Below are 897,957 nucleotides of genomic sequence, written 5' to 3' on the forward strand. Positions count from 1 at the left end.
GCTGCGGCGCTGAAGGCCCTGGCCAAGGCCAATGGTGTGTCGTTCGAGTACGAAGGCGCGGTCATGAGCGGTACGCCGGTGCTGCGCATGGCGCGCCAGACGTTGGCCGGTGCAGGCCTGGTGGGGTTCGAGGGCATCCTCAATGGCACCTCCAACTATGTGCTGACCCGTATGGAAGAGGGACTCGGTTTTGCCGATGCAGTGGCCCAGGCGCAAGCACTTGGCTATGCCGAGGCTGACCCGAGCGCCGATGTGGAGGGGTATGACGTACGCCTGAAAGTGGTGATCCTCGCCAACGAGCTGCTCGGCGCTTGCTTGCAGGTGAATGATGTGACCTGCAGCGGGATCAGCAGCCTCGATAGCGCTGCTATCCAGCAAGCGCAGGCGGCGGGCCAGCGCTGGAAACTGATCGGCAGTGCCAGCCGTGAAACCGATGGTTCGGTGCGTGCCTGCGTCGAAGCGCGCCTGTTGCCCGGCAACCACCCTCTGGCGGGTATTTCCGGTGCCACCAATGCGGTTGCGTTCAACACCGAATTGCTGGGCGCTGTAACCGTGTCCGGCCCGGGTGCGGGGCGTGTCGAAACGGCATTCGCCCTGTTGTCTGATATCGTCGCCATCCACACTGCTGGCCGCTCGGCCTGAGGAGCAACCTTCATGAGCCTGACTTCCGTGTCCCGGGTAGCCGTCCAGCAACCCGCCTTGATCGATGTCTACAGCCCGTTCGACGGTAGCCTGGTCGGCAGCGTCGCCAACCTTGCTGCCGATGCCGTGCCAGGTCTGCTCGTGCGTGCTCGGCAGGGCGTGCACGAAAGTGCCGCGCTGCCTCGGCACCGTCGCGCGAGCATTCTGGAGCAGGCGGCCCGGCTGATTGAGCGCGATGCAGCCGATTTTGCCGGCCTGATTGTCGACGAAGCGGGCAAGACCCTGCGTCAGGCCGAGAAGGAGGTGAAACGCTGCATCAACACGCTCAAGCTGTCTGCCGAGGAAGCGCGGCGCAATGCCGGCGAGGTGGTGCCGTTCGATGCCTACGAAGGCTCCGAATCGCGTCAGGGCTGGTTCACACGCGAGCCGCTGGGGCTGATCCTGGCCATCACGCCGTACAACGACCCGCTCAACCTGGTGGCGCACAAGTTGGGGCCAGCGATTGCCGGGGGCAATGCGGTCATTCTCAAACCCTCGGAGCTGGCCCCGCTTTCTGCCTTGAAGCTGGTGCAGTACCTGGTCGACGCGGGGCTGCCAGAGGCCGTCGTCACCGTGGCCACTGGCGGTGCCGAACTGGGCAAGGCCCTGGTGGCCGTGCGTGAAGTGCGGATGATTTCCTTCACCGGCGGTTTCGCCACAGGCGAACAGATTGCCCGGGGGGCGGGCCTGAAAAAACTGGCCATGGACCTGGGTGGCAACGCCCCGGTGCTGGTACTGAAGGACTGCGACCTCGAGGCCACTGTCGAGTCTTGTGTATCTGGCGCGTTCTGGGCAGCCGGGCAGAACTGCATCGGCACCCAGCGCATCCTGGTGGAAGCTTCCATCTATGAGGCATTCCGCCAGCGCTTCGTGGCCTTGACCCAGGCCATGGTGGTAGGTGATCCAGGCCTGCGCGAAACCGACATGGGGCCGATGATCACCGAAGGCTCGGCCCGGCAGATTGAAGAGCGCGTGAACCAGGCCCTTCAAGGCGGCGCTCGCCTGCTCTGTGGTCACAAGCGCCAGGGGGCTACCTATTCGCCGACGGTGCTGGAAGGTGTTGACCACGCCAGCCGGCTGTGGCGTGAAGAGGTGTTCGCACCGGTGGTGATGCTGGCGCCCTTCGAGGAGATCGAGCAGGCCATAGCGCTGGCCAATGCCCCGGAGTACAGCTTGCACGCTGGTGTGTTTACCCGAGACCTGTCCTTGGCGTTGAGCCTGGCACGGCGTATCGAGGCGGGCGGCGTGATGATCAACGACTCGTCCGACTACCGCTTCGATGCCATGCCATTCGGTGGCTCGAAATATGGAAGCCTTGGCCGCGAGGGGGTGCGGTTCGCCTACGAGGACATGACCCAGCCCAAAGTCGTCTGCCTCAACCAGATGGGTTGAGAGGGGGAACCTTGATGATCGAACGTTATGGACAAGGCGAGCGGATGTCGCTGGCGGTCTGCTACAGGGGCCTGTTCGAAACGGCAGGCGTGGTTGCGGACGACCTGCAGCAGGATGTACAGGGCCAGTTGCGGCAGGCGTTGGGTACGATCGATGGGCTGATGGCAGAGGCCAACGTCGATAAGGAGCATTTGACCCGGGTTCAGTTATGGATCGCCGACTACAGCCACTTCGACCTGGTCAATGAGGTGTACGACGCCTGGTTGAAGGGGTATCCGAAACCTCCACGGGCTTGCGTAGGCGCAGACCTTGGAGAGGGGTACCTGGTCGAGGTGCAGGTGTTTGCCGTGTGCCCTGAGCGCTCCTGACCCAAAGCGGCTGACGCCCCGGGTCAGCGCACAAACCGGGGTATCGCCTTTACGTAGACCAGTTCGCCTAGCAGTTCCACCAATGTCTGCGTAATCACAGCTGCCGCCGCCAAACCGCGCATGTCTTCCGGCAACGCCAGCGCCAGCGGCAGCACTACCAGCGAATTGCGCGTGGCGGCGCTGAAGGTTACCGAGCGTGCCTCGGTCACCGGCAAGCGCAGCAAGCGCGCCGCAACGAACCCGAGCACTGGCGCCAGCAGCATGAAGCCGATGTACACCGGAATCACCGGCAGCAAACGGTCGAAATCACGCAGTACCACGGCAATCTGCGAGGCGATGACCACCACCAGCACCAGAGCCATGGCCGGTACCGGCATCCACGCCCAGGCGTCGTTCCAGGTCGAGACCGTGCGTGAGCGACGGGTGCCGGCGCTGGTGAGTACGGCGAGGACCATCGGCAGCACGATCAGTAGCACGAAGGCTTCCACGAATGGGGTGATGGAGATGGCCACGCTGCTGTTGTCACCCAGCATCAGGGCCAGGTAGAGCGGCAGCATTGCCAGTTGTACCAACAGCAGCACAGGGGTGGCGGCCAGGGTCAGGCGGGAGTCGCCTTTGCCGATGTGGGTGAAAACCACCACGTAATCGATGCACGGTGTCAGCAACACCAGCAGCGCGCCGATGAGGATCGCCGGGTGCTCGACCAGCCCGCGGGTGATGGCCCATACCAGTAGCGGCACGAGGACGAAGTTGGCCAGCAGCAGGGCGGAAGTGAAGCGGCGGTTGCCCAGACCCTGGCGCAAGTCGAGGAAGGGGATCTGCAGGAACATCGCGTACATCAGCACCGCGATGGCGGGGGTGACCAGCGCCTCCAGGAGCTGTGCAGTGTCGCTGGTCAGCAGGCCGAACGTGACGGCGGCAAGCACGGCGACGAAATAGATCGGGACCTGGTGGGTTTCAAGTTGCTCTCTGGTCAAGGTAGGGCCTGTGCTTGAAGGGAGGAACGCAATCATAACCTGTGGGAGCGGGCGTGCCCGCGAATACCGGCGCAGCCGGTGCCATCCACCGAGTCGTCTTCTTCGCGGGCACGCCCGCTCCCACAGGATTCGCCACCTGAAAACGAAAAAGCCCGGCACTAGGCCGGGCTTTTTCCTGTCAGGCAATCGCCAATCAGTTGCCGTAAACCGGCAGCTTCTTGCAGATGGCCTTGACCTTCTCACGCACGGCGTCGATCACCGCTTCGTTGTTCAGGTCCGCCAGGATGTCGCAGATCCAGCCAGCCAGCTCGCGGCACTCGGCTTCCTTGAAACCACGGGTGGTAACGGCTGGGGTGCCGAAACGCAGGCCCGAGGTGACGAACGGAGAACGTGGGTCGTTCGGTACCGAGTTCTTGTTGACGGTGATGAAGGCTTTGCCCAGGGCGGCGTCAGCGTCTTTGCCGGAGATTTCCTGCTTGATCAGCGACAGCAGGAACAGGTGGTTCTGGGTGCCACCGGAAACCACGTCGAAACCACGCTCGATGAACACGCTGGCCATGGCCTGGGCGTTCTTCACCACTTGCTGCTGGTAAGCCTTGAACTCAGGCTGCAGGGCTTCCTTGAAGCAGATGGCCTTGGCGGCGATGACGTGCTCCAGCGGGCCACCCTGGGCGCCCGGGAAGACGGCGGAGTTCAGCTTCTTCTCGATCTCTTCGTTCTTGCGAGCGAGGATCAGGCCGCCACGCGGGCCGCGCAGGGTCTTGTGGGTGGTGGTGGTGACCACGTCGGCGAACGGAACAGGGTTCGGGTACACGCCAGCGGCAACCAGGCCGGCAACGTGGGCCATGTCGACGAACAGGTAGGCACCGACCTTGTCGGCGATGGCGCGGAAGCGGGCGAAGTCCAGAACCTGCGAGTAGGCCGAGAAGCCGGCAACGATCATCTTCGGCTTGTGCTCGACAGCCAGGCGCTCGACTTCGTCGTAGTCGATCAGGCCGTTGCTGTCGATGCCGTACTGGATGGCGTTGTACAGCTTGCCCGAGGAGCTTACCGAAGCACCGTGGGTCAGGTGGCCACCGTGGGCCAGGCTCATGCCCAGGATGGTGTCACCGGCCGACAGCAGGGCCAGGTAGACGGCGGCGTTGGCCTGGGAGCCGGCGTGCGGCTGAACGTTGGCGTAGTCGGCGCCGAACAGTTCCTTGGCACGGTCGATGGCCAGTTGCTCGACGACGTCGACGTACTCGCAACCACCGTAGTAGCGCTTGCCTGGGTAGCCTTCGGCGTACTTGTTGGTCAGGACCGAGCCCTGTGCCTCCATGACTGCCGGGCTGGTGTAGTTTTCCGAAGCGATCAGCTCGATATGCTCTTCCTGGCGCAGAGCTTCTTGCTGCATGGCTTCGAAGAGCTCGGCGTCGTACTTGGCAATGGTCAAATCACGGCTGAACATGGCGGTCCTCAAGGATCGGGGTGAATTGGGGGGGCATTCTAACCGATTGATCCGCGGCTGGCATATGAAGTGGCATCAAGTCGCGGACCAATGGGCTTCACGTTGCATCCCGCGCCGTGTCTGGGCTGGGCGGGAACTGGAGTTGACTCGCAGGTCCGTTTTTAAGGGTGCGCTTCTCAGGCCGGGCGCGGTCCCTGTAGGAGCGGCCTTGTGTCGCGAAAGGGGCGCGCAGCGGCCCCGCGATTGCAGCGTTGCCGCCGAAATTGTCGGGACCGCGTTGCGGTCCTTTCGCGACACAAGGCCGCTCCTACAGAGTCCGCGCACGCCAGGAGGCGTTGGGGTCAATGGAACATGAAGAGCTTCTCGTTGGCGAACTGCGCCTCGAACTGATGCGCCGGCATCGGCCGCCCGAACAGGTAGCCCTGCACCTCGTCGCAACCATGCTCGCGCAGGAACTCCAGCTGCTCGTGGGTCTCCACCCCTTCGGCGATCACCGCCAGGTTGAGGCTGTGGGCCATGGCGATGATCGCCCGGGCAATCTGCGCATCCTGCTCGCCTTCGGGCAGGCCGTCGACGAAGGTGCGGTCGATCTTCAGCACGTCGATCGGGAACTGCTTGAGGTAGTTCAGCGACGAATAACCGGTGCCGAAGTCGTCCACCGCGATGCTCAGGCCGAGGTTTTTCAGGCTGGCGAGAATCTGCATGGCTTCGTTCACTTCGCGCATCAGGATGCTTTCGGTCAGCTCCAGCTCCAGGCACGCCGGTGGCAGGCCGGTTTCTTCCAGAATGGTGGCGATGCGCGTACCCAGCTGGCCGTCGGAGAACTGCCGCGCCGAGATGTTCACCGACACCTTGGGCACGCGCACCTTGGCCTTGTGCCAGGCCTTGAGCTGGCGGCTGGCCTCGCGCAGCACCCAGTCGCCCACGTCCACCACCAGGCCCAGTTCTTCGATCACCGGGATGAAATCGCCCGGCGGCACCAGGCCGCGGGTCGGGTGGCGCCAGCGTAGCAGGGCTTCGGCGCCGGTCAGGCGCTTGCCGTCGCCACTGAACTGCGGCTGGTAGTAGAGGATGAACTCGTTCTGCTCCATGGCATGGCGCAGGTCGCTCTCCAGCTCCAGGCGTTCCAGGGCGCTGGCGTTCATCTCCGCCTGGTAGAACTGGAAGTTGTTCTTGCCGCGCTCCTTGGCGTGGTACATGGCGGTGTCGGCGTTTTTCATCAGCTGGCTCAGCTCGCTGCCGTCCTGCGGGCTGAGGGCGATGCCGATACTGGCGGTAACGAAGAACTCGCGGTTTTCCAGCACGAACGGCCGCACCAGGCTGCCGAGGATGTTCTCGGCCACGTGGATGGCGCGGTTGAGTGCCATCTCGCGGGTCGCGCGCGGTTGCAGCAGCAGGGTGAACTCGTCGCCGCCCATGCGCGCCACGGTGTCGTCGTTGTCCACACAGGCCAGCAGGCGCTGGGCCATGTCCTTGAGCATGCGGTCGCCGGCAGCGTGGCCGAGGGAGTCGTTGATCGGTTTGAAGCGGTCCAGGTCGAGGAACATCAGCACCACCCAGGCCTTTTGCCGCTCGGCCTGCTGCAGGGCGTTGTACAGACGGTCCTGGAACAACGTGCGGTTGGGCAGGTGGGTGAGGGCGTCGTAGTAGGCCAGGCGGTGGATGCGCTGTTCGCTGGCCTTGCGCTCGCTGATGTCGGTGAAGAAACACACGTAGCTGGCCAGGTCGCCTTCGTCGTCCAGCACTGCGGTAATGCCGACCCAGGCCGGGTAGTGGTCGCCGTCGCGGCGCTTGAGCCACATTTCGCCCTCCCAGCTGCCTCGCTGGTAAAGCTGCTTCACCACGTAGCGCAGGTGGCCTTCCTGCTGCTCGTCGACGGTAAGCATGCCCGGCAACTGGTCGAGCACCTCGCTGACGGCGTAGCCACTGACGCGGCTGAACGCTTCGTTGGCCTGGACGATATAGCCCGCCGGGTCGGTGATGAGGATGGCCGAGGTGGAGTGCTCGAATACCGTCGCTGCCATGCGCAGGTCTTTCTCGGCACGGCGTTGCTGGCTGATGTCGCGGCCAACCCCGAGCACGCCTTCGAAGCGCTCTTCATCGTCCCACACCAGCACCAGGCGCAGTTCGATGGGGATCTTGCGGCCATCGGCGCGCAGGCAGTCGAAAAGGAACAGCTGGGTGGGCAGTTGGTTGCGTAGCTGGGCCAGCTGGGCCGGGTCGCCCATGGCCTTGCTGACGCGCTCCATCAGGCTGTAGATGCCGGTGAGCTGGGACGGGTTGGCGATGATCGACTGCCAGCCGTTGGCGAAGATCCAGTCGGCCTGGTAGCCCAGCACGCTTTGCACCGAGGGGCTTACGTAGTTGAGCTGGAGCAGGTTGTCGGTGGAGAAGATCACGTCGCTGATGCTTTCGGCGAGCATGCGGTAGCGCTGCTCGCTGTCGCGCAGCGACTGGCTGGCCTCGATCTGCACCGTCACGTCCTTACCCACGCCGATGATGCGTGTCACCAGGCCGTCGGCGTCACGGGTCAGCACTTGTTCGCGGATGTCGTAGCAGCGCCAGCCGCCATCGCGGTGGCGGAAACGCAGCTGGCAGTGCAGCGGCTGGTCATGGCCGCTGTCCCGCTGTTGCTGGCGCAGCGCCTGGTAGTGCGTGGCATCCTCGGGGTGCAGCAGCAGTTCCCAGAAGCGCTCGCCCATCTGCGCCAGCTCGGTACGGTCGTAGCCCAAGGTCTGGCCGAGGTGGCGGTTGCTGAAGATCATGCGCTGGCTGAGCACGTCCTGCACATACAACTGGTCGGGCACGGTGCGCACCACGTCCGACCAGAAGCTTTCGCGCTCCAGCAGCGACAGCTCCACCTGCTTGCGGCTGGTGATGTCGCTGATGCTGAGGATGACCGCCTGGTAGTCGCGGCGCTGCTGCGGCAGGCGGGCCATCAGCCACAGGTGCAGCTCGCCACCCAGCGGCGCCGGCAGGCGCACCTCCAGCTCCAGCAGCGGGCGCTGCTCGATCAGCGCGTCGATCAGTTGCATGCCGATGCTGTCGCGGCCATCGCCAGTGCCATCGATCAGGCGCTGCCAGGCACCTTCGTGGCTGTCGATGTTCAACAGTTGGCGGGCCACTTGGTTGATCTCGGTGATCTTCAGCTCCAGCAGCAGCGAGCGGCGCAGGTTGGGGTCCAGGGCCAGGCTGTGTTTGAGCGCGGCACGGTTGCGCAGGTGGTAACGGTCGAGTTGGCCGGGCAGGCTGGACAGGTCGAGCACACACAAGGCCACGCCGGTGCCTTCGAAAATTTCCTGATAGCGCCGGCGGTCGTCCTGCAGCGCCCGTTGGCGGCGGCGCATGTTGACCAGGGCCAGCATCGGCAGCAGGGCGCAGAACAGCACCAGCAGGCATTTGCCGAGCAGCGCCGGCAGCAGCTTCTGTTGGGCCAGCTTGGCGTCGAACAGGCCGCGCAACTGCCAGGTACTGTTGTCGATGAAAGCCAGCATCACGCTTTGCAGCGGTTGGTTGCTGGTAACGGCCGGCGCATGGCTTTGCAGTACCTCGCCGTTGCGGCTGTTTTCCAACAGCCACAGCGGGTGGCCGGCACCATCCAGGTGGAGGGTGAGGGTGCGGTAGTAGTCCGGCGACAGGCGCAGCAGCCAGTAGCCGCGGCCTTGTTCGGTGGCCTGGCGTAGCAATAGGTAGACGGTGCGGTTGTCGCCCGAATTGGTGAAGAAGTACGGGCTGCCCTGGTTCAGCCTAAGCAGCTCGTCAAGCAAATGGCGGTCGGGGCTGCCGGCCAGGCTGTCGGCCTGCACCTGCCCGGTAGCGTCCAGCCAGGCCATGCTCTGCAGGGCCGGCAGGCGCTCGCGAAGGGTGCCCATGAGGCTGGGCAGGGCCGAGGGCGTCGGCGCCTTGACGTAGGGCTGCACCACATTCACGGCCTGTTGCGCCTTGAGGGCCATGTTCAGGCTCAGGTGGTCGGCCAGTTCGGCGGTGGCGTCCAGGCTCTGTTTGCGCAGGTCGGCCTGGGTATGGTTGAACTGGGCGAACAGCTGCCACAGCAGCAGGCCCAGCAGGATCAGGGCCAGCAGCGCCAGCGCACCCTTGATCGACCCGCGCAGCGAGGCCACGGGCGCCTGTGGCGCGGAACGCAATGTCGACGGATGAGTAAGATTGGTCAAGCGTTGATCCTGCGATTGGGCTGGCGATGGCAGGGATGGATCATGCACGGTGTGTGCCGGTGTCTGGTTGCCAGACCGCGGTGGCGCACTATAAGGCCGGACACCCGAAACGGGCTAGCATGCCTAGGATTATGGCAAAGTGCCAGCCGATGTGACCGGTGGTGCCTGCCCGGTGGTTCGGCAAGCCCCTGCAACCTGTGCGAGAATAGCGCCCGCTTCAAATGACAACGCATCGGAGATGTTCGGTTTTGGTTACTCACTTTTCCTCCAATGGCCTCGATTCCGCCTGCGGGCGCAGCAGTCAGACCCTTGTCAGCACTGCCGTGACCGAGGACGTATCCTGCAAGTCTTGCCAGCGTTCGCTGAGCAAACCCGAGGCGGCAGCTGTCGCCAAGAGCAAGAGCCCATCGCTGGCCGAACTGCGCAAGACCGCCAAGGCGGCAGTTGAGCCGGCAGTCGCCGTGGCCGAGGTCAAGCCGGCGGCCAAGGTTGTCAGCGTGCCTGCGGCCGCCAAACCGGCAAAAGCTGCCGAGCAGCAGCCGACTCGTAGCGGTGGCTTCAGCGTGAAGTCCGCCTGGGCCGCGCGCCTGGCCGAGCAGGGCGACCGTTGCCGCTTGCCGCGGGGCAAGGCCAAGCAGCGTCACGTCTGAGTCATCTGCAGCTGTACCGGCCCTTTCGCGGCTTCAGCCGCGAAGAGGCCGGTACAGGCAATAGATTCCCCCCGGTCCTACCCCCCACCATCCGCCCCTCCTATGCAACGCCGCGCGTTGGCGTAGAATGGTCGACTTTGTTCAATGACACCCCGTAAATACATCCCCCTGGCCAGCGCGCCGGGGCGATCGTCGATGTCTTTACCTATCTGATTAGAGGGCTTGGTTTTGGCTCAATACGTCTACACCATGCATCGGCTGAGCAAGGTCGTGCCGCCGAAGCGGGAAATTCTCAAGAACATTTCCCTGTCGTTCTTCCCGGGCGCCAAGATCGGCGTGCTCGGCCTGAACGGCGCGGGTAAATCGACCCTGCTGCGGATCATGGCGGGCGTCGACAAGGAATTCGACGGCGAAGCCCGTCCGATGCCCGACATCAACGTCGGCTACCTGCCACAGGAACCGCAACTGGACCCGAACAAGTCGGTGCGCGAAGTGGTCGAGGAAGCGGTCAGCGTGATCAAGGACGCCCAGGCGCGCCTGGACGAGGTCTATGCTGCCTACGCCGAACCGGATGCCGACTTCGACAAGCTGGCCGCCGAGCAGGCCAAGCTGGAAGCCATCCTGCAGGCCGCTGACGGCCACAACCTGGAGCGCCAGCTGGACGTTGCCGCCGACGCCCTGCGCCTGCCGGCCTGGGATGCACGCATCGAGCACCTGTCCGGTGGTGAGAAGCGCCGAGTGGCCCTGTGCCGCCTGCTGCTGTCGGCCCCAGACATGCTGCTGCTGGACGAACCGACCAACCACCTGGACGCCGACTCGGTGGCCTGGCTGGAGCGCTTCCTGCACGACTTCCCGGGCACCGTGGTAGCCATTACCCACGACCGTTACTTCCTCGACAACGTCGCTGGCTGGATCCTGGAACTGGACCGCGGCGCCGGTATCCCGTACGAAGGCAACTACTCGGGCTGGCTGGAAGCCAAGTCCGAGCGTCTGGCGCAGGAATCCAAGCAGCAGAGCGCCCACGAAAAGGCCATGAAAGAGGAACTGGAGTGGGTGCGCAAAGGCGCCAAGGCCCGCCAGTCCAAGTCCAAGGCACGTCTGCAGCGCTTTGAAGAAATGCAGTCGCAGGAATTCCAGAAGCGCAGCGAAACCAACGAGATCTACATCCCGGCCGGCCCGCGCCTGGGCGACAAGGTCATCGAGTTCAAGAACGTCACCAAGGGCTACGGCGACCGCGTGCTGATCGACAACCTGTCGTTCTCCATGCCTAAAGGCGCCATCGTCGGTGTGATCGGTGGTAACGGTGCCGGTAAGTCGACCCTGTTCCGCATGCTGATGGGCAAGGAACAGCCGGACTCGGGCAGCATCGAGATCGGTGAAACCGTGCAGCTGGCCTGCGTCGACCAGAGCCGCGAAGACCTGGACGGCGGCAAGACCGTATTCCAGCAGGTTTCCGACGGCTCTGACATGATCCGCATCGGCAACTACGAGATCCCGTCGCGTACCTATGTGGGCCGCTTCAACTTCAAGGGTGGCGACCAGCAGAAGTTCGTCAAGGACCTGTCCGGTGGTGAGCGTGGCCGCTTGCACCTGGCTCTGACCCTGAAGGAGGGCGGTAACGTCCTGCTGCTCGACGAACCGTCCAACGACCTCGACGTCGAAACCCTGCGTTCGCTGGAAGAAGCCCTGCTGGACTTCCCGGGCGCGGCGATCGTGATCTCCCACGACCGTTGGTTCCTGGACCGTGTGGCTACCCACATCCTGGCGTACGAAGACGACTCGAACGTGGTGTTCTTCGAGGGTAACTACACCGAGTACGAAGCCGACCGCAAGAAGCGCCTGGGCGATGCTGCTGCCCAGCCGCACCGTGTACGGCACAAGAAGCTGGCCCAGTAAGCCGGTGTTCTGATGCACAAGAATGGGGCCCTTCGAGGCCCCATTTTTGTGCCCGACTGGGAAGTGGTGCTGGCTTCATTCGCGGGCATGCCCGTTCCCACAGGAGCCCCTGAAACCCAAGGCCTGTGATGAACCTGTGGGAGCGGGCGAGCCCGCGAATGAAGCCGCCGCCCCGAGTTTTGTATACACTTATATAAAGAGCACCAAATAATTTCAAAAAAACGACATTTCGCCCTATTCCGGTGCGATTGCTTCTTGGTACATTCCTGAAAAAAACCAATAAGTCCAATCCTCTTGGTGAGATGTCTACCATGATCGAATCTGTCGACAATTTCCTCGCGCGCCTGAAGCAACGCGATCCGGCCCAACCTGAATTCCACCAGGCTGTGGAAGAAGTGCTGCGCAGCCTGTGGCCATTCCTCGAGGCCAACCCGCATTACCTGCAGGCCGGCATTCTGGAGCGTATGGTCGAGCCCGAGCGCGCCGTACTGTTCCGCGTGTCCTGGGTCGATGACCAGGGCAAGGTGCAGGTCAACCGCGGCTACCGCATCCAGATGAGCAGCGCCATCGGCCCGTACAAGGGCGGCCTGCGCTTCCACCCGTCGGTCAACCTGGGCGTGCTGAAGTTCCTGGCCTTCGAGCAGGTGTTCAAGAACTCTCTCACCTCGCTGCCCATGGGCGGCGGCAAAGGCGGCTCGGACTTCGACCCCAAAGGCAAGAGCGACGCCGAAGTCATGCGTTTCTGCCAGGCGTTCATGAGCGAGCTGTACCGCCACATTGGCGCTGACCTGGACGTCCCGGCCGGTGACATCGGCGTGGGTGCCCGCGAAATCGGCTTCATGTTCGGCCAGTACAAGCGCCTGGCCAACCAGTTCACTTCGGTGCTGACCGGCAAGGGCATGACCTACGGCGGCAGCCTGATCCGTCCGGAAGCCACCGGCTACGGCTGCGTGTACTTCGCTGAGGAAATGCTCAAGCGCCAGGACAAGCGTATCGATGGCTGCCGCGTGGCGATTTCCGGTTCGGGTAACGTGGCCCAGTATGCCGCGCGCAAGGTCATGGACCTGGGCGGCAAGGTGATTTCGCTGTCTGACTCCGAAGGCACCCTGTACGCCGAAGCTGGCCTGACCGATGCCCAGTGGGATGCGGTGATGGAGCTGAAGAACGTCAAGCGTGGCCGCATCAGCGAACTGGCCGCGCAGTTCGGCCTGGAGTTCCGCAAGGGCCAGACCCCGTGGAGCCTGCCGTGCGACATCGCCCTGCCGTGTGCCACGCAGAACGAACTGGACGCCGAAGACGCCCGCACCTTGCTGCGCAATGGCTGCATCTGCGTGGCCGAAGGCGCCAACATGCCGACTACCCTGGAGGCTGTGGATATCTTCCTGGAGGCCGGCATCCTGTACGCCCCGGGCAAGGCCTCCAACGCCGGCGGCGTGGCCGTGTCGGGCCTGGAGATGTCGCAGAACGCCATGCGCCTGCTGTGGACTGCCGGTGAGGTGGACAGCAAGCTGCACAACATCATGCAGTCGATTCACCATGCGTGCGTGCATTACGGTGAAGAGGCGGATGGCAGCATCAACTACGTCAAAGGTGCGAACATCGCGGGCTTCGTGAAAGTGGCTGATGCGATGTTGGCGCAGGGCGTGGTTTGATCTGAGGCCGTTGGGGCCGCTTTGCGGCCCTTTCGCGACACAAGGCCGCTCCTACAGGTATCGCGCATGTTCAGGAATGACGCGGTCCTTGTAGGAGCGGCCTTGTGTCGCGATGGGCTGCAAAGCAGCCCCCAGGTCCTCAATCTTCACCAAAAACCTCAACCACTTCGATCACCTGCTCCCCCACCGGCCGCCGCCAGACCACTTCATCCCCTGGCCCCGCCCCGAGCAAAGCCCGCCCCAACGGCGAACCCCAGTTTATCAACCCCCGCCCGGCATCCGCCTCATCCTCGCCCACCAGCCTTACTACTTGCTCCTGGTCCTGCGCATCGACAAACCGCACCCGGCTGCCAATCTGCACCTTGCTGCGCGATGTCGCCGCCGGCACAACCTGGGCGCTTTGCAATCGCGCGCTGAAGTAGCGCAGGTCCCGTTCGGTATCCGCCAGCCGCTGCTTGTCGCCACGTTCACCTTGTGCCTGCAGTTCGCTGCGCAGGGCATTCAGCTCGGTCACGCGCTCCTGCAGCTGGCGCAGGCCACTGGCAGTGACGTAGTTGGGTTGTTCGCTGACCCGTCGCTCGACCGGCTGATCAGCCTGGGCGGCGGCTTGGTCTTCGTTGACGAATGCTCGGCTCATGCGTGGCCTCCTTTTGCAGGAGACCATCATCGCAGGCCGCCGGTTTCAAGGGATGTCCGTTTGCGACTCAGTTGTGGCGATAGGCGCGTGCGGCGTCGCGGTCCTTTTCCTGCTCCCAGTCGCGCTCGCGCTGGTCCCAGAAGCGCTCGTGGTACTGGCGCTGTTCTTCGCTGTTCTGCATGGCGTGGCACTGGCGAAAGCCGTCGTCCCAGCCGCTTTCGTACTGGCGCTCGTGCAGGTAGCGCGGCACGTCCTTGCGAAAAGCGCCGACCATCAGCCCTGCCGCCTGTCGGCCGCTGCTGCAGCCGTCCTGGAAGCCATCGGCATAGGCGGGGGGATAACCCTGGTGGACCATCTGCTCGTGGGTGGTTTCGCAACCAGACAGCAACAACGCCATGCACACGCCGAACCAGTACCGCGACATAACCACAAAACCCTCCGGTTGATACTGGAAAGTCTAGGTGGCGATTTGTCGGGGAGTCGTTAAAACAGTGTCAAAGAGTCGGTTGGTTCACACTGCTCTGCTGACCTCACTGGCCCATTCGCGGGCACGCCCGCTCCCACAGGATCACCCCAGGATTCGAGGCCAGTGCAGTACCTGTGGGAGCGGGCATGCCCGCGAAAGGCCGCAAAGCGGCCTCAGTAGTGATACCACTTCAACTCCAGCATCACCTCGTTCTGCGCCGTGGCCAGGTGGCTGAACTCTCGCGATGCACTCAACCGCAGGCCCAGGTTCTGGCTGATCTCCCATTGCTGGTTCAGGCTCAAACTGCGCCGTACTTCGCCATTGGTGAAATAATCGCCCTTGGCCTCCAGCGTCATGTTGCCCAGCCCGTTGCGCCACAGCAGCCCGCCATTGAAGCCCGCCGCCGGGGCGATGAACTGGGCAAAATCATTGTGGTGCTCGACCCGAACCGTGCCCAGGGCAAAGCCCAGCAACCCGTCGGCCAGTTGCCAGGTGCCGCCGGCCCCGCCGTTCACATGGCTTACCAGCACTTCGTCATCATGCTTGCCCGGCACGCGCTCCAGCCCGCCGGCCACCTGCCACGACCAGGGCTTGAGCAGCTCGTTGCGCGGTGTCAGCGAACGGATGGTGGCCAGGTCCAGGCGCTGCACCTGCCAGTCATTGCCTTCGTACTGGCGCAGCTTCAGCTGCAGGATCTCGATCTGCGCCCCCAGCGGGAAGCCATAGGCGTTGTCATTCAGGTCGTGGTAGGCCATGCGCAGGCCGTACTCGGCGTAGGCGCGGTCTTCGCGGGTGCCTACGCCCAGCTGCCAGGTGCGCGAGTCATGGCCGTCCTCGGGCAGGCCTGGGCGCTCGATCTGCAGGGGTGGGGGCGGGTTGCTGTTGATTGCCCGCAGCAGTTCGAAGCTGCGTTTCGCCTGCCCAGGGTCGCGCTCCTGGCCATTGGCACGGTAACGCTCCAGGCGGTACGCGGCGTCCTGCACCAGCGCCTGGCGCTGGCGGGGGAGGGCCTTGAATTCGGGGCTCTGCAGTTGCCCGGTGTTGGCACTTACAGCCAGCACCTGGCGCTTTTCGTCGTGATCGAGCGGCTCGGCCCGGGCCAGCAGTTCACGTTCGCGAGAGGGGCGGTACGTCTCGCTGGCGACCATGCCGGACTGCTTCACGGCCTTCACCGTGTCGGTCGGGATGGCGGTCAGCGGGAACTGCGAGGTCAGGTCCAGGCCCGGCCGGGCCACCTGCAGCAGCTCCAGCAGGCGGTACGAGCAGTTCTCATCGAAGAAGAAGTAGTCGAACTGGATCTGCTTCAGCTCCCACACATGTTCGACCATGCGCCCGGTTTCTTCCGGGGTCAGGTCCAGTTGGTACTCCCACAGGTCGCGGTTTTCCAGGCTGCGGTATTCGGACAGTTTCTCCTGGTAGGGCATCAGCGCGAACAGGCCCGGGTAGCCACCCATCAGGCCCTTCCAGGCATACAGGATGCTGTTGTCGCTGCCTTCGATGTAGGCGCCGAAGTTGATTGCGTAGCTCAGCAGCGTGGTGTCGTCGCTGCGGGTGTTGGACTGGTCGATGCGCAGCAAGGTGTGGCCGAACATCGATGACGGGCTGTTCAGGTAGGCCGCCGGGAAGATCAGCGCCGCACTGTGTGGGTCGATAGACTGGTACCAGGTGGTGAACTCCTGGCAGTCAGGTTGCGGCAAGTCTTGCAAGTCGAGCTGTTCGCGCAGCCAGCGGGTGCGCGCCGGGAATACGCACTGGGGATGCTTGTCGCCGAGGCTGGCCGGGGCGTACAGCGCTTCGACCGTGGCTTTCAGTTCCTGGTCGGGGTGGTGCGCGCCATCCTCGGCGAGGAAGAACGCATCATCGTCCACATAGCTGCGCCAGCCACCCAGCTTGGCGGTTTCGTAATGGCCCAGGGCAATCCAGTAAGGGGTGTTGGCCAGTTGCTGGACACGGCCTTGGTCCAGCACGGGCGCGGCATGAGCAGGGGCGCAGGCACACAGCGCCAGGGATACGAAGCGTTTGAGCATGTCGGGCAACTACTTCTCAACGATGCCGAAAAAAGGCGAAACCCGCCCCGGGGCCGGGGCGGGAGGAGCTGCACTCAGGCCTCGGTTGCGTATTTGGCCAGGCGTGGGTCGTTCTTCAGAACAGCCAGGGTGTTGCTGTGGACGGTTTCGGCAGTGACGTCGGCGCTGCTGAAGATCTGGTTGAAGTGCTGATGGGTGACCGATGCGAAGTAGCCACGGTCTTCAGGGGCCACGCCGAGAACCACGGCATAGGTGGTCAGTGCTTCGCCCTGGCCCATGGCCATGTCTTCGGAAAGTTCATTCATCATGCCGTTCATGGCGAACCAGGACTTGCCGCCGTAGGTCAGCGACGCTTTGGTCGAGCAGCCGTTGGTGCCGGAGGTCATGCCGAAGGTGGCGTTACCGGAGGTGCCGTTGGTGGTGGAAGCCAGGAAGTGTGCCGGAGTGCCGCGCTGGCCTTCGAACAGCATGTTGCCCCAGCCGCAGTTCGGGCCGCCTGGCGCTTCGGCCATGGCATTGATCGAGACCACGGTGAACAGAGTACCCAGAAGAATCCGTTTCATAGCATTTGTTCTCTATTTGACTTAACCAAGGGTCAGGGTTTCTGGCAACTCGGTTGCCAGGTCGGGAAAGCTTTTCACCCACCCGCGCAGCTTGGAGTTTAGGCACGATCTAAGAGTTGCGTTGTTGATTGCGAAAAATTTGCTGTTGCATGACCCGCACCGGCTGCGACATAAAGTCCTGCGGAGCCTTGCAAGGCGCGCGCGGGCAGCGCCAGAATGCTGCGTATCTGCCCCGCCGAAGTAAGGAAACCCAATGCCCGATCCTGTCGCTGCGCGCCTGCGTCTCGCGCCTGAAGCCCTGACCCGGCGTTTCTCCCCCGAGCAGTTTGCCTTTACCAATACCGACGATCTGGAGCCGTTTCGCGGAGTCCTGGGCCAGGAGCGTGCTGTCGAGGCCCTGCAGTTTGGCGTGGCCATGCCGCGCCCTGGTTACAACGTGTACGTGATGGGCGAGCCCGGAACCGGCCGCTTCTCGTTCGTCAAGCGCTACCTCAAGGCCGAGGGCAAGCGTCAGCAGACCCCGGCCGACTGGGTCTACGTCAACCACTTCGATGACACACGCGAACCCCGCGCACTGGAATTGCCGTCCGGCACCGCCGGGGCGTTCATCGCCGACATGAACGGGCTGATCGACAACCTGTTGTCGACCTTCCCTGCAGTATTCGAGCACCCGTCGTACCAGCAGAAGAAAGGCGCCATCGACCGCGCCTTCAACCAGCGTTACGACCGCGCCCTGGATGTGATCGAGCGCGCCTCGCTGGAAAAGGACGTGGCCCTGTACCGCGATGCCAGCAACGTCGCCTTCACCCCGATGGCCGACGGCAAGGCGCTGGATGAAGCCGAATTCGCCCAGTTGCCGGAAGAGGTGCGCGAGCAGTTCCACGAGGATATCGCCCTGCTCGAGGAACGCCTGAACGAAGAGCTGGCCAGCCTGCCGCAATGGAAGCGCGAGTCGAACAACCAGCTGCGCCAGCTCAACGAGGAAACCATCACCCTGGCCCTGCAGCCGTTGCTGGCGCCGCTGTCGGAGAAGTACGCCGAGAACGCTGCGGTCTGCGCCTACCTGCAGTCGGTGCAGCTGAACCTGCTGCGTACCGTGGTCGAGCAACTGGTCGATGACAGCAAGACCGACGCGGCTGCGCGCAAGCTGCTGGAAGAGCAGTACGCGCCAAGCCTGGTGGTCGGCCACCACGCCGACGGCGGTGCGCCGGTGGTGTTCGAGCCGCACCCGACCTACGACAACCTGTTTGGCCGTATCGAATACAGCACCGACCAGGGTGCGCTGTACACCTCGTACCGCCAGCTGCGCCCAGGCGCGCTACACCGCGCCAACGGCGGCTTCCTGATTCTGGAAGCCGAGAAGATGTTGGGCGAGCCGTTCGTCTGGGACGCACTCAAGCGTGCGCTGCAGTCGCGCAAGTTGAAGATGGAGTCGCCACTGGGCGAGCTGGGGCGGGTGGCTACCGTCAGCCTGACGCCGCAGATGATCCCGCTGAACATCAAGCTGGTCATCATCGGTTCGCGCCAGCTTTACTACGCGCTGCAGGACCACGACCCGGACTTCCAGGAGATGTTCCGGGTGCTGGTGGACTTCGACGAAGACATGCCCATGGTCGATGAGAACCTGGAGCAGTTCGCCCAGCTGTTGCGCACCCGCACCAACGAAGAGGGCATGGCGCCACTGACCAGTGACGCGGTGGCGCGTCTGGCCACCTACAGCGCCCGCCTGGCAGAAAACCAGTCGCGCCTGTCGGCACGTATCGGCGACCTGTTCCAGCTGGTCAGCGAAGCTGATTTCATCCGCCAGCTGGCCAGTGACGAAATGACCGACGCCGGGCACATCGAGCGTGCGCTCAAGGCCAAGGCCACCCGCACCGGGCGTGTTTCGCAGCGGGTGCTGGACGACATGCTCGCCGGCATCATCCTGATCGACACCGAAGGCGCGGCCATCGGCAAGTGCAACGGCCTGACCGTGCTGGAAGTGGGTGATTCGGCGTTCGGTATGCCGGCGCGTATCTCCGCCACCGTGTACCCGGGCGGCAGCGGTATCGTCGACATCGAGCGTGAGGTAAACCTCGGCCAGCCGATCCACTCCAAGGGTGTGATGATCCTCACCGGCTACCTGGGCAGCCGCTATGCCCAGGAGTTCCCGCTGGCGATCTCGGCGAGCATCGCCCTGGAACAGTCCTACGGCTATGTGGACGGTGACAGCGCCTCGCTGGGCGAAGCCTGCACGCTGATCTCGGCCTTGTCGCGTACGCCGCTCAAGCAGTGCTTCGCCATCACCGGCTCGATCAACCAGTTTGGTGAAGTGCAGGCGGTGGGTGGGGTCAACGAGAAGATCGAAGGCTTCTTCCGCTTGTGCGAGGCGCGTGGCCTGACCGGCGAGCAGGGAGTGATCATCCCGCGTGCCAACGTCGCCACGCTGATGCTCGACGAGCGTGTGCTGCAGGCAGTGGAGAACGGCATGTTCCACGTGTACGCGGTCAGCCAGGCCGACGAGGCGTTGAGCCTGCTGGTGGGCGAGGAGGCCGGTGTGCTGGATGACAAGGGCCAGTTCACCGAAGGCAGCGTCAACGCGCGGGTGGTGGAGCGCCTGCGTGAGATTGCCGAGATGATCAGCGAGGAAGAAATCGAGAAGGCGGAGAAAGAGCGCCTGGAAGAGGTGATTGCCCAGGCCAAGCCGGCCTGAGTCAAGAAACCGGCGCTGGCGGCGATGTGCTACCGTTCAGCGCCGGTTTTCCATCTTTCTGTACCGTTCTTCTATGCTGGAACTTAAGGACGGTAACAGCGTTCAGGATGGAAACAGCCTGAGGTTCAGGCTGAACAAGGCTTATTGGAGGGGGCGCGGCCATGCGCAATCTCAGCCTCACACGCCAGTGCCTGGGCCTGGTGACCCGCATCGAATGCAGCATCCGTCCGCTGGCCGGGGATAACGGCATGTGGACGCTGCTGTTCGCCGCCGGCATGGCCGGTGAACAACCGTCCGCGATCAAGGCCCAAGGGCCGTTCCATGGGCCGCTGGTGGCCGAATCGGTACTCAATGCCATTGTCGACAGCCTGACCTTGCATGGGTATCAGGTGGCCGAGGATCCGCAGATCTGGTGTTTGCATTTGCAGGCGCAGTTGCGGCGGATCAATGGTGAGCGGTGTCGGAATCTGGGGGATTACCAGTTTCATCCTGAGACCTGATTGATGCAGGGGGCCGCTTTGCGGCCCATTCGCAGCACAAGGCTGCTCCTACAAGCGAATGGGCTGCATGGCAGCCCCGGGCTTTTGCTGTAACAGGTGGCTGGCTATACTCGCCGTCGCTTTTTTAGTCACCTGATGAGTCCCGACACTCCATGGAACGTATCCTCGAAAATGCGATGTATGCCTCGCGCTGGCTGCTCGCCCCCATCTACTTCGGCCTGTCCCTCGGCCTGCTGGCCCTGGCGCTGAAATTCTTCCAGGAAGTGGTCCACGTCCTGCCCAACGTCTTCGCCCTCAGCGAAGCCGACCTGATCCTGGTGATCCTGTCGCTGATCGACATGTCGCTGGTGGGCGGCCTGCTGGTGATGGTGATGATCTCCGGCTACGAGAACTTCGTTTCGCAACTGGACATCGACGAGAGCAAGGAAAAGCTTAACTGGCTGGGCAAGATGGACTCTTCGTCGCTGAAGATGAAGGTTGCCGCGTCGATCGTGGCCATTTCGTCCATCCACCTGCTGCGGGTGTTCATGGACGCACAGAACATCTCCACCGATTACCTGATGTGGTACGTGATCATCCACATGACCTTCGTGGTCTCGGCATTCTGCATGGGTTACCTGGACAAGCTGACCAAGCACTGAACCTTTCAGGCCTCTTCGCCATCCCTGTGGGAGCGGGCAAGCCCGCGAAGAGGCCGGCGCGGTCCAACTGACGAGCGGCGTCAGTCATGCCTTGTGCATTCGCCCTTTCTGTACAAAAAATGAGCTCTCATGCGTGGTTCCCATCGCGAGGTGCTCTCATGAACCTGCATCAGCTCAACACCGAGGCCAGGGCTGGCCATGTCGACGAACTGAACCTGATCGCCATCGAAGGCGGTGACTACCTGCTCGAAGCGCGGATCAAAGGCCACCCCCACCCCCTGTCCGATGCCCGTGGTGAACGCTTGCGCGTGCATTCGGTGGAGGATGCACGCAAGTTGCTGCAAACCATCCCCATGGTCTCGATGAACCTGGTGCACTGGTCGGTGCAGGACGAAATGTGCGGCATGGGCACGCACCCGGAAGAAGACTTGAAGGTGCCGATTTCCCAGCGCTCGGCCTGGTAGCTGCTCGCAGCGCCCCAGTGTGCTAGGCTGCTCGCCCTTTTCATCAAGGGCGCGGCTTCACTGCGCCCTGCAGTGGAGCACGACAATGTCCGAACTCAACCTGTCCACCGACGAAACGCGCGTCAGCTACGGCATCGGCCGTCAGCTGGGCGGCCAGCTGCGCGACAACCCGCCACCGGGCGTCAGCCTGGAAGCCATCCTGGCTGGCCTGACCGATGCCTTCAACGGCGCCGACAGCCGCGTCAGCGAAGCCGACCTGTCGGCCAGCTTCAAGGTGATCCGCGAAGTGATGCAAGCCGAAGCAGCTGCCAAGGCTGAAGCCGCTGCTGCCGCTGGCAAGGCATTCCTGGTCGAGAACGCCAAGCGTGACGGCATCACCACCCTGGCTTCGGGCCTGCAGTTCGAAGTACTGACCGCAGGTGAAGGCGCCAAGCCGACCCGCGAAGACAATGTGCGCACCCACTACCACGGCACCCTGATCGACGGCACTGTGTTCGACAGCTCCTACGATCGTGGTCAGCCGGCTGAATTCCCGGTAGGTGGTGTGATCGCTGGCTGGACCGAAGCCCTGCAGCTGATGAACGCTGGCAGCAAATGGCGCCTGTACGTGCCGAGCGAGCTGGCCTACGGTGCCCAAGGCGTTGGCAGCATCCCGCCGCACAGCGTGCTGGTGTTCGACGTCGAGCTGCTCGACGTTCTGTAATGCCGCTGGGGCCGCTTTGCGGCCCATTCGCGACACAAGGCCGCTTCTACAGGGGAACGCATACACTTGTAGGAGCGGCCTTGTGTCGCGATCGAGGGCGAAGCCCTCGCCAGGTCCGTCAGTTCCAGTCTGTCCCCCCGGGGCGCAACGCCCGCGCATAGCAGAACAGAAACAGATTCCGCACCAGCTCCTTGAGTACCCCCGGTTCACTCGAATTCAGCCCGCTCATGTCCAGGTCGCCCTGGTCACGCAGCTCGTCGAGTGCTTCTTCTTCAAGCACCGCGCACACTTCGCCGGTTTCCCGATGAAGAATGCGCAGGTAGGGGTGAGGGCGGTCCAGCCAGGCGTCGATCAGATAAGTCATGGCTATTCTCCTTGGATAGCAGTCCCAATGAGAATAATTCTTATTATCTGAATAGCAAGCGCCAATTGGCGGTTTTATGGAAAATCAGACCTTGCGTACGAACTCGGACTTCAGCTTCATGGCGCCGATGCCGTCGATCTTGCAGTCGATGTCGTGGTCGCCGTCGCACAGGCGGATGTTCTTGACCTTGGTGCCGACCTTGACCACCAGGGACGAGCCCTTGACCTTGAGGTCCTTGATCACGGTGACGGTGTCGCCATCCTGCAGGATGTTGCCGACCGAGTCCTTCTTCACCACCTCGTCGCTGGCCGCTTCGGCGTCGCCGCTGGCCGACCACTCGTGGGCGCATTCAGGGCAGATCAGCTGCGTGCCATCCTCATAGGTGTATTCGGAGTTGCATTTCGGGCAGGGTGGCAGAGTGCTCACTTCGGTTCCTCAAACAAACAGACGGGCGGTTAAAAACCCGAATTGTATAAGGTATTTTTTCAGAAGTGATTATGTCCGTACAAAAGCATCGCGGGCAAGCCAGCTCATACAGGCGACGCAATCCTGTAGGAGCGGGCTTGCCCGCGAATGAAGACGACTCGGTCTATCAGTGAGTACGCGCGACAGCAAACTCGCTCAACTCGACCAGCGCATCACGATATTCGCTGGCCGGCAGCACTTCCAGGCACTGGATGGCACGCTTCACATAGTCACGCGCAAGCTCCGCCGTGTACTTCAGAGCACCCGACTCCTCGACTGCCACGCGAATCTGCTCCAGGTCTTCCAGGCCACCCTTCTGGATCGCCTGGCGCACCAGCGCAGCCTGTTCGGCGGTGCCTTCGCGCATGGTGTAGATCAGCGGCAGGGTAGGCTTGCCTTCGGCCAGGTCGTCACCGACGTTCTTGCCCAGGGTCTGCGAGTCACCCTTGTAGTCCAGCAGGTCGTCGACCAGCTGGAACGCCACGCCCAGGTGGTCACCGAAGGTACGCAAGGCCTCGCGCTGTTCGTCGGTTGCTTCGGCCAGCGCGGCGGCGCTGTGGGTCGAAGCCTCGAACAGCATCGCGGTCTTGCCGCGGATGACCTCCATGTAGACTTCCTCGGTGGTGCTGGCGTCGCGTACCCGCGACAGCTGCAGCACCTCACCTTCGGCAATCACGCGGGTGGCCTTGGACAGGATCTGCATGACCGGCATCGAGCCCAGTTCGACCATCATCTCGAACGAGCGCGAATAGAGGAAGTCACCCACCAGCACGCTCGGCGCGTTGCCCCACAGGGCATTGGCGGTGGAGCGGCCACGGCGCATGCCGGACATGTCGACCACGTCGTCGTGCAGCAGGGTAGCGGTGTGCAGGAATTCGATGGTGGCAGCCAGCAGGCGCAGGTCGTCGCCTTCGCGGCCCAGGGCCTTGCCACACAGCAGCACCAGCAGGGGGCGCAGGCGCTTGCCACCGGCGGACGTGATATAGTCGCCGATCTTCGATACCAGCGGCACGCGCGAGGTCAGCTGCTTCTTGATGATCTCGTCGACGGCGCTGAAATCATCAGCCACCGCGCGGTAGAAGGATTGGGGTTGCATCGGCTGCTCCAGTGAGGTTGCGCGGCATGCTAGGTCGCGGGTCCCGGTGTGTCAAGGCGCGGTGCCAGCGCCCCGGGGGCGGCACTTGCAAGCAAAACCGCGGTTGCGTACAATCGCGCACCCTAACTTCCTGGGCAGCACCTGCCTTACGCAATTGCGCCGGGCCGTTCCAGCCCTGTGCAGCCATGCCAGCCAATACTCATCATATAAAGCGCTGGGTGAGCAGGATTATCGGAGAAATACCATGTCTTACGCAGTAATCGTTACCGGCGGCAAGCAGTACAAAGTCGCTGAAGGTGAATTCCTCAAGATCGAAAAACTGGAAGTCGCCACTGGCGAATCCGTGACCTTCGATCGCGTCCTGCTGGTCGCCAACGGTGAAGAAGTCACCATCGGTGCTCCAGTTGTTGCTGGCGCTAAAGTAGTGGCCGAAGTCGTTTCGCAAGGCCGCCACGACAAGGTTCGCATCATCAAGTTCCGTCGTCGTAAGCACCACATGAAGCGTATGGGCCACCGCCAGTGGTTCACCGAGATCAAAATCACCGGTATCCAGGCTTAATCCCCTAGATCCCCTGAATTTATTTGGAGAATTGAACCATGGCTCACAAGAAGGCTGGTGGTAGTACTCGTAACGGTCGCGACTCAGAATCGAAACGCCTTGGCGTGAAGATGTATGGCGGCCAGGTTATCAAGCCAGGCAACATCATCGTCCGTCAGCGCGGCACCGAATTCCACGCTGGCTACGGTGTTGGCATGGGCAAGGATCACACCTTGTTCGCCAAGATCGAAGGCGTGATCAAGTTCGAGAAAAAAGGCGAGTTCATGCGCCGTTACGTGAGCATCGTCGCCGCTTAATCGCGACGTCGCTCCAGAAGCCCCGTCATGCGACGGGGCTTTTTCGTTTGTGGTGAGCCTCTTGCAAAGCTGTTTGTATGGGCTGCCGGCGTGGGTTTCTACGGTCGTACGGGGCCGCCGCGCTCATTTTTGCAAGAGCCTCAGGTTTTTCAGGTATTCAACTCGCCAGCAGGCGAGAGGCGGTTTTGAATGAAGTTTGTTGACGAAGTATCCATTCGGGTCAAGGCCGGTGACGGTGGCAACGGTTGCATGAGCTTCCGTCGCGAGAAATTCATCGAGAACGGTGGCCCCAACGGTGGTGACGGTGGCGACGGTGGTTCGGTGTACATGATCGCCGACGAAAACCTCAACACCCTGGTCGACTATCGCTACACCCGTCACCACGAGGCCCAGCGTGGCGCCAACGGCGGCAGCACCGACTGCACCGGCAAGAAGGGCGACGACCTGTACCTGCGTGTGCCGGTCGGCACTACCGTGATCGACGCCTCCACCCAGGAAGTGATCGGTGACCTGGTCACCCCGGGCCAGAAACTGATGGTCGCCCAAGGCGGCTGGCACGGCCTGGGCAACACCCGCTTCAAGTCCAGCACCAACCGTGCACCGCGCCAGACCACCCCGGGCAAGCCAGGTGACCAGCGTGACCTGAAGATGGAAATGAAAGTGCTGGCTGACGTCGGCCTGCTGGGCCTGCCGAATGCCGGCAAGAGCACTTTCATTCGCTCGGTTTCGGCCGCCAAGCCGAAAGTGGCCGACTACCCGTTCACCACCCTGGTGCCGAACCTGGGTGTGGTCAGCGTCGACCGCTGGAAGAGCTTCGTCATCGCCGACATTCCCGGCCTGATCGAAGGTGCTTCCGAAGGCGCCGGCCTGGGTATCCGCTTCCTCAAGCACCTGGCGCGTACCCGCGTACTGCTGCACCTGGTGGACATGGCGCCGCTGGACGGAAGCAGCCCAGCCGATGCCGCCGAAGTCATCGTCAACGAGCTGACCCGCTTCAGCCCGTCGCTGGCTGAGCGTGAGCGCTGGCTGGTGCTGAACAAGGCCGACATGGTCATGGATGACGAGCGCGACGAGCGGGTCAAGGAAGTGGTCGAGCGCCTGCAGTGGGAGGGCCCGGTCTACGTGATTTCGGCCATCTCCAAGCAGGGCACCGAAAAGCTCAGCCACGACCTGATGCGCTACCTCGAAGACCGCGCCGACCGCCTGGCCAACGACCCGGCCTACGCCGAAGAGCTGGCCGACCTCGACCAGCGCATCGAAGACGAAGCCCGTGCCCAGCTGCAGGCCCTGGACGACGCCCGTACCCTGCGCCGTACTGGTGTCAAGAGCGTGCACGACATCGGCGACGATGATGGTTGGGACGATGATTTCGAGGACGACGAAGACGGCCCGGAAATCATTTACGTGCGCGACTGACCGGTTGCAGTACACTAAACGCCGCTCTTTGGAGCGGCGTTTTTGTATCCACGGTATCTACAGATTCGACATAGGTTGGAAGAAGATGCGAAGCAAGGTGACGGGCGCCAAGCGCTGGGTCGTGAAGATTGGCAGTGCTCTGCTGACCGCCGATGGCAAAGGCCTCGATCGCGGTGCCATGGCCGTTTGGGTCGAGCAGATGGTCGCGCTGCGTGAGGCAGGCGTGGAGTTGGTACTGGTCTCCTCCGGGGCCGTGGCTGCCGGCATGAGCCAGCTGGGCTGGACGTCGCGACCGAGTGCGATGAACGAGCTGCAGGCGGCTGCCTCGATCGGCCAGATGCGCCTGGTGCAGGCCTGGGAGTCGAGCTTCGGCGAGCACGGCAAGCACACCGCGCAAATCCTGCTGACCCATGACGACCTGTCCGACCGCAAGCGCTACCTGAACGCCCGCAGCACCCTGCGCACGCTGGTCGACCTGGGCGTGGTGCCGGTGATCAACGAAAACGATACCGTGGTCACCGATGAGATCCGCTTCGGCGACAACGACACCCTGGCGGCGCTGGTGGCCAACCTGGTCGAGGCTGACCTGCTGGTGATTCTCACCGACCGCGATGGCATGTTCGACGCCGACCCGCGCAACAACCCCGAAGCCCAGCTGATCTACGAGGCTCGCGCCGACGACCCGGCACTGGATGCCGTGGCCGGCGGTACCGGTGGCGCGCTGGGTCGTGGCGGCATGCAGACCAAGCTGCGCGCCGCGCGCCTGGCTGCCCGTTCCGGTGCCCACACCATCATCATCGGTGGTCGCATCGAGCGCGTGCTGGATCGCCTCAAGGCTGGCGAACGCCTGGGTACCTTGCTGTCGCCCGAGCGCGGCATGCTTGCCGCGCGCAAGCAGTGGCTGGCCGGCCATCTGCAGACCCGTGGCACCCTGGTGCTGGATGCCGGTGCCGTGCAGGCGCTGCGCCAGGCCAACAAGAGCCTGCTGCCGGTTGGCGTGAAGACCGTGCAGGGCAGCTTCCGTCGTGGCGAGATGGTGGTGTGCGTCGGCCCGGACGGCCTGGAAGTAGCCCGTGGGCTGGCCAACTACAGCGCCCTTGAGGCGCAGAAGATCATCGGCCAGCCATCCGATGCCATCGAAAGCCTGCTGGGCTACAGCGCAGAACCGGAGTTGGTGCACCGCGACAACCTGGTGCTGGTATGAGCGTGCTGAAGCGGGTAATCGGCGTGGCGGCATTGGTGCTGCCAATGCTGGCCGGGGCCGAGGAAATCGGCCAGGTGTCCACCGTGTTCAAGTTCCTCGGGCCGAATGACCGCATTGTGGTCGAGGCGTTCGACGACCCCAAGGTCGAGGGTGTGACCTGCTACCTGTCGCGGGCCAAGACTGGCGGCGTGAAGGGTGGGTTGGGGTTGGCGGAGGACCGGGCGGAGGCATCGATTGCCTGTCGTCAGGTCGGGCCGATCAGCTTCAAGGGTGAGCTGAAGGATGGCGAGGAAGTGTTCAAGGAGCGCACCTCGCTGGTGTTCAAGACCATGCAGGTGGTGCGCTTCCTCGACAAGAAGCGCAATACGCTGGTGTACCTGGTGTACAGCGACCGCATGATCGAAGGCAGCCCGCAGAATGCGGTGACCGCGATTCCGATTCTGCCTTGGGCTCATTGATAGCTTGGTAGATTTTTGGGAGGCCTTCGGCCTCCATTCGCAGCACAAGGCTGTTCCTACATTGATCGGCGTATGCATACCTTTGTAGGAGCAGCCTTGTGCTGCGAAAGGGCCGCAAAGCGGCCCCACTACTCCGATATCAGGCCAATTCCTCGGCCTGATGATCCTCACGCACAACCGCCTTCACCTCATCGCGACGGCTGATGAACTTCCAGTCCGCCTCGTCGATGTAGATGCCATTCGGCCCACTGCCACCTTCCAGGTCGATCGCCACGCGCGCCGACACCTGCGGCTTCACGCTCGCCAGGATCGGCACGAAGCCGAGCTGCAGGCTGGTCTCCAGCAGTGCAGCCTGGTTGCGTTCGTCGATGTCCGCCGCTTCGTCCAGGTAGTACGGCAGGCGGATACGCCCGGCCAGGTCGCGGTCCATCAGGTGCAGCAACAGGTACATGTTGGTCAGCGCCTTGATGGTCATGGTGGTGCCGTTGGATGCCGCGCCGTCGATGTCGGCATGGATCACCGGCTGGCCGTTGACCTTGGTGATCTCGAACGCCAGCTCGAACAGGTCCTTCAGGCCCAGCTGGTTGTGGTTGGCCGCCACCAGCCGTGCCAGGTATTCCTTGGCCTCTTCGTTCTTGTTGTCCTGCTCGGCGCTCTGGGTCAGGTCGAATACCGACAGGGTTTCGCCTTCTTCGTACTGACCGGCGCTGTGGATGATCTGGTCGATGTGCTTGAGCGCTTCCTTGTTCGGCGCCAGCACCACACGGAAGCTCTCCAGGTTGGATACCTGGCGCCTGTTGATCTCGCGGTTGAACAGCGCCAACTGGTGCTCGAGGCTGTCGTAGTCGCTGCGGATGTTGCGCAGGGTCCGGGCGATGTCGGTGACCGCTGCGCGGCGGGCCTTGGCCAAGGTCAGGGCTTCGTCGGTGCGGTGCGCGTAGGCATTCACCAGCAGCTGCAGGCGGCGTTCCATGTCGTCTTCACTGTCGAACTTTGCCACGCCTTTCAGGCGCACCTGGGCGTACAGCGCCTCGATCTGGTTGTCGACCCGTTGCAGGCTCTGCCAGCTGTCCTGGTAGTCGTTGAGCAGTGGCAGCAGGTTGTCCATCGAGTCGTCGATGGCTTCCATGTACGGCGTGCCGTAGGGCAGGTCGGCCGGCAGCAGCTGGCGACGGCGCAGGGCGTCTTCCAGGGTGCGCTGCTTGGCCTCAAGGTCGCCGATCTGCCGGCCGACCAGCTGCAGCTTGGCCGACAGCTGCTGGACACGTTCAGTGAAGGCGTCGCTGGAGCGTTTGAGTTCGTCCTGGGCGGCTTCGAGCTGTGACAGCTGCTCCAGCTTCTCGGGCTCTTCGGCGGCCAGGGTTTCGCTGCGGCGGAAGTCTTCCAGCGCTTTCTGCGCGTCCAGTACTTCCTGGTAAAGGGCTTCGGTCTGCGCCTTGGAGGCGGAGCGGTCGGCGGCCACGGCTTGCTGGGTCTTGAGCTGCTTCAGCTCTTTTTCCAGGCGCTCTTTCTGGTCACGCAGGGCGGCACGGTCGGCCAGGGCCTGCAGTGCCGGTGGGTCGATGTGCGACAGGTCGATGGACAGGCCCGGGGCTTCGAAGCGTTCGCCCTTGAAGCCGTCGAGCACCGCTTCCAGCGATTTTACCCACAGGTCGCTGTCGTCCAGTTCGATACCGCGCTCACCCAGCGGCAGGCTGAACAGCGCGCCATTGAACAGGCGCATCAGGCGGTCGACGTCCTGCTGCGAGAACTCTTCGCGCAGGCGGGCGTAGCTGTTGTTGTCGGCGTGGTCGAGCTGTTGCTTGACCTGCTTCAGGCGCTTTTCCAGGTCGCGGACGCGTTCGTCCAGGTCTTCGGCGCTGAACTGCCGCGACTGGGCCAGGGCGCCGGCCAGTTCGTCGTGGGCGTCCTTGGCCGCCAGCAGTTGCTGCTCCAGCACCTTGACGTCATCGACCAGGGCGAAGCGATGCTTGAGCACCGACAGTTCGCCCAGCCAGCGCTGGATACCGGTAATTTCACGCTCCAGGCGCATCAGTTCCTGAGTACCGCCGCGCTGGTCGTTCTGCAGGCGGTCCTGCTCGCCACGGTAGTGCTCGGCCTGGATCACCAGCTCTTCCTTGCGCGCCATGGCGTATTCCTGCCAGGTGCCCAGCAGGGTGTCGAGCACTGGTGAAATGCGGTGCAGCTTGCCGCGCAGGATGTCGCGCTGGGCCACGCCACCGGCCAGGGCCTCGACCAGCGGGCCGGCGGCGACCAGGGCGTTGTAGTCCTGTTCCATGCGGCGCACGTCGCGGAAGGCTTCCTCGCACGCGGCGATGTAGTCGACGCTGCCGGAGCGCAGGCTGTGCTCGAAGGCGTCGAGGAACAGCTGCTTAAGCTTGGCGGCGGTGATTTCGCGCATGTGCAGCAGGTTGATGAACAGCGCGCGGAAGGTTTTCAGGCTTTGCTCGCTGGTCGAGCGCAGCGGGATCATGGTCAGGTCCAGCGGCACCGAGGTGTGGCCACCGACCAGCAGACGACGCAGTTCGTCCGGCTTCAGCTCGTAGGCCTTGATCCCCAGGCGCTCGAGGTTGGTGAACAGCTCTTTCTGGCGCAGGCAGGTGTCGTTCTTCTGGTAGTGGGCCAGGTCCAGTTCGCCCTTGTAGGCAAAGAACTGGTGGCCGAAACCGCCGCCCGGGCCGCGGCCGACAACGCCGATGACGTGCGGGCCGTGGGGCAGGCTCAGTTCGCAGAGAATGTACGAGGTATCGCTGGCGAAGTAGAAGCGGCGCGACTGCTCGAGGCTGTACTTGCCGAAGCTCATGTCCGACATGCGCGCCAGGATCGGGAACTGCAGGGCGTTGATCGACGCCGATTTACCCAGGTTGTTGGCACCGTATACCGACAGTGGGTGCTCCAGCGGGAACAGGCCAAGGCTGTAGCCGGCGGTGTTGAGCAGTGCGAAGCGGCGGATGCCGTAGCGTTCCTGGCTCATGCGTCAATCTCCTGTTGCTCTTCGCGGATGGCCCGGGCCAGGGCTTCCTCTTCGCTTTCCTCGCCCTCGAAGGGGCTGAGGTCGAGCGGGTCGTCGGTGCGGTTGAGTTCTTCGGGGCTTTCTTCCTCGACCAGTACCGGGGTCGGCAGCGGCAGGTCGCTGTGCAGGGTGGCTGCCAGGTCGCGGTCCTGCTGCACGGCCAGGCACACGTCGAGGAAGCGATGCATCGGCGGCAGGAAGCGGTAGATGCCGCCTTCCTCGAAGGCGAAGCCGAGCTGGGTCATGCGGCGCAGGATTTTTTCTTCCAGCTCGTCCACGGTCTGCACTTCGGCCTGCAGGAACAGGTCGCGGTACTTGTCCAGCAGCGAGGGCAGTTCGTCACGGCCGATGCTGCCGCCATCGAGCACGGCCATCGGGTCGCGGCCCTGGTCGGCCAGGTGTTCGACCAGGATGAAGGTGAACAGCGACAGGCGCTGCGCGGTCTTGTTGACCTGCGCGGCGGTCATGTCCGGCACGAAGTAGTAGAACCCACGGGTGTCGCACACCAGTTCGAAGCCCAGGGCCTTGAACAGGGTGCGGTACTGGTCCTGGAAGTTCGACAGCTGGGCATACAGCTCGGGGTCGCGGCGGCTGACGTGGAAGCCTTTGAACAGCTCGCGGAAGATCGGCGCGAGCTGGGACAGTTCGGAAAGATCAAGATGCATGGGCTGGGCTCGCGTTGGATTCGGTAGGCGCGCTGGCGGCGTCTTCGCGGCTGGAGGTCAGGGCGAACGAGCGCAGGCTGACCAGGTGTTCCTGGGTGATGTACTCGCGGCGGTCGAGGCGTTCGCGCTTGAAGCGCTTTTCCCGCGACAGGCGCGAGAACCAGTACAGCAGCTCGTCGGTGGCGCCTTCGGGTTCCTGCTCCAGCAGCCAGACCATCAGGTCGGGCAGCGGCAGGGCCTGTTCGCAGCGTTCGGCCATTTCCTTGACCGTGCGCGGTGCGCGGGGCAGGGCGCCGGACTGGGTCTTGTGGGCCTTGGGGAAGCGTGCCGGCTTGGGCTCGAAGCGGGCCAGGGCGTAGACATAGGCCTCGACCTGGCTGGCGCTGCCGAGGAAGGTGCTTTGCGGGCGGGTGAACATCGGCATGGCCGCTTGCGGTACGGCGTCGATGCCCTTGCGCCGGATCACCGACAGGGCCAGTGCGGCGCCACGGGTCACGGCGTTGTGCCGGCGGGCTTCTTCACGCAGCGGCAGCAGCAATTCGCGGGCGTGGCGCAGGGTCAGCTGGGCGCTGGTCTGCATTTCCAGGATGCGCGCATGGGTGCGCAGCAGCATGTCGTCGTCGACCAGGTGGCCCAGGCGCGCCTGTTCGCCCAGCAGCTTCAGCAGCACGGTCTCGACCTTGCGCACGCCCTGTTCGAAGGCGCCGTCGGCGTTGACCAGCTGGATCATCGGCTCGACATACTCGTCCCAGGTCGCCAGTACTTCGGCATAGCGCTGGCGCAGCGGGATCTGGCGGTTGCTGGTCTTGGCCCGTTCGGCCACGGCCACCAGTGCCTGTTCGTCGTTGTCGAGCTTCTTCAGTACATCGCGCACGCGCATGTCGAGCAGGCGCAGCTGGCGCGCCAGGTCGTCGCTGTCGCGGTTGTCGAAGGCGTCCTGGATATGCCCGGCCAGGCGCTCCAGGTGGCGCAGGTAGGCTTCGATCTCCAGGCACAGGCCCAGCCGGTGTTCGCGGCGCAGGTAGGCGAGGAAGTCGTGGATCTGCGCGTTGAGCTCGAAACGGTTCGGGCTCTTGGCCACCGGGACCAGGATATCCAGGCGGATCCACACGTCGAGCAGCTGGGTGATGTCCTGCGGGGTGCTCTCGACCTGCTGGCGGGCCACATGCTGACGCAATTCGACCAGGCTCAGGGTGCCCTGGTCGAAACGCTCGCACAGCGGCTCGATCAGGGCCCAGTGTTCGGCTAGGGCGCGCAGGACGCGCTTGGGTTCGATCATTGGCTTCGACTCGTTGCCAAGAAAAAGGGGGCGATTGTACTGCATCCGGGGGGGAGGTTTTCACCCCTTGGTCTGTAATGGTGGAGTACGTCTTGGTTTTTGTGTTGCCTGTGAGATCGAGCGCCGCCCGCGCGGCGCTCGGTCTGATAGGCGCTGCAAAAAACACGGCGTACACGTTAGAATCCCCTATTGTCTCCACCCCTCGGAAACCCGCCCCTTGCTCACCGAACCCCGTCGCCGCGCCTACCTTTCCGCCATGCAAGTGGTGCACTGGCTGCCGCGCGCCGAACTGCCGTTCGCCGCACCGTCGCGGCCCGAGCTGCTGCTGCCGGTGGCGCCGGTCGAGGACCTCGACTTCGACGTCAGGCCGGCACCGGCTGCCAACGAGGCGCCAGTCACCCCCCAGGCCCGCTCCGGCGAGCGGCCGAAAATCGAGATTCCGCGCCCGGGCAGTGCGCCCAAGCCGGCCGCCAAGCCTGTCGAGGCCGATGAGCAAGCCACGCCACCGCGCCCGGCCATGGTGCCACCCCCGCGCTTCTCGCTGCAGCTGCTACGAGCCGGCAGCTGCCTGCTACTGGTGGAGTTGGCCACCGGCCAGCCGTTCCAGAGCCGCGACCCGTCGTACCTGCTGCTCAAGGACATGCTGCGCGCCGCCGGCCTGCCCGACGCACCGCAGATCATCGGCGAGCCGGTGCGCTGGCCGCTGCTGGTGCGCGGCAACATGGACCAGGGCCCGGAGGCGGCGCGCGATTTTGTCCAGGGCTTTGTCCAGGCGCGCCTGGAGGACGCCCCGTGCACCTGCCTGTGGCTGGTCGGCCTGCCGGCGCTGCGCTTTGCCGCCAATGTCGACGGCGAAGCCTATTACCAAACCCTGAAGCTCGAGGGCCTGGGCGAAGCCTGGGCCTTGCCGGGCCTTGAACTGTTGATGGACGAGCCGCAGCGCAAGGCGGACGTCTGGAAAGCCATGCGCCAGCTGATGGCGCGCTGGAAGAGCGTTGAATGAGTGACTCGATCAGCTTCCGCCGGATGACCGAGGCGGATCTGGATGCCGTACTTAAGATCGAATATGCCGCGTTCAGTCATCCCTGGACTCGAGGGATCTTTCAGGATGCGCTCAAATCGTATGAAGTCTGGCTGATGTTCGACGGCCAGCAGCAGGTGGGCCATGGCGTGATCAACGTGATCATCGACGAGGCCCACCTGCTCAACATCACCGTCAAGCCGGAAAACCAGGGCCGCGGCCTGGGCCTGCGCCTGCTCGAGCACCTAATGGCCCGGGCCTACCAGCTCAATGGCCGCGAGTGCTTCCTGGAAGTGCGTGCCAGCAACCAGTCGGCCTATCGTTTGTACGAACGCTATGGTTTCAACGAAATCGGCCGCCGCCGCGACTATTACCCGGTTGCCGGCGGCCGTGAAGACGCCTTGGTGATGGCCTGCACCCTGCTCGAAGATTGAGCAGGGCGGGCTTCAATCACAGGTCCTGTGGCTGAGCCTCCATCGGCTTGGCCAGGTCGCGCAGGCTTCTGGTCACGCTGCCGGTATTGCATTTTGCCGCCGCCTGCTCCGGCGTGTACTTGCGAATGGTGCGGAAGAACAGCTCGCAGGTCTGTTTCTTCTGTGTAACCTGCCACTTGGTCGAGCAGGCATCCAGCGTCAGCTTGGCATCGGCCCGTTGATTGCGCCCCATCCCTGCCTGCCAGCAGGCTGCCGTCAGGTCCTGCCCCATCATTTTCAAGCCGGCAGCATCAGCTGCATCCTGGTTGCCGCCGTGGCTGTCCTTGTCTGCCGCATACCAGATGGCACTAGGGTGGTTGGCACCCAGTACCGGTACCTTGGCACCTGCCTGCGGGCTGATGCTGACCAGGCCCAGCACATTAACCTGCGGCCCGTACTGCTGCTGGATCCAGCTGCGTACCGGCGCGCCGAATGCCACCATCGGCAGAGGCCTGGCGGGGTTTTGCAGGGTCATCTCGCTGACCATGCGCACCTGGTAGTCCTTGAAGTAGCTGTAGGTTTCCTTCAGCGTTTCACCCGCGCTGGCGGGTGCGGCGATGGGAGCGATATCGATGATGGTCTGGTAGGCCGGGGTCTGGCTGGCGTCGACGCCGTTGAATGTCAACAGCTCAGCCCAGCGGTCGGTGGTGTTGGAGCGCAGGTAGTCCTGGGCCTGGGTCAGCGAGTAGTCCGGCGGGAAGTGCAGCAGTTCGATGCTGCGGCGGTTCTGCAGGGCCATGCCCAGCGGCAGGAACAGATACCAGTCGTAGGACCATTTGCCGTCCTCGTTCAGCCGGGTGGCCGCCTGATAGGCCAGTTCACCGCTGTCGAGCAGCTTGCGCAGGGGTTTTGCATAGTTGGCGGGTACGCCACTGATGTTTGCGTGCAGGCGATCGTTGTCGCGGCTTACATGCACCTGGGCCGCGGCATGGCCGTCGCGGCGTACGCTCTGTGTCAGATAGTGTTCTACGGTTTGCTCCAGGGTCCAGTCGCGATAACAGATCACGTGGCAGTTGTTGGGGAAGGCGAAAAGGCGGGTGACGCGCTGGGCGTCGCCCAGGTCGATTCGCGCATCGGCGGCTGCAAGGCCGCTGAAGGCCAGGGCGGCAAGGCTCGGTAATGCCATCTTGTGCATGCTTAACTCCTTGTTGGGCGCAGCCGTATTCGGCAGCGTGGCACATACTGTGGCAAGGGGAGCAGGGATGAAAAGGGCTGGATGGCTGCCGCTGGTGCTGGGCATGTTGGGTGCAGGAGCGCAGGCCGATGAGCGTGATATCTGGTTGTTCGCGCAATGGGCCGGGGACCATCAGACACGGCCATTTCGCGAGATGCTTGTGGATGCCCGTCTTTATGGCGTGGTGCCGATCCATCAGCTGCTGCGTTCGGCTTCGGACTGGAAGCTGTGCCACGCGTCCCCCTTCGCCGTGCCGCCCGCCAGCAACTGGCCGGCAGTGCGCTCGACGCTCTCGCTGATAAAGACGCTTCATGACCAGGGCATCCTGCGTCAGTTCGAGGTGGTTTCAGCCTATCGAGCCCCGCGGCTGAATGCCTGCGCCGGCGGGGCGGCCAACAGCGCCCATGCCCGGGCGTTCGCTGTCGATATCCTGCTGCCCGACTGGGCGGACCCCAACCCGCTGTGCCGGTTCTGGCAGCAATACGGCCAGGCCTGGAACATGGGCCTGGGGCGCTACCACTCCGGGCGTATTCATGTGGATACCGCGGGTTACCGTACCTGGGGTGGTGACGGCCGTGCGGGTTCGTCGTTCTGTATCAAGCCCAGATGAGCCAGGCAGCTCCGGCATTCGCCCATCACCCACGTGGCGAAGCGCTGGCGCTTGCCGTCGTCTTCCAACGGCAAGGGGCTGAGCAGGTGGTAGGCCGAGCCGTCACGCACGAAGCCGAACGGTGCCTGCAATTGCCCATTGTCGAGTTCGTCGCGCACCATGAGGGCTGAGGCCATGGCCAGGCCCAAGCCGGCGCTGGCGGCCTGAATCGACAGGTAGAAGTGCTGGTAGTCGCTGCGCTCGGTGTGCCGGACCTGTTGGCCGCTCAGGCGCAGCCAGTTGGGCCAGGCGCCGGGGCGGGTGGCGCTGTGCAGCAAGCGCTGGCCTTCGAGTTGGAGGGGGGCGGTGGGGTGGCAGACCGGGCCGATCCATTCGTCGCAGATCTTCTGGTTGTACAGCTGTTTGTCCCAGTGGAAGTCATCGCGGCGAATTGCCAGGTCGACACCACTACGTGCGAAGTCCAATGGCCCGCCAGCGGCCACCAGGTGCAACTGCAGGTCGGGATGGGCGGCGTGGAAGCGGGGCAGGCGCGGGATCAGCCAGCGCATGGCGATGGTCGGCTCGCACGACAGCACCAGTACGTTGTCGCGGGCCTGTTGTTGCAAACGCTGCACGGCGCCTTCGAGCTGCTCGAAGATCGCCTGGGTGGTGCCCTGCAAGGCACGGCCGGCAGGGGTGAGGAAAATGGCCCGGTTGCGGCGCTCGAACAACTCCACACCAAGGCTTTCTTCAAGCAGACGCACCTGGCGGCTGACTGCGCCATGGGTGACATGCAGGTGCTCGGCGGCGCGCACGAAGCTCTCGGTCTGGGCGGCTATGTCGAAGTAGCGGAAGGCGTTGAGTGGCGGCAGTTTCATGGCATTCCTGTTTGTCTGTGCCGGCCTCTCGCGGGTAAACCCGCACACAGGCGATGCGCCGCCCCTGTAGGAGCGGGTTTACCCGCGAAGAGGCCGACACAGGCTCTAGATATCTGTGAGGAAAGCTATCAGATTTACCTCACTATAAATCGATTTTTGCTGGGCTATAAGCTCTCGATAATTACCTGGTCTGTGCATTTCCATCGTCTATCGAGAGCCACCAGCATGACCGAACTCATTGCCGTCGCCCTGTTCACCCTGCTCGCCGTCATCAGCCCCGGTGCCGACTTCGCCATGGTCACCCGCAGCAGTTATGCACAGGGCCGTAAGGCCGGGCTGGCTGTTGCCGTAGGGATTGCCCTGGGGGTGCAGGTGCACGTCCTGTACACGGTGCTGGGCATCGCGGTGATCATCAGCCAGAGCCCGACCCTGTTCCTGGGCATGAAAGTGCTGGGTGCGGGTTACCTGGTCTACCTGGGTTTCCAGTCGCTGACCAACACCCGGCGTATCAGCCTCGACGGGGTTGCCGCATCAGCCACCAGCGTAACGCAGGCCCTGCGCACGGGCTTTCTGACCAACGCCCTCAACCCCAAGACCATGCTGTTCGTGATCAGTGCCTTCACCCAGGTGGTGCAACCGGGCGGCTCGTTGGTGCTGGATTTTGCCTACGGTGCTTTCATGTCCGTTGCCCACTGGCTGTGGTTCAGCCTGGTGGCGGTATTTTTTTCCAGTACGGCATTGCGCAAGGCGATGATCGAGCGGCAAAGGCTGGTGGACCGGGTAATCGGCCTGGCGCTGATCGGGTTGGGCCTGGCCGTGGCGGTGACTGGAATGCGTTGAGGTGGCAATTGCATGCCCTGTGCGGGAAGGGTGCAGGCCTGTGGTAATTTTCCGCAGGCAAAGAAAAAGGGCTTACCTTGCGGTAAGCCCTTCGTCTTGTTTGGTGGCTACACAGGGACTTGAACCCCGGACCCCAGCATTATGAATGCTATGCTCTAACCAACTGAGCTATGTAGCCGATGGCGCGCATTATTCTCTTGAACGGCCCCCCTGTCAACACTCATTTCAAAAAAAATTTGCACGCTTTCAAAAACTTAGCGGCCAGGCCCGGGTTCTGCCTTGCCCAACGGCATGTCACCGGCTTTCAACTGCCCGCTGCGCCAGCCATCGGCGGCCTTGAGGTCGGCTTTCCGTACCGGGCCGATATGCGCGCCATCGAAGGTTACCCGCTCACCCATCGATACCATGCGCTGTTCGCTGCCTTGGATAACCATGGCCTTGCCACTGAGTACCACCAGTTCGTCATGGCCTGCATGGCGGGCGACCTGCAGGCGGGTACCGAACACCTGGATGCGCGCGTCGCCCACTGCTATCTCCATGGCCCTGCCGTCGAGCATCACTTCCAGGTATACCCGGCCCTGCACCAGGTGCAGTTGGCGCGTGCGGCCACGCAGGTCGGCGTTCATCGCACTGGCGCTGCCCAGGTGCAGGGTGGTGCCATCGGCCAGGCGGATGCTACGGCGCTCACCTGCATCGGTATGCAATTCGCTGCCCAGGCGCTGTATCAGCGGCCAGTACAGGTAGGCGGTAGCGGCCAGCCCCAGGAGGAACAATAGCGCCAGCCATTTGCCCAGATGGCTGCGGTGCGCGTTGATCTGCCGTGGACGGACGCGAACGGGCATTGGGCTCATGGGGTTGGTGTGCTCGCGATTAGGGCCGTTTCGCCCAACGATGACGGGTATTTGGCCAAGGATGCTAATTATATTGATAACCATTTTCAAGTGTGTCGCGGACAAAGGAAATAAAAGGTAGCTATGTATCTATTTGTTTTCCGATAATCGGATCCCAAACTACGGACGGAGATTCAGGCACATGGCTATCAGTAGCGCCTCCACGGCGCCCACCAGTGCAGCGGCGAGCCAAGCCACGCCGCTGGTGATGCGCATAATCGGTTTCTGCGCCCTGGCGCACCTGATCAATGACCTGATCCAGTCTGTGCTGCCGGCGATCTACCCGATGCTCAAGGCCAACTACGACCTGAGTTTCGCCCAGATCGGCATGATCACCCTGACGTTCCAGATCACCGCCTCGCTGCTGCAGCCTTGGGTCGGTTTCTTTACCGATCGCCGACCGGCACCGAACCTGCTGCCACTGGGCACCCTGTGTACCCTGGTGGGTATCGTGATGCTGGCCTTCGTCGGCAGCTTCCCGATGATTCTGCTGGCCTCGGCCCTGGTGGGTATCGGCTCGTCGACCTTCCACCCGGAAACCTCGCGTATTGCGCGCCTGGCATCGGGCGGGCGCTTCGGCCTGGCCCAGTCGACCTTCCAGGTCGGTGGCAACACCGGGTCGGCTTTGGGGCCGCTGCTGGCGGCAGCCATTGTCATTCCGTTCGGCCAGAGCCACGTGGCCTGGTTCGGCCTGGCTGCGCTGTTCTTTCTCGGCGTCACCCTGATGCTGCGTGGCTGGTACAAGGAGCACCTCAACCAGGCCAAGGCGCGCAAGGCTGTGCAGGCGACCCACGGCATTTCCCGCGGGCGGGTGGTGGCGGCGCTGATCGTGCTGGGCCTGCTGGTGTTCTCCAAGTACTTCTACATGGCCAGCTTTACCAGCTATTTCACCTTCTACCTGATCGAGAAGTTCGATGTGTCGGTGGCCAGCTCGCAGCTGCACCTGTTCCTGTTCCTTGGTGCGGTGGCGGCGGGTACCTTCTTTGGCGGGCCGATCGGTGACCGCATCGGGCGCAAGGCCGTGATCTGGTTCTCGATCCTCGGCGTGGCGCCGTTCACCCTGGTGTTGCCGTATGCCGATCTGTTCTGGACCACCGTGTTGAGCGTGGTGATCGGCTTTATCCTGGCTTCGGCGTTTTCCGCGATCGTGGTGTATGCGCAGGAGCTGGTACCGGGCAGCGTGGGCATGATTGCCGGGATCTTCTTCGGGCTGATGTTCGGCTTTGGTGGCATCGGTGCGGCCTTGCTGGGGTATGTGGCGGACCTGCGTGGCATCGAGTACGTATACGAGGTGTGTTCGTTCCTGCCGTTGTTCGGGTTGCTGGCGGTGTTCTTGCCAAGTACCGGCAAGCGCTGAAAGATGCACAGAACCTGTAGGAGCAGCCTTGTGCTGCGAAGAGGCCATTACTGCCGAAGACAATTTGTTGTCTTGCCGGCCTCTTCGCAGCACAAGGCTGCTCCTACAAGGGCCCGCGCAGGTCTGGAGAGCATGCAAGGCGGTTGCTCTCCGAAATTTGACGACTTGACCACCCTTGGCCTAGAGTCCGCCCTTTCTTCAACCACCTGCGTAGTAGTCAAAGCAATGTGCCGTACCCAGTCCCTGCCAAACGCCCGCCAGCCTGCCTTCCAGGCCCTGCGTCGTGCGTGGCCGAGCGACACGGTGCTCAAGCGTCGCCGCAGCGTGCTTTTTGCCTTCACCTTCTCGCCACACCTCGCCTGAACTGATCTGCGCTTTCGCGCTCGCCGCCCTGGCGTGCGCGCCTGTGTCTGCACGTCTTTTCGGTTTGCAAGGAGTGGTACATGAACATGCGTTTGCTGGCGGGCCTGTTGTTCGCCGTTTCGGTCGTGGGTTTCAGTTTGGGGGCCAGCCTGCCGCTGGTGTCGTTGCGCCTGCATGAAGCCGGTGCGAGCACCCTGGAAATCGGCATCATCTCGGCCATCCCCGCTGCGGGCATGATGCTCTCGGCGTTCCTGGTCGACGCCTGCTGTCGCCACCTGACCCGGCGCACCATCTACCTGCTGTGCTTCAGCCTGTGCACGCTCAGCATTGCCTTGCTCGAGTCGGCGTTCGGTTCGCTGTGGCAGCTGGCGCTGTTGCGCCTGGGCCTGGGGCTGGGCATGGGTATCGCCATCATCCTCGGCGAGTCGTGGGTCAACGAACTGTGCCCGGAGCACAACCGCGGCAAGATCATGGCCCTGTACGCCACCAGCTTTACCGGCTTCCAGGTGCTCGGCCCGGCCATGCTGGCGGTGCTGGGCGCCGACAGCCCGTGGATCACCGGTGTGGTCACCGCCTGCTATGGCCTGGCGCTGCTGTGCATCGTGCTGACCGTACCCAACGACCATGTGGAACATGAAGAAGGTGAAAAGAGCTTCGGCCTGGCCGGCTTCTTCCGTGTGGCGCCGGCGTTATGCGTGGCGGTGCTGTTCTTCTCGTTCTTCGATGCCGTGGTGCTGTCGCTGCTGCCGGTGTATGCCACCAGCCATGGCTTTGCCGTGGGCGTGGCGGCGCTGATGGTGACCGTCGTGTTTGCCGGTGACATGTTGTTCCAGTTGCCGCTTGGCTGGTTGGCCGACCGGGTGGAGCGCACCGGGCTGCACCTGGTATGCGGGCTGCTGGCGATGGCGATCGGTATCGGCCTGCCCTGGCTGCTGAACCTGACCTGGTTGCTATGGCCGCTGCTGGTGCTGCTGGGCGCCGTGGCAGGCGGCATCTATACCCTGGCGCTGGTACTGATCGGGCAGCGCTTCAAGGGGCAGGACCTGGTTACCGCCAATGCCAGCGTGGGCTTGCTGTGGGGTGTGGGTAGCCTGGTCGGGCCGCTGGTCAGCGGTGCGGCGATGGATGTGGCGCCGCATGGTCTGCCCATCGCGCTGGCGCTGATGGCCGGGTTGTTCGTGTGCTTTGCCCGGCAGTCTTACCGGCGCACGGTGCGGTTGCGGGGCGATGGTGCCGAGCAATACCCTGCCAGGAATTAGCCGCGCAAGAATCGGCGTTTGTCCGATGAACGGCTGCGTTAAGCTGGGCCTGCAATCGACCCGTTGGAGGTGCCATGATCCTGTCCGACCTATCGCCTGAAGCCTACCGTGAGGCCACTGAATACCTTGCGGCGCTCGACCCGGACTGGTCGCGGCATATCGAGGCGACCGGGCCTTGCCTGCACCAGGCCACGCCGGGGCGTGAACCTTACGAAGTGCTGGTGCGAGCGATTGCCTACCAGCAGTTGCATGCCCGTGCTGCCGAGGCAATTCTGGGGCGGCTTTTGGCGCTGTTTCCGGAGGCCAGTTTCCCTGGGCCGGAACAGTTGCTGGCGGTTGCACCGCAAACCATGCGCGCCTGTGGTTTTTCCGCGAGCAAGATGGCGACGATCCAGGGTATTGCCCAAGGCCGGCTGGATGGCCTGGTGCCGAGCCGGGAAGAGGCACTGGCCATGGCTGACGAGGCGTTGATCGAACGGCTGGTGGCATTGCGCGGGGTAGGGCGGTGGACGGTGGAGATGTTGCTGATCTACAGCCTGGCGCGTTCGGACGTTCTGCCGGTCGACGATTTTGGCGTGCGCGAGGGTTATCGGCGGCTGAAGGGGCTGGACAAGGCGCCGACGCCGGCGCAAATGCGTTCGCTGGGTGGCGGCTGGCGCCCATACCGCACCGTGGCGGCCTGGTACCTGTGGCGGGCCTGAGGTTTTGCACTGCCTGTGCCGGCCCGCGAAGAGGCCGGCACAGGCAACAACCTATCTGGACATTTACCAATGAACCCCTACACCACCCCCGACCAACGCTGGCAAGCCGTAGAATCCCGCGAAACCGCCGCCACCGGCCACTTCGTCTACGCCGTGCGCACCACCGGCATCTACTGCCACCCCGGCTGCAAATCGCGTCTTGCCAAGCGAACCAACGTCGAGTTCTACGACACCCCAGCTGCCGCCGAAACCGCCGGCTACCGCGCCTGCAAACGTTGCACCGCCACCACCAGCGCCACCCGCCACAGCCAGCTGGTCACCCGCGCCTGCCGCCTGATCGAAGCCATCGACCCGGCACCCAGCCTCGACCAACTCAGCGCCCAACTGGCCGTCAGCCCTTTTCACCTGCATCGCCTGTTCAAGGCCGAAACCGGTCTGACCCCCAAGGCCTATGCCACCGCTTTCCGTGCCCGGCGCCTGCGCGCCCACCTGGAAGATGGCCAGCGCTCTGTCACCGATGCCATCTATGACGCCGGCTATAACTCCAACAGCCGCTTCTACGAAAGCGCCGACCAGCGCCTGGGCATGCGTCCGCGGCAATACCGCGCCGGCGGCGCCGGGGCAACCATCCACTTCGCCCTTGGCCAATGCTCCTTGGGTGCCATCCTGGTGGCCCAGAGCGAGAAGGGCATTTGCGCGATCCTGCTGGGCGACGATCCCGAGGCCCTGCTGCACGACCTGCAGGACCAGTTCCCCAAGGCCCACCTGGTCGGCGGCGACAGTGCTTACGAACGGTTGGTCGCCGAGGTGGTGGGATTCGTCGAAGCACCCGCGCTGGGCCTGGCCTTGCCACTGGATGTGCAAGGCACTGCGTTCCAGGAGCGGGTGTGGCAAGCCCTGCGCGAGGTGCCGGCCGGCAGCCGGGTCAGCTACACCGACATCGCCGAGCGCATCGGCGCGCCCAAGGCGGTGCGTGCGGTGGCCATGGCCTGCGCGGCCAACCACATCGCCGTGGCCATCCCCTGTCATCGGGTGGTCCGCCGCGACGGCGACATCAGTGGCTACCGCTGGGGCATCGAGCGCAAACAGCAGTTGCTCAAACGAGAAACGGCACTCTCCTGATCGCGTGAAGCCGCGTAGAATCCTCCGCCAAATCGAATTGTAAAGAGGAATATTCGATGAGGCGTGTCAGCCTTGCCCGTTATTGTCCAGGCCTGATGGTTTTCATGGCCCTGATGCTTGCCATTGCCAGCCCGGCCTGGTCGGCCCCGGCCACGCCATTGTCCAATCTGGCGGTTGCCGAAGCGGACGTGCTGGATGAAAACGCCAGCATCGAGCAGTTGAGCGAGCGGCTGGACCAGATACGCCAGGGCGTTACCAGCGACGCCAATGATGATCTGCTTTCGCAGTTGCGCCTGGGCGCAATGCAGGTGCAGCGTCAGGCCGACGCGTTGACTGCCCTGCGCACCACTGATGTTGAAAAAGTCGACGACAAGCTCAAGGTCATCGGCCCGGTCCAGCCGGACGAGGCGGCTACCCTGACCCAGCAGCGTAAAGCGCTGGAGGCCGAGAAGAAGGCCTTGGTGGCGCAGCAGGACCAGGCCTCCAAGCTGACCCAGTCGGCGCGCGACTTGTCCACGCAAATCGTCAACCTGCGCCGCAGCCAGTTCAACTCGCAGATCACCAGCCGCGCGGCCTCACCGCTGAGCCCGGCGTTCTGGCAGAGCATCATTCGCCCCACCCAGGACGATGTGGCACGCCTGCGTGACCTGCGTGGTGAGACGGCTGATGCCATCAGCAGTGCCTTCAGCGCTGAAAATCGCTGGCTGTTCATTACCAGCCTGGTAGCGGCAATCCTGGTCTGGACCTTGGTGCGCCGCGTGCTCGAGCGCCTTCTCGCCGGCGCCATGGTCAGCTGGCTGCCCGAAGGCCGCCTGCGCCGCAGTGCGCTGGCGCTGGGTGTCAGCCTGGCAACCTTGGGCACCATCGCCGGCTCGGTCTCGCTGCTGCGTTGGGGGCTGGAGAGCAGCGCCGAGTTGGGCGCCGATATCGCCAGCCTGGCCAATCATGTACTTGCCCTGGTGGTGTTCAGTGCCTTCATCACCGGCCTGGGCCGCGCCATGCTGATGCTGCAGCGCCCGTCCTGGCGCCTGCCACCTATTCACGATGAAGTGGCCAGCGCCCTGGGCTGGTTCCCCAAGGTGCTGGCGTTGGCGCTGATGGTCATGATGACCATGGAACGCATCAACAGCGTGATCGGTGCCAGCCTGGCGCTGACCGTGGCGGTCAACGGCCTGACCGCGCTGGTAGTGGCGTTCACCTTCGCCGGTGCGCTGCTGCGTTACCGCCGCACCCTGCGCAAGCATGACCTGGAGCGCCCCACAGGCCTGGCCGGGCTGATCCCGTTCGTGATGGTGATCTGGCTTACGTTGATCCTGCTGGCCTTGCTCGCCGGTTACCTGACACTCGCCTACTTCCTCACCGCCAAGCTGCTGTGGGTCAGCCTGGTGATTACCTGTGCCTACCTGCTGACCACGTTCTTTGGCGACCTCTGCGAAACCCTGCTGTCGCCCCGCCAGCCCGGCGGCCTGGCGCTGGCCTCGACCCTGGGCCTGGCGCCACGTCACCAGGCCCAGGCCAGCACCATCCTGGCCGGTATCGGCCGCACCGTGGTGCTGTTCCTGGCGTTGTTGCTGGCACTGATGCCGTCGGGCACCAGCCCCAGCGAACTGCTGTTGAGCCTGGGTGATTGGGACGAGACCGGCGGCAAGCTGCTGGGCAACATGAACATTGTCCCCCAGGACATTCTGTTGGCAGTGGTGATGTTCCTCGGCGGCCTGTTCGCCATCCGCGTGGTCAAGCGCTGGCTGAGCGATCGCCTGCTACCGGAAACCGACATGGACGCCGGCATGCGTGCCTCGCTGGTGACTCTGGTGGGTTACCTGGGCTTCATCTTCCTGGCCATGCTGGTGATGTCGACCCTGCGCATCAACCTCACCAGCCTGACCTGGGTGGTCAGTGCCCTGTCGGTGGGTATCGGTTTCGGCTTGCAGCAGATCGTGCAGAACTTCATTTCCGGCCTGATCCTGCTGACCGAGCGCCCGGTCAAGGTGGGCGACTGGGTCAGCCTGGCGGGTGTCGAGGGCGACATTCGCCGTATCAACGTGCGCGCCACCGAGATCCAGATGTCCGACCGCTCGACGGTTATCGTGCCCAACTCGCAGTTCATCTCGCAGAACGTGCGTAACGTGACCATGGGCAACGCCCTGGGCGTGGTCGGCATTACCCTGACCATGCCGCTGGAGACCGATGCCAACCGCGTGCGTGAACTGCTGCTGGCGGCTTACCAGGAGCACGAGGCGATTCTGGATGCGCCGGCTACCTCGGTCACCTTCAAGGACCTGACCAGCAGCGGCATGGTGATAGGTGTGAGTGGTTACGTGGCGGGGCCGCGGCAGGTGTCCGGTACGCGCAGTGACCTGTTGTTCACCATCCTTGGGCGCCTGCGTGATGAAGGTATTGCCCTGTCGTCGCCGCAGAGCATGGTGTTGGTGCAGGAGGGCGCTCGCTCGGCTGACGAGTCGGTGTGAAGCCAATCGCCGGCAAGCCAGCTCCCACAGGTACTGCGTATGGCTTGAAGTCGACGCGGTCCTTGTGGGAGCTGGCTTGCCGGCGATTGGGCTGCAAGGCAGCCCCCTGCCTCAATGCTGCTTGGCCTGCCTGATCCTCAGCAAAATCACCAGCAACACCAACAGCACAGGCGGCGCCATGGCCAACAGCCCATCCCGCGCCGTCAGCCCCAACCCCAGCACATTCAGCCCGCCATACAGCAGCTTGAACAAGTTCAGCAGGTAGTAGGTGATGGCAATGATCGACAGCCCCTCCACCGCCCGTTGAATCTTCACCTGGGCATCAGCCCGGGCATTGAGGCTGCGCAGGATCCCGGCGTTCTGCTCTTCCATTTCCACCTGTACCCGCGCCTGCAACAGGTCGCCCAGGTTGGCCACATTCTTTGCCAGCTGCTCCAGGCGCTGCTCGGTGGCCGCGCAGTAGCGCACGGTCGGCTTGAACCGGCGTTCGATGAAAACCCCCAGGCGCTGGCAGTCGCCCACATGGCTTTCCCGCAGCTCGCCCAGGCGTTCGAACACCAGTTGCGCATAGGCTTGCGTGGCGCCGAAGCGGTGGCGGGTTTTCACCGTACGGCTGACCACCTGGCGTGACAGGTGGGCAATGGCTTCCAGCAAGCCTTTGGAATCATGGTCATCGACACCGGCACTTCGCTCCGAGAGGTTGACCAGGGTCTTGTCGAAGGCATCCAGTTCCTGGCTCAGGTCCTTGGCCGTGGTCAGGGTCAGCGAGGCCATCATGCGGTAGGTCTCGATCTCCAGCAGACGGCGGATCATGCGGCCCTGTCGGTAGGCATTGAGGCGACGGTTGATGAACAGGAAGCGGTTGGTGCCGTCCTCGGTCAGGCGAAAATCGCTCCACACCACCGCATCGCCACCGCCGACGCAGGAGCCGCACGGGTCCTTGAAACCGTAGTGGGGCAGGTCCAGTTCCTGTTCGTCACGGACCAGCACCTGCACCGCGTTGATCACCTGCGCCGCTTGCGGGGCGATAGCCTCGGCCAGCACCGGCGGCAGCGTTTGCCACTCGGTATCGGCGGCAGTGCAGGGCACCACCAGGGTCAGGGTGAAGAACTCGGTGTGCCGTTCCCACTTGAACGGATGGCCATCCAGGCGGGTGATGCCTTGGGCGGCTGCGGTGTCCAGGGCATCCGGGCAGCAGCGTTGCAGCAGTGCCGCACAGGCAGCATCGCCGCCGAGCAAGGCCAGGTGGAAGACATGCGCCGGGCCGTCGAAATACAGTGACGGGCGGGCGTGCAGCTCGTTGTGCAAGGCGGTGCGTTGAGGGTGCATGGGTGGTCCGGCCTGGTGTTGTGATTGTGGGGGTACCAGGAAGTGGGACTTTGCGGGGGGAGGGGAAAGTCACGCGGACGCAAAGTTTTGTATCGCCTGTGCCGGCCTCTTCGCGGGTAAACCCGCTCCCACAGGGATAGCGCAGGCCTGAAGGGCAGCGCGGTACCTGTGGGAGCGGGTTTACCCGCGAAGAGGCCGGTGAGCCCGGCATCAATTCCAGGCCTTATTCGCGGTTCAGCAACTGGTTGAGCGCCCGGGTCATTTGCACGTTATGCACGTTATGCATGGTCATACGCGGTTCTTGTAGGAGCGGCCTTGTGTCGCGAAAGGGCCGCAAAGCGGCCCCGGAAATTTCAACCCAGACAGCGCGTCACATGCTTGACCGACTGGTAGGCCGACAACCCCCAAGGCCCCAGCTCACGCCCGATCCCGCTACCCTTGGTACCACCCCACGAGGTCTCGACGAACACCGCCTGCACCGAGTTGATCCACACATGGCCGACCTCCAGCGCATCGGCCACCCGCTCGGCGCGTTCCAGGTCGGCGGAGCACACCGTAGCCACCAGCCCGAAGCGGCTATCGTTGGCCTCGGCAATTGCCTGTTCCTCGGTCGCAAAGCGACGCGCGCACAGCACCGGGCCAAAGATTTCCTCGGTCCACAGGCGGCTGTCTTTCGGCACATCGGCATACAGCGTCGGGCTGACGAACCAGCCATCCCGGTCCAGCGCCTTGCCACCGGCCAGACACTGCAGGCCTTCTTCCCGCGCCGTGGCAAAGTAGCCGGCCACCTTCAGCCACTGCGCCTGGCTGGTCAGCGGCCCCATGTCGACCTCTTCGGTCAATGGATTACCGACCCGCAGGTTTTCCAGTGCCACCTGCAAGCGCGGTAGCAGCGCATCGGCAATGCCGTCCTGCACCAGCAGCCGCGAAGTGGCCGAGCACATCTGCCCGGCGTTCCAGGTGATGCCGGCGACGATCCATTCCACTGCCTGGCCCACGTCGCAATCATCGAACACCACGATCGCCGACTTGCCGCCCAGCTCCAGCGTCACCGGCCGGCACTGCGCCGAAGCGCTGCGCATTACCTGGCTGCCGACACTATTGCTGCCGGTGAACGACAGCTTGTCCAGGCCATTGTGGTTGCTCAGTGCAGCGCCGGTTTCGGCCTTGCCGTTGACGATGTTCAACACCCCGGCCGGCAGCTCCAGGGCATCGGCGATCTGGCCGTAGGCCTGTTCGATCAGCGGGGTGACTTCCGATGGCTTGAGCACCACGGTGCAACCAGCGGCCAGGGCCGGGGCGAGCTTCCAGGCGCTGGTCACCAGCGGGAAGTTCCACGGCACGATCAGGCCGACCACGCCCACCGGTTCCAGGCGGGTGCGAGCGCTGAAACCCGGCGCAGCCAACGGCACATCGCGGTTCTTCGATGGCAGTTGCTCGGCCAGTTCGGCGTAGTAGCCGAAGGTGGCGATGGCGTCGTCCAGGTCGATTTCCGCCTCGTGACGTGGCTTGCCGTTGTTGCGCATCTGCAAGGTGATCAACGCTTCACGGCGCTGCCCGAGTTGTTCGGCAAAGCCGCGCAGGTAGGCGGCGCGTTCGCTGGCGCTGGTGTTTTTCCAGGCGGGCAGGGCGCCGCGGGCAGCGGTCACTGCCTGGTCTACCTGGGCGACGCTGGCGGCCTTCAGTTCGGCAAAGGGTTGCCCAAGGGCCGGGTCATTGACGCTGATGCAGTCGCTGCCCTGGCCTTCGACCCAGCGGCCGGCGATGTAGTGGGAAGTGGTCATGGTCGGTTTCCAGTCAGGCCGTTTCGGCGGTGGTTACCGGCGAGTGCGCGGTGCTTTTGCAACGCACCCAACGCGGGCCCTGGGGGCCATACACGCCGGCAGGTTCGGGGAACAGGTTGAGCAGCAGCAGGTACAGCACACCGGCCAGCCCCAGGGTGACCGGCAGGCTCAGGTCTATGCCGCCGGCCAGGTCGCCCAGTGGGCCGACGAACTGCCCTGGCAGGTTGACGAAGCACAGGCCCACCGCCGCGCTGGGGATCCACGCCCCCATGCCGCGCCAGTTCCAGCCATGCAGGAACCAGTAGTGGCCGCCACGTTGGCCGCGGGTGAACACCTGCAGGTCGTCGGCATGGTAGAAGCCGCGGCGGGTGATCAGGCCGAGGATCATGATCACCATCCACGGGCTGGTGCAGGTGATGATCAGCACGGCGAAGGTCGACACGCTCTGCACCAGGTTGAAGGTGAAGCGGCCGACGAAGATGAAGCCGATCGCCAGCACGCCGATCAGCAGTGTGGCGCCGGCACGGCTGAGCAGGCGTGGGAACACACTGGACATGTCCAGGCCGGTGCCGTACAGCGCGGTGGTGCCGGTGGACATGCCACCGATCACCGCAATCAGGCACACCGGCAGGAAGAACCAGCTTGGCGCCACCGCCAGCAGGCCACCGACGTAGTTGTTGGCGGCGATGTAGTCCGGCGCCTGGGTGGCCACCAGGGTGGCGGTGCACAGGCCGAACAGGAACGGGATCAGTGTCGCGCCCTGGGCCGCGATCACCGCCAGCATGATGCGCGCCTTGGGCGTTTCACGCGGGATGTAGCGCGACCAGTCGCCGAGGAACGCACCGAACGACACCGGGTTGCTCATGGCCAGGATCGCCGCACCGACGAATGCCGCCCAGAAGCCCGCCTGGCCTAGGTTTACGCTACCCGCATAACCGGTGTCGAACGGCCCGGCAAAGGCAACGATGCCCAGCAGGAACAGCAGGCTCGAGGCCCACACGGCGATCTTGTTGACCCACAGCATGAAGCGGAAGCCAAAGATACACACCACCAGCACCAGTACCGCGAACAGGCCGTAGGCCAGGCCCAGGGTCAGGTCGGTTTCCGGCAGGCCGGCCAGGCGCTTGGCGCCGCCGACCAGGGCGTCGCCCGAACTCCACACCGACAGCGAAAAGAACGCCACCGCGGTGAGCAGCGACAGGAACGAACCGACGATGCGCCCGTGTACGCCAAAGTGCGCACCCGACGACACCGCGTTGTTGGTGCCGTTGAGCGCGCCGAACAGGCCCATGGGCGCGAGGATCAGCGCGCCCACGCCGACGCCGAGCAGGATCGCCCACACACCGGCCTGGAACGACAGCCCGAACAGCACCGGGAAGCTGCCCAGCACGGCCGTGGCGAAGGTATTGGCGCCGCCGAAGATCAGGCGGAACAGGTCCAGCGGGGAGGCGTCGCGTTGATCGTCGGGGATCTGTTCGACGCCATTGGTCTCGATACCGGTCGAGTGGCTCATGGTGATGCTCCAGCGCGGTTGTTGTGGGCCGGCGCAGTGCGCGGGCCTTCTTGTGGGTGCGATGGCAGGGCGGCAGGGCCGCGTAAAGGGGATCAGGCCGGCGATACGACCGACAGGTGCTCGTGGCAGGCCAGCCACCGTTCGCCGTGGCGGCGGAAGACGATGGTCTCGCGCTCGCTCAACTGGTGTTCTTCGCCGGCGATGCGGATGTGCGTGGCCACATCGTGCATGAAGATCGCCACGTCACCTTGCAGGCTCACCTGGGCATTGCCCGATTCGCAGGCGAGCACGGCAAACCCGTCGGCCTGCCACTGGGCCCAGAGTTGCTCGTAGGCATGGCGCGACAGCAGCGGTTGCGGCAGGGTGTGGAAAAGGAAGGTGGCGTCTTCGCTGAAGCAGGCGAAATAGCGAGCGGTGTCGTTGCTGGCGAACGCCGCAACGAGGTCGGCGGCGGCTTGCCGTACCTGGAGTGTCTGGTCCACGGGAGTGGCCTCACGGTTCTTGTGATTGTGGTGAAGCGATTCTGGTGGCGGTCGGCGAGGGGAAAAATCGCTGCGGGCAAATAATCAGTTCAGGAATTTGTGAAGTGATGGCTGCGCTTTCTCAGGTTTCGCACTGCGCGTCCTGTGGGAGCGGGCGTGCCCGCTCTCATAGAACAACACATGACTCATTGGTTCGGCGAGGTTCTGTAGGAGCAGCCTTGTGCTGCGAAGAGGCCGGTACTGACAAAGCCTTTCTATCGCTTGTACCGGCCTCTTCGCAGCACAAGGCTGCTCCTACAAAGGCCGCGTCAGACGAGCGATATTTGTTCTCTGCGCGACAGCGCAGCCCAAAAGGGCTGGGTAATCTCCCACAGGGATTGTGCTGGCCGTGCTTGCGGAGTCTGCTGTCATCTGACTGCAACGAATATTCAGCAACCTTTCTGCCATCTCCCCGTGCCTCATTGCGAGTTCGAATGGGCCATCCCGCGCTGCATCTGCCACAGGACCACGACCTGTTCGGCCTGCTCTACGCCTTCGCCTTCCGCCCTGGACAGCCGGGGCGCGAAATCGATTCGGCGCAATTGTTGCGCACGCTCGGCCAGCCGCTGGAACCTGGCGAGTTTCTCTGGGTGCACCTGAACCTGGCCCACGCTGCCTGCGAACGCTGGTTGCGCACCCACCTGCAGTTGCCCGAAGCCTTCTTCGAAACCCTGCGCGAAGGTTCGCGCTCGACCCGTATCGAACACGCCGACTCGGCGCTGCTGGCGGTGGTCAACGATGTGGTGTTCAACTTCGGCCTGGTGTCCTCGGACATCTCCACGCTGTGGGCCTGCGCCAGCAGCCAGTTGCTGGTAAGCGCGCGGTTGCAGCCGCTGCATTCGGTGGACAAGCTGCGCTCGTCGGTCAAGCATGGCGAGCGCTTTCATTCGTCCATCGAGTTGCTGGTCCATCTGTTGCGCGACCAGGGCGATGTGCTGACCCAGATCGTGCGTGAAACCACCGCCAGCGTCGACCGCATCGAAGACCAGTTGCTGTCCCAGCGCCTGAGCGACAACCGCGCCGAACTGGGCAGCATGCGCCGGGTGCTGGTGCGCTTGCAGCGCCTGCTGGCGCTGGAGCCGGGGGCGCTGCTGCGCCTGCTCAACCGGCCGCCCGACTGGCTGCAGGAACAGGACATACGCCAGCTGCGCGCGGCCACAGAAGAGTTCACCCTGGTGATCAGCGACCTCACCGCCCTCGGTGAGCGGATCAAGCTGTTGCAGGAAGAAATCGCCGCCAAGCTCAACGAACAGACCAACCGCACCCTGTTCACCCTGACCGTGGTGACCGTGCTGGCGCTGCCGATCAACATCATCGCCGGCTTCTTCGGCATGAACGTCGGGGGTGTGCCGCTGGCGGAAAACCCCCATGGTTTCTGGGTGCTGGTGGCCCTGGTGGCGACCTTCACCGTGCTGGTGGGGCGCTGGGCGTTTCGCAAGCGGCGCGAGTACTGACTCAATTGTTGTGTTGGCCGGGACAGGCCAAAACGAATCGACCGACGGCCTCCCCACCCCGCCATCCTTGCCTACGCTGATACTCCAACCTGCTAAAGCAAGGAAACCCGTCATGGCCTTCCAATACAAGCGTCTGGACAAGAACAACGCCGCCGTGCTGCTGGTCGACCACCAGACCGGCCTGCTCTCGCTGGTAAGGGACATCGACCCCGACCGCTTCAAGAACAACGTCCTGGCCCTGTCGGACCTGGCCAAGTACTTCAAGCTGCCGACCATTCTCACCACCAGTTTCGAGACCGGCCCCAACGGCCCGCTGGTGCCCGAACTGAAAGAGCAGTTCCCCGACGCCCCGTACATCGCCCGGCCTGGCAACATCAACGCCTGGGACAACGAGGACTTCGTCAAGGCCGTCAAGGCTACCGGCAAGAAGCAGCTGCTGATCGCCGGCGTGGTGACCGAAGTGTGCGTGGCCTTCCCGGCTCTGTCGGCGCTGGAGGAGGGCTTCGAGGTATTTGTCGTCACCGATGCCTCCGGCACCTTCAACGAACTGACCCGTGACTCGGCCTGGCGGCGCATGGAGGCCGCCGGGGCGCAACTGATGACCTGGTTCGGCGTGGCCTGCGAGCTGCACCGTGACTGGCGCAATGACATTGAAGGGCTGGGGACCCTGTTCTCCAACCATATTCCGGACTACCGCAACCTGATGACCAGCTATAACAAGATGGCCAAGTAGTCCGGCCTTGGAGGCACCGAGTACCCTGTGGGAGCGGGTTCACCCGCGAATGCGTCGGTAGCTTCAATGACGCATTCGCGGGTAAACCCGCTCCCACACCCTCCCCGGAACACTCACCACAAGCGAAGCGGCAAACTGCCATGGATCGACCATACTGACTCTTCATTCGCCCTCAGGAGAGCGCCATGTCGAAGTCGTCCAGGAAGAGAGACCCCAAGGACCATCCAGAGAAACTGGGCGGCAAGGCGTACGAGAAGGAACTCAAGCAGCTGCATGTGGAGCTGGTGAAGCTGCAGGAATGGGTGGTGGCCAAGGGCCTGAAGGTGTGCATTGTCTTCGAGGGCCGCGATGGCGCCGGCAAGGGCGGTACCATCAAGGCCATTACCGAGCGCGTCAGCCCGCGAGTATTCCGCGTGGTGGCGCTGCCGGCGCCAACCGAGCGGGAAAAGAGCCAGATGTATGTGCAACGCTACCTGGGCCACCTGCCTGCCGCGGGCGAGGTAGTGATCTTCGACCGCAGCTGGTACAACCGCGCCGGTGTCGAGCGAGTGATGGGCTTCTGCAGTGAAGAGCAGAGCAGCAAGTTTCTCACCGTGGTGCCGCTGTTCGAAAAGATGATGGTCGAGTCGGGGATCATCCTCATCAAGTACTGGCTGGAGGTCAGCGCCGAAGAGCAGACCCGCCGCCTGCAGGACCGTATCAACGATGGCCGCAAGCTGTGGAAGCTGTCGCCGATGGACCTCAAGTCATACACACGCTGGGATGAATACACCCGGGCCCGCGACGACATGTTCGCCGCCTCTGATTCGTCCTGGGCACCGTGGTTCATGGCCCATTCCAACGACAAGCGCCGTGCCCGGCTGAACATCATCAGCCATCTGCTGACGCGCATTCCCTACAAGGACATTACCCGCGACGGGCTGGTGAAGTTGCCCAAGCGCGGCAAGATCGGCAAATACAAGGCCGTCAACTACCCGTTCAAGGTCGTCGAAGAGCGCTTCTGATAGCAGCGAGGGTGCGAGCCTATGCCACATGATGGCAGCCTGTTGCAGGCGACGGTGGTGTTCCTGCTGGCCGTGGTGCTTCTGGTACCGCTGGCGCAGCGTTTGAAAATGGGGGCGGTGCCCGGCTATCTGCTGGCGGGCATCCTGATAGGGCCATCGGTGTTTGGCCTGCTGAACAACCCGGATAACGTGGCACGCCTGTCGGAGATGGGTGTGGTGATGCTGCTGTTCGTCATCGGCCTGGAGCTGTCGCCGCGGCGTTTGTGGGGCATGCGCCGGGCGCTGTTTGGCGTCGGCTCGCTACAAGTGGGCCTGAGTGCTGTAGTGCTTGGCCTGCTGGCGTACTGGCTGTTCGGCCAGTCGAAGCCGGCTGCCATCGTGCTGGGCCTGGGCCTGGCGCTGTCGTCCACCGCGTTTGGCCTGCAGGTACTGGCCGAGCGCAAGGACCTGGGCAAGCCGCACGGCCGCCTGGCCGTGGCGATCCTGCTGTTCCAGGACATTGCCGCGATCCCGCTGATTGCCGTGGTGCCGCTGCTCGGTGGTGATGTCAGTACCGCCGACGAAGGCGCCTGGCCGGTGTTGGCGGTGGTGGTTGGCATAGGTGTGCTGATCATCTTTGGCCGCTACCTGTTGACCCCTGTCTTCAAATGGACAGTCGGTTCTGGGCTGCCCGAGCTGTCTACCGCTACCGCCTTGCTGGTGGTGCTGGGCACCGCCTGGGTGATGGAGCACGTGGGCGTGTCGATGGCGCTGGGGGCATTTCTGGCGGGCGTATTGATGGCCGAGTCGCCTTTCCGTCACGAACTGGAAACCCAGATCGAGCCCATCAAGGGTTTGCTGCTGGGGCTGTTCTTCGTTGGCGTGGGGATGAGCGCCGACCTGCGCCTGCTGTTCGGCATGCCGTTAATGGTGCTGGGGCTGACCCTGCTGCTGGTGATGATCAAATTGCCGCTGCTTTATGGCCTGGGCCGCACCGCAGGTGGGCTCACCCAGGCCCAGGCGCTGTGCCTGGGCGTGGTGCTGGCGTCTGGCGGCGAGTTTGCCTTCGTGGTGTTCAAGCTGGCGTTGGATCATCAGGTGCTTGCGCAGCAGGTGCATGACCTGCTGGTGCTGGCCATCACCTTGTCGATGGCGGTAGTGCCGTTGGTAATGATGGCCCTGGCGCGGCAGTTGGGTGACGACAGCCCCACACCGGCAGCCCCTGAAGCGGGCCACTGAATCGCGCCACATGGCGCACCTGGAGTTCGGAGGTGAAGCATGCAACCGGGTATCAAGATGGACAGCCGCCTGTCGCGGGGCTTGCTCGATGTGCTCATCAAGGCCGGCCTGGTGGCTGCGCTGGTGATATTCGCCTTCCAGACGTTCCAGCCGTTCCTGGAGCTGATGCTGTGGTCGGTGATCCTGGCGGTGACCTTGTACCCGTTGTATTGCCGCATCCAGCGCCGCACAGGGCTCAAGGACGGGCTTTCGGCGACGCTGGTCGTTCTGCTGGTACTGGTCGTGCTGCTGGTGCCGATCTACCTGGTGGTGATGTCCATCGGCGAGTCGGTGGACAGCCTGGTGACGCTGCTCAAGAGCGGTACCTGGAGCGTGCCGGCCCCTCCCGACTCGGTGGCGGCCTGGCCGCTGATCGGGCCGAAGGTGCATGCCTTGTGGCTGGCCGCCTCGGAAAACATGGCCGGTGTGCTGAACCAGTGGATGCCCCAGCTCAAGGGTGCCGGGCGCACGGTGCTGGGGGCAGCAGCCAGCGCAGGCGGCGCGTTCCTGCTGTTCATCGCGGCGATCATCGTCTCGGGCATCATCATGGCGTTCGGTGAACGCGGCGAAATCGCGGCGCAGCGCATCGCCATGCGGGTGTCGGGGGAGGAGCGCGGCAAGCCATTGGCCAAGCTGTGCACCGCCACCATTCGCGCGGTGGCCCAGGGCGTGATCGGCATTGCCTTCATCCAGATGCTGCTGATCGGTGTCGGCTTCGTCATCAAAGGGGTACCGGGGGCGGGGATGCTGGCAATCGTCATCCTCATGCTGGGGATTGCCCAGGCACCGGCCACGTTGATAACGGTGCCGGTGATCATCTACATCTTCAACGTCGAAGGCTTTACCGTGGCGACCATCATTTTCGCCATCTACACCTTCGTCGCCGGGCTTGCCGACAACGTGCTCAAGCCGCTGCTGCTGGGGCGCGGGGTGGACGTGCCGATGCCGGTGGTGCTGATCGGGGCACTGGGCGGCATGGTGGTCAAAGGCATCATCGGCCTGTTCATCGGGCCGGTGATCCTGGGCGTCACTTATGTACTGTTCTGGCAGTGGGTGGCGCTGCAGGTGCCGGAAAATCCCGTCGAACCGTCGGCGTAAGCCAAGGCCTGCCATGCCCGGACGCTTCTGTGGTTGTGCACTGAGCCTGGCTGCCGCGTTGGTGGGCTGTACCCAGGTCGGCCCGGATTTCCAGCCGACGCAGGACCCGTGGCTGGGCACCTGGAACACCCCGCTGCTGGAGCAGGCCGGGCAGCAGGCCGCGGCGCCCGACCTGCGCCAGTGGTGGGCCGTGTTCGCCGACCCTGCCCTGGATGCCTTGATCGCCGAGGCCGATGCCAATAACAGCAACCTGCGCGTGGCTGGTTTGCGCGTTGCCGAAGCCCGCGCCCAGTTGGCCATCGTGCAGACCGGGCGTTATCCACAGCTGCAGCAACTGCGCGCACAGAGCCTTTACCTGAAACAGGATCAGTCCGGTACCGCCACCGCTCGCGATTCGGTGTTCTGGCAATCCAGCGCGGGCTTCGACATCGGCTGGGAAATCGACTTCTGGGGGCGCTTCAGTCGCGCAATCGAAAGCGCCGACGCCGTCTACTTCGCCTCCCAGGCCAATTATGCCGATGCCATGCTGCTGTTGCGTGCGCAGGTGGCCGACACCTACTTTGCCCTGCGCACCGCCGAGGCGCGGCTGGATATCGCCGAAGAAAACGCCCGCCGCCAGGAGCGCAGCCTGGAGATAACCGAGCGGCTGTTCCGTCATGGCGAAAACGACGAACTCGACTGGCAACAGGCGCGCACCCAGTATCTGGCTACCCAGGCCACCATCCCCGAGTTCCAGAACCAGCTCAATGCCCTGCGCAACGTGCTGTGCTCGCTGCTGGGCCGCGCGCCCGGGCCGCTGCCACAGCTGGATGCCGGTCACGGCCAGTTGCCGTTGCCGAACCGTGCCGTGCTGCAGGATGTGCCCGCCCGCCTGCTGCAGCGCCGCCCGGACATCCGTGCCGCCGAGCAGGCGGTAGCGGCGCAGTCGGCGCTGGTCGGGGTGGCCGAGGCCGACCTTTATCCACAACTGAGCCTGTTGGGCAGCATCGGCTGGAGTTTCGTCACGGCCAATCATTTGCCTGATACCTTCGACATCGCCGCCGGGCCCAGCCTGATCTGGAACCCGTTCGACTACGGCCGACGCAAGAACGCTGTGCGCGTGGAAGATGCCCGCTTGCAGCAACTGATCGAGCTGTATCACCAGGATGTGCGCGAAGCCGCCCGTGAGGCCGACGATGCCGCCAGCGGGCTGGTGCGCTCGCTGCAGAGCGCAAGTATCCGCGACCAGGCCTCGCAGGCCGCGCAGCGCTCCCTGAACCTGGCCAGCTCGCAGTACCGCGAAGGCTTTGCCGACTTCCAGCGCGTGCTCGACGCCCAGCAACTGCTGCTGCAGCAACAGGACGGCTATCTGGTCAGTCGCGGCAATGCGGTCAGCAGCCTGGTGACACTGTACAAGGCCCTGGGCGGTGGCTGGGACGCCAGCCGCGCACCGATCGACCCGGCCACCCGCCAGCAGATGCAGCAACGCACCGACTGGGGTGAACTGCTTGACGAGCCAGGCCCCAGCGCACATGCACAAGGTGAAACGAAATGAGCGACACCACGCCGACGCCATCCCCGCCAGCCCCCGATCGCGGCATGCGCTGGGTGCTGCTGCTGATTGTCGTGAGCCTGCTGTGGTACCTGCTGGCCGATCGCGTCACGCCCTATACCCAGCAAGCCCGCCTGCAGGCCTACGTGGTGCCGGTGAGTGCCGAGGTGGCTGGGCAGGTGAAGCGTGTGGCGGTGGGCAACAACCAGGAAGTGCGCAAGGGCGATGTGTTGTTCGAACTGGACCAGGAGCAATATCGCATTGCCCTGGCTCGCGCCGAAGCCGACCTGGACACGGTACGCCGGCAGATCGGCGCCCACACCGCTGGCATCGACTCGGCCCAGGCGGCGCTGGTGGCAGCCCAGGCCAACGAGCGCAAGGCCCGGCAGGACGCCGAGCGGCTCAAGCGCCTGATCGATGAAGACCCGGGCACGGTGTCGGTGCGCCGCCTGGAGGGCGCCCAGGCCAGCCGCGACCAGGCCATCAGCCAGGTGGCGGCAGCCCGTGCCGAAGTTGAGCGGGCCCGTGAGCAGCAGGGCGGAGCGCAGGACGACAACGCCCAACTGCGCAGCGCGGCGGCCAATGTGGAAAAAGCCCGGCTGGACCTGGCGCGCACCATGGTACGCGCCGATGCAGACGGGTTGATCACCGACCTGCGCACCGACGTTGGCCACTATGTTGGCGCCGGCAGCCCGATGATGACCCTGATCGCTATCCATGACGTGTGGATAAGTGCCGACATGACCGAGAACAACCTAGGTCGGCTGCGCCCTGAAACCCCGGTGCTGGTAGTGCTCGATGCGCTGCCCGGCACGGTGTTGAAGGGGCGCATTCGCAGCATCGGCTACGGTGTGAGCGTAGGCCAGAGTGCCCCGCCAGGTACGTTGCCGACCGTACAGAACAGCCGCGAGTGGCTGCGCTCCGCACAGCGCTTCCCGGTTATCGTCGAACTGGAGCGTGACCAGTTGCAGGACAAGACCGTATTGCGGGTCGGTGGCCAGGCCGAAGTCATGGCCCTGCCAAGCGAGGGCAACCCATTGAACCTGCTAGGCCGGCTGTTCATGTGGCTGATGAGCTGGCTGTCGTATGCCTATTGAACTACGCCGCCTGCGTGCCCTGCGCCTGGCCTGGGGCGTGGCGCTTTGCCTGGCGGTGAGTTTCGGCATCGGCTTGCCGGTACCGATCCTGGCGCCGGTGTTCGCGGTGTTGTTGCTGGCCATGCGCAGCCAGCCCTTGCCCCTGCGTGCGGCACCGGCCTTGGCGGTGCTGGTGCTGCTTGCCTGCGGCAGCGGGCTGCTGCTGATTCCGCTGCTGCGCCATGCCCCGGTAAGCGGGGTGTTGCTGGTGAGTGTGGGGGTTTTCCTTACCTTGCGTTATGCACTGAAAGGCGGCAATGGCCTGTTGGCCAATTTGCTGGTTATCGGCCTGACCATGATCGCTGCCGCCGGCACCAGCGACTTCAGCCTGGCGCTGTCGGTGGTCGAAGCGCTGGCCAAAGGCATGCTGCTGGCGGTGCTGGGCACGGCAGCGGCGCATGTGCTGTTTCCCGAGCCGGCCGATGCGCCGGCGCAACCGGCACCGCCTCTGCTCGACAGTGACCAGGTGAGCTGGGTTGCCTTGCGTGCTACGTTGATCGTCATGCCGGCCTTCTTGCTGGCGCTGATCGCCCCGGACCAGTACATGCCGCTGATCATGAAGGCAGTGAGCCTGGGGCAGCAGGCTGGTGAGACCCGCGCACGGCATGCCAGCCGCGAACTGATCGGCTCGACCTTGCTGGCCGGGTTGCTGGCGATATTGATGTGGGGCGCGTTGAGCCTGTTCGTGCACCTGTGGATGTTTTTCCTGTGGGTGCTGCTGTTCGTTCTCTGGCAGGGGCGCAGGCTCTACCGTGCGGTGGATACCAGGCAAAGCCCGGCATACTGGGTGAGTTGCCTGACGACCATGCTGATCTTGCTGGGGCAGTCGGTGCAGGACAGCGCGGGAGGGCAGGATGTTTACCGCGCCTTTGCCGTGCGCATGGCGCTGTTTCTGGCGGTGTCGGTGTACGCCAGTGCCATGCTCATATGGATTGATCGGCGGCGGGTTCGGACTGCTTAGTTCTTCTGTACTGGCCTCTTCGCGGGCACGCCCGCTCCCACAGGTACAGCGACAACCTTGAGGTTTGTGCGGTCCCTGTGGGAGCGGGCATGCCCGCGAAGAGGCCAGCCCAGGAAAACCTAGGGCTTCCAGTCAACCCCACTCTCTTCAAGGTAGGCATCCACCGCTGCCCCAACAGTGGGATGAAATGCCGACTCCCCCATATGCTCGAACAACTCGAACTGCCGCATCTTGTCCTTTACCGGGTCCTTCATCTCGGCAAACTGCAACTCCACCCCCCGCGCCTCCAGCGCCCGGTCCAGCTCGGCCAGCATGTCCGCCGAGGTGATATCGATGCTGGTCACCGGCTCTGCCGCGATCACCAGCCGTTGTACCGGGGTAGGCGATGCATCCACCGCCGCCATCACCGTGCTCTGGAACTGTTCGGCATTGGCAAAGAACAGCGGGGCATCCCAACGCAGCAGCACCAGCCCCGGAATGCGTCGGGCCTGTGGATAACGCTGCACATCATGGTAACCGCGGGTGCCATCCACCCGTCCCAGCACCGCATGATGCGGCCGCCAGCCGTCCCACAGGAATTCGATCACTGATATCGCCACGGCAATGCCGATACCGGGAATCGCCCCGAACACCGCCACACCGACGAAACAGGTGAACGACAGCCAGAATTCCCATTGCTGCATGCGGAAGATGCGCTTGAGGTCGGCGAACTCGAACAGGCCCAATGCTGCGGCAATCACCACTGCCGCCAGGGCGCTGTTGGGCAGGTGTTGCATCAGGTTGGGCGCCACCAGCAGCAACAGGGTCACCGCCAGCGCGCCGATGATGCCGGTGAGCTGAGTCTGCGAGCCGGCCGCTTCGGCCACGGGGGTGCGCGATGAGCTGCTGCTGATGGGGATGCCCTGGAACAGCCCCGAGGCCAGGTTGGCCACACCCAGGCCGAACATTTCCTGGTTGGGGTTGACCGGGGCCTTCATGCGCGCGGCGTATGAACGTGACAGCACACTGGTATCGGCGAACGACACCAACGCTACTGCGATGCCGCCGAGCAGCACCTCCACCAGGTCGATATCGCTGACCCAGGGGAACACGAAGCTGGGTAGCCCCTGGGGCAGTTCGCCGAGCACTTTCACGCCTTGCTGGTCGAGCCCCAGCAGGCTCACCGCCAGCGTGGCCAGCACCACAGCAATGAGAATGCCCGGCAAACGCTTGAACGGCTTGAGCAGCAGGATCAGCGCCAGGCTACCGCCACCGACCACGAAGCTTGGCCAATGGCCATGGCCGGCGAGCAATGCCTGGATCAGGTTCCAGGTATCCCGCAGCGGGCCCTGGCTGTCGACCGACAGGCCGAACAGTTTGGGCAACTGGCTGATCAGCACCGTGAGGGCGATGCCGTTCATGTAGCCATAGCGGATCGGCTTGGACAGCAGTTCGGTGATGAAGCCCAGGCGCAGCAAACCGGCGATCACACAGAACGCCCCGGCGACCAGGGCCATCATGCTGGCGATGGCGATTGCCCGTTGCGGGTCGCTGGCGGCGTATTGCACCACCACTGCCAGGATCGGCGCGGCCAGCGCCGAGTCCGGGCCCAGCACCAGGATGCGGCTGGGGCCGAACAGGGCGTAGGCCAGCAGCGGGATGATGGTGGCGTACAGGCCGTAGATGCCAGGTACGCCGGAAGCTTCGGCATAAGCGATACCCACCGGCACCAGCATGGTGGTGAGCACCAGGCCGGCGGCGATGTCTTTGGGCAGCCAGGCGGGTTGGTAGTGGAGCAGGGTGACCAGGCCGGGTAACCAGCGTTGCCAGTCGAGGCGGGTTTTTTCGGGCATGGTGCGTGCGTCCAGGGGAGGGTGCTGAATCACAGCTTAGATGCTGAATTCCGGGGCCGCTCTGCGGCCCATCGCGACACAAGGCCGCTCCTACAGGGGAATGCGTTGGTTCAGGCGACGCGTTCCGTTGTAGGAGCGGCCTTGTGTCGCGAAAGGGCTGCAAAGCAGCCCCTGATTTCAGCGGCGTTGCAAATATTGTTGGGGCTGCTCCTGAAGGGCGTGTGCATGATCAGAAAAAACAAAACCCCTTGAGGCGTTGGCCTCAAGGGGTTCGTGGGTACTGCGGTCTGGCGCTTAGACGTTGAAGCGGAAGTGCATCACGTCACCGTCCTTGACGATGTAGTCCTTGCCTTCCAAACGCCATTTACCGGCTTCCTTGGCACCGCTCTCACCCTTGAACTGGATGAAGTCGTCATAGGCCACCACTTCAGCGCGGATGAAACCTTTTTCGAAGTCGGTGTGGATCACGCCAGCGGCCTGTGGTGCGGTAGCACCGACGCGTACGGTCCAGGCGCGTACTTCCTGCACGCCGGCAGTGAAGTAGGTCTGCAGGTTCAGCAGCTCATAACCGGCGCGGATAACGCGGTTCAGGCCAGGCTCTTCCAGGCCCAGGGCCTCGAGGAACATATCCTTCTCTTCACCGTCTTCCAGTTCGGCGATTTCCGCTTCGATCTTGTTGCACACCGGCACCACTACCGCGCCTTCTTCCTCGGCGATGGCCTTGACCACGTCCAGGTGCGGGTTGTTGTCGAAGCCGTCTTCGGCCACGTTGGCGATGTACATGACCGGCTTGCTGGTCAGCAGGTGGAAGCCGCGGATGACCGCCTTGTCTTCGGCGCTCATGTTCTTCATCAGGCTGCGCGCTGGCTTGCCTTCGGTGAAGTGCGGGATCAGCTGTTCGAGGATGGCCTTCTGCGCCAGGGCTTCCTTGTCGCCGCCCTTGGCGTTGCGGGCAACCTTCTGCAGCTGCTTCTCGCAGCTGTCGAGGTCGGCGAAGATCAGCTCGAGGTCGATGATCTCGATGTCACGCTTGGGGTCGACGCTGTTGGAAACGTGGATCACGTTCTCGTCTTCGAAGCAGCGCACCACGTGGGCAATGGCGTCGGTCTCGCGGATGTTGGCGAGGAACTTGTTGCCCAGGCCTTCGCCTTTCGAGGCACCAGCCACCAGGCCGGCGATGTCGACGAACTCCATGGTGGTCGGCAGGATGCGGTTTGGCTTGACGATTTCAGCCAGTGCATTCAAGCGCGCATCGGGCATCGGCACGATGCCGCTGTTAGGCTCGATGGTGCAGAAGGGGAAGTTCTCCGCCGCGATGCCAGACTTGGTCAGGGCGTTGAACAGGGTGGACTTGCCGACGTTGGGCAGGCCGACGATGCCGCAATTGAAACCCATGGGTATTCCCCTCTCTAAAGGAAATCAGGCCTTCTGGCTGTGCAGCTCGCGCATCGCCTTGGCGAAGTCGCCGGCAAGCACGTCCGGCAGCACGCCGAGGGCAAAATCGATGCTGGCGTCGAGCTTCTCCTGCTCGGCGCGTGGCGCGCGGCCCAGGACGAAGTTGGAGACCAGTTTGGCGTCGCCCGGGTGGCCGATGCCAAGCCGCAGGCGGTGGAAGTCGTTCTGGTTGCCGAGCTGCGCGATGATGTCGCGCAGGCCGTTGTGCCCACCATGGCCACCGCCGCGCTTGAGCTTGGCGACGCCCGGGGGCAGGTCGAGTTCGTCATGCGCCACCAGGATCGCTTCCGGCTTGATGCGGAAGAAATTGGCCAAGGCCGCCACGGACTGGCCGCTACGGTTCATGTAGGTGGTGGGGATGAGCAGACGAACGTCGTTGCCCTGATGGCTGAACTTAGCCGTCAGGCCGAAATATTTGCGGTCAGCGGTCAACGAGACGCGCTGGGCGCTGGCAATGCGTTCAACGAAAAGAGCCCCTGCGTTATGCCGGGTCTGTTCGTATTCGGGGCCGGGGTTACCCAGGCCGACGATCAACTGGATGGCGGTCACGTCAGGGGCTCTTCCTTGGAGTTGGTGGGTTACAGGGCGCGCGGCACTGTAACCCGATCAACGCCGGCGCGCGAGTGGATTACTCGGCAGCGCCTTCTGCTTCTGGAGCAACGCGTGGAGCGTGAACGTTGGCAACAGCTTTGTCATCACCGTGGGCCAGAGCTACGAACTCTACGCCTTTCGGAGCTTTCAGGTCCGACAGGTGGATGATGGTGCCGATTTCAGCGTTGGCCAGGTCGACTTCGATGAACTCAGGCAGGTCTTTGGCTTCGCAGGAAACTTCGATCTCGGCTTCTACGTGGGAGATCTCGCCGCCTTTCTTGACCGGGGCTTCTTCATTGATGAAGTGAACCGGTACCTTGGCGGTCAGTTTCTGGCCAGCAACGACGCGAACGAAGTCGGCGTGCATGATGAAGCCTTTGGCCGGGTGGCGCTGCAGAGCCTTGACCACGACGTTTTGCTTGGCGCCGTCGACGTTCAGTTCCAGAACGTGGCTGAAGGCAGCCTCGTTTTCGAACAGCTTGGTGATTTCCTTGGCCAGGATGGTCAGGGACTGAGCGTCCTGGTTACCACCGTAGACAACGGCTGGGATGTTCGCGGAGTGACGCAGGCGGCGGCTCGCACCTTTCCCCAGGTCAGTACGCGCTTGGGCGTTCAGAGTGAATTCGGTCATTTTGTTTCTCCAAAGTAGCCCCCCGAGGGCGTTTGCGACCAGCGCCAACGGGGATGGCAAAAAAGCCCCGCCCCAACAACCAGTGTTGGGGCGGGGCGCTTTTCGTCAGCGTGTGTTCCGCTTAGCGGAACATCGCGCTGATCGATTCTTCGTTGCTGATGCGGCGGACCGCTTCAGCGACAACCGGTGCGATATCCAGTTGGCGGATACGGTCACAGGCTTGAGCAGCGGCGGACAGCGGAACGGTGTTGGTCACCACCAGCTCGTCCAGTACCGACTTCTCGATGTTCTCGATCGCGCGGCCCGACAGGACAGGGTGCGTGCAGTAGGCGTAAACCTTGGCAGCGCCGTGTTCTTTCAGGGCTTTGGCCGCGTGGCACAGGGTGCCGGCGGTGTCGACCATGTCGTCTACCAGGATGCAGGTGCGCCCTTCGACGTCGCCGATGATGTGCATGACCTCGGAGTGGTTAGCCTTCTCGCGGCGTTTGTCGATGATACCCAGGTCGACGCCCAGGGACTTGGCGACGGCACGTGCGCGCACGACACCACCGATGTCCGGGGAGACGATCATCAGGTTCTCGAAACGCTGGTCCTCGATATCGTCGACCAGTACGGGCGAACCGTAGATGTTGTCGACCGGGATATCGAAGAAACCCTGGATCTGGTCAGCGTGCAGGTCGACGGTGAGTACACGGTCGATACCTACGACAGTGAGCATGTCAGCGACGACTTTGGCGCTGATGGCTACACGTGCCGAACGCGGACGGCGGTCCTGGCGGGCGTATCCGAAGTAAGGAATCACGGCGGTGATTCGGGATGCTGAGGAGCGGCGGAAGGCGTCGGCCATCACTACCAGTTCCATCAGGTTATCGTTGGTCGGGGCACAGGTCGGCTGAATAATGAAGACGTCTTTACCGCGGACATTCTCATTGATCTCAGTGCTGATCTCGCCGTCGGAGAACTTACCGACAGAAACGTCACCGAGAGGGATATGCAGCTGACGTACGACACGCCGAGCCAGATCGGGGTTGGCGTTCCCCGTAAAGACCATCATCTTGGACACGCGCAGTACCTGAAGGCTGAGGGTAACCTGGATGAGTATAAGGAAAATGGCAGGGGCGGCTGGATTCGAACCAACGCATGGCAGGATCAAAACCTGCTGCCTTACCGCTTGGCGACGCCCCTGTATCTGTTGCTGCGAACGCTTATGCGCTCGACTTCTTGACCAGACTTTGCAGCTTGCGATGCAACATCGAAACGTTGCTTCCTTTCGCCACAAACCCTGTTTGGGTCGCTGAAAGAAGGGCCAGAACTTTATCAGCTTCGGCTTTGCTTGGGAAGGCCCCAAACACACAACTTCCAGTACCGGTCAGTCGAGCCTCAGTGAATTTACCCAGTGAATTCAACGCATTGCGAACTTCCGGGTAACTCTGCTCTACCACCGGTTGGCAGTCATTTCGACTGTTTCCCTCGGGAACGGGGCGCATCTTAAGGGGGAGCGAATCACGTGTCAACTGTGGATGTGAAAAAATTTCTACTGTGCTGACAGACACTTGCGGCACAAGCACGACATACCAGGGCTCTTCCGGGTCAACCGGGGTCAATTGTTCACCCACGCCCTGGGCGAATGCCGCGTGGCCGCGCACGAATACCGGTACGTCGGCGCCCAGGCTCAGGCCCAGTGCGGCCAGGCGGTCTTCGTCCCAGTCCAGTTGCCACAGGTGGGCGAGGGCCAACAGGGTAGTGGCGGCATCCGAGCTGCCGCCGCCGATGCCGCCGCCCATGGGCAGCACCTTGGTCAGCCAGATATCGGCGCCCAACGTCGTGCCGGATTGTTCCTGCAGCTTGCGCGCAGCACGCACGATCAGGTTGCTGTCATGCGGCACTGCTTCGATCTCGGTGTGCAGGCGGATCACGCCGTCGTCACGCACGGCAAAGCTCAGTTCGTCGCCGTGATCGAGAAACTGGAACACGGTTTCCAGCTCGTGATAGCCGTCCGCACGGCGGCCGATGATGTGCAGCCACAGGTTGAGCTTGGCCGGAGCGGGCAGGGTGAGGGTCTGCATGTATCAGTGCCCCAGCTGGCGGGGTTGCCAGTCCTTGACCACCAGTGTCACGTCGAGGTCCTTGCCGTGCAGCTTCATACGCTCGGGCAGCCAGTAGCCGTTCTGTTCCGTGTAGCTCAGGTATTGCACCTGCCAGCCGTCCTGGTCGAGGCTGGCCAGGCGGCTGTCGCCGTCCAGGGTCAGCTTGCTCTTGCTGTCGGGGGCCGGCAGGCCGCGGACCCACCAGACCAGGTGTGAGACCGGCAACTGCCAGCCCAGTTGTTCTTCCAGCAGGGCTTCGGGGCTGAGAGCCTCGTAGCGGCCCTGGTTGGCCACTTCCAGTACCACGCCGCCGGGGCGGCCGGTCAGGCGAGCGGCGCCACGGCCCAGCGGGCCGGCCAGGCGAATGTCGTAGTAGTCCTGGCGTTGCAGCCAGAACAGCGTGCCGCTGCCGGAGTCGCGCGGGGCACGGATGCCGACCTTGCCGTTGATCTGCCAGCCATCGAGGCTGCTCAGTTGCTCTTTATGGGCGCGCCACTGCTGCGGGTCGCCGTGGCCCTGCAGGGCCTCGCGACTACCGAAGCCGGCACAGCCGGCCAGCAGGGCGATCAGGGTGAAGGTAATGCAATGGCGCAGGAACATGGCGTTAGAGAGTCTCGGATCCGGTCAGGCGCAGGATGGTCTTGCGCAGGATGGGGCTGTCGGCCTGGGCTTCGAAGCCCTTGGCCCAGACCTGGCGGGCTTCGCGGCGCTTGCCGTTGGCCCATAGCACTTCGCCCAGGTGGGCGGCCACTTCGTGGTCTGGGAAGCTGGCAAAAGCCTTGCGCAGGTAGGTTTCAGCCTCGTCGAGGTTGCCCAGGCGGTAATTGACCCAACCCAGGCTGTCGAGCACCGCCGGGTCATCCGGGGTCAGCTGATGGGCCTTGTCGATCAGCGCCTTGGCTTCGCTGTAGCGGGTGGTGCGGTCGGCCAGGGTGTAGCCGAGGGCGTTCAGGGCCATGGCGTTTTCCGGCTCGCGGGCGATGATGGCGCGCAGGTCTTTTTCCATCTGCGGCAGGTCGTCACGCTTTTCCGCCAGCATGGCACGGGTGTACAGCAGGTTGAGGTCGTCCGGGTAGCGCTGGATGGCTTGCTGCAGCACCTGGCTGGCCTGGGCGTCCTTGTTGTTGTTGCTGTAGCTTTCCGATTCGATCAGGAACAGCTGTATGGCGTAGTCCGGCTGGGATTCGCGGGCATCGGCGAGCAGGCGCGAGGCTTCGGTACCACGGCCGTTGGCAATCAGGATGTCGGCCTGGCGCAGCTGCGCCGGCAGGTAGTCGGGGCCCGGGCCGACCAGGGCGTATTCACGCAGGGCGCCTGCAGGGTCGTGGCGCTCTTCGCGGATGCGGCCCAGGTTCAGGTGCGCGGCGTCGACGTTGCTGTCGCGTTCGATCAGCTCCTGCAGGTAGCCCTCGGCTTCATCCCAGTCCTTGTTTTCCAGGCACACCAGCGCCAGCGAATAGCGCAGCTCGTCGTCCTCGGGGTATTGCTGGACCAGGCTGAGGAACTCGCCCTTGGCATCGGCGATGCGGTCCTGTTCGACCAGGGTGCGCGCGTAGGTCAGGCGCAGGCGCTTGTCGTCCGGGTTGTCGCGAATCGCCCCGCGCAGCAGTGGCAGGGCCTCCGGGCCGCGGTCCAGGGCTTGCAGCAGGCGCGCGCGCAGCAGGACCGGGGCGACTTCGCCGTTTTGCGGCGGGTGCGACTCGAGCAACTCCAAGGCTTCTTCGGCCTTGCCGTCCTGGTTCAGCAGCAGGGCCTTGCCGAACACCAGCTGGCTGTTGTCCGGGTACTTCACCAGCAGGCGTTCGAAGCTTTGCAGCAAGCCGTCGCGGGTGCTCTGGTCGGTTTCGGCGGCGGACAGGGCGAGGAAATCGAAATGGGTGTCGCCTTGGCCCTGCAAGACCTTTTCCATGTAAGTCATGGAGTCGTCATAGCGGCCGGCGCGGGCCAGCTGGATGGCGGCGGCGCGCTGGGCGTCGAGGTTCTGCGGGTCGTTGCGGGCCCAGACCAGGGCGTTGTCCAGTGCCGGTTCGTCGGCGCCGAGGTATTCGGCAATGCGGTAGGCGCGCTCGGAAACCCCCGGGTCCTGGGTTTTCGCGGCCTGGTCGGTGTAGTTGGCCAGGGCGATGTCGAAGCGGTTGCGCTGGCCGGCCAGTTCGGCCACCAGCAGGCTGTAGAGCGTGTCCTGCTTGAACGAGCCATACACCACGGGCTTTTCCGCCTCGCTCTTGTCGGCCTCGGCGACGGGAGGCTCGGCCTTTTGCGGGGCCAGGCTCTGGCAGCCCTGGAGCAGGGCGAAGGCAAGCAGCAATGCGTATGGTTTGTTCATAGAAGGCTTTAAAAAGGACTCACCGGCGGTCGGAGCATGATGACACAAGCGCGGTGGCAAACCCACCTGCGAAGGTATGAAGCTGCGCTTCGCTTATGCAGACCGCGCTGTGCCCGCGCGGTTCGCCGCAGAGCCTGCCACGGCGCCCAGAACACAGAATTTTTGCTCTTGCTCTTGCTTCTGAGCGCGCGATAGTTCAGGCGCCGCAGATTGCGACTTCAGGAGGCCGAGCGAAGGGACTGCGGAGGGAGGTGACGGGCATGGATGCCCGTCAAGCGCTGAGGCCCCATGGATGGGGCCTGCAGCGCGTACTCTCGGGAGCAGGCCCATAGCGAGGGTGCCCCGGAGCGAAGCGTAGGGGCCGGATGATGGGAGCCGACGGTTTTTGGTTCCATTTTGCCACGACAAAAAGGGTTCCGCCGTAAGGGCGTCAAGGTGACGTGGCGCCACTATCGCGAATGAATGTCTACTCGATGTGAATGCCTACACCTGAAAGCAAAAAGCTTAGGGCTGATGTCTCAACAGCCAGCCTCTTGGCGTCCGATGTCACGGAATAGGCCCAAGGGGGCGCAACCAAATGCGAAATAAAATAAGTGCTCCGATAAGTGTTGGGTGCATAGCCCCTAAGACGATCAGGGTGCGCTTCATGCGTATAGGGAAGTTCGTGACCTCATCAAGGTCAACCAAGCTTTTTCGCGCATATATTTTTGGCACTGTTAGTAGTATTGATATTGAGAGTGTGCGCATTACCTTTCCAATTAGGCCTGCTTGTGAAAAGGTTTTTATTCCCGCTCACGAATGCGCTATTCGGTAGTAGTGATTCGATCCTGTCAAGATGATAGATTGATATGTAGAACGATACGCAAAGCGTGACGGTCATGGCGGCCAAAATTATAAATGCAACAATACCCGCTTCAGTGCTCATTCGCTGCCTACCTTTTCATACAATACTTCGCCGAGCGCTTCCCCTACAGCACCGCCAAGCATGCTTCCTCCTGTGGCTCCCGCAGCCCCACCAATAACAGCGCAGACAAGTACGCCTGTACCGACTGTGGGCACGCCAAGAGCGAGACAAATATTAGTGGCAATAGCACCGCCGTAGCTTGTTGCTATCCCTCCCACGGCGACACTGCCTGTCAAGGAAGATCCATGGACGTATTTAGCTTTTCTACACTCATTGTCGCGGCCAGCGGTGCAGGCTTTATGGATTTCAAGACCCGTCGCGGCGACTTCCAGCGCAATACCTATATAGGTGTCTTTTTTGATCAGGTTGGCAGCCCTGACCACACCTATGATCTTAACTGCACACCCCACAATCTCAGTCGTTTGCAAGTCCTTGCCACGCGTCGAGTGCCGGCCTTGAGTTTCCAATGATCGATTGCTGCGGGAGAACTTTGTCCTTGAACAGAATACGAAGTCGTATCTCCATTGGGTCATAGATAGTGAGACAGCACGAGTGCAAGGAATAATATGATGTGAATAGCCCAGAGGTTGACCAAGACAAGCCTTTCACGGCGCGGAAATTTTTGTACTTCCTCGATATCTGCTGCGCCCCTATAAGTGAAGATTTTGGGTGTGGCCAGTAGTGTTGCAATTTGACCAGTTCTTATCAGTTTTCCTATTAGTCCAGCATGCTTATAGTTTTTTATGTTGTCAGATACGATACGAGAGGTGGGTAAGAAAGACTCAAAGTGCTCGGTGTATTTATGTGCAACGTAAATTTGGACAGTAATTGCGATTGCGATTGAGGTGATGAGAATAAGTGCGATCAGACCCGGTTCCATATTGATCATTGCGAGAACTCTCGATATAGGAAGTCACCAAGCACCTCGCCTTTTTCTCCTCCGAAGTCACCGCCTAGCTTCCCCCCTGCGGCAGCACCAATGACTGCGCAGGTAATTGACCCCAAACCGGCCGTCCCTACTCCCAGAGCCGCACATACAAAGGGCGCAACAATGGTCCCTCCTATGTATCCACCTATGCCGCTGCCGGTCAGACCACCGGCTAATGACGCACCATTGAGAAATTTTGCACGCGTGCACTCATCTTCTCTGCCGAGCATACAGGCTTGGCGAATCGCCAGGCCCGTTGCTGCGACATCAAGCGCTATGCCAATGTAAGTACCTTTTTTTATCAAACTGGCAGCCTTGCCTACCCCGGCAACCTTATTCGCATACCCTGCAATCTCACCGGTGTGCAAATAGCGTTTCGTGGATATGGCCAGTGTCCTTTTAATCGATCCCTTGTTACGCAAATCCGAGCCGAACGCCGCCAGTTTGCCCAACTGTTCGTCAAGCTTCGAGAACAGTGCCGCACGCTTGGCATAAAACTGGTCACGGTTTTTGAGCGTCCCTGAACCCAGATGTTCTCTGTGCAATTTCTCGATCTCCAGCAACGTGTCCTGAATGGCCTTCAGATGCCTGCTCCAGCCGTCGCTGACCACGCCTGCGCCCAGTGAAGCATGGGCAAGCAAGCTCTTCAGCAACTCGAAATTATCCAGAAAAAACTCATCAGCCCCCTGGCCACTGCGCATCAGCCCCATATGCGTGATGGAGGCCTGAGACATCAGATAAGCCTCCTGACTGGTACACGAAGGTGTAGACCAGTCGCCGACGATCACCAGTTCGCCGCTTCTGACCACACTGTTGTAAATGTGTGCATTCAGGATGTCGAACTTGCTTGCGGCATGCCCGCCAAGCGCAAGGCCGGCCTTGAGCGTGTGATAGTTCTGCATCCTGGGGTTGATGAAAGCGCGGGCTTCGTACATGGCGATACCTCACGCGTACTTCTTGTTGCCGATCCGGTCCCAACCACCGGCAATATTGCCGCCGCCCGAGCCGTCGATGCGCTTCTGCAGGGTATAGGTGGTCTTGATTCTGCCGTAATCGAGGCGAACCACCTCGATAGGCACGCCGTCGGCGGCGCTCTGGGCGTAATCGGCAATGATCACTTCTTCTAGGATGATCTCGTAGTACTTCAGCTTGTCACCGCCCGCGCGGCACAGCGCGAGTTTGACTTCCTTGAGATGCTGCCCCGCGCAACTGGCCTCCATGAGTTTGCAACTGGCGCTGTCGAGAAACTTGGTAAAAGTGAAATGGCTCACTTCGGTGCGCCCCGAAGTGGCACCCCCTGCCGAGCTTGCAGTGGCAGAGGGGCTTTGGCTTACACCGAAATCATAACCGGTGACTTCAATCCACTTGCCGTACTTCTCGTCCAAGGCTTCGCCTGGAATATCGTCGATTTTCAAATACGCGTCCAAAGCCATATCTACCGCTCCTTGGTCATCATGTGGGTGAGGAATATCGATGTAGCGGCGTCAAGGCTAGGCGCGGAAAGAGGGTGGAGCAACAGCTGGGCATGTATTTGGGAAAAGGACTACAAGACTGTGGATAAGTCTTGTAGAGATATGTCAAAAGTCCTCTCGACTTGGTCGGTGTAATTAACTAAGGAGATGTCGAGCCGATGGTTCTGGTTCTTGCTTCTAAGCGCGCGGTAGTTCAGGCGCCGCCGATTGCGACTTCAGGAGGCCGAGCGAAGGGACTGCGGAGGGAGGTGACGGGCATGGATGCCCGTCAAGCGCTGAGGCCCCATGGATGGGGCCTGCAGCGCGTACTCCCGGGAGCAGGCCCGTAGCGAGGGGACCCCGGAGCGAAGCGTAGGGGCCGGATGATGGGAGCCGACGGTTTTTGGTTCCTTTTTGCCACGACAAAAAGGGACCCGCCGTAAGGGCGGAAAGGTGACTTTGCGCCGCCGTCACGAATGAATGCCTGCTCGATGTGAATGCCCACCTCCAAAAAGCCAAAAAGCCAAAAAGCTTAAGCGACGGTTTTGATATGGCGAACAGTCCGTATGCGATGGCGACGCTGACTCACCTTTTCGCCCTTACGGCGAGTCACTTTTTGCCAAACGCGGCAAAAAGTAACCAAAAAACGCTGCGCTCCCATCATCCGGCCCCTACGCTGCGCTCCGGGGTTCCCTCACTCCGGCCTTGCTCCCGGGAGTACGCGCTGCAGGCCCCATCCATGGGGCCTCAGCGCTTGACGGGCATCCATGCCCGTCACCTCCCTCCGCAAGGCCTGCGTTCGGCCTCCTGAAGTCGCGAAGATCAAGATCAAGATCAAAAGCCAGATCAAAAGCCAGATCAAAAGCGGGGGTGTGAGCTGAAGTTGCCGCTGATGCTGGCCTGAAGCCGGCGATAGCCGCAGCGCTATCAGCGCAATAGCGAACGGTGGTTGTCCTGAAACCTGCGAAAGAGGACAATTATCGGCTTCCCGTCACAACCAGCGACCTTGCATGGCCTTTCTTGCACTTGGTATCAACCATAAGACTGCCTCGGTAGACGTACGCGAGCGCGTGGCGTTTACCCCAGAGCAGCTGGTAGACGCCCTGCAGCAGCTCTGCCGGCTGACATCCAGCCGCGAAGCGGCGATTCTGTCGACCTGCAACCGTAGCGAGCTCTATATCGAGCAGGACCACCTGTCCGCCGATGCCGTGCTGCAATGGCTCGCCGACTACCACCGCCTCAGCCTGGACGAGCTGCGCGCCAGCGCCTACGTGCACGAAGAGCACGAGGCGGTAAAGCACATGATGCGGGTGGCCTCCGGCCTGGACTCGCTGGTGCTCGGCGAACCGCAGATCCTCGGCCAGATGAAGTCCGCCTATGCCGTGGCGCGTGAGGCCGGCACCGTCGGCCCGTTGCTCGGGCGCCTGTTCCAGGCCACCTTCAGTGCCGCCAAGCAGGTGCGCACCGACACTGCCATCGGCGAAAACCCGGTGTCGGTGGCGTTTGCCGCGGTCAGCCTGGCCAAGCAGATCTTCAGCGACCTGGGCCGCAGCCAGGCCCTGCTGATCGGTGCTGGCGAAACCATCACCCTGGTCGCCCGCCACCTGCATGAGCAGGGCGTGCGCCGTATCGTCGTGGCCAACCGTACCCTTGAGCGGGCCAGCATCCTGGCCGAGCAGTTCGGTGCGCACGCGGTTCTGCTGGCCGACATCCCACAGGAACTGGCCAACAGCGATATCGTCATCAGTTCCACTGCCAGCCAGTTGCCGATCCTTGGCAAGGGTGCTGTCGAGAGCGCGCTGAAGCAGCGCCGGCACAAGCCGATTTTCATGGTCGACATTGCCGTACCGCGCGATATCGAAACCGAAGTCGGCGAACTGGATGACGTCTACCTGTACACTGTCGATGACCTGCACGACGTTGTGGCAGAAAACCTCAAAAGTCGCCAGGGCGCGGCCCAGGCCGCCGAAGAGCTGGTGTCGGTGGGGGCAGAGGACTTCATGCTGCGCCTGCGCGAGCTGGCCGCGGTGGATGTGCTCAAGGCCTATCGCCAGCAATGCGAGCGCCTGCGCGACGAAGAACTGCAAAAGGCCCAGCGGCTGCTGGCCAACGGCGGCAACCCCGAAGACGTACTGGCCCAACTGGCCCGGGGGCTGACCAACAAACTCCTGCACGCGCCCAGCGTGCAATTGAAAAGGCTCTCGGCCGAGGGCCGCCTCGATGCGCTGGCCATGGCCCAGGAACTCTTTGCCCTCAACGAGGGCTCGACGGACAAATCCCCGCAATGAAAGCGTCGCTGCTGAACAAACTGGAAATCCTCCAGGACCGCTTCGAAGAACTCACCGCTCTGCTTGGTGATGCCGAGGTCATTTCCGACCAGACGCGCTTTCGCGCCTATTCCCGTGAATACGCCGAAGTCGAGCCGGTCTACGCTGCTTATAAAGAGTGGCGCAAAGTCCAGGACGACCTCGAAGGTGCCCAGGCGCTGCTCAAGGACAGTGACCCGGACCTGCGCGAAATGGCCGTGGAAGAAGTGCGTGAAGCCAAGGAACAACTGCTGACGCTGGAGTCGCAGCTGCAACGCATGCTGTTGCCCAAGGACCCCAACGACGGCCGCAACGTGTTCCTCGAAATCCGCGCCGGCACCGGTGGCGACGAGGCGGCGATCTTCTCCGGCGACCTGTTCCGCATGTATTCACGCTACGCCGAAAAGCGTGGCTGGCGCCTGGAAATCCTCTCCGAGAACGAAGGCGAGCACGGCGGCTACAAGGAAATCATCGCCCGCGTCGAAGGCGAGAGCGTGTACGGCAAGCTCAAGTTCGAGTCTGGCGCGCACCGCGTGCAGCGCGTGCCCGAGACCGAATCCCAGGGCCGTATCCACACCTCCGCGTGCACCGTGGCGGTACTGCCCGAGCCGGACGAGCAGGCGGCTATCGAGATCAACCCGGCCGACCTGCGGGTGGATACCTATCGCGCATCCGGTGCCGGCGGCCAGCACGTCAACAAGACCGACTCGGCGATCCGGATCACCCACTTGCCCACCGGTATCGTGGTCGAGTGCCAGGAAGAGCGCTCGCAGCACAAGAACCGTGCCCGCGCCATGTCCTGGCTGTCGGCCAAGCTCAACGACATGCAGACCAGCGCCGCGCAGAACGCCATCGCCACCGAGCGCAAGCTGCTGGTCGGCTCTGGCGACCGTTCCGAGCGCATCCGTACGTACAATTATCCACAGGGGCGGGTGACCGACCACCGTATCAACCTGACCCTGTACTCGCTGGACGATATCCTCGCCGGCGGGGTGGAGGCGGTGATCGAACCGCTGCTGGCCGAATACCAGGCCGATCAACTGGCCGCTCTGGGGGACTGATGACCATCATCGCCAGCCTGCTGCGCAACGCGCAGTTGCCAGATTCGCCTACCGAGCGGCTGGATGCCGAGTTGCTGTTGGCCGCGGCCATCGGCAAATCGCGCAGCTACCTGCACACCTGGCCCGAGCGAATCGTCAGCAGCGAAGATGCCGAGACCTATGCTGGCTACCTGCAGCGCCGCCGTGGCGGCGAACCGGTCGCCTACATTCTCGGGCTGCAGGGCTTCTGGAAGATCGACCTGGAAGTGGCACCGCATACCCTGATCCCGCGGCCGGATACCGAGCTGCTGGTCGAAGCTGCCCTTGAACTGCAACCCGCCACGCCGGCCAAGGTCCTTGACCTGGGCACCGGCACCGGCGCGATTGCCTTGGCCCTGGCCAGCGATCGCCCGGCCTGGCAGGTGACCGCAGTGGACCGCGTGGAGGAGGCTGCAGCCCTGGCTGAGCGCAACCGCCAGCGGCTGGGCCTGGCAAACGCCCAGGTACGGCTCAGCCACTGGTTCGACAGTCTGGCCGGCGAGCGTTTCGACCTGATTGTCAGCAACCCGCCCTACATCGCTGCCGCAGACCCGCATTTGGTCGCCGGTGATGTACGCTTCGAGCCCAGCAGTGCGCTGGTGGCCGGTGCTGATGGCCTGGACGATCTGCGCGTGATAGTTGCCCAGGCGCCCGCGCACCTGGTACCGGGTGGCTGGTTACTGCTGGAACACGGCTATGATCAGGCAGCGGCGGTGCGCGCCTTGCTGGCTGAACAAGGCTTCATCGAGGTCGCCAGCCGCACGGACCTGGGCGGCCATGAACGCATTACCCTGGGGCGCCTGCCATGCTGAGTGATCAGGAACTGCTGCGTTACAGCCGGCAGGTTTTGCTGGCCCAGATCGACATCGACGGCCAGTTGCGGCTCAAGCAGAGCAAGGCGCTGATCGTCGGGCTTGGCGGCCTTGGCTCGCCCGTCGCCTTGTACCTGGCCGCCGCCGGGGTCGGTGAGCTGCACCTGGCGGACTTTGACACCGTCGACCTGACCAACCTGCAACGCCAGGTGATCCACGACAGTGCGAGCGTGGGCATGAGCAAGGTCGATTCGGCCCTGCAGCGCCTGCAGGCAATCAACCCGGAAATCAGCCTGGTTGCCCATCGCCAGGCTCTGGACGAGGACTCGCTGGCGGCCGCTGTGGCAGCGGTCGACCTGGTGCTGGACTGCTCTGACAATTTCGGTACCCGCGAGGCGGTCAACGCTGCCTGCGTCGCGGCTGGCAAGCCGCTGGTCAGCGGTGCGGCGATCCGCCTGGAAGGGCAGTTGTCGGTGTTCGACCCACGGCGTGACTACAGCCCTTGCTACCATTGCCTGTACGGCCATGGCAGCGAAGCCGAACTGACCTGCAGCGAAGCCGGCGTGATCGGCCCATTGGTGGGCCTGGTAGGCAGCCTGCAGGCGCTGGAGGCGATGAAGCTGCTGGCCGGGTTCGGCGAGCCGCTGGTCGGCCGCCTGCTGTTGATCGATGCTCTCGGCACTCGTATCCGCGAATTGCGGGTCAAGCGCGACCCGGCTTGTGCGGTCTGTGGTAAGCGCGATGGCTGAGCGATCGGCGCCGGTCGGCGTGATGGACTCCGGGGTTGGCGGCTTGTCGGTACTCGCCGAGATCCAGCGCCTGCTGCCCAACGAGACGCTGCTGTACGTGGGCGATTGCGGCCACATACCCTACGGAGAGAAGTCGCCGGACTATATCCGTGAGCGTCTCCGGCGCATTGCTGCGTTCTTCCATGAACAGGGCGCCAAGGCCATGGTACTGGCCTGCAATACCGCCACGGTGGCGGCGGTGGCCGACCTGCGCGAGTTGTACCCGAACTGGCCGCTGGTGGGCATGGAGCCGGCGGTGAAGCCCGCTGCCGCCGCTACGCGCTCTGGCGTGGTCGGTGTGCTGGCCACTACCGGTACCCTGCAGAGTGCCAAGTTCGCTGCCTTGCTCGATCGTTTTGCCAATGACGTACAGGTCATCACCCAACCTTGCCCGGGCCTGGTCGATCTGATCGAGACCGGTGACCTGGCCAGCCCGGCGCTGCGCCAGTTGCTGCAAGGTTATGTGCAGCCGTTGCTGGCCGCTGGCTGTGATACGTTGATTCTCGGTTGCACCCATTACCCCTTCCTGCGCCCGTTGCTGGCCGGCATGGTGCCAGCCGACGTCGCCATCATCGATACCGGTGCTGCAGTGGCGCGCCAACTGCAGCGGCTGCTGGGCGCGGATGACCTGTTGGCCGATGGGCCGGCCAGGGATACCCGCTTCTGGACCAGTGCCGATCCGCAATCTCTCAGGAAGATCCTGCCTTTGCTGTGGCATAAGTCGGACAGTGTGCAAAGCTTTTCATTGTGAAAAAAACGTGAAAAGAAGCTGAACTATTGTACCGCTGCCGTTTTCTACCGCCTTGCCTGAAATGAGGCGGATACCAATAACAGCAAAGAAGGATGTTGCTCATGAAGAAGCTGCTCGGCTTGGCGGCGGCTGCCGTCTTCACCCTGGGGCACTCACTGTCGGCGCAGGCTGCCGACGTTTCGTTTTCGGTGGGGCAGACCGGTGACTCGACCATGGTCTACCGGTTGGGGCTGCAATCGAATTGGGAAGCGAGTTGGTGGCAGACCAGCGTCGGGCGCCTGACGGGGTATTGGGATGGGGCCTACAGCTATTGGGATGGTGACGAGACCGCGAGCAACCATAGCCTGTCGTTCGCGCCGGTGTTCGTCTACGAGTTTGCCGGGGAGTCGGTGAAGCCTTATATAGAGGCTGGGATTGGCGTGGCGGCATTCTCCAGCACCGAGCTGGAAGACAACGAGCTGGGCTCGGCATTCCAGTTCGAGGATCGCATCGGCTTTGGATTGCGCTTTGCCGGTGGGCATGAGATTGGCGTGCGGGCGATTCACTATTCCAACGCGGGCATCAAGCAGCCCAACGATGGGGTGGAGAGCTATAGCCTGCATTACCGCATGACGCTCTGAGCTCTCCTTCCACGGGGGCTCGCATTGCCTGAGGTACCTGAGGAGCAACTGTCTTGCCCCATTACTCAGGCTACCTCATTACCCTGTAGGAGCAGCCTTGTGCTGCGAAGGGGGCGGTAGGGCAGCAGATGTTCTTCTGCAGTAATGGTCTCTTCGCAGCACAAGGCTGCTCCTACAGGCCCTGCGCATGGCTTCAAGTCGATGTGGTCTAGGTGGAAGCCGGTACGGTCACTACATCGATTGCTTGTGTGACAAAGGCCACAGGCCATTGAGATCCAAAGCCTCCAGCACAAGCTCGGGCTCCCTCTGCGGCCACCGCCGCAGCAACTCTTCCGCCGCATTCTGCGGCGTCCACGCCTCCGGTATCGCCTGCGCCGGTGTCACGGGTGTCTTCAGCGACTGCGGCCCCACCACGGTCAGCTCAACCCCCTGCGCCTTCAACGCCTGACGCTGCTCGCGCATCCATTGCGGCATGTTGTTCCAGCCCGCAGGCACCTGCGTCGGTGCATGCAACTGCAGCGCTGAATAACGGTTGAACACCGCCATCACCTGCGGCGAGTCACCCTTCGCCAACAACGGCAGCGCACTGGCCAGGCAATGCTCGCCGGCCAACTGGTTGTCCGTGACGATCGCCTCGAACAACTCGCTGTCAGCCACATCGTCCGCCAGGTAATCGCTGGTACCGGCGTTGATGATCAAGCCATCCAGCGCGCACCAGGCATGGCAGATCTGCTGGCTGGCCTGGGCCGCCTGATGTTCTTCGTGCAACTGCCACGGCAAGCGCAACAGCTGGCTGCCATAGCGTGCACCCAAGGCATCCAGTGCCTCGCCATGCTTCGCGCTTGCAGCTACCCGGTGTCCTTGCCCGAGCAGCCCCTCCACTAAAGCCAGGCCAAGTCCATTGCCTGCTCCCGTCACCCAGATACTGCGTGCGTTGTTCAAGATGCTGCCCTCTGATCCTGCCGGCGCGGGAGGTTCTTGAATGCCTCCAGTGCGCGCTGACGACTGCTGTCGAGATCGACAATTGGACTGTGGTAGGAATATCTAGCAAAAAGATCGGCCGACTTCACGGGGAAATGAATGGCTTTTTCATCCACCCCCTGCAATTCCGGCAGCCAGTGCCGAATGAAACGCCCTTGCGGGTCGAATCGCTGCGACTGTGAAACCGGGTTGAAGATGCGGAAATAGGGCACTGCGTCGGTGCCAGTGGACGCGCTCCACTGCCAACCGCCGTTGTTGGCGGCCAGGTCGCCGTCTATCAAGTGGCGCATGAAATGCCGCTCGCCCTTGCGCCAGTCGATCAGCAGGTTCTTGCTGAGGAACATGGCCACGATCATGCGCAGGCGGTTGTGCATCCACCCGGTGTGCAGCAGTTGGCGCATGGCGGCGTCGATGATCGGGAAGCCGGTTCGGCCCTGTTCCCATGCTTCGAGGTCGGCCGGTGCATCGCGCCAGGGCAGGGCTTCGGTCTGGGCGCGGAAGGCGCGGTGACGCGAGACCTGTGGATAACCGGTCAGGATGTGTTTGTAGAATTCGCGCCAGAGCAGCTCGTTGATCCAGGTTTGCACGCCGCTGCTGCCGCTGTCGAACTCGCCGCGGTTGCTGGCCAGGGCACCGTGCAGGCACTGGCGTGGCGAGATCACGCCGGCGGCCAGATAGGCGGAGAGCTGGCTGGTACCGGGCTTTGCAGGCAAGTCACGCAGCTGTTGGTAATCGTCGATGGTTTCATCGAGAAAACGGGTCAGCCGCACCTGCGCTTCGGCTTCGCCGGCCGGCCAGTGGTCGCGCAGCGCCTGCGCGGGTTTTTCGAAGCCGTCCACGTGCTGTGGGATCGGGTCGCTGCTGACCTGCAGCGGTGCCTGGCGTTTTATCTGGCGGGCCAGGGCAGGGAGGCTGCGGTGCAGGTGCTCCAGGCAGCTCTTCTTGAACTGGCTGAACACCTGGAAGTAGTCGCCGCCGCGGGTAAGGATGGTGCCCGGGCGGAACAACAGCTGGTCGAGGTGGCTGTGGGCCTGGATGGCTGACTTTTCCAGCAGCGCGCGGGTGGCGTCGTCGCGACATTGCTCGTTGATGCCGTACTCCTCGTTCCAGTGCACGCTTTGCACCTGATGTTGGCGGCAGACATCGAGTACGGCCTGTGGCGCCTGGTCCCAGGTGTCGATCCTGCGGATCAGCAGGGGGATGTTCAAGCGCTCCAGCGACTGGCGCAGGTCGCGCAGGTTGCGCAGCCAGAAGTCGACTTTGCAGGCGGCGTCGTCGTGGGCCAGCCATTGCCCGGGGCTGACCAGCCACAGTGCGAGGGTCGGGCCGCGTTCGCTGGCGGCGGCTAGCGCGGTGTTGTCATCGATGCGCAGGTCGCTGCGCAGCCAGGTCAGGTGCATGGTGCGGTCATCTCTCCAGGCTGGCGGTCATGGGCTTGCAGCAAACGCAATGCCGCCTGCGGGGTATCGAACAGAGCAAGATTGGGCAGCCCCAGGGCGCGCAGCCGGGTTTCATGCAGCGCCAGCGTCGGCCCGCCAGCTAGGGTCGGCACGGGCAGGTTGGACAGGGTACGGTGCAACGCCTTGTCATCGATACGTGGCCCCAGGTGCAGGAGCACGGCGCGTGGCTTGAGCATGGTGGCTGCGCGTTGCAGGTGCGCGCCAGCAATGGTGTGCTCCAGCACTTCAACCGGCAGGCCGTTGCTGGTGAACAGCCAGGCGCACAACCACAAACCGGGGCTGAAAGTGTGTTCGCTGTCTTCGGCCAGCAAGATGGCAGGCCCATGCAGTAACTGGTTGTCGTGGTAGACCCTGGCGCCCAGCTTGCTGCGCAACCAGCTGTGGAAAAACACCTGTTCCAGCCGTGCGTTGAAATAGTTGCGCCAGCGCAGGTCGAGGAGGTCGAGCAGCGGCAACAGCAATTGCTCGCACAGAGTGACGGCCGGGTACAGGGCCATCGCCTGGTTGAGCTGCTGGTCGAGGGCGCGCTGCGACAGCGTGGCGATGGCCTCGATCAGTTGGAACTGCCGGGCTTGCCAGTCGCCTTTCGGCGGCGTGCTGGCCGGTTTGTCGAGCAGCTCTCGTACCTGGCCGACGGAGGCGCCGCGCTGCAGCCAGGCAAGGATCGCTTCTACTCGTTTGACCTGCTCCAGCCGATACAGGCGATGGCCCTTGGCGGTACGTTGGGGCTTGAGCAGGCCGTAGCGGCGCTCCCAGGCTCGCAGGGTGACGGGATTGACGCCCGTGCGGCGAGCCAGTTCGCCGATGGGCAACAGGATCTCAGACGGCATTGCGCAGGCCCAGGCTCTCGGGGTGCGGCTGAAGGTAGGCCTGCTGCTGCAGATACGGATCGGGATGCTTGCGCAAATGGTGCTTGAGCAGGGTCAGCGGCACTACCAGCGGCACCACGCCTTGCTGGTATTGGCCGATGATGGCCTGCAGCTCGGCTTTGTCCTGCCGTGTGAGGATGTCCTTGAAGTAGCCGCTCAGATGCTGCAGCACGTTGCAATGAGTGCCGCGGCTGGCACAGCGGCGCAGAGCCTGCATCAGCTGGCTGAAGTAGCGCGGGCCGATGCTTTGCGGGTCATCGTCCTTGCTCATGCTGCCGAGCAGGCGCCCGAGGCTGCGATAGGCCTGCGGGTTGTTGGCCATCAACAGGTACTTGTAGCGTGAGTGGAATCGCACCAGAGCGCCACGGCTCAGGCCTTCGGCCAGCAGGCGCTGCCAGTCGGCGTAGGCGTACACGCGGCTGATGAAGTTCTCGCGCAGTACGGGGTCGTGCAGGCGGCCTTCTTCTTCTACCGGCAGGTCCGGCCGCCGTGCGCAGAACGCCTGGGCATACACTCCCCGCCCACCGTGAAAGGCAGGGTGGCCATTGTCCTGGTATACCTTGACCCGCTCCAGGCCACAGGAAGGCGATTTCTGCATGAAGATGTAGCCGCAGATATCATCGAGTTCCGCCGCCATTTGCTCGCCATAGCTGCGCAGCGGCCCGGTCAGGTCCATTCCGGGGTTGCGGGTGCCTACCACTTCCGGCTGCTCGGGGTCGCCGACCAGGCGGATCGGGTCGCGCGGCACGCCCAGGCCGATGGCCACCTCCGGGCATACCGGCAACCAGTCGAAATGTTCCTCGAGTTGCATACGGCACAGGTCGGAGGCCTTGTGGCCGCCGTTATAGCGCACGCTGTGCCCGGTCAGGCAGGCGCTGATGGCGATACGCGGCTTGCTGTGGGCGGATGAGTCGTGCATGGGCTGCCTCCAAAAACCTGTACGAGACAAAATAGTTGTACAGGTTCATTCCAGCACAGCCCGGAAGTTATGCAAACAGTTTTTTTTGTATAACCCTACATCACTCGAGATGTTCGAGCAGCCGACGCGCCGCTTCCTGGCCACTGAGCCAGGCGCCTTCGACACGGCCGGACAGGCACCAGTCGCCGCAGGCATACAAGCCTTGGTCAGCATCGGCCAGCGCGCCCCATTCATGGTTGCTGCTCGGACGGGCATACAGCCAGCGGTGGGCCAAGGCAAAAGTAGGTGCGGGCACCACACAGCCAACCAGCTCGGCGAATTCGCCCCACAGCTGTTCGATCACTTCCTCCTTGGGCAGGTCGATGTGTTGCCGGCTCCAGTCCGAGGTGGCGTGCAGTACCCAGGTGTCGAGCTGCTCGTCACGCTCGGGCTTGCTGCGGTTGCGCGCCAGCCAGTCGAGCGGGTTGTCCTGCACGAAGCAGCCTTGCATCGGGGTGTCCAGCGGGGTCTGGAAGGCCAGGGCGACGGCCCAGGTGGGCTCCATCTGCACACCGGCGGCCACGGCCGCGAGCTTCGGGGTAGCGGCAAGCAGCGGCGTGGCCTGCGGTGCCGGCACGGCGATCACCACGCGGCTGTAGGGGCCGTGGCTGCAGCCTTCGGTGTCCTGCAGGTGCCAGTACTGCTTGCCGCGGAACACTTCGGCGATGCGGCAGCCGAAGTTGACCGTCACGTCCTTGAGCAGGCCGCGGGTGATTGCACTCATGCGCGGCACGCCCACCCAGCGCGTCTGCTCGTCGGGGGAGGGGCTGAGTTCACCATCGCGGTAGTTGTACAGCTGTGGCTTCCATTGCGCGGCCCAACCGGCGGCAACCCATTGCTGTACCTGCTCGACGAAGCGGCGGTCACGGGCCGTGAAGTATTGGGCGCCGAGGTCCAGCGCGCCAGCTTCGCTGCGCTTGCTGGCCATGCGCCCGCCACTGCCGTGGCCCTTGTCGAACAAATGCACGGATTGCCCGGCCTTCTGCAAGGCCTGGGCGGCTGACAGACCGGCGATACCGGCCCCGATGATGGCGATAGGTACTGTCATGATGGCCTCTTCAAACCTTGCTGTAAGCAGACTACGCTGTCAGGCAAACCTGTACAATGCTCAAATGTTGTATAAGGTTATTCCGTGTTGGCAGGCAGGTTGGCCTATGTTTATCCGAGAGCGTCGGGTCAAAAAAGTGCCTTGATGTTAAAAATAGACCACCGCCGCATTCTGCGAGGACACAGCCATGCATATATTGCTGACAGGCGGCACCGGGTTGATTGGCAAGCACCTGTGCCAGTACTGGCTCGGCCAGGGTCATCGCCTGACGGTGTGGAGTCGGCGGCCTGAACAGGTGCCGAAAATTTGTGGGACCGGCGTGCGTGGCGTCGCCCGCCTGGAGCAACTGGAGGCGGACGATCAGCTGGACGCGGTGATCAACCTCGCCGGCGCCCCGATTGCCGACCGGCCCTGGACGGCGACCCGGCGCAACCTGCTGTGGGCCAGCCGCGTCACCCTCACCGAGCAGTTGCTGGCCTGGCTGGGCAGCCGCGAACAGCGCCCGGAAGTGTTGATTTCCGGCTCGGCGGTGGGCTGGTATGGAGACGGTGGCGAACGCGAGCTGACCGAGGCTTCACCGCCGGTGCGCGAAGATTTCGCCAGCCAGCTGTGCATCGCCTGGGAAGAGACGGCGCTGCGTTCCCAGGCCCAGGGCATTCGCGTGGTGCTGGTGCGTACCGGGTTGGTTCTGGCCAGTGATGGCGGCTTTTTGTCGCGCCTGCGCCTGCCCTTCAAACTGGGGCTGGGCGGGCCTTTGGGCGACGGGCGGCAGTGGATGCCTTGGGTCCATATAGACGACCAGGTCGCCCTGATTGATTTTCTCTTGCAGCACAAGGATGCCAGCGGTCCTTATAATGCCTGCGCCCCGGAGCCGGTGCGCAACCGCGAGTTCGCCAGGCGCCTGGGCCGCACCTTGCACCGGCCGGCGCTGCTGCCAGTGCCGGCACTGCTGCTCAAGGCGGGGCTGGGTGAGCTGTCGACCCTGCTACTCGGCGGCCAGCGCGCCCGCCCGGCACGCTTGCTGGCGGCAGGCTTCACCTTCCGCTTCAACGATTTGCAATCGGCTCTGGACAACCTGTCCAGCCGCCTCTGACATAGGACGCTGCATGACCGATCACGCCCTGCTGCTGGTCAACCTGGGTTCCCCGGCCTCCACCTCGGTGGCCGATGTGCGCCGCTACCTCAACCAGTTCCTCATGGACCCGTATGTGATCGACCTGCCCTGGCCGGTACGGCGCCTGCTGGTGTCGCTGATCCTGATCAAGCGCCCGGAGCAGTCGGCGCATGCCTATGGCTCGATCTGGTGGGAGGAGGGCTCGCCGCTGGTAGTGCTGACCCGTCGCCTGCAGGCGGCGATGGTCGAGCACTGGCCCCATGGCCCGGTGGAGATTGCCATGCGCTATGGCCAGCCGGCCTTGCCTGAGGTGCTGGAGCGCCTGGTGGCCCAGGGTGTGCGCAAGGTGACCCTGGCGCCGCTGTATCCACAGTTCGCTGACAGCACGGTGACCACTGTGGTGGAACTGGCCAGGCAGACGGTCAGTGAACGCCAGTTGCCGTTGCAACTTCGCGTGCTGCAGCCATTCTACGAGCACCCGGACTACATCGAGGCACTGGTCGCCAGCGCCCGGCCTTACCTGGAGCAGGATTACGATCACCTGTTGCTGAGCTTCCATGGCTTGCCGGAGCGCCACTTGAAGAAGCTGGACCCTACCGGCAAGCATGACTTCCAGGCGGCCGATTGCTGCAAGGATGCCAGTGCCGACATGCGCGCGGTCTGCTACCGCGGGCAGTGCCTGGCAACGGCCAGGGCCTTTGCTCAGAAGATGGGCATACCCGATGGCAAATGGTCGGTGTCGTTCCAGTCACGACTGGGGCGGGCCAAGTGGATCGAACCCTATACCGAGGCGCGGCTGGACGAGCTGGCCAAGGCTGGGGTGAAGAAGCTGCTGGTAATGTGCCCGGCGTTCGTGGCCGATTGCATCGAGACCCTGGAAGAGATCGGCATGCGCGGGAGCGAGCAGTTTGTCGAGGCCGGCGGGCAGGAGCTGGTGCTGGTGCCTTGCCTGAATGATCACCCGGAGTGGGTGAAGGCGCTGGCGGGGATGTGCGAAAAGGCCTGACTTTCAGGTTGCCTGTACTGGCCCTATCGCCGGCAAGCCAGCTCCCACAGGTATTCCACAGTTCTCGAAATCTGTGGGATACCTGTGGGAGCTGGCTTGCCGGCGATAGGGCCAGGTCAGGCTAAAGCCGAATCAAGGCAACTGATCATCCAGCTTCTTGTGCTTCCAGCCATCATTGCCCGGCAAGATCAGGTTCAGGGCGATAGCCACGATCGCGCACAGGGCGATGCCCTTCAGGCCCCAGTCATCCGGGCCATCACCACTGCCGATCAGTACGCCGCCGATACCGAACACCAGTGTCACCGACACGATCACCAGGTTGCGCGCTTCAGCCAAGTCGATCTTGTGGCGGATCATGGTGTTCATGCCCACCGCCGCGATCGAGCCGAACAGCAGGCACAGGATGCCACCCATCACCGGTACCGGGATGCTTTGCAGTAGTGCGCCGAACTTGCCGATGAAGGCGAGGGTGATAGCGAAAATCGCCGCCCAGGTCATGATCTTCGGGTTGTAGTTCTTGGTCAGCATCACCGCGCCGGTGACTTCGGCATAGGTGGTGTTGGGCGGGCCGCCGAACAGGCCGGCTGCGGTGGTGGCCAGGCCGTCGCCCAGCAGGGTGCGGTGCAGGCCGGGCTTCTTCAGGTAGTCGCGGCCGGTCACGCTGCCGACTGCGATCACCCCGCCGATGTGCTCGATCGCCGGTGCCAGGGCAACCGGGACGATGAACAGGATGGCCTGCCAGTTGAATGCTGGCGCGGTGAAGTTGGGCAGCTCCAGCCACGGCGCGGCGGCGATCTTGGCAGTGTCGACCACGCCAAAGGCGAACGACAGGGCAAAGCCTACGAACACGCCGGCAATGATCGGCACCAGACGGAAGATGCCCTTGCCGAACACGGCAACGATCAGCGTTGTCAGCAGGGCCGGCATCGAGATCATCATGGCGGTCTTGTACGGCAGCAGCACGCTGCCGTCACCGGCCTTGCCCATCGCCATGTTGGCGGCGATCGGCGCCATGGCCAGGCCGATGGAGATGATCACCGGGCCGATCACCACCGGCGGCAGCATGCGGTCGATGAAGCCAGTGCCTTTGATTTTTACCATCAGGCCCATGAAGGTGTACACGAAACCTGCGGCCATCACACCACCCATGGTCTCGGCCAGGCCGAACTGGCCCTTGGCGAGGATGATCGGGGTGATGAAAGCAAAGCTCGAGGCCAGGAACACGGGTACCTGGCGGCCGGTGACCAGCTGGAACAGCAGGGTGCCGATGCCGGCAGTGAACAGCGCTACGTTCGGATCGAGGCCGGTGATCAGTGGCATCAGCACCAGCGCGCCAAATGCCACGAAGAGCATCTGCGCGCCCGAAACGACCTGGCGCCAGAGCGGGTCGTTGAAGCCGTCCTGCATGGTCAGGCGTCCTTTTGCTTGGTGCCGAAGATCTTGTCACCGGCATCGCCCAGGCCCGGCACGATGTAGCCGTGTTCGTTCAGGCGCTGGTCGATCGAGGCGGTGTAGATCTGCACGTCCGGGTGGGCTTTTTCAACCACTTCGATGCCTTCTGGCGCAGCGACCAGGACCATGGCTCGGATCTCTTTGCAGCCGGCCTTTTTCAGCAGGTCGATGGTGGCGACCATCGAACCGCCGGTGGCCAGCATCGGGTCGATGATCAGGGCCAGGCGCTGGTTGATGTCCGGCGCGAGCTTTTCCAGGTAGGTGTGGGCTTCGAGGGTTTCCTCGTTGCGGGCAACGCCGACGGCGCTGACCTTGGCGCCCGGGATCAGGCTGAGCACGCCGTCGAGCATGCCGATGCCGGCTCGCAGGATCGGTACCACGGTAATCTTCTTGCCGGCGATTTTTTCAACTTGCACCTTGCCGCACCAGCCATCGATCTCGTAGGTTTCGAGCGGCAGGTCCTGGGTGGCTTCGTAGGTCAGGAGCGCGCCGACTTCCTGGGCAAGTTCGCGAAAATTCTTGGTGCTGATATCGGCACGGCGCATCAGGCCGAGCTTGTGGCGGATCAGCGGATGGCGGATCTCACGAGTGGGCATAGGGGGCTCCGAAAGGCGGGCAAAAAAACCGCGCTAGATTAATCTATTCAGCCTGTGCTGTCGTCTGGTCATTCTGGACGTTAGTCCATAAATGCTTGATCTGTGACGAGCGGATGCGTACCTTTGCCCGCTTTTCCAAAATGCACCCCCGGAGAGCGCCATGTCCGCCGATCTCGAGCATATCCGTCAAGTCATGCGTGAAGCTGACTGCCTGTACACCGAAGCCGAAGTCGAAGCGGCCATCGCCAAAGTCGGCGAGCAGATCTGCAAGGACCTGCACGACAAGAACCCGGTGGTTTTCTGCGTGATGAACGGCGGCCTGATCTTCTCGGGCAAACTGCTGACCCACCTGCAGTTCCCACTGGAAGCCAGCTACCTGCACGCTACCCGCTACCGCAACCAGACCAGCGGCGGCGAGCTGTTCTGGAAGGCCAAGCCCGAAGTATCGTTCATCGACCGTGACGTACTGATCGTCGATGACATCCTCGACGAAGGGCACACCCTCAGCGCCATCATCGAGTTCTGCAAGCACGCCGGTGCGCGCTCGGTGCACACCGCAGTACTGATCGACAAGGACCATGACCGCAAGGCCAGCCCGGAACTCAAGGCCAACTACGTGGGCTTGCCCTGCGTCGACCGCTATATCTTCGGTTACGGCATGGACTACAAAGGCTACTGGCGCAACGCCAACGGCATCTTCGCCGTAAAGGGGCTGTGATCATGCGCCAGCCTGCGTTCATCGACCAATCGCTGTTCGCCGGGCTGGCCGCAAAGGCTGCAGCCAACCCGCGCGGGCGGCAACATCACAATTTCCATGAGATGGAAGAGCCTTGCCACCGCATGGCAGTCGGGCTGCAACCGAGCACCTATATCCCGCCGCATCGGCACCTGAGCGATGACAAAGCCGAAACGCTGGTCGTGCTCAAGGGTTGCCTTGGCCTGCTGCTCTTCAACGAGCAGGGGGCGGTGACCGACAAGCGAGTGCTGCAGGCGGGCGGCGATTGCCTGGGTGTGGACCTGGCGCCTGGTATTTACCATGGGCTTGTGGTGCTGGGAGCCGGACAGCATCCTGTTCGAGTGCAAGGCCGGACCGTATCGGCCGGTGGGTGAAGGCGAACATGCGCACTGGGCGCCGCGCGAAGGAGAAGAGGGCGTGGACGAGTACCAGGCCTGGATGCGCGCGCAGTTCGATTGATGTCGGGCCGGCGCACTCAACTGTAGGAGCGGCCTTGTGTCGCGATCGGGCTGCGCAGCAGCCCCTCGATTGAAGCTTCGCCACCAACATGGCCGGGGCCGCTTTGCGGCCCATCGCGACACAAGGCCGCTCCTTGTATCTCGACTTTCGCCTCCCAAGAGGCGAAAGTTCTCGACTGATCATCGAGGGAAGGTCTTGAAGCGGAGCCGCTCCAAGGGCATCGAGCCCGCACTGTAGATAACGCTCTGGCCTTTCAACCCCACTCGACGAGTTCGAACGGTATCTAGTGCCCGCCCCCGGCGTGAGCACGCATTAACAAGGTTGAACTGAGTGTAGGGTGATCGACTTTCGTAGTTTGAAGGAGAAGATCATGTCCGCCTTTGTTGGCGTTGATGTCGCCAAAAAATCTTTCGACATTGCCACCCCACTTCCCAACGGCAAGACGCGCACCAAAGCCAAGCTGTCCAATGATCCTGGAGGGTTCAAGCAGTTCAGCGATTGGCTTGAGCGCCATGCCGAACCAGGCGCCTGGATCGTTATGGAGGCCACAGGCACCTATCACGAAGCGTTAGCCGAGCACTGTCACAACCAAGGTTATCGGGTGTGTATTCTGAACCCGGCGGTGATCGCGAAATTCGCTGACGTGGAGCTTCGGCGCGTCAAAACCGATAAAGCTGACGCCAAAGTCATTGCTGCTTATGGCCAGCAGAAGGCGGCCTCGCTTCGCCAGTGGGAGCCGGAGCCACCTGCACAGCGCCGTTTGCGTGCTCTGGTGCGGCGACTGGACGACCTCAAGGAAATGCGCCAGATGGAGCAGAATCGTTTGGATGTCGCACAAGATGCGGTGCAGCAGTCGATTCAAGACGTCATCGGGCACATCACCGAAGAACTGGAAAAGACCAGGAAGGCCATCGAACAGACGATCGATGATGATCCAGACCTGCGCAAGCGACGTGATCTGATTACTTCGATAGATGGTTTGGGTGACACCACTGCTACGTTGCTGCTCGCCGAACTGGGCGATCCACTGAAATACCAAAGCTCTTCTGCGATCGTCGCGTTCTCAGGCCTGAACCCGGTAGTGCAGCAATCGGGAGAGTTCATAGGTCAGAGCACTATCTCGCGTACAGGCGCCTCAAGGCTGCGGGCGGGCTTGTGGATGTCAGGCACTGTCTCGATCAGGTACAACCCTGTCGTGAAGGCACTGGCAGAGCGGTTGAACAGCCGACACAAAGCCTATAAACAGATCGTTTGCGCGGCGATGCGCAAGCTGCTGCACCTGGTTTATGGGGTGGTGAAGTCGGGGATACCGTTTGACCCCAAAATCCCTCTTGCAGGGTGAGGGTCAAGACGGTATCTACAAGAGCCTGTGCAGGCCGTGCTAGAGTGCTCCTTCATTCAAGGAGCCTCACATGCGTGCGTTTCTTCCCCTCCTGCTGGCGGTCAGCCTGCCACTCGCCGCCGCACCGCTGCACAGCCAGTTCCTGCCACCTGACGACCAGTCCCTGCGCCAGGAAGCGCCGACTGGCCAGCAATTGCTGCAAGTGACCGACTACTCGGTGGTAGTGGGTACCCAGCGCCAATCCGACCAGCAGCCGATCCCGATCACCTCGTCGTTGCAGGTGCGCCTCAAGGGCAAGCCGCTGAGCAAGGGCGCGACCATCGCCCAGGTGCTGCTGACCTTTGACGGTGAAGCGGCCAAGAGCCTGAAGAAGCCCGTATACGATGAGAAAACCCGCACCCTGAGCCTGAATTATCCGCTCAGCGACTACCGCGTGATCATGGACCTGCTGCGCAACGAGACGCTGTATGTGCAGTTCCTCACCTACGGCAACGGCCACGTCTGGGCCGACCTGCACACCGGTACCGTACGTACGCGTTGAGGCGCCCGGCCTGCGGGGGGTACACTGCCGGCCTTCGAAATTTCGTGATGGTCCAGTTGGAGTCGGCAATGCGTAAAGACAAGAAACAGGTAATCGGTGACGAGATCAGCGACGACTACATCAAGTCGTTCCTTCAGTTCGAGCCGGCCGATGGCGTGACCTCGCCGTCGTTGCACAAGCTGGTCAAGGCCTACCGCGGCCTGCGCATCGACGATTTCGAGCGTTTTGTCGGCTTCTTCGTCGAGGCTGGGCTGGACCTGGATGGCAAAGACGAGCACGGCAAGACCTTTGTCGAGCAGATTGCCGACCAGCGCAATGCGTCGGATTACATCGAGATCATCGCCAAGGCCCGTGATTTGTGAACCTGCTCCGGCCTCTTCGCGGGTAAACCCGCTCCCACAGGTACAGCACAGCCCTTAGCTGTGGTGCGGTCCTTGTGGGAGCGGGTTTACCCACGAAAGGGCCGGAGCAGGCTTACAAAGATCCAGGCACAAAAAAACGCCCCGAGGGGCGTTTTTTCGTTACCGGCCGAATCAGGCGTAATGCTTGGCCGCCGGGCTGCTTTCCACCAGGTCCAGCGCCACGTCGTTGTCGGCACTGATCTTGTGGTACAGCGCAGCATCGGTCGCCAGGGTCTTCTCGCGAGCCGGGAAGATTTCCTTGAGCTTGGCAGCCCAGGCACCTTTGGCCTGCTCGGGGAAGCAGCGCTCGATCAGTTCCAGCATGATCGAAACGGTCACCGAAGCACCCGGCGATGCGCCGAGCAGTGCAGCCAGGCTGCCGTCCTGGGCCGAGACCAGCTCGGTACCGAACTGCAGCACGCCGCCTTTCTTCGGGTCTTTCTTGATGATCTGCACGCGCTGACCGGCTACTTCCAGGCGCCAGTCTTCGGCCTTGGCCTGCGGGTAGAAGCGACGCAGGGCTTCCAGGCGCTGCTCCATCGACTGCATCACTTCGCTGACCAGGTACTTGGTCAGGTCCATGTTGTCACGGGCCACGGCGAGCATCGGGCCGATGTTGCCCATGCGCACCGACAGCGGCAGGTCCATCAGCGAACCGTGCTTCAGGAACTTGGTAGTGAAGCCGGCATATGGACCGAACAGCAGCGATTTCTTGCCATCGACCACACGGGTATCCAGGTGCGGTACCGACATCGGCGGGGCGCCGACCGCAGCCTGGCTGTAGACCTTGGCCTGGTGCTGCTTGACGATTTCCGGGTTGTCGCAACGCAGCCACTGGCCGCTGACCGGGAAACCGCCGAAACCTTTGCTTTCCGGAATGCCCGACAGCTGCAGCAGCGGCAGGGCCGCGCCACCGGCGCCGAGGAAGACGAAGCGGGCGTCCACTTCACGGCTACCGCCGCTGTTGACGTCCTTTATGCTCACGGTCCAGCCCTTGCCGTTACGGCGCAGGCCAACGACCTTCTTGCTGTACTTGACCTGGGCGTCCTGCGAGTCGCCCAGCAGCTTCAGCAGCTTGTTGGTCAGGGCGCCGAAGTTGACGTCGGTGCCCTTGAGCACGCGGGTGGCGGCGATGTGCTGGTCGGCTGGGCGGCCTGGCATCATCAGCGGCATCCAGTCCTTCATCACGGCCTTGTCTTCGGTGTATTCCATGTCCGCAAAGGCATGGTGCTGCTTGAGCAGCTCATAGCGCTTCTTGAGGAAGGAAACACCCTTGTCACCCTCGACGTAGCTCAGGTGCGGGACAGGGTTGATGAAGGCACGTGCCGAGCCGAAGTTGCCCTTCTTGCTCAGGTAGGCCCAGAACTGGCGCGAAACCTCGAACTGGGTGTTGATGTGCACGGCCTTCTTGATGTCGATGCTGCCATCGGCGGCCTGGGGCGTGTAGTTAAGCTCGCACAGGCCGGCGTGGCCGGTGCCTGCGTTGTTCCAGGGGTTGGAGCTTTCCGCGGCTCCGGAGTCCATCGCCTCCACGACCTCAAGCTTCAGGGTCGGGTCGAGCTCCTTGAGCAGTACGGCCAGGGTGGCACTCATGATGCCTGCGCCTACCAGTACCACATCAACCGATTCGTTCTGCGCCATTTAACGCGTCTCCACAATCTACAGCTACCTAATTGACAGCATAGGACCTGGGTTCGCCAGGGTCGCCATGTCCGACTTTTCGCAGTTCTTGCAACTTCCGCGGACACCGCCAATCAGTCTTCGGGTTCGCGTATTGAACGCGGTTTGCCACGGGTGCGGCAATTCGACTTATGGTCAAGGTGTCGTGCGTGCGTTATGGAACGGCTCAGACACTCATACGGGATGAGCGCATTTGCCGCCTGTTCAGGGCTGTTCGGGACACATCTGCCGCTTTTGCACATGCCAGACTGTTCATTTGCTCGCCACACTCTTGTGAAGTTGTGAAAACCGTTTTTTCACGCTCTTTTGGAGACGTGAACCTCAAAAGGGGACTGCGCGATGGCAACCCGCAGGTTCATGCAGTGTGAAGGGCCGGAAAAGCAGGCACGACAGCCGATGCAAGACCTGAGTGGAAGGCTCTCTGTGGGCGAAGCATTGAAGTTGCCGGGGTCAATCGGCGAGTGCGGGGCCCGATCAGGAGACGTCCTTATAATCGGGGGGAGATTATAGCGATGTCGCGGGCAGAAATGTCGCCATTCGTGGTTTTTATTGCAGCGTTTGTCAGGCCGCGAGGATGCGCTGGTGCCAGCGGCGGCTTGCGCGGGCGCAAACCCGGGCACTGGCGGGCAGCTGGCGGCCCAGCCAGGCGAGCCGGATTTCGCCGATCTGGACCCAGCCGCTGCCGCTGGGCGCCTGGCTGCATTGCTTGAAGGCCAGGCATTTGCCGTCGGCATCGAGGCGGGCATAGGTGTTGTGGCGCGGGCGTTGGAAGAGCAGGGTCCAGAGCGAGGCCATGGCAGCGAGTCCTGTGCGTTAGGGCTTGGCGCAAGGATAAGGGCGCGGCGATGAAACGATTGTGACAAGCGGGCCGGACCGATGACTGGTCGATGCGTGGCTAGGTATACTGTGGGCCTTCGCCGCTTTTTCTGGAGTAACGCGCATGTTGCAACGTCTGTTGTTCGGTTTGATCGCCGTGGCCAGCCTCAGCCTGGTCGGTTGTGCCCACAGCCCGCAACAACTCAATCCGCAACCCACGCTCAAGGCCCAGCTCGCGCCGGTCGGCCATGGCCAGCCGGTAGTGGTCCGGGTTGTTGACGGCCGGGCCTCGCAGTCCCTGGGCACTCGCGGTGGCATGTATCCCGAGACCAGCACCATCAGCGTGAGTGGCAACGACATCGTGCCCAAGCTGCAGGCCCAGGCCGAAGCCGCCGTACGCCTGCTCGGCTTCACCCCGACGCCGAACGCCTACAACGCGCCGCAGCTGACCGTGACCCTGGCCGAACTGAAGTACCAGTCGCCGAAAGACAACCTGTACGTGACCGAGGCTACCATCGGCGCCACCTTCCGTGCCGACGTGTCCAATGGCGGCCGCCGCTACAGTGGCCGTTACGGCGCTTCGCTGGACCAGCGTTTCGGCATGGCGCCGAACCAGGAAACCAACACCCAGCTGGTGGGCGATGTGCTGAGCGATGCCCTGACCCGCATGTTCAAGGACCCGACCATCGGTCAGGTGCTGGGGCAGTAAGCCTTCAGCTATAAAACAAAACCCGCTGCCTGTGTTCCAGGCAGCGGGTTTTTTGTTGTCTGTGCCCGCGAAGAGGCCGGCAAATCTTCATGCCATGCCAGATGAAATTTGATGACACTTTGTCGCCTGAACCGGGCGTCTGGGCATGACTTGGGTAGAATGCCGGCCTTTGCCGTCGCTCATACCGAGGTTGCGTGATGTCCTTGCAAGTGCTCTGGGGGTTCCTGGCCGCCCACCCGACCAAGCTGATCAATCTGCTGGCGCTGCTGCTGACCTGCCCGGGCGGGTTGCTACTGCACAGTGCGCGGCGGCGCGAGGCCGAGACCCGCGAATACATGGCGGTGGACGAGGGGGTGGTGGACGCGTTCGACCTTCGGGTGCCGCGGTACTTCTACATTCTCGGTTTTTCGTGCCTGGCGATGGCGTTGCTGCTGTCCTGGTTCAGTACCTGGATTTGAGATTTTAGGGCCGCTTTGCGGCCCATCGCGACACAAGGCCGCTCCTACAGGTATGTGCGATCCCCTGTAGGAGCGGCCTTGTGTCGCGATGGGCTGCAAAGCAGCCCTAGGATCGCTCAGGCAACCGGTGCCTGCTGCCTGACCTGGTACTGGTTGCGCACCGGCGTCGCATACTGCAACACCAGGTACGGCCGCTGCTCCTCGGGGCAGGCATCCAGGCGGCGTTGCCATTCCTCCTTGGCCCGAGCCAGCTCATCGGCCGGGAACACCTTCTCGGCGCTCGGCACCTGTAGCGCCTCATCCTTGCCATCCCACATCGCATAGGCCAGGTAGTGCACCGGGAACAGTCGGTAGCCACCGAGGATCTGCCGGTCGATTTCCGCTGCCAGTTGCTTGGTATCCTCGTGATACTCGGTCACCGGCGGGGCGAAGTTGATGTGCACCCGGCCTTTGTAGCCGGTAATGCCCTTGGCGATGCTGTTGTCGTCCTCGCCCGGCGCCTTCTTGTAGGTACCGGTGGTGGCGCGGATGTACAACTCGCGGGCCTTGGCCTGGTCGCACGGGTCATATTCGTAGCTGATCGAAACCGGTGTCAGGTTCAGGCTCTGGATCACCGCGCCGAACGGCTCGTCCTTGCGGCTCATGTGGAACATCTTGAGGATCGCCGAATCGGTGCGGTCGTCACCATCCTTGGCCCGGCCTTCTGCCTGGGCGATCCAGATCGACGTGGCGTCGTTGCGGATCGAGTGGTTGATGTAGGCTGAGAGCAACTGGTAGGCCGCCAGCTTCTCGCGGCGCCCACTGATCGAGCGGTGCACGATGAAGCTCTTGTTCAGGCGCATCATGTCGCTGACAAACGGCTTTTGCAGCAGGTTGTCGCCAATGGCGATGCGCGGCGTGGGCAGGCCGGCGTGGTACACCGCGTAGTTGACGAAGGCCGGGTCCATGACGATGTCACGGTGGTTGGCCAGGAACAGGTAGGCGGTGCCGGCCTTGAGCTGCTCCACGCCCGAATAGGTGACGCCGTCGGTGGCGCGGTCGATGGTCTGGTCGACGTAGTACTCGACTTTGTCCTGCAAGGTCGAGACACAGGTGACACCGGCGAATTCCTTGCGCAGGCGGCGGGCGATCAGCGGTTTGAGCAACCAGCCGAGAGCACCGGCCGCACGCGGGAAGCGGAAGTGGGTGAGGATATCGAGGAATGCCGGGTCGCTGAGCAGGCGTGCCAGAACGGCAGGGACCTCAGCGTCGTCGTACGGTCGGATGGCATCGAATTCGCCCATCATGCTCTCTTGTTGGAAACGGCTAGGGTAATAAGGTAGGGGCGGGCTCCGAAAAACGGCTCGGACACACACAGGCCCTGTAAACAGACCGGCAATTATACGCATAAGTCACCCCGGAGGCCGCGATGCTGCAAACTGCGATCTACGATTGCCCTTATTGTGGCGAAGAAGTCGAAACCACGGTGGACCTGTCCGGTGGCGATCAGGAGTACATCGAGGACTGTCAGGTATGCTGCAAGCCTATCCGCTTCGTGCTGCAAGTTCATGGCGAGGAGTGGATGCTGGATGTATTCGGTGAGAATGACTGATGCAGCGTATCTACGAACCGGAAAACCTGCTCGAGGCTGAAATGCTGGCGGGCATGCTCGCCAGCGAGGGGGTCGAGGCGCACCTGGTTGGTCGTGACCTGATCGGTGCTGCCGGTGAACTGCCGATGCAGGGCTTGCTTGGGCTTGCCGTGGCTGATGAACAGGCCGAGTACGCACGGCAGCTGATCGATGCGTACAATGATGCCCAGCCACTGGTTGGCGACGAACCGGAGAGTTTCCCCGGTACCTTGATCTGCTAGGTTCTGAATTCGCCCATGTGTGGACGTTACGCCCTGTTTCGCTGGCCCCAGGCTCTTGCCAGTCTGCCGGGCTTTCCCGTTGGCCAGCCAGCCCAATGGAACATCTCGCCTGGGGCTTCGGTGCTGATCCAGCGCCAGCTTGACGGCCAGTTGCAACTGGCCAAGGCGCGCTGGGGGCTGACCCCGGCCTGGCTCACCGACCTGTCCCGCACCCCCGCCCATGCCCGCGCCGAAACCCTGGCCGAGCAGCCGATGTTTCGCGACGCGTTTCGCCTGCGTCGCTGCCTGATGCCGGCCAACGGCTTTTACGAATGGCGCGGCAGCGTGCGCAAGCGCCCGTACTGGCTGACCCCGGGGGAGGGTGCATCACTGTACTTCGCCGCCGTGTGGGAGGCCTACCCGGTGCAGGACCAGGTTTGGCTGAGTTGTGCGGTGGTGACCCAGGCGGCGATGAACCAGCGTCGGCCGCTGATACTGGACGAGGCAGGGCAGGCGGCCTGGCTTGACCCGGACACGCCGCTGGCCCGTTTGCATGAATTGCTGGCCAGCCCGCCGGCGACATTGCGCGAGCGGGCCCTGGCGCATTTCGTCAATGATCCGAAGCTGGATGCGCCGGAGTGCCTGACCCCGGCCTGATGTATGGCTGTGTCGGCCTCTTCGCGGCTGAAGCTGCTCCTACAACGATCGCATTACCCCTTTAGGAGCGGGTTCACCCGCGAAGGGGCCGGCACAGGCGACGAAAATCTTCCCTGCGGCTATGGCGGCCCCAAGCGACTCGGCCTACGATACGGCGCATGTAAAAAGGGAGTGTTTTCATGCGTAAGTCTTTTGTCGTCAGCCTGTTGAGTGCTGGCATCCTGCTGGCCGGCTGCCAGGCGGTTAATACCACCAGCGGCGGTGCTGTCGGCGTCGAGCGCCAGCAGTACATGTTCAGCATGCTCTCGACCGATGAGGTCAACCAGATGTACGCCCAGTCGTACCAGCAGACCCTGGGTGAAGCATCGAACAAAGGCGTGCTCGACAAGTCCAGCGCAGATGCCAAGCGTGTGCAGGTAATTGCCAACCGCCTGATCGCCCAGACCCCCAAGTTCCGACCGGATGCCGCGCAATGGAACTGGGAAGTCAACGTGATCAAGAGCGACGAGCTCAACGCCAACTGCGGCCCGGGCGGCAAGATCATCGTCTACACCGGCCTGATCGATCAGCTCAAGCTCACCGATGCGGAAATTGCTGCGGTGGTGGGCCACGAGATCGCCCACGCTTTGCGTGAGCACAGCCGCGAGGCGATGTCGAAGGCGTATGGCGTGGAAATGGCGCGCCAGGGCGCCGGTGCCCTGTTTGGCCTCGGCCAGGGCAGCATGGCCATGGCCGATACCGTGGTGAACTATGCCATGACCCTGCCCAACAGCCGGGCCAACGAGAACGAAGCCGACCTGATCGGCCTGGAGCTCTCGGCGCGTGCCGGTTACGACCCGAATGCCGCGATCACCTTGTGGAACAAGATGAGCCAGGCTTCCGAGGGCGCGCCGCCTGAGTTCATGAGCACTCACCCGGCGTCCCAGAGCCGCATTGCTTCGTTGCAGGCGGCGATTCCGAAGGTGATGCCGCTGTATCAGGCGGCCAAGAAGTAAGCCCCGACTTCCAGATGCTTACCCCTTGTAGGAGCAGCCTTGTGCTGCGAAAGGGTCGGTAAGAGCACCACATTTCCTGGTGCCTGTACCGGCCTCTTCGCAGCGCAAGGCTGCTCCTACAGGTTCGGCGTCAGCCTGTCGCCTTTCGGGTTAGCTCACCCAGCCACTGGCTTGCATCGCCGAGTACACGGCCACGATCGCCAGCACGAAGAACGCCGTAGCCGCCAGGCGACGGATCAGCGTCAGCGGCAGTTTGTCCGCCGCGAAGTTACCCGCCAAAACCACCGGCACGTTGGCAATCAGCATGCCCAGGGTGGTACCGATAATGACCATGATCAGGTACGGGTACTGTGCTGCCAGCATTACCGTGGCGACCTGGGTCTTGTCACCGATTTCAGCCAGGAAGAACGCGATCAGCGTGGTCAGGAACGGCCCGAAGCGGCGCGCCGGGTTCTCGTCGTCATCCATCTTGTCCGGAACCAGGGTCCACAGCGCAGTGGCGGTGAAGCTCGCAGCCAGGATCCAGTGCAGTGCCGAGTCGCTGAAGAAGCTGCCTACCCACGCGCCCACGGCACCAGCCGCGGCATGGTTGGCCAAGGTGGCGGCGATGATGCCGGCGATGATCGGCCAGGGCTTGCGGAAGCGGGCAGCGAGTATGAGCGCGAGCAATTGCGTCTTGTCGCCGATTTCGGCTAGGGCAACGATGGCGGTGGGGACCAGCAAAGATTCCAGCATCAGGATTCCTACGGGGGCGGGTCGACACGGCTATGACACGTACAGCCTCCCCGCCCCGGGTAAGGTGTGCGTGTCATAGGTCTTGTCAAACCCTGGATCCGTCTATGCGGATCTCGCCATGCAGGCTGGCATGGTGGGTCGCACGCGCCATGGTCTGTGGACCAAGTATGTTGACGCGTACCGGGCGAGCTGGGCGCTCGCGGGAGACTACTCCCCTAGGACGGTGCGGATTCTGCCTAGGCAAAACGCTTTCGGCAAGCGCTGTTTTTATCCGTGTGTTGCCTGGTAGATGCGGAAACCGTCCGCCTCGTCGCGTACCTGGCAGTTGCCCAGCGCCCCTTCGATCAGTGGCTGGTAGCGCAGGAAGCTGTTGGCAACCAGGCGCATTTCGCCACCTTTTCGCAGATGAACGGCTGATTTTTTCAGCAAGTTTTCCGATGCCTGGTAGTTGGTATGCACCCCGGTGTGGAACGGCGGGTTGCTCAGGATCAGGCTCAGCTCGGTCGGCGCCGCGTCGATGCCGTCGCCGCTGATCACTTCGCCCTCCAGACCATTGGCGGCCAAGGTCAGGCGGCTGGCGGCCACGGCGAAGGCATCCACATCCAGCAGGGTCACCCGGTTTTGTGGATAACGGCGTTTGACCGTGGCGCCCAGCACCCCGGCACCGCAGCCGAAGTCCAGCACATGCCCGCTCGGCAGGCCGTCGAGGTGCTTGAGCAGCAGGGCGGTACCGCGATCGAGGCGGCCATGGCTGAACACACCGGGCAGACTGACCACTTGCAGCGGGCCGTCTTCCAGGCTGAGCTCGAAGCGTTCGGCCAGGCTTTCCAGGGGCTTGGCCTCTGGCGCGTGCTCGATGGTCACCTGCCACAGCTGGCAATGGCGGGCGCTGTCGAGCTTGCGCGGCTTGCCAAAGGCCTGCAGCTGCTTGGCCGCACCCTCGATGCCACCACGTTTCTCGCCGACCAGGTACAGCTCGCGGCCCGCCAGGCGCGAGGCCAGGGCGTTGAGCAGGTAGGCGGCCAGTTCGCGGGACTTGGGCAGGAACAGCACGGCGCTGTCGAAAGTCACTTCAGGGGGCTCCACCGCATAGTGGCTGCGCCCGGCGAAGCGGCTTTCGAGCATGGCCTGGTCGCCCGCATGCCAGGTCCAGGCCTGGGCATTGGGCAACTGGCCTAGCAGGCTGTCGGCGGGGGCGCCGGCGAGCAGCAGCGGGCTCTGGAAAAGCTCTGCCTGGCGGAGCAACACTTCACTGCGCGGGTCCATGGACGACGCCTCCTGGAAAAAAGTGGCGCAGTTTAGCAGAGGCGGGCGTCGGGCTCAGCTAACCACGCGGCGTGGCTGCCCGGCGAAGAAAGCCTGGGCGTTCTCGCTGAGCTGGCCGACGATGCGCTGGCGCGACTCTACCGCGCCCCAGGCGCTGTGCGGGGTGATGATCAGGCGCGGGATGCCGGGCTCGAGCAGCGGGTTGCCGTTGACCGGCGGCTCCACGCTCAGCACGTCGGTGGCGGCACCGCCCAGGTGGCCACTGCGCAGGGCGTCGGCCAGCGCCTGCTCGTCGATAAGGCCGCCGCGGGCGGTGTTGACCACCAGCGCGTTTGGCTTGAGCAGGGCCAGTTCGCGGGCCCCGAGCATGTGTCGGGTGTGTTCGTTCAGCGGGCAGTGCAGGGTCAGGGCGTCGACTTGCGGCAGCAACTCGTCCAGCGGCAACCGGTCGGCGCGTTCCGGGCGGCCGGGGATCTGCCCGCTGAGCACGCGCATGCCAAAGGCTTCGGCCAGTCGCGCCACCGCGCCGCCCAGTTCACCGTGGCCGAGCAAGCCAAGGGTCTTGCCCTCCAGCTCGACGATGGGGAAGTCCAGCAGGCAGAACTGGCTGGCCTTGGCCCACTGGCCGTCGGCTACCGCCTGGTTGTAGTCGCACAGGCGGGTGGCCAGTGCCAGTAGCAGGGCGAGGGTGTGCTGGGCGACGGACGGTGTGCCGTAGCCCTGGCAGTTGCACACGGTGATGCCCTGGGCGCGGGCGGCCGCCAGGTCGACGTTGTTGGTGCCGGTGGCGGCCACCAGGATCAGCTTCAGTTGCGGGTTGGTGGCCAGGGTCGCGGCGTCGAGCATGACCTTGTTGCTGACCACCGCTACCGCGCCCTGAAGGCGTTCGGCGACCTGCTCAGGACGGGTGGCGGCGAACAGTTCGAACTCGTCGAACTGCTGCTTCAGGGGCGAGAGGTCGAGATCGCCCAGGTCCAGGGACTGGTGATCGAGAAACACGGCGCGACGCGGGCTGGGCATGAAGTTCTCCGAGGCTGGGCGGGGTATTGGTGTTGTGGCCATTCGCGGGCATTCCCGCTCCCGCAAGACCCCCACCAACCTGCGGGTGTGTAGTACCTGTGGGAGCGGGCGTGCCCGCGAAAGGGCCTTTGGCTCCAGCACAAATCCTGAAGCTGCCGCCGCAGTGTCTAGTTCAACCTTGCCGCCCGTCAACGCCCGCCACTCATACCTTCATCACGCAAATCATTCCTTCGGCTGATTTAGCCGTCACATTGGCGAACTACAGTAGTTCCCAGACTTGTCCGGCCCGCTTTCCAGAAAAGGGATACCCATGTTGCAGACCCGCATCATCAAGCCCGCCGAGGGCGCCTACGCCTATCCCCTGCTGATCAAGCGACTGCTGATGTCTGGCAGCCGCTATGAAAAGACCCGCGAAATCGTCTACCGAGACCAGATGCGGCTGACCTACCCCCAGCTCAACGAGCGCATCGCGCGCCTGGCCAACGTGCTGACCGAAGCCGGGGTAAAGGCCGGTGACACCGTGGCGGTGATGGACTGGGACAGCCACCGCTACCTGGAATGCATGTTCGCCATCCCGATGATCGGTGCGGTGGTGCACACCATCAACGTGCGCCTGTCGCCCGAGCAGATTCTATACACCATGAACCACGCCGAAGACCGCGTGGTGCTGGTCAACAGTGACTTCGTCGGCCTGTACCAGGCCATCGCCGGGCAACTGACCACCGTCGACAAGACCGTGCTGCTGACCGACGGCCCGGACAAGTCAGCCGAGCTGCCCAACCTGGTGGGCGAGTACGAGCAACTGCTGGCCGCTGCCAGCCCGCGCTACGATTTCCCGGACTTCGACGAGAACTCGGTGGCCACCACCTTCTACACCACTGGCACCACCGGCAACCCCAAGGGTGTGTACTTCACTCATCGGCAACTGGTGCTGCACACCCTGGCCGAAGCTTCAGTGACTGGCAGCATCGACAGCGTGCGCCTGCTGGGTAGCAACGACGTGTACATGCCCATCACGCCGATGTTCCACGTGCACGCCTGGGGCATTCCCTACGCCGCCACAATGCTGGGCATGAAGCAGGTGTATCCGGGGCGCTACGAGCCGGACATGCTGGTCAAACTGTGGCGCGAAGAGAAGGTCACCTTCTCCCATTGCGTGCCGACCATCCTGCAGATGCTGCTCAACTGCCCGACCTCCCAAGGTCAGGACTTCGGCGGCTGGAAGATCATCATCGGCGGCAGCGCACTCAACCGCTCGTTGTACCAGGCCGCCCTGGCACGCGGCATCCAGCTGACCGCTGCGTATGGCATGTCCGAGACCTGCCCGCTGATTTCCGCCGCCCACCTGAACGACGAACTGCAGGCCGGCAGCGAGGATGAGCGCGTCACCTACCGCATCAAGGCCGGCGTGCCGGTGCCGCTGGTGGAGGCGGCCATCGTCGACGGCGACGGCAACTTCCTGCCCGCCGACGGTGAAACCCAGGGCGAACTGGTGCTGCGTGCGCCATGGCTGACCATGGGCTACTTCAAGGAACCGGAAAAGAGCGAGGAGCTGTGGCAGGGCGGCTGGTTGCATACCGGTGATGTCGCCACGCTCGACGGCATGGGCTATATCGACATCCGCGACCGTATCAAGGATGTGATCAAGACCGGTGGCGAGTGGATTTCCTCGCTCGACCTCGAAGACCTGATCAGCCGTCACCCGGCCGTGCGCGAAGTGGCGGTGGTAGGGGTGGCCGACCCGCAGTGGGGTGAACGCCCGTTTGCACTGCTGGTGGTGCGCGAAGACCAGGTCATCGACGCCAAGGCGCTGAAGGAACACCTCAAGCCGTTCGTCGAGCAAGGGCACATCAACAAGTGGGCGATTCCAAGCCAGATCGCCGTTGTTACCGAAATTCCCAAGACCAGTGTCGGCAAGCTCGACAAGAAACGCATCCGCCAGGACATCGTCCAGTGGCAGGCCAGCAACAGCGCGTTCCTCTCCACGCTGTAACCGCCATGCGGGTCGCGTACTGCAGCGCGCGACCCGCATGATAGAGGGGTGGAGCCTTGCCAAACGGCAGAAATACGCCATCCTTTAGCACTGCCAGCGCGCAGCCGGGGCAACATGGCAGCGAGTTGGCCGCACGGAGCGCAAATCACACTTTAGAGGGATCAAGCGCCTGTGCCTTGCTGGCTATAGTCGGGGCCAGGGGATTTTCAGGAATGGGGGAGGCGACATGCGCAAGCCGTGTCGCCGCGGGCGCAAGCCTGCAAACCGGTCGCTCGGGCCGTTCTTGAAAGGACTCACTGCCATAACAAAAAAAGTACATGGAGTAGCGTCGATGAAATCTGCAAACCTGTTCTGGCGCCGGGCCAAGTTGCCCCTGGCCGTCAGCCTTGCTTCCACGCTCGCAAGTCCTGCTTTCGCTGTCAGTTTCAACATTGGTGAAATCGAAGGCCAGTTCGACTCGTCGCTCTCCATCGGCGCCAGCTGGTCGACGGCCAACCCGAACAAGAACCTGATCGGGGTGAACAACGGCGGCAAGGGCCTGTCGCAGACATCCGACGATGGCCACCTGAACTTCAAGAAGGGCGAAACCTTCTCCAAGATCTTCAAGGGTATCCATGACCTGGAGCTCAAGTACGGCGACACCGGTGTGTTCGTCCGCGGCAAGTACTGGTACGACTTCGAACTGAAGGACGAAGGCCGCGAGTTCAAGGACATCAGCGACTCCAACCGCAAGGAAGGCGCCAAATCGTCCGGTGCCGAACTGCTCGACGCATTCGTCTACCACAACTACTCCATCGGCGATCAGCCAGGCTCGGTGCGCTTGGGCAAGCAGGTGGTGAGCTGGGGTGAAAGTACCTTCATCGGTGGCGGCATCAACTCGATCAACCCGATCGACGTGTCGGCGTTCCGCCGCCCGGGGGCCGAGATCAAGGAAGGCCTGATTCCGGTCAACATGTTCTACATTTCGCAGAGCCTGACCGACAACCTGTCGGCGGAGGCTTTCTACCAGATCGAATGGGACCAGACGGTCGTCGACAACTGCGGCACCTTCTTCTCCCAGCCAGACATCATTGCCGACGGCTGTACCGACAACCTGCGCGTGCTCAACAGCAGTCGCACAGTGCCGGGGGCGGCGCAGCAATTCCTTGCCACCCGTGGCGTGGACATCAATGAGGAAGGGGTGATGGTGCGCCGCGGCGCCGACCGCGATGCGCGTGACAGCGGCCAGTTTGGCGTGGCAATGCGCTACATGTTCGAGCCGCTGGACACCGAGTTTGGCGCCTACTTCATGAACTACCACAGCCGTGCGCCAATCTTCAGTGCTACCGGGGCCGCGCCTTCAGTGTTCGCCGGCCTGAGCGCATTGCCTGCACAGCTGCGCGCATTGGCACCGCTGATCGTGGCAGGTAACTCCGAGTACTTCGTCGAATACCCCGAGGACATCCGCCTTTATGGCTTGAGCTTCTCTACCACGTTGCCCACCGGGACCGCCTGGAGCGGCGAACTCAGCTACCGCCCCAACGCACCGGTGCAACTGAATACCACGGATATCCTGTTCGCCGGGGTCCGCCCCATTGGCGGTGCCTTGAGCAACGCTTCGCTGCTGACCGGTACGCCGGGGCAGGACTTGCACGGGTATCGCCGCAAGGAGATCACTCAGTTCCAGACCACCCTCACGCATTTCTTCGACCAGGTAATGGGCGCCAGCCGCATGACCGTGGTGGGCGAGCTGGGTGTCACCCATGTGGGCGGCCTGGAGAGCGCCCACGATACCCGCTACGGTCGCGATCCGGTGTTTGGTCCAGGCCCGCTGCCATCCACCGGTGGGGCAAACACCTGTCAGGCCCTGAATGCCAGCACCATCGCAGGCGCTGGTGCCGGTGCCTCCACCGCCAACCTGAGCCGCAACTGCGAGAACGATGGCTTTACCACCAGCACTTCCTGGGGTTACCGCGCCCGAGTCATCTGGGACTACAACGATGTCTTTGCCGGGGTCAACCTGAAACCCAGCGTGGCCTGGTCGCATGACGTCTCCGGCTATTCGCCGGGCCCTGGCGCCAACTTCGAGGAAGGCCGCAAGGCCGTCAGCCTGGGCCTCGACGCCGAGTACCAGAACACCTACACGGCAAGCCTGTCGTACACCAACTTCTTCGATGGCAAGTACACCACCGTGGATGACCGCGACTTCGTCGCGCTCAGCTTCGGCGTGAACTTCTAAGCATTCAGATCCAGGACGACACGACATGAACAAGACCAGAAGTCTGCTGCAAGCCGGTGTGCTGGGCCTGTCCCTGCTGGCGACCAGCGTCATGGCAGCAGTATCCGCCGACGAGGCGGCCAAGCTGGGCAGTACCTTGACTCCGATGGGTGCCGAAAAGGCTGGCAACGCCGATGGCTCGATCGGCCCGTGGGAACCGCTGTCCAAGAGCGCGGGCAGCGTCGACGGCAAGGGCTTCCTGTCCGACCCGTACGGCAGTGACAAGCCGCTGTTCACCATCACCGCGCAGAACGCCGACCAGTACAAGGACAAGCTCTCGCCGGGCCAGCTGGCCATGCTCAAGCGCTATCCGGACACCTTCAAGATCCCGGTATTCAAGACCCATCGCGGTTCCACGGTGCCGGCCGATGTGTTCGCTGCCATCAAGGAAAACGCTACCAAGACCACGCTTGTCGAAGGCGGCAACGGTCTGAACAACTTCCGCACGGCTGTACCGTTCCCGATCCCGAAAAGCGGCCTGGAGGTGATCTGGAACCACATCACCCGCTACCGGGGCGGTAGCGTCAGCCGTCTGGTGACCCAGGCAACGCCGCAGCAGAACGGCTCTTTCAACCCGGTATACTTCTCCGACCAGTTCGTCTTCCGCGAAAGAATGAAGGATTACGACCCGAACAACCCGGGCAACATCCTGTTCTACTTCAAGCAGGAAGTGACCGCGCCTGCGCGCCTGGCCGGTACCGTGCTGCTGGTGCACGAAACCCTCGACCAGGTGAAGGAACCACGCAAGGCGTGGATCTACAACGCCGGTCAGCGCCGCGTACGCCAGGCACCACAAGTGTCGTACGACGGCCCGGGTACCGCCGCCGACGGTTTGCGCACCTCCGACAACCTGGACATGTTCAACGGTGCGCCAGACCGCTATGACTGGAAGCTGGAAGGCAAGAAGGAGATGTACATCGCGTCCAACGCCTTCAAACTCGACGACCCCAAGCTCAAGTACACCGACATCATCAAGGCCGGGCACATCAATCAGGACCTGGCCCGTTACGAGCTGCGCCGTGTATGGCACGTGGTCGCCACCCTCAAGCCGGGCCAGCGGCACATCTATGCCAAGCGTGACTTCTACATCGACGAGGACACCTGGCAGGCGGCGGTGATTGACCAGTACGACGGCCGTGGCCAACTGTGGCGCGTGTCCGAGGCACATGCCCAGCCGTACTACAACGTGGAAGTCCCGTGGTACACCCTGGAAGCCATCTATGACCTGCAGTCGGGCCGTTACCTGGCCTTGGGCATGAAGAACGAAGAGAAGCGCGCCTACGACTTCGGCTTCAGTGCCAGCAAGGCTGACTTCCAGCCAGCGGCACTGCGCCAGTCGGGTATTCGCTGATCTGAAAACGCGTCACGCCGTGTCATCTCAGAGCGCCCCGGCTAGCCCGGGGCGTTTTTATTTCCTGTACCGGCCCCTTCGCGGGCGCGCCCGCTCCCGCAGGTACTGCACTGGGCTTGAAGCCTGCGCAATCCCTGTAGGAGCGGGTTCACCCGCGAAGAGGCCGGAACAGGCAATAAAGCTGGTGAATACCTCCCCAAACCCCCGCCCCAGCCGCTGTCCATTAGTCATGTTGCTTTTTGTCGCAGTCTTTTCCAGTGGAATTGCGCCCATCATCTTCAAATGCGTAGCGTTACCCGCTAGTCTCGCAAGCATCCATACCGCCGTAGTCTTCCAACCAGAACGAGCCGGCCATGACAGATCTGTCCCGTACGCATGGATTCACCAGCCAGGCCCTGGGCCTGCTGGACGGGCGTTTCTTCCGGCCGCCCTTGCCGGACGGCCATGTGCCGCGCCTGCGCCTGTGCCAGCGGCTGCAAGCCGGTCTCGGCGGGCGGTTGTTACTGGTCAACGCCCCGGCGGGGTTCGGCAAAAGCTCCCTTGCCATCGAATTTTGCGAAGCGCTGCCCGAGCACTGGCGTAGCCTGTGGCTGGGCCTGAGCCAACGGGATGCCGACCCTGGCCGATTCCTCGAACGCCTGCTCGAAGGCCTGCAGCAGTACTGCCCGGCGCTGGGCGGCCAGGCCATGGGCCTGCTGAAAATGCGCCAGCGCCACCAGCCGTTCGCCTTCGAGGAATGGCTCGACGGCCTGCTAGACGAGTTGGCGCTGTACCTGCAAGCCGATACTCCCTTGTTGCTGGTGCTGGACGACTATCACCTGGCCCAGGGGCCGGTGCTCGACCGCTGCCTGCAGTTCTTCCTCAATCACCTGCCCCCCGGCCTGGTGCTGCTGGTCACCAGCCGCCAACGCCCGGATTGGCACCTGGCGCGCCTGCGCCTGTCGCGGCAACTGGTCGAACTCAACGAGCAGGACTTGCGCCTGACTACCGAAGAATCACTGGCGGTGATCGGCCGTCAACCCACCGGCCTGCGTGGCCAGGCCCTGGACAACCTGATCCAGCGCAGCGACGGTTGGGTGGCCGGGTTGCGTTTCTGGCAGCTGGCGGCAAGCGAGTCCGCTGACGAGCAGGCCTTGCCCCAGGCCTTGCATGGCGGCGAGGGCCTGATCCGTGACTATCTGCTGGAAGAAGTCATCGACATGCTGCCCGCCGATGTACAGGCCTTCCTGTACGAAACGGCCTGCCAGGAACGTTTCTGCTCCCCGCTGTGCGATGCCGTACGCGGCCGCCACGACAGTGCCGCGATCCTGCGTTTCTTGCAGGCGCACCAGGTGTTCCTGGTGCCGCTGGACGAGCATGGCCACTGGTTCCGCTATCACCACCTGTTCTCCGACCTGTTGCGCAGCCGCCAGGCCAGCGAGCCGCTGGCCGACCTGCAGTTGCGTGCCTGCCGCTGGTTCGAAAGCCAGGGCCTGCTGGACGAAGCGGTAGAACAGGCCCTGCGCGCCGGTTACCTCGATGTCGCCGCCGACCTGGTGCAGAGCCTGTCCGAGGAGCAACTGCTGGCCGAACAGAACGTCGGCATGTTGCTGCGCTGGAAGATGGACCTGCCCGACAGCCTGCTGATCAGCACGCCGCGGCTGATCGTGCTGTACAGCTGGGCGTTGGGCCTGGCGTGCCAGTTGGACGCGGCCGAGGACCTGGCGGGGTATCTCAGCCGCTTCCTGCCCGCGCCTTCGGCAACCGCGCAAAAGTCCATGCTGGCCCAGTGGCTGGCGCTGAGTGGTGTGATCGCCCGTGGCCGTGGTGATCGCGAGCGCACCCTGGCCTATTGCGGTGAAGCGCTGCAGAGCTTGCCGAGCAAGCGTTATGGCCAACGCCTGGTATGCCTGTCGACGCTGTCCAACCTGGCGATAGCCGATGGCGATTTCTGGCGGGCCCGCGGCTGGAACCGTGAGGCGCTGGAGTTGGCCCAGCGTGTCGGCAACCCGTTGTTCGAGGCCCTGGCCCATTACGACCGGGCGCGGGTGCTGCATGCCCGTGGCGAGGTGTTGCGCGCACTGGACGAAGTGCGCGAGGGGCTGCAACGCCTGCAAGGGCTGTCGGCACAGCGGCTGTATGCCGTGCGCGCCCGCTTGACGCTTTACGAAGGCTACCTGCTGGTATCGCGCCTGCAGCCGTCCCAGGGCCGTGCCCGCTTGCGTGCGGGGCTGGGCGAGGCGCGGGCCTGCCGTGATATCAGTGTGCTCATCGGCCACTGCGTGATCGCTACGCTCGATGGCCGGGAAGGGCACTTTGCCGAGGCTTTTGCCGAACTGGCCGAGGCCGAGCGGCTGATGCACATCTGGGATGTGCCGCCGGTCTACTACCTGGCCATGATCACCCTGGTCAAATGCGAGTTGTGGCTGGCCCAGGGGCGCATCGACCTGGCCGAGTCCTGGCTGCTGCGCCTGGGTCAGACCTATGGCGGCGAGCAACCGGCGGCGGCCCCGGAGTTCCACCCGTTGCTGCCGTTGCACATCGCCTTGCAGCAGGCATCGCTCGAGCGTATCCAGTCGCGTAGCGACGACGCGGCGCAACGCCTGGCCAGCCTGGTCGAGCGCGGCCAGGCCAGTGGCGGCATGATGCTCAGCGTCAGTGCCATGTGCCAGTGGCTTGGCTTGTTGCTGGGCGAAGGTCGGGAAGAGCAGGCCGCCCAGTTGTTGCCACGGTTGCTGGTGGCAGCCCAGGGCGGCGTGTTGCAACCGTTCCAGCCTTTGCTGGAGCAGCACCCGCAGTGGCTTCTCGAACAGCTCCAGGCAGTTGCTGCCTGCCCGGTGCAGGCCGAGTTGCTCAAGCGCCTGCCGCAGATACCAAGCGCCAGCATCGGCAGCGGCGAAGCCCTGAGTAGCCGCGAGTTGGCCGTGCTCGAGCTGATTGCCCAGGGTTGTTCCAACCAGCAGATCAGCGAGCGGTTGTTCATTTCCCTGCACACGGTGAAAACCCACGCCAGCCATATCAACAGCAAGCTGGGGGTGGAACGGCGTACCCAGGCGGTGGCGAAGGCCAAGTCCCTGGGGCTGCTGGTGTGATATTGGCCCAGCAAGGTCTTGCTCGTTGAAGTGATGGCTCGAGGCCGTGGCTCGTGGCCGCCAGTGCTCTACCCTCATCTTTCCCGACCAGCTGCCGATACAGCTATCGGTGGCATCGCCTCGCGCGATTTTTCAATCATTCCAAGGCAGGTCGTGTTGATGCTGCAGTACGGGCAAAAGAGCTTTCTGATCGTCGACGACTTTACCGACTTTCGTACGTCGACCCGTTCCATGCTGCGCGAACTGGGCGTGCGTGATGTGGACACCGCCGACAGCGGCGAGCAGGCGCTGCGCATGTGCGCGCAAAAGCGCTATGACGTCATCCTGCAGGACTTCCACCTGGGCGACGGCAAGAAGAACGGCCAGCAGGTGCTCGAAGACCTGATCCTCGACAAGCACATCAGCCATGAGTGCATATTCATCATGGTCACGGCCGAGAGCAGCCAGGCCATTGTCCTCAGCGCCATCGAGCACGAGCCTGATGCCTATCTGACCAAGCCGTTCAACCGAGTTGGCCTGGCCCAGCGTGTCGAGAAACTGTACCAGCGCAAGACCCTGCTCAAGCCGATCCTGCAGGCCCTGGACCGCAATCGCCCGGCCGAAGTGCTGGCTGCCTGCGCCGAGCTGTGCAAGCGCGACCCACGCCTGGCCCCGCTGTGCCTGCGCTATCGGGCAGATGCCTTGCGCAACCTCAACCGCTTCGAGGAACTGGAGAAGTTCCTCAAGGCCATCCTGGCCAGCCGCCCGCAGCCATGGGCCTACTCGGCGTTGGGCAGCCTGATGCACAAGCGTGGCCAGAATGCCCAGGCCCAGGGCGTGTACGAGCAGGCGCTCAAGGCCTTCCCGATCATGCCGGGCCTGTACGATGGCATGGCCGAGGTGCTGGTGGCCCAAGGCGAAACCAGGCGTGCGCAGAACATGCTTGAAGAAGCCGTGCGCCTGTCGCCGCTATCGGTGCGCCGGCAGTCGACGCTGGGCAAGCTGGCGTTGGAAAACGAAGACTTCGAGAGTGCCTCGAAGGCATTTCGCCATGCGGTGAATCAGGGCCAGAGCTCGCGCTACAAGGACGCCGAGAACAACCTGGGCCTGGTGCAGGCGCTGATGAGCAGGAATGCCGGTTTTGGCCTGGATGCGCGCACACGGGTCGAGATCAACAGCACACTCAGCGAAGTGGCCAAGGAAAACCCCGAGGACCAAGGCCTGCAGGTGCGTGCCCGCATGATGAAGGCCGCCAGCCTGCAGCAGGCCGGCGACCCTGAAACGGCTGCAAAGCTGACCGAACAGGCGATCCAGCGTCTGGACAAGATGAACCAGTTCTTCTCGGTCGATTCGGCTCTGACCGTTGCCGTGCAGTTGCAGGCCATGGGGCAGGAAGCTGCTGCCATCGGCGTGCTGAAGAGCTGTGTGGAAAGTTATGGCGACGACCCCAAGGTCATGGAGAGGGTCGGCAAGCTGACGGACGACCCCAGCGTGCTCAACGCCATTACCGAAGCTGTCACCCTCAATCGCCAGGGTGTGCGCAGTTACCAGGGAGGGCAGCTCGGCGAGGCGTTGCAGCTGTTCCGCAAGGCGCTGGGTTTGCAGCCGAAGAACATCAGCATCGCCCTCAACACTGCCCAGGCGCTGCTGCGCATCGGCGGAGACAACCCTCAGCCCGCGATCATGCAGGAGTGCCGCGACGCCCTGACCAGCGTGGCCGGCATCCCCGCCAGCGACAACCGCTACGACCGCTACCGCAAACTGCACATCCGAGTGTTCGGCGCATGAATCAAGACAACCAGGGGCTGGATTTTTCCACGGTGATCGCCTCCACCGTGCACGACCTGAAGAACTCCCTGTCGGCGCTGATCCAGTCCCACAACCAGTGGATGCAGCGCTTGCCCGAGGAGCTGCGCGGTGGTGCCGAGCAAGGGGTGATGGAGCATGAGTTTCGTCACCTCAACGGCATGCTGGTGCAGTTGCTGGGGTTGTACAAACTGGGCGTGAACCAGTTGCCGGTGTGCCCGGACTACCACGAACTGGACGATTTCATCGAAGCCCAGCTGGCGGCACACGAGGAAGTGCTCAAGCACAAGGACATCCTAGCCACCTGGCGCATCGACACCGACAACCCGCTGGGCTTCTTCGACCGCGAGCTGGTGGCCTCGGTGATCGCCAACGTGATCACCAACGCCACCCGCTTTGCCGCGCATGCCTTGCTGATCACCATCGAAGAGGCAGACAACCAGCTGGTCATCTGCGTCAACGATGACGGCCCGGGTTATCCACAGCGGATGCTCGAACGCCAGGAAGAATTCATCCAGGGTATCGACTCGACCAGCGGCAGTACCGGCCTTGGCCTGTATTTTGCGGCGCGGATCGCGGCACTGCATGAAAGCGGCGGGGTGCGCGGGCGGATCGAGATCTCCAATGGCGGCGCGCTTGGGGGTGGGTTGTTCAGGTTGTTTTTGCCTTGAAACTGACAAGGATTGCGTTTCAAATTTTTGCAGCTGGAAAGTAGGTTCACAAGGTGATGTAGGGCATTTCCTTCTTGAGGTTGCAGGGCTTTTGTCCATACCGGGCAAATGACAGTGTAGATACGACGTCTCTACATTTCGCTTGCAATCATTTGGAGGGTTTCTACTATGTATCTACCTTGGGAGATACTCATGCAGATCAAGATTCAACAGTGGGGTAACAGCGCCGCGATTCGCTTGCCGGCTGCAGTGCTCAAGCAGATGCGTCTCGGAGTCGGCTCTACCTTGAGCCTGGACACCGCGGGTGAGACCATGGTGCTCAAACCCGTCAGGTCGAAACCCAAATACACCCTTGAAGAGCTGATGGCTCAGTGCGACCTGGATGCACCGGAGCCAGAGGACATGGCCGACTGGAACGCGATGCCACCAGTAGGGCGTGAAGTGTGAAACGGGTGAAGTTCGCCAGGGGCGATATCGTCCGCATCAATCTCGATCCGACTGTTGGACGGGAGCAGCAGGGTGCTGGGCGACCTGCGCTGGTGCTCACTCCCGCTGCGTTCAATGCGTCAGGCCTGGCTGTGGTAGTGCCGATCACTCAAGGTGGCGATTTTGCCAGGCATGCGGGTTTCGCCGTCACGCTCAGCGGTGCGGGTACGCAGACTCAGGGCGTGATGCTCTGCAATCAGGTGCGCACAGTCGACCTTGAAGCCAGATTTGCCAAACGCATAGAGTCGGTACCCGAGGTCGTCATCCTTGATGCACTGGCTCGCGTACAGACCCTCTTCGATTAACCGGTTCCCGTATTCCCTATGCAGAATCCATCGTCAGCGCTCATCCGCGAAACCTTCCCCGTAGGCCCCCTGCAGTGCAACTGCACCCTGATCGGCGACCCGCTGACCAAAAAGGCCATCGTCGTCGACCCGGGCGGTGACCCGGACAAGATCCTGGCCCGCCTGCAGGCCCACGGGCTGACGCTGGTGAGCATCATCCACACCCACGCGCACTTCGATCACTTCCTCGCCTCGGGCAAGCTCAAGGAGCTGACCGGCGCCACGCTGCACTTGCACAAGGACGACCAGTCGCTGTGGGACAACCTGGAAATGCAGTGCCATATGTTCGGCGTGCCCTACACTCCGGTACCCGCGCCAGACCGCTGGCTGGGGGATGACGAGGAGCTGGCCTGTGGATGTGGCGTGGCCCTGCATACGCCAGGCCACACGCCAGGCTCGATGAGTTTCTGGTTTGCCGACGCCAAGCTGCTGATCGCCGGCGATACCCTGTTCCGCCGGGGCATTGGCCGTACCGATTTGTGGGGTGGCGACCAGCGGGCCATCGTCCGTTCCATCAGGGAGCGGCTGTACCGGCTGGACGAAGAGGCCATCGTGGTGACCGGCCACGGGCCTGATACCCGCCTGGGCGACGAAATGCGCGAGAACCCCTTTGTGCGTGCCTGATGGCACATGAAGGCACTTTCACGGAATTTTTCGGCGCCGATGCAATCCAAGGCTGGCATAGATCCCTTTATGATCTGTCGCATTCATGAATTCAGTAGGAGCTTGTCCATGTTCACCATGCGTCGTCTGATTATCGTCGCAACCGCCGCTGCCCTGATGACCGGCTGTGCCGGCCAGAACCCTTATGACAGCCAAGGGCAGGCGCAGGGCTCCACCGGGATGAGCAAAACTGCCAAATACGGCGGCCTGGGCGCGCTGGCCGGTGCTATCGCCGGTGCCGCCATCGACCACAACAACCGTGGCAAGGGCGCACTGATCGGCGCTGCTGCCGTGGGTGCCGCTGCAGCCGGTTATGGCTACTACGCCGACAAGCAGGAAGCCGAATTGCGCGCGCAAATGGCCAATACCGGTGTGGAAGTTCAGCGCCAGGGTGACCAGATCAAGCTGATCATGCCGGGCAACATCACCTTCGCAACCGACTCGGCCAACATCGCGCCAAGCTTCTACTCGCCGCTGAACAACCTGGCTGGCTCGTTCAAGCAGTTCAACCAGAACACCATCGAAGTGGTCGGCTTCACCGACAGCACTGGCAGCCGCCAGCACAACATGGACCTGTCCCAGCGCCGTGCGCAGGCGGTCAGCACCTACCTGACCTCGCAGGGTGTGGATGCCTCGCGTATCACTGTACGTGGCATGGGCCCGGACCAGCCGATCGCCAGCAACGCCGACGCCAATGGCCGTGCGCAGAACCGCCGTGTGGAAGTGAACCTGAAGCCGATTCCGGGTCAGCAGTATGACCAGGGGCAGGTTCAGCAGTAAGGCATCAACCCTGGGGCCGCTTTGCGGCCCATCGCCGGCAAGCCAGCTCCCACAGGTACTGCACAAGGCTCAAGGGCTATGCAAATCCTGTGGGAGCTGGCTTGCCGGCGATGGGCTGCAAAGCAGCACCAGCTTTTAACCCCCCACGCTGGCCTGGATCGCCGTCAGGGCAATGGTATGCACGATATCGTCAACCTGAGCCCCGCGCGGCAAGTCGTTCACCGGTTTGCGCAACCCTTGCAGCATCGGCCCCAGGCTGACCCCGTCGGTGCTGCGTTGCACCGCCTTGTGGGTCGTGTTGCCGGTATTCAGGTCAGGGAACACGAATACCGTCGCCCGCCCGGCTACCGGGCTGCCCGGCGCCAGCTCCCGTGCAATCGCCGGGTTGGCCGCCGCGTCATACTGCAACGGCCCGTCGATCAGCAGCTCCTGCGCCGCGCCCTGTGCCAGGCGGGTCGCTTCGCGTACTTTCTCGACTTCCTCGTCGCTGGCCGAATCGCTTGAATAACTGATCATCGCCACCCGTGGCGCGATGCCGAAGGCCTGCGCCGATTCGGCACTCTGCCGGGCGATCTCGGCCAGTTCGACAGCACTCGGGTGTGGGTTCATCACGCAGTCGCCGTACACCAGCACCTGCTCGGGGAACAGCATGAAGAACACCGACGACACCAGGCTCGAGCCCGGTGCGGTCTTGATCAGTTGCAGTGCCGGGCGGATGGTGTTGGCGGTGGAGTGCACCAGGCCCGAGACCAGGCCGTCCACTTCGTCCAGAGCCAGCATCATGGTACCGATCACCACCGGATCCTCCAGTTGCTGCTCGGCCATTGGTGCATTGAGGTTCTTGCTCTTGCGCAGCTCGACCATCGGTTCCACATAGCGCCCGCGAATCAGCTCTGGGTCGAGAATCTCCAGGCCCGGTGGCAAGGTGATGCCCTGGGCTCGGGCCACCGCGTCGACATCCTCAGGCTTGGCCAGCAGCACGCAGCGGGCAATGCCGCGAGCCTGACAGATGGCTGCTGCCTGAACGAGCAGAGGCTCGGCACCCTCCGGCAGGACGATGCGCTTGTTCGCCTGCTGTGCCCGCTGGATCAACTGGTAGCGGAACACGGCTGGCGACAGGCGCAATTCACGCGGGGTGCCGCAACGCTGGTGCAGCCAAGCGGCGTCGAGATGGCTGGCGACGAAGTCGGTGATGAATTCGGCGCGCTCGCGGTCGTCCACCGGGATTTCGCGGTTCAGCGAGTTGAGCTGGTTGGCAGTGTCGTACGAGCCGGTACTGACCGAGAGGATCGGCAGGCCGGCCTGCAGGGCACCTCGGCACAGACCAAGGATACGCGCGTCAGGTTTGCTGTCGCTGGTCAGCAGCAGGCCGGCCAGCGGGACGCCGTTGATCGCCGCCAGGCTGACGGCGAGGATGATGTCGTCGCGGTCGCCCGGGGTCACCACCAGGGTACCCGAGGTGAGCAGTGGCACCGTGTTGGCAACGGTACGCGCGCAGATGATGATCTTGCTCATGCGCCGCTGTTCATAGTCGCCGGCATTGAGCACCTGGGCACCGAGCAGGTCGGCCACATCGCGGGTGCGCGGGGCGTTCAGTTCAGGCTGGTAGGGGATGCAGCCCAGCAGGCGGAAGTCGTTACCGCGCAGTAGTGGCGAGTGCTCGCGCAGGCGGGTGGAAAAGTCCGCCATGCTTTCGTCGGTGCGCACCTTGTTGAGGATTACCCCGAGCACCTTCGGGTCGCGCGGGCCGCCGAACAGCTGGGCCTGCAGTTCGACCCGGCCGGACAACTCGCTGAGCACTTCGTTTTCCGGCGCCGATACCAGTATCACCTCGGCATCCAGGCTCTTGGCCAGGTGCAGGTTGACCCGCGCCGCATAGCTGGCGTGGCGCGTGGGCACCATGCCTTCGACCACCACCACGTCGTTGCCGATGCAGGCTTGCTGGTAAAGGCGGATGATTTCTTCGAGCAACTCGTCCAGCTGGCCATCGCCCAGCATGCGCTCGACATGGGACAGGCTCAGCGGCACAGGGGGCTTGATGCCGTGGGTACGGGCAACCAGCTCGGTGGAGCGCTCGGGGCCGGTGTCACCCGGGTGAGGCTGGGCGATCGGCTTGAAGAAGCCGACCTTCAGGCCGGCCCGCTCCAGGGTGCGCACCAGACCCAGGCTGATGGAAGTCAGGCCGACACCGAAATCGGTCGGCGCAATGAAAAATGTCTGCATGCGTGCTTCTCGAAATAAGCGGTGCAAGAAATTAACGGCCAAGGGTAGCGCTATCGGCCCCTTGTGCGCACCAGCCGCAAGCGAAAGGCTGGCCGATGCGCTGCGCGCGTTGGGCCGGGTCGAGCACCCAGGGGCGCGCCTGCCACGGCGGCTGGTGGCGCAGGTGCTGGGTGTGGCCGCAGGACAGCTCGGCCACCCAGTGGCCCTCTTCGTCCTGGTGGAAGCCGGTGATCCGACTGATGGGCCGTTGCTCGTCCGCGGTGCGTTCGCAATCGGGCGATGGCTTGGTTACACTTGTCCGCTCTACATACTTTTGCAAAAGGTCTTGCCCCATGCTGATCGCCGCCAACAAGGCTGTCTCCATCGACTATACCCTGACCAACGACGCCGGGGAGACCATCGACAGCTCCGCCGGCGGTGCACCGCTGGTTTACCTGCACGGTGCCGGCAACATCATCCCGGGCCTGGAAAAAGCCCTGGAAGGCAAGCAGGCCGGTGACGAGCTGAACGTTTCCATCGAGCCGGAAGATGCCTACGGCGAATACCTGGCCGAGCTGGTCAGCACCCTGAACCGCAGCCTGTTCGAAGGTGTCGACGAACTGGAAGTGGGCATGCAGTTCCACGCTTCGGCGCCGGATGGCCAGATGCAGATCGTCACCATCCGCGACATCGACGGCGACGACGTGACTGTCGACGGCAACCACCCGCTGGCCGGCCAGCGTCTGACCTTCCAGGTCAAGGTGGTCAACGTTCGTGATGCCAGCGACGAAGAAATCGCTCACCGCCACATCCACGGTGAAGGTGGCCATCACCACTGATTTTCTGCGCTAAGCTCAGAAAGTCGCCAGGCGCTCGGGCAAGCCGATTTGCCTTCCTACGGGAGGTGGACGGTTTGGACGAGCGCCTTTTTAGTGGGCGTAATTCGCCTGCGCGGCAACCGGGAACCTGAGAGGGGATTCATCATGAGTGCATTTCACGACCTGAAACTGGACGCGTTGAACGGCGGGGAGCTGCCCCTCGCACCGTTCAAGGGCCAAGTGGTGCTGGTGGTCAACGTTGCCTCCAAGTGTGGTCTCACGCCGCAATACAAGGCCCTGGAGAACCTCTACCAGAATTACAAGGACAAGGGCTTCAACGTGCTTGGCCTGCCGTGCAACCAGTTTGCCGGGCAGGAGCCTGGCAGCGAAAAGGAAATCCAGGAGTTCTGCAGCCTCAACTACGGGGTGAGCTTCCCGCTGGGTGCCAAGCTGGAGGTCAACGGGCCGCAGCGCCATTCGCTGTACCGCCTGCTGGCGGGTGAGGGGGCAGAGTTCCCGGGCGACATTACCTGGAACTTCGAGAAGTTCCTGGTGGGCAAGGACGGGCGGGTGCTGGCGCGTTTTTCGCCGCGCACTGCGCCGGATGATCCTGCGGTGGTGCAGGCTATCGAGAAAGCCTTGGCCTGAAGCGCCTGACGCGGTCCCTGTAGGAGCGGCCTAGTGCCGCGAATGGGCCGCAGCGCGGCCCACGATGGCTGCCATGATGCCGAATGCCTGGGGCCGCTTCGCGGCCCATTCGCGGCACAAGGCCGCTCCTACACAGATCGCGTAGCACCCAGCCTCGAAGCTGGCGAGGTCGCAGCCTGGTTCCGGGCTGCATGCAGATACCCCTCAAACTGCTCGACAATCCCTGGCCATCCTTGGTGGCTGGCATGCTTTCGCGCATTCAGGCGCACCCGCCGTAACGTCTCTTCTTCCTCCAGCAGCCAGCAGGCTGCATCGATGAACGCCGCCTGATCCCCCGGCATGGCCAGCGCACCGCTATGGCCATGGCGAATATGCTGCGCGGCGGCCGCCTCGTCATAGGCGACCACCGCCAACCCGGAGGCCATGGCTTCGAGCACCACATTGCCAAAGGTTTCGGTCAGGCTCGGAAACAGGAACAGGTCACCGCTGGCATAGTGTTCGGCCAGCACCTCGCCACGCTGGGCGCCGCAGAACATGGCATCCGGTACCTGCTGTTCGAGGGCGGCACGCTGCGGGCCGTCACCGACCATGATCAGGCGCAGACGTTTGTGTGGATAAGCTTTCTGCAGGGCCTCCAGGCTTGGGCGCAGCAAGCCCAGGTTCTTTTCTGCCGCCAGCCGCCCCACATGCAGCACGGCGATATCATCCGGGCCGAGCCCCCAGCTTTCCCGTAATGCGGGGTTGCGCCGGGCCGGGTTGAACAGGCAGGCATCGACCCCCCGGGCCAGTAGCTCCAGGCGTTCGAAGCCACGGCGTTCGAGCTCCAGGCGCTGGCTGAGGCTGGGTACCAGGGTGATCGCCGTGCGCCGATGGAACCAGCGCAGGTAGTTGGTGAGCAGGCGCGTCAGCAGGCCCAGCCCGTACTGGCCGGAATTCTGCGGGAAGTTGGTGTGGAAGCCACTGACCACCGCAACCCCGAGGCGCCGGGCCGCGCGCAGTGCACTGAGCCCAAGCGGCCCCTCGGTGGCGATGTACAGCACATCCGGGCGCTGTCGACGCCAGCGGCGCAACAGCTTGTGCATCGATACCTCGCCCCACTGCAAGCCCGGGTAGCCAGGCAGTGGCCAGCCACGGCACAGCATCAGGTTCGGGTCGCTGTGCCGCGGTGCTTCTCCGGCCTGGCGTGGGCGCACCACTTCGATCTCATGGCCGCGTTGGCGCAACCCCTCGCTGAGGCGGCCAAGGGTGTTGGCCACGCCGTTGATCTCGGGTGGGAAGGTTTCGCTGACCAGGGAAATGCGTAGGGCGGGTGTATTCATGACAAAAAGTGTCCGCCTGCTGGATTGCGCCAATGTGACTGTCATGTGACGTACAGATGACGCCTGATCGCCGACGCTTTTCGCCTTGTGAATTTTTCCTTGCATGGGTGCTCAAGAGGGGGCATCGGCAGCCGATGAAGATGCATTCGACAATGCGCTCCAGGAGAGCGGTGATGTTCAACAACAAGCTCAAGCAAGAAATACGGCAGCTGCGCGAAGACCTGATGTCCATCGAGCAGGTCAAGAGTAGCCTCGACAGCGAGATGCTGGTACTGCAACTCGACCCACAGGGGCGGATCGAGATGGTCAACGGCAACTTCGAGAGCGAGATGCTCTACCGTGCCGAACAATTGCTTGGGCGCAACATCGAGGACATCGTCCCCGCCCATGTGAAGACGCTGGATTTCTACCAGCGCATGAAGGGCGCAATCAGCCGCGGTGAACACCTGAACGGTGCATTCCGCCTGCTGCGTGGCAATGGCCAGGAAGCCTGGTTACGGTCCATCCTGCAGCCGGTCAAGAACAGCGAGGGGCGCATCAAGTATTTCACGCTGCATTCCAGCGACCTTACCCGCACCATCGAGACCTCCCGCGAGCACGAAAGCCTGATCAAGGCCCTGATGCGCTCCACCGCGGTGATCGAGTTCGATCTCGATGGCACCATCCTCACTGCCAACGACCGGTTCCTGGGCGCTGTCGGTTACCGCCTGGAGCAGATCCGGGGCAAGCATCACCGCATCTTCTGCGAGCCGGAGGAGGCCAACTCGGCCGGCTACCAGGCGTTCTGGGACAAGCTGCGCCGTGGCGAGTACGTTGCCGACCGCTTCAAGCGTATCGATGCCCACGGCCGGGTGGTCTGGCTGGAAGCTTCATACAACCCGATTTTCGATGCCCATGACGTGCTGTACAAGGTGGTGAAGTTCGCCACCGTCATCACCGATCAGGTCAACCAGGAGCAGGCGGTGGCCGAGGCGGCGGATGTCGCCTACAACACCTCGCTGGGTACCGATGCCAGTGCCCGCAAGGCCACCGATGTGGTCACCCAGAGCGTCAGCGTGATGCGCGGGCTGGAAGCGTCGATGCAAGAGGCGGCAGAGGGTATCCAGGCACTGGATACCCAGTCGCGGGTGATCGGCTCGATCATCAAGACCATCAGCGACATTGCCGGGCAGACCAACCTGCTGGCGCTGAACGCGGCCATCGAAGCGGCCCGCGCTGGCGAACAAGGGCGTGGGTTTGCCGTGGTTGCCGATGAAGTGCGCCAACTGGCCTCGCGCACCAGCACCGCCACCGAGGAAATCGCCCGCGTGGTACAGCAGAACGAGCAACTGGCCCAAGCGGCAGTGGCGATCATCGACACCAGCAAGCGCCAGGCCGAGCAGGGCCTGGCACTGGCGGACGAGACAGGGAGCGTGATCGTCGAGATTCAGGATGGTGCGAAGCGGGTGGTGGATGTGGTGGGGCAGTTTTCCAGCCAGTTGAGTCTTTGATATGGCCTGAGGTTTGTAGCGCCTATGCAGTCGAGCCCCCGCCCAGATGGGGCTCGATCTCAGGCACGACAAAGATCCCCAACCTTGTCCATGGTGCCGGCTGAACAGCTCAACTTCGCTGAACCTGCTGTAAAAGAAGTCGCATTTTCCTACAACTGACTCAGAAACCTCCGATCCGAATCCATGATGGGATTTCCCCCTGCCCACGCTGTCAGGGAGACACCTCATGTACCTGGATTACCTCGTGCCCTCCTGGCACGAGATCGAGTCACGTGTCATCGCCCTGGTGGGCTACCAAAGCGGTGGCCAGTTCCGCACCAGCCTCAATGAAGAGGTCGCCTCGCTAGGCCTCAACCTGCGCCGGATAGAAGCCGTCCGCACCGCCTTCTACCACGCCGAATGGCAGGCGGCGCACATGCTGCGCCAGCGCTTCGCCGACCTCGACATCAACAGCATCGTCGACGAACTGCTGATGGTCGTGCGGCAGATGGCGATGATCGTCGCCGGCAGCACCATTACCGGTGGCCTGCTTGGCGCGGGGGTTGGCGCATTCGCCGGCGGCGCCGGAACCATTCCGTTTGCCGGCGCGGGCGCGGCCATGGGCCTCAAGGTCAGTGGCTGGATCCTCGGCGCGCTAGGGCTGGCTTCCATCGCCGAGTTCTTCATCGAGGGCTTGCCGCGTATCGGCGAGTACTACGTCGACGGCATTCGCTTCGCCTGGGAAGGCACCTGCGGCAATGAAGGCACGGGCCCGCTCTGCCGGGACGACCCCTATGCGATATCCCGGGCGACGCATCAGATTGCCCAAGCCCACGTGGAAGTCGTGCTGCTGTTGTTGGGGGCGATCGTGTCGTACCTCACCCGCGGCCGCGGTGATGCCCGGGTGCTCGCGCAGGAGATGGCGGCCAGCCGCAAAGGTGCGCGGCTGGGGCAATGGATGCTCAAGCATGAAGAGGGGTTGAAGAAACGGCCGGACCTGCAGGTGCCGGAGCGGCGCAAGGGGGCGGTGGGTGAGCCGCAACCGATGCAGCCTGATCGGCCGGCAGGGAAAGACAAGGAGCCCTCGACAGGGAAGCCCGGTAGCATGCCGTTGCATACCGTGGCGTGCTTCAAGGCCGACAAATTGCCACCCGCCAAGCATGGCGAGTTTGAACGGCAGTTGAAGGGGCAGCAGGATGGGTTGAATCGGCTGACGGTTGAAGAGTTTCTCGAAAATATCGCTAATCCGGCCAAGCGAGATCCGCGCATTGCAAAAATAGCGAGAAAGGAACTTTATGATAAGTTGCAGGAGAGGATTCAGAGGGATCTGATGAAAACTATGAGTGCCATTGAAGCTAGAAAGCTCTCGGTGAAGCAAGCAAAGGAAACCATGTCATCTCTCGCAGCTTTGCATAATCCTGACTTGATCGCCGGTGGACGGGATACTATTTCTGACTTTGGCGACAGGCAAGTTAACTCGAGCATAGGCCCACAATGGAAAAGCAGAGTTTATGGTTTGAAAGCTGCTGCCGAGAAAGCTTCAAGATCGGGTGTGGGGTCAGGCCTGTTAAATGTAAAACTGCATAAATGCTAGTTGCTTGAGGGTTTCGCCGTGGATGAGATTTTTTCCCTGTTTGTAGAGCAAGTTGGTGAGCCGTTTTTTCGACAGGAGGTTCCTCTCTCAAGTCTGGATCGATACAGAGGGATCTTGCCGAACAAATTGTTAGAGTATTGGTGTGAGCACGGTTGGTGCGGATATGGTGACGGGATATTTTGGACTGTCAATCCCCAGGAATATGAAGAGGTAACTGCCTCGCTTATCGAAGGCACAATATTGGAGAGGTGGGATAGATACCACCTGATCGCTCGCGGTGCATTTGGTGACCTGTATCTCTTTGGGGAGCAAACGGGTTTCTCAGTAAAGATTTTGGCTCATATTTCACGATATAGGGGAAGTGAATATGAGTTGACGGCGGCGGATATGGACAGGGAAGTGCAAGGTTTCTTCCTTGGGAAAGAGAAGGCGTCTGTTGACTTTGATGGCATGTTCGAGCCAGCAAAGAAAAAACTGGGCATGCTAAAGCATGATGAAATGTATGGGTTCGTTCCAGCCCTGGCGTTCGGCGGCTCAAGCGACCTTGCTAACCTTGAGAAGGTTAAGGCAGTGGAGCATCTAATACTGCTTTCTCAGATTGCCACCCTCGAGCCCTACAGTTTCTCCGACTTTTGAAAATGCAATCTGCGGAAAGGGGCTGCCCTGCAGCCCCTCGCCCCTTCAGTTCCGCTCCCGCACCCAGAACAACGTAGCCCCGGCCACCGCCGCCGGCATCATCAGCACGTTCACCAGCGGGATCATCAACGCCAGGTAGGTAATGCCGCCAAAGCCCAGACTCTGCCAGCGTTTCTGGCGCAGCCAGGCGAGCATGTCCTGCCAGCTCATCTTGTTGTTGTCCGCCGGGTAGTCGATGTACTGGATAGCCATCATCCACACCCCGAAGATCAGCCAAAGCGGCGCCGCCACCACGTTGACCACCGGGATCAGCGACAGGATGAACAGGCCGATGGCCCGCGGCAGGAAGTAGCCCAGCTTGCGCATTTCACGGCCGAAGGTACGTGGCACCATGGCCACCAGTTCGCCCCAGCTGAACGCGGGGAAATTGTCCTCGCCACGCACCACAACCTCGACCTTTTCCGCCAGAAAGCCATTGAACGGCGCGGCGATGATGTTGGCCACCAGGGTGAATGTGAAGAACACCATCAGCACCACCAGGGCGACGAACAGCGGCCAGAGGATGTAGGTGAGAAAGCTCAGCCAGCTCGGCAAGCTCGGCATCAGGGCGTCCACCCACAGGCTGAATTGGTGGCCGGCGAAGTAGATCAGACCGCCAAACAGCAGCAGGTTGACCGCCAGCGGCAGCAGCACGAACAACCGCAGATTGGGGCTCAGCACCAGTTTCAGGCCTTCGCGCAGGTACTGGGGGCCAGAGAGTACAGGGGCTTGCATCGAGAGACTCCGCAGAGAAGGAAAACGCGCTGACCTTACCGAGTTTGCCGCGCCGACGAAAGGCGGGCAGCGGGCGGGAAACGGGCTGTAACAAAAGCAGCAGGGCTTGGCTATCGATCAAATCGCTGAATAGACGATGGCTATGAGGTGGATTGTCGAAGGATATTTCCTTAATCTTTGCGACCTCGCTACAGTGCGCTCACTTTCCGCTTTATGGGCCTGCGCGTTGTAGCCTTCCCCAAGTGCTGCGTGGGTCCTTTTTAATTTCCAGGCAGGCGCAGCCGGTACACCGATGCCGGCCCTGCGGCCCGCTCGACAGGAGTTCGACATGTCTGAAGTACGTCATTCGCGCGTCATCATTCTCGGTTCCGGCCCTGCCGGTTACAGCGCCGCGGTGTATGCCGCCCGTGCCAACCTCAAGCCGCTGCTGATCACCGGCATGCAGGCCGGTGGCCAGCTGACCACTACCACCGAAGTCGACAACTGGCCGGGCGACCCCCACGGCCTGACCGGGCCTGCGCTGATGCAGCGCATGCAGGAACACGCCGAGCGTTTCGAAACCGAAATCGTCTTCGACCACATCAACGCCGTCGACCTGGCCAACAAACCCTTCACCCTGCAGGGTGACAGCGGCAAGTACACCTGTGACGCGTTGATCATCGCCACTGGCGCCAGCGCCCGCTACCTGGGCCTGCCGTCGGAAGAAACCTTCATGGGCAAGGGTGTTTCGGCCTGTGCCACCTGCGACGGCTTCTTCTACCGCAACAAGCCGGTCGCTGTGGTGGGTGGCGGCAACACTGCCGTGGAAGAGGCGCTGTACCTGGCCAACATCGCCAGCAAGGTGACTCTGGTACACCGTCGCGATACCTTCCGCGCCGAGAAGATCCTGGTCGACAAGCTGCACGCCCGTGTGGCCGAAGGCAAGATCGAGCTCAAGCTCAACGCCACCCTGGACGAAGTGCTGGGTGACAACATGGGCGTGACTGGTGCGCGCCTGAAGAACAACGATGGCAGCAGCGACGAAATCAAGGTCGACGGCGTGTTCATCGCCATTGGCCACACCCCGAACACCTCGCTGTTCGAAGGCCAGCTGACCCTCAAGGACGGCTACCTGGTGGTCAACGGCGGCCGTGAGGGCAATGCCACCGCCACCAACATCGAGGGCGTGTTCGCCGCCGGTGACGTGGCCGACCACGTTTATCGCCAGGCCATTACCTCGGCCGGTGCCGGCTGCATGGCGGCGCTGGATGTCGAGCGTTACCTGGATGGGCTGGCCAACGCTTCGTTCTGATCCGAGAGCGCCCCCAATGAAAAAACCGGCCCTGAGGCCGGTTTTTTCATGCCTGCAATCAGCTTACAGGCTCAAACGCATCGACAGGTCCACCGCCTTCACATCCTTGGTCATGGCACCAATCGAGATGTAGTCCACCCCAGTCTCGGCAATCACCCGCAAGGTCGTCTCGTTGACCCCGCCACTGGCTTCCAGCTTGGCCTTGCCCGCAGTAATGCGCACTGCTTCGCGCATCTCTTCCAGGGTCAGCTCGTCGAGCATGATGATGTCGGCACCAGCGGCCAGTGCCTGGCGCAGCTCATCCAGGCTTTCCACTTCAATTTCCACCGGCTTGCCCGGCGCAATGCGGTGCGCCGCCGCCACGGCCGCGGCCACGCCGCCGCTGGCTGCGATGTGGTTTTCCTTGATCAGGAAGGCGTCGTACAGGCCGATGCGGTGGTTGTCGCAACCGCCGCAGGTCACTGCATACTTCTGCGCCAGGCGCAGGCCCGGCAGGGTCTTGCGGGTGTCCAGCAGGCGTACCTGGGTGCCTTCCACCAGGTCGGCAAGGAAGCGCGCACGAGTGGCGACACCCGACAGCATCTGCAGGAAGTTCAATGCACTGCGCTCACCACTGAGCAGCGAACGCGCGGGGCCCTCCAGATGGAACAGCGGCTGGTTGGCCGTGGCGCGCTCGCCATCGGCCACCTGCCAGTGCACGGCCACGCGTGGGTCGAGTTGGCGGAACACGGCATCGACCCAGGCGGTGCCGGCGATCACGCAGTCTTCGCGGGTAATGATGGTCGCCTTGGCCAGGCGCTCGGCCGGGATCAACTGCGCGGTGATATCGCCACTGCCGATGTCCTCCAACAGCGCACGGCGCACGTTGGCTTCGATTTCAGCGGTCAGGTCGGCAAGGCGTAGGTTCGGCATGGTCGGCTCCACAAGCTAGATGCCGGCGATTATAGGGCAGGGGGCCGGTGTGTACAGTCGCCTTGGCGATGACCTTTAGTCGGCCGGTGTGAGCAGGCGGGGTAAATCAGGGTCATTAGCCAGCAAGTGAAACGGCGCTGGCAGCTATGCGGATTTTTACCGATAATGGTGACCAGTATTTGGCGTCATGACTTTGACGATCTTCAGCCCCTTCGGGCGAGACACCCTGCAAGGAGTACAGGATGCAAAAAGAAGGCAAGGTGGTGCCCTTGGCGGCAGCCATCGATCGAGGCGGGCGTACGCCTCTGCCTTGCCTTCCGGTATTGCTCCTGCAGGTGCGCGACAAGGCCGCCTTGCAGTTGCGTCAGGGCCTGCAGGGCTTGTTCGACAATGCTGACGACACCCTCTTCGAGATGGCCGACAAGGCCTTGGACCGCGGTGACCAGAACCTGTACTTCGAAGCCATGCGCGACCTGCGCCTGAAGCGCAAGAGCATCGAGCGCGGTTTTCTCGACACGTTCTATGATGCCTTTGCCCGTATCGGCCAGGTTGACCTGCTGGCGCACATGGTCGAGCCGGGCAACCTGCGCAGCAAGGCCCACGTGGAACGGGCTGGCGCGATAGAAGGCATGGTCGCGCGTGTGCTGTCACGCGACGGTATTGCCCTGCAGCAACTGGGCCTGCGCTTGCAGGTACTGCTCGACCGCCCCCTGCACGAGCAGCACAACCCGCTGGGGCCCGCAGCGCTGTGCGGCTACTTCCTCGACGCTGGCCGCAACCTGGGGGTTGGCCTGCGGGTCAAGCTGGTCCTGCTCAAACTGTTCGAGCGCTATGTGTTGCGCGATGCCGACGTGATCTATGGCGAAGCCAACCAGTTGCTGGCCGCCGCCGGTGTACTGCCTGAATTGCCGTCGGCACCACGTCGGCGTGCCGAAGATCGGCGCATGAGCGCAGGTCGTGGGCCGGCGAACCTGGGTCACGAGGTGGGCTCGGACGCGGCAGGGCAGGCTTTCTTTGCCTCGTTGCAAACACTGCTGGCCCCGGTGCGTGGAAAGTTCGCGCCTCGTTTGCAGGCGGTGGCCGCCGCCCAGCCAATCAGCACCGCCGACCTGCTGCGCCTGCTTTCGCATTTGCAGCACTATGTGCCCGCTACCCACGAGGCCGACGATTTCGAACTTGGCCAACAGCTTGAACAATTGCTGTTGCGGGTCAGCGTGCGCAGCGGCACACGCCGGCGTATCGATGTTGCCGACGAGGACATGATCAACCTGGTTGGCCTGCTGTTCGCCTTCATCCAGGACGACGACAACTTGCCGGCCAGCCTGCGTGCGCTGATCGGGCGTTTGCACATTCCGCTGCTTAAAGTGGCCCTGTTGGACAAGGGGCTGCTCAGTCGTGCCAGCCACCCGGCCCGCCGGCTGCTCAACGAGATCGCTGGCGCGGCAATCGGCTGGGAATGTGGCGGCGACGGTATGCGTGACAGCCTGCACCTGCGGGTGGAGCGTATCGTCCAGCGCCTTCTCAATGATTTTGCCGAAGATACCAGCCTGTTCTCCGAACTGCTCGAAGACTTCCTCGCTTTTAACCAGGACGAGCGGCGGCGCAACGAACTGCTCGAACAACGCACCCGCGACGCCGAAGAAGGGCGTGCCCGAACACTGCAGGCCAGGCAGCAGGTGCAGCATGCTCTCAACCAACGGCTGCGCGGCAGGTTATTGCCGCAGGTGGTGGTACAGATGCTGGTGCAAGCCTGGAGCCAGGTACTGCTGTTGGCCTGGCTCAAGCAAGGTGAAGCATCCCAGGCCTGGCGGGATGCCTTGCAGACGATGGACACGCTGCTGGCCAGCATCACTCCGCCGCATGAGCCGCATGCCTTGCTGCAGCAGGTACCGGGCCTGCTCAAGGCACTGCGCGATGGCCTGGCCAGCGTGGCCCTGGACTCGGCAGCGACCCGCGAATTCTTCCTGCAACTGGAACAGCTGCACCTGCGTGCCTGCGCGGGTACCGCGATGCAGCCCGGCACTGAGGGCCAGCCTTTGAGCGAAGTGCTGGTGGCCGAGGACATCGTCCTGGCGATTGCCGAGGAACCCGCTTGTGCTCCGTCGCAGTTTGCCGACGGGCAGGCTGTCGCCGTGCGTCAGGTGCAGCGCCTGCGTATCGGTACCTGGGTAGAAGTGCTGGACGAGGACGAACCGCTGCGCTGCAAACTGGTGGCGCGCGTCGACAGTAGCGACCGGCTGGTGTTCGCCAACCGCACCGGCATGAAAGTACGCGAATGGAACGGGGCCAGCCTGGCCCGGGCACTGCATCGAGGTGAGGTGCGGGTGCTGGATGACGGGCTTTTGTTCGAGCGGGCGCTTGAGGCGGTGCTCGACGGGCTGCGGCGGTAGGTACAACTGTCTTGCGCATTATCTGCAAGCTGGCACGATCTCTGTGGGAGCGGGCGTGCCCGCGAAACAAGCGCCGCGGTGGATGGCACCGGCTGCGCCGGTGTTCGCGGGCACGCCCGCTCCCACAGCATTACAATGATTCACATGCAAACGCCGTTGGCCGCAGGGCATACTGTTGACCTGTTCACGGCGCTCTCAGGATCTGCCCCATGCAATTGGACCGTGCCACTGGCTGGTTCCACGGAATCGGAATCACCCACTGCCCCTCGCCGAACTTCAATGCTCGCCCCGAAGGCGAATCGATTTCCCTGCTGGTTATTCACAACATCAGCCTGCCGCCGGCCTGCTTCGGTACCGGCAAGGTCCAGCAATTCTTCCAGAACCGCCTGGACCCCAATGAGCACTCGTACTTCGCCAGCATCAATCACCTGACCGTATCGGCGCACCTGTTCGTCGAGCGTGACGGTGCGGTGACCCAGTTCGTGTCGTTGCTCGACCGCGCCTGGCATGCTGGTGTGTCGTGCTTCGACGGGCGTGAAGGCTGTAACGATTTCTCCATCGGTATAGAACTGGAAGGCACCGACGACCTGCCCTATACCGATGCCCAGTACGCGGTGCTGGAGCAACTTACCCGGCACATCCGCGGTGCCTGGCCGGCCATCGGGCTGGACCGCATCCAGGGCCATAGCGACATTGCCCCGCAGCGCAAGACCGACCCCGGCCCGGCCTTCGACTGGCCGCGCTACCGAAAGGCGCTGCAGCAAAACGAGGAAAAGGCATGAGTTTTCTGGTGTTGTTGCTGGCGCTTTGGGTCGAGAAGTTCTCGGCCCTGCGCCATCAGGTGCAGCGAGATGGGTTCTTCCTCGGCGAACTGGTGCGCCTGGAGCGCAGCGGCAAGGTGCACCCATGGTGGACGCTGGCCATTCTGGTGTTGGCACCGGTAGCGCTGCTGGTTTTGCTGCTGCATGTTCTGGACCCGGTGGCGTATGGCTTGCTGGCGTTGCCGGTGCACCTGCTGGTGCTGATCTACAGTCTGGGCCGCGGCGATGCCAAGGCATCGATGGGGCCGTTCCGTGATGCCTGGCGGCGCGGTGATGACCAGGCCGCGCTGCACGTGGCCGAGCGCGACCTAGGTCTGGCGGCCGACGAGCCGCAAAGCCTGTTGGTGCAGGTGCAGGGCAACCTGCTGTGGCAGGTGTACCAAGGCTTTTTCGCGGTGATCTTCTGGTACTTCGTGCTGGGCCCGGGTGCAGCCCTGGCCTATCGCTTGCTGGCTCTGTGTGGCGAACACAGCAAGCAACCGGCGTTGAAGGCCCGTGCCGAGCAGCTCAGGCATATCATGGACTGGCTGCCGGTACGGGTGCTGGCCTTGAGTTTCGCCCTGGTCGGCAACTTTCTCGCGGTCACCCGGGTGATGCTGCACGAGGTGCTCAACTGGCACATCAGCGCCGCCCACCTGGTTGCCAGGGTCGGGCGCATTGCCGATGACATTCCCGAAGAAGAAGACAGCCAGCGCGGGCTGGGGCGGCTCGACAGCCTGTGGGAGCTGCTGCTGCGCTGTGCGGTGCTGTGGTATGCCGGGTTTGCGCTGTGGACGGTTCTAGTCTGATCTGAAGCTAGGCGCGGCTCCTTGCGGGAGCGTAGCAGCCCCAGGTTTTCAGCTTCGCCGCATAGATTGCCGGGGCCGCGTTGCGGCCCTTTCGCGACACAAGGCCGCTCCTACAGGGGCTGTGCAAATCCTGAGGGTAGCGCTGTACCTGTGGGAGCGGGTTTACCCGCGAAGAGTCCGGCACGGGCACACAGCTGCTACCAGCGAAACAACTCGCAAGCGTTGCGACTACTGGCCTCAGCCAGTTCGCCAACTTCCACACCCATCACCTGCGCCAGCGCCCCGGCAATCTCCGGCAGGTGTTCCGGGCTGTTCCTTACCCCGGGGAACATAACCGGCGCCATGTCCGGCGCATCGGTCTCCAGCACCACGCTGTCCAGCGGCAACCGCGCCAGGGTCTTGCGCAGCCGTAGGGCCTGCGGCCAGGTACCCGCACCGCCAAGCCCAAGCCGGAAGCCCAGCTTGATGTACTCGCGGGCCTCTTCGTAACTGCCGGCAAACGCATGTATCACCCCCGCCCGCGCCGGCTTGTAGCGCTTGAGCGTGGCGATCAGCTGCGCATGGCTGCGGCGCACGTGGAGCAGGGCGGGCAGTTCAAAGTCGCAGGCCATCTGCAGTTGCGCTTCGAACAGCGCCTGCTGGCGGGCCTTGTCCAGGTCTTCGAGGTAATAGTCCAGGCCAAACTCGCCCACGGCACATAGCCGTGGGTCGCCGCGCAGGCGCTCCAGCCACTCGCGCAGCTGCGCCAGGTGCTCCGGGCGATGCTGGTCAAGGTATATCGGGTGCAGGCCGAGCGCGGCGAACAGGCGCTGGTCGGCACAGGCCAGGTCCCACACCCGCTGGAAATTCGCCTGGTACACCCCCAGCACCACCATCCTCTCCACCCCGCGCGACACCGCGTTGGCCAGCAGTTGTTGGCGGTCGGCGTCGAAGTCGGGGAAGTCCAGGTGGGTGTGGGTGTCGATCAGGCGCATATTCAGGCCGCTGTAATGCGTTGCTTGAACGTTCGACCGACGGCATGCACGCCAGGTTCGTAGCGTTTGTCCTCGATCGCGGCCAGTGCCAGTTCCAGCGCGGTGGCGGCAATCAGGCCATGCTGCTGGGCCATGGCATTGACTGGCAGCGGCAGGAAGTCGAGCAACTGGTTGTCGCCAAAGGTACCCAGCTGCAGCTGGCGTGAGTCGGCAGTGCGCGCCTGCAGGGTGTCGAACACCCCTTGCAGCAGCACGTAGGAGGTTGTCACCAGGGCATCCGGCAGGCCGCCAAGGTCATCGATCAGTTGCTGCATCAGGCGCTGGCCGCACTCTCGGCTGAACGCTTCGCCCTGATAGCGGCGAACCTCGCCGGCATAGCCTTGCAGGGCTTCGTCGAAGCCACCGGCACGTGCCTGGCTGACCGACAGCTCGGGGCGGGCGCCGATCAAGGCGATGCTGCGCGGGGCGGCGCTCAACAAGCTGGCGGCCAGCTGGCGGCTGGCGTCGCGGTCGTCGCTGATCACCGAGCAGAAGTGCGCAGGGTCCAGGCGGCGGTCGATGGCGATTACCGGCAGGCCTTTGTCCTGCAGCTCGCGGTAGCTGTCGTCTTCTGGCGGCAGGCAGCTGGCGACGAACAGTGCATCGCAACGGCGGGCGCGGAACAGCTGTTGCAACTGGCGCTCGCTGTCGGGCTGGTCGTCGCTGCTGGCAATCAGCAACTGGTAGCCACGGGCGCGGGCACCTTGTTCGAGCTGCTTGGCAATGCGGGCGTAGCTGGGGTTCTCCAGATCCGGGAGAATGAAGCCCAGAGTGCGGGTATGCCGGCTGCGCAGGCCAGCGGCCTGCGGGTTGGGGGTGAAGCCGTGGGCCTCGACCACCGCGCGTACCCGCTCGACAGTGCTGTTGCTGATGCGCTGCTGTTCGGCCTTGCCATTGATGACGTAGCTGGCAGTGGTCACGGACACACCGGCCAGACGGGCGATATCGCTGAGTTTCACCGAATTTTCCTTGTTATTACCGGGGCTGGCTGTGAGCCCTGACCGGGTAGTTTGACCCGGCGAGGGCGCCACGCGCAGACGACCATTGTCGCAATTGTCCGACAGGATGGGGCTTTTTCATCGGCAGATTATCGAGTAACGTGGCCGCCTGGTCAGATTAATCGTTTCAGCTGCCGAATTTTCTGCCTCGGCTGCCATCGGTGCAAGGCTGTTGAACTGGCCGTTCATGTGAATTCCACAACAATACTCCAGTACCCGACCGGGAACTGCAAAAGGAGAAGGTCATGCTCGAGCTCGCCAAGGAGCAGATAGCCATGGGCCAGAAGGCCGCCGACAAGGCCGAGGCATTGCGCCTGCTGGCCGACCGGCTGGTCGCTGACGGCCTGGTCGCCGAGGGATACCTGCAAGGGCTGCAGGCCCGAGAGGCACAAGGCTCCACCTTCCTTGGGCAGGGCATTGCCATCCCCCATGGCACGCCGCAGACCCGTGACCTGGTGTACGCCACCGGCGTGCGCCTGTTGCAGTTTCCCGAGGGCGTGGACTGGGGCGATGGCCAGATGGTCTATCTGGCTATCGGCATCGCTGCCCGTTCCGATGAGCACCTGCGCCTGTTGCAACTGCTGACCCGCGCCCTGGGCGAGACCGACCTGGCCGAAGCTCTGCGCCGCGCCGGTTCCGCGGAGGCGTTGCTGAAGCTGTTGCAGGGCGCGCCTCAGGAACTGGCGCTGGATGCGCAGTTGGTCGGCCTGAACCTGCCGGCCGAAGACTTCGATGAACTGGCCTGGCGCGGCGCCCGCCTGTTACAGCGCGCCGACTGCGTCGATAGCGGTTTTGCCGCCGTCCTGCAGCAGGCCGAACCGCTGCCGCTGGGCGAGGGCCTGTGGTGGCTGCACAGCGAGCGCCAGGTGCGCCAGCCGGGGCTGGCCTTCATCACCCCGCAGCAGCCGCTGCGTTACCGCGACCAACCGCTCAACGGCCTGTTCTGCCTGGCCAGCCTCGGTGCAGCCCACCAGGCCTTGCTCGAACGCCTGTGCGAAGTGCTGATCGAAGGCCGCGGGCAGATGCTCTACCAGGCCACCAGCAGCCGCGCGGTGCTGGAGGTGCTAGGCGGTGAGGCGCCGGCAGGCTGGCCCAGTGCGCGCGTGGTGCTGGCCAACCCGCACGGTTTGCATGCCCGCCCGGCAAAGGTATTGGCGCAACTGGCCAAAGGTTTCGATGGGGAAATCCGTGTGCGGCTGGCGGATAGCGCGCAGCCGGCGGTGTCGGTGAAGAGCCTGAGCAAGCTGCTCAGTCTCGGCGCCCGACGTGGCCAGACACTGGAACTGGTGGCTGAGCCCGGCATCGCCCCCGATGCCTTGCCGGTGCTGTTGGCCGCCATCGAACAAGGCCTGGGTGAAGAGGTGGAGCCACTGCCGCAGAGTGCTGAGGTTGTAGCTGGCGCAGCGGCCGAAGTGCTGCAAGCGCCCGCGGCCGGTAGCCGTATCCACGGCGTGGGTGCTGCGCCCGGCATTGCCTGTGGCCCGGCCCATGTGTGTGTCGAGCGTGAGTTCGACTACCCCCTGCGCGGTGAGTCCTGCGCCCAGGAGCGGCAGAAGCTGCGTGAAGCTGTGGCGACCGTGAATGGCGAGCTGCAGGCCTTGGTCCAGCGCAGCGACAAGGCCATTGGCGAAATCTTCGTCACCCATCAGGAAATGCTCGCAGACCCGGCCCTGAGCGACGATGTCGAGCAGCGCCTGGGCCAGGGCGAAAGCGCCGCGGCAGCATGGATGGCAGTGATCGAGGCGGCGGCGCGTCAACAGGAGTCGCTGCACGATGCCTTGCTCGCCGAACGTGCTGCCGACCTGCGTGACATCGGCCGCCGCGTGCTGGCGCAGTTGTGTGGCGTGCAGGCCCAGGCTGAACCCGAGCAACCCTACGTGCTGGTAATGACCGAAGTCGGCCCGTCCGATGTCGCCCGGCTGGACCCGAGCCGCGTCGCCGGTATCGTCACCGCTCAGGGTGGCGCCACCGCCCACAGTGCCATCGTCGCCCGTGCCTTGGGTATTCCGGCGGTGGTGGGCGCGGGGGCGTCGATACTGCTGTTGGACAGCGGCACGCCGTTGCTGCTCGATGGCCAGCGTGGCGTGGTCAGCGTGGCGCCGCCGGCGGATGAACTGCAAAAGGCCCTGGCCGAGCGCGACCTGCGCGAGCAACGCTTGCAGGCCGCCTGGGCCAACCGCTTCGAGCCGGCGGTCACTCGCGATGGTCACGCTGTCGAGGTGTTTGCCAACATCGGCGAGAGCAACGGCATCGCCAAGGTAGTGGAGCAGGGCGCCGAAGGCGTGGGCCTGCTGCGCACCGAGTTGATTTTCATGGCCCACACCCAGGCCCCGGACGTGGCGACCCAGGAAGCCGAGTACCGCCGCGTGCTCGATGGCCTCGACGGGCGCCCGCTGGTGGTGCGCACCCTCGATGTTGGTGGCGACAAGCCGCTGCCGTACTGGCCGATCGCTGCCGAGGAAAACCCGTTCCTCGGTGTGCGCGGCGTACGCCTTACCCTGCAGCGCCCGCAGGTGATGGAAGACCAGTTGCGCGCCTTGCTGCGCGCTGCCGACCAGCGCCCGCTGCGCATCATGTTCCCGATGGTCGGGCAGGTGCATGAATGGCGCGAGGCGCGCGCCATGGTCGAGCGCCTGCGCGCCGAGATCCCGGTAGCCGACCTGCAACTGGGTATCATGGTCGAAGTGCCCTCGGCAGCGCTGTTGGCACCACAACTGGCGCGCGAAGTGGACTTTTTCAGCATCGGCACCAACGACCTGACCCAGTACACCTTGGCCATCGACCGTGGTCACCCCAGTCTCTCGGCCCAGGCCGACGGCCTGCACCCGGCGGTGCTCAGCCTGATCGACATGACCGTGCGCGCCGCCCATGCCCATGGCAAGTGGGTGGGCGTGTGCGGCGAGCTGGCGGCCGACCCGCAGGCAGTGGCCGTGCTGCTGGGCCTGGACGTGGACGAACTCAGCGTCGCCGCGCGCAGCATTGCCGAAGTCAAGGCCCTGGTTCGCCAGGCCGATCACCAGACGGCCCGCGCCCTGGCGCGCGAGGCCCTGCAACAGGACAGCGCCGCAGCGGTTCGCGCGCTGGTGGAGCGTTACTGAATGGCCAAGATCCTCACCCTCACCCTGAACCCTGCGCTGGATATCACCATCGGCCTGGGTACCCTGCGCCCAGGGCAGGTCAATCGCAGCCAGGAGCAGCACAGCCACGCCGCAGGCAAGGGGCTGAACGTTGCCCAGGTACTGGCCGACCTGGGCCACACCGTCACTGTTGGCGGCTTCCTCGGGCGTGACAACCTGCAGCCTTTCGAGGCGCTGATCGACTGGCGCGGCTTCGTCGACTGCTTTGTCCGCGTGCCGGGCGAAACCCGCAGTAATATCAAGCTGGTCGAAGCCGATGGCCGTGTCACCGACATCAACGGCCAAGGCCCGGAAGTCGACGAAGCGGCGCGCAGTGCATTGCTGCGCTGCCTGGCGCAGGTTGCCCCGGGCCACGATGCGGTGGTGGTGGCTGGTAGCCTGCCGCGTGGGATCAGCGCCGACTGGTTCCGACAGTTGCTCGAACAGCTCAAGGCGCAAGGCCTGAAGGTGGCCCTGGACAGCAGCGGCGAAGCCCTGCGTGCCGGCCTGCAGAGCTCGCCCTGGCTGGTCAAGCCCAATACCGAAGAGTTGGGCGAGGTGCTCGGCCTGGCTGTGGATAACCCGGCGCAGCAGCGCGCTGCTGCCGAGCGCCTGCTGGCCAGTGGCGTCGAACACGTGGTGGTGTCGGCGGGAGAGCAGGGCGTCAGCTGGTTCACCCACGGCCATGCCGTACATGCTTGCCCGCCCAAGGTGCAGGTTGCCAGCACAGTGGGTGCAGGTGATTCGCTGGTGGCCGGCATGGTCCACGGCCTGCTGCAGGGCGAAGCCCCGGCGCAGACCTTGACCCGTGCAACCGCCATCGCTGCACAGGCTGTTACCCAGGTTGGTTTCGGCATCCTTGACCGCGAGCAACTGGCGCGTCTGGAAGCTGCCGTGCAACTGAAAGAACAAAAAGAGGGTTGCCGATGAACATTGCCATTGTCACTGCCTGCCCCAACGGCCAGGTATCAAGCGTGCTGAGCGCGCGCTTGCTGTCCGCCGCAGCCCAGCGGCGAGGCTGGAGTACCAGCGTCGAAGTGCAGGATGCCGGCCACCCCGAGCGGCAACTGAGCGCCACGCAGATCGCCGAGGCCGACTGGGTGCTGGTGGTCAGCACCGGCCCGGTGGACCTGGAGCGTTTCGTCGGCAAGCGCGTGTACCAGAGCACGCCATCCCAGGCTTTGGCCGACCGCGAAGGCTTCCTCGATGAGGCGGCTTCCAACGCCCGTCTGCTGGCCACGGTGCCAGGACTTCCGGCTGAAACTGGCAGCGCTGGCGCACGCATCGTCGCCGTCACGGCTTGCCCGACTGGCGTCGCGCATACATTCATGGCCGCGGAAGCCTTGCAGCAGGCTGCGCAGCAACTGGGCTACGAGCTCACCGTCGAGACCCAGGGCTCGGTCGGTGCGCGCAACCCCTTGTCTGCCGAAGCCATCGCTGCAGCGGATGTAGTGCTGCTGGCCGCCGACATCGAAGTGCCCACCGCGCGTTTCGCTGGCAAGCGCATTTACCGTTGTGGCACCGGTATCGCCCTCAAGCAGGCCCGCGCGACCCTCGACAAGGCCCTGGCTGATGCCAAGGTGGAAAACAGCGGCGATGCCGCAGCGGCGAGCACGCCAGCCAAGGGCGAGAAGAGCGGGGTATACAAGCACCTGCTCACTGGCGTGTCGTTCATGCTGCCGATGGTGGTGGCTGGCGGCCTGCTGATTGCCCTGTCGTTCGTATTCGGTATCGAGGCTTACAAAGAAGCGGGCACCTTGCCGGCGGCGTTGATGCAGATCGGTGGCGAGGCTGCGTTCAAGTTGATGGTGCCGCTGCTGGCGGGCTACATCGCCTGGTCCATCGCCGACCGCCCGGGGCTGGCGCCCGGCATGATCGGCGGCCTGCTGGCCAGCACCCTGGGCGCCGGTTTCATCGGTGGTATCGTCGCCGGCTTCCTCGCCGGCTACAGCGCCAAGGCCATTGCCCGCTGGGCGCGCCTGCCCAGCAGCCTGGAGGCACTCAAGCCGATCCTGATCATCCCGCTGCTGGCCAGCCTGTTCACCGGCCTGGTGATGATCTACGTGGTCGGCCAGCCGGTGGCGGCGATGCTGGAAGGGCTCACGCATTTTCTCGACAGCATGGGCACCACCAATGCCATCCTCTTGGGCCTGTTGCTGGGCGGCATGATGTGCGTCGATCTGGGAGGGCCGATCAACAAGGCCGCCTATGCCTTCTCGGTGGGGCTGTTGGCCTCGTCGAGCTATGCACCGATGGCAGCGACCATGGCCGCCGGCATGGTGCCGCCGATTGGCCTGGGTATCGCCAGCTTCCTGGCCCGACGCAAGTTTGCCCAGAGCGAGCGTGAAGCGGGCAAGGCGGCCCTGGCGCTGGGGCTGTGCTTCATATCCGAAGGGGCGATCCCGTTTGCCGCCAAGGACCCGCTGCGGGTGATCCCGGCCAGCGTGGCCGGCGGGGCATTGACCGGGGCATTGTCGATGTACTTCGGCTGCAAGCTGATGGCGCCGCACGGCGGCCTGTTCGTGTTGCTGATACCCAATGCGATCAACCATGCGCTGCTGTACTTGTTGGCGATCGTGGCGGGCAGCCTGCTGACGGCGGTGGTGTATGCGGTGATCAAGAAGAGCGAGCGGGTGGAGTTGGCGGTAGCGCCGGTGAAGGGTTAGAGATTTCAGCGGGCCTTACTGGCCTCTTCGCGGGCACGCCCGCTCCCACAGGGTCACTGCAAGCTTCAGGATCATGCAGTAACTGTGGGAGCGGGCGTGCCCGCGAAGAGGCCGGAACAGGTCAACGCCCGTGCTTCTGCCGCAACGGCACAAGCAGATCGCCCAGCCCGTTGTGATCGATCTCGTGCATCAGCGCCAGCAACCCACCCAATTCCCCCGCCGGGAAACCCTTGCGCGCAAACCAGGCCAGGTAATCCCCTGGCAAGTCGGCAATGATTCGTCCCTGGTACTTGCCAAACGGCATGGTGCGGGTGACCAGCAGTTCGAGGGTTTCCGGCTTCATCATCGGCGCACCTGGCTGTTGAAAAGCGCCGACCATACTGCAATCTGCACGAAGGCCCAAGCGGCAATCATGCAGAACGCCGTGATCAAGCTCAGACCTTCTGTTTTTATATTGTTGATTTTTAAGGACTTTATAGATAGTCCTCGCTTGGCACGAACGCTGCTCCCTTACAGATGACTATCACCTGCCAAGGAGTTTGTGCCATGAGCAATCCCAACAAAGACGTGATCGACGTGCTCAACGACCTGATCGAGTACAGCAAGGATGGTGAGAAAGGTTTCAAGGCCTCGGCCGATGATGTGAAGAACCCCGAACTTAAAGCGTTCTTCGTTCAACGTGCCGGTGAGTGCGCCAATGCCGCCGGCGAACTGCAGAGCGAAGTGCGTCGCCTGGGGGGCGACCCGGAAACCTCCACCAGCATCAGCGGTGACCTGCATCGGGGTTGGGTAAACCTCAAGGCAATGGTCACCGGCAAGGATGAGGAAGCGGTGCTGAACGAGGTGGAGCGGGGCGAGGACCATGCCCTCAAGGCCTACAAGGAAGCTCGCGAGAAACTGGTCAAGCTGGGCCGCACCGCCAGCGACCAGACCTACACCTTGGTGGAAAAACAGCTGCAAGGTGTGCAGCGTAACCATGATCAGGTCAGAGCCTTGCGCAACGCCGCGCGCGCCCGCAGCTAGTCCGCTGGCCCCTCTACCCGGTTGCGGCCTTTGGCCTTGGCTCGGTAGAGCGCTTCATCAGCAGCACCCAGCACCCTCGCCAGGTCGTGCTGGGTGCCTGACAGGCCAATGCCGATGCTCACCGTGACAGAGTGGGCATCGTCGGCAAACGGTGCCAGCGCCTCGACGCTGGCGCGGATGCGCTCCGCCAGCAGTTGCGCACCGGCCAGGTCAGTTTCCGGCAACACCACCTGGAATTCTTCACCCCCATAGCGCGCCGCCAGATCGGCCGGGCGCCGGATGCACGCCTCGATGGTCCTGGCCACTTCGCGCAAGGCATGGTCGCCACCGGCGTGGCCGTGGCGCTGGTTGAATGCCTTGAAGTGATCCACATCCACCATCAGCACTGCCAATGACTTGCGATTGCGCTGGGCGCGGGCCCATTCCTGACGGAGTACCTGGTCCAGGTGGCGGCGGTTGGGCAAGCCGGTCAGGCTGTCGGTGGCGGCCAGGTTGGCCAGACCCTGTTCGGCCTCTTGCCGGCGGCGCAACTCGCGGCCCAGCAGCAGGGTCAGCCAGAGGATACCCACACACAGTACCCCTGTGGCGACGCCGACCACGATCGCAGTGCGGCGCCACGACTCGAAAACTTCATCGGCCGAACGCACGACCAGCACGATCAGCGGCAACTGAGCGACCCGGGCAAAGGTGTACATGCGCGGGGTGCCGTTGCGGCTGGAGCGTGCGGTAAAGCTGCCGTTCTGCTCGCTGAGAATGCGTTTGAAATTGGGCCGTTCGGCATAATTGCTGCCAATCGCCGGGTCTTGCGCGCGGCTGGGCTGGCGGGCCAACAGTTGGCCGTCTGTGTTGAGCAGGTTGATGCTGCTATCGTCGCCGATGTCCAGGCGCTGGAACAGGTCACTGAAGTACGACAGGCGCAGTGCCCCCGCGGCCAGGCCGACGAACTCGCCATTGGGCCCGGAAATGCGCCGGCTGAAACTGATGCACCAGTCCAGGTCGCCGAGCCTGGCCTTGAACGGCGGGCCGACCAGCAGGCCGAGGTTGGCGTTGTGCAGATGGGCCTGGAATACCCCTGTACCGCTGAAGTTGGCCTTGCGTGGCACGCTGCTGGTGGAATCGCCCACCACGTTGCCTTGCTTGTCCAGCCACAGCACGTCACCGCGCTTGCGGTCGACGAAGGCTTCATTGAATAGCAGGCGTTGGCGCACCGGGCCGGGTATTTCCGGCAGCTCCTTGCGCCCGACCGCCCAGATCAGGCCCTGCAGCGACTGGTCGTAGAGTTCGACGTTGCGCAGGATGTCGCTTTCGATCAGCTGGACAATATTGTTGGACGAGCGGATCGCCGACAGCTCGATATTGTCGCGCTCCCGCGCCAGCAGGTAGCTGACGATGGCCACGATGGCGAGCACGGCAAGGCAACTGCCCAGGTTGAGGAGCAGCTCGGGGTGTGACCTGTAGAGTGCGAAACGCGGTGATCGGGAGGTCATGCTCGCTACTGCGTGGGCAGGGCCATTCGCGGCGGCGACATTCTAGGGAAGCGGGGATTGTCGGACAAGATTTGTCCGACGGAATCACGCAGGGGCTGCTGCGCAGCCCATCGCCGGCAAGCCAGCTCCCACAAGTACCGCACAAGCTTGAGGTCAATGCGGTCAAGGTGGGAGCTGGCTTGCCGGCGAAACGAGGGCGAAGCCCTCGCACCCGGGTCTGGATCAGAACACGTTCAATGGGTAATCCACGATCACCCGCAGTTCATCGTTGTCGCTGTTGCTGTCGATCGACGCATAACCCTGGCTGCCACGGTGGGTGGCATAGCGCACCAGCACCGACAGGTCCTTGAGGTCTCCTTCCTGGAACACGTACTTCACGTCCACGTCGCGTTCCCAGTGCATGGCGTTCTTGCCATCGGCACGGTAGTAGTCGTAGTGGGTAGTGTCCTGGGTGGCCTTGGTCAGGTCGGCTTCACCGCGCGAGTACGACAGCACCGTACTCAGGCCAGGGATGCCCACACCAGCGAAGTCATAGTTGTACTGCAGCTTCCACGAGCGCTCGTTCGGTGCGTTGAAGTCCGAGTACATGCGCGAGTTGTCCAGGTAGACGCTGTCGCCCAGGTTGATGTAGTCGAACGGCGTGTTGCCATTGACCCGCTGATAGGCGGCGGTGACGCTGTGGAACCCGGCGTTGACGGTGAAATGCACGCTGTAGGTGTTGTTGTCGATCTTGCCCAGCAGTGCCTGGCCGGTGTCCTGAGTGTGATAGAAGTGCACGCCCGGGTTCAGGCTGACGAGATCGTTGACCACATAGGTGTAGTCGAAATCGGCGTAGTACTGGTTCCAGATGTCCTTCAGTTCGGCTGCATACAGGTTGGCAGTGATGTTCGGGGTGCCACTCCACGACGCGCCGGCCCAGTTCAGGTGCTTGCTTTTGTCATGCTCGCCCAACGAACCGTAGTAGGTGTCGATGCGGCGGTGGCCGCTCTGGTTGTACGGCTTGGTGAAGCTCACCTGGCCGCCTTCGAGCAGCAGGCCGTCGATGCTGGTGTTGGTCAGGCTCACACCACGGAAGGTCTGCGGCAGCATGCGGGTTTCGCCGCCAGCAATCACCGGGTTGGTGAGGAACAGGTCACCGGCTTTCAGCTCGGTGTCGAACGCCTTGAGCTTGACCGCGGCACCGGCGGTGGAGAACGAGTGCGGGGCAGCACCCAGTTCGTCTTCGTTCTTCTGGTGGGTCGGCAGGATGCTGGTGCCAGCATGGCCGCCGCCCCCATCGAGCTTCAGACCCAGCATGGCATGGGCGTCCAGGCCAAAGCCGACCACACCCGGGGTGTAGCCCGACTCGAAACGTGCAACCGCACCTTGGCCCCACTCGCGGGTGTCGCGCACTCCGGCGTTGTGGTTATCGCGGTTGAAGTAGGCATTACGGAAATGCAGGTTGAAGGACGAGCCTTCGATGAAGCCATCAGCCTTGTCTTCATCTGCCTGGGCGGCGAAAGGGATCGTTGCAGTCAACGCAATGAACAGCGGGGTAAAACGAAACGCGGAAGGCACCGGTACTAGCTCCTTGGGTCTGGCGGTGGGGCAGTTTTTATTTTCGAATGTGCGTCTTTTTTATAGGTGAACGTTACAGCTTGGCTGATAGTTGAAGCACATAAAAAAAGCCGCTGATCGGCAGCGGCTTTAAAAGGCTAACATATCGGCACTGGTAGTGCCCATGGCGTAGCCAAGGGAAAACGGGAGCAGCGACAGCACTTGATCAGCTGTCGGCATTGGCATCGACAGAGACCTTGGAAGCTGTCTGGTTAGCGTCTTTTACGGTGTCTACCTGCTGTGCGGCTACGGCTTCGCGGGCCTCTTGGTGGACTGCGGCGAACTCAGCATTACGGGTGACGAAAGCCTTGGATTCTTCAGCCATGGCCAGGGGCGACAACAACAGGGAAGACAGGACGAAGACGCTGGCAATACCCATACTGTTGGACATTTGAAACTACCTTCTTGCGGTGCAAGTGCTAATGAGGACGGGGGTAAAGTTAGTCCTTTCAATGCACTTGAAACAGAGCGAAGAGCGATAAGCACTGTTGCGCAAAAGGTAACTATCGCAGTAAAAGCAATTGGACTTTCGCCGCAAACCCGCAGCCTAGAGCACTTCCGCGCTTCTTTGTAGGAGCAGCCTTGTGCTGCGAAAGGGCCAGTGAAGGCATTAGAGGATATTGGGATCTACCGGCCCTTTCGCAGCGCAAGGCTGCTCCTACACGGGCGGGGTAGGCCTTGAGGTTGGTAACTGGATACCAAAGGTATTGGCCCCCGCGGCACTACGCACGAACACCTCCCCACCATGCATCAGCGCAATCGCCTTGACGATCGCCAACCCCAACCCATGGTTACCCCCACCACTATTGCTACGTGCCGCATCCACCCGGTAGAAGCGTTCGAACAACAACGGCAGGTGCTCATCGTCGATCGCCGGCCCCGGGTTGCTCACGGCGATACTGACCTGCTCCGGCCCGGCAGCGATCTGCACCTCGATCACCTGGTGCGGTGCGGTGTGCTGCACGGCGTTGTTCAGCAGGTTGATCAGCGCCCGGCGCAGCTGGGCCTTTTCGATGGGCGCCTGGGCGTCACCGCTCACACTCACGCTGACTTGCGCATCTTCGAGAATGTAGTCCAGGTAGTCCAGGGTGGTCGCCACTTCCTGGGCCAGCGAGGCCTGGGTCAGGGCAGTGGCCTTGCTGCCCTGGTCGGCACTGGCCAGGAACAGCATGTCGTTGATGATGCTGCGCAGGCGCTCCAGCTCCTCAAGGTTCGATTGCAGCACTTCGAAATAATGCTCGGCGCTGCGCCCTCGGGTCAGTGCAACCTGGGTCTGGCCGATCAGGTTGGTCAGCGGCGAGCGCAGTTCGTGGGCGACGTCGGCATTGAACGCCTCCAGCCGCGAGTAGGCCTGGCTTACCCGGTCCAGTGCGGCATTGAAGGCACCTGCAAACTGTGCAAGCTCCGGGGCCAGGGCGTGGGTCTGCAGGCGCCCGTCCAGGCGCGGTGGGGCCAGGGCCTGGGCCTCAACGGACAACGCCAACAGTGGGCGCAGGCCGATGCGCGCCACCCAGTAGCCCAGCAGCGAGGCCAGCAGCACGCCGAGCACCGCCAGCCCGACAATCGCCACCAGCAGGCTATGTTGCGCCTGCCAGAATGTTTCGGTGTCGATGCCGATCAGAAAGCGCAGCGGCGGCCGCTCGCCCAGTGCCGGTAGTTCGCTGACCAGCACCTTGTAAGGGTAGGGCCGGTCAGGCAGGCGCAGGTCGCGCATGCCCTGCGCGCCTTCGGCGAAGGCGCGGACCAGCTCGCTGGGGTGGCCGTATTCGTAGGCCGGATTGCTACTGACCACCCAGAAGCGAATGCGCTTGTCCTCTTCACTTAGCAGGTTGAGCTTGTTGTTGATCTTGACCCAGTGCTCCGGTGTGCCGAAGCGGTTGAGGGTGGACTCGAGCACACTGAAGCGCGCGTCCAGCTCGGCTTGCGGCAGCAGGTCGAGGCTGCGGTCTACCTGGCGGTACAGCGCCGAACCGATCAGCAGGAACACGCCCAGCGCCACCAGGATGAACAGCGCCGACAGGCGCAGCGCGATGGAATTACCCCGCACGGCTTTCCAGGACATAGCCCATGCCTCGGATGGTGTGCAGCAACTTGTTGTCGAAAGGCCCGTCGAGCTTGGCGCGCAGGCGCTTGATCGCCACTTCGACGACGTTGGCATCGCTGTCGAAATTGATGTCCCAGACCAGCTCTGCAATCGCTGTCTTTGACAGAATTTCGCCCTGGCGGCGGGCTAGCACGCTGAGCAGCGAGAACTCCTTGGCCGTCAGCTCAAGGCGTTGGCCGGCGCGGGTGGCCTTGCGCGCCATCAGGTCGATCCACAGGTCACCTACCTGCACCTGCAGCGGTTCATGATTGCTGCTACGGCGTGTCAGGGCTTGCAGGCGGGCGACCAGTTCGAGGAAGGAAAACGGCTTGCCCAAGTAGTCGTCGGCGCCCTCGCGCAGGCCATGGATACGGTCTTCGACCCTTTCACGGGCGGTCAGCATGATGACCGGCGTCTGCTTGCGTGCGCGCAGGGCGCGCAGCACGCCATAGCCGTCCATGCCCGGCAGCATCACGTCCAGCACGATCACCGCGTAGTCACCTTCCAGGGCCAGGTGCAGGCCCTCGATGCCGTCCCGCGCCAGGTCCACGGTAAACCCCTGCTCGCTGAGGCCGCGATGCAGGTAGTCGGCGGTTTTTTCTTCGTCTTCGATGATCAGCACACGCATGGTCTTGTCCTAACTGGCACTGGGCGCCGCCGCACGGGCGGCCTGGCGGCGGTGGAACAGGCGCTCCAGGGCCAAGTATATGACCGGGGTGGTGAACAGCGTCAGCGCCTGGCTCACCAGCAGGCCTCCAACCACGGCGATGCCCAGTGGCTGGCGCAGTTCGGAACCGGTGCCGAAGCCGAACATCAGCGGCACCGCGCCGAGCAAGGCGGCCAGGGTGGTCATGATGATCGGCCGGAAGCGCGTCAGGCAGGCCTGGTGGATCGCCTGCTCCGGGGTCAAGCCCTGGCGGCGTTGGGCCTCCAGGGCGAAGTCGATCAGCAGGATGCCGTTTTTCTTGACGATACCGATCAGAAGCACCACGCCGATCAGCCCCATGATGCTGAAGTCCTGGCCCAAGGCCCACAACAGGATCAGCGCGCCGAGGCCGGCCGAGGGCAGGGTGGAGATGATCGTCAGCGGGTGGACGAAGCTTTCGTACAGCACGCCGAGGATGATGTACACCGCCACCAGCGCTGCCAGGATCAGCCACGGCTGGCTCGACAGCGAACTCTGGAAGGCCTGGGCCGCGCCCTGGAAGTTGCCGCTGATGGAGTCGGGCATGCCGAGCTCGCGCTGGGTGCGCTCGAGGATGGTCACCGCATCGCCCAGGGCCACGCCCGGGGCCAGGTTGAACGACAGGTTGGCCGCCGGGAACAGGCCATCGTGGCTGATCGACAGCGGCCCGGTGCTGGGCGGCGCTACATGGGCTACTGCCGACAGCGGCACCATCTCGTTGGTCAGCGGCGAGCGCAGGTAGAAGTAGTTGAGGCTTTCGGCCTTGCCGCGCTGGCGGGCATCCAGTTCGAGGATCACCTTGTACTGGTTGGTCTCGGTCTGGAATTCACTGATCTGCCGCTGGCCGAAGGCGTCGTACAACGCCTGGTCGACGTCGGTGGTGGTCAGGCCGAAACGTGCCGCGGCCTGGCGGTCGATATCGATGCGGGTGACGCTGGCGCCCAGTTGCAGGTCGTTGGACAGGTCGCGGAACGCCGGGTTTTCCCGCAGGCGCTCGGTCAGGCGCTGGGTCCACAGGTTCAGTGCCATGCCGTCGTTGCTCTTGAGCACGTACTGGTACTGGGTACGCGACGGGCCGGAGCTAAGGTTGATGTCCTGGCCTGCACGCATGTACAGGACGATGCCTGGCACCTGGGCCAGTTTGGGCCGCAGCCGGTCGATCAGTTCGCTGGCCGACACATCGCGTTCGCCACGGGGCTTGAGGGCGATCCAGAAGCGGCCGTTGGCGATGGTCTGGTTGCTGCCGGTGACGCCCACCGAGTGGGAGAACGCGCGCACCGCCGGGTCGGCCTCGATGATTTTGGCCAGCGCCTTGTGCTTCTCGATCATCGACGGGTACGACACATCCGCCGCCGCCTCGCTGGTGCCAAGGATGAAGCCGGTGTCCTGCAGCGGGAAAAAGCCCTTTGGAATACCCACGTAACCGGCCACCGCCAGGGCCAGGGTCAGGCCAAACACGCCGAGCGTCAGACGCTGGTGGGCGAGGGCGCGGTCCAGGCCCTTTTCGTACCACCTGACCAGCCGCTCGCCGAAGCCGCCCTTGTGCTCTCCGGGCGGGCGGCGCATGAACAGTGCGCACAGGGTTGGCGCCAGGGTCAGCGAGACCACCACCGAAATCAGGATGGTGGCAGTGGCGGTAAGGGCGAACTCCTTGAACAGCCGGCCGACCACGCCGCCCATGAACAGCAGCGGGATGAACGCGGCGATCAGCGAGAAACTGATCGACACCACGGTGAAGCCGATTTCCCCGGCGCCCTTGAGCGCTGCCGTGCGGCTGTCGTCGCCGGCCTCCAGGTGACGGTGGATGTTTTCCACCACGACGATGGCATCGTCGACCACGAAGCCCACCGAGATGACGATGGCCACCAGGGTCAGGTTGTTCAGGCTGAAGCCGAAGATGTACATCAGCGCGCAACTGGCGATCAGCGATACGCCAAGCACGCTGGACACCACCATGGTCGCCGACCACTGTCGCAGGAACAGCGCCATCACCCCGATCACCAAGGCCACGGCGATCATCAGGGTCAGCTCCACTTCATGCAGCGAGGCACGGATGGTCTGGGTGCGGTCCTGCAGCACCGACACTTCGACCGAGGCTGGCAGCATCTCCTGCAGCTTGGGCAGGGCAGCCAGTACCCGGTCCACGGTATCGACGATGTTGGCGCCAGGCTGGCGGAAAATCACCAGGTTCAACCCGGGCTGGTCGCCGGACCAGGCTTTGACGTAGGCGTTCTCGGCGCCATTGATCACCTTTGCCACGTCCCTCAGGTGCACTGGTGCACCGTCACGGTAGGAGACGATCAGCTGGGCGTAGTCGTCGGGATGGAACAACTGGTCGTTGGCGGCGATGGTCGAAACGCTGTGTTCGCCGTACAGCGCGCCCTTGGCCAGGTTCAGGCTGGTCTGCTGGATGGCCTGGCGCAAGTCAGCCAGTGTCAGGCCGATGGCGGCCAGTTTCTCGGGTTGCGCCTGCACGCGGATCGCCGGGCGCAGTTGCCCGGTGATGTTGATCAGGCCGACCCCGTCGATCTGGCTCAGCTGGCGCGCGAGCAGGGTTTCGGCGTAGTCGCTGAGGTCGTTGCCAGGCATCTGGCTGGAGCTGACCGTCAGCACCAGCACCGGGCTGTCGGCCGGGTTGACCTTGCGCCAGGTCGGCGGGTTGGGCAGGTCTTGCGGCAGGCGCGCGGTGGCGGTGTTGATGGCCGCCTGCACTTCCTGGGCGGCGGTGTCGATGTTCTTGTCGAGCGTGAACTGCAGGATCAGGTTGGTCGAGCCCAGTGCGCTGCTGCTGGTCATCTGGGTCATGCCGGGGATGGCGCTGAACTGCACTTCCAGCGGCGTGGCCACTGACGAGGCCATGGTTTCCGGGCTGGCGCCGGGCAGCTGGGCGGTGACCTGGATGGTCGGGAAGTCGGCTTCCGGCAGTGGTGCCACCGGCAGGCGCGGGAAGGCGATGGCCCCCAGCAGCACCAGGGCGAAGGTCAGCAGGAGGGTGGCGATGGGGTGGTCGATGCACCAGGCCGAAACGCCGTTGCGCGTGTTCATGGCTGGCTCCGCCGGTCGGCCATTTCCGACGGCGCGGGGGCATCGGGGGCCACCTCGACCCGCGAACCTGGCTTGAGTCGCGACTGGCCATCGAGCACCAGGCGCTCGCCCGGCTTGACCCCGGCAATGATGTTCAGCCCGCTGTCCTGGTACAGCACCTTGACCGGCACGCTGGTGACCTTGTCACCGTCCAGGCGGTAGACGAAGTGCCCGTCGACGCCGCGCTGTACCACCGGGGGCGGCACTACCAGGGCGTTTTCTTCCACTGCGGTGCGTAGGCGGATGGTGACCAACTGGCCGGGCCACAGGTGACCGTCCTTGTTGTCGAACTCGGCCTTTACCCGCACGGTACCGGTGGTGGCGGAGATCTGGTTGTCGATCAGTGCCAGGTGGCCTTCACCCAGCAGGCTGCGTTCGCCGTCGGCATCCATGTAGGCCTGCACCAGTGCCGGGGTGGGCGCCTTCAGCAGGCTTTGGAGGGTTGGCAGCATTTGCTGCGGCAGGGCGAATTCGACGGCGATCGGGTCGATCTGGGTGACGCTGAACAGGCTGCGGGTATCGCTGGTGCGCACCAGGTTGCCGGGGTCGACGTTGCGAATGCCCACCCGGCCGGTCACTGGCGAGCGGATCTGCGTGTACGACAGCTGCACCTCGGCATTGGCGATGGCCGCCTGGTTGCCCTTGACCGTGGCTTGCAGGCGGTTGACCAGGGCCTGCTGCTGGTCGAGAGTCTGCTTCGAAACGCCGTTGTCGGTACTCAGCAGGCGGTAGCGCTGCAGGTCGACGTTGGCTACCTGGATCTGCGCCTGGCTCTGGCCAAGTTCGGCACGTGCCTGGTCGAGGTTGGCGCGGATGGCGCGATCGTCGAGGGTGGCCAGCAGGTCACCTTCCTTCACCCACTGGCCTTCCTTGACCAGCACCTGGGTCAGTACCCCCTCCACTTGCGGGCGCACCTCGACGCTGTGCAGCGACAGCACCGAGCCGATGGCGCTGGCATAGCGCGGCACGTTCTGCTGGACGACGCTGACCACGCGCACCGGGATGGCGGTTTGCGCGCGGGTGGCAGGTGCTGGCTGGCGCTGGCCGAACCAGAGGCCCGCTACCGCCAGGACCATGAGCGCCAGGGCGGCGAGGATGACAGGGCGGGACGGACGTCGCATCGGTGCGGGCACCTTGGCCATAGGGGAGGGAAGTGGCTGTATTCAATCTTATAGCCCCCGAACCGGGTCGGCAGCGTGACCGCTGGCTGACAGCGCTGTCAGAATTGCCTGCGCCTCCATCACACATCTGGCATGCGAACTGCGACCCCTGTGGGAGCGGGCATGCCCGCGAAGAATGCAACGCGGTGGATGGCAACGGCTGTGCCGGTGTTCGCGGGCACGCCCGCTCTCATAGAACAACACATGACTCATTGGTTCGGCGAGGTTCTGTAGGAGCAGCCTTGTGCTGCGAAGAGGCCGGTACTGACAAAGCCTGTCTGTTGCTTGTACCGGCCTCTTCGCAGCACAAGGCTGCTCCTACAAAGGCCGCGTCAGACGAGCGATATTTGTTCTCTGCGCGACAGCGCAGCCCAAAAGGGCTGGGTAATCTCCCACAGGGACCGCGGCAGGCTTTGGTTGCTGTGCAAGGCGGTTGCCCCCGCCGAGGCATAGCTAGAAGCTGATGAAAGCGTAATACACCGGGGGCTCATTGGTGGTGCGCAAACCATGTTCCTGCAAGCTCGCCACCAGCGCCGCGTCCTCCACGTGCAGGGTCCACTGTGCCAGGCCAGCCTCCGGTACCTGCGCCAGACCCGCGCGGAAGGCCCCCATGTCAGGCAGGTAGGCAGTAAATCCGTTGCCCTTGAGCGCACTGGTGGTCATGCCCAGCGCCTGGCACACCGCCACCTTGGCGGCGATGTCATCGCGGTCGGCCTGGCGCGAGGCCTGCACCAGCGCCTCCAGCCCGGCATCGACCAGTTGCCTGCCGTGAATCAGCTCCGGCCCCTGTTGCCAGGCTTCCGGCGGGCAGTCCTTGCTGCCTGGCCGCAGCGGGATATGCGGGTTTATTTCCACCGGGTAGATGCGACAGACCAGCGGCCGTTGGTCATAGATGGTGCACAGGTCGTTGTCGTCGAGGTTGCGGCAGCGCCCGGGGTTGAAGGCGGCAAAGGTCACCGAGACGCGTACCTCGCTGTCGCCGCAGGGTACGGGATGGGAGCGACGCAGCACATGATCACGCTGCTCTACCGGCATGCCACGGCCGTCCGCCACGAAGGCTTCGATCAGTACCACCACCTGGCCGTCGTTGTCCGCCCAGCGGCGCGCTTCGGCCAGGGTCAAGGGCACGTGGTGGCCGGTACAGCACTTGCCGCAGCCGGTACAGGCGAAACGCAGGCTGTCGGTCACTTGACCTCCGGGCTCCACTCGCTGACGAAGGCGCGCTGGTGCTGGCGGTCGTACAGGCACAGCTCGGTGCCGGTACGCTGCTGCATGTGCTTCTGGGGGTAGACGCCTTCGATCAGCAGGGCACTCATGCCGACCTGGTCATCGAACTCGGCGGGCTTGCTGCGGGCGTGAGCATCCTTGAACTGGCTGGCGGCCAGGCAAGACTTGAGCATCTGCTGGCGCTGCTCGTTCCAGGCCTGGCTGCTGGAGGCCTGGGCGATACCGCTGAAGAGGGCGAAACTGATCAGGATAGAGCTGAAAAACTTCATACGGATTCCGGCAAGTTACTTGCGAGGGGGGCGAATTATGCCCGACTCGACCCCGACGGCAAGCCGGGGAGTTTGTCTCCGAATATATCAGCGCTCGGCGAACACCACGGCGCGCGCCGCCACCACCAGACAATCGGTCAGCTCTGGCGAGGAAAACTTGGTGAGGATGGCATTGGCCCCGGCCTGGGTCGCCTTTTCACTGCTCATCGCGCTGTCCAGCGAGGTGTGCAGCAGTATGTACAGGTGCTGGAAGTCGGGGGTTTCGCGCAGGGTGCGTGTGAACGCGTAGCCGTCCATTTCGCTCATTTCGATGTCGGAGACGATCACGTTGATTTCCTGCGCGGTGCCCTGCAGCTCCAGCAACACGTTGATGGCGTCCTTGGCGCTGCGCGCGGTATGGCATTCGACGCCGAGGTTGCGCAGGGTGTGCACCGACTGTTGCAGGGCTACCTGGCTGTCGTCCACCACCAGGATATTGGCGGCGGCCAGCAGGCTGGCGTCTTCCTCGCTCAGGGTGGCGTGATGCGGTTCGGGCACCGGCGGGGCGATGGCGTGGATGACTTTTTCGATGTCCAGCACCTGCACCAGAGTGTTGTCGACCCTGGTCACGCCGGTGATGAACGAGCGGCTGCCCGAGCCATAAGGGGGTGGTTTGATGTCGGTGCTCAGGCAATGCACGATGCGGCTGACCGCCTGCACATGCAGGCCCTGGCGCGAGCGGCTGATCTCGGTGACGATCAGGCAGCCGCCGTCAGGGTCGGCCAGCGGCCGTTCGCCAATGGCGCGGGACAGGTCGATGACCGACAGCGAATTGCCGCGCAGGGTTGCCACGCCCTTCACGTGGGGGTGCGATTCGGGCAGCTTGGTCAACGGTGGGCAGGGGATTATCTCGCTGACCTTGAGCAGGTTGATTGCCATCAACTTGCCGCTGCGCAGGGTGAACAGCAGCAGGGACAGCGAGTCCGCGCGGGCATTTTGCGTGGCCATGGTGACCTTCGTGGGGAACAGGGGAATAACCGGTTATCGGCCTGGTTTGGTCGGGCTTTAGCGGGTGTGGGGATTGTGGGGCTGCTTTGCAGCCCATCGCGACACAAGGCCGCTCCTACAGGGGGGGGCGCGGTCCCTTGTAGGAGCGGCCTTGTGTCGCGATGGGGCGCAAAGCGCCCCCAGGATTCCAACTCAGCGCAGCCCCAGCCGACGGGCCAGGCGGCTAAGGTTGGCGCGGTCCAGGCCGAGTTCCCGGGCAGCCGCTGCCCAGTTTTCCTGGTGCCGCTGCAGGCAGGCCTCGATCAGCTGGCGCTGGTAGTCGTCGACGGCTTCGCGCAGGCCCCCTTCGGGTAGCGGTGCCGCCGGCAAGGGCACAGCAGGGGAGGGCGGGGTGCCGGGCGTTGCGGTTGCGCGCAGGTCCAGGTCGATGGCTTCCAGGGTGAGGATGCGTGGCCTGTCGGAATGTTGGCCCAGCGCCTTGAGCGCCGAGCGGCCGATCAGATGTTCCAGTTCACGTACGTTGCCTGGCCAGTCGTAGGCCAGCAGCGCGGCCTGGGCTTCGCTGCTCAGGCGCAGGCTGTTCAGGCCCAGGCGCGAACGGTTCTGTTCGAGGAAGTAGCCAGCCAGTAGCAGCACATCCCGCCCACGTTCGCGCAACGGCGGAACGTGCAGCGGGTATACGCTGAGGCGGTGGTAGAAGTCGGCGCGGAAGTTGCCAATACGCACCTCTGCTGCCAGGTCGCGATTGGTGGCTGCGATCAGGCGCACATCCACCCGGTGTTCGCGATCCGAGCCCAGGCGTTGCAACTGGCCGCTCTGCAGTACGCGCAACAATTTGGCCTGCACCGTCAGTGGCAGTTCACCGACTTCGTCGAGGAACAGTGTGCCGCCGTTGGCGAGCTCGAACTTGCCGCGGCGCTCGCCATGGGCGCCGGTGAAGGCTCCGCGTACATGGCCGAACAGTTCGCTTTCCACCAGGGTGTCAGGCAGGGCGGCGCAGTTGAGGCTGACCAACGGCTTGTCAGCGCGGTTGCTGGCCTGGTGCAGGGCCTGGGCCACCAACTCCTTGCCGACGCCGGTCTCACCGGTTATCAGTACGGTCAGGTCACTGCCACCGACCAGGCGGATTTCCTCGACCAGGCGCTTGTGCGCGGGGCTCTGGCCAATCAGCTCTTTGTCCTGGCCGCTGGCCTGGCGGTAGATTTCCGCGCGGTGGTGTTCGTCTTCCGCGCGCAGGGCCAGGTGCTCGATGCGCTCGGCCACGGTTACCGTGGCGGCGGCAAGGCTGGCGAAGGCCTGCAGAGCGCCCAGCTCCAGGCTCTGGAACTGCCCGGGGGTCAGGGCATCGAGGGTGACCAGGCCCCAAGGGCGCTCGTCGACCATCAACGGGCAACCCATGCAGTCATGTACTTCCAGGTTGGCATCAGGGGCGTTGACCAGGCCGTCGTAAGGGTCGGGTAGCTCGGAGTCGCTGGCGAAGCGGGTGGGTTCCCGGCTGCTTAGCAGGATCTGGAAGCGTGGATGCTCGCTGACTCGGAAGCGCCGGCCCAAGGTATCGGGGCTCAGGCCGTCCACTGCCAGCGGCACCAGCCATTCGCCGTCCAGGCGCAGCAGCGCGGCGGCATCGCAGGGCAGCAACCCACGCATGGCCTGCAGCAGGCGGCGATAGCGTTCCTGGTCGGGCAGGTCGCGGGAAAGGTCGCTGACCAGGGGCAGCAGGGTGGTGAGCAGGGGCTTCGTGGTCATATGGACTCCTGTGGGTCGATATGACTATACGTCGAGGTGGGTCGTTTTGACATGACCTGTGTCAAACCCCTGATTTTGCTGGAGATAAGAGTTGGCATGATTGGTGTAATAGCTCGGGCAGTCATTTGAAGCCACAGGCTCAGGAGTTGTTGCAATGCTCAATGCCGAACAACGTGCAATCATCAAGGCCACTGTCCCCCTGCTGGAAAGCGGCGGCGAAGCGCTGACCACCCACTTCTACAAGATGATGCTCAGCGAGTACCCGCAAGTGCGCCCGCTGTTCAACCAGGCCCACCAGGCCAGCGGTGACCAACCGCGCGCCCTGGCCAACGGGGTATTGATGTATGCCCGCCACATCGACCAGCTGGAGCAGCTTGGCGGCCTTGTCGGCCAGATCATCAACAAGCACGTTGCCCTGCAGATTCTGCCGGAGCACTACCCGATCGTCGGCAGCTGCCTGCTGCGCGCCATCGAAGAAGTGCTGGGCAAGGAAATCGCCACTCCCGCCGTGATCGACGCCTGGGGCGCGGCCTATGGCCAGTTGGCCGACATCCTGATCGGCGCGGAAGAGAACCTCTATAAACAGAAGGAAGAAGCCGAAGGCGGCTGGCGCGGCACCCGCGAATTCCGCCTGGTGCGCCGTGAGCAGGAAAGCAGCGAAATCGTTTCGTTCTACTTTGCCCCGGTGGATGGCAAACCGGTGCTCAAGGCCGAGCCTGGCCAGTACATCGGCCTGAAGCTGGACATCGACGGCGCCGAGCAGCGCCGCAACTACTCCCTGTCGGCACTGTGCGACGGCAAGGAATACCGCATCAGCGTCAAGCGCGAGGCGGGTGGCAAGGTCTCCAACTACCTGCACGATGTGCTGGCGGTGGGCGATACCCTGCAGCTGTTCCCGCCGGCTGGCGATTTCACCCTGGCGGCGAGCGACAAGCCGCTGGTGCTGATCAGCGGTGGCGTGGGTATTACTCCGACCCTGCCAATGTTGCAGGCGGCGTTGCAAACCCAGCGTGAGGTGCATTTCATTCACTGCGCCCGTAACGGCGCCGTGCATGCGTTCCGCGCCTGGATCGACGAGCTGGCCGAGCGTCACCCACAGCTCAAGCGCTTCTACTGCTATGCCGAACCGCATGATGATGCCGCGGCTGATGCCGTGGGCCTGCTGAGCGAGGACTTGCTGGCCGAGTGGCTGCCGCAAGAGCGAGACGTGGATGCCTACTTCCTCGGCCCCAAGGGCTTCATGGCTGCGGTCAAGCGCCAGCTGAAGGGCTTGGGTGTGCCAGAGCAGCAGAGCCGCTACGAGTTCTTCGGGCCGGCGGCTGCGCTGGAGTGATGTAGCGCCTGCACTGGCCTCTTCGCGGGTAAACCCGCTCCCACAGGGACCGCACAGGTTTCAAACCTTGTGGGGATCTGTGGGAAATTTAGTGGTTTTCAACAAACCAGCCCCCACAGGGATCGCGCAGATTTCAATGCCTGCGCGATCCCTGTGGGAGCGGGTTTACCCGCGAAGAGGCCGGTACAGGCTTACATCGTATTCATCCCAGCCGCTGGGCCACACTTCACCTTCCTGCCTATATATAAAGGAGAGATGAAAGCGGCTGCGCAGCTTTCATCTTTAATCCTCCTTTAATCACGGTATCCTTCACTCCCGGGTGTCGAGGGGCTTGCTCCTGCGCGGCACCCGGTCAGCCGCTTTTTTGCCGCACGGCGTTGAACCGACGTCGTTGCGGCCGGTCTCAGCCACACCGGATAGCCCCGCGCAGCGTTATCACGCCGCTTCCTCGGCACGTCAAAGGTCCTGCCCAGCGTGTAGAATTGCGCCAGGCAGGCAGATCACGCTGCCACTATCCATCGAAGGAACCGGCAATGAACGAACAAACATCGCGCCTGAATCGGGAACGGCGCTTTCTGGTACTGTTGGGCCTGATCTGCATTTCGCTGATCGGTGGCGCCCTCTACATGCAGATAGTCCTGGGCGAGGCACCATGCCCGCTGTGCATCCTGCAACGTTATGCGCTGTTGTTCATCGCCGTGTTCGCCTTCATCGCTGCGGCCATGCCCGGGCGCCGTAGCCTCACCTTCTTCGAGGCACTGGTGGTGCTCAGCGCCATCGGCGGAATCGTTGCGGCCGGCAACCATGTGTATATACTCGCCAACCCCATGGTCAGTTGCGGCATCGACACCTTGCAGCCGATCGTGGACGACCTGCCGCTGGCCAAGCTCTGGCCGCTGGTGTTCCAGGTCGACGGCTTCTGCAGCACGCCGTACCCGCCGATCCTCGGTCTGTCGCTGGCGCAATGGGCACTGGTGGCGTTCGTCCTTACGGCTGTACTGGTTCCGCTCGGGATCTATCGCAACCGACGCCAGGCTTAGACAAAAGTACCGAATGGCATGTGGTCTTTTACGCCGCATGAGAAGAGGGGAAATTCGCTCACCGCTTGATCCAGATCAACCCGGAGGCCTTGCAGAATGCGGCTTTGGGGCCTATCAAGCGGGGTGCGACAAACTGTCGCGAAGTTGAATTTTTGAGCGGTATTGTTGCAGATTCTGTAAAGGACTGTTGCTCAATAAGTCATAGTCAAGGGTTGGCGACCTATCTACAATCGCCCCCAATTTCCGTTCGGCACTGCTTGCGAGTCGCAGGATTGAAGGAAGCCTCAGCGCTCCTTTTTGCTGACTTCGTCAAGTTTCGCCCAACGGCGATACCGGGCGGATCCCCCTCCGCGTTTTCCCGCACCAAATGGACTTGGTCTGAAGTACAGGCCTGTTGCCTACGAAACCATAAGCACCGCTAACCCGCTTGACGCCAAGGTCCTGCAGTCGGACCCCGGGCAGGAGCGAGTTCGGGCGCGAAATGCCTCACTTGGCAGGACGAAGTGCTGGCTACCAAAACACAAATTGCATTGAAGCAAGCTGATCTAGAGGTCGTGAGATGAGTAAAAAGCGTTACCCCAGACTGTTTGGCATATTGCCCTTTTTAGGCATGCTTTTACTCAGTGGGTGCAACTGGACCCTGCTCGACCCGAAAGGTCAGGTCGGCATTGAGCAAAAGAACCTGATCCTGATCGCTACCGGCCTGATGCTGCTGGTGGTGATTCCTGTCATTATCATGACCGTGGTTTTCGCCTGGAAGTACCGTGCTTCCAACAAGGCTGCCACCTACACCCCCGACTGGTCGCACTCGACCAAGATCGAAGCCGCGGTGTGGATCATCCCGATCCTGATCATCATCGCCCTGGGCTACTTCACCTACCACTCCACCCACAAGCTGGACCCGTACCGTCCGCTGGATTCCGATGTGAAGCCGGTGCAGATCGACGTGGTCGCACTGGACTGGAAATGGCTGTTCATCTACCCGGAGCAGGGCATTGCCACGGTCAACAAGATCGTCTTCCCGGCTAACACTCCGGTCAACTTCCGCGTCACTTCCGACGCCGTGATGAACTCGTTCTTCATCCCGGGCCTGGGCGGCCAGATCTACGCCATGGCCGGCATGACCACCAAGCTGCACCTGATCGCCAACGAAAACGGCGAGTTCGACGGTATCAGCGCCAACTACAGCGGTGCTGGCTTCACCGGCATGAAATTCAAGGCTACTGCCACCTCTCAGGAAGACTTCGACAAGTGGGTCGCCGAGGTCAAGCAGTCGCCGAAGAAGCTGGACAAGGCCGAATACGACGCCTTGGCCAAACCAAGCGAAAACAACCCAGTCGCGCTGTATAGCGAGGCTTCGCCTGACCAGTTCCAGCTGATCGTCGACAAGTACGAAGGCATGAACCGCGGTCGTCCGAGCCACGAAGAAGCAGGCAGCAAAGATCTGGCCACTACCAAGGGTGTGGAATCGAGTATGCAACCAGCTGCCGGTGCAGAGGAGTAAGAGATGTTCGGTAAACTAAGCCTGGAGGCGATACCCTATCACGAGCCGATAGTCATGGTGACGCTTGCCATGATCGCGCTCGGTGGTATCGCTGTCGTCGGTGCTATCACCTACTTCCGCAAGTGGACCTACTTGTGGAGCGAGTGGTTGACGACTGTCGACCACAAGAAAATCGGGGTGATGTACATCATCGTCGCGATGGTCATGCTGCTGCGCGGCTTTGCCGACGCCATCATGATGCGTACCCAGCTGGCTGCCGCTACCGGTGGCTCCGAAGGCTACCTGCCGCCTGAACACTATGACCAGATCTTCACCGCTCACGGTGTGATCATGATCATCTTCATGGCGATGCCGTTCTTCACCGGCCTGATGAACCTGGCGGTTCCTCTGCAGATCGGTGCACGTGACGTTGCCTTCCCGTTCCTGAACTCCCTGAGCTTCTACCTGCTGCTGGCAGGCGTGCTGCTGGTCAACATCTCGCTGGGCGTTGGTGAATTCGCCAAGACCGGCTGGGTTGCCTATCCGCCGCTCGCGGGCATTCAGTACAGCCCTGGGGTGGGTGTCGACTACTACATCTGGGCGCTACAGCTCTCAGGCCTGGGTACGACGCTTACCGGCGTGAACTTCCTCGTCACCGTGATGAAGATGCGCGCACCTGGCATGAAACTGATGGACATGCCGATCTTCACCTGGACCTGCACCTGGGCCAACGTGCTGATCGTGGCTTCCTTCCCGATCCTGACCGCTGCACTCGCTCTGCTGACTGTTGACCGTTATCTGGACTTCCACATCTTCACCAACGAGCTTGGTGGGAACCCGATGATGTACGTCAACCTGTTCTGGGCGTGGGGTCACCCTGAGGTTTACATCCTGATCCTGCCGGCCTTCGGTGTGTTCTCGGAAGTTACCTCCACCTTCGCAGGCAAGCGTCTGTTCGGCCACCACTCGATGATCTACGCATCGGGCGCCATCGCCGTGCTGGGCTTCGCTGTATGGCTGCACCACTTCTTCACCATGGGTGCCGGCGCCAGCGTCAACACCTTCTTCGGCCTGGCGACGATGCTGATCTCCATTCCGACCGGTGTGAAGCTGTTCAACTGGCTGTTCACCATCTACCAGGGCCGTCTGCGCTTCACCGCGCCGATCATGTGGACCCTGGGCTTCATGATCACCTTCTCCATCGGTGGCATGACTGGTGTTCTGCTGGCTGTTCCAGGTGCTGACTTCGTGCTGCACAACAGCCTGTTCGTAATTGCTCACTTCCACAACGTGATCATCGGTGGTGCGGTATTCGGCTACATCGCCGGCTTCGCCTACTGGTTCCCGAAAGCCTTTGGTTTCACCCTGAACGAGAAGTGGGGCAAGGCTGCCTTCTGGTTCTGGATCTCGGGCTTCTACGTAGCGTTCATGCCGCTGTACGCCCTGGGCTTCATGGGCATGACTCGTCGTCTGAACCACTCCGACAACCCACTGTGGGAACCCTACCTGTACGTAGCCGTTGTCGGCGCCGTGCTGATCCTGTTCGGTATCGCCTGCCAGCTGATCCAGCTGTACGTATCGGTTCGCGACCGCAACCAGAACCTGGACGTGACCGGCGACCCATGGGGCGGCCGTACCCTGGAATGGTCGACTTCGTCGCCACCTCCGTTCTACAACTTCGCCCACATGCCTGAGAAGGTTGGTCTGGACGCCTGGCACGAAGCCAAGGAAGCCGGTGTTGCCTACAAGCCTGCGGCCAAGTACGAAGCGATCCACATGCCGAGCAACACCTCCACCGGTTTGTTCATGGGCCTGTTCCTGACCGTCTTCGGCTTCGCCTTCATCTGGCACATCTGGTGGCTGGTTGGCGCGAGCCTGGTTGCAACCATCGCTGTCTTCGTTCGCCACGCTGCGCGTGACGACCAGGGCTACATGGTTCCGGCCGAAGAAGTGGCGCGCATCGAAGGCGAGCGCATGAAAGCGCTGGCCAAAGCAGGTGCTCTGCCTGCCGGCGCACGTGTCGAATCGTTTGAGCGGGTGTAATCAATGTCCAGTCAAGTAATGCACGGTGCTGCTCATGGTCACGACCATGGGCATGACGACCACCACCACGACTCGGGCCAGATGACCGTACTCGGTTTCTGGCTGTACCTGATGACCGACTGCATCCTGTTTGCGTCGCTCTTCGCCACCTACGCGGTGCTGTCCGGCAGTTTTGCCGGCGGCCCGTCGGGTCATGACATCTTCCAGCTCGATTTCGTAGCTGTTGAAACGCTGTTCCTGCTGCTGTCCTCGATCACCTTCGGCTTCGCCATGCTGAAGATGTTCGACGGCAAGAAAGCTGGCGTACTGGGCTGGTTGGCTGTGACCTTCCTGTTCGGTGCAGGCTTCATCGCGATGGAAATCTACGAATTCCATCACCTGATCGCCGAGGGCTACGGCCCGAACCGCAGTGGTTTCCTGTCGGGCTTCTTCGCCCTGGTAGGTACCCACGGTCTGCACGTGACCGCCGGCCTGATCTGGATGGCAATCATGATGTACCAGATCAACAAGCACGGCATCACGCCGACCGCCAAGACCCGCATGAGCTGCCTGAGCCTGTTCTGGCACTTCCTGGACGTGGTCTGGATCTGCGTATTCACCGTCGTCTACCTGCTGGGAGTTCTGTAATGGCTAACGCACACGACACTCATCACGAAGGTAACCACGGCAGCGTCAAGTCGTACATGATCGGCTTCATCCTGTCGATCATCCTGACTGCGATCCCGTTCGGCCTGGCCATGTCGCCAAGCCTGCCGAAGAACCTGACCGTTCTGATCATTGTTGCCATGGCCGTGATCCAGGTAGTAGTGCACCTCGTGTACTTCCTGCACATGGACCGCTCGAAAGAGCAACGCAACAACGTTTCGACGTTCCTGTTCACCACCCTGGTGATCGCTCTGCTTGTCGGCCTGTCGCTGTGGATCATGTTCAGCATCCACTTCGAAATGTTGGCCAAGTGAGGTAAGACTGCATGTCCGTTAAGCACTTTATCCAAATCACCAAACCGGGGATCATTTTCGGTAACGTGCTTTCCGTGGCAGGCGGTTTCTTCCTTGCCTCGAAGGGCCATGTGGATTTCGCCCTGTTCCTGGCGGTGGTGATCGGTACTTCGCTGGTGGTTGCGTCCGGATGCGTGTTCAACAACTGCATCGACCGTGACATCGACCACAAGATGGAGCGCACCAAGAACCGCGTCATGGTCCAGGGCGGCATGTCGCTGCCCCTCGCGCTGATCTACGCCACCCTGCTCGGGGTGGCGGGTTTCAGCCTGCTGTATGTCCAGGCCAACCCGCTGTCGGCGTTCTGTGCGCTGATCGGCTTCATCGTCTACGTCGGTTTCTACAGCCTGTGGCTGAAGCGTAAATCGGTGCACGGCACCCTGGTCGGCAGCCTGTCTGGTGCCATGCCTCCGGTGATCGGCTATTGCGCCGTGAGCAACAGCTTCGACCTGGCTGCATTTACCCTGCTGGTGATGTTCAGCCTGTGGCAGATGCCGCACAGCTTCGCCATCGCGATCTTCCGCTTCAAGGATTACAGCGCTGCCAACATTCCGGTCCTGCCGGTGGCACGTGGCATCCTCGCGGCGAAGAAGCAGATCGTGCTGTACGTGCTGGCTTTCGTGCTCGCAACCCTGATGCTTACCCTCGGCGGTTACGCCGGCCTCGGCTATCTGGCCGTGGCAGCAGCCATGGGCCTGTACTGGCTGTACATGGCCTGGGCTGGCTACAAGGCCGAGGACGACAGCAAGTGGGCACGCAAGGTGTTCGGCTTCTCCATCCTCACCGTCACTGCCCTGAGCGTGATGATGGGTGTGGACAGCCAGACCGCTGCGGAAGTGCTGATGACATACGCACGCTGATACTGCTGCCTGTTTCACGAAAAACCCCGGCCACTGTGCCGGGGTTTTTTATGGGCGTTTTTCTGTGCCGGCCTTGTTCGCGGGCTCGCCCGCGAACAAGGCCGGCACAGCAGAATATAAATTTCTTATTTTCAAAAAATACATCTGAAAAGATCTATGAAAACAGGAAATTGTCCTTTACAGGTATCCTGTATCGGCACTATCTTCTGATTCAGGCCGCCACATCGGCCAGCGTCGCTCGGACGGTTCCGGGCGCTTACGTACTCAGAGGAAGCCATGGCCAACCCAGGTTCGCCGCGCCGCTTTGCGCGCATCGATCGTCTGCCCCCTTACGTCTTCAACATCACTGCCGAGCTCAAGATGGCCGCCCGCCGCCGTGGCGAGGACATCATCGACCTGAGCATGGGCAACCCCGATGGCGCCACCCCGCCGCACATCGTCGAGAAGCTGGTGCAGGTCGCCCAGCGTGAAGATACCCACGGCTACTCCACCTCTCGCGGCATCCCGCGCCTGCGTCGGGCCATCTCCAACTGGTACAAGGAACGCTACGAGGTCGACATCGACCCGGAAAGCGAAGCCATCGTCACCATCGGCTCGAAGGAAGGCCTGGCGCACCTGATGCTGGCTACCCTCGACCAGGGCGACACAGTGCTGGTGCCCAACCCCAGCTACCCGATCCATATCTACGGGGCGGTGATCGCCGGTGCCCAGGTGCGTTCGGTACCGCTGGTGCCGGGCGTGGACTTTTTCAACGAACTCGAGCGGGCCATCCGCGAGTCGATCCCCAAGCCGAAGATGATGATCCTCGGCTTCCCGTCCAACCCCACCGCTCAGTGCGTGGAGCTGGACTTCTTCGAGCGCGTGGTGGCCCTGGCCAAGCAGTATGGCGTGCTGGTGGTCCATGACCTGGCCTATGCCGACATCGTCTACGATGGCTGGAAGGCCCCGTCGATCATGCAGGTGCCGGGGGCCAAGGACATCGCGGTGGAGTTCTTCACCCTGTCCAAGAGCTACAACATGGCTGGCTGGCGGATCGGCTTCATGGTCGGCAACCCCGAGTTGGTCAGTGCCTTGGCGCGGATCAAGAGCTACCACGACTACGGCACCTTCACCCCGCTGCAGGTGGCTGCCATTGCAGCACTGGAAGGCGACCAGCAGTGCGTACGAGACATTGCCGAGCAATACCGCCAGCGCCGCAACCTGCTGGTGAAAGGGCTGCACGAGCTGGGCTGGATGGTCGAGAACCCCAAGGCTTCGATGTACGTATGGGCGAAGATCCCGCCGGAGTATGCGCACCTGGGCTCGCTGGAGTTTTCCAAGAAACTGCTGGCCGAAGCCAAGGTTTGTGTGTCGCCGGGGATCGGTTTTGGTGATTATGGTGATGACCATGTGCGTTTTGCCCTGATCGAGAACCAGGATCGTATTCGCCAGGCGATTCGCGGGATCCGGCAGATGTTCCGGGCTGATGGCCTGACTCGTAAGTAAGCCCCCATGTCTACAGGTACGGCACATGCCGCACGGCCTGCGCCGTACCTGTAGGAGCACTTTCCTACTGCTCTACAGCTACCCAGATAACTATTTTTCTGCACTCATTTCTCACTTCAGAGACCCGAAAGATGAGTGTCTTCACCGCCTATTTCTGCGGCACCGGCTCCCACCGCTTCGACGATGCCAACCCCAACTTCTGGAATGGTGAGCTGGTCTCGACCCTGGCCAGCAATGACCAGGGCCGCGAGTTCGCTCACTGGATTGCCGTTGACGGCCCCGGCAGCGGCAACCTCCAGGATGACAATCTGTTCGTCGAGCCCGGTGGTTATTTCAACTGGAGCGGCCAGTTGTTCGGCAGCGGCTGGGAAGAGAACGTCAACCATGTGCTGAAGGTGATCAAGGGCGAAAGCAGCTGGCAGCGCACCAAGCTGAGCGAGGAAGAATACGAGCGGCTGAAGGAGGCCGCGGTTCCGATCCCGGATGCCACCTCTACAGCTTCCTGGTTCTGGCGCACCTATGACTACGGCGAACGCCACCCGACGCCACAGGAGCTGCAAGAGCGCATCATCAACCTGTTCCGCAAGCCGCGCTTGCCGACCCAGGTGAACCTGGTGGGTTGGAGCAGGGGAGGGATCAGTTGCCACATGCTGGCCAACGCCATGGCGCAGGACCCTGTATTGCGGGACATACCCGTGAATATCTTCGCCATCGACCCGGTGCCGGGCATCGGTAACCTGCAAAGCCAGCGGGTAACCTTGGCGGGCAATGTCCGCGAGTATGTGGGTTTCTATTCGCGGGACGAGCGATCCAAAGGCTTTGCCTGCGTGATCCCTTCGGTCGAACCGGGTACACGGATATGCATCTACCCGATACCAGGCCGCCACGCCACGCTGGTGGGCAACGCCTCCATCGACGGTGCGAGTGATGGCAAGGTACTGGCGGAGCCGGGATTGATCGTTCGTCATTTTGCCGAGGTCTGCCTGACCCGCTGGGGTGTGCAACTGGACAGGCGCCTGTTCCTGAGCGACGAGCAGTTGATGCGATATCACATGGTCATGGCCGCTGCCGAAGGGAGTTACAAGGCCATGCGTAGCGAGTCGTATACCGTACTTACCGAGGGCGAAGATGACGACCGCTTGGTGTATTGCGGCGAGACCTGCATTCACTTCAGCAAGGTGTGTGGTGATGGCTATGAGCCGACCGAGGGCCTTGGCCAGCAGCGCTGGGATGTCAACACCTACAAGGCATTACGCTGACTTGAATGGGCGGCCGGGGAAGTCGTTGGTCGCCCGTGTTCAATTGCCGGATCAGCGGCAAATATTTTTTGCATTCCCCTCTATCCAGCCGCCCCGGCTTGGATTGAAAATGGCGCCGCGGGCCAGCCCCGATAACAACAACCTTCCCTCCGTGCCATCATGTCCGAATACAACCCTTGCCTTGACTGCGGCGCCTGCTGCGGGTACTTCCGTGTGTCCTTTTTCTGGGGCGAATGCCAGTCCGCCGGGGGCCTTGTGCCGGACGACCTGGTGGTACAGATCAACCCCACCCGTGTTGCCATGATCGGCACCGATGCCAAACCCTGCCGCTGCATCAGCCTGCAGGGCGAGATCGGCCAGGAAGTGGCTTGCACCATCTACGCCAACCGTTCCAGCCCCTGCCGCGAGTTCGAGGCGTCGTGGGAGGGTGGGGTGCATAACCCCAGCTGCGACGATGCGCGGGCGGCGTATGGCCTGCCACCACTGACCCCGCCCGGGGCCAACGAGCCGCATTGGCCGGATGATGGGGCTGAGGTGGCCTGATCGTATTTCGTTAGCCTGTACCGGCCCTTTCGCGGGTAAACCCGCTCCTACAGGTATCACCGTACCCTGTAGGAGCGGGTTTACCCGCGAAAGGGCCATCAGCTGTAAGAAGATTCTGAACCTGCAACCAAATGCTTCAGGTTGCCAGGGATTAGGAATTATCCTACGGCCTAAGTCGGATGCCGTCTGATAGGCAAGTAGCTACCTCAGAGATAACGTTTCGGCGTCGTCACAATTGGCGATCGGGTGTGAGAAGCCCGGTGTTTCGAGATGGCTTGCCAGTTATGGCAGCCGTGCGCGTGCAGACTTCGGTCTGGCCGGTGCCTCGGACACTGGTCTTCTCACCTCGCGTACGGCTGCCACCTTATCTGTGAGAAGGATGCGAGTGGTTGCCTCTGAAAATATTTCCGAGATGACTATGAAAAAACTTGTACCTGATCCACCCGTTACAGACCTTACTTACCAAGCCGCGAAGTCCCAGGCTACCCAGGTCATGGACATTCTCTCCAACACCATCCTCCAATACCTCGACGCAGAAGCCCCGGACCTGCGTTCCACCCTTCTCGAAAACATGTCGACGCAAACTGCCCTGTTGCACGCCTTGTTAGCCCACATAAAGGCGCAGGAGGCCCAGGCATGAGCGACCACCTCAAATCCCGCACCACCGTAGGTGCGGAGAAATTCCTTGAGCTGTACCGGATAGAGCCGGGTGTACCGCTTGATCTGGCATTCGATGAATTGTCGGTGCTGATCGGCTGTATCAAGCATTTGAACGAAGAGGCCGAGATGGAGGGCGACAAGATCGCTGGCAGCGCGGCGCGCATTCTCAGTGCCATGGCCAAGGCGCTGATCAATGACATGGAAATGGGCTTGAATCGGGGCGCCTGAACGATTTTTGGGGCCGCTTTGCGGCCCATCGCCGGCAAGCCAGGCTCCCACAGGTATAGTGCAAGGCTCCTGGCCTGTGGTGTACCTGTGGGAGCCTGGCTTGCCGGCGATAGGGCTGCGCAGCAGCCCCGGGATGCTTGAACCGATCGCTTGACGTTAAACTGTCATCTCCCCAGCAATGGACAGGAGATCCGGCGTGACCCCACCCCGCAGTTTCCCCAGTGACCTCTGCCTCGACAGCCCGCGTCTGCAATTGCGCCCCATGCGCCATGCCGATGCCGCGCAATGGCTGGCGATCATGGCCGACCCCGAGGTCATGCGCTATTGGCACCATGCACCTTGGCAAGACCTGGCCGAAGCCGAAAGCGCCCTGGCCGCCGACCGCGAAGCCTATGCCAATGGTGACCAGCTCAAGCTTGGCATGTACCGCCGTGACAACGGCGAACTGATCGGTATGGTCCAGCTGTTCAATATCGACGATGTCTCTCGCCGTGGTGAAATCGGCTACTGCCTGGCCAGCGCGGTGCAGGGCAGGGGTTACATGGACGAAGCACTGACCTGCTTCATCGATTACCTCGCCCACACCCTGCACATGCGCCGCCTGGAAGGCGAGATCGACCCGCGCAACCAAGGTTCGGCACGCACTCTGGAGCGCCAGGGCTTTGTGCTGGAAGGCACATTGCGTGCGCGTTGGTGCGTTGCCGGCGAGTTGTCCGATTCGGGTATTTATGGCCTTCTGCTAGAGCCCCCGGTTGCATAGGAAGTAAATCTCTTGCCAGTTTTCTACCTGAGCGCCAGCCTGCTGCTTTACCTGCTCGCACTGTTCTTCGACGGCGCGCTGATGAGTGGTGACCGCCACATGCCGGCCCTGCAGATGCTGTTGTACGGGCCTTGGGGTATGCCCTTCGGGTTGTACCAGTGGTTTGCCAACCCGCTGCTGGCCCTGGCGGTCCTTGCCCATCGACGCTTTCGCCGGCTGGCATTGCTGGTCGGGCTGGTGGCTGTGTATCTGGCGGCCAGCAGCTTTGGAATTGACCGCCTGCCGGACAATCAGAGCTATGAGTTCCATGACCTGACCGGTTTTGGTGCCGGTTTCTACCTGTGGCTGGCGGCAATGGTGGTGTTTTGCATGGGCCAGGCCTGGCATTGCTGGAGGGCACGCAGCGCCGACGACATGCCGGGCTGGAGCTGGCTGGATGTGGTGTTGGTCGCGGCGCTTGGCGTGATGTTTTATGCGGCAACGCAGATGCCGTCGCTGCGCTTCGAGCCGGGCAAGGTGCTGATGCCGCCGGAACAGCCGCAGACGCTGTGATGCCCACAAGGAGAGTTTATGACCAAGCATTACCTGACGGGCCTGGCATTGGCCTGTGTGCTGCCGCTGGCCCAGGCGGATGACTACACGCCGGGATACGGGCAGTGCATGGACAAGGCGTCCAGTACCGTTGCCATGAGCGAGTGCATTCGGGCCGAGACGCAGTTGCAGGACCAGCGTTTGAACCGGGTGTACAAGCAATTGATGGGCAAGCTGGATGCCGGGCAGCAGAAGAGCCTGCGTGATGTGCAGCGCAAGTGGCTTGCCTACCGCGATGGCAATTGCGGGTTCCATGTGCAGGCCAGTGGCGGGACCATGGCACAGCTGGAAGGTGGGTCCTGTGTGATGGACATGACCCGCGACCGGGCGGCGGAGCTGGAGCGCGTGCTCAGCCCTGGGCAGTGAGGCTGCCAGTACTGGCCCTATCGCCGGCAAGCCAGCTCCCACAGGGAGCGCATACCCTGTCAGGCAGTGCAATACCTGTGGGAGCTGGCTTGCCGGCGATGGGGCGCGAAGCGGCCCCGTTTTTACTTGCGCGGTTCGCGCAGCGCCCGGGCCTTGAGATACTCGCGCACTTCCACCGCATCCCCGGCAAACTCGATACGCTCTGCTTTCGCTGCACGCTGGTAGGCATACATCGGGTCGTAATACTCGCTCAGCAAGCTTTCGATGAAGACCCGGTGCAACTCCACCGAACCACTGCGCTGCTGCTCGTCCAGCGCCTGGCGCAGGATTTCCGACAGCCGCTGATGGCGCTCGCCGCCGAGGCGCTTTTGAATCCTGCCCATGCTCTGCAGAAGTGTCTCGGCAAATAGCCGCCGGCCATCTTCTTCACCATGCAGGCTGACGAACTCGGCGCTCAGGTCGATCACGTAGTCGCGCAGGATACGCTCCACGCGGTTGGCCAAACTGTCTTCCAGCCACACCAGCGGGTATTGCTGCATGCCCTGGTACAACTCCAGCGGTACGGTGCAGCTGCCCACGATTCGGCCTTCGTCTTCCAGCACGAACTGCTCGATGCCCCGGGCGCGTTTTTTCAACACGTCTATGGCCAGCCTGTTCTCGAAGTCGATCTGCGCGGGCTGTGCAGTGGCGCGCTTGCCAAAGCTGGAACCGCGATGGTTGGCGTAGCCCTCCAGGTCCAGCGCGTTGTCCAGCAGGTGCAGCACATCCGTCTTGCCGGTGCCGGTCAGGCCGCCCACGAGCACGAAATCACATTGCGCGACCGCCTGTTGGGTAGTCTCCAGCAGGAAGTGGCGCATAGCCTTGTAGCCGCCCTCGACGAGGGGGTAGTGGATGCCCTTCTCATCGCGCAGCACTTTCTGCACAAGATGGGAGCGCAGGCCGCCACGGAAGCAGTACAGGTAGCCTTCCGGGTGATCCTCGGCGAACTTTGCCCAGGCCTCCAGACGTGCCTGCTTGATCTCGCCGCTGACCAGCTTGTGGCCCAGAACGATGGCTTCAGCCTGGCCTTTCTGCTTGTAGCAGGTGCCGACCTTTTGCCGCTCCTGGTCATTCATCAGCGGCAGGTTGACGGCGCAGGGGAAGGCGCCCTTGGCAAACTCGACAGGTGCACGCATGTCCATCATCGGCACATCGTCGAGGAACAACTGGCGAAAGTCGGTGCAGTCGGGGCGCATCAGATCACCTCGACCGCGTGGCTCTGTCGCTCGACCAGCTTGCCGATTGGCGCCAGTTGCAGGCCCAGTTCGGCGGCCACCGCCAGGAACTCGGCTTCACCCTCCGGGATAACCGCCACCAGCAAGCCGCCACTGGTCTGCGGGTCGCACAGCAGATGCTTCTGGTCGTCGCTCAGGGCGCCGATCTTGTGGCCGTAGCTGTCGAAGTTGCGCAGGGTACCGCCGGGGATGCAGCCCTCGGCCAGGTAGTGGTCGACGCTGGGCAGGCGCGGGACGGCAGCATAGTCCAGGTGCGCGGTAACGCCACTGCCCTCGGCCAGTTCCACAAGGTGGCCGAGCAGGCCGAAACCGGTGACGTCGGTCATGGCCTTGACCCCGTCAAGCTTGCCGAAGCGGCTGCCTGGCGTGTTGAGGGTGCACATCCAGTCGCGGGCAAGGCCCTGGTCCTGGGGGCGCAGCTTGGCCTTTTTCTCGGCGGTGGTGAGGATGCCGATACCCAGTGGCTTGGTCAGGTACAAGCGGCAGCCTGCGCTGGCGGTGTCGTTGCGCTTGAGGTGACGCTTGCTGACCACGCCGGTGACGGCCAGGCCGAAGATCGGCTCGGGGGCGTCGATGGAGTGGCCGCCGGCCAGCGGGATACCGGCTTCGGCGCATACCGCACGGCCGCCGCGGATCACTTCGCGGGCCACTTCCGGTGGCAGCACGTTGACCGGCCAGCCGAGAATGGCAATGGCCATCAGCGGGTCGCCGCCCATGGCGTAGATGTCGCTGATGGCGTTGGTGGCGGCGATACGGCCGAAGTCGTACGGGTCATCGACGATCGGCATGAAGAAGTCGGTGGTCGAGACCACGCCGCGCTCGTCATCCAGCGCGTACACGGCAGCGTCGTCGCGCGAGGTGTTGCCTACCCAAAGTTTCGGGTCCAGAGCCTGGGTGCCGCTTTCTGCGAGGATCACATCCAGCACCTTGGGGGATATCTTGCAGCCACAGCCGGCACCATGGCTGTACTGGGTCAGGCGAATCGGCTCGCTCATGTGCACCTCAGGAGGTCAATTTGATGCGCGATTGTAGCAAAGCTGGCCTTTGCGCCTGCGCCTCTTATAATTCCCGTCGTCGGCCTATAGGCCGACATTTCCCCGCTATTGAACCGGAGAACACCTCATGCTCAAACGCCCTCTGGCGCTCGCCGCCGGCCTTGTGCTGTCTTGCTGTGCCGTTGTCGCCCAGGCCGCCGACACTCTGCGGGTCAGCGCCATCCCTGACGAAGCACCGACCGAACTGCAGCGCAAGTTCAAACCGTTGGGCGAGTACCTGGCCAAGCAGTTGGGCATGGAGGTGAAGTTCGTGCCTGTGGCCGATTACCCCGCGGTAGTCGAATCGCTGGCCTCCGGCCGCCTGGACCTGGCCTGGCTGGGGGGCTTCACCTTCGTACAGGTGCACTTGAAGGACCCTGCCGCCACGCCGCTGGTGCAGCGTGAACAGGATGCGCAGTTCACTTCCAAATTCATCACCGCCAACCCTGATGTGAAGAGCCTGGCCGACCTCAAGGGCAAGTCGTTTGCCTTCGGTTCCATTTCCTCCACTTCGGGCAGCCTGATGCCGCGTTACTTCATGCTCAAGCAGGACAACATCAAGCCTGAAGACTACTTCGGTCGCGTTGCCTACTCCGGCGCCCACGATGCCACCGTGGCCTGGGTGCAGGCCGGCAAGGTCGATGGCGGCGTGCTCAATGCCAGCGTTTGGCAGAAGCTGGTGGATGCCGGCAAGGTCGATACCGCCAAGGTGAAGGTGTTCGCCACCACCCCGACCTACTTCGACTACAACTGGACCGTGCGCGGCAACATGGACCCGGCGCTGAAAGAGAAGATCAAGAAAGCCTTCCTCGGCCTCGACCCGGCCAACCCGGAGCACAAGGCGATCCTCGACCTGCAGGCGGCCAGCCGCTTCATCGAGACCAGACCTGAGAACTACGTGGGCACCGAGCAGGCTGCGCGCGAGGCCGGCCTGCTCAAGTGATATCGACAGTGGCTTCCAATGTGGCGATCCATCTGCACGAGGCCGGGCTGCGCCATGGCCAGGTGCGTGCGCTCGATGCCGTGAGCCTGAGCATCGGCCAGGGCGAGCGCGTCGCCATCATAGGCCCGTCGGGGGCGGGCAAGTCCAGCTTGCTGCACCTGATGGCGACCGCCGTCCAGCCCAGCAGCGGGCGCCTGGAACTGCTCGGCGAGCAGCCATGGGCGTTGTCCTCCAGAGCCCGCCAGCGCCTGCGTGCGCGGGTAGGCCTGGTGCATCAGGCACCGCCCTTGCCGCCGCGCCAGCGGGTGGTGACGGCAGTGCTGGCCGGCCGCCTGGGGCAGTGGGGCATGCTGCGTGGCCTGTTCAACCTGCTGTACCCCTGCGATGTGCCGGGGGCGCGCCAGGCACTGGCCGAGCTGGGGTTGGCCGACAAACTCTTCGTACAGTGCGGGCAATTGTCCGGTGGCCAGTTGCAGCGTGTGGGCATTGCCCGGGCGCTGTACCAGCGGCCGCAGGTGTTGTTGACCGACGAGCCGGTGTCGGCCATGGACCCGGTGCTGGCTGACCACAGTCTGGCCTTGCTCAACCGCCACGCACAGGCCAATGGCGTCACTCTGGTGGCGAGCCTGCATGCCGTGGACCTGGCGCTGGCGCACTTCCCGCGGGTGATTGGTATCCGCGAAGGGCAGGTGGTGTTCGACTGCCCGGCGCAAGCGGTGACCGAGCAGTTGCTGGATGCGTTGTATGCGAATGAACAACTGGCTTCACCACCGAGCCAGGGGCCGACCCTGACCGTGCAGATACCGCGATGCTGAAACTTGATGCCCGCGACCCGGCGCTGTGGCCGCGGTTGCTGCTGACCCTGCTGGCTGTGGCGGTGCTGTGGCCTGGCGTGCAGCTGAGCGAATTGAACCCGGCGGTCCTGCTGCAAGCGGAGAATCGCCAGCAGATCGCCAGTTTCACCAGTGCCTTCTGGCCACCAGCACACGATGCCGACTTCCTTTCCCTGCTTTATGAGGCCACCTTGCAGACCCTGGCCGTGGCCACGGCCGGCATGGCGTTGGCGTTGCTGCTGGCGGTCCCTGCCGGGTTGCTGGCCAGCCGTGCCTTGTCGCTGCGTGCCGCCTCACATGGCGGTCGCGCCGGGTTGTGGTCGCGTCTGCTACGCCTGCCAGTGCGCTGGTTGCTGATTTTCCTGCGCAGTGTGCCGGAAATCGTCTGGGCGTTGCTGTTCGTGCGGGCCGTGGGGCTGGGGCCGACGGCGGGCGTGCTGGCTATCGCCATTACCTACAGCGGTATGCTCGGCAAGGTCTATGCCGAGATCTTCGAATCGGTCGACCAGCGCCCGGCGCATGCCTTGCTGCAGGCGGGTAGTGGCCGCCTGGCTGCGTTTTTCTACGGCATCCTGCCCAGTGCGGTCTCCGAAGTGGTGTCCTACACCGTGTACCGCTGGGAGTGCGCGGTGCGCGCCTCGGTGGTGATGGGCTTTGTCGGTGCTGGCGGGCTGGGGCAGCAGATCGACCTGTCGATGCGAATGTTCGCGGGAGCGGAGGTGGCAAGCATGCTGCTGACCTTCCTGGTCCTGGTGATGCTGGCCGACCTGCTCAGCCGCTTCCTGCGCTGGAGGCTTGCATGAACCGGGTCATCAACTGGCTGGTGCTCGGCGCCATCGTGGCTGCAGTGATGGCCTCGTTCGCATACCTGGAGCTGGACTTGCAGGCGCTGGTCGGCAACGGCGGGCTGGGGCAGATGGGCGAGTATGCCGGGCGTTTTCTGCACCCGGACCTGTCTGCCGGGCACCTGCGCGCGGTAGCGCATGGGGCGCTGGAAACCTTGGCCATGTCCGGCCTGGGCACCTTGTTGGCCATGCTGCTGGGCATGCTGTTGGCGCTGCCGGCCGCTGGCCGGTTCGGTTGGCCACTGCAGGCCTGTGCGCGGTTGTTGCTGAATGCCCTGCGGGCCATCCCGGAACTGGTGTGGGCCGCGCTGACGGTGCTGGCTGCCGGGCTTGGGCCGAATGCCGGTACCCTGGCGTTGGCGCTGCACACCGCTGGCGTGCTGGGGCGGCTGTTTGCCGAGGCGCTGGAGAACGCACCGCCGGAGCCGGCGGCGGCCATCCGCTTGCAGGGCGGTAGCCAGGTGGCGGCATTCTGCTTTGGCACCTTGCCCAATCTGTGGCCGCAGTTGCTGGCTTATAGCCTGTATCGGTGGGAGAACAATATCCGCATGGCCAGCGTTCTGGGGTTTGTCGGTGCGGGTGGGTTGGGGCAGATGCTGTACACCACCTTGAGCCTGTTCCAGGAGGCCCAGGCCAGCACGGTGATCATGGGGATGCTGGTGCTGGTGTTGCTGGTGGACGCGTTGAGTGATGTGTTGCGCCAGCGCTATGTGCGGGCCTGACAGATAGCCGGGGCCGCGTTGCGGCCCTATCGCGACACAAGGCCGCTCCTACAGGCAAAGTGCCGCCTTTGATGCTTGCGCGGCCCCTTGTAGGAGCGGCCTTGTGTCGCGATGGGCTGCAACGCAGCCCCAAAATCCCTCAGGCACCCACAACTCCGGCACACTGCGCCTCCCGCTGCATCGACTCCAGGTTCCGCTCAATCGTCTCGCAAATGCTGTCCATCTGGATCTGGTGTTCACTGAATCTGAACGGGCTCTGCAAATCCGTCCCGATCCGCTCGATGGCCAGCAGCATGAAGCCCACCACCGTCGAAGCCAGCGGCGTGAACCAGCCCAGCGACTCCACCAGCCCCACCGGTACGATCAGGCAGAACAGGGTGATGAACAGCCGCGGAAAATACACGTAAGGGTAGGGCAGTGGCGTATTGGCGATCCGTTCCATGCCACCTTGGGCATTGGACAGGTCCACCAGCGTCGATTCCAGCCTTGCCAGGCGAATGCTGTCCAGCCGCCCGGCCTGGTATTCCCGCGCCAGCAACGCCGCCGAACCACTCAGAATGTCGTTGGCGAAATTGTTCGAACGGTTGCGCCGCTCGAATTCCGCAGGCGGGATGAACGCCATCAGTTCATCCGGGCAGCGCTCGCCCTTCAAGTGTGCCGCCAGGCAGTTCACATAGGCGATATGCCGGCGCAGCAGGGTAGCCTTGATCGGGTTCAGGCCATCATCCGGGTCATCGATCAGGGTCAGCACCTGCCGCGCGAAGCTGCGCGAACTGTTCACCAACGCCCCCCACAATGTGCGCGCCTCCCACCAGCGGCTGTAGGCGCTGCTGTTGCGAAAGCTCACCAGCACCACCAGCGCCGAGCCCAGCAAGGTCAACGGGATCAGCGGCAGGGTGAACTTGCTGTTGAAGAACAGCATGAAATCGATGGTGACCAGCACATCCCAGATCAGCAGCCAGAACAGCGACCAGCCGATGTAGCCGACGGTCTTCACGACCAGGCGGTACTTGCGGGTGATGATGTCTTTCACGCGGGGGTACCTCGAAACGCGGGTGATGCAGGATCGGACGTCGAGGCGCGGCGAAGGTTCGGGTGTTGAATGTTGCAGGTTTTTTATGACCGTGAAGAGAAAAGTCTGACCCCGCTATGGGAAATGCCTGAGTTCCCATATAAGGGGTAAGGCGACAGAGTGGGCCGCTTCAACACTTGAATGGGTGTGAAATGAGCGAAAAGTTGATCCCGTTTGATATGGCGGCCTTGTTGAGTAGTGATGAGGCCATCACTGAGTACCTTAGTCAGGTCCTCGCAGATGGCGATACCGAGGAAATAATTCGGGCACTTGGCCATATCGCTCGCGCACGGGGAATGACGCAGATCGCCACCGAGAGTGGGTTGGGAAGGGAAAGTCTGTACAAGGCACTCAGTCCAGGCGCAAAACCACGCTTTGACACTGTGCTGAAAGTCATTCGTGCCTTGGGTGTCGACCTCCTCGTTCAGCCCCATGTAGTTCCCCGCTAGCAGAACAGGGATTTCGGAGGGCTGAACGGGGCGGTTGGTCAGCTTCATGGCAGGTCATTCCTGCGCTGGCAACGGGGCGCGGCCGGAGCGGCCGAGGCCATTGCCTCCAGTACTCGGCGAGGCCGTGAGCCAGAGGGGCTGGTCGTCTGGATGCTACTCCACCGGGTCACTCACCGGCTTGGCAAAGATGGCCTTGAGTTCGCTGGTCATCGGGAATTCCAGGTTCAAGCCTTTGGGCGGAATCGGTTGTTCGAACCAGCGCTGGTAGATCCCGTTGATTTCCCCGGAACTGTACAGCTCGCCCAGCGCCGCGTTCACCAGCGCGAGAAACTGTGGGTCATCCTTGCGCACCATGCAGCTGTAGATTTCCCGCGACTGCTCTTCCCCGACCACCACCCAGTTGTGCGGGTCACGGGCCTTGGCGCGTTCTCCGTAGAGCAGCGCATCATCCATGTAGAACGCCGCTGCCCGGCCGGACTGCAACATCTGGAAGGCTTCACCATGGTCCTTGGCGCTGATCACGTACATGTCCATCTTGTTATCGACGTTGTAGCTTTTCAGATAGCGTTCGTTGGTGGTGCCGGCGGTGGTCACCACATTCTTGCCGCGCAGGTCGGCGAAACTCTTGATCCCGCTGTCTTTGGCCGTCAGTAATTGACCTTTGACATAGATGAACCCGTAGGAAAACGCCACCTGCTTCTGGCGCTCTGCGGTGACGCCGGTCGAGCCGCACTCCAGGTCAACGGTACCGTTCTGTACCAGCGGAATGCGGGTTTGCGATGTCACCAGGTTGTATTTCACCTTGAGCTGGGGCAATGCCAGCTTCTGCTGTACCCGCTCGACGATCTTGTTCGCCAGGTCTACTGAGTAGCCCATGGGTTGTCCCGAATGATCTCCCACGTAGGAGAACGGCACTGAAGCATCGCGATAGCCCAGGGTAATGCTGTTGGCTCTGGCAATCTTGCTCAGGGTAGGCCCCAGCGCTACTTCGTCAGCATGGGCCTGGGTGCCTAGCAACAGGCCAAGGGTGCAGCCGATCAACGTGATTTTTCGCATTGTTATTCTCCGTTGTAGGTGAGGGGATCAGAGACGTGCTGCAGTACGGTTATTTCCACCAGCCGCACGGGCGGTTAAACCCTGCAGGTCGATGGAGGGGCGGCGCTGGCCGATCAGTTCACTCAGCAGACGTGCGCTGGCGCAGGCCAGGGTAAAGCCCAGCGCTCCATGGCCAAGGTTCAGCCACAGATTGCGGTACGCCGTTGCGCCCAGCAGCGGTACGCCGCTGGGGGTCGCCGGCCGCATGCCGGCCCATTCGATGGCGTAGTCGTAGTCACCAGCATTGGCGAAGGTTTCGCGGGCCTGGCGTTTTAGCAGGGCCAGGCGCTTGGGGTCCAGCGACGGATCGAAACCGACAATGTCGACCATCGCCGCCACCCGCAACTGTTCACCAATCCGGGCGTAGACGATCTTGCGATCGTAGTCGGTGATGCTCAGGTCCGGCGCCTTGTGCTGTGCACCGATCGGTAATGTCAGGCTATAGCCCTTGAGTGGATACAGCGGCAGGTCGATGCCCGGCAGTGCCAGCAACGCACTGCGATGGCCGGCTGCAACGACCAATTGCTCCACCGGCAGCACTTCGTCGTCCAGTTCAATTGAATTCACTACGCCATGCGCATGGCGAATTGCGGACACCGCTTGGCCCAGGCGGAATTTGCAGCGTCCCGACGCCTGCAGGTGCGCCGCCAGTTGCTGGCAAAAGCTGTGGCAGTCGCCGACTTCTTCATCCGGGGTATAGATGGCGCCGACAAAGGGCGCCTCTGCCAGTGCCGGGTCCAGACGGGTGCAGTCGGCGTGCGACAGCACCTGTTGTTGCTGGGGCGCGGCAAGGTTCTTGCGCGCATGTTCGAAGCTGCTGGCCTGGCGGAAGGTGACCAGCTTGCCGTTGCGCCGCCAGTTGAAACCGTCCAGGCCATCCTCTTCTCGCCAGGTTTGCAAGGTCGATTGGCTCAACAGCGCTAGGCGCAACAGGTGGCCTGCGTTGGCACGGTTGACCGAGGAGCGGCAAGCACCAAGGAATGCTGCCATCCAGCGCCATTGGGCACGATCGAAGCGCGGGCGCAGTCGCAGCGGCGATTCACCGCGCAGCATCCAGCCAAGGGCCTGCAATGGCACACCTGCGTCGGCCAGGGGCGCCACGTACCGATAGGACAGCTGGCCGCCGTTGGCGAAGCTGGTTTCACTGCCCAACGAATCGCGAGCCTCGATCAGCGTCACGTCAAAGCCGTCGCGTACCAGTGCATAAGCGGTTGACAGCCCAATGACGCCACCGCCGATGATGCATACATGCTGAGCCATGTCAGTCCTTGTTCTTTGTTGGAACGAGGCTGAGGTTAGGGCCAGGTGACAGGTGGCGAAAAATGAATAAAGATCGCTGAGCCATAAACAAAGGTTATGGACTTGCCATGCGCCTTCGCCATATCGAGATTTTCCAGGCCATCCGCCAGACCGGCTCGGTCAGCGGTGCCGCACAGTTGCTGCACGTTTCCCAACCTGCCGTGACCAAGGTTCTGCAGCACGCCGAGCAGCAACTGGGCTTCCCGTTGTTCCTGCGGGTGCGCGGCAAGCTGCAGCCCACGCCCGAAGCGCTGGAGCTGGAGCGTGAGGTCGACAAGGTAACGGAGAGTCTGCAAGGAGTGCGACGCCTGGCGCAAAGCCTGCGTCGCGCGCCAGGCCACAGCCTGCGGATCGGTGCGACCCCGGCACTGGCCCTGTCGCTGCTGCCGCCGGCCATTCATGAATGGACCCAGCGTTATCCGGATATCGCCTGCGAGTTGTCCAGCGCCCACAGTCGCGAACTGGTGCAGAACCTTTTGATGCGGGAGATCGATGTCGCCCTGACCTTGCAACAGCCAGATCACCCTGCGCTCAAGGCTCAGGCGCTGGCCAGCGGGGTTTTGGTGGCATTGGCACCGGCAGGTTATTGGCCGCTGGAAGATGAAGGCAAGCCGCTGCCGTTGGCGGCACTGGCCGGTGCGCCCATGATCGGGCTGTCCAGCGCCGACCCGCTGTCGGTGCGCCTCGAAAGCTACCTCAAGGCGGTGGAGCCGCCGCCACGGGTGAGCATTGCGGTGCAAACCTATTCACTGGCCAGGGCGATGGTCGAATCCGGTGCTGGGCTGGCGGTGATCGATCCCTTCACCGCACTTGGCGCGGCGCCTGGGGCGACCGCGATCAGGCCGCTGGCCCCGGCGCTGCCGATTACCTTGTATGCGGTGACCCGCACTGCCGAACCGTCACCGCATACATTGAGCGAGCTGCTGACGATTTTCAGCAGCCGTGCCCAGGGGCAGCTGGATCGCTGGCGCTGACCGGACGGGCAAAAAAAAACCGACCATAAGGTCGGTTTTTTCCGGATCTTGGTGCCCGAGGGGGACTAAAACACATGAGGTTTAGCCTAGTGTTTATGGGGTTTTCGTGATTTTTGGTTTTTCGTCTACTCACAAATCTACTCACTTTTCTTCGCGTGGCCCCCTTTTGCGACTCTTAATTGGACAAATCGGTGGTGTTATCGCCACCCTGTTTCGGGGTAGTGCCTGGCACCTGTCACGGCAAGATCGCGGCAAGGCCACCGGGTGAACGGATCGTTCACCCCCACCGGGGAATACCAGCGGCCAGGAAGGGGGCGATTTGAAATCGACCCCAGGCCTAACCAGCCGGTTTTGCTCATCGCTACAAGCCCTAGATTCCGGGTATGTAACCTGGCGTCCCGTTTCGGCGTATCAGGCGTGACGCTCCATGCGGTGCCGCTGGCAATTACGGGGAATCCAGTAATTACAGCCCCATCTGCCTGATGATCCTGCGCGGTTCCATTCCATTGCGAAGCGCTCGGCTGGCGTCCATGGTCATCTGGTCGAGCGCCTTGCTCTCGAATGCCTCGGCCATGGCGGCGGCCTTTCTTACGATCAGTAGCGCCAGCTCAGGCGGGAAGGTGATCGGCTCCGGGTCGGGTAGGTAGTCGCAGTCGATAACGGACATGGTGCGGCCCTCGATGTGGTGGCGCCTGATTATCTGATAACTACCCAGCATCCGGGTAGTTTGCACCAGGTTGCCGGGCCACCTATTCCGGCCTGCTGTCAGGGCTGTAAATTTTGGCGCAGTCTGTCCGTCTATGTAGGTAACGCTGCTGGCGTTAGCTCGCCAAAGCGGGGCGAGACTACCAATATCAATCGAGACTGCCGGAATTGGTAATTTCGGCGCTCAGGGTTTCCCTGATTTGCCTGCGGGGTTTCCCCATGCAAGCCTGCTGGTTTTCCGCATCCTTGGCCGCTGGTTTGCCCCAGGCTGATATCAGGGGTACATCACTTTGGTCGCCCCCTTCACAGGCCCGGCATGTCAAGTTTTGTCAGGTTCTGGGCGGCCCGGATTCCCTTGACGAGCACGCCCGGAAATTCTTGACGGCCTTCGCTCCCACGGGTCGGCCAGAATCAGCGCCAGCCCTTGTACAGCAAGGCTTACAGCCGATCATGCTCAAGCGCCAGCGGCGCAATCCGTCAATTGCCTGTCAAGAATCTGTATCACGCCTGTCTCACATTCGGTAAAGGCCCGGTAAAGCTACGCTGGCCAATCTGCCGTGTTGATTCCTACACAGTGTGTCGATTCCTACACAGTGGAACCTGAGAAAACCTGAGATCGGATCGGCTGGCGCTGGGCGGCGAGCATTGTGGTTTTCATGTGGTCATTCGAGGCGTGGCGCACCGGACAGGTTGCCACTGGCAAGGCTGCCATACCGTGGAAACCACAGTGGCAACCAGCGCGTGGAAACCATCACCGTTGATAACGGGCAGTCCGCCAGGTTCGCGCATAGGCGGGTGCGTACCTGGCGTGCGAACCACTGGTGCGAACTTATCCGATACGCAGGTCTGAATGCGTACCAGCGGTGCTTACCTTGAAAGGTTTCGCGCACTTGGCCTTCGTGAAGGTGGTGCGAGAAACAGCGCGTTACCCTGTTACATCCTTTGTTACAACCAGCCTTGTTACAGGTCGTCAGCAGGTGGCTTGCCCTTTTTTATGGGCTCCGAAAACCCTTAATACTGCGGACAACTGAAAGAGCTGCAGGCATGATATCCGTTAGTCTAAAGCCGTGTCGGATTATGTGTTACGTGCTGTAGTGACCAGTCTGGAAACGACCATTCAACCAAAGGAAAGGAAAATGAGGCGCTCACTCACTGCGACACTTGTCGCCCTCTCAGTATCAAGTATGGCGCTTGCCGATGCCGGCACACCACTTACCGCGTGGTCGGCACTCTCGACAAGAACACCGAAAGGGACGCCGCTATGCGCACTGACAGCCACCCCAGCGTCCGGGCTCACGGTGAAAAATGTCGTGGTCAAAAAATTTGGCGGTAGTGAGTATCTAAACCTCACCATGTACAAGGATTCGTGGCGCATCCCGCAGGGAACGTCGGTTACCACCACCATCGACTTTTCAGATGGCCAGCCTCTTACCCTTGAGTCTTATGGCGATGGAAAGATCGTTGACGCAGCTCTACCTAAGGAAGTGACGGCAACTTTCCTTAGCATGATGAGCAGAGCCAAGGTGTTGAGGATCAGTTTTCCAAACGGTAAAGAACCTGCTTGGTCCGCCTCTCTTGTCCCTGGCCGATCAGAAATGAAAGCGTTCGTAGAATGCATGCTAAAACAGGAAAACACTCAGCCGTTTTAGGGCTGACTCCGGCTAACCTTATCTCTACCCGTTTCTGTTTTTGATTGATCGACTCTCGCTTTAAAACCGCCAATGCCGGAGGGCCTATGCGCAGTCACATTTTGACGCTAGCGACAGTCGCACTCTGCTGCGAGGCCAGCGCCGACCAGGTGTTCATTGATGCGCCAGCCCAGCCAGGTCAGCTCGTCGATGCATACGCCGTCACAGCCGTGCTCTACACAGACCGGTCCTGTAATCTGCCAATAGCCAACGCCAGCCAGATGAAATACGCCGAAGTCAGCACGGGCGGCATCAAAGAGCCTCGGTGCTGGTCTTCGGCGCTCGGCGACACGGTTGATACCGTGTCGCCATCAGGCAACCGGCAGGCCTTTCCGAAAAGCGCATTCGTCCCCGCACGAACGGCCCCAGGCTGGCAGTTTGAAGTGCTCAATCCCGAAGCCGATCCACTAGGCGTCCCGCATTTCTAAGCTACTGCGGCACACCACTGGTACCACTGCCGCTGGTAACCCCGGCGTGCTTGTGAGTCTGAAGACTGATTGCACCGGTCTTCACGTCGCCGGTCGTGTCGATCCGGCCATTGACCTTAACGTCGCCGTTGATGGTCACGAGCGGCGCCGTAAGCGTCATGCCATCATTGGCGCTCGCAGTTATCGCCCCGGTGGTCGTTGCGTTGATGGCGTGGCTGGTCGGGTTCACTTCAACAAAGGCCTGCCCATCATCGCTGCGAAGCTGGACGGCATTCAGGCTGATGCCGTTAATGGTGCGGGGCAATGACCGAAAACCCAGCAGGGCAAAGCCGTCTGATCGGTCGTTAATTCTCAGTTCGGCCTGAGTCTGAATGCCACCAGCCTGCCACCAGGCATCAATACAGCGAGAGGCAAACACCACCAGGCATTCGTCACCCTTGACCACCGGGAAGGTCAGCGTGCAACCGCCACCCGCTGGAAATTGCACCGGACAATCCAGCAACAGCGGCATGTTCCTAGTGGTCTGCTCGCCGTCCCGGTCGGTGATGATGCTCTGTATTGCCGGCTGAACCACGCAGGTCATGGTTTCGGGGTGAAAGCTCTCAACGATACCTGGCAGAGCCGTCCAGGTGGTGGCCTTGGCTGAGTGGAGAGCAAGCTTCATAACGGTTAGCGGGTCGTCGTAACGTTCGTACTGTCTCATGGTCTTTCCTCGATGTGTGGGCGCGGGATCAGCCGAACGGTTTGATTGGCTTCAGGTCACTGGCAGAAGCGGCGGTGCTGCTGGGCAAGAACTCCTGAGCAACAGTTGCATCCACGGCCAGGCAGATCACATCGGTGTACCAGTCATTCCCGCGTGTATCTCCCGAGTGGTTCGCCACCATCACGTAATACAGCCCGTCTCCGTTGAGCTTGTTCTGCAAGGCGATCCGTTCGTTTTCGGCCCCGGCCCGCAACGCGAGGCTGTAGCGGTATTGCTGGATACTCTGGTTGTTCAGCTCGATAAGCCTGCCAATCTTCACGCTGGGGTTGAGTAGCATTTTCAGGGTGATGCCGTTCTGTGTTTGCTCTGGCAGACCAACCATTCCCGACGCTGAATTAATCTGCAGAGCCTCCCCCGGCACATAGTTGCTCAGCGGAATGATGTACAGGCGCCCATCCTGAATGCTCCATTTCGCAGCAGCGGCCTGAGTGATCGAGTCGAGGTAATCACGGACCATGCCACTCATCACCTTGCCGCGTGGCAGCTTTTGCTTGGACAGCTCAGGCTTGTATCCCAGGGTCACACCGTGGGGCGCCATGGCCTGAAGGCAGACGTTCAACTGGTCGTCGAGCGTGGCGCCAGCAGCCAGCGCGCAATTCACCACGGAGAAGTTGTAGGCGCTATCGCCGTCTGCGGCAGTGATGTCCAGGTACGTGTCAGTCTGGCTCTCCCGGCCCCGGCGAACCTGAATGATCGTGCCGTCGAAGATCACGCCGTAATTGCCGTCATAGCCTGCCTCCAAGCGTACACGGGTGAATTCTTTTTGAGCCTTGCTCGCGGTGTTATCACTAACGTTGTAAACGCGAATGTCGGCAGAGTTGGGGGTGCTGAAGTCCCCACGTCGCACGGCGAAGCGTATGCGCAACTCGGATAGGTCTAGGGCTTCTGCATTGTCACCAATGGTGAGCTTGATCTTGCGTAGGTACTGAGGAGTGCTCATGTGTATTTCCTCTTGAAGGGCGCCATCGGCGCTGGTCTGGGCTGGCGCTCAGTGGTGTTGTCAAAGGTCGCGCCACGTTTTCGTGCATTTGCGTTTCGTGGCGCGGCCTACCCGATCAGGTTGCAGAGGATTGCCTCACTCTCGGTCATGTCGTCGCGCTCGCTATCGATTAGGTAGCGGAACACGGCCAGCGCCTCGGCCTTGTCTCGGGGCCTGATCTGCGCCAGCAGGGCGAACACAAACCAGTCCCGCGCCGTCGCCTCGGGCGGCCCGTCGCTGGCGTCCTGGTCCACGGCATTGCGCAGCCGGTAGAGCTGGTCCCAGTAGTCCAGCTCGTACAGGCAGTCCGCCAAGGTGTGAGGCAGCAGCTCAGGGTGGGCGTTGAACCGGTCGGCTACCTGCGCCTTGTCGAAGTCGAGCAGGGGGCCGCTTTGCTCCAGACCGCTCAGCGCCTCGATACAGAAGGTTTCCGCCACGGTGTCGTCCAGCAAGGCGTCACCGAAGCGAGCGTTACCCTCCAGCCTCAGCCGGTGCTGTTCGATGGCCCGAGTGGCCAGCGCATCCAGGTCAGCGAAGCCGAACGACGACATGGCGGCGAACAGGTGGCCGGGATTGGTGGCCACCAGGTGATCGCGGTAACGCTTCTCCAGCACGTCGAGCGGCGTCCTGATCTTCCTGGCGCCCTCCATGGCCCGGTCAATCAGCGCGGCCTGCCCGGTGCTGATGATCGAGCGCAGCCACAGTACGGCGTCCACTTCCTTGTCGCCGGTCACGACTTCCTGCGGCGGTAGCTCGGGCACGCTGGGCAGTGTTTCAGTGCTGGTGCTGATCGGTGGCAAGGTGAACATGGCGCGATGCTGCTCGTTGTCGCGGAACGCCCCTGAGCGTGAAACCAGGGTCTTCACCGTCCCCAGTGGCAGGCCGGTAATCTCGGCCACCTCACGCAGCGAGTGACGGCGGCGCAGGTCCAGTACCTGCTGGCGCTGCTCATCTGAAACCCGGTGTCTCATTTTTTCGGCTGAATCAGCCTGTTTCAGCATGACCATGGCTTACACCACCCTCAGTTTCGGTGGCAGCTTCGGCCCGAACGGCGCCCCAGGTGCGAATGGGTCAGGCAGCACGCCATCGGGGCAGTCCCTGATGAAGTCCGTCATAGCCGCGTGACAGGCGTTGAACAGCGGTGCGTCATTCCATTCTTGCCCCCGGCGTTCTGCGCTGTCCTCCAGGGCATGGGTGAACGCCAGGCCTTCCAAGCTGGTGACGCCCTCCCGCCTGGCCTGTTCTCGCTCCACCGTGTTCACGCTCAGCAGGTCGCACAGGCGCTCGAACCCCAGGGTATCGGCTAACCCGTCCTCATCGAACAGCAACTGCCGCCCGAAACCAGACAAGGCCACCAGGGCCTTGCTGCGCTCATCGTCGCGGTGCTCCCACGCTTGCTGCTCCAGATCGGCAATGGCCTGCCGGGTGAACGGCAGGAACGCTTTAAGCTTGCCCGCCTGGCGGCGCATAGCCCTTCGCTCGGCATGGATCGAATCGAGGTTTCGGCTGATGTTGCGGCAGATACGCCGCGTGGTGATGAGCTGCGTGCTGGCGCTGATGCCGGGCTTCAAGGCGATATCGCACAGGCGCATGGTCGGAGTGGGCGTCATGGGTTGGCCTCCATGGGCGTGTTGTCGTAGGTGGTGCGCAGCTCGGCACCAATCTGGCAATAGCGGCCACCAGGCGCATAGCAGCCCCGGCAGGTCATTACATGGCTGATGTACTGGTCGCGGGCCTGGCGCCATTCAGGGGTGGCATTGGCAGCGTTGGTGTACGGGCTGGGCGGCAATGGCGCAGGCTCGACCAGCACCAGGCGAGGGCGATCCGGGATGCGTTTCGCCATGGATGGTTTGCCAGCGCCAGCACCGTTCGGCGGCATGTGATTGAGCAGGTCGGAAAGGAGGCTCATGGCGTCACCATGCCCTGATAGCTGCTAATCAAATGTTCCTGTGAATTCAAAAAGTGTGGGAACAGTGGGAACAGTGGGAACGCCCCAGTAAATTCGAGGCCTCCAGGGGTGTTTTTCTGTTCCCAGTTTGTTCCCACCCCGTTTTTAGTGGGAACTGTGATAACCAAACAAGGCAGACTGGCCGCGCCCTTATATTGGAAAGCGATTGTGTGTTCCCACTTGTTCCCACTCTTTTTATTAGGTGGGAACGGCTGGAAGCCCCGGATTTCAAGGCTGTTCCCACTGTTCCCACTGTTCCCACCGAATCTAGGTTCCTGTGAATATGGGCAATCTCGGCTAGTGGCGTTGGTGGTCATACAGCACCACCTTCACTGTCCAGGGCTTCGGGGTCGATCACATACAGCCAAGGTGAACCGCCACCCGGTACGCGGTACTTCTTGGCGTGCCGCTTCCGATCCGCTCCACGCTCAGCAATCGCGCTGGCGCCATCCAGCGCTTTCACGATGCGGCTCAGCCCGTACCCATGCGCTGCCTCGATCAATGCCGACTTGTTGAACAGGTACAGTTGCTTGCCGCCTGAGACTTTCCAGTACCCGGCCCGGTTGAACACCTTGGCGTCAGGCGTCTGGTCATTCACGTCCGAAAACCGGCTACTGCCGTGCTTGTCGATGAAATCGAGGATGCCCGCCAGTATCTGGCGATCCTCGGCATTGCCACCGCCCACCCGGCTCAGCCATTCGCCATACAGCAACTGGCAATCGGCCAGAGCGCTACCCGGCGTCCAGGGCAGCAAGTCATAGGCAATGGCCATTTCCCCCGCCAGCGCGATCACTGCGAAGCGATCCGCCACCCGTCCGGCTTGGGCGTTGTCTTCAACAAACTGGGCGCGGATACCGGCGAAGTCTTCTAGCAGGCCGGGGCGGTCGTCGCTGGCCAGCAGCTTCTCCACGAATGCCGGGCCGATGTGCCCGTGGTTCGCTCCCACAGCCACGGTGAGCTGGCGGTGGAAGTCGGCTCCCTCCAGGCCGTGCAATTCGTCGAAGGCGCGGTGTGTACGCGTACCGGCGTTCACGTCCACCATGCGCAGCTCAGCGCCAGCATGGGCGGCGTTACCGCTGATGGCCGCGTGCTCAGACAGGGAGCGCTCACCGCTGGATAGCGCCAGCAGTCGCCAGCTCAGTTTGCCGCGTGCCTCCCGGTCGCGTGTCATGGTGCCCTTACCCTGGCCGTTTGCGAGCGAGTAGGCCATCTCCTGTACGCGTTTGGGGTCGGCCCGCTTGATTTCGTCCAGGGGCAACATGGTGTCGTTGCGGCTGGACGCCTCGATCTCCAAGCCGCCTTTGGTCATGTCCCAGGACGCGGCGAATATGCCGGGGTCGCCCCACACGGACGAGCCGATCAGTTGCGCCAGTGACTTGCCGCTGGAGCTGTCGCCCACCAGGTGAACACCGCCACCCAGCACGCCCACCAGGCTCAGCAGCGGACCAGCGAGGGCGCAGCCGATGGCCAGGGTGAGCACCGGGTTGCCTTCACACTTGGCCGCAACCTCGGCCCTCCAGCCGTCCAAGCTCCCGCGCACGCTAAACAGGTTCTGTCCCTTACCGCTGGCCTGATAGCGCACCTTGTCACTGCCGATGGTGCGCCCAGGCAGCACAAACGCGCCCGACTCATGCCAGCCGGGACGGCAGGTGGTGGCGAACACTTCGGCGGGGCGCTGGTCCAGCAGGTACTCCATGAACTGGCCGCGCTTCTTGAGCGCGATAATCACGCCCATGCCAAACAGTGTCCGCCTGGCGTCTTCACCGCTCCCGCCGAACACCTCCATGGGAATGATCCATTCCTTGGCGCCGTTGTCCGTGTGCAGGCGCAGAAAACGCCCCTCGCTGCCATCGTCGCTATTGGTGGTGCGTGCCACCACCGTCACGGGCGTGGCGATCCATTCATCAGTGATGTGGCGGTCGGTCTTATCGTCGTCGCTGTCATCGTCGGCGGCGTTGCGCTTGAAGGTGTGCCAATAGACGCCGGGCTTGAGCCTGCGGCCCTTCTCATTCGTTACCCAGTGCTCGTACACGCCCCAGCAGGGGCGATCTGGCTCGACCATGGGCGCCTCTGGGCGCAGGTTGATAACGTTGTTCTCAGGCGGGCGCATGGTGGCACCTCCAGGCGGCTAGGTCGTTGAAGTCGGAAAGGGTCAGCGGCGCATCGGCGGGCCACTCGGGGAAGGTCACAAGGCCACCACACGCGGCAGCGGCGTCATGGGCAGCGGTGCGCCCCGGATTACCCTTGCCCTCGGCTTCGGTCTGGCGGTCGTCGTCGCCCGCGACGATGATTTCGGTGTCGGGGTAGTCGGCCCGTAGCGCCAGCGCCACCGGTTTCAGGTTCCCGGCATTCATCGCGCAGGCGACCGTGTAGCCGCTTTCGTGAAGCGTGGCTCCCGTGGCCCAGCCTTCGCAGATACACAGCGGCCTGCCCGGCGTGATGCGCCCCAGCGGCGAGTAGGCGCCATTGATCCGCCCGCCATACAGAAAGCGCTTGTCACCGTCCGGGGCGATCCGTTGCAGGTTGACCAGCACGCTCCCGGCATACAGCGGCACCAGCAGATCGTCACCACGCTGGCGTAGGCCGTGGGCACGAATGCCCTTGGCGGCCAGGTAAGGGTGGGCCGGGTCAGCACGGCGAGCGTCACGCCACCAGCGTTGAGCCTGGCCAGCCGCTTTGAGCTGGCGCCGTTGCCGTTCGGCTTCGCGCTGGCGCCGGGCCTGCTCGATGCGCTGGCGCACCTGCTCAGATTCGCGGGCGTCTACCGGCTCACGGCTACACCAGGTGCTGGTGCCGCCCATCTTCCAGCTCCCGAAGGCGCCCGAGGCGATGCCATCGGAAAATAGGCAGTACCAGCCATTGAGCGTGCCGGGCTTGTCGCCGGGGACGTGGAAGCGGTGAATGTCGCCATCGTCCAAGGGCAGCCAGTCGAGCGGCCCATAGGCCGACTGGAGCACGTCACGGAAAAGGATCGTCGCGTCGGTCATGCGGCCCCCAGCGGCGGCGTGAAGCGCTTGGCCAGCCGTTCCAGTTGATTGGTAAGACGCTCCAGCTCGGAGCAGTGATGCCCAGCGTCACCCTCGGCAATGCGCAGTTCCAGGAAGCCCGCCAGCGTTTCCACTAGCAGCGCATAGCTGGCGCTGTCGATATGAGCGCCAGCAGCAGGCGGCCCCCCGGCACCCTTGCGCCGAATCGGCGTGACCTTACTCATGGCCACCCCCTTGGCGATCAGCACCAGCGAAGGCCCGGCAGACCTGGCCATTGTTCACCGCGTGCCAGTAGGTCAGATCGTCCAGCGATTCGACGAGGCAGGCCGTCACTACGGCCTCAGCACTACGCAAAACTACACGCCCACACTCGGCATCGGCCTGGCTCAAGAACGGCCCCAGCAAGGCCCGCTCGGCCTTCGGGTGGCTCACGTAAAACAGCTCGGTGGCTTTCTTTGGGCAAGCCGATCCGGTCAGCGCTTGCGCACTGTTTTGAAGTTTCATCGTCTTTATCCTTAGGCTATTGGCTTACGCCGGGATGCCTAGATCGGTTGCAAGGGCGCAAAAATCGCGATGGGCCATCCGAGCAATGATATTGATTGCAGACTGAATGCCTGACTCACCACGGTCACTGATCTGCGCAGGGATATCCCCGCTATCCGGGCCACCTTTGTAACCGCCGTTGTTCAGCAGAACCTCAGCCAAAATGCCAATGGCATCTAGCGATTCCTCTACGCGCTTAGCTGCCAACAGTTGGTTGATGGTGCTGGCTTCAGCCTTGGTGCTCACAGATCACCCCCTTGCTCAGCGATCACGCCTTCCAGCATTTCGGCCCAGGCCATGGCGGTGTGTTGTGCCATCACAGCGATAACGCGGGCGACGATGACCGGCGTGGCAGGTGCGGCGATCAGCGCTAGCGCCATGCTCAGCAACACAAGCACGCCTTGTACGTCGCGCAGATCGTCTTGGGTTTATTTGGGCATGTGGATAAGGGAAGTCATACGGCAGCCTCCCGATCCAAGCCAGCACGCTTGCCCACAACGCCATGCGAGGCACCAAGGTGGCGGTGGCGCCAGCAATAGTTGCCGCTGAACGACTGGATTTGCTCTAGGTGCCGGGCAATGTCACGGGCCATTTGATTCTCATAGCCACCCATAGCCGGAATCACGAACGTCAGCAGGATTTCTTCCAGCTTGCGATGCTCCTCCCTGGCGTAGTTCATTTGCGACATTTCAAGGGCGTCGAGCACCGCCTCTGAGAGCACCTCGCCTTCAAGGGGCGCAGCGCTTGGGAAGTTGGTCATTGCTCACCTCCGACTTGGGCTGCGGCCTTGAAGTGCTCTATCAGCGCGGCGCCTGGACGCGGTTGACGTTGACATTCCACAAGCGTGGACTGGACCTTACCCGACATGCGCAAGGCGTCTTCCAGGCCAGCCAAAGAGTCGCGGTAGCGCCCCCGAATGCTGATCGAAGCGCATGGGAAATCGGCTTTCACCATGGCGGCAATACCTACCGCAAGGCTGCGCCCGACCACCGGGGGAAAGTGGAGCGCTTGCTGGCCGGGGATCGTGACCACGACTTGGGATTGGATGTAGCCCTGTACGGCCTCGGAGGTCTGCTGAATGTGAGTCACTGGGCACCGCCTTGCGCGTCCAGGGCGCGGGCTTTTGCCATGGCGGCGTTGTAGCGCTTGAGGCGAACGCTCAGCGAGCTATCAGCGTGAAGGGCAGCGATGGCCATTGCGCGGTGGGCAGCGGCGCGGATTTTGGACGGAATGAGTGTGTGCATGGGGTGACGCTCCTTATGTGTGGAGCTGCCACGGTCCGTCGCCAAACGAATTAGGGTGGCAGCTGTGCGCAGGTTGGCGAACCGGTACATAAGGAAACCGGCAGACCCGAAGGTCTCCCACGCACAGCCGCCATAACACGGACGTACGGGCACAAAAAAAGCGCCTGCAATCGTGATGGGGGCGCCTGTGCGCCTTATGTTGATCGGGTCGCCAAACCCGGTCGCTGAATTTGCAGCGACGGACGCAATGTATCCCCGTACATTTTGGAATGCAACCCCCTGTTTCAGATTGGGCAACGGCAGCGCTGGGTGGATGGCGGGCGTCATGCGGCAATCCTCCGTTGGTGCTTGGCTTGCAACTTGCGGACGTAGGCCAGCAGGTTGGCTTTGCGCTCGGCATAGGTCATGCCCGCGCAGATCAGCCCCGAGTCGCGCAGTTCGGCAAGGGTGACAATCTCCAGCTCGGCAGCGTTTAACTGGTCACGGTCTCGGCCTGCAAACGAGCCGGTGATAACCTGATTGATGAGCCGCGACTCGTTGATGAAGTGGTGTTTCTGAGGCGTCTTGCCTTGGGCCTCGCAGTTGAGCGCGATGGCGTCACACACGGCCTTGTGACCGATGGCAGCCTCACGCCTGGCGCTGGTCCAGGACTTCATGTCACCGCGCAGCAAAGCGTCTACCTGCTCATCGCACCAAACAGCGAAGTCCACCGAAAGCCACCGGGCGAAGGCTACGGCCAGCTTCGGGTGAAGCCAGGTGCCTTGGTTTTTACCGCCGCGCTTGGTCATCGACCAGGCGTTACCAGATGATCCGGTAACGGTGCGACGGTTGAGTGCTTCCAGGTATTCGATGGTCGAGGGGAGGCTAAGCCAATCGTTTGGCCGCTTGCCGAAACGGTCGGCAATCTCGGTTGCATGAAGCCAGCCGTCACCGTTGAACCGCACTGCCTGGCCTTCGTAGTCGAGTGGAACGATGCGAGCACTCATGCGGCCACCCGCTGGCGTTGCTTCAAGGGCGAGCAAAGCATCTCCAGCACGGCGCTGGCGCGGCGGCGCTCGCTGGCGGGAAGGGTGTACCGGGTCACGGTGCAAGGCTCGCCCCAATGATTCGGTACGCGCTCAAGCTGGCGCTGGAACTTCAGGCCATAGCCATTGGCCAGGCTGCTGATAGTGGAGTGCAAGCAGTGGTCGCCCAGGCGCTCGGCTTCAAAGCGAATCAGGCTGCCATCATTGAGCATGTGCGCCAGCACGCGGGCGATCTTGCTCGGCGGCTTGCTGGTGGTAATATCGCCTTGCGACTGGCTGCGTTTCTCTTCGGGGATCGTGGCCTTTTTCATTTTAGGCCACCTCGCGGCTTTCAGTGATGCGTGCGTCACACCACGCAAGCACCTCAGACTCAATCCAGACAACGGACTTCGGCCCCAATGTCACCTGCTTGGGGAAGGTGCCAGCGCCGATACGTCGGTAGATTTCCGATGTGGATAGGGCGGTAAGGTCTTTGACTCCGGCAAGTTTGATAAAGCGGCGGATGGTCTTAGCGCTCATGGGCTTTTCTCCGGGCACAAAAAAGCCCGCACGATGGCGGGCCAGAAATGAAAAACCCCGCTCAGGATGGCGGGGTTATAAGTGTCGGTGGGTATTTCTCAGACGAAAAAAAACCGGCCTCAAGGCCGGTCGCCATTCTGTCTGATGCAGTTACCACACACTAGGGCCAAAATACTATATCCCAATCATTCTTGGCAATACCCCATTCTTCCCGTACGGCATTTTAGTGCTCGTCACGGGTGGATACGCCCAACCTGCGCCTGGCAGGTTCGACAAATCCTAAAGGTTGAGCCGGTTGAGTCTTTGATTCTGCTAGATTCTTTGGCCGTGGTGGGCTTCCGGCAGTAATTGCATTTCATCTTGCGGCCCGCGCTTGATCGGTTGGAAAGGTTATCGGGGCGGCAGTCGAAGTAATTGCCGTTGACTGGCTCTACTCGCTTTCCGCTGGTGCGCTTTCCATTGGCGATTAGGTCTGCGAGCGGATAGCTATCCAGTTCGTAGTCCCCGGCCAGTTCAAGAACCGTTGGCGGCCTTGGGTCGTATTTAGCCTTGCACAGAATATCGGCAATCCCTTCTAGCCACTCCCGGCGATCAATGGAGTCAACGTCTTCCGCTACGTACTCTTTGACCTTGCTGGGTAGTGCTGAAAAAACAGCATCTGGTGGCGGATGGTGGCGCCCGCGATATCCTGCATTCACTGTTACGCGTATACCGAGTCGATCCCTTGGATCGGCGCACATGACGTGCCACTGCTCTGGTGCTTTCTCTCCGTTCGGGTATCGCCCCGTTCTGTTGAGATAGATCCATTGCCCCTGGAAATCAAAGAAGCCATAGAGCATTAGGCTCAGAAGCCGACTTACAGGTGGACCGTTAAAGGATACGTCTCGAATGTCACCGCGCTTTGTAATTTCCCTAGTGGTGTATTCCTGCCTGGCGTGTGAAGGCGCCGCTAACAAATTGCTTGGGGCAGGGTAGGGGAATGCTGTATCCAGCCCCCTGATGAATCTGGATTCGTCCTCCAATGTATTGAGGCTGTGCCCTTGCGATCCAAATAGCTTCCACCAGCGGCGAGCAGCCCAGCGCCTCAGCTCGTCTTTCAAGTGTCCGCTGATTCGATCATCGATTAGAGCCAGATCGCTAGCGTCAAGGCGATGAACCTCCTTGGCCTTTTTTTCGCGCTGCTTACGTTCCTTTTCCCATTCGGACCAGTCGTGAGTCATGGCTTTGCCCGCTTGATAGTCGCCACGTTCGCGCCAGCACACAGGGCATCTATCGAGTCTGCCCAGGTTTGCATCATGTCCCGGCGTTGTTCCAGGTAGTGCGCGTGGTTGTAAGTGTCGCGGATCGAGTCTTGATCGCCATGGGCAAGCTGCCGTTCAATCCAATCGCGGTTGTAACCCCGGCTGTTGAGGCTGGTGCTCAGCAGGTGGCGGAAGCCGTGGCCCGTCTGGCGCCCCTCGTAGCCCATCGTGGACAGGGCCTTGTTCACGGTGTTCTCGCTCATCGGCCTGGATCGATCATTGCGGCCAGGGAAGGCGAGGGGATATGTGCCGGTCAGCTCATGCAGGGTGCGCAGCAGTACTACTGCCTGGCGCGGGAGTGGGACTATGTGCGGGCGTCTTGCCTTCATCCGCGCTGCTGGGATCGTCCAGGTCGCGTCATCCAGGTCGAACTCCTCCCAGGGCGCCAGTCGCAGCTCACCGGGGCGCACTGCTGTCAGCAGTAGCAGGCGAATGGCGATCTTGCTGGTGATATCACATTGGGCTGCCTCCAGCTTCTCCAGCAGTTCGGGCAGCTCGGTTTCCGATACGTGCGGGTGATGGCGAGTGCGCGGGGCGTGGGCGGCTACTACGTCCAGATCGGTGGCGGGGTTGCCGGGTACCACGCCCTTGGCCAGGCCGAACCGGAATATCTGGCTCAGCCATTGGCGAACCTTGCGGGCGACGTTGAATGCCTCGCGCCGCTCGATCTTGCGCACCAGGTCTACCAGTTCAGGGCGCTGTACCTCGGCAGCAGGCCGCTTACCAATCACCGGGAAAATGTCCGACTCCAGGTACTGCAATGCCTTCGACGCGGTGGCCGGTGCCCATCGCGGGTGGTTGTAGGCGTACCACTCCCGCGCCAGTGACTCGACCGTCAGGGCCTGGATCGCAGCCGCCACCTTTTCCTGCTGTTTATAGGCGCTTGGGTCTACGCCCTGCGCCAGCAGCTTCTGTGCGGCATCACGGCGTTCGCGGGCATTGGCGAGCGTGACCGAGGGATAAGCGCCCACGGCCAGCATCTTCGCCTTGCCTTCAAATCGGTAGCGGACGCGCCACAGCTTGCTGCCGGTCGTCGTGACCTCAAGGCATAAGCCGTGAGCGTCAGCCAGGCGGTACAGCTTATCGCGGGGTTTGGCGGTGCGGATGGCAGTGTCGGTGAGCGCCACGGCGATACCCTTGTAGTTCACTGAGCACGCCGGAATGCGGTCAGTATGTGAGTAGATTTCTGGACCGAACTCGGTCTACTCACAAATCTACTCACATAACTTTGGGCTTACAAGGGAACCACTGGGAACGATAGACACAAAAAAACCGGCTCAGTGGCCGGTTTCTCTGGTGTTCCGGGTCTGGTAGGGACCGCTTGGAACTATATGATGGTGCCCCGAGGGAGACTCGAACTCCCACTCCTTTCGAAAACGGATTTTGAATCCGCCGCGTCTACCAATTCCGCCATCAGGGCTTGTGGCGCGCAGTATAGAGAGCCACCGCTGGTCGGTCAATCGGCTTTCATGGTCAATTTTCACACATTGGGCTAAACTTCCCGGCCCTGCCGAACCGAACATCATCATGCGCGTCGCCGATTTTTCCTTCGAACTCCCCGATTCCCTGATCGCCCGCCACCCGTTGGCCGAGCGCCATGGCAGCCGTCTGCTGGTGCTCGATGGGCCAACCGGCGCGCTGGCGCACCGGCAATTCCCCGATCTGCTCGAGTACCTGCGCCCCGGCGACCTGATGGTGTTCAACAACACCCGGGTGATCCCGGCGCGGTTGTTCGGCCAGAAAGCTTCCGGCGGCAAGCTGGAAGTGCTGGTCGAGCGCGTGCTCGACAGCCATCGGGTGCTGGCCCATGTACGCGCCAGCAAGGCGCCCAAGGTAGGCGCGGTCATCCTCATCGATGGCGGCGGCGAGGCCGAAATGGTCGCACGCCATGACACGCTGTTCGAGCTGCGCTTCACCGAAGAGGTGCTGCCGCTGCTCGACCGTGTCGGCCACATGCCGCTGCCGCCGTACATCGACCGCCCCGACGAGGGCGCCGACCGTGAGCGCTACCAGACTGTGTACGCCGAACGAGCCGGTGCAGTCGCCGCACCGACCGCAGGCTTGCACTTCGATGAGGCGTTGCTGGAGAAGATTGCCGCCAAGGGTGTAGAGCGTGCCTTCGTCACCTTGCACGTGGGCGCGGGCACCTTCCAGCCGGTGCGGGTCGACAAGATCGAAGACCACCACATGCATAGAGAGTGGCTTGAAGTGAGCCAGGAGGTGGTCGATGCCATCGAGGCTTGCCGCGCCCGTGGCGGCCGGGTAATCGCAGTCGGCACCACCAGCGTGCGTTCGCTGGAGAGCGCAGCGCGCGATGGCGTGCTCAAGGCCTTCAGCGGCGATACCGACATCTTCATCTACCCGGGCCGGCCGTTCCATGTGGTCGACGCCTTGGTCACCAATTTCCACCTGCCGGAGTCCACGCTGCTGATGCTGGTCTCGGCCTTCGCCGGCTACCCCGAGACCATGGCCGCCTACGCGGCAGCGGTCGAGCAGGGGTACCGCTTCTTCAGTTACGGTGATGCCATGTTCATCACCCGCAATCCGGCGCCACGCGGGCCCGAGGATCAAGCATGAGTCGCACCTGTCGAATGTCCTTCGAACTGCTGGCCACCGACGGCAAGGCCCGTCGTGGCCGCATCACCTTCCCACGTGGCACCGTGGAAACGCCGGCGTTCATGCCGGTGGGTACCTATGGCACGGTCAAGGGCATGCTGCCGCGCGACATCGAAGCCATCGGCGCCGAGATGATCCTGGGCAACACCTTCCACCTGTGGCTGCGCCCGGGCACCGAGGTGATCAAGAAGCACAACGGCCTGCACGACTTCATGCAGTGGAAAGGCCCGATCCTAACCGACTCCGGTGGCTTCCAGGTGTTCAGCCTGGGCGCCATGCGCAAGATCAAGGAAGAGGGCGTGACCTTCGCCTCGCCGGTCGATGGCGCCAAGGTGTTCATGGGCCCGGAAGAGTCGATGCAGGTGCAGCGTGACCTGGGCTCGGACGTGGTGATGATCTTCGACGAGTGCACCCCGTACCCGGCCGAGCACGATGTGGCGCGCGCGTCCATGGAGCTGTCGCTGCGCTGGGCCCAGCGCTCGAAGAACGCCCACGCCGACAACACCGCGGCGCTGTTCGGTATCGTCCAGGGTGGCATGTACCAGGACCTGCGCATGCGCTCGCTGGAAGGCCTGGAAAACATCGGCTTCGACGGCCTGGCCATTGGCGGTCTGTCGGTGGGCGAGCCCAAGCACGAAATGATCAAGGTGCTGGATTACCTGCCGGGCCAGATGCCTGCTGACAAACCTCGTTACCTTATGGGGGTAGGCAAACCGGAAGATCTCGTTGAGGGTGTGCGCCGCGGCGTCGACATGTTCGACTGCGTGATGCCGACGCGTAACGCGCGCAACGGTCATCTGTTCGTCGATACAGGGGTGATCAAGATTCGCAATGCGTTCCATCGCCACGATGATTCGCCGCTGGATCCGACCTGTGACTGCTACACCTGCACCAACTTCTCCCGCGCCTATCTCCATCACCTGGACAAGTGCGGCGAAATGCTGAGCAGCATGCTGAATACCATCCACAACTTGCGCCATTACCAGCGCTTGATGGCCGGTTTACGCGAGGCTATTCAACAAGGTAAATTGGCCGCCTTTGTCGACGCCTTCTACGCCAAGCGCGGGCTTCCTGTGCCGCCTTTGGACTGACTGTCTGCATCCATTATTAGAAAATTACATTAGGAGTGCCCAATGAGCTTCTTGATCCCCGCCGCTTACGCGGACGCCGCTGCACCTGCCGCCGGCCCAGCCGGTACCGGCTTCGAGTGGATTTTCCTGGTCGGTTTCCTGGTCATCTTCTACCTGATGATCTGGCGCCCGCAGGCCAAGCGTGCAAAAGAGCAGAAGAACCTGCTGAGCAACTTGCAGAAGGGTGACGAAGTTGTCACCAACGGCGGCATCGCTGGCAAGATCGTCAAGGTTTCCGATGATTTCGTGGTCCTGGAAGTTTCCGACAACGTCGAGCTGAAGTTCCAGAAGGGTGCCATCGCGGCCACCCTGCCAAAAGGTACGCTCAAGGCTATCTGAGTTACCGGTTTCATTTTTCCAGTCGGGGCGCGCAAAGCGCCCCGCGTCTTGAACGGGCGGCGTGATGCTGAACAAATACCCTCTGTGGAAATACGCACTGATCGTGCTGGTACTGGCGATCGGTTTTATTTATTCCGCTCCCAACCTCTACCCGGATGATCCGGCGGTACAGATCAGTGGTGCCAGTTCGGCGCTGCAGGTGAACCAGGCCGACCTCGACCGCGTCAGCAAGGCGCTGGGCGATGCCAAGATCGCCGTCAAGGGCGTGAGCCTGGGTGAGAAGGGCAGCGGGCTGATCCGCCTGACCAATCAGGAAGACCAGCTACCAGCCAAGGATGTAGTGCGCAAGGCACTGGGCGATGATTACGTCGTGGCCCTGAACCTGGCCCAGACTACCCCGCAATGGCTGCGCAACCTGGGCGCAAGCCCGATGAAGCTGGGCCTGGACCTGTCCGGTGGTGTGCACTTCCTGCTGGAAGTGGACATGGACAAGGCCATGAACGCCCGCATGAAAGTCTACGAAGGCGAGGTCAAGACCTTGCTGCGCAAAGAGCGCGTCCGCTACCGCAGCCTGCCTCAACAGGATGGCGGCATCATGCTGGGCTTTGCTGACGATGCTACCCGCGAACAGGCTCGTGTCCTGATCCGCAAGAATTTCAATGACTTCGACCTGACCACCACCGAGCGCAACGAGCTCGCCGTGCTGCGTCTGGCGCTGACCCAGGCGAAAGTCGCCGAGATCCGCGAATACTCGATCAAGCAGAACCTCACCACCGTCCGCAACCGGGTCAACGAGCTGGGTGTGGCCGAGCCGCTGGTACAGCGCCAGGGCGCCAACCGCATCGTGGTCGAGCTGCCAGGCGTGCAGGACACTGCCGAAGCCAAGCGTATCCTGGGTAAAACCGCCAACCTGGAGTTCCGCTTCGGTGCCGAGCCGGGTGCGTCCAAGGCCACTACCGAGGTGTTCGAGTTCCGTGAAGGCGGCCGCTCCGCCGCGGTCGAGCGCGGCCTGATCATCACTGGTGACCAGGTGACCGACGCCCAGGCCAGCTTCGACGAACAAGGTCGCCCGCAGGTGAACATCCGCCTGGATGGCCACGGTGGCGAGCTGATGACCCGCGCTACCCGCAGCAACGTCGGCCGCAGCATGGCGGTGATCTTCATCGAGCAGAAGCCGGTCACCCGCTACGTCAAGCAGACCGTCGACGGCGTCGAGAAGGACGTTGCCGTACAGAGCTTCCAGGAAGAGAAGAAGATCATCAGCCTGGCGACCATCCAGTCGCCGCTGGGCAGCCAGTTCCGCATCACCGGCCTGAACGGCCAGGGCGAATCGTCCGAACTGGCCCTGCTGCTGCGTGCCGGTGGCCTGGCTGCGCCGATGTACTTTGCAGAAGAGCGTACCATCGGCCCAAGCCTGGGTGCCGACAACATCACCAAGGGTATCGATGCGTCGCTGTGGGGCATGTTGTTCGTCTCGCTGTTCATCATCGCCATCTACCGCGCCTTCGGTGTGATCGCCACCATCGCCCTGGCAGGCAACATGGTCCTGCTGCTGGCGCTGATGTCGCTGTTGGGTGCTACCCTGACCCTGCCGGGTATTGCCGGTATCGTGTTGACCATGGGTATGGCGGTGGACGCCAACGTGCTGATCTTCTCGCGTATCCGCGAAGAGCTGAACGCCGGCATGTCGGTGCAACGCGCCATTCATGAAGGCTTCAACCGCGCCTACACCGCGATCATCGACGCCAACCTGACCAGCCTGCTGGTCGGCGGCATCCTGTTCGCCATGGGTACCGGCCCGGTCAAGGGCTTTGCGGTCACCATGTCCCTCGGGATTTTCACCTCGATGTTCACCGCCGTCATGGTGACCCGTGCAATGGTCAACCTGACCTGCGGCGGGCGTGACATCAAGAAGCTGTGGGTTTGAGGGAGCTGCGATGAAAACCATCAACTTCATGGGCGTGCGCAATGTCGCGTTCGCCGTTACCGTGCTCCTCACCGTGCTGGCACTGTTCAGCTGGTGGCAGAAGGGCCTGAACTTCGGCCTGGACTTCACCGGCGGTACGCTGATCGAGCTGACCTACGAGCGCCCGGCCGACCTCAAGGCGGTGCGTGCCGAGCTGGTCAATTCCGGCTTCCACGAGGCGGTAGTGCAGAGCTTCGGTGCCACCACCGACCTGCTGGTGCGCATGCCGGGTGATGACCCGCAGTTGGGCAACAAGGTAGCTGAAGCCCTGCAGAAGGCTGGCGGCGACAACCCGGCCAAGGTCAAGCGTGTCGAGTTCGTTGGTCCGCAGGTGGGTGAAGAGCTGCGCGACCAGGGTGGCATGGGCATGCTTCTGGCCCTGGGCGGCATCCTCATCTACCTGGCCTTCCGCTTCCAGTGGAAGTTCGCCGTGGGCGCGATCGTCTCGCTGATCCACGACGTGGTGGTGACCCTGGGTATCCTGTCGTTCTTCCAGATCACCTTCGACCTGACGGTGCTGGCAGCGGTGCTGGCGATCATCGGCTACTCGCTGAACGACACCATCGTCGTGTTCGACCGGGTGCGCGAGAACTTCCGCGTCATGCGCAAGGCCTCGCTGATCGAGAACATCAACGTTTCCACCACCCAGACCCTGCTGCGGACCATCGCCACCTCGGTTTCGACCTTGCTGGCCATTGCCGCGCTGCTGTTCTTCGGTGGCGACAACCTGTTCGGCTTCTCGCTGGCACTGTTCATCGGCGTCATGGCCGGTACCTATTCGTCGATCTATATCGCCAACGTGGTACTGATCTGGCTGAACCTGAGCAGTGAAGACCTGATCCCGCCAGCCAAGACCGATGGTGTGGACGACCGTCCATAAGGCGTGCTCCACGCCGTTTGGCGGCCAAAAAGGCGCGAGTGTTGAACTCGCGCCTTTTTTTTTACTCCAAGGCTGGGAGAAGGCGGGTCGGACCCGCGGGTGATGATCAGGAGGTTCGTGTGAACAAATCAATGCTTGTGGGTGCGGTACTGGGTGCTGTCGGTGTGACTGCCGGAGGTGCTGTCGCGACCTACAGCTTGGTCAACAAGGGGCCTGAATATGCACAGGTCACCGACGTGCAACCGATCAAACAACAGGTAAAAACCCCCCGTGAGGTCTGCAAGGACGTCGCCGTGACGCGTCAGGCGCCGGTCAAGGACCAGCACCAGATCGCCGGTACCGTGGTGGGCGCCATTGCCGGTGGCCTGCTGGGTAACCAGATCGGTGGTGGTAGCGGCAAGAAGATCGCCACCGTTGCCGGTGCGGTCGGTGGTGGTTATGCCGGTAACAAGGTGCAGGAGGGCATGCAGGAGCGTGACACCTACACCACCACGCAAAACCGCTGCAATACGGTCAACGATATCAGTGAGAAGGTGGTGGGCTACAACGTGAAGTACACCATCGGCGACAAGGTCGGGCAGGTGAAGATGGATCACGAGCCCGGTTCGACCATTCCACTGGACAAGAATGGCAAGCTGATCCTGAGCGAAGCCGGGCAGTAAGGCTCGGCGCGGTCTGCTCTTTGTAGGAGCGGCCTTGTGTCGCGAAAGGGGTGCGAAGCAGCCCCGACAATCTCTGATAGGTCGCGGATTCTGGGGGCGCTTCGCACCCCTTTCGCGACACAAGGCCGCTCCTACAGGGATCGCGAAAGTCTTGGGATATGGTTACAGGCATAAAAAAGCACCCCGAGGGGTGCTTTTTTTGCCAGCAATCCGCGCTTAGCGCTTCATGTTCTCTGGCAGGTGCGGCTGGATAGCGGTCAGCACGGCCTTGAAGCATTTGATGTTGCCCGCAACGATATGGCCCTTCTCGAGGAAGTCATGGCCGCCGTTGAAGTCGCTCACCAGGCCGCCCGCTTCCTGGATCAGCAGTACGCCGGCCGCCATGTCCCATTCGGACAGGCCCGACTCCCAGAAAGCGTCGAAACGGCCGGCGGCCACGTAGGCCAGGTCGAGGCTGGCGGAGCCGGCGCGGCGGATACCGGCGGTCTGGCCAGTCAGGGCGCGGAACATGCCCAGGTAGTTGTCCAGGTCGGCCATCTGGCTGTCACGGAACGGGAAGCCGGTACCCAGCAGCGCGCCTTCCAGGCTGGTGCGCGAGCTGACACGCAGGCGGCGACCATTGAGCTGGGCGCCACGGCCGCGGCTGGCAGTGAATTCTTCCTGGCGAACCGGGTCGACGATCACGGCGTGCTCAAGGCGGCCACGGTACTTGCAGGCGATGCTGACCGCGAAGTGGGGGATGCCGCGCAGGAAGTTGGTGGTGCCGTCCAGCGGGTCGATGATCCACAGGTAATCCTTGCCTTCTTCGCCGCTACCCGCGTGCAGGCCGGTTTCCTCGCCCTGGATGGAGTGGTTCGGGTAGGCCTTGCGCAGGGCGTTGACGATGCTCTGCTCGGCGGCGCGATCGACTTCGGAGACGTAGTCCTTGGCCTCTTTCTCATCGACCTTGATGCTATCCAGGCGTTCGATGGAGCGGAAAATCAGTTCACTGGCGCTGCGAGCGGCGCGCAGGGCGATATTCAGCATAGGCTGCATGGGCGGGTCACCTGGAGATGTTAAAGAAGAAAGCCGAACATTCTAGCAGAAAACTTTGGCGGCAGAAGTGTCACATTTGCTTTCATGGCGTTACGTCTGTCGGTTCTGTAAGATCGAAGGCCCTGATTCCTGCATCTGTGAGCACAACACCTTGCTGCAAAATATTCGTGTTGTTCTGGTCAATACCAGCCACCCCGGCAACATCGGCGGCGCTGCGCGTGCCATGAAAAACATGGGCTTGTCGCGTCTGGTGCTGGTACAGCCGAAAGAGTTCCCCGCCGTGGATGCCAGTGCCCGAGCCTCGGGTGCCGACGATGTGCTGGACAATGCCCAAGTGGTCGACAGCCTCGAGCAGGCGTTGGTCGGCTGCAACCTGGTAATGGGCACCAGCGCCCGCGAGCGGAGCATCCCCTGGCCGTTGATCGGCCCGCGCGAGTGCGGGGCCAAGGCGGTGGAGCATGCCAACGGTGGCGAGGAAATCGCCCTGGTGTTCGGGCGTGAACACGCCGGCCTGACCAACGAAGAACTGCAGCGATGTCACTTCCACGTGCACATTCCCTCCAACCCCGACTTCAGCTCGCTGAACCTGGCCGCCGCTGTCCAGGTGCTCTCCTACGAGGTGCGCATGGCCTGGCTTGCCGCCGGTGCAGTGCCGGGCAAAGTCGAGAAGGTTGACGCCAGCGAGCTGGCGACGATGGACGAAATGGAGCTGTTCTACGACCACCTGGAGAAGACCCTGGTCGGTATCGGCTTTCTCGACCCCGAAAAGCCCAAGCACCTGATGCCGCGCCTGCGCCGGCTGTATGGGCGGGTGGCGGTCGAACGTTCGGAAATGAGCATTTTGCGCGGCATCCTGACCGAGACCCAGAAAGTGGTCCGGGGCGAGCCGCATAAACGGAAGGACTGACAGATGTTCGAACGCCTGCGTGAAGATATTCAAAGCGTATTCCACCGTGACCCGGCTGCACGCAACGCCTTTGAGGTGCTGACCTGCTACCCAGGCATGCACGCCATCTGGCTGCACCGCCTGGGCAATGCCCTGTGGAAGCGTGATTTCAAGTGGCTGGCCCGCCTGGTATCGAACTTCGGCCGCTGGCTGACCGGCATCGAGATCCATCCCGGCGCCACCATCGGACGGCGCTTCTTCATTGACCACGGTATGGGTATCGTCATCGGTGAAACCGCCGAGATCGGCGATGATGTCACCCTTTATCAGGGCGTGACCCTGGGCGGCACCAGCTGGAACAAAGGCAAGCGACACCCCACCCTGGAAAACGGTGTGGTGGTAGGGGCGGGGGCCAAGGTGCTGGGCCCGTTCACCGTCGGCGCCGGGGCCAAGATCGGTTCCAATGCGGTGGTGACCAAAGCCGTGCCGGCCGGGGCTACGGCGGTTGGTATCCCCGGGCGAATCATCGTCAAGAGCGAAGACAACGAGGTCGAGGCCAAGCGTAAGGCCATGGCTGAAAAGATTGGCTTCGATGCCTACGGCGTCAGTGGCGACATGCCCGACCCGGTGGCCCGTGCCATCGGCCAGATGCTCGACCACCTGCAGGCAGTCGACGAACGGCTGGAGGGCATGTGCGGCGCCCTGACCAAGATGGGCAGTGATTACTGCGCCAAGGAACTGCCAGCCCTGCCGGAAGATGACTTCAAGGAAGTTGCCCAGGTGGCTCAGCGCGACACTCAGTCACATTGATTGCGCCGCCCTGAAATCATGGTGACATACGGGGCGTGTGCTCACGCCCCCTGTCTGCTACAATCGCGCCCGCCTCCCCGATGCAAACCCGACTAAAGCACTAGGTCTAATAGTTGACTTAAATGCTCGGGAATCGCATACTCGCTCACATCCTGTAACTCCCGTGGTACCCAATAGCCATGCGACTGACTACCAAAGGCCGATACGCCGTGACCGCCATGCTCGACCTGGCGTTGCACGCGCAGCATGGGCCGGTGTCTTTGGCCGACATTTCCGAGCGCCAGGGCATTTCCCTCTCTTATCTGGAACAGCTGTTCGCCAAGCTGCGCCGCAGCAGCCTGGTCTCCAGCGTGCGTGGTCCAGGCGGTGGCTACCAGCTGTCGCGGGGCATGGAAACCATCCAGGTGGCCCAGGTCATCGATGCGGTCAACGAATCGGTCGATGCCACCCGTTGTCAGGGCCTCGGGGACTGCCATGCCGGTGATACCTGCCTGACCCACCACCTGTGGTGCGACCTCAGCCAGCAGATCCATGAATTCCTCAGCGGTATAAGCCTGGCCGACCTCGTCATGCGCCGTGAGGTGCAGGAAGTCGCCCAGCGCCAGGACCTGCGTCGTGTCGCAGGCCGAACCGCCCAGCTGGACAAGATTGAGACGTCCGCCGTCGATTGATCCCACCGGGACGACGAGCGACGCCACCGCCTGATAGGAGAGACAAATGAAGTTGCCGATCTACCTCGATTACTCCGCGACCACCCCGGTCGACCCACGCGTGGCCCAGAAGATGGCCGACTGCCTGCTGGTCGACGGGAACTTCGGTAACCCGGCTTCGCGCTCCCACGTCTTTGGCTGGAAAGCCGAGGAAGCGGTCGAGAACGGTCGCCGCCAGGTTGCCGAACTGATCAACGCCGATCCGCGCGAAATCGTCTGGACCAGCGGTGCCACCGAGTCCGACAACCTCGCACTCAAGGGCGTCGCGCACTTCTATCAGACCAAGGGCAAGCACATCATCACCTCCAAGATCGAGCACAAGGCGGTCCTGGATACCGCTCGCCAGCTGGAGCGTGAAGGTTTCGAAGTCACCTACCTCGAGCCAGGCGAAGACGGCATCGTCACCCCGGCCATGGTCGAGGCGGCGCTGCGCGACGACACCATCCTGGTTTCGCTGATGCACGTGAACAACGAAGTTGGCTCGATCAACGATATCGCCGCCATCGGTGAACTGACCCGCTCGCGCGGCGTGCTGTTCCATGTTGACGCCGCGCAGTCGGCCGGCAAGGTCGAAATTGACCTGCAAAAGCTGAAGGTCGACCTGATGTCGTTCTCGGCGCACAAGGTCTACGGCCCGAAAGGCATCGGCGCACTGTACGTCAGCCGCAAGCCTCGTGTACGCCTGGAAGCCATCATTCACGGCGGTGGCCATGAGCGCGGCATGCGTTCGGGCACCCTGCCGACCCACCAGATTGTCGGCATGGGCGAAGCCTTCGCCATCGCCAAACAGGAAATGGCCGCGGAAAACGTACGCATCAAGGCCCTGAGCGACCGCTTCTTCAAGCAGGTCTCGGACCTCGAAGAGCTGTACGTCAACGGCAGCAAGACTGCCCGCGTACCGCACAACCTGAACCTGAGCTTCAACTACGTCGAAGGCGAATCGCTGCTGATGTCGCTGAAGGATATCGCCGTATCGTCCGGTTCGGCCTGCACCTCCGCGTCGCTCGAGCCGTCCTACGTATTGCGCGCCCTGGGCCGCAATGACGAGCTGGCGCACAGCTCGATCCGCTTCTCCTTCGGCCGCTTCACCACCGAAGAAGAAGTCGACTACGCCGCGCAGAAAGTCTGCGAGGCCGTGAACAAACTGCGTGAGCTGTCGCCGCTGTGGGACATGTACAAAGACGGCGTTGACATCTCCAAGATCGAGTGGGCCGCCCACTAAGCAGTCGCCGGCAAGAGCGGCTCCCTGATGAGGAAGGAATTGCACCATGGCATACAGTGAAAAGGTCATCGACCACTACGAAAACCCGCGCAACGTCGGCAAGATGAATGCCGAAGACCCGGACGTCGGTACCGGCATGGTCGGCGCCCCGGCCTGCGGTGACGTGATGCGCCTGCAGATCAAGGTCAACGAGCAGGGCGTGATCGAAGACGCCAAGTTCAAGACCTACGGCTGCGGTTCGGCCATCGCTTCCAGCTCCCTCGCCACCGAGTGGATGAAGGGCAAGACCCTGGACGAAGCCGAAACCATCAAGAACACCCAGCTGGCCGAAGAACTGGCGTTGCCGCCGGTCAAGATCCACTGCTCGGTACTCGCCGAAGATGCCATCAAGGCAGCCGTTCGCGATTACAAGCAGAAGAAAGGCTTGATCTAAGTCGCCTGTTGCGAGGTAAGGAGTCCTGATGGCTATCAGCATGACAGAAGCCGCCGCCAACCACGTGCGGCGTTCCCTGGAAGGGCGCGGCAAGGGCGAAGGCATTCGCCTGGGCGTGCGCACCACCGGTTGCTCGGGCCTGGCCTACGTGCTGGAATTCGTCGACGAGCTGGCGGACGAGGACCAGGTGTTCGAGAACCATGGCGTCAAGGTGATCATCGATCCCAAGAGCCTGGTCTACCTCGATGGCACCGAACTGGACTTCGTCAAGGAAGGGTTGAACGAAGGCTTCAAGTTCAACAACCCCAACGTGCGCGGTGAGTGTGGCTGCGGCGAAAGCTTCAACGTTTGAGGCTGGCTGTGGGTACTCCTTGTCATTTCGCATTGTTTGACCTCCAGCCAAGCTTCCGCCTGGATCTCGACAAGCTGGCCACTCGCTATCGCGAGCTGGCCCGCGAAGTCCATCCCGACCGCTTTGCCGACGCCTCCGAGCGCGAGCAGCGCGTGGCGCTGGAAAAGTCCGCGGCCCTCAACGACGCCTACCAGACACTGCGCAGTGCGCCGCGTCGCGCCCGCTACCTGCTGGCCATCGGCGGCCACGAAGTGCCTCAGGAGGTCACGGTCCACGACCCCGACTTCCTGTTGCAGCAGATGCAGTGGCGTGAAGAGCTCGAAGAACTGCAGGACGAAGCCGACCTCGATGGCGTGGCCGTGTTCAAGAAGCGCCTGAAGGTCGCCCAGGACACGCTGAACGAGGACTTTGCCGCCTGCTGGGACGCCCCGGGCGAGCGCGACAAGGCCGAACGCCTGATGCGCCGCATGCAGTTCCTCGACAAGCTCGCCCAAGAAGTGCGCCAACTGGAAGAGCGCCTCGACGATTAACCCGGTGCTGCCCGTGATAGCACCTAAGGTATTCAGATAAGCATGGCCCTACTGCAGATTGCCGAACCCGGTCAAAGCCCTCAGCCGCATCAGCGCCGCCTGGCGGTGGGGATCGACCTGGGTACCACCAACTCCCTGGTCGCCGCACTGCGCAGCGGCCGTAGCGAGCCCCTGCCCGACGCGCAGGGCAATGTCATTCTGCCGTCCGCGGTGCGCTACCTCGAAGGGCGCAACGAAGTGGGGCAGGCTGCACGCGATGCCGCTTCCAGCGACCCGCTGAACACCGTGCTGTCGGTCAAGCGCTTGATGGGGCGCGGCCTGGCCGACGTCAAGCAACTGGGCGAGCAGCTGCCGTACCGCTTCGTTGGCGGTGAGTCGCACATGCCGTTCATCGACACCGTGCAGGGGCCGAAAAGCCCGGTGGAAGTGTCCGCCGATATCCTCAAGGTGCTGCGCGAGCGTGCCGAAGCCACCCTCGGTGGTGAGCTGGTGGGCGCGGTTATCACCGTGCCGGCCTATTTCGACGATGCCCAGCGCCAGGCCACCAAGGACGCTGCGCGCCTGGCCGGCCTGAACGTGCTGCGCCTGCTCAACGAGCCGACCGCCGCTGCCGTGGCCTATGGCCTGGACCAGAACGCCGAAGGCGTGGTGGCCATCTATGACCTGGGCGGCGGTACCTTCGACATTTCCATCCTGCGCCTGACTGCCGGCGTATTCGAAGTGCTGGCCACCGGTGGCGATACCGCCTTGGGCGGTGACGACTTCGACCACGCCATCGCTGGCTGGATCATCGAGCAGGCCGGGCTGTCATCCGACCTGGACCCGGCCACCCAGCGCGCACTGTTGCAGACCGCCTGCGCCGCCAAGGAAGCCCTGACCGACGCCGACGTGGTCAGCGTCAGCCATGGCACCTGGCAGGGCGAGTTGAGCCGCGCCGGTTTCGAAGCCATGATCGAGCCCATGGTCGCCCGCAGCCTCAAGGCCTGCCGCCGCGCCGTGCGTGACAGCGGTATCGAGCTGGAAGAAGTCAGCGCCGTGGTCATGGTCGGTGGTTCGACCCGCGTACCGCGTGTGCGTGAAGCCGTCGGAGCACTGTTCGGCCGCACCCCGCTGACCTCGATCGACCCCGACCAGGTGGTGGCCATCGGTGCCGCCATCCAGGCCGATACCTTGGCCGGCAACCGCCGCGAAGGTGGCGAACTGCTGCTGTTGGATGTCATCCCGCTGTCGCTTGGCCTTGAGACTATGGGCGGGCTGATGGAGAAGGTGATCCCGCGCAACACCACCATCCCGGTGGCGCGTGCCCAGGAGTTCACCACCTATAAAGATGGCCAGTCGGCCATGATGATCCACGTGCTGCAGGGCGAGCGCGAGCTGATCAGCGATTGCCGCTCGCTGGCGCGCTTCGAGTTGCGTGGCATCCCGGCCATGGTCGCCGGTGCGGCAAAGATCCGCGTCACCTTCCAGGTCGACGCCGACGGCCTGCTCAGCGTCGCCGCCCGCGAGCTGGGCTCGGGCGTGGAAGCCAGCATTCAGGTCAAGCCGTCCTACGGCCTGACCGACGGCGAAATCGCCCGCATGCTCAAGGATTCCTTCGAACACGCAGGTTCCGACAAGCAGGCCCGCCAGCTGCGCGAGCACCAGGTGGACGGCGAGCGCCTGCTCGAAGCGGTACAGGGCGCCCTGGACGCCGACGGCGAACGCCTGCTCAGCAGTGACGAGCGCGACGCCATCGAATTCCAGATGCAAGAACTACGTGATTTGCTGGCCGGCACCGATGGCGCAGCCATCGAGCAACAGACCAAACGTCTGTCGCAGGTGACCGACGCATTTGCCGCCCGTCGCCTTGATTCGACGGTCAAAGCCGCACTGGCCGGGCGCAACCTGAATGAGATCGAGGAGTAACCGATGCCGCTGGTGACATTCCTGCCGCACGAGAAGTTCTGCCCCGAAGGGCTGACCGTGGAAGTCGAGACCGGGACCAACATCCTGGAGCTGGCCCACGACCATCACATCGAGATGGAAAGCGCCTGCGGCGGCGTCAAGGCCTGCACCACTTGCCACTGCATCGTGCGCAAGGGCTTCGACTCGCTCGAAGAAGCCGACGAACTGGAAGAGGACATGCTGGACAAGGCCTGGGGCCTGGAGGCTCAATCGCGCCTCGGCTGCCAGGTGGTTGTCGCTGACCAGGACCTGGTCATCGAGATCCCCAAGTATTCGCTCAACCACGCCGCCGAAGCGCCGCACTGAGGTTTACCCCATGAGCCTGAAATGGATTGATGTACTTGAGATCGCCATCCAGCTTGCAGAAAGCAAGCCGGAAGTCGATCCTCGTTATGTGAATTTCGTCGATCTGCACCGCTGGGTGCTGGCCTTGCCAGAATTCAGCGACGATCCGTCACGCGGCGGCGAGAAAGTGCTCGAGGCCATCCAGGCGGCCTGGATCGAAGAAGCCGACTGAACGCGTCCTGCAGGTTAGGCAATCCCCTGGAACCCGCGTATAATTCGCGGGTTTAATTTTTCGCAACACTCATTTTTCTGGAGTTTTCCATGGCTGTTCAACGTACTTTCTCCATCATCAAGCCTGACGCCGTTGCCAAGAACGTCATCGGCGAGATCACCACTCGTTTCGAGAAAGCCGGCCTGCGCGTCGTCGCTTCGAAAATGAAGCAACTGTCCAAAGCCGAAGCCGAAGGCTTCTACGCCGAACACAAAGAGCGCGGCTTCTTCGGTGACCTGGTTGCCTTCATGACTTCCGGCCCGGTCATCGTTCAGGTTCTGGAAGGCGAAAACGCCGTTCTGGCCAACCGCGAGCTGATGGGCGCCACCAACCCGAAAGAAGCTGCTGCCGGCACCATCCGTGCTGACTTCGCCGTTTCCATCGACGAAAACGCTGTTCACGGTTCCGACTCGGAAGCTTCGGCTGCCCGCGAAATCGCTTACTTCTTCTCCGCTACCGAGCTGTGCGACCGCATTCGCTAAGCGAAGCAGGTCTTGGGTGATTCCATGAGTGACATGACTGGCAAGATCAACCTGTTGGGCCTGACCCTGCAGGAAATGGAAAAATTCTTCGAGTCGATCGGAGAGAAGCGTTTTCGTGCCGGTCAGGTCATGAAATGGATTCACCACTATGGCGTCGACGATTTCGCCGCCATGACCAATGTCGGCAAGGCCTTGCGCGAAAAGCTCGAGGCCGTTGCCGAGATTCGGGGCCCGGAAGTGGTCAGTGAAGACATTTCCGCCGACGGTACCCGCAAGTGGGTGGTCCGCGTTGCCTCCGGCAGCTGCGTCGAGACCGTCTACATCCCCACCGACGATCGCGGCACCCTGTGCGTGTCGTCGCAAGCCGGCTGTGCCCTGGACTGCAGCTTCTGCTCCACCGGCAAGCAAGGCTTCAACAGCAACCTCACCGCCGCCGAAGTGATCGGCCAGGTGTGGCTTGCCAACAAATCCTTCGGGACCGTTCCGGCCAAGATCGACCGCGCCATTACCAACGTGGTCATGATGGGCATGGGCGAACCCCTGCTGAATTTCGACAATGTCATCGCCGCCATGAAGATCATGATGGAAGATCTGGGCTATGGCATTTCCAAGCGTCGCGTCACCCTGTCCACCTCGGGCGTGGTGCCGATGATCGACGAGCTGGCCAAGCACATCGACGTGTCGCTGGCCCTGTCGCTGCACGCACCGAACGACGAACTGCGCAACAAGCTGGTACCGATCAACAAGAAGTACCCGCTGAAGATGCTGCTGGAATCGTGCATGGGCTACATGTCCACCCTGGGTGGCAAGCGCGTGCTGACCATCGAGTACACCCTGCTCAAGGACGTCAACGACCAGCCTGAGCATGCTGCGCAAATGATCGAGCTGCTGCGCGACGTACCCTGCAAGATCAACCTGATCCCGTTCAACCCGTTCCCGCACTCGGGCTACGAGCGGCCGAGCAACAACGCCATTCGCCGCTTCCAGGATCTGTTGCACCATGGTGGCTTCAACGTCACCACCCGCACCACCCGTGGTGATGACATCGACGCTGCCTGTGGTCAGCTGGTCGGCCAGGTCAACGACCGCACCCGCCGCAGCGAGCGCTACATCGCTGTGCGCCAGCTGTCCGCGGACGCCGAGCTGCAAGACAGCCCCGCCAGCCACTGACCGGGACCTTGCCCATGAGCCTGCGCGCCGCGCTGTCGATCCTTGCGCTTTCGCTGCTGGCCGGCTGCGTGTCGGGCGGCGCGGGCGACCCCCTGGCCAGCCGCCAGGGCAGGGCAGAGGCGGGGCGGGCCTATGTGCAGCTTGGGCTGGGTTATTTGCAACAGGGTTTGACCGAGCAGGCCAAGGCGCCGCTGGGCAAGGCCCTGGCCCTGGATGGTGGTGATGCCGATGCGCACGCCGCCCTGGCGCTGGTCTTTCAGGCCGAAGGCGAGCCTGCGCTGGCCGAAACGCACTTCCGCAAGGCGCTGAAGGCACGTACCGGCGACACGCGAATTCGCAACAATTACGGCAGTTTCCTTTATGCTCAAGGCCGATTTGCCGAGGCCGAGCAGATGTTTCGCCTTGCCAGCGCCGATACCCTGTATCCTGAGCGCTCACGCGTTTACGAGAACCTGGGCCTGACCGCCCTGAAGCTCGAGCGCCGCGACCAGGCCCATGCGTATCTGCAGAAAGCTCTGCAACTCAACCAGCGGCAGCCGAAAGCCTTGCTGGAAATGGCTGAGTTGTCCTACGAAAACAGGCATTATGTGCCGGCCCGGGACTACTACGATCGTTTCAGCCAGTTGAGCGACCACGATGCCCGTAGCCTGCTGCTGGGCAGCCGCCTTGCCAGGGTATTCGACGAGCAAGGCACACTGGCCGAGCTGGGCCAGCAATTACAACGACTTTATCCCGGTACGCCGGAATATCAGCAATACCTGTCGGAGCAACGATGAAAGCCGCGCATCCCGAAGTAGCAGTAGCGCCTGGCCAGAACCCCGGTGAGCTTTTGCGTCAGGCCCGTGAGAACCGGGACTGGTCACAAGCCGAGGTGGCCCGCAAGCTCAACCTCACTGTCAGTTCGTTGAACCACGTGGAAATCGGCGCCTTCGACAAGCTGCCGGGGCATACCTTCGCCCGTGGTTATATCCGCGCCTATGCCAAGCTGATGGACCTGGACCAGGCTGCCCTGGTGGACGCCTTCGACCGTTACACCGGCACCCACGCCAAAGGCAGCGACGTGCACTCGCTGGGCCGTATCGAAGAGCCCGTGCGCCTGTCGCACAACATTCTGCGTGGCGTCAGCCTGCTGCTGCTGGTGGCAGTGGTCGGCGGCGGCTTCGTCTGGTGGCAGGACCAGGGCAGCCTGCGTGGCAAGGAGCTGGCCAAGATTGCCCTGGAGCACGTCGAAGTCGAAAGCGCCGACGGCACCACCCAGATTCACCCGCTCGATGAGCCTGAAGACCAGGCTGTTTCCGCTGGCCAGCAGCCTGAGAGTGCGCCGCTGCCGCTTGAGCAGGGCGCAGCCGATCAGCCTGCCGCCGTACCGGCACCGGCAAGCCCGGCACCTGCCGATACCGCTGCCGTAGTACCGACACCGGCCCAGCAGGCGCCTGTGCCAGCGATCGCCAGCGCACCTGCTGCCGCGCCTGCGCCGGTAGCACCGGTTGCCCCGGCCCCGGCGGCTGTTGCACCTGCTACACCTGTAGCGGCCGTGGCCGCTGCCGAGCCTGCCGCCGCCGCAGTGCCGGCTGGCAGTGCCAAGGTCGCCATCCAGTTCGTCGCCGATTGCTGGACCCAGGTCACCGACGGCAACGGCAAGGTGCTGTTCAGCGCCATCAAGCGCAAGGGGGACAACCTCGAGCTGACCGGCAAGCCGCCGTTCTCGGTACGCCTGGGCTTTGCCCGTGGCGCCCAGGTCAGCTACAACGGCCAGGCCGTCGATGTTGCCCCGTTCACCAGTGGCGAGACCGCTCGCCTGAAGTTGGGACAGTAATCATGCACGGCGAATCTCCGATCAAACGTCGCGAATCCCGCAAAATCTGGGTCGGCAATGTACCGGTGGGTGGTGATGCCCCCATCGCGGTGCAGAGCATGACCAACACCGACACCAACGATGTGGCCGCCACCGTGGCGCAAATCCAGCGCCTGGTCGATGCCGGCGTGGACATCGTGCGCGTCTCGGTGCCGGACATGGACGCTGCAGAGGCGTTCGGCCGCATCAAGCAGCAGGTCAGCGTGCCGCTGGTTGCCGACATCCACTTCGACTACAAGATCGCCCTGCGCGTGGCCGAACTGGGCGTCGACTGCCTGCGTATCAACCCGGGCAACATCGGCCGTGAAGACCGTGTACGCGCGGTAGTCGATGCCGCCCGCGATCGGGGCATCCCGATCCGTATCGGCGTCAACGCCGGCTCCCTGGAAAAGGACCTGCAGAAGAAGTACGGCGAACCGACCCCGGCGGCGCTGGTCGAGTCGGCCCTGCGCCATGTCGAGCACCTCGACCGCCTGGACTTCCAGGACTTCAAGGTCAGCGTCAAGGCCTCCGATGTGTTCATGGCCGTCGAAGCCTACCGCCTGCTGGCCAAGCAGATCGTGCAGCCGCTGCACCTGGGCATCACCGAAGCCGGTGGCCTGCGTTCGGGGACGGTGAAATCCGCTGTCGGCCTCGGTATGCTGCTGGCCGAAGGCATTGGCGATACCATCCGTATCTCGCTGGCGGCCGACCCGGTCGAAGAAGTGAAAGTCGGCTACGACATTCTCAAGTCGCTGCACCTGCGCTCGCGTGGCATCAACTTCATCGCCTGCCCGAGCTGCTCGCGGCAGAACTTCGATGTGGTCAAGACCATGAACGAGCTGGAAGGGCGCCTGGAAGACCTGCTGGTGCCGCTGGACGTGGCGGTGATCGGTTGCGTGGTCAACGGCCCGGGCGAAGCCAAGGAGGCCCATGTGGGGCTGACCGGCGGCACGCCGAACCTGATCTACATCGACGGCAAGCCGGCGCAGAAGCTGACCAACGACAACCTGGTCGATGAGCTGGAAAAGCTCATCCGCCAGAAAGCGGCCGAAAAGGCCGAAGCCGACGCGGCGCTGATCGTCCGTGGCTGACACACAGAATTCGTAAGGACTTTTCGTGAGCAAATCGCTGCAAGCCATCCGTGGCATGAACGACATCCTGCCAGAACAGTCGCCACTGTGGCGCTACTTCGAAGGCACCGTGGCCGGCCTGCTGGACACCTACGGGTACAGCCAGATCCGCACGCCGATCGTCGAGTTCACCGAGCTGTTCAAGCGCTCCATCGGTGAAGTGACCGACATCGTCGAAAAAGAGATGTACACCTTCGAGGACCGCAACGGCGATTCGCTGACCCTGCGCCCCGAAGGCACTGCCGCCTGCGTGCGTGCCGTACTCGAGCATGGCATCACCGGCAACGGCCAGGTGCAGAAACTGTGGTACATCGGCCAGATGTTCCGCCACGAGCGCCCGCAGAAGGGCCGCTACCGCCAGTTCCACCAGATTGGCGTGGAAGTGTTCAACCTGGATGGCCCGGACATCGATGCCGAGCTGATCATGCTGACCTGGCGCCTGTGGGGCCTGCTGGGCATCCAGGACGCGGTCAAGCTGGAGCTCAACAGCCTGGGCACCAGCGAAGCCCGTGCACGCTACCGTGATGCGCTGGTCGAGTTCCTCTCGGCGCGCCTGGAGCAACTGGACGAAGACAGCCAGCGCCGCCTGAAGAGCAACCCGCTGCGCATCCTCGACAGCAAGGACCAGAACACCCAGGCGGTGCTGGTCGGCGCGCCGAAGCTGGAAGACTACCTGGACGAAGAGTCGCGCGTGCACTTCGAGGGCCTCAAGGCCCGCCTGGACGCTGCCGGCATCCCGTTCGTGATCAACACCAAGCTGGTGCGTGGCCTGGACTACTACAGCAAGACCGTGTTCGAGTGGGTCACCGACAAGCTCGGCGCCCAGGGCACTGTCTGCGCCGGCGGCCGTTATGACGGCCTGGTCGAACAGATGGGCGGCAAGCCGACCCCGGGCGTCGGTTTCGCCATGGGCATCGAGCGCCTGATCCTGCTGCTGGAAACCCTGGGCAAGGTGCCCGAGTCCATCAGCCGCCAGATCGACGTCTACCTGTGCGCCTTTGGCGAACAGGCGGAGCTGGCCGGCCTGCGCCTGTCCGAAAGCCTGCGTGACCGCTTGCCGGGCCTGCGCCTGGCAGTCAACGCCGGCGGTGGCAGCTTCAAGAGCCAGTTCAAGAAAGCCGACAAGAGCGGCGCGCTGTTCGCCCTGATCCTCGGTGACGACGAACTGGTCAAGCAAGAGATCGGCTTCAAGCCCCTGCGTGGTCAGGGCGAACAACAGAACATTGCCTGGGATGCTCTGGCTGAGCACCTGGAAACCGCGATCGCGCAGGCGTAACGCGGTTCAACAAGCGAATAGGCGAAAAGGAGTATTGGGGTGTCGAGTACCGATGATGAACTGGCAGGGGTCAAGGACTGGTGGAACCGCAACGGCAAGCCGCTGCTGACCGGTGCCCTGCTGGCTGGCGTGGTGGTGTTGGGCTGGAATACCTGGCACAAGTACCAGAACAATCAGTCGCAAGGTGCCTCGCAGCTGTACCAGGCCTTGCTGGAGACCAGCCTGACGCCGACTGGCCAGCCTGACGCGACCAAGGTCGCGGAACTGGCCGGCAAGCTCAAGAGCGAGTTCGGCGGTACCGCCTACGCCCAGTACGGCAGCCTGTTCGTGGCCAAGGTCGCGGTCGAGACCGGCAAGCTCGACGACGCTGCTGCCGAGTTGAAGAGCGTGCTGGACAAGCCGGCCGATGCCACCCTGGGCGAGATTTCGCGTCAGCGCCTGGCTCGTGTGCTGGCCGCCCAGAACAAGGCCGAGGATGCCCTCAAGTTGCTCGACGGCGACGCCGACAAAGCCTTCCTGGCCAGCCGCGAAGAGTTGAAAGGTGACCTGCTGGTGCAACTGGGTCGCGCCGACGACGCGCACAGCGCTTACGAGAAAGCCAAGGCTGCGTTGTCCGATGAGGCGGCGGTCGGTGGCCTGCAATTGAAGCTGGATGACTTGGCCAAAGGGGACGCGTAAGTGATCGGTTGGAAACATGCAGCAGTGCTGACCCTGGCCGTACTGGCCGCAGGTTGCAGCAGCAACAGCAAGAAGGAACTGCCTCCGGCCGAGCTGACCAAGTTCACCGAGGAAGTGGTGCTGAAAAAGCAGTGGAGCCGTTCGATCGGTGACGGCCAGGGCGAGACCTACAACACCCTCGTACCTGCCATCGAGAACGACCGTATCTACGCCTCCGACGTCAACGGCGAAGTCTTTGCCCTCGACCGTATCACCGGCGACGTGGTGTGGAAGAAGGACCTCGAGCTGCCGGTTTCCGGCGCTGTCGGCGTGGGCTACGGCCTGGTCATGATCGGTACCCTCAAGGGTGAAGTCATCGCCCTGGACTCCAGCACCGGTGAGGAGCGCTGGCGCTCCCGCGTGACCAGCGAAGTGCTGGCCCCGCCTGCGAACAACGGTGACGTGGTGGTGGTGCAGACCCAGGACGATCGCCTGATCGGCCTGGATGCCGCCACTGGCGACCGTCGCTGGATCTACGAAAACACCCCGGCCGTGCTGACCCTGCGTGGCACCGGCGCGCCGATCGCCACCAACCGCCTGGCCGTCGCCGGCCTGTCCACCGGCAAGGTGGTGGCGGTGGACATCAACAACGGCGTACCGGTGTGGGAAAGCCGTGTGGCGATTCCGCAGGGCCGTTCCGAGCTGGACCGCGTGGTCGATATCGACGGCGGCCTGCTGCTGTCGGGTGGTACCCTGTACGTCAGCACCTACCAGGGCCGCGTCGCGGGCCTGGACCTGGAAAGCGGCCGCGTGCTGTGGCAGCGTGATGCCTCCAGCTACGTGGGTGTCGCCCAGGGTTACGGTAACGTCTATGTCAGCGAAGCTTCCGGTACTGTCGAAAGCGTCGACGAGCGCTCGTCCAGCGCCCTGTGGACCAACGACACCATGGCTCGCCGCCAGCTGACCGCGCCTGAAGTGTTCTCCAGCTACGTGGCGGTGGGCGACTTCGAGGGTTACCTGCACCTGCTGAGCCAGGTCGATGGCCGCTTCGTCGGCCGTGAGCGTATCGACAGTGATGGCCTGCGCGCCCGCCCACTTGTGGTCGGCGACACCATCTACGTCTTCGGCAACAGCGGCAAGCTCGAGGCACTGACCATCCGCTGAAGCTATGCTTGAAGCCTTGGCGGGCTTCAAGCCGCGGCGTAGGACACGCCGCCCGAACTCCGGCCGCTGCCTTGCAGCGGCCTTTGCATTTTCAAGAATTCAAGAGTGGAGAGCCGAATGGTTCCCGTAATCGCCCTGGTGGGCCGCCCGAACGTCGGCAAATCCACCATGTTCAACCGCCTGACCAAGACCCGCGATGCCATCGTCGGTGACCTGTCGGGCCTGACCCGTGACCGCCAGTATGGTGATGCCACCTGGCAGGGTCGTTCCTTCATCCTGATCGACACCGGCGGTATCACCGGTGACGAAGTGGGCATGGACGAGAAAATGGCCGAGCAGTCGCTCATGGCCATCGAAGAAGCTGACTATGTGCTGTTCCTGGTCGATGCCCGTGCCGGCATGACCGCTGCCGATCAGATGATCGCCGAGCACCTGCGCAAGCGGAACAAGGAAGCGATCCTGGTTGCCAACAAGATCGACAACATCGACGCCGATGTGGCTCGCGCCGAGTTCTCGCCGCTGGGCATGGGCAACGCCATCCCGGTGGCCGGCTCCCAAGGCCGCGGCATCAATGCGCTGATGGAGGCCGTGCTCGGCCACCTGCCACGCGACCAGGTCGAGGAAGCGCTGGACGCCGAAGTCGCCGAAGGCGAGGAAGCGGTGCGTATCCCGGGCCCGAGCGAAAAGGATGGCATCAAGATCGCCATCATCGGCCGCCCCAACGTCGGCAAGTCGACGCTGGTCAACCGCATGCTCGGCGAAGAGCGCGTGGTGGTGTACGACCAGCCGGGCACCACCCGCGACAGTATCTACATCCCGTTCGAGCGCGATGACGAGAAGTACACCTTCATCGACACCGCCGGCGTGCGCAAGCGCGGCAAGATCCACGAGGAAGTCGAGAAGTTCTCGGTGGTGAAGACGCTGCAGGCGATCAAGGACGCCAACGTGGTGATCTTCGTCATGGACGCCCGCGAAGGCGTGGTGGACCACGACCTGAACCTGCTGGGCTTCGCCCTGGAAGCCGGCCGTGCCATCGTCATCGCCCTGAACAAGTGGGACGGCATGGAGCCGGGCGAGCGTGACTACGTGAAGACCGAGCTGGAGCGCCGGCTGTTCTTCGTCGATTTCGCCGACATCCACTTCATCTCCGCCCTGCACGGCACCGGCGTGGGCCACCTGTACAAGTCGGTGCAGGCCGCGTTCAAGTCGGCGGTAACCCGTTGGCCGACCAGCCGCCTGACGCAGATCCTCGAAGATGCCGTGAGCGAGCACCAGCCGCCGCTGGTCAACGGCCGCCGCATCAAGCTGCGCTATGCCCACCTTGGTGGTGCCAACCCGCCGCTGATCGTGATCCACGGCAACCAGACCGACAAGATTCCGAAGTCGTACTCGCGTTACCTGGAGAACACCTACCGGCGTGTGCTGAAGCTGGTCGGTACGCCGATCCGCATCGAGTACAAGGGCGGTGAGAACCCGTACGAGGGCAAGAAGAACACCCTCACTGATCGCCAGGTCAACAAGAAGCGCCGCCTGATGTCGCACCACAAGAAGGCCGAGAAGAAGCGCCGCGACAAGCGCTGATTCCGCGTCAGCTTCTTCGCGGGCTTGCCCGCTCCCACAGGTTGGACTGCCCCCCCAAAAGTTGGACGCCAATCCAACCCTTGGGGGATCTATGGAAAAGTACACCGAGCTATTCAAGCTCACTGCGATCACTGCTTACCTGAATGGCAACAATGGTTTCCGAAAGGTGGCTCGACACTTCGGTATCGACTTCAGCCTGCTCCGGCGCTGGGTTGCCAGTTATCAGGTCGGTAAGGGTATCTGTTCAGGCTCGCCTGGGCGGCGTTATACCTGTGATTTCAAGCAGCAAGTGCTCAGCTACATGCTCGAGCATCGGCTTTCACTGCGCCAGACCGCTGCGCATTTTGGTCTTGGACAGTCCTCACAGATTGGCATTTGGCAGCGGCAGTACTACAGTGGCAGTCCAGTCACCTCTACTGCCGCCAAGCCAAAAAAGCCAATTCTTCCACTTTTCGTTCAACCTTCCCCTGACCGCTTGATTCGCGACCCGTTCGAGTTCTAGTGCGATTGTCTCACCAGCCCATAGGCACGTGCTGCTACTCGGTCCTACCTGTAAAAAATGCTAGTTGTACGCTGCCGCAAGCTTTGAAAGACTTATTCCTAAAGTAGGTGTCTGCCAGCGAGGGGCTAAGTATGGGGATTCAGCGTAAAACTTTGAGTCTGTTTTATTGTGACGGTGATATACATGCGTGCCTTGGTGATCAAGGCAGTCGAACCGTGTTTCGAGGGGGAGGGCAAGCATTAGCTGAGTGGAATGGCAGTGCTGAAAGTAATGTCAGCTTATTGTCGGTCAGTGAATCCGGTTCCGTGAATGGCATGGCGCATCAGGGGGAATGGGAGAGATTTGATTATACTGCTTATGGCCATTGTTCTTCCCTTTCATCGGGCCATTCTCTGCTAGGATTCAATGGCGAGTATTACGGTAATTTAATTAACGGGTACCTGCTGGGAAACGGTTACAGATTTTTTAATGGTCTGAGATTCTATTCTCCAGACAGTTTTTCACCTTTTAGGGTTTTGAACGCGTATGGGTATTGCGATGGGGATCCTATAAATTACACCGACTCAAGTGGTCATTTGCGGGTCTGGTTCAGATCGCCAGCGTATAAGAGATCCAAAGAACTTATGAGGCAATTGGATTCAATGGCGTCAGAATTTCAGGTGATGACCAACAAACTGAAACATGATCCGAGGTTGGACAGAACTTCAAAAATTAAAAAGCGGTTTAATAGTGATCTAACACCCATGGAGGAATCAGCGAAATCCCTTATGTCCAACTTGGCGGGGCTCGCAGGAACTAGTCCCGAAAATTTTACGCGTGCAAGTGCCAAAGTCGATTATCCTTCAATGCGGAAGCGTCTTGCTAAAGCGATTAATGAGTACGTTTTTACCTATGAATTGATGTTGGGCGGTTGCAGAAGCTGAGTGCAACACGGTTATTGGATTGAAGTGGGCGCATCGTGCCGCATAGCCATGGCCTTTTGCATCACCTCACTCATCATTTCGATCGGACATTTGAAATCGAAGCGCTTACGGGGACGCATATTCAGTTGCAAGGCAATGGCGTCCAGCTCCTCCTGGCTATGTACCGACAGGTCTGTGCCCTTGGGCAAGTACTGGCGAATCAGGCCGTTGATGTTTTCGTTGCTGCCGCGCTGCCAGGGGCTGTGCGGGTCGCAGAAGTAAATTGCCACCCCGGTCTGCTGGGTGATTTCAGCATGCCGCGCCATTTCTCGGCCCTGGTCGTAGGTCATGCTCTTGCGCATCGCCAGCGGCATGCCATTGAGCGCTGCACTGAAGCCTTCCATCGCCGAGGTCGCCGTCGCGTCGTTCATCTTTACCAGCATCAGGTAGCCACTGGTTCGCTCCACCAGCGTGCCTACACACGAGGCGTTGGCCTTGCCCTTGATGAGGTCGCCTTCCCAATGCCCCGGCATCAGCCTGTCTTCAATCTCCGGCGGGCGCACATGAATACTGACCATCTCGGGGATCTGGCCGCGCCGATCCACGCCACCAGAGCGCGGTCGGCGCGTCGTCTTGCCTTGGCGCAGACAGATGATCAGCTCCTTACGCAGCTCACCCACTGGCAGGGCATAGATCGCGTTGTAGATCGTCTCGCGACAGACGTAGGCTTCTCTGAGGCTGGGAATGTTCATGCTGCGCAGCTTGCCGGCAATCTGCTCGGGAGACAAACGCTCGCGCAGCATATGGGCCACCAACTGGAAGCGCTCACTACTCGGCAAGAGCTTTCGTTTCGGTCGACAGCGTTGGCGGCGGGCCTGCATTTGCTGCTGGGCCAGGCGGGCCGAGTAGCCACCGCAAGCACCTCGGTTACGGCGCAGCTCACGGCTGATGGTCGAAGGGGATCGGTTGATCAAGCAGGCAATCCTGCGCAGGCTGAAGCCTTGGGTACGACCGATTTGAATGGTGGCGCGTTCTTCAACGCTGAGTTCGGAATAAGACATAGGGGCAGCACCGTACCGGAAAGGTCAGGTGTTGCACTCAGTTTTTGCCGCCGCCTTGTTTAAAATAAGAATTCAGCGCCCGGGAAAGTTAAGGTTATCTCATAGTCAATCCTATCGAGGGTCGCCCGCTGGTGGCGAAACATCCAGCGGGGCCTTGCGCAGAACGCGCTCGGTGGATGAAGGGTTGAATTTATCCAATGAGGGTTCTGCGATTCGTAAAGTGTAAAACGCTTACCAAGGTAATCGGAGTAGAAGTGTAGCGTTAAGAAATAGGCGCCTCAGTTAGTTTAATTTGATAAGGCAAAAAATGTAGTGAGCGGAGATAGGGCAGAAATTAAGCGAGCGCTGCTCGAGGCAGCGCTCGAATTTCGTGGGTTGTCAATGAGCACCCGCGCTTGGTTCTACGCTGCATGATCATCGCGCACGCACTTTGCGCTTTAGGCTACGAAGCGAGGTTTCTTGATACGCCCATATAGCGGGATGCCGCACCGACAACAGCCTTTGATCCAGCGCAAATTCCCCTAGAGTTTCAACCTTTTTCCTGACCGCTCGATCCGCTATGCTCGGACTCCACCCCGTGCCGGATACACCCCAGGAAAGAGGGCTCCATGATCCGCAGCAAACTGCCGAATGTCGGCACGACCATCTTTACCACCATGTCCCAGCTCGCCGTGCAGACCGGCGCGCTCAACCTGTCGCAAGGCTTCCCCGACTTCAATGGCCCGCAGGCGCTGCTCGATGCAGTCGGCCGGCATGTGGCCGACGGGCATAACCAGTATTCGCCGATGACCGGCCTGCCGGCCCTGCGCCAGCAGGTGGCGGCCAAGGTCGCGCGGCTGTATGGCGCGCAGGTGGATGCCGACCAGGAAGTGACCATCACCCCTGGCGCCACCGAGGCGATCTTCTGCGCCATCCAGGCTGTGGTGCATGCCGGTGACGAGGTAATCGTCTTCGATCCTTGCTACGACAGCTACGAGCCGTCCGTGGAACTGGCTGGTGGGCGCTGCGTGCATGTACAGCTGAGCGATGGCGATTTCCGCATCGACTGGCAGAAGTTCAGCGATGCCCTCAGCCCGCGCACGCGCATGGTCATTCTCAATTCGCCGCACAACCCCAGCGGTGCGCTGATTACCCAAGAAGACCTGGGCCAACTGGCCCGGCTTATCGCTGACCGCGATATCTACCTGGTCAGCGACGAGGTCTACGAGCACCTGGTCTATGACGGTGTAGGCCATGCCAGCGTGTTGGCCCACCAGCAGCTGTACCCGCGCGCCTTCGTGGTCAGCTCGTTCGGCAAGACCTATCACGTCACCGGCTGGAAGACCGGCTACGTGATCGCCCCGCCGGTGCTGAGCGCCGAGCTGCGCAAGGTGCACCAGTACGTCAACTTCTGCGGCGTGACCCCGCTGCAGTGCGCCCTGGCCGATTTCATGGCCGAGCACCCTGAGCATATCGATGAACTGCCGGCCTTCTACCAGGCCAAGCGTGACATGTTCTGCGGCTTGCTGGAGGGCTCGCGGTTCCGTTTCACCCGCACGGCGGGTACCTATTTCCAGCTGGTGGACTATTCGCAGATCCGCCCGGACCTGAACGATGTCGACATGTCGCTGTGGCTGACCCGTGAGCACGGCGTGGCGACCATCCCGGTGTCGGTGTTCTACCAGCAACCCATCCCCGAGCAACGCCTGGTCCGCCTGTGCTTTGCCAAACGAGAGGAGACGCTGCGTCAGGCAGCGGAAAGACTATGCGCGATCTGAGCGAACTGCCGAACCTGAAAATCGCCCTGGTGCAAACCACCTTGGCCTGGCATGACCGCGAAGCCAACTTTGCGCACTTCGAGGTGCTGCTGGAGCAGGTAGGCGAGGTGGACCTGGTGATTCTGCCGGAAATGTTCACCACCGGTTTCTCGATGCAGTCGGAAAGCCTGTGCGAGCCGGAGAACGGCCCGACCTACAAGTGGCTGAAAGCCCAGGCGAAGAAGTACAACGCGGTGATCACCGGCAGCGTGATCATCCAGGCCGCCGATGGCAGCCACCGCAACCGCCTGCTGTGGGCTCGGCCGGATGGCGAGATCCTGCATTACGACAAGCGCCACCTGTTCCGCATGGCCGGTGAGCACAAGCACTACACCCCGGGCGAGCGCCAGGTGCAGTTCGAGCTCAAGGGCTGGCGTATTCGCCCGCTGATCTGCTACGACCTGCGCTTCCCGGTGTGGAGCCGCGATGCCCAGGACACCGACCTGTTGCTGTACACCGCCAACTGGCCGGCTGCGCGCCGCCAGCACTGGAACCGCCTGTTACCGGCGCGGGGTATCGAGAACCTGTGCTATGTGGCGGCGGTGAACCGGGTGGGCACCGACGGCAAGGGCTTTGCCTATTCCGGTGACAGCCAGGTGCTGGACTTCCAGGGCGAGAGCCTGCTCAGTGCCGGGGAGGCCGACGGGGTGTTCACCGCGGTGTTGAGTGCGGCGGAACTGGCGGCCTACCGGGCCAAGTTCCCGGCCAACCTGGATGCTGACACCTTCGAGCTGCACTAGGCCGGAACTGTATGGCTTGAATTGGCCCGCTGTAGGAGCGGCCTTGTGTCGCGAAAGGGCCGCAGAGCGGCCCCAGGATCCTGGCAGCGATGCATGAATTGCCGGGGCTGCTACGCAGCCCTTTCGCGACACAAGGCCGCTCCTACAGGTACTGCGTTGCTAGCTCAGGCCAGTTTTTCAGTAAACATCCCGCCGATACCGCCCATCCTCGATCAGCTGTTGCACAACCGCTTCCCCGAGGATGCCGTTGAGCGCCGCATCCACCCCGGCAGCCATGCCTTGCAGGCTGCCGCATACATACACACAGGCACCATCCGCGACCCAGCGCTTGAACTCTTCAGCCTGCTGCAGCAACGCATCCTGCACATACACCTTGTCGGCCTGATCCCGCGAAAAGGCGAGGTCCAGGCGTGCCAGGTCGCCGTTGTCCAGCCAGCCTTGCAGCTCGTTGCCGCACAGCAGGTCATGCGCCCGGTTACGCTCGCCGAACAGCAGCCAGTTGCGCTGCTCGCCAGCATTCACCCGCGCGCGTAGCAGGCTGCGCAGGCCGGCCAGGCCGGTGCCGTTGCCAATCAACACCAGCGGTGCCGCCGTTTCCGGCAGGTGGAAGCTGCTATTGCGCCGCAAACGCAGGCTCAACGTACCGCCAAGCGGCAGGTACTCGGTCAGCCAGCCGGAACCCAGGCCCAGGTTGCCATCGGCATGGCGTTCCTGGCGCACGATCAGCTCCAGCACGCCATCGCTGGCGATCGAGGCAATCGAGTATTCGCGGCTGCCGATCGGCACCAGTGCGTCGACCAGCGCCTGCGGCTGCAAACCGACCAGGTGATCGCGACGGGTCGGCAACTGCCGACCGGACAGGGCCTGGGCGAGGGTTTCGGCCAAGCCATTCACTTGCACCTTGGCGCCGCCGTCCAGCGTCATTCCATCGAGGAAGGCGTCGATCCTCGGCTGGCCGTTGAGCGGCAGGATCTCCACCAGGTCGCCGGCTTCCCAGCTGGCGGGCTGCTCCGGTCGCAGGCCCAGCAGGTACACCGGCTGGCCCTGGCTGCCCGGGTTGAGCAGTTCGCGGCGCACCAGCGACCAGTTGCCGAAACTCGGCGGTTGCCAGGCGGCCACTGGCTGGGCGCCGGTCAGTTGCGCCAGTTCCTGCTGCCACTGCTGCAGCGCGGCTTGGTCGGCGTTGTCCACTTCCACCGGGCTGAATGCGCTGCTGGCCCCGCGTTCGCCCAGCCATGCCTGCAGGCGGCGGGCGAAGCCGCAAAAGTGCGGATACTGGCGGTCACCGAGGGCGAGCAGGGCATAGCTGAGGTTGTCCAGCGCCCAAGGCTGGCCTAGCACCTTACGCTCGAAGGCGCGGGCGCTGTCGGGGGCTTCGCCGTCGCCGAAGGTGCTGACCACGAACAGCGCACGGCGGGCCTGGCGCAGGTCGCTTTCACCCAGTTCTGCCAGGGCGCGTACCTGCACTGGCAGGCCGGCGGCCTGAAGCTGCCCGGCGCTCTGCCAGGCCAGTTGTTCGGCAAGCCCGCTCTGGCTGGCAAAGCCGATCAGCCAGCTGTCGCCGCTGGCAGTGTTGCTGGTGACGTTGCCACGGGCGGCACGTACCTGGCGCTTCTTGCGACGGCGGTCGAGGTACAGCAGCCAGCCGGTGACGAAGAACAGCGGCATGGTCAGGCTGGCGATGGTGACGATGATGCGCCCCGGCAGGCCGAAGTATTCGCCCACGTGCAGGGCGTAGACGCTCTGGAGCAGCTGGGCCTTGAAGGACTTGTCGGTGTAGCGGTCATGTCTTTTCACCTGGCCGCTGGCCGGGTCCAGTACCAGGGTGTTGAAGGCACGTGGGTGGTCGGCGTTGTCCAGCAGGTAGAACAGGTTGGCCGGCTGGCCGCCTACCGGTGGCAGGCGCAGGTTGTACATGGCCAGGCCCGGGCCGGCAGCGTCCTTGAGGTTGGCCCAGATTGCGTCGTAGTCGACCACCAGCGGCGGGGCGTTCTTGTCGATTTTCTGCGGCCCGTGGCGGCCACGACCTTCGCCGCGCTTTTGCTGCTGGCCGGCGGCCGGCGCGTCGGCCAGCAGCTTGTTCAGGCCCTCGCGGTACCACTCGTAGGACCAGAACAGCCCGGTCAGGGCGAACAGCAGGTAGAACAGCAGGCACCAGGTGCCGGCCACCGCATGCAGGTCCCAGTTGAAGGCGCGGCCTTTCTTGGCCCAGTCGAAGGTCAGCCAGGTGCGCCAGTCCAGCGCCTTGCGCGGCCAGCGCAGGTACAGGCCGGAGAGGCAGAAGAACACCAGCATCAGGGTGCAGGCACCGGTGATCTGCCGGCCGCTGTCTCCCATGGCCAGGAAGCGGTGCAGGTTGAGCATGAGGTTGAAGAAGCCTTGCCCGGCCACTTCTCCCTTGAGTTCGCCGGTATACGGGTCGGCATAGCGCAGCTGGCCACGGCGCTCGCCTGGCGGTGGGGTAAAGAAGACGCGTGCGGCGTTGCCTTCGCGTACATCGACCCACAGCATCGCCACCTTGTCGTGCTGCTGGGCCTCGACCCGCTGGACCAGTTCGGCCGGGGGCAGCACGCCCTCCGGGCGCACCTGGACCTTCAGGACATCGGCATTCAGCGCGCGCAGCAGTTCTTCCTGAAACGAGTACAAGGCCCCGGTGATACCCATCAAGGCCAGCACCAGGCCAGCGGTGATGCCAAAGAACCAGTGCAATTGGAACAGCGTCTTCTTCACCACATGATCACCTTGTGTTTCTGCCGCACACTACGCGGCGTGCATTATGCCTTGATACGCAAAAGCCCCGCTCACGGGAATGAACGGGGCAGGGTGGGCTAGTCAGTCAGGCTTGTGTTGTCTGTACCGGCCTCTTCGCGGGTGAACCCGCTCCCACAGGTACTGCACTGACCTCATGTCCAGTGATATTTCTGTGGGAGCGGGTTCACCCGCGAAAGGGCCGGCACAGGCGCAGCCCATTCAACAGATCAACCCCATCCCGGCATCAGAAGTGGACGCTGGTGGTCAACAGAGCCGTCCGCCCCGCCGCCTGGTTGGCGAAGTGGGTAGAGAAGGCCTTGTCGTAGTACACCTCGTTGGTCAGGTTCTGCACGTTCAGCTGCAGGTCGATGTTCTTGGTCAGCTTGTAGGCGGCCATAGCGTCGTAGCGTACATAGCTGTCGACCATGGTGGTATTGGCCACGCTGCCATACACGTCATCCACGTAGAAGGCACCGCCACCCACGGTCAGCTTCGGCGTAATGGAGTAGGTGGTCCACAGGCTGGCGCTGTTGTTCGGCGTGTTTGGCAGCTGGTTGCCGTCGTTGGCCTTGTTCACGGCACCACCGTCTATCTGGCGAGCTTCCATGTAGGTGTAGCCGGCAAATACCTGCCATTTTTCGGTGATCTTGCCGCTGGCAGACAGTTCGATGCCCTGTACGCGAGTTTCGCCGACGTTCTCGTAGGTAGTGGTGTCAACCTGGACGCGGGCGTTTTCCTTCTCGGTGCGGAACAGCGCAGCGGCCAGGGACAGGCGCTGGTCGAGCAGGTCCCACTTGGTGCCGATTTCGAAGTTGGTGGTTTCCTCCGGCTCCAGATCGCTGCTCAGCAAGTTGCCGGCGCGGTCGGTGGTGTTGCCCAACGGGTTGCCTTCAGTACCTTCGCCCAGCATTGCTCCGGGTGGCGTTGCGGAGGTGGCGTAGGAAACGTAGATACTGCCATTCTCGGCCGGCTTCCATACAAGGCCCAGCTGGCCGGTAACGAACTCGCTTGTATCCTTGCCTTTGGAGACAACGCCCTTGCTGTTCACCACGGTGGCGCCTGTGGCGTCGTAGGTGCGGTACTGGGTGTCGAAGTGGTCGTAGCGCAGGCCCATGTTCAACAGCCACTCGGGCGTCAGTTCGAGTGTGTCAAAAACATAAATTGCGCGGGTGTTGCTCTTGGTATCGGTGCCCGCGTAGTTGCGTGCGATGCTGCCGTTCCACGGATCGTCCGGGTTCGGGTTGCTCAGTGAGGTGCAGTTGTAACCGCTGGTGGCGCCGATCATGCCTGGGGTGCAGTTGGTGTTGGCGGTGCCGCCTGGGACGGTGTCGGTATCGACGGTGTAGCTCGAGCGCTTGCTCTCTTCTCGGCTCAGCTCGATACCGGTCGAGAAACTGTTCTTCATGCCACCCAGGTAGAACTCACCGAACAGGTCGGTCTGGTTGGTGGTGGTGGCAGTGTTGCCCACACGGGTGTTGGCGCGGCGCCAGACGCTGCCGTTGTTGACGTTACCCTTGCTGTCGTCAGGCTGGGTCAGGATGTAGTCCTGCATGCTGTTGCCATGGCGCAGGGTGTTCTTGATGGTCAGCGAGTCGGTCAAGTCGTGCTCGATGGCAAAGGTGGCAATATCCACGCGGCTTTTGCGGAAGTCACGACCGGTCAGGCCATAGAAGTTGTCGCTGTCACCGCCGTCGTACGGCTTGCTCGGATGTGCCGAGGTGCGGGCAGTACTACCAGCGGTCGGGATGGTGTACGGGATGCCCGAATCCGGCAGGTCGTCGCTTTCCAGATGGTAGTAGTCGAGGTTCACGCGGGTCGGAGTACCCAGGCCGAAGGCCAGCGATGGGGCGATACCCCAACGGTCGTAGTTGACCTTGTCGCGGCCGGCGACGTTGCTTTCGTGGGTCATCAGGTTCAGGCGCCCGGCAACGGAGTCGCTGAACTGGTAGTTGCCATCGAAGGTATAGCGCTGGGTCTGGTCGCTGCCCCAGGTCCAGGCGCCATCGAGCGAGTTGCCCAGGTGGGCGCGCTTGCTCACCAGGTTGATGGTGCCGCCGGCGGCACCACGGCCGCCGATGGCCGAGTTCGGGCCCTTGGCCACTTCCACCGATTCGATGGCGAAGATTTCACGGGTTTGCGCGCCAGTGTCACGCACGCCGTCCAGGTAGGTGTCGCCTTGGGCGTCGAAGCCGCGGATGAACGGGCGGTCGCCTTGTGGGTTGCCGCCTTCGCCGGCACCAAAGGTGATGCCCGGCACAGTGCGCAGTGCATCCTGCAGGGTCAGGGCGTTGGTGTCCTTGATCACTTGCTGCGGGATCACGGTTACCGAGCGGGGGGTATCCACCAGCGGCGCGGTGTACTTCTGCGAGGATGCCTGGTCGACCTTGTAATCGGTGCTGGCCTGTTCAGCCTTGCCGTTGACGCTGGTGGCGTCGAGGGTGATAGCACTGCTGGCGACCGGGTCGGCGGCGTAGGCCGACGAAGCGCTGAGGGCTACGCCGATGGCAGACACGATCAGGCGTGGTGAACTCACTGCAGATGGTACGTACTGGCGCATTGCTAAGGACCTTCCCCAAGGTGGTAAGGCCGCGGATCTTAATGTAAGCAATTGTTAGTCACAATTGAGAGTCGTTACCATTCGTGAAGAATTTACAATCTTTACAATTTGCCTTTACGGTTTCATCAAGCTGAAACGTCTTAAGCGGCCATTGGGGCTTGTGAAGCGAAAAAGGGAATCAATATCATTGGCGCCTTACATTTTCCAAACGGTGCTGTCGCCATGCTGCTTCATATCCCCGGCCTGTTCGACGCCGATGAACTGGCCCGTATCCGCGAGGCGCTGGAGCAGGCCGATTGGGCCGACGGCAAGATCACGGCCGGCTACCAGTCGGCCAAGGCCAAGCACAACCTGCAACTGCCGGAAGGCCATCCGCTGACCAAGGAAATCGGTAGCGCGCTGATCGACCGCCTGTGGCAGAACCCGCGCTTCATGTCTGCAGCCTTGCCGCACAAGGTGTTCCCGCCGCTGATCAACTGCTACCGCGAAGGCGGCAGTTTCGGCTTTCACATCGACAACGCCCTGCGCCAGCCCAAGGGCAGCCCGGAGCGGGTGCGTACCGACCTGTCTTCCACGCTGTTCCTCAGCGATCCGGACAGCTACGACGGCGGCGAGCTGGTGATCCAGGACACCTACGGCGAGCAGCAGGTCAAGCTGGCTGCCGGTGACCTGGTGCTGTACCCCGGCACCAGCCTGCACAAGGTCAACCCGGTGACCCGTGGCCAGCGTTACGCCGCGTTCTTCTGGACCCAGAGCCTGGTGCGCGAGGACAGCCAGCGGGCGTTGCTCTTCGAAATGGACAATGCCATCCAGCAACTGACAGCCGATGTGCCGGACCATCCGTCACTGCTGCAGTTGACCGGCACCTACCACAATCTGCTGCGCCGCTGGGCCGAGGTCTGAGCCGTGTCCTATCAGTTGCGACGTGAGGAAGTGGTGGATGTGGCCGGTTTGCAGGCCATGCTGGAAGAAAGCCCTGGCAAGGCCGCCCAGGCGATCCTGGCGGCGGCAGGGCAGGGCGTGGTCGAGGCACAGTTGTTGCTGGGGCAGATCCTGCTCGACGGGCGCGGCATTCAGGCGGATGCCGCCGTCGCCAGGCGCTGGTTCGGCATCGCCGCGCAGGGTGGCAGTGCCATGGCGCACAACATGCTGGGCCGTTGCCTGGAGCATGGCTGGGGCGGTGAGCCAAGCCAGGCGCAGGCGGCCATTCACTATGCGCGTGCGGCCGATGCTGGGCTGGACTGGGGGCTGTACAACCTGGGCAACTTGCTGGCCACCGGGCGCGGCATACCGGCCAACCAGGCACAGGCGCTGATGTGCTACGAGAAGGCCGCGCACATGGGGCATGCCAAGTCGATGAACCTGTACGGGCGTTACCTGGAACAAGGCATCGCCACGGCGCCCAATCCGACACGGGCGGTGCGCTGGTATCGGCGCTCAGCCGAGGCGGGGGATTTCCGTGGCATGTTCAGCCTGGCGCTGGTGCTTGTCGAGCGGGGGCAGGTGGCGGAAGCCGGGCCTTGGCTGGAACGGGCGCGGGTCGAGGGAAACATGAATTTTCTGCGCAGTGCGCTGGTGACCTTGCAGGAGGCCGGGCCGGTGTTGATGGCATTTGCGGCGCGGTATGCCGAGGAGATCGAACGGCGCGAAGCTTGAGGTTCCCTCAAGGCCTGTAGGAGCAGCCTTGTGCTGCGAAGAGGCCGGCAAGACAAAAGATGGCCTTTGGCAGTTATGGCCTCTTCGCAGCACAAGGCTGCTCCTACAGGGAGTTGCACAGGCCTGAGGGCGGAAAGCACAAATGAAAACGGGGCCTTTCGGCCCCGTTTTGCTTTACAGGTAGTAAGCCTTCAGCGGCGGGAAGCCGTTGAATTCCACTGCGCTGTAGCTGGTGGTGTAGGCGCCGGTCGACAGCCAGTACAGGCGGTCACCGATGGCCAGGTTCAGCGGCAGGCCGTACTTGTAGTGCTCGTACATGATGTCGGCGCTGTCGCAGGTCGGGCCGGCGATGACCACTTCTTCGGTCTCGCCTTTCTTCTCGGTCCAGATCGGGAACTTGATGGACTCGTCCATGGTTTCGATCAGGCCGGAGAACTTGCCCACGTCGGTGTAGATCCAGCGCTCGACGGCGGTGCGCGACTTGCGTGCAACCAGTACCACTTCGCTGACCAGGATACCGGCGTTGGCAATCAGCGAACGGCCCGGCTCGAGGATGATTTCCGGCAGGTCGTCACCGAAGTCTTCCTTCAGGAAGCGGATGATCTCTTCGGCGTAGGTTTCCAGGCTGTTGGTCCGGGTGATGTAGTTGGCCGGGAAGCCGCCACCCATGTTGATCAGCTTCAGCTCGATGCCGTCTTCTTCCTTCAGGCGCTCGAAGATCACCTTGACCTTGGCGATGGCGGCGTCCCACACGCTGATGTCGCGCTGTTGCGAGCCGACATGGAAGGAAATGCCGTAAGGCACCAGGCCCAGGTCGCGGGCGAGAATCAGCAGGTCCATGGCCATGTCGGTCTGGCAGCCGAATTTACGCGACAGCGGCCAGTCGGCGGTGGTCGAGCCTTCGGTGAGAATACGCACGTACACCTTCGAACCCGGTGCGGCCTTGGCGATGTTGCGCAGGTCGGCTTCCGAGTCGGTGGCATACAGGCGCACGCCCTTCTCGTAGAAGTAGCGGATGTCCTTGGACTTCTTGATGGTGTTGCCGTAGCTGATACGGTCGGCGCTGACGCCGCGACCCAGCACCTTGTCCAGCTCGTAGATCGAGGCGATGTCGAAGCTCGAACCTTTCTCTTTGAGCAGGTCGATGATTTCCACGGCCGGGTTGGCCTTGACCGCGTAGTACACCTTGGCGAATTCGAAACCTGCACGCAGGTCGTCATAGGCCTGGCTGATCATCTGGGTGTCGATGAGTACGAACGGGGTTTCCTGCTTGTCGGCGAACGCCTTCATTTTCTGGAAGGTGTCACGCGCGAAATAGTCTTCGACCTGGATCGACATGCTCAGGGACTCCATGGGCAAACTGAAAATTTAAGTGGCTGCAAACTGAACGTCCTCCGTATCCCCACTTTGGTTCGCCTACTCAGTACTTGAGCCGGATGGATCGTTTCCAGCATGGACGTTCGGCGCGCACTTTAGGGCGTGAAGAATGCAGAATCAACAGGCAATCCGGGCGTGATCGACGCGGATCGACGACCTGCCATTTGAATAACCGACCCATGTGACCGGCTGATGTTCCCCGGAGTGTTTCAAGCGTAAAAAATAGTGGAATGGAGCGCGTTGGCTCCTTCGCGGGCACGCCCACTCCCACAGGCATCTCGCGGTTCCTGTGGGAGCGGGCGTGCCCGCGAAAGGGCCTCAGGTGTTCATATTTATGGCCACATTTCCCTGGCACTGCCGTGCATGAAAAAGACGATAAATTTTTTGTTACCGACTGGCGGAATTGCCGCCATTGATGAGAAACATTACTATTCGCACCCTTGTCTGCCTCCCTGATGACCCCGACCGTGTCCGGACCCAAAGGCTTCCTCGACCACTACCATGAGCTGATCGGCACCTGGACGCGCAAGTTGCGCAGTCGACAGCAGGCCGAGGACCTCACCCACGATGCCTTTGTCCGGGTACTGGAAAACCCGCGCGAGCAGGTCGAGCAGCCACGCGCCTACCTGCACCAGACCGCACGCAATATTGCCGTGGATGGTTTCCGGCGCGAGGACCGCCGCCAGGCCCTGGAGCTGGAAGCCTTCGATGAAAGCGTGGCCGCCAGTGGCGACCCCGAGGCCTACGTGCATGCGCTGGAGCTGGCCGACAGTGTCGAGCGGGCGCTGGCCGAACTGCCGCTCAATTGCCGGCAGGTGTTCATCTGGCAGAAGCTCGAAGGCCTGACCCAGGCCGAGATCGCCGAGCGCATGGGGTTGAGCAAGAACATGGTCGAAAAGTATATGATCCGCACGCTCCGGCATCTGCGTGAGCACCTGGATGTGTCGGCATGATGAGTCAGGAGACCTTTTCGATGAAACAGCACGGTACCGATACCGTCCGCGAGCAGGCGGCCGCGTGGTTCGCCCGGGTGCAGGATGCGCCTCGCGATGCCGGGCTGCAGGCGCAGCTGCACGCCTGGCTGGAAGGTGATGCACGGCACCGTGATGAGTACCAGCAGCTCGCCCGCCTGTGGCAGGCCACCGACTTCATCCCGCGCCAGCGCCTGGAAGCGCTGTGCCAGCCGGCACCGGTACGCCAGTTGCCACGTCGGCGCTTCGTGCGCCAGGCCTTGGCCGCCAGCGTGGCCGCACTGGCGTTGGGCCTGGGCTGGGGCGGCTGGCACTACCAGCAACTGAATCACCAGGGCAGCTTGCAGACTGCCTTCAACGAACGCCGCCAGGTCGAACTGCCGGATGGTTCGCACCTTGAACTCAACGGCAGCACGCAAGTGCAGGTCGCTTTCAGCGCTGGCCAGCGGCATGTCCGGCTGATGGCGGGCGAGGTGATGTTCACCGTCGCACACGACAGTGGCAGACCGTTCGTGGTCGACACCGCCCAGGGCAGCGTGACTGTCACCGGTACCCGTTTCGACGTCCGCCTGGACCCGGCCAGCACCCGCGTGGCGGTGGAGCAGGGCTCGGTGCGTGTGCAGGGCAAGGGCGCCTCGCTGGCGCAGCTCACGGCGGGCCAGGGCTCGCATATAGATGCACAAGGCCAGGTGGCGGCGCCCTATGCGGTGAATACCGGCGCCCTGACTGCCTGGCGCCAAGGCAGGCTGGTGTTCGACAACGCCACCTTGGCCGAGGTGGTGGCCGAGGCCTCGCGTTACCGCAGCCAGCCGCTGCGGGTCGCCCCCGGCAAAGTCGCGCAGCTGCGGCTGTCCAGCACCTTCAGTACCGACGATACCGATGCGCTGCTGCGTGCCTTGCCGAGCATCCTGCCGGTGGCCATCAAGGCCCATGAAGATGGCTCGCGCGAAATAATCGCGAAATAGATTCAGGTTTTTTTCCGCTCGTTCGTCTTCCCCGCCAGCTGCAACTGCCAAGCATTTCCATTTGCATGCGGTTGGCGTTTATTCCGTATTCCAGGAAGTTTCGACGACGTGAACAACAACAAGCCCTTCCCACGCTTCCGCGCCCTGGCGCTGGCCTTGGCGGTCAGCGCCGTGGCCGTCAACAGCCAGGCCGCAGACGCCGGCAGCACTATCCAGATTCAGGCCCAATCCTTGGCATCGGCGCTGAACCAACTGGGCCAGCAGACCAACCTGCAGCTGTTCTTCAGCCCCGACCTGGTGGCCGGCAAGCAGGCCCCGGCGGTGTCCGGCCAGCTGGCGCCCGAGCAGGCGCTGCAGCAGTTGTTGCAAGGCAGCGGCCTGACCTACGAGATGTCCCAGGGCACCGTGGTGGTCAAGCCGGCCCAGGCCGATGGCACCCTCACCACCGGTAGCCTGGAGCTGGCACCCACCGACGTCAAGGTGGTGGGTGACTGGCTGGGCGATGCTCAGCAGAGCGTGGTGCAGAACCACCCCGGCGCGCGCACCGTGGTGCGCCGCGAGGCGATGGTGGAAAAGGGCGCAATGAACGTGCGTGACGTGCTGCGCGGCATCCCCGGCGTTCAGGTGCAGGACTCCAACGGTACCGGCGGTAGCGACCTGTCGCTGAACGTGGGCGTTCGCGGCCTGACTTCGCGCCTGTCGCCACGCTCCACGGTGCTGATCGACGGCATTCCGGCCGCTTTCGCGCCCTATGGCCAGCCGCAGCTGTCGATGGCGCCGATTTCCTCGGGCAACCTCGACAGCATCGACGTGGTGCGTGGCGCCGGTTCCGTGCGTTATGGCCCGCAGAACGTCGGTGGGGTGATCAACTTCGTTACCCGGGCGATCCCGGAGAAGGCCTCGGCCGAGCTGTCCACCACCTTGGAAACCTCCCAGCATGGCGGCTGGAAACACACCGAGTCGGCCTTCGTCGGCGGCACGGCGGACAACGGCATGGGCGTGGCGCTGCTGTACACCGGGGTGAATGGCAACGGCTACCGTGAAAGCAACAACGGCAACGACATCGACGACGTCATCCTCAAGACCCACTGGGCGCCGACCGACGTTGACGAGTTCTGGCTCAACTTCCACTACTACGACGGCCGAGCCGACATGCCTGGCGGCCTGACCCAGGCGCAATACGACAGCAACCCGTACCAGTCGCTGCGCGACTACGACTACTTTGCCGGCCGGCGCAAGGACGTGTCGTTCAAGTGGCAGCGCCAGCTCGACGACGCCACCCAGTTCGAAGTGCTGACCTACTACACCGACAGCTTCCGCGGCAGCGCCATTGCCTCGCGCGACATGAAGACCCTGTCGTCGTATCCGCGCAACTACCATACCTTTGCCATCGAACCGCGGCTGTCGCGGATCTTCTTCGCCGGCCCGACCACCCAGGAAGTCAGCGTGGGTTACCGCTACCTGAAGGAAGCGATGCGTGAGCAGTCGACCCGCCTGGCGCTGATCGACAACGTGCCGACGCCGACCCCGACCTCCGACGGCCATGTGTTCCAGGACCGCAGCGGTGGTACCGAGGCCAGTGCCTACTACATTGACGACAAGATCGACGTGGGTAACTGGACCATCACCCCAGGTATCCGCTTCGAGCATATCAACACCGACTGGCGCGACCGCCCGGTGCTCGGTGCCAACGGCCAGCCGGTGCCGGAGAAGAAACGCAGCATCACCAGCAACGAGCCACTGCCGGCGCTGAGCGTGATGTACCACATCTCCGATGCGTGGAAAGTGTTCGCCAACTACGAGACCTCGTTCGGTAGCCTGCAGTACTTCCAGCTGGGCCAGGGTGGTACGGGCAACAGTACGGCCAATGGCCTGGAGCCGGAAAAGGCCAAGACCTACGAAATCGGTACCCGCTATGACAATGGCGGCTTTGCTGGTGAGCTGACGGCGTTCTACATCGACTTCGATGACGAACTGCAGTACATCAGCAACGATGTGGGCTGGACCAACCTCGGTGCGACCAAGCACCAGGGTATCGAGGCCTCGGTGCGCTATGACCTGGACGGTCTGGACCCGCGCCTGGAAGGGCTGTCGGTGAGCGGCGGCTACACCTATACCCGCGCTACTTATGAAGGGGACATCCCTGGCTTCGAGGGCCGTGACCTGCCGTTCTATTCACGCCAGGTGGCCACTGCCGGCGTGCGTTACGCGGTCAATCACTGGACCTGGAACCTGGATGCCTACGCCCAATCCAAGCAGCGCGCGCCGGGTACCGGGATCAATGCCGATGGCAGCTTCAACGGCGACTACATCACCGAGCCGAGTGCGGACGGGCAGTTTGGCGATATCCCGGGTTATGTGACCTGGCATGCCCGTGGCGGGTATGAGTTCGGGCCCCAGATGTCCAACCTGAAGCTGGCGGCGGGGGTGAAGAACCTGTTCGACAAGCAGTACTTCACCCGCTCCAGCGACAACAATGCCGGCATCTATGTGGGTGAGCCACGGACCTTTTACGTGCAGGCCAGTGTAGGGTTCTGACACCGCGTCGCCTGCTTCGCGGGTTTACCCGCGAAGAGGCCGGCACAGGCAATCCATTACTTGGGTTTTGAGCCGAGATTGCCGGGGCCGCTTTGCGGCCCATCGCGACACAAGGCCGCTCCTACAGAGGAGCGCGATCTGCTGTAGGAGCGGCCTTGTGTCGCGAAAGGGGCGCAGCGCGCCCCCGGCGATTACGAAACCACCGCCTCGGCCGGCGAGACAATGCTGGTCTTGGCCCCCCGCGAGCGCCCCGAACTCAGGTAAGCCGCAATCGACTCCTGCGTCACCTCGCCCAGGAACACCTGTTCGGCATCCAGCACCGGCAGCCACGCCCGGTTGAACTCGTACATCCGCGACAGCAGGATGCGCAAATGCTCATCATGCGACGCCGTGGCATTGAACGGCCGCAGGAAGTCGCCACAAGTCCCTTGCTGGCGATGCATGTCACGCCGGCGCACGTAGCCCAGTGCCTTGTTCTGCGCATCGGTCACCACCACGTAACGGCGGTCGTGCTCGTCCAGCAGCTCGAGTGCATCGCTCACCGGCGTCTGCGGGCTCACCGATGGCGCGTTGTCCGCCGCATCCTCCGCACGTACCAGCAGCAGGCGCTTGAGGGTGCTGTCCTGGCCGACGAAGTTGCTGACGAACTCGTCCGCCGGGTGCGCCAGCAAGGTGTCCGGGTGGTCCAGCTGCAACAGCTTGCCGGCGCGGAAGATGGCGATCTTGTCGCCCAGCTTGATCGCTTCGTCGATGTCGTGGCTGACCATGATCACGGTCTTGTTCAAGGCCCGCTGCATCTCGAAGAACTCGTTCTGGATCATCTCGCGGTTGATCGGGTCGACCGCGCCGAACGGCTCGTCCATCAGCAGCACCGGCGCTTCCGCCGCCAAGGCGCGGATCACGCCGATACGCTGCTGCTGCCCGCCGGACAGCTCGCGCGGGTAGCGCTGCAGGTACTGCTTGGGCTCCAGCTTGATCATGTGCATCAGCTCGCGGGCGCGTTCATGGCACTTCTGTTTGTCCCAGCCGAGCAGGCGCGGCACCACGGTGATGTTCTCCTCGATGGTCATGTTGGGGAACAGGCCGATCTGCTGGATGACATAGCCGATATGCCGGCGCAGGGTGACTTCGTCCAGCCCGGTGGTGTCTTCGCCATTGATGAATACCTGGCCGGAAGTGGGCGTGATCAGGCGGTTGATCATTTTCAGGGTAGTGCTCTTGCCGCAGCCCGAGGGGCCGAGGAACACGCAGATTTCCCCTTCGTTGACGGTGAGGCTTACCGAGTCGACGGCTTTGACGTCCTTGCCGTTGACGTTGAAGGTTTTGCTGAGGTTCTTCAGTTCGATCATGAGCGCAGTCCTTCTGGAGTCAGGGCACGTTGCAGGGTTTGCAGGAGCAGGTCGGCGATGATCGCCAGCAGGCTGACCAGCACGGCGCCGACCAGCAGCATCGACATGTCGCTGCGGCTGATGGAGGTGAGGATGAGTACGCCAAGGCCGCCGGCGCCGATGGTGGCGGCGATGGTCATCACGCCGATGTTCATCACCACGGCGGTGCGCACACCGGCGAGGATCACCGGCACTGCGATGGGCAGTTCGACCATGCGCAGGCGCTGGCCGAAGGTCATGCCGATGCCACGCGCGGCTTCACGGATGCCGGGTTCGACGTTGGTCAAAGCCAGGTAGGTGTTGCGCATGATCGGCAGCAGTGAGTAGAGGAACACCGCAGTGATCGCCGGCAGCGGCCCCAGGCCCTGGCCGAACCTGGAGTAGAACGGCAGCAGCAGGCCGAACAGGGCGATCGAGGGAATGGTCAGCAACACCGTGGCACTGGCCTGCAATGGGCCGGCGACGGCCGGGAAGCGGGTCATGAGGATGCCCAGCGGTACGCCGACGATGATCGCCAGGCCCACGGCGACGCCGACCAGCATGATGTGTTGCCAGGTCAGCTGCAGTACCTGGGCCCAGTCGAGGTGGGCGAACGTGTCGAGCAGGCTCATGGTTGTACCTCGCCAGGCATTGGGTGGTCACGCAGGAAGGCGGCGGCCACCTTGGTCGGGTTCTGGTGTTCGACGTCGACCTTGGCATTGAGCTGGCGCATGGTTTCGTCATCCAGTTGCTCGGCCAGAGGCTTGAGCAGGCCGGCCAGTTGCGGGTTGGCGTCGAGCACCTGTTTGCGCACCACCGGGGCGGCGGTGTAGTCGGGGAAGTAGTGCTTGTCGTCTTCCAGCAGCTTGAGGTTGAACGCGTTCAAGCGACCATCGGTGGTGTACACAAGGCCGGCGAACACCTGGTTGTTGTGCATGGCGGTGTAGACCAGGCCGGCATCCATCTGGCGGATGTTGGCGCGGCCCACTTGCAGGTCGTACATCGCTTTCAGGCCTACCAGGCCGTCCGGGCGGTTGGCGAACTCGGTGTCCAGCGCCACCAGGTGGTTGCGGTGGCTTTCGTCACGTAGTACCTGGTTGAGGTCGCTGATCGAGTTGATCTGCGGATAAGCCTCGGCGACCTGCTTGGGCAGGCCCAGCGCATAGGTGTTGCTGAACTTCGACGGGGTCAGCCAGATCAGGTCCTTCTTCGCGTCCAGTGCCTTGACCTTGGCGTAGGTGGCCTCGGCACTGGGCATGCGCTCGTCGATATGGTTGTACGACACCAGTGACACGCCGGTGTATTCCCACATCAGGTCGAGCTGGCCGGTTTCCTGGGCCTGGCGTGCGATGTTGCTGCCAAGGCCGCTGGTGACGCGCACATCAAAACCGTTGGCGCGCAGGTATTGCGCGGTGATTTCGGCAAGTACGGTCTGTTCGGTGAACACCCGCGCGCCGATACGGACAAGTGGTTTTTCCGCTGCCTGGGCAAATCCTGCGAACAGCAGGGTCGCGCCCAACAACAAGGCGATTCTCTTGTTCATATGTTCCCTCTCGTTATCCAGCCAGGCCACGTTCCAGCCAGCGCTTGCTGGAGAAACTCACCGCTGCGTCCAGCGCCAGCGCCAGTAGTGCGGTGCAGGCAGCCCCCAGCAGCAGTTGTGGCTGGTTGTTCAGGGCGATGCCGGGGAAGATCAGGCTGCCCAGGCTGTTGGCGCCAATCAGGAACGCCAGCGGTGCGGTGCCGACGTTCAGCGCCAGGGCCACACGCACGCCACCAACGATGATTGGCACGGCGTTGGGCAGCTCCACCTGCCAGAGTTGCTGGCGCGGAGTCATGCCGATGCCGGTGGCGGCTTCCTTGAGCGAGGCGGGGACGTTTTTCAGGCCCTCGTAGGTGTTGCGCACGATGGGCAGGAGGGAGGCGAGGAACAGCGCGAAGATCGCGGGCCCGGCGCCGATGCCCAGGATACTCAGGGCGATGGCCAGAACGGCCAGGGGAGGGATGGTGTTACCAACGTTGAAGAACTGCATGAAGCGTTCGGCTTTGTCGACCCGGTGCGGTCGACTTAACGCAATGCCGGCGGGGATGCCCACGGCGAGCGCCGCCGCCATCGAAGCCAGCACCAGTACCAGGTGCGCTTGCAGGTAGAACCCAAGATCGTCGCGATACCGCGCGATCGTGTCGATGCCGATCCAGTGGACCAGCAGGGCCAGGATGACGAGCACGGAGGCCCATCCCAACAGCCCTTTTCCGTAGCGTTTTGCCACAGGCGGACTCCTTGTGTAGTCGGCGAGCACACTTCTTGGTTGCCGACCAGTCCTGGCGGCGGGTGGTGTGTTCGCGAGTAGCAGCGTGACGCACGCCGAAGGCTGCGATCAGGCTATGAGCCGAACCCCGTCGGGCCCGAAAATGCTGATGAAAAAAGCTCCCCAACCGAAGCGGGTTGCAGGGGAGTGGACGTCTCCGTGGGCGTAAAGGTTCCCATCTGGGGCGGCATTTGGCCAGCGTTAATCACTGGCTGGTTGGAAAATTGACGAGAGAAAGCAACGGGTTGGTGCGCTGTAGGCGTTGAAATAACTGCCCTTTGGCCATTTGTCGTGATAAAGCGGCTGGTTGTTGAATTTGTAATGGCAGTGCCGGCCTCTTCGCGGGCACGCCCGCTCCCACAGGGATCTCCACTGCTGTGCAGGCCTGTGCAGTACCGGTGGGAGCGGGCGTGCCCGCGAAAGGGCCGGAACAGGCACCGCCGGTTCAGCAAATTTTGGTCCCGGCCCAACTTCAGGTATGATATCGCCCCTTTTTAATCCCCCAGTCAGGCGATTTCCCATGACCAACCAGGCCGCCGAAGTCGCGAAGCGCCGCACTTTCGCAATCATTTCCCACCCCGACGCCGGTAAGACCACCATCACCGAGAAGCTGCTGCTGATGGGCAAGGCCATTGCCGTCGCCGGTACCGTGAAGTCGCGCAAGTCCGACCGCCACGCCACCTCCGACTGGATGGAAATGGAGAAGCAGCGCGGCATCTCCATCACCACCTCGGTGATGCAGTTCCCGTACCGCGAGCACATGATCAACCTGCTCGACACCCCCGGCCACGAAGACTTCTCGGAAGACACCTACCGCACCCTGACCGCGGTGGACTCGGCGCTGATGGTGCTCGACGGCGGTAAAGGTGTAGAGCCACGTACCATCGCCCTGATGGACGTGTGCCGCCTGCGCGACACGCCGATCGTCAGCTTCATCAACAAACTCGACCGCGACATCCGCGACCCTATCGAACTGCTCGACGAGATCGAAGCCGTGCTGAAGATCAAGGCCGCGCCGATCACCTGGCCGATCGGTTGCTACCGCGACTTCAAAGGCGTGTACCACCTGACCGGTGACTACATCGTGGTGTACACCCCGGGCCACGGCCACGAGCGCACCGAAGCCAAGATCATCCAGAAGCTGGATTCGGACGAAGCCCGTGCCCACCTGGGCGACCAGTACGATTCGTTCGTCGAACAGCTGGAGCTGGTGCAGGGCGCCTGCCACGAGTTCAACCAGGAAGAGTTCATCAACGGCCAGCTGACCCCGGTGTTCTTCGGTACCGCGCTGGGCAACTTCGGTGTCGACCATGTGCTTGACGCCGTCGTCGACTGGGCGCCGCGCCCGCTGGGCCGTGTGGCTCACGAGCGCACCGTGGAGCCTGTGGAAGAGAAGTTCACCGGTTTCGTGTTCAAGATCCAGGCGAACATGGACCCGAAACACCGCGACCGCATCGCCTTCATGCGCATCTGCTCGGGCAAGTACGAGAAGGGCATGAAGATGCGCCACGTGCGCATCAACAAGGACCTGCGCATCGGCGACGCGCTGACTTTCTTCTCCTCCGAGCGTGAGCAGCTGGAAGAGGCCTATGCCGGCGATATCATTGGCCTGCACAACCACGGCACCATCCAGATCGGCGACACCTTCACCGAAGGCGAGGCGCTGGGCTTCACCGGTATTCCGCACTTCGCTCCGGAGCTGTTCCGCCGCGTGCGCCTGAAGGACCCGCTGAAATCCAAGCAGCTGCGTCAGGGCCTGCAACAGCTGGCCGAAGAAGGTGCGACCCAGGTGTTCTTCCCTGAGCGCAGCAACGACATCATCCTCGGTGCAGTCGGTGTGCTGCAGTTCGACGTGGTCGCCAGCCGCCTGAAGGAAGAGTACAAGGTCGAGTGCGCCTACGAGCCGATCACCGTGTGGTCGGCCCGCTGGATCGGTTGCGACGACAAGAAGAAGCTTGAGGAGTTCCAGAACAAGGCCATGGAGAACCTGGCCATCGACGGTGGCGGGCACCTGACCTACTTGGCGCCGACCCGCGTCAACCTGTCGCTGATGGAAGAGCGTTGGCCGGACATCAAGTTCCGCGCTACCCGCGAGCACCACTAAGTATTGAAATGGGGCTGCGTTGCAGCCCTTCGCGGGCACGCCCGCTCCCACAGGGAATCACTACACCTGAAGGTTACGCGATACCTGTGGGAGCGGGCGTGCCCGCGAAGGGCCGCAAAGCGGCCCCATTCAGTTCCCGGCCTTGATACTGGTCCAGATCCGCGTGCGAATACGGTCGATCTTGGCCGGCATCGCCTCCAGCGCATACAGCTTGCCCATTACTTCCTCGCTCGGGTAAATCATCGTATTACCCTTCATCGCCGGATCCACCAGCCCGTCCGCCTTGAGGTTGCCGTTGGCGTATTGCACATGGTTGCTGATGTTGGCCATCACCTCTGGCTGCAGCAGGTAGTTCATGTAGGCATACCCGGCCTTTTCGTCCGGTGCATCGGCCGGCATGGCAACCATGTCGAACCACATCGGTGCGCCTTCCCTGGGTATCGAGTAGCCCACTTTCACCCCGTTCTTCGCCTCCTCGGCGCGGTTCTTCGCTTGCAGCACATCCCCCGAGAAGCCCACCACCACGCAGATGTCGCCATTGGCCAGGTCGCCGGTGTACTTCGAGGAGTGGAAGTAGCTGATATACGGTCGCACCTGCATCAGCAGCGCCTTGGCCTTGTCGTAGTCCGCCGGGTCCTGGCTGTGGTGCGGCAGGCCCAGGTAGTGCAGGGCGATCGGTAGCAGTTCAGGGCCGTTGTCCAACACCGCGACGCCGCAGCTTTTCAGCTTGCTCATGTACTCGGGCTTGAAGATCAGGTCCCAGGAGTCCACCGGGGCATCGTCGCCCAGCACTGCCTTGACCTTGTCGATGTTGTAACCGATGCCGGTGCTGCCCCACAGGTATGGGAAACCGTACTGGTTACCCGGGTCGTTCACTTCGAGCGCCTTGAGCAGCACCGGGTTGAGGTTGTGCCAGTTGGGCAATTGCGACTTGTCCAGGCGCTTGAGGGCCTTGCCCTGGATTTGCCGGGCCATGAAATGGTTGGACGGAAACACCACGTCGTAGCCGGAGTTGCCGGTCATCAGCTTGCCGTCGAGGGTTTCGTTGCTGTCGTAAACGTCGTAGGTGGGCACGATACCGCTGGCTTGCTGGAAGTTCTTCAGTGTGTCGGGGGCAACGTAGCTGGACCAGTTGTAGATCTTCACCGTTTCGGCGGCGCCGGCCACGCTGGCGGCCAGCATCAGGGGGGCGAGAAGGAGCGTGCGCATGTCGGGGTTACCTTGCTTTGTGTGTTGTTATCGAAGGCAGGCGATCAGCGGATCAGAAGACAAGAACGTAGGTTTTGCGCACGGTCTCCTGGATGTCCCAGGTGCCAGTGCTGTTGGCCGGTAGCATCAGTGCGTCTCCGGCTTCTATGAGCAGGGGCTCGCCACCGTCGGGAGTGAAGGTGCAGCGGCCCTTGATGAAATGGCAGAACTCCTGCTGCACGATCTGCCGCCGCCAGCGCCCGGGGGTGCACTCCCAGATGCCGGTTTCGACGCCGTCGCTGCGTTCCACGCAGGTGACCGAAGTCACTGCAACGGGGTCGCCAAGCGGCACCGTGACCGGGTTGGAGCTGTCGAGCACGGCGCTGTCGGTGTTCTTGAAATGGGTGATGCTCATGACCGGTAAATCCTGTGTCAGTGAGGGGGAAAAATCAGCGCATGAAGCCTTCCATGAAGTCCGCAAGATTGCTGGCAAGGCGCCGCCTCCAGGGCGCACTGGCGGGGTTGGCGAGGGTCCGGTCCTCGTGGACGAAGCTCTGGATGATCGCGTTGTAGCCCAGCCATCGGCAGGGCTCGGGTGGCCAGCTGGCCAGGCTTGAAAGCGGGCGGTTGTCGAGCACCCAGGGTTGCGCGGTCAGTTCGTTGTGCTGGTTGAGGATCAGCGCGGCCAGGGTGCGCCCGCCCAGGTTGGTGGCGCCGACGCCTTCGCCGCCGTAGCCGCCCGCCAGGGCGATGCCGCGTTGACGGTCGCAGAGCATGTGCGGGCGGAAGCGCCGCGCCATGCCCAGGTTGCCGCCCCAGGAATGGGTGATGCGTGCGTGCTTCAACTGTGGGAACAACTCGCTGAACAGGTAGCGGCGCAGCTCGATTTCCTGTTCGTCGAGGTTGAAGTTTTCGCGCAGGCGGCCACCGAAGCGGTAGCCGCCACGGGCGCCGAATACCAGGCGGTTGTCGGCGGTGCGCTGGCCGTAAGTGACCTGGCGGCTGCTCTCGCTGAACGCCTGGCCCTGGTTCAGGCCGATCTGTTGCCAGGTGGCCTCCGGCAGTGGTTCGGTGGCCACCAACAGGCTCTGTACCGGCAGCTGATGTTTACCCAGTGGCGGCAGGCTGACGGCATAGCCCTCCACGGCGGGTACCGTCCATTGGCAACGGATGCGCGCCAACGGGGTGCGCACCTCACCCGGCTGCCAGTCGATGGCTGGGGTGTTTTCGTAGATGGTTACGCCCAGCGCTTCTACCGCCCGGGCCAGGCCACGCGCCAGCTTGGCGGGTTGGATGGTTGCGGTGTGCGGGCTGTAGATGGCGCCATAGGCGTTGCTGACCCGCAACTGAGCGTCAAGCTGTTCGGGGCGCAGCCAGCGGTAGTCGTCCTCGGTCATGCCTTGGCGATAAAGGTCGTCTAGGTAGGCGCGCAGGCTGCGCTCCTGTTCCGGGTAGCGCGCGGCGCAGTAGAGCACGCCGCCTTTGCGGTAGTCGCAGTCGATGCTCTCGCGATGCAGTACGCGGTGTACTTCATCGGGAATGCCATGCAGCAGGTCGATGCTGGCGCGGCGTTGTTGCGGTGAAAGGGTGGCCAGCAGGCGGTCTTCGCCGAGCAGGTTGCCCATCAGCCAGCCGCCGTTGCGCCCCGAAGCGCCGAAGCCGGCGATGTTGGCGTCGATTACCGCGATGTTCAACTGTGGCGCCTGGCGCTTGAGGTAGTAGGCGGTCCACAGGCCGGTGTAGCCAGCGCCGATGATGCACACATCCGCGTCCAGGTCCTGACGCAGGGCCGGGCGGGTGCACAACGGCTCGTCGAGCTGGTCCATCCACAGGCTGAGCGTGCGCAGGGGTTGCATCGGGTTCGGCTCCACATCCGTCAAGGTCTGTGGGCGATCCTAGTGGTGTCGGCGGGCGGCTGTCCTACGTGCGTGCACGCAGGGAAATTTGCTTCAGGTACGCCTTGGGCGTAAGCCCGGTGTGTTCGCGGAAACACTTGTAGAACGCCGACAACGAGTTGAAACCGGCATTGAACGCCAGCTCGTCGATCGTGGCCTCGATGCTGTCGTTATCAAGGCTGGCCATCAGGTGCTGCAGGCGGGCCTGGTTGACGTAGCGGTAGAAGCTTTGCCCGAGCACCTGGTTGAGCAGGTAGGAGATCTGGTTGCGGCTGTAGCCGCTGGCGTCGGCCACCTGCTGCAGGTCCAGCTCCGGGTCCAGGTAGGGGCGCTGGCGCTGGAAGTAGTGTTCCAGGTCCTGGGCCATGGTCGACAACTGCCTCGGCGACAGGCCCAGGCGGCTGGTGGCCGGGCGTGGGCCACTGCTGGCGTGGCCGCTGCCATTGCGGCGGACCAGCGTGGCATATTCGTTGACCTGCCAGATCAGGCCGTCCTTGACGGTAATCGCCTCGCTGGACTGGAACGCCACCAGGCCGTCGCCGCCCTGGACCGTGACCTGGTACTGGATGAACGCGGTACAGCCGTCGACGCGGATGCGGTCGCTGTGCACGATATCTTCGCCGGCTTCATGGGGCAGGCAGGCGCGCACGTAGTCGCGCAGTTCCTGGTAGCCGAGCACGCGGTTCTGGAAAAAGTCGTGGTACTGAATGTCGGGGTGGTAGAGCGACATGACGCCGTCGAGGTCGCGGTGCTTCCAGCACAGGTGGTAGCGCAGCACGGTGTCGGCGGTGAGCGGGGTCTGCTCGGGGCCGTCGGGGAGGGTGGTGGCGGTCATGAGCCTGATAGTGCATTGCAGAACACCCAGCTGCAAGGGGGCGGATCCGGCATATTGCACGGTTTTGCCAAGCGGCTTGGGGCGTAAGCCGTTGATTTGGTTGAGAGTGATTTTTTGACAGGGATGGCATGGCGAGTGCACCGGTCTGTTCAACATCGAACAAGGAGAAAGGCCATGCGCTCGATACTGCTCTGGATGATTGGGGTGCCGATTCCGGTGATTATCCTGATCTGGTTCTTTATGCATTGAAATTATTGGGGCCGCTTTGCGGCCCATCGCGACACAAGGCCGCTCCTACAGGAGATCGTGGTCCCTTGTAGGAGCGGCCTTGTGTCGCGATGAGCTGCAAAGCAGCCCCGGCTATCTAAAGGCTAAAGAAACTGCTCGGCATAGTGACAAGCCACCTGCCGGGTACTCACCTGCCTGAGCGCCGGCACCTCCTTGGCACACCGCTCGGTCGCATACGGGCAGCGCTTGTGAAACGCACACCCCTCCGGCGGGTTCAGCGGGTTGGGCAACTCCCCGGCAATGCGGATCTTCGGCTTCAAAGGGTCCGGGTGAATCGCCGGCGTCGCCGACAGCAGCGCCTGGGTATATGGGTGCAACGGCCTTTCGTAGATATCTTCTTTCGGCCCCATCTCCGCCGGCCGGCCGAGGTACATCACCAGCACCTGATCGGCCACATGCCGCACCACCGCAAGGTTGTGCGAAATAAACACGTAGGCGGTGTTGAACTCATTCTGCAAGTCCATGAACAGGTTCAGCACCTGGGCCTGGATCGACACGTCCAGCGCCGAGGTCGGCTCGTCCGCCACCAGCACCTTGGGCTGCAGCATCATTGCCCGGGCCAGGGCAATACGTTGGCGCTGGCCACCGGAGAACATGTGCGGGTAACGCTGGTAATGCTCGGGGCGCAGGCCGACCTGTTCCATCATCTTCTGCACCTTTTCTCGCCGCTCGGCCTTGCTCAGCGAGGTGTTGATCAGCAGCGGCTCGGCCAGCTGGTCACCAATCTTCTGCCGTGGGTTGAGCGAGGCGTAGGGGCTCTGGAACACCATCTGCACATCGCGGCGCAGTTGCTTGCGCTCGCTCTTGCTGGCGCCTTTCACTTCGGTGCCGGCAATTTGCAGCGAGCCGGACGACGGCTCTTCGATCAGAGTCAGGGCGCGGGCCAGGGTCGACTTGCCGCAGCCGGATTCGCCGACCACGGCCAGGGTCTTGCCGGCCTCCAGTTCGAACGACACGCCATTCAGCGCGCGGACCAGGGCGTGCCCCTTGAACAGCCCACGGGAGACTTCGTAATGCCGGGTCAGCTCCCGGGCGGATAGAACGACGGCCATCACGCCACCTCCTGGTTCAGCGGGTAGAAGCAACGCACCAGGCCATGGGCCTGGGGATCGAGGGGCGGGCGCTGGCGCCGGCAGTTGTCCTGCACGTACGGGCAGCGCGGTGACAGCAGGCAACCCACGGGGCGGTCGTAGCGGCCGGGGACGATGCCAGGCAGGGTGGCCAGGCGTTCGGCACCGATGCTGTGCTCGGGGATCGCCGCCAGCAACGCTTCGCTGTAGGGGTGGGCGGGCACGTCGAACAGCTCCGGCACCTGGCCCACTTCCACGGCCTGGCCGGCGTACATCACGCACACCCGCCTGGCCGTTTCGGCGACCACGGCGAGGTCGTGGGTGATCAGGATGAGCGCCATGTTGCGCTCCTTCTGCAGGTTGACCAGCAGCTCCATGATCTGCGCCTGGATGGTCACGTCCAGCGCAGTGGTGGGTTCGTCGGCAATCAGCAGCTTGGGTTCGCCGGCAATCGCCATGGCAATCGCCACGCGCTGGCTCATGCCGCCGGACAGCTGGTGCGGGTAGGCGTCCAGGCGGCTTTCCGCAGCCGGGATCTCGACCTTCTTCAGCAGCTCCAGGGCACGCTGGCGCGCGGCCTTGCCCTTCAGGCCCAGGTGCTGGCGCAGCACTTCCTCGATCTGGTAACCCACGGTGTAGCTGGGGTTGAGCGCGGTCATCGGGTCCTGGAAAACCATGGCGATGTCCTTGCCCACTACCTTGCGTCGCTGGCGACCGCTGAGCTTGAGCATGTCGGTGCCGTCGAAGGTGAGCGAGTCGGCGGTGATGCGCCCGGGGGCGTCGATCAGGCCCATCAGGGCCATCATGGTCACGGACTTGCCCGAGCCGGATTCGCCGACGATGGCCAGGATCTCGCCGGCTTCCACCGTCAGGTCCAGGCCATCGACTACCGGTACCGCATTGGTGTCGCCGAAGCGCACGTTCAGGTTGTTGATCTGCAACAGTGACATGGCGTTCTCCTCAGGCGGCGTTCTTGAGTTTCGGGTCCAGCGCATCGCGCAGGCCGTCGCCCATCAGGTTGATTGCCAGCACACTGAGCAGAATGGTCAGGCCGGGCAGGCTCACCACCCACCAGGCGCGCTCGATGTAGTCACGGGCCGAAGCCAGCATGGTGCCCCACTCCGGGGTCGGCGGCTGTACGCCAAGGCCAAGGAAGCCCAGGGCGGCGGCGTCGAGGATGGCCGAGGAGAAGCTGAGGGTGGCCTGCACGATCAGCGGTGCCATGCAGTTGGGCAGCACGGTGACGAACATCAGCCGTGGCAGCCCGGCACCAGCCAGGCGTGCGGCGGTGACGTAGTCGCGGTTCAGCTCGCCCATCACGGCGGCGCGGGTCAGGCGCACGTAGGATGGCAACGACACGATGGCGATGGCGATCACGGTGTTGATCAGGCCTGGGCCGAGGATGGCGACGATGGCCACCGCCAGCAGCAGCGAGGGCAGGGCGAGCATCACGTCCATCAGGCGCATGATCGACGGGCCGAGCAGTTGCGGGAAGAAACCGGCCAGCAGGCCCAGCAGGATGCCAGGGATCAGCGACATCACCACCGACGACAGGCCGATCAGCAGCGAAAGCCGTGCGCCCTGGATCAGCCGCGAAAGCAGGTCGCGGCCCAGTTCGTCGGTGCCGAGGATGAACTGCCAGCTGCCACCTTCGAGCCACACCGGTGGGGTCAGCAGGAATTCGCGGTACTGCTCGCTCGGGTCGTGCGGGGCGACCCACGGCGCGAACAGCGCGCAGAACACTACCAGGCACATGAAGGCCAGGCCCATCACCGCGCCTTTGTTGCGGGCGAAGGCTTGCCAGAATTCTTTGTATGGCGAGGGGTAGAGCAGGCTCTGGTCCACCGGGCTGGCCGGCGTGACGGATTTCGGAATCGGGCTAGTCATGGCGAAGGCCTCAGCGCTGATGACGGATGCGTGGGTTGGCCAGGCCGTAGAGGATATCCACGACGAAGTTGACCAGGATCACCAGGCAGGCGATCAACAGGATGCCGTTCTGGACCACGGGGTAGTCACGGGCACCGATGGCTTCGATCAGCCACTTGCCGATGCCCGGCCAGGAAAAGATGGTTTCGGTCAGCACCGCACCGGCCAGCAACGTACCGACCTGCAGGCCGAATACGGTCAGTACCGGGATCAGCGCGTTGCGCAGGCCGTGCACGAACACCACGCGGGCCGGCGACAGGCCTTTGGCGCGGGCGGTGCGGATGTAGTCCTCGCGCAGCACTTCGAGCATCGACGAGCGGGTCATGCGGGCAATCACCGCCAGCGGGATGGTGCCGAGCACGATGGCCGGCAGGATCAGGTGCATCACCGCGTCCTTGAACGCACCTTCCTCGTCGCTGAGCAGGGTGTCGATGAGCATGAAGCCGGTCTTCGGCTCGATGTCGTAGAGCAGGTCGATGCGCCCGGACACCGGGGTCCAGCCCAGGCTTACCGAGAAGAACATGATCAGGATCAGGCCCCACCAGAAGATCGGCATCGAATAACCCGCCAGCGAAATGCCCATCACCCCGTGGTCGAACAGCGAACCGCGCTTGAGCGCGGCGATCACCCCGGCCAGCAGGCCGACGATGCCGGCGAACAACAGGGCGGCGAAGGCCAGTTCGAGTGTGGCCGGGAACAGGGTGAGGAACTCGCTCCAAACGCTCTCGCGGGTGCGCAGCGATTCACCGAGGTCACCCTGGGCCAGCTTGCCGACGTAGTCCAGGTACTGGACCGGCAGCGGCTTGTTCAACCCCAGGCGCTCCATGGCCTGGGCATGCATTTCGGGGTCGACCCTGCGCTCGCCCATCATCACTTCCACCGGGTCGCCGGGGATCAGGCGTATGAGCGCGAAGGTCAGCAAGGTGATACCGAAAAAGGTCGGTATCAGCAGGCCAAGGCGCCGGGCAATAAAGCTCAACATTGTCGGGGTTACCTCATCAGGCCGTGGGGCGATCAGCCCGCTACGGTGGTGCCGCCGGTTCCCGTGTGGGTTGCCGGCGGTCGTTGTTGTTCTACTTCACCTTGGTTGTGGCGAAGTTGTTGTTGGTCAGAGGGTTGATCACGTAGCCCTCCACGTTGTCACGCATGGCGGTGAACATCTTCGGATGGGCCATGCTGATCCAGGGTTGTTCGTCATCGTACACTTTCAATGCCTCGTTATAGAGCCTTGCACGCTCGTCGTTGTCGATCACTTCGCGGGCGCGGCTGATCAGCTCCTGGAACTTGGGGTTGCACCAGCGTGCATAGTTCTCGCCGCTTTTGGCGGCATCGCAACTGAGCAGCGGGCTGAGGAAATTGTCCGGGTCGCCGTTGTCGCCGGCCCAGCCGGTGGACACCAGGTCGGCCTCGCCCTTCTTGGCCCGGCGCAGCATTTCGGCCCACTCCATCACGCGGATGTCCAGCTTCAGTCCGATCTGCTTGAGGTCAGCCTGCAGCATCTCGGCAGACAAGCGCGGGTTGGGGTTGGTCGGGCCGCCGCCGTTGCGCGTGAACAGGGTGATTACCGTACCTTCGGGCACGCCCGCCTGCTTGAGCAGATCGCGCGCCTTGGCCAGGTCGCGGGGTGGGTTTCTGTTCTCGTTGTTGTAGCCGATCATGGTCGGCGGGTACGGGTTCACGCCGACCAATGCGTTGCCTTTGCCGAACAACTGGTCGACATGGGTCTGGCGGTCGAAGGCCATGTTGATGGCTTTGCGCACGCGAACGTCGCTCAGGTATTTGTGTTCGGTGTTCATCGAGATGTAACCGGTGACCAAGGCCTCGATCTCCTCGACCTTGAGTTTCGGGTCCTGCTTGATCGACGGCACGTCATCGGGCTTGGGATAGAGCGCTACCTGGCACTCGTTGGCGCGCAGTTTCTGCAGGCGCACATTGCTGTCGGTAGCGATGGCGAAGACCAGCGCATCGGCCGGTGGCTTGCCGCGGAAATAGTCCGGGTTGGGCTTGAAGCGAACCTGGGCATCCTTGTTGTAACGCTGGAAGATGAACGGGCCGGTGCCGATCGGCTTGCTGTTCAACTCGGCAGCCTTGCCAGCCTTGAGCAACTGGTCGCCGTATTCGGCGGAGTAGATCGAGGTGAAGCCCATGGCCATGTCGCGCAGGAACGGCGCTTCCGGTCGGGTAAGGGTAATCACCACGGTGTGCTCGTCGGCCTTGCTGACCGACTTGAGCAGGTCCTTGAAGCCCATGCTCTCGAAGTACGGGTATCCGACGCTGGTCTTGTCATGCCATGGATGGTTCGGATCGAGCTGGCGATTGAGGCTCCACAGGACGTCATCGGCGTTGAAGTCGCGGGTGGGCTTGAAGTAGTCGGTAGTGTGGAACTTCACGCCCTGGCGCAGATGGAAGGTGTAGGTCAGGCCATCGGCTGAAATGGCCCAACGCTCGGCCAGGGCCGGCTGGACTTCGGTGGTACCGGGCTTGAAGTCGACCAGGCGATTGAACACCGTCTCGGCCGAGGCATCGGCGGTGACCGCAGTGGTGTACTGGACGATGTCGAACCCTTCCGGGCTGGCTTCGGTGCACACCACCAATGGTTTGGCCGCCAGTTGCGTGGCACCGCCCAGAAGCAGTGCGGCCAGGGCCAGGCGCAGTGGCCGCGATTTCATGAAAGCTCTCTGCATGGGTTGAAACTCCCTGCTTGCATTGATTCCAGCGTAGCCGCCACGGCCCGCAGCGAAGCAGGCCGTGGCGCCGGCGGTCAGAGAATGTTGAATGGAATGGTGGTAACCACCCGGAACTCATCCAGGCTGCCATCGCCCTGGGCCTTGCTGGCGCGGTGCGCGGTGTAGGTGGCACGGATGCTGGTGTCTTTCAATGGCCCGCTCTGTACCGCGTAGCTGGTGCCGAAGCCCCACTCGTAGTGGGTTTCGCCATCCAGGCCGTTCACGTCGTAGGCGGTACCGCGGTAATGGGTACCATCGATGCCCCAGCCGCGGGCGTTGTACAGGTTGAACTTCAGGCCCGGCACGCCGTACGGCGCCATGTTCAGCACGTAGGAAATCTGCAGCGATTTCTCGTTGGGGCCGTTGAAGTCCGACAGCAGCGAGTTGGCCAGGTAGATGCCGTTGGTTTCGTGCAGGTAGTCGAAGTACTCGTTGCCGTTGACCTGCTGCCAGGAGGCGCTGAGGGTGTGGGCCTGATGGGTCAGGCCGAACGACAGGCTGTAGGTGTCGTTGTCGATATCGCCCATCTTCTTGCTGCCGGCGTCGACGGTCTTGTAGTAGTTCAGGCCGGTGCTCAGGCTTAGCACTGCACTATCACCGAGCACATGGTTGGCGCCGAAGTAGTACTGGTTCCAGAAGTCGTCGACCTTGGTGGCGTACAGGCTGGTGCTCAGGCTCTTGAACGGCTGGTAGTTGATGCCGGCGGTGCTGGCGCGGTCGGTCTCCACGCCAGTGGCGCTGTACTCGGTGCGGAACTTGCTGAGGCTCTGTTCGGTACGTGGCGAGACGCGGTCGAAGGTGCCCAGGTCGAAGCTCAGGTTGTCGAATTCGGCACTGTGCAGGAACGCGCCCTGGAAACTCGAGGGCAGGGCGCGGTTGCCGATGTAGGCGATCATCGGCGTGTCCACCGATTGGCGGCCGACGGTGAGCGTGGTGTTGGACACCCGCGCCTTGACGTTGGCCAGGCCCATCTTGCTCCACTGGCCGACCGGGTCGCCGTCGCTGTGGGTCAGGGTGCGGTTGTTGGGGCCGGCGACGTCCTCGCGGTTCTGCAGCAGGGCGATGGCATTGTAACCGGCGGCTTCGACGGCGAAGCCGACGGTGCCCTGGGTGAAACCGGAACTGTAGTTGAGGATGGTGCCCTGCACCCAGTTCTCGCGGCTGTGGGTGTCGTGGCGGGTGCCGTCGCTCTTGTAGTACTTCCACAGCGGGGCGCGTGCGGCGCGCTCGCGGGCATACCAGTTGCGGGTGCTGCCGGACAGGCTCTGGCCGTCGACGAAGCCGCTGGCCTGCTCCTGCTCGCTGCTGCCTTTGAGGGTGATGGGCACGTATTCCTGGCTTTGCGGGTCTGCCTGGGTCACGGTGGATAAGGCACTGATGGATAAAGCCAGTGCGGTCAAGGTGAATAGTCTCAAGGTTAAAGCTCCCTTTCTGTTCTTCTAGTTATTGCCTGGCCTTGTGGGCCGGGCTTCTTGCTGCGGTGTTGCCAGGGTTGCCCGGGGTCACCGGGCAGAATCGGGGCGTTGTGTTGGCTGTGCCGGCCTCTTCGCGGGCGCGCCCGCTACCACAGGTTTCGTGAACCTGAGGAGAACCCTGTGGGAGCGGGTTTACCCGCGAAGAGGCCGGTACCGGCTAATGCTCAATCAACACTCACACCGGAAAAATCGTTGCGCCCGAAAGGGCTGACCTTGAATTCGGAAACCTTGATGCTCAGCGGTTGGTTGACCGTTGAATGTGCCACCGGGGTAATCGGCACCTGCTGCTTGAGCCGCTGCTGGGCCTGCTGGTACAGGGCGGTGCGCTGCGCGCGGTCGGTGACCTGCTTGGCCTGCTTGACCAGGCTGTCGTACTGCGGATCGCACCACAGCGAGTAGTTGTTGCTGCCGATGGCATCGCAGTTGTAGAGGGTGCCCAGCCAGTTGTCCGGGTCGCCGTTGTCCCCGGTCCAGCCGATCAGGGCGATATCGTGCTCGCCGCTTTTCATGCGCTTGAGGTACTCGCCCCATTCATAGCTGACAATGCGCACCTTGAAGCCGAGCTTGCTCCAGTCGGCCTGGAGCATTTCCGCCATCAGCTTGGCGTTTGGGTTGTACGGGCGCTGCACCGGCATGGCCCACAGGGTGATCTCGGTGCCCGGCTTGACTCCGGCCTGCTGCAGTAGCTGTTTGGCCTTTTCCGGATCGAAGGGGGCGTCCTTGATGCTGTCGTCATAGGACCACTGGGTTGGCGGCATGGCGTTGACTGCCAGCTGGCCGGAATCCTGATACACAGCCTGGATGATCGCCTGCTTGTTCACTGCCATATCCATTGCCTGGCGCACTTCCAACCGGTCGAACGGTGGGTGTTGAGTGTTGTAGGCGATATAGCCGAGGTTGAAGCCAGGCTGCTGCAGCACCTGCAGTTTGCTGTCGGCCTTGAGCGCCGGCAGGTCGGCGGGGCGCGGGTGCAGGGTGACCTGGCATTCGTTGCGGCGCAGCTTCTGGATGCGCACCGAAGGGTCGATGTTGATCGAGAACACCAGATTGTCGATCTTCACGTCCTGCGGTGACCAATAGGCCTTGTTGCCCTTGTAGCGGATCTGCGAATCCTTCTGATAACGCTGGAACACGAACGGGCCGGTGCCGATCGGTTGCTGGTTGATGTCGCTGGGGCGCCCGCTGGCCATCAGCTGTTCGGCGTATTCGGCAGACAGGATGGAAGCGAAGCTCATGGCCAGGTTCTGGATGAACGCGGCATCGACCTTGTTCAGGGTGAACACCACGGTCAGTGGATCGGTCTTTTCGACGCGGGCGATGTTCTTGTCCAGGCCCATGCTGATGAAATAGGGGAACTCGGTCGGGTAGGCCTGGCGGAACGGGTGGTTCTTGTCGAGCATGCGGTTGAAGGTGAACAGCACGTCGTCGGCGTTGAAGTCGCGGCTCGGTGCAAAGGCCTTGTTGCTGTGGAATTTCACCCCTTCGCGCAGGTGGAAGGTGTAGCGCAGGCCATCCTCGGACACCTCCCAGCGGGTCGCCAGGGCAGGGTGCACGGCAGTGCCGCCGCGTTCGAACTCGACCAGGCGGTTGTAGAGCGGTTCGGCGGCATCATTGTCGGTGGCGCTGGTGTACTGGGCGGTGTCGAAGCCGGCGGGGCTGCCTTCGGAGCAGAACACCAGGTTGTTGGCCAGCAAGGCCGGCGATTGGCTGATCAGGCCCAGGGCCAGCAGGGCGGAAACTCGGGTGGTATGGCGCATGGCAAGTCCTTTTACGTCTGTTTGCGCCGCCTCGGGGTACGAATGGCGGCAACAGGTCGCCGACCCCGCTGCGGATGGCAGCGGGACGACATGGAGGGGGACGAGGTTGGCGGGGCACCCGCAGCTCGGCGGGTGCCTTGGCTAGCCTATTTGTCCACGCTGACGCCGTAGAAGGAGTTCAGCGCGAACGGGCTGATCTTGAAGTCCTTCACCTTGGCGCTCATGGGCTGGTACACGGTGGAGTGGGCGATCGGGGTGATCGGCACCTGCTCCTTGAGGATGTGCTGTGCCTGCTGATACAACTCGGTGCGCTTGGCCTGGTCGGAAGTGGCCTTGGCCTGCTTGATCAGGTCGTCGTAGGGCTTGTAGCACCATTTGGAGAAGTTGTTGCCGTTCATGGCGTCGCAGCCGTACAGGGTGCCCAGCCAGTTGTCCGGGTCACCGTTGTCACCGCTCCAGCCGATCAGCATGGCGCCCTGTTCGCCGCCTTTGGAGCGCTTGATGTACTCGCCCCATTCATAGCTGACGATCTTGGCCTTGATGCCGACCTTGGCCCAGTCGGATTGCAGCATCTCGGCCATCAGCTTGGCATTGGGGTTGTACGGGCGTTGCACAGGCATCGCCCACAGGGTGATTTCGGTGCCTTCCTTGATGCCGGCTTCCTTGAGCAGTTGCTTGGCTTTTTCAGGGTCGAATGGCGCGTCCTTGATGCTGTCGTCATAGGACCACTGGGTCGGGGGCATGGCGTTGACTGCCAGTTGGCCGGCGCCCTGGTAGACCGACTCGATGATCTTTTTCTTGTCCACGGCCATATCCAGCGCCTCGCGGACCTTCAGCTGGGCCAGCGGGTTGGGCTCGTTGCTGCCCTTGACCTTGTCCATCACGTTGTAGGCGATGTAGCCGAGGTTGAAGCCGGCTTGCTGCGGCATCTGCAGCTTGGGGTCCTGTTTCAGCGGCTGGATGTCGGCAGGGCGCGGGAACAGGGTGACCTGGCACTCGTTCTTCTTCAGCTTCTGCATGCGCACAGAGGCGTCGGTGGTAATGGCGAAGATCAGGTTGTCGATCTTCACGTCATCAGGTTGCCAGTAGTCCTTGTTGCCCTTGAAGCGGATCTGCGCGTCCTTCTGGTACTTGCTGAACACGAACGGGCCAGTGCCGATCGGCTTCTGGTTGATGTCGGCGGCCTTGCCGTCCTTGAGCAACTGGTCGGCGTATTCGGCGGACTGGATCGAGGCGAAGCTCATGGCCAGGTTCTGAATGAATGCGGCGTCGACTTCGTTGAGGGTGAACCTGACGGTATGTTCGTCGAGCTTCTCCAGCCTGGCGATGTTCTTGTCCATGCCCATGTCGGTGAAGTATGGGAACTCGGTGGGGTAGGCCTTGCGGAACGGGTGGTCCTTGTCGAGCATGCGGTTGAAGGTGAACAGCACGTCGTCGGCGTTGAAGTTGCGGGTGGGCTTGAAGTAGTCGGTGGTGTGGAACTTGACCCCTTCGCGCAGGTGGAAGGTGTAGGTCTTTCCGTCGTCGGAGACTTCCCACTTGGTCGCCAGCCCCGGGATGACTGCCGTGCCGCCACGTTCGAACTGGGTCAAGCGGTTGAACACGGTCTCGGCCGAGGCGTCAAAGTCAGTCCCTGTGGTGTATTGGCCCGGGTCGAAGCCGGCCGGGCTGCCTTCGGAGCAGAACACCAGGTTGGACGCTGCGAGGGCCGACGGTGCGCCGGAGAGCAAGCCTGCGCCTAGCAGGAACGGAATGACTGCGTGTTTGAGCATGGTGGCCTCATTGTTGTCATTTTTCGATTGAGGTGGCCTCGTGAGCCGACCTGCGGATACTAATGCAGGGGGTGTTCCCAATGCAATATGCGGAGGGATAGTTGGCGCCAGAAAAGTGGTACGAGCGTACATGGATGTCGCATTGATATAACTTTCGAAGAAGTTAAACGTTTGCGTAGGCAAAATGATGGCTTTTTGCGGGATATTTCGAGGCGGGGTTGGCGTAGGAAGCACCTTATTGGTGCGTAGGAAATGTCTGAATCTGCGCTTTTTCGACTGACCTCATCGCCGGCAAGCCAGCTCCCACAGGTACAACACAAGGGCTGAAACCTGTGGTGTATCTGTGGGAGCTGGCTTGCCGGCGATAGGGGCGCAATGCGCCCCCGGCGAACTCAAGGCATCTGCACTTCGATCAGGCCATCGGCATTCATGCTCACTTCACTGGTCCCGGCCTCGATATCCGGCGCCGGTGCCGACTCATCAGCCCCCATTGCCTTCATCGCCATCGGCGCACTGCGCAGGTAAGGGCGCGGGTAACCGCTGCTGTTGAGGTTCAGGCTGACCACCTTGTAGCCCTTGCCACCCAGTGCCTCGGTAGCCAGTTGCGCGCGTGCCTTGAAGGCATCCACCGCATCCTTGAGCAGTGCATCCTCGCTGGCCTTGCGCGTGGCCGGGGCGATGGAGAAGTCCATGCCCCCCATCTTCAGCTCTTGCAGCAAGTCGGCGGTCAGCTGCGACAGGGCAGGGAAGTTGGCGCTTTCCAGGCGCAACTCGGCGCGCTCGCGCCAGCCGGTGATCTTCTGGCCCTTGCTGTCATATACCGGGTAGCTGTTGCGGCTACCCTGGCTGATCTTCACGTCCTTGACCTGGCGCGACTGCTGTACGGCCTTGTTCATGGTTTCGGTGATCTGCTTGGCGAGCTTGCCCGGGTCGGTGTTCTGCGCTTCGCTGTACAGGGTAACGACCATCAGGTCGCGCGCCACTTCCTTGCTGACCTCGGCACGCAGCGAGACCTGATTGTAGCGCGGCTCATCGGCAGCCAGCGCCGGCAGGCTGGCGAGCAGGCCGCAGGACAGGATCAGGGCGGTGCCGCGACGTGGGATTTGCATGTGATACTCCTTGGCAATATAAGGCGTGGGTTGTGGCCATCCATTCCACGCATGGCCCATCAGACCGGCAACAGTGTAGTGGGTTCAAAAGTGCCATCATGAACCTGTGACAAAGTGTGGCGCTTTGCCGCATCGCTGCAGCGAGGCGCCTGGCTTCGGTATACTCCAGCCGATTTTTCTGGAGCACTCATCAGGAGAGCTCATGCTCGCCGCCGTACAACCGCTGTCTGCTACTCGCCAGAACCTCTGGCGCCTGACCGTCATTCGGGTCCTGGTCCTGGCTGCCCAGGCCGGCTCCGTGGGCGTCGCCTACTGGACCGAACTGCTGCCTTTGCCCTGGCTGTCGCTGGCCGGCACCTTGGCCTTGTCTTCGCTGCTGTGCGCCTTCACGGCCCTGCGCCTGCGCCTGTCGTTGCCTGTTACCGAGCTGGAATATGCCCTGCAACTGGCCTGCGACCTGCTGATCCACAGTGCCTTGCTGTACTACTCCGGCGGTTCGACCAACCCGTTCGTTTCGTATTACCTGGTGCCGCTGGCGATTGCCGCAGTTACCTTGCCGTGGCTGTATTCGCTGATCCTGTCCGGCATTGCCCTGACCGCCTACAGCCTGCTGCTGGTGCAGTTCTACCCGCTCGAAGGCCTGCCGATGGCGCGGGACAAGATGCAGGTGTATGGCATGTGGCTGAGTATTGCCCTGGCCGCGGCGGTGATCACCTTCTTTGCCGCACGCATGGCCGAAGAGCTGCGCCGCCAGGAGCAACTGCGTTCCGAGCGGCGTGAAGAAAGCCTGCGCGACGAGCAGCTGCTGGCCGTGGCCACCCAGGCCGCCGGTGCCGCCCATGAGCTGGGCACACCGTTGGCGACCATGAGCGTGCTGCTGAACGAAATGCGCCAGGACCACGCCGACCCCTTGCTGCAGGAAGACCTGCAGATCCTTCAGGACCAGGTGAAGCTGTGCAAGGAAACCCTGCAACAGCTGGTACGCGCCGCCGAAGCCAACCGCCGCCTGGCCGTGGTGGAGCAGGATGTCACGGCCTGGCTGGACGAAGCGCTCAACCGTTGGCACCTGATGCGCCCGGAAGCCAGCTACCGCTTCCAGCGCTTGCGCGACGGCCAGGTGCCGCGCCTGACCCCGCCGCCGGACCTGACCCAGGCGCTGTTGAACCTGTTGAACAATGCCGCCGATGCCTGCCCCGACGACCTTGAAGTGCGCCTGGACTGGGACACCCATGACATCGTCATCAGCATCCGTGACCACGGCCCCGGCGTACCGCCGGCAATCGCCGAGGCCATCGGCAAACCCTTCATTACCACCAAGGGCAAAGGCTTCGGCCTGGGCCTGTTCTTGAGCAAGGCCAGCGTGACCCGTGCGGGCGGTTCGGTGAAACTCTATAGTCATGAACAGGGTGGCACCCTGACCGAACTGCGCCTGCCCTATGGCAAGCGAGGAGATGAATGATGAGCGAAGAAAACCAGGTCGAAGGCGAAGAGCTGCCGCACCTGTTGCTGGTGGATGACGATGCCACCTTCACCCGGGTCATGGCCCGGGCCATGAGCCGCCGCGGTTTCCGCGTCAGTACCGCCAGCTCTGCCGAAGAAGGGTTGATCCTTGCCCAGCAGGACCTGCCGGACTACGCCACGCTGGACCTGAAGATGGAAGGCGACTCCGGCCTGGTGCTGCTGCCCAAGCTGCTGGAGCTGGACCCGGAAATGCGCGTGGTGATCCTGACCGGTTACTCGAGCATTGCCACTGCGGTGGAAGCGGTCAAGCGCGGTGCCTGCAACTACCTGTGCAAGCCGGCCGATGCCGATGATGTGCTGGCTGCGTTGCTGTCAGAGCACACCGACCTGGACAGCCTGGTGCCGGAAAACCCGATGTCGGTCGACCGCCTGCAGTGGGAGCATATCCAGCGCGTACTGAACGAGCACGAGGGCAATATCTCGGCCACCGCGCGGGCGCTGGGCATGCACCGGCGGACCTTGCAGCGCAAACTGCAGAAGCGCCCGGTTAGGCGCTGATTCAGTACTGGCAGTACCGGCCTCTTCGCGGGTAAACCCGCTCCTACAGGTATTCACAAGCCTCCAGACCTGTGCAGTACCTGTAGGAGCGGGTTTACCCGCGAAAGGGCCGTAACTGCCAGAAACTTCTCTTTATCACCCCGCGATCCCCGCAAGTCCCGGCCGTTGGCGTATCATTAGCCCCCTAACGGCAACCCCTCCAGGATCGCTTGCGCATGCTCGCCCTTCTTATCCAGACGTTGAACATCACGGCCCCGGTCTTCGCCATGCTGTTCATGGGCGTGCTGCTCAAACGTATCCGCCTGATCGACGACAATTTCAACCGTGTAGCCTCGCAACTGGTGTTCAACGTGTGCATGCCGGCGTTGCTGTTCCTCGGCATCTATCACGCCGACCTGGCCACGGCGGTCAAACCCGGCGTCCTTCTCTATTTCATCGTCGCCACCCTGGCCGGCTTCGCCATTGCCTGGGGCATGGCCATCTGGCGCAGCCCGCTGGCCGACCGGGGCATCTATACCCAGGGCGCATTCCGTGGAAACAACGGCGTGATCGGCCTGGCCCTGGCCGCCAGTCTCTACGGCGACTACGGCATCTCCCTGGGGGCGGTACTCGCCGGCCTGGTCATCCTCATGTACAACTCGTTGTCGGCAGTGGTGCTGGCGGTTTACAGCCCGGACCTGAAATCCGACCCGTGGAGCATCTGCAAGAGCATCTTCAGCAACCCGCTGATCATCAGTGTGCTGGTGGCCACGCCCATGGCCTACGGCCAGGTGCCGCTGCCCAACTGGCTGCTGACCTCGGGCGATTACCTGGCGCAGATGACCCTGCCGCTGGCGCTGATCTGCATCGGTGGCACGCTGTCGATGGCGGCACTGCGCGACAGTGGCAGGCTGGCCATCGACGCCAGCCTGGTGAAGATGGTCTGGCTGCCGCTGCTGGGTACCCTTGGAGCCTGGCTATGCGGCTTCCGCGGCGCCGAGCTGGGCATCCTGTTCCTGTACATCGGCAGCCCGACTGCAGCTGCCAGCTACGTCATGGCGCGGGCGGCGAACGGCAACCATGAGCTGGCTGCATCGATCATCGTGATTACCACGCTAATGGCGGCGATCACCACCAACATTGGTATTTTCATCTTGCAGTGGGGCGGATGGATCTAGATCCTTGACTGCAAACAACACAAAAACACAGCCTCACTGAGCTAAAGGACACTTCATGCAAGACCAGAGCACGCCCGAGCGGTTACAGCGCGGGCTGAAGAATCGCCATATCCAGCTGATCGCGCTGGGCGGGGCCATCGGTACCGGGTTGTTCCTGGGCATTGCCCAGACCATCCAGCTGGCTGGCCCCTCCGTCCTGCTGGGCTACGCCATTGCCGGCCTGATGGCCTTCCTGATCATGCGCCAGCTCGGTGAAATGGTTGTTGAAGAGCCCGTGGCCGGCAGCTTCAGCCACTTCGCCCACCAGTACTGGAGCGAGTTTGCCGGGTTTGTTTCGGGTTGGAACTACTGGGTGGTGTACGTACTGGTCGGCATGGCCGAGCTTACAGCGGTGGGCATCTACGTGCAGTACTGGTGGCCCGGCTTTCCCACCTGGGCCACGGCGGCGATCTTTTTCGTGGTGATCAACCTGATCAACCTCACCCAGGTTAAGGTCTACGGCGAGATGGAGTTCTGGTTCGCCCTGGTCAAGGTGGTGGCCATCGTCAGCATGATCGGTTTCGGCGCCTGGCTGCTGACCAGCGGCCATGGCGGCCCGGACGCCAGCGTGGCCAACCTCTGGCAGTACGGCGGCTTCTTCCCCAACGGCGTCACCGGCCTGGTGATGGCACTGGCAGTGATCATGTTCTCGTTCGGTGGCCTGGAGCTGGTGGGCATCACCGCCGCTGAGGCTGACAACCCGCGTCAGAGCATCCCAAAGGCCACCAACCAGGTGGTGTACCGTATCCTCATTTTCTATATCGGTGCCTTGGCGGTGCTGCTGTCGCTGTACCCATGGCAGAAGGTGGTGCAGGGTGGCAGCCCGTTCGTGATGATCTTCCATGAACTGGACAGTGACCTGGTGGCGACCATCCTCAATATCGTGGTGCTGACGGCCGCACTGTCGGTGTACAACAGCTGTGTGTACGCCAACAGCCGCATGCTGTTCGGCCTGGCCAGCCAGGGCGACGCTCCGCTTCAGTTGCTGAAGGTAAGCCGTAGCGGCGTGCCGCTGACCGCGCTGGGTGTGTCGGCTTTTGCCACCGGGCTGTGCGTGCTGATCAACTACCTGATGCCGGGTGAAGCCTTTGGTCTGCTGATGGCCCTGGCGGTGTCGGCGCTGGTGATCAACTGGGCGAGCATCAGCATCACCCACCTGAAGTTCCGCAAGGCCAAGCTGGCGGCCGGGATTACCCCGTTCTACAAAAGCTGGGGGCACCCGGTAACCAACTACCTGTGCCTGGCGTTCATCGTGCTGATCCTGGTGGTGATGTACCTGACCCCGCCGATTCGCATCTCGGTGATGCTGATTCCGGGGTGGATCCTGGTGCTGTGGGTGGCCTTCAAGATGAAGAAGGCTCGCCAGGCCAGGTAGGTAACACAGTGCCGGCCTTTTCGCGGGTAAACCCGCCCCCACAGGGATCCCACAGGCTCTGAGACCTGTGCAGTACCTGTGGGAGCGGGTTTACCCGCGAAGAGGCCGGGCCTGAAAAAGGCTGGGTCAGCCTTGATAGCTGTCGATCACTTCCTGTGCCGCACGGAACGCATCAATCGCCGCCGGCACCCCCGCATACACCGCGCAATGCAGCAGCGCTTCGCGAATCTCCTCCACCGTACAGCCATTGTTCAACGCCCCGCGCACATGACCCTTGAGCTCCTGCGGGCACTTGAGTGCCGTGAGCGTGGCCAGGGTAATCAGGCTGCGGGTTTTCAACGGCAGCCCGTCGCGGGCCCACACGCTGCCCCAGGCATGTTCGTTGACGAAGTCCTGCAGCGGCTGGGTAAAGTCGGTGGCATTGCCCAGGGCGCGGTCGACGAATGCATCGCCCATCACCTGGCGCCGAATCTGTTCGCCGGTTTTCTTGCTATCAGCCATGTTGTTTTCCTTAGTGTTGGCGGCGCCAGGCTCGTGCGGTGGTGTACAGCAACACCATGGCGAGCACCGGCAGTACGTAGAACAGCATCAACCGCTCCAGGCGGCCGGCCAGTGGCATGCCCATGGTAAACGCCGCCACGTGCAGCCCATAGGCCAGGTACAGGCAGAGGAACACCAGGCCTTCGGCGCGAGTGATGCGGTAGCCGGAATAGAACACCGGCAGGCTCAGCGCAGCAACACCCAGCATTACCGGCAGATCGAAGGCCAAGGCGTTGGGCGAGATCGACAGCGGCTCGGGAGTGACCAGCGCGGTCAGGCCCAGCACGGCCAGCAGGTTGAACAGGTTGCTGCCGATCACTGTGCCCACGGCGATTTCCCGTTCACCGCGCAGGGCGGCGATCAGTGCAGCGGCCAGTTCCGGCAGGGAGGTGCAAATGGCAACGACGGTCAGGCCGATGATGCGCTCGGACAGGCCCAGGTCGGTGGCCACCTCCACGGCGGCTTCCAGCAACAAGTGACCCGCCAGGCTCAGCAGGCCCAGGCCGGCCAGCACCTGCAGCAGCGTGCCCGACCAGAAGCGCCCGGTACTGCTGATGACGGTTGCCGGTGCGGGGTAGGTGCGGGCGTAGTGGCGCGACTGGTGCCAGAGCATTGCCAGGTAGCCGACCAGGCCGATCAACAGCAACACCCCTTCGACCCGGCCCAAGTGGCCGTTGGCGGATAACGCGTAGACCAGGCCGCTGGCGACGATCATCAGTGGAATGTCCATGCGCACCAGTTGCCGCGACACGCGCAGCGGGATGATCAATGCGGCCAGGCCGAGAATGACCAATACGTTGAAGATGTTGCTGCCGATGACGCTGCCCACCGCCACATCCGGCGCGCCCTGGTAGGCGGCCTGCAGGCTCACGGTCATTTGTGGGGCAGTGCTGCCGAAGGCCACCAGGCTCAGGCCGATGATCAGCGGGCGTACGTGCAGGCGCTGGGCCAGGCGCAGGGCTGCGCGTACCAGCAGTTCGGCGCCGCCGATCAGCAACAGCAGGGCGATGCCCAGTTGCAGGAGGCTGGAGGTGGGAAGGGTAGCCAGGTCGAAAATGGTCGGACTCCTGTCGCGTCAGTCGCTAAGCCCTTGTACTCGCACGCGCGCGGTTCCGCTACGGATCATGCCGATTTTTTCTGCGGCGGCACGTGAAAGATCGATCAGGCGGCCGCGGGTGTGTGGGCCACGGTCGTTGATGCGCACCACGACGCTGCGCTGGTTGGCCAGGTTGGTCACCCGTACCCGGCTGCCGAAAGGCAGGCTGCGGTGGGCGGCGGTGAGGCCGTGCTGGTTGAACGGTTCGCCGCTGGCGGTGCGTTTGCCATGGTGGCGAGAGCCGTAATAGGAGGCGGTGCCGGTCTTGTCGTAACCGTTGGGGTCGATGTCCTGGCTGGCGCAGCCGGCCAGCAGGGAGAAGAGGGCGAGGGTGCTCAGGGATCGCTTTAGCAAGTCAGGAGGTCTCCAGTGCAGCCATTCGCGGGCTTGCCCGCTCCCACAGGTATATCACCGCCTGTGAAAGCGGCGCAGTATCTGTGGGGGCGGGCAAGCCCGCGAACGAGGGCAAAGCCCTCGCAGCATATTCAGATCACCCTTCGAGCTTGGCCTTGAGCAATTGGTTCACTTGCCCCGGGTTGGCCTTGCCCTTGGAGGCTTTCATCGCCTGGCCGACAAAGAAGCCGAACATCTTGCCACGCTTGGCCTCGTCGGCCGCGCGGTACTGTTCGACCTGCTCGGCGTTTGCCGCCAGCACCTCGTCGAGCATCTTGTCGATCGCACCGGTATCGGTGACCTGCTTCAGGCCCTTGCTTTCGATGATGCTGTCGGCATCGCCTTCACCGGCGGCCATGGCCTCGAACACAGTCTTGGCGATCTTGCCGCTGATGGTGTTGTCGCGAATACGCAGCAGCATGCCGCCCAGCTGTGCGGCGCTGACCGGCGCCTGGTCGATCTCGATGCCCAGCTTGTTCAGCAGGCTGCCCAGTTCGACCATGACCCAGTTGGCAGCCAGCTTGGCATCGCCACCGATTTTCACCACTTCCTCGAAGTAGTCCGCCTGCTCGCGGCTGGAAGCCAGCACGTTGGCGTCGTAGGCCGACAGGCCGTACTGGTTCTGGAAGCGCTCGACCTTCTGCGTCGGCAGTTCCGGCAAGCCGGCGCGGACGGTTTCGAGGAAGCTGTCCTCGATCACCACCGGCAGCAGGTCCGGGTCGGGGAAGTAACGGTAGTCGTTGGCTTCCTCCTTGCTGCGCATGGAGCGGGTCTCGTCCTTGTTCGGGTCGTACAGACGGGTTTCCTGTACCACCTTGCCGCCGTCCTCGATCAGGTCGATCTGGCGCTGGATCTCGCTGTTGATCGCGCGCTCGATGAAGCGGAACGAGTTGACGTTCTTGATCTCGCAGCGGGTGCCGAATTCGGCCTGGCCTTTCGGGCGGATCGACACGTTGCAGTCGCAACGCAGCGAGCCTTCGGCCATGTTGCCGTCGCAGATGCCCAGGTAACGCACCAGCGCGTGGATTGCCTTGACGTAGGCCACGGCTTCCTTGGCGCTGCGCATGTCGGGCTCGGAGACGATTTCCAGCAGCGGGGTGCCGGCACGGTTCAGGTCGATGCCGGTGGAGCCGCTGAAGTCTTCGTGCAGGCTCTTGCCGGCATCTTCTTCCAGGTGCGCGCGGGTTACCCCGATGCGCTTGATGGTGCCGTCTTCCAGGGCGATGTCGAGGTGGCCCTTGCCGACGATCGGCAAGTCCATCTGGCTGATCTGGTAGCCCTTTGGCAGGTCCGGGTAGAAGTAGTTCTTGCGCGCGAACACGTTGCGCTTGCCGATCTCGGCATCGATGGCCAGGCCGAACATGCACGCCATGCGCACGGCTTCCTGGTTCAGCACCGGCAGTACGCCAGGCATGCCCAGGTCAACCAGGCTGGCCTGGGTGTTCGGCTCGGAACCGAAGGTGGTGGCGCTGCCGGAGAAGATCTTCGACTGGGTGGCGAGCTGAGTGTGGATTTCCAGCCCGATCACAACTTCCCATTGCATGTGTGAATTCCTCAGAAGCCGTTGGGGGCGCGGGTGTGCCAGTCGGTCACTTGCTGGTAGCGGTGCGCGACGTTGAGCAGGCGGCCTTCCTGGAAGTATGGCGCCAGCAGCTGCACGCCAACCGGCAGGCCATCGACGAAGCCGGCCGGCATCGACAGGCCCGGCAGGCCCGCCAGGTTGGCGGTGATGGTGTAGACGTCTTCCAGATAGGCGGCGACCGGGTCGCTGCTCTTGGCGCCGAGCTTCCAGGCCGGGTTTGGCGTGGTCGGGCCGAGGATCAGGTCGACGTCGTTGAAGGCGGCCATGAAGTCGTTCTTGATCAGGCGGCGGATCTGCTGAGCCTTCACGTAGTAGGCATCGTAGTAGCCGGCCGACAGGGCGTAGGTGCCGACCATGATGCGGCGCTGCACTTCGACACCGAAGCCTTCGCCACGCGAACGCTTGTACAGGTCGGTCAGGTCTTTCGGGTTCTCGCAGCGGTAGCCGAAGCGCACGCCATCGAAACGCGACAGGTTGGACGAGGCTTCAGCGGGGGCGATCACGTAGTAGGCCGGGATGGCGTGCTGCATGTTCGGCAGGCTGATTTCCTTGACCACCGCGCCGAGCTTTTCCAGCTCTTTGACGCTGGCCTGGACCAGGTCGGCGATGCGTGGGTCGAGGCCGGCACCGAAGTACTCCTTCGGCAGGCCGATGCGCAGGCCTTGCAGCGAAGCATTCAGGTTGGCGCTGTAGTCCGGCACCGGTTCTTCGATGCTGGTGGAGTCCTTGGCGTCGAAACCGGCCATGCCTTGCAGCAGCAGGGCGCAGTCTTCGGCGGTACGGGCCAGCGGGCCACCTTGGTCGAGGCTGGAGGCGTAGGCGATCATGCCCCAGCGCGACACGCGGCCGTAGGTTGGCTTGAGGCCGGTGAGGTTGGTCAGTGCCGCCGGTTGGCGGATGGAGCCGCCGGTGTCGGTGCCGGTGGTGGCTGGCAGCAGGCGTGCAGCCACTGCCGCGGCCGAACCGCCCGACGAGCCGCCCGGGACGTGCTCGAGGTTCCATGGGTTCTTCACCGCGCCGTAGTGGCTGGATTCGTTGGCCGAACCCATGGCGAATTCGTCCATGTTGGTCTTGCCCAGGGTGACCATGCCGGCTTCGGCCAGCTTGGCAACCACGGTGGCGTCATACGGCGCCTTGAAGTTGTCGAGCATCTTCGAGCCGCAGCTGGTGCGTACGCCGTTGGTGCAGAACAGGTCCTTGTGGGCGATGGGGGCACCCAGCAGCGCGCCGGTTTCGCCAGCGGCGCGACGGGCGTCGGCGGCACGCGCCTGGCCCAGGGCCAGGTCTTCGGTGATGCTGATGAAGCTGTTGATCTGCGGGTCGAGCTGCTTGATGCGCGCCAGCAGGGCGCCGGTCAGCTCTTCGGAGGAAAACGACTTGTCGGCGAGTCCGCGGGCGATCTCGGCCAGGGTCAATTGATGCATGGCAGGCACTATCCCTTACTCGATGACTTTGGGAACCAGGTACAGACCGCTTTCGGTCGACGGCGCGATGGCCTGGTAGGCGTCGCGCTGGTTGCTTTCGGTGACCTGGTCGGGACGCAGGCGCTGGCTGGCCTCCAGGGGGTGGGCCAGTGGCTCGATGCCAGTAGTGTCGACCGCTTGCATCTGGTCGACCAGCCCGAGAATGCTGTTCAGTGCGTCAGTAATGCGTGGCAGTTCGCCATCATTCAGGCCCAGACGGGCCAGATGGGCGATCTTTTCCACGTCGCAGCGTTCAAGCGCCATGGGGATCTCCAGGGGAAACAAAGACCGGAATTCGGGTCCGCAGTGAGGAACATGTCAGCTTTCTGGCGGTCTAACGGCCGCGAAATTCTGCTGGCGTGCTCGGAAAAACAGCCAATTTAACATATTGGCTCCTTGCCCAAAATCCCTGCCATTGTTAGAGTTTGCCGCACTTTTTTACCCACGCTTTCCCCAGGGTCACTTTCCCATGTTCAAGAAACTGCGTGGCATGTTTTCCAGCGATCTGTCCATCGACCTGGGTACTGCCAACACCCTTATTTACGTGCGTGAGCGCGGTATCGTCCTGAATGAGCCCTCGGTTGTTGCCATCCGTACCCATGGCAACCAGAAAAGCGTCGTCGCCGTCGGTACCGAAGCCAAGCGCATGCTGGGCCGTACGCCTGGCAACATTGCTGCCATTCGTCCGATGAAGGACGGCGTCATCGCCGACTTCAGCGTCTGCGAAAAAATGTTGCAATATTTTATCAACAAGGTTCACGAGAACAGCTTCCTGCAGCCGAGCCCGCGCGTGCTGATCTGCGTGCCGTGCAAGTCGACCCAGGTAGAGCGCCGCGCCATCCGCGAATCGGCGCTGGGTGCCGGTGCCCGTGAAGTGTTCCTGATCGAAGAGCCGATGGCCGCCGCCATCGGTGCCGGCCTGCCAGTCGAAGAAGCCCGCGGTTCGATGGTCGTCGATATCGGTGGTGGTACCACTGAAATCGCGCTCATCTCCCTGAACGGCGTGGTTTATGCCGAATCCGTCCGCGTTGGCGGCGACCGCTTCGACGAAGCCATCGTCACCTACGTGCGCCGCAACTACGGCAGCCTGATCGGCGAGTCCACCGCCGAGCGCATCAAGCAGGAAATCGGCACTGCCTACCCGGGCGGCGAAGTACGTGAAGTCGACGTGCGCGGCCGCAACCTGGCCGAGGGCGTACCGCGTGCCTTCACCCTGAACTCCAACGAAGTGCTTGAAGCACTGCAGGAATCCCTGGCGACCATCGTCCAGGCGGTCAAGAGTGCCCTGGAGCAATCGCCGCCCGAGCTGGCCTCGGACATCGCCGAGCGTGGCCTGGTGCTGACCGGTGGTGGCGCGCTGCTGCGTGACCTCGACAAGCTGCTGGCCCAGGAAACCGGCCTGCCGGTGATCGTCGCCGAAGACCCGCTGACCTGTGTCGCCCGTGGCGGCGGTCGCGCCTTGGAGATGATGGACAAGCACGCGATGGACCTGCTCTCCAGCGAGTGATTCCGCTCGCTGTTCACGAGCGCCCGGTTTACAGGTAGTACGCACAGTGCTACCTGTATGTGCTGGGCTGGCGCCCGTTCGGGGCGCCGTATCCGTCAACCCGCAACCAGGCTGGTGCGTTGTCCCATGTCCAATGACCTCCTGAGTCGTCCACGAGGAACGGCCCATTAAACCGCTTTTCTCCAAGGGCCCTTCGCTGGGCGTTCGCCTGCTCGTCCTGGTGGTGATGTCGGTCGCGTTGATGGTTGTCGACGCGCGCTTCGACGTGCTCAAACCAGTGCGCAGCCAGATGGGCCTGGTACTCATGGAGTCGTACTGGATCACCGACCTGCCGCAGCGTGCGTGGCAAGGTGTGGCCGGCCAGTTCGGCAGCCGCACCGAACTGATCGCCGAAAACGAAAAGCTCAAGACCGAAGCCCTGCTGCTGCAGGGGCGCCTGCAGAAACTGGCGGCCCTGACCGAGCAGAACGTGCGCCTGCGCGAGTTGCTCAACTCTTCGGCGCTGGTAAACGAAAAGGTCGAAGTGGCGGAGCTGATCGGTGTCGATCCCAACCCGTTCACCCACCGCATCCTGATCAACAAGGGCGAACGTGATGGCGTGTTCCTTGGCCAGCCGGTGCTCGATGCCCGTGGCCTCATGGGCCAGGTGGTCGAGCTGATGCCGTACACCTCGCGCGTACTGTTGCTGACCGATACCACCCATAGCATCCCGGTGCAGGTCAACCGCAACGGCCTGCGCGCCATCGCCAGCGGCACCGGCAACCCGGAGCGCCTGGAACTGCGCCATGTGGCCGATACCGCCGACATCAAGGAAGGCGACCTGCTGGTCAGTTCCGGCATGGGGCAACGGTTCCCGGCCGGCTACCCGGTGGCCACGGTCAACGAAGTGATCCACGATTCCGGCCAGCCGTTCGCCATCGTTCGTGCCATCCCCACCGCCGCGCTCAACCGCAGCCGCTACATGCTGCTGGTGTTCAGCGACCGGCGCAGCCCGGAACAGCGCGCCACCGATGCCGCCATTGCCCAGGAAGAGGCTGACCGCAAGGGCACCTCGGCCCCAGGCCAGCCGGCCACGACGGGCGAGCAGGGTGCACCAGCTGGCAGCGCACCTGCCACGCCGGCCACACCAGCGGCCCCGACAGCCCCGGCTGCGCAGCCTGCAGCTCCGGTGGCCGCACCTGCCACGCCGGCTGCCGCGCCTGCCGCACCCGCTCACACCCGGAGGCAATGATGGCTGCATCACGCCGCAACAACGGCTGGGTCATCTGGCTGACTTTCGCCATCGGCCTGCTGCTCAGCGTCTCGCCCATGCCGCAGTTCATGGAAGTGTTCCGGCCCATGTGGCTGGCCTTGCTGGTGTCGTTCTGGACCCTCGCCGTACCGAACAAGGTCGGCATGACCACCGCGTTCGTGCTGGGCCTGGCCGAGGATGTGCTGTACGGCACCTTGCTGGGGCAGAACGCGCTGATCCTCACCCTCATCACCTTCCTGGTGCTGTCCTTGCAGCAGCGCCTGCGCATGTTCCCCATGTGGCAGCAGAGCCTGGTGATTCTGGTGATCTTCGGCATTGCCCAGCTGATCCAGCTGTGGCTCAGCGCGCTGACCGGCAACCGGCTGCCCACCCTGGCGCTGGTCTGGTCAGCGGTAATCAGTGCCTTGCTCTGGCCGTGGATCAGTTTCGCCCTGCGCGACCTGCGCCGACGCTTGCATATCAACTGACGGCGCCGCCGCGACTGACAGGGAGATGTCTGCATGAACCCGCTATACCTGGCCTCCGGCTCGCCCCGTCGTCGTGAACTGCTGGCCCAGATCGGGGTGCCGTTCAGCGTTGTCAGTGCCCCCATCGATGAAACCCCGCTGCCCAATGAAAGCGCCCCGGCCTACGTCGAGCGCCTGGCCCGGGCCAAGGCTGCCGCCGGCCTGGCCTGCCTCGAAGGCCCAGCTGTGGTGCTGGGTGCAGACACTGCCGTGGTGCTCGATGGTCGTATTCTCGGCAAACCGGAAAACCGCGAAGATGCCCTGGCCATGCTGGCCGACCTGTCGGGCCGCGAGCACCAGGTTTTGACCGCGGTCGCCCTGAGCGATGGCCAGCGCGTGCACAGCCTGTGCGTCACCAGCAAGGTGCGCTTCCGTGCAATCAGCGCCGAGGAAGCGCAACGCTACTGGGCCAGCGGCGAGCCCGCGGACAAGGCCGGCGGCTATGCCATCCAGGGCTTGGGCGCGGTGTTCGTCACCGGCCTTTCCGGTAGCTACTCGGCGGTGGTCGGCTTGCCCCTCAGCGAAACGGCCGAACTGCTTGGCCAATTCGGCATTGCCTGCTGGCAATCGCCCGCGCATACGCCAGAGGTAACAAACCAGCGGTAGCCAGCACTGCATACGCCATCCATCATTACCCAAGACCTTTGACGAGAGCCTGCCATGAGTGAAGAGATCCTGATCAACATCACCCCGATGGAGTCGCGCGTGGCGGTGGTGGAAAACGGGGTGCTGCAGGAAGTGCATGTCGAGCGCACCCAGCGCCGGGGCATCGTCGGCAATATCTACAAAGGCAAGGTGGTGCGTGTGCTGCCGGGCATGCAGGCGGCCTTCGTCGACATCGGCCTTGAGCGCGCGGCATTCATCCATGCCTCGGAAATATCCCAGCGCGAAGGCTCGGCGGTAGAGAACATCACCGCCCTGGTGCACGAGGGCCAGGCCCTGGTGGTACAGGTGACCAAGGACCCGATCGGCACCAAGGGCGCGCGCCTGACCACCCAGCTGTCGATCCCGTCACGCTACCTGGTGTACATGCCGCGCAGCAGCCATGTCGGCATTTCCCTGAAGATCGAAGACGAAGCCGAGCGCGAGCGCCTCAAGCAGGTAGTCAGCGACTGCATGGAAAGCGAGAACATCAAGGACGCCGGTGGCTTCATCCTGCGCACCGCCGCCGAAGGCGCACGCGCTGAAGAGATCCTGCAGGACATTCGCTACCTGCGCCGCCTGTGGGAGCAGATCGGCACCCAGATCAAGACCTGCGGTGCGCCCACGGTCATCTACGAGGACCTGGGCCTGGCCCTGCGTACCTTGCGTGACCTGGTCAACCCGAAGATCGAGAAGATCCGCATCGACTCGCGGGAAACCTTCCAGAAGACCACGCAGTTCGTTGGCGAACTGATGCCGGAAATCGCCGACCGCCTCGAACACTACCCGGGCGAACGGCCGATTTTCGACCTGTACGGCGTCGAGGACGAGATCCAGCGTGCACTGGAGCGCAAGGTGCCGCTGAAGTCCGGTGGCTACCTGGTGGTCGACCCGGCTGAAGCGATGACCACCATCGATGTGAACACCGGCGCCTTCGTCGGCCATCGCAACCTTGAAGAGACCATCTTCAAGACCAACCTCGAGGCCGCCACCGCCATCGCCCGGCAACTGCGCCTGCGCAATATCGGCGGCATCATCATCATCGACTTCATCGACATGGAAGACGAGGAGCACCAGCGCCAGGTGCTGCGAACGCTGGAAAAGCAGCTGGAGCGCGATCACGCCAAGACCAACATCATCGGCATCACCGAGCTGGGCCTGGTGCAGATGACCCGCAAGCGCACACGCGAAAGCCTGGAACAGGTGCTGTGCGAGCCCTGCCTGGCCTGTCAGGGTCGTGGCAAGCTGAAAACCCCCGAGACCATCTGTTACGAAATCTTCCGCGAGATCCTGCGCGAGGCCCGTGCATATCAGGCCGAAGGCTACCGCGTGCTTGCCAACCAGAAGGTGGTCGATCGGTTGCTGGATGAAGAATCCGGTAACGTCGCGGAGCTGGAAGCCTTTATCGGCCGAACCATTCGTTTCCAGGTGGAGTCGATGTATTCGCAGGAACAATACGATGTGGTGCTGCTCTGAGGCCTTCTGAAACGCGCCGCAGGTGGCCCGGGCTGGAAAATCCGGGGCTACGGGCCATCATGGATAAACGACCTGGAGGGCCATGGCCATGGGACGTCTGAACCGCGTTCTTGTCGCCTTGACCCGCTGGGGGCTGGGCGTTTGCGCCCTGCTGGCAGTACTGGTGGCACTGTATGTCAGCCTCGGCCGCGAACTGGTGCCGTTGGTGGCCGAGTATCGCGCCGATGTGGAAAGCAAGGCCGAGCAGGCTTTGGGCCTGCCCGTGCACGTTGGTGCCCTGGAAGGCCGCTGGAGCGGCCTGGCACCGGTGCTGCGGGTGCGTGACCTGCAACTGGGCGATGGGGCGACGGCCCTGCGCCTGGACGACGTCAAGGTAGTCCCCGATGTCTGGGCCAGCCTCACTGCCCGAGAAGTACGCCTGGCACGCATTCAGTTGGGCGGCCTGCAGTTGATCCTGCGCGAGAACGAGCAGGGCGCCTGGAACCTCGAAGGCCTGCCGAAGAAGGACGATGCGCCGCTCGACCCCGCCGAGTTGTTGCAGCGCCTGCGCCAGTTGGGCCGCATCGATGTGTTCGACAGTCAGGTCACCCTGCACCCCTGGCAGCGCGACCCGTTGACCCTCACTTATGTGAGCGTTGGCCTGCAGGCCGGAGCTTCGCGCCATGCCCTGGATCTGCGCGCGACCCTTCCCGATGGCCAACCGCTTTCGCTGAACCTGCGCAGTCGTGCCACGCCCAGCGCCTGGCGCGACGGCAAGGTCGAAGCCTACCTGAGCCTGCCACAGAGTGACTGGGCGCGTTGGCTGCCGCCACGCCTGCTGGGCCAGTGGCATGCCGACGCCCTGCGGGCGGGCGGCGAGTTCTGGGTCGACTGGAGCAAGGGGCAGTTGCAGCAGGCCGTTGTACGCCTCAATGCACCGGAGCTGCACGGTGCCTATGCCGGGCGCAAGGCGGCCAGGCTGAACAACCTGGCGCTGGGTGCCTGGTTCCTGCGCCAGGAACAAGGCTTCGATGTGGTAGTCGACTCCCTGGCCATGGACGTCGGCAAGACCCGTTGGGAGTCGCACCTGCAATTGCAGCAGCGTCCAGGCGAGGACGCTGCCGCGGAAAGCTGGAACGTGCAGGCCGACCGCCTCGACCTCACGCCGTTGACACCGCTCGTCGATGCCCTGGCGCCACTGCCGGACAAGGTCATGGCCGTGGTCGATGGCCTGAATGTGACCGGCGCGTTGCGCAATGTGCGTCTGGTAGCCCGGCCCAAGGCAGAGGGTGACCAGCGCCTGCAGTTCGAAGCCAACCTGGAGAAGGTCGGTTTCGATGCCTATCACAATGCCCCGGCAGCCGGTAACGTCAGCGGCAGCATCAGCGGAGACCTTGGTCATGGCGAACTGCGCCTTGATACCGATGCGTTCATGCTGCACCTGTACCCGATCTTCGCCAAACCCTGGCATTACCAGAAGGCCAATGCGCGCCTGACCTGGGCCCTGGACAAGGAGGGTTTCACCCTGGTCGCGCCTTACCTCAAGGTACTGGGCGAGGAGGGCAAGATCGCCGGTGACTTCCTCATTCGCCTGTTGTTCGAAGAAGGCCGTGAAGACTACATGGACCTGCGCGTCGGCCTGACCGAAGGCGATGGCCGCTACACCGCCAAGTACCTGCCCGAGGTGCTCAGCCCGGCACTCGACGAATGGCTGCGCAGTGCGATCGTCAAAGGCACGGTGGACGAAGGCTACTTCCAGTACCAAGGCTCGCTGAACCATGGTGTCGCGCCGGAAGCCCGCAGCATCAGCCTGTTCTTCAAGGTGCGTGATGCAGCCCTGGACTTCCAGCCGGGCTGGCCGCAGGTGCAGCACGTGGATGGCGATGTGTTCATCGAGGACAGTGGTGTGCGCGTCAAGGCCCAGCGTGGCGTACTCCTCGACACCAAGGTCAGTAATGTGAGCGTCGATATCCCGCATGTCGACGAGGGCCAGCAAAGCCACCTGTACCTCGATGGTGACTTCGACGGGAGCTTGGGCGATGGCCTGAAGATCCTCAAGGAGGCTCCAATCGGCACCGGCGAGATATTTGCCGGCTGGGAGGGTGAGGGGCCGCTCAAGGGCAAGGTCAAGCTCGACATTCCGCTGGCTCGCGGGCAGCGGCCGAAAGTGCAGGTAGACTTTGCCACCGACGATGCGCGATTGAAGGTTGCGCCGCCGAGCCTGGAGTTGAGCCGCCTGAAGGGTGACTTCAGTTTCGATTTGGACAAGGGCCTGAGCGGCAAGGGCATCAGCCTGCAGGCCTTCGGCAAGCCGGTGACGGCGCAAATCACCGCCGAAGGCCAGCCCGGGCAGATGCAGACACGCGTCAACGCCAGCGGCCAGGTGTCGCTCAAGGCACTGACCGACTGGCTGCAGTTCAAGCAGGCCTTGCCGGCGTCCGGCGACCTGCCTTACCAGTTGCAGCTCAGCCTGGGTAGCCGGGACAACCGCCTGAGTGTCGATTCCAGCCTCAGGGGCTTGGCCATAGACCTGCCGGCACCGTTCGGCAAGGCAGCGGCCGATACCCGTGACACACGCTTCAGCATGACCCTCCAGGGGCCGGAGCGGCGCTTCGATGTCGCCTACACCGACCTTGCCCGCTTTGCCTACGCCGCGCCGGCCGAGAAGCTGGGGCAGGGCCGTGGCGAGTTGCTGCTGGGCACCGGTAACGCCCAGGTACCTGCCGGCCAGGGCCTGCGCGTGCGCGGGCACCTGGAGACGCTGGACCTGGGGCCCTGGCAGGAACAGGCGGCGCGCCTGGCCGGCGATGACCCGGGCGGTAGCGCGAGGCAGAACCTGCAAGGCGTAGACCTGAGCATCGGCCAGCTGAAAGCCTTTGGCCTGGACCTGAACCAGGCCGTGGTGCGCCTGGCCCGTGGCGGCCCCGCCTGGGATCTGCGCTTCGATAGCAAGGAAGTCATCGGCAACGCCCGGGTGCCGGATGCCAAGGGCGCGCCAATGGTGGTGCGCATGCAGACCTTGCGCCTGCCCGCCGCCAGCGCGGCGGAAAAGCAGGCAGAGGCACAGGCCGAGGAGGGCCCGGACCCGCTGGCTTCGTTCGACCCGCGCAAGGTTCCGGCGCTGGACCTGAGCATTGACAAGCTCTATCGCGGTGACGACCTGTACGGCAGTGCGTCGCTCAAGCTGCGGCCGACCGCGCGTGGCGTGACCGCCAGCGATATAGACCTCGACTTCAAAGGCCTGCGTATCGATGGTGGCGGTGGCTGGGAAGGCGAACCGGGCAGCACCAGCAGCTGGTACAAAGGGCGCCTGGACGGCAAGAACCTGGCGGATGTGCTCAAGGCCTGGGGCTTTGCACCGACCGTGACCAGCCGCGACTTCCGCCTGGATGTGGATGGCCGCTGGCCGGGTTCGCCGGCCTCGGTGAGCCTCAAGCGCTTCTCTGGCAGCATGGACGCAGCACTGCGCACCGGCCAGTTCGTGGAGGTTGAAGGCAGTGCCCAGGCGCTGCGGGTGTTCGGCCTGCTGAACTTCAACTCCATCGGTCGGCGCTTGCGCCTGGACTTCTCCGACCTGTTCGACAAGGGCCTGGCCTACGACCGTGTCAAAGGTTTGCTGGTAGCCAGTGACGGTGTCTATGTGACCCGCGAGCCAATCGCTGTGACCGGCCCGTCGAGCAACTTCGAGCTGGACGGTACCCTGGACCTGGTACGCGACCGGGTCGATGCCAACCTGCAGGTGAGCCTGCCAGTGACCAACAACTTGCCGCTGGCGGCCTTGATTGTCGGCGCGCCGGCCGTGGGCGGGGCGCTGTTCCTGGTGGACCGGCTGATCGGTGACCGGGTGTCACGCTTCGCCAGCGTGCACTACCGTGTCGAAGGTCCGGTGAAAGAGCCTAGAATCACATTTGTGAAACCTTTCGAGAAATCCCGCTAGGAGTGCCCATGAAGGCAGCTGTAATCCAGATGGTCAGCCAGGACGATGTGCTGGCCAACCTGCAGCGCGCCGGTGCCCTGTTGGAGCAGGCCGCCTCTGGCGGCGCACGGCTGGCGGTGCTGCCGGAAAACTTCGCTGCCATGGGCCGCAAGGACGCCGCTGCCATCGGCCGCGCCGAAGCGTTGGGCGAAGGGCCGATCCTGCCATGGTTGAAACGCACCGCCCGCGACCTCAAGTTATGGATTGTCGCCGGTACCTTGCCATTGCCACCGGTCGGCCAACCTGAAGCCAAGGCCCATGCCTGCTCGCTGCTGATCGACGAACACGGTGAGGTAGCGGCACGCTATGACAAGCTGCACCTGTTCGATGTGGACGTTGCCGACAATCGTGGCCGTTACCGCGAGTCCGACGACTATGCCCACGGCGCCCAGGTAGTGGTGGCTGATACGCCGGTGGGGCGGCTGGGGCTGAGCGTGTGCTACGACCTGCGCTTCCCCGAACTGTACAGCGCACTGCGCGCCGCCGGCGCGGAACTGATCACTGCGCCGGCCGCCTTCACTGCGGTAACGGGCGCGGCACATTGGGAAGTGCTTGTGCGCGCCCGTGCCATCGAGACCCAGTGCTACCTGCTGGCTGCGGCACAGGGCGGCACCCACCCGGGGCCACGGGAAACCCATGGCCATGCGGCGATCGTCGACCCCTGGGGGCGCATCGTCGCGGAACAGGCGCAAGGTGAAGCGGTGCTGCTCGCCGAGCGCGACATTGACGAACAAGCGTCCATCCGGGCGCGCATGCCGGTGGTATCGCACCGGCGCTTTTTCTCGCAGGGCGCGTTGCGGCCTGCGCACACCTCGGAGTGACTATGAGCCAGATGTTATCCACCGTCAGCGAGCAGCTCCTGGCCCCAGGCGGCTTGACCCTGGACAGCCTGCAGAGCGTGCTGGGTGAGTTGGCCGGCCCCGGCATCGATGCCGCCGACCTGTATTTCCAGGGCCAGATCTCGGAAACCTGGGCGCTGGAAGACGGCATCGTCAAAGAGGGCAGTTTCAACCTCGACCAGGGCGTGGGCGTGCGTGCCCAGTCCGGTGAAAAGACCGGCTTTGCCTACAGCAATGCAATCAACCTCGAAGCGCTGACCTCGGCCGCCCGTGCCGCCCGTTCGATCTCGCGTGCCGGGCAGAACGGCAAGGTGCAGGCCTTCCGCAGCCAGGATGTGACCGCGCTTTACCCGGCGGACAACCCGCTGGATGTGCTCAGCCGTGCCGAAAAGGTCGAACTGCTCAAGCGTGTCGACGCCGCCACCCGCACCCTTGACCCGCGTATCCAGCAGGTCAGTGTGAGCATGGCCGGGGTCTGGGAACGCATCCTGATCGCTGCGGCCGATGGCAGCCTGGCCGCCGACGTGCGCCCGCTGGTGCGCTTCAACGTCAGCGTAATCGTCGAGCAGAACGGCCGCCGCGAGCGTGGCGGGCAGGGCGGTGGCGGGCGTACCGACTACCGCTTCTTCACCGAAGAACGGGTCATGGGCTATGCCCGCGAAGCGCTGCGCCAGGCCCTGGTGAACCTGGAGGCGATCCCGGCACCGGCTGGTACCCTGCCGGTGGTGCTGGGTTCGGGCTGGTCGGGCGTGCTGCTGCACGAGGCTGTCGGCCATGGCCTGGAAGGTGACTTCAACCGCAAGGGCAGTTCGGCGTTCAGCGGCCGCATTGGCGAGAAGGTGGCGTCGAGCCTGTGCACCATTGTCGACGACGGCACCCTCGAAGGCCGCCGTGGCTCGCTGAGCGTGGATGACGAAGGCACCCCGACCGAGTGCACCACATTGATCGAGAACGGTGTGCTCAAGGGCTACATGCAGGACAAGCTGAATGCGCGCCTGATGGGCATGGCGGTGACCGGCAACGGCCGCCGCGAATCCTACGCGCACCTGCCGATGCCGCGCATGACCAACACCTACATGCGTGCGGGCGAAAGCGACCCGCAGGAAATCATCGCTTCGGTGAAGAAGGGTATCTACTGCGCCAACCTCGGCGGTGGCCAGGTGGACATTACCAGCGGCAAGTTCGTGTTCTCGACCAGTGAGGCCTACCTGATCGAAGACGGCAAGATTACCGCGCCGGTGAAGGGGGCGACCCTGATCGGCAACGGGCCGGAGGCGATGAGCCGGGTGTCGATGGTCGGTAACGACCTGGCGCTGGACAGCGGGGTAGGGACTTGCGGCAAGGACGGGCAGTCGGTGCCGGTGGGGGTCGGGCAGCCGACCTTGAAGCTGGATGCGATCACCGTGGGCGGTACAGGGGCGTGATGGCTTCAGGGACCGCTTTGCGGTCCATTCGCAGCACAAGGCTGCTCCTACAGGGATCGCGTATTTCTGTAGGAGCCGCCTTGTGCTGCGAATGGGCCGCAAAGCGGCCCCATGGCGATCAGCGCAATCCGCGCTGCAGCTCGTCGAGATCGCGGATGTACTTGAACACCTTGCGCGCGGCGGCAGGCGGCTTGTTCCGGGCCTTCTCGTGCTGGGCATGGCGTACCAGCGAGCGCAGCTGCTGGCGGTCGGTGTCGGGGTATTCGTTGACGAAGCGTTCGAGGTCTTCGTCGTTACCGTCGATCAACCGGTCGCGCCAGCGCTCCAGGCTGTGGAAGCGCTCATTGTACTGGCGGGTCGAGCTGTCCATCTGTTCGAGCAGAGCGTGGATGGCATCCAGGTCCTGCACGCGCATCAGCTTGCCGACAAACGACATGTGGCGTTTGCGGGCACCGTGAGCGGTGTGCTTGCTGGCTTCGGCCAGGGCCTTGCGCAGCTCGTCGGTCAACGGCAGGCGAGCCAGGGTATCGGCCTTGAGCGTGGTAAGGCGCTCGCCGAGTTCGACCAGCGCATGCAGCTCGCGCTTGATCTGGGTTTTGCTTTTTTCGCCGTCGAAGGCGTCGTCGTTTGAATCAACCATGGTGGCAGTCCGCTAGAAATCGCCGCCATGATAACCAGTCGGGGGCCGCTTGTCCGGCCCGGTCGTAGAATGACCCTCGCCGAACGCAGAATTTGAGTGGAGAGAACCATGAGTGCAGTCCAGAGCGTAGGTCCGAAGGACCTGCCAGCATTGCAGGAGCAGGTCGAGGCGATCATCGCCGAGGCGCGCCGCCAGGGGGCCAGCGCCTGCGAAGTGGCGGTGTCGCTGGAGCAGGGCCTGTCCACCACGGTACGTCAGCGAGAGGTCGAGACGGTCGAGTTCAACCGCGACCAGGGCTTTGGCATCACCCTCTATGTGGGCCAGCGCAAAGGCTCGGCCAGCACCTCGGCCAGTGGCCCGGAAGCGATCCGCGAAACCGTCGCCGCGGCCTTGGCGATTGCCAGGCATACCTCCGAGGACGAATGTTCCGGCCTGGCCGACGCAGCGTTGATGGCCCGCGATATCCCGGACCTGGACCTGTACCACGACTGGAACCTCGAGCCAGAGAAGGCCATCGAGATGGCCCTGGCCTGCGAAGCGGCGGCGTTCGACGCCGACCCGCGTATCCTCAATGCCGACGGTACCACCCTCAATACCCACCAGGGTTGCCGCGTGTATGGCAACAGCCATGGTTTCATCGGTGGCTACGCCTCGACCCGGCACAGCCTGAGCTGTGTGATGATCGCCGAAGGCGACGGCCAGATGCAGCGTGACTACTGGTACGACGTGAACCGGCAGGGCAACCTGCTGGCCGACCCGCGTAGCATCGGCATGCGCGCTGCCCAGCGTGCAGCCAGCCGTCTGGGGGCGCGGCCGGTGCCGACCTGCGAGGTGCCGGTGCTGTTCTCGGCCGAGCTGGCCGGTGGCCTGTTCGGCAGTTTCCTGTCGGCCATCTCCGGCGGCAACCTGTACCGCAAGTCGTCATTCCTGGAGGGGACCATCGGCCAGCGCCTGTTCCCCACCTGGCTGACCCTCGACGAGCGCCCGCACATTCCGCGGGCACTGGGCAGTGCCGCATTCGACGGCGATGGCCTGGCTACCTATGCCAAGCCGTTCGTCGACAAGGGTGAGCTGGTGTCGTACCTGCTGGGTACCTATTCCGGGCGCAAGCTGGGTTTGCCAAGCACGGCCAATGCCGGCGGCGTGCACAACCTGTTCGTCAGCCATGGGGTCGAAGACCAGGCGGCGCTGATCCGGCGCATGGGCCGAGGGCTGCTGGTGACCGAGTTGATGGGGCATGGCCTGAACATGGTGACGGGTGATTATTCCCGTGGCGCGGCGGGCTTCTGGGTCGAGAATGGCGAGATTCAGCACGCGGTGCAGGAAGTGACCATTGCCGGGAACATGAAAGACATGTTCCAGCAGATTGTCGCGATCGGCAGCGATCTTGAGACCCGCAGCAACATTCACACCGGGTCGGTGCTGATCGAGCGGATGACTGTGGCAGGTAGCTGATCCACAGCCTTTACCGGCCTCTTCGCGGGTAAACCCGCTCCTACAGGTACTGCACAAGACTGAGCCTTATGCGATTCCTGTGGGAGCGGTTTTACCCGCGAAGAGGCCGGTGCAGGCACTACAGAATTTTCAATGAAACCAAAGACCCGGCCCCCGCGCCGGGTTTTTTGTTCCATCAGCTTTCTATTGAAGTGATTCTATTTATCATTTAATAATTAATATCATTACCCAGTAACCCGGCGATGATGTTCATGAAACCCGTCCTCCGCGAACTGCCCTACCTGGAAAACTGGCGCTGGCTCAGCCGACGCATCCGCTGTGCGCTTGAGCCCGACGAACCGCGCCTGATCGAGCATTACCTGGCTGAAGGCCGTTACCTGGTGTGCTGCACCGAGACTTCGCCATGGACGGTGGCACTGACCTCCTTCCGCCTGCTGCTGGATACCGCCTGCGACCGCATGCTGCCCTGGCATTGGCGCTGCCTGTGCCTGGACCAGGCCTGGCGCCCATTGCTGGACCTGCGCAACCTCGACCGCGAGGCACAGAGCCAGCGCTGGCAGCCCTACGCCCTGCAGTTGGCCAATTGCCGCCTGCTGCCGTCGATTTCTCCCGATGAACTGATGCAAGGATTTGATGATGAGTGATACCCGTATCGAGCGTGACAGCATGGGCGAACTGCAGGTGCCGGCCCAGGCCCTGTACGGTGCCCAGACCCAACGCGCGGTCGACAATTTCCCGATCAGCGGCCAGCGCATGCCGGCCCAGTTCATTCGTGCACTACTGCTGGCCAAGGCTGCCGCGGCCAAGGCCAACGTCGAACTGGAACAGTTGTCGACCGCGCAAGGCAAGGCCATCGTAACAGCAGTCGAGCAACTCCTGGCGGGTGACTTCATCCAGCATTTCCCGGTGGATGTGTTCCAGACAGGTTCTGGAACCAGCTCGAACATGAACGCCAACGAGGTGATCGCCACACTGGCCAGTCGCGTGCTGGGTGAGGCCGTCAACGCCAACGACCACGCCAACTGCGGCCAGAGCAGCAACGACATCATCCCGACCACGATTCACGTCAGCGCCGCCCTGGCCTTGCACGAGCAGCTACTGCCCGCCCTGGCGCATCTGGTGCAGGTGATCGAGGCCAAGTCGGCACAGGTGCATCAGTACGTGAAGACCGGCCGCACCCACCTGATGGACGCCATGCCGGTGCGCATGAGCCAGGTGCTGGATGGCTGGGCGGCGCAGATCAATGGCGCCAAGGCACACATCGAAGCGACCCTGCCGAGCCTGCAGGCCCTGGCCCAGGGCGGCACGGCCGTGGGTACCGGCATCAACGCCCACCCGCAATTCGCTGCTGGTTTCGCCCGCCAGCTCAGCGGCCTGACCCAGGTCGAGTTCACCCCCGGGCAGAACCTGTTCGCCCTGATCGGCTCGCAGGACACCGCAGTGGCCCTGTCCGGCCAGCTCAAGACTGCCGCCGTGGCGTTGATGAAGATTGCCAACGACCTGCGCTGGATGAACTCTGGCCCGCTGGCCGGGCTGGGCGAAATCGAACTGCAAGGCCTGCAGCCGGGCTCTTCTATCATGCCTGGCAAGGTCAACCCGGTGATTCCAGAGGCCACCGCCATGGTCGCCGCCCAAGTGATCGGCAATGACGCCACCATCGCCATCGCTGGCCAGTCCGGCAACTTCGAGCTGAACGTGATGCTGCCGGTGATCGCCCGCAACCTGCTGGAGAGCATCGAACTGATGGCCAACGTTAGCCGCCTGCTGGCCGACAAGGCCATCGCCAGTTTCAAGGTCAACGAAAGCAAGCTCAAGGAAGCCCTGGCACGCAACCCGATTCTGGTCACGGCGCTGAACCCGATCATCGGCTACCTCAAGGCCGCCGAAATCGCCAAGACCGCTTACAAGCAAGGCCGTCCGATCATCGACGTGGCGCTGGAACACACCGACCTGTCGCGTGACCAGCTGGAAGCGCTACTGGACCCGGAAAAACTCACCGCCGGTGGTATCTGACACTGAGTCACGGCCCAAGCGTCAGCGGTGGCCGCGTTGGTCATCGCCCAACCCATGCCTACGGAATTCACTGATATGCCCCATACCTTGCCTGCACTGCCTTACGCTTACGCTGCGCTGGAACCGCACATCGACGCGCAGACCATGGAAATCCACCACACCAAGCACCACCAGACCTACGTCACTGGCCTCAACGCCGCCATCGAAGGCACCGAGTGGGCTGAGTGGCCGGTGGAAAAACTGCTCGGCGCGGTCGGGCAACTGCCGGAAAACCTGCGTGGTGCGGTGACCAACCATGGCGGTGGGCACGCCAACCACAGCCTGTTCTGGACCGTGATGTCGCCGCACGGCGGGGGAGAGCCGCAGGGCGCTCTGGCGCAGGCCATCGACGCCCAACTGGGCGGCTTCGATGCCTTCAAGGAGACCTTCACCAAGGCTGCGCTGACCCGCTTCGGCAGTGGCTGGGCCTGGCTCAGCGTGACCCCGCAGAAAACCCTGGTAGTGGAAAGCAGCGGCAACCAGGACAGCCCGCTGATGCACGGCAACACGCCCATCCTCGGCCTGGACGTGTGGGAGCATGCCTACTACCTGAAGTACCAGAACCGTCGTCCGGAATACATCGGTGCCTTCTACAACGTCATTGACTGGGCGGAAGTGGAGCGCCGCTACCTCGAAACCCTGAAGTGAGTCTCCCCGGTATGCGCTCCCAGATGATGTCTGTCAGCCGCGTGCGCCTGTTTCGCCTGTTTCGCCTGGCGCTCGGGACTTTGCTGTTGCTGGCAGGCACTGCGTTGCTATTGGCGCGCGGCTTCGCCTGGTTGGACCTGGCCTGGCCCGCTTGGGGCTGTGCATCGGTTTGCGCCGGATGATGGGGTGTTCACCGGCTTCGCTGTGGGAGCGGCTTTAGCCGCGAACATCGGCGCAGCCGGTGCCATGCACCGCGTTGGATTCTTCGCGGCTAAAGCCGCTCCCACAGGGTACGCGTACCGCTTGCGGATTCAGTTCTCTACGCGACAGCGCAGCCCAAAGGACTGGGCAATCTCCTAAAGGCTTTTTTGTGCAAAAAAGCTGTTCCCACACGGACCGTGCGGGCCTGCGAACTTTATTCGCCTTCGTCGAAATAATTGTTGATCAGTTCGACCAGCGCTGCCATGGCATCGTCGTCCTGCTCGCCTTCGGTATGCAGGTGCACCTGGGTGCCTTTGCCGGCCGCCAGCATCATCACCGCCATGATGCTCTTGCCATCCACCAGCTTGTCCGGCGCACGGCCAACCCTGACCTGGCAGGGGAAGCGGCCGGCGACGCCGACGAACTTGGCTGCCGCCCGGGCATGCAGACCCAGCTTGTTGATGATGGTGATTTCACGGGCGGGCATCGTGGGGCGGATCCTTGGGCTAGAGGTCGCGGTGGCGGACCTGGACGTTTTTCAGGGATTGCTGCAACAACTGGCCAAGGCGTTCGGTGATGTACACCGAGCGGTGGTGGCCGCCGGTGCAGCCAATGGCAATGGTGACGTAGGCACGGTTGCTGGCAGCGAAGCGGGGCAGCCACTTGAGCAGGTAGCTGGAAATGTCGTTGAACATCTCTTCGACATCCGGCTGTGCGGCCAGGTAGTCGATCACCGGTTGGTCGAGGCCGGAGTGCTCACGCAGCTCGGGCTTCCAGTAAGGGTTGGGCAGGCAGCGCACATCGAACACCAGGTCGGCATCGACCGGCATTCCTCGCTTGAAACCGAACGACTCGACCAGGAACGCGGTGCCAGGCTCGGGCTGGTTGAGCAGGCGCAGCTTGATCGAATCACGCAGCTGGTACAGGTTCAGGCTGGTGGTGTCGATCTTCAGGTCGGCCAGGTCTGCAATCGGCCCCAGCAATTCGCTTTCCACCCGGATCGCTTCCGCGAGCGAGCGGTTGGCGTTGGTCAGCGGGTGGCGTCGGCGGGTTTCCGAGAAACGCTTGAGCAGTACGTCTTCGTCGGCATCCAGGTACAGCACGTCGCAATGGATATGCCGGGCGCGGGCTTCTTCGAGCAACTCGGGGAAACGCGTCAGGTGGCTGGGCAAGTTGCGCGCGTCGATCGACACGGCGACCTTGGGTTGCTGCAACTCGGTGTTGATCAGCGCATTTTCCGCCAGTTGCGGCAGCAGCCCGGCGGGCAGGTTGTCAATGCAGTAGAAACCGTTGTCTTCCAGGACATCGAGGGCGGTGCTCTTGCCGGAGCCGGACCGGCCGCTGACGATGATCAGGCGCATGTTCAGTGCTCGTTCTGTACGTCCAGGACAACCTGGAACAGGGCCTCGCTGCTGGTGGCCGCACGCAGGCGATCACGGACCTCCTTGCGATCGAGCATGCTGGCAATCTGGCGCAGCAATTCCAGATGGGCATCGGTGGCGGCTTCTGGCACCAGCAGGACGAACAGCAGGTCCACCGGCGCGCCATCGATGGCGTCGTAGTCGATAGGCGCTTCCAGGTGCAGCAGGGCGCTGACCGGAGCGGAACATCCTTCAAGCCGGCAGTGCGGGATGGCGATGCCGTTGCCGAAACCGGTCGAACCGAGTTTTTCCCGGGCGACCAGTTTTTCGAAGACGTCTTGCATCTCCAGTTCGGGCACTTGTTCGGCGATGACGGTGGCGACCTTTTCCAGGGCGCGCTTCTTGCTGCCGCCCGGCACGTTCACGAGGGAACGGCCGGGGGTCAGGATGGTTTCAAGTCGGATCATGGATGAGGGGGATCAGCGGGCAGCTGCACCTTGCAGCAGGCTTTGCTGTTTTTCCTTGTGTTTTTTCAGTTGGCGGTCAAGCTTGTCGGCCAAGGCGTCGATCGCTGCATACATGTCTTCGTGTTCGGCGTTGGCAACCACTTCGCCGCCGGGAATCTGCAAGGTCGCCTCGACCTTCTGCTGCAGCTTCTCGACTTTCATGATGACCTGCACGTTGGTGATCTTGTCGAAGTGACTTTCCACGCGAGCGAGCTTTTCAAGCACATAATCGCGCAGTGGCTGGGTGACTTCTACATGCTGTCCACTGATATTGACTTGCATACAGCTTCTCCTTTGTTGCCCGTGCATAAAGAGGCAGGTCTTGCACCTGCCCCACAAACGCTGTGGCACATCTCAGGGGCTACATCAGTCGCTTGCGCTCGCTCGACGGTGCGATGCCGAGGGACTCGCGGTACTTGGCGACAGTGCGACGGGCTACCTGGATGCCTTGTGCCTCCAGTAAACCAGCGATCTTGCTGTCACTCAATGGCTTTTTCTGATTTTCCGCCGCAACCAGTTTCTTGATGATCGCGCGGATCGCCGTAGACGAGCATTCTCCGCCTTCGGAGGTGCTGACGTGGCTGGAGAAAAAGTATTTCAGTTCGTAGATGCCACGCGGGGTGTGCATGTATTTCTGCGTGGTTACCCGCGAAATGGTCGACTCGTGCATGCCCACCGCTTCGGCAATGTCATGCAGTACCAACGGCTTCATCGCTTCGTCGCCGTGGTCGAGGAAGCCGCGCTGGTGCTCGACGATCTGCGTGGCCACCTTCATCAGGGTTTCGTTGCGGCTTTGCAGGCTCTTGATGAACCAGCGCGCTTCCTGCAGCTGGTTGCGCATGAAGGTGTTGTCGGCGCTGGTGTCGGCCCGGCGCACAAAACCGGCGTACTGCGGGTTGACGCGCAGGCGCGGAATGGCCTCCTGGTTCAGCTCCACCAGCCAGCGGTCGCTGTCCTTGCGCACGATGACGTCGGGCACCACGTACTCGGGTTCGCTGGACTCGATCTGCGAGCCGGGGCGCGGGTTGAGGCTTTGTACCAGCTCGATGACCTGGCGCAGCTCGTCTTCCTTGATTTTCATGCGACGCATCAGCTGGCTGTAATCACGGCTGCCGAGCAGGTCGATGAAGTCGGTGACCAGGCGCTTGGCTTCCGTCATCCACGGGGTGCTGGCGGGCAGCTGACGCAATTGCAGCAACAGGCATTCGCCAAGGGTGCGGGCGGCAACGCCTGCTGGCTCGAACTGCTGGATGCGGTGCAGAACCGCTTCGACCTCGTCCAGCTCGATATCCAGCTCCGGATCGAAACCGGCGCAGATCTCCTCGAGGGTGTCTTCCAGGTAGCCCTGGCCGTTGATGCTGTCGATCAGGGTGACGGCGATCAGGCGGTCGGTGTCGGACATCGGAGCCAGGTTCAGTTGCCACAGCAGGTGGCTTTGCAGGCTTTCGCCGGCCGATGTGCGGGTGGTGAAGTCCCACTCGTCGTCGTCGTTGCTCGGCAAGCTGCTGGCACTGGTCTGGTAGATGTCTTCCCAGGCGGTGTCGACCGGCAGTTCGTTGGGGATGCGCTCGCTCCATTCACCGTCTTCCAGGGTGTCGGCACTGGTGGTGCTTTCCTGGAAGCTGTTGTCCTGGACTTCGGCGGCCGGCTTGTTCTCGGCGTTGTCCGCCATCGGGTCGCTGTTGTCGAAGTCGTCGCCGTCTTCCTGACGTTCGAGCATCGGGTTCGACTCCAGCGCTTCCTGGATTTCCTGTTGGAGGTCCAGGGTGGAGAGCTGGAGCAGGCGGATGGCCTGTTGCAACTGCGGTGTCATCGTCAGTTGCTGGCCCATTTTTAGGACGAGCGATGGTTTCATGGCTGGGGCTTAATACCTTGTTCGCCGGCGCGCATGCGCCATCCACTACACGAGGGCGCCGGGGCGCCAGATCAAGCAAGTTTTATGCCTTAAATTGTAGCGTTTGCCTAGAGTACCGTAACACTTTACCCCAGGTTCCAGGGCGATTTGCCAGTACTCCAGGCGCGTGCCGGGCTCAGAGCCGGAACTCGTGGCCCAGGTAAACTTCTTTGACCAGGTCGTTGGCCAGGATGGTTTCGGCGTCGCCTTCGGCGATCAGCCGGCCATCATTGACGATATAGGCGGTTTCGCAGATATCCAGGGTCTCACGCACGTTGTGGTCGGTGATCAGTACACCGATGCCCTTGGCCTTGAGGTGATGGATGATCTGCTTGATGTCGCCGACCGAAATCGGGTCGACACCGGCAAACGGTTCGTCCAGCAGGATGAACTTGGGTGCGGTCGCCAGTGCGCGGGCAATTTCCACGCGGCGGCGCTCACCACCGGACAGGCTCATGCCGAGGTTGTCGCGAATGTGGCTGATGTGGAATTCCTGCAGCAGGCTTTCCAGCTCTTTGCGCCGGCCGTCGCGGTCGAGTTCCTTGCGGGTCTCGAGGATGGCCATGATGTTGTCGGCCACCGACAGCTTGCGGAAGATCGAGGCTTCCTGCGGCAGATAGCCGATGCCCGCGCGGGCGCGACCGTGCATGGGCTGGTGGCTGACATCGAGGTTGTCGATCAGCACGCGCCCCTGATCGGCCTGGACCAGGCCGACGATCATGTAGAAGCAGGTGGTCTTGCCGGCGCCGTTGGGGCCGAGCAGGCCGACGATCTGGCCGCTGTCGATAGACAGGCTGACGTCACGTACGACTTGCCGCCCCTTGTAGCTCTTGGCCAGGTGCTGGGCTTTGAGGGTTGCCATTTACTCGGCCTTCTTCTTGGGCTGGATCACCATGTCGATACGCTGACGCGGCGAGGTCACGTTGCCACCACGACCGGCGGTCGCCACCTGGGTCTGGGTGTTGTAGACGATCTTCTCGCCTTCGGTGGTGTTGCCTTCGTTCTCGACCTTGGCGCGGTCGGTGAGTATCACCATGTCCTTCTGCGACTGGTACTGGATGGTCACCGCCCAGCCTTTCATCTTGTCCGGCTTGGCTGCGCTCTGCTGCTGCTCGAAGTAGGCCAGGTTGCCCACCGAGGTCACCACGTCGATGTCGCCGGAGGCGGAACGGGTGATGGTCACGGTGTTGCCTTTGATCATCATCGAACCCTGGGTGATGATCACGTCGCCGGTGTAGGTGGCCACGCCCTGCTTGTCGTCCAGGTGGGCGTTATCGGCCTGGATGCGGATAGGCTGGTCACGGTCATTCGGCAGGGCGAGGGCGCTCGCGCTTCCCAGTGCTGCGCTCAGGCTGAGCAAAAGGGGGAGGGTTTTAACGAGCCTCATACTGTCCTCTTCCGTTAGAGAGCAAGTCCATCTTGCCTTCTTTCAAATACGCTTTCATTCCTTTGCCCGTAGTTGTGCCACCGGCGCCGTCGATTCTAACGGCTTGCTCGGTCTGCGCATATTGCTTCTGCGGGAACACGGTCATGCGTGAGCTGGTAATGATCATTTCACGCTGCTTTTCGTCGGTGCGGGCGACCCGTACGTTGTCGATCAGTTCGACTTCGCTGCCGTCCGGGTTGACCTCGGCGCGGGTGCTCTGTACGTGCCACGGGTATTCGGTACCGCGGTACAGGTGCAGGTCCGGCGTGGTCAGCAGGGTGATTTCGCTGGCTTTCAGGTGTTCGACCTTGTCAGCGGTCATTTCGTACTGCAGCTTGCCGTCGGGCAGGAACTGCACGCTGTGGGCGTTGACTGCGTAGTAGTCGATGGCGCTTTCGTCGACCTGGGCCACAGGCTTGTCGAGGAAGCTTTCCGGGCTGACATTCCAGTAGCCGATCGCCACCAGCAGGGCGGCGATCACCGCGAGCAGCGCAATGTTGCGGGCTTTCTTGCTGAACATGGGCAGCCTTACAGGTAGTTGGCGTTGGCAGCGTCCAGGGTGCCCTGGGCCTGCATGATCAGTTCGCAGAATTCACGGGCCGCACCTTCGCCGCCACGTGCCTGGGTCACGCCATGGGCGTGCTGGCGAACGAACGGCGCGGCGTTGGCCACCGCCATGCCCAGTGCGACCCGGCGGATCACCGGCAGGTCGGGCAGGTCGTCGCCAAGGTAGGCCACTTGAGCATAGCTCAGGCCCAGTTCGGCGAGCAGGCCGTCCAGCACCACCAGTTTGTCCTCGCGGCCCTGGTACAGGTGCGGGATGCCGAGGTTCTTCGCCCGGCGCTCGACCACCGGGGTCTTGCGCCCGCTGATGATCGCGGTGGTCACGCCCGAGGCCATGAGCATCTTGATGCCCTGGCCGTCGAGGGTGTTGAAGGTCTTGAACTCGCTGCCGTCCTCGAGGAAGTACAGACGCCCGTCGGTGAGCACGCCGTCCACGTCGAACACTGCCAGCTTGATTTCCTTGCCGCGTTGCATGAGGTCCTGGTTCATTCCATCGCTCCTTTACATCACGCCGGCGCGCAGCAGGTCGTGCATGTTCAGGGCGCCAGTGGGGCGGTCCTCGCGGTCCACCACCACCAGAGCGCCGATCTTGTGGTCTTCCATGATCTTCAGGGCCTCGGCCGCGAGCATTTCGGCGCGGGCCGTCTTGCCGTGCACGGTCATGACCTGATCGATCAGGGTGGTGTGGACGTCGATGTTGCGGTCCAGGCTGCGGCGCAGGTCGCCGTCGGTGAAGATCCCGGCCAGCTTGCCGTCGGCTTCGACGATCACGGTCATGCCCAGGCCTTTGCGGGACATTTCAAGGAGTGCGTCCTTGAGCAGGGTGCCGCGGGGCACCTGGGGCAGTTCGTCGCCGGCGTGCATCACGTTCTCCACCTTGAGCAGCAGGCGGCGGCCCAGTGCACCACCCGGGTGCGAGAAGGCAAAGTCCTCGGCGGTGAAGCCGCGGGCTTCGAGCAGGGCAATGGCCAGCGCGTCGCCCAGCACCAGCGATGCGGTGGTGGAGGAGGTGGGGGCCAGGTTCAGCGGGCAGGCCTCTTGTTCGACGCGGGCGTCGAGGTTGACCTCGGCAGCCTGGGCCAGGGGCGAGTCCGGGTTGCCGGTCAGACTGATCAGCTTGATGCCCAGGCGCTTGATCAGCGGCAGCAGGGTGACGATTTCGGCGGTGCTGCCGGAATTCGACAGGGCAAGGATGACATCATCGCGGGTGATCATGCCCATGTCGCCATGGCTGGCTTCGGCCGGGTGCACGAAAAATGCCGGTGTGCCGGTGCTGGCCAGGGTGGCGGCGATCTTGTTGCCGATGTGCCCGGACTTGCCCATGCCGACCACGACGACCCGGCCCTTGCTGGCCAGGATCAGTTCGCAGGCCTTGACGAAATTGTCGTCGATGCGCGCCAGCAGGGCCTCTACGGCCTCGAGTTCCAGGCGCAGGGTGCGTTGGGCGGATTGGATCAGCTCGCTGGATTGGCTCATGTCGAAAAAGCAATGCCTGATGAAAAGGCGGCGATTATAGCTGCAATGAAAGAAACCCTCACGCTTTCGATTGCCGTGGTGAATGTCTCGCCAGCCTGTCGCAGGGCTGAACGACTCGCTAGCCGACCTTGGGGCGGCGCTGTCAGCGGTGCTATAGTTCGCCGCTATTCGGCCTGCCAGGGGCGCTTGTGCCTTCCAGATGGAGGCCGACGTCCATTAGGACGAGGCTGCACCAGCAAGGAGTCTAGATGAGTGTGGATAGCGCCTACGCGGTCGAGTTGAAGGGGGTTACCTTCAAACGTGGTTCGCGCAGCATTTTCAGCAACGTCGACATTCGCATCCCGCGCGGCAAGGTCACCGGTATCATGGGGCCATCGGGTTGCGGCAAGACCACGTTGCTCCGCCTGATGGGCGCGCAGTTGCGCCCCTCCAGCGGTGAGGTCTGGGTTGCCGGGCAGAACCTGCCGACGTTGTCGCGCAGCGACCTGTTCGACGCCCGCAAGCAAATGGGGGTGCTGTTCCAGAGCGGCGCGCTGTTCACCGATCTCGATGTGTTCGAGAACGTCGCGTTTCCGCTGCGCGTGCACACCCAGCTTTCGGACGAGATGATCCGCGATATCGTGCTGATGAAGCTGCAGGCCGTGGGGCTGCGCGGTGCCATCGACCTGATGCCCGACGAGCTGTCCGGTGGCATGAAGCGCCGTGTGGCGTTGGCCCGTGCGATTGCACTGGACCCGCAGATTCTCATGTACGACGAACCGTTCGTCGGCCAGGACCCGATCGCCATGGGTGTATTGGTGCGTCTGATCCGCCTGCTCAACGATGCCTTGGGTATCACCAGCATCGTCGTTTCCCACGACCTGGCGGAAACCGCCAGCATCGCCGACTACATCTATGTCGTAGGTGATGGCCAGGTGCTGGGCCAGGGGACGCCTGACGAGCTGATGGGCTCGGACAACCCGCGGATTCGCCAGTTCATGAAGGGCGACCCGGACGGCCCGGTGCCTTTCCATTTTCCTGCGCCTGACTACCGCGCCGACCTGCTGGGAGCGCGTTGATGCGCAGAAAATCCTTACTCGAACGTGTCCGCCTGCTGGGGCGCTCGGCCATCGACGTATTGGCGGTGCTGGGGCGCTCCTGCCTGTTCCTGTTCCATGCGCTGATCGGCCGTGGCGGCATCGGCGGCGGCTTCCAGCTGCTGACCAAGCAGCTGTACTCGGTGGGCGTGCTGTCGCTGGCGATCATCGTTGTGTCCGGGGTGTTCATCGGCATGGTGCTGGCGCTGCAGGGCTTCAGCATCCTGACCAAGTACGGCTCGGAGCAGGCGGTGGGGCAGATGGTCGCCCTGACCCTGCTGCGTGAGCTCGGCCCGGTGGTAACGGCGTTGCTGTTCGCCGGCCGTGCCGGTTCGGCGCTGACCGCAGAAATCGGCAACATGAAGTCCACCGAGCAGTTGTCGAGCCTTGAAATGATCGGCGTCGACCCGCTCAAGTACATCGTCGCGCCGCGCCTGTGGGCCGGTTTCATCTCGCTGCCGTTGCTGGCGCTGATTTTCAGCGTGGTCGGCATCTGGGGTGGATCGTGGGTGGCGGTGGACTGGCTGGGCGTCTACGAGGGCTCGTTCTGGGCCAACATGCAGAACAGTGTTTCGTTCACCGACGACGTGCTCAACGGGCTGATCAAGAGCCTGGTATTTGCCTTCGTCACGACCTGGATCGCCGTATTCCAGGGGTACGACTGTGAGCCCACCTCAGAAGGGATCAGCCGTGCCACCACCAAGACCGTGGTCTATGCCTCGTTGGCAGTGCTGGGTCTGGACTTTATTCTGACCGCCTTGATGTTTGGAGATTTCTGATGCAAAACCGCACCCTGGAAATCGGTGTCGGCCTGTTCCTCCTGGCCGGGATCCTGGCGCTGCTGCTGCTCGCCCTGCGTGTCAGCGGGCTGTCGGCCAGCCCGAGCAGCGATACCTATAAAGTTTATGCCTACTTCGACAATATCGCCGGTTTGACGGTCAGAGCTAAAGTGACCATGGCCGGTGTGACCATCGGCAAGGTTACCGCCATCGATCTGGACCGTGACTCGTACACCGGTCGGGTGACGCTGCAGCTGGACAAGTCGGTGGACAACCTGCCGACCGACTCCACTGCCTCGATCCTGACCGCCGGGTTGCTTGGCGAGAAGTACATCGGCATCAGCGTGGGCGGTGAGGACCAGGTGCTCAAGGACGGCGGGACCATCCACGACACCCAGTCGGCACTGGTGCTGGAAGATCTGATTGGCAAGTTCCTGCTCAACTCCGTTGGCAAGGAACCGAAAGAAGCGCAACCGGCTAATTAAGGAGTTTCCATGATTTCCATCCTGCGACGTGGCCTGCTGGTCCTGCTGGCAGCCTTCCCCCTGCTGACCGTGGCTGCGCAGACGCCACACGATGTGGTTCAGGGCACCACCACTGAACTGCTGGGCGACCTCAAGGCCAACAAGGAACAGTACAAGTCCAACCCCAATGCCTTCTACGATGCGCTGAACCGCATCCTCGGCCCGGTGGTGGACGCTGACGGTATTTCCAAGAGCATCATGACCGTCAAGTACTCGCGCAAGGCCACCCCCGAGCAGATGCAGCGCTTCCAGGAAAACTTCAAGCGCAGCCTGATGCAGTTCTATGGCAATGCCCTGCTCGAGTACAACAACCAGGGCATCACCGTCGACCCGGCCAAGGCTGATGACGGCAAGCGCGCCAGCGTTGGCATGAAGGTCACCGGCAACAACGGTGCCGTGTATCCCGTGCAGTACACGCTGGAGAACATCGGTGGCGAGTGGAAGGTGCGTAACGTGATCGTCAACGGCATCAACATCGGCAAGCTGTTCCGCGACCAGTTCGCCGACGCCATGCAGCGCAATGGCAACGACCTGGACAAGACCATCGACGGCTGGGCCGGCGAAGTGGCGAAGGCCAAGCAGGCCGCCGACAACTCGCCGGAGAAGACCGTCAAATGAGTGAGGCCGGTGTAAGCATGGCCGAGCCGGGCGTGCTGCGCCTGGCCGGCGTGCTGGACTACCGCAGCGGGCCGGTCCTGCGCAAGCAGGGCAAGGCGCTGATCGCGGCATGCCGCGAGGCGCAGCTGGTGCTCGATTGTTCGGCAGTGCAGCGTTCCACCAGTGTCGGCCTGTCGTTGCTGCTGGCCTTCATGCGCGATGCCCAGGCCGCCGGCAAGGGTTGTCAGGTGCGCAGCATGCCGGACGACATGCGGGAAATTGCCGAGGTCTATGACCTCGATGAAGTGCTGGCAACCTGATGGCCCGGCACGGATGATGGCCCCTCGGTCAGTGAAGCCCTCGTTGGGCTTCGCAGGCGAGGGGCTTTTTTGTATGATGGCCGACCCGTGCGCATCGGGCGCCGATTGAGGTTGAGCATGCAGGCCGTAGAAGTTAAAAGCTTCCTTGAAGAGAAATTGCCGGGTTCCCGGGTCGAAGTTGAAGGCGAAGGCTGCAACTTCCAGTTGAACGTGATCAGCGACGAGTTGGCTGGCCTGAGCCCGGTCAAACGCCAGCAGGCGATCTATGCTCACCTGAATCCGTGGATCGCCAATGGCAGCATCCATGCGGTAACCATGAAATTTTTCAGCAGCGCAGCCTGGGCTGAGCGCACCTGAGCCAACGTGGCGGCGAGATTCCAATGGACAAACTGATTATTACTGGCGGCGCTTGCCTTGATGGCGAGATCCGCATTTCGGGCGCGAAGAACGCAGCCTTGCCAATTCTGGCGGCGACCCTGCTGGCCGACGGCCCGGTCACCGTGGGCAACCTGCCGCACCTGCACGACATCACCACCATGATCGAGCTCTTCGGCCGCATGGGCATCGAGCCGGTGATCGACGAAAAGCTGGCGGTCGAGATTGACCCTCGCACCATCAAGACACTGGTTGCACCTTACGAGCTGGTCAAGACCATGCGCGCCTCGATTCTGGTGCTGGGCCCGATGGTTGCCCGTTTCGGCGAGGCCGAAGTGGCCCTGCCTGGCGGTTGCGCCATTGGTTCGCGCCCGGTCGACCTGCACATCCGTGGCCTCGAGGCCATGGGCGCGAAGATCGAAGTCGAAGGCGGCTACATCAAGGCCAAGGCACCTGAGGGTGGCCTGCGCGGTGCGCACTTCTTCTTCGACACCGTCAGCGTGACCGGTACCGAGAACATCATGATGGCCGCTGCCCTGGCCAAGGGCCGCAGCGTACTGCAGAACGCCGCGCGCGAGCCGGAAGTGGTCGACCTGGCCAACTTCATCAACGCCATGGGCGGCAAGGTCCAGGGCGCTGGTACCGACACCATCGTCATCGATGGCGTCGAGCGCCTGCACTCGGCCAACTACCGCGTGATGCCGGACCGTATCGAGACCGGTACCTACCTGGTTGCCGCTGCCGTGACCGGCGGCCGCGTCAAGGTCAAGGACACCGACCCGACCATCCTTGAAGCCGTACTGGAAAAACTCAAGGAAGCCGGCGCCGACATCAACACTGGCGAAGACTGGATCGAGCTGGACATGCACGGCAAACGGCCGAAAGCCGTCAACCTGCGTACCGCCCCGTACCCGGCGTTCCCGACCGACATGCAGGCGCAGTTCATCTCGCTCAACGCCATTGCCGAAGGCACCGGTGCAGTGATCGAGACGATCTTCGAAAACCGCTTCATGCACGTCTACGAAATGCACCGCATGGGCGCGCAGATCCAGGTCGAAGGCAACACTGCCATCGTCACTGGCGTCAAGGCGCTGAAGGGTGCCCCGGTAATGGCCACCGACCTGCGTGCTTCCGCCAGCCTGGTGCTGTCGGCGCTGGTAGCCGAAGGCGATACCCTGATCGATCGCATCTACCACATCGACCGTGGTTACGAGTGCATCGAAGAAAAACTGCAGATGCTGGGCGCGAAGATCCGTCGCGTACCGGGCTAGTCGTCTGCCTGGTGCATCCTGTGGGGGTGGGATTTGCCCGCTTTCGCAGGATGTGCCTAACGAATTGAATGCGGTCGGGCTCGACGCCCGGCCGGCAGTAGCCGCTTAAGGACCGACGTTCCAATGTTGACCATCGCGCTTTCCAAAGGCCGTATTCTCGACGATACCCTGCCGTTGCTGGCCGAGGCCGGTATCGTGCCGACCGAGAACCCGGACAAGAGCCGCAAACTGATCATCCCCACCACGCAGGACGATGTGCGCCTGCTGATCGTGCGTGCGACCGACGTGCCGACCTATGTCGAGCATGGTGCCGCCGACCTGGGTGTGGCCGGCAAGGATGTGCTGATGGAGTACGGCGGCCAGGGCCTTTACGAGCCCCTGGACCTGCAGATTGCCCGTTGCAAGCTGATGACCGCTGGCGTGGTCGGCGCACCCGAGCCCAAGGGCCGTCTGCGCGTGGCTACCAAGTTCGTCAACGTAGCCAAGCGCTACTACGCCGAACAGGGCCGCCAGGTCGACATCATCAAGCTGTACGGCTCGATGGAACTGGCTCCGTTGATCAACCTCGCCGACAAGATCATCGACGTGGTCGACACCGGCAACACCCTGCGTGCCAACGGCCTGGAGCCCCAGGAACTGATCGCCACGATCAGCTCGCGCCTGGTGGTCAACAAGGCCTCCATGAAAATGCAGCACGCCCGTATCCAGAGCCTGATCGACACGCTGCGCGGAGCGGTCGAATCGCGACACCGCGGCTGACTCTCTACCGACTGCGCGCGGCCTTCGCTGCCGCGCCCGTCTATCCGCGTCATAGCCATTTTTCTCGGGTGCCCGCGCGGATGGACTGGTAGCCTAGGGCGCCTGAGCATTCGCCAATAATCGAGGCCCTCGCCATGACCGTGTCCACTGCAATTGCCCGTCTCAACGCTGCTGATCCGGATTTCGCCCGACATCTGGATCATCTGCTGAGCTGGGAAAGTGTGTCCGATGACGCGGTCAACCAGCGCGTGCTCGACATCATCAAGGCCGTGCGCGAGCGCGGCGATGCGGCACTGGTGGAATTCACCCAGCGTTTCGATGGTGTCGATGCCAAGTCCATCGATGACCTGATCCTCGGTCGCGAGCGCCTGGAGCTGGCGCTGACCCGCATTACCCCGGCCCAGCGCGAAGCCCTGGAGAAGGCCGCCAACCGTGTGCGCATGTACCACGAGCGGCAGAAGCAGGACTCCTGGCAGTACACTGAGGCCGACGGCACCGTGCTCGGCCAGAAGGTCACCCCGCTGGACCGCGCCGGCCTGTATGTGCCGGGTGGCAAGGCGTCGTACCCGTCGTCGGTGCTGATGAACGCCATCCCGGCCAAGGTCGCCGGCGTAGCCGAAGTGGTGATGGTGGTGCCGACCCCGCGTGGCGAGGTCAACGAACTGGTGCTGGCGGCTGCCTGCATCGCCGGTGTCGACCGTGTGTTCACCGTCGGCGGCGCCCAGGCTGTCGCCGCGCTGGCCTACGGTACCGAAAGCGTGCCGCAGGTGGACAAGATCGTCGGCCCGGGCAACATCTACGTCGCCACCGCCAAGCGCCACGTGTTTGGCCAGGTGGGTATCGACATGATCGCCGGCCCGTCGGAAATCCTCGTGGTATGCGACGGCCAGACCGACCCGGACTGGATCGCCATGGACCTGTTCTCCCAGGCCGAGCACGATGAAGATGCCCAGGCCATCCTGGTCAGCCCGGACGCCGCCTTCCTCGACCGCGTTGCCGCCAGCATCGACAAGTTGCTGCCGACCATGGAACGTGCCGAGATCATCGAGAAGTCGATCAATGGCCGTGGCGCGCTGATCCAGGTGCGTGACATGCAACAGGCCATGGAAGTGGCCAACCGCATTGCCCCGGAGCACCTGGAGCTGTCGGTCGCCGACCCGCAGGCCTGGCTGCCGCACATCCGCCACGCTGGCGCGATCTTCATGGGCCGCCACACCAGCGAAGCGCTGGGCGACTACTGCGCAGGGCCCAACCACGTGCTGCCGACCTCCGGTACCGCGCGTTTCTCGTCGCCGCTGGGGGTGTATGACTTCCAGAAGCGTTCGTCGATCATTTTCTGCTCCGAGCAGGGCGCGTCCGAGCTGGGCCACACCGCCTCGGTCCTGGCCCGTGGCGAGTCGCTTACCGCCCACGCCCGTAGCGCTGAATACCGCATTCTGACCCAAGAGAAGGGGAACTGAGCATGAGTCGATTCTGGAGCCCCTTCGTCAAGGACCTGGTGCCTTACGTGCCGGGCGAACAGCCCAAGCTGGCCCGCCTGGTCAAGCTGAACACCAACGAAAACCCCTACGGCCCGTCGCCCAAGGCGCTGGAGGCCATGCGCGGCGAGCTGAACGACAACCTGCGCCTGTACCCGGACCCGAATGGTGACCGGCTGAAGCAGGCGGTGGCCGAGTACTACGGCGTGACCCCGGCACAAGTGTTCGTCGGCAACGGCTCGGACGAGGTACTGGCGCACATCTTCCACGGGCTGTTCCAGCACGACGCACCGCTGCTGTTCCCGGACATCAGCTACAGCTTCTACCCGGTCTACTGCGGTCTTTACGGTATCGCCTTCGAGCAGGTGGCTTTGGACGAGCAGTTCCAGATTCGCATCGAGGACTACAACAAGCCCAACGCCGGCATCATCTTCCCCAACCCCAATGCGCCGACCGGCTGCCTGATGCCGCTGCAGGCGGTGGAGCAGTTGCTGCAAGCCAACCGTGATTCGGTGGTGGTGGTGGATGAAGCCTACATCGACTTCGGTGGCGAAACGGCGATCAGCCTGGTGGACCGCTACGACAACCTGCTGGTCACCCAGACCCTGTCGAAGTCGCGCTCGCTGGCGGGGCTGCGGGTTGGCCTGGCGGTTGGCCACCCGGACCTGATCGAAGCGCTGGAGCGGATCAAGAACAGCTTCAACTCCTACCCGCTGGACCGTGCCGCGATCGTCGGCGCAGCGGTGGCGTTCGAGGACCGCGAGTACTTCGAAGAAACCTGCCGCAAGGTGATCGACAGCCGCGAGGTATTGGTCGGGCAACTGCGGGCCAAGGGCTTCGAAGTGCTGCCGTCGGCGGCCAACTTCATCTTCGCCCGCCACCCGCAGCACGATGCCGGTGAGTTGGCTGCACGCCTGCGCGAGCAGGGGGTGATTGTGCGCCACTTCAAGCAGCCGCGTATTGCCCAGTTCCTGCGCATCACCATCGGTACGCCAGAGATGAACCAGGCGCTGCTCGATGCGTTGACTTGACGCCATCCACTGCCCTGCGCGGTCCTTGTAGGAGCGGCCTTGTGTCGCGAAAGGGCCGCAAAGCGGCCCCAGCAGTTTTTGCATCTGCGCTGAAATCCAGGGGCCGCTTTGCGGCCCTTTCGCGACACAAGGCCGCTCCTACAAAAAATCGCGCCAGGTTTTTAATCGCTGCTCTCTTCAATGACAAACACTTTGTCCACCGGTATGCTGCGCCAATTCATCGGATGATTGGTTGAGTTGCATGAGTACCGAATTGACCAAGCGCTCCCTGGTCGAACTGGCCGTCGAGCGCATGCGCGAACGCATCGTGCTGGGCGACTGGCAGGTTGGCCAGCGTTTGCCGACCGAGCCGGAACTGGCCCTGCAGTTGGGCATAAGCCGCAACACCGTACGCGAGGCCATGCGTGTGCTGGCGTTCAGTGGCCTGGTGGAGATTCGCCAGGGGGATGGCAGCTACCTGCGCACGGCCCAGGACCCGCTACAGGCGGTGCAGGCGATGTCACGCTGCACGCCCGAGCAGGCCCGTGAGACCCGGCACATCCTTGAAGCCGAGGCCATCGGCCTGGCCGCGCTGCGCCGAACCGACGCCGATCTTCAGGCGCTTCGTGATGCCCTGGCCAACAGTGCCGGGCATTTTCACGGTGATATCGATGCCTATGTGGCCTGCGACCTGGTGTTTCACCAGCGGCTGGTCGATGCCGCCCATAACCCGGCCTTGAGTGAGCTGTACCGATACTTTTCCGGGGTGGTGGCTGCCGCGCTGCAGCACAACATGGCAACCGTGCCGCGCTGCCAGGCCACGTTCGACCTGCATGGGCAGATCCTTGCCGCAATCGAGCAACGCGATGCGGAGCAGGCCAAGCGCCTGAGCCGTACCCTTATCGAATCCTGACTCCGAGAAGGCCATGGCTGATTCCATCACCCGTAACACCCCACCGAGCGAGCGGGACCTCGATGAGTTGCTGATCGACGCCGAGGCTGACGACGAGCAGGTCCAACAGCAGCCGGTACAGATACAGCGGCCTTGGCTGTTGTTGCTCGGTCTGGTGCTGGTGGCATTGAACCTGCGCCCGGCATTGTCGAGCATGGCGCCGGTGCTGGGCCAGGTGTCCGAAGGCTTGGGGCTGAATGCCTCGCAGGCCGGTTTGCTGACCACCTTGCCAGTGCTGTGCCTGGGCCTGTTCGCTCCCTTGGCGCCGGTGCTGGCGAGGCGTTTTGGCAGCGAGCGGGTGATCCTCGGCATCCTCGCCACCCTGGCGCTTGGCATCGTCGTGCGCAGTAGCCTGGGGGCCACCGGGGTGTTCCTCGGCAGCCTGATGGCCGGGGCCAGTATCGGCATCATTGGCGTGCTGTTGCCGGGCATCGTCAAGCGCGATTTCCCGCAACACGCTGGCACCTTGACCGGCGTATACACCATGGCGCTGTGCCTGGGCGCCGCCATGGCTGCAGGCGCCACGGTGCCTCTGGCCCAGCACTTCAATGACAGATGGGCGCTGGGGCTTGGCTTCTGGATGCTGCCGGCCCTGCTGGCCATGCTGGTATGGCTGCCGCAGGCCCGCCAGGGTCATGGCCTGCACAAGGTGGCTTATCGCGTGCGTGGGCTATGGCGGGACCCGCTGGCCTGGCAGGTGACCCTGTACATGGGCCTGCAGTCGTCACTGGCCTATATCGTCTTTGGCTGGTTGCCATCGATCCTGATCGGTCGCGGCCTGAGCCCGACCGAGGCGGGGCTGGTGCTGTCGGGGTCGGTAATCGTGCAGCTGGTCAGTTCGCTCAGTGCGCCCTGGCTGGCCACTCGCGGCAAGGACCAGCGCCTGGCCATCGTGCTGGTCATGCTGATTACCCTGACCGGCCTGTTCGGTTGCCTGTATGCGCCGCTTTCCGGGCTGTGGGGCTGGGCGGTTGTGCTGGGCCTGGGGCAGGGCGGTACCTTTGCCCTGGCGCTGACCTTGATCGTGCTGCGCTCGAAGGATGCCCATGTCGCGGCGAACCTGTCGAGCATGGCGCAGGGGGTGGGTTATACCCTGGCGTCGATGGGGCCGTTTGCGGTGGGGCTGGTACATGACCTGACCGGGGGCTGGGTGGCAGTGGGGTGGATTTTTGCCGTGCTGGGGGCGGGGGCCATCGTGTTCGGCCTGGGGGCTGGGCGGGCTTTGCATGTGCAGGTGAGCAGCGAGAAAGTCTGAAGCTGATATTGGCAGTGCTGGCCCTTTCGCGGGTAAACCCGCTCCTACAGGGATCGCACATAGCTTGAAGCCGTGATGTATCCGCGAAAGGGCCGGTACTGGCATAAGCAACCGGGGCAGATTATCGTGCTGCTTTCATCCCCAGGACGGACCAGCCCACATGAGCGACGCCAACCGCGACCTGATCACCCGCTTCTACCAGGCCTTCCAGCGCCTGGACGCCGAGGCCATGGTCGCCTGCTACAGCGACGATATCGTCTTCAGCGACCCGGTCTTCGGCACCTTGCGTGGCAAGGATGCAGGCGACATGTGGCGAATGCTCACCAGCCGGGCCAAGGACTTCACCCTGACCTTCGACAACGTCCGCGCCGATGAACGCACGGGCGCCGCACATTGGGTGGCCACCTACCTTTTCAGCCAGACCGGCCGCATCGTGGTCAATGATATCCAGGCGCGTTTCGTGATCCGTGACGGTTTGATCTGCCAGCACGATGACCACTTCGACTTGTGGCGTTGGTCGCGGCAGGCGCTGGGTGTGCCTGGCATGCTGCTGGGCTGGTCGCCGCTGGTGCAGAACAAGGTACGCCAGCAGGCGTTCAAAGGATTGCGAGCATTCCAGCAGGCCCAGGGTGAGTGACCCCGTTGAAATTGCCGCCAGCAAACCCTGGTATGTCTACTTGGTAAGGGCTGCCAATGGATCGCTGTATTGCGGTATCAGCGATGACCCGCAGCGGCGCTTTCTGGCGCACCAGAAAGGGCAGGGCGCGCGTTACTTCAAGACCAGCCCGGCCCAGGCGCTGGTGTATGTGGAGCAATGGCCGGACAAGGGCGAGGCGTTACGCCAGGAGCGGCTGGTGAAGCGGCTGCGCAAGTCGGCGAAGGAGGCGTTGGTGGCCTCCTATGGCGCAGTAGTGGCTGCTAATTAGGGCCGCTTCGCGCCCCATCGCCGGCAAGCCAGCTCCCACTTCGACTGCATAGACCTCAGGCCTGTGCAGTACCTGTGGGAGCTGGCTTGCCGGCGATGGGCTGCGCAGCAGCCCCGGGGTCATCAGTCCTTGCGCCGCTTCAACTGATCCACCAAGGTGGTCGGAAGGCCCTTGATGATCAAGGTCCCTGCCGCTTCGTCATACTCGACCTTGTCCCCCAGCAGGTGCGCTTCGAAGCTGATCGACAACCCCTCGGCACGGCCGGTGAAGCGGCGGAACTGGTTGAGGGTGCGCTTGTCCGCAGGGATTTCCGGCGACAGACCGTAGTCCTTGTTGCGGATGTGGTCGTAGAACGCCTTGGGCCGATCCTCGTCGATCAGGCTGGACAGCTCCTCCAGCGTGACCGGTTCGCCGAGCTTGGTCTGGGTAGTGGCGTACTCGACCAGGGTCTGGGTTTTTTCGCGGGCGGACTCTTCCGGCAGGTCTTCGCTCTCGACGAAGTCGCTGAAGGCCTTGAGCAGGGTGCGGGTTTCGCCCGGGCCGTCGACGCCCTCCTGGCAGCCGATGAAGTCACGGAAGTAGTCCGAGACCTTCTTGCCATTCTTGCCCTTGATGAACGAAATGTACTGTTTGGAGTTCTGGTTGTTCTTCCACTCCGACAGGTTGATGCGCGCCGCCAGGTGCAGCTGGCCAAGGTCGAGGTGCCGCGAAGGCGTCACATCAAGCTCGGCGTTCACTGCCACACCTTCGCTGTGGTGCAGAAGGGCGATCGCCAGGTATTCGGTCATGCCTTGCTGGTAGTGGGCAAACAGGATGTGGCCGCCGGTGGACAGGTTGGACTCTTCCATCAGCTTTTGCAGGTGCTCCACGGCCACACGGCTGAAGGAGGTAAAGTCCTTTTCTTCGTCCAGGTACTGCTTCAGCCAGCCGCTCAGCGGGTAGGCGCCGGACTCGCCGTGGAAAAAGCCCCAGGCCTTGCCTTGCTTGGCGTTGTAGCTGTCATTGAGGTCGGCCAGAAGGTTTTCGATGGCGTCGGAGGCAGCCAGTTCGGAATCGCGGGCATGCAGCACGGCGGGGCTGCCATCGGGCTTTTTGTCGATCAGGTGAACGATGCAATGACGGATTGGCATGGAATTCTCGGCGAGCTGCAAAAGTTGTCCAGTTTACCCTAGACACCAGGTGATGCAGTGGCCGGATGTTGGCAGAAATGCCGGTTGTTCGTTTTTTGTTCAATTTTGTGCGTTTTAGGCTAAAACCCCCGAAAAACCTGCATTAAATCGAAGCGTGCAGCGGATATTTATCTGCTCCTGTGGTAGCTTTGCGCGGTCTTGCGCCCCTTGTGTGGCGCATTGCTGGCAGCGTGCTGTCGTCGTGTCGAACCAAACGTCGATTTGCGTATCTACATACGCGATTGGCGCGGCCCTCCACTTTCAGGGGCTGGCCCGATAACGTCGTAGTCCGCTGCATAACCATCGAATTTGATAGGGAAGGAACACCACCATGGCATTGACCAAAGACCAACTGATTGCCGACATCGCCGAATCGATCGCCGCGCCCAAAGCCACCGCCAAGAACGCTCTGGAGCAACTGGGCCAGATCGTTGCCGACCAGCTGGAAAACGGCGCTGAAATCACTCTGCCAGGTATCGGCAAACTGAAAGTCGCTGAGCGTCCTGCCCGTACCGGCCGCAACCCTTCGACTGGCGCTGCCATCGAAATCGCTGCCAAGAAAGTCGTCAAGTTCGTTCCGGCCAAAGTGCTGACCGACGCCATCAACAAGTAATTGTTGAAGCTTTGACGAAACCGCGCCCGGCTTGCCCGGACGCGGTTTTTTCATGCCTGGGTTTTACGCCCGGCGTGCCAGGCCTGGCGCGCCTCGTCGTCGTGGAAGCTCCAGGCGACCATGCGGCTTTGCTTCTGCCCCTGGCCCATTTCACTGATGCGCACGGCCTTGGCGCCCGCTTTCCTGAGCGCAGCCTCGATCCCCGGCAAGTTGCTGGCCTTGGACACCAGGCTGGTGAACCACAGTACCCGTTCGGCGTACTGCACGCTTTCACTGACCAGTTGGCTGACAAAGCGGATCTCGCCGCCCTCGCACCACAGTTCGTTGTTCTGGCCACCGAAGTTGAGCACCGGCAGCTTGCGCTTGGGGTCCTGCTTGCCGAGGTTCTTCCACTTGCGCTGGCTACCACGGGTGGCTTCGTCGCGTGAGGCATGGAAGGGTGGGTTGCACAGGGTCAGGTCGAAGCGTTCGCCCTCCTGCAGCAGGCCGCTGAGGATGTGCGCACGGTTGGCCTGTTGGCGCAGGGTGATGGCCTTGCCCAGGCCGTTGGCCTGGACGATGGCCTTGGCCGAAGCCAGGGCCACGGGGTCGATGTCCGAGCCAAGGAAGCGCCAGCGGTAGTCGCTGTGGCCCAGCAACGGGTAGATGCAGTTGGCCCCCACGCCGATGTCCAGCGCACGCACCTGGGCGCCCTTGGGAATCTCGCCGGCATTGTCATCGGCCAGCAGGTCGGCGGCGACGTGGATGTAGTCGGCGCGGCCAGGAATCGGCGGGCACAGGTAGTCGGCGGGGATATCCCAGTGCTGGATGCCGTACTGGGCCTTCAGCAGAGCACGGTTGAACACCCGTACGGCCTCGGGGTTGGCGAAGTCGATGCTGGGTTTGCCGTGGGGGTTGGTGATGGTGAAGCGCGCCAGGTCAGGGTGGGCCTTGATCAGGCTGGGGAAGTCGTAGCGGCCCTGGTGGCGGTTGCGCGGGTGCAGGGTGGGTTTGTTCGGGGTCATGGCAGTGTCCAGCCCTATACGAGCGGTGGCTGATAGAGCCTGGGGCTGCTTTGCAGCCCTTTCGCGACACAAGGCCGCTCCTACAGGATAGCGGCGCCCTTCAGACCGGCGCCGTCCCTGTAGGAGCGGCCTTGTGTCGCGAAAGGGCCGCAAAGCGGCCCCAGCTTTTCTCTAGTGATTAAAGCGCTGCAATCCGCGCATGCTGCTCGGTGAAGTTGGCCAGGGCCTGTTCGGACTCGGCCAGCTTGGCGCGTTCCTTCTCGATCACGGCAGGTGGTGCCTTGTCGACGAAGGCGGCGTTGGACAGCTTGCCACCCACGCGTGCCACTTCACCCTGCAGGCGCTGGATTTCCTTGTTCAGGCGCGCCAGCTCGGCATCCTTGTCGATCAGGCCGGCCATTGGCACCAGCACTTGCAGGTCACCGACCAGGGCGGTGGCCGACAGCGGCGCTTCGTCGGCATCGCCCAGTACGGTGAACGATTCGACCTTGGCCAGCTTCTTCAGCAGGGCTTCGTTTTCCTGCAGGCGACGCTGGTCGTCGGCGTTGGCGTTCTTAAGGAACAGCGGCAGCGGCTTGCCCGGGCCGATGTTCATTTCGGCGCGGATGTTGCGCAGGCCGACCATCAGCTCCTTGAGCCACTCGATGTCGCCTTCGGCGGCAGCATCGATGCGGCTTTCATTGGCCACCGGCCATGGCTGCAGCATGATGGTCTTGCCTTCGATGCCGGCCAGCGGCGCGATGCGCTGCCAGATTTCTTCGGTGATGAACGGCATGAACGGATGCGCCAGGCGCAGCGCCACTTCCAGCACGCGCACCAGGGTGCGGCGGGTGCCACGGGCGCGCTCGACCGGGGCGTTCTCGTCCCACAGCACCGGCTTGGACAGCTCCAGGTACCAGTCGCAGTACTGGTTCCAGATGAACTCGTACAGCGCTTGGCTGGCCAGGTCGAAGCGGAACTGCTCCAGCTGGCGGGTCACTTCGGCTTCGGTACGCTGCAGCTGCGAGATGATCCAGCGGTCGGCCAGCGACAGCTCGTAGGCCTCACCGTTCTGGCCGCAGTCCTCGCCCTTGTCCAGCACGTAGCGGGCGGCGTTCCAGATCTTGTTGCAGAAGTTGCGGTAGCCTTCGACGCGGCCCATGTCGAACTTGATGTCGCGGCCGGTGGAGGCCAACGAGCAGAAGGTGAAGCGCAGGGCGTCGGTGCCGTAGCTGGCGATACCTTCGGGGAACTCGGCCTTGGTCTGCTTGGCGATCTTCTCGGCAAGCTTGGGCTGCATCATGCCGCTGGTGCGTTTTTCCAGCAGGGCGTCGAGGGTGATGCCGTCGACGATGTCCAGCGGGTCCAGCACGTTGCCCTTGGACTTGGACATCTTCTGGCCCTGGCCGTCACGTACCAGGCCGTGCACGTACACGGTCTTGAACGGTACCTGCGGGGTGCCATCCTCGTTCTTGATCAGGTGCATGGTCAGCATGATCATGCGCGCAACCCAGAAGAAGATGATGTCGAAGCCGGTCACCAGCACGTCGGTGGAGTGGAATTTCTTGAGGAACTCGGTCTGTTCCGGCCAGCCCAGGGTAGAGAAGGTCCACAGGCCCGAACTGAACCAGGTGTCGAGTACGTCGTCGTCCTGGCGCAGGACCACGTCGGCGCCCAGGTTGTGCTTGGCGCGCACTTCTTCCTCGTTGCGGCCGACATAGACCTGGCCGGCCTCGTCGTACCATGCCGGGATGCGGTGGCCCCACCACAGCTGGCGGCTGATGCACCAGTCCTGGATGTCACGCATCCAGGAGAAGTACATGTTCTCGTACTGCTTGGGCACGAACTGGATGCGGCCATCTTCCACTGCGGCGATGGCAGGTTCTGCCAGCGGCTTGGTGGAAACGTACCACTGGTCGGTCAGCCACGGCTCGATGACGGTGCCCGAACGGTCGCCCTTCGGCACTTTCAGCGCGTGGTCGTCGATGCTGACCAGCAAGCCCTGGGCATCCAGGTCGGCGACGATCTGCTTGCGTGCGACGAAGCGGTCGAGGTTGGCGTACTGGGCCGGCAGGCGGGTGTCCACCTGCTCGTTGACGCTGCCGTCGAGGTTGAAGGCCTGCGCGCTGGCCAGCACGAAGGCATTCTTGTCGAAGATGTTCAGCAGCGGCAGGTTGTGGCGTTTGCCGACTTCGTAGTCGTTGAAGTCGTGGGCCGGGGTGATCTTCACGCAGCCGGTACCGAACTCTGGGTCGCAGTAGTCGTCGGCGATGATCGGGATGCGGCGGCCGACCAGCGGCAGTTCGACGAACTTGCCGATCAGTGCCTGGTAGCGCTCGTCGTTCGGGTTGACCGCCACGGCCGCGTCACCCAGCAGGGTTTCCGGACGGGTGGTGGCGACGACCAGGTAGTCCTTGCCTTCGGCGGTCTTGGCGCCATCGGCCAGTGGGTAGCGCAGGTTCCACAGGTGGCCCTTCTCGTCGTGGTTTTCCACTTCGAGGTCGGAGATGGCCGTGTGCAGCTTGGTGTCCCAGTTGACCAGGCGCTTGCCACGGTAGATCAGGCCGTCTTCATGCAGGCGCACGAAGGCTTCCTTGACCGCTTCGGACAGGCCGTCGTCCATGGTGAACCGCTCGCGGCTCCAATCGACCGACGAGCCCAGGCGGCGGATCTGACGGCTGATGTTGCCACCGGACTGGTCCTTCCATTCCCAGACCTTTTCCAGGAACTTTTCGCGGCCCAGGTCATGCCGGTTCTGGCCCTTGGCCTCAAGCTGGCGCTCGACCAGCATCTGGGTGGCGATACCGGCGTGGTCGGTGCCTGGCTGCCACAGGGTGTCGCGGCCTTGCATGCGGCGGAAACGGATCAGGGCGTCCATGATCGCGTTGTTGAACCCGTGGCCCATGTGCAGGCTGCCGGTCACGTTCGGCGGCGGGATCATGATGGTGTAGGACTCGCCTGCACCTTGTGGGGCGAAATAGTTCTCGGACTCCCAGGTGTTGTACCAGGAAGTTTCGATGGCGTGCGGCTGGTAGGTCTTATCCATGCGCGGCGGGACCCTGTGCATTTATTCGGGAAAGCCGGGAAGTATAACCAAGCTAGGGGCCGCAGGCGACAAGCTGCTGCTATCTGGCAGGCAGGGACGGCCTATTCGCGGGTAAACCCGCGAAGAAGGCACCGCCGAATTTCGGTTTTACTCGGAACGCTTGATCAACCGCTCGATCCGCGCATCCAGCCGGCGCTTGATCTCGTTCTCGATGTGGGGGGTAAAGTCGTTGATCACGTCCTGCATGATCATCTGCGCCGCCGCACGCAGTTCGCTTTCCAGGTGCAGGAGGGTGTCCTGGCGGCGGGTCTGCGGGTCGTCTTCGGGTTCGGCAGCTATCGGTTCGGCCGCAGGCACATGGTTGCCGGGCGCTTCTTCCAGCAGCAACGGGATCTGCTCCACCGTCTCGGTCAGCAGCGGCGGTTGCAGGTCGGCGTCGCCAAGCAGCTGGCGTATCGACTCGAGGTCATCGAGCAGATGGGCGGAATCGGGCAGGGGGGAGGGCTTGTCCATCGTCGTCAAAGTCGCTGTAAGCGGTGGTCTTGCAGAGCATAGCCCTGTTCACGGTAGAAACGGAATCGTTCACGGGCCGATTGGCGGATGCCAGGCTCTTCAACGACGATTTCGGCCACTCGCTCGAACTGGCCGACGAAGGCCGGTACGCCGGTGCCCAGGTTGATCAACAGGTCGTGGTGGTCGCCCGCACTGTCGGCGGCCAGGCCCAATGCCACGCAGGCATCGGCATGTACCTCCGCGAGGTCGTGGGGCACGAAGGCCTCGCCCTTGAAGCGCCACAGGCGTTGGTCCAGCTCGCTGCGCTGCTCGGCGTCCTGGCAATGCAGGTAGACCCGGTGGCCAAGGCGCCAGGCCTTTTCGCACAGCTTGCAGGCGAAATCGAGCCGCGCCGACAGCGAGTCGGTGGGCAGGATGTAGAAATCGACTTTGCTCATGGTGGTATCGCCGGCCGGTGGCGCGCGGGGCGCCACCGGCTCAATGGCGTCAGGCGCCGGCGCGGTCCAGCAGGTACTGGGTCAGCAGGGGTACAGGGCGGCCAGTGGCGCCCTTGTCCTTGCCGCCGCTGACCCAGGCGGTGCCGGCGATGTCCATGTGCGCCCAGTCGTAGGCCTTGGCAAAGCGCGACAGGAAGCAGCCGGCGGTGATGGTGCCGGCCTTCGGCCCGCCGATGTTGCCCATGTCGGCGAACGGGCTGTCCAGCTGCTCCTGGTACTCATCGAACAGCGGCAGCTGCCAGGCACGGTCGTCGGCGCGCTTGCCGGCGTCGAGCAACTGGCCGACCAGGTCGTCGTTGTTGCCCATCAGGCCAGTGGTGTGGCTGCCCAGGGCGACGATGCAGGCACCGGTCAGGGTAGCGATGTCGATGACTGCCTGCGGTTTGAAGCGCTCGGCGTAGGTCAGGGTGTCGCACAGCACCAGGCGGCCTTCGGCGTCGGTGTTGAGGATTTCCACGGTCTGCCCGCTCATGGTGGTGACGATGTCACCCGGACGGGTGGCGCCGCCGCTCGGCATGTTCTCGGCGCAGGCCAGCAGGCACACCAGGTTGACCGGCAGCTGCAGCTCGAGCACCGCACGCAGGGTGCCGAGCACGCTGGCGGCACCGCACATGTCGTACTTCATTTCGTCCATGCCGGCACCAGGCTTCAGGCTGATGCCGCCGGTGTCGAAGGTAATGCCCTTGCCCACCAGCACGAACGGCTTGTCCGCCTTCTTGCCGCCCTGGTAGTTGAGCACGATCAGGCGTGGCGGCTGGTCGCTGCCCTGGCCGACGGCGTAGAACGCGCCCATGCCCAGGTCCTTGATCTTCTTCTCGTCCAGCACTTCGACCTTCAGCGCCTTGTGCGCCTTGGCCAGGTCCTTGGCCTGTTCGGCCAGGAAGCTTGGGTGGCACAGGTTGGGCGGCAGGTTGCCCAGGTCGCGCGTGAAGGCCATGCCGGTGGCGATGGCACTGGCATGCTTGACGGCACGTTCGACCTCGGCCTGGCCGGCCTTGTCGGCCAGCAGGGTGACCTTCTTCAGTGCGCGCGGCTCGGCCTTCTGGCTCTTGAAGCGATCGAACACGTATTCGCCGTCGAGCAGGGTTTCGGCCAGCAGGCGGTACTTGCCATAGTGGGCATCACGGTTGCTGACCGCGATGTCGTCCAGGGCCAGCACTGCGTCAGCGCCGTTCAGGCCCTTGAGCACGCCGGCGACGCTGGCGACCAGTTTGCGCCAGGCGCGGTCGCCCAGGGCTTCGTCCTTGCCGCTGCCCACCAGCAGCACGCGCTCGGCCTTCAGGCCCGCGAGGTTCTGCAGGAGCAGGGTCTGGCCCGGCTTGCCGGCCAGGTCGCCACGCTTGAGCACGGCACTGATGGCGCCTTCGCTGGCCTGGTCGACGGCCTTGGCCACGGCGCCGAGCTTGCGGTTTTCACCTACCGGGAGGACCAGGGTGGCGGTTTTTACGGATGCAGCAGCTACGCTTTTTACAACCAGTTCCATGTCAGGATCCCCGAATGATCGATACAGTCGGCGCTGTGTATTCCAGCGCTCTGGACGGGCCTGGCCGCGTCGTCGCGCGCCAGCGGAAAAGCTGCCAGTTTGAGCCTGCGGGAAGCGTGCTGACAACCCCGTTATGCGCCTTCATGCGCGGCGAAGTGACAGGGGCGGTCAATCACAGGATAATGCGCGCACTTTACATGGAGGTTCGCCTTTGGCGAACCGGCATTGGTCTTGGCTGTACTAAGTCATTGTCTGGCGCCATTGATTGGCAGTCCGCCCTGACAACCCAGGAGTGTCTGGTTTGATCGTCTTTCGTTATCTGTCCCGCGAGGTCCTGGTGACCTTGAGCGCCGTCAGCGCCGTGCTGCTGGTGATCATCATGAGCGGGCGCTTCATCAAGTACCTGGCCCAGGCTGCCCAGGGTGTGCTCGACCCGAGCGTGCTGTTCCTGATCATGGGCTTCCGTCTGCCGGGCTTCCTGCAGCTGATCCTGCCTCTGGGGCTGTTCCTCGGCATTCTCCTGGCGTACGGGCGCCTGTACCTGGAAAGCGAGATGACCGTGCTGTCGGCCACCGGCATGAGCCAGCAGCGCCTGCTGGGCCTGACCATGGCGCCGGCCGCCCTGGTCGCCCTGCTGGTGGCCTGGCTTAGCCTGAGCCTGGCACCGCTGGGCGTGGCCCAGGTGCAGCAGATCATCGCCCAGCAGGATGCCCTGACCGAGTTCGACACCCTGGTGCCGGGCCGCTTCCAGACCCTGCGCGACGGCTCGCGGGTGACTTACACCGAAGAGCTGTCGGACGACCGCATCAACCTGGCCGGGGTGTTCATTTCCGAGAAGCGCTTCAACCAGGACAAGACCAAGGACCGCGCCCCGTCGGTGCTGGTTGCCGAAAAAGGCCACCAGGAAATCCAGGCCGACGGCAACCGCTACCTGGTGCTGGAAAACGGCTACCGTTACGACGGCAACCCGGGCCAGGCCGATTACCGTGCAATCAAGTACGACACCTACGGCGTGCTGCTGCCCAAGCCGGAAGTCGCCGAGGAAGTGACCGATCGCGAAGCCATCCCCACTTCCGAGCTGATCGGCAAGAAGGGCCTGCGTGAGCGCGCCGAGCTGCAATGGCGGCTGTCGCTGCCGATCCTGGTGTTCATCGTCACCATGCTGGCGGTGCCGCTGTCCCGGGTCAACCCGCGCCAGGGCCGCTTCCTCAAGCTGCTGCCGGCAATTCTTCTGTACATGGCCTACCTGACAATGCTGATTTCCGTACGCGGCGCCCTCGAGAAGGGCAAACTGCCGATCGCCCTGGGCATGTGGTGGGTCCACGGCCTGTTCCTGCTGATCGGCCTGGGCCTGATGTACTGGGAGCCGCTGCGCCTCAAGCGCGCCGCCCGTCGTGCGGAGGTGGCCCATGGGTAAGCTCGACCGCTACATCGGCCAGAGCGTGCTGCTGGCCATCCTCGCCGTGCTGGGGATCATCCTCGGCCTGGCTTCGCTGTTTGCCTTCATCGACGAGATGAGCGACCTGAGTGACACCTACACGGTGATGGAGGCGGGCAACTTCGTCCTGCTGACCGCACCGCGGCGGCTGTACGAAATGCTGCCGATGGCCGCCTTGATCGGCTGCCTGATCGGCCTGGGCAGCCTGGCCAGCAGCAGCGAACTGACCATCATGCGTGCTGCCGGGGTTTCCATCGGGCGCATCGTCTGGGCGGTGATGAAGCCGATGCTGGTACTGATGCTGGTGGGCCTGCTGATCGGCGAGTACGTGGCGCCGGTGACCGAGAACAAGGCCCAGGCCGACCGTTCCCTGGCCCAGGGCGGTGGTGAGGCGCAAAGCTCCAAGCGCGGCATGTGGCACCGCCAGGGCGAGGAGTACGTGCACATCAACGCCGTGCAGCCTAACGGCCTGCTGCTGGGTGTGACCCGTTACCGCTTCGACAGCGAGCGCAAGATCGTCACCTCGAGCTTCGCCCGCCGTGCACAGTACCAGGACGACCACTGGATGCTCAGCGACGTGCGCACCACCTTCTTCCGTGGCGACCACACCGAAGTGGTGACCGCGCCACAGGAGCGCTGGGACGTTTCGCTCACGCCCCAACTGCTCAATACTGTGATCCTCGCGCCGGAGTCGCTGTCCATCACCGGGCTGTGGGACTACATCCACTACCTGTCCGACCAGGGCCTGAACAATGCCCGTTACTGGCTGGCGTTCTGGACCAAGGTATTGCAGCCGATGGTGACCGCGGCGCTGGTGCTGATGGCCATTTCCTTCATCTTCGGCCCGCTGCGTTCGGTAACCCTTGGCCAGCGCGTGTTCACCGGTGTACTGGTGGGCTTTGTGTTCCGCATCGCCCAGGACCTGCTGGGGCCTTCGAGCCAGGTGTTCGGCTTCCCGCCGCTGCTGGCGGTGGTGATCCCGGCAGGCATCTGTGCGCTGGCCGGCGTGTGGTTGTTGCGCCGGGCAGGTTGATGGCCTGAGCTGTACAAAAAAGCCGACCTCAGGGTCGGCTTTTTGCTGCTTGACCAATAGCTGTAGGCTTGCGGCGAACTTGTAGGAGCAGCCTTGTGCTGCGAAAGGGCCGGTCTGGCAAAACACTCTCGTTGCCAGTGATGGCCTCTTCGCAGCACAAGGCTGCTCCTACAGGTACATTGGTTGCCCTGAAGCTTGTACTTATCTCTTCTGCTTAGGCACCCGCACCAGCTGGCTTTCCGAATAGATGTCATGCCAGCCCCGCTGGCGCTTGTCGATCAACGCCCAGAAAAAACCCAGCCCCAGGCACAGCCACGAAGCAATCGACACCACGAAGCGCAGCAGCGCCTGCCACAGGCTGATGGCCGTGCCATCGGCGTTCTGCACCCGCACGCCCCACACCTGCATGCCCAGGGTCTGCCCGCCATGGGTCCAGAACTTGGCAAAGAAACCGAACAGGACGAACAGCAGCACCGTCGACAGCAGCGGGTCGCCGTCCAGTGCGCCAGCCTCGGTCAATTCACGCATGCGGGCTTCGCCGATGATCGCCATCTGGATCATCTTGTAGGCACCTGCGGTCACGATCAGCAGCGCCGTGCACAGCAGGAAGTCGTAGAACATCGCCGCCAGGCGTCGGCCCAGGCCGACCGGAGGAAAATCACCCTGGGGTGTGAGCAGAGGCTTGGACATGCAAAACGGCTCCAGAAGACGAAGCCGCTATTCTACGGGCAAAAAAAAGCCCCTGCACTTGGCAGGGGCTTTTCTCGAAGTCGGGTTCGGCTTAGCCGGCGACCTGAACTTTGTCAGCCTGCATGCCTTTCTGGCCCTGGACTGCTTCGAAGGTGACCTTCTGGCCTTCTTTCAGGCTCTTGAAGCCGTTACCTTCGATAGCGCGGAAGTGCACGAACAGATCCGGACCGCTTTCTGGGGTGATGAAGCCGTAACCTTTTTCGTCATTGAACCACTTGACGGTACCGTTCTGACGCTCAGCCATTGTCTTATTTCCTATGAAGCTTGAATTTTGATGACAGTTTCTTTTGCAATAAAGGAAGCAAAAGATTACTGGGCTGGGTTGCAGGAAAGTAAGAGACGTCGAACGGGTTGTAGCAGATTGCGGCTACTGGCCCAGGTCACGAACTGTTGCGACCCATGCAAACACAGTGCAGTGACTCTACGCCAACTCCCGAGCGAAAAACAAGCCCTTGGTCGTATGGAAAATCGGCCGTTTGCCGATAACCGACCGATTTGTCGGAAACGGCATGGCGCCTGGCCTGGCGCCATGTTCAAAAGTTATTGGACAGGTTCGAAAACGAATATGTCGAACCTGCCCGCAACCTTCACAAAGCGGCTTCAGCCCCGGTAGTAACGTTGTGCCACGAAAGGCATTTTGCTGACTTTCAAGGCAACCTTCTTGCCACGCACCACGGCAAACAGTGGGGTGTCGATAGCGGTATGTTCACTATCGATATAACCCATTGCTACAGGTGCACCGAGTGTCGGGCCAAAGCCGCCGCTGCAAACTTTGCCTACAGGTTTATCGTTTGCATCGACAATATCCGCGCCTTCGCGTACTGGCGTACGTTCCTGCGGCAACAGGCCCACACGTTTGCTCGACACGCCCTCGCGCTGATGGGCGAATATGGCCTCGGCACCCGGGAAGCCGGCGGCACGCGCGCCATCGGCACGGCGAACCTTGGAAATGGCCCACAGCAGGCTGGCTTCCACCGGCGTGGTCTCGGTGTTCATGTCGTGGCCATACAGGCACAGGCCGGCTTCCAGGCGCAGCGAGTCACGCGCACCCAGGCCGATCGGTTGTACTTCGGGCTCTGCCAGCAGGCGGCGGGCCAGGGCTTCGGCGGCATGCACCGGTACCGAAATTTCGTAGCCGTCTTCGCCGGTGTAGCCTGAGCGGCTGACGAAGCAGTCTTCACCCAGCAGTTTCACCGGGCGGAACTGCATGAAGGTCATGCCGGCCACTTCCGGGGCCAGGCGTTCCAGCACCTTGACTGCCGCCGGGCCTTGCAAGGCCAGCAGGGCGCGCTGCTCGAACAGCGGCTGCACCTCGCAACGGCTGCCGATGTGCGCTTGCAGGTGGGCCAGGTCCTGGTCCTTGCAGGCGGCGTTGACCACCAGGAACAGCGTGTCGTCGCCCAGGTTGGCGACCATCAGGTCGTCGAGGATGCCGCCTTGCTCATTGGTGAACATGGCATAGCGCTGCATGCCCACCGGCAGGTCGATGATATCCACCGGCACCAGGCTTTCCAGTGCCTTGGCGGCATCGCTGCCGCGCAGGGTGATCTGGCCCATGTGCGAGACATCGAACAGGCCGGCCTGCTCGCGTGTGTGCAGGTGTTCCTTGAGCACGCCCAACGGGTACTGCACCGGCATGTCATAGCCGGCGAACGGCACCATGCGCGCACCCAGTTCCAGGTGCAGGGCGTGCAGTGGGGTCTTGAGCAGTGTTTCGGACATCGGTGACTCCTTGCTGTTGTTGTCGGGTCAACATTCGATGATGTTGACGGCCAGGCCGCCACGGGCGGTCTCTTTGTATTTGCTTTTCATGTCGGCGCCGGTCTGGCGCATGGTGCGGATGACCTTGTCGAGCGACACGTAGTGCTGCCCGTCGCCGCGCAAGGCCATGCGCACCGCGTTGATCGCCTTCACCGAGCCCATGGCGTTGCGCTCGATGCAAGGCACCTGGACCAGCCCGCCAATCGGGTCGCAGGTCAGGCCCAGGTTGTGTTCCATGCCGATTTCGGCAGCGTTTTCCACCTGTTGCACGGTGCCGCCCATCACCTCGCACAGCGCGCCGGCGGCCATCGAACAGGCCACGCCAACCTCGCCCTGGCAGCCTACTTCGGCACCGGAAATGGAGGCGTTTTCCTTGTACAGGATGCCGATGGCCGCGGCGGTGAGCAGAAACCGCACCACCCCGTCCTCGTTGGCTCCCGGTACGAAGCGCATGTAGTAATGCAGCACCGCCGGGACAATGCCCGCCGCGCCGTTGGTCGGCGCAGTGACCACACGCCCGCCGTAGGCGTTTTCCTCGTTCACTGCCAGGGCATAGAGGTTGACCCAGTCGAGCACCGACAGGGCATCGCGCAGGCTGGCCTCGGGATTGCGGCTCAGTTGGCGGTACAACGCCGGCGCCCGGCGCTTGACCTTGAGCCCGCCCGGCAGGATGCCTTCATGCTGGCAACCGGCTTCGACGCAGTCCTGCATCACCTGCCAGATGCGCAGCAGCCCGGCACGGGTTTCCGCCTCGGGGCGCCAAGCCGCCTCGTTGGCCAGCATTACCTGGCTGATCGACAGGTTTTGCCCGGTGCAATGGCCGAGCAGCTCCTTGGCGGTCTTGAACGGGTAGGTCAGCGGTGTGCTGTCCTCGACGATGCGGTCGTGGCCGGCAGCGTCCTGGTCGACCACGAAACCGCCGCCCACCGAGTAGTACTCGCGGCTGCGGATTTGCAAGCCGGCCTCGTCGAAGGCGCGGAAGATCATGCCGTTGGGGTGGTAGTCCAGCGGCTTGCGGATCATCGCCAGGTGCTGCTTTTCGATGAACGCGATGCTGTGCTCGCCGAGCAGGTTCAGCCGACCGCTGTCGCGGATGGCCTGCAGGCGGGCAGGGATGGTGTCGGTGTCGATGACATCGGGGTGTTCGCCTTCAAGGCCCAGCAGCACGGCCTTGTCGCTGCCGTGGCCCTTGCCGGTGGCGCCGAGCGAGCCGTACAGCTCGGCCTTGACGCTAACCGTGCGGGCGAGCAGGCCATCACGACGCAGCCCTTCGGCGAAACGCGCGGCGGCGCGCATCGGGCCGACCGTGTGCGAGCTGGAGGGGCCGATGCCGATCTTGAACAGGTCGAAGACGCTCAAAGACATTGCTCATTCCCTCCGAAAGGTAAGGCGAGTGCTGCGCACTCGATCGCCGGCAAGCCAGCTCCCACAGGTACTGCACCAGCCTTGGAAAACAGGTGAGCCCTTTAGGGCTGGCAAGCCAGCTCTCACAGGTATTGCTCCAGCCTTGGGTGCGGTGAGGCCCCTGTGGGAGCTGGCTTGCCGGCGATGAGGCCAGAGCGCCGGGTCAGGCGTCCTGATAGCTCTCGATCGACGGGCAGGCGCACACCAGGTTGCGGTCGCCGAATACGTTGTCGACCCGGCCGACCGGCGGCCAGTACTTGCCTTCCACCAGGCTTGGCAGCGGGTACACCGCCTGCTCGCGGCTGTAGCCATGGGCCCATTCGCCAACCAGTTCGGCCGCAGTGTGCGGGGCGTTCTTCAGCGGGTTGTCGTCCTTGTCCAGGCTACCGTTCTCGACCGCGCGAATTTCTTCTCGGATCTGGATCATCGCGTCGCAGAAGCGGTCCAGTTCTTCCTTGGACTCGCTTTCGGTCGGTTCGATCATCAGCGTGCCCGCCACCGGGAAGGACATGGTCGGGGCGTGGAAGCCAAAGTCGATCAGGCGCTTGGCCACGTCGTCGACGCTGATACCGCTGGTGTCCTTCAGCGGGCGCAGGTCGAGGATGCACTCGTGCGCCACCAGGCCGTTGCCGCCGGTATAGAGAACAGGATAGTGCTCTTCCAGGCGACGGGCGATGTAGTTGGCGTTGAGGATTGCCATCTGCGAGGCACGCTTGAGGCCGGCACCGCCCATCATGCGGATATACATCCAGGTGATCGGCAGGATGCTGGCGCTGCCGAACGGCGCGGCACAAACCGCGCCCTCGGTGTTTTCCAGCTGCGCGTGGCCGGGCAGGAACGGCGCCAGGTGCGACTTGACGCCGATCGGGCCGACGCCCGGGCCGCCACCGCCGTGCGGGATGCAGAAGGTCTTGTGCAGGTTCAGGTGGGAAACGTCGCCGCCGAACTTGCCTGGGGCGCACAGGCCGACCATGGCGTTCATGTTGGCGCCGTCGATGTACACCTGGCCACCGTTGTCGTGGATGATCGCGCAGATTTCGCCGATCGCTTCCTCGAACACGCCGTGGGTCGACGGGTAGGTGATCATGATCGCGGCCAGGCGCTCGCGGTGCTCGATGGCCTTGGCGCGCAGGTCCTCGACATCGACGTTGCCGCGGGCATCACAGGCGGTGACCACCACGCGCATGCCGGCCATGTGCGCGGTTGCCGGGTTGGTGCCGTGGGCCGACGACGGGATCAGGCAGATGTCGCGGTGGCCTTCGCCACGGCTGCGGTGGTAGGCGCGAATGGCCAGCAGGCCTGCATACTCACCTTGGGAACCGGCGTTGGGCTGCAGCGACACGGCGTCGTAGCCGGTGGCGGCGCAGAGCATGGCCTCCAGCTCGGTGGTCATCTGCAGGTAGCCCTGGCTCTGCTCGGCGGGGGCGAACGGGTGCAGGTTGCCGAACTCGGCCCAGGTGACCGGGATCATTTCGCTGGCGGCGTTCAGCTTCATGGTGCACGAGCCCAGCGGGATCATGCTGCGATCCAGCGCCAGGTCCTTGTCGGCAAGGCGGCGCAGGTAGCGCATCAGCTCGGTTTCGCTGTGGTAGCGGTTGAATACCGGGTGCGAGAGGATGGCCGACTGGCGCAGCAGGGCGGCAGGCAGCAGCGAGCCGGTGCTGGCGGCCAGCGCGTTGAAGTCCGGCTGGGCCTGGTCGCCACCGATCAGTTGCCACAGGGTCTCGACATCGGCCTGGCTAGTGGTTTCGTCCAGCGACAGGCCCACGTGGGCGGCGTCGATCTGGCGCAGGTTGATGCCCTGGGCGCGGGCCTTGTCATGCAGGCTGGCAGTGGCGCTGCCGGTGGCCAGGGTCAGGGTGTCGAAGGCGCTGGCGCCCACTACCTGCACGCCCAGCGTCTTCAGGCCGGCGGCCAGGATCGCGGTCAGGGCATGGGTACGTTCGGCGATGCGCTTGAGGCCGGCCGGGCCGTGGTACACGGCGAACATGCTGGCGATGTTGGCCAGCAGCACCTGGGCGGTGCAGATGTTGCTGGTGGCCTTTTCGCGGCGGATGTGCTGTTCGCGGGTCTGCATGGCCAGGCGCAGGGCGGTCTTGCCGAAGCGGTCGATCGACACGCCGACCAGGCGGCCTGGCATGTCGCGCTTGAATGCGTCACGGGTGGAGAAGTAGGCCGCGTGCGGGCCACCAAAGCCCAGCGGCACACCGAAGCGCTGGGCGCTGCCGATGGCCACGTCGGCACCGAACTCGCCCGGCGGGGTCAGCAGGGTCAGGGCCAGCAGGTCGGCGGCCACGGCGACCAGGGCGTTGGCGGCGTGGAAGCGCTCGACCACTTCGCGGTAGTCGAACACTTCACCGTTGCTGGCCGGGTACTGCAGCAGGGCGCCGAAGAAGGCGCTGACATCGCCCAGCTCGCGTTCGTCGCCGACCACGATCTCGATACCCAGCGGCTCGGCACGGGTGCGCAGCACGTCGAGGGTTTGCGGGTGGCAGTGCACGGAGGCGAAGAAGGCGTGGCTGGCCTTGTTCTTCGACAGGCGCTTGCAGAAGGTCATGGCCTCGGCCGCAGCTGTGGCTTCGTCGAGCAGGGAGGCGTTGGCGATCGGCAGGCCGGTCAGGTCGCTGATCAGGGTCTGGAAGTTCAGCAGCGCTTCCAGGCGGCCCTGGGAAATTTCTGGCTGGTACGGGGTATAGGCGGTGTACCAGGCCGGGTTTTCCAGCAGGTTGCGCAGGATCGGCGCCGGGGTGTGGGTGTTGTAGTAGCCCTGGCCGATGTAGCTCTTGAACAGCTGGTTCTTGCCGGCGATGGCCTTGAGCGCGGCAAGCGCGTCGGCTTCGCTCTGCCCGTCGTGCGAGCCGAGCACGCTGGTGCCCTTGATGCTGTCAGGGATGACCGCTGCGGTCATGGCTTCCAGCGAGTCGAAGCCGAGGGCGGCCAGCATGGCCTGCTCGTCAGCGGCGCGCGGGCCGATGTGGCGGGCGATGAATTCGTTGGCGGTGCCGAGGTTGATGGTCATGGCGGGGTTCCTCAGGCGTCGTCGTTGGCTTTGATCAGGCGGTCGTAGGCGTCTTGGTCGAGCAGGGCGGTGACTTCGCTCATGTCGGCCGGGTTGAAGCGGAAGAACCAGCCGTCTCCCAGCGGGTCTTCGTTGACCAGCTCGGGGCTGTCGTTGAGGGCTTCGTTGACGGCGACCACTTCACCGGCCAGGGGCATGTACACGCCGCTGGCGGCTTTCACCGATTCCACGGTGGAGGCTTCGGCGCCTTTGTCGTACTGCTGCAGCTCTGGCAGTTGCACGTAGACCACATCGCCAAGGGCGTTCTGGGCGTAGGCGGTGATGCCCACGGTAACGCTGCCATCGGCTTCGACGCGCAGCCATTCGTGATCTTCAGTGAAACGCAACTCGCTCATGGGGAATCCTCGGGAAGCAGGGCGTTAGGCGCGGTGGCTCCGCGCTCTTGGGGTTGGGATTCCCTTAGCAAAAATGCGGCCAATCGTTAAAAAACCTTTTAAATCAATATGTTAATTGTTTTACGTATTCAGTTTGTCATTCTTGTGGAATGAAAACGCTACAGCGGGAGGGGGATGGAAAAGGGTTTGGGGATCAAACCCTTGCACTGCCGTATCTGAATGTGTGTGTATCGATTTGAATACGGTGTATTTAAATCGATACGGTATTGCCTGCGGGGTGCCAGCCTGGCACCGCTGACCGTTTCGACATTGTGCGAGTATTTTTGCGGTCATGGTGTAACTACTTCCTGGTCCTGGTCCTGGTGGGCGCGCTATGTTGTTCAAACCAGCCGTGGTCACGATACCACGCCACCGTATCGGCGATTGTCAGCTCCAGCGCCCGAAAGCTCAGGCCAAGCGCGTGCTCGCTTTTGCTGTGGTTGAAACGCGTACGATCCTTTTCGCGTACCAGCAGGCGCAGCGTGGCCAAGCTCAGCAGGATGGGCTGGCCGGTGAGCCGTGAATACATTTCCTGTACTGCGGCCAGGCAGAATAACAACGGCAACGGTAAATGCCGCGCGGGCGTTCGTACGCCGGCCAGACGGCCTACTATTGGTACCAGTTCAGCCATGGTCATATGTCGCCCGGCCGCCAGGTAGCGTTCGCCGCTTCGTCCTTGTGTGGCTGCGGCAATCTGCGCCAACGCTACATCGCGGGCGTCGACCACCGAGAAACTACCCGGGATCAAGCCAGGCAATTTGCCGCGCACGACATCGTTGACCAGTTGCCCGGCTGACGTAGGGCCGATGTCGCCAGGGCCCCACATCCAGCCGGGGAGCACCATGCAGGCGTGCATGTCGGGGCAGGCATCGAGAAACTCAGTCACGACGCGGTCGGCGAGGAGCTTGCTGCGGTAGTAGTCATCTGCATCTGCTTCGGCCCGCAGGCATGTCTCATCGATCGACGTGCCTGGTGCCCCGTCGAGCACTGCAATGGACGAGGTATGGATAAACCGCCGGATGCCGGCCAGGTAGGCTTGCTCCAACAGGTGGCGGGTACCGGTCACGTTGATCTGCTCGAGTGCTTGCCAGTGGCTACCGCCTTTGTAGTTGTCACGAAAGAAGGCTGCAGTATGGAACACCGTATCGCAGCCGCGCAGCGACGCCGCGAAAGCGTCGACATCGGCCATGTCGCCTTCGACCAGCTCTACTTCGGGCAGATCAGCGAACTGCTGTTCCCCCTTTGCTCTTGACCGCACCAGCCCTTTGACCGTGTAGCCATGAGCGACCAGTTCACGGACCAGGTTGTTGCCCAGCAAGCCGGTTGCTCCGGTAACGAACACATTGCGCATGGCTCAACCCTCGCTCTGTTCGGCAGATGGCTTCAACATGGCACTGTCGAAAAACACCGCTTCACGGATGGCCAGGCCATTTCTGAAGGTGAAGTGCGCCGCATAGTGCACGCAAATCCGACGCCCATGGGCCGGAACGATCACGCCTGCTGGCAGCAGCAGCGGGGCAGTGAAGGTGCCGGTCAGGACGGCGGTCATTGCCAGCCGATCTTCCGAGACCATGAATGGGGTCAGGGCCACCTGGGCATCAGGGAGTGCGCTGAACAGCGCCATCTCCCGCGCGCGCATGGCTTCGCGCCCGGTTTGGGTCGTCATGCCGTCCAGGTACACGAAGTCTTCGTCGACCAGTGCCAGCAGCCCTTGCACATCACGCTGGTTAAAGGCATTGGCGGCGCGTTGGGCATAGTCCTTGGGGCTAGTCATCATGCAATCCATTCCATTTGTTCAGAGGGGCCCAAGGTATACTCCCGCGCTTGCTGTCGAAAAACAGCGCCTACTGCATAGTGGGTTTGCGAATTTGCAGACCAGGGAGAGGCCAGCACATATGGCATTGCAGGAAAACTGGGACGATCTTCGGCTGCTATTGGCCGTATCGCGGCGTGGCAGCTTTCTTCGCGCTGGCGAGTTGCTGGGTATTGCACCATCGACCGTTTCGCGTCGCCTGACCCAGCTTGAGGCAGCATTGGGCGAGCCGCTCGTCGAGCGGGGCGTAGAGGGATGCAGGCTGACCTCGCGCGGTCAATCGCTGGTCGAAGTGGCCCAGGCAGCAGAAGCTGGGCTACGGCGCCAGACGCCTGCTGGCGCAGCCGAGCTGCCTTGCGAACTCTCTGGCACTGTGCAGGTGAGCGCAGGGGAAGGCTTCTCGACTTGCGTACTGGAGGCGGCCAATCGCTTCACCGGACTACACCCGGGGTGCTCGGTGGAGTTGACCGTGACCGCCGACTTCCACAAGATCGTCCGGGGTGTGGCGGACATTGCCGTGCGCACGGCCCACCTGGGTGAGCCCTCACTGATTTATCGGCCGATAGGCCGGCTTGGCTATGGTGTGTTCGCCGCTGCTGGTTACCTGCACCGTTTTCCGGGGGTTACCCCTGCGACGGCGGTCAATATCGGCCTGCTTCCGCCGCTGGACGTGTTGCCGCAAGTACGTGCGGCAAAGGCGGGGGGGCTGGAACGTGCGCCGATCCGCGTGACCTCGTTCAGCGCACAGCTCGAATCGGTGAGACGAGGCATGGGGGTGGCGGTACTGCCCCGGATTCTGGCCAAGGATTTGATCGAGTTGTTCGTCGACCTTCCCCTTCCAGATTTGGAGGTCTACATGGTGACCCGGCCACAGGCATTGAAGCAGCCTCACATAAAGTGCTTTTTCTCGATCCTGGAGGAAATGCTGCACCAGGCCCTGTCTACGGATTCTGGGCAGGACCTGGCGCAGCAACATACCGGCTGAGCGTTCAGCGTCTGGTTCAAAAGAACGGCAACGCCAGGTACAGCTTGATGACGATGACATTGATGATGTCGATGAAGAACGCCCCCACCATCGGCACCACCAGGAAGGCAATGCGCGAGGCTCCGTAGCGCTGGGTCACCGCTTGCATGTTGGCGATTGCCGTTGGCGTTGCACCCAGGCCGAAACCACAGTGCCCGGCAGCCAGTACCGCTGCATCATAGTTGCGGCCCATGACCCGGAACGTGACGAATATCGCGAACAGTGCCATGACCAATGTCTGTGCGGCGAGCAATGCAAAGAATGGTAATGCCAGCGCTGAAAGGTCCCACAACTTGAGCGACATCAAGGCAATGGCCAGGAATAACGACAAACTCACATTGCCCAATACCGAGACTTCCCGTTCGAAGACTTGATAAAAGCCGAGCGCCGAAAGGCCGTTTCGCAACACCACGCCCACAAACAACACGCAAACGAACGTAGGCAGTTCAAACGCAGTGCCTTTCAGCATACCGTTAAGTAACGAGCCTGCGAGCAAACTGACAGCGATCAGCGCCAATGTTTCGATAAATGAAAACGGCGTGATCAAGCGTTCTTTGTCTGGTTGTTCGAAACCCTTGGGCAGTTGTGGTGCTGGTTCTTCGATACCAGGTGTCGTTACCCGTCTGATCAGCAACCGGGCGACCGGGCCACCAATCAGGCCACCCAGTACCAGGCCGAAGGTAGCTGATGCCATTGCCAGTTCGGAGGCCGACGCCAGACCGAACTTTTCGGTGAAAGTGGCCCCCCACGCGGCGCCTGTACCGTGACCGCCGGACAAGGTAATAGAGCCGGCCAGCAGGCCCATCAGCGGGTCGAGGCCCAGCGCCGTTGCCAGGCCGATACCCATGGCGTTCTGGACCAGCAACAAGCCGGTCACCACCAGCAGGAACACGGTAACCACGCGGCCACCTTTTTTCAGGCTGGCGAAGTCCGCACTCAAACCGATGGTGGCGAAGAATGCCAGCATCAGAGGAGTTTGCAGTGAAGTATCGAATTGCACGTGGATATCGAAACTGCGCAACGCCAGGAACGCCAAGGCCACTACCAGGCCGCCAGCGACAGGTTCCGGAATATTGTAAGTGCGCAGGAAACCAATACGCGCGACCAGGCCGCGCCCCAATAACAGTACCAAAGAGGCGGCTACAAGCGTCCCGTAAAAATCGAGTTCAAACATCAGGTGCTCTCGTTATATCCAGTAGCGGACCACTTCCCGCTATGGGGCGGACAAGTGGGGTGACAGGTGGGAATACACTGTCACCATTCTACGAGGCATACGTGGGAGAGTATCTTTCACTGGCGTAGGAAAAGCCTGAATAACAACCGGGTTATTACAATAACTATCAGGGGCCGCTTTGCGGCCCATCGCAGGCAAGCCAGCTCTCACATGGCACAACACATGACTCATTGGTTCAGCGAGGTACTGTAGGAGCAGCCTTGTGCTGCGAAGAGGCCGGTACTGACAAAGCCTGTCTATTGCTTGTACCGGCCTCTTCGCAGCACAAGGCTGCTCCTACAAAGGACGCTTCAATCGAGCGATATTTGTTCTCTGCGCGACAGCGCAGCCCAAAAGGGCTGGCTTGCCTGCGATGGGCTACGTAGCAGCCCCGTTGACGCTATCTGACAGGTATCAGGCTTTGCTCGGTATTCCATATTTGCGCAGGCGCTGCGCAATGGCGGTATGTGAAGTTTGCAAGCGCCCGGCCAGTTGCCGCGTGGATGGGTAGCTGGCGTACAGGCGTTGCAGCAGTTCGCGCTCGAAATCACTCACGGCCTGTTCCAGGCTGGCCACTTCGCCGTCCTGACCACGGGCCACCGAGGTGCCGGCGATGTCCAGGTCACCAATATCCACCAGGTTGCCCTCGCAGATGGCTGCGGCGCGGAATATCACGTTCTGCAACTGGCGCACATTGCCCGGCCAAGGGTTGGCCAGTAGCGCCGAATGGGTGGCCGGGGTCAGCCTGCAGGGTGGACGCTGGATCTGCGTGCAGGCCTGCTGCATGAAGAAATGCGCCAGCATCAGGATGTCCTGGCCACGGTCGCGCAGCGGTGGCACTTGCAGATTGAGCACGTTCAGGCGGTAGAACAGGTCTTCGCGGAAGCTGCCTTCGGCGACCATGCGCTCCAGGTCGCGGTGGGTGGCGCTGATGATGCGTACATCCACCTTCACTTCGCGGTCACCACCCACCCGGCGGAAGCTGCCATCGCTGAGAAAGCGCAGCAGCTTGGCCTGCAGGTATGGCGACATCTCGCCGATTTCATCGAGGAATACCGTGCCCTGGTTGGCCAGCTCCATCAGCCCGGGCTTGCCGCCCCGTTGTGCGCCGGTGAAGGCCCCGGGGGCGTAGCCGAACAGTTCGCTTTCGGCCAGGCTCTCGGGCAGCGCAGCACAGTTCAGCGCCAGGAATGGTGCCGCGTGGCGGCTGCTGATGGCGTGGCAGGCGCGGGCTACCAGTTCTTTGCCGGTGCCGGTTTCGCCATGCACCAGCAGCGGTGCATCGAGCGCCGCCACGCGCAGGGCGCGGGCCTTGAGGGTGCGGATGGCCGGTGACTCGCCGAGCAAGGCATCGAAGCCTTCGGCATGGTCGTGGTGCAGGGCCGACAGGCGTTCGCCCATGCGCGTAGGCGGGTACAGCGTCAGCAGGCCACCGGCGTTGGTGATCGGCATGGCGTCCAGCAACAGGCTCTGGCCGTTGAGCTGCATCTCGCGCATGGGCAGGTGGAAGTTGTTGTCCAGCAGGGCCTGCAGCAGCGCCGGGTCGCCGAACAGCTCACCCACCGAGCGCCCGGCCGATTCGCGGCCGCACAGTTCGATCAGCGCCGGGTTGGCCAGCAGCACCTTGCCGGCACTGTCCACGGCCAGCACCGGGTCGCTCATCGCAGCCAGCAGGGCATCGAGCTGCAGGTGCCGGCGTTGGCCAGGGAGGATGTCGACCACGTCCACCGATTGCACGCCATGTACCTCGAACAGCGCGTCGTGCAGTTCTTCGAGCACGGCGGGGCTGAGGGTAGGGGCGTCGATGTAGACGTTCGGCGGGACCATCTCCACGGCGTCCAGATTGAGGTTGCGGGCACCGAGCAGGGCGAGGACTTCCTGGGTGATGCCGACGCGGTCGATGAAGCTGACGTGGATGCGCATGGGGAGGGTGCGGTTGTGGCTGGGGGAGGGCGGTAGTATGCCTCAACATTGTCGGGGCCGCTTTGCGGCCCATCGCGACACAAGGCCGCTCCTACAGGTACAGCGCCACACCCTGTAGGAGCGGCCTTGTGTCGCGATGGGCTGCAAAGCAGCCCCCGGATCCTGAAATCACTCCAGATGTTCAGGCTTGATCGGATCGCCCGATTTCACATCCAGCTTTTCGCGAATGTCCGCGAACATATGGTCATAAAGCTTGTGCGGCGAGCTCAGGCTCTCGAACTTCTTCGGTGGCTTCAGGTACGACTGCGCCCTTCGGCTCAACTGCATGAGGAAGCTGGGCAATACCTGGTCCTTGGCCAGGAAGAACTTTTCTTCCACTGGCTTGCCTTCGATGCTGCCATGCATCTTGAACTGGATGCCTCTACCTTCCTTGGGGTCCGACACTGCCTCGTATTCGATGTTCAGGTCATAGCTGTGGTCATTCTGGTTCAGCGCGGTGCGCTCGATGTGTACATGACCGGGTTGGTACTGGGCCATGGCAAGCTCCTTTGGAAGGTCGAAAATGGCGGACGCTGGCGCCCGCCTACTGCATTCAACGGTAGCTGATCCCCGGCTTCGCGGTGGAAACGCGCGTGCCGGCGGTGCCTTTGACGATGTCTTCGATGTTCTCCAGCGAACTGATCACTGCCACTTTGCCGGTGTTGCGGGCAAAGTCGCAGGCGGCCTGCACCTTCGGCCCCATGGAGCCGGCGGCGAAGCCAAGGCGTTCGAGTTCGTCGGGGTGGGCCTGGGCAATGGCCTTTTGTGTGGGCTTGCCCCAGTCAACATAGGCCGCATCGACGTCGGTGGCAATGATCAGTAGGTCGGCGTCCAGCTGCTCTGCCAGCAGGGCCGAGCACAGGTCCTTGTCGATCACCGCCTCGATGCCCTTGAGCTTGCGGTTCTCATCGTACATGGTGGGGATGCCGCCGCCGCCGGCGCAAATCACGATGCTGCTCTTTTCCAGCAGCCACTTGATCGGGCGGATCTCGAAGATGCGTTTGGGTTTCGGGCTGGCCACCACTCGGCGGTACTTGTCGCCGTCGGCCTTGACCACCCAACCCTTTTCCTTGGCCAGGCGCTCGGCCTCTTCCTTGCCATAGACCGGGCCGATGAACTTGGTCGGGTCCTTGAAGGCGGGGTCGTTGGCGTCCACTTCGACCTGGGTCAGCAGGGTGGCGAACGGCACTTCGAAGGCCAGCAAGTTGCCCAGTTCCTGTTCGATCATGTAGCCGATCATGCCCTCGGTCTCGGCCCCAAGCACGTCCAGCGGGTAGGCCTCGTCGGGCTTGTAGGACAGGCCCTGCAGCGACAGCAGGCCAACTTGCGGGCCGTTGCCGTGGGCAATGACCAGTTCGTTGCCTGGGTGGATCTTGGCGATCTGTTCGGTGGCGGTGCGAATATTGGCGCGCTGGTTGTCAGCGGTCATGGGCTCGCCGCGACGCAGCAGGGCGTTGCCGCCCAATGCAACAACGATACGCATGGGGAATGTCCTTTGCGGATATAGGGTGAGCGCCTCGATCCATTGTGGGAGCTGGCTTGCCGGCGATCACCGGCGAAGCCGGTGCCATGCACCGAGTTGCCTGTATCGCCGGCAAGCCAGCTCCCACAGGATCGAGGTGGTTGTCAGAGGTCAGCCAGTGTCGACACCAGGATCGCCTTGATCGTGTGCATGCGGTTTTCCGCCTGCTCGAAGGCGATGCAGGCCGGCGACTCGAAGACGTCGTCGGTCACTTCGATACCGTTGGCCAGGTCCGGGTACTGTTCGGCGATCTGCTTGCCTACCTTGGTTTCGGAGTTGTGGAACGCCGGCAGGCAGTGCATGAACTTGGTCCGCGGGTTGCCGGTGGACTTCATCAGCTGTGCATTCACCTGATACGGCTTGAGCAGCTTGATGCGCTCACCCCAGGCTTCGATCGGCTCACCCATCGATACCCACACGTCGGTGTGCACGAAGTCCACACCCTTGACCGCGGCAACCGGGTCTTCGGTGAGAGTGATGCGTGCGCCGCTTTCCTCGGCGTACTTGTGGCAACGTTCGACCAGGTCGTCATGCGGCCACAGCGCCTTGGGCGCGGCGATGCGTACGTCCATGCCAAGCTTGGCGCCGATCAGCAGCAGCGAGTTGCCCATGTTGTTGCGGGCGTCGCCCAGGTAGGCGTAGCTGATGTCGTGCAGCGGCTTGTCGCTGTGCTCGCGCATGGTCAGCACGTCGGCAATCATCTGGGTTGGGTGGTATTCGTCGGTCAGGCCGTTGAACACCGGAACGCCGGCGAACTTGGCCAGCTCTTCGACGATTTCCTGCTTGAAGCCCCGGTACTCGATGGCGTCGTACATGCGCCCGAGCACGCGGGCAGTGTCCTTCATGCTTTCCTTGTGGCCGATCTGCGAGGAGGTCGGGTCGATGTAGGTGACATTGGCCCCCTGGTCATAGGCGGCCACTTCGAAGGCGCAGCGGGTACGGGTAGAGGTTTTTTCGAAGATCAGCGCGATGTTGTTGCCTTTCAGGTGCTGCTGCTCGGTACCGGTGTACTTGGCGCGCTTGAGGTCGCGGGACAGGTCCAGCAGGTAGCGCAGCTCGCGGGTGGTGTGGTGTTCCAGGCTGAGCAGATTGCGGTTGTGAATATTGAACGCCATGACTTTTCTCCTTGAGTTTGGTGAACGCACCGGCCGCCGCTTGGTGAGGGCGGCCGGGGGGTAATGGTCGTTAGTAGTCGATCGGGTCGCGCACGATCGGGCAGGTCATGCAGTGGCCGCCGCCCCGGCCCCGGCCCAGTTCGCCGGCACTGATGGTGATGACCTCGATCCCGGCCTTGCGTAGCAGGGTATTGGTGTAGGTGTTGCGGTCGTAGCCAATGACCACGCCCGGTTCCATGGCCACCACGTTGTTGCCGTCATCCCACTGTTCGCGCTCGGCGGCAAAGCTGTTGCCACCGGTTTCGACCACGCGCAGCTTGACCCCAAGCTGCTCGCCCACCACCTCGATGAACGACTTGTTCTCGCGGCGCACGTCCATGCCGTAAGGCTTGCTTTCGTCCGGGCGGATGATGAACGGCACGATCTCTTTCACCACTTCCGGGAAGACCGTGACCAGGTCGCGGTCGCAGAAGCTGAACACGGTGTCCAGGTGCATGGCAGCACGGGATTTCGGCAGGCCGGCGACGATGACTTTTTCCACCGCGCCCTTGGCGAACAGGTTTTGCGCCAACTGGCCGATGGCCTGGCGCGAGGTGCGCTCGCCCATGCCGATCAGCACGATGCCTTTGCCGATCGGCATCACGTCACCGCCTTCGAGGGTAGCGTTGCCGTGGTCCTTGTCCGGGTCGCCGTACCACACCTGGAAGTCGGCGCCGGTGAACTCCTTGTGGAACTTGTAGATGGCGGTGGTCAACAGGGTTTCCTGGCGGCGCGCCGGCCAGTACATCGGGTTGAGCGTGACGCCGCCATAGATCCAGCAGGTGGTGTCGCGGGTGAACTGGGTGTTGGGCAACGGTGGCAGGATGAAGCTGGAGTGGCCCAGGTAGTCGTTGTACATCTTGACCACGCTGGCGCCTTCGCTTTCCGGCAAGTCCTGGCCTGCCACGCCGCCGATCAGGAACTCGGCCAGATGGCGTGGCTCGAGGCCTTCGAGCCAGCTTCTCACTTCGTTGGTCAGGCCGACGCCGACAGTGTCGGAGGTGATCTTGCGATCGAGGATCCACTTCAGTGCTTCGGGTTGCTGGACGATGTCGGTCAGCAGGTTGTGCATCTCCAGCACATCCACGCCACGCTCGCGCATCTTGGTGACAAAGTCGAAATGGTCACGCTTGGCCTGGTCGACCCAGATCACGTCGTCGAACAGCAGCTCGTCACAGTTGCTCGGCGTCAGGCGCTTGTGCGCGAGGCCCGGCGAGCAAACCATCACTTTGCGCAGTTTGCCGGCTTCGGAGTGGACACCGTACTTCTGTTTTTCAGCGGACATGATTTCATTCCTCCAGTTGAACGAAGACGTGGGTCAAAGGGTCAGGAAGCCGTCGTACAGGCCAAAGGCTGCCACCAGGGCACCGATGACTACGGCTGCGAAGATCAGTTTTTCCACGTTGGTGAAGACAGGTTGGCCAACCTCACGCTTGGCCTTGGCGAACAGGATTGCGCCAGGTGCGTAGAGCAGGGCCGAGAGCAGCAGGTATTTCACGCCACCGGCGTACAGCAGCCAGACGGCGTACAACAGGGCGATACCACCGATCACCAGGTCCTTCTGCCGTTCGGCCAGGGCCTGCTCGTAGGTTTCGCTACGCAGAGCCAGCAGGAAGGCATAGGCGGCCGACCACAGGTAGGGCACCAGGATCATCGAGGTGGCCAGGTAGATCAGCGACAGGTAGGTACTGCTGGAGAACAGCGTGATCACCAGGAAGATCTGCACCATGGCGTTGGTCAGCCACAGGGCGTTGGCCGGTACCTGGTTGGCGTTCTCGCGGCGCAGGAACTCCGGCATGGTATGGTCCTTGGCGGCGGCGAACATGATCTCGGCGCACAGCAGCACCCACGACAGCAGGGCCCCGAGCAGCGAGATGATCAGGCCGACGCTGATCAGTACCGCGCCCCAGTGGCCGACCACATGCTCCAGTACGGCAGCCATCGACGGGTTCTGCAGCTTGGCCAGTTCTGGTTGGGTCATGATGCCCAGCGACAGCACGTTGACCAGCACCAGGAACAGCAGCACGGTGACGAAGCCGATGACCGTGGCCTTGCCCACGTCAGAGCGTTTTTCCGCCCGCGACGAGAAGATGCTCGCACCCTCGATGCCGATGAACACCCACACGGTGACCAGCATCATGTTGCGCACCTGGTTCATCACGCTGCCCAGCTCTGGCGTACCTACCGCCCAGATGTCGGCGGTGAAGATGTCGAGCTTGAAGGCGAACAGGCAGATCAGGGCGAACAGCAGCAGCGGTACCACCTTGGCCACGGTGGTGATCAGGTTGATGAATGCTGCTTCCTTGATGCCGCGCAGCACCAGGAAATGCACGGCCCACAGCAGCACTGATGCGCCGATGATGGCGGCCGGGGTGTTGCCTTCGCCGAAGATCGGGAAGAAGTAGCCCAGGGTACTGAACAGCAGCACGAAGTAGCCGACGTTGCCCAGCCAGGCACTGATCCAGTAGCCCCAGGCCGAGGAGAAGCCCATGTAGTCGCCAAAACCGGCCTTGGCGTAGGCATACACCCCGCCATCCAGGTCAGGCTTGCGGTTGGCCAGGGTCTGGAACACGAACGCCAGGGTCAGCATGCCGACCGCGGTGATCGCCCAGCCGATCAGTACAGCACCAACCCCTGCGCTGGCAGCCATGTTTTGCGGCAGCGAGAAGATCCCGCCACCAATCATCGAACCGACGACAAGTGCAACTAACGCGCCGAGCTTTAGTTTTCCGGATGAATCAGACATTTAACAACTCCTGCCAGGAGAAAGTTGACGACAGAGTAAATCCGACGCCGCTGCCATTCGCTGACTTGGGTCAGTTCATGGCGACGTGAAGTAGGAAAATTCCTTCACGAAGCTCCTGGAGAGTGCCGACAACTTATGCCGCAGGCCTTGCATGCTGGCACCTCCATGTCCATCTAGAGCAAACGCTCTGTTCAGCCTGCGATGCTTGACGCTAGCCGTTTTTGCCGCTTTCGCAAATTTTTCACAAGAATTTCGAGTTTTATCGGATTCTTTTCTAGTTGCTCCGGAGCTGCTAGGTTTTACTCAAAAGCTGGCATAGACAAAGCAGTTATTAGTGCTATAGCTTCATTGGTCAGGATCATTATAAGTAGCAACACTTATATGGACCGCATGGCTGTTTCAAGCCCATGACAGTGCGCAAAAAAAGGAAGGCTCATGAGCGAACCGGGACAGAAGCTGCGCCTGGGCGCGCTGATCGCATTGGTGGTCGGCTCGATGATTGGAGGCGGGATCTTCTCGTTGCCGCAGAACATGGCGGCGCGTGCCGATGTGGGGGCTGTGCTGATCGGTAGGGGTATCACCGCAGTCGGCATGTTGGCCTTGGCTTTCGTATTTCAGACCCTGGCCAACCGCAAGCCGGAGCTGGACTCGGGAGTGTACGCCTACGCCAAGGCCGGCTTTGGCGAGTACATGGGTTTTTCCTCGGCCTGGGGCTACTGGATCAGTGCCTGGCTGGGCAACGTCGGCTACTTCGTGCTGCTGTTCAGCACCCTGGGTTTCTACTTCCCGGTGTTCGGCGAGGGCAACACGCCAATCGCCATCGGCTGCGCTTCGCTGCTGCTCTGGGCGGTGCATTTCCTGGTGCTGCGCGGCATCAAGGAAGCAGCATTCATCAACCAGGTGACCACCGTGGCCAAGGTGGTACCGTTGCTGATTTTCGTGGTGATCGCGGCGTTCGCCTTCCGCGCCGATATCTTCACACGTGACATCTGGGGCCTGAGCAACCCGCAGTTCGGCAGCGTGCTGGAGCAGGTGCGCAACATGATGCTGGTCACCGTGTTCGTGTTCATCGGTATCGAGGGCGCCAGCGTGTATTCCGGGCGCGCCCAGCGCCGCTCGGATGTGGGCAAGGCCACGGTGATCGGTTTCCTGGGGGTATTGGCGCTGCTGGTGCTGGTCAACGTGCTGTCGCTGGGGGTGATGACCCAGCCGCAACTGGCCGGGCTGCAGAACCCGTCACTGGCTTCGGTGCTGGAGCATATCGTCGGGCCATGGGGTGCCTTGCTGATCAGTATCGGCCTGGCGGTTTCGCTGCTTGGCGCGCTGCTGTCGTGGGCGTTGCTGTGTGCCGAGATCCTCTACGCCACGGCGCGGGACAAGACCATGCCGCGTTTCCTGGCCAAGGAAAACGCCAACCATGTACCGGCCAACGCCCTGTGGCTGACCAACTGCATGATCCAGGGCTTCCTGCTGATCACGCTGTTTTCCGCCGGTACCTATACCAGCCTGATCTACCTGGCCTCGTCGATGATTCTTGTGCCCTACCTGTGGTCGGCGGCCTACGCCGTGCTGCTGGCGGTACGTGCAGAAACCTACGACGAGCAGCCGGCCCTGCGCCGCAAGGACCTGCTGGTGGCGCTGGTTGCCCTGGTATATGCCGTGTGGCTGTTGTACGCCGGCGGGCTGAAGTACCTGCTGCTGTCGGCGCTGCTGTACGCGCCGGGCGTGATCCTGTTCGCCAGGGCCAAGCATGAGCAGGGTAAAACCTTGTTCACCACTTGGGAAAAGCTGATTTTCGCTGCCGTGCTGGCAGGTGCCGCGCTGGCGGCCTATGCCCTGTACTCAGGGCTGCTGAGCTTGTGACGGGGCAGGGCAGGGGGCGTGCTCGGGGCGGGACCAGATCCACAGGTTGCCCAGGGTCATGCCGGCAATGGCCAGGAACACCGGCCAGCGGTGTTCCAGGAACGTCAGCATCAGGCCCGCGCACAGCAGCATGCTGAGGGTCGCGCTGACCTTGGCCCGGCGCTGGATCACCTTGCCATTGCGCCAGTTGTGCAGGATCGGCCCGAACAACCGGTGGTTTTCCAGCCAGGCAGACAGGCGCGGCGAACTGCGTGTGGCCGCCCAGGCAGCCAGCAGGATGAATTCGGTGGTCGGCAGGCCGGGAATGACGATCGCGACCAGGCCCACGCCCAGGCTCACGTAAGCCAAGGTCGCATACAGCAGGCGGGCGAGTTTCGAACGGGCGGGTCGGGTCATGGTCTCACTGCATGGAAGCGGTTCGGCCACCGGTAGGGTGGCCGGGGTATGGCGTGTCAAACCAGCGCGGCATCTGCAGCATAGGCATGCTTGAGCAGCTTGGTGAAGCGCTCGAAGGCAGCAACTGCGCCGCGTTCGGCAGCGGCTTCCTCTTCGGCCGACAGGGCCAGGCCATCAAGAATGCGGGTGAACTGTTTCCAGCCTTCGGCACGGCCACCGGCCGGTTCGCCCAGGTGTCGGGCACCGAAAGTTTCGGACAGTTCCAGGGCCACGGCACGCTTGATCAGAAACGCAGCGCCCAGTTTGGAGCCTTCGGAGACGAAGATCCAGCCCATTGCCTCGCCCAGGCTCGGGTTGCGCAGGGCCCCCGGTACGGCTGGCGGTACTTCGGTGTCGAGGTCGGCGAGGTCCAGGCGGGCCTGTTCGGCACGGCAGCGCTCGGCCAGGTCGGGGATGATGGCGATCAGTTGCGGGTCGTTGTACAGGGCCTGCAGCTCGGCCTGGAACAGGTACTGGGCGACCACGAAGCGGGCGAAGCTTTCGCGGCTGTCGAAGGGCGCGTGGGCTTTGACCAGGGCATCCAGTTCGGCGTGGGGGGCGTGGGTGATCTGGTTGAGGCGCTGGGAGCGCAGGGCTGGGCGGTCGGTCATGGGGCAGTCCTTGGAAAAGGGGGCGTCTAGAGACAAGACGAAACAGCGGGGCTGGGACAGTAAAAAAATCGGGTTTTCGTGTTGCCTGTACTGGCCTCTTCGCGGGCTTGCCCGCTCCCACAGGTCCATCGCAGGCCCAAGGCTTGCGCAGTATCTGTGGGAGCGGGCGAGCCCGCGAATAGGCCGGTACAGACGCAAGGGGTCAGATATCCCAAACCACATTGATGCCGAAGTTGCGCCCCGGCATGGTCAGGCGGTCGATGTTGGCCGGCTGAGTCACGGCCGCTTCACCCTGGCCGTCGTAGCTGCGTACCGAATCCCACTGCCAGTACTTCTTGTCGGTGAGGTTGTACAGGCCGGCGTTGATGGTCACGTCGTCGGTGACCTTGTAGTAACCGGTCAGGTCCAGCACCCCGTAGCCCGGGGTGCGGAACTTGGAGCTCGAGCCGTCGGGCGAGTAGAAGGTGCTGTCGTCGACGCGGGTCTTGCGCTTGACCAATGTCCAGCTCAGCAGGCCGCCGTAGTGTTGTTGTTCGTAACCCAGGCCGAACACGCCCTTGAGCGGGTTGACGCTGTTCAGTGGCTCGCCGGTGTCATCGTTTCGGCCATAGGTGTAGGCGATCGAGCCCTGGGTATACAGGCCCTGCGGCGCACCGAAGTGGTCGAGGTTCAGGCGGCCCTTGACCTCGGTACCCTTGATGGTGGCGTGCTTGATGTTGTTGGCCTTGAAGGTCTGCTCCAGGTTGGCGCTTTGTACGGCATCTTCGTCGATGAAGTCGCGGTACTTGTTGTAGAACACCGCCACGTCGAAATTACCGGCGTCGAAGTTGCCACGCAGGCCGGTTTCATAGCTTTTGCTCTTTTCGGGTTCGAGCCCCGGGTTGCCTTCGACGCGGTAGCCTTGCTCGATGTTCTCAAACTTCCCGTACATGGATTTGGCGGTCGGGGTGCGGAAACCTTCGGCGTACTGGCCATACCAGGTGTAGTTGTCGCTGAAGGCGTAGGTCAGGCCGAACTTGGGCGAGACGCGGTGCCACTTCTTGTCCGAGTCGTCCTGGGAGGTAGGTGCGGTACCGCTGGACTCCAGGCCACGCAGGAATTCCTCGGTGAACCTGGGCTCCATGCGCGTGTAGTCGTAACGGGCACCAGGCATGAAGGTCCAGTTGTTCCAGCGGATTTCATCCTGCACGAACAGGCTGTAGGTGTTCACCGTCGGGTCCGGGAAGTCGCTGACCAGGGCCTGGCCGTCTGCCGGGCGCTCGGCGCCAGCGGCAGAACAGCCTGAACCAACGGCCAGGCAGGTACCGGTACCGCTGCGGGAACCGGTAACCTTCTCGTGCTTGAGGGTGGTGCCGTACGTCAACAGGTGGTCGGTGGCGCCGAGGCTGAAGGCCTTGTCCAGCTGGGCGTCGAATACCCACTGGCGGTCCTTGTACAGGGTGTCTCGGGTACGCAGTACCTGACGGCCAGGCGGTGCGTAGACTTCCTCGGTGTGCTGGTCGGTCTTGGCGATCTGGTAGTTCAGGCTCCACTTCACATGGTCGGCGACCAGCGAATCCAGGCCGAACTCATGGTTGATGCCAAAGCGTTCGCGGGTGATGGTGTCGTTGCCATTGCGCGCCTTGTAGTACCCCGAGGCACCAAAGCCAGGAATGAAAGGCCCGCCCACCGCACTGAGGATGTTCTGGTCGCGGTCATCCTTGTAGCGTTCGTAGGTGAAACCCAGGCGCGCGTCGTCGGCGTAGTTCCAGCCCAGCTTGGCCAGCACGTTTGTGGTGCGCACGTCCATCGGGTTGGCTTCGGTACGCGCCAGGCCGTCACCGCTGTGGCCGCCGTGGGTCTCGGTTTCGTGACCGTTGCGCTGGCTCAGGTGCAACAGGCCGTCGAAGTCGCCCTGGCGGCCGGCGACGGTGGCGGAGGTCAGCCAGCTTTCGTCGGCCGAGCTGTAGCCGGTCTTCAGGCGGGCACCGGCGTCCTTGCCAGGCTTGATGATGTCGTCCGGGTCTAGGGTGAAGTAGCTCACCGCCCCGCCGATGGCGTTGCTGCCATACAGCACCGAGGCCGGGCCGCGGAGGATTTCCACACGCTTGACGATCTCCGGGTCAACGTAGTTGCGCTGGGTCTGGGCGTAGGGGCCGAAGAAGAAACTGTCGGGGATCGACACGCCGTCCACCTGGGTGAGGATGCGCTCGCCATCGATACCACGGATGTTGTAGCCGTTCAGGCCGCTGCGCTGGCCGGTGCCGGCTACCGACACACCCGGTTCGTAGCGCACCAGGTCCTGGATGTTGTTCACGTTCTGCCGGTCCAGTTGCTCGCGGGTCTGCACGCTGACGGTGCTCGGCACCTGGCTGACGTCCTGGGCGCTGCGGGTGGCGCTGACGGTCACCTGCTGCAGGGCAATCACATTGGCGCTGGCCTGGCGTTCGAGCACCACATTGCCGTTGCTGATCTTGCGAAAGCCCAGGCCGGTGCCGTGCAGCAGGCGCTTGAGCGCGGCTTCCGGTGGTAGCGAACCCTGCACCCCTGGCGATGCCACGCCGTCGGCCAGTTCGGCGCTGAAGCCGACCTGCCAGCCGGTGACCTGGCTGAAAGCATTGATGGCCGTAACCAGCGGCTGCTGGCCGATGCTGAAGCGGTAGTCGCCCATGCGCGGGCTGCTGGCCTGTGCCGGCTCGGCGGCCAGCGCCGGCAGGCTGATGGCGCCGCTGGCGAGCAGGGCGAGGTTCAGTAGGGAAAGGCTCAGGAGGGACAGTTGCCCTCCATGGCGAGGAAGGGTGGAGGGGCGGGTAGGACCTGTGGACATCGGAAGCGCTCCCTGACGCGCGGACTGTTATAGGTGATGGCTGTCCTCGTTTTCAAACGAGAATCAGTTGCATTGGCTATAACGAGACGGGCGGGGTAGCGTGACTGCGTAAAAATAAATTCAGGGGACCATGATCATGTGCTGCCTGCACGGGCCTCATCGCCGGCAAGCCAGCTCTCATAGAACAACACATGACTCATTGGTTCGGCGAGGTTCTGTAGGAGCAGCCTTGTGCTGCGAAGAGGCCGGTACTGACAAAGCCTGTCTGTTGCTTGTACCGGCCTCTTCGCAGCACAAGGCTGCTCCTACAAAGGCCGCGTCAGACGAGCGATATTTGTTCTCTGCGCGACAGCGCAGCCCAAAAGGGCTGGGTAATCTCCCACAGGGACATCGCATTGCTTGAGGCCAATGCGGTCGGGGTGGGAGCTGGCTTGCCGGCGATGAGGCCGAGACAGGCAAAAGATCAGTTCAGGATAACCAGCGCCGGGTACTCATGCAGCTGTGCCGCGGTGATGTGGGCCAGTGCACGCAGGGTTTCCAGCGGCTGGTCGAGGCGGTAGTTGCCGGTGACCGCCATGTCTTCCAGCTGCGCATTGCGGTTGATGATCCAGCCCGGGTAGTAGCGCTGCACCTCGGCCAGCACCTGGCTCAGCGGGCAGTTCTCGAACACCAGGCGGCCGTCGACCCAGGCCAGGTCCTTGTGCATGTCGGGGCGCTGGCGCTGGCCGAACCCCTTGGGGCCGACGCTGATGCTGTCGCCGGCGCTCAGGCGGATGCGCTGGTCGCGGGCCCCCTGCAGGTCGACATCGCCGCGCTGCACCCGCACCTGTGCCTCGCCGTCGAGGTAGCGCACGGCAAAGTCGGTGTCGCGCACCTGCGCGCGCAACGGCCCGGCCTGCACTTCCAGTGGTAGCAGCGCGCCCTCGGGGACCTGAAAATAGGCCTCACCCTGCAATAGGCGGGCGACCTGGCGACCATCACGCTGCTCGCTGGCAAATGCCGAATTGGTGTTGAGCAGCACTTTCGCCCCATCTTCCAGCTGCAGGCGCTGGCGTTCTCCCACCACTGTCAGGTGGTCGGCCTGCAGGCGCATGGGCAGGTTGCCGAGGGTGAACAGCCCGACCAGCAGCAGCGCTGCCGTGGCCAGGGGTTTCCAGTGGCTGCGCAGGCGCCCGCGCCACGAGCGGCGCTGTTGCCGATGCATCTGCACGGCCACCTGGTGCAGCGGCGCGCCGTTCCACAGGGCTTCTGCCTCCACATAGGCCTCGGCATTTTCCGGCGCTGCGCTCAGCCAGGCTTCGAAGGCCTGTGTGTCGTCGGCATCGGCGCATTGCAGGCGCACCAGCCAGTCCAGCGCCTCGTCCATGGCACGAGCACGGGCGCTGGGCCCGGCGGGTGACGGGCGAGGGGCAGGGCTGTCGGTCACGGTGAATCCTTGAATGGTTTTTTGCGAATGATCAAGGCTGAGGCGGGGTGTGGCAAGGGCTTTGCGTTGCCTCACTTGAGGCGGTCGGCGACACCCATGCAGATCGCCATGATCAGTTTCAGTTCCTTCTGTACCGTGCTGGGCGAAACATTCAGTTGTTCGGCGATTTCCAGGTAGGTGGCGCCATGCAGGCGGCTGAGGATGAAGATGCGCTGCTGGCGTTCGCTCAACTGGTTGAGGCTGATGCTCAGGTGCCTGAGCAACTGCTCGGCATGGGCCGCATCCTCGCTGCTGGTGGCCGGTGCGGCCACGCTGTGCAGGACCTCGTCGGGCACGTCGTCGACCAGCATGCGCGATTGCACCCGGCGTGCGCGCAGGTGGTCGAGGGCCAGGTTGCGCGCGGTCTGGAACACGAACGGCTCGATGTGTTCGATGGGCCGCTCACCGAGCGCGCGGGACACCCGCAGGTAGGTTTCCTGCAACAGGTCCTCGGCCGTATTGGGGTTGCCCACCATGCGCTGCAGGGTGCGCAGCAGGGTAAGGCGCTGGACGAGGAAGACAGAGTTGAACCGGGACTGACTCACTGGGGGACCTGGCCGACGAAAGGTTAATGATAATGCTTATCATCCACCTCGAAGGTCAAGCCTGGAAATGTTAGGAAAAGGTAAAGATTGTGAGTCCCAGCCTTGCGCGGTCCCGTGTAGGAGCGGCGTTGTGTCGCGATGGGCTGCGCAGCAGTCCCAGCATTTTGGCCTTGGCACAGATTGCAGGGGGCTGCTGCGCAGCCCATCGCGACACAAGGCCGCTCCTACAGGGAGCGTGCCGAAGCTCAGCGGGCGCGGCACAACGCCAGGCAGTTATCCAGCATGCGGTTGGAGAACCCCCACTCGTTGTCATACCAGGCCAGCACCTTGAGCATGCGCCCGTTTGCCCGGGTATGGTTGGCATCGAAGATCGACGACAGCGGGTTGTGGTTGAAATCGCAGGAAACCAGCGGCAAGGCGTTGTAGCCCAATACCCTGGAATGCTTGCTGGCCTCGAGGAACAGCTGGTTGACCTGTTCGGCCGTGGCCTCGCGCTTGAGATTGACCGTGAGGTCCACCAGCGACACGTTGATCACCGGCACCCGTACCGCCATGCCGGTCAGCTTGCCGGCCAGCTCCGGCAGCACCAGGCCCACGGCCTCGGCAGCGCCGGTCTTGCTCGGGATCATCGACTGGGTCGCCGAGCGCGCACGGTACGGATCGCCGTGGTACACATCGGTCAGCACCTGATCGTTGGTATAGGCATGGATGGTAGTCATCAGGCCCTGGTCGATGCCGAACTCGCGGTGCAGCACCTGGGCAATCGGTGCCAGGCAGTTGGTAGTGCAGGAGGCATTGGAGATGATCTGGTGCGAGGCCCGCAGGATGTCATGGTTGACCCCGTACACCACGGTGGCATCGGCGCCTTTGGCCGGTGCCGAGACAATCACCTTGCCAGCCCCCGCAGCCAGGTGGGCGGCGGCCTTGGCACGCTCGGTGAACAGCCCGGTGCATTCGAACACCACGTCGATCGCCTCGGCCTTCCAGGGCAGTTCGGCCGGGTTGCGGATGGCACTGACCGCGATACGGTCACCATTGACCGTGAGGCTTTCGTGGTCGGCCTCGACGCTGGCGTCGAAGGTACCGTGCACGCTGTCGTACTTGAGCAGGTGGGCATTCATGGCGCTGTCGCCCAGGTCGTTGATGGCGACGACCTGCAGGTCCTGGCGGTAGCCTTGGGTATACAGTGCGCGCAGGACGTTGCGCCCGATGCGGCCGAATCCATTGATGGCGATGCGTAGGGTCATGGCAGTACCTCTGGCAGTCCGAGTGAAAGCTGTGGCACAAAGGAGCTTCACTGAAACGGTTTTGTTGTTGGAATTACAAGATTATTCACCTGCCGATAGAAAACAAGCCTTTTTAGTGGCAGTATTTTGTTTAAACATACAACGAGTGGTTGGGCGACGTGCCTCCACCGATGCAGCGGGCTCCTCTACCTTGAGCCTAGGCCGCAATCGTTTGGAGGGGAAATGCCCGGCAAACCGCCCTTACAATTAGCCTGGAGTCCAGTACATGCATCCGCGCATCCTTGAGGTCACCCAGCGGCTGGTCGAACGTAGCCGTGCCACCCGCGAACGCTACCTGCAACTGATTCGCGGCGCGGCCAGTGACGGCCCCATGCGTGCCAGCCTGCAGTGCGCCAACTTCGCCCATGGCGTGGCCGGTTGCGGCAGCGACGACAAGCAGACCCTGCGCCTGATGAACGCGGCCAACGTGGCCATCGTCTCGGCCTACAACGACATGCTTTCGGCGCACCAGCCGTATCAGCACTTCCCCGAGCAGATCAAGCAGGCCTTGCGTGAAGTCGGCTCGGTCGGCCAGTTCGCCGGTGGCGTGCCAGCCATGTGCGATGGCGTGACTCAGGGCGAGCCGGGCATGGAGCTGGCCATCGCCAGCCGCGAAGTGATCGCCATGTCCACTGCCGTGGCCCTGTCGCACAACATGTTCGATGCCGCGCTGATGCTGGGCATCTGCGACAAGATCGTTCCCGGCCTGATGATGGGGGCGCTGCGCTTCGGCCACCTGCCGACCATCTTCGTTCCGGGCGGGCCGATGGTCTCCGGCATTTCCAACAAGCAGAAGGCCGATGTGCGCCAGCGCTACGCCGAAGGCAAGGCCAGCCGCGAAGAGCTGCTGGAGTCGGAGATGAAGTCCTACCACAGTCCTGGCACCTGCACCTTCTACGGCACTGCCAATACCAACCAGTTGGTGATGGAGGTGATGGGCCTGCACCTGCCGGGCGCCTCGTTCGTCAACCCGTACACACCGCTGCGCGACGCGCTCACCGCCGAGGCCGCGCAGCAGGTCACGCGCATGACCAAGGCCAGCGGCAGCTTCATGCCGCTGGGTGAAATCGTCGACGAGAAGGCGCTGGTCAACTCCATCGTCGCCCTGCATGCCACCGGCGGCTCGACCAACCATACCCTGCACATCCCGGCGATTGCCCAGGCTGCGGGTATCCAGCTGACCTGGCAGGACATGGCTGACCTGTCCGAGGTGGTACCGACCCTGTCCCACGTCTACCCCAACGGCAAGGCCGACATCAACCACTTCCAGGCCGCTGGCGGCATGGCCTTCCTGATCCGCGAGCTGCTCGATGCCGGGCTGCTGCACGAAGATGTCAACACCGTGGCCGGCCATGGCCTGCGCCGCTACACCCAGGAGCCGTTCCTCGACAACGGCAGGCTGGTGTGGCGCGAAGGGCCGCAGCACAGCCTGGACGAAAGCATCCTGCGCCCGGTCGCGCGGCCGTTCTCGGCCGAAGGCGGGCTGCGGGTGATGGAGGGCAACCTCGGCCGCGGCGTGATGAAGGTGTCCGCTGTTGCCCCCGAGCACCAGGTGGTCGAGGCCCCGGCGCGGGTGTTCCACGACCAGCAGTCGCTGGCCGATGCGTTCAAGGCCGGCGAGCTGGAGCGTGACTTCGTCGCCGTGGTGCGCTTCCAGGGCCCGCGCTGCAACGGCATGCCGGAGCTGCACAAGCTCACACCGTTCCTCGGTGTGCTGCAGGACCGTGGCTTCAAGGTGGCACTGGTCACCGACGGTCGCATGTCCGGTGCCTCGGGCAAGATCCCGGCGGCCATTCACGTTTGCCCCGAGGCTTATGACGGCGGCCCGCTGGCACGGGTGCGCGATGGTGATATTGTGCGGGTCGATGGTGTCGAAGGCACGCTGCGGGTAATGGTGTCGGCTGAAGAATTGGCCAGCCGCGACCTGCCGCCAGCGCCACAGGGCAACGACCTGGGCTGCGGGCGCGAGCTGTTCGGCTTCATGCGCATGGCGTTCAGCCCGGCAGAGCAGGGCGCCAGTGCGTTCACCTCGGCCCTGGAGAACCTCAAATGAAGGACCTGCTGGTTGGCGACATCGGCGGCACCAATGCCCGTTTTGCGTTGTGGCGTGACAACCAGCTGGATGAAGTGAAGGTCTTTGCCACCGAGGACTACACCAGCCCGGAACAGGCCATCGAGGCTTACCTTGAAGGCTTGGGCATTCCCCGCGGCGGCGTGACTGCTGCCTGCCTGGCGGTGGCCGGTCCGGTCGATGGCGATGAGTTCCGCTTCACCAACAACCACTGGCGCCTCAGCCGCGTGGCCTTCTGCCAGACATTGCAGGTCGAGCGGCTGCTGCTGATCAACGATTTTACCGCCATGGCGCTGGGCATGACCCGCCTGCGCCCCGGCGAGTTCCGCGAAGTGTGCCCAGGCCAGGCGGACCTGTCTCGGCCGGCATTGGTCATTGGCCCGGGTACCGGGCTGGGCGTTGGCGCGCTATTGCGCCTGGGCGAACAGCACTGGCATGCCTTGCCGGGAGAGGGCGGGCACGTCGACCTGCCGGTGGGCAATGCCCGCGAAGCGGCGATTCACCAACAGATTCACGGGCAGATCGGCCATGTCAGCGCCGAGACCGTGCTCAGTGGCGGTGGCCTGCTGCGCCTGTACCAGGCAATTTGCTCGCTGGACGGCGACACACCCCGACACAAGACCCCGGCACAGATCACCGATGCCGCGCTCGGCGGCGAGCCGCGGGCGCTGGCGGTGATCGAGCAGTTCTGCCGGTTCCTCGGCCGAGTCGCTGGTAACAATGTTCTGACGCTGGGCGCACGGGGTGGGGTCTATATTGTCGGCGGCGTGATCCCGCGCTTTGCCGAGCTGTTCGTGCGCAGCGGGTTTGCCGCGAGTTTTTCCGACAAGGGCTGCATGAGTGGCTATTTCGCTGGCGTGCCGGTTTGGCTGGTGACGGCGGAGTTTTCCGGGTTGCTGGGGGCCGGGGTGGCTTTGCAGCAGGCGCTGGATAACCGATAGGTAGCAGGGGGCCGCTGTGCGGCCCATCGCGACACAAGGCCGCTCCTACACGGGGCCGCGCCATTCTGTAGGAGCGGCTTGTGTCGCGATGGGCTGCAAGGCAGCCCCAGAAAGCAACACCCGACAGCAGGCAAAAAGACCTGCAATCAACAAGAGGAAGGACCACCTTGAGCACTGCCGGCAAATCGATCCTGATGGTCGACGACGACCAGGAAATCCGCGAACTGCTGCAAACCTACCTGAGCCGCTCCGGCTTCCAGGTGCATGCCGAAGCCGACGGCAAGGGCTTTCGCCGCGCGCTGGAAACCACCCCCTGCGACCTGGTCATCCTCGATGTCATGCTGCCCGACGAAGACGGCTTCAGCTTGTGCCGCTGGGTACGCCAGCACCCGCGACAGGCACGGGTACCGATCATCATGCTCACCGCCAGCTCCGACGAAACCGACCGGGTCATCGGCCTGGAGCTGGGCGCCGACGACTACCTGGGCAAGCCATTCAGCCCCCGCGAACTGCAAGCGCGGATCAAGGCTCTGCTGCGCCGCGCCGAGTTCGGCCAGGCGGCGCCGGGCAGTGCGGTGCTGGCCTTCGACGACTGGCGCCTGGACACGGTCAGCCACCGCCTGTTCCATCGCGACGGTGAGGAAGTGATTCTCTCCGGCGCCGACTTCGCCCTGCTCAAGCTGTTCCTCGACCACCCACAGCAGATCCTCGACCGCGACACCATCGGCAACGCCACCCGTGGTCGCGAGCCGATGCCACTGGACCGCATCGTCGACATGGCGGTCAGCCGCCTGCGCCAGCGCCTGCGCGATACCGACAAACCACCCAGGCTGATCCGCACCGTACGCGGCAGCGGTTACCTGTTGGCTGCCCATGTCTGCAATGCGCCCTGAGCGGCGCTGGCGTCTGCTGCCGCGTTCGCTACTGGGGCGCATGCTGCTGCTGACCCTGCTGGTAGTGCTGCTGGCCCAGGGGTTGTCGAGCATCATCTGGGTTGCCCAATTGCGCGCCAGCCAGTTGCAGGGCCTGCGTGCCAGCGCCAGCAGCCTGGCTCATTCGATGAGTGCCAGTGTCAGCTACTTCCGCTCGTTGCCGGTGGCGTACCGGCCGATGGTCCTCGACCAGCTGCGCAGCATGGGCGGCACGCGCTTTTTCGTGTCCCTCAACGCCAAGCCGCTGGACATGCCGCTACTGCCCGTTACCCCACGCAAGCAGGCGGTGATCGATGTGTTCCAGCAAGTGCTGCATGAGCGCCTGGGTTCGCAGATGGAAATTTCCGTGGAGTTCGTCGGGCCGGACGACCTGCGTATCTTCAACAGCGGGCTGAAGCTTGACGAACTGCCACGCTCCTGGGCGCATTACTCGCTGACCCTGGAGCCACTCAACCCGCCGGTGCTGGTAACCCAGATCCGCCTGGGCGAGGGTGAGTGGCTGTACATCGCCTCGCTGCTGCCCGAGCCCTACACCAGCCTGGAGGCCGAGCGCCTGCCGCGTCAGCAGATCGGCTTCATCGTGCTGACCACGGCCTTGCTGCTGTTGTTCATCGGCTTGCTGGTGCACTGGCAAAGCTGGCCGCTCAAGCGCCTGGCGCGGGCTGCGCGGGAGATGTCGCTGGGCGCCGATGTGGCGCCGGTGGCCGAAGGCGGTGGCAGCGAGGTGGTCGAGGTGGGGCGTGCGTTCAACAGCATGCGCGAGCGCATCAGCCGATACCTGACCGAGCGCAGCCAGCTGTTCAGTGCCATTTCCCACGACCTGCGCACGCCGATCACCCGCTTGCGCCTGCGCGTCGAGCTGCTGGAGGACGAGCGCCTGCAGGCCAAGTTCAGCCAGGATCTGGACGAGCTGGAACTGCTGGTCAAAGGCGCGTTGCAGTGCGTGAAGGACACCGACATCCACGAGAACATCGAGCCGGTCGACCTCAACCAGGTGCTGGAAATCCTGGCCGAGCCTTACCTGGGCGATGGCCGCATAACGCTCGAAGGCCGGGCGCTGGCGCCGTACCCGGGCAAGCCGCTGGCGTTGCGGCGCTGCATCGGCAACCTGATCGACAATGCCATCAAGTACGGCGAGCGGGCACGGTTGCGCATCATCGACAATGCCGAGGGTTTTGTCCTGCAGGTGGATGACCAGGGGCCGGGGGTGCCGCAGCAGCAGCTGGAGCAGGTGTTCGAGCCGCACTTCCGTCTGGCCGGGCAGCAACAGGGGTACGGGCTGGGGTTGGGGATTGCGCGCAACATTGCCCATAGCCATGGCGGGGAGGTGAGCTTGCTGAACCTGCGTGAGGGCGGGTTGCGGGTGACCTTGTATCTGCCGCGGGGCATGGACTGAAGGGTTGTATTGCCTCTACCGGCCCCTTCGCGGGTAAACCCGCTCCCACAAAGACCTCACAGGTCCATGCAGACTCCGAGGCTAACGCAAAAACCTGTAGGAGCGGTTTTACCCGCGAAGAGGCCGGCACAGGCAACACAAATGTCACTGACTGGTGACAAATCCACCCTCCTTGGTGACATTCCCATCCAGGCCCGCTCACTAGAATTCGCAGACGACTGGCAAGGATCAAGCTGGCCCATGAGCACCTCCAACCTGGCTTCCACCCGCTGGCTCGATGCCCCGGCCCACAACGCCTGGCGCATGGCAGAAGGGCAACGCCTGCTGGCCTTCGCCACGGCTTCGAAACTGCACGATGGCTTCGGTAGCCTCGACGCCGCAGGCCTGCTTGCCCCCGGTGCCCGCGCCGAAACCCTGATCACCACCCGCATGACCCACTGCTTTGCCCTGGCCCACCTGCAGGGGGTGCCCGGCTACCTGGCCTATGCCGAACACGGTGTGGCCGCCCTGCGTGGTGCGCTGCAGGATGCCACCTACGGCGGCTGGTTCGCCCACCCCGGTGGCCATGACGACAGCGGCAAGGCGGCTTACCTGCATGCCTTTGTCGCCCTGGCCGCCTGCTCGGCTGTGATGGCAGGTGCTGGTGGTGCACCAGCCCTGCTGGCAGACGCGGTGCAGGTGCTCGAAGCGCATTTCTGGAGCGAAGAGGAGGGTCCCCTGCGGGAAGCCTTCTCCCGCGCCTGGCAGTTGCCCGAGCAGTACCGTGGCGCCAACAGCAACATGCATGCGGTCGAGGCCTTCCTGGCCCTGGCAGACGTAACTGGCGACAACCTGTGGCTGCAACGCGCCTTGCGCATCGCCGAACGCATCATCCATACCCATGCCGCCGCCAACGGCTACCGGGTCATCGAGCATTTCGACGCCCTCTGGCAGCCGCTGCCGCACTACAACCAGGCGCACCCGGCAGACCACTTCCGGCCTTATGGCTCCACGCCCGGGCATGCCCTGGAGTGGGCGCGGTTGCTGCTGCACCTGGAGGCCAGCCTGGAACGGTCCGGCCTGCAAGCCCCGCAGTGGCTGCCAGACTGCGCCCGCGCATTATTCGACACAGCCTGCCGGCAGGCCTGGAGCGTCGATGGCACACCTGGTTTCGTCTACACCCTGGACTGGGCCGATCGCCCGGTGGTGCGCGCACGCCTGCACTGGGTGCATGCCGAAGCCTGCGCCGCCGCCGCGGCCCTGTTGCTGCGCACGGGCGAGGCGCACTACGAACAGTGGTACCGCCGTTGCTGGGACTTCATCGCCAACCATTTCATCGACCATGGCGCTGGCAGCTGGCACCACGAGCTCGATGCACACAACCAGCCCGCTGCGACCATCTGGCCAGGCAAACCCGACCTCTACCATGCCTACCAGGCGCTGCTGCTGCCGGGCTTGCCACTGGCACCCAGCCTGGCCAGCAGCCTGGCCGGCAATGTAACCAAACGATGACATTCGCGCATCGCTTCGTTACCTGGCGAGGCGAGCACGCTGTTTAGACTTCATGCAACGCAAGCGATCGACTTGCACGGCATAACAACAAGAAAGGTGCTTCGATGAATTCCACGCTCCGTCTCGCTGCCGCAATCTCACTGGCCTCCTTGTTCCCGCTGAGTGCCTTGGCTGCCGATGCCAAAGGCAGTGTCGAGGTCGTGCACTGGTGGACCTCCGGTGGTGAAAAAGCGGCGGTCGATGTGCTCAAGGCCCAGGTTGAAAAGGATGGCTTCACCTGGAAGGACGGCGCCGTCGCCGGTGGTGGTGGTGCCACCGCCATGACCGTGCTCAAGAGCCGCGCCGTGGCCGGCAACCCGCCGGGTGTCGCGCAGATCAAGGGCCCGGACATCCAGGACTGGGCTGCCACCGGCCTGCTCGACGCCGATGTGCTCAAGGATGTGGCCAAGGAAGAAAAGTGGGACTCACTGCTCGACAAGAAAGTCGCGGACACCGTCAAGTACGACGGTGACTATGTCGCCGTCCCGGTGAACATCCACCGCATCAACTGGCTGTGGATCAATCCCGACGTCTTCAAGAAGGCCGGGATCGACAAGGCGCCAGCCACCCTCGACGAATTCTATGCCGCCGCCGACAAGCTCAAGGCCGCCGGCTTCATCCCGCTCGCCCATGGCGGCCAGCCGTGGCAGGACAGCACCGTGTTCGAAAGCGTGGTGCTGGCGGTGATGGGGGCCGATGGCTACAAGAAGGCCCTGGTCGACCTCGACAGCGCGGCCCTGACCGGCCCGGAGATGGTCAAGGCGCTGACCGAACTGAAAAAGGTCGCCACCTACATGGACCCGGATGGCAAAGGCCAGGACTGGAACCTGGAAGCGGCCAAGGTCATCAACGGCAAGGCCGGCATGCAGATCATGGGCGACTGGGCCAAGAGCGAATGGACCCTGGCGAAGAAGACCGCCGGCAAGGACTACCAGTGCGTGCCGTTCCCCGGCACCGAAAAGGCCTTCCTGTACAACATCGACTCGCTGGTGGTGTTCAAGCAGAACGACGCCGGCACGTCTGCCGGCCAGCAGGACATTGCCCGCAAGGTGCTGGGTGAGGACTTCCAGAAGGTCTTCAGCAGCAACAAGGGCTCGATCCCGGTGCGCAACGACATGCTGGCCGACATGGGCAAGTATGGCTTCGACGCCTGCGCGCAGACCTCTGCCAAGGACTTCCTGGCCGATGCCAAAAATGGCGGCCTGCAGCCGAGCATGGCGCACAACATGGCCACCACGCTGGCCGTGCAGGGCGCGTTCTTCGATGTGGTGACCAACTACATCAACGACCCCAAGGCCGACCCGGCCGATGCGGCGAAGAAGCTGGCGGCGGCGATCAAGTCTGCCCAGTAAAGCTGACGCGATTCCGTTGTAGGAGCGGCCTTGTGTCGCGATGGGCTGCGCAGCAGCCCCATAACCTGCGCACTCGATCTTTAAGGTAGGTAATCGACCTTGAGTCCTTTGGGGCTGCTGCGCAGCCCATCGCGACACAAGGCCGCTCCTACAGGGGAGTGCGGCGCCTTTGAGGTGAACCATGACCACAGCAACCGCCCAACTGCGGGCCTCACCCCTGGACGCGCTACAGCGCTGGCTGCCCAAGCTGGTGCTGGCGCCTAGCATGTTCATCATCCTGGTGGGCTTCTACGGCTACATCCTCTGGACCTTCGTTCTGTCCTTCACCACCTCGACCTTCCTGCCGACCTACAAATGGGCCGGCCTGGCGCAATACGCCCGGCTGTTCGACAACGACCGCTGGTGGGTGGCAAGCAAGAACCTGCTGCTGTTCGGCGGCCTGTTCATCGCCATCAGCCTGGTCATCGGCGTAGTACTGGCGGTCTTGCTGGACCAGCGCATCCGTCGCGAAGGTTTCATCCGCACCATCTACCTGTACCCCATGGCGCTGTCGATGATCGTCACCGGTACCGCCTGGAAGTGGCTGCTCAACCCCGGCATGGGCCTGGACAAGCTGCTGCGTGACTGGGGCTGGGAGGGCTTTCGCCTGGACTGGCTGATTGATCCCGACCGGGTGGTGTACTGCCTGGTGATCGCCGCCGTGTGGCAGGCCTCGGGTTTCATCATGGCAATGTTCCTTGCCGGCCTGCGTGGCGTCGACCCGTCGATCATCCGTGCCGCGCAGATCGACGGCGCCAGCCTGCCGCGCATCTACTGGCGCGTGGTACTGCCCAGCCTGCGCCCGGTGTTCTTCAGCTCGCTGATGATCCTCGCGCACATTGCCATCAAGAGCTTCGACCTGGTGGCGGCGATGACTGCCGGCGGCCCAGGCTACTCGTCCGACCTGCCGGCGATGTTCATGTATTCGTTCACCTTCAGCCGCGGCCAGATGGGCATGGGCTCGGCCAGCGCCATCCTGATGCTCGGGGCGATCCTGGCGATCCTCGTGCCTTACCTGTACTCGGAGCTGCGGAGCAAACGCCATGCATAGCCCTCTCGACAAAGCGGTGCTGAGCCCGAGCCGCATCGCCATCCACGCGGTGCTGTTGCTGGCGGTGCTGCTGTACCTGGTACCGTTGGTGGTGATGCTGCTGACCAGCTTCAAGACCCCGGAAGACATCAGCACCGGCAACCTGCTGAGCTGGCCGGCAGTATTTACCGGCATCGGTTGGGTCAAGGCCTGGAGCACGGTCAGCGGTTACTTCTGGAATTCGATCATGATCACCGTGCCAGCGGTGCTGATCTCCACCGCCATCGGCGCGCTGAACGGCTATGTGCTGTCGATGTGGCGCTTCCGCGGTTCGCAGCTGTTCTTCGGCCTGCTGCTGTTCGGCTGCTTCCTGCCGTTCCAGACTGTACTGCTGCCGGCCTCGTTCACCCTCGGCAAGCTCGGCCTGGCCAGCACCACGACCGGCCTGGTGCTGGTGCACGTGGTCTACGGCCTGGCCTTCACCACGCTGTTCTTCCGCAACTTCTACGTAAGCATCCCCGATGCGCTGGTCAAGGCCGCGCGTCTGGACGGTGCCGGGTTCTTCACCATCTTCCGCCGCATCATCCTGCCGATGTCCACGCCGATCATCATGGTCTGCCTGATCTGGCAGTTCACCCAGATCTGGAACGACTTCCTGTTCGGGGTGGTGTTCTCCAGCGGCGATTCGCAACCGATTACCGTGGCCCTGAACAACCTGGTCAATACCAGCACCGGGGCCAAGGAATACAACGTCGACATGGCGGCGGCGATGATCGCCGGCCTGCCAACCCTGCTGGTCTACGTGGTGGCAGGCAAATATTTCGTCCGCGGGCTGACTGCTGGCGCGGTAAAGGGGTAAGTCATGGCAACGCTCGAACTTCGCAATGTGAACAAGACATACGGTAGCGGTTTGCCGGACACCCTCAAGGACATCCAGCTGTCGATCAAGGATGGCGAGTTCCTGATCCTGGTCGGCCCCTCGGGCTGCGGCAAGTCGACCTTGATGAACTGCATCGCCGGGCTGGAGCAGATCACCGGCGGCGCGATACTCATCGACCAGCAGGACGTCAGCGGCATGAGCCCCAAGGACCGCGACATCGCCATGGTGTTCCAGTCCTACGCGCTGTACCCGACCATGAGCGTGCGCGAGAACATCGAGTTCGGCCTGAAGATCCGCAAGCTGCCGCAAGCTGCAATCGACGAGGAAGTGGCGCGGGTGGCCAAGCTGTTGCAGATCGAGCACCTGCTGGCGCGCAAGCCGGCGCAGCTGTCCGGTGGCCAGCAACAGCGCGTGGCCATGGGCCGGGCGCTGGCACGGCGGCCGAAGATCTACCTGTTCGATGAACCGCTGTCCAACCTCGATGCCAAGTTGCGCGTCGAGATGCGCACCGAAATGAAACTGATGCACCAGCGCCTGAAGACCACCACCGTGTACGTCACCCATGACCAGATCGAGGCCATGACCCTGGGCGACAAGGTGGCGGTGATGAAGGACGGCATCATCCAGCAGTTCGGCACCCCGCAGCAGATCTACAACGATCCGTCCAACCAGTTCGTCGCCAGCTTCATCGGCTCGCCGCCGATGAATTTCATCCCGGTGCGCCTCACGCAACAGGACGGGCGCCTGCTGGCCGTGCTCGACAGCGGCCAGGCGCGTTGCGAGCTGCCCTTGGGAATGGCCGCGGACGAGATGGATGGCCGCGAGGTCATCCTCGGCATCCGCCCCGAGCAGATTGCCCTGGGGGCAGCCGAGGGCAATGGCCTGCCCGGCATTCGCGCCGAGGTGCAGGTGACCGAGCCCACCGGGCCAGACCTGCTGGTATTCGTCACCCTCAACCAGACCAAGGTCTGCTGCCGCCTGGCGCCGGATGTGGCGTGCCGGGTCGGCGATAACCTGAACCTGCAATTCGACCCAGCCCGGGTGCTGCTGTTCGACGCCGCCAGCGGCGAGCGCCTGCACCTGGCCACCACTGCTGCAACCATGAAAGACAACGTGGCGCACTTCAAGGGCCGATAACTCGTCTACACCATCAAATAAGAAAAAGAGGACGCAAAGGGATGGAACAGCGCAAACGCATCAGGACATTGGGCTCGCTGGCCTTGCTCGCGCCACTGGCGATGGCTGTTGGCAGCAGCGTTCAGGCTGCCGAAGCTTTCTCCAGCGAATCGAAGTGGATGACCGGCGACTGGGGCGGCACCCGCACCGAGTTGCTGGAAAAGGGCTATGACTTCACCCTCGATTACGTCGGCGAGGTTGCCGGTAACCTGCACGGTGGATACAACGACGACAAGACTGCGCGCTACAGCGACCAGTTCGCCCTCGGCGCGCACCTGGACCTGCAGAAAATCTTTGGCTGGCACGACGCCGAGTTCAAGCTGGCGATCACCGAGCGCAGCGGCCGCAACCTGTCCAACGACCGCATCAGCGACCCGCGCGCCGGACAGTTCAGCTCGGTGCAGGAAGTGTGGGGCCGCGGCCAGACTTGGCGCCTGACCCAGATGTGGGTCAAGCAGAAGTACTTCGACGGTGCGCTGGACGTGAAATTCGGCCGCTTCGGCGAGGGCGAGGACTTCAACAGTTTCCCCTGCGACTTCCAGAACCTGGCCTTCTGCGGCTCGCAGGTGGGCAACTGGGTTGGCGGCATCTGGTACAACTGGCCGGTCAGCCAGTGGGCGCTGCGGGTGAAATACAACATCACTCCGGAATTCTTCGTTCAGGTCGGTGCCTTCGAGCAGAACCCTTCCAACCTGGAAACCGGCAACGGCTTCAAGCTCAGTGGCAGCGGCACCAAAGGCGCGATCCTGCCGGTGGAAGCGGTGTGGTCACCCAAGGTCAATGGCCTGCCGGGCGAGTACCGCCTGGGTTACTACTACAGCACGGCCAAGGCCGACGATGTGTTCGATGACGTCAACGGCAACCCGCAGGCGCTGACGGGCGAGGCCTTCAAGTCGCACTCCAGCAAGCATGGCTGGTGGGTGGTGGCACAGCAGCAGGTCACTGCCCATGGCGGCGATGTAAACCGTGGCCTGAGCCTGTTCGCCAACTTCACCGTGCACGACAAGGCCACCAACGTCGTCGACAACTATCAGCAAGTGGGCTTGGTCTACAAAGGCGCATTCGACGCCCGGCCCAAGGACGATATCGGCTTCGGCGTGGCGCGCATTCATGTGAATGACGACGTGAAGAAACGCGCCGAACTGCTCAACGCCCAGAGCGGCATCAGCGATTACGACAACCCAGGCTTCGTGCCGCTGCAGCGTACCGAGTACAACGCCGAGCTCTACTACGGCTTCCACGTCACCAACTGGCTGACCGTGCGGCCCAACCTGCAGTACATCAAGAGCCCCGGCGGCGTGGATGAGGTGGACAACGCGCTGGTCGCAGGGTTGAAGATTCAGTCGTCATTCTGAGAGCAATTGTTGTAAATTTACGCCAATCCACTTCGGTACCCGGCAACCACTGGTCTTCAGTGGTTGTCGGGGATAGGCCGAGACAGCGCTATCTCAAACAACAAGAGCTCTGAACCATGCCCGAACATCCGCTCCATCGCTTCTTCACCTCGCAGCGGCCCCGGCCGACATTCGAGTGGGAGCGTTACCAGCAGCGCGATGTGCTGATCATCGACCATCCCCGTTGCCAGGCGGTGTTCAGCCGCCAGGGTGCGCAACTGCTGCATTTTCAACCAGCGGGTGAACGGCCCTGGCTGTGGTGCGCCGAGCAGTGGCCGCAGGTGGGGGCGATCCGCGGTGGCGTGCCGGTGTGCTGGCCATGGTATGGACGCCACCCCAGCGAGGACTTGTGGCCCGCCCATGGCTGGGCGCGCCTGCTCGACTGGAAGCTGGTGGACAGCCGCGAGGACGAGGAGGGCGTAACCCTGAAATGGCGGCTGGACCTGTGCGACTGGCAGGTCGACCTGCATGCCCGGCTGGGTAGCCGCATGGAGCTGAGCCTGAGCACCGAGCACCAGGACAGCGAACCCTGTCAGCTGAGCCATGCCTTGCTGGCCTACTGGCGCATCAGTGACGTGTCCGAGATAGCGCTGTCCGGGTTGGAGGATATCGAAGGCTACGACCGCCTGAACCGCCAGGCCTGCCGTGAAGATGGCGCGCTGAAGCTCAAGGGCGGTTGCCAGAAGGTCTACCCCGGCACGCCGCGGGTGCAATTGCAGGACCCGGCCTGGCAGCGCGAGCTGTGCATCGATACCGGTGACAGCGACGACACGGTGGTGTGGCACCCGGGCAACCGCCCGCTGATGGGCGTGACCGGGCGTGAATGCCAGCGCTTCGTCTGTGTCGAGGCCGCCAGCGGCAGTGGCGAGGGCCTGAGCCTGGCGCCGGGGCAGCGTGCCCACCTGCGCCTGCAGGCCCACCGGCTCAGTTGAGCTCGTCGTCCTCGATCGGGTAGCGGCTGGCGTTGAGGCTTTCCTTGATCTTGCGCAGGTGCGGCTGGAAGTCCACGCCGCGCCGCAGGGTCATGCCGGTGGCCAGCACATCGAGCACGGTCAGCTGGATGATCCGCGAGGTCATCGGCATGTAGATGTCGGTGTCTTCCGGCAGCGGAATGTGCAGGCTCAGGCTGCAGGCATTGGCCAGTGGCGAACCGGCAGCGGTCAGGCCCAGTACCGAGGCGCCGTTTTCCCGGGCCAGGCGGGCCACCTCGACCAGTTCGCGGGTGCGCCCGGTGTAGGAGATGATGACGAACAGGTCGCCGGTGTGCGCCACCGAGGCCAGCATGCGCTGCATCAGCACGTCGGCGTGGGCCGATACTGCCAGGTTGAAGCGGAAGAACTTGTGCTGGGCGTCCAGCGCCACCGGGGCCGAGGCGCCCAGGCCGAAGAAGTGGATCTGCCGGGCCTGGATCATCATGTCCACGGCACGGCTGACCTGTTGCGGGTCGAGCTGCTGGCAGGCGCTGTCGAGCGAGGCGATGGCACTGGCGAAGATCTTCTGGGTGTAGGCTGCCGGGTCATCGTCAGCCTCCACCGCGCGGCTGACGTAGGCGGCGCCGCTGGCCAGGCTCTGCGCCAGCTGCAGCTTGAGCTCGGGGTAGCCGCTGACGCCGAACGAGCGGCAGAAGCGGTTGACGGTCGGTTCGCTGACCTTGGCCGCCTGGGCCAGCGCAGCGATGCTGAAACGGGTGGCTTGTTGCGGATTGAGCAGGATGACTTCGGCGACTTTGCGTTCGGCCTTGTTCAGCTCGTCGAGGCGGCCCTGGATCTGTTCCAGGAGGTTTCGCACGCGGTCCATGGGTGTGTCCTTGGGTCGGGAAGACAGCCGGCTGTTGGAGCAGCAGGCTTTTTGCACGGTCGTCTATCGTACTGTCGGCGCGGTTGACGTACCACTTGTCTGTAACACTTGTGTGTAATGTTGTGGTTTTTACTACATTATCCCTTGAAAACCGTATGTGAAAGCGGTATTCCTAGACCAACTTTAGGAAAGAACCAACATCATGGCTGCGATCAGTGTCGAACCTTGCACCTTTGCCCTGTTTGGCGCCCTAGGCGACCTGGCATTGCGCAAGCTGTTTCCTGCCCTCTATCAGCTCGACCGGGCCAACCTGCTGCACCCGGAAACCCGCCTGCTGGCGCTGGCCCGCGAGGCCGGTAGCGCGCAGGGCCACCTGGACAGCATCGAGGCGCACCTGCGCCGGCATGTGCCCGAGGCCGATATCGAGCCCGCCGCGCTGGGCCGTTTCCTCGCCAGGCTGAGCTACCAGCACCTGGATTTCCTCCAGCCCGAGGGCTATCAGGCCCTGGCCGAGCAGTTGCCGGGCGAGCTGCCGCTGATTGCCTACTTCGCCACCGCCGCGGCGGTGTACGGGGCCATCTGCGAAAACCTCGACAAGGCCGGGCTGGCCGCACGCACCCGAGTGGTGCTGGAGAAGCCCATTGGCCACGACCTGGAGTCGTCGCGCCGGGTCAATGATGCTGTGGCTCGGTTCTTCCCAGAGAGCCGGGTCTACCGCATCGACCACTACCTGGGCAAGGAAACAGTGCAAAACCTGATCGCCCTGCGTTTCGCCAACAGCCTGTTCGAAACCCAGTGGAACCAGAATTCCATCTCCCATGTGGAGATCACCGTCGCCGAAAAGGTCGGAATCGAAGGCCGCTGGGGCTACTTCGACAAGGCCGGCCAGCTGCGCGACATGATCCAGAACCACCTGCTGCAGCTGCTGTGCCTGATCGCCATGGACCCGCCCAGCGAACTGTCGGCCGACGCCATCCGTGACGAGAAGGTCAAGGTACTCAAGGCCCTGGCACCGATCACCGGTGAAGGGCTGAGCACCCGTGTGGTGCGCGGCCAGTACATCGCCGGCTACAGCGATGGCAAGCCGGTGCCCGGTTACCTGGAAGAAGACAACGCCAACGCCCAGAGCGACACCGAAACCTTCGTCGCCCTGCGTGCTGACATCCGCAACTGGCGCTGGTCGGGGGTGCCGTTCTACCTGCGTACCGGCAAGCGCATGCCGCAGAAACTGTCGCAGATCGTCATCCACTTCAAGGAAACGCCGCACTACATCTTCGCTCCGGAACAGCGTTTGCAGATCGGTAACAAGCTGATCATCCGCCTGCAACCGGACGAAGGCATTTCTTTACGGGTGATGACCAAGGAGCAGGGCCTGGATAAAGGCATGCAACTGCGCAGCGGCCCGTTGCAGCTGAATTTCTCCGATACCTGGCGCAGTGCAAGGATCCCGGATGCCTACGAGCGGCTGTTGCTCGAAGTGATGCGCGGTAACCAGAACCTGTTCGTGCGCAAGGATGAAATCGAGTATGCCTGGAAGTGGTGCGACCAGCTGATTGCTGGCTGGCGTAACGCAGGCGATGCGCCCAAACCGTACGCCGCAGGCTCCTGGGGGCCGATGAGCTCGATTGCACTGATCACACGCGATGGGAGGGCGTGGTATGGGGATATCTGAACTGAAACTGCCAGCGACTGTGACGGTACATGAGCTGGCGGATGCCAAGGCTCTGGCCGCAGCCCAGGCCCATGACGTGGCCGAGCGCCTGCGCGCAGCCATTGCCGCCAAGGGCCAGGCCTGCGTGGTGCTATCCGGCGGCCGCAGCCCGGTGCCGTTCCTCGAGAAGCTGGCCAGCGAAAACCTCGACTGGGCCAAGGTCACCGTCAGCCTGGCCGATGAGCGCTGGGTGCCGGTGGAGCATGCTGACAGCAACGCCGGCCTGCTGGCGCGCCACCTGTTCAAGGGCGCGGCGGCCAAGGCCCGCTTCGTTGGTCTTTACCAGCAGGCGGAGAACCTTGATGCCGCTGCAGGCAAGGCCGATCAGGCCTTGGCCGAGCTGCCGCCAATTGACGTACTGGTGCTGGGCATGGGGGATGATGGCCATACAGCTTCGCTGTTCCCCGCCAGCCCCAACCTGGAGGCAGGCCTCGACCTGGCCAACCCACGCCGCTGCCTGCCTTTGCTGGCACCGAGCGTACCGCGCCAGCGCCTTTCGATGACCCGCTCGCTGCTGGCCAGTTCCGCCTTTACCGCGCTGTCCGTACAAGGGCAGGGCAAACTCGCTACCCTGCGCGCCGCGCTGGCTGGCACCGACCTTTCCGAAATGCCGATACGCGCTTTTCTTCACGCCCCCCTGGACATCTACTGGTGCCCATGAGCCAAGGATCCACAGTCATGACCACCCTCGAACGCCCACAGCCCAAGCTCTCGATGGCCGACAAAGCCGCACGGATCGACGCCATTTGCAAAGAGGCGCGCATCCTGCCGGTGATCACCATCGCCCGTGAGGAAGACATCCTGCCGCTGGCTGACGCCCTGGCCGCCGGCGGTATCCGTACCCTGGAAGTGACCTTGCGCTCGCAATATGGCCTGAAGGCCATCCAGGTGTTGCGCGAGCAGCGCCCGGAGCTTTGTGTCGGTGCCGGCACCGTGCTCGATCGTGGCATGTTCGCCGCGGTTGAAGCTGCGGGTGCGCAATTCGTCGTTACGCCAGGCATTACCCAAGACATTCTCGAAGCTGGTGTGGACAGCGAGATCCCGCTGCTGCCAGGCATCAGCACGCCGTCCGAAATCATGATGGGCTACGCCCTGGGCTACCGCCGCTTCAAGCTGTTCCCGGCGGAGATCAGTGGCGGGGTAGCGGCGATCAAGGCCTTTGGCGGCCCGTTCGGCGATATTCGTTTCTGCCCTACGGGCGGGGTGAACCCGGCCAACGTGCGCAACTACATGGCGCTGCCCAATGTGATGTGCGTGGGTGGTACCTGGATGCTCGACAGCAGCTGGATCAAGAACGGCGACTGGGCGCGGATCGAAGCGTGCAGCGCGGAGGCGATGGCGCTGCTGGACGCCAACTGAATTTGTTGTGTGCTTTACGGCTTGTAGGGCGCTTGGTCGGCGCCCCTTTTTTTGCCTGAAATTCTTGCAGTGCCTGTGCCGGCCTCTTCGCAGCACAAGGCTGCTCCTACAAGCAACTGCATAGCATCCGGACCTTGCGCTGCCCTATGTAGGAGCAGCCTTGTGCTGCGAAGAGGCCGGCACAGGCCAGCAAAAAAGCCCGCATCAAACGATGCGGGCTTTCTCATTCATTGCGGTACGGCTCAGGCCGCCTTGGCTTCCTGCTGGCTCAACGAGCGGTTCAGTGCGCTGAACAATGCCTTGAAGCTGGCCGTGGTGATGTTTTCATCGATACCCACACCATGCACTGGGCGGCCACCGGCCACGCGCAGTTCGATATAGGCCGCGGCCTTGGCATTGGTGCCGGCGCCAATGGCATGCTCGTTGTAGTCCATGATCTCCACGGCAATCGGCAGGCCGGCCACCAGTGCTTCCAGTGCGCCGTTGCCCTTGCCGCGCCAGTGCAGGGTGGTTTCGCCTTCACCGGCGACTTCCACTTCCACGGCGCTGTGGCCGTTCTCTTCCTGCAGACGGTGGCTGACCAGCGCATACGGGGAGTTTGCCTGCAGGTATTCCTTGTGCAGCAGGCTGTAGATCTGCTGGGCGGTCATTTCCAGGCCCAGGCGGTCGGTTTCGCCCTGTACTACCTGGCTGAATTCGATCTGCATGCGGCGCGGCAGGCTGATGCCGTATTCCTGCTCGAGCAGGTAGGTGATGCCGCCTTTGCCCGACTGGCTGTTGACGCGGATTACCGCCTCGTAGCTGCGACCGATGTCGGCCGGGTCGATCGGCAAGTAAGGTACTTCCCACAGTTCGCCTTCCTGCTGCTTGGCGAAGCCCTTGCGGATGGCGTCCTGGTGCGAGCCGGAGAACGCGGTGTGGACCAGGTCGCCCACGTACGGGTGGCGTGGATGTACCGGCAGCTGGTTGCACTCTTCGACCACCTTGCGCACGCCGTCGATGTCGGAGAAGTCCAGCAGCGGGTCGATGCCCTGGGTGTAGAGGTTCAGCGCCAGGGTCACCAGGTCGACGTTACCGGTACGCTCGCCGTTGCCGAACAGGCAGCCTTCGGCACGATCGGCGCCGGCCATCAGGCCCAGCTCGGTGGCGGCAATGCCGGTGCCACGGTCGTTGTGGCAGTGCAGGCTGATGATCACGCTGTCGCGACGGCTGACATTACGGCAGAACCATTCGATCTGGTCGGCGTAGATGTTCGGGGTGGACACCTCCACGGTGGCCGGCAGGTTGAGGATGATCTTGTGCTCGGGGGTAGGGTTCCACACCTCGATGACCGCGTCGCAGACTTCCTTGGCGAACTCCATCTCGGTGGCGCTGAAGGTTTCCGGCGAGTACTGGAAGGTCCACTGGGTTTCCGGCTGCTGGGCGGCGTACTTGACGAACAGCTTGGCCGCGTTCACCGCGATGTCCTTCACGCCTTGCTTGTCCTGGTTGAAGACGATACGGCGGAACGACGGGCTGGTGGCGTTGTACAGGTGGACGATGGCCTTCTTCGCCCCGCGCAGCGATTCGAAGGTACGGGCGATGAGGTCTTCACGGGCCTGGGTGAGCACCTGGATGGTGGTGTCGTCCGGGATGTGGCCGTCTTCGATCAGCATGCGCACGAAGTCGAAATCAGTCTGCGAGGCGGACGGGAACGAGGCTTCGATTTCCTTCACGCCAACCTGCACCAGGGTCTTCCAGAAGCGCAGTTTCTTCTCCGAATCCATTGGCTCGATCAGCGACTGGTTGCCATCACGCAGGTCGGAGCTGCACCAGATTGGCGCGGCGGTGATGGTCTTCGACGGCCAGGTACGGTCAGGCAGGTCGATGGTCGGGAACGCGCGGTATTTCTTCGAAGGGTCTTTGAGCATGGTCATGGAAGCAATCCTTTTGTGTGCGGCCGAGATCGGGCCTGCCGAGCGATAACGAGATAAAAGGCGAGGCGACGCGATTCAGCCTGGTAGTCGGGCGCTGACCAGGCAGAGGCTGCGATGTTGTCGGAGCAGGATGAGGGTGCTGAAGGTTTTCATGCCTTCAACCCTAACCAGTGGGGTGGGTGATGGCAAGCGTTCAGAAAAAATTGAGAGGAATGCTTAAAAAAAGCTGAAAGGCGAGATTTTATCGCTGTAATTTTCTGAGTGCTTCTCGATTTTTGCGCAGTATTTTTCGATGGCGCAACACCTTGGAAGCGAGTTTACCTGCTCTGGCCTCATCGCCGGCAAGCCAGCTCCCACAGGATTACCACAGGCCTCGAATCCTGCACGGGACCTGTGGGAGCGGGCATGCCTGCGAAGCAGGCGCCGCGATCTCAGGGCTGGAACGCGCCAATGAAAATCGCCGGATCCACCCGTGCATCGTTCAGGCTGACGTTCCAGTGCATGTGTGGCCCGGTAGCCCGCCCGGTCGAGCCCACGCGCCCGACCACCTCGCCCCGGCGCAGCTGCTGCCCCACCTGCACATCGATCTTCGACATATGGCAGAACATGCTGATAAAGCCCTGCCCGTGGTCGACGAACACCGTACGGCCATTGAAGAAGTAATCGCCCACCAGGATCACCTTGCCATTGGCCGGGGTCTTGATCGGCGTGCCGGCCGGTACCGCGAAGTCCAGCCCGGCATGCGGGTTGCGTTCTTCGCCATTGAAGAAACGGCGCACGCCGAACTTGCTCGACAGCGGGCCACTGACCGGCTTGTCGAGAATCAGGTTGCTGGGCAGGGTCGGGCTGAAGCTGCGGTAAGCCTTGATCTGCTCGGCCAGCTCACGATCGATGCGCTTGAGGTCGGCCGGGTTCGGGTTGACCTGGCGGGTGTTCTTCAGGGTGATGCGCTGCTCGGGGTATTTCTTGCTACCGACCGTGAAGGGCAGGGTGCGGCCGCCCTGGCTCAGCATCGCGGTGCCGGGCTTCTGGGTCAGCGGGATGCCGACGATGGCCAGCCAGTTGTCCTGCTCTTTCACCACCAGCACCGGTTTGCCGTCGAAGCGGGCGCTGGGCGCGCTGGCGGCGGGGCCGAGGTCGACCACCGCCACGCCGCCGGGTACCGGCTTGTTCAGCGTGCGGGTGATGTAGCTGGCCTGGGCGCCGCCGGCCAGCAGCAGGAGGGAAAGGGCAAGCAGGGGCGCGAGCAGGCGGGGCATGTGTCAGTCCAGAAGTGAGAGGGTGACCGGGGTCAGGTGGTTGTCTTCGACCCGCACCAACAGCTCGCCTTCGTTCAGGCGGGCGGTCAGACGCTGGCCATTGCGGGTCTGTTCGGCGCTGCGGATGGCCTGGCCCTGTTCATCCAGCAGGATGCTGTAGCCGCGGGCGAGGGTGGCCAGCGGGCTGACCACCTGCAGCGTCTGCAACTGGGCCTGGAAGCGCTGGCGGCGGTCCTTGAGCACCTCGCGCATGGCCCGTGGCAGGCGCTCGGCCAGGCTGTCCAGGCGTTGGCCCAGCAGTTTCAGGGTACGCCCCGGGTGCTGCGCGGCGAGGCGGGTATCCAGGCGTGCCAGGCGCTCGTGGCGCTGGTTGAGGTTGAGCATGAACGCGCGGCGCAAGCGCATGTCCAGGTCGTCCAGGCGCTGGGCCTGCTGGCGCAGGCGCTCGCCCGGGTGGCGCAGACGCCGGGTCAGTGACTCCAGGCGCAGGCGGTCGTGGGTCAGGCGGTTCTGCATGCGCAGCAGCAGGCGCCGTTGCAGGCCATCCAGGCGTTGCTGCAGGCCACTGTTGTCGGGGGCCAGCAGCTCGGCGGCGGCAGACGGTGTAGGCGCGCGCACGTCGGCGACGAAGTCGCTGATCGAGACATCGGTCTCATGGCCCACGGCGCTGACAATCGGCGTGACACAGGCGGCCACGGCCCGCGCCACCGCTTCTTCGTTGAAGCACCACAAGTCTTCAAGCGAGCCGCCGCCCCGGGCCAGGATCAGCGCATCGAACCCCAGGCTATCGGCCAGGCGGATCGCGCGCACGATCTGTGCAATGGCTTCGCGGCCCTGCACTGCGGTGGGGATCAGGTTCAGTTCCACTTGCGGGGCGCGGCGACCGAACACACTGATGATGTCGCGGATCACTGCGCCGGTGGGCGACGTAATGATGCCGATGCGCTGCGGGTGGGCCGGCAGCGGCTGCTTGCGTTCGGCGCTGAACAGCCCCTCGGCACCGAGCTTCTCTTTCAATGCCTCGAAGGCCAGGCGCAGGGCGCCATCGCCGGCCGGCTCGACGGTGTCGAGAATCAGCTGATAGTCGCCACGCCCTTCGAACAACGAAACCTTGCCGCGTACCCGCACCGCCAGGCCGTCGCGCAGGGCCTGGCGCACCCGCGTGGCGTTCTGCCGGAACAGCGCGCAGCGCACCTGTGCGCCGCTGTCCTTGAGGGTGAAGTACATGTGGCCGGACGCCGGGCGGGCGAGGTTGGAAATCTCGCCTTCCACCCATACGTTGCGGAACACGTCTTCCAGCAGCACGCGGGCGCGGCCGTTGAGTTGGCTGACGGTAAGGACCTCGCGGTCCAGGCCGAGTCGTTCGAAAGGGTCTCTGATCATGGCGGGCATCATAAAGGACATCGGCCCCGGTTGTCTGTCCCGGCCCCATCGCCGGCAAGCCGGCTCCCACAGGTATCGCGCTGGCTTGGGCCTCATGCTGTCCCTGTGGGAGCCGGCTTGCCGGCGATGGGGCCTTTCAGGCCTGCATCGCCGTCACGAACTGGCGCACCATCGAACCTGCGTCACGCCTGCAAGCCATCGCCACAGTACTCTCACACCCTCCTTCCAGTGCCACGAAGCTGACTGAGGCTGGCGCAATCTCGCGCATGCATTCCGGCAACAACGCCACCCCAAACCCCGCCTGAATCAACTGCAACTGGGTGGTCTTGCGCGACAGCACCTGCGCTGCGCGCGGGAAAAAGCCTGCCTCCATGCACATCGAGGCCGACAGGTAGCTCAGCCCGCCACGGTCCCGGTGCGGAATGGAAATGAAGCGCTCTTCCCGCAGTTGTTCCAGTCTCACCTGTGGCGCGCGGGCCAAGGGATGCCCGGCGGAGACCGCCAGCAGCAGGGGTTCGCTGAACAGTTCATGCAGCACCACCCCTTCATACTGGCGCAGTACAGGCAAGCGCAGCAGGCCGATATCCAACCGCCCGGCAGCGATATCCTCCAACTGCGCCTCCGACGACTGCTGGGCAATTTCCAGCGAAACCCCTGGGTTGTCGCGCAAGTAACCGCCCAGGCGAGCCAGCAGCGGGCCGGTCAGCGGCACTGTACTGGAGTGGTTCAGGCGCAGACTGCCCTGCAGCCCTTCGCCAATGTCGCGGGTTACACGCTCGGCCTGCGCCAGGTCGGCCAGCAAGCGCCGCGCCCGTTCCAGGAAGGCCTGGCCAGCCAGTGTCAGGCGCGGCAGGCGCGCGGTGCGTTCGAACAGCGGCGTGCCCAGTTGCTGCTCCAGCTCCTTGATCTGCCGGCTCAGCGCCGACTGGGCGATGTACAGCCGCTCGGCGGCAGCGCTGAAGCTGCCGCATTCGGCGATTTCCACGAAGTAACGCAGTTGGCGGATTGACGTCATGTCATGCCTTTTCGAGATGAGTGTGGCGACAAAGGCATATTAGTCGGCATGGCTCATGGCTGGCTAACCTTTGCCTGTCTTCCCAGGAACTGCTGCCATGCTCGCCCAACTGTCGTTTTCCGGCCTCGACTGGCTGCCTATCCTGCTTGGTGTCGGCGCTGCCTACATCGTCTTCGGCATCGCCGGTTTCGGCACCGCGCTGGTGGCCGGCCCAGTGCTGATCCACTTCATGCCGCTGTCGCGGATCATTCCGCTGCTGGTGCTGCTGGACTTCGTCGCCGCCTTCGGCAACCTGCTGCCCTCGCGCCGCGATGTCGTGCGCGGCGAACTGCTGCGGCTGCTGCCGTTCATGGCCATTGGCTGCGCGCTGGGTGTGGTATTCCTGCTACAGCTGAAGTCAGACCTGTTGCTGCTGCTGATGGGGCTGTTCGTCACGGCGTATGCCCTGTACGGGCTGGCGGTGAAGGTACGGCCGGCCAGTCTGTCGGGTTTCTGGGCAATGCCGATGGGCACGGCAGGCGGGCTGTTCGGCGCCTTGTTCGGCAGCGGCGGCTTCCTTTATGCGCTGTACCTGAGCGCGCGGCTGGAGGTGAAGGAGCAGGTGCGCGCTACCCAGAGCGCGCTGATCAGTTGCAGTACGGTGGTGCGGCTGACGCTGTTCCTTATCGCAGGCGTCTATGCCGACCAGAGCCTGCTGTTGCTCGCCGCCTGCCTGTTGCCCGTCATGCTCGTCGGCCTCTGGGCAGGGCGCAGGCTTACCCATCGGCTGTCTCGCGAAGCCTTCGTGCGCCTGGTCACCTGGCTGGTGCTGGCCAGCGGCCTGGCGCTGATCGGTCGCTACCTGAGCGCCTGAGCAGGCGGTAGAATTGCGCTATCACCGCAGTTTTTCAGGCTTGCCCCGTTCATGAACACCCAGAGCATCATCGTTCCCAAGCTTTCTACCGTCCCGGTGCACGAAGCCCGTGCCCGCGCCATCCTGCGCTGGCTGGTGCGCGAGAAAGTCGTCGAGGAACAGCTGACCACCTGTGGCCGCACCGGCAACCGCATGGGCCATGCCCTGGCCGAAGGTGCCCGCAAAGTGGCCCTGCATCCGGAGAAACTGCCCTTCGGCGAACAGGTCAACGGCCTGGAGGTGATGCTCAAGCGCTGCATCTATACCCCTACCGAAGGTTTCCTCGAAGAGGCCGGTTGCCCCGAGTGCCGGCGCGAGGTGGGTGAGCCGCTGTTCGAAAGCCTGGAAGAATGGATGCCGGCAGTTAGCGACAACTTCACCTGCCCGTTGTGCGGCTTCGAAGATGACATCAATGGCTTCATTTACCTGCAGCCATGTGCCTTTTCCAACCTGGGGTTCATCTTCAACAACTGGGGCGAGGCCGGGTTCACCCAGGCCTTCCTCGACAGCTTCGCCGACTGGCTCGACCAGCCGGTGGCCGTGGTACAGGTAAAACTGCCACAAGGCTGACCGAAGGCCCTTATTTTGCATTGAGCGGCGCGCCGTGCATGAGTATAATGGCGCGCTTCCATTTTTCCCGCCCGGGAGCCCCCGCGATGCTGCGTATCAGCCAAGAAGCCCTGACCTTCGACGATATCCTCCTTGTACCTGGCTATTCCGAGGTACTGCCTAATGAAGTCAGTCTCAAGACCCGTTTGACCCGTGGCATCGAGCTGAACATTCCGCTGGTATCCGCTGCCATGGATACCGTGACCGAAGCGCGCCTGGCCATTGCCATGGCCCAGGAAGGCGGCATCGGCATCATCCACAAGAACATGACCATCGAACAGCAGGCCAGCGAAGTCCGCAAGGTCAAGAAGTTCGAGGCTGGCGTGGTCAAGGACCCGATCACCATCGACGCCGACGCCACCGTGCGCGACCTGTTCGACCTGACCCGCCTGAACAACATCTCCGGCGTTCCGGTGCTGGCGAACGGCGACCTGGTCGGCATCGTCACCTCCCGTGACGTGCGCTTCGAAAGCCGCCTGGACGCCAAGGTCCGCGACGTGATGACCCCAAAAGAGCGTCTGGTCACCGTCCGCGAAGGCGCCGACAAGAACGAAGTCCGCGAGCTGCTGCACAAGCACCGCCTGGAAAAAGTCCTGATCGTTGACGACAAGTTCAACCTCAAGGGCATGATGACCGTCAAGGACATCGAAAAGGCCAAGGCCTACCCGCTGGCCAGCAAGGACGACCAGGGTCGCCTGCGCGTCGGCGCCGCGGTCGGCACCGGCAAGGACACCGGCGAGCGTGTTGCCGCCTTGGTGGCTGCTGGCGTTGACGTGGTTGTGGTCGATACCGCCCACGGTCACTCCAAAGGTGTGATCGATCGCGTTCGCTGGGTCAAGGAAACCTACCCGCAAGTGCAGGTGATCGGCGGCAACATCGCCACCGGCGCTGCCGCCAAGGCTCTGGCCGAAGCTGGCGCTGACGCGGTCAAGGTCGGTATCGGCCCAGGCTCGATCTGCACCACCCGTATCGTTGCTGGCGTAGGCGTGCCGCAAATCAGCGCCATCGCCAACGTTGCCGCTGCACTGGAAGGCACTGGCGTGCCACTGATCGCCGACGGCGGCATCCGCTTCTCGGGTGACCTGTCCAAGGCCATCGTTGCCGGCGCTTCCTGCGTGATGATGGGTTCGATGTTCGCCGGTACCGAAGAGGCTCCGGGTGAAGTCGAGCTGTTCCAGGGCCGTTCCTACAAGGCCTACCGCGGCATGGGCTCGCTGGGTGCCATGGCACAGGCGCAAGGCTCGTCCGACCGCTACTTCCAGGACTCCTCGGCCGGCGCCGAGAAGCTGGTACCGGAAGGCATCGAAGGCCGTGTTCCCTACAAGGGCGCGCTGGCCGCGATCATCCACCAGCTGATGGGCGGCCTGCGTTCGTCCATGGGCTACACCGGCAGCGCAACCATCGAAGAGATGCGCACCAAGCCGGAATTCGTGCGCATCACCGGTGCCGGCATGGCCGAGTCCCACGTGCATGACGTGCAGATCACCAAAGAAGCCCCTAACTACCGCGTAGGCTGAGGCTTCCAGCTACAACAGAAAGCGGGGCTGTCATGACAGCCCCGCGTCGTTTCCGATTTCCACTGACGAGATTGAGTCATGGCCCTCGACATTCACGCTCACCGCATCCTGATCCTCGATTTCGGTTCCCAGTACACCCAGCTGATCGCCCGCCGCGTGCGCGAAATCGGCGTGTACTGCGAGCTGCATCCGTTCGACATGGACGATGAAGCGATCCGCGAATTCAACCCGCGCGGCATCATCCTCGCCGGCGGCCCCGAGTCGGTCCACGAAGCCAACAGCCCGCGCGCCCCGCAGGCGGTGTTCGACCTGAACGTACCAGTGCTGGGCATCTGCTACGGCATGCAGACCATGGCCGAGCAGATGGGCGGCAAGGTCGAAGGTTCCGACCTGCGTGAATTCGGTTATGCCCGCGTGGACGTGGTTGGCAAGAGCCGCCTGCTCGACGGCATCGAAGACCACATCGACGCCGACGGCTTGCTGGGCCTGGACGTGTGGATGAGCCACGGCGACAAGGTCACCCAGATGCCGGGCAACTTCCACGTGCTGGCCAGCACCCCGAGCTGCCCGATCGCTGGCATGTTCGACGACGCGCGCGGCTACTACGGCGTGCAGTTCCACCCGGAAGTGACCCACACCAAGCAGGGCGGTCGCATCCTGTCCCGCTTCGTGCAGGACATCTGCGGCTGTGAAGCCCTGTGGACTCCGTCCAACATCGTCGAAGACGCCATTGCCCAGGTGCGTGAGCAGGTCGGTTCGGCCAACGTCCTGCTGGGCCTGTCCGGCGGCGTCGACAGCTCCGTCGTTGCCGCACTGCTGCACCGCGCCATCGGCGACCAGCTGACCTGCGTATTCGTCGACAACGGCCTGCTGCGCCTGCACGAAGGTGACCAGGTGATGGCCATGTTCAAGGAGAACATGGGCGTCAAGGTCATCCGCGCCGACGCTGAAAAGCAGTTCCTCGACAACCTGGCCGGCGAAGCCGACCCGGAGAAGAAGCGCAAGATCATCGGCCGCACCTTCATCGACGTGTTCGATGCCGAAGCCAGCAAGCTGGAAAACATCCAGTTCCTCGCCCAAGGCACCATCTACCCGGACGTGATCGAGTCGGCGGGCGCCAAGAGCGGCAAGGCCCACGTGATCAAGTCGCACCACAACGTCGGTGGCCTGCCGGAGGAAATGAACCTCAAGCTGGTCGAGCCGCTGCGTGAACTGTTCAAGGACGAAGTGCGCAAGATCGGCCTGGAGCTGGGCCTGCCGTACGACATGGTCTACCGCCACCCGTTCCCGGGCCCGGGCCTGGGCGTGCGTATCCTTGGTGAAGTGAAGAAGGAATACGCCGACATCCTGCGTCGCGCCGACCACATCTTCATCGAAGAGCTGCGCAAGGCCGACTGGTACCACAAGACCAGCCAGGCATTCGTGGTGTTCCAGCCGGTCAAGTCGGTAGGCGTCGTCGGCGACGGCCGTCGCTACGCCTGGGTCGTGGCCCTGCGTGCCGTCGAGACCGTGGACTTCATGACCGCGCGCTGGGCGCACCTGCCGTACGAGCTGCTGGAAACCGTCAGCGGCCGTATCATCAACGAAATCGACGGTATCTCGCGCGTTACCTACGACGTGTCGAGCAAGCCGCCAGCGACTATCGAGTGGGAATGATCGGGTAGCCAGCTCAGGCTGGTGCCCGTAGGCACGGATACACCAGAAAGCCCGCATAATTGCGGGCTTTCTGGTTCTTGCTCATTCAGATTTGCTTATTCTTTTGGCTTTTTGGCAAATAGCGCTTTCTGGTAGACATTATAGGAAAGCAACCTGCTCTTCACCGCGACGAACTCATCGCCCTCCACGCGCTGCGGGTGCTTTTCCTGCGGGTCATTCTCGATATTGTATTTGGTCAGGGTGTCCGAACTGAATTCGTATATGTATTTGTAAGGGTGCTCCACCAAGGCTGACGCCAGTTGGTCAAAGAACGTGGACATGAAGAATGTGCGTTTGCCATGTTCCCTCAACAAGCTGATGCCTTGGACAGACAGGGGCGACTCGGTCACGCCAAAGAAGTCGGCGACCGTGGGCGCAACATCGATCTGGTGACTGGTCGTTGTGGCGGGTTTGGGCAGTGACTTTTCCTTGGCCCAGAAAATCAGGGGTACGGTCACTTCTTCTTCGTGCATGGAAGCGTTGTGAATGAAGAGACCGTGCTCACCAAACGACTCACCGTGGTCACCCACGAGCACGAATAATGTCGAGTCCAGAAGGCCTTGCTTGTCGAATGATGTCAGCATTTCACCCAGTACGCTGTCTGTTCTGGCTATGCAGTCTTCATACTTTTCCAGCTCGCTCAGTAATGGGGGCCCTTGGCTGCATTGGTAGGGGTAGTGGGCTGCGCTTGGGAAGTAGAGTGCGATGAAACCCTGGCCATTCTTTTTTATCTTCTCCAGGTAAGAGATGCTGGATGAAAACAGCTGTTCATCACTCTCTCCGAAGCTACTGGCGTGTTGTGAGCGATTTTCGGCATGGGTGATCTCCGAAACTGCATAGGCATTCGATACGCCGATGGACTTCAGGAAACCCTCCATGTTTTCGAATTGCAGGTACAGCGAGCTGAATGCGACGGCTTCCATGTCTTTCCTGTTTTTCAGCTCATGGATGACGCTGGGTTGTAGCAGGTACATGGCCTCTTTGATTTCAATATCTGGGTAGGCGTGCAGCCCCGTCAGGATCGCGTGGTAGCCTTTGGACGAGTGAGGCACTGATACGTACGTTTTGAAGAGCATGCCCTCCCGAGAGAGCTTATCGAAGGTGGGATACCTCTCGGCGGTTTTGATGTCGGGCGCAAAAACGCTGTTCCAGCGCACCGACTCCAGAATGATGAAGACCAGGTTCTTGAAGTCTGGTGTGGCATGAGATTGAAGTTTTCGGATGTCGTTGACGCTGGTTAGCGGGTAGGCGGGTTGTTCGAATGGCAGCGGCGGTCTATGCGGAGCTGCATTCAAGGGAGTCGTGCTTCTGAGTGTTGTGACCAGCGGGCTGACGACAATATTTTCGTTCAGGTAATAGCGTGCGTCTTTGGCATGGATGGAGCCGATGAGCAGGGCGCCTATCACCAGCAGCGACGCCCAGAGGTGTTGTCTTTTCTTTATTGGGACCGTGCGCTGTTCTTTATAAGCGATGTAGGTTGCCAGCCCAGCGAAAGACCAGGTCACCAGGTAGGCAAGAAAAAGCACAAAGACAATGAACCTGAATGTGTGCCCGAACCCGGCGGCTTGGGTGAGGAACACCTCGGCTCCGGAGGTCAGGTTGCTTGCGTTCTGCAGGCTGTAGCGTATCAGTTGCCAGTCCAGTGGCTTCAGCCATAGCTCCCGAACTCGCATATCCACCAGCAGGAACAGCAGCAAGGCGCCTGAGGCGATGCTTAACAGATAAAAATTGAATTTGTTTCTGGTAATGGTGGTGGTAGCAATCACAAAGAAGGCGACCACCAGCAGCACGTCTTGAAGCAAGTACAGGGCAATATCGAGAACACCGGTCTCCACCCATCGATAGGAGAAAAACTCGATCAGGATGATCTTCGGTGCCAGAAGAAGGCCTGAAGTGAGCAGCAGCGAAAAATACAGTAATGAATTCCTGTGCCACATGGTGTCAAACCTTCGCATTCACAGAGCAGGCGTCTTGTCTGAAGCGATAGGCGGGCAGAAGGCCAGCACCTGTGCCCCCCGTCTGTTGAACTTAAGCAGCCCACCCTGAATCGGGCAAGTCAGCCTCTGGGCGTTAGTTGGGTACCGGGGGGAGCAGGTTGCCACAGGTGTCGGGGCAGATAACCGGTCGCGCGACAAGACTTCACTTAATCTTTCGCAAATGCAGGTGTATCGTATTCGCCCTTCATCGCCAGCCCCTGCTGGCAGACTGATTGCGCAGAACGCGAGGTACCCGCACCGATGTCCTTCACCCGTCGATAAATGCTCAAGGGCCCGACCGGCCTGGTTGTGGTTGGCCTGGGCGCCGGAGGCGCGGCCCGATACTGGCTGGGCAAGGTCGAGGACGATAACGCCGGGCATGACTACGAACTGATCGCCGCGCCGCTTGACGTCGAGCTGGTGCCGAGGTTCAAGACCGAGGCCTGGGCCTTTATCATTCAGCTGTCTGCCCCGACGGGCGCATCATCACAGCGAATAGAACGGGTCGTTTTCAGGCGCCTGGTCGTGCAACGCTTGGGCGAGGTCCTGGATGTGTTCAGACCACGCCACTGTCTTTACCCATTCCTCGGGCATGCCGGATACCCCGTACAACGCTCCGGCCAGCTGCCCAGCCACGGCTGCCACGCTGTCGGCGTCGTCTGCCAGGTTTGCCGCCAGTAGCACTGCGTCTCTGAAATTGTCGGTATTCCAAACCGCCCATAGCGCAGCTTCCAAGGTGTCGATGACATACCCTGAGGAGCGGATCTGGTCGCGGCTTTTTTCCTTGTATTCGCCAGCGTTGATGATGGTGGCGCGGGGCTGCAGCGGGCGGACCATCGGGCGGCACATTTCATCCTTGTCGGCGCCGTTCAGGGCGAGGTGCAGCTGCGCGCCCAGCAGTTCGCAGCCACTCACTGCTTCGGGCGCCCGATGGGTGGCCCGACTCTGGCTTTGGGCTTCGCGCCACGTGGATGGCAGCATGTGGCGCCTGAATATGGCGGTGGGGGCGAGCCGGATGATGGAGCCATTGCCGGCCGTATTCGGCTCTGTGTTGCCTATCCAGTCCAGGCCATGGCGTAGCCACCCTTCCAAGGCAAGGCGTGTAGCATTGCCGATGTCGAAACAGACACCGTTTGCGCTGTTTTCCCCTCGCTTGTACCACCTGCACAGTCGCTCGAGATAATCTGCATGGTCGAATCGCATGCAAGCCAGGTACGAGTCCGCCAGGCAAAGCGCCATGCTCGTATCATCGGTCCACTCACCTGGCTTGAGCCTGAACGGCCCGCCGCCGACCATGTCATCGACGTGTGCTTTATCGCGAGGCAGGAACTCCAGGGTGGTGCCTACGGCATCGCCAATGGCCAAACCCAGCAACGCACCTTTGGCTCGGTCGAGCGATTGTTCGGGGGTTAATGTGCAAACGCGCGATTCTTGCCATTGCGGGTGCACGTAGGCACGGCCTGCGGACTCGCGTGGGGTGGGCGCTGGTAGCAAGTGGTTGTACCGGTAGGCATACTCGGTAACTTCAAGGGTAGGGCTGTGCAGGTCGATCATAGAACTTCTTCTAATAAGAGATGAGTCGTGGGGCCTTGCTCAATCCGGTTCAGTACCCTGAAAGAAGTACCCGGCGGGTACAGTACTTCCGCCTCGGGAATTTGCGTCAGGAAACTGATGTCCTTGCCGGATACGCCGCGTACGACCATCTGGGTATTGCCCGCGAATGGTGTTGTCGCGGATGAGCTGAAGAATGCCATGTCGGTCTCCACTGCGCCCATTTGCATGCGATTGAGCACATCCAGTGGCAGATCCGTTCCACGGTAGGTTTCAGCGCCAACGTAGCGAGGCAAGCGTGCCAGACCTTCGGTTGCATGCTCGGCAAAAGCCATGATTTCAGGCGTGGCTGTGCCTTGGCGCATCGCCAGGTTATACGCCTTGTACACATCGTTGGTAGAGTAACCGTAAAGTGCGCCTATTTGATCGTCGCTGAGCAGTTTCGAAAGCTCCGGGGCCCGAAAATCTGCCCGGGCGCGGCCTTCGGCAATCCATCGCTCTGCCATGTCCTTGCCCACTGCCTCTCGCAGGCTCATGAGCTTCTTGGGCGCCGCTGCAATGCTTTTTTCAGTGGCTTGCTTTGCTGGCGGCAGCTCTGGCTCTGCTTTCTGCAGCGGTGTCGCGGCCTTCATCTGCAACTCAGGTTCAGCCAGCAGCCTGCTTTCGTTCTTCGCCAGCCAGGTGGCCAACTGTTTGTTGGAGATTTCGGCTTGAAGCTTGGCACTACGGCTGGCGATGCTTTCCACGCTGCTCATCACGCCGGCTTTCATCTGCCCGCGGGTCAGGTAGGTCACAATTGCCATCAGCAAAAGCATCACCAGCTGCTCTTGCCCACGGGCCAGTTGCCTTGCAGCGTGTTCGGTACGCTCTTGAACCAGCGCCGCCGAGCCGCCCGAAGGGTCGAGACCGGAGGGTTTCAAGCCGTCTTCGGCAGTCCACGCGGTAGCAAGCCCCTCTTGCATGGAGGCCAGGCACGCGGGAAGCCCTTGATAGAAATACTCCGCGATGGCGGCCAGGCCCAGCGCCATCAGGATCAGGTTGCCGACCTGCAGGCCGATACCGCTGCCTGCGACCACCCCAGGTGCCGCACCGACGCCAAAGGCTAGAGAACCCACGGCGCCGCCGATAGCGCCGCCTAGCGCGACGCTGCCGCCGAGAATCATCACCACTTCCTGCACGAGCTTGAGCAGTACGGGCAAAATCTGGTCGATATTGATGGACGCCCATTTGCGCGACAGATTTGACTGCATCATGGGATAGGACAAAGCCATCGCCTGCCGGACATTGTCTATCCGGTGTCCGCCTACAGCGCCATAAGCCTGGCTGGCGCCATCGCTTACGCGACGGGTGAAGCCGTCCCAGCTGTCATGGACATTGCGCAAGCCGCTGCTGACGCTTTGATTGAGGGCGCTGAATTTTTGGTCCAGGTTGCGTTCGATGTCGCCCCAGCTAGGGACGTGAGTTGATAAGTCCATTTACCATTGCATTCCTTTAGAGAAGGCAGGTGAGTGTGCGGGCGGCAGGCGATTCTTTCCCATGCACCACGCTGACGGTCAAGCCAGTCGCCAATCGAGCTGCCGATTGCATTGCGAGGCATTTTCTCATCTGAGGTGCCTCTGGCAATGGTGTCAATTTGATCTCATGCTTGTCGGTCAGTTCCGTTAAGTCTGCGGAATGGCCAATAGGGTGGCCAAAGCAAACGATGGCTGGATACTTCACTTAATATTTCCCATTTGCAGGTGTATCGTATTCGCCCTTCATCGCCAGCCGTGCTGGCAGCTTGATTGCGCAGAACGCGAGGTACCCGCACCGATGTCCTTCACCCGTCGACAAATGCTCAAGGGCCTGACCGGCCTGGTTGTGGTTGGCCTGGGCGCCGGTGGCGCGGCACGTTACTGGCTGGGCAAGGTCGAGGACGACAACGCCGGGCATGACTACGAGCTGATCGCTGCTCCCCTGGACGTCGAGCTGGTGACGGGCTTCAAGACCGAGGCCTGGGCCTTCGGCCCTTCGGCGCCAGGCACCGAGTTGCGTGTGCGCCAGGGCACCTGGCTGCGGGTGCGCTTCATCAACCACCTGCCGGTCGAAACCACCATCCACTGGCACGGTATCCGCCTGCCGCTGGAAATGGACGGCGTGCCCTATGTGTCGCAGCTGCCAGTCAAGCCGGGCGAGTACTTCGACTACAAATTCCGTGTGCCGGACGCCGGCAGCTACTGGTACCACCCGCATGTCAGCAGTTCCGAAGAGCTGGGCCGTGGCCTGGTCGGCCCGCTGATCGTCGAGGAGCGCGAGCCGACCGGCTTCCAGCATGAACGCACGCTCAGCCTGAAGAACTGGCACGTGGACGAGCAGGGCGCCTGGTTGCCGTTCAGCATCCCGCGTGAGGCGGCGCGCAACGGCACCGCCGGGCGCCTGATCACCATCAATGGCCAGGCCGATTCGGTCACCGAGTTGCCAGCCGGCCAGGTTGTGCGGGTGCGTCTGCTTAACCTGGACAACACCTGGACCTACCGCATCAACCTCAAGGGTAACTGCGAGGCAAAAATCTATGCTCTGGACGGCAACCCGGTAACCCCGCGCCCCTTGGACGATGACTACTGGCTCGGCCCAGGCATGCGTATCTGCCTCGCTATCCGTATTCCTGAGGCGGGGGAGGAGATCTCCCTGCGCGACGGTTTCGTGCGCCTGGGCACCCTGCGTTCGGTTGCCAGCAACGACGCGCCAAGTGACTGGCCGCCGGCGCTACCGCCCAACCCGATCGCCGAGCCGGACCTGGAGAATGCCGAAAAGCTCAACTTCAATTTCGAGTGGGCGGCGAAAGTCTCGGTCACTACGGACCAGGATAAGCCGTCGAGCATGTGGCAGATCAACGGCCAGGCCTGGGACATCACCGACAAGACCTGCGCCGAGCGCCCCATTGCCACGTTGCAGAAGGGCAAGAGCTACATCTTCGAGCTGAAGAACATGACCCAGTACCAGCACCCGATCCACCTGCACGGCATGAGCTTCAAGGTGATCGGCTCCAACCGTCATGACATCAAGGAGCCGTGGTTCACCGATACCTACCTGCTGGGCAAGAACGAGCGCGCCCAGGTGGCGCTGGTGGCGGATAACCCGGGCACCTGGATGTTCCATTGCCACGTCATCGACCACATGGAAACCGGCCTGATGGCCGCGATCGCGGTGGTCTGATGCGCCCGCAGATCATCGATCGCAGTCGCGATCAGGAATTCATGCGTCTGGCCCTGGCCCTGGCCGCCGAAGGTGCGGCCATGGGCGAGGTGCCGGTGGGCGCGGTAGTGGTGCAGCATGGGCAGGTGATCGGGCAGGGCTTCAACCGGCCGATCATCGACAGTGACCCCAGTGCGCACGCCGAGATGGTGGCCATTCGCGCGGCGGCGAAATCCGCCAGTAACTACCGGCTACCCGGCAGCACCCTGTATGTGACCCTGGAACCGTGCAGCATGTGTGCGGGGTTGATCGTGCATTCGCGGGTGATGCGGGTGGTATTCGGCGCGCTGGAGCCCAAGGCGGGGATCGTGCAGAGCCAGGGGCAGTTCTTCGGGCAGGGTTTCCTGAACCACCGGGTGATGGTGGAGGGGGGGGTGCTGGCGGAGGAGTGCGGGCAGATCCTCAGTGACTTCTTCAAGGCTCGCCGAGCCAAGGGGTAACCTGTCAGTGCCCTATCGCCGACAAGCCAGCTCCCACAGGATATCTGCAGGCCTTGGGGGCAGTGGTGAGCCTGTGGGAGCTGGCTTGCCGGCGATAGGGCCCTGACAGGCTACATCGGCGGCGACTGCTCCGCCGGCTTGTCCTTGTTCACCCCGGGCACATGCAGGCTGCCCTCGGCCACCTGGCCTTCGAGCTGTGGCTGGGTCACCCAGGTGAGGATGTCGTAGTAGCGACGGATGTTGGCCACGAAATGCACCGGCTCGCCGCCACGTGCATAGCCGTATTTGGTCTGCCGATACCACTGCTTCTGCGACAGCCGCGGCAGCATCTTCTTCACGTCCAGCCACTTGTTCGGGTTGAGCTTTTCGCGCTTGGCCAGGGTGCGGGCGTCTTCCAGGTGGCCGCTGCCGACGTTGTAGGCAGCCAGGGCGAACCAGGTGCGGTCCGGTTCCTGGATGCTGTCGTCGAGCTCTTCCTTGATCTTCATGAAGTACTTGGCGCCGCCCTGGATGCTCTGCTTCGGGTCCAGGCGGTTGGACACGCCCATGGCCTGGGCGGTGCGCTGGGTCAGCATCATCAGGCCGCGCACGCCGGTCTTGGAGGTGACCTCGGGCTGCCACATCGATTCCTGGTAGCCGATGGCGGCCAGCAGGCGCCAGTCCACCTGCTCGACCTTGGCGTAGCTCTTGAAGTGCTTCTCGTACTTGGGCAGGCGCTGCTGCAGGTGCTGGGCGAAAGTGTAGGCACCCACATAGCCCAGGACGTCGACATGGCCGTAGTAGCGGTCCTTCAGGCGTTGCAGGGTGCCGTTCTTCTGCGCCTTGTCGAGGAACTCGTTGACCTCGTTGAGCAGGCTGTTGTCTTCACCGGCCGCCACCGCCCAGCGCTGGTCGCGGGTGTCGCCCAGGTCGAAGGCAACCCGCACGTTGGGGAAGTACACCTGGTTCATCGCCAGCTCGTTGGAGTCGACCAGGGTCAGGTCGATCTGGCCTTCATCGACCATGCGCAGCAGGTCGACCACCTCGACGGCGTCGGATTCCTCGTATTCCAGGCCCGGGTACTGCTTTTTCAGCTCGGCCAGCTGGTCGGCATGGCTGCTGCCCTTGAGCACCATGATCTTCTTTCCGACCAGGCCCTTGGCGTTGGTGGGGCGCGTGCGACCGTTGCGGTAGATGACCTGTGGGGTCACTTCCAGATAAGGGTGGGAGTACCTGACCTGGGCCTTGCGCCGTTCGCTGGTGACCAGGCCGGCCGCTGCCAGCACCGGGCCGGAGGGCTTGCCGAGGCTGTCATACAGCTCGTCGAGGTTGTCGGCGGTCTCGATCTGCAGCTTCACGCCCAGATCTTCGGCGAAATGCTGGACCAACTCGTATTCGAAGCCGGTTTCGCCGTTGCGGTCCTGGAAGTAGGTGGCCGGGCTGTTGCGGGTGATCACGCGCAGCACGCCATCCTCCTTCACGCGCTCGAGGGTGCTGGGTTTTTCAACGCAGGCACCGAGCAGCAGAAAGAGTCCGGTTGCGAAAAGCCATCTGGCGCAACGCTGGCGCAAAGCAGTGTGGGCGAACATAGGTTGCAGTATACGCAAAGGACTGGCCCAACCATATCTCGACAACTGTTAGCTTGTCTGGTAGCGGGTTCTGTGCTTTGGGGGCTTGCCTTTGGAGGTTCAGCGCCTGGGAGGTCGAGCGCCGCCCGCGCGGCGCTTCGCAGCACAAGGCTGCTCCTACATCTGTTTCGGGCCAGTAACGCCTGCGCCAATGCGCGCGACTGCCTTGATTTTCCGACACGCTGCCGAGGTGGACGCCAAGGGGCCGCGCGCCACTCCCCCAGGAATAATTGGCCCGAAACAGATGTAGGAGCAGCCTTGTGCTGCGAAGCGCCGCGTGGGCGGCGCTCGATTTCACAGGCGCTAAATCTCTAAAGGTAGGCCCCCTGAATTCTGACCCGCAAGTCCGGTTCCGCCGCCCGGCAGCCGTGGCTTAGAGCGGGTGCCGAAACCCTTCGAATTAGGCTAGAATGCACGGCCTCTAAGCACACCCCTTCCTGAGGCTGTCCCGACGATGTTGATCCTGCGCGGCGCTCCTGCCCTTTCTGCCTTTCGCCACGGTAAATTACTCGAGCAACTGAGCCAGAAAGTCCCCGCTGTTACTGGTTTGTATGCCGAATTTGCCCATTTCGCCGATGTCGACGGCGAGCTGACCGCCGACCAGCAGCAGGTGCTGGGCCGTCTGCTCAAGTACGGCCCGAGCGTGCCGGTACAGGAGCCGAGCGGCCGCCTGTTCCTGGTCGTGCCGCGCCTGGGCACCATTTCGCCGTGGGCCAGCAAGGCCAGCGACATCGCTCACAACTGCGGCCTGCAGTCGATCCAGCGCCTGGAGCGCGGTATCGCCTACTACGTTGCCGGCAACCTGAGCGAAGCCGACGCCGAACTGATCGCGGCCGAGCTGCACGACCGCATGACCCAGCGCGTGCTCGGCCAGCTGGAGCAGGCCGCTGACCTGTTCAGCCATGCCCAGCCCAAGCCGATGACCTCGGTGGACATCCTCGGCGGCGGCCGTGATGCCCTGGCCAAGGCCAACATCGACCTGGGCCTGGCCCTGGCCGAAGACGAGATCGACTATCTGGTCAACGCCTTCCAGGGCCTCAAGCGCAACCCGAACGACATCGAACTGATGATGTTCGCCCAGGCCAACTCCGAGCACTGCCGCCACAAGATCTTCAACGCCAGTTGGGACATCGACGGCCAGGCTCAGGAAAAGAGCCTGTTCGGCATGATCAAGAACACCTACCAGATGCACAACGAAGGTGTGCTGTCTGCGTACAAGGACAACGCCTCGGTGATCGTCGGCAACGTTGCCGGCCGTTTCTTCCCGAACCCTGAAACCCGCCAGTACGGCGCGGTGCAGGAGCCGGTGCACATCCTGATGAAGGTCGAGACGCACAACCACCCGACCGCCATCGCCCCGTTCTCCGGCGCCTCCACCGGCTCCGGCGGCGAAATCCGCGACGAAGGCGCGACCGGCCGTGGCGCCAAGCCCAAGGCTGGCCTGACCGGCTTCACCGTGTCCAACCTGCGTATCCCGGGCTTCGAGCAGCCGTGGGAGCAGGCCTACGGCAAGCCTGAGCGCATCGTCGACGCCCTCGACATCATGATCGAAGGCCCACTGGGTGGCGCTGCGTTCAACAACGAATTCGGTCGCCCGGCCCTGACCGGCTACTTCCGTACCTTCGAGCAGGCCATCAACACCCCGCACGGTGAAGAAGTGCGCGGCTACCACAAGCCGATCATGCTGGCCGGTGGCATGGGCAACATCCGAGAAGACCACGTGCAGAAAGGCGAGATCACTGTCGGCGCCAAGCTGATCGTGCTCGGCGGCCCGGCCATGCTGATCGGTCTGGGCGGCGGCGCCGCTTCGTCGGTGGCGACCGGTGCCAGCTCGGCTGACCTCGACTTCGCTTCGGTACAGCGCGAAAACCCGGAAATGGAGCGCCGTTGCCAGGAGGTCATCGACCGCTGCTGGCAGCTGGGCGACAACAACCCGATCGCCTTCATCCACGACGTCGGCGCCGGTGGTATCTCCAACGCCTTCCCAGAACTGGTCAACGACGGTGGCCGTGGTGGCCGCTTCGAACTGCGCAACGTGCCCAACGACGAGCCGGGCATGGCCCCGCACGAAATCTGGAGCAACGAATCGCAAGAGCGTTACGTGCTGGCCGTCAGCGCCGTCGACTTCGAGCGCTTCAAGGCAATCTGCGAGCGTGAGCGTTGCCCGTTTGCCGTAGTGGGTGAAGCGACTGAAGAGAAGCACCTGACCGTAAGCGACAGCCATTTCGGCAACACGCCGGTAGACATGCCGCTCGACGTACTGCTGGGCAAGCCGCCACGCATGCACCGTTCGGTTACCCGCGAAGCCGAGCTGGGCGATGACTTCGACCCGAGCAAGCTGGACCTGGACAACGCCGTTCAGCGCGTTCTCAGCCACCCGGCCGTGGCCAGCAAGAGCTTCCTGATCACCATCGGCGACCGCACCATCACCGGCCTGGTAGCTCGTGACCAGATGGTCGGCCCGTGGCAGGTACCGGTGGCCGACTGCGCCGTCACCGCCACCAGCTTCGACGTCTACACCGGTGAAGCCATGGCCATGGGCGAGCGTACCCCGCTGGCGCTGCTGGATGCCCCGGCGTCCGGCCGCATGGCAATTGGCGAGACACTGACCAACCTGGCTGCCTCGCGCATCGAGAAGCTGTCCGACATCAAACTGTCGGCCAACTGGATGTCTGCCGCCGGCCACCCAGGTGAAGACGCCCGCCTGTACGACACCGTCAAGGCTGTTGGCATGGAGCTGTGCCCGGAGCTGGGCATTACCATTCCGGTCGGCAAAGACTCGATGTCGATGAAGACCAAGTGGAGCGACGAGGGCGTAGAGAAGAGCGTTACCTCGCCAATGTCGCTGATCATCACCGGCTTCGCCCCGGTCACCGACATCCGCAAGACCCTGACCCCGCAACTGCGCATGGACAAGGGCGAGACCGACCTGATCCTGATCGACCTGGGCCGCGGCAAGAACCGCATGGGCGCTTCGATCCTGGCACAGACCTACGGCAAGATCGCTGCCCAGGCACCGGACGTCGACGATGCCGAAGACCTGAAGGCGTTCTTCGCCGTGATCCAGGGCCTGAACGAAGATGGTCACCTGCTGGCCTACCATGACCGTTCCGACGGCGGCCTGGTCACCACCGTGCTGGAAATGGCCTTCGCCGGCCACTGCGGCCTCGACCTGCACCTCGACCCGCTGACCGACAGCAAAGGCGACGTGCCGGCTATCCTCTTCAACGAAGAGCTGGGCGCGGTCATCCAGGTTCGCCAGGATGCCACCCCGGACGTACTTGCACAGTTCAGCGCCGCTGGCCTGGGTGAAGGCTGCGTCGCGGTGATCGGCAAGCCGGTCAACAACGGTGAAGTGTCCATCAGCCTGAACGGTGAAGTGCTGTTCGACGACGACCGCCGCATGCTGCAGCGCCAGTGGGCCGAGACCAGCTACCAGATCCAGCGCCTGCGCGACAACGCCGACTGCGCCGACCAGGAATTCGACCTGCTGCTCGAGGAAGACAACCCGGGCCTGTCGGTCAAGCTGGGCTTCGATGTCAACGACGACATCGCCGCGCCGTACATCAAGAAGGGCGTGCGTCCGCAAGTGGCCATCCTGCGCGAGCAGGGCGTCAACGGCCAGGTCGAGATGGCAGCCGCCTTCGACCGCGCCGGCTTCGCCGCCATCGACGTGCACATGAGCGACATCCTCGCCGGCCGTGTCGACTTCGAAGCCTTCAAGGGCCTGGTCGCCTGCGGTGGCTTCTCCTACGGTGACGTGCTGGGTGCCGGTGAAGGCTGGGCCAAGTCGGCGCTGTTCAACAGCCGCGCCCGTGACGCCTTCCAGGCCTTCTTCGAGCGCACCGACAGCTTCGCCCTGGGCGTGTGCAACGGTTGCCAGATGATGTCCAACCTGCACGAACTGATCCCGGGCACCGAGCACTGGCCGCACTTCGTGCGCAACCGCTCGGAGCAGTTCGAGGCACGCGTGGCCATGGTCGAGGTGCAGAAGTCCAACTCGATCTTCCTGCAGGGCATGGCCGGTTCGCGCATGCCGATCGCCATCGCCCACGGTGAAGGCCATGCGGAGTTCGCCAGCGAAGAAGCACTACTGGCAGCCGACCTGTCCGGTTGCGTGGCCCTGCGCTACGTCGACAACCATGGCAAGGTCACCGAAGCCTACCCGGCCAACCCGAACGGCTCGCCGCGTGGTATCACCGGCCTCACCAGCCGCGACGGCCGCGTGACCATCATGATGCCGCACCCGGAGCGTGTGTTCCGTGCCGTGCAGAACTCCTGGCGCCCGGATGAGTGGCAGGAAGATGCCGCGCTGATGCGTATGTTCCGTAACGCACGGGTGTGGGTGAACTAAGGCGTGTACAAGCTCGCCTTCTTCGTCCCCGCCAGCCACGTCGAAGTGGTCAAGGCCGCTGTGTTCGCCGCTGGTGGCGGGCGCATCGGTGACTATGACCACTGCGCCTGGCAGACGCTGGGCCAGGGCCAGTTCCGCCCGCTGGACGGCAGCCAGCCGTTCCTCGGGCAAACCGGCCAGGTCGAGGTGGTGGAAGAGTGGAAGGTGGAGCTGGTGGTGGCTGACGACCTGATTGCCCAGGTCGTCGCTGCACTCAAGCAGAGCCACCCGTACGAGACGCCAGCCTACGAAGTCTGGCGGCTCGCCGAGTTCTAGACCACATCAAGGCCATCGCCGGCAAGCCAGTTCCCACAGGAATATCGCAGTCATCAGAACCTGTGATATCTCTGTGGGAGCTGGCTTGCCGGCGATAGGGCCCTACAATCCAGCCACAATCTCCTTGCCCTGCCCAGTCCGCTTCAACCACCCACAAGCCAGCAACCCCACCTCGAACAGCACCCACATCGGCACCGCCAGCATCGTCTGTGAAAACACATCCGGCGGCGTCAGGATCATCCCCACCACAAAGCAGCCGACGATCACGTAGGGCCTGCTGCGCCGCAATGTAGCTACATCGGCCAACCCCACCCAGACCACGATAAACGTCGCCACCGGGATCTCGAACGCCAGCCCGAACGCCAGAAACAGCGCAAGGATGAAGTCCAGGTACTGGCTGATATCAGTCATCATCGCCACCCCCTCCGGTGTCACGCTGGCAAAGAAGCCGAACATCATCGGGAACACCAGGAAGAAGGCGAAGGCCATGCCGGCGTAGAACAGCACGATGCTCGATACCAGCAACGGCAGGGCAATGCGCCGTTCACGGCGGTACAGCCCCGGCGCCAGAAAGCCCCAGGCCTGGTGCAGCAGTAGTGGCATGGCGATAAACACTGCGCACATCGCAGTCAGCTTGAACGGCGTCAGGAACGGCGAAGTGACGCTGGTGGCGATCATGCTCGCGCCTTCCGGCAAGAAGCGCCGCAACGGCTCGGAAATCAGCGTATACAGCGTCTGGGCAAAGGGGAACAGGCCGGCGAACACCAGCGCCACCAGCGCCAGGCAACGCATCAGGCGTTTGCGCAGGTCGCGCAGGTGTTCGGTCAGCGGCATGCTCGCCGCCGGGTCCATGGCAATGCTCATGAAAGGTTTTCCTTGGGGGGAGCGACCGTGGCCGCATCATTGGCCGGCTCCGCTTTCAGGCTGATGCCTTGGCGGATCTCCTGTTCCAGGCGCTGCAAAGGCGCACTGTCGAGAGTGGGTAGCTCGACAGCGGGCAGTTCGATCTCCCGCTCCACCTGCCTGCGCAAGGCGTGCATGGCCCTGCGCGCCTGGCCCAGGCCGCGCCCGAGGGTGCGTGCAGCCACCGGCAGGCGCTCCGGGCCTAAAACCAATAGTGCGACGATGCCGACCAGCAGCAACTCGCTGAAGCCTACCTCGAACATCAGGGCTGACGGTCTGCTTGCGGTTGCTGCGTACCCTGACCGGTCAACGGGCACTGTTGCTGCACCTGCGTTTGCGCTGGGGGAGTGGCGTCAGTGTCACCGCCCATGGACTTGCGAAAACCCTGGATCGCCTCGCCCATATCGCTGCCCAGGCCCTTGAGGCGCTTGGTACCAAACAGCAGGAATACGATCAGCAGTACGATCACCAGTTGCCAGATTCCAATGCCACCCATTGCGACCACTCCTGTAAGGTCATGAAAAGGAAAGACAATCCTGCCTCGCGCAGATGACGTACACATGACGAACGGTCACTGCCATCTACCTGCAACACCGGGCGTGTTGACTGGCGTCTTTATTCGGCGACAGGGGCAGGCAAGGATGGGTGGCAGGCAACAGCAGGGCGCGGCCCTGCTGATGGTGATGGTTGTGCTGGCGATGCTGGCGGCGGGCATGGCCTGGCTGGTGGAAGATGGCCGACGCCAGGTCGATGATGTGCGTCTGTTGCACCAGCGGGTGCAGGCGCGCGCGATGGAGCAGGCCGGCCTGGCCTATGCCGAGCAGGCCCTGCGTGACCCCAGCTGGCGGCTTAGCCCACTGTTCTGGCAGGCCTTGCGCGGGCAGCCGTTGAACTACGATTTTGGCGCCGGCCAGGCGCAGTTGCGGGTGCGCGACCAGCACACCTGTTTCAACGTCAATGCGCTGCTCGGTGCTGACGGCGAGCGTGCTGCGCGCCAGTTGCGCTACCTGCTGGGCGACGACATGGCTGCCGAGCGCCTGGTCGATGCCCTGGCCGACTGGCTGGATGCCGACAGCGATGCCCGCCTGCAGGGCGCCGAGAGCGCCCAGTACCTGCGCCAGCAACCACCACGCCTGGCTGCCAACCAGCCGATGCTCGATACCAGCGAGCTGAATCTGCTACTGGAGCCGGACGCCAGCCGCCAGGGCCGTTACCCGATGCTGTGCGCCTTGCCGCAGACCACCGGCTGGCGGCTGAATGCCAATGCCCTGGGGCTGGAGCATCTGCCGTTGCTGGAGGCGCTGTATGAAGGGCGTTATCCACGCTCGTTGCTCAGCCGCATCATCAGCGGCCGGCCGGCGTCGGGGTATGTGGATGCAACTGCGCTACGCCAGGCCCTGGGGGCGGTGGATGACGAAACCTTCGAGCGCTTGAGCGAAGGGCTGCTGCTGAACAGCGGGTATTTCCTGTTGCAGCTGTCGTTCGCGGAGGAGGGGCGGGTGATACGCAGTGAGTTCCAGGTGGAGGCGCTGGGGGTGGTGCAATGGCATGCCCGGGTACCGGCGCAGCAGGTGCGGGTGCGCAGCCGCGAGCCGATGGTGTGGTAGGGCTTGAGATTGCCGGGGCTGCTTTGCAGCCCATCGCGACACAAGGCCGCTCCTTGTATCTCGACTTTCGCCTCCCAAGAGGCGAAAGTTCTCGACTGATCATCGAGGGAAGGTCTTGAAGCGGAGCCGCTCCAAGGGCATCGAGCCCGCACTGTAGATAACGCTCTGGCCTTTCAACCCCACTCGACGAGTTCGAACGGTATCTAGTGCCCGCCCCCGGCGTGAGCACGCATTAACAAGGTTGAACTGAGTGTAGGGTGATCGACTTTCGTAGTTTGAAGGAGAAGATCATGTCCGCCTTTGTTGGCGTTGATGTCGCCAAAAAATCTTTCGACATTGCCACCCCACTTCCCAACGGCAAGACGCGCACCAAAGCCAAGCTGTCCAATGATCCTGGAGGGTTCAAGCAGTTCAGCGATTGGCTTGAGCGCCATGCCGAACCAGGCGCCTGGATCGTTATGGAGGCCACAGGCACCTATCACGAAGCGTTAGCCGAGCACTGTCACAACCAAGGTTATCGGGTGTGTATTCTGAACCCGGCGGTGATCGCGAAATTCGCTGACGTGGAGCTTCGGCGCGTCAAAACCGATAAAGCTGACGCCAAAGTCATTGCTGCTTATGGCCAGCAGAAGGCGGCCTCGCTTCGCCAGTGGGAGCCGGAGCCACCTGCACAGCGCCGTTTGCGTGCTCTGGTGCGGCGACTGGACGACCTCAAGGAAATGCGCCAGATGGAGCAGAATCGTTTGGATGTCGCACAGGATGCGGTGCAGCAGTCGATTCAAGACGTCATCGGGCACATCACCGAAGAACTGGAAAAGACCAGGAAGGCCATCGAACAGACGATCGATGATGATCCAGACCTGCGCAAGCGACGTGATCTGATTACTTCGATAGATGGTTTGGGTGACACCACTGCTACGTTGCTGCTCGCCGAACTGGGCGATCCACTGAAATACCAAAGCTCTTCTGCGATCGTCGCGTTCTCAGGCCTGAACCCGGTAGTGCAGCAATCGGGAGAGTTCATAGGTCAGAGCACTATCTCGCGTACAGGCGCCTCAAGGCTGCGGGCGGGCTTGTGGATGTCAGGCACTGTCTCGATCAGGTACAACCCTGTCGTGAAGGCACTGGCAGAGCGGTTGAACAGCCGACACAAAGCCTATAAACAGATCGTTTGCGCGGCGATGCGCAAGCTGCTGCACCTGGTTTATGGGGTGGTGAAGTCGGGGATACCGTTTGACCCCAAAATCCCTCTTGCAGGGTGAGGGTCAAGACGGTATCTACAGGGGAATGCGATCCCTTGTAGGAGCGGCCTTGTGTCGCGATAGGGCCGCAAAGCGGCCCCTATGCCCAGAACGGTCAGACAGTCCCAATCTCGCCGCCATCAGTACGCTGGATCACCACAGTCACAGCCTGAAGCCTTTCCGTGGCCCATGTCGCGGAACTATTTTTCGCTGAGCAATACATCCTTGGAAGAGGCGCGTCACAAGACCACGGCGCTGCTCCAATTTGCTCGACAGCACCCTTGGATTGCAAAAGCTAATTCAATGGCGGTTGAAGCATTATGGTGCTATCGGAAATATACATTTCGAATGGCTGATGCAGTATCACTGATTAGGCGTCTATCGAGATAAGCTAGAGTTCCGAGCTCGGCGGTTACAGCGAGAGCCGTATTGGGTTCGCCAAAAATACTATTCGTTACACGGTCGGTAGTATAGGCCACTGCAAGTCCAGCGGCTGCATGGTTTAACTGTCTGACGGCCGCATTAGACAATGGTTCTAGTACTGTGGCACTATTAATGACTCTGTTTCCTATTCTCGCGGCAAACTCGATGTCACGGATATTTAGTGAAACGTGAAATGAATCCGGTGATGGTGCTTGTTCAGTGGTATGAATTCTTATATTAACGTTGGGGCTTTGTAAGGTTTGGTTTCCGGTGCGTAACTGTGGTCTATCTACAGAATATGTTGGAAGCTTACCGGCCAGCCAATTTACTCCCCGCTTCAACCATTGCCACCATTGTCCATTTGGGTCATGCCGATTGATGGGGTCGTTCTGGCAATAGCTGTATCCATTAGGTCCACCTTTACGGAACGGAGATTGATTATCACTCTGGAGAAATCGTCTTGATCTGGGACTATAGAATCGGCGTCCATTGCCAAGTGCATAACATTGCAGCATTGTATCGAGTCGCTGCCCGCTGAATGCGACAAGATGAATGGAGTTGTTTGGAGAAATCCATAGGGCGAATAGTTTTGTGGCAAACCTTCTGGAATACTGCGCAAAGCAGTGTTTGCATTGTCGGATTGCAGAATTTGGCTGGCTTTTTTCGAGGTGTCTAGTTCCGCTAGTGTAATGCCATTGGCCCACAATAGGCGACGTGGGCTGTCACTTGCTTCACAAGTCAATTGGTTATCTTGGAAAAAGAATTTTTTCCGTTTTGATTGGGGCGTTGCTGAACGCATGTGTGTGTTCCAAAGGGTTACAAGTGGTAAAAGTATTTTTCACAAGCTTGCGGATGTCTACTGGCAGATTTATCAGGTGGTTTGAATACACTGCTACTGGGCATGCGGTCCCGAGTAGAAATGTAACGGATGATTTTTCCGGGGCTGCTTTGCAGCCCATCGCGACACAAGGCCGCTCTTACAGGGGAATGCGATCCCTTGTAGGAGCGGCCTTGTGTCGCGATAGGGCCGCAAAAGCGGCCCCCGTGCGCAGATCAATCAGGCGGTGCCGATCTCTCCGCCATCGATACGCTGGATCACCACGGTCGCAGCCCGCGGCCTTACCGTGGCACCTGCCGGGGTGGCATCGGTGGCCTTGTCGGTATACGGCCAGTTCTCCGGGTGCTGGATGTTGACGAACAGCGTCTTGTTGTCCGGGGTAAAGGTAATGCCGGTCACCTCGCAGCCATTCGGCCCGACGAAGAAGCGGCGCAGGTCCACCTGGTTCTGCGCGTTCACCGGCACCTGCTTGCCGCTGGCATCCACCAGATTGGTGGGGATCACTGCCAGCAGCTGGTCGTTGGTGTAGTCGGTCACGGTGCTCTCGCCGTTGTCGGTCTCGAACCACAACACGCCACGGCTATCGAAACTCATGCCGTCCGGGCTGGCGAACTGGTTCAGTTCGGTCAGGCCGGAGCGGTTGATGTCGGCCGTACCGGCAGCGTTGGCGCCGAACACGAAGATGTCCCAGGTGAAGCTCAGCTGGTCGTCGCTGTCGTGCCAGCGGATGATGTGGCCGTGACGGTTCGGGCCGCGCGGGTTGGCTGCATCGACCTTCTCCGGGGTGCGCGCGCTGTTGTTGGTCAGGGTCAGGTACACGTCGCCGTTCAGCGGGTTGACCGTGGTCCATTCCGGGCGGTCCATCGGCGTTGCGCCCACCGCATCGCCAGCACCACGGGTGTTGAGGATGATGCCCGGCAGGTCGCCATACAGCGCACCCAAGGTGCTGCCGCCAGTGGTCGCAGTGCCCACGTCCAGCAGCAGCCATACGCCAGTGCCGTCGGCATTGAAGCGTGCCACGTACAGCTTGCCCTGGTCGAGGTACTTGGCGCCGGTGGCCAGGCGGTCGGCGGGGTTGGCGTCGGCGGCGTCCCACACAGCGGTGGACACCCACTTGTACAGGTACTCGTTGTTCGAATCGTCGCCCATGTACCACACCAGCGGTTTGCCCGCGACCGCCAGGCCCGGGCAGCAACCTTCGTGGCGGAAACGGCCCAGCGCGGTGCGCTTGGTGGCCAGTGTGGCGCTGTTGTACGGATCGATCTCGACGATGTAGCCGTAGGTGCTGGCTTCGTTGCGGTAGTCGTCGGTGGCGCTGGCGCCTTTGACGGTGACGTCGAAACGAGCGAATTCGTCGGCCACTTCGCTGCTGTCACCGGCTGCGGTTTCCCACTTGTACTGGCCGCTGGAGGTGCCCACGCCAATGCGGCGCTGGTCTTCAGGGCGGGTACCTTTGTTGACGAAGATGCCTGGCCAGTTCTCTTCACAGGTCAAGTAGGTACCCCAGGGGGTGTAGCCGTTGCCGCAGTTGTTGTTGGTGCCGCGGCAGTGGGTGCCGTCCGGCGAATACTTGGTCTTCACGTGATCAGTGCCGCGCAGGGGGCCGGTTATTTCCATGCGCGAGGCGGTTGTGAAACGGCGGTTGAGCGGGTCGTTGTCGACCACCTGCCAGCGGCCGCCGATTTTCTGCAGGCGCACCACGCCGGCACCATGGGCGTTGATTTCCTTGCGCACTTCCTCGACCGGGCGCTTGCCGTTCACATCGGTGGTCGGGCCGGCCGGGTGCAGGGCGGCGGTGTCGATGTACTCGAAGTTGATCGCCAGCAGGCCGTCTTCGGAGCTGCCGTTGATGGGGAAGAAGTGCATGCCGTCATGGTGCATGCCCATGGCGTTGGCCTGGTCGGTCGAGGTGTTGCTGCCGTCGGATTTCCACGGGTTGCCGTTGCTGTTGATCGGCGTGCCCCAGGGCGCCAGCACATAGGCGCTGTAACCGGCGGCTACCACGCAGGCGTCGGTGCGCGAGCCCGGAATGGACTGGAAGCCCAGTGCCAGTTTCGGCACTTCCGGCTCAGTCACGGGTGGCTCGGTGACCGGATCATCGTGATCGGAACCACCACCGTCGAAGCAGCCTGTCAGGCCGGTACCGGCAATCATGGCGATGGCGGCGCCCAGGCTGCCACGCATCACGCTGCGGCGGCTCAGGTAGGCGTCCATAACGCTGGCCATCGGCAGGTTGCCGCTTTGGTTCCGGTCCAGGTTGTCGCCGGTATCTCGACTCATCAGGGTGTCCTTATGTTGGCTGAGTTGAAGGAACCGCGACTTTAGTGCGCAAATATGATGATTCATTGGCAGAAATGTTAAAGGGGTTTTAAAACAACTCGCTCTTAGAAGCGTGCTCTACAGATCAATTTGGAATGGCTGTCGGATTTCTGCCATCAAACTGTAATGCCAACGCCGCAACATCCGGGGCCCTGAATGAACATGGATAAGGATGGCGGGTTCGATGGCAAGCAGTGTGCACAGGCGCGAAGTGATCAGCTGGATGGGTATCGGTGCCTTGGCACCGTTGCTCGGCGCCTGCTCCGCCCTTCCTGGGCAGCAGGGCGGCAATGCCAGCTTCGACCTGCTGTACGTGGCCGACACCCTCGATGCCCGCCAGCCTGGCCAGGCCGTGGTGCCGGCCACCCGCCTGGGGCCGGTCAGCCACCTGGGCCGCGCCCCATGGATGACCGGCAGCAGTGCCAGCATCGCCTACCCGCAACTGGCGCCATTGCTCGATGCCAGCCAGGCTGCATCTGCCCAGCTGGGCGGCTATGCGGTGCTGGCGGCGTTGCTCGAGCAACTGCGCGGCGAGGCTGGGGCGGGCAACAGCCTGACCCTGGAAAACGGCCAGGGCTGGAATGGCAGTGGCCTGGCCTACCTGACCCAGGGCGAAAGCGGCCTGCAGGGCAGCCAGCTGCTGGGCAGCGAAGCGCGGGTCAGCAGTGACGAGCGCGTGCTGTGGCCACAGCGCAGCCCGGCGCTGTATCGCCAGGCTGGCACCGTTACCCTGGGCGCCGGGCTGGCAGACACACAACGCCGGGCTTTGGGCCTGGAAGCCTTGCACGTCTTCGAACGTGGCGGTGCACGTATTGCTGTGGTCGGCGTGACCGACCCCTACGCCCAGGACCAGAAAGCCTCTCTTAAACAGTGGTACCAATCATTGCAGCCGGTGTTCGAACAGGCGCGGCGCGATGCTGACCTGGTGGTAGCCATGGCTGATGTCGGTACCGGGCCGGGCCTGTGGCTGGCCGAGCGGGTGCCGCAGATCGACGTGCTGCTGTGCGCCCGCGGCCAGGACCTGTGGCCGGCGCCGGTCGAGGTTAGCCAGGCCAGCGGCCGCCGCGTGCCGGTGCTGTTCGCCGGTTGCCGGGGCAGCGGCACCTTCCGCCTGCGCTGCCAGCGCGTGGCCGGGCTGTGGCAGTTCGACGGGCGTTTCTTCCCAGCCTTTGAGCACCAGCTGGCACCCGCCGCGCAGCAGCGTATCGGGGCATTGCAGGCAGAATTGCGCCAGCAGCGCGCCGGCCACGCAGCCTGGCTCGACCAACCGCTGGCCCGCGCACCCCAGGCGCTGTGGCGCCGCGATACCCGAGGCGGCAGCTGGGACCGCCTGCTGCATCAGGCCCTGGCCGACGACAGCAGCATGCCGGTGTTGCTGCCGGGCCTGCGTTACGACTATCCGCTGCCCGCCGGGGCGGCCATTACCCGCGAACACCTGATCAGCCTCACCGGTGGCTACCCGGCACCGGTGGTCGAAGCTCCGGCCCGGCAGGTCGAACAAGTGCTGGAAAACGCCGCGGAGCAACTGTTCGGCGACCCGCTGCTGCTGGACAACAGCCAGGACCTGCCGCGCTGGCAGGGCCAGGCCTGGCGTGTCAGCTACAGCCCGCAAGGCAAGCGCATCAGTGGCCTGGAGCCGGTGCAGGGCCTGTGCCGCACCTTTGGCCTGCAATTCGAAAACCAGGCCGGCGAGCCGCTGTGGCAACGGGTCGAAGCCTGGCTCGCCCGCCAGGCAAGCGACTGGCAACTGGCGCCGCTGCAACTGCCCGAAGTGCGCTACGTGCAGGGGCACCCGGGCTGGCACCCAAGGCAACTGGCCTCGTGATGCTCGCCTCGCGCCTGCTGACTGGCGCTGGCCTGACCCTGGTCGGCTGGCTGGCGGCCCAGTGCGTGCTGCAACTGGGCCGCCAGCCGCAACCGGCCACTGCGCCCGCCGCGCCCGACAAGCCGCTGCCTGGCTTGATGGTTGGCCATTGGCAGGTACCCGTCGACGACGGTGCCATCGTCATCACCCGCCTGCCGTTGCAATACCTGGGTGGCCTCAAGGCCCAGCCGCTGGCCTCCAGCGTGGTGGTGCTGCGCTATGGCGAACAGGTGCGCACCTTGGCCCGCGGCCAGCGCCTGGCGCCAGGGATCGTGCTGCAGGACATCGACAGCGATGGCCTGATTTTCAACAACCAGGGGCGGCGTGAACGCCTGCCCTGGCCGCCACGCCCCGCCGTGACCGGCTTCAAGCGGCAAGGATGAACGATGCCTGTTAGATATTGCGTGGCGGCCGCACTGAGCCTGGCCCTGTCCATGGCTTGTGCTGAAGAGCCGGTGTTCGACGACAACGGTACGCCGATGTACGAGGTGAACTTCGTCGACACCGAACTGGGCGAGTTCATCGACAGCGTGTCGCGCATCACCGGCACCACCTTCATCGTCGACCCCCGGGTCAAGGGCAAGGTCACCGTGCGCACCGTCGACCTGCACGACGCCGATGCCATCTACGACATCTTTCTGGCCCAGCTGCGCGCCCAGGGCTACGCCACTGTCGACCTGCCCAATGGCAGCGTGAAGATCGTTCCCGACCAGGCCGCCCGCCTGGAGCCTGTGCCGGTGGAGGCGGGAGGGCAGCAGGGGGAAGGCAGCGACAGCGTGGCTACGCGGGTATTCAATGTGCGCAACGCCGCCAGCGAGCAGGTGCTGGGCATTCTCAAGCCCCTGATCGACCCACGGGTCGGTGTGATCACACCTTATCCGGCAGCGCACCAGTTGGTAGTTACCGACTGGCGCAGCAACCTGGAACGTATCGCCAGCTTGCTGCGCCAGCTCGACCGCCCCCAGGACGCACCAGGCAGTGGCAGTACCCAGGTCATCTACCTGCGCCATGCCAATGCTGGTGAAGTGGTCAAGGTGTTGCGCGGGCTCAGCCAGGAAGGCATGGCGCCCTCTGAAGGTGCGGGCGAAGCAGAGGGCAAGGAAAGGCCCGTAGTGCCTGTCGCCGGGGGCTCGGGCATCCGCCTGGAATACGAAGAAGGCACCAACGCCGTGGTCATGGTCGGCCCCGACAGCGAGCTGGCCGCCTACCGCGCCATCGTCGAGCAGCTGGACATCCGCCGTGCCCAGGTAGTGGTGGAAGCGATCATCGCCGAGGTGTCCGACAGCAGCGCCCAGGAGCTGGGCGTGCAGTGGCTGTTCGCCGACGAGAAGTTCGGTGCCGGCATCGTCAATTTCGGCAGCAACGGGGTAAACATCGCCAGCATCGCCGGGGCCGCTGCCAGTGGCGACAACGAGGCCCTTGGCGATTTGCTGTCCAGCACCACCGGCGCCATGGCGGGTATCGGCCATTTCGGCGGCGGCTTCAACTTCGCCATGCTGGTCAACGCGCTGAAGGGCAAGAGCGGCTTCAACCTGCTGTCCACGCCCACCCTGCTGACCCTGGACAACGCCGAGGCGTCGATCCTGGTCGGCCAGGAAGTGCCCTTCGTCACCGGATCGGTGACGCAGAACAACGCCAACCCGTACCAGACCATCGAGCGCAAGGAAGTCGGGGTGAAGCTGCGCATCAAGCCGCAGATCAACATCGACAACAGCGTGCGCCTGGACATCGTCCAGGAAGTGTCGTCGATTGCCGACACCACGGCTGCCAGCGACGTGATCACCAACAAGCGCGAGATCAAGACCAAGGTCATGGTCGAGGACAACGGCCTGGTGATCCTCGGCGGCCTGATCAGCGACGAACTGAGCACCAGCGACCAGCGTGTGCCGCTGCTTGGCGATATCCCTTACCTGGGCCGGCTGTTCCGCTCCGACGCCACGAAGAACACCAAGCAGAACCTGATGGTGTTCATCCGCCCGCGCATCCTGCGTGACGGGCCGAGCCTGGCCGGGCTCAGCGAAGACAAGTACCGCACCTTGCAGCAGACCACGCCGCTGCAGTTGCCCGACCTGGCGGATGCGCAAAACGCTACGCCGCTGTTGCAGGTGTTCCCCTCCAGCCGCGCACGGCTGGAAGGCGGTGACTGGTGATGCTGCCTTATCGCCAGGCACGGCAGAGCGGGGTGGCCATGGCCCCTGCGGAGCAGGGCTGGCAGCTATGGTTGCGGCACGACGCCGACAGCGCCCAATTGCAAGAGCTGCTGCGCGTGCACGGCCAGCCCAGCCTGCTCGAATACCTGGAGCCTGCACTGTTCGACGAACGCCTCGGCCAGCTGTACCAGGCCGGCGATGCCGCCACCGAGGCGCTGATCGAAGGCATCGGCGACCAGGTCGACCTGGACAGCCTGATGAGCGAAATGCCGCGCATCGAGGACCTGCTGGAAAGCGACGACGAAGCCCCGGTAATCCGCCTGATCAACGGCCTGTTCGGCCAGGCCCTGCGCCTGCGTGCCTCGGACATTCACATAGAAACCTTCGAGCAGAGCCTGGTGGTGCGCTTGCGTGTCGATGGCCACCTGCGCGAAGTGTTGCGCCCACCGCGTGCGTTGTCGGCCATGCTGGTGTCGCGGATCAAGGTCATGGCCCGTCTGGACATCGCCGAAAAGCGCCAGCCCCAGGATGGCCGTATCACCCTGCGTGCGGCGGGGCGCGAAGTGGATGTGCGGGTCTCGACCCTGCCCGGCATCCATGGTGAACGGGTGGTGATGCGTGTGCTCGACAAGCAGGCCAGCCTGCTGGCGCTGGGCAACCTGGGCATGCCGGCAGCGGTATTGCACGGCCTGCGCAGTTGCCTGGCGCGGCCCAACGGCATCGTGCTGTCCACGGGGCCGACCGGTTCGGGCAAGACCACTACCCTGTATGCCAGCCTCAACAGCCTCAACGACGGCAGCCGCAACATCCTCACGGTCGAGGACCCGGTGGAATACGCTATCGCAGGCATCGGCCAGACCGCCATCAACCCGCGTGCCGGGCTGACCTTTGCCAGCGGCCTGCGCGCCATCCTGCGCCAGGACCCGGACGTGATCATGCTTGGCGAAATCCGTGACCAGGAGACCGCGCAGATCGCCGTGCAGGCCAGCCTCACCGGCCACCTCGTGTTGTCCACGCTGCACACCAACAGTGCGGTGGGCGCGGTGACCCGCCTGCGCGACATGGGCATCGAACCGTTCCTGATTGCCTCGTGCCTGCGCGGCGTACTGGCCCAGCGCCTGGTGCGGCGCTTGTGCAGTTGCGCCGTGGCGCACCCGCTGCAGCCGGCGGAACGCGACCTGTGGCCCGAGCTGGCGGCGCTGGGCAGCAGCTACCACGCGGTGGGCTGCGAGCAGTGCCAGGGCAGCGGGTATGTCGGGCGCCTGGGCCTGTATGAATTCATCGAGCTGGATGCCGGGCTGATCGGCCTGTTGTACGACGGCGCCAGCGAACTGGCCATGCAGGACTACCTGGCCGAGCGCCGGCAGAGCCTGGTGGCGATGGCCAGTGACTGCCTGGCCCGTGGCGAGACCAGCCTGGCCGAAGTACTACGCGTGGTGCAGGGCTGAGCCATGCCGACCTATCGCTACCAGGCCGTCGACCTCGCCGGCAAGACCCACAAGGCCAGCTTGCAGGCCGACAGCGAACGTCATGCCCGCCAGTTGTTGCGTGAGCAGGGCCTGTTCGCCCGCCGCTTGCAGCGTCACGAAGCCGGCACCCGGCAACCCCGGCGCCAGCGCCTGAGCCGCGTCCAGCTATGCGAACTGACTCGTCAGCTGGCCACCCTGACCGGTGCCGGTATCCCTCTGGTCGACGCCCTGGCTACCCTGGAACGGCAACTGCGCCAGCCCGCCTTGCACAGTGTGCTGGTGGCCTTGCGCGGCTCGTTGGCCGAAGGCCTGGGGCTGGCTCGCAGCCTGGCACGTCAGGGGGCACCGTTTACCGGCCTGTACTGCGCGCTGGTCGAGGCCGGCGAGCGGTCCGGCCGCCTGGCCCAGGTGCTGACCCGCCTCGCTGACCACCTGGAGCAGGTTCAACGACAGCAGCACAAGGCACGTACCGCGCTGATCTACCCCACCGTGTTGATGGGGGTTTCGCTTGCCGTGGTGGTAGGCCTGATGACCTTCGTCGTACCCAAGCTCACCGAACAATTCGCCCATGCCGGGCAGAGCCTGCCGCTCATTACCTCGTTGCTGATCGGCCTGAGCCAAGGGCTGGTGCAGGCCGGGCCCTGGCTTTTGGCGCTGGCCCTGTTGCTTGGCGCGCTCGGCGGCTGGTTGCTGCGCAAGCCGCACTGGTGCCTGCGCCGTGACCAGCTGCTGCTACGCCTGCCACATATAGGCAACCTGCTGCAGGTGCTGGAAAGCGCGCGCCTGGCACGCAGCCTGGCAATCCTCAGCGGCAGTGGCGTGGCCCTGCTCGAAGCCCTGCAAGTGGCCACCGAAACCGTCGGCAACCGCCGTATCCGCCTGGCCATGGAGCAGGTGCGCCAGCAAGTTCAGGGCGGCACCAGCCTGCATCGCGCGCTGGATGCCTGCCAGCAGTTCCCGCCGCTGCTGGTGAACATGGTCGGCAGCGGCGAGGCCAGCGGCACCCTGGCCGACATGCTCGAGCGCGTGGCCGATGACCAGGAGCGCGGCTTCGCCCGCCAGGTCGATACCGCCATGGCGCTGTTCGAACCCCTGATGATCCTGGTGATGGGCGCCGTGGTGCTGTTCATCGTGCTGGCGGTGCTGTTGCCGATCATGCAACTCAACCAGGGCCTGCAACTGTGACGACAAGGAGTACTGCCATGCAGCATCGACGTAACCGCCAGCGCGGTTTCACCCTCATGGAAATCATGGTGGTGATCTTCATCATCGGCCTGCTCATCGCCGTGGTCGCGCCCAGCGTGCTGGGCAACCAGGACAAGGCCATGAAGCAGAAGGTGATGGCCGACCTGGCCACCCTGGAGCAAGCGCTGGACATGTACCGCCTGGACAACCTGCGCTTCCCCAGTAGCGAGCAGGGCCTGGCCGCGCTGGTGAAAAAGCCGGCCCAGGAGCCGCTGCCACGGGCCTGGCGCAGCGACGGCTACGTGCGCCGCCTGCCGGAAGACCCATGGGGCACCCCTTACCAGTACCGCATGCCCGGCGAACATGGCCGGGTCGACGTGTACTCGCTGGGTGCCGACGGGCTGCCGGGCGGCGAAGGCCAGGATGCCGACCTGGGTAACTGGGAACTGTAACGGGTGCGTCGTCAGCGGGGCTTCAGCCTGATCGAATTGCTGGTGGTGCTGGCCATCGCCGGGCTGATGACCGGATTGGCGGTGGCCGGGTTCGGCAACAGCCAGGCCAGTGTCGACCAGGCGCTGCAACGGCTGGCGAGCGAGGCCCGGTCGCAGGCCGCGCTGGCCCGGCATGCCGGGCAGCTGCGCGGGCTGCGCTGGAATGGCCAGCGTCCGGAGTTCGTCCGGCGCGAGGGTAATGGCTGGGTGGTCGAGGCAGTCGCCCTTGGTGACTGGCCCAAGGGGCTGCGCCCGGACTGGCCGGCCAGCCCGCAGCCGCGCCTGTTGTTCACCCCACATGGCTGGGCGCAACCAGGCAAGGTGCGCTGGCGTTGGGCCGATGGCAGCCAGCAATGGGCCTGGAGCCGCGATGGCCGCATGCAGGTGGTGGTCGCCCCATGAAGCGGCATCAGCGTGGCTTCACCCTGCTGGAGGTAACCGTGGCCCTGGCGATTGCCGCGGTGCTGGCGGTGATCACCAGCCAGGTTTTGCGCCAGCGCCTGGCGGTGCAGGACAACCTGCAGCAACACCGCCTTGGCCTGCTATGCGCGCGAGAACTGCAAACCCGCTTTGCCGTCGAGCAGTACTGGCCAACTGAAAACCAGGTTGGCGGTGAACTGAGCCAGGGCGGCCAGCGCTGCCACTGGCAACTGCAACTGCGCCGCACCGGCGTACGCGACCTGCGCCGTGGCGAGCTGCTGTTGTTCGCCGACCGCGACCAGCGCCTGCCGCTAGGCCAGTACACCGTGTTTCTGGAGCGGCCATGAGTTACAGAGATCGTGAAGCGTGCGCGGTCCCTGTAGGAGCGGGTTTACCCGCGAAGCAGGCACCGCGGTGCATGGCACCGGCTTCGCCGGTGTTCGCGGGTGAACCCGCTCCCACAGATGCTCAGTTCAACCCCCCGCGCAGATGTCTACCCACGAGGCACCGCCAGGCCGGCCTTACCCTGATCGAGCTGATGGTAGCCCTGGCACTTACCGCCGTGCTCGGCATCATGCTCGCCGCCCTGGTCAACGGCTGGCTCAAGGTTCGCGAACGCCTGCAGGTCACCAACCAGGAAACCTCGGTATTGGATTTCTGCCTGGCCCTGGAGCGTCGCTTCGACAGCCCGGTAATGCGCCGTGTCTACGACCAGCGCCTGCCCTTGGCCAGCCGCTGGCTGGACTGGCAACCGGCAAGCAACCAGTTGCTCTGGGTCGCCATCACCGGCATGCCGGAAGCCGAAGGCGGCTCGCGCCTGCAGCGCCAGCGCCTGCGCTTCGAGGCGCGTGAGCAGCGCCTGCTGCTGGAAAGCTCGGCCGATCTCTATGCCGCCGCCGCCCCACGCTGGGTCCAGCGCGAGCGGCTCGACCGGGTCAGCGCCATGGATGTTCTTTATTACCAGGGCGGCCGCTGGCTGGCCTGGCCTTCCGACCAACCTGCGCACCCCGGCCGTGGCGTGCGTCTGGAACTGCAGCGTGACGGAGCACCCTATGTCTGCACTTTCGCCCTCCCGTGGGGGCGCTCATGAAGTTTGAATGGCGGCGGCGCAGCCCGGCCCAGTCGTGGCTGTTGCTGCGACCGGGCGTTGTCTGGCACTGGGCGCTGGCCGAGGGCGGCCTTGTGCAACGCCATGGGCAGGGCGAGCCCCCGGCGAACCTGCAAGCCCGTGTGGCGTTGATCCTGCCTGCCGAGACCTGCAGCTACTTCCGCGTGCCGGCACCGCCGGGGCTCAAGCGTGAAGAATGGCCGCTGTTGCTCGAAGACCGCTTGCTGCAGGCAGTCGACGAGGTGACATGCGCCTGCCTGGCCCGCGAGCCCGGCCATCTTCGGTTACTGGTAGTGGCTCGTCAGCAACTGGAGGACTGGCGCGGGCAGTGCGCCGAATGGGGCTTGCAGGTGGCACGTTGCTGGGCAGAACTACAGCTGCTGCCGCCCCCCGAGGCGGGACATGCCTGGCAATGGCAGCGCACACCCGGCATGTATTTGTACAAAGGGCTGGCCGAAGACAGGCAGGAGCACTGGCTGGCCTGGCCGGATGCACTGGGCGAGGTGCCACGGCAGCCGTGGGCGGAGCTGCAAAAGGTTTCGCTGAGCGGAGACTGGCCCAGTACGCTGGCACCGCTCGATTTATTGCCAGGCCTGTTCGAGCGTACCCGCAAGGTGCGTTCGCTGCCGGTGGTTTCCCGGCCACAGCAACGGCTGCTCGCGGCCTGCCTGGTACTGGCTGCCGTCTGGGGCGGGCTGTGGTTGAACAAGCAGTGGGCCCAGGCGCAACTCTGGCGCAGCCAGGTCATCGCCGTGACCGGTGAGCAGGCCAGCCCCCGGCACGCCGCGCAGGCCCTCAAGCGCCTGCGCGAAAGTGAACTACAACAGCAACTGCGTACACGACAGCTTGAAGACTTGCAGGCGGCGCTGCAGACATGGCTGCGTGACCATCCCGGCTGGCACTTGCAAGCGGTACGTTTCGACGGCCAGCGTTGGCACCTGCGGCTGGAGGGTGACGGCAGTACGCCGCCATGGAGCGACATGGCGACAGCTGCCGGGGCCTCCGTTCAGGTGCAGGACGGCCAAGTGATGTTCGACCTGGGAGCCGCCTCATGAACCGGAACTGGATACAGCGTCACCGTTTGAAGTTCGCCTGGCTACTGATTGCTGTTTTGCTGGCTTTCCTGGCCCTGCGCGCAGGCCTTGCGCAATGGCTCGAGCTCAGCCAGTGGCGCGGGCTGGCCGAACAGGCCGCCAGCCTTCAAGGCGGCCCGGGGGTGAGCCTGGAGCGGCTACGCCAGTCGGCCCAGGCGCGGCAGATCGAACTGGCCGAGGTCGATGCGCAGGGCAAGACCTGGCAACTGCGTGGGCAGGTGGCCGACGAGCGAGTGCTGCAAGGCTGGTTGCAGACCCTGCGTGCAGAAGGCGTACAGCCATTGCAGTGGGGGCTGGAACAGCATGAAAAGAGATTGCGCTTCGACCTGGTGGTGCGGCCATGAGCCGAAGAAGTGTGGCGTGGGTGCTGTTGGTATTCACCGTGACATTGCTGGTGGAACTGCCGGCCAGCTGGGTGGTGCGCGGGATAGGCCTGCCAGCGCGTGAGGTCAGCGGCAGCCTGTGGCAAGGCCAGGCGCAGCAACTGGGGCCGGTCGGGCCATTGCGTTGGGTGGTGCAGCCCTGGCGCATGCAGGCGAACGCGCAGCTCGGCTTCCAGGGCCAGGCCTGGCAGTTGCGCGCCGAAGGCTGGCCATGGCGTTGGCGGCTGGAGGCGACGGCCATGGGGGCCCAGGCGACGGTGACGACGGATTTCCGCTTGGCCGGCCAGTGGCAAGGCGCGTTGCGGGTGCAGGGAGCAGGGCGGCAATGCCGTGCCAGCGAAGGCCGCATCGCGGTAACCGACCTTGCCTTGAGCGAGCCCTGGTCACTGGGCCTGGGGCAGGGCTGGCTGGAAATGGACTGCCGCAGCGGCTGGCACCTGCGCGGGCAGTTGGCGCAGCCGGGGCAGCATCTGTTGGCCGTGGATGCTGACCTGCCAGCGCGACGGGCGCAAGTGGTGGTGGAGTTGCAGCCAGAAGCGGCGCTGACGCCTTTGCTGCGTGGCGTGCAGTGGCTTGGGCCGCAGGCGCTGGCAGGGCAGCGGGATTTGCGCTGGTAGACAGGTGTTATCGCCGGCAAGCTGGCTCGGCTCCTACAACTTATCCAATCGACTCCGACCCGTCCTTTGTAGGAGCAGCCTTGTGCTGCGAAGAGGCCGGTACGAGCAATAATCAGGCTTTGTCAGTACCAACCTCTTCGCAGCACAAGGCTGCTCCTACAAAAACTCACTGAACCAATGAGTTCCATGAGAGCGGGTTTACCCGCGAACACGGGCGAAGCCCGTGCCCTCCAGCGCGGCGCCTGCCTCAGTTTTTCTTGCCCTGCACACTCGAAGCCCACTGCTCACTGCGATTGTGCCCACTGGTCCTCAACAACCCCAGGTCCAGTGCATTTTCCCCATCCGCCGCACCCTTGCCCTTGGCCAGCTCGGCCACCGCCGTGCCCAGGTCCACCGGTGAGTTGGACGCATCGATCGACACATCCCGGCGATAGTCGTTACCGCTCAGTGTTTCCCGGCTAACCGAGTTGGCGTCGAGTACCACATCGCCTTTGGCCGACTGCATGCGTGCCCCCACCAGGTGAGCGTTGCCACCAACCTGCAGGTCGATGCCGTCGCTACCTTTGAGCGTGGCCTGCTGGCCTACGCTGTCGCGCTGCGCGTGCGACACGTCGAGGCTGAAGGTGGGCGAGAGCCCCGGGTCTGCCTTGCTCAGGGCGGAGCCAGCTTTTTCATTCACCTTGCTCCCCAGTGGCCCTGCCACCGAAGTGGCCGCGTTGACGTAGCCCCGCGGGTTTTTCTCCTGGCTCAGGCGGGCATCACCTTTCACGCTCAGGGTATCGACGCTGTCCTTGCGGCTGGCGATACGCAGGTCGCCATCGATCATTCCCTTGATATGCCCAGCTTCCACGGTGGTGCCTTCGAGGCGGGTATCGCCGCGGCTTTGCAAGTCGATGCGCTCGGCGCGCAGGTCGCTGGCATTCCAGGTGAGGTTGTCGCGCTTGTCGAGCTCCACTTTGACGCGGCCATGCAGGCCGCGAGTATCGAGCGCGCCCTTGGCCATGTCGAAGCCGGCCCCGGCGGTGATGTCGAGGTTGTCACGTCGCTCCTGGCTGGATGACGCTTCCACCAGCATGCCCCCATTCGATGCGTCGAGGGTTATTTGTTCGGCCGAAGCCTGCAGGCCCTCAAGGTGCAGGGCGACATTCTCGCGGGCGCTGCTGCCCAGGGTCACTGTGCCGTTGCTTGCGAACAGGGCATTCACCGCCTGGCGTGCCTCTTCATCCTGCTTGCCGTGGCTGAAGTGGCCTCCGATGGCACCGCCCTTGGTGTCGCCAGCCTTGACCGCCAGCTCCACGCCGCCGCCCATCTTGGCGCCGGTAGCGTTCTGGGTATCGCTGGCCGCCTTGACCTGCAGCCGGCCGCCGCTTTGCAGTTGAATGTCGCCGGTCTTGGCCTCACGGCTGCCAATGCGGGTGCCTTCGAGCAACAGGTCGCCGCCACTGCTCAGATGTACCTGGCCCTTGGCGTCGATCTGCGCCACCTGGGCCTTGCGCTGTGTGCTCTGGCTCTGGCCGTGGTCGAGGTAGCCCCGGCCATCGACGCCGGTGCTGCCCGGGCGGTTGCCGACCTTGGCCCAGGCATTGCCGTCGAGCTGGCGTGACTGCTGTTCGACCTGGTCGGTTGCCTGGGGCAATGTCAGCGAACCGGCACTGCTCATGACCACGCTGCCTTCACCGCCATCGATGCGCGTCCCTTCATAATGGCCTGAGCTGCCCAGTTGCACCTGGATGCCCTGTTGCCCATACAGGCTGCCGGGTACGGCGCTGCTGGTGCTGTCCTTTTTGTCCAGCGAGCCGCCTTTGCCGGCAGCGCGTACATTCAGGTCTTCGCCGGTGCTGGTGTCCAGGCGAACATCGCCGCCGTAGGCCAGGCGTTGCACGGTATTTTCCTGGGTGTTCTCGGCCGCCTGCATCTGGTGTTGTCGGGCCTCGATCTGCAGCTTGCCGGCGTTGGCGCGCCAGGCGGTGCCCTGGTCGGTGATGTTGTCGGCCTTGACTTCGACCTTGGCCCCGGACAACTCGCTCACCTGGGCAAAGCCGCGGCGCTGGTTTTCCAGGCGCTTGATGTGCTCCACGGTCATGTCGGCGCCAACGCTGGGTGGCGCCATGGCGTCTTCGGGGGAGGCTTGCTGGAAGCGTGCGGCTTCTTCGCCCAGCACCAGGCGTTCGATGGGGCGGGTAAGGTCGCGATACTCGACACTGGCGCCGAGGCTGCCCGACCAGTCGTCACGGCTTTGTTCACGTTCCTCGATATCCTGCACCGCGCGGTTGTCGATGCGTTTGGCCGTTACCTGCAGAGTGTTGCCAGCCTTGACGCGTGCGGCCTCGGTGACCAGTTCATCGCCTTTGAGCTTCAGGTCGCCGCTGGCCTGCAATGTGCTGCGTTGCGCCTTGCTGTCGCGTTCAGTCTGCACCTGGCGGTTGTGATGGCCTTCGAACAAGCTGCCCAGCCGGTCGATGCCGCCGGTCACCGTCAAGCCGCCGCCACTCTGGGTGGTGCTGGTGGTGGTGTCGTGGTCATTGCGGGTTGCCCCCAGGGTCACCTTTTGGGCCTGCACATCGAGGTCGCCTGCGGCGGCTTTCACCGTGGAACCGTTGACTTGCAGGTGGGCCCTGCTGCCAAGGCTCACCGAGGCGCCCTCGAGCTCACTGGCGACCTGGCTGGTGGTGCGCTGCCTGCTGCTGGTGGTGGCAACGTCATAGGCAATGCCGGCCGAATACTGGCGGGACTCGGGCTTGCCATCCTCGGCCTCCTGGGTCTGCTTGGCGCTGGCAGTGAACCCACGTTGCTGGTTACGGGTTTCGCGCTCGTCAACCGCTTGCGCGCTGGTAATCAGCAGGTCGCCCTTGGCCTCTACCTGCAGGTGCTCGCCCGCTACGACCTTGGCGCCCTGGATGCGCATTTCCTCGGCGCTGGCCAGGCGCAAATTGGTGGCCGAGCTGACGTCGCTGGTAAGCACCTGTTGCGTACGCTCGGTGTTCTCGCGGTCGCTGCCAATCAGGCCGAACAGCTTGCTGTCGCTGGTACGGTCGGTAGAGGTGGTTCGACCATGGTCGGCTTCGATGGCCAGTGCACCTTTTGTGCTGTAGAGCACCGAGTCCTCCTTGCCGAACACGGTACTGCCCTTGATGGCTACCTGGTCAGCTGTCACGGTAAGCTTGCCATCCGCCGTGACACTGCTGCCGGCAACGGCCTGGCCTTCGCTGTCGTTACCCTTGCGGTCGCCAAAGAAGGTGCCGGATACCAGGTCGCCGCGATAGTCGCGCCGGGTACCGCGCTGCTGCAGGGCGGTGGTAGCGATGTTTGCCTCCTTGGCTTCGATCGCCATGTCGCCGCGGCTGTGCAGGCTGCTCCCCTTCACATCGACAGTATTCTTGGCCTTGAGCGTCATACGCTGGGCCTGGAGCGCACTGCCTTGTGCGGTTTCCTTGTACTGTTCGGTATCACTGTCACCGCGCCACAAGTCCTTGCGGTGGCGAACCTGCTCTTCGGTGTGTTGGCTGTCGATGCCCGCAGCGATGGCCAGGTTGGCGCCGCTGTCGAGGGTCAGCTCATTGCCAGCATCCACCTTGGCAGCCACCAGGCGCATGTCGTCAGCGGATTGCAGCAGCACGCTGTCCTTGCCTTGCAAGCGGCTGCCCTGTTGCTGCTGCTGGGTGGTGGTAGTTTCGCGGTTGTAGGTTTCGCGGGTGACGAACAGGAACTTCTTGTTCCAGCTGTCGCTGTCGCGCTCGATGTTCTCGCGGGTTGTGGCATCCAGCGTGAGCTTCTTGCCCGCCTTGGCCTCGATTCGCCGAGCCTGCCCATCGACGGTTTCGAGTGTCAGGTCATCGGCAGCGGTCAGCCGCAGATCGCCCTGTTCGCTGTGCAGTTCGACGGGGCTGTCGGCCTTGCCGCTGACCTGCAGGGCGCCGGCCGACTGGATGTCGACCCCGTCGATGCCAAGCAGCTGCGATGCCCCCACACGCACACCAGCACCTTCTGCGGTGCTCACCACGCGAATGCGCCCGGCGCGCATGGCACCGAACAGGCTGGCATCGATGCTGGAAGGGGTGCCGGGCAGGTGCTCGACAATTTCGCCGCTGCTGCTGTCGATACGGTTGCGACCCACTGTGATATCGATGGAGTTGCGCGCCATCAGCAGCCCTTTGCTGTCCACGCGCGGGGCAATCAGCTCGAGGGCGCCGTTGGGGTTTCGCTGGCCGCCCTCGAGCACTTGCAGGGTACCGCTGGCGTTCAGCGTGTCGAGATACTTCAGTTGCTGGCCCTCGAACTCGGGGGTACCCACCACGAAGCCGGCGCGCGTGGTGTTGATGAAACTGCCGCCGTTGAGGGTGATGCCATTGGGGTTGGCCAGGATGTAGTCGGCTGGGCGGCCAAAGATTTCCTGTGGCCCTTCGATCAGCGAGGCGTTGCGGCTGACCACCTCGTTGAGGATGGTCGAGGCGGCCTGGCCCTGAAATTGCGGGTTGGCCGCCAGGGCACCGGCCAGTTCCGACTGCCCGGCCTGGGTGGCATTGTTCAGCACCAGCCCTGAACGGTCGACGTTGTAGTCGAGGAACTGGTTGTGTGACAGCCCGTTGGCGTTTGGCGCGACAATATCGATGACCGGGACGCCGTGGCCGTCGTTTATGACCGGTGTACCGCCGGGGCCGCTGGTTGCTGCCAGGCCGCCCTGGGCCAGTGCGGCGCCGGGCCCGAGCAGGCCGAGGAAGATGGCCCAGCGCAAGATATCCGGGCGGGAATACGGTGACTGCGAGAGTGTTTGCATGTTCTCGTTCTCTTTGTTGTGGGTGATTCAGATGGTCAGGGCCAGTTCCACTACCCAGAAGCCGGGTTCCAGCAGCGGGCGGGGCAGGTCGCTGGCGTACAGTGCCCGTTGGTAGCCCAGGCGCAGGTGGCTGCCGGGCAGGCTCAGTTCGGCACCGGCAGTGGCCCCGGCGAGGCGTTGTGAAGGCTTGCCTTCGGCAGTGCGGGTCCAGCCCAGGTCCAGGCCGATGTAGGGGCGTACCTGCAGGGGAGCCGTCCAGCGCTCCGGCAGCGGCTGACTGACGGTGTTGCGCCAGACGGCGCTGCTGGCACCTGAGTAGGTACGCAGGCGAAACCCGCGCACGGCCGAATCGTCGCTGGCCAGCAACTGCTCGACGGCGGGTAGCGGGTCACTGCTGTACTGCAGAGCCAGTTCGCTCTGCCAGCGCCATGGGTGGCTGGCCGGGCCTTGGCGCAGGTGCAGCAGGTTGGCTCGGTACTTGCGAAAATCCGGGCGCAGGCGTTCCGCTCCCAGCGGTGAGCGGTCGGCGCCGAAGGCATCGATGCCCTGGGCGACACCGAGGTAGCCATTCCACAGGCCGCCCTGGAGCCACAGCAGGTTGATACCCGCTTCCAAGGAGACCAGGGTGGGGCTCTGCTGGACGATCACCGCGCCCGCGCTGCGGTTGACCATCTGCTTGCGGTCCAGCCGGGCGCTGGCGCTGAGCATGCCTTGCTGGTTGCGCCACAGCACCCGCTCGACGCTCAGGCCCTGGTAGCTGCTGCTGCCGTCGGCTACCTGGCGGCTGTGGGGGAGCGGCGTCTCGTAGCGCAGCTCGCTGGCGCTGAGCGCGAAGGTCCAGGCGCCGTAGGGGATGCTGTAGTACAGCGAGATGCCTTGGCTTTGCCCGGGCGCATCGAGCACCGTGCCGTTCAGTGACAGGCGCAGGTCATCATTGAGGCCCAGCGGGCTGTCCAGGCCGAAGCCGAGGTTCAGGCGATGACGCCCGGTCAGGTCGCTGCCGCGGTTGTCGAAGCGGCTGTCCAGGTGCCCGCGCGAGGCCACCTTGCGCGGCTGCACGACAACCCGGGTGCCGCCCTGCAGTTCGCCGGGCAGCAACTCTGCGGACAGGTCATAAGCGCGCAGCCGGTTGAGCTGGTCGAGGCCTTGCTCCAGGGCTGGCAGGAACAGTGGCTGCCCGAGCAGGCCGGGAAAGGCGCCGGGGAGCGACAGGGGCAACTCGGGGCCGGCCATTTCGATGGACTCGACGAACCCCTCGACGATGACCAGGTTCAGCGGTGCGCCGTCTTGTGGAGGTTGCTGCAGGTAGGGCCGGCTGGTCGGGTATCCGGCTTGCACATAGCGCTGGGTGATGGCTTTCAGCAGCCCGTTGATTTCCGCGATGCCCATGCACGGGGTAATGAACCTGCGGAGGGTTGGCGTTAGCGCCGAGTCGGAAAGCTCGCGGTTGCCGGCCACGCGTACGCCGGTGATGGCCCAGCAGTGTTGGTCGTGGGGGAGGGGGGCGGTGGCGTCGTGGCTTTCGGCAGGGGCGGGCTGGCGCTGCCAGCGTTCCAGCCGCTGTTGCTGTTCCAGCTGTCGCAGCCCGCGCTGCTGATCGCGCAGTTGCTGGCTGGCCGGGTCGTCGGCCAACGCCTGTGGTGCGGCCAGCAAACCTGACAGGCAGCAGGTGAGCGCCCAGCAGGTGGCGCGATGAATGTGGAACGGCATTGAAGCACCCCGCAAATGATGTACGGATTTCGTACTCGTCTGCGTGGATGCTAAAAATTAAGGGGTTCGCCTGGATGCAGTACCCGGCCTAAGCGCTTGTAGGGCGCGTTCTTGCCTGATAGTGGGAAGCTTCCTACAGCATCAGTTGAAAGGCCCGCTATCAGGGCCGAATTTCGATCAACGTGCCATCCCGCACCAGGTCCCACACTTCCTGCATGTCGCGGTTACGCATGGCAATACACCCATCCGTCCAGTCCAGGGTGTGGAAGTACCACTCCGGATACTCGTCGTTGATCGGCGTGCCATGGATCATGATCATGCTGCCGGCACTCACCCCTTCACGAGTGGCACGGGCCGCGTCGTTGATGTTCGGGTAGTTGATGTGTATGGCCAGGTTGAAACGGTCGCTTTGCTTGCGCCAGTCCAGCCAGTAAAGGCCCTCGGGGGTTTTCTTGTCGCCTTCGCGCTCCTTGGCGCCTTTTGGCTGCTTGCCCAGCGAGATGCGGTAGGTCTTCAGCGGTTCGCCACGGCTGATCAGTTGCAGACGGCGCTCGGACTTGATCACCAGCACCTTGTCGATCAGCGGTTGCATGGCCTGCTGCGAAGGCGACGGGGTTTGCACTGCCGGCTGGGGCTTGCGGATGATGGTCTCGGTGAAGGCCGCCTGGGACACCGAGGTAACGCAAAGGCAGAAAAGGGCAAGCAACCAGCGCATGTAACGGTATCCCTGAAGGCTTCTAGGTGGTGGGCGAGACGTTCATCGGCGGCAGGTATTCATGGCCTATGGGGTAGTGCTGCCTGATGCGATCGCGATAGTAGCATTCTAGTGTGCGAGTGACGGTGCGGAAAGCCAGCTCGCCCCACGGAATCTCATGTTCCTCGAACAGCCGCACCTCCAGGCTTTCGACACCGACAGCGAAATCAAGGTCCGCAAGCTCGGCGCGGAAGAACACGTGCACCTGGTTGATGTGTGGCAGGTCGAACAGCTGGTACAGGCTCATGCTGCCGACCCGGGCGCAGGCCTCCTCGACGGTTTCGCGACGGGCGGCCTGGTCCAGGGTTTCGCCGTTTTCCATGAAACCGGCGGGCAGGGTCCAGAAGCCGCGGCGTGGCTCGATGGCGCGCCGGCACAGCAGCACCTGGCTGCCCCAGGTCGGCAACACGCCGGCGATGATGTTGGGGTTCTGGTAGTGGATGGTCTGGCAAACCTCGCAGACATACCGCAGGCGGCTGTCGCCCTCGGGGATCCGCTGAGTGACCGGCTGGCCGCACGCGCTGCAGAATTTCATGTGTAGTTCCTTTTGCTCCGGGCTATCTTGGCGCGCCGGCCGTGCCGTCGCAAGCGCACGGGGCTTGGGTGCTTCGCGCCTTTGGTGCATCATGCAAGGCAGGCCTTGGATATGAGCGTGCGCAATGCTGGACGAGCTACTTCGCCGAATGAGCAACCACCAACCCGCATCACTGGAAACCGACCGGCGGTTCCCCGAAGCGGCGGTCCTCTTGCCCATTACCCGCAGCGAAGCGCCCGAGCTGGTCCTGACCCTGCGCGCCAAGGGCCTGTCCACCCACGGCGGCGAAGTGGCTTTTCCCGGTGGCCGCCGCGACCCGGAAGACCCGGACCTGGTGTTCACCGCGCTACGTGAAGCCGAAGAAGAAATTGGCCTGCCACCAGGCCTGGTGGAAGTGATCGGCCCGCTCAGCCCGCTGATTTCGCTGCACGGCCTGAAAGTGACGCCATTCGTCGGGCTCATCCCCGATTTTGTCGAATACCGTGCCAATGATGCCGAGATCGCGGCAGTATTCACCGTGCCGCTGGAATTCTTCCGCCAGGACCCGCGCGACCATACCCATCGTATCGATTACCAGGGGCGCAGCTGGTATGTGCCCAGCTATCGCTATGGCGAATACAAGATCTGGGGGTTGTCGGCGATCATGATCGTCGAACTGGTCAACCTGCTGTTCGATGCCGGCATCAGCCTGCACCAGCCCCCGGAGCGTTACATCGAAAACTGAGCGGGGCCAACCCCGTCGTCTGCGTTGCAGCCTGAGGAGCAAGCATGAAATACCGCCTGGGCGACCTGCGGGTCGAGAGCCACCCCACCAGTTGGGCCGCACCCAACGCCACGCTGATTGGCAAGGTGCGCCTGCAGGCCGATGCCAGCGTGTGGTTTGGCGCGGTGCTGCGCGGGGACAACGAGCTGATCGACATTGGCGAAGGCAGCAACGTGCAGGATGGCACGGTGATGCACACTGACATGGGCTCGCCGCTGACCCTGGGCAAGGGCGTGACCGTTGGCCACAACGCCATGCTGCATGGTTGCACGGTGGGCGACTACAGCCTGGTCGGTATCAACGCGGTCATCCTCAATGGCGCGCGTATCGGCAAGCATTGCATCATTGGCGCCAATGCGCTGATTGCAGAAGGCAAGGAGATCCCCGACGGTTCGCTGGTGATGGGTTCGCCGGGCAAGGTGGTGCGCGAGCTGACCGAACAGCAGAAACGCATGCTTGAAGCCAGTGCCGCGCATTACGTGCACAATGCCCAGCGTTATGCACGGGAGTTGGTGGTTGATGATGAGTGATGTAGTGGAGCGGCCGGTGGCCTCGCCGTGCGTGAGCATCTGTGCACTGGACGAGCAGGATATCTGCACCGGTTGCCAGCGAAGCGTGGCGGAAATCAGCCGCTGGGGGCGGATGGACAACGACGAGCGCCGGGCTGTGCTCAAGCGTTGCCATGAAAGGGCCGTGGAGGCTGGCCTCATCCTGTAGGCTGACGCGCCCCCCTGTAGGAGCAGCCTTGTGCTGCGAAGAGGCCAGCAAGGCAAAAGGTGTTCGTTTGTAGTTATGGCCTCTTCGCTCGCCCGCCCCTGTGGGAGCGGGTTTACCCGCGAACCAGCCAGCGGTAATCTGTGCCGCTTGCCCACAGACTACCCGCCATGTTCTATCTGATTGCCTACATCAGCAGCGTAGTGCTGATCAACTACGCCTTCTCCAGTGCGCCGCACCTGGACATCATCTGGTCCGCCTGGGGCGGCCTGGTGTTCATCCTGCGCGACATGGTGCAAACCCGCTTCGGCCATGGCGCCCTGGTCGCCATGCTGGCGGCGCTGGTGCTGTCCTACGTCACCTCGGAACCGGCCATCGCCCTGGCCAGCGCCACCGCCTTCTTCATTTCCGAACTGATCGACTGGCTGGTGTTCAGCATCACCCGCCGACCGCTGCGCGACCGCCTGTGGCTGAGCTCGGCGCTGAGCATCCCGGTCGACACCTTCATCTTCTTCGGCATGATCGGTGCCCTGACCCCAGCCGTGATCGGCACCGCCATGGCCTCGAAATTCGCCGGTGTCACCGCCGTGTGGCTGGCCATGGCATTTCGCGCCCGGCGGGCCGCCGTGGCGGGTTGATGGTGTAGAATAGCGGTCCTTTTTCAGCGGGCGGCGCCAAGCCTGGTGCGGCCCCGGACGCCTTCGAGGACCTGAAATGACCCGTATCGGAACCCCCTTGTCGCCCACTGCGACCCGTGTACTGCTCTGCGGCTGTGGCGAGCTGGGCAAGGAAGTGGTGATCGAGCTGCAGCGCCTGGGCGTCGAAGTGATCGCCGTCGACCGCTACGCCAATGCCCCGGCGATGCAGGTGGCGCACCGCAGCCACGTGGTCAACATGCTCGATGGCGTGGCCCTGCGCGCGGTGATCGAGGCCGAGAAGCCGCACTACATCGTCCCTGAAATCGAGGCCATCGCCACCGCCACCTTGGTCGAGCTGGAAAACGAAGGTTTCAACGTGGTGCCGACCGCCCGCGCCACCCAGCTCACCATGAACCGTGAAGGCATCCGCCGCCTGGCCGCCGAAGAGCTGGACCTGCCGACCTCGCCGTACCACTTCGCCGACACCTACGAAGACTACGCCAAGGCCGTGGCCGATGTCGGCTACCCGTGCGTGGTCAAGCCGGTGATGAGCTCGTCGGGCAAGGGCCAGAGCCTGCTGCGCAGCGATGCCGACCTGCAGAAGTCGTGGGCCTACGCCCAGGAAGGCGGCCGCGCCGGCAAAGGCCGGGTCATCGTCGAGGGCTTCATCGACTTCGAATACGAAATCACCCTGCTGACCGTGCGCCACGTCGGTGGCACCACCTTCCTCGAGCCAGTCGGCCACCGCCAGGAGAAGGGTGACTACCAGGAATCGTGGCAGCCGCAGGCCATGAGCCCGAAGGCGCTGGCCGAGTCGCAGCGGGTGGCCAAGGCGGTCACCGATGCCCTGGGCGGTCGTGGCCTGTTTGGCGTGGAACTGTTCGTGAAGGGCGACCAGGTGTGGTTCAGCGAAGTCTCGCCGCGCCCGCATGACACCGGCCTGGTGACCCTGATTTCCCAGGACCTGTCGCAGTTTGCCCTGCATGCCCGCGCCATTCTTGGCCTGCCAATTCCGGTTGTGCGCCAGTTCGGCCCTTCGGCTTCGGCGGTGATCTTGCCCGAGGGGCAGTCGCAGCAGACCAGCTTTGCCAACCTGGGTGCGGCGCTGAGCGAGCCGGATACCGCCATTCGCCTGTTCGGCAAGCCGGAAATCAACGGTACCCGCCGCATGGGCGTGTGCCTGGCGCGTGACGAATCGGTCGAAGCGGCGCGTACCAAGGCGACCCGTGCTTCGCAGGCGGTCAAGGTCGAGTTCTGATCCGATTGGGGCTGCGTTGCAGCCCATTCGCAGCACAAGGCTGCTCCTACAAGGGCAACGCATCCCACTGTAGGAGCAGCCTTGTGCTGCGAATGGGGCGCAGGGCGCCCCCAACTGTTCAAAGTTCGGTATTGCGGGTCTCTTTGAGGCACAGCACGGCAATCAAGCTGATCACCGCCGCCACCGAAACATAACCCCCCACCCAGCTCAACCCACCCATGCTCACCAGCTTCTGGGCAAAGAACGGTGCCGCCGAGGCGCCGACGATGCCGCCCAGGTTATAGGCCGCCGAAGCGCCGGTATAACGCACGTGGGTCGGGAACAGTTCAGGCAGCAGTGCCCCCATCGGCGCAAAGGTCACGCCCATCAGGAACAGTTCGATGGCCAGGAACAGCGCCACGCCTGCGGTCGACCCCGAAGTCAGCAGCGGCTCCATGGTAAAGCCCGAGGCCACCGCCAGCAGGCCGCCGACGATCAGCACTGGTTTGCGCCCGTAGCGGTCGCTGAGCCAGGCCGACAGTGGTGTGGCCAGGGCCATGAACACCACCGCGAAGCACAGCAGGCCAAGGAACGTCTCGCGGCTGTAGCCCAGCGTGGTCACGCCATAGCTCAGCGAGAACACCGTGGAGATGTAGAACAGCGCGTAGCACACCACCATCGCCGCTGCGCCCAGCAGGGTCGGCAGCCAGTATCTGGAAAACAGGTCGACCACCGGCATTTTCACCCGCTCGTGGCGGGCGACGGCCTTGGCGAACACCGGGCTTTCTTCCAGCTTCAGGCGCACATACAGGCCTACCAGTACCAGCGCGGCGCTGAGCAGGAACGGAATGCGCCAGCCCCACTCGCGGAACTGCTCGTCGCTGAGCACCAGGGCCAGGGTCAGGAACAGACCGTTGGCGGCCAAAAAGCCGATCGACGGGCCCAGCTGCGGGAACATGCCGAACCAGGCGCGCTTGCCTTCGGGCGCGTTCTCGGTGGCCAGCAAGGCCGCGCCACCCCATTCGCCACCCAGGCCCAGGCCTTGGCCAAAGCGCAGCAGGCAGAGGATGATCGGCGCCCAGACACCAATGCTGTCGTAGCCCGGCAGCACGCCGATGGCCGTGGTGGACACGCCCATCAGCAGCAGCGAGGCGACCAGGGTCGACTTGCGGCCGATACGGTCGCCAAAGTGGCCGAACAGTGCCGAACCCAGCGGGCGCGCCAGGAAGGCGATACCGAAGGTGAGGAAGGCCGCCAGCATCTGCGCGGTGCCTGACCCGGACGGGAAGAACACCGGGCCGATCACCAGGGCGGCGGCAGTGGCGTAGACGTAGAAATCGTAGAACTCGATGGCGGTGCCGATGAAGCTGGCGGTGGCTACCCGCGCGGGCGAGTTGACCGGCGCGGCAGGCGCTTCGGCATAGGTGCTGCTGGTTGTCATTGAATAGGTCCCTGACAGTCTGGTCCGGCTCCATTGGGATAAGCCCCGCGGTGTGCAATGCAAAAGGGCAGGCACGGTGGCGCGGGCGCCGGAGCGTTTTGTTGTTGTGTGCGCCCGACTGACGATAGCCCAAGGGGGATAGGGGCGGGGGCGGGCACTGTTCGGGGTGTTGAAGCAGGACCGCGGGGCGTGTCAGTGGAGCGGACTGGCCGTGGAGCGCCGGGTGCGGGTAGCAGGCGGGACGGCGGGGCTGGGTAAGCGTGACCCGAGTATAGCTATCGGGTCACGGTCCACACCAGTACCTTGCTGGCACAATTGTCCTCTGTTTCGAGGATTTCCAGGCGATAGCGGCCGATCTTCAGGCAAACGGCGCTTTCCGGGATGCTTTCCAGCGCTTCGGTGACCAGCCCGTTGAGGGTTTTCGGCCCGCCGTCGCAGGGCAGGTGCCAGCCCAGGCTGCGGTTGATCTCGCGCAGCGAAGCAGTGCCGTCGATGACGAAAGTGCCATCGGGCTGCGGGTGCACGTGGGGGTTGTCCAGGCTGTGTTCATCCTCGAACTCGCCAACGATCTCTTCGAGGATGTCTTCCAGGGTGACGATGCCCAGCACTTCGCCGTACTCGTCCACCACCACGCCCAGGCGGCGCTGCTGCTTGTGGAAGTTCAGCAACTGCATTTGCAAGGGGGTGCTCTCGGGCACGAAATAGGGCTCGTAGCAGGCTCCGAGCAACATCTCCAGAGTCAGTTCGGCCTTGGGCAGCAGGTGGCTGATCAGCTTGGTATTGAGGATTGCTTCAACCTGGTTGATGTCGCTGTGGTACACCGGCAGGCGGGTGTGGCGGCTGACGATCAGTTGCTCGATGATGCGCTCGATCGGCTCGTCGAGGCTGATGCCGTCCACTTCGTTGCGCGGTACCAGGATGTCGTTGACGGTCATCTTGTCCAGTGACTGCAGGCCGTCGAGCAGGCCGTGGCGCGGTGCTTCGTGTTCCTCATCCTCGTCGAACTCGTCGGCTTCCTGCGGGTGCAGGGCCACGGCCGTGGGTTGTACACGGAACGGACGCAGGATCAGCTTGGCAATGCCATCCAGCAGGCAGGCCAGCGGTTGCAGCAGGGCGAGGGGGACTTTCAGCAGGCTGGTGCCGAGGCTGACGAACGCTTGCGGGTTGCGCCGGGCCAGGCGCCGCGGCAGGTATTCGGCAAACACCAGCAGGACGAGGGTGGCGGCCAACCCGGCCAGCCAGAAGCCGTGCTCGCCGCTATGGCGCTGGCCAACCAGGCAGGCCAGGCCCAGCACCAGCAGCTTGCCCAGGCTGGCGCACAGCACCAAGGCCTGGGTCGGCAGCACGGGCTGGCCGTCGTCGCCGACACGCAGCGTGCCATTGAGTTGCAGGCGGGCGGCGTCCACCGCGGTGAACAGCGCCGACCACAACAGGGCCAGTGCCAGGGTGCCGAATAGCGGTGCGTACGGCAGGGTATCCATGGGCGGCCGTCAGATATGCAGGATGAATTCGCGAACCAGCTTGCTGCCGAAATAGGCCAGCATCAGCAGGCAGAAACCGGCCAGCGTCCAGCGGATGGCCTTGTGGCCACGCCAGCCCAGGCGGGTGCGGCCCCACAGCAGCACGCTGAACACCACCCAGGCGATACAGGCCAGCAGGGTCTTGTGTACCAGGTGCTGGGCGAACAGGTTGTCGAGGAACAGCCAGCCGGAGATCAGCGACAGCGACAGCAGGCACCAGCCAGCCCAGAGGAAGCCGAACAGCAGGCTTTCCATGGTTTGCAGCGGCGGGAAGTTGCGGATCAGCCCGGACGGGTGCTTGTTCTTCAGTTGGCGGTCTTGCAGCAGCAACAGCAGGGCCTGGAACACCGCAATGGTGAACAGCCCATAGGCCAGGATCGACAGCAGGATATGCGCGAGGATGCCCGGCTCTTCGTTGACCAGCGGCACCGTGCCGGGGGGCGCGAACTGGGCCAGCAGCGCGGTCACCGCGCCCAGCGGGAACAGCAGCACCAGCAGGTTTTCCACGGGTATGCGCAAGCAGGCCAGCAGGGTCAGGGCGATGACGGCCACGGCGATCAGGCTGGCGGCACTGAAGAAGTCCAGGCTCAGGCCCAGCGGGGTGATCAGCTGGAAGAACAGCGCACCGGCCTGGGCGAGTACCGCGAAGGCACCCAGCAGGGCAAGCAGGCGCTTGTCGGCCTTGCGGTTCTGGGCAAGGTAAGAGCCCTGGTAGATGGCCGCTGCTATATATAGGCCGGCGGCGATCAGGTTGGGGATGAGGCTGGGTGAGGAGAACATAAGTCCTGGTTGGCGAGCCTTAAAGAGACGGAGTTTGGCATAGATCGCGCTGGTCTAGGAAGACTGGCAGACTGCGGTGCGGCATTCGCGGGCGCGCCCGCTCCCACAGGGATCGCGCCGCTCTTCAGGATGATGATGTTCCTGTGGGAGCAGGTTCACCCGCGAAGAGGCCGGCACAGCCACCGAATATCTACCCGGCCGCCAGCAAGGTGTGCGCCGCCGCCGCACTTCGCTATAATCGCCGCCTTGCTGTGCCCGGCGGGTATGCATTCCCCCCTGGGCGCCTGACAAACCTCGGCTTTTACTGGGCCTGAAAGGATCACCATGTTCGAAAACCTGACCGACCGCCTGTCACAGACGCTGCGCCATGTCACCGGCAAGGCCAAGCTGACCGAAGACAACATCAAGGACACGCTGCGCGAAGTGCGCATGGCCCTGCTCGAGGCCGACGTTGCCCTGCCGGTGGTCAAGGATTTCGTCAACAGCGTCAAGGACCGTGCAGTCGGCACCGAAGTGTCGCGCAGCCTGACCCCGGGCCAGGCGTTCGTGAAGATCGTCCAGGCCGAGCTGGAAAGCCTGATGGGCGCGGCCAACGAAGACCTCGCACTGAACGCCGCTCCGCCAGCCGTGGTGTTGATGGCCGGCCTGCAGGGTGCCGGTAAGACCACCACCGCCGGCAAGCTGGCGCGCTTCCTCAAGGAGCGCAAGAAAAAGAGCGTGATGGTAGTGTCCGCCGACGTCTACCGCCCGGCGGCGATCAAGCAGCTGGAAACCCTGGCCAACGACATCGGCGTAACCTTCTTCCCGTCCGACATCAGCCAGAAGCCGGTGGCCATCGCTGAAGCGGCCATCCGCGAAGCCAAGCTGAAGTTCATCGACGTGGTCATCGTCGACACCGCCGGCCGTCTGCACATCGACGCCGACATGATGGACGAGATCAAGGCGCTGCATGCCGCGGTCAAGCCGATCGAGACCCTGTTCGTGGTCGACGCCATGACCGGCCAGGACGCGGCCAACACCGCCAAGGCCTTTGGCGAGGCGCTGCCGCTGACCGGCGTGGTGCTGACCAAGGTCGACGGTGACGCCCGTGGCGGTGCCGCGCTGTCGGTGCGTGCCATCACCGGCAAGCCGATCAAGTTCATCGGTATGGGCGAGAAGACCGAAGCCCTCGAACCGTTCCACCCCGACCGCGTCGCCTCGCGCATCCTCGGCATGGGTGACGTGCTCAGCCTGATCGAGCAGGCCGAGCAGAACATCGACAAGGCCAAGGCCGACAAGCTGGCCAAGAAGCTGAAGAAGGGCAAGGGCTTCGATCTCGAAGACTTCCGTGACCAGCTGCAGCAGATGAAGAACATGGGCGGCCTCGGCGGCCTGATGGACAAGCTACCGAGCATCGGCGGGGTCAACCTGTCGCAGATGGGCAACGCCCAGGGCGCCGCCGAGAAGCAGTTCAAGCAGATGGAAGCGATCATCAACTCCATGACCCCGGCCGAGCGCCGTGATCCGGAGCTGATCAGCGGCTCGCGCAAGCGCCGCATTGCCATCGGTTCCGGCACCCAGGTGCAGGACGTCGGCCGCCTGATCAAGCAGCACAAGCAAATGCAGAAGATGATGAAGAAATTCTCCGCCAAGGGCGGCATGGCCAAGATGATGCGCGGCCTTGGCGGGATGCTGCCGGGCGGCGGCATGCCGAAGCTGTAACCCCTATTCCGGGGGCCTGCCGTTTGTCCGGCAGGCGTCCAGAACCCCCGCCGTGGCGGGGCAATGGCCGCGGATTTCGCGGCTCAACCGGCAGATCTGGACGGCAGGGCAGGGCCTTGCCGAAAAAGTCATTTGCAAATGTCCGTGTATTCCCCGAGAATATGCGGCCTTTTGGGCACCCGTGTGCCTATTTGGCATTCAGATTTGCAGTACCAGCTGCTGTATCAACTGCAGCACCGACTATAGGAACGATGTTCACATGGTAACCATTCGTCTGGCCCGTGGCGGCTCGAAAAAGCGCCCATTCTACCACCTGACCGTGACCAACTCGCGTAACGCCCGTGACGGCCGTTTCGTTGAGCGCGTAGGTTTCTTCAACCCGATCGCTGCTGGCGCCGAAGTCAAGCTGTCGGTCAACCAAGAGCGCGTCAACTACTGGCTGAGCCAGGGTGCACAGCCGTCTGAGCGCGTTGCTCAGCTGCTGAAGGACGCTGCCAAGGCTGCTGCCTGAGTAGTATGAACGCGACGCCAGAAAAGGCTGACGACCTCATCGTCGTTGGCAAGATTTTTTCGGTTCACGGCGTTCGCGGCGAGGTGAAGGTGTATTCCTTTACCGATCCGATTGAAAACCTGTTGGATTATCCGCGCTGGACGCTTCGGCACGAAGGCAAGGTAAAGCAGGTCGAGCTGGTCAACGGTCGTGGCTCCCAGAAGGGCCTGGTCGTGAAGCTGAAAGGCCTCGATGATCGCGATGAAGCCCGTCTTCTGAGCGGTTACGAAATCTGCATTCCGCGGAGCCTTCTGCCCAACCTGGCTGCTGACGAGTACTACTGGTACCAGTTGGTCGGCCTGAAGGTCATCAACCAGGACGAACAACTGTTCGGCAAGGTCGATCACCTGTTGGAGACCGGTGCGAACGATGTAATGGTGGTCAAGCCCTGCGCAGGCAGCCTGGATGATCGCGAGCGTCTGTTGCCCTATACGGCGCAATGCGTGCTCGACGTCGACCTGGAAGCAGGCGTGATGCGGGTTGAATGGGACGCGGACTTCTAAACGATGGGTAACCTTCGCGTAGACGTCATAACGTTGTTCCCCGAGATGTTCTCGGCCATCACGGAGTACGGCATTACCAGCCGCGCGGTGAAACAGGGGTTGCTTCAGGTGACTTGCTGGAACCCGCGGGACTACACCACAGATCGTCACCACACGGTGGATGATCGGCCGTTTGGCGGTGGTCCGGGCATGGTGATGAAAATCAAGCCTCTGGAAGACGCCCTGGTTAGCGCCAGGCAAGCGACCGGAGCAGCGGCGAAGGTGATCTACCTTTCGCCACAAGGCCGCAAGCTGACTCAGCAGGCGGTCAAAGGCCTGGCCGAACAGGAATCGTTGATCCTGATCGCCGGTCGTTATGAAGGCATCGACGAGCGCTTTATCGAGGCTCATGTCGATGAGGAGTGGTCGATTGGCGACTATGTGCTTTCCGGTGGCGAGCTGCCGGCCATGGTACTGATCGATGCGGTTACACGGCTGCTGCCCGGAGCTTTAGGGCATGTGGACTCGGCGGAAGAAGATTCCTTCACCGACGGTCTGCTCGATTGCCCGCACTACACCCGACCTGAGGTGTATGCGGATCAGCGTGTTCCCGACGTGTTGCTAAGTGGCAACCATGCACACATCCGGCGTTGGAGAATGAAGCAGTCCCTTGGTAGGACCTTCGAACGACGCGCCGATCTTCTGGAAAGTCGCTCGCTTTCTGGAGAAGAGAAGAAGCTGCTCGAGGAATATCTCCGCGAGCGGGACGATAGTTAAACGTATCGATGGTGGATCACGTATCCATCTTAGGAGCACAGCATGACCAACAAGATCATCCAGCAGCTCGAAGCCGAGCAGATGAGCAAGGAAATCCCGACCTTCGCACCAGGCGACACCGTTGTCGTTCAGGTTAAAGTGAAGGAAGGTGAGCGTTCCCGTCTGCAGGCGTTCGAAGGCGTCGTTATCGCCAAGCGTAACCGCGGTCTGAACAGCGCCTTCACCGTGCGCAAGATCTCCAGCGGCGTTGGCGTAGAGCGTACCTTCCAGACCTACAGCCCGCAAATCGACAGCCTGGCCGTGAAACGTCGTGGTGACGTGCGTAAAGCCAAGCTGTACTACCTGCGCGACCTGTCCGGCAAAGCCGCTCGCATCAAGGAAAAACTGTCCTGAGTGCAGTTTGCCCGGTGGCCGAGGCCGCCTAGCGAGAAAAAAGCAGCCTTCGGGCTGCTTTTTTGCGTTTTGACCCCCGAAGATGTGATTGCCATGACTACCCGAGAGCAGGAAATCCTGCGCCGCACCGAGCTGTCGGTGACCCGCGTGACCAAGGCGGTGTTCCCCAACACCACCAACCACCACAACACCCTGTTCGGCGGCACCGCCCTGGCCTGGATGGACGAAGTGTCGTTCATTGCTGCCACGCGCTTCTGCCGCCTGCCACTGGTGACCGTGTCCACTGACCGCATCGACTTCAAGCACCCGATCCCGGCGGGCTCGATCGTCGAGCTGGTGGGGACGGTCATCAAGGTGGGTAATACCAGCTTGCAGGTGCAGGTGGATGTGTTCGTCGAGAACATGTACCTGGATGGGCGCGAGCGAGCGATTCACGGGGTGTTCAGCTTCGTCGCCATCGACGAGGACAAGCGGCCGGTGCCGGTTATGCCCCAGGCCTGAGCCCATCCTGGGCCTGACGCGGCCCCTGTAGGAGCGGCCTTGTGTCGCGATGGGCTGCACAGCAGCCCCAAGATGGTACAGCCCTTGGAATCCTGGGGCTGCTGTGCAGCCCATCGCGACACAAGGCCGCTCCTACAAGGCCCGCGTCAGCTGCCCAAGCCCCTGATTGGGCACGACAACTTGTCAGCTGCTGTGAAACACTAGCCCCACCTCCAACACCCAGCAGCCCCGAATGCCCGCCCTAGACCACCCCCTGATCGACCAGTTCCTCGACGCCCTGTGGCTTGAAAAGGGCCTGTCCGACAACACCCGCATGTCCTACCGCAGCGATCTGGCCCTGTTCAACGGTTGGCTGCAGGAACACGGCGTCAGCTTGCCCGATGCCGGCCGCGACCTGATTCTCGACCACCTGGCCTGGCGCCTCGACCAAGGCTACAAGCCGCGCTCCACGGCACGCTTCCTGTCCGGCCTGCGCGGTTTCTTCCGCTACCTGCTGCGGGAAAAACTGGTGGCCATCGACCCGACCCTGCAAGTCGACATGCCGCAACTGGGCAAGCCGCTGCCCAAGTCGTTGTCCGAAGCCGACGTCGAAGCCTTGCTGCAGGCCCCGGACCTGAGCGAAGCCATTGGCCAGCGTGACCGCGCCATGCTCGAAGTTCTCTACGCCTGCGGCCTGCGGGTCACCGAACTGGTCAGCCTGGCCCTCGACCAGGTCAACCTGCGCCAAGGCGTGCTGCGGGTGATGGGCAAGGGCAGCAAGGAGCGCCTGGTGCCCATGGGCGAAGAGGCGGTGCTTTGGTTGCAGCGCTACCTGCGCGATGGCCGCGCCGAACTGCTCAATGGCCGCCCCAGCGATGTCTTGTTCCCCAGCCAGCGTGGCGATCAGATGACCCGCCAGACCTTCTGGCATCGCATCAAGCACCATGCCCGGGTCGCCGGTATCGACAAACCGCTGTCGCCGCATACCCTGCGCCATGCCTTCGCTACTCATCTGCTCAACCATGGTGCCGACCTGCGCGTGGTGCAGATGCTGCTGGGCCATAGTGACCTTTCGACCACGCAGATCTACACCCATGTCGCCAAGGCCCGCCTGCAGCAATTGCATGCCCAGCACCACCCGCGTGGATGAATGTTTTTCATGTTCCGCCGACCGGTCCTTGCAAGGCCCTTCACTGGCGGTGTGATGTGGTAGGCTTGAGCGGTTTGCACCAAGGGCCGCACGGTCACCGCGTATTTTCCGCAGGTGGCGCCCTCCGGCCCCTGTCCGCCTTCAGGAGTTCCCATGCGCGTGACCCAGTTTTTCGCCGCCGCCGCGTTGGCGCTGGCCAGTACCTTTGCCGCTGCCGCGGCAACCGATAGCAATGCTGCTGCCGAGCAGGCCATCCGTAAGTCATTGCAGAACCTCGAGCTGGAAGTGCCCGTCGAAAGCGTGGCCAGCAGCCCGGTCAGCGGCCTGTATGAAGTCAAGCTGCAGGGCGGCCGCGTGCTGTATGCCAGCGGCGACGGCCAGTTCGTGATGCAGGGCTACCTGTTCCAGATCCAGGACGGCAAGCCGGTCAACCTCACCGAGAAGACCGAGCGCCTGGGCATTGCCAAGCTCATCAACGGCATTCCAGCCGCCGAGATGGTGGTTTATCCTGCCAAAGGCGAGACCAAGTCGCACATCACCGTGTTCACCGACACCACCTGCCCGTACTGCCACAAGCTGCACGCCGAGGTGCCCGAGCTCAACCGCCGCGGTATCGAAGTGCGCTATGTCGCCTTCCCGCGTCAGGGCCTCGGTTCGTCGGGTGACCAGCAGTTGCAGGCTGTCTGGTGTTCCAGCGACCGCCGTGCGGCGATGGACAAGATGGTCGAGGGTGAGGAAATCAAGGCCGCCAAGTGCGCCAACCCGGTCAGCAAGCAGTTCCAGCTGGGCCAGTCGATCGGCGTCAACGGCACGCCGGCGATCGTCCTTGAAAGCGGCCAGGTCATTCCGGGCTACCAGCCGGCACCTCAGGTCGCCAAGCTGGCACTGGCCAAGTAATCCAATTCAGTACGCCGTCGTCATGGGGTGACGGCATGTTTCACGGTCGGCATAGGTGTCGGCCGTTCAATGGGGAGTTCACAGTGAAACCGGTCAAAGTAGGCATCTGTGGGTTGGGGACCGTCGGTGGCGGAACCTTCAATGTACTTCAGCGCAACGCCGAGGAGATCGCCCGCCGTGCCGGGCGCGGTATTGAAGTGGCACAGATTGCCATGCGCTCGCAGAACCCGAACTGCCAGATTACCGGTACCCCCATTACCGCTGATGTGTTCGAAGTTGCGAGCAACCCGGAGATCGACATTGTCATCGAGCTGATCGGTGGCTACACCGTGGCCCGCGAACTGGTGCTCAAGGCCATCGAAAACGGCAAGCACGTGGTCACCGCCAACAAGGCGCTGATTGCCGTGCACGGCAACGAAATCTTCGCCAAGGCCCGCGAGAAGGGCGTGATCGTCGCCTTCGAAGCGGCCGTGGCCGGCGGCATCCCGGTGATCAAGGCCATCCGCGAAGGCCTGTCGGCCAACCACATCAACTGGCTGGCCGGCATCATTAACGGCACCGGCAACTTCATCCTCACCGAAATGCGTGAGAAGGGCCGCGCCTTCCCGGACGTGCTGGCCGAAGCCCAGGCGCTGGGTTACGCCGAAGCCGACCCGACCTTCGACGTTGAAGGCATCGATGCCGCGCACAAGTTGACCATCCTGGCCTCGATCGCTTTCGGCATCCCGCTGCAATTCGACAAGGCCTACACCGAAGGCATCACCCAGCTGACCACTGCTGACGTGAACTATGCCGAGGCCCTGGGCTACCGCATCAAGCACCTGGGTGTGGCCCGCCGCACTGCCGAAGGTATCGAGCTGCGCGTACACCCGACGCTGATCCCGGCCGACCGCCTGATCGCCAACGTCAACGGCGTGATGAACGCCGTCATGGTCAACGGCGACGCTGCCGGCTCCACCCTGTACTACGGCGCCGGTGCCGGCATGGAGCCTACCGCTTCGTCGGTGGTCGGTGATCTGGTGGATGTGGTCCGTGCCATGACCTCCGACCCGGAAAACCGCGTACCGCACCTGGCCTTCCAGCCGGATTCGCTGTCGGCCCACCCGATCCTGCCGATCGAAGCCTGCGAAAGTGCCTACTACCTGCGCATCCAGGCCAAGGATCACCCTGGCGTACTGGCCCAGGTGGCCAGCATCCTCTCGGAGCGTGGCATCAACATCGAGTCGATCATGCAGAAGGAAGCCGAGGAACAGGACGGCCTGGTGCCGATGATCCTGCTGACCCATCGCGTGGTCGAGCAGCGCATCAACGACGCCATCGTCGCCCTGGAAGCCCTGCAGGACGTCATCGGCAAGGTCGTGCGCATTCGCGTCGAGCAGCTCAACTAACAATAGTGCCGTGGGGCCGCCAGCGCGGCCCCGGCCCCAGTATCGAAGGTTTGCACCCATGCGCTATATCAGTACCCGCGGCCAGGCTCCGGCCCTCAATTTCGAAGACGTCCTGCTGGCTGGCCTGGCCAGCGACGGCGGCCTGTACGTCCCGGAAAACCTGCCACGCTTCACCCAGGAAGAAATCGCCTCGTGGGCTGGCCTGCCGTACCACGAACTTGCTTTCCGGGTGATGCGCCCGTTCGTCGAAGGCAGCATCGCCGACGCCGACTTCAAGAAGATCCTCGAGGAAACCTACGGCGAGTTCGCCCACGCCGCGGTTGCCCCGCTGCGTCAATTGAACAGCAACGAGTGGGTGCTGGAGCTGTTCCACGGCCCGACCCTGGCGTTCAAGGACTTCGCCCTGCAACTGCTCGGCCGCCTGCTGGACCACGTGCTGGCCAAGCGCAACGAGCGCGTGGTGATCATCGGCGCCACCAGTGGTGACACCGGTTCCGCCGCCATCGAAGGTTGCCGCCGTTGCGACAACGTCGACATCTTCATCCTGCACCCGCACCAGCGCGTGTCGGAAGTGCAGCGCCGGCAAATGACCACCATCTTCGGCGACAACATCCACAACATCGCCATCGAAGGCAACTTCGACGACTGCCAGGAAATGGTCAAGGCCAGCTTCGCCGACCAGTCGTTCCTCAAGGGCACCCGCCTGGTTGCGGTCAACTCGATCAACTGGGCGCGGATCATGGCCCAGATCGTCTACTACTTCCACGCTGCCCTGCAGCTGGGTGGCCCGGCGCGTTCCGTGGCGTTCTCGGTGCCGACCGGCAACTTCGGCGACATCTTCGCCGGCTACCTGGCACGTAACATGGGCCTGCCGGTCAGCCAGCTGATCGTCGCCACCAACCGCAACGACATCCTGCACCGCTTCATGAGCGGCAACCAGTACGTCAAGGAAACTTTGCACGCGACCCTGTCGCCGTCGATGGACATCATGGTCTCGTCCAACTTCGAGCGCCTGCTGTTCGACCTGCACGGCCGCAACGGCGGCGCCATTGCCGAGCTGATGGCCAACTTCAAGCAAGGTGGCGGCTTCAGCGTCGAGCAAGACCGCTGGACCGAAGCGCGCAAGCTGTTCGACTCGCTGGCAGTGAGCGACGAGCAGACCTGCGAAACCATCGCCGAAGTGTTCGCCGCTACCGGCGAAGTGCTCGACCCGCACACCGCTATCGGCGTCAAGGCCGCCCGCGAGTGCCGCCGCAGCCTGGACACGCCGATGGTGGTGCTGGGCACCGCGCACCCGGTCAAGTTCCCGGAAGCGGTGGAGAAGGCCGGTGTTGGCAAGGCGCTGGAGCTGCCAGCGCACCTCAGCGACCTGTTCAGCCGTGAAGAGCGTTGCACGGTGCTGGCCAATGACCTGAAGGCCGTGCAGGGCTTTGTCAGCCAGCATGGTAACCGCGGCAAGCCTTTGTAAGCATCGGGGCCGCACTACGGCCCATCGCTGGCAAGCCAGCTCCCACCCCGACCGCATAGACCCAAGGTCATGTGCAATCCCTGTGGGAGCTGGCTTGTCGGCGATGGGCTGCGGAGCAGCCCTAATTATCCGAATCTTCCCACTGCTCCATCAGAAACATCCTATTCAGGCCGCCCAGCGCAACGCCTAAATTAGCCGGTCCTCCCATCAGGAGCGGCTCATGCACCAGCCCTACGTGTTGATCCACCAGGCTCGCCCATCCCATCAGATCCTCCTGCACCAGGCCCTCAACGCTCAGGGCATGTTCCATGTGCGCATCAGCGAAACCAGTGCAGACCTCGACGCCTGCCTGAACGCCGATCACCGCCCCGATCTGCTGATCCTTGACCACGCCATGCCAACCCGGGCCGGCCTTGCCTTGCTCGAACAGCAGCACCGAACTCGTGCTTTGCTGTTCGTCGGCCAGGCTACCCCCAAGCGCCGCAACCTTGCCCAAGAGGCCAGAAACCGGGGCCTGTGGGTGCTCGCGGAACTGTCCTGGCCACTGTCGATGCCATGCCTGCAGCGAGCTCTGCAGGCACTGCAGGTGCGCCCGTGGCGGCGTATTCAAACTGTCACGTCCGCCCCGCATGCTCACTGAAGCAGCCGCGGTGTAACGAACTTTCCGCTGCGTCTGTTGGTCAGTTCCTCTATATCCCACCACGCAGCGAGTGATCCGGATGGAAAGAATCTGCAGACTGCTCAACGAAGCCCTGACCCCCTATCAGACCCACCTCGGCGTCGCCGATGCCCAGGGTAATCGCCAACTGACCGTTCATGACCGCCTCGCCGGCATCACCTTGCGGCGCACGGTGAGCGAACGCCAGTTGCAGGAACAACGCCTGTTGGTCGACCTGGTGGATGGCCTTCACCGTGACCTGCAGATCGCCGAAGGGCGTTTGCAGCCCTGTGTGATCGCGGCATTGCAGCAGCGTCAGCAACCCCATGGAACCTTTGCCTGAGTGGTTTATCAGACACTGTAGGGGCAGCCTGGCCAGTGCTTTGCTCCGGCGCTGGCAAGGCTGTCACGGGAAGCCCCCAAGGGCTTTCGCTTGGCCCCGGGCGTGTTTCCCCAGCGCCCGGGGTTTCTTTTCTTGGGGGGCAGGCACATGTCCTTGTAGGAGCGGCCTTGTGTCGCGATGGGCCGCAAAGCGGCCCCGGCAATCTTTGCGGCGAAGCTGAAAATGTGGGGCCACTACGCGCCCCATCGCGACACAAGGCCGCTCCTACAGGGGCCGATCGGGCAGCTAGTGGTCTTCGAAGAAGCGCTTGCTCTCTTCCAGGTAGTCTTCCTGCAACGCCGGGTCCAGCCAGCGTGCATACAACCCCGGCAACACATCCCGACGCAGGGCAGGCAGCAGCTGGTCGATGTGCGCAATGGCTTCACGCCCCAGCTCGCTGTTTGAACAGCCCACATGCAGAAACTGGTAGCGGTTTACCCCTTTCACAGGGTGAAACTGGTAGTCAGCCAGCGCCCCGCCTTGCAGGTCGACCAGGTAGCGCACCTCGGGCCAGTAGCCGAGCACCATGCGCAGGCGCCCGAGCTGTTGCATCTGCAGCAGGTTGGCGGTGGCGTCGTTGCCGTAGTGGCGGCTGAACGCGGTGTCGGGCAACTGGCGCAGGATGGCGTCGATCTGTGTGCCATAGCTGCGCTCGGCGACAACACCCAGCTTCAGTGGGGTCTTGCTCAGCAGGTTGAGCAGGTCTACCTCCTGGCCGTCGAGGTAAGGCGCCACCAGCGCCTCGCTGTCCTTGCGCAGCACCAGGCCGCCACTGAGCACGCCCAGGGAAGGCACGGAAAACCTCACATATTCGGCGCGTTCCGGCGTCCACAGCAGGGTCGGGTCGCAGGTGAAACTTTTCGGGTCCTGCAGCATCTGGATGCCGCGGGCGCGGTTGACCCGCAGGATGCTGTGGTCGTACTCGGGCATCTGCCTGATCAGCAGGGGCAGCAACTGGTCGATCACCCCTTGGCCTTTTTCCGGCCCTTCCAGAATGGTAAACGGCGGCAGGTCGCGCACCAGCCAGAAGAGGCGCTCCTTGGCGCTGGCAGGCTGCAACAGCAATGCGGGCAGCAGCCCGCACAGCAGGGCCAGGTGGCGTAGGCAACGGGCAGCGCGCATGGACCAGGGCCGCGCCAGGGTCAGACCGTGCCTGCTTCGCGCAGGCTGGCGATGGCCGCCGCGTCGTAGCCCAGGTTGCCGAGCAGTGCCTCGGTGTGTTCGCCCAGCGCCGGGCCTACCCACTCGGTAGAGCCGGGGGTGTCCGACAGCTTGGGCACGATCCCCGGCATGCGGAATGGCTTGCCGTCCGGCAGCTTGGCCTGCAGGAACATTTCGCGTGCCAGGTACTGCGGGTCATTGAACATGTCCTCGGCCGAATAGATGCGGCTGGCCGGTACTTCGGCGGCGTTCAGCACCTGTATCAGTTGCTCCAGCGGCAGGCTGTTGGCCCAGCGGTCGATTACCCCGTACAGCTCGTCACGGCGCAGGTCGCGGCCATCGTTGGTGGCCAGGGTCGGGTCGTCGGCCAGGTCGGTGCGGCCAATGGCTTGCATGAAGCGCTTGAAGATCGCATCGCCGTTGGCGCCGATCTGTACATGCTTGCCGTCGGCGCTGGTGTGAATGGAGGAGGGCGTGATGCCTGGCATGATGTTGCCGGTACGTTCGCGGATAAAGCCGAACACATCGAACTCCGGGACCATGCTTTCCATCATGGCGAAGATCGCTTCGTACAGGGCCACGTCCACCACCTGGCCCTGGCCGCCGTTGACTTCCCGGTGTCGCAGCGCCATCAGTGCACCGATCACACCCCACAGGGCAGCAATCGAGTCACCGATGGAAATACCCGTGCGCACCGGTGGGCGGTCGTCGAAGCCGGTGATGTAGCGCAGGCCGCCCATCGACTCGCCCACGGCGCCGAAGCCCGGCTGGTCCTTCATCGGCCCGGTCTGGCCGAAGCCCGACAGGCGCACCATTACCAGGCGCGGGTTGAGCGCGTGCAGCACGTCCCAACCCAGGCCGAGTTTTTCCAGCACGCCCGGGCGGAAGTTCTCGATCAGGATGTCGGCGTCGGCCAGCAGGCGTTTTAGAATCTCGCGGCCCTCTGGGTGCTTGAGGTTGAGGGTGAGCGACTGCTTGTTGCGGGCCTGCACGAACCACCACAGCGAAGTGCCCTCGTACAGCTTGCGCCATTTGCGCAACGGGTCGCCGCCATCGGGCGATTCGACCTTGATCACCTCGGCGCCGAATTCGGCACAGATACGCGAGGCGAACGGGCCAGCGATGAGGGTGCCGAGTTCGACAACCTTGAGACCGGCGAGGGGTTTGCTGGGCGTAGTCATGGGGCATCCGTGGCAGCTGGGCAGATGCGTGGTTTTATCATAGGTCCGAAGCGGCAGATACTGCTGCGGGGCAACGAAGGGCAGTATCGGTTAGACTGTGTCACTTTTTCTCTGCGCAAGAAGCCCGTCGACCATGGCCCAGCCGTCCACCACCTACAAATTCGAACTGAACCTGACCGACCTCGACCGCGGCGTGTACGAAAACGTCCGTCAAACCATTGCCCGCCACCCTTCGGAAACCGAAGAACGCATGGCCGTACGCTTGCTGGCCTACGCCCTCTGGTACAACGAAAACCTGTCGTTCGGCCGTGGCCTGTCCGACGTGGACGAGGCGGCGCTGTGGGAAAAGAGCCTGGACGATCGCATCCTGCACTGGATCGAAGTAGGCCAGCCGGACGCCGACCGACTGACCTGGTGCTCGCGCCGCACCGAGCGTACCAGCCTGCTGGCCTACGGCAGCCTGCGCGTATGGCAGAACAAGGTTGTAGACGCGGTCAAGGGGCTGAAGAACCTGAGCATTGCCGCTGTGCCGCAGGAGGTGCTGGAAACTCTCTCCACCGACATGCCCCGCACCATCAAGTGGGACGTGATGATCAGTGAGGGCACCTTGTTCGTCACCGACGACCGTGGCCAGCACGAAGTGCAGCTGGACTGGCTGCTTGGTGAGCGCGGCTGAAGCACCCCATGCGTATCGAACCTCGCCCGCTGCCGCCGACCCTGCCATTCCTGGGTAACCTGCCACCCTTGCTGACCCGCCTGTACGCCGCGCGCGGCGTGCAGAGCGAGGCCGAGCTGGACAAAAGCCTCGCGCGCCTGCTGCCGTACCAGCAGCTCAAGGGCATCGAGGCCGGCGTGGATCTGCTGGTCGAGGCTATCGACCAGCGCCAGCGCATCCTCATCGTCGGCGACTTCGATGCCGACGGCGCCACTGCCAGTACTGTCGGCGTGCTGGGCCTGCGCCTGCTGGGCGCGGCCCACGTCGACTACCTTGTGCCCAACCGCTTCGAATACGGCTACGGCCTGACCCCGGAAATCGTCGAGGTGGCGCTGCAACGCCAGCCGCAGCTGCTGATCACCGTGGACAACGGCATTTCCAGCGTCGAGGGTGTGGCTGCTGCCAAAGCCGCCGGGCTCAAGGTGCTGGTCACCGACCACCACCTGCCGGGCGCGGAGTTGCCCGACGCCGACGCCATCATCAACCCCAACCAGCCGGGCTGCAGTTTCCCGAGCAAGGCGCTGGCCGGGGTAGGGGTGATCTTCTACGTGCTGATGGCCCTGCGTGCGCGCCTGCGCAGCCTGGGGCGCTACGAAACGCAGCCGCAGCCGAACATCGGCGAATTGCTCGACCTGGTTGCCCTGGGCAGCGTCGCCGACGTGGTGCCATTGGATGCCAACAACCGCATCCTGGTGCACCAGGGCCTCGAACGCATTCGTGCCGGCCGCGCCCGACCGGGGCTGAAGGCCATTCTTGAAGTGGCCCGTCGCGATCACCGGCGTATCACCTCGACCGACCTCGGCTTCATCCTCGGCCCGCGGCTGAACGCTGCCGGGCGCCTGGACGACATGAGCCTGGGCATCGAATGCCTGCTGTGTGAAGACGCGGCCCTGGCCCAGGACATGGCCCAGCAGCTGGACGACCTGAACCAGGACCGCAAGTCCATCGAACAGGGCATGCAGCGCGAGGCCCTGGCCCAGCTCAAGGACCTGCCTGTCGAGTCGATGCCATATGGCCTGTGCCTGTTCGATGCCGACTGGCACCAGGGGGTAATCGGTATTCTGGCTTCGCGCCTGAAGGAGCGTTACCACCGGCCGACCATCGCTTTCGCCGACGCTGGCGAGGGCATGCTCAAAGGGTCGGCGCGTTCGGTGCCGGGGTTCCATATTCGCGATGCGCTGGATGCCGTGGCGGCGCGCCACCCGCAACTGATCAGCAAGTTCGGCGGCCACGCGATGGCGGCGGGGTTGTCTTTGCCCGAGGCCAATTTCCCGGCATTTGCCGAGGCGTTCGATGAAGAAGTGCGACGCCAGCTGCGCGAAGAGGACCTGACCGGTCGGCTGTTGTCCGACGGCAGCCTGGCGGTGGAGGAGTTCCACCTCGACCTGGCCAAGGCCCTGCGCCATGCCGGGCCCTGGGGGCAGCACTTCCCCGAGCCGCTGTTCCATGGCGTGTTCCAGCTGGTGGAGCAACGCGTGGTGGGCGAGCGGCACCTGAAGGTGGTGCTCAAGAGCGAGTGCGGCTCGGTGCGGCTGGACGGCATTGCCTTTGGCATTGACCGCGAAGTGTGGCCGAACCCGACGGTGCGTTGGGTCGAGTTGGCGTACAAGCTGGATGTGAACGAGTTCCGTGGCAACGAAAGTGTGCAGTTGATGATTGCCCACATGGAGCCGCGCTGACTGCAAGTACTGCGGCTTCCGCAACTCTGTAGGTATGGCACAAGGCCTTGATGCCAGGTGAGGATCCCTGTGGGAGCGGGCATGCCCGCGAACACCGGCGAAGCCGGTGCCATCCACTGAGTCGCCTTCTTCGCGGGCACGCCCGCTCGCACAGGGTCAGCGCCGCGCTTGAGGCTTGCACCGTACCTGTAGGAGCGGGCATGCCCGCGAACACCGGCAGAGCCGGTGCCAGCCACCGAGTCGCCTTCTTCGCGGGCACGCCCGCTCCCACATGGCCTGAGCCGGGCTCAAGGCTTGCGCTGTACCTGTGGGCTGGCGAATGGCTGATTGACCGCCTCTCCGATTCCACACGAAGGGTGGCAGTTGTACGCGGTGTGGAATCCAGGCTACGAGTAGACCCGGTAGGCTTTGCGGCCTTCCGCGCACAACTGCCATGACGACAGCTACTCGGTAATTGATCGGGATTCCACCCCCGGCCGCTGAATGCCAGCGACCAGCAAAGGCTAGAGAGTCGGGATTCCAGTAACAATCAGACGCGAGTCGACAGGACTTGTAGGTTATTTCCTCAGCCTAGGCTTCACCAGATCTGGGCCGTAAGGGATATCTGAAACTCTGATCAGACATGGCGCTGGTAACGCAGAGCCGTTCAACCTCTACCAAATCCCATGGAACCTCCCCCCCAACCATTCTGGTCTAGTCTGAAGTTATGACCGGACCTGGGCCAGGGACGTGCAATTGAGTGTCCGGGCCGGATCACCATTGGAGTCCTTGGGAGGTGCCCTCATGAGCCTGCTGCTCGAGCCTTACACCCTGCGTCAGCTGACCCTGCCCAACCGCATCGCCGTTTCGCCGATGTGCCAGTATTCCGCCGTCGATGGCCTGGCCAATGATTGGCACCTTGTCCATTTAGGCAGCCGCGCCGTGGGTGGCGCTGGCCTGGTAATCACTGAAGCCGTGGCGGTGACCGCGGATGGTCGCATCACCGCTGAAGACCTCGGCCTGTGGGACGACGCTCAGATCGCCCCGCTGCAACGCATCACCCGTTTCATCACCGCCCAGGGGAGCGTGCCCGGCATCCAGCTGGCTCACGCCGGGCGCAAGGCCAGCACCTATCGCCCATGGCTGGGCAAGCAAGGCAGCGTCAAGCTCGAGGAGGGCGGCTGGCAACCGGTGGGCCCGTCGAAAATCGCCTTCGACCCGCAACACACGACGCCGCATGAGTTGAACCACAATGAGATTCAGGCTGTGATCGCCGCCTTTGTCGCCTCGACCGAGCGCGCCCTGAAGGCCGGTTTCAAGGTGGTCGAGATCCACGCCGCCCATGGCTACCTGTTGCACCAGTTCCTGTCGCCGCTGAGCAACCAGCGTCGCGACGAATACGGCAGTTGCTTCGAAAACCGCATCCGCCTGACCCTGCAGGTGGTCGAGGCCGTGCGCAAGGTCTGGCCTGCCGAGTTACCGCTGTTCGTGCGGGTATCGGCGACCGACTGGGTCGAGGACGGCTGGAACCCGGATGAAACCGTCGAACTGGCCCGCCGCCTGCGTGGTTTGGGCGTCGACCTGATCGACGTGTCCTCCGGCGGCACCTCGGTCAACGCCGAAATCCCCACCGGCCCGGGCTACCAGACGCGCTTCGCCGAGCGTGTGCGCAAGGAATCGGAAATCGCCACCGGCACCGTGGGCATGATCACCGAACCGGCCCAGGCCGAGCACATTCTGCGCACTGGCCAGGCCGACATCATCTTCCTCGCCCGCGAATTGCTGCGCGACCCGTACTGGCCGCTGCACGCCGACGACGACCTGGGCGGCAACAAAGCTACCTGGCCGGCGCAATACCAGCGCGCCACCAGCCGGGCCAACCCGATTCACGAGTCGGACCTGCGGGATTGACCTGACCCAAGCATTGCGCGGTCGTTGTAGGAGCGGCCTTGTGTCGCGAAAGGGCTGCGAAGCGGCCCCAGGTTTCCAGCTCCGCCGCTGATATTGCCGGGGCCGCTTTGCGGCCCTTTCGCGACACAAGGCCGCTCCTACACGGTATTGCACTGCCTTTGAATGCGGTGCGGCATCTGTGGGAGCGGGCATGCCCGCGAAGAAGGCGACTCGGTGTATGGCACCGGCTTTGCCGGTGTTCGCGGGTGAACCCGCTCCCACAGAGGTCGCGCAAAATCAGGCGTTGATACTTACTCCTGTTCTATTGGCTACTTTGCAGGAAAGCTCCTGGACTGAGGTGCCGGTCTCAGCCCAGGCATTACCCTCAATGTTTGATCATCACATGCCGCACACAGGTGTAGTCCTCCAGCCCATACATCGACATGTCCTTGCCATACCCCGAATGCTTCTGCCCGCCATGGGGCATTTCGCTGACCAGCATGAAGTGGGTGTTCACCCAGGTGCAGCCATACTGCAGGCGCGCCGCCAGGCGGTGGGCGCGGCCGGTGTCGCGGGTCCATACCGATGAGGCCAGGCCGTAGTTGGAGTCGTTGGCCCATTCCAGCGCCTGCGCTTCGTCGTTGAAGCGGGTCACCGACACTACCGGGCCGAACACTTCATTACGCACGATTTCGTCGTCCTGCAGGGCGTCGGCCAGTACGGTCGGTTCGAAGAAGAAACCGTCGCCCTCGATCGCCTTGCCACCGGTCACCAGGCGAATGTGCGGTTGGGCGATGGCCCGTTGCACCAGCCCTGCGACCTTGTCGCGGTGCTGGGCACTGATCAGTGGCCCCAGTTCGGTGTCCTCGGCTTCCTGCAGGCCCGGTTTGAGGCTGGCCACCGCGGCCCCCAGGCGTTCGACGAAACGCTCGTAGATGCCATCCTGCACGTACAGCCGACAGGCGGCGGTGCAGTCCTGGCCGGCGTTATAGAAGCCGAAGGTACGGATGCCGTCGATGGCGGCATCAATGTCGGCATCGTCGAACACCAGCACCGGGGCCTTGCCGCCCAGTTCCATGTGCATGCGTTTCACGCTGTCGGCGGTGGCGCTGATGATGTGAGCACCGGTGGGGATCGAGCCGGTCAGCGACACCATGCGCACCTTGGGGTGGTTGACCAGCGGGTTGCCGACCGTCTGGCCACGGCCGAAGAGGATGTTCAGCACCCCCGGTGGCAGCAGGTCCCGGGTCAGTTCGCCAAGGCGCAGGGCGGTCAGCGGGGTCAGCTCGGAGGGCTTGATCACCACCGTGTTGCCGGCAGCCAGGGCCGGGGCGATCTTCCACGCCAGCATCATCAACGGGTAGTTCCACGGCGCGATCGAGGCCACCACGCCCAGCGGGTCGCGGCGGATCATCGAAGTATGGCCCGGCAGGTACTCGCCAGCTGCCGAGCCGCCCAGGCAGCGCGCCGCACCGGCGAAGTAGCGGAACACGTCGGCAATTGCCGGGATCTCGTCATTCAGCGCAGCGCTCAGCGGCTTGCCGCAGTTCTGCGATTCCAGTCGGGCCAGTTCATCGCCATGGGCTTCGATAGCGTCGGCCAGTGCCAGCAAGGCTTGCGAGCGTTCCTTGGGGCTGGTTTGCGACCAGCTGTCGAAGGCCTGGTCGGCGGCGCGCACGGCGCTGTCCACCTGGGCCTCGCTGGCTTCGTTGATCTGCGCCAGGGCACTGCCCAGCGCCGGATTGAGCACGGTCCAGGCCGGGCCTTCGCCAGCGACCAGTTGGCCATTGATTAGCATCTGCGTTTGCATCGGGGACTCCTCCAGGGTCATTTGCCGCTGCCCGCGACGCTTTCGCCGCCACGGGTCAGGTAATAGGCGCCAAGTATCGGCAGCATGGTCACCAGCATCACCAGCATGGCGACCACGTTGGTCACCGGCACGTCGCGCGGGCGGCTGAGCTGGTTGAGCAGCCAGATCGGCAGGGTGCGTTCGTGGCCGGCAGTGAAGGTGGTGACGATGATTTCGTCGAACGACAGGGCAAAGGCCAGCATGCCACCGGCCAGCAGCGCCGAACCGAGGTTGGGCAGGATGATGTAGCGGAAGGTTTGCCAACCGTCGGCACCGAGGTCCATCGAAGCTTCGATCAGGCTCTGCGAAGTGCGCCGCAGGCGGGCGATCACGTTGTTGTAGACGATCACCACGCAGAACGTGGCGTGGCCGACCACGATGGTGAACACGCCGGGCTCGATCCCCAGGCTCTTGAACGCCGAGAGCAGGGCGATGCCGGTAATGATGCCAGGCAGGGCAATAGGCAATATCAGCATCAGCGAAATGCTCTCCTTGCCGAAAAAGCTGCGCCTGTACAGCGCCGCCGAGGCCAGCGTGCCGAGCACCAGGGCGATCAGCGTGGCCAGGCAGGCCACCTGCAGCGACAGCTTTATCGCTTCCAGCACATCGGGCCGGGCAAAGGCCACGGCGAACCACTTCAGGGTTAAGCCCTTGGGCGGGAAGCTGAATGCCGCGTCTTCGGTGTTGAAGGCGTACAGGAAGATGATCAGGATCGGGAAGTGCAGGAACAGCAATCCGCCCCAGGCCGCCAGGCGCAGCCCGGTCGAGGCTTTTTCAGAGTGCATCGAAGGCCCCCAGTCGCTTGACGATGGACAGGTACACCGCGATCAGCACGATCGGCACCAGGGTGAACGCGGCGGCCATCGGCATGTTGCCGATCGCCCCTTGCTGGGCATAGACCATGCTGCCGATGAAATAGCCGGGCGGGCCGATCAGCTGCGGCACGATGAAGTCGCCCAGGGTCAGCGAGAAGGTGAAGATCGAGCCGGCGGCGATGCCCGGGATCGACAGCGGCAGGATCACCTGCACGAAGGTTTGGCCGGGCCTGGCGCCCAGGTCTGCCGAGGCTTGCAGCAGCGACGGCGGCAAGCGTTCCAGCGAGGCCTGGATCGGCAGGATCATGAACGGCAGCCAGATGTACACGAACACCATGAAGCGCCCCAGGTGCGAAGTCGACAGCGTGCTGCCGCCCACGCCCGGCACCGTCAGCACCATTTGCAGCAGGGCATCCAGGTGCAGTTGCTGGGCGAACCACTGGGCCACGCCGCCCTTGGCCAGCAGCAGGGTCCAGGCGTAGGTCTTGACGATGTAGCTGGCCCACATCGGCATCATCACTGCGATGTAGAAAAATGCCTTGGTCTTGCCGCTGGTGTAGCGCGCCATGTAGTAGGCGATGGGGAAGGCCAGCACCGCGCTGGCCAGCGACACCGCCAGCGCCATTCCCAGGGTGCGCAGGATGATGTCGAAGTTCGACGGGTTGAACAGCGCGGCGAAATTGCCCAGGGTCAGGTCCGGGGTCACCGCCATGGTGAAGTCGTCGAAGGTATAGAAGCCTTGCCACAGCAGGTTCAGCAGCGAGCCCAGGTAGATCGCGCCGAACCAGGTCAGCGGTGGGATCAGCAGCAGGGCCAGGTACAGGTTGGGGCGCCGGTACAGCAGGTTGGACAGGCCGCGCAGCGTGCTCATGTCAGCGGCCCTCCGTTTCCTGCAGCACTGTCATGGCTTCACGGGGCCAGTGCGCCTGTACCCGTTGCCCTGTTTGCCATGCCTGTGCCTGTGCCTGCGCCTGCCAGCGGTCGTTGGCCTGGCTCACCGCCAGCAGCTGGCCGCCGTCCAGCTGCAGCTCGTAGCGGGTGGCACTGCCCTGGTACTGGATATCGCGCAGCAGGCCGCTGACCTGGACGTGCTGGCTGGCTGTGGCCGGGTCGCCGAGGCGGATGTGTTCGGGGCGGATGGAGAAGGGCGCCGGGCTGCCATTGAGCAACGTGGCCAGTTCGCCACGCACAACGTTGGAGGTGCCGACGAATTCGGCGACGAAGGTGGTGGCCGGCTGCATGTACAGGTTGCGCGGGGTGTCGACCTGCTCGATACGGCCGCGGTTGAATACTGCGACGCGATCGGACATCGACAGCGCCTCGGTCTGGTCGTGGGTGACGAAGATGAAGGTGATACCCAGCTGGCGTTGCAGCTTTTTCAGCTCGCCCTGCATCTGTTCGCGCAACTTCAGGTCCAGCGCGCCAAGCGGCTCGTCCAGCAGCAGTACCCGTGGCCGATTGACCAGCGCGCGGGCCAGGGCCACGCGCTGGCGCTGGCCACCGGACAACTGCGCCGGCTTTCGCGCGCCATAGCCGGCCAGGGCCACCATCGCCAGGGCTTCTTCGGCGCGGCTGTGGCGTTCGGCCTTGGCCACGCCTTTTACCTTCAGGCCGTAGGCGATGTTGTCCAGTACGTTCATGTGCGGGAACAGGGCGTAGTCCTGGAATACGGTGTTGACGTCGCGCTGGTAGGGCGGTACGCCCGCAGCCTCGACACCGTGGATGCGGATCGAACCGCTGGTGGGTTGCTCGAAGCCTGCGATCAGGCGCAGGCAGGTGGTCTTGCCCGAGCCAGAGGGGCCGAGCATGGAGAAGAATTCGCCATCGATGATGTCGATGCTGACCTGGTCGACGGCCTTGACCTCGCCGAAGGTGCGGGAAACCTGGGTGAACTGGACGGCTAGGGGCATAGGCGGTACTCGGTTGTTCTTGTATTGCCAGTGCCGGCCCTATCGCCGGCAAGCCAGCTCCCACAGGTACTGTGCAGGCTTCAAGGCCTATGCGGGCCCTGTGGGAGCCGGCTTGCCGGCGATAGGGCCGGTACAGGTGAAGAAACCCTCAGCGCCCGCCCATGATCGCAATGTAATCCTGGGTCCAGCGGCTATACGGCACGAACTTGCCGCCCTGGGCCTGCGGGGTTTTCCAGAAAGCGATCTTGTCGAAGTTGTCGAAACCGTTGGTCTTGCAGCCCTCGGCCCCCAGCAGCTCGTTGCCGGTGCAGGCCGCCGGCACCGCCGGCAACGAACCGAACCAGGCCGCCACGTCACCCTGTACTTTCGGCTGCAGCGACCAGTCCATCCATTTGTAGGCACAGTTGGGGTGCTTGGCCTCGCTGTGCAGCATGGTGGTGTCGGCCCAGCCGGTCGCGCCTTCTTTGGGAATGGTCGAGGCCACGGGCTGCTTCTCGGCCTTCAGGCCGTTGACCATGTAGCCCCAGGAGCTGGAGGCAACCACGCCTTCGTTTTTCACGTCGCTCATCTGCACCGTGGCGTCATGCCAGTAGCGGTGGATCAGCGGTTGCTGCTGGCGCAGCAGCTCCAGCACGGCCTTGTACTGCGCTTCGCTCAGCTCGTACGGGTCCTGGATGCCCAGCTCCGGTTTGGCCGTCTTCAGGTACAACGCCGCATCGGCGATGTAGATCGGCCCATCGTAGGCCTGCACGCGGCCCTTGTTCGGCTTGCCGTCGGGCAGGTTCTGCGGCTCGAACAGCACACCCCAGGTGGTGGGCGCCTGCTTGAACACGTCGGTGTTGTACAGCAGCACGTTCGGGCCCCATTGGTACGGGGTGCCGTAGACCCGCTTGTCGACCACGTACCAGCCACCGTTCTGCAGCCGTGGGTCGATGTTCTTCCAGTTGGGGATCAAGTCGGTGTTGATCGGCTGTACCCGCTTGCCCGCGATCAGCCGCAGCGAGGCATCGCCCGAGGCGGTGACCAGGTCATAGCCGCCCTTGGTCATCAGGCTGACCATCTCGTCCGAGGTGGCGGCGGTCTTGACGCTGACCTTGCAGCCGGTTTCCTTCTCGAAGCCGGTCACCCAGTCGTAGGCCTTGTCGCTTTCACCGCGCTCGATGTAGCCGGGCCAGGCGACGATGTCCAGGCGGCCCTCGCCGGGCCCCAGGGCCTTGGGCGGTTCGGCAGCCTGCAGGCTGGCGCTGGCCAGCACGGCGCAGGCGGTTGCGCCGAGCAATGCGGTCTTGTGCACTGACATGGTGTTCCCTCTTCTTGGAGATTTTGGTCGGGGCAGTCATCAAGCAAGCCGTGAAGCGAGCGTTATAGGCGTAGTGCGGTTTACGCGCGGTATTGGCGATATCGAGTCTAGTTGGCTTTTTGCCAGCCAATGCAACATCCGGAAGCAAATCCCCCCATGGCGATCGGGCGGGCAGGGCTTAACCTGACGGCTCCCTTGGCCAACGTGGAGACCGTTTGATGAACACCCGGGGATTGCTCGACCAGTTGCTCAAGTCCGGCCAGGACTTGCTCGCCAGCCAGGCCGGCAAGGGCAGCTCTGGCAAGCCAGGCGCCAGTGCCGGCGGCCTTGGCAGCCTGCTTTCCGGTGCCGGTGGCGGCGCCCTGGCGGCGGGCGCCATGGGCTTGCTGCTGGGCAACAAGAAGGCCCGCAAGTATGGCGGCAAGGCCCTTACCTATGGCGGCCTGGCCGCGCTCGGTGTGCTGGCCTACAAGGCCTACGGCAACTGGCAGGCGCGCCAGCAGGTGGCCGCCGCCGAGCCGCAGACCGTCGACCGCCTGCCGCCGGCCCAGGCCGAACTGCACAGCCAGGCGGTGCTGCGGGCGCTGGTGGCGGCGGCTAAGTCAGATGGCCATATCGATGAACGCGAGCGTGCGCTGATCGAGGGTGAATTCACCCGCCTGGACAACGACCGCGAGTTGCAGCACTGGCTGCATGCCGAGCTGAACAAGCCGCTGGACCCGGCCGAAGTGGCCCGTGCCGCGCAAACGCCGGAAATGGCCGCCGAGATGTACCTGGCCAGCGTGATGATGGTCGACCAGGAAAACTTCATGGAGCGCGCCTACCTGGACGAACTGGCCCGCCAGCTGCGCCTGGACCCGGCCCTGCGCCAGGAGCTGGAAAGCCAGGCAAGGCTTGCCGCCGGCCAGTGATGGGGGCTGCGTTGCAGCCCATCGCCGGCAAGCCGGGTCCCACAGGGATCACACATGACCTGAGGTCATGCGGTCGAGGTGGGAGCCTGGCTTGCCGGCGATGGGCCGCACAGCGGCCCCAATGGCGTTGGGCACAAATGACCGGTCTGTCGGCAAGGTTACCTGGTCACCCCACATTTCAGCCGCATGAGCACTGGGCGCCTGGGCTATACTTCGGCGATTTTTCCCGCTCGTTGTGAATTCCTGAGGGCTGAATGTGAAGAACTGGACCTTGCGCCAACGGATCCTGGCAAGTTTCGCCGTGATCATCGCCATCATGCTGCTGATGATCGTGGCCGCCTACTCGCGGTTGGTGACCATCGCATCCGCCGAACAGGCAGTGGGGACCGACAGCATTCCCGGCCTCTACTACAGCTCGATGATCCGCAGTGCCTGGGTCGACGGTTACGTGGCTAGCCAGCAGTTGGTAGGCCTGTCCAACCAGCGTGAATTCACCTCGGCCGATGCGGAACTGTTCAAGAGCTTCCAGGACCGCCTGAAAGAGCACATGGCCAGCTACCAGGGCACCATTCAGGATGATGACGACCAGGCGCGGTTCGACGCCTTCATCCAGATGGAGGTTGCCTACCTCAAGATCATCGAGCAGGTGCTGGAAGCCTATCGAAAGCACGACTATGCCGAAGCCCAGCGGTTGATCACCGATGTGCTGACCCCGGCCTGGGTAGAAGGCCGCAAGCTTCTGAACGAAGTGATCGAGCACAACCGGGCCGCCGCCGACACCGACACCAACGAGATCGTCGGCGCCGTGAGCACCGCCAAGGGCAGCATGATGGTTTCGCTGCTGCTGGCGATCATCGCCGCCGGTATCTGCGGCCTGTTGCTGATGCGCGCCATCACCGCGCCCATGCAACGCATTGTCCATGCCCTCGACAAACTGCGCTCCGGCGACCTGAGCATGCGCCTGAGCCTGGACCGCAAGGACGAGTTCGGCGCCATCGAAAGCGGCTTCAACGAAATGGCCGAGGCCCTGGCCAACCTGGTGGCCCAGGCCCAGCGTTCGTCGGTGCAGGTGACCACCTCGGTGACCGAAATTGCCGCAACCTCCAAGCAACAGCAGGCCACCGCCACCGAAACGGCCGCCACCACCACCGAAATCGGCGCCACCTCGCGGGAAATCGCCGCCACTTCGCGTGACCTGGTGCGCACCATGACCGAAGTCACCTCGGCCGCCGACCAGGCCTCCAGCCTGGCCGGCTCCGGCCAGCAGGGCCTGGCACGCATGGAAGAAACCATGCACCAGGTGATGGGTGCCGCCGACCTGGTCAACGCCAAGCTGGGCATCCTCAACGAAAAGGCCAGCAACATCACCCAGATGGTGGTGACCATTGTCAAGGTTGCCGACCAGACCAACCTGCTGTCGCTCAACGCTGCCATCGAAGCGGAAAAGGCCGGCGAGTACGGCCGGGGCTTTGCCGTGGTGGCCACCGAAGTGCGCCGCCTGGCCGACCAGACCGCCGTTGCCACCTACGACATCGAGCAGATGGTGCGCGAGATCCAGTCGGCGGTGTCGGCCGGGGTCATGGGCATGGACAAGTTTTCCGAAGAAGTGCGCCGCGGCATGTTCGAGGTGCAGCAGGTGGGCGAACAGCTCAGCCAGATCATCCACCAGGTGCAGGCCCTGGCGCCGCGCGTGCTGATGGTCAACGAAGGCATGCAGGCCCAGGCCACCGGTGCCGAGCAGATCAACCAGGCGCTGGCCCAGCTCAGCGATGCCAGCACCCAGACAGTCGAGTCGCTGCGCCAGGCCAGTTTCGCCATCGATGAGCTGAGCCAGGTGGCCGCGGGCCTGCGTGGCGGCGTGTCGCGCTTCAAAGTCTGACCGCGATGAACGACTTGCAATCGCGGGCCGCGCGGACGGGCAACGCCAAGGGGGCGTTGTACCTGCAGTTTCGCATTCGGGAGCAACGCTTTGCCCTGAGCGTGCACGAGGTGATCGAGGTGCTGCCGCGTCAGCCGCTGAAACCGATCGCCAAGGCACCTGCCTGGGTCGCAGGCATCCTTGCGCACCGAGGCCTGTTGGTACCAGTGGTCGACCTGGCGGCATTGAGCTTCGGCCAACCGGCAGCGCAGCGCACCAGTACCCGCCTGGTTCTGGTGCACTACCGAGTCGGCCTACAGCTTGGTCTGATACTGGAGCAGGCCACCGAAACCCTGCGTTGCCACCCCGACGAGTTCCAGCCGTATGGCGTGGACAGCGGCGAGGCCCCGTACCTGGGCCCGGTGCGTCAGGATGAGCAGGGCTTGTTGCAGCGCATCGAAGTCAACAACCTGCTCCCCGATGCCGTGCACGAGTTGCTGTATGCGGGTGATCCGACAGGGATGCCGACATGAACGAACAGCATTTCTTCCGCTACTTGCGCGAGCGCATAGGCCTGGACGTGGAGTCGGTGGGCGCGCCCATGGTCGAGCGTGCGCTGCGCCAGCGTTGCGTGGCCGTGGACGCCGCGGACCTGGATGATTACTGGCTGCACCTGCAGCAGTCGACGGATGAGCAACAGGCGTTGATCGAAGCGGTCATCGTTCCGGAAACCTGGTTCTTCCGTTACCCCGAATCCTTCACCGCCTTGGCCAGCCTGGCGCACAAGCGCCTGGCCGAGCTGGCCGGGGCGCGCCCGCTGCGCTTGCTCAGCCTGCCTTGCTCGACCGGCGAGGAGCCCTATTCGTTGGCCATGGCCTTGCTCGATGCCGGTATCGCGCCGGGGGCGTTCATGATCGACGGCATGGACATCAGCCCCAGTTCCGTGGCCAAGGCCGGGCAGGCCGTGTACGGGCGCAATGCCTTCCGTGGCAGTAACCTGGGCTTTCGCGAGCGTTACTTCGATGCGCTCGACGAAGGCCACCTCCTGCATGAGCGGGTGCGTGACCAAGTCAGCCTGCAGGTGGGCAACGTACTCGACCCGGCCCTGGCCAGCCGCGATGGCCTGTACGACTTCGTGTTCTGCCGCAACCTGCTGATCTATTTCGACGTGCCGACCCAGCAACGGGTGTTCGAAGTGCTCAAGCGCTTGCTGCATCCACAGGGCGTACTGTTCATCGGCCCCGCCGAAGGCAGCTTGCTGGCGCGGTTGGGCATGCGCCCGCTGGGGATTGCCCAGTCGTTCGCCTACGTGCGCCAGGAGGGCGGTAGCGCTGCGCTGGCTACGCCCCCGGTCCAGCCCTTGCGTCGCACGTCGCCAGCACCTGCCAAGCCAGGCTCTCCGTTACCGAGCGCAGCGTTGCCGCGCCCATTGCGGGTGCTCCCCTTTGCCGCCAAGCCAGCACCGGCGCGCGAGCACAAACGTGAGGATGCAACTGAGTTGCTGGCCAGCATTGCCCGGCTTGCCAACGCCGGTGCCAGCGAGCAGGCCCGTGCCGAATGCCAGCGCTACCTGGGCCAGTTCGCGCCTTCGGCGCAGGTTTACTACTGGCTGGGGCTGCTCAGCGACACCGAAGGCGATGCGCAGCAGGCTCTGACCCACTATCGCAAAGCCCTGTACCTGGAACCGCAGCACTCCGAGGCGCTGGTACACCTGGCTGCCTTGCTGGCAGCCCAGGGTGACCTGGCCGGTGCCCGGCGCCTGCAGGAGCGCGCCGCGCGGGTTGGCCGGGAGTCTGAACGATGAAGGAATCCGCGATGCAATTGCTCGCCGAGGCTGACACGCACGTCGATGACTGCTGGAACCGCATTGGCGTGCACGGCGACAAGCAGTGCCCATTGCTGGAGCGTCATGTTCACTGTCGCAACTGCGAGGTATATGCCGCAGCGGCCACACGCCTGCTCGACCGCTACGCACTTATGCAGGACCACCAGGCCGCCGTGGCTGCGCCGGTGGAGGAAAACACTGGCCGCTCCATGCTGCTGTTCCGCCTTGGCGAAGAATGGCTGGCGCTGCCCACCGCCTGCCTGGCCGAAATTGCCCCGCTGCAGGCGGTGCATTCGCTGCCGCACCAGCGCTCGCGGGTGCTGCAGGGGGTGGCCAACGTACGTGGTGCGCTGGTGCCGTGCCTGTCACTGGCTGACTTGCTGGGTGTGCAGGCCAGCGCTGCCGAGCAACGTGGCGGCCGGGCGATGCCACGCATGCTGATCCTGGCCGCGGAGGGCGGGCCGGTGGTGATGGCGGTCGAGGAAATCGACGGCATTCACCGGCTCGACCCGCTGCTGCTGAACAGCGGGCAGGACGCCTCCCACTTCACCGCAGCGGTCCTGCAATGGCGTGGCCGCAGCGTGCGGGTACTGGACGATCAACATTTACTGTCTGCCGTGCAGCGGAGCCTGTCATGACCCCAGAGCAAATGCGCGACGCATCGTTGCTCGAACTGTTCAGCCTGGAGGCCGAGGCGCAGACCCAGGTGCTCAGTGCCGGCCTGATGGCGCTGGAGCGTAATCCCACGCAGGCCGACCAGCTTGAGGCTTGCATGCGCGCGGCCCACTCGCTGAAGGGCGCGGCGCGGATCGTCGGAGTGGACGCTGGCGTCAGCGTCGCCCATGTCATGGAGGACTGCCTGGTGGCCGCCCAGGAGGGTCGCCTGCGGCTGAGCGCCGAGCATATCGATGCCCTGTTGCAGGGCACCGACCTGTTGATGCGCATCGCCACGCCTGGCGATGCCGGGGCGCAGGCGACCCTGCCGGTGTTCCTTGCGCAAATGGCCAACCTGCTCGACCCGGGGGCGGCAGCCTTGCCCCCCGCGCCGCCAGCCGTGCCAGCGCTGCCGGAAGCGCCGGCGCAAACCGTGCAAGCCGAACCTTTGCCGCTGCCCGTCGAACCCTTGGAGCCTGAGCCCGAGCCCGAGCTGGCCCCGCGTCGCAAGGCCGGCAAGCGCACCGGCGAAGGTACGGAGCGGGTGCTGCGGGTCACCGCCGACCGCCTCAACAGCCTGCTCGACCTGTCCAGCAAGTCGCTGGTGGAAACCCAGCGGCTCAAGCCTTACCTGGCCACCCTGCAGCGCCTCAAGCGCATGCACGGCCAGGGCATGCAGGCGCTTGATGGCCTGCGCTTGCAACTGGAGGACAGTGGCCAGAGCAGCGAGGTGCTCGAAGCCCTGGCACAGACCCAGCGCCTGCTGGCGGAAACCCAGCAGATCCTGCAGCAGCAGGCTGCCGATCTGGACGAGTTCGGCTGGCAGGCCAGCCAGCGCGCACAACTGCTCTACGACACCGCGCTGGCCTGCCGGATGCGGCCGTTTGCCGATGTGCTGACCGGCCAGAGCCGCATGGTGCGCGACCTTGGTCGTTCGCTGGGCAAGCCGGTGCGGCTGTTGGTGGAAGGGGAAAAGACCCAGGTCGACCGTGATGTGCTGGAAAAGCTCGAGGCACCGTTGACCCACCTGTTGCGCAACGCGGTCGACCACGGCATCGAGCTGCCCGAGCGGCGCCTGCTGGCGGGCAAGGCGGAGGAGGGCGTGATCCGCCTGCGGGCCTCGCACCAGGCCGGTATGCTCAGCCTTGAATTGATCGACGACGGTGCCGGCATCGACCTCGAACGCCTGCGCAGCAGCATTGTCGAGCGCGCCCTTTCGCCCGCTGACACGGTGGCGCGCATGAGCGAGGAAGAGTTGCTGACATTCCTGTTCCTGCCCGGTTTCAGCCTGCGCGACAAAGTCACCGAGGTGTCCGGGCGCGGTGTCGGCCTGGATGCGGTGCAGCACATGATCCGGGAGCTGCGCGGTTCGATAGAGCTGACCCAGCTGGCCGGGCAGGGCTGCCGTTTCCATTTGCAGGTGCCACTGACCTTGTCGGTTGTGCGCAGCCTGGTGGTCGAGGTGGGTGGCGAGGCCTATGCCTTCCCGCTCGCTCATATCGAACGCACGCTCGAAGTAAGTGCCGAAGAGATCGTGCAGATCGAGGGGCGCCAGCATTTCTGGCACGAAGGCCGGCACATAGGCCTGGTCGCGGCCAGCCAACTGCTCAATCGCCCGGCCGGGCAAACGCAGGAGAGCAACCTGCGCGTGGTGGTGATCCGCGAGCGCGAGCAGTTGTACGGGGTAGCCGTGGAGCGACTGGTGGGCGAGCGGGTGCTGGTGGTGATGCCGCTCGACCCACGGCTGGGCAAGGTGCAGGACATCTCTTCCGGCGCCCTGCTCGACGATGGCTCGGTGGTGCTGATCGTCGATGTGGAGGACCTGCTGCGTTCGGTGGAGAAGCTGCTCAGCACCGGCAGCCTGGAACGCATCGACCGCGGCAGCAGCGGCACCCGTGGCGTGGCGCGCCAGCGCATCCTGGTGGTCGATGATTCGCTGACCGTGCGTGAACTGCAGCGCAAGCTGCTCGGCAACCGTGGCTACGACGTGGCCGTTGCGGTGGATGGCATGGACGGCTGGAACGCCTTGCGTGGCGAGGACTTCGACCTGCTGATCACTGATATCGACATGCCGCGCATGGACGGCATCGAGCTGGTCACCCTGGTACGCCGCGACCAGCGCCTGCAATCGCTGCCGGTGATGGTGGTGTCCTACAAGGACCGTGAGGAAGACCGACGGCGGGGCCTGGATGCCGGCGCCGACTACTATTTGGCAAAGGCCAGTTTCCATGACGATGCGTTGCTGGATGCTGTGGTTGAGCTGATCGGAGGTGCTCAGGGATGAAGATCGCCATCGTCAACGACATGCCCATGGCCGTCGAGGCGCTGCGCCGGGCGGTTGCCCTCGAACCGGCGCATCAGGTGGTGTGGGTGGCCAGTAATGGCGCCGAGGCGGTGCAGCGCTGCACCGAGCAGCAGCCAGACCTGATCCTCATGGACCTGATCATGCCGGTCATGGATGGCGTCGAGGCCACCCGGCGGATCATGGCCGAAACCCCTTGCGCCATCGTCATCGTCACGGTCGATCGCAAGCAGAACGTGCACCGGGTATTCGAGGCCATGGGCCACGGCGCCCTCGACGTGGTCGACACGCCGGCGCTGGGGGCGGGCGATCCGCGTGAAGCGGCAGCGCCACTGCTGCGCAAGATCCTCAACATAAGCTGGTTGATTGGTCAGCAGCGCGCACCGGCCGCACGCCCGGTCGCCGCACCCGTGCGGGCGGCGTCACAGCACCGCGGGCTGGTTGCGATCGGTTCGTCCGCTGGCGGCCCGGCGGCCCTCGAAGTACTGCTCAAGGGCCTGCCGGCGGCGTTTCCGGCGGCCATCGTGCTGGTCCAGCATGTGGATCAGGTATTTGCCGCGGGCATGGCAGAATGGCTCAGCAGCGCCGCCGGCTTGCCGGTGCGCCTGGCCCGTGAGGGCGAGCCACCACAGCCGGGGCAGGTATTGCTGGCCGGCACCAATCACCACATCCGCCTGCTACAGAACGGCCAACTGGCCTACACTGCCGAACCTGTCAATGAAATTTACCGGCCCTCGATCGATGTGTTCTTCGAGAGTGTGGCGCGCTATTGGACCGGCGATGCGGTGGGTGTGTTGCTTACCGGCATGGGTCGCGATGGTGCCCAGGGCCTGAAGCTGATGCGCCAGCAGGGTTTCCTGACCATTGCCCAGGACCAGGCCAGCAGTGCGGTGTACGGGATGCCCAAGGCCGCTGCGGCCATCGATGCCGCAGTGGAAATCCGCCCGCTGGAACGCATAGCCGGGCGCTTGATGGAATTTTTCGCAAAATGACGAAGTGTATTGAATCACGCCGCCAGGCCGGCAGTGATCGGGTGAACAGGTATGAATGATTTACCGATCGAAGGTTTCACGACCCCCAACGAGAACTCGGCGATGGTGCTGCTGGTCGACGACCAGGCCATGATCGGCGAGGCGGTGCGGCGTGGCCTGGCCCATGAAGAGAACATCGACTTCCACTTCTGCGCCGACCCGCACCAGGCGGTGGCCCAGGCCGTGCGCATCAAGCCCACGGTGATCCTGCAGGACCTGATCATGCCTGGCCTGGACGGGCTGACCCTGGTGCGTGAATACCGCAACAACCCGGCGACCCAGGACATTCCGATCATCGTCCTGTCGACCAAGGAAGACCCGCTGGTCAAGAGCGCAGCCTTTGCTGCCGGGGCCAACGATTACCTGGTCAAGCTGCCGGACACCATCGAGCTGGTGGCGCGCATCCGCTATCACTCGCGTTCCTACCTTACCCTGTTGCAGCGCGACGAGGCCTACCGCGCTTTGCGTGTCAGCCAGCAGCAACTGCTCGATACCAACCTGATGCTGCAGCGGCTGATGAACTCCGATGGCCTGACCGGGTTGTCCAACCGCCGCCACTTCGACGAGTACCTGGAACTGGAATGGCGCCGGGCCATGCGTGAGCAGCAGCAGTTGTCGCTGCTGATGATCGACGTGGACTACTTCAAGGCCTACAACGACAGCTTTGGCCACCTGGCCGGTGACGAGGCCTTGCGCCAGGTGGCCGAAGCGATCCGCGGCTCGTGCTCGCGGCCGACCGACCTGCCGGCGCGCTATGGTGGCGAGGAATTCGTCCTGGTATTGCCCAACACCTCGCCGGGTGGGGCACGCCTGATGGCCGAGAAGCTGCGCCAGACCGTGCTCGGCCTGGGCATCCCGCACACCGCGCCGGTGCCCGACTCGTATCTGACCGTGAGCATTGGCCTGGCCACCCAGACTCCGTCCATCGGCAGCCATAGCCGGCAACTGATCTCGGCTGCGGACAAAGGCCTGTACCAGGCCAAGAATGGCGGGCGCAACCAGGTTGGCATCGCCTGACAGGGCCTGCACGGTAATTGCAGCCATTCGGCGCCCGGCGGGTCTGCCGCCCTGCGGCGGACTCGGTTATACTCGCAGGCTTTTCACCGAATTCGTGCGAGTAGCCAGCCCATGGAAATCCAACCGATCCTGAACACCATCAAGGACCTCACCGAGCGTTCCCAGTCCATTCGGGGGTATCTTTGACTACGATCACAAGCATGACCGCCTGATCGAAGTCAACCGCGAGCTGGAAGACCCCAACGTCTGGAACAAGCCCGAGTACGCCCAGGCCCTGGGCCGCGAGCGTGCCATGCTGGCGCAGGTCGTCGAGACCCTGGACAAACTGTCCAATGGCCTGTCCGACTGCAAGGACCTGCTCGACATGGCCGTCGAGGAAGAGGATGAAGGCGCCGTAAGCGACGTCGAGACCGAGCTGCAAGCCCTGGAAGAGTCCCTGGCCCTGCTTGAGTTCCGTCGCATGTTCAGCGGCGAGATGGACATGAACAACGCCTACCTGGACATCCAGGCCGGCTCCGGCGGTACCGAGGCGCAGGACTGGGCCAACATCCTGCTGCGCATGTACCTGCGCTGGGCCGACAAGCGTGGTTTCGACGCTACCATCATCGAGCTTTCCGAAGGTGAAGTCGCCGGTATCAAGGGCGCCACCGTGCATATCAAGGGCGAGTACGCCTTCGGCTGGCTGCGCACCGAGATCGGCGTGCACCGCCTGGTGCGCAAGAGCCCGTTCGACTCCGGTGCCCGTCGCCACACCTCGTTCTCGGCGGTGTTCGTGTCGCCCGAGATCGACGACAAGGTCGAGATCGAGATCAACCCGGCCGACCTGCGTATCGACACCTACCGTTCCTCCGGTGCCGGTGGTCAGCACGTGAACACCACCGACTCGGCGGTGCGTATTACCCACGTACCGACCAACACCGTGGTGGCCTGCCAGAACGAACGCTCCCAGCACGCCAACAAGGACACCGCCATGAAAATGCTGCGGGCCAAGTTGTACGAGCTGGAAATGCAGAAGCGCAACGCCGCCTCGCAGGCGCTGGAAGACAGCAAGTCGGACATCGGCTGGGGCCACCAGATCCGCTCCTACGTGCTGGATGACTCGCGTATCAAGGACCTGCGTACCGGTGTCGAGCGCAGCGACTGCCAGAAGGTATTGGACGGCGACCTCGACCAGTACCTGGAAGCGAGCCTCAAGCAAGGGCTGTAAATCGCACACAACCGCCGCGGTACCTGGCCTGGGCCGGTACCGCGTGCCCTGCCCGAAAGGGGCACCGAACACCTGATGGAAAGAATGACGAAATGAGCGACCTCAAGACCGAAGCGCAAGACCTGCAACAGGAAGAAAACGCCCTGATCGCCCTGCGCAAGGAAAAGCTTGCCGCCGAGCGCGCCAAGGGCAATGCCTTCCCCAATGACTTCCGTCGCGACAGCTACTGCAACGACCTGCAGAAGCAGTATGCGGACAAGACCAAGGAAGAACTGGAAGCTGCAGCGATTCCGGTCAAGGTTGCCGGCCGCATCATGCTCAACCGCGGCTCGTTCATGGTCATTCAGGACATGACCGGCCGTATCCAGGTCTACGTCAACCGCAAGACCCTGCCGGAAGAAACCCTGGCCGCGGTCAAGACCTGGGACCTGGGCGACATCATCAGCGCCGAAGGTACCCTGGCCCGTTCCGGCAAGGGCGACCTGTACGTCGAAATGACCAACGTGCGCCTGCTGACCAAGTCGCTGCGCCCGCTGCCCGACAAGCACCACGGCCTGACCGACACCGAGCAGCGCTACCGCCAGCGTTACGTCGACCTGATGGTCAATGAAGAAACCCGTCACACCTTCCGTGTGCGTTCGCAGGTGATCTCGCACATCCGCAAGTTCCTCATCGAGCGCGACTTCCTCGAAGTCGAGACGCCGATGCTGCAAACCATCCCGGGCGGTGCCGCGGCCAAGCCGTTCGAAACCCACCACAACGCCCTGGACATGGCCATGTTCCTGCGTATCGCGCCGGAGCTGTACCTCAAGCGCCTGGTGGTTGGTGGCTTCGAGAAGGTATTCGAGATCAACCGCAACTTCCGTAACGAAGGCGTTTCGACTCGTCACAACCCTGAATTCACCATGCTCGAGTTCTACCAGGCCTACGCCGACTACCGCGACAACATGGACCTCACCGAGGAACTGTTCCGCGAGCTGGCGCAGCTGGTACTGGGCACTACCGACGTGCCGTACGGCGACAAGGTGTTCCACTTCGGCGAGCCGTTCGCCCGCCTGTCGGTATTCGACTCGATCCTCAAGTACAACCCGGAGCTGACCGCTGCCGACCTGCAGGACGTCGACCGCGCCCGCGACATCGCCAAAAAGGCCGGTGCCAAGGTGCTGGGCCACGAGGGCCTGGGCAAGCTGCAGGTGATGATTTTCGAAGAGCTGGTCGAGCACAAGCTGGAGCAGCCGCACTTCATCACCGAGTACCCGTTCGAAGTATCGCCGCTGGCCCGTCGCAACGACGACAACCCGGCTGTTACCGACCGTTTCGAACTGTTCATCGGTGGCCGCGAGATCGCCAACGCCTACTCCGAGCTCAACGATGCCGAAGACCAGGCCGAGCGCTTCCTGGCCCAGGTGGCCGAGAAGGACGCCGGTGACGACGAAGCCATGCACTACGACGCCGACTTCGTTCGCGCACTGGAGTACGGCATGCCGCCGACTGCAGGTGAAGGTATCGGTATCGACCGCCTGGTGATGCTGTTGACCAACTCGCCGTCGATCCGCGACGTGATCCTGTTCCCGCACATGCGTCCGCAGGCCTGAGTGAATTGAATGAGCCGCCTTTCGAGGCGGCTTTTTCTTGCCTGAAGCATTATGTTGTCAGTACCGGCCCTATCGCCGGCAAGCCAGCTCCCACAGGGTTCCCACAATCTTCAGGACTTGTGCAGTACCTGTGGGAGCTGGCTTGCCGGCGATAGGGCCGGTACAGGCTGCAGATGACTTGAACCATGAGGTACCCCCTGTGACACCCGCAATGCCTCACCAGGGCGCCGCCGGCATCGCCACCGCCGTCGCCGAAAGCGTGCAATACCAAGGCCGCAAGACTGCCCGCCAGGGCAGCGAGCAGCGTCGCCAACTGATCCTCGATGCCGCCATGCGCATTGTCGTGCGCGATGGCGTACGCGGTGTGCGCCATCGCGCCGTCGCCGCCGAGGCCGGTGTGCCATTGTCGGCCACCACCTACTACTTCAAGGATATCGAGGACCTGCTCACCGATACCTTTGCCCAGTACGTCGAACGCAGCGCCGCCTATATGGCCAAGCTGTGGGCCAATACCGAGGTGGTGTTGCGCCAGTTGCTGGCCCAGGGTGACGGCAGCCCGCAGGCGCGGGCGCGGTTGGCTGACGAGGTAGCACGCATGACTGCCGACTACGTGCAGCGACAGTTGCTGAACCGCCGTGATTTTCTGATGGCCGAGCAGGCCTTCCGCCAGGAGGCGCTACTGTGCCCGCGCCTGGCTCAACTGGTGTGCGCCCATGAACAGATCCTGCTGCATGGCACCCGCCAATTGCTGCAGGTGGTGGGCTCGCAACAACCGGAACAGGACGCCCAAATGTTGACGGCGATTATCGAGCAGATGGAATATCAGGGCCTGCTCAAGGATGCGAACGCGCAAGCCGATGGGCAGATGCTCGCTATGCTTAGCCGATACCTGCAGCTGGTGCTTGCATCGGCCTGAGCCGAGACCGACTTTTCAAGGAGAACCTGATGAAAGCCTGGCGTGTGGTGTTGTTGACTCTGTCATTCCTGCTGCTGGGCGGTTGTCTGGTGACCTTCCACGAGCCCTTGCCTAGCAACCAGGCGGCGCCCAAGGCCCTGCTCGGCAAGTGGAGCAGCAAGGACGCCTGGGGCGAGCCGCTGAAGTTGGTGATCAGCCGTAGCGGCGGTGATGCCTACAAGGCGGTGGCCACGGCCAAAGGCAAGGCCCCTGAGGAATACGTGTTCACCGTGTCGCGCCACGGCAACCGCTGGTACCTGTCGGCTGGCGTGCCGAAGCGCCTGGGTGGCAATTTCCTGATCGGCGGTTTCGATATCGTCGATGGCAAGGAACTGGTGGTCTACAACCTGGATGTCGAGCAGGTGCAGCAGGCGGTGGACAAGAAGGAGCTGACCGGGCGCAGCACCGAAGTGCCGGAAGACAACGGCGACGGCGTGCTGATCGACAGCCCGTCGGCGCGGGTGCTGGCGTACCTGGACGACCCGGCCAACTCCGACCTGTTCGTTGAAGTGGCGCGGTTCCAGCGCTCCGGCAAGTAATTACCTGTGCCGGCCCAGGTCCCCTGTAGGAACAGCCTTGTGCTGCGAAGAGGCCAGTAGGGCAAACCATTTCAGTTGCCGCTAATGGCCTCTTCGCAGCACAAGGCTGCTCCTACAGGAACCGAGGCCGGTACAGGCAAAGCAAGGCTTGGCACTTTGTTCCAATAAGGAGTCCCCGGTGGACGAATACCAGCAAACCATCCGCGCCCTGTCCGACCGCATCGTCGCGGCACAGACCCCGATCCGGGTTCTGGACGCGGTGAAGTGGGACGACAACATCCGCCAGGGTTTCCTCAAGGCCAAGGGCAAGGAGCCGCCGGCTGTCGACCGTGCCTACTACCAGTCGCGCCCGCTGGCGTTCGATTCCAGCGCGGTCAAGGCCGAGTTTCAGGGCATCGAGCGCGACATCATTCGCCAGCTCGGCCAGTTCAACCCGGTCGGGCAGATCATGAAGCGCATGTGCCGCGAATACCGCATGGTGGTGCGCATGCTCGAAGCGCGTGGCACCGAGGATTTCGGGCTGATCTCCCAGGAACTGTACGGCGCTGCCTCGGATGCCTTCCACGCTGGTGATCCGACCCTGGCCGACCTCGGCCTGATGCTGTCGGACTACCTGAACAACATCGATGGCCGTGGCGACCTCAAGGACGAACCGAAGAACCTCACCGCCAAGGAGGCCGTGGAAATCCTCCAGCACCGGCTGAACAAGGTGTTTGGCGAGGCCGAAGAGACCATCCGTGTGTTCGAGTCCGACGGTATCGTCGCCGATGCCGCGGCCGGGGCCGACTACATCAAGGTGCGTGCCGACGCCATGTTCAACTCCCGTGACGTGCGTGCCCTGGAGGTGCACGAAGGGCTGGTGCATGTCGGCACCACGCTCAACGGCCTGAACCAGCCGATCTGTACCTTCCTGGCCAAGGGCCCGCCCTCGTCGACGGTGACCCAGGAAGGCCTGGCCATCCTCATGGAGGTGATCGCCTTCGCCTCCTACCCCAGCCGCCTGCGCAAGCTCACCAACCGCACCCGCGCCATCCACATGGTCGAGGAGGGTGCCGATTTCATGCAGATCTACAACTTCTTCCGCGAGCAGGGGTTCGAGATGGCGCAGAGCTACAGCAACGCCAGCCGGGTGTTCCGCGGGTCGGTGCCCAATGGCCTGCCATTTACCAAGGACTTGTCCTACCTCAAAGGCTTCATCATGGTTTACAACTACATTCAGTTGGCCGTGAAGAAGGGCAAGCTCGAACAGATCCCGTTGCTGTTCTGTGGCAAGACCACCCTGGAAGACATGCGTACCCTGCGACAGCTGGTCGAGGAAGGCCTGGTCGAGCCGCCCAAGTACCTGCCCGAGCAGTTCCGCGACCTCAATGCGCTGTCGGCCTGGATGTGCTTCTCCAACTTCCTCAACCACCTGAGCCTGGACCGTATTGAAGCCGATTACGCGAACATTCTCTGAGTGCTGCCGCCTGCTGGCCCTGGGTTTGATCCTGCTGGGCCTGGGCGGTTGCAGCAGCCTGCTGTTCTATCCCGAGCGCGGCCAGCCGTTCACGCCCGAGCGGGCCAGGCTCGAGTACCGCGATGTCACCTTGATCACTGCTGATGGCATCCGCCTGCACGGCTGGTGGTTGCCGGCCAAGGCCGGGGTCGAGGTCAAGGGCACGGTGCTGCACCTGCATGGCAATGGCGGCAACCTGCCTGGGCACCTGGGCGGCAGCTACTGGCTGCCGGAGCAGGGCTACCAGGTGTTGATGATCGATTACCGCGGCTATGGCCTGTCCCAGGGCGAGCCGAGCCTGCCCGAAGTGTACCAGGACATCGCCGCGGCCATGGCCTGGCTGGAGCAGGCGCCCGAGGTCAAGGGCAAGCCGCTGGTGCTGCTGGGGCAGAGCCTTGGCGGGGCCATGGCCATTCACTACCTGGCGGCCCATCCGGAGCAGCGCCAGCGTTTCAACGCCCTGGTGTTCGATGGTGTGCCGGCCAGTTACCGTGCGGTCGGGCGCTTTGCCCTCAGCACCTCGTGGATGACCTGGCCGCTGCAGGTGCCGCTGTCGTGGCTGGTGCCGGACGGCGACAGCGCGATCCGCTCGATCGAACAACTGAGCAGCCCGCCCAAGCTGTTCTTCCACAGCATCGACGATACCCTGGTGCCGATGGACAACGGCATCCGCCTGTACCAGCACGCGCCAGCGCCGCGGGTGCTGCAACTGACCCGTGGTGGCCACGTGCAGACCTTCGCCGACCCGACCTGGCGCCAGGTCATGCTGCGTTTTCTTGACGACCCCAGCCATTTCAACGGCCTGCGGCGGCTGGCCGAAGTGCCCAATTACCCTGACGAGAAGAACAAGAAATGAGTGAAGAACGCAACGCCATCCCGCTGATCCTGACCGGTGTCGGCAGCATCATCGTGACGGTGGGGGCCTTGTGGTACTACGGTTACCTGCATTTCGCCAAGCCCGAAGATGCCCTGTTGCTGCAGGACTTCACCATGCTCAAGACCATCCCCGGCGAGGACTACAAGGTCTCGCTGGACCCGGCACCACAAATGGCCCAGTGCGTCGACGGCGTGTTGGTGCTGTTCGATACCCAGCAGAAAGGCCTGACAGGGGTGCTGGTGGACAACCGCAAGCGCGCTGTGCGTTGCATGGGCGAGGAAACGCCGCAGCAGGTGCAGTGAGCCATTATCTCTGCTGCCTGTGCTGGCCCTTTCGCGGCTGAAGCCGCTCCTACAGGGACCGCGCCAGTCCCTGTGGGAGCAGCTTCAGCCGCGAAAGGGCCAGCACAGGCAAAAGAAAGCCCCGCTTCGATCGCGGGGCTTGTCAGTTCAGCTAGCCAGCCTTACTGCTGTAACTGGCTCACAGAGCGAGGTGCCACCGGCTGGTTGTCGTTGGAGATGGTCACCTCCACCCGGCGGTTCTGCGCACGCCCCGAATTGCTCGAGTTGTCCGCGACCGGGTACTCCTTGCCATAGCCCTGGGCGACGATGCGCGCTGGGTCGACGCCAGCACGTACCAGTGCCATGCGTACGCTGTTGGCGCGGCGCTCCGACAGGCCCTGGTTGTAGTTGGCCGAGCCGACGCTGTCGGTGTAACCCTCGACGATCACCTTGCGTTCCGGGTTTTCCTGGAGGAATTGCGCCAGCTTGGTGACGTTCGGGTAGGCGTTGCTCTTGAGTTCGGCCTTGTTGAAGTCGAACAGCACGTCTCCGAAGGTGACCAGCGTGCCGCGGTCGGTCTGCTTGGCGTTGAGGCTGTCCTGCAGCTTGGCGATCTGTGCGTCGCGTGCGTCAAGCTTGGCCTGGGCGCGCTGGGCCGAAGCGTTCTTCAGTTCGCTTTCGGCAGTGCGCAGGGCGATGGTCTGCTTGGCCACTTCGACGCGCTGGTTGGTCAGGTAGGCCAATTGGTCGACCTTCTTCTCGTCTTCACGGTCCATGTAGGCCTTGTCGGCCTTGTTCAGCCAGTCCTGGGCGTCCTTGGTCTCCAGCGCCGCAACCTTGCTCGATTGCGGGTCGCTCTGCAGCGAGGAGAAGTTGGTGCGGGCCGATTCGAGGTTGGCGTTAGGGTCGTGCGAGCAGGCGGCAAGGCCGACGCTCAGGGCCAGCAGGGCGGGAATCATGACGTAGTTGCGCATAGTGTTCATCCTTTGATCGTGTGCGAAGACCGAGGTGGGCAGGGCAGGGCTCACTGAGCGCTGCGCAGGCCTTCCTCACGTACGTCCTGAACGCCCTGGCGGGCATCCTGCACGGCCTTCTGGGCCTTGGCCGCCTGGGCCTTGCGTTCGGCGAGGCGGGCGTCCCACTCGGCCTGTTCGGCCAGGCGCCTGGCGTCGTCGTACTTCTTGTCATGCATGGCGATCTCGGCCTGCTTGAACTTGTCCTGTGCCGCTTTCATTTCAACGGCGGCGAACTCGGTGCCGCCAGCGCTGACGGCGGAGTTCACGGCGGACTGGGTGACTGCATACTGCTCGGTGGGCGGGTTGCCGGCACAGCCAGCCAGGACCAGGCTGCTGCCCAAGGCCAGCGCTGCCAGCTTGAACCCGCGCACATGAGTGGATGAGGGTTTGTAGATGCGGGTGTTCTTGGTGGTCAGTTCCATTGGATCACTCCTGTTTACGACATTGTCCGTAGCAGTCCATCGCTCGTTCCCTGACACGTGCGCGCGCTTCAGCTCAACGGTGCACAACGGCAGGTGTGCAGGGTTTTAGCGTGATGGCTATCGGCTGTGACTGACGCGTTTTTCGGATAGTTCAGAAAAATTTGATGCTGTCTGGGGTTTGTGGCGTCTGGGAGATCGAGCGCCGCCCCCGCGGCGCTTCGCAGCTCAAGGCTGCTCCTACATCTGTTTCGGGCCAATTATTCCTGTGAGGTTTGTGCGCGAACGCTTTGGCGCATGGCTCGATATCGCGTTGTACGAACAAGACGGTCGCGTGCACTGGCACAGGCGTGACTGGCCCGAGGCAGATGTAGGAGCAGCCTTGCGCTGCGAAGCGCCGCGCGGGCGGCGCTTGATCTCACAGGCGCTGCAAACCCCACGTCCTACCCATTAGCTATTCGCTATCGGCCCCAGGGTTGCTCAGGGCGTGCAGATGCTGTCGCGACAGTGACAGAAAGCGCGGAGTAGGGCCGATGTCCTCGTACAGCGGGTCGCCTTCCTCGTCGGTGGCAATGACCTGGCGGCCTTGCACATAGGGGAAGCTGGCCTCCAGTTCCTCGAGGGCTGCCGCGACCAGCTCTCCGAGCAGTTCCTCGGCGGTGCGCTTGGGGTACATGTCGATCAGCGCGGCCAGTCGCGCTTCGGACTCAAGGTCCAGATGCAGGACATGGCCCGTGGGGCTGAGGGTGCCGGCGGCATTCTGTTCCCAGTGCTGGGCGAGTTCACGGATTTTCATGCTGACCTCTGTTGACGCCTGAAAGGGCTGCAATGCATGGGAGTGTCGTGCTTTCACTTTAGTTTGCTTTGGCCGATCACGGCTTGCCATCGGCGCCTGGCTGTGGGCACTCTTGGAGCGAATACCGCGCTCCCACAGGGGATCGCGTAAAGGCTGAAAAAGGGATGCAATGCGCCAGAGCCGCGCCGGAGAGAGGGCCAATGACCGATATCGATGTGCGTTTGCGTGAAGATGTCCATGTGTTGGGTGAACTGCTTGGCGATACCATTCGCCTGCAGCATGGCGAGGCGTTCCTGCAGAAGATCGAGGACATCCGTCACAGTGCCAAGGCCGACCGCCGTAGCGCCGGCGAGCAACTGAGCTCGACCCTGGCGGACCTGGCCGATGAAGACTTGCTGCCCGTGGCCAGGGCCTTCAACCAGTTCCTCAACCTGGCCAACATGGCCGAGCAGTACCAGTTGATCCGCCGCCGCGACGCCGACCAGCCCGAGCCGTTCGAGGCCCGGGTGCTGCCCGAGCTGCTGGCGCGCCTGAAGCAGGCCGGGCACAGCAATGATGCCCTGGCCCGGCAATTGGCCAAGCTCGACATCCAGCTGGTGCTCACTGCGCACCCCACCGAAGTGGCTCGCCGCACCCTGATCCAGAAGTACGACGCCATCGCCGGCCAACTGGCTGCCCAGGACCACCGCGACCTGACCCCGGGGGAACGCCAGCAGGTGCGCGAGCGCTTGCGCCGGCTGATCGCCGAGGCCTGGCACACCGAAGAAATCCGCCGCACCCGACCGACGCCGGTGGACGAAGCCAAGTGGGGCTTTGCGGTAATCGAGCATTCGCTGTGGCACGCCATCCCCAGCCACTTGCGCAAGGTCGACAAGGCCCTGCTGGAGGCTACCGGCCTGCGCCTGCCGCTGGAAGCGGCGCCGATCCGCTTCGCCTCGTGGATGGGCGGTGACCGTGATGGCAACCCCAACGTGACCGCAGCGGTCACCCGCGAAGTCCTGCTGCTGGCGCGCTGGATGGCTGCCGACCTGTTCCTGCGCGACATCGATGCGCTGGCTTCCGAGTTGTCCATGCAGCAGGCCGACGATGCGCTGCGCGAGCAGGTCGGCGACAGTCCCGAACCCTACCGCTCCCTGCTCAAGCAACTGCGCGATCGCCTGCGAGCAACGCGCGCGTGGGCGCATTCGGCATTGACCAGCAGCCAGCCGGCCAGCGCCGAGGTGCTGGTGGACAACCGCGACCTGATCGCGCCGCTGGAGCTGTGCTACCAGTCCCTGCACGCCTGCGGCATGGGTGTGATCGCCGAAGGCCCGTTGCTCGACTGCCTGCGCCGCGCCGTGACCTTTGGCCTGTTCCTGGGCCGCCTGGACGTGCGCCAGGACGCCGCTCGCCACCGTGATGCGTTGAGCGAGATTACCGACTACCTGGGCTTGGGGCGTTATGCCGACTGGGATGAAGAGCAGCGCATTGAGTTCCTACAGGCCGAGCTGAAAAACCGCCGGCCACTGCTGCCCGCGCACTTCAAGCCGCAGGCCGAGACCGCCGAGGTGCTTGCCACCTGCCGGGAAATTGCCGCCGCGCCAGCCGCATCGCTGGGCTCTTACGTGATCTCCATGGCCGGTGCCGCCTCGGATGTGCTGGCGGTGCAGCTGCTGTTGAAGGAGGCCGGCCTGACGCGGCCCATGCGCGTGGTGCCGCTGTTCGAGACCCTGGCCGACCTCGACAATGCTGGCCCGGTGATGCAACGCCTGCTTGGCCTGCCAGGCTACCGAGCGAACCTGCGCGGCCCGCAGGAAGTGATGATCGGCTATTCCGACTCGGCCAAGGACGCTGGTACCACGGCAGCAGCCTGGGCGCAGTACCGGGCCCAGGAAAACCTGGTGCGCATCTGCGCCGAGCACCAGGTCGAATTGCTGCTGTTCCACGGCCGTGGCGGCACGGTGGGCCGCGGCGGTGGCCCGGCCCACGCGGCGATCCTGTCGCAGCCACCGGGTTCGGTGGCGGGGCGCTTCCGCACCACCGAGCAGGGCGAGATGATCCGCTTCAAGTTCGGCTTGCCGGGTATCGCCGAGCAGAACCTGAACCTGTACCTGGCTGCGGTGCTGGAAGCCACCTTGTTGCCACCGCCACCACCGCAGCCGGCCTGGCGCGAGGTGATGGACCAGCTTGCCGCCGATGGCGTCAAGGCCTACCGCGGCGTGGTGCGGGAGAACCCCGATTTTGTCGAGTACTTCCGCCAGTCGACCCCGGAGCAGGAACTGGGGCGCCTGCCGCTGGGCAGCCGACCGGCCAAGCGCCGCGCCGGTGGCATCGAAAGCCTGCGGGCCATCCCGTGGATCTTCGGCTGGACCCAGACCCGCCTGATGCTGCCCGCCTGGCTTGGTTGGGAAACGGCATTGAACAATGCCCTGGCCCGTGGCCAGGGTGAACTGCTGGCGCAGATGCGCGAGCAATGGCCGTTCTTCCGCACCCGCATCGACATGCTCGAGATGGTGCTGGCCAAGGCCGATGCGCAGATCGCCGAGGCCTACGACGAACGTCTAGTGCAACCGCACCTGCTGCCTTTGGGTGCGCACCTGCGCGACCTATTGTCGCAGTCGTGCCAGGTGGTACTGGGCCTTACCGGGCAGCCGGTGCTACTGGCGCACAGCCCCGAGACGCTGGAATTCATCAGCCTGCGCAATACCTACCTGGACCCGTTGCACCGCCTGCAGGCCGAGTTGCTGGCCCGCTCGCGCAGCCGCGAAGCCGCTCTGGACAGCCCGTTGGAGCAGGCCTTGCTGGTGACTGTGGCGGGTATTGCAGCCGGCCTGCGCAACACCGGCTGAGGGTAGGCCCGGGGCGCACAGGGCAGGTGCCGTGCGGGGGATGCAAGTGGGCGAAGAGGGTGGTTGCGCCGGGCGCAACCGCCTGCCAGGCCAGCCGTAGGTGGCGCAATCCTGCAACTTTGGGACGCTTGTCTGGCTGCCGGGCGCTGTGTATCTTGAGCAGCCTTCTGACCGATTTATGGTCATACCCGATTTTCCGGACTTGGCCCTGGTCGCCGAATCCATTGAATTTCATAACAAAATTTGAGGAGCACGAGATGCGCGTAATTCTGCTGGGAGCTCCCGGGGCCGGTAAAGGTACTCAGGCAAAGTTCATCACCGAAAAGTTCGGTATCCCCCAGATCTCCACCGGTGACATGCTGCGTGCCGCCGTCAAGGCCGGTACCCCGCTGGGCCTGGAACTGAAGAAAGTCATGGATGCCGGCCAGCTGGTCTCCGACGAGTTGATCATCAGCCTGGTCAAGGAGCGCATCGCCCAGCCTGATTGCGCCAAGGGCTGCCTGTTCGACGGCTTCCCACGCACCATCCCGCAAGCCGAAGCCATGGTCGCTGCCGGTGTCGATATCGACGCCGTGGTCGAAATCGCCGTGGACGACGAGGAAATCGTCGGCCGCATGGCTGGCCGCCGCGTGCACCTGGCTTCGGGCCGCACCTACCACATTCAGTACAACCCGCCGAAAGTGGAAGGCAAGGACGACGAGACTGGTGAAGACCTGATCCAGCGTGATGACGACAAGGAAGAGACCGTTCGCCATCGCCTGTCGGTTTACCACAGCCAGACCAAGCCGCTGGTGGACTTCTACCAGAAGCTGTCGGCGGCCAATGCCGGCAAGCCGAAGTACAGCCACATCGAAGGCGTCGGCTCGGTCGAAGCCATCACCGCCAAGGTCCTGGCAGCCCTGAGCTGATCCAGCGCCTGACGCACCTCGACAACGGCCCGCTTGCGGGCCGTTGTCGTTTTTGGCCCTGTTGCCACATGCGATCCCTGTAGATACCGTCTTGACCCTCACCCTGCAAGAGGGATTTTGGGGTCAAACGGTATCCCCGACTTCACCACCCCATAAACCAGGTGCAGCAGCTTGCGCATCGCCGCGCAAACGATCTGTTTATAGGCTTTGTGTCGGCTGTTCAACCGCTCTGCCAGTGCCTTCACGACAGGGTTGTACCTGATCGAGACAGTGCCTGACATCCACAAGCCCGCCCGCAGCCTTGAGGCGCCTGTACGCGAGATAGTGCTCTGACCTATGAACTCTCCCGATTGCTGCACTACCGGGTTCAGGCCTGAGAACGCGACGATCGCAGAAGAGCTTTGGTATTTCAGTGGATCGCCCAGTTCGGCGAGCAGCAACGTAGCAGTGGTGTCACCCAAACCATCTATCGAAGTAATCAGATCACGTCGCTTGCGCAGGTCTGGATCATCATCGATCGTCTGTTCGATGGCCTTCCTGGTCTTTTCCAGTTCTTCGGTGATGTGCCCGATGACGTCTTGAATCGACTGCTGCACCGCATCCTGTGCGACATCCAAACGATTCTGCTCCATCTGGCGCATTTCCTTGAGGTCGTCCAGTCGCCGCACCAGAGCACGCAAACGGCGCTGTGCAGGTGGCTCCGGCTCCCACTGGCGAAGCGAGGCCGCCTTCTGCTGGCCATAAGCAGCAATGACTTTGGCGTCAGCTTTATCGGTTTTGACGCGCCGAAGCTCCACGTCAGCGAATTTCGCGATCACCGCCGGGTTCAGAATACACACCCGATAACCTTGGTTGTGACAGTGCTCGGCTAACGCTTCGTGATAGGTGCCTGTGGCCTCCATAACGATCCAGGCGCCTGGTTCGGCATGGCGCTCAAGCCAATCGCTGAACTGCTTGAACCCTCCAGGATCATTGGACAGCTTGGCTTTGGTGCGCGTCTTGCCGTTGGGAAGTGGGGTGGCAATGTCGAAAGATTTTTTGGCGACATCAACGCCAACAAAGGCGGACATGATCTTCTCCTTCAAACTACGAAAGTCGATCACCCTACACTCAGTTCAACCTTGTTAATGCGTGCTCACGCCGGGGGCGGGCACTAGATACCGTTCGAACTCGTCGAGTGGGGTTGAAAGGCCAGAGCGTTATCTACAGTGCGGGCTCGATGCCCTTGGAGCGGCTCCGCTTCAAGACCTTCCCTCGATGATCAGTCGAGAACTTTCGCTTCTTGGGAGGCGAAAGTCGAGATACAAGGAGCGGCCTTGTGTCGCGATGGGGCGCGCAGCGGCCCCAAAAAACTTAGCTTCGCCGCGAAAATTGCAGGGGCCGCTTTGCGGCCCATCGCGACACAAGGCCGCTCCTACAGGGACGGCGCCAGCCGAGCGGGCAATGGCCGCACAGCGGCCCCTTGCGGACACAACGCCGCGGCTGCTCTATACTGCCGCTCTTTTCCCCCTAGTACCTGGATACCCGTTCGATGACCACCCTGCTGGCCCTGGATACCGCTACCGAAGCCTGTTCCGTCGCACTGCTGCATGACGGCAAGGTAACCAGCCATTACGAGGTGATCCCGCGCATGCATGCCCAGAAGCTGCTGCCGATGATCAAGCAGCTGCTGGCCGAGTCCGGCGTGGCGCTGAATGCGCTGGATGCCATCGCCTTTGGCCGTGGCCCGGGCGCTTTCACCGGCGTGCGCATTGCCATCGGGGTGGTCCAGGGCCTGGCCTTCGCACTGGAGCGCCCGGTTTTGCCGGTGTCCAACCTGGCCGCACTGGCCCAGGGCGCGCTGCGTGAACACGGTGTACAGCAAGTGGCGGCCGCCATTGATGCGCGCATGGATGAAGTGTATTGGGGCTGCTACCAGGCCGCCGAAGGTGAAATGCGCCTGGTCGGCCAGGAGGCAGTGCTGCCGCCCGAGCAGGTGGCGCTGCCGGTGGGCAGCGCTGGCGAGTGGTTCGGCGCCGGTACCGGTTGGGGCTATGCCGAGCGCCTGGCGGTGCAGGTGGCCGCCAGCAATGCCAGTGCCTTGCCCAACGCCCTTGACATCCTCAGCCTGGCCAGCTTTGCCTGGGCACGCGGCGAGGCGATCGTTGCCGAACAGGCGCAACCGGTCTACCTGCGCGATAATGTAGCGACACCCAAGAAGCGCTGAGTGTTGTTCGTCGGTTATCGCCGATGACACTAAAACCTTTTGCGCGATCTGTGGTCCAGTTATCACTCGAGCATTAGCGATGGAACCCTGATGCTGCTAGATTGCCATCATTGGTTCTGAGTGCTCATGCCATGCGTATCGACGGTTTCTCATCACAGTCCTATCCGATCAAGCGCACGCCGCGCAAGGCAGCTGTGCGTGACGAGGCCATCGATGATGCCGAGGTGATCGAGGAGGTCGAGACCGCCCCTCAGGAAACCACCGCTCGCCGCCGCAGTGGTGGCCTGCCAGCACGCCAGCAGGACATGATCTTCCCCCGCGCCCGTGACCGCCGCACCGCTACCGCATTGGCCAGCTACCTGAGCACTGCCGGTTTTACCGACTGGGACATGGAAGTACTGGGGCTCGACCTGTACATTTAGTGGATGAGTCCATCACCACTGCCTTATTTTCTCGGTTGCCCGTCATGGAGCGAAAACGCCTGGCGCGACTACCTGTATCCCGTCGACGCCAACAGCGGTGAAATGCTCGGCTACTACAGCCAGGTGTTCAACGCCGTCGAGGGCAATACCACTTTCTACGCACGTCCTGCACCCGGCACCATTGCGCGCTGGGCGCAGATCATGCCCGAACACTTTCGCTTCACTGCCAAGTTCCCCCGGGACATCAGCCATGAAGGCGACCTGCGCGATCAGCTGGAACCGGCCTCTGACTTCACCCGCCTGATGGCCCCGTTGGGCCAGCGCGTAGCGCCATACTGGCTGCAGTTGCCGGCCCAGTTCAGCCCAGCACGGCTGGGCGAGCTTTGCCACTTCCTTGACGAAGTCGGAGTGCCGGTGGCCGTGGAGGTGCGTAACCAGGCTTTCTTCGCCAAGGGTGAAGAAGAGCGGTTGCTCAACCGCCTGCTGCATGAGCGCGGTGTGGAGCGTATCTGCCTGGACCCGCGCGCCTTGTTCAGCTGCACCTCTCGTGAACCTGCCGTGCTGCATGCGCAGGCGAAGAAGCCCAAAGTACCGCCTCGCCCGGCAGCCTTCACCCAGCACCCGCAGGTGCGCTTCATCGGCCACCCGCAGCTGGAGGCCAACGAGGCCTTTCTTACCCCCTGGGTGGACAAGGTCGCCGCCTGGATCGAGGAAGGCCGCAACCCCTACATCTTCCTGCACACCTCGGACAACCGATTGGCCGCGGCATTGGCCCAGCGCTTTCATCAACGCCTGATGCAGCGCCTGCCGGGCCTTGCCGCGTTGCCGGAATTGCCGCGCACCCCCGCGGTCGAACAATTGGGGCTACTCTGACCTTCCCCTGACTGCCGGAGGTTGAACCATGGATGTGCAAACCCTGCGAGCCGAAGCCTTCAAGGCCCTGCACGAGCGTGACAGCGCCTTCGTCATCCCCAACCCGTGGGATGCCGGCTCGGCCAAGTTGCTGGCCAGCCTGGGCTTCGAGGCGCTGGCCACCACCAGTGCAGGCCTGGCTTTCAGCCTGGGCCGTCCGGACGCCGAAGGCGCCTTGAGCCTGGACGATACCCTTGATAATGCCGGGGAGATCGTCGATGCCACCCCGCTGCCGGTGGCTGCCGACTTGGAGAACGGCTTTGGTGACCTGCCCGAAGATTGTGCCCAGACCATCCTGCGCGCTGCCGAGGCTGGCCTGGTAGGCGGTTCCATCGAAGATGCCAGTGGCCGCAGTGAAGCGCCCATCTACGACTCCGGGCTGGCCGTGGAGCGCATTCGTGCAGCTGTGCAGGCAGCGCGTAGCCTGTCGTTCCCGTTCACCCTGTGCGCCCGGGCAGAGAACCTGCTGCACGGGCGCATGGACCTGGACGACACCATCCTGCGCCTGCAGGCCTATGCCGAGGCCGGTGCTGATGTGCTGTACGCGCCAGGGCTGCGGACTGTCGAGGAAATCCGCGCGGTGGTGCAGGCCCTCGCGCCGCGGCCGGTGAATGTGCTGATGGGCATGGCGGGCGTGCCGCTGAGCGTCAACCAGTTGCAGGACCTGGGTGTACGCCGCATCAGCGTCGGCTCGTCGCTTGCCCGTGCCGCGTTGGGGGCCTTCCACCGGCTGGAGATTCGCGATGAGGGCACCTTCGGCTATGGGGAGCAGGCGCTGCCATTCGCCAAACTCAACGACCTGTTCCGCCGCTGATGAGGGCCGTGCTGGCGTTGCTGGCCAGCCTGTCGCTGCTTGCGGGGCTGGCCTGGCACCTGGGTTGGCGGCTGCCCGCCGCGTGGAACCCGTGGGCGCCGCTCGACGTGCGTCAGCCCCCCAACCTGCTGACCCCGTACAAGTTGTCTCGCCTTCGCGATGACCCGACGCTGTGTCGCCTGGCACTTCAAACCAGCCAGCTGCGCTACCGGGCACAAGCCGACAGTTCGGCTACTGCCAACTGCCCATTGCGGAACGTATGGCGTATCGACGGTGGTCAGGCGCGGCTCGGCGGCAGCTTCCTGGCCAGTTGTCCGTTGGCAGTGGCGTATGCACTGTTCGAAAACCATGGGCTGCAGCCTGTGGCGCAACGGGTGTTGGGGCAGCCGGTGGTTCAGATCGACCACCTGGGCAGTTTTGCCTGCCGCAATGTCTACCACCGCAAGCAGGGCCGGCTGAGCCAGCACGCCACGGCCGATGCCCTGGACATCAGTGGCTTTCGCCTGCGGGACGGCCAGCGCATCGTCCTTGCGCGGGACTGGCAGGCGGGCGGGCAGAAAGCGGAATTCCTTCGTCAGGTGCAGCGGGCGGCCTGTGACAGCTTCAGCACGGTACTGGGGCCGGACTACAACGCTGCACACCACAACCACTTTCATATGGACATGGGCCGCTGGCAGATCTGTCGCTGAGCGTGGGCGCGTTCAGGCGTGGGCGCGCACATTGTTAAGCACCACCGGGCGTGCCCAGTGGATGTCGAACTCCAGGTCGTTCTGTTGCTTGGCCAGGGTGGCGTCATCGAACGGTTCGGGCGCCGGGTCCAGCAGGTTGGTCTCGAACTCGGCGATCGGCAGGAACAGCGAGCGCGGAGCAGGGCCGGGGCCGGGCTCGGCAATCGGGTGACCTTGGCTCATCACCACCGGGCGTAGCCAGCTGTTGCTGATATCGAGCTGGCGCTGCTGCTCGATCAGCTCGACTGCGCTGAACGGCTCGGGGGCGGGCGGCAGCAGGTTGGCTTCGAGTTCTGCCTTGGGCAGGAACAGTGGCTCGGGCGGTGCCACGATGGTGTCGTGCACCGGGCAGGCACGCTGGGCGTCGATCAGGGCTAGCGCCCGGGCGCCCCCGATCGGCTCGCCACTGCTCTGGTCGTATTGCACGAACGACTGGCTGACGCTGTCCACGGGCTCTTCCTGCTGCTCGGCCATGGCCCGGGCGAAGAAATCCTGCCACAGGTGGCTGACGCCCCCGAGTGCCTGGGTGTTGTGCTGACTGTAGTTGCCGACAGGCGACAGGTAGGTCAAGCCGATGGGAAGAGTATCTGACATGGCAGTCGCGCGCGTTGTGCTCTGGCAGAATAGCGGGATATTGCCTGTATCGGCCGAAGTAGCCGATACATTAACGGCTGGGTTCAATTTCTAGGTGTGAATGATGGAAGAGCAGGGCACAGGTATCCGGGTCGAGGCGTTGTCGGCTGAATTCGAGGCGCAAGCTGCTGCGTGGGCCGAGCGCCTTGAGCTGCCGCTGCAGGACGATGCTGCCGGGTTCGCCGTGCAGGTGGGCGTTGATGGCTTGCAGATCCAGCAATTGGGCCCGCAGGCCCCGGGGCCGGTGCGGGTGGACTTTGTCGAAGGCCAGGCCGCGCACCGGCGCATGTTCGGTGGTGGCAACGGGCAGATGATCGCCAAGGCGGTGGGCATTGCCCAAGGCGTGCGTCCGCAGGTACTGGATGCCACTGCCGGGCTGGGCAAGGACGCGTTCGTGCTGGCCAGCCTGGGCTGCCAGATGACCCTGATCGAGCGCCAGCCGCTGATTGCCGCGCTGCTGGAGGACGGCCTGGCGCGGGCCCGTGCGGATGAAGAGGTGGGGCCGATCGTGGGGCGCATGCGCCTGCTGACCGGCAACGCCATCGAGCGCATGCGCGCCTGGGAAGGCGAGGCGCCACAGGTGATCTACCTCGACCCGATGTTCCCGCACCGGGACAAGAGTGCGCTGGTGAAGAAGGAAATGCGTGTGTTCCGCCCGTTGGTCGGTGATGACCTGGATGCCCCGGCCCTGCTCGAAGCCGCCCTGGCGCTGGCCAGCCACCGGGTGGTGGTGAAGCGGCCGCGCAAGGCGCCGATCATCGACGGGCCGAAGCCGAGCCATAGCCTGGAGGGCAAGTCGAGCCGGTATGACATTTATCCGAAGAAAGCGTTGAGAGGCTGATCGCAACTGCGAGATCATCTTGTCAGTCTGGCCTCAATGCTAGTCCATGCGGATTTTTGCTACTTCCTTGTCGATGTAATTACCTGTGAAATCATCGAGATTTTTCGAACGTGGCCTTCTTCTGGGCCACGTAGACGACGGCTGATCTGGCCTGTTGTAGAAGGTAGAAGTGGTCGGGGCACCGTTGCTACTGTATTTGGCCTTAAATTCTTCAAATCTTTTTGTTACTTCTTCAAAACCTTTTGTTACATCTTCAGGGCTGATTTTTGCCGCGTCGACGTATCGTGTTCTGCCATTGAATTCGTCACGCGTAAGGCTCGTTAAAATGGATTCTTGGGAAGTGGCGTTGAGGATTCTATTTTTACCTATTGTTCTTACTTCGGGGGATTGGGATATTGCCTCCTTCATCCCTTTAACTTTTTGGGCTGCAAAGTGTCGTGTAAGTATTTTGTATTCTCGGGATGTCAAACTGGGGTTGTTCTCGTACAGGCGAAGAATGATGTTTTTTGCGCGGTATCCTCCGGTCACGAATTTTAGTATCGAAAACATACCGCTAGGATCCGATCTGTTAATGGGATCATTGGTACAGTAAGCGTAAGCATTGATTCCCCCTTTTTCGAATGGGGACAAGCTATCTGCACTGTGAAAGCGCATCAGTCCCACGTTGAACAAGCGATGGCCATTACCGAGCAGGTAACCGATGGCTGAGGGTAGCCAGGTTTGCCCGGTAAAGCGGGACAGTACCTGGTAAGAGGCCGGTAAACTGTCATTGCCATAAGGGCTGTAGGCAATGGCCGTTTGGCTTCCTGCATGGGCGGTAACTGTCGACGCTTGGGCATCGGTGGCCAAAAGCTGTGTTGGCGTGGTTTGGTTGGTCGTTTCGCACAGATTCTGGTGGTTGGCGCTGACGACTGTGAAATGAGCACTGCCTGAGTGCACTGTCGAGAGTTTGCTGCCCTTGTAAAAAAGTTTGAGTGTTTGCATGGACATGGTCGCGTTCTATTGCGGACGAGTACATGAGAGTCTGTCAGGAGGGGGGCTGGTCAGATACTGGCAAAAATGTCAGGTAGTGCGCCGGTTGGGGCGCAGTAACTGGCATACGGGGTTCTACAAAGTGACCGCGTATGCCAGAAGGTGCTTTCAGGGTAGGTAAGCTCGCAAGAATACCCCCACCACCTCGCGCACATGCGCTTCTGCCTCGTCACCTTCCAGCGGCCCGGCACACCCCAGCAGCAACCGATAATCCGGCGCGCCCTTGACCAGGCAGAAGAAGTGTTCGGCAGCTCGCAGCGGGTTTTCGATGCGCAGCAGCCCGCGCTCATGCGCCCCGCGCAGCAAAGCTTCCATCCCCGCCAGCACGCGCTTGGGCCCGGCTTCGTAGAAGTACTCGCCAAAGCTCGGGTCGAGGCTGCCCTGGGCCATGATCAGGCGGCTTAGTTTGACCGCTTCATCGCTGCTGATCAGCGCCTGGAAACCACGGGCAATGGTCAGCAGTACCTCTTCTACCGGCACACCGTCGGGGTACTCGAACAGCAGGTCGGGCAACTGGATCTGGCAGGTTGCCATGACCGCCGAGCCGAAAAGCGTCTGCTTGTCGGTGAAGTGGCTGTATACGGTGAGCTTTGAAACACCTGCCGCCGCAGCGACCGCATCCATGCTGGTGTTGGCGTAACCGAGGCTGAGGAAAAGGGCTTTGGCTGCTTCGAGAATTGCCTCGCGTTTGGCCAGGTCCTTGGGCCGGCCCGGGCCGATGGGTGCGTCGTTGGACATTGTGGTCTGCATCTGGTTGGAGAAACACCATCTTAACGGTTCAGGCGCCATCCGGCTAAAGCCTGCGGGGAAAACCTGTGTGGCGGTAAATTGACGAGATAATTTTAACGTGTGTAACTTCGCGCCATTCGTCGATTAGTTGACTTTTCGTCGCATGCAGGAGTGCCCTCATGGGGGCGCCCGATGAGCCCAAGACATTGATTTTCAGGGGCGGGACGGGGTGAGCATGGCTCCCATCCACAGGGGGCTTGAGGTGCTGCCTGCCGGCGCGAGGGACTGGCAGCAGGCAAGGTTCGCCTAGACTCCACCGAAGGGTCTGTAGGAAAAGGCTTACAAGGGGAGGACATGGAACGTTTTTCATGGGAGACAGTAGGAGCAGCCTTGTGCTGCGAAGAGGCCGGTACAAGCAATAGAGAGGCTTTGTCAGTACCGGCCTCTTCGCAGCACAAGGCTGCTCCTACAGAACCTCGCCGAACCAATGAGTCATGTTTTGTTATATGAGCCGGCTTGCCGTCGATGGGCCGCAAAGCGGCTCCACTTCGCTTAACTGACTGGCATTGCGCTGCGAGGGTGGTTTCCAGGGCACCCTCGCAGGTTTCACGTACGCAGTGTTTCAGGCGCTGCCGTTGAAGATGTCGCTGTTGAAGATATCGACCCCGACCAGGGTGATGGTCGTCGTCTGCCCGCCGGATTCGGCAATGGAGATCCCGGTGATCGAGTTCATCAAGGAAACCGAGACCTGGCCTACGACGTCAAATTGCAGTTCAGTGCGACGCTGACGGACAAAGATGGCGACTCGGCGAGTAGCACGTTCGACGCCAACCTGTTCGCCAACGAATCGGGCAACGCACCGTTCGACTTCACCCTGGTTGGCACGACTGGCCAGCGCGATGCCTTCAACGTCGACCTGTCGACCGATCAGCTCCTCTACCAGGTCAGCGGGTTCGATGCTGGCGCGGGGCAACGAGACACGCTGGTGCCCAATGGTGATCCGAACGCCGTCGTCCAGTCGATCGACAACACTGGCGCAGACAGCATCTGTAGCGAGGCTTCGGTCGGGTCGGGTACCCCGAGTCCTATGCCTTCGGCAACCTGATCGGAACCGGAAGTATCCTGCCGCAATATGGGTTCTGGGACAGTACGATCGGCGCCGACGGCCTGGGGGCTACCGGTCTGGCCTTTGAGGTCGACGGCGGCCCCGTTCTCGACGAGTACGCGGTTGTGATCCTGTGTGGTGGTGTACTCGATCTTACGTCATTGACGACGGTCGGGTTCGCGGTGGTGAACATCAGGAACAGGTTCTGGCCGGAGGGGGCGTTGGCCAGGCTGAATAACAGGTCCTGACTGGTGCCGATGAACACCTTGTTCAGCAGATTGAGCGCGTCGTCGGAGTTGCTCGTGTCCGGATGCTTCAGCGGTTGGTATTCCACCGTCCAGATCTTGCCGCCGCTGACGGGCGATCCGGTTTCTTCGATATAGCCCGCGAAGATGATCGCGCCTGTTGGCCCGCCAGCCCGGCCCAGCACGATGTTGTTGTCTGCAACGAGGTCGTTTCGTCCAGCGTCACGCTCACACCGGTCGCGGTGATGATCGGCGCGCTGTCTGTGAACGAGGCCGTGGCCCTCACCACTGCCGGTTGTCGAGGCCTGACCACAGGCCTCTGTAATAGACCTCCACTATGGCGAAGCGCCATGAGCTGCGCATCGGCTGATACTCCTAGGCGGACTGGGAGTATCGGACTATATGGCCCTGGCGCCGGGAGCCCGAAGGCGCACGGTCACATGCCGTTCAACGCACGCCTGCCGTATTCGGCTGCAACCTCTTCCCGGCATCCGTTGCCTGACTTAATATACTCTCCAGTACAAATATTGAATGTGCCCTCCGCGAAAGGATTCATCATGTTGCGCCATGCCTTGTTCATTGCTCTGTCTGCCGCTGCCGCGCTGTTGCTGGCGGCGTGCGGCCAGGAAGCCGCCCCACCGGCTGCGCCGCGCCCGGCGCTGGTGGTGCAGCCGCAGCCGGCCGAAGCCGCTGCCGACAGTTACCCCGGCGAAGTGCGTGCACGCTTCGAGCCGGAACTGGCTTTCCGCATAGGCGGCAAGGTCAGCAAGCGCCTGGTCGAGGAGGGGCAGCGGGTAAAGGCCGACCAGCCGCTGGCCGAACTGGACCCGCAGGATGTGCGCCTGCAACTGGAGGCCAACCGTGCCCAGCTGGCAGCCGCCGAGGCCAACCTGTCGCTGGTGCGCGCCGAGCGCGATCGCTACCAGAAGCTGCTGGACCGGCAAATGGTCAGCCATTCCCAGTTCGATAACGCCGAAAATCTCTACCGTGCCGGCCTGGCCCGGCTGAAACAGGCCAAGGCCGAGTTCGACGTGGCTGGCAACCAGGCTGAATATGCTGTGCTGCGCGCCCCGCAGGCCGGGGTGATCGCCAAGCGCCAGGTGGAAGTGGGCCAGGTGGTCGGCGCAGGGCAGACTGTGTTCACCCTGGCTGCAGATGGCGAGCGGGAAGTCGCCATCGGCCTGCCGGAGCAGCAGTTCGCCCGCTTTGCCGTGGGCCAGCCGGTGAGCGTGGAGCTATGGTCGCACCCGCAGGAGCGCTTCCAGGGGCGTATCCGCGAGCTGTCACCGGCTGCCGACCCACGTTCGCGCACTTTCGCTGCCCGCATCGCCTTTACCTCAGCCGCCACCCCGGCGGAGCTGGGCCAGAGCGCCCGGGTGTTCATCGCCCACGAAGGGCTGATCCCGTTGGCGGTGCCCCTGTCGGCAGTCACAGCGGAAAACGGCCAGGCCTACGTCTGGCGGGTCAACAAGGACAGCCGCCTGGAGCGGGCAGTGGTGCGCCTGGGGCCCTATGGCGCCGACAGCGTACCCGTGCTCGAAGGCCTCGCCCCCGGCGACTGGGTTGTCGCCGCGGGTGGCCATGTATTGCGCGAGGGCCAGGAGATACGCCCCGTGGACCGTACCAACCGCGTAGTGAACCTGACGGCCAAGGAGTAAGTCCCGATGGGTTTCAACCTTTCTGCCTGGGCGCTGCGCAACCGCCAGATCGTCCTGTTCCTGATGATCCTGCTGGCGGCCATTGGCGCCATGTCCTACACCAAGCTCGGCCAGAGTGAGGACCCGCCGTTCACCTTCAAGGCCATGGTCATTCGTACCCTGTGGCCCGGTGCCACTGCTGAGGAAGTGTCGCGTCAGGTCACCGAGCGCATCGAAAAAAAGCTGATGGAAACCGGCGAGTACGAGCGGATCGTCTCGTTCTCCCGCCCGGGCGAATCGCAGGTCACCTTCATGGCCCGCGACTCGCTGCATTCCAAGGACATCCCCGAGCTGTGGTACCAGATCCGCAAGAAGGTCGCGGACATCCGCCACACCTTGCCGCCGGAGATCCAGGGCCCGTTCTTCAATGACGAGTTCGGCACCACCTTCGGCAATATCTATGCACTGACCGGTGAGGGCTTCGACTACGCGGTGCTCAAGGACTATGCCGACCGTATCCAGATCCAGTTGCAGCGGGTCAAGGACGTGGGCAAGGTCGAGCTGATCGGGCTGCAGGACGAGAAAATCTGGATCGAGCTATCCAACGTCAAGCTGGCCACCCTCGGCGTGCCGCTGGAGGCCGTGCAGCAGGCCCTGCAGGAGCAGAATGCGGTCAGCACCGCCGGTTTCTTCGAAACGCCCAGCGAGCGCCTGCAACTGCGGGTGAGCGGGCGCTTCGACAGCGTCGAGCAGATCCGCCAGTTCCCCATCCGCATAGCTGAACGCACCTTCCGTATCGGCGATGTGGCCGAGGTGCACCGCGGCTTCAACGACCCGCCCGCACCGCGCATGCGCTTCATGGGCGAGGATGCCATTGGCCTGGCGGTTTCGATGAAAGACGGCGGCGACATCCTGGTGCTGGGCAAGGCATTGGAAAGCGAGTTCGAGCGCCTGGCACGCAGCCTGCCGGCCGGCATGGAACTGCGCAAGGTCTCGGACCAGCCGGCGGCGGTCAAGGCCGGCGTGGGCGAGTTTGTCCAGGTGCTGGTCGAGGCGTTGGTCATCGTGCTGCTGGTGAGTTTCTTCTCGTTGGGCCTGCGCACGGGGCTGGTGGTGGCGCTGGCCATCCCGTTGGTGCTGGCCATGACCTTCGCCGCCATGCACTACTTCGGTATCGGCCTGCACAAGATCTCCCTCGGCGCGCTGGTGCTGGCCTTGGGCTTGTTGGTCGATGATGCGATCATTGCCGTGGAGATGATGGCGATCAAGATGGAGCAGGGCTACGACCGCCTCAAGGCGGCCAGCTACGCCTGGAGCAGCACCGCGTTCCCGATGCTCACCGGCACCCTGATCACGGCGGCGGGCTTCCTGCCCATTGCCACGGCGGCCTCCAGTACGGGCGAGTACACCCGTTCGATTTTTCAGGTGGTGACCATTGCCTTGCTGACCTCCTGGGTGGCCGCCGTGGTATTCGTGCCTTACCTGGGCGAGCGCCTGCTGCCGGACCTGGCCAAGCTGCATGCCTCCCGTCATGGCAAGGACGGCCACGCGCCAGACCCTTACGCCACACCGTTCTACCAGCGTGTACGGCGTGTGGTGGAGTGGTGTGTGCGGCGGCGCAAGACGGTGATCCTGCTGACCATTGCCGCCTTTGTCGGCAGTATCCTGCTGTTCCGTTTCGTGCCCCAGCAGTTCTTCCCGGCCTCAGGGCGCCCGGAGTTGATGGTCGACCTGAAACTGGCCGAGGGTGCCTCGCTGGCCAACACTGCCGAGCGGGTCAAGCAACTGGAGGCGTTGCTCAAGCAGCAGGAAGGTATCGACAATTACGTGGCCTACGTGGGCACCGGTTCGCCGCGTTTCTACCTGCCACTGGACCAGCAGCTGCCGGCGGCCAGCTTCGCCCAGTTCGTGGTACTGGCCAAGTCGATGGAAGACCGCGAGCGCCTTCGCAGCTGGCTGATCAGCACCATGGACCAGCAGTTCCCCGACCTGCGTGCCCGGGTCACCCGCCTGGAAAACGGCCCGCCCGTGGGTTACCCGGTGCAGTTCCGGGTGACTGGCGAGCACATCGAGAAGGCCCGTGCGCTGGCCCGTGAAGTGGCCGACAAGGTGCGCCAGAACCCGCATGTGGTGAACGTGCACCTGGACTGGGAAGAGCCGAGCAAGGCGGTGTTCCTCGAGATCGACCAGGACCGCGCCCGCGCCTTGGGCGTGAGCACCGCTCACCTGTCGAGCTTCCTGCAAAGCTCGCTGACCGGCACCACGGTCAGCCAGTATCGCGAGGACAACGAGTTGATCGAGATCCTGCTGCGCGGCACCCGGCAGGAACGCAGCGAGCTGGGCAACCTCGGCAGCCTGGCACTGCCGACCGACAATGGCCAGAGCGTGGCGTTGTCGCAGGTCGCGACCCTGGAGTACGGCTTCGAGGAGGGCATCATCTGGCACCGTAACCGCTTGCCGACGGTGACCGTGCGCGCCGATATCTACGACAAGGAGCAGCCGGCGACGCTGGTGAAACAGATAGAACCGACCCTGCGTGACATTCGTGCCAAGCTGCCGGATGGATATTTGCTGGAAGTGGGCGGCACGGTCGAGGACTCCGAGCGCGGGCAGAAGTCGGTGAATGCCGGCATGCCGCTGTTCGTGGTGGTGGTGCTGAGCTTGCTGATGATCCAGCTGCGCAGCTTCTCGCGCACGGTGATGGTGTTCCTCACCGCGCCGCTGGGGCTGATTGGCGTGACCTTGTTCTTGCTGGTATTCCGCCAGCCGTTCGGCTTTGTCGCCATGCTTGGCACCATTGCCTTGGCGGGGATGATCATGCGCAACTCGGTGATCCTGGTGGACCAGATCGAGCAGGACATCGCGGCGGGGCTGGATCGCTGGCAAGCGATCATCGAAGCCACGGTGAGGCGCTTCCGCCCGATCGTGCTGACTGCTTTAGCGGCGGTGCTGGCGATGATCCCGTTGTCGCGCAGTGTGTTCTACGGGCCGATGGCGGTGGCGATCATGGGCGGGTTGATCGTGGCCACGGTGCTTACCCTGCTGTTCTTGCCGGCGTTGTATGCGGCTTGGTTCAGGGTGAAGAAAGCCTAGCGGCTGTCATCGCACTGTAGGAGCAGCCTTGTGCTGCGAAGAGGCCGGCACGGCAACATGAATTTTCATGTGCTGCCCCGGCCTCTTTGCAGCACAGGGCTGCTCCTACAAGGATTTGCGACAACCGGGATTCAGAGGGCGCCGAAGACCTTCTTGGCCAGGCTGGTAGCCGCTTCAGCCGGGTTCTGGCGAATGCTCTGCTCCTGCTTGGCAATCATCTCGAACAGGCCATCCAGTGCCTTTTCAGTCACGTAGTTCTCGATGCTGGCGCTCTTGGCATCGACCACACCCAACGCCACTGCCTGCCCGGCAAAGTTGTTGTACTGCTGAGCCAGGCCAACCTTGTCGGTAGCCTGCTTGACGATCGGCAGGAACTTGGCGCGGATCTGCTCGCGGCTGCTCTTGTTCAGGTACTGGGTGGCCGAGTCGTCACCGCCGGCGAGGATGCCCTTGGCATCGGTCACGCTCATGTTCTTCACGGCATCTACCAGAATCGCCTGGGCCTGCGGCACGGCAGCCTCGGCGGCCTTGTTCATGCTGGTTTCCAAGGCCTCGACCTGTTCACCTTTGCCGAACATCTTCATCGCCTTGGCGGCCTTGCCCAGGTTGCCAGGCAGTTCGATGCGCACGTCGGGGTTGTCGCTGAAGCCGCCCGGGGTGCTCAGCTGCTTGACGGCCAATTGTGCGCCTTGGGTCAGTGCATCCTTCAGGCCGCCAGTGGCGTCTTTCTGGGTCAGATCGCCAAGCGACAGGGCCAGGGCACTGGCCGACAGCAGCAGGCCGGCACACAGGGTGGTGAAGCGCAGGGAAGTGCGGATCATGAAGCTTTCCTTGTAAACAGATGAATACGGGTTTCAGCGGACCGGATCGACCTTGATCCGCACGGGCTGAGGGTCACTGCCGTCGAGCATGACACCGTGGTGCTCGGTGTTTATGAACAGCAGCTTGCCGTCCAGCTCGATGCGCGCGCTTACCGCATAGCGGTGGCCTGGCTTGACCTGGGCCGGGTCGTAGATGAGGTGGAATGGCAGCGGTACGTTGCTTTTGACCGGGCCAGCCTGGCGGGCCAGGGTAACCGCCGGGGCGTCCATCAGCGAGACGTCCTGCAGCTCCACGCTGAGGGTGGCGGCCGGTGGCAGGGCACTGCGTTGCAGGTAGAAGACTTCGCCATCCAGGCTGGCCTGGTTGGACGGGGTGTGGCTGGAACAGGCTGCTAGCAAGGATGCGCAACACAGCATAAAGAGCTTTTTCATGGTATCTCCGAAGTCCTTGGCGTTGGCTTGTGGCCAACCCCAGGGACTTTAGCGGATTTCTTCTGGTGGGTCCTTGATGAAGATGCGACAAAGACAAAGAGGGGGAGAGCAAGGCGAAGCGCAATATTCAGCTACGGCGCGGCGGTCGCAGGCTGATTGCCTCCAGTTCGGTAACGCTTGGAAGGGTCAGGCCGCGCAGCGTTCTCCCGGCGTACGGGGTCATGGTGTGTGGGTCGTAGTAGGCCACGCGCAGATGCAAGGGTTCGTCGTCATTGACTGTGTTGCCATCCAGGTACGTGGTAAGCGTCACAGGTCCGTGTGTCGGCCACAGGGCGGCACCGGCAATGTAGCTGGAGCTTCTGTTGCTGTAACCGTCTTCCTGGGTCCGATACAGGCCGAACGTCATGAGCGCCTGTGGCCTTAGCAACTCTTCGGGAATCTCGATGATGTTCTTCATCTCGATGATCGCGGGCGACAGGGGCTGCTGACTTTGCTCGCCAGGCTGGGCGGGTATCCTCAGGACCATGGGAGGGTTTGGCTCAGGCTGGTTGATTGCAAGTGGCATCGACAGGCTCAAGCCGTTTGGCTCTTCATTGACGCCAACACCATAACTGGCCACTAGCGTTGGTTCGGCACCTTCCGGCAGGCTATTGCGGTCCAGCAGCAAGTTGAAAGGCATTGCGACGCCAAGCGTCTGGCACCCCCAGGCGGCCAGGATGATCTTGTTCTCATCCGTGCCCAACTGTACGCGTACGCCAAGGTGCGGTGCGCCTTCAGCTGTATGGATGCACGACGGGACAAGCACGGTCCCGCGGATCTCGATGAAGTTGGCGGGTAGCATGTTGGTTTTCCTCGGTTCGGTCATGGGTACAGGCGCCAGTCACTCAGCGAGGTTGTCGCTGAACTGGCGACCGTTTTCGGTGGCAATCTGGTCGACAGTCACCCGTTGTGTACCCGATACCGTGGCTGGTTCTATCGAGTGACGGCTGGTGGTGATGTAGCGCAGTTGGCCGTCTATCTCGATGCGCACGGCGAGGGCATAGCTGCGGCGTGGGTCGATAAGGCTGGTATCAAACGTCAGCGGCAGATTGATCGGCATCAGGCCGCCACAGCGCAGACGCAACTCGGCAAGGCTGATGGAGCGCGCATCTGCCTTCGAAATATCGATCAGCTTCAATTCAACCAGGCCGGACGGTGCGAGCGTGTTATCGCCAGAGGAAACGATTTCAACGTCCAGCGTCTTCATTTGAGTCATGTTGGTGCTCCTTGAGAGGGATGTGCTGAAGAGCACCGTGATCCTGATCCCTCCCAAGGGCTGAGAGCAGCCTGAAAAGCTACCGCTGTATAACCTCCGCAGGCTCATCGCGGTGCAATGCCACCTGGCGGATCGACAGGCGCAGTTCCGCAGACAGCACGCGCTTGGCCACGCCTTCGGCCAGCTCGCCGAGCTTGTTGCGATAACCGAGCTTGCCTTGGGCGTCAGCATGTAGCACGCCTTGCTCGACCAAGGTCTGGATAAAGTGGCGGAACAGGGTCTTGTCGAAGAACTCCGGGGCGTTCAGGCCGTGCAGGATCGACAGGCGCTGGGCCATCATCACGCACAGGTCTTCCAGCTCTTCGGCGCTGAGGCTGTTCTGCCCGCTGTTGAGCAACAGCGAGGTGGCCATATAGAAACGCTGCAGGGTCTGGGTGATGGTGCGGGCGAGCAGGGTCAGCAACACGAACTGCCGCGAGCTGGGCGCCGGGCGAATGTAGATGGCGTTGTCCTGGCGCAGCAGCCCTTGCTCGACCAGTGCGGCCAGCCACTGGTCGATCACCGCATCCAGTTGTTCCGGCGTCCAGCGCAGGAACAGTTCGGCCTGCAGGTAGGGATACAGCGCGTGTACATACTGGCCCAGCAGTTCGCGGCTCATGCGCGAGCTGCTGAGGAAGAAGCTGGCCAGCAGCGCCGGCAGGGCGAAGATGTGCAGCACGTTGTTGCGGTAATAGGTCATCAGTACCGCGTTGCCTTCATCCAGGTACAGGATGCGGCCCAGGGCGTCCTTCTGCTCGGCCACCAGGTTCATCCCGCGCACGTGCTCGATCAGCGCCTGGCCGTCGCCGTCGGGCAGGGTGGTGTGCGGCGAGTAGGGTACCTGGCGCAGCAAGGCCAGGTACAGGTCGAGCACGCGGGTCAGGGCGCGCTCGTCCAGGGCCAGGCGGCTGGTGGACAGCAGCGCCAGCGCCACCAGGTTGACCGGGTTGATAGCGGCCGCCTCGTTGAGGTGGCGGGCAACGGTTTCGCCCAGGCGGGTGGTGGTGGCGTTGAGCCAGGCCGGGCGGTACTGCGGGCCGTGGTCCTGTTCACGCCAGCCGGGTTGTTGCTGGTCGAGGAAACCGGCCAGGCGGATCGGCTCGCCAAAGTTCACGTACACCTGGCCAAAGCGCTGCCTGAGCGCGCCGAACACCTTGAAGATATCGAAGATCGACTCTTTCTTCTTGCTGGCACCGCGCAGCTCGCCCAGGTAGGTGCGGCCTTCGAGCACGCGCTCGTAGCCGATGTAAACCGGCACGAAAACGATCGGCGTACGCGACGAACGCAGGAAGCTGCGCAGGGTAATGGCCAGCATTCCGGTGCGCGGCTGCAGCATGCGCCCGGTGCGCGAGCGCCCGCCTTCGACGAAGTACTCGACCGGAAAGCCCTTGGTGTACAGGGTGTGCAGGTACTCGTTGAACACCGCGGTGTACAGCGGGTTGCCCTTGAACGTGCGGCGCATGAAGAAGGCGCCGCCACGGCGTAGCAGGTTACCCACCAGCGGCATGTTGAGGTTGATGCCCGCGGCCACGTGCGGCGGCGTCAGGCCGTTGCGGAACAGCAGGTACGACAGCAGCAGGTAGTCGATGTGGCTGCGGTGGCACGGCACATAGATCACTTCGTGGCCGGGTGCGATGCCTTGCACCTGCTCGATGTGGTTGACCTTGATGCCGTCGTAGATCTTGTTCCAGAACCAGCTCAGCACCACTTCGAGGAAGCGGATCGCGGTGTAGGTGTAGTCCGAGGCAATCTCGTTGCCATAGCGCAGGGCCTGGGCTTCGGCCTTGGCCAGCGGCAGGTTTTCGCGCTGCGCCTCTTCGACGATGGCCTGGCGCACCTGGGGCGCGTGGATCAGGCCTTTGACCAGGTTGCGCCGGTGCGAGATGTCCGGGCCGATGACTGCGGTCTTCAGGTTGCGAAAGTGCACGCGCATCAGGCGCTGGGCCATGCGTACGGTGCGTTCGTGGCCCTTGTTGTGCTGTACCAGTTCGCGCAGGTGAATGGGCGCGGAGAACTGCACCCGGGTCTTGCGCCCGAGGATCAGTACGGTCAGCAGCCGACGCAGGCGCCCGGTAACCGCCCAGCTGTCGGCGAACAGCAACTTCCACGGGCTGGATTCACTTGCCGGGGTCTGCCCCCAGAACACACTGACCGGAATGATCTGCGCATCCTCTTCGGCATGCTGGCTGACGGCGGCGACCAGGCGCTCCAGGGTGGGTGGGGCACCGCGCTTGTCATGGCGGCCGAGCCAGTCCGGGTCCGGGGTGAGGTAGAAGAATGCCGCAGGTTCCTGCAGCGGGCCAACCGCCACCGGCAGCACCGGGCGCGGCAGGCCCGCCTTGGTGCATTCATGGTCGAGCACGACCAGGTCGGTGAGCGCGGGCGAGGGCAAGGCATAGAACACCGGCCGGCTGCGGTCGAGCTTGAGGGTGAGGGAAGACTGGTTGATGGTCTCGGAGCGCACCCACAGGTACAACAGGCGACGCAGGGCGCCGAAGATCAGGCGGCGCAGGGGGGAACGGGTCATGGGGTGTGTGCCCTGGGGGTGGTTTTCAGGTGGGTATCCAGCCAATTAGTCTGCCGTATCCGCGCAAGTTCAGCAAAAATCGCCGAACGGCGCGACGGTCATCAAATTTTTTTGTTCTGTGTCATATACTCGGCCTGCCACTTGCAAGATATTTGCGCAAGCGGCGTCGACACAGGGAGGGACTCTGTGTCTGCAAGGCGATCTTCACAATAAAAATCCGGAGTAGTTCAGATGTCGTCTCGTGAGACTGGGAATGTAAAGTGGTTCAACGATGCCAAGGGTTATGGCTTCATTCAGCGCGAAGGTGGTGCGGATGTATTCGTCCACTATCGGGCGATCCGCGGTGAGGGGCATCGTACCCTGGTCGAAGGTCAGCGGGTGGAGTACGCCTGCGTGCAGGGCCAGAAAGGCCTGCAAGCCGAGGACGTAGTAGGGCTCTGAGCCTCATGCGGTAAGGCTTGCTGTGGGAGCTGGCTTGCCGGCGATCACCGGCGAAGCCGGTGCCAGGCACCGTGTTGCCTGCATCGCCGGCAAGCCGGGCTCCCACAAAGAATGCAGTGCATTCAGGTGCGCCAGGTGATTTCCTCTTCACCGTCGGCGCTGATGCGGACCCAGCGGTCGGCATCTTCTTCCCCATCTTCCTCCACCCAGCCACCTGGCGCGCAGCGCACTTCCACACCCAGTGCGGCAAATGCGGCGCGGGCGCAGGCAACGTCATCGGCCCACGGCGTCTGGTCGCTTTCCAGGTACAGGCTGTTCCATTTCCCTACAGCCTTGGGTAGCCAGGTGACCGGAATGTTACCGGCCTGGCATTTGAAGGTATGGCCTTTCTGCTTCCATTCGCTGCAGGGGCCGATTGCCTGGGCGAGCCACTCGGCAATCTGCTTGTGGTCGACGTCGGCGTCCTTCAGGTAGATCTCGATATCAGGTTGGCGCATAAGGGCTCCGGGTGTGCTCAGTCTTGGCGCACGAAATAGTCATAACGCATGGAAACCGTGACCTCGAACGGCTCGGGCTGGTCGATCACCCGGGCACGCTTTTCGGCACTGGCACGCCAGCCGTGCGGGGTCATGGCCAGCAGGTCGGCGCGGGCCTTGGGCGCGGCCAGGCTCAGGCGGAACTCCAGGGTTTCGCTGTGGGCATGGGCCATGCCTTCGGGGACCAGGGCCAAGTGTTTGTCGTCGGCGTAAGGGCGTACTTCATCGTAGAGCACTTCGCGCAGTTCCATCAGGTGGCCGCTGGTGGGGCCGACCCGCATCAGGCCGCCGCCCGGGCTGAGCAGGCGCTTGGCCTCGTCCCAGTCCAGCGGGCTGAATACGCTGGCGATGAACTGGCAGCTGGCGTCGGCAAGCGGCACGCGGGCCATGCTGGCGACCATCCAGGTAACCTCGGGCGCGCGACGGCAGGCACGCTTGACTGCCTCGCGGGAAATGTCCAGGGCATAGCCGTCGGCAGCCGGCAGTGCCTGGGCGATTTGCGCAGTGTAGTAACCCTCGCCACAGCCGATGTCCAGCCAGGCCTCGGGCTGGCGTTCGGCGGCCAGCTCGGCCAGGCGGCGCGCCACCGGCGCGTAGTGGCCGGCGTCGAGGAAATCGCGGCGGGCTTCGACCATGGCCTGGTTGTCACCCGGGTCGCGGCTGTTCTTGTGCTGCACCGGCAGCAGGTTCAGGTAACCCTGGCGGGCCCGGTCGAAGCGGTGGCCGGCCGGGCACACCACGCCGTTGTCGAGCCGGCTCAGCGGCGCCTGGCAAAGAGGGCAGGCGAGCATCAGGCGAGCAACCGGACCAGGGTCTGGTAATAGATTTCGGTCAGCAGGTCGAGATCGCTGGCCAGGATCCGCTCATCCACCTGGTGGATGGTGGCGTTGACCGGGCCGAGCTCGACCACCTGGGTGCCCATGGTGGCGATGAAGCGCCCATCGGAGGTACCGCCGCTGGTCGACGGCTGGGTGTCGCGGCCGGTGACGCCCTTGATGCTGGCCGAGACGGCGTCCAGCAATTCGCCCGGTTCGGTAAGGAACGGCAGGCCCGACAGCGCCCAGTCGATCGACCAGTCCAGCTCATGCTTGTCGAGGATCGCCGACACCCGCGCCTGCAGGCCTTCGACGGTGGACTCGGTAGAGAAACGGAAGTTGAACAGGGCGGTCAGCTCGCCGGGGACCACGTTGGTGGCGCCGGTGCCGGAATTGAGGTTGGAGATCTGGAAACTGGTCGGCGGGAAGAACGCATTGCCTTCGTCCCAGTGCTCGGCCGCCAGTTCCGCCAGGGCCGGAGCGGCCAAGTGGATCGGGTTGCGCGCCAGGTGCGGGTAGGCCACATGGCCCTGCTTGCCGCGCACGGTCAGCTTGGCGCCCAGCGAGCCACGGCGGCCGTTCTTGACCACGTCACCCAGCAGGGTGGTGCTGGAGGGTTCGCCGACGATGCACCAGTCCAGGCGCTCGTTGCGTGCTTTCAGGCGCTCGACCACGGCCTTGGTGCCATGGTGGGCCGGGCCTTCCTCGTCGCTGGTGATCAGGAACGCGACCTTGCCGCGGTGGTCCGGGTAGTCCTGCACGAAGCGCTCGCTGGCAATCACCATGGAGGCCAGGCTGCCTTTCATGTCGGCGGCGCCACGACCGCAGAGCATGCCGTCGGCGTCGATCAGCGCTTCGAACGGCTCATGCTGCCATTGCTGCACCGGGCCGGTGGGTACCACGTCGGTGTGGCCGGCGAAGCACAGCACCGGGCCATCCTGGCTGCCGTGGGTGGCCCAGAAATTGTCGACGTCCTCGATGCGCATCGGCTCGAGCTGGAAGCCTACGGCGCCCAAGCGGTTCATCATCTGCGCCTGGCAGTCGGCGTCGACGGGGGTGACCGAGGGGCGACGGATCAGGTCGCAGGCCAGTTGAAGGGTAGGCGAGAGCTCGGCAGGGGCCGTCATGGGGAACTCCGGGGCAAGGCAAGGCGGGGAAATCTGAGGGCGTTATCTTATATCAAACCGTCAGGCCAATGGGGCCGCTTTGCGGCCCATCGCGACACAAGGCCGCTCCTACAGGCGATCTCGCCATATCTGACGGGATGCGATCCCCTGTAGGAGCGGCCTTGTGTCGCGATAGGGGCGCAAAGCGCCCCCGGCATTCTCAGGCCTGCTGCGGCTCGGCGGCCTTTTCCCCAGGCTTGGGCAGCGAAGACAGGAACGCCATCACCAGCGCCGCCACATAAGGCAACGATTGCACCAGCAACATCGCCACCCAGAAGCGCATGTCCGAACTCGGCAGCCCCTGTACCAGGTAGATGCCCAGCGCGGCGCCCCACAGCAGCAACATGATGAACAGCTCTTCCCGAGCCTCGGAAATCGCCACCAGCAGCCCGTGGCTGTCGGCGTTTTTCGGTGTGCGGAAGAACGGCATGCTGCTGGTGAAGAACCCGTACAGCACCGCCTTGGCGATGGTATGCGACAGTGCCAGCCCGGCCAGCGCCGCAGCAAAGGCATCTTTCAGGTTCACCCCTACCGCGCGGCGGTAGAGGAAGATGATCTTGCCGACCTTGAAGAAGAACAGTGCCAGCGGCGGAATGGCAAAGATCATCAGCGGCGGGTCGACCCGGTGCGGCACGATGATCATCGCCGCCGACCACAGCAGCGCGCCGATGGTGAAGAAGATGTTCATGCCATCGGCGATCCACGGCAGCCAGCCGGCCAGGAAGTGGTAGCGCTGGCCGCGGGTCAGCTCGCTGCCCTTGCCGCGCAGCAGGGCGCTGGCGTGGTGCTTGATGATCTGGATGGCGCCGTAGGCCCAGCGGAAGCGTTGCTTCTTGAAGTCGATGAAGGTGTCGGGCATCAGGCCCTTGCCGTAGCTGTTGTGGGCATAGGCGGCCGACAGGCCCTTCTCGAATACCCGCAAGCCCAGTTCGGCGTCCTCGCAGATGCACCACTCGGCCCAGCCCAGCTCTTCCAGCACGCTGCGGCGGGTCATGGTCATGGTACCGTGCTGGATGATCGCGTCACGGTCGTTGCGGGTGACCATGCCGATGTGGAAGAAGCCCTTGTACTCGCTGTAGCACAGCTTCTTGAAGGCGCTTTCGTGCTGGTCGCGGTAGTCCTGCGGCGACTGCACCACGGCAATCTTCGGGTCGGCGAAGTGCGGCACCATGTGCTTGAGCCAGTTGCGGTCGACGCAGTAGTCCGAGTCGATCACCGCGATCACCTCGGCGTCTTTGGCGGTGTGCGGGATCAGGTAGTTCAGCGCGCCGCCCTTGAAACCGGCCAGGGGCGCGACGTGGAAGAACCTGAAGCGCTCGCCGAGCTTCTCGCAATGGGCCTTGAGCGGCTCCCACACGGCCGGGTCCTTGGTGTTGTTGTCGATCACCAGCACTTCGTAGTCTGGGTAATCCAGCGCGGCCAGGGCATCGAGGGTCTGTTTGACCATCTCCGGCGGCTCGTTGTAGCACGGCACATGCACCGATACCTTGGGCCGGTAGGCGCTATCGGCCTGCACCGGCAGGAATTCGCGCCGGCGCTTGTGTATCCATACTGCCTCGGCCAGTTCGTGGGCCTCGGTCAGCAGCACGATGAACACGCCCAGCGCGCCGAGGGCAAGCAGCACGCCTACGGTCAGGCTGAACCAGGTGCTGTATTGCTGGCTGTAGTCGTAGGCGATCCATACCAGCACCGACCCGCACAGGAAGGTGATGAAGGTCAGGAAGGTGCGGCCGCGCTGGCGCAGGGCCGAACCGTCGATGAAAAGTACCATCAGGGCGATCATCGCCAGCACTACCGAGGCCACCGCCAGGGCGCGCCATTGCGGTATCGCCACCACCGGGCCGTCAAAGTTGAATTTTTGCTGGCGTTCGGCGTTGTACACGCCCCAGTAGGCGCCCACCGAGCCTTCGTCGCTGGCCTTCCACGGCTGGTCGTAGGCTTCGATGACGAAGTAATTGTAACCACGGCGGTTGAGGGTGTTGACCAGGGTACGCAGGTAGATGGCCTGGTCAGCCTGGGTGGCATCGGCGCCGCCGCGCATGCGGCCGTTGCTCGGCCAGCCGACTTCCGACAGCAGCAGGGGTTTGCGCGGGAACTGGTGCTTCAGCTCGCGGGCACGGTCGAGCACGAACTCGACCGAATCCTTCATCGGCACGAACTCCCAGTACGGCAGGATGTGCGCGGCAATCAGGTCGACGTGCTTGGCCAACTGCGGGTTTTCCTTCCAGATGTGCCATTGCTCACTGGTGGTCACCGGCACCTTGACCGCTGCGCGTACCCGGTCCAGGTACTTGATCAGGTTTTCCGGGGTGACTTCTTCGCGGAACAGCGCCTCGTTGCCGACCACCACCCGCACCACGCTGCGCGAGGTGTTGGCCAGCTGGATGGCCGTGGCGATTTCGCGTTCGTTGCGCTCCAGGTCCGGGCTGATCCAGATGCCCAGCGTCACCCGTAGGCCGAATTCCTCGGCCAGGCGCGGGATATCCGCCTGGGTGCCCTCCACGGTGTAGATCCGGATGCTGTCGGTCAGTTTGCTCAACTGTTCCAGGTCCTGGCGCATCTCGTCGTCACTGGGGTACTGGCCCTTCTGCGGGCTTTCGCCCAGGCGGAACGGTGAATACGAGAAGCCAGAGATCTGCTCTGGCCAGGCGGGGGCGGAGACCGGGCGGTTGATCAGGGCCCAGAACCCGGTGAACAACGCGGCGATGGCCAGGACCACGACCAGGTTCAGGCCGAATTTACGTGAAGACATTGTCGTCCATATGTGTCGAAGTGATACGACATTAAAGCAGGGTTGGTAGTCTCTTTCCTAACGATGCAGGCCATGGGCCCGCTGGCATATAATGCGCGCCGGTTTTTTGGGGTATGAACATGAGCACAGAAGATCCACGCTTCGCCGGCGTTGCCCGGCTGTATGGCGACCAGGGGTTGCACCGTCTGGGCCAGGCCCATGTGGCCGTGGTCGGTATTGGCGGGGTAGGCTCGTGGGCGGCGGAAGCGCTGGCACGCAGTGGCGTGGGCGAGATCACCCTGTTCGACCTTGACGATGTGTGCGTCAGCAACACCAACCGCCAGGCCCATGCCTTGGAAGGGCAGGTGGGGCGGCCCAAGGTCGAGGTCATGGCCGAGCGCCTGCGGGCGATCAACCCGGGGTGTACGGTGCATGCTGTCGCTGACTTCGTCACCCGCGACACCATGGTCGAGTACATCACCGAGAACCTCGACTGTGTGATCGACTGCATCGACAGCGTCATGGCCAAGGCGGCGCTGATTGCCTGGTGCCGGCGGCGCAAGATCGCCATCGTCACCACGGGGGGCGCCGGTGGGCAGATCGACCCGACACAGATCCAGATCGCCGACCTGAACAAGACCTTCAACGACCCGCTGGCCTCGCGGGTGCGTTCCACCCTGCGCCGCGACTACAACTTCTCGCGCAATGTCAGCCGCAACTATGGCGTGCCATGCGTGTTCTCCAGTGAACAGCTGCGCTACCCCAAGGGCGATGGCAGCGTTTGCCTGCAGAAAAGCTTCGTGGGCGAGGGCGTGCGGTTGGACTGCGCGGGTGGCTTTGGCGCGGTGATGATGGTGACCGCGACCTTTGGCATGGTGGCGGCGAGCAAGGCGGTGGAAAAACTGGTAGCGGGGGCGCGGCGGCCTTCGGAGCGGGTCAAGCCTGAATAGACCGCGTGGGCTTCTTCGCGGGCTTGCCCGCTCCCACAGGTACTGCATCTCTCTCCAGAAAGGTGAAGGTCCTGTGGGAGCGGGCGAGCCCGCGAAGAGGCCAGCACCGATTCAACGGTTGGACGCCAGCTCCGCCATCCGCTGCAACACCGCATGCAGCCCATTGCTGCGCGATGGCGAAAGCTGGCGCTCCAGGCCCAGCTGAGTGAACCACTCACGCAGATCGAGCCCGGCGAGTTCTTCACTGGCCAATCCCTGCACCCGCACCAGCAACAACGCCAGCAGCCCACGCAACAGGCGTGCATCGCTGCTGGCCTTGAACCGCCACAGGCCCTCGACCTGCTCGGCCACCAGCCATACCAGGCTTTCGCAGCCATGTACCCGGTTGGCCTCGGTCTTTTCAGTGTCAGCCAGCGGTTCCATCCGGTCGCCCCACTGCATCAGCAGCCGCGCACGCTGTTCCCAGCCCTTGCCCTGCTCGAAAGCTTCCAGCGCCTGGCGCGCCTGATCCGGCAGGGTCATCGCAACAGCTCCAGGCCTTGATCCAGCGCCGCGAAGAAGCGCTGCAAGTCATCGCTGTCGTTATACAGCCCCAATGACACGCGGATCGCACCCTCCAGGCCCAGGCCCTGCAGCAGCGGCATGGCACAGTGGTGCCCGGCACGCACGGCAATGCCTTGCTCGGTCAGCAGGTGGGCGATGTCGGCGTTATGCACGCCGTCGATGACGAAACTGGCAAGGGCCGCCTGTGGCGTGCCCAGGATGCGCACGCCATCGCGGTCCGCCAGGCCACGCAGCAGGTACTGGTGCAGGCTGGTTTCATGGGATTCGAGCGCCTGGGCATCGAGGCTGGCCAGGTAGTCCAGGGTTGCACCCAGGCCGATCACCCCGGCGATCGGCGGCGTGCCTGCCTCGAACCCCAGCGGCGCCGGGCGGAAGCTGGCGCTGTGGTATTCGGCCAGTTGCACCATCTCGCCACCGAACTGCCAGTGGTGCAGCAGTTCCAGCGCCTGGCTGCGGCCGTACAGCACACCGACGCCTTCCGGGCCGTACAGCTTGTGGCTGGAGAACACATAGAAGTCGCAGCCAAGCTGCTGCACATCATGGCGGCCATGCACCACGCCCTGGGCACCGTCGACCACGGTCAGTGCGCCTTGGGCGCGGGCATGGGCCAGCAGCGCCGGCAGCGGCTGCCAGGTACCCAGTACGTTGGACAGCTGGCTCACCGCCAGCACCCGGGTGCGCGGGCCGATCAGTTGCAGCGCCTGGTCCAGGTCGATGCGGCCATGGGCGTCCAGCGGCAGCACCACCAGGCGCAGGTTGCGCCGGCGCGCCAGCTGTTGCCAGGGCAGCAGGTTGGCATGGTGCTCCAGGGCACTGACGGCAATTTCGTCACCGGCCTCGAAGCGGTGTTCCAGGCCATAGGCCAGCAGGTTCAGCGCCGAAGTGGCACCGTGGGTGAAGATGATCTGCCGCGAGTCTGCCGCATTGAGCCAGGCGGCAACCTTGTCGCGGCTGGTTTCGAAGGCCTGGGTCGCCAGTGCGCCGGGCAAGTGCTGGGCACGGTGCACGTTGGCTGCGCCATGGCCGTAGTAATGGCTAAGGGCATCGAGCAGGGCTTGCGGCTTCTGGGTGGTGGCGGCGCTGTCCAGGTAGGTCTGGTGCTGCCGTTGCAGGGCGGCGATGGCGGGAAAATCGGCACGCCAGGGGGAGGGCTGAAACATGGTCGCGGGGCCTGGAATGAAAATCGGGTCTGGCGTGGTGCCAGACCCGATCTTAACATTTCAAACGCTGAGAATCCGCTGTTCGCGAGCAAGCTCGCTCCGGCAGCGGTTGAAGGGTTCTCAGTTGTGCGCGTGCAGCGCCTCGTTCAGCTCGATGGCCGACTTGTGGGTCTTGCACTCCACCGCGCCGTTCAGCGAGTTGCGGCGGAACAGCAGGTCGGTCTGGCCGGCCAGGTCGCGGGCCTTGACCACTTTGACCAGCTGGTTGTTCTCGTCCAGCAGGTTCACCTTGGTACCGGCGGTGATGTACAGGCCGGCTTCGACGGTGTTGCGGTCGCCCAGCGGAATGCCGATACCGGCGTTGGCGCCGATCAGGCAGCCTTCGCCAACCTTGATGACGATGTTGCCGCCACCGGACAGGGTGCCCATGGTCGAGCAGCCGCCGCCCAGGTCCGAGCCCTTGCCGACGAATACGCCAGCGGAAACGCGGCCTTCGATCATGCCCGGGCCTTCGGTGCCGGCGTTAAAGTTGACGAAGCCTTCGTGCATGATGGTGGTGCCTTCGCCGATGTAGGCGCCCAGGCGCACTCGGGCAGTGTCGGCGATACGCACGCCTGCCGGGACCACGTAGTCGGTCATTTTCGGGAACTTGTCCACCGAGAACACTTCCAGCAGCTCGCCCTTCAGGCGCGCTTCCAGTTGCAGTTCGGCGAGTTCGGCCAGGTCGACCGCGCCCTGGTTGGTCCAGGCCACGTTCGGCAGCAGCGGGAAGATGCCAGCCAGGCTCACGCCGTGCGGCTTGACCAGGCGGTGCGACAGCAGGTGCAGCTTGAGGTAGGCCTCTGGCGTCGAGGTCAGCGCGGCGTCTTCGGCCAGCAGGGTGGCGACCAGCGGCTTGTGGCTTTCGGCCAGGCGGGTCAGCAGGGCGGCTTGGGTGGCATCCACACCTTTCACGGCTTCGGCCAGTTGCGCGGCCTGGGCGTTGCTGAAGGCGATGGCCTGGTTGCCACCTTGGTAACCGAGAACAGGGGCTACTGCAGCGACCAGTTCGGCGCTCGGGTTGAGCAGTGGTTGTGCGTAGAACACTTCCAGCCAGGCGCCCTGGCGGTTCTGGGAGCCGACACCGAAGGCCAGGCTGAACAGGGTATTGGACATGTGATTACCTCGTGCGAAATAGGGTAGGGGCTCAGGCCAGGGCAGCGGCGTACAGGTCGGGCTTGAAGCCGACCAGGGTACGCGCGCCAAGGTCGAGCACCGGGCGCTTGATCATCGACGGCTGGGCCAGCATCAGCTCGACGGCCTTGGCCTGGTCGAGGTCGGCCTTGCTGGCGTCGTCCAGCTTGCGGAAGGTGGTGCCGGCACGGTTGAGGATGACTTCCCAGCCGTGTTCCTCGCACCAGCGGTTCAGGCTGTCACGGTCGATGCCTTGGGCCTTGTAGTCGTGGAATTCGTAGGCGATGGCCTGGTCTTCGAGCCAGGTACGTGCCTTTTTCATGGTGTCACAGGCTTTGATGCCGTAGAGCGTGTAGGTCATTGTGTGCATTGGGGATAACAGGCTGCCCCAATCTCTCCGTTTTCCGATTTCAGTCGCGGGATTATGCGGGAACGATCCTGTGAGCGCCACGGGTGTGCATGTCTTGGGTCTTGCAGTGTGTCGGAGACCGAGCGCCGCCCGCGCGGCGCATCGCCGGCAAGCCAGCTCCCACATCTGTTTCGGGCCAGTTATTCCTGCACCTCAGCCGCGCGAACCCTTAGTGCATGACTGAATTTTGGTGAGAAGCAGAAGCGATACCTTCAATATCGAAGGGAACAAACAGGGCGGGCAGCGGTAATTTCACAGAAGAGACTGGCCCGAAACAGATGTGGGAGCTGGCTTGCCGGCGATGCGCCGCGCGGGCGGCGCTCGATCTCAGCATCACCTCAACTTCAAGGCATACAGTTCCAAGGCAACACCCGGTCAAGCCTGCACCATTGTTAAGTATGTGCAACTTGCGTACGTTTTCTCTATGGCCATCACTGTGGAAGTCGAGGCGCGAAAAACGAAGCGATCGGTCAAGCAGAGGAGCAAATGAATGAAAAAGCGTGATTTGTTTGCCGAAATGATGAGCGGCATCGACGAGATGAAAGCGCAGCGCGAGGGGAAGATCACCCTGCGCCAGCATCATGTAAAGGCATTGGATGCACCCAAGGTTACTCCGCAGGAGATTGTCGCCATACGTGAGGGGCTGCGTATGTCGCAGGAGGTATTTGCCAGGTGCATCAGGACGAAGGCAGCAACGCTCCGGAACTGGGAGCAGGATAAAGCCAGCCCGAACCCTCAGGCGGCAATGTTGCTCAAGTTGGTTGAAAAATACCCGGATATGCTGGAGCGGCTTGAAGCGGTGTAAACATTTGGAATTACCCAGACCCGCTTCGGCGGGTCTATTTTTTCGCTTGAGACGCATCGTGTTACATATTCGTGGTTCCCTTGCGACTATTGTGCAGCGGCCCCGAATCGCCCACCGCCGCTAACATATTGTTTCAATGGCGATGTTTCGCCCTGTTGTCGTTTCTGGTTCACAAAGGAAGCTTTCCCGGATGCAGTCCGCCTACACCGTCCTCATCCTGCTGACGCTGGTCAGCGTGTCGAAGCTGGTCGGCCGCATGATTCCGCTGCCCTTGCCGCTGGTACAGATCGCCGCTGGTGCCTTGCTCGCTTGGCCGACACTGGGCCTGCATGTGGCACTGGACCCCGAGCTGTTCCTGTTCCTGTTCCTGCCACCGTTGCTGTTCGCCGACGGCTGGCGCATTCCCAAGCGTGAGTTGTGGCGCATTCGTGGGCCGGTGGTGGCGCTGGCCGTGGGCCTGGTGCTGTTTACCGTGGTTGGGGCCGGTTACTTCATTCACTGGCTGCTGCCGAGCATCCCGCTGCCCGTGGCCTTCGCCCTGGCCGCAGTGTTGTCGCCAACCGACGCCGTGGCGGTTTCGGCCATTACCCAGGACCGCCTGCCCACCCCGCTGATGCACATGCTCCAGGGCGAGGCCCTGATGAACGATGCCTCGGGCCTGGTGACCTTCAAGTTCGCCCTGGCGGCGGCGATCACCGGGGTGTTCTCGCTGACCGATGCAAGCTTCAGCTTTGTGCTGGTCGCCTTGGGCGGCCTGGCGGTGGGCGTGGGCCTGAGCTGGCTGATCGGCCGCCTGCGTGCCTGGATGATCGCTCGCGGCTGGGATGACCCGGCCACCCACGTGGTGTTCATGTTGCTGCTGCCCTTCGCTGCCTACGTGCTGGCCGAGCGCCTGGGCGTATCGGGCATCCTTTCGGCGGTGGCCGCCGGCATGATGCAGAGCTGGCTGGACCTGCTGCCACGGCAGACCAGCACGCGCCTGCTCAACCGCAGCGTATGGTCGCTGCTGGAGTTCGCTTTCAACGGCCTGATCTTCCTGCTGCTGGGCCTGCAGTTGCCGGACATCATCAAGGCCGTGGTCAGCCATGAGCCCACCGTCTGGCCGACCCTGGCCTGGCGCTGCCTGGACGTGGTGGCGATCTTTGTGGCGCTGATCTTGCTGCGGTTCATCTGGGTCCAGAGCATCTGGCGCTTGATCGATGTGGTACGCCGCTGGCGCGGCAAGCCGGCGCTGGTGCTGGTGCCCACGGCGCGCTCGTGCTGGCTGCTGACCCTGGGCGGTGTGCGCGGAGCGGTCACCCTGGCCGGCGTGATGTCGATCCCGTTGCTGATGGGAGCAGGCAAGGCCTTCCCGGAGCGTGACCTGCTGATCTTCATTGCGGCCGGTGTGATCCTGTTGTCATTGATCAGCGCCTGTATCGCGCTGCCGCTGTTGCTGCGCGGGGTGACCAAGAGCCCTGACGAGCGCTTGCACCAGGAAGTGCAGGAGGCCTGGCGACGCACGGCCGAGGCGGCGATCCATGCGCTGGAGGCAGAGGAAGTGATCGACAGCAATGCGCCGCAGGATGCCGCGCAGGCGACCCTGGCGACCGAGTTGAAGGCGCGCTTGATGGCGGAATACCGCGATGAGCTGGACAGCTACAACAACAGCGCCGAGGCCAAGGCCCTGGCCGAGCAGATGGACCTGCTGGAGCGGCGTTTGCGCCTGCGGGCGCTGCGGGCCCAGCGGCTGGAGCTGTATGAACTGCATCGCCAGCATCTGGTGGGGGATGAAGTGGTGCGGCAGGTGCTGGGTGAGCTGGATATGAGTGAAGCGAACCTGGGGTCAGTCAGGTAGACCCCAAGGGGCCGCTTTGCGGCCCTGTGGGAGCGGGTTTACCCGCGAATCAGGCGACGCGGTGCATGGCACCGGCTGTGCCGGTGTTCGCGGGTAAAACCGCTCCTACAGGTACTGCACAACACTCGAGAGTTGTACGGCCCCTGTCGAATCAGCGGTTCTGCAGGAATTCGCGAATCCGCTCCGCCGCCTCGATGCACTCGGCCAGCGGTGCAACCAGTGCCATGCGCACACGCCCGGCGCCCGGGTTCACGCCATCCACTTCACGCGACAGGTACGACCCCGGTACCACCGTCACATGCTGAGCCTCGAACAGGTCGCGGCTGAACTCGGCATCGCTGCCGGGCACCTTGGCCCACAGGTAGAAGCTGCCATCCGGGCGCTGCACATCCAGCACCGGCTGCAGGATATCCAGCACGGCGTCGTACTTGGCGCGGTACTGGTCGCGGTTTTCACGCACATGCGCCTCGTCCTGCCAGGCAGCGATACTGGCCAGCTGGGTTTGTACCGGCATGGCGCAGCCGTGGTAGGTACGGTACAGCAGGAACGGCTTGATGATCTCGGCGTCACCGGCGACGAAGCCCGAGCGCAGGCCCGGCAGGTTGGAGCGCTTGGACAGGCTGTGGAATACCACGCAGCGCTTGAAGTCGCTGCGGCCCAGTTCCGCACAGGCGGTCAGCAGGCCTGGTGGCGGGGCATCCTCGTCGAAGTACAACTCGCTGTAGCACTCGTCGGCGGCAATCACGAAGTCGTGCTCGTCGGCCAGGGCAATCAGCTTCTTCAGGGTGTCCATCGGCACCAGTGCGCCGGTGGGGTTGCCCGGCGAGCACAGGAACAGGATCTGGCAACGCTTCCACACTTCAGCCGGCACGGCGTCGAAGTCGGGGTTGAAACCGTTGCTTTCCAGGCACGGCAGGTAGTGCGGGGTGGCACCGGCCAGCAGCGCTGCGCCTTCGTAGATCTGGTAGAACGGGTTGGGGCTGACCACCAGGCCGTCATCGGCGCGGTTGACCACGGCCTGGGTGAAGGCGAACAGCGCTTCACGGGTGCCGTTGACCGGCAGGATGTGGTGGTCGGCATCCAGCCAGCCGGCCGGTACGCCGAAGCGCCGCTCGCACCACTGGCCAATGGCCTGGCGCAGGGCGGGCAGGCCGATGGTGCTTGGGTACACTGCCAGCTTGTCGAGGTTGTCGGCCATGGCCTGGGCGACGAACACCGGCGATTCGTGCTTCGGCTCACCGATCGACAGCGCGATGGCGCGCTTGTCCGCCGCAGGCTTCACGCTGCCCAGCAGGGCGCGGAGTTTCTCGAACGGGTAGGGCTGAAGCTGGGTCAAGGCATGGTTCATCGGCGCAAGGTCTCGTCAATCGTCTAGTCGTTAAAAGGTCACGCGGGTGGGGCTGGCATCGCTGGCCTGGCCGGCCTGCAACTGCTGGACGATGGCCTCCTGCAGTCGGCTGCACAGCTGTGGGTCGGACAGCGGCTGGTTGTCGGCATCGGTGATGAAGAACACGTCTTCCACCCGCTCGCCAAGGGTGGCGATCTTGGCGTTCTGCAGCGACAGGTCGAACTCCAGGAAGATCCGCCCCAGCCGGGCCAGCAGGCCTGGGCGGTCGGGCGCGGTGATTTCGAGGATGGTCACCGGCCGCTGGGCATCGTTGAGGATGGTCACCTGTGGCGGGAAGTCGAAGTGCTTGAGCTGGCGCGGTACCCGGCGCTGGATGATGGTCGGGTAGTCCTCGGGGTTGCGCAGCGCTTCGGTCAGGCCGTCGCGAATCTGCTTGACCCGCTGCGGGTTGTCGCCGATCGAGCCGCCGTCGTTGTCCAGCACGATGTAGGTGTCGAGGGTGAACTGGCTGCTCGAGGTGATGATTCGCGCGTCATGAATGTTCAGGTTCAGCTGCGACATGGCTGCCACCGTGACGGCGAAGAAGTCGTGCTGGTCGGGGGCATAGATGAAGATCTGCGTGCCACCCTCGAACTCGCGCTGGGTGGTTTCCTTGATCAGCACCAGCGGCCCGCCATCGGCTGGCTGCTGGAGGATCGCGTCACTGTGCCAGGCCACGTCGGCAGCGGTGTGCTTGAGGAAGTAGTCATCCCCCAGCTGCGACCACAGTTGCTCGACATCGTCCGGGTCGGTGCCTTCGCGCACCAGGATATCCAGCGCCGCCGATTGGGTCTGGCGAATCTGCTCTTCGCGGTCCAGCGGGTTTTCCAGGCCTCGGCGCAGGGCGCGTTTGGTCTCGGTGTACAGCTGGCGCAGCAGGCTGGCCCGCCACGAGTTCCACAGGCTGGGGTTGGTGGCGTTGATATCGGCCACGGTCAGCACGTACAGGTAGTCCAGGCGTGTCTCGTCGCCCACGTGCAGGGCAAAATCGTTGATTACCTGAGGGTCGGACAGGTCCTTGCGTTGGGCGGTGGTCGACATCACCAGGTGGTTCAGCACCAGCCAGACGATCAGCCGGCTGTCCCAGGCCGGCAACTGGTGGCGCTCGCAGAACTTCTGCGCATCCACCGCGCCCAGCTCGGAATGGTCGCCCTGGCGGCCCTTGCCGATGTCGTGGTACAGGCCGGCCAGGTAGATCAGCTCGGGCTTGGGCAGGCGGCCCATGAGCTTGCTGGCCAGCGGGAATTTCTCGGACACCGGGGTGTATTGCAGCTTGCGCAGGTGCTTGATGAGGTTGAGGGTGTGCGCATCGACCGTATAGATGTGGAACAGGTCGTGCTGCATCTGCCCGACGATCAGGCCGAACTCCGGCAGATAGCGGCCAAGGATGCCGTAGCGGTTCATCCGCCGCAGGTTGCGGTGTATACCGATTTCACACTTGAACAGCTCGATGAACAGGCTGGTGTTGCGGATATCGGTGCGGAAAGTGTCGTCGATCAGGTGCCGGTGTTCGCGCAGCAGCCGCACCGTATCGGCGCGTACGCCCTTGATCTCGGGGTGCTGAGCCATCAGCACGAAGATTTCCAGCATTGCGAACGGTGTGCGCCTGAACACGTTCGGCCTGACTGCCTCTATATAGCCATCATGCAGGCGGAAGCGCGCATTCAGCGGCTGGGTGGTGCCGCTGTCGTCATCGGCGAGGATGACCTCCTCGAAGTGCTGGATGATCAAGTCGCACAGCTGGCTGATGCTCATCACCACCCGGTAGTACTGCTGCATGAACTGCTCGATCGCCCGCTTGGGGTTGTCGTCGCTGTAGCCCAGCAGCGCTGCGATGCTGCGCTGATGGTCGAACAGCAGGCGATCCTCGGCGCGCCCGGCCAGCATGTGCAAGGCGTAGCGCACCCTCCACAGGAAGTCCTGGGACGAGGCCAGCAGTTCGTTCTCGCTTTCCAGCAGGAAGCCTTCGCCGGCCAGCGCGTGCAGATTGAGGGTGCCGTACTGGCGGCGGGCCACCCACAGCACTGTCTGGATATCGCGCAGGCCACCGGGTGAACCTTTCACGTTGGGTTCGAGGTTGTACTCGGTGTCGTTGTACTTGTGATGGCGGGCCTTGAGTTCGGCGCGCTTGGCCAGGAAGAAGTCCTTGCTCGGCCACATGTGCGCAGTGCTGGTCACCTCAAGCATGCGTTGGCGCAGCGCCTCGGGACCGGCAATGGTGCGGCTTTCCATCAGGTTGGTGATGACCGTCAGGTCGGCGCGGGCCTGCTCGGCGCACTCGTCGACGGTGCGCACGCTCTGGCCTACTTCCAGGCCGATGTCCCAAAGCAGGGTGAGAAACCGCTCGATGGCGTCGCGGTACTGCTCGTGTTCGGCAGCACCCAGCAGGATCAGCAGGTCGATGTCCGAATGCGGGTGCAGCTCGCCGCGTCCGTAGCCACCCACCGCGACCAGGGCGATGCCGCTCTGGTCACCCCAGTCGAACTGGTTCCAGGCCTGTTGCAGGATGTTGTCGACGAGCCAGGCGCGGGCCTCGATCAGTGGGCGGATTTCGCTGCCACTGCGGAAACGCTTGTCGAGCACCTCGCCGGCCTGGCGGATGGCTTTCTTGAAGGCGGCGATGGGGCTCGCCTTGAGGGCCAGTTCCGCCTGGAACTGGCCGCGGTCGAACAGCTCGGGGTCCACCTGGGGCATCGCGTCACGTTCCTGTCGTAGGGTGGCCTGTGGGAGTGCGGTCAGGCCGAGGTGCGCGGGATGGTGTCGTCCTTGCGCAGGGTGAAGATCTCGTAGCCGGTCGCGGTCACCACCAGGGTGTGCTCCCACTGGGCCGAGAGTTTGCGGTCCTTGGTGATGGCGGTCCAGCCGTCGCCCAGTACCTTGGTGTCGGCCTTGCCCTGGTTGATCATCGGCTCGATGGTGAAGGTCATGCCTTCCTTCAGCTCCATGCCGGTGCCGGCGCGGCCGTAGTGCAGGATCTGCGGCTCTTCGTGGAACACCTTGCCGATGCCATGGCCACAGAACTCGCGTACCACCGAGAAACCGTTCTTTTCAGCGTGCTTCTGGATCACTTCGCCGATGTCGCCCAGTCGGCAGCCCGGCTTGACCAGTTCGATGGCCTTGTACATGCACTCCTGGGTCACCTTGGACAGGCGCTCGGCCCATACCGGCACGGTGCCGACGTGGAACATGCGGCTGGTATCGCCGTGGTAGCCGTCCTTGATCACGGTGACGTCGATGTTCAGCGTGTCACCGTCCTTGAGCGGCTTGTCGTTGGGGATGCCGTGGCAGACCACATGGTTGATCGAGGTGCAGATCGACTTCGGGTAGCCCTTGTAGTTGAGCGGTGCCGGGATGGCCTGCTGGACGTTGACGATGTAGTCGTGGCACAGGCGGTCCAGCTCTTCGGTGGTGACACCGGGCTTGACGTGTTCCTCGATCATTTCCAGCACCTCGGCGGCCAGGCGGCCGGCGATGCGCATCTTCTCGATGTCTTCTGCGGTCTTGATGGTGACGGTCATTACAGGCTCTCTACAGCGCCGTGCACGGCGCGAACAAACGGGAAAGGCCGGATTCTAGCAGAGCAGGGCGCCGATCGGTCGGGATAAAGGCGGCAATGCTGCTGTCTACAGCTGGCATTCTGGCGCGAAAGCCGGGGTGCTGCAAAAACCGCTGACGGACGCAACGGTATCCGGGTTCCGTTCGGTCGCGGTCTGTGGTATAAAATGCGCCGCTTTCGGGGACGACCCCGTCAGCACTTAACCCACACACGTGTCGACACGATGACCTGGGTGCCCCGAGTTGCAGAATTCGCGGGTTGGTCATTGGGATACGTGGAGGCCCAACCCGACTTATCAAGGAACTATCATGTCCCAAGTCAACATGCGCGATATGCTGAAGGCCGGTGTGCACTTCGGCCACCAGACCCGTTACTGGAACCCGAAAATGGGCAAGTACATTTTCGGCGCGCGTAACAAGATCCACATCGTCAACCTGGAAAAAACCCTGCCAATGTTCAACGACGCTCTGTCGTTCGTAGAGCGCCTGGCCCAGGGCAAGAACAAGATCCTGTTCGTCGGTACCAAGCGTTCCGCCGGCAAGATCGTCGCCGAGCAAGCTGCTCGTTGCGGTTCGCCGTACGTTGACCACCGTTGGTTGGGCGGCATGCTGACCAACTACAAGACCATCCGCGCTTCGATCAAGCGCCTGCGCGACCTGGAAACCCAGGCCGAAGACGGCACTTTCGCCAAGCTGACCAAGAAAGAAGCCCTGATGCGCTCCCGCGACCTGGAAAAACTGGATCGCAGCCTGGGCGGCATCAAGGACATGGGTGGTCTGCCAGACGCTCTGTTCGTTATCGACGTTGATCACGAGCGCATCGCGATCACCGAAGCCAACAAGCTGGGCATCCCGGTAATCGGCGTTGTCGATACCAATAGCAGCCCGGAAGGTGTTGACTACATCATCCCAGGTAACGATGACGCCATCCGCGCTATCGAGCTGTACATGACTTCGATGGCTGACGCAGTCATCCGCGGCCGCAACAACGTTGCCGGCGGCACCGAAGTTTACGCTGAAGAAGCGGCTGCACCTGCTGCCGAGTAATTAGACGCTAGCGTCGACTTGGCACGCAAAAAGGGGGCTCTGCCCCCTTTTTGCCACCTTGAAATCCTGCTGTCAGCATCGGCCCCGCATCATGGGCCCGCTGAGATAAACACAGTGGATTTGCAGAATTGAACGCCCGTGACGAACGGGTGGAATGGTTGAAAAACTTTCCAAGAGGATTTTGAAATGGCAGCAATTACTGCAGCGCTGGTCAAAGAACTGCGCGAGCGTACCGGCGAAGGCATGATGGATTGCAAGAAGGCCCTGGAAAAGGCCGGCGGCGACATCGAAAAAGCCATTGACGACATGCGTGCCTCGGGCGCCATCAAGGCCGCCAAAAAGGCTGGCAACGTCGCTGCTGAAGGCGCTATCGCCGTCAAGACCGACGGTAAATCCGCCGTCCTGCTGGAAGTGAACTCGCAGACCGACTTCCTGGCCCTGCAAGACGACTTCAAGGCTTTCGTAGCCGACAGCATCGAAGAAGCCTTCGCCCAGAAACTGACCGACGCTGCTCCGCTGATCGCTTCGCGTGAAGCTGCTCGTGAAGCCCTGGTTGCCAAGTGCGGCGAGAACGTCAACATCCGTCGCCTGGTGCGCGTTGAGGGTGACGTTGTCGGTGCCTACCTGCACGGCAACAAGATCGGCGCTGCCGTTGTTCTGAAAGGCGGCGACATCGAGCTGGCCAAGAACATCGCCATGCACGTTGCAGCTTCGAACCCTGAGTTCCTGGATTCGTCGGAAATCTCCGCTGAAGCCATCGAGCGCGAGAAGAACGTCTTCCTGCAGCTGAACGCCGACAAGATCGCCGGCAAGCCGGAAAACATCGTCGAGAACATGATCAACGGCCGTATCACCAAGTTCAAGGCCGAAGCCTCGCTGAAAGAGCAAGCCTTCGTCATGAACCCGGAAGTCAAGGTTGGCGATCTGGCCAAGAAAGCCGGCGCTGAAATCGTTTCCTTCACCTACTTCAAGGTAGGCGAAGGCATCGAGAAGCCAGTCGACGACTTCGCTGCTGAAGTTGCCGCTCAGGTCGCTGCTGCCAAGCAGTAAGACAGCCCCGTCTGTCGCCCCAAAGAGGCTGCCCGCTCACGCGCGCAGCCTCTTTGTCAAAACGGCGAAGGGTTTATAAGGCCCGTCGTCGCTGGCACCGAAGCGGTGCCACGCTACAGTTAGCAGGCTGCAAACAGCCCGCACGAATTTTCTAAAAGTACGCCGCAGGAGAGACTCGCAATGGCTCAGCAGGTGAGTGGTCGCCAACCTCGCTATAAACGCATTTTGCTCAAACTTAGCGGCGAGGCCCTGATGGGCTCGGAAGACTTCGGGATCGACCCGAAAGTGCTGGATCGCATGGCCCTCGAAGTTGGCCAGCTGGTAGGGATCGGTGTCCAGGTCGGCCTGGTGATCGGTGGTGGCAACTTGTTCCGCGGCGCCGCGCTCAGCGCAGCCGGCATGGATCGCGTCACCGGTGACCACATGGGCATGCTGGCTACCGTGATGAACGGCCTGGCCATGCGCGACGCGCTGGAGCGCTCGAACATCCCGGCCCTGGTCATGTCGGCCATTTCCATGGTCGGTGTCACCGATCATTACGATCGTCGCAAAGCTATTCGCCACCTCAACTCCGGGGATGTGGTAATTTTCTCCGCCGGTACCGGCAACCCGTTCTTCACCACCGACTCCGCCGCCTGCCTGCGCGCCATCGAAATCGATGCCGACGTGGTGCTGAAGGCGACCAAGGTCGATGGTGTGTACACTGCCGATCCATTCAAGGACCCGCATGCCGAGAAGTTCGATCACCTGACCTACGACGAGGTCCTGGATCGCAAGCTGGGTGTGATGGACCTGACCGCAATCTGCCTGTGCCGTGACCACAAGATGCCATTGCGGGTATTCAACATGAACAAGCCTGGCGCCCTGCTGAACATCGTGGTGGGTGGCGCTGAAGGTACTCTGATCGAGGAAGGCCAAGCATGATCAACGACATCAAGAAAGACGCGCAGGAGCGCATGGGCAAGTCTATCGAAGCCCTGGCTCGCAACCTCGCGGCAATCCGCACCGGTCGCGCCCACCCAAGCATCCTGGACAGCGTCAAGGTCACTGCCTGGGGTAGCGAGATGCCACTGAACCAGGTGGCCGCGATCACCGTCGAAGATGCCCGCACCCTGAAGATCGTCGCCCACGACAAGAACCTCAGTGCTGCCATCGAAAAGGCCATCCTCACCTCCGACCTGGGCCTGAACCCGTCCAGCGCCGGCACCACCATTCGTGTGCCGATGCCGGCCCTGACCGAGGAAACCCGCAAGGGCTACACCAAGCAGGCCAGCGGCGTTGCCGAGGATGCCAAGGTAGCCGTGCGCAATGTGCGCCGTGACGCTCTGGCCGACCTGAAGAAGCTGACCAAGGACAAGGAAATCAGCGAAGACGAAGAGCGTCGCGCCGCTGACGAGATCCAGAAGCTGACCGACAAGTACGTTGCCGAAGTCGATGCAGCCTTCAAAGCCAAGGAAAAGGACCTGATGGCCGTCTAAGGCCGGGGCTTTTTAATGGAAAAGACCAAGCCAGCGGCGCCGTCCTCGGTGCCGCGTCATGTCGCGATCATCATGGATGGCAACAACCGCTGGGCGAAAAAGCGCCTGTTGCCCGGCGTTGCCGGGCACAAGGCGGGTGTAGACGCCGTTCGCGCGGTCATCGAAGTCTGTGCCGAATCCGGGGTCGAGGTGCTGACCCTGTTCGCCTTCTCCAGCGAGAACTGGCAGCGTCCCGCCGAAGAGGTCGGTGCGCTGATGGAACTGTTCTTCTCGGCCCTGCGCCGCGAGGCCAAACGCCTCAACGAGAACAACATCAGTCTGCGTATCATCGGTGACCGTTCGCGCTTCCATCCCGAGCTGCAGGCCGCCATGCTTGAGGCCGAGGCACTGACTGCCGGCAACAATCGCTTTATCTTGCAGATCGCGGCCAACTACGGTGGCCAGTGGGATATCGCCCAGGCCGCCCAGCGGCTGGCGCGGGAAGTGCAAGCCGGGCACCTGCGCCCGGAAGACATCACCCCGGGCCTGCTGCAGACCTGCCTGGCAACCGGCGAGCTGCCGCTGCCGGACCTGTGCATCCGCACCGGTGGCGAGCACCGCATCAGCAACTTCCTGTTGTGGCAGCTGGCCTACGCCGAGCTGTACTTCTCCGACCTGTACTGGCCGGACTTCAAACACGAGGCCATGCGCACCGCCCTGGCCGATTTCGCTTCGCGCCAGCGCCGCTTCGGTAAGACCAGCGAGCAGGTCGAGGCTGGAGCTCGTGCTTAATGCTTAAACAACGCATCATTACCGCGCTGATCCTGCTGCCGATCGCGCTGGGTGGCTTCTTCCTGCTCAACGGTGGGGACTTCGCCCTGTTCATCGGCTTCGTGGTGACCCTCGGCGCCTGGGAGTGGGCGCGTCTGGCCGGGCTCATGGCCCAGCCGCTGCGCATCGCCTATGCCGTGGTCGTCGCCGGAGCGCTGATGCTGCTGTACATCCTTCCGGAGCTGGCGCCCTGGGTGCTGGGCGCTGCGGTGATCTGGTGGGGGTTGGCCACCTGGCTGGTGCTTACCTATCCACGTAGTAGCGAGCTGTGGGCCAGTGCAGCCTGCCGGTTGCTGATCGGCCTGCTGGTTTTGCTGCCGGCCTGGCAGGGTCTGGTGCTGCTCAAGCACTGGCCGCTGGGTAACTGGCTGATCCTGTCGGTCATGGTGCTGGTGTGGGCTGCCGATATTGGCGCGTACTTCTCCGGCCGTGCCTTCGGCAAGCGCAAGCTGGCGCCTCAGGTGAGCCCTGGCAAAAGCTGGGAAGGCGTGTATGGCGGCCTGGCGGTCAGCCTGGTGATTACCCTGGTGGTCGGCATCAGTCGCGACTGGGGCTTCGGCCAGATTCTGCTGGGCCTGCTGAGTGCAGCCCTGGTGGTCATGTCTTCGGTGGTCGGTGACCTGACCGAAAGCATGTTCAAGCGCCGTTCCGGCATCAAGGACAGCAGCAACCTGTTGCCTGGCCATGGTGGGGTACTCGATCGCATCGACAGCCTGACTGCGGCGATCCCGATTTTCGCCGTGCTGCTATGGGCCGCCGAATGGGGTGTGATGTGAGCCGTCCGCAGCGTATTACCGTGCTCGGGGCCACCGGCTCCATCGGCCTGAGCACGCTGGATGTCATCGCGCGCCATCCCGACCGTTATCAGGTGTTCGCCCTGAGTGGCTATTCGCGTATCGACGAATTGCTTGCGCTGTGCGTGCGCCATCGGCCGACATTCGCCGTGGTACCGAATGCCGAGGCGGCCGCGCGACTGCGCGAAAGCCTGGTTGCGGCAGGTTGCGCCACCGAGGTGCTGGAAGGCGAGGCCGGGTTGTGCCAGGTGGCTTCTGCGTCGGAAGTGGACGCGGTGATGGCGTCCATCGTCGGCGCCGCCGGCCTGCGCCCCACCCTGGCGGCGGTCGAGGCGGGCAAGAAGGTGTTGCTGGCCAACAAGGAGGCGCTGGTGATGTCCGGCGCGCTGTTCATGGAGGCGGTGCGGCGCAGTGGTGCCGTGCTGTTGCCGATCGACAGCGAGCACAATGCGATCTTCCAGTGCATGCCCGGCGACTACGCGCGCGGCCTGAGTACCGTCGGCGTGCGCCGGATCCTGCTCACCGCCTCCGGTGGCCCGTTCCGTGAGACGCCCGTCGAGGCGTTGCTGGACGTCACCCCGGAACAGGCCTGCGCGCACCCCAACTGGTCCATGGGGCGCAAGATTTCCGTGGATTCGGCCAGCATGATGAACAAGGGCCTGGAGTTGATCGAAGCCTGCTGGTTGTTCGATGCTGCACCGGCCAAGGTCGAGGTGGTGGTGCACCCGCAGAGCGTGATCCACTCCCTGGTGGATTATGTGGACGGTTCGGTGCTGGCGCAGTTGGGTAACCCGGACATGCGCACACCCATCGCCAACGCCCTGGCCTGGCCCGAGCGGATCGATTCCGGGGTGGCGCCGCTGGACCTGTTCGGCATCGCCCGTCTGGACTTCCAGGCGCCCGACGAACAGCGCTTCCCTTGCCTGCGCCTGGCGCGGCAGGCTGCCGAGGCCGGCAACAGCGCACCGGCCGTGCTCAATGCGGCAAACGAGGTCGCAGTCGAGGCATTTCTCCAGCGGCGTATCCGCTTCCCGGAGATCGCGGGTATGATCGAACAGGTGCTCGATCAGGAGCCCGTCGTACCGCTGCCGTCGCTGGACGCGGTGTTCGCCGCCGACCAGCGTGCCCGGGAGCTTTCCCGTGAGTGGCTGAGGCGTCACGGTCGCTGATGCAGGCCCGCCACGGTTCACGAGGGGGCTGGGCATGATGCCAGCCCGCTGAACATCATTCGGAGATGGATATGACAGCGCTCTACATGATTATCGGCACCCTCGTAGCCTTGGGTGTACTGGTCACTTTCCATGAATTCGGCCACTTCTGGGTGGCACGCCGCTGCGGTGTCAAGGTGCTGCGCTTCTCGGTGGGCTTCGGCACGCCGCTGCTGCGCTGGCATGACCGCCATGGCACCGAGTTTGTGGTCGCGGCGATCCCGCTGGGTGGCTACGTCAAGATGCTCGACGAGCGCGAGGGGGACGTGCCGCCGGCGCTGATCGAGCAGTCGTTCAACCGCAAGTCCGTGCGCCAGCGCATCGCGATCGTCGCGGCGGGCCCGGTTGCCAACTTCCTGCTGGCCATCCTGTTCTTCTGGGTGCTGGCGATGCTGGGTACCCAGCAGATCCGCCCGGTGATCGGCGCGGTCGATGCGGGCAGCCTGGCAGCATCGGCAGGCCTGACCGCAGGTCAGGAAATCGTCTCCATCGACGGCAAGCCGACCAATGGTTGGTCTGCGGTCAACCTGCAACTGGTTCGCCGCCTGGGCGAGAGCGGCACCTTGCAGATTGGCGTGCGTGAAGAGGGCACCAGCGCCGAGCGCCAGCTGCAGGTGAAGCTGGACAGCTGGCTCAAGGGCGCCGACGAGCCGGACCCGATCCAGTCCCTTGGGCTGCACCCTTGGCGCCCGGCGATCTTGCCGGTGTTGGCCGAGATCGATCCGAAGGGGCCGGCTGCCGCTGCGGGCCTGAAAACCGGTGACAAGCTGCTGGCCCTCGATGGCGTGGCAGTGAGCGAATGGCAGCAGGTGGTCGATGCCGTGCGGGCCCGCCCGCAAGCCAAGGTTCTTGTGCGTGTCGAGCGCGATGGTGCTGCGCTGGACGTCCCGGTCACCCTGGCGCGCAAGGGCGAGGGCAAGGCGGCCGGCGGCTATCTGGGCGCCGGGGTAAAAGGTGGCGAATGGCCTGCCAACATGCTTCGCGAAGTCAGCTACGGCCCGCTGGATGCGGTGAGTGAGGGCTTGTCACGCACCTGGAACATGAGCGTCCTGACCCTTGAATCGCTGAAGAAAATGCTGTTCGGGGAGCTCTCGGTAAAAAACTTGAGCGGACCGATAACCATTGCTAAAGTGGCGGGCGCTTCAGCCCAGTCCGGCGTGGGGGATTTCCTGAATTTCCTGGCCTACCTGAGCATAAGCCTGGGGGTTCTTAACCTGCTGCCCATCCCGGTTCTGGATGGGGGGCATTTGCTGTTTTACCTGGTCGAGTGGGTGCGCGGTCGTCCGCTGTCGGATCGGGTGCAAGGTTGGGGGGTCCAGATCGGTATCAGTTTGGTCATAGGGGTGATGTTGCTCGCCCTGATCAACGATCTGGGTCGACTATAAAGCTTCGCTCAATTGCGAAACCTGCCGTCTTGTCGCGGCGGGCTGTTTATTGCCAGTTGGAATAAAAGGACTTCATGAAACGTCTGCTGCTAACTGCGGTCATGTCCGCACTGATGATCGCTGAAGTTCACGCCGAGTCCTTCACCATCTCCGATATCCGCGTCAACGGCCTGCAGCGGGTTTCCGCCGGCAGTGTCTTCGGTGCCTTGCCGCTGAACGTCGGCGACCAGGCCGATGACCGCCGACTGGTGGAGTCGACCCGTTCCCTGTTCAAGACCGGCTTCTTCCAGGACATTCAGCTGAACCGCGATGGCAATGTCCTGATCATCAACGTGGTCGAACGCCCGTCGGTGTCGAGCATCGAGATCGAAGGCAACAAGGCAATCAGCACCGAAGACCTGATGAAAGGCCTGAAGCAATCCGGCCTGGCCGAAGGCGAGATCTTCCAGCGTGCCACCCTCGAAGGTGTGCGTAACGAACTGCAGCGCCAATACGTGGCCCAGGGCCGCTATTCGGCCGAGGTCGACGCCGAGGTGGTGCCGCAGCCGCGCAACCGCGTGGCGCTGAAGATCAAGATCAACGAAGGCACCGTCGCCGCCATTCAGCACATCAACATCGTTGGCAACAACGTGTTCGACGACGAGACCCTGGCGCAGCTGTTCGAGCTGAAGACCACCAACTGGCTGTCGTTCTTCAAGAACGACGACAAGTACGCCCGCGAAAAGCTCTCCGGTGACCTGGAGCGCCTGCGTTCCTACTACCTGGACCGCGGCTACATCAACATGGACATCGCCTCCACCCAGGTGTCCATCACGCCGGACAAGAAACACGTCTACATCACCGTCAATATCAACGAAGGCGAGAAGTACACCGTCCGTGACGTGAAGCTGTCCGGTGACCTGAAGGTGCCGGAAGATCAGGTCAAGTCGCTGCTGCTGGTGCAGCCTGGCCAGGTGTTCTCGCGCAAGGTGATGACCAGCACCTCCGAGCTGATCACCCGCCGCCTGGGTAACGAAGGCTACACCTTCGCCAACGTCAACGGTGTGCCGCAGCCGAACGATGAAGACCACACCGTCGACATCATGTTCGTGGTCGACCCGGGCAAGCGTGCCTACGTCAACCGCATCAACTACCGCGGCAACACCAAGACCGAAGACGAAGTGCTGCGTCGCGAAATGCGCCAGATGGAAGGCGGCTGGGCCTCGACCTACCTGATCGACCAGTCCAAGACCCGCCTGGAACGCCTGGGCTTCTTCAAGGAAGTGAACGTCGAGACCCCGCCGGTGCCGGGCACCGACGACCAGGTCGACGTCAACTACAGCGTCGAGGAACAGGCCTCCGGCTCGATCACCGCCAGCGTCGGTTTCGCCCAGAGCGCCGGCCTGATCCTCGGTGGTTCGATCAGCCAGAGCAACTTCCTCGGTACCGGTAACAAGGTATCCATCGGCCTGACCCGTTCGGAATACCAGACCCGCTACAACTTCGGCTTCGTTGACCCCTACTTCACTGCCGATGGCGTGAGCCTGGGTTACAACGCCTTCTACCGCAGCACCGACTACGACGACCTCGACGTCGACGTGGCCAGCTACGCGGTGGACAGCTACGGTGCAGGCGTCAGCCTCGGCTACCCGATCAGCGAGACCTCGCGCCTGACCTATGGCCTGAGCGTGCAGCAGGACAAGATCAAGACCGGCAAGTACACCGTTGACGAGATCTTCGATTTCCTCGAAGAGGAAGGCGACAGCTTCCTGAACTTCAAGGCCTCGATCGGCTGGTCGGAGTCGACCCTGAACAAAGGCGTGCTGGCGACCCGTGGTCACTCGCAAAGCCTGACCCTGGAATCCACCATTCCGGGCAGCGACCTGTCGTTCTTCAAGCTCGACTATCGCGGCCAGCTGTTCAAGCCGATTACCAACGACTACACCCTGCGCCTGCACACCGAGCTGGGCTATGGTGATGGTTACGGCAGCACCTCCGGCCTGCCGTTCTACGAGAACTATTTCGCGGGTGGCTTCAACTCCGTCCGTGGCTTCAAGGACAGCAGCCTGGGCCCACGCAGTACCCCAAGCCGCGGCGAGGCCAACGGTGGCAAGCCAGGCACCATCGCCGACCCGGACCAGGATCCGTTGCCGTTTGGTGGCAACGTGCTGGTACAAGGTGGTGTGGAGCTGCTGTTCCCGCTGCCATTCGTCAAGGATCAGCGTTCGCTGCGCACGTCCGTGTTCTGGGATGTGGGTAACGTGTTCGACACCAATTGCGGCAACCAGCCTGATTGCGAGAAGGTCGGTTTCTCGGGTATGGCCAGCTCGGTCGGCCTGGGCGTGACCTGGATCACCGCACTGGGCCCGCTGAGCTTCAGCCTGGCAATGCCGGTCAAGAAGCCGGACGATGCCGACACCCAGGTGTTCCAATTCTCTCTGGGCCAGACCTTCTGAGGTCGGCCCTCGCTTAATGACAACGGTTTATCCAGGAGTGCATCGTGCGTAAGTTGACCCAACTGGCCGTAGTGGCCGCGGCGCTTGTCGCCACCCCGGCTTTCGCCGAAATGAAGGTTGCCGTCCTGAACTATCAGATGGCCCTGCTGGAGTCGGACGCCGCCAAGAAATACGCGGTGGATGCCGAGAAGAAGTTCGGCCCGCAACTGACCAAGCTGAAAAGCCTGGAAAGCAGCGCCAAGGGCATCCAGGACCGTCTGATCAAGGGCGGCGACAAGATGCAGCAGCAGGAGCGCGAGCGCCTGGAACTCGAGTTCAAGCAGAAGGCCCGTGACTTCCAGTTCCAGTCCAAGGAACTGAACGAAGCCAAGGCCGTTGCTGACCGCGACATGCTCAAGCAACTGAAGCCGAAGCTGGATGGCGCTGTCGAGGAAGTGATCAAGAAGGGTGGTTACGACCTGGTCCTCGAGCGTGGCGCGGTCATCGATGTCAAGCCTCAGTACGACATCACCCGCCAGGTCATCGAGCGCATGAACCAAGCCCGTTGATATGACTGTGACCATGACGCTAGGCCAGTTGGCCGAGGCCCTCGGCGCCACTCTCAAGGGGCCCGAGGCGCTGCAGATTACCGGGCTGGCCACCTTGCAGGAGGCTGGCCCAGGTCAGTTGAGCTTCCTCGCCAACCCGCAGTACCGCAAGTTCCTGGATAGCAGCCAGGCGGCTGCGGTGCTGCTGAAGGCGGCGGACGCCGAAGGCTTTGCCGGCAATGCGCTGATCGTCGCCGACCCGTATCTGGCCTATGCGCGCATCTCCCACCTGTTCGACCCCAAACCCAAGGCTGTGGCGGGTATTCATCCCAGCGCCGTGGTGGCCGAGGACGCGCAGGTGGACGCCAGTGCCAGCATCGGGCCGTTCGCGGTCATCGAAAGCGGTGCGCGCATCGCGGCTAATGTCAGTGTGGGTGCACACTGTGTGGTCGGTGCCCGTTGCGTGATCGGTGAGGGCGGCTGGCTGGCCCCGAGGGTCACCCTGTACCATGATGTGACCATCGGCAAGCGTGTGGTCATCCAGTCAGGTGCCGTGATTGGCGGTGAAGGCTTCGGTTTTGCCAACGAGAAGGGCGTGTGGCGCAAAATTGCCCAGATCGGTGGTGTTACCATCGGCGACGACGTGGAAATCGGTGTCAACACTGCGGTCGATCGCGGGGCACTGTCGGATACGCGCATCGCTGATGGGGTCAAGCTCGACAACCAGATCCAGATCGCCCACAACGTGCAGATCGGTGAGCACACGGCCATGGCTGCCTGCGTCGGGATTTCCGGCAGCACGCGCATCGGCAAGCATTGCACCATTGCCGGAGGTGTCGGCATGGTGGGTCATATCGATGTCTGTGATAACGTTTTCGTGTCCGGGATGACCATGGTGACCCGTTCGATCACCGAACCGGGTGCCTATTCTTCCGGCACTGCCATGCAGCCACTGGCTGAATGGCGCAAGAGCGCCGCGCGTATCCGCCACCTGGACGACATGGCCAAGCGTCTCCAGCAGCTGGAAAAACGCGTCGATACCGTGACCTCAGGTGGCCAGCCGACATCAGAAGGCTGATACCATTCCCTGAGCAAGAGTGAACAGTCGCTAGCTGGCTCCTCTTTGGACTGCAAAAGGAGCGTGTGGTCAGCACCTGCGCTCCCTATTCTTATTACAGGCTTCCCCCCCGAAATGATGGACATCAACGAGATTCGCGAATACCTGCCTCACCGTTACCCGTTCCTGTTGGTGGACCGCGTGACGGAGCTGGACTACGAGGCCCAGAGCATTCGTGCCTACAAGAATGTCAGCATCAACGAGCCGTTCTTCAACGGCCATTTCCCGGCGCACCCGATCATGCCGGGCGTCCTGATCATCGAAGCCATGGCACAGGCCGCGGGTATCCTCGGTTTCAAGATGCTCGACGCCAAACCGGCCGATGGCACCCTGTACTACTTCGTCGGTTCCGACAAGCTGCGTTTCCGTCAGCCGGTACTGCCGGGTGACCAGTTGGTGCTGGAAGCCAAGTTCCTCAGCCGCAAGAGCATGATCTGGAAATTCGAGTGCCGCGCCCTGGTCGACGGCAAGCCGGTCTGCTCGGCAGAAATCACCTGCGCGGAACGCTCCCTATGAATTCGATTGATCCTCGGGCCATTATCGACCCCTCGGCCAGGCTGGCCGATGGTGTCGAGGTCGGCCCCTGGTCGATCATTGGCCCTGATGTGGAGATCGGGGAGGGCACCGTTATCGGCCCGCATGTTGTGCTCAAAGGGCCGACCCGCATCGGCAAGCACAACCGTATCTTTCAGTTTTCCTCGATCGGCGAAGACACCCCGGACCTCAAGTACAAGGGTGAGCCGACGCGCCTGGTGATCGGTGACCACAATGTGATCCGCGAAGGGGTGACCATTCACCGCGGTACCGTCCAGGACCGTTCGGAAACCACCGTCGGTGACCATAACCTGATCATGGCCTATGCCCACATCGGCCACGACAGCGTTATCGGCAACCACTGCATCCTGGTCAACAACACGGCCTTGGCCGGCCATGTGCACGTGGGGGATTGGGCGATCCTGTCCGGTTACACCCTGGTGCACCAGTACTGCCATATCGGTGCCCACGCGTTTTCCGGCATGGGCACGGCGATCGGCAAGGATGTCCCAGCCTTCGTCACCGTGTTCGGCAGCCCGGCCGAAGCCCGCAGCATGAACTTCGAAGGCATGCGCCGCCGGGGTTTCAGCGACGAGGTGATCCATGTGCTGCGCCGTTGCTACAAGATTGTCTATCGCCAGGGCCTGACCGTCGAAGACGCGCTCAAGGAGCTGGACGAACTGGCTGCGAAGCACCCTGAGGTCGATCTGTTCCGCCAGTCGATCGTGAACTCCGCCCGCGGCATCACCCGCTGACATGGCCCAGCTTTGCGTAGCCTTGGTCGCAGGTGAGGCCAGCGGCGATATTCTCGGTTCAGGCTTGATGCGTGCCATCAAGGCACGCCACCCCGATGTACGGTTCATCGGCGTTGGTGGTCCCTTGATGGAAGCCGAAGGCCTGCAATCCTATTTCCCCATGGAGCGCCTGGCCGTCATGGGCCTGGTCGAAGTGCTGGGGCGCCTGCGCGAGCTGCTCAAGCGGCGCAAGCTGCTGATCGAGACCCTGATCGGCGAAAAGCCCGATGTGTTCATCGGCATCGATGCCCCCGACTTCACCCTCAACATCGAACTGAAACTGCGTCAGGCCGGGATCAAGACCGTGCACTACGTCAGCCCGTCGGTATGGGCCTGGCGGCAGAAGCGTGTGCTGAAGATTCGCGAAGGCTGCGACCTGATGCTGACGCTGTTGCCATTCGAGGCGCGGTTCTATGAAGAGCAGGGCGTGCCAGTGCGCTTCGTTGGCCACCCGTTGGCCGATACCATCCCGCTAGAAGCCGACCGTCCTGCGGCGCGTGCCGCGCTTGGCCTGGGCGAAGGGCCGGTAGTGGCGTTGATGCCGGGCAGTCGGGGCGGCGAAGTAGGGCGCCTGGGGGCACTGTTCCTGGATGCTGCCCAAAGGCTGCGCCAGCAGGTACCGGGCGTGCGTTTCGTACTGCCCTGTGCCAATGCCGCGCGGCGTGCCCAGGTCGAGCAGATGCTCGAAGGGCGTAAGCTGCCGCTGACCCTGCTCGATGGCCAGTCGCACCAGGCTTTGGCGGCCTGTGACGCGGTGCTGATCGCCTCGGGTACTGCCACCCTCGAAGCGCTGCTGTACAAGCGGCCGATGGTTGTGGCCTATCGCCTGGCGCCCCTGACCTACTGGATCCTCAAACGCCTGGTAAAGAGCTCCTACGTTTCGTTGCCGAACCTGCTGGCCCAGCGTGCGCTGGTACCCGAGCTGCTGCAGGATGACGCCACCAGCGAAGCACTGGCCAATACCCTGGCGCCGCTGGTAGCCGATGGCAGCCGGCAGACCGAAAGTTTCGACGAAATTCACCGCACCCTTCGCCGTGACGCCTCCAACCAGGCGGCCGAGGCGGTACTGGCCTTGCTCAAGGACCGCTGACATGCAAATTGGACTGGACTTCAACCTGGTCGAGGACCTGGTCGCGGGCGTCGACGAAGTGGGCCGTGGCCCGCTGTGCGGTGCAGTCGTGACCGCGGCGGTGATCCTCGACCCGGCGCGCCCGATCCTCGGCCTGAACGATTCGAAGAAACTCACCGAAGCCAAGCGCGAAGCGCTGTTCGACGAGATCTGCGAAAAGGCCTTGAGCTTCTGCATCGCGCGTGCCGAGGTCGAGGAAATCGACCGCCTGAACATCCTGCATGCGACCATGCTGGCCATGCAGCGCGCGGTGGAAGGCCTGCACATTACACCGAAGCTGGCCCTGATCGACGGTAACCGCTGCCCGAAACTGGCCGTACCGGCGTCGCCGGTAGTCAAGGGCGATAGCCAGGTGCCGGCCATCGCGGCGGCGTCGATCCTGGCCAAGGTGACCCGTGACCGGGAGATGAGCGCATTCGAGCTGATCTACCCGGGTTATGGCATTGGTGGGCACAAGGGGTACCCGACCCCGGTGCACCTCGAGGCGCTGGCACGGTTGGGGCCTACGCCCATTCATCGGCGCTCCTTTGCCCCGGTGCGGGCTGCGTGGGACGCACGTGAAGGCGTCACCGACTCCCTGATCTGACCTCTGGGGCCGCCTTGCGGCCCTTCGCGGGCACGCCCGCTCCCACAGGTATGGCGCCGTTCCCGAGGGCGATGATATTCCTCTGGGAGCGGGCGTGCCCGCGAAGGGCTGCGAAGCAGCCCCAAAAAACATCCCCATTTACGCTACAATCCCGCCCTTGTCGTTCAGCACTGCTACAGGATCTTCCATGTCGGTTCCCTTCGTTCACCTGCGCGTCCACTCCGAATTCTCGCTGGTCGACGGCCTGGTGCGGATCAAGCCGCTGGCCAAGGCGCTGGCCGGGATGAACATGCCGGCAGTGGCGATCACCGACCAGAGCAACATGTGCTCGCTGGTAAAGTTCTACAAGACTGCCATGGGCGCGGGCATCAAGCCGATCTGCGGCGCCGACCTGTGGCTGGCCGCTGCCGACCCGGAAGCACCGCTGTCGCGTATCTGCTTCCTGGCCATGAACCCCAAGGGGTACCGCAACCTCACCGAGCTGATCTCGCGCGGCTGGACCGAGGGCCAGCGCAACGGCCTGGTGATCCTTCAGCGTGAATGGATCGCCCCGGCCAGCGAGGGCCTGATCGCCCTGTCCGCAGGCAAGGAAGGTGACATCGGCATGGCCTTGCTGGCGGGGCGGCAAGATGAAGCCGAGGCCCTGCTGCAGGACTGGATGGCGATGTTCCCCGAGCGCTTCTATGTCGAGGTGCAGCGCACCAACCGCGCCCGCGACGAGGAATATGTGCACGCCGCCGTGGCCTTGGCCGACAGGTTCGGCGCTCCGCTGGTGGCAACCAACGATGTGCGTTTCATCAAGCAATCGGACTTCGATGCTCACGAAACCCGCGTATGCATCGGTGAGGGCTGGACCCTTGACGACCCGCGCCGCCCAAGGATGTACAGCGACCAGCAGTACCTGAAGTCGGCCGAAGAAATGACCGAACTGTTCAGCGACCTGCCCGACGCCATTGCCAACACCGTCGAGATTGCCAAGCGTTGCAACATCCAGGTGCAGCTGGGCAAATACTTCCTGCCCGACTTCCCCACGCCCAATGGCATGGGCATCGATGACTACCTGCGGCATGTGTCCCACGAAGGCCTGGAAGAGCGCCTGGCAGTGCTGTGGCCGAAAGAGACCACGCCCAACTACGAAGAGAAGCGCCAGGTTTACCTGGACCGCCTGAAGTTCGAACTGGACATCATCATCCAGATGGGCTTCCCCGGTTACTTCCTGATCGTGATGGACTTCATCAAGTGGGCCAAGAACAACGGTGTGCCGGTAGGCCCGGGCCGGGGGTCGGGTGCTGGCTCGCTGGTGGCCTACGTACTGAAGATCACCGACCTCGACCCGCTGGCCTACGACCTGCTGTTCGAGCGCTTCCTCAACCCTGAACGTATTTCCATGCCCGACTTCGACGTCGACTTCTGCATGGATGGCCGTGACCGGGTGATCGACTATGTGGCCGAAGCCTATGGCCGCAACGCGGTCAGCCAGATCATCACCTTCGGTACCATGGCGGCGAAGGCGGTGGTGCGAGACGTGGCGCGGGTACAGGGCAAGTCCTACGGCCTGGCCGACCGCCTGTCGAAGATGATCCCGTTCGAAGTGGGCATGACCCTGGAAAAGGCCTACGAGCAGGAAGAGATCCTGCGCGACTTCCTCAAGGGTGACGAAGACGCCCGCGAAATCTGGGACATGGCCCTGAAGCTCGAGGGCGTGACACGCGGTACCGGCAAGCACGCCGGTGGTGTGGTCATTGCCCCCACCAAGCTCACCGACTTCTCGCCGATCGCCTGTGATGAAGAGGGCGGCGGCCTGGTAACCCAGTTCGACAAGGATGACGTCGAGGCCGCCGGCCTGGTGAAGTTCGACTTCCTCGGCCTGCGGACCCTGACCATCATCAAGTGGGCGATGGAGATCATCAACCGCGAGCAGGCCAAGAAGAACCTGCCCGATGTAAACATCGACTTCATCCCACTGGACGACCGCAAGACCTACGAGCTGTTGCAGAAGGCCGAAACCACGGCGGTGTTCCAGCTTGAATCGCGGGGCATGAAAGAGCTGATCAAGAAGCTCAAGCCCGACTGCCTGGAAGACCTTATCGCACTGGTGGCGCTGTTCCGCCCAGGTCCGCTGCAGTCGGGCATGGTGGACGACTTCATCAACCGCAAGCACGGCCGCGCCGAGCTCGCCTACCCCCATCCGGACTACCAGTACGAAGGCCTGAAGCCGGTGCTGGCACCGACCTACGGCATCATCCTGTACCAGGAACAGGTGATGCAGATCGCCCAGGTTATGGCTGGCTATACCCTCGGCGGCGCCGACATGCTGCGCCGTGCGATGGGTAAGAAGAAGCCCGAGGAAATGGCCAAACAGCGCGGTGGTTTCATTGAAGGTTGTGCCAACAACAATATCGATGCAGACCTGGCTGGTAACATCTTCGACCTGGTGGAAAAGTTCGCCGGTTACGGCTTCAACAAATCCCACTCCGCCGCCTATGGCCTGGTTTCGTACCAGACCGCATGGCTGAAAACCCACCACCCGGCGCCGTTCATGGCTGCGGTGTTGTCGGCGGATATGCACAACACCGACAAGGTGGTGGTGCTGGTCGAGGAAGTGCGCAGCATGAAGCTGCGCCTCGACGCGCCCGACGTGAACTTCTCCGACTTCAAGTTCACCGTCAACAATGACGGGCGCATCGTCTACGGCCTGGGCGCCATCAAGGGCGTCGGCGAGGGCCCGGTGGAGGCGATCGTCGAGGCCCGCGCCCAGGGTGGCCCATTCAAGGACCTGTTCGACTTCTGTGAGCGCATCGACCTCAAACGGGTCAACAAGCGTACCCTCGACGCGCTGATCCGCAGTGGCGCGCTGGACCGCCTGGGCCCGCACTTCCATGACGAGATCAAGGCCTACCACGCCAACATCGACATCAACCGTGCAACCTTGCTCTCGGCGCTGGGCGAGGCCATCAAGGCTGCCGAGCAGGCAGCCCACACCGCCGACAGTGGCCACGTCGACCTGTTCGGCGGCATGTTCGAAGAGGCGGATGCCGACGTCTACGCCAACCACCGCAAGGTGCGCGAACTGACCCTCAAGGAACGCCTGAAGGGCGAGAAGGACACCCTCGGCCTGTACCTCACCGGCCACCCGATCGACGAGTACGAGACCGAGATCCGCCGCTTCGCCCGCCAGCGCATCATCGACCTCAAGCCGTCACGCGAAACCCAGACCATCGCCGGCATGATCATTGCCCTGCGGGTGATGAAGAACAAGAAGGGCGACAAGATGGGCTTCGTCACCCTGGACGACCGCTCCGGGCGCATCGAGGCGTCGCTGTTTGCCGATGCCTTCATGGCGGCACAGTCCTTGCTGCAGACCGATGCCATGGTGGTGGTCGAAGGCGAGGTCAGCAACGACGATTTCTCCGGTGGCCTGCGCCTGCGGGTGAAGCAGGTGATGACCATGGAGGATGCGCGCACCAAGCTGGCCGAGAGCCTGCGCCTGAAGGTGGCACACGAAGCGCTCAAGGGCGACCGGCTGAAGTGGCTGGGCGAGTTGATTACCCGCCATCGCGGCGCTTGCCCGATCACCCTCGAGTACACCGGCAGCGACGCCAAGGCCATGCTGCAGTTCGGTGAGCAGTGGGCGATCGACCCGGCCGATGGGCTGATTCAGGCGCTGCGTGACCAGTTCGGGCGTGAGAACGTCTTCCTGCAATATCGTTGAACCGACAAAAATTTAATCTCGACCTGAATGCGCCTGATCCCTTAAGGTAGGGCGCCAAACGGATCAACCGGCCGGCCGCCTGGCCGTAGACCCAAGACGGATGACTATGAACCCGAATTTTCTCGATTTCGAACAGCCGATTGCCGACCTGCAAGCCAAGATCGAAGGCCTGCGCCTGGTAGGCAACGACAACTCGCTGAACATCAGCGATGAAATTGCCCGTCTGCAAGACAAGAGCAACACCCTGACCGAAAGCATCTTCGGCAACCTGACCAGCTGGCAGATCGCCCGCCTGGCTCGTCATCCGCGTCGTCCTTACACCCTGGACTACCTGGAGCACATCTTCACCGAGTTCGAAGAGCTGCACGGCGACCGCCACTTCTCCGACGACGCTGCCATCGTCGGTGGTACCGCGCGCCTGGATGGCAAGCCGGTCATGGTCATCGGTCACCAGAAGGGCCGCGAAGTGCGCGAGAAGGTACGCCGCAACTTCGGCATGCCGCGCCCTGAAGGCTACCGCAAGGCCTGCCGCCTGATGGAAATGGCCGAGCGCTTCAAGATGCCGATCCTGACCTTCATCGACACCCCGGGCGCCTACCCGGGCATCGACGCCGAAGAGCGCAACCAGAGCGAGGCCATCGCCTGGAACCTGCGCGTGATGGCGCGCCTGAAAACCCCGATCATCGCCACCGTGATCGGTGAGGGTGGTTCCGGCGGTGCGCTGGCCATCGGTGTGTGCGACCAGTTGAACATGCTGCAGTACTCCACCTACTCGGTGATCTCGCCGGAAGGCTGCGCCTCGATCCTGTGGAAGACTGCCGACAAGGCAGCCGACGCAGCCGAAGCCATGGGCATCACCGCCGAGCGCCTGAAGAGCCTGAACATCGTCGACAAGGTCATCCAGGAGCCGCTGGGCGGCGCCCACCGTGACCCGGCGAAGATGTCGGAAAGCATCCGTGCCGACCTGGTACAGCAGCTGGACATGCTCGGCAAGCTCGACCATGACGCGCTGCTGGCCCGCCGTTACGATCGCCTGATGAGCTACGGTCTCTGAGACACCCTGGGGCCGCTATGCGGCCCTTTCGCGACACAAGGCCGCTCCTACAGGGGATCGCGTAATCCTGTAGGAGCGGCCTTGTGTCGCGAAAGGGGTGCAAAGCACCCCCGGCAATCTCAAGCCATGTGAGGCCCCGATGATCAACCTCACCCCCTGGCTCAACGCCCCAGCCTGGTACATCGCCTTCTCCGGCGGCCTCGATTCCACCGTCCTCCTGCACCTGCTGGCCGACTACGCCCGCAATCACGCATCCCCTCCATTGCGCGCCATCCACGTCCACCACGGCCTGCAACCCGCCGCCGATGCCTGGCCCGCCCACTGCCAAACCGTCTGCGACAATCTCGGCATCGAACTCCAGGTCATCCATGTCCAGGTCACCCCCGGCGCCAGCCTCGAACAGGCCGCCCGCGACGCCCGCTATGCTGCCTTCAGGCAAGCGCTCGGCCCAGGCGACATCCTGTTCACCGGCCAGCACCGCGACGACCAGGCCGAAACCCTGCTGTTCCGCCTGCTGCGCGGCGCAGGCCTGCGTGGCATGGCTGCAATGCCGGGGCAGCGGGCTCTAGGGCAGGGCAGCCTGGTCAGGCCATTGCTGGGCTGTTCCCGCCAGCAACTGCAGGACCACGCCCAGGTCAATGGGCTGGCCTGGATCGAAGATCCCTCAAACGCTGACACACAATTTGCCCGCAATTACCTGCGCAGCGAAGTGTTTCCGCTGCTTCAGCAACGTTGGCCGCAGGCCAGCCAGAACCTGGCCCGCGCCGCCGAGCACCTGGGCGAAGCCCAAGGCCTGCTGGACGAGCTGGCCCAGGATGACCTGGTGCTCGCCGGGGAGGGCGCGCCGCTGGCTTGGCCGGGGCTGGACTCCCTCGACCTGGCTACCTTGGTGGCACTGTCGCCGGCCCGTCAGCGCAATGCCCTGCAGTACTGGCTGAGCCGCCGTACCCGCCTGCCCGACACCCGACACTGGGCCGGCTGGGCGGACCTGCGCGATGCCGCCGCCGATGCCCGGCCCGCCTGGCAGCTTGCCGATGGGCAGTTGCTGCGCAGTCATGGCCGCATCTGGTGGTTGAGTGGTGACTGGCTGCAGTTGCCCGTCGGCGAACTGCCTTGGGCCGATCCCGCCAAGCCTTTGCTGTTGCCGGGTAACGGCAGGGTGCGTCTTGTTGGCGCAGCGCCGCTGGACGGCTTGCGCATTGCCTACCGCCAGGGCGGTGAAGTGCTGGATGTCCCCGGCCGCGGCCGACGCGACCTCAAGCGCCTGTTAAACGAACTGCAGGTGCCGCTTTTCCTGCGCCCGCGCCTGCCACTGCTGTACCAGGGCGAACGCTTGCTGGCGGTGGCCAACCTGCCCGGGCTGGTGCAGGCTGATTGCCAGCTGTCCTGGCAGTTGCCGACGAACGCGCAAGGTTTGAGCTGAAGGGTACATTCGGGTAGACTACCCTCCCTTCTTGATACAGCTTCTGTGGGTTCCGCGAAAACACAGGAGTTGCCGATTACCAAGCAGTTTTTTGCTGGGCTGATTCTGGAAATGACGAGCGAGCTCCATGCCGGGGATACCCCTGGTCTGTACAGACGCGGCAGTTTTTCGAGATGCACTGTGATTGACGCAGGTGATCGGGGGCTTCGGCCTTCCTTCGCTTTCTCCGGCGGCGCTGGCCGCCTTAACGCAGACTTCTAGGGTTTTTCATGACGCGCTACATATTCGTCACGGGCGGTGTTGTTTCTTCATTGGGGAAAGGCATTGCCTCGGCTTCCCTGGCGGCCATCCTGGAAGCGCGGGGCCTGAAGGTCACCATGCTCAAGCTGGATCCGTACATCAACGTCGATCCGGGCACCATGAGCCCGTTCCAGCACGGTGAAGTGTTCGTCACCCACGATGGCGCCGAGACCGACCTCGACCTGGGCCACTACGAGCGGTTCATCCGCACCACCATGACCCAGAACAACAACTTCACCACCGGCCGCATCTACGAGCACGTACTGCGCAAGGAACGTCGTGGTGACTACCTGGGCGCGACCATCCAGGTCATCCCGCACATTACCGACGAAATCAAGCGTCGCATCATCAAGGGCGCCGGCGATGCCGACGTGGCCCTGGTGGAAATCGGCGGTACCGTGGGTGACATCGAGTCGCAGCCGTTCCTCGAAGCCATCCGCCAGCTGCGCGTCGAAGTGGGCTCCAAGCGCGCCATGCTGATGCACCTGACCCTGGTCCCGTACATCGCCACCGCTGGCGAGACCAAGACCAAGCCGACCCAGCACTCGGTCAAGGAGCTGCGCTCCATCGGCCTGCAGCCTGACGTGCTGATCTGCCGCTCCGACCACCCGGTCGATGCCTCGTCGCGTCGCAAGATCGCGCTGTTCACCAACGTTGAAGAGCGTGCGGTGATCTCGCTGGAAGACGTCGACACCATCTACAAGATCCCGGGCGTGCTGCACGCACAGGGCCTGGACGATTTCGTCGTCGAGCGTTTCGGCCTGCAGTGCAATGGCGCCGACCTGTCCGAGTGGGACAAGGTGGTCGATGCCAAGCTCAACCCTGAGCACGAAGTGACCATCGCCATGGTCGGCAAGTACATGGAACTGCTGGATGCGTACAAGTCGCTGATCGAAGCGATGAGCCACGCCGGCATCACCAACCGCACCAAGGTCAACCTGCGCTACATCGACTCGGAAGACATCGAGAACCAGGGCACCAGCCTGCTCGAAGGCGCCGATGCCATCCTGGTGCCGGGCGGTTTCGGCCTGCGAGGCGTGGAAGGCAAGATCACCGCGGTGCAATACGCCCGTGAGAACAAGGTGCCGTACCTGGGTATCTGCCTGGGCATGCAGGTGGCCGTGATCGAATTCGCCCGTAACGTGATGGGCTGGAAGGACGCCAACTCCACCGAGTTCGACCGCAACAGCGGCCACCCGGTAGTCGGCCTGATCACCGAGTGGGCCGATGCCACCGGTGCCGTCGAAACCCGCAGCGAAGCCTCCGACCTGGGCGGTACCATGCGTCTGGGCGCACAGGACTGCCAGCTGGCGGCCGGTTCCAAGGTGCACGATTGCTACGGCAAGGACGTGATCACCGAGCGTCACCGCCATCGCTACGAAGTGAACAACAACCTGCTGCCGCAACTGATCGATGCCGGCCTGGTGGTTTCCGGCCGCTCTGAAGACGGCGCGCTGGTGGAAGTGGTGGAGTCCAAGGACCACCCATGGTTCGTCGCCTGCCAGTTCCACCCGGAATTCACCTCGACCCCGCGTGACGGCCACCCGCTGTTCAGCGGCTTCGTCAAGGCAGCCCTGGCTCAGAAGAACAAGGCCTGATCAATGACCCAGAAGATCATTCGCGTCGGTAACATCGAGATAGCCAACGACAAGCCGTTCGTCCTGTTCGGCGGCATGAACGTCCTGGAGTCCCGTGACCTGGCAATGAAGGTCTGCGAAGAGTACGTGCGGGTGACCGAGAAGCTCGGTATCCCGTACGTGTTCAAGGCCAGCTTCGACAAGGCCAACCGTTCGTCGGTGACCTCGTACCGTGGCCCGGGCATGGAAGAGGGGCTGAAGATCTTCGAAGAGATCAAGCGCACCTTCAACGTGCCGGTCATCACCGACGTGCACGAGCCTTACCAGGCCGAGCCTGTAGCCAAGGTGTGCGACATCATCCAGCTGCCGGCCTTCCTGTCGCGGCAGACCGACCTGGTGGTGGCCATGGCCAAGACCGGCGCAGTGATCAACATCAAGAAGGCCCAGTTCCTCGCGCCCCAGGAAATGAAACACATCCTGACCAAGTGCGAAGAGGCCGGTAACGACCAGTTGATTCTCTGCGAGCGTGGTTCGAGCTTCGGCTACAACAACCTGGTGGTGGACATGCTCGGCTTCGGCATCATGAAGAAGTTCGAGTACCCGGTGTTCTTCGACGTGACCCACGCCCTGCAGATGCCGGGTGGTCGCGCCGATTCCGCCGGTGGTCGCCGCGCCCAGGTCACCGACCTGGCCAAGGCCGGCATGAGCCAAGGCCTGGCAGGGCTGTTCCTCGAAGCACACCCCGATCCGGACAACGCCAAGTGCGATGGCCCATGTGCCCTGCGCCTGGACAAACTGGAGCCATTCCTGGCCCAGCTCAAGCAACTGGACGACCTGGTGAAAAGTTTTCCGACGGTAGAAACCGCGTAAAGCTCAATTCTCGGGTAAAGTACCGTCCGATCCACCCCTGACCAGTCGGTCAGGGGTTCCCTTCACCCGGCCTGCCCACTGCAAGTCCGCCCGGTGAACGGCAAGAATTTCCTAAGCTAAGTTGTTTTCGTCAATTCTGGAGTGCTTACAACAATGGCAAAAATCGTCGACATCAAAGGTCGTGAAGTTCTCGATTCGCGTGGCAACCCCACCGTGGAAGCCGATGTACTGCTCGACAACGGCATCATCGGCAGCGCTTGCGCGCCGTCCGGTGCTTCCACTGGCTCGCGCGAAGCGCTGGAGCTGCGTGATGGCGACAAGAGCCGTTACCTGGGCAAGGGCGTGCTGAAGGCCGTCGCCAACATCAACGGCCCGATCCGTGACCTGCTGCTGGGCAAGGACCCTGCCGACCAGAAGGCCCTGGACCGCGCCATGATCGAGCTGGACGGTACCGAGAACAAGGCCAAGCTGGGCGCCAACGCCATCCTGGCCGTTTCCCTGGCTGCCGCCAAGGCCGCTGCCCAGGACCAGGACCTGCCGCTGTACGCGCACATCGCCAACCTGAACGGCACCCCTGGCCAGTACTCGATGCCGGTACCGATGATGAACATCATCAACGGTGGCGAGCACGCCGACAACAACGTCGACATCCAGGAGTTCATGGTACAGCCGGTTGGCGCCAAGACCTTCTCCGACGGCCTGCGCATGGGTACCGAAATCTTCCACCACCTCAAAGCCGTGCTCAAGGCCCGTGGTCTGAACACCGCCGTTGGTGACGAAGGTGGTTTCGCCCCTAACCTGGCTTCCAACGAAGACGCTCTGGGGGCCATCGCCGAAGCCGTTGAGAAAGCCGGCTACAAGCTGGGCACCGACGTGACCCTGGCCTTGGACTGCGCGGCTTCCGAGTTCTACGAAGACGGCAAGTACAACCTGTCCGGCGAAGGCAAGTCGTTCGACGCCGAAGGCTTTGCCGAGTACCTGAAAGGCCTGACCGAGCGCTTCCCGATCATCTCGATCGAAGACGGCCTGGACGAGTCCGACTGGGCTGGCTGGAAGATCCTCACCGACAAGATCGGCACCAAGGTGCAGCTGGTTGGCGACGACCTGTTCGTGACCAACACCAAGATCCTCAAGGAAGGCATCGAGAAGGGCATCGGTAACTCGATCCTGATCAAGTTCAACCAGATCGGCTCGCTGACCGAAACCCTGGAAGCCATCCAGATGGCCAAGGCTGCTGGCTACACCGCGGTGATTTCGCACCGTTCCGGTGAAACCGAAGACTCGACCATTGCCGACCTGGCCGTGGGTACTGCTGCTGGCCAGATCAAGACTGGTTCGCTGTGCCGTTCCGACCGCGTTTCCAAGTACAACCAGCTGCTGCGCATCGAAGAGCAACTGGGTGCCAAAGCGGTTTACCGCGGTCGTGCCGAGTTTCGCGGCTAAGCAAGAGATGGTAAAAAGACAGCAGCCGGAGTTGTAGGAACGTTCGTACTGTTCTTTCCTACATTCCAACGGGTTTCTGTCGACGAAGCCTGGCCTCGGCCAGGCTTCGTGCTATTCGAGGCCCCGAAGTAAAAAGTACCCGGCAGCCTTTTTAACCTGGATAACGTGATGCGCAGTCCCTATTGGTTGTTCCTCGTCCTGCTCCTGCTGCTGGGTGGCCTGCAGTACCGCCTGTGGGTGGGTAATGGCAGCCTGGCGCAAGTGACCGAGCTGAAGCAGCAGATTGCCGAGCAGCATGCCGAAAACGAGCGCTTGCTCGAGCGCAACCGCGTGCTCGATGCCGAAGTGCTGGAGCTGAAAAAAGGCATGGAGACCGTTGAAGAGCGGGCTCGCCACGAATTGGGGATGGTCAAAGAGGGCGAAACCCTCTTCCAGTTGCCACAGAAATGATCGAAACCTTACCGGCCTTCTGGGCTGTGATTCCTGCTGCGGGCGTAGGTGCCCGCATGGCTGCCGACCGCCCTAAGCAGTATCTGGAGCTGGCCGGGCAGACCATTCTCGAGCACAGCCTCGACTGTTTTCTTGGCCACCCGATGCTCAAGGGCGTGGTGGTCAGCATTGCCGAAGATGACCCGTACTGGCCTCGCCTGCGCTGCGCCAGCGACCCGCGCATCCAGCGCGCCGCGGGTGGCCGCGAGCGTGCCGACTCGGTGCTCAATGCATTGCTGATGCTGCATGCTCAAGGGGCGGCGGACAGCGACTGGGTGCTTGTGCATGATGCCGCGCGACCAAACCTGGCGCGCAGCGATCTGGACAAGCTGTTGTCGGAGCTGGCAGGCGACCCGGTGGGTGGCCTGCTGGCGGTGCCGGCGCGCGATACCCTCAAGCGGGCCGATGCCGATGGTCGGGTGGGCGCTACCGTCGACCGCAGCACCATCTGGCAGGCCTATACGCCGCAGATGTTCCGCCTGGGGGCGTTGCATCGGGCACTGGCCGAGTGCCTTGTGTCGGATGTGCTGGTGACCGACGAGTCCTCTGCCATCGAGTGGTCCGGCCAGGCGCCGCGGCTGGTCGAAGGGCGCAGCGACAACATCAAGGTGACCCGGCCGGAAGACTTGGAGTGGTTGCGCCAGCGTTGGGCAGGGCGCCGCTGAATTTCTTGCCCTGTGCCGGCCTCTTCGCGGGTAAACCCGCTCCCACAGGTATCGCACATCCCTTCAGGTTTGCGCTGTACCTGTGGGAGCGGGTTTACCCGCGAAGAGGCCAGACCAGCCAGCACAAGGTTTCAGTTCAAGCGATACTCCGGCAACCCCGCCAACCCTTCTTTCAGGTAATCCACCAGCCGCCGAACCTTCGGCGACAGGTGCCGCTGCTGCGGATACAGCGCCCACACCGCGGTATTCGGTGGCTGGTGCGCCTCAAGCAACGACACCAGCGCACCACTGTTCAAGTGCTCCAGCACGTAGTAATCCGGCAACTGGCACAACCCCATCCCCTGCAGCGCCGCGTCCAGCACCGCCTGCCCGCTGTTGCAACGCCAGTTGCCCTGGACTCGCTGGCTGATCTCGCGGCCGTCCTGCTGCAGCGCCCACAAATCCGAACTGCCTACCAGGCAGTTGTGCCGCGCCAGTTCCGACAGGCTGTGCGGCCGACCATAACGTTCCAGGTAGGCCGGCGAAGCGCACAGGTACATGCGCCGGGGTGCCAGGCGGGTTGCCACCAGTCGTGAGTCGGCCAGCCGGCCCAGGCGGATGGCCAGGTCCATGCCTTCATGCACCAGGTCGAGGGTATGGTTGCTCAGTTCCACATCCACCCGCAGCTGCGGGTAAAGCGCCATGAACCGCGTCACCAGCGGCACGATGAAACGCTCGCCGTAGGCCACCGCGCAGGTCATGCGCAGCAGCCCCTTGGGCTCGCTGGCCAGATCGCCCATGGCGCGTAGAGCTTCCTCGCGGCCATCCTGCAGGCGCTGGCAGTGCTGCAGGAATGTCTGCCCGGCCTCGCTCAGGGTCACCCGCCGGGTGCTGCGGTACAGCAGGCGCGTCTGCAGCCGTTCCTCCAGCCGGGCGATCTGCCGGCTGATGTGCGACGAGGAAACCCCCAGGCGCTCTGCGGCCGCGGTGAACTGGCCCGACTCGGCCACGGCGACGAACTCGTCGATGCCTTCCCAGCGGCTGCTCATTGATTATCCCTGTATGGCAATAATGTTTTGTCTTTGGCCTGATTATTCATCAAAAGTCGGTGAATTACACTGCCAGACTGAATCGACACTCTGTCTGGAGACCTTTGATGATCAAGTCCCGTGCTGCCGTAGCTTTCGAAGCCAAGAAACCCCTGGAAATCGTCGAAGTCGACGTGGCCATGCCCAAGGCCGGTGAAGTGCTGCTGCGGGTGGTCGCCAGCGGTGTCTGCCACACCGACGCCTACACCCTGTCGGGCGCCGACCCGGAGGGCATCTTCCCGTCGATCCTCGGTCACGAAGGTGGCGCGATCGTCGAGGCGGTAGGCGAGGGGGTCACCTCGGTCGCCGTCGGTGACCACGTCATTCCGCTGTACACCCCGGAATGCGGCAAGTGCAAGTTCTGCCTCTCGGGCAAGACCAACCTTTGCCAGGCCATCCGCGCCACCCAGGGCAAGGGCCTGATGCCGGACGGCACCACGCGCTTCTCCTACAAAGGCCAGCAACTGTTCCACTACATGGGTACCTCGACCTTCTCCGAGTACACCGTGCTGCCGGAAATTTCCGTGGCCAAGATCCAGAAAGAAGCGCCGCTGGAAAAGGTCTGCCTGCTGGGTTGCGGCGTCACCACCGGTATCGGCGCGGTGCTCAACACCGCCAAGGTCAAGGCGGGTGACACCGTGGCCATCTTCGGTCTGGGCGGCATCGGCCTGTCGGCAGTGATCGGTGCGGTCAAGGCCAAGGCGTCGCGCATCATTGCCATCGATATCAATCCGGCCAAGTTCGGGATCGCCCGTCAGCTGGGTGCTACCGACTGCATCAACCCGAAAGACTACGACCGCCCGATCCAGGAAGTGATCGTCGACCTCACCGACGGCGGCGTGGACTTCTCCTTCGAGTGCATCGGCAACGTGCAGCTGATGCGTGCTGCGCTGGAATGCTGCCACAAGGGCTGGGGCGAGTCGGTGATCATCGGCGTGGCCGGTGCCGGCCAGGAAATCGCCACCCGTCCGTTCCAGCTGGTCACCGGTCGCGTATGGCGTGGTTCGGCGTTCGGTGGCGTGCGTGGTCGCAGCGAGCTGCCGAGCTACGTGGAAATGTCCGAGAAGGGCGAGATCCCGCTGGATACCTTCATTACCCACACCATGGGCCTGGAAGACATCAACAAGGCCTTCGACCTGATGCATGAAGGCAAGAGCATCCGCAGCGTCATCCACTTCTGAGGTTTGCCATGAGCCTGGATAACATCTCCTGCCAGAAGAGCTTCGGCGGCTGGCACAAGCGTTACCGGCATCACTCCAAGGTGCTGGGTTGCGACATGGTGTTCGCCGTCTACCTGCCGCCGCAGGCCGAACAGGGCGAAAAGCTGCCGGTGCTGTATTGGCTCAGCGGCCTAACCTGCACCGACGAGAACTTCATGCAGAAGGCCGGCGCCCAGCGCCTAGCCGCGGAGCTTGGGTTGATCATCGTCGCCCCCGACACCAGCCCGCGTGGCGAGCAGGTGCCGGGCGACCCGGACGGTGCCTGGGACTTCGGCCTGGGTGCTGGCTTCTACCTCAATGCCACTCAGCAGCCCTGGGCCCAGCACTACCGCATGCACGACTATGTGGTGGAGGAGTTGCCCGCGTTGATCGAGGCGCACTTCCCGGCTTCGGGCGAGCGCAGCATCAGTGGCCACTCCATGGGTGGGCATGGCGCGCTGGTGTGCGCCTTGCGCAACCCGGGGCGCTACCGCTCGGTGTCGGCGTTCTCGCCGATCAGCAACCCGATGGATTGCCCGTGGGGCGAGAAAGCCTTCAGCCGCTACCTGGGTGAAGACCGTGCGCGCTGGCGCGAGTGGGATGCCAGCGTGCTGCTGGCCGAGGCTCCGGCCGGCGAATGCCCGCCGTTGCTGGTGGACCAGGGCGACCGTGACGACTTCCTCGAAAAGCAGCTCAAGCCTGAAGCGCTGGAGCAGGCGGCACGCAAAGGGGGGCATGAACTGACCCTGCGCCTGCAGCCTGGCTATGACCACAGCTACTACTTCATCGCCAGCTTCATCGAGGAGCATCTGCGTCATCATGCGGTGGCCTTGGGGCGGGTGTGAGGCGTAGCTGCGCGATCGCCTGTAGGAGCAGCCTTGTGCTGCGAATGGGCTGCGAAGCAGACCCTGGGTCTAACGCTATCGCCGATATTGCCGGGGCCGCTTTGCGGCCCATTCGCAGCACTAGGCTGCTCCTACAACGACGGCCCCAATACCGGTTAAAGCAGGTAGAATCACGCCCTGACTCATTCAGGGCGTTTTTCTATGCGTATTGGCCACGGCTACGATGTGCACCGTTTCTGCGACGGTGATTTCATTACCCTGGGCGGGGTGCGTATCCCCCACAAATACGGCCTCCTGGCCCACTCCGATGGCGACGTGCTGCTGCACGCCCTGAGCGATGCCTTGCTTGGCGCGGCGGCGCTGGGTGACATCGGCAAACATTTCCCCGACACCGATCCGCAGTTCAAGGGCGCCGACAGCCGGGTGCTGCTGCGTCATGTGGTCGGCATCGTCCAGGCCAAGGGCTGGAAGGTCGGCAACATCGACGCCACCATCGTCGCCCAGGCGCCGAAGATGGCCCCGCACATCGAGACCATGCGCAAGCTGATCGCCGAAGACCTGCAGGTCGAACTCGACCAGGTCAACGTCAAGGCTACCACCACCGAGAAGCTCGGCTTCACCGGCCGCGAGGAGGGCATCGCCGTGCATTCGGTAGCCCTGCTGCTGCCAGCATGACCGAACTGGAACTGCTGGGCCCGCGCGCATCGGGCGAACCACTGGGTACCGCCGTCCTCAAGGCGGTGGCCGAGGATTTCCAGGTCGACGAAGTACTGGACATCCCCCTCTCGGGCCAGGGCGAACACCTGTGGCTGTGGGTCGAGAAGCGTGACCTGAACACCGAGGAGGCGGCCCGCCGCCTGGCCCGTGCCGCTGGGGTGCCGGTGCGCACGATCAGCTACGCCGGCCTCAAGGACCGCCAGGCCCTGACCCGCCAGTGGTTCAGCCTGCACCTGCCCGGCAAGGCCGACCCGGACCTGTCGCGTGCCGAGGATGCCAGCCTGCGTGTGCTCAAGCAGGTGCGCCACCAGCGCAAGCTGCAGCGCGGTGCGCATTCGGCCAACGGCTTCACGCTGCGCCTGACTGCCTTGGCTGCCGATCACCAAGCGGTGGATGCGCGCCTGGAACAGCTCAAGCATTACGGTGTGCCGAATTATTTCGGCACCCAGCGCTTCGGCCACGGTGGCGGCAACGTTCACGACGCTCTTGATTGGGCCGCACGCAATGCCCTGCCCGAACAGCGCAACGTGCGTTCGCGGTTGCTCTCGGCCGGGCGCAGCTACCTGTTCAACCAGGTGCTGGCAGCCCGTGTTGCCGACGGCAGCTGGGCGCGTGCGCAGGTGGGCGACCTGTTGGCGTTCACCACGAGTCGTAGCTTCTTTCCTGCTGGGGAGTCGGAATGTTCCGATCCTCGGCTGGCGATTCTTGACCTGCATCCGACCGGCCCGCTGTGGGGGGCAGGCGATTCGCCGGCTACGGGGAGTACTGCGCAACAAGAGGATGCGATCGCCGCACGGCAGCCGGCACTTTGCCAGTGGCTGGCCCTGGCGGGCATGGATCACGAACGACGCATTCTGCGGCTCCCTATTGGCGGTCTTACGTGGCATTATCCCGAGCCTGATATCCTGCAACTGGAATTCGTCCTTCCGGCCGGATGTTTCGCCACCGTGGTGGTGCGCGAAATCGTGGATCTGGTGTCGGCGGGGCAGACGGACAGCTCATGCGTATTCTGATTTCGAACGACGACGGTGTTACCGCACCCGGCATCGCCGCGCTGCATGCTGCGCTGGTGGATTACGCCGAGTGCGTGGTTATTGCCCCGGATCAAGACAAGAGCGGCGCCAGCAGTTCGCTGACGCTGGACCGGCCACTGCACCCGCAGACCTTGGCCAATGGCTTCATCAGCCTCAACGGCACGCCGACCGACTGCGTGCATCTGGGGCTCAATGGGCTGTTGCCACAGGCGCCGGACATGGTTGTGTCGGGGATCAACCTCGGTGCCAACCTGGGTGACGACGTGCTCTATTCGGGCACGGTCGCGGCCGCGTTGGAAGGCCGTTTCCTCGGCGGTACCTCGCTGGCGTTTTCGCTGTTGTCGCGCCAGCCGGACAACCTGCCCACCGCGGCCCACATCGCCCGCCGCCTGGTCGAGGCTCAGTCGCGCCTGGCCTTGCCGCCGCGTACCGTGCTCAACGTCAATATCCCCAACCTGCCGCTGGAGCACATTCGTGGTATCCAGCTCACCCGCCTCGGTCACCGGGCGCGGGCGGCGGCGCCGACCAAGGTGGTCAACCCGCGCGGCAAGGAAGGCTACTGGATCGCTGTCGCCGGGGATGCCGAGGACGGTGGCCCGGGGACCGACTTCCATGCGGTGATGCAAGGCTATGTATCGATCACTCCGCTGCAGCTCGACCGCACCTTCAGTGATGCCTTCGAGCAGCTCGACGGTTGGCTGGAGGGCCTGCTCTGATGCGCGAGGACGATATGCTGCGGCGTGGCATCGGCATGACCTCCCAGCGCACCCGGGAGCGGCTGATCCAGCGCCTGTGCGAGGAGGGCGTTTCGAACACCAAGGTGCTCGACGTCATCCGTCGTACCCCGCGCCACCTGTTCGTCGACGAGGCGCTGGCGCATCGCGCCTACGAAGACACCGCGCTGCCGATCGGCCACAACCAGACGATCTCGCAGCCGTTCATGGTTGCCCACATGAGTGAACTGCTGCTCGAGGCCGGGCCGCTGGACAAGGTGCTGGAGATCGGCACCGGCTCGGGCTACCAGACGGCAATCCTGGCCCAGTTGGTCGAGCGGGTGTTCTCGGTGGAACGCATCAAGGTGCTGCAGGACCGGGCCAAGGAGCGCCTGGTGGAACTGAACCTGCGCAACGTGGTGTTCCGCTGGGGGGATGGTTGCGAAGGCTGGCCGGCGCTGGCGCCGTACAACGGCATCATCGTCACCGCCGTGGCGCCGGAAGTGCCGCAGGCATTGCTCGACCAGCTGGCGCCCGGTGGCCGTATGGTGATCCCGGTGGGGCCAGCCGGCGAAACCCAGCAGCTGATGCTGATCGTGCGCGAGGAGCATGGATTCTCCCGCCGCGTGCTGGGGGCCGTGCGCTTCGTACCGCTGCTCAACGGCCCGCTGGCCTGAACACTGCTGGTTCGAGTCGCGCGATATTTTTGCGCCAGCACCGAATTCTTGCTGCAACGCCCTGTCTATCTGGCGGGGTGAAGCGCTAGCGCACAGCGTGTTGCAAGGCTTTGCAGCAGTCTTTCACCAACCCTGCCAATGCGGGCGGGCTTGGTTATAATTGCAATAATATTGCATTTCTTGTCTTCATATCGTTTTCGGCACCATGAGGGGAGCGCGGGTGGGTCACACAGTCATTCGGCAGCGCAAGGACGGGTCGGGTTTCACGCTTCTGGTGATTGCACTGGCCATGGGCGCGCTACTGGTGGGTTGCTCGAGCACCAGCAGCAACAGCGCGCGGGTGGTCGACCGCAACAACACCGTGCCCAAGCGCCCGGCAGTAACCACCGGGCAGTACATCGTCAAACCTGGCGATACGCTGTTCTCCATCGCCTTCCGTTATGGCTGGGACTACAAGGAGCTGGCTGCGCGCAACGGTATCGCGGCGCCTTACACCATTCGCCCGGGGCAAGCGATTCGTTTCAGCAGCGGCTCTACCGGCAGCACCACGGTGGTGTCCAGCCCGTCGTCGTCGAGCAAGACCACGGTCATCCGGCGGCCTGTGGGAAGCACCAGCACACCTACTGGCAACACCAGCAAACCGGCCACGCCGGCAGCCTCCAGCAGCGCCCCGGTGGTCGCCACGGTGCCTGCCGCGGAGCGCGCGGTAGGTGGCTGGACCTGGCCTGCCAACGGCGTGCTGATTGGAAAATTCGCTTCAAACGGTAGTTTGAATAAAGGCATTGATATCGCCGGTGATTTGGGACAGCCTGTTTTTGCTGCGTCTGATGGTGCAGTGGTGTACGCCGGGAGTGGCTTGAGGGGCTACGGCGAACTGATCATCATCAAGCACAGCGATACCTACGTCAGTGCCTACGGCCATAACCGCAGGCTGTTGGTTCGGGAGGGGCAGCAGGTCAAGGCAGGGCAGTCGATTGCTGAAATGGGGTCCACGGGCACAGATCGGGTGAAGCTGCATTTCGAGATTCGCCGCCAGGGCAAACCCGTCGATCCGCTCCAGTTCCTGCCACGTCGTTGACCGTTGTACCCGGCCTGTTCCTGTGATGTAGAGGGGACAGGCTCCAGCGCTGCCAGGGAGATAGGTGCCGCTCGAGTCTGAGTTCGAACTCAGCAAAGGACTATAACAATGGCTCTCAGTAAAGAAGTGCCGGAGTTTGACATCGACGATGACCTGCTTCTGATGGAGACGGGAATCGTTTTGGAAACGGATGTGGTGTCAGACGAACCTGCTGTATCTTCGGTTCGGACGAGGGCCAAGTCGGGCTCTTCGCTCAAGCAACACAAGTACATCGATTACAGCCGGGCGCTCGATGCCACCCAGTTGTATCTCAACGAGATAGGATTCTCGCCTCTGCTTTCGCCGGAAGAGGAAGTGCACTTTGCGCGTCTGTCGCAAAAGGGCGACCCTGCCGGCCGCAAGCGCATGATCGAAAGCAACCTGCGCCTGGTTGTAAAAATTGCCCGTCGTTACGTGAACCGCGGCCTGTCGCTGCTCGACCTGATCGAGGAGGGCAACCTTGGGCTGATCCGTGCGGTCGAGAAGTTCGACCCGGAGCGTGGTTTCCGGTTCTCGACCTATGCGACCTGGTGGATTCGCCAGACCATCGAGCGGGCGATCATGAACCAGACCCGCACCATTCGCCTGCCGATCCACGTGGTCAAGGAACTGAACGTCTACCTGCGCGCTGCGCGCGAGCTGACCCAGAAACTGGACCACGAACCCTCGCCAGAAGAAATCGCCACGCTGCTGGAGAAACCGGTCGCCGAGGTCAAGCGCATGCTCGGCCTGAACGAGCGGGTGTCTTCGGTGGATGTGTCGCTCGGCCCGGACTCGGACAAGACCCTGCTCGATACCCTGACCGACGACCGCCCGACCGACCCATGCGAACTGCTGCAGGATGATGACCTGTCGCAGAGCATCGACCAGTGGCTGGGCGAGTTGACCGACAAGCAGCGTGAAGTGGTGGTGCGCCGCTTTGGCTTGCGCGGGCATGAAAGCAGCACCCTGGAAGATGTCGGACTGGAGATTGGCCTGACCCGCGAACGGGTGCGGCAGATCCAGGTCGAGGGGCTCAAGCGTTTGCGTGAGATTCTCGAGAAGAACGGCCTGTCCAGTGAGTCCTTGTTCCAGTAGCGGAAGCCTGTAGCACAAAGCGCCCCGATGATTTCGGGGCGTTTTTGTTTGTGGCGATCAGAGGTGTCCCATTCAAAATTGCGGGGGCGCTTTGCGCCCCTTTCGCGACACAAGGCCGCTCCCACAGGTATTTCATCGCCTTTGAATGTACCGCTATCCTGTGGGAGCGGCCTTGTGTCGCGAAAGGGCTGCAAAGCAGCCCCAAGACATTATGTACCGCGCTACCCCAATAACATTGCGTGTAAGCCTTTGCTTACTTGTTCTGTAAGCCTTCTATGTACGCTTCAGTAAATCATTGTCGTATACAGATCCTGCGTTTTCCCAACCTCTTGAAAATCCTGACTTATTCAGCTGTGAGGAAATGTGTCACCTGCAACACCCTGTGAGGTTTCGCGGTTGCCGGCCAGGCTCAAGTCGCTAGTATTCGAACTGTGCACAGGGACATGCACAGGCTTTCAGGAGGAAAGCCAGGGACATCGCAAGACGCGATTTCATCAGGATGATGTTTGGGACAAGCAGGGACTACGGAAAAAATGTGGGCGGGTCAAACCGCCCCTTTTTTTGCCTGCAGAAAACAAAAAAGGCCCCAAAGGGCCTTTTTAGTGTCCGGACGCTATCAGCGCTCCAGATCTGCAATCTTGCCAGTCTTGCCATCCCATTCCTCAGCGTCCGGCAGGGCGTCCTTACGCTCGGTGATGTTCGGCCAGATTTCCGCCAGTTCGGCGTTCAGCTCGATGAAGTTTTCCATGCCCGCAGGCACTTCGTCTTCCGAGAAGATGGCTTGCGCTGGGCATTCCGGCTCGCACAAGGCGCAGTCGATGCACTCGTCCGGATGGATGACCAGGAAGTTCGGGCCTTCGTAGAAGCAGTCCACCGGACAGACTTCCACGCAGTCGGTGTATTTGCATTTGATGCAGTTGTCGGTGACGACGAAGGTCATTTCTAATTCTCTCCTCAGGCGACGGCGGCGGCCCTTCCTCTCAGGGCCGCGCGGTTTACGGGTATGTGGCTGCAGGCCAGGCTAATAACCTGCAGCACCAGCAAACCGCGGCGGATTCTACCAGCTTGTAGTGGGCGCCGTTATAACAGGTTCTTTAGTTGATATAGCATTTCGATAGCTTGACGCGGGGTCATGTCGTCCAGTTGCAGCTTGCCCAGCTTCTCGATGGCCGGGTGTGGCAGGCTGGCGAACAGGTCGCTCTGGTGCGGGACCTGTGGCACGTCCTTGGCCTTTTGGGCCGGGGGTTGTTCATGCGGCAGGCTGGTGGTTTCCAGCCTCGCCAGGTGTTCACGGGCACGCTGGATGACGGCCGTCGGCACGCCGGCCAGCTGCGCCACGGCCAGGCCGTAGCTCTGGCTGGCAGGACCAGGCAGCACGTGGTGCAGGAATACGATGCGTTCGTTGTGTTCGGTGGCGTTCAGGTGCACGTTGGCCACCAGTGGCTCGCTTTCCGGCAGCACGGTGAGTTCGAAGTAGTGCGTGGCGAACAGCGTGTAGGCGCGCAGCTGGGCCAGGCGCTCTGCGGCAGCCCAGGCCAGCGACAGGCCGTCGAAAGTACTGGTGCCGCGGCCCACTTCATCCATCAGCACCAGGCTGCGGTCGGTGGCATTGTGCAAGATGTTGGCGGTTTCGCTCATCTCGACCATGAAGGTCGAGCGGCCGCCGGCCAGGTCGTCGCTGGAGCCAATGCGGGTGAAGATGCGGTCGACCAGCGACAGCTCGCAGCTGGCAGCAGGCACGAAGCTGCCGATATGCGCCAGCAGCACGATCAGGGCGGTCTGGCGCATGTAGGTGGACTTACCGCCCATGTTCGGGCCGGTGATGATCAGCATGCGCGTGCTGTTGTCCAGGCCCAGGTCGTTGGCCACGAACGGTGTGGTCAGTACCTGTTCCACCACTGGGTGACGGCCCTGCTCGATGCGCAGGCACGGCTCGTCTACGAAGCGTGGGCAGTTCAGGTCGAGGTTCAGTGCACGTTCGGCCAGGTTGCTGAGCACGTCCAGTTCGGCCAGGGCGGCGGCGCTGTCCTGCAGCGGTGCCAGGTGGCTGATCAGGGTTTCCAGCAGGGCATCGTAGAGCATCTTTTCGCGGGCCAGGGCGCGGCTCTTGGCCGACAGCGCCTTGTCCTCGAACGCCTTCAGCTCCGGGGTGATGAAGCGCTCGGCGCCCTTTAGGGTCTGACGGCGGATGTAGTCCCCCGGGGCCTGCTCGGCCTGCTTGGTCGGCAGTTCGATGAAGTAGCCATGCACTCGGTTGTAGCCGACCTTGAGGTTGGCCAGGCCGGTGCGGGCCTTTTCCCGGGCTTCCAGGTCGATCAGGAACTGGCCGGCGTTCTCGCTGATCGCCAGCAGCTCGTCCAGTTCGTTGTCATAGCCGGCCTTGAGCACGCCGCCATCGCGGATCACCGCCGGCGGGTTGTCGATGATCGCCCGCTCCAGCAGGCTGGCCAGTTCGGGATAGGTGCCGGTAATGGCGGCCAGGCGCGCCAGGTGCGGTGCCTCCAGCTCGGCCATGGCATTCTGCAACTCGGGTAGCGCCCCAAGGGCATCGCGCAGGCGTGCCAGATCGCGTGGGCGGGCGTTGCGCAGGCCGATGCGGGCGAGAATCCGCTCGATATCGCCAATTTCCTTGAGTTGCGGCTGCAGCTTCTCGAAGCGGTAGCCATCGAGCAGGCAACGGATCGAGTCCTGGCGCGCCTGCAGCACCTTGAGATCGCGCAACGGGCGGTTCAACCAGCGGCTCAGCAAACGGCTGGCCATGGCGGTCTGGCAGCGGTCGACCACCGACTGCAGGGTGTTGTCTCGGCCGCCGGCCAGGTTGATGTCCAGCTCCAGGTTGCGGCGGCTGGCACCGTCGAGAATGACCGTATCGTCCAGGCGTTCGTGGCGCAGGCTGCGCAGGTGCGGCAGGGCGGTGCGCTGGGTTTCCTTGGCGTAGATCAGCAGGCAACCGGCGGCGCCGATGGCCAGGGTCAGCTTGTCGCAGCCAAAGCCCTTGAGGTCCTTGGTCGCGAACTGCTGGCACAGGGCCTTGCGCGCCGAGTCGCGGTCGAATTCCCATGGCGCACGGCGACGGGCGCCCGGTCGTTTCTCGGCAGGCAGGTCGCGCGGCCAGTCGTCGGGGATCAACAGCTCGACCGGGTTGAGGCGCTCGAGCTCGGCCAGCAGGTTTTCCCAGCCCTTGATCTCCTGCACGCTGAAGTTGCCACTGGTGATGTCCAGTACGGCCAGGCCGAACAGGCGCTCGTCCCCGAGCAGCGCGGCAATCAGGTTGTCGCGACGCTCGTCGAGCAGGGCCTCGTCGCTGACCGTACCCGGGGTGATGATGCGCACCACCTGACGTTCCACCGGGCCCTTGCTGGTGGCAGGGTCGCCAATCTGCTCGCAGATCACCACCGATTCGCCGAGCTTGACCAGCTTGGCCAGGTAGCCTTCCAGCGAATGGAACGGAATCCCGCACATGGGGATGGACTGGCCGGCCGACTGACCGCGCGCGGTCAGGGTGATGTCCAGCAGTTTTGCGGCTTTTTTCGCATCTTCGTAGAAGATCTCGTAGAAGTCGCCCATGCGGTAGAACATCAGCTGGTCCGGGTGCTGGTTCTTCAGCTTCCAGTACTGCTGCATCATCGGGGTGTGTGCGGAGAAGTCGGAAATTGCTTTATTCATCAATGGCTTAGAAAGTAGGTCTCAATATTGTGGGGCAAATTGGGGCGTTCTGTGTTGCATGCACGACGCCGAGACCCACCGGATTTTCAAGCCGCATAGATTAACACGGCTACCCGGCAGGCTGTACCTGCAAGTCCGGCGAGTGCACAGGGATGCGCTGAAGGCAGGTTGACATCATGGTGCCTCCATGGAGAATTGCCTGCCTTCGCCCATCAGGGATGGCTTGCCTGACGCATTCGCGGTGGCCCGTGGCCCGGTAAAAAGTTATTGCAACAGGTTGATTAGTGCAGTGAGCGCAATTCGTTTTGATGTAGATGCGGTTTTTTGTATTTCCCTCGACACCCGCGCTGACCGGCGCACGCTGTTCAGCGAAACCATCGGGCGACAGCTCGACAACGAAGTGCACTTTCATGTCGTCGAGAAAAACAGCGACCCCAAGCGCGGTTGCTACGAGTCCCATCAGCAACTGGCCCGTCATGCGCTGGACAATGGCCTAGATCGAATCCTGATCTTCGAAGACGATGCCAAGGCGTATGAGTTCAAGCCTTCGCGGGTGCGCTGGGTAAACCGCTTCATGCAGAAACGGCCCTTCGAGGCCTTGCACCTGGGTTATTCCATGGGGCGAACCTGGCTGACCTGGTTCCCGTTCATCGCCCGCGGGCGGGTGGTGGCCCTGCATGCCTATGTGCTGTCGCGCGAGGGCTGTCGGATCCTGGCAGAGACGCCCTACGATGGCACCCCGGTGGATGTGGTGGTCAAACACCGGATCCGCCAGCACTGCGTGTTCCCCATGATGTTCCGCCAGCACGCCGCCGCCGTGGCCGGTAGCGACCTGGAACAGGTGGTGCGCAATGAGGACGAGTGGTGGGAGCGCAACTGGACCAAGCATCGTCGTTCACCGATGAAGAACATCTGGCGGACCGTGCTTCGGCTGAATTTCTGATTGGTGTGGGCTTGAGGTGCATGCCTTGAGAGGTTTGGCGCCTGCGAGATAGAGCGCCGCGCGGGCGGCGCTCGATCTTACAGGCGCCAAAAATCCAGAGGCGAACATGCTCGGGCCCAGCACGCCGCCAGACGCTCATCCTCCACCCCCATCCCCAAAATGCTAGGGTAGAGGGCAGCCTTCAAGGAGCCCGACATGGACCCGATCACCACGCTTTCCACCCGCCTGGGTGAACACCTGCGCCGCTTCAACGCGCAGGTGACCACCGCCGAATCCTGCACCGGTGGCGGCATCGCCGAGGCCATCACCCGCGTGCCCGGCAGCTCGGCCTGGTTCGAGGCTGGGTACGTGACCTATTCCAACACCCAGAAAACCCGTCAGCTGGGAGTGCCCGCGGCGTTGTTCGGCCAGGTTGGCGCGGTCAGCCAGGAAGTGGTCGAAGCGATGGTCCGCGGCGCCCAGGCCGCCAGCGGCGCGCGCTTTGCCGTGGCGGTGAGCGGCGTGGCCGGGCCGGACGGTGGTTCGCCGGGCAAACCGGTGGGCACCGTGTGGCTGGCCTGGGGCGACGGCAACCATGTGTTCAGCGAGCGGCGCCAGTTTGACGGCGACCGCGAGGCGGTGCGCCGACAGACGGTGATCGCCGCGTTAGACGGCTTGTTACAGCTTGGTGCCGAGTAAATCGACGACAGGGGTTTGCGCGAGCGCCTGCCTGTGGAATAATACTGGCTACTTATACAGGTATTCCGGCCGTCAGGGCCAAGTCGAACACGTGAGGATTTCAATGGACGACAACAAGAAGCGCGCCTTGGCTGCGGCCCTGGGTCAGATCGAACGCCAATTCGGCAAGGGCGCCGTCATGCGCATGGGCGACCACGAGCGCCAGGCTATCCCTGCCATCTCCACCGGCTCGCTGGGTCTGGACATCGCCCTGGGCATCGGCGGCCTGCCAAAAGGCCGTATCGTCGAGATCTACGGCCCGGAATCGTCGGGTAAGACCACGCTGACCCTGTCGGTCATCGCCGAAGCCCAGAAAAACGGCGCCACCTGCGCCTTCGTCGACGCCGAACACGCCCTCGACCCCGAGTACGCCGGCAAGCTGGGCGTCAACGTCGACGACCTGCTGGTTTCGCAGCCGGACACCGGCGAACAGGCCCTGGAAATCACCGACATGCTGGTGCGTTCCAACGCTGTTGACGTGATCATCGTCGACTCCGTTGCTGCCCTGGTACCGAAGGCCGAGATCGAAGGCGAAATGGGTGACATGCACGTGGGTCTGCAGGCGCGCCTGATGTCCCAGGCGCTGCGCAAGATCACCGGTAACATCAAGAACGCCAACTGCCTGGTCATCTTCATCAACCAGATCCGTATGAAGATCGGTGTGATGTTCGGCAGCCCGGAAACCACCACTGGTGGTAACGCCCTGAAGTTCTACGCCTCGGTGCGTCTGGATATTCGCCGTACCGGTGCGGTCAAGGAAGGCGACGAGGTGGTCGGTAGCGAAACCCGCGTCAAGATCGTCAAGAACAAGGTTTCGCCGCCCTTCCGTCAGGCCGAGTTCCAGATCCTCTACGGCAAAGGTATCTACCGTAACGGCGAGATCATTGACCTGGGTGTTTCCCAAGGCCTGGTCGAGAAGTCCGGTGCCTGGTACGCCTACCAGGGCAACAAGATCGGTCAAGGCAAGGCAAACGCTGCCAAGTACTTGGCTGAGAACCCGGCTATTGGTGCCGAGATCGAGAAGCAGATTCGCGAGAAGCTGCTGACCTCTGGTGCTGTTGCGGCTGCTGGTAAGGCTGCTGCTGCCGAAGCCGATGCCGATGACATGGCCGACGCTGACGCCGGCTATTGATTGCGCGGTAGATAGCCGAACATGTCCGCCGTACTCGACACCCCCGTCGCCATCCGGCGGACAGCCATGGACCTGCTTGCGCGACGTGAGCACGGTCGCGTCGAGCTGACGCGCAAGTTGCGTCAGCGCGGCGCTTCGGACGAGTTGATTGGGCCTGAACTCGATCGGCTCGCCGAAGAAGGGTTGCTTAGCGAAGCCCGCTACCTCGAAAGTTTCATCCGGTACCGTTCAAGCTCCGGCTATGGCCCTGCGCGTATTCGCGAAGAGCTAGGCCAGCGCGGTTTGGCGCGTGCTGATATCGAGCAGGCGCTACGCGAGAGCGAGGTGGACTGGGGCGAGCGCATGCGTGACGTATGGCAGCGCAAGTTTGCCGGGCAGCGCCCGCAAGATCCCCGCGGCCGTGCCCAGCAGACCCGGTTTCTGGCTTACCGGGGTTTCCCCATGGACATGATCGGCCGGCTGCTCAGTGGGCGTGATCTCGACGATTACTGAGGGCTGGGGCCGTTTTACAGTCCTTTGCGGGAGCGGACCTGTGTCACGATCAACTGACCTTCAACGCCTCCCTGGCCCGCTGCGTCGTATGCATGGGCTGCGGCTTGGCCCAGTTCTCCGGCAGGTTGATGAAATCCACCAGCTCGCGCAGCCTGCCCTGATCCCGGCCATTGAAGGCAAATGACAAACGGGTCAGGTGGTTGAAGTTGCCCACTTCGTGCTCGGCGCTGCTGTCAGGTTGCTGGTGGTACTTGCCACTCAAACGCAAATCGGCAAAGCCTTCCTGGATGTCATACAGCGCCGCTTCGCTGAGCGGGTGATGCATGCGGATCACGAACTGGCTCTTCAGCCAGCGGCTGGAGTGGTAGTTGCTGTAGAACTGGTTGATTTCCTCCACTGCCTCGTCAGCGCTGTGCACCAGGCGCAGCAGTTTCAGGTCGCTGGGCAAGATGTAGCGGTTTTCCTCCAGTTGGCGGCTGATGAAGTCCAGGCAGTCGCGCCAGAAGCTGCCACCTGGTGAGTCCAGCAGCACCACCGGTACCAGCGGGCTCTTGCCGGTCTGGATCAGGGTCAGCACCTCCAATGCTTCATCCAAAGTGCCGAAACCACCCGGGCACAGCACCAGGCCATCGGCCTCCTTGACGAAGAACAGCTTGCGGATGAAGAAGAAATGGAACGGCAGCAGCTTGTCGGTGCCATCTACCGTGGGGTTGGCGTGTTGTTCGAAGGGTAGGGTGATGTTGAATCCCAGGCTGTGGTCGCTGCCGGCGCCTTCGTGGGCGGCTGCCATGATGCCGCCGCCGGCACCGGTTATTACCATCAGGTCGGAGCGCGCCAGGGTTGCGCCCAGTTCGCGGGCCAGGGCGTACATCGGGTGTTCCAGCGGGGTGCGCGCCGAGCCGAACACGGTCACCTTGCGGCGGTCCTTGTAGCGTTCCAGGGTGCGGAACGAATGGTCCAGTTCGCGCAGGGCCTGCAGGGTGATCTTGGCGCTCCAGCGGTCGGTGTCGTCATGGGCCATGCGCAGGATGGTCAGCATCATGTCGCGGTACAGCGCCAGGTTGGGGCTGTTCGGTGCCACCAGTTGCAGTTGTGCGTCGATGTTGCTCAGGTCGATGTTGTTGTCGCGGAAATGGCTGAACAGCAGTTCACTCGATTGGTAAGGCATGCAACGTCTCCTTCTGCACCTATACCTCTGACCTCAATCTAGACCCTTGCGCTCAATCCTGCCGGGGGTGTTCGACACAGCCGCCCGTCGGCATGCAGCCACGGGGGATGCGGGTTTGGTTAACTGGGTAAAGCGAAACGTGTCGATGCAGGAGGTGGCGGTATGCATCGCTTGATCATCGAAGTTGACCGGCAGCTTTACCAGCAGCTGGAGAATGCGGCCCAGATGCATCACCTGAGCCTGGAGAACGAGTGCCGGCGCAGGCTGTCGGGGCTGGAATGCCAGTCGCGCTACCTGCAGGCGCTGCTGGCAGAGATGCGCGCTGATGCCGCTGAGGGGCGCTGGTGCGCCCGTGAAGACGAGAAGGCGTAGCGATCCGAGCTGGTTTACTTCTTCTTGTTGCCGGCCACGCAGCTGGCATTGTCGAACGCCTGGTCCATGATCGGCTGGTTGGTCTTGTATACCGTGAAGCGGTAGACCATCACCGCGCCTTTGGACATCAGGTTACGGAAACCGCTGTTGCGGCAGACGCTATCACCCAGCTGGCTGCGGACCTGTTCGGGGTTGGCCTGCATGCGCGCGGCATGGTCCTGGCGCACGCTCAGGTGGTTGACCAGTGCCTTGCCTTCCACCGTGTAACCCTGGTCGAGGATGTCCTCGTTGATGGCTCGCGGGGTGCCGACACTGCTCTCTTTGGCAACCTTCTGCAGCATGTTGTTCAGGTCGTATTCCTGCTTGGAAGCCGCCTGGGCTGCCAGGGGCAGGGCGAGCAACAGGCTCAGGGCGGGGACGATACGGCGCAGCATGAATCTCTCCTGGTTCGATGACTGGCGCTTTGACATGCGCGGGTCGACGGCGTTCCCTGAAAATCGCGCAGGCGCGACGCTGGGGTACGGTAAAGCAGCGATTATAAGGACCGCGTCGCCACCTGCACAGCAATTGCCCCCTGTTCTGGTAGACTGGCGCCCTTAGTTTTCTCCGAGTCATCCTTGTGTCCATTCCCAACCTGTCCAGAGGCCTGCCGGCATGAGCCATGCGGTAGCGCGCCTGCGCGCCGAACGCCTGGCTCGCAGCAACAAGCCCTTTATCGCCCGTGGTTCACGTGCCGAACGCTGCCCCGATTGCCGGGTCATCGCCACTCATTGCCTGTGCGCCTGGAAGCCGCGGGTGCAGGCCGAGTCCGGCGTGTGCCTGCTGATGCATGACACCGAGCCACTGAAGCCTACCAATACCGGCTGGCTGATCGCCGACCTGATCGAGGACACCTCGGCTTTCGGCTGGCTGCGCACTTCGGTCGACGAACGCTTGCTGGCGTTGCTGGACGACCCGCGTTGGCAGCCCTACATCGTCTTCCCCGGCGAATTCGTTGCCCAGGAGCGAGTGGTCAGCGAGGTAGTGCGCGAGCCCGGCAAGCGTCCGCTGTTCATCCTGCTGGATGCCACCTGGACCGAAGCGCGCAAGATGTTCCGCAAAAGCCCGTACCTTGATCGCTTCCCGGTGTTGAGCCTGCAGGCCGAGCAGATGTCCCGCTACCGCTTGCGCCGCTCCAAGCGCGATGATCACTTCTGTACCGCGGAAGTCGCGGCCATGTGCCTGGACCTTGCCGGCGATACCCAGGCCTCGCAGGCGCTGGACGCCTACCTGGATGTGTTCAGCCTGCATTACCTGAGCGGCAAGCGTCGCCTGCCGCTGGACGAGCAGGACGACACCCACCAGCGTTTGCATACCTTCCTATAGTCCAAGGGGCACAACCCCTGCTTTGGTTCATAATGACCCTTACCCGAGTGCCCGACACAGAACAGGATCCCCAGATCGATGGCCACTTACGAAATCCTGATTGCCGATGACCACCCGCTGTTCCGTGGCGCCTTGCGCCAGGCCGTTACCCTCGGCCTGGGCCCGGATGTACGCCTGGTAGAAGTTGCCAGCATTGCCGAACTGGAAACCCGTCTGAGCGAAAAAGACAACTGGGACCTGGTGTTGCTGGACTTGAACATGCCGGGTGCCTACGGTTTTTCCGGGCTGGTGCTGCTGCGCGGGCAATACCCGCAGATCCCCGTGGTGATGGTATCGGCGCAGGAAGAGGCTGCAGTGGTGGTCAAGTCCCGCGAATTTGGCGCCAGTGGCTTCATTCCCAAGTCCAGCACCCTGGAAGTGATCCAGGATGCGGTGCGCAAGGTGCTCGACGGCGAGGTCTGGTGGCCGCCGCAGGCGTTCGAAAAGGTCGATGTCTCGGCCGAGGCCAAGGCCGCCAGCGAAGGCCTTGCCAGCCTCACGCCGCAGCAGTTCCGCGTGCTGACCATGGTCTGCGAAGGCTTGCTGAACAAGCAGATCGCCTATGAGCTGAACGTGTCGGAAGCGACCATCAAGGCCCACGTGACCGCGATCTTCCGCAAGCTGGGTGTGCGTACCCGCACCCAGGCGGCGTTGTTGCTGCAACAACTTGAATCGGTTGCCAGCAGCTGAGTGCGCGTGGCTTCACGCTTTTTTGACCCGTGCCGGTCTAGTCTGCTGGCCTTTCCGTTGTGAAGTGACTCACATGACATCGCCATTCAAGGGCCAGACCGGCCTCAAACGTATCCTCAACGCCGCCGGCTATTCGCTGGACGGCCTGCGCGCCGCCTTCAAGGGCGAGGCCGCGTTCCGCCAGCTGGTGCTGCTCAACGTGCTGTTGGTCCCGATCGCCTTCTGGCTGCCGGTCAGCCGTGCGGAGCGGGCGATCATGATCGCCGTGTGCCTGTTGGGCTTGATCGTCGAACTGTTCAATTCGGCGGTGGAAGCAGCCATCGACCGCATTTCGCTGGAGCGCCACCCGCTGTCGAAAAACGCCAAGGACATGGGCAGCGCCGCGCAGCTGGTGGCACTGACCATGGTGGCGCTGGTGTGGGGTGTGATCCTGCTTTAAGCGATCGGTGGCAACACGATCTCGTCACTGCGTGTGAAACCCGCGGTGAAGTTGCGGCACAGTTCGAGAAATTCGCGCATGGCCGAGGTCTGGTACTTCTGTTTGTGCCAGATGAAGTAGAACTGGCGCATCAGGTCCAGCTCCGGGGTTTCCACCGCTACCAGGCTGCCGCGGCGGAAGGCGTCACGCAGGGCAAGGCGCGAGATGCAGCCGATGCCCAGGCCCGACTCCACCGCGCGCTTGATGGCTTCGGTGTGTTCCAGCTCCAGGCGGATGTTGAGGTTGGTGCGGTGGTGGCGCATGGCCTGGTCGAAGGTCAGGCGCGTGCCTGAGCCCTGTTCGCGCAGGATCCACGCCTCCTGGGACAAGGTCTGTACATCGGCGCGCCCCAGTTTGGCCAGCGGATGCTGAGGCGCGCAGAACACCACAAGTTCGTCCTCGACCCAGGGCTGCACTTCCAGGTCCGGGTGGTTGCAATCGCCTTCGATCAGACCCAGATCAATTTCGTAATGCGCCACCTGTTGCACGATATGCGCAGTGTTCTGCACATGCAGCTTCACCTGGCTTTCCGGGTGCACCTGCATGAAGCTGCCGATCAACAGGGTGGCCAGGTAGTTGCCGATGGTCAGCGTGGCGCCGACTGCCAGCGAGCCGAAACCGGACTTGCCGTTGAGCAGGTCTTCGATTTCCTTGGCCTGGTCGAGCAGGGCCACTGCCTGCGGCAACAGTTGCTGGCCCAGGGCGTTGAGGCTCAGGCGCTTGCCGGCGCGGTCGAACAGCTGGCAGCTGGACTGTCGCTCAAGCTCGGTGATCGAGGTGCTGGCGGCCGACTGCGACAAGGCCAGCACACTGGCGGCGCGCGAAACGCTCTGGTGCTGGGCCACGGCAACGAAGACTTGCAGTTGACGAAGTGTAAATCGCATATCGATATAACCGATAACACATATCTTGATAATCCAGTTAACAGATATTGTCGCTGCCCCTAAACTATCGCGCAACTGCGCGTCTTGCGCGCGCCGCGTCTTTCTTCAGGAGCCCCATTAAATGAGCAACATGAACCACGAACGTGTCCTCAGTGTGCACCACTGGAACGACACCCTGTTCAGCTTCAAGTGCACCCGCGACCCGGGCCTGCGCTTCGAGAACGGTCAGTTCGTGATGATCGGCCTGCAACAAGAAAGCGGCCGTCCGCTCATGCGCGCCTATTCCATCGCCTCGCCGAACTGGGAAGAGCATCTGGAGTTCTTCAGCATCAAGGTGCCGGACGGTCCGCTGACCTCGCAGCTGCAGCACCTGAAGGAAGGCGACGAGATCATCATCAGCAAGAAGCCTACCGGTACCCTCGTACTCGACGACCTGAACCCGGGCAAGCACTTGTACCTGCTGAGCACCGGCACTGGCCTGGCACCGTTCATGAGTGTCATCCAGGACCCGGAAACCTACGAGCGCTTCGAGAAAGTGATCCTGGTGCACGGCGTGCGCTACGTGAACGAAGTGGCCTACCGCGAGTTCATCACCGAGCACCTGCCGCAGAACGAGTTCTTCGGTGAGTCGGTTCGCGACAAGCTGATCTACTACCCGACCGTGACCCGTGAACCGTTCGAGAATCAGGGCCGCCTGACCGACCTGATGCGCAGCGGCAAGCTGTTCAGCGACATCGGCCTGCCACCGATCAACCCGCAGGACGACCGCGCGATGATCTGCGGCAGCCCGAGCATGCTCGACGAAACCAGCGAAGTGCTGGACAGCTTCGGTCTGAAGATCTCCCCGCGCATGCGCGAGCCGGGTGACTACCTGATCGAGCGTGCCTTCGTCGAGAAGTAAGGCGCAGGCTGATGCAAAAGAAGGCGACCCCCGGGTCGCCTTTCTTGTGCCTGTGATTCATATATCGCCTGTACCGGCCCTATCGCCGGCAAGCCAGCTCCCACAGGAGTCCCACAACATTTGAAACCTGTGCCGAACCTGTGGGAGCTGGCTTGCCGGCGATGAGGCCAGTGCAGGCAAACCCCAATCTATTCCACGCGCGTCTCGCCGCTATACACCAATATCTCCCGACACCGCTTGCACAGGTAGCGCCGCCCTTGGCGCACCAGCTTGTGCCGCTGCGCGGTAAACGGGAAGTCGCTCTGCGGGCAGGGGCAGCGGTAGATGTAGCGGGTCACCACGCGCCTTTGCACTTCGTAGTTGTGGCAACGGTTGGGCGGCAGTTCATACACCCCGCGCATGATCAGCTGCCACTCTTCGCCATGGGCCTGGATGCGGTCGCCGAACAGATGGTGTGCCACCAGGTGCGCCACCTCATGGGCCACGGTCTGGCGCAGGAAGTCTTCCTGGTTTTCGCGGTAAAGCTGCAGGTTGAAGCGCAGCAGGTTCTCGTGCAGGTGGGCGACGCCGGCTTTTTGCCCGCGCAGCTTGAAGCTGATTTCCGGGCGTGGGAAGGGGCGTTTGAAGAAGGTTTCAGCTTGCTGGTAACAGGTTTCGACGCGTTGTCTGAGCAGCTCGGGCATGGCGGGGTGGTTCTCCTGACCGGACATTATGCCGCAACCCCGGGCAACCTGCCGAGCCACCGGTCAGCGCACAGCCAGAGGCCGCCTTGCGGCGGCCCCAGGTTTGATGCCCCAGTGTTGGTCGAGTCTGTTCTAGTTGGTGTAGACGGGCCCCACGCCCAGTCCCCAGATGATCACCGTGGCGGCCATGATCGCCACCAGTACCACAAGGCCTACCGCCAGCACCGAGCTGGAGAACAGGAAGCCTTCGTCGGACGGTATGTTCATGAACGTCGGCAAACCGACGTACAACAGGTACACCGTGTAGCAGATGGCGGCCGTGCCGATCAGCATGCCCAGCCACAGGTGCGGGTACAGCGCCGCCAGGCCGCCGATGAACAACGGTGTGGCGGTGTAGGTGGCAAAGGCGATGCACTGTGCCATGGACGGGTTGGCATCGTAGGTACGGGCCATCCAGTGGATGAACGCCCCCATTACCGCCACCCCGGCAAGCATCGCCAGGTACGACATGATGCTCATCCAGATGGCGCTTTCCATGGTCAGCATCACCGCTGGCCGGTCGCCGATCACCCAGCCGACCTGGGTTGTACCGATGAATGCCGAAACGGCGGGGATCGCAGCCAGGATCAGGGTGTGCGTCAGGTACATGTGGCTGATGGTTTCTTCTTCGCCACGAATTTCCCGCCATTCCTGGTCGGGATGGGTAAACAGCCCCACAACGTGATGAATCATGCCGATCACTCCTCTCAATGTTGCCAAACGCCCCCCAGATGGAGCGCAAGCGGCCCTAGGCCCGAACACCGAAGCAAGCGGTAATGTGGCCTTATGTCGCAGTATAGGAAGCCGTTACCCGCATAAACCGTGCTTTTTAGAGCAAATTGCGCTGTAAGACGCGCTGTTGATTACAATGAAGTCTTTATCGGAATGCCTACAGCGCCGCCGCGTTTGTGCGTAAAATAGCCGGCTTTTGTCACACCTCGCGGATCCAAGCGCTATGGGCACCCTCTCGGTCAACCAGAACAAACTGCAAAAACGCCTGCGTCGTCTCGCCGGCGAAGCCATCACCGACTACAACATGATCGAGGATGGCGACAAGGTCATGGTCTGCCTGTCCGGCGGCAAGGACAGCTACACCATGCTCGACGTTCTGTTGCACCTGCAGAAGGTGGCACCGATCAAGTTCGAGATCGTCGCGGTGAACATGGACCAGAAGCAGCCGGGGTTCCCCGAGCATGTGCTGCCGGCCTACCTGAAGGAAGTGGGCGTCGAGTACCACATTGTCGAGAAGGACACCTATTCGGTGGTCAAGGAGCTTGTCCCCGAGGGCAAGACCACCTGCTCGCTGTGTTCGCGCCTGCGCCGTGGCACCCTGTACACCTTTGCCGACGAAATCGGCGCGACCAAGATGGCGCTGGGGCACCACCGCGACGATATCGTCGAAACCTTCTTCCTCAACATGTTCTTCAACGGTGCGCTCAAGGGCATGCCGCCGAAGCTGCGTGCCGACGATGGCCGCAACGTGGTGATCCGCCCGCTGGCCTACTGCAGCGAGAAGGATATCCAGGCCTACTCGGACATGAAGGAATTCCCGATCATCCCGTGCAACCTGTGCGGTTCGCAGGAAAACCTGCAGCGCCAGGTGGTCAAGGACATGCTGGTGGAGTGGGAGCGCAAGCACCCGGGGCGTACCGAGAGCATCTTCCGCGCCCTGCAGAACGTGGCACCGTCGCAGTTGGCCGACCGCAACCTGTTCGACTTCACCAGCCTGAAGATCGACGAGAACGCCACCCCACGTTTCCTTGACGTGCTGAACATCTGAGCCCATGCGCGATTACCAGTGGTTGCACGAGTACTGCCTGAACCGCTTCGGCTCGGCCCAGGCCCTGGAGGCCTTCCTGCCGCAGCCGCGCACACCCGCACAACTGCGTGATATCAGTGACGACCGCTACCTGTCGACCTTGGCCCTGCGCGTGTTCCGCGCCGGGCTCAAGCACAGCCTGGTGGATGCCAAGTGGCCGGCGTTCGAGCAGGTGTTCTTCGGCTTCGACCCGGAGAAGGTGGTATTGATGGGCGCCGAGCACCTCGAGCGGCTGATGCACGACGAGCGCATCATCCGCCACCTGGGCAAGCTCAAGAGCGTGCCGCGCAATGCGCAGATGGTTCTTGACGTGGCCAAGGAGAAGGGCAGTTTCGGCGCCTTCATCGCCGACTGGCCGGTGACCGACATCGTCGGTTTGTGGAAATACCTGGCCAAACACGGCAACCAGCTGGGCGGGTTGTCGGCACCGCGCTTCCTGCGCATGGTCGGCAAGGACACGTTCATCCCTACCGATGACATGGCTGCGGCGTTGATTGCGCAGAAGGTGATCGACAAACCGCCGACCAGCCAGCGGGACCTGGCCTTGGTGCAGCAGGCGTTCAACCAGTGGCATGCCGAGAGTGGGCGGCCGCTGTGCCAGTTGTCGGTGATGCTGGCGCATACCGTCAACCATTGAGATTTTGGGGCTGCTTTGCAGCCCAATCGCCGGCAAGCCAGCTCCCACAGGTACAGCACAGGTCTCAAGCCTTGCGCTGTACCTGTGGGAGCTGGCTTGCCGGCGATTGGGCCGCAAAGCGGCCCCCGGATATCAACTGCCTTCGCCTGCCATGCGCCGCTCGTGCTGGAACTTCCAGCGCACATACAGCAGCCCGGCAATGAACAGCCCCAGGCTCACCAGTACTTCAACCCAGCCAAATACCGCACGCGCCGGGTCGAACGCCGCCAGCACGCCCTTGATGAAATAGATATTCACCACGAAGCAGGTCCAGGCATGTGCCCGGGCGCTGCCTGTCAGCATGCCCGGCAGCAACAGCAGCAACGGCACCAGTTCGATCGCCAGGATCACCTCGACCCGCGCCCCGTGCAGGTTGGCGAACCACAGGTTGTTCGCCACCAGCAGGGCGATCAGGCCGAAGAAGAATGCCAGGCTCAGCGCCCGCGTCAGGCGCAGGCGAGGCGCCAGCCACTCAAGCGGCGGCAATACCTTGGGCTTCTTAGCCACGTGCAGCCTCCAGGGCCTTTGCAGTGGTCGCCAGGCGTTGGCCAAGGGCGCGGCACAGGGCTATCTCGTGCTGGTCGAGCTCGCGCTTGCCATCGGCACCAGCATGATGGCTGGCGCCATACGGGGTGCCGCCGCCACGGGTTTCGAGCAATGCCGATTCGCTGTACGGCAGGCCCATCACCAGCATGCCGTGGTGCATCAGCGGCAGCATCATCGACAGCAGAGTGGTTTCCTGCCCGCCGTGCAGGCTGGCGGTAGAGGTGAACACGCCTGCCGGCTTGCCGACCAGTTCACCGCCCAGCCACAGGCTGCTGGTGCCATCCAGGAAGTACTTGAGCGGCGCCGCCATGTTGCCGAAGCGGGTCGGGCTGCCCAGTACCAGGCCGGCGCAGTGGCGCAGGTCGTCCAGTGTGGCGTACAGCGCACCGTTGGCCGGGATGTCCGGGGCCACTGCTTCGCACTCGGTGGAAATCGCCGGTACCGTGCGCAGGCGGGCTTCCATGCCGGCCAGCTCGATGCCGCGGGCGATGTGCCGGGCCATCTCGCTGGTCGAACCATGGCGGCTGTAATACAGCACCAGGATGTAGGGCTCGCTCACGGCAGGATCTCCAGTACTTTCTCGGGTGGTCGGCCGACCACGGCCTTGTCGCCAGCGATGAAGATCGGCCGCTCGATCAGCTTGGGGTGCCGGGCCATGGCGTCGATCAGTTGCGCGTCGGTAAGCGACGGGTCGGCCAGGTTCAGCTCCTTGTACTCGTCCTCGCCGGTACGAAGCAGCTGGCGCGGGGCGATGCCCAGCTTGCCGAGCAGAGCCGTCAGGGTGGCCGCGTCGGGCGGGTTCTCGAGGTAGCGCACGATGGTCGGCGCCAAGCCGCGAGCTTCGAGCAGTTCCAGGGCGCCGCGGGATTTCGAGCAGCGCGGGTTATGATAGAGCGTGAGGTCGGTCATGTCGGGTCGCATCCAGCAGGGTGTGGCGGCTATTCTAACCGCAGCGACTGACCAATTTGCTTTAAAACTCGAGAAGGATTGACCCATGGCAAGGCGTCTGGCAGCAGTACTGGCCATCACCGCGAGCCTGTTGCTCGGTGGTTGCGGTGCCGATTATGGCGTGGACCAACACGGTAATACGGTTAAGGCCGAACAGATCGACGGGCACTGGCTGGTGCTCAACTACTGGGCCGAATGGTGCGGGCCGTGCCGTACCGAAATCCCTGAACTGAACGCGGCAGCCAAGCAGTGGGCGGCCGATGGTATCAAGGTGGTGGGGGTGAACTTCGATGGCTTGCAAGGGCAGGAGCTGAAGCAGGCTGCCGAAACCCTGGGGATCGCTTTCACCGTATTGGCGCAGGACCCGGCCGAGCGCTATGACCTGCCACGTAGCGAGGCATTGCCGGTGACCTACATCATCGATGACAAGGGCAAGGTGCGGGAGCAACTTATGGGCGAGCAGACCCTGGAAGGGCTGCAGGCCAAGATCAAGGCGCTGAAGGGCGCCTGATGCATTTTGGGGCTGCTTTGCAGCCCATCGCGACACAAGGCCGCTCCTAGAGGAGATCGCATCCCATGTAGGAGCGGCCTTGTGCCGCGATGGGCCGCAAAGCGGCCCCGGCAATATTCAGCCTTCCTCAGGCCAGAAGCGCAGCGGCTTGCCTTCGGCCGGCCAGAAACGCATCTGCTCGATAGGCGACACATCCCAGCGCTGCACTGTTTCCAGCGCCTGCAGGAAGCGTTTTTCCTGTTCCATCAACGCCGGCGCACAGAGCTTACGGGTCTTGCCGACCTTGCCGAAGCTGAGGTGCTCGCCGTCCAGTGTGTATGGCGCGAACCAGTGGTTGCAGCCGCCATTGCCATAGGCACGGCCATCGCTGGCCAAGGTCAGGGTCAGGTGGCTGTAGTCGATCAGCGGCCGTTCGCCAATCCACTCCAGCACATAGCTGCGCTCCTGCTGCAGCTTGGAAGGTTCTGCGGCGCAGCCGAGCAGGCCGGTGGCAATCAGCACGCCGGTCAGCAGATTTTTCACTCGGCGCTCTCCTGGCAACGCGGGCACAAGTGTTTTTCGCCACGGCTGGCCCAGCCCAGCTCGGCAACGCGCGCGCTGGCGGCAGGCTGGCGGGCTTTCTTGCCCAGCTTGGCGTCCACCGCGAACTCGAAGTCCAGCACGGCGTCGCAGCTGTCGCACGCGACCTGCCAGGTGAGGATTTCCAGCTCGTTGAACACCGGGCCGCTGGCCACGGCAACCCACTGGCCGCGCGGGTTGATCAGGTGGCGCACGCTCTCCACTGTCAGGCGCATGGACAAGTCCTTGCTGCCCTTGAGGGTGACCAGCAGGGTGTCGCCTTTGTGCATCGAGCCGCCGTTGCCGGTGACCTGGTAGCGGCCCGGCACCAGGGCGCGGCACTCGATCAGGGTATGTTGCGGGTTGAAAAGGGTGTAGCGGAAATCGTGCTCGACCATGGGTCCTCCAGAAATGCCGCGTATCCTAGCACTAACCCATCACCAGATTCTGTGGATTGCCTGCCGCCCAGCGGTTGATGTTGTCCAGCGTGGTCGCGGCGATGGCATCCAGTGCCTCGCGGGTAAGGAACGCCTGGTGGGCAGTGATGATCACGTTGGGGAAGGTCAGCAGACGGGCCAGCACGTCGTCCTGCAGCGGCAGGTCGGAGCGGTCCTCGAAGAACAGCTGGGCTTCTTCTTCGTATACGTCCAGGCCGAGGTAGCCGAGCTGGCCGCTCTTCAGCGCATCAATAAGCGCCGGGGTGTCGACCAGCGCCCCGCGGCCGGTGTTGATCAACATGGCGCCGGGCTGCAACTGGGCCAGGCTTTGTGCATTGATCAGGTGCCGGGTGTGCTCGGTCAACGGGCAGTGCAGGCTGATGACGCGGGATTCGCGCAGCAACTCGGGCAATGGCAGGTAGCGCGCGCCCAAGGCCAGCAACTCGGGGTTGGGGTAGGGGTCATAAGCCAGTAACTGGCAGCCGAAACCAGCCATGATGCGAGCAAAGGCTGTGCCGATCTGGCCGGTACCGACCACGCCGACGGTCTTGCCGTGCAGGTCGAAGCCGGTCAGCCCGTGCAGGGTGAAGTCACCCTCGCGGGTGCGGTTGTAGGCCCGGTGCAGGCGCCGGTTCAGGGCCAGGATCAGCGCCACGGCGTGTTCGGCCACGGCGTGCGGCGAGTAGGCCGGCACTCGCACTACGGTCAGGCCCAGGCGCTGGGCGGCGGCCAGGTCGACATGGTTGTAGCCGGCCGAGCGCAGGGCGACCAGGCGCGTGCCGCCTGCGGCCAGGCGCTGCAGCACCTGGGCGTCGAGCTCGTCATTGATGAAGGCGCAGACCACCTCGTAGCCATCGGCCAGGGCAGCGGTGTCGAGGGTCAGGCGGGCGGGCTGGAAGTGCAGGTCCAGGGTGGTGCCGCTGGCGGCACGGGTGAAGCTTTCCTGGTCGTAGTGCTGGCTGCTGAACAACAGGGCGCGCATGGTGGGGCTTCCTTTGCAGTGGTCTGGGGATTGTAGCCAGCGGGTTGAAAGGGGTGTTGACCTGGACCGGCCCTATCGCCGGCAAGCCAGCTCCCACAGGTACAACACAGCCTTCAAGAGCAGTGATTTCCTGTGGGAGCTGGCTTGCCGGCGATAGGGCCGGTGAGGTCAGGCGCTCAATCTGGCCTGCGCCGCCAGGCGGTTGATCGCCGCATCCAGTTCGTCCAGTGCCAGTTGTGCCAGCGGGTTTTCCTGCTTGAGCAAGGTTTCGCTGCGCTGGCACGCGGCCCGCAACTGCGGTACGCCGCAATAACGCGAGGCGCCGTTCAGGCGGTGCACCTGTTCGATCAGGCGGTTGCGGTCGTCGGCCTCGCGGGCGGCACGTATGGCTTCGCGGTCGGCTTCCAGCGAGCTCAGCAGCATGCTCAGCATATCGGCCGCCAGGTCCGCTTTGCCGGCGGCCAGGCGCAGGCCTTCCTCAGGGTCCAGCACCTTCAGGTCATCACCGTTGGCCAGTTGCTCGGCCAGGCGTTCCTGCTCTGGCGCACCCAGGCTCAGGCCGGTCCATTTCATTACCACCTGGGCCAGCTGCCGTTCGCTGATCGGCTTGGTCAGGTAGTCGTCCATGCCTCCGTGCAGCAACGCGCGTTTCTCGTTGGCCATGGCGTGGGCGGTGAGGGCGACGATCGGCAACGGGTTGCCACTTTGGGTGTTTTCCCACAGGCGGATCTGCTCGGTACAGGCGCGGCCGTCCATGCCGGGCATCTGCACGTCCATCAGCACCAGGTCGAACGGTTCGTCCTGTACCGCCTGTACTGCCGCATAGCCGTTGTCGACGGCCAGCACCTCGGCGCCCAGGTCTTCGAGCAGGGTCTGCACCAGCAGCAGGTTGGCGGGGTTGTCGTCGACGCAGAGGATCTTCGGCTGACGCTGGCCGTTGATGCTGTTCACCTCGCCCTGCGGGCGGCGTGGTTGTACCAGTTCCAGCAACAGGCGGCGCAGTTTGCGCGTGCAGGTCGGCTTGGACAGCAACTGGCCATGGCCGTTGGGCAGGTACGGGTGGTACAGCGCCTGCTCGGTGGTCGGGCACAGCACCACGCACTGGCAATGGTAGCGCTCGAGCTGCTGATGGTAATGGCCCAACTGCTCGGGCGACAGGTTGCCAAGGTTGGCCCCGAGCACGGCGAACTCGAACGGCAGGCCGGCCTGGCTGGCGGCTTGCACGCCCTGCAGCAGTTGGTCGAAGGAGGCGAACAGGCTGACGCTGAGGCCGCAGTCTTCCAGCTGGTGCTCCAACGCCTGGCGCGCCAGTTCGTGGCCATCGACGATGGCTGCGCGGCGGCCCAGCAGCGGTTGCAGCGGCAGCTCCTCGACACCATCGTGGGCCTTGGGCAGGTTGAGGCTGATCCAGAACTGCGAGCCCTCGCCCGGGGTGCTGTCGACGCCGATTTCGCCGCCCATCTGTTCGATCAGGCGCTTGGAAATCACCAGCCCCAGGCCGGTGCCGCCAGGCTGGCGGGCCAGCGAGTTGTCGGCCTGGCTGAAGGCCTGGAACAGCGTACGCACATCCTGCGGCGACAAGCCGATGCCGGTGTCCTGCACGCTGATGCGCAGCTGCGCACTGTCCTCGTGCTCATCTTCGAGCATGGCGCGTACGACGATGGTGCCCTCGCGGGTGAACTTGATTGCGTTGCTGACCAGGTTGGTAAGGATCTGCTTGAGCCGCAACGGGTCGCCGATCAGCGACGACGGGGTATCGCGGTAGATCAGGCTGAGCAGTTCCAGCTGCTTGGCGTGGGCGGCCGGGGCGAGGATGGTCAGGGTGTCCTGGATCAGGTCGCGCAGGTTGAAGGGGATGCTGTCGAGCACCAGCTTGCCGGCCTCGATCTTGGAGAAGTCGAGGATCTCGTTGATGATCCCGAGCAGGTTGTCGGCAGACTTCTCGATGGTGCTCAGGTAGTCGAGCTGGCGCGGTGTCAGCTCGCTTTTTTGCAGCAGGTGGGTGAAACCGAGGATGCCGTTGAGCGGGGTGCGGATTTCGTGGCTCATGTTGGCCAGGAATTCCGACTTGATGCGGCTGGCCTCCAAGGCTTCCTTGCGCGCCATGTCCAGCTCGATGTTCTGGATCTCGATGGTTTCCAGGTTCTGGCGTACGTCCTCGGTGGCCTGGTCGATGCTGTGCTGCAGCTCTTCGTGGGCGTTGTGCAAGGTTTCGGCCATACGGTTGATGCCGCGCGCCAGCTCGTCAAGCTCGTGGCTGCCCATGGCCGGCAGGCGCTCCTCGAGGTGGCCGTCCTTGAGCTGGTTGACCGCATGCTTGATGCGCTTGATCGGGTCGTTGATGGTGCGGCTCATGCGCAGTGCCAGCAGGCCGCTGAGCACCAGGCAGGCGAGAATCAGCAACAGGCTGGTGAACAGGTTGCGGTAGCCGCGCAGCAGGGTGCCGTCGTGGGACAGCTCGATCTCGACCCAGCCCAGCAGGCGTTCGGCTTCGGTCGGCACGGCATCGGTGGCCAGGTCGCGGTGGTGGCCGAACACTGGCATCAGATAGCGGGTGGCGTCATTGCCGCTGCGTTGCAGCAGTTGGGTGCCGGTGCCGCCGCTGGGCGGCTGGTTTAGCATGCTCGGGCCGGCATGGGCCAGGCGCGTGCGGTCCGGGGCCAGGAAGGCGACTGCGCGCACATCGGCCTGCTCCAGTGTTTGTGCGGCAATGCGCTCAAGTTGTGCCGGTGCCAGCTTGGCCATGGCGGGCGCGGCCAACGGCGCCAGTTGCTCGGCGATCATCTTGCCGCGTTGCAGCAGCTGGGTGCGCAGGTCGTTCTGTTGCAGCCAGGTGAAGTAGCTACCCAGCACCAATGCCATCAGGCCGGCCGGCAGCAGGGCCAGCAGCAGGACCCGGCTGCGAATTCCCAAGCGATCGAGCACACTTGCCTCCTGTCATGTGCCTGGACACCGTCAAGCGATGACGGCCAAGCCGGGAAGTTACTCCGCCTGCCGTGCTATTGCACCTCTTTAGTACGTGTTTTGTGCCCTTGCAGCGGCATTGGTCGCAGGGCGGTTGCCTGGCAGGCGCTGGATACTCAATAATCACGCAATTGAGAATGCATGGCAGTTGCCAATGAATCCTGTAGCTATTCACAACTCCAATATCCTCGCCATCGAGGATGATCCGGTCCTCGGTGCCTATCTGCACGAAGAGCTGCAGCGCGGCGGCTTCCAGGTGACCTGGTGCCGCAATGGCCTGGAGGGCCTGGAAACGGCGGGGCGCCATGCTTTCGACGTGGTGCTCATGGACATCCTGCTGCCCGGGCTAAACGGCCTGGATGCCCTGGCGCAGTTGCGCAAGCGCAGCGCCACGCCGGTGATCCTGATGTCGGCGCTAGGTGCCGAAGCCGACCGCATCAGCGGCTTCCAGCGTGGTGCCGACGACTACCTGCCCAAGCCGTTCAGCATGGCAGAGCTGCGGGTGCGCATCGAGGCTATCCTGCGCCGTGTGGTCCTCGAGCGGCGCCATCAAACCCCGCAGGTGCAGGACGGCAGTGGCGAGTTGCAATACGACGAGGCGCTGTGCGACGTGCGCCTGGATGGCCGCCTGGCCGGCCTGACACCCAGCGAATACCGCCTGCTCGACATTCTCAACCGCAACCTCGACGAAGTGCTGAGCAAGCCATTCCTTTACCAGCAAGTACTGCAGCGAGGCTATTCGCGGCATGACCGCAGCCTGGACATGCACGTCAGCCAGATACGCCGCAAGCTCAAGGGCATCGGCTATCACGAACGGCAGATCCGTACCGTGTGGGGCAAGGGCTACGTGCTCAGCGCCAGCGAGGCGGAGTAACCCATGCTCGACCGCCATTCGCTGTTCTGGAAGCTGGCGATCCTGCTGGTGGGCTTCTGCCTGCTGATGATCGGCCTCAGTTACACCTGGGGGCGGCACATGGAGACCCAGAACGCCTTCCTTTCGGAGCCGGCGCGGCAGGCTTTGCGTGGCTATGCCGCCGAGGCCGAGCAGGCATGGCGCAGTGGTGGGCGGGCAGGGCTGGACCGCTGGGTGGCGACGATGCACCAGCGCGAACGCGGCTGGGTCGGCGTGCTCGACCTGAACCTGCGGCCGCTCGACAGCGCCAGCCTCGACCCGCAGATCATGCAGCGGTTGACCCGCCTGCGCGGTGTCGACTGGCCGATGAGCCGGCGCAGCGTCGACCAGCCGTGGTTGCGCATACCGTTCCCGGGGGCACCGGAGCAGGGCATGTTGGTGATCGAACTGCCGCAGCGCTTCAACCCCGGCCAGTACCGGATGCTGTGGCGTATCATCACCAACGGCATCATCCCGGGTCTGTTCACCCTGCTGTTGTGCGTTGGCCTTTATCGCATGCTGATCGTGCCGTTGAACCAATTGCGCGAGCAGGCCAATGCCTGGCGCGCCGACCAGTTGTCGGCTCGCCTCGACTCACGCACCATCGCCCGGCATGACGAGCTGGGTGAACTGGCCCGTGCCTTCGACCAGATGGCCGAGCGGCTGCAGGGCACGGTAGCCATGCAGCAGCAGTTGCTGCGTGATCTGTCTCACGAAATGCGTACGCCACTCAGCCGGCTGCGGGTGGCCTGCGATGGTGAAACCGACCTGCAGCGCCTGCGTGAACGCCTGGCACGGGAGGTGGACTGCATGCAGCAGCTGGTCGAGGATACCCTGCAACTGGCCTGGCAGGACGCCGACCGTGCGCCGATGAACCTTGAGCCGATCGAGGTGCAGGCGCTGTGGGAGCTGCTGGCCGAGAATGCCAGTTACGAAAGCGGCTGGGCCCCGGCGCGGCTGCGCTGCGAAGTGCCGGCGGACTGCTGGGTGCAGGGCAACCTGAACTACCTGGCCCAGGCGCTGGAGAACATGTTGCGCAATGCCATTCGTCACTCGCCGGCCGAGGGTGTGGTGCGCCTCGGTGGGCAGCGTGAAGGCGGGTATTGGCGGTTGTGGCTGGAAGACGAAGGCGGTGGCGTGGCTGAAGAAGACCTGGAGCGGATCTTTGCACCGTTCTCACGGCTGGACGGTTCGCGGCCCGGGGATGGTGGTTTCGGCCTGGGGCTGAGCATCGCCCGCAGTGCCATCCAGCGCCAGGGTGGCACCTTGTGGGCGCAGAATGGCAAGTATGGGCTGCGGTTGTGGATGCGCTTGCCATTACATGTGCCGGCCTCACCACAGCGCTTGAGTTTAACGCGGTCCCTGTAGGAGCGGCCTTGTGTCGCGATGGGGCGCGCAGCGGCCCCAAGGTTTCAGCTTCGCCGCATATATTGCCGGGGCCGCTGCGCGCCCCATCGCGACACAAGGCCGCTCCTACAAAGGCCGTACACGCAATACACGCCGATATATAGCTTGTAGCTATATTCATCACAGATTGCGTGATATGGCCAGGAAGGGTTTGCCGGTATGATAGGCACCCCTGCCGTCCGGATTGTGAAATACGCCATGACCTTGCAGTACCCAACCATCGCCGATTGCGTCGGCAATACGCCCCTGGTTCGCCTGCAGCGTATTGCTGGCGAAACCAGCAACACCCTCCTGCTCAAGCTCGAAGGTAACAATCCCGCCGGCTCGGTGAAGGACCGCCCGGCACTGTCGATGATCACCCGCGCCGAACTGCGCGGCCAGATCAAGCCCGGCGATACCCTGATCGAAGCCACCTCCGGCAACACCGGCATCGCCCTGGCGATGGCTGCGGCGATCAAGGGCTACAAGATGATCCTGATCATGCCCGACAACTCCACCGCCGAACGCAAGGCCGCCATGACCGCCTACGGCGCCGAGCTGATCCTGGTGACCAAGGAAGAGGGCATGGAGGGCGCCCGTGACCTGGCCGAGAAGCTGCAGGCCGAAGGCCGCGGCCTGGTGCTGGACCAGTTCGCCAACGGCGACAACCCCATCGCCCACTACAACAGCACCGGCCCCGAGATCTGGCAGCAGACCCAAGGCACCATCACTCATTTCATCAGCTCCATGGGTACCACCGGTACCATCATGGGCTGCTCGCAGTACCTCAAGGAACAAAACCCGGCGGTGCAGATCATCGGCCTGCAACCAATGGAAGGCTCGGCAATTCCGGGCATCCGCCGCTGGCCCGAGGAATACCTGCCGAAAATCTTCGACGCCAGCCGTGTCGACCGCGTGGTCGACATGTCGCAGCAGGAAGCAGAGGAAACCACCCGCCGCCTTGCCCGTGAAGAGGGCATTTTCTGCGGCGTGTCTTCCGGTGGTGCAGTCGCGGCCATGCTGCGCCTGTCCCGCGAGGTGGAGAATGCCACGATGGTCGCGATCATCTGCGACCGCGGCGACCGTTACCTGTCCACCGGCCTGTTCGACCCGAGCTAAATGTCCAAGAAGAAAAGCAACAGCGGCCTGCGCTTCCAGCCGGCCGGCGGCAACCGCAGCCCCCAGGTCCCGGTGGGCAAGAAGCAGCGCCTGGAAATCGAGCGCCTGGCCGGTGACGGCCGGGGCATTGCCTTCCACGAAGGGCGCACCTGGTTCGTCAGCGGCGCCCTGGCCGGTGAGGCCGTTGAGGCGCGGGTGCTCAATGCCCGTGGCAAAGTGGTCGAGGCCCGCCTGGAGCGCCTGCTGCAGGCCAGCACCGAACGCCGTCAGGCACCGTGCCGGTATTACGAGCGTTGCGGAGGCTGCAACCTGCAGCACCTGCCGCACGAAGCGCAGTTGGCGCTCAAGCAGCGCACCCTGGCAGAGCAGCTGCAGCGGGTGGCCGGCGTGCAGCCCGAGGAATGGGCCGCACCGCTGAGCGGGCCGGAGTTCGGCTACCGGCGTCGCGCCCGCGTGGCCGTGCGCTGGGACATAAAGGCGCGGCAACTGGAGGTCGGCTTCCGCGCCGAAGCCAGCCAGGACGTCATTGCCATCGACGATTGCGCGGTGCTGGTACAGCCCTTGCAGTCGATTCTGCGCCATTTACCGACCGTGCTGCGCTCGCTGAGCAAGCCGCAGGCGCTGGGCCATGTAGAACTGTTCAGCGGTACTGCCGAGGCGCTGCTGGTGCGCCATGTCGCGCCGTTGCCCGCTGAAGACCTGGCCAGGCTGCAGGCGTTCTGCGAACAGGCCAATGCCCAGTTGTGGCTGCAGGGCGAAGGGGAGCCGGCGCCAGTGGACCCGGCCGCGCAGTTGGGCTTTGCCTTGGCGCCCTGGCAGCTGGAACTGGCCTGGCGCCCAGGTGACTTCGTGCAGGTGAATGCCCAGGTCAACACGGCGATGATAGAGCAGGCCCTGGCCTGGCTCGCACCGCAGGCCGACGAGCGTGTGCTGGACCTGTTCTGCGGCCTGGGCAACTTCGCCCTGCCACTGGCCCGGCAGGCGCGCGAGGTAGTGGCAGTGGAAGGAGTGCAGGCCATGGTCGATCGGGCCGCGGCCAATGCCCGGAACAACAATGTGCATAACGCACGGTTTTTTCAGGCCGATTTATCGCAGCCTTTGGCGGGTGCCGGATGGGCCGCCGAGGGCTTTTCTGCGGTACTCTTGGATCCACCGCGCGACGGTGCTTTCGAGGTGGTGCAAGGCATCGCCCGCCTCAAGGCCAGAAGGCTGGTCTATGTATCGTGCAACCCGGCCACGCTGGCGCGAGACGCGCAGGTGCTGGTCGGCCAGGGGTACCGGTTAAAAAGGGCCGGGATTCTCGACATGTTTCCTCAGACGGCGCATGTCGAGGCCATGGCGTTATTCGAAGCGGGCTAGCTGACTGGCCCCTTGGTGCGGCTTTCATGGAATGGTGGCCGCACGGTGATCGCCAGCGCACCCGTGTGGTGTGCTGTATGGAAAGGTAAAACAAAGATGGTACAGGTGAGAGTGCACCAGCCGGTCAACACCGACGGCAGTATCAATCTCGAAGCATGGTTGGACCATGTGGTAAGCGTCGATTCGGCACTGGATCGCGCAGCGCTGAAAGAGGCCTGCGAGTTTGCCCATGAAGTCGAGAAAAAGGGCAACCCGGCCAAGCATTCCTGGGCGGACGGTACGTCCAGCTTCCAGGCGGGCCTTGAGATCGCGGAAATCCTAGCCGACCTCAAGCTCGACCAGGATTCCCTGGTGGCGGCGGTCATCTACCGCTCGGTACGCGAGGGCAAAGTGACCCTGGCCGAGGTCAGCCAGCGCTTTGGCCCGGTAGTGTCCAAGCTGATCGACGGTGTGCTGCGCATGGCCGCCATCAGCGCCAGCCTCAGCCCGCGCCAATCGCTGGTGCTGGGCTCGCAGGCGCAGGTCGAGAACCTGCGCAAGATGCTCGTGGCCATGGTCGACGACGTGCGCGTGGCGCTCATCAAGCTGGCCGAGCGCACCTGCGCGATCCGTGCGGTCAAGGCCGCCGACGACGAGAAACGCCTGCGTGTCGCGCGCGAGGTGTTCGATATCTATGCGCCGCTGGCGCACCGCCTGGGTATCGGCCACATCAAGTGGGAGTTGGAAGACCTTTCCTTCCGCTACCTCGAACCCGACCAGTACAAACAGATCGCCAAGCTGCTGCACGAGCGCCGGTTGGACCGCGAGCGGTTCATCAGCGAGGTTATGAACCAGCTGCAGAACGAGCTGCTGGCCACTGGCGTCAAGGCCGACATCAGCGGCCGGGCGAAACATATCTATTCGATCTGGCGCAAGATGCAGCGCAAAGGCCTGGAATTCAGCCAGATCTACGACGTGCGCGCGGTACGCGTGCTGGTGCCGGAAATTCGCGACTGCTACACCGCGTTGGGCATCGTGCATACCCTGTGGCGGCATATCCCCAAGGAGTTCGACGATTACATCGCCAACCCCAAGGAGAACGGCTATCGCTCGCTGCACACCGCGGTGATCGGCCCCGAGGGCAAGGTGCTGGAAGTGCAGATCCGTACCCACGGCATGCACGAGGAAGCCGAGCTTGGGGTATGTGCCCACTGGCGCTACAAGGGCACCGACGTCAAGTCCAGTTCCAACCATTACGAAGAGAAGATCTCCTGGCTGCGCCAGGTGCTGGAGTGGCACGAAGAGCTGGGCGACATCGGTGGCCTGGCCGAGCAGCTGCGGGTCGACATCGAGCCGGACCGGGTCTATGTGTTTACCCCGGACGGCCACGCCATCGACTTGCCAAAGGGTGCCACGCCGCTGGACTTCGCCTACCGCGTGCACACCGAAATCGGCCACAACTGCCGCGGCGCCAAGATCAACGGGCGCATCGTGCCGCTCAACTACAGCCTGCAGACCGGCGAGCAGGTCGAGATCATTACCAGCAAGCACGGCAATCCTAGCCGTGACTGGTTGAACTCCAACCTGGGCTACGTCACTACCTCGCGGGCGCGGGCCAAGATCGTGCACTGGTTCAAGCTGCAGGCACGCGACCAGAACGTCGCTGCCGGCAAGACCTTGCTCGAACGCGAGCTCAGCCGCCTGGGCCTGCCGCAGGTGGATTTCGAGCGCCTGGCCGAGAAGACCAACGTCAAGACCGCCGAGGACATGTTCGCCTCGCTCGGTGCCGGCGACCTGCGCCTGGCGCACCTGGTCAACGCCGCCCAGCAGCTGCTTGAGCCCGAGCGCATCGAGCAGATCGAACTGGTACCGCGCAAGCCTACCGGGCCGCGTACCGGCAAGCGTGGCGACATCCAGATCCAGGGTGTCGGCAACCTGCTGACGCAGATGGCCGGCTGCTGCCAGCCGCTGCCGGGCGACGCCATCGTCGGCTACATCACTCAGGGCCGCGGTGTGAGCATCCACCGCCAGGACTGCGCTTCGGTGCTGCAGTTGGCGGGCAAGGAACCGGAGCGCATGATCCAGGTAAGCTGGGGGCCGATCCCGGTGCAGACCTACCCGGTCGACATCGTCATCCGTGCCTACGACCGCCCGGGCTTGCTGCGCGATGTGTCGCAAGTGCTGCTGAACGAAAAGATCAACGTGCTGGCGGTGAACACCCGCTCGAACAAGGAAGACAACACCGCGCTGATGTCGCTGACCATCGAGATTCCAGGCCTGGATGCGCTGGGGCGCCTGCTGGGGCGGATCTCGCAGTTGCCCAACATCATCGAGACGCGGCGTAATCGTACACCTTGATAATCTGGATTGGGGCCGCTGTGCGGCCCATCGCCGGCAAGCCAGCTCCCACCGGTACTCCGCAGGCCTCAAGTCCTGTGCAATACCGGTGGGAGCTTGCTTGCCGTCGATCGGGGGCAAAGCCCCCGCCGAGGAATAGCTGACCATGACCTACACCCTCGAAGACCTGCTGCACCTCATGGCCCGCCTGCGCGACCCGCAGTACGGCTGCCCATGGGACCTGAAGCAGAACTACGCGAGCATCGTCCCGCACACCATCGAAGAGGCCTACGAGGTTGCCGACACCATCGAGCGCGGCGACTTCGAGCACCTGCAAGGTGAGCTGGGCGACTTGCTGTTCCAGGTGGTCTACTACAGCCAGCTGGCCCGCGAGGAGGGGCGTTTCGAGTTCGACGGCGTGGTCGACAGCATCACCCGCAAGCTCATTCGCCGTCACCCGCATGTATTCCCCACCGGCGAGCTGTATGCGCCGGTGGACACCCCCAGCCTGGACGAGGCCCAGGTCAAGTCACGCTGGGAAGAAATCAAGGCTGAAGAGCGCGCGGAAAAGAGCCAGCCCGAACAGCTGTCGTTGCTCGACGACGTACCAGCGGCATTGCCGGCGTTGTCGCGGGCAGCCAAACTGCAAAAGCGCGCGGCCACGGTCGGTTTCGACTGGCCTGCGGCATTGCCGGTGCTGGACAAGGTGCGCGAAGAGCTGGACGAAGTACTGCAGGCCATGGCCGACGGCGATGCCGATGCGCTCGAGGATGAAATCGGCGACCTGTTGTTTGCCGCCGTCAACCTGGCCCGCCACCTCAAGCATGATCCGGAACACGCCCTGCGCCGTGCCAATCGCAAGTTCGAGCGGCGTTTCCGCTTCATCGAACAGGCATTGCGCGACAGTGGCCGCCCCATCGAAGATTGTAACCTTGATGAACTGGATGCCCTTTGGGGTGAAGCCAAACGTCAGGAAAAGAACCTGCCCAGCTGCGGCTGAGCTGTTGCATAAGTGAGTGAACATTCATGAGCCTTTCCCTTCGCGACCAACTGCTCAAAGCCGGTCTGGTCAACCAGAAACAGGTTTCCCAGGCCAACAAAGCCGAGAAGAAACAGAAACGCCTGGAGCACAAAGGCCAGGTCGAGGTGGACGACAGCCAGCAGCGCATGGCCAAGGAAGCCATGGCCGAGAAAGCCAAGCGTGACCAGGAACTGAACCGCCAGCAGCAGGAAAAAGCCGAGCAGAAGGCCCGCGCCGCGCAGATCAAGCAGTTGATCGAAGCGACTCGCCTGCCGAAGCTGAGCACCGAGGACTACTACAATTTCGTCGACGACAAGAAGGTCAAGCGCATTGCCGTCAATGCCCTGATGCGGACCAAGCTGAGCAATGGTGCGCTGGCCGTGGTGTCGTTTGCCGGCGGCTACGAGGTGATCCCTCGTGAGGCGGCATTGAAGATCCAGGAACGCGATCCTGGCCGTGTCCTGCTGCTGAACACCCATGTCGAGGAAGCGGACGAGGACGACCCGTACGCGGCCTACAAGATCCCTGATGATCTGATGTGGTAACCACGAAAAACCCCGCCTTGGCGGGGTTTTTCATTTGAAGATGGGTCATTGCGTGGCGCGCTGGTTCTCCAAAGTTTCCAGCTCTGCGCGGTACTGGTGTGCTTCGTGTTCGTTGTGGAACATCCCCACCAGTTGGCCCTGTTGGTGCACATCCCAGATCCGCACACCAGCGGCCAGGCCTTCGTGGGATATTTTCGATTCGTCGCGTTCGGTTACTTGGACTGTCATCGTTAAACTCCACTGCTTCAGTTGGCTGCGACACTGTGTCGCACAGCCTCTTTATAGAGTTTGTTAGCAGGCTAAGTAAATAAAACCGGCATGAAACAAGTTTCATGATCAGCGTTTGGGTCGGCAGGTGCGCTTTTGTAGGAGCGACACAAGGCCGCTCCTACAGGCGTCGCTGCAAGGCAGGCAGAAAAAAGCCCCGCACAAGGCGGGGCTTCGGGTGCTGCTGGCAGCGCTGGCTCAGTTGCCCTTCACCGGCTTGCCATCGACCGTGCCGTCCTGCAGCACGATCACGTATTCCTTGCCATCGGTCTCGACCTGGCGCAGTTGCACCAGCAGGTAGTCCCAGTTCTTTGCGAACCACAGCTCGGTGATGCGCTTGCTCTGGCTTGGGTCGCGCACGCGCTCGACCTTCACCGCATCGACCTGGCCAGTCTTGGTAGTGACCTTTTCGGTGCCCAGCACGCGGAAGTCGTAGGTGTCGATCTCGTCACCGTCAACCACCTGATAGGTCATGCTCTTCTTGCCGGCGGCCACGTCATGTTGCAGGGCCAGCTGATAGGACGACTTGTCCAGCACGCCACGGTTCAGCGGCAGGTTGATGGCATCGCCACGGTCGCTGCCGGTGACCTTTTTGCTGTTCCAGTCGAAAGTCAGGTCAACCTTCTTGGCCTTGCCCAGGCCACCACGCTCGAAGTGGTACTTCTGTGGCAGCAGGGTGTCGTTGTCCATGCGGAGGGTGCTTTGCTCGGTCAGGCTGGCGATCATCATGGAAGCCTTGAAATTAAGGTCCCAGGTACCGTTGGCATTCTTGACCAGGCTGCGCTCGGCGGTGCCGCTCATGGGCAGTTGCTTCCAGTCTGCGGTATAGCTGGCCGAGAAAGGCTTCAGATCAGCTGCCTGGAGGGGCAGGGCGAGCACGGCGAGAGCCAAGAGCAGGGCGCGACGCATAAATTCTCCTAGGATCGAATCAAGTGACCGCTGGCCGCCAGGGGCTGGCCATCCAGTAATGCACCCTGTTCGCCAAGGCGCAAGCGCCCTTCGGCGAACCAGCGCACCGCCAGCGGGTAAATCAGGTGTTCCTGGCGGTGTACCCGCTGGGCCAGGCTTTCGACGGTGTCGTCAGGCGCCACCGGTACCACAGCCTGTACGACCAGTGGGCCGCCATCGAGTTCCTCAGTCACGAAGTGTACGCTGCAGCCGTGCTCGGCGTCGCCTGCCTCCAGCGCCCGACGGTGGGTATGAAGGCCCTTGTATTTGGGCAGCAGCGACGGGTGGATGTTGAGCAGGCGGCCCTGGTAGTGGCGCACGAAGTCGCCACTGAGGATGCGCATGAAACCGGCCAGCACCACCAGGTCCGGGGCGAAACCGTCGATGCGCGCCATGAGCGCGGCATCGAAGGCTTCACGGCCGTCGAACTGGGTGTGCTCGAGCACGACGCTGTCGATGCCGGCCGCCGCGGCGCGTTGCAGGCCGTAGGCATCGGCGCGGTTGGAAACCACCGCACGGATGCGCACCGGGCTGTCCTGGCCTTGGCAGCTGTCGATCAGGGCTTGCAGGTTGCTGCCGGAGCCCGACAGCAGTACCACTACATTGCAGGTCTTGCTTGGCATCAGTGTGCCTTGAGGTTTTGCAGCTCGACCTGGGCAGCGCCTTCGGCGGCTTCGGCGATGTGGCCGATCACCCATGGCTGCTCGCCAGCGGCGCGCAGTTCGTTCAGGGCTGCTTCTACCTGGTCCTGGGCCACGCAGATGACCATGCCGACGCCGCAGTTCAGCACGCGGTGCATTTCATGCTCGTCGACGTTGCCTTTTTCCTGCAGGAAGTCGAACACCGCCGGGCGCTGCCAGCTGGCCACGTCGATGACCGCCTGGGCGTTGGCCGGCAGTACGCGCGGGATGTTGTCCAGCAGGCCGCCACCGGTGATGTGGGCCATGGCCTTGACCGCGCCGGTGTTCTTGATCAGTTGCAGCAGCGGCTTGACGTAGATGCGGGTCGGCGCCATCAGCAGGTCGGTCAGCGGCTTGCCGTCCAGCTGGGTGTTCTCGATGTCGGTGGCGGACACTTCGAGGATCTTGCGGATCAGCGAGTAGCCGTTGGAGTGCGGGCCCGAGGACGGCAGGGCGATCAGTGCGTCGCCGGTGGCAACCTTGGAGCCGTCGATGATCTCGGCCTTTTCCACCACGCCGACGCAGAAGCCGGCCAGGTCGTAGTCTTCGCCTTCGTACATGCCAGGCATTTCGGCGGTTTCACCACCGACCAGCGAGCAGCCGGCCAGTTCGCAACCGGCACCGATGCCGGTGACCACGGTGGCGGCCACGTCGACGTTCAGTTTGCCGGTGGCATAGTAGTCGAGGAAGAACAGCGGCTCGGCGCCGCACACGACCAGGTCGTTGACGCACATGGCGACCAGGTCCTGGCCGATGCTGTCGTGCTTGTTCAGGTTCAGTGCCAGGCGCAGCTTGGTGCCGACGCCGTCGGTGCCGGAGACCAGCACCGGCTGCTTGTAGCCGGCCGGGATCTCGCAGAGGGCGCCGAAGCCGCCCAGGCCACCCATGACTTCAGGGCGTGCGGTGCGTTTTGCCACGCCCTTGATGCGTTCGACCAGTGCTTCGCCGGCGTCGATGTCTACACCGGCGTCCTTGTAGCTCAGGGAGGGTTGCTTGCTCATTGATCCAGGCCTTTAGGAGGGAGGGATTCTTAAAAACGACCATGACGGCCAAGGCCGGCTGGTAAGCGGCGGCTGCCTGAAACGTCAGTGGTCTGTGAAGGCGCGCGATTTTATCAGGGTTGCCGGGCAGCGGCCATCCTCAGGCCGACGGGCAGGGCATGAAAATAGGTAAAAAGTTGGGGGTGTACGACACGAGAGGTGTGGAGCCTGTGAGATCGAGCGCCGCCCGCGCGGCGCTTCGCGGGACAAGCCCGCTCCCACATTTGTTTCGGGCCAGTAACGCCTGTGCCATTGCACACGACCGCCTTGTTTGCCCGACGCAATATCGAGGTGGACGCCAAGGGGCCGCGCGCCTCTGCCTCAGAAATAATTGGCCCGAAACAGATGTGGGAGCGGGCTTGTCCCGCGAAGCGCCGCGCGGGCGGCGCTCGATCTCGCAGGCGCCACAAGGGCCGCGCCATGCACGCGCAGGCGCTGAACCTGTTGCGGCGAGCACCTGTCAGACCCATCACATTTCCCAGGCAATCTCCGCAACCAATCTTTCATCCTCGCGACTGGTTACCTTTCGCCCCCGTGTATAAGGTATAGGCATTGCGGTAAATGGACAGGAATCCTCCATGCGTCTCTTCAATATTCTGGCAGCCGGTTGTCTGGCCCTGATCTCGGCCAGTGCCCAGGCTGAAAATGTCACCGGCCTTTACCAGGTGCGCGAGCCGGTCACAGGGCAGGGCGCCGAAGCCCGTGCCGCGGCTACCATCCAGGCTCTCGATACCCTGGTAACGCGCCTGACCGGCGACCCCAAGGCGGCGCAAAGCCTGGCATTGGCCGCTTTGCGCAAGGACCCGCAGCAAATCATCAACCAGGTCGCCAGCGAAGCCGGGCCACCCGAATCGGTGCTGGTCGAGTTCGACCCTGGCAGTACCGAGCGGGCCTTGCGCAAGGCCGGCCTGGCCTTGTGGGGCAGCAACCGCCCCTCGATCCTCGGATGGTGGCTGAACGACAGTGTCGAAGGCAGCAACCTGGTAGGTGACGGCCAGGCCAGCGCCCAACCCCTGCGTCGTGCCGCCCAGCACCGTGGCCTGCCGTTGCGCCTGCCGCTGGCCGACCTGCAGGAGCAACTGGTGGCCAATGCCGAGCAGATCGAAGGCAGTGACCCTGCGGCGCTGCGCGAAGCCTCAGGGCGCTACGGCGCCGATGCCTTGCTGGCGGTGCATGCCCGGGAAGCCGACGGCAAATGGCAGGGCAAATGGCAGCTTTGGCTGGGCGACCAGCGTGAACAAGGCACTGCCGAAGGTGCCGACCCGGCAGCGCTGGCCGACGCCGTGATGCTGGCGCTCAGCAGCCGCCTGGCGCCGCGCTACGTCACCCGCCCGGGGGCCAGCAGCCAGTTGCAGGTGCAAGTGCAGGGGATGAACCTGCAGCGCTACGCCGAACTGGCCCGCGTGCTCGAACCCTACGGCCCGCGGCTGCAAATGGCCGAAGGCAGCACCCTGACCTACGGCGTGACTGCCAACCGCGAACAGTTGCGTGCCCAGCTTGGCCTGGCCAAGCTGCAGGAAGTACCGGTAGAGCAGGCGCCCGCTGTGCAGCCCCCTCCAGCTCCGGCAGACGCTGCCGGGGCCGGGCAACCAGTGCCGGCCCAGCCAGCACCCAAGCCGTTCGACGGTTTGCGTTTTCGCTGGTAAGGGGAGCACACCGTGACCGACGTACGTCGTTGGATCTGGCTGGGCGTTGCCCTGCTGGTCGCCGTGCTGCTTTACAGCCTGCACAACATTCTTACCCCGTTCCTGGTCGGCGTGCTGCTGGCCTATCTGGCCGACCCGCTGGTCGACCGCCTGGAGCGCCTGGGGCTGTCGCGCACCTGGGGCGTGGTGGTGGTGTTCGGCCTGTTCACCTTGCTGTTGCTGGCCTTGCTGCTGGTTCTGGTGCCGCTGCTGGCCAAACAGCTGGTGCGCCTGTACGAACTGGCGCCGCAGATGCTCGACTGGCTCGAGCACGTGGCGCTGCCCTGGGTGCAGAGCCGGCTGGGCCTGGCTGACGGCTTCTGGAAGTTCGACAAGATCAAGGCCGCCATCGGCACGCACATGGGCCAGACCACCGATATCGTCGGTGTGCTGCTGTCCCATGCCACTGCCTCGAGCCTGGCGCTGATGGCCTGGCTGGCCAACATGGTGCTGATCCCGGTGGTGGGTTTCTATCTGCTGCGCGACTGGGACCTGATGATGGCCAAGCTGCGCGGCCTGCTGCCGCGCCAGCGTGAGCCGCAAGTGATGGGCCTTGCAGGCGAATGCCATGAGGTGCTGGGGGCGTTCGTGCGCGGGCAATTGATGGTGATGGTGGCCCTGGGCATCATCTATTCGGCCGGGCTGATGCTGGTGGGGCTGGAACTGGGGTTATTGATCGGCATGCTCGCCGGGTTGGCTGCCATCGTGCCGTACATGGGTTTCATCATCGGCATCGGCGCGGCCTTGGTGGCTGGCCTGTTCCAGTTTGGCGGCGACCTGTACCCGATGCTGGGTATCGTCGCAGTGTTCATGGTCGGCCAGGCGCTGGAAGGCATGGTGCTGACTCCGCTGCTGGTCGGTGACCGCATTGGCCTGCACCCGGTTGCGGTGATTTTCGCGATCCTGGCCGGCGGTGAGCTGTTCGGCTTTACCGGGGTGTTGCTGGCGCTGCCGGTGGCGGCGGTGATCATGGTGCTGCTGCGGCATGTGCATGACTTGTACAAGGAATCGGACATGTATGCCGGGGATATCGACCCGGAGTTGTGATCCCAGGGCCGCCTTAATGCCGGCCAGTTAAGAAAATTGGGGCCGCGTTGCGGCCCTTCGCGGGCTTGCCCGCTCCCACAGATGTGTCGCTGAGCCCATGATTTACGCGCCCCCTGTGGGAGCGGACAAGCCCGTGAAGGGTTGCAAAGCAGCCCCAAAATAGCCAAAAAAAGCGCAACTCATTGATTTTACTTGTGCTATCCGCTGCCGTGATTGTGCGCCCCGCGCTGCGGGTATAGACTTTGCACATTGTTCACCAAAGGCCCCCTGCGGTCCTGTCGACCGCCCGCGAGCATGAAACCACCGATCCAGTTGCCCCTGGGTGTGCGCCTGCGCGATGACGCCACCTTCATCAACTACTATCCGGGCGCCAATGCTGCGGCATTGGGCTACGTCGAGCGGCTATGCGAAGCCGACGCCGGCTGGACCGAGAGCCTTATCTACCTGTGGGGCAAGCAGGGTGTTGGCCGGACCCACCTGCTACAGGCCGCCACCCACCGCTTTCAGCAACGCGGCGAACCAGCCGTCTACCTGCCGCTGGCGCAATTGCTCGATCGTGGCGTAGAACTGCTTGACTACCTGGCCCAGTACGAACTGGTGTGCATCGACGACCTGCACGTGATCGCCGGCAAGGCTGACTGGGAAGAGGCCATGTTCCACCTGTTCAACCGCCTGCGTGACAGCGGCCGGCGCCTGCTGCTGGCTGCCTCGGCGTCGCCGCGCGAACTGCCGATCAAGCTGCCGGACCTGAAGTCGCGGCTGACCCTGGCCCTGGTGTTCCAGATGCGCGGCCTGTCCGACGAAGACAAGCTGCGTGCCCTGCAACTGCGTGCTTCGCGCCGTGGCCTGCACCTTACCGACGAAGTCGGCCACTTCATCCTCACCCGCGGCGCACGCAGCATGAGCGCGTTGTTCGACCTGCTGGAACGCCTCGATCAGGCCTCGTTGCAGGCACAGCGCAAGCTCACCATCCCTTTCCTCAAAGAAACCCTGGGCTGGTAACCCCGAAAACGCTGGGCCAGAGCGGCAAAACGAAAAAGTCACATCTTTTTCGATAAAATTTGCAAATGGCCATGATAGAGGGCATAGTTTCACCCTTCTAAAGGATTACAGACACGGTCGTGCCCATGCTGAAGCGCTTCGCACCCCTCGTGCCACTCGCACTCGTGACCCTGCTTTTTGGCTGCGCGGCCCAAGGCCCAGCTTCTCATTCAGAGCTGCAGTCCCAGGATCACTCCCCGATCGCCGCACAATCGGCCTTCAAGGCCAAAGCCTCCTCCTCGTCGGTATTCGGCGAGCCGGAAGAGCTGGCTACCGAAGATGACCTGGAGACCTTCTCCAGCAGCAAGCCTTACCAGTTGCCAGCTCTGGCTGACAGCATTCTCGAGCGCGGCATGTCGCTGATCGGCACTCGCTATCGCTTCGGCGGTACCTCGGAGAAGTCCGGCTTCGACTGCAGTGGTTTCATCGGCTATCTGTTCCGCGAAGAGGCGGGTGTGACCCTGCCGCGTTCCACGCGTGAAATGATCAACGTCGATGCCCCGAAAGTGGCCCGCAACAAGCTCAAGCCAGGTGACCTGCTGTTCTTCAGCACCAATGGTCGCGGCCGCGTCAGCCATGCTGGCATCTACCTGGGTGACAACCAGTTCATTCACTCCAGCAGCCGCCGCAGCGGTGGTGTGCGCATCGACAGCCTCGGTGACCGCTACTGGAGCAAGACCTTCATCGAAGCCAAGCGTGCCTTGGCCATGGCGCCGACCACCAATATCGCGCGCAACTGATAGCAAAATGATATATCCTGCCGCGGCGGCGATGCTTTGAAAAAAGCTCGCCGCCGTGCGCATTTATAGAAAGCGTCTAATCTAAATTCTCAATTCTTTTCGGCTGCGGCCCAGCGGACTCAGACAGGATGTTCTGGCCATGGTAAAGATGGCGCGCTTCGCATTTCTCTCCTTGGCAGCCTTGCTGGCTGCCTGCTCCAGCCGTGCGCCTGCGCCGGCCCCTGTGGTACAGCCGCAGGTAACCTATAGCCAGCCCAGCCCTTCGCCGATTGCCGATGACGTGCTGATGCGTGCTATCGGCCTGGTGGGCACGCCTTATCGCTGGGGCGGCAACACGCCGGACTCCGGTTTCGATTGCAGTGGCCTGATCAAGTACGTCTACCGTGATGCTGCTGGCATAAGCCTGCCGCGTTCGACGCGTGAGATGATCGTCATGCGCGCGCCAACCGTGGATGCCAAGTCGCTGCAGTCCGGTGACCTGGTGTTCTTCGCCACCAGTGGCGGCTCGCAGGTCAGCCATGCCGGCATTTATGTGGGGGAAGGGCGCTTCGTGCATGCACCTTCCAGCGGTGGCACGGTGCGCCTGGACTACCTGTCCAACAGCTACTGGGCCAAGGCTTACCTGCAGGCCAAGCGCGTCATTCCGCAAGGGCATCTGGCGCAGAACCCCTGAGGACAGGCGGGGTTTTGCTCACCCGCCAGACCACATTGCCGACATCATCGGCTACCAGCACGCCGCCACGCCCGTCGGTGATTACGCCGACCGGGCGCCCTTGGGCCTTGCCATGCTCATCCAGAAAACCGGTAAGCAGGTCCACAGGCTTGCCCGAGGGTTTTCCTGACGGGTCGAAAGGCACGAAAATCACCTTGTAGCCGCTGTGTGGCTTGCGGTTCCACGACCCGTGCTGGCCCACGAATGCCCCTTGTTCGAAGGGCGGTGGTAGCCCGTTCGGTTCGGCGAATGCCAGCCCCAGCGATGCCGTGTGTGGGCCTACGGCGTAGTCGGGCACCAGCGCCTGGGCTACTTTTTCAGGCGCTGGCGGTTGCACGCGCTCGTCCACGTGGCGGCCGTAGTAGCTATAGGGCCAGCCATAGAAACCGCCGTCCTTCACGGAAGTGATGTAGTCCGGTACCAGATCGCTACCGATCTCGTCACGCTCGTTGACTGCCGTCCACAACGTACCGCTGTGTGGCTCCCAGGCCAGGCCGTTAGGGTTGCGCAGGCCGGTGGCGAACAGGCGGTGCTGGCCGCTGGTGGGGTCCACTTCCCAGATCGCGGCGCGCCCCTGTTCCTTGTCCATGCCGTTTTCGCCTACGTTGCTGTTGGAGCCGACCGTCACGAAAAGCTTCTTGCCATCAGGGCTGGCGATTACGTTCTTGGTCCAGTGGTGGTTGAGCGGCCCGCCTGGCAACTCGACTACCGGCTGGCCTTCATTGCGAATTTGCATGGCACCGGGCTCATAGTGAAAGCGCAGCAACCTGTCGGTGTTGGCGACGTAGAGGTCCTTGCCGACCAGGGCCATGCCGAACGGTGAGTTTAGCTCTTCGATGAAGGTCGTACGGATTTCAGCCACGCCGTCGTGGTCGGCATCACGTAGCAGGGTAATGCGGTTTGCGCTGGGTACGCCTGCGCCTGCCCGCTTCATCACCTTCTTCATGACCCAGCCGCGCAGGCCCTTGCCATCTTCGGGCTTGGGCGGGGCATTGGTTTCGGCCACCAGGACGTCGCCGTTGGGCAGCAGGTATAGCCAGCGAGGGTGGTCGAGCCCGCTGGCGAACGCTTTCACCTGAGTGCCTGGTGCTGCCTCGGGCTTGGCGTCCTTGGGCCAGCCCACTGCCGGGGCGATATTCACGGTGGGGAGGGTGGTCTTGACCGGAGCAGGCAGCTGGGGGGTTGGGCCACTGCCGTCGAGTACATTCAGCAGGGCGGTTTCGCCGCAGGCAGTCAGGCTGGCGGCCAATAACCAAGGCGTCAGGTGTTTCATGGGGCGGCGTCCTCCTAACAGGGCCTATGAATTGAGAGGTCGGTGACATTCGCCAGGTTCCCGGAACCATCCAACTGCCGTTGCCGTTGCCGTTGCCGTTGCCGTTGCCGTTGCCGTTGCTTTTGCTTTTGCTTTTGCTTTTGCTTTTGCTTTTAAGCGCGCAATAGTTCAGGCGCCGCCGATTGCGACTTCAGGAGGCCGAGCGGAGGGACTGCGGAGGGAGGTGACGGGCATGGATGCCCGTCAAGCGCTGAGGCCCCATGGATGGGGCCTGCAGCGCGTACTCCCGGGAGCAGGCCCGTAGCGAGGGGACCCCGGAGCGGAGCGTAGGGGCCGGATGATAGGAGCCAGCGTTTTTTGGTTACTTTTTGTCGCGTTTGACAAAAAGTGACCCGCCGTAAGGGCGGAAAGGTGATTAAGCGCCACCTTCGCAAATGAATGTTGACCTTGTTGTTGATGCCCACGCTTGAAGCGAAGAGCGAAGAGCGAAGAGCGGAAAAGTACTGGTCTTGATCTCGCGCATAGTCCATTTACGATGGCGACGCTTACTCACCTTTTCGCCCTTACGGCGAGTCACTTTTTGCCAAACGCGGCAAAAAGTAACCAAAAAACGCTGCGCTCCCATCATCCGGCCCCTCCGCTACGCTACGGGGTTCCCTCGCGCCGGTCTTGCTCCCGGGAGTACGCGCTGCAGGCCCCATCCATGGGGCCTCAGCGCTTGACGGGCATCCATGCCCGTCACCTCCCTCCGCAAGCCCTCTGCTCGGCCTCCTGAAGTCGCGAAGATCAAGATCAAGATCAAGATCAAGATCAAGATCAAGAGCAAGAGCAAGAGCAAGAGCAAGAGCAAGAGCAAGAGCAAGAGCAAGAGCAAGCAGGTCTGGTGGTGGCTCAATGTGCTAGTGAGATGCGCCGCTGCTGTTGCAAAGGTGGCGTGGGGGCGAGACCAAGAATCAGATTTAACACCTTTCTTGTAGGCCGTTTCCCAAAGATACTCTTAACACCTATTCTCCGTTGCGCGCGCCAAATGCGGTCTCTAGTCTCGGCATGTCGTTGACCTTCAATGACCGGGTTAGCCGCCCGAAATCGTCAGACACCGCAGCTGAGCAATACCGAGTAATCGGCATTGGCGCCTTATGGCGGCTGTGCGTGGGGCACCTGCGGGTGCGCCGGGTGCCTGACGTCCCGGTCGGCTAACCCACGTACAGCTGCCACCATACTGTTTAGCCGCGGTCGGTGGTCGCTTCACTACGACAGGAGCCTTAAATGACCACCGATGACACGAAATGCACAGTCGGCAAAACCATATTCTTTCAAGGTGAAAACCAGACCCACCCCCTGTTTCGCATCGAACCCGGCATCTCCTGCCAGAACGCCCGCGAACAAGCCTCGGAATTGATCGGCTATGCACGGGACCTGACCATCGACGGCCTGATGGAAGACAAGCCAAAGCTGATCTGGGCCGCGCACTACCTTTGCGCCTTGGGCAAAGCGCTGCTGGATGATGCCGAACTCGGCATGATGCGTTAAGACCTGAAAGGCGCGCAGGCCATTCGCGGCACGGGCCGCGCTCTCATGGAACCGCATATAACTGAAAGGTTTAGCAGGGGCTCTGTGGGAGCGGGCGCGCCCGCGAACACCGGCGCAGCCGGTGCCAGCCACCGCGTTGGATTCTTCGCGGGCACGCCCGCTCCCACAGAAGCCACGTCGCGCTTGCGAAACGAGTTCCGGCCCCGGCCCGAGCCGAAGTTGCTTCAAGCCTGCTTGAGCAGCAACGCCACCCCCGGGAAATACTGCCCCAGCTCGTTGTGCAACTTGCGGTAGGCATACGGGAAGTACCAGGCGATGGCACAGGCGGTATGTTTCTGCAGATCGTCGACCAGGTCCTGCAGTTCCTCGGGGCTGGCATGCTGGCCAGCCTTCCACGGGCTGATGAACAGCGCACCAGCTTTCAACTGGCTGGGGTAGGCCACCTGGCGCGCCAGGGCAGTGGTCTGCTGCAGGGCGTCGGCCATGTCCAGCCGAGCGATTCTTGGCCAGCGCTGACTGACACTGAGGTACAGCGCTTCATCGGCACTGCTGATCGACAGGTCGCAGCGCCCTTCGTGTTCACCTTCGTCGCGTTGCTTCTTGCCGGCAAACTGCTGCAGCGCCGCCAGTTCGGCTTGCCAGGCCGCTGCGGCAAGCAGCCCCGTATTGGCGGCGGCGCCATGCCAGTAAGGTGCTTCGGCATCGCCAGCAAACTGGTTGAAGCGGTCAATACAGTCGCCCCAGCGCTCCAGCACCGGAGCAAGAAACTCCAGGCGCGGGTTGTTGATGATCTGGCCTCGCATGCTGCGCTCTCCTGTTATCGTTGTGATCGCGTTCAGCTGAAAGTGATGGCTATGTGATATCACTGTATTCAGTGTGGCACAACCAGGTGAATTGGCCATTACCCGGGCGGTGCCTGTTCGGTTGCAAAGCGGCCCGCTTCGATTGACGCTCCCGGTCCAACCCTCTAACCTTCGCGCGTGTTTCAGGTGCCCTGCCAGCCCCGACTGGGCAGGGTGAAACTGGGAAGCCGGTGGGTGCCAGCATGGCGCGATTCCGGCGCTGCCCCCGCAACGGTAGGTGAGTCGCGGCCGCGCAGGGCCACTGGGTGCCAGCACCCGGGAAGGCGCGCAGGCCTGGGCCAAGGCCCGCTCACAAGCCCGGAGACCGGCCTGATACTGCCAACGGCATCACGGAGGGTGATGCGCGGTGCACCGTTGCCTACGGCCACGGCCCCTGCGCGTTCTCCGTCTGCCCGCCTTTTATCTGTCGCCGCGCGTTGCCGCGGGCGCCAGCCAGCGGAGAACCCTGATGAGCGAATCCACCGAACGCGACGAACGCCACCTGGCGCGCATGCAGCGCAAGAAGGCGATCATCGACGAACGTATCGCCAATTCCCCCAACGAATGCGGCCTGCTGCTGGTGCTTACCGGCAACGGCAAGGGCAAGAGCAGCTCGGCCTTCGGTATGCTCGCGCGCGCACTGGGCCATGGCATGCAATGCGGTGTGGTGCAGTTCATCAAAGGCCGCAACAGCACCGGCGAAGAGCTGTTCTTCCGCCGTTTCCCCGAGCAGGTGCGCTACCACGTGATGGGCGAGGGCTTTACCTGGGAAACCCAGGATCGCCAGCGCGACATCGCCGCCGCCGAAGCCGCCTGGGCTGTTTCGCGCCAGTTGCTGCAAGACCCTGCCGTGCAGTTCGTGGTGCTCGATGAACTGAACATCGCCCTCAAGCACGGCTACCTCGACCTTGACCAGGTGCTGTCCGACATCCAGGCTCGCCCACCGATGCAGCATGTGATCGTCACTGGCCGTGCCGCGAAACCCGAGATGATCGAGCTGGCCGACACCGTGACCGAAATGGGCATGCTCAAGCACGCGTTCCAGGCCGGTATCCGTGCACAGAAGGGCGTGGAACTGTGAGCCAGTCGCGCCATTGCCCTGCGGTACTGATCGCGGCACCGGCCTCTGGTCAGGGCAAGACCACCGTCACCGCCGCCCTGGCCCGCCTGCACCGCAACCTTGGGCGCAAGGTGCGGGTGTTCAAGTGCGGCCCCGACTTTCTCGACCCGATGATCCTTGAGCGGGCCAGCGGCGCGCCGGTGTACCAGCTCGACCTGTGGATGATCGGCGCCGAGGAAAGCCGCCGCCTTCTGTGGGAGGCAGCCGGGGAGGCCGACCTGATCCTGATCGAAGGGGTGATGGGGCTGTTCGACGGCACGCCGTCCAGCGCCGACCTGGCGCGTCACTTCGGCGTGCCGGTACTGGCAGTGATCGACGGCACGGCCATGGCCCAGACCTTTGGCGCCTTGGCCCTGGGCCTGGCACGCTACCAGGCGGACCTGCCGTTTGCCGGTGTGTTGGCCAATCGGGTCGGCAGCCTGCGCCACGCGCAACTGCTGGAAGGTAGCCTGACCGAAGGCCTGCGCTGGTATGGCGGCTTGTCCCGCGAGCGCGGTATAGAGCTGCCCAGCCGCCACCTGGGGCTGGTCCAGGCCAGCGAGCTGAACGACCTGGACGCTCGTCTGGATGCCGCTGCCGAAGCGCTTGGCGCCAGTTGCGATGCCGCCTTGCCGCCGCCAGTGACCTTTGCCGAACCCGAGCCGCAAGCCAGTGTCGCCTCGTTGACCGGTGTGCGCATTGGCGTGGCGCGGGACGAGGCCTTTGCCTTCACCTATGGCGCCAACCTCGACCTGCTGCGCAACCTGGGCGCGCAGCTGGAGTTTTTCTCGCCGCTGCATGACCGCGAACTACCAGCAGTGGACAGCCTGTATCTGCCGGGCGGTTATCCCGAACTGCACCACCACGCCCTGGCTGCCAACGCGCCAATGAGCGAGGCGATCCGTGCCCATCACGCCCAGGGCAAACCGTTGCTGGCAGAGTGCGGCGGCATGCTGTACCTGCTCGATGCCCTGACCGACGTGGCCGGCGAGCGTGCCGAGCTGCTCGGCCTGCTGCCGGGCGAAGCGACCATGCAGAAGCGCCTGGCTGCCTTGGCCCTGCAGGCGGTGGAACTGCCGGAAGGCACCCTGCGCGGTCACACCTATCACCATTCGTTGACCAGTACCGTACTGGAGCCGATCGCACGTGGCCTGAGCCCCAACGGCGGGCGCGGCAACGAAGCGGTGTACCGTCTGGGTCGGCTGACGGCTTCCTACGTGCACTTCTACTTTCCCTCCAACCCTGATGCGGCGGCGGCGCTGTTGCGACCATGAGCGAATACGCCTACAGCGACGCCGAGCGCGCCGCGATCTATCGGGCCATCGGTGAACGCCGTGACATGCGCCATTTCGCCGGAGGCGAGGTAGCCCCGGAACTGCTGGGGCGCCTGTTGGCCGCCGCGCATCAGGCGCCGAGCGTCGGGCTGATGCAGCCCTGGCGTTTCATCCGCATCACCCGGCGCGATTTGCGTGCGCGCATCCAGGCGTTGGTGGAAGCAGAGCGGGTGCGTACCGCCGAAGCCTTGGGCGAACGCTCCGATGCCTTCATGAAACTGAAGGTGGAAGGCATCAATGACTGCGCCGAGCTGCTGGTGGCCGCCCTGATGGACAACCGCGAGCCGCACATCTTCGGCCGCCGCACCCTGCCGGAAATGGACCTGGCCTCGCTGGCCTGCGCCATCCAGAACCTTTGGCTGGCAGCCCGTGGCGAAGGCCTTGGCATGGGTTGGGTGTCGCTGTTCGACCCGCAGGCGCTGGCGGCGCTGCTGGGTATGCCGAGTGGGGCCAAGCCGGTCGCGGTGCTGTGCCTGGGGCCGGTGACCGAGTTCTATCCGGCACCAATGCTGGTGCTGGAAAACTGGGCCGAGGAACGGCCCTTGAGTGAAATGCTCTTTGAGAACCAATGGGCAGAGCGCCAATGAGCGTGGCCTTGCTGACCGTGGCCGGGGTGGCCCTGGATGCCTTGCTGGGCGAGCCGCAGCGGCGCCACCCGCTGGTGGCCGTTGGCAACATGGCCAGTAACCTGGAGCGCCGCCTCAATGCCGGTGGGCGCGGCTGGCGCAGTCACGGGGTGAGCGCATGGTTCCTGGCTGTGGTGCCGCTTACCCTGGTGGCACTGATTCTGTCCTGGCTGCCGTACATCGGCTGGCTGGTCGACGTGCTGGCGCTCTACTGCGCCGTCGGGCTGCGCAGCCTGGGTGAACACGTGTTACCAGTGGCCAGTGCCTTGCGCCAGGGTGACCTGCAAGAAGCGCGGCGCCGTGTGGGCTACCTGGTCAGCCGCGAAACCCGCGAACTTGACGAGCCTGCGGTGGCCCGGGCGGCCACCGAATCGGTGCTGGAAAATGGCAGCGATGCGGTATTCGCCGCGCTGTTCTGGTTCGTGGTCGCCGGCGCGCCTGGCGTGGTGCTGTACCGCCTGAGCAACACCTTGGATGCCATGTGGGGCTACCGCAACGAGCGCTTCGAACGCTTCGGCTGGTGTGCGGCGCGTGTCGATGATGTGCTCAACTATATTCCCGCCAGGCTGGTGGCGTTGACCTACGCGCTGCTGGGCAAGACCCGCCTGGCCCTGGCCTGCTGGCGCAAGCAGGGCCCGCTGTGGGACAGCCCCAATGCCGGGCCGGTGATGGCCGCCGGTGCTGGTGCGTTAGGGGTGGAACTCGGTGGCCCGGCGGTGTACCACGGCGAGCTGCATGAGCGGCCACGCCTGGGTGACGGGCCAATGGCCGACGCCGACGCCATCGAGCGCGGCTGGGGCCTGGTCCAGCGCGGCGTATGGCTATGGCTGCTGGTGATCTGCCTGGGGGCCTATATCAATGCTTGAACACGGAGGCCGCCTGCTGCGGGCGGTACGGCAATACGGCATCGCCCGCGAGCAGTGGCTCGACCTGTCCAGCGGCATTGCGCCATGGCCTTTCCCGATTCCACAGATCCCCATGGAGGCCTGGGCCCGCCTGCCGGAGACCGAGGACGGCCTGGAGGACGCCGCGCGTGCGTATTACGGCGCCCGCCAATTGCTGGCGGTGGCCGGTTCCCAGGCCGCGATCCAGGCCTTGCCGCTGTTGCGCGCAGCCGGCCGGGTGGGGGTGTTGACGCCTTGCTATGCCGAGCACCCATACGCCTGGCAACGGGCGGGGCACCAGTTGCTGGAGCTGGACGAAGCGCAGGTAGAGGCGACGCTCGACAGCCTCGACGTACTGGTGCTGGTCAACCCCAACAACCCCACCGGCCGCCGGGTGCCGCGTGAACGCCTGCTGGATTGGCATGCGCGCCTGGCCGCCCGCGGTGGTTGGCTGCTGGTCGATGAAGCGTTCATGGACAACACCCCTGCGCAAAGCGTGGTCGATTGTGCCGAGCGCCCGGGGCTGATTGTGCTGCGCTCGTTCGGCAAGTTCTTCGGCCTGGCCGGCGTGCGCCTGGGGTTCGTTGCCGCCGAACGCAGCCTGCTGCTGCGCCTGGCCGAGTTGCTTGGGCCGTGGACCGTCAATGGCCCGACCCGGGTGCTGGCCCAGGCCAGCCTGGCCGACCACGCCGCCCAGCGTGTGCAGGTCGAACGCTGCGCTGCCGCCAGCCAGCGGCTGGCTATGCTGTTGCGCAGCGCCGGCCTGGCGCCCAGCGGCGGTTGCGACCTGTTCCAGTACGTGCGCAGCGAGCACGCTGCGCAACTGCATGACTTTCTTGCCCGCCGCGGCATCCTGGTGCGGCTGTTCGAGCAGCCGTCGGCGGTACGCCTTGGGCTGCCTGCCCATGCGGCGGACGAACAGCGCCTGGCCCAGGCCCTGGCGGCCTATCAGAAGGAAACGGCATGACCACCCTCATGGTGCAAGGCACCACCTCCGACGCCGGCAAGAGCACGCTGGTGACCGCACTGTGCCGCTGGCTGTTGCGCCAGGGCGTCGGCGTGGTGCCGTTCAAGCCGCAGAACATGGCGCTGAACAGCGCGGTGACCGCCGATGGCGGTGAAATCGGCCGGGCCCAGGCGGTGCAGGCCCAGGCCTGCCGGCTGCAACCACACACCGACATGAACCCGGTGCTGCTCAAGCCCAACAGCGACACCGGCGCCCAGGTGATCATCCATGGCCGTGCCGTCACCAGCATGAACGCGGTGGCCTACCACGACTACAAGGCCATCGCCATGCAGGCGGTGCTGGCTTCGCACCTGCGTCTGAGTGCTGCCTGGCCGGTGGTCATGGTCGAAGGCGCGGGCTCGCCGGCGGAGATCAACCTGCGTGCCGGTGACATCGCCAACATGGGCTTTGCCGAAGCGGTGGACTGCCCGGTGATTCTGGTTGCCGACATCAATCGTGGTGGTGTGTTCGCCCATCTGGTCGGCACGCTGGAACTGCTGTCGCCCAGTGAGCAGGCGCGGGTAAAGGGCTTTGTCATCAACCGCTTCCGCGGCGACATCGCCTTGCTGCAGCCGGGGCTGGATTGGCTGGAGCAGCGCACCGGCAAGCCGGTGCTGGGCGTGCTGCCGTATGTCACCGATCTGCATCTGGAAGCCGAAGACGGCATCGACGCACGCCAGGGGGCAAAGGCCGAGCGCGTGCTCAAGGTGATCGTCCCGGCACTGCCGCGTATCAGTAACCACACCGACTTTGACCCGCTGCGCCTGCACCCCCAGGTGGACCTGCAGTTCATCGGCGCGGGCCAGCCGATCCCGGCCGCCGACCTGATCATCCTGCCGGGTTCCAAGAGTGTGCGCGGCGACCTGGCGCAACTGCGTGAGCGCGGTTGGGACAAGGCCATCGACCGGCACCTGCGCTATGGCGGCAAGCTGATCGGGATCTGCGGCGGCCTGCAGATGCTGGGCCGCGAAGTGCATGACCCGCTTGGTCTCGAAGGGGTCGCCGGCTCCAGCCCGGGGCTTGGCCTGCTCGATTACGCCACGGTGCTCGAAGCCGAGAAGCAACTGCGCAACGTTGCCGGCACGCTGAACCTCGAAGCAGTCCCGGTTGCCGGTTATGAAATTCATGCCGGCGTCACCACGGGGCCTGCTCTGGAGCAGCCAGCCGTGCAACTTGCCGATGGCCGTTGCGATGGCGCTGTCAGCGCTGATGGCCAGATACTTGCCACCTACCTGCACGGCCTGTTCGAAGGCAGCCAGTCGTGCGCGGCGCTGCTGCGCTGGGCTGGGCTGGATGATGTGCAGGCCGTCGATTACCAGGCCCTGCGCGAACGCGATATAGAGCGCCTGGCCGACCTGGTGGAAAAGCACCTGGACACCGCGCGCCTGCGCCAGCTCTGTGGGGTAGCCTGACATGCTCAACCTGATCCTCGGCGGCGCCCGCTCGGGCAAGAGCCGCCTGGCCGAACAGCTGGCCAGCGCCAGTGGCCTGCCGGTGACCTACATCGCCACCAGCCAGCCGCTGGATGGTGAAATGAACGAACGCGTGCTGCTGCATCGCCAGCGTCGCCCTGATGACTGGGGGTTGATCGAGGAACCCCTGGCCCTGGCCGCGGTACTGCGCGCCGAAGCGGCCGAAGGGCGCTGCCTGCTGGTGGATTGCCTGACCCTCTGGCTGACCAACCTGCTGATGCTCGAAGACGACCAGCGCCTGGCCGAGGAGCGTGATGCGCTGCTGGCCTGCCTGGAACAGTTGCCGGGCACGGTCATCCTGGTCAGTAACGAAACCGGCCTGGGCGTCGTGCCCATGGGCGAGCTGACTCGTCGCTATGTCGACCTGGCCGGCTGGCTGCACCAGGCCGTGGCCGAACGCTGTCAGCGCGTGGTGCTGACTGTGGCCGGCCTGCCCCTAATGCTCAAAGGACCTGCACTATGACCCAAGCCTGGTGGCGTGACGCCTGCCAACCTCTCGACAACGCCGCCATGGACCAGGCCCGCGCCCGTCAGCAACAGCTGACCAAACCTGCCGGTTCGCTAGGCCAACTGGAAGGATTGGCCATTCAGCTGGCCGGTCTGCAGGGGTGTGAACGGCCGACCTTGGATAACGCCGCAATCAGCATTTTTGCCGGTGACCACGGCGTGGTCGAGGAAGGCATCTCGGCCTACCCGCAAGCGGTGACCGGGCAGATGCTGCGCAACTTCGTCGGTGGTGGCGCGGCAATCAGCGTGCTGGCGCGCCAGCTGCAGGCGAGTCTGGAAGTGGTCGACCTGGGCACCATCGACCCCCACCTGGAACTGCCTGGCGTGCGCCACCTGCGCCTTGGCGCCGGTACCGCCAACTTCGCCCGCCAGCCGGCGATGACCGAGGGCCAGCTGCAGGCCGCCCTGCAGGCCGGTCGCGATAGTGCCCTGCGCGCCGCCGAACAGGGCGCGCAGCTGTTCATCGGGGGCGAGATGGGTATTGGCAACACCACGGCTGCCGCTGCCCTGGCTAGCGTGTTGCTCGGCTGCCCGCCGGCTGAATTGAGTGGCCCGGGTACCGGCCTGGACCACGCCGGGGTGCGGCACAAGGCCGAGGTCATCGAGCGTGCGTTGAGCCTGCATGGCCTTAGCGCCAACGATCCATTGCAGGCACTGGGCTGTGTCGGTGGTTTCGAGATCGCGGCCTTGGCCGGTGCCTACATTGGCTGCGCGCAGGCGGGTATCGCGGTACTGGTGGACGGCTTCATCTGCAGTGTCGCCGCGCTGCTGGCGGTGCGTCTCAACCCGCAGTGTCGGGCCTGGCTGGTGTTTGCCCACCAAGGCGCAGAGCCTGGGCACAAAGCCTTGCTCGACGCCTTGCAGGCCGAGCCGTTGCTGGCCCTGGGCCTGCGCCTGGGCGAGGGCAGTGGGGCTGCCCTGGCCGTGCCGCTGTTGCGCCTGGCCTGTGCGTTGCACGGGCAGATGGCGACCTTTGCCGAGGCTGCGGTGGCGGACCGCCCGGCATGATCCTCGACCTGCTGCGCCATGGCGAAACGGAACAGGGCGGCCTGCGTGGCAGCCTTGATGATGCCTTGACCGACAAGGGCTGGGCGCAGATGCGTGAAGCCGTGGCCGAAGCCGGCCCGTGGGAGGTGCTGGTCAGTTCGCCGCTGCAGCGCTGTGCGCGTTTTGCCGAGGAACTGGGCGAGCGGCTGAACCTGCCTGTGCAGCGCGAAGCGGCATTGCAGGAGCTGCATTTTGGCGACTGGGAGGGCCGTAGTGCCGCGCAGATCATGGAAGACCAGGCGGACGCGCTGGGGCGCTTCTGGGCGGACCCTTACGCGTTTACGCCACCTAATGGCGAGCCAGTCGAGGCGTTCGCCGAGCGAGTGCTGGCCGCTGTCGAGCGCCTGGGGCGCCAGCATGCTGGCAAGCGCGTGCTGCTGGTCACCCATGGCGGTGTGATGCGGCTGCTGCTGGCACGTGCCCGTGGTTTGCCAAGGGCGCAGTTGCTGCAGGTCGAAGTCGGCCACGCTGCGCTGATGCGACTGGTGCCGGGTGACGACGGCCAGTGGGTCGAGGGGCGCTGACATGTTGCCGTTGTGGATTGCCTTGCAGTTTCTCAGCAGCCTGCCGGTGAGTCTGCCGGGCATGCCGGCGCCGCGCGAGGTGGGGCGCTCGCTGCTCTGCTACCCGCTGGTCGGGTTGCTGTTCGGCCTGTTGCTGTGGCTGGCCAGCTACCTGCTGCAGGGCACGCCTGCGTCGCTGCACGCGGCCCTGCTGCTCACGTTGTGGGTGTTGCTCAGTGGCGCCTTGCACCTGGATGGCCTGGCGGACAGCGCCGACGCTTGGCTTGGCGGTTTCGGTGACCGCGAACGCACCTTGCTGATCATGAAGGACCCACGTAGCGGGCCGATTGCCGTGGTCACCCTGGTGCTGGTGCTGTTGCTGAAGTTCTGCGCTTTGTGGGTGCTGGTCGAGCAGGGCATTGGCGCACAGTTGCTACTGGCACCGTTGATCGGGCGGGCGGCGATGCTCGGGCTGTTCCTGAGTACGCCATATGTACGGCAGGGCGGTTTGGGGCAGGCGCTGGCCGAGCACCTGCCCCGGCATGCGGCCGGCTGGGTGCTGCTGGGCTGTGTGCTTTTCTGTCTGGTCCTGGGCGGGTGGATCGTGGTGCTGGCGTTGGCGGTGTTTGCCTGGTTGCGGCACCTGATGTGCCGGCGCCTGGGCGGGACTACCGGCGATACCGCTGGTGCAATGCTGGAGTTGCTCGAACTGGCCGTGGTGCTGGGGTTGGCGTTGGGCCTCTGAGCCTTGCTCTGGGCCCTGTAGGAGCGGCCTGGTGTCGCGAATGGGCTGCAAAGCAGCCCCGGCAATTTATGCACTAACGCTGAAGTCATGGGGCTGCTTTGCAGCCCTTTCGCGACACAAGGCCGCTCCTACAAGTGACCGCGCAAGCAGGATGTTTCTGTAGGGCGTTTCTGAGCCTAACGTGCTGGTAAAATCGTGAAAAAAATCGGCAAGAACCGGCATCTTTTCACTGGCGTATGCTTGCCCCTCCCGCAAACTGTCGAGGAGTGTCGGCACCATGCGTCATGTCATTCTTGCTGCGTTTTTGCTGGCCATGGGGCCTGCCGCCGTGGCAGCCGATCTCATGGATTTCTGGAACTACCCCCGCCACGGTGGCAACAGCTTCAACCGGCTGCCACCTGACCAAGCCTACTTCGACGCCTTGAGCGGTTATGGCGCGACGTGGGTGCGGCTGTCCTACGACAAATGGCAGCCGGCGGAACGCGATTTCCTCCTCGGCGATGCCGATGCCTACCAAGGCCTGCCTGCCGCCGACCTGGCAACGCTGCGAGCCACCCTCGACCGCGCCCACCAAGCCGGCCTCAAGGTGGTCATCGCACCGCTCTCGCTACCCGGCATGCGCTGGTCGCAAAACAACCATGGCCAGTTCGACGACCGCCTCTGGCAGGACAAACGCTACTGGTTGCAGGCTGCGGCCTTCTGGCGGGATCTGGCCCATGAGCTGAAAGGTCACCCGGCCATCGCCGCCTACAACCTGGTCAACGAGCCCGCCCCGGAGAAGCACGGTGGCCTGGCCGAGCATGCCGACCCTGGGCAAATGCAGCAGTGGTATGCAGGGCAGCAGGGCAGTGCGCGTGATCTGCCGGCTCTGTATCGGCAGTTGATAGCGGCCATTCGCGAGGAGGACGCGGACACGCCGGTCATGCTCGATGCCGGCTGGTTCGCCGCCGCTGATGCCTTCGGTTACTGGCCGGCTCCCCTGGAAGACCAGCGGGTGCTGTACAGCGTGCACATGTACGAGCCCTATCTGGTGACCAGTGCACCGAACATGACGCGCAAGCAACCCATCGCCTATCCCGGCCCGGCACCGTTTGCGGGGCAGACGCAGCAGTGGGATGGCCAGCGTGTGGCGCAATACCTGCGCCAGCCGCTGGATTGGGCCGCGGCCATGAACGTGCCCCGCTCGCGGCTGGTGGTGGGTGAGTTCGGCTGCATGCGCAGGCTGCCGGGCTGCCGGCAATACCTGGAAGACGTGCTCAGCGTGCTGGATCGCCACCGGTTGCACTGGGCCTTCTACAGCTTCCGTGAAGATAACTGGGACGGCATGGACTACGAATTGGGCTCGACCAGGGTACCGTGGCGCTATTGGCAGGCAATCGAGCAGGGCGCTCCAGACCCGCTGGCGCGCAAGGCCACGGTGGAGTTCGAGCCGATTCGCAAGCGCCTGAACCCAGGCTGAGGTGTCTGACAGTCGTGAAAACTCTTGCAACACACATGATGCGGGTATATACACGTATCCATGTTGACCAGTGAATGCATCTGCACCCATCTGCGTCGCGCCGCCCGTGGGGTGAGCCGGCATTACGACGAGGCCCTTGCCAGCTTTGGGGTCAATGTCGCCCAGTTTTCCCTGTTGCGTCATTTGCAGCGGCTCGATCGTCCCAGTATCACCACCCTGGCGGAGGCCATGGGCCTGGAGCGCAGTACCCTGGGCCGCAACCTACGGGTGCTGGAGGCTGAAGGGCTGGTGGCCTTGGCCGATGGTGACGACCAACGCAACCGCGTGGTGCTGCTGACCGAGGCCGGTACCCAGTTGCTGCACGCGGCCCATCCGGCCTGGGAACAGGCACAGGCAGAGTTGGTGGAGCGGCTGGGGGCAGGGCAGCGGGATGAACTGGTCCGTTTGCTGAACCAGCTGGCTTGAAATTGATACGACTATAAGCGGGTATATACCCGTAAAACCTTGCGATGTGCTGGAGATAACGACAATGACTTCGGTGTGGCGAACCAGCGGGTGGGTATTGGTGGGGGCAGCGCTGATCCTGGCGCTATCCCTGGGTGTGCGGCACGGCTTCGGCCTGTTCCTGGCGCCTATGAGCGCGGACTTCGGCTGGGGGCGTGAGGTGTTTGCCTTCGCCATTGCCTTGCAGAACCTGATCTGGGGGCTGGCGCAACCGTTCGCCGGCGCCCTGGCCGACCGCATGGGTGCGGCGCGGGTGGTGATCATTGGCGGTATTCTCTACGCTGCCGGGTTGGTGTTGATGGGCATGGCCGACTCGGCCTGGTCGTTGTCGCTGAGTGCCGGCTTGCTGATCGGTATCGGTCTGTCCGGCACCTCGTTCTCGGTCATCCTCGGCGTGGTCGGGCGTGCCGTGCCGGCGGAAAAGCGCAGCATGGCCATGGGCATTGCCAGCGCTGCCGGTTCTTTCGGCCAGTTCGCAATGTTGCCGGGCACTCTCGGCCTTATCCAGTGGCTGGGCTGGTCCGCAGCGTTGCTGGTACTGGGCCTGATGGTGGCGCTGATCGTGCCCTTCGTCGGCCTGCTGCGCGACCGGCCTCTGCCCACTCATGGAGCCGAACAGACCCTGAGCCAGGCTTTGCGCGAGGCTTGCTCGCACTCAGGCTTCTGGTTGCTGGCGCTGGGCTTTTTCGTTTGTGGTTTCCAGGTGGTGTTCATTGGCGTGCATCTGCCGGCCTACCTGGTCGACCAGCATCTGGCCGCGACTACCGGCACCACGGTGCTGGCGCTGGTAGGCCTTTTCAATATCGTCGGTACCTTCACTGCCGGCTGGCTGGGTGGGCGCATGTCCAAGCCGCGCCTGCTGACCGGGTTGTACCTGCTGCGTGCGGTAGTGATCGTGCTGTTCCTCTGGGCGCCGGTGACCGAATTCAGTGCTTATCTGTTCGGCATCGCGATGGGCCTGCTGTGGTTGTCCACGGTGCCGTTGACCAACGGTACCGTTGCCACCGTATTCGGCGTGCGCAACTTGTCCATGCTTGGCGGTATCGTCTTCCTGTTCCACCAGCTGGGTGCCTTCCTGGGCGGTTGGTTGGGCGGGGTGGTGTATGACCGCACCGGCAGCTACGACCTGGTCTGGCAGATTTCCATCCTGCTCAGCCTGCTGGCTGCCGCCCTCAATTGGCCCGTGCGCGAACGCCCGGTTGCCCGCCTGCAGGCCCAGGCCGCATGAACCGCTACCTGGCTCGAGGGCTACTGGCCCTCGCCGCCCTGTCGTTGCTGGCGCTGGTGTGGTGGGGCTGGCACAAGGGCGGGATGGCGTTGATGCAACTGGGCATGAGTGTTTGTTAGGCGCTACCCTGCAAGTTCGAGGATTGTCTTGCGGGAGAAAAGAGTCATGCGTGCACATTGGTTGACGGTGCCGGTGCTGGCCCTGCTTGCCAGCGCATCGAGCTGGGCTGCTGATTGCCCGGCGTTGTTGCAGGGCAGCCTGCCAGAGTTGCGGGGCAAGGGGCAGGTGGACCTGTGCGAGCGCTTTGCCGGCAAGCCCCTGGTGGTGGTGAATACGGCCAGTTACTGCGGTTTCGCGCCGCAGTTCGAGGGGCTTGAAGCGACCTACAAGGAATATCACGGGCAAGGCTTGGAAATGCTTGGCGTGCCGTCCAATGACTTCAAGCAGGAGGACGCCGACAGCGAGAAGACAGCCAAGGTATGTTATGCCAACTATGGCGTTACCTTTACCATGACCAAGACACAGTCGGTGCGGGGGGCGGATGCGATACCGCTGTTCGCGGAGCTGGCAAGCCAGAGCAGTGCGCCGAAGTGGAATTTCTACAAGTACGTGGTGGACCGAAAGGGCAAGGTGATTGATAACTTTTCCAGCCTGACCAAGCCGGATGATCCAGCATTCCGGGCAGCCATCGAAAAGGCCATTGCCTCCCAGCCATAACCTAGCAGCTCTTGCTCTTGCTCTTGCTCTTGCTTTGGCTTTTGCTTTTGCTTCTAAGTGCGCGATAGTGCAGGCGCTGCAGATTGCGACTTCAGGAGGCCGAGCGAAGGGACTGCGGAGGGAGGTGACGGGCATGGATGCCCGTCAAGCGCTGAGGCCCCATGGATGGGGCCTGCAGCGCGTACTCCCGGGAGCAGGCCCGTAGCGAGGGGACCCCGGAGCGCAGCGTAGGGGCCGGATGATGGGAGCCAGCGTTTTTTGGTTACTTTTTGTCGCGTTTGACAAAAAGTGACCCGCCGTAAGGGCGGAAAGGTGATTAAGCGCCACCTTCGAAAATGAATGTTGACCTTGTTGTTGATGCCCACGCTTGAAAGCGAAGAGCGAAGAGCGGAAAAGTACTGGTATTGATCTCGCGTATAGTCCATTTACGATGGCGACGCTTACTCACCTTTTCGCCCTTACGGCGAGTCACTTTTTGCCAAACGCGGCAAAAAGTAACCAAAAAACGCTGCGCTCCCATCATCCGGCCCCTGCGCTGCGCTCCGGGGTTCCCTCGCGCCGGTCTTGCTCCCGGGAGTACGCGCTGCAGGCCCCATCCATGGGGCCTCAGCGCTTGACGGGCATCCATGCCCGTCACCTCCCTCCGCAAGACCTCTGCTCGGCCTCCTGAAGTCGCGAAGATCAAGATCAAGATCAAGATCAAGATCAAGATCAAGATCAAGATCAAGATCAAGATCAAGATCAAGATCAAGATCAAGATCAAGATCAAGATCAAGATCAAGATCAAGATCAAGATCAAGATCAAGATCAAGATCAAGATCAAGATCAAGATCAAGATCAAGATCAAGATCAAGAGCAAGAGCAAGAGCAAGAGCAAGAGCAAGAGCAAGAGCAGGGGGCTTGCCTGGGCTTTGGGGTTACTTCACTTTGCATGCACAGTAATCGCCACCAACCGCACCACCACCGGCCTGACCATCAATACACAAACGAACGCCACAGGCATTGCCAATTGGTAAGCCTTCAGCACGTTGCCAAGGTACTCAGGGTTGACCCCCGCATTCGCTGCCGTGATCACGAAACACATCAATAGCGCCATGATCGACGACATGTAAAAGGCAAAAACGTAAGGCGTGGCGGCGGGATGCAATTTGCGTCGGCTGCGTGCCTGGGACAAGTTGCTCATGCGAACTCCTGAAAAGTAAGTAGAGACGCAGGTTAGCAACGCACCTGGCAACAGTTGTAGACCAGTCGTATTGAGTTCTTTATAAAGAGATTCTTACGAATCAAAGGGCTCAGCATGGACCTGCTCAACGCCATTCGCAGCTTCATCAAGGTTGTCGAGGCCGGCAGTATCGCCGCCGGTGCCCGCAACCTGGGCCTGAGCCCGGCTGCGGTCAGCCAGAACCTGGCACGCCTGGAAGGTCACTTACAGGTTCGCCTTCTCAGCCGCACCACCCGCAGCATGGCGCTGACACCCGCCGGTACCCAGTATTACGAACGCGTCAGGCACATCGAGCGCGATCTGGCCATGGCCGAACAGGCTGTCACCACCCCCGACAGTGAACCCCAAGGACGGCTCTGCATTGCTTCGACATCCGCCTTCGGTCGCCATGTCCTGGCACCATTGATACCTGCGTTCAGTGCCCGCTACCCACTGCTTTCGATAGAGTTGGTAACGACTGATCGCCGGGTCAACCACGCGCGGGAGGATGTGGATGTAAGCCTGCGCATTACCCCGCAGCTAGAAGACCACTTGCTGGCCAGGCATATCGCCCGCATCCCGTTCGTTTGCTGTGCCTCGCCCGGTTATCTGCAAAGCGCCGGAGTGCCGGCCACGCCCGAGGCGTTGCGTGAGCACCGCTGCCTGGTGTTCCGCTACCCGGTGGATGGACGCTTCCTGCGTTGGGGGTTCATGCGCGACGGGCTGCGGTTCGAGGCAGAGTTCGGTAGTGTCCTGATCAGCGACGACATCGATGCCCTGACCCAGATGGCGCTGCACGATGGCGGCATCACCCGCCTTGCCGAGTTCATCGTAAGGCCGCATCTGGATAACGGGGTGCTGGTGCCGTTGTTCGAATACAGCGATAGCGGCCAGGCCTATGCCCAGACCGAACCGATGGATATCTATCTGTGCCTGGCCGACCGCTTTGCCATGACCGCAAAAGTACAGGTGTTCATGGACTACCTGCGCGAATGCCTGGGCGATGACTGGCAGGTGAAGATGTAAAAAAACCGCCACGAGGGCGGTTTTCATGTCACGCGTATGAATCAGAAGCGGTAGGTAAGGGATGCACCAATACCGTGAGCGCTGTTCTCATACTTGGCCTGATAGGTGCCTTTCAGCGCCTGTTGTGTCGGCGAGCCGGACACATTGTTCACCTTGGTATCCTCTTCCCACAGATACGAGTAGGCAACATCGATGGTCATGTCGTCGTTCGGGCTCCAACCGGCACCAAAGCTGACAGCCTTGCGGTCGCCGGTAGGAATGCGTGGCGAGCGATCATGGTTGTTGGTGGGCGACTGGTCGACGGAGAAGCCTGCACGCAGGGTCCACTCCTTGTTCACCTTGTAGGCAGCACCAATGGCGTGTGCCCAGGTGTCATGCCAGTTTTGCTCTTCGGTGATGGTCTGCAGTGGGTAGCCCGCCGGTGCTTCGTTCTTGACAACGATGCTCTCCAGGCGGCTCCAGCGAGTCCAGGTGCTACCCGCATAGAGTGTCCACTGGTCATCCAGTTCATGGGTGATCGAGAAGTCCACCGATTCTGGCGTCTTTATTTTCAGGCTGGCGTCGAATTTGCCGTTCAGGCCGAGGGCTGCAATCGGGTACGACACTCGCGTGTCGCCTTCAAGCTTGTAGTCGACCATCGAGTGATAGGTCAGGCCCAGGCGGGTACGGTCTGTAGCTTGTACGAGGACGCCAATGTTGTAACCGATCGCGGTGTCGTCGCCCTTGATCTTGATTTCGCCATCCGGCCCGTTCGGGCCCAGCAGCGCCTTGCTGGACAGATTCGAGCCCAGTTCACCCTTGATACGGTTGATGGTCGGACCGAAACCGATCGACACCTTGTCGTTGAAGGCATAGCTGATGGTTGGCTGGAAGGTGACGACCTCGACCTTGCTCTTCTTGCCCCAGTAGCGTGCCGCGTCGTCGCTGCCGTAGTCCGTGATCAGGCCGTATGGCACGTAAACGCCGAAACCGACGCTCCAGTGATCATCGATCGGTTTGACGTAATAGCCCATGGGTACACCCACGACCGGGACCATGTCGCCATCGGTTTCCCCCCCGAAATTGCTACCACGACCCGAAATATCAGTTTTGGCAATGACAGCCGCGCCACCCACGGTGACCTGTTCGCGCTTGAGGCGAGACATGCCCGCAGGGTTGCCATACACCGTGCTGGCATCTTCGGCAGAAGACGAACGTCCCGCAAACCCGGTTCCCATGCCGCTGATGCTTTGTTCGTTCAGCGCGAAACCTGCGGCGAGCAGTTGGCTGGAAGCAAGTGCAACGGCTACGCCGAGGGAGGCTTTGAGCATTACTTTTTTCATTATTAGAAAACTCCTTGGGATCTCCGGGGCGAAAAGCTACCAACAAATCACGCGCCGCGCTATAGCCTCAATCGCAGGAGATAGAGCGGTTTTGTAGGACAATCCGACCAAAATTCCCTTTTTTCCGGGTGCGTTGTAGGACGCGTCTTAAGATGCCTGCGGCAATCTCTGATCTATGCAGGTATGCCAGGCGTGTGTGAAGTCGCGCAGGCGACCTTGGGGGTTGAAAATCTGTCGCCAGATTCGCGCAAGTGCGAGAAGGTCATCGGCGGCCGGCAGTGGCGTGGCCTGCTCTTCGATGAGCATCCAGGCAATCGCGGTTGAATAACGCAGGTTGACGGTGAGTTCCAGGTGCGGGCCGCCGAGGAAGGCGTGCTGGCTGGCCAGGCCGCGGACCAGGCTGGCCAGGTCGGGGTCACGGGCAAGATAGTCGTCCCAGATAGCCTGGTGACGGTGTTCGCCAATACGGTACAGACCGTGCCCACGACGGTCGTGCAAGGCCGACCCCAGGGCCGACTGGCTGGCGGCGATGCCAAGCAACAAGGCTTCGGCGCTAGCGCAGTGACGGTTCAGGTAGACCAGGGTGGGTCGGATCACATACTGACACAATTCATTCGCCGCGATACCCATGATGCCCTCGAGCAGTTAAGGGCCGGACGGGCGCTGGAGCTTGGCAGCTGGTGAGTGATCAGGCCCGCCGGAAGCGGCAAGCACCGCTCGAGTTGAAGTGTAGTGTGATAATCGTGGTGTAAAGGGCTGTTTTTAAATCGATTGCTGCCTGACGTACTTGGCTATATGCCTTAAGGCAATTACGCCACGAACGTTCAGGCAGGCTTGCGATGGGATGATTCAGCGCTTGAATACCGCAGCATTCGCCGCTCACGCGGTGAGCGACTGGCGGGTTCGAGCGATGACCGCCTGCAGCGGTTCACTGCGGCTGTACTGTTCAGGGTACAGGCGTTCGGTGTGGCAGGCGACGCCGTGTTCGTCTACCAGGGTGAAGCTGAAGCTGCCTTTGCGAGGGGCAACGATAAGGCACTTCAACGGCGAGAAGGCCTGGGAGAGGGTGCCAATGGCAGCCTGAATCTGATGATGAGTTTGCATATTGTTGGAGGTTCCTGCTTTAAACACGGGAGTTATGATCCGTGCATGATAGAAACGTTCCAGTGACGCCTTTATTAAGGGACGAACGAACCTGACTGGAACAGGGCAGCCAGAGGGAGCGCAATCAAAGGTGGGCGCGTGGGCTGACTGGTAGGTACTTCAGAGGACAGGCAGCACGCCGGGGCCAAGGTTCTAGGCCGTCGGGGTGGGATCCTGATCAATCTGTCACGTGATTCGTGCTTGAACAGCGCAGGGCTGGCGAGTGAATCATCGAATGGGCCGGTCCTGGTTTCAGCAGCGTCACCCTTGGGAGGAGTGTGTCTGCAAGGACGCTTAAGGCCAGAATTGACTTTCAGCTTGGTACTAACGATGCGCACCTTAGCGAAAATACAGGTGCTTGGCAAGGACTTTGTGTTAATATAGGTTAGCCGCGCAGTATGGCGCGTATTTTCCCTGATGGGAAGGGGCTGCAAAAGCCCCGTATCCGGCCTGATGTACCGATTTCGTGCATTCAATTGAAGGTTTTTGGTGCACTTGTTCACATTTGGAGCAGCGCTTGCAACTGCCTTGCAGCATGCGATGACAGCCTCGCCAATGCCTTGACTGGCCGGTTAAGTCAATGAAAAAAAACACTATTTTTAGCTGGTGAAAAAATCGTCAGTTTGAGCGAAAGCCCCAATTCATAGGGGTTTGCGGGGGATGCCAGGGGGTTGTCCACCGAGTTATCCACAGGAACTGTGGATTGTCCCTGGCGCTTGCTCTAGGACGGGCGTGCCAGCAATACAGTGAACTGTCCGACAATCTACATGCTTCAGGAGGCCAGTTGGTCATCCACTTGAAAACGTCAAGAAAAGATCATTGAAAATTTTTTCAATCCTGCAGAAATCGGAAGGCCATGTCGCAAAAAAAAGGGTAGAGTGGCGCGCCTTTCGAGTTGCCAATCCTGTTGCTCATGAAGTTTCGCGGTAAACACCTCGCCAGCCCTGCTGCATCGACGCCTGCGCCTCCCCCCAAACGTTTCTCCCTCAAAGTGGCCTTGTGGCTGCTCGACAACCCGCGCCTGGGTGACAAGCCGCAGGTCAAGCACTTGGCCGGGCGCCTGTTGAAACAGCCGGCGCGTCAGGGTGTGGTAGTGGCGCAAAGCCGCCTGGGACAGATGTTGTGCCGTGATTGCGGCAATGCCCGTGACCGGCGTATTGGCCATGAACTGCTGCGCCAGGCGGCCCGCGCCGGTGATCGGCGCGCGCAACTGGAGTATGCACGGCTGTGCCAGCACAACGAGCCGGAGCAGGCGCGGTACTGGCTGGAGCTGGCGGCAGGGCAAGGGTCGCAGGAAGCACGGCGGCTTTTGCGGCAGTGGTTCCATGCCTGAGGTGTATTGCCAGCACTGGCCTTTTCGCGGGTTTACCCGCGAAGAGGCCGGAACAGGCAACACACCGCTCAGGCTGATAAGCTGCGATGCATTCATCCAGGATCATTCGGGGTAAGCATGACAGTGGATCTGGCCAGCATTCTGCTGGGCTTGGTGGCAGGTGCATTACCTTGCCTGGGTTGGGTCATGCAGGTGCAGCGTCGCCAGGGCACGCGGCAAGGCGAACAGGCTTTGCTCGAAGAGCGCCTCAATGCTGCCCAGCTGGCCCTGGCCGGCTTGCAGGCGCAACTGGACGCCAGCCGCGATGAAATCAGCGATCTCAGCGAAGCCAACACCGTCAAGCAGACCCAGCTGGCCGCCCAGGGCCGTGAGCTGGAACTGCTGCAGATCGACCGTGACAATGCCCGTGATGCCGCTCACGCCTGGAACCTCGAACGTGCCAACCGCGAAGCCGAACTGCGTCGCCTGGAGGCCCAGACCGCACGCCTGGACGCCGAACTGCGCGAGCAGCAGGAAAGCCACCAGCAGCGCCTGGAAGACCTGCAGGAAGCCCGCGACACCCTGCGCGCCCAGTTCGCCGACATGGCTACCAAGATCTTCGACGAGCGCGAGCAGCGCTTCGCCCAGACCAGCCAGCAGCATCTCGGCCAGTTGCTCGACCCGCTCAAGGAGCGCATCCAGGCTTTCGAAAAACGCGTGGAAGAGAGCTACCAGCAGGAAGCCCGCGAGCGCTTCTCGCTGGGCAAGGAGCTGGAGCGCCTGCAGCAACTCAACCTGCGCCTGTCCGACGAAGCCACCAACCTGACCCAGGCGCTGAAGGGCCAGAAAACCCAGGGCAACTGGGGTGAGTTGATCCTCGAACGGGTGTTGGAGCATGCCGGCCTGGAAAAGGGCCGCGAATACCAGACCCAGGTCAGCTTGAAGAGCGCCGATGGCGAGCGCTTCCAGCCTGACGTTCTGATCATGCTGCCCGGCGACAAGCAGGTAGTGGTGGATGCCAAGGTCAGCCTCACCGCCTACCAGCAGTTCGTCGCCGGCAACGACGAGGCTGCGCTCAAGCAGCATGTGCAGTCGCTGCGCAGTCACGTCAAAGGCCTGTCGAGCAAGGACTACAACCGCCTCGAAGGCCTGCACAGCCTGGATTTCGTGCTGCTGTTCGTGCCGATCGAGGCCGCCTTCTCGGCAGCCCTGCAGGCCGAGCCGAACCTGTTCCAGGAAGCCTTCGACCGGCAGATCGTGATCGTCAGCCCGACCACCTTGCTGGCCACCTTGCGGGTGATCGACAGCCTGTGGAAGCAGGAACGCCAGGGCCAGAACGCCCGCGAGATCGCCGAACGCGCCGGCTGGCTGTACGACAAGTTCGTGCTGTTCATCCAGGACCTGGACGAGTTGGGCAGCCGCCTGCAGCAGGTGGACAAGGCCTATGCCGCGGCGCGCAACAAGCTGTGTGAAGGGCGCGGCAACCTGGTCAGCCGCAGCGAACAGCTGAAGCTGCTGGGCGCCCGCGCCAGCAAGAGCCTGCCGGCCGACCTGCTGGAGCGGGCGCTGTCCGATGAGGCGTTGCCGGACGAAGCGCTTACTGAACCAGGTTCAGATGGCGATTGAGCATGGCACGCAGGGCCGCCGGCTTGACCGGCTTGGCCAGGTAGTCCAGGCCAGAGGCATGCACCATGGCGATGGTTTCCTTGCTGCCGTCAGCGCTGATCACCACGCCCGGCACCGGCTCGCCAAGGCGCGCGCGTAGCCAGCCCATCAGCCCGGTACCAGTTTCGCCGTCGTCCAGGTGGTAGTCGACCAGCGCCAGGTGCGGGCGCATGCCCTTGGCCAGCAGAGCTTCGCATTCGGCGCGGTTGCGCGCGGTCCACACCTGGCAACCCCAGCGGCTGAGCAGGCTGTTCATGCCAATCAGGATGCTGTCTTCGTTGTCCACGCACAGTACCTGCAGCCCGGCCAGTGGCTGGCCGCCCTGTTCCACCGGGGCGGCGGGCGCCGGCGCGGCCTGGTGGGCAATTGGTACGCTGACGCGGAACACCGTGCCCTTGCCCGGCCACGAGCGCACTTCCAGCTTGTGCCCCAGCACCCGGCACAGGCCGTCGGCGATCGCCAGGCCCAGGCCCAGGCCCTTCTCGGCGCGGGTCTGGTGGCTGTCCAGGCGCTTGAACTCCTGGAAGATCACCTGCAGCTTGTCGTCGGCGATGCCGGGGCCGCGGTCCCACACTTCAAGCCACAACTGTTCACCCTGGCGCCGTGCGCCCAGCAGGATCGGGCTCTTGCCGTAGCGCAGGGCGTTGGTCAGGAAGTTCTGCAGCACCCGGCGCAGCAGCTTCATGTCACTGTCCACCCGCAGGCGGCTGCCGCGCAGGCGAAATTCCAGGCCCTTCTCGGCGGCCAGCACCTTGAATTCGGCACCCAGGGTGTCGAACAGCTCGTTGAGGGCAAAGGGTTTGGCATCCGGGGTAATCTTGCCGTTTTCAAGGCGTGAGATGTCCAGCAGGTCGCTGATCAGCTCTTCGGCCGAGCGCAGCGAACTGTCCATGTGCTGCACCAGCTGCCGGGCCTCTTCATTCATGCCCTCGGCCTGTTGCGACAAGGCGGCGGAGAACAGCCGGGCCGCGTTCAGCGGCTGCATCAGGTCATGGCTGACCGCAGCCAGGAAACGGGTCTTGGACTGGCTCACCGCTTCGGCACGGCTCTTGGCTTCGGACAACGCCTGGTTCAGTTGCGACAGCTCCTGGGTGCGTTCCGCCACCCGTTGCTCCAGGCGTTCGTTGGCATCGCGCAGGGCCTGCTCGGCCTCACGGAACGGGGTGATGTCGGTGAAGCTCATGACGAAACCGCCGCCCGGCATCGGGTTGCCGATCAGCTCGATCACCCGGCCATTGGGGAACAAGCGCTCGGAGGAGTGCGCACGGCCCTGACGCATCCAGTGCAGGCGACGCGCCACGTGCACCTGCGCCTCGCCCGGTCCGCACAGGCCACGCTCGGCGTTGTAGCGGATGATGTCGGCGATCGGCCGGCCCACGCTGATCAGCCCGTCGGGGTAGTTGAACAGTTCCAGGTAACGGCGGTTCCAGGCCACCAGGTGCAGGTTCTGGTCGACCACGCTGATGCCCTGGTTGATGTTCTCGATTGCCCCTTGCAGCAGGGCGCGGTTGAACTGCAGCACCTCGCTGGCTTCGTCGGCGATACGCACCACGTCTTCCAGCTGCATGTCGCGGCCTTCGATGGCGGCCTTGACCACGGCGCGGGTCGACGAGGTGCCGAGTACGCCGGCCAGCAGGCGTTCGGTATGTTCGATCCAGTCGCCGTCGGCGTTCTGGTTGGGGTTGAAGCCCTTGCCCTGGCGGTAGGCGAAGCGGATGAAGCTCTGCCGGGCGCGTTCTTCACCAACGAAGCGCGAGGCCAGGGTCAGCAGGTCGTCGATCTGCACCGCCAGCAGCGGCTTGCTGCTGGGCCTGGCGCTGGTCTGCTGGCCGATGAAGCGGCCGGCCTGCCAATGCTCGGAAACCCGCGTGCGCGAAAGCACCGAGACCCAGGCGAACAGAGTGAAGTTGCCCGCCAGCGACAGCACGACACCCTGGGTCAGTGGGCTGATCGGCAGGTCAAGCGGGTTGCCGTGCAGCCACGCCAACCCTGGGAACAGCTGCAGCGACCAGCCCACGCTATGCGCGGCAATCGGCAGCACCAGGGTGTAGAACCACAGGAAAATACCTGCGGCCAGGCCGGCGAACACACCGCGGCGGTTGGCCTGTTTCCAGTACAGCGCACCAAGCATGGCCGGTGTCAGTTGGGTCACGGCAGCGAAGGCGATCTGGCCGATGGTCGCCAGGCTGGCGGTGGAGCCCAGCAGGCGGTAGCTGACATACGCCAGCAGCAGGATCACCACGATGGTCACCCGGCGTACAGAGAGCATCCAGTGGCGGAATGCCTCGAACGGCCGCTCGGCGTTGGTACGGCGCAGCAGCCAGGGCAGCAGCATGTCGTTGGAGACCATGGTCGACAGCGCCACGGCCTCGACGATGACCATGCCCGTGGCCGCCGATGCACCACCGATGAATGCCAGCAGGGCCAGGCTCGGGTGTGCCTCGGCCAGAGGAAGGCTGATGACGAACGAATCGGAGATCACCGTGCCCGGCAGCAGCATCTGCCCGGCCAGGGCGATCGGCACCACAAACAATGCGGCGAGCGCCAGGTACATCGGGAATACCCAGCGCGCCAGGCGCATGTCCTGGGGTTCGATGTTCTCCACCACGGTGACGTGGAATTGCCGTGGCAGGCAGATGATCGCCATCATCGCCACGGCGGTCTGCACCACCATCGACGGCCAATTGATGGTCTCCTGCCAATAGTCCTGAAGGTGGATCGACTGGCGGGCCTGGCTGAACAGGTCGTCGAAGCCGTCATACAGGTTGAAGACGACAAAGATGCCCACGGCGAGGAAGGCCAGCAGCTTGATCAGTGATTCGAAGGCAATCGCCAGGACCATGCCACGGTGGTGTTCGGTCACGTCCAGGCTGCGGGTACCGAAGACGATGGCGAACAGTGCCAGCACCAGGGATACAACCAGTGCGGTGTCCTGTACGCGGGTGCCGGTGGCGTCGGCGTTGGCGCCGATCAGCAGGTTCACCCCCAGCACGATGCCCTTGAGTTGCAAGGCGATGTACGGCAGCACGCCGACCAGGCAGATGAGCGCCACAACCACCGCCAGGGACTGCGACTTGCCATAGCGCGCGGCGATGAAGTCGGCAATCGAGGTGATGTTCTGTTGCTTGCTGATCAGCACCATCTTCTGCAGCACCCAGGGCGCGAAGATCAGCAGCAGCACCGGGCCCAGGTAAATCGGCAGGAATGCCCAGAGCTGTTCGGCGGCCTGGCCGACCGCGCCGAAGAAGGTCCAGCTGGTGCAGTACACGGCCAGCGACAGGCTGTACACCCAGGCACGCAGCTTCGGCGGCAACGGCGTGCTGCGGCGGTCGCCGTAGAAGGCGATGGCGAACATGATGGCCATATAGGCCAGGGCGACCACGGCGATCAGCCCGCTGGACAACGACATGAAGACTCCGAAGCAAAAAGATAACGCGGTCCCGATCAATCAGTCTGGCACGCAGGTGCCGCTTCGTCAGCGCAGACGATGGTTGTAGGAGCGAGCTTGCTCGCGAAGAGGCCGATACAGCCAACATCAGTTACTGCGGGTACCCAGCCAATAAAACACCCCCGCCAGTATCACCGACAACACCAGCAGGTAGAAGATCGCCCCCGGCCACAGATGTACCAGGGCAAACCCCACCATCACCGGCCCCAGCGCCGCACCGAGGTTGGACAGGTTCTGCGCGCCGTAATACACCCCACGCAAGTGCTCCGGCGCGATCAGGTCGATGAACATGTACTCGGCCGGGATCACGATGATCTCGCCCAGGGTGAACACCAGCATCGCCAGGCACCACGCCAGCGCCGAACCGGCCAGGGCGAAGCCCAGCAGCCCGGCGATGAACAGGCCCATGCCGGCCAGCAGCCAGGGCATCAGGCGCTGGCGGCTGATGCGGCGGCCGATCAGGTACTGCAGGGCAATCACCGTCACCGCGTTGGTGGTCACCAGGTAACCGATCAGGCGCGCCGCCTCGGCCGGGCTGCTGGTTACCACCAGGTATTGCGACAGGTAGGCAGTGAACTGGCCGAATACTACCGCGCTCAGCACCCCGCCCAGGGTGAAGCATATCAGCCGTCGGTCACGGGCCAGACCCAGCGCCACCTGGCCAAAGCCGACCCCGGGTTTGTCCGGCACACTGGCCTGCAGGCCGCGGTCCCCCAGGCGCCAGTAGGTCAGGCACATACCCAGGCCGAGCAGGGCGGAGGCAATGAACGGCATATGGTCGTTCAGCTCCAGCATGGCCACGCCCAGCAGCGGGCCGGCGGCGTAGCCGACGTTGCTGAGGGTGTACTTGATGGCGAACACTTCGGCCCGTGCCTCCACCGGTAGCAATGCGCAGAAGCCCGCCTTGGCAGCGATGTCGACCACTGCCAGGGCCAGGTTGATCAGCACCAGGCAGATAAAGAACAGCAGCGCCGAGTTGCTGGCGACCGCGCCGACGAAAGCCAGGGCAAACAGCAGGGTGCTGGCGCTGACCAGGGTGTGGTTGCGCAAGGTATCCACAAGGTGGCCGCCATACAGGCTCAGCAGCGAGGCGATGATCAGCGCACCACCGATCAGCAGGCCGATCTGGCTGATCGGCAGCTGGAAGTTGTCAGCCAGGTACACCACCAGGTAGGGCAGGGTAAGGGCACGGGCGACGGTGAGGGTGAAGGTAGTGCCGAGCAGCAGGCGCACGGTGTGCGGGTAGCGTTTGATGGCGGCGAGCATTGCCACGTCCTTGTTGTGGAATAGCCGAATCGGAGCATATGACAAATGGGGGCTGCTCTGCAGCCCATCGCCGGCAAGCCAGCTCCCACCTCGACCGCATTGATCTCAAGCCATGTGCGGTACCTGTGGGAGCCGGCTTGCCGGCGATGAGGCCGGGACAGGCTTGCTACAGAATCACCGCGCTTGCCAGTCAGTGCATTTCCCATGCAGATTTGTGGCTTGTCGCGCCCTGCGCGCCTCCAATTGAAAAGCCCTCAGGACCAAGGACGATGAGTCACTCCTCGCAATTCACCTTGCTCGGCAAGCGGCGTTTCCTGCCGTTTTTCATCACCCAGTCGCTGGGTGCCTTCAACGACAACCTGTTCAAGCAGTCGCTGATCCTGGCGATCCTGTTCAAGCTCAGCCTGGGCGACGGCGACCGTTCGATCTGGGTCAACCTGTGCGCCCTGCTGTTCATCCTGCCGTTCTTCCTGTTCTCTGCGCTGGGCGGGCAGTTTGGCGAGAAGTTCGCCAAGGATGCGCTGATCCGGGCCATCAAGCTGGCCGAGATCGCGATCATGGCGGTAGGCGCGCTCGGTTTCATCACCAACCACCTGGCACTGATGCTGGTGGCGCTGTTCGGCATGGGAACCCACTCGGCTCTGTTCGGCCCGGTGAAGTACTCGATCCTGCCGCAGGCCCTGCGCGAGGAAGAACTGGTCGGCGGCAACGGGCTGGTGGAAACCGGTACTTTCCTGGCCATCCTCGCCGGCACCATCGGCGCTGGGGTGATGATGTCGGCTGACAGCTATGCCACCGTGGTGGCTGGTGGCGTGGTCGGCACCGCCGTGCTCGGTTACCTGGCCAGCCGCTGGATCCCGCGGGCCGCTGCCGCTTCGCCGCAAATGCCGCTGGACTGGAACATCTTCAGGCAGTCGTGGGCGATCCTGCGCATGGGCCTGGGGCAGCCGCCGGCGGTGTCGCGCTCGATCGTCGGCAACTCGTGGTTCTGGTTCGTCGGTGCCATCTACCTCACGCAGATCCCGGCCTACGCCAAGGACTGGCTGCACGGTGACGGCACGGTGGTGACACTGGTGCTGACCCTGTTCTCGGTGGGGATTGCCTTGGGTTCGCTGCTGTGCGAGCGGCTCAGCGGGCGCAAGGTGGAAATCGGCCTGGTGCCGTTCGGCTCGTTCGGGCTGAGCCTGTTCGGCCTGCTTTGGTGGTGGCACTCCGGCGATGTGCCGGCTGCGGCGGCACCGCACGACTGGCTGGCGCTGTTGGGCATGGGCCAGGCCTGGTGGATCCTGCTGTCTATCGTCGGCCTTGGGGTGTTCGGCGGCTTCTATATCGTACCGCTGTATGCACTGATCCAGGCCCGCACCGCCGAAGACCAGCGCGCCCGGGTGATCGCGGCCAACAACATCCTCAATGCCCTGTTCATGGTGGTGTCGGCAGTGCTCACCATCATCCTGCTGGGCCTGGCCGAGCTGACCATCCCGCAACTGTTCCTGGTGGTGTCGCTGCTCAATATCGCGGTCAACGCCTATATCTTCAGGATCGTGCCCGAGTTCACCATGCGCTTCCTGATCTGGCTGCTCAGCCATTCGATGTACCGCGTGCAGCACCGCGACCTCGAACGCATCCCCGACGAAGGCGCGGCGCTGCTGGTTTGCAACCACGTGTCGTTCGTCGATGCGCTGCTGCTGGGAGGGGCGATTCGCCGGCCGATCCGCTTCGTCATGTACTACAAGATCTACAACCTGCCGGTACTCAACTTCGTGTTCCGCACCGCAGGCGCCATCCCGATTGCCGGGCGCAACGAAGACCTGGCCATCTACGAACGTGCTTTCGCGCGCATTGCCGAGTACCTGGCCGATGGCGAGCTGGTATGCATCTTCCCTGAAGGCAAGCTGACCGGGGATGGCGAAATCGACGTGTTCAAGGGCGGCGTCAACCGCATCCTCGAGGAAACCCCGGTGCCGGTCATTCCGTTGGCCTTGCAGGGGCTGTGGGGCAGCTTCTTCAGTCGTGACCCGGCCAAGGGCTTTTTCAAGCGCCTGTGGTCGCGGGTGACCATCGTGGCAGGCGCCGCCATCCCGGTGGAGGCGGCGCAGCCAGAAGCCTTGCGTGAGCAGGTCAGCCGCCTGCGCGGCAACCTGCGCTAGGGGAGGGCGTCAGCTGGCGCTGACTTTCAGGCCGACCAGGCCGGTAATGATCAGCGCCACGCTGACCAGGCGTACCAGGGCCATGGACTCGCCGAACAGGATGATGCCGGCGATCACCGTGCCGACGGCGCCGACGCCGGTCCATATGGCATAGGCGGTACCCAGCGGCAACTCTTTCATGGCCAGGCCCAGCAGGCCTAGGCTGATGGCCATGGCGGCGACGGTGAGGACGGTGGGCAGTGGTTTGCTGAAGCCGTCGGTGTATTTCAGGCCGACGGCCCAGCCGACCTCGAACAGGCCGGCGAAGAACAGGATGATCCAGGACATGGTGCGTCTCCATCGTTGTGAATGATGGGGCCGTCCCCGGAATGGTCACGCTGTGCGTCGTGAGGTCGTCCTCACAGTGGATACATGGTGCACACCTGCAGCCCTAGGGGCAAGCCTGTACCGGCCTCTTCGCGGGTAAACCCGCTCCTACAGGGATCTCCACAATTTTCAGACCTGTGCAGTACCTGTGGGAGCGGTTTACCCGCGAAGGGGCCAGTTCAGGCAACTTCAATGCCTGGCCAGCTCCCCACCTTCGGCTTCTGCCACAGGGTCCCCCATACGCCGGAACCAGGTAGACAGCAGCGCCCCGGAAATATTGTGCCAAACGCTGAACAACGCACTCGGCACCGCAGCCAGCGGCGAAAAATGCGCCGCTGCCAGTGCTGCGCCCAGCCCGGAGTTCTGCATGCCCACCTCCAGCGCCAGCGACTTGCGCTGTGCCAGCGGCAGCTTGCACAGCCTGCCGGTCAGGTACCCCAGCAAGTAGCCGAAGCTGTTGTGCAATATCACCACCGCCATGATCAGCAGCCCTGACTCGGCGATCTTCGCCTGGCTGGCCGCCACCACCGCGCACACGATCATCACGATACTCACCACCGACACCAGCGGCAGTACCTGCACCGCCGCTTGCACCCGCGCGCCAAGCAGCCGCTGGGCCAGTACGCCGAGCACGATCGGCAGCATCACCAGCTGCAGGATCGACCAGAACATGTCCATGAAGGACACCGGCAGCCAGGCCGAGGCCAGGAACCAGATCAGCGCCGGGGTCAGCAGCGGGGCGAGCAGGGTGGTGACCGCAGCGATGGCCACCGCCAGCGCCAGGTCGCCGCGTGACAGCCAGACCATCACGTTCGATGCCGTGCCGCTCGGGCAGCAGCCAACCAGGATCACGCCCACGGCGATTTCCGGCGGCAGGTGGAACAGCTGGCACAGCAGCCAGGCCATGCCCGGCATGATCACGAAGTGCGCGACCACACCCAGCATCACCCGCCAGGGCTGGCGGGCGAGGGCGGCGAAGTCATCGAGCTTGAGGGTGAGGCCCATGCCGAACATCACCAGGCCCAGCAGCGGCACGATGGCCACCTTCAGGGCGATGAACCATTGCGGTTGCAGGAAGGCCAGTACGGCGAACACCAGCACCCACAGGGCGAAGGTATTGCCGACGAAGCGGCTGAGGGTGGCGAGGGCACGCATGGGGGGCAATTCCTTTTTGTTTTATCGCTTCAATAATTTCACTGGCCTCTTCGCGGGCTTGCCCGCTCCCACAGGTACACCACAGTACTCAGAAGCTGTGGTGTACCTGTGGGAGCGGGCAAGCCCGCGAAAGGGCCAGTACGGTCTGAGGATATCTCCCAGGCCAGCACCGGCATTTCAAAACCAGTCAGACCCCTTGCGGAATCTCTTCCCCACCCAGCGCCTCGAACAGCACCGGCAGGAATTCGGCAAAGGTCATCATCATCAGCTGGAAGCTGGCATCGAACTGTTGCGCAGCCTCATCGCCACCATCCTGTTCGGCCTGCTCCTGCAGCAGCTCTTCGAACTTCAGGCGCTTGATCACCATCTTGTCATCCAGAATGAACGACAGCTTGTCCTGCCAGGCCAGGGCCAGCTGGGTGACCACCTTGCCAGTGCTCAGGTGCAGCTGAATTTCCTCGCCGGTCAGGTCCTGGCGCTTGCAGCGCACGATGCCGCCGTCTTCGGCGGTGTCGCGCAGTTCGCATTCGTCCAGTACATAGAAGCCTTCAGCTGCCTCCTGCGACTTGACCCACTCGGTCATGGTGGCAACCGGGGCGATTTTCACGGTGGCCGGGCGCACCGGCAGCGAGCCCATTACTTCACGCAAGGTCGACAGCAGGTCTTCGGCACGCTTGGCGCTGGCCGAGTTGACCAGGATTACGCCCAGGCGCGGTGCGATGGCGGCGAAGATCATCGAGCGGCGGATGAATGCGCGCGGCAGGAAGGCCTGGATGATCTCGTCCTTGATCTGGTCGCGTTCCTTTTTATAGACCTTGCGCATCTGCTCGGTCTCGATCTCTTCGACCTTTTCCTTCACCGCGTCGTTGACCACGCTGCTGGGCAGGATGCGTTCTTCCTTGCGCGCGGCAATCAGCAGGTACTCGCCGCTGACATGCACCAGGGGAGCGTCTTCGCCCTTGCCGAATGGCGCGACGAAACCATAGGTGGTCAGCTCCTGGCTGGCGCAGGGGCGGGCCGGCTTGCTGGCCAGGGCCGCTTCCAGCGCTTCAGGCTCGAACGGGACTTCCTGGGTCAGACGGTAGGTCAGCAGGTTCTTGAACCACATGAGGGGCAATCTCTCCTTAATGCATAAGGCGGGCATTATTCTCCGAGCGGTGCTCTCAGGCCAACCCTGTCGGAGTGCCAGTAGCTGTAGCTGAATGTAAAGATGCACGTGGCAACGCTAGGTCTTTGAAAGGTCTGAGGTTTTTTTTGAAAAAAGTTAAAAAAGTGCTTGCCAGGGTACGGGGTCGTCCGTAGAATGCGCGCCACACCGAGACGAAGGGTGATTAGCTCAGCCGGGAGAGCATCTGCCTTACAAGCAGAGGGTCGGCGGTTCGATCCCGTCATCACCCACCACTCGATGTTTAGCGCAGCGGTAGTTCAGTCGGTTAGAATACCGGCCTGTCACGCCGGGGGTCGCGGGTTCGAGTCCCGTCCGCTGCGCCATATTTCACTTCCAGGGCCTACTGAACACCCTGAAGTAACAGAGAAAGCGACCTCAGGGTCGCTTTTTTTGTGCCTGCGATTTGGTGTTTTCGCGAAATCTGCAAAAAGTTTGATAAGTGCTTGCCAGAGCGCCAAGTCGCCCGTAGAATGCGCGCCACACCGAGAGACATGGGTGATTAGCTCAGCCGGGAGAGCATCTGCCTTACAAGCAGAGGGTCGGCGGTTCGATCCCGTCATCACCCACCACTCGATGTTTAGCGCAGCGGTAGTTCAGTCGGTTAGAATACCGGCCTGTCACGCCGGGGGTCGCGGGTTCGAGTCCCGTCCGCTGCGCCATATTACACTTCCAGGGCCTACTGAACACCCGGAAGTAACAGAGAAAGCGACCTTAGGGTCGCTTTTTTTGTTTCTGCATTGAGCAAAAAACTATCTTGTATTGCCTGTCAGGGCCTCATCGCCGGCAAGCCAGCTCCCACCTCGACCGCATTGATCTCAAGCCATACGCTATCCCTGTGGGAGCTGGCTTGCCGGCGAATGGGCTGCAAAGCAGCCCCGGCAATCTCAGCGGCGACGCTCTTCTTCCCGTAAGGTCAGCACCTCGACCCCATCCTCGTTCACCGCCACGGTATGCTCCCACTGCGCTGACAAGCTGTGGTCGCGGGTAATCACCGTCCAGCCATCCTTCAGCGTGCGCGTCCCGCGTCCGCCCTGGTTGATCATCGGTTCGATGGTAAACACCATCCCCGGCTTCAACTTCAGGCCCATCCCGCGCTGGCCAATGTGCAGCACCTCGGGCCCTTCATGCATCTGCTGGCCAATGCCATGCCCGCAATACTCACGTACGACGCTGTAGCCCGCCGCTTCGGCATGGGTCTGGATGGCATGGCCGATATCACCCAGCGTAGCCCCGGGGCGTACCTGTTCGATGCCTTTCCATAGCGCGTCATAGGTGGTGTCGACCAGGCGCTGCGCCTCATCGCTGATCGGCCCGATGCTGTACATCTTCGACGAGTCGGCGATATAGCCGCCTTGTTCCAGGGTGATGTCGACGTTGATGATCGAGCCTTCTTTCAGCACTTCATCGACCTTGGGCATGCCATGGCACACCACATGGTCCACCGAGGTGTTGAGCGCATAGGGGAAACCATACTGGCCCTTGCTCGCCGGGCGGGCCTTGAGCGTGCCGACGATGAACGCCTCGGCGCGGTCGTTGATCTGCATGGTGGTTACGCCGGGGCGGATGAAGCTGTCGAGGTCGGCGAACACCTGGGCAAGCAGCTGGCCGGCGCGGCGCATCAGGTCGAGTTGGGCGGGGGTCTTGATAATCACCTGGGACATGGGGGGAGGGCAGTGGCTCATGCTGGAATGTGCCCCAGCATAGCGCCATGGGGTGCGGGGTTGCCATCGCATGGTGCACAGCCTGTACCGGCCTCTTCGCGGGCACGCCCGCTCCCACCGGTGCAGCACCGCCCTCAGGCCTTGCGATATCCCTGTGGGAGCGGGCATGCCCGCGAAAGGGGCGGCACAGCTGGCCCATAAATTGCTGTTTCACCTCCATCCAGGGCTATCAACGTCGACAGCCCACAAAACTTCACGACAAAGGCGCCGTGTTGCCCCGCTTGCCCAGCAAGCAGGGGCAGCCGGCGCCTTTTTGCGTTCCCTACAGGAGCCCGCCCATGGCCAACAGCGAAGTGCGCAGCGTCTGCCCCTACTGCGGCGTCGGTTGCGGCATCGTCATGAGCGTCGCCGATGGCAAGGTCGGCAAGATCAGCGGCGACAAGCAGCACCCCAGCAACTTCGGCCGCCTGTGCACCAAAGGCCTCACCGCACACCTGCCGCTGACCGCCGCCGGGCGCATGGAGGATGCCTATGTGCGCCAGCAGCGCAGCCAGCAGCCAGCGCGTACCGGCATCGACCAGGCCATCGCTGCCGCCGCCGGGCGCTTGCGCAGCATCATCGACCAGCACGGCCCCGACGCCGTGGCGCTGTACGTGTCCGGGCAGATGTCGCTGGAGGCCCAGTACCTGGCCAACAAGCTGGCCAAGGGCTTTATCCGCACCCGCCACATCGAGTCCAACTCGCGCCTGTGCATGGCCAGCGCCGGCAGCGGCTACAAGCTGTCGCTCGGTGCCGATGGCCCGCCCGGCAGCTATCAGGACTTCGAGCACGCCGACGTATTCCTGGTGATCGGCGCCAACATGGCCGACTGTCACCCGATCCTGTTCCTGCGCCTGCTCGACCGGGTCAAGGCGGGGGCCAAGCTGATCGTCGTCGACCCGCGGCGCAGTGCCACCGCCGACAAGGCCGAACTGTTCCTGCAGGTGCGCCCCGGCAGCGACATGGCCTTGCTCAACGGCCTGCTGCACCTGCTGCTGCGTAACGGCCACACCGACCCTGACTTCATTACCCGCCACACTGAAGGCTGGGACGAACTGCCGGCCTTTCTCGATGACTACACCCCTGACCGCGTGGCCGCCATTACCGGGCTGGCCGAGGCCGACATCATCAGGGCCGCCGAATGGATCGGCAGCGCCAGCAACTGGATGAGCTGCTGGACCATGGGCCTGAACCAGAGCATCCACGGCACCTGGCACACCAATGCGATCTGCAACCTGCACCTGGCCACGGGCGCGATCTGCCGCCCGGGCAGCGGTCCGTTCTCGCTGACCGGCCAACCCAATGCCATGGGCGGCCGCGAGATGGGCTACATGGGCCCCGGCCTGCCAGGTCAGCGTTCGGCGCTGGTAGCGCAAGACCGTGCCTTCGTCGAGCAGCAGTGGCAACTGGCCCCGGGCAGCCTGCGCAACGAAGGCGGCGAGGGCACGGTGGCGCTGTTCGAGCAGATGAAAAGCGGCGCGGTAAAGGCCTGCTGGGTCATCTGCAGCAACCCGGTGGCCAGTGTCGCCAACCGCCAGCAGGTGATCGACGGCCTGCGCCAGGCCGAACTGGTAATTACCCAGGATGCCTTCCTCGACACCGAGACCAACCGCTACGCCGACATCCTGCTACCGGCTGCACTTTGGGCCGAAGGCGAGGGCGTGATGATCAACAGCGAGCGTAACCTCACCCTAATGCCACGTGCCGTCGAACCGCCCGGGCAGAGCCTGCCAGACTGGCAGATCATCGCCCGGGTCGCCTGCGCCATGGGCTATGCCGACGCCTTTGACTACCCCGATGCCGAGGCGGTGTACGAGGAGATCCGCCGCTTTCACAACCCAACCACCGGCTACGACCTGCGGGGCATCGGCTATGCCGAACTGCGCGAGCAGCCGCACCAGTGGCCCTGCGCCCCGGGCCGCGACAACCCGCGCAGCCCGCTGCGCTATCGCAACGACGGCAGCAGCCAGACGCTGTTGCGCGATGCCCAGGGCGAGTGCCCGGTGTTGGCCTTCCCGACCGCCAGCGGCAAGGCCCGCTTCTTCGCCCGGCCCTGGTTGCCGGCGGCGGAGCTGCCGGATGCCGATTACCCCATGGTGCTGAATACCGGCCGCGTGCAGCACCAGTGGCACACCCTGACCAAGACCGGCAAGGTAGCGGCGCTGAACAAGCTGGAGCCCGGCCCCTTCGTGGAAATCCACCGCGACGATGCTGCCCGGCTGGGCATTGCCGAAAAGGACCAGGTGGCCATTCGCTCGCGCCGCGGGCAGGCCGTGCTGCCCGCGCGAATCAGCGACCGGGTCATGCCTGGCAACTGCTTTGCCCCGTTCCACTGGAACGACCTGATCGGCGAGCAACTGGCGATCAATGCCGTGACCTGCGATGCGGTCGACCCGCTGTCGCTGCAGCCGGCGTTCAAGCATTGTGCCGTGACCCTGGAGCGGGTTGCCGGTGAGCGCATCGAAGCCCTTGATCTGAACACTGCCAATCCGGAGCCTGCCCGCATGCCGACCGCCACCCTGTCCCGTCTGCTTGGCCTGGACACCCTGCCAGCTCCGGTGCTGGCCGAGGAAGAGCGCCATTACCTGCAAGGCTTTCTGCTGGGCCTGGACCAGGCTCGCGCCGAGGGCGTGCCCTGTCTGCCGGCCAGTGCGCCGCTGGCCGCCAACCGCCGGTTGTTCGTCGATGGCTTGCTGGCCGGGCTGTTCGCCCAGCCGGCGGTGCTGCCCGATGCGGCGTTGATGGCACCACGGCACCAGGTGCTGTGGGCTTCGCAAACCGGCAACGGCGAGCTGTTGGCCGAACGCTGTGCCGAGCGCCTGCGCGGTGCCGGCCTCGACGTGCAGCTCAGCTGCATGGAAGCGGTCAGCCCGCGCCAGCTGCAGGGCGCCGCCAGCGTGGTGCTGATCGCCAGCACCTTTGGCGATGGTGACGCGCCCGACAGCGCAGCGGCATTCTGGCAAGCCTTGCAGGGCGAGGAGGGCGCCCACTGCGCCGAACTGCCTTTTGCCGTGCTGGCCCTGGGCGACTCCAGTTACGACCAGTTCTGCGGCTTTGGCCGCAAACTCGACCAACGCCTGGCCGAGCTGGGCGGGCGGCGCCTGCTGCAGCGGGTGGACTGCGAGCCGGACTTCGACGACGCCTTCGCCGCCTGGCTGGATGCGCTGCTGCCCACGCTAAGCAGCGCTGCTGCACCGCAACCGGTCACCGAGCCTGCGCCCGTGGCGGCCTATGGCAAGCAGCAACCCTGGGCTGCCACCTTGCTGGAAAACCGCCTGCTGAACGGCCCGGGTGCTACCAAGGAAACCCGTCAACTGGTGTTCGACCTCAGCGGCAGCGGCTTCACCTATGCCGCCGGTGATGCCCTGGGCGTGTGGCCGCGTAACTGTCCCGCCCTGGTCGACGAGCTGCTGGCGCTGATACAGCTCGATGGCCAGACCATGGTCGAACTGAAAGGCCAGCCCGCCATGCCGCTGACCGAAGCCCTGCAAGCGCACCTGGAAATCGCCAAGGTCACCACGCAGCAGCTGCAGGCCTTCGCCGGCAATGCCCCGGACCTGCATCGCCTGCTGCAGCCCGAGTGCAAGGCCGAGCTGCAGGACTGGTTGTGGGGGCGGCAACTGGTCGATGTGCTGCGCGCCTTCCCCCAGCAACTGCCGCTGGCCAGCTGGCTGGAGCTGCTCAAGCCCTTGCAGCCGCGCCTGTACTCGATCAGCTCCAGCCCGCTGGCGCACCCGCAGCAGGTGCACCTGACCGTGTCCACGGTGCGCTATGGCGCGCGCAAAGGGGTGTGTTCAAGCTTCCTTGCCGACCGTGCGCAGGCGCTGAAGGTTGCCATCTTCCCGCAGGTGTCGAAGCACTTTCGCCTGCCCGAGGACGACAGCGTGCCGGTGATCATGGTCGGCCCCGGCACCGGCATTGCGCCGTTCAGGGCCTTTCTCGAAGAACGAGAGGCACGTGGGGCGAAAGGGGCTAACTGGCTGTTCTTTGGCGAGCAGTACGCGGCCACCGATTTCTATTACCAGGAGCAGCTACAGGCCTGGCAGGCTGCAGGGCACTTGCGCCTGGACACAGCGTTCTCGCGCGACCAGGCCGAGAAGGTCTACGTGCAGCAGCGCATGCTCGAGCACGGCGCGCAGTTGTGGCAGTGGCTGGAGGCGGGCGCGTACTTCTATGTGTGTGGCGATGCGCAGCGCATGGCCAAGGATGTGGATGCGGCGTTGCGGGTCATCGTCGCCGAGCATGGCAGCATGGATGCAGCGGCGGCTGCGGCTTATGTCGAAGCGCTGGGCAGGGCCAAGCGGTATCGGCGGGATGTGTATTGATGTGCTCCAAGATGGGGAGTGATGCACTTGGAATGTGCATTTGCTGTACTTGCCTCTTCGCGGGCACGCCCGCTCCTACAGGTACTGCACAGGTCTGAATAAACGTGGAGAACCCTGTAGGAGCGGGCGTGCCCGCGAAGAGGCCGGTACAGGAAACAGGGTTGGCACACTCCCTGCTTTATCCCAGTTACAACAAAGCCCACTGATCAACGGCGATCAACCCGGGCCCCCTACCGTGATGAATACAGGCAAAGGCGCCTGGAGCTTCGGCTCCAGGCGCTTTTTTTTTGATCGAGGATCGGCTTATGAAGGCAACAGCGAGCAGCGGACAACGAGAGCGACTGGTCATCGTCGGCAACGGCATGGTCGGCCACCATTGCGTCGAACAACTGGTCAGCCGCGGCGCCTTGCAGCGCTTCGAAGTGCATGTGTTCGGCGAAGAGCGCCAGCGTGCCTACGACCGCGTGCACCTGTCCGAGTACTTCGGCGGCAGCTGTGCCGAAACCCTGGCCCTGTGCGGGCAGGACTTCTACGGCGCCAACGGTGTGCACCTGCACCTCGGTGAAGCGGTGCTGGAAATCGACCGTGAGCACGCCGAAGTGGTTACCGCCGAGGGCCGTTACGGCTACGACCAATTGGTGCTGGCCACGGGTTCCTATCCCTTCGTGCCACCGATCGAAGGCTCCAGCGGCAATGCCCGCCTGGTCTACCGCACCCTCGACGACCTCGACGCCATCCGCGCTGCCGCAGCCAGTGCCCGACGTGGCGTGGTAGTGGGCGGTGGCCTGCTTGGCCTGGAAGCAGCCAACGCCCTCAAGTCGCTGGGCCTGGAAGCCCACGTGGTGGAGTTCGCCCCACGGCTGATGCCGGTGCAGCTGGACGGCGAGGGCGGTGCCGCGCTCAAGGCACAGATCGAAGCGCTGGGTGTTGGCGTGCATCTGTCGCGGGCCACCCAGTCGATCAGTGCGGGTGAAGACTACCGCTACCGCATGAACTTCGATGGCGGCGAGCACCTGGAAACCGACCTGATCGTGTTCTCCGCAGGTATCCGCCCGCAGGATGCCCTGGGCCGTGCCTGTGGCCTGGACATCGCCGCGCGTGGCGGCGTGGTGATCGACAACCATTGCCGCAGCAGCGACCCACGCATCTTCGCCATCGGCGAGTGCGCCTCGTGGAACGGCAGCGTGTTCGGCCTGGTCGCCCCTGGCTATAGCATGGCGCGCAACCTGGCGGCTTTGCTGATGGGTGAGGCCGCTGGCGAATTCACCGGTGCCGACATGTCGACCAAGCTCAAGTTGCTGGGCGTGGATGTCGGCTCCATCGGCGATGCCCATGGCGCCACCCCGGGCGCACGCAGCTACCGCTTCATCGACGAAGCCAACAGCGCCTACCGCCGGCTGGTGGTGGATGCCAGCGGCAAGCACGTGCTCGGTGCGGTGCTGGTGGGCGACAACAGCTACTACGACACCCTTCTGCAATACGCCCAGAACGGCATCGCCCTGCCAGCCGACCCCGCGGCACTGATCCTGCCGCAAGGCGGCGGCGCACCGGCCCTGGGCGCCGATGCGCTGCCCGATAGCGCGACCATCTGCTCGTGCCACAACGTCAGCAAGGGCGCGGTCTGCGCCGCCATAGACAGCGGCTGCGGCGACCTTGCCGCAGTCAAGGGCTGCACCAAGGCCGCCACCGGTTGTGGTGGTTGCGCGGCACTGCTCAAGCAGGTGTTCGAGCACGAGCTGACCGCCCGTGGCGTGGCGGTGGACAGGAGCCTGTGCGAGCACTTCGCCTACACCCGTCAGGAGCTGTACGGGCTGGTTCGGGTAGAGGGTATCCGCACCTTCAACGAACTGCTCGAACGCCACGGCAAGGGCCACGTTGGCTGCGACATCTGCAAGCCGGCGGTGGGCAGTATTCTCGCCTCGTGCTGGAACCAGCCGATCATGGACCCGGCGCTGGTGCCGCTGCAGGACACCAACGACACCTTCATGGCCAACATGCAGAAGAACGGCACCTACTCGGTGGTGCCGCGCATCCCCGGTGGTGAAATCACCCCCGACAAGCTCATCGTGATCGGCCAGGTGGCGAAAAAGTACGATCTGTACACCAAGATCACCGGCGGCCAGCGCATCGACCTGTTCGGCGCCCAGTTGCACGAGCTGCCGCTGATCTGGGGCGAGCTGATCGAGGCCGGCTTCGAAACCGGCCACGCCTACGGCAAGTCGACCCGCACGGTAAAGTCGTGCGTCGGCAGCACCTGGTGCCGTTATGGCGTGCAGGATAGCGTCGGCATGGCCCTGCGCCTGGAAGACCGCTACAAAGGCCTGCGCAGCCCGCACAAGCTCAAGTTCGCGGTGTCCGGCTGCACCCGCGAATGCGCCGAAGCACAGAGCAAGGACATCGGCGTGATCGCTACCGACAAGGGCTGGAACCTGTACGTATGCGGCAACGGCGGCATGCGCCCGCGGCACGCCGAACTGTTCGCCACCGACCTCGACGACGAAACCCTGGTGCGCCTGATCGACCGCGTGCTGATGTTCTACATCCGCACCGCTGACAAACTGCAGCGCACCTCGGTGTGGCGCGAGAACCTGGAAGGTGGGCTGGACTACCTGAAGCAGGTGATCATCGACGACAGCCTGGGCCTGGCCAGCGAGCTGGAGGCGCAGATGCAGCATGTGGTCGACCAGTATGAATGCGAATGGGCCAACGCCCTCAACGACCCCGAGAAGCTCAAGCGCTTCCGTACTTTCGTCAACGACCGCCGCGCCGACCCGGACGTGCACTTCGTGCGCGAACGCGAACAGCGCCGGCCTGCTGCGCCACTGCACCTGATCCCAACCGTCGAGGAGGCTGTCTGATGAACTTGTCCAATGCTGCTGTGAAAACCCACGAGAACTGGCAGGCGGTGTGCCAGGCGGATGACCTGGTGGCTGATTCCGGGGTGGTGGTTTGGCTCGACGGGGCCCAGGTGGCGCTGTTCTACCTGCCGGGGCAGGTGCAGCCGCTGTACGCGGTGGACAACCGCGACCCGAGGTCCGGCGCCAACATCATCGGTCGCGGCCTGGTGGGCAGTGTGCAGGGCGAGCTGGTGGTGGCGGCGCCGTTGTACAAGCAGCACTTCAGCCTGGAGAGCGGGGAGTGCCTGGAGGATAGCGGGCAGCGCCTGCGGGTGTGGCCGGTGCGGTTGAACGGGGAGGCGGTGGAGTTGGCTGTGGCCTGAAAGTCATCTGCCGCCTGCACCGGCCTCTTCGCGGGCACGCCCGCGAAGAGGCCGGAACAGGCAATATACATAACCAGACCCAGCAATGCGGTAAGCTTGAGCCCATGAACCTCGACACCCGCATCAAGTACCGCCACCTGCTGTGCTTCCTGGAGATTGCCCGGCAGGGCAGCCTGGCCAGGGCTGCCGACATCCTGGCAATCAGCCAGCCAGCCATCTCCAAGACCCTTAAGGAACTCGAAGACCTGCTGGAAACGCGCCTGTTCGCGCGCAGCCGCCAGGGCGTCGAGCTGACCCCGGCCGGCACGCGTTTCATGCGCTACGCCGGGCCCAGCGTGCAGGCCCTGCGCGATGGCGTCAGCAGCCTGCGTGGCGAGGCGCGGGCGCCGTCGCAGGTGCGCATCGGTGTGCTGTCCACGGTCGAAGGCCTGCTCATGCCCGAAGTGCTGTGCCGCCTGCACCAGCGGCATGAGGCGCTGGTGATCAGTGTGGTCACCGGGGTCAGCGCGCAGCTGCTCGGCCAGTTGCGCCTCGGCGAACTGGAACTGGTGGTCGGGCGCATGACCGACAGCCCGCAGATTCAGGGCCTGTCGTTCGAGCACCTGTACAGCGAGTCGATGAGCCTGGTGGTGCGGCCAGGCCACCCGCTGCTGGCCAGCAAGCCATTAGAGCGCGGGGAGGTTGGACATTACCCGCTGGTGCTGCCGCCAGCCGGCACCACCATCCGCCAGCATGCCGACAGCCTGTTCGTGCAATGTGGCATCCAGATGCCCGCCCAGCGCCTGGAAACCCTGTCGCTGGCGCTGAGCCGGCGCTACCTGTTGGGCAGCGATGCAGTGTGGGTGGCGCCGCGCGATGCGGTGCTGCTCGACCTGCGCCGGGGCGAGCTGGTCGAGCTCGACCTGGGTGTGCGCGAGCCGGGCGGCTCGGTCGGCATCTGTCGCAATGCTGCCTTGCCGCAGAGCCTGCCCGGTCAGTGGGTATGCGAGGTGTTGCGTGAGATGGCGGAGCAGTATCGGCAGGGGAGTTATCCCTGAGGGCGTTCACCAAGACCGGCTTGGTAGGAAATAGCTGCTATCACAGCGTTGGCACCTTTCTGGTTGTCTCGGAATATTCGTCCGGCGACCAACAACCGTTGGCTATCGGGCACGAAGGCAACAGAGGCCTCGATAGTCGGGCGGAAACCATCCATGTAGGGGGTTACACCCAGCTCTCCAAAGCCATCCGGAAAGACGAATCGGGTGTCCAGGTTACCTTCAAGGGCGTAGCACACCGCTCGGTTGTGGCTGTAGAAACTACCGTATCCCATGAGACGACCGTTGACCTCGTGCATGTAATGCCAGCCACCCGGCGTGTCGAACCGTACAGGTTTGCCGCCGTTGAATTCTGCCAGCGGCTTGCCATCGGCACTCAGGCGCAGAAGCTCGGGGTACATTGTTACGTAATCATCGCTATGGCCACCGGGCAGGGTGATTACCATCGCCGGCTCATGGATGGACAGACCGTAGTGATACGTCCCGTCCTGGGCTTTGAAGACGCCTTGATCTGCGAACCCGGTGTCGAGTACCCCGACATCGTTGAAGCTGGCCAGCAGGGAAAAGTCGTGTTCAGAATCGACCGCGACTATGGTTACAAGGACGTTTTGGCCAAATGCGGCCAGTGCGAATCCGGCTCCCGTGGAAAGCGGATACTTCAACGCTGCGTCGAGATCGACAAAGCCGTCGCTACCAAAACCACGTTTCAACTCCCCCTTATCATCGAGCGCGATGAGGAAAGGCCTGCCGTCCTTCGTGGCAATCAACTTGTATCCGTGCGCATGCGAGGTCAACTGCAAGATAGCGCCAGCACCGAGCATCAACTCTTCGCTGTCAATGTAGCCCTTGCTCGCAAAACCCTGATCCAGGCTACCATCAGCATCGAATCGCCACAGGCGCATGGTGAAGCTATTACCGGTGGACAGCCTGCCAAGGCAAAGAAGCTTTTTGTTGTCTGGATCCTCGACCAATTGCGTTGGCGTGAAAGTCTGGTTGGAGAGGTAGTCGTTGAAGCTGGCGAAGGGGGACTCGGCTATTCCTTTTTCGTCCAGCTGCCGGATAAAGCTGCCATTGTAGTCGTCAGCCGCCCGGTATCTATATGTGGCAGCATAGTAAAGCCGCGAATTGATATGGCTCGCGCAAATGTCGGCGCAAACCGAACCGTGCAGGGGGTCATGGCTCTCTACGTGGCTGTAGCCGCCTTCTCCGTAACTCACATCCACAGGCGCCGGCTGCAATGCATCGGTGATACGTGCTGCTGAAGGTGGCATTGGCATTGGCATTGGCATTCTGGTTTTGAGTTCACTGTTCATGTCCATCGAACCTCACTGGTTTTGACGTATGGGCATATCTCGCCCGGGGTTCGATTAGGCTCCGTGCAGTGGAGAGGCACCACTGGCAGAAATGACAGGTACTTCAAGCGGCTCGTGCACGTAACGGAGGAAAAAACCTGCTTTCAGGTCAATACTGGCCAGTGGCTGCACATCCTTTGATGAATAAGCGTTTAACTACTGAACTTCCTTACCAAAACCCGCTCCTATGCCGGTAGCCATTGGTCATGGCCGCCTGCTAAGCTCGCGGCTTTACCCTGATTGCCCTTTTGGCGCATGAACAAGGAAATAGCATGAAACAGCATCGTTTGGCGGCTGCGGTTGCCCTGGTAGGCCTGGTACTGGCTGGCTGTGATCAACAGACCAGCAGCCCCGAGCTGAAGACTCCGGCACAGAAAGCCTCCTACGGTATCGGCCTGAACATGGGCAAGAGCCTGGCTCAGGAAGGCATGGAAGACCTTGATTCGAAAGCAGTAGCCCTCGGCATCGAAGACGCCGTTGGCAAGAAGGAACAGCGCATCAAGGACGAAGAGCTGGTAGAAGCCTTCACTGCGCTGCAGAAGCGTGCCGAAGAGCGCCTGGCCAAGGCCAGCGAAGAAGCCGCCTCCGCCGGCAAGAAATTCCTCGAGGAAAACGCCAAGAAGCCAGGCGTGGTCACCACTGCCTCGGGCCTGCAGTACGAAGTGGTCAAGAAGGCCGATGGCCCGCAGCCCAAGGCGACTGATGTGGTCACCGTCCACTACGAAGGCAAGCTGATCGATGGCAAGGTGTTCGACAGCTCCGTCGAGCGCGGCAGCCCGATCGACCTGCCGGTCAGCGGCGTGATCCCGGGTTGGGTCGAAGGCCTGCAGCTGATGCACGTCGGCGAGAAGTACAAGCTGTTCATCCCGGCTGAACTGGCTTACGGCGCACAAAGCCCAAGCCCGCTGATTCCGGCCAACTCGGTTCTGGTGTTCGACCTGGAACTGATCGCCATCAAGGATCCGGCCCAGTTGCAGGGCGCCGAGCCGGAAGCGGAAGCTCCTGCTGAAGCCCCGGCCGAAGCGCCTGCCAAGTAACACTGGCTGGCTCACGCAAAACGCCCCGTCCTGACGGGGCGTTTTCGTTTGTGCCGGGTAGTTGGACGAACCTGCAACTGCTGATACTGTCCGAGGAAATGCAGCGTGAAGAAGCAGTATGCTTCTGACGCAAATCGTTTGCGGCGTACGCACCCACGGTGTGAAACGACTGTGTAAAAAACGCCCGATCTGACCGAGGCCCTTGCCTGGCAGGCACCTGGGGTCAGAAACATCGCCCTGTTCACAAGGTTATCCACAATAAATGTGGATAACCTTTTCCTCTGGAGGCTCCATGAGCGCACCCTGGAATTTTGCCCGTTTCCTGCCGTTGGCCGAGCGCCTGCTCAGCCGCGGCCGGTTGCCCGCCTTGCTGTTCGCGGTAGCTCGCAAAGGTCCGCGCATCGGCCAGCTGCGTGAAGACGTGAAGCTGCTGCAGTCGCTGTGCCTGGCCTGGTGGCGCGGCGAGTACCGTGCCATCAGCCCCAAGGCGCTGGTCACCATCGTCGCCGGGCTGCTGTATTTCGTCAGCCCCATCGACGCCATCCCCGACTGGCTGCTGGGCGTGGGTTTCCTTGATGACATCGCGGTGCTGGGCTGGGTACTGAAGACCGTGGCTGACGAACTGGCGCGCTTCAAGGCCTGGCGCGACAGCCAGGCGCCCGAACGGCTGCGCGTGGTCGAGCGGCTGCCGGCCACCCCCGAAGCGCTGCGGTTGGAACGCAACACGCAGTGAAACTGGCCGCAACCGCAGCGCAACTGCACAGACCCCAGAGTTGGTAATATAATTGGCATAAGGGTTATGCCTACGGATTACATGCTGTAATCCTTTTTAAAGGGGTTTGTAATGGGTATTCAGGTCATCAGCCGGGACGGTCAACCCGAGTACGCCGTCGTTCCCTGGGAACAGTACCAGGCACTGCTCAAGGCCGCTGGGCAGGCACCAGCCGAGGTAGTTGCCAGTGAAGCGCAGGGCGATGTAGCCAGTGCGCCATTGCCGGCCTTCAGCGAAGTGGCACAGATTCGCCAGGCAAAGGGCATTGCCCCTGAGCAGTTGGCGCGCAATGTCGGGGTAAGCCCGGCATACCTGGCCATGATCGAATCAGGTGAACGCCAGCCGGATGCTGCTATCCGCCGTGCTCTGGCCTGGCATCTGGGGGTGGCTGGCTGGAGCGAACCGTCATGAGCCAGGTCAGGATCAGCCGTCAGCACTGGGATAACCTGCTGGGCGAGCTTGACCTGGCCCGTCGTCAACGTCACTTGCTGACCTATCGAGCGCTGATCGAGCGCTTGCAGTTGCCCAGCCCGGCCATGCAGACGCTGACGGCCGCGCTGGAGTATCTGGCGGTGCTGGATGCCCGCGCCGAGCAGCCATTGCGCAGCTCGCTGGTGATCAGTCAGGGTGCCAGCCGTTTGCCGCGTACCGGGTTTTTTGAGTGCGTTGAACGGTTGGGCCGATTTTCCGGGCCGGTCGACGGCATGGAAGCGGCCTCATGGCATGCCTCCGAGGTGGTCAGGGTGTTCGAGTACAGCTACCCCGAAACGGCCTGAAGCGTTACCTGTCCCGGCCTCTTCGCGGGTAAACCCGCTCCGACAGGGATAGCGCCGACCTGTAGGAGCAGCCTTGTGCTGCGAAAGCGCCGGTATGTGTAATGCGCTCTTCGCAGCACAAGGCTGCTCCTACAAGGTACTGCACAAGGTTCAAGATGTGTGGTGAGCCTGTGGGAGCCGGCTTGCCGGCGATAGGGCCGGAACAGGCAGTGCATCCCTGTGAATCAATCCGCAAGCCCTGCCATCGGCATCCACCACCTCCAATACCTCCAGGTGCCGGTGTCGGCCAAACAACTCCAGCAACTGCCCAATCGTCGCATTGAGCCGCACCGTCGGCTGTCCGGCCTGCGGAACGTTCATCAGCGCCGGTAGTGGCCGGCTTTCGCGCACCCCCAGCTCCTGCGGCCGCCCCAGCAGATAGCCCTGCACCAGGTCCACCCCCATTTCTACCAGCACCGCCAGCTCCTCCGCCATCTCGATGCCTTCGGCAATTACCTGCGCCTTCGACGCTCGGGCAATCTGCAATATCGAACCGACAAATTCACGCTTGAGCGGGTCGCGGTGGATGCCATCGATGAAGTGGCGATCGATTTTCACATATTCGGGGCGCAGCTCCGACCACAGGCGCAGGCTTGAATAACCCGCTCCCAGATCGTCGATGGCAATCGAGAAGCCCATGTCCCGGTAGTGGTGCAGGGCGTTGGACAGCAGCTGGAAGTCGTCAGTCGGGGTGTGTTCGGTCAGCTCGATTACCACCCGGCTAGGCGGCAGGCCGACCTGTCCGAGCAGTTTCAGGGTCTGCCCGGACGGGTAGTGCGGCTCGAGCAGCGATTCTGGCGAGATGTTGAGAAACAGTTTGCCCTGCAACTGCTGTTCGCTGAAACGCCGGCAGGCGCTTTCCCGGCAGGCAGCCTCCAGTTCGGTTAGGCGGCCGGCCTGGCGGGCGATGGTAAACAGGTTCAGCGGTGCGTGCAGCGGGCTGTTGGACGGCCCGCGACTTAACGCCTCATGTCCGAAAACCCGTTGCTCGCTCAGGCACATGATCGGCTGGAACAGACTGTGGATGCTGCGTTGAGCCAGGATGGCACTCAAGGCACTGAGCTGTTCGGCGACGGTCATGGCGTATTCCTGAAAATGAAAGGGCCGGGCGATTCCACGCCCGGCCCCTCTATTTCACGACAGCGCGATGACTGTTTGATGACAAGTAGAGCTAATTTGCCATCATTGCCACAGTCTTACTTCTTGGCCACCTTGGTGCTTGCACTCAGGTAGTCGATAAGGATGCGGCCGGTTTCCGACAGGTAGGCATCGTCTTCCGGTTTGGTGTTTTCATCCTCGGTCGGCAGCGCGTCCTCGTCCTCTTTCTTCAGCTCCTTCAGCGGCTCTTCACCCTTGGCCTTGCGGCGGATGTTCTCCAGTGCCAGCTGCTTGGCCTCGATTGCATCGTGGCGTGCACGACGGTCCTGCTCGTTGAGGCTGACGGTCTTTTCGTTCATCAGCTTCTGGGTCAGGGCCAGGCGGTCGCGGATGTAGGTGAACTCTGCATCCTTGTCGCTGCGCGCTTCATGCTGTGCCTTGAGTTGGGCCAGGAACGGCTTGAACGGGTCGGCCGCCGGCTTGACCACCGGGCGAATGGTGTCCCACGGCATGGCCTCGGGCAGGGCGCTCTCGCCGATCTCCTTGGTATCGATGATCGACGGGTAGTCGATGTCCGGCAGCACGCCCTGATGCTGGGTGCTCTGCCCGGAAACCCGGTAGAACTTGGCCAGGGTAAGCTTCAGCTCGCCATGGTTGAGTGGCTGGATGGTCTGCACGGTGCCTTTGCCGAAGGTCTGGCCGCCGATGATCAGCGCACGGTGGTAGTCCTGCATGGCACCGGCGAAGATCTCCGAAGCCGAGGCCGACAGGCGGTTGACCAGCAGTGCCAATGGGCCCTTGTAGAAGGCACCGGGGTTTTCGTCTTCCAGCACGTCGACACGGCCGTCGCTGTTGCGCACCAGCACGGTTGGGCCTTTCTCGATGAACAGGCTGGTCAGCTCGGTGGCTTCCTGCAGCGAGCCGCCGCCGTTGTTGCGCAGGTCGATGACCACGCCGTCGACTTTTTCTTTCTGCAACTCGGTCAGCAGCTTCTTCACGTCACGCGTGGTGCTCTTGTACTCCGGGTCACCGGCGCGATAGGCCTTGAAGTCGAGGTAGAAGGCCGGGATCTCGATGATGCCCAGCTTGTAGTCACGCCCGTCCTGCTTGAGCTTGAGCACCGACTTCTTCGCTGCCTGCTCCTCGAGCTTCACCGCCTCGCGGGTGATCGACACGATCTTGCTGGTCTGGTCGCTAGGCGCGTTGCTGGCAGGAATGATCTCCAGGCGCACCACCGAGCCTTTCGGGCCGCGGATCAGCTTGACCACTTCGTCCAGGCGCCAGCCGACCACGTCGACCATCTCCTTGTTGCCCTGGGCCACACCGATGATCTTGTCGGCCGGTGCCACCTGCTTGGTCTTGGCCGCCGGGCCTGCCGGCACCAGACGCACGATCTTGACCTGGTCGTTGTCGCTTTGCAGCACTGCGCCGATGCCTTCCAGCGACAGGCTCATGTTGATATCGAAGTTTTCCGCATTGTCCGGCGACAGGTAGTTGGTGTGCGGGTCGTAGGACTGGGCGAAGGTATTGATGTAGGCCTGGAAGATGTCCTCGGCACGGGTCTGGTCCAGGCGCGACAGTTGGTTCTTGTAGCGCTTGGTCAGGGTTTCCTGGATCTGCTTGGGTTCCTTGCCGGCGATCTTCTGGCGTAGCACTTCGTCCTTGACGCGTTTGCGCCACAAATCGTCGAGCTCGGCCTGGTCCTTCATCCACGGGGCGTCCTTGCGGTCGATCAGCAAGGTTTCCTTGACGTTGAAGTCGATCTTGTCCACGCCCTTGTTCAGCTCGGCCAGGGCAAAGTCCAGACGTTGCTTGACGCGGTCCAGATAGCGTTTGTAGATGGTGAAGCCCGGGTCCAGGTTACCGCTCTTGAGGAAATCGTCGAATTGCGTTTTCCATTTGTCGAATTCGGCGATGTCGGCAGCGGTGAAGTAGCTGCGCGCCGGGTCCAGCAGCTTGATGTAGCTGTCATAGATGATGACCGAACGGGCGTCGTCCAGCGGCGGCTTGCTGTAGTGGTGGCGCTTGAGCAATTCCACCACGTTGAGGCTGGCGACGATCTCGTCGCGGTCCGGCTGCAGGCTGTCCCATTTGTTGGCGGCCGCCGCATTGCCGCCGAGCGTGAGGCTGCCCAGGCCGATCATCAGCGCCAGGGCGGTGCTTGGGAGGAAATGCTTCATGCTGATTCGACGTGGAGACAATTGATCACGCATAGTAGGCCGTCTTTTCTGTTCACCGGTTGCAAAAAACCGGATGCATACTGCAAAAAGCCTGGGGACTTGGCGTTCCCAGGCTCGGTCATATGATTCAACTATGGAGGCACTGTGAAGGCATTGCAAGGCGTTGACGGACATGTGGCTTGGGTTGAGGCCGAGCGCCCGGCCTGCGACGCGGGTCAAGTGCGCATTCGCGTGGCTGCTGCGGGGCTGAACCGCGCCGATCTGCTGCAGATGAAAGGTTTGTACCCACCACCGCCAGGCGCCAGCCCGTACATGGGCCTGGAGTGCGCCGGGGTGATCGAGGAAGTGGGGGCCGGTGCCGGCTGGCGGGTGGGTGACCGGGTGTGTGCGCTGCTGGCCAGCGGCGCCATGGCCGAGGAAGTGGTGGTGGATGCCCGCCACGTGCTACCGGTGCCCGAAGGCCTGAGCCTGCACGAAGCGGCGGCGTTGCCGGAGGTATATGCCACTGCTTGGCTGAACATCTTCCAGCTGGGTGGCGTGAAAGCTGGCGAGAAGGTGCTGGTGCACGCTGGCGCCAGTGGCGTTGGCTCGGCCGCCATCCAGCTGTGCAAGGCGTTCGGCAGCCCGGTATGGGTCAGCGTCGGTTCCCAGGACCGCCTGGCCTACTGCGAGGCGCTGGGCGCCGCCGGTGGTGTGGTACGTAACGAAAACCTGGAAGCACTGGAAGGTTTCGGCCCGTTCGACGTGATTCTCGACCCGGTGGGCGCCAGCTACGGCGAGCTCAACCTCAAGTTGCTGGCGCGTGACGGGCGCTGGGTGATCATCGGCCTGATGGGCGGGCGCAAGTTCGAGCTGGACCTGGCACAGGTACTGGGCAAGCGCCTGGAGATTACCGGTTCCACGCTGCGTAACCGCGATGACGGCTTCAAGGCCGAACTGCTGCGCGAGTTGCAGCAGCAGGTGTGGCCGCTGTTTGCCGAAGGGCGCCTGTCGCCGCAGTTGGTGGACACCTACCCGGTGGAGTTTGCCCAGGCGGCGTATGCCGAGCTTGAGACCAACCAGGTGTCGGGCAAGCTGGTGATGGTGATCGACCCAGGCCTGGCTTGAGATTGCCGGGGCTGCTTTGCAGCCCATCGCGACACAAGGCCGCTCCTACAAGGGAAAGCGATTTCCTGTAGGAGCGGCCTTGTGTCGCGAAAGGGGCGCAAAGCGCCCCCATGGCCCTCAAGTCCAGCTCAGAATCGGCCAGCCATTGATCTCGGCATGCTCCCGCAACACCGCATCCGGGTTCACCACATGCGGATGATCCACCTTCAGCAACAGCGGCAAATCGTTGCGCGAGTCGGAATAGAAAGTCGCCCCTTCCAGGTTCTCCTGCTCCTGGTCCAGCCATTCCAGCAACCGCGTGATCTTCCCTTCGCGATAGGTCAGCACCCCGTGGGTCTTGCCGGTATAAACCCCGTTCACCGCCTCCAGTTCGATCGCCAGGTATTCGTCCACCCCCAGCCGCGCCGCAATCGGCCCGACCAGGTGCGTACCCGACGCCGAAATGATCAGGATGCGATCCCCGCGCTTGCGGTGCTCGGCAATGCAGCGGCAGGCGTCGCCGTAGATGATTGGCTCGATCACCTCTTCGACCCACGGTGCTACAAGGTGCTCGACCTCTTCCAGGGTGCGCCCGGCAATCGGCTCCAGGCTGAAGGCCATGTAGTCCTCCATCCGCAGGTGGCCCTTGCCATAGGCTTCCATCAACTCATGGTCGCGGCGCAGGAAGGCTTTGCCGTCGACCCAGCCCAGCCGGGCCATCTGCTCGCTCCACAGTGAGGCGCAGTCGCCGTGGATCAGGGTTTCGTCCAGATCGAAAATTGCCAGTGCCATGGTGTTGATTCTCCTTAGGCCACTTCCCGTAGCGCCGTGGGGTCGATCGACAAGCTTACCCGTTGCCCGTCCGCGTGCAGGTCGGACGGTGAGCGGTTGAGTACGTCGACCACCAGTTCCACCTCGCGCACCCGCACCCGGTAGCGGATCACGTTGCCCAGCAGGCTGTGGCTGCGCACTTCGGCGTCCAGTTCACCGTTGTTGCCCAGGGTGATCGACTCGGGGCGAATCGCCAGGCGGCTGGTCACCGGGCGCTGCAGCAGGCGGCTGGCGCTGTCGGCGTCGAGCAGGTTGTAGTTGCCGATGAAGCCGGCGGCAAACAGGTCCACCGGCGCGGTGTACAGGGTTTCGGCATCGCCGCTCTGGACGATGCGCCCCTGGTTCATCAGGAAGATGCGGTCGGACATGGTCAGCGCCTCTTCCTGGTCGTGGGTGACGAAGATGGTGGTCAGCCCCAGCTCGCGCTGGATGGCGCGGATCTGCTCGCGCAGGTGCTTGCGGATGCGCGCATCCAGCGCTGACAACGGTTCGTCGAGCAGCAGCAGGCGCGGGCGGGTGACCAGCGAGCGGGCCAGGGCAACGCGCTGGCACTGGCCGCCGGACAACTGGTGCGGGTAGCGCCCGGCGAAGTTGCCCAGTTCCACCAGTTCCAGCGCCTCGCGCACCCGGGCCTGGCTTTCGTCGGCCTTGACCTTCTGCATGCGCAGGCCGAAGGCGACGTTCTGCTCCACGGTCATGTTGGGGAATAGCGCATAGCTTTGAAACACCATGCCGATGCCACGCTTTTGCGGGCTCAGCGGTACGATGTCATGGCCGTCGAGCAGGATCTGCCCGCTGTCCACCGGGGTCAGCCCGGCGATGCAGCGCAGCAGCGTGGACTTGCCGCAACCGGACGGGCCAAGCAGGGTGACGAACTCACCGCGTTCGATATGGCAGTCGATGTTCTCGAACACCGGGCTGCCGGCGTAGCTTTTTTGCAGTTTCTGTACGCTGACGAAGCTCATGTCAGGTCTTGTCCTTGTTCAGGCGGTTGGCGACCCAGGTCAGTACCAGCACGAAGGCGAAGTACGAGATCACCAGCGCGCTGTTGAAGTGGCCGCTGCTGTTGCGCATGTTGTTCAGGTACACCTGCAGGGTCTCGTAGCGGGTGCCGACCAGCAGGTTGGCGAACACGAACTCGCCGAACAGGAACGAGAACGACAGTAGCAGTGCCACCATCAGGCCCTTGCGCAGGTTCGGCAGCACCACCAGCAGCGCCGCCTGCCAGGTGCTGGCGCCCAGCAGCTGGGCGGCGTCCATCAGGTCGCGCAGGTTGATCGCCTGCAGGTTGTTGGTAATGGCCCGGTACATGAACGGCAAGGCGATGGTGAAATAGCAGCCGATCAGAATCCACGGTGTACCGACCATGGCCATGGGCCCGCTGCCATACAGCTGCAACAGCCCCACCGACGACACCACCGGCGGCACCGCGAACGGCAGCAGGATGAGGATGTTCATCAGCGCATCGAGCCTCGGGAAGTGGTAGTGCACCACGAACAGCAGCGGCAGGATCAGTACCACCGACAGCAGCAGCGCGCCCACGCACACCAGCAGCGACTGGCCGAAGGCGGCCAGGAAGCGCGGCTCACTCCACAGCGCGATGTACCACTTGAAGGTCAGGCCGCTGGGCAGCAGGCTGGCCGACCAGCTGGTGGCCAGCGAGTAGAGCAGGGTGCCGGCCAGCGGCAGCAGCAGGATGAGGAACAGCAGGTAGACCACGGCGCGGTGGTACCAGCCGCCGGAACGGGCGTCAGCGCGCATGGTAGCTCCTTTTCAGCAGCCATTGGTGCACCACCGTGACCAGCGTCATCAGCCCCACCAGTACCATCGCCAGGGCGCTGGCCAGGTTGGGATCGAGGCTGATGTCACCTGCCACCAGGCCGGCGATGCGGATCGGCAGTACGTTGAAGTTGCCGGTTGTCAGCGCGTACACGGTGGCGTAGGCACCGAGGGCGTTGGCCAACAGGATGACGAAAGTGCCCAGCAGTGCCGGGGTCAGCACCGGCAGGCCGATGTGCCGCCAGAATTGCCAGTGGCTGGCACCCAGCAGTGCGGCCGACTCGCGCCAGTCTTCGCGCAGTGCGTCGAACGCGGGGTACAGCAGCAACACGCCAAGCGGGATCTGGAAGTAGGTGTACACCAGGATCAGCCCGCTCTTGGAATAGATGCTGAAGTCCTCCAGCAGGCCGACCTGCTTCAGCAGCAGGGTCAGCGCGCCGTTGAAACCGAGCAGGATGATGAAGGCGAAGGCCAGCGGCACCCCGGCGAAGTTGCTGGTCATGTTGGCGAAGGCGCTGACGAAGTCGCGCAGCTTCGAGTCCACCTGGCGCAGCGAGTAGGCGCCCAGGGTGGCGATGACGATGCCGAACAGGCTTGACCAGAAGCTGATTTCCAGGCTGCGTTGCAGGGCCTGCAGGTAGAACTTCGAGGCGAATACCTTGCTGAAGTTGTCCACGCCCCAACCCGCTTCCGATTGCAGGCTGTTGATCGCCACCCAGGCCAGCGGGGCGATCTGAAAGATGACGAAGAACACGGCGAACGGTAGCAGGCAGAGCAGGGCCAGGTAGCGGCCACGGGTGTTGCTGCTCTTGGGTGTGGTCACTTCAGCAGCTCCCGGCAGACGGTCTTGTCATGCGGCGCGCCGAGCAGCTCGCAGATGGTCCCGCACAACTCGGTCTGCAGCGGTTTGGCCGCAGGATCGAGGCTGAAGGCATCGCCGAAGACGAACAGCGGCACTTCGCGCTCCTCGGTCAGCAGGCCATTGTGCGAGCGGTCGTTGTTCATGCCGTGGTCGGCGGTAACCAGTACCTGGTAGCCCTCTTCGAGCCAGCCTGGCAGGTAGTCTGCCAGCAGGATGTCGGCGCTGCGTGCGGCGTTGCGGTACTGGCTGCTGTCCAGACCGTGGTGGTGGCCGACATCGTCGATGCTCATCGGGTGCACCAGCAGGAAATTGGGGGCGTGGCGGCGGCGCAGGTATTCGCCATCGGCCAGCAGGTGCGAATCGGGGTAACGGTCGTCCCAGTAGAACAGCCCGTGCTGGATCGGCAGCTTCGGTGCGTGGGTATGGCGGTCGCGCTGCGGGTCGAATGGCGAGCGGTTGTACAGCTCGCTCATCCAGTGATAGGCCGCAGCCGCAGTGCCCAGGTTGGCCTCGCGGGCGTAGTGGAACACGCTGCGCTGGTTGGACAGACGGTTGACGTTGTTGTGCACGATGCCGCTGTCGATCGGCGGTACACCGGTGAGGATGCACTCGTACAGCGGCCGCGACAGCGACGGCAGTTCGCATTCCACGCGGTACAGCGCGGCACGGTCGGCCTCGACGTAGGCGTGCAGGTGGCCCATGGCGTGATGCGCGACCTGGTAGTTGAGGCCGTCGAGCAGGACCAGGATGACGTTGTGTTGCATGGTGGCTCCAGTCATAAACCGCGTTGGCTTCTTCGCGGGCTCGCCCGCTCCCACAGGTCTACCACAGGATTCAAACCCAGTGGGGTACCTGTGGGAGCTGGCTTGCCGGCGATGAGGCCAGTCCAGGCGCTACAGAAGATAGCCCCTTATTCCATCTCGATGATCACCTGCTCCTGCCACATCTGCGGCAGTTTCTTCGAGCTCGCCTCCCAGGCTTCGGCATTCTTGATCGGCTGCGCAGCCTTGTACTGTTCGTTGGGCAGCAACTTGGCCTGCACATCGTCCGGCAGCTTCAGGTGCTCGGCACGGATCGGCCGCGCATGCCCTTTGGCCAGGTTGATCTGCCCGGCATCGCTGAAGATGTATTCACGTGTCAGCTTGGCCGCATTCGGGTGCTTGGCGTACTTGTTGATGATGGTGGTATAGCCGGAGATCACCGAGCCATCCGACGGGATCAGCACTTCGAAACGCTTGGGGTCGATCTGTTCACGGTAGCTCAGGCCGTTGAAGTCCCACACCACGCCCACTTCCACCTCGCCCTTCTCCAGGGTCTGGATGGTCGGGTTTGCCAGCGACAGGCGCTTCTGCTGGGCCAGCTTGGTGAACAGTTGCAGGCCCGGTGCCAGGTTGGTCTCGTCACCCTTGTAGGCGATAGCCGCTGCCAGCACGCCGTTGGCGGCCTGGGCGGCGGTGCCGACGTCACCGATGGCAACCTTGTACTTGCCTTTTTCCAGGTCGTGCCAGGTCGTTGGCCGCTCGCCTTCCTTGACCAGGTCCTTGTTGATGATGAAGGCGATGGTGCCGGTATAGGCCAGCGCCCAGTGGCCGTCCTTGTCCTTGGCCCAGGTCGGCACCTGGTCCCAGGTGCTCGGCTTGTACGGTTGGCTCACGCCCTTGCTCACGGCGATCGGGCCGAAGGCGGCACCCACGTCGCCGATGTCGGCGCTGGCGTTGTCCTTCTCGGCTTCGAACTTGGCGATTTCCTGGGCCGAGCTCATGTCGGTGTCGCTGTGCTTCAGGCCGTACTTGCTGGCCAGGTCTTCCCAGGTGCCTTTCCAGTTGGCCCAGGCATCGGGCATGCCCACGCTGTTGACGTTGCCTTCCTTGCGGGCGGCGTCTTCCAGGGCCTTGAGGTCGGTATCGGCGGCCATGGCCGTGGTACACAGGGCGATGGCCGAACCGAGCAGTGACGCCATGAACAACTTTTTCATCCGAAGCTCCTTGGTGGGTGCCTTTAGCGATGGTTGTTATGAGTGAAGCCGTTGTCTGGTGACCGTTGGTCTAGGTCAGCAAACCTTGAGCCAAGGTAGGCTGCTTGCGTGACAGTTTGATGTAGGGAAGGGCCGGTGAAGGCCCTGAAGCTACAGCGTAGACCACGGAACCGCCCCGGTTCTGCTGGCTTGGCGCGTTTCTGGCAGTGTTTGGCCAAAGCCTTGTCACAGGATGTTCATCAGCCCTGCCTAGGCTTGCACTATTCTCCAAGTGCCCTGTTCTGGGGCTGGACTAGTCCAGATAGGTAACCTTTGATGCAGCCGATGCCACCGCGTGCGGTAACAGCCATCTGTCACGCCCTGCAGGAACAGATAGAGCACGGCCTGCTGGCGCCGGGCGGCAAGCTGCCGGCCGAGCGCAAGCTCAGCGAGGTGTTCGATACCACGCGCATTACCCTGCGTGAGGCGCTGGTGCAGCTGGAAGCCCAGGGGCTGATCTACCGCGAAGAGCGTCGCGGCTGGTTCGTCGCGCCCGAGCGGCTGACCTACGACCTGATCGAGCGCAGCCACTTCCATGCCATGGTCCGCGACCAGGGGCGGGTGCCCAGTACCGAACTCTTGTCGGCTCGGCTGCAGCCGGCGTCGGCGGCCATCTGTGCGCGCTTGCAACTGCCGGCGTTGTCCAGCGTGGTACGTATCTGCCGGTTGCGGCGGATCGATGGGCGGGCGGTGCTGTATGCCGAGCACTACCTCAACCCCCGGTACTTCCCGGAGATTCTCGAACAGGACCTGGCCCAGTCGCTGACCGAGATTTATGGGCGGGTGTACGGTATCCAGTATGGGCAGGTGTGCTTCGAGATCTTGCCGACGGCGTTGCCGGTGGAGGCGGCCAGTGCCTTGAAGGTGTCGGCGGGAAGCCCCGGGTTGCATATCACCCGGGTCAACAGTGACCAGCATGGGCACCTGATCGACTGCGACCTGGAGTATTGGCGGCATGATGCCATCCGCATCCGCGCCCAGGCGGGTTGACCATGGTTTTTTGGGGCTGCTTTGCAGCCCATCGCGACACAAGGCCGCTCCTACAGGGAAACGCGTACTCCTGTAGGAGCGGCCTTGTGTCGCGATGGGGCGCGAAGCGGCCCTAGTTCGATACGGCGTTGCCATCTGCCATCGTGCCACCAGCCGCCGTGACCACCTGCACCGACAATCGCGGCGTCGCCAGGTCCAGCCCCGCCTCATCCAACTGCCGCTTCAACGCCAGGTTGAACGCCCGCGAAACCTCCCACTGCTTGATAGGCGCAGTCTTGAACCGCGCCCGCAAGATCGCCGACCCCGACTCGAAGCTCTCCACCCCCTGCAGCTCCAGCGGCGACCAGATGTTGCGGCGCATCAGCGGGTCGTTGCGCAGCTTCTGCCCCACTTCGCGAATCAGCGTGATGGCCTGGTCGATGTTCATGCTGTGCGGGATCGCCACGCGGAAGATCGCGTAGCCGAACTCGCGCGAGTAGTTCTTGATGCTCTTGATCTCGCTGAACGGGATGGTATGCACGATGCCGTCGATGTCACGCAGGCGCACGGTACGGATGGTCAGCCCCTCCACCGTGCCCAGGTGGCCGCCCACATCCACGTAGTCGTCGATGGCCAGCGAGTCCTCGATGATGATGAACAACCCGGTGATCAGGTCGGCCACCAGCGACTGGGCACCAAAGCCGATGGCCAGGCCGATCACACCGGCACCAGCCAGCAGCGGGGTGACGTTCATGCCCATGTTGGCCAGGGCGACAATCACCGCGATGATGAAGATGACCACGAACATCACATTGCGGATCAACGGCATCATGGTTTGCGCACGGGCGTTGGCCAGGCCCCTGCGCGAACGCACCAGGGCGTGGTGCACGGCGGTGTCGGCAAGGATCCACACCAGCCAGGCGACGATCAGCGTGCCGGCCAGGCCCAGCAGGCGCACGCTTATGTCGTGACCGTCGCCTTCGGCGAAGCTGATCATCGACAGGCCCCACACACGCAGCCCCAGTTCGATGAACACCAGCCAGATGAACAGGTGCACCAGCAGGTAGCCGAAGTTGCGCAGGCGTTCGGCGTACACCGCCTGGCGCTTGCTGGCGCGCTTGGGGTTGGCGGCGTGGCGGCGCACCAGGCCGTTGAGCACCATGCACACCACCACCAGCACCGTGCACATCAGCGACTGGCGCAGGGCGGTGCTGGTGTCGCCGGCCGAGATAAAGGTAGCGAACAGCGAAATCGCCACCAGGATCAGTGCCGGCACGAACCAGAAGCTGCCGAGGATCTCGATGGTGTCACTGAGGGTGCGCCGGGTCAGGCGCCGTGACAGCGGCTGGTTGCGGATCAGGTGGGCGATCGGGCGACGGAAGCGCAGGATGAACAGCCCGGTGCACAGCGCCGCGATCACGTTGGCCAGGGTGGCCAGGGCGTGGGCCAGGTGGGTACCGAGGGCGACCATCAGGCGCGGGTCGCTCATCGCTTCGCCAAACGCGGCGAAACTGCCGATCAGCCACAGCGGGCGGAAGGCCTGGTGGCGCAGGATGTACAGGGCGCGGTGGCGGTGGGGGCCGTCGAGCAGCGAGAAGGCAATCACGCAGATGGCCGAGAAACAGGTGCCGACCACCAGTGCGTAGGCCAGCACCATGGCCAGTGACTTGCCCAGCGACGGCGGCAGCACGAAGCTCAGGTAAACGGTGAACACCAGCGCCACCAGCCACGGGCCCAGCTTGCGCAGGGCAAAGCGCACCAGGTCCCAGGTGCGCGGGTGCTGCGGCAGTTCCTCGCTCAGGCCAAAACGCAGGCGTACCCGATGCCCGACCCAGTTGAAGGCGTAGGCCAGCACGCTCCAGACGGCGATGACGGCGGCAAAGCCAAACAGAATGGCCGGCCACTGGTGCACCGGCACCATCAACTCGGTCAGTTCGGCCTGGGCCTGTTCGATTTCCGCGGCCCAGCGATGGAACGGGCTGGCATCGCCGCTGAACTGCTTTTCGAAGTCATGCAGGGCGCCGCCGATCAGGCCGAGCACGCCCTGTTCGACGGTGGGTTGCGATTGCCTGGTGGCGTCGCGCAGCTTTTTCAGGTCGGCCAGGAGTTTGGCCCGCTGCTGGTCGTTTTCCAGGTTCTTGATCACCTCGTCCAGCGACTTGCCCAGCGGTTCGCTGGCTTCTGGCTGCGCGGGCGCGCTGCCACCCAGCAGGCCTGGCAGGCCCGCAGCCTGTAACGGGGTGACAAACAGGAACAGCAGCAGGAACAGGCAACGCAGGAGAGCAGGCACTGGCAAAACTACCTCAGGTCAAACGATTGACCGAGTGTAGAGGTTCACGACGGCAGTTGCTCCAGGATTTTCCAGCAGGTGAGGCCGAAGATACCCAGTGTGCCGACCCACATCATCACAACGCCGATATTGCGCTCGCGCAGGCTGAAACCGATGGTCAGCAGCAACAGGAACAGAAACACCGGCACGAACAGGGACAGGAACGGGGACATGGACAGCAATCCTTTTGCAGTGGGGCCATGTAACAAGCATAGCGGGTGGTAGACGAAGCGGGATTGACCTTGAGCAGGCCCGGCCTCTTCGCGGGCATGCCCGCTCCCACAGGTACTGCACAGTCCTTGAATGCTGTGATGATCCTGTGGGAGCGGGCGAGCCCGCGAAGAGGCCGGGCCTGGCTACATCAAAGCATCAAGGCAACTCGCGGCAACGGTAGAACGCGCTCAGCACCTTCACCAGGTGCGCCAGGTCATGGCTGCCGCACAGTTCGCGAATCGAATGCATGGCAAAGGTCGGCAAGCCGATATCCACCGTACGCACGCCCAGGTGGCTGGCGGCAATCGGCCCGATGGTCGAACCACAGCCCATGTCGCTGCGTACCACGAAGCTCTGCACCGGCACTTCCTCGGCCATGCACAGGTGACGGAAGAACCCGGCGGTTTCGCTGTTGGTAGCGTAGCGCTGGTTGTTGTTCACCTTGATTACCGGCCCGGCGTTGAGCTTGGGCCCGTGGTTGCCGTCGTGCTTGTCGGCGTAGTTGGGGTGCACGCCGTGGGCGTTGTCGGCCGACACCATCAGCGAGCGCTGGATGGTGCGCACGTAGGCGTCGCCATCCGGCAGCAGGCGTTGCAGGGTCTGCTCCAGCATCGGCCCGTCGGCGCCACAGGCCGAGCAGCTGCCGACTTCTTCATGGTCGTTGCACACCAGTACGCAGGTCTCGTCGCTGTCGGCGGCCAGCAGTGCCTGCAGGCCGGCATAGCACGACAACAGGTTGTCCAGGCGCGCGCCGGCGATGAAGTCGCCGTTCAGGCCGACCAGCGCGGCGTTTTGGGTGTCGTAGAAGCTCAGCTCGTAATCCAGCACCACGTCGGCGATCAGCTCGTGCTCGCGGGCCAGTTGCTCGGTGAGCAGGGCGCGGAAGTCGATGCGCTCGTCACCCGCCACCTGGGCCAGGATCGGCGGCAGCTCGTTCTGCGCGTTGATGGTCCAGCCTTCGTTGGCGGTGCGGTTGAGATGGATTGCCAGGTTGGGGATGACTGCGATCGGCAGCTTGAAGTCGATCAGCTGGCTTTCGACCTTGCCGTCACGGCGATATGTGACCCGGCCGGCCAGCGACAGGTCGCGGTCGAACCATGGCGCCAGCAGGGCGCCGCCATACACTTCGACGCCCAGCTGCAGGAAGCCCTGGCGCTGCAGCTCGGGCTGCGGCTTGACCCGCAGGCACGGGCTGTCGGTGTGGGCGCCGACCATGCGGATACCGTTCAGCAACGGTGCCTGCTTGCCCAGCTTGATGGCGATGATCGACGAGTCGTTACGGGTGACGTAGTAGCGGCCGCCAGGTACCGTGGCCCAGCTGTCGCGCTCGTCCAGGCGCTGGTAGCCGGCAGCTTCCAGGCGCTGGGCCAGGCTGGCGGTGGCATGGAAGGGCGTGGGGGAGGCCTTGAGGAAGTCGATAAGGCCAGAATTCAGTGCGTCGCGCATAGCTCACTCCAGACAGCAGTGGCGCGAGTTTAGCGTATTAGGTCGACAAATTGTGTCTGCCTCTTCGCGGGCTCGCCCGCTCCCACAGGGATCGCAAAAAACTTGACAGCTGTGCGGTCCCTGTGGGAGCGGCTTCAGCCGCGAAGAGGCCGGTACAGCCACTCACAAATCAGAAAGGCGCAGGGCACTCGAACTTCAACCGCTCCCCGGACACCGGGTGGGTAAAGCTCAGCATCGAGGCATGCAGGCACAACCGCTCATGGGCAGCCAGTGCTTCGGGGTTGGCATACAGCCGGTCGCCCAGCAGCGGGTGCCCGATCGACAGCATGTGCACGCGCAACTGGTGCGAACGCCCGGTAATCGGTGTCAGCTCTACCCGGCAGTAATCACCGCAGCGCTCGACGATGCGCCAGAAGGTCAGCGCATGCTTGCCCTGCTCGTGGTCCACCACATGCCGTGGCTTGGTCGGCGGGTCGTAGCGCAGCGGCAGGTCGATGCTGCCGCTGTCCAGCGCCGGCTGGCCCCAGCACAGCGCGGTGTAGGCCTTTTCGGTTTCGCGGTCGTGGAACTGGCGCGACAGCTCACGATGGCTGTCGGCATCCCGGGCCAGCAGGATGATGCCGGAAGTTTCCCAGTCCAGGCGGTGCACGATCAGCGCGTCGGGGTAGCCGTTTTCCTGCAGGCGAGTGATCAGGCAGTCCTTGTTGTCCTCGGCGCGGCCGGGTACCGACAGCAGCAGGGTCGGTTTGTTGATCACCAGGATGGCGGCGTCTTCGTGCAGGATCTGGATGTTGGACAGCGGCATTGCTTGGTCTCGGTTATATCGGGGAAAACACTGGGGCCGCTTTGCGGCCCATCGCCGGCAAGCCAGCTCCCACAGGTACAGCGCGAACCCTGTGGGAGCTGGCTTGCCGGCGATGGGCTGCAAAGCAGCCCCAATGATCCAGGCCTGGTCGCGAAATCAGCGATCCGGCAAGGTGATGTTCAGCTCCAGAATCGAGCAGCTACCCTGGTTTTCCAGCTCGATATGCACATCATCGTTGCCGATGTTCACATATTTGCGGATCACTTCCAGCAGTTCTTTCTGCAGCGCTGGCAGGTAGTCCGGTTCGCTGCGTTGGCCGCGCTCGTGCGCCACGATGATCTGTAGACGCTCTTTCGCTACCGACGCGCTGGTCTGTTTCTGTCTGCCACGAAAGAAGTCAAAAAGGTTCATGGTTTACTTGCCTCCAAACAGGCGCGCGAAGAATCCTTGCTTCGGCACTTCGATGAACCGCAGGGGCTTTTCTTTGCCCAGCAGACGGTCGACGGTATCGCTATAGGCCTGGCCGGCATCGCTCTGGTCGTCGAGGATGACCGGGATACCCTGGTTGGAAGCCTTGAGCACTGCCTGGCTCTCGGGGATCACACCCTTGAGCTTGATCGCCAGGATCTCTTCGACGTCGGCGATGCTCAGCATTTCGCCCTTTTCCACGCGCTCCGGGTGGTAGCGGGTGATCAGCAGGTGTTCCTTGATCGGCTCTTCGCCGTTCTCGGAGCGGCGCGACTTGCTCGACAGGATGCCCAGCATGCGGTCGGAGTCTCGTACCGAGGATACCTCGGGGTTGGTGACCACGACGGCTTCGTCGGCAAAGTACATGGCCAGGTGGGCGCCTTTCTCGATACCGGCCGGCGAGTCGCAGATGACGAAGTCGAAGTCTTTCTTCAGCTCCATCAGGACCTTTTCCACGCCTTCCTGGGTCAGCGCGTCCTTGTCACGGGTCTGGCTGGCGGCCAGCACGTACAGGTTCTCGAGGCGCTTGTCCTTGATCAGGGCCTGTTGCAGGTTGGCTTCGCCGTTGACCACGTTGACGAAGTCGTACACCACGCGGCGTTCGCAGCCCATGATCAGGTCGAGGTTACGCAGGCCCACGTCGAAGTCGACGATGACGGTCTTGTGGCCACGCAGTGCGAGGCCGGTACCAATGGCGGCGCTGGTAGTGGTCTTGCCCACACCCCCCTTGCCGGAAGTAACCACGATAATCTTGGCCAAGGTGTTTCACCCCTAAAATAATCGGGACACACGTCCCTGCAAAAATACAAATAAATGGCAACGGTAAGAAAAGTTGCACTAAAAATGCTGGCAAGTATCCGTTAAAGACGGGTGATGTTCAACACGTCGCCAGACAGGCTGACTTGCACGCCGGTACCCCACAGCGGGTCGCGGCGCAGGTCCTCGCAGACCTTGTACTGGCCGGCGATGGAGACCATTTCGGCGGTCATCTGCTGACAGAAGATACGTGCCTTGGTATTGCCTTTGATGCCGGCCAGGGCGCGGCCGCGCATGGCGCCGTACACATGGATGTTGCCATCGGCCAGAAGTTCCGCCCCCGGGCTGACCGAAGCGGTCACCACCAGGTCACCGCCCTGGGCGTAGATCTGCTGGCCGCCACGTACTGGCGCAGTGATGATGCGGGTCGGGCGCACCTCGGGTTCGAGGATTGGTGGCGGGACAGGGGCTGGCTCTGGCTTCTTCACCTCGGGTTCGGGCTCCAGCGGCCGCTCGCGCGCGCCGGATGGCGGTAGCACCGGCAGGTCGATGGCAATGGCGGCGGCGATGTCCTCGATGCGGTTGGCACGGATGGCCAGGGTACGCAGGCCGTGGTGGCGGCAGATCCGCATCAAGCCGGGCAGGTCGATTGCCCCCTCGTCGGCCGGCAGCTTGTCCAGCGCCAGCACCAGTGGCGTGTTGCTGAAGAAGTTCGGTGCCTGGGCGACTTTGGCCGCCAGTTGGCGGTCGAGGGCTTCAAGGTCATTGCGCGCCAGCTCCAGCACTGTAATGGCGAGCATGCTGCCCTTGAGCTGGAACACGGAGGCGGTGTCGGGTGTGTGGTTTGGGCTCATGGTCTGCATAGACGGCTTGTTGCGAAAAAAGTGCCCTGACTTATAACGATAAGACCGGTTGCCCGCAACATGCGCTGATCCGTTGTAGAATGCGCGGCCTTTGTCTTTCCGGAAGCTTCAATGGAACGCCCGCGTTTTCGTCCCTATTTCCTTCACCCACGTTTCTGGGGCCTGTGGCTGGGCCTGGGCCTGCTGTGGCTGCTGGTCCAGTTGCCGTACCGGGTCCTGTTGAAAGTCGGTGCCGTGCTGGGAGCGGTGATGTACCGCTTTGCCGGTGAGCGGCGGCGCATTGCCGCGCGCAACCTGGAGCTGTGCTTCCCGGAGCTGTCGGTCGACGAACGGCAGCGCCTGCTCAAGGCCAACTTCGCCTCCACCGGTATCGCCTTCTTCGAAATGGCCATGAGCTGGTGGTGGCCCAAGGCCCGGCTGGCGCGCCTGGCCCATGTCGAGGGGCTGGAGCACCTGCAGGCCGCCCAGCAGGCGGGGCAGGGGGCCATTCTGATGGCGGTGCACTTCACCACCCTGGAGATCGGCGCCGCACTGCTGGGCCAGCATCACACCATCGATGGCATGTACCGCGAGCACGGCAACCCGCTGTTCGACTTCATCCAGCGCAGCGGCCGCGAGCGGCATAACCTCGACTCGCTGGCGGTGGAGCGCGAGGACGTACGCGGCATGCTCAAGCTGCTGCGTTCGGGCCGGGCGATCTGGTACGCACCCGACCAGGACTACGGCGCCAAGCAGAGCCTGTTCGTGCCGCTGTTCGGCATCCCGGCGGCGACGGTGACCGCTACCACCAAGTTTGCCCGGTTGGGCAAGGCGCAAGTGATACCGTTCACCCAGAAGCGCCTGGAGGATGGCAGCGGCTATCGCCTGGTGATCCACCCGCCGCTGGCGGATTTCCCCGGGGAGAGCGAAGAGGCTGACTGCCTGCGAATCAACCAGTGGGTGGAAAGCGTGTTGCGCGAATGCCCCGAGCAGTACCTGTGGGCGCATCGCCGTTTCAAGTCGCGACCCGAAGGGGAGCCGCGGCTGTATGACAAGAAAAAGCGCTGAATTTTGTTTTGCCTGTGCCGGCCCTTTCGCGGGTGAACCTGCTCCCACAGGTATTGCACAGCCTTCAAGGCCGGTGAAGAACCTGTGGGAGCGGGTTCACCCGCGAAAGGGCCGGCACTGACAGCACATCAACCCCAGGAAGGACTCCTATGCCCCCACCCCCGGTAACCGGTCTTATCCTTTCTGGCGGCGGCGCCCGCGCCGCCTACCAGGTGGGCGTGCTGGCCGGCATTGCCGAGTTGCTGCCCGCCGGCGCGCACAATCCGTTCCCGGTCATCGTGGGCACCTCCGCCGGGGCCATCAACGCCGTCACCCTGGCCAGCGGCGCCACCCATTTCAGCGACGCCGTACAACGGCTCACCGCCTTCTGGCAGAACTTCCGCAGCCACCTGGTCATCCGCAGCGACTGGCCCGGTGTGGTCCGCCAGGCCAGCCGCTTCGTCGCCCACAACCTGCTGGGCGTGGGTGGCCCGGCGCCAGTGGCGCTCCTGGACAGCAGCCCATTGCGCGGCTTGCTGCAGGCGCACCTGAACCTGGACGGTATCGCCCACTCCCTGGCCGCCGAGCAACTGCGCGCCGTCGCGGTGACCGCGTTTGGCTACGAGTCCGGCCAGGCGGTGACCTTCTACCAGGGCCGCGGCACCATCGAAGCCTGGTTGCGCCATCGCCGTATCGGCATGCCCACGCCATTGACCATCGATCATCTGCTGGCCAGCGCGGCCATTCCGTTGCTGTTCGCCCCGGTGCGGCTGGGTGATGAATATTTCGGCGATGGTGCGGTGCGCCAGTCGGCACCGATCAGCCCGGCCCTGCACCTGGGCGCCAGCCGGGTACTGGTGGTCGGGGTCAGCGGCAACCCGCAGCGGCCGGCGCCACCGCTGCCGACCCAGCGGGTGTTCAGCGGGCAGCAGCCGAGCCTGGCGCAGATCGGCGGGCACATGCTCAACAGTACGTTCATTGACAGCCTGGAAGACGACATCGAGCTGCTGCAGCGCCTCAACCACCTGAGCCACCTGTTGCCGGCGCACCTGGACGCCCGGCGCCTGGGCCTGGCGCCGATCGACGTGCTGGTGGTGGCGCCCAGCCAGCCGCTGGACGAGATTGCCGCGCGACATCGGCGCGAGTTGCCGGCGGCTTTGCGCATGTTCCTGCGTGGGCCGGGGGCGACGCGTACCAGCGGGGCGGGGGTGTTGAGCTATTTGCTGTTCGAGGCCAGTTACTGCAGCGAGCTGATAGAGCTGGGGCGAAAGGATGCCTTGGCCAAGAAACGGGAGCTTTGTCAGTTCCTGGGGATTTGATATTGCTTGTGTCGGCCTCTTCGCAGCACAAGGCTGCTCCTACCGAGTAGCGCGTCGCCTTGTAGGAGCAGCCTTGTGCTGCGAAGAGGCCTGGCCGGCCTACTCGGCTATCTGCAACTTGCGCGCCTGGGTATAAACGTACCGCACCTTCTCGTACTCGAACGGCGAGTTGAGCTGGCCATAGCGGAATTTGGTGCTGTAGCGCTTGTCCACCACGCGTAGCACGGAGATTTCCGGGTGGTCGCTGCTGGCTTCGGCCACGTTCAGGTAGTTGATCGCCTGTTCGCCTGCATAGTCCACCACCAGCCCGGTGGTATCGCGCAGGTTCGAAGGCCCCAGCACCGGCAGCATCAGGTACGGCCCGTCCGGTACGCCATAGAAGCCCAAGGTCTGGCCAAAGTCTTCACTTTGCCGCGGCAGGCCCATCTTGGTTGCCGGGTCCCAGAGCCCACCCACGCCGATGATGGTGTTGAACATGAGCCGCGCGGTGATCTCGGCCGAGCGCTTGGCCTTGAGCTGCAACACGCTGTTGAACAGGTTCGGCACGTCGCCCAGGTTGTTGAAGAAGTTGGTCACCCCGGTGCGCACGAAGCGCGGGGTGACGTATTGGTAGCCGCTTACCATCGGCAGCAGCACCCATTGGTCCAGACGGTAGTTGAAGTGATAGACGCGCCGGTTGATCGACTCCAGCGGGTCGTACACGTTCAGCGCTTGCAGGGTGGAGCGCTCGAACTCGCGCTGGTCCAGCCCCGGGTTGAATTTCAGCTCACGCAGCGGGTCGAGGAAACCATCGGTCTCGGGCGCCAGTGGCGCTTCGGTGACTTGCGGGTCGGCCTCGACCACGCTGGCCCGGGGGGCGGTTTCGGCAGCCAGGGCGTGGCCGGCGGCGAACAGGGCAGTGGCGAAGAGGAGTTTGTTAACCACGGAAGAACTCCAGCATGGCGTCACTGTTGACGCGGTAATTGAGGTTGCCGCAATGGCCGCCATGGGGGTAAAGGGTCAGACGCTCACCGAACACCTTGCGCAGGAAGCCGATGTCACCAGGGCCGAGGATGACGTCGTCGGCGTTGTGCATCACGGCGATCTTGTCGCTGCTGCTCAGGTAATCTTCAAGTGCATACAGGCTGACCTGGTTGACCAGTTGCAGGATGCTGTTGCCGTCGGTACGGGCGCGCCACATGGGGATAACCTGCTCGGTCATGTAGCAGTCGAAGTCGCACTGCAGGGCACGCTTGAAGAATGGCGTGAGGCTGCTGCCCTCGGTGATCGGGAACTTCGGCGGAATGATCAGGCCGCGGCGGTTGATCAGGTCGGAGGTAAAGGCAATGTCGGCCGCCGAGAAGCGGAACGAGGTGCCGATCAGCATGGCCATCTGCTCGTTGGACAGGTGCTGGCGCGACTGCTGGAAGTCGTACAGCAAGGCCTCATTGAGGTCGATGTAGCCCTTTTCCTGGAAGTAGCGGGTCAGCTTGGCCAACATCAGCTCGTAGAAGGTGGTGCTGCGGTCGATGCCCTTGACCTGGGTCTGCACCAGCTTGTCCAGGTTGTTGATCGAGGTGTACAGGTTGACCGGCGGGTTCAGCAGCAGTACGCGCTTGAAGTTGAAGCTGCGGCGGGTTTCGTCCAGGTGGCTGACAAAGGCAGCGTCGAGTGCGCCCAGGCTGTAGCCGGTGAGGTAGAACTCGCTGATTGGCAGGCGCGGGTGCTGGGCGCGCACGGCCTGCATCACCCGGTACATGTCTTCGGCATCCTCCTGGCTGACGCCTGGGGTGGCGAAGCGCGAGGCGGCGCTCATGAAGTCGTAACTGGTTGGCGACGACAGCTGCACCACGTGGAAGCCGGCCTGGTAGAACAGCTTCTTCAGGTATTCGTTGATGCTGCTGGTGTAGGGCGCACCGGTGCCGGCGATGATGAAGATCAGCGGCGCCTCGCGGTCCTGGCGGGCAAGGCGGTACTTGAGCTTTTTCACCGCCCAGAAATTGTCCGGCAGAGTGAATTCACGGTCCGGGCGCAGGTTGAGGCTGTAGTCGGACTGGTTGATTTCGTCATCTTCGGGCAGGGTGGGGCGCTGGTCCGGTGGCGTGGTGGCGATGGTTGCCTCGAACGGGTTGGTCAAGGGAAAACCATAGCTCGCGGCGTCGATATCCCGCGCCGAAGCGGCCACAGCCATGAGCAGGCCACCGAGCAAGGCAGCGAGGCGCAAAGATCGAAGCATGTAATCCCCCAAAAGAACGCAAGGTCGAGCAGTGTGCAGGCTAGGACCACAACGGGCCGGGCAAAGTTGCCAGGTGCGGTGGTCTTTGGTGTGCTTGTTATCTGCAACATAGCTGCAGGGAGGTGATTTTGCCTTACAACTGGGCATAAGCGATCATGGATGCTTTCGATTACCGCTATTGGAGAGCTGGATGTCTCGTTCGCTGCCGGCTGCGCTGCTTGTGCTGTTTCTGGGGCTCTGGCTTGCTGCCAGTTATGGTGTGCGCTATGGGCTGATGGAGGACGGGCAGTGGGTGGGGCTGTGCACGGCGCCGGCGGCGTACTGGCAGTGTGAGGTGCGGTCGTTGCTGGGGTTGGGCATTCATCACCAGGTGATGGCCTGGGGCGGGCTGGCGCTGGCGCTGCTGGCGCAGGTCATTGCCGGCCGTGGCGGCTGGTGGCTGGCGGTGGTGGCGTTGGTGTTCGCGGTGCCGGCACTGGTGCTGTATACCGCCAGCATTGCCGTGTTCGCGCTGGTGCTGGCGGGGTTGCGGTTGGTCAGGTCGCCGGATCAAGGCTGAAAGGGGCCGCTTTGCGGCCCATCGCAGGCAAGCCAGCTCCCACAGGGACCGCGCCGATTCCATAGGTAGCATAACTCCTGTGGGAGCTGGCTTGCCTGCGATGGAGCGCGAAGCGGTCCCAAGGATATCAGGCCGGGCGCAGCCGCAAGCTCCGCCACAAGGCCGCGGTCATCAGCACACTGACCACTGCCCATCCCCAGGCCTGTTGGTTCTCCAACCCTTCCACAAACAACTGCGGCGCCACCCCGGCACCGACGATGAACGCCAGTAACGCCACCTCCGCACGCCGCGCCCGCACCGGCCACACTGCAAACACCAGCGCCGGCAACGCCAACGCCGCGCTGGGGAAGCTGCGGTAGCGTGGGTCGAACACCATCGCCAGCATGCTCACCGCCGCGGCAAAACCCGCCGCCAGCAACAGCCAGCCGGCCCGCGCCTGCAACCAGGCGTACAGGCGCTCGCGCCAGCCCGCGCGCCGTGCCAGGGCCAGCACGGCATGGGCCAGCACCAGCAGGTTCAGTCCTGCCAGCAGCACCGCCCACAGCCACTCCCCGGCAAAACGCGCATGGGTGCGCATCAGCTCGCCCCAGAGCCCCAGGCAGCCTGCCCCAAACGCTGCCAGCAACGGCAGCAGCATGGCTGCCGCCGGGGTGGCGGGGCGCCCGGCAAGCATCAGCATCACCACCGTCAGCACGGCACTGGCCAGCAACCACTGCGGCCAGTAAGGCAGGTTGCTCACCGGCCCTTCGAGTATGCCCTTGTCCTGCCGGTCGGCATCGTAAAGCCCCCAGTAACCACCAACCGCCCCTTCATTGGCGCGCTTCCATGGCTGGTCGAACGCCTCGATCAGGTTGTAGTGCCAGCCGTTGCTTTCGGCCATGGCCACAAACCCGCGAATGAAACGCGCCTCGTTGACCCGGCTGGGCTGTGCGGTTTCGCGCTGGCGGCCTTCGCTGGGCCAGCCGGTTTCGCCGATCAGAATGTCCTTCGGCGCGAAGCGCGTGCCGAACACCCGGCGCACATCGGCGACGTGGGCCAGGGCTTCGTCGATGCCCCGCGGGTCGTCTTCCCAGTAAGGCAGCAAGTGAATAGTCAGGAAGTCCACCGCAGGCGCTACCTGCGGGTGCTGCAACCAGAATTCCCACACATCGGCGTAGGTTACCGGCACCTTGACCTGGCTTTTCACCCGTGCGATCAGCGTGGCCAGGTGTGCGCCGGTCACCTCCTTGCGCAGCAGCGTCTCGTTGCCGACGATCACCGCACTGACCACGTCGGGGTTGGCATTGGCGGCGGCGATCAGTAGCTCGATTTCTTTCTCGGTGTCGGCCGGGTGGGCGTTGACCCAGGCACCCAGCATCACTTTCAGGCCATGCTTGCGTGCCAGCGCCGGGATTGCTTCAAGACCGGTCTGGGAATAGGTACGGATGCACTGGAAACGCTCGGCCAGCAACGCCAGGTCGGCATCCATGCGGGCCGGGCGCAGGCGCAACGGCTGGTCGTAGGGCGACTGGTCCTTGTCGAACGGGGTATACGAGGCGCATTGCAGCTTGTGCGTCGGGCTGGCCGCGTCCGGCAGTTGCACCGGCTTGCCAAGCCCGTACCAGAGCCCTCCGAGCCCGAGCAGGGCGAGCAGGCAGGCAAGCAGGTACAACGGCAGCAGCAGGCGGGTAGAACTGGGCATCGGGCGGTCCATCGTCAGGCGCAAAAGGGTAGATAGTAGCCCGGCGCCAAACTTTTGGCATGCAAGGATCGCGCAGGGCGGCATAGGCCGATGGCGCTAATGGCATAGTGCTGTCGCATATGGGGCGGATATAGGTCGTAGCTGGAGCAGGTCGACTGTTGTTGCAGGACCATGATGCAAATTCCGAGACCTGACGAGGGGATGCTTTGATGGCTGCTAATACAAAAATGCGACGTTTCCTGGGTGTGGGCACTGCCATGGTACTGGCCATGGGCGCGGCACAGGCAATGGCCAAAGAAGTCAGCATTGGTTACGTGGATGGTTGGGCTGACAGCGTGGCGACCACCAACGTGGCTGCCGAAGTGATCAAGCAGAAACTCGGCTACGACGTGAAGTTGCAGGCCGTTGCCACCGGGATCATGTGGCAGGGCGTGGCCACCGGCAAGCTCGATGCCATGTTGTCGGCCTGGTTGCCGGTAACCCATGGCGAGTACTGGGCCAAGAACAAGGACAACGTGGTCGACTACGGCCCGAACTTCAAGGACGCCAAGATTGGCCTGATCGTCCCTGAGTACGTCAAGGCGGTGAGCATCGCCGACCTCAAGACCGATGACACCTTCAAGCAGAAGATCGTCGGCATCGACGCCGGCTCCGGCGTAATGCTCAAGACCGACCAGGCCATCAAGGACTACGACCTGACCGGTTACAAGCTGCAGGCCAGTTCCGGCGCGGCGATGACAGCAGAACTGGGCCGTGCCTATGCCAAGCAGCAGTCGATCGCGGTGACCGGCTGGGTACCGCACTGGATGTTCGCCAAGTGGAAGCTGAAGTTCCTCGAAGACCCGAAAGGCGTGTATGGCGCCGCGGAAACCGTGAACAGCATCGGCAGCAAGGAACTGGCCACCAAGGCCCCGGAAGTGGCGGAGTTCCTGAAGAAGTTCAACTGGCAGTCGAAGGACGAGATTGGCGAAGTGATGCTGGCTATCCAGGAAGGCGCCAAGCCTGAAGCGGCGGCCAAGGACTGGGTGGCCAAGCACCCTGATCGCGTGAAGGAGTGGACGGGCAAGTAACACCCGTTCCGTTGTAGGAGCAGCCTTGTGCTGCGAAGAGGCCGGTGCAAGCTGCGAAGATTCGGGCAGCCTGTACCGGCCTCTTCGCAGCACAAGGCTGCTCCTACAGGGATATGTGCAAGCTGTTTTGTTGCGTGATCCGTAAAACACCGTTGCATCTAAGACTAAGGTCGTCTGGTTGGCGTCCGATAGCCGCATAAAGTAAGGGTCGTGGGTTCCACCCCTATCTGTGCTGCTAGGACAAAAACAATGAACGACAGCATTTACCTCTCGATACAAAACAGCCCCCGCTTCAAGGAGCTGGTCACCAAACGCGAACGGTTCGCCTGGATTCTCTCGGCGATCATGCTCGGCCTGTACTGCGCCTTCATCCTCCTGATCGCCTACGGTCCTCAGATCCTGGGCACCAAGCTCAGCCCTGAGTCGTCGATTACCTGGGGCATCCCCCTGGGCGTCGGCCTGATCGTCTCGGCATTCGTCCTGACCGCCATCTACGTACGCCGCGCCAACGGCGAATTCGATGAGCTGAACAAGGCCATCCTGAAGGAGGCGCAACAATGATTCGCCACGCCAAAGCCCTGGCCGTACTGGCCTGCGGAGCCTTCGCACCCGCCGTGTGGGCCGCCGATGCCCTGACCGGCGAGGTGCAGAAGCAACCGCTGAACGTCTCCGCGATCGCCATGTTCGTGGCCTTCGTCGCGTTCACCCTCGGCATCACCTACTGGGCCTCCAAGCGCAACAAGTCGGCGTCGGACTACTACGCCGCCGGTGGCAAGATCACCGGTTTCCAGAACGGCCTGGCGATTGCCGGTGACTACATGTCGGCCGCCTCGTTCCTGGGTATTTCCGCACTCGTGTTCACCTCTGGCTACGACGGCCTGATCTACTCGATCGGCTTCCTGGTCGGCTGGCCGATCATCCTCTTCCTGATCGCCGAACGCCTGCGCAACCTGGGCAAGTACACCTTCGCCGACGTGGCCTCGTACCGCCTCGGGCAGAAGGAGATCCGCACCCTGTCGGCCTCCGGTTCGCTGGTGGTGGTGGCGTTCTACCTGATCGCGCAGATGGTCGGTGCCGGCAAGCTGATCGAGCTGCTGTTCGGCCTGGACTACCACGTGGCGGTGATCCTGGTGGGTATCCTGATGTGCCTGTATGTACTGTTCGGCGGCATGCTGGCCACTACCTGGGTACAGATCATCAAGGCCGTGTTGCTGCTGTCCGGTGCCAGCTTCATGGCGCTGATGGTGATGAAGCACGTTGGCTTCGACTTCAACACCCTGTTCTCCGAGGCAATCAAGGTGCACGCCAAGGGCGAGGCGATCATGAGCCCGGGCGGCCTGGTCAAGGACCCGATCTCGGCATTCTCGCTGGGCCTGGCGTTGATGTTCGGTACCGCCGGCCTGCCGCACATCCTGATGCGCTTCTTCACCGTCAGTGACGCCAAGGAAGCGCGCAAGAGCGTGCTGTACGCCACCGGCTTCATCGGCTACTTCTACATCCTCACCTTCATTATCGGCTTTGGCGCCATCCTGCTGGTCAGCACCAACCCGGACTTCAAGGACGCCGCTGGCGCCCTGCTGGGTGGCAACAACATGGCAGCGGTGCACCTGGCCAACGCCGTGGGTGGCAGCGTGTTCCTCGGCTTCATCTCGGCTGTTGCCTTCGCCACCATCCTGGCGGTGGTCGCCGGCCTGACCCTGGCCGGTGCCTCGGCGGTGTCCCACGACCTGTACGCCAGTGTATGGCGCAAGGGCAAGGCCAACGACAAGGACGAGATCCGCGTGTCGAAGATCACCACCGTCGCCCTGGGCGTACTGGCGATCGGCCTGGGTATCCTGTTCGAGAAGCAGAACATCGCCTTCATGGTCGGCCTGGCGTTCTCCATCGCGGCCAGCTGCAACTTCCCGGTACTGCTGCTCTCGATGTACTGGAAGAAGCTGACCACCCGCGGTGCGATGATCGGCGGCTGGCTGGGCCTGGTGAGCGCGGTGACGCTGATGATCCTCGGCCCGACCATCTGGGTGCAGATCCTCGGCCACGAGAAGCCGATCTACCCGTACGAGTACCCGGCGCTGTTCTCGATGCTGATCGCCTTCGTCGGTATCTGGTTCTTCTCGGTCACCGACAAGTCCAAGGCTGCCGAAGACGAACGTGCGCTGTTCTTCCCGCAGTTCGTGCGTTCGCAGACTGGCCTGGGCGCTTCGGGTGCTGTTTCGCACTGATCCTTCCGGCAATGAAAAACCGCGCTTCGGCGCGGTTTTTTTGTGTTTTCGCCGCTAGATCATGCCTAGCAGCAACAAAACCAGCAGAACTACCAGCACCACGCCGATGATGCCGGACGGGCCATAGCCCCAGCTGCGCGAGTGCGGGAAGACCGGTAAGCCACCAATCAGCAGAAGGATCAGGATGATGATGAGAATCGTTGTCATGACGGAGTCCTTGCGTGGTTGAGGGTCAAGGGCCTCGGACTGCTGGCCTCTTGTAAATAAGGACTGGTGGTGAGTGTCAAAGATTCCATTTGTGTAGGGCTTGTACCGGCCTCTTCGCAGCACAAGGCTGCTCCTACAGGTGTGTGCGGTCCCTGCAGGAGCAGCCGGTGCAGGCTAACCACACAGTCATGCCCGTCCATTCACTACCCTGATGAACCCTGCCTGCCCACCAGGCCTTGATTAGACTGGTTGCACAACCCATCAGAACAAGGCCAGTCACCATGCAAAACCGCATCATGATTACCGGCGCCGGGTCCGGCCTCGGTCGCGAGATCGCCCTGCGCTGGGCGCGTGAGGGCTGGCGCCTGGCGCTGGCCGATGTCAACGAAGCCGGCCTGCGCAAAACCCTGGAGCTGGCCCGCGCAGCTGGCGGCGAAGGCTTTGCCCAGCGTTGCGACGTGCGCGACTACAGCCAGCTCACCGCCCTGGCCCAGGCCTGCACCGAGCAGTTCGGTGGTATCGATGTGATCGTCAACAACGCCGGCGTCGCTTCGGGCGGGTTCTTCGCCGAACTGTCGCTGGAGGACTGGGACTGGCAGATCGCGGTCAACCTGATGGGTGTGGTCAAGGGCTGCAAGGCCTTTCTGCCGCTGCTGGAGCGCAGCAAGGGGCGAATCATCAACATCGCCTCGATGGCTGCGCTGATGCAGGGGCCGGGCATGAGCAACTACAACGTGGCCAAGGCCGGCGTACTGGCCCTGTCGGAAAGCCTGCTGGTCGAGCTACGCGAACTGGAAGTGGCGGTGCACGTGGTGTGCCCGTCTTTCTTCCAGACCAACCTGCTGGACTCGTTCCGCGGGCCGAACCCGGCGATGAAAGCCCAGGTTGGCAAGCTGCTTGAAGGCTCGCCGATCAATGCGGCGGACATCGCCGAATACATCCACCGGCAGGTTGCCGCTGGTGAGTTCCTGATCCTGCCCCATGAGGCCGGGCGCCAGGCCTGGCAACTGAAGCGTCAGGCACCTGAGCGGCTGTATGACGAGATGGCTGAGATGGCGGTGAAAATGCGGGCCAAGGCTCAGTCGCGATGATTCGTCTGTAAGGAAAGTTACCGGCAGATGTAGGGTGCTTCTGAATCACGGTAGAACTATTGAGTAGCCCTATGCCGTCAAGGCAGGCTCCGGTTTTCCCTTTCGCTGGAGGAACGGAGCATGCTGGTAATAGGGCGCGAAGTGGGAGAGATCATCGTGATTGGTGATGACATTCGGATCATGGTCGTGGAAACGCGGGACGGGATGGTGCGCTTTGGCGTGGATGCACCGCGGCAAGTGCCGGTGCATCGGGCCGAGGTGTACAAGCGCATCAAGGAAGGGCAGCAGGCCAAGGCCCGCAGGGTTTGATGTTGCCTGTGCCGGCCTCTTCGCGGGCACGCCCGCGAAGAGGTCAGATCTGTTGGTCGAGCAGCTCGCGGGGCACATCATGCTTGGCCAGCAACTGGCACTGCTGGCTTTCCGGGTCGAAAAGGATGAACGCCTGGCCCTTGGCCAATGCCTGGCGCACCCGCAGCACGCGGGTTTCCAGCGGGGTGTCGTCGCCGTTGTCGGTACCGTCGCGGGTGACGAAGTCCTCGATCAGTCGGGTCAGGGTTTCGGCTTGCAGTTGGTCGTAGGGGATCAGCATGGTGGCGTTGCCTAGGGTCTTGGTGGGGGCATGCTACGCGAAACATTCGGGATTTTGGGGCCGCGTTGCGGCCCAATCGCCGGCAAGCCAGCTCCCACAGGGACAGCACAAAGCCTGGGCCTGTGGTTATCCTGTGGGAGCTGGCTTGCCGGCGATTGGGCTGCAAAGCAGCCCCCAGGGCCCTCAGCCTTTGTTGCCAACCAGGCTATCCACCGCCGGCACCCGCGTATCGCTCTCCATCTGTGCATCATGTTCCAGCTGGTGGCTGAAGCGCTCCAACGACGCATTGGCCGGCTGCGAATCACTGGCAAACACCGGCGGGCTCAGCAGGTACGCCGACAACAAGCGGCTCAACGCCGCCAGGCTGTCGATGTGTGTTCGCTCGTAGCCATGGGTGGCATCGCAACCAAAGGCTACCAGCGCGGTACGAATATCGTGCCCCGCCGTCACTGCCGAATGGGCATCGCTGAAGTAGTAGCGGAACAGATCGCGCCGCACCGGCAGGTCGTGGTCGCCGGCCAGTTTCAGCAGGTGCCGGGACAGGTGGTAGTCGTAAGGCCCCGACGAGTCCTGCATGGCCACGCTCACTGCATGTTCGCTGGAGGCCTGCCCGGGCGCCACCGGGGCGATGTCGATGCCGACAAACTCGCTGACGTCCCAGGGCAGGGCGCCAGCCGCTCCCGAGCCGGTCTCTTCGGTGATGGTGAACAGCGGGTGGCAGTCGATCAACGGTTGGCGGCCGCTTTCCACCACGGCTTTCAGCGCCGCCAGCAGCGCTGCCACGCCGGCCTTGTCGTCCAGGTGGCGGGCGCTGATGTGGCCGCTTTCGGTGAATTCGGGCAGCGGGTCGAAGGCAACGAAATCACCGATGCTTACACCCAGCGCCTCGCAGTCGGCGCGGGTGGCGCAGTAGGCGTCCAGGCGTACCTCAACGTGCTCCCAGCTGACCGGCATCTGGTCGATGGCGGTGTTGAAAGCATGCCCGCTGGCCATCAGCGGCAGCACGCTGCCCCGGTATACGCCGGTGTCGGTGAATACGCTGACCCGGCTGCCTTCGGCGAAGCGGCTGGACCAGCAACCGACTGGCGCCAGGGCCAGGCGGCCGTTGTCCTGCAACTGGCGCACGCTGGCGCCGATGGTGTCCAGGTGAGCGGACACGGCGCGGTCGGGCGAGGTCTGGCGGCCCTTCAGGGTGGCGCGGATGGTGCCGCGGCGGGTCAGCTCGAAAGGGATGCCCAGTTCGTCCAGGCGCTCGGCCACGTAGCGCACGATGGTGTCGGTGAAACCGGTGGGGCTGGGGATGGCGAGCATCTCCAGCAGCACGCGCTTGAGATAGTCGAGATCGGGTTCGGGATGTCGGTCGGACATGGTTGGGGGACTCCTTTACTCCTGTGCCGGCCTCTTCGCGGGTAAACCCGCTCCCACAGGTCCACCAAAGCCCTCGATACTTGTGGGGTCTCTGTGGGAGCGGGTTTACCCGCGAAGAGGCCAGCAGCGGTTACGCCAAAGGCCGGCTATGCGGAAACAGCAGGTCGATAAAGCGCTCGGCGGTCGGTTGCGGTTCATGGTTGGCCAAGCCGGCACGCTCGTTGGCCTCGATGATCACGTACTCCGGTTGCCCGGCATCACGCACCATGAAGTCCAGCCCCACCACCGGGATCTCCAGCGCCCGTGCAGCGCGCACGGCGGCTTCGGCCAGCACCGGGTGCAGGCGTTCGGTCACGTCTTCCAGGGTGCCGCCGGTGTGCAGGTTGGCGGTGCGTCGCACGGCCAGGCGCTGGCCGGCGGGCAACACGTCGTCGTAGCCAAAGCCCGCCGCGCGCAGGGTGCGCTCGGTTTCGTCGTCCAGTGGAATGCGGCTTTCGCCACCGGTTGCGGCCTGGCGCCGACGGCTCTGGGCATCGATCAGCTCGCGGATGCTGTGCTTGCCATCGCCCAGCACTTGGGCTGGGTGACGGATCGCTGCCGCCACCACTTCGTAGCCGATCACCACGATGCGCAGGTCATGCCCGGCATGGAAGCTCTCCAGCAACACGCGGCTGTCGAACTGGCGGGCATGCGCCACGGCTTGGGTGATGTCGTCGATGCAGGTGAGGTTCACCGCCACGCCCTGGCCTTGCTCGCCATCGACCGGCTTGACCACCACCGCGCCATGCTCTTCGAGAAACGCCAGGTTGTCGTCGGCATTGCCGGCCAGCTGCTGCGCCGGCACCTGCAGCCCGGCATTGTGCAAGGCATGTTGGGTAAGGCGCTTGTCCTGACACAGGGTCATGGTCACGGCGCTGGTCAGGTCGCTGAGCGACTCACGGCAGCGAATGCGGCGCCCGCCCAGGCTGAGGGTGAACAGGCCGCCAGCGGCATCGTCCACTTGTACCTCAATGCCTCGACGCAGCGCTTCGTCGACGATGATGCGTGCGTAGGGGTTGAGGTCGGCTTGAGGCCCCGGCCCCAGAAACAGCTGTTCGTTGATGCCGTTCTTGCGCTTGACCGCGAAGGTCGGCAGGTTGCGAAAACCCAGCTTCTGGTAAAGGCGCTTGGCCTGGCGGTTGTCGTGCAGCACCGACAGGTCCAGGTAGGCCAGGCCGCGGCTCATGAAGTGTTCGATCAGATGGCGCACCAGCACCTCGCCCACGCCGGGGCGGGTGCAGTGCGGGTCTACCGCCAGGCACCAGAGGCTGCTGCCGTGCTCGGGGTCGTCGAACGCCTTGGCGTGGTTCAGGCCCATGACACTGCCGATCACCGCGCCGCTGTCTTCGTCCTCGGCCAGCCAGTACGCCGGGCCGCCCAGGTGCAGAGGCGTAAGCAGCTCGGCGTCCACCGGCAACATGCCGCGCGCCTGGTACAGGGTGTTGATCGCCTGCCAGTCGCCCGGGTTCTGCGCCCGGCGCACGCGAAAGCCGCGGAACACCCGCTGCGCCGGGCGGTAGTCGGTGAACCACAGGCGCAGGGTGTCGGACGGGTCGAGGAACAGTTGCTGCGGGGCCTGGGCCAGCAGCTGCTGCGGCGCGGCCACGTACAGGGCGATATCGCGCTCGCCGGGGCGTTCTTCCAGCAGGTCGGCGGCCAGGTCGGCCGGGTTGGGGTAGGTGTGGCCGATCAGCAGCCGGCCCCAGCCGCAATGTACTGCGCGCGGCTGGTCGTGGGGCTGGCTGCCGTCGCCGGCCAGGCGCGCCTGCAGGCGCTCGTAGGACGGCGCCTGGCCGCGCAGCAGGCGCTGACCGTAAGCGATTTCGTGGGCTTTCATCGGTCAGATTCCTTGTTCGCTCAGCCACAGGTTCAGCGCCGCCAGTTGCCACAGCTTGGAGCCGCGCAGCGGCGTCAACTGGCCGTGCGGGTTGCTCAGCAGGCGGTCGAGCATGGCCGGGTTGAACAGCCCACGGTCCTGGCTGGGGTCGGTCAGCAGCTCACGCACCCAGCCGAGGGTGGCGCCTTCCAGGTGCTTCAGGCCCGGTACCGGGAAGTAGCCCTTCTTGCGGTCGATCACCTCGTGCGGGATCACCCGCCGCGCCGCCTGCTTGAGCACCTGCTTGCCGCCGTCGGGCAGCTTGAAGCGTGCCGGAATGCGTGCCGAGAGCTCCACCAGGCGGTAGTCGAGGAACGGCGTGCGCGCCTCCAGGCCCCAGGCCATGGTCATGTTGTCGACCCGTTTGACCGGGTCGTCGACCAGCATCACCGTGCTATCCAGGCGCAGCGCCTTGTCTACCGCATCGGGGGCGCCAGGGCGGGCGAAATGTTCACGGACAAAGTCGCCCGCTGCGTCGCTTTCCAGCAGCCAGGGTGCCTGCACGGTGTCGCGGTACTCGGCGTGGCTGCGATCGAAGAAGGCTTCGCGGTAGGCGGTAAAGGCATCCTCTGCGCCGTCCACCTGCGGGTACCAGTGGTAGCCGGCGAACAGCTCGTCGGCGCCCTGGCCGCTTTGCACGCCCTTGCAGTGCCTGGCCACTTCCCGCGACAGCAGGTAGAAGGCGATGCAGTCATGGCTGACCATGGGTTCGCTCATGGCGCGGAAGGCGGCTGGCAACTGGTCGATGATTTCGTGCTCGGCAATGCGCAGCTGGTGGTGACGGGTGCCGTAGTGCCTGGCGATCAGGTCGGAGTACTGGAACTCGTCGCCGCGTTCGCCACCGGCATCCTCGAAACCGATGGAGAAGGTCGACAGGTCATCCACGCCCACTTCGCGCAGCAGGCCGACCAGCAGGCTGGAATCGACCCCGCCAGACAGCAGTACACCTACGTCCACTGCTGCCCGTTGGCGAATGGCCACGGCGTCGCGGGTGGCGTCGAGCACGCGGGTGGTCCAGCCTTCCAGGTCCAGCTCACGTTCATCGGGGTTGGCGCCGTAGTGCAGCTGCCACCAGGTCTGGCGTTCCACTTCGCCATGACGATCGATGCGCATCCAGGTGCCGGGTTCCAGCTTTTGCACGTTGGCCAGCAGGGTGCGTGGCGCCGGCACCACGGCGTGGAAATTCAGGTAGTGGTTGAGTGCCACCGGGTCGAGCATCGGGTCGATGTCACCACCCTTGAGCAGCGCTGGCAGGGTCGAGGCGAAGCGCAGGCGCTCGCCGTTGCGCGACAGGTACAAGGGCTTTACGCCCAGGCGGTCGCGGGCGAGGAACAGGCGCTGGTTGTCGCGTTCCCAGATGGCCAGGGCGAACATGCCATTGAGCTTGGGCAGCAGGGCCGCGCCCCAGGCGTGGTAGCCCTTCAGCAACACCTCGGTGTCGCCGTCGGACCAGAAGCTGTAGCCCAGGGCTTGCAGCTCCTGGCGCAGTTCGGGGAAGTTGTAGATGGCGCCGTTGAAGGCCAGCGACAGGCCCAGGGTGTTGTCCACCATCGGCTGGGCAGAGCCGTCGGACAGGTCCATGATTTTCAGGCGCCGGTGGCCGAGGGCGATCGGGCCTTGGCTATGGAAGCCCCAGGCATCCGGGCCGCGGGGCGCCAGGTGGTGGGTTATGCGCTCTACCGCAGCCAGGTCGGCTGGGCGAGGGGCTTGGTCGATGGGTGTAAAACGCAACTCTCCTGCTAATCCGCACATAGGTCCTTACCGGTTTTTCCGTTGGGGAGGGGGGGCCCCGGATTAGGGCACCTTAAGGAACTGACCCATGTGGTTTGCGAGAGTTTTAGATCGATCTGTTATATGGGGCTGCTGCGCAGCCCTTCGCGGGCTCGCCCGCACAGGTTCACCACAGGCCTGGGGCCTTACGCGGTCCCTGTGGGAGCTGGCTTGCCGGCGATTGGGCTGCGCAGCAGCCCCCGGCCCGATCACTTCCCACGAATCAACCTGCGCAAGGCAAACCGATTCGGGTGGCACGCCTCCGCCACCGCCCGTGGCAACGGCAGCGGTTCCCCGCATACCCACGCCGCCACCAGTTCGCCGCTCAACGGCGCCGTGATCAACCCGCGCGAGCCGTGCCCGCTGTTCACATACAACCCATCCAGCCAGGGGCAGGCCACATCCGGCACCTGCCGCGCATCCCGGCCCAGCACTGCATATGCCTGGGCGAACGCCTGCGCATCCGCCACCGGCCCGACGATCGGCAGGTAATCCGGGCTGGTGCAACGGAACGCTGCACGGCCTTCCAACTGCCCGGGGTCCAGTTCGGCGGCGCCCAGGCGCTGGGCAAGGTCGACCGAAATCTCGTCCAGCAATGCCAGGTTGCCCTGGTGCTCGGCTACCGTCGGCGCCAGGTCTGTGCTGTGGAAGTCGAAGCTCGCGCCCAAGGTGTGTTCATCGCCGCGCGGCGGCGCTACATAGCCTTCCGCACACACCACGGTGCGCAGCGCGCGGCTGCTGGGGGTGGCCGGCAGGCGGGTGATCTGCCCGCGGATGCGCTTGAGCGGCAGCTGCGCGCATGGTTCGAAGCGCAGTATGTCGGCGGCACCGGCCAGCACCACCACCGGCGCGCTGGCCAGCAAACGTTCGCCAGCCCAGGCTTGCCACTGCCCGTCGACCTTGCGCAGCTCGAGCACCTCCTGGTGCGTCAGTAGGCGAATACCCGGGTGCTGCAACTGCTGCTGGCACAGCGCCGGCGGGTGCACCCAGCCACCTTCGGGATAGAACAGCCCGCCAGCCGGCAAGGCCACACCTGCGATGGCTTCGGCTTCTGCACGTTCCAGCGAGTGCAGCAGGCCATGTTCGAAGGCCCCAGCCAGTTTGCCCTGGCGTTCGGCTTCCTTGCTGTCGAAGGCCAGTTGCAGCACGCCGCAGGCATCCCAGTCGTGGCCACGTTGCAGGCGCTGCAGCTGGCGCCGGGTATAGCCGAAACCGGCGAGGATCATCTGCGACAACGCCGTGCCATGGGCGGACAGCTTGAGGTACAGCACCCCTTGCGGGTTACCCGAAGCTTCCCGAGCCGGCGTGTCGTGGCGTTCCAGCACGGTAACCTGCCAGCCACGCCGTGCCAGGCTGGCGGCGGTGGTGCTGCCGGCGAGCCCGGCGCCTATCACCAGCGCTTCACGCGGCCCCGCAACGGCAGCCGGGCGCGTATACCATGGCGCACCGGGGCTGGGCACAGGGCCGACATAGGCGCCGCTCATCACTTCCCATTTCTTGCCGATGCCCGGCACCTTCTTCATGGCGAAGCCGGCATCGACCAGGCTGCGGCGTACCCAGCCGGTGGTGGTGAAGGTGCCTAGCACCGTGCCCGGGTGTGACAGCCGTGCCAGTTGCGCGAACAGCTCCGGGGTCCACATGTCGGGGTTCTTGGCCGGCGCGAAGCCGTCGAGGAACCACACATCGATCTGCGCATCGAGTTGCGGCAGCTGCTCCAGTACGTCGCCTATCAGCAGGGTGAGGGTGACCCGGCCGTTGTCGAAGGTGAACTGCTGGAAGCCAGGGTGCACCGCAACGTACTGCTCCAGCAGGGGCTGGCTGTAGGCCGCCAGTTCCGGCCACAGGCGTATGGCGCGGGCCAGATCGTCGCGGCCGAGGGGGTATTTTTCGACGCTGACGAAATGCAGGCGGGCCTCGGCATGGGCGTGCTGCTCGAACAGTTGCCAGGCGCAGTAGAAATTCATGCCGGTGCCGAACCCGGTTTCGCCGATCACCACGCAGGCGTGCGGGGCGAGGTTGGCAAAGCGCTCGGCCAGACGGGTTTGCCCGAGAAACACGTGCCTGGTTTCTTCGATGCCTTCGTTGACTGCGAAATAGACGTCGTCGTATTGCCGCGAATGGGGGCGGCCCTGGTCGTCCCAGTCGATCTGGGCGTGCTGGAGGAGGGTGGACATGGTTGGCTCGGTTGCAGCGGATGGGCGGATTTTATGCCATCTGAGGATTTTGCGCTGGCTGTGCCGGCCCTATCGCCGGCAAGCCAGCTCCCACAAGTACTGCACAAGCCTTCAAATCCGCTAGTCTTGCTTATCCATTGAAGGAGCCAGTGCATGTTCGAATCCGCAGAAATCGGCCACAGCATCGACAAGGAGGCTTACGACGCCGAGGTACCCGCTTTGCGCGAGGCCCTGCTCGAAGCCCAGTACGAACTCAAGCAGCAGGCGCGCTTCCCGGTGATCGTGCTGATCAACGGTATCGAAGGCGCCGGCAAGGGCGAGACGGTCAAACTGCTGAACGAGTGGATGGACCCGCGCATGATCGATGTGCTCACCTTCGACCAGCAGACCGACGAAGAGCTGGCCCGCCCGCCGGCCTGGCGCTACTGGCGGGCCCTGCCACCCAAGGGGCGGATGGGCGTGTTCTTCGGCAACTGGTACAGCCAGATGCTGCAGGGGCGGGTGCACGGGGTGTTCAAGGATGCCGTGCTCGACCAGGCCATCACCGGCGCCGAACGCCTGGAAGAGATGCTGTGCGACGAAGGTGCGTTGATCATCAAGTTCTGGTTCCACCTGTCCAAGAAGCAGATGAAGGCGCGGCTGAAATCGCTCAAGGACGACCCGCTGCACAGCTGGAAGATCAGCCCGCTGGACTGGCAGCAGTCGGAAACCTACGACCGTTTCGTGCGCTTTGGTGAGCGCGTGCTGCGCCGCACCAGCCGCGACTACGCGCCATGGCATGTCATTGAGGGCGTCGATCCGAACTACCGCAGCCTGGCGGTAGGGCGCATCCTGCTGGAAAGCCTGCAGGCGGCACTGGACAACAATCCCAAAGGCAAGCACCAGGGCAACGTCGCCCCGCTGGGCCGCAGCATCGACCAGCGCAGCCTGCTCGGCGCGCTGGACATGACCCTGCGCCTGGACAAGTCCGACTACCAGGAGCAACTGGTCACCGAGCAGGCCCGCCTGGCCGGCCTGCTGCGCCACAAGCACATGCGTCGGCATGCCTTGGTGGCGGTGTTCGAAGGCAACGACGCTGCCGGCAAAGGGGGCGCCATCCGCCGCGTGGCGGCAGCGCTGGACCCGCGCCAGTACCGCATCGTGCCCATTGCCGCGCCCACTGAAGAAGAGCGCGCGCAGCCATACCTGTGGCGGTTCTGGCGGCACATTCCGGCGCGTGGCAAGTTCACCATCTTCGACCGTTCCTGGTATGGCCGGGTGCTGGTGGAACGTGTGGAAGGCTTCTGCAGCCCGGCCGACTGGATGCGTGCCTACAGCGAGATCAACGATTTCGAGGAACAGCTGGTGAATGCCGGCACGGTGGTGGTCAAGTTCTGGCTGGCGATCGACCAGCAGACCCAGCTGGAGCGTTTCGAAGAGCGCGAGCAGATCCCGTTCAAGCGTTACAAGATCACCGAGGATGACTGGCGCAACCGCGACAAGTGGGACGACTATGTCCAGGCGGTGGGCGACATGGTCGACCGCACCAGCACCGAGATTGCGCCGTGGACGCTGGTGGAGGCCAACGACAAGCGCTGGGCGCGGGTGAAGGTGTTGCGCACCATCAACCAGGCGCTTGAGGCGGCGTTTGCCAGGGACAAGAAATAGCCAGGCTTGTTGGTTGCCTGTTCTGGCCTCTTCGCGGGCACGCCCGCTCCCACAGGATTTGCACACACTCTGAATCTTGTGGGGTCCCAGTGGGAGCGGGCGTGCCCGCGAAAGGGCCAGAACAGGCAGCACACCTGCCAAGCCATGCCGCAGAAGAATGACCTGATGAATTCTTTTCCCGGCACCCACCACCGTCCCCGCCCTCCAAGCCCGTAGAATTCAACCACCCCCACCACGGGCTCGATCGAGGATTTTATGCACACCATTACCGGCCGCTGGGGCTATGGCCTTTTCCTGGCACTTTTGACGGCGTTGCTCTGGGGCATCCTGCCGATCAAGCTCAAGCAGGTGCTGCAAGTGGTCGACCCGGTCACCGTCACCTGGTACCGCCTGCTGGTCTCCGGCGGCCTGCTGTTCGCCTGGCTGGCCGCCAAGCGCAGGCTGCCTTCCTTCAGCAAGCTGACGCCCAAGCGCAAAGGCCTGGTGGTAGTGGCCGTGCTTGGCCTGATGGGCAACTACGTGCTGTACCTGATTGGCCTGAACCTGCTCAGCCCGGGCACTGCGCAACTGGTCGTGCAGATCGGCCCGGTGCTGTTGCTGGTGGCCAGCGTGTTCGTGTTCCGCGAACGCTTCAGCCTGGGGCAGGGCGTGGGCCTGCTGATCCTGCTGGCGGGGTTCGGGCTGTTTTTCAACCAGCGCCTGGAAGAGCTGCTGACCTCGCTCGGCACCTATACCACCGGCGTGCTGACCATCCTGTTGGCCACCAGCGTCTGGGTGTTCTATGCGCTCAGCCAGAAGCAGTTGCTGACGGTGTGGCATTCGCAGCAGGTAATGATGGTGATCTACCTCAGTTGCGCCGCGCTGCTGACACCCTGGGCCCACCCGTTGGAGGCGTTGCAGCTGACCCCGGTGCAAGGCTGGCTGTTGCTGGCCTGTTGCCTGAACACCCTGGTGGCCTATGGCGCGTTCGCCGAGGCGCTGGCGCACTGGGAGGCGTCGCGGGTGAGTGCCACGCTGGCGCTGACCCCGCTGGTGACCTTTGTCGCGGTGGCACTGGCGGCGTTGGTCTGGCCTGATTATGTGCACGCCGAGGACATCAATGCCCTGGGCTATGTGGGGGCGGTGACCGTGGTGCTGGGCTCGGCGCTGGTGGCACTGGGGCCTTCGCTGGTGGCCGGGTGGCGCGCCCGCAAGTTCAAGAGGGTTGCGCGCTCTGTGTAGGAGCGGCCTTGTGTCGCGATGGGCTGCGCAGCAGCCCCAGAAATCTATGTTGCTGCCGAGATTTCTGGGGCTGCTGCGCAGCCCATCGCGACACAAGGCCGCTCCTACAGGGGAGCGCGGTCTCTGAGCTGTCAGCCTTTGCCCCCCGGAGCCAGCATGTTCTCCGGCCTCACCCACTGGTCGAACTGCTCATTGGTCAGGTACTTCAATTCCAGTGCCGCCTCGCGCAAGGTCTTGCCTTCGCCATAGGCCTTCTTGGCAATTTCCGCTGCCTTGTCATAGCCAATATGCGGGTTCAACGCCGTCACCAGCATCAGCCCCCGTTCCAGGTGCGCCGCCATCTGCTCGGCATCCGGCTCGATGCCCGCCACGCAGTGCTGCTGGAAGTTGCGGCAGCCGTCAGCCAGCAATTCGATCGACTGCAGCAAGTTGTGGATGATCACCGGCTTGAACACGTTCAGTTGCAAATGCCCCTGGCTGGCGGCAAAGCCGATCGCCGCGTCGTTGCCCAGCACCTGACAGGCCAGCATCGACAGCGCCTCGCACTGGGTAGGGTTGACCTTGCCTGGCATGATCGAGCTGCCCGGCTCGTTGGCCGGCAGGCGTACCTCGGCCAACCCGGCGCGCGGGCCGGAACCCAGCAGGCGCAGGTCATTGGCGATTTTCATCAGGGCCACGGCCAGGGTCTTCAGGGCGCCGGCCAGGCTGGTCAGTGGCTCGTGGCCGGCGAGGGCAGCGAACTTGTTCGGCGCAGTGACGAACGGCAAGCCGGACAGCGCCGCCAGCTCGGCGGCGATGGCTTCGGCAAAACCGTGCGGGGCGTTGAGCCCGGTGCCCACGGCAGTGCCGCCCTGAGCCAGCTCGCACACTGCCGGCAGGGTGGCGCGGATGGCACGCTGGGCGTAGTCGAGTTGGGCGACGAAGGCCGATACCTCCTGGCCGAAGGTGATCGGCGTGGCGTCCATCATGTGCGTGCGACCGGTCTTTACCAGCTTGTGGTGGCGTGCCGACAGCTCGGCCAGCCCCGAGGACAGCTCTGCAATGGCCGGCAGCAGCTTGTCGTGCACCGCCTGCGCCGCAGCGATATGCATGGCGGTGGGGAAGCAGTCGTTGGAGCTCTGCGAGCGGTTGACGTGGTCGTTGGGGTGTACGGGCGCCTTGCCGCCACGGCCGTTGCCGGCCAGCTCATTGGCCCGCCCGGCGATCACTTCGTTCACGTTCATGTTGCTCTGGGTGCCGCTGCCGGTCTGCCAGACCACCAGCGGGAACTGGTCGTCATGCTCGCCGTCCAGCACTTCGTCGGCGGCCTGTTCGATCAGCCGGGCGATGTCGGCCGGCAAGTCGCCGTTACGGTCGTTGACGCGTGCCGCGGCCTTCTTGATCAGCGCCAGGGCATGCAGCACCGCGATGGGCATGCGTTCCTTGCCAATGGCGAAGTTGATCAGCGAACGCTGGGTCTGCGCACCCCAGTAGGCGTCCTCAGGAACTTCGACCGGGCCCAGGCTGTCTGTCTCGATACGGCTCATTCTGTACTCACTCCCTTGTAGTTCGAAATCGCAGTTTAGGCCCTGATTCGACCGAGCGGTTCAGTCGCTCGTCGTGCCACTTGAGCACATCGCCACCACGGCGCAGAATGCTCTACTCTGAGGTACCCGCCTCCCTCTCTTCTGAAGGAAATGCAATGACCCGTCTCCGTGTCCTTTGTGCCGCCGTTGCCCTGGCTTGCGCCAGCGGCCAGGTACTCGCTGCCACCGCCAGCCACAACGCTGCTGCCGAGAAATTCCTGACCCTGGCCAACGCCGACAAGCTGGGCACCCCGGTGTACATGCAGGTCCAGCAGATGTTCGCCCAACGTTTCGCCCAGACCAAGGCCCCGGCCACCAAGCAGCCGGTGCTGGAAAGCTACCAGGCCAAGGCCAACGCCGCGCTGGACAACGCCATCGGCTGGAACAAGCTGAAGCCGAAGATGGTCGACCTGTACACCCAGACCTTCACCGAGCAGGAGCTCAAGGACCTGGTCAAGTTCTACGAATCGCCGCTGGGCAAGAAAGTGCTGCGCGAAATGCCCAAGGTCACCCAGCAGTCGGCCCAGCTGACCCAGCAGAGCCTGGAGCCAGCGGTACCGGTGGTGAACAAGCTGCTGGACGACATGACCAAGGAACTGGACCCGAACGCTGGCAAGGCCGCCGCCCCGGCGAAGAAGTGAGTACGCCGCGATGACCATGCAACAGCGTATCGAACAGCAGTTGGCCGCCCTGGCGCCGCAACACCTGCAAGTGCTCAATGAAAGCCACATGCACAGTCGTGGTCAGGAGACCCACTACAAGGCAGTGATCGTCAGCGAGCAGTTTGCCGGGTTGAACAGCGTCAAGCGCCACCAGAAGGTGTACGCCACCATGGGTGAGCTGATGGGGCAGATCCATGCCCTGGCCATCCACACCTACACCGCCGAAGAGTGGGCCAAGGTCGGCGTTGCACCGGCCTCGCCGGTGTGTGCGGGCGGCGGGCACTGAAACCTTGCTGTTGTTCTGGTAGAATCCGCAGCATTCCGGGGGCCGCTTTGCGGCCCATTCGCGGCACAAGGCCGCTCCTACAGGGATAGCGCAGCCCGTCGGCTGGTGCATTCCCCTGTGGGAGCGGCCTTGTGCCGCGAATGGGGCGCAAAGCGCCCCCTGCTTTTTTGTCACACTGTCAAACCCGGTCCGCCCCTTACGAGGGCAACCACCTGGAGAACCTGCTTCATGTCCCAACCCATCGTCGTCGCGGCGCTGTACAAGTTCGTCACCCTGGAAGACTACGTCGAGCTGCGCGAGCCGCTGCTCAAGACCATGCTCGACAACAACGTCAAAGGCACCCTGCTGCTGGCCCACGAGGGCATCAACGGCACCGTGTCGGCCACCCGCGAAGGCATCGACGGCCTGCTGGCCTGGCTGCGCAACGATCCGCGCCTGGCCGATGTCGACCACAAGGAGTCGTACTGCGACGAACAGCCGTTCTACCGCACCAAGGTCAAGCTCAAGAAAGAGATCGTAACCCTCGGCGTACCGGGCGTGGACCCGAACCAGGCGGTCGGCACCTACGTCGAGCCCAAGGACTGGAACGCGCTGATCAGCGACCCGGAAGTGCTGCTGATCGACACCCGCAACGACTACGAAGTGGCCATCGGCACCTTCAAGGGCGCCATCGACCCGAAGACCGAAACCTTCCGCGAGTTCCCCGACTACATCAAGGCCAACTTCGACCCCAGCAAGCACAAGAAGGTTGCCATGTTCTGCACCGGCGGTATCCGTTGCGAAAAAGCCTCCAGCTACATGCTCGGTGAAGGCTTCGAGGAGGTCTATCATCTTAAGGGCGGCATCCTGAAATACTTCGAGGAAGTGCCTCAGGAAGAAAGCCTGTGGGACGGCGACTGCTTCGTCTTCGACAACCGCGTCACGGTGCGCCATGACCTGAGCGAAGGCGAGTACGACCAGTGCCACGCCTGCCGCCACCCGATCAACGCAGAGGAGCGCGCGTCCGAGCACTATTCGCCAGGGGTCAGCTGCCCGCACTGCTGGGACACCCTGAGCGAGAAGACCCGGCGTAGCGCCATCGACCGGCAGAAGCAGATCGAGCTGGCCAAGGCCCGCAACCTGCCGCACCCGATCGGTTACAACTACAAAGCCGAGGCTTGATGCATGTCTGCACGCCTGATCTATGTGATGGACCCGATGTGCTCCTGGTGCTGGGGTTTCGCACCCGTGGCAGCGGCCCTGATCGCCCAGGCGCGTGACGCAGGCGTGCCCACCCGCCTGGTGCCAGGCGGGCTGCGTACCGGCGGCAGTGCCCTGGACAGCTCTACCCGCAAGTACATCCTTGAACACTGGCAGGCGGTGGCCGACGCCACCGGCCAGCCGTTCCGCTTCGAGGGGGCCATGCCCGACGGCTTCGTCTACGACACCGAGCCGGCCTGCCGTGCCCTGGTCACCGCCCGCGAGCTGGACGCCGAACGCGTCTGGCCGCTGCTGGCGCTGATCCAGCGTTCGTTCTACGAGCAGGGCGTGGACGTCACCATTGCGCCGCATCTGGTCGACCTGGCCGAACAGGCAGGCTTCGACCGCACCGTGTTCGCCGAGGCCTTCGCCTGTGCCGACACCCGCGCCGCCACCGCAGCCGATTTCAGCTGGGCCCAGGACCTGGGCATCGCCGGTTTCCCGACCTTGCTGGCCGAACGCAATGGCCAACTGGCCCTGCTGACCAACGGCTATCAGCCGCTGGAGCGCCTGCAACCCTTGCTCGGCCGCTGGCTGCAGCAGGCCGCCTGTGCTTGATGTGCCTGGGTCACCCGACCCGGTGCCGGGCAAGCCTCACACTGCGGCCGATCGACTGAGCTGGGCGGAAATCCGCCGCCTGGCCCTGCATCACAAGAAAAACCTCTGGTCCGCCAACTTCATCGCCGTATTGGCGGCCTGCTGCAGCGTGCCCATCCCGCTGTTGCTGCCGCTGCTGGTGGACGAAGTGCTGCTGGGCCATGGCGATGCCGCGCTGAAGTGGATGAATCACCTGCTGCCATCCAGCTGGCAGGTGGCCGCGGGCTACATCGGCCTGATGTTGCTGCTGACCCTGTGCCTGCGCCTGGCCGCCCTGGCGTTCAACGTGATCCAGGCCAAGCTGTTCGCCGGCCTGGCCAAGGACATCGTCTACCGCCTACGCATTCGCCTGATCGAGCGGCTCAAGCGCATCTCGCTGAAGGAGTACGAAAGCCTGGGCAGCGGCACGGTGACCACCCACCTGGTCACCGACCTGGACACCCTCGACAAGTTCGTCGGCGAAACCCTGAGCCGCTTCCTGGTGGCCATGCTGACCCTGACCGGCACGGCGGCCATCCTGATCTGGATGCACTGGCAGCTGGCCATGCTGATATTGCTGTTCAACCCGCTGGTGATCTATTTCACCGTGCAGTTGGGCAAGCGCGTCAAGCACCTGAAAAAGCTCGAGAACGACAGCACCGCACGCTTTACCCAGGCGCTGGCGGAAACCCTCGACGCCATTCAGGAAATTCGCGCCGGTAACCGCCAGGGCTACTTCCTCGGTCGCCTTGGCCTGCGCGCCCGCGAAGTGCGGGACTATGCCGTGGACTCGCAGTGGAAGAGCGATGCCAGCGGCCGCGCCAGTGGCCTGCTGTTCCAGTTCGGCATCGATATCTTCCGTGCCGCGGCCATGCTCACCGTGCTGTTCTCCGACCTGTCGATCGGCCAGATGCTGGCGGTATTCAGCTACCTGTGGTTCATGATCGGCCCGGTGGAGCAACTGCTCAACCTGCAATACGCCTACTACGCCGCCGGCGGCGCATTGAGCCGCCTCAACGAGCTGCTGGCACGTGCCGACGAGCCGCAGTACCCGGCGGCCAGCAACCCGTTCGCCGGCCGCGAGACGGTAGGTATCGAAGTACGCGACCTGCGCTTTGCCTATGCCGACGAGCCGGTGCTCGAGCACCTCGACCTGTCCATCGCCCCGGGCGAGAAGGTGGCGATAGTCGGCGCCAGCGGTGGCGGCAAGAGCACCCTGGTGCAGCTGTTGCTGGGGCTTTACAGCGCCCAGGCCGGCACCATCCGCTTTGGCGGTGCCAGCCTGCAGGAAATCGGCCTGGAAACCCTGCGTGAAAACGTCGCGGTGGTGTTGCAGCACCCTTCGCTGTTCAACGACACCGTGCGCGCCAACCTGACCATGGGCCGTGACTGCAGCGACGAGGCCTGCTGGCAGGCACTGCGCATCGCCCAGCTGGACGCCACCATCGCCGCCTTGCCGCAGGGCCTGGACAGTGTGGTGGGGCGCTCCGGCGTGCGCTTGTCCGGTGGCCAGCGCCAGCGCCTGGCCATTGCCCGCATGGTGCTGGCCGAACCCAAGGTGGTGATCCTCGACGAAGCCACCTCGGCCCTGGATGCCGCCACCGAATACAACCTGCACCAAGCCCTGGCGCGCTTCCTCAGCGGCCGCACCACACTGATCATCGCCCACCGCCTGTCGGCGGTGAAACAGGCCGACCGGGTGCTGGTGTTCGACGGCGGGCATGTGGCCGAGGATGGCGACCACCAGCAGCTGATTGCCGAGGGTGGGTTGTATGCCAAGCTTTACGGGCACCTGCAGCAGAGCTGAATTTGTGGCTGCCTGTGCGGGCCCTATCGCCGGCAAGCCAGCTCCCACAGGATTACCACAGGCCTGAGCGTTGTGGGGTACCTGTGGGAGCTGGCTTGCCGGCGATAGGGCCGGGAAGGCCGTGCGAAAACCCCCGGGTTTCCTGTCATAAAAAACCCAACCGCGAGGATGGCAAATGGCCTACGCTGTGCTTTGTCTGGGTTGATTTGCGCCTTATCTGCTCTGTGACAGGGACTCCATGAAGGGACATCGCACTCTAGAAGCGCCAAAGTTGCTCGGCATCACCTGGCCCTTCATCGCCGTTGTGGTCTTCCAGGTAGCCTTGGGCAGCCTGAGCCTTTATACGCTCTCGGCCGTGCGTGCCTACGTCGCGGGCGAAAGCCTGTGGTCCAAGGCGCAGAAAGACGCCATCTACTACCTCAACCTGTACGCCGAAACCCGCGACGACAGCACCTATCAGCGCTATCGCCAGGCCATCACCGTGCCCCAGGGCGACCACCAACTGCGCGAAGTGATGGACCAGCCCAGCCCCGACCTGGATGCCGCACGCCAGGCCGTGCTGCAAGGCGGTAACCACCCCGACGATGTCGAGCGGATCATCTGGTTCTACCGTAACTTTCGCAACGTAAGCTACATGCAGACGGCCATCGACTACTGGGACATCGGCGACGACTACCTGGGCAAGCTGGATATGCTGGCCGTGGAAATGCGCAGCAGCTTCGCCGCTGGCTCGGTCGACGCCCGCACAATAAGCGACTGGAAGGCGCGCATCGTCACCATCAACGAAGGGGTAACCCCGGCCGCCAAGGCGTTCAGCGATGCCTTGGGCGAAGGCTCGCGCATGCTGCTGCGGGTGCTGCTTATCACCAACCTGCTGACCGCGATGTTCCTGATTGCCATTGCCTGGCGCCGCTCCAGCAAGCTGCTGGCCCAGCGCCAGGCCTTTGCCAGCGCCCTGCAAGAAGAAAAGGAGCGGGCGCAGATTACCCTGCAGGCCATTGGCGATGCGGTGATTACCACCGATGTGGAGGGCAGTATCGGCTACATGAACCCGGCCGCCGAACAACTGACCCACTGGCAGGCCGGCCAAGCCCAGGGCCTGCCGTTGTCGGCGCTGTTCAGCCTGGTGGACGAGCAGGCCGAGGAAGACGGCCGCAGCCTGGTCGAGCAGGTGCTCAGCGGCAGCCTCAAGGGTGGCGCCGAGCATGCCCGGCTGATCCAGCGCCTGGACGGCAGTACTGTGTCGGTCAACCTGGTCGGCTCGCCGATCGTCAATGACGGCCAGGTCAGCGGTATCGTGCTGGTGCTGCACGACATGACCCAGGAGCGCCAGTACATCGCCAACCTGTCCTGGCAGGCGACCCATGACGCCCTGACCGGCCTGGCCAACCGCCGCGAGTTCGAATACCGCCTGGAGCAGGCGCTCAATGACCTGGCGCGCCAGGCCGGGCGGCATTCGCTGATGTTCCTGGACCTCGACCAGTTCAAGCTGGTCAACGATACCTGCGGGCATGCCGCCGGCGACGAGCTGCTGCGGCACATCTGCGCCGTGCTGCAGTCCGGCCTGCGCGAGGGCGATACCCTGGCCCGGCTGGGTGGTGACGAATTTGGCGTGCTGCTGGAAAACTGCCCGCCCGACCAGGCCGAGCGCATTGCCGAGCAGCTGCGCCAGCTGGTGCAGAGCCTGCATTTCGTGTGGAAAGGGCGGCCGTTCGTCACCACCGTCAGTGTCGGCCTGGTGCACATGGCCCAGTCCCCCGGCACCCTCGAAACCTCGCTGCGCGCCGCCGACATGGCTTGCTACATGGCCAAGGAACAGGGCCGCAACCGCGTGCAGGTGTACCATGCCGACGACAGCGAGCTGTCCATGCGCTTTGGTGAAATGGCCTGGATCCAGCGCTTGCACGTGGCCCTGGAAGAAAACCGCTTCTGTCTGTACGCCCAGGAAATCGCCCCGCTGAAAACCTTCGAAGGCCCCGGCCATATCGAGATCCTGCTGCGCCTGCACGACGAAAGCGGGCGTACCATCCTGCCCAGCAGTTTCATCCCGGCGGCCGAGCGCTACGGCCTGATGACCGCGCTGGACCGCTGGGTGGTGCGCAATGTGTTTCTGGTCATCCGCCAGTGCCTGGACGAAGGGCGCGAGGGGCCGCTGTCGATCTGCGCGATCAACCTGTCGGGGTCGAGCATTGGCGATGACAAGTTCCTCGAATACTTGCAACGCCTGTTCGTCGAATACGCCATTCCGCCACGGATGATCTGTTTCGAAATCACCGAAACCAGCGCCATAGCCAACCTTGGCAGCGCCATCCGTTTCATCAACGAGTTGAAGGGGCTGGGTTGTCGCTTCTCGCTCGACGATTTCTGCGCCGGCATGTCGTCGTTCGCCTATCTCAAGCATTTGCCCGTGGATTACCTGAAGATCGACGGGAGTTTCGTCAAGGACATGCTCGACGACCCGGTCAACCGGGCCATGGTCGAGGTCATCAACCACATCGGTCACGTAATGGGCAAGCGCACCATTGCCGAATTCGTCGAAACACCCTTGATCGAGCAGGCCTTGCAGGAAATCGGCGTGGATTATGCCCAGGGCTACCTCATCGAACGCCCTCAGGTGTTCACCTGTGACAGTCTGCAGCGCCAACGGATCGCCGCCCGGCCTCTGTTGCAGCGGGCACCTGGCACGTTTCGCTAGCTAGAAATCACAAGGATCAAGGAGCTGAAAGTGTTTGACGCATTCGTTCGTATCGGGCCTTTGATGGATCCCGCCAGCTACCCCCAATGGGCCCAGCAACTGATTGAAGACTGCCGCGAGAGCAAGCGCCGGGTAGTCGAGCATGAGTTCTACGCGCGCCTGCGCGATGGCCAGTTGAAGCAATCGACCATTCGCCAGTACCTGATCGGTGGCTGGCCGGTGGTGGAGCAGTTCTCGCTGTACATGGCCCACAACCTGACCAAGACCCGCTATGGCCGGCACCAGGGCGAAGACATGGCGCGGCGCTGGCTGATGCGCAACATCCGTGTCGAGCTCAACCACGCCGACTATTGGGTGAACTGGTGCCAGGCGCATGGCGTGCACCTGCACGAGCTGCAGGCCCAGGAAGTGCCGCCTGAACTGAACGGCCTGAACGACTGGTGCTGGCGCGTGTGCGCCACCGAGAACCTGGCCATTTCCATGGCGGCGACCAACTACGCCATCGAAGGTGCGACCGGTGAATGGTCGGCGGTGGTGTGCTCCACCGACACCTATGCGCTGGGCTTCCCGGAGGACCAGCGCAAGCGGGCGATGAAGTGGCTGAAGATGCATGCCCAGTATGACGACGCGCACCCGTGGGAGGCGCTGGAGATCATCTGTACGCTGGCTGGCGAGAACCCGACCCTGGGGCTGCGCAATGAACTGCGCAAGGCGATTTGCAAGAGCTACGACTGCATGTACCTGTTCCTGGAACGGTGCATGCAGCTGGAAGGGCGCCAGCAAGGGCGCATGCGCCCGGTGTTGGCAGCGGGGTAGGCCCGGGGGCCGCCATGCGGCCCATCGCGACACAAGGCCGCTCCTACAGGGGATCGCATACCCATGTAGGAGCGGCCTTGTGCCGCGATGGGCTGCAAAGCAGCCCCGGCAATTCCAAGCCTTACTGGGCGTTGAACGCCTGCCCATTCACCCCTTTGCTGTCCGGCCCCATCAGGTACAGGTATACCGGCATGATCTCTTCCGGCAGCGGGTTGTTCTGCGGGTTTTCGCTAGGGTAGGCTTGTGCCCGCATCGCCGTGCGCGTGGCACCGGGGTTGATGCTGTTGGAGCGCACTGGTGCCACGCCTTCCAGTTCATCGGCCAGGGTTTGCATCAGGCCCTCGGTGGCGAACTTGGACACGCCATAGGCGCCCCAGTAGGCCCGGCCCTTGCGCCCGACGCTGCTGCTGGTGAACACCACCGAAGCGTCTTCCGACAGCTTCAGCAGCGGCAGCAGGGTGCTGGTGAGCATGAAGGTGGCATTGACGTTGATGTGCATCACGCGCATGAAGTTGTCACCCGACAGCTGCTCCAGCGGCGTACGCGGGCCGATGATCGAAGCGTTGTTCAGCAGGCCGTCGAGGCGGCCGAACTGGTCTTCGATCATTACCGCCAGTTCGTCGTACTGGTGGGGCAGGGCGGTTTCCAGATTGAACGGGATCACCACCGGTTGCGGGTGCCCGGCGGCTTCGATCTGGTCGTAGATCTCGTTGAGGTTGGCCTCGGTCTTGCCCAGCAGCAGCACGGTAGCGCCCAGCGCCGCGTAGGCCTTGGCGGCAGCGGCGCCGATGCCGCGGCCGGCACCGGTAACCAGGATGACCCGGCCTTGCAGCAGGTCGGGGCGGGCGGTGTAGTCGAACATGGTAGGTCCTTCGAGTTCGTTGGCGCGGCACAGCCCCTGTGGGAGCGGGTGAACCCGCTCCCACAGGGGCTGTGCCGCGGTCTAGACGGGGTTCAGCAGTCGCACAGCGCGCTGTCGATCACCTTGCGCAGTTCCAGCGGGTGGTCCACCACCACATCGGCGCCCCAGTTGTTGGGGTTGTCCTCTGGATGAATATAGCCGTAGCGCACCGCTGCCGTGCGAGTGCCGGCGTCGCGGCCAGACTCGATGTCGCGCAGGTCGTCGCCGACGAACAGTACGCTGGCCGGGTCCAGGCCGAGGGTCTTGCAGGCGAGGATCAGCGGCTCGGGGTCGGGCTTGCTGTTCTTGACGTGGTCCGGGCAGATGAGCAGCGCCGAACGCTCGGCCAGGCCCAGTTGCTGCATGATCGGCTCGGCGAAGCGCACCGGCTTGTTGGTGACCACACCCCACAGCAGGTTGCCTTTCTCGATGTCGGCCAACAGCTCGGCCATGCCGTCGAACAGCTTGCTGTGCACCGCGCAGTCACGCTGGTAGCGCTCGAGGAACTCAAGGCGCAGGGCTTCGAAGCCCTCGGCCTCCGGGCTGATGGCGAAGGTTGCGGCGACCATCGCCCGGGCGCCGCCGGAGATCACGTCGCGGATCAGCTTGTCATCGACGGCCGGCAGGCCGCGCTCGGCGAGCATGGCCTGGCAGATGGCGATGAAGTCCGGCGCCGTGTCGAGCAAGGTGCCGTCCATGTCGAAGAGTACTGCTCGCAAACTCATGTTTATTCCTCGCGCAGGGTCTGGACCATGTAGTTGACGTCGACGTCGCTGCTGAGCTTGTAGTGCTTGGTCAGTGGGTTGTAGGTCAGGCCGATGATGTCTTTCACCTGCAGGCCGGCAACGCGGCTCCAGGCGCCCAGCTCGGACGGGCGGATGAACTTCTTGAAGTCGTGGGTGCCGCGCGGCAGCATCTTCAGGATGTACTCGGCGCCGACGATGGCCAGCAGGTAGGCCTTGGGGTTGCGGTTGATGGTGGAGAAGAACACCTGGCCGCCAGGCTTGACCATGCGGTAGCAGGCGCGGATGACCGAAGACGGGTCGGGCACGTGCTCGAGCATTTCCAGGCAGGTGACCACGTCGAACTGTTCGGGCATTTCCTCGGCCAGGGCTTCGGCGGTGATCTGCCGGTATTCCACCTGCACGCCCGACTCCAGCTGGTGCAGCTGGGCCACCGCCAGTGGCGCCTCGCCCATGTCGATGCCGGTGACCGTGGCGCCGCGCAGGGCCATCGCCTCGCTGAGGATGCCGCCGCCGCAACCCACGTCCAGCACCTTCTTGCCGGCGAGGCTGACGCGCTCGTCGATCCAGTTGACGCGCAGCGGGTTGATTTCGTGCAGCGGCTTGAACTCGCTTTCGCGGTCCCACCAGCGGTGGGCCAGCGCTTCGAACTTGGCGATTTCGGCGCGGTCGACGTTGCTCATTAGAACAGTCCTCTGAAACTTCGCAAAATTGCGCCGGAGTATACCCGAGCGCTCGGCCCCGAGGGTCGCTATAATCGCCGGCTTTTGATATCCGAACGACGGGGAGAGGCGATGCGCGAGCGACTTTTGGCGGCGGAGAAGGTGACCGGGATCCGCTGGCAGGGCGGCGTCCTGCACCTGCTCGACCAGCGCCTGCTGCCGTCGGAAGAGTGCTGGCTGGCCTGCGACAATGTCGCGCAGGTAGCAGCGGCGATCCGCGACATGGCCGTGCGCGGCGCCTCGGCCATCGGCATTGCCGCGGCCTATGGCCTGGTGCTGGCCCTGGAAGAGCGGCTGGCCGAGGGCGGCGACTGGGAAATGGACCTGGAGGAAGACTTCCTTGTCCTGGCTGAAGCGCGCCCTACCGCCGCCAACCTGTTCTGGGCGCTGAACCGCATGCGTGAGCGCCTGCAGCGCCTGCGTCCGGAGGAAGACGTGCTGGCTGCACTGGAGGCCGAGGCGGTGGCCATCCACGAGAGCGATCGCGAGGCCAACCTGACCATGGCCCAGCACGGTATCGAGCTGATCCGCCGCCACCAGGGCAACGCCCAGATCCTGCTCACCTATGGCAACGCCGGTGCTCTGGCCTGTGGTGGTTTCGGTACCGCGCTGGGGGTGATCCGTGCCGGTTACCTGGAGGGCATGGTCGAGCGTGTATACGCCGGCGAGACCCGCCCCTGGCTGCATGGCTCGCGCCTGACCGCCTGGGAACTGGCCAACGAAGGCATCCCGGTGACCCTGTGCGCCGACTCGGCGCTGGCCCACCTGATGAAGAGCAAGGGCATCACCTGGGTGGTGGTGGGCGCGGACTGCATCGCCGCCAACGGCGATGTGGCCAGCAAGATCGGCACCTATCAGCTGGCGGTCAGCGCCATGCATCACGGCGTACGGTTCATGGTGGTGGCGCCGAGCACCAGCATCGACCTGAACCTGGCCACGGGCGAGGACATCCCGCTGGAAGAGCGCGCTGCCGACGAGTTGCTGGACATTGGCGGCACCCGCGTGGCGCCGGATGTCGAGGTGTTCAACCCGGTATTCGACGTGACCCCTGCCGACCTGATCGACGTGATCGTGACCGAGCGCGGCATCGTCGAGCGGCCGGATGCCGCCAAGCTGGCGCAATTGATCTGCCGCAAGCGGCTGCACTGATATTCGTAGTGCCTGTGCCGGCCTCTTCGCGGGTAAACCCGCTCCCACAGGGATAGCACAAGGCCTGAGGGCGGTGGTGTACCTGTGGGAGCGGGTTTACCCGCGAAGAGGCCGGCACAGGCTATAAAAAATCCAGATTTACCCTTGTGTGAGGCCACCTGCCACATCTCCCCACCGCCCCTGCCTTTGTGATAACATCCGGCAGTTTCCAAGACCGCCCACCACGGCGGCCTTCATTGCGCAGATCCATGGCACAACTCATTGATTTGTCGTAAGTCGTCGCACCCTTATGCGCTGCGGCGGCGAGCTTCGTTCGGCCCTTGATGGAGCTGCGAAGTTTCACCAGAAAAAGGAATCAGGCTTCTCATGGGCGAACTGGCCAAAGAAATCCTCCCGGTCAATATCGAAGACGAACTGAGACAGTCTTACCTCGACTACGCGATGAGCGTGATTGTCGGGCGAGCGCTGCCCGATGCGCGTGACGGCTTGAAGCCCGTGCATCGTCGCGTTCTCTATGCGATGAGCGAACTGGGCAACGACTGGAACAAGCCGTACAAGAAATCCGCCCGTGTGGTCGGTGACGTGATCGGTAAGTACCACCCGCACGGCGACATCGCGGTCTACGACACCATCGTGCGTATGGCCCAGCCGTTCTCGCTGCGCTACCTGCTGGTCGACGGCCAGGGCAACTTCGGTTCGGTGGACGGCGACAACGCCGCAGCCATGCGATACACCGAAGTGCGCATGGCCAAGCTGGCCCACGAGCTGCTGGCCGACCTGCACAAGGAGACCGTCGACTGGGTGCCCAACTACGACGGCACCGAGCAGATCCCGGCGGTCATGCCGACCCGTATTCCCAACCTGCTGGTCAACGGTTCCAGCGGTATTGCCGTAGGCATGGCGACCAACATCCCGCCGCACAACCTCGGCGAGGTCATCGATGGCTGCCTGGCACTCATCGACAACCCCGAAGTCACCATCGATGAGCTGATGCAGCACATCCCTGGCCCGGACTTCCCGACTGCCGGCCTGATCAATGGTCGCCAGGGCATCATCGAGGCCTATCGCACCGGCCGTGGCCGCATCTACATGCGCGCCCGTTCCGAGATCGAAGATATCGACAAGGTCGGTGGTCGCCAGCAGATCGTGGTTACCGAGCTGCCGTACCAGCTGAACAAGGCTCGTCTGATCGAAAAGATCGCCGAGCTGGTCAAAGAGAAGAAGATCGAAGGCATCACCGAGCTGCGCGACGAGTCCGACAAGGACGGCATGCGCATCGTCATCGAGCTGCGTCGCGGCGAGGTGCCGGAAGTGGTGCTCAACAACCTCTACCAGCAAACCCAGCTGCAGAGCGTATTCGGTATCAACGTGGTGGCCTTGGTCGACGGCCGTCCGCGCCTGCTCAACCTCAAGGACCTGCTCGAAGCGTTCGTCCGTCACCGCCGTGAAGTGGTGACCCGCCGTACCGTGTTCGAGCTGCGCAAGGCCCGCGAACGCGGCCATATCCTCGAAGGCCAGGCGGTCGCGCTGTCCAACATCGACCCGGTCATCGCCCTGATCAAGGCCTCGCCGACCCCGTCCGAGGCCAAGGAAGCCCTGATCTCCACTGCCTGGGAATCCAGTGCCGTGCAGGTCATGGTCGAGCGCGCCGGCGCCGATTCCTGCCGCCCCGAGGACCTGCCGGAGCAGTACGGCCTGCGTGAAGGCAAGTACTACCTGTCGCCGGAACAGGCCCAGGCTATTCTCGACCTGCGCCTGCACCGCCTGACCGGCCTGGAGCACGAGAAGCTGCTGGCCGAGTACCAGGAAATCCTCGAGCAGATCGGCGAGCTGATCCGCATCCTCAGCAGCGCCGAGCGCCTGATGGAAGTGATCCGCGAAGAGCTGGAAGCCATCCGCGCCGAATATGGCGATGCCCGTCGTACCGAAATTCTCGATGCGCGCCACGACCTCAACTACGGCGACATGATCCCGGAAGAAGAGCGCGTGGTGACCATCTCCCACGGCGGCTACGCCAAGACCCAGCCGCTGTCCGCCTACCAGGCCCAGCGCCGTGGCGGCAAAGGCAAGTCGGCTACCGGGGTGAAGGACGAGGACTACGTCGAGCACCTGCTGGTTGCCAACAGCCATGCCACCCTGCTGCTGTTCTCCAGCAAGGGCAAGGTGTACTGGCTGAAGACCTACGACATCCCTGAAGCGTCCCGCGCCGCCCGCGGCCGCCCGCTGGTCAACCTGTTGCCGCTGGAGGAAGGTGAGCGCATCACCGCCATGCTGCAGATCGACCTCGAGGCCCTGCAGCAGAACGCTGACGCCGACGAAGAGCTGGAGGACGCGGAAGACACCGTGCTCGAAGGCGAAGTGGTCGAGGCCGAGGAAGTGGACGAGGAAGACGGCGACACCCCTGAATGGGTGGCCGAGCCGACCGGCGCCTACATCTTCATGGCCACCGCTTCGGGTACCGTGAAGAAGACCCCGCTGGTGCAGTTCGCCCGTCCGCGCTCCAACGGCCTGATCGCCCTGAAGCTGAAGGAAGGTGACACCCTGATCGCCGCGGCCATCACCGACGGCGCCAAGGAGGTCATGATGTTCTCCGACGCCGGCAAGGTGATCCGCTTCGCTGAAAGCGTGGTGCGCGAGATGGGCCGTAACGCCCGTGGCGTGCGCGGCATGAAGCTGGGCAAGGGCCAGCAGATCATTTCCATGCTGATCCCGGAATCCGGCGCGCAGATCCTCACCGCCTCCGAGCGTGGCTTCGGCAAGCGCACTCCGCTGTCCAAGTTCCCGCGTCGCGGCCGTGGTGGCCAGGGTGTGATCGCCATGGGCACCAAGGGGCGCAACGGTCTGCTGATCGGTGCCATCCAGGTGCAGGAAGGTGAGGAGATCATGCTGATCTCCGACCAGGGCACGCTGGTGCGTACCCGCGTTGGCGAGGTGTCCAGCCTGGGCCGCAACACTCAGGGCGTGACCTTGATCAAGCTGGCTACCGACGAGACACTGGTGGGCCTGGAGCGTATCCAGGAGCCTTCCGAGGACGAACTCGATGATGTGATCGAGGCGGGTGAAGAGGGCGTCGAGGCTGAAGTGCCAGACAACGAAGAAGCTGCTGGCGCCGAAGAGGCCCCGCAGGAGTAAGCAAGCGTAAAACCCGAACGGGGCGACCAAGGTCGCCCCGTTTGACTGATTACAGCAGGCAATGGCTGGCCCTGAAGGGGCATGCTGTTTTTGTAGGAGCAGCCTTGTGCTGCGAATGGGACGCGAAGCGGCCCCGGAATTTCAGCGTCAACGCATGGATAGCCGGGGCCGCTACGCGTCCCATTCGCAGCACAAGGCTGCTCCTACAAGAGCGATGCGAGGCCTGCAAGAAACGAATTTGTACCATTTGGCAGAGCGAGAGTGGATGTGAGCAAACGAGCCTTTAACTTCTGCGCAGGCCCTGCCGCGCTTCCTGACGCTGTTCTGCAGCGCGCCCAGGCCGAGATGCTGGATTGGCGTGGCAAGGGCTTGTCGGTGATGGAAATGAGCCATCGTAGCGACGATTACGTGGCCATCGCCGAAAAGGCCGAGCAGGACCTGCGTGACCTGCTGTCCGTCCCCTCCAACTACAAGGTGCTGTTCCTGCAGGGCGGCGCCAGCCAGCAGTTCGCCGAAATCCCGCTGAACCTGCTGCCGGAAAACGGCACCGCCGACTACATCGAGACCGGCATCTGGTCGAAAAAGGCCATCGAGGAAGGGCGCCGCTTCGGCAACGTCAACGTCGCCGCCAGCGCCAAGCCTTACGACTACCTGGCCATCCCGGGCCAGAACGAGTGGAAGCTGACCAAGAACGCTGCCTACGTGCACTATGCGTCCAACGAGACCATTGGTGGCCTGCAGTTCGACTGGGTGCCGGAAACCGGTGACGTGCCACTGGTGGTCGACATGTCGTCCGACATCCTCTCGCGCCCGATCGATGTGTCGCAGTACGGCCTGATCTACGCCGGCGCGCAGAAGAACATCGGCCCGAGCGGCCTGGTGGTGGTGATCGTGCGCGAAGACCTGCTGGGCCGCGCCCGCAGCAGCTGCCCGACCATGCTCGACTACAAGGTATCGGCCGACAACGGCTCGATGTACAACACCCCGGCCACCTACTCCTGGTACCTCTCGGGCCTGGTGTTCGAGTGGCTGAAAGAGCAGGGTGGCGTCGATGCCATGGAACAGCGCAACCGCGCCAAGAAAGACCGCCTGTACGGCTTCATCGACAGCAGCGAGTTCTACACCAACCCGATCAGCCACAACGCCCGTTCGTGGATGAACGTGCCGTTCCGCCTGGCTGACGAGCGCCTGGACAAGGCCTTCCTCGCCGGCGCCGATGCCCGTGGCCTGCTCAACCTCAAGGGCCACCGTTCGGTAGGCGGCATGCGCGCCTCCATCTACAACGCCCTGGGCCTTGAAGCGGTCGAAGCTCTGGTGGCCTACATGGCCGAATTCGAGAAGGAGCACGGCTGATGTCCGAGCACGAACTGAAGGCGTTGCGCGTTCGCATCGACAGCCTCGACGAGAAGATCCTCGAGCTGATCAGCGAGCGCGCCCGGTGCGCCCAGGAAGTGGCCAAGGTCAAGACCGCCTCGCTGGCGGAAGGCGAAAAACCGGTGTTCTACCGCCCCGAGCGTGAAGCCGCCGTGCTCAAGCGCGTGATGGAGCGCAACAAGGGGCCGCTGGACAACGAAGAGATGGCGCGGCTGTTCCGCGAAATCATGTCGTCGTGCCTGGCCCTGGAAGAGCCGCTGAAAATCGCCTACCTCGGCCCTGAAGGCACCTTCACCCAGGCTGCGGCCATGAAGCACTTCGGCCACGCGGTGATCAGCCGGCCGATGGCGGCCATCGACGAAGTGTTCCGCGAAGTGGCTGCCGGTGCCGTCAACTTCGGCGTGGTGCCGGTGGAAAACTCCACCGAAGGCGCGGTCAGCCACACCCTGGACAGCTTCCTCGAGCACGACATGGTGATTTGCGGCGAGGTCGAGCTGCGCATTCACCACCACCTGCTGGTGGGCGAGAACACCAAGACCGACAGCATCACCCGCATCTACTCCCACGCCCAGTCGCTGGCCCAGTGCCGCAAGTGGCTGGACGCGCACTACCCGAACGTGGAGCGCGTGGCCGTGTCTAGCAATGCCGAGGCCGCCAAGCGGGTCAAGGGCGAGTGGAATTCGGCGGCGATCGCCGGCGACATGGCGGCCAACCTGTACGGGTTGACTCGCCTGGCCGAGAAGATCGAAGACCGCCCGGACAACTCCACGCGCTTCCTGATGATCGGTAACCAGGAAGTGCCGCCGACCGGCGACGACAAGACCTCGATCATCGTTTCGATGAGCAACAAGCCGGGTGCCTTGCACGAGCTGCTGGTACCGTTCCACCAGAACGGCATCGACCTGACTCGCATCGAGACCCGCCCGTCGCGTAGCGGCAAGTGGACCTACGTGTTCTTCATCGACTTCGTCGGCCACCACCGCGACCCGCTGATCAAGGCGGTGCTCGAGCAGATCAGCCAGGAGGCTGTGGCGCTGAAGGTGCTGGGTTCGTATCCGAAGGCGGTGCTTTGATTTGAGATGGTTGGGGCCGCTGCGCGGCCCATCGCGACACGAGGCCGCTCCTACAGGTATTGTGCAGGCCTCGAAACTGTACTGGCCCCTGTAGGAGCGGCCTTGTGTCGCGATGGGCTGCAAGGCAGCCCCAATGGCCCTCACAGGCTGTCTAGATTTCTGAACAGGGTTCGCACCAGTGGTAAAAGCAGTAACAACCAAACCCGCGCCAATCATCAACCGCCTGGTCGTGGTCGGCCTCGGCCTGATCGGTGGCTCGTTCGCCAAGGGCCTGCGTGAAAGCGGCCTGTGCCGCGAAGTGGTCGGTGTCGACCTGGACGCCCCCTCGCGCAAGCAGGCCGTGGCCCTGGGCGTGGTCGATCGCTGCGAAGAAGACCTTGCCGCCGCCTGTGTCGGTGCCGATGTCATCCAGTTGGCCGTGCCGATCCTGGCCATGGAAAAAGTCCTGGCCCGCCTGGCCAAGCTCGACCTTGGCGCTGCCGTCATCACCGACGTCGGCAGCGCCAAGGGCAACGTCGTGCGTGAGGCGCGGGCGGTCTTTGGGGAGCGCTTGCCGCGCTTCGTCCCCGGCCACCCCATCGCCGGCTCCGAGCAGAGCGGGGTAGAGGCTTCCAACGCCACCCTGTTCCGCCGGCACAAGGTCATCCTCACGCCGCTGGCCGAAACCGACCCGGCCGCCCTGGCGCTGGTCGACCGCCTGTGGCGCGCGTTGGACGCCGATGTGGAGCACATGTCGGTCGAACGCCACGACGAAGTGCTTGCCGCCACCAGCCACCTGCCGCATCTGCTGGCCTTCGGCCTGGTCGATTCACTGGCCAAGCGCAATGAAAACCTCGAAATCTTCCGGTACGCTGCGGGAGGCTTCCGCGATTTCACGAGAATCGCCGGCAGCGACCCGACCATGTGGCACGACATCTTTCTCGCCAACCGCGACGCTGTCCTGCGCACGCTTGATACATATCGCAGCGATCTCGACGCCTTGCGCGACGCGATCGCTGAAGGGGACGGGCACCAGCTGCTGGGTGTATTCACCCGCGCACGCGTTGCCCGCGAGCATTTCAGTAAAATCCTGGCCCGCCGGGCCTATGTGGACGCTATGAACGCCAACGATCTGATTTTCCTGGCCCAACCGGGTGGCCGCCTGTCCGGGCGAATCCGCGTACCGGGCGACAAGTCGATTTCCCACCGCTCGATCATGCTCGGCTCGCTGGCCGAAGGCACCACCGAGGTCGAAGGCTTCCTCGAAGGTGAGGACGCGCTGGCGACCCTGCAGGCATTCCGTGACATGGGTGTGGTCATCGAAGGCCCGAACCACGGTCGCGTGACCATTCACGGTGTCGGCCTGCACGGCCTCAAGCCACCACCCGGGCCGCTGTATGTGGGCAACTCGGGTACCTCGATGCGCCTGCTTTCGGGCCTGCTGGCCGGCCAGCCGTTCGACGTGACCATGACCGGCGACGCTTCGCTCTCCAAGCGCCCGATGAACCGCGTGGCCAACCCGCTGCGCGAAATGGGTGCCGTGGTCGAGACTGGCCCTGAAGGCCGCCCGCCGCTGACCATCCGTGGTGGCCACAAGCTCAAGGCGCTGACCTACACGCTGCCGATGGCCAGTGCCCAGGTCAAATCCTGCCTGCTGCTGGCCGGCCTGTACGCCGAAGGCAAGACCACCGTCACCGAGCCTGCACCAACCCGTGACCACACCGAGCGCATGCTGCGCGGCTTTGGCTACAGCGTCGAAAGCAACGGCCCGGTGGCCTCACTGCAGTCCGGCGGCAAGCTCACTGCTACCCGTATCGAAGTGCCGGCCGACATCTCCTCGGCGGCGTTCTTCCTGGTAGCAGCGTCCATCGCCGAAGGCTCCGAGCTGGTGCTGGAGCACGTTGGCATCAACCCGACCCGTACCGGCGTGATCGACATCCTGCGCCTGATGGGCGGCGACATCACCCTGGAAAACCAGCGTGAAGTCGGCGGCGAACCGGTGGCCGACCTGCGTGTGCGCGGCGCCAAGCTGAAGGGTATCGACATCCCTGAAGAGCTGGTGCCACTGGCCATCGACGAGTTCCCGGTGCTGTTCGTCGCCGCTGCCTGCGCCGAAGGGCGTACCGTGCTGCGTGGTGCCGAAGAGTTGCGGGTGAAGGAATCCGACCGTATCCAGGTCATGGCCGACGGCCTGATCACCCTTGGCATCAAGTGCGAGCCGACCCCGGACGGCATCATCATCGACGGCGGCCAGTTGGGCGGCGGCGAAGTGCATGGCCACGGTGACCACCGTATCGCCATGGCCTTCAGTGTGGCCTCGCTGCGCGCCAGCGCGCCGATCCGCATCCACGATTGCGCCAACGTCGCCACCTCGTTCCCCAACTTCCTGGCGCTGTGCGCCGAAGTGGGCATCCGCGTGGCCGAAGAGGGCAAGTCGTGAGTGCCCTGGCGCCGGTCATCACCATCGACGGGCCAAGCGGTTCGGGCAAGGGCACGGTCGCCGGGCTGCTGGCCCGCGAACTGGGCTGGAGGTTGCTGGACTCTGGCGCGCTGTACCGTCTGCTGGCGTTCAACGCCAGCAACCACGGCGTCGACCTGACCAACGAAGAGCTGCTGACCAAGCTTGCCGCCCATCTGGATGTGCAGTTCATCGCCGCCGAGCCCGGTAAGCTGCAACAGATCATCCTCGAGGGCGAGGACGTCAGCAACGTCATCCGCACCGAAACCGTCGGTGCCGGTGCGTCGATGGTTGCTTCGCTGCCGGCCGTGCGTGATGCGCTGTTGGTGCGTCAGCGCGAATTCCGCGAGGCGCCAGGCCTGATAGCCGACGGCCGCGACATGGGCACCGTGGTGTTCCCGGACGCGCCGTTGAAAGTCTTCCTCACCGCCAGCGCGGAGGAGCGGGCGCGTCGCCGCTACCTGCAGTTGAAGGGCAAGGGTGAAGATGTTAGTCTGTCGAGTCTGCTGGATGAGATTCGTGCGCGTGATGAGCGCGACACCCAACGTGCAGTGGCCCCGCTGAAGCCAGCGGTCGATGCCATTCAGTTGGACTCTACCGAGTTGTCCATCGAGCAGGTGTTGCAACGTATCAGGAGCGAGATCGCACTGCGCGACCTTCTCTGATAGCCAGGAAAGCAGGCAGGGGCACCAGTCAACGTCCTGCAGGCTTTCCTTTACTTAAAACAAACCCACATTGTCTGGAATGTGGCTATGGGCGTCTGTTTCGCCCGAATCTACAGGAATTAAAATGAGCGAAAGCTTTGCAGAACTCTTTGAAGAAAGCCTGAAAACCCTCAATCTTCAGCCGGGTGCCATCATCACCGGTATCGTTGTCGACATCGACGGCGACTGGGTTACCGTACACGCTGGCCTGAAGTCCGAGGGCGTCATCCCGCTCGAGCAGTTCTACAACGAAGCTGGCGAGCTGACCATCAAGGTCGGTGACGAAGTTCACGTTGCGCTGGACGCGGTCGAAGACGGCTTTGGCGAAACCAAGCTGTCCCGTGAAAAAGCCAAGCGCGCCGAGTGCTGGATTGTTCTGGAAGCAGCTTTCGCCGCCGAAGAAGTGGTCAAGGGCGTTATCAACGGTAAGGTTAAGGGCGGCTTCACTGTCGACGTTAACGGCATCCGTGCGTTCCTGCCGGGCTCCCTGGTTGATGTCCGCCCAGTGCGCGACACCACCCACCTGGAAGGCAAAGAGCTGGAATTCAAGGTCATCAAGCTGGACCAGAAGCGCAACAACGTTGTCGTTTCCCGTCGCAGCGTGCTGGAAGCCGAGAACAGCGCCGAGCGCGAAGCCCTGCTGGAAACCCTGCAGGAAGGCCAACAGGTCAAGGGTATCGTCAAGAACCTCACCGACTACGGCGCCTTTGTGGACCTGGGCGGTATCGACGGCCTGCTGCACATCACCGACATGGCTTGGAAGCGCATCAAGCACCCATCGGAAATCGTTAACGTTGGCGACGAAGTCGACGTACGCGTTCTGAAGTTCGACCGCGAGCGCAACCGCGTTTCGCTGGGTCTGAAGCAGATGGGCGAAGATCCGTGGGTAGCTATCACTGCCCGTTACCCAGAAGGTACTCGCGTACAGGCTCGCGTTACCAACCTGACCGACTACGGCTGCTTCGCTGAGCTGGAAGAAGGCGTTGAAGGTCTGGTACACGTTTCCGAAATGGACTGGACCAACAAGAACATCCACCCGTCGAAAGTCGTTCAGGTTGGCGACGAAGTGGAAGTCATGGTTCTGGACATCGACGAAGAGCGTCGTCGTATCTCCCTGGGCATCAAGCAGTGCAAGTCCAACCCATGGGAAGACTTCTCCGGCCAGTTCAACAAGGGTGACAAGATCACCGGTACCATCAAGTCGATCACCGACTTCGGTATCTTCATTGGTCTGGACGGCGGCATCGACGGCCTGGTTCACCTGTCCGACATCTCCTGGAACGAAACCGGCGAAGAAGCCGTACGTCGTTTCAAGAAGGGCGACGAGCTGGAAACCGTCATCCTGTCGGTTGACCCAGAGCGCGAGCGCATCTCCCTGGGCATCAAGCAGCTGGAAGACGATCCGTTCTCCAACTTCGTTGCTGTCAATGACAAGGGCGCTATCGTCAAGGGCATCGTGAAAGAAGTTGACGCCAAAGGCGCCATCGTCACCCTGGCCGACGACATCGAAGCTACTCTGAAAGCTTCCGAAATCAGCCGTGACCGCGTTGAAGATGCGCGTAACGTCCTGAAGGAAGGCGAAGAGATCGAAGCCAAGATCATCAGCGTTGACCGCAAGTCCCGCGTTATCAGCCTGTCGATCAAATCGAAAGACGACGCTGAAGAGCGCGAAGCCATCCAGAGCCTGAAAAACGCTCCGGAAGCGGCTGCCGACACCACCATGGCTGCGCTGCTGCGCGAAGCAATGGCCAAGCAGAACTGAGTTCTGTTTGATCGGTAAAAAAGGGCGACCCTCGGGTCGCCCTTTTTTTTTGGCGTGGATTCAGGTTTGTGTTGTTCGTCGTGGGTTATGTGGCGTCTGGCAGATCGAGCGCTGCCCGCGCGACTGGCCCGAAACAAACGTAGGAGCGAGCGCAGCTCGCGATGCGTCGCGCGGGCGACGCTCGATTGACAGGAGCAGACACTCCACCGTCAAACCCTTCCGCTCTGCCGCCACCCCCCCCCCTCAAAGCCAAACCGCATCCCAATGCGGGTAATCGCCGGCCCTGTTAACCAGCCCCGCCCGAATCGGATTGGCCACGATATATCTGGCTACCTTGATAATATCCTCGTCCCGGCGCAAGGCCCTGTCGTAATAACCTGCTTGCCAGATCGGCGACGCCTTCGCTCCGGCCTTGTGCAATGCTCTGCTGGACTGGCACTTGAACCGTTGCATCAGTGTGCCAAGCGTCGTGTTTTTCAATTCGAGCATCCAATGCACGTGGTCTGGCATCACTACCCACGCTAGAGAATGACAGTCCTGTCTCTGTTCTGCGTGGCGCATGTTGTGGATAGCCAGGCGGGCATAGTGGAAGTTTTGAAACAAAGGTAGGCGTTGGTGGGTAACGGTTGTCAGCAGGTAAAGCCTGCCTGGTACCGAGCATCGTGCATGGCGAAGCCGGTGGCCGTGGGGTTTGAGCATTGTGTTCATCCTTGAGCACGGGCGTATGGTCGCAGCGTAGTTGCGTTGGGCGGATACCGGTGGGGATTAGGGTTGCAGCATGTAAGTGGATGGCGCGAGGTTTGTGGTGTGTGGTAGGTCGAGCGCCGCCCGCGCGGCGCATCGCAAGCTGCGCTCGCTCCTACGTTTGCCTCGGGCCGGTAACGCCTGGTTTGTTCCACGCGATATCGAGACATGCGCCAAGGCGTTTGCGCGCAATCCCCCGGGAATGACTGGTCCGAAACAAACGTAGGAGCGAGCGCAGCTCGCGATGCGCCGCGCGGGCGGCGCTCGATCTCCGCGTCACCGCACCCCCCTGGCCGCACGCCTCCAGCCCCCGCCAGCTAGACCATTCCTGTAAAACTTCAATCTTGAATTTTTTTATTAAGTCAAGAACCACCCTGTTCAAATCCCTCCCAGCGTGCTACAAACTGGTTAAGCAATGATCTAGCTGCTTGATAACGAAGGGAAAAATATGACGAAGTCGGAGCTGATCGAACGTATTGTCACCCATCAGGGGCTGCTCTCGTCCAAGGACGTGGAGCTTGCCATCAAGACCATGCTTGAGCAGATGTCACAATGCCTTGCCACCGGCGATCGCATCGAGATCCGCGGTTTTGGCAGCTTCTCGCTGCACTATCGCGCCCCTCGCGTTGGCCGCAACCCGAAGACCGGCCAGTCGGTCAGCCTCGAAGGCAAGTTCGTGCCGCACTTCAAGCCCGGCAAAGAGTTGCGCGACCGGGTCAATGAAGAAGAGCATGAGGCCCACACCTGATTCCACAAGGAGCAATCTGATGCGTAACCTCAAGCGCGCCCTGGCGGCGGTGTTCGTGCTGCTGTTGGCGGCTGTGGTGCTGTTCTTCGTGCTGGAGAACCAGCAAACCGTCTCGTTGGTCCTGTTCGGTTGGGCTGCCCCGGCCATGCCGGTCGCCGTGCTGGTTCTGGCCGCCCTGGTCATTGGCCTGGCAGTCGGTCCGCTGCTGGGTGCCTACGGCGTGCAGCGCAGCAAGCGCAAGATCAAGGCTTCTGCCCGCCAGGCAGCATTGAGCGGTAACTAAGGGCATTTCTTACATCCGTTTGGGAAAGTCTCACCTATGCCTGCGCCGGCCATCATGGAGTAATAACGCACTTCATTTTCGGCCCAGGCGAGTGTGCGCAGCATGGAATATCCCGTCCTTTCCCATCATGGTGGCACCCGCGGCGTCACTGGCTCCTGCCATCAACTGCACCTCGATCCGTCCACCAGCCTGCTGATCGACTGCGGCCTGGAGCAGGGCGCGGATGCCGCGCCAGGCGCAGCATCGGCACCGCTGGGCTTCGACGTGCAGGGTATCCAGGCCCTGGTGATCACCCATGTGCATCTCGACCACGTAGGTCGCATTCCGGCACTGCTGGCTGCGGGCTATCGTGGCCCGATCCTGTGCAGCGAGCCGTCCGCCCGGCTGCTGCCACTGGTGTTGGAAGATGCCTACAAACTGAGCATTAGCAGTGAGCCCGCCCATGTGGCGAGGTACCTGGAGTTCATCCGCGACCTGATCGTGCCCCTGCCTTTCGAGCAGTGGCACACCCTGATCGAGCAACCAGGGCTCACCTGTCGCATTCGCCTGCAACGCGCCGGGCATCTGCTGGGTTCGGCCTATGTCGAATGCGATGTGCAGTACGCGCAAGCCAGCACCCGCTACGTGTTCTCCGGCGACCTCGGCGCCTGTGGCAACCCCTTGCTGCGCCCAGTGCAACCCCCGGAACGGGCCGATGTACTGGTACTGGAAAGCACCTACGGCGACCGCCTGCACCCGCCTGCAGGCGACCGTCAGCAGCGACTGGAAGCGGCCATCGACCGCGCCCTGGCTGACCAGGGCACGCTGCTCATTCCGGCTTTCAGCCTCGGCCGCACCCAGGAGTTGCTGTACGAACTCGAAAGCATTCTTCATCGCAAGGCCTTGCTGAACAAAGCCGGCCCGGCCCCCGACGGCGACCCGCTCGACTGGTCGCAGTTGCCCATCATCCTCGACTCACCCCTGGCCCAGCGCATTACCGGCGTATATCGGGAACTGCACGACTACTGGAATGCCGAAGCCCAGGCGCGCCTTGCCGAAGGGCGCGACCCGTTGGGTTTCAGCCAGTTGATCAGCGTGGACACCCACGCCCGCCACCAGCAGGTGGTCAATTATCTGAAGAGCACCGGGCGGCCGGCGATCGTGATTGCCGGCAATGGCATGTGCTCGGGTGGGCGCATCGTCAATTATCTGAAGGCCATGCTGGAGGATCCGCGACATGAGGTGATCTTTGTGGGGTATCAGGCCAAGGGGACACCGGGAGCGGTGATACAGGCCAGTGAAAGGGCAGAGGGGTTTGTAAAGATTGATTTGGATGGATGTATGTATCCAATTAGAGCCAAAATTATCTCTATTGATGGATACTCGGCCCATGCTGACCAGCGCGGGCTAATTGATTTTGTGCTTGGAGATAATAAGCCGGCGGCAAAGGTTGTATTGGTGCATGGTGAGGGTCCTGCAAAAAGTGCACTTCGGCAGGTGTTGACTAAGCGCTATGCTGAGCTGGGGGTTCCGTTAACTATCCAGATTCCCGAATAGATCGGTAATTTTTCTAGTTTCTTGAGTTTTATTGTTTTTGCTAATAAGGCTCAGGCTTGAAGATCGTTGTGGGAGTGGGAGCCGACAATTATCTTTAAGAGTCATGCCAGCTTTCTCTGCTTGGGAACGAGAAAGCTGGCAATGCTCTGTTTTTCTATTTGAATCTGGTGATGTCAGTTCTGTATTGTGTCAAATGCACTTTTCAGACGAGGATATTCAGCCGAATTCAAGTGATTGTTTAGTAGTTCCTTCTGTCGTTTTCTGAGCGTCGGAAGGTATTGAAGGTGTTGCTGGCGACGTTGTGCAAGAACTCCTGCCTGATGAGGCATTCTAAATATGGATGTGGTTTTGTCTAAGAAAACAAAATCGTGTTCGGAGGTGTACCTGAGCCAAAGGTCCCAATCTTCTAGGCAATCCAACTCCTCGGAGAATCCTCCGTGTTTGACGAATAGCTCTTTTTTTATGAGTAGAGATTGAATTGCGATGTAGTTATAGTTCCACAGCGCATTGATCGAAAAGCGTGCCCTGCCGAACAGCGTCTTGTCGCCCTCGATATAATTTAGTGGAGATAGGCTGACGACCTCGGTCGGAACTTCCCATGAACTGGAGTAGGCAGCAGCTGCATCGGGATAAATGTGAAGTTGTCCAACCAACGATTCGACATGGTCGGGTAACAACAGGTCGTCATCATCCAAGAAGCCGAAAAGCTCACCTTTGGCCAACTCCAAGCCACGATTCCCAGCAAAGCAACGGCCTCGCTTGGGCAGTGCTTCGTAGGTTACTGTGATACCTGAAGGAAGTGACAATTCATCCACCACTGCGCGTGCATTGTCACTCCCGTCCTCGACAATGACCAGCTGGAGAGGGCGATACGTTTGCCCTAATACGGATTGAATCGACTCTTTGAGAAATTCCTGGCGTTCACCATGAGTGCGAGTAATGATGCTGACGAGCGGTCTGGCGGAAATGCGAAAGCTCTTTGATTCCCAAGGCCGAGTGGCCCGCGGTGGGAAGGCAAGTGAAAAGTCTTCGCTCTCCAAAGAAAGATTTGGATTGTAGGCAGCATCGTACTGAATATAAGGTTTCCAGCGTTCCGAGAAGTAATCCTCTTCGCTTTGGAATGCCATGAGGCCTCGAGTCTTAGACTCATGGTGATATAGCTCGGCGTACGGGGTGTAGAGGTTTCTAAAGCCTTTTTCATGTATACGTAAGCAAAGATCTACATCGTTGAAGGTAATAGTGAAGTTTTCTTCATCAAAGCCACCAATCGAGTCGTAGATCTCCTTCCTGAGCACAAGGCAAGCGGCTGTAACTGCGGTCAAATTCTGTATAAGGACGCCTCTTGCCCAGTAGCCAAGCCAGTGACGCGGAGCATATCTGTACATGTGGCCAGCACGGCCTTTATACCCCAGTAGTACGCCGGCATGTTGGACTGTACCGTCCGGATAAAAAAGTCGAGCACCAACCGCACCGATTTCAGGGCGAACGGCATGGCTGACCATTTCACGTAGCCAGTCTCGATTAATAACTTCTAGGTCGTTGTTCAAGAGTGCAAGTATACTACCGTTTGCTTCCTTGACAGCGATGTTATTGATTCTTGAGTAATTGAACGGGTGATCAAAGTCGATGATCCTCACGCGCTTGTCACGGCGAAGTTCATCGAAATACTCCAGTGTCTCTGCCTTTTCGCTCTGGTTGTTGACAATGATGACTTCGTAGTTAGTGTAATCAGTTTTATGGAAGATTCCGTCCATGCACTGACGTAGGATGTCTACTCCATCCTTGGTTGGGATTACGATGCTGACCAGCGGTTCGGTCAATAGTGGATAAACTACTCGATGGATAGAAAGATTTGGATATTCAGATGTTACTTCTGCATCAATGCCCATCCGTTGCAAGTGTTCTGCAAGCGCTTGGCGTGACCGTGTAGCAGCGTAATTCTTAGCACCTGCGTCGATGGCTAGTGAGCCTGGAACTGCACGCCAGTGATAAAGAACATGCGGGATGTGCGCAATTTTCTCTACCGCTAGTCGTTCGGTGAATCGAAGCACAAAATCGTAATCCTGGCTGCCATCGAATGCACTACGCCAACCACCAATCTCCCTTGCGAGAGCCGTGCGGAACACTGCCAGGTGATCGACAAAGTTCTGGGATCGTAGCAAGTCCGGGTTGAAGTCAGGCTTGAAATAGGGGTCGTATCGACGGCCGGCCATATCAATCTTGTCTTGATCGCTATAGAGGAAGTCCAGCGTCGGATTTTTGTTGAGTTCCTCGGCAAACATGTATAGCGCATGCTCAGGGATTAGGTCGTCATGATCGAACATAGCGATAAAGTCACCTTGGGCAATTTCCAAGGCGCTGTTGGAAGCTTTGGAAATGTGCCCATTTTCTTCGCGTAGAACGAGACGAATTCGCTTATCTTCTGCAGCATGTTTTTTGAGCAGATCTCGGACCTCTTCGTTTTTAGAGGCGTCATCAGCTATGCATAACTCCCAATTTGGATACAGTTGCCCACGTACGGAGTGGATAGCTTTATCCAGAAACTCAAGAGGTGGATCGTAGACTGGCATGATCAGCGAGAATTTCGGCGACCACGAAAGAGCATTAATTCTCGAGCGAATCTTAACTCTCGCATTCTCATCGAGCGTATCGTAGCGCTTTATCCATTCGTCATAATCGAGCTTGATCTCGTTGGCCTCACCATCTCCCCTGGCTGGAGCCAAATGTGAGCGTCCTTCGAGCATCCGCAGGCGCCACTTTATACCTTCGGGACCCTCATGCCACAAAATGGTTATTGCTCGTCGAATGCTATTCCACGTTCCTTTTCGTTGCATGAAAGTAGGGGCCAGCCTAATCAGATGACTTCCCCGCTTGATTTGGTGGCTAACAAATCTTAGTGGTGCTGTTACTTTCCAGCTCGTGGATGAGCGTAGCTGAGAAATCTCATAATGAAGTACTTCGAGCTGATGCCTGCTGTCTTCGAGGGCTCTGGAAAGATTGAGCTCACGCTCATTAAGATCTTCAATAATATGGTTTTTTTCAGAGATTTCATCTTGAAGGCGGCACACAGTTTTTTCTTGCAGTTCTATAGCGCTGTCAGGTTCGATGACTTCTGCGCTGGTCGAATCTACGACCGTATTACGTTTAGCTTGATCGTTAACCATTTGTTTTAGCTCTGCAAGTTCTGCATCTTTGGCCAATGTATTGATGTGGTAATCATTGATCAATCTGTCACGTTCCGTTACCGCTGCGGCCAACTCACGGCTGCTGTTTTGCAAGTCTGAGATGGTAAATTGGTTGTGAGGTTTGCTCGCAAGCCACTCCATGAAGCGCCCTTTTGAGGACGCCCCAGTAGCTGTTTCTTGCATGTCGACTTCAAACACTACCAAGTTATCTTCAGTGTCTGGTAGCCATTCTAATTGCATTTCTTGGAAAAGTGTCGACAGAATGCTGCGCCACGTCGGCATTTGCCCAGCGGCTGGCTTGCCAAAGTAGCTAATCATTCCGGACATTGCTAGTAATGATCGGAACACAAGTTGGCTGTAGCGTATTTTGCTATTTGACCGCCATTCCTGATCGATGACCAGTGTTTTCCCCGTTGGGGTGATAATCAGGTTCTGCGGGATAATGTCAAGGAACTCTCCAGGCAGTAAGAGATCTTCTGTTTCGGAAATCGATTCTGCGTGCAAGTTTCGCTCGGCTAGGATGTCTAGTAGCGATGCCCGGTAGTTCTTGAAAAACTCAGCAATGCTCGCAATATCCCACCCGTCTCGCGTCACGATTCTAACGAACTGCCAAGACATAACGGTGCCATGGCAATAATCAGTTTCGTGCTCACTCAGGCAATGTATCACCTGTGTTTCTAAGGCATTTTGTTGCTCACCAAGTAGGCGGTACTTTACGCTGATTGAGCCATCTTCGCGGGACCTAAATAGTGTTTCTTTACAATACTCAGGCTTGCGATCAGTGCTGAAGTGATATGCCAGAACATCTGTGTTCGTGGCGTCGACTTGGCCGTTTTCTGCAATTAATAAGAATGAGTTGGATAGTGGGATTGCCAGGTTGTTCTTGAAAAGCACCGGCCAAACTAATTCTTGTCGGAAAGTTACATGGGGCGGGAATTGAGGATCCCGCCGAGCGCTCTGCCACGCAAATGCCGCCGCGTCGAAGTTAGGGGTTTCAAGACCTCGCTCGCAAAGAATTGAGTGTGGAAATTTATAGTCGGGAAGTGGCAAAAGCGTATTGACACCGGAGTAGCCGCCATCCTTCAGTATCTGAAGAAGTTCAGTGTGGCCAAAAGTTTCGGCTTGGCCGGCACGATATAAATTCTCTAGACCATACATCGATAAGCCAACATGGTCTTCTGGTGAGCCGGCTAAATACTTCAGCCCAAGTTGGTTTTCGATGGCAATTACCAGTTTCCCGCCTGGTTTGAGCAGCTCTCTAGCTCGCTGCACCATCCTCAGTGCTGGTGCATTACCAGGGGTAAATAAGTTTGCATACTCCAGAACTCCGATCATTGTGATGATATCGAAACGCTCATCAGTGGCGAAGTCTGCGAATCGATCGGCCAACACTACAACCTTGTCAAGGTCACGAGTACGTGCGCGAGCAATAGTTGCACGCCTCAGCGAACCCTCCAGGGCGAGCACCTCGGCACCAGACTCTCCGAGATATCGGGTAATGGCTCCGCAACCAGCCCCAATCTCCAAGACCCGAGCGCCTTCGAGTTCGGTATGCAAGGGGCGTAGAATGTTGGCACGGACGCTAGAGAGGTGGTAAAGGCTGGGCCAGTCCGCACAATACTTACGAAGTTCCGGTGATAGAACTGTGAGGTCGGAAGCGTTGTCTAGAATACTTTTTAGGCGGCTTTCAACTTCGTCGCCATCATTGTATGCAATGCTGGCGTATTCCGGCCGGTACCAGACAAATTCTGAGGTGTCGAATTGGTAGCCTTGATTTAATAGTGTGTCTTTGTAATTACTCATTGGCTTGCCGATAGCTTAAGATCGAGGTTGATCAGGCCGAAGAAGTTCTCGTCCGGACGCACCTGAATGTGGATGGAGTCGTATCGACGATCATGGGGCACAATTTCTTCGCCCTGTCGCGACGCGACGCCCAGTGAAATGAAATAATCTCCTGACCCAAGGCGACAATTGAATCGGGCTCCGACACGTACGGAAGTTCCGGCTTGGCCTGAGGCTTTGAAATCTTCGAAGTCCAGTGTTTCAGAGTTTGCTCCAAAGACCGTTACACCCTCCTTGGTTTTGATGGTGATACCCAAGATTGGACGATATACATCGTGTATAAAGCTGATCGAGAGAACCAAAACAATCTCTTGCCCGACAGTAAAGCTCGTAGGGTAGGCTTCACCTTCAGCAGCAATATAGTAGTCGAGAATCCTTGCAGAGCCATCTCCCCATCGGTACTCGTGTGGGTTATAGCCCGGCCGTTCATTGAATGCATCTTCGGTTTGATTCAATGAACAGTAGTCGAAACTGGAGCAGTCCCTATCAGCCTCAACTTGCTTCGACTTATCAAATGCCTTACTTTCTGAAGTATTGCTTCGACGCTCTTTTCCGAAAAGCAAGTCTAAGTAAAGATTTGATATGCGTCGGGGATCACCTTGTTCAACCACTTGACCGCTATTCAAAAGGACGGCGTGGGTGCAGTGAGTGACAATCTGTTCGGTTGAATGGGTGACCAGCAGAATACTGGTGCCGTTCTCTTTAAGTTGCCTAAGCCGCTCAAAACATTTTGCTTGGAATTTGGCATCACCTACGGCAAGGGCTTCATCAACTATTAGGATATCCGGATCTATTTGCGCCTGTACTGCAAAAGCTAAGCGTACGATCATACCGCTGGAGTATGTTTTTACTGGCTGTTCAATGAAGTCACCGATGTCGGCAAACGACACGATGTCGTCGTAGCGCGCATCGATTTCATCTTTTTTGAGCCCAAGAACGGATGCGTTCAAATAGACGTTTTCACGCCCGGTGAACTCAGGGTTGAAGCCGGCACCGAGCTCCAAAAGTGCGGCGATGCGGCCGTAGGTTTCGATGTTGCCACTACTTGGGTTCAGGGTGCCGCAAATCATCTGCAGCAGAGTCGATTTACCGCTACCATTCCGGCCAATGATGCCAACTGCTTGGCCTCGACGTATTTCAAAGGAAACGTCACGCAGCGCCCAAAACTCACGGAAATAATTCTTGGGTTCCAGGCGGGTGGAGCGCCTCAAAGTGGGCAATATGAATTGTTTTAATCGATCGCGAGGCTGATCGTAAATGTGGTAGCACTTCGAAAGATTGCTGACCCTGATCGCAATGTCCGAATCGTTCTGGTTGGCTTCCATGTTGTGCTTCAAATCAGAGGACATCGGCAAAACCCTTGCGCGTTTTCTGGAACCAGGCAAAACCGAGCCAGCAGATGACCAAGGATAGTAGGCTAAGCATCCCTAGTTGGTGCCAGTCCGGCATCTCACCGAAGAACATTATCTTTCTTGCTCCTTCGATGGTGGGAGTTAAAGGGTTGGCTTGCAGTATGCCCTGGTAGGTTTCAGGTAGTGCGCTGACTGGATAGAAGATCGGTGACATGAACATCATGACGGACACGATCACTCCAACTACTTGGGCAACATCGCGCAAAAACACGCCTAGCGACGCAATTAGCCATGTAAGGCCAATTGAAATCAGTAATAATGGTAGCATAACGATTGGCAGTAATAGTGCTGTCAAATGCAGCTTTCCAGTTAACAAAAGGCAGGCAGCCAGCCATACCAAGAGGCTAATAAGGAAGTGGAATAGTGCTGCGCCGAGTGTTATCCATGGCAAAACTTCGAGGGGAAAAACAACTTTTTTTACGTAGTTGACATTTCCTAAAATAAGATTTGGGGCGCGGGTAATGCATTCGGCAAAAAGATTGAAAAAAATTAATCCGGCGAAAAGCATCAAGGCAAACTGCTCTTTCGACTCCCCGTCAGTACTCCAGCGTGCCTTGAACACGACGCTGAACACGAATGTGTAGATAACCAGCATCAGGATCGGATTGAACAGAGACCACAACATGCCAAGCGAGGATCCACGATATCTTCCGGCGACGTCGCGCCGGATCATTGTCCAGATCAGTCCGTTATGCCGGCAGGCGCTGGCTACCATTTCGATAGGCGAGATGGAAAATTTCTGCATCAGGCAAATGCCTCTATTTCACCTAGCGCCTGGCCCGCCTGATCTTTGGCGGAGAGTTGAGGCGGCATGCCGCCCAAGCGTTCAAGCATCCAGTCCACAGCGATCTGTGGGTCATTCCAAGCAAGGCAGCGCTCATATTTTGGTGAGTAATAGTCGGTAGTTTTGTAAAGAAAGTCTGCGTAATCCGAAAGTACCACGAAGCCGTGGGCAAAACCCTCTGGTACCCATAGCTGATGTTTATTATCGGCACTGAGAAGTGCGCCGACCCACTTGCCGAAGGTTGGTGAGGAGCGCCGCATGTCGACTGCGATGTCGAGGACCTCTCCATTTACTACCCGAACGAGTTTGCCTTGAGGGTTTTTGAGCTGAAAGTGGAGGCCTCTGAGTACGCCCTTGCTTGAGCGTGAGTGGTTGTCTTGTACGAAGTTGACTATCCGCCCGATAGATTCCTCAAACTGGCGGTGATTAAAGCTTTCAAAGAAAAAGCCGCGATTGTCGCCGAAGACTTGCGGCTCGATAAGCATTACGTCGGGAATTGCAAGAGGAGTAGCTTTCATTAGTGAATAGTCTCGACCAGTAGGCGTTTCAGGTATTGGCCATAGCCATTTTTTATCAATGGTGCGGCGAGCGCAGACAGCTGCTCGGAGTTGATCCACTGGTGTCGATACGCAATCTCTTCTGGGCATGCGACTTTCAGCCCCTGGCGGTTCTCCAGTGCGGCGATGAAATGGCTTGCCTCCAGTAGCGAATCGTGGGTACCAGTGTCGAGCCAGGCGTAGCCTCGTCCCATAATCTCGACCGAGAGGCTACCTTGCTCAAGGTAGACTTTGTTGATGTCTGTGATTTCAAGTTCGCCACGAGCAGATGGTTTGATGCCTTTGGCGATGTCTACTACTTGGTTGTCATAGAAATACAAGCCGGTGACGGCATACTTGGACTTCGGTGTCGTTGGCTTCTCTTCCAGGCTGATAGCTTTACCGTGGAAGTCAAACTCGACGACGCCGTAGCGTTCAGGGTCATGCACGTGATAGGCAAATACGCTGGCGCCTGTGGATCGTTGGTTGGCGCTCCGCAGTAGCTCCTGGAAATCGTGACCATGGTAAATGTTATCGCCAAGCACCAGGGCGCTCGGCGCGCCGTCAATGAATTTTTCCCCAATTAGGAATGCATGCGCCAATCCGTCTGGATTGGACTGAACTGCGTACTGAAGGTTCAAGCCCCACTGGCTGCCATCACCAAGCAGCTGCTGAAATCGCGGTGTGTCTTGGGGGGTGGATATCACAAGGATGTCGCGGATCCCCGCTAGCATTAACGTGCATAGCGGGTAATAGATCATGGGCTTGTCATAGACTGGGAGGAGCTGCTTTGAGATTGCAAGCGTCGCCGGGTGCAAGCGTGTGCCGGCCCCTCCGGCTAGGATAATTCCTCTGCGGATCATACGTTTCCCTGGTTCACCGGCTCTCTGGTCATGCGTTTGGCGGATAACTGCCACTGGGGTTGTTCCATGTCGAAAAGCTTACCATTTGGAAAGCGCGAATTGGCTAGCCGCTTAGCGGGTGGAGGAAGCCTGTATTTTGCGGTGGTGCATGCTCGAGAGGGCGTAGCTGGTCCGGTAGGTGGGGGTGTCGATCAATTTGGCCTGGGTACAACCACCAAGGCTGCTGAGAGTCCCTGTAACGTGATTTCGAGCGTGATATTTAGCGCAACATCCCTTAGTGCGAGTTGATTTACCAAAGTTCGCTACTGGCTCTTCTAAAGCGGCTAGGTAATCGAATGCATGACCTGTGCAAATGAAGGTTGCGCTATTGTCGATAAAGATATTCATCGATTATAGTCTTTTTAAAATTGTGGCTACGACTAGGCCGAGTGTATCTAAAATATTTTGCCGATGCACACCTGACTGTTGGAGAAGGTATAGTCGGTTAAATAAATTGGCTTGCCTGCTTTTCTCGAAAAGATCTAATGTTCGTAGATTGTCTTGGGTAAGTTCGCTTTTGAGCGATGAGATGGCGCTCAAGTTTGCATTATTCCACTCTCGGAAGCTGCCAAGTAATAGCTTTCTGAACCGTGCTATGCGGTCTTTGATGTCGATGTTGGAGCCGATAATGTTTCGATCATGCTGTCGATAGTAAATGGTGGGTTCGTTGCTGTAATGTACATCGCCGCCGCAGCCTGTAATAAGTATGTAGGCCCACCAGTCATGTGAGATGATTTTGGTGTCTATGGAAGTCTTTTTGAGAAGATCTCTTGCGGCGTTGTTGAGGAGCATGGTGTTTCCACCTGCTATGCTTTGCACTAAGGCGTTCTTGAAACATGGTCGCTTGGTAAAGAGGGGGGATGATCCTATCGGAGCACCACTTGCATCAATCAGGGAGGTGCGCGAGCAGTAGAGGCCAGGGCGGTCTTGTGGCAAATTGTTCATCCAGGTGATGCCGGACTCAAGTCGTCTGGGGGCCCAAATGTCATCTTGATCACAGAAGGCAAAATAGCTTGCTTGAATTTCCTCTCTTCTCACCAGACTAAGGAAGTTTGCGGCGAAGCCAAGTTGCGGGCCTTCAAATATATGTAATCGATCTTCGCCGATGCGCTGGCGATACGATGCCAAAATTCTTGTCGTGGAGTCGTTCGAGCCATCGTCGGACGCATAAATCGTCCAATTTTTATGGGTTTGTTGAGCGAGTGAGTCGAGTTGTTCGTTGAGAAACTCTTCTCCATTATAGGTGGAAAGCAAGATGGCGACATGCTGGCCGCCTGTCGCTGGTGCGTTTTGCCTTCCTTGTTTTTGTGCTGAGGATTTGGGAATCAAAAAACCACCATGGGCCGATCAATTCATACGGCGAAGCTCTAATTTGGGCGCGCGGGGAGCACAAGGGCTAGGTGAGGTTGATGATGGCTGGCCCTGCGGGTGCTTTGTCGAGCATTCTATCCATTTGGCTAGTCGCACACAACATGGTATTTTGGGTTTGAGTCGTGCGTCCGGCTGAACCCCGGAGGTCAATTTTTCGGTGGTGTTTTTGAATGGCTGCGCAGTTGCAGAGTTTTGATGGGCATTCGGGATATATGACTATGCAAGGGAATGATTCCGAAGTCACTATAGGATCTTTCTGACGAAAGATGAGCTACTTCCGTTTGGCGGAGGTGTTGACTCACCAGCATTTCAGGTTTTGGGGATGTGTTTTAATGCTGGTTTTCTTGCGCTGGCGGTTTTGCCCTGGTGCTCGGAATGGGTTCAGCTTTGCGGGATCGAGTCCCGTTCAGGATTTGTCTCGAAGAGGCGTTCTTAGGTCAATGCGCATAGAAATTTGCCAGTAGGTGCGTTGAGGCAAGCTAGTCTACTGTCCCTTCGTGGATTGGAACGCCCGTTTGATTAATCCGTGGTTGCTTGGCTTCTTAGCTTGGCGAATAGATCAGAGAATCGCTCGCAAGTCAAGGATGGTGGCGAATCGTTAGCTTCGGGCAGCTCAGGCAAATGGAATTGCTAGGCAGCAAATGCGGATTCCAAGTCGAACTTGCAGGTCTTGGATGCATACTCTGTTGTCGAGGCGTAACGTGTGCGGTGGTGGCCCCTCGCATCGAGTTTACAAGGCTCGCAAGACGGCTTCGGTTGCAGGTAGGTTCTAGGTTGGTGCAAGTCGATATGAGAACTGCTATGAGTGTAGCGAGCGCATTTGCATTACTAGTGAAGGTTCACAGAGGGGGCGGTCGCTTAGGCGTTATGCAACAGCTTTTGCGAGTTAGTTTTCATGGATAGGCGAACAATACTTGTCACGGGGGCCAGCGGGTTCGTAGGCGGGGCGATTTGCCGCCGTCTGGTCCAGTTGGGCGCGTTTAATACTCGGGCGGCGATACGCAGGGCGGATGTTGCAATACCACCCGGAGTGCATGCTATTACCGTAGGTGATTTGGCCTGCTCGACCGATTGGTCGGCTGCTTTGGCCCGCGTTGAAGTAGTGGTGCACGCCGCCGCTCGTGTACATGTAATGAAGGAAACAGCCGCCGATAGCCTCGCCGAGTTTCGGAGGGTCAATGTTGACGGTACCCTCAGCCCAATGTCATCAACCTAAGCTGCAGCCCTGCCCAAGGCAAGCCCCCCGAAGCAGCCAGCCGCCATGGCCGTCGGGCGATGACCAGGCCTCTGCCGCTCAATCAGGCGGTCTAGCTGGGCTGGCGGTGATGTGATCATCGTCTGTTCCGGCTGTCTAGGCGAGATTTCTCGTTCTCCGGACGAGCCTATGCCGACCGCTTGTGGCCAGCTTTTTTGCACGGAGGTTGGGCGGTGGTGTTTCTTCAGCGCGTCGGTTTGTAGCCCTCACAACCTCGGCTGGCTGCGCGTTTGCGTTGGCGCGCAAAGCTACGGCCTGAGCGTACGGCACTGAGGCTTTTAGCCATCAAGGCCAGCACATTGCTCAGCCCCTGAGCACAGTGCCGCACCAGCAGCTCGACCAGGGTATTTTTGAGCCGTGACACGCCTTGGGTGAAGTTGACTTTCCATCGCAGCTTGCGACCTTTGTGGCGCTGTTCGATGACCGGCTGTAGCAGGTGCTGCATCAACAGCGCCAGGTTCTTCAACAGTTGAGCGGCATGAAAGTCCTGCTTTACAGCGGTCACGCTGCGGCCGCTGAAGTTGTCCAGCGTCAGGGTTTGTTTGAGGCGACGGAAGTCGGTTTCGATGCCCCAGCGGCGGTGGTAAAGCTCGGCAAACACCTCAGCGGGAAAGGCTTCTCGATCCAGCAGCGAGGTCAGCAATACTTCGCTTTCGCCGTTGGCCAACTCGACCCGGATCAGTCTCAGCTCGATCTGGCTGGCAGGATCAACGCCAGCCTCGGAGCAGAACAGACGTGCTTCAGGATGGTTGGCCACGAAAAGCTGTGTGTCTTCAACTTGGCCAGAGTGTAGAAACGCTTTGACCTGGGCGTTATAGCCACAGGGCAGGCGCATCAGAAAGTGCCGCTGTTGCTGCGCGAACAGCGCGAATAACCAGTGCCCAGGGTAACCACGGTCAAACAGCGTCAGGCTGTCAGCCGGCAGGTGCTCAAGGTGCAGATGGGCACAGTCGCGCTCGCCGACTGTCAGGGGCACGATCAGGCTATGCAAGGTTTGACCGTCAGCGACTTCGTAGAGTGTGGACAAGCGAGCCATGGGAAAGCCAGAGTGACTGCCAAAGAAGGTCGCCATGGTCGACTCCAGGGGTAAATGCACGGTCGAGCCATCCACCGCGAGCACCCTCAGCCCACGCCACTTCTGGCGCAGCCCGAAGCAGTCAATTTGTTGCTGCAGGAGGCGATTGAGACTTTCAAATACCTCGGGGTTGAGTTTTTTGCGCGCTTTGCAGAAGGCCTGCGCAGTGACCATTTGCGTCTCAGTCGACGCCTGATTGAGTACGCGATAGAACTGATCGAGTTCGGTTTGCAGGGCCGTGCGCGGCTGATTGAGCAGGAACAGGACGAGGTTCTTGAAGGTGAGCTGGCGTCGGCGGGTAAAGTCTTGAGGATTCTGGCGGTGGGCGGCGATGAAGGCGGGACAATCGAGCGGGCTGGTTATTTTTTGTACAATTTTCAAGCCAGGGTTTGGCTGGCGGTGTCAAGCGATGCGGTATAGGTAGTCAAAAGGGCTTCTCCCATGCACTGATTTGAGCGCTAATTATATGATATTTATGGATAATTTCCAAAGTTGATGACATTGACCCTCAGCCTAGCCCGGCAGGCAGCTGCGGTCGGCGTGCGGCGTTTCATTTTTATCAGTTCGATCAAGGTCAATGGTGAAAGCAGCCGTCCTGGTCAACCGCTGTCTGCTGACGATGCGCCCTCGCCTCAGGATGCCTACGGTATTTCCAAGCATGAAGCGGAGCAGGGCTTGTATCAATTGGCGGCAGCAACGGGTATGGAGGTGGTGGTCATTCGTCCAGTGCTCGTCTACGGGCCAGGTGTGAAGGCAAACTTTCAGAGCATGATGCGATGGGTACATTGCGGCGTGCCGTTGCCGTTTGGCGCTGTCGATAATCGGCGCAGCCTAGTTTCAGTCATCAACCTTGTCGATTTGATTGTTACTTGCATTGAGCACCCCCACGCTGCAAACCAAACGTTTTTCGCCAGTGACGGTGAGGATATCTCATTGACTCAACTGCTACGTGCGTTGGGCGTTGCGCTCGGCCGCCCAGCGCGATTGCTTCCGGTGCCGCAGGCGATACTGTTGCTTGCCGCGCGGGCGCTTGGCAGGCGCGATCTGGCGCAGCGTCTGCTCGGTTCATTGCAAGTAGACATCAGCAAGAACCGTCTGGTGCTTGGCTGGGGGCCTCCCCTGACGCTGGAGCAAGGCCTGGATATGACAGCTCGATCTTTTCTGGAAACACAACACCTATGATTTGGCTGATTTTGGGTGCAGGCTTCACTTCGCTGCTGATGACTGCAGCTTTGCGCCGCTACGCGCTGGCCCGTAGCCTGCTGGACATCCCCAATGCACGTAGTTCTCATACCTTGCCAACGCCGCGCGGCGGTGGGGTATCGTTTGTAGTCACATTCTTGGCTGCGGTGCTGGTCTTGGGGCTGGGCTGGAACGACACCATCGTCCCGGGCCTGCAGTATGGTTTGTTGGGCGCTGGCGGTCTGATTGCACTGATTGGATTCATGGACGACCATGGGCACATCGCGGCGCGCTGGCGCTTGCTTGGTCATTTCGCTGCAGCGGGTTGGGGATTGTACTGGCTAGGCGGAATGCCGCCGCTTGCCGTGTTCGGCGTGCAACTCGCGCCAGCGGTACTTGGCATTGTCATCGGTCTTTTGTACCTCGTTTGGCTGCTCAACCTCTATAACTTCATGGATGGCATTGATGGGCTAGCCAGCATCGAGGCGATCTGCGTTTGCCTAGGCGGCGCTCTGCTTTACTGGGCCACAGGCAATACGCAGGCCATCTGGTTGCCAATGCTGTTGGCCGTGACGGTGGCTGGTTTCCTATTCTGGAACTTCCCCCCAGCACGCATTTTCATGGGTGATGCCGGTAGTGGATTTCTAGGAGTAGTGTTAGGGCTGCTGGCGTTGCAGGCAGCGTGGATAAATCCACTATTATTTTGGGGGTGGTTAATACTTTTGGGTGTGTTCGTGGTGGACGCCACGTTTACACTGATCCGACGCCTGATTCGCGGTGAGAAGGTCTACGAGGCCCATCGAAGCCATGCCTACCAGTACGCCTCGCGCCGTTTTGGCAGCCACCTGCCGGTGAGCCTGTCTGTGGCAGCCATAAATCTGCTTTGGCTGCTGCCTGTAGCAATAGTGGTTGTGGTCCTGAATCTCGATGGAGCGTTGGGAACCTTGATTGCCTATGCGCCTCTTACACTGCTGGCGATCAAATATCGCGCGGGAGAACGGGAGTAATATGGCTCAACGCAACAGGCATTGCACCACCCGGTTGTTTGGGCGTTCAGGCTGGCAAGCCCTCTGGTCAAGCGAACGGGGCAGATCGGCACCAAGGAGCGCAGGATGAGAGACGACTACAACAAGGGGCTTCGCTCGTACCTGGTGAACCTCTCCAGACAAAAGAAACGGCTCTTGCAGGTGTGCACGGATGTTGTGTTGATCTGGTTCGCATTGTGGTTGTCGTTCATCGTGCGGTTAGGTATCGATGAAATGTACAACCCCATCATCGAACACACCTGGTTGTTCCTCGCTTCACCAATGGTGGCCGTGCCGCTATTCATCCGTTTCGGCATGTACCGCGCGGTGATGCGCTATTTCGGCAATGACGCACTGGTCGCCATCATCAAGGCTGTGACCCTGTCGTCGCTGATTCTGGCCGTGGTGGTGTACTGGTACAGCAACCACCGGGTCGTGATACCTCGCTCGATCATCTTTAACTACTGGTGGTTGAGCTTGGTCATCATAGGTGGCCTGCGACTGATTATGCGTCAGTACTTTCTCGGGGACTGGTTCACTGGTGCGCATCAGATGCCCTTTACCCATCGTGATGACGGGTTGACCAAGGTTGCCATTTACGGTGCGGGTACGGCCGGAAACCAGCTGCTGGCGGCATTGCGCTTGGGGCGGGCGATGCGCCCGGTGGCTTTTATCGACGACGATGGCGACCTTGCCAATCGAGTCATTTCCGGGTTGCAGGTATATGCGCCCAAGCATTTGCCGAAGTTGATCAGGGATACTGGCGCGCAGGAAATTCTCCTCGCGGTACCATCGGCCTCACGTGCCCGGCGCAAGGAGATCCTAGCTCTGCTCGAACCCTATCCGCTACATGTGCGTAGCGTGCCTGCTTTTGCCGACCTAGCCAGTGGTCGGGTCAAGGTTGATGATATTCAGGATGTCGATATTGCGGACCTGCTCGGGCGTGACCCGGTACCGGCACAGGGCGACCTGCTCGAACGCTGTATCAGAAAGCAGACTGTGCTGGTGACTGGGGCAGGTGGCTCAATCGGCTCCGAACTATGCCGACAGATTGTCGGTCTGGGCCCCAAGACTTTGCTGTTGTTCGACCACAGCGAATACAACCTGTACAGCATTCTCAGTGAACTGGAGCAGCGCATCGCGCGTGAATCGCTGTCGGTACGGCTGCTGCCGATGCTGGGGTCAGTGCGTAATCAGCAGCACCTTATAGATGTCATGAGTACCTGGCGGGTGGACACTGTCTACCATGCTGCTGCATACAAGCACGTGCCGATGGTCGAGCACAACATGGCCGAAGGTATAATCAACAACGTCTTTGGCACGCTTAATACGGCTCAAGCAGCACTGCAGTCAGGGGTGGCGAATTTTGTTTTGATTTCCACCGATAAGGCTGTGCGCCCGACTAATGTAATGGGGAGTACCAAACGTCTTTCCGAACTGATCCTTCAGGCACTGAGTCGCGAGGCAGCACCTGTGATGTATGGCGACAGCGGTAAGATTGCGCGGGTGAACAAGACCCGTTTCACCATGGTGCGCTTCGGGAATGTGCTGGGCTCATCGGGGTCGGTGATTCCGCTGTTCCACAAGCAGATAAAGCATGGTGGGCCGTTGACGGTTACCCACCCCAAGATCACACGTTATTTCATGACCATTCCTGAAGCCGCTCAATTGGTTATCCAAGCGGGTTCGATGGGACAGGGCGGAGATGTATTCGTGCTGGATATGGGGGAACCGGTGCGGATTACTGAGTTGGCGGAAAAAATGATCCATCTTTCGGGTTTAAGTGTTCGATCTGAGCAAAACCCACTTGGAGATATTGCCATTGAGTTTACCGGGCTGCGGCCAGGTGAAAAGCTCTATGAGGAACTGCTAATTGGTGAAAATGTTTTGGTTACGCGCCACCCAATGATCATGTGTGCCAATGAAGACTACTTGCAATGGGACAAGCTGAGGCAAAGCCTAGAGGCACTGATGGCGGCCATTGCATCCGATGACTTCAAGATGGTTCGCCAGTTGCTGAGGGATACTGTCAGTGGCTATACGCCAGGCGGGGAGATTGTTGACTGGTTGTATGAGCGCCAGCGGCTGGAACCTTAAAAGGCTGCGCTGGCAGTTATAGATAAAGAAAATGCCATCCTGATCGGATGGCTTGTCGCATATGAATTTCAAAATCTTACTAGGTTTGAAGACGTACCAGGGGAAGAACGGATAATGACTATTTTGGTAACAGGTGGCGCTGGATTCATCGGCGCAAACTTCGTCCTGGACTGGTTGGCTGGCTCGGATGAGCACGTGGTTAACCTCGACAAACTCACCTACGCAGGTAACCTGCAGACCCTGAGCAGCCTGCAGGGCGACAAGCGCCATATCTTCGTGCACGGTGACATCGGCGACTCCGAACTGGTTGCCCGCCTGCTAAAGGAGTACCAGCCACGCGCCATCGTCAACTTTGCCGCCGAGTCCCACGTCGACCGCTCGATCCACGGCCCGGAAGACTTCATCGAAACCAACATCGTCGGTACCTTCCGCCTGCTGGAAGCGGTACGCGCGTATTGGGGTGGCCTGGATGAGCCGGCGCGCAAGGCTTTTCGCTTCCTTCATGTGTCCACCGACGAAGTTTACGGTTCGTTGGCCGCCGGCGAACCGGCCTTTACCGAAACCCACCAGTACCAGCCCAACAGCCCGTACTCGGCCAGCAAGGCCGCTAGCGACCACCTGGTGCGCTCGTACCACCACACCTACGGCCTGCCGGTGCTGACCACCAACTGCTCGAACAACTACGGCCCTTACCACTTCCCGGAAAAACTCATCCCGCTGATGATCGTCAACGCCCTGGCTGGCAAACCGCTGCCGGTATACGGCGACGGCCAGCAGATTCGCGACTGGCTGTACGTCAAGGACCACTGCAGCGCCATCCGCCGCGTGCTGGAAGCCGGCAAGACCGGCGAGGTGTACAACGTGGGCGGCTGGAACGAAAAGCCCAACCTGGAAATCGTCAACCGCGTGTGCGCCCTGCTGGACGAACTACGCCCCCGCGCCGACGGCAAGCCTTACGCCGAGCAGATCACCTACGTGACCGACCGCCCCGGCCATGACCGCCGCTACGCCATCGACGCCCGCAAGCTCGAGCGCGAACTGGGCTGGAAGCCTGCCGAAACCTTCGAAACCGGCATTCGCAAGACCGTGGCCTGGTACCTCGACAACCAGGAGTGGGTGCAGAACGTACAGTCCGGCAGCTACCGCGACTGGGTCGAGAAAAACTACGCAGGGCGCTCGGCATGAAGATTCTGCTACTGGGCAAGGACGGCCAGGTAGGTTGGGAACTGCAACGCAGCCTGGCCCCGCTGGGCCAGGTGCTGGCGCTCAATTCCCGCAGCCAGGCCCACTGCGGCGACCTGGCCAACCTGCCGGGCCTGGCCGAAACAGTGCGCGCCTACGCCCCCCATGTAATCGTCAACGCCGCCGCCTACACTGCCGTGGACAAGGCGGAAAGCGACCGCGAACAAGCCTTCAAGGTAAACGCCGAAGCCGTCGGCGTGCTGGCCCGCGCCGCCGCCGACTGCGGAGCATTGCTGGTGCATTACTCCACCGATTACGTGTTCCCGGGGCAGGGCACTCAAGCCTGGCGCGAAGACGACAGCGTCGGCCCACTGAATGCCTATGGCGAAAGCAAGCTGGCCGGCGAACAGGCCATCCAGGCCGCCGGTTGCCAGCACCTGATCTTCCGAACCTGCTGGGTATATGCCGCACGCGGCAACAACTTCGCCAAGACCATGCTGCGCCTGGCTGCGGAACGCGACAGCCTGGGCGTGATCGACGACCAGTACGGCGCCCCGACCGGTGCGGAACTGATCGCCGACATCACCGCCCACGCCATCACCGCCACCCGACGCGACCCGGCCCTGGCCGGCCTGTACCACCTGGCGGCGGCCGGCGAAACCACCTGGTGCGGCTACGCTCGTTATGTGCTGGAGCAGGCAGTGGCTCTGGGTGTGCCATTGAGAGCCCACGCCGAACAGGTCAACCCATTGACCACCGACGCCTACCCGACCCCGGCCAAGCGGCCGGCCAATTCGCGTCTGGACACCCATAAACTGCAGCAAGCCTTTGCCCTGACCCTGCCAGACTGGCGCTTGGGTATGGCTCGCATGCTTTCGGAAATACACGAGAAATGACCACTATGAAGCGTAAAGGCATCATTCTGGCGGGCGGGTCGGGTACCCGTCTGCACCCCGCGACCCTGGCTATTTCCAAGCAGCTGCTGCCGGTGTACGACAAGCCGATGATCTACTACCCGCTGACCACCCTGATGCTGGCGGGTATCCAGGACATCCTGATCATCTCCACCCCGCAGGACACCCCGCGGTTCGAGCAACTGCTGGGTGACGGCCACCAGTGGGGCATCAACATCAGCTACGCCGTGCAGGCCTCGCCAGATGGCCTGGCGCAGGCCTTCCTGATTGGTGAACACTTCATCGGCAACGACCTGTCAGCGCTGGTGCTGGGCGATAACATCTATTATGGCCACGACTTCCAGCAACTGCTGGGCAACGCCATGGACCGCGGCGAAGGCGCCAGCGTGTTCGCCTACCACGTGCACGACCCCGAGCGTTACGGCGTGGTCGAGTTCGATGAGAAGGGCAAGGCAATCAGCCTGGAGGAGAAGCCGACCAAGCCGAAGTCCAGTTATGCCGTGACCGGGTTGTACTTTTACGACAAGGACGTGGTCGAGATTGCCAAAGGCATCAAGCCATCTGCGCGGGGTGAGTTGGAGATTACCGATTTGAACCGGGTGTATTTGGAGCAGAACCGGTTGTCGGTGGAGATCATGGGGCGCGGGTATGCCTGGCTGGACACCGGGACGCATGATTCGTTGCTCGAGGCGAGTGGGTATATCGCGACCATTGAGCGGCGGCAGGGGTTGAAGGTGGCTTGTCCGGAAGAGGTGGCGTACAGGCAGGGGTGGATTGGGGCGGAGCAGTTGCTGAAGTTGGCGGAGCCGTTGGCTAAGAATGGGTATGGGCAGTATTTGAAGAGGTTGGTGCAGGATAAAGTTTATTGAGGGGGTTAAATATCCGTCTTTTAAGGTGTAGACGCTCGAGATTACATGGCAGAAGCCTTGGCTTGTACCTGGGCAGACAGTTTATGCGGGTATGCCAACGCCATTCATTGGTGAAGCCACAGGCATAGGTCAGCCATTGAATGAGCCTGCCGCTAATGTGAAACACTGATCCAGGCGACGGTACCTGCGCCGGTTTCTGATAAAGCGAGCGCAGGGCTGCCGGCTCAGGTGATGGATACATTGTGCGGTGCTGCATGGCCCAAGCTCGGCGCAAGCTTTTCGACTTGTAGGTAGTGAACGAGAGTCAACTGGCTGAACAAGCCCAGCGCGCGATCGGTGGCAAGTACGAACTCGAACGCCGGGCTGGAGGTATGAGTGGTGAAGATCGTTGGCGAATATGGGGGGGAAGCGGTGCCAATTATCAAAGCGCTGCAACAGTCAGTGGGAAAAACAGGTACGACGGTGTTCTCGGACGATCTAACGGGTTGTTCACCATGTAGCTGCGCAGAGGCGGCGGGCGGCGGCGATTATGAGTCTGTCCAGTCGGCGCGCATGAATGGACATGATCCATATGCTGTCTCAAAGATTTGCTGACGCGGCTTTCGACACTGCGGGTGAGCAAGATCGGGTAGCTGTTGCCGCAGTCGTTGATGCTGCTTTCACTTACGCGAGATGAGTCGGGCGGGCGGTTGGAAAAAACAATTCTGTTAGAAAAGATCTTATTGATCTCTAGTGTTCTTATTTAATTGTTCTGATTGGGTTTGAGGTATTTTTATTGGCTCGTTAATATTTAAGGTGAAATCTAAAATTATTGATGTGTCTTAGCGATGCAGATAGTGTTTTCTTGTAATTTGCCCCTTCGATCATCCGTTTTTATCAAGTGATGTTTACAGGCTCCTGATGTTGTGCAGTAGATAGGTAGCTTTTGTTGATTTTATTTTGTTTTCGTGATAGGTGGGTAGTTGCTGCTGCTGGCGTGGGTGTACCGTTTGTCAGGCGGGCGGAGCAGGGGGCTGGCCTGCTACTGCGAGCCCTCTGGCTCGCTATTTTCGCAGCGATAGAATTCGATCGTGTCGGGTTGCCATGCTTGGATCCAAAGTGTAATATTCGCGCCATTTGTGAAATAAATTTCATACACCTTGGAAGCGGAACTCCATTAATGTCATCGGCGATAGTTAGTAAGTTTAAGAGCAAGGACGCAGTTATCGGTATCGTGGGTCTGGGGTATGTTGGGCTGCCTCTGATGCTTCGCTATAACGCTATCGGCTATTGTGTTTTGGGTATCGATATTGATCCCGTGAAGGTGGAAAAGCTCAATCAGGGTAAAAGCTACATTGAGCATATTCCGTGTGAATCGGTCGCCAAGGCGCGCGAAAGCGGGTTCTCGGCAACCACCGATTTCAGTCGGGTCGCTGAGTGCGATGCGCTGATTCTGTGTGTGCCGACGCCGCTCAATAAGTATCGCGAACCCGACATGAGCTTCGTGATCGATACCACGAACGCGCTCAAGCCTTACCTGCGGGCAGGCCAGGTGGTTTCTCTGGAGAGCACCACCTATCCGGGTACTACCGAAGAAGAGCTGCTGCCTCGTGTTCAGGAAAATGGCCTGAAGGTGGGTGAGGATATCTTCCTGGTCTACTCGCCGGAGCGTGAAGATCCGGGTAATCCGAATTTCGAAACTCGTACCATTCCGAAGGTCATTGGTGGCCATACGCCTCAGTGCCTGGAAGTTGGTATCGCCCTATACGAGCAGGCCATTGATCGCGTCGTGCCAGTGAGCTCGACCAAGGCCGCAGAGATGACCAAGCTGCTGGAGAACATCCATCGCGCGGTGAACATTGGCCTGGTCAATGAAATGAAGGTCGTGGCTGATCGCATGGGTATCGACATCTTCGAAGTCGTCGATGCAGCCGCCACCAAGCCGTTCGGCTTCACTGCCTACTACCCTGGCCCGGGCCTGGGTGGCCATTGCATTCCGATCGACCCATTCTACCTCACTTGGAAAGCGCGTGAGTACGGCTTGCACACACGCTTCATCGAGTTGTCTGGTGAGGTTAACCAGGCCATGCCGGAATATGTGGTCGGCAAGCTGATGGACGGCCTCAACGAGCAAGGCAAGGCCGTGAAGGGCAGTCGTGTGCTGGTGCTCGGCATTGCTTACAAGAAGAACGTAGATGACATGCGCGAATCGCCATCGGTGGAAATCATGGAGCTGATTGAAGCCAAAGGCGGCGTGGTTGCCTACAGCGACCCACACGTGCCAGTCTTCCCACAAATGCGAGAGCACCACTTCACGCTCAGCAGCGAGGTCTTGACTGCAGAAAACCTGGCGTCGTTCGATGCGGTGGTCTTGGCTACCGATCATGACAAATTCGACTATGAGCTGATTCAGCGCAGCGCTCGACTGGTCATCGACAGCCGCGGCAAGTACCGTGCACCTGCTGAAAACGTAATCAAGGCCTGATTGCGTCCCCGCTCTGCCCAGCCGGCATCGATCACGTCGATGTCGGCTTGCTGCTTATCGAATTTATGCGAGAGGTTAGGATGAAGCGTTTCGCCCTCATTGGTGCTGCTGGTTACATCGCTCCACGCCACATGCGTGCCATCAAGGACACAGGTAATGAATTGGCCTGCGCCTACGACATCAACGATTCTGTCGGCATCATCGACAGCATTTCCCCGGCCAGTGAGTTCTTCACCGAGTTCGAGCGCTTCTATGATCATGCCTGGCGCCTCAAGCGTGACCCGGCCACGGCATTGAATTACGTTTCCGTCTGCTCGCCCAACTACCTGCACCACCCGCACATCACGGCCGGCCTGCGCCTGGGTTGCGATGTGATCTGTGAGAAACCTCTGGTGCCCACCGCCGCGATGCTGGATGACCTGGCACTGGTGGAAAAGGAAACCGGAAGCCGCCTGTGGAACATCCTGCAGTTGCGCCACCACCAGGCGATCATCGCGCTGAAGGATCGTGTGCAAAGTGGCAAGCGGGATCACAAGCACGATGTCGAACTGACCTACATCACTTCCCGTGGCAAGTGGTACATGGAAAGCTGGAAAGGTGACCCGCGTAAGTCGTTCGGTGTTGCCACCAACATTGGCGTGCACTTCTACGACATGCTGCATTTCATCTTCGGCAAGCTGCAGCGTAACGTCGTGCACTTTGTCAATGAGCACAAAGCTGCCGGTTACCTGGAGTACGAGAACGCGCGCGTACGCTGGTTCCTGTCCATCGATGCCAACGACCTGCCAGATAGCGTCAAGGGCAAGAAGCCGACCTACCGTTCCATTACTTGCGATGGTGCGGAGATAGAATTCTCGGAAGGTTTCACCGATCTGCACACCGTGAGCTACCAGTCCATTCTCGATGGTAAGGGCTATGGCATCGAAGATGCGCGCCACTGCGTGGAAACCGTCGAGACCATTCGTACCTTGGCGTTGAGCCGTCCGACGGACAACGAAGGCCATCCGTTCCTGGCTCGCCTGCTGGGTTGATAAGCATTGCGGCTTCGCCAGCATTGGCTGGCGAACGCAGGTCGAGGTAATTCATGAGTTTCTACCAGCACCCGAGCGCCATCGTTGATGATGGTGCGCAGATCGGTGCAGACTCGCGGGTCTGGCACTTCGTGCATGTCTGTGGTGGCGCGCGTATCGGCAAAGGCGTGTCCCTTGGGCAAAACGTTTTTGTTGGCAACAAGGTGGTCATCGGCGACCATTGCAAGATTCAGAACAACGTCTCGGTCTATGACAATGTGACCCTGGAAGAGGGGGTTTTTTGTGGTCCGAGCATGGTGTTCACCAATGTTTACAACCCGCGTTCGCTGATCGAGCGCAAGAGTGAATACCGCGACACCGTAGTCGGCAAAGGCGCCACGCTGGGCGCCAACTGCACGATCGTGTGTGGTGTGACCATTGGCCGGTTTGCCTTTGTCGGTGCCGGTGCGGTGGTCAACAAGAACGTAGCTGACTATGCCTTGGTCGTGGGTGTCCCGGCCCGGCAGATTGGCTGGATGAGCGAGCACGGCGAACAGCTCGAGCTGCCCTTGGAGGGCGAGGCTGTCGCGGTGTGCGCGCACTCCGGTATTCGTTATGTATTGCATGGAAATGTCGTCAGCAAGGAGAACGGGCTATGATCGATTTCATTGATCTGAAGGCTCAGCAGAATCTGATCAAGGACAAGATCGAAGCCGGCATCGCCCGCGTTCTTGCCCATGGCAACTACATCCTCGGCGCTGAGGTCGCAGAGCTCGAAGAGCGTCTGGTGGCTTTCACTGGCGCGGCGTACTGCATTACGGTCGCCAACGGTACCGATGCCCTGCAGATTGCCCAGATGGCACTCGGGATCGGCCCAGGGGATGAGGTCATCACTCCAGGTTTCACCTACATCGCCACGGCTGAAGCCGTTGCATTGCTCGGTGCCAAGCCGGTCTACGTGGATGTCGACCCGAAGACCTACAACCTTGACCCAGCCAAGCTTGAAGCGGCGATCACGCCGCGCACCAAGGCCATCATTCCTGTTTCCCTGTATGGCCAGTGCGCCGACTTCGACGCGATCAACGCCATTGCTGCCAAGCACGGCATTCCGGTTATCGAGGATGCGGCGCAGAGTTTTGGTGGGCAATACAAGGGCAAGCGCTCCTGCAACCTGACCACCATCGCTTGCACCAGCTTCTTCCCAAGCAAGCCGTTGGGCTGCTATGGAGATGGCGGGGCCATTTTTACCAACGATGCAGAGCTGGCCAAGGTTTTGCGCCAGATTGCCCGTCATGGCCAGGATCGCCGTTATCACCATGTCCGTGTGGGCGTGAACAGTCGTTTGGATACGCTGCAGGCGGCGATTCTGCTGCCGAAGCTGGAAATCTTTGAGCAGGAACTCATCCAGCGTGATCAGGTTGCTGCTCGCTATGCCGGGCTGCTTGAGGTAGCCGGTATCGCAGCACCTTTCGTCGAAGCGCACAATCAGAGTGCGTGGGCCCAATACACTGTGCAGGTTGCAGAGCGTGATACGGTCCAGGAGCGCCTCAAGGCAGTGGGTGTGCCCACTGCAGTCCACTACCCGATTCCGCTCAACCGCCAGCCTGCGGTGCGGGACGACCAGGCCCAACTGCCGATTGGTGATGCCATTGCCGCTCGTGTCATGAGCTTGCCGATGCATCCGTACCTCGACGAAGTCTCCCAGCGTCACATCATCACTGCCTTGAAAGAGAGTCTCAGCGCATGACCCGCAAAATCGTCACAATCGTCGGCGCACGCCCTCAATTCATCAAAGCTGCGGCTGTCTCGCGAGAAATTCTCAAGCACTCCGGTGAAATCGAAGAAGTCATGGTTCACACCGGCCAGCATTACGACCCGAACATGTCCCAGGTGTTTTTCGATGAGCTGGAGATCCCGGCGCCGAAATACAATCTCGAGGTATCGGGAGGCACCCATGGTGTCATGACCGGCCGTATGCTTGAAGGCATCGAGAAGATCCTGATCGAAGAAAAGCCGGATTGGGTGCTGATCTACGGAGATACCAACTCCACTTTGGCGGGTGCGCTGGCTGCGTCCAAGCTGCACATTCCGGTTGCACACGTCGAGGCGGGCCTGCGCTCGTTCAACATGCGCATGCCGGAAGAGGTCAACCGGATTCTGTCTGATCGGGTCTCGACGCTCCTGCTATGCCCGACAGACATGGCTGTGGAGAACTTGGCGCGGGAAGGTGTCGTTGAGGGGGTTCGCAATGTTGGCGATGTCATGTATGACGTTGCGTTGTATTACCGCGATAGAGCCCGTCGCGAAAGCCGCATTCTGCAAACGCTTGGGCTCGAGCACGGGGAGTTCGTCCTGACAACCTGCCATCGTGCGGAAAACACTGATTCTCGCGAGCGTCTGACCGAAATCCTTTCTGCGCTGTCGGAAATCGCTTCAGAAGTTCCGGTAGTTCTGCCGCTGCATCCGCGTACCCGTAAGTTGGTGGCAGACTATGGGTTGGAGAGTTTCCTGGAGAAACTGACAGTGGTAGAGCCTCTATCGTTCTTGGATATGGTTGCTCTAGAGCAGGCAGCCAAGGTCATTCTGACCGATTCGGGTGGCGTTCAGAAGGAAGCGTTCTTCTATCAGGTGCCTTGCATCACCATGCGTGACGAAACCGAGTGGGTCGAGACGATCGAGCTTGGCTGGAATCGGTTGGTAGGCGCAGCTCGCGCTCGGATCCTCGAGGCCTATGCTCAATCGCTCCAGCATCGTCCCGATGTGCAGGGAGCCCCTTATGGCTCTGGTGTAGCAAGTCGGCTGATTCTCGAAGAACTGTTGAAAGAAGGTTGATATGGGCGCTCTAGCGAGCCTTCTAAAGCATCGCCGGATCCTGCACTCGACTGTTGTTCAGGGCTTGAAAAAGCGCACCAGTGCCAATGCGCTGGGCGCGCTCTGGCTGCTACTTTACCCGCTGCTGTTTCTCGGCATGTATAGCCTTGTATTCGTGCAGATTTTGCAGGTGCGCATACCGGGCTTAGGTACCATGGACTACATCCTTGTGGTGTTTTCGGGCCTAGTTCCGTTCTTGGCGTTTTCCGAGGCTTTTGGTGTCGGCACAACTAGTATCGTCGCCAACCGGGACTTGTTGATGAATACACTATTCCCCATCGAATTAGTGGTGGCGCGGGATGTGCTAATCGGTCATACCACGATGGGTATGGGGATGCTCTTGTTGTGGGGGGCGGTCATCTATTATCACGGGTTCTACTGGACGCACTTATTGGTGCCGGTGATCTATCTGCTACAGATCATCATGGTTCTCGGCCTGGTTTGGATTACGGCAACACTTACTGTGTTCTTTCGTGATCTGCAGCAGTCCATTCCTGTTCTGGTTCTGATGTTAATGATGATCTCGCCTATTGGCTATACCGCCGACATGGTACCGGAAGGGCTCAACGCTATCCTGCATTTCAACCCTCTGGCATGGCTGATGGAGTTGTATCGAGCATGCTTGATGCAGGGGACGGTGCCATTGGAGCAATTAGGTCTTTTCACTTTATTTGCATGTGTGTTGTTCTGCCTGGGCGGAGCTCTTATTACCCGACTGAAGCCATTGTTTATCGACCATGTCTGATATTGCGATCTCTCTAGCCGGGGTCTGCAAGACCTTCCGGCGCTTTCAGCACCCAGGATGGCGCGCTCTTGATGCGCTGGGCTTGCCTGTTTCTCGTAAGCGCTATGACAACTTTCAAGCGCTTACCGATATAAACTTTAATATTGCTCGTGGTGAGAAAGTTGCGTTGATTGGCCGCAATGGTGCAGGTAAGAGTACTTTGCTGCGCCTTATCTCAGGGCAGATGCGCGCCGATAACGGTACCATTCGGGTTAATGGGCAGGTACAGGCCCTGATGACTTTGGGCACAGGTTTCCACCCTGACTTTACTGGCGTGGAAAATATCCGCTCAGCCTTAGCCTTCCAAGGGGTGGCTCCGGCAAAAATGGATGAGTGCATTGAGGAAATTGCTGATTTCACTGAACTGGACTCATTCCTTCAGCGGCCGGTTAAGGAATATTCGGCCGGTATGTACGCGCGACTAGCGTTTGCCGTCGCCACAACAATGACTCCGGAAGTGCTGATCATTGATGAGATTCTCGGTGCTGGCGATGCGTACTTCTTAGGTAAATGCATCCAGCGTATGAAAAACCTGACGAGCCAAGGCGCTACGATCCTGTTCGTGTCACACGATATCAGCTCTGTGCAAATGCTCTGTGATCGTGGTATCTGGCTGGAGGCGGGGCGGGTTCGGCAGGATGGGCCATTGCTGCCGGTGAGCAAGTCCTACCTGGCTAGTGTTCGTGATGAAGAGGAGCGCAGGGTCCGCGCCAAGAGTATGTCTCTAACTCGCGGTCAGGTAATGGCATTGCAGGGAGGTGGGAGTCAGACAAGCCTCCTGCGATTTATCGGTCGCGATAGCGTGGCTCCGCGCCAACCGCTGCTGGTTCGTTCGGTAGAGTATGGTGACGAAAGCGGGGTACTTGGTCAGATCGATCTGCAAGGCCCGCAGTCTGGGGGCTCCGCCCTGATCGTCGATCCGCAGTTCATGAACTGGAAATACCTTGAGCGTGAAACACAGGGCCCCTGCTGGGCATTTGGTGATTTTGGCGGGCGTTATCAGCATGCACCACTGCAGATCGTCTGGCCGGCGATTGTACCCAAAAGCGCCTGGGTGCAGATAGAGTACAAGGCCAGCGGCTCTGAGGGCGTTCTACTCGAACAATATGATGCTGAAAGTGCTGAATATACCCATCTGGCCGAGTTTGATACTTCTTGTGAGAGTGATTGGCAGACGACGCGCTTAGCGCTTTGTGCGACTACTGCCATCGGGGGAAGTGAAAGTGCAGAGCTGCTTTCTGAACTGCAGGAGCTTAGTAGCGAAGATCGCTATGGTAGCGGTGAAGTTCGTATCACAGGTTTTGGCTTTTTCGATGGTGAATCCGAACGCAGGCACACTCTTATCAGCGGCGAGCCTGCATTTGCGGTGATCGGCTACGATGCAGCCCAGCCTGTCATGGATCCTGTGCCGGTAGTGGCGATCTATCGACCAGATGGAACCTGCGTCATGCAGGTCATTGCGAGCATGGCCGGCAAGCATTTCCCGCGACTCGAAGGCAAGGGCGGAATCCGAGTGAACTTCGCCCCGTTGCTATTAGGGCCTGGTGATTATTTGGTGTCTGTTGCCTTGTTCAGGGAGCTAAATCTGGCGTCGGCGGTCGAACCTGCTTCTTACGACCTCCATGACCGCTGCCATGCACTGAAGGTGCTGCCTCCACCAGGTATCCATGTTCAGATTGGCGTGGTCAACCAACCCGTTAATTGGGAGCAGATCACTTGAGTCAAGACATTCGCCTGTATGGATCCGCACAAGTTTGGGACCAGCCGCTGCAGCTTGGTCAGCGCAATTTACTGCAGGCTGTGCTTGATGCTTGGCCTGAGGGTATTCATACGGCGCTGGATGTTGGGTGTGGCGACGGCAAGGTGACTTCGCGACTGTTGCAGACCAAAAGTTTGCGACTGGTCGGTCTGGACAGTAGTGAGGAGGCGCTGTCGCGCCTACCTTTTACTGGGGTCAAGGGCGATGCGCAGGCTTTGCCGTTTGCCGACGGCACCTTTGACGTGACCATTAGCACTGATGCTCTGGAGCACATGCCAGATGCTGAGGAAACTCAGGCCTGGAATGAATTATTCCGAGTGGCCGCGAAGGCGGTTATGGTGGCAGTACCGTTCCGCGAAGAGTTACTGGATGCGACTGCCCGTTGCGAAGCTTGTGGCCATCACTACCATGTGAACTGGCATGAGCGCAGTTACGATATTGGCGACATGCACCGTCGTGCGCCTGCTGGTTGGCGAGTGCGGGCAACCATTCTCTCGGGCGAGCCCTGGAGCGCGATGTTACCTCCAGAGACTCATTTACGGCGTGAGGTGCTGGACGAGTGGTCGGGATGGGAAGCCGCTATGTGCTCCCGTTGCGGGAGTGCGGGGAGCAAGGCCACAGAGATCGCACCATTACCTTCATTGCTGGCTCGCTCCTTAGGTAGCAAGCTCTATCCGGTCCTGACGCAGCACCGCTACTGCCGCAGCCACAGCGAAATCCTGGTGATCTTCGAGCGTGACGGGGCTGCAATTAGGCTTCCCGAATTGGTGCAGGCGGAAAAATTTGTTCAATCGGCCTCTTTGATTGACCTCACTCGGCAACAACCAAACGACAACCTTCAGCCCTACAGCCAAGTTGCGCAATATGTGGCAGGTGTGGATGGGAGTTGGAGGGCGCAGTTCCCGCTTTATGAGGCGCAACCTAAGTTGACAGTTGTGCGTCGTGAAGGGAGTACGGGCCCATTGCACTTGCTGGTGGAGGACGGGGCCGGCTGCCTTTTCGACGGCTGCGTGCTTGAAGAGGGGCAGAACGTGCGCGAAGTATCACTGGCACGTAGTCCGATTCCTGGGTACTACGGTGTTCTGGTGTCCTTCGACCGTCAGGAGCCGTTTGCAAGCATTCAGCTTGGAAGCGGCCCACAGATTTACTGGTCGAATCCTGACAAAGAAGCCCTGTGTACATACCTGCCACTTCAGCACGAGTCAGGTCCACTTTATATACAGATTGCTCAGCCGCTTTGGTTTGATCCGGTCAGTCTTGAGCCAGTTTCTGCCGTACCTGAACCTACGCCTGCCCAGGCAATGAGGGGGATGGAAGAGTGCTTCGAGCAAGCCTTGGCAATTGAAGGTGCAGCGGCAGCTAATAGCAATCTTGCAAGTGGTATTAACGATCTGCGTGTGCAAGTTCAGAACCTGTCTGCCGAGCGCGAAGATCTGATAGCCCAGGCCCGAGAGTTACAGGGTTTGGCGGTAGATGTGCAAAACCTCACTGCGGAGCGTGATGCGTTGTTGCTGCGGGCAGCGGAGGCTGATCGATTGGCTGTCGATTTGCAAAACCTGACAGCGGAGCGTGATGCCCTCCAGGCTGTAATCACAGAATCACAGACCTCATTCGGGGGCGAGCTATCTGCGTTGCAGGCTCAGGCTGTTGAAGCTGACCGCCTCGCAGTAGAGGTACAAAATCTACGGGCTGAACGTGAAGTGTTATTGTTGCGGGCATCCGCTGCCGACCAGCTGGAGGCCGGTATGCAGACTCTCAACGTAGAGCGTGAAGCCATGCTGGCGCGAATTAATGATGCTGATCAGCTGGCAGTAACAGTTCAAAATCTGTCCGCTGAGCGAGAGCAACTGTACAAGCTTCTGGACGAGGCGCAGCTGCAATCAGTAAAGATCCAGAATTTGAGTGCAGAGCGGGACGCATTGCTTCTGCGTGCTAGCGAAGCGGATAGACTTGCAGTGGCTGTGCAGAATCTGGTGGCAGAGCGAGATGAGTTGCTCCTTGTCGCCAAACAGGCCCAGCGTCATGCGGTCGACTTGCAGAACCTCAGCGCCGAGAATGAAGCTCTTCTTGCGCGTGCTAGCGAGGCAGAGCAGTTGGCTGTTCAAGTAGAGAATCTCGCCGCCGAGCGGGACGCATTGCTTTTACGTGCTGGCGAAGCCGATCGACTTGCAGTGGCTGTGCAGAATCTGATGGCAGAGCGAGATGAGTTGCTCCTTGTCGCCAAACAGGCCCAGCGTCATGCGGTCGACTTGCAGAACCTCAGCGCCGAGAATGAGGCTCTTCTTGCGCGTGCTACCGAAGCAGAGCAGCTGGCTGTCCAAGTAGAGAGTCTCGCCGCCGAGCGGGATGCATTGCTTCTACGTGCTGGCGAAGCCGATCAACTCGCAGTGGCTGCGCAGAACCTGTTGGCAGAGCGAGATGAGTTGCTCCTTGTCGCCAAACAGGCCCAGCGTCATGCGGTCGACTTGCAGAACCTCAGCGCCGAGAATGAAGCTCTTCTTGCGCGTGCTAGCGAGGCAGAGCAGTTGGCTGTTCAAGTAGAGAATCTCGCCGCCGAGCGGGACGCATTGCTTTTACGTGCTGGCGAAGCCGATCGACTTGCAGTGGCTGTGCAGAATCTGATGGCAGAGCGAGATGAGTTGCTCCTTGTCGCCAAACAGGCCCAGCGTCATGCGGTCGACTTGCAGAACCTCAGCGCCGAGAATGAGGCTCTTCTTGCGCGTGCTACCGAAGCAGAGCAGCTGGCTGTCCAAGTAGAGAGTCTCGCCGCCGAGCGGGATGCATTGCTTCTACGTGCTGGCGAAGCCGATCAACTCGCAGTGGCTGCGCAGAACCTGTTGGCAGAGCGAGATGAGTTGCTCCTTGTCGCCAAACAGGCCCAGCGTCATGCGGTCGACTTGCAGAACCTCAGCGCCGAGAATGAGGCTCTACTTGCGCGTGCTACCGAAGCAGAGCAGCTGGCTGTCCAGGTAGAGAATCTCGCCGCGGAGCGGGACGCATTGCTTCTGCGGGCTGGCGAAGCCGATCGACTTGCAGTTGCTGTGCAGAACCTGGTGGCAGAGCGAGATGAATTGCTCCTTGTCGCCAAACAGGCTCAGCGTCATGCGGTCGACTTGCAGAACCTCAGCGCCGAGAATGAGGCTCTACTTGCGCGTGCTACCGAAGCAGAGCAGCTGGCTGTCCAGGTAGAGAATCTCGCCGCGGAGCGGGACGCATTGCTTCTGCGGGCTGGCGAAGCCGATCGACTTGCAGTGGCTGTGCAGAACCTGGTGGCAGAGCGAGATGAATTGCTCCTTGTCGCCAAACAGGCTCAGCGTCATGCGGTCGACTTGCAGAACCTCAGTGCCGAGAATGAGGTTCTTCTTGCGCGTGCTGCTGAGGTGGAGCAGCTGGCTGTTCAGGTAGAGAATCTCTCTGCAGAGCGTGAGGCATTGATCGTGCGAGCCATAGAGGCCGATCAATCGGCTGTGCAAATACAGAATCTCATAGCAGAGCAATCTGCCTTGTTACAGCAATTGCAAGAGGCGCTGCAGCAAGTCAACCAGCTGAATAGTCAGTGTGAGGTCTTGAGTGAACATATTCGCCAAGAGGATCTAAATCATGGCGAGGAGCTGAAGCAGTTGTATGTGGCATTCGCTGAGTTGCAGGGGCAGATAGAAGAACTGAGCAACCGCTCTCAAGAAGCTGAAAAGTCACTGGAGAGTCTCCAGGGCGTACTAAATCAGACGAAAGCAGATAAAGAGCAATTGCATGCGGCCATGCACGCTTGCCAACTTCGTCTGACGCAATTGAACCAACACTTGGAAAACCGATTAGGAGCTGCCGTCAGGAACGTATTTGCGAGGCTGCGCGGCGAGAGATAAGGGAGGCGAGTCTGATGGCTCAAGTATTGATGCTGTGCCACGACCAACATTTGGATCGTCGGGTGGTGGCACAGGCTGTTACTTTGATTGAACAAGGGCACTCTGTTCGTTTGCTGGCACTGTCTTACAACGGTGACACTACTGATGAAACGACGCAGGAAGGATTTCAGCTGACGCGTATCGGTTTGAATGATATTGTCCCGGAGAATCCTACTTATAATGGGTATATGTCGCGACAGTACAAGTTGAACGATTTGCTTAACTGGGGCGCCAATCGTTACCCTAAGCGCCTGGGCGTATTCCAGCGGACGTTCAACTTCGGCAGCAAGCTGAACTGGGCGCTATACAAGTTTCTTCTATTGGCGCGTTATCGCAACCGTAGCTTGCATGATCCATTGCCTTTCCGTCAGGCATTCGTCAAGCATGGTTTACCGCACACGGCTGACGTTGTTCAGGTGCACGACTTGCCGGCGTTGGAAGCTGGTGCCGAACTAGCGAACGCATGGGGGGTACCATTGGTGTATGACGCCCATGAGCTTTATCCCGAGCAGAAATCATTTTCTGCTATCCAGCGCCAGATCTGCTCGATGGCTGAAGCAACTCAAATCAAAAAGGCTGATCTGGTCTTTGCTGTCAATGAATCGATCGGCGAAGAGATGTCTCGGCGTTACGGAATTACCAAGCCTGTTACACTGCTAAACGCAATCGATCCGCCCGCCGAATTTGATCCCGAAGCACGCTATGACTTACTTAGGGAGAAGCTCGGACTGTCCGCCGAACGGCGGATTCTCTTGTTTCAGGGCGGCTTTGCACCATATCGTAACCTTGAGTCGCTGGTTGAAGCCATGGCCCATGTGAAGACGCCTGATGTGGATCTTGTCATGATGGGCTTTGGTGCATTTGGAGACTTGCTGAAGTTAAAGGCGGGTAAGCTCAATTTGATGGGTAACCGCATTCATTTCCTGCCAGCAGTACCCCAGTCCGAACTGCTGCAGCACAGTGCTTCTGCTGACATTGGTATTATTCCGTACCCGCATGTCGATCTGAACTCTTATTTTTGCACGCCCAATAAATTGTTTGAGTTTATTCAGGCCGGGCTTCCTATATTAGCAAATGATTCTCCGGAACTTAATCGTTTCGTGAAACTTAACGGTTTTGGCTGCTCTGCAAAAATGAAGAGTTCGAAGGATATTGCCCGTAGTATTGACGCAGCATTTTCGCAGAATGCCTTGCCCCAGTGGCGTAGCGCAATCCGGTTGAGGCGTGGTGAGTTGGCCTGGAGTGGGCAAGGAAGCATTTATGGTCAAGCTATGCAAAGCTTGTTGCTTAAGCGTAGCGCCTAAATACGGCATTTTTGGAATTTGGATTTCGAGGTGTATATGAAGTTCCGTGTTTTGGGTGGCGCAATCGCTTTATGCGTCGGCCTATCGGCATGCAAGGACGAGCAGCGTGGCTACTTTGCACTTGATCTTGATAAGAGCCCGGTGTTGATTGGTTTTGCCGGGGAAGTTGGTGCAAATTTAAAGAACAATTATGTTTCTGTTGCGCCTCTAGGGCAGCGGCAGTATGTGCTTGCTAACTATCAAGACTTGATTCTCTTCAAGCGTGATGACGCCTCGCTATGCAGGCTTGATGCAAAAGGCATGTCCGGCAGTTCACTTGATGCGAAATCCACTGGCGGAGCAATCTACAATCCGACGGGTGTCTACGCAACTGAGGAGGGTCACCTCTTTGTTGCTAACTACAAAGGAAATAACGTTTTAGAAGGTTCAGTTGATGCAGAAAACTGTACTTTTGTGGTGGCGGGTGAGTTTTCATCCCCCGACACACGGGGCCCTGAAAACGTAGTGGTGGATAAAGAGAGCGGCTTACTCCTGAGTGCTAACTATGACGCAGGAACGATTGTTGCTTTCGATACCAAGACGAAGAAACAGGTATGGGCCGCCTCCGTTCCTCAGGCACATGGCGTAACGGTTAGCAATGGCAAGGTTTACGCGACAGGCCTCACTGAACGTAAGCTCTATGAGTTGGACCTGAAATCGGGCCAAGTGCTACGTGCCAAAGGAGCCATGGGTTGGGATCCAATGACCGCAACCTATATGTGGCCAACCTCGATCTATCCGCTGGCAGATGGCAACCTCGTCGTATCGGACCCCCAGTCCGGATATGTTAGTGTCATTGATCCGAAAACGCTGGATGCTATTCGCTACACTGGCGGAAACGGCCCTGCCCATAACTTGCTGAACTACCCGTATGCCAGTGTTCCAGATGGCGATGAGTTGATAGTTTTGTCTTCGATGCGTGGGAGTCTGGTTTTTCTCAAACAAAAGGATATGAGTCTCACCGAAAAGTACTCCTTGAACAAGGAGCAATGGCCGGAGAGCGCACAGCAACTACCGGTGTTTGGGAAGGGCTGGGATAACTATCGGGATAAGTCCGGTTATGCAGTGAAAATTGCTGGCAAGGATTACGGGCTGGGCTTTGGTCAACTCTATCCGGTTGGCGAGGGTGCAGTCTATAATGTTCCGGATACCGGCAGTCTATTTAATCCAGGTGCTTATATATACTTTATGCAGGGTTACACCTCTGGCAAGGTAAGTCTGCTCTTTTCATCGAGTTCGACTACTTTGCTGGCGATTAACTCTAAAGAGGGGCGTCCAAGCATCTTGTTGCCTAAGTTCATCGGTATTGACTCGTGGAAGGTTGGTGACGCTCTTGTGTCGGGCACGGGAGGCCTTCCCTTTAAATACTTGGTCGATGAGGTGGGGGAGGCTGCCGACGCTTACTACGCGTATCTGGACAAGCGTGGTTGGGTAGACGTCGAGCACCTTTTTTCATTGCTGGGCTTTGAAATGATGGGCTTGGATTATGCCACCTTCCAGCGTTATCTTGATAAAGCTTTCATTTCTCCGGCAGGTCGAGAATTCAAACTGGCCTATGATCAGTGCCAGTCGCAGCATTGCGATATCGATAAGCTGAAGGAAGCAGCAAAGTCCTATTATAAAAACACCGTCGGGTATCCCTATCTTCAACTAGCTGAGTACTCACTGGTGGGGATGGTTACCGGTGTAACCGTAGATGGTACTTCACAGCAAGGTGTGAGTTTTGATGACTGCGCCCAAGGTAGTTACTACGATGGCTATGGTGTTGACGCGCTGAAGACGGCCACGCTAGCGGACTATTTGTCTGCAATAGATCTCGAGCACTCCAGTATTTGTTTCAATGCCAAAGGACAAGGTATTGTTCATGGTGTTGAAGCTATCTGGAATGATAGCGCTACGGCGCCTAAGTCAATTGAGATCTATGGAGATGCCGGAGATAAAGGGGATGGCAAATCGCAGTGGGAAATAGTTGGGAAATATACCAGTCTTGAGGTTGTGGAGCGCAATGGTTATGCGCTATCCAGTCTGGACTTCGATAATCCGGCTGGCTTCAAACGTTTCTGGCTCAAAGTTACAGATGGCGGTGCGCAAAATCGTTTGATCTTGCGCCAAATCAGTCCTGTTATGAGCAAGGAGCAATCTGTATCGACCGGTACGACCGGTCCGTACTCCTTTGTTTCCTGCCCTGGCGCGCAAACTTATCCAGGGTTCGGTATTGAAGCGCTCGACTCGACCTCATTGAATGACTATTACTCTGCCGTCGCGAAAGAGACGTCTTCCGTGTGCATGGCAAGTACTGTGCGAGGTAATCTGGCGAGGGTTACACTGGGATGGTACTCAGGGGCAGAGATCGGTCAGCATATCGAGGTCTTGGCTGCAAGAGATCCAGAGTTTAAACAAGAGGTTTCGCTTGGGCAGTACCAGGTACCCAATCCTTATAATATCTCTGGTTACTTGTTTTCCGATATTCATGTTCAAACAAAGTCTGCCTATCCATACTATCGGGTGAAATTACTGGACGGGAAGGGGCAGGGGCGCTTGATCCTACGATCGCTCACGCCGATGTTTGCTTCCAATACAGTTGACGGTGATAGTGAACTTCGTCGTCTTGCCGCCTCGGTCAGCGCTGAGTTCGACTATGGCAAAGGCTTGAGCAAGTTTGATGACAGTAAGGGCAAGAGCCTTGTTGATATCGAAAATATGATCGGTGCAGGAGAGGATGCACATTGCGGTAATTACGCCCTTGTTTTTGTTAATCGACTGCCGAAGGGAGCGCAATGGCAAGTGTTTGATCTTAGTGCTCTTGATGGGCGCATACATAGTGTAGTCGAAGTTAAGCGCAAAGGGCGTACCTCCGTGTACGACCCGACACTGGGCGTAGAATACCGTTGCTCACTTGAGTCCATGCTTCAGGGTAAGTGTAACTACTCGGCAGACCTGAGTTTCTATCAGGTCAACCCAGCCCTGCAAGTTTTCCGGGGCGCAGGGTTCTTCTACGGCGCCACTGTCACTCGAACTTATTCTTCTGCTGAAGAATTGATGTCTGCTTATTTCTAGGACGAATGTATTATGTGTGGAATCTCGGGATGGCTCGCGACGTCTGGGTCACCTCTGCAGGTGCAGGACGGCTTGCGTTCAATGATGAATGCCATCCGCCACCGTGGCCCTGATGGTGACGGTGTCTGGCTGGATGAAAATCGCCCTATGGGCCTGGGTCATGTCCGCCTGGCGATTATCGATCCAGAGCATGGAAAGCAACCAATGGTTACTGAGGATGGGCGCTTTATCGTTGTGTTCAACGGCGCCATCTATAACTACCTGGAACTGCGCCGCGAACTGATTGGCAAAGGTCATCCGATTCATAGCTACTCCGATACTGAAGTATTGCTCTATGCGTACCGGGAGTGGGGTGAATCGTTCGTTGATCGACTTGTTGGTATGTTCGCTTTCGCCATCTGGGATAAGTATGAGCAAAAGCTGTTCTGTGCTCGGGATCGCATTGGGATAAAGCCGTTCTATTACAGTTTTGATGGTAAGCGTTTACTCTTTGCCTCCGAAATCAAGGCCATTCTCGCCGACGATTCGGTTCGGGCTCAGGCATCTGCTGAGGGCCTTCAGGATTATCTGACGTTCCAGTTCTGCCTTGACGACAAAACGCTGTTCAAGGGGATTCAGAAACTGGAGCCCGGTCATTGCCTGTCTGCTACGTACGTTGGCGATACGTTGAGGTTCCAGGTGCGACAGTATTGGGATCTGCACTACAATATTGATGAAGAGCATGACGAACGTTACTTCATTGATACCTTAGCTGGTCTAATTGATGACTCCATTCGTCTGCATCTGCGTTCGGACGTTCCATTGGGAGCCCATCTTTCGGGCGGGCTTGACTCTAGTGCGGTAGTCTGTCTAGCGTCTCGGATGATGGGAGGTGAACAGCTTAAGACCTTCACCGGTGCCTTTAATGAAGGACCACAATTTGATGAGACGGGTTACGCGAAGGAGGTTTCCGCCTTTGCTGGGACTGCTTACAATGAAATTTTCATTCCTGCAGGTAATGAACTGCCGGAGGTACTCCCTCGTCTCATGTACTACATGGACGAACCGCTAGCAGGTCCTGGCGTAATTCCCCAGTACTATGTTTCTCAGCTTGCAAGCAAGCACGTGAAGGTAGTCATGGGGGGGCAGGGCGGTGATGAACTGTTCATAGGCTACGCACGCTACATGGCAACCTACCTGGAAAAGTGCCTCTCGGGTGCCATTTACCAGACTGCTAATCAGAATCGCTACGCAGTATCACTGGAGTCAATAGTCCCTAACCTGCCTCTGCTGGCGACCTATCAGCCGATGCTGCAGGGCTTGTGGAAAGATGGACTGTTTGGATCGCATGACCAGCGTTACTTCAGCCTGGTTGATCGCAGTGATGGTATGTCGCAGTTATTCAACCAGGAAGCGCTGCGCAGCGGTCAGAACTATTCTCCGTTCGAGTCCTTCCAGCGGATCTTCAACCGGGACGAATTGCACTCTCTGGTCAATAAAATGACCTACTTTGACCTCAAAGGTTCGCTTCCTGCTTTGTTGCATGTCGAAGATCGGACAAGCATGGCTTCCTCTATCGAGTCGAGAGTGCCGCTGCTAGGGAAGGTCTGAAGTAGCCCTGTATTTCCGGTCGACTTCAGCCCTCGCTGCTTTTGAAAGCGGGCCGTCGATCAAATTCGACCAGGTAACCCGCTCAGTTCTCCGTTTTTGGCCGCCGCGAGCACCTCGCAGCAGCCATTTTCCGCATTACAGGTGCACCTTTCCTGCGGTAGTCAGCAAATGTCGGCGCGCCATCCATAGGTTCGACAGCGCGAACAGCGTCACCAGCTGAGCGGTGTTCTTGGCCAGGCCACGGAAGCGCACCTTCACGTAACCGAACTGGCGCTTGATCACTCGAAACGGGTGCTCGACCTTCGCTCGCACTTGTGCCTTGGCCTTCTCGATCTTGCGCTTGGCTTTGTACAGGGCGCTGCGTTTATCGAGCTTCTTGTAGGTGCTGCGGCGTGCTGCGACCTGCCAGATCACTTCGCGGCCAGCATGTTCGGGGCGCTTTTCGACGCCGGTGTAGCCGGCATCGGCGCAGACGACGTTCTCGTCACCGTGCAGCAGTTTTTCGACCTGGGTGATATCCGCCACGTTGGCTGCCGTGCCTACCACGCTGTGTACCAGCCCCGACTCATCATCCACGCCGATGTGCGCCTTCATGCCAAAGTAATACTGGTTCCCTTTCTTGCTCTGGTGCATTTCCGGGTCGCGCTTGCCGTCCTGGTTCTTGGTCGAGCTGGGCGCGTGGATCAGTGTGGCATCGACGATAGTGCCCTGGCGCAGCGACAGGCCGCGATCCCCCAGGTAGCCATTGATTACGCCGAGGATGCCGGCTGCCAGCTCATGTTTCTCCAGCAAGCGACGGAACTTGAGGATGGTGGTTTCGTCGGGAATACGCTCGAGGCTCAGCCCGGCGAACTGACGCAGGATGGTCGTCTCGTAGAGCGCTTCTTCCATGGCCGGGTCGCTGTAGCCGAACCAGTTCTGCATCAGATGGATACGTAACATGGCCATCAGCGGATAGGCTGGACGACCACCTTCACCCTTTGGGTAGTGTGGCTCGATCAGGGCAATCAATCCCTTCCACGGCACCACCTGATCCATCTCGATCAGGAACAATTCCTTACGGGTCTGCTTGCGCTTGCCGGCGTACTCGGCGTCGGCGAAGGTCATCTGCTTCATGGAAAAACTCGGCTGGCGGGATCGGCGTATTTCACCAGATTCAGGAAGTCTTTTTCAGACCTTCCCTAGATCATCGAATTGTCGAGTTCATGGCCACTATTCCGCCAAATATCAAGTTTGCGGGCGGTCGCATGAAGCATCTCTTCAAGGAGTCGGTGAAGAGTGCAATACCTCACAACATCACCGCCCGTAAAGACAAGATGGGCTTCCCAACTCCACTTACCCAGTGGACCAAAGGAGTTGCTCGTGAGTTTGTTCGCGACACATTGTTGTCCGACCACGCACGTCGCCGCGGCTTGTACAATCTGGATGTAGTTGAAAACATGCTCGGTAATGAGCGGGAATTCGGACGTGTGGTATGGGGCCTGTTGAGCCTAGAACTGTGGCACCGCATCTTCATTGACAGAGACATGCAACCAAGTGGGGTCTGAATCCGTAAAGAGTGGCAAACGGATTCTGATGCTGACCAACGATCGACAGATTGATCGGCGAATCCTCCTGCAGGCAGACAGCCTGCAGGAGGTTGGTTGGGAGGTATCTATCCTGGCGATGCCGTTGGATAGTCTCGTAACAGTTGATGACGAACGAGTACGGCGTATCGGAGCGAGCACCAAGAGATTCGCTCGTAAAGAGAATCGTGTGCTTGAAGCATATAGACTGTTCCGCAGATGGCTACCAATGAACGGGCGTGTGATGCGTTGGATGAAATCGCTCGCTTGGCGGTTCATTGTCGACCAGGAGAAGTTCTATCTGAATCTGTTCTTACCTGAAGGACGACAGCACATTGCTGATGTCGTGGTTGCTCATGATTTGCCCATGCTATCAGTGGGGCGTACTTTGGCGCAGGTATTCAATGCGGCACTGGTTTATGACAGTCATGAGTTGTTCTGCGAGCAAGAGTTTTCTCGCGGTGAACAGAAGAATTGGGCAAAGATTGAGCAACGTCATATTGGAGCCTGTGATCGCGTCATTACAGTAAATCCGTCAATTGCCCGTGAACTGGAGTCGCGTTATGGCATTGAGGAAGTGTCAGTGATTCATAATGCAGAAAAGGTAGCTCCATTGCAGGAAAGGTCATGGTACCTACATGACCATTTCGTCATACCTCACGACCACCGCGTGCTGTTGTTCCAAGGTGGATTTTCTGCCGGGCGGAATCTGGACGTATTAATTGAGAGCATTGCTCTGGTGAGGGCCGAGGATGTTCACCTTGTGCTGCTGGGTGATGGGCAACTCTGTGGAGCATTATCGAAATTGATTGTTTCGAAGGGTTTGCAGCGACGAGTTCACATTCACCAAGCCGTTCCCCAGCACCGACTCTTGGAAATCACAGCTTCTGCAGATGCTGGAATTATTCCCTATCAGGCGACCTGTCTGAATAATTATTACTGCACGCCGAACAAGCTCTTTGAGTTTATTGCGGCAGGTCTGCCTATCTTGGCAAGTGACCTGCCTGAGTTACAGCGGCTCGTTGCGGGAAATGATATTGGGCAAGTTAGGAACTTAGGTAGCTCTCTACTGATTGCCGAGGCAATAACGGATTTTTTTGGTGATGTAAAGCAAATGCAGCGTTGGCGCGATAATCTGAAGGCTGTTCGCCAGGCCCTAAGTTGGCAGCAGGAAGGTGGGAAGCTTCAGGTGATTTACGAGGGGTTGAGATGAAAGTTGCGGTGGTTTATCAGTATTATCAGGGGCATTCTGCGCCGGGACATTCACTGGTATACGAACTTACACAATATCTCGTCCATCAAGGACATTCAGTTTCAGTTGTATCAGGTGAAACAGGCTATATGAAGACTGCTCAGCCTAGTCTGCCTTGGTACAAGCGATTGTTTCGGAGGGAGCAAGATGGAGCCGTCGAGGTCATTCGCACTTTTACCTATACCCAGCTACATCGTAGTTACCTTGGGCGGTTGATGAGCTTCATTTCATTCTCCCTGACCGCACCAATCGGTTTGCTGAGGGTCTCCAAGCCTGATGTTGTGCTTGCCTCGTCACCCCCTATTTTCCCAATGTTTTCTGTGTGGTTGGTCTGCAAGATTCGTAGAATTCCTATGGTATTAGAAGTCCGTGATCTGTGGCCGGAATCTGCTGTGCAAATGGGAATTCTGCGTAACAAATATCTTATTGCCATCATGTCATGGATTGAACGTTTGCTCTACGATCAGGCCAAACGCATCGTGACGTTGACTCAAGGCATTCATGACGATATCGAATCGCGCGGATGGCCTGCCCATAGACTGGAGGTTATAACCTGTGGGGTCGATAGTGATATGCTCTATCCTGATCCTGAAGCCGGCCTTGCTTTCAGGCGTCGGCATGGTTGGGAGAGTCGACAGATTGTTTTATATATGGGGGCAATGGGCGAAGCCAACAATCTTGATGTTGTTCTTGATGCTGCAGCTCAATGCGATGACAGTCGACTGTTGTTCCTTCTTGTCGGTGACGGAATGAAGCGAGCAGACATCGAACAGCGCGCGGCGGAACTGTCTCTGGTCAATGTTAAGTGCTGGGAGCCTATTGCTAAGAACCAGGTTAGGGAGTGCATTAGTGCCGCTGATCTCTGCATTGTCACTCTGCAGGATATTCCATTGTTCCGCGGCGCAATTCCCACCAAGCTGCTGGATTACATGGCATGCGGGAAACCAGTGATTAGTGGTGTTCGAGGTGAGGCGGAACAGATCATTGCTAAAGCCAAGGCAGGCGTGACTTTTTCGCCAAACGACAGTGGGCAAATTGCTGGCTTGATTGCTGATCTTATGGGTCAAGAGGAGCGCCGGGTGCAAATGGGGAAGAACGGGGCGCATTATGTGAAAAAGTACTTTGAAGCAAGCAGAAGCCGTAAGGCTATGGAAGATCTGCTGTTGACGGTGGCTGAGGAATACCAAGCTTGAGAGTGCTTGCCGTTGACGGATCGCATTGGCTGCCCATGTTTGGCAAGGGAAGTTCAGAAGTTTTTTCGGTCCCATTCCTGTCGCGGTCAATTGAACCTATTTCGTAACCGGTCCATTATCTTTCCATTCCAATTCTATACCCGATCCCCGATGCTGTGCTCCTGATTACTTTCTGGAGCCAGTACACCATGATGATAAACGATCCGTAAATCCCACTTACCGCCGGGAAGCATATCAGGTGATAGATGGGGTATAAGGATCGCTTACGTACCGTTGGGTGCCATCTCACCATCCAGTGCAACGGCCAAATCAGCAAGCGCCCCCACTATACGCCAGCACGCCTTCCCATCCCCATACGGATTATGCGCCACGCTCATCTCTCGATACGCCCCATCATCCGTCAGCAACCTTGCTAGCTCCCCGACAATAGACCCAACCTCCGTACCCACCAGCTTCACCGTCCCCGCTGCCACCGCCTCTGGCCGCTCCGTGGTATCGCGCATCACCAGCACCGGCTTACCCAGCGCCGGCGCTTCCTCCTGAATGCCCCCCGAGTCGGTCAAAATTACATACGCCCGGCTCATCAGATAAACGAACGGCAGGTAATCCAGTGGTTCGATCAGGTAGATATTCCCCACATCCGCCAGCAGCCGGTTGACCGGCTCGCGCACGTTGGGGTTGAGGTGCACCGGGTACACTACATCCACCTCCGGAAACTGGCGCGCCGTCTGTACCAAAGCCTGGCAGATGCGTTCGAAGCCACCGCCAAAGTTCTCGCGACGATGGCCTGTTACCAAAACCATGCGGCGGTTGGCAGCCAGGTAATCGAACTGGCGCTCGAACTGTGCCCTCAGCGCCGGGCTCTCCAGTTTGTGCACCACTTCCAGCAGGGCGTCGATCACAGTGTTGCCGGTGGTGAAGATGCTCGCCGGGTCGATGCCTTCCCTTAGCAGGTTGTCACGCGAGGTGGCGGTGGGGGCGAAGTGCAGGGCGGCCAGGGTGCCGGTAAGGCGCCGGTTGCCTTCCTCTGGCCAGGGTGAATACAGGTTATTGGTGCGCAGGCCGGCTTCTACGTGGGCTATGGGTATTTGTTGGTAATAGGCTGCCAGGCTGGTAGCAAAAGTGGTCGCGGTGTCGCCATGCACCAGCACCACATCGGGCTTGAATTCGGCCAGTACCGGCTGGATACCCCGCAAAATCCCGGTGGTCACGCCGGTCAGGTCCTGGCCGGGTTTCATGATGTTCAAGTCGTAATCGGGGGTGATATCGAACAGTTCCAGTACCTGGTCGAGCATTTGCCGGTGCTGGCCGGTGACGCACACGCGCGACTCGAAGCGGGCGTCCTGGGCGAGTTGCAGGGCAAGGGGGGCCATCTTGATGGCTTCTGGACGGGTGCCAAATACGGTGAGGGTCTTGAGGGGCACGGCGGTGATCCTCTTGCTGGACGGGCTGGTACGGGTGGGCCACAAGGGGCCGGGCAGGCGCGCGGAGACTGGCCTTGTGGACGGGCCGGGAGCGAGGGCAAGCGGCGGGTGGGTGAGGGCATGCAGCTTGGGGTCCTTCAAGCAAACGGCTGTCCATTGCTCAAAAAATCTAGCAGTTGGTTCATGTGATGCCAGTTGGCGTAGGGCGGGATGGCCCGCTGGAGAGTGCGGTTGTTCCTGCTCAGGCCTTGTTCACCGGAGGTTGTAGGAATGTGGGCAGGTTTTGCTGTGAATGCGGCATCGGACAAACGGGTATTCGGCTACAGGCCGTGATGCATGGCGCCAATGCTCTCGGGCTGGGGTGGTGGAGGGAAAAGGCGATTGTTTTTTTGGGTTGGCGAAGTTGGCTGGGTGATTGATCGATTTGGTAACCATTCGCCGATGATGGTAGCTGTTTCGATGTCGGGCTTGCCGCTAGGGTTGATTGCGCAGCTGAAGGAAACCGGCTGCTGGAAAATGACCAACCCAGGAGTGTTCACCATGCGTAACAACGTTCTGTCGTACTTGCTGCTGCCGCTGTTCGCCAGCCTGTCCTTTTCCCTTAGCGCTGCCCCGGCCAGCGCCACGGCGGTGCCCGAGCCGGTCCCGGTGGTAAGCCAGCAGCAGGCCCAGCAGCCGCAGCGGCTGGACCTGAACACCGCTGACGCGCTTACTTTGCAGAAGGAGCTGAACGGGATAGGGAAGGCCAAGGCTGAGGCCATCGTGGCCTACCGGGAGGCCAATGGGCCGTTTGCTTCGGTGGATGAGCTGCTAGAGATCAAGGGGATTGGTAATGCGTTGCTGGAGCGCAACCGGGACAAGGTGATGGTGGAATAGGGGGGAGGGGGGCTGGGGTTTGTGTCCTGGCCCTGCCTTTCATGAAGATTCAATTCAGAGAACTGAATCCAAAAGCGGTCCGCGTACCCTGTGGGAGCGGCTTTAGCCGCGAAGAACCAAACGCGGTGCATGGCACCGGCTGCGCCGGTATTCGCGGCTAAAGCCGCTCCTACAGGGACCCTGCTGATTCAATGAGTTATGTGCAACTCTATGAAAACGGCCTTGCGACGGTACATGGACCGTATCAGCGGTCAGATCCTGCCAGCCACCGGCGGGGGCGCTAGCGGTCCTGCGCATCCTTGGCATCCGCTTCGGCATTGCGCTCATGCACCTTGCGCAGCTGTTCTTCGGTCAGTGGCAGTTTTTTTGCGGTGTCGCGCAGCAGCATCAGCCCGCCGACGATCGAGCCGAGGGCTATGATGAGTATCAGCCAGGCATACCAGGGCATTGTCGTTCTCCTTTGCTGGTGATGGGCAGCGCTTGTACAAATGTTGAGCAATTGCCCGTTCCGTTGGTTCAATTATAGGAGCCAGCCACTGCCGGGCCAATTCCGTGACCCGCGGGCCCCAAAGCCTGCGCCACTTCGTTTACAATGCGCGCCGTTTTCGACTTGCCAAGAGACCCTGCCCATGTCCGCCTGCCAGACGCCCCTGATCGTCGCCCTGGATTTCCCTACCCGTGAGGCCGCCCTGAAGCTGGCTGACCAGCTTGACCCTGCGCTGTGCCGGGTGAAGGTTGGCAAGGAGCTGTTCACCAGCAGTGCTTCGGGCATTGTCGAAACCCTGTGCGACAAGGGCTTCGAAGTGTTCCTGGACCTCAAGTTCCACGACATCCCCAACACTACCGCCATGGCGGTGAGGGCTGCGGCCGAGATGGGTGTGTGGATGGTGAACGTGCATTGCTCCGGTGGCCTGCGCATGATGGCGGCCTGCCGCGAAGAGCTGGCCAAGCGCAGCGGCCCGCAGCCGTTGCTGATTGGCGTGACCGTGCTGACCAGCATGGAGCGTGAAGACCTGGCCGGTATCGGCCTGGATGTCGACCCGCAAGAGCAGGTGCTGCGCCTGGCGGCGCTGGCCGAGAAGGCTGGCATGGACGGTTTGGTGTGCTCGGCTCTGGAAGCCCCGGCACTGAAGGCTGCGCACCCGTCGCTGCAACTGGTGACCCCGGGTATTCGCCCGGCGGGCAGTGCGCAGGATGACCAGCGCCGTATCCTCACCCCGCGCCAGGCACTGGATGCGGGTTCGGATTACCTGGTGATCGGGCGCCCGATCAGCCAGGCTGCCGATCCGGCGCAGGCGTTGGCTGCGGTGGTGGCGGAGATTCGTGGGTAAGTAGCCCGCGTTGTAAAGAAAGGCCGGCACGAGAGTGCTGGCCTTTTTTGTTTGGTACATGGCACCGCCTTTGGCGGTGATCGCCGGCAAGCCGGCTCCCACAGAAGAGCGCAGCCTCGCAGGCAGAGCTGGACCTGTGGGAGCGGGTGAGTCAGCTTTTGGATTTTGGGTTGTTCCCTCAAAGCCTGTCAGTGCAGCTTGTTCTTGGCCAGTTCGATGTCGTTCATCAGGGCCTTGGCCATGGCCAGCAGGTAATCGGCGGAGCCCAGCAGTTTGTGGTCATCTTCCATGTCGCCTTCGCGCACAAGGTGCTTGATGTAGCCCAGCAGGACTGACACGTGCTCGTAGGCATCATCGATCGGTATGCCGGGTTGTACGCGGAGCAGGTCCAGGGTGGGGTTGCCGGCTTCGAGGAAGGTTTCCAGGCCTGCGGTTAGGATGGGGGAGGGGGTGTACTTTTTCATGGTTAAAATCCAGTGCGTGACGAGGAGCAACCACCCGGATCTTTCTCACGGACAAAGGTGGCAGCCATTGCGCGGGGTGAGAAACCGGTGCACTGACGCCGGCCAAGCCGAAGCCTGCCCGCGAATGGCTGCCATTGAACAGTGGAGCAGCAGTGCATAACAGGTTCTCACACCCGGTCACCAACATGGCGACCCGGTGAAGTTATCCCTGAGGGATTTCCTCGACAATTCAGCTGCTTCCGATCGCTGCGTAGGATAGTTCGCTTGCTGCTTCAAGCTGAAGCGGTGGGGGCAAGGTTCAGGAAAGTCTGACGCGCTGCTCCTGCATAGGTGGTCAGTGTAGGAGCGGCCTTGTGTCGCGATTGGGCCGCAAAGCGGCCCCGGCAATATCTGCGGCGAAGCTACAAATGAGGGGCCGCTGCGCGACCCCGTCGCGACACAAGGCCGCTCCTACAGGGGACCGCGCAGTGTTGAGGGGTTTATACCTTCAGCACCAACTTGCCAAAGTTCTCCCCACTGAACAGCTTCAGCAAGGTCTCGGGGAAGGTCTCCAGCCCTTCCACCACATCTTCCTTGCTCTTCACCTGCCCGCTGGCCAGCCACCCGGCAATCTCCAGCGCGGCCTTGCCGTAATCCTTGGCGTAATCCATCACCACGAAGCCTTCCATGCGCGCGCGGTTCACCAGCAGTGACAGGTAGTTGGCCGGGCCTTTCACCGCTTCCTTGTTGTTGTACTGGCTGATCGCGCCGCAAATCACGATGCGTGCCTTGAAGTTGATGCGGGTCAGCACGGCGTCGAGGATGTCGCCGCCGACGTTGTCGAAGTACACGTCCACGCCTTTGGGGCATTCGCGCTTCAGGCCGGCCAGCACGTCTTCGGCCTTGTAGTCGATCACCCCATCAAAGCCCAGTTCGTCCTTCAGGTACTGGCACTTCTCGGCGCCGCCGGCAATGCCGACCACGCGGCAGCCTTTGATCTTGGCAATTTGCCCGACAATGCTGCCCACCGCGCCAGCCGCGCCGGAAATCACCACGGTGTCACCGGCCTTGGGTTGGCCGACGTCCAGCAGGGCAAAATAGGCGGTCATGCCGGTCATGCCCAGCGCCGACAGATAGCGGGGCAGGGGCGCCAGGTTGGGGTCGATCTTGTGCAGGCCCTGGGGTTCGCCAGTGAAGTAGTCCTGCACGCCAAGGGCGCCGCTTACATGGTCGCCCGGCTTGTAACTGGGATGGTTGGAGGCAACAACCTCGCCAACACCCAGCGCGCGCATCACCTGGCCCAGGGCCACGGGCGGGATGTAGGACTTGCCTTCGTTCATCCAGCCGCGCATGGCCGGGTCCAGCGACAGGTACAGGTTGCGCACCAGCACCTGGCCTTCGCCGGGTTGTTCGGCGGGCACGGTCTCGAAGCTGAAGTCGTCACGGCGCACGGCGCCGACCGGGCGTTTGGCGAGCAGGAAGCGGCGGTTGGTGTTGGTCATGGCGGGTCCTTGTGGGCAATGGAAGGGGGAGGCGTCAAATCTACCCTGTTGATGTAGGCAGGTCCGTAACATCACTGACAAGCATGGTAGCCCAACCGGTGGGGTGATGATGCTGCCCGGGCGGGTGGTGGCTGACTATGCTCTGAACCCCACCAAGCACGCTTTGGAGCACGCGATGAGCATGACCTTTTCCGGCCAGGTAGCCCTGGTCACCGGCGGCGCCGCCGGCATCGGCCGGGCAACCGCCCTGGCTTTCGCCCAGGAGGGCCTGAAGGTGGTGGTGGCCGACCTCGACCCGGCCGGTGGCGAGGCCACTGTGGCCCTGATCCACGCTGCGGGCGGGGAGGCGCTGTTCATTGCCTGCGACGTTACTCGTGACGCCGAGGTGCGCCAACTGCACGAGCGCCTGATCGCCGCCTATGGCCGGCTGGACTATGCCTACAACAACGCAGGTATCGAGATAGAGCAGGGCCGCCTGGCCGAGGGCAGCGAGGCGGAGTTCGATGCCATCATGGGCGTCAACGTGAAGGGTGTGTGGCTGTGCATGAAGTACCAGCTGCCGTTGCTGTTGGCCCAGGGCGGTGGGGCCATCGTCAATACCGCTTCGGTGGCGGGCTTGGGCGCGGCGCCGAAGATGAGCATCTACAGCGCCTCCAAGCACGCGGTGATCGGCCTGACCAAGTCGGCGGCCATCGAATACGCCAAGAAGGGCATCCGGGTGAATGCGGTGTGCCCGGCGGTGATCGACACCGACATGTTCCGCCGCGCCTATGAGGCCGACCCACGCAAGGCCGAGTTTGCCGCTGCCATGCATCCGGTGGGGCGCATTGGCAAGGTCGAGGAAATTGCCAGCGCCGTGCTGTACCTGTGCAGTGATGGCGCGGCGTTTACCACAGGGCATTGCCTGGCAGTGGATGGTGGGGCTACGGCGATCTGAGCCGATATCGATGTGGCCTTCTTCGCGGGTAAACCCGCTCCCACAGGTACTGCACCGCTCTCGGGTTGGGTGCGATCTGTGGGAGCGGGTTCACCCGCGAAAGGGTCGGGCCTGCCCACTCTGATGCCAGCCCACCCCCATCACCAGAAACACCGCCAACCCTTTATGCTTAACTGTTCGCTCAAAACCAGCGAACACTTGCCCCTCGACCGCACCAGCCCCACCCCGCTGGTGCAGCAACTCACCGACCACCTGCAAACCTGGATCGACCAGCAACGCCTGCGCCCGGCGCGCGCCTGCCGTCGATTCGGGCCTTGGCCCGCAGCCAGGCGGTCAGTGCGTCGTAGTTGGCGCACGGCCACCGAGCTGGCCCAGGCAGTGCGCCAGGTAAGCCGTGGCAACCCGCAGGACCTGTTCGACTATTGCCCACCCCTGGGCCTGGCCAGCCTGCGCCAACAGCTGCACAAGCGCCTGGCGCAGCTGGGCATCGCCGCCGGCCTCGAACGTATCCTCACCACCCACGGCGCCAGCCACGGCCTGGACCTGCTGGTGCGCACCCTGCTGCGTCCGGGCGACACGGTCCTTGTGGAAAACCCCGGCTACTACAACCGTCTGGGCCCGGGTGCCAGGCCGCGATTTTGCCAGCCTGGAGCGCCTTGCACTGGAACACGACGTGCTGCTCACCCCCGGCAGCGCCTTCGATTACCAGGGCGCGGCCAGCGCCTGGCTGCGCATCAATGTCGCTTACGGGCAGGACTCCCGCGCCCAGGCCTTCCTTCAGCACGCAGGGCGACCTCTGCCAAGCTGATAGCGACACGCTCATAGCTATTTGACACTATTCTGACGTCAGGCCCTTGTTCATCGGCTGGCAACGTTGCCACCCTTGGCCTTCGGGATAACCTCGCACGCAGAAGGGGAATCGGCATGGGCACGAGCAAGCACGGTGTGCTGGCGAACCTGGGCATGGCACGCAAACTCGGCCTGGGCTTTGCCCTGGTGCTGGTGCTGACCCTGGCGGTGGCCGGCATTGGCATTGCCGCGCTGCACAGCGTTGGCCAGCGCTTCGACAGCTTGCGCCAGCTGGCCCAGTTCAATACTGACCTGCTGCGCTTGCGCCAGCACGAGCAGGCATTTGCCCTGCGCTCCGACCTGCAGCAGGCCGAGGCCTTGCGCAGCGGCTTGCAGGGCCTGGTCGAACGCGCCCGTGGCCTGCCGGCGCTGGCGGCGGCGGAAAACGACCTGGCAGCCTATGGCCAGGCGTTCGAGGCCTTTGTCGAGGCGGTGCAGGCCAAGGAGCTGGCGCTGGACATGGCCAGTTGGTCGGTGTCCAGCGTGGCCAACAACCTCGACGTACTGCAGGCCGGCCTGGCCGATGACGGCGTGTATACCCTCAAGCAGTCCCAGGGCCAGCAGGGCGGCGCGTTCCTCGAGCAGGCCACGCAGGTGGCGCAGGTGTCGCGGCTGATGCTGCAGGCCATGGACGAAGCGCGGGTACGCCTGGAAAAAAGCCGCAAGGGCGAAGAGAGCGTCAGCCAGGAGCGCATTGCCCAGACCGTCGAAGCCGCCAGCCTGGTCAGCCAGTTGCAGGGCGCTGTCAGCGATGCCGGCTACCAGAGTGTGCTGGGCGAAGTGGCGGGGCACATTGGCAGCTTCTCGGAAAAGCTTAACGAATACACGGACCAACTGGCCCGCGAGCAGGGCTTGAAGGCGCAGTTGCAGGCCAGTGCCGAGCAAGTCACCAACCGGGTCGACCAGGCTTACCTGGGGCAGGAGCAGGCCCTGCAGGGCGAACTGCAACGCAATGCCGTGGCCATCGGCCTGGCTACCGCATTGGCGCTGCTGGTAGGTGTGCTGGCAGCCTGGCTGATCACCCGCGCCGTGGTCGGCCCGCTCAAGCATGTGATTGCCCGCGCCCAGCGCATCGCTGCCGGCGAGCTGAGCTTCGACGCCCAGGCACCACGTCGTGACGAAGTAGGGCAGTTGATGCAGGCCATGCAGCAGATGGCGGCTGGCCTGTCGGGCATTGTCAGCGGTTTGCAGCAGGGCATCGAGCAACTGGCCGGCAATGCGCAGGCGCTGTCGGCGGTGACCGAACAGACCAACCGCGAGGTGGGCAGCCAGAAGGAAGAGACCGAGCAGGTGGCTACCGCCATGCAGCAGATGACCGCCACCGTGCACGATGTGGCGCGTAATGCCGAAGAGGCGGCGCAGGCGGCCCAGGCAGCGGATGAGAAGGTTGATTCCGGGCAGCAGGTGGTGCGCCAGAGCATGCAGCGCATCGAGCAACTGGCGGCGGCGGCGGAGACGGCCAGCGCCGGTATCGACAGCCTCAGTGCCGAGATCCACACCATTGGCGACGTGCTGGAAGTGATCAAGAGCGTGGCCGAGCAGACCAACCTGCTGGCGCTGAATGCTGCTATCGAAGCCGCCCGCGCGGGTGAGCAGGGGCGTGGCTTTGCCGTGGTCGCTGACGAGGTGCGTGCGCTGGCGCGGCGTACCCGGCAGTCTACCGAGCAGATCGAGACCTTGGTCGCCAGCCTGCGCGGCAATGCCCAGCAGTCGGTGGCGCAGATTCGCGGCAGTACCGAGCTGGTGCGTTTGGCGGTGGCTGATGCACTGCAGACCGAAAGCGCGCTGGGCAGCATTGCGGCGGCGGTGTCATTGATTCAGCAGATGAACCAGCAGATTGCCGCGGCGGCCGAGCAGCAGAGCTCGGTGGCAGAAGAGATCAGCCGCAGCGTCACGCAGATCCGTGGTAGTGCCGATCAGGCGGCGTTGGCGATGCAGGATAATGCCCGGTCGAGTATCGAGCTGGCGCAGCTGGGTACCGACCTGAAGGGGATGGTGGGGCATTTCAGGTTGTGATCTGGACCTGGGGCTTGTGTTGCCTGTACCGGCCCCTTCGCGGGTAAACCCGCTCCCACAGGAATACCACAATGCTGAATATTGTGTGATCCCTGTGGGAGCGGGTTTACCCGCGAAGAGGCCAGTACAGGCAACAAATACCTTCAGGCCCTGCGCGGGTTGAGGATCATCAAGGCCAGTACCCCCGCCACAATCCCCCAGAACGCCGAGCCGATCGAGAACAAGGTCAGCCCCGAAGCGGTCACCATGAAGGTAATCACCGCCGCCTCCCGTTCGCGCGCTTCGCTCATTGCCACGGTCAGCCCGTTCATGATCGAGCCGAACAGCGCCAGCGCCGCAATCGATAGCACCAGCTCTTTCGGCAGCGCCGCAAACAGCGCCGCCAAGGTCGCGCCGAACACCCCGGCAATGCCATAGAAAATCCCGCACCACACCGCCGCGGTATAACGTTTGGCCGGGTCTTCATGGGCATGCGGCCCGGTGCAGATTGCCGCGCTGATCGCCGCCAGGTTGACCCCATGCGAACCAAACGGCGCCAGCAGCAGCGAGGCAAAGCCGGTGGCCGAGATCAGCGGCGAGGCCGGCACCTGGTAGCCGTCGGCGCGCAGCACGGCCACACCCGGCATGTTCTGCGAGGTCATCGCCACCACGAACAGCGGAATGCCAATGCTGATGGTCGCCGCCAGCGAGAAGCTTGGCGTGGTCCACACCGGCGTGGCCATCTCCAGCCGGAAGCCGCTGAAGTCCAGCAGGCCCAGGGCGCCGGACAGCGCCGTACCCACCAATAGCGCGGCCAGCAAGCAGTAACGCGGCGACAGGCGTTTGACCAGCAGGTAGCTGAAGAACATGCCCAGTACCAGCAGGGTGCGATGCTGGGCGGCAACGAAGATTTCGCTGCCGATCTTGAACAGGATACCCGCCAGCAGCGCCGAGGCCAGCGAGGCCGGGATGCGCTTGACCAGGCGCTCGAAGCTGCCGGTCAGGCCACAGATCAGCACCAGCACGGCACAGGTGATGTAGGCGCCGATCGCTTCGCCATAGCTGACCCCGCCCAGGCTGGTGATCAGCAGGGCGGCGCCGGGGGTGGACCAGGCCACGGTGATCGGTGTGCGGTAACGCAGCGACAGGCCGATGCTGCACACCGCCATGCCGATCGACAACGCCCAGATCCATGAGGAAATCTGCGCGGTGGTCAGCCCGGCTGCCTGGCCGGCCTGGAACATCAGCACCAGCGAGCTGGTATAGCCGGTGAGCATGGCGATGAAGCCGGCGACCACCGCCGACGGGGAGCTGTCTGCCAGGGGCCGCAGGCGTATGGAAGTGGCGTCGGTCATGAACAAAATCCTTGTAAAGGTGTAAGCAGTTTTTTCAGACTACAGCGAGCAAGGTTGATCCTTGCCATACAGCGGCCATTGCTTTTAGCCGTACAGTCGCCAACTATTGGGCGCAAATGCAGAACTGCACAGGCAGCCACAAGAATGGCGCCCGCTTTTGTAGGAGCAGCCTTGTGCTGCGAAGAGGCCGTTTCAGCCCATGCAGGTGCTGCGCCTGTAACGGCCTCTTCGCAGCACAAGGCTGCTCCTACAGGGCCAGGCGAGATCTTTGGCATAGAGGGGGAGAGGGGCGATGTACAAGGTCTACGGCGACTACCAGTCGGGCAACTGTTACAAGGTCAAGCTGATGTTGAGCCTGCTGGGCCGGCCATATGAATGGCACCCGGTGGACATCCTCAAGGGCGAGACCGAAACGCCCGAGTTCCTGGCGATGAACCCCAACGGCAAGGTACCGGTGCTGGAGCTGGAAGACGGCAGCTACCTGTGGGAGTCCAATGCCATTCTCAACTACCTGGCCGATGGCAGCGAGTTCCTGCCCACCGAGCCACGCCTGCGCACCCAGGTGTTGCAGTGGCAGTTCTTCGAGCAGTACAGCCATGAGCCGTACATTGCAGTGGCGCGTTTCATCCAGTTCTACCTGGGGTTGCCGGACGAGCGACTGGAGGAGTACCGCAAGCTGCACAAGGGCGGTTACAAGGCACTGAAGGTGATGGAGCGGCAGCTGCAGATGACGCCGTTCCTGGTCGGCGAGCAGTATTCGATTGCCGATGTGGCGTTGTATGCCTACACCCACGTGGCGCAGCAGGGCGGGTTCGACCTGGCCGACTACCCGGCAGTGAGGGCCTGGCTGGAGCGGGTCAGCAGCCACCCGCGGCATGTGCCGATGGTGGGCTAGTTTATAGCCTGTGCCGGCCTCTTCGCGGGCATGCCCGCTCCCACAGGTATTCCACAATATTCAGCCCTGTGGTGAACCTGTGGGAGCGGGCGTGCCCGCGAAGAGGCGGGCACAGGCCGCCGGCAAACGGTCAGGCCGAAGCGAACCGCTCATCCAGGTAGGCAATGATCGCCTTGGACTCATACATCCAGGTCACCTTGCCCGCTTCTTCAATACGCAGGCACGGTACTTTCACCCGGCCGCCACCTTCCTGCAGGGCCTGGCGGTGCACTGGGTCGTTCTTGGCATCGCGCAGCGCCACCGGCACGTTCAAACGGTGCAGGGTGCGGCGGGTCTTGACGCAGAACGGGCAGGCGTGGAACTGGTACAGCGCCAGGCCCTGGGCCGCTTGCTCGACGCGGGCCTGGGCGGCGGCGTCGCGCTTGCGCTTGGCCGGGCGGCTGATCCAGTCGCCGAACACGATGAGCTGGCCGAGGCCAACCCGCAGGGCTTTGACGATCATGGGCAACTCCTGAAATGAAAAAGCCGACCCGGCAGGGTCGGCTCGGGGTCAGCAGCCAATCACTTGATCAGGCTGAGGAACTCGCTGCGGGTGGCGGCGTTTTCGCGGAACTCACCCAGCATCACCGAGGTGATCATGGTCGAGTTCTGCTTCTCGACACCGCGCATCATCATGCACATGTGCTTGGCTTCGATGACCACGGCAACGCCGGCGGCACCGGTTACCTGCTGCACGGCCTCGGCAACCTGGCGGCTGAGGTTTTCCTGGATCTGCAGGCGGCGAGCGTACATGTCGACGATGCGCGCCACCTTCGACAGGCCCAGTACCTTGCCCTTGGGCAGGTAGGCCACGTGCGCCTTGCCGATGAACGGCAGCATGTGGTGTTCGCACATCGAATACAGCTCGATGTCCCGGACCAGCACCATTTCGCTGTTGTCAGAGCTGAACAGCGCGTTGTTGGTGACTTCTTCCAGTGTTTGCTCATAACCGCGGCAAAGGTACTTCATCGCCTTTGCAGCCCGCTTGGGCGTGTCGAGCAGGCCCTCACGGGAGACGTCCTCGCCAATCTGGCTGAGGATCTCGGTGTAGTTCTGTTCCAGGGACATGGATCTACCTGTGGGAAAAAATCGCAAAAACGAAGGGTACGGCGGTGAGGGCGGCGCTGCAAGCGCGGCGTTACTCGTCGCGGCCTTCGAGCATGGTTCGCTTAAGCATCACATACACCGCGCCGGTGCCGCCGTGGCGGGCGCTGCACGAGGCAAAACCGAGCACCTGCGGGTGCTGGCGCAGCCAGGTGTTGACGTGGCTCTTGATCATCGGGCGCTTGCCGTCCAGGCGCGCGGCCTTGCCGTGGGTAACTCGCACGCAGCGCACTTCCAGTCTGGTGGCCTCGGCGATGAAATCCCACAGGGTTTCGCGGGCCTTTTCCACGGTCATGCCATGCAAGTCGAGGCTGCCCTCGAACGGGATCTGCCCCAGCTTCAGCTTGCGCAGCTGGCCTTCCTGCACGCCATCGCGGCGCCACAGCAACTCGTCTTCGGCGCCAACGTCGATGACGAACTGGTCGGACATGCCGTCGATCACCAGCGCCTTGTCACTGCGCACGGTCGCCGCCTGACGCAGGCCGGCCAGCTTCTGGCGGTCGGCCTTGGGCTTGCCGACTTCGGCGCGGTCGTGCCTGATCGGTTTGACACCGCGCACTTCGGCCTTGAACAGGGAAAAATCGTCGTCTTGCATGATGCCTCCACGTGGGCGGCGTAGTTTACGCGACTGTGGGGCCTTGTGCAGCCTGTGTGGGCCCTATCGCCGGCAAGCCGGCTCCCACAGGATTACCAAGGGCCTGAGGACTTGTGGGGTACCTGTGGGAGCTGGCTTGCCGGCGATAGGGCCGGTACAGGTTTCAGTCATGCTTCTTCATCAGGTGCGGCGACAGGTTCAGTTCCCGCCCGCGGCGCAGGCGAATGCGGCTGCGCCGCCAGAAGCGCACGCCCAGCCACAGCAGCAGCAAACCGGCAACGGTGAGGATGCCGGCCAGTGGTTTGTTGGCGTTGAGCTCCGCCAGGGCAGGGTAGTTGCCCAGCAGGCCGGCAACGCCGGCCATCGCCAGCAGCACGCCAAGGGTCGCCAGCATGGCCGAAAGGCCTGCCGCCAGGCGTGCACCCCAGTTACGCGGTTCGCGCGGGCGCAGGCGCTTGGCGTCGAAACTGCCTTTGAGCTTCATTCCGCTCTCCTCTGTGGATATCCGGAATTCGACCTGGGGCCGCCCATCGGGTTCCGCTCGGCTGCCGGGCGGTTGTGCTCAGCCGCTCAGATCAGGCTGGCGGTGGGGGCCACGCAAGCGAAGTTGTCGGCCATCACGGCCATTTCGCACTGGTGGATCTGCGCGGCCGGGATCACCCTATCCTTGAATGCCAGGTCGCGGGTCGCCGAAGCGTCTTCCACCAGGGTGCAGCGGTAACCATAGTCCTTGGCGCGGCGTACCGTGGTGCTGACGCTGGAATGGCTCATGAAACCGCAGACGATCAGGTCCAGGTGGCCCAGCGCCTGCAGGGTCTCATGCAGCTGGGTGTTCTTGAATGCATTGGGCATGCGTTTTTCGATGACGATTTCGCCTTCCAGCGGCTCCAGCCCCGGAATGAACTGGCCGGCCGGCCCTTGTGGGTCGAAGCGGCCACCGACAGTGCCCAGGTGGCGAACGTGGATGATCGGACGGCCGCTCTTGCGCGCGGCGTCGAGCAACCTGGCGATGTTGGCCACGGCCTCGTCCATGCCCGACAGCGCCAGGGGCCCGCTGAGGTACTCCTTTTGCGCATCGATGATGATCAGGCTGGCGTGGCTCAGCTTGGCCGGCGGGTAGTCGCGGCCAGTGAGGCGAAACATCGTGGTTGGAACGGACATCAAGGGCTCCTTGGATAGGGCTTTTGTATACCTATTCTCCCCTGCCTTGGCGCCAATGGGAATGGTTGACAACGCAAGCGGCATGGTTACTGGCTTGTGGCTAGCCATTGGGTAAGGCAAAGGAACAAATGTGCGGGTGGGGCTGTTAGACTTTTGTCCGGTCTGAATTAGGAGTACCCCGTGATCACATCCCGCCTGCGCACGCTGCGCGACTACATCCGCTGGGCGGTCAGCCGCTTCCACGAGCACGACCTGTTCTTCGGCCACGGTGCCGACAACGCCTGGGACGAGGCCCGCCTGCTGGTACTGGGGGCGGTGCACCTGCCGTGGGAGGTGGCCGACAGCTATCTGGACTGCATGCTCGAGGACGACGAGCGGGTACGCCTGCAGCACCTGCTCAAGCGCCGTATCGAAGAACGCGTGCCGGCCGCCTACCTGTTGGGCGAAGCCTGGTTCTGCGGCATGTCGTTCATCGTCGACGAGCGCGTGCTGGTGCCGCGTTCGCCGATTGGCGAGCTGATCGAGAAACGCTTCGAGCCGTGGCTGGCGAGCGAGCCGGCGCGCATTCTTGACCTGTGCACCGGTTCTGGCTGCATCGGCATCGTTGCCGCCGACGTGTTCCCCGAGGCCGAGGTAGTGCTGGCCGACCTGTCGTTCGAAGCGCTCGAAGTGGCCAACCAGAACATCGAACGCCACGGCCTGGACGGGCGCGTGTACACCGTGCAGGGCGACGGTTTTGGCGGTTTGCCGGGGCAGCGTTTCGACCTGATCCTGTCCAACCCGCCGTATGTCGATGCCGAAGACTTCGACGACATGCCGGCCGAGTACCACCACGAGCCCGAGTTGGGCCTGGCCTGCGGCAACGATGGCCTGGACCTGGTGCGGCGCATGCTGGCCGAGGCGGCGGACCACCTGACCGACAAGGGCTTGCTGATTGTCGAGGTGGGCAACAGCCAGGTGCATGTCGAGGCGCTGTACCCCGAGGTGGACTTTGCCTGGCTGGAGTTCGAGCGCGGTGGGCACGGGGTGTTCATGCTGACTGCCGAGCAGTGCCGCCAGCATCAGGAACTGTTCAAGGCCCGGGTCTGACTTCAGGGCCCATTCGCGGGCTTGCCCGCTCCCACAGGTACAGCGCTGTCCTCAGGCTTTGCGCAATTCCTGTGGGAGCGGGCAAGCCCGCGAAGCAGGCGACGCGGTGTCAGCGCGTGGCAATCCAGATCAGCAACCCCGCCTGGAACACCGCAAACGCCACCAGGCAGGTAATGGTAAAGCGCAACCCGCTGTCTTCACGCTGGTACTTGGCAACCCGTTCATCCCGCTCACGCAGTTGCCCTTCCTTCTCCTGCAACTGCTGGTCAGCCTGCTGCAGCAGGCCGGCAGCATCCAGTATCCCCACTCGCTGCAAGCGCTCGCTGTTCCACGCCCCCTTGAGCTCGCCCACCGTCATTTCCACGGTACGGCCCTTCAGATGCTGGCTGTCCTCGTACTCCACCCCGATACCCATCCCGCGCAGGCAGTGGTCACGACGCAGGCGTGAGTCTTCGTTCAGCGCATCCTTGCTCGGCAGCGCCATGCCCTCGATCCGGTAGTGCGACCACTTGCGCTGCAGCCACTGCGCGGCCTGGGCCAGCAGGAAGCGGCCGATGCCACGGTTCAGCGGCTCCAGTTGCAGGCCGTGTTCATTGCCAATGCGCACCAGGCGCGCGGAGTGGTCGACGCGAATGTCCAGGCGGTTCTGTTCCTTGTGCACCTTCTGCCCGGGCAGCTGGATTTCCATGCGCAGCAGGCTGTGGGCCTTGTCGTGGCGCTCGGCATAGCCGAACTGCACGAAGCGCAGGGGCCGCGCGCCGGTGTTGCGGTCGGTGGGCAGGGCGGCCAGGCGCAACAGCTGGAAATGTTCGGCGGCCAGATCGGCCCAGGGCAGGGCAGGGCTTTCCTCGGGCTCTTCGGCTGGCTCTACGGCGGCGGGGGCGGTTGTCATCAGGGCTTGTCCTTGGGTACGGGCATGCGGCAGGGGCTGCTGCGCAGCCCATCGCCGGCAAGCCAGCTCCCACAGGGACCGCAGGGCATTCAGGCCTATCGTGTTCCTGTGGGAGCTGGCTTGCCGGCGATGGGGCGCGCCAGCGGCCCCAAAGTTCCGCTAATACTGAAATATCGGCCGTACCGGCCAAGACCTGAGGGTCAGGCAGAAGGCAAATGCTGGATAAACGTCACAATCTGCTCGCCAAGCTCCCTTGCCAGCGGCAGTTCAGGGTTGAGGTAGCTGTCGCGCTGTTGGCTCATTGCCTTGGGGCTGATGCGCAGCATGTGGTTCATGCCATCGATCAGCACCAGTTGGGCATCCGGCTTAGCCGCCTTCAGTCGTTCGGCGTCGATCACGCCCACCTGCACGTCGTTGCGCCCCTGCACGATCAGCGCGGGCATGGGCAGGCGGGCGAAGGCCGCCGCCGGGTTTTGCTGGAACAGCGAAATCAGGTAGGGCTGCACGCTAGGGCGGAACACCTGACGCAGCGGCGCTGGTACCTCCAGGCTGGTCTGCCCGGCCTGCAGGCGGTCGAGCAGGGCGCTGCCGCCGGCCAGTTGTGCCGGCGGCAGGCGCTGTGCCAGCTGTTCGCGCAGCACGTCGGCCAGCGGTCGGCCGCTGCCAGCCAGTGTAATCACCGCGCTGGCGCCGGCCTGCTCGGCGGCCAGGCTGGCGATCAGCGCGCCTTCGCTGTGGCCGATCAGGATCAACGGGCCGAAGCGCGGGTCGGCCTTGAGCTTGCGGCTCCAGGCGACCACGTCTGCTACATAGCGCTCCACGCTCAGGTCACGCTCGTCGGGCGTGGCCGGCTGGCTGGCGGCTACCCCGCGCTTGTCGTAGCGCACGCTGGCGATGTGTTCGTTGGCCAGCAGCAGGGCCAGGCGTTTGAGGTTGTCGACCCGGCCTGACGCCGGGTTGTTGCCGTCACGGTCGGTGGGGCCGGAGCCGGCGATGATCAGCACCACCGGTGGCGGGGTTGGCTGTTGCGGCAGCAGCAGGCTGCCGTGCAGCACGCCCTGGCCGGTGTCGAGGTCGATCGGGCGTTGCAGCACGGTGGGGGCGGCGGCCTGGGCCAGGCCGGTGCACAGCAGGAAGAAGAGGGCGACGAGGCGCGACATCATTCGGTACTACATGGGGAGATGAGGGTTTGACCCAGTGTTTGCGGGAAGGTTCTTGGGCCTTGCCTGGCAGGTTCGGCCTCTTCGCGGGCTCGCCCGCTCCCACAGGTTTACCACAGGCCTGAGTCGTGTGGGGTACCTGTGGGAGCGGGCGAGCCCGCGAAGAGGCCAGCACAGGCGATCAATCCATCTGTATACTGCCGCTTTCGTTCACTTCAGGCAGATCTCGCGGAGCGTCCATGTCCGGCAATACCTACGGCAAGCTGTTCACTGTCACCACCGCTGGCGAGAGCCATGGCCCGGCGTTGGTCGCCATTGTCGATGGATGCCCACCGGGCCTGGAGATTTCTCTCGACGACCTGCAGCACGACCTTGACCGGCGCAAGCCCGGCACCAGCCGGCACACCACCCAGCGCCAGGAGGCCGACGAGGTGGAAATCCTCTCCGGCGTATTCGAAGGCCGCACCACCGGTTGCTCGATCGGCCTGCTGATCCGCAACACCGACCAGAAGTCCAAGGACTACTCGGCGATCAAGGACCTGTTCCGCCCGGCCCACGCCGACTACACCTACCACCACAAGTACGGCGTTCGCGACTACCGCGGCGGTGGCCGCAGCTCGGCGCGCGAAACCGCCATGCGTGTGGCCGCCGGTGCCATCGCCAAGAAATACCTGGCCACCCAGGGAATCACCGTGCGCGGCTACATGAGCCAGCTGGGCCCGATCGAAATCCCGTTCAAGACCTGGGAGTCGGTGGAGCAGAACGCCTTCTTCAGCCCTGACCCGAGCAAAGTGCCGGAGCTGGAGGCCTACATGGACCAGCTGCGCCGTGACCAGGACTCGGTGGGTGCCAAGATCACCGTGGTCGCCGAAGGCGTCATGCCGGGCCTGGGCGAGCCTATCTTCGACCGCCTCGATGCCGAACTGGCCCACGCGCTGATGAGCATCAACGCGGTCAAGGGCGTGGAAATCGGCGCCGGCTTCGCCAGCGTGGCCCAGCGCGGCACCGAGCACCGTGACGAACTGACCCCGCAAGGCTTCCTCAGCAACAACGCTGGCGGCATCCTCGGCGGTATTTCCTCGGGCCAGCCGATCGTTGCCCACCTGGCGCTGAAGCCGACCTCCAGCATCACCACCCCGGGCCGCTCCATCGACATCGACGGCAACCCGGTGGACGTCATCACCAAAGGCCGCCACGACCCGTGCGTGGGCATCCGCGCCACGCCGATCGCCGAGGCGATGATGGCCATCGTGCTGATGGACCACCTGCTGCGCCACCGCGCGCAGAATGCCGATGTGAAGGTGAATACCCCGGTGCTGGGCCAGCTCTGATTCGCTTGCACTGGCCCTATCGCCGGCAAGCCAGCTCCCACAGGATTACCACAAGCCTGAACATTGTGGGGTACCTGTGGGAGCTGGCTTGCCGGCGATAGGGCCAGTACCGGCAACCCCATAGGCCACCCCATGCAACCGATCCCCTACTGGCGCCTGTCCAGCTTCTACCTGTTCTACTTCGCCCTGCTCGGTTCCACCGCCCCGTTCCTGGCGCTGTACTTCGACCACCTGGGCTTCTCTCCGGCACGCATCGGCGAGCTGGTGGCCATCCCCATGCTCATGCGCTGCATCGCCCCCAACCTGTGGGGCTGGCTGGGTGACCGCACTGGCCAGCGCTTGCTGATCGTGCGCCTGGGCGCGCTATCTACCCTGGCCACCTTCGCCCTGATCTTCCTTGGCAAAAGCTACGCCTGGCTGGCGCTGGTCATGGCCCTGCACGCATTCTTCTGGCATGCGGTGCTGCCGCAGTTCGAGGTCATCACCCTGGCCCACCTGCACGGGCAAACCGCGCGCTACAGCCAGGTGCGCCTGTGGGGCTCGATCGGCTTCATACTCACCGTGGTCGGCCTGGGCCGGCTGTTCGAGTGGCTGAGCCTGGACATCTATCCGGTGGCGCTGGTCACGATCATGGCCGGCATCGTCGCCGCCAGCCTGTGGGTGCCCAATGCCCAGCCGGTGGAGCAGGGCGAGCGCAGCGGCGCGGGCGGTTTCCTGCAGCAGCTGCGGGCGCCCGGGGTGGTCGCGTTCTACGCCTGCGTGGCACTGATGCAACTCAGCCACGGGCCGTACTACACCTTCCTCACCCTGCACCTGGAGCATCTGGGTTATGCCAGGGGGGCCATCGGTTTGCTGTGGGCACTGGGGGTTGTGGCTGAAGTACTGGTGTTCATGGCCATGAGCCGTATCTTCGCGCGGTTTTCGGTGCAGCGGGTGCTGCTGGCCAGCTTCGTGCTGGCGGCGCTGCGCTGGCTGTTGCTGGGCAACCTGGCCGGCGAGCCGGCGGTGCTGGTGTTTGCCCAGGTGTTGCACGCGGCCACCTTCGGCTGCTTCCATGCCGCCAGCATCGCTTTCGTCCAGGCGAGTTTCGGCGCCCGCCAGCAGGGCCAGGGCCAGGCGCTGTATGCGGCGCTGTCGGGCACTGGCGGTGCGCTGGGGGCGTTGTATTCGGGTTACAGCTGGAAACTGCTGGGGCCCACCTTCACCTTTGGTATGGCCAGTGCCGCAGCCTTGGCTGCAGCCGTTATCATTGCCCTTTGTTCGCAACCGACCAGGACCCGCCCCTGATGAGCATTCTCAGCGTTTTCCACCCCTCCAGCCCGGAACTGCCGAACAAGGTGTTGACCCACCACGACGATATCGTTGCCACCCTGGCCGAGCAGGACGTGCGCTTTGCCCATGCCGAGCATGGCCTGCGTGTGCGCCCTGGCACTGCCCAGGAGGAGGTACTGGAGGCCTGTCGCGAGCACCTTGACCAGTTGATGACGGCGCATGGCAGCAAGGCTTTCGTGGTACTCAACCGTGAGGGTGAGGCCCCTGCGCAGGTGGACGTTCGCGATGAGCATGTGCATGACGCCGACGAGGTGTTCGCCGTGGTCAGCGGGCGGGCTCAGGTTGGCCTGCGTTTGGGGGATTGGGTGTATTCGGTGCTGTGCGAGAAGGGTGACCAGCTGGTGGTGCCGGCGGGGACTCGGCGCTGGGTCGAGCTGGGCGATGCGCCGTTTTGCCTGGCGTTGCGGTTGTACGGCAGCGAGGAAGGGATGCAGCCGAGGTTTACCGGGGATGTGACTGCGCGGGCGTTTCTGGGCATTGATGAGTTGTGATGGCTTTGCCGGCCTCTTCGCAGCACAAGGCTGCTCCTACAAGTAAAACGCGACGCTTGAGGCCAGCGCGGGCCCTGTAGGAGCAGCCTCGTGCTGCGAAGAGGCCAGATCAACCAACAAAAAACTCAGCGATAAGTCGGCAGGGCAAACCGCTGCTGGCTCTGCAGCATCGAAATCACCGGCAATTCACTGGCCTGCTCGGCCAAATCGCGGCGAATCGCACTGATTGCCCAGGACAGCTGCTCGGCACTGTGCAATTGCGCGTAGGTCAGCACGCGGCGGGTGACCTTGCCATCAGCTGCGCGAAGGGTCAGCAGCACACCGCCGTCTGGGCGGGCCTGGGTATTCACCTGGTAGGCAGAAAATACCGAAACGAACTTTTCCTGGATGAGGTCCATATCAACTCCTGGCTGTTGCGTGGCAGACGTGAGTTGATGGTTGCAGTGACCGTGCCAGGAAGCTTTTTCTGAAAAAATCCTTAAAATTCAGTTAGTTATGTGTTTTTTGCCGAAGCGCTATCGTGCAGCCTGCATGGTCGTGCATTTTGCACAGTGCATATTGCACGACCCATGGCCAGCTATCGCCCCGATAGAATCTGAACCTTTGACCCGGCAGCCTTGCCTGACAAAGACTTGGGCAACGATTTCTGCCAGGAGGTTCCAAATGTCCAGCCAACCCACGCCCACCACCATGACCGACGACGAGACCGCCGCCTTTGCCGAGCAGGTGTTCGAACGTGCCCGCCAGGGCGATGCCGAGATGCTCGGGCGCCTGCTGGCCAGCGGCCTGCCGGCCAACCTGCGCAACCACAAGGGCGACACCCTGCTGATGCTGGCCAGCTACCACGGCCACCACGACGCAGTGCGTGTGCTGCTGGCGCATGGCGCCGACCCGCTGATTGCCAACGATAACGGCCAACTGCCCATCGCCGGCGCTGCGTTCAAGGGGGACCTGGCCATGATTCGCCTGTTGCTGGAGCACGGAGTACCGGTGGACGCCGCCGCGCAGGATGGCCGCACCGCACTGATGTTGGCGGCCATGTTCAACCGTAGCGAAATCCTCGACTACCTGCTGGCCCAGGGCGCCGACCCGGCGCGCCAGGATGCCCGCGGTGCCACCGCGCTGATGGCGGCGCAAACCATGGGGGCCGTGGACGCCGCAGCGCGCCTGCAAGTGCTGGCCGGCTAACCGCAAGGGGGCATTTGCGGCTATCCTTGGCGACTTTTCACCCGTCGCAGGCCCCCTTTCATGAAAACTCAGTTGCTCGAATTCATCAGCCTCATTGGCGCTGGCTGCATGCGCGAGGAAGACATCGAGCGCATCGCCGACGAGGCCGCCCAGGCCTACGCCGACCCCGCCGCCTTCCTGGCCGCCAACCCCGACATCAACTACGACGACAGCTTCCCCATTCCGCTGGGCGAATGGGTGGTGCTGGGCAGCCTGCCGGACACCGTGGTGTTCCAGGCCGACAGCTACCAGGACCTGTTCCAGCAGATCAGCGATTCGTTCGACCAGAGCGTGCCGTTCACCCTCAAGCCCAAACAACTGGCCCGCACCGAGCCGCTGACCGCGCTCAATCGCATTCAGGTGCAGATGGGGGCGCTGAACAAGGAGGCGGGCGGGTATGTGCTGCTCAACTTCAGCCAGTTGCTGGATGACGAGCTGCAGATGGTGATGGTAGGGCAGAACGACCTGGCGCGGGTGCTGGAGCTGGGGGCTGAGGTGGGGATCAAGGTCGAGCCGGCCCTGGAGGCATTGAAAGTGGCTGTACACATCTAAAGGCTGATGGCCCTATCGCCGGCAAGCCAGCTCTCACAGGATCACCACAGAGTTCGAAACCTGTGCTGTACCTGTGGGAGCTGGCTTGCCGGCGATAGGGCCGGTACAGTCAGCCCAGAACTTCAGCCCAGTGCGGTATCCAGGAACATCATCACCGCAAACCCACCCATCAACCCCAGGGTCGCCGCCGTCTGGTGCCCATTGCGGTGGGTTTCGGGAATCACCTCGTGGCTCACCACAAAAATCATCGCCCCCGCCGCCAGCCCCATGCTGACCGGGTAGGCCAAGGCAAAGCCGGTCGAAATCCCCAGGCCGATCACCGCACCCAGCGGCTCCATCAGCCCCGACCCGATCGCCACCAGCGCGGCTTTCAGGTTCGACAACCCGGTAGCGCGCAAGGCCAGCGCCACGGCCAACCCCTCGGGGATGTCCTGAATGGCGATGGCGCTGGTCAGCGGCAGGCCGATGTTCATGTCGCCATTGGCAAAGCTCACGCCAATGGCCATGCCTTCAGGCAGGTTGTGCAGGGTAATCGCCAGCACGAACAACCACACCCGGCTGATGCGCTCGGCCTCCGGGCCGCAAGGGCCGGTGCTTTCGTGTTCATGCGGGGTGAAGCGGTCCAGGCCCAGCATCAGCAGCACGCCCAGGCCCATGCCCAGCACCACGGTAAAGGCCGCGGCCGGGCCGTTGCCGGTAATTTCGCGGGCGGCATCCAGGCCCGGCAGAATCAGCGAAAACGAACTGGCCGCCAGCATCATGCCGGCGGCAAAACCCAGCATCACATCCTGGGTGCGGGCCCTGACATCGCGCAGCACCACTGCCAGCACTGCGCCCAGCGCCGTGGCGCCAAAGCCGGACAACCCGCCCAGCATGGCCAGGTGCAGGTTGTCGGCATGGTCGCCGTTCACTGCGTTCCACAGGCTGGCGGCCAGCAGTAGCAACACCGCCAGCAGGCTCAACCCGAGGCCGGCGCTGAGCCACGGGGTGTTCACGGCCTGTCGGCGCCAGGCGTTCAGCAGCGAGGTTGGGGCGGCGCTTTGAGTGTGGGCGGGGGGCATGTGAACCTCGAATCAGTGAATAACGGCAGTCTACTCAGGGACCTGTGCCAACCGCCAAGGATTCCCTTCTATCGCCTTGATAGCTGACTATGCTGTGCAGCAAAGCCTTTGACAGGAGTTTTGGCATGGGGTCGACGTTCAACAGCCTGGTCGGGCTGATCATCCTGGCGCTGGATATCTGGGCCATCCTGAATGTGATCAAAAGTGGCAGTGAAGTGGGCATCAAGGTGTTGTGGATCCTGCTCATCGCCTTGCTGCCGGTGGTGGGCCTGGTGATCTGGGCGATCGCCGGGCCGCGGGGGAATGTGCGGATCTGAATGCCTATACTGGCCCTATCGCCGGCAAGCCAGCTCCCACAGGTACTCCACAATGCCAGGGCTTGTGGTGATCCTGTGGGAGCTGGCTTGCCGGCGATAGGGCCGGAACAGACAAAACCCGCAACACCCCCGTGACAAAATTTTCACATTGGTTTAAACAGAATCCGCACCCGCACAATGCTGCGTTGGTATACACCTGCGCCATATCCGCAAACCCGCAATCCTAGGACCTTCCCATTCATGGCTAACCTGGACGCCTTGAAGCAACGGGGCGCGCGAGCGTCGTTCTCGCCCACTCTGAAATCCCACCTGGCCTACACCCTGCTCAGTGGCCTGGTGATCATGCTGATGCTCAGCCTCGTGCGCCTGGCGCTGCTGGTCTACAACAGCGACATGATCGGCGATACCCCCAGCGCGACCGTCGCAGAAGGCTTCCTCAACGGTTTGCGCTTCGACCTGCGGGTAGTGGTGTACATCAGCATTCCGCTGCTGCTGGCCATCCTCAGTCCCTGGGCCATGGCCCGGCGTGGCCTGTTCCGTTTCTGGCTGACCATCACCTCGAGCGTGGTGATGTTCCTCGGCCTGATGGAAATGGACTTCTATCGCGAGTTCCACCAGCGCCTCAACGGTTTGGTGTTCCAGTACATCAAGGAAGACCCGAAGACCGTGCTGAGCATGCTCTGGTACGGCTTCCCGGTGGTGCGCTACCTGCTGGCCTGGCTGTTCGGCACCTGGCTGCTGAGCCTGCTGTTCAAGGGCATCGACCGCATGACCCGTGGCAACGGTGCCGGCGAGGTCACCCTGCAGCGCCGTGCAGCGCCGTGGTACAACCGCCTGGCGGTGTTCATGGTGATCCTGCTGGTGGCCGTGGTCGCCGCCCGTGGCACCCTGCGTCAGGGCCCGCCGATGCGCTGGGGTGATGCCTTCACCACCGATTCCAACTTCGTCAACCAGCTGGGCCTGAACGGCACCCTGACCCTGATCGATGCTGCCAAGAGCCGCTTCGGCGAAGACCGCGCCAACATCTGGAAGCCGGTGCTGGAGCAGGACGTGGCCACGCAGAGCGTGCGCGAGCAGCTGCTGACCGCCCACGACACCCTGGTCGATGCCGACGAGGCTGCAATCCGCCGCGACTTCGTGCCGCCGGCCGAGCGCACCCTGCCGATCAAGAACGTGGTGGTGATCCTGATGGAAAGCTTCGCCGGCCACTCGGTGGGCGCGCTGGGCAGCCCCAACAACATCACCCCGTACTTCGACAAGCTGGCCAAAGAAGGCCTGCTGTTCGACCGCTTCTTCTCCAACGGCACCCATACCCACCAGGGCATGTTCGCCACCATGGCCTGCTTCCCCAACCTGCCAGGCTTCGAGTACCTGATGCAGACCCCGGAAGGCGGCCACAAGCTCTCTGGCCTGCCAGCCTTGCTCAGCGCCCGCGATTACGACGACGTTTACGTCTACAACGGCGACTTTGCCTGGGACAACCAGTCCGGGTTCTTCGGCAACCAGGGCATGACCACCTTCATTGGCCGTAACGACTTCGTCAACCCGGTGTTCTCCGACCCGACCTGGGGCGTGTCCGACCAGGACATGTTCGACCGCGGCGCCGAAGAGCTGGCCAAGCACGATGGCAAGAAGCCGATCTACGCGCTGCTGCAGACCCTGTCCAACCACACCCCGTACGCGCTGCCCAAAGACCTGCCGGTAGAGCCGGTAACCGGCCAGGGCCGCCTGGACGAGCACCTCACTGCCATGCGCTATTCGGACTGGGCGCTGGGGCAGTTCTTCGAGAAGGCGCGCAAGGAGCCGTACTTCAAGGAAACCCTGTTCGTCATCGTTGGCGACCATGGCTTTGGCAACCACCAGCAGGTCACCGAGCTGGACCTGGGCCGCTTCAACGTGCCGCTGCTGCTGATTGCCCCAGGCATCCAGGAGAAGTTCGGTGCGGTCAACCACACCGTGGGCACCCAGGTCGACATCGTGCCGACCATCATGGGCCGCCTGGGTGGCCAGGCCCGTCACCAGTGCTGGGGCCGCGACCTGCTCAACCTGCCTGAGGGCGACCAGGGCATGGGCATGATCAAGCCATCGGGCAGCGAGCAGATCGTCGGCCTGGTACAGGGCGACCGTATCCTGATCGAGTCCAAGGACATGACCCCGCGCATGTACCGCTACCAGCTGGGCAGCGAGTTCAAGGCCGAGCTGATCGAAAGCCCGGACCAGCCGGAAATGCTGAAGAAGCTGGAAGCGTATATCCAGACTGCGACCAAGAGCTTGCTGGATAACACTGCCGGTGTAGTGCACGGCACGCCGAAGTAGGTCGGGGCCGTTTCACGGCCCATTCGCGGGCACGCCCGCTCCCACAGGTACAGCACAGGTTTCGGACCTTGTGTTGGCCTGTGGGAGCGGGCGTGCCCGCGAATGGGCCCAACACAAATCCCTCCGACTGAACATTCTCCCCACCTCAAGGTCACTTGTTTCAGGCATCACACACCTTGGTGTTCGTTGACTGAGAGGGTTCGTTCAATGAAAGAGTGGGAAGTCATCTTTGCCGACCAGAAAGGCGTGCTCACCACCCTGACGCTGCGCGGCGACCAGTGCCCCAGCGAAGAGGACGCCGCGCGGGCCATCCGTTCGCACCTGTTCCCGGTGATGGACGAGCTGGACCTCAACGACTTCCAGGACCGCACCATTTCCCCCACCGCACGCTGGCTGAAGGAGCAGAGTGGCGTGACCATCACCAGCATCCACGAAACGCCCTGAACCACACGTTTGCGTGGTGCCCTGGCAGGCACTACGCTGCATGAAGGTGCCGGCCTATTCTGCAGGTCGGCACCGCATCCCTTCGCGTCTTGCATCAGCTCGAACTGCCCGGCCGCTGCCGGCAGGTGCGTAGTGCACGGAAAGTCTATCCATCGCATTATTCAGGAGGACGTTTCATGAGCAGCCAGAACGACGATATCAGCAGCAACGTCCTGCGCCAGATGAAGGCAGGCGGTTTCGACTTCACCCAGATCCATCCCATCGAGTTCTACGCCATATTCCCCGACGAAGCAGGGGCCCGCCGTGCGGCCGGGCAGTTTCGCGGTGAATCGCTGAATGCCCAGGTCAAGGAACTGGGCGACGGTGCATGGCATCTGGAACTGAGCAAGGTCATGTATGCCACCCATGGCGGAATTGGCGACTTTGAAGAGGCCTTCGAGCAGCTGGTGACACCTTATGGCGGTGAGGTGGAAGGGTGGGGGGTCAAGCAGGAGCGGCCCATAGCCTGAGATTTCGGGAGTTTGGGGCCGCTTTGCGGCCCATCGCGACACAAGGCCGTTCCTACAGGCGTGCGCGTACCCTTGTAGGAGCGGCCTTGTGTCGCGAAAGGGGCGCAAAGCGCCCCCAGGTTCTCAAGGCCTGCGCCCAGCCATATGCCTCAAATAGGCCAGCAATTCATCCAGCTCCGGTTCACTCAAGACACTCTCTGCAAACCCCGGCATCTTCGCCTGCGGCCACTGCCGCAGGCTTTGTGGGTCACGAATCAGCTGGCGCAGATATTCAGGCCGAAAATACTCGGTCGGGTTGTGCGGCATATTCAGGTCCGGCCCCACCTGTGCATCGCCTGCGCCATTCAACCTATGACACGCCAGGCAATTCTGCTGGAACAAGGCAAAGCCTCGGCGCACCGGGCTGTCGGCCGGCAACTTCGGGTCGGGCAGAAGCACCGGAAAACGCGCTTCGACGGAGGCCTGCTTGCGAATCGTGGCAATCTGGAACGGCCACTGCTCCGGGCGGATACCGCTGGCCTGCGGTGCAGTCCACACCAGGTAGAACGGTCCTGCACTCGGCTTGCCTTGGCCCAGTGGTGGCCACGGCCGGTCAGGTTCCTCCACCGCCAGCCAGGCCTGTGCCGGCCCCTGCTGCAACAGTGGCGCCGCGGGCATTTCGGCGGCAAAACCGTCCAGCGCCACTGCCTGCAGGTGGTCGCTGGCGCTCACGCCGTCCAGCAGCGCGGCCAGCGGCACAGCCCGATAACGCATGGGCTGCTTGTAGGAAACGTCCTGGTCGATGCTGATGTCCCGGGCCTGCGGGTGGTCGAGCAGTTCTTCACTGCTCCATTGGCGCGTCGTAGCGCCCAGTTCAAGGTGCAGTTGCGCCGCCGACAGCGGCAGGCTCAGGAGCAACACTAACAGTGCAAGGCAGTGGCGCATGGGTAATCTCCGACCATCAAGGCCAGCAGGTTACCTGTGCGTTGCCTGTTGGCGCCACAGCGGCAGTCAGCCGAACAATCGTGTAAGGTTCGGCAGGATCAGCAGCAAAGTCGTGGCGAAGAGAATGAGCCCAGCTTGGCGAATTTTCGATTGTCTGAACATGGCGGACCGCCTTCTTGTTGTTATTCCTGAATACCCGTTGGCTTCCCTGTCGCGCTTCGGGTCGATCGCAGTGGCGTTGCGTGACGCCTGAACTGCCTGCCTCTTGAAAGTGGATATACAACCAACAGTAGGGTGTGCGTCATCCATGTTTGAGAACCCTTTGTTCTAATGTTGTCGGTCATTAATTTCTTCGGGCTATGAGGCCAAGTGCCAGCCGGCTGGCATGCTCTCGCTAGACGGTGGCGCAAGTGCCAGCAGGGCACCGATGAAATGTGACCGTTCGTCAGTGCGGCCTACTTGCTTGTACGTGCCTTTCGCGTCAGTCTCTACAGCAGATTCCCACCCATGTCGTTCAGGACTATCCCTATGTCGTTACGCATCTGCATCCTTGAAACCGATGTCCTGCGACCGGAGTTGACCGCGCAGTACCAGGGCTACGGCAGGATGTTCGAGCAGCTCTTCTCGCGTCAGCCGATCGCCGCCGAATTTCGTGTGTACAACGTGATGAACGGCGATTACCCCGCCGACAACGAAGTGTTCGATGCCTATCTGGTGACGGGCAGCAAGGCCGACTCGTTTGGTACCGACCCGTGGATCCAGACCCTCAAGGCCTACCTGCTGAAGCTGTACGAGCGTGGCGAGAAGTTGCTGGGTGTATGTTTCGGCCACCAGTTGCTGGCGTTGACCCTGGGTGGCAAGGCCGAGCGTGCCGAGCAGGGCTGGGGCGTGGGTATCCACCGCTATTCGCTGGCGGCCCATGCGCCGTGGATGGACCCGGAGGTGTCGGAGCTGACCTTGCTGATCAGCCACCAGGACCAGGTGACCGAGCTGCCGGAAGGCGCCACGGTGATCGCCTCCAGCGATTTCTGCCCGAACGCTGCGTACCACATTCGTGACCAGGTGCTGTGCTTCCAGGGGCACCCCGAGTTCGTGCACGACTACTCCCGCGCGCTGCTCGATGCGCGCCAGGAGTATCTGGGTGATGAGGTGTACCACAAGGCCGTGGCCAGCCTGGCCACCGAGCACCAGGGCGACCTGGTGGGGGAGTGGATGTTGCGGTTTATCCAGCAGCCGGTGAGCAAAGATACCGCAGCGTGATGGCTGGGGGCTGCTGTGCAGCCCATCGCGACACAAGGCCGCTCCTACAGGGATCGCGAATAACCTGACTGGCGCGACCCCCTGTAGGAGCGGCCTTGTGTCGCGATGGGCCGCAAAGCGGCCCCGACAATCTCAAAGCCAGCCAGATTTCTTGAAGCTGGCATACAACGCGGTACAGCCCAGCCCGATCACCCCCAGCACCCCGAAGTACCCATAGTGCCACCCCAACTCCGGCATGTTCTGGAAGTTCATCCCGTAAACCCCTGCAATTGCCGTGGGGAACGCCAGGATCGCCGCCCAGGCTGCAAACTTGCGCTGCACGATGCTCTGCCGTGACGACTCCAGCAGCATGCCGATCTCGATGGTCTGGCTGGCGATGTCACGGATACCGGCCAGGTCTTCCATCTGCCGCGTCACGTGGATCTGCACGTCACGGAAGTACGGGCGCATGTTCTTGTCGATGAACGGGAAGCTCAGGCGCTGCAGTTCCTCGCTCACTTCCACCATCGGTGCCACGTAGCGGCGCAGGCGCAGGATGTCGCGGCGCAGGCTGTGCAAGCGGCGGATATCGTCTTCTTGCAGCGACCCGCCAAGCACGCTCTGCTCCAGCTCTTCGATCTCGCCATGAATGGCCTCGCTGACCGGCTGGTAGTTCTCGGTGACGAAGTCGAGCAGGGCGTACAGCACGAAGTCTTCGCCGTGCTCCAGCAGCAACGGCCGCGCCTCGCAGCGTTGGCGCACCAGGGCATAGGATTTGGAGTGGCCGTTGCGGCAGGTGATGATGTAGCCGTTGCCGGCGAAGATGTGGGTTTCGATGAACTCCAGCTTGCCTTCGTGGCGCACCGGCGAATAGGTGACGATGAACAGGGCGTCGCCGAAAGTTTCCAGCTTGGGCCGGCTGTGCTTTTCCAGGGCGTCTTCGATGGCCAGTTCGTGCAAATTGAACTGGCATTGCAGGTTGGCCAGTTCCTCAGCGTTGGGCTCTTCCAGGCCAATCCACACAAAATGCCCTGGCTTGCGTGCCCATTCGCTGCCTTCGTCGATGCTGATGTTGGTGACCTTTCTGCCGGCGCTGTATACCGCCGATGCCACGACTCGACCCATGGTTGTTCGCTTATTCCGGTTGGACACGGGTTACAGCTTGGGCTGTAGTGGGCTCAAGAGCAACCTAGCTCTTGGCCAGTTCCCCTTCCATGCGGTCGATGCATTGCTGCATCTGCCCGCGGCACTGTTCGATCAGCGCCGGCAGGTCCTGCAGGGTCATGCCCGCCGTGGCGATCGGTGGCAGCGAGCGCACGATCACCGTGCGCTGGCGCCAGCTGTTCAGGCTGAGGCGCCCGGCATAGCGGCTGACGCATACCGGCACGATCGGCACACCGGCCTCGATGGCCATGTGAAACGCGCCCTTCTTGAAGGCCAGCAGGTGCTCGCCGGGATTGCGCGTGCCTTCGGGGAAAATCCAGATCGAGGTGTCGTCCTGCAGTACCCGGGTGGTCTTCTGCATGGCCTTGCGTGCCTGGTAGGCATTCTTGCGGTCGACCAGCACGTTGCCACCCAGCCAGAACAGCTGGCCGAACAGCGGGATCCAGCCCAGGCTTTTCTTGCCGATGGCGACGGTGCGCTGCGGCACCACCTGGCCAAGCACGAACAGGTCGAAGTTGGACTGGTGGTTGGCGACGATCACGCAGCCTGGCGGCTGGTCCCACAGCGGGCCGACTTCGGCCTTGACCCTGATGCGCATCAGCCAGGTGGCCGGCAGGCTGTAGAGGCGGGCGAACACGCGGCTGTTGTCGGGGTTGAAGGGGCGGCACAGGCCAATGACCAGGCCCAGGGCCCCAACCACAAGGAAATGCAGCGCCAGCAGGAGCATGCGCAATGAATAAAGCATGGTACGACTCACACCAGACAGTCGCCGGGCAGTGTACGGATGTGCACTGGTCGGGGCAAACCCTGGTGCAAGCCTGTTGCGGACTCTTCGCGGGCTTGCCTGCGAAGAGGTCGGCCCGGCTAACCCATATGCTGCTGGTCCAGCTCGATCGCCTTGTCCAACGCTTCCAGCAGCCCTTTGCGCACCTTCAGCTTGGTGTTCTTGTGCGCCAGCATGTTCAGCTTCTTCAGCTCCCGCGCAGCCGCCAGTGCCGCATCCTGCAACTGCTCGGCCGGCACCACCTTGTCGAGGAAGCCTGCGTCCACCGCGCCCTGCGGGTCAAACACCTCGGCATTGATCACCGAGCGGTGGAAGGCCGAGCGACGCAGGCGGTCGCGGGCCAGTTCGATGCCGGCATGGTGCATGGTCATGCCGATCTGCACTTCGTTCAGGCACACCTTGTACGGCCCTTCGACGCCAATGCGATAGTCGCCCGACAGCAGCAGGAAGGCGCCCTTGGCCACGGCGTTGCCCGGGCAGGCGACCACTACCGGGAACGGGTGCGACAGCAGGCGGCGGGCGAGGGTGGAGCCGGCGGTGACCAGGCTGATCGCCTCCTTGGGGCCGCTGGTCATCACCTTGAGGTCGTAGCCGCCAGACAGGATGCCGGGCTGCCCGGTGATGATCACAACCGCGCGCTCTTCGGTGGCGCGGTCGAGCGCGGCGTTGAAGGCGGCGATGACGTCTGGCGAGATGGCGTTGACCTTGCCGTTGTTCAGGGTCAGGGTGACGATGCCGTCTTCGGCGTGGTAGGTAATCAGCTCGCTCATGGCAGAGTCCTTTTGTTGGCGTGGCGACGACGTTACCCAGCGGCAGGGGCGAGGTAAAGCAGTAAGGCTGACTGGTCGGTCAGCGTTCGCCAGAGCTCAAATGCAAATGCATGAAAAAATTGAAAAAAATGCTTGCCAAAGGGAAGGTCTTTCACTAAATTAGCGCACCTCGACAGGCTGCAAGGCTTGAAGAGAAACGGTGAAGTGTCCGAGTGGTCGAAGGAGCACGCCTGGAAAGTGTGTATACGAGAAATCGTATCAAGGGTTCAAATCCCTTCTTCACCGCCACATTCTACGAAGAGCCCCCGAGCTGAAAAGCCGGGGGCTTTTTGTTTTCACGCCCTTTGGGGCCGCTTTGCGGCCCATTCGCAGCACAAGGCTGCTCCTACAGGATGGGGTGCGCCCCTGTAGGAGCAGCCTTGTGCTGCGAATGGGCTGCAAGGCAGCCCCAAAAACCTAGAAGCTGACCGAAGCCGAAAGCCGAGCCGTGCGCGGCGCTCCCTGGAACAGGTAGTTATCCCCCAGGTAATCCCCCACATCGCGCCAATAACGCTTGTCGAACACGTTATCCACAGTCAGCCGCAGCACCGTGTCATACCCCCCGATGCGCGTACGGTAGCGGCTACCCACATCGAACACCGTATACCCACCAACTTCCACATTCTCCGCCTGGCTCGCATATTTGCTGGCGCTGTAGCGCGCCCCACCCAGCAGTGCCAATCCCGGTACCGGCAGGGTGTATTCCGCCTGCAACGCCGCCCGGAACCTGGGCACGTTGATCGCCTGGTGGCCCTCATAGGCATCGGTATCGCTGTTCTGCACCCGCGCCCGAATCGCTGCAGCGCTGGCCTGCACCTGCAGGTTCGAGGTCACCCAGCCGCTGGCGCCCAGTTCCAGGCCGGTGTTCTTCTGCTGGCCTTGCTGCACGTAGGTGAAAGTGCCGGCGTCGTCCGGGCGCGCGTACTGGTACGCCTGGCGTATCTGGAACAGTGCGGCACTGAAGCTCAGGCCTTGCCAGTCATGCTTGAGGCCTAGTTCCAGTTGGTGTGAGGTCGTCGGTGCCAGGATTTCGAATCTGTTCTCGGCGAACCACGGTGCGGTACCGCCTGCCGACAGGCCTTTGGAATAACTGGCATATACCGTGGTATCCGGCTGCGGCTTGTAGATGAGCGCGGCGTTGGGCAGCAACTCGTACTGCCGGGTATGGCGACCGGCAACGCCGTCCTCATTCCAGGTTTTCTCGTCCAGGCGTACTTCACGGGCACCCAGTACGGTCTGCCAGTGCTCGTTGAAGCTGATGCGGTCGCTCACGAACAACCCGTATTGGCGGCTGTCCAGGCGACGTTCGCTAGTCCTGATGGGCTTGTCGGATGGATCAAAGGCCGGTGCACCCGTGTAGATGTTGCCTGTACCTACCCATTCCATATAGCTGGGGCGCTGATCCAGCGTGCGCCGCTGCGCACTGGTGCCCACGGTCAGCTCATGCCCCACGCCCAGCGCATCGAAACGCCCGTTGAGCATGGCCTGCGCCTCGTCGGTACGGCGGGTGTCGTCCGGGCTGCGGAAGTCGTAGATGTCGTAGTCGCCGTTGCTGCCGAAGAACGCGCCTTCGCTCGAGCCCCAGGCAAACGAGCTGTAGTCATCGATCACCACCTTGCTGCGCGAGGCACTCAAAGTCCCGGTCCAGGCTTCGTTGAAACGGTACTCGAAGCGCCCGCCCAGGTTCAGCGAATCGTTCTGCACCGGCTTGGCCCAGTGCTGGTAGGCCAGGCGGTCGTCCGGGTCGATGCCATGGGGTACTTCGCTGCCACCGAGCAGCTGGTAACCCGGCACCGAGCGCTGTTCACGGTGCTGGTATTCGGCATCCAGCTGCAGGGTGGCATCTGGGTTGATCTGCCAGTCGAAGGCCAGCGAGGCGAAGTCGCGCTTGCCGTCGGCGTGGTCGACGTAGGAGCGGATGTCTTCATGAGCCAGGTTGGCCCGCAGGCCGAACTGCCGCTCGCTGCCGAACCAGCCACCCAGGTCGGTGGCCAGGTAGCGCTCGCCTTGTTCGTTGGTCGACACCGTGACGCTGCGCACGTCTTCGGCGCGCTTGGTCACGTAGTTGATCAGGCCGCCCGGCTCCGATACGCCGCTCTGCAGCCCGGACAGGCCCTTGAGCAGCTCCACCTGCTGCTTGTTTTCCAGGGCCACGTTCTGCTCGCCGGCGATGGTCTGGCCATTGATGCGGTAGCTGCTGGCGGCATTCAGCTCGAAGCCGCGCACGTTGAAGTTTTCGTAGTAGCCGATGGGGGCGTAGCTTTCGCCCACCGAGACGTCGCTTTGCAGCACTTCGCTGAGCTGGCGTACCTGGCGGTCTTCCAGCAGTTGCTGGCTGAACACGCTGATCGAGGCCGGGGTGTCGAGCAGGGGCGCGGGCTGGAAGCCGCCTACTGCTGCCTGGCGTGCCTGATAGCCGTCGTTGGTGTAGGTATCGGAGACCTGCAGCGGGGCCAGTAGCACGCTGTCTTCGGCAAGCACATGGGGGCAATGCAGGGCCAGGCCCAGGCTGAGCAGGCTCAGGGGCAGGCGGGGATGACGCGGGGGCATGCGGTGGGGCTCCTGGATGCGCGACACCTGCGCCGACCTCTTCGCGGGTGAGCCCGCGAAGAGGCCAGCACAGGCCATGAAAAAAGGCGGCATCTTACAGCCGCCTTCAACATAAAACGATCCGGGCCCTGCGATATCCCGTCAGCCTTTGCTGGCCGGCCGCCTGTGCTGCTTCCAGTTGTCGTCGATCTTCGACCAGGTCTTGCCATCGGTAATGGCCATGAGCTTGCGCCCGTCCTTGAAAGTGGCCAGGAAGGTGGCTTCCTCTTCCTTGCCACCCAGCCAGAGCCCGGCCAGCAACCCCACCGGCCCGGCCACCAGTGCCCCGGCCACGCCCCAGCCCAGGGCACTGCCCAGGCTGCGGCTGGATTCCAGGCTGGCCAGCCGCAGGTCGCTGATGCGTGCCAGGGAAATCCGCTCGCCCGGGGAGGGGCTGTGCGGGGTCTTGAGTGTGAGCGATCCGTTGCGATACTCGCCTTCGCCTTGCAAGAAATCGCCGGATTGCACCGTGAGTCTTGTCATAACGTCGTCCTGTCAGGGAAAGGGCATTGACCAGCGCCTACTGAGCGCTGCCCGGGCAGGCAAGTCAACGGCCATGCGACGGAGGGTCGTGCGGTGCATTGTCGCTCAGGTCAATGGGCTTCAGGCGATCTGCAAAGCGTTCTTGCGCTTGCGCTCGGCCAAACCCCACGCCAGCAACGCCAGCCCGCCAATCACCAACCCGGCCAGCACAATCCCCATCCAGCCCTGGCGTTGGAACAGCTGCGTGCCCAGCAGCGATCCCAAGGCCCCGCCAATGAAGTAGCAGGTGATATACCCGGCATTCAGCCGCGTGCGCGCCTCGGGTCGCAGGGCAATTACCGCATTCTGGTTGCTCACGTGCACCAGTTGCACTGCCAGGTCGAGCATCAGCACGCCCAGCAGCAAGGCCAGCAACGACTGTTCGGCGAAGCCCAGCGGCACCCACGACAGCAGCAATACCACCAGGCCCACGGTGGTGCCCAGCGAACCCTTGCCACGGTCGGCCAGGCGCCCCGCCCAATTGGCCGACAGTGCACCCGCTGCACCGGCCAGGCCGAACAGGCCTATCACCGCGTCCGAATAGTGGTACGGGCCTTTCGCCAGCAGGAACGCCAGTGGCGTCCAGAACAGGGCGAACAGGCTGAAAGCCAGCAGGCCTAGCAGAGAACGCAGGCGCAGCACCGGTTCTTCGAGGAACAGGCGGAACACCGAGCCGATCAGCGCTGGGTATTTCAGCCCGGCATGGCTGTGGTGTTGTGGCAGGCTGCGGTACAGCGCCACGGCGGTGATGGCCATCAGCACCGCGGCCAGCACGTAGATGCTGCGCCAGCCACCCAGTTCGGCCATGAACCCGGCGGCGGTACGCGCCAGCAGGATGCCCAGCAGCAATCCGCTCATCAAGGTGCCGACCGCCCGCCCGCGCTGGTGTGGCTCGCTGAGGGTTGCGGCCATGGGCACGAGGATCTGCGCCACCACCGAGAACAGCCCGGTCAGCGCCGTGCCAAGGATCAGCCAGGGAAGGCTCGGTGCGCAGGCGCTGATGACCAGGCCAAGGGTAGAAATGGCAGTCATCACGGTGATCAGCCGGCGCTGCTCGAACAGGTCGCCCAGGGGCGCCAGCAGCAACAGGCCGGCGCCGTAGCTCAGTTGCGCGGCAATGACGATGCTGCCGGCACTGGCGGTGCTCAGGCCGAACTGCTGGGCGATGCTGTGCAGCAGTGGTTGCGCATAGTAGTTGCTGGCCACGGCCAGGCCGGTGGCGGTGGCCATCAGCAGAATCAGGGCACGGCTGAGAGTGGGGGCGTTCATGCAGTTCTCGTGGCGGGCAGAATAAAAGGGGGGATTATCGGAAAGTGTCGGGCCTTACATCAATGCATTGTGCGGCAGAGCCTGTGCCGGCCTCTTCGCGGGCATGCCCGCTCTCATAGAACAACACATGACTCATTGGTTCGGCGAGGTTCTGTAGGAGCAGCCTTGTGCTGCGAAGAGGCCGGTACTGACAAAGCCTGTCTGTTGCTTGTACCGGCCTCTTCGCAGCACAAGGCTGCTCCTACAAAGGACGCTTCAAACGAGCGATAGTTGTTATCTGCGCGACAGCGCAGCCCAAAAGGGCTGGGTAATCTCCCACAGGCATCGCGCAGTATCTGTGGGAGCGGGCGCGCCCGCGAAGAGGCCGGCACAGGCAACCCTTCAATCAGGCAGCAAACCCGCCATCGACCGTCAGGCTGGCCCCAGTGATATACCCCGCCTCAGGCCCCGCCAGGTAAGCCACGAAGCTGGCAATCTCATCCGCCTCGCCATAGCGCCCGATCGCCATCAGCGGGATCAAACTGTCTGCGAACTCGCCGCTGGCTGGGTTCATGTCGGTGTCCACCGGCCCTGGCTGCACGTTGTTCACGGTAATGCCTTTCGGCCCCAGGTCACGGGCCATGCCGCGGGTCAGGCCGACCAGGGCTGATTTGCTCATGGCATAAGGGGCGCCGCCGGCAAACGGCATGCGCTCGGCATTGGTGCTGCCAATGTTGATGATGCGTCCGCCTTGGCCCATGTAGCGTGCCGCGGCCTGGCTGGCGACGAATACGCTGCGCACGTTCACCGCCAGCATGTGGTCGAAGTCGGCCAGGTCGAATTCGGTCACCGGCGCTACCGCCAGCACACCGGCGTTGTTGACCAGGATATCCAGCCGGCCGAAGGCCTTCACGGTGTCATCCACGGCCAGTTGCACGGCCGCCGCGTCGGCGCTGTCGGCCCGCAGGGCCAGGGCCTTGCCGCCGTTTTCGGTAATTTCCTCAGCCAGCGCCTGCGCCGGGCCGGCGGAGCTGACATAGGTGAAGGCCACCTGTGCGCCTTCGCGGGCCAGGCGTCGCACGATGGCTGCACCAATGCCGCGGGAACCGCCCTGTACCAGGGCCACCTTGCCTTCGAGTGAGTGTTGCTTGGACATGTTGATCTCCTGCTGGAAGCCAGGCCGGAATGCCTTGGATGGGCGCAGTATCGGCGCTTGATTACCTGCTGATAAGATGGCAATCACTATCAGCAGAGTAAACCTTTGGTTGCCAATCATGGCCATGGAATCATTCAACGCGTTGGAATGCTTCATCCGCAGTGCCGAAGTCGGCAGCTTTGCCGAAGCCGCCAGGCGCCTCAGCATTACCCCGGCTGCCGTAGGCAAGCATGTTGCCCAGTTGGAAGCGCGCCTGGGGGTGCGGTTGTTCCAGCGTAGTACCCGCAAGCTGACCCTGACCGAGGCAGGGCAGCGATTTCTGGGGGAGGTCAGTGACAGCTTCCGCACCATCCAGTACGCCGTGGCCAACCTGGCCAGCAGCGAAGGCCAGCCGGCCGGGTTGTTGCGGGTGAGCATGGGCACGGTATTCGGGCGCTTGTATGTGTTGCCATTGCTGGGTGAGTTCCTGCGTCGCTACCCGGCCATTACTCCGGACTGGCATTTCGACAACCGCCAGGTCGACCTGATCGGCCAGGGCTTCGATGCGGCGATTGGCGGAGGTTTCGAGCTGCCGCCGGGGGTGGTGGCGCGCAAGCTGACCCCGGCGCACAGGGTGCTGGTGGCGGCGCCGGCGTACCTGGGGCGGCACGCGCCGATTGACGACCCGCAGGTATTGCAACGGCATGACGGTATCCTGATCCGCTCGCCGCAGACTGGGCGGGTGCGGTCATGGCCGTTGACCAGCCGTTGGCAGGTGCAGCAGCCATTGCAGTTGCGCCAGACGATGACCATGAGCGATTCGGATGCGGCTTGCGCGGTGGCCGAGCAGGGCTTGGGGATCGCCCTGGTGAGCCTGCCGTTTGCCGTGCCGTACCTGGAAGGCGGGCGGCTGCGGCGGGTGCTGCCGGACTGGTATGTGGACGATGGGCATATCAGCCTGTATTTCGCCGAGCACAAGCTGTTGCCGGGCAAGACCCGGGGGTTTGTCGATTTTGTGGTGGAGCAGTTCGCAGAGCAGGGGTTGGCGCGGCGGTTCGATGCCTTGCAATCCGTGTAGGAGCAGCCTTGTGCTGCGAAGGGGCCGGTAAGGCAAAAGATCTTCTGTGTTGCTCATGGCCCCTTCGCAGCACAAGGCTGCTCCTACAAGGGGTATCACTGGCCTGAGGGGCGAAGAGGCCGGTTCAGGCAATATCGATGATGACCAATGTCTGTGCCCCCAGGTTTACCTCATCATCAACCTTCTTGCCGACCAGTTGTTGCCCCAGCGGCGAGCGCGGGGTAATCACCGTCACCAGCCCATCCCCCTCGCCAATCTTCAACCCCGCCGCCTCGGGGCCGAGGAACAGTCGGCGCTGCCCGCCATCTTCATCCTCCAGTGTCACCAGGTTGCTCACCTGCACCCCGCGTGCCGGGTCGTAATCGCGCAGCAGCAGTTGCTGGTAGGTCAGCAGCGCCTTGCGGATCTCGGCGCTGCGGCGGGCCTGGCCGGTGGCCAGGTACGAGGCCTCCAGGCCCAGGGTGTCGTACTTGTTCTCGGCGATGTTCTCTTCGGCAGTGGCGGCTTCGTACGCAGTTTGCGCCGCGCGGGTCAGCACATCCAGGTCATGTTCGAGGGTGGCAACTATCTGCGCCAGCAGGCTGGGCTTGTCCATGGTCAGTAACAGAACTCCAGCACGTTGGCCTGGCTTTTGTCGGTGGGCGCGGTGCGGTTCTGCTGCAGCCAGAACTGGCACTTGGGGCTGTTGAGGTTGCGCGGGTTGCCCTGGGCGGCCTCGGCGGCCTGTTGCAGCTCCTGCTTGTGCAGGATGTCCTTGTAGCGTTCGAACATTTCCGCCTGGGCATCCGCCGCAGGGGCTGGCGCTGGCGGCGCGGCAGGCCGGTACGCGGCGGGGGCCACGGCTTGGGCCAGTGGCTGTACCTGCTGTGGCCACAGTTGCAGGGCCAGCCACAGGCTTGCGGCGATCGCCACGGCGCCCAGCCACAGGCCAAAGGCAACGCACACGATCAACGGCAGCGGCTTGAGGGTGATCTTCAGTTCACGGTGGCGCGCCATGGCAGCCTCCTGGCAGGGTGTTCGGGGGGCATTGTCGCATGCGCCTGGGCATTTTTCCGCGCAGGTGCTTTTGTCAGCGACAATTTATACGCAGAATGCGCGGTTTTTCCGCTGGGCGAGGGCTGGGCACATGAAAGCCACTTGGGACATCTTCTGCAGCGTCGTCGACAACTACGGCGATATAGGCGTGACCTGGCGCCTGGCCCGGCAGCTGGTGGCCGAGCACGGCCTGGCTGTGCGCCTGTGGGTGGATGACCTCAATGCATTCACGCCCATGTGCCCCGGGGCCGATGCCACCGCCCCGCAGCAGTGGCAGCACGGTGTGGATGTGCGCCAATGGCCGGTAGCCTGGTTGCCGGTGGCGCCGGCTGATGTGGTAATCGGTGCCTTCGCCTGCCAATTGCCAGCAGCCTATGTGGAGGCAATGCGTGCTCGTGTCGCGCCGCCGCTGTGGCTGAACCTCGAATACCTCAGTGCCGAGGACTGGGTGGAAGGTTGCCATGGCTTGCCTTCGCCGCAGCCCAATGGCTTGCGCAAGGTGTTTTTCTTTCCAGGCTTCACCGAAAAAACCGGTGGCCTGCTGCGCGAGGGCTCGCTGCTGGCACGGCGTGATGTGTTCGAGCAGGGGGCACGGCAGGCCTTCTTGCACGGGCTTGGCGTAAACCCTGAAGCGGGGGCGTTGCTGATTTCCCTGTTCGCCTACGAAAACCCGCAATTGGGCAACTGGCTTGAGGCCCTGGCCTCAGGCGAGCAACCCTGCCACCTGCTGGTGCCGCAAGGGCGCGTTGTCGCGGGGCTCGGCCAGTGGCTTGGCGAGGCGGTACTGCAAGTGGGCAGCGTGCGCAAGCGAGGGGCGCTGACCCTGCAGGTGCTACCTTTCGTCAGCCAGGACGACTACGACCGATTGCTGTGGAGCTGTGATTTCAATGCCGTGCGCGGCGAAGACTCGTTCGTGCGCGCGCAGTGGGCCGGGCAGCCGATGCTGTGGCACATTTACGTGCAGGACGAGAATGCCCATTGGGAAAAGCTCGAAGCGTTTCTCGCGCATTATCGACAGGGGTTGTCAGGCGATGCCGATGCCGCCCTGCTTGGCCTGTGGCGTGCCTGGAACATGGATCGCGACATGGGCCAGGCCTGGCAGGCAGCCCGTCAGCACTGGCCGGAACTGCAGCAGCATGCCCGGCTTTGGGCGGCGCGACAGGCCGCTCAGCCGGACCTTGCCACAGCGCTAGTACACTTTTACCGAAATTCGCTATGATACGCGGCCTCGATTTTTATAAATCCATCCAGATTCGGATACTTCGTAATGAAAACTGGTAAAGAACTGAAACCCGGTACCGTCCTGCGGATCGACAACGACCCGTGGCTGGTTCAAAAAGCTGAGTTCACCAAGTCGGGCCGTAACAGCGCGATCATGAAGACCAAGCTGAAGAACCTGCTGACCGGCTACAAGACCGAAACCGTCTACGGTGCAGACGACAAGCTGGACGACGTGATCCTGGATCGCAAAGAAGCGACCCTGTCGTTCATCAACGGTGACGAATACACCTTCATGGACACCACCGACTACACCATGTACGAACTGAACGCCGAGGACATCGAAGCCGTTCTGCCGTACATCGAAGAAGGCATGGAAGACGTCTGCGAAGCCGTGTTCTTCGAAGGCCGCCTGGTATCGGTTGAACTGCCGACCACCATCAGCCGCCAGGTTGTCTACACCGAGAACGCTGCACGCGGCGACACCTCGGGCAAAGTCATGAAGCCTGCCAAGCTGAAGAACGGTACCGAGATCTCGGTTGCCGACTTCATCCAGATCGACGAGTGGATCGATATCGACACTCGCGACAACAGCTTCAAAGGCCGTTCCAAGAAGTAATCCTTCTTGTGAAACGCAAAAAACCCGGCCTAGGCCGGGTTTTTTTATGCCTGTGGCTTACACGGTCACATGCAGGCGCACATCCACATTGCCGCGGGTGGCGTTGGAATACGGGCACACTTTGTGGGCCTTTTCCACCAGCCCTTCGGCATCGGCCTGAGCCAGACCCGGCAGGTTGATGTGCAGGTCGATGTCCAGGCCGAAACCACCTGGAATCTGGCCAATGCCCACTTTCGCGGTGATCGAGGCGTCCGCCGGCAGGGCTTTTTTCTCCTGCCCGGCCACGAACTTCAGGGCACCGATGAAGCACGCCGAGTAACCTGCGGCGAACATCTGCTCGGGGTTGGTGCCGTCACCGCCAGCGCCACCCAGTTCCTTGGGGGTGCTCAGGCTGACCACCAGCTTGCCGTCACTGGAGCGGGATTTGCCGTCGCGCCCACCGGTGGAGGTAGCTTCTGCGATGTACAGCGGAGTGACCTTTTGCATCTTGAGCCTCGCTAATGTGCTGTGCGCTCCCCGTCTGGAGGAGGGCGCGGGTTGGTGTGGGATTTAAATTAGCGCGCAATTAGTTAGTGCGCAAGATAAATCATCACCGTTCATCTGAACGGCCATCGCACAGCATAGCTGTCAGAGGGTTTTCTGCAGGTTCTCCCGCAGCGCCAGCAGGTCGGCCTGCAGTTGTTGCAGCTGTTCCAGGCTGCGCCCGCTGGCCTTGAGGATGCACTGCGGCACTTCTTTGGCCTGCTGCTGCAAGGCGCGGCCCTTGTCGGTCAGCTGCACCAGTACCACCCGTTCGTCCTCGCGGCTGCGGTTGCGCTGCAGCAGGCCTTCGCTCTCCAGACGCTTGAGCAGCGGTGTCAGCGAACCGGGGTCGGTGAGCAGGTGCTGGCTGATCTCGCCTACGGTCAGGCCATCGTGCTCCCAGAGCACGAGCATGGCCAGGTACTGCGGGTAGGTCAGGCCCAGGGCCTGCAGCAGCGGTTTGTAGACCTTGGTCATCAGCAACGAGGTGGAGTGCAGGGCGAAACAGACCTGGTTGTCCAGCAGCAGCTCGTCACAGGAGGCTTGGGTGTCGGCGTTCATGCAGGTCCTTGAAGGTAATCAATGGGAAAGTCTGGCACGCGGATCGTTAGTGCGCGCTTTATTCGCGCAGCTCACTGCGCAAGGCCAGGTCCCAGGGTGGAATCGGGCTGAAGCGGCTCTTGAGAAATTCGAGCAGCAAACGGCTGCGAGAGTTCGTTTCATGTTCCAGGCGAAGTGCGTAAATACCGCTGGTTTCCGCTTTGGGCAAGCCACCGTCGCAAAACAACGGTATTAACTCGCCGCGCAGCAGGTATTCGCTGATCAGCCAAGTAGGCAGGTGGGCTATGCCTAAGCCTGCGAGCGCACCGAACAGCAGGGTTTCGGCGTTGTTGGCGGCCATGCGCATGCGTGAGGGGCGGTACAGGCGGGTTTGCCCGGCCACGTTGAAACGCCAGGCGAATGGTGGCGCAAGGCCGTCCCAGTCCAGGCCGTCGTGCCCTGGCAGCTCGCTGGGGCAGCTGGGCATGCCGCGGCTGGCCAGGTAAGCCGGGCTGGCGCAGGCGATGCGCACCATGTAGGCCAGTGGCGTGGCGACCAGCCGGGTGTCGGCCAGGGGGCCGGCGCGCAGCACCAGGTCGACCTCGCCCAGGTGGCTGCCATGCAGGTCGACGAAGCTGTCGATCAGGCGCAGTTGCACATCCAGGCCCGGATAGGCGACCAGAAAGTCGGCGATGGCAGGGGCCAGGTGACGGCGGCCGAATGCGGCGGGGGCGTCGATGCGGATCAGGCCTTCGGGGGCATTGCTCAGCGACACCGCTTCAGCGCGGGCCAGGCGCAGTTCCTCGATGATGCGCCTGGCCCGTTCGGCAAAGGCGTTGCCTGCAGGCGTGGCACGCACGGCGTGGGTGCTGCGGGTGAACAGGCGGCTGCCCACGGCGCTTTCCAGGTTGTCGATGCGGCGGGCCACGGCGGAAGGCGTCAGCGGGTGACGGCGGGCGGCGGCAGAAAAACTGCCGGTTTCCAGCACATCGAGGAACAGGCTTAGCTGGTCGGTCAGGGTATCGGGGCTCATGGCTGCCTTGCTTTTGCGAAAAACGCACAGCCATTGTGCGCTGCTGTGCGTTTCCCCACCAGCCCGCAATCGATAGCATGCTCGCTTTATGTGTACAGGCGGATGAGGCCCCTGATGATCGAGTGGTTGTTGTATATCGTGTTGGGCGCAGCCCTGGGGACCATGGGTGGCCTGTTCGGCATTGGCGGCGGGCTGATCGCGATTCCGGCGCTGGGCGTGCTGTTCGGCCTGGACCAGCAGTTGGCGCAGGGCACTGCGCTGGTGATGGTAGTGCCCAATGTGCTGCTGGCGCTGTGGCGTTATCACCAGCGTAACCGCATCGAGTTGCGCCATGCGGTACCGCTGTCGCTGTGCAGCTTCGTGTTCGCCTGGCTGGGGTCGATCTGGGCGGTCGGGCTGGATGCGCATTCCATGCGCCTGGGCTTCGTCGGCTTCCTGGTGGCCCTGGCGGTGTGGAACGTTGCGCGGATGTTCATGAAGGTAACGCCGCCCAGCGCCGAGTTGCGCTATGCCTGGCCTTGGCTGGGTGTACTGGGCAGCTTTGCCGGGACCATGGGCGGCTTGTTCGGAGTTGGTGGGGCCGTGGTAGCCACGCCGATTCTGACCAGTGTGTTCGGTACCACCCAGGTGGTGGCGCAGGGGCTGTCGCTGGCGCTTGCGGCGCCAAGTACCTTGGTAACCCTGGTCACCTACGGGGTGCACCACAGTGTTGACTGGGGGGTGGGGATCCCATTGGCGGTGGGCGGCTTGCTGAGTATCAGCTGGGGGGTGAAGTTGGCCCATGCGTTGCCGGAGAAGGTGTTGCGGGCGATGTTCTGTGTGTTTTTGGTGGGTTGTGCGGTGATGCTCGGGTTCGAGCTTTGAAATTTGGGGCCGCTTTGCGGCCCATTCGCAGCACAAGGCTGCTCCTACAGGGGGACATGCCCGCTGCGGCTCACTTGAACCCTTCGACAATGTAGTCGGCCATGCAATCGGTAATCGGCGAAGGGTTCTGGGTACTGCGCACCAGCATCACATTGGCCACCGGTAACTGCGGCAACCCTTCGTTTTCGCCCAGAATGCGGATATTCCCGCCAATCAGGCTCTGCAACTGTGCGGTCACCGCCAACCCTGCGGTGACGATGGCAAAGATCGCTGCCAGGCTCGGGCTGGTATAGGCGATGCGGTAGTCGATGCCCTGGGCCTCCAGGGCATTGCAGGTCCAGGCCCGGCAGAAGCAGTCGGTGTTGAACAAGGCTACCGGCATGGGGCGTTGCTCCTGCGGGCAGAAGCCTTCCGCGGCGGCCCAGACCAGGCGTTCCTGGCGCAGCAGCTGGCCAATCTCGTTACCCGGCTCACGGGTGACGATGGTCAGGTCCAGGTCCTGGCGCAGCATCAGTTGTTTGGAGGAGTCGCAATGCACCTCCACCTGCACCAGCGGGTAGGCCTGGGCAAAGCTCGACAGGATGGTCGGCAGGAAGCGCATGGCATAGTCGTCCGGCGTGCCGATGCGTACTACCCCGACCATGTGCGGCATGCGCAGGGTGTTGAACACTTCCCCATGCAACTTGAGGATGCGCCGCGCATAGCCGAGCAGCACCTGGCCCTCGGCGGTCAAGCGCACCTGGCGGCCATCGCGCTCGAACAGCTGGCGCTGGAGGATGTCCTCTTCCAGGCGTTTCATCTGCATGCTCACCGCCGACTGGGTGCGGTTGACCACCTCGCCGGCGCGGGTGAAGCCACCCTGCTCGGCGATGGCCACGAACGTGCGCAGTACGTCCGCATCGAGGCTCTGGTACTGGGACATTGCATCAATCTCCGAGATGCATGGCATCAGAAACATTCGTTGGATTGATCTTATGCCTGGCAGGAGACTGGAGCCATCAACACGGAGGGCTTCACGATGAAAGGTCATGTCAGCAGCATCCAGCAACCTGCCTTTTCCCTGAACCACCTGTGGCATGCCGCCCTGCGGCGCCCGGCGCGATGGCTGCAGCTATACCGCCAGCGCCAGGAACTGGCCAGCCTGAGTGATGCGACCCTGCACGACCTGGGGCTGAGCCGGGCGGATATCCAGCAGGAGGCCGAGCGGCATTTCTGGGATGATCCGCTGAGGAGGTGAGTTGGGGCGCAGAGGTGTTTGGCTGGAGGTTTTTAGCGCCTGTGAGATCGAGCGCCGCCCGCGCGGCGCTCGATCTCACAGGCGCTGAAAATCCCAAGGCATGCCCCAACCTCAGCGCCGCACCTGCTTGAGGGTTTCGGCAATCAGGAACGCTAGCTCCAGCGACTGGTCGGCATTCATCCGCGGGTCGCAGTGGGTGTGATACCGGTCGGACAGCGCATCCTCGGTGATCGGCCGGGCGCCGCCGATGCATTCGGTGACGTTCTGCCCGGTCATCTCGATGTGAATGCCGCCGGCGTGGCTACCCTCAGCTTGGTGCACCTGGAAGAACTGCTTCACCTCATCCAGGATCTGCGCAAAATCGCGGGTCTTGTAGCCGCTGCTGGCCTTGATGGTGTTGCCATGCATCGGGTCGGAGCTCCACAGCACCTTGCGCCCTTCGCGTTCGACCGTGCGGATCAGCCCCGGGAGGTGGTCGCCGACCTTGCCGGCACCCATGCGCACGATCAGGTTCAGGCGCCCGGGGTCGTTGGCCGGGTTCAGCGTGTCGATCAGGCGGATCAGTTCTTCGGGGTTCATGCTGGGGCCAACCTTGACCCCGATCGGGTTGTGCACGCCGCGCAGGAACTCCACATGGGCACCGTCCAGCTGGCGGGTGCGGTCGCCGATCCACAGCATGTGCGCCGAGCAGTCGTAGTAGTCGCCGGTCAGGCTGTCCTGGCGCACGAAGGCTTCTTCATAGTTCAGCAGCAGTGCTTCGTGGGCGGTGAAGAAGCTGGTTTCGCGCAGCTGCGGCGCGCTGTCCAGGCCGCAGGCGCGCATGAATGCCAGGGTTTCGTCGATGCGGTTGGCCAGCTGGTGGTACTTGTCGGCCAGCGCCGAGTTGGCGATGAAGTCCAGGTTCCACTTGTGCACCTGGTGCAGGTCGGCGAACCCGCCCTGGGCGAAGGCGCGCAGCAGGTTGAGGCTGGCGGTGGCCTGGTGGTAGGCCTGCAGCAGGCGTTCCGGGTCGGGGATGCGGCTTTTCGCGTCGAAGCCGATGCCGTTGACGATGTCGCCACGGTAGGCGGGCAGGGTGATGTCGCCGATGGTTTCATCGCCCGATGAGCGCGGCTTGGCGAATTGCCCGGCCATGCGCCCGACCTTGACCACCGGGCAGCCGGCGGCGAAGGTCATGACAATGGCCATCTGCAGCAGCACCTTGAAGGTGTCGCGGATTTTCGCCGCCGAGAACTCGGCGAAGCTCTCGGCGCAGTCGCCACCCTGCAGCAGGAAGGCGCGGCCTTCGGTGACCTCGGCGAACTGCCGGCGCAGCTCGCGCGCCTCGCCCGCGAACACCAGCGGCGGGTAGCTGGCCAGGGTCTGTTCGACCTTCAGCAGGTGCGCGGCATCGGGGTAGGTCGGTTGCTGCTGGATCGGCAGGGCGCGCCAGCTGTCGGGGCTCCACGGTTGGTTCATCTCGGGCTCGGTCTTGTCGGTTGTAGGCTATGGGCCATGGTAACAGTTGGCGCTGCGCTTGTTGCATCGAGGGTGTTGGCGGACAATGCGCGTTTTTGTGCGGGTAGGTGGTGAGCATGGCGGCGGAACGGGAAGAGCGGCTACTGGCACGGGTGCAGGACGCCTTTGGCGTCATCAGCGTGTATGAAGTCGACGACTACCGCTTTCTGGAATTCGGCGATGCGATCGAGCAGAGCTGCGTGTTCACGGCCGACCCCAGCTGGCTTGAGTACGACTATACCCGCGCCATGCTGGTGGGGGCGCTGTGCCACGAGCAGCCGGAGAGCGCGCTGTTTCTCGGCCTGGGTGCCGGCACGCTGACCCAGGCCTGCATGAAGTTCCTGCCGCTGGACGACATCGAGGCCATCGAACTGCGCCCGGACGTACCGCGCCTGGCCATGGAGTACCTGGGCCTGGATGACGATCCGCGGCTGTATGTACGCATCGGCGATGCGCTGGAGCTGTTGCCCACGGCGGAGAAGGCCGACCTGCTGTTCGTCGACCTGTACACCGACCATGGGCCGGGGGTGGGCCACCTGGCGTGGAACTTCCTGGAGAACTGCCAGCAGCAACTGAACCCGGGTGGTTGGCTGGTGATCAACCAGTGGGCCACCGACGACGGCAAGCCGCTGGGCGCGGCGTTGCTGCGCGGGTTGTACCACCGGCATTACTGGGAGCTGCCGGTGAAGGAGGGCAATGTGATCCTGCTGGTGCCGGCGGACCTGGAGCAGACGCTGGACCTGGATGGGCTGAAAGCCCGGGCCCAGGCGCTGGCGCCGCGCCTTGGGTACAGCCTCGAGGGGCTGATCCGCGAGATTCGGTCGGCTACCTGATGAATCTGTGGCGAGGCTGCTGGCCCTATCGCCGGCAAGCCAGCTCCCACACCGACCGCGTTGGCCTCAAGCCATGCGCTGTCCCTGTGGGAGCTGGCTTGCCGGCGATGAGGCCGGTACAGGCAATAAAGAATTATCGATTCAGCTCCAGGTGATTGATGGCCCGACACTGGCCAAGCACCCTGAAAATATTCCTCACGTCTGCGCACGATTTCGGGTATAGTACGCGCCGGTCTTTTAGCGGACCGCAAAATCAGGTGGTGCAAACCCTCCGAGTCCAGCTTCGGCTGCACGTCCGCTAGGCGGACTTTCCCACGTTTTCTTTTTCAATCGTTTTCGCAAATCCCCGCCGCCAAAGCTGCCTGGGTGACCTGTCGGTCTTTCATGGCTTGTGCAGCTTTGGAGCATGGGTCTTTGCGGATGCACCTAGAGGCAGACCCATGACCCAGGAAACCGGCGGCTTCGCCGCTCTCGATCTCAATCCGAATATTGTTGCTGCCGTTCTGGCGACCGGCTACGAAGAGCCGTCCGCCATTCAGCAACAATCGATCCCGATCATCCTCGCCGGTCACGACATGATCGGCCAGGCGCAGACTGGCACCGGCAAGACCGCTGCCTTCGCCCTGCCGATCCTCAACAAGATCGATGTGAGCAAGCGCGAACCGCAAGCCCTGATCCTGGCGCCAACCCGTGAGTTGGCGCTGCAAGTTGCTACCGCTTTCGAAACCTACGCCAAGCAGATGCCGGGCGTGAACGTGGTCGCCGTCTACGGTGGTGCCCCGATGGGCCCACAGTTGCGTGCGATCCGCAACGGCGCGCAAATCGTCGTGGCCACCCCTGGCCGTCTGTGCGACCACCTGCGTCGTGACGAAAAAGTCCTGTCGACCGTGCAGTACCTGGTACTGGACGAGGCCGACGAGATGCTCAAGCTGGGCTTCATGGACGACCTCGAAGTGATCTTCGATGCCATCCCGGCCAGCCGCCAGACCGTGCTGTTCTCCGCCACCCTGCCGTCGTCGATCCGCTCGATCGCCGAACGCCACCTGCGCGAGCCCAAGCACGTCAAGATCCAGAGCAAGACCCAGACCGTTACCGCGATCGAGCAGGCTCACCTGATGGTCCACGCCGACCAGAAGATCCCGGCTGTGCTGCGTCTGCTGGAAGTGGAAGAGTTCGACGCGCTGATCGCCTTCGTGCGTACCAAGCAAGCCACCCTGGACCTGGCCTCCGCGCTGGAAGCCAAGGGTTACAAGGCTGCCGCGCTGAACGGCGACATCGCCCAGAACCAGCGTGAGCGCGTGATTGACTCGCTCAAGGATGGCCGCCTGGACATCGTTGTCGCTACCGACGTCGCTGCCCGTGGCCTGGACGTACCGCGCATCACTCACGTGTTCAACGTCGACATGCCGTACGACCCGGAGTCCTACGTACACCGTATCGGCCGTACCGGCCGTGCCGGTCGCGATGGCCGTGCACTGCTGCTGGTCACCCCGCGTGAGCGCCGCATGCTGCAGGTGATCGAGCGTGTAACCGGGCAAAAAGTTGCCGAAGCCCGCCTGCCGAATGCCCAGGCCGTGCTGGATGCCCGCATCAAGAAGCTGACCTCGAGCCTGGCGCCACTGGTTGCCGAAGCAGAAGCCACCCACGGCGATCTGTTCGACCGCCTGACCGCCGACCTGGGTTGCAGCGCGCGTGCCCTGGCTGCCGCCCTGCTGCGCAAGGCCACCAATGGCCAGGCGCTGGACCTGGCTGCGGTAGAGCGTGAGCAGCCGCTGGTGCCGAGCTTCGCCCCGCGTGGTGAGCGTACCGAGCGTGGTGAGCGTGGCGAACGCTCTGAGCGTGGTGACCGCGAGCGCCGTGCGCCGATGCCGCTGGCCGAAGGCCGCGTGCGTTGCCGTACTGCTCTGGGTGCCCGTGACGGCATCGCTGCCAAGAACCTGCTGGGCGCGATCCTCAACGAGGGTGGTCTGGCTCGTGACGCCATCGGCCGCATCCAGGTGCGCGACAGCTTCAGCCTGGTCGAGCTGCCGGAAGATGGCCTGGAGAAGCTGCTGTCCAAGCTCAAGGACACCCGCGTGGCTGGCAAGCAGCTGAAGCTGCGTCGCTACCGCGAGGATTGATCCTGGCGCAATGAAAAAATCCCCGGCTTTGGCTGGGGATTTTTTTGCCTGTGCACAGGTGACGCGTAACCCCTGTAGGAGCGGCCTTGTGTCGCGAAAGGGGCGCAAAGCGCCCCCGGCTATCTTCAGTCGAACCGATAAATGTCCATCCCCAACGCCCCCAAGGTAAACCCTTGGTGCACCACCCCGAACTTGCCGCCAGCCCCCAGGGCAAAGAACAGCGGCAGGAAATGCTCATCACTGGGATGGTTGCGCACCGCAAACGGCGCCTGCTGCCGATAACCCAGCAACGCTTCCTGGTCATTCGCCCGAAGCTTTTCCACCACCCAATCCCTGAACGCCAGTGCCCAAGGCTCGATCACATCCGGCCCGGCATGCCAGTCCAGTTCGCCCAGGTTGTGGGTAATGCTGCCCGAACCGATCAACAGCACGCCCTGGTCGCGCAAGCCCGCCAACGCCTGGCCTACCTTGACCTGCAGTGCCGGCCCCATATGGCTGGGCAGTGAAACCTGCACCACCGGAATATTCGCATCCGGGTACATCAGCGACAGCGGTACCCAGGCGCCGTGGTCGAACGGCCGCTGCGCGTCCAGCCGGGCTGTCAGCCCGGCAGCCTGCAGCAATTCACTGACCTGGCCAGCAAGGGTGGGATCACCCGGCGCCGGGTACTGCACCGCATACAGCGCCGGTGGGAAGCCGTAGAAGTCATGCCAGGTCTCTGGTTGTGCGCTGCCGGTAACCAGCAGTTCGCGGCTTTCCCAGTGCGCCGACACCACCACGATCGCTTTCGGCCGGGGCAGGGCGTTGGCAAGCCCTGCCAGCGCAGGCCCGCTGGCGCCGGGTTGCAGGGCAAGCATGGGAGAACCATGGGAAATGAACAGGCTGGGCAGCATGGCGGGGTCCTGACGGTTAAGATGCAATCATCTTCGATCAACTACAGATCGAAATCCAAACCAACTTTTACCGACAAACCATCTAAAAATCAGGAGTGATCATGGAGCCAGCGTTCTGGCAGCAGCGGTGGGCCGACAACCAGATCGGCTTTCACCAGGCGCAGGTGAACCCCTATCTGCAGAGGTACTGGCCAACGCTTGGCCTGGCGCCGGGCAGCCGCGTGCTGGTGCCGTTGTGCGGCAAGAGCCTGGACCTGGCCTGGCTGGCCGGGCAGGGGTATCGCGTGTTGGGCGTAGAGTTGTCGCGGCAAGCGGTGGAGGCATTCTTCTGTGAGCATGGGCTTGAAGCCGAGGTGCAGCAGCGCGGGTTTTTCGAAGTTTGGCGCAGTGGTGACGTTGAGCTTTGGTGTGGGGATTTCTTTGCGTTGCAGGCAGGGGATGTCGGTGACTGCGCGGGGCTTTATGACCGGGCGGCGGTGATTGCATTGCCGCCGCAGATGCGTGGGGCGTACATGCAGCTGTTGTCGAGCTTGCTGCCGGCGGGTTGCCAGGGGGTGGTGGTGACTCTGGACTATGACCAGGTTTTGCTGGGCGGGCCGCCGTTTTCGGTGGGGGATGAGGAGCTGCGGCAAGGGTTTGCCGGGTGGCAGGTGGATGAGCTGGAGGCTGAGGAGGTGATTGAGGAAAGCCCGAAGTTTTTGCAGGCCGGGGTATCGAGTTTGTTGGAGCGGGTTTACCGGGTCAGCCGGTGCAGGCAAGCATAAAAAAGGGCGACCGAAGTCGCCCTTTTGTTTTACTGGTTGGATCAACCGCGACGGCGCAGGGCCTCGATACGGTCTTCCAGCGGCGGGTGGCTCATCAACAGCCCGGCCAGGCCATGCTTCAGGCCACCATTGATGCCGAAGGCCTTCATGGTGTCGGGCATGTGCACCGGCAGGCCTTGCTCCACGCGCAGGCGCTGCAGCGCACCGATCATCGCCGCGGTACCGGCCAGCTGTGCACCGGCTTCGTCGGCGCGGTATTCGCGGCGGCGCGAGAACCACATCACGATCATGCTGGCCAGAATGCCCAGGATCAGCTCGGCAACGATGGTCGCCACGTAGTAGGCAATGCCCTGGCCTTCTTCGTTCTTGAAGATCACCTTGTCGACGAAGTTGCCGATGATGCGTGCGAAGAACATCACGAAGGTGTTCACCACGCCTTGCACCAGCGCCAGGGTGACCATGTCGCCATTGGCCACGTGGCCGATCTCGTGGGCCAGCACTGCGCGTACTTCATCGGGCGAGAAACGCTCCAGCAGGCCCTGGGACACGGCGACCAGCGCGTCGTTGCGGTTCCAGCCGGTGGCGAAGGCGTTGGCCTCGTACGCCGGGAAGATACCCACCTCGGGCATCTTGATGCCCGCTTCACGGGACAGCTCTTCGACCGTTTGCAGCAGCCACTGCTCGTGGCGGGTGCGCGGCTGGCTGATGATCTGGGTACCGGTGGTCATCTTCGCCATCCACTTGGAGATGAACAGCGAAACGAGGGAGCCGGCAAAGCCGAACACGGCGCAGAACACCAGCAGGCTGCTGAGGTTCAGGTCGACCCCGTTGGCGGCCATGAACCCGTTGAAACCGAACAGGCTCAGGGTAATGCTTGCAACCAGCACCACCGCGAGGTTGGTGGCTACAAACAACAGAATGCGCATCATGGTTGTTACGTTCTCCTGACGGATGAGTTGTCGCTTACTGCGGGGTATATAAGGGGCCGGCCGTGCCGATTCAATCGGGCGACTATTTCAAACTGTGTACGGCGGAGTATGGCAGAGGATGGCGCAGGGGCTGTGGGATAGAGCGTTGCAGGATGTAAGAAACATCCTGTGGGGTTTTTGGGGCTGCTTTGCAGCCCATTCGCAGCACAAGGCTGCTCCTACAGGGGCATGCGTTCTCCTGTAGGAGCAGCCTTGCGCTGCGAGGAGGCCATCACTTACTGCGAATAACCTTTCAGGAAATTCCCGATCCGGCCAATCGCCGCCTCCAGGTCATCCACCCGCGGCAAGGTGACCACGCGGAAGTGGTCCGGCCACGGCCAGTTGAACGCCGTACCTTGAACGATCAGCAGCTTCTCCGACAGCAGCAGGTCGAGCACGAACTTCTCGTCGTTGTGTATCGGGCAAACCTTCGGGTCGATCTTCGGGAATGCATACAGCGCACCCATCGGCTTCACGCAGCTAACGCCCGGGATGTCGTTCAGCAACTCGTAGGTGCGGTTGCGCTGCTCCAGCAGGCGGCCCGGTGGCAGCACCAGGTCGTTGATGCTCTGGTAGCCGCCCAGCGCGGTCTGGATGGCATGCTGGGCCGGCACGTTGGCGCACAGGCGCATGTTGGCCAGCATGTCGATGCCTTCGATGTAGCTTTGCGCGTGGTGCTTGGGCCCAGAGATGATCAGCCAGCCGGAACGGAAGCCCGCCACCCGGTACGACTTGGACAGGCCGTTGAAGGTCAGGCACAGCAGGTCGGGGGCCAGCGAGGCGGTGCTGATGTGCACGGCTTCGTCGTACAGGATCTTGTCGTAGATCTCGTCGGAGAACACCACCAGGTTGTGCTGGCGGGCCAGTTCCAGCATGCCCAGCAGCAGCTCTTTGGAGTACACCGCGCCGGTCGGGTTGTTCGGGTTGATGATCACCAGGGCCTTGGTGTTCGGGGTGATCTTGGCCTTGATGTCCTCAAGGTCGGGGAACCAGTCGGCCTGCTCGTCGCACAGGTAGTGCACCGGCTTGCCGCCGGCCAGGCTCACGGCGGCGGTCCACAGCGGGTAGTCGGGGGCGGGGATCAGCACTTCATCGCCGTTGTTGAGCAGCGCCTGCATCGACATCACGATCAGCTCGGACACGCCGTTACCCAGGTAGATGTCCTCGATGCCGACACCTTCGATCTGCTTCTGCTGGCAGTACTGCATCACCGCCTTGCGCGCGCTGAACAGGCCCTTGGAGTCGCTGTAGCCCTGCGCGGTGGGCAGGTTGCGGATCACATCCTGGAGGATTTCGTCAGGCGCCTCGAAGCCAAACGGCGCCGGGTTGCCGATGTTCAGCTTGAGGATGCGGTGGCCTTCCTCTTCCAGGCGCTTGGCGTGCTTGAGCACTGGGCCGCGAATGTCGTAGCAGACATTGGCGAGCTTGTTCGATTTGCTGAACTGCATGATGGGATCCCGATTGAGAAAACGCGCTACGCCCCGCCGAAAGGTTTGAAAGGGCAGGAAGCGGGTGCCAGACTGAACGCCTGGCACACGAAGCCAACTAATATACGTGCCACCCGCGCCCCGGAAAAGACGGTGCGCTGTGAAATTCAGCCTGCCGAGGTCCCTACATGCAAAAGATCGAGAAAACCCTGGAACAATGGCGGTCGATGCTCGACCCCGAGCAGTACCAGGTGTGCCGCCTCAAGGGCACCGAGCGGCCGTTCAGCGGCAAGTACAACAGCGAGCGCCGCGACGGCATCTACCACTGCATCTGCTGCGGCCTGCCGCTGTTCGATGCGCAGACCAAGTTCGATTCCGGCTGCGGCTGGCCGAGCTTCTACGCACCCATCGAGGAAAGCGCGATGATCGAGATTCGCGACACCTCCCACGGCATGATCCGCACCGAAGTCACCTGTGCCCGCTGCGATGCGCACCTGGGCCACGTGTTCCCCGATGGCCCGCCACCGACCGGCCTGCGCTACTGCATCAACTCGGTGTGCATCGACCTGCGCCCGCGCGACTGACCGGAGCCCGACCATGGCTGGATCGATACTGGACATCCCCTGCGTGACCCTGGGCGGCGAGCACAAGAAGCTCGGCGACTTCCCCGGCAAGGCGCTGCTGGTGGTCAATACCGCCAGCCAGTGCGGCTTTACCCCGCAGTACAAGGGCCTGGAGCAACTGTGGCAGGCCTATCGCGCGCGCGGGCTGGTGGTGCTGGGCTTCCCCTGCAACCAGTTCGGCAAGCAGGAGCCGGGCGATGCACGGGAAATTGCCCAGTTCTGCGAGCGCAATTTCGGCGTGAGCTTCCCGCTGTTCCGCAAGGTCGAGGTCAACGGCCCCGGCAGCCACCCGCTGTTCGTCGAACTCAAGCAGCGCGCCCCGGGCATTCTGGGCAGCCAGAAGATCAAGTGGAATTTCACCAAGTTCCTGGTCGACCCGGCCTCTGGCCAGGTAACGCGCTACGCCCCCACCACCAAGCCGCAGGCCCTGGAAGCGGACATCGAGCGCCTGCTCAGCCGTTGACAGGCACCTAGTGCTCGACCAGCGCCAGCAGCTCTTCACGGCGGAACGGCTTGGCCAGGTAGTCGTTCATGCCGGCTGCCCGGCAGCGCTCGCGCTCTTCGGGCATGGCGTTGGCGGTGAGGGCGACGATTGGCAGGTCGGGCCAGCGACCGCTTTGGCGGATACGCCGGCTGGCCTCGTAGCCGTCCATCACCGGCATGTTGCAGTCCATCAGGACCAGATCGAATTCGTCCTGTTCCAGTAGCTCCAGGGCCTCGGCGCCTTGGGTGGCCAGCTGTACCTGGCAGCCGAGCTTGACCAGCATGCCCTTGGCCACCAGCTGGTTCACCGGGTTGTCCTCCACCAGCAGGATGCGCGCGCGGCCTTGTTCCAGGATGATGGTCGGGGTCGCCAGCGGGTGTTCGGGCTCATGGCCCTGCAAGGTGCGGCGCAAGGTCTGGTACAGGGCGTTGCGCGCCAGCGGCCGGGCCAGCTGGTGCAGGGGGGCGAGGGCGACCGACTGTTCGCTGGGCAGGAAGTTGCCGTAGGCGGTCACCAGCAAGATCGGTGTTTTCAATGCCGGTCGCAGTTCGAACAGGTGGTCCAGGCTGTCGGTGATCAGCAGGTCGATGGCCGTGGCGTCGAGCCCCGCGCAGCTGTCATGGTGCTGGTAGGCAAGGCCCCAGGCGGGCAACAGGTCCTGCAATAGTTCATCGAGGCCGCTGCCGGCCGTGCTCAGCGCCACCACGCGCCCGTGCAACGGTGCCGGCGCAATGGCCTCGGTGTGCACGGCCAGCGGCAGCTCGGCGGTGAAGCGGCTGCCGAAGCCAGGGTCGGACTTGATATGCAGGTGGCCCTGCATGGCCTTGCACAGGTTGCGTGTCAGCGCCAGGCCCAGGCCGGTGCCGCCGTATTGGCGGGTGATGCCGGCGCCGGCCTGGGTGAATGGCTGGAAGATCCGTGCCTGGGCTTCTTCGGGGATGCCGATGCCGGTGTCGCGCACTTCCAGGCGCACACCACCGACAATGGTCGCCAGGCGCACATCCACGCGGCCGAAGCGGGTGAACTTGAGGGCGTTGGACAGCAGGTTGCTGACGATCTGCCGTACCCGCGTCGGGTCGCCAAGCACGCTGCTGGGGAAGTCGCGGGCGATCAGGCAGGTCAGCTCCACGCTTTGCGCGGTGTTCTGCGACAGCAGGTTGGCAGTGTCCTCGACCATCGAGCCCATGTCGAACGGAATGCGCTCCAGCTCCAGTTGGCCTGCATCGAACTTGGACAGGTCGAGAATATCGTTGAGCAACTCCACCAGCACCTTGCCCGAGTCATGGGCAATCGCCAGTTGCTGGCGTTGCTCGCTGGGCAGCGGGCTGTCCAGGGCGAGGGCGATCATGCCGAGCATGCCGTTGAGCGGGGTGCGGATTTCGTGGCTCATGTTGGCGAGGAAGGCAGCGCGTGCCTGGGCCATGTCCAGCGCCCGGCGGCGGGCTTCTTCCAGCTCCTGGTTGGACTGGCTCAGGCTGCTGTTGCTGGCCTTCAACTCGTTGGTGCGTGCCGAGACGATATCTTCCAGCTCGTTGAGGTACTGGGTCAGGCGGTTTTCCGCGGTGCGCCGCTGATCGATCTCGGTGGCCATGCTGACGAACTGCTGGTTGGCGACCCTTACCAGTACGCCGATCTCGTCATGTTCATGTCCGGGTGGGCATTGCAGGCGGCTTTGCGTGGGTTTGCGCGGGTCGCTGCCGCTGAGCGCGCCAATTACCGTCACCAGCGGCTTGGTCAGCATCATGTAGAACAGCGCCAGGAGGATGCCGGTCAGCACCAGGCTACGGGCGAAGCCGTTGAGCAGGGTGATCCCGGCACGGTCGAGAAAGCGGCTGCCGAAGGCGTAGGTGTCCACCTCCAGGTAGAGGGTGCCGAGGTTTTCCTCGGGCATGTGGGTCAGATACAGGCGTTCCTTGAACTGGCGCTGATCGCCGAACAGGAAGTCGCTGAGTGGCCGGTAGCGGTCCTCCAGGCGCGGCCGTTCGACGTCGGCCAGTACCGTTTCGTTGTTGTCGATCAGCCGCGCACGGATGATGGCCGGCGACTCCAGCAGGCCGCGAGTCAGCTCCAGCGCCAGTTCCGAGTCGATGTTGTAGGCGATGCGCGAGGCCGGGTTGTGGCTGATTTGCAGCAAGGCGCGTACTTCACGGTTGATGGACGCGTCTTCGCTGGCATAATCGATGCCGATCTGGATGAGACTGAGCAATGTTCCCAGGATGAAGCCGACCAGGACTGTCAACCGGGCTTGCTTGTATGACAGGCGATTGGTGAACTTTATATCCATGTGTCCCGAGCCGGTTTCACGTCCCTTGCGCTGCGCAAGCATAGCCGAATAGCCCCGGCTGCTGGTGGGTCTGTCTGTTCATTTCAGTTGATTGCCAAGCGGGGGCCGCTTTGCGCCCCTTCGCGGGCTTGCCCGCTCCCACAGGTATATCACTGCTCTCGAGATTTGCAGTGTACCTGTGGGAGCGGGCAAGCCCGCGAAGGGGCGCGCAGCGGCCCCAAAAAACTGAAATTCGTAGGAGTCGTCATGGACGCTCGCTTGATTGCTTTCCTGGACCGCGCCGAATCGGTCCTGGCCCGCCTCGAACCCCTGTTGCCGGCCCAGCGCCCGAACATCGACTGGGCCACCACCCTGGCCGCGCGCTGGCAGCGCGATGGCCGCAGCGGCTACCTGCTGCCGCTGGAGGTCAGCCTGGACATTCGCCTCAGCGACCTGATCGGCGTCGACCTGCAGCGTGACCAGCTGGGCCGCAACACCCATCAGTTCATCAACGGCATGCCGGCCAACCATGCACTGCTGTGGGGCTCGCGCGGCACCGGCAAGTCGTCGCTGGTACGTGCCCTGCTGGCCGAGCACGCCGGTGCCGGCCTGCGCCTGATCGAAATCGAACGCGACCACCTGGCCGACCTGCCACGGGTGGTCGAGCAGCTGCAGAAGCTGCCGCAGCGCTTCATCCTGTTCTGCGACGACCTGTCGTTCGAAGCCGGGGAGGGCGACTACCGGGTGCTCAAGAGCGTGCTCGACGGCTCGCTCGAGCAGGCTCCGGACAACGTGCTGCTGTACGCCACCTCCAACCGCCGCCACCTGGTGCCGGAAAAGGAGAGCGACAACGAGAACTGGAAGCGCGTGGACGGCGAGCTGCACCCCAGTGAAGCGGTGGAAGACAAGATTGCCCTGTCCGACCGTTTTGGCTTGTGGCTGTCGTTCTACCCCTTCACCCAGGAACACTTCCTGAACGTGGTCGAGCACTGGATCGGCCAGCTTGCGCAAACTGCCGGCCTGGCCTGGCAGCGCAGCGAAGAACTCGACATCCTCGCCGTGCGCTGGGCCACCGGCCGCGGTAACCGTAATGGCCGTTGTGCCTATCAGTTCGCCCGCTACTGGGTCGGGCTGCAATTGCTGGAGCAAAAGTAAATGATCGACCTCAATGCCAGTGGCGCCGGCCTCGACGGCTACAACCTGCTGGCGGCGCAAGTGCAGGCGCTGTTTGCCGACGAGCGTGACTTCATCGCCAATGCCGCGCAGTTTTCGGCGTTCCTCTATAACCAGGTGGATGACCTGAACTGGGCGGGGTTCTACCTCAACCGCAACGAAGAACTGGTGCTGGGCCCGTTCCAGGGCCAGGTGGCATGCGTGCGCATCCCGTTCAGCAAAGGCGTGTGCGGGGCGGCAGCGGCCACCCGGCAGACCCAACGGGTAGAGGACGTGCATGCGTTCCCGGGGCACATTGCCTGTGACAGCGCGTCCAACAGCGAGCTGGTGATCCCGCTGGTGAAGGAGGGCAGGTTGATTGGTGTGCTGGACCTGGACAGCCCGAAGTTTGGGCGCTTCAGCGAGGCGGATCAGGTGGGGCTGGAGCGGTTGGCGGCGATTTTTCTGGAGTTGACCGACTGCTGATATTTGTTGCCTGTACCGGCCTCTTCGCGGCTAAAGCCGCTCCTACAAGGATCGCACCAAGCCTGAGGGCGATGTGGTCCCTGTGGGAGCGGCTTTAGCCGTAAAGAGGCCAGTACAGGTTAATGCATCAGTCGTACATCACCTTCTTCTTCCAGGTCTCTTCCTCATCGGTCTTGAGCCCCTGGGTCAGTTCATTCTGCTCGTCCTCCGCCGGGGCCATGCGGTCCAGCACCTGGGCGTTGGCCCGGGCCAGCAGCTTCTCCAGGTACGTCAGCTGCTCTTCATACACCTTCGGTTCCGGCTGCTTGCGCAGGTACTGCACGCCGCGCTCGAAGGCCAGGCGCGCCTGGCCTGGCTGGTTTTTCTGCAGGGCCTGCTGGCCGAGGTTGTTGAAGAACTCGATATGCAGCAGCACCAGGATATGGCGGATTTCCTTGATCCATTGCTTGGCCTCGGGCGTGGGCAGGAAGCCCTCCTGGGCGGCGCGGGTCACCTGGTTGTGCAACGCCTCCAGCAGGAAGCGCACATCCTTGGCCTTGATCTCGGTCTGGATCGGGTTGGGCGGGTTGTTCACCGGGATTTGCGCACCCAGGGCAATCAGCCTCTCCAGTTCGGCGATGCGCGCCTTGATCTCGGCATTGTGCTTGTCCATCGCCAGTTGACGCTGGTTGAGGTTGAGCTCCAGGCGGGTCAGCAGCAACTTCAAGGCCGGGGTCATGAACTGGCCGGGGAAGGTCTCGGTGATTTCGCCACAGCGGCGCAGGCGGTCGGCCAGCTCGACCTTCATCCGGGCGCGCTCGAGCTTACCGTTCTCGACCACATTGTTTAGGTAGCCGATCACGATCAGCAACGCGATACCCGCCACGATGAGCAGGGTGATCAGAAGTGGTGTCACCGTTAATGCCTCATTGAAGAAGAATTACAGCTTTGAGTGTAGTGAGTTTGCCGGGGGGCGAATAGCGGCTTTAGCCGCGAAAGGGCCGGCACAGGATTGCTTCTCTCTATATCGGCACCCCATCCCGCATCTGCACCCCAACTCACCCGGAAGTCATTGATTTAAATAAATTTCTACAAAGGGGTTGACGCCTGTACGAACCATCCATAGAATGCGCGCCACTTGCAGCGTAAAGCACACAGCGAAACGCGGCAGGGAGTGAAAGCAGGCAGTAATGCCAGCAGCGTGTCCCCTTCGTCTAGTGGCCTAGGACACCGCCCTTTCACGGCGGTAACAGGGGTTCGAGTCCCCTAGGGGACGCCAAATTGCGGGAATAGCTCAGTTGGTAGAGCACGACCTTGCCAAGGTCGGGGTCGCGAGTTCGAGTCTCGTTTCCCGCTCCAGTTTCTCCGGCAGCGCTTCGGCGAGGCAGGAAAAGAAAATCCAGGCTGAATCGTGAGGTTCAAACCTGGTGCACTGAAAAGTGTCGTGTGTCCCCTTCGTCTAGTGGCCTAGGACACCGCCCTTTCACGGCGGTAACAGGGGTTCGAGTCCCCTAGGGGACGCCATTTGCGGGAATAGCTCAGTTGGTAGAGCACGACCTTGCCAAGGTCGGGGTCGCGAGTTCGAGTCTCGTTTCCCGCTCCAGTTTAAATACTGTGGCGTCTATGCGGTGCAGTGGTGGTGAAGGTCTTAAAGGCGCTTCACGCCGATAGCGGTAAGGTTTCACAATGCGGGAATAGCTCAGTTGGTAGAGCACGACCTTGCCAAGGTCGGGGTCGCGAGTTCGAGTCTCGTTTCCCGCTCCAAATCGAAGAACGAAGAAAGGGACGCAAGTCCCTTTCTTCGTTTTTGTCGTTTGTTTTTCTTCGCCATCCAGACCGCAGGGTATTAACCCTGCGGTCTTTTTTTTGCCTGTCATTTGTAGCTTACGGTAAAGCTCAGTGCTCCCTCGGCCGAACCTGGCTTCACTATCGGCGAGCTCTGGTAGTAGCGGGCGTAAAAGTCCAGGCGGGTGATGCCGATTTCCACGGGCTTCATGCGCACTTCCGCTTGCAGGGGCATGGGGTTGCTTGTGTCGCCGCGCAGCAACTGGATTTCGACCCCGTCGGCGTCCGAGGCGCTGGTCAGGCTGAAGCGCCCTTGCGCGGGTACGGTGGGTTTCGAACCATCGATACCATCCAGCTCTATGTACACATTGGCGGTACCGGGGAGGGGCGCGCTGGCATCTTTGCAGTCAACGAGGTTGATGTGGAAGGGGACGGGTTTCGTCGTTGTGCCAACCCCTTTGAAATCATCGGCCTTGTAGTCGCCCAACCGGCAGCCCAGTTGTTTGGCAACGCCGAGCTTTCGGCACAGGGCAGCTCGGTGGTTGGCGCCACTGACGGCTTGCTGGTACTTGCCGACCCCACGTTCTCGGGGGCCGCCAGGATCAACTTGGTTGGCTCGCGGGTCGAGGGCCAGGATGGTTCGGCGATTGTCGTGGGGCACTCCCTGATCGGCCCGACCAAGGCGGACATCGTCGTTGCCAGTGGTTCGAGCCTGGTGGCGAGCAACGGTAACCTGCTTGAAGTGGTGGGAGGGTCCGAGGCCACCATGACTGTGGACAATAGCCACCTGGTAGGGGATGTACGGGTCGAGGCAGGTTCCAGTGCGGCCCTGATCCTGGACAATCAGGCCAGCCTGACCGGGCACCTGGAGAACGTGGCCGGTTTGACTTTGAACAACCAGGCGCGCTGGAACATGGTACAGAGCAGTCAGGTTGGCAGCCTGGCCATGAATGGTGGCGTGGTCCGTTTCGGTGAGCCAGGGCAGTACCAGCGCTTGACGCTGGGTACGCTGGCCGGTAGCGGTACCTTCATCATGGATGCTGACTTCACAACCGGTGCGACAGACTTCCTTGAAGTAGGCAACGCTACCGGTAGCCATAGCCTGCTGGTGGGTAGCAGTGGTGCGGACCCCGTGAGTGAGAACGCCCTTCACCTGGTGCATGCGGCAGCAGGTGATGCCAGCTTCTCTCTGGTTAATGGCCCGGTGGATCTCGGTGCATTTTCCTACGAGTTGGTACAGCGTGGTAACGATTGGTTCCTTGATGGTACGCGTAAAGTGATCAGCCCTGGCACTGCATCGGTGCTGGCGCTGTTCAATACCGCGCCCACCGTTTGGTACGGTGAATTGACCACCTTGCGCAGCCGTATGGGCGAATTACGCCTGGATGAGCGCAAGGCAGGGGGATGGGCGAGGGCTTATGGCAACAAGTACCAGGTTTCGGACAATGCGGGCAGCCCCTACAGCCAGGTGCAGCGTGGGTTCTCGATCGGGGTCGATGCGCCACTTCCATTCGGTGACGGCCAGTGGCTGGCCGGTGTAATGGCGGGCCACAGCTCATCTGACCTGGACCTGATTCGCGGCAGCTCCGCTGAGGTCAAGAGCTATTATCTGGGGCTTTACGCCACCTGGCTAGATGCACAAAGTGGCTACTACTTCGATGGTGTGATGAAAGCCAACCGTTTCGATAACAGTGCCAAGGTTGCTCTCAGTGATGGCCAGCGCAGCAAAGGTGACTATGACAACCTGGGCCTGGGCATGTCCGCAGAGTTCGGGCGCAACATCGACCTGGGGCAGGGTTACTTTATCGAGCCCTACACCCAATGGGCCATGGTCACGATCCAGGGTAAGGATTATCACCTGGACAATGGCCTGAAGGCTCAGGGTGACGATACCCGTTCGCTGCTTGGAAAGGCCGGGGCAACAGTGGGGCGTACCGTGCAGCTTGGCAAAGGGCGGCAGGTGCAGCCCTACGTACGTCTTGCCTACGCCCACGAATTCGTCGGCAGCAATGAGGTCAAGGTCAACGACAATCGGTTCGATAATGATCTGTCGGGCTCGCGCGCCGAATTCGGCATGGGTGTCGCCATCAGTTTGAACGAGCGCATGCAACTGCATGCCGATTTCGATTACGCCAACGGAGAAAAGATCGAGCAGCCGTGGGGGGCTAATGTCGGGTTCCGGTACAGCTGGTGATCACTAAGGAAGGAAGGCCTCGGCCTTCCTTTTTTGTGGGTCGGATTCAAAGAGGATGGTGATATGTACATCAAACCCGCGGGCTTTCTGTTCTGGCTGCAAAAGAAGTTAGCGAGCCTGTTTCGCAAGCGCCTGCTCGACCCTCCTTCTGCGCCGGCGGCGCTCGCGAACATCCCTGAGGGTGAGCTGAATTTGTTGCCGGTTGCGGCCCTTGGCCGGCCGTTGAGGATCGACGTGCCCATCTGGCAAGAGTCCAACCCGATGCCTGGTCTTCCAGAGGTATTGACGCTGTACTGGAACGGAGTGGCGGTTGGTGAGCCAAAGCGTTGGGAGGATAAGATTCCCGAGGACGATCTTTTCGTGGAAGCCCCTGTAGCAGTGCTGCTGCACGGCACCCAGGAAGTCACTTATGAAGTGTATGGGTTCAATGGTGTTGTCACACACTCCAGTCCGCTGACCCTTACGATTGACACCGTCCCCCCGGTACTCGGCGGCGATGAGGGGCTTTTGCTGTTTGATGAGGAAGTCGGGCGCGAGGGGGTGACGGCGCGCTATCTGGAAAAACATGAAGATCGCTTACTCGCTGAGGTACCTGTTTACCAGAAGGTTGCGGTAGGCGATGTAATTATCTACTACTGGGACGATCGCCCCTTTGCCAATGACAAGCTTGGCGAATATACGATTACCAGGCAGGACACTTCTCAGCCGATTTTCCTGCCGATCGAAGGCGACGATATAAGATCGCGAGGCGATGGTGAGCGCTATGTCCACTATCAGATACGTGACCGCGCGGGCAATCTCAGCGCCCGGTCCAGGCCTGTGCCGTTGCAGATAGCTGCCGCTCCAATTCCCCGGACCTTGCCTTGGCTTGAAATACCCCAGGCAACAGGCTCTGGAGAAGCGTTGTCGTTGCAGTTGAATGACTACCGGCCTCCGATGGTGGTCATCGTTCCCGAAGAGGCCGTGATTTATCCGGAGGAGCGGGTGACCGTCATTTGGGGAGAGCCAGGTGATGCGGGTTATTTCACAACATCCGAAGTGTTGCCGGGTACAGATAAACGGTTCTTGATCCCTGAGAAGAATTTGCTGGCTTACAGTAACCAGATACTCAAGGTTTCATACAAGGTTGATGACGGCATTGATGAGTTTCCCTCCACCCCGCGCAATCTCAAAGTCACGGCTCTCACAGAAAAACTGCCTCTTATCGAACTGATAGGTGCCACCAGCGATGGCTTCAGTCTGGCAAGTGCACCGGCCAAGGTGCCCGTACAGCTGGCTCCGTGGCGATTGATTGCGGTTGGGCAGCGCATCAGTATCTGGGTGACGGGGGTGTTGCAGAGCGGTGCCGAGGCTGGACCGCATCATGTCCTGACCGCGCATGGCATAAACGAAATGCAGGTGCGTCAGGGCGTTGGGGCAAACCAGGACGTCACCGTGCCGAAGACGTTTCTCGCCACCCTCAAACGTGACGCCCAGTTCACCCTGCATGTGCAGGTGAGTTTCGATGACGGGGCGCATTGGGTCGACTTCCCGGAATATCACCCTGTGCTGAGAGCCTGATCAGGCTCATGAGCGCCTTGCCGGGCTGGACATTGCTGGCGTTATGGCGCCGTAGTCATTGATGGTGGTGAAATCGACCTTCAGGTTGCCCTGGGCTGGCAGTGTTTTCAGCGGATAGGTTTGCCTACCCAACGGGATGGCCATTTTCCTGGCATCGATTTTTTCGCTGCCCTTGGGGCTGATGAGGGTCAGCTGGTTGAAGGTGAAGTAGTAGGGAGAAGGGTTGTCCACCACCAGGTGCGGCTTGCCGTCTATGGATTGCACGGACCAAGTGAGGTTTTTTAGATGATTCTGTGGGCGACCCTTTAGCTGGCTGGGGCGGAAGAAAACCTTGATGCGTGTGCGCAGGGCGATGTTCAGCACATTGTCAGGTTTATCGTTGGCTTGCGGGATTTCCTGCAGGTTGAAGAAGAACAGTGACTCGCGGTCTTTTGGCAAGTCATTCGGCAGGCGGTTGAGCTGCACGGTCTGCTCGCTGCCCGGGTCGATGCGGAATAGCGCTGGCGAGGCAATCAAGGGGACCGCAGTGGTGCTGTCATCGGCTTCAGTATTGATCCAGGCTTGTGCGGCATAGGCCCGGTTGCTTGGGTTGGCCACGACGATGCTGGTGCTTTGTCGGTCACTGGGTTGGATGATACGGGTGGAGCTGATGGTCAGGGCGGCATTGGCGCTGAAGGGGGCGAGCAGGAGCATGCAGATGGCCAGGGCATAGGCCGAGGTCAGGTTGAACTTGCTTGAAGTCGGATGGCGCATGGGGAGTCTCTACAGGGGTCGTTGCGTGCGCCCCAGGCCCTGATCGAGCCTGGGGGCTTGTTGCTACTTGAGCGCGAACGTGTATTCGACCAGGACGTTTGCGTGGCCAGGCTCTACGGTGTTGGCGGTGGACTCGTAGTGTGCAAAGAAGTCCATCTCCGAGGGCAGGGTATCGTCGAGCGGATACGCGATGGATTCCTTATTGGGCTCCACGTAGTTTTGTGCTCTATCCAGGATGGCAAGCGCTATTCCTTTCGCGGCATCCGGGTCGATTCTGTCAAGGCCATATAGCTTTGTACCTGCTGTATCGTAAACGGGCTTGTACGTGACATAGCCATCTTGAGTGCCGACCACACAGCCGGCACCTGGCGTGACCTTCAAGGCGAAACGAACCAGCTTGGACTTGCTACCTGTAGCTGGGAAGTCCTCCGCTCGCAGGCTGCCCATTTCAAGCCTGGGGATGCTGGTTCCGGTTCCTGGGATGACCAGGTCGATAGGGCAGGTACCACCGGGTTTGATCGAGCCGGCGAAGGTGATCGTGCCTGTATCTGCAAATGCTGTGCTGCTTGCCAGGCCAAAGGCGATGGCGAGAAGGGTTTTTTTCATTTTCTGATCCTGGGGGCGAAAAAACGGGCCGAACAGACAAAAACTGTTCGGCGTGCAGGATAGAAAGGGGGGCGGGGTGAAGCTGTAGGCGAAGTCTACCTTTGGTGAGGTAATTGGAGACATTGCAAGGCGCGCTCGCAAGCGTGTGGTGTGCTGTGCATATCAGTGCTGGGTATTGTCGCCATGAGCTTGGCTCATCAATCGCTTCTGCTGGTGCCAGTCGAACGCTTCGCCGCTCTGCTCGGCTTCGTAACGACGTTCTTCCAGCTGCTGGTACAGGTCCAGCTCTTCGTCGGGCATGTAGTGCAGGCAGTCACCCCCGAAGAACCACAGCAGGTCGCGTGGCACCAGGTGGGCGATTTGCGGGTAGCGCTGGATCACCTGGCAGATCAGGTCCTGGCCCAGGTACTGGCTTTCCAGCGGGTCTTGCGGTAGCAGGGTCAGCAATTCGTCGAAACGCTCGAGAAACAGGGTGTGGCTTTCCTCCGGTACCTGCTCGGCTTCACCCAGAGCCACCAGAATGGTACGCAGGTGGTTCAGCAGTTGCAGGTGGTATTCCAGGTGGGGGTTGGCCATGGGGGCGGTCCTCGGGGTAGTTGAAACGGGGGCGGAGTATACGCCGGTTGAGGGCGGGTTGGGGACGGTGGTGGCTGCTCCGCTCCATTGCGCCTTGTGATTACCCGATGCGGCATGGTCGGCGAGCACCGCGTGCGAACCATGGACCTGTCAATTCTGCCAGGTGCGCACGCACGGGTATTGATCTAGATTCAAGCCCACACAATGACACTGCACCGTTGCTGGCGGTGATAGGCGTTCAGGGCACTCAATCTTCCACGCGAGGTGCGTATCATGGAAAAGGGCAACACCCCGGCACAGAACGGTGCCATCATCTTCTGGCACGAGTCCAACGTCAGCCATGGCCTGACCTTGCCAGCAGAGGGCAGTGGCGAAAGGGCCAACAAGACGGTTGATGCGACCAACAGCGGTATTGCGATGAGCGACATCCCTTCTGCCTCGACCATTACGTTGAAGTATAGAAAGGCCCCAGACGATTGGGTTGTGCACTCATCCATCACATTCTTGACCACTCACAGGCCAGCGTCGCTCGACCGGACCCAATACAGCTATCTGCAGGGAACCTATTCCGTTGGCGACTTCGTCAGCGAAGGCCTGGGCCTGAAGGTGATTGCCAAAACGGGCTCAGCTCTCCTCCAGGCTGATATGAAAGCGAACCATCAAATAGATTGTGAAGTTCAGCTTTCCAAGTTCCCACCCAGTGCCTGAGCAGCCCTCAGGCACACGCGCTGTATTACGTGTTGCCAAGGTGTGGGACATTTCCCAAGAGACGGGGCCGCTTTGCGCCCCGTCGAAACACAAGACCGCTGTACTCCAAAATCGCGTCTGGCAATCAGCAGGTCAACGTACCTTGCCCTGCCCCAGTAGCAACTGCGTTTTGTCGAAGGCGTCCACATCGATGATCGCGCGGCGGGCTTGCTCGGCTTCACGCAATCGTTGCCCCTCGGTCGGCTGCAGTGCACCATGCTCGACTGCCGCATCGATCAGCGACTGCCCTGGTGCCGGCTGCACCTTGCCCTCCTTGATCGCCTGATGAAGTGCCTTGTACAGTGGCACGGTTTCATCCAGCAAGTCGCAAGCCCGTTGCAGCGCTGCCACCGGGTCGCCCTCGCCCTGCGGCCTGAAGCAACCAGCAAGCAGCTCTTCCAGCGCCGGGTCGCCCTTGCTGCGGCCGATCAGCGCCGCCACCTCTGCATCCAGTTCATCGCTCGGCCCGGTATGACGGCGGCCGAAGGGGAACACCAGTATCCGCAACGCGCAGCCGACAAAGCGGTTAGGGAAGTTGTCGAGCAGCCGGTCCAGGGCTGTTTCCGCCTGGCCCAGGCTTTCCTCCATCGCCCAGCGCAGCAAGGGCTGCATGTGTTCCGGTGAGCCCAGGTCGTGATAGCGCTTGAGCGCGGCGCTGGCCAGGTACAGGTAACTCAGCACATCCCCCAGCCTTGCGCTCAGCCGTTCGCGGCGTTTCAGTGCGCCGCCCAGCAGCATCATCGACAGGTCAGCCAGCATGGCGAAGGCCGCTGCCTGGCGGTTGAGTGCACGGAAGTAGCCTTGGCTCAGGGCATCGCCGGGCACGGATTCCAGTCGCCCCAGCCCCAGGCTGAGTATGAGTGTGCTGGCCGCATTGCCGGCGGCGAACATGATGTGTTTCATCAGCAGGTCATCGAATTCCCTCAATGCCTGGTCACCGTCCTCGCGCCCGGCCAAAGCCATTTCCTTGAGCACGAACGGATGGCAGCGGATGGCGCCCTGGCCGAAGATCATCAGGTTGCGCGAAAGGATGTTCGCCCCCTCGACGGTGATGAAGATCGGCGCACCTTGCCAGTTGCGCCCCAGATAGTTGTTCGGCCCCATGATGATGGCCTTGCCGCCATGCACGTCCATAGCGTGCTGGATGCACTCGCGGCCACGCTCGGTGAGGTGGTACTTGAGGATCGCCGACAGCACCGAAGGCTTCTCGCCCAGATCCACGGCCTTGGCGGTCAGCAACCGCGCGCTGTCCATCAGCCAGGCATTGCCGCCGATGCGTGCCAGCGACTCCTGGATACCTTCGAATGCAGCCAGCGGGACATTGAACTGTTCGCGGATGTTGGCGTACTGGCCGGTGACCAGACTGGTGTATTTGGCTGCGCCAGTGCCCACTGCCGGCAGGGAGATGGAGCGGCCTACCGACAGGCAGTTCATCAGCATCATCCAGCCCTTGCCGAGCATGGCCTGGCCACCGATGAGGAAATCCAGCGGCACGAATACATCCTTGCCGCTGTTGGGGCCGTTCATGAACGCGGCGCCCAGTGGCAGGTGGCGTTTGCCGATTTCGACGCCGGGCGTGTCGGTAGGGATCAGCGCCAGGCTGATACCCAGTTCTTCCTGCTCGCCCAGCAGGTGGTCCGGGTCGTAGGCCTTGAACGCCAGACCCAGCAGGGTGGCGACGGGCCCGAGGGTGATGTAGCGCTTTTCCCAGTTCAGGCGCAGGCCGATGACCTCTTCGCCGTTCCATTGCCCTTTGCAGACCACGCCGGTGTCAGGCATGGCGCCTGCGTCGGAGCCGGCCAGCGGGCCGGTGAGGGCGAAGCAGGGTATTTCATCGCCACGCGCCAGGCGTGGCAGGTAGTGGTTGCGTTGTTCGTCAGTGCCGTAATGCAACAGCAGTTCGGCCGGGCCGAGCGAGTTGGGCACCATCACGGTGGAAGCCAGGTCGCCGCTGCGGGTAGCCAGTTTCATCGCCACCTGGGAGTGGGCGTATGCCGAAAAGCCTTTGCCGCCGTACTCCTTGGGAATTATCAGGGCGAAGAAGCCATTCTGCTTGATATGCGCCCAGGCTTCGGGCGGCAGGTCCATGTCCTGGCCGATCTGCCAGTCGCTGACCATGGCGCACAGTTGTTCCGTCGGGCCGTCGATGAATGCCTGTTCTTCTTCGGTCAGCTGTGGAGCCGGGTAGGCGAGCAGGGTGCGCCAATCGGGACGGCCGCTGAACAGTTCGCCGTCCCACCACACGGTGCCGGCGTCGATCGCCTCGCGCTCGGTCTGCGACATCGGCGGCAGGGTGCGCTGGAACCACTTGAACACCGGATCGGTGAATACCTTGCGGCGCCATTCCGGCAGCGCCACCAGGGCGACTTTCAGGGCCAGCACTATCCAGATCAGGGTCAGCAGCCAGCCGGGAGCACTGCTGAAAATGCCCATCAGCAGTACATAAGCCGCCATGATGCCAAGAATCTGCAAGGGCGCCAGGCGCCGGTGCGTGAGGTACGCCGCGCCGATCACCAGCACTACCAACCACAACAGCAACATAATCGGTCCTCCTTGGAACCAGGGGGGTAAGCCGTCCCAGACAGCTTAGACGCAATGCTGAGAATGGCCGGGTCAGAACAGTGACAGGGTATGGCGGCGGGAGTTTCAGGGCATTGTTTGTCTGTGCCGGCCTCTTCGCGGGTGAACCCGCTCTCATAGAACAACACATGACTCATTGGTTCGGCGAGGTTCTGTAGGAGCAGCCTTGTGCTGCGAAGAGGCCGGGGCTGACAAAGCCTGTCTATTGGCTGTACCGGCCTCTTCGCAGCACAAGGCTGCTCCTACAAAGGACGCGTCAGACGAGCGATATTGGTTCTCTGCGCGAAAGCGCAGCCCAAAGGGCTGGGCAATCTCCCACAGGTACTGCACCACTCTCAGGTCTGGCGCAGAACCCTGTAGCGGGTTTACCCGCGAAGAGGCCGGTACAGGCGACGAAAGTCTGGAGTAGACTGCACCACCTCCGCATTCATTAGGACGTTGCCATGCTGAAGATCTGGGGTCGCAAGAATTCGAGCAATGTGCGCAAGGCGCTATGGATCGCCCACGAACTGGGCCTGGATTTCGAGTCGATCGACGCCGGCGGCGCCTTCGGCGTAGTCAACGAGCCGCACTACCGCGCGCGCAACCCCAATGGCCTGGTGCCGATGCTGGAAGACGGCGACCTGACCCTGTGGGAGTCCAACACCATCGTCCGCTACCTGTGCGCCGAGTACGGTGCGGAGCAAGGCTGGTACCTGGAAGACCCGCGTCAGCGCGCCCTGGCGGACAAGTGGATGGACTGGACCACCTCGTCCTTCGCCACGCCGTTCCGCCCACTGTTCTGGGGCCTGTTGCGCACCCCGGAAGACCAGCGCGACTGGGTGGCGATCAACGCTGCGCACAAGCAATGCGCCCAGTTGCTGGCCATTGCCGACGAAGCCCTGGCCAAACAACCGTACCTTTCCGGTGACCAGATCGGCATGGGCGACATCCCACTGGGTAGCTTCATCTATGCCTGGTTCGAAATGCCCATCGAGCGCCCGGCCATGCGTCACCTGGAGGCCTGGTACGAGCGCCTCAAGGCCCGCCCTGCCTACCAGGCAGCGGTAATGACTGCGCTGACCTGATCGAACACCACGGCCACTTCGATAGTCATTATCAATACACATGACTGTACTTGTGCGGCCAGGCCAAGCACCATTGGCCGCACTCACTGCGCCAGTGCCTTTACCTGGCGTGTCCTGCACCTTTTTCTCGGTAAGTGACCCGCTATGAGTTCCGCCCTGTCCATCCGACAGCTGACCAAGACCTACGGCAACGGCTTCCAGGCCCTCAAGGGCATCGATCTGGATGTTGCCGAAGGCGACTTCTTCGCCTTGCTCGGCCCCAACGGCGCGGGCAAGTCCACCACCATCGGCATCCTCTCCACCCTGGTGAACAAGACCAGCGGCACGGTCAACGTGTTCGGCCACGACCTGGACCGCGAGCCGTCGGCGCTCAAACGCTGCCTGGGCGTGGTGCCGCAGGAGTTCAACTTCAACCAGTTCGAGAAAACCTTCGACATTGTCGTGACCCAGGCCGGTTACTACGGCATCCCGCCCAAGGTGGCCAAGGAGCGTGCCGAGCAGTACCTGACCCAGCTCGGCCTGTGGGACAAGCGTGACGTGCAGTCGCGTTCGCTGTCGGGGGGCATGAAGCGCCGCCTGATGATTGCCCGCGCGCTGATCCACGAACCGCGCCTGCTGATTCTCGACGAGCCCACCGCCGGTGTGGACATCGAACTGCGTCGTTCGATGTGGAGCTTCCTCACCGAGCTGAACCAGAAGGGCATCACCATCATCCTCACCACCCACTATCTGGAAGAGGCCGAGCAGCTGTGCCGTAACATCGGCATCATCGACCACGGCACCATCGTCGAGAACACCAGCATGCGCCAGTTGCTGGGCAAGCTGCATGTCGAAACCTTCGTGCTCGACCTCAGGCAGGACCTGGCCACTGCACCGGTGCTGCAGGGCTACCCGTGCCGGTTGCTGACCCCGCACACCCTGGAAGTGCAGGTGGACAAGGACATCGGCATCACTGCGCTGTTCGGCCAGCTGGCGCTGCAGAACATCGAGGTGCAGAGCCTGCGCAACAAGACCAACCGACTCGAGGAGCTGTTCGTGTCCCTGGTGGAAAAAAACCTGTCGAAGGTGGCCGTATGAGTGTGGAACTGCGCACCAACTGGGTCGCCCTGAATACCATCGTCTACCGCGAAGTGCGGCGCTTCCTGCGTATCTGGCCGCAGACCCTGCTGCCGCCAGCGATCACCATGGTTCTGTACTTCGTCATCTTCGGTAACCTGATCGGTCGGCAGATCGGCGACATGGGTGGCTTCAGCTACATGGAGTACATCGTGCCGGGGTTGATCATGATGTCGGTGATCACCAACTCCTACGGCAACGTGGTGTCGAGCTTCTTCGGCAGCAAGTTCCAGCGTTCTATCGAGGAGTTGATGGTGTCGCCGGTTTCGCCACACACCATCCTCGTCGGTTATGTGCTGGGTGGCGTGCTGCGCGGCTTGGCGGTGGGCGTGATCGTGACCTTCCTGTCGCTGTTCTTCACCCATTTGCAGGTGCACCACCTAGGCGTGACCGTGGTCGTGGTACTGCTGACCGCAACCATTTTCTCGCTGCTGGGCTTCGTCAACGCGGTGTTCGCACGCAACTTCGACGATATCTCGATCATCCCGACCTTCGTGCTGACGCCGCTGACGTACCTGGGCGGGGTGTTCTATTCGATCAACCTGCTGCCGCCGTTCTGGCAGACCGTGTCGTTGGCCAACCCGGTGCTGCACATGGTCAACTCGTTCCGCTACGGCATCCTAGGGGTGTCGGATATCAGCATTGGTACGGCGATTACCTTCATGCTGGTCGCCACCGCGGTGCTCTACCTGGTGTGCGTTCGCCTGCTGGTCAGCGGCCGCGGCATGCGTGCCTGAAGCCTTGCACCGGCATTGGCGCAGACGCCACTGCCGGCCCACCCACCAGCGCCAGTAGAGCATGGTGGTGAAGTAGCCAAGGATGCCCAGCACCACACCACACACTACCGAGCCGAGCAGGAAAGGTTGCCACAACGTCGACAGCTGGTCGGTTATCCACTGGAAAGTCAGCTCGTCGGGCAGGGTGCGCGGCGGTACCTGCATCAGCCAGGCGCCGGTCATGTAGGTGACGAAGAACACCGGTGGCATGGTCAGCGGGTTGGTCAGCCAAACCAGGCTGACCGCGATCGGCAGGTTGCCGCGCAGTGGAATGGCCAGCGCGGCAGCCAGCAGCATTTGCGCCGGCATCGGGATCAGCGCCGCGAACAGGCCAACGCCCATGGCCCTCGCCACCGAATGGCGGTTCAGGTGCCAGAGGTTCGGGTCATGCAGCAACTTGCCGAAAAAGCGTAAGGACTTGTGTTCCCGAATACTGGTCGGGTCCGGCATGTAGCGTTTGAAAAGTCGGCGCGGCATGTAGGCTCCCGGAGCGTTGATCCGGGCAGTATGCCCTGATTCCCGCTCAGCCTCGTTTAGAGTTTGTGACAATTGTTGAGCAAGCGCTGCCGGCAATTGGGCTATGCCTCAGAAGGTGATTTCGCTTCTGGAGCTCTACTTCATGCGCACAGGGATGTTTGCGCTCGCGCTCGGGCTGTTGTGCCTGGGCTTTCTCCCCGGATTGCCATCGGTCGGATGGCTGGTGCTGCTGGCTGTAGCCGGTGGCATCGGCCTGTTTACCCGGCTGTGGCCACTGGGCTGTTTTCTGTTGGGCCTGTGTTGGGCCTGCTGGTCTGCGCAGCAGGCGCTGGATGACCGCCTGGCAACCGGGCTGGATGGCCGCACCTTGTGGCTTGAGGGCCGGGTGGTCGGCCTGCCGACCCGGACTGCGCAGGGTGTGCGCTTCGAGCTGGACGCGGCCCGCTCGCGGCGGGCAGAGCTGCCGCAGCGCCTGCAACTGAGCTGGTTCGACGGCCCGCCGCTGCGCGCGGGCGAGCAGTGGCGGCTGGCGGTGACCTTGCAGCGCCCGGCCGGGCTGCTCAACCCGCATGGACCGGACCGTGAGGCGCAATTGCTGGCGCGGCGGGTCGGTGCGACCGGTACGGTCAAGGCCGGGCAGTTGCTGGCGCCGGTTGTCGGCGGCTGGCGCGACACGCTGCGCCAGCGCCTGCTGGCAGTCGAGGCCAATGGCCGGCAGACAGCGTTGGTGGCGCTGGTGCTTGGCGACGGGGCGGGCCTGGCCCGGGAGGACTGGCAAACGTTGCAGGCCACCGGCACGGTGCACTTGCTGGTGATCTCTGGCCAGCACATCGGCCTGGTTGCCGGCTTGCTGTATGGCCTGGTTGCCGGGCTGGCGCGTTGGGGGCTGTGGCCCGCTCGGTTGCCGTGGCTGCCCTGGGCGTGTGGCTTGGCCATGGCTGCGGCACTGGCCTACGGTTGGTTGGCTGGTGGCGGTGTACCGGTGCAGCGTGCCTGCCTGATGCTGGCCGTGGTGTTGCTCTGGCGCCTGCGTTTTCGCCAACTGGGTGCGACCTTACCGTTGTTGCTGGCGCTGATTGCCGTACTGTTGGTGGAGCCGTTGGCCGCGCTGCTGCCCGGGTTCTGGCTGTCGTTCGCGGCCGTGGCCACGCTTGTCTATTGCTTCAGTGCCCGCCTGGGCAGCTGGCGGCCCTGGCAGGCCTGGACGCGGGCGCAATGGGTGATTGCGATCGGCTTGCTGCCGGTACTGCTGGCTACGGGCTTGCCGGTGAGCTTGAGTGCGCCGCTGGCCAACCTTGTTGCGGTGCCCTGGGTCAGCCTGGCCGTGCTGCCATTGGCATTGCTGGGCACTTTGCTGCTGCCGTTGGGCGGGGTAGGGGAGGCACTGCTCTGGCTGGCGGGAGGTTTGCTCGATGTGCTCTTCCGGCTGCTGGAGTTGGTGGCGCAACAGCAGTCGGCGTGGCTGCCAGCAGTTCTGCCGTTGTGGGCCTGGCTGCTGGTGTGCCTGGGTACGTTGCTGGTTTTGATGCCCCGTGGCGTACCACTGCGCGGGTTGGGTGGCGTAATGCTGCTGGCGCTGTGGGTACCCCGGGAGACGGTGCCGTTCGGCCAGGTCGAGGTCTGGCAGCTGGACGTCGGCCAGGGGCTGGCGGTGCTGTTGCGCACTCGGCATCACAACCTGCTGTACGACGCCGGGCCGGCCAGGGGCCAGAGCGACCTGGGCGAGCGGGTGGTGTTGCCGACCTTGCGCAAGCTGGGGGTGGGCAGCCTGGACCTGATGCTGGTCAGCCACGCCCATGCCGACCACGCCGGTGGTGCTGGCGCAATCATGCGTGGCCTGCCGGTCGAACGGGTGATCGGCGGCGAATTGCTGGATGACCTGCAACTGCAACCTTGCGTAAGTGGCGAGCAGTGGATGTGGGATGGCGTGCGCTTTTCGATGTGGCGCTGGGCCGATGGGCAGAGCAGCAATGACCGCTCCTGTGTGTTGTTGGTCGAGGCGCAGGGTGAGCGGTTGTTGCTGGCGGGAGACATGGAGGCCGGTGCCGAACGGGCCTGGCTGGCGGCCACGGAAGCACCGCGGATCGACTGGTTGCAGTCGCCGCATCACGGCAGCCGCAGTTCGTCCAGCGAGGCCTTCATCCGCGCCACGGCGCCGCGCGGGGTACTGATTTCGCGGGGGCGCAACAACAGCTTCGGGCACCCGCATGCGCAGGTGGTCGAACGTTATCGGCGGCATGGGGTGGTGATGCATGACACGGCGGAGCAGGGGGCGTTGCGGTTGGTGCTGGGGAGGCTGGGGGAGGTGGAGGGTGTGCGGGGGCAGAGGCGGTTTTGGCGGGTTCGGGTGCAGTGAGGTGTAGTGGCTTGCAGGTGCTTGCCGTTACATTTTCAGCGCCTGTGGGATTGAGCGCCGCCCGCGCGGCGCTTCGCAGCGCAAGGCTGCTCCTACATCTGTTTCGGGCCAATTATTCCTCAGGCAAAGGCGCGCGGCCCCTTGGCGTCCACCTCGATATCGGGCCGGACAAACAAGGCGGTCGCGCGCATTGGCACAGGCGTTACTGGCCCGAAACAGATGTAGGAGCAGCCTTGCGCTGCGAAGCGCCGCGCGGGCGGCGCTCGATCTCGCAGGCGCTGCAACTGTCATGGCGACCCCACCCCCCACCCCTCACCCCCCACACAACCCAATTCCCTGACCTCCGGCAGATGAGCCCCCGGCGCGCCTATGGTAGAGTGGCGGCCTTTTTCCGAAGGGGCGTTTACTGTGTGGGAATTGGTCAAGTCCGGTGGTTGGATGATGCTGCCGATCATTCTGAGCTCCATCGCTGCCATGGCTATCGTCGTCGAGCGCCTGTGGACCCTGCGCGCCAGCCGCGTCACCCCGCCGCACCTGCTGGGTCAGGTGTGGATGTGGATCAAGGACAAGCAACTGACCAGTGACAAGCTCAAGGCCCTGCGCGCCGATTCGCCACTGGGCGAAATCCTTGCCGCCGGTCTGGCCAACTCGCGCCATGGCCGCGAAATCATGAAGGAATGCATCGAGGAGGCCGCTTCGCGCGTCATCCACGAACTGGAACGCTACATCAGCACCCTCGGCACCATCGCCGCCATGGCTCCGCTGTTGGGCCTGCTGGGCACCGTGCTGGGCATGATCGACATCTTCAGCGCCTTCATGGGCTCGCAGATGACCGCCAACGCCGCGGTGTTGGCCGGTGGTATCTCCAAAGCCCTGGTCACCACCGCGGCCGGCCTGATGGTTGGTATCCCGGCGGTGTTCTTCCACCGCTTCCTGCAGCGCCGCATCGATGAGTTGGTGGTGGGCATGGAGCAGGAAGCGATCAAGCTGGTGGAGGTGATCCAGGGCGACCGCGAAGTGGAAGTGGCCGGAGGCAAGGTGTGAAGTTCCGGCGCAATCGCCAGCGGGAGAACGTCGACATCAACCTGGCGTCGCTGATCGACGTGGTGTTCGTCCTGCTGCTGTTCTTCGTGGTCACCACCACCTTCACCCGCGAGACCCAGCTGCGCGTCGAGCTGCCTGAAGCTGCCAGCGCCGAGCCGGCGGCGCCCGACCAGGGCAAGCTGGTGGAAATCACCATCAGCGCCGAAGGCGTGTACTCGGTGAACAACCACTTGCTGCCAAAGAGCGACCTGGCCACCCTGAGCGAAGCGATCGAGCGTGAGTCGGGCGGCGACAACAAGCTGCCGCTGGCCATCAGCGCCGACGGCAAGACCCCGCACCAGGCCGTGGTCACTGCGATGGATGCCGCCGGCAAGCTCGGTTTCAGCCAGTTGCGCATGACCACTGTCGAGGCGGCCCAGGGCACACCTTGATGGCCTTCGCCGACCGTCTGCTCGCCGCCTGGTACGCCGGGCACCCGGCCCTGGCGCTGCTGCGCCCGCTGGAGGCGCTGTATCGCCGCGTGGTCACGCGCAAGCGGGCGCGTTTTCTCAGTGGCGAAAGTGCCAGCTACCGGGCCCCGGTGCCGGTCATCGTGGTGGGTAACATTACCGTGGGTGGTACCGGCAAGACGCCGATGATCCTCTGGCTGATCGAGCACTGCCGCAAGCAGGGGTTGAAAGTGGGCGTGGTCAGCCGTGGCTATGGCGCCAAGCCGCCGCAGCTACCCTGGCGCGTGCAGCCCGATCAGGCGGCCGGGCAGGCCGGCGATGAACCGCTGCTGATCGTGCAGCGCACCGGCGTGCCGCTGATGATCGACCCCGACCGCTCCCGGGCCGTGCAGGCATTGCTGGCCAGCGAACCCCTCGACCTGATCCTGTGTGACGACGGCATGCAGCACTATCGCCTGGCGCGCGACCTGGAGCTGGTGCTGATCGATGCCGCACGCGGCCTGGGCAATGGCCGCTGCCTGCCGGCGGGGCCACTGCGTGAGCCCGCCGAGCGCCTGCACGAGGCTGACGCAGTGCTGTTCAACGGCGCCAGCGCAGACCGCGCCGATGGTTTCGGCTTCCGCCTGCAGCCGTCCGCCCTGGTCAACCTGCGCAGTGGCGAGCGCCGTGCGCTTGACCATTTCCCCGCAGGCCAGCGCCTGCACGCGGTGGCCGGTATCGGCAACCCGCAACGTTTCTTCAATACCCTGCTGGGGCTAAACTGGCAGCCGGTGCCGCATCCCTTTGCCGACCATGCGCAGTTCAGCGCCCAGAGCCTGGCCTTCAGCCCGCCGCTGCCGCTGGTCATGACCGAGAAGGATGCGGTGAAATGCCGGGCCTTCGCCGCTGACGACTGGTGGTACCTGGCCGTCGAGGCGCAGCCCACGCCGGCTTTCAGCGCCTGGTTCGACAACCAGTTGCAACGCTTGCTGCGCAAGCCCTGAGCCCTTTTTCAATTCCCGGCCACCTGGCCTAAAGGAAGCCTCAAATGGACACCAAACTGCTCGATATCCTGGCCTGCCCGATCACCAAGGGCCCGCTCAAGCTCAGTGCCGACAAGACCGAGCTGATCAGCAAGGGGGCTGGCCTGGCCTACCCGATCCGCGACGGCATCCCGGTCATGCTGGAAAGCGAGGCACGCACCCTGACCGATGAAGAGCGTCTGGACAAATGAGCCTGGATTTCACCGTGGTGATCCCCGCCCGGCTGCGCTCCACGCGCCTGCCGGGCAAGCCATTGCTGTCGATCGCCGGCAAGCCGATGGTGCAGCATGTGTGGGAACAGGCCCGCAAGAGCGGCGCCAGCCGCGTGGTCATCGCCACCGACGACGCCAGCATCGTAGAGGCCTGCAAGGCCTTCGGCGCCGAAGTGCTGCTGACCCGTGCCGACCATGAGTCCGGCACCGACCGCCTGGCCGAAGTGGCCGTACACCTAGGCCTGTCTGCCGATGCCATCGTGGTCAATGTACAGGGCGACGAGCCGCTGATCCCGCCGGTGATCATCGACCAGGTGGCAGCCAACCTGGCGGCGCATCCGGAAGCCGGCATCGCCACCCTGGCCGAACCGATCCATGAGCCGGAAACGGTGTTCAACCCCAATGCGGTCAAGGTGGTCAGCGACAAGAACGGCCTGGCCCTGACCTTCAGCCGTGCGCCGCTGCCCTGGGCTCGCGATGCTTTTGCCAAGGATCGCAACCTGTTGCCAGAAGGCGTGCCATATCGCCGCCACATTGGCATGTACGCCTACCGCGTCGGCTTCCTGCAGGACTTCGTCAGTTGGGGCCCATGCTGGCTCGAGCAGACCGAAGCGCTGGAGCAGCTGCGTGCCCTGTGGCATGGCGTGCGCATCCACGTCGAAGACGCCATCGAGGCGCCTGCCGTGGGCGTGGATACCCCTGAAGATCTGGAGCGCGTACGGCGCTTGCTGGAGGCCTGATGCGCGTCCTGTTCGTCTGCCTCGGCAATATCTGTCGCTCGCCCACCGCCGAAGGCGTGCTGCGCCATCAATTGCAGGCTGCCGGGCTTGCAGACCGGGTGCATGTGGCCTCGGCCGGCACCGGCGACTGGCACGTCGGCAAGGCGCCCGACAGCCGCACCTGCAAGGCAGCGCTGGCGCGTGGTTATGACCTGTCGCAGCAGCGTGCCCAGCAGGTCAAGGCGGCGCATTTTGCCGAATATGACCTGATCCTGGCCATGGACGAGAGCAACCTTGGCCACTTGCGTGCGATGCGCCCGCACACGGCAGTGGGGGAGCTCGACCTGTTCCTGCGCCGTTATGGCGCAGCGCTGGATGAAGTGCCGGACCCGTACTACGGTGGCGCCGACGGCTTCGAGCAGGTGCTCGACCTGGTTGAAGCGGCGTGCCAGGCGCTGGTCCTGGAAATCAAGGGGCGGCTATGACAGTGCAGTGGCAGGAGCAGGTATCGCTCAAGCCGTACAACACCTATGGCATCGACGTGAAGGCGCGGTATTTCACCCAGGCACATGATGACCAGGAGGTGCGCCTGGCGCTGGGCCAGGCACAGCAAGGCGGCGTGCCGGTGCTGGTGATTGGCGGTGGCAGCAACTTGCTGCTCACCCGCGATATCGATGCGCTGGTGCTGCATATGGCCAGCCGTGGTCGGCGCGTGCTCGGCGACGATGGCGAACGTATCGTGGTCGAGGCCGAGGCCGGTGAGCCGTGGCACCCGTTCGTGCAGTGGACACTGGCGCAGGGCTATTGCGGGCTGGAGAACCTCAGCCTGATCCCCGGCACCGTGGGCGCCGCGCCGATGCAGAACGTGGGCGCCTATGGCGTGGAGATCAAGGACGTATTTGTCGGCTTGACCGCCCTGGACCGCGAGACCGGCGAGTTGCGTGACTTCGGCCTGGCTGAATGTGCCTTCGGGTATCGCGACAGCCTGTTCAAGCGCAACCCTGGGCGTTGGTTGATCCTGCGTGTGCGCTTTGCCTTGAGCCGTACGCTACAGGCTCACCTGGACTACGGCCCGGTGCGCCAGCGCCTGGCGGAGCAGGGCGTGACCGAACCGACCGCGCAGGCGATCAGCGAGGCGATCTGCAGCATTCGTCGCGAGAAGCTCCCAGACCCGGCAGAGCTGGGTAATGCCGGGAGCTTCTTCAAGAACCCGGTGGTCTCGGCGGAACTGGTCGAGCGTATTCGTGCGCAGTACCCGGGGGTAGTGGCTTATCCCCAAGCCGATGGCCAGGTGAAGCTGGCGGCAGGCTGGTTGATTGAGCAGGCAGGCTGGAAGGGCCACCGCGAGGGGGATGCCGGGGTGCATCGTTTGCAGTCGCTGGTGCTGGTCAACTACGGCCAGGCGAGCGGGGCGCAGATGCATGCACTGGCGCGCCGGATCCAGGCCGATATCCTCGAGCGGTTCGGGGTCGAGCTGGAGATGGAGCCTAACCTCTACTGATTCAGTGCCTGGGCTGGCCCTTTCGCGGCTGAAGCCGCTCCCACAGGGACGTCATAGGGCCTGAGGGTGGTGGGGGCCTGTGGGAGCGGGTTTACCCGCGAAGAGGCCGGTACAGGAAAAACGCCCAGCCAAGAAAAAGCCCCGCCAGTTCGCACTGGCGGGGCTTTTTCATTCAGCCTTGGCTATCAACCGTGATGAGGCTTTTGCTCATCGCTGGCTTCCAGGGCTGGCTCCTCGGCAGCAGCAGCTTCCTGCGCGGCCTTGGCTGCAGCCTCGGCCTCACGCTTGCGGCGACGCACTTCACGCGGGTCGTTCGGCGCACGGCCGTTGGCCAGCATGACAGTGGCAGGTTCCACCACCGCAGGGGCTTCGACCGGTGCAGGCTCGACGGCCACTGGTGCAGGCTCGGCCACCACTTCTGGCTGGGCTTCGACAACCGGGGCAGGTTGCTCGGCGACCGGAGCGGCTTCGACCACGGTCGGGGCCTGCTCGATTTCACCGGCTTCGACGGCAGGCGCTTCGACCGGTGCTTCGGCAACCACTACCGGTTCGGCAGCAGGTGCTTCGTCGACCACTGGCTGCGGAGTGACTTCGACCACTGGCTCGGCAGTTGCCTCGACCACGGCCACAGGCTCGCTGACCGGCTGCTCGACCACAGGAGCCACAGCCACTTGTTCAGCCTCGGCAGCAGCTTCTACCTGCTCGAACTTCTCAGCCTGCTCGACCGGCTGGGCGACTTCGGCGGTGGCAAGCTCGGCCTGCTGGTTGGCCTGGGCTTCGGCGTCGGCACTGATGTTGCTGCTGGCGACAGCGGCAGTCACGGCCAGGCCGGCGGCCAGTTCGGCACCCAGCTCGGTGGCCTGGTGCTGTTGTGGCTGCTCTTCGCTGCCTTCTTCCTCGCTGCCATCGATCAGCTCGCCGTTGGCGTTGCGCTGACGCTCACGACGGTTGCTGCGACGACGCTGGCCACGGGAACGGCGGCGCGGGCGCTCGCCATCGGTGCCTTCCTGTTCGTCCTGCAGCAGTTCTTCGTTCGGCAGTTGCTCTTCGGCCAGCTCGGCAGCCTGCTCGGCGGCTTCTTCGGCTACGCGTGGCTGACGCTCTTCGCGTGGTGGGCGAAGGGCACGTTCTTCGCGTGTAGCACGTTCTTCACGAGGTGCACGTTCTTCACGAGGAGCACGTTCTTCACGAGGTGCACGCTCTTCACGAGGAGCACGTTCTTCGCGAGGTGCGCGTTCTTCACGTGGAGCACGTTCTTCACGAGGTGCGCGTTCCTCGCGAGGTGCACGCTCTTCACGTGGGGCACGTTCTTCACGGGCTACACGTTCCTCGCGCGGCTGACGTTCTTCACGCTCGGCAGGGGTGGCGTCCAGTGGCTCACGCAGTTCGCGCACACGCTCTTCGCCACGATTGCCACGGCGGTCTTCGCGTGGCTGGCGTGGGGCACGTTCTTCACGCGGTGCACGCTCTTCACGCGGTGCACGCTCTTCGCGTGGGGCGCGTTCTTCACGTGGTGCACGCTCTTCGCGCGGGGCACGTTCTTCACGAGGTGCGCGCTCGGCACGCTCTTCACGCGGCTTGCGCTCTTCGTCGCGACGGCCGTTGCGGTTGCGGCTCTGCTGACGGCCGTTGCGGCGTTCTTCGTTGCGTGGGCTGCGCTCGGCGGCCGGCTTCTCGGCGGCAGTGACAACCGGCGCTGCGGCAGGCTCTTCCTTGCCGGCGAACAGGCTTACCAGCGACTTCACCAGGCCCTTGAACAGGCTTGGCTCCGGAGCGACCTGGGCAGGGGCGACCGTTGCGGCAGGCTGCGGTTCTTCGACAGTGGCCGGTACCGGCGCGTTGGCGCGGGCCGGGGCGGTCTTGACTGCGGCTTCCTGGCGAACCAGGGTGCGGGTGGTGGTCGGCTGCGGCGCTTCTTCGGCTTCGGCGGCGGCGATCTCGTAGCTGGACTGGTTGCTCAGCACTTCCGGATTGTCGTCGCGCAGGCGCTGGACTTCGAAGTGAGGGGTTTCCAGGTGATCGTTCGGCAGGATGATGATGCGCGCACGGGTGCGCAGTTCGATCTTGGTGATCGAGTTGCGCTTCTCGTTGAGCAGGAAGGCAGCCACCGGGATCGGCACCTGGGCGCGAACTTCGGCGGTGCGGTCCTTCAGGGCTTCTTCTTCGATCAGGCGCAGGATGGCCAGCGACAGCGATTCGACGTCACGGATGATGCCGGTGCCGGAGCAGCGTGGGCAGACGATGCCGCTGCTTTCGCCCAGCGAAGGGCGCAGGCGCTGACGGGACATTTCCAGCAGGCCGAAGCGCGAGATGCGGCCGACCTGGACGCGGGCGCGGTCGGCTTCCAGGCACTCGCGAACACGTTCTTCGACGGCGCGCTGGTTTTTCGCCGGGGTCATGTCGATGAAGTCGATGACGATCAGGCCACCGATGTCACGCAGGCGCAGCTGGCGGGCGATTTCCTCGGCCGCTTCCAGGTTGGTCTGCAGGGCGGTTTCTTCGATGTCGCTGCCTTTGGTGGCGCGCGCCGAGTTGATGTCGATCGACACCAGGGCTTCGGTCGGGTCGATCACGATCGAACCGCCGGACGGCAGGTCGACCACGCGCTGGAAGGCGGTCTCGATCTGGCTTTCGATCTGGAAGCGGTTGAACAGCGGCACGCTGTCTTCGTACAGCTTGACCTTGCTGGCGTACTGCGGCATGACCTGGCGGATGAAGGTCAGGGCTTCTTCCTGGGCATCGATGCTGTCGATCAGCACTTCGCCGATGTCCTGGCGCAGGTAGTCGCGGATGGCGCGGATGATGACGTTGCTTTCCTGGTAGATCAGGAATGGCGCGGCGCGGTCCTGGGACGCTTCCTTGATGGCGGTCCACAGTTGCAGCAGGTAGTCGAGGTCCCACTGCATTTCTTCGCTGCTGCGGCCAAGGCCGGCAGTGCGCACGATCAGGCCCATGTCGCCCGGCACGGTCAGGCCGTTCAGGGCTTCACGCAGTTCGTTGCGCTCTTCGCCTTCGATGCGGCGGGAAATGCCACCGGCACGCGGGTTGTTCGGCATCAGCACCAGGTAGCGGCCGGCCAGGCTGATGAAGGTGGTGAGGGCGGCGCCTTTGTTGCCACGCTCTTCCTTCTCGACCTGGACGATGACTTCCTGGCCTTCGCTCAGCACTTCCTTGATGTTGACCCGCCCTTCGGGGGCTTTCTTGAAGTATTCGCGGGAGATTTCTTTCAGCGGCAGGAAGCCGTGACGTTCGGAGCCGAAGTCGACGAAGGCGGCTTCGAGGCTGGGTTCGATGCGGGTGATCTTGCCTTTGTAGATGTTGGCCTTTTTCTGCTCGCGCGCGCCGGACTCGATGTCCAGGTCGTAGAGACGTTGGCCGTCCACCAGGGCTACACGCAACTCTTCGGGTTGAGTCGCGTTAATCAGCATTCTTTTCATGTTGTACCGTCGGTTTCCGGGCTGCCGGAAACGGCGTTCGGCACACACGACGTCTCATGGTCGGTGCCAAGGTGCGCAAAGGGTGGCCGGGCCACCCCCGTGTCGAGCGACGTTCGGCACCAGCCGGTTGCCCAGCCTGCCGTTGTCGCGACGACGCGTCCTGTTTGCTGCGGTGCCAACAAGGCCCCGGTGGCTTCGAATTGGAATCCGAATCAACCAAGCGGGCCTTGTGCACTCAGTCAGGAGGAGGAATCAACCGTCAGCCGTGGACGCCCGGGGGCATCTGTTCAGGACCTTATCCGCTCGCCAGCCGCTCAGTGGGCTGGTGGCCGGACGCGGTGCTACACGGTCCGAGGGCTGTGCATCTCCACCCTGCACGTATCCCTGATAATTCGGGTGCTGCCGCGCGCTGAATCCGCAACGGGTTGCATTTTTCGCCAGCGCAGGTACTGCGCTGGCGCCATTCATGTCCAAGGCAGGTATTTCCGAAGCATTCGCCGGGCGTTGCGTGGAAGCGACGGGGCGGGCAGAGGTGCAGCGAAAAGAATCGGGTAAGCAGGTGAAACACCGCACTTGTCGTTTTTTTTCGGTCTTCTCTACACAGCGCTGGTGGCGATTCCAGGCAATTCGGTAAACTGGCGAAAACCCCGTAGGACGGCCTCGCGTCCTGGAGAATTGCGTTGGTCAGGGACCGGCTCGGAGCCTGGTGCCGCTGGCCTGCCGCTTTTGGCGGCGTTCGCGACTATAGCAGCAATGATTAAGTGCTTCAATTCCATAAAAAATTGTTATGATCCCGCCATGACGACCAATACCCCTCCGACTTCCGGCGTTCAGCTGATCGAAGTCGCGCCGGAGCTTGCCGGCCAACGCATCGACAATTTCCTCATCACGGCCCTCAAGGGCGTGCCCAAGACCTTGGTGTACCGCATCCTGCGCAAGGGTGAGGTACGGGTCAACAAGGGGCGCGTCAAGCCGGAGTACAAGATCCAGGCCGGGGACATCGTGCGGGTACCGCCCGTCCGCCTGCCGGAACGTGACGAGCCCGCGCCGGTGGCCCAGGGCCTGTTGCAGCGCCTGGAAGCGGCCATTGTCTACGAAGACAAGGCGCTGATCGTGATGAACAAGCCGGCCGGCATCGCCGTGCATGGCGGTAGCGGCCTGAGCTTCGGCGTGATCGAGGCGCTGCGCCAGTTGCGCCCGGACGCCAAGGAGCTGGAGCTGGTGCACCGCCTGGACCGCGACACCTCCGGACTGTTGATGATCGCCAAGAAGCGCAGCATGCTGCGGCACCTGCACGCCGCATTGCGTGGCGACGGTGTCGACAAGCGCTACATGGCGCTGGTGCGCGGCCACTGGCCGACCTCGAAGAAGCAGGTCAGCGCGCCGTTGCTCAAGAGCAACCTGCGCTCCGGCGAGCGCATGGTCGAGGTGAACGACGAGGGCAAGGAGGCGCTGACCCTGTTCCGCGTGCTGCGCCGCTTCGGCGAGTTCGCCACCATTGTCGAGGCGCGCCCGATCACTGGCCGTACCCACCAGATCCGTGTGCACACCCTGCATGCCGGGCATATGATCGCTGGCGACAGCAAGTACGGTGACGAAGACTTCAGTCGTGAAATTCGCGACTTGGGCGGCAAGCGCCTGTTCCTGCATGCCTATGCGCTGACCGTGCCGCTGCCGGACGGTGGCGAGCTGAAGCTCGAGGCGCCGGTGGATGAAGTCTGGGCGAAAACCGTTGAACGTCTGAGTGCGTCCTGACCTATGAAAAAAGGCTATGAGCTACTGATCTTCGACTGGGATGGCACCCTGGCCGACTCGATCGGGCGTATCGTCGAGGCCATGAACGCCGCCGCCGAGCGTGCCGGTGAGGCGCAAAGCAGCGAGGACGCGGTCAAGGGCATCATCGGCCTGGCCCTGGGCGAGGCGATCCACACCCTGTACCCGCACCTGGCGCCTGCTCAGGTCGAAAGCTTTCGTCAGCACTATGCCGATATCTACATGGCCCTGGACCAGCAGCCCTCGCCGCTGTTCGAGGGTGTGGTCGAGTCGCTGGATGCCTTCCGTGCCGAGGGTTACCGCCTGGCGGTGGCCACCGGCAAGGCGCGTCGCGGGCTGGATCGGGTACTCAAGGCCAATGGCTGGGAGCAGTTCTTCGACATCACTCGCGCCGCCGACGAGACCCGCGGCAAGCCGCACCCGCTGATGCTCGAGGAAATTCTCCGGCATTGCGGTGTCGAAGCAGGGCGTGCGCTGATGGTTGGCGATTCGGCATTCGATCTGCAGATGGCCAGCAATGCCGGCATGCATTCGGTGGCCGTGGGCTATGGTGCCATGTCGCTGCAGGCACTGGCCGAGTTTGGTCCGCAGGTGTGCATCGATCATTTTTCCCAGTTGCGTGAGTGGCTGGGTGGTTCCGCAATTCCATTTCCAAGGTAGGTAAGCATGGCAGACGAATGGAAAGCCCCTGAGGCCGAACCCGACGAGGGGCGCGAAGAGCGCAAGAGCTGGAAGCTGCTGGAAAAGACCCTGCTGGCGGGCGTTCAGGAGCAGCGCCGGGCGCGACGCTGGGGGATCTTCTTCAAGTTGCTGACCTTCGTCTACCTGTTCGGCATCCTGATCCTGTTCACGCCGTTGATGGACATGGACAAGGCAGCGTCGCGCAGTGCCAGCCATACCGCGCTGGTCGAGGTGCGCGGGGTGATTGCCGACCAGGAGCCAGCCAGCGCCGACAATATCGTCAAGAGCCTGCGCGAGGCGTTCAAGGACAGCAAGACCAAGGCTGTGGTGATGCGCATCAACAGCCCGGGAGGCAGCCCGGTGCAGTCGGGTTACGTGTATGACGAAATTCGCCGTCTGCGGGCTGAATATCCGGCCATCAAGCTGTATGCGGTCATCGCCGACCTTGGCGCTTCCGGTGCCTACTACATCGCCAGTGCGGCGGACGAGATCTATGCCGACAAGGCCAGCCTGGTGGGCTCGATTGGTGTGACGGCGGCCGGTTACGGCTTTGTCGGCACCATGGAGAAGCTGGGTGTGGAGCGGCGTACCTACACTGCAGGCGAGCACAAGGCCTTCCTCGATCCGTTCTCGCCGCAGAAGCCGGAAGAGACCGAGTTCTGGCAGGGCGTACTGAATACCACGCACCAGCAGTTCATTGCCATGGTCAAGCAGGGGCGGGGTGAGCGCCTGAAGGACAAGGAGCATCCGGAGCTCTTCAGTGGCCTGGTCTGGTCGGGCGAGCAGGCCAAGGAGCTGGGCCTGGTGGATGGGTTGGGCAGTGCCAGCTATGTGGCGCGCGAGATCGTGGGTGAAAAGGAGTTGGTGGACTTCACCGTGCAGGAATCGGCGCTCGATCGCTTCTCCAAGCGCGTTGGCGCCAGCGTGGCTGAACGCTTGGCGATGTGGATGGGCTTCCAGGGGCCGCAGTTGCGCTGATCCGGGATTGTCGGGGGCGCTTTGCGCCCTTTCACGGGCGTGCCCGCGAAGGGGTGCGGCGCGGCCCCAAAACCTCAGGGAATCACCACCCCTTCCTTGGTCAACATATCCACCAGTCTAATCAACGGCAGTCCGATCAGGCTGGTCGCATCGCACCCGTGCGTGCTCTGGAACAGGCTCACTCCCAGGCCCTCGGCCTTGAAGCTGCCGGCGCAGTCCAGCGGCTGTTCCGCCGCCACATAGCGCTCCACTCGCTCCCGGTCCAGTTCGCGCAGGGTCACGGTAAACGGCACGCAGTCCACCTGGCAGTGCCCGGTGGCGCTGTTCAGCAGCGCCAGCCCGGTCAGGAAGCTCACCTGCTGCCCGCTGCACTCCAGCAGTTGCTCGCAAGCCCGCTCGAAGGTGTGCGGCTTGCCCAGTACCTGCTCGCCCAGCACCGCAACCTGGTCCGAACCAATGATCAGCTGCCCGGGGTGGCTGCCTGCCAGGGCCTCGGCTTTTTGCCTGGCCAGCCGCTGCACCAGCTCCACCGCCGGTTCGTCATCCAGGCGTCGCTCGTCTATATCGGGGCTTGCCCAGGTGAAGGGCAGGCGCAGGCGTGCAAGCAGTTCGCGGCGGTAGGCAGAGCTGGAAGCCAGTAACAGAGGAAGCATGGTAGACTCCTGAATCGGTTGAACAAATTCTATCACGCACGATGCCGCCGAATTTCCTTTGACAGGGGCGGGGGGCATCCCTAGAATGCTGCGCCTATGTTGAATGACCCGATTCCACCTCACGTTGACCCGCGCAAATTAGCCGATCGTGGCGTAACCCTTAACGGTTCGCTGCAGCTCGCTGATTTGGAAAGACTCTGCGACCCGCTTTCCGACAATGTCGGTACGGTGCAGGCGAAGTTCGATTTTGAACGAGATGAACAGCACGTGGTGGTTATCCACAGCGAGCTGGACGTCGAGGTCAAGATGGTTTGCCAGCGTTGTCTTGAGCTGGTCACCCTGCCGATCCACAGCGAATGTACATACGCCGTGGTGAAGGAGGGTGCGAATACCCAGTCGTTGCCGAAAGGCTATGACGTGCTGGAACTGGGCGAAGATCCTTTGGATCTGCAGGCATTGATCGAGGAGGAGCTTCTGCTCGCCTTGCCAATCGTGCCTGCTCATCATCCGGAAGAATGCCAGCAGCCGGCGGGCGCAGACGAGCCCGAATCGAGCAAGGACGAGGTATCGCGGTCCAACCCGTTCAGTGTTTTGGCGCAGTTAAAGCGTGACCCAAACGTTTAGGAGTTAATCAATTATGGCTGTTCAGCAGAACAAAAAATCCCGCTCTGCCCGTGACATGCGCCGTTCGCACGACGCCCTGTCGGAAAACGCGCTGTCGGTAGAGAAAACCACCGGTGAAGTACACCTGCGTCACCACGTTTCGCCAGAAGGCGTATACCGTGGTCGCAAAGTGGTCGACAAGGGCGCTGACGAGTAATCCTTGTCCGCTCAGATCATCGCGATCGACGCAATGGGCGGGGACTTCGGTCCCCGCAGCATTGTCCAGGCTAGCATTGCCTGCCTTTCGGCTACCCCCTCGCTGCACCTGACCCTCGTCGGTCAACCCTCCCTCCTCGAAGATCTTGTCAGCGGCCTTGCGGCTGCGGATCGCGCGCGCCTGCAAATCGTGGCCGCCAGCGAGGTGGTCGGCATGGACGAGCGGCCATCCCAGGCGCTGCGCGGCAAGCCGGACTCGTCGATGCGCATCGCCCTCGAACTGGTGCGCGACGGCAAGGCTCAGGCCTGCGTCAGCGCCGGCAATACCGGGGCGCTGATGGCGCTCTCGCGTTTCGTGCTCAAGACACTGCCAGGTATCGATCGGCCGGCCATGGTGGCGGCGATCCCGACCCAGACCGGTTACTGCCAGTTGCTCGACCTTGGCGCCAACGTCGACTGCAGCGCCGAGAACCTCTACCAGTTCGCCGTGATGGGCTCGGTGGCCGCCCAGGCGCTGGGTGTGCAGCGGCCGCGCGTGGCGCTGCTTAACATCGGTACCGAGGACATCAAGGGCAACCAGCAGGTCAAGCTGGCGGCCAGCCTGTTGCAGAACGCCCGCGGGCTCAACTACATAGGCTTCGTCGAGGGTGACGGGTTGTATCGCGGCGAAGCCGATGTGGTGGTGTGCGACGGGTTCGTCGGCAACATCCTGCTCAAGTCGAGCGAGGGGCTGGCGACGATGATCGGTGCGCGCATAGAGCAGTTGTTCAAGGGTGGCGTATTGTCGCGGGCAGCCGGGGCCGTGGCCATGCCGCTGCTCAAACGCCTGCAGGCCGACCTGGCACCGGCGCGGCACAATGGTGCGAGTTTCCTGGGGTTGCAGGGCATCGTCATCAAGAGCCATGGCTCGGCGGGGGTGCAGGGCTTCCAGAGTGCCATCCAGCGGGCGTTGATCGAGATTCAGGAAAACCTGCCGCAGCGCTTGCATGGGCGGCTGGAAGATTTGCTGTTGTAGCCTGTGCCGGCCTCTTCGCGGGTAAACCCGCTCCCACAGGTGCCCCATAACCTTTAGGTCTGTGGTAACCCTGTGGGAGCGGGTTTACCCGCGAAGAGGCCGGTGCTGAAGGAATAAAGACCTTAGGCATATCGCCGCTGAAGTGCTTAAATGTGACCGCTTGGTCCGCGTCTCCATCCAAGTTTTCAGATTCCGCGTCTGGCTAATGTCCGGCGCACCCTATCCGACGACAAGATCATAAGGGCTTGTTCAATGTCTGCATCTCTCGCATTCGTCTTTCCCGGTCAAGGTTCCCAGTCGCTGGGCATGCTCGCCGAGCTCGGCGCCGAGAAGCCAGTGATCATCGAAACCTTCAAGGAAGCGTCCGAGGCACTCGGTTACGACCTGTGGAAGCTGGTCCAGGAAGGCCCGGAAGAGCAACTCAACCAGACCGACAAGACCCAGCCGGCCATCCTCACCGCGTCCATCGCACTGTGGCGCCTGTGGCTGGAAGAGGGCGGTGCCAGGCCGGCCTTCGTCTCCGGTCACAGCCTGGGTGAATACAGCGCCCTGGTTGCCGCCGGCAGCCTGAGCCTGAAAGATGCCGTGCGCCTGGTCGAGCGCCGGGGCCAGCTGATGCAGGAAGCCGTGCCGGCCGGTCATGGCGCCATGGCCGCCATTCTTGGCCTGGACGACGCCGTGGTCGTGGAAGTCTGCGCCGAAGCGGCCGAAGACCAGGTGGTCAGCGCGGTCAACTTCAACTCGCCAGGCCAGGTGGTTATCGCTGGCAACAAGGCCGCCGTCGATCGCGCCATCGAGCTGTGCAAGGCCAAGGGTGCCAAGCGCGCCCTGCCGCTGGCGGTCAGCGTGCCGTCGCACTGCGCGCTGATGAAGCCGGCTGCCGAGCGCTTTGCCGAGTCGGTCAACGCCATCGAGTGGCACGCCCCGCAAATTCCCGTGGTGCAGAACGTCACCGCTGCCGTTGCCGCTGACCTTAATGCCCTCAAGCACGACCTGCTGGCGCAGCTGTACCAGCCAGTGCGCTGGGTCGAATGCGTGCAGACCCTGGCCGCTAACGGTGCGGTCAACCTGGTCGAGTGCGGCCCGGGCAAGGTCCTGGCCGGCCTGAACAAGCGTTGCGCCGATGGCGTGACCACCTACAACCTCAATACCCCTGACGCCGTCGCCGCCACCCGCGCGGCACTGGCCTGATTTGGAGAAGCTTGCATGAGCCTGCAAGGTAAAGTTGCACTGGTCACCGGCGCCAGCCGTGGCATTGGCCAGGCCATCGCCCTCGAGCTGGGCCGCCAGGGCGCGACCGTGATCGGCACCGCCACCTCGGCCTCCGGCGCCGAGCGCATTGCTGCCACGCTGAAAGAACACGGCATCACCGGTACCGGCATGGAACTGAACGTGACAAGCGCCGAATCGGTTGAAGCTGTGCTGGCCGCCATCGGCGAGCAATTCGGCGCACCGGCCATCCTCGTCAACAACGCCGGTATCACCCGTGACAACCTCATGCTGCGCATGAAGGACGACGAGTGGTTCGACGTGATCGATACCAACCTGAACAGCCTCTACCGTCTGTCCAAGGGCGTGCTGCGTGGCATGACCAAGGCACGTTGGGGCCGTATCATCAGCATCGGCTCGGTCGTCGGTGCCATGGGTAACGCCGGCCAGGCCAACTACGCGGCCGCCAAGGCCGGCCTGGAAGGCTTCAGCCGCGCCCTGGCGCGTGAAGTGGGCTCGCGTGGCATCACCGTCAACTCGGTGACCCCGGGCTTCATCGACACCGACATGACCCGCGAGCTGCCAGAAGCGCAGCGTGAAGCGCTGCAGACCCAGATCCCGCTGGGCCGCCTGGGCCAGGCCGACGAAATTGCCAAGGTTGTTTCGTTCCTGGCATCTGACGGCGCAGCCTACGTAACCGGCGCTACCGTGCCGGTCAACGGCGGGATGTACATGTAACACTGCAACTCAATGTGACGGATTTCGTAAAAAAAGAGTCATACTGCGAGCCTAAAATCCGTTATAAAGCTGCAACCAGATTCCAGGCAGCGGGTGTGGGGGTTGGTGTGAAGGCGTGTTTAGCTTGAAAAGCGAACGTCTTTCTATAAAATTAGCCACCGGCCAGCTGCCTGACATATGTCCATTAGGAGTGAAAACTAGGTATGAGCACCATCGAAGAACGCGTCAAGAAAATCGTCGCCGAGCAACTGGGCGTCAAGGAAGAGGAAGTGACTCTCGAGAAGTCCTTCGTCGATGACCTGGGTGCCGATTCGCTTGACACCGTTGAGCTGGTGATGGCTCTGGAAGAGGAATTCGAGACCGAAATCCCTGACGAAGAAGCCGAGAAGATCACTACCGTTCAAGCTGCCGTAGACTACGTCAAAGCCCACCAGGCCTAAGACGCTGTAGTCGACGCTTCTTGTCGGGAAAAACCGCACTGCCTTTGCCGGCGTGCGGTTTTTTCTTTGCGAGCACCCTGCGTTTTGCAAGTCGGTCTCGTTCACCGGGTATCAAGAGCTTGTTGCCATTTCATTCCATCGCTTGAATGCAATGGCAAGAAACTCTGTCATTAGAAAAGGAGAGTACTGTGTCGCGTAGACGCGTCGTGGTCACCGGTATGGGTATGCTGTCGCCACTGGGTACTGATGTACCGAGCACCTGGCAGGGCATTCTGGCTGGCCGCAGTGGCATCGGTCCGATCGAACACACGGATCTGTCTGCCTACTCCACCCGTTTTGGCGGCTCGGTGAAAGGCTTCGAGGTCGAGCAATACCTGTCGGCCAAAGAGGCCCGCAAGCTCGACCTGTTCATCCAGTACGGCTTGGCGGCCGGGTTCCAGGCAGTGCGTAATGCCGGTCTGGAAGTCACCGACGCCAACCGCCAGCGTATTGGCGTGGCCATGGGCTCGGGTATCGGCGGCCTGACCAATATCGAAGAAACCAGCCGCACCCTGCACGACTCGGGGCCGCGTCGTATTTCGCCTTTCTTCGTGCCAGGCTCGATCATCAACATGATCTCCGGCTTCCTGTCGATCCACCTGGGGCTGCAAGGGCCGAACTACGCCATCGCCACCGCGTGCACCACTGGTACCCACTGCATCGGTATGGCCGCGCGCAACATCGCCTACGGTGAAGCCGACGTGATGATCGCCGGCGGCGCCGAAATGGCTGCCTGCGGCCTGGGCATGGGCGGCTTCGGTGCCTCCCGTGCACTGTCCACTCGCAACGACGAGCCGACCCGGGCCAGCCGCCCGTGGGACAAGGGCCGTGACGGCTTCGTGCTGTCCGACGGTGCCGGTGCCCTGGTGCTCGAAGAGCTGGAGCACGCCAAGGCCCGCGGCGCGACCATCTATGCCGAGCTGGTCGGCTTCGGCATGAGCGGTGACGCCTACCACATGACTTCGCCACCCGACACCGGCGAAGGCGCTGCCCGCTGCATGGCCAACGCCCTGCGTGATGCCGGCATCCAGCCGGAAGAGGTCAGCTACATCAACGCCCATGGCACCTCGACCCCTGCTGGCGACGTGGCCGAAGTGGCGGCGATCAAGCGCGTGTTCGGTGAGCATGCCTACAAGCTGGCGGTCAGCTCGACCAAGTCGATGACCGGCCACCTGCTGGGCGCCGCCGGTGCCGTAGAAGCGATCTTCAGCGTACTGGCAATCAACAGCCAGATGGCTCCGCCCACCATCAACCTGGACGAGCCGGACGAAGGCTGCGACCTCGACTTCGTGCCGCACCAGGCGCGCAGCATGCCGATCGATGTGGTGCTGTCCAACTCGTTCGGCTTTGGCGGTACCAACGGTTCGCTGGTATTCCGCCGGTTCGCCGGTTGATGCAAAGCTGGATCGATGGCCAGCCGGCGGCTGCAGTCAACCTGCAGAACCGCGGCCTGGCCTACGGCGATGGGCTATTCGAGACCATCGCCGTGCGCGACGGCCGGCCCAGCTTGCTGGACGGCCACCTCGCACGCCTGGCGCTGGGTTGCCAGCGCCTGGCGATCAGTACCGACCTGGCGCTGGTACGCGACGAACTCCTGCGCTATGCCAGCCAGCTCGGTGATGGCGTAGCCAAACTCATCCTTACTCGTGGTGACAGCCAGCGCGGTTACGCACCGGTTGCCGGTGCCGCGCCGCGGCGTATTCTGCAGGGCAGCCCGTTGCCCAGCTATCCTGTCGACAATGCCGAGCAGGGCGTGCAACTGTTTCCGTGCCAGACCCGGCTTGGGGAACAACCGCTGCTGGCCGGCCTCAAACACCTCAACCGCCTGGAGCAGGTGCTGGCCCGTGCCGAATGGCAGGACAGCGAACATGCCGAAGGCCTGATGCGTGATGGGCAGGGCAGGGTGATCGAAGGTGTGTACAGCAATCTGTTCCTGGTGCGCGATGGCGTGCTGTTCACGGCTGACCTAAGCCGCTGTGGCGTCGCTGGCGTGATGCGGGGCGCGTTGCTGGAACAGGCAGCGCTGCAGGGCATCCCATTGCAGGTCTGCGACCTGCCGTTCGACGCTCTGGAGCAGGCAGATGAAGTATTTGTCTGCAACAGCGTCTACGGTGTCTGGCCCGTGCGAGGCGTTGCCGAGCTAAACTGGTCGCCGGGCCCGCTCACCCGTAAACTGCAGGCCGTTGCCCGTACGTTACTGGAAACCTGAATTCGTGAGACGTAAATTCCTGCTGCTGCTGGAAATGGGCTTGATCCTCGCCGGCCTTGCCGTGGGCTGGTCGGCCTGGAAGGTCAACTCGGTCCTGGAGCAGCCTCTGCACGTGACGCAGGAGCGCCTGCTGGACGTGCCCAATGGCACCACCCCCAACCGCATGTTCTATCGCATGCAGAACGAAGGGTTGCTCGACGACGCCGTCTGGTTGCGCCTGTACTGGCGTTTCAACATGGCCGGCACCCCTCTGCACACCGGTGAGTATCGCCTGACCCCCGGCATGACCGTGGAGCAGCTGTTCGATGCCTGGCGTCGAGCCGACGTGGTGCAGTACAACCTCACCCTGGTCGAAGGCTGGACCTTCCGCCAGGTGCGCGCGGCCGTGGCCAAGCATGAAAAGATCAAGCACACCCTGGACGGGCTGTCCGATTCGGAAGTGATGGACAAGCTCGGCCATACCGGGGTGTTCCCTGAAGGGCGCTTCTTCCCGGACACCTATCGCTTCGTGCGCGGCATGACCGACGTCGAGTTGCTGCAGCAGGCCTATATGCGCCTGGACGAAGTGTTGGCCAAGGAGTGGGCCGAGCGCACCACCGACCTGCCATACCGCGACCCGTACCAGGCGCTGATCATGGCTTCACTGGTGGAGAAGGAAACCGGCATTCCTCAGGAGCGCGGGCAGATCGCCGGCGTTTTCGTGCGGCGCCTGCGCCTGGGCATGATGCTGCAGACCGACCCTACGGTGATCTACGGCATGGGTGAGCGCTACAACGGCAAGATCACCCGCGCCGACCTGCGCGAGCCGACGCCCTACAACACCTACACCATCACCGGCCTGCCGCCGACCCCGATCGCCATGGTCGGTCGCGAAGCGATTCACGCGGCGCTCAACCCGTCCGATGGCACCAGCCTGTACTTCGTCGCCCGTGGCGATGGCAGCCATGTGTTTTCCGACGACCTCGACGACCACAACTCGGCGGTGCGCGAGTTCCAGCTCAAGCGCCGTGCGGACTACCGCTCCAGCCCCGCGCCGCAATCGCAGCCAGAGCAACAGACGCAACCAGGTGCCGACGAGGCCGAACAACCCGAAGCCCCTGCCGACGAGTCTACCGTGCAGCCAGCGCCCGACCAGCCGCCTGTGCAGGACGCCCCAGCCGGCGGCGCGCAAGCGGCCGAACGGCCGATGTCTGACGAACAACATTAAGGACTGCCTGTGAGCGGCTTGTTTATTACTTTGGAAGGCCCCGAAGGCGCGGGCAAGAGCACCAACCGCGACTACCTGGCTGCGCGCCTGTGCGAGCAGGGCCTGGACGTAGTGCTGACCCGTGAGCCCGGCGGCACGCCGCTGGCCGAAAAGGTGCGTGAGCTGCTGCTGGCGCCCAGCGATGAAAGCATGGCGGCCGACACCGAACTGTTGCTGGTGTTCGCTGCGCGTGCCCAGCACCTGGCGCAGGTGATCCGGCCGGCGCTGGCCCGCGGGGCCGTAGTCTTGTGTGACAGGTTTACCGATGCGACATACGCCTACCAGGGCGGCGGGCGTGGTTTGCCAGTCGAGCGTATCGCCATCCTGGAGCAATTCGTCCAGGGCGACCTGCGCCCGGATCTGACTCTGGTCTTCGATCTGCCAGTCGAAGTGGGCCTGGCCCGCGCCGCCGCCCGCGGCCGCCTGGACCGTTTCGAGCAGGAAGGCCAGGCGTTCTTCGAAGCAGTGCGCCAGGCCTACCTGCAGCGCGCCGGTCGCGAACCACAGCGCTATACCCTGCTTGATGCCGCCCAGCCTCTGGAGGCGGTGCAGCGCTCCATTGATGCGTTGCTACCAGGCATCGTGGAGCGTTGCCGTGGCTGAGGCCTATCCCTGGCAGCAGGCCCTCTGGCAGCAACTGGCCGGCCGCAGCCAGCACGCTCACGCCTACCTGCTGCATGGGCCGCAGGGTATCGGCAAGCGGGCCTTGGCCGAGCGCCTGATGGCCCGCCTGCTGTGCCAGCAGCCCCAGGGCCTGGAGGCCTGTGGCGCGTGCAAGTCCTGTCTGCTGCTCAAGGCCGGCAGCCACCCGGACAACTTCGTACTTGAGCCCGAAGAAGCTGACAAGCCTATCAAGGTAGATCAGGTACGCGAGCTGGTGGCCTTCGTGGTGCAGACCGCGCAGCTGGGTGGGCGCAAGGTGGTACTGATCGAGCCAGTGGAGGCGATGAACGTCAACGCCTCCAACGCCTTGCTCAAGAGCCTCGAAGAACCCTCCGGTGATACCGTGTTGCTGCTGGTCACCCACCAGCCCAGCCGTCTGTTGCCGACCATCAAGAGCCGTTGCCAGCAGGTCGCCTGCCCGCAGCCCAGCCTGGCCCAGAGCCAAGCCTGGCTGGGCGGCGCGCTGCCCGACAGTGATGAGACCGAGCGCGACGAGTTGCTGACCCTGGCTGCCGGTTCGCCGCTGATGGCGGTCAGCTTGCAGGCGCAAGGCGTGCGAGAGCAGCGTGCGCTGGTCACCGACGGGGTGAAGAAGCTGCTCAAGCAGCAGCAATCGCCCAGCCAGCTGGCCGATGCCTGGAACGGTGTACCGCTGCTGCTGCTGTTCGACTGGTTCTGCGATTGGGCGCACCTGATCCTGCGCTACCAATTGACCCAGGACGAGGAAGGGCTAGGCTTGGCCGATATGCGCAAGGTGGTGCAGTACCTGGCGCAGAAGAGCCGCCAGGCCAAGGTGCTGGAGGTGGAGGCATGGATCCTGGAACAGCGCCAGAAGGTGCTGGGCAAGGCCAACCTCAACCGCGCCCTGCTGCTTGAATCGCTGCTGGCCCATTGGCTGCAGTTGCCGGGCGCCCGCTGATTTTCATTTTTTCATGTGTGTCGTTATCCCATGCTCGTAGATTCCCATTGCCACCTCGACCGTCTGGACCTGAGCGCCCACCAGGGCTCCCTCGATGCTGCCCTGCAGGCGGCGCGTGAGCGCGGGGTCGGGCATTTCCTGTGTATTGGCGTCAGTGCCGAGAATGCTGGTGCGGTGAAGGCGCTGAGCGAGCGTTACGCCGATGTCGATTGCTCGGTGGGCGTGCACCCGCTGGACCTGGCGCCGGGCGAAACGCCGGCGCTGGAATGGCTGCTGCGCGAACTGGCTCACCCACATGTGGTGGCGATTGGAGAAACCGGGCTGGATTACCACTACGAGCCGGAAGCAGCCGAGTTGCAGCAAGCCTCGTTCCGCCTGCACCTGGAGGCCTCGCGGCAGACCGGCAAACCGGTGATCGTGCATACCCGTGCGGCGCGTGCCGATACCCTGGCACTGCTGCGCGAGGCCAATCTGCCGCAGGCCGGCGTGCTGCACTGCTTCACCGAAGACTGGGACATGGCCAAGGCGGCGCTGGACCTGGGGTATTACATTTCGTTGTCTGGCATCGTTACCTTCCGCAATGCCGATGCCCTGCGTGAAGTGGCGCGGCAGGTGCCGGTCGATCGTTTGCTGGTGGAAACGGATTCGCCGTACCTGGCGCCGATTCCGTATCGCGGCAAGCCGAATTTGCCGCAGTATGTGCGTGAGGTGGCGGAGTACGTGGCTTCGTTGCGCGGGGCCAGTTATGAGCAGTTGGCCGAACAGACCACTGCCAACTTCAAGCGTTTGTTCCCGTTGGCGCGGGTGGCCTGACTCGAAGGGTTGCGGGTGAGGGCACCTAGCAGCCCACACGTAATCCCAAAAATGCCCCCAACGCCCCCCCTCGAAACACCCAAAAAAAACCCGGGTTCTGGGGGGGGAATCCGGGTTAAGACCATTAGGAGTAAAACAAAGGTACGCGGTCCCTGAGCACCTTTATCGGCGCGCCACTTGGGGGGGATGCGCCGCGCCAACACTTCAAGTATTAGTCAGCTTTGGCGCAGTGCCAGTGCATATTGATCGATTTTTAAACAAATTTGGAATACGCCCACGTTTCATTCCTCCCGCAGCGCATGGCCATAAGCATCGTGAAACACAGACATGCTTGGATGATCCGTGCAATTTCTTGCAAGTTAGGCATAATAAACCGCTTCGATTGTCATCCAGTCCTTCCTATGCAGAAAGAACCTCGTAAGGTCCGTGAGTTTCGCCGTCGCGAACAGGAAATCCTCGACACCGCGCTCAAGCTTTTTCTCGAACAGGGAGAAGACAGCGTCACCGTCGAGATGATCGCCGACGCCGTGGGCATCGGCAAAGGCACGATCTACAAGCACTTCAAGTCCAAGGCGGAGATCTACCTGCGCCTGATGCTCGACTACGAGCGCGACCTGAACGCGCTGTTGCATTCGGCCGACGTCGATCGCGACAAGGAAGCCCTGTCGCGAGCCTACTTCGAGTTCCGCATGCGCGATCCGCAGCGTTACCGGCTGTTCGACCGCCTGGAAGAAAAGGTGGTCAAGGGCAACCAGGTACCGGAAATGGTCGAACAGCTGCACAGCATCCGTGCCTCCAACTTCGACCGCCTGACCCAGCTGATCAAGGGCCGTATCAGCGAAGGCAAGCTCGAAGACGTGCCGCCGTATTTCCACTATTGCGCCGCCTGGGCGCTGGTGCACGGCGCCGTGGCGCTTTACCACTCGCCGTTCTGGAGCAATGTGCTGGAGGACCAGGAAGGCTTCTTCCAGTTCCTGATGGACATTGGCGTGCGCATGGGCAACAAGCGCAAGCGCGACCCGGAACCTTCGAACTGAAGCATCCGCGTTCAGGCAATACGCAGTACCTGTAGGAGCAGCCTTGTGCTGCGAAAGGGCCGGTACAGCCAGCACACATCTGCATGGCTGTACTGGCCCTTTCGCAGCACAAGGCTGCTCTTACCTATTTCGGCGATGTGCAGGGCTTGCAAAAACCTGATTTATGAGTCAGGTTTTGCCAGCCCCCATCATCCATGCCGGAGTCATTCATGATCGTCGATCGTCAAGGCAGGCGTTTTCGCAACCTGCGCGTCAGCCTGACGGCTGCCTGTAACTATGCCTGCACCTACTGCGTGCCAGACGGCAAGCGCCTGGTGGCAGCACAGGACGAACTGTCGGCGGAGGCCCTGGCTCGTGGCGTGGCCTACCTGATCGAAGCCGCCGGCATCGAACGCTTGCGCATCACCGGCGGTGAGCCATTGGTCAGTCCGCGCCTGGATGCTTTCCTGGCCGCCGTGGCCAAGCTCGACCTTGACGATATCTCGATGACTACCAATGGCCAGTTGCTGGCGCGCAAGTTGCCCCAGTTGCAGGCGGCAGGTATCCGCCGATTGAACGTTTCCCTCGACACCCTCGACCCTCAGGCGTTCCGCCGTATTGCCCGGGGCGGCGACTTGGCCAGCGTGCTGGCGGGCATGGAGCGGGCCAGCGCCATGGGCATGCAGATCAAGGTGAACATGGTGCCGATGCGCGGGCACAACCTCGATCAGGTGCTGCCGCTGCTGGATTATTGCCTTGAGCGCGGCTTCGAACTGCGCTTCATCGAGCTCATGCGCATGGGCCACCTGGCCCGTGACCAAAACGTCTTCCTGCAGCAGTTCGTCGGCCTCGACCAACTGCTCGCACTGATTGCTGGCAAGCATGCCTACGTTCAGGTCGATGCGCCGCTGGACGCCACTGCCTTGCGTTATCAGGTGCCCGGCAGAGGCCACTTCGGCGTGATCGCCAACGAAAGCGTACCATTCTGCCGCACCTGCTCGCGGCTGCGCCTGTCCTCCACGGGCTGGCTGCATGGCTGCCTGTCGTCGGGCAATCGCCATTTCGTCGGCGACCTTCTGGAAAAACCGCGCCATCAGGCGCTGCCGGCGCTGCAGCGCTTGCTGGTAAAGGCCTTGGCAGACAAACAGGACCTGGCGTTTTCCGGCGATGTGATGGTGATGAAGGTGATTGGCGGCTGAAGCTGGCGCAAAAGCTGCATCCGCCAGCTATTCGCCGGTTTTTCGTCGCCGGCCACTGGAGGAAAGATGCGTAGCCTGGTTTTGCTGCTGGCGCTGATGGCGTTGGGCGGTTGCATGAATGTCAGCGATATGGGCGAGGGCGTCCGTTACCACATGAGCGATGCCGGTCTGCTGGACCACAGCGATACCCGTCGCACCCTGTCGATCCGCCTGCAGCCCGATTCGTTCATCTTCATCGGCCAGGGCGCGTTCGTGCCTCCGGGCAAGGGACCGGTGCCGCGGCAGAACGCGGTGGCCGAGCAGGCCTACAAGAGCTTCGTCGAATATTTCCCGCTGGTACGGCGTGCCCAAGGGCCATTGGGCTTGGAAGAGGCCATCGCCCAGGCCCGTTCGGTGGGTGCCGACTACGTGCTGTACACCCGCTTCGCGCGCACCGACGACCGCATCGGCAATGGCGACGAGTGGTATGACGAACAAGCGGTCGACCGCCTGGGCTGGGACACCGGCGTGGTGCAGATGATGCTCATCGAAACCAGTACCCGCTACCTGATCGACACTGCACGTATCAAGAGCCGTGGCGGTTTGTTGACGTTCCACGATAAAACCCCGGAGGATTTGCTTGGCGCGCCGATGCGCGAGTACGCTCGTAGCCTTCTGGGTGTGAGTGAATGAGGCAAGCGTGATGAGCGATTCCGGCAAGGCCAATGATCTTCTGGCGCAGATTCCCAAGGCCAAGGGCCTGCCGCCGGTACATCTGTGGAACCCGGACTTCTGCGGTGACATCGACATGCGCATCGCCCGTGATGGCACCTGGTATTACCTGGGTACGCCGATCGGTCGCAAGCCGATGGTGCGGCTGTTTTCCACCATCATCCGCCGCGATGGCGATGACTACTTCCTGATTACCCCGGTAGAGAAGGTGGGCATCCGCGTCGACGATGCGCCGTTCGTGGCCGTGGCGCTTGACGTGGAAGGTGAGGGTGAGCAGCAGGTGCTGCACTTCACCAGCAATGTCGAGGACCAGGTCGAAGCCGGGCCGGCCAACCCGCTGCGCGTGGTGATCGACGCTGTCACGCAGGAGCCATCGCCGTATGTGCTGATACGCAGCAACCTCGAGGCGCTGATTAATCGCAATGTGTTCTACCAGTTGGTAGAGCTGGCGGTGCCGCGCGAGATCGACGGGGAAGAGTGGCTTGGGGTCTGGAGCCACGGTGAGTTTTATCCGATCGGACGTAGCAGCTGAGATATCTGGTGCCTGCACCGGCTTCCTCGCGGGCTTGCCCGCGAAGAGGTCGGCACAGGCAATGATCGGCCTCTTGGTTTTTCCCCGAATTGGTCATTTGTCTCTCTGCCCCACAGGCCTAACCTGCAGGCAATTGCCATCCAGGAGAAGCCCCCATGAAACCGTTTAGCATCATCCTTTTCGCCCTGCTCGCCGCTCAAACCCCTGCCTGGGCGCACGGCGATGCTGCCGACCAGGTCAAGGTGCTGCAGCAGCAACAACCCTCGAACGCCCCCGGCAAGAGCGCCGTGATGCTCACCGTCAGCTACGCCCCCGGCCAGGCATCACCTGCGCATCAGCACCCGGGCGCAGTGATGGCCTACGTGCTGGAAGGGGCAGTGGTATCGAAGCTCGATAACGAGCCGGAGAAAACCTACAAGGCCGGTGAATACTGGTACGAAGCCCCGGGTACCGTGCACAGCGTGTCACGCAACGCCAGTCAGAAGCAGTCAGCCAGGTTGCTGGTCTGGAGCCTGGTGGATGAAGGCAGTGCGGTCACATTGCCCTATCCGGCAGCAGGCTCGGAGCGCTGAGCCTGCCCCAGCCGGGTTGTAACTTCCTGCATCAGGTTCGGGTCCAGTACCTGGCAAGGCGCAACCTGCACGTTGCTCGTGTAGAACGGCGGCAGATTTTGCGCCAGTCGAGCAACATCCTTGGCAGTGCAGCCTGTTGGCAGCAATACATATTGCAGGCTTGAGGGGAAGGACGGCGCGGTGTGCCGTTCCATGGTGGAGCCATACGCGCCAAGGGTCATGACCGCCTCGCTGTCGGCCGGGTCCGGAAAACGGAGCAGGACGAATGTGCAGAAACGGGGGTGGGTGAGATGCTGGTGTGCTTCGTGGCGGACCTGTGGGTCGTCATGGTTCATCAGGTTCCAGCGCAACGCGGCGTAGCTGCGAGTGGTCTCCATGAATGCAGTGCGAATGGGGGAGCGCGTTTCGTCACCGCTCAGGCAGGCCAGCAGATTGCCGAATGGGTCCAGCAAGGCTACGGCATTGCACGTATCTGCCGCGAGCGCTGTGTCGACCAATGGCTCGGCCAGTTCGATGCCGGGCAGCCGAGGGTCTGCACTTTTGCTGCGCAGGCTCCATGGGCTCAAGCCCGCCAGGGCCTGGCGTACCAGGCTCCGGCTGGGTAGGGTGATCGGGTCCTTCAGGGCAGATGGCGGGAGGCCGGCGTTGCTGCTTTCGTCGTGCACATGGTTCACGCTGGCCTCGAACAACGAACGGGTAAGGCACATCGTTGCGGCGTCGATGCGTTCGCCAGCGTAGACCGGCCCTTGCGGCGGCCCGACATAGTCGCGATCAAAAGGGCTGCCGACAGCATAGTAGCCCCACGTGGCTTGCGCGCGCAGACGAAGTGCGGCCGGCAGGCCGGGGAATTCGAAACGGCCGTCATGATTGACGCCGGCAAAGGTGTCGAGCGCACTTACGGCAACATTGAAGCCGGCAGTCAGCAAGGCGCCTGCGCACATGGCGCAGGGGTCGAGCGTGGTGATGACGGTCAGTTCATGCGTGGGGGGGAGGGCAAGGCGCTGCTGGTTGTCGAAATACCAGTCGACCAGCCGGCGCTCACCATGCCCCGTTGGGTCGCGGAGCCTGAATGCGGGTTGCGCCTGGCTGGCAGAGGGCTCCAGCACGCGGTTGTGCAGGGCGATCAGTACCTTTCCAGTGGCATTTTCGATGATGCAGCCACCCACGGCGAACGTTGCTTGTCGGCTTGCCAGGAGGGCCTGGTTGGCGGCGATTGCTACCGCTTGCTGAGCGTTCTGGGTGAAATCGTTGGCTTTCATGCTTGCCTGTGCTCGTCGAGGGATCTCGGACGATACAGCAGCCGTGCGCTGGCATGAGGGGATAAGTGCAACAAAAAACCTCCAGTGCTTGCGCATCTGGAGGTTTTCAATGTTTGGCTCCGCGACCTGGACTCGAACCAGGGACCCAATGATTAACAGTCATTTGCTCTACCGACTGAGCTATCGCGGAATCTGTGCGTATCTTACTGATTGCCCAGGGGAAGTCAAGCCACCCCTAGGCAAAACAATGAGTTACAGTACCTGCACGATAGCTTTGGTCACTACGTGGATGTTGCTCTTGTTCAGCGCGGCCACGGCGATGCGGCCGGTGTCCAGCGCATAGATGCCGAACTCGTTCTTCAGGCGGGCGACCTGTTCGACGGTCAGGCCCGAGTACGAGAACATGCCAACCTGGCGGCCAACGAAGCTGAAGTCGCGGTTGGCGCCATATTCGGCCAGCAGCGAAACCATCTGCTTGCGCATGCCGTGGATGCGCTCGCGCATTTCGGCCAGCTCGGTTTCCCACATCTGGCGCAGTTCGGCGCTGTTCAGCACGGTGGCAACGATGGTTGCACCGTGGGTCGGCGGGTTGGAGTAGGTGGTGCGGATCACGCGCTTGACCTGCGACAGCACGCGGGTGCTCTCGTCCTTGGAGGCGGTGACGATCGACAGCGCACCGACGCGCTCGCCGTACAGCGAGAACGACTTGGAGAACGAGCTGGACACGAAGAACTCCAGGCCCGACTCGGCGAACAGGCGCACGGCGAAGGCGTCTTCGGCGATGCCGTCACCGAAGCCCTGGTAGGCCATGTCGAGGAACGGCACGTGGCCCTTGGCCTTGACCACTTCCAGGACGTTCTTCCAGTCGTCCAGGCTCAGGTCGACGCCAGTCGGGTTGTGGCAGCAGGCGTGCAGCACCACGATCGAGCCGGACGGCAGGTTGTTCAGGTCTTCGAGCATGCCGGCGCGGTTGACGTCGTTGGTCGGCGCGTCGTAGTAGCGGTAGTTCTGCACCGGGAAGCCGGCCGATTCGAACAGCGCACGGTGGTTTTCCCAGCTCGGGTCGCTGATGGCAACCACGGCGTTCGGCGACACACGCTTGAGGAAGTCGGCGCCAATCTTCAGTGCGCCGGTACCGCCGACGGCCTGCACGGTAACCACGCGGCCGGCGGCCAGCAGTGGCGACTCGGCGCCGAACAGCAGCTTTTGTACAGCCTGGTCGTAGGTGGCGATACCGTCGATCGGCAGGTAGCCGCGCGAGGCGTGCTGGGCGGCACGCTGGGTCTCGGCTTCGATCACGGCGCGCAGCAGCGGAATTCGGCCTTCCTCATTGCAATATACGCCCACGCCCAGGTTGACCTTGTCGGTACGTGGGTCGGCGTTGAATGCTTCGTTGAGGCCCAGAATAGGGTCGCGGGGTGCCAGCTCGACAGCGGAAAACAGGCTCATTGTTACCTTGGCTCTGATTGGAGTGTGATAGGACGTACACGCTCCAGCCCGAATGCACTGAAGCGGTGCACAAACGGGGAGTCAGTATAGTGATACCGACCGGTCACCGCGACAGTCCGGCATCGCTTTTCAGGTCATTTGCGCAAATATTTTTCGACCATTGGTCTAATTGCCGGGTCCACTGCAACAAGCGCTCACAGCTGTGCCTTGAAAGCGCCCCCCTGCGGGCGCATTTGGGTATAGACTACTGGCTAAATTTACAGTTGCTGCAACACCGCGAGGTCTGTCATGTCCGAGTTCCAGCTCGTCACCCGTTTCCAGCCGGCCGGCGACCAGCCCGAGGCCATCCGCCAGATGGTCGAAGGTATCGAGGCGGGGCTGTCGCACCAGACGCTGCTCGGGGTGACTGGCTCGGGCAAGACCTTCAGCATCGCCAACGTCATTCAGCAGGTGCAGCGGCCTACCCTGGTGCTTGCGCCGAACAAGACCCTGGCCGCGCAGCTTTATGGCGAATTCAAGGCATTCTTCCCCAACAATGCGGTGGAGTACTTCGTTTCCTACTACGACTACTACCAGCCTGAAGCCTACGTACCGTCGTCCGACACCTTCATCGAGAAGGACGCTTCGATCAACGACCACATCGAGCAGATGCGCCTGTCGGCGACCAAGGCGCTGCTGGAGCGGCGTGACGCGATCATCGTCACCACCGTGTCGTGCATCTACGGCCTGGGCAGCCCCGAGACCTACCTGAAAATGGTCCTGCACGTGGACCGTGGCGACAAGCTCGACCAGCGCGCGTTGCTGCGCCGCCTGGCCGACCTGCAATACACCCGCAACGAGATGGACTTCGCCCGCGCCACCTTCCGCGTGCGCGGCGATGTGATCGACATCTTCCCGGCCGAATCGGACCTCGAGGCCATCCGCATCGAACTGTTCGATGACGAGGTGGAGAACATCGCCGCCTTCGACCCGCTGACCGGCGAGGTCTTCCGCAAGCTGCCGCGTTTCACCTTCTACCCCAAGAGCCACTACGTCACCCCGCGGGAAACCCTGCTGGAGGCGGTGGAAGGCATCAAGGAAGAGCTCAAGGACCGCCTGGAATACCTGCAGAAGGCCAACAAGCTGGTCGAGGCCCAGCGCCTGGAGCAACGCACCCGCTTCGATCTGGAGATGATCCTGGAGCTGGGCTACTGCAACGGCATCGAGAACTACTCGCGCTACCTGTCCGGGCGCCCGGCCGGGGCGCCGCCGCCCACCCTGTACGACTACCTGCCGCCCGATGCGCTGCTGGTGATCGACGAATCCCACGTCAGCGTTCCGCAGGTCGGCGCCATGTACAAGGGCGACCGCTCGCGCAAGGAAACCCTGGTCGAGTACGGCTTCCGCCTGCCTTCGGCGCTGGACAACCGGCCGATGCGTTTCGACGAGTGGGAGGACGTCAGCCCGCAGACCATCTTCGTATCCGCCACCCCGGGCCCCTATGAGGCCGAGCACGCCGGGCGCGTGGTAGAGCAGGTGGTGCGCCCCACCGGCCTGGTCGACCCTCAGGTGGAAGTACGCCCGGCGCTTACCCAGGTGGATGACCTGCTGTCGGAAATCCGCAAGCGCGTGGCACAGGGTGAGCGGGTGCTGGCCACCACGCTGACCAAGCGCATGGCCGAAGACCTCACCGACTACCTGGCCGACCACGACGTGCGGGTGCGTTACCTGCACTCGGACATCGACACCGTCGAGCGGGTGGAGATCATCCGCGACCTGCGCCTGGGTACCTTCGACGTGCTGGTGGGCATCAACCTGCTGCGTGAGGGCCTGGACATGCCCGAGGTGTCGCTGGTGGCGATCCTCGATGCCGACAAGGAAGGTTTCCTGCGCTCCGAGCGCTCACTGATCCAGACCATCGGCCGTGCTGCGCGTAACCTCAATGGTCGGGCCATCCTGTATGCCGACAACATCACCGGTTCCATGCAGCGCGCCATCGACGAAACCGAGCGTCGTCGCGAGAAGCAGATCGCATTCAACCAGGCCAATGGCATCGTGCCCAAAGGTGTGGTCAAGGACATCACCGATATCATGGAAGGCGCCACCGTGCCCGGCGCGCGCAGCAAGAAGCGCAAGGGCATGGCCAAGGCAGCGGAGGAGAGCGCCCGTTACGAGGCCGAGCTGCGCACGCCGGGCGAGATCACCAAACGCATCAAGCAACTGGAAGAGAAGATGATGCAGTTCGCCCGCGACCTGGAGTTCGAGGCCGCGGCGCAATTGCGCGACGAGATTGCCCAGCTGCGCGAGCGGTTGATTACCAGCTGAAGCCTGGCGCGGGCCTTGTGGGAGCGGGCGTGCCCGCGAAGAATTCAACGCGGTGGCTGGCACCGGCTGCGCCGGTGTTCGCGGGCACGCCCGCTCCCACAGGGACCGCATACAGTTTGAAATAGCCTCAATGTGCTTCTCCCGCTTTCAGCCCCTCCGGCAACTTGCGGGTCAACAACACCGCCACCATGCTCACCGCTAACCCGATCCCCACAAAGTGGAACGCATCGTTATAGGCCATGATCAACGCCTGCTGGTGAGTGATCTCGCTCAACTTGCCCAGCGCCGCATTGTCATTGCCCAGCCGCTCCGCCAGTTGCGCCAACCGTTCCGCCACCTGCGGGTTGCTCGGCACCACCGCCTCCCTCAGGTAATCGAAATACACCTTGGTCCGTGCATCCAGCAGGGTGGCCAGCAGCGCAATGCCGATCGCACCGCCCAGGTTACGCAGGATATTGAACAGGCTCGACGCCGAACCCGCATCCTGCGGCTGTATATACGCCGTGGCGATCAGCGAAATGGTCACCATGATCATTGGCTGGCCGATGGCACGGATGATCTGGATATGGTTGAACTGCGGCCCTGCAAAATCCGGATTGAGCACCCCCGAGCCGAAACTGGCGGCGCCGAACAGGCAGAACCCCAGGGCACACAACACCTTGGGCGACACCACTTTCATCAGTTGCGGCACCAACGGGATCAGGAACAGCTGCGGGATACCCATCCACATGATCACCTCGCCGATCTGCAAGGCGTTGTAGCCCTGCACCTGCGCCAGGTACAGCGGCAGCAGGTAGATCGACCCGTACAAGCCCACCCCCATGCCAAGGCTGGCGATGCTCGACAGGCCAAAGTTGCGGTTGCCGAGGATGCGCAGGTTGATCAGCGGGTGTGGCTTGGAAAACTGCAGGATGACGAAGGTGATCAGGCTGACCAGGGCGGTGCTGCCCAGGCCGACGATCAGCTGCGATTCCAGCCAGTCCTTGCGGTGGCCTTCCTCCAGGAACACCTGCAGGCAGCCAAGCCCCAGGCCCAGGGTGACGATGCCGGCGTAATCGGTGCTTTTCAGCAGCTCCCAGTGCGCGTCCTTCTTTTCCAGCCCGTACAGCAGGCCGGCGATCATCACCAGGCCCGGTGGGATATTGATGTAGAAAATGTACTCCCAGCCCCAGTTCTCGGTCAGCCAGCCGCCCAAGGTGGGGCCGATGGAGGGGGCGAAGGTGGCGGTCATGGCGAACATGGCCATGCCCTTGGCGCGGTGGTGTTCGGGCAGCTTGATCAGGGTCAGGGTGAAGGCCAGCGGGATCAGCGCACCGCCGGTAAAACCTTGCAGGGCGCGGAACAGGATCATGCTCTCCAGGTTCCAGGCCATCGAACATAACAGCGACGACAACAGGAAACCGCTGGACACCCACACGGCCAGGCGCCGCGCCGACAGCAGCTGCACCAGCCAGGCGGTGAGCGGGATCATGATGATTTCCGCGACCAGGTAAGAGGTGGAAATCCACGAGCCTTCCTCCAGCGTCGCCGACAGTGCGCCCTGGATGTCCTTGAGCGACGAGTTGGTGATCTGGATGTCCAGCACCGCCATGAAGGCGCCGAGCATCACGCTCATCACCGCGATCCAGTCCCGCCGTGTCGGCTCCGCGGTTGGCCTGAGCAGCTGGTCACCGGCCATTGTGGCCTTCGTCTTCGCTGCGCAGGTCGACGGTGGCGGTCACCGACATGCCAGGGCGGATGCGCCCGTGCAGCGGGTTGTCAGCGCGGAAGGTCAGCTTGACCGGAATACGCTGCACCACCTTGGTGAAGTTGCCGGTGGCGTTGTCGGGCGGTAGCAGGCTGAACTGCGCGCCGGAGGCGGCGAAAAGGCTGTCGACCCGGCCTTCTATCGGTGTGTCGGGGTAGCTGTCGAACAGCAGCTCGGCACGCTGGCCGGGCTGCATGCGGCCGATCTGGGTTTCCTTGAAATTGGCCTGCACCCAGATGTCTTCATCCGGCACGATCGACAGCAGGTAAGCACCGGCCTGTACCACCTGGCCATTGCGCGCGTTGCGCTGGCCGATGCTGCCGCTGATCGGTGCACGGATTTCACAGCGGGTCAGGTTCAGTTCGGCTTGTGCCAGGTCGGCGCGAGCGTTGGCGATCTGCGCGTCGAGGCGCTTGAGTTCGGCGGTCAGTGCGTTGACTTGCTGGCGCTGGCTTTGCAGGTCGGCACGGGCCTTGTCGACCTGCGAGCCGGCGACATGGCTGTCCGCGGACAGGGTGGTGACCCGTTCTTCCGATACGAAACCTGGTTTGCGCAGCTTCTCGGCACGGCTCAGGTCCAGGCGCGAGCGGTCGAAGGTGGCCTGGTTGGCCGCCACCTGGGCCTGGCCGGCGGCGATCAGGCTGGCTTGCTGGGTCAGGCGGCTTTGCGCCTGCACCTGCTCGGCTTCGCGGGTGGCCAGGGCGGCGCGGGCGCGTTGCACGGCCAGTTCGAAGTCGGCGGCCTCCAGGCGCACCAGCAGGTCGCCTTTCCTGACGTGCTGGTTGTCCTCGACCCGCACCTCGTCGATGCGTGCGCCCAACTGGCTGGAAATGCGGGTGATCTCGCCCTGTACGTAGGCGTTGTCGGTGCTTTCGTAGAAGCGGCCCTTGAAGTACCAGTGGCCCAGGAAGGTGAGGGCGATGACGGCCACCAAGGTGAAGAAGACCAGCAGGCGGCGTTTGAGTTGGGCAGGCATGAGGACTATCGTTCCAGAAATGTAAATAAATTTAACAGCGGCACATGGCCGGTCGACAAGTGACGTTCGCGCCATTGCTGGAGCCCGGTGCCTGCCTCCTGCTAACATCCCGCCTTTGTTTCATCTTTCGTTCGAGACTCTCCATGACCACCGTACGCACGCGTATCGCGCCATCGCCTACCGGCGACCCCCATGTCGGCACTGCCTACATCGCCCTGTTCAACTACTGCTTTGCCAAGCAGCACGGCGGTGAGTTCATCCTGCGCATCGAAGACACCGACCAGCTGCGCTCCACGCGCGAGTCGGAGCAGCAGATCTTCGATGCCCTGCGCTGGCTCGGCATCGAATGGAACGAAGGTCCGGACGTCGGCGGCCCGCACGGCCCTTACCGGCAGAGCGAGCGTGGCGAAATCTACGCCAGGTACGCCAAGGAGCTGGTTGACGCCGGCCATGCCTTCTACTGCTTCTGCACCGCCGAAGAGCTGGAGCAGATGCGCGCAGAGCAGCAAGCCCGTGGCGAAACCCCGCGCTACGACGGCCGCGCGCTGCTGCTGAGCGCCGAGGAAGTGCAGCGCCGCCTGGACGCTGGCGAGCCGCACGTGATCCGCATGAAAGTGCCGAGCGAAGGCGTGTGCGTGGTACCGGACATGCTGCGTGGTGATGTCGAGATCCCGTGGGACCGCATGGACATGCAGGTGCTGATGAAGAACGACGGCCTGCCGACGTACTTCCTGGCCAACGTGGTCGACGACCATCTGATGGGCATCACCCACGTGCTGCGCGGCGAAGAGTGGCTGCCATCGGCACCCAAGCTGATCAAACTGTACGAATACTTCGGCTGGGAACAGCCCAAGCTGTGCTACATGCCGCTGCTGCGTAACCCGGACAAGTCCAAGCTGTCCAAGCGCAAGAACCCGACCTCGGTGACTTTCTACGAGCGCATGGGCTTCATGCCCGAGGCGATGCTCAACTACCTGGGCCGCATGGGCTGGTCGATGCCGGACGAGCGCGAGAAGTTCTCGCTGGCCGAGATGGTCGAGCACTTCGACCTGTCGCGTATCTCGCTGGGCGGCCCGATCTTCGACATCGAGAAGCTGTCCTGGCTGAACGGCCAGTGGCTGCGCGAACTGTCGGTCGAGGAGTTCGCCGCGCGCCTGCAGAAGTGGGCGTTCAACAGCGACTACATGATGAAGATCGCCCCGCACGTGCAAGGCCGGGTGGAAACCTTCAGCCAGGTTGCCCCGCTGGGCGGGTTCTTCTTCGAAGGCGCGCTGAAGCTGGACGCCAAGCTGTTCGAAAGCAAGAAGCTGTCGGCCGACCAGGTACGCCAGGTGATCCAGCTGATCCTGTGGAAGCTCGAAAGCCTGCGTCAGTGGGAAAAAGAGCGCATCACCGGTTGCATCCAGGCGGTGGTCGAGGCGCTGGAGCTGAAGCTGCGTGATGCCATGCCGCTGATGTTTGCCGCCATTACCGGCCAGGCCAGCTCGGTTTCGGTGCTGGACGCGATGGAAATCCTTGGCCCGGACCTGACCCGCTACCGCCTGCGCCAGGCCCTGGACCTGCTGGGTGGTGTGTCGAAGAAAGAAAACAAAGAGTGGGAAAAGCTGCTGGCCTCTATCGCCTGACAGTGGTCCCGAGGCCATAAGCCGAACTTGTGGGAGCGGGTAAACCCGCTCCCACGGGGCTCAGTGTTCAGTTTTGGCAAGGGGAGGGCGGTAAGTGATTGTTATCTGTGAAAAATTTTTTGAATATTTTGAAAAATTCGTTTGACAGCCCTGCAATCCGATCTTAATATGCGCCCCGTCCACAGCGATGAACGAAAACGAAACGCCAGGCACCCAGCCAGCGCTTCGGTTCAAAGCGACATTGTGGGGCTATAGCTCAGCTGGGAGAGCGCCTGCATGGCATGCAGGAGGTCAGCGGTTCGATCCCGCTTAGCTCCACCAAATTCCGTCTGGCAGCCAAGGCTGTCGGGCAAGACCGGGTCCAGCAACCGGGTCTTGAAGGTAAGAAGGTTCGTCCCCTTCGTCTAGTGGCCTAGGACACCGCCCTTTCACGGCGGTAACAGGGGTTCGAGTCCCCTAGGGGACGCCAGTTTTGCACAAGCGATGTTTCAGGATGTCGCTGGGCCGAGAGGCTAGAAATCCGGGGCTATAGCTCAGCTGGGAGAGCGCCTGCATGGCATGCAGGAGGTCAGCGGTTCGATCCCGCTTAGCTCCACCAATTTGCCGCGGTTCGCGAAAGCGGATCGGCACGAAGGTTACGTCCCCTTCGTCTAGTGGCCTAGGACACCGCCCTTTCACGGCGGTAACAGGGGTTCGAGTCCCCTAGGGGACGCCACTTTTCCTGCGTTTTGCAGGGCTTTAAAGGCTCGTCGATTACTGATGAGCCTTTTGTTTCGGGGCTATAGCTCAGCTGGGAGAGCGCCTGCATGGCATGCAGGAGGTCAGCGGTTCGATCCCGCTTAGCTCCACCATTTCTGCCGCGGTTCGCGTAAGCGGATCGGCACGAAGGTTACGTCCCCTTCGTCTAGTGGCCTAGGACACCGCCCTTTCACGGCGGTAACAGGGGTTCGAGTCCCCTAGGGGACGCCACGTTTACCCGCGTTTTGCGGGACTTTGAAGGCTCATTCGATTATTGAATGGGCCTTTTGTTTTTCTCCCCTAATCAAAATTTCGCGACCGACAGGCGGCTGCAGATTCTGCTTGCCAAAAAATATTATGCGAATAATATTTCGATCATCATATTTTTGTTGGCGAGTGGCCTGATGAGCGACAAGAAGAGCAGAACCCGCGAGCGCATTCTCGAGGCGGCGCGAAGTGCGCTGATCCAGCACGGCCCGGCCGAGCCCAGCGTCAGCCAGGTCATGGGTGCGGCAGGCCTGACCGTCGGTGGTTTCTACGCCCACTTCGACAGCAAGGACGAGTTGATGCTCGAAGCGTTCCGCCAGTTGCTGGGCGAGCGCCGCGCCTTGCTCGCGCAGATCGACCCCAGCCTCGATGGCGCCGGGCGGCGGGCGCTGGCCAGTGCGTTCTATCTGTCGCGCAAGCACCGTGATGCCGAAGTGCATGCCTGCCCGCTGCCCAATTCGCTGGGCGAGATGCAGCGCCTGCCAGAGGCCTTCCGCGAGGTTCTGGCCGAGCACATCGAGTTGATGGCTGCCGCCATGGTCGACCGCCCCGAGGACGCCGACAAGGCATTGGCCGACCTGGCCCTGATGGTTGGTGGCCTGGCGCTTGCCCGTGCCCTGGGCACCAGCGAACTGTCCGATCGTATTCTGCGCGCCGCCAAATCGGCGGTGCTTTGAGCCTGGAGCATGGCGATGACTACCCTGAGCTGGATTCGTGGTGTCAATGGCACCTTGGGCCGCCTGGCCCCCGAGCATGTCGCGGGCAAGATGCGCCGTGCCTTCATGACTCCTCGCAACCTGCCGCCACGGGATTGGGAGTTGCCCGTGCTGGCCAGCGCCGAGCGCATCACTTTGCGCTTCGGCTTGTCGGCCTTGCGCTGGGGCAAGGGGCCGACCGTGCTGATGATGCACGGCTGGGAGGGGCGCCCGACCCAGTTTGCCGCGTTGATCGAAACCTTGGTCCAGGCGGGGCACACGGTGGTGTCGCTGGAGGGGCCGGGGCATGGCCGTTCGCCTGGCGAACAGGCAAATGTGGTGTTGTTTGCCCGAGCGCTGCTGGAAGCTGCCGGCGAGCTGCCGCCGCTGCGCGCGGTTATTGGCCATTCCATGGGCGGCGCCAGTGTATTGCTGGCCTTGCAGATGGGGCTGCGTACCGAGGCAGCGGTAAGCATCGCTGCCCCGGCGCGGCTATTGGGCGTACTGCGTGGCTTTGCCCATCGTCTGGGTCTGCCGGCGCGGGCGCGGGCTGCATTCATTCGCCAGGTGGAGCGGGATGTGGGCATGCAGATTGCGCGGCTGGATGTGACGGGTTACCAGTTGGAGTTACCCGGGCTGGTGGTGCATGCCGCCGATGACGCCTTGGTCGCAGCCGATGAGGCCCGGGTTATCCACAAGGCCTGGTTCGATAGCCGCCTGATGCTGCTGGAGGCGGGTGGCCACCAGCGCGTGCTGTCCGATCCGCGCCTGAGTGAAGCGGTGCTGGAGCTGCTGGCCCGGGCTGGCGCGGTGCCTGTAGGAGCGGCCTTGTGTCGCGATGGGCTGCGCAGCAGCCCCGGCAATCTGTGTCGGGACTGAGATTTTGGGGCCGCTGCGCGCCCCATCGCGACGCAAGGCCGCTCAGGGACCGCGTAGCCCCGCAGGCAAGTGCAGAAGGGCTGGACTTTCCCTCGGCGGTCCCTGCTAAATCCACTTTTGCTCCAAGGAAGCGAACATGAGCTGGGACTTGGCAACACCCTTCGTCATCGACCTGCGCGTCGGTAGCGAGGATATCGACGGCCTCGGCCACGCCAACAACGCGGTCTACGTCACCTGGCTGGAGCGCTGCGCCTGGCGCCATTCCCAGCGCCTGGGCTTGGACCTGGCCGAATATCGCCGGCTGGACCGGGCCATGGCGGTGGTGCGCCACGAAATCGACTACCTGGCTGCTGCCTACGAGGATGACGAGTTGCAACTGGCCACCTGGATCATCGACTGGGACCAGCGCCTGCGCATGACCCGGCGCTTCCAGCTCAGGCGCCCGCGCGACGGCGTGACTTTGCTGCGCGCCCAGACCACCTTTGCCTGCATCGAGCTGTCCAGCGGCAAGCCCAAGCGCATGCCGGCGGAGTTCCTCGACGGTTACGGCCCGGCGCTGATCGGCGCCTGAAACACCGGCAATTTTTGTTAAACTGCCGGCTTTTTCCGCCGAGACCCCGACATGCAAATTGCCCTGGCCCCCATGGAGGGGCTGGTCGACAACATCCTGCGCGACGTGCTGACCCGCGTGGGCGGTATCGACTGGTGCGTCACCGAGTTCATTCGCGTGTGCGACCGCCTGCTGCCGCCTTCCTCGTTCGACAAGCTGGCGCCCGAGTTGCGCAATGGCGCACGGACCGCTGCAGGGGTACCAATGCGCGTGCAGTTGTTGGGGTCGGACCCTGTGTGCCTGGCGGAAAACGCCGCGCTGGCCTGCCAGTTGGGCGCGCCGGTGATAGACCTGAACTTCGGTTGCCCGGCCAAGACCGTGAACAAGTCGCGCGGTGGAGCGGTGCTGCTCAAGGAGCCGGAGCTGCTGCACGCCATTGTGCGTGAAGTGCGCCGTGCCGTGCCGGCACATATCCCGGTCACCTCGAAGATGCGCCTGGGTTTCGACAGCCCCGATGGCGCGCTGGAGTGTGCCATGGCGCTGGCCGAAGGCGGTTCGGCGCACCTGGTGGTGCATGCGCGGACGAAGGTCGAGGGCTACAAGCCCCCGGCCCACTGGGAGTGGGTGGCGCGGGTGCAGGATGTGGTCAAGGTGCCAGTGTTCGCCAACGGCGAGATCTGGACCGTGGATGACTGGCGGCGCTGTCGTGAGGTCAGTGGCGCCGAAGATATCATGCTGGGCCGTGGGCTGGTTTCGCGCCCCGATCTTGGGCTGCAGATTGCCGCGGCGCGTGACGGGCGGGAGTACCAGCCGATGAGCTGGGACGACCTGCTGCCGTTGCTTCGCGAGTTCTGGCGTCAGGCCCAGGCCAAGTTGTCGCCGCGCTATGCACCGGGGCGGATGAAGCAGTGGCTGGCGATGCTGACCCGCAGTTATCCCGAAGCGGTTGTGCTGTTTGCCGAATTGCGGCGGGAAGATGACTGTGCGCGGATCAGCCGGTTGCTGGGGGTTGAGGCGGTTTCCTTGGAGGCTTGTGTTGCCTGATCCGGCCCTTTCGCGGGCGTGCCCGCGAAGAGGCCATCAAATCCAGTGCAGGAATCCAGATTTTTTCTGCTCCCCCCTTGAAAGCATTTCCCCCGGCCATATCTCTTGAGTACGCGATGCCGAAGTCGGGTCGCGTAATGACTTACTTGCTGAATCTCAGGAGTTCATGACCATGACTACCGCTTTCTCTCTCGCTCCACTGTTCCGCCATTCCGTTGGTTTCGACCGTTTCAACGACCTGTTCGAATCCGCGGCACGTAACGAGGCCGGTAGCAGCTACCCGCCCTACAATGTGGAAAAGCATGGCGATGACCACTACCGTATCGTGGTTGCTGCAGCCGGTTTCCAGGAAGAGGACCTCGACCTGCAGGTTGAAAAAGGTGTCCTGACCGTGACCGGTGGCAAGCGCGACAATGGCCCTGCTGAAGTGACCTACCTGCATCAGGGTATCGCGCAGCGCGCCTTCAAGCTGTCGTTCCGCCTGGCCGACCATATTGAAGTCAAGGCCGCCGGCCTGGCCAATGGCCTGCTCAGCATCGACCTGCTGCGCATCGTGCCTGAAGAGGCCAAGGCCAAGCGCATTCCGATCAACGGCGACAAGCCAGCGCTGAACTGATCGTGTAGATGTGAAAAAGGGCACCCCTAGGGGTGCCCTTTTTTGTGGCGGCTGTCTTGCACAACATCCAGAAGCTGGCGCGATCACTGTGGGAGCGGTTTCAGTAATCCGCCGGCGCCTCCAGCAACATCTGCCGGAACTCCGGCAACGGCAGCGGCCGGCTGTGCAAGTACCCCTGGTACAGGTGGCACCCCAGCCGTTCCAGAAACTCCAGTTGTTCGGTCAGTTCCACCCCTTCGGCAATCACCGTCAACTCCAGGCTGCGAGCCATGGCGACGATAGCGCGGACGATTTCGGCGTCGTTGGGGTCTTCCGGCGCATCGCGCACGAAGGTCTGGTCGATCTTCAGCGCGTCCACTGGCAGGCGTTTCAGGTAGGTCAGCGAGGAATAACCGGTGCCGAAGTCATCCATGGCAAAGCTCACCCCGTAGCGTTTCAGCTCGCGCATCTTACTGATGGTGTCCTCCAGGTTCTGGATGACGATGCCTTCGGTAATTTCCAGCGTCAGCATTTGCCGTGGCAGGCGGTAATCGTCCAGGCTGCGCAGCACCCGCCCGACAAAGTCGTTCTGGCGGAACTGCCGTGGGCTGATGTTCACGCACAAGCTGAAATCATCGGCGTCGATCAGCCCGTCGCCGAGCATGCGTGCGCAGGCATCGCAAGCTTCGTCGAGTATCCAGCTGCCAACCTCCAGGATCAGGCCGCTTTCTTCCAGCACCTGAATGAATTGCGCCGGTGGCTGCTGACCCAGTTGCGGATGATGCCAGCGCAGCAGCACCTCGGCACCGACGATGCGGTTGTCGCGCGCATCCACCTGTGGCTGGAAGTGCAGCGCCAACTCGCCGCGGGCCAGGGCCAGGCGCAGGTCGTTTTCCATGCGCAGGCGCTCGCTGGCAGCCTTCTGCATGGTGGTATGGAACAGCTGGGTGGTGTTGCGCCCGGAATCCTTGGCACGGTACAGGGCGATATCGGCACGCTTGAGCAGGTCGGCCGGGGTGGCGCCGTGGTCAGGGATCAGCGCCACGCCTATGCTGGGTGTTACCTGCAGGCGCTGGCCATCCAGCGACATCGGCTCGGCCAGCAGTTCGCGCAGGGTATCGGCCAGCCCGCGGACTTTCTCTTCGACCAGCTCGCGGCTGCCTTCCAGGCCGCTGAGCAATACCACGAACTCATCGCCACCCAGGCGCGCCACGGTGTCTTCCAGGCGCACACTGGCTTCCAGCCGCGCTGTGATGATCTTCAGCACCGTGTCGCCCACCGGGTGGCCCAGCGAGTCGTTGATGTGCTTGAAGTGGTCGAGGTCGAGGAACAGCAGGGCGCCGCGAAGGTTGTGGCGCCTGAGCAGGGCGATCTGCTGGCTCAGGCGGTCCATCAGCAGGGCGCGGTTGGGCAGGTTGGTCAGCGGGTCGTGGTAGGCCAGGTGGCGAATCTGTGCCTGGGCGTTTTTCAGCTGGCTGACATCGCGGGCGGTTACCAGCAGGCAGTCCACCTCATTGAGGGTGATCGGCTCCACCGACACTTCCACGGTGAGGATGTCGCCGCGCTTGTTGCGCCCTAGCATCTCGCGATGATGCACCCGGCCACGCTCGCGCAACTCGGCCAGCAGGGCGCTGCGCTGCTTGTCGTCGGCCCAGATGCCGATCTCGTACACCGTGCGGCCGACCACGTCGGCGGCGTTGTAGCCGGTCAGGCGGCAGAAACCGTCGTTGATTTCCAGGTAGCGACCGCTGTAGCGTTCGGTGATGGTGATGGCGTCAGGGCTGGAGTGGAAGGCCTTGGCAAACTTCTCCTCGCTGGACTTCAGCGCCGCCTCGGCGCGCTGCTGCTGGGTGATGTCGCGCAGGGTGGTAACACTGCAAGGCTGGTCATCGACGGTGATCAGGCGGCTGGAAATCACGCAGGTCAGCGGTGCCCCATTGCGGTGGTTGACCACTACGGCGACGTTGCTCAGGGCCTGCTCGCGGATTACCCGCTCGATGCGTTGCGCGCGCTCGATGGACTCCGCCCACAGGCCGATTTCCTCGGCGGTGCGGCCGATCACCTGCTCGGTGCTCCAGCCGAAGGTCTGGGTGAACGCCGGATTGATCTCGATGAACTGCCCGGTGTCCTGGCGGGTGACACAGATTGGGTCGGGGCTTACCTGGAACAGGCTGGCGAACTTCTCTTCCGAAGCGCTCAGGCGCTGTTCGCGCTCCACCTGGTCGGTGATGTCGAGCAAAGTGCCAGCCATGCGCAGCGGGTTGCCCTGCTCGTCGCGGTACAGCCGGGCGCGGCTTTCGATGTAGCGCGAGATGCCGTTTTCCAGCTGTACCCGGTAGGTGATCTGGTAGTTGCCGGCAGGTCCTTCGCGCAGGCTGCGGTAGGCCTGGCGCATCGAATTGCGCTCTTGCTCCGGGACCCCTTCGAAAAACGCGTCGAACGATTCGTGAAACGGGATGGGCGGCAGGCCGTGCAGCTGCGCGGCGCGCGCCGAACCGTAGAGCATGCCGCTGGGAATATGCCAGTCCCAGGTGCCCAGCTGTGCCGAATCCAGGGCCAGGTCCAGGCGCTCCTGGCTGTCCTTCAAGGCCTGCTCGGCACGTTTGCGCTCGGTGGTGTCGATAAAGGTGCTGAGCAGGAAGGTTCCGCCCTCCAGTTCGATGCCCTGGGTACAGAGGATGCCGTCATGTACCTTGCCGCTGGTAGCGCGGAACTGGACTTCCATTATCAAAGGGCCAGTGTTGCCACGGGTCGACTCCAGCAACTGGTGGCGCTGTTCGGGGTTTGCCCACAGGCCAAGCTCCAGGCTGGTCTTGCCGATCACCTGGCTACCGGGCCAGCCGAACATGTCTTCGAAGTGCTGGTTGACCTCGAAGATCATGCCGTCGTGGCGTCGGGTGAGCAAAATGGCATTGGGGCTGAGGTGGAACAGGGTGGCGAAGCGTTTTTCCGAATTGATCAACGCCGTTTCCCGCTCGCGCTGGCGGGTGATTTCACGGATCACCCCGATCATCTGCGGCCGGCCGTTCGGGTCGTGGGTCAGGCTGCCGTTGATCTCCAGCCAGTGCAGGCTGCCGTCCGGCCAGCGGATGCGGTGGCGCATGGCCTGCTCCACCGGTTCGCCGTTGAACACTGCCTGGAACACCTGGCGTGTGCGCGCACGGTCTTCCTCCGGCAGCAGGTCGAGGTAGTCGATATCTGCGGGGAGCGGGCGCTGCGGGTCGAAGCCGAACAGAGCCTGGGTGCCCCGTGACCAGCTCACCCGGCCGCTGTCGATATCCCATAGCCAGGCTCCCAGCCGTGCGCCGTTGAGTGCGGCCAGCAACTGTGGGGCGTTCTGCCAGGCCTGTTCCGACTCCTGAGGGTCGGCCGCTGGTATGCGCGGCAGGCGCAAAAAGCGATTCGCTGATTTGGGCATCGGTACCAGACCTTTGGCGTATGACGCGTCCTTGGAGGTGGCAATACCGGGCTGACGACCGGTCAGGCGGGCCCTGCGTGGCTGTCGAGCAGGGCCATGAATGCCCTGGCCGCGTTCGAAAGCGTACGCTCCGTGTGCAAAATGTAGCCTAGCTGGCGAGACAGCTGTATGCCCGGCAAGGCGATGGGTGCAACCTGTTCGTCGAGCATGGTGCGCGGCAGCACGCTCCAGGCCAGGCCGATGGACACCATCATCTTGATGGTTTCCAGATAGTTGGTACTCATGGCGATGTTCGGCGTCAGGCCCTGGCTTTCGAACAGGCGCTGAACAATGTGGTGGGTAAAAGTGTTGCCGCCCGGGAACACGGCCGGGTGGCGGGCGACGTCGGCCAGGCTGACCGTGTTGTTGTTGGCCAGCGGGTGCTCGGGAGCGGCGACGAAGTCCAGGGCGTCGTCCCATACCGGCACGGCCTTGACCAGGTGGTGCGGCTCGGGTGCCAAGGTGATAACGGCAATCTCCGCGCGGCCATGGAGGATTTCGTCGTAGGCCGCTTCCGAATCCATGAACTGAATATCCAGCGCCACTGCAGGGTATTCCCGGGTGAAGGCCCGCAGCAGCGGGGGTAGGCGGTGCAAGCCGATATGGTGGCTGGTGGCAAGGGTCAGCCGACCACTCACTTCCCCGGTCAAATTGGTCAGCGCGCGCCGGGTATCATCGAGGACGTTGAGGATCTGGTAGGCGCGGGGAAGCAGGGCGCGGCCCGCCTCGGTCAGGGTCACCTCGCGGCCCAGCCGGTCGAACAGGCGCACATCCAGTTGCTGTTCCAGTCCGGCGATGCGTTTGCTGACGGCCGGTTGAGTCAGGAACAGGCGGTCGGCCGCCCCGGAAAAACTACCGGTTTCGGCAATTGCGATGAAGGCGCTAAGGTTGGCCAGATCCATGGGGTCGCATTCCTGTTGGTTATCCAAAGCATAAAAATTATGAATTTGAGTTATTCAATCTAACCCCCTAGCATCGACCGCACAAGCCAAGGGGTCTTTGGCATAGAAAGACGCTGATGAGGAACAGTCTGATGGCTGGCAAAACGCTCTACGACAAACTCTGGGAAGCCCATGAGGTCAAGCGCCGTGATGACGGCTCGTCCTTGATCTACATCGACCGTCACATCATCCACGAAGTGACGTCGCCCCAGGCCTTCGAAGGCCTGCGCCTGGCCAACCGCAAACCTTGGCGCATCGACGCCAACATCGCCACGCCTGACCACAACGTGCCGACCACGCCAGAGCGCAAGGGCGGTATCGAGGCCATCGTCGACCAGGTGTCGCGCCTGCAGGTGCAGACCCTCGACGAGAACTGTGACGAATATGGCATCGTCGAATTCAAGATGAATGACGAGCGTCAAGGCATCGTCCACGTCATCAGCCCGGAGCAGGGGGCCACCTTGCCTGGCATGACTGTGGTCTGCGGTGACTCGCACACCTCCACCCACGGCGCCTTCGGTGCCCTGGCCCACGGCATCGGCACCTCCGAAGTGGAGCACGTGCTTGCTACCCAGTGCCTGGTCGCCAAGAAAATGAAGAACATGCTGGTGCGCGTGGAAGGCCAGTTGCCTGCCGGCGTAACCGCCAAGGACATCGTCCTGGCCGTGATCGGCAAGATCGGTACCGCCGGTGGTAACGGCCACGCCATGGAATTTGCTGGCAGCGCCATCCGCGAATTGTCGATGGAAGGCCGCATGACCATCTGCAACATGTCCATCGAAGCCGGTGCCCGCGTAGGCCTGGTGGCGGTGGACGACACCACTGTTGCCTATGTCGAAGGCCGCCCGTACGCGCCGAAGGGCGAGCAGTGGAAGCAGGCGGTCGAAGCCTGGAAAGGCCTGGTCTCCGACGCTGACGCGGTGTTCGACACCGTGGTCGAGCTCGACGCTGCGCAAATCAAGCCGCAGGTCAGCTGGGGCACTTCGCCGGAGATGGTCCTCGCTGTCGACCAGCGCGTGCCGGACCCGGCTGCCGAGCCTGACCTGATCAAACGTGGTTCGATCGAGCGTGCCCTCAAGTACATGGGCCTCGCCGCCAACCAGGCGATAACCGATATCAAGCTCGACCGCGTGTTCATCGGTTCGTGCACCAACTCGCGTATCGAAGACCTGCGCGCTGCCGCCGAAATCGCCAAGGGCCGCAAGGTCGCTGCCAACGTCAAGCAGGCGCTGGTGGTGCCGGGCTCGGGCCTGGTCAAGGCCCAGGCCGAGCGCGAAGGCCTGGACAAGATCTTCCTCGAGGCCGGTTTCGAATGGCGTGAGCCAGGCTGCTCGATGTGCCTGGCGATGAACCCGGACCGCCTGGAGAGCGGCGAGCATTGCGCGTCTACCTCCAACCGCAACTTCGAAGGCCGTCAGGGGGCCGGTGGCCGCACCCACTTGGTCAGCCCGGCCATGGCCGCCGCCGCCGCGGTGACCGGCCACTTCATCGATGTCCGCGAGTTGATCCAAGGGAGCGCAGCATGAAAGCCTTTACCCAGCACACTGGCCTCGTCGCGCCGTTGGACCGTGCCAACGTCGACACCGACCAGATCATCCCCAAGCAGTTTTTGAAGTCGATCAAGCGCACCGGCTTCGGCCCCAACCTGTTCGACGAGTGGCGTTACCTGGACGTGGGCCAGCCTTACCAGGACAACAGCAAGCGCCCGCTGAACAAGGAGTTCGTGCTCAACCACGAACGCTACCAGGGTGCCAGCGTGTTGCTGGCGCGGGAGAACTTCGGTTGCGGCTCCAGCCGTGAGCACGCCCCATGGGCGCTGGACGAGTACGGCTTCCGCAGCGTGATCGCGCCGAGCTTTGCCGACATCTTCTTCAACAACAGCTTCAAGAACGGCTTGCTGCCGATCATCCTCAGCGACGAGGAAGTCGACGAGCTGTTCAAGCAGGTCGAAGCCATCCCGGGCTATCAGCTGACCATCGACCTGCAGGCGCAGGCGGTGACCCGTCCGGATGGCAAGGTGCTGCACTTCGAGATCGATGCGTTTCGCAAGCACTGCCTGCTCAACGGCCTCGACGACATCGGCCTGACCCTGCAGGACAGCGATGCGATCAAGGCCTTCGAAGGCAAGCACCGCGCCGGGCAGCCTTGGCTGTTCCGTGATGCCTGAATGATGTAGTTGGGTTTGCTGGCCTCATCGCCGGCAAGCCAGCTCCCACAGGAACTCCACAGGTCTGAAGACTGTGGGTTCTCTGTGGGAGCTGGCTTGCCGGCGATAGGGCCAGTAGAGACAACCCAAAACCAAAAGGATCGAGACATGACCAGCACCCAGCACACCGATGTGGTCCAACGCCAGTTCGGCGAACAGGCCAGCGCCTACCTCAGCAGCGCCGTGCACGCCCAAGGCAGTGAATTCGGCCTGCTGCAAGACGCGCTGGCAGGGCGGGGCCATGCCCGCGTGCTCGACCTTGGCTGCGGTGCCGGTCATGTCAGTTTCCACGTCGCCCCTCTGGTTGCCGAAGTGGTCGCCTACGACCTCTCGCAAGCCATGCTCGACGTGGTCGCCAGTGCCGCCGCCGAGCGCGGCCTGGCCAATATCACCACCGAACGCGGTGCCGCCGAACGCCTGCCGTTCGCCGACGCCTCGTTTGACTTCGTCTTCAGCCGCTACTCGGCCCACCACTGGAGCGACCTGGGTCTGGCCCTGCGCGAAGTGCGCCGAGTGCTCAAGCCGGGTGGCGTGGCGGCGTTCATCGACGTCATGTCGCCGGGCAGCCCGCTGCTCGACACCTACCTGCAAACGGTCGAAGTACTGCGCGACACCAGCCACGTGCGCGATTATTCCGCTGCCGAATGGCAACGCCAGGTCAGCGAGGCTGGCCTGCATGTACGCAGCCACACCCGCCAGCCGCTGCGCCTGGAGTTTTCCAGCTGGGTCGAGCGCATGCGCACCCCCGAGCCAATGCGCGTGGCAATTCGCCAATTGCAGCAAGCCATGGGCGAAGAAGTACGGCAGTATTACCAGATCGAGGCCGATGGTTCGTTCAGCACCGATGTGCTGGTGTTGTGGGCCGAGCGTTAAGAACTTTTCGGTGGGGCCCGCTTGGCCGCGCCGCGTGAATGGATAGAGGAAAGCATGAGCAAGCAGATTCTGATTCTCCCAGGTGACGGTATCGGCCCGGAAATCATGGCCGAGGCGGTCAAGGTGCTGGAGCTGGCCAACGACAAGTTCCAGCTCGGTTTCAACCTGGAGCACGACGTGATCGGTGGCGCCGCCATCGACAAGCACGGTGTGCCGCTGGCCGACGAGACCCTGGAACGTGCGCGCAAGGCCGATGCCGTGCTGTTGGGCGCCGTGGGCGGGCCGAAGTGGGACAAGATCGAACGGGACATCCGTCCCGAGCGCGGTCTGCTGAAAATCCGTTCGCAACTGGGCCTGTTCGCCAACCTGCGCCCGGCCATCCTCTACCCGCAACTGGCCGATGCCTCGTCGCTCAAGCCAGAGATCGTTTCCGGCCTGGACATCCTCATCGTCCGTGAGCTGACCGGCGGTATCTACTTCGGTGCCCCGCGTGGCCAGCGCGAGCTGGAAGGCGGCGAGCGCCAGGCCTACGACACGCTGCCGTACAGCGAAAGCGAAGTGCGCCGCATTGCCCGTGTCGGCTTCGACATGGCCCGCGTGCGCGGCAAGAAGCTGTGCTCGGTAGACAAGGCCAACGTCCTGGCTTCCAGCCAGCTGTGGCGTGAAGTGGTCGAGGACGTGGCCAAGGACTATCCGGATGTTGAACTGAGCCACATGTACGTCGACAACGCCGCCATGCAGCTGGTGCGTGCGCCCAAGCAGTTCGATGTGATGGTGACCGACAACATGTTCGGTGACATTCTGTCGGATGAAGCTTCCATGCTGACCGGCTCCATCGGCATGCTGCCTTCGGCGTCGCTGGATGCCGACAACAAGGGCATGTACGAGCCGTGCCACGGCTCGGCGCCGGACATCGCAGGCCTTGGCATCGCCAACCCGCTGGCGACCATCCTGTCGGTGTCGATGATGCTGCGTTACAGCTTCAATCAGTCGGCTGCCGCCGAGGCGATCGAGAAGGCCGTGAGCCTGGTCCTGGACCAGGGCCTGCGCACCGGCGACATCTTCTCGGAAGGCTGCCGCAAAGTTGGTACGCAGGAAATGGGCGACGCAGTAGTCGCAGCGCTGCGGAATCTGTAATCTCTCTGGCCCGCCACCCAAAATTCCCGGTGGCGGCCCACTTTTAGCAAAGGTGTAGTTGCGATGAAACGTGTAGGTCTGATCGGTTGGCGCGGTATGGTCGGTTCCGTGCTCATGCAGCGGATGCTGGAGGAGCAGGATTTCGACCTCATCGAGCCGGTGTTCTTCACCACCTCCAATGTTGGCGGCCAAGGCCCGAACGTGGGCAAGGATACAGCACCGCTCAAGGATGCTTATTCGATCGAAGAACTCAAGACCCTCGACGTTATCCTGACCTGCCAGGGCGGCGACTACACCAACGAGGTCTTCCCCAAGCTGCGTGAAGCCGGCTGGCAGGGTTACTGGATCGACGCCGCCTCGTCCCTGCGCATGCAGGATGACGCGGTGATCATCCTCGACCCGGTCAACCGCAAGGTCATCGACCAGCAGCTGGACGCGGGTACCAAGAACTACATCGGCGGCAATTGCACCGTCAGCCTGATGCTGATGGGCCTGGGTGGCCTGTTCGAAGCCGGCCTGGTCGAGTGGATGAGCGCTATGACCTACCAGGCGGCCTCGGGTGCCGGTGCGCAGAACATGCGCGAGCTGATCAAGCAGATGGGTGCTACCCATGCTGCCGTCGCCGATGACCTGGCCAACCCGGCCAGCGCCATCCTCGACATCGACCGCAAGGTTGCCGAGACCATGCGCAGCGAAGCGTTCCCGACCGAGAACTTCGGCGTGCCACTGGCTGGCAGCCTGATCCCGTGGATCGACAAGGAACTGCCGAACGGTCAGAGCCGTGAAGAGTGGAAGGCCCAGGCCGAGACCAACAAGATCCTCGGCCGCTTCAAGAGCCCGATCCCGGTCGACGGCATCTGCGTGCGCATCGGCGCCATGCGTTGCCACAGCCAGGCGCTGACCATCAAGCTGAACAAGGACGTGCCGCTGGCCGATATCGAAGGCATGATCAGCCAGCACAACCCTTGGGTGAAGCTGGTACCTAACCAGCGTGAAATCAGCATGCAGGAGCTGAGCCCGACCAAGGTTACCGGCACCCTGAACATCCCGGTTGGCCGCCTGCGCAAGCTGAACATGGGGTCCCAGTACCTGGGCGCGTTCACCGTAGGTGACCAGCTGCTGTGGGGCGCGGCCGAGCCGCTGCGCCGCATGCTGCGGATTCTGCTGGAGCGTTGATCGCTCCGGCCTGACCGAAAACCCGCGCTGGCGACAGCGCGGGTTTTTTTATTTCCGATCCATCCCGGCCGGCCCGGCTCTTCTCTGCTTTCGCTTTCGCTTTTGCTTTTGCTTCTAGGCGCGCGATAGTTCAGGCGCCGCCGATTGCGACTTCAGGAGGCCGAGCGAAGGGATTGCGGAGGGAGGTGACGGGCATGGATGCCCGTCAAGCGCTGAGGCCCCATGGATGGGGCCTGCAGCGCGTCCTCCCGGGAGCAAGCCCGTAGCGAGGGGACCCCGGAGCGTAGCGCAGGGGCCGGATGATGGGAGCCGACGGTTTTTGGTTCCTTTTTGCCACGACAAAAAGGGACCCGCCGTAAGGGCGGAAAGGTGACTTGGCGCCACCATCGCGAATGAATGTCTACTCGATGCGAATGCCCACACCAAAAGCCAAAAAGCCAAAAAGCCAAAAAGCCAAAAAGCCAAAAAGCTTAAGCGACGGTTTTGATATGGCGAACAGTCCGTTTGCGATGGCGACGCTGATTCACCTTTTCGCCCTTACGGCGAGTCACTTTTTGTCAAACGCGACAAAAAGTAACCAAAAAACGCTGCGCTCCCATCATCCGGCCCCTCCGCTACGCTACGGGGTTCCCTCGCGCCGGTCTTGCTCCCGGGAGCACGCGCTGCAGGCCCCATCCATGGGGCCTCAGCGCTTGACGGGCATCCATGCCCGTCACCTCCCTCCGCAAGACCTCTGCTCGGCCTCCTGAAGTCGCGAAGATCAAGATCAAGATCAAGATCAAGATCAAGATCAAGAGCAAGAGCAAGAGCAGCGCAGCTCTAGGTTTGGGCCAGCACAGACAAAACTCTACAATCCGAGTAAAGTGCCGCCCCCCGCCGTTTTCAGCAAAAGGATCCCTTCCATGACACACCCTTTGGACATCGCCGTCGTCGGCGCCACCGGCAGCGTCGGTGAAGCCCTGGTGCAGATCCTCGAAGAGCTGGATTTCCCGGTCGCCACCCTGCACCTGCTAGCCAGCATGGAATCGGCGGGCAGTAGCGTGATGTTCGCCGGCAAGAAGCTGAAGGTACGTGAGGTGGACAGCTTCGACTTTGCCCAGGTCAAGCTGGCCTTTTTCGCCGCAGGCGCCGCAGTCAGCCGAAGCTTTGCCAGCAAGGCGCTGCAGGCAGGCTGCACGGTCATCGACCTGTCCGCTGGTCTGGACGACGCCCTGGCTCTGGTGCCCGAAGCCAACGCCGAACGCCTGATTGACCTGGCATTGCCCGCGCGCATCGTCAGCCCGTGCTCGGCCGCGGTTGCCCTGGCCGTTGCTCTGGCACCGCTCAAGCGCCTGCTGGATATCGAGCGGGTGCAGGTGATGGCCGCGCTGGCGGTGTCCGCACAAGGTCGGGAAGCTGTCAACGAACTCGCCCGGCAAACTGCCGAGCTGCTCAATGCCCGGCCCCTGGAGCCGCGCTTCTTCGATCGCCAGGTGGCGTTCAACATGTTGGCCCAGGTCGGTGCCGCCGATGAGCAAGGCCACACCGCCCTGGAGCGCCGCCTGGTCGGTGAGCTGCGTGTGCTGCTGGGCCTGCCTGAACTGAAGATTTCCGTGAGCTGCGTTCAAGTCCCGGTATTTTTCGGCGATAGCTTCAGTGTGGCGGTACAGAGCCGTCGCCCGGTCGACCTGGAGGCGGTCAACCAGGCCCTCGAGGCGGCTGACAGCGTCGAACTGGTGGAGCGCGACGATTATCCGACTCCGGTAGGCGACGCAGTAGGCCAGGACGTGGTCTATGTTGGTCGTGTAAGGCATGGTGTTGATGAAGACCAGCAGCTCAACCTCTGGCTGACCACCGACAACGTGCGCAAAGGCGCCGCGCTCAATGCTGTGCAAGTGGCGCAATTGTTGATTAAACACATGCTGTAAAAGATACTGGCGAGCACTATTGTCCTGCTCTGCATGCAGGTTTCAGGACGCTTCATACAAGGGAAGAGGTCATGCTTCGAATTCGCAAACTGGTTCTGGCCATGGCTGCAGCATCGGCGCTGTCGTCGGGCATGGCGAATGCCCTGGGCCTGGGGGAACTGACCCTCAAATCGGCACAGAACCAGCCCCTGGACGCCGAGATCGAACTGCTCGACGTGCGCGACCTCACCGCTGCCGAAGTGGCACCGAGCCTGGCGCCGCCGGAAGATTTCAGCAAGGCCGGGGTGGCATTCCCAACCTACCTCGAAGACCTAACCTTCACGCCGGTGATCAACCCCAACGGCAAGAGCGTGCTGCGTGTTACCTCCAGCCAGCCGCTGCCGGAACCGGTGGTAAAGTTCCTGGTCCAGGTGATGTGGCCGCAGGGCCGCCTGCTGCGTGACTACAGCGTGCTGCTCGACCAGGCCAAGGCCCAGGGCGACAAGCCTGCGGCAGGCAATGTCGCGCCAGCGGTGACCGCTGCCGGCAGCTATACCACCCAGCGCCGGGACACCCTGTGGCAGATTGCCGCGCGCAATACCCAGGGCGGCTCGATCCAGCAGACCATGATCGCGATCCAGGCCCTGAACCCGGACGCTTTCATCGGCAACAACATCAACCAGCTGAAGGTTGGCCAGGTGTTGCGCCTGCCCGACCAGCAGCAGATCCAGAACATCCCGCAGAGCGAGGCGACCGCCGAGGTGGCCGAGCAGTATGCTGCCTGGCGTGAAGGTCGTCGCCTGGGCCCGCGTGCCCGCCAGCTGGACGCCACTCGCCGCGGTACCGCCGAGGCAGCTCCGGCGCGTATCGCCCAGGGCGACAACCTGCGCCTGGTCAGCCCGGGCAACCAGGCTGGTGCCGACCAGGCCAAGGCCCTCAATGACAAGCTGGCGGTGGCCCAGGAAAGCCTGGACACCAGTCGTCGCGACAACGAAGAGCTCAAGAGCCGCATGGCCGACCTGCAGAGCCAGCTGGACAAGCTGCAGCGTCTGATCGAGTTGAAGAACAACCAGCTGGCCCGCCTTGAAGCCCAGGGGGCGGCTGCACCGGCCGAACCGGTCGCCAAGCCTGCGCCTGCCGCCGTCGATACCGCACCCAAGCCGGTGCCCGCCGCCGAGGCCGCACCTGCCGGTCAGCCTGACAGCGTGATCGACGAAATCATGGGCAACCCGCTGCTGCTCGGGCTGATTTCCGGTAGCGCCTTCCTCGTACTGCTGCTTCTGCTGCTGTTGCTGGCGCGCAAGCGCAAGGCCCAGCAGGAGGCTGAAAAGCACCTGCGCATGGCGCGGGCGCTGGAAGAAGAGCAGGGCGCAGGCTTTGACAGCGATAGCGCAAGCTTCGATGGCGTAGAAGTCTCGGCGCCGAGCGTAACCCTGTCGCCGGCCGTGGTCGCCGCTTCGGCTGCCGCCGCCACCGCCGCGGAAAAAACGGCGGCACCCGCTGTCGAAGCGCAACCTGAACCGCAAGCCGACCCCCACGCCGCTTTGCTGGCGGAAGTCGAGCAGTGCGTGGCCGAAGGCCGCCTGAACCGCGCTACCGACCTGTTGGAACCTGCCGTGGCCGCCGCGCCGCAGCGTGACGACCTGCGCCTGAAACTGATGGATGTGTACGCCCGCCAGGGTGACCAGAGCGCGTTCGTCGAGCAGGAGCGCAAGTTGCCGGCCAGTGAGCAGAACAGTGCAGCGGTTGCCGGGTTGAAAGAGCGCTACCCGGCCATGCTCGGCCTGGCTGCTGCCGGCCTGGGCGCGGCGGCCCTGGCTGCCGAGATGGATGAGCAGTACGTGCAGGAGCTGTTGCAGGATCAGCCTGATACGCCAGTGGTTGCCGATGTAGCGCCGGAGGAAGTGCCGGCGGTCGAGCCAGAGGTGGCGATTGAACCAGAGGCCGTTGCTCTGGCGGAACCTGAAGCAGCGCTCGAACCCGAAGTTGACCTGGATGCTGAGCTGGATGCCTTCGATGAAGTGCCGACCCTCGATGCGCCGGGCCTGGACGAGCAGGACCTGGACAGTGCCTTCGACCTGAGCCTGGGTGACGACCTGCCCGAGCAAGACCCGCTGGCAGCGCCGCTGCTGGACGAATCTGTGGCCCAGCAACCTGTAGTCGAAGAGCCGGTACTGGATGAACCCGTGCTGGAATCGGCTCAGCCCGAAGACGAGCCGTTTGCGGTGGACGCCGAGCTACAGGCCGACGCTGACGCCGAATTCGAGGCCATGCTGGCGCAGGCCGAGCCACAGCCCGCTGTGGACCTGTCCGACTTCGACCTCGACATCAGCGAGCCGGTTGCCCCGGCAGCCCCGGCTGCGGTCGACGAAACCCCGGTGGATGTCGCCGCCGAGTTGGCTGCCTTCGACAGCGAGCCAGCGTTCGACCCGCTTTCCGAGTTCGATCTGCCATCCGACTTCGATCTTTCGCTGTCGCTGGAAGACGATTCGCCGGCAGCCAAGAGCTTTACCTCGGAGCTGGACGACGTCAACGCTGAGCTGGACAAGCTGTCGCAGAGCCTCGAGTCGCCGTCGCTGGAGCCGCATTTCACCAGCGAGGATGCGGCTGCCCAGCCCGAGCCCGAGCCACTGGACGACCTGGACTTCGACTTCTTCTCCGGAAGCGACGAAGTGGCCACAAAGCTTGACCTGGCCCGCGCCTATATCGACATGGGCGACAACCAGGGCGCACGCGACATTCTCGATGAAGTGGTCAAGGATGGCGACGACAGCCAGCGTCAGGAGGCCGAGGACATGCTCTCCCGGCTGGTCTGAGGTTGCCTGCTCCGGCCTCTTCGCGGGTAAACCCGCTCCCACAGGTTCATCACAGGTCCGAATTCTGTGCGGGCCCTGTGGGAGCGGGTTTACCCGCGAAGAGGCCCTGAAAGGCAGTGCATATTCAACGGCAGCCCTACACGGCTGCCGTTGTCGTTATAATCCCCGCCATTCCGTACACCCCCACAGGTTTCATGCTCTTGGACATCATCGACACCGCCGCCGCCGAGTCCGCGGCCGAAGGCTACTCCCGCATCGCCCTGGGCGTGGAATACAAAGGCGCGCGCTACCGTGGCTGGCAGCGCCAGGCCAGTGGCGTGCCCAGTGTCCAGCAGGCCCTGGAGCAGGCGCTGTCCAAGGTGGCCAACGAGCCCATCTCGGTAATCTGCGCCGGGCGCACCGACGCCGGTGTGCATGGCTGCGGGCAGATCGTGCACTTCGACACCCGCGCCGTGCGCGATGAGCGCGCCTGGACCATGGGCACCAACTTCAACCTGCCCCATGACATCAGCGTGGTCTGGTCGCGGCCGATGCCGGCCGACTTCCATGCCCGCTTCAAGGCCTGCGCCCGGCGTTACCGCTACGTCATCTACAACGACCCGATCCGCCCGGCCCATCTGGCCGAGGAAGTCACCTGGAACCACCGCCCGCTGGATGTCGAACGCATGGCCGAAGCCGCGCAGTACCTGCTTGGTACCCATGACTTCAGTGCCTTCCGCGCCAGCCAGTGCCAGGCCAAGTCGCCGATCAAGCACATCTACCATCTGCGCGTCACCCGCCATGGCCAGATGATCGTGCTGGACGTGCGCGCCACGGCTTTCCTGCACCACATGGTGCGTAACATTGCCGGTGTACTGATGACCATCGGTGCCGGAGAGCGCCCGGTCACCTGGGCGCGTGAGGTGCTGGAAGGGCGCAACCGCCGCGAAGGTGGGGTCACGGCGCACCCATACGGCCTCTACCTGGTGCAGGTGGAGTACCCCGAGGAGTACGCGCTGCCCAAGCGTTACATCGGTCCACACTTTTTGACCGGTTACGAAGCATTGGCAGACTGACGGGCGAAAAGTCATTTGCTAACATCCGGCCTTTCACCGTAACAAGCAGGGTTAGCTGTCCATGAGCAATGTTCGCAGCAAGATCTGCGGGATTACCCGCATCGAAGACGCACTGGCCGCTGCCGAAGCGGGGGCCGATGCCATCGGCTTCGTCTTCTATGCCAAGAGCCCGCGCGCCGTGGACGTGCGCCAGGCGCGGGCGATCATTGCCGAGCTGCCGCCGTTCGTGACCACGGTCGGTTTGTTCGTCAATGCTTCGCGCTGCGAGCTGAACGAGATTCTCGAAGTGGTTCCGCTGGACCTGCTACAGTTCCACGGCGACGAAACCCCACAGGACTGCGAAGGCTACCACCGCCCCTGGATCAAGGCCCTGCGCGTACGCCCGGGCGACGACCTGGAGGCGGCCTGCCGGCTTTACGCTGGTGCCCGCGGCATTCTGCTGGACACCTACGTGCCGGGCGTACCCGGAGGCACCGGTGAAGCGTTCGACTGGTCGCTGGTGCCTGCGCGCCTGAGCAAGCCGATCATTCTGGCGGGCGGGCTGTCTGCCGACAATGTCGGCCAGGCCATCGCCCAGGTACGGCCGTACGCGGTGGATGTCAGTGGCGGCGTGGAGCAAGCCAAGGGCATCAAGGATGCGGCGAAGATCGAGGCCTTCATGCGTGCGGTGAAACAGGCGTGATGGCAGATGTGACGGCTGGCTGCGCGCCATCGTCCATAGCTTTCGCAGCCCTGCGGGGCAGCCGCCTGCGCCTGTGGCGGCAACACAACACATTAGCGGTGGGGTGGCGCGCTGGTAGTCCTGGCGGCCGGTCCATCATCGTTTCATAAAAGATTTTGAGCTCAAGGGCAGGGTAGGGCCGGCGACACCGGACCACGCCTGCCAATACTGGAGAAAGAAAGCATGAGCAACTGGTTAGTCGACAAACTGATCCCTTCGATCATGCGTTCCGAGGTGAAGAAGAGCTCGGTGCCTGAAGGCCTGTGGCACAAATGCCCGGCCTGCGAGGCCGTGCTGTATCGTCCGGAGCTGGAAAAGACCCTGGATGTCTGCCCCAAGTGCAACCACCACATGCGCATCGGCGCACGTGCGCGCATCGACATCTTCCTCGACGCCGATGGCCGTGCCGAACTGGGCGCCGACCTGGAGCCGGTCGATCGCCTGAAGTTCCGTGATGGCAAGAAGTACAAGGACCGCCTGGCTGGCGCGCAGAAGCAAACCGGCGAGAAGGACGCCCTGATCTCCATGAGCGGCACCCTGATGGGCATGCCGATCGTGGTCAGCGCCTTCGAGTTCTCGTTCATGGGCGGCTCCATGGGTGCCATCGTCGGCGAGCGCTTCGTGCGCGCGGCCAACTATGCCCTGGAGCACCGCTGCCCGATGGTCTGCTTCTCCGCCTCGGGCGGTGCACGCATGCAGGAAGCGCTGATCTCGCTGATGCAGATGGCCAAGACCTCGGCCGTGCTGGCGCGCCTGCGCGAAGAAGGCATCCCGTTCATCTCGGTACTGACCGACCCTGTGTACGGTGGTGTCTCCGCCAGCCTGGCCATGCTCGGTGACGTGATCGTCGGCGAGCCGAAGGCACTGATCGGCTTCGCCGGCCCGCGCGTGATCGAGCAGACCGTGCGCGAGAAGCTGCCGGAAGGCTTCCAGCGCAGTGAGTTCCTGCTGGAGCACGGCGCCATCGACCTGATCATCTCTCGTGGCGAGCTGCGCCCGCGTCTGGCCCGCCTGCTGGCGCAGATGACTGGCCAGGAAACCCCGGAGCAAGCGCGTGAGGCGGCTGCCGTCGCGTGATGAAACAACGATCCCTGGGCGAATGGCTCGCCTACCTCGAGCAGTTGCACCCCTCGGCCATCGACATGGGCCTGGAGCGGTCGCAGAAGGTGCTTGCCCGGCTGGCGCTAGGCAAGCTGGCGCCACGTGTGGTGACGGTGACCGGCACCAACGGCAAGGGCTCGACCTGTGCCTTCGTGGCCTCGCTGCTGCGTGCCCAGGGGTTGAAGGTTGGCGTGTACAGCTCGCCGCACCTGTTGCGTTACAACGAGCGGGTGCTGATCGATGGCCAAGAGGCCAGCGATGAGCGCCTGTGCGAAGCCTTCGCCGCCGTCGAGGCGGCGCGGGGCGAAATTTCCCTGACCTACTTCGAGATGGGCACTCTGGCCGCGTTCTGGTTGTTCTACCAGTCGCAGCTGGATGCCGTGGTACTGGAGGTGGGGCTTGGTGGCCGCCTGGACACCGTGAACGTGGTGGATGCCGACCTGGCCCTGGTGACCAGCATCGGCGTCGATCATGTCGATTACCTGGGTGATACCCGCGAGCTGGTGGCCTTCGAGAAGGCAGGCATCTTCCGTCAGGGCAAGCCGGCACTGTGCGGTGACCTGGATCCGCCTCAGCCGCTGCTGGACAAGGCCGCCGAACTGGCTGCGCCGATGTTCCTGCGTGGTCGTGACTTCGACCTGGCCATTGCCGATGGCAGCTGGAACTGGCGGGGTACTGCGGCTGATGGAGCGCCGGTAGAGCTGCTTGGCCTGCCTTTGCTCGACCTGCCCATGGAAAACGCCACGCTGGCCCTGCAGGCCTACCTGCTGATGGGGCTGCCCTGGGACGCCGGCCAGATTCGCCAGGCGCTGCTGGATACCCGAATCACGGGTCGCCTCGACCGTCGCCAGCTGAGCTGGCAGGGCAAGCCGGTGGAACTGTTGCTGGATGTCGGGCACAACCCGCACGCCGCGGAGTACCTGGCCCGGCGCCTGGCGGCCCGGCCGCTGAAGGGGCGCCGCCTGGCGGTGTTCGGCCTGCTCGCCGACAAGGACCTGGACGGTGTTGTCGCGCCGCTGCAGGGGCTGGTCGACGACTGGGCAGTGGCGCCACTGGATACCCCGCGCAGCCGCCCGGCTGCGGAGCTGGCCACGGCCTTGACGAACGTCGGCGCCGCGGTGAAGTCTTATGCCAGCGTCGATGCTGCCCTTGAAGGGCAATGCGCGCAGGCAACGGCGGATGACCAGATCTTGCTGTTCGGTTCGTTTTTCTGTGTTGCCCAGGCACTGGAATGGCTGGAGCGGCACGCCCAGGAGGGTGGAGTAGATGGCAGTGCTGGATAAAGGGATGAAACAGCGCATGGTGGGTGCGTTGGTGCTGGTGGCGCTGGCGGTGATTTTCCTGCCGATGCTGTTCACCCGCGAGGACGAGATGCGTCAGGTGCGCGTCGATGCCCCGCAGGCGCCGGCCATGCCAAGCCTGCCGGAAGTGAAGGTGGAGCCGGTCGCCGTGCCGGAGCCGCAGGCCATTGCGCAAGAGCCGCAACAGCCACCGGTGGTGGTGGACGAGTCCACCGCGCCGGCGAGCACGCCCAGCCAGCCGATTGCACCGTCACCGCAGACCCAGCCTCAAGTGCAGGTGCAGCCCCAGCCTCAGCCTGCCAAGCCGCAGGCGCCTGTGGCCAAGGTCGAGCCTCAGCCGGCAGCCAAGCCGGCCGCGCCGACGGCGCCATCGAAGATCGACGTCAATGGCCTGCCGGTCAGCTGGTCGATCCAGTTGGCCAGCCTGTCCAACCGTGCCGGGGCCGAAAAGCTGCAGCAAACCTTGCGTAGCCAGGGTTACAACGCCTATATCCGCTCGGCGGGTGGCATGAACCGCGTGTACGTGGGGCCGCTGATCGAGCGGGCCGAGGCTGAGCGCGTGCGCGACGCCATCAACCGCCAGAACAGCCTCAATGGCTTCGTGGTGCGCTTCCAGCCTGAGCGCAGCTGAGTCTGGCTGACTCGGGCCCTTGTAGGAGCGGCCTTGTGTCGCGATCGGGCCGCATGGCGGCCCCAGCGATTTTGGCTGTGTCCGAGATCCTTGGGGCCGCTGTGCGGTCCGATCGCGACACAAGGCCGCTCCTACAGAAGTGCGCATGCTAATCCACCCGACATTCCGCTTACTCCCAGCCCGCCGCTCTGTTAAAATGCGCCGCCTCAAACGTCTGCAGGCAGCACCGTGGCATTTACCTTGGTTGATTGGGCGATCATCGCGATCATCGCCGTCTCCACACTGATCAGTCTCAAGCGCGGCTTCGTCAAGGAAGCCTTGTCCTTGCTCATCTGGATCATTGCCGGTGCGGTTGCCTGGATGTTCGGCGGTTCGCTCTCGGTGTATCTTGAAAGCTACATCCAGACGCCGTCGATGCGCGTCATCGCCGGCTGCGCCATTCTTTTCGTCGCCACCTTGCTGGTGGGGGCCATGATCAACTTCCTCATCGGCGAGCTGATTCGCGTGACCGGGCTGTCCGGCACCGATCGTTTCCTGGGCATGGCCTTCGGCGCCGCGCGCGGGGCCCTGCTGGTGGTGGTGGCCATCGGGCTGATCAGCCTGGGGCCGGTTCAACAAGACACCTGGTGGCAGGAATCACGCCTGATACCACAATTTCTCTTGGTTGCCGACTGGTCGAAAAACCTGATCCTGGGTTTTACCGGCCAGTGGACACCCAGTGGGCTGATCGGCACTCCAGCTGATCTTCCGTTCAAGGAACAGTTGCTCGGGCCGGCAAAGCCCTGAGCACTATTCACTCAAGTTTCGTCAAAGTAGGGGTTGCGTCGCATGTGTGGCATCGTCGGTATCGTCGGTAAGTCGAACGTCAATCAGGCGCTGTATGACGCGCTTACGGTCCTCCAGCACCGCGGCCAGGACGCTGCCGGTATCGTGACCAGCCATGACGGCCGGTTGTTCCTGCGCAAGGATAATGGCCTGGTGCGCGACGTGTTCCAGCAGCGCCACATGCAGCGCCTGGTCGGCAGCATCGGTATCGGCCACGTGCGCTACCCGACGGCGGGCAGCTCGACCTCTGCCGAGGCGCAGCCGTTCTACGTCAACTCGCCGTATGGCATCACCCTGGCACACAACGGCAACCTGACCAACGTCGAGCAGCTGGCCAAGGAGATCTACGAGTCCGACCTGCGCCACGTCAACACCAACTCCGACTCGGAAGTACTTCTGAACGTGTTCGCCCATGAGCTGGCGGTGCGTGGCAAGCTGCAGCCGACCGAAGAAGACGTGTTCGCCGCGGTTTCCCACGTGCACAGCCGCTGCGTTGGCGGTTACGCCGTGGTGGCGATGATCACCGGCTACGGCATCGTCGGCTTCCGCGACCCCAACGGCATCCGCCCGGTGGTGTTCGGCCAGCGTCACACCGACGAAGGCGTGGAATACATGATTGCTTCGGAAAGCGTGGCCCTGGACGTCCTCGGCTTCACCCTGATCCGCGACCTGGCGCCGGGCGAAGCGGTGTACATCACCGAAGAAGGCCAGTTGTACACCAAGCAGTGCGCCGAAGCACCAAAGCTGCAGCCGTGCATCTTCGAGCATGTCTACCTGGCCCGTCCGGACTCGATCATGGATGGTGTGTCGGTGTACAAGGCCCGTCTGCGCATGGGTGAAAAACTGGCCGACAAGATCATGCGCGAACGTCCCGAGCATGACATCGACGTGGTCATCCCGATCCCGGACACCAGCCGCACCGCGGCCCTGGAGCTGGCCAACCGTCTGGGCGTGAAGTTCCGCGAAGGTTTCGTCAAGAACCGCTACATCGGCCGTACCTTCATCATGCCAGGCCAGGCCGCGCGCAAGAAATCGGTACGCCAGAAGCTCAATGCCATCGAACTGGAGTTCCGCGGCAAGAACGTGATGCTGGTGGACGACTCGATCGTGCGCGGCACCACCTGCAAGCAGATCATCCAGATGGCCCGTGAAGCCGGCGCCAAGAACGTCTACTTCTGCTCCGCAGCTCCTGCCGTGCGCTACCCCAACGTCTACGGCATCGACATGCCGAGTGTTCACGAACTGATCGCCCACAACCGTACCACCGAACAGGTGGCCGAGTTGATTGGCGCCGACTGGCTGGTCTACCAGGACCTGCCGGACCTGATCGACTCGGTCGGTGGCGGCAAGATCAAGATCGATCAGTTCGATTGTGCGGTGTTCAACGGTGAGTATGTCACTGGCGATATCGACGAAGCCTACCTCGACCGCATCGAGCAGGCTCGTAACGACCTGGCCAAGGCCAAGAACCAGGCGGTCAGTGCGATCATCGACCTCTACAACAACTGATTTCGGGAGCGACGGCATGACGGATCAATGGGATGCCGGACGACTGGACAGTGACCTCGAGGGTGTCGGTTTCGACACCCTGGCGGTGCGCGCTGGTCAAAACCGTACACCGGAGGCCGAGCACAGCGAAGCGCTGTTCCTGACCTCCAGCTATGTGTTCCGCACGGCTGCCGATGCGGCCGCACGCTTTGCCGGCGAAACGCCGGGGAACGTCTATTCGCGCTACACCAACCCGTCGGTGCGTGCCTTCGAGGAGCGCCTGGCGGCCATGGAAGGCGCCGAGCAGGCTGTGGGCACCTCCACCGGCATGGCGGCGATCCTCGCCGTGGTGATGTCGCTGTGCAGTGCCGGTGACCATGTGCTGGTGTCGCAGAGTGTGTTCGGCTCGACCATCAGCCTGTTCGAGAAGTACTTCAAGCGCTTTGGCGTGCAGGTGGACTACGTGCCACTGGTCGACCTCGCCGGCTGGGAAAAGGCCATCAAGGCCAATACCAAGCTGCTGATCGTCGAATCGCCGTCCAACCCGCTGGCAGAGCTGGTCGACATCACCGCGCTCAGCGAAATCGCCCATGCCCACGGCGCCATGCTGGTGGTGGACAACTGCTTCAGCACCCCGGCGCTGCAGCAGCCGCTGAAGCTGGGTGCTGACATTGTGTTCCACTCGGCCACCAAGTTCATCGACGGCCAGGGCCGCTGCATGGGTGGCGTGGTTGCCGGCCGTGCCGAGCAGATGAAAGAAGTGGTGGGCTTCCTGCGTACCGCAGGCCCCACCCTCAGCCCGTTCAACGCCTGGATCTTCACCAAGGGTCTGGAAACCCTGCGCCTGCGCATGCGTGCGCACTGCGAAAGCGCCCAGCTGCTGGCCGAATGGCTGGAGCAGCAGGAGGGCGTGGAGAAGGTGCATTACGCCGGCCTGCCGAGCCACCCGCAGCACGAACTGGCCAAGCGCCAGATGAGTGGCTTCGGTGCGGTGGTCAGCTTCGAGGTGAAGGGTGGCAAAGAAGGCGCCTGGCGCTTCATCGACGCTACCCGGGTGATTTCCATCACCACCAACCTGGGTGACAGCAAGACCACCATCGCCCACCCGGCCACCACCTCCCACGGTCGCCTGACGCCGCAGGAGCGTGAAGCCGCGGGTATCCGCGACAGCCTGATCCGGGTTGCCGTGGGCCTGGAAGATGTGGCCGACCTGCAGGCCGACCTGGCGCGCGGGTTGGCGGCACTGTGATTGAAATCCGCGGCGGTACGCCCGGCCATAACGGCCGGGTAGCCCTGGTGACCGGTGCCGCACGCGGCATCGGCCTGGGTATTGCCGCCTGGTTGATCTGCGAAGGCTGGCAGGTGGTGCTCAGCGACCTTGACCGCCAGCGCGGCGCAAAGGCGGCCAAGGCGCTGGGTGACAATGCCTGGTTCATCACCATGGACGTTGCCGACGAGGCCCAGGTCAGCGCCGGGGTGTCGGAGGTGCTGGGGCAGTTTGGTCGCCTGGACGCGCTGGTGTGCAATGCGGCCATCGCCAACCCGCACAACCAGACCCTGGAAAGCCTGAGCCTGGCGCAGTGGAACCGGGTGCTGGCGGTCAACCTCAACGGCCCGATGCTGCTGGCCAAGCATTGTGCGCCGTACCTGCGTGCGCACAATGGGGCGATCGTCAATCTCACGTCCACCCGGGCGCGGCAATCCGAACCCGATACCGAGGCCTACGCAGCGAGCAAGGGCGGGCTGGTGGCCTTGACCCATGCCTTGGCCATGAGCCTGGGCCCGGAGATTCGCGTCAATGCGGTGAGCCCGGGCTGGATCGATGCCCGTGATCCGTCGCAGCGCCGTGCCGAGCCGTTGACCGAGGCGGACCATGCCCAGCACCCGACGGGCAGGGTAGGGACGGTGGAAGACGTGGCGGCCATGGTTGCCTGGCTGTTGTCTCGGCAAGCGGCGTTCGTCACCGGCCAGGAGTTCGTGGTCGATGGCGGCATGACCCGCAAGATGATCTACACCTGAGCCTTGTGCATATCTTGTACCGGCCTCTTCGCGGGTTTACCCGCGAAGAGGCCGCCACAGGCAACCGCACCGCTTTTGCGCTTTTCTGAAAAAAATTCAATGGGGCTATTGACTTAGCTTCGCCACCTGCGTAAATTTCGCGGCCTCAGCGAAGCAAACGCAACAAGCAACATCGCGAGGGTGATTAGCTCAGCCGGGAGAGCATCTGCCTTACAAGCAGAGGGTCGGCGGTTCGATCCCGTCATCACCCACCACTTCCTGAGATGTTCCTGGTGCTTCAGGTTTCGCAAGAAACCGATAGCCAGAGAGGAACGCACTGCGCAGCGGTAGTTCAGTCGGTTAGAATACCGGCCTGTCACGCCGGGGGTCGCGGGTTCGAGTCCCGTCCGCTGCGCCATTTTTCAGTATCAGATGGGTGCCTGGCACCGGTCTGAAGCCACAAGGTAAACGCCTTAGGCTGATCCCAGTTTCAATCGGGCGAAAGCCTGAACGATACGCAGCGGTAGTTCAGTCGGTTAGAATACCGGCCTGTCACGCCGGGGGTCGCGGGTTCGAGTCCCGTCCGCTGCGCCATCTTCGTTTCAAGGTCCTTGAACACCTTGAAGCAAACACAAAAGAAGCGATCACGTCATCGCTTTTTTTGTGCCTGTCCTGAGGCCATCACGCCGGAAGGGTAGACCCAGGTTTCAATCGGGCGCAAGCCTGAATGATACGCAGCGGTAGTTCAGTCGGTTAGAATACCGGCCTGTCACGCCGGGGGTCGCGGGTTCGAGTCCCGTCCGCTGCGCCATCTTCGCTTCGAGGCCCCTTGAACGTCTCGAAGCAACGAGAAAGCGACCTTAGGGTCGCTTTTTTCGTTTCTGCGTCTGGCAATTGCCGCCCTTGACCCAGATTTACACGAACCTGACAGACTCTTCACCGATCAGCGGTTCCTGTGCCTGCCTGCTGTGTTGCACAATAGGCACCTTCTTGACTTACCCGGAATTCGCAATGACCAGATCTTCCGTCTTTGGTGCGCTCGGGCTGGCCCTGGTGCTGGCGGGCGTGACCGGTTGTTCCTCGAAAAAAGCCGCCGTCTACGAGCACGAGAACTTCGATGACTCGGGCACCTTCTCGCGCAGCTTCCCGGTGAGCGATGCCGGCTCCTGCGAGGCCGCCCGACGCGCCTTGCTCAGCCAAGGTTACATCATCACCAGCAGCGGCGCCAACCAGGTGGTGGGCAACAAGAGCTTCCAGCAGAACAGCGAGAACCACCTGCAGATCAGTTTCAACGTCACCTGTGCGCCGGATGTGAGCGACGAGCAGCGTTCGACCATGTTCGCCAACGCCTTGCAGGACCGCTACGCGCTGAAAAAGTCCAACACCTCCGCCAGCCTGGGGGTTGGTGTACTGGGGTCGGTATCGATGCCGATCGGCTCCAGCGACGACTCGATGGTCAAGGTGGCCAGCGAGACTGTGACAGCGGCGCAGTTCTATGATCGCTATTTCGCCTTGGTTGAGAGCTACTTGCCAAAGCCCAAGGCTAGGCAGGAGAGCAAGGCCAAGGTCGAGGAGCCCGCACCGCAGGTCGACGCGCCAGCGGCTGCCTTGGGGCTGCCGGAGCCGGCCGCCGCAGCGCCGGTGGCACCGGCCCCGGTTGCTGAGCCTTTGGTTGATGCGGCGCCAGCCCCGGCCCCTGTAGCCCCGGCCAGCGAGGCGGTAGCAGCGCCGGTGCTGGATGACAGCCAGGGCTCGCAGCCAGTGGCACCGCCGGCTGAGGCTGCGCCTATTGAAGTACAACAGCAAGCACAGCCTGCCGAGGCCGCTGAGCCCGCGTCCCCCGCCCTCTGATGGCTTGCCTGTAGGGGTAAACCGCTCCCACAGGTACTGCGCAGTTCTCAACATCTGCGCAGTACCGCCATGGGGCAAAATCCTCCGTGCCCATGAACTTGGCCCTGTGCTGTGCAACTGCCCCGGTGCGAACAGCTTACGGAGGTCCCCAAGGCGCGCTGCGGCTTGGCGAAGCCTTCCCAATTCGCTTTTTTCTGGATCGACATCTACAAGGCGTACTTCTTGGCCCCGGCAACACAGATGACAGCCCCCAGCGTCACCACAAGCATCATCCAGCTGACCTGTTCGTGCAGCAGCAACGCTGCCAGCCCAAGCCCCATGAACGGCTGAAAGAGTTGCAACTGGCCCACTGCTGCAATGCCACCCTGGACCAGCCCTCGGTACCAGAACACAAAACCGATCAGCATGCTGAACAGTGAAACGTAGCCGAGGCTGAACCACGCAGGGGCGCTTACTTTGGCGAAGGCATCTGGTGTCGGAAGATTAGTGATTGTCAGTAGTAGCATCAGCGGCAACGCCACCAGCAACGCCCAACTGATCACCTGCCAACCCCCCAACGTCCGCGACAGGCGCGCCCCTTCGGCATAACCCAACCCACAGACGATGACCGCCGCCATCATCAGCAAATCGCCCAGCGCCGATGCCTCCCCACCATTCATAAGCGCATATCCAACGACGATTCCGGCACCCGTCAACGAGAACAACCAGAACAGTGGCCGAGGTCGCTCACCGCCCCGCAGCACGGCAAACCCTGCGGTACACAGCGGCAGCAGCCCGACAAAGACAATGGAATGCGCAGAGGTTACATGCTGCAGGGCCAGTGCCGTCAGCAGCGGGAAACCGATTACCACGCCCAACGCTGTTACCGCCAATGACCACAGGTCACCGCGTTCAGGGCGAGGCTGGCGCAGCACAAGCAAGAAAAGCGCCCCCAACAGAGCGGCAATCGTTGCCCTGGCACAGGTCAGGAACGTCGGTTCGAAGGCCGTCACTGCCACACGGGTGGCCGGCAGCGAGCCGGCGAAGATGGCGACGCCTATAAAGCCGTTGATCCATCCGCTTGTTGATTTTTCCATCGCCCAGTCCTCGATAAGTCTGGGTTCAGTACATCACTGACGCGCTCACCAAGGCCATGTACAATCCAATACAGTTTGACCGAACTGTTATGCACATTAATCCAGCACAGTTGAGGGTGCGATGAAACGCAGTGGAACGCTGATTCGGACCGTCATGGGTGAGGTGCAGGCGAGGATAGCCTCCCGGACCTACACACCCGGTACGCGGATCCCTTCGGTCCGGGCAATGGCGCAGGCCATGCAGGTATCGGTTTCTACCGTACTTGAGGCCTATGAACGGTTGATGGCAGAGGGGGTGCTCAGCGCCCGCCCTGGCTCTGGCTACTACGTGGCAGGGCCCGTGGCGCCCTTGGCACTGACCGAACTCGGCCCCAGGCTCGATCGTGAGGTCGACCCGCTGTGGATCTCGCGCCAGTCTCTTGAAACCTCCAGCGATGCGCTGAAACCAGGGTGCGGGTGGCTGCCTGCCTCCTGGATGTACGAAGCCGGCATGCGTAAAGCGCTGCGAGTCGCTGCCCGTTCCGACACGGTAAAACTGGCCGAGTACGCTTCGCCGCTCGGGCATCCGCCGCTCAGGCAGTTCCTGTCGCGACGGCTGGCTGGCATCGGCATCGAAGCCCCGCTGGAACAGATCATGCTCACCGAATCGGGCACCCACGCCATCGACCTGATTTGCCGTTTTCTGCTGGAACCGGGGGACACGGTCCTGGTCGACGACCCCTGCTATTTCAATTTTCACGCACTGCTCAAAGCCCACAGGGTGAACATTGTCGGGGTACCCTACACGCAGACAGGCCCGGACATCGAGGCGTTCGGCGCAGCCCTGCTCAGGCACGCACCCAGGTTGTACATCACCAATTCCGGCATCCACAACCCAACCGGGGCCAGCCTGTCCCCGGTCACCGCGCACAGGCTGCTGAAGCTGGCCGACACCTCTAGCCTGGTGATCGTGGAGGACGACATCTTCGCTGATTTCGAGAATACGCCCGCGCCACGGCTGTCTGCCTTCGACGGCCTCTCGCGTGTGATTCAGATAGGCAGCTTTTCCAAGACCATCTCTGCTTCAATCCGATGCGGCTACATCGCCGCCCGTGGTGAATGGATCGAGAGCCTGGTCGACCTGAAGATCGCGACCACCTTCGGCGGCGGACGCTTGGCCGCGGACATCATCTATCAAGCGATTACGGATAGCGGGTACCGAAAACACATGGAAGGTGTCCGCCACCGGTTAGGCGAGGCAATGGACAGAACGGTGCCGAGGCTTCAGGCCATTGGTATCAAGCCGTGGATAATTCCCCAGGCAGGCATGTACCTCTGGTGCCAGCTCCCTCAAGGCAAGGATGCAGCAACGCTGGCCAGGACCTGCCTGAATGAAGGTGTAGTGCTGGCGCCCGGTAATGCGTTCAGCCAATCCATGACGGCGGGGGATTTCCTGCGCTTCAACGTTGCTCAATCGGGTGACGGCAAACTCTACGAAGTGTTGAAAAGGGCGCTGAGTGCGCAGTCGCCAGAGCACTTAGTGCCTGGCTGAGCTTATCATGGGGCACACCTGCGGCGACAGAAATGGCTATGGCATGCTTGCGCACTGCACGAGGGAGCGCAGCCAGCACTGCGCACGCGTAGTTCGGCTTGGGCCTGCCGTCTAAAGCCTGCATGACCTACAAACGGCTAATATCAAGTAGCACGGGGCTAACGATTGCTGGGCACCGGATCATAAGCTTGTCATGATTCCTTCATCCTTCCTGCCTAGGGTGAGGCGACAGTTACCAGGAAAAATGAATGAAGAGGGCTTAGGGCTATGGACGAATACCAAGAAGAACTTCTCGAATTCCAGGCTTATGAACTGGACACCCCGGAACCGGCTGACGACGCTACAGAGCTCTAGCCTGCCCGCCGCTGGCTGCGGCGAAACTCTCCCGGTGTAAGGCCCGTCCAGCGCTTGAACGCGCGCTGGAAGGCCTCGGCCGACGCAAACCCCAGCAGATAGGCAATCTCGCCGAAGGCCAACTCCGTATCGCGAATATAGGTCTCGGCCAGGTCGCGCCGTGTTTCACTGAGCAGGTCGCGAAAGCGCGTGCCTTCCTCGGCCAGTTTGCGGCGCAAGGTCCAGGTCGGCAGTTGCAGGTGCAGCGCCACTTCTTCCAGGTCCGGTTCACGGCCACCATTGAGCAACGGGCCCAGCAGGTGGGTAATGCGCTCACCCAGGCTGCGCACCCGCGTACGCTGCAGCATTTCCGCCTCGCACAGCTGTAGCAGGTGCTGCCAGGTGCTCGGGCAATGCCTGGGGTTGGCCAGCTGCAGCGTGGCCCGGCTCAGGCGCAGCTGGTTACCAGCGGCCGCGAACTGCACGGGCGTGCTGCACAGCGGCTGGTAGCGCGCGGCATAAGCGGGTGCGGCGAACTCGATGTCCATATGTTCGGCCTGCACCGCCGTACCGGCCAGGTCGGCAAGCTGGGCGAGCCATCCGGCAAGTAGCGAATCGACCACGAAACGGTTGTAGGCGTTGTAGGGGCTGATGGAGTAGAAGCGCAGCCAGGCGCCCTGGGCATCTTCCTGAAAACTGGAGTGGCCTCGGTAGTTGGCCGCATACAGCGGCTCAAAGCGCAACAGGGTACGTGCCGCCTCGCCCAGGTTCGGTGCCTGGGCAGCGGTGACCCCGGCCAGGCCGGCATGCGCCAGGCGGCTCAGGCGCCCCATGTGCAGGCCCAGTGCGGCCTCGCCGCACAGCTCGATGGCAGCGTGCCCAAGGTGCATGTAGCGCGGGATCGACAAGCGCGCACCGGCTTCGCCCAGGCGTGCCGCGTCCAGGCCATAGCGGCGCAGCAGCGGCTCGGGGTCGTGGCCCAGTTCACGCAGGGCCTCGGTCAGCGGCTGGACAAAACCAACCGACAGGTCACCCAGGCGCACGCGGGGGCGGGCCATGGGCTTACAACCACAGGTTCAACAGGCGGGCTCCAGGGCTGGGGGGGCCTGCCAGCAATTCACCCGCCTGGCGGGCAAAGCCCTGGCCGTCGCTGCCCTGTTCCCAGAACTGCCCACGCATGAACACGCTCATGCTGCTGACGCTGGTTCCGGCCGATTGGGTCAGTCGCTGCCATGCAGCCTGTTCGCTGACTTCGCCGCGCCGCAAGGGCAGCCCGGCGCTGGCATCCTGATGGCGATTGCCGCGCCAGGGCGCTTGCCAGCTGCCCTTGCCGCTGAGGAACACCGGGTTGGCGATCAGTTGTACTGCCTGTTGGGCCAGTTGTTGGTGGTTTTCCGGGTACCAGCTGTCGCTGCCCACCAGCACGCCCAGGCGCCCGGCAGGGGTTTGCAATACCTGCAGCGGGTGCTGGCGGCCATCATGTACATAGCGGCGCATTTCGCTGTCGGGGAACTGCTGGCGTTGCGGTTGGCCCAGCAGCGAGCCGTCGCCGGCGAACACCACGCTGCTGTTGAACAGCGGGCCGCTGCCGGCATGCAGCACGCCCTGTTTCACGTAGGGGGCGGGCAGTACGATAGAGCCGGCCACCAGGGTGACATTGAATTCCTTGGCCAGGCCACCGAACAGTTGCTGGTAGTCCGCAGCCATCTGCTCGGCTTTCATGCGCAGGTGCGCGTCGGCGCGCCAGTCGTCCCCGTCGGCACGGAGCATGGCCAGGCCATAGCGCAGCGGGTTGCTCAGTTCCAGCCATTGCAGAGCTTCGCGGCTTTGCGTGACTTGATAAAGCTCGTTTTTTTCGCCACGCGCCCACAGCCAGGTGCCGATGTGCTCGGGTAGCACCACCACCGTGCGCGGGCCGACCAGCCCTTGGGTGCGGGCTTGCTCCAGGTAGGCCGCGAGCTTGCGGTGCAGGCGCTGCAGGTTCTGGTAGTCGCCCGGGAACAGCAGCGGTTCGACGCCAAGCAGGTTGCCGTGCTCGCCCGGCACGCCATGGTTCAGCGCCAGTTCGATGCGCAGGTCGGACAGGTAATGGCCTTCCGGGCGCTGCTGGGTCCAGAAACCGTAGCCGCAGAGGGCGGCGATCATCACCAGCGCCAGGGCGCTTGCCAGGAGTTTTCGCATGAAGCAGGACAGCGCCTTGGAAACAAGAGTTTCCTAGGGTAGTCGCGCTGTGCGCGAGGATCAATAACTTGTCAGTTTCGATCATTGAGCCCGTTCAAACGTCTGTTTAATGTCGCAGGCAGACAAACGACGGGGTCCGCCAGCCGGTGAGGCACCCGCATTCCGTGAATACGCCACCTGGGGACCTTTCCATGGCCGCCGACCGCTACCCGCACCTGCTCGCACCGCTGGACCTGGGCTTCACTACCTTGCGCAACCGCACCCTGATGGGCTCGATGCACACCGGCCTCGAAGAGCGCCCGGGCGGCTTCGAGCGCATGGCGGCGTACTTTGCCGAGCGCGCCCGCGGTGGTGTCGGCCTGATGGTTACCGGCGGCATCGCGCCCAACGATGAGGGTGGGGTGTATTCCGGGGCGGCCAAGCTCAGCACCGAGGAAGAAGCCGACAAGCACCGCATCGTCACCGAGGCGGTACACGCTGCCGGCGGCAAGATTTGCCTGCAGATCCTGCATGCCGGGCGCTACGCCTACAGCCCGCGCCAGGTGGCGCCCAGCGCGATCCAGGCGCCAATCAACCCGTTCAAGCCCAAGGAACTGGACGAGGCGGGTATCGAGAAGCAGATCGCCGACTTCGTCAATTGCGCGGTGCTGGCCCAGCGCGCCGGTTACGACGGCGTCGAGATCATGGGTTCGGAAGGCTACTTCATCAACCAGTTCCTCGCCGCCCACACCAACCACCGCACCGACCGCTGGGGTGGCAGTTATGAAAACCGCATGCGCCTGGCGGTGGAGATCGTCAGCCGGGTGCGCGGCGCGGTCGGGCCGAACTTCATCATCATCTTCCGCCTGTCGATGCTCGATCTCATCGAGGGCGGCAGCACCTGGGATGAAATCGAGCTGCTGGCCAAGGCCATCGAGAAGGCCGGCGCGACCTTGATCAATACCGGCATCGGCTGGCACGAAGCGCGTATACCGACCATTGCCACCAAGGTGCCGCGCGCGGCATTCAGCAAGGTCACCGCCAAGTTGCGCGGCGTGGTGAACATTCCGCTGATCACCACCAACCGCATCAATACTCCGGAGGTGGCCGAGGCGGTGCTGGCCGAAGGCGATGCCGACATGGTCTCGATGGCACGCCCGTTCCTGGCCGACCCGGACTTCGTCAACAAGGCCGCTGCCGGTCGCGGCGACGAGATCAACACCTGCATCGGCTGCAACCAGGCCTGCCTGGACCATACTTTCGGCGGCAAGCTGACCAGTTGCCTGGTCAACCCGCGTGCCTGCCACGAGACCGAGCTCAACTACCTGCCTGTGCGCACCGTGAAGCGCATTGCCGTGGTCGGCGCAGGCCCGGCCGGCCTGGCGGCGGCCACGGTGGCGGCCGAGCGCGGCCACGCGGTGACCCTGTTCGATGCCGCCAGCGAGATCGGCGGGCAGTTCAATGTGGCCAAGCGGGTACCGGGAAAGGAAGAGTTCCATGAAACCCTGCGTTACTTCCGCAACAAGGTCAAAAGCACGGGCGTGGACTTGCGCCTGAACACCCGGGTCAATGTGCAGTCCCTGGTGGACGGTGGCTACGACGAGATCATCCTGGCCACCGGCATCGCCCCGCGCACACCGGCCATCCCCGGTGTCGAGCATGCCAAGGTGCTCAGCTACCTCGACGTGCTGCTCGAGCGCAAGCCGGTGGGCAAGGCTGTCGCGGTGATTGGCGCGGGTGGCATCGGTTTCGACGTTTCCGAGTATCTGGTGCATCAGGGCGTTGCCACCAGCCAGGACCGTGAGGCGTTCTGGAAGGAGTGGGGTATCGACACCCATCTGCAGGCGCGTGGTGGCGTGGCCGGGATCAAGGCCGAGCCGCATGCCCCGGCGCGGCAGGTGTACCTGTTGCAGCGCAAGAAATCCAAGGTGGGTGACGGCCTGGGCAAGACCACTGGCTGGATTCACCGCACCGGGTTGAAGAACAAGCGGGTGCAGATGCTCAACAGCGTCGAGTACCTGGGCATCGACGATGCGGGCCTGCACATTCGCGTGGCCGATGGCGAGCCGCAGGTACTGGCGGTGGACAACGTAGTGATCTGTGCCGGGCAGGAACCGCTGCGCGAGCTGCAGGACGGGCTGGTGGCGGCGGGGCAGTCGGTGCACCTGATTGGTGGGGCCGATGTGGCGGCCGAGCTGGATGCCAAGCGGGCGATCAACCAGGGTTCGAGATTGGCGGCTGAGCTCTGAGATCGCCGGGGCCGCTTTGCGGCCCATCGCCGGCAAGCCGGGCTCCCACAGGTACAGCGTGATGCTTGAGGTTGGCGCTGTACCCGTGGGAGCCCGGCTTGCCGGCGATGGGCTGCAAAGCAGCCCCCAGGCCTTCACTGGTAAACTCGCGCGATGCAATTTGACCTCCCCCAACCCCCCTTGCAGCCCCTGATCCTGCCCTGGCTCCAACAAGCCCAGGTAGAAGCCGCCATCCTGCGCCTGGACCTGATCGATCCGCTGATCAGCGGCAACAAATGGTTCAAGCTACGCCATCACCTGCAACAGGCCAGCGCCAGCAACGCCTCGGGCCTGATCAGCCTCGGCGGCAACCATTCCAATCACCTGCACGCCCTGGCCGCTGCCGGCAAGCGCTTCGGCTTCGCCACCGCCGGCCTGCTGCGTGGTCACGCCCAGGACACGCCAACCGTGCGTGACCTGCAGGCGCTGGGTATGGAACTGCACTGGCTGGGCTATGGCGGCTACCGCGCACGAAACCAAGCGGGTTTCTGGGACCCTTGGCAGGCACGCTATCCGGGTTGGCACTGCATCCCCGAAGGGGGAGGCGGGCTTGCCGGTGCACAGGGCTGCGCGCTGATCATGCAGCAGGCACGGGCGCAGATCGCGGCACTGGGCTGGTCGGGCTACGACGCCTGGTGGCTGGCTGCCGGAACGGGGACTACCCTGGCCGGTCTGGTAATGGCCGAGGCGGGCGCACATGTGGTGCATGGTGCATTGGCGGTACCCAGGGACCATGGCGTGCCGGAGGCGGTAGCAGCACTGGCCGGCGCGCATGGCTACAAGCTGCACGACGCCTGCCGTGGCGGTTTCGGCAAATTCGACGCTGATCTGCTGGCGTTCATCGCTGATTGCGAGCGGCACACCGGCGTGCCGCTCGAAGCCCTCTACACAGGCAAGGCCCTGCTGGCCCTGCGTGAGCAGGTCGAGGCCGGGCTGTTCGCGCCCGGCACCCGCCTGATCGTGGTGCACACCGGCGGCCTGCAGGGCCGGCGCGGTTACTTGTAGGGCAGCATGCGCAGCAGCGTGTTGTCGCGCTGCACATAGTGGTGATAGAGCCCGGCCAGCGCGTGCAGGCCGATCAGCCAGTAGCCCCAGCTGCCGATGCGTTCATGCCAGCCTTTGATGAACTTGGCCTGATCCGGGTTCGGGCCGATCAGGTGCGGCAGCTCCAGGCCGAAGAACGGCACTGGTTTGTCGGCGGCGCTGAGGATCAGCCAGCCGGCCAGCGGCAGGATGATCATCAGCAGGTACAACGCCAGGTGCATCAGGTGCGCGAGGCCGGTCTGCCAGGCCGCAGGCTTGGGCACGATGGGTGGGGTCGGGCGGCTCAGGCGGATGGCCAGGCGCAACCAGACCAGCACGAACACGCTGAGCCCGAGCATGAAGTGCAGGTCCTTCATCAGGTTGCGTTCGACGCTGTCCTTGGGGAACAGGCCACGCAGTTCGATTAGGGCGTAGACAGCGGCCAGCAGCACCAGCATCAGCCAGTGCAGGGCAATGGACAGGCGCGCGTAATGGGTCGCGGGGGTGGATGAAACCATGATCGGTCCTCGTCATCAGGTCGGAATGGCGCTCTTGCCGGCGCTCAGGAAGTACTGTAATGGCTGCGGGGGAACAAATCTTTGCGCCAGGTCTGTGAAAATTGTGTTGTCTGCACCGGCCTCTTCGCGGGCAAGCCCGCGAAAGGGCCGGTACAGCTGGCATCATGCCTCGGGTGTAGATGGCCAACTGTCAGCCACCAGAAACACCCGCTCGGCCTCCTGCCACGCCCCGTCAGCCTCTTGCTCCAACCTCACCAGCAACTGCGCCGGAGCCTGCCGTTCCAGCACATGCAGCCACGCCGCAAACTGCTCCACCGCCCAGCACTCATGCGCCTCGACCCGCGCCGGCGCCAGCCAGGCATGCCGTTGCAGCGGCTGCCATTGCTCACCTTCGCCCATGACCCAGTCCCGCCGCCGCAGCCAGCGCCCGCGCAAGTGCTGCGGGTTGGCGCCCTGTGGTGGCTGCGCATGCCCGGGCCACGGGTAGAACAGATAGCCACCCAGCCACACATGCGCCTGCACCTGCTCCACCCCCAGCCGGGCCAGCACCTCGCGGCTGTGCGCCCCCGCCGACATGGGCAACTGGTGCCGTGCCAGGTGCGCCAGTTTGCTTCCCAGTCGGTCATGGCAGCCTGGCCCTAGCCAGGTGTCGGGGTCGTGCCCGGGGTGTTCCGGACCCAGGTACAGCTTGATGGCCAGTTCCAGGTGGTGCACACCATCGCGGTCGCGCAGCACCACATCCAGCTCGCCCAGGGTGCGCCCGCCTTCGCGAATCGCCAGGTTGGCTGCCAGCAGTTCGATGCCCGGGGCCTGGCCCAGGGCGAATTGCCACAGCCGTTCGTAGTAGTGCCCCAGGCGCCGGCTGCCTAGCTGCGCCAGCCAGTCGCGCAGTGGGCGATCATCGTCATCCAGCGCCCGCAGCCAGTCTGCCAGGCGCTGTGGCTGGTCCGCCCACAGGCTACCCGCCAGCGGGTGGCGCTGGGGGCAGGGCGGGGCGCTGAGCAACGGGGGCGACAGCAGGGCCCAGGCCAGGTCGCGCACGTTGGGGCGGCGTAGCTGCCGGGGCAGGTCGTGGAGCAGGGCGAATGGCATCATCCTGCGAGCATAGCCGGTTTGCCGCTACCCGGTGGTTTCGCCCATAATCGCGGCATAGTCACCCGCCGCAGAGCCTCGCAGGAGCCCCATGGAGCAATTTCGCAATATCGGTATCATTGGCCGCCTTGGCAGCTCCCAGGTGCTCGACACCATTCGCCGACTGAAAAAATTTCTTATCGAGCGCCACCTGCACGTGATCCTCGAGGACACCATCGCCGAAGTGTTGCCTGGCCATGGCCTGCAAACCTCCACCCGCAAGCTGCTGGGTGAGGTCTGTGACCTGGTCATCGTGGTCGGCGGCGACGGCAGCCTGCTGGGCGCCGCCCGCGCCCTGGCCCGGCACAACATTCCGGTGCTGGGCATCAACCGTGGCAACCTGGGCTTCCTCACCGACATCCGCCCCGACGAGCTGGAAGAGAAGGTCGCCGAAGTGCTCGACGGCCACTACCTGGTGGAAAACCGCTTCCTGCTGCAGGCCGAGGTACGCCGCCACAACGAAGCCATCGGCCAGGGTGATGCGCTGAACGATGTGGTGCTGCACCCGGGCAAGTCCACGCGCATGATCGAGTTCGAGATCTACATCGATGGCCAGTTCGTCTGCAGCCAGAAGGCCGACGGCCTGATCGTCGCCACCCCCACCGGCTCCACCGCCTACGCGCTGTCGGCCGGCGGCCCGATAATGCACCCCAAGCTCGACGCCATCGTCATCGTGCCGATGTACCCGCACACCCTGTCAGGCCGGCCGATCGTGGTCGACGGCAACAGCGAACTGAAGATCGTGGTGTCCAAGGACCTGCAGATCTACCCGCAGGTATCCTGTGACGGCCAGAACCACTTCACCTGTGCCCCCGGCGACACCATCACGGTGAGCAAGAAACCGCAGAAGCTGCGCCTGATCCACCCGCTGGACCACAATTACTACGAGGTCTGCCGCACCAAGCTCGGCTGGGGCAGCCGGCTGGGAAGCAGGGACGACTGATGCTCGATCCGGCGCGTAGTTTCGACATCATCGGTGACGTGCACGGTTGTGCGCTGACCCTTGAACGCCTGCTCGACGCCCTCGGTTACAAGCGTGTGGCAGGCGTGTGGCGCCACCCGCGGCGCCAGGCGCTGTTCCTTGGCGACATCGTCGACCGCGGGCCACGCATCCGCGAGGCGCTGCACATCGTCCACGACATGGTCGAGGCCGGCCAGGCGTTCTGCATCATGGGCAACCACGAGTACAACGCCCTGGGCTGGGTCACCCCGGCACTGCCTGGCAGCGGCAAGGCCTTTGTGCGCGAGCATACGCCACGCCACGCCCGGCTGATCGACGAAACCCTGACCCAGTTCGCCCACCACCCCGCTGACTGGCACGACTTCGTCAACTGGTTCTACGAATTGCCGCTGTTCGTCGACGCCGGGCGTTTCCGCCTGGTGCATGCCTGCTGGGACCCGCGGCTGATCGAGCCGCTGCGCCAGCAGTACCCCGACGGGCGTATCGACGAGCATTTCATCCAGGCCTCGGCGGTGAACGGCAGCTTTGCCGCCACCGTGTGCAACCGCCTGCTGCGCGGTACCGACATGCGCCTGCCGGACGGCCTGACCCTCACCGGTGGCGACGGCCTGACCCGTGCCTTCTTCCGTACCAAGTTCTGGGAAGAAGACCCGCAAACCTACGGTGACATCGTGTTCCAGCCAGACGCCCTGCCCGCGGAAGTGGCCAGCACCCCGCTCAGTCACAGCCAGAAGAACGCCTTGCTGCGCTATGCCGAAGACGAGCCCATGCTGTTCGTCGGCCATTACTGGCGCAGCGGCCGCCCGGCGCCGATCCGCGCCAACCTGGCCTGCCTGGACTACAGCGCCGTGCTCTACGGCAAGCTGGCAGCCTACCGGCTGGATGATGAAACCCGCATCGACCCGCACAAGTTCGTCTGGGTCGACGTCGACCGCCCACAGGCCAACCAATGAACATTATCGAAGTGATGCGCCTGCCGCTGTCGGTCGACCTCAGCGGCTTCGTTCACCTGCTGCAGCGCCTGCAGGTGCCGCACCGGGTCAGCGAGGAGGGCGATGCCCAGGTGCTGTGGGCCCCCGACACCCTGGCAGCGGACGTCCGCGAACTCTACCAGCGCTACCCCGACGGCAACGCCGACCTCGAACTTGCACAGGACCCTGTGGGAGCGGGTTTACCCGCGAATAGCCCCACACAACCCTCCCTGGCAGAACAGGCCAAAGCCTGCAAAGTCACCACTATCACCCTGCTGCTGTGCTTCATCGTCGCCGGCCTCACCGGCCTTGGCGACAATTTCACCACCATCAGCTGGTTCACCTTCCTCGATTTCCGCGTCCAGGGCGACTACCTGTACTTCAACCCGCTGGCGCAAAGCCTGGACCAAGGCCAGTGGTGGCGCCTGGTATCGCCCATGCTGCTGCATTTCGGCGTGCTGCACCTGGCCATGAACAGCCTGTGGTACTGGGAGCTGGGCAAACGCATCGAACTGCGCCAGGGCCCGTGGGCGCTGCTGGGCCTGACCCTGCTGTTCAGCCTGGTGTCCAACCTGGCCCAGCATTACAGCAGCGGGCCGAGCCTGTTCGGCGGCCTGTCCGGCGTGCTGTACGGCCTGCTCGGGCACATCTGGCTGTACCAGTGGCTGGCACCCGACCGTTACTTCAACCTGCCCAAGGGCGTGCTGGTGATGATGCTGATCTGGCTGGTGGTGTGCCTGAGCGGCGTGATCGACACCCTGGGCCTTGGCCAGATCGCCAACGCCGCCCACGTCGGCGGGCTGCTCATCGGATGCCTGACCGGGCTCTTGGGTGGGGCGCTTGCCCGGCGTAAACTGTCGGCTTGAATCAGGAGACACTATGTCCACTTTCGCGCAAATGATCGAAAACATCACCCCGGAAATCTACGAGAGCCTGAAACTGGCCGTGGAAATCGGCAAATGGTCGGATGGCCGCAAGCTCACTGCCGAGCAGAAAGAGCTGTCGCTGCAGGCGGTAATCGCCTGGGAGATGAAAAACCTGCCCGAAGACCAGCGTACCGGCTACATGGGCCCGCAGGAATGCGCCTCGAAGTCCGCGCCGATCGCCAACATTCTGTTCAAGTCGGACTCGGTACATTGATCGAACTCGCTCGTGGCTCGTTGAGCAAGATGGCGGTAAGCCTGCAGGCGCCAGTGGTGCAGTACAGCTTTCGCCTGGATGACACGCAGGTGCCGGTCAACCCGCTGATCGGCCAGCGCCTGCGCCTTGAGTACCTTGGCGCCATTCACTGCAGCCATTGTGGCAAGCGCACCAAGACCAGCTTCAGCCAGGGTTACTGCTACCCGTGCATGACCAAACTGGCCCAGTGCGACGTGTGCATCATGGCCCCGGAAAAGTGCCACTACGACGCCGGCACCTGCCGCGAACCGTCGTGGGGCGAACAGTTCTGCATGACCGACCATGTGGTCTACCTGGCCAACTCGTCGGGGATCAAGGTCGGTGTCACCCGCGCCACCCAGCTGCCCACCCGCTGGCTCGACCAGGGCGCCAGCCAGGCCCTGCCGATCGTGCGCGTGGCCACCCGCCAGCAGTCCGGCCTGGTCGAAGACTTGCTGCGCAGCCAGGTGCCGGATCGCACCAACTGGCGCGCCCTGCTCAAGGGCGATGCCGAGGAGCTCGACCTGGTGGCCATTCGTGAACAGGTCTTCGACGCCTGTGCCGATGGCTTGCGCGAGCTGCAGGGGCGTTTCGGCCTGCAGGCGGTTCAGCCGCTGGCCGATGCCGAAGTGGTGCAGATGAAGTACCCGGTCGAGGCCTACCCATCGAAGATCGTCAGCTTCAACCTCGACAAGGACCCGGTAGTGGAAGGCACGCTGCTGGGCATCAAGGGCCAGTACCTGATCTTCGACACCGGTGTGATCAATATTCGCAAGTACACGGCCTACCAGTTGGCCGTACTCCAGTAAAAAGGACCTGCACATGCGTACCGAACAACCGCAAGTGATCTACCTCAAGGATTACCAGGCGCCCGAGTACCTGATCGACGAGACGCACCTGACCTTCGAGCTGTTCGAGGACCATACCCTGGTTCACGCGCAACTGGTCATGCGCCGCAACCCGGCACGCGGTGCCGGCCTGCCGCCACTGGTACTCGATGGCCAGCAGCTTGAGCTGCTGCGCGCCTCGCTGGATGACCAGGAACTCCAGCCGGGCGACTACCAGCTCGACGCCGACAGCCTGACCGTGCAGCCCAAGGCCGAGCGCTTCACCCTCGACACCAGCGTGAAGATCCACCCCGAGAGCAACACCGCGCTGGAAGGCTTGTACAAGTCGGGCAAGATGTTCTGCACCCAGTGCGAGGCCGAAGGCTTCCGCAAGATCACCTACTACCTCGATCGTCCGGATGTGATGAGCACCTTCACCACCACGGTGATCGCCGAGCAGCATCGCTACCCGGTATTGCTGTCGAACGGCAACCCGATCGGCAGCGGGCCGGCAGACGATGGTCGCCACTGGGCGACCTGGGAAGACCCGTTCATGAAGCCGGCCTACCTGTTCGCCCTGGTGGCCGGTGACCTGTGGTGCGTCGAGGACAGCTTCACCCGCCAGTCCGGCCGTGACGTGACCCTGCGCATCTATGTCGAGCCCGAGAACATCGACAAGTGCGACCACGCCATGGTCAGCCTGAAGAAGTCCATGCGCTGGGACGAAGAAGTCTATGGCCGCGAGTACGACCTGGACATCTTCATGATCGTCGCGGTCAACGACTTCAACATGGGCGCCATGGAAAACAAGGGCCTGAACATCTTCAACTCCAGCTGTGTGCTGGCCCGTGCCGAAACCGCCACCGATGCCGCCCACCAGCGCGTCGAAGGCGTGGTTGCCCACGAGTATTTCCACAACTGGTCGGGCAACCGCGTCACCTGCCGTGACTGGTTCCAGCTGTCGCTGAAGGAAGGCTTCACGGTGTTCCGCGATGCCGAGTTCAGCGCCGACATGAACTCGCGCACGGTCAAGCGCATCGAAGACGTGGCCTACCTGCGTACTCACCAGTTCGCCGAAGACGCTGGCCCCATGGCCCACCCGGTGCGCCCGGACAGCTTCATCGAGATCTCCAACTTCTACACCCTGACCGTGTACGAGAAGGGCGCCGAAGTGGTGCGCATGGTTCGTACCCTGCTGGGCGCCGACGGCTTCCGCAAGGGCAGCGACCTGTACTTCGAACGCCACGATGGCCAGGCGGTGACCACCGACGATTTCATCAAGGCCATGGAAGACGCCAACGGCGTCGACTTCACCCAGTTCAAGCGCTGGTACAACCAGGCCGGCACCCCGCGCCTGGAAGCCAGCGAGGCCTATGACGCGGCCGCGCAAACCTACAGCCTGACCTTCCGCCAAAGCTGCCCGCAGACCCCGGACAAGGCCGAAAAGCTGCCGTTTGTGATCCCGGTGGAGCTTGGCCTGCTGGATGCTGCAGGCAACGACCTGCCGCTGCAACTGGCCGGCGAAGATACGGCGCAGGGCACCAGCCGCGTGCTGTCGGTGACCGAGGCCGAGCAGACCTTCACCTTCCAGGGTATCCAGGCCAAGCCGCTGCCGTCGCTGCTGCGTGGTTTCAGTGCACCGGTCAAGCTGAGCTTCCCCTACGACCGCGACCAGCTGATGTTCCTGATGCAGCACGACAGCGACGGCTTCAACCGCTGGGAGGCGGGGCAGCAGTTGTCGGTGCAGGTGCTGCAGGAGCTGATCGGCCAGCATCAGCGCGGCGAAGCACTGAAGCTCGACCAGCGCATGATCACCGCCCTGGGCACCGTGCTCGGCAACGAGTCGCTGGACCCGGCCATGGTTGCCGAAATGCTCTCGCTGCCGGGTGAGGCCTACCTCACCGAAATCAGCCAGGTGGCCGATGTGGACGCCATCCACGCCGCCCGCGAGTTCGCCCGCCAGCAGATCGCCGAGAAGCTGTTCGACGCCCTGTGGGCGCGCTACCAGGCCAACCGCGAAGTGTCGCGCAGCACCGCCTACGTGGCCTCGGCCGAGCATTTCGCTCGCCGCAGCCTGCAGAACATCGCGCTGTCGTACCTGATGCAGAGCGGCAAGCCGCAGGTGCTGCAGGCGACTTTGGAGCAGTTCGAGCACTGTGACAACATGACCGAACGCCTTACCGCCCTGGCCGTGCTGGTCAACTCGCCGTTCGAGGCCGAGCGGGCCAAGGCGCTGGAAGCCTTTGCCGAGCACTTCAAGGACAACCCGCTGGTCATGGACCAGTGGTTCAGCGTGCAGGCGGCCAGTACGCTGCCGGGCGGGCTGGCGCGGGTCAAGGCGCTGATGCAGCACCCGGCGTTCACCCTGAAGAACCCGAACAAGGTACGTGCGTTGATCGGCGCCTTTGCCGGGCAGAACCTGGTCAACTTCCATGCGGCGGATGGCTCGGGCTACCGCTTCCTGGCGGATCTGGTGATCGAGCTGAATGCGCTGAACCCGCAGATCGCTTCGCGGCAACTGGCACCACTGACCCGCTGGCGCAAGTATGACGCTGCGCGTCAGGCCCTGATGAAGGGCGAGCTGGAGCGGATTCTGGCTTCTGGTGAGTTGTCCAGTGATGTGTATGAAGTGGTGAGCAAGAGCCTGGCTTAAGGGCGAAGGGGGCTGCTTTGCAGCCCATCGCCGGCAAGCCAGCTCCCACAGGTACTCTACTGCCGTCAAGGCATGTGCTGTCCCTGTGGGAGCTGGCTTGCCGGCGATGGGCCGCACAGCGGCCCCCGGCTTTTTACAGCCGACAACAAAACATAACACCCCGCCCGTTGTGTTCCCGCAAATATCCCCGCTACGATCCCCTCAAGCTATTGCGGGCCTCTAGATCAGGCTTTTCGCAGTACCTGCAGTGCATTGACCCACCAGACAAGAACACAACAGGGGGACAGTCATGAGGGAACAGAACAGGCGCTTTGCCTGGCCATTGGCAGCCAGCGCGGTACTGGCGCTGGGGCTCGGCGTGTGGGCTGACAACGTGCAAGCCGCTGCCGCCGACGAATATTCCACCGAATCGGCCAAGGCCAGCCAAAGCCTGCTGATCGACGCCACCCATGCCGGCAAGCGCCTGGTGGTGGTGGGCGATCGCGGTCATATCCTGTTCTCCGACGACCAGGGCAGAACCTGGACCCAGGCGCGGGTGCCCACCCGGCAACTGCTGACCGCGGTGTTCTTCCTCGACGACAAGCGCGGCTGGGCCGTCGGCCACGATGCGCTGGTGCTCGCCAGCAGCGATGGTGGTGCCACCTGGAGCAAGCAGTTCGAAGACCTGCCCCGCGAAGCACCCTTGCTCGATGTCGCCTTCCTCGACGCCCGGCACGGCTTTGCCGTAGGTGCCTACGGCGCCTTGCTGGAAACCACCGACGGCGGCCAGCACTGGCAGGACGTGGCCGAGCGCCTGGACAACCCCGACCAGCTGCACCTGAACGGTATCGCCCAGGTGCGTGACGCGGGCCTGTTCATTGTCGGCGAGCAGGGCGGCATGTTCCGCTCAGCCGACAACGGCCAGACCTGGGCCAAGGTTCAAGGCCCCTACGAGGGCTCGCTGTTCGGCGTGATCGGCACTGCACAGCCGCGCACATTGCTGGCCTACGGCCTGCGCGGCAACCTGTTCCGCTCCACCGATTTCGGTGACAGCTGGCAACCGATCGAGCTCAAGGCCGCACGTGGCACCCTCGAATTCGGCCTGGCAGGCGCTACGCTTGTCGAGGACGGTAGCCTGGTGCTGGTCGGCAATGGCGGCAGCGTGCTGCGCAGTACCGATGACGGCCAGACCTTCAGTGTCTACAACCGCGCCGACCGCATTGCCCTGGCCGGCGTCAGCGGCCTGGCCGATGGCGGCCTGCTGCTGGTAGGGCAGGGTGGCGTGCACCTGGCTGACCCGCAGGGTGCTGACCAGGAGGTGCGTCCATGACCAGCAGGGAGAGCATCACCATGCATCCGCATCACCAGGACAAGGCCACGTTGCTCGAACGCCTGATCTTCAACAATCGCCCCGTGGTCATCGCCCTGTGCGTGCTGGTCAGCATCTTCCTGTTCTGGCAGGCCACGCAGATTCGCCCGTCCACCAGCTTCGAGAAGATGATCCCGCTGCAGCACCCGTTCATCGAGCAGATGATGGAGCACCGCAACGACCTGGCCAACCTCGGCAACACCGTGCGCATTTCGGTGGAAGCGGTGAATGGCGACATCTTCGACAAGGACTACATGGAGACCCTGCGGCAGATCCATGACGAGGTGTTCTACATCCCGGGCGTCGACCGTGCCGGGTTGAAGTCGCTGTGGAGCCCCAGCGTGCGCTGGAGCGAGGTCACCGAGGAAGGCTTCTCGGGTGGCGAGGTGATTCCCAACACCTACAACGGCTCGCAGGACAGCCTCGACACCCTGCGCGACAACGTGCTCAAGTCGGGCCAGGTGGGGCGCCTGGTGGGCAACAATTTCAAGTCCAGCATCGTCGATGTGCCACTGCTGGAGAGCTACCCCGACCCGCAGGACCCGGGCAAGCAGGTGAAGCTGGACTACCAGCAGTTCTCGCACCAGCTTGAAGAAAAGATCCGTGACAAGTTCCAGGCGCAGAACCCCAACGTGAAGGTGCACATCGTCGGCTTCGCCAAGAAGGTCGGCGACCTGATCGACGGCCTGGTGATGGTGGCGATGTTCTTCGGCGTCGCCCTGGCCATCACCTGGGTGCTGCTGTACTGGTTCACCTGGTGCATCCGCAGCACCATCGCCGTGCTCATCACCACCCTGGTGGCAGTGGTCTGGCAGCTGGGCCTGATGCATGCGGTGGGCTTTGGCCTGGACCCGTACTCGATGCTGGTGCCGTTCCTGATCTTCGCCATCGGCATTTCCCACGGGGTGCAGAAGATCAACGGTATCGCCCTGCAGTCGAGTGATGCCGACAACGCCCTGACCGCTGCCCGGCGCACCTTCCGCCAGCTGTTCCTGCCTGGGATGATCGCCATTCTCGCCGACGCCGTGGGCTTCATCACCTTGCTGATCATCGACATCGGCGTGATTCGTGAACTGGCCATCGGTGCTTCCATCGGTGTGGCGGTGATCGTGTTCACCAACCTCATCCTGCTGCCGGTAGCCATCTCCTACGTCGGCATCAGCAAGAAGGCCGTCGAGCGCAGCAAGCAGGACGCCACCCGCGAGCACCCGTTCTGGCGCCTGTTGTCGAACTTCGCCAGTGCCAAGGTGGCGCCTGTATCGGTGGCCCTGGCGCTGGTCGCCTTCGCCGGTGGCCTGTGGTACAGCCAGAACCTGAAGATCGGCGACCTCGACCAGGGCGCACCGGAGCTGCGCCCCGATTCGCGCTACAACCAGGACAACAACTTCATCATCAGTAACTACTCGACCAGTTCCGACGTGCTGGTGATCATGGTCAAGACCCCGCCGGAAAGCTGCTCGATCCACTCGACCATGGCGCCGATCGACGAGCTGATGTGGACCATGCAGAACACCCCGGGCGTGCAGTCGGCAATTTCCCTCGTGACCGTGTCCAAGCAGGTGATCAAGGGCATGAACGAGGGCAGCCTGAAATGGGAAACCCTGTCGCGCAACCCGGACATCCTCAACAACTCCATCGCCCGCGCCGATGGCCTGTACAACGGCGACTGCTCGCTGGCACCGGTGCTGGTGTTCCTCAACGACCACAAGGCCGAAACCCTGGAGCGGGTCACCGCCGTGGCCAAGGCGTTTGCCGACAGCCACAACAAGGAAGGCCTGCAGTTCCTGCTGGCGGCGGGCAACGCCGGGATCGAAGCGGCGACCAACGAGGTGATCAAGTCGGCCGAGCTGACCATCCTGATCCTGGTGTACATCTGCGTGGCGGTGATGTGCCTGATTACCTTCCGCTCGTTCGCCGCCACCCTGTGTATCGTCCTGCCGCTGGTGCTGACCTCGGTGCTGGGCAACGCGCTGATGGCCTACATGGGCATCGGGGTCAAGGTGGCGACCTTGCCGGTGGTGGCGCTGGGTGTGGGCATTGGCGTGGACTATGGCATCTACATCTACAGCCGGCTGGAAAGCTTCCTGCGCGCCGGGTTGCCGTTGCAGGAGGCGTATTACGAGACCCTGCGCTCGACCGGCAAGGCAGTGCTGTTCACCGGCTTGTGCCTGGCCATCGGCGTGTGCACCTGGATTTTCTCGGCGATCAAGTTCCAGGCGGACATGGGGTTGATGCTGACCTTCATGCTGCTGTGGAACATGTTCGGGGCGCTGTGGCTGCTGCCGGCGCTGGCAAGGTTCCTGATCAAGCCTGAGAAGATGGTGGGCAAGGAGGGGGGCTCCATTTTCGCTCATTGAATTGCCGGGGGCCGCTTTGCGGCCCATTCGCAGCACAAGGCTGCTTCTACAGGGGGGACCGCGAGCCTTCTGTAGGAGCAGCCTTGTGCTCGAATGGGCTGCAAGGCAGCCCCAAGGCTATAATGCCAACTCATTTCAGATTGGTACCCCCATGTCCCCCCTCGCCACCGCCCTGCAGTCCTGCGACATGCTCCTGATCGACGGCCTGCACGCCTTCGACTTCACCTCCGATGAATCCGGCCTCACCATCGAATGCATGGACGGCCGCCAGCTCCGCCGCTGGTCCTTCACCCCCGAGCAGATCACAGCTGCCATCGCCGTGGGTGACGAGTGGCAACTCGACGATGCCGACGGCGCGCATCGACTAGTCTGTATGAGTGCCTTTCGCGCCCCGGATGATGACGAAGATGAATCGGATCTGGACGAGCCTGCTGACCGCTAGCCTGATGAGCCTGACCATCCATGCCCACGCCGCCACCTTGCTGGTGGGCAGTTACACCGATGGCGCCAGCGAGGGCATCTACCGCTACGGGTTCGACGAAAAGACCGGTCATATCGACCCGTCGCCGCAGCAGGTGGTGGAGAGTGTCAGCCCTTCATGGCTGGTGCTGTCGGCCGATCAACGCCAACTGTTCGCGGTCAACGAAACCCCGAACGGCAATGTCAGCAGTTTCGTCGTCAGTGCAAAAGGCGAGATCAAGGCACTCAACCAGGTGACCAGCCAAGGTGACGAACCGACCCACGCCAGCCTCAGCCAGGACCAGCGTTATCTGTTCGTGGCCAACTACGCGGTCAAGCCCGATCCCGGCGGCAGCCTGGTGGTAGTTCCGGTGGCCAAGGACGGCAAGCTCAAGCCGGTGGTGCAACAGGCCCGGCACAAGGCGAGCGGGGTCAACCCCGAGCGCCAGGCCGGCGCCCATGTGCATTCGCTGGTGCTGTCACCGGACGGCCGCCACCTGTATGCCAGCGACCTGGGTGCCGACAAGGTGTTCATCTACCGTTACGACGGTGCTAGCGCAGACCACCCGTTGACGCCAGCGATCCCCGCGTCGGTGGACCTGCCGCCGGGCAGCGGGCCGCGCCACCTGTTGTTCGACGCCAAGGGCCGTCACGCCTACCTGACCCTGGAAATGAGTGCCGAAGTGGTGATGTTCGACGTGCAGGAGGGCAACCTGGTCGAACGCCAGCGCCTGCCCCTGACCGAGAGCAAGGAAGCTGCGGCGAAAGCGGCAGGTGGCTTGCACCTGTCGGCAGACGGGCGCTTTCTGTATGTGAGCAACCGCGGCACGGCCAACGAGATCGTGGCGTTCAGCGTGGGCAAGCAGGATGGCCAACTGACGTTCCTGCAGCGCCGTTCGGTGGAGGGGGATCATCCCCGCGAGTTCGCCCTCGATCCGAGTGACAACTTCCTGCTGGTGGCCAACCAGAAGAGCAACCAGATCGTGGTGATACGCCGCGATCCGCGCAGCGGCAAGTTGTTGGAGACGGTGCAGAAGCTGAAGCAGGAGGCACCGTCGGACCTGAAGTTCATCGAGTGATATCGATCGGCGTGATAATCGATACTGCCGCAATGAATTTTTGCCTGCGGCTTCGGCGGCGTAAGTTTGACCCAAGGCCCAAACGGGCCAACGTCAAACCACCGCCGTCGAGGTCAGCCCAGATGAACTTCAATCTCTTCCCGGTCATTGCCGCATCCGCCATTTCCGCTTCGGTCGTATTGCCGGCGCATGCCCATGCCGACAGCAGCGGCAAGGCGTCTGCTACCCATAGCTACACCGAACAGTACCTGCGCCAGAGTGCCAACTTCCATGCGGCATTGAGTGGCAAACACAACCACTGAATCCTGTACTGGCCCTATCGCCGGCAAGCCAGCTCCCACAGGGGTTGAGCAGGCCTCAGGTCCAGCGCCGTACCTGTGGGAGCTGGCTTGCCGGCGATAGGGCCAGTACAGGAAACAGCGTTCATTTGGCCATGACTGACCTGAACAGCTCCGAAGCCAACCACCCCTCCAGCCAGCTCCGCACCCGCGGATAAGCCGCCTCGGCGAACCACTGCGGTTCGACCCCGGCAAACTGGCGCATCAGGGGCAGCAACGCGGCATCGGCAATGCTCGGGTGCGTGGCCAGCAAGTAGGGCCTGCCCGCCAGCAGGCCTTCGAGCTCCGCCAGCCAGGCCTCGGCCTGCTGGCGGTAATGCTCGCGGGTATGCTCGGGGTAGCGCTCGGCATACTTGTACAGGTTCACCTGCGCCTTGAACGTGCTGTCGTTGCGCGCAATCAGTGTTTCAGCCTGCTGCGCCGCCGCAGGGTCGGCCTGCAGCCGCCAGTCCTGCGGGTCGTTTTGCGCCAGCGCCCAGCGCATGATGTCCAGGCTTTCTTCGAGCACGCCGGCGCCGGTATCCAGTACCGGCACCGTGCCCTTGGGTGACAGGGCCAGCAGTTCTGCCGGCTTGTTCTTCATCGCTACCTCGCGAATCTCCACCTCGCACCCCGCATAGCGCAGGGCCAGGCGCGCGCGCATGGCCCAGGGGCAGCGGCGGAACGAGTAGAGGATCACCCGCACACCTCCACGTCACTCAGGCCATTGCCTTGGCGGCGCACCTGGATCTGCACCGGGATGCGTTCGTGCATTTCCTGCACGTGGGAAATCACTGCCACCTTGCGGCCCTGGGCCTGCAAGCCGTCGAGGGCGTCCATGGCCAGTTGCAGCGACTCGGGGTCGAGGCTGCCGAAGCCTTCGTCGATGAACAGCGATTCGATGCGCAGCGTGCTGGAGGCCATCGAGGCCAGGCCCAGGGCCAGGGCCAGCGACACCAGGAAGGTTTCCCCGCCAGACAGCGAGTGCACCGAACGCAGTTCGTCACCCATCTCGGTGTCCAGCACCAGCAGGCCGAGGGCGCTGCCGCCGCGCTTGAGGCGGTAACGGCGGGCCAGCTGGCGCAGCTGGGCGTTGGCGTGGTGCAGCAGCAGGTCGAGGTTGTAGCCCTGGGCGATCTTGCGGAACACATCGCCCGAGGCCGAGCCGATCAGGGCGTTCAGGCGAGCCCAGCGTTGCCACTGCTGGTGGGCCTGTTCGATTTCCGCCGCCAGCGCCTGGTGCGCCTGTTGGCGACGCTGGTCATCGGCCTGCTGTGCACGCAGTTCGGCGCATTGCTGCTCATGGCCGGCCAGGCGTTCGCGCAGTTCGGTCAGGGCCTGTTCCAGGGCGTCGGCCGAGGTGTCCACAGTCATTTGCGCGGCATGTTGCTGCAGGCGTTGTTCACGTTCTTGCAGCAGCACGCGGCCCTGTTCGATGGCCTTTTCGGCGCCTTGCAGGCGCTGGCGCAGCTCATTTACCTGCGCGTCCTCCATGCCCAGCAGGCGATCCAGGCCGGCGTCGTCCAGTTCCGGGTGTTCTGCGCGCCACTGGGCGATCTGGCCCTGCAACTGCTGGCACTCGGCGTCCAGCGCCTGCTGCTGCTGGGTGTTGGCCTTGAGTTCGCTGGCCAGTTGCACGCCTTGGGTACGCAAGTCCTGCAGGCGCTGGGCAGTGTCGGCATCGAGGGCGCGGGCCTGCTCCAGCGCGGCGTCCATATGCTGTTGCCAGGCCTCGGCGCTTGCATGCCCGCCAAGCAGTTCGCCAAGCGAAGCCTGGGCCTGTTGGCGCTGCTCGTCGAGGGCGGCAAGTTTCTGCTGCAACTGCTGCTGGGTCTGCACGCGTGCCTGTTGCTGGTCGCGCAGCTTGTCCAGCTGGGCCTGGCGGGCTTGCTGTTCTTCCTGTTCGTCCTTGCGCTGCTCCAGTTGCTGCAGGCGCAGGGCGATCTGCTGGTCCAGGGCGAGGAAGGCATTGGCCGGGTCGTCGTTCAAGGCCTTGAGGGCTTCTTCGGGCAACACGCCGGCAAGGTCCTCAAGGCCTTGCTGCAACTGCTGCTCGTCGCTGACCAGGGCCTGGTGCTGTTGCTCCAGGTGGCGCTGGGCCTGCTGTTGCGCCTGCTGGGCGGCCTGCAATTGCTGGTTGAGACGGGCTGCATCTTTTTGCAGGGCGAGCAGGGCGCTCTGGCGTTTCTCGTCCTGGCCGATTTCTTCGTCCAGGCGTCGCAGCTGGCTGTCGAGCCAGGCACTGCGGGCATTGTCGTCCTGCGGTGCCAGGGCGGGCCACAGGCTGTGCGCCTGCACCTGGGCCACCAGCGGTTGTAGCTGTTCGCCCAGTTGCTGCTGTTGCTGCTGATAATCCTTGAGCTGGGCGTTGACCACGCCCAGCTGGGTGCGCAGCTCCACCAGCTTGCTGTTGAGGGTTTCGACCTGCTTCTGCGCGGCGTCTTCCTCGGCCTGGTCATGGCGACCCAGGCTTTGCAGCAGCGCTTCAGGCTTGTGGAACGGGTGCTCGGCGCTGCCGCACACCGGGCAGGGTTCGCCGTCGCGCAACTGGCCGCGCAACTCTTCGACGCTGGTGTTACGTGCCAGGCGCTGGCGTTCCAGCAACTGGCGGGTGAGGTTGAGCGCTTGCTCGGCGGCCTCCAGCTCGGCCTTGGCGGCGGTGCCTTCGGTAATCAGCTGCTGGCGCTGCTGCATGGCCTGCTGCTGACGCACGCGCACGGCCTCCAGCTGCTGACGCAGTTCCAGTTCACGGCCATGCAGGCGTGACAGTTCTTCCACGGCGCGCTGCTGCTTGCGGTTGTCCTGCAGCATGCCACCCAGCAGGTCGATCTGTTCTGCCAGGGCCTGGGGTTCGGCCTTGGCTTCGCGGAACAGCAGCTCGAAGGCATCGCGCTCGGCCTGCAAGTGCGCATTGGCCTGGCTGGCCTGGGCCTGTAGGCCAGGCAGCTCTTCACGGCCCTTGGCCAGGCGGCCACCGATCAGCATCACTTGCTTCAGTTGCGGCAGGTAGGCGTGCCAGGCGTTGGCCAGGCCCGCCAGGTGCTGGCTGTCGGCGAGCGCGGTGTCGATCTGCGCCAGTTGCTGCAGGCTGCGCTGCTGGTTGTCTTCCAGCTGCTGCAGGTGCTGCTGGCCTTCGGCGACCTGCTGCTCGGCCTGCTGGCTGGCACTGCGCTGTGCTGCCAGCTCCTGGTCCAGGCGGGCCAGGTTGTCCTGGGCGGCAAAGGCCTGGCGCAGGCGAGGGGCGTTCTCGCTGTGTTGGGCCTGGCTGACGGCAAGCGCCTGGCGCGCGGCGTCCAGCGCCTGTTCGAGCTCGCCGGTGCGCACTTGCAGCTCCGCTTGCTGCTGCTGTTGCTCGGCGATCTTCGCTGCCACCGGTGCCAGTTGCGCAGTCAGTGTCTGATGGCGGTGGAACTGGTGACGCTGCGGGGCCAGACGCTCCAGGCGCACGAGGTCCAGGCGCTGGTCAGCCAGTTGTTGCCAGTCCTGTTCGGCGGCCTGCAGCGCGGTACCGGCTTCGGCGTGCTGGGCCTGCAGCTGGCGCTGCTCGTTCAGCCAGTTGCGTTGCTGTTCCAGCTGGCGCTCGCCGGCCTGGTCGGCCTTGAATTGCTGCTGCGCCTGTTCCAGGCGCTGGTCGAGCTCGGCGCGGGCTTCGGTGGCCATCGGCAGCAGGTGGCTGGCACGGTCCTTCAGGGCATTGTGGGCCTCGCCGGCTTCGCGTGCCTTGCTGAAGGCCCGCTGGCCCAGGCGGGTGTAGATGGCGGTGTTGGTGAGCTTTTCCAGCAGCTCGCTGCGTTCTTTGTCGTCGGCCTTGAGGAAGGCGCCAAATTCGCTCTGGGCCAGCATCACCGCGCGGGTGAACTGTTCGAAGTTCAGGCCCAGGCGGGCTTCGACCAGTTGTTTGTACTCGTTCTTACCGCTGCCCAGTACCTGCTCGCTGTCCAGGTCGTAGAAGCTCTGGCGGCTGTGCTGCAGCTTGCCGTTGGCCTTGTCGCGGGCGCGGTTGGCTTCCCAGCGGGCGCGGTAGCGGCGGCCATCGATGCCGACGAAATCGACTTCGGCAAAGCCGCTGCCGGTGCCGCGGCGCAGCAGGTTGCGCGGGTCGGAGGTAGGGATTTCACCGTCTGCATCCGGCACCTT

Annotated in this window: 812 protein-coding genes, 24 tRNA genes, 14 pseudogenes and 2 riboswitches (2 of these 852 cut by a window edge); of the genes and pseudogenes, 516 read left to right on the forward strand and 334 right to left on the reverse strand. The window is 62.8% G+C overall.

What is annotated here, in order from left to right; genetic code table 11:
* The 3 genes in view from ACK56M_RS04045 to ACK56M_RS04055 are tightly spaced (at most 44 nt apart) and all read left to right on the forward strand, a layout consistent with a single transcriptional unit that may run on beyond the window.
* Positions 1-642, forward strand: the 3' portion of a protein-coding gene (locus tag ACK56M_RS04045; protein ID WP_015268887.1) for a homoserine dehydrogenase. The gene continues 402 nt to the left of window position 1, outside the view; the window shows 642 of its 1,044 coding nt (coding positions 403-1,044); the start codon falls outside the window, past its left edge; the stop codon is at positions 640-642.
* 12 nt (positions 643-654) lie between these two features.
* A complete protein-coding gene (locus ACK56M_RS04050; protein ID WP_015268888.1) occupies positions 655-2,073 on the forward strand; it encodes an aldehyde dehydrogenase family protein in 1,419 nt (472 codons plus the stop codon).
* 44 nt (positions 2,074-2,117) lie between these two features.
* The gene (locus ACK56M_RS04055; RefSeq protein WP_052329203.1) at positions 2,118-2,441 is read left to right on the forward strand and encodes a RidA family protein; all 324 of its coding nucleotides are present in this window, start codon (positions 2,118-2,120) and stop codon (positions 2,439-2,441) included.
* Between the two features lie 23 nt (positions 2,442-2,464).
* On the opposite strand, the gene ACK56M_RS04060 is transcribed toward ACK56M_RS04055, so the two are convergent.
* The 3 genes from ACK56M_RS04060 to ACK56M_RS04070 all read right to left on the reverse strand — a co-directional run bounded on the left by ACK56M_RS04060 (position 2,465) and on the right by ACK56M_RS04070 (position 9,037).
* A complete protein-coding gene (locus tag ACK56M_RS04060; protein ID WP_061303405.1) occupies positions 2,465-3,418 on the reverse strand; it encodes an arsenic resistance protein in 954 nt (317 codons plus the stop codon).
* A 193-nt stretch (positions 3,419-3,611) separates the two neighbouring features.
* On the reverse strand, positions 3,612-4,865 hold the full coding sequence (gene glyA, locus ACK56M_RS04065; RefSeq protein ID WP_003256308.1) for a serine hydroxymethyltransferase: 1,254 nt from the start codon (positions 4,863-4,865) through the stop codon (positions 3,612-3,614).
* Between the two features lie 341 nt (positions 4,866-5,206).
* A complete protein-coding gene (locus ACK56M_RS04070) occupies positions 5,207-9,037 on the reverse strand; it encodes a bifunctional diguanylate cyclase/phosphodiesterase (RefSeq protein ID WP_137137897.1) in 3,831 nt (1,276 codons plus the stop codon).
* Positions 9,038-9,285: 248 nt separating this feature from the next.
* Here ACK56M_RS04070 and ACK56M_RS04075 point away from each other — a divergent pair, with 248 nt between their 5' ends.
* From ACK56M_RS04075 to gdhA, 3 genes are all read left to right on the forward strand, one after another.
* Positions 9,286-9,687, forward strand: coding sequence for a hypothetical protein (locus ACK56M_RS04075; RefSeq protein ID WP_054572300.1), 402 nt, complete (start codon positions 9,286-9,288; stop codon positions 9,685-9,687).
* 228 nt (positions 9,688-9,915) lie between these two features.
* Complete coding sequence (ettA, locus tag ACK56M_RS04080) at positions 9,916-11,583, forward strand: energy-dependent translational throttle protein EttA (RefSeq protein WP_015268893.1); 1,668 nt, start codon at positions 9,916-9,918, stop codon at positions 11,581-11,583.
* Positions 11,584-11,894: 311 nt separating this feature from the next.
* Entirely contained in the window at positions 11,895-13,235 is a 1,341-nt protein-coding gene (gene gdhA / locus ACK56M_RS04085; RefSeq protein ID WP_015268894.1) for an NADP-specific glutamate dehydrogenase, read from the forward strand.
* A 139-nt stretch (positions 13,236-13,374) separates the two neighbouring features.
* On the opposite strand, the gene ACK56M_RS04090 is transcribed toward gdhA, so the two are convergent.
* From ACK56M_RS04090 to ACK56M_RS04105, 4 genes are all read right to left on the reverse strand, one after another.
* Positions 13,375-13,872 (reverse strand): GreA/GreB family elongation factor, encoded by a 498-nt coding sequence (locus ACK56M_RS04090; protein WP_015268895.1) that lies wholly within the window; start codon positions 13,870-13,872, stop codon positions 13,375-13,377.
* A 67-nt stretch (positions 13,873-13,939) separates the two neighbouring features.
* A complete protein-coding gene (locus tag ACK56M_RS04095) occupies positions 13,940-14,296 on the reverse strand; it encodes a hypothetical protein (protein WP_013970815.1) in 357 nt (118 codons plus the stop codon).
* 215 nt (positions 14,297-14,511) lie between these two features.
* Positions 14,512-16,365 carry a DUF4105 domain-containing protein gene (locus ACK56M_RS04100; RefSeq protein ID WP_411959260.1) on the reverse strand — a complete coding sequence of 618 codons (1,854 nt, stop codon included), beginning with the start codon at positions 16,363-16,365 and terminating at the stop codon, positions 14,512-14,514.
* Positions 16,366-16,439: 74 nt separating this feature from the next.
* Positions 16,440-16,928, reverse strand: coding sequence for a DUF3015 domain-containing protein (locus tag ACK56M_RS04105; protein WP_003256313.1), 489 nt, complete (start codon positions 16,926-16,928; stop codon positions 16,440-16,442).
* Between the two features lie 253 nt (positions 16,929-17,181).
* Here ACK56M_RS04105 and ACK56M_RS04110 point away from each other — a divergent pair, with 253 nt between their 5' ends.
* The 5 genes from ACK56M_RS04110 (at position 17,182) to ACK56M_RS04130 (ending at position 21,928) form a co-directional block, all read left to right on the forward strand.
* A complete protein-coding gene (locus ACK56M_RS04110; RefSeq protein ID WP_013970817.1) occupies positions 17,182-19,620 on the forward strand; it encodes a Lon protease family protein in 2,439 nt (812 codons plus the stop codon).
* 161 nt (positions 19,621-19,781) lie between these two features.
* Entirely contained in the window at positions 19,782-20,120 is a 339-nt protein-coding gene (locus ACK56M_RS04115) for a hypothetical protein (RefSeq protein WP_003247487.1), read from the forward strand.
* 152 nt (positions 20,121-20,272) lie between these two features.
* Positions 20,273-20,761, forward strand: coding sequence for a TIGR00645 family protein (locus tag ACK56M_RS04120; protein ID WP_003247486.1), 489 nt, complete (start codon positions 20,273-20,275; stop codon positions 20,759-20,761).
* 158 nt (positions 20,762-20,919) lie between these two features.
* On the forward strand, positions 20,920-21,225 hold the full coding sequence (locus ACK56M_RS04125; protein WP_015268897.1) for a DUF6482 family protein: 306 nt from the start codon (positions 20,920-20,922) through the stop codon (positions 21,223-21,225).
* Between the two features lie 85 nt (positions 21,226-21,310).
* Positions 21,311-21,928 carry an FKBP-type peptidyl-prolyl cis-trans isomerase gene (locus ACK56M_RS04130; protein WP_003256315.1) on the forward strand — a complete coding sequence of 206 codons (618 nt, stop codon included), beginning with the start codon at positions 21,311-21,313 and terminating at the stop codon, positions 21,926-21,928.
* Between the two features lie 118 nt (positions 21,929-22,046).
* Here the strand turns inward: ACK56M_RS04130 and ACK56M_RS04135 are convergent, their stop codons facing one another.
* The 3 genes from ACK56M_RS04135 to ACK56M_RS04145 all read right to left on the reverse strand — a co-directional run bounded on the left by ACK56M_RS04135 (position 22,047) and on the right by ACK56M_RS04145 (position 23,853).
* Positions 22,047-22,292: a hypothetical protein gene (locus tag ACK56M_RS04135; RefSeq protein WP_003256316.1), complete on the reverse strand. Its 246-nt coding sequence runs from the start codon at positions 22,290-22,292 to the stop codon at positions 22,047-22,049.
* Between the two features lie 84 nt (positions 22,293-22,376).
* Entirely contained in the window at positions 22,377-22,718 is a 342-nt protein-coding gene (locus ACK56M_RS04140; RefSeq protein ID WP_009686103.1) for a zinc ribbon domain-containing protein YjdM, read from the reverse strand.
* Positions 22,719-22,884: 166 nt separating this feature from the next.
* Positions 22,885-23,853 carry a polyprenyl synthetase family protein gene (locus ACK56M_RS04145; RefSeq protein WP_003256318.1) on the reverse strand — a complete coding sequence of 323 codons (969 nt, stop codon included), beginning with the start codon at positions 23,851-23,853 and terminating at the stop codon, positions 22,885-22,887.
* 244 nt (positions 23,854-24,097) lie between these two features.
* Here ACK56M_RS04145 and rplU point away from each other — a divergent pair, with 244 nt between their 5' ends.
* From rplU to ACK56M_RS04170, 5 genes are all read left to right on the forward strand, one after another.
* Positions 24,098-24,412 carry a 50S ribosomal protein L21 gene (rplU, locus tag ACK56M_RS04150; protein ID WP_003247466.1) on the forward strand — a complete coding sequence of 105 codons (315 nt, stop codon included), beginning with the start codon at positions 24,098-24,100 and terminating at the stop codon, positions 24,410-24,412.
* A gap of 38 nt (positions 24,413-24,450) precedes the next feature.
* A complete protein-coding gene (rpmA, locus tag ACK56M_RS04155) occupies positions 24,451-24,708 on the forward strand; it encodes a 50S ribosomal protein L27 (RefSeq protein ID WP_003247464.1) in 258 nt (85 codons plus the stop codon).
* A gap of 189 nt (positions 24,709-24,897) precedes the next feature.
* Positions 24,898-26,124 carry an Obg family GTPase CgtA gene (gene cgtA, locus ACK56M_RS04160; protein ID WP_013970821.1) on the forward strand — a complete coding sequence of 409 codons (1,227 nt, stop codon included), beginning with the start codon at positions 24,898-24,900 and terminating at the stop codon, positions 26,122-26,124.
* Positions 26,125-26,209: 85 nt separating this feature from the next.
* Complete coding sequence (gene proB, locus ACK56M_RS04165; protein WP_015268899.1) at positions 26,210-27,328, forward strand: glutamate 5-kinase; 1,119 nt, start codon at positions 26,210-26,212, stop codon at positions 27,326-27,328.
* Positions 27,325-27,786, forward strand: coding sequence for a CreA family protein (locus tag ACK56M_RS04170; protein WP_015268900.1), 462 nt, complete (start codon positions 27,325-27,327; stop codon positions 27,784-27,786). The genes proB and ACK56M_RS04170 overlap by 4 nt, the downstream gene beginning before the upstream one ends.
* Positions 27,787-27,925: 139 nt before the next feature.
* On the opposite strand, the gene mksF is transcribed toward ACK56M_RS04170, so the two are convergent.
* The 3 genes from mksF to mksB are packed head-to-tail and all read right to left on the reverse strand — an operon-like array spanning position 27,926 to position 32,743.
* The gene (gene mksF, locus ACK56M_RS04175; RefSeq protein ID WP_100413038.1) at positions 27,926-30,760 is read right to left on the reverse strand and encodes an Mks condensin complex protein MksF; all 2,835 of its coding nucleotides are present in this window, start codon (positions 30,758-30,760) and stop codon (positions 27,926-27,928) included.
* Positions 30,757-31,464 (reverse strand): Mks condensin complex protein MksE, encoded by a 708-nt coding sequence (gene mksE, locus ACK56M_RS04180; protein ID WP_013970824.1) that lies wholly within the window; start codon positions 31,462-31,464, stop codon positions 30,757-30,759. The genes mksF and mksE overlap by 4 nt, the downstream gene beginning before the upstream one ends.
* Entirely contained in the window at positions 31,454-32,743 is a 1,290-nt protein-coding gene (gene mksB / locus ACK56M_RS04185) for an Mks condensin complex protein MksB (RefSeq protein WP_024086237.1), read from the reverse strand. The genes mksE and mksB overlap by 11 nt, the downstream gene beginning before the upstream one ends.
* 217 nt (positions 32,744-32,960) lie before the next feature.
* Here mksB and ACK56M_RS04190 point away from each other — a divergent pair, with 217 nt between their 5' ends.
* On the forward strand, positions 32,961-33,746 hold the full coding sequence (locus ACK56M_RS04190; protein ID WP_041506271.1) for a hypothetical protein: 786 nt from the start codon (positions 32,961-32,963) through the stop codon (positions 33,744-33,746).
* A complete protein-coding gene (gene rimI, locus ACK56M_RS04195; protein WP_003256329.1) occupies positions 33,743-34,198 on the forward strand; it encodes a ribosomal protein S18-alanine N-acetyltransferase in 456 nt (151 codons plus the stop codon). Before ACK56M_RS04190 ends, rimI begins: the two co-directional genes overlap by 4 nt.
* Before the next feature lie 16 nt (positions 34,199-34,214).
* Here the strand turns inward: rimI and ACK56M_RS04200 are convergent, their stop codons facing one another.
* Positions 34,215-35,372, reverse strand: a complete 1,158-nt coding sequence (locus ACK56M_RS04200; RefSeq protein WP_015268904.1) for a hypothetical protein — start codon at positions 35,370-35,372, stop codon at positions 34,215-34,217.
* 67 nt (positions 35,373-35,439) lie between these two features.
* On the opposite strand from ACK56M_RS04200, the gene ACK56M_RS04205 reads away from it, so the two are divergent.
* On the forward strand, positions 35,440-36,021 hold the full coding sequence (locus ACK56M_RS04205; RefSeq protein WP_170977500.1) for a D-Ala-D-Ala carboxypeptidase family metallohydrolase: 582 nt from the start codon (positions 35,440-35,442) through the stop codon (positions 36,019-36,021).
* On the opposite strand, the gene ACK56M_RS04210 is transcribed toward ACK56M_RS04205, so the two are convergent.
* Positions 35,961-36,878, reverse strand: a complete 918-nt coding sequence (locus ACK56M_RS04210) for a LysR substrate-binding domain-containing protein (RefSeq protein WP_061303392.1) — start codon at positions 36,876-36,878, stop codon at positions 35,961-35,963. The genes ACK56M_RS04205 and ACK56M_RS04210 overlap by 61 nt on opposite strands.
* A 225-nt stretch (positions 36,879-37,103) precedes the next feature.
* On the opposite strand from ACK56M_RS04210, the gene ACK56M_RS04215 reads away from it, so the two are divergent.
* On the forward strand, positions 37,104-37,718 hold the full coding sequence (locus tag ACK56M_RS04215) for a LysE family translocator (RefSeq protein WP_054572307.1): 615 nt from the start codon (positions 37,104-37,106) through the stop codon (positions 37,716-37,718).
* 101 nt (positions 37,719-37,819) lie between these two features.
* On the opposite strand, the gene ACK56M_RS04220 is transcribed toward ACK56M_RS04215, so the two are convergent.
* Together ACK56M_RS04220 and ACK56M_RS04225 are read right to left on the reverse strand one after the other, a co-directional pair.
* Positions 37,820-37,896 (reverse strand) — tRNA-Met (locus ACK56M_RS04220).
* 100 nt (positions 37,897-37,996) lie between these two features.
* Positions 37,997-38,569: pseudogene (locus tag ACK56M_RS04225) on the reverse strand (FecR family protein); the annotation flags it as partial.
* Between the two features lie 181 nt (positions 38,570-38,750).
* Here ACK56M_RS04225 and ACK56M_RS04230 point away from each other — a divergent pair.
* From ACK56M_RS04230 to ACK56M_RS04250, 5 genes are all read left to right on the forward strand, one after another.
* A complete protein-coding gene (locus ACK56M_RS04230) occupies positions 38,751-39,965 on the forward strand; it encodes an MFS transporter (protein ID WP_023661338.1) in 1,215 nt (404 codons plus the stop codon).
* Positions 39,966-40,408: 443 nt separating this feature from the next.
* Positions 40,409-41,587, forward strand: coding sequence for an MFS transporter (locus ACK56M_RS04235; RefSeq protein WP_023661336.1), 1,179 nt, complete (start codon positions 40,409-40,411; stop codon positions 41,585-41,587).
* A gap of 74 nt (positions 41,588-41,661) precedes the next feature.
* Positions 41,662-42,288, forward strand: a complete 627-nt coding sequence (locus ACK56M_RS04240) for a DNA-3-methyladenine glycosylase family protein (RefSeq protein ID WP_015268911.1) — start codon at positions 41,662-41,664, stop codon at positions 42,286-42,288.
* A 69-nt stretch (positions 42,289-42,357) separates the two neighbouring features.
* Positions 42,358-43,410: a bifunctional DNA-binding transcriptional regulator/O6-methylguanine-DNA methyltransferase Ada gene (ada, locus tag ACK56M_RS04245; RefSeq protein WP_015268912.1), complete on the forward strand. Its 1,053-nt coding sequence runs from the start codon at positions 42,358-42,360 to the stop codon at positions 43,408-43,410.
* Between the two features lie 56 nt (positions 43,411-43,466).
* The gene (locus ACK56M_RS04250; RefSeq protein WP_411959261.1) at positions 43,467-45,878 is read left to right on the forward strand and encodes a DUF3772 domain-containing protein; all 2,412 of its coding nucleotides are present in this window, start codon (positions 43,467-43,469) and stop codon (positions 45,876-45,878) included.
* 111 nt (positions 45,879-45,989) lie between these two features.
* Here the strand turns inward: ACK56M_RS04250 and ACK56M_RS04255 are convergent, their stop codons facing one another.
* The 4 genes from ACK56M_RS04255 to ACK56M_RS04270 form a co-directional block, all read right to left on the reverse strand.
* On the reverse strand, positions 45,990-47,207 hold the full coding sequence (locus ACK56M_RS04255) for a DUF3422 domain-containing protein (protein WP_096009874.1): 1,218 nt from the start codon (positions 47,205-47,207) through the stop codon (positions 45,990-45,992).
* A gap of 353 nt (positions 47,208-47,560) precedes the next feature.
* Positions 47,561-48,991, reverse strand: coding sequence for an aldehyde dehydrogenase family protein (locus ACK56M_RS04260; protein ID WP_015268915.1), 1,431 nt, complete (start codon positions 48,989-48,991; stop codon positions 47,561-47,563).
* Positions 48,992-49,004: 13 nt separating this feature from the next.
* Positions 49,005-50,504 carry a purine-cytosine permease family protein gene (locus ACK56M_RS04265; RefSeq protein ID WP_015268916.1) on the reverse strand — a complete coding sequence of 500 codons (1,500 nt, stop codon included), beginning with the start codon at positions 50,502-50,504 and terminating at the stop codon, positions 49,005-49,007.
* 92 nt (positions 50,505-50,596) lie between these two features.
* Positions 50,597-50,986: a YybH family protein gene (locus tag ACK56M_RS04270; protein WP_015268917.1), complete on the reverse strand. Its 390-nt coding sequence runs from the start codon at positions 50,984-50,986 to the stop codon at positions 50,597-50,599.
* Positions 50,987-51,459: 473 nt separating this feature from the next.
* Between ACK56M_RS04270 and ACK56M_RS04275 the strand changes: the two genes are divergently transcribed.
* The 8 genes from ACK56M_RS04275 (at position 51,460) to ACK56M_RS04310 (ending at position 60,199) form a co-directional block, all read left to right on the forward strand.
* On the forward strand, positions 51,460-52,479 hold the full coding sequence (locus ACK56M_RS04275; protein WP_085720819.1) for a transporter: 1,020 nt from the start codon (positions 51,460-51,462) through the stop codon (positions 52,477-52,479).
* Positions 52,480-52,591: 112 nt separating this feature from the next.
* On the forward strand, positions 52,592-53,212 hold the full coding sequence (ycaC, locus tag ACK56M_RS04280; RefSeq protein WP_013970853.1) for an isochorismate family cysteine hydrolase YcaC: 621 nt from the start codon (positions 52,592-52,594) through the stop codon (positions 53,210-53,212).
* A gap of 185 nt (positions 53,213-53,397) precedes the next feature.
* The gene (gene ppk2, locus ACK56M_RS04285) at positions 53,398-54,216 is read left to right on the forward strand and encodes a polyphosphate kinase 2 (RefSeq protein WP_015268930.1); all 819 of its coding nucleotides are present in this window, start codon (positions 53,398-53,400) and stop codon (positions 54,214-54,216) included.
* Positions 54,217-54,237: 21 nt separating this feature from the next.
* Positions 54,238-55,434: a monovalent cation:proton antiporter-2 (CPA2) family protein gene (locus tag ACK56M_RS04290; RefSeq protein ID WP_411959262.1), complete on the forward strand. Its 1,197-nt coding sequence runs from the start codon at positions 54,238-54,240 to the stop codon at positions 55,432-55,434.
* A 39-nt stretch (positions 55,435-55,473) separates the two neighbouring features.
* On the forward strand, positions 55,474-56,571 hold the full coding sequence (locus tag ACK56M_RS04295; protein WP_015268932.1) for an AI-2E family transporter: 1,098 nt from the start codon (positions 55,474-55,476) through the stop codon (positions 56,569-56,571).
* Positions 56,572-56,584: 13 nt separating this feature from the next.
* Positions 56,585-58,105, forward strand: coding sequence for an efflux transporter outer membrane subunit (locus ACK56M_RS04300; RefSeq protein WP_054572316.1), 1,521 nt, complete (start codon positions 56,585-56,587; stop codon positions 58,103-58,105).
* A complete protein-coding gene (locus ACK56M_RS04305) occupies positions 58,102-59,199 on the forward strand; it encodes an HlyD family secretion protein (RefSeq protein ID WP_054572317.1) in 1,098 nt (365 codons plus the stop codon). Before ACK56M_RS04300 ends, ACK56M_RS04305 begins: the two co-directional genes overlap by 4 nt.
* Positions 59,189-60,199 (forward strand): DUF2955 domain-containing protein, encoded by a 1,011-nt coding sequence (locus ACK56M_RS04310; RefSeq protein ID WP_054572318.1) that lies wholly within the window; start codon positions 59,189-59,191, stop codon positions 60,197-60,199. The genes ACK56M_RS04305 and ACK56M_RS04310 overlap by 11 nt, the downstream gene beginning before the upstream one ends.
* A 119-nt stretch (positions 60,200-60,318) precedes the next feature.
* Here the strand turns inward: ACK56M_RS04310 and ACK56M_RS04315 are convergent, their stop codons facing one another.
* The 9 genes from ACK56M_RS04315 to ACK56M_RS04355 form a co-directional block, all read right to left on the reverse strand.
* Complete coding sequence (locus ACK56M_RS04315) at positions 60,319-62,031, reverse strand: SulP family inorganic anion transporter (RefSeq protein ID WP_054572319.1); 1,713 nt, start codon at positions 62,029-62,031, stop codon at positions 60,319-60,321.
* A 294-nt stretch (positions 62,032-62,325) separates the two neighbouring features.
* The gene (ychF, locus tag ACK56M_RS04320) at positions 62,326-63,426 is read right to left on the reverse strand and encodes a redox-regulated ATPase YchF (protein WP_013970895.1); all 1,101 of its coding nucleotides are present in this window, start codon (positions 63,424-63,426) and stop codon (positions 62,326-62,328) included.
* Between the two features lie 24 nt (positions 63,427-63,450).
* Positions 63,451-64,035, reverse strand: coding sequence for an aminoacyl-tRNA hydrolase (gene pth / locus ACK56M_RS04325; protein WP_008099045.1), 585 nt, complete (start codon positions 64,033-64,035; stop codon positions 63,451-63,453).
* Between the two features lie 79 nt (positions 64,036-64,114).
* The gene (locus ACK56M_RS04330; protein ID WP_013970896.1) at positions 64,115-64,708 is read right to left on the reverse strand and encodes a 50S ribosomal protein L25/general stress protein Ctc; all 594 of its coding nucleotides are present in this window, start codon (positions 64,706-64,708) and stop codon (positions 64,115-64,117) included.
* 121 nt (positions 64,709-64,829) lie between these two features.
* The gene (locus ACK56M_RS04335; protein WP_003247410.1) at positions 64,830-65,771 is read right to left on the reverse strand and encodes a ribose-phosphate pyrophosphokinase; all 942 of its coding nucleotides are present in this window, start codon (positions 65,769-65,771) and stop codon (positions 64,830-64,832) included.
* A 47-nt stretch (positions 65,772-65,818) separates the two neighbouring features.
* Positions 65,819-65,893: transfer RNA gene (locus ACK56M_RS04340), tRNA-Gln, on the reverse strand.
* 20 nt (positions 65,894-65,913) lie between these two features.
* Positions 65,914-66,774 (reverse strand): 4-(cytidine 5'-diphospho)-2-C-methyl-D-erythritol kinase, encoded by an 861-nt coding sequence (ispE, locus tag ACK56M_RS04345; protein WP_013970897.1) that lies wholly within the window; start codon positions 66,772-66,774, stop codon positions 65,914-65,916.
* Between the two features lie 3 nt (positions 66,775-66,777).
* A complete protein-coding gene (gene lolB / locus ACK56M_RS04350) occupies positions 66,778-67,395 on the reverse strand; it encodes a lipoprotein insertase outer membrane protein LolB (protein WP_013970898.1) in 618 nt (205 codons plus the stop codon).
* Positions 67,396-67,399: 4 nt separating this feature from the next.
* Entirely contained in the window at positions 67,400-69,121 is a 1,722-nt protein-coding gene (locus ACK56M_RS04355) for a tetratricopeptide repeat protein (RefSeq protein WP_015268937.1), read from the reverse strand.
* 1,149 nt (positions 69,122-70,270) lie between these two features.
* Between ACK56M_RS04355 and ACK56M_RS04360 the strand changes: the two genes are divergently transcribed.
* A complete protein-coding gene (locus tag ACK56M_RS04360; RefSeq protein ID WP_015268938.1) occupies positions 70,271-70,495 on the forward strand; it encodes a hypothetical protein in 225 nt (74 codons plus the stop codon).
* Between the two features lie 59 nt (positions 70,496-70,554).
* Here ACK56M_RS04360 and ACK56M_RS04365 read toward each other — a convergent pair whose 3' ends face one another.
* Genes ACK56M_RS04365 through ACK56M_RS04375 form a run of 3 tightly spaced genes read right to left on the reverse strand, consistent with a single transcriptional unit; the run spans position 70,555 to position 72,386 of the window.
* On the reverse strand, positions 70,555-70,914 hold the full coding sequence (locus ACK56M_RS04365; protein ID WP_015268939.1) for a hypothetical protein: 360 nt from the start codon (positions 70,912-70,914) through the stop codon (positions 70,555-70,557).
* Entirely contained in the window at positions 70,911-71,888 is a 978-nt protein-coding gene (locus ACK56M_RS04370) for a hypothetical protein (protein ID WP_054572929.1), read from the reverse strand. The genes ACK56M_RS04365 and ACK56M_RS04370 overlap by 4 nt, the downstream gene beginning before the upstream one ends.
* A 9-nt stretch (positions 71,889-71,897) precedes the next feature.
* Complete coding sequence (locus ACK56M_RS04375) at positions 71,898-72,386, reverse strand: Hcp family type VI secretion system effector (RefSeq protein WP_015268941.1); 489 nt, start codon at positions 72,384-72,386, stop codon at positions 71,898-71,900.
* Between the two features lie 1,028 nt (positions 72,387-73,414).
* On the opposite strand from ACK56M_RS04375, the gene hemA reads away from it, so the two are divergent.
* From hemA to ACK56M_RS04405, 6 genes are all read left to right on the forward strand, one after another.
* Positions 73,415-74,692 (forward strand): glutamyl-tRNA reductase, encoded by a 1,278-nt coding sequence (gene hemA, locus ACK56M_RS04380; protein WP_013970908.1) that lies wholly within the window; start codon positions 73,415-73,417, stop codon positions 74,690-74,692.
* Positions 74,689-75,771, forward strand: a complete 1,083-nt coding sequence (gene prfA / locus ACK56M_RS04385; RefSeq protein WP_013970909.1) for a peptide chain release factor 1 — start codon at positions 74,689-74,691, stop codon at positions 75,769-75,771. Before hemA ends, prfA begins: the two co-directional genes overlap by 4 nt.
* Complete coding sequence (gene prmC / locus ACK56M_RS04390; RefSeq protein ID WP_100413028.1) at positions 75,771-76,601, forward strand: peptide chain release factor N(5)-glutamine methyltransferase; 831 nt, start codon at positions 75,771-75,773, stop codon at positions 76,599-76,601. Before prfA ends, prmC begins: the two co-directional genes overlap by 1 nt.
* Entirely contained in the window at positions 76,595-77,350 is a 756-nt protein-coding gene (locus ACK56M_RS04395) for a molybdopterin-synthase adenylyltransferase MoeB (RefSeq protein ID WP_013970911.1), read from the forward strand. The genes prmC and ACK56M_RS04395 overlap by 7 nt, the downstream gene beginning before the upstream one ends.
* Positions 77,343-78,140, forward strand: coding sequence for a glutamate racemase (gene murI / locus ACK56M_RS04400; RefSeq protein ID WP_015268944.1), 798 nt, complete (start codon positions 77,343-77,345; stop codon positions 78,138-78,140). The genes ACK56M_RS04395 and murI overlap by 8 nt, the downstream gene beginning before the upstream one ends.
* 101 nt (positions 78,141-78,241) lie before the next feature.
* Positions 78,242-78,760, forward strand: coding sequence for an acyloxyacyl hydrolase (locus ACK56M_RS04405; RefSeq protein ID WP_015268945.1), 519 nt, complete (start codon positions 78,242-78,244; stop codon positions 78,758-78,760).
* Positions 78,761-78,991: 231 nt separating this feature from the next.
* On the opposite strand, the gene ACK56M_RS04410 is transcribed toward ACK56M_RS04405, so the two are convergent.
* The 5 genes from ACK56M_RS04410 to ACK56M_RS04430 form a co-directional block, all read right to left on the reverse strand.
* Entirely contained in the window at positions 78,992-79,702 is a 711-nt protein-coding gene (locus tag ACK56M_RS04410) for an SDR family oxidoreductase (protein ID WP_043935321.1), read from the reverse strand.
* Complete coding sequence (gene phrB, locus ACK56M_RS04415) at positions 79,699-81,141, reverse strand: deoxyribodipyrimidine photo-lyase (RefSeq protein ID WP_137137907.1); 1,443 nt, start codon at positions 81,139-81,141, stop codon at positions 79,699-79,701. Before phrB ends, ACK56M_RS04410 begins: the two co-directional genes overlap by 4 nt.
* The gene (locus tag ACK56M_RS04420; RefSeq protein WP_085720812.1) at positions 81,132-82,031 is read right to left on the reverse strand and encodes a MerR family transcriptional regulator; all 900 of its coding nucleotides are present in this window, start codon (positions 82,029-82,031) and stop codon (positions 81,132-81,134) included. The genes phrB and ACK56M_RS04420 overlap by 10 nt, the downstream gene beginning before the upstream one ends.
* On the reverse strand, positions 82,021-82,989 hold the full coding sequence (locus ACK56M_RS04425) for a YbgA family protein (RefSeq protein WP_038408696.1): 969 nt from the start codon (positions 82,987-82,989) through the stop codon (positions 82,021-82,023). The genes ACK56M_RS04420 and ACK56M_RS04425 overlap by 11 nt, the downstream gene beginning before the upstream one ends.
* 100 nt (positions 82,990-83,089) lie before the next feature.
* Entirely contained in the window at positions 83,090-84,076 is a 987-nt protein-coding gene (locus tag ACK56M_RS04430; protein ID WP_015268950.1) for an NAD(P)/FAD-dependent oxidoreductase, read from the reverse strand.
* A 187-nt stretch (positions 84,077-84,263) separates the two neighbouring features.
* On the opposite strand from ACK56M_RS04430, the gene ACK56M_RS04435 reads away from it, so the two are divergent.
* A complete protein-coding gene (locus ACK56M_RS04435) occupies positions 84,264-85,169 on the forward strand; it encodes a TIGR01777 family oxidoreductase (protein ID WP_054572345.1) in 906 nt (301 codons plus the stop codon).
* Between the two features lie 13 nt (positions 85,170-85,182).
* On the forward strand, positions 85,183-86,196 hold the full coding sequence (gene hemH, locus ACK56M_RS04440; protein WP_038408702.1) for a ferrochelatase: 1,014 nt from the start codon (positions 85,183-85,185) through the stop codon (positions 86,194-86,196).
* 132 nt (positions 86,197-86,328) lie between these two features.
* Here the strand turns inward: hemH and ACK56M_RS04445 are convergent, their stop codons facing one another.
* Together ACK56M_RS04445 and upp are read right to left on the reverse strand one after the other, a co-directional pair.
* On the reverse strand, positions 86,329-87,603 hold the full coding sequence (locus ACK56M_RS04445; RefSeq protein WP_013970921.1) for a uracil-xanthine permease family protein: 1,275 nt from the start codon (positions 87,601-87,603) through the stop codon (positions 86,329-86,331).
* Between the two features lie 2 nt (positions 87,604-87,605).
* Positions 87,606-88,244, reverse strand: coding sequence for a uracil phosphoribosyltransferase (upp, locus tag ACK56M_RS04450; protein ID WP_011532223.1), 639 nt, complete (start codon positions 88,242-88,244; stop codon positions 87,606-87,608).
* A 160-nt stretch (positions 88,245-88,404) separates the two neighbouring features.
* Here upp and ACK56M_RS04455 point away from each other — a divergent pair, with 160 nt between their 5' ends.
* From ACK56M_RS04455 to ACK56M_RS04475, 5 genes and pseudogenes are all read left to right on the forward strand, one after another.
* On the forward strand, positions 88,405-88,962 hold the full coding sequence (locus tag ACK56M_RS04455; protein WP_003256346.1) for a hypoxanthine-guanine phosphoribosyltransferase: 558 nt from the start codon (positions 88,405-88,407) through the stop codon (positions 88,960-88,962).
* 2 nt (positions 88,963-88,964) lie between these two features.
* Positions 88,965-89,439: pseudogene (locus tag ACK56M_RS04460) on the forward strand (WbuC family cupin fold metalloprotein).
* 370 nt (positions 89,440-89,809) lie between these two features.
* Positions 89,810-90,781 carry an IS110 family transposase gene (locus ACK56M_RS04465; RefSeq protein ID WP_411959049.1) on the forward strand — a complete coding sequence of 324 codons (972 nt, stop codon included), beginning with the start codon at positions 89,810-89,812 and terminating at the stop codon, positions 90,779-90,781.
* Between the two features lie 70 nt (positions 90,782-90,851).
* Positions 90,852-91,322: a hypothetical protein gene (locus tag ACK56M_RS04470; RefSeq protein WP_013970925.1), complete on the forward strand. Its 471-nt coding sequence runs from the start codon at positions 90,852-90,854 to the stop codon at positions 91,320-91,322.
* Between the two features lie 68 nt (positions 91,323-91,390).
* Complete coding sequence (locus ACK56M_RS04475; RefSeq protein ID WP_411959263.1) at positions 91,391-91,684, forward strand: PA4642 family protein; 294 nt, start codon at positions 91,391-91,393, stop codon at positions 91,682-91,684.
* A gap of 171 nt (positions 91,685-91,855) precedes the next feature.
* On the opposite strand, the gene mqo is transcribed toward ACK56M_RS04475, so the two are convergent.
* Positions 91,856-93,364, reverse strand: coding sequence for a malate dehydrogenase (quinone) (gene mqo / locus ACK56M_RS04480; protein ID WP_013970927.1), 1,509 nt, complete (start codon positions 93,362-93,364; stop codon positions 91,856-91,858).
* A gap of 600 nt (positions 93,365-93,964) precedes the next feature.
* Positions 93,965-94,198, reverse strand: coding sequence for a hypothetical protein (locus ACK56M_RS04485; protein WP_217190774.1), 234 nt, complete (start codon positions 94,196-94,198; stop codon positions 93,965-93,967).
* A gap of 145 nt (positions 94,199-94,343) precedes the next feature.
* Between ACK56M_RS04485 and ACK56M_RS04490 the strand changes: the two genes are divergently transcribed.
* Together ACK56M_RS04490 and ACK56M_RS04495 are read left to right on the forward strand one after the other, a co-directional pair.
* Complete coding sequence (locus ACK56M_RS04490) at positions 94,344-94,928, forward strand: YajG family lipoprotein (RefSeq protein ID WP_013970929.1); 585 nt, start codon at positions 94,344-94,346, stop codon at positions 94,926-94,928.
* 197 nt (positions 94,929-95,125) lie between these two features.
* The gene (locus ACK56M_RS04495) at positions 95,126-95,386 is read left to right on the forward strand and encodes a hypothetical protein (RefSeq protein WP_013970930.1); all 261 of its coding nucleotides are present in this window, start codon (positions 95,126-95,128) and stop codon (positions 95,384-95,386) included.
* Positions 95,387-95,502: 116 nt separating this feature from the next.
* Here the strand turns inward: ACK56M_RS04495 and ACK56M_RS04500 are convergent, their stop codons facing one another.
* On the reverse strand, positions 95,503-96,669 hold the full coding sequence (locus ACK56M_RS04500; protein ID WP_024086266.1) for a 1-acyl-sn-glycerol-3-phosphate acyltransferase: 1,167 nt from the start codon (positions 96,667-96,669) through the stop codon (positions 95,503-95,505).
* 125 nt (positions 96,670-96,794) lie between these two features.
* Between ACK56M_RS04500 and ACK56M_RS04505 the strand changes: the two genes are divergently transcribed.
* From ACK56M_RS04505 to ACK56M_RS04520, 4 genes are all read left to right on the forward strand, one after another.
* Positions 96,795-96,977, forward strand: a complete 183-nt coding sequence (locus ACK56M_RS04505) for a CPXCG motif-containing cysteine-rich protein (protein WP_003260667.1) — start codon at positions 96,795-96,797, stop codon at positions 96,975-96,977.
* Positions 96,977-97,237, forward strand: a complete 261-nt coding sequence (locus ACK56M_RS04510) for a putative signal transducing protein (RefSeq protein ID WP_013970931.1) — start codon at positions 96,977-96,979, stop codon at positions 97,235-97,237. The genes ACK56M_RS04505 and ACK56M_RS04510 overlap by 1 nt, the downstream gene beginning before the upstream one ends.
* A gap of 15 nt (positions 97,238-97,252) precedes the next feature.
* Positions 97,253-97,873, forward strand: coding sequence for an SOS response-associated peptidase (locus tag ACK56M_RS04515; protein WP_003260669.1), 621 nt, complete (start codon positions 97,253-97,255; stop codon positions 97,871-97,873).
* Positions 97,874-98,052: 179 nt separating this feature from the next.
* Positions 98,053-98,868, forward strand: a complete 816-nt coding sequence (locus ACK56M_RS04520; RefSeq protein WP_013970933.1) for a M48 family metallopeptidase — start codon at positions 98,053-98,055, stop codon at positions 98,866-98,868.
* A gap of 150 nt (positions 98,869-99,018) precedes the next feature.
* Here the strand turns inward: ACK56M_RS04520 and ACK56M_RS04525 are convergent, their stop codons facing one another.
* The 3 genes from ACK56M_RS04525 to ACK56M_RS04535 all read right to left on the reverse strand — a co-directional run bounded on the left by ACK56M_RS04525 (position 99,019) and on the right by ACK56M_RS04535 (position 101,889).
* Positions 99,019-99,603, reverse strand: coding sequence for a TMEM165/GDT1 family protein (locus ACK56M_RS04525; RefSeq protein WP_085720808.1), 585 nt, complete (start codon positions 99,601-99,603; stop codon positions 99,019-99,021).
* A gap of 88 nt (positions 99,604-99,691) precedes the next feature.
* A riboswitch (yybP-ykoY riboswitch) is annotated at positions 99,692-99,831 on the reverse strand.
* Positions 99,832-99,870: 39 nt separating this feature from the next.
* The gene (locus tag ACK56M_RS04530; protein WP_015268955.1) at positions 99,871-100,869 is read right to left on the reverse strand and encodes a class I SAM-dependent methyltransferase; all 999 of its coding nucleotides are present in this window, start codon (positions 100,867-100,869) and stop codon (positions 99,871-99,873) included.
* 54 nt (positions 100,870-100,923) lie between these two features.
* The gene (locus ACK56M_RS04535; protein WP_411959264.1) at positions 100,924-101,889 is read right to left on the reverse strand and encodes a 2-hydroxyacid dehydrogenase; all 966 of its coding nucleotides are present in this window, start codon (positions 101,887-101,889) and stop codon (positions 100,924-100,926) included.
* A gap of 310 nt (positions 101,890-102,199) precedes the next feature.
* On the opposite strand from ACK56M_RS04535, the gene ACK56M_RS04540 reads away from it, so the two are divergent.
* From ACK56M_RS04540 to ACK56M_RS04585, 10 genes are all read left to right on the forward strand, one after another.
* The gene (locus ACK56M_RS04540; protein ID WP_100413024.1) at positions 102,200-103,882 is read left to right on the forward strand and encodes a fatty acid--CoA ligase; all 1,683 of its coding nucleotides are present in this window, start codon (positions 102,200-102,202) and stop codon (positions 103,880-103,882) included.
* 331 nt (positions 103,883-104,213) lie between these two features.
* Positions 104,214-106,100: a DUF1302 domain-containing protein gene (locus ACK56M_RS04545; protein WP_039613806.1), complete on the forward strand. Its 1,887-nt coding sequence runs from the start codon at positions 104,214-104,216 to the stop codon at positions 106,098-106,100.
* Positions 106,101-106,125: 25 nt separating this feature from the next.
* A complete protein-coding gene (locus tag ACK56M_RS04550; RefSeq protein ID WP_013970939.1) occupies positions 106,126-107,490 on the forward strand; it encodes a DUF1329 domain-containing protein in 1,365 nt (454 codons plus the stop codon).
* A gap of 353 nt (positions 107,491-107,843) precedes the next feature.
* Positions 107,844-110,561 (forward strand): LuxR C-terminal-related transcriptional regulator, encoded by a 2,718-nt coding sequence (locus ACK56M_RS04555; RefSeq protein WP_015268959.1) that lies wholly within the window; start codon positions 107,844-107,846, stop codon positions 110,559-110,561.
* Positions 110,562-110,720: 159 nt separating this feature from the next.
* The gene (locus ACK56M_RS04560) at positions 110,721-112,328 is read left to right on the forward strand and encodes a tetratricopeptide repeat-containing response regulator (RefSeq protein ID WP_015268960.1); all 1,608 of its coding nucleotides are present in this window, start codon (positions 110,721-110,723) and stop codon (positions 112,326-112,328) included.
* The gene (locus tag ACK56M_RS04565) at positions 112,325-113,017 is read left to right on the forward strand and encodes a sensor histidine kinase (protein WP_015268961.1); all 693 of its coding nucleotides are present in this window, start codon (positions 112,325-112,327) and stop codon (positions 113,015-113,017) included. Before ACK56M_RS04560 ends, ACK56M_RS04565 begins: the two co-directional genes overlap by 4 nt.
* A gap of 168 nt (positions 113,018-113,185) precedes the next feature.
* Entirely contained in the window at positions 113,186-113,464 is a 279-nt protein-coding gene (locus ACK56M_RS04570) for an AbrB/MazE/SpoVT family DNA-binding domain-containing protein (protein ID WP_003259615.1), read from the forward strand.
* Positions 113,461-113,808, forward strand: coding sequence for a type II toxin-antitoxin system ChpB family toxin (locus ACK56M_RS04575; RefSeq protein ID WP_015268962.1), 348 nt, complete (start codon positions 113,461-113,463; stop codon positions 113,806-113,808). Before ACK56M_RS04570 ends, ACK56M_RS04575 begins: the two co-directional genes overlap by 4 nt.
* A gap of 18 nt (positions 113,809-113,826) precedes the next feature.
* A complete protein-coding gene (locus ACK56M_RS04580) occupies positions 113,827-114,471 on the forward strand; it encodes an MBL fold metallo-hydrolase (protein ID WP_411959265.1) in 645 nt (214 codons plus the stop codon).
* A gap of 108 nt (positions 114,472-114,579) precedes the next feature.
* A complete protein-coding gene (locus ACK56M_RS04585) occupies positions 114,580-115,290 on the forward strand; it encodes an OmpA family protein (RefSeq protein ID WP_015268963.1) in 711 nt (236 codons plus the stop codon).
* Between the two features lie 135 nt (positions 115,291-115,425).
* Here the strand turns inward: ACK56M_RS04585 and pta are convergent, their stop codons facing one another.
* Positions 115,426-117,513 (reverse strand): phosphate acetyltransferase, encoded by a 2,088-nt coding sequence (gene pta / locus ACK56M_RS04590; RefSeq protein ID WP_015268964.1) that lies wholly within the window; start codon positions 117,511-117,513, stop codon positions 115,426-115,428.
* A gap of 31 nt (positions 117,514-117,544) precedes the next feature.
* Complete coding sequence (locus tag ACK56M_RS04595) at positions 117,545-117,847, reverse strand: DUF3565 domain-containing protein (protein ID WP_015268965.1); 303 nt, start codon at positions 117,845-117,847, stop codon at positions 117,545-117,547.
* Here ACK56M_RS04595 and ACK56M_RS04600 point away from each other — a divergent pair.
* Positions 117,846-118,331 (forward strand): FKBP-type peptidyl-prolyl cis-trans isomerase, encoded by a 486-nt coding sequence (locus ACK56M_RS04600; RefSeq protein WP_003259610.1) that lies wholly within the window; start codon positions 117,846-117,848, stop codon positions 118,329-118,331. The two genes, ACK56M_RS04595 and ACK56M_RS04600, sit on opposite strands and share 2 nt — an antisense overlap.
* Positions 118,332-118,475: 144 nt before the next feature.
* Positions 118,476-118,958 carry a glutathione peroxidase gene (locus tag ACK56M_RS04605; RefSeq protein WP_015268966.1) on the forward strand — a complete coding sequence of 161 codons (483 nt, stop codon included), beginning with the start codon at positions 118,476-118,478 and terminating at the stop codon, positions 118,956-118,958.
* Positions 118,959-119,086: 128 nt separating this feature from the next.
* Here the strand turns inward: ACK56M_RS04605 and ACK56M_RS04610 are convergent, their stop codons facing one another.
* Positions 119,087-120,277 carry a glycosyltransferase family 4 protein gene (locus tag ACK56M_RS04610; protein WP_411959266.1) on the reverse strand — a complete coding sequence of 397 codons (1,191 nt, stop codon included), beginning with the start codon at positions 120,275-120,277 and terminating at the stop codon, positions 119,087-119,089.
* A 302-nt stretch (positions 120,278-120,579) separates the two neighbouring features.
* On the opposite strand from ACK56M_RS04610, the pseudogene ACK56M_RS04615 reads away from it, so the two are divergent.
* From ACK56M_RS04615 to ACK56M_RS04630, 4 genes and pseudogenes are all read left to right on the forward strand, one after another.
* Positions 120,580-121,179: pseudogene (locus tag ACK56M_RS04615) on the forward strand (PAS domain-containing protein); the annotation flags it as partial.
* Positions 121,180-121,407: 228 nt separating this feature from the next.
* Positions 121,408-121,767, forward strand: a pseudogene (locus ACK56M_RS04620) (methyl-accepting chemotaxis protein); the annotation flags it as partial.
* Positions 121,768-121,993: 226 nt separating this feature from the next.
* On the forward strand, positions 121,994-123,340 hold the full coding sequence (locus tag ACK56M_RS04625) for a DUF6861 domain-containing protein (protein WP_096009882.1): 1,347 nt from the start codon (positions 121,994-121,996) through the stop codon (positions 123,338-123,340).
* Positions 123,341-123,358: 18 nt separating this feature from the next.
* On the forward strand, positions 123,359-123,976 hold the full coding sequence (locus ACK56M_RS04630; protein WP_411959267.1) for a GAD-like domain-containing protein: 618 nt from the start codon (positions 123,359-123,361) through the stop codon (positions 123,974-123,976).
* A 45-nt stretch (positions 123,977-124,021) separates the two neighbouring features.
* On the opposite strand, the gene cysZ is transcribed toward ACK56M_RS04630, so the two are convergent.
* A complete protein-coding gene (gene cysZ / locus ACK56M_RS04635; RefSeq protein ID WP_015268971.1) occupies positions 124,022-124,750 on the reverse strand; it encodes a sulfate transporter CysZ in 729 nt (242 codons plus the stop codon).
* 328 nt (positions 124,751-125,078) lie between these two features.
* On the opposite strand from cysZ, the gene trxB reads away from it, so the two are divergent.
* Positions 125,079-126,041, forward strand: coding sequence for a thioredoxin-disulfide reductase (gene trxB, locus ACK56M_RS04640; RefSeq protein WP_015268972.1), 963 nt, complete (start codon positions 125,079-125,081; stop codon positions 126,039-126,041).
* A gap of 63 nt (positions 126,042-126,104) precedes the next feature.
* Here the strand turns inward: trxB and nadC are convergent, their stop codons facing one another.
* Positions 126,105-126,953, reverse strand: a complete 849-nt coding sequence (gene nadC / locus ACK56M_RS04645; protein ID WP_004376060.1) for a carboxylating nicotinate-nucleotide diphosphorylase — start codon at positions 126,951-126,953, stop codon at positions 126,105-126,107.
* Between the two features lie 242 nt (positions 126,954-127,195).
* Here nadC and ACK56M_RS04650 point away from each other — a divergent pair, with 242 nt between their 5' ends.
* The 3 genes from ACK56M_RS04650 (at position 127,196) to ampE (ending at position 130,952) form a co-directional block, all read left to right on the forward strand.
* Positions 127,196-129,343, forward strand: coding sequence for a DUF1631 domain-containing protein (locus ACK56M_RS04650; protein WP_208211068.1), 2,148 nt, complete (start codon positions 127,196-127,198; stop codon positions 129,341-129,343).
* Between the two features lie 209 nt (positions 129,344-129,552).
* Entirely contained in the window at positions 129,553-130,125 is a 573-nt protein-coding gene (gene ampD / locus ACK56M_RS04655) for a 1,6-anhydro-N-acetylmuramyl-L-alanine amidase AmpD (protein WP_096009897.1), read from the forward strand.
* Positions 130,122-130,952: a regulatory signaling modulator protein AmpE gene (gene ampE, locus ACK56M_RS04660; protein ID WP_015268975.1), complete on the forward strand. Its 831-nt coding sequence runs from the start codon at positions 130,122-130,124 to the stop codon at positions 130,950-130,952. Before ampD ends, ampE begins: the two co-directional genes overlap by 4 nt.
* A gap of 197 nt (positions 130,953-131,149) precedes the next feature.
* Here the strand turns inward: ampE and ACK56M_RS04665 are convergent, their stop codons facing one another.
* Both ACK56M_RS04665 and cra read right to left on the reverse strand, forming a co-directional pair.
* Positions 131,150-131,926 carry a TatD family hydrolase gene (locus ACK56M_RS04665; RefSeq protein WP_289805414.1) on the reverse strand — a complete coding sequence of 259 codons (777 nt, stop codon included), beginning with the start codon at positions 131,924-131,926 and terminating at the stop codon, positions 131,150-131,152.
* 2 nt (positions 131,927-131,928) lie between these two features.
* Positions 131,929-132,924 (reverse strand): catabolite repressor/activator, encoded by a 996-nt coding sequence (gene cra, locus ACK56M_RS04670; protein ID WP_004376064.1) that lies wholly within the window; start codon positions 132,922-132,924, stop codon positions 131,929-131,931.
* A gap of 284 nt (positions 132,925-133,208) precedes the next feature.
* Between cra and ptsP the strand changes: the two genes are divergently transcribed.
* The 3 genes from ptsP to ACK56M_RS04685 are packed head-to-tail and all read left to right on the forward strand — an operon-like array spanning position 133,209 to position 138,745.
* Positions 133,209-136,061 (forward strand): phosphoenolpyruvate--protein phosphotransferase, encoded by a 2,853-nt coding sequence (ptsP, locus tag ACK56M_RS04675; RefSeq protein WP_015268977.1) that lies wholly within the window; start codon positions 133,209-133,211, stop codon positions 136,059-136,061.
* On the forward strand, positions 136,062-137,009 hold the full coding sequence (pfkB, locus tag ACK56M_RS04680; RefSeq protein ID WP_015268978.1) for a 1-phosphofructokinase: 948 nt from the start codon (positions 136,062-136,064) through the stop codon (positions 137,007-137,009). It abuts the gene before it with no gap.
* Positions 137,006-138,745 carry a PTS fructose-like transporter subunit IIB gene (locus ACK56M_RS04685; protein ID WP_015268979.1) on the forward strand — a complete coding sequence of 580 codons (1,740 nt, stop codon included), beginning with the start codon at positions 137,006-137,008 and terminating at the stop codon, positions 138,743-138,745. Before pfkB ends, ACK56M_RS04685 begins: the two co-directional genes overlap by 4 nt.
* Positions 138,746-138,866: 121 nt before the next feature.
* Here ACK56M_RS04685 and ACK56M_RS04690 read toward each other — a convergent pair whose 3' ends face one another.
* Positions 138,867-139,088 carry a DUF3820 family protein gene (locus tag ACK56M_RS04690; protein ID WP_015268980.1) on the reverse strand — a complete coding sequence of 74 codons (222 nt, stop codon included), beginning with the start codon at positions 139,086-139,088 and terminating at the stop codon, positions 138,867-138,869.
* A gap of 203 nt (positions 139,089-139,291) precedes the next feature.
* Here ACK56M_RS04690 and ACK56M_RS04695 point away from each other — a divergent pair, with 203 nt between their 5' ends.
* Entirely contained in the window at positions 139,292-139,768 is a 477-nt protein-coding gene (locus tag ACK56M_RS04695; protein ID WP_013970965.1) for a ferritin-like domain-containing protein, read from the forward strand.
* Here ACK56M_RS04695 and ACK56M_RS04700 read toward each other — a convergent pair.
* The 11 genes from ACK56M_RS04700 to norR form a co-directional block, all read right to left on the reverse strand.
* The gene (locus tag ACK56M_RS04700) at positions 139,765-141,255 is read right to left on the reverse strand and encodes a GGDEF domain-containing protein (RefSeq protein ID WP_015268981.1); all 1,491 of its coding nucleotides are present in this window, start codon (positions 141,253-141,255) and stop codon (positions 139,765-139,767) included. The two genes, ACK56M_RS04695 and ACK56M_RS04700, sit on opposite strands and share 4 nt — an antisense overlap.
* Before the next feature lie 222 nt (positions 141,256-141,477).
* Positions 141,478-142,812 carry an OprD family porin gene (locus ACK56M_RS04705; protein ID WP_054572342.1) on the reverse strand — a complete coding sequence of 445 codons (1,335 nt, stop codon included), beginning with the start codon at positions 142,810-142,812 and terminating at the stop codon, positions 141,478-141,480.
* Between the two features lie 205 nt (positions 142,813-143,017).
* Positions 143,018-143,242: a hypothetical protein gene (locus tag ACK56M_RS04710; RefSeq protein ID WP_054572341.1), complete on the reverse strand. Its 225-nt coding sequence runs from the start codon at positions 143,240-143,242 to the stop codon at positions 143,018-143,020.
* 267 nt (positions 143,243-143,509) lie between these two features.
* On the reverse strand, positions 143,510-144,913 hold the full coding sequence (locus tag ACK56M_RS04715) for a heavy metal sensor histidine kinase (protein WP_015268984.1): 1,404 nt from the start codon (positions 144,911-144,913) through the stop codon (positions 143,510-143,512).
* Complete coding sequence (locus ACK56M_RS04720; protein WP_015268985.1) at positions 144,888-145,562, reverse strand: heavy metal response regulator transcription factor; 675 nt, start codon at positions 145,560-145,562, stop codon at positions 144,888-144,890. The genes ACK56M_RS04715 and ACK56M_RS04720 overlap by 26 nt, the downstream gene beginning before the upstream one ends.
* 9 nt (positions 145,563-145,571) lie before the next feature.
* Entirely contained in the window at positions 145,572-148,664 is a 3,093-nt protein-coding gene (locus ACK56M_RS04725; RefSeq protein ID WP_085720791.1) for a multidrug efflux RND transporter permease subunit, read from the reverse strand.
* Positions 148,661-149,824, reverse strand: a complete 1,164-nt coding sequence (locus tag ACK56M_RS04730) for an efflux RND transporter periplasmic adaptor subunit (protein WP_096009903.1) — start codon at positions 149,822-149,824, stop codon at positions 148,661-148,663. The genes ACK56M_RS04725 and ACK56M_RS04730 overlap by 4 nt, the downstream gene beginning before the upstream one ends.
* Positions 149,825-150,316: 492 nt before the next feature.
* Positions 150,317-151,051, reverse strand: a complete 735-nt coding sequence (locus tag ACK56M_RS04735; protein ID WP_015268988.1) for a YkgJ family cysteine cluster protein — start codon at positions 151,049-151,051, stop codon at positions 150,317-150,319.
* Positions 151,048-151,359: a hypothetical protein gene (locus ACK56M_RS04740; RefSeq protein WP_015268989.1), complete on the reverse strand. Its 312-nt coding sequence runs from the start codon at positions 151,357-151,359 to the stop codon at positions 151,048-151,050. Before ACK56M_RS04740 ends, ACK56M_RS04735 begins: the two co-directional genes overlap by 4 nt.
* Positions 151,360-151,446: 87 nt before the next feature.
* Positions 151,447-152,346 (reverse strand): chemotaxis protein, encoded by a 900-nt coding sequence (locus ACK56M_RS04745; protein WP_015268990.1) that lies wholly within the window; start codon positions 152,344-152,346, stop codon positions 151,447-151,449.
* A 192-nt stretch (positions 152,347-152,538) separates the two neighbouring features.
* On the reverse strand, positions 152,539-154,092 hold the full coding sequence (gene norR, locus ACK56M_RS04750; RefSeq protein ID WP_100413252.1) for a nitric oxide reductase transcriptional regulator NorR: 1,554 nt from the start codon (positions 154,090-154,092) through the stop codon (positions 152,539-152,541).
* A gap of 154 nt (positions 154,093-154,246) precedes the next feature.
* Here norR and hmpA point away from each other — a divergent pair, with 154 nt between their 5' ends.
* From hmpA to ACK56M_RS04825, 15 genes are all read left to right on the forward strand, one after another.
* Positions 154,247-155,425, forward strand: a complete 1,179-nt coding sequence (gene hmpA / locus ACK56M_RS04755) for an NO-inducible flavohemoprotein (protein WP_100413253.1) — start codon at positions 154,247-154,249, stop codon at positions 155,423-155,425.
* A 533-nt stretch (positions 155,426-155,958) separates the two neighbouring features.
* Positions 155,959-156,465 (forward strand): disulfide bond formation protein B, encoded by a 507-nt coding sequence (locus ACK56M_RS04760; RefSeq protein WP_039613829.1) that lies wholly within the window; start codon positions 155,959-155,961, stop codon positions 156,463-156,465.
* Between the two features lie 559 nt (positions 156,466-157,024).
* Positions 157,025-157,969 carry a ubiquinol oxidase subunit II gene (gene cyoA / locus ACK56M_RS04765; protein WP_015268993.1) on the forward strand — a complete coding sequence of 315 codons (945 nt, stop codon included), beginning with the start codon at positions 157,025-157,027 and terminating at the stop codon, positions 157,967-157,969.
* Positions 157,970-157,972: 3 nt separating this feature from the next.
* Positions 157,973-159,991, forward strand: coding sequence for a cytochrome o ubiquinol oxidase subunit I (gene cyoB, locus ACK56M_RS04770; protein ID WP_013970980.1), 2,019 nt, complete (start codon positions 157,973-157,975; stop codon positions 159,989-159,991).
* Between the two features lie 3 nt (positions 159,992-159,994).
* Positions 159,995-160,618, forward strand: coding sequence for a cytochrome o ubiquinol oxidase subunit III (gene cyoC, locus ACK56M_RS04775; protein ID WP_023661242.1), 624 nt, complete (start codon positions 159,995-159,997; stop codon positions 160,616-160,618).
* Complete coding sequence (cyoD, locus tag ACK56M_RS04780; protein WP_003259128.1) at positions 160,618-160,950, forward strand: cytochrome o ubiquinol oxidase subunit IV; 333 nt, start codon at positions 160,618-160,620, stop codon at positions 160,948-160,950. The genes cyoC and cyoD overlap by 1 nt, the downstream gene beginning before the upstream one ends.
* A gap of 11 nt (positions 160,951-160,961) precedes the next feature.
* A complete protein-coding gene (cyoE, locus tag ACK56M_RS04785; RefSeq protein WP_100413254.1) occupies positions 160,962-161,849 on the forward strand; it encodes a heme o synthase in 888 nt (295 codons plus the stop codon).
* A gap of 276 nt (positions 161,850-162,125) precedes the next feature.
* Positions 162,126-163,334: an alanine transaminase gene (gene alaC / locus ACK56M_RS04790; protein ID WP_013970982.1), complete on the forward strand. Its 1,209-nt coding sequence runs from the start codon at positions 162,126-162,128 to the stop codon at positions 163,332-163,334.
* 131 nt (positions 163,335-163,465) lie between these two features.
* Positions 163,466-164,593, forward strand: coding sequence for a hypothetical protein (locus ACK56M_RS04795; protein ID WP_100413255.1), 1,128 nt, complete (start codon positions 163,466-163,468; stop codon positions 164,591-164,593).
* A gap of 159 nt (positions 164,594-164,752) precedes the next feature.
* A complete protein-coding gene (locus tag ACK56M_RS04800) occupies positions 164,753-165,136 on the forward strand; it encodes a YkgJ family cysteine cluster protein (RefSeq protein WP_003259127.1) in 384 nt (127 codons plus the stop codon).
* 493 nt (positions 165,137-165,629) lie between these two features.
* Positions 165,630-165,776, forward strand: a complete 147-nt coding sequence (locus ACK56M_RS04805; protein ID WP_169774995.1) for a hypothetical protein — start codon at positions 165,630-165,632, stop codon at positions 165,774-165,776.
* The gene (locus ACK56M_RS04810; protein ID WP_015268995.1) at positions 165,773-166,024 is read left to right on the forward strand and encodes a DUF3077 domain-containing protein; all 252 of its coding nucleotides are present in this window, start codon (positions 165,773-165,775) and stop codon (positions 166,022-166,024) included. The genes ACK56M_RS04805 and ACK56M_RS04810 overlap by 4 nt, the downstream gene beginning before the upstream one ends.
* 196 nt (positions 166,025-166,220) lie before the next feature.
* Positions 166,221-166,784: a GNAT family N-acetyltransferase gene (locus ACK56M_RS04815; RefSeq protein ID WP_012270565.1), complete on the forward strand. Its 564-nt coding sequence runs from the start codon at positions 166,221-166,223 to the stop codon at positions 166,782-166,784.
* A gap of 12 nt (positions 166,785-166,796) precedes the next feature.
* Positions 166,797-167,336 (forward strand): hypothetical protein, encoded by a 540-nt coding sequence (locus tag ACK56M_RS04820; RefSeq protein ID WP_253152947.1) that lies wholly within the window; start codon positions 166,797-166,799, stop codon positions 167,334-167,336.
* An 18-nt stretch (positions 167,337-167,354) separates the two neighbouring features.
* Entirely contained in the window at positions 167,355-167,741 is a 387-nt protein-coding gene (locus tag ACK56M_RS04825; RefSeq protein ID WP_023661248.1) for a lysozyme inhibitor LprI family protein, read from the forward strand.
* A 122-nt stretch (positions 167,742-167,863) separates the two neighbouring features.
* On the opposite strand, the gene mnmH is transcribed toward ACK56M_RS04825, so the two are convergent.
* Positions 167,864-168,976, reverse strand: coding sequence for a tRNA 2-selenouridine(34) synthase MnmH (mnmH, locus tag ACK56M_RS04830; protein WP_217190023.1), 1,113 nt, complete (start codon positions 168,974-168,976; stop codon positions 167,864-167,866).
* On the reverse strand, positions 168,976-170,010 hold the full coding sequence (gene selD, locus ACK56M_RS04835; RefSeq protein ID WP_100413259.1) for a selenide, water dikinase SelD: 1,035 nt from the start codon (positions 170,008-170,010) through the stop codon (positions 168,976-168,978). The genes mnmH and selD overlap by 1 nt, the downstream gene beginning before the upstream one ends.
* 127 nt (positions 170,011-170,137) lie before the next feature.
* On the opposite strand from selD, the gene ACK56M_RS04840 reads away from it, so the two are divergent.
* The 4 genes from ACK56M_RS04840 to phnE are packed head-to-tail and all read left to right on the forward strand — an operon-like array spanning position 170,138 to position 173,392.
* Positions 170,138-170,992, forward strand: a complete 855-nt coding sequence (locus ACK56M_RS04840; protein WP_015269000.1) for a putative selenate ABC transporter substrate-binding protein — start codon at positions 170,138-170,140, stop codon at positions 170,990-170,992.
* A 20-nt stretch (positions 170,993-171,012) separates the two neighbouring features.
* Positions 171,013-171,807: a phosphonate ABC transporter ATP-binding protein gene (locus ACK56M_RS04845; protein ID WP_015269001.1), complete on the forward strand. Its 795-nt coding sequence runs from the start codon at positions 171,013-171,015 to the stop codon at positions 171,805-171,807.
* On the forward strand, positions 171,801-172,628 hold the full coding sequence (locus ACK56M_RS04850; protein ID WP_015269002.1) for a PhnE/PtxC family ABC transporter permease: 828 nt from the start codon (positions 171,801-171,803) through the stop codon (positions 172,626-172,628). The genes ACK56M_RS04845 and ACK56M_RS04850 overlap by 7 nt, the downstream gene beginning before the upstream one ends.
* The gene (gene phnE, locus ACK56M_RS04855) at positions 172,625-173,392 is read left to right on the forward strand and encodes a phosphonate ABC transporter, permease protein PhnE (protein WP_015269003.1); all 768 of its coding nucleotides are present in this window, start codon (positions 172,625-172,627) and stop codon (positions 173,390-173,392) included. The genes ACK56M_RS04850 and phnE overlap by 4 nt, the downstream gene beginning before the upstream one ends.
* Positions 173,393-173,531: 139 nt before the next feature.
* Here the strand turns inward: phnE and ACK56M_RS04860 are convergent, their stop codons facing one another.
* Positions 173,532-174,425, reverse strand: a complete 894-nt coding sequence (locus ACK56M_RS04860; RefSeq protein ID WP_309672671.1) for a bestrophin family protein — start codon at positions 174,423-174,425, stop codon at positions 173,532-173,534.
* 191 nt (positions 174,426-174,616) lie between these two features.
* Between ACK56M_RS04860 and ACK56M_RS04865 the strand changes: the two genes are divergently transcribed.
* Entirely contained in the window at positions 174,617-174,913 is a 297-nt protein-coding gene (locus tag ACK56M_RS04865; RefSeq protein WP_039613839.1) for an addiction module antidote protein, read from the forward strand.
* 153 nt (positions 174,914-175,066) lie between these two features.
* On the opposite strand, the gene ACK56M_RS04870 is transcribed toward ACK56M_RS04865, so the two are convergent.
* Positions 175,067-175,969 (reverse strand): transporter substrate-binding domain-containing protein, encoded by a 903-nt coding sequence (locus ACK56M_RS04870; RefSeq protein WP_137137919.1) that lies wholly within the window; start codon positions 175,967-175,969, stop codon positions 175,067-175,069.
* Between the two features lie 27 nt (positions 175,970-175,996).
* Positions 175,997-177,268 (reverse strand): D-amino acid dehydrogenase, encoded by a 1,272-nt coding sequence (locus tag ACK56M_RS04875; RefSeq protein WP_411959268.1) that lies wholly within the window; start codon positions 177,266-177,268, stop codon positions 175,997-175,999.
* 107 nt (positions 177,269-177,375) lie between these two features.
* Here ACK56M_RS04875 and ACK56M_RS04880 point away from each other — a divergent pair, with 107 nt between their 5' ends.
* Positions 177,376-178,281, forward strand: coding sequence for a LysR family transcriptional regulator (locus tag ACK56M_RS04880; protein WP_013971007.1), 906 nt, complete (start codon positions 177,376-177,378; stop codon positions 178,279-178,281).
* Positions 178,282-178,744: 463 nt separating this feature from the next.
* On the opposite strand, the gene ACK56M_RS04885 is transcribed toward ACK56M_RS04880, so the two are convergent.
* Positions 178,745-178,948 carry a hypothetical protein gene (locus tag ACK56M_RS04885; protein ID WP_169898427.1) on the reverse strand — a complete coding sequence of 68 codons (204 nt, stop codon included), beginning with the start codon at positions 178,946-178,948 and terminating at the stop codon, positions 178,745-178,747.
* A gap of 1,132 nt (positions 178,949-180,080) precedes the next feature.
* On the opposite strand from ACK56M_RS04885, the gene ACK56M_RS04890 reads away from it, so the two are divergent.
* Positions 180,081-180,635, forward strand: a complete 555-nt coding sequence (locus tag ACK56M_RS04890; RefSeq protein WP_411959269.1) for a hypothetical protein — start codon at positions 180,081-180,083, stop codon at positions 180,633-180,635.
* An 86-nt stretch (positions 180,636-180,721) separates the two neighbouring features.
* On the forward strand, positions 180,722-181,102 hold the full coding sequence (locus tag ACK56M_RS04895; RefSeq protein WP_411959270.1) for a hypothetical protein: 381 nt from the start codon (positions 180,722-180,724) through the stop codon (positions 181,100-181,102).
* A gap of 1 nt (position 181,103) precedes the next feature.
* Here ACK56M_RS04895 and ACK56M_RS04900 read toward each other — a convergent pair whose 3' ends face one another.
* From ACK56M_RS04900 to ACK56M_RS04995, 20 genes are all read right to left on the reverse strand, one after another.
* On the reverse strand, positions 181,104-181,805 hold the full coding sequence (locus ACK56M_RS04900) for a Gp138 family membrane-puncturing spike protein (protein ID WP_411959271.1): 702 nt from the start codon (positions 181,803-181,805) through the stop codon (positions 181,104-181,106).
* Positions 181,806-181,833: 28 nt separating this feature from the next.
* Positions 181,834-182,805 (reverse strand): phage protein, encoded by a 972-nt coding sequence (locus ACK56M_RS04905; protein ID WP_411959272.1) that lies wholly within the window; start codon positions 182,803-182,805, stop codon positions 181,834-181,836.
* Between the two features lie 107 nt (positions 182,806-182,912).
* A complete protein-coding gene (locus tag ACK56M_RS04910) occupies positions 182,913-183,851 on the reverse strand; it encodes a hypothetical protein (protein WP_411959273.1) in 939 nt (312 codons plus the stop codon).
* 3 nt (positions 183,852-183,854) lie between these two features.
* Positions 183,855-184,454 carry a hypothetical protein gene (locus tag ACK56M_RS04915; RefSeq protein ID WP_411959274.1) on the reverse strand — a complete coding sequence of 200 codons (600 nt, stop codon included), beginning with the start codon at positions 184,452-184,454 and terminating at the stop codon, positions 183,855-183,857.
* On the reverse strand, positions 184,451-184,753 hold the full coding sequence (locus tag ACK56M_RS04920) for a hypothetical protein (RefSeq protein ID WP_411959275.1): 303 nt from the start codon (positions 184,751-184,753) through the stop codon (positions 184,451-184,453). The genes ACK56M_RS04915 and ACK56M_RS04920 overlap by 4 nt, the downstream gene beginning before the upstream one ends.
* Before the next feature lie 352 nt (positions 184,754-185,105).
* Positions 185,106-186,902 (reverse strand): DUF927 domain-containing protein, encoded by a 1,797-nt coding sequence (locus tag ACK56M_RS04925; protein ID WP_411959276.1) that lies wholly within the window; start codon positions 186,900-186,902, stop codon positions 185,106-185,108.
* Positions 186,889-187,779, reverse strand: a complete 891-nt coding sequence (locus ACK56M_RS04930; protein WP_232883042.1) for a toprim domain-containing protein — start codon at positions 187,777-187,779, stop codon at positions 186,889-186,891. The genes ACK56M_RS04925 and ACK56M_RS04930 overlap by 14 nt, the downstream gene beginning before the upstream one ends.
* Positions 187,776-188,003 (reverse strand): hypothetical protein, encoded by a 228-nt coding sequence (locus ACK56M_RS04935; protein ID WP_232883043.1) that lies wholly within the window; start codon positions 188,001-188,003, stop codon positions 187,776-187,778. The genes ACK56M_RS04930 and ACK56M_RS04935 overlap by 4 nt, the downstream gene beginning before the upstream one ends.
* Positions 187,996-188,283, reverse strand: a complete 288-nt coding sequence (locus ACK56M_RS04940) for a hypothetical protein (RefSeq protein WP_232883044.1) — start codon at positions 188,281-188,283, stop codon at positions 187,996-187,998. Before ACK56M_RS04940 ends, ACK56M_RS04935 begins: the two co-directional genes overlap by 8 nt.
* Before the next feature lie 24 nt (positions 188,284-188,307).
* Positions 188,308-188,568, reverse strand: a complete 261-nt coding sequence (locus ACK56M_RS04945) for a hypothetical protein (RefSeq protein ID WP_411959277.1) — start codon at positions 188,566-188,568, stop codon at positions 188,308-188,310.
* Complete coding sequence (locus tag ACK56M_RS04950) at positions 188,565-188,720, reverse strand: hypothetical protein (protein ID WP_411959278.1); 156 nt, start codon at positions 188,718-188,720, stop codon at positions 188,565-188,567. The genes ACK56M_RS04945 and ACK56M_RS04950 overlap by 4 nt, the downstream gene beginning before the upstream one ends.
* A gap of 56 nt (positions 188,721-188,776) precedes the next feature.
* Positions 188,777-189,082, reverse strand: a complete 306-nt coding sequence (locus ACK56M_RS04955; RefSeq protein ID WP_411959279.1) for a hypothetical protein — start codon at positions 189,080-189,082, stop codon at positions 188,777-188,779.
* Positions 189,079-189,411 (reverse strand): hypothetical protein, encoded by a 333-nt coding sequence (locus ACK56M_RS04960; protein WP_411959280.1) that lies wholly within the window; start codon positions 189,409-189,411, stop codon positions 189,079-189,081. The genes ACK56M_RS04955 and ACK56M_RS04960 overlap by 4 nt, the downstream gene beginning before the upstream one ends.
* Positions 189,408-189,566, reverse strand: a complete 159-nt coding sequence (locus ACK56M_RS04965) for a hypothetical protein (protein WP_411959281.1) — start codon at positions 189,564-189,566, stop codon at positions 189,408-189,410. Before ACK56M_RS04965 ends, ACK56M_RS04960 begins: the two co-directional genes overlap by 4 nt.
* Before the next feature lie 323 nt (positions 189,567-189,889).
* Positions 189,890-190,552: a KilA-N domain-containing protein gene (locus ACK56M_RS04970; protein ID WP_411959282.1), complete on the reverse strand. Its 663-nt coding sequence runs from the start codon at positions 190,550-190,552 to the stop codon at positions 189,890-189,892.
* A complete protein-coding gene (locus ACK56M_RS04975; protein ID WP_411959283.1) occupies positions 190,549-190,902 on the reverse strand; it encodes a hypothetical protein in 354 nt (117 codons plus the stop codon). Before ACK56M_RS04975 ends, ACK56M_RS04970 begins: the two co-directional genes overlap by 4 nt.
* A gap of 1 nt (position 190,903) precedes the next feature.
* Positions 190,904-191,110, reverse strand: coding sequence for a helix-turn-helix transcriptional regulator (locus tag ACK56M_RS04980; RefSeq protein ID WP_325950356.1), 207 nt, complete (start codon positions 191,108-191,110; stop codon positions 190,904-190,906).
* Between the two features lie 233 nt (positions 191,111-191,343).
* Complete coding sequence (locus ACK56M_RS04985) at positions 191,344-192,330, reverse strand: hypothetical protein (protein WP_325950358.1); 987 nt, start codon at positions 192,328-192,330, stop codon at positions 191,344-191,346.
* Positions 192,327-193,538 (reverse strand): tyrosine-type recombinase/integrase, encoded by a 1,212-nt coding sequence (locus ACK56M_RS04990; RefSeq protein ID WP_325950995.1) that lies wholly within the window; start codon positions 193,536-193,538, stop codon positions 192,327-192,329. The genes ACK56M_RS04985 and ACK56M_RS04990 overlap by 4 nt, the downstream gene beginning before the upstream one ends.
* A gap of 208 nt (positions 193,539-193,746) precedes the next feature.
* Positions 193,747-193,831 (reverse strand) — tRNA-Leu (locus tag ACK56M_RS04995).
* 107 nt (positions 193,832-193,938) lie between these two features.
* On the opposite strand from ACK56M_RS04995, the gene queA reads away from it, so the two are divergent.
* From queA to ACK56M_RS05025, 6 genes are all read left to right on the forward strand, one after another.
* Entirely contained in the window at positions 193,939-194,988 is a 1,050-nt protein-coding gene (gene queA / locus ACK56M_RS05000) for a tRNA preQ1(34) S-adenosylmethionine ribosyltransferase-isomerase QueA (protein WP_217190025.1), read from the forward strand.
* A gap of 14 nt (positions 194,989-195,002) precedes the next feature.
* Positions 195,003-196,118: a tRNA guanosine(34) transglycosylase Tgt gene (gene tgt, locus ACK56M_RS05005; RefSeq protein WP_013971009.1), complete on the forward strand. Its 1,116-nt coding sequence runs from the start codon at positions 195,003-195,005 to the stop codon at positions 196,116-196,118.
* 42 nt (positions 196,119-196,160) lie between these two features.
* On the forward strand, positions 196,161-196,496 hold the full coding sequence (gene yajC / locus ACK56M_RS05010) for a preprotein translocase subunit YajC (protein WP_003259111.1): 336 nt from the start codon (positions 196,161-196,163) through the stop codon (positions 196,494-196,496).
* 64 nt (positions 196,497-196,560) lie between these two features.
* The gene (gene secD, locus ACK56M_RS05015; protein WP_015269010.1) at positions 196,561-198,423 is read left to right on the forward strand and encodes a protein translocase subunit SecD; all 1,863 of its coding nucleotides are present in this window, start codon (positions 196,561-196,563) and stop codon (positions 198,421-198,423) included.
* A 10-nt stretch (positions 198,424-198,433) separates the two neighbouring features.
* A complete protein-coding gene (gene secF, locus ACK56M_RS05020; RefSeq protein WP_013971011.1) occupies positions 198,434-199,342 on the forward strand; it encodes a protein translocase subunit SecF in 909 nt (302 codons plus the stop codon).
* A 119-nt stretch (positions 199,343-199,461) separates the two neighbouring features.
* Positions 199,462-200,004, forward strand: a complete 543-nt coding sequence (locus ACK56M_RS05025; RefSeq protein ID WP_411959284.1) for a glycine zipper 2TM domain-containing protein — start codon at positions 199,462-199,464, stop codon at positions 200,002-200,004.
* A 216-nt stretch (positions 200,005-200,220) separates the two neighbouring features.
* Here the strand turns inward: ACK56M_RS05025 and suhB are convergent, their stop codons facing one another.
* The gene (suhB, locus tag ACK56M_RS05030; RefSeq protein WP_003257850.1) at positions 200,221-201,039 is read right to left on the reverse strand and encodes an inositol-phosphate phosphatase; all 819 of its coding nucleotides are present in this window, start codon (positions 201,037-201,039) and stop codon (positions 200,221-200,223) included.
* 151 nt (positions 201,040-201,190) lie between these two features.
* On the opposite strand from suhB, the gene trmJ reads away from it, so the two are divergent.
* The 21 genes from trmJ to ACK56M_RS05135 all read left to right on the forward strand — a co-directional run bounded on the left by trmJ (position 201,191) and on the right by ACK56M_RS05135 (position 219,204).
* Positions 201,191-201,946, forward strand: a complete 756-nt coding sequence (gene trmJ, locus ACK56M_RS05035; RefSeq protein WP_015269011.1) for a tRNA (cytosine(32)/uridine(32)-2'-O)-methyltransferase TrmJ — start codon at positions 201,191-201,193, stop codon at positions 201,944-201,946.
* A gap of 3 nt (positions 201,947-201,949) precedes the next feature.
* Entirely contained in the window at positions 201,950-202,735 is a 786-nt protein-coding gene (cysE, locus tag ACK56M_RS05040; RefSeq protein ID WP_013971015.1) for a serine O-acetyltransferase, read from the forward strand.
* Positions 202,736-202,914: 179 nt separating this feature from the next.
* Positions 202,915-203,406, forward strand: coding sequence for a Fe-S cluster assembly transcriptional regulator IscR (gene iscR / locus ACK56M_RS05045; protein WP_008092572.1), 492 nt, complete (start codon positions 202,915-202,917; stop codon positions 203,404-203,406).
* Positions 203,407-203,452: 46 nt separating this feature from the next.
* Positions 203,453-204,667 (forward strand): IscS subfamily cysteine desulfurase, encoded by a 1,215-nt coding sequence (locus ACK56M_RS05050; RefSeq protein ID WP_013971017.1) that lies wholly within the window; start codon positions 203,453-203,455, stop codon positions 204,665-204,667.
* Between the two features lie 46 nt (positions 204,668-204,713).
* Positions 204,714-205,100, forward strand: coding sequence for a Fe-S cluster assembly scaffold IscU (gene iscU, locus ACK56M_RS05055; protein ID WP_003248539.1), 387 nt, complete (start codon positions 204,714-204,716; stop codon positions 205,098-205,100).
* A 28-nt stretch (positions 205,101-205,128) separates the two neighbouring features.
* Positions 205,129-205,452 (forward strand): iron-sulfur cluster assembly protein IscA, encoded by a 324-nt coding sequence (gene iscA, locus ACK56M_RS05060; RefSeq protein WP_003257854.1) that lies wholly within the window; start codon positions 205,129-205,131, stop codon positions 205,450-205,452.
* 8 nt (positions 205,453-205,460) lie between these two features.
* Positions 205,461-205,982, forward strand: a complete 522-nt coding sequence (hscB, locus tag ACK56M_RS05065) for a co-chaperone HscB (RefSeq protein WP_015269012.1) — start codon at positions 205,461-205,463, stop codon at positions 205,980-205,982.
* Between the two features lie 42 nt (positions 205,983-206,024).
* Positions 206,025-207,887 carry a Fe-S protein assembly chaperone HscA gene (gene hscA, locus ACK56M_RS05070; protein ID WP_015269013.1) on the forward strand — a complete coding sequence of 621 codons (1,863 nt, stop codon included), beginning with the start codon at positions 206,025-206,027 and terminating at the stop codon, positions 207,885-207,887.
* A 3-nt stretch (positions 207,888-207,890) separates the two neighbouring features.
* Complete coding sequence (fdx, locus tag ACK56M_RS05075) at positions 207,891-208,232, forward strand: ISC system 2Fe-2S type ferredoxin (protein ID WP_013971020.1); 342 nt, start codon at positions 207,891-207,893, stop codon at positions 208,230-208,232.
* Between the two features lie 10 nt (positions 208,233-208,242).
* On the forward strand, positions 208,243-208,443 hold the full coding sequence (gene iscX, locus ACK56M_RS05080) for a Fe-S cluster assembly protein IscX (RefSeq protein WP_003257859.1): 201 nt from the start codon (positions 208,243-208,245) through the stop codon (positions 208,441-208,443).
* Positions 208,444-208,532: 89 nt separating this feature from the next.
* Positions 208,533-208,964, forward strand: coding sequence for a nucleoside-diphosphate kinase (ndk, locus tag ACK56M_RS05085; protein ID WP_013971021.1), 432 nt, complete (start codon positions 208,533-208,535; stop codon positions 208,962-208,964).
* Between the two features lie 24 nt (positions 208,965-208,988).
* Complete coding sequence (gene rlmN / locus ACK56M_RS05090) at positions 208,989-210,134, forward strand: 23S rRNA (adenine(2503)-C(2))-methyltransferase RlmN (RefSeq protein WP_013971022.1); 1,146 nt, start codon at positions 208,989-208,991, stop codon at positions 210,132-210,134.
* Between the two features lie 14 nt (positions 210,135-210,148).
* Positions 210,149-210,910: a type IV pilus biogenesis/stability protein PilW gene (gene pilW, locus ACK56M_RS05095; protein WP_015269015.1), complete on the forward strand. Its 762-nt coding sequence runs from the start codon at positions 210,149-210,151 to the stop codon at positions 210,908-210,910.
* Complete coding sequence (locus ACK56M_RS05100; protein WP_217190026.1) at positions 210,907-211,950, forward strand: RodZ domain-containing protein; 1,044 nt, start codon at positions 210,907-210,909, stop codon at positions 211,948-211,950. The genes pilW and ACK56M_RS05100 overlap by 4 nt, the downstream gene beginning before the upstream one ends.
* A 2-nt stretch (positions 211,951-211,952) precedes the next feature.
* Positions 211,953-213,062 carry a flavodoxin-dependent (E)-4-hydroxy-3-methylbut-2-enyl-diphosphate synthase gene (ispG, locus tag ACK56M_RS05105; RefSeq protein ID WP_003257869.1) on the forward strand — a complete coding sequence of 370 codons (1,110 nt, stop codon included), beginning with the start codon at positions 211,953-211,955 and terminating at the stop codon, positions 213,060-213,062.
* Positions 213,063-213,087: 25 nt separating this feature from the next.
* Positions 213,088-214,377 carry a histidine--tRNA ligase gene (hisS, locus tag ACK56M_RS05110; protein ID WP_100413263.1) on the forward strand — a complete coding sequence of 430 codons (1,290 nt, stop codon included), beginning with the start codon at positions 213,088-213,090 and terminating at the stop codon, positions 214,375-214,377.
* Positions 214,378-214,416: 39 nt separating this feature from the next.
* Entirely contained in the window at positions 214,417-215,055 is a 639-nt protein-coding gene (locus ACK56M_RS05115; protein ID WP_015269019.1) for a tetratricopeptide repeat protein, read from the forward strand.
* The gene (gene bamB, locus ACK56M_RS05120; RefSeq protein ID WP_013971028.1) at positions 215,056-216,198 is read left to right on the forward strand and encodes an outer membrane protein assembly factor BamB; all 1,143 of its coding nucleotides are present in this window, start codon (positions 215,056-215,058) and stop codon (positions 216,196-216,198) included. It abuts the gene before it with no gap.
* A 117-nt stretch (positions 216,199-216,315) separates the two neighbouring features.
* A complete protein-coding gene (gene der / locus ACK56M_RS05125; protein WP_013971029.1) occupies positions 216,316-217,779 on the forward strand; it encodes a ribosome biogenesis GTPase Der in 1,464 nt (487 codons plus the stop codon).
* 91 nt (positions 217,780-217,870) lie between these two features.
* Entirely contained in the window at positions 217,871-218,281 is a 411-nt protein-coding gene (locus ACK56M_RS05130; protein ID WP_100413264.1) for a helix-turn-helix domain-containing protein, read from the forward strand.
* A gap of 131 nt (positions 218,282-218,412) precedes the next feature.
* A complete protein-coding gene (locus tag ACK56M_RS05135; protein ID WP_411959285.1) occupies positions 218,413-219,204 on the forward strand; it encodes an RHS repeat-associated core domain-containing protein in 792 nt (263 codons plus the stop codon).
* 11 nt (positions 219,205-219,215) lie between these two features.
* On the opposite strand, the gene ACK56M_RS05140 is transcribed toward ACK56M_RS05135, so the two are convergent.
* The gene (locus ACK56M_RS05140; protein WP_188258425.1) at positions 219,216-220,244 is read right to left on the reverse strand and encodes an IS30 family transposase; all 1,029 of its coding nucleotides are present in this window, start codon (positions 220,242-220,244) and stop codon (positions 219,216-219,218) included.
* A gap of 608 nt (positions 220,245-220,852) precedes the next feature.
* Here ACK56M_RS05140 and ACK56M_RS05145 point away from each other — a divergent pair.
* Positions 220,853-222,001: a pyridoxal phosphate-dependent aminotransferase gene (locus ACK56M_RS05145; protein WP_411959286.1), complete on the forward strand. Its 1,149-nt coding sequence runs from the start codon at positions 220,853-220,855 to the stop codon at positions 221,999-222,001.
* Complete coding sequence (locus ACK56M_RS05150) at positions 221,989-222,780, forward strand: amidohydrolase (RefSeq protein WP_411959287.1); 792 nt, start codon at positions 221,989-221,991, stop codon at positions 222,778-222,780. Before ACK56M_RS05145 ends, ACK56M_RS05150 begins: the two co-directional genes overlap by 13 nt.
* 177 nt (positions 222,781-222,957) lie before the next feature.
* Here the strand turns inward: ACK56M_RS05150 and ACK56M_RS05155 are convergent, their stop codons facing one another.
* Positions 222,958-225,513, reverse strand: a complete 2,556-nt coding sequence (locus ACK56M_RS05155) for a PepSY domain-containing protein (protein ID WP_191471956.1) — start codon at positions 225,511-225,513, stop codon at positions 222,958-222,960.
* A 262-nt stretch (positions 225,514-225,775) separates the two neighbouring features.
* Entirely contained in the window at positions 225,776-228,088 is a 2,313-nt protein-coding gene (locus ACK56M_RS05160) for a TonB-dependent receptor (protein WP_411959288.1), read from the reverse strand.
* 222 nt (positions 228,089-228,310) lie between these two features.
* On the opposite strand from ACK56M_RS05160, the gene ACK56M_RS05165 reads away from it, so the two are divergent.
* Together ACK56M_RS05165 and ACK56M_RS05170 are read left to right on the forward strand one after the other, a co-directional pair.
* Positions 228,311-228,991 (forward strand): Fe2+-dependent dioxygenase, encoded by a 681-nt coding sequence (locus ACK56M_RS05165; protein WP_015269025.1) that lies wholly within the window; start codon positions 228,311-228,313, stop codon positions 228,989-228,991.
* A gap of 3 nt (positions 228,992-228,994) precedes the next feature.
* A complete protein-coding gene (locus ACK56M_RS05170) occupies positions 228,995-229,744 on the forward strand; it encodes a tetratricopeptide repeat protein (RefSeq protein ID WP_411959289.1) in 750 nt (249 codons plus the stop codon).
* Positions 229,745-229,918: 174 nt separating this feature from the next.
* Here the strand turns inward: ACK56M_RS05170 and ACK56M_RS05175 are convergent, their stop codons facing one another.
* Positions 229,919-231,082: a type III PLP-dependent enzyme gene (locus ACK56M_RS05175; protein ID WP_015269027.1), complete on the reverse strand. Its 1,164-nt coding sequence runs from the start codon at positions 231,080-231,082 to the stop codon at positions 229,919-229,921.
* A 494-nt stretch (positions 231,083-231,576) separates the two neighbouring features.
* Here ACK56M_RS05175 and ACK56M_RS05180 point away from each other — a divergent pair, with 494 nt between their 5' ends.
* From ACK56M_RS05180 to ACK56M_RS05190, 3 genes are all read left to right on the forward strand, one after another.
* A complete protein-coding gene (locus ACK56M_RS05180) occupies positions 231,577-232,074 on the forward strand; it encodes a sigma-70 family RNA polymerase sigma factor (protein ID WP_085665003.1) in 498 nt (165 codons plus the stop codon).
* Positions 232,075-232,094: 20 nt separating this feature from the next.
* Positions 232,095-233,057, forward strand: a complete 963-nt coding sequence (locus ACK56M_RS05185; RefSeq protein WP_061551932.1) for a FecR family protein — start codon at positions 232,095-232,097, stop codon at positions 233,055-233,057.
* Positions 233,058-233,165: 108 nt separating this feature from the next.
* Positions 233,166-235,595, forward strand: coding sequence for a TonB-dependent siderophore receptor (locus tag ACK56M_RS05190; RefSeq protein WP_100413267.1), 2,430 nt, complete (start codon positions 233,166-233,168; stop codon positions 235,593-235,595).
* A gap of 191 nt (positions 235,596-235,786) precedes the next feature.
* Here ACK56M_RS05190 and ACK56M_RS05195 read toward each other — a convergent pair whose 3' ends face one another.
* Genes ACK56M_RS05195 through ACK56M_RS05210 form a run of 4 tightly spaced genes read right to left on the reverse strand, consistent with a single transcriptional unit; the run spans position 235,787 to position 239,232 of the window.
* On the reverse strand, positions 235,787-236,944 hold the full coding sequence (locus tag ACK56M_RS05195; protein ID WP_054573159.1) for a betaine/proline/choline family ABC transporter ATP-binding protein: 1,158 nt from the start codon (positions 236,942-236,944) through the stop codon (positions 235,787-235,789).
* A complete protein-coding gene (locus ACK56M_RS05200; RefSeq protein ID WP_013971042.1) occupies positions 236,941-237,594 on the reverse strand; it encodes an ABC transporter permease in 654 nt (217 codons plus the stop codon). The genes ACK56M_RS05195 and ACK56M_RS05200 overlap by 4 nt, the downstream gene beginning before the upstream one ends.
* On the reverse strand, positions 237,591-238,505 hold the full coding sequence (locus tag ACK56M_RS05205) for a glycine betaine ABC transporter substrate-binding protein (protein WP_013971043.1): 915 nt from the start codon (positions 238,503-238,505) through the stop codon (positions 237,591-237,593). Before ACK56M_RS05205 ends, ACK56M_RS05200 begins: the two co-directional genes overlap by 4 nt.
* Positions 238,506-238,518: 13 nt before the next feature.
* A complete protein-coding gene (locus ACK56M_RS05210; RefSeq protein ID WP_054573157.1) occupies positions 238,519-239,232 on the reverse strand; it encodes an ABC transporter permease in 714 nt (237 codons plus the stop codon).
* 559 nt (positions 239,233-239,791) lie between these two features.
* Between ACK56M_RS05210 and ACK56M_RS05215 the strand changes: the two genes are divergently transcribed.
* Positions 239,792-241,375 (forward strand): peptide chain release factor 3, encoded by a 1,584-nt coding sequence (locus tag ACK56M_RS05215; RefSeq protein WP_003257876.1) that lies wholly within the window; start codon positions 239,792-239,794, stop codon positions 241,373-241,375.
* Positions 241,376-241,504: 129 nt separating this feature from the next.
* Here ACK56M_RS05215 and ACK56M_RS05220 read toward each other — a convergent pair whose 3' ends face one another.
* The 13 genes from ACK56M_RS05220 to ACK56M_RS05280 form a co-directional block, all read right to left on the reverse strand.
* Entirely contained in the window at positions 241,505-242,584 is a 1,080-nt protein-coding gene (locus ACK56M_RS05220; protein ID WP_015269034.1) for a polyamine ABC transporter substrate-binding protein, read from the reverse strand.
* 52 nt (positions 242,585-242,636) lie between these two features.
* The gene (locus tag ACK56M_RS05225) at positions 242,637-242,978 is read right to left on the reverse strand and encodes a cupin domain-containing protein (protein WP_015269035.1); all 342 of its coding nucleotides are present in this window, start codon (positions 242,976-242,978) and stop codon (positions 242,637-242,639) included.
* A 34-nt stretch (positions 242,979-243,012) separates the two neighbouring features.
* Positions 243,013-244,419, reverse strand: a complete 1,407-nt coding sequence (locus ACK56M_RS05230; protein ID WP_411959290.1) for an NAD(P)/FAD-dependent oxidoreductase — start codon at positions 244,417-244,419, stop codon at positions 243,013-243,015.
* Positions 244,420-244,483: 64 nt separating this feature from the next.
* Entirely contained in the window at positions 244,484-245,293 is an 810-nt protein-coding gene (locus ACK56M_RS05235) for an AraC family transcriptional regulator (protein ID WP_085720770.1), read from the reverse strand.
* A gap of 371 nt (positions 245,294-245,664) precedes the next feature.
* Positions 245,665-246,633, reverse strand: coding sequence for a peptide ABC transporter ATP-binding protein (locus ACK56M_RS05240; RefSeq protein WP_015269038.1), 969 nt, complete (start codon positions 246,631-246,633; stop codon positions 245,665-245,667).
* Positions 246,633-247,601 (reverse strand): ABC transporter ATP-binding protein, encoded by a 969-nt coding sequence (locus ACK56M_RS05245; protein WP_054573153.1) that lies wholly within the window; start codon positions 247,599-247,601, stop codon positions 246,633-246,635. Before ACK56M_RS05245 ends, ACK56M_RS05240 begins: the two co-directional genes overlap by 1 nt.
* A 10-nt stretch (positions 247,602-247,611) precedes the next feature.
* Positions 247,612-248,538, reverse strand: a complete 927-nt coding sequence (locus tag ACK56M_RS05250; protein WP_015269040.1) for an ABC transporter permease subunit — start codon at positions 248,536-248,538, stop codon at positions 247,612-247,614.
* A 10-nt stretch (positions 248,539-248,548) separates the two neighbouring features.
* Positions 248,549-249,559 (reverse strand): ABC transporter permease subunit, encoded by a 1,011-nt coding sequence (locus ACK56M_RS05255; protein WP_012316108.1) that lies wholly within the window; start codon positions 249,557-249,559, stop codon positions 248,549-248,551.
* A gap of 91 nt (positions 249,560-249,650) precedes the next feature.
* Positions 249,651-251,261, reverse strand: coding sequence for an ABC transporter substrate-binding protein (locus ACK56M_RS05260; protein ID WP_170976269.1), 1,611 nt, complete (start codon positions 251,259-251,261; stop codon positions 249,651-249,653).
* Positions 251,262-251,338: 77 nt separating this feature from the next.
* Positions 251,339-252,718, reverse strand: a complete 1,380-nt coding sequence (locus ACK56M_RS05265) for an OprD family porin (RefSeq protein WP_041506249.1) — start codon at positions 252,716-252,718, stop codon at positions 251,339-251,341.
* Between the two features lie 224 nt (positions 252,719-252,942).
* Positions 252,943-254,535: an ABC transporter substrate-binding protein gene (locus ACK56M_RS05270; RefSeq protein WP_411959291.1), complete on the reverse strand. Its 1,593-nt coding sequence runs from the start codon at positions 254,533-254,535 to the stop codon at positions 252,943-252,945.
* 146 nt (positions 254,536-254,681) lie between these two features.
* Positions 254,682-256,307: an ABC transporter substrate-binding protein gene (locus ACK56M_RS05275; protein WP_102083572.1), complete on the reverse strand. Its 1,626-nt coding sequence runs from the start codon at positions 256,305-256,307 to the stop codon at positions 254,682-254,684.
* Positions 256,308-256,699: 392 nt separating this feature from the next.
* On the reverse strand, positions 256,700-257,416 hold the full coding sequence (locus ACK56M_RS05280) for an SIMPL domain-containing protein (protein WP_015269044.1): 717 nt from the start codon (positions 257,414-257,416) through the stop codon (positions 256,700-256,702).
* A 202-nt stretch (positions 257,417-257,618) separates the two neighbouring features.
* Here ACK56M_RS05280 and ACK56M_RS05285 point away from each other — a divergent pair, with 202 nt between their 5' ends.
* From ACK56M_RS05285 to ACK56M_RS05300, 4 genes are all read left to right on the forward strand, one after another.
* On the forward strand, positions 257,619-258,875 hold the full coding sequence (locus ACK56M_RS05285; protein WP_003257889.1) for an ATP-binding protein: 1,257 nt from the start codon (positions 257,619-257,621) through the stop codon (positions 258,873-258,875).
* Positions 258,875-259,435, forward strand: coding sequence for a response regulator transcription factor (locus ACK56M_RS05290; protein ID WP_015269045.1), 561 nt, complete (start codon positions 258,875-258,877; stop codon positions 259,433-259,435). The genes ACK56M_RS05285 and ACK56M_RS05290 overlap by 1 nt, the downstream gene beginning before the upstream one ends.
* 215 nt (positions 259,436-259,650) lie before the next feature.
* The gene (locus ACK56M_RS05295; RefSeq protein ID WP_015269046.1) at positions 259,651-260,592 is read left to right on the forward strand and encodes an AEC family transporter; all 942 of its coding nucleotides are present in this window, start codon (positions 259,651-259,653) and stop codon (positions 260,590-260,592) included.
* Positions 260,593-260,647: 55 nt separating this feature from the next.
* Positions 260,648-262,006: an amino acid permease gene (locus tag ACK56M_RS05300; RefSeq protein WP_054573150.1), complete on the forward strand. Its 1,359-nt coding sequence runs from the start codon at positions 260,648-260,650 to the stop codon at positions 262,004-262,006.
* Positions 262,007-262,132: 126 nt separating this feature from the next.
* Here ACK56M_RS05300 and ACK56M_RS05305 read toward each other — a convergent pair whose 3' ends face one another.
* From ACK56M_RS05305 to gatC, 6 genes are all read right to left on the reverse strand, one after another.
* Positions 262,133-262,507 carry a carboxymuconolactone decarboxylase family protein gene (locus tag ACK56M_RS05305; RefSeq protein WP_013971059.1) on the reverse strand — a complete coding sequence of 125 codons (375 nt, stop codon included), beginning with the start codon at positions 262,505-262,507 and terminating at the stop codon, positions 262,133-262,135.
* A gap of 10 nt (positions 262,508-262,517) precedes the next feature.
* Positions 262,518-263,561, reverse strand: coding sequence for a calcium/sodium antiporter (locus ACK56M_RS05310; RefSeq protein ID WP_085720765.1), 1,044 nt, complete (start codon positions 263,559-263,561; stop codon positions 262,518-262,520).
* Positions 263,562-263,621: 60 nt separating this feature from the next.
* Entirely contained in the window at positions 263,622-263,996 is a 375-nt protein-coding gene (locus tag ACK56M_RS05315; RefSeq protein WP_015269048.1) for a septal ring lytic transglycosylase RlpA family protein, read from the reverse strand.
* 136 nt (positions 263,997-264,132) lie between these two features.
* The gene (gatB, locus tag ACK56M_RS05320; protein WP_013971062.1) at positions 264,133-265,578 is read right to left on the reverse strand and encodes an Asp-tRNA(Asn)/Glu-tRNA(Gln) amidotransferase subunit GatB; all 1,446 of its coding nucleotides are present in this window, start codon (positions 265,576-265,578) and stop codon (positions 264,133-264,135) included.
* Between the two features lie 11 nt (positions 265,579-265,589).
* Entirely contained in the window at positions 265,590-267,041 is a 1,452-nt protein-coding gene (gene gatA, locus ACK56M_RS05325) for an Asp-tRNA(Asn)/Glu-tRNA(Gln) amidotransferase subunit GatA (RefSeq protein WP_015269049.1), read from the reverse strand.
* 15 nt (positions 267,042-267,056) lie between these two features.
* Positions 267,057-267,344, reverse strand: a complete 288-nt coding sequence (gene gatC, locus ACK56M_RS05330; RefSeq protein ID WP_003255165.1) for an Asp-tRNA(Asn)/Glu-tRNA(Gln) amidotransferase subunit GatC — start codon at positions 267,342-267,344, stop codon at positions 267,057-267,059.
* A 205-nt stretch (positions 267,345-267,549) separates the two neighbouring features.
* Here gatC and mreB point away from each other — a divergent pair, with 205 nt between their 5' ends.
* From mreB to tldD, 8 genes are all read left to right on the forward strand, one after another.
* Positions 267,550-268,587, forward strand: a complete 1,038-nt coding sequence (gene mreB / locus ACK56M_RS05335) for a rod shape-determining protein MreB (RefSeq protein WP_003255163.1) — start codon at positions 267,550-267,552, stop codon at positions 268,585-268,587.
* Between the two features lie 196 nt (positions 268,588-268,783).
* On the forward strand, positions 268,784-269,818 hold the full coding sequence (gene mreC / locus ACK56M_RS05340) for a rod shape-determining protein MreC (protein WP_220467601.1): 1,035 nt from the start codon (positions 268,784-268,786) through the stop codon (positions 269,816-269,818).
* A complete protein-coding gene (mreD, locus tag ACK56M_RS05345) occupies positions 269,818-270,306 on the forward strand; it encodes a rod shape-determining protein MreD (protein WP_015269051.1) in 489 nt (162 codons plus the stop codon). The genes mreC and mreD overlap by 1 nt, the downstream gene beginning before the upstream one ends.
* A gap of 33 nt (positions 270,307-270,339) precedes the next feature.
* Positions 270,340-270,951 (forward strand): Maf family protein, encoded by a 612-nt coding sequence (locus ACK56M_RS05350; protein WP_015269052.1) that lies wholly within the window; start codon positions 270,340-270,342, stop codon positions 270,949-270,951.
* A 54-nt stretch (positions 270,952-271,005) separates the two neighbouring features.
* Positions 271,006-272,463, forward strand: a complete 1,458-nt coding sequence (rng, locus tag ACK56M_RS05355; RefSeq protein WP_013971067.1) for a ribonuclease G — start codon at positions 271,006-271,008, stop codon at positions 272,461-272,463.
* 82 nt (positions 272,464-272,545) lie between these two features.
* Positions 272,546-276,379: a YhdP family protein gene (locus tag ACK56M_RS05360; protein WP_217190033.1), complete on the forward strand. Its 3,834-nt coding sequence runs from the start codon at positions 272,546-272,548 to the stop codon at positions 276,377-276,379.
* Between the two features lie 8 nt (positions 276,380-276,387).
* The gene (locus ACK56M_RS05365) at positions 276,388-277,239 is read left to right on the forward strand and encodes a carbon-nitrogen hydrolase family protein (protein WP_015269054.1); all 852 of its coding nucleotides are present in this window, start codon (positions 276,388-276,390) and stop codon (positions 277,237-277,239) included.
* 2 nt (positions 277,240-277,241) lie between these two features.
* Positions 277,242-278,681 carry a metalloprotease TldD gene (gene tldD / locus ACK56M_RS05370; RefSeq protein WP_054573148.1) on the forward strand — a complete coding sequence of 480 codons (1,440 nt, stop codon included), beginning with the start codon at positions 277,242-277,244 and terminating at the stop codon, positions 278,679-278,681.
* 118 nt (positions 278,682-278,799) lie between these two features.
* Here tldD and yjgA read toward each other — a convergent pair whose 3' ends face one another.
* Positions 278,800-279,321 (reverse strand): ribosome biogenesis factor YjgA, encoded by a 522-nt coding sequence (yjgA, locus tag ACK56M_RS05375; protein ID WP_003255152.1) that lies wholly within the window; start codon positions 279,319-279,321, stop codon positions 278,800-278,802.
* A 108-nt stretch (positions 279,322-279,429) separates the two neighbouring features.
* Between yjgA and pmbA the strand changes: the two genes are divergently transcribed.
* The 4 genes from pmbA to ACK56M_RS05395 all read left to right on the forward strand — a co-directional run bounded on the left by pmbA (position 279,430) and on the right by ACK56M_RS05395 (position 283,476).
* The gene (pmbA, locus tag ACK56M_RS05380; RefSeq protein WP_085720761.1) at positions 279,430-280,776 is read left to right on the forward strand and encodes a metalloprotease PmbA; all 1,347 of its coding nucleotides are present in this window, start codon (positions 279,430-279,432) and stop codon (positions 280,774-280,776) included.
* A 242-nt stretch (positions 280,777-281,018) separates the two neighbouring features.
* The gene (locus tag ACK56M_RS05385) at positions 281,019-281,420 is read left to right on the forward strand and encodes a FagA protein (protein WP_080604845.1); all 402 of its coding nucleotides are present in this window, start codon (positions 281,019-281,021) and stop codon (positions 281,418-281,420) included.
* Complete coding sequence (locus ACK56M_RS05390; protein ID WP_411959292.1) at positions 281,413-282,789, forward strand: class II fumarate hydratase; 1,377 nt, start codon at positions 281,413-281,415, stop codon at positions 282,787-282,789. The genes ACK56M_RS05385 and ACK56M_RS05390 overlap by 8 nt, the downstream gene beginning before the upstream one ends.
* A gap of 75 nt (positions 282,790-282,864) precedes the next feature.
* The gene (locus tag ACK56M_RS05395; protein ID WP_100413273.1) at positions 282,865-283,476 is read left to right on the forward strand and encodes a superoxide dismutase; all 612 of its coding nucleotides are present in this window, start codon (positions 282,865-282,867) and stop codon (positions 283,474-283,476) included.
* A gap of 415 nt (positions 283,477-283,891) precedes the next feature.
* Here ACK56M_RS05395 and ACK56M_RS05400 read toward each other — a convergent pair whose 3' ends face one another.
* From ACK56M_RS05400 to ACK56M_RS05445, 10 genes are all read right to left on the reverse strand, one after another.
* Complete coding sequence (locus ACK56M_RS05400) at positions 283,892-284,164, reverse strand: HPr family phosphocarrier protein (protein ID WP_013971075.1); 273 nt, start codon at positions 284,162-284,164, stop codon at positions 283,892-283,894.
* Between the two features lie 19 nt (positions 284,165-284,183).
* Entirely contained in the window at positions 284,184-285,038 is an 855-nt protein-coding gene (rapZ, locus tag ACK56M_RS05405; protein ID WP_061303255.1) for an RNase adapter RapZ, read from the reverse strand.
* Between the two features lie 2 nt (positions 285,039-285,040).
* Positions 285,041-285,505, reverse strand: coding sequence for a PTS IIA-like nitrogen regulatory protein PtsN (gene ptsN, locus ACK56M_RS05410; RefSeq protein ID WP_015269060.1), 465 nt, complete (start codon positions 285,503-285,505; stop codon positions 285,041-285,043).
* Between the two features lie 12 nt (positions 285,506-285,517).
* Positions 285,518-285,826 carry a ribosome hibernation-promoting factor, HPF/YfiA family gene (hpf, locus tag ACK56M_RS05415; protein ID WP_003255135.1) on the reverse strand — a complete coding sequence of 103 codons (309 nt, stop codon included), beginning with the start codon at positions 285,824-285,826 and terminating at the stop codon, positions 285,518-285,520.
* 79 nt (positions 285,827-285,905) lie between these two features.
* Positions 285,906-287,399, reverse strand: a complete 1,494-nt coding sequence (locus ACK56M_RS05420; protein WP_054573146.1) for an RNA polymerase factor sigma-54 — start codon at positions 287,397-287,399, stop codon at positions 285,906-285,908.
* Between the two features lie 175 nt (positions 287,400-287,574).
* Complete coding sequence (gene lptB, locus ACK56M_RS05425; RefSeq protein WP_015269062.1) at positions 287,575-288,300, reverse strand: LPS export ABC transporter ATP-binding protein; 726 nt, start codon at positions 288,298-288,300, stop codon at positions 287,575-287,577.
* The gene (gene lptA, locus ACK56M_RS05430; protein ID WP_015269063.1) at positions 288,301-288,825 is read right to left on the reverse strand and encodes a lipopolysaccharide transport periplasmic protein LptA; all 525 of its coding nucleotides are present in this window, start codon (positions 288,823-288,825) and stop codon (positions 288,301-288,303) included.
* Entirely contained in the window at positions 288,812-289,384 is a 573-nt protein-coding gene (gene lptC / locus ACK56M_RS05435) for an LPS export ABC transporter periplasmic protein LptC (protein WP_411959293.1), read from the reverse strand. Before lptC ends, lptA begins: the two co-directional genes overlap by 14 nt.
* Before the next feature lie 8 nt (positions 289,385-289,392).
* Positions 289,393-289,917, reverse strand: coding sequence for a KdsC family phosphatase (locus ACK56M_RS05440; RefSeq protein WP_015269064.1), 525 nt, complete (start codon positions 289,915-289,917; stop codon positions 289,393-289,395).
* 12 nt (positions 289,918-289,929) lie between these two features.
* Entirely contained in the window at positions 289,930-290,904 is a 975-nt protein-coding gene (locus ACK56M_RS05445) for a KpsF/GutQ family sugar-phosphate isomerase (protein ID WP_003257920.1), read from the reverse strand.
* Positions 290,905-291,152: 248 nt separating this feature from the next.
* Between ACK56M_RS05445 and ACK56M_RS05450 the strand changes: the two genes are divergently transcribed.
* The 14 genes from ACK56M_RS05450 to ACK56M_RS05515 all read left to right on the forward strand — a co-directional run bounded on the left by ACK56M_RS05450 (position 291,153) and on the right by ACK56M_RS05515 (position 302,226).
* Entirely contained in the window at positions 291,153-291,962 is an 810-nt protein-coding gene (locus ACK56M_RS05450; protein WP_012270662.1) for an ATP-binding cassette domain-containing protein, read from the forward strand.
* Positions 291,962-292,759: a lipid asymmetry maintenance ABC transporter permease subunit MlaE gene (mlaE, locus tag ACK56M_RS05455; protein ID WP_013971083.1), complete on the forward strand. Its 798-nt coding sequence runs from the start codon at positions 291,962-291,964 to the stop codon at positions 292,757-292,759. The genes ACK56M_RS05450 and mlaE overlap by 1 nt, the downstream gene beginning before the upstream one ends.
* Positions 292,759-293,244, forward strand: a complete 486-nt coding sequence (mlaD, locus tag ACK56M_RS05460) for an outer membrane lipid asymmetry maintenance protein MlaD (RefSeq protein ID WP_003257921.1) — start codon at positions 292,759-292,761, stop codon at positions 293,242-293,244. Before mlaE ends, mlaD begins: the two co-directional genes overlap by 1 nt.
* 9 nt (positions 293,245-293,253) lie before the next feature.
* On the forward strand, positions 293,254-293,901 hold the full coding sequence (locus ACK56M_RS05465) for a phospholipid-binding protein MlaC (RefSeq protein ID WP_003257922.1): 648 nt from the start codon (positions 293,254-293,256) through the stop codon (positions 293,899-293,901).
* A complete protein-coding gene (locus ACK56M_RS05470) occupies positions 293,898-294,200 on the forward strand; it encodes a lipid asymmetry maintenance protein MlaB (RefSeq protein WP_015269065.1) in 303 nt (100 codons plus the stop codon). The genes ACK56M_RS05465 and ACK56M_RS05470 overlap by 4 nt, the downstream gene beginning before the upstream one ends.
* A gap of 117 nt (positions 294,201-294,317) precedes the next feature.
* Positions 294,318-294,557, forward strand: coding sequence for a BolA family protein (locus ACK56M_RS05475; RefSeq protein WP_003255121.1), 240 nt, complete (start codon positions 294,318-294,320; stop codon positions 294,555-294,557).
* Between the two features lie 23 nt (positions 294,558-294,580).
* Positions 294,581-295,846, forward strand: coding sequence for a UDP-N-acetylglucosamine 1-carboxyvinyltransferase (gene murA, locus ACK56M_RS05480; RefSeq protein ID WP_013971085.1), 1,266 nt, complete (start codon positions 294,581-294,583; stop codon positions 295,844-295,846).
* A 123-nt stretch (positions 295,847-295,969) separates the two neighbouring features.
* Positions 295,970-296,605: an ATP phosphoribosyltransferase gene (gene hisG, locus ACK56M_RS05485; RefSeq protein ID WP_003257924.1), complete on the forward strand. Its 636-nt coding sequence runs from the start codon at positions 295,970-295,972 to the stop codon at positions 296,603-296,605.
* Between the two features lie 134 nt (positions 296,606-296,739).
* The gene (hisD, locus tag ACK56M_RS05490; RefSeq protein WP_013971086.1) at positions 296,740-298,065 is read left to right on the forward strand and encodes a histidinol dehydrogenase; all 1,326 of its coding nucleotides are present in this window, start codon (positions 296,740-296,742) and stop codon (positions 298,063-298,065) included.
* A 2-nt stretch (positions 298,066-298,067) separates the two neighbouring features.
* Positions 298,068-299,114: a histidinol-phosphate transaminase gene (gene hisC / locus ACK56M_RS05495; protein ID WP_015269066.1), complete on the forward strand. Its 1,047-nt coding sequence runs from the start codon at positions 298,068-298,070 to the stop codon at positions 299,112-299,114.
* Between the two features lie 241 nt (positions 299,115-299,355).
* Positions 299,356-300,006 carry a FadR/GntR family transcriptional regulator gene (locus tag ACK56M_RS05500; protein ID WP_025337831.1) on the forward strand — a complete coding sequence of 217 codons (651 nt, stop codon included), beginning with the start codon at positions 299,356-299,358 and terminating at the stop codon, positions 300,004-300,006.
* 13 nt (positions 300,007-300,019) lie between these two features.
* On the forward strand, positions 300,020-301,300 hold the full coding sequence (locus tag ACK56M_RS05505; RefSeq protein ID WP_102084429.1) for a CynX/NimT family MFS transporter: 1,281 nt from the start codon (positions 300,020-300,022) through the stop codon (positions 301,298-301,300).
* 160 nt (positions 301,301-301,460) lie between these two features.
* Entirely contained in the window at positions 301,461-301,937 is a 477-nt protein-coding gene (locus ACK56M_RS05510) for a nuclear transport factor 2 family protein (protein ID WP_015269068.1), read from the forward strand.
* Positions 301,930-302,226 carry a GIY-YIG nuclease family protein gene (locus tag ACK56M_RS05515; RefSeq protein WP_054573144.1) on the forward strand — a complete coding sequence of 99 codons (297 nt, stop codon included), beginning with the start codon at positions 301,930-301,932 and terminating at the stop codon, positions 302,224-302,226. The genes ACK56M_RS05510 and ACK56M_RS05515 overlap by 8 nt, the downstream gene beginning before the upstream one ends.
* Before the next feature lie 122 nt (positions 302,227-302,348).
* Here ACK56M_RS05515 and yejK read toward each other — a convergent pair whose 3' ends face one another.
* Positions 302,349-303,356, reverse strand: coding sequence for a nucleoid-associated protein YejK (yejK, locus tag ACK56M_RS05520; RefSeq protein WP_013971093.1), 1,008 nt, complete (start codon positions 303,354-303,356; stop codon positions 302,349-302,351).
* 370 nt (positions 303,357-303,726) lie between these two features.
* On the opposite strand from yejK, the gene ACK56M_RS05525 reads away from it, so the two are divergent.
* Positions 303,727-304,008: an HU family DNA-binding protein gene (locus tag ACK56M_RS05525; protein ID WP_003257928.1), complete on the forward strand. Its 282-nt coding sequence runs from the start codon at positions 303,727-303,729 to the stop codon at positions 304,006-304,008.
* A gap of 50 nt (positions 304,009-304,058) precedes the next feature.
* Here ACK56M_RS05525 and rlmF read toward each other — a convergent pair whose 3' ends face one another.
* The 5 genes from rlmF to ACK56M_RS05550 all read right to left on the reverse strand — a co-directional run bounded on the left by rlmF (position 304,059) and on the right by ACK56M_RS05550 (position 310,530).
* Complete coding sequence (gene rlmF / locus ACK56M_RS05530) at positions 304,059-305,012, reverse strand: 23S rRNA (adenine(1618)-N(6))-methyltransferase RlmF (protein WP_015269069.1); 954 nt, start codon at positions 305,010-305,012, stop codon at positions 304,059-304,061.
* A 178-nt stretch (positions 305,013-305,190) separates the two neighbouring features.
* On the reverse strand, positions 305,191-308,037 hold the full coding sequence (locus tag ACK56M_RS05535) for a valine--tRNA ligase (protein WP_013971095.1): 2,847 nt from the start codon (positions 308,035-308,037) through the stop codon (positions 305,191-305,193).
* A gap of 147 nt (positions 308,038-308,184) precedes the next feature.
* On the reverse strand, positions 308,185-308,550 hold the full coding sequence (locus ACK56M_RS05540) for a hypothetical protein (protein WP_015269071.1): 366 nt from the start codon (positions 308,548-308,550) through the stop codon (positions 308,185-308,187).
* A gap of 5 nt (positions 308,551-308,555) precedes the next feature.
* Entirely contained in the window at positions 308,556-308,987 is a 432-nt protein-coding gene (locus ACK56M_RS05545) for a DNA polymerase III subunit chi (protein ID WP_100412849.1), read from the reverse strand.
* Between the two features lie 49 nt (positions 308,988-309,036).
* On the reverse strand, positions 309,037-310,530 hold the full coding sequence (locus ACK56M_RS05550; protein WP_015269073.1) for a leucyl aminopeptidase: 1,494 nt from the start codon (positions 310,528-310,530) through the stop codon (positions 309,037-309,039).
* A gap of 14 nt (positions 310,531-310,544) precedes the next feature.
* On the opposite strand from ACK56M_RS05550, the gene ACK56M_RS05555 reads away from it, so the two are divergent.
* The 3 genes from ACK56M_RS05555 to lptG are packed head-to-tail and all read left to right on the forward strand — an operon-like array spanning position 310,545 to position 313,001.
* Positions 310,545-310,835, forward strand: a complete 291-nt coding sequence (locus ACK56M_RS05555; RefSeq protein ID WP_015269074.1) for a hypothetical protein — start codon at positions 310,545-310,547, stop codon at positions 310,833-310,835.
* Positions 310,832-311,947, forward strand: coding sequence for an LPS export ABC transporter permease LptF (gene lptF / locus ACK56M_RS05560; RefSeq protein ID WP_015269075.1), 1,116 nt, complete (start codon positions 310,832-310,834; stop codon positions 311,945-311,947). Before ACK56M_RS05555 ends, lptF begins: the two co-directional genes overlap by 4 nt.
* Positions 311,940-313,001, forward strand: coding sequence for an LPS export ABC transporter permease LptG (gene lptG, locus ACK56M_RS05565; protein WP_015269076.1), 1,062 nt, complete (start codon positions 311,940-311,942; stop codon positions 312,999-313,001). Before lptF ends, lptG begins: the two co-directional genes overlap by 8 nt.
* Positions 313,002-313,202: 201 nt before the next feature.
* Here the strand turns inward: lptG and ACK56M_RS05570 are convergent, their stop codons facing one another.
* From ACK56M_RS05570 to ACK56M_RS05605, 8 genes are all read right to left on the reverse strand, one after another.
* Complete coding sequence (locus ACK56M_RS05570) at positions 313,203-313,691, reverse strand: RDD family protein (protein ID WP_015269077.1); 489 nt, start codon at positions 313,689-313,691, stop codon at positions 313,203-313,205.
* A gap of 91 nt (positions 313,692-313,782) precedes the next feature.
* Complete coding sequence (locus ACK56M_RS05575; protein WP_003257941.1) at positions 313,783-313,995, reverse strand: cold-shock protein; 213 nt, start codon at positions 313,993-313,995, stop codon at positions 313,783-313,785.
* 356 nt (positions 313,996-314,351) lie between these two features.
* Entirely contained in the window at positions 314,352-315,473 is a 1,122-nt protein-coding gene (gene gcvT, locus ACK56M_RS05580) for a glycine cleavage system aminomethyltransferase GcvT (protein WP_061303252.1), read from the reverse strand.
* Positions 315,474-315,500: 27 nt separating this feature from the next.
* Positions 315,501-316,877, reverse strand: coding sequence for an L-serine ammonia-lyase (locus tag ACK56M_RS05585; protein ID WP_015269079.1), 1,377 nt, complete (start codon positions 316,875-316,877; stop codon positions 315,501-315,503).
* A gap of 202 nt (positions 316,878-317,079) precedes the next feature.
* A complete protein-coding gene (gene gcvP, locus ACK56M_RS05590; protein WP_015269080.1) occupies positions 317,080-319,935 on the reverse strand; it encodes an aminomethyl-transferring glycine dehydrogenase in 2,856 nt (951 codons plus the stop codon).
* 11 nt (positions 319,936-319,946) lie between these two features.
* Positions 319,947-320,330, reverse strand: a complete 384-nt coding sequence (gene gcvH, locus ACK56M_RS05595; protein WP_015269081.1) for a glycine cleavage system protein GcvH — start codon at positions 320,328-320,330, stop codon at positions 319,947-319,949.
* A 340-nt stretch (positions 320,331-320,670) separates the two neighbouring features.
* Complete coding sequence (locus ACK56M_RS05600) at positions 320,671-321,720, reverse strand: SDR family oxidoreductase (RefSeq protein ID WP_253152927.1); 1,050 nt, start codon at positions 321,718-321,720, stop codon at positions 320,671-320,673.
* A 3-nt stretch (positions 321,721-321,723) separates the two neighbouring features.
* A complete protein-coding gene (locus tag ACK56M_RS05605) occupies positions 321,724-322,146 on the reverse strand; it encodes an ester cyclase (RefSeq protein WP_100412853.1) in 423 nt (140 codons plus the stop codon).
* A 118-nt stretch (positions 322,147-322,264) separates the two neighbouring features.
* On the opposite strand from ACK56M_RS05605, the gene ACK56M_RS05610 reads away from it, so the two are divergent.
* A complete protein-coding gene (locus ACK56M_RS05610; protein ID WP_023661115.1) occupies positions 322,265-323,167 on the forward strand; it encodes a LysR family transcriptional regulator in 903 nt (300 codons plus the stop codon).
* 16 nt (positions 323,168-323,183) lie between these two features.
* Here the strand turns inward: ACK56M_RS05610 and gltS are convergent, their stop codons facing one another.
* From gltS to arcD (ACK56M_RS05645), 7 genes are all read right to left on the reverse strand, one after another.
* Positions 323,184-324,380: a sodium/glutamate symporter gene (gene gltS, locus ACK56M_RS05615; RefSeq protein ID WP_015269085.1), complete on the reverse strand. Its 1,197-nt coding sequence runs from the start codon at positions 324,378-324,380 to the stop codon at positions 323,184-323,186.
* A gap of 453 nt (positions 324,381-324,833) precedes the next feature.
* Positions 324,834-326,342 carry a sigma-54-dependent transcriptional regulator gene (locus ACK56M_RS05620; protein WP_015269086.1) on the reverse strand — a complete coding sequence of 503 codons (1,509 nt, stop codon included), beginning with the start codon at positions 326,340-326,342 and terminating at the stop codon, positions 324,834-324,836.
* A gap of 168 nt (positions 326,343-326,510) precedes the next feature.
* A complete protein-coding gene (locus ACK56M_RS05625; protein WP_013971111.1) occupies positions 326,511-326,879 on the reverse strand; it encodes a DUF5064 family protein in 369 nt (122 codons plus the stop codon).
* 55 nt (positions 326,880-326,934) lie between these two features.
* Complete coding sequence (gene arcC / locus ACK56M_RS05630) at positions 326,935-327,864, reverse strand: carbamate kinase (protein WP_003257953.1); 930 nt, start codon at positions 327,862-327,864, stop codon at positions 326,935-326,937.
* 143 nt (positions 327,865-328,007) lie between these two features.
* The gene (locus ACK56M_RS05635; RefSeq protein WP_013971112.1) at positions 328,008-329,018 is read right to left on the reverse strand and encodes an ornithine carbamoyltransferase; all 1,011 of its coding nucleotides are present in this window, start codon (positions 329,016-329,018) and stop codon (positions 328,008-328,010) included.
* 70 nt (positions 329,019-329,088) lie between these two features.
* On the reverse strand, positions 329,089-330,342 hold the full coding sequence (arcA, locus tag ACK56M_RS05640; RefSeq protein ID WP_003257954.1) for an arginine deiminase: 1,254 nt from the start codon (positions 330,340-330,342) through the stop codon (positions 329,089-329,091).
* Positions 330,343-330,375: 33 nt separating this feature from the next.
* Positions 330,376-331,803: an arginine-ornithine antiporter gene (arcD, locus tag ACK56M_RS05645; protein WP_015269087.1), complete on the reverse strand. Its 1,428-nt coding sequence runs from the start codon at positions 331,801-331,803 to the stop codon at positions 330,376-330,378.
* A gap of 435 nt (positions 331,804-332,238) precedes the next feature.
* Here arcD (ACK56M_RS05645) and arcD (ACK56M_RS05650) point away from each other — a divergent pair, with 435 nt between their 5' ends.
* A complete protein-coding gene (arcD, locus tag ACK56M_RS05650; RefSeq protein WP_411959294.1) occupies positions 332,239-333,666 on the forward strand; it encodes an arginine-ornithine antiporter in 1,428 nt (475 codons plus the stop codon).
* On the opposite strand, the gene ACK56M_RS05655 is transcribed toward arcD (ACK56M_RS05650), so the two are convergent.
* The 6 genes from ACK56M_RS05655 to gap all read right to left on the reverse strand — a co-directional run bounded on the left by ACK56M_RS05655 (position 333,646) and on the right by gap (position 340,775).
* The gene (locus ACK56M_RS05655; protein ID WP_013971115.1) at positions 333,646-334,062 is read right to left on the reverse strand and encodes a YbaN family protein; all 417 of its coding nucleotides are present in this window, start codon (positions 334,060-334,062) and stop codon (positions 333,646-333,648) included. The two genes, arcD (ACK56M_RS05650) and ACK56M_RS05655, sit on opposite strands and share 21 nt — an antisense overlap.
* A gap of 56 nt (positions 334,063-334,118) precedes the next feature.
* Complete coding sequence (locus ACK56M_RS05660; RefSeq protein ID WP_015269088.1) at positions 334,119-334,712, reverse strand: biliverdin-producing heme oxygenase; 594 nt, start codon at positions 334,710-334,712, stop codon at positions 334,119-334,121.
* 202 nt (positions 334,713-334,914) lie between these two features.
* The gene (locus ACK56M_RS05665) at positions 334,915-337,518 is read right to left on the reverse strand and encodes a TonB-dependent receptor (RefSeq protein WP_015269089.1); all 2,604 of its coding nucleotides are present in this window, start codon (positions 337,516-337,518) and stop codon (positions 334,915-334,917) included.
* Positions 337,519-337,981: 463 nt separating this feature from the next.
* A complete protein-coding gene (locus ACK56M_RS05670; RefSeq protein ID WP_054573362.1) occupies positions 337,982-338,944 on the reverse strand; it encodes a FecR family protein in 963 nt (320 codons plus the stop codon).
* Positions 338,945-339,015: 71 nt separating this feature from the next.
* Entirely contained in the window at positions 339,016-339,528 is a 513-nt protein-coding gene (locus ACK56M_RS05675) for an RNA polymerase sigma factor (RefSeq protein ID WP_015269091.1), read from the reverse strand.
* 245 nt (positions 339,529-339,773) lie between these two features.
* Positions 339,774-340,775: a type I glyceraldehyde-3-phosphate dehydrogenase gene (gene gap / locus ACK56M_RS05680; RefSeq protein WP_015269092.1), complete on the reverse strand. Its 1,002-nt coding sequence runs from the start codon at positions 340,773-340,775 to the stop codon at positions 339,774-339,776.
* 265 nt (positions 340,776-341,040) lie between these two features.
* On the opposite strand from gap, the gene edd reads away from it, so the two are divergent.
* The 11 genes from edd (at position 341,041) to ACK56M_RS05735 (ending at position 354,487) form a co-directional block, all read left to right on the forward strand.
* Positions 341,041-342,867: a phosphogluconate dehydratase gene (gene edd / locus ACK56M_RS05685; protein WP_054573361.1), complete on the forward strand. Its 1,827-nt coding sequence runs from the start codon at positions 341,041-341,043 to the stop codon at positions 342,865-342,867.
* Positions 342,864-343,826, forward strand: a complete 963-nt coding sequence (locus ACK56M_RS05690; protein WP_015269094.1) for a glucokinase — start codon at positions 342,864-342,866, stop codon at positions 343,824-343,826. The genes edd and ACK56M_RS05690 overlap by 4 nt, the downstream gene beginning before the upstream one ends.
* Positions 343,827-343,993: 167 nt before the next feature.
* The gene (gene gltR / locus ACK56M_RS05695; RefSeq protein WP_003257963.1) at positions 343,994-344,719 is read left to right on the forward strand and encodes a two-component system response regulator GltR; all 726 of its coding nucleotides are present in this window, start codon (positions 343,994-343,996) and stop codon (positions 344,717-344,719) included.
* The gene (locus ACK56M_RS05700; RefSeq protein ID WP_043935373.1) at positions 344,700-346,154 is read left to right on the forward strand and encodes an ATP-binding protein; all 1,455 of its coding nucleotides are present in this window, start codon (positions 344,700-344,702) and stop codon (positions 346,152-346,154) included. The genes gltR and ACK56M_RS05700 overlap by 20 nt, the downstream gene beginning before the upstream one ends.
* 240 nt (positions 346,155-346,394) lie before the next feature.
* Positions 346,395-347,645, forward strand: coding sequence for an AGE family epimerase/isomerase (locus tag ACK56M_RS05705; protein WP_411959295.1), 1,251 nt, complete (start codon positions 346,395-346,397; stop codon positions 347,643-347,645).
* A 104-nt stretch (positions 347,646-347,749) separates the two neighbouring features.
* Complete coding sequence (locus ACK56M_RS05710) at positions 347,750-349,036, forward strand: ABC transporter substrate-binding protein (RefSeq protein ID WP_054573357.1); 1,287 nt, start codon at positions 347,750-347,752, stop codon at positions 349,034-349,036.
* Between the two features lie 181 nt (positions 349,037-349,217).
* The gene (locus tag ACK56M_RS05715) at positions 349,218-350,126 is read left to right on the forward strand and encodes a carbohydrate ABC transporter permease (protein WP_013971125.1); all 909 of its coding nucleotides are present in this window, start codon (positions 349,218-349,220) and stop codon (positions 350,124-350,126) included.
* A complete protein-coding gene (locus ACK56M_RS05720; RefSeq protein WP_003257967.1) occupies positions 350,119-350,964 on the forward strand; it encodes a carbohydrate ABC transporter permease in 846 nt (281 codons plus the stop codon). Before ACK56M_RS05715 ends, ACK56M_RS05720 begins: the two co-directional genes overlap by 8 nt.
* 3 nt (positions 350,965-350,967) lie before the next feature.
* A complete protein-coding gene (locus ACK56M_RS05725) occupies positions 350,968-352,122 on the forward strand; it encodes an ABC transporter ATP-binding protein (protein WP_015269098.1) in 1,155 nt (384 codons plus the stop codon).
* A 101-nt stretch (positions 352,123-352,223) separates the two neighbouring features.
* Complete coding sequence (locus ACK56M_RS05730) at positions 352,224-353,516, forward strand: carbohydrate porin (protein ID WP_224765936.1); 1,293 nt, start codon at positions 352,224-352,226, stop codon at positions 353,514-353,516.
* Between the two features lie 116 nt (positions 353,517-353,632).
* Positions 353,633-354,487, forward strand: a complete 855-nt coding sequence (locus ACK56M_RS05735) for a D-hexose-6-phosphate mutarotase (RefSeq protein ID WP_013971129.1) — start codon at positions 353,633-353,635, stop codon at positions 354,485-354,487.
* On the opposite strand, the gene hexR is transcribed toward ACK56M_RS05735, so the two are convergent.
* Positions 354,480-355,343 carry a DNA-binding transcriptional regulator HexR gene (hexR, locus tag ACK56M_RS05740; RefSeq protein WP_169774905.1) on the reverse strand — a complete coding sequence of 288 codons (864 nt, stop codon included), beginning with the start codon at positions 355,341-355,343 and terminating at the stop codon, positions 354,480-354,482. The two genes, ACK56M_RS05735 and hexR, sit on opposite strands and share 8 nt — an antisense overlap.
* A gap of 211 nt (positions 355,344-355,554) precedes the next feature.
* On the opposite strand from hexR, the gene zwf reads away from it, so the two are divergent.
* The 3 genes from zwf to ACK56M_RS05755 are packed head-to-tail and all read left to right on the forward strand — an operon-like array spanning position 355,555 to position 358,422.
* Positions 355,555-357,024: a glucose-6-phosphate dehydrogenase gene (zwf, locus tag ACK56M_RS05745; RefSeq protein ID WP_015269100.1), complete on the forward strand. Its 1,470-nt coding sequence runs from the start codon at positions 355,555-355,557 to the stop codon at positions 357,022-357,024.
* Positions 357,011-357,724, forward strand: a complete 714-nt coding sequence (gene pgl / locus ACK56M_RS05750; protein WP_015269101.1) for a 6-phosphogluconolactonase — start codon at positions 357,011-357,013, stop codon at positions 357,722-357,724. Before zwf ends, pgl begins: the two co-directional genes overlap by 14 nt.
* Before the next feature lie 17 nt (positions 357,725-357,741).
* Positions 357,742-358,422 (forward strand): bifunctional 4-hydroxy-2-oxoglutarate aldolase/2-dehydro-3-deoxy-phosphogluconate aldolase, encoded by a 681-nt coding sequence (locus tag ACK56M_RS05755; RefSeq protein ID WP_015269102.1) that lies wholly within the window; start codon positions 357,742-357,744, stop codon positions 358,420-358,422.
* Between the two features lie 242 nt (positions 358,423-358,664).
* Here the strand turns inward: ACK56M_RS05755 and leuA are convergent, their stop codons facing one another.
* From leuA to ACK56M_RS05775, 4 genes are all read right to left on the reverse strand, one after another.
* A complete protein-coding gene (gene leuA / locus ACK56M_RS05760; RefSeq protein WP_013971133.1) occupies positions 358,665-360,338 on the reverse strand; it encodes a 2-isopropylmalate synthase in 1,674 nt (557 codons plus the stop codon).
* 431 nt (positions 360,339-360,769) lie between these two features.
* The gene (locus ACK56M_RS05765; RefSeq protein WP_015269103.1) at positions 360,770-361,597 is read right to left on the reverse strand and encodes a M23 family metallopeptidase; all 828 of its coding nucleotides are present in this window, start codon (positions 361,595-361,597) and stop codon (positions 360,770-360,772) included.
* Between the two features lie 3 nt (positions 361,598-361,600).
* Complete coding sequence (xseA, locus tag ACK56M_RS05770; protein WP_015269104.1) at positions 361,601-362,980, reverse strand: exodeoxyribonuclease VII large subunit; 1,380 nt, start codon at positions 362,978-362,980, stop codon at positions 361,601-361,603.
* Positions 362,981-363,116: 136 nt separating this feature from the next.
* Complete coding sequence (locus tag ACK56M_RS05775) at positions 363,117-363,995, reverse strand: LysR family transcriptional regulator (protein WP_061303224.1); 879 nt, start codon at positions 363,993-363,995, stop codon at positions 363,117-363,119.
* Between the two features lie 97 nt (positions 363,996-364,092).
* Here ACK56M_RS05775 and ACK56M_RS05780 point away from each other — a divergent pair, with 97 nt between their 5' ends.
* The 4 genes from ACK56M_RS05780 (at position 364,093) to guaA (ending at position 368,669) form a co-directional block, all read left to right on the forward strand.
* Positions 364,093-364,848, forward strand: coding sequence for a sulfite exporter TauE/SafE family protein (locus ACK56M_RS05780; RefSeq protein ID WP_013971137.1), 756 nt, complete (start codon positions 364,093-364,095; stop codon positions 364,846-364,848).
* Between the two features lie 51 nt (positions 364,849-364,899).
* Positions 364,900-365,457, forward strand: coding sequence for a hypothetical protein (locus tag ACK56M_RS05785; RefSeq protein ID WP_003257977.1), 558 nt, complete (start codon positions 364,900-364,902; stop codon positions 365,455-365,457).
* Positions 365,458-365,543: 86 nt separating this feature from the next.
* Complete coding sequence (guaB, locus tag ACK56M_RS05790) at positions 365,544-367,013, forward strand: IMP dehydrogenase (RefSeq protein WP_013971138.1); 1,470 nt, start codon at positions 365,544-365,546, stop codon at positions 367,011-367,013.
* A gap of 78 nt (positions 367,014-367,091) precedes the next feature.
* Complete coding sequence (gene guaA, locus ACK56M_RS05795) at positions 367,092-368,669, forward strand: glutamine-hydrolyzing GMP synthase (RefSeq protein ID WP_015269106.1); 1,578 nt, start codon at positions 367,092-367,094, stop codon at positions 368,667-368,669.
* 95 nt (positions 368,670-368,764) lie between these two features.
* On the opposite strand, the gene ACK56M_RS05800 is transcribed toward guaA, so the two are convergent.
* Positions 368,765-370,645 (reverse strand): LTA synthase family protein, encoded by a 1,881-nt coding sequence (locus ACK56M_RS05800; protein WP_015269107.1) that lies wholly within the window; start codon positions 370,643-370,645, stop codon positions 368,765-368,767.
* Between the two features lie 321 nt (positions 370,646-370,966).
* Here ACK56M_RS05800 and ACK56M_RS05805 point away from each other — a divergent pair.
* A pseudogene (locus tag ACK56M_RS05805) lies at positions 370,967-371,137 on the forward strand (multicopper oxidase family protein); the annotation flags it as partial.
* 33 nt (positions 371,138-371,170) lie between these two features.
* Here the strand turns inward: ACK56M_RS05805 and tri1 are convergent.
* Positions 371,171-372,238 (reverse strand): ADP-ribosylarginine hydrolase Tri1, encoded by a 1,068-nt coding sequence (gene tri1, locus ACK56M_RS05810; RefSeq protein ID WP_015269108.1) that lies wholly within the window; start codon positions 372,236-372,238, stop codon positions 371,171-371,173.
* The gene (locus tag ACK56M_RS05815) at positions 372,235-373,710 is read right to left on the reverse strand and encodes a DUF6861 domain-containing protein (protein ID WP_015269109.1); all 1,476 of its coding nucleotides are present in this window, start codon (positions 373,708-373,710) and stop codon (positions 372,235-372,237) included. The genes tri1 and ACK56M_RS05815 overlap by 4 nt, the downstream gene beginning before the upstream one ends.
* Before the next feature lie 337 nt (positions 373,711-374,047).
* On the opposite strand from ACK56M_RS05815, the gene ACK56M_RS05820 reads away from it, so the two are divergent.
* On the forward strand, positions 374,048-375,430 hold the full coding sequence (locus tag ACK56M_RS05820; protein WP_054573351.1) for a multicopper oxidase family protein: 1,383 nt from the start codon (positions 374,048-374,050) through the stop codon (positions 375,428-375,430).
* A complete protein-coding gene (gene tadA / locus ACK56M_RS05825) occupies positions 375,430-375,909 on the forward strand; it encodes a tRNA adenosine(34) deaminase TadA (protein ID WP_015269111.1) in 480 nt (159 codons plus the stop codon). Before ACK56M_RS05820 ends, tadA begins: the two co-directional genes overlap by 1 nt.
* Positions 375,910-376,019: 110 nt before the next feature.
* Here tadA and mltF read toward each other — a convergent pair whose 3' ends face one another.
* A complete protein-coding gene (gene mltF / locus ACK56M_RS05830) occupies positions 376,020-377,477 on the reverse strand; it encodes a membrane-bound lytic murein transglycosylase MltF (RefSeq protein ID WP_015269112.1) in 1,458 nt (485 codons plus the stop codon).
* Positions 377,478-377,970: 493 nt separating this feature from the next.
* Between mltF and purL the strand changes: the two genes are divergently transcribed.
* Together purL and ACK56M_RS05840 are read left to right on the forward strand one after the other, a co-directional pair.
* Positions 377,971-381,870, forward strand: a complete 3,900-nt coding sequence (purL, locus tag ACK56M_RS05835) for a phosphoribosylformylglycinamidine synthase (RefSeq protein WP_015269113.1) — start codon at positions 377,971-377,973, stop codon at positions 381,868-381,870.
* Positions 381,871-381,873: 3 nt separating this feature from the next.
* Positions 381,874-382,185, forward strand: a complete 312-nt coding sequence (locus tag ACK56M_RS05840) for a hypothetical protein (protein ID WP_015269114.1) — start codon at positions 381,874-381,876, stop codon at positions 382,183-382,185.
* A gap of 102 nt (positions 382,186-382,287) precedes the next feature.
* Here ACK56M_RS05840 and tatC read toward each other — a convergent pair whose 3' ends face one another.
* From tatC to tatA, 3 genes are read right to left on the reverse strand one after another with little or no spacing between them, the layout of a single operon-like run.
* Entirely contained in the window at positions 382,288-383,049 is a 762-nt protein-coding gene (tatC, locus tag ACK56M_RS05845; protein ID WP_100412960.1) for a twin-arginine translocase subunit TatC, read from the reverse strand.
* The gene (gene tatB / locus ACK56M_RS05850) at positions 383,046-383,351 is read right to left on the reverse strand and encodes a Sec-independent protein translocase protein TatB (protein WP_015269116.1); all 306 of its coding nucleotides are present in this window, start codon (positions 383,349-383,351) and stop codon (positions 383,046-383,048) included. The genes tatC and tatB overlap by 4 nt, the downstream gene beginning before the upstream one ends.
* Complete coding sequence (gene tatA / locus ACK56M_RS05855) at positions 383,351-383,584, reverse strand: twin-arginine translocase TatA/TatE family subunit (RefSeq protein WP_015269117.1); 234 nt, start codon at positions 383,582-383,584, stop codon at positions 383,351-383,353. Before tatA ends, tatB begins: the two co-directional genes overlap by 1 nt.
* Before the next feature lie 145 nt (positions 383,585-383,729).
* Here tatA and gspK point away from each other — a divergent pair, with 145 nt between their 5' ends.
* Both gspK and ACK56M_RS05865 read left to right on the forward strand, forming a co-directional pair.
* The gene (gene gspK / locus ACK56M_RS05860) at positions 383,730-384,695 is read left to right on the forward strand and encodes a type II secretion system minor pseudopilin GspK (RefSeq protein WP_015269118.1); all 966 of its coding nucleotides are present in this window, start codon (positions 383,730-383,732) and stop codon (positions 384,693-384,695) included.
* 290 nt (positions 384,696-384,985) lie between these two features.
* Positions 384,986-385,957, forward strand: coding sequence for an IS110 family transposase (locus ACK56M_RS05865; RefSeq protein WP_411959049.1), 972 nt, complete (start codon positions 384,986-384,988; stop codon positions 385,955-385,957).
* Positions 385,958-386,262: 305 nt separating this feature from the next.
* Here the strand turns inward: ACK56M_RS05865 and ACK56M_RS05870 are convergent, their stop codons facing one another.
* Positions 386,263-386,874, reverse strand: a complete 612-nt coding sequence (locus tag ACK56M_RS05870; RefSeq protein ID WP_232880415.1) for an RHS repeat-associated core domain-containing protein — start codon at positions 386,872-386,874, stop codon at positions 386,263-386,265.
* A 542-nt stretch (positions 386,875-387,416) separates the two neighbouring features.
* Positions 387,417-389,477 (reverse strand): PhoX family protein, encoded by a 2,061-nt coding sequence (locus ACK56M_RS05875; RefSeq protein ID WP_015269119.1) that lies wholly within the window; start codon positions 389,475-389,477, stop codon positions 387,417-387,419.
* A gap of 223 nt (positions 389,478-389,700) precedes the next feature.
* On the opposite strand from ACK56M_RS05875, the gene ACK56M_RS05880 reads away from it, so the two are divergent.
* The 12 genes from ACK56M_RS05880 to ACK56M_RS05935 all read left to right on the forward strand — a co-directional run bounded on the left by ACK56M_RS05880 (position 389,701) and on the right by ACK56M_RS05935 (position 400,297).
* A complete protein-coding gene (locus tag ACK56M_RS05880; protein WP_411959296.1) occupies positions 389,701-391,341 on the forward strand; it encodes a lipoprotein UxpA in 1,641 nt (546 codons plus the stop codon).
* Positions 391,338-391,763, forward strand: coding sequence for a pilus assembly protein PilZ (locus ACK56M_RS05885; protein WP_411959297.1), 426 nt, complete (start codon positions 391,338-391,340; stop codon positions 391,761-391,763). Before ACK56M_RS05880 ends, ACK56M_RS05885 begins: the two co-directional genes overlap by 4 nt.
* Before the next feature lie 3 nt (positions 391,764-391,766).
* Positions 391,767-393,530, forward strand: a complete 1,764-nt coding sequence (gspD, locus tag ACK56M_RS05890) for a type II secretion system secretin GspD (RefSeq protein ID WP_170977507.1) — start codon at positions 391,767-391,769, stop codon at positions 393,528-393,530.
* Entirely contained in the window at positions 393,530-394,978 is a 1,449-nt protein-coding gene (locus ACK56M_RS05895) for a GspE/PulE family protein (RefSeq protein ID WP_085720735.1), read from the forward strand. Before gspD ends, ACK56M_RS05895 begins: the two co-directional genes overlap by 1 nt.
* Positions 394,979-394,981: 3 nt before the next feature.
* A complete protein-coding gene (gene gspF / locus ACK56M_RS05900; protein WP_061551021.1) occupies positions 394,982-396,184 on the forward strand; it encodes a type II secretion system inner membrane protein GspF in 1,203 nt (400 codons plus the stop codon).
* A 17-nt stretch (positions 396,185-396,201) separates the two neighbouring features.
* A complete protein-coding gene (gene gspG, locus ACK56M_RS05905; RefSeq protein WP_013971171.1) occupies positions 396,202-396,636 on the forward strand; it encodes a type II secretion system major pseudopilin GspG in 435 nt (144 codons plus the stop codon).
* Positions 396,637-396,639: 3 nt separating this feature from the next.
* Positions 396,640-397,077 (forward strand): type II secretion system minor pseudopilin GspH, encoded by a 438-nt coding sequence (gspH, locus tag ACK56M_RS05910; RefSeq protein ID WP_015269125.1) that lies wholly within the window; start codon positions 396,640-396,642, stop codon positions 397,075-397,077.
* Positions 397,074-397,442 carry a type II secretion system protein GspI gene (locus tag ACK56M_RS05915; protein ID WP_054573199.1) on the forward strand — a complete coding sequence of 123 codons (369 nt, stop codon included), beginning with the start codon at positions 397,074-397,076 and terminating at the stop codon, positions 397,440-397,442. The genes gspH and ACK56M_RS05915 overlap by 4 nt, the downstream gene beginning before the upstream one ends.
* Positions 397,443-397,633: 191 nt before the next feature.
* Positions 397,634-398,185: a type II secretion pathway protein XcpW gene (locus tag ACK56M_RS05920; RefSeq protein WP_411959298.1), complete on the forward strand. Its 552-nt coding sequence runs from the start codon at positions 397,634-397,636 to the stop codon at positions 398,183-398,185.
* Positions 398,182-399,258 (forward strand): type II secretion system protein GspL, encoded by a 1,077-nt coding sequence (gene gspL / locus ACK56M_RS05925; protein WP_100412962.1) that lies wholly within the window; start codon positions 398,182-398,184, stop codon positions 399,256-399,258. The genes ACK56M_RS05920 and gspL overlap by 4 nt, the downstream gene beginning before the upstream one ends.
* The gene (gene gspM, locus ACK56M_RS05930) at positions 399,255-399,641 is read left to right on the forward strand and encodes a type II secretion system protein GspM (RefSeq protein WP_100412963.1); all 387 of its coding nucleotides are present in this window, start codon (positions 399,255-399,257) and stop codon (positions 399,639-399,641) included. The genes gspL and gspM overlap by 4 nt, the downstream gene beginning before the upstream one ends.
* Entirely contained in the window at positions 399,638-400,297 is a 660-nt protein-coding gene (locus ACK56M_RS05935; RefSeq protein ID WP_100412964.1) for a general secretion pathway protein GspN, read from the forward strand. Before gspM ends, ACK56M_RS05935 begins: the two co-directional genes overlap by 4 nt.
* Before the next feature lie 247 nt (positions 400,298-400,544).
* Here ACK56M_RS05935 and ACK56M_RS05940 read toward each other — a convergent pair whose 3' ends face one another.
* The 4 genes from ACK56M_RS05940 to ACK56M_RS05955 form a co-directional block, all read right to left on the reverse strand.
* Entirely contained in the window at positions 400,545-405,071 is a 4,527-nt protein-coding gene (locus ACK56M_RS05940; RefSeq protein WP_411959299.1) for a hemagglutinin repeat-containing protein, read from the reverse strand.
* A gap of 27 nt (positions 405,072-405,098) precedes the next feature.
* Entirely contained in the window at positions 405,099-406,781 is a 1,683-nt protein-coding gene (locus ACK56M_RS05945; protein ID WP_102083394.1) for a ShlB/FhaC/HecB family hemolysin secretion/activation protein, read from the reverse strand.
* 160 nt (positions 406,782-406,941) lie between these two features.
* The gene (locus tag ACK56M_RS05950) at positions 406,942-407,496 is read right to left on the reverse strand and encodes a L,D-transpeptidase family protein (protein WP_013971179.1); all 555 of its coding nucleotides are present in this window, start codon (positions 407,494-407,496) and stop codon (positions 406,942-406,944) included.
* A gap of 22 nt (positions 407,497-407,518) precedes the next feature.
* Positions 407,519-408,070, reverse strand: a complete 552-nt coding sequence (locus ACK56M_RS05955; protein WP_054573203.1) for an NUDIX hydrolase — start codon at positions 408,068-408,070, stop codon at positions 407,519-407,521.
* Positions 408,071-408,194: 124 nt separating this feature from the next.
* On the opposite strand from ACK56M_RS05955, the gene ACK56M_RS05960 reads away from it, so the two are divergent.
* The 5 genes from ACK56M_RS05960 to purT all read left to right on the forward strand — a co-directional run bounded on the left by ACK56M_RS05960 (position 408,195) and on the right by purT (position 411,443).
* The gene (locus tag ACK56M_RS05960; protein WP_003252125.1) at positions 408,195-408,794 is read left to right on the forward strand and encodes a CoA pyrophosphatase; all 600 of its coding nucleotides are present in this window, start codon (positions 408,195-408,197) and stop codon (positions 408,792-408,794) included.
* A 44-nt stretch (positions 408,795-408,838) separates the two neighbouring features.
* Positions 408,839-409,363, forward strand: a complete 525-nt coding sequence (locus ACK56M_RS05965; RefSeq protein ID WP_015269134.1) for a gamma carbonic anhydrase family protein — start codon at positions 408,839-408,841, stop codon at positions 409,361-409,363.
* Positions 409,353-409,550, forward strand: coding sequence for a DUF1289 domain-containing protein (locus ACK56M_RS05970; protein ID WP_043935378.1), 198 nt, complete (start codon positions 409,353-409,355; stop codon positions 409,548-409,550). Before ACK56M_RS05965 ends, ACK56M_RS05970 begins: the two co-directional genes overlap by 11 nt.
* Before the next feature lie 167 nt (positions 409,551-409,717).
* Positions 409,718-410,185: a VUT family protein gene (locus tag ACK56M_RS05975; protein WP_003252131.1), complete on the forward strand. Its 468-nt coding sequence runs from the start codon at positions 409,718-409,720 to the stop codon at positions 410,183-410,185.
* A 76-nt stretch (positions 410,186-410,261) separates the two neighbouring features.
* Entirely contained in the window at positions 410,262-411,443 is a 1,182-nt protein-coding gene (purT, locus tag ACK56M_RS05980) for a formate-dependent phosphoribosylglycinamide formyltransferase (protein WP_139657446.1), read from the forward strand.
* A gap of 118 nt (positions 411,444-411,561) precedes the next feature.
* Here the strand turns inward: purT and ACK56M_RS05985 are convergent, their stop codons facing one another.
* The 3 genes from ACK56M_RS05985 to ACK56M_RS05995 form a co-directional block, all read right to left on the reverse strand.
* Entirely contained in the window at positions 411,562-412,863 is a 1,302-nt protein-coding gene (locus ACK56M_RS05985) for an MFS transporter (protein ID WP_025337910.1), read from the reverse strand.
* Between the two features lie 275 nt (positions 412,864-413,138).
* The gene (locus ACK56M_RS05990; protein ID WP_411959300.1) at positions 413,139-414,344 is read right to left on the reverse strand and encodes a transporter associated domain-containing protein; all 1,206 of its coding nucleotides are present in this window, start codon (positions 414,342-414,344) and stop codon (positions 413,139-413,141) included.
* 9 nt (positions 414,345-414,353) lie between these two features.
* Positions 414,354-415,163, reverse strand: a complete 810-nt coding sequence (locus tag ACK56M_RS05995) for an inner membrane protein YpjD (protein WP_013971188.1) — start codon at positions 415,161-415,163, stop codon at positions 414,354-414,356.
* A gap of 324 nt (positions 415,164-415,487) precedes the next feature.
* On the opposite strand from ACK56M_RS05995, the gene ffh reads away from it, so the two are divergent.
* The 12 genes from ffh (at position 415,488) to ACK56M_RS06055 (ending at position 425,450) form a co-directional block, all read left to right on the forward strand.
* Complete coding sequence (gene ffh / locus ACK56M_RS06000) at positions 415,488-416,864, forward strand: signal recognition particle protein (protein ID WP_013971189.1); 1,377 nt, start codon at positions 415,488-415,490, stop codon at positions 416,862-416,864.
* 259 nt (positions 416,865-417,123) lie between these two features.
* Entirely contained in the window at positions 417,124-417,375 is a 252-nt protein-coding gene (rpsP, locus tag ACK56M_RS06005) for a 30S ribosomal protein S16 (protein WP_003259424.1), read from the forward strand.
* Positions 417,376-417,380: 5 nt separating this feature from the next.
* The gene (gene rimM, locus ACK56M_RS06010) at positions 417,381-417,917 is read left to right on the forward strand and encodes a ribosome maturation factor RimM (protein ID WP_013971190.1); all 537 of its coding nucleotides are present in this window, start codon (positions 417,381-417,383) and stop codon (positions 417,915-417,917) included.
* A gap of 3 nt (positions 417,918-417,920) precedes the next feature.
* Positions 417,921-418,673, forward strand: a complete 753-nt coding sequence (trmD, locus tag ACK56M_RS06015) for a tRNA (guanosine(37)-N1)-methyltransferase TrmD (protein WP_003252146.1) — start codon at positions 417,921-417,923, stop codon at positions 418,671-418,673.
* Between the two features lie 42 nt (positions 418,674-418,715).
* A complete protein-coding gene (rplS, locus tag ACK56M_RS06020) occupies positions 418,716-419,066 on the forward strand; it encodes a 50S ribosomal protein L19 (RefSeq protein ID WP_003252148.1) in 351 nt (116 codons plus the stop codon).
* Between the two features lie 93 nt (positions 419,067-419,159).
* Positions 419,160-419,567: an acyl-CoA thioesterase gene (locus ACK56M_RS06025; RefSeq protein ID WP_015269140.1), complete on the forward strand. Its 408-nt coding sequence runs from the start codon at positions 419,160-419,162 to the stop codon at positions 419,565-419,567.
* A gap of 232 nt (positions 419,568-419,799) precedes the next feature.
* Positions 419,800-420,696 (forward strand): site-specific tyrosine recombinase XerD, encoded by an 897-nt coding sequence (gene xerD, locus ACK56M_RS06030; RefSeq protein ID WP_054573207.1) that lies wholly within the window; start codon positions 419,800-419,802, stop codon positions 420,694-420,696.
* A gap of 153 nt (positions 420,697-420,849) precedes the next feature.
* Entirely contained in the window at positions 420,850-421,593 is a 744-nt protein-coding gene (locus ACK56M_RS06035; RefSeq protein ID WP_003259432.1) for a DsbC family protein, read from the forward strand.
* 83 nt (positions 421,594-421,676) lie between these two features.
* Positions 421,677-422,981 carry a homoserine dehydrogenase gene (locus tag ACK56M_RS06040; protein ID WP_003259434.1) on the forward strand — a complete coding sequence of 435 codons (1,305 nt, stop codon included), beginning with the start codon at positions 421,677-421,679 and terminating at the stop codon, positions 422,979-422,981.
* 58 nt (positions 422,982-423,039) lie between these two features.
* Positions 423,040-424,449, forward strand: coding sequence for a threonine synthase (gene thrC, locus ACK56M_RS06045; RefSeq protein ID WP_010952565.1), 1,410 nt, complete (start codon positions 423,040-423,042; stop codon positions 424,447-424,449).
* Positions 424,450-424,669: 220 nt separating this feature from the next.
* Positions 424,670-425,089: a response regulator gene (locus tag ACK56M_RS06050; RefSeq protein WP_039612791.1), complete on the forward strand. Its 420-nt coding sequence runs from the start codon at positions 424,670-424,672 to the stop codon at positions 425,087-425,089.
* Between the two features lie 79 nt (positions 425,090-425,168).
* Positions 425,169-425,450 carry a DUF3509 domain-containing protein gene (locus ACK56M_RS06055; RefSeq protein WP_015269143.1) on the forward strand — a complete coding sequence of 94 codons (282 nt, stop codon included), beginning with the start codon at positions 425,169-425,171 and terminating at the stop codon, positions 425,448-425,450.
* Positions 425,451-425,735: 285 nt separating this feature from the next.
* On the opposite strand, the gene ACK56M_RS06060 is transcribed toward ACK56M_RS06055, so the two are convergent.
* Positions 425,736-426,611 carry a TIGR02285 family protein gene (locus ACK56M_RS06060; RefSeq protein WP_096009942.1) on the reverse strand — a complete coding sequence of 292 codons (876 nt, stop codon included), beginning with the start codon at positions 426,609-426,611 and terminating at the stop codon, positions 425,736-425,738.
* 20 nt (positions 426,612-426,631) lie between these two features.
* A complete protein-coding gene (locus ACK56M_RS06065) occupies positions 426,632-427,831 on the reverse strand; it encodes a CaiB/BaiF CoA transferase family protein (protein WP_096009943.1) in 1,200 nt (399 codons plus the stop codon).
* Positions 427,832-427,964: 133 nt separating this feature from the next.
* Here ACK56M_RS06065 and ACK56M_RS06070 point away from each other — a divergent pair, with 133 nt between their 5' ends.
* From ACK56M_RS06070 to ACK56M_RS06080, 3 genes are all read left to right on the forward strand, one after another.
* Entirely contained in the window at positions 427,965-428,507 is a 543-nt protein-coding gene (locus tag ACK56M_RS06070; protein ID WP_217190053.1) for a YaeQ family protein, read from the forward strand.
* An 8-nt stretch (positions 428,508-428,515) separates the two neighbouring features.
* Positions 428,516-430,225 (forward strand): single-stranded-DNA-specific exonuclease RecJ, encoded by a 1,710-nt coding sequence (gene recJ / locus ACK56M_RS06075; RefSeq protein ID WP_015269147.1) that lies wholly within the window; start codon positions 428,516-428,518, stop codon positions 430,223-430,225.
* A gap of 783 nt (positions 430,226-431,008) precedes the next feature.
* Entirely contained in the window at positions 431,009-432,115 is a 1,107-nt protein-coding gene (locus tag ACK56M_RS06080) for an NADH:flavin oxidoreductase/NADH oxidase (protein ID WP_039612794.1), read from the forward strand.
* Between the two features lie 364 nt (positions 432,116-432,479).
* Here the strand turns inward: ACK56M_RS06080 and ACK56M_RS06085 are convergent, their stop codons facing one another.
* From ACK56M_RS06085 to ydcS, 5 genes are all read right to left on the reverse strand, one after another.
* Positions 432,480-433,904, reverse strand: coding sequence for a gamma-aminobutyraldehyde dehydrogenase (locus ACK56M_RS06085; protein ID WP_015269149.1), 1,425 nt, complete (start codon positions 433,902-433,904; stop codon positions 432,480-432,482).
* Between the two features lie 17 nt (positions 433,905-433,921).
* The gene (locus ACK56M_RS06090; RefSeq protein ID WP_015269150.1) at positions 433,922-434,728 is read right to left on the reverse strand and encodes an ABC transporter permease; all 807 of its coding nucleotides are present in this window, start codon (positions 434,726-434,728) and stop codon (positions 433,922-433,924) included.
* On the reverse strand, positions 434,718-435,629 hold the full coding sequence (locus tag ACK56M_RS06095) for an ABC transporter permease (RefSeq protein WP_015269151.1): 912 nt from the start codon (positions 435,627-435,629) through the stop codon (positions 434,718-434,720). Before ACK56M_RS06095 ends, ACK56M_RS06090 begins: the two co-directional genes overlap by 11 nt.
* A 1-nt stretch (position 435,630) precedes the next feature.
* A complete protein-coding gene (locus ACK56M_RS06100) occupies positions 435,631-436,668 on the reverse strand; it encodes an ABC transporter ATP-binding protein (RefSeq protein ID WP_015269152.1) in 1,038 nt (345 codons plus the stop codon).
* Between the two features lie 148 nt (positions 436,669-436,816).
* On the reverse strand, positions 436,817-437,968 hold the full coding sequence (gene ydcS, locus ACK56M_RS06105; RefSeq protein WP_039612798.1) for a putative ABC transporter substrate-binding protein YdcS: 1,152 nt from the start codon (positions 437,966-437,968) through the stop codon (positions 436,817-436,819).
* A gap of 218 nt (positions 437,969-438,186) precedes the next feature.
* Here ydcS and ACK56M_RS06110 point away from each other — a divergent pair, with 218 nt between their 5' ends.
* The 15 genes from ACK56M_RS06110 to ACK56M_RS06180 all read left to right on the forward strand — a co-directional run bounded on the left by ACK56M_RS06110 (position 438,187) and on the right by ACK56M_RS06180 (position 454,536).
* A complete protein-coding gene (locus ACK56M_RS06110; protein WP_015269154.1) occupies positions 438,187-438,879 on the forward strand; it encodes a tellurite resistance TerB family protein in 693 nt (230 codons plus the stop codon).
* 256 nt (positions 438,880-439,135) lie between these two features.
* Complete coding sequence (locus tag ACK56M_RS06115; protein WP_015269155.1) at positions 439,136-440,758, forward strand: methyl-accepting chemotaxis protein; 1,623 nt, start codon at positions 439,136-439,138, stop codon at positions 440,756-440,758.
* Positions 440,759-440,763: 5 nt separating this feature from the next.
* Entirely contained in the window at positions 440,764-441,270 is a 507-nt protein-coding gene (locus tag ACK56M_RS06120; RefSeq protein WP_411959301.1) for a chemotaxis protein CheW, read from the forward strand.
* Complete coding sequence (locus tag ACK56M_RS06125) at positions 441,267-442,541, forward strand: CheR family methyltransferase (protein WP_015269157.1); 1,275 nt, start codon at positions 441,267-441,269, stop codon at positions 442,539-442,541. Before ACK56M_RS06120 ends, ACK56M_RS06125 begins: the two co-directional genes overlap by 4 nt.
* Positions 442,538-443,200: a chemotaxis protein CheW gene (locus tag ACK56M_RS06130; RefSeq protein WP_013971213.1), complete on the forward strand. Its 663-nt coding sequence runs from the start codon at positions 442,538-442,540 to the stop codon at positions 443,198-443,200. Before ACK56M_RS06125 ends, ACK56M_RS06130 begins: the two co-directional genes overlap by 4 nt.
* Positions 443,197-445,500 (forward strand): hybrid sensor histidine kinase/response regulator, encoded by a 2,304-nt coding sequence (locus tag ACK56M_RS06135; protein ID WP_054573214.1) that lies wholly within the window; start codon positions 443,197-443,199, stop codon positions 445,498-445,500. The genes ACK56M_RS06130 and ACK56M_RS06135 overlap by 4 nt, the downstream gene beginning before the upstream one ends.
* The gene (wspF, locus tag ACK56M_RS06140) at positions 445,497-446,510 is read left to right on the forward strand and encodes a Wsp signal transduction system protein-glutamate methylesterase WspF (protein WP_013971215.1); all 1,014 of its coding nucleotides are present in this window, start codon (positions 445,497-445,499) and stop codon (positions 446,508-446,510) included. Before ACK56M_RS06135 ends, wspF begins: the two co-directional genes overlap by 4 nt.
* A 51-nt stretch (positions 446,511-446,561) precedes the next feature.
* Positions 446,562-447,566, forward strand: coding sequence for a Wsp signal transduction system regulator diguanylate cyclase WspR (gene wspR / locus ACK56M_RS06145; RefSeq protein WP_015269160.1), 1,005 nt, complete (start codon positions 446,562-446,564; stop codon positions 447,564-447,566).
* Between the two features lie 111 nt (positions 447,567-447,677).
* Positions 447,678-448,773, forward strand: a protein-coding gene (gene prfB, locus ACK56M_RS06150) for a peptide chain release factor 2 (protein ID WP_096009945.1) whose coding sequence is annotated in 2 segments (ribosomal slippage) — positions 447,678-447,749 and positions 447,751-448,773 — 1,095 coding nt in all. Because the reading frame shifts where the segments join, the coding sequence is not laid out codon by codon here.
* Positions 448,774-448,865: 92 nt separating this feature from the next.
* Positions 448,866-450,368 carry a lysine--tRNA ligase gene (lysS, locus tag ACK56M_RS06155; protein ID WP_013971217.1) on the forward strand — a complete coding sequence of 501 codons (1,503 nt, stop codon included), beginning with the start codon at positions 448,866-448,868 and terminating at the stop codon, positions 450,366-450,368.
* A gap of 211 nt (positions 450,369-450,579) precedes the next feature.
* Positions 450,580-451,284 (forward strand): TetR/AcrR family transcriptional regulator, encoded by a 705-nt coding sequence (locus tag ACK56M_RS06160; protein WP_015269162.1) that lies wholly within the window; start codon positions 450,580-450,582, stop codon positions 451,282-451,284.
* A 29-nt stretch (positions 451,285-451,313) separates the two neighbouring features.
* Positions 451,314-451,862 carry a hypothetical protein gene (locus tag ACK56M_RS06165; RefSeq protein ID WP_003258915.1) on the forward strand — a complete coding sequence of 183 codons (549 nt, stop codon included), beginning with the start codon at positions 451,314-451,316 and terminating at the stop codon, positions 451,860-451,862.
* Between the two features lie 178 nt (positions 451,863-452,040).
* Positions 452,041-453,318, forward strand: coding sequence for a flavohemoglobin expression-modulating QEGLA motif protein (locus ACK56M_RS06170; RefSeq protein WP_013971219.1), 1,278 nt, complete (start codon positions 452,041-452,043; stop codon positions 453,316-453,318).
* Positions 453,290-454,213 carry an alpha/beta hydrolase gene (locus ACK56M_RS06175; protein ID WP_411959302.1) on the forward strand — a complete coding sequence of 308 codons (924 nt, stop codon included), beginning with the start codon at positions 453,290-453,292 and terminating at the stop codon, positions 454,211-454,213. Before ACK56M_RS06170 ends, ACK56M_RS06175 begins: the two co-directional genes overlap by 29 nt.
* Positions 454,210-454,536 carry a hypothetical protein gene (locus ACK56M_RS06180; protein WP_013971221.1) on the forward strand — a complete coding sequence of 109 codons (327 nt, stop codon included), beginning with the start codon at positions 454,210-454,212 and terminating at the stop codon, positions 454,534-454,536. The genes ACK56M_RS06175 and ACK56M_RS06180 overlap by 4 nt, the downstream gene beginning before the upstream one ends.
* Positions 454,537-454,697: 161 nt before the next feature.
* Here ACK56M_RS06180 and ACK56M_RS06185 read toward each other — a convergent pair whose 3' ends face one another.
* The 3 genes from ACK56M_RS06185 to ACK56M_RS06195 form a co-directional block, all read right to left on the reverse strand.
* Positions 454,698-455,489, reverse strand: coding sequence for an OmpA family protein (locus ACK56M_RS06185; protein ID WP_411959303.1), 792 nt, complete (start codon positions 455,487-455,489; stop codon positions 454,698-454,700).
* Between the two features lie 50 nt (positions 455,490-455,539).
* Positions 455,540-455,953, reverse strand: coding sequence for a DUF4398 domain-containing protein (locus ACK56M_RS06190; RefSeq protein ID WP_003258911.1), 414 nt, complete (start codon positions 455,951-455,953; stop codon positions 455,540-455,542).
* A 451-nt stretch (positions 455,954-456,404) separates the two neighbouring features.
* Positions 456,405-456,746: a pilin assembly protein gene (locus ACK56M_RS06195; RefSeq protein WP_025337943.1), complete on the reverse strand. Its 342-nt coding sequence runs from the start codon at positions 456,744-456,746 to the stop codon at positions 456,405-456,407.
* Between the two features lie 200 nt (positions 456,747-456,946).
* Between ACK56M_RS06195 and ppc the strand changes: the two genes are divergently transcribed.
* Together ppc and adk are read left to right on the forward strand one after the other, a co-directional pair.
* Positions 456,947-459,574: a phosphoenolpyruvate carboxylase gene (ppc, locus tag ACK56M_RS06200; RefSeq protein ID WP_015269166.1), complete on the forward strand. Its 2,628-nt coding sequence runs from the start codon at positions 456,947-456,949 to the stop codon at positions 459,572-459,574.
* Positions 459,575-459,831: 257 nt separating this feature from the next.
* On the forward strand, positions 459,832-460,482 hold the full coding sequence (adk, locus tag ACK56M_RS06205; RefSeq protein WP_003259830.1) for an adenylate kinase: 651 nt from the start codon (positions 459,832-459,834) through the stop codon (positions 460,480-460,482).
* Between the two features lie 98 nt (positions 460,483-460,580).
* Here the strand turns inward: adk and ACK56M_RS06210 are convergent, their stop codons facing one another.
* On the reverse strand, positions 460,581-461,552 hold the full coding sequence (locus ACK56M_RS06210) for an IS110 family transposase (RefSeq protein ID WP_411959049.1): 972 nt from the start codon (positions 461,550-461,552) through the stop codon (positions 460,581-460,583).
* 461 nt (positions 461,553-462,013) lie between these two features.
* Here ACK56M_RS06210 and tsaB point away from each other — a divergent pair, with 461 nt between their 5' ends.
* From tsaB to ACK56M_RS06235, 5 genes are all read left to right on the forward strand, one after another.
* Positions 462,014-462,688 (forward strand): tRNA (adenosine(37)-N6)-threonylcarbamoyltransferase complex dimerization subunit type 1 TsaB, encoded by a 675-nt coding sequence (gene tsaB, locus ACK56M_RS06215; protein WP_015269167.1) that lies wholly within the window; start codon positions 462,014-462,016, stop codon positions 462,686-462,688.
* 131 nt (positions 462,689-462,819) lie between these two features.
* Positions 462,820-463,110, forward strand: a complete 291-nt coding sequence (locus tag ACK56M_RS06220) for a hypothetical protein (RefSeq protein ID WP_003259832.1) — start codon at positions 462,820-462,822, stop codon at positions 463,108-463,110.
* Between the two features lie 3 nt (positions 463,111-463,113).
* On the forward strand, positions 463,114-463,983 hold the full coding sequence (locus ACK56M_RS06225; protein ID WP_100412970.1) for a DUF72 domain-containing protein: 870 nt from the start codon (positions 463,114-463,116) through the stop codon (positions 463,981-463,983).
* A 28-nt stretch (positions 463,984-464,011) separates the two neighbouring features.
* Positions 464,012-464,836, forward strand: coding sequence for an oxaloacetate decarboxylase (locus ACK56M_RS06230; protein ID WP_411959304.1), 825 nt, complete (start codon positions 464,012-464,014; stop codon positions 464,834-464,836).
* On the forward strand, positions 464,836-465,525 hold the full coding sequence (locus ACK56M_RS06235) for an extensin family protein (RefSeq protein WP_015269170.1): 690 nt from the start codon (positions 464,836-464,838) through the stop codon (positions 465,523-465,525). Before ACK56M_RS06230 ends, ACK56M_RS06235 begins: the two co-directional genes overlap by 1 nt.
* 12 nt (positions 465,526-465,537) lie before the next feature.
* Here the strand turns inward: ACK56M_RS06235 and ACK56M_RS06240 are convergent, their stop codons facing one another.
* Complete coding sequence (locus ACK56M_RS06240; RefSeq protein WP_039612814.1) at positions 465,538-466,158, reverse strand: hypothetical protein; 621 nt, start codon at positions 466,156-466,158, stop codon at positions 465,538-465,540.
* Between the two features lie 103 nt (positions 466,159-466,261).
* Between ACK56M_RS06240 and ACK56M_RS06245 the strand changes: the two genes are divergently transcribed.
* Positions 466,262-467,038, forward strand: a complete 777-nt coding sequence (locus tag ACK56M_RS06245; protein WP_015269172.1) for a class I SAM-dependent methyltransferase — start codon at positions 466,262-466,264, stop codon at positions 467,036-467,038.
* Between the two features lie 39 nt (positions 467,039-467,077).
* On the opposite strand, the gene ACK56M_RS06250 is transcribed toward ACK56M_RS06245, so the two are convergent.
* Complete coding sequence (locus ACK56M_RS06250) at positions 467,078-468,028, reverse strand: RHS repeat-associated core domain-containing protein (RefSeq protein ID WP_081013998.1); 951 nt, start codon at positions 468,026-468,028, stop codon at positions 467,078-467,080.
* Between the two features lie 150 nt (positions 468,029-468,178).
* On the reverse strand, positions 468,179-468,820 hold the full coding sequence (locus tag ACK56M_RS06255) for a TetR/AcrR family transcriptional regulator (RefSeq protein WP_015269174.1): 642 nt from the start codon (positions 468,818-468,820) through the stop codon (positions 468,179-468,181).
* A 686-nt stretch (positions 468,821-469,506) separates the two neighbouring features.
* Here ACK56M_RS06255 and ACK56M_RS06260 point away from each other — a divergent pair.
* Positions 469,507-469,904, forward strand: a pseudogene (locus ACK56M_RS06260) (hypothetical protein); the annotation flags it as partial.
* Positions 469,905-470,061: 157 nt separating this feature from the next.
* Here the strand turns inward: ACK56M_RS06260 and ACK56M_RS06265 are convergent.
* A pseudogene (locus ACK56M_RS06265) lies at positions 470,062-470,346 on the reverse strand (hypothetical protein); the annotation flags it as partial.
* Positions 470,347-470,706: 360 nt separating this feature from the next.
* On the opposite strand from ACK56M_RS06265, the gene ACK56M_RS06270 reads away from it, so the two are divergent.
* Together ACK56M_RS06270 and ACK56M_RS06275 are read left to right on the forward strand one after the other, a co-directional pair.
* Positions 470,707-471,807 (forward strand): efflux RND transporter periplasmic adaptor subunit, encoded by a 1,101-nt coding sequence (locus tag ACK56M_RS06270; RefSeq protein WP_015269177.1) that lies wholly within the window; start codon positions 470,707-470,709, stop codon positions 471,805-471,807.
* A gap of 6 nt (positions 471,808-471,813) precedes the next feature.
* The gene (locus ACK56M_RS06275; RefSeq protein ID WP_015269178.1) at positions 471,814-474,879 is read left to right on the forward strand and encodes an efflux RND transporter permease subunit; all 3,066 of its coding nucleotides are present in this window, start codon (positions 471,814-471,816) and stop codon (positions 474,877-474,879) included.
* Positions 474,880-475,010: 131 nt separating this feature from the next.
* On the opposite strand, the gene ACK56M_RS06280 is transcribed toward ACK56M_RS06275, so the two are convergent.
* From ACK56M_RS06280 to plsB, 5 genes are all read right to left on the reverse strand, one after another.
* Positions 475,011-475,700, reverse strand: coding sequence for a DUF4197 domain-containing protein (locus tag ACK56M_RS06280; protein WP_015269179.1), 690 nt, complete (start codon positions 475,698-475,700; stop codon positions 475,011-475,013).
* A gap of 33 nt (positions 475,701-475,733) precedes the next feature.
* Positions 475,734-476,132 carry a YbaY family lipoprotein gene (locus ACK56M_RS06285; protein ID WP_217190056.1) on the reverse strand — a complete coding sequence of 133 codons (399 nt, stop codon included), beginning with the start codon at positions 476,130-476,132 and terminating at the stop codon, positions 475,734-475,736.
* 127 nt (positions 476,133-476,259) lie between these two features.
* On the reverse strand, positions 476,260-476,973 hold the full coding sequence (locus ACK56M_RS06290; RefSeq protein WP_015269181.1) for a hypothetical protein: 714 nt from the start codon (positions 476,971-476,973) through the stop codon (positions 476,260-476,262).
* Positions 476,974-477,012: 39 nt separating this feature from the next.
* Positions 477,013-477,387: a YbaY family lipoprotein gene (locus ACK56M_RS06295; protein WP_100412972.1), complete on the reverse strand. Its 375-nt coding sequence runs from the start codon at positions 477,385-477,387 to the stop codon at positions 477,013-477,015.
* Positions 477,388-477,466: 79 nt separating this feature from the next.
* Positions 477,467-479,953 (reverse strand): glycerol-3-phosphate 1-O-acyltransferase PlsB, encoded by a 2,487-nt coding sequence (gene plsB / locus ACK56M_RS06300; RefSeq protein WP_054573221.1) that lies wholly within the window; start codon positions 479,951-479,953, stop codon positions 477,467-477,469.
* Between the two features lie 231 nt (positions 479,954-480,184).
* Here plsB and ACK56M_RS06305 point away from each other — a divergent pair, with 231 nt between their 5' ends.
* Positions 480,185-480,394: a cold-shock protein gene (locus tag ACK56M_RS06305; RefSeq protein ID WP_003252255.1), complete on the forward strand. Its 210-nt coding sequence runs from the start codon at positions 480,185-480,187 to the stop codon at positions 480,392-480,394.
* Positions 480,395-480,516: 122 nt separating this feature from the next.
* Here the strand turns inward: ACK56M_RS06305 and ACK56M_RS06310 are convergent, their stop codons facing one another.
* The 4 genes from ACK56M_RS06310 to ACK56M_RS06325 form a co-directional block, all read right to left on the reverse strand.
* Positions 480,517-480,891, reverse strand: coding sequence for a hypothetical protein (locus ACK56M_RS06310; protein WP_003257701.1), 375 nt, complete (start codon positions 480,889-480,891; stop codon positions 480,517-480,519).
* A gap of 17 nt (positions 480,892-480,908) precedes the next feature.
* On the reverse strand, positions 480,909-481,721 hold the full coding sequence (locus tag ACK56M_RS06315) for a putative RNA methyltransferase (protein WP_015269184.1): 813 nt from the start codon (positions 481,719-481,721) through the stop codon (positions 480,909-480,911).
* Positions 481,721-482,872 (reverse strand): succinyl-diaminopimelate desuccinylase, encoded by a 1,152-nt coding sequence (dapE, locus tag ACK56M_RS06320; protein WP_013971240.1) that lies wholly within the window; start codon positions 482,870-482,872, stop codon positions 481,721-481,723. The genes ACK56M_RS06315 and dapE overlap by 1 nt, the downstream gene beginning before the upstream one ends.
* A gap of 199 nt (positions 482,873-483,071) precedes the next feature.
* Positions 483,072-485,663: a glycosyltransferase gene (locus tag ACK56M_RS06325; RefSeq protein ID WP_061550985.1), complete on the reverse strand. Its 2,592-nt coding sequence runs from the start codon at positions 485,661-485,663 to the stop codon at positions 483,072-483,074.
* 119 nt (positions 485,664-485,782) lie between these two features.
* Here ACK56M_RS06325 and tcdA point away from each other — a divergent pair, with 119 nt between their 5' ends.
* A complete protein-coding gene (gene tcdA, locus ACK56M_RS06330; protein ID WP_161551231.1) occupies positions 485,783-486,592 on the forward strand; it encodes a tRNA cyclic N6-threonylcarbamoyladenosine(37) synthase TcdA in 810 nt (269 codons plus the stop codon).
* A gap of 111 nt (positions 486,593-486,703) precedes the next feature.
* Here the strand turns inward: tcdA and ACK56M_RS06335 are convergent, their stop codons facing one another.
* The 4 genes from ACK56M_RS06335 to ACK56M_RS06350 form a co-directional block, all read right to left on the reverse strand.
* Positions 486,704-487,114, reverse strand: a complete 411-nt coding sequence (locus ACK56M_RS06335) for a SufE family protein (RefSeq protein WP_061550983.1) — start codon at positions 487,112-487,114, stop codon at positions 486,704-486,706.
* Positions 487,111-488,316, reverse strand: coding sequence for a cysteine desulfurase (locus tag ACK56M_RS06340; protein WP_182329137.1), 1,206 nt, complete (start codon positions 488,314-488,316; stop codon positions 487,111-487,113). The genes ACK56M_RS06335 and ACK56M_RS06340 overlap by 4 nt, the downstream gene beginning before the upstream one ends.
* 120 nt (positions 488,317-488,436) lie before the next feature.
* Positions 488,437-489,471 (reverse strand): 2,3,4,5-tetrahydropyridine-2,6-dicarboxylate N-succinyltransferase, encoded by a 1,035-nt coding sequence (gene dapD, locus ACK56M_RS06345; RefSeq protein ID WP_013971245.1) that lies wholly within the window; start codon positions 489,469-489,471, stop codon positions 488,437-488,439.
* A gap of 31 nt (positions 489,472-489,502) precedes the next feature.
* Complete coding sequence (locus tag ACK56M_RS06350) at positions 489,503-489,850, reverse strand: ArsC family reductase (RefSeq protein WP_013971246.1); 348 nt, start codon at positions 489,848-489,850, stop codon at positions 489,503-489,505.
* A gap of 538 nt (positions 489,851-490,388) precedes the next feature.
* Between ACK56M_RS06350 and ACK56M_RS06355 the strand changes: the two genes are divergently transcribed.
* Positions 490,389-490,703 (forward strand): helix-turn-helix domain-containing protein, encoded by a 315-nt coding sequence (locus ACK56M_RS06355; protein WP_015269189.1) that lies wholly within the window; start codon positions 490,389-490,391, stop codon positions 490,701-490,703.
* 190 nt (positions 490,704-490,893) lie between these two features.
* Positions 490,894-492,540 (forward strand): Na+/H+ antiporter, encoded by a 1,647-nt coding sequence (locus ACK56M_RS06360; RefSeq protein ID WP_015269190.1) that lies wholly within the window; start codon positions 490,894-490,896, stop codon positions 492,538-492,540.
* A 151-nt stretch (positions 492,541-492,691) separates the two neighbouring features.
* Here the strand turns inward: ACK56M_RS06360 and dapC are convergent, their stop codons facing one another.
* From dapC to map (ACK56M_RS06375), 3 genes are read right to left on the reverse strand one after another with little or no spacing between them, the layout of a single operon-like run.
* Positions 492,692-493,888, reverse strand: coding sequence for a succinyldiaminopimelate transaminase (dapC, locus tag ACK56M_RS06365; protein ID WP_411959305.1), 1,197 nt, complete (start codon positions 493,886-493,888; stop codon positions 492,692-492,694).
* A 30-nt stretch (positions 493,889-493,918) separates the two neighbouring features.
* Positions 493,919-496,621, reverse strand: a complete 2,703-nt coding sequence (locus ACK56M_RS06370) for a [protein-PII] uridylyltransferase (protein WP_054573194.1) — start codon at positions 496,619-496,621, stop codon at positions 493,919-493,921.
* Positions 496,622-496,662: 41 nt separating this feature from the next.
* Complete coding sequence (map, locus tag ACK56M_RS06375) at positions 496,663-497,445, reverse strand: type I methionyl aminopeptidase (RefSeq protein WP_004375406.1); 783 nt, start codon at positions 497,443-497,445, stop codon at positions 496,663-496,665.
* 346 nt (positions 497,446-497,791) lie between these two features.
* Here map (ACK56M_RS06375) and rpsB point away from each other — a divergent pair, with 346 nt between their 5' ends.
* The 23 genes from rpsB to ispD all read left to right on the forward strand — a co-directional run bounded on the left by rpsB (position 497,792) and on the right by ispD (position 523,909).
* The gene (gene rpsB / locus ACK56M_RS06380; protein WP_003252287.1) at positions 497,792-498,529 is read left to right on the forward strand and encodes a 30S ribosomal protein S2; all 738 of its coding nucleotides are present in this window, start codon (positions 497,792-497,794) and stop codon (positions 498,527-498,529) included.
* Between the two features lie 186 nt (positions 498,530-498,715).
* Positions 498,716-499,579, forward strand: a complete 864-nt coding sequence (gene tsf, locus ACK56M_RS06385) for a translation elongation factor Ts (protein WP_085720709.1) — start codon at positions 498,716-498,718, stop codon at positions 499,577-499,579.
* 180 nt (positions 499,580-499,759) lie between these two features.
* Positions 499,760-500,503, forward strand: coding sequence for a UMP kinase (pyrH, locus tag ACK56M_RS06390; RefSeq protein ID WP_003252294.1), 744 nt, complete (start codon positions 499,760-499,762; stop codon positions 500,501-500,503).
* Positions 500,500-501,057 carry a ribosome recycling factor gene (gene frr / locus ACK56M_RS06395; RefSeq protein WP_004375414.1) on the forward strand — a complete coding sequence of 186 codons (558 nt, stop codon included), beginning with the start codon at positions 500,500-500,502 and terminating at the stop codon, positions 501,055-501,057. The genes pyrH and frr overlap by 4 nt, the downstream gene beginning before the upstream one ends.
* A 15-nt stretch (positions 501,058-501,072) precedes the next feature.
* Positions 501,073-501,828, forward strand: coding sequence for a polyprenyl diphosphate synthase (gene uppS, locus ACK56M_RS06400; RefSeq protein ID WP_411959306.1), 756 nt, complete (start codon positions 501,073-501,075; stop codon positions 501,826-501,828).
* Entirely contained in the window at positions 501,828-502,643 is an 816-nt protein-coding gene (locus ACK56M_RS06405) for a phosphatidate cytidylyltransferase (protein ID WP_013971253.1), read from the forward strand. Before uppS ends, ACK56M_RS06405 begins: the two co-directional genes overlap by 1 nt.
* Positions 502,640-503,830: a 1-deoxy-D-xylulose-5-phosphate reductoisomerase gene (gene ispC / locus ACK56M_RS06410; RefSeq protein ID WP_411959307.1), complete on the forward strand. Its 1,191-nt coding sequence runs from the start codon at positions 502,640-502,642 to the stop codon at positions 503,828-503,830. Before ACK56M_RS06405 ends, ispC begins: the two co-directional genes overlap by 4 nt.
* A gap of 71 nt (positions 503,831-503,901) precedes the next feature.
* Positions 503,902-505,254 carry an RIP metalloprotease RseP gene (gene rseP / locus ACK56M_RS06415; RefSeq protein ID WP_054573193.1) on the forward strand — a complete coding sequence of 451 codons (1,353 nt, stop codon included), beginning with the start codon at positions 503,902-503,904 and terminating at the stop codon, positions 505,252-505,254.
* Between the two features lie 74 nt (positions 505,255-505,328).
* On the forward strand, positions 505,329-507,689 hold the full coding sequence (gene bamA / locus ACK56M_RS06420) for an outer membrane protein assembly factor BamA (RefSeq protein WP_013971256.1): 2,361 nt from the start codon (positions 505,329-505,331) through the stop codon (positions 507,687-507,689).
* A 44-nt stretch (positions 507,690-507,733) separates the two neighbouring features.
* On the forward strand, positions 507,734-508,237 hold the full coding sequence (locus ACK56M_RS06425; RefSeq protein ID WP_015269197.1) for an OmpH family outer membrane protein: 504 nt from the start codon (positions 507,734-507,736) through the stop codon (positions 508,235-508,237).
* Position 508,238: 1 nt separating this feature from the next.
* Positions 508,239-509,294 carry a UDP-3-O-(3-hydroxymyristoyl)glucosamine N-acyltransferase gene (gene lpxD / locus ACK56M_RS06430; RefSeq protein WP_013971258.1) on the forward strand — a complete coding sequence of 352 codons (1,056 nt, stop codon included), beginning with the start codon at positions 508,239-508,241 and terminating at the stop codon, positions 509,292-509,294.
* A gap of 114 nt (positions 509,295-509,408) precedes the next feature.
* Entirely contained in the window at positions 509,409-509,849 is a 441-nt protein-coding gene (gene fabZ / locus ACK56M_RS06435) for a 3-hydroxyacyl-ACP dehydratase FabZ (protein WP_004375427.1), read from the forward strand.
* Entirely contained in the window at positions 509,846-510,622 is a 777-nt protein-coding gene (lpxA, locus tag ACK56M_RS06440; protein ID WP_015269198.1) for an acyl-ACP--UDP-N-acetylglucosamine O-acyltransferase, read from the forward strand. Before fabZ ends, lpxA begins: the two co-directional genes overlap by 4 nt.
* Position 510,623: 1 nt before the next feature.
* On the forward strand, positions 510,624-511,751 hold the full coding sequence (gene lpxB, locus ACK56M_RS06445; RefSeq protein WP_411959308.1) for a lipid-A-disaccharide synthase: 1,128 nt from the start codon (positions 510,624-510,626) through the stop codon (positions 511,749-511,751).
* A 1-nt stretch (position 511,752) separates the two neighbouring features.
* Entirely contained in the window at positions 511,753-512,376 is a 624-nt protein-coding gene (gene rnhB / locus ACK56M_RS06450) for a ribonuclease HII (protein ID WP_013971261.1), read from the forward strand.
* A 187-nt stretch (positions 512,377-512,563) separates the two neighbouring features.
* Positions 512,564-516,088, forward strand: coding sequence for a DNA polymerase III subunit alpha (gene dnaE, locus ACK56M_RS06455; RefSeq protein ID WP_054573192.1), 3,525 nt, complete (start codon positions 512,564-512,566; stop codon positions 516,086-516,088).
* Positions 516,089-516,194: 106 nt separating this feature from the next.
* On the forward strand, positions 516,195-517,142 hold the full coding sequence (gene accA / locus ACK56M_RS06460; protein WP_015269200.1) for an acetyl-CoA carboxylase carboxyl transferase subunit alpha: 948 nt from the start codon (positions 516,195-516,197) through the stop codon (positions 517,140-517,142).
* A gap of 139 nt (positions 517,143-517,281) precedes the next feature.
* Complete coding sequence (tilS, locus tag ACK56M_RS06465) at positions 517,282-518,565, forward strand: tRNA lysidine(34) synthetase TilS (RefSeq protein WP_137137976.1); 1,284 nt, start codon at positions 517,282-517,284, stop codon at positions 518,563-518,565.
* Between the two features lie 269 nt (positions 518,566-518,834).
* The gene (locus ACK56M_RS06470) at positions 518,835-520,463 is read left to right on the forward strand and encodes a CTP synthase (RefSeq protein WP_004375437.1); all 1,629 of its coding nucleotides are present in this window, start codon (positions 518,835-518,837) and stop codon (positions 520,461-520,463) included.
* A gap of 3 nt (positions 520,464-520,466) precedes the next feature.
* The gene (kdsA, locus tag ACK56M_RS06475) at positions 520,467-521,312 is read left to right on the forward strand and encodes a 3-deoxy-8-phosphooctulonate synthase (RefSeq protein WP_015269202.1); all 846 of its coding nucleotides are present in this window, start codon (positions 520,467-520,469) and stop codon (positions 521,310-521,312) included.
* Positions 521,313-521,465: 153 nt separating this feature from the next.
* Complete coding sequence (gene eno / locus ACK56M_RS06480) at positions 521,466-522,755, forward strand: phosphopyruvate hydratase (protein WP_015269203.1); 1,290 nt, start codon at positions 521,466-521,468, stop codon at positions 522,753-522,755.
* Between the two features lie 168 nt (positions 522,756-522,923).
* Positions 522,924-523,205: a cell division protein FtsB gene (gene ftsB, locus ACK56M_RS06485; RefSeq protein ID WP_004375443.1), complete on the forward strand. Its 282-nt coding sequence runs from the start codon at positions 522,924-522,926 to the stop codon at positions 523,203-523,205.
* The gene (ispD, locus tag ACK56M_RS06490) at positions 523,202-523,909 is read left to right on the forward strand and encodes a 2-C-methyl-D-erythritol 4-phosphate cytidylyltransferase (protein ID WP_015269204.1); all 708 of its coding nucleotides are present in this window, start codon (positions 523,202-523,204) and stop codon (positions 523,907-523,909) included. Before ftsB ends, ispD begins: the two co-directional genes overlap by 4 nt.
* A 131-nt stretch (positions 523,910-524,040) precedes the next feature.
* On the opposite strand, the gene ACK56M_RS06495 is transcribed toward ispD, so the two are convergent.
* Positions 524,041-524,937, reverse strand: coding sequence for a LysR substrate-binding domain-containing protein (locus ACK56M_RS06495; protein WP_015269205.1), 897 nt, complete (start codon positions 524,935-524,937; stop codon positions 524,041-524,043).
* Positions 524,938-525,044: 107 nt separating this feature from the next.
* Between ACK56M_RS06495 and ACK56M_RS06500 the strand changes: the two genes are divergently transcribed.
* The 8 genes from ACK56M_RS06500 to rpoS all read left to right on the forward strand — a co-directional run bounded on the left by ACK56M_RS06500 (position 525,045) and on the right by rpoS (position 532,355).
* Positions 525,045-526,157, forward strand: coding sequence for an S-(hydroxymethyl)glutathione dehydrogenase/class III alcohol dehydrogenase (locus tag ACK56M_RS06500; protein WP_411959309.1), 1,113 nt, complete (start codon positions 525,045-525,047; stop codon positions 526,155-526,157).
* Positions 526,158-526,165: 8 nt separating this feature from the next.
* On the forward strand, positions 526,166-527,020 hold the full coding sequence (gene fghA, locus ACK56M_RS06505; protein ID WP_054573190.1) for an S-formylglutathione hydrolase: 855 nt from the start codon (positions 526,166-526,168) through the stop codon (positions 527,018-527,020).
* A 201-nt stretch (positions 527,021-527,221) separates the two neighbouring features.
* Positions 527,222-527,695 (forward strand): 2-C-methyl-D-erythritol 2,4-cyclodiphosphate synthase, encoded by a 474-nt coding sequence (gene ispF, locus ACK56M_RS06510; RefSeq protein WP_015269207.1) that lies wholly within the window; start codon positions 527,222-527,224, stop codon positions 527,693-527,695.
* Positions 527,692-528,750, forward strand: coding sequence for a tRNA pseudouridine(13) synthase TruD (gene truD, locus ACK56M_RS06515; protein WP_015269208.1), 1,059 nt, complete (start codon positions 527,692-527,694; stop codon positions 528,748-528,750). Before ispF ends, truD begins: the two co-directional genes overlap by 4 nt.
* On the forward strand, positions 528,738-529,487 hold the full coding sequence (gene surE / locus ACK56M_RS06520) for a 5'/3'-nucleotidase SurE (protein WP_013971274.1): 750 nt from the start codon (positions 528,738-528,740) through the stop codon (positions 529,485-529,487). Before truD ends, surE begins: the two co-directional genes overlap by 13 nt.
* Before the next feature lie 35 nt (positions 529,488-529,522).
* A complete protein-coding gene (locus ACK56M_RS06525) occupies positions 529,523-530,161 on the forward strand; it encodes a protein-L-isoaspartate(D-aspartate) O-methyltransferase (RefSeq protein ID WP_015269209.1) in 639 nt (212 codons plus the stop codon).
* Positions 530,162-530,381: 220 nt separating this feature from the next.
* Positions 530,382-531,239, forward strand: coding sequence for a peptidoglycan DD-metalloendopeptidase family protein (locus tag ACK56M_RS06530; RefSeq protein ID WP_061303132.1), 858 nt, complete (start codon positions 530,382-530,384; stop codon positions 531,237-531,239).
* A gap of 108 nt (positions 531,240-531,347) precedes the next feature.
* On the forward strand, positions 531,348-532,355 hold the full coding sequence (gene rpoS / locus ACK56M_RS06535) for an RNA polymerase sigma factor RpoS (RefSeq protein WP_013971277.1): 1,008 nt from the start codon (positions 531,348-531,350) through the stop codon (positions 532,353-532,355).
* 616 nt (positions 532,356-532,971) lie between these two features.
* Here rpoS and fdxA read toward each other — a convergent pair.
* Both fdxA and mutS read right to left on the reverse strand, forming a co-directional pair.
* Positions 532,972-533,295 (reverse strand): ferredoxin FdxA, encoded by a 324-nt coding sequence (gene fdxA / locus ACK56M_RS06540; RefSeq protein ID WP_004375459.1) that lies wholly within the window; start codon positions 533,293-533,295, stop codon positions 532,972-532,974.
* Between the two features lie 140 nt (positions 533,296-533,435).
* Entirely contained in the window at positions 533,436-536,009 is a 2,574-nt protein-coding gene (gene mutS / locus ACK56M_RS06545; RefSeq protein WP_411959610.1) for a DNA mismatch repair protein MutS, read from the reverse strand.
* A gap of 301 nt (positions 536,010-536,310) precedes the next feature.
* Between mutS and ACK56M_RS06550 the strand changes: the two genes are divergently transcribed.
* The 4 genes from ACK56M_RS06550 to recX all read left to right on the forward strand — a co-directional run bounded on the left by ACK56M_RS06550 (position 536,311) and on the right by recX (position 539,305).
* A complete protein-coding gene (locus ACK56M_RS06550; RefSeq protein ID WP_015269212.1) occupies positions 536,311-536,964 on the forward strand; it encodes a hypothetical protein in 654 nt (217 codons plus the stop codon).
* Between the two features lie 195 nt (positions 536,965-537,159).
* On the forward strand, positions 537,160-537,642 hold the full coding sequence (locus ACK56M_RS06555; RefSeq protein ID WP_015269213.1) for a CinA family protein: 483 nt from the start codon (positions 537,160-537,162) through the stop codon (positions 537,640-537,642).
* Positions 537,643-537,745: 103 nt separating this feature from the next.
* Complete coding sequence (gene recA / locus ACK56M_RS06560) at positions 537,746-538,813, forward strand: recombinase RecA (protein WP_015269214.1); 1,068 nt, start codon at positions 537,746-537,748, stop codon at positions 538,811-538,813.
* Positions 538,814-538,834: 21 nt separating this feature from the next.
* Positions 538,835-539,305, forward strand: a complete 471-nt coding sequence (recX, locus tag ACK56M_RS06565; RefSeq protein WP_054573188.1) for a recombination regulator RecX — start codon at positions 538,835-538,837, stop codon at positions 539,303-539,305.
* A gap of 49 nt (positions 539,306-539,354) precedes the next feature.
* Here the strand turns inward: recX and ACK56M_RS06570 are convergent, their stop codons facing one another.
* On the reverse strand, positions 539,355-540,473 hold the full coding sequence (locus tag ACK56M_RS06570) for an LOG family protein (RefSeq protein ID WP_015269216.1): 1,119 nt from the start codon (positions 540,471-540,473) through the stop codon (positions 539,355-539,357).
* Between the two features lie 162 nt (positions 540,474-540,635).
* Here ACK56M_RS06570 and ACK56M_RS06575 point away from each other — a divergent pair, with 162 nt between their 5' ends.
* Positions 540,636-540,845 carry a hypothetical protein gene (locus ACK56M_RS06575; RefSeq protein WP_004375471.1) on the forward strand — a complete coding sequence of 70 codons (210 nt, stop codon included), beginning with the start codon at positions 540,636-540,638 and terminating at the stop codon, positions 540,843-540,845.
* 14 nt (positions 540,846-540,859) lie between these two features.
* Here ACK56M_RS06575 and ACK56M_RS06580 read toward each other — a convergent pair whose 3' ends face one another.
* Positions 540,860-541,279 carry a quorum-sensing-regulated virulence factor family protein gene (locus ACK56M_RS06580; RefSeq protein ID WP_013971343.1) on the reverse strand — a complete coding sequence of 140 codons (420 nt, stop codon included), beginning with the start codon at positions 541,277-541,279 and terminating at the stop codon, positions 540,860-540,862.
* A gap of 220 nt (positions 541,280-541,499) precedes the next feature.
* Between ACK56M_RS06580 and ACK56M_RS06585 the strand changes: the two genes are divergently transcribed.
* From ACK56M_RS06585 to ACK56M_RS06595, 3 genes are all read left to right on the forward strand, one after another.
* Positions 541,500-542,210 (forward strand): tRNA-uridine aminocarboxypropyltransferase, encoded by a 711-nt coding sequence (locus ACK56M_RS06585; RefSeq protein WP_013971344.1) that lies wholly within the window; start codon positions 541,500-541,502, stop codon positions 542,208-542,210.
* Between the two features lie 78 nt (positions 542,211-542,288).
* A complete protein-coding gene (gene erdR / locus ACK56M_RS06590; protein ID WP_015269217.1) occupies positions 542,289-542,939 on the forward strand; it encodes a response regulator transcription factor ErdR in 651 nt (216 codons plus the stop codon).
* Positions 542,940-543,012: 73 nt separating this feature from the next.
* Entirely contained in the window at positions 543,013-543,378 is a 366-nt protein-coding gene (locus ACK56M_RS06595) for a diacylglycerol kinase (protein WP_015269218.1), read from the forward strand.
* On the opposite strand, the gene finR is transcribed toward ACK56M_RS06595, so the two are convergent.
* Positions 543,375-544,301 carry a LysR family transcriptional regulator FinR gene (gene finR, locus ACK56M_RS06600; RefSeq protein ID WP_004375481.1) on the reverse strand — a complete coding sequence of 309 codons (927 nt, stop codon included), beginning with the start codon at positions 544,299-544,301 and terminating at the stop codon, positions 543,375-543,377. The two genes, ACK56M_RS06595 and finR, sit on opposite strands and share 4 nt — an antisense overlap.
* Positions 544,302-544,422: 121 nt before the next feature.
* Between finR and fpr the strand changes: the two genes are divergently transcribed.
* Positions 544,423-545,202, forward strand: a complete 780-nt coding sequence (gene fpr / locus ACK56M_RS06605; RefSeq protein ID WP_004375483.1) for a ferredoxin-NADP reductase — start codon at positions 544,423-544,425, stop codon at positions 545,200-545,202.
* Positions 545,203-545,390: 188 nt separating this feature from the next.
* On the opposite strand, the gene ACK56M_RS06610 is transcribed toward fpr, so the two are convergent.
* Positions 545,391-545,885 carry a SprT family zinc-dependent metalloprotease gene (locus ACK56M_RS06610; protein ID WP_013971347.1) on the reverse strand — a complete coding sequence of 165 codons (495 nt, stop codon included), beginning with the start codon at positions 545,883-545,885 and terminating at the stop codon, positions 545,391-545,393.
* A gap of 132 nt (positions 545,886-546,017) precedes the next feature.
* Entirely contained in the window at positions 546,018-546,617 is a 600-nt protein-coding gene (locus ACK56M_RS06615; protein WP_003252385.1) for a Yip1 family protein, read from the reverse strand.
* Between the two features lie 262 nt (positions 546,618-546,879).
* Between ACK56M_RS06615 and ttcA the strand changes: the two genes are divergently transcribed.
* Positions 546,880-547,704, forward strand: coding sequence for a tRNA 2-thiocytidine(32) synthetase TtcA (ttcA, locus tag ACK56M_RS06620; RefSeq protein WP_015269219.1), 825 nt, complete (start codon positions 546,880-546,882; stop codon positions 547,702-547,704).
* A gap of 4 nt (positions 547,705-547,708) precedes the next feature.
* Positions 547,709-548,380: a DNA-3-methyladenine glycosylase I gene (locus ACK56M_RS06625; protein WP_054573186.1), complete on the forward strand. Its 672-nt coding sequence runs from the start codon at positions 547,709-547,711 to the stop codon at positions 548,378-548,380.
* A gap of 132 nt (positions 548,381-548,512) precedes the next feature.
* Here ACK56M_RS06625 and ACK56M_RS06630 read toward each other — a convergent pair whose 3' ends face one another.
* The 3 genes from ACK56M_RS06630 to arsC are packed head-to-tail and all read right to left on the reverse strand — an operon-like array spanning position 548,513 to position 549,874.
* Positions 548,513-548,926 carry a DUF2069 domain-containing protein gene (locus tag ACK56M_RS06630; protein ID WP_015269221.1) on the reverse strand — a complete coding sequence of 138 codons (414 nt, stop codon included), beginning with the start codon at positions 548,924-548,926 and terminating at the stop codon, positions 548,513-548,515.
* Positions 548,919-549,524 (reverse strand): NAD(P)H:quinone oxidoreductase, encoded by a 606-nt coding sequence (gene wrbA / locus ACK56M_RS06635; RefSeq protein WP_015269222.1) that lies wholly within the window; start codon positions 549,522-549,524, stop codon positions 548,919-548,921. The genes ACK56M_RS06630 and wrbA overlap by 8 nt, the downstream gene beginning before the upstream one ends.
* Positions 549,521-549,874 (reverse strand): arsenate reductase (glutaredoxin), encoded by a 354-nt coding sequence (arsC, locus tag ACK56M_RS06640; RefSeq protein WP_015269223.1) that lies wholly within the window; start codon positions 549,872-549,874, stop codon positions 549,521-549,523. Before arsC ends, wrbA begins: the two co-directional genes overlap by 4 nt.
* 85 nt (positions 549,875-549,959) lie before the next feature.
* Between arsC and ACK56M_RS06645 the strand changes: the two genes are divergently transcribed.
* A complete protein-coding gene (locus ACK56M_RS06645) occupies positions 549,960-550,424 on the forward strand; it encodes a TlpA disulfide reductase family protein (RefSeq protein ID WP_015269224.1) in 465 nt (154 codons plus the stop codon).
* A gap of 117 nt (positions 550,425-550,541) precedes the next feature.
* Here the strand turns inward: ACK56M_RS06645 and ACK56M_RS06650 are convergent, their stop codons facing one another.
* The 4 genes from ACK56M_RS06650 to ACK56M_RS06665 form a co-directional block, all read right to left on the reverse strand.
* The gene (locus tag ACK56M_RS06650; RefSeq protein WP_004375489.1) at positions 550,542-550,946 is read right to left on the reverse strand and encodes an META domain-containing protein; all 405 of its coding nucleotides are present in this window, start codon (positions 550,944-550,946) and stop codon (positions 550,542-550,544) included.
* A complete protein-coding gene (locus tag ACK56M_RS06655; protein WP_004375491.1) occupies positions 550,943-551,380 on the reverse strand; it encodes a hypothetical protein in 438 nt (145 codons plus the stop codon). Before ACK56M_RS06655 ends, ACK56M_RS06650 begins: the two co-directional genes overlap by 4 nt.
* 31 nt (positions 551,381-551,411) lie before the next feature.
* Complete coding sequence (locus tag ACK56M_RS06660; protein ID WP_054573182.1) at positions 551,412-552,401, reverse strand: 2-hydroxyacid dehydrogenase; 990 nt, start codon at positions 552,399-552,401, stop codon at positions 551,412-551,414.
* A gap of 168 nt (positions 552,402-552,569) precedes the next feature.
* On the reverse strand, positions 552,570-555,326 hold the full coding sequence (locus ACK56M_RS06665) for a response regulator (RefSeq protein WP_015269226.1): 2,757 nt from the start codon (positions 555,324-555,326) through the stop codon (positions 552,570-552,572).
* A 193-nt stretch (positions 555,327-555,519) separates the two neighbouring features.
* On the opposite strand from ACK56M_RS06665, the gene ACK56M_RS06670 reads away from it, so the two are divergent.
* The 7 genes from ACK56M_RS06670 to ACK56M_RS06700 all read left to right on the forward strand — a co-directional run bounded on the left by ACK56M_RS06670 (position 555,520) and on the right by ACK56M_RS06700 (position 564,003).
* Complete coding sequence (locus ACK56M_RS06670; RefSeq protein ID WP_411959310.1) at positions 555,520-556,239, forward strand: response regulator transcription factor; 720 nt, start codon at positions 555,520-555,522, stop codon at positions 556,237-556,239.
* A gap of 3 nt (positions 556,240-556,242) precedes the next feature.
* On the forward strand, positions 556,243-557,625 hold the full coding sequence (locus tag ACK56M_RS06675; RefSeq protein ID WP_015269228.1) for a sensor histidine kinase: 1,383 nt from the start codon (positions 556,243-556,245) through the stop codon (positions 557,623-557,625).
* Positions 557,626-557,862: 237 nt separating this feature from the next.
* Complete coding sequence (gene cysM / locus ACK56M_RS06680; RefSeq protein ID WP_043936067.1) at positions 557,863-558,762, forward strand: cysteine synthase CysM; 900 nt, start codon at positions 557,863-557,865, stop codon at positions 558,760-558,762.
* Positions 558,763-560,121: a 23S rRNA (uracil(1939)-C(5))-methyltransferase RlmD gene (rlmD, locus tag ACK56M_RS06685; protein ID WP_015269230.1), complete on the forward strand. Its 1,359-nt coding sequence runs from the start codon at positions 558,763-558,765 to the stop codon at positions 560,119-560,121.
* A gap of 96 nt (positions 560,122-560,217) precedes the next feature.
* Positions 560,218-562,458 (forward strand): GTP diphosphokinase, encoded by a 2,241-nt coding sequence (gene relA / locus ACK56M_RS06690; protein ID WP_015269231.1) that lies wholly within the window; start codon positions 560,218-560,220, stop codon positions 562,456-562,458.
* 145 nt (positions 562,459-562,603) lie between these two features.
* Positions 562,604-563,437, forward strand: coding sequence for a nucleoside triphosphate pyrophosphohydrolase (gene mazG, locus ACK56M_RS06695; RefSeq protein ID WP_015269232.1), 834 nt, complete (start codon positions 562,604-562,606; stop codon positions 563,435-563,437).
* A gap of 26 nt (positions 563,438-563,463) precedes the next feature.
* Entirely contained in the window at positions 563,464-564,003 is a 540-nt protein-coding gene (locus ACK56M_RS06700) for a DUF2058 domain-containing protein (RefSeq protein WP_013971362.1), read from the forward strand.
* A gap of 45 nt (positions 564,004-564,048) precedes the next feature.
* Here the strand turns inward: ACK56M_RS06700 and ACK56M_RS06705 are convergent, their stop codons facing one another.
* From ACK56M_RS06705 to purM, 4 genes are all read right to left on the reverse strand, one after another.
* Positions 564,049-564,231 carry a hypothetical protein gene (locus ACK56M_RS06705; protein WP_015269233.1) on the reverse strand — a complete coding sequence of 61 codons (183 nt, stop codon included), beginning with the start codon at positions 564,229-564,231 and terminating at the stop codon, positions 564,049-564,051.
* Between the two features lie 237 nt (positions 564,232-564,468).
* Complete coding sequence (locus ACK56M_RS06710) at positions 564,469-565,179, reverse strand: DUF3108 domain-containing protein (protein WP_015269234.1); 711 nt, start codon at positions 565,177-565,179, stop codon at positions 564,469-564,471.
* Between the two features lie 8 nt (positions 565,180-565,187).
* Positions 565,188-565,841: a phosphoribosylglycinamide formyltransferase gene (purN, locus tag ACK56M_RS06715; RefSeq protein WP_015269235.1), complete on the reverse strand. Its 654-nt coding sequence runs from the start codon at positions 565,839-565,841 to the stop codon at positions 565,188-565,190.
* The gene (purM, locus tag ACK56M_RS06720) at positions 565,841-566,899 is read right to left on the reverse strand and encodes a phosphoribosylformylglycinamidine cyclo-ligase (RefSeq protein ID WP_013971366.1); all 1,059 of its coding nucleotides are present in this window, start codon (positions 566,897-566,899) and stop codon (positions 565,841-565,843) included. The genes purN and purM overlap by 1 nt, the downstream gene beginning before the upstream one ends.
* Before the next feature lie 617 nt (positions 566,900-567,516).
* Here purM and ACK56M_RS06725 point away from each other — a divergent pair.
* The 5 genes from ACK56M_RS06725 (at position 567,517) to ACK56M_RS06745 (ending at position 572,124) form a co-directional block, all read left to right on the forward strand.
* Entirely contained in the window at positions 567,517-568,584 is a 1,068-nt protein-coding gene (locus tag ACK56M_RS06725; RefSeq protein WP_191471925.1) for a DUF2066 domain-containing protein, read from the forward strand.
* Positions 568,585-568,596: 12 nt separating this feature from the next.
* Positions 568,597-569,670 carry an AI-2E family transporter gene (locus ACK56M_RS06730; RefSeq protein WP_015269237.1) on the forward strand — a complete coding sequence of 358 codons (1,074 nt, stop codon included), beginning with the start codon at positions 568,597-568,599 and terminating at the stop codon, positions 569,668-569,670.
* Between the two features lie 294 nt (positions 569,671-569,964).
* Positions 569,965-570,672, forward strand: coding sequence for a DnaA regulatory inactivator Hda (hda, locus tag ACK56M_RS06735; RefSeq protein ID WP_015269238.1), 708 nt, complete (start codon positions 569,965-569,967; stop codon positions 570,670-570,672).
* 125 nt (positions 570,673-570,797) lie between these two features.
* Complete coding sequence (locus ACK56M_RS06740; RefSeq protein WP_015269239.1) at positions 570,798-571,451, forward strand: C40 family peptidase; 654 nt, start codon at positions 570,798-570,800, stop codon at positions 571,449-571,451.
* Positions 571,452-571,590: 139 nt separating this feature from the next.
* Positions 571,591-572,124, forward strand: a complete 534-nt coding sequence (locus tag ACK56M_RS06745) for a C40 family peptidase (RefSeq protein ID WP_013971371.1) — start codon at positions 571,591-571,593, stop codon at positions 572,122-572,124.
* On the opposite strand, the gene ACK56M_RS06750 is transcribed toward ACK56M_RS06745, so the two are convergent.
* Positions 572,090-573,436, reverse strand: a complete 1,347-nt coding sequence (locus ACK56M_RS06750; protein WP_191471924.1) for a PQQ-dependent sugar dehydrogenase — start codon at positions 573,434-573,436, stop codon at positions 572,090-572,092. The genes ACK56M_RS06745 and ACK56M_RS06750 overlap by 35 nt on opposite strands.
* Before the next feature lie 731 nt (positions 573,437-574,167).
* Here ACK56M_RS06750 and ACK56M_RS06755 point away from each other — a divergent pair.
* Together ACK56M_RS06755 and ACK56M_RS06760 are read left to right on the forward strand one after the other, a co-directional pair.
* On the forward strand, positions 574,168-574,413 hold the full coding sequence (locus ACK56M_RS06755; RefSeq protein WP_411959311.1) for a hypothetical protein: 246 nt from the start codon (positions 574,168-574,170) through the stop codon (positions 574,411-574,413).
* Between the two features lie 289 nt (positions 574,414-574,702).
* The gene (locus tag ACK56M_RS06760; RefSeq protein ID WP_085665788.1) at positions 574,703-574,966 is read left to right on the forward strand and encodes a DUF3077 domain-containing protein; all 264 of its coding nucleotides are present in this window, start codon (positions 574,703-574,705) and stop codon (positions 574,964-574,966) included.
* 224 nt (positions 574,967-575,190) lie between these two features.
* Here the strand turns inward: ACK56M_RS06760 and ACK56M_RS06765 are convergent, their stop codons facing one another.
* Positions 575,191-575,769, reverse strand: a complete 579-nt coding sequence (locus ACK56M_RS06765; RefSeq protein ID WP_015269242.1) for a hypothetical protein — start codon at positions 575,767-575,769, stop codon at positions 575,191-575,193.
* Positions 575,770-575,936: 167 nt separating this feature from the next.
* A riboswitch (cobalamin riboswitch) is annotated at positions 575,937-576,157 on the forward strand.
* A 120-nt stretch (positions 576,158-576,277) separates the two neighbouring features.
* On the opposite strand from ACK56M_RS06765, the gene cobO reads away from it, so the two are divergent.
* The 16 genes from cobO to ACK56M_RS06845 all read left to right on the forward strand — a co-directional run bounded on the left by cobO (position 576,278) and on the right by ACK56M_RS06845 (position 589,955).
* Complete coding sequence (gene cobO / locus ACK56M_RS06770; RefSeq protein ID WP_096010075.1) at positions 576,278-576,889, forward strand: cob(I)yrinic acid a,c-diamide adenosyltransferase; 612 nt, start codon at positions 576,278-576,280, stop codon at positions 576,887-576,889.
* Positions 576,886-578,181, forward strand: coding sequence for a cobyrinate a,c-diamide synthase (locus ACK56M_RS06775; protein ID WP_015269243.1), 1,296 nt, complete (start codon positions 576,886-576,888; stop codon positions 578,179-578,181). Before cobO ends, ACK56M_RS06775 begins: the two co-directional genes overlap by 4 nt.
* A complete protein-coding gene (gene bluB / locus ACK56M_RS06780) occupies positions 578,178-578,828 on the forward strand; it encodes a 5,6-dimethylbenzimidazole synthase (protein ID WP_411959312.1) in 651 nt (216 codons plus the stop codon). Before ACK56M_RS06775 ends, bluB begins: the two co-directional genes overlap by 4 nt.
* Positions 578,825-579,733 (forward strand): adenosylcobinamide-phosphate synthase CbiB, encoded by a 909-nt coding sequence (cbiB, locus tag ACK56M_RS06785; RefSeq protein ID WP_411959313.1) that lies wholly within the window; start codon positions 578,825-578,827, stop codon positions 579,731-579,733. Before bluB ends, cbiB begins: the two co-directional genes overlap by 4 nt.
* The gene (gene cobD, locus ACK56M_RS06790; protein ID WP_015269246.1) at positions 579,726-580,718 is read left to right on the forward strand and encodes a threonine-phosphate decarboxylase CobD; all 993 of its coding nucleotides are present in this window, start codon (positions 579,726-579,728) and stop codon (positions 580,716-580,718) included. Before cbiB ends, cobD begins: the two co-directional genes overlap by 8 nt.
* Positions 580,715-582,169, forward strand: coding sequence for a cobyric acid synthase (locus tag ACK56M_RS06795; protein ID WP_100414149.1), 1,455 nt, complete (start codon positions 580,715-580,717; stop codon positions 582,167-582,169). The genes cobD and ACK56M_RS06795 overlap by 4 nt, the downstream gene beginning before the upstream one ends.
* A gap of 1 nt (position 582,170) precedes the next feature.
* Complete coding sequence (gene cobU / locus ACK56M_RS06800) at positions 582,171-582,692, forward strand: bifunctional adenosylcobinamide kinase/adenosylcobinamide-phosphate guanylyltransferase (RefSeq protein WP_013971381.1); 522 nt, start codon at positions 582,171-582,173, stop codon at positions 582,690-582,692.
* The gene (gene cobT / locus ACK56M_RS06805; RefSeq protein WP_015269249.1) at positions 582,689-583,744 is read left to right on the forward strand and encodes a nicotinate-nucleotide--dimethylbenzimidazole phosphoribosyltransferase; all 1,056 of its coding nucleotides are present in this window, start codon (positions 582,689-582,691) and stop codon (positions 583,742-583,744) included. Before cobU ends, cobT begins: the two co-directional genes overlap by 4 nt.
* Positions 583,741-584,307, forward strand: coding sequence for a histidine phosphatase family protein (locus ACK56M_RS06810; RefSeq protein WP_015269250.1), 567 nt, complete (start codon positions 583,741-583,743; stop codon positions 584,305-584,307). Before cobT ends, ACK56M_RS06810 begins: the two co-directional genes overlap by 4 nt.
* Before the next feature lies 1 nt (position 584,308).
* On the forward strand, positions 584,309-585,031 hold the full coding sequence (locus tag ACK56M_RS06815; RefSeq protein ID WP_015269251.1) for an adenosylcobinamide-GDP ribazoletransferase: 723 nt from the start codon (positions 584,309-584,311) through the stop codon (positions 585,029-585,031).
* Between the two features lie 343 nt (positions 585,032-585,374).
* Positions 585,375-586,490 carry a glycoside hydrolase family 5 protein gene (locus ACK56M_RS06820; protein WP_170976290.1) on the forward strand — a complete coding sequence of 372 codons (1,116 nt, stop codon included), beginning with the start codon at positions 585,375-585,377 and terminating at the stop codon, positions 586,488-586,490.
* Positions 586,491-586,550: 60 nt separating this feature from the next.
* The gene (locus ACK56M_RS06825) at positions 586,551-586,955 is read left to right on the forward strand and encodes a MarR family winged helix-turn-helix transcriptional regulator (RefSeq protein ID WP_013971386.1); all 405 of its coding nucleotides are present in this window, start codon (positions 586,551-586,553) and stop codon (positions 586,953-586,955) included.
* 64 nt (positions 586,956-587,019) lie between these two features.
* On the forward strand, positions 587,020-588,222 hold the full coding sequence (locus ACK56M_RS06830) for an MFS transporter (RefSeq protein WP_015269253.1): 1,203 nt from the start codon (positions 587,020-587,022) through the stop codon (positions 588,220-588,222).
* Positions 588,219-588,341: a hypothetical protein gene (locus ACK56M_RS06835; protein WP_013971388.1), complete on the forward strand. Its 123-nt coding sequence runs from the start codon at positions 588,219-588,221 to the stop codon at positions 588,339-588,341. The genes ACK56M_RS06830 and ACK56M_RS06835 overlap by 4 nt, the downstream gene beginning before the upstream one ends.
* Before the next feature lie 46 nt (positions 588,342-588,387).
* Positions 588,388-588,939 (forward strand): glutathione peroxidase, encoded by a 552-nt coding sequence (locus ACK56M_RS06840; RefSeq protein WP_015269254.1) that lies wholly within the window; start codon positions 588,388-588,390, stop codon positions 588,937-588,939.
* Between the two features lie 626 nt (positions 588,940-589,565).
* Entirely contained in the window at positions 589,566-589,955 is a 390-nt protein-coding gene (locus ACK56M_RS06845) for a hypothetical protein (RefSeq protein WP_411959314.1), read from the forward strand.
* Here ACK56M_RS06845 and ACK56M_RS06850 read toward each other — a convergent pair.
* The gene (locus ACK56M_RS06850; protein ID WP_061303109.1) at positions 589,862-590,122 is read right to left on the reverse strand and encodes a DUF2798 domain-containing protein; all 261 of its coding nucleotides are present in this window, start codon (positions 590,120-590,122) and stop codon (positions 589,862-589,864) included. The genes ACK56M_RS06845 and ACK56M_RS06850 overlap by 94 nt on opposite strands.
* Before the next feature lie 114 nt (positions 590,123-590,236).
* On the opposite strand from ACK56M_RS06850, the gene ACK56M_RS06855 reads away from it, so the two are divergent.
* On the forward strand, positions 590,237-591,166 hold the full coding sequence (locus ACK56M_RS06855; RefSeq protein WP_191471921.1) for a LysR family transcriptional regulator: 930 nt from the start codon (positions 590,237-590,239) through the stop codon (positions 591,164-591,166).
* A 41-nt stretch (positions 591,167-591,207) separates the two neighbouring features.
* Here the strand turns inward: ACK56M_RS06855 and ACK56M_RS06860 are convergent, their stop codons facing one another.
* The 3 genes from ACK56M_RS06860 to ACK56M_RS06870 all read right to left on the reverse strand — a co-directional run bounded on the left by ACK56M_RS06860 (position 591,208) and on the right by ACK56M_RS06870 (position 593,592).
* Positions 591,208-592,488, reverse strand: a complete 1,281-nt coding sequence (locus ACK56M_RS06860; protein ID WP_013971392.1) for an OmpP1/FadL family transporter — start codon at positions 592,486-592,488, stop codon at positions 591,208-591,210.
* 147 nt (positions 592,489-592,635) lie between these two features.
* Positions 592,636-593,118: a hypothetical protein gene (locus ACK56M_RS06865; protein WP_003257336.1), complete on the reverse strand. Its 483-nt coding sequence runs from the start codon at positions 593,116-593,118 to the stop codon at positions 592,636-592,638.
* 249 nt (positions 593,119-593,367) lie between these two features.
* Positions 593,368-593,592, reverse strand: coding sequence for a hypothetical protein (locus ACK56M_RS06870; protein ID WP_003257337.1), 225 nt, complete (start codon positions 593,590-593,592; stop codon positions 593,368-593,370).
* A 952-nt stretch (positions 593,593-594,544) separates the two neighbouring features.
* Between ACK56M_RS06870 and ACK56M_RS06875 the strand changes: the two genes are divergently transcribed.
* Complete coding sequence (locus tag ACK56M_RS06875; RefSeq protein WP_024086418.1) at positions 594,545-594,964, forward strand: tetratricopeptide repeat protein; 420 nt, start codon at positions 594,545-594,547, stop codon at positions 594,962-594,964.
* A 231-nt stretch (positions 594,965-595,195) separates the two neighbouring features.
* Positions 595,196-596,569, forward strand: coding sequence for a DNA recombination protein RmuC (gene rmuC / locus ACK56M_RS06880; protein WP_161551463.1), 1,374 nt, complete (start codon positions 595,196-595,198; stop codon positions 596,567-596,569).
* Here the strand turns inward: rmuC and ACK56M_RS06885 are convergent.
* Both ACK56M_RS06885 and ACK56M_RS06890 read right to left on the reverse strand, forming a co-directional pair.
* Complete coding sequence (locus ACK56M_RS06885; protein WP_054572789.1) at positions 596,541-600,017, reverse strand: hybrid sensor histidine kinase/response regulator; 3,477 nt, start codon at positions 600,015-600,017, stop codon at positions 596,541-596,543. The genes rmuC and ACK56M_RS06885 overlap by 29 nt on opposite strands.
* A gap of 126 nt (positions 600,018-600,143) precedes the next feature.
* Entirely contained in the window at positions 600,144-601,322 is a 1,179-nt protein-coding gene (locus ACK56M_RS06890) for an MFS transporter (protein ID WP_015269261.1), read from the reverse strand.
* Positions 601,323-601,591: 269 nt separating this feature from the next.
* Between ACK56M_RS06890 and ACK56M_RS06895 the strand changes: the two genes are divergently transcribed.
* Entirely contained in the window at positions 601,592-603,469 is a 1,878-nt protein-coding gene (locus ACK56M_RS06895) for an MFS transporter (protein ID WP_015269262.1), read from the forward strand.
* A 9-nt stretch (positions 603,470-603,478) separates the two neighbouring features.
* On the opposite strand, the gene sugE is transcribed toward ACK56M_RS06895, so the two are convergent.
* From sugE to rdgC, 3 genes are all read right to left on the reverse strand, one after another.
* Positions 603,479-603,796 (reverse strand): quaternary ammonium compound efflux SMR transporter SugE, encoded by a 318-nt coding sequence (gene sugE, locus ACK56M_RS06900; RefSeq protein WP_009686221.1) that lies wholly within the window; start codon positions 603,794-603,796, stop codon positions 603,479-603,481.
* Positions 603,797-604,024: 228 nt separating this feature from the next.
* Positions 604,025-604,990 carry a bile acid:sodium symporter family protein gene (locus tag ACK56M_RS06905; protein WP_411959315.1) on the reverse strand — a complete coding sequence of 322 codons (966 nt, stop codon included), beginning with the start codon at positions 604,988-604,990 and terminating at the stop codon, positions 604,025-604,027.
* Positions 604,991-605,177: 187 nt separating this feature from the next.
* Positions 605,178-606,098, reverse strand: a complete 921-nt coding sequence (gene rdgC / locus ACK56M_RS06910) for a recombination-associated protein RdgC (RefSeq protein ID WP_013971401.1) — start codon at positions 606,096-606,098, stop codon at positions 605,178-605,180.
* A gap of 217 nt (positions 606,099-606,315) precedes the next feature.
* On the opposite strand from rdgC, the gene ACK56M_RS06915 reads away from it, so the two are divergent.
* From ACK56M_RS06915 to ACK56M_RS06930, 4 genes are all read left to right on the forward strand, one after another.
* Positions 606,316-606,391, forward strand: a tRNA-Val gene (locus ACK56M_RS06915).
* Positions 606,392-606,404: 13 nt separating this feature from the next.
* Positions 606,405-606,481, forward strand: a tRNA-Asp gene (locus ACK56M_RS06920).
* Between the two features lie 170 nt (positions 606,482-606,651).
* A tRNA-Val gene (locus ACK56M_RS06925) sits at positions 606,652-606,727 on the forward strand.
* Positions 606,728-606,740: 13 nt separating this feature from the next.
* Positions 606,741-606,817, forward strand: a tRNA-Asp gene (locus ACK56M_RS06930).
* Between the two features lie 225 nt (positions 606,818-607,042).
* On the opposite strand, the gene map (ACK56M_RS06935) is transcribed toward ACK56M_RS06930, so the two are convergent.
* A complete protein-coding gene (gene map, locus ACK56M_RS06935) occupies positions 607,043-607,891 on the reverse strand; it encodes a type I methionyl aminopeptidase (RefSeq protein WP_080604847.1) in 849 nt (282 codons plus the stop codon).
* 266 nt (positions 607,892-608,157) lie between these two features.
* On the opposite strand from map (ACK56M_RS06935), the gene ACK56M_RS06940 reads away from it, so the two are divergent.
* From ACK56M_RS06940 to pcaQ, 4 genes are all read left to right on the forward strand, one after another.
* Positions 608,158-612,183 (forward strand): molybdopterin-dependent oxidoreductase, encoded by a 4,026-nt coding sequence (locus ACK56M_RS06940; RefSeq protein WP_411959316.1) that lies wholly within the window; start codon positions 608,158-608,160, stop codon positions 612,181-612,183.
* A gap of 305 nt (positions 612,184-612,488) precedes the next feature.
* A complete protein-coding gene (gene nirB, locus ACK56M_RS06945) occupies positions 612,489-615,041 on the forward strand; it encodes a nitrite reductase large subunit NirB (protein WP_139657534.1) in 2,553 nt (850 codons plus the stop codon).
* The gene (gene nirD, locus ACK56M_RS06950) at positions 615,041-615,403 is read left to right on the forward strand and encodes a nitrite reductase small subunit NirD (RefSeq protein WP_015269267.1); all 363 of its coding nucleotides are present in this window, start codon (positions 615,041-615,043) and stop codon (positions 615,401-615,403) included. Before nirB ends, nirD begins: the two co-directional genes overlap by 1 nt.
* A gap of 104 nt (positions 615,404-615,507) precedes the next feature.
* Complete coding sequence (gene pcaQ, locus ACK56M_RS06955) at positions 615,508-616,440, forward strand: pca operon transcription factor PcaQ (protein WP_015269268.1); 933 nt, start codon at positions 615,508-615,510, stop codon at positions 616,438-616,440.
* On the opposite strand, the gene ACK56M_RS06960 is transcribed toward pcaQ, so the two are convergent.
* The gene (locus tag ACK56M_RS06960; protein WP_137108969.1) at positions 616,431-617,750 is read right to left on the reverse strand and encodes a hypothetical protein; all 1,320 of its coding nucleotides are present in this window, start codon (positions 617,748-617,750) and stop codon (positions 616,431-616,433) included. The two genes, pcaQ and ACK56M_RS06960, sit on opposite strands and share 10 nt — an antisense overlap.
* A gap of 311 nt (positions 617,751-618,061) precedes the next feature.
* Here ACK56M_RS06960 and ACK56M_RS06965 point away from each other — a divergent pair, with 311 nt between their 5' ends.
* From ACK56M_RS06965 to ACK56M_RS06980, 4 genes are all read left to right on the forward strand, one after another.
* Entirely contained in the window at positions 618,062-618,826 is a 765-nt protein-coding gene (locus ACK56M_RS06965) for an FKBP-type peptidyl-prolyl cis-trans isomerase (RefSeq protein WP_003257347.1), read from the forward strand.
* A gap of 292 nt (positions 618,827-619,118) precedes the next feature.
* A complete protein-coding gene (locus ACK56M_RS06970; protein WP_015269270.1) occupies positions 619,119-619,559 on the forward strand; it encodes a YkvA family protein in 441 nt (146 codons plus the stop codon).
* Positions 619,560-619,670: 111 nt separating this feature from the next.
* The gene (locus ACK56M_RS06975; RefSeq protein ID WP_015269271.1) at positions 619,671-620,009 is read left to right on the forward strand and encodes a helix-turn-helix domain-containing protein; all 339 of its coding nucleotides are present in this window, start codon (positions 619,671-619,673) and stop codon (positions 620,007-620,009) included.
* Positions 620,006-620,374, forward strand: a complete 369-nt coding sequence (locus tag ACK56M_RS06980; protein WP_013971408.1) for a hypothetical protein — start codon at positions 620,006-620,008, stop codon at positions 620,372-620,374. The genes ACK56M_RS06975 and ACK56M_RS06980 overlap by 4 nt, the downstream gene beginning before the upstream one ends.
* A gap of 150 nt (positions 620,375-620,524) precedes the next feature.
* Here the strand turns inward: ACK56M_RS06980 and ACK56M_RS06985 are convergent, their stop codons facing one another.
* Together ACK56M_RS06985 and ACK56M_RS06990 are read right to left on the reverse strand one after the other, a co-directional pair.
* Positions 620,525-621,493: an EAL domain-containing protein gene (locus ACK56M_RS06985; protein WP_061303092.1), complete on the reverse strand. Its 969-nt coding sequence runs from the start codon at positions 621,491-621,493 to the stop codon at positions 620,525-620,527.
* 116 nt (positions 621,494-621,609) lie between these two features.
* Complete coding sequence (locus ACK56M_RS06990; protein ID WP_167506582.1) at positions 621,610-623,691, reverse strand: carboxy terminal-processing peptidase; 2,082 nt, start codon at positions 623,689-623,691, stop codon at positions 621,610-621,612.
* Between the two features lie 144 nt (positions 623,692-623,835).
* On the opposite strand from ACK56M_RS06990, the gene ACK56M_RS06995 reads away from it, so the two are divergent.
* A complete protein-coding gene (locus ACK56M_RS06995; protein WP_100413204.1) occupies positions 623,836-624,798 on the forward strand; it encodes an NAD(P)H-quinone oxidoreductase in 963 nt (320 codons plus the stop codon).
* A gap of 117 nt (positions 624,799-624,915) precedes the next feature.
* On the opposite strand, the gene ACK56M_RS07000 is transcribed toward ACK56M_RS06995, so the two are convergent.
* From ACK56M_RS07000 to ACK56M_RS07025, 6 genes are all read right to left on the reverse strand, one after another.
* On the reverse strand, positions 624,916-625,569 hold the full coding sequence (locus ACK56M_RS07000) for an HAD family hydrolase (protein ID WP_015269274.1): 654 nt from the start codon (positions 625,567-625,569) through the stop codon (positions 624,916-624,918).
* A 14-nt stretch (positions 625,570-625,583) separates the two neighbouring features.
* Positions 625,584-626,573: an ABC transporter ATP-binding protein gene (locus ACK56M_RS07005; protein ID WP_015269275.1), complete on the reverse strand. Its 990-nt coding sequence runs from the start codon at positions 626,571-626,573 to the stop codon at positions 625,584-625,586.
* 1 nt (position 626,574) lies between these two features.
* The gene (locus ACK56M_RS07010) at positions 626,575-627,369 is read right to left on the reverse strand and encodes an ABC transporter permease (RefSeq protein WP_013971414.1); all 795 of its coding nucleotides are present in this window, start codon (positions 627,367-627,369) and stop codon (positions 626,575-626,577) included.
* Complete coding sequence (locus ACK56M_RS07015; protein WP_039614575.1) at positions 627,359-628,210, reverse strand: ABC transporter permease; 852 nt, start codon at positions 628,208-628,210, stop codon at positions 627,359-627,361. Before ACK56M_RS07015 ends, ACK56M_RS07010 begins: the two co-directional genes overlap by 11 nt.
* Positions 628,207-629,013 (reverse strand): alkaline phosphatase family protein, encoded by an 807-nt coding sequence (locus ACK56M_RS07020; protein ID WP_013971416.1) that lies wholly within the window; start codon positions 629,011-629,013, stop codon positions 628,207-628,209. The genes ACK56M_RS07015 and ACK56M_RS07020 overlap by 4 nt, the downstream gene beginning before the upstream one ends.
* A gap of 146 nt (positions 629,014-629,159) precedes the next feature.
* On the reverse strand, positions 629,160-630,224 hold the full coding sequence (locus ACK56M_RS07025) for an ABC transporter substrate-binding protein (protein WP_024086428.1): 1,065 nt from the start codon (positions 630,222-630,224) through the stop codon (positions 629,160-629,162).
* A gap of 315 nt (positions 630,225-630,539) precedes the next feature.
* Between ACK56M_RS07025 and phnR the strand changes: the two genes are divergently transcribed.
* The gene (gene phnR, locus ACK56M_RS07030) at positions 630,540-631,253 is read left to right on the forward strand and encodes a phosphonate utilization transcriptional regulator PhnR (protein WP_054573875.1); all 714 of its coding nucleotides are present in this window, start codon (positions 630,540-630,542) and stop codon (positions 631,251-631,253) included.
* A gap of 112 nt (positions 631,254-631,365) precedes the next feature.
* On the opposite strand, the gene ACK56M_RS07035 is transcribed toward phnR, so the two are convergent.
* The 7 genes from ACK56M_RS07035 to minC all read right to left on the reverse strand — a co-directional run bounded on the left by ACK56M_RS07035 (position 631,366) and on the right by minC (position 638,112).
* Entirely contained in the window at positions 631,366-633,522 is a 2,157-nt protein-coding gene (locus ACK56M_RS07035) for a mechanosensitive ion channel family protein (RefSeq protein WP_015269279.1), read from the reverse strand.
* 44 nt (positions 633,523-633,566) lie between these two features.
* On the reverse strand, positions 633,567-633,734 hold the full coding sequence (locus tag ACK56M_RS07040; protein WP_003260099.1) for a hypothetical protein: 168 nt from the start codon (positions 633,732-633,734) through the stop codon (positions 633,567-633,569).
* Between the two features lie 196 nt (positions 633,735-633,930).
* Positions 633,931-635,220, reverse strand: coding sequence for a M18 family aminopeptidase (locus tag ACK56M_RS07045; protein WP_015269280.1), 1,290 nt, complete (start codon positions 635,218-635,220; stop codon positions 633,931-633,933).
* A gap of 169 nt (positions 635,221-635,389) precedes the next feature.
* On the reverse strand, positions 635,390-636,025 hold the full coding sequence (locus ACK56M_RS07050; RefSeq protein WP_011532730.1) for an RluA family pseudouridine synthase: 636 nt from the start codon (positions 636,023-636,025) through the stop codon (positions 635,390-635,392).
* A gap of 156 nt (positions 636,026-636,181) precedes the next feature.
* Entirely contained in the window at positions 636,182-636,436 is a 255-nt protein-coding gene (minE, locus tag ACK56M_RS07055; RefSeq protein WP_003252572.1) for a cell division topological specificity factor MinE, read from the reverse strand.
* A 3-nt stretch (positions 636,437-636,439) separates the two neighbouring features.
* Complete coding sequence (gene minD / locus ACK56M_RS07060) at positions 636,440-637,252, reverse strand: septum site-determining protein MinD (protein ID WP_013971423.1); 813 nt, start codon at positions 637,250-637,252, stop codon at positions 636,440-636,442.
* A gap of 101 nt (positions 637,253-637,353) precedes the next feature.
* Positions 637,354-638,112: a septum site-determining protein MinC gene (gene minC, locus ACK56M_RS07065; protein ID WP_023660587.1), complete on the reverse strand. Its 759-nt coding sequence runs from the start codon at positions 638,110-638,112 to the stop codon at positions 637,354-637,356.
* A gap of 111 nt (positions 638,113-638,223) precedes the next feature.
* Between minC and ACK56M_RS07070 the strand changes: the two genes are divergently transcribed.
* Both ACK56M_RS07070 and ACK56M_RS07075 read left to right on the forward strand, forming a co-directional pair.
* Entirely contained in the window at positions 638,224-639,159 is a 936-nt protein-coding gene (locus ACK56M_RS07070; RefSeq protein ID WP_015269282.1) for a lipid A biosynthesis lauroyl acyltransferase, read from the forward strand.
* A 149-nt stretch (positions 639,160-639,308) separates the two neighbouring features.
* On the forward strand, positions 639,309-640,457 hold the full coding sequence (locus ACK56M_RS07075) for a patatin-like phospholipase family protein (RefSeq protein WP_015269283.1): 1,149 nt from the start codon (positions 639,309-639,311) through the stop codon (positions 640,455-640,457).
* A 99-nt stretch (positions 640,458-640,556) separates the two neighbouring features.
* On the opposite strand, the gene ACK56M_RS07080 is transcribed toward ACK56M_RS07075, so the two are convergent.
* Both ACK56M_RS07080 and ACK56M_RS07085 read right to left on the reverse strand, forming a co-directional pair.
* Positions 640,557-641,300: a VacJ family lipoprotein gene (locus tag ACK56M_RS07080; RefSeq protein WP_043936071.1), complete on the reverse strand. Its 744-nt coding sequence runs from the start codon at positions 641,298-641,300 to the stop codon at positions 640,557-640,559.
* Positions 641,301-641,373: 73 nt separating this feature from the next.
* The gene (locus tag ACK56M_RS07085; RefSeq protein ID WP_003260096.1) at positions 641,374-642,672 is read right to left on the reverse strand and encodes a hypothetical protein; all 1,299 of its coding nucleotides are present in this window, start codon (positions 642,670-642,672) and stop codon (positions 641,374-641,376) included.
* Between the two features lie 190 nt (positions 642,673-642,862).
* On the opposite strand from ACK56M_RS07085, the gene ACK56M_RS07090 reads away from it, so the two are divergent.
* Positions 642,863-643,231 carry a hypothetical protein gene (locus ACK56M_RS07090; RefSeq protein ID WP_280167802.1) on the forward strand — a complete coding sequence of 123 codons (369 nt, stop codon included), beginning with the start codon at positions 642,863-642,865 and terminating at the stop codon, positions 643,229-643,231.
* 127 nt (positions 643,232-643,358) lie between these two features.
* Here ACK56M_RS07090 and ACK56M_RS07095 read toward each other — a convergent pair whose 3' ends face one another.
* Positions 643,359-644,924, reverse strand: coding sequence for a beta (1-6) glucans synthase (locus tag ACK56M_RS07095; RefSeq protein ID WP_411959317.1), 1,566 nt, complete (start codon positions 644,922-644,924; stop codon positions 643,359-643,361).
* A gap of 197 nt (positions 644,925-645,121) precedes the next feature.
* Between ACK56M_RS07095 and ACK56M_RS07100 the strand changes: the two genes are divergently transcribed.
* The 3 genes from ACK56M_RS07100 to ACK56M_RS07110 all read left to right on the forward strand — a co-directional run bounded on the left by ACK56M_RS07100 (position 645,122) and on the right by ACK56M_RS07110 (position 648,204).
* A complete protein-coding gene (locus ACK56M_RS07100) occupies positions 645,122-645,982 on the forward strand; it encodes a glycine betaine ABC transporter substrate-binding protein (RefSeq protein WP_054573879.1) in 861 nt (286 codons plus the stop codon).
* Between the two features lie 249 nt (positions 645,983-646,231).
* A complete protein-coding gene (locus tag ACK56M_RS07105; RefSeq protein ID WP_003260090.1) occupies positions 646,232-646,543 on the forward strand; it encodes a DUF485 domain-containing protein in 312 nt (103 codons plus the stop codon).
* Positions 646,540-648,204, forward strand: a complete 1,665-nt coding sequence (locus tag ACK56M_RS07110; protein ID WP_013971432.1) for a cation acetate symporter — start codon at positions 646,540-646,542, stop codon at positions 648,202-648,204. Before ACK56M_RS07105 ends, ACK56M_RS07110 begins: the two co-directional genes overlap by 4 nt.
* Positions 648,205-648,258: 54 nt before the next feature.
* Here ACK56M_RS07110 and ACK56M_RS07115 read toward each other — a convergent pair whose 3' ends face one another.
* The gene (locus tag ACK56M_RS07115; protein WP_013971433.1) at positions 648,259-648,411 is read right to left on the reverse strand and encodes a DUF3309 family protein; all 153 of its coding nucleotides are present in this window, start codon (positions 648,409-648,411) and stop codon (positions 648,259-648,261) included.
* Positions 648,412-648,692: 281 nt separating this feature from the next.
* Between ACK56M_RS07115 and ACK56M_RS07120 the strand changes: the two genes are divergently transcribed.
* Positions 648,693-649,502, forward strand: coding sequence for an SDR family oxidoreductase (locus ACK56M_RS07120; RefSeq protein WP_015269287.1), 810 nt, complete (start codon positions 648,693-648,695; stop codon positions 649,500-649,502).
* Between the two features lie 120 nt (positions 649,503-649,622).
* Positions 649,623-649,811 (forward strand): carbon storage regulator CsrA, encoded by a 189-nt coding sequence (gene csrA, locus ACK56M_RS07125; RefSeq protein ID WP_003259056.1) that lies wholly within the window; start codon positions 649,623-649,625, stop codon positions 649,809-649,811.
* A 43-nt stretch (positions 649,812-649,854) separates the two neighbouring features.
* On the opposite strand, the gene ACK56M_RS07130 is transcribed toward csrA, so the two are convergent.
* From ACK56M_RS07130 to mnmC, 5 genes are all read right to left on the reverse strand, one after another.
* Positions 649,855-650,091 carry a YheU family protein gene (locus ACK56M_RS07130; protein WP_015269288.1) on the reverse strand — a complete coding sequence of 79 codons (237 nt, stop codon included), beginning with the start codon at positions 650,089-650,091 and terminating at the stop codon, positions 649,855-649,857.
* Between the two features lie 183 nt (positions 650,092-650,274).
* Positions 650,275-651,459, reverse strand: coding sequence for an osmoprotectant NAGGN system M42 family peptidase (locus tag ACK56M_RS07135; RefSeq protein WP_085617662.1), 1,185 nt, complete (start codon positions 651,457-651,459; stop codon positions 650,275-650,277).
* 130 nt (positions 651,460-651,589) lie between these two features.
* Positions 651,590-653,335, reverse strand: a complete 1,746-nt coding sequence (ngg, locus tag ACK56M_RS07140) for an N-acetylglutaminylglutamine synthetase (RefSeq protein WP_054573481.1) — start codon at positions 653,333-653,335, stop codon at positions 651,590-651,592.
* A gap of 3 nt (positions 653,336-653,338) precedes the next feature.
* Positions 653,339-655,126, reverse strand: coding sequence for an N-acetylglutaminylglutamine amidotransferase (locus tag ACK56M_RS07145; protein WP_015269291.1), 1,788 nt, complete (start codon positions 655,124-655,126; stop codon positions 653,339-653,341).
* Between the two features lie 227 nt (positions 655,127-655,353).
* Positions 655,354-657,318: a bifunctional tRNA (5-methylaminomethyl-2-thiouridine)(34)-methyltransferase MnmD/FAD-dependent 5-carboxymethylaminomethyl-2-thiouridine(34) oxidoreductase MnmC gene (gene mnmC, locus ACK56M_RS07150; RefSeq protein WP_411959318.1), complete on the reverse strand. Its 1,965-nt coding sequence runs from the start codon at positions 657,316-657,318 to the stop codon at positions 655,354-655,356.
* 153 nt (positions 657,319-657,471) lie between these two features.
* On the opposite strand from mnmC, the gene pap reads away from it, so the two are divergent.
* On the forward strand, positions 657,472-658,965 hold the full coding sequence (gene pap, locus ACK56M_RS07155; protein ID WP_015269293.1) for a polyphosphate:AMP phosphotransferase: 1,494 nt from the start codon (positions 657,472-657,474) through the stop codon (positions 658,963-658,965).
* Positions 658,966-659,220: 255 nt separating this feature from the next.
* Entirely contained in the window at positions 659,221-660,186 is a 966-nt protein-coding gene (locus ACK56M_RS07160) for a DMT family transporter (protein WP_102085112.1), read from the forward strand.
* Positions 660,187-660,317: 131 nt separating this feature from the next.
* On the opposite strand, the gene ACK56M_RS07165 is transcribed toward ACK56M_RS07160, so the two are convergent.
* Entirely contained in the window at positions 660,318-661,712 is a 1,395-nt protein-coding gene (locus tag ACK56M_RS07165; protein WP_015269295.1) for a class II fumarate hydratase, read from the reverse strand.
* Positions 661,713-661,867: 155 nt separating this feature from the next.
* Here ACK56M_RS07165 and ACK56M_RS07170 point away from each other — a divergent pair, with 155 nt between their 5' ends.
* From ACK56M_RS07170 to ACK56M_RS07200, 7 genes are all read left to right on the forward strand, one after another.
* Positions 661,868-662,392, forward strand: coding sequence for a DUF2059 domain-containing protein (locus tag ACK56M_RS07170; RefSeq protein WP_003259051.1), 525 nt, complete (start codon positions 661,868-661,870; stop codon positions 662,390-662,392).
* Between the two features lie 10 nt (positions 662,393-662,402).
* Positions 662,403-662,699, forward strand: coding sequence for a BolA family protein (locus ACK56M_RS07175; protein WP_087501529.1), 297 nt, complete (start codon positions 662,403-662,405; stop codon positions 662,697-662,699).
* Between the two features lie 228 nt (positions 662,700-662,927).
* Entirely contained in the window at positions 662,928-663,860 is a 933-nt protein-coding gene (locus tag ACK56M_RS07180; protein WP_013971443.1) for a rhodanese-related sulfurtransferase, read from the forward strand.
* 3 nt (positions 663,861-663,863) lie between these two features.
* Positions 663,864-664,496, forward strand: a complete 633-nt coding sequence (locus tag ACK56M_RS07185) for a DsbA family protein (RefSeq protein WP_015269296.1) — start codon at positions 663,864-663,866, stop codon at positions 664,494-664,496.
* Entirely contained in the window at positions 664,489-666,321 is a 1,833-nt protein-coding gene (locus tag ACK56M_RS07190; RefSeq protein ID WP_054573485.1) for an ABC transporter ATP-binding protein, read from the forward strand. Before ACK56M_RS07185 ends, ACK56M_RS07190 begins: the two co-directional genes overlap by 8 nt.
* Before the next feature lie 238 nt (positions 666,322-666,559).
* Positions 666,560-669,016 carry an EAL domain-containing protein gene (locus ACK56M_RS07195; RefSeq protein WP_411959319.1) on the forward strand — a complete coding sequence of 819 codons (2,457 nt, stop codon included), beginning with the start codon at positions 666,560-666,562 and terminating at the stop codon, positions 669,014-669,016.
* A 30-nt stretch (positions 669,017-669,046) separates the two neighbouring features.
* Positions 669,047-669,832 (forward strand): TenA family transcriptional regulator, encoded by a 786-nt coding sequence (locus ACK56M_RS07200; RefSeq protein ID WP_191471916.1) that lies wholly within the window; start codon positions 669,047-669,049, stop codon positions 669,830-669,832.
* A gap of 121 nt (positions 669,833-669,953) precedes the next feature.
* Here the strand turns inward: ACK56M_RS07200 and ACK56M_RS07205 are convergent, their stop codons facing one another.
* The 3 genes from ACK56M_RS07205 to ubiG form a co-directional block, all read right to left on the reverse strand.
* Positions 669,954-670,694 (reverse strand): YciK family oxidoreductase, encoded by a 741-nt coding sequence (locus tag ACK56M_RS07205; protein WP_102083829.1) that lies wholly within the window; start codon positions 670,692-670,694, stop codon positions 669,954-669,956.
* Positions 670,695-670,786: 92 nt separating this feature from the next.
* Positions 670,787-671,458 carry an N-acetylmuramic acid 6-phosphate phosphatase MupP gene (gene mupP / locus ACK56M_RS07210; protein ID WP_411959320.1) on the reverse strand — a complete coding sequence of 224 codons (672 nt, stop codon included), beginning with the start codon at positions 671,456-671,458 and terminating at the stop codon, positions 670,787-670,789.
* A 2-nt stretch (positions 671,459-671,460) separates the two neighbouring features.
* Positions 671,461-672,159, reverse strand: a complete 699-nt coding sequence (gene ubiG, locus ACK56M_RS07215) for a bifunctional 2-polyprenyl-6-hydroxyphenol methylase/3-demethylubiquinol 3-O-methyltransferase UbiG (protein ID WP_003260863.1) — start codon at positions 672,157-672,159, stop codon at positions 671,461-671,463.
* 111 nt (positions 672,160-672,270) lie between these two features.
* On the opposite strand from ubiG, the gene mtnA reads away from it, so the two are divergent.
* From mtnA to rpsA, 7 genes are all read left to right on the forward strand, one after another.
* A complete protein-coding gene (gene mtnA / locus ACK56M_RS07220) occupies positions 672,271-673,347 on the forward strand; it encodes an S-methyl-5-thioribose-1-phosphate isomerase (protein WP_102083831.1) in 1,077 nt (358 codons plus the stop codon).
* A gap of 366 nt (positions 673,348-673,713) precedes the next feature.
* Entirely contained in the window at positions 673,714-676,479 is a 2,766-nt protein-coding gene (gyrA, locus tag ACK56M_RS07225; RefSeq protein ID WP_061550829.1) for a DNA gyrase subunit A, read from the forward strand.
* 267 nt (positions 676,480-676,746) lie between these two features.
* A complete protein-coding gene (gene serC, locus ACK56M_RS07230) occupies positions 676,747-677,832 on the forward strand; it encodes a 3-phosphoserine/phosphohydroxythreonine transaminase (protein ID WP_015269304.1) in 1,086 nt (361 codons plus the stop codon).
* On the forward strand, positions 677,832-678,926 hold the full coding sequence (gene pheA / locus ACK56M_RS07235) for a prephenate dehydratase (protein WP_013971453.1): 1,095 nt from the start codon (positions 677,832-677,834) through the stop codon (positions 678,924-678,926). The genes serC and pheA overlap by 1 nt, the downstream gene beginning before the upstream one ends.
* 211 nt (positions 678,927-679,137) lie before the next feature.
* A complete protein-coding gene (locus tag ACK56M_RS07240) occupies positions 679,138-681,345 on the forward strand; it encodes a bifunctional prephenate dehydrogenase/3-phosphoshikimate 1-carboxyvinyltransferase (protein ID WP_061550862.1) in 2,208 nt (735 codons plus the stop codon).
* Positions 681,342-682,028 carry a (d)CMP kinase gene (gene cmk, locus ACK56M_RS07245; protein ID WP_003260862.1) on the forward strand — a complete coding sequence of 229 codons (687 nt, stop codon included), beginning with the start codon at positions 681,342-681,344 and terminating at the stop codon, positions 682,026-682,028. Before ACK56M_RS07240 ends, cmk begins: the two co-directional genes overlap by 4 nt.
* A 124-nt stretch (positions 682,029-682,152) precedes the next feature.
* Positions 682,153-683,829: a 30S ribosomal protein S1 gene (gene rpsA, locus ACK56M_RS07250; RefSeq protein WP_003252673.1), complete on the forward strand. Its 1,677-nt coding sequence runs from the start codon at positions 682,153-682,155 to the stop codon at positions 683,827-683,829.
* 243 nt (positions 683,830-684,072) lie between these two features.
* Here rpsA and ACK56M_RS07255 read toward each other — a convergent pair whose 3' ends face one another.
* Positions 684,073-684,528: an REP-associated tyrosine transposase gene (locus tag ACK56M_RS07255; protein ID WP_411959321.1), complete on the reverse strand. Its 456-nt coding sequence runs from the start codon at positions 684,526-684,528 to the stop codon at positions 684,073-684,075.
* A gap of 493 nt (positions 684,529-685,021) precedes the next feature.
* Between ACK56M_RS07255 and ihfB the strand changes: the two genes are divergently transcribed.
* The 3 genes from ihfB to ACK56M_RS07270 all read left to right on the forward strand — a co-directional run bounded on the left by ihfB (position 685,022) and on the right by ACK56M_RS07270 (position 687,140).
* Positions 685,022-685,321, forward strand: coding sequence for an integration host factor subunit beta (gene ihfB / locus ACK56M_RS07260; RefSeq protein ID WP_013971456.1), 300 nt, complete (start codon positions 685,022-685,024; stop codon positions 685,319-685,321).
* A gap of 19 nt (positions 685,322-685,340) precedes the next feature.
* Positions 685,341-685,604 (forward strand): lipopolysaccharide assembly protein LapA domain-containing protein, encoded by a 264-nt coding sequence (locus ACK56M_RS07265; RefSeq protein WP_046615541.1) that lies wholly within the window; start codon positions 685,341-685,343, stop codon positions 685,602-685,604.
* 102 nt (positions 685,605-685,706) lie between these two features.
* Positions 685,707-687,140 (forward strand): MBL fold metallo-hydrolase RNA specificity domain-containing protein, encoded by a 1,434-nt coding sequence (locus ACK56M_RS07270; RefSeq protein ID WP_191473010.1) that lies wholly within the window; start codon positions 685,707-685,709, stop codon positions 687,138-687,140.
* Between the two features lie 173 nt (positions 687,141-687,313).
* Here ACK56M_RS07270 and ACK56M_RS07275 read toward each other — a convergent pair whose 3' ends face one another.
* From ACK56M_RS07275 to ACK56M_RS07300, 6 genes are all read right to left on the reverse strand, one after another.
* A complete protein-coding gene (locus tag ACK56M_RS07275) occupies positions 687,314-692,128 on the reverse strand; it encodes a glycosyltransferase (protein ID WP_411959322.1) in 4,815 nt (1,604 codons plus the stop codon).
* The gene (locus tag ACK56M_RS07280) at positions 692,125-693,492 is read right to left on the reverse strand and encodes an ABC transporter ATP-binding protein (RefSeq protein ID WP_411959323.1); all 1,368 of its coding nucleotides are present in this window, start codon (positions 693,490-693,492) and stop codon (positions 692,125-692,127) included. The genes ACK56M_RS07275 and ACK56M_RS07280 overlap by 4 nt, the downstream gene beginning before the upstream one ends.
* Before the next feature lie 13 nt (positions 693,493-693,505).
* Positions 693,506-694,324 carry an ABC transporter permease gene (locus ACK56M_RS07285; protein ID WP_411959324.1) on the reverse strand — a complete coding sequence of 273 codons (819 nt, stop codon included), beginning with the start codon at positions 694,322-694,324 and terminating at the stop codon, positions 693,506-693,508.
* Positions 694,324-694,881 (reverse strand): dTDP-4-dehydrorhamnose 3,5-epimerase, encoded by a 558-nt coding sequence (rfbC, locus tag ACK56M_RS07290; RefSeq protein WP_191471912.1) that lies wholly within the window; start codon positions 694,879-694,881, stop codon positions 694,324-694,326. Before rfbC ends, ACK56M_RS07285 begins: the two co-directional genes overlap by 1 nt.
* The gene (gene rfbA, locus ACK56M_RS07295) at positions 694,881-695,762 is read right to left on the reverse strand and encodes a glucose-1-phosphate thymidylyltransferase RfbA (protein ID WP_411959611.1); all 882 of its coding nucleotides are present in this window, start codon (positions 695,760-695,762) and stop codon (positions 694,881-694,883) included. Before rfbA (ACK56M_RS07295) ends, rfbC begins: the two co-directional genes overlap by 1 nt.
* Before the next feature lie 390 nt (positions 695,763-696,152).
* Positions 696,153-697,130, reverse strand: a complete 978-nt coding sequence (locus tag ACK56M_RS07300) for a glycosyltransferase family 2 protein (RefSeq protein ID WP_411959325.1) — start codon at positions 697,128-697,130, stop codon at positions 696,153-696,155.
* A 937-nt stretch (positions 697,131-698,067) separates the two neighbouring features.
* Between ACK56M_RS07300 and ACK56M_RS07305 the strand changes: the two are divergent.
* A pseudogene (locus ACK56M_RS07305) lies at positions 698,068-698,370 on the forward strand (NAD-dependent epimerase/dehydratase family protein); the annotation flags it as partial.
* A gap of 241 nt (positions 698,371-698,611) precedes the next feature.
* On the opposite strand, the gene ACK56M_RS07310 reads toward ACK56M_RS07305, so the two are convergent.
* Positions 698,612-699,883 (reverse strand): IS4-like element ISPa1635 family transposase, encoded by a 1,272-nt coding sequence (locus ACK56M_RS07310; protein WP_004423958.1) that lies wholly within the window; start codon positions 699,881-699,883, stop codon positions 698,612-698,614.
* Positions 699,884-700,006: 123 nt separating this feature from the next.
* Here ACK56M_RS07310 and ACK56M_RS07315 point away from each other — a divergent pair.
* The 18 genes and pseudogenes from ACK56M_RS07315 to asnB all read left to right on the forward strand — a co-directional run.
* Positions 700,007-700,684 (forward strand): annotated as a pseudogene (locus ACK56M_RS07315) (NAD-dependent epimerase/dehydratase family protein); the annotation flags it as partial.
* On the forward strand, positions 700,681-701,691 hold the full coding sequence (locus ACK56M_RS07320; RefSeq protein ID WP_411959326.1) for an MraY family glycosyltransferase: 1,011 nt from the start codon (positions 700,681-700,683) through the stop codon (positions 701,689-701,691). The pseudogene ACK56M_RS07315 and the gene ACK56M_RS07320, both read left to right, overlap by 4 nt.
* A gap of 105 nt (positions 701,692-701,796) precedes the next feature.
* Positions 701,797-703,806, forward strand: a complete 2,010-nt coding sequence (locus ACK56M_RS07325; RefSeq protein ID WP_411959327.1) for a polysaccharide biosynthesis protein — start codon at positions 701,797-701,799, stop codon at positions 703,804-703,806.
* Between the two features lie 114 nt (positions 703,807-703,920).
* Positions 703,921-704,991, forward strand: coding sequence for a dTDP-glucose 4,6-dehydratase (gene rfbB / locus ACK56M_RS07330; RefSeq protein ID WP_411959328.1), 1,071 nt, complete (start codon positions 703,921-703,923; stop codon positions 704,989-704,991).
* Positions 704,988-705,884 (forward strand): dTDP-4-dehydrorhamnose reductase, encoded by an 897-nt coding sequence (gene rfbD / locus ACK56M_RS07335; RefSeq protein WP_411959329.1) that lies wholly within the window; start codon positions 704,988-704,990, stop codon positions 705,882-705,884. The genes rfbB and rfbD overlap by 4 nt, the downstream gene beginning before the upstream one ends.
* Before the next feature lie 5 nt (positions 705,885-705,889).
* Positions 705,890-706,771: a glucose-1-phosphate thymidylyltransferase RfbA gene (rfbA, locus tag ACK56M_RS07340; protein ID WP_411959612.1), complete on the forward strand. Its 882-nt coding sequence runs from the start codon at positions 705,890-705,892 to the stop codon at positions 706,769-706,771.
* Between the two features lie 248 nt (positions 706,772-707,019).
* Positions 707,020-707,403 (forward strand): annotated as a pseudogene (locus ACK56M_RS07345) (transposase domain-containing protein); the annotation flags it as partial.
* Between the two features lie 527 nt (positions 707,404-707,930).
* Positions 707,931-709,235: a UDP-N-acetyl-D-glucosamine 6-dehydrogenase gene (gene wbpA, locus ACK56M_RS07350; RefSeq protein ID WP_411959330.1), complete on the forward strand. Its 1,305-nt coding sequence runs from the start codon at positions 707,931-707,933 to the stop codon at positions 709,233-709,235.
* Between the two features lie 80 nt (positions 709,236-709,315).
* Complete coding sequence (gene wbpB / locus ACK56M_RS07355) at positions 709,316-710,266, forward strand: UDP-N-acetyl-2-amino-2-deoxy-D-glucuronate oxidase (RefSeq protein WP_061550846.1); 951 nt, start codon at positions 709,316-709,318, stop codon at positions 710,264-710,266.
* 53 nt (positions 710,267-710,319) lie between these two features.
* Positions 710,320-710,904: a UDP-2-acetamido-3-amino-2,3-dideoxy-D-glucuronate N-acetyltransferase gene (gene wbpD / locus ACK56M_RS07360; RefSeq protein ID WP_061550847.1), complete on the forward strand. Its 585-nt coding sequence runs from the start codon at positions 710,320-710,322 to the stop codon at positions 710,902-710,904.
* Entirely contained in the window at positions 710,901-711,992 is a 1,092-nt protein-coding gene (locus ACK56M_RS07365) for a DegT/DnrJ/EryC1/StrS family aminotransferase (protein ID WP_411959331.1), read from the forward strand. Before wbpD ends, ACK56M_RS07365 begins: the two co-directional genes overlap by 4 nt.
* Complete coding sequence (gene wecB / locus ACK56M_RS07370; RefSeq protein WP_411959332.1) at positions 711,989-713,077, forward strand: non-hydrolyzing UDP-N-acetylglucosamine 2-epimerase; 1,089 nt, start codon at positions 711,989-711,991, stop codon at positions 713,075-713,077. Before ACK56M_RS07365 ends, wecB (ACK56M_RS07370) begins: the two co-directional genes overlap by 4 nt.
* 1 nt (position 713,078) lies before the next feature.
* Entirely contained in the window at positions 713,079-713,861 is a 783-nt protein-coding gene (locus ACK56M_RS07375) for an ABC transporter permease (RefSeq protein WP_411959333.1), read from the forward strand.
* Complete coding sequence (locus ACK56M_RS07380) at positions 713,854-715,620, forward strand: ABC transporter ATP-binding protein (protein ID WP_411959334.1); 1,767 nt, start codon at positions 713,854-713,856, stop codon at positions 715,618-715,620. The genes ACK56M_RS07375 and ACK56M_RS07380 overlap by 8 nt, the downstream gene beginning before the upstream one ends.
* The gene (locus ACK56M_RS07385) at positions 715,617-719,522 is read left to right on the forward strand and encodes a methyltransferase domain-containing protein (RefSeq protein WP_411959335.1); all 3,906 of its coding nucleotides are present in this window, start codon (positions 715,617-715,619) and stop codon (positions 719,520-719,522) included. The genes ACK56M_RS07380 and ACK56M_RS07385 overlap by 4 nt, the downstream gene beginning before the upstream one ends.
* Before the next feature lie 14 nt (positions 719,523-719,536).
* On the forward strand, positions 719,537-720,865 hold the full coding sequence (locus tag ACK56M_RS07390) for a glycosyltransferase (RefSeq protein ID WP_411959336.1): 1,329 nt from the start codon (positions 719,537-719,539) through the stop codon (positions 720,863-720,865).
* 36 nt (positions 720,866-720,901) lie between these two features.
* The gene (locus tag ACK56M_RS07395) at positions 720,902-723,961 is read left to right on the forward strand and encodes a PQQ-binding-like beta-propeller repeat protein (RefSeq protein ID WP_411959337.1); all 3,060 of its coding nucleotides are present in this window, start codon (positions 720,902-720,904) and stop codon (positions 723,959-723,961) included.
* A 12-nt stretch (positions 723,962-723,973) separates the two neighbouring features.
* On the forward strand, positions 723,974-725,551 hold the full coding sequence (gene asnB, locus ACK56M_RS07400; protein ID WP_411959338.1) for an asparagine synthase (glutamine-hydrolyzing): 1,578 nt from the start codon (positions 723,974-723,976) through the stop codon (positions 725,549-725,551).
* A gap of 135 nt (positions 725,552-725,686) precedes the next feature.
* Here asnB and ACK56M_RS07405 read toward each other — a convergent pair whose 3' ends face one another.
* Positions 725,687-726,667, reverse strand: coding sequence for an IS5-like element ISPpu18 family transposase (locus tag ACK56M_RS07405; protein ID WP_058178368.1), 981 nt, complete (start codon positions 726,665-726,667; stop codon positions 725,687-725,689).
* An 89-nt stretch (positions 726,668-726,756) separates the two neighbouring features.
* On the opposite strand from ACK56M_RS07405, the gene ACK56M_RS07410 reads away from it, so the two are divergent.
* Genes ACK56M_RS07410 through ACK56M_RS07420 form a run of 3 tightly spaced genes read left to right on the forward strand, consistent with a single transcriptional unit; the run spans position 726,757 to position 729,561 of the window.
* Positions 726,757-727,098, forward strand: a complete 342-nt coding sequence (locus tag ACK56M_RS07410) for an asparagine synthase-related protein (protein ID WP_411959339.1) — start codon at positions 726,757-726,759, stop codon at positions 727,096-727,098.
* 28 nt (positions 727,099-727,126) lie between these two features.
* Positions 727,127-728,329 (forward strand): glycosyltransferase, encoded by a 1,203-nt coding sequence (locus ACK56M_RS07415; protein ID WP_411959340.1) that lies wholly within the window; start codon positions 727,127-727,129, stop codon positions 728,327-728,329.
* The gene (locus ACK56M_RS07420) at positions 728,326-729,561 is read left to right on the forward strand and encodes a glycosyltransferase family 4 protein (protein ID WP_411959341.1); all 1,236 of its coding nucleotides are present in this window, start codon (positions 728,326-728,328) and stop codon (positions 729,559-729,561) included. The genes ACK56M_RS07415 and ACK56M_RS07420 overlap by 4 nt, the downstream gene beginning before the upstream one ends.
* 263 nt (positions 729,562-729,824) lie before the next feature.
* Here the strand turns inward: ACK56M_RS07420 and wecB (ACK56M_RS07425) are convergent, their stop codons facing one another.
* Complete coding sequence (wecB, locus tag ACK56M_RS07425; RefSeq protein ID WP_411959342.1) at positions 729,825-730,985, reverse strand: non-hydrolyzing UDP-N-acetylglucosamine 2-epimerase; 1,161 nt, start codon at positions 730,983-730,985, stop codon at positions 729,825-729,827.
* Positions 730,986-731,525: 540 nt separating this feature from the next.
* On the opposite strand from wecB (ACK56M_RS07425), the gene ACK56M_RS07430 reads away from it, so the two are divergent.
* Positions 731,526-731,861, forward strand: coding sequence for a ComEA family DNA-binding protein (locus ACK56M_RS07430; protein WP_085590160.1), 336 nt, complete (start codon positions 731,526-731,528; stop codon positions 731,859-731,861).
* Between the two features lie 280 nt (positions 731,862-732,141).
* On the opposite strand, the gene ACK56M_RS07435 is transcribed toward ACK56M_RS07430, so the two are convergent.
* A complete protein-coding gene (locus tag ACK56M_RS07435; protein WP_010952850.1) occupies positions 732,142-732,309 on the reverse strand; it encodes a DUF2897 family protein in 168 nt (55 codons plus the stop codon).
* Positions 732,310-732,490: 181 nt separating this feature from the next.
* Here ACK56M_RS07435 and pyrF point away from each other — a divergent pair, with 181 nt between their 5' ends.
* Positions 732,491-733,192, forward strand: coding sequence for an orotidine-5'-phosphate decarboxylase (gene pyrF, locus ACK56M_RS07440; protein WP_015269338.1), 702 nt, complete (start codon positions 732,491-732,493; stop codon positions 733,190-733,192).
* A 188-nt stretch (positions 733,193-733,380) separates the two neighbouring features.
* Here the strand turns inward: pyrF and ACK56M_RS07445 are convergent, their stop codons facing one another.
* Together ACK56M_RS07445 and ACK56M_RS07450 are read right to left on the reverse strand one after the other, a co-directional pair.
* Positions 733,381-733,656, reverse strand: coding sequence for a DUF3077 domain-containing protein (locus tag ACK56M_RS07445; protein ID WP_075044081.1), 276 nt, complete (start codon positions 733,654-733,656; stop codon positions 733,381-733,383).
* Between the two features lie 479 nt (positions 733,657-734,135).
* Positions 734,136-735,137 (reverse strand): NADP-dependent oxidoreductase, encoded by a 1,002-nt coding sequence (locus ACK56M_RS07450; protein ID WP_085721740.1) that lies wholly within the window; start codon positions 735,135-735,137, stop codon positions 734,136-734,138.
* A gap of 175 nt (positions 735,138-735,312) precedes the next feature.
* Here ACK56M_RS07450 and ACK56M_RS07455 point away from each other — a divergent pair, with 175 nt between their 5' ends.
* From ACK56M_RS07455 to ACK56M_RS07470, 4 genes and pseudogenes are all read left to right on the forward strand, one after another.
* Positions 735,313-736,074 carry an SDR family oxidoreductase gene (locus ACK56M_RS07455; RefSeq protein ID WP_039614939.1) on the forward strand — a complete coding sequence of 254 codons (762 nt, stop codon included), beginning with the start codon at positions 735,313-735,315 and terminating at the stop codon, positions 736,072-736,074.
* A 165-nt stretch (positions 736,075-736,239) separates the two neighbouring features.
* Positions 736,240-736,683, forward strand: a pseudogene (locus tag ACK56M_RS07460) (aminotransferase class I/II-fold pyridoxal phosphate-dependent enzyme); the annotation flags it as partial.
* An 867-nt stretch (positions 736,684-737,550) separates the two neighbouring features.
* Positions 737,551-738,030 (forward strand): annotated as a pseudogene (locus ACK56M_RS07465) (methyl-accepting chemotaxis protein); the annotation flags it as partial.
* Positions 738,031-738,234: 204 nt separating this feature from the next.
* On the forward strand, positions 738,235-738,939 hold the full coding sequence (locus ACK56M_RS07470) for a methyl-accepting chemotaxis protein (protein ID WP_411959613.1): 705 nt from the start codon (positions 738,235-738,237) through the stop codon (positions 738,937-738,939).
* A 143-nt stretch (positions 738,940-739,082) separates the two neighbouring features.
* On the opposite strand, the gene ACK56M_RS07475 is transcribed toward ACK56M_RS07470, so the two are convergent.
* Entirely contained in the window at positions 739,083-740,273 is a 1,191-nt protein-coding gene (locus ACK56M_RS07475) for a benzoate/H(+) symporter BenE family transporter (RefSeq protein WP_411959343.1), read from the reverse strand.
* A gap of 292 nt (positions 740,274-740,565) precedes the next feature.
* Here ACK56M_RS07475 and ACK56M_RS07480 point away from each other — a divergent pair, with 292 nt between their 5' ends.
* Positions 740,566-741,168, forward strand: coding sequence for a glutathione S-transferase family protein (locus ACK56M_RS07480; RefSeq protein WP_015269346.1), 603 nt, complete (start codon positions 740,566-740,568; stop codon positions 741,166-741,168).
* 130 nt (positions 741,169-741,298) lie between these two features.
* Here the strand turns inward: ACK56M_RS07480 and ACK56M_RS07485 are convergent, their stop codons facing one another.
* From ACK56M_RS07485 to ACK56M_RS07505, 5 genes are all read right to left on the reverse strand, one after another.
* Entirely contained in the window at positions 741,299-741,670 is a 372-nt protein-coding gene (locus ACK56M_RS07485; protein ID WP_003260822.1) for a glutaredoxin family protein, read from the reverse strand.
* Between the two features lie 59 nt (positions 741,671-741,729).
* Positions 741,730-742,275: a GTP cyclohydrolase I FolE gene (gene folE / locus ACK56M_RS07490; protein WP_013971502.1), complete on the reverse strand. Its 546-nt coding sequence runs from the start codon at positions 742,273-742,275 to the stop codon at positions 741,730-741,732.
* 70 nt (positions 742,276-742,345) lie between these two features.
* Positions 742,346-742,906 (reverse strand): Smr/MutS family protein, encoded by a 561-nt coding sequence (locus ACK56M_RS07495; protein WP_013971503.1) that lies wholly within the window; start codon positions 742,904-742,906, stop codon positions 742,346-742,348.
* Positions 742,907-743,069: 163 nt separating this feature from the next.
* Positions 743,070-743,390 carry a hypothetical protein gene (locus tag ACK56M_RS07500; RefSeq protein WP_024086500.1) on the reverse strand — a complete coding sequence of 107 codons (321 nt, stop codon included), beginning with the start codon at positions 743,388-743,390 and terminating at the stop codon, positions 743,070-743,072.
* Positions 743,391-743,476: 86 nt separating this feature from the next.
* Entirely contained in the window at positions 743,477-744,067 is a 591-nt protein-coding gene (locus ACK56M_RS07505) for a cysteine hydrolase family protein (RefSeq protein ID WP_015269349.1), read from the reverse strand.
* Positions 744,068-744,247: 180 nt separating this feature from the next.
* On the opposite strand from ACK56M_RS07505, the gene prmB reads away from it, so the two are divergent.
* Positions 744,248-745,156, forward strand: a complete 909-nt coding sequence (gene prmB, locus ACK56M_RS07510; RefSeq protein WP_015269350.1) for a 50S ribosomal protein L3 N(5)-glutamine methyltransferase — start codon at positions 744,248-744,250, stop codon at positions 745,154-745,156.
* A gap of 109 nt (positions 745,157-745,265) precedes the next feature.
* Here the strand turns inward: prmB and ACK56M_RS07515 are convergent, their stop codons facing one another.
* On the reverse strand, positions 745,266-746,048 hold the full coding sequence (locus ACK56M_RS07515; protein ID WP_411959344.1) for a hypothetical protein: 783 nt from the start codon (positions 746,046-746,048) through the stop codon (positions 745,266-745,268).
* A gap of 200 nt (positions 746,049-746,248) precedes the next feature.
* Positions 746,249-747,211 (reverse strand): alpha/beta hydrolase, encoded by a 963-nt coding sequence (locus tag ACK56M_RS07520; protein ID WP_038409098.1) that lies wholly within the window; start codon positions 747,209-747,211, stop codon positions 746,249-746,251.
* A 236-nt stretch (positions 747,212-747,447) separates the two neighbouring features.
* Here ACK56M_RS07520 and aroC point away from each other — a divergent pair, with 236 nt between their 5' ends.
* The 3 genes from aroC (at position 747,448) to ACK56M_RS07535 (ending at position 750,362) form a co-directional block, all read left to right on the forward strand.
* A complete protein-coding gene (aroC, locus tag ACK56M_RS07525; RefSeq protein ID WP_054572725.1) occupies positions 747,448-748,539 on the forward strand; it encodes a chorismate synthase in 1,092 nt (363 codons plus the stop codon).
* 132 nt (positions 748,540-748,671) lie between these two features.
* A complete protein-coding gene (locus tag ACK56M_RS07530; protein WP_015269353.1) occupies positions 748,672-749,826 on the forward strand; it encodes an MFS transporter in 1,155 nt (384 codons plus the stop codon).
* Positions 749,826-750,362, forward strand: a complete 537-nt coding sequence (locus ACK56M_RS07535) for an oxidase (protein ID WP_015269354.1) — start codon at positions 749,826-749,828, stop codon at positions 750,360-750,362. Before ACK56M_RS07530 ends, ACK56M_RS07535 begins: the two co-directional genes overlap by 1 nt.
* A 125-nt stretch (positions 750,363-750,487) precedes the next feature.
* On the opposite strand, the gene ACK56M_RS07540 is transcribed toward ACK56M_RS07535, so the two are convergent.
* Positions 750,488-750,760, reverse strand: a complete 273-nt coding sequence (locus ACK56M_RS07540) for a DUF3509 domain-containing protein (protein WP_013971511.1) — start codon at positions 750,758-750,760, stop codon at positions 750,488-750,490.
* 265 nt (positions 750,761-751,025) lie between these two features.
* On the opposite strand from ACK56M_RS07540, the gene ACK56M_RS07545 reads away from it, so the two are divergent.
* Together ACK56M_RS07545 and ACK56M_RS07550 are read left to right on the forward strand one after the other, a co-directional pair.
* Positions 751,026-751,550 carry an ankyrin repeat domain-containing protein gene (locus ACK56M_RS07545; RefSeq protein WP_015269355.1) on the forward strand — a complete coding sequence of 175 codons (525 nt, stop codon included), beginning with the start codon at positions 751,026-751,028 and terminating at the stop codon, positions 751,548-751,550.
* Positions 751,551-751,610: 60 nt separating this feature from the next.
* On the forward strand, positions 751,611-752,141 hold the full coding sequence (locus tag ACK56M_RS07550; protein ID WP_015269356.1) for a hypothetical protein: 531 nt from the start codon (positions 751,611-751,613) through the stop codon (positions 752,139-752,141).
* 122 nt (positions 752,142-752,263) lie between these two features.
* Here ACK56M_RS07550 and ACK56M_RS07555 read toward each other — a convergent pair whose 3' ends face one another.
* Positions 752,264-753,202 (reverse strand): ZIP family metal transporter, encoded by a 939-nt coding sequence (locus ACK56M_RS07555; RefSeq protein WP_015269357.1) that lies wholly within the window; start codon positions 753,200-753,202, stop codon positions 752,264-752,266.
* 125 nt (positions 753,203-753,327) lie between these two features.
* Between ACK56M_RS07555 and ACK56M_RS07560 the strand changes: the two genes are divergently transcribed.
* From ACK56M_RS07560 to ACK56M_RS07575, 4 genes are all read left to right on the forward strand, one after another.
* Positions 753,328-753,519 carry a PLDc N-terminal domain-containing protein gene (locus tag ACK56M_RS07560; protein WP_012271091.1) on the forward strand — a complete coding sequence of 64 codons (192 nt, stop codon included), beginning with the start codon at positions 753,328-753,330 and terminating at the stop codon, positions 753,517-753,519.
* A gap of 240 nt (positions 753,520-753,759) precedes the next feature.
* A complete protein-coding gene (locus tag ACK56M_RS07565; protein ID WP_015269358.1) occupies positions 753,760-755,835 on the forward strand; it encodes an LTA synthase family protein in 2,076 nt (691 codons plus the stop codon).
* 207 nt (positions 755,836-756,042) lie between these two features.
* A complete protein-coding gene (locus ACK56M_RS07570) occupies positions 756,043-756,279 on the forward strand; it encodes a hypothetical protein (RefSeq protein ID WP_015269359.1) in 237 nt (78 codons plus the stop codon).
* A gap of 176 nt (positions 756,280-756,455) precedes the next feature.
* Complete coding sequence (locus tag ACK56M_RS07575; protein ID WP_003260395.1) at positions 756,456-756,788, forward strand: ribonuclease E inhibitor RraB; 333 nt, start codon at positions 756,456-756,458, stop codon at positions 756,786-756,788.
* Positions 756,789-756,911: 123 nt separating this feature from the next.
* Here ACK56M_RS07575 and ACK56M_RS07580 read toward each other — a convergent pair whose 3' ends face one another.
* Complete coding sequence (locus ACK56M_RS07580) at positions 756,912-757,712, reverse strand: c-type cytochrome (RefSeq protein WP_100413241.1); 801 nt, start codon at positions 757,710-757,712, stop codon at positions 756,912-756,914.
* A 528-nt stretch (positions 757,713-758,240) separates the two neighbouring features.
* Between ACK56M_RS07580 and ACK56M_RS07585 the strand changes: the two genes are divergently transcribed.
* Positions 758,241-758,972, forward strand: coding sequence for an amidotransferase (locus ACK56M_RS07585; protein ID WP_015269362.1), 732 nt, complete (start codon positions 758,241-758,243; stop codon positions 758,970-758,972).
* A 132-nt stretch (positions 758,973-759,104) separates the two neighbouring features.
* Here ACK56M_RS07585 and ACK56M_RS07590 read toward each other — a convergent pair whose 3' ends face one another.
* From ACK56M_RS07590 to ACK56M_RS07600, 3 genes are all read right to left on the reverse strand, one after another.
* Positions 759,105-760,076 (reverse strand): magnesium and cobalt transport protein CorA, encoded by a 972-nt coding sequence (locus ACK56M_RS07590; protein WP_015269363.1) that lies wholly within the window; start codon positions 760,074-760,076, stop codon positions 759,105-759,107.
* Positions 760,077-760,140: 64 nt separating this feature from the next.
* Positions 760,141-760,860, reverse strand: a complete 720-nt coding sequence (locus tag ACK56M_RS07595; protein WP_061552386.1) for a lysophospholipid acyltransferase family protein — start codon at positions 760,858-760,860, stop codon at positions 760,141-760,143.
* Positions 760,861-760,979: 119 nt separating this feature from the next.
* Complete coding sequence (locus tag ACK56M_RS07600) at positions 760,980-761,669, reverse strand: crotonase/enoyl-CoA hydratase family protein (protein WP_015269365.1); 690 nt, start codon at positions 761,667-761,669, stop codon at positions 760,980-760,982.
* A gap of 198 nt (positions 761,670-761,867) precedes the next feature.
* Here ACK56M_RS07600 and ACK56M_RS07605 point away from each other — a divergent pair.
* A tRNA-Ser gene (locus ACK56M_RS07605) sits at positions 761,868-761,957 on the forward strand.
* A gap of 168 nt (positions 761,958-762,125) precedes the next feature.
* Here the strand turns inward: ACK56M_RS07605 and ACK56M_RS07610 are convergent.
* The 4 genes from ACK56M_RS07610 to ACK56M_RS07625 all read right to left on the reverse strand — a co-directional run bounded on the left by ACK56M_RS07610 (position 762,126) and on the right by ACK56M_RS07625 (position 767,223).
* A complete protein-coding gene (locus tag ACK56M_RS07610) occupies positions 762,126-764,258 on the reverse strand; it encodes a TonB-dependent siderophore receptor (RefSeq protein WP_411959345.1) in 2,133 nt (710 codons plus the stop codon).
* Between the two features lie 141 nt (positions 764,259-764,399).
* Complete coding sequence (locus ACK56M_RS07615) at positions 764,400-764,780, reverse strand: hypothetical protein (protein WP_100413244.1); 381 nt, start codon at positions 764,778-764,780, stop codon at positions 764,400-764,402.
* 120 nt (positions 764,781-764,900) lie between these two features.
* The gene (locus ACK56M_RS07620; protein WP_061552384.1) at positions 764,901-766,088 is read right to left on the reverse strand and encodes an MFS transporter; all 1,188 of its coding nucleotides are present in this window, start codon (positions 766,086-766,088) and stop codon (positions 764,901-764,903) included.
* A 385-nt stretch (positions 766,089-766,473) separates the two neighbouring features.
* Positions 766,474-767,223 (reverse strand): 3-oxoacyl-ACP reductase family protein, encoded by a 750-nt coding sequence (locus ACK56M_RS07625; RefSeq protein WP_102083995.1) that lies wholly within the window; start codon positions 767,221-767,223, stop codon positions 766,474-766,476.
* A 118-nt stretch (positions 767,224-767,341) separates the two neighbouring features.
* Between ACK56M_RS07625 and ACK56M_RS07630 the strand changes: the two genes are divergently transcribed.
* A complete protein-coding gene (locus ACK56M_RS07630; RefSeq protein ID WP_411959346.1) occupies positions 767,342-768,280 on the forward strand; it encodes a LysR family transcriptional regulator in 939 nt (312 codons plus the stop codon).
* A 124-nt stretch (positions 768,281-768,404) separates the two neighbouring features.
* Here ACK56M_RS07630 and ACK56M_RS07635 read toward each other — a convergent pair whose 3' ends face one another.
* Positions 768,405-768,875 carry a GreA/GreB family elongation factor gene (locus tag ACK56M_RS07635; protein WP_054573473.1) on the reverse strand — a complete coding sequence of 157 codons (471 nt, stop codon included), beginning with the start codon at positions 768,873-768,875 and terminating at the stop codon, positions 768,405-768,407.
* A 2-nt stretch (positions 768,876-768,877) separates the two neighbouring features.
* Positions 768,878-769,276, reverse strand: a complete 399-nt coding sequence (locus ACK56M_RS07640; RefSeq protein ID WP_013971528.1) for a hypothetical protein — start codon at positions 769,274-769,276, stop codon at positions 768,878-768,880.
* A 130-nt stretch (positions 769,277-769,406) separates the two neighbouring features.
* Here ACK56M_RS07640 and earP point away from each other — a divergent pair, with 130 nt between their 5' ends.
* Both earP and efp read left to right on the forward strand, forming a co-directional pair.
* Entirely contained in the window at positions 769,407-770,534 is a 1,128-nt protein-coding gene (gene earP, locus ACK56M_RS07645; RefSeq protein WP_411959347.1) for an elongation factor P maturation arginine rhamnosyltransferase EarP, read from the forward strand.
* Between the two features lie 48 nt (positions 770,535-770,582).
* Entirely contained in the window at positions 770,583-771,152 is a 570-nt protein-coding gene (gene efp, locus ACK56M_RS07650; protein ID WP_013971530.1) for an elongation factor P, read from the forward strand.
* A 57-nt stretch (positions 771,153-771,209) separates the two neighbouring features.
* Here efp and ACK56M_RS07655 read toward each other — a convergent pair whose 3' ends face one another.
* The 3 genes from ACK56M_RS07655 to ACK56M_RS07665 all read right to left on the reverse strand — a co-directional run bounded on the left by ACK56M_RS07655 (position 771,210) and on the right by ACK56M_RS07665 (position 773,247).
* Positions 771,210-771,638, reverse strand: a complete 429-nt coding sequence (locus ACK56M_RS07655) for an organic hydroperoxide resistance protein (protein WP_013971531.1) — start codon at positions 771,636-771,638, stop codon at positions 771,210-771,212.
* Between the two features lie 141 nt (positions 771,639-771,779).
* Positions 771,780-772,235, reverse strand: coding sequence for a MarR family winged helix-turn-helix transcriptional regulator (locus ACK56M_RS07660; RefSeq protein WP_003260416.1), 456 nt, complete (start codon positions 772,233-772,235; stop codon positions 771,780-771,782).
* Between the two features lie 58 nt (positions 772,236-772,293).
* Positions 772,294-773,247, reverse strand: coding sequence for a LysR family transcriptional regulator (locus tag ACK56M_RS07665; RefSeq protein ID WP_013971533.1), 954 nt, complete (start codon positions 773,245-773,247; stop codon positions 772,294-772,296).
* A 114-nt stretch (positions 773,248-773,361) separates the two neighbouring features.
* On the opposite strand from ACK56M_RS07665, the gene ACK56M_RS07670 reads away from it, so the two are divergent.
* Positions 773,362-774,111, forward strand: a complete 750-nt coding sequence (locus ACK56M_RS07670) for a sulfite exporter TauE/SafE family protein (RefSeq protein ID WP_015269373.1) — start codon at positions 773,362-773,364, stop codon at positions 774,109-774,111.
* Positions 774,112-774,181: 70 nt separating this feature from the next.
* Here ACK56M_RS07670 and ACK56M_RS07675 read toward each other — a convergent pair whose 3' ends face one another.
* On the reverse strand, positions 774,182-775,033 hold the full coding sequence (locus ACK56M_RS07675) for a LysR substrate-binding domain-containing protein (protein ID WP_015269374.1): 852 nt from the start codon (positions 775,031-775,033) through the stop codon (positions 774,182-774,184).
* 96 nt (positions 775,034-775,129) lie between these two features.
* Between ACK56M_RS07675 and ACK56M_RS07680 the strand changes: the two genes are divergently transcribed.
* Positions 775,130-775,348 carry a DUF1127 domain-containing protein gene (locus ACK56M_RS07680; RefSeq protein WP_054573472.1) on the forward strand — a complete coding sequence of 73 codons (219 nt, stop codon included), beginning with the start codon at positions 775,130-775,132 and terminating at the stop codon, positions 775,346-775,348.
* Positions 775,349-775,459: 111 nt separating this feature from the next.
* Here the strand turns inward: ACK56M_RS07680 and ACK56M_RS07685 are convergent, their stop codons facing one another.
* Positions 775,460-776,806 (reverse strand): class II 3-deoxy-7-phosphoheptulonate synthase, encoded by a 1,347-nt coding sequence (locus ACK56M_RS07685; RefSeq protein ID WP_003247094.1) that lies wholly within the window; start codon positions 776,804-776,806, stop codon positions 775,460-775,462.
* Between the two features lie 116 nt (positions 776,807-776,922).
* Here ACK56M_RS07685 and ACK56M_RS07690 point away from each other — a divergent pair, with 116 nt between their 5' ends.
* Positions 776,923-777,678, forward strand: a complete 756-nt coding sequence (locus ACK56M_RS07690; protein WP_411959348.1) for a spermidine synthase — start codon at positions 776,923-776,925, stop codon at positions 777,676-777,678.
* Positions 777,679-778,084: 406 nt separating this feature from the next.
* Positions 778,085-779,798: pseudogene (locus ACK56M_RS07695) on the forward strand (DEAD/DEAH box helicase).
* A gap of 125 nt (positions 779,799-779,923) precedes the next feature.
* Here the strand turns inward: ACK56M_RS07695 and ACK56M_RS07700 are convergent.
* Positions 779,924-780,691 carry a DODA-type extradiol aromatic ring-opening family dioxygenase gene (locus ACK56M_RS07700; protein WP_015269379.1) on the reverse strand — a complete coding sequence of 256 codons (768 nt, stop codon included), beginning with the start codon at positions 780,689-780,691 and terminating at the stop codon, positions 779,924-779,926.
* 101 nt (positions 780,692-780,792) lie between these two features.
* Here ACK56M_RS07700 and ACK56M_RS07705 point away from each other — a divergent pair, with 101 nt between their 5' ends.
* Positions 780,793-781,455: a thiopurine S-methyltransferase gene (locus ACK56M_RS07705; protein WP_015269380.1), complete on the forward strand. Its 663-nt coding sequence runs from the start codon at positions 780,793-780,795 to the stop codon at positions 781,453-781,455.
* A 41-nt stretch (positions 781,456-781,496) separates the two neighbouring features.
* Here the strand turns inward: ACK56M_RS07705 and htpX are convergent, their stop codons facing one another.
* Together htpX and ACK56M_RS07715 are read right to left on the reverse strand one after the other, a co-directional pair.
* Positions 781,497-782,384: a protease HtpX gene (gene htpX / locus ACK56M_RS07710; protein WP_003259721.1), complete on the reverse strand. Its 888-nt coding sequence runs from the start codon at positions 782,382-782,384 to the stop codon at positions 781,497-781,499.
* A 275-nt stretch (positions 782,385-782,659) separates the two neighbouring features.
* On the reverse strand, positions 782,660-783,871 hold the full coding sequence (locus ACK56M_RS07715) for a pyridoxal phosphate-dependent aminotransferase (RefSeq protein WP_013971543.1): 1,212 nt from the start codon (positions 783,869-783,871) through the stop codon (positions 782,660-782,662).
* A gap of 167 nt (positions 783,872-784,038) precedes the next feature.
* Here ACK56M_RS07715 and msrB point away from each other — a divergent pair, with 167 nt between their 5' ends.
* Together msrB and ACK56M_RS07725 are read left to right on the forward strand one after the other, a co-directional pair.
* The gene (gene msrB, locus ACK56M_RS07720) at positions 784,039-784,434 is read left to right on the forward strand and encodes a peptide-methionine (R)-S-oxide reductase MsrB (RefSeq protein WP_015269381.1); all 396 of its coding nucleotides are present in this window, start codon (positions 784,039-784,041) and stop codon (positions 784,432-784,434) included.
* 13 nt (positions 784,435-784,447) lie between these two features.
* Entirely contained in the window at positions 784,448-784,936 is a 489-nt protein-coding gene (locus ACK56M_RS07725) for a glutathione peroxidase (RefSeq protein WP_015269382.1), read from the forward strand.
* Positions 784,937-784,943: 7 nt separating this feature from the next.
* Here the strand turns inward: ACK56M_RS07725 and ACK56M_RS07730 are convergent, their stop codons facing one another.
* Complete coding sequence (locus tag ACK56M_RS07730; RefSeq protein WP_411959349.1) at positions 784,944-787,283, reverse strand: response regulator; 2,340 nt, start codon at positions 787,281-787,283, stop codon at positions 784,944-784,946.
* Positions 787,284-787,487: 204 nt separating this feature from the next.
* On the opposite strand from ACK56M_RS07730, the gene ACK56M_RS07735 reads away from it, so the two are divergent.
* Together ACK56M_RS07735 and ACK56M_RS07740 are read left to right on the forward strand one after the other, a co-directional pair.
* A complete protein-coding gene (locus ACK56M_RS07735) occupies positions 787,488-788,375 on the forward strand; it encodes an ATP-binding protein (protein ID WP_015269384.1) in 888 nt (295 codons plus the stop codon).
* Complete coding sequence (locus tag ACK56M_RS07740; protein WP_015269385.1) at positions 788,376-788,858, forward strand: GAF domain-containing protein; 483 nt, start codon at positions 788,376-788,378, stop codon at positions 788,856-788,858.
* Positions 788,859-788,985: 127 nt separating this feature from the next.
* Here ACK56M_RS07740 and ACK56M_RS07745 read toward each other — a convergent pair whose 3' ends face one another.
* On the reverse strand, positions 788,986-789,753 hold the full coding sequence (locus ACK56M_RS07745) for a hypothetical protein (protein WP_015269386.1): 768 nt from the start codon (positions 789,751-789,753) through the stop codon (positions 788,986-788,988).
* A gap of 287 nt (positions 789,754-790,040) precedes the next feature.
* Here ACK56M_RS07745 and ACK56M_RS07750 point away from each other — a divergent pair.
* The 5 genes from ACK56M_RS07750 (at position 790,041) to ACK56M_RS07770 (ending at position 790,601) form a co-directional block, all read left to right on the forward strand.
* A tRNA-Glu gene (locus tag ACK56M_RS07750) sits at positions 790,041-790,116 on the forward strand.
* Positions 790,117-790,120: 4 nt separating this feature from the next.
* Positions 790,121-790,196: transfer RNA gene (locus ACK56M_RS07755), tRNA-Gly, on the forward strand.
* Between the two features lie 89 nt (positions 790,197-790,285).
* Positions 790,286-790,361, forward strand: a tRNA-Glu gene (locus tag ACK56M_RS07760).
* A 3-nt stretch (positions 790,362-790,364) separates the two neighbouring features.
* Positions 790,365-790,440, forward strand: a tRNA-Gly gene (locus tag ACK56M_RS07765).
* 85 nt (positions 790,441-790,525) lie between these two features.
* Positions 790,526-790,601, forward strand: a tRNA-Gly gene (locus ACK56M_RS07770).
* 109 nt (positions 790,602-790,710) lie between these two features.
* Here the strand turns inward: ACK56M_RS07770 and ACK56M_RS07775 are convergent.
* The gene (locus tag ACK56M_RS07775) at positions 790,711-791,109 is read right to left on the reverse strand and encodes a fimbrial protein (RefSeq protein ID WP_182328562.1); all 399 of its coding nucleotides are present in this window, start codon (positions 791,107-791,109) and stop codon (positions 790,711-790,713) included.
* Between ACK56M_RS07775 and ACK56M_RS07780 the strand changes: the two genes are divergently transcribed.
* Both ACK56M_RS07780 and ACK56M_RS07785 read left to right on the forward strand, forming a co-directional pair.
* A complete protein-coding gene (locus tag ACK56M_RS07780; RefSeq protein WP_411959350.1) occupies positions 791,044-792,816 on the forward strand; it encodes an autotransporter outer membrane beta-barrel domain-containing protein in 1,773 nt (590 codons plus the stop codon). The genes ACK56M_RS07775 and ACK56M_RS07780 overlap by 66 nt on opposite strands.
* 63 nt (positions 792,817-792,879) lie before the next feature.
* A complete protein-coding gene (locus ACK56M_RS07785; RefSeq protein WP_411959351.1) occupies positions 792,880-794,376 on the forward strand; it encodes a hypothetical protein in 1,497 nt (498 codons plus the stop codon).
* Positions 794,377-794,382: 6 nt separating this feature from the next.
* Here ACK56M_RS07785 and ACK56M_RS07790 read toward each other — a convergent pair whose 3' ends face one another.
* The 3 genes from ACK56M_RS07790 to ACK56M_RS07800 form a co-directional block, all read right to left on the reverse strand.
* Positions 794,383-795,129, reverse strand: a complete 747-nt coding sequence (locus ACK56M_RS07790; protein ID WP_015269391.1) for a molecular chaperone — start codon at positions 795,127-795,129, stop codon at positions 794,383-794,385.
* Positions 795,130-795,192: 63 nt separating this feature from the next.
* On the reverse strand, positions 795,193-795,735 hold the full coding sequence (locus ACK56M_RS07795; protein ID WP_015269392.1) for a fimbrial protein: 543 nt from the start codon (positions 795,733-795,735) through the stop codon (positions 795,193-795,195).
* 162 nt (positions 795,736-795,897) lie between these two features.
* Positions 795,898-796,311, reverse strand: coding sequence for a PA2817 family protein (locus tag ACK56M_RS07800; RefSeq protein WP_015269393.1), 414 nt, complete (start codon positions 796,309-796,311; stop codon positions 795,898-795,900).
* Between the two features lie 273 nt (positions 796,312-796,584).
* Between ACK56M_RS07800 and ACK56M_RS07805 the strand changes: the two genes are divergently transcribed.
* Positions 796,585-797,019, forward strand: a complete 435-nt coding sequence (locus ACK56M_RS07805) for a hypothetical protein (RefSeq protein WP_015269394.1) — start codon at positions 796,585-796,587, stop codon at positions 797,017-797,019.
* Between the two features lie 132 nt (positions 797,020-797,151).
* On the opposite strand, the gene ACK56M_RS07810 is transcribed toward ACK56M_RS07805, so the two are convergent.
* Complete coding sequence (locus tag ACK56M_RS07810; RefSeq protein ID WP_085721763.1) at positions 797,152-799,599, reverse strand: acyl-CoA dehydrogenase; 2,448 nt, start codon at positions 799,597-799,599, stop codon at positions 797,152-797,154.
* Positions 799,600-800,081: 482 nt separating this feature from the next.
* Here ACK56M_RS07810 and ACK56M_RS07815 point away from each other — a divergent pair, with 482 nt between their 5' ends.
* The 3 genes from ACK56M_RS07815 to ACK56M_RS07825 all read left to right on the forward strand — a co-directional run bounded on the left by ACK56M_RS07815 (position 800,082) and on the right by ACK56M_RS07825 (position 802,558).
* Positions 800,082-800,705: a glutathione S-transferase gene (locus tag ACK56M_RS07815; protein WP_137138019.1), complete on the forward strand. Its 624-nt coding sequence runs from the start codon at positions 800,082-800,084 to the stop codon at positions 800,703-800,705.
* Positions 800,706-800,849: 144 nt separating this feature from the next.
* A complete protein-coding gene (locus ACK56M_RS07820; RefSeq protein ID WP_013971560.1) occupies positions 800,850-801,782 on the forward strand; it encodes an ABC transporter ATP-binding protein in 933 nt (310 codons plus the stop codon).
* On the forward strand, positions 801,779-802,558 hold the full coding sequence (locus ACK56M_RS07825; protein ID WP_015269397.1) for an ABC transporter permease: 780 nt from the start codon (positions 801,779-801,781) through the stop codon (positions 802,556-802,558). The genes ACK56M_RS07820 and ACK56M_RS07825 overlap by 4 nt, the downstream gene beginning before the upstream one ends.
* A gap of 9 nt (positions 802,559-802,567) precedes the next feature.
* Here ACK56M_RS07825 and ACK56M_RS07830 read toward each other — a convergent pair.
* A pseudogene (locus ACK56M_RS07830) lies at positions 802,568-803,074 on the reverse strand (DUF2062 domain-containing protein); the annotation flags it as partial.
* A 142-nt stretch (positions 803,075-803,216) separates the two neighbouring features.
* Here ACK56M_RS07830 and ACK56M_RS07835 point away from each other — a divergent pair.
* The 8 genes from ACK56M_RS07835 to murB all read left to right on the forward strand — a co-directional run bounded on the left by ACK56M_RS07835 (position 803,217) and on the right by murB (position 810,377).
* Complete coding sequence (locus ACK56M_RS07835; protein WP_411959352.1) at positions 803,217-805,430, forward strand: DNA internalization-related competence protein ComEC/Rec2; 2,214 nt, start codon at positions 803,217-803,219, stop codon at positions 805,428-805,430.
* A gap of 408 nt (positions 805,431-805,838) precedes the next feature.
* Positions 805,839-806,474 (forward strand): MotA/TolQ/ExbB proton channel family protein, encoded by a 636-nt coding sequence (locus ACK56M_RS07840; RefSeq protein WP_015269400.1) that lies wholly within the window; start codon positions 805,839-805,841, stop codon positions 806,472-806,474.
* Entirely contained in the window at positions 806,471-806,905 is a 435-nt protein-coding gene (locus ACK56M_RS07845; protein ID WP_013971564.1) for an ExbD/TolR family protein, read from the forward strand. The genes ACK56M_RS07840 and ACK56M_RS07845 overlap by 4 nt, the downstream gene beginning before the upstream one ends.
* On the forward strand, positions 806,905-807,906 hold the full coding sequence (lpxK, locus tag ACK56M_RS07850; RefSeq protein ID WP_015269401.1) for a tetraacyldisaccharide 4'-kinase: 1,002 nt from the start codon (positions 806,905-806,907) through the stop codon (positions 807,904-807,906). Before ACK56M_RS07845 ends, lpxK begins: the two co-directional genes overlap by 1 nt.
* Before the next feature lie 44 nt (positions 807,907-807,950).
* Positions 807,951-808,136: a Trm112 family protein gene (locus ACK56M_RS07855; protein ID WP_011532874.1), complete on the forward strand. Its 186-nt coding sequence runs from the start codon at positions 807,951-807,953 to the stop codon at positions 808,134-808,136.
* Positions 808,133-808,897, forward strand: a complete 765-nt coding sequence (gene kdsB, locus ACK56M_RS07860; RefSeq protein WP_015269402.1) for a 3-deoxy-manno-octulosonate cytidylyltransferase — start codon at positions 808,133-808,135, stop codon at positions 808,895-808,897. The genes ACK56M_RS07855 and kdsB overlap by 4 nt, the downstream gene beginning before the upstream one ends.
* Positions 808,897-809,361 carry a low molecular weight protein-tyrosine-phosphatase gene (locus ACK56M_RS07865; RefSeq protein ID WP_003259973.1) on the forward strand — a complete coding sequence of 155 codons (465 nt, stop codon included), beginning with the start codon at positions 808,897-808,899 and terminating at the stop codon, positions 809,359-809,361. Before kdsB ends, ACK56M_RS07865 begins: the two co-directional genes overlap by 1 nt.
* Positions 809,358-810,377 carry a UDP-N-acetylmuramate dehydrogenase gene (gene murB, locus ACK56M_RS07870; protein ID WP_411959353.1) on the forward strand — a complete coding sequence of 340 codons (1,020 nt, stop codon included), beginning with the start codon at positions 809,358-809,360 and terminating at the stop codon, positions 810,375-810,377. The genes ACK56M_RS07865 and murB overlap by 4 nt, the downstream gene beginning before the upstream one ends.
* Before the next feature lie 185 nt (positions 810,378-810,562).
* Here murB and rne read toward each other — a convergent pair whose 3' ends face one another.
* Positions 810,563-813,814, reverse strand: a complete 3,252-nt coding sequence (gene rne, locus ACK56M_RS07875) for a ribonuclease E (RefSeq protein WP_411959354.1) — start codon at positions 813,812-813,814, stop codon at positions 810,563-810,565.
* Between the two features lie 798 nt (positions 813,815-814,612).
* On the opposite strand from rne, the gene rluC reads away from it, so the two are divergent.
* From rluC to sppA, 3 genes are read left to right on the forward strand one after another with little or no spacing between them, the layout of a single operon-like run.
* Positions 814,613-815,569: a 23S rRNA pseudouridine(955/2504/2580) synthase RluC gene (gene rluC / locus ACK56M_RS07880; protein ID WP_013971570.1), complete on the forward strand. Its 957-nt coding sequence runs from the start codon at positions 814,613-814,615 to the stop codon at positions 815,567-815,569.
* A gap of 3 nt (positions 815,570-815,572) precedes the next feature.
* Positions 815,573-816,247, forward strand: a complete 675-nt coding sequence (locus ACK56M_RS07885) for an HAD family hydrolase (protein ID WP_015269406.1) — start codon at positions 815,573-815,575, stop codon at positions 816,245-816,247.
* A gap of 6 nt (positions 816,248-816,253) precedes the next feature.
* Positions 816,254-817,246, forward strand: a complete 993-nt coding sequence (sppA, locus tag ACK56M_RS07890) for a signal peptide peptidase SppA (protein WP_054572818.1) — start codon at positions 816,254-816,256, stop codon at positions 817,244-817,246.
* Between the two features lie 74 nt (positions 817,247-817,320).
* Here sppA and ACK56M_RS07895 read toward each other — a convergent pair whose 3' ends face one another.
* A complete protein-coding gene (locus ACK56M_RS07895; RefSeq protein ID WP_015269408.1) occupies positions 817,321-817,899 on the reverse strand; it encodes a Maf family protein in 579 nt (192 codons plus the stop codon).
* A 96-nt stretch (positions 817,900-817,995) separates the two neighbouring features.
* Between ACK56M_RS07895 and ACK56M_RS07900 the strand changes: the two genes are divergently transcribed.
* From ACK56M_RS07900 to ACK56M_RS07980, 17 genes are all read left to right on the forward strand, one after another.
* Positions 817,996-818,523, forward strand: coding sequence for a YceD family protein (locus ACK56M_RS07900; protein WP_012313431.1), 528 nt, complete (start codon positions 817,996-817,998; stop codon positions 818,521-818,523).
* A 13-nt stretch (positions 818,524-818,536) separates the two neighbouring features.
* Entirely contained in the window at positions 818,537-818,719 is a 183-nt protein-coding gene (rpmF, locus tag ACK56M_RS07905) for a 50S ribosomal protein L32 (RefSeq protein ID WP_003247154.1), read from the forward strand.
* Between the two features lie 3 nt (positions 818,720-818,722).
* Positions 818,723-819,733, forward strand: coding sequence for a phosphate acyltransferase PlsX (plsX, locus tag ACK56M_RS07910; RefSeq protein WP_075044133.1), 1,011 nt, complete (start codon positions 818,723-818,725; stop codon positions 819,731-819,733).
* A gap of 252 nt (positions 819,734-819,985) precedes the next feature.
* Complete coding sequence (gene fabD, locus ACK56M_RS07915; RefSeq protein WP_080604850.1) at positions 819,986-820,924, forward strand: ACP S-malonyltransferase; 939 nt, start codon at positions 819,986-819,988, stop codon at positions 820,922-820,924.
* A 15-nt stretch (positions 820,925-820,939) separates the two neighbouring features.
* Positions 820,940-821,680, forward strand: a complete 741-nt coding sequence (gene fabG, locus ACK56M_RS07920) for a 3-oxoacyl-ACP reductase FabG (protein ID WP_003247160.1) — start codon at positions 820,940-820,942, stop codon at positions 821,678-821,680.
* A 203-nt stretch (positions 821,681-821,883) separates the two neighbouring features.
* The gene (gene acpP, locus ACK56M_RS07925) at positions 821,884-822,120 is read left to right on the forward strand and encodes an acyl carrier protein (protein ID WP_013971576.1); all 237 of its coding nucleotides are present in this window, start codon (positions 821,884-821,886) and stop codon (positions 822,118-822,120) included.
* Positions 822,121-822,308: 188 nt separating this feature from the next.
* Complete coding sequence (gene fabF / locus ACK56M_RS07930) at positions 822,309-823,553, forward strand: beta-ketoacyl-ACP synthase II (protein WP_015269411.1); 1,245 nt, start codon at positions 822,309-822,311, stop codon at positions 823,551-823,553.
* Entirely contained in the window at positions 823,553-824,368 is an 816-nt protein-coding gene (gene pabC / locus ACK56M_RS07935; protein WP_096009998.1) for an aminodeoxychorismate lyase, read from the forward strand. Before fabF ends, pabC begins: the two co-directional genes overlap by 1 nt.
* A 4-nt stretch (positions 824,369-824,372) precedes the next feature.
* Positions 824,373-825,575, forward strand: coding sequence for an endolytic transglycosylase MltG (gene mltG / locus ACK56M_RS07940; protein ID WP_015269413.1), 1,203 nt, complete (start codon positions 824,373-824,375; stop codon positions 825,573-825,575).
* 9 nt (positions 825,576-825,584) lie between these two features.
* On the forward strand, positions 825,585-826,217 hold the full coding sequence (gene tmk, locus ACK56M_RS07945; protein WP_023661450.1) for a dTMP kinase: 633 nt from the start codon (positions 825,585-825,587) through the stop codon (positions 826,215-826,217).
* A complete protein-coding gene (locus ACK56M_RS07950; RefSeq protein ID WP_411959355.1) occupies positions 826,210-827,196 on the forward strand; it encodes a DNA polymerase III subunit delta' in 987 nt (328 codons plus the stop codon). The genes tmk and ACK56M_RS07950 overlap by 8 nt, the downstream gene beginning before the upstream one ends.
* A gap of 30 nt (positions 827,197-827,226) precedes the next feature.
* Entirely contained in the window at positions 827,227-828,009 is a 783-nt protein-coding gene (locus ACK56M_RS07955) for a TatD family hydrolase (protein WP_013971582.1), read from the forward strand.
* A 401-nt stretch (positions 828,010-828,410) separates the two neighbouring features.
* A complete protein-coding gene (locus ACK56M_RS07960) occupies positions 828,411-829,046 on the forward strand; it encodes a TetR/AcrR family transcriptional regulator (RefSeq protein WP_003260720.1) in 636 nt (211 codons plus the stop codon).
* A gap of 209 nt (positions 829,047-829,255) precedes the next feature.
* The gene (locus tag ACK56M_RS07965; protein ID WP_015269416.1) at positions 829,256-830,224 is read left to right on the forward strand and encodes a GTP 3',8-cyclase MoaA; all 969 of its coding nucleotides are present in this window, start codon (positions 829,256-829,258) and stop codon (positions 830,222-830,224) included.
* A 66-nt stretch (positions 830,225-830,290) separates the two neighbouring features.
* Positions 830,291-830,896: a DUF4823 domain-containing protein gene (locus ACK56M_RS07970; protein WP_013971585.1), complete on the forward strand. Its 606-nt coding sequence runs from the start codon at positions 830,291-830,293 to the stop codon at positions 830,894-830,896.
* Between the two features lie 10 nt (positions 830,897-830,906).
* On the forward strand, positions 830,907-831,467 hold the full coding sequence (locus ACK56M_RS07975; protein ID WP_015269418.1) for a DUF1285 domain-containing protein: 561 nt from the start codon (positions 830,907-830,909) through the stop codon (positions 831,465-831,467).
* 155 nt (positions 831,468-831,622) lie between these two features.
* Positions 831,623-832,039: a cupin domain-containing protein gene (locus ACK56M_RS07980; protein ID WP_015269419.1), complete on the forward strand. Its 417-nt coding sequence runs from the start codon at positions 831,623-831,625 to the stop codon at positions 832,037-832,039.
* On the opposite strand, the gene ACK56M_RS07985 is transcribed toward ACK56M_RS07980, so the two are convergent.
* From ACK56M_RS07985 to ACK56M_RS07995, 3 genes are all read right to left on the reverse strand, one after another.
* Positions 832,012-833,298, reverse strand: coding sequence for a cytosine deaminase (locus ACK56M_RS07985; protein ID WP_054572814.1), 1,287 nt, complete (start codon positions 833,296-833,298; stop codon positions 832,012-832,014). The genes ACK56M_RS07980 and ACK56M_RS07985 overlap by 28 nt on opposite strands.
* Positions 833,299-833,412: 114 nt before the next feature.
* Positions 833,413-833,488 (reverse strand) — tRNA-Asn (locus ACK56M_RS07990).
* Between the two features lie 62 nt (positions 833,489-833,550).
* Positions 833,551-834,747 carry an amino acid aminotransferase gene (locus ACK56M_RS07995; protein WP_015269421.1) on the reverse strand — a complete coding sequence of 399 codons (1,197 nt, stop codon included), beginning with the start codon at positions 834,745-834,747 and terminating at the stop codon, positions 833,551-833,553.
* A 288-nt stretch (positions 834,748-835,035) separates the two neighbouring features.
* Between ACK56M_RS07995 and uvrB the strand changes: the two genes are divergently transcribed.
* Complete coding sequence (uvrB, locus tag ACK56M_RS08000; RefSeq protein WP_015269422.1) at positions 835,036-837,051, forward strand: excinuclease ABC subunit UvrB; 2,016 nt, start codon at positions 835,036-835,038, stop codon at positions 837,049-837,051.
* A 127-nt stretch (positions 837,052-837,178) separates the two neighbouring features.
* On the opposite strand, the gene ACK56M_RS08005 is transcribed toward uvrB, so the two are convergent.
* Positions 837,179-838,669, reverse strand: coding sequence for an MDR family MFS transporter (locus tag ACK56M_RS08005; RefSeq protein WP_170976291.1), 1,491 nt, complete (start codon positions 838,667-838,669; stop codon positions 837,179-837,181).
* Between the two features lie 49 nt (positions 838,670-838,718).
* The gene (locus ACK56M_RS08010) at positions 838,719-839,774 is read right to left on the reverse strand and encodes an HlyD family secretion protein (RefSeq protein ID WP_015269424.1); all 1,056 of its coding nucleotides are present in this window, start codon (positions 839,772-839,774) and stop codon (positions 838,719-838,721) included.
* 143 nt (positions 839,775-839,917) lie between these two features.
* Here ACK56M_RS08010 and gltX point away from each other — a divergent pair, with 143 nt between their 5' ends.
* From gltX to ACK56M_RS08070, 12 genes are all read left to right on the forward strand, one after another.
* Positions 839,918-841,399, forward strand: a complete 1,482-nt coding sequence (gene gltX, locus ACK56M_RS08015) for a glutamate--tRNA ligase (protein WP_015269425.1) — start codon at positions 839,918-839,920, stop codon at positions 841,397-841,399.
* Positions 841,400-841,644: 245 nt separating this feature from the next.
* A tRNA-Ala gene (locus tag ACK56M_RS08020) sits at positions 841,645-841,720 on the forward strand.
* 72 nt (positions 841,721-841,792) lie between these two features.
* Positions 841,793-841,868: transfer RNA gene (locus tag ACK56M_RS08025), tRNA-Glu, on the forward strand.
* 53 nt (positions 841,869-841,921) lie between these two features.
* Positions 841,922-841,997: transfer RNA gene (locus ACK56M_RS08030), tRNA-Ala, on the forward strand.
* Between the two features lie 41 nt (positions 841,998-842,038).
* Positions 842,039-842,114 (forward strand) — tRNA-Glu (locus tag ACK56M_RS08035).
* Between the two features lie 60 nt (positions 842,115-842,174).
* A tRNA-Ala gene (locus ACK56M_RS08040) sits at positions 842,175-842,250 on the forward strand.
* 42 nt (positions 842,251-842,292) lie between these two features.
* Positions 842,293-842,368: transfer RNA gene (locus ACK56M_RS08045), tRNA-Glu, on the forward strand.
* A 173-nt stretch (positions 842,369-842,541) separates the two neighbouring features.
* Complete coding sequence (locus ACK56M_RS08050) at positions 842,542-843,081, forward strand: TetR/AcrR family transcriptional regulator (RefSeq protein ID WP_013971594.1); 540 nt, start codon at positions 842,542-842,544, stop codon at positions 843,079-843,081.
* Positions 843,082-843,096: 15 nt separating this feature from the next.
* A complete protein-coding gene (locus ACK56M_RS08055; protein WP_191471882.1) occupies positions 843,097-843,978 on the forward strand; it encodes an alpha/beta fold hydrolase in 882 nt (293 codons plus the stop codon).
* Positions 843,979-844,114: 136 nt separating this feature from the next.
* Positions 844,115-844,549, forward strand: a complete 435-nt coding sequence (locus ACK56M_RS08060) for an acyl-CoA thioesterase (protein WP_411959356.1) — start codon at positions 844,115-844,117, stop codon at positions 844,547-844,549.
* A 51-nt stretch (positions 844,550-844,600) separates the two neighbouring features.
* Positions 844,601-845,572, forward strand: coding sequence for a tRNA dihydrouridine synthase (locus ACK56M_RS08065; protein ID WP_409266272.1), 972 nt, complete (start codon positions 844,601-844,603; stop codon positions 845,570-845,572).
* A gap of 172 nt (positions 845,573-845,744) precedes the next feature.
* Positions 845,745-846,188 (forward strand): Hsp20 family protein, encoded by a 444-nt coding sequence (locus tag ACK56M_RS08070; RefSeq protein ID WP_003260273.1) that lies wholly within the window; start codon positions 845,745-845,747, stop codon positions 846,186-846,188.
* A 100-nt stretch (positions 846,189-846,288) separates the two neighbouring features.
* On the opposite strand, the gene ACK56M_RS08075 is transcribed toward ACK56M_RS08070, so the two are convergent.
* Together ACK56M_RS08075 and ACK56M_RS08080 are read right to left on the reverse strand one after the other, a co-directional pair.
* Positions 846,289-849,585 carry a PAS domain S-box protein gene (locus ACK56M_RS08075; protein WP_015269429.1) on the reverse strand — a complete coding sequence of 1,099 codons (3,297 nt, stop codon included), beginning with the start codon at positions 849,583-849,585 and terminating at the stop codon, positions 846,289-846,291.
* Between the two features lie 62 nt (positions 849,586-849,647).
* Positions 849,648-850,526: a LysR family transcriptional regulator gene (locus ACK56M_RS08080; RefSeq protein ID WP_015269430.1), complete on the reverse strand. Its 879-nt coding sequence runs from the start codon at positions 850,524-850,526 to the stop codon at positions 849,648-849,650.
* A 131-nt stretch (positions 850,527-850,657) separates the two neighbouring features.
* Between ACK56M_RS08080 and leuC the strand changes: the two genes are divergently transcribed.
* The 21 genes from leuC (at position 850,658) to ACK56M_RS08185 (ending at position 871,630) form a co-directional block, all read left to right on the forward strand.
* Positions 850,658-852,091: a 3-isopropylmalate dehydratase large subunit gene (gene leuC / locus ACK56M_RS08085; RefSeq protein WP_013971600.1), complete on the forward strand. Its 1,434-nt coding sequence runs from the start codon at positions 850,658-850,660 to the stop codon at positions 852,089-852,091.
* A complete protein-coding gene (gene leuD, locus ACK56M_RS08090) occupies positions 852,088-852,732 on the forward strand; it encodes a 3-isopropylmalate dehydratase small subunit (RefSeq protein ID WP_015269431.1) in 645 nt (214 codons plus the stop codon). Before leuC ends, leuD begins: the two co-directional genes overlap by 4 nt.
* A gap of 147 nt (positions 852,733-852,879) precedes the next feature.
* Positions 852,880-853,644, forward strand: coding sequence for a class I SAM-dependent methyltransferase (locus ACK56M_RS08095; protein WP_015269432.1), 765 nt, complete (start codon positions 852,880-852,882; stop codon positions 853,642-853,644).
* Positions 853,645-853,698: 54 nt separating this feature from the next.
* Positions 853,699-854,781, forward strand: a complete 1,083-nt coding sequence (leuB, locus tag ACK56M_RS08100; protein ID WP_015269433.1) for a 3-isopropylmalate dehydrogenase — start codon at positions 853,699-853,701, stop codon at positions 854,779-854,781.
* 63 nt (positions 854,782-854,844) lie between these two features.
* Positions 854,845-855,957 carry an aspartate-semialdehyde dehydrogenase gene (asd, locus tag ACK56M_RS08105; protein ID WP_003260268.1) on the forward strand — a complete coding sequence of 371 codons (1,113 nt, stop codon included), beginning with the start codon at positions 854,845-854,847 and terminating at the stop codon, positions 855,955-855,957.
* 902 nt (positions 855,958-856,859) lie between these two features.
* Entirely contained in the window at positions 856,860-857,864 is a 1,005-nt protein-coding gene (locus tag ACK56M_RS08110) for an aspartate-semialdehyde dehydrogenase (RefSeq protein WP_054573328.1), read from the forward strand.
* A 71-nt stretch (positions 857,865-857,935) separates the two neighbouring features.
* Complete coding sequence (locus ACK56M_RS08115; protein ID WP_015269435.1) at positions 857,936-860,659, forward strand: FimV/HubP family polar landmark protein; 2,724 nt, start codon at positions 857,936-857,938, stop codon at positions 860,657-860,659.
* Between the two features lie 194 nt (positions 860,660-860,853).
* A complete protein-coding gene (gene truA / locus ACK56M_RS08120) occupies positions 860,854-861,714 on the forward strand; it encodes a tRNA pseudouridine(38-40) synthase TruA (protein WP_025338241.1) in 861 nt (286 codons plus the stop codon).
* Positions 861,715-861,775: 61 nt separating this feature from the next.
* Positions 861,776-862,396 (forward strand): phosphoribosylanthranilate isomerase, encoded by a 621-nt coding sequence (locus ACK56M_RS08125; RefSeq protein ID WP_013971608.1) that lies wholly within the window; start codon positions 861,776-861,778, stop codon positions 862,394-862,396.
* Between the two features lie 222 nt (positions 862,397-862,618).
* Positions 862,619-863,512, forward strand: coding sequence for an acetyl-CoA carboxylase, carboxyltransferase subunit beta (gene accD, locus ACK56M_RS08130; protein ID WP_013971609.1), 894 nt, complete (start codon positions 862,619-862,621; stop codon positions 863,510-863,512).
* Positions 863,512-864,819, forward strand: coding sequence for a bifunctional tetrahydrofolate synthase/dihydrofolate synthase (gene folC / locus ACK56M_RS08135; RefSeq protein WP_054573327.1), 1,308 nt, complete (start codon positions 863,512-863,514; stop codon positions 864,817-864,819). Before accD ends, folC begins: the two co-directional genes overlap by 1 nt.
* The gene (locus ACK56M_RS08140; protein WP_191471881.1) at positions 864,803-865,468 is read left to right on the forward strand and encodes an SPOR domain-containing protein; all 666 of its coding nucleotides are present in this window, start codon (positions 864,803-864,805) and stop codon (positions 865,466-865,468) included. The genes folC and ACK56M_RS08140 overlap by 17 nt, the downstream gene beginning before the upstream one ends.
* 228 nt (positions 865,469-865,696) lie before the next feature.
* On the forward strand, positions 865,697-866,254 hold the full coding sequence (locus ACK56M_RS08145) for a CvpA family protein (protein ID WP_013971612.1): 558 nt from the start codon (positions 865,697-865,699) through the stop codon (positions 866,252-866,254).
* Positions 866,255-866,296: 42 nt separating this feature from the next.
* Entirely contained in the window at positions 866,297-867,802 is a 1,506-nt protein-coding gene (gene purF / locus ACK56M_RS08150) for an amidophosphoribosyltransferase (RefSeq protein WP_013971613.1), read from the forward strand.
* Between the two features lie 16 nt (positions 867,803-867,818).
* Positions 867,819-869,030, forward strand: a complete 1,212-nt coding sequence (locus tag ACK56M_RS08155) for an O-succinylhomoserine sulfhydrylase (protein WP_003258500.1) — start codon at positions 867,819-867,821, stop codon at positions 869,028-869,030.
* On the forward strand, positions 869,027-869,800 hold the full coding sequence (locus ACK56M_RS08160) for an SDR family oxidoreductase (RefSeq protein ID WP_013971614.1): 774 nt from the start codon (positions 869,027-869,029) through the stop codon (positions 869,798-869,800). Before ACK56M_RS08155 ends, ACK56M_RS08160 begins: the two co-directional genes overlap by 4 nt.
* Before the next feature lie 178 nt (positions 869,801-869,978).
* Positions 869,979-870,054: transfer RNA gene (locus tag ACK56M_RS08165), tRNA-Val, on the forward strand.
* A gap of 66 nt (positions 870,055-870,120) precedes the next feature.
* Positions 870,121-870,197 (forward strand) — tRNA-Asp (locus tag ACK56M_RS08170).
* A gap of 99 nt (positions 870,198-870,296) precedes the next feature.
* A tRNA-Asp gene (locus ACK56M_RS08175) sits at positions 870,297-870,373 on the forward strand.
* Positions 870,374-870,513: 140 nt separating this feature from the next.
* Positions 870,514-870,590: transfer RNA gene (locus tag ACK56M_RS08180), tRNA-Asp, on the forward strand.
* A gap of 200 nt (positions 870,591-870,790) precedes the next feature.
* Positions 870,791-871,630, forward strand: a complete 840-nt coding sequence (locus tag ACK56M_RS08185) for a DUF2242 domain-containing protein (protein WP_015269439.1) — start codon at positions 870,791-870,793, stop codon at positions 871,628-871,630.
* A 206-nt stretch (positions 871,631-871,836) separates the two neighbouring features.
* Here ACK56M_RS08185 and ACK56M_RS08190 read toward each other — a convergent pair whose 3' ends face one another.
* The gene (locus ACK56M_RS08190) at positions 871,837-872,706 is read right to left on the reverse strand and encodes a DMT family transporter (RefSeq protein ID WP_013971616.1); all 870 of its coding nucleotides are present in this window, start codon (positions 872,704-872,706) and stop codon (positions 871,837-871,839) included.
* A 121-nt stretch (positions 872,707-872,827) separates the two neighbouring features.
* On the opposite strand from ACK56M_RS08190, the gene ACK56M_RS08195 reads away from it, so the two are divergent.
* Entirely contained in the window at positions 872,828-874,237 is a 1,410-nt protein-coding gene (locus ACK56M_RS08195; protein WP_043935443.1) for a PLP-dependent aminotransferase family protein, read from the forward strand.
* A gap of 350 nt (positions 874,238-874,587) precedes the next feature.
* Here the strand turns inward: ACK56M_RS08195 and ACK56M_RS08200 are convergent, their stop codons facing one another.
* Together ACK56M_RS08200 and ACK56M_RS08205 are read right to left on the reverse strand one after the other, a co-directional pair.
* Positions 874,588-875,628 carry an AraC family transcriptional regulator gene (locus ACK56M_RS08200; protein WP_015269441.1) on the reverse strand — a complete coding sequence of 347 codons (1,041 nt, stop codon included), beginning with the start codon at positions 875,626-875,628 and terminating at the stop codon, positions 874,588-874,590.
* A gap of 4 nt (positions 875,629-875,632) precedes the next feature.
* The gene (locus ACK56M_RS08205; protein ID WP_015269442.1) at positions 875,633-876,751 is read right to left on the reverse strand and encodes a nitrilase-related carbon-nitrogen hydrolase; all 1,119 of its coding nucleotides are present in this window, start codon (positions 876,749-876,751) and stop codon (positions 875,633-875,635) included.
* Between the two features lie 191 nt (positions 876,752-876,942).
* Between ACK56M_RS08205 and ACK56M_RS08210 the strand changes: the two genes are divergently transcribed.
* Both ACK56M_RS08210 and ACK56M_RS08215 read left to right on the forward strand, forming a co-directional pair.
* A complete protein-coding gene (locus ACK56M_RS08210) occupies positions 876,943-878,979 on the forward strand; it encodes an NADPH-dependent 2,4-dienoyl-CoA reductase (protein ID WP_015269443.1) in 2,037 nt (678 codons plus the stop codon).
* Positions 878,980-879,132: 153 nt separating this feature from the next.
* Positions 879,133-880,023 (forward strand): 1-aminocyclopropane-1-carboxylate deaminase/D-cysteine desulfhydrase, encoded by an 891-nt coding sequence (locus ACK56M_RS08215; protein WP_015269444.1) that lies wholly within the window; start codon positions 879,133-879,135, stop codon positions 880,021-880,023.
* Here ACK56M_RS08215 and ACK56M_RS08220 read toward each other — a convergent pair.
* Both ACK56M_RS08220 and ACK56M_RS08225 read right to left on the reverse strand, forming a co-directional pair.
* On the reverse strand, positions 880,014-880,559 hold the full coding sequence (locus tag ACK56M_RS08220) for a cytochrome b (protein ID WP_003260150.1): 546 nt from the start codon (positions 880,557-880,559) through the stop codon (positions 880,014-880,016). The two genes, ACK56M_RS08215 and ACK56M_RS08220, sit on opposite strands and share 10 nt — an antisense overlap.
* A gap of 162 nt (positions 880,560-880,721) precedes the next feature.
* Positions 880,722-881,654 carry a DUF1853 family protein gene (locus tag ACK56M_RS08225; protein ID WP_043935444.1) on the reverse strand — a complete coding sequence of 311 codons (933 nt, stop codon included), beginning with the start codon at positions 881,652-881,654 and terminating at the stop codon, positions 880,722-880,724.
* Positions 881,655-881,742: 88 nt separating this feature from the next.
* Here ACK56M_RS08225 and ACK56M_RS08230 point away from each other — a divergent pair, with 88 nt between their 5' ends.
* The 11 genes from ACK56M_RS08230 to ACK56M_RS08280 all read left to right on the forward strand — a co-directional run bounded on the left by ACK56M_RS08230 (position 881,743) and on the right by ACK56M_RS08280 (position 893,805).
* The gene (locus ACK56M_RS08230) at positions 881,743-882,633 is read left to right on the forward strand and encodes an NAD(+) kinase (protein WP_013971624.1); all 891 of its coding nucleotides are present in this window, start codon (positions 881,743-881,745) and stop codon (positions 882,631-882,633) included.
* Positions 882,633-883,604: a metallophosphoesterase gene (locus tag ACK56M_RS08235; RefSeq protein WP_013971625.1), complete on the forward strand. Its 972-nt coding sequence runs from the start codon at positions 882,633-882,635 to the stop codon at positions 883,602-883,604. Before ACK56M_RS08230 ends, ACK56M_RS08235 begins: the two co-directional genes overlap by 1 nt.
* A complete protein-coding gene (locus tag ACK56M_RS08240) occupies positions 883,601-884,488 on the forward strand; it encodes a rhomboid family intramembrane serine protease (RefSeq protein ID WP_015269446.1) in 888 nt (295 codons plus the stop codon). Before ACK56M_RS08235 ends, ACK56M_RS08240 begins: the two co-directional genes overlap by 4 nt.
* A 13-nt stretch (positions 884,489-884,501) precedes the next feature.
* Positions 884,502-884,762 carry a YeaC family protein gene (locus ACK56M_RS08245; RefSeq protein ID WP_003260154.1) on the forward strand — a complete coding sequence of 87 codons (261 nt, stop codon included), beginning with the start codon at positions 884,502-884,504 and terminating at the stop codon, positions 884,760-884,762.
* On the forward strand, positions 884,759-885,589 hold the full coding sequence (locus ACK56M_RS08250; protein ID WP_411959357.1) for a DUF2797 domain-containing protein: 831 nt from the start codon (positions 884,759-884,761) through the stop codon (positions 885,587-885,589). The genes ACK56M_RS08245 and ACK56M_RS08250 overlap by 4 nt, the downstream gene beginning before the upstream one ends.
* A 13-nt stretch (positions 885,590-885,602) precedes the next feature.
* Positions 885,603-888,260, forward strand: coding sequence for an aminopeptidase N (gene pepN / locus ACK56M_RS08255; protein WP_191471877.1), 2,658 nt, complete (start codon positions 885,603-885,605; stop codon positions 888,258-888,260).
* Between the two features lie 289 nt (positions 888,261-888,549).
* Positions 888,550-889,569, forward strand: coding sequence for a WD40/YVTN/BNR-like repeat-containing protein (locus ACK56M_RS08260; RefSeq protein WP_015269449.1), 1,020 nt, complete (start codon positions 888,550-888,552; stop codon positions 889,567-889,569).
* A 20-nt stretch (positions 889,570-889,589) separates the two neighbouring features.
* Positions 889,590-891,965, forward strand: a complete 2,376-nt coding sequence (locus ACK56M_RS08265) for an efflux RND transporter permease subunit (RefSeq protein ID WP_024086538.1) — start codon at positions 889,590-889,592, stop codon at positions 891,963-891,965.
* A 151-nt stretch (positions 891,966-892,116) separates the two neighbouring features.
* The gene (locus ACK56M_RS08270; RefSeq protein ID WP_015269450.1) at positions 892,117-892,407 is read left to right on the forward strand and encodes a DUF5629 family protein; all 291 of its coding nucleotides are present in this window, start codon (positions 892,117-892,119) and stop codon (positions 892,405-892,407) included.
* Positions 892,373-893,503: a lactonase family protein gene (locus tag ACK56M_RS08275; protein WP_224765876.1), complete on the forward strand. Its 1,131-nt coding sequence runs from the start codon at positions 892,373-892,375 to the stop codon at positions 893,501-893,503. The genes ACK56M_RS08270 and ACK56M_RS08275 overlap by 35 nt, the downstream gene beginning before the upstream one ends.
* A 122-nt stretch (positions 893,504-893,625) precedes the next feature.
* The gene (locus ACK56M_RS08280) at positions 893,626-893,805 is read left to right on the forward strand and encodes a hypothetical protein (RefSeq protein ID WP_012271225.1); all 180 of its coding nucleotides are present in this window, start codon (positions 893,626-893,628) and stop codon (positions 893,803-893,805) included.
* Positions 893,806-893,926: 121 nt separating this feature from the next.
* On the opposite strand, the gene ACK56M_RS08285 is transcribed toward ACK56M_RS08280, so the two are convergent.
* Together ACK56M_RS08285 and ACK56M_RS08290 are read right to left on the reverse strand one after the other, a co-directional pair.
* Positions 893,927-894,520 carry a glutathione S-transferase gene (locus ACK56M_RS08285; RefSeq protein WP_047932973.1) on the reverse strand — a complete coding sequence of 198 codons (594 nt, stop codon included), beginning with the start codon at positions 894,518-894,520 and terminating at the stop codon, positions 893,927-893,929.
* A protein-coding gene (locus tag ACK56M_RS08290) for an AAA family ATPase (protein ID WP_100413400.1) crosses the window boundary here: on the reverse strand, positions 894,517-897,957 show its 3' portion. 204 nt of this gene lie beyond the right edge of the window; 3,441 of the gene's 3,645 nt are visible here — the last part of the coding sequence; its start codon lies off the right edge, out of view — the gene reads right to left on this strand; its stop codon occupies positions 894,517-894,519. The genes ACK56M_RS08285 and ACK56M_RS08290 overlap by 4 nt, the downstream gene beginning before the upstream one ends.

Source organism: Pseudomonas sp. s4 (assembly GCF_046764235.1).
Taxonomy (GTDB): Bacteria; Pseudomonadota; Gammaproteobacteria; order Pseudomonadales; family Pseudomonadaceae; genus Aquipseudomonas; species Aquipseudomonas asiatica.

What these genes read in the sequence shown, in the direction of transcription:
- ACK56M_RS04050 (WP_015268888.1), top strand. Translation starts at nt 655, where the DNA reads ATGAGCCTGACTTCCGTGTCCCGGGTAGCCGTCCAGCAACCCGCCTTG.
- ACK56M_RS04055 (WP_052329203.1), top strand. Translation starts at nt 2,118, where the DNA reads ATGTCGCTGGCGGTCTGCTACAGGGGCCTGTTCGAAACGGCAGGCGTG.
- glyA (WP_003256308.1), bottom strand. Translation starts at nt 4,865, where the DNA reads ATGTTCAGCCGTGATTTGACCATTGCCAAGTACGACGCCGAGCTCTTC.
- gdhA (WP_015268894.1), top strand. Translation starts at nt 11,895, where the DNA reads ATGATCGAATCTGTCGACAATTTCCTCGCGCGCCTGAAGCAACGCGAT.
- ACK56M_RS04090 (WP_015268895.1), bottom strand. Translation starts at nt 13,872, where the DNA reads ATGAGCCGAGCATTCGTCAACGAAGACCAAGCCGCCGCCCAGGCTGAT.
- ACK56M_RS04095 (WP_013970815.1), bottom strand. Translation starts at nt 14,296, where the DNA reads ATGTCGCGGTACTGGTTCGGCGTGTGCATGGCGTTGTTGCTGTCTGGT.
- ACK56M_RS04100 (WP_411959260.1), bottom strand. Translation starts at nt 16,365, where the DNA reads ATGCTCAAACGCTTCGTATCCCTGGCGCTGTGTGCCTGCGCCCCTGCT.
- ACK56M_RS04105 (WP_003256313.1), bottom strand. Translation starts at nt 16,928, where the DNA reads ATGAAACGGATTCTTCTGGGTACTCTGTTCACCGTGGTCTCGATCAAT.
- ACK56M_RS04110 (WP_013970817.1), top strand. Translation starts at nt 17,182, where the DNA reads ATGCCCGATCCTGTCGCTGCGCGCCTGCGTCTCGCGCCTGAAGCCCTG.
- ACK56M_RS04115 (WP_003247487.1), top strand. Translation starts at nt 19,782, where the DNA reads ATGCGCAATCTCAGCCTCACACGCCAGTGCCTGGGCCTGGTGACCCGC.
- ACK56M_RS04120 (WP_003247486.1), top strand. Translation starts at nt 20,273, where the DNA reads ATGGAACGTATCCTCGAAAATGCGATGTATGCCTCGCGCTGGCTGCTC.
- ACK56M_RS04125 (WP_015268897.1), top strand. Translation starts at nt 20,920, where the DNA reads ATGAACCTGCATCAGCTCAACACCGAGGCCAGGGCTGGCCATGTCGAC.
- ACK56M_RS04130 (WP_003256315.1), top strand. Translation starts at nt 21,311, where the DNA reads ATGTCCGAACTCAACCTGTCCACCGACGAAACGCGCGTCAGCTACGGC.
- ACK56M_RS04135 (WP_003256316.1), bottom strand. Translation starts at nt 22,292, where the DNA reads ATGACTTATCTGATCGACGCCTGGCTGGACCGCCCTCACCCCTACCTG.
- ACK56M_RS04145 (WP_003256318.1), bottom strand. Translation starts at nt 23,853, where the DNA reads ATGCAACCCCAATCCTTCTACCGCGCGGTGGCTGATGATTTCAGCGCC.
- rplU (WP_003247466.1), top strand. Translation starts at nt 24,098, where the DNA reads ATGTCTTACGCAGTAATCGTTACCGGCGGCAAGCAGTACAAAGTCGCT.
- rpmA (WP_003247464.1), top strand. Translation starts at nt 24,451, where the DNA reads ATGGCTCACAAGAAGGCTGGTGGTAGTACTCGTAACGGTCGCGACTCA.
- cgtA (WP_013970821.1), top strand. Translation starts at nt 24,898, where the DNA reads ATGAAGTTTGTTGACGAAGTATCCATTCGGGTCAAGGCCGGTGACGGT.
- proB (WP_015268899.1), top strand. Translation starts at nt 26,210, where the DNA reads ATGCGAAGCAAGGTGACGGGCGCCAAGCGCTGGGTCGTGAAGATTGGC.
- ACK56M_RS04170 (WP_015268900.1), top strand. Translation starts at nt 27,325, where the DNA reads ATGAGCGTGCTGAAGCGGGTAATCGGCGTGGCGGCATTGGTGCTGCCA.
- mksF (WP_100413038.1), bottom strand. Translation starts at nt 30,760, where the DNA reads ATGAGCCAGGAACGCTACGGCATCCGCCGCTTCGCACTGCTCAACACC.
- mksE (WP_013970824.1), bottom strand. Translation starts at nt 31,464, where the DNA reads ATGCATCTTGATCTTTCCGAACTGTCCCAGCTCGCGCCGATCTTCCGC.
- mksB (WP_024086237.1), bottom strand. Translation starts at nt 32,743, where the DNA reads ATGATCGAACCCAAGCGCGTCCTGCGCGCCCTAGCCGAACACTGGGCC.
- rimI (WP_003256329.1), top strand. Translation starts at nt 33,743, where the DNA reads ATGAGTGACTCGATCAGCTTCCGCCGGATGACCGAGGCGGATCTGGAT.
- ACK56M_RS04200 (WP_015268904.1), bottom strand. Translation starts at nt 35,372, where the DNA reads ATGCACAAGATGGCATTACCGAGCCTTGCCGCCCTGGCCTTCAGCGGC.
- ACK56M_RS04205 (WP_170977500.1), top strand. Translation starts at nt 35,440, where the DNA reads ATGAAAAGGGCTGGATGGCTGCCGCTGGTGCTGGGCATGTTGGGTGCA.
- ACK56M_RS04210 (WP_061303392.1), bottom strand. Translation starts at nt 36,878, where the DNA reads ATGAAACTGCCGCCACTCAACGCCTTCCGCTACTTCGACATAGCCGCC.
- ACK56M_RS04215 (WP_054572307.1), top strand. Translation starts at nt 37,104, where the DNA reads ATGACCGAACTCATTGCCGTCGCCCTGTTCACCCTGCTCGCCGTCATC.
- ACK56M_RS04230 (WP_023661338.1), top strand. Translation starts at nt 38,751, where the DNA reads ATGGCTATCAGTAGCGCCTCCACGGCGCCCACCAGTGCAGCGGCGAGC.
- ACK56M_RS04235 (WP_023661336.1), top strand. Translation starts at nt 40,409, where the DNA reads ATGAACATGCGTTTGCTGGCGGGCCTGTTGTTCGCCGTTTCGGTCGTG.
- ACK56M_RS04240 (WP_015268911.1), top strand. Translation starts at nt 41,662, where the DNA reads ATGATCCTGTCCGACCTATCGCCTGAAGCCTACCGTGAGGCCACTGAA.
- ada (WP_015268912.1), top strand. Translation starts at nt 42,358, where the DNA reads ATGAACCCCTACACCACCCCCGACCAACGCTGGCAAGCCGTAGAATCC.
- ACK56M_RS04250 (WP_411959261.1), top strand. Translation starts at nt 43,467, where the DNA reads ATGAGGCGTGTCAGCCTTGCCCGTTATTGTCCAGGCCTGATGGTTTTC.
- ACK56M_RS04255 (WP_096009874.1), bottom strand. Translation starts at nt 47,207, where the DNA reads ATGCACCCTCAACGCACCGCCTTGCACAACGAGCTGCACGCCCGCCCG.
- ACK56M_RS04260 (WP_015268915.1), bottom strand. Translation starts at nt 48,991, where the DNA reads ATGACCACTTCCCACTACATCGCCGGCCGCTGGGTCGAAGGCCAGGGC.
- ACK56M_RS04265 (WP_015268916.1), bottom strand. Translation starts at nt 50,504, where the DNA reads ATGAGCCACTCGACCGGTATCGAGACCAATGGCGTCGAACAGATCCCC.
- ACK56M_RS04275 (WP_085720819.1), top strand. Translation starts at nt 51,460, where the DNA reads ATGGGCCATCCCGCGCTGCATCTGCCACAGGACCACGACCTGTTCGGC.
- ycaC (WP_013970853.1), top strand. Translation starts at nt 52,592, where the DNA reads ATGGCCTTCCAATACAAGCGTCTGGACAAGAACAACGCCGCCGTGCTG.
- ppk2 (WP_015268930.1), top strand. Translation starts at nt 53,398, where the DNA reads ATGTCGAAGTCGTCCAGGAAGAGAGACCCCAAGGACCATCCAGAGAAA.
- ACK56M_RS04290 (WP_411959262.1), top strand. Translation starts at nt 54,238, where the DNA reads ATGCCACATGATGGCAGCCTGTTGCAGGCGACGGTGGTGTTCCTGCTG.
- ACK56M_RS04295 (WP_015268932.1), top strand. Translation starts at nt 55,474, where the DNA reads ATGCAACCGGGTATCAAGATGGACAGCCGCCTGTCGCGGGGCTTGCTC.
- ACK56M_RS04300 (WP_054572316.1), top strand. Translation starts at nt 56,585, where the DNA reads ATGCCCGGACGCTTCTGTGGTTGTGCACTGAGCCTGGCTGCCGCGTTG.
- ACK56M_RS04305 (WP_054572317.1), top strand. Translation starts at nt 58,102, where the DNA reads ATGAGCGACACCACGCCGACGCCATCCCCGCCAGCCCCCGATCGCGGC.
- ACK56M_RS04310 (WP_054572318.1), top strand. Translation starts at nt 59,189, where the DNA reads ATGCCTATTGAACTACGCCGCCTGCGTGCCCTGCGCCTGGCCTGGGGC.
- ACK56M_RS04315 (WP_054572319.1), bottom strand. Translation starts at nt 62,031, where the DNA reads ATGCCCGAAAAAACCCGCCTCGACTGGCAACGCTGGTTACCCGGCCTG.
- ychF (WP_013970895.1), bottom strand. Translation starts at nt 63,426, where the DNA reads ATGGGTTTCAATTGCGGCATCGTCGGCCTGCCCAACGTCGGCAAGTCC.
- ACK56M_RS04330 (WP_013970896.1), bottom strand. Translation starts at nt 64,708, where the DNA reads ATGACCGAATTCACTCTGAACGCCCAAGCGCGTACTGACCTGGGGAAA.
- ispE (WP_013970897.1), bottom strand. Translation starts at nt 66,774, where the DNA reads ATGCAGACCCTCACCCTGCCCGCTCCGGCCAAGCTCAACCTGTGGCTG.
- lolB (WP_013970898.1), bottom strand. Translation starts at nt 67,395, where the DNA reads ATGTTCCTGCGCCATTGCATTACCTTCACCCTGATCGCCCTGCTGGCC.
- ACK56M_RS04355 (WP_015268937.1), bottom strand. Translation starts at nt 69,121, where the DNA reads ATGAACAAACCATACGCATTGCTGCTTGCCTTCGCCCTGCTCCAGGGC.
- ACK56M_RS04360 (WP_015268938.1), top strand. Translation starts at nt 70,271, where the DNA reads ATGGACGTATTTAGCTTTTCTACACTCATTGTCGCGGCCAGCGGTGCA.
- ACK56M_RS04365 (WP_015268939.1), bottom strand. Translation starts at nt 70,914, where the DNA reads ATGATCAATATGGAACCGGGTCTGATCGCACTTATTCTCATCACCTCA.
- ACK56M_RS04370 (WP_054572929.1), bottom strand. Translation starts at nt 71,888, where the DNA reads ATGTACGAAGCCCGCGCTTTCATCAACCCCAGGATGCAGAACTATCAC.
- ACK56M_RS04375 (WP_015268941.1), bottom strand. Translation starts at nt 72,386, where the DNA reads ATGGCTTTGGACGCGTATTTGAAAATCGACGATATTCCAGGCGAAGCC.
- hemA (WP_013970908.1), top strand. Translation starts at nt 73,415, where the DNA reads ATGGCCTTTCTTGCACTTGGTATCAACCATAAGACTGCCTCGGTAGAC.
- prfA (WP_013970909.1), top strand. Translation starts at nt 74,689, where the DNA reads ATGAAAGCGTCGCTGCTGAACAAACTGGAAATCCTCCAGGACCGCTTC.
- prmC (WP_100413028.1), top strand. Translation starts at nt 75,771, where the DNA reads ATGACCATCATCGCCAGCCTGCTGCGCAACGCGCAGTTGCCAGATTCG.
- ACK56M_RS04395 (WP_013970911.1), top strand. Translation starts at nt 76,595, where the DNA reads ATGCTGAGTGATCAGGAACTGCTGCGTTACAGCCGGCAGGTTTTGCTG.
- murI (WP_015268944.1), top strand. Translation starts at nt 77,343, where the DNA reads ATGGCTGAGCGATCGGCGCCGGTCGGCGTGATGGACTCCGGGGTTGGC.
- ACK56M_RS04405 (WP_015268945.1), top strand. Translation starts at nt 78,242, where the DNA reads ATGAAGAAGCTGCTCGGCTTGGCGGCGGCTGCCGTCTTCACCCTGGGG.
- phrB (WP_137137907.1), bottom strand. Translation starts at nt 81,141, where the DNA reads ATGCACCTGACCTGGCTGCGCAGCGACCTGCGCATCGATGACAACACC.
- ACK56M_RS04420 (WP_085720812.1), bottom strand. Translation starts at nt 82,031, where the DNA reads ATGCCGTCTGAGATCCTGTTGCCCATCGGCGAACTGGCTCGCCGCACG.
- ACK56M_RS04425 (WP_038408696.1), bottom strand. Translation starts at nt 82,989, where the DNA reads ATGCACGACTCATCCGCCCACAGCAAGCCGCGTATCGCCATCAGCGCC.
- ACK56M_RS04430 (WP_015268950.1), bottom strand. Translation starts at nt 84,076, where the DNA reads ATGACAGTACCTATCGCCATCATCGGGGCCGGTATCGCCGGTCTGTCA.
- ACK56M_RS04435 (WP_054572345.1), top strand. Translation starts at nt 84,264, where the DNA reads ATGCATATATTGCTGACAGGCGGCACCGGGTTGATTGGCAAGCACCTG.
- hemH (WP_038408702.1), top strand. Translation starts at nt 85,183, where the DNA reads ATGACCGATCACGCCCTGCTGCTGGTCAACCTGGGTTCCCCGGCCTCC.
- ACK56M_RS04445 (WP_013970921.1), bottom strand. Translation starts at nt 87,603, where the DNA reads ATGCAGGACGGCTTCAACGACCCGCTCTGGCGCCAGGTCGTTTCGGGC.
- upp (WP_011532223.1), bottom strand. Translation starts at nt 88,244, where the DNA reads ATGCCCACTCGTGAGATCCGCCATCCGCTGATCCGCCACAAGCTCGGC.
- ACK56M_RS04455 (WP_003256346.1), top strand. Translation starts at nt 88,405, where the DNA reads ATGTCCGCCGATCTCGAGCATATCCGTCAAGTCATGCGTGAAGCTGAC.
- ACK56M_RS04465 (WP_411959049.1), top strand. Translation starts at nt 89,810, where the DNA reads ATGTCCGCCTTTGTTGGCGTTGATGTCGCCAAAAAATCTTTCGACATT.
- ACK56M_RS04470 (WP_013970925.1), top strand. Translation starts at nt 90,852, where the DNA reads ATGCGTGCGTTTCTTCCCCTCCTGCTGGCGGTCAGCCTGCCACTCGCC.
- ACK56M_RS04475 (WP_411959263.1), top strand. Translation starts at nt 91,391, where the DNA reads ATGCGTAAAGACAAGAAACAGGTAATCGGTGACGAGATCAGCGACGAC.
- mqo (WP_013970927.1), bottom strand. Translation starts at nt 93,364, where the DNA reads ATGGCGCAGAACGAATCGGTTGATGTGGTACTGGTAGGCGCAGGCATC.
- ACK56M_RS04485 (WP_217190774.1), bottom strand. Translation starts at nt 94,198, where the DNA reads ATGGCCTCGCTCTGGACCCTGCTCTTCCAACGCCCGCGCCACAACACC.
- ACK56M_RS04490 (WP_013970929.1), top strand. Translation starts at nt 94,344, where the DNA reads ATGTTGCAACGTCTGTTGTTCGGTTTGATCGCCGTGGCCAGCCTCAGC.
- ACK56M_RS04495 (WP_013970930.1), top strand. Translation starts at nt 95,126, where the DNA reads ATGTCCTTGCAAGTGCTCTGGGGGTTCCTGGCCGCCCACCCGACCAAG.
- ACK56M_RS04500 (WP_024086266.1), bottom strand. Translation starts at nt 96,669, where the DNA reads ATGGGCGAATTCGATGCCATCCGACCGTACGACGACGCTGAGGTCCCT.
- ACK56M_RS04505 (WP_003260667.1), top strand. Translation starts at nt 96,795, where the DNA reads ATGCTGCAAACTGCGATCTACGATTGCCCTTATTGTGGCGAAGAAGTC.
- ACK56M_RS04510 (WP_013970931.1), top strand. Translation starts at nt 96,977, where the DNA reads ATGCAGCGTATCTACGAACCGGAAAACCTGCTCGAGGCTGAAATGCTG.
- ACK56M_RS04515 (WP_003260669.1), top strand. Translation starts at nt 97,253, where the DNA reads ATGTGTGGACGTTACGCCCTGTTTCGCTGGCCCCAGGCTCTTGCCAGT.
- ACK56M_RS04520 (WP_013970933.1), top strand. Translation starts at nt 98,053, where the DNA reads ATGCGTAAGTCTTTTGTCGTCAGCCTGTTGAGTGCTGGCATCCTGCTG.
- ACK56M_RS04525 (WP_085720808.1), bottom strand. Translation starts at nt 99,603, where the DNA reads ATGCTGGAATCTTTGCTGGTCCCCACCGCCATCGTTGCCCTAGCCGAA.
- ACK56M_RS04530 (WP_015268955.1), bottom strand. Translation starts at nt 100,869, where the DNA reads ATGGACCCGCGCAGTGAAGTGTTGCTCCGCCAGGCAGAGCTTTTCCAG.
- ACK56M_RS04535 (WP_411959264.1), bottom strand. Translation starts at nt 101,889, where the DNA reads ATGCCCAGCCCGCGTCGCGCCGTGTTTCTCGATCACCAGTCCCTGGAC.
- ACK56M_RS04540 (WP_100413024.1), top strand. Translation starts at nt 102,200, where the DNA reads ATGTTGCAGACCCGCATCATCAAGCCCGCCGAGGGCGCCTACGCCTAT.
- ACK56M_RS04545 (WP_039613806.1), top strand. Translation starts at nt 104,214, where the DNA reads ATGAAATCTGCAAACCTGTTCTGGCGCCGGGCCAAGTTGCCCCTGGCC.
- ACK56M_RS04550 (WP_013970939.1), top strand. Translation starts at nt 106,126, where the DNA reads ATGAACAAGACCAGAAGTCTGCTGCAAGCCGGTGTGCTGGGCCTGTCC.
- ACK56M_RS04555 (WP_015268959.1), top strand. Translation starts at nt 107,844, where the DNA reads ATGACAGATCTGTCCCGTACGCATGGATTCACCAGCCAGGCCCTGGGC.
- ACK56M_RS04560 (WP_015268960.1), top strand. Translation starts at nt 110,721, where the DNA reads ATGCTGCAGTACGGGCAAAAGAGCTTTCTGATCGTCGACGACTTTACC.
- ACK56M_RS04565 (WP_015268961.1), top strand. Translation starts at nt 112,325, where the DNA reads ATGAATCAAGACAACCAGGGGCTGGATTTTTCCACGGTGATCGCCTCC.
- ACK56M_RS04570 (WP_003259615.1), top strand. Translation starts at nt 113,186, where the DNA reads ATGTATCTACCTTGGGAGATACTCATGCAGATCAAGATTCAACAGTGG.
- ACK56M_RS04580 (WP_411959265.1), top strand. Translation starts at nt 113,827, where the DNA reads ATGCAGAATCCATCGTCAGCGCTCATCCGCGAAACCTTCCCCGTAGGC.
- ACK56M_RS04585 (WP_015268963.1), top strand. Translation starts at nt 114,580, where the DNA reads ATGTTCACCATGCGTCGTCTGATTATCGTCGCAACCGCCGCTGCCCTG.
- pta (WP_015268964.1), bottom strand. Translation starts at nt 117,513, where the DNA reads ATGCAGACATTTTTCATTGCGCCGACCGATTTCGGTGTCGGCCTGACT.
- ACK56M_RS04600 (WP_003259610.1), top strand. Translation starts at nt 117,846, where the DNA reads ATGCTGATCGCCGCCAACAAGGCTGTCTCCATCGACTATACCCTGACC.
- ACK56M_RS04595 (WP_015268965.1), bottom strand. Translation starts at nt 117,847, where the DNA reads ATGGGGCAAGACCTTTTGCAAAAGTATGTAGAGCGGACAAGTGTAACC.
- ACK56M_RS04605 (WP_015268966.1), top strand. Translation starts at nt 118,476, where the DNA reads ATGAGTGCATTTCACGACCTGAAACTGGACGCGTTGAACGGCGGGGAG.
- ACK56M_RS04610 (WP_411959266.1), bottom strand. Translation starts at nt 120,277, where the DNA reads ATGAATACACCCGCCCTACGCATTTCCCTGGTCAGCGAAACCTTCCCA.
- ACK56M_RS04625 (WP_096009882.1), top strand. Translation starts at nt 121,994, where the DNA reads ATGTACCTGGATTACCTCGTGCCCTCCTGGCACGAGATCGAGTCACGT.
- cysZ (WP_015268971.1), bottom strand. Translation starts at nt 124,750, where the DNA reads ATGCAAGCCCCTGTACTCTCTGGCCCCCAGTACCTGCGCGAAGGCCTG.
- trxB (WP_015268972.1), top strand. Translation starts at nt 125,079, where the DNA reads ATGTCTGAAGTACGTCATTCGCGCGTCATCATTCTCGGTTCCGGCCCT.
- nadC (WP_004376060.1), bottom strand. Translation starts at nt 126,953, where the DNA reads ATGCCGAACCTACGCCTTGCCGACCTGACCGCTGAAATCGAAGCCAAC.
- ACK56M_RS04650 (WP_208211068.1), top strand. Translation starts at nt 127,196, where the DNA reads ATGCAAAAAGAAGGCAAGGTGGTGCCCTTGGCGGCAGCCATCGATCGA.
- ampD (WP_096009897.1), top strand. Translation starts at nt 129,553, where the DNA reads ATGCAATTGGACCGTGCCACTGGCTGGTTCCACGGAATCGGAATCACC.
- ampE (WP_015268975.1), top strand. Translation starts at nt 130,122, where the DNA reads ATGAGTTTTCTGGTGTTGTTGCTGGCGCTTTGGGTCGAGAAGTTCTCG.
- ACK56M_RS04665 (WP_289805414.1), bottom strand. Translation starts at nt 131,926, where the DNA reads ATGCGCCTGATCGACACCCACACCCACCTGGACTTCCCCGACTTCGAC.
- ptsP (WP_015268977.1), top strand. Translation starts at nt 133,209, where the DNA reads ATGCTCGAGCTCGCCAAGGAGCAGATAGCCATGGGCCAGAAGGCCGCC.
- pfkB (WP_015268978.1), top strand. Translation starts at nt 136,062, where the DNA reads ATGGCCAAGATCCTCACCCTCACCCTGAACCCTGCGCTGGATATCACC.
- ACK56M_RS04685 (WP_015268979.1), top strand. Translation starts at nt 137,006, where the DNA reads ATGAACATTGCCATTGTCACTGCCTGCCCCAACGGCCAGGTATCAAGC.
- ACK56M_RS04690 (WP_015268980.1), bottom strand. Translation starts at nt 139,088, where the DNA reads ATGAAGCCGGAAACCCTCGAACTGCTGGTCACCCGCACCATGCCGTTT.
- ACK56M_RS04695 (WP_013970965.1), top strand. Translation starts at nt 139,292, where the DNA reads ATGAGCAATCCCAACAAAGACGTGATCGACGTGCTCAACGACCTGATC.
- ACK56M_RS04700 (WP_015268981.1), bottom strand. Translation starts at nt 141,255, where the DNA reads ATGACCTCCCGATCACCGCGTTTCGCACTCTACAGGTCACACCCCGAG.
- ACK56M_RS04710 (WP_054572341.1), bottom strand. Translation starts at nt 143,242, where the DNA reads ATGTCCAACAGTATGGGTATTGCCAGCGTCTTCGTCCTGTCTTCCCTG.
- ACK56M_RS04715 (WP_015268984.1), bottom strand. Translation starts at nt 144,913, where the DNA reads ATGTCCTGGAAAGCCGTGCGGGGTAATTCCATCGCGCTGCGCCTGTCG.
- ACK56M_RS04720 (WP_015268985.1), bottom strand. Translation starts at nt 145,562, where the DNA reads ATGCGTGTGCTGATCATCGAAGACGAAGAAAAAACCGCCGACTACCTG.
- ACK56M_RS04725 (WP_085720791.1), bottom strand. Translation starts at nt 148,664, where the DNA reads ATGAACACGCGCAACGGCGTTTCGGCCTGGTGCATCGACCACCCCATC.
- ACK56M_RS04730 (WP_096009903.1), bottom strand. Translation starts at nt 149,824, where the DNA reads ATGCGACGTCCGTCCCGCCCTGTCATCCTCGCCGCCCTGGCGCTCATG.
- ACK56M_RS04740 (WP_015268989.1), bottom strand. Translation starts at nt 151,359, where the DNA reads ATGAAGTTTTTCAGCTCTATCCTGATCAGTTTCGCCCTCTTCAGCGGT.
- ACK56M_RS04745 (WP_015268990.1), bottom strand. Translation starts at nt 152,346, where the DNA reads ATGGCCACGCAAAATGCCCGCGCGGACTCGCTGTCCCTGCTGCTGTTC.
- norR (WP_100413252.1), bottom strand. Translation starts at nt 154,092, where the DNA reads ATGACCACGAAGCCCCTGCTCACCACCCTGCTGCCCCTGGTCAGCGAC.
- hmpA (WP_100413253.1), top strand. Translation starts at nt 154,247, where the DNA reads ATGCTCAATGCCGAACAACGTGCAATCATCAAGGCCACTGTCCCCCTG.
- ACK56M_RS04760 (WP_039613829.1), top strand. Translation starts at nt 155,959, where the DNA reads ATGAACGAACAAACATCGCGCCTGAATCGGGAACGGCGCTTTCTGGTA.
- cyoA (WP_015268993.1), top strand. Translation starts at nt 157,025, where the DNA reads ATGAGTAAAAAGCGTTACCCCAGACTGTTTGGCATATTGCCCTTTTTA.
- cyoB (WP_013970980.1), top strand. Translation starts at nt 157,973, where the DNA reads ATGTTCGGTAAACTAAGCCTGGAGGCGATACCCTATCACGAGCCGATA.
- cyoC (WP_023661242.1), top strand. Translation starts at nt 159,995, where the DNA reads ATGTCCAGTCAAGTAATGCACGGTGCTGCTCATGGTCACGACCATGGG.
- cyoD (WP_003259128.1), top strand. Translation starts at nt 160,618, where the DNA reads ATGGCTAACGCACACGACACTCATCACGAAGGTAACCACGGCAGCGTC.
- cyoE (WP_100413254.1), top strand. Translation starts at nt 160,962, where the DNA reads ATGTCCGTTAAGCACTTTATCCAAATCACCAAACCGGGGATCATTTTC.
- alaC (WP_013970982.1), top strand. Translation starts at nt 162,126, where the DNA reads ATGGCCAACCCAGGTTCGCCGCGCCGCTTTGCGCGCATCGATCGTCTG.
- ACK56M_RS04795 (WP_100413255.1), top strand. Translation starts at nt 163,466, where the DNA reads ATGAGTGTCTTCACCGCCTATTTCTGCGGCACCGGCTCCCACCGCTTC.
- ACK56M_RS04800 (WP_003259127.1), top strand. Translation starts at nt 164,753, where the DNA reads ATGTCCGAATACAACCCTTGCCTTGACTGCGGCGCCTGCTGCGGGTAC.
- ACK56M_RS04805 (WP_169774995.1), top strand. Translation starts at nt 165,630, where the DNA reads ATGGACATTCTCTCCAACACCATCCTCCAATACCTCGACGCAGAAGCC.
- ACK56M_RS04810 (WP_015268995.1), top strand. Translation starts at nt 165,773, where the DNA reads ATGAGCGACCACCTCAAATCCCGCACCACCGTAGGTGCGGAGAAATTC.
- ACK56M_RS04825 (WP_023661248.1), top strand. Translation starts at nt 167,355, where the DNA reads ATGACCAAGCATTACCTGACGGGCCTGGCATTGGCCTGTGTGCTGCCG.
- mnmH (WP_217190023.1), bottom strand. Translation starts at nt 168,976, where the DNA reads ATGCGCCCCGACTGCACCGACTTTCGCCAGTTGTTCCTCGACGATGTG.
- selD (WP_100413259.1), bottom strand. Translation starts at nt 170,010, where the DNA reads ATGAGCGAGCCGATTCGCCTGACCCAGTACAGCCATGGTGCCGGCTGT.
- ACK56M_RS04840 (WP_015269000.1), top strand. Translation starts at nt 170,138, where the DNA reads ATGCTCAAACGCCCTCTGGCGCTCGCCGCCGGCCTTGTGCTGTCTTGC.
- ACK56M_RS04850 (WP_015269002.1), top strand. Translation starts at nt 171,801, where the DNA reads ATGCTGAAACTTGATGCCCGCGACCCGGCGCTGTGGCCGCGGTTGCTG.
- phnE (WP_015269003.1), top strand. Translation starts at nt 172,625, where the DNA reads ATGAACCGGGTCATCAACTGGCTGGTGCTCGGCGCCATCGTGGCTGCA.
- ACK56M_RS04865 (WP_039613839.1), top strand. Translation starts at nt 174,617, where the DNA reads ATGAGCGAAAAGTTGATCCCGTTTGATATGGCGGCCTTGTTGAGTAGT.
- ACK56M_RS04870 (WP_137137919.1), bottom strand. Translation starts at nt 175,969, where the DNA reads ATGCGAAAAATCACGTTGATCGGCTGCACCCTTGGCCTGTTGCTAGGC.
- ACK56M_RS04875 (WP_411959268.1), bottom strand. Translation starts at nt 177,268, where the DNA reads ATGGCTCAGCATGTATGCATCATCGGCGGTGGCGTCATTGGGCTGTCA.
- ACK56M_RS04880 (WP_013971007.1), top strand. Translation starts at nt 177,376, where the DNA reads ATGCGCCTTCGCCATATCGAGATTTTCCAGGCCATCCGCCAGACCGGC.
- ACK56M_RS04885 (WP_169898427.1), bottom strand. Translation starts at nt 178,948, where the DNA reads ATGTCCGTTATCGACTGCGACTACCTACCCGACCCGGAGCCGATCACC.
- ACK56M_RS04895 (WP_411959270.1), top strand. Translation starts at nt 180,722, where the DNA reads ATGCGCAGTCACATTTTGACGCTAGCGACAGTCGCACTCTGCTGCGAG.
- ACK56M_RS04900 (WP_411959271.1), bottom strand. Translation starts at nt 181,805, where the DNA reads ATGAGACAGTACGAACGTTACGACGACCCGCTAACCGTTATGAAGCTT.
- ACK56M_RS04905 (WP_411959272.1), bottom strand. Translation starts at nt 182,805, where the DNA reads ATGAGCACTCCTCAGTACCTACGCAAGATCAAGCTCACCATTGGTGAC.
- ACK56M_RS04910 (WP_411959273.1), bottom strand. Translation starts at nt 183,851, where the DNA reads ATGGTCATGCTGAAACAGGCTGATTCAGCCGAAAAAATGAGACACCGG.
- ACK56M_RS04915 (WP_411959274.1), bottom strand. Translation starts at nt 184,454, where the DNA reads ATGACGCCCACTCCGACCATGCGCCTGTGCGATATCGCCTTGAAGCCC.
- ACK56M_RS04920 (WP_411959275.1), bottom strand. Translation starts at nt 184,753, where the DNA reads ATGAGCCTCCTTTCCGACCTGCTCAATCACATGCCGCCGAACGGTGCT.
- ACK56M_RS04925 (WP_411959276.1), bottom strand. Translation starts at nt 186,902, where the DNA reads ATGCGCCCGCCTGAGAACAACGTTATCAACCTGCGCCCAGAGGCGCCC.
- ACK56M_RS04930 (WP_232883042.1), bottom strand. Translation starts at nt 187,779, where the DNA reads ATGACCGACGCGACGATCCTTTTCCGTGACGTGCTCCAGTCGGCCTAT.
- ACK56M_RS04935 (WP_232883043.1), bottom strand. Translation starts at nt 188,003, where the DNA reads ATGAGTAAGGTCACGCCGATTCGGCGCAAGGGTGCCGGGGGGCCGCCT.
- ACK56M_RS04940 (WP_232883044.1), bottom strand. Translation starts at nt 188,283, where the DNA reads ATGAAACTTCAAAACAGTGCGCAAGCGCTGACCGGATCGGCTTGCCCA.
- ACK56M_RS04955 (WP_411959279.1), bottom strand. Translation starts at nt 189,082, where the DNA reads ATGACCAACTTCCCAAGCGCTGCGCCCCTTGAAGGCGAGGTGCTCTCA.
- ACK56M_RS04965 (WP_411959281.1), bottom strand. Translation starts at nt 189,566, where the DNA reads ATGCACACACTCATTCCGTCCAAAATCCGCGCCGCTGCCCACCGCGCA.
- ACK56M_RS04970 (WP_411959282.1), bottom strand. Translation starts at nt 190,552, where the DNA reads ATGAGTGCTCGCATCGTTCCACTCGACTACGAAGGCCAGGCAGTGCGG.
- ACK56M_RS04975 (WP_411959283.1), bottom strand. Translation starts at nt 190,902, where the DNA reads ATGAAAAAGGCCACGATCCCCGAAGAGAAACGCAGCCAGTCGCAAGGC.
- ACK56M_RS04980 (WP_325950356.1), bottom strand. Translation starts at nt 191,110, where the DNA reads ATGAGCGCTAAGACCATCCGCCGCTTTATCAAACTTGCCGGAGTCAAA.
- ACK56M_RS04985 (WP_325950358.1), bottom strand. Translation starts at nt 192,330, where the DNA reads ATGACTCACGACTGGTCCGAATGGGAAAAGGAACGTAAGCAGCGCGAA.
- queA (WP_217190025.1), top strand. Translation starts at nt 193,939, where the DNA reads ATGCGCGTCGCCGATTTTTCCTTCGAACTCCCCGATTCCCTGATCGCC.
- tgt (WP_013971009.1), top strand. Translation starts at nt 195,003, where the DNA reads ATGTCCTTCGAACTGCTGGCCACCGACGGCAAGGCCCGTCGTGGCCGC.
- yajC (WP_003259111.1), top strand. Translation starts at nt 196,161, where the DNA reads ATGAGCTTCTTGATCCCCGCCGCTTACGCGGACGCCGCTGCACCTGCC.
- secD (WP_015269010.1), top strand. Translation starts at nt 196,561, where the DNA reads ATGCTGAACAAATACCCTCTGTGGAAATACGCACTGATCGTGCTGGTA.
- secF (WP_013971011.1), top strand. Translation starts at nt 198,434, where the DNA reads ATGAAAACCATCAACTTCATGGGCGTGCGCAATGTCGCGTTCGCCGTT.
- suhB (WP_003257850.1), bottom strand. Translation starts at nt 201,039, where the DNA reads ATGCAGCCTATGCTGAATATCGCCCTGCGCGCCGCTCGCAGCGCCAGT.
- cysE (WP_013971015.1), top strand. Translation starts at nt 201,950, where the DNA reads ATGTTCGAACGCCTGCGTGAAGATATTCAAAGCGTATTCCACCGTGAC.
- iscR (WP_008092572.1), top strand. Translation starts at nt 202,915, where the DNA reads ATGCGACTGACTACCAAAGGCCGATACGCCGTGACCGCCATGCTCGAC.
- ACK56M_RS05050 (WP_013971017.1), top strand. Translation starts at nt 203,453, where the DNA reads ATGAAGTTGCCGATCTACCTCGATTACTCCGCGACCACCCCGGTCGAC.
- iscU (WP_003248539.1), top strand. Translation starts at nt 204,714, where the DNA reads ATGGCATACAGTGAAAAGGTCATCGACCACTACGAAAACCCGCGCAAC.
- iscA (WP_003257854.1), top strand. Translation starts at nt 205,129, where the DNA reads ATGGCTATCAGCATGACAGAAGCCGCCGCCAACCACGTGCGGCGTTCC.
- hscA (WP_015269013.1), top strand. Translation starts at nt 206,025, where the DNA reads ATGGCCCTACTGCAGATTGCCGAACCCGGTCAAAGCCCTCAGCCGCAT.
- fdx (WP_013971020.1), top strand. Translation starts at nt 207,891, where the DNA reads ATGCCGCTGGTGACATTCCTGCCGCACGAGAAGTTCTGCCCCGAAGGG.
- iscX (WP_003257859.1), top strand. Translation starts at nt 208,243, where the DNA reads ATGAGCCTGAAATGGATTGATGTACTTGAGATCGCCATCCAGCTTGCA.
- ndk (WP_013971021.1), top strand. Translation starts at nt 208,533, where the DNA reads ATGGCTGTTCAACGTACTTTCTCCATCATCAAGCCTGACGCCGTTGCC.
- rlmN (WP_013971022.1), top strand. Translation starts at nt 208,989, where the DNA reads ATGAGTGACATGACTGGCAAGATCAACCTGTTGGGCCTGACCCTGCAG.
- pilW (WP_015269015.1), top strand. Translation starts at nt 210,149, where the DNA reads ATGAGCCTGCGCGCCGCGCTGTCGATCCTTGCGCTTTCGCTGCTGGCC.
- ACK56M_RS05100 (WP_217190026.1), top strand. Translation starts at nt 210,907, where the DNA reads ATGAAAGCCGCGCATCCCGAAGTAGCAGTAGCGCCTGGCCAGAACCCC.
- ispG (WP_003257869.1), top strand. Translation starts at nt 211,953, where the DNA reads ATGCACGGCGAATCTCCGATCAAACGTCGCGAATCCCGCAAAATCTGG.
- der (WP_013971029.1), top strand. Translation starts at nt 216,316, where the DNA reads ATGGTTCCCGTAATCGCCCTGGTGGGCCGCCCGAACGTCGGCAAATCC.
- ACK56M_RS05130 (WP_100413264.1), top strand. Translation starts at nt 217,871, where the DNA reads ATGGAAAAGTACACCGAGCTATTCAAGCTCACTGCGATCACTGCTTAC.
- ACK56M_RS05135 (WP_411959285.1), top strand. Translation starts at nt 218,413, where the DNA reads ATGGGGATTCAGCGTAAAACTTTGAGTCTGTTTTATTGTGACGGTGAT.
- ACK56M_RS05140 (WP_188258425.1), bottom strand. Translation starts at nt 220,244, where the DNA reads ATGTCTTATTCCGAACTCAGCGTTGAAGAACGCGCCACCATTCAAATC.
- ACK56M_RS05145 (WP_411959286.1), top strand. Translation starts at nt 220,853, where the DNA reads ATGATCCGCAGCAAACTGCCGAATGTCGGCACGACCATCTTTACCACC.
- ACK56M_RS05150 (WP_411959287.1), top strand. Translation starts at nt 221,989, where the DNA reads ATGCGCGATCTGAGCGAACTGCCGAACCTGAAAATCGCCCTGGTGCAA.
- ACK56M_RS05160 (WP_411959288.1), bottom strand. Translation starts at nt 228,088, where the DNA reads ATGCGCCAGTACGTACCATCTGCAGTGAGTTCACCACGCCTGATCGTG.
- ACK56M_RS05165 (WP_015269025.1), top strand. Translation starts at nt 228,311, where the DNA reads ATGCTGCTTCATATCCCCGGCCTGTTCGACGCCGATGAACTGGCCCGT.
- ACK56M_RS05175 (WP_015269027.1), bottom strand. Translation starts at nt 231,082, where the DNA reads ATGTCGATCCAGGTCGAAGACTATTTCGCGCGTGACACCTTCCAGAAA.
- ACK56M_RS05180 (WP_085665003.1), top strand. Translation starts at nt 231,577, where the DNA reads ATGACCCCGACCGTGTCCGGACCCAAAGGCTTCCTCGACCACTACCAT.
- ACK56M_RS05185 (WP_061551932.1), top strand. Translation starts at nt 232,095, where the DNA reads ATGAAACAGCACGGTACCGATACCGTCCGCGAGCAGGCGGCCGCGTGG.
- ACK56M_RS05195 (WP_054573159.1), bottom strand. Translation starts at nt 236,944, where the DNA reads ATGATCGAACTGAAGAACCTCAGCAAAACCTTCAACGTCAACGGCAAG.
- ACK56M_RS05200 (WP_013971042.1), bottom strand. Translation starts at nt 237,594, where the DNA reads ATGAGCCTGCTCGACACGTTCGCCCACCTCGACTGGGCCCAGGTACTG.
- ACK56M_RS05205 (WP_013971043.1), bottom strand. Translation starts at nt 238,505, where the DNA reads ATGAACAAGAGAATCGCCTTGTTGTTGGGCGCGACCCTGCTGTTCGCA.
- ACK56M_RS05215 (WP_003257876.1), top strand. Translation starts at nt 239,792, where the DNA reads ATGACCAACCAGGCCGCCGAAGTCGCGAAGCGCCGCACTTTCGCAATC.
- ACK56M_RS05220 (WP_015269034.1), bottom strand. Translation starts at nt 242,584, where the DNA reads ATGCGCACGCTCCTTCTCGCCCCCCTGATGCTGGCCGCCAGCGTGGCC.
- ACK56M_RS05225 (WP_015269035.1), bottom strand. Translation starts at nt 242,978, where the DNA reads ATGAGCATCACCCATTTCAAGAACACCGACAGCGCCGTGCTCGACAGC.
- ACK56M_RS05230 (WP_411959290.1), bottom strand. Translation starts at nt 244,419, where the DNA reads ATGCAACCCCTGCGCACGCTCAGCCTGTGGATGGACCAGCTCGACGAG.
- ACK56M_RS05235 (WP_085720770.1), bottom strand. Translation starts at nt 245,293, where the DNA reads ATGACCGCCACCACCCTCCCCGACGGCCCCGAGCAGACCCCGCTCACC.
- ACK56M_RS05240 (WP_015269038.1), bottom strand. Translation starts at nt 246,633, where the DNA reads ATGGCCGTCGTTCTATCCGCCCGGGAGCTGACCCGGCATTACGAAGTC.
- ACK56M_RS05245 (WP_054573153.1), bottom strand. Translation starts at nt 247,601, where the DNA reads ATGTCACTGTTGCAGATCAACAACCTGAACGTGCGCTTCGGCGACACC.
- ACK56M_RS05250 (WP_015269040.1), bottom strand. Translation starts at nt 248,538, where the DNA reads ATGACTAGCCCGATTCCGAAATCCGTCACGCCGGCCAGCCCGGTGGAC.
- ACK56M_RS05255 (WP_012316108.1), bottom strand. Translation starts at nt 249,559, where the DNA reads ATGTTGAGCTTTATTGCCCGGCGCCTTGGCCTGCTGATACCGACCTTT.
- ACK56M_RS05260 (WP_170976269.1), bottom strand. Translation starts at nt 251,261, where the DNA reads ATGCAGAGAGCTTTCATGAAATCGCGGCCACTGCGCCTGGCCCTGGCC.
- ACK56M_RS05270 (WP_411959291.1), bottom strand. Translation starts at nt 254,535, where the DNA reads ATGCGCCATACCACCCGAGTTTCCGCCCTGCTGGCCCTGGGCCTGATC.
- ACK56M_RS05275 (WP_102083572.1), bottom strand. Translation starts at nt 256,307, where the DNA reads ATGCTCAAACACGCAGTCATTCCGTTCCTGCTAGGCGCAGGCTTGCTC.
- ACK56M_RS05280 (WP_015269044.1), bottom strand. Translation starts at nt 257,416, where the DNA reads ATGCAAATCCCACGTCGCGGCACCGCCCTGATCCTGTCCTGCGGCCTG.
- ACK56M_RS05285 (WP_003257889.1), top strand. Translation starts at nt 257,619, where the DNA reads ATGCTCGCCGCCGTACAACCGCTGTCTGCTACTCGCCAGAACCTCTGG.
- ACK56M_RS05290 (WP_015269045.1), top strand. Translation starts at nt 258,875, where the DNA reads ATGAGCGAAGAAAACCAGGTCGAAGGCGAAGAGCTGCCGCACCTGTTG.
- ACK56M_RS05295 (WP_015269046.1), top strand. Translation starts at nt 259,651, where the DNA reads ATGCTCGCCCTTCTTATCCAGACGTTGAACATCACGGCCCCGGTCTTC.
- ACK56M_RS05300 (WP_054573150.1), top strand. Translation starts at nt 260,648, where the DNA reads ATGCAAGACCAGAGCACGCCCGAGCGGTTACAGCGCGGGCTGAAGAAT.
- ACK56M_RS05305 (WP_013971059.1), bottom strand. Translation starts at nt 262,507, where the DNA reads ATGGCTGATAGCAAGAAAACCGGCGAACAGATTCGGCGCCAGGTGATG.
- gatB (WP_013971062.1), bottom strand. Translation starts at nt 265,578, where the DNA reads ATGCAATGGGAAGTTGTGATCGGGCTGGAAATCCACACTCAGCTCGCC.
- gatA (WP_015269049.1), bottom strand. Translation starts at nt 267,041, where the DNA reads ATGCATCAATTGACCCTGGCCGAGATCGCCCGCGGACTCGCCGACAAG.
- gatC (WP_003255165.1), bottom strand. Translation starts at nt 267,344, where the DNA reads ATGGCGCTTGAACGCTGCGACGTGGAAAAGATCGCCCATCTGGCCCGT.
- mreB (WP_003255163.1), top strand. Translation starts at nt 267,550, where the DNA reads ATGTTCAAGAAACTGCGTGGCATGTTTTCCAGCGATCTGTCCATCGAC.
- mreD (WP_015269051.1), top strand. Translation starts at nt 269,818, where the DNA reads ATGGCTGCATCACGCCGCAACAACGGCTGGGTCATCTGGCTGACTTTC.
- ACK56M_RS05350 (WP_015269052.1), top strand. Translation starts at nt 270,340, where the DNA reads ATGAACCCGCTATACCTGGCCTCCGGCTCGCCCCGTCGTCGTGAACTG.
- rng (WP_013971067.1), top strand. Translation starts at nt 271,006, where the DNA reads ATGAGTGAAGAGATCCTGATCAACATCACCCCGATGGAGTCGCGCGTG.
- ACK56M_RS05360 (WP_217190033.1), top strand. Translation starts at nt 272,546, where the DNA reads ATGGCCATGGGACGTCTGAACCGCGTTCTTGTCGCCTTGACCCGCTGG.
- ACK56M_RS05365 (WP_015269054.1), top strand. Translation starts at nt 276,388, where the DNA reads ATGAAGGCAGCTGTAATCCAGATGGTCAGCCAGGACGATGTGCTGGCC.
- tldD (WP_054573148.1), top strand. Translation starts at nt 277,242, where the DNA reads ATGAGCCAGATGTTATCCACCGTCAGCGAGCAGCTCCTGGCCCCAGGC.
- yjgA (WP_003255152.1), bottom strand. Translation starts at nt 279,321, where the DNA reads ATGGTTGATTCAAACGACGACGCCTTCGACGGCGAAAAAAGCAAAACC.
- pmbA (WP_085720761.1), top strand. Translation starts at nt 279,430, where the DNA reads ATGAGTGCAGTCCAGAGCGTAGGTCCGAAGGACCTGCCAGCATTGCAG.
- ACK56M_RS05385 (WP_080604845.1), top strand. Translation starts at nt 281,019, where the DNA reads ATGATGTTCATGAAACCCGTCCTCCGCGAACTGCCCTACCTGGAAAAC.
- ACK56M_RS05390 (WP_411959292.1), top strand. Translation starts at nt 281,413, where the DNA reads ATGAGTGATACCCGTATCGAGCGTGACAGCATGGGCGAACTGCAGGTG.
- ACK56M_RS05395 (WP_100413273.1), top strand. Translation starts at nt 282,865, where the DNA reads ATGCCCCATACCTTGCCTGCACTGCCTTACGCTTACGCTGCGCTGGAA.
- ACK56M_RS05400 (WP_013971075.1), bottom strand. Translation starts at nt 284,164, where the DNA reads ATGCCCGCCCGTGAAATCACCATCATCAACAAGCTGGGTCTGCATGCC.
- rapZ (WP_061303255.1), bottom strand. Translation starts at nt 285,038, where the DNA reads ATGCGCCTGATCATCGTCAGCGGCCGGTCCGGCTCCGGCAAGAGCACC.
- ptsN (WP_015269060.1), bottom strand. Translation starts at nt 285,505, where the DNA reads ATGATCCGACTTGAAACCATCCTGACCCCCGGCCGTTCCCTCGTGAAC.
- hpf (WP_003255135.1), bottom strand. Translation starts at nt 285,826, where the DNA reads ATGCAAGTCAATATCAGTGGACAGCATGTAGAAGTCACCCAGCCACTG.
- ACK56M_RS05420 (WP_054573146.1), bottom strand. Translation starts at nt 287,399, where the DNA reads ATGAAACCATCGCTCGTCCTAAAAATGGGCCAGCAACTGACGATGACA.
- lptB (WP_015269062.1), bottom strand. Translation starts at nt 288,300, where the DNA reads ATGGCAACCCTCAAAGCCCAGCACCTGGCCAAGAGCTACAAGGGGCGG.
- lptA (WP_015269063.1), bottom strand. Translation starts at nt 288,825, where the DNA reads ATGAGGCTCGTTAAAACCCTCCCCCTTTTGCTCAGCCTGAGCGCAGCA.
- lptC (WP_411959293.1), bottom strand. Translation starts at nt 289,384, where the DNA reads ATGTTCAGCAAGAAAGCCCGCAACATTGCGCTGCTCGCGGTGATCGCC.
- ACK56M_RS05440 (WP_015269064.1), bottom strand. Translation starts at nt 289,917, where the DNA reads ATGAACCAGGACCTCATGCAACGCGGCAAGGAAATCAAGCTGGCAGTG.
- ACK56M_RS05445 (WP_003257920.1), bottom strand. Translation starts at nt 290,904, where the DNA reads ATGAGCCAATCCAGCGAGCTGATCCAATCCGCCCAACGCACCCTGCGC.
- ACK56M_RS05450 (WP_012270662.1), top strand. Translation starts at nt 291,153, where the DNA reads ATGAGTGTGGATAGCGCCTACGCGGTCGAGTTGAAGGGGGTTACCTTC.
- mlaE (WP_013971083.1), top strand. Translation starts at nt 291,962, where the DNA reads ATGCGCAGAAAATCCTTACTCGAACGTGTCCGCCTGCTGGGGCGCTCG.
- mlaD (WP_003257921.1), top strand. Translation starts at nt 292,759, where the DNA reads ATGCAAAACCGCACCCTGGAAATCGGTGTCGGCCTGTTCCTCCTGGCC.
- ACK56M_RS05465 (WP_003257922.1), top strand. Translation starts at nt 293,254, where the DNA reads ATGATTTCCATCCTGCGACGTGGCCTGCTGGTCCTGCTGGCAGCCTTC.
- ACK56M_RS05470 (WP_015269065.1), top strand. Translation starts at nt 293,898, where the DNA reads ATGAGTGAGGCCGGTGTAAGCATGGCCGAGCCGGGCGTGCTGCGCCTG.
- ACK56M_RS05475 (WP_003255121.1), top strand. Translation starts at nt 294,318, where the DNA reads ATGCAGGCCGTAGAAGTTAAAAGCTTCCTTGAAGAGAAATTGCCGGGT.
- murA (WP_013971085.1), top strand. Translation starts at nt 294,581, where the DNA reads ATGGACAAACTGATTATTACTGGCGGCGCTTGCCTTGATGGCGAGATC.
- hisG (WP_003257924.1), top strand. Translation starts at nt 295,970, where the DNA reads ATGTTGACCATCGCGCTTTCCAAAGGCCGTATTCTCGACGATACCCTG.
- hisD (WP_013971086.1), top strand. Translation starts at nt 296,740, where the DNA reads ATGACCGTGTCCACTGCAATTGCCCGTCTCAACGCTGCTGATCCGGAT.
- hisC (WP_015269066.1), top strand. Translation starts at nt 298,068, where the DNA reads ATGAGTCGATTCTGGAGCCCCTTCGTCAAGGACCTGGTGCCTTACGTG.
- ACK56M_RS05500 (WP_025337831.1), top strand. Translation starts at nt 299,356, where the DNA reads ATGAGTACCGAATTGACCAAGCGCTCCCTGGTCGAACTGGCCGTCGAG.
- ACK56M_RS05505 (WP_102084429.1), top strand. Translation starts at nt 300,020, where the DNA reads ATGGCTGATTCCATCACCCGTAACACCCCACCGAGCGAGCGGGACCTC.
- ACK56M_RS05510 (WP_015269068.1), top strand. Translation starts at nt 301,461, where the DNA reads ATGAGCGACGCCAACCGCGACCTGATCACCCGCTTCTACCAGGCCTTC.
- yejK (WP_013971093.1), bottom strand. Translation starts at nt 303,356, where the DNA reads ATGCCAATCCGTCATTGCATCGTTCACCTGATCGACAAAAAGCCCGAT.
- ACK56M_RS05525 (WP_003257928.1), top strand. Translation starts at nt 303,727, where the DNA reads ATGGCATTGACCAAAGACCAACTGATTGCCGACATCGCCGAATCGATC.
- rlmF (WP_015269069.1), bottom strand. Translation starts at nt 305,012, where the DNA reads ATGACCCCGAACAAACCCACCCTGCACCCGCGCAACCGCCACCAGGGC.
- ACK56M_RS05535 (WP_013971095.1), bottom strand. Translation starts at nt 308,037, where the DNA reads ATGGATAAGACCTACCAGCCGCACGCCATCGAAACTTCCTGGTACAAC.
- ACK56M_RS05540 (WP_015269071.1), bottom strand. Translation starts at nt 308,550, where the DNA reads ATGGACAAGCCCTCCCCCCTGCCCGATTCCGCCCATCTGCTCGATGAC.
- ACK56M_RS05545 (WP_100412849.1), bottom strand. Translation starts at nt 308,987, where the DNA reads ATGAGCAAAGTCGATTTCTACATCCTGCCCACCGACTCGCTGTCGGCG.
- ACK56M_RS05550 (WP_015269073.1), bottom strand. Translation starts at nt 310,530, where the DNA reads ATGGAACTGGTTGTAAAAAGCGTAGCTGCTGCATCCGTAAAAACCGCC.
- ACK56M_RS05555 (WP_015269074.1), top strand. Translation starts at nt 310,545, where the DNA reads ATGATCGATACAGTCGGCGCTGTGTATTCCAGCGCTCTGGACGGGCCT.
- lptG (WP_015269076.1), top strand. Translation starts at nt 311,940, where the DNA reads ATGGGTAAGCTCGACCGCTACATCGGCCAGAGCGTGCTGCTGGCCATC.
- ACK56M_RS05570 (WP_015269077.1), bottom strand. Translation starts at nt 313,691, where the DNA reads ATGTCCAAGCCTCTGCTCACACCCCAGGGTGATTTTCCTCCGGTCGGC.
- ACK56M_RS05575 (WP_003257941.1), bottom strand. Translation starts at nt 313,995, where the DNA reads ATGGCTGAGCGTCAGAACGGTACCGTCAAGTGGTTCAATGACGAAAAA.
- gcvT (WP_061303252.1), bottom strand. Translation starts at nt 315,473, where the DNA reads ATGTCCGAAACACTGCTCAAGACCCCACTGCACGCCCTGCACCTGGAA.
- ACK56M_RS05585 (WP_015269079.1), bottom strand. Translation starts at nt 316,877, where the DNA reads ATGTCTTTGAGCGTCTTCGACCTGTTCAAGATCGGCATCGGCCCCTCC.
- gcvP (WP_015269080.1), bottom strand. Translation starts at nt 319,935, where the DNA reads ATGACCATCAACCTCGGCACCGCCAACGAATTCATCGCCCGCCACATC.
- gcvH (WP_015269081.1), bottom strand. Translation starts at nt 320,330, where the DNA reads ATGAGCGAGTTGCGTTTCACTGAAGATCACGAATGGCTGCGCGTCGAA.
- ACK56M_RS05600 (WP_253152927.1), bottom strand. Translation starts at nt 321,720, where the DNA reads ATGCGCAATGTGTTCGTTACCGGAGCAACCGGCTTGCTGGGCAACAAC.
- ACK56M_RS05605 (WP_100412853.1), bottom strand. Translation starts at nt 322,146, where the DNA reads ATGATGACTAGCCCCAAGGACTATGCCCAACGCGCCGCCAATGCCTTT.
- ACK56M_RS05610 (WP_023661115.1), top strand. Translation starts at nt 322,265, where the DNA reads ATGGCATTGCAGGAAAACTGGGACGATCTTCGGCTGCTATTGGCCGTA.
- gltS (WP_015269085.1), bottom strand. Translation starts at nt 324,380, where the DNA reads ATGTTTGAACTCGATTTTTACGGGACGCTTGTAGCCGCCTCTTTGGTA.
- ACK56M_RS05620 (WP_015269086.1), bottom strand. Translation starts at nt 326,342, where the DNA reads ATGCGCATCCACGTCAGCTTCATCGACCGCGTCGGCATCACCCAGGAA.
- ACK56M_RS05625 (WP_013971111.1), bottom strand. Translation starts at nt 326,879, where the DNA reads ATGGCCCAGTACCAACCCGGTCATGTACACATCGAGCGCACCGCGCTG.
- arcC (WP_003257953.1), bottom strand. Translation starts at nt 327,864, where the DNA reads ATGCGTATCGTTGTTGCATTGGGCGGCAACGCCCTGCTGCGTCGCGGC.
- ACK56M_RS05635 (WP_013971112.1), bottom strand. Translation starts at nt 329,018, where the DNA reads ATGGCGTTCAATATTCACAACCGCAATCTGCTCAGCCTGGAACACCAC.
- arcA (WP_003257954.1), bottom strand. Translation starts at nt 330,342, where the DNA reads ATGTCCGCTGAAAAACAGAAGTACGGTGTCCACTCCGAAGCCGGCAAA.
- arcD (WP_015269087.1), bottom strand. Translation starts at nt 331,803, where the DNA reads ATGTCTGATTCATCCGGAAAACTAAAGCTCGGCGCGTTAGTTGCACTT.
- arcD (WP_411959294.1), top strand. Translation starts at nt 332,239, where the DNA reads ATGAGCGAACCGGGACAGAAGCTGCGCCTGGGCGCGCTGATCGCATTG.
- ACK56M_RS05655 (WP_013971115.1), bottom strand. Translation starts at nt 334,062, where the DNA reads ATGACCCGACCCGCCCGTTCGAAACTCGCCCGCCTGCTGTATGCGACC.
- ACK56M_RS05660 (WP_015269088.1), bottom strand. Translation starts at nt 334,712, where the DNA reads ATGACCGACCGCCCAGCCCTGCGCTCCCAGCGCCTCAACCAGATCACC.
- ACK56M_RS05665 (WP_015269089.1), bottom strand. Translation starts at nt 337,518, where the DNA reads ATGTCCACAGGTCCTACCCGCCCCTCCACCCTTCCTCGCCATGGAGGG.
- gap (WP_015269092.1), bottom strand. Translation starts at nt 340,775, where the DNA reads ATGACCCTACGCATCGCCATCAATGGATTCGGCCGCATCGGGCGCAAC.
- edd (WP_054573361.1), top strand. Translation starts at nt 341,041, where the DNA reads ATGCATCCGCGCATCCTTGAGGTCACCCAGCGGCTGGTCGAACGTAGC.
- ACK56M_RS05690 (WP_015269094.1), top strand. Translation starts at nt 342,864, where the DNA reads ATGAAGGACCTGCTGGTTGGCGACATCGGCGGCACCAATGCCCGTTTT.
- ACK56M_RS05700 (WP_043935373.1), top strand. Translation starts at nt 344,700, where the DNA reads ATGTCTGCAATGCGCCCTGAGCGGCGCTGGCGTCTGCTGCCGCGTTCG.
- ACK56M_RS05705 (WP_411959295.1), top strand. Translation starts at nt 346,395, where the DNA reads ATGAGCACCTCCAACCTGGCTTCCACCCGCTGGCTCGATGCCCCGGCC.
- ACK56M_RS05710 (WP_054573357.1), top strand. Translation starts at nt 347,750, where the DNA reads ATGAATTCCACGCTCCGTCTCGCTGCCGCAATCTCACTGGCCTCCTTG.
- ACK56M_RS05715 (WP_013971125.1), top strand. Translation starts at nt 349,218, where the DNA reads ATGACCACAGCAACCGCCCAACTGCGGGCCTCACCCCTGGACGCGCTA.
- ACK56M_RS05720 (WP_003257967.1), top strand. Translation starts at nt 350,119, where the DNA reads ATGCATAGCCCTCTCGACAAAGCGGTGCTGAGCCCGAGCCGCATCGCC.
- ACK56M_RS05725 (WP_015269098.1), top strand. Translation starts at nt 350,968, where the DNA reads ATGGCAACGCTCGAACTTCGCAATGTGAACAAGACATACGGTAGCGGT.
- ACK56M_RS05730 (WP_224765936.1), top strand. Translation starts at nt 352,224, where the DNA reads ATGGCTGTTGGCAGCAGCGTTCAGGCTGCCGAAGCTTTCTCCAGCGAA.
- ACK56M_RS05735 (WP_013971129.1), top strand. Translation starts at nt 353,633, where the DNA reads ATGCCCGAACATCCGCTCCATCGCTTCTTCACCTCGCAGCGGCCCCGG.
- zwf (WP_015269100.1), top strand. Translation starts at nt 355,555, where the DNA reads ATGGCTGCGATCAGTGTCGAACCTTGCACCTTTGCCCTGTTTGGCGCC.
- pgl (WP_015269101.1), top strand. Translation starts at nt 357,011, where the DNA reads ATGGGGATATCTGAACTGAAACTGCCAGCGACTGTGACGGTACATGAG.
- ACK56M_RS05755 (WP_015269102.1), top strand. Translation starts at nt 357,742, where the DNA reads ATGACCACCCTCGAACGCCCACAGCCCAAGCTCTCGATGGCCGACAAA.
- leuA (WP_013971133.1), bottom strand. Translation starts at nt 360,338, where the DNA reads ATGACCATGCTCAAAGACCCTTCGAAGAAATACCGCGCGTTCCCGACC.
- ACK56M_RS05765 (WP_015269103.1), bottom strand. Translation starts at nt 361,597, where the DNA reads ATGCCCCGCCTGCTCGCGCCCCTGCTTGCCCTTTCCCTCCTGCTGCTG.
- xseA (WP_015269104.1), bottom strand. Translation starts at nt 362,980, where the DNA reads ATGATCAGAGACCCTTTCGAACGACTCGGCCTGGACCGCGAGGTCCTT.
- ACK56M_RS05775 (WP_061303224.1), bottom strand. Translation starts at nt 363,995, where the DNA reads ATGACGTCAATCCGCCAACTGCGTTACTTCGTGGAAATCGCCGAATGC.
- ACK56M_RS05780 (WP_013971137.1), top strand. Translation starts at nt 364,093, where the DNA reads ATGCTCGCCCAACTGTCGTTTTCCGGCCTCGACTGGCTGCCTATCCTG.
- ACK56M_RS05785 (WP_003257977.1), top strand. Translation starts at nt 364,900, where the DNA reads ATGAACACCCAGAGCATCATCGTTCCCAAGCTTTCTACCGTCCCGGTG.
- guaB (WP_013971138.1), top strand. Translation starts at nt 365,544, where the DNA reads ATGCTGCGTATCAGCCAAGAAGCCCTGACCTTCGACGATATCCTCCTT.
- guaA (WP_015269106.1), top strand. Translation starts at nt 367,092, where the DNA reads ATGGCCCTCGACATTCACGCTCACCGCATCCTGATCCTCGATTTCGGT.
- ACK56M_RS05800 (WP_015269107.1), bottom strand. Translation starts at nt 370,645, where the DNA reads ATGTGGCACAGGAATTCATTACTGTATTTTTCGCTGCTGCTCACTTCA.
- tri1 (WP_015269108.1), bottom strand. Translation starts at nt 372,238, where the DNA reads ATGATCGACCTGCACAGCCCTACCCTTGAAGTTACCGAGTATGCCTAC.
- ACK56M_RS05815 (WP_015269109.1), bottom strand. Translation starts at nt 373,710, where the DNA reads ATGGACTTATCAACTCACGTCCCTAGCTGGGGCGACATCGAACGCAAC.
- ACK56M_RS05820 (WP_054573351.1), top strand. Translation starts at nt 374,048, where the DNA reads ATGTCCTTCACCCGTCGACAAATGCTCAAGGGCCTGACCGGCCTGGTT.
- tadA (WP_015269111.1), top strand. Translation starts at nt 375,430, where the DNA reads ATGCGCCCGCAGATCATCGATCGCAGTCGCGATCAGGAATTCATGCGT.
- mltF (WP_015269112.1), bottom strand. Translation starts at nt 377,477, where the DNA reads ATGTTCGCCCACACTGCTTTGCGCCAGCGTTGCGCCAGATGGCTTTTC.
- purL (WP_015269113.1), top strand. Translation starts at nt 377,971, where the DNA reads ATGTTGATCCTGCGCGGCGCTCCTGCCCTTTCTGCCTTTCGCCACGGT.
- tatC (WP_100412960.1), bottom strand. Translation starts at nt 383,049, where the DNA reads ATGAGCATTGCCATGGACCCGGCGGCGAGCATGCCGCTGACCGAACAC.
- tatB (WP_015269116.1), bottom strand. Translation starts at nt 383,351, where the DNA reads ATGTTCGAGGTAGGCTTCAGCGAGTTGCTGCTGGTCGGCATCGTCGCA.
- tatA (WP_015269117.1), bottom strand. Translation starts at nt 383,584, where the DNA reads ATGGGTGGCATTGGAATCTGGCAACTGGTGATCGTACTGCTGATCGTA.
- gspK (WP_015269118.1), top strand. Translation starts at nt 383,730, where the DNA reads ATGGGTGGCAGGCAACAGCAGGGCGCGGCCCTGCTGATGGTGATGGTT.
- ACK56M_RS05865 (WP_411959049.1), top strand. Translation starts at nt 384,986, where the DNA reads ATGTCCGCCTTTGTTGGCGTTGATGTCGCCAAAAAATCTTTCGACATT.
- ACK56M_RS05870 (WP_232880415.1), bottom strand. Translation starts at nt 386,874, where the DNA reads ATGCTGCAATGTTATGCACTTGGCAATGGACGCCGATTCTATAGTCCC.
- ACK56M_RS05875 (WP_015269119.1), bottom strand. Translation starts at nt 389,477, where the DNA reads ATGAGTCGAGATACCGGCGACAACCTGGACCGGAACCAAAGCGGCAAC.
- ACK56M_RS05880 (WP_411959296.1), top strand. Translation starts at nt 389,701, where the DNA reads ATGGCAAGCAGTGTGCACAGGCGCGAAGTGATCAGCTGGATGGGTATC.
- gspD (WP_170977507.1), top strand. Translation starts at nt 391,767, where the DNA reads ATGCCTGTTAGATATTGCGTGGCGGCCGCACTGAGCCTGGCCCTGTCC.
- ACK56M_RS05895 (WP_085720735.1), top strand. Translation starts at nt 393,530, where the DNA reads ATGCTGCCTTATCGCCAGGCACGGCAGAGCGGGGTGGCCATGGCCCCT.
- gspF (WP_061551021.1), top strand. Translation starts at nt 394,982, where the DNA reads ATGCCGACCTATCGCTACCAGGCCGTCGACCTCGCCGGCAAGACCCAC.
- gspG (WP_013971171.1), top strand. Translation starts at nt 396,202, where the DNA reads ATGCAGCATCGACGTAACCGCCAGCGCGGTTTCACCCTCATGGAAATC.
- ACK56M_RS05915 (WP_054573199.1), top strand. Translation starts at nt 397,074, where the DNA reads ATGAAGCGGCATCAGCGTGGCTTCACCCTGCTGGAGGTAACCGTGGCC.
- ACK56M_RS05920 (WP_411959298.1), top strand. Translation starts at nt 397,634, where the DNA reads ATGGTAGCCCTGGCACTTACCGCCGTGCTCGGCATCATGCTCGCCGCC.
- gspL (WP_100412962.1), top strand. Translation starts at nt 398,182, where the DNA reads ATGAAGTTTGAATGGCGGCGGCGCAGCCCGGCCCAGTCGTGGCTGTTG.
- gspM (WP_100412963.1), top strand. Translation starts at nt 399,255, where the DNA reads ATGAACCGGAACTGGATACAGCGTCACCGTTTGAAGTTCGCCTGGCTA.
- ACK56M_RS05935 (WP_100412964.1), top strand. Translation starts at nt 399,638, where the DNA reads ATGAGCCGAAGAAGTGTGGCGTGGGTGCTGTTGGTATTCACCGTGACA.
- ACK56M_RS05940 (WP_411959299.1), bottom strand. Translation starts at nt 405,071, where the DNA reads ATGCAAACACTCTCGCAGTCACCGTATTCCCGCCCGGATATCTTGCGC.
- ACK56M_RS05945 (WP_102083394.1), bottom strand. Translation starts at nt 406,781, where the DNA reads ATGCCGTTCCACATTCATCGCGCCACCTGCTGGGCGCTCACCTGCTGC.
- ACK56M_RS05950 (WP_013971179.1), bottom strand. Translation starts at nt 407,496, where the DNA reads ATGCGCTGGTTGCTTGCCCTTTTCTGCCTTTGCGTTACCTCGGTGTCC.
- ACK56M_RS05955 (WP_054573203.1), bottom strand. Translation starts at nt 408,070, where the DNA reads ATGAAATTCTGCAGCGCGTGCGGCCAGCCGGTCACTCAGCGGATCCCC.
- ACK56M_RS05960 (WP_003252125.1), top strand. Translation starts at nt 408,195, where the DNA reads ATGCTGGACGAGCTACTTCGCCGAATGAGCAACCACCAACCCGCATCA.
- ACK56M_RS05965 (WP_015269134.1), top strand. Translation starts at nt 408,839, where the DNA reads ATGAAATACCGCCTGGGCGACCTGCGGGTCGAGAGCCACCCCACCAGT.
- ACK56M_RS05970 (WP_043935378.1), top strand. Translation starts at nt 409,353, where the DNA reads ATGATGAGTGATGTAGTGGAGCGGCCGGTGGCCTCGCCGTGCGTGAGC.
- ACK56M_RS05975 (WP_003252131.1), top strand. Translation starts at nt 409,718, where the DNA reads ATGTTCTATCTGATTGCCTACATCAGCAGCGTAGTGCTGATCAACTAC.
- purT (WP_139657446.1), top strand. Translation starts at nt 410,262, where the DNA reads ATGACCCGTATCGGAACCCCCTTGTCGCCCACTGCGACCCGTGTACTG.
- ACK56M_RS05985 (WP_025337910.1), bottom strand. Translation starts at nt 412,863, where the DNA reads ATGACAACCAGCAGCACCTATGCCGAAGCGCCTGCCGCGCCGGTCAAC.
- ACK56M_RS05990 (WP_411959300.1), bottom strand. Translation starts at nt 414,344, where the DNA reads ATGGATACCCTGCCGTACGCACCGCTATTCGGCACCCTGGCACTGGCC.
- ACK56M_RS05995 (WP_013971188.1), bottom strand. Translation starts at nt 415,163, where the DNA reads ATGTTCTCCTCACCCAGCCTCATCCCCAACCTGATCGCCGCCGGCCTA.
- ffh (WP_013971189.1), top strand. Translation starts at nt 415,488, where the DNA reads ATGTTCGAAAACCTGACCGACCGCCTGTCACAGACGCTGCGCCATGTC.
- rpsP (WP_003259424.1), top strand. Translation starts at nt 417,124, where the DNA reads ATGGTAACCATTCGTCTGGCCCGTGGCGGCTCGAAAAAGCGCCCATTC.
- rimM (WP_013971190.1), top strand. Translation starts at nt 417,381, where the DNA reads ATGAACGCGACGCCAGAAAAGGCTGACGACCTCATCGTCGTTGGCAAG.
- trmD (WP_003252146.1), top strand. Translation starts at nt 417,921, where the DNA reads ATGGGTAACCTTCGCGTAGACGTCATAACGTTGTTCCCCGAGATGTTC.
- rplS (WP_003252148.1), top strand. Translation starts at nt 418,716, where the DNA reads ATGACCAACAAGATCATCCAGCAGCTCGAAGCCGAGCAGATGAGCAAG.
- ACK56M_RS06025 (WP_015269140.1), top strand. Translation starts at nt 419,160, where the DNA reads ATGACTACCCGAGAGCAGGAAATCCTGCGCCGCACCGAGCTGTCGGTG.
- xerD (WP_054573207.1), top strand. Translation starts at nt 419,800, where the DNA reads ATGCCCGCCCTAGACCACCCCCTGATCGACCAGTTCCTCGACGCCCTG.
- ACK56M_RS06035 (WP_003259432.1), top strand. Translation starts at nt 420,850, where the DNA reads ATGCGCGTGACCCAGTTTTTCGCCGCCGCCGCGTTGGCGCTGGCCAGT.
- thrC (WP_010952565.1), top strand. Translation starts at nt 423,040, where the DNA reads ATGCGCTATATCAGTACCCGCGGCCAGGCTCCGGCCCTCAATTTCGAA.
- ACK56M_RS06050 (WP_039612791.1), top strand. Translation starts at nt 424,670, where the DNA reads ATGCACCAGCCCTACGTGTTGATCCACCAGGCTCGCCCATCCCATCAG.
- ACK56M_RS06055 (WP_015269143.1), top strand. Translation starts at nt 425,169, where the DNA reads ATGGAAAGAATCTGCAGACTGCTCAACGAAGCCCTGACCCCCTATCAG.
- ACK56M_RS06060 (WP_096009942.1), bottom strand. Translation starts at nt 426,611, where the DNA reads ATGCGCGCTGCCCGTTGCCTACGCCACCTGGCCCTGCTGTGCGGGCTG.
- ACK56M_RS06065 (WP_096009943.1), bottom strand. Translation starts at nt 427,831, where the DNA reads ATGACTACGCCCAGCAAACCCCTCGCCGGTCTCAAGGTTGTCGAACTC.
- ACK56M_RS06070 (WP_217190053.1), top strand. Translation starts at nt 427,965, where the DNA reads ATGGCCCAGCCGTCCACCACCTACAAATTCGAACTGAACCTGACCGAC.
- recJ (WP_015269147.1), top strand. Translation starts at nt 428,516, where the DNA reads ATGCGTATCGAACCTCGCCCGCTGCCGCCGACCCTGCCATTCCTGGGT.
- ACK56M_RS06080 (WP_039612794.1), top strand. Translation starts at nt 431,009, where the DNA reads ATGAGCCTGCTGCTCGAGCCTTACACCCTGCGTCAGCTGACCCTGCCC.
- ACK56M_RS06085 (WP_015269149.1), bottom strand. Translation starts at nt 433,904, where the DNA reads ATGCAAACGCAGATGCTAATCAATGGCCAACTGGTCGCTGGCGAAGGC.
- ACK56M_RS06090 (WP_015269150.1), bottom strand. Translation starts at nt 434,728, where the DNA reads ATGCACTCTGAAAAAGCCTCGACCGGGCTGCGCCTGGCGGCCTGGGGC.
- ACK56M_RS06095 (WP_015269151.1), bottom strand. Translation starts at nt 435,629, where the DNA reads ATGAGCACGCTGCGCGGCCTGTCCAACCTGCTGTACCGGCGCCCCAAC.
- ACK56M_RS06100 (WP_015269152.1), bottom strand. Translation starts at nt 436,668, where the DNA reads ATGCCCCTAGCCGTCCAGTTCACCCAGGTTTCCCGCACCTTCGGCGAG.
- ydcS (WP_039612798.1), bottom strand. Translation starts at nt 437,968, where the DNA reads ATGTCAGTGCACAAGACCGCATTGCTCGGCGCAACCGCCTGCGCCGTG.
- ACK56M_RS06110 (WP_015269154.1), top strand. Translation starts at nt 438,187, where the DNA reads ATGAACACCCGGGGATTGCTCGACCAGTTGCTCAAGTCCGGCCAGGAC.
- ACK56M_RS06120 (WP_411959301.1), top strand. Translation starts at nt 440,764, where the DNA reads ATGAACGACTTGCAATCGCGGGCCGCGCGGACGGGCAACGCCAAGGGG.
- ACK56M_RS06125 (WP_015269157.1), top strand. Translation starts at nt 441,267, where the DNA reads ATGAACGAACAGCATTTCTTCCGCTACTTGCGCGAGCGCATAGGCCTG.
- ACK56M_RS06130 (WP_013971213.1), top strand. Translation starts at nt 442,538, where the DNA reads ATGAAGGAATCCGCGATGCAATTGCTCGCCGAGGCTGACACGCACGTC.
- ACK56M_RS06135 (WP_054573214.1), top strand. Translation starts at nt 443,197, where the DNA reads ATGACCCCAGAGCAAATGCGCGACGCATCGTTGCTCGAACTGTTCAGC.
- wspF (WP_013971215.1), top strand. Translation starts at nt 445,497, where the DNA reads ATGAAGATCGCCATCGTCAACGACATGCCCATGGCCGTCGAGGCGCTG.
- wspR (WP_015269160.1), top strand. Translation starts at nt 446,562, where the DNA reads ATGAATGATTTACCGATCGAAGGTTTCACGACCCCCAACGAGAACTCG.
- lysS (WP_013971217.1), top strand. Translation starts at nt 448,866, where the DNA reads ATGAGCGACCTCAAGACCGAAGCGCAAGACCTGCAACAGGAAGAAAAC.
- ACK56M_RS06160 (WP_015269162.1), top strand. Translation starts at nt 450,580, where the DNA reads ATGCCTCACCAGGGCGCCGCCGGCATCGCCACCGCCGTCGCCGAAAGC.
- ACK56M_RS06165 (WP_003258915.1), top strand. Translation starts at nt 451,314, where the DNA reads ATGAAAGCCTGGCGTGTGGTGTTGTTGACTCTGTCATTCCTGCTGCTG.
- ACK56M_RS06180 (WP_013971221.1), top strand. Translation starts at nt 454,210, where the DNA reads ATGAGTGAAGAACGCAACGCCATCCCGCTGATCCTGACCGGTGTCGGC.
- ACK56M_RS06185 (WP_411959303.1), bottom strand. Translation starts at nt 455,489, where the DNA reads ATGCGCAACTACGTCATGATTCCCGCCCTGCTGGCCCTGAGCGTCGGC.
- ACK56M_RS06190 (WP_003258911.1), bottom strand. Translation starts at nt 455,953, where the DNA reads ATGGAACTGACCACCAAGAACACCCGCATCTACAAACCCTCATCCACT.
- ACK56M_RS06195 (WP_025337943.1), bottom strand. Translation starts at nt 456,746, where the DNA reads ATGAAAATCCGTGAACTCGCCCAGCACTGGGAACAGAATGCCGCCGGC.
- ppc (WP_015269166.1), top strand. Translation starts at nt 456,947, where the DNA reads ATGACCGATATCGATGTGCGTTTGCGTGAAGATGTCCATGTGTTGGGT.
- adk (WP_003259830.1), top strand. Translation starts at nt 459,832, where the DNA reads ATGCGCGTAATTCTGCTGGGAGCTCCCGGGGCCGGTAAAGGTACTCAG.
- ACK56M_RS06210 (WP_411959049.1), bottom strand. Translation starts at nt 461,552, where the DNA reads ATGTCCGCCTTTGTTGGCGTTGATGTCGCCAAAAAATCTTTCGACATT.
- tsaB (WP_015269167.1), top strand. Translation starts at nt 462,014, where the DNA reads ATGACCACCCTGCTGGCCCTGGATACCGCTACCGAAGCCTGTTCCGTC.
- ACK56M_RS06220 (WP_003259832.1), top strand. Translation starts at nt 462,820, where the DNA reads ATGCGTATCGACGGTTTCTCATCACAGTCCTATCCGATCAAGCGCACG.
- ACK56M_RS06225 (WP_100412970.1), top strand. Translation starts at nt 463,114, where the DNA reads ATGAGTCCATCACCACTGCCTTATTTTCTCGGTTGCCCGTCATGGAGC.
- ACK56M_RS06230 (WP_411959304.1), top strand. Translation starts at nt 464,012, where the DNA reads ATGGATGTGCAAACCCTGCGAGCCGAAGCCTTCAAGGCCCTGCACGAG.
- ACK56M_RS06235 (WP_015269170.1), top strand. Translation starts at nt 464,836, where the DNA reads ATGAGGGCCGTGCTGGCGTTGCTGGCCAGCCTGTCGCTGCTTGCGGGG.
- ACK56M_RS06240 (WP_039612814.1), bottom strand. Translation starts at nt 466,158, where the DNA reads ATGTCAGATACTCTTCCCATCGGCTTGACCTACCTGTCGCCTGTCGGC.
- ACK56M_RS06245 (WP_015269172.1), top strand. Translation starts at nt 466,262, where the DNA reads ATGGAAGAGCAGGGCACAGGTATCCGGGTCGAGGCGTTGTCGGCTGAA.
- ACK56M_RS06250 (WP_081013998.1), bottom strand. Translation starts at nt 468,028, where the DNA reads ATGTCCATGCAAACACTCAAACTTTTTTACAAGGGCAGCAAACTCTCG.
- ACK56M_RS06255 (WP_015269174.1), bottom strand. Translation starts at nt 468,820, where the DNA reads ATGCAGACCACAATGTCCAACGACGCACCCATCGGCCCGGGCCGGCCC.
- ACK56M_RS06270 (WP_015269177.1), top strand. Translation starts at nt 470,707, where the DNA reads ATGTTGCGCCATGCCTTGTTCATTGCTCTGTCTGCCGCTGCCGCGCTG.
- ACK56M_RS06275 (WP_015269178.1), top strand. Translation starts at nt 471,814, where the DNA reads ATGGGTTTCAACCTTTCTGCCTGGGCGCTGCGCAACCGCCAGATCGTC.
- ACK56M_RS06280 (WP_015269179.1), bottom strand. Translation starts at nt 475,700, where the DNA reads ATGATCCGCACTTCCCTGCGCTTCACCACCCTGTGTGCCGGCCTGCTG.
- ACK56M_RS06285 (WP_217190056.1), bottom strand. Translation starts at nt 476,132, where the DNA reads ATGAAAAAGCTCTTTATGCTGTGTTGCGCATCCTTGCTAGCAGCCTGT.
- ACK56M_RS06290 (WP_015269181.1), bottom strand. Translation starts at nt 476,973, where the DNA reads ATGCTACCCGCCAACTTCATCGAGATCCGCGGGACCGTGCTTGTCCCG.
- ACK56M_RS06295 (WP_100412972.1), bottom strand. Translation starts at nt 477,387, where the DNA reads ATGACTCAAATGAAGACGCTGGACGTTGAAATCGTTTCCTCTGGCGAT.
- plsB (WP_054573221.1), bottom strand. Translation starts at nt 479,953, where the DNA reads ATGACCCGTTCCCCCCTGCGCCGCCTGATCTTCGGCGCCCTGCGTCGC.
- ACK56M_RS06305 (WP_003252255.1), top strand. Translation starts at nt 480,185, where the DNA reads ATGTCGTCTCGTGAGACTGGGAATGTAAAGTGGTTCAACGATGCCAAG.
- ACK56M_RS06310 (WP_003257701.1), bottom strand. Translation starts at nt 480,891, where the DNA reads ATGCGCCAACCTGATATCGAGATCTACCTGAAGGACGCCGACGTCGAC.
- ACK56M_RS06315 (WP_015269184.1), bottom strand. Translation starts at nt 481,721, where the DNA reads ATGCTCGCCTGCCCTCTTTGCCAGGCGCCGCTGAGCCGGCTCGACAAC.
- dapE (WP_013971240.1), bottom strand. Translation starts at nt 482,872, where the DNA reads ATGACGGCCCCTGCCGAGCTCTCGCCTACCCTTCAACTGGCCTGCGAC.
- ACK56M_RS06325 (WP_061550985.1), bottom strand. Translation starts at nt 485,663, where the DNA reads ATGTCTTCACGTAAATTCGGCCTGAACCTGGTCGTGGTCCTGGCCATC.
- tcdA (WP_161551231.1), top strand. Translation starts at nt 485,783, where the DNA reads ATGAGCACAGAAGATCCACGCTTCGCCGGCGTTGCCCGGCTGTATGGC.
- ACK56M_RS06335 (WP_061550983.1), bottom strand. Translation starts at nt 487,114, where the DNA reads ATGACCCTGCCGGATCAGGCGCGCCAGGCGCTGGAAGCTTTCGAGCAG.
- ACK56M_RS06340 (WP_182329137.1), bottom strand. Translation starts at nt 488,316, where the DNA reads ATGTTTCAGCCCTCCCCCTGGCGTGCCGATTTTCCCGCCATCGCCGCC.
- dapD (WP_013971245.1), bottom strand. Translation starts at nt 489,471, where the DNA reads ATGTCCAATACCCTGTTCAGCCTGGCCTTCGGTGTCGGCTCCCAGAAC.
- ACK56M_RS06350 (WP_013971246.1), bottom strand. Translation starts at nt 489,850, where the DNA reads ATGACCTACACGCTCTACGGCATCAAAGCCTGTGACACCATGAAAAAG.
- ACK56M_RS06355 (WP_015269189.1), top strand. Translation starts at nt 490,389, where the DNA reads ATGAAAAAGCGTGATTTGTTTGCCGAAATGATGAGCGGCATCGACGAG.
- ACK56M_RS06360 (WP_015269190.1), top strand. Translation starts at nt 490,894, where the DNA reads ATGCAGTCCGCCTACACCGTCCTCATCCTGCTGACGCTGGTCAGCGTG.
- dapC (WP_411959305.1), bottom strand. Translation starts at nt 493,888, where the DNA reads ATGAACCATGCCTTGACCCAGCTTCAGCCCTACCCGTTCGAGAAACTC.
- ACK56M_RS06370 (WP_054573194.1), bottom strand. Translation starts at nt 496,621, where the DNA reads ATGCCCCAGGTGGACCCCGAGCTGTTCGACCGCGGCCAGTTCCAGGCG.
- map (WP_004375406.1), bottom strand. Translation starts at nt 497,445, where the DNA reads ATGACCGTCACCATCAAGACCGCAGAAGACATCGAGAAGATGCGCATC.
- rpsB (WP_003252287.1), top strand. Translation starts at nt 497,792, where the DNA reads ATGTCCCAAGTCAACATGCGCGATATGCTGAAGGCCGGTGTGCACTTC.
- tsf (WP_085720709.1), top strand. Translation starts at nt 498,716, where the DNA reads ATGGCAGCAATTACTGCAGCGCTGGTCAAAGAACTGCGCGAGCGTACC.
- pyrH (WP_003252294.1), top strand. Translation starts at nt 499,760, where the DNA reads ATGGCTCAGCAGGTGAGTGGTCGCCAACCTCGCTATAAACGCATTTTG.
- frr (WP_004375414.1), top strand. Translation starts at nt 500,500, where the DNA reads ATGATCAACGACATCAAGAAAGACGCGCAGGAGCGCATGGGCAAGTCT.
- uppS (WP_411959306.1), top strand. Translation starts at nt 501,073, where the DNA reads ATGGAAAAGACCAAGCCAGCGGCGCCGTCCTCGGTGCCGCGTCATGTC.
- ACK56M_RS06405 (WP_013971253.1), top strand. Translation starts at nt 501,828, where the DNA reads ATGCTTAAACAACGCATCATTACCGCGCTGATCCTGCTGCCGATCGCG.
- rseP (WP_054573193.1), top strand. Translation starts at nt 503,902, where the DNA reads ATGACAGCGCTCTACATGATTATCGGCACCCTCGTAGCCTTGGGTGTA.
- bamA (WP_013971256.1), top strand. Translation starts at nt 505,329, where the DNA reads ATGAAACGTCTGCTGCTAACTGCGGTCATGTCCGCACTGATGATCGCT.
- lpxD (WP_013971258.1), top strand. Translation starts at nt 508,239, where the DNA reads ATGACTGTGACCATGACGCTAGGCCAGTTGGCCGAGGCCCTCGGCGCC.
- fabZ (WP_004375427.1), top strand. Translation starts at nt 509,409, where the DNA reads ATGATGGACATCAACGAGATTCGCGAATACCTGCCTCACCGTTACCCG.
- lpxA (WP_015269198.1), top strand. Translation starts at nt 509,846, where the DNA reads ATGAATTCGATTGATCCTCGGGCCATTATCGACCCCTCGGCCAGGCTG.
- lpxB (WP_411959308.1), top strand. Translation starts at nt 510,624, where the DNA reads ATGGCCCAGCTTTGCGTAGCCTTGGTCGCAGGTGAGGCCAGCGGCGAT.
- rnhB (WP_013971261.1), top strand. Translation starts at nt 511,753, where the DNA reads ATGCAAATTGGACTGGACTTCAACCTGGTCGAGGACCTGGTCGCGGGC.
- dnaE (WP_054573192.1), top strand. Translation starts at nt 512,564, where the DNA reads ATGTCGGTTCCCTTCGTTCACCTGCGCGTCCACTCCGAATTCTCGCTG.
- accA (WP_015269200.1), top strand. Translation starts at nt 516,195, where the DNA reads ATGAACCCGAATTTTCTCGATTTCGAACAGCCGATTGCCGACCTGCAA.
- tilS (WP_137137976.1), top strand. Translation starts at nt 517,282, where the DNA reads ATGATCAACCTCACCCCCTGGCTCAACGCCCCAGCCTGGTACATCGCC.
- ACK56M_RS06470 (WP_004375437.1), top strand. Translation starts at nt 518,835, where the DNA reads ATGACGCGCTACATATTCGTCACGGGCGGTGTTGTTTCTTCATTGGGG.
- kdsA (WP_015269202.1), top strand. Translation starts at nt 520,467, where the DNA reads ATGACCCAGAAGATCATTCGCGTCGGTAACATCGAGATAGCCAACGAC.
- eno (WP_015269203.1), top strand. Translation starts at nt 521,466, where the DNA reads ATGGCAAAAATCGTCGACATCAAAGGTCGTGAAGTTCTCGATTCGCGT.
- ftsB (WP_004375443.1), top strand. Translation starts at nt 522,924, where the DNA reads ATGCGCAGTCCCTATTGGTTGTTCCTCGTCCTGCTCCTGCTGCTGGGT.
- ispD (WP_015269204.1), top strand. Translation starts at nt 523,202, where the DNA reads ATGATCGAAACCTTACCGGCCTTCTGGGCTGTGATTCCTGCTGCGGGC.
- ACK56M_RS06495 (WP_015269205.1), bottom strand. Translation starts at nt 524,937, where the DNA reads ATGAGCAGCCGCTGGGAAGGCATCGACGAGTTCGTCGCCGTGGCCGAG.
- ACK56M_RS06500 (WP_411959309.1), top strand. Translation starts at nt 525,045, where the DNA reads ATGATCAAGTCCCGTGCTGCCGTAGCTTTCGAAGCCAAGAAACCCCTG.
- fghA (WP_054573190.1), top strand. Translation starts at nt 526,166, where the DNA reads ATGAGCCTGGATAACATCTCCTGCCAGAAGAGCTTCGGCGGCTGGCAC.
- ispF (WP_015269207.1), top strand. Translation starts at nt 527,222, where the DNA reads ATGCGTATTGGCCACGGCTACGATGTGCACCGTTTCTGCGACGGTGAT.
- truD (WP_015269208.1), top strand. Translation starts at nt 527,692, where the DNA reads ATGACCGAACTGGAACTGCTGGGCCCGCGCGCATCGGGCGAACCACTG.
- surE (WP_013971274.1), top strand. Translation starts at nt 528,738, where the DNA reads ATGCGTATTCTGATTTCGAACGACGACGGTGTTACCGCACCCGGCATC.
- ACK56M_RS06525 (WP_015269209.1), top strand. Translation starts at nt 529,523, where the DNA reads ATGACCTCCCAGCGCACCCGGGAGCGGCTGATCCAGCGCCTGTGCGAG.
- rpoS (WP_013971277.1), top strand. Translation starts at nt 531,348, where the DNA reads ATGGCTCTCAGTAAAGAAGTGCCGGAGTTTGACATCGACGATGACCTG.
- fdxA (WP_004375459.1), bottom strand. Translation starts at nt 533,295, where the DNA reads ATGACCTTCGTCGTCACCGACAACTGCATCAAATGCAAATACACCGAC.
- ACK56M_RS06555 (WP_015269213.1), top strand. Translation starts at nt 537,160, where the DNA reads ATGGACCCGATCACCACGCTTTCCACCCGCCTGGGTGAACACCTGCGC.
- recA (WP_015269214.1), top strand. Translation starts at nt 537,746, where the DNA reads ATGGACGACAACAAGAAGCGCGCCTTGGCTGCGGCCCTGGGTCAGATC.
- recX (WP_054573188.1), top strand. Translation starts at nt 538,835, where the DNA reads ATGTCCGCCGTACTCGACACCCCCGTCGCCATCCGGCGGACAGCCATG.
- ACK56M_RS06570 (WP_015269216.1), bottom strand. Translation starts at nt 540,473, where the DNA reads ATGCCTTACCAATCGAGTGAACTGCTGTTCAGCCATTTCCGCGACAAC.
- ACK56M_RS06575 (WP_004375471.1), top strand. Translation starts at nt 540,636, where the DNA reads ATGCATCGCTTGATCATCGAAGTTGACCGGCAGCTTTACCAGCAGCTG.
- ACK56M_RS06580 (WP_013971343.1), bottom strand. Translation starts at nt 541,279, where the DNA reads ATGCTGCGCCGTATCGTCCCCGCCCTGAGCCTGTTGCTCGCCCTGCCC.
- ACK56M_RS06585 (WP_013971344.1), top strand. Translation starts at nt 541,500, where the DNA reads ATGAGCCATGCGGTAGCGCGCCTGCGCGCCGAACGCCTGGCTCGCAGC.
- erdR (WP_015269217.1), top strand. Translation starts at nt 542,289, where the DNA reads ATGGCCACTTACGAAATCCTGATTGCCGATGACCACCCGCTGTTCCGT.
- ACK56M_RS06595 (WP_015269218.1), top strand. Translation starts at nt 543,013, where the DNA reads ATGACATCGCCATTCAAGGGCCAGACCGGCCTCAAACGTATCCTCAAC.
- finR (WP_004375481.1), bottom strand. Translation starts at nt 544,301, where the DNA reads ATGCGATTTACACTTCGTCAACTGCAAGTCTTCGTTGCCGTGGCCCAG.
- fpr (WP_004375483.1), top strand. Translation starts at nt 544,423, where the DNA reads ATGAGCAACATGAACCACGAACGTGTCCTCAGTGTGCACCACTGGAAC.
- ACK56M_RS06610 (WP_013971347.1), bottom strand. Translation starts at nt 545,885, where the DNA reads ATGCCCGAGCTGCTCAGACAACGCGTCGAAACCTGTTACCAGCAAGCT.
- ACK56M_RS06615 (WP_003252385.1), bottom strand. Translation starts at nt 546,617, where the DNA reads ATGATTCATCACGTTGTGGGGCTGTTTACCCATCCCGACCAGGAATGG.
- ttcA (WP_015269219.1), top strand. Translation starts at nt 546,880, where the DNA reads ATGGGCACCCTCTCGGTCAACCAGAACAAACTGCAAAAACGCCTGCGT.
- ACK56M_RS06625 (WP_054573186.1), top strand. Translation starts at nt 547,709, where the DNA reads ATGCGCGATTACCAGTGGTTGCACGAGTACTGCCTGAACCGCTTCGGC.
- arsC (WP_015269223.1), bottom strand. Translation starts at nt 549,874, where the DNA reads ATGACCGACCTCACGCTCTATCATAACCCGCGCTGCTCGAAATCCCGC.
- ACK56M_RS06645 (WP_015269224.1), top strand. Translation starts at nt 549,960, where the DNA reads ATGGCAAGGCGTCTGGCAGCAGTACTGGCCATCACCGCGAGCCTGTTG.
- ACK56M_RS06655 (WP_004375491.1), bottom strand. Translation starts at nt 551,380, where the DNA reads ATGGTCGAGCACGATTTCCGCTACACCCTTTTCAACCCGCAACATACC.
- ACK56M_RS06660 (WP_054573182.1), bottom strand. Translation starts at nt 552,401, where the DNA reads ATGCGCGCCCTGTTGTTCAGCAGCCAGCACTACGACCAGGAAAGCTTC.
- ACK56M_RS06670 (WP_411959310.1), top strand. Translation starts at nt 555,520, where the DNA reads ATGAATCCTGTAGCTATTCACAACTCCAATATCCTCGCCATCGAGGAT.
- ACK56M_RS06675 (WP_015269228.1), top strand. Translation starts at nt 556,243, where the DNA reads ATGCTCGACCGCCATTCGCTGTTCTGGAAGCTGGCGATCCTGCTGGTG.
- cysM (WP_043936067.1), top strand. Translation starts at nt 557,863, where the DNA reads ATGACCTTGCAGTACCCAACCATCGCCGATTGCGTCGGCAATACGCCC.
- rlmD (WP_015269230.1), top strand. Translation starts at nt 558,763, where the DNA reads ATGTCCAAGAAGAAAAGCAACAGCGGCCTGCGCTTCCAGCCGGCCGGC.
- relA (WP_015269231.1), top strand. Translation starts at nt 560,218, where the DNA reads ATGGTACAGGTGAGAGTGCACCAGCCGGTCAACACCGACGGCAGTATC.
- mazG (WP_015269232.1), top strand. Translation starts at nt 562,604, where the DNA reads ATGACCTACACCCTCGAAGACCTGCTGCACCTCATGGCCCGCCTGCGC.
- ACK56M_RS06700 (WP_013971362.1), top strand. Translation starts at nt 563,464, where the DNA reads ATGAGCCTTTCCCTTCGCGACCAACTGCTCAAAGCCGGTCTGGTCAAC.
- ACK56M_RS06705 (WP_015269233.1), bottom strand. Translation starts at nt 564,231, where the DNA reads ATGACAGTCCAAGTAACCGAACGCGACGAATCGAAAATATCCCACGAA.
- ACK56M_RS06710 (WP_015269234.1), bottom strand. Translation starts at nt 565,179, where the DNA reads ATGCGTCGCGCCCTGCTCTTGGCTCTCGCCGTGCTCGCCCTGCCCCTC.
- purN (WP_015269235.1), bottom strand. Translation starts at nt 565,841, where the DNA reads ATGCCAAGCAAGACCTGCAATGTAGTGGTACTGCTGTCGGGCTCCGGC.
- purM (WP_013971366.1), bottom strand. Translation starts at nt 566,899, where the DNA reads ATGAGCAAGCAACCCTCCCTGAGCTACAAGGACGCCGGTGTAGACATC.
- ACK56M_RS06725 (WP_191471925.1), top strand. Translation starts at nt 567,517, where the DNA reads ATGCGTCTCTTCAATATTCTGGCAGCCGGTTGTCTGGCCCTGATCTCG.
- hda (WP_015269238.1), top strand. Translation starts at nt 569,965, where the DNA reads ATGAAACCACCGATCCAGTTGCCCCTGGGTGTGCGCCTGCGCGATGAC.
- ACK56M_RS06740 (WP_015269239.1), top strand. Translation starts at nt 570,798, where the DNA reads ATGCTGAAGCGCTTCGCACCCCTCGTGCCACTCGCACTCGTGACCCTG.
- ACK56M_RS06745 (WP_013971371.1), top strand. Translation starts at nt 571,591, where the DNA reads ATGGTAAAGATGGCGCGCTTCGCATTTCTCTCCTTGGCAGCCTTGCTG.
- ACK56M_RS06750 (WP_191471924.1), bottom strand. Translation starts at nt 573,436, where the DNA reads ATGAAACACCTGACGCCTTGGTTATTGGCCGCCAGCCTGACTGCCTGC.
- ACK56M_RS06755 (WP_411959311.1), top strand. Translation starts at nt 574,168, where the DNA reads ATGCCCGTCACCTCCCTCCGCAAGCCCTCTGCTCGGCCTCCTGAAGTC.
- ACK56M_RS06760 (WP_085665788.1), top strand. Translation starts at nt 574,703, where the DNA reads ATGACCACCGATGACACGAAATGCACAGTCGGCAAAACCATATTCTTT.
- ACK56M_RS06765 (WP_015269242.1), bottom strand. Translation starts at nt 575,769, where the DNA reads ATGCGAGGCCAGATCATCAACAACCCGCGCCTGGAGTTTCTTGCTCCG.
- cobO (WP_096010075.1), top strand. Translation starts at nt 576,278, where the DNA reads ATGAGCGAATCCACCGAACGCGACGAACGCCACCTGGCGCGCATGCAG.
- bluB (WP_411959312.1), top strand. Translation starts at nt 578,178, where the DNA reads ATGAGCGAATACGCCTACAGCGACGCCGAGCGCGCCGCGATCTATCGG.
- cbiB (WP_411959313.1), top strand. Translation starts at nt 578,825, where the DNA reads ATGAGCGTGGCCTTGCTGACCGTGGCCGGGGTGGCCCTGGATGCCTTG.
- cobD (WP_015269246.1), top strand. Translation starts at nt 579,726, where the DNA reads ATGCTTGAACACGGAGGCCGCCTGCTGCGGGCGGTACGGCAATACGGC.
- ACK56M_RS06795 (WP_100414149.1), top strand. Translation starts at nt 580,715, where the DNA reads ATGACCACCCTCATGGTGCAAGGCACCACCTCCGACGCCGGCAAGAGC.
- cobU (WP_013971381.1), top strand. Translation starts at nt 582,171, where the DNA reads ATGCTCAACCTGATCCTCGGCGGCGCCCGCTCGGGCAAGAGCCGCCTG.
- cobT (WP_015269249.1), top strand. Translation starts at nt 582,689, where the DNA reads ATGACCCAAGCCTGGTGGCGTGACGCCTGCCAACCTCTCGACAACGCC.
- ACK56M_RS06810 (WP_015269250.1), top strand. Translation starts at nt 583,741, where the DNA reads ATGATCCTCGACCTGCTGCGCCATGGCGAAACGGAACAGGGCGGCCTG.
- ACK56M_RS06815 (WP_015269251.1), top strand. Translation starts at nt 584,309, where the DNA reads ATGTTGCCGTTGTGGATTGCCTTGCAGTTTCTCAGCAGCCTGCCGGTG.
- ACK56M_RS06820 (WP_170976290.1), top strand. Translation starts at nt 585,375, where the DNA reads ATGGATTTCTGGAACTACCCCCGCCACGGTGGCAACAGCTTCAACCGG.
- ACK56M_RS06825 (WP_013971386.1), top strand. Translation starts at nt 586,551, where the DNA reads ATGTTGACCAGTGAATGCATCTGCACCCATCTGCGTCGCGCCGCCCGT.
- ACK56M_RS06830 (WP_015269253.1), top strand. Translation starts at nt 587,020, where the DNA reads ATGACTTCGGTGTGGCGAACCAGCGGGTGGGTATTGGTGGGGGCAGCG.
- ACK56M_RS06835 (WP_013971388.1), top strand. Translation starts at nt 588,219, where the DNA reads ATGAACCGCTACCTGGCTCGAGGGCTACTGGCCCTCGCCGCCCTGTCG.
- ACK56M_RS06840 (WP_015269254.1), top strand. Translation starts at nt 588,388, where the DNA reads ATGCGTGCACATTGGTTGACGGTGCCGGTGCTGGCCCTGCTTGCCAGC.
- ACK56M_RS06845 (WP_411959314.1), top strand. Translation starts at nt 589,566, where the DNA reads ATGCCCGTCACCTCCCTCCGCAAGACCTCTGCTCGGCCTCCTGAAGTC.
- ACK56M_RS06850 (WP_061303109.1), bottom strand. Translation starts at nt 590,122, where the DNA reads ATGAGCAACTTGTCCCAGGCACGCAGCCGACGCAAATTGCATCCCGCC.
- ACK56M_RS06855 (WP_191471921.1), top strand. Translation starts at nt 590,237, where the DNA reads ATGGACCTGCTCAACGCCATTCGCAGCTTCATCAAGGTTGTCGAGGCC.
- ACK56M_RS06860 (WP_013971392.1), bottom strand. Translation starts at nt 592,488, where the DNA reads ATGAAAAAAGTAATGCTCAAAGCCTCCCTCGGCGTAGCCGTTGCACTT.
- ACK56M_RS06865 (WP_003257336.1), bottom strand. Translation starts at nt 593,118, where the DNA reads ATGGGTATCGCGGCGAATGAATTGTGTCAGTATGTGATCCGACCCACC.
- ACK56M_RS06870 (WP_003257337.1), bottom strand. Translation starts at nt 593,592, where the DNA reads ATGCAAACTCATCATCAGATTCAGGCTGCCATTGGCACCCTCTCCCAG.
- ACK56M_RS06875 (WP_024086418.1), top strand. Translation starts at nt 594,545, where the DNA reads ATGAAGTTTCGCGGTAAACACCTCGCCAGCCCTGCTGCATCGACGCCT.
- ACK56M_RS06885 (WP_054572789.1), bottom strand. Translation starts at nt 600,017, where the DNA reads ATGTCGTTGTCCAGCGGGCTGATCGCCGTGGTCGCCCTGGCCTATATG.
- ACK56M_RS06890 (WP_015269261.1), bottom strand. Translation starts at nt 601,322, where the DNA reads ATGCTCGCCGCCATCAAACGCTACCCGCACACCGTGCGCCTGCTGCTC.
- ACK56M_RS06895 (WP_015269262.1), top strand. Translation starts at nt 601,592, where the DNA reads ATGAGTCACTCCTCGCAATTCACCTTGCTCGGCAAGCGGCGTTTCCTG.
- sugE (WP_009686221.1), bottom strand. Translation starts at nt 603,796, where the DNA reads ATGTCCTGGATCATCCTGTTCTTCGCCGGCCTGTTCGAGGTCGGCTGG.
- ACK56M_RS06905 (WP_411959315.1), bottom strand. Translation starts at nt 604,990, where the DNA reads ATGCGTGCCCTCGCCACCCTCAGCCGCTTCGTCGGCAATACCTTCGCC.
- rdgC (WP_013971401.1), bottom strand. Translation starts at nt 606,098, where the DNA reads ATGTGGTTCAAGAACCTGCTGACCTACCGTCTGACCCAGGAAGTCCCG.
- map (WP_080604847.1), bottom strand. Translation starts at nt 607,891, where the DNA reads ATGCGATGGCAACCCCGCACCCCATGGCGCTATGCTGGGGCACATTCC.
- ACK56M_RS06940 (WP_411959316.1), top strand. Translation starts at nt 608,158, where the DNA reads ATGGCCAACAGCGAAGTGCGCAGCGTCTGCCCCTACTGCGGCGTCGGT.
- nirB (WP_139657534.1), top strand. Translation starts at nt 612,489, where the DNA reads ATGAAGGCAACAGCGAGCAGCGGACAACGAGAGCGACTGGTCATCGTC.
- nirD (WP_015269267.1), top strand. Translation starts at nt 615,041, where the DNA reads ATGAACTTGTCCAATGCTGCTGTGAAAACCCACGAGAACTGGCAGGCG.
- pcaQ (WP_015269268.1), top strand. Translation starts at nt 615,508, where the DNA reads ATGAACCTCGACACCCGCATCAAGTACCGCCACCTGCTGTGCTTCCTG.
- ACK56M_RS06960 (WP_137108969.1), bottom strand. Translation starts at nt 617,750, where the DNA reads ATGAACAGTGAACTCAAAACCAGAATGCCAATGCCAATGCCAATGCCA.
- ACK56M_RS06965 (WP_003257347.1), top strand. Translation starts at nt 618,062, where the DNA reads ATGAAACAGCATCGTTTGGCGGCTGCGGTTGCCCTGGTAGGCCTGGTA.
- ACK56M_RS06970 (WP_015269270.1), top strand. Translation starts at nt 619,119, where the DNA reads ATGAGCGCACCCTGGAATTTTGCCCGTTTCCTGCCGTTGGCCGAGCGC.
- ACK56M_RS06975 (WP_015269271.1), top strand. Translation starts at nt 619,671, where the DNA reads ATGGGTATTCAGGTCATCAGCCGGGACGGTCAACCCGAGTACGCCGTC.
- ACK56M_RS06980 (WP_013971408.1), top strand. Translation starts at nt 620,006, where the DNA reads ATGAGCCAGGTCAGGATCAGCCGTCAGCACTGGGATAACCTGCTGGGC.
- ACK56M_RS06985 (WP_061303092.1), bottom strand. Translation starts at nt 621,493, where the DNA reads ATGACCGTCGCCGAACAGCTCAGTGCCTTGAGTGCCATCCTGGCTCAA.
- ACK56M_RS06990 (WP_167506582.1), bottom strand. Translation starts at nt 623,691, where the DNA reads ATGAAGCATTTCCTCCCAAGCACCGCCCTGGCGCTGATGATCGGCCTG.
- ACK56M_RS07000 (WP_015269274.1), bottom strand. Translation starts at nt 625,569, where the DNA reads ATGGCACTGGCAATTTTCGATCTGGACGAAACCCTGATCCACGGCGAC.
- ACK56M_RS07005 (WP_015269275.1), bottom strand. Translation starts at nt 626,573, where the DNA reads ATGAGCTTCGTCAGCGTACAGAAACTGCAAAAAAGCTACGCCGGCAGC.
- ACK56M_RS07010 (WP_013971414.1), bottom strand. Translation starts at nt 627,369, where the DNA reads ATGCGCGCTGACGCCCGTTCCGGCGGCTGGTACCACCGCGCCGTGGTC.
- ACK56M_RS07020 (WP_013971416.1), bottom strand. Translation starts at nt 629,013, where the DNA reads ATGCAACACAACGTCATCCTGGTCCTGCTCGACGGCCTCAACTACCAG.
- ACK56M_RS07025 (WP_024086428.1), bottom strand. Translation starts at nt 630,224, where the DNA reads ATGAAAAAGTTGTTCATGGCGTCACTGCTCGGTTCGGCCATCGCCCTG.
- phnR (WP_054573875.1), top strand. Translation starts at nt 630,540, where the DNA reads ATGCAGCCGATGCCACCGCGTGCGGTAACAGCCATCTGTCACGCCCTG.
- ACK56M_RS07040 (WP_003260099.1), bottom strand. Translation starts at nt 633,734, where the DNA reads ATGTCCCCGTTCCTGTCCCTGTTCGTGCCGGTGTTTCTGTTCCTGTTG.
- ACK56M_RS07045 (WP_015269280.1), bottom strand. Translation starts at nt 635,220, where the DNA reads ATGCGCGACGCACTGAATTCTGGCCTTATCGACTTCCTCAAGGCCTCC.
- ACK56M_RS07050 (WP_011532730.1), bottom strand. Translation starts at nt 636,025, where the DNA reads ATGCCGCTGTCCAACATCCAGATCCTGCACGAAGACGCCGCCATCCTG.
- minE (WP_003252572.1), bottom strand. Translation starts at nt 636,436, where the DNA reads ATGAACCTTTTTGACTTCTTTCGTGGCAGACAGAAACAGACCAGCGCG.
- minC (WP_023660587.1), bottom strand. Translation starts at nt 638,112, where the DNA reads ATGCAGACCATGAGCCCAAACCACACACCCGACACCGCCTCCGTGTTC.
- ACK56M_RS07070 (WP_015269282.1), top strand. Translation starts at nt 638,224, where the DNA reads ATGGAACGCCCGCGTTTTCGTCCCTATTTCCTTCACCCACGTTTCTGG.
- ACK56M_RS07075 (WP_015269283.1), top strand. Translation starts at nt 639,309, where the DNA reads ATGCCCCCACCCCCGGTAACCGGTCTTATCCTTTCTGGCGGCGGCGCC.
- ACK56M_RS07085 (WP_003260096.1), bottom strand. Translation starts at nt 642,672, where the DNA reads ATGCTTCGATCTTTGCGCCTCGCTGCCTTGCTCGGTGGCCTGCTCATG.
- ACK56M_RS07090 (WP_280167802.1), top strand. Translation starts at nt 642,863, where the DNA reads ATGTCTCGTTCGCTGCCGGCTGCGCTGCTTGTGCTGTTTCTGGGGCTC.
- ACK56M_RS07095 (WP_411959317.1), bottom strand. Translation starts at nt 644,924, where the DNA reads ATGGACCGCCCGATGCCCAGTTCTACCCGCCTGCTGCTGCCGTTGTAC.
- ACK56M_RS07100 (WP_054573879.1), top strand. Translation starts at nt 645,122, where the DNA reads ATGGCTGCTAATACAAAAATGCGACGTTTCCTGGGTGTGGGCACTGCC.
- ACK56M_RS07105 (WP_003260090.1), top strand. Translation starts at nt 646,232, where the DNA reads ATGAACGACAGCATTTACCTCTCGATACAAAACAGCCCCCGCTTCAAG.
- ACK56M_RS07110 (WP_013971432.1), top strand. Translation starts at nt 646,540, where the DNA reads ATGATTCGCCACGCCAAAGCCCTGGCCGTACTGGCCTGCGGAGCCTTC.
- ACK56M_RS07115 (WP_013971433.1), bottom strand. Translation starts at nt 648,411, where the DNA reads ATGACAACGATTCTCATCATCATCCTGATCCTTCTGCTGATTGGTGGC.
- ACK56M_RS07120 (WP_015269287.1), top strand. Translation starts at nt 648,693, where the DNA reads ATGCAAAACCGCATCATGATTACCGGCGCCGGGTCCGGCCTCGGTCGC.
- csrA (WP_003259056.1), top strand. Translation starts at nt 649,623, where the DNA reads ATGCTGGTAATAGGGCGCGAAGTGGGAGAGATCATCGTGATTGGTGAT.
- ACK56M_RS07130 (WP_015269288.1), bottom strand. Translation starts at nt 650,091, where the DNA reads ATGCTGATCCCCTACGACCAACTGCAAGCCGAAACCCTGACCCGACTG.
- ACK56M_RS07135 (WP_085617662.1), bottom strand. Translation starts at nt 651,459, where the DNA reads ATGTCCGACCGACATCCCGAACCCGATCTCGACTATCTCAAGCGCGTG.
- ngg (WP_054573481.1), bottom strand. Translation starts at nt 653,335, where the DNA reads ATGAAAGCCCACGAAATCGCTTACGGTCAGCGCCTGCTGCGCGGCCAG.
- ACK56M_RS07145 (WP_015269291.1), bottom strand. Translation starts at nt 655,126, where the DNA reads ATGTGCGGATTAGCAGGAGAGTTGCGTTTTACACCCATCGACCAAGCC.
- mnmC (WP_411959318.1), bottom strand. Translation starts at nt 657,318, where the DNA reads ATGTCCACCCTCCTCCAGCACGCCCAGATCGACTGGGACGACCAGGGC.
- pap (WP_015269293.1), top strand. Translation starts at nt 657,472, where the DNA reads ATGTTCGAATCCGCAGAAATCGGCCACAGCATCGACAAGGAGGCTTAC.
- ACK56M_RS07160 (WP_102085112.1), top strand. Translation starts at nt 659,221, where the DNA reads ATGCACACCATTACCGGCCGCTGGGGCTATGGCCTTTTCCTGGCACTT.
- ACK56M_RS07165 (WP_015269295.1), bottom strand. Translation starts at nt 661,712, where the DNA reads ATGAGCCGTATCGAGACAGACAGCCTGGGCCCGGTCGAAGTTCCTGAG.
- ACK56M_RS07170 (WP_003259051.1), top strand. Translation starts at nt 661,868, where the DNA reads ATGACCCGTCTCCGTGTCCTTTGTGCCGCCGTTGCCCTGGCTTGCGCC.
- ACK56M_RS07175 (WP_087501529.1), top strand. Translation starts at nt 662,403, where the DNA reads ATGACCATGCAACAGCGTATCGAACAGCAGTTGGCCGCCCTGGCGCCG.
- ACK56M_RS07180 (WP_013971443.1), top strand. Translation starts at nt 662,928, where the DNA reads ATGTCCCAACCCATCGTCGTCGCGGCGCTGTACAAGTTCGTCACCCTG.
- ACK56M_RS07185 (WP_015269296.1), top strand. Translation starts at nt 663,864, where the DNA reads ATGTCTGCACGCCTGATCTATGTGATGGACCCGATGTGCTCCTGGTGC.
- ACK56M_RS07195 (WP_411959319.1), top strand. Translation starts at nt 666,560, where the DNA reads ATGAAGGGACATCGCACTCTAGAAGCGCCAAAGTTGCTCGGCATCACC.
- ACK56M_RS07205 (WP_102083829.1), bottom strand. Translation starts at nt 670,694, where the DNA reads ATGTTCGACTACACCGCCCGCCCCGACCTGCTGCAAGGCCGGGTCATC.
- mupP (WP_411959320.1), bottom strand. Translation starts at nt 671,458, where the DNA reads ATGAGTTTGCGAGCAGTACTCTTCGACATGGACGGCACCTTGCTCGAC.
- ubiG (WP_003260863.1), bottom strand. Translation starts at nt 672,159, where the DNA reads ATGAGCAACGTCGACCGCGCCGAAATCGCCAAGTTCGAAGCGCTGGCC.
- mtnA (WP_102083831.1), top strand. Translation starts at nt 672,271, where the DNA reads ATGCGCGAGCGACTTTTGGCGGCGGAGAAGGTGACCGGGATCCGCTGG.
- gyrA (WP_061550829.1), top strand. Translation starts at nt 673,714, where the DNA reads ATGGGCGAACTGGCCAAAGAAATCCTCCCGGTCAATATCGAAGACGAA.
- pheA (WP_013971453.1), top strand. Translation starts at nt 677,832, where the DNA reads ATGTCCGAGCACGAACTGAAGGCGTTGCGCGTTCGCATCGACAGCCTC.
- rpsA (WP_003252673.1), top strand. Translation starts at nt 682,153, where the DNA reads ATGAGCGAAAGCTTTGCAGAACTCTTTGAAGAAAGCCTGAAAACCCTC.
- ACK56M_RS07255 (WP_411959321.1), bottom strand. Translation starts at nt 684,528, where the DNA reads ATGCTCAAACCCCACGGCCACCGGCTTCGCCATGCACGATGCTCGGTA.
- ihfB (WP_013971456.1), top strand. Translation starts at nt 685,022, where the DNA reads ATGACGAAGTCGGAGCTGATCGAACGTATTGTCACCCATCAGGGGCTG.
- ACK56M_RS07265 (WP_046615541.1), top strand. Translation starts at nt 685,341, where the DNA reads ATGCGTAACCTCAAGCGCGCCCTGGCGGCGGTGTTCGTGCTGCTGTTG.
- ACK56M_RS07270 (WP_191473010.1), top strand. Translation starts at nt 685,707, where the DNA reads ATGGAATATCCCGTCCTTTCCCATCATGGTGGCACCCGCGGCGTCACT.
- ACK56M_RS07275 (WP_411959322.1), bottom strand. Translation starts at nt 692,128, where the DNA reads ATGAGTAATTACAAAGACACACTATTAAATCAAGGCTACCAATTCGAC.
- ACK56M_RS07280 (WP_411959323.1), bottom strand. Translation starts at nt 693,492, where the DNA reads ATGGAAGCCAACCAGAACGATTCGGACATTGCGATCAGGGTCAGCAAT.
- ACK56M_RS07285 (WP_411959324.1), bottom strand. Translation starts at nt 694,324, where the DNA reads ATGCAGAAATTTTCCATCTCGCCTATCGAAATGGTAGCCAGCGCCTGC.
- rfbC (WP_191471912.1), bottom strand. Translation starts at nt 694,881, where the DNA reads ATGAAAGCTACTCCTCTTGCAATTCCCGACGTAATGCTTATCGAGCCG.
- rfbA (WP_411959611.1), bottom strand. Translation starts at nt 695,762, where the DNA reads ATGATCCGCAGAGGAATTATCCTAGCCGGAGGGGCCGGCACACGCTTG.
- ACK56M_RS07320 (WP_411959326.1), top strand. Translation starts at nt 700,681, where the DNA reads ATGATTTGGCTGATTTTGGGTGCAGGCTTCACTTCGCTGCTGATGACT.
- ACK56M_RS07325 (WP_411959327.1), top strand. Translation starts at nt 701,797, where the DNA reads ATGAGAGACGACTACAACAAGGGGCTTCGCTCGTACCTGGTGAACCTC.
- rfbB (WP_411959328.1), top strand. Translation starts at nt 703,921, where the DNA reads ATGACTATTTTGGTAACAGGTGGCGCTGGATTCATCGGCGCAAACTTC.
- rfbD (WP_411959329.1), top strand. Translation starts at nt 704,988, where the DNA reads ATGAAGATTCTGCTACTGGGCAAGGACGGCCAGGTAGGTTGGGAACTG.
- rfbA (WP_411959612.1), top strand. Translation starts at nt 705,890, where the DNA reads ATGAAGCGTAAAGGCATCATTCTGGCGGGCGGGTCGGGTACCCGTCTG.
- wbpA (WP_411959330.1), top strand. Translation starts at nt 707,931, where the DNA reads ATGTCATCGGCGATAGTTAGTAAGTTTAAGAGCAAGGACGCAGTTATC.
- wbpB (WP_061550846.1), top strand. Translation starts at nt 709,316, where the DNA reads ATGAAGCGTTTCGCCCTCATTGGTGCTGCTGGTTACATCGCTCCACGC.
- wbpD (WP_061550847.1), top strand. Translation starts at nt 710,320, where the DNA reads ATGAGTTTCTACCAGCACCCGAGCGCCATCGTTGATGATGGTGCGCAG.
- ACK56M_RS07365 (WP_411959331.1), top strand. Translation starts at nt 710,901, where the DNA reads ATGATCGATTTCATTGATCTGAAGGCTCAGCAGAATCTGATCAAGGAC.
- wecB (WP_411959332.1), top strand. Translation starts at nt 711,989, where the DNA reads ATGACCCGCAAAATCGTCACAATCGTCGGCGCACGCCCTCAATTCATC.
- ACK56M_RS07375 (WP_411959333.1), top strand. Translation starts at nt 713,079, where the DNA reads ATGGGCGCTCTAGCGAGCCTTCTAAAGCATCGCCGGATCCTGCACTCG.
- ACK56M_RS07380 (WP_411959334.1), top strand. Translation starts at nt 713,854, where the DNA reads ATGTCTGATATTGCGATCTCTCTAGCCGGGGTCTGCAAGACCTTCCGG.
- ACK56M_RS07390 (WP_411959336.1), top strand. Translation starts at nt 719,537, where the DNA reads ATGGCTCAAGTATTGATGCTGTGCCACGACCAACATTTGGATCGTCGG.
- ACK56M_RS07395 (WP_411959337.1), top strand. Translation starts at nt 720,902, where the DNA reads ATGAAGTTCCGTGTTTTGGGTGGCGCAATCGCTTTATGCGTCGGCCTA.
- asnB (WP_411959338.1), top strand. Translation starts at nt 723,974, where the DNA reads ATGTGTGGAATCTCGGGATGGCTCGCGACGTCTGGGTCACCTCTGCAG.
- ACK56M_RS07405 (WP_058178368.1), bottom strand. Translation starts at nt 726,667, where the DNA reads ATGAAGCAGATGACCTTCGCCGACGCCGAGTACGCCGGCAAGCGCAAG.
- ACK56M_RS07410 (WP_411959339.1), top strand. Translation starts at nt 726,757, where the DNA reads ATGGCCACTATTCCGCCAAATATCAAGTTTGCGGGCGGTCGCATGAAG.
- ACK56M_RS07415 (WP_411959340.1), top strand. Translation starts at nt 727,127, where the DNA reads ATGCTGACCAACGATCGACAGATTGATCGGCGAATCCTCCTGCAGGCA.
- ACK56M_RS07420 (WP_411959341.1), top strand. Translation starts at nt 728,326, where the DNA reads ATGAAAGTTGCGGTGGTTTATCAGTATTATCAGGGGCATTCTGCGCCG.
- ACK56M_RS07430 (WP_085590160.1), top strand. Translation starts at nt 731,526, where the DNA reads ATGCGTAACAACGTTCTGTCGTACTTGCTGCTGCCGCTGTTCGCCAGC.
- ACK56M_RS07435 (WP_010952850.1), bottom strand. Translation starts at nt 732,309, where the DNA reads ATGCCCTGGTATGCCTGGCTGATACTCATCATAGCCCTCGGCTCGATC.
- pyrF (WP_015269338.1), top strand. Translation starts at nt 732,491, where the DNA reads ATGTCCGCCTGCCAGACGCCCCTGATCGTCGCCCTGGATTTCCCTACC.
- ACK56M_RS07445 (WP_075044081.1), bottom strand. Translation starts at nt 733,656, where the DNA reads ATGAAAAAGTACACCCCCTCCCCCATCCTAACCGCAGGCCTGGAAACC.
- ACK56M_RS07450 (WP_085721740.1), bottom strand. Translation starts at nt 735,137, where the DNA reads ATGACCAACACCAACCGCCGCTTCCTGCTCGCCAAACGCCCGGTCGGC.
- ACK56M_RS07455 (WP_039614939.1), top strand. Translation starts at nt 735,313, where the DNA reads ATGAGCATGACCTTTTCCGGCCAGGTAGCCCTGGTCACCGGCGGCGCC.
- ACK56M_RS07470 (WP_411959613.1), top strand. Translation starts at nt 738,235, where the DNA reads ATGACCGCCACCGTGCACGATGTGGCGCGTAATGCCGAAGAGGCGGCG.
- ACK56M_RS07475 (WP_411959343.1), bottom strand. Translation starts at nt 740,273, where the DNA reads ATGACCGACGCCACTTCCATACGCCTGCGGCCCCTGGCAGACAGCTCC.
- ACK56M_RS07480 (WP_015269346.1), top strand. Translation starts at nt 740,566, where the DNA reads ATGTACAAGGTCTACGGCGACTACCAGTCGGGCAACTGTTACAAGGTC.
- ACK56M_RS07485 (WP_003260822.1), bottom strand. Translation starts at nt 741,670, where the DNA reads ATGATCGTCAAAGCCCTGCGGGTTGGCCTCGGCCAGCTCATCGTGTTC.
- folE (WP_013971502.1), bottom strand. Translation starts at nt 742,275, where the DNA reads ATGTCCCTGGAACAGAACTACACCGAGATCCTCAGCCAGATTGGCGAG.
- ACK56M_RS07495 (WP_013971503.1), bottom strand. Translation starts at nt 742,906, where the DNA reads ATGCAAGACGACGATTTTTCCCTGTTCAAGGCCGAAGTGCGCGGTGTC.
- ACK56M_RS07500 (WP_024086500.1), bottom strand. Translation starts at nt 743,390, where the DNA reads ATGAAGCTCAAAGGCAGTTTCGACGCCAAGCGCCTGCGCCCGCGCGAA.
- ACK56M_RS07505 (WP_015269349.1), bottom strand. Translation starts at nt 744,067, where the DNA reads ATGTCCGTTCCAACCACGATGTTTCGCCTCACTGGCCGCGACTACCCG.
- ACK56M_RS07515 (WP_411959344.1), bottom strand. Translation starts at nt 746,048, where the DNA reads ATGACAACCGCCCCCGCCGCCGTAGAGCCAGCCGAAGAGCCCGAGGAA.
- ACK56M_RS07520 (WP_038409098.1), bottom strand. Translation starts at nt 747,211, where the DNA reads ATGATGTCGCGCCTCGTCGCCCTCTTCTTCCTGCTGTGCACCGGCCTG.
- aroC (WP_054572725.1), top strand. Translation starts at nt 747,448, where the DNA reads ATGTCCGGCAATACCTACGGCAAGCTGTTCACTGTCACCACCGCTGGC.
- ACK56M_RS07530 (WP_015269353.1), top strand. Translation starts at nt 748,672, where the DNA reads ATGCAACCGATCCCCTACTGGCGCCTGTCCAGCTTCTACCTGTTCTAC.
- ACK56M_RS07535 (WP_015269354.1), top strand. Translation starts at nt 749,826, where the DNA reads ATGAGCATTCTCAGCGTTTTCCACCCCTCCAGCCCGGAACTGCCGAAC.
- ACK56M_RS07540 (WP_013971511.1), bottom strand. Translation starts at nt 750,760, where the DNA reads ATGGACCTCATCCAGGAAAAGTTCGTTTCGGTATTTTCTGCCTACCAG.
- ACK56M_RS07545 (WP_015269355.1), top strand. Translation starts at nt 751,026, where the DNA reads ATGTCCAGCCAACCCACGCCCACCACCATGACCGACGACGAGACCGCC.
- ACK56M_RS07550 (WP_015269356.1), top strand. Translation starts at nt 751,611, where the DNA reads ATGAAAACTCAGTTGCTCGAATTCATCAGCCTCATTGGCGCTGGCTGC.
- ACK56M_RS07555 (WP_015269357.1), bottom strand. Translation starts at nt 753,202, where the DNA reads ATGCCCCCCGCCCACACTCAAAGCGCCGCCCCAACCTCGCTGCTGAAC.
- ACK56M_RS07560 (WP_012271091.1), top strand. Translation starts at nt 753,328, where the DNA reads ATGGGGTCGACGTTCAACAGCCTGGTCGGGCTGATCATCCTGGCGCTG.
- ACK56M_RS07565 (WP_015269358.1), top strand. Translation starts at nt 753,760, where the DNA reads ATGGCTAACCTGGACGCCTTGAAGCAACGGGGCGCGCGAGCGTCGTTC.
- ACK56M_RS07570 (WP_015269359.1), top strand. Translation starts at nt 756,043, where the DNA reads ATGAAAGAGTGGGAAGTCATCTTTGCCGACCAGAAAGGCGTGCTCACC.
- ACK56M_RS07575 (WP_003260395.1), top strand. Translation starts at nt 756,456, where the DNA reads ATGAGCAGCCAGAACGACGATATCAGCAGCAACGTCCTGCGCCAGATG.
- ACK56M_RS07580 (WP_100413241.1), bottom strand. Translation starts at nt 757,712, where the DNA reads ATGCGCCACTGCCTTGCACTGTTAGTGTTGCTCCTGAGCCTGCCGCTG.
- ACK56M_RS07585 (WP_015269362.1), top strand. Translation starts at nt 758,241, where the DNA reads ATGTCGTTACGCATCTGCATCCTTGAAACCGATGTCCTGCGACCGGAG.
- ACK56M_RS07590 (WP_015269363.1), bottom strand. Translation starts at nt 760,076, where the DNA reads ATGGGTCGAGTCGTGGCATCGGCGGTATACAGCGCCGGCAGAAAGGTC.
- ACK56M_RS07595 (WP_061552386.1), bottom strand. Translation starts at nt 760,860, where the DNA reads ATGCTTTATTCATTGCGCATGCTCCTGCTGGCGCTGCATTTCCTTGTG.
- ACK56M_RS07600 (WP_015269365.1), bottom strand. Translation starts at nt 761,669, where the DNA reads ATGAGCGAGCTGATTACCTACCACGCCGAAGACGGCATCGTCACCCTG.
- ACK56M_RS07610 (WP_411959345.1), bottom strand. Translation starts at nt 764,258, where the DNA reads ATGCCCCCGCGTCATCCCCGCCTGCCCCTGAGCCTGCTCAGCCTGGGC.
- ACK56M_RS07615 (WP_100413244.1), bottom strand. Translation starts at nt 764,780, where the DNA reads ATGACAAGACTCACGGTGCAATCCGGCGATTTCTTGCAAGGCGAAGGC.
- ACK56M_RS07620 (WP_061552384.1), bottom strand. Translation starts at nt 766,088, where the DNA reads ATGAACGCCCCCACTCTCAGCCGTGCCCTGATTCTGCTGATGGCCACC.
- ACK56M_RS07625 (WP_102083995.1), bottom strand. Translation starts at nt 767,223, where the DNA reads ATGTCCAAGCAACACTCACTCGAAGGCAAGGTGGCCCTGGTACAGGGC.
- ACK56M_RS07630 (WP_411959346.1), top strand. Translation starts at nt 767,342, where the DNA reads ATGGCCATGGAATCATTCAACGCGTTGGAATGCTTCATCCGCAGTGCC.
- ACK56M_RS07635 (WP_054573473.1), bottom strand. Translation starts at nt 768,875, where the DNA reads ATGGACAAGCCCAGCCTGCTGGCGCAGATAGTTGCCACCCTCGAACAT.
- ACK56M_RS07640 (WP_013971528.1), bottom strand. Translation starts at nt 769,276, where the DNA reads ATGGCGCGCCACCGTGAACTGAAGATCACCCTCAAGCCGCTGCCGTTG.
- earP (WP_411959347.1), top strand. Translation starts at nt 769,407, where the DNA reads ATGAAAGCCACTTGGGACATCTTCTGCAGCGTCGTCGACAACTACGGC.
- efp (WP_013971530.1), top strand. Translation starts at nt 770,583, where the DNA reads ATGAAAACTGGTAAAGAACTGAAACCCGGTACCGTCCTGCGGATCGAC.
- ACK56M_RS07655 (WP_013971531.1), bottom strand. Translation starts at nt 771,638, where the DNA reads ATGCAAAAGGTCACTCCGCTGTACATCGCAGAAGCTACCTCCACCGGT.
- ACK56M_RS07660 (WP_003260416.1), bottom strand. Translation starts at nt 772,235, where the DNA reads ATGAACGCCGACACCCAAGCCTCCTGTGACGAGCTGCTGCTGGACAAC.
- ACK56M_RS07665 (WP_013971533.1), bottom strand. Translation starts at nt 773,247, where the DNA reads ATGAGCCCCGATACCCTGACCGACCAGCTAAGCCTGTTCCTCGATGTG.
- ACK56M_RS07670 (WP_015269373.1), top strand. Translation starts at nt 773,362, where the DNA reads ATGATCGAGTGGTTGTTGTATATCGTGTTGGGCGCAGCCCTGGGGACC.
- ACK56M_RS07675 (WP_015269374.1), bottom strand. Translation starts at nt 775,033, where the DNA reads ATGTCCCAGTACCAGAGCCTCGATGCGGACGTACTGCGCACGTTCGTG.
- ACK56M_RS07680 (WP_054573472.1), top strand. Translation starts at nt 775,130, where the DNA reads ATGAAAGGTCATGTCAGCAGCATCCAGCAACCTGCCTTTTCCCTGAAC.
- ACK56M_RS07685 (WP_003247094.1), bottom strand. Translation starts at nt 776,806, where the DNA reads ATGAACCAACCGTGGAGCCCCGACAGCTGGCGCGCCCTGCCGATCCAG.
- ACK56M_RS07690 (WP_411959348.1), top strand. Translation starts at nt 776,923, where the DNA reads ATGGCGGCGGAACGGGAAGAGCGGCTACTGGCACGGGTGCAGGACGCC.
- ACK56M_RS07700 (WP_015269379.1), bottom strand. Translation starts at nt 780,691, where the DNA reads ATGCTGCCCAGCCTGTTCATTTCCCATGGTTCTCCCATGCTTGCCCTG.
- ACK56M_RS07705 (WP_015269380.1), top strand. Translation starts at nt 780,793, where the DNA reads ATGGAGCCAGCGTTCTGGCAGCAGCGGTGGGCCGACAACCAGATCGGC.
- htpX (WP_003259721.1), bottom strand. Translation starts at nt 782,384, where the DNA reads ATGATGCGCATTCTGTTGTTTGTAGCCACCAACCTCGCGGTGGTGCTG.
- ACK56M_RS07715 (WP_013971543.1), bottom strand. Translation starts at nt 783,871, where the DNA reads ATGCAGTTCAGCAAATCGAACAAGCTCGCCAATGTCTGCTACGACATT.
- msrB (WP_015269381.1), top strand. Translation starts at nt 784,039, where the DNA reads ATGCAAAAGATCGAGAAAACCCTGGAACAATGGCGGTCGATGCTCGAC.
- ACK56M_RS07725 (WP_015269382.1), top strand. Translation starts at nt 784,448, where the DNA reads ATGGCTGGATCGATACTGGACATCCCCTGCGTGACCCTGGGCGGCGAG.
- ACK56M_RS07730 (WP_411959349.1), bottom strand. Translation starts at nt 787,283, where the DNA reads ATGCTTGCGCAGCGCAAGGGACGTGAAACCGGCTCGGGACACATGGAT.
- ACK56M_RS07735 (WP_015269384.1), top strand. Translation starts at nt 787,488, where the DNA reads ATGGACGCTCGCTTGATTGCTTTCCTGGACCGCGCCGAATCGGTCCTG.
- ACK56M_RS07740 (WP_015269385.1), top strand. Translation starts at nt 788,376, where the DNA reads ATGATCGACCTCAATGCCAGTGGCGCCGGCCTCGACGGCTACAACCTG.
- ACK56M_RS07785 (WP_411959351.1), top strand. Translation starts at nt 792,880, where the DNA reads ATGTACATCAAACCCGCGGGCTTTCTGTTCTGGCTGCAAAAGAAGTTA.
- ACK56M_RS07790 (WP_015269391.1), bottom strand. Translation starts at nt 795,129, where the DNA reads ATGCGCCATCCGACTTCAAGCAAGTTCAACCTGACCTCGGCCTATGCC.
- ACK56M_RS07795 (WP_015269392.1), bottom strand. Translation starts at nt 795,735, where the DNA reads ATGAAAAAAACCCTTCTCGCCATCGCCTTTGGCCTGGCAAGCAGCACA.
- ACK56M_RS07800 (WP_015269393.1), bottom strand. Translation starts at nt 796,311, where the DNA reads ATGGCCAACCCCCACCTGGAATACCACCTGCAACTGCTGAACCACCTG.
- ACK56M_RS07805 (WP_015269394.1), top strand. Translation starts at nt 796,585, where the DNA reads ATGGAAAAGGGCAACACCCCGGCACAGAACGGTGCCATCATCTTCTGG.
- ACK56M_RS07810 (WP_085721763.1), bottom strand. Translation starts at nt 799,599, where the DNA reads ATGTTGCTGTTGTGGTTGGTAGTGCTGGTGATCGGCGCGGCGTACCTC.
- ACK56M_RS07815 (WP_137138019.1), top strand. Translation starts at nt 800,082, where the DNA reads ATGCTGAAGATCTGGGGTCGCAAGAATTCGAGCAATGTGCGCAAGGCG.
- ACK56M_RS07820 (WP_013971560.1), top strand. Translation starts at nt 800,850, where the DNA reads ATGAGTTCCGCCCTGTCCATCCGACAGCTGACCAAGACCTACGGCAAC.
- ACK56M_RS07825 (WP_015269397.1), top strand. Translation starts at nt 801,779, where the DNA reads ATGAGTGTGGAACTGCGCACCAACTGGGTCGCCCTGAATACCATCGTC.
- ACK56M_RS07835 (WP_411959352.1), top strand. Translation starts at nt 803,217, where the DNA reads ATGCGCACAGGGATGTTTGCGCTCGCGCTCGGGCTGTTGTGCCTGGGC.
- lpxK (WP_015269401.1), top strand. Translation starts at nt 806,905, where the DNA reads ATGGCCTTCGCCGACCGTCTGCTCGCCGCCTGGTACGCCGGGCACCCG.
- ACK56M_RS07855 (WP_011532874.1), top strand. Translation starts at nt 807,951, where the DNA reads ATGGACACCAAACTGCTCGATATCCTGGCCTGCCCGATCACCAAGGGC.
- kdsB (WP_015269402.1), top strand. Translation starts at nt 808,133, where the DNA reads ATGAGCCTGGATTTCACCGTGGTGATCCCCGCCCGGCTGCGCTCCACG.
- ACK56M_RS07865 (WP_003259973.1), top strand. Translation starts at nt 808,897, where the DNA reads ATGCGCGTCCTGTTCGTCTGCCTCGGCAATATCTGTCGCTCGCCCACC.
- murB (WP_411959353.1), top strand. Translation starts at nt 809,358, where the DNA reads ATGACAGTGCAGTGGCAGGAGCAGGTATCGCTCAAGCCGTACAACACC.
- rne (WP_411959354.1), bottom strand. Translation starts at nt 813,814, where the DNA reads ATGAAAAGAATGCTGATTAACGCGACTCAACCCGAAGAGTTGCGTGTA.
- rluC (WP_013971570.1), top strand. Translation starts at nt 814,613, where the DNA reads ATGACGACCAATACCCCTCCGACTTCCGGCGTTCAGCTGATCGAAGTC.
- ACK56M_RS07885 (WP_015269406.1), top strand. Translation starts at nt 815,573, where the DNA reads ATGAAAAAAGGCTATGAGCTACTGATCTTCGACTGGGATGGCACCCTG.
- sppA (WP_054572818.1), top strand. Translation starts at nt 816,254, where the DNA reads ATGGCAGACGAATGGAAAGCCCCTGAGGCCGAACCCGACGAGGGGCGC.
- ACK56M_RS07895 (WP_015269408.1), bottom strand. Translation starts at nt 817,899, where the DNA reads ATGCTTCCTCTGTTACTGGCTTCCAGCTCTGCCTACCGCCGCGAACTG.
- ACK56M_RS07900 (WP_012313431.1), top strand. Translation starts at nt 817,996, where the DNA reads ATGTTGAATGACCCGATTCCACCTCACGTTGACCCGCGCAAATTAGCC.
- rpmF (WP_003247154.1), top strand. Translation starts at nt 818,537, where the DNA reads ATGGCTGTTCAGCAGAACAAAAAATCCCGCTCTGCCCGTGACATGCGC.
- fabD (WP_080604850.1), top strand. Translation starts at nt 819,986, where the DNA reads ATGTCTGCATCTCTCGCATTCGTCTTTCCCGGTCAAGGTTCCCAGTCG.
- fabG (WP_003247160.1), top strand. Translation starts at nt 820,940, where the DNA reads ATGAGCCTGCAAGGTAAAGTTGCACTGGTCACCGGCGCCAGCCGTGGC.
- acpP (WP_013971576.1), top strand. Translation starts at nt 821,884, where the DNA reads ATGAGCACCATCGAAGAACGCGTCAAGAAAATCGTCGCCGAGCAACTG.
- pabC (WP_096009998.1), top strand. Translation starts at nt 823,553, where the DNA reads ATGCAAAGCTGGATCGATGGCCAGCCGGCGGCTGCAGTCAACCTGCAG.
- ACK56M_RS07955 (WP_013971582.1), top strand. Translation starts at nt 827,227, where the DNA reads ATGCTCGTAGATTCCCATTGCCACCTCGACCGTCTGGACCTGAGCGCC.
- ACK56M_RS07960 (WP_003260720.1), top strand. Translation starts at nt 828,411, where the DNA reads ATGCAGAAAGAACCTCGTAAGGTCCGTGAGTTTCGCCGTCGCGAACAG.
- ACK56M_RS07965 (WP_015269416.1), top strand. Translation starts at nt 829,256, where the DNA reads ATGATCGTCGATCGTCAAGGCAGGCGTTTTCGCAACCTGCGCGTCAGC.
- ACK56M_RS07970 (WP_013971585.1), top strand. Translation starts at nt 830,291, where the DNA reads ATGCGTAGCCTGGTTTTGCTGCTGGCGCTGATGGCGTTGGGCGGTTGC.
- ACK56M_RS07975 (WP_015269418.1), top strand. Translation starts at nt 830,907, where the DNA reads ATGAGCGATTCCGGCAAGGCCAATGATCTTCTGGCGCAGATTCCCAAG.
- ACK56M_RS07980 (WP_015269419.1), top strand. Translation starts at nt 831,623, where the DNA reads ATGAAACCGTTTAGCATCATCCTTTTCGCCCTGCTCGCCGCTCAAACC.
- ACK56M_RS07985 (WP_054572814.1), bottom strand. Translation starts at nt 833,298, where the DNA reads ATGAAAGCCAACGATTTCACCCAGAACGCTCAGCAAGCGGTAGCAATC.
- ACK56M_RS07995 (WP_015269421.1), bottom strand. Translation starts at nt 834,747, where the DNA reads ATGAGCCTGTTTTCCGCTGTCGAGCTGGCACCCCGCGACCCTATTCTG.
- uvrB (WP_015269422.1), top strand. Translation starts at nt 835,036, where the DNA reads ATGTCCGAGTTCCAGCTCGTCACCCGTTTCCAGCCGGCCGGCGACCAG.
- ACK56M_RS08010 (WP_015269424.1), bottom strand. Translation starts at nt 839,774, where the DNA reads ATGCCTGCCCAACTCAAACGCCGCCTGCTGGTCTTCTTCACCTTGGTG.
- gltX (WP_015269425.1), top strand. Translation starts at nt 839,918, where the DNA reads ATGACCACCGTACGCACGCGTATCGCGCCATCGCCTACCGGCGACCCC.
- ACK56M_RS08050 (WP_013971594.1), top strand. Translation starts at nt 842,542, where the DNA reads ATGAGCGACAAGAAGAGCAGAACCCGCGAGCGCATTCTCGAGGCGGCG.
- ACK56M_RS08055 (WP_191471882.1), top strand. Translation starts at nt 843,097, where the DNA reads ATGACTACCCTGAGCTGGATTCGTGGTGTCAATGGCACCTTGGGCCGC.
- ACK56M_RS08060 (WP_411959356.1), top strand. Translation starts at nt 844,115, where the DNA reads ATGAGCTGGGACTTGGCAACACCCTTCGTCATCGACCTGCGCGTCGGT.
- ACK56M_RS08065 (WP_409266272.1), top strand. Translation starts at nt 844,601, where the DNA reads ATGCAAATTGCCCTGGCCCCCATGGAGGGGCTGGTCGACAACATCCTG.
- ACK56M_RS08070 (WP_003260273.1), top strand. Translation starts at nt 845,745, where the DNA reads ATGACTACCGCTTTCTCTCTCGCTCCACTGTTCCGCCATTCCGTTGGT.
- ACK56M_RS08075 (WP_015269429.1), bottom strand. Translation starts at nt 849,585, where the DNA reads ATGCCCAAATCAGCGAATCGCTTTTTGCGCCTGCCGCGCATACCAGCG.
- ACK56M_RS08080 (WP_015269430.1), bottom strand. Translation starts at nt 850,526, where the DNA reads ATGGATCTGGCCAACCTTAGCGCCTTCATCGCAATTGCCGAAACCGGT.
- leuC (WP_013971600.1), top strand. Translation starts at nt 850,658, where the DNA reads ATGGCTGGCAAAACGCTCTACGACAAACTCTGGGAAGCCCATGAGGTC.
- leuD (WP_015269431.1), top strand. Translation starts at nt 852,088, where the DNA reads ATGAAAGCCTTTACCCAGCACACTGGCCTCGTCGCGCCGTTGGACCGT.
- ACK56M_RS08095 (WP_015269432.1), top strand. Translation starts at nt 852,880, where the DNA reads ATGACCAGCACCCAGCACACCGATGTGGTCCAACGCCAGTTCGGCGAA.
- leuB (WP_015269433.1), top strand. Translation starts at nt 853,699, where the DNA reads ATGAGCAAGCAGATTCTGATTCTCCCAGGTGACGGTATCGGCCCGGAA.
- asd (WP_003260268.1), top strand. Translation starts at nt 854,845, where the DNA reads ATGAAACGTGTAGGTCTGATCGGTTGGCGCGGTATGGTCGGTTCCGTG.
- ACK56M_RS08110 (WP_054573328.1), top strand. Translation starts at nt 856,860, where the DNA reads ATGACACACCCTTTGGACATCGCCGTCGTCGGCGCCACCGGCAGCGTC.
- ACK56M_RS08115 (WP_015269435.1), top strand. Translation starts at nt 857,936, where the DNA reads ATGCTTCGAATTCGCAAACTGGTTCTGGCCATGGCTGCAGCATCGGCG.
- truA (WP_025338241.1), top strand. Translation starts at nt 860,854, where the DNA reads ATGCTCTTGGACATCATCGACACCGCCGCCGCCGAGTCCGCGGCCGAA.
- ACK56M_RS08125 (WP_013971608.1), top strand. Translation starts at nt 861,776, where the DNA reads ATGAGCAATGTTCGCAGCAAGATCTGCGGGATTACCCGCATCGAAGAC.
- accD (WP_013971609.1), top strand. Translation starts at nt 862,619, where the DNA reads ATGAGCAACTGGTTAGTCGACAAACTGATCCCTTCGATCATGCGTTCC.
- folC (WP_054573327.1), top strand. Translation starts at nt 863,512, where the DNA reads ATGAAACAACGATCCCTGGGCGAATGGCTCGCCTACCTCGAGCAGTTG.
- ACK56M_RS08140 (WP_191471881.1), top strand. Translation starts at nt 864,803, where the DNA reads ATGGCAGTGCTGGATAAAGGGATGAAACAGCGCATGGTGGGTGCGTTG.
- purF (WP_013971613.1), top strand. Translation starts at nt 866,297, where the DNA reads ATGTGTGGCATCGTCGGTATCGTCGGTAAGTCGAACGTCAATCAGGCG.
- ACK56M_RS08155 (WP_003258500.1), top strand. Translation starts at nt 867,819, where the DNA reads ATGACGGATCAATGGGATGCCGGACGACTGGACAGTGACCTCGAGGGT.
- ACK56M_RS08185 (WP_015269439.1), top strand. Translation starts at nt 870,791, where the DNA reads ATGACCAGATCTTCCGTCTTTGGTGCGCTCGGGCTGGCCCTGGTGCTG.
- ACK56M_RS08190 (WP_013971616.1), bottom strand. Translation starts at nt 872,706, where the DNA reads ATGGAAAAATCAACAAGCGGATGGATCAACGGCTTTATAGGCGTCGCC.
- ACK56M_RS08195 (WP_043935443.1), top strand. Translation starts at nt 872,828, where the DNA reads ATGAAACGCAGTGGAACGCTGATTCGGACCGTCATGGGTGAGGTGCAG.
- ACK56M_RS08200 (WP_015269441.1), bottom strand. Translation starts at nt 875,628, where the DNA reads ATGGCCCGCCCCCGCGTGCGCCTGGGTGACCTGTCGGTTGGTTTTGTC.
- ACK56M_RS08205 (WP_015269442.1), bottom strand. Translation starts at nt 876,751, where the DNA reads ATGCGAAAACTCCTGGCAAGCGCCCTGGCGCTGGTGATGATCGCCGCC.
- ACK56M_RS08210 (WP_015269443.1), top strand. Translation starts at nt 876,943, where the DNA reads ATGGCCGCCGACCGCTACCCGCACCTGCTCGCACCGCTGGACCTGGGC.
- ACK56M_RS08215 (WP_015269444.1), top strand. Translation starts at nt 879,133, where the DNA reads ATGCAATTTGACCTCCCCCAACCCCCCTTGCAGCCCCTGATCCTGCCC.
- ACK56M_RS08220 (WP_003260150.1), bottom strand. Translation starts at nt 880,559, where the DNA reads ATGGTTTCATCCACCCCCGCGACCCATTACGCGCGCCTGTCCATTGCC.
- ACK56M_RS08225 (WP_043935444.1), bottom strand. Translation starts at nt 881,654, where the DNA reads ATGATGCCATTCGCCCTGCTCCACGACCTGCCCCGGCAGCTACGCCGC.
- ACK56M_RS08230 (WP_013971624.1), top strand. Translation starts at nt 881,743, where the DNA reads ATGGAGCAATTTCGCAATATCGGTATCATTGGCCGCCTTGGCAGCTCC.
- ACK56M_RS08235 (WP_013971625.1), top strand. Translation starts at nt 882,633, where the DNA reads ATGCTCGATCCGGCGCGTAGTTTCGACATCATCGGTGACGTGCACGGT.
- ACK56M_RS08240 (WP_015269446.1), top strand. Translation starts at nt 883,601, where the DNA reads ATGAACATTATCGAAGTGATGCGCCTGCCGCTGTCGGTCGACCTCAGC.
- ACK56M_RS08245 (WP_003260154.1), top strand. Translation starts at nt 884,502, where the DNA reads ATGTCCACTTTCGCGCAAATGATCGAAAACATCACCCCGGAAATCTAC.
- pepN (WP_191471877.1), top strand. Translation starts at nt 885,603, where the DNA reads ATGCGTACCGAACAACCGCAAGTGATCTACCTCAAGGATTACCAGGCG.
- ACK56M_RS08260 (WP_015269449.1), top strand. Translation starts at nt 888,550, where the DNA reads ATGAGGGAACAGAACAGGCGCTTTGCCTGGCCATTGGCAGCCAGCGCG.
- ACK56M_RS08265 (WP_024086538.1), top strand. Translation starts at nt 889,590, where the DNA reads ATGCATCCGCATCACCAGGACAAGGCCACGTTGCTCGAACGCCTGATC.
- ACK56M_RS08270 (WP_015269450.1), top strand. Translation starts at nt 892,117, where the DNA reads ATGTCCCCCCTCGCCACCGCCCTGCAGTCCTGCGACATGCTCCTGATC.
- ACK56M_RS08275 (WP_224765876.1), top strand. Translation starts at nt 892,373, where the DNA reads ATGAATCGGATCTGGACGAGCCTGCTGACCGCTAGCCTGATGAGCCTG.
- ACK56M_RS08280 (WP_012271225.1), top strand. Translation starts at nt 893,626, where the DNA reads ATGAACTTCAATCTCTTCCCGGTCATTGCCGCATCCGCCATTTCCGCT.